Genomic DNA, 908,994 nt, shown 5'->3' with positions numbered 1-908,994 from the left:
TCGCCATCGATATCCTTGCGCTCGCGCTTCTGCTCGCTGCGGGTCATGCGCATGTCGCGGCCGAACAGCCAGCGCTGCATCAGCACATCCGCCGCCCCCAGCACCAGAAACGCCGCCAGCACCGTGAACACCAGCGGCTTGAGCACCAGCAGGAAGGTCGACTGCAAGCACTCAGGCCCACACCGCGACGACTCCATCAGCGCCTGCAGCGCATGGCGCCCGACCACATAGAACGCCAGCCCCAGCAAGTGCACCTTGACCAGGCCCTTGAGGAACTCCACCACGTTGCGCATGGCGAAGATGCGCTTGAAACCCTCGGCCGGGTTGATGCGCTTGAAATCCGGCTTGAGCGGCTCGACCGAGAACACCAACCCGCGCATGGTCACCAGGTTGGTCAGCACCACGGCTGTCACCGTCACCGCCATCACCGGCAGGGTGATGCCGATCAGCAGTTGCTCGGCGGTATCGAGCAGGCGCGGCCACACCGTGGCGAAGGGTTCGATGTAGATCTGCGCGGTCAGGTCCACCAGCGCCGTGACCTGGGCCTTGGCTCGTGGCGCCAGGATGGCGATGCACAGGGTGCAGAGCAGGATCACCACCCCCGATACCAGGTCCTGGCTCTTGGCGACCTGCCCCTTCTTGCGTGCGTCCTTGAGTTTCTTGTCCGTTGCCGGCTGCGACTTCTCTTCGCTGGTATCAGCCATTCCCCCCCTCCACCAGGCTCTGCAGCACCCCGACCGTGCCGCGGAACTCCGCAAGCTGATCGAGCATCAGCGGCACCAGGAAGCCGATGTAGACCACCATCAGAATGGTGAAGAACAGGTTCTTCACCGGCAGCGACAGGTCGAAGATGTGCAGGCTCGGCGCCATGCGCGAAAGGTAGGCGAGCATCAGGTCGGTGATCAGCAACGAAATCAGCAACGGCGATACCATCAGCACCCCGATGCGCATCACCTGGTCGAGGATCGACAGCACCGCCGTCAGCGCAGAACCGGCGAACAACGGCGTGAACTGGGTCACCGGCCATAACTGGTAACTGTGCAGGTAGCCATCGACCATGAGGATGAAGCCACCCGACATGAAGTACAGCGCGATCAGCATCACCGTGAGCAAGGTCGCCATCACCCCGGATTCACCCGACGACAGCGGATCCACCAGTTGCGCCATGGTCGAGCCACGCTGCAGGTCGATCAGTTCCCCCGCCACTTCCGCGGCCCAGAACGGGATGCCGAACAACAAACCGACCACCAATCCGACCAGGAACTCCTTGATCAACAAGCCCGCCAGCCAGAACCCGCCAAGCTCGGGGGTAGCGGTGAAGGCCGAGAACACCGGCAGGAACATCGGCACCGAGATCGCCACGGCGGCGCAGGTGCGGATCATCCCGGTGAGGCCCAGACGGTTGAAGGCCGGGGTAGTCACCACCACGCCCATGGCTCGGGCCGTAGAGAGCGCGGCCGAACTGATCACCGGGTAGGCGATCTCCAGGAAGGCATTGACGAAACCTGCGTCCATGCCCGGTCAGCGCGTCCACAGCGCGAAGTTGTCCAGCACCTGGTTGCCCAGCCCCATCACCTGCCCGGCGAGCAGCGGGCCGACGAAGACGATCAGCAGCAGCACCGCCACCAGCTTGACCACCTGCGGCAAGGTCTGGTCCTGGATCTGCGTCAGCGCCTGCAACAGGCCCACGCTCAGGCCGACGATGATCGCCACCCCCAGCGCTGGCGCCGACAGCAGCAACACCGTCATCAGCGCCTGCTTCATCAACGAAAGGAACACGTCCTGGCCCATCGGCTCAGCTCCCGTAGCTCAGAATCAGACCATGCATCAAGCGCGACCAGCCGCTCAGCGCAACGAAGAGGAACAGCTTCAGCGGTATCGATATCAAGGTCGGCGACACCATCGACATGCCCATCGCCATCAGCACGTTGGACACCAGCAGGTCGACCACCAGGAAGGGGATGTACAGCAGGAATCCGATCTCGAACGCCCGCGTCAGCTCGGAGCTGACGAACGCCGGGATCAGCACCACCAGGTCGTCGTCACGCAGCTCGGCGCGGGCCTCTTCGGACCACACGTTCTGCGTGGCCTGGACGAAGAAACCGCGCTCGCTCTCGTTGGCGAAGCGCGACAGGTGCGCCTGCAAGGGCGGCCTGATCGCCTCGCCCAGCTCTTTCAACTGCTCGGCATTCTCCAGTTGCAGGCCATGACTCTGCGCCGCGCGGTACATGTCGCCGATCACCGGCGTGGTGACGTACACCGACAGGATCAGCGCGATGCCATAGAGCACCAGGTTCGGCGGGGTCTGCTGCACACCCAGGGCGTTGCGGATCAGGAACAGCACCACGGAGATCTTCAGGAACCCGGTCAGAGTCACCACCGCCAGCGGAATCAAGCCGATGGAGGCGACGACCAGGATGATCTCGATCAGGTTTGGCTGGTAGCCACTCATGATGCAGCAAAGCTCAGCAGGCGCACGCCCAGGCCGTCGCCGATCTTCACCAGTTGACCCTGGCCGACGCGGCGGCCGTTGATCATCAGGTCGACGCCTTCGTGCATGCGCGGCGCCAGCTCCAGCACGCTGCCCACGCCCAGCTCGCGCAGTTGCGCGAGGCTCAACTCGACGCTGCCGAACTGGCAGACCAATTTCAGTTGCAGCTCGTCAAGGCTGCTGTCCAGGCTCGGCCCGGTGCCCTGTTCGCTCATGTGTCGCTCCTTCAAGGCAAGCGCGGTGATAGGGGGTTCGATTAGCTGCAGGCGTTGTCCGTCGCGCTGCACACGGGCTTGCCACTGGTCGTCCAGGTGCAGGCGCAGATGATCGTCCGGCCAGGGATCGAGCATGACCACATCGCCCGGCAGCAGGCTGCGCAACTCGACCAGGCTGAGCCAGGCCTCGCCGCCGTCGACGCCCAGCGTCAGCGCCAGGCCACCGAGGTCGTGGGGCATGGGCGCGGCATGCTGCTCCAGCAACACGGCAATCTCGGCCCAGGTCGCGGCATCGCAGCGCAATTGCATCGCCAGCGCGCTGTCACCCAGGCGTACCTCCAGGCCAAGGCTCAGTGGCGCCAATTCGACGCACTGCGTGAGCGCGCGATCGAGCACGTGGATCGGCTGCGCGAACAGGTGCTCCAGCGGCGCGATCAGCGTCAGCAGCGCCTGCTCCAGCAACAGCGCCGCGGGCAGGCTCGGCAATAACAGCCCCTCGGGCAAGCCGAGCAGGTCGAGGGCACGGGCTGGCACGCGCAGTTGCACGGGCGAGTCGCCCAGCGACAGCCACAACTCAAGCTGGGGTTCATCCATCGCCGCACCACTCGACGCCCAGGCGACACTCAGCGGCGCCCCGCCCAACTGTCCCTGCCAGGGCTGGCGCGGCCGATGCAGGCGCTGGTGCAGGGCCTGCCACTGCGGATCAAGGCGCTCCAGGCTGTGCTCGAAGGCCAGCGCGTCGGCGGGCACCTCGGTGGTCTGGAGGGTCAAGGCGTGAGATCCAGCAAGGGGGCAAACAGGTCTTCGCCCTCATCCTGCGCTTCCCCGATGCGGCGCTCACCCAGGGCGTGGTCTTCGACCAGGGAGTCCCAGGCATCGGCCTGGCGCTGACGAGCGACATGGGCCTGACGCAGGCTCTCCTGGGTCTGCTCCTGTTGCTGGTGGTAGTCGTGGGCCTCGTCCAGGTTGCCCAGCAGCGTCTCCTGTTCGTCCTCCAGCTCCGACAGGTGCACCTGCGCAGCGAGCCAGGCCTTGACCGACAGCCCCTCGCTGAAGCGACCGTAGAGTTTTTCTGCCTCAAGCGCGGAGGTTTCCCGCGCCAGGCACAGCCGCTGGCGGGCATCGTCGAGGGCAGCATGGGTTTCGCGGCAGAGCTGGCGCTGCGCGGCCAGTTGTGCGGACGCCCGTTGTTCACGCAATTGGCGCAGGGTCTGCAGGCTTTTCAATTCATGACTTTTCATGGGCGCTCCTCTCTCATGCCAGCACCTTGCGCATGTGTTCCAGGGTTTGTCGGGCGCCGCTCGGCTCCGCCGCCGACTGGCGCAGGAAAGCTTCGATAGCGGCGTGGCGGGCGATCGCTTCGTCCGCGAGTGGGTCGCTGCCGGCGGCGTATTCACCGATGCGGATCAGCATCTCGATATCGTTGCGCCGCGCCATCAGCTCACGCATGCGCATGGCCAGCTGGCGTTGCTCAGGGCTGGCGACCTGCTCCATCAGGCGGCTGCGGCTGCGCAGCACATCGATGGCGGGAAAATGGTTGCGCTGGGCCAGCTCGGCGCTGAGCACCACATGGCCGTCGAGAATCGAGCGCGCCTCCTCGGCCACCGGATCGGTCGCGGCGTCACCTTCGGTGAGCACCGTGTACAGCGCCGTGATGCTGCCCCGGGCAGCGGGGCCGGCACGCTCCAGCAGGCGCGGCAGGGCCGAGAAGAACGACGGCGGGTAACCGCGGCGGGTCGGCGGCTCGCCCACCGCCAGGCCGATCTCGCGCTGGGCGCGGGCAAAGCGGGTCAGGCTGTCCATCAGCAGCAGTACGTTGCGGCCCTGGTCGCGGTGATACTCGGCCAGCACCGTTGCCACGTAGGCAGCCCGGGCACGCTCGGCGGCTGGGCGATCGGAAGTGGCGACCACCGCCACGGTGCGCGCGCGGGCCTGGGCGTCGAGCTGCACATCGAGCAACTCGCGCACCTCGCGGCCACGCTCGCCGATCAGGCCGATCACCACCACGTCGGCATCGGTGTTGCGCACCATGCTGGCGAGCAGCGACGACTTGCCCACCCCCGGCTCGCCGAACAGGCCCATGCGCTGGCCGCGGCCCAGGGTCAGCAGCCCGTCAATGGCGCGAACCCCCACCGACAGCGGATCGACGATCACTTGTCGGGCGAAGGGTTCGGGGGGCTCGGCCTGCAGCGGATAGCGGCGCATCGGCCCCAGCGGCGGCTGGCGATCACCATCGAGGTAATCGCCCATGGGGCTGATGACCCGCCCCAACTGGCCATCGCCCACACTCACCCCCAGCGCCTCGCCAGTGGCGGTGATCTCGGTGCGCGTCGACAAGCCTTCGAGCGAGCCGATCGGCGAGAGAATCGCCTCGTCGCCATCGAAACCGATGACCTCTGCCGCCAGGGCGCGACCACTGGACGGGTCGTGCAGGCGGCACAGCTCGCCGATGCGCACCCCGGCGACGCTGGCGCGCAACAGCACACCACGAATGCTGCGAATGGTGCCCTTCATCGGCCGTGGCCGGGCATCGCCCAGGCGCGCGTGCAGGCGCGGCAACAACGCTTGCAGGCTCACGGCGTCACCTCGGCGAACGGCAACAGGCTGCGGCGCAGCGCCTGCAACTGGGCGTCCAGCCCCAGTTCCACCGAACCGACCGGGCTGCTCAGGCGAGCCTGACCGGGCTGCAATTGATCATCGGACTCCACGGCAATCGCCGCCAGGCCATCCGTTTCGCCGTGCATGCGGCGGCGCACGGCCTCCACTTCCAGGCGCGGCACGAACAGTGTCAGCGCCTGGTCCTGGCGAAACGCAACCAGCGCCTTGCGCGTGCACAGCACGGTACGCTCGGCGTCACCTAAGCTCTCCAGCACTTCTCGGGCGATGCCCAGGGCCAGGTCAGCCAGGCTGTTTTCCAACCCTGCCAGATAGGCCTCGACCTTGGCGGCAGTGTCGGCCAGCAACTCGCTGACCGCCTCGGCGCCCTTGGCACGGCCGAGCTCGAAACCGTCGGCACGGGCCTGCTCCAGCCAGCGTGTGCTGTCTTCTCGGATACGTTCGGCCTCATCGCGGGCGGCCTGCAGGTAATCGCGTCCATCGGTCCAGGCCTGGACCTCGGCGGCACGCAGGATGCGCGATGCCGGACGGCTGGGCAGCTGACTCATTGCACGCTCTCCCGGTTCTCGGACAACGGCATCAGCAAGGCGGCGACCCGACGCACGATGCCAGGGTCGGCCAACGATGCCGAACCTTCCGCCACAGGCAGCGGCAGGCGCAGTTGCAGCCAATCGCGCAGGTCGGCGGGCTGCTCGTCGAACCAGGCCTGCACGCAGCGCGCACCGTCGTGGTCGATGGCGGCCAGCAGATCGTCAGGCTGGCGCAACAGGTCCATTGCCCCGCCCCACTGGCGGTGAGCAATGGCCAGGCCGAAGACCTCATGCCCAAGCCCCTGGCGCAGGTGCTCGACCACCTCGCGACGGATTTCCCGGCCCAAGGTCGCACCGTGCCAGATGGCCCCACACAGGCGCGGCAAACGGGCGAAATCCTGCGGAGCCAGCAGCAACACCGGCAGGTCCTGTTCGGTCGGTTGCGACACCTGATCCAACGGCTGCAACTGGAAATGCGCCAGCATCAACGCCTGCAGGCGCGCCTGGAAACGCGGCGACTCGATCAATGCCTGGATCTGCGCACCGGCGACGTTCTCGGCGAAACAGCGGCGCAGGTGGCGCCGGTCGACAAAGGCCAGAGGCTGCCCCAGCAGGGCCTGCCATTGGGGCATCAGGCTCATGGCGCCTCCGACAGGCTGTACAGCGCACGACCACGACGCTGCTGCCAGTGCCGCCAGCCCAACAGCCCGGCCAGGGCCAGCACCACCAGCAGGCTGCCACCGAGCAGCAGACGCGCGCGGGACGCATCTTGTTCGAGCATCCAGATACCCATCACGCTGACCAGGCGCGGCTGCCCCTCGTCTTCGCTCCTGGGGGCTGCGGCCTTGATCGCGGTCACCGACACACCGTCATAGCTGAGCCCGGAAATGCCGTTGGCGACCAGGGTCTTGATCTGCGGGATCAGCGGATTGATGTCGGTGTTGGCGTCATAGCGCACCAGCACCGAGGCCGACGACGGGGAGATCACCCGCTTGAGCAAGTCGTTGTCCGGCAGCACCACATGCACCCGCGCCGACACGATGCCGTCGATCTGCGAGACGCTGTGCGACAGCTCTTCGCTCATGGCGTAGACCATCTGCGCACGTTCCTGCACCGGCGAGGACACCAGGCCGTTGCTCTTGAACACTTCGCCCAGGTTGGAGAACGACTGCCCCGGCAGCCCGGCCTCGTCGAGACGGGCCATGGCGTCGGCAAAGCGACGCTCGTCCACCACGATCTTCATCTGGCCGTTGTCCTGGACCTTGCGCGAGGCCGGGATGCCGTCGCGCAGCAACACCGCGAGCATGGCATTGGCCTCGCGCTCGCTGAGGTTGCTGTACAAGTCCATGTCACAGGCCTGCAACAGGCTGGCCAGGGCGACGACGATCAGCACACGCAGGGCTCGCCAACGACGGGTCATCGATTCATTGTCCTTTGAGCAGGGTGTTGGCGGAGCCGGAAACCTGGGTCGCGCCACGTACCACCATCTGGGTTTCGATGGAGTAATCGAACATCCGCCCAAGCGACTGGACGATGTTCGCGACCTGGGTATCACCGACCTTGGGCGCGCCCTCGGCGCCGGTGGGCACGAACGGCGACGGGCCTGCGGCCGGGGTCGACGATGGCATCGCCGGGCTGCCGTGACTGAGTGACTCGGCCCGAGCGCTGAAGGTGCGCGAGCGGTCGATGAAGCCGTCCAGGCGCTGCATCAGGCTTTCACCGATCTGGTGAGGGCTGGCACCTTCAGGCATGCCCTTGGCACTGTTGGCCATGTTTTCGAAGAGGTTCTGGGAGGCACCGAGCCCCCCTTGTCCTCCTGACGGCGGCAGTGCCGCCGTGGTCGCGAGACTGGCTGTCATGGCCGTTTACTCGTCGTCGTCCGAAGACTGGGCTTCGTTCAGCATTTCCTGGGCCTTGGGCATGATGATGAACTGCCCGCCGATCAGCACGGCCTGGTTCACCAGCGCCTCCTGGAAGCTTGGATCGTCGGAGGCGTCCTGGGACTTGTCGAGCGCCGCATCGAAGCGCGCTTCGGCGCTGCTCGGGGTGCTGCCGGGGGTATCGATCGGGGTAACGGCCATGGGGCTTCTCCTGGGTGGTTTTTCAGTGATCGCTGACGCTGGCGCCGCGGAACACCCGGATACTCCGGGAGACTGCGGACGTCGCGACGGGCTGGGGTCGATTGTCGAGGTGCTGCTGGATCATGTTCAGGTAGGCGGGCGGTCCGGAAACCAGCAGTTCGTCGCGCTCGGCGCCAGGGCGCAGCGACAACTGGCGGCCGTACACATCGAGGCTTTGCAGGTAGTCGCGCAACTGCTCCAGGTCCAACCCGGGCTGGCGACGGAACAGGCGCGTGGCCACTTCATCGTTGCTATTGATGTAGAGCACGTTGCCGTCGTAGTACCAACCCAGCGCGTTGCTGTCGCACAGCTGGGTGAGGAAGTCGCCGGCAGTGCTGCTGCGCAACGGGCTGCGGGCCTTGCCGCGGACCTTGTCGGACACCACCACGACCAGCTCCAGGTTCTGCCCGAACTCGCTCAGCGCGCCGCGCAGGTCCTGGTCGACCAGGGCATAGGCGTAGGGTTGGGCGAACCAGTCGGGCTCGTCCTTGCCCTCGTCGCTGCGCACCGGCAACGACAGCAGAACCAGCAGCATGCTGGTGAGCCAGAGCAGGCTACGCATGGGCGATTACCTCCCTGGCGCGGCTCACAGCTGTGAAATCGTATGAAGCGCAGTCGAAATCACACATCAAGTCGCTAGAATGGCCACTCAGTCGTCCGCTCGAGTCCTGTCCATGCCCAAGCGTTTGCCGTCCACCCTGCTTCTGATCGCCAGCACCTTGCTCGGCGCCTGCACCAGCCAGCCACACACTGCCGACGAGGGCTACGACCGCCTCATGCACCTGGCGGGCGATCTGCAGCAGCGCGGCGATGCCGCCTCGGCTGCGGCGCTCTACCAGAATGCCGCGCAGCAACCTGGGCGCCATCCCGAAGCCTGGCAGAAGCTGGGCGACACCACACTGGCCGCAGGCGACGCGCGCGCTGCCGAGCGGGCCTACCAGCAGGCGCTTGAACTGCAGCCGGACACCCTTGACGCCCTGCTGGGACTGGGCAGCGCCCAACTGCGCCAGGGCAAGCTGGAGCGTGCGGTCACGTCCCTGACCCAGGCGGCCGAGCGTGGCAACAGCGCCGAGGCCTGGAACCGCCTGGGTATCGCGCAGATCCTGCGCGGCCAGGCAGCGGCCGCCCAAGGGGCCTTCAGCAAGGGGTTGGCGCTGGCACCGGACAACCTCGACACCCGCTGCAATCTGGCCCTGGCCTACGCCCTCGGCGGTCAGGCGCAACGGGCCCTGGACACCGTGCGCGTGGTCGGCCAGTCGCCGCGTGCCCTGCCCCGGCACCAGCGCAACGAACTGCTGGTCACCGTACTGGCCGGCCGCGAGCAGGATGTCGCCGGCCTGCCCCTGGACGATCTCTCCGCCAGCGAACGCCAGACGCTGCTGAACGAAGCCCGGCGCATCAAGGCGATCCCGGATGCCCAGGCCCAGGCCCGCGAGCTGGGCCTGGTGGACGGTCGCTAGCACCTGCACATGGGCGCGTTTCATTGCTTCTCCTGGCGATCGGCGCGCGCTTGCTGCTCATCCTGGCGTCGACGCAGCTCGGCGCGATCATAACCCTCGATGTAGACCTGTGCGGCACGCCCCACGGGCGCCGCCATGGTCGGCCCGGTCGGCCGCCCCTGAGCCAGGTCGTCCGGCTGCTCGACCATGCGCATCAGCGTGAGGTTGTTGGCGCAGCCCGGCGGCAGCAGTGGCACGAAGTCCTCGTCCAGGCCGAAGTCATCCTTGCTCGCCGGTTTCAGGCATTCCACCGGCAGGATCTCGGTGCTGCCGTTGGCCAGTGTCTTGTGCTGGAAATCAGGGGAGTAGGAGACCGGCTCCAGGTGTGTCTGGCAGCCAGCCAGCAGTGCCAATGGCAACAGCCAGCAGCGCCCGGCGGGGGCGCTGATCATCGACATGGAAAAGATCGATTTCATGGTCGCTCCCGGTCAGTTCATGTAGAAGCCGAACTTGCCGCCACTGCGTGGCCCCGCCGAAGCGGTCGCAGGGCCCGGCAGGGCATCGAGGGGCGTGGCCAGGTCGCGCTCGCGCGTCGGCTGCACCAGGTACGGGGTGATCAGGATCACCAGTTCAGTCTCGTTGCGCTGGAAACGCTTGGAGCGGAACAGGTTGCCCAGGATCGGCATGTCGCCGAGCATCGGCACCTTGTCCATGTCCTGGCTGCTTTCGCGCTGGAACAGGCCGGCAATGGCGAAGGTCTGGCCGCTGCCGACCTCGACCCGGGTATCGGCGCGTCGCACGCGGAACGACGGCACCCGGTAACCGTTGACGTCGGTGGTGTCCGAGCCCATCAGGCTGCTGACCTCGGGGCGCACCTGCAAGGCGATATGGCCGTTGGGCAGCAGCGTCGGGCTGAACAGCAGCGAGACACCGAAAGGCTTGTACTCGATGCCCACCAGATCACGGTTGACCGGCACCGGCACGGGGATCTCACCGCCCGCCAGGAAGCTTGCGGTCTGCCCGGTCATGGCGGTGATGTTCGGCTCGGCGAGGATCTGCAGCACGCCATTGCTCTGCAGGGCTTCAAGCATCGAGTCGATGTTGACGTTGCCCGAGCTGAGGCCGGCGCTGATGACATTCGATGCACCGCTGGCGGCGTCGGCGGCGAGGCGACCACCGGTGATCAAGCCAAAGGAAAAGGTGCCGTTGTTGAACAGTGCGTTCCAGCTCACCCCGTAGCGCAGCAGCTCGGAACGCGAGACTTCGGCAAAGCGCACACGGATGTTGACCTGGGCAGAACCGGCATAGGTCGCGGCGTTGACCGCTGGTACCGGGCTCTGGTTGTCGAGCAATGCATTGAGGTCACTGGCTTCGCCGACATCCCTGACCAAGCCCTTGGCCACCAGCTGGTTACCCACGGCGCTGACCTGGGCGCCGCTGGCCGGATGCAGGTCCTGCAGCGGACGGCTGACGCTCTGGGTCGCGTTGTTCACCGACAGGTTCAAGGCCGCCAGTTGCTTGCCCGCATCGTCCAGGGCGATCAGGCTGGTCTGCCCCGGCGCCTTGCCGAACACGTAGATCACCCCGTCGGACACCACTTGCAGGTCGGCGATGCCCGGCTCGGCAACCAGCACCGAGGCCACCGGCGCCTTGAAATGCAGCACCCTGCCCTCGCCCGATGCCAGGTCCAGGCGGCCATGGCTGCCCACTGCGATCTCGTCGGCGCAGGCTAGCAACGACAGCAGCATGCCGGCCAGACCCAGCCACAAACGGTAATGAAACACAGCGCCGATGCGTGATGAACCGATCATGAAGCACTCGCCAGAGAAGTGACCGAAGCGCCGCTGGTGGAGCGGCGTTGAGAGGTGTCGCCAAGTTCGAGGGTGCCCACGGCCTGCAGGTTGTATTCACCGGCCAGCTCGCGGAACGACAGCACGGCCAGCTCCATGTCGCCACGCAGCACCAAGCGGCGCAGGTGGCGGCGCAGTTCCGGGTGCACCAGCAGTACGCTGGTGCGGTCTTCGGGCAGGCGCTCGCAGGCCTGGCGCAGTTGCAGCATCAAGGCGCGGCTGACCTGCTCGGGAATCGCCTCGCGGCCACCGTCCTGACGGCGCATGCCCGTGCGCAACTGCTGCTCCAAAGCCGGCGCCAGCACCAGGGCGCTGATCACTCGGTTGCGGTCGGCATATTGGTGGCTGATCTGTCGGGCCAGGGCGGCGCGCAGGTGCTCGGCCAGGTGCGCGGCGTCGGCATCGCGTCCACCCCAGTCGACCATGGCCTCAAGCAAGGCGCGCTGGTTGCGGATCGACACACCCTCTGCAACCAGGTAGCGCAGGGCTTCGGCCATGCGCTGCAACGACAGGTTGCGCAGCACTTCCTTGATCAGTTCGCCATAGCTGCCCTCGATGCTTTCCAGCAGCGCACGGGTCTCCTGGATGCCGAGAAAATCTGCCGCGTAGCGGCGCAGGGTGCGCTCGACCGTCGCCCGAAGGACTTCCTCGGGGAGCATGAAGCCGATGCCCGCCTGTTCCAGACGCTCCTGGTACTCACGAGCGATCCAGTGGGCGCTGCGCGCAGCCAGGGGCGAGTCGGCTTCGATCATCGGGATGTCGAGCAACTGCACATTGACCGGGTCGTCCCTGAGCAGCAGGCAATCGGCAGGCAGTTCACCTTCGCTCACCGGCACGCCTTCAAGTTCGATGACGAAGCGCTGGGCGGCACTCTTCGCGTCCACATGCACGGCGGCCAAGGGCACATCGATGCCGAGCTCGCCACGGATCTCGTGGCACAGCGCCTCGAAGCGCTGGCGCAGCGGCTGCTCCGGCGCACTGGCCGCAAGGCCCGGCCCCATGACCAACAGGATGCGGCAGTTGAGCGGCTTGCTCGCCGACACGCTGGGCTCCACCGCTGGCACCTGGGGTTCATCCTCGGCCTCCGGCGCTTGCACCGGCTCAGCCTGCTCGGCCGCCTGGCGACGCTTGAGGTAGAACGCCGAGCCAGCCAGCACTGCGGCAAGCACGAAGAACACCGCCGCCGGGAAGCCCGGCAGCAGGCCGATGCCCAGCAGGATCAATGCCGTGAGGAACAAGGCACGGTGGCTGGCGCCCAACTGGCGAATGATCTCCGTCCCCAGGTCACCGCTGGCGCCGTCGCTGTTGACGCGGGTGACCACGGTGCCGGCCGCCACCGAAATCAGCAGCGCCGGAATCTGTGCGATCAGCCCATCACCGACGGTCAGCAGCGAATAGGTGTGCACTGCGGTGCCGAACGGCATGTCGCGCTCGACCATGCCGATCAGCATGCCGCCCAGCAGGTTCACCGCGAGGATCACCAGGCCGGCGATGGCGTCGCCCTTGACGAATTTCATCGCACCGTCCATGGCGCCGAACATCTGGCTTTCACGCTCCAGGCGCGAACGACGGCGACGGGCTTCGGCCTGGTCGATGTCGCCGTTGCGCAGGTCGTTGTCGATGCTCATCTGCTTGCCGGGCATGGCATCGAGGGTGAAGCGCGCGGCCACCTCGGCAACCCGCTCGGCACCTTTGGTGATGACCACGAACTGCGCCACGGTGATGATCAGGAACACCACCAGGCCGACCACCACCTGGCCTGCGATGACGAAGTCACCGAACGCCTGGACGATATGGCCGGCATCGCCGTGCAGCAGGATCAACCGCGTGGTGGTGATCGACAGCGACAGGCGGAACAGGGTGCTCAGCAGGATCAGCGGCGGCAGCGCCGAGAACTCCACCGAGTGGTTGATATAGAAGGCGACGATCAGGATCAGCATGCTCAGGGCGATGTTCAGGCCGATCAGCCCGTCGACCAGGTAGGTCGGCAGCGGGATGATCATCATCGCGATGGCCATCAGCATGAACGACACGATGATCACGTCGGTGCGCTGGGACGCCGCCCGCGCCAGGCCGTTGAGGCGATCGAGCGGGCTCATCGGGCGGCCCTGCGTGCACTGAGGTAGCGCTTGAAGCACTGACGCGCCTCGTCCTTGCGCCCACCGCGCCACAGCGCATGGCTGCGCAGCAGCAACAGGCCGGGTGACTCGCCTTCCTGCTCGGTGAGGCGGTCGAGTGCGTTCAGGGCGCGGCTGGCGTTGCCGCTGTCGGTGAAGGCCATGGCCAGGTAGCGCAGCAGCGTGCCGTCCTGGGGGGCCATCTGCGCGGCGATCAACAGCATCACCAGCGCGCGCTGGGGCTGACCGCTGCGGCGGTAGAGGTCGCCCAGGCCCTTGAGCAGTTCGATGCTGTCGTGTCGTTCGCGGGACATCATGGTTCCTGCACCTCGGCGCGTTGCTGCTCCAGGGACTGGCGCAGGTGGATCTCTTCACGAAGCAGGTCTTCGGCCAGCTCGCGGATCTCCGGTTCGGCATCCAGCGACGGCATGACTTCGTCCAGCAGGTACTGCAACAGGTCCAGCGCGCGGGTGCCGCTGAACAGGTCCGGGTTGATCTCCTCGCCGGCACAGGCTTGCTCGAGCTCTGCGCGCAGCGAACGGCGGCCAGCGACTTCACGCTTGCCCAGCAGCGCATCGAAGCGGGCGTTGGGGCGCGCCTGCAGCGGGCGTACGGCCTCGACGGAGGCGGTCTTTTCGGTGGAAGACGGCAACAATGGCCGCGGTTCGATCCTCATGCTCGGTCCTATAAGGTCAGGGTGAAGCGTTCTTCACCCCTGGCCAGGATCACCTGGTCGCTGTCGATACGTTCCAGCATCCAGCCGTCGGCCAAGGCCGCGCCGGGATAGAGGCGCTTGCCGCTTTCGCTGATCACATAGGGGTTGTTGCCGAACCACACCGCCTGGAAGCGCACCCGTGGACGGGCGACATCCGCCTGGGCGGTGACCGTGCTGTGCAGCATCACCTGCTGGCCGTAGCGCTGGTCGTAGTCCTGGCGTACGGCGAGCCAGCGCGCCTTCTGCGTCAGGTCCAGGCGCCCCTCGGCCACCAGTTGCCCGCCTGCTTCGCTGAGCCGTACGCCTTCCAGGCCGTTGGCCAGCAACTGCTGCCCCAGCCATTGATGGGCCTGCGCCAGCGAAGGCATCTGCGGCGCGCGCGGTACGGGGGTCACGCTGGCGGCCAGGGGCTTGGGTGGCTCGCCACGCATGGCGTAGGCGAAGGCGCAGATCAGCATCAGGCCCAGCGCCAGCGCGACGTGGGTGCGGGTGAATGCCGAGGCGTGCTGGGGCTGTGCGATTGCGGCAGCGGCGCGCGCGGGCTGTTCGTGCTCCAGGCTCAACTGCGCCTCGCCCAAGGCGATACGCAGCGGCAACTGAGCGCGATAACCGCTGCCGAGCGGAACGATGATCGCCCGCCCCTGCGGGTCTTCGACCCGCACTTCGCCGCCCACGGCCTCGACTGCGACCTTGCCGTCTGCCAGGCGCAATACCAGATGGCGGGGCTCGACGCCCGGGTCATTGAGAATGAAGTCGGCATCAGGTGTGCTGCCGAAGGTGTACTGGGTGCCGTCCAGACTGATCCGGCCACCCTGGTGCAGACCCTGGGTGACGCTGAGTACCGGCTTGGAGGCTGTCGCGCCACCGGTGACGGCGGCCAGAGCGGTAAGGGCTGTCATGGGCGGGGCACCACCGTGAATACCACGGGCAACGGCCATTCAGACCCTTGCCGAAAAATGCGTCGTTGCAAGACATGCGGGCGGAGCAACCCCCGCCCGCAAGGCACAACGTCAGTTCTGCGGACGCTGTTTGGTGGCGTCGAGCTCAGCCTTCTTGGCAGTGGTCAGCTCGGTGATCTGGGCCGACTTCTCGATAGCCATGTTGAAAGTGGCTTCCATCTTGGCGATTGCTGCGTCTGCGCCGCCACCGCTGCTTGCTGGAGGTACGTTGCTCATGGTGATACTCCTTCAGGATAGGGATTCGTAAGAAGCCGCTTTGAGGCGGGTAGAAGTCCGTGCAAGACAGCGACCGAAGGGGATGTAGGCAGTCGCTCTCCAACACGGGGCCCATGTTAGGCAATGAATATTCGCCACTGCTGTGAAACGTTGTGAAAGGTTGGGAAAACTCTTGATACAAATCACCAGACAGCGCCTTTACACAGGCTACAAGCCAGGCACAGCAAGGCCTTCAGCTGGAAGGCCGAATACCTTGGAATGTCTCGGATTGGGTAAAACGCGCTGTTTTCCTGGTCGAAACAGCCGGCAGTGAAGTTCAGTTATCGAACAAACGTAGTCACCCAGGAGGCACTACAGGGCAAATATTACAAGGCGGTAGGATGAACGGATAAATAATGAATTCTGTGAACTCAATCAACTTTGCGCCTGCAGAAACAGCGAGAACAACTCGGACTGTGACTTGATGCCCAATTTGCTGTACATGTGCTTGCGGTGCACTTTCACGGTCTCGGCGGATATCGCCAGCTTGCGCGCTATTTCCTTGCTCGAACAACCACTGAGCATCAAGCGCCCCACTTCCAGTTCCCGTGCCGTCAGGGGTGTCTGCAGCGCCTCGACGGTTTCCTCCAGGCGACTCTGCCAGCGTGGCGCCGGTGGCGTTGCCTGCTCCAGTAATTCACGCTCGAACGTCATGCGCTGGCGCATCAGCCCGGCCACCCAGGGGCGCAGCAGGTCGAGCAGGGTGATCTGCTCGGCGCTGAAACGCCCCTTGGTCCCCAGCGACAGGCACAAGGTGCGCTCCTTCTCGAGCTGGACATTGAACTGCACCTCGTCGGCGACCACGTTCAGGCGAAAGTAGCGCTGGTAGTAGTCGGTCTGCTCGAAGCACTCCGGCGCCACGTCCGCCAGCTGGAACAGGCCGCTGCCCGGCGCCTCGCGGCTGGCGATGTAGAACGGGTCGAGCAGGTACAGGCCCTTGAGGTAGTCCTGGAACAGCGGGTCGGGCCCGCCATCCTCGCCTGGACACTCGGCGAACACTTGCGGTCTACCATTGCTGAAGAGCAAGGCCACCCAGCTGTCGAACGGCACATACTGATCGAGCAGGCGCACCAGGGCGAGCCAGAAGCCGGGCTTGTCGAGCGTCTCGACCAGGTGACCGACCGAGCGGTGCCAGGCCAGGTCCTGCAGCGTAAGGTTCATGCCTCTACCCCTGTTGGGTTACCACGTGGGCGTAATTACCCCTGATACGGTGCCCGACGCATACTCGGGCAAGCCTTGCCTCGGTCCGATGCGCATTCTGACCGTTTTTCACCGGGCGGTCATGTCACCGCCATGGCTCGGGCATTTCAATAAAAGATTGGGTCTATGAGAACAGCAATGAAGGTCGAACTCGTGCAACTGGTGGGCCGCGACGGTGACACCGCCTACAACCTGAGCCGCACCCTGGAGGCGATCCACGCCTGCCCTGCCGGCACCGACCTGGTGGTCTTCCCTGAAACCCAGCTGATGGGGTTCCCCAGCGAAGACAACATCGCAACCCTCGCCGAACCCCTTGACGGCCCAAGCGTACGCGCCGTGCAACAGGCAGCGCGCGAACGTGACGTCGGCGTGGTGGTCGGCATGGCCGAAGCGGGTGAAGACGGCCGCTTCTACAACACCACCCTGCTGATCACCGCTGAAGGCATCGCCCTGAAATACCGCAAGACCCACCTGTGGGCGTCGGACCGCGGCATCTTCACTCCGGGCGACCGCTACGCCACCACGCTGTTCAAGGGGGTGCGGGTCGGCTTGCTGATCTGTTTCGACATCGAGTTCCCTGAAAGCGCCCGCGCCCTCGGCCAACTGGGCGTCGAGCTGATCCTGGTGACCAACGGCAACATGGACCCCTACGGGCCGACCCACCGCACCGCGATCAGTGGCCGCGCCATGGAAAACCAGGCATTCGCGGTGATGGTCAACCGCGTCGGCGAGGGTGATGGCGCCCTGGTGTTCGCCGGCGGCAGCGCGGTGGTCGACCCGTACGGGCAGTTGCTTTGCGAAGCCGGGCGCGAGGAGTGCCGCATCGGGCTGGAACTGGACCTGGCGCAACTGGATGTTGCCCGTCGCGACTACAGCTACCTGGCCGAGCGCCGCTTCGTCCTGCCGGGCGAAGTGCGCGAGCACGATAACGGCCTGCGCGAGCTGATCATCGATAACCGCTGACACCACCGCATCTATAGGGAACTCAACAATCCTGAGGGTCACGCAGACTGCAAAGCGCTGACCCGCGACGGGCAAGGGATGCCATTTTTTGCGTCGATTTCGACTCTGCATAACAAACATAATCTGGAGTAAGCAGTAATGGCCCGACTCAAGCGAACCCTTTCGCTCAGTGCGGTGGTGCTGTTCGGCATCGCCTACATGACCCCGATCATCGTCCTCGGCACCTTCGGCATCCTCGCCGACACCACTGGCGGCGTGGTCCCCTCGGCGTACCTCGCTGCCTCCGTCGCCATGCTGTTCACCGCCCTGAGCTACGGACGCATGGCCGCCGCTTTCCCGGTGGCGGGCTCGGCGTACACCTATGTGCGCAAGTCGATCAGCCCGAAACTGGGCTTTCTGGCCGGCTGGGGCGTGCTGCTCGACTACCTGTTCCTGCCCATGGCCATCTGGCTGATCGGCGCAGCCTACCTGCACTCGGCCTTCCCCGCCGTGCCACAGGCGCTGTGGGTGCTGGCGTTCATCGGCGTGACCACGGCGATCAACGTGGTCGGCCTGCGCCTGGCGAAGAACATCAACGGCGCGCTGATGCTGGTGCAGTTCCTCGTGCTGGCGGCCTTCGTGGTGTTGGCGATCCACTATGTGCTGGGGGACGCGAGCAAACCGCTGTGGTCGCTCGAGCCGTTCTTCAAGGAAGGCGTGCAACTGCCGCTGATCATGAGCGGTGCAGCGATTGCCTGCTATTCGTTCCTGGGCTTCGATGCCGTGAGTACCCTGACCGAGGAAACCCATGAGCCGCGCAAGAACATCCCGCGGGCAATCCTGCTGATTACCCTGATCGGTGGCTTCCTGTTCATCGCCGCCAGTTACTTCGTGCAGCTTGCCCACCCCTCCACCCAGTTCGAAAACGCCGACTCGGCGGCCTACGAGATCGCCCGCAACATCGGTGGCGACCTGTTCGTCAGCCTGTTCCTGGTCGGCTTGATCGTCGGCCAGTTCACCTCGGGGCTGTCCGCCCAGGCCAGCGCCTCGCGCTTGCTGTTCGCCATGGGGCGTGACGGTGTACTGCCCAAGGCATTCTTCGGGCGCCTGAGCGAGCGCTTCGGCACCCCGGTCGGCAGCATCGTGCTGTGCGGCGTGGTGGCGCTGCTGGCGTTGCACATGGATGTCACCACTTCCACCTCGTTCATCAACTTCGGCGCCTTCCTGGCCTTCAGCCTGGTCAACCTGTCGGTGGTGTTCCACTACTGGATCGGCCGTGGCGAACGCGGGCCGCGCGCGGTGCTGCTGTTCCTGGTGTTCCCGCTGATCGGCCTGGGGGCAGACCTGTGGCTGATGGTGAGCCTGGATCACCTGGCGATCTACCTGGGCCTGGCCTGGCTGGCGGCGGGCATCCTGTATCTGGCCGTGCTGACGGGTGGGTTCAGCAAGCAGCCGCCAGAAATGCATTTCGAAGAAGCGTGATCGGAGGGCACCGGCCACGCCGGTGCCCATCCTGCCATCGCGGACTACAAGGATCCGAAGCTCAGCTCGACGCTCAAGCTGCCCAGGTTGTCGCGCAGACCAACCCCGTAGCGCCCCTCCAGATCGTCATTGATGCACAACTGCAGCTCGCCCTTCTGACCGCGGGGCAACTGCACCTTGTCCCCCACCAGGAACGGCGTTCCGTTGCTGCCGATACGGCCGATCAGCGCACCTTCGTTCTGCCCAGGCAAGGTATAGCCGGACTTGGCGATCAAACCGGCATTACCCCTGGCGCCCACGAACCCGGTCGCCGGGTTGGCCGTCCACTGCCCGCCCTTGCACACCGCCAACTGCCAACTGTGGCCATTGACCTGCACCCCGGTCCCCTGCCAGGCCTGGTTGGCCTGGACCTCGACGGTGCGCGCAAGCAGGTCGCTGGCCACCACATCGGCAGCCTGGAAGGTCAGCGCGGTGATGGTCAGGGTCGGGTTGGCGGTGCCGGTGGTGGGGAACACGCCGTCGCCGACCAGGAACAGGTTCTTGTGGTCCCAACTGCGCTGCTGCTTGTCGACCACCGACTTGCCCGGGTCGCTACCCATGCGGTAGGTGCCCATCAGGTGCCCGGCGCCATAGAACGCATAGCGTTCGTTGCCATGGTCGAACACCGTTTGCGGTCCGTCGTTCTTGTCTGGATGGAAGTTGGTCAGCTCGCTGGCGCCCATCAGCTCGGTGATGATGTGCGTTGCGGCCAAACGCGCCTGCCTGAACCCTTCCTTGGTGTAGTCGGAAAAATCATATTCGATCTCCGGTCGAGCCAGTCCGAGGCCATCGGTGAGGGTATCGCTGACCTTCACTCGACACAGCGCCTTGTCCGGGTCTTTTTCCAACTGCTCGACCAGAAAGCCCAGGCGGAACTGGCGAGTCAGCACGCTGTTGAGCTGCTGCACCAGCTCCTTGCCAGACAGCGCCGACGTCTTGGGGTTGGTCCCGCCCTCGTTGGTCCCGTCGATGTAGTCGCAAACGGCCTTGTACGGGTCCTCCTGCGACCAGTTCCAGCCCTCGTTGCCGATCTCGATACGCCAGGCCGCATGTTTCCTGCGAAAGTCGCCGTCACGCATTTCCTCGATGCCTGAAGTCGACAGCGGGCCACGGAACGGGAACAGCGGTTTACCCTCGGGCATCAGGCCCCAGGCCAGGTACACCGGGTGGTCCGACAAGCCACAGCCAAGCTGCTTGCTGCTGTTGGCAACCCCATCCGGCCAATCCTTGCTCTTGGAGTTGAGCAGCAGTTTCGGCGTCTCGATGGCATGGGCGGCGATGACGTAACGCTGGCCCTGGGCCACGCCATCATTGCGCTTGCCATCGGCCTGGTACTGGATGAACTCGATGCCACTGACTTGCTTGTCGGTCACCAGCACCTTGCTGGCCACGGTCTGGTAGAGGATGCGCACGTTGCCGGTGTCCAGCGCCTTGGCCATGGTCACGGTGGCATCGTACTTGGCCTGGATCGGGCAGATCGGCGTACAGCTGGTATTACCGGCACAGACCCGCCGCCCGTTGTCGTTCTGCGAGTTGCGTCCGGCCGGGGTCGGGCGCACCTTCAGCGTGATGCCGTTATAGCGCTTGCCGTCGATTGCCTTGGCCACGCCCTGGTCGACCAGCGAAGGCGGGATGCCGTGCATGCGGTACTGGTAGCCCTCGGGGAAGGTCACGCCGAGGTAGGACTGGGCCGCCACGTCGGCAGACACGCCCATCTCCTCCTCGGCGCGGCAGTACGCGGTCTGCAGGTCGGCATAGCTGATCGGCCAATCGACCCCGACGTTGTAGGCCGACTTCATGCGAAAGTCATTGGGCAACAGGCGCAGTGCGGTGCCCATCCAGTGCCACATGGTGCCGCCACCGACCCGCTCGTAGGTGCTGGCGAACAGCAGTGGCCCCTTTTGTACCAGGTAGCTTTTCTGCTCCTTGTGCGGGTCGCTGCCGCCGGCGGTGATCAGGTCCTGGATGGTGGCCCGGGGGGCGAACTGCTTGTCCGGGGTCTGCTCGCTCTGCTCAGGCGGATAGGGCGATTCAGGCGATTTGAGCACCGCGGTGTAGAAACGCTCCAGGTACTCGCTGCGGTTCGGCGGAATCGCCGGCCCCGACTCCAGCACCAGTACCTTGAGCCCGGCCAGGCCCAACTGGTAGGCCATCACGCTGCCGGCCATGCCGGCGCCCACGACGATCACATCGGCTTGCTCGATGTTCTTGGCTTGTACGAGGCTCATGGCTGCTGCCCTTCCTTGGCTTTGACACCGGTGAATTGCTCGAGGGTTGGTGGCTGCTCGGCCCAGTAGCCGAAGTGATACTGGCTGTAGCCCATGGGATGGGCCTGGGCGATCTTCCACGCCCAGCTTTCCTTGTAGGCCTGGTCGGAAACCACGTGGATATCACCTTTGGTTTTCTGCGCGTCCTTCAGGTCGTAGGGCTGGTACCAACTGCCCAGCAGCCAGAGCTTCATGATCGAACGCGCGCCTTGGGCGATCGGTGAATCCTTGCGGTCCAGAATGGCGGCGGCGATCTCTTTCTCGGGCCGGCCCTTGAGGCTGACAAACAGCTCCAGCAGATGGCTGAAGGCTGCCGCGCCCATGCCGCTTTGCGCTGTGGCGAAAAACACCGGTGGCAGGTTGACCGGGTCGTCGGACGGAGCAAGGTGGTCGCTGGACAGGCCCGTCAGCAGCGCCGAAAGATCGATGAAGTTCTGCAGGTTCTGGTCGTTCATGGCATCACTCCTTGGCGCCAGTGGATTGGGCACGTTCAAGCAGGAAGGTGAAGTCGGCGAAACTGGTGCGCGGCGACTCGGTCACCCGGGTGGTCGCGTTGTTGTGGCACTCCATGCAGCTCGAAGACGCCTGCGGCACGGTGCCCTGGTTGTAGGTTTCCAGCGTCGCGTTGGCCAGGAAGCTTGGCGCCGGAGAGCCCAAGGGATTGACCGGGTCCGGTACCTGGCACTTCGGATCCTTGGCGGGCTTGGTCGGCCATTGCGTACTGACCAGTTGGTAGTTGGCCCAGACCGTGCCGGCCAGCGCGCCTCGCCACTGCTGGTTGAGCGCCTGGGCGGCGGCAGTGATCGGAATCTCGCGCACGATCTGCGATGGCTCGGCCTTTTTCGACGGATCCCACGGCTGCGCCGGCGGCTCGTTGATCGGCCGATCGGCCTTGGCGTCATAGAACAGGTACGGCCCCTTGCGCTCACTCACCGGCGTAGTCTTTTCCGGCACGTTGCGCACGTGCTCGAACGTCGACCACACCCACTGCTGCGCGTCCTGGGTCTTGTGCACGATGTGCAGCCCGACCAGGCCGACCTTCTGCGCACTGCACGACTCGGGGATGAGCGCCCCTTTGTCCGGATCGTCATTGCCTGGGGTGTAGACCAGCGCATCGACGGCATGGAACTCATCGGCCTTGTCGCTTGCGTCGAGGACCTTCCAGGCCGACTTGATCATGATCGCGCCGACCCGCTTATCCTCGTTCGAACCGCAGGCAAAGGCGATGCGGTTGTCGCTCTTGCCGAGGAACGCCTGTTGCCCCTCCTTGCTGTAAAGGCCGTTGTTGACGATATCGTCGAACATCGGCTGGTTGACCATGATCGCGTTGCGCGTGTACTGCCCGCTCTGGTCGACCAGTGGCCCGGTCTTGAACGGCTGGATGAACTCATCGAGCACTCCGGCGACCTTGCCCATCTGCTGCAGCACAGGCAGGTTGCCCTTGCCCTCACAGGCCGCGGGAAGCGGGGCTTTCTCGTGCCAACCTACAGGTTTCTGCCCCTTGGGCAGGAAGATCTCGTAACTCTCCTTCCACGACTCCCACACCGTCGTTGTGTTCGGCTTGCCGATCGGCGCATCGGTGTCGGCACTGCCATCGGGCTTGGCCGGCCAGTTCAGGGCGACGAAGGTCTTCCACGACAACAGGTCGAAATCGTGCTGCAGGCTTTCAAGGGTAGGTGTGGGCGGTGCCACGACGGTGACATCGAAGGGAATCTGCGGCGACAGCACGGGGCTGTCTGCCACAGCGGCCATGGCCAGTACGCTGGTGAAGCCTGCGCCCAGGCAGGCCAGGTGTTTCGGTCGTTTTCTCATTATCGTCTCCTCAGCAGATAAAGCGTCGGGACGACACAAGAGGCGGGCCCTTCATGGTCCCAGTATTCAGCGTTATCCCTGACGCTGATTTGCAGGCTAGCTGGCCATTTGCCATAGGTAAAATAATCGGATTAACGGTAGGGTTATTGCCTCTGCCGTACCGATCAGGACCGCTGTTTCACAGACGTAAAACGTTGTGAATTCCCGCGCACTGAAATCTTTGCTTACATCTTGTTCTGCTACCGTCGAGCCGCCTCGAGGGTCGCCGAGCGTCCAGCAACACTGACACGCCTTGCGCCCTTTCTGCCCCGACGAAAGGAGTTTCACGGCATGTCGACCAGCCCCCTCACCCGCAGCGCCGACATCAAACTGTCAGAGCCACGCGACCACAAGCCCGCCGCCACCTTCCGCGTGCTGCTCGCCAACAGCGAGCGCAACGCCGACAGCTACCGCAGTGCCAAGCCCGACGAGCAGATGCCCGCATTGGGCGAGCTGGCCTCGATCGAAGCCCCTGGCGCCCAGGGGGCCGACACCGTGCGCTACGTGACGACCGCAGGCGATGCCGTGCTGGTCAGCAAGGCCACCAACCCCAAGCTCTACCAACAGATCGTCGAGGCCCGCCCGGCACTGGAGGCCATCGCCAAGAGCAAGCAGGACGGCTTCGAACTGCTCGGCAAGGACGCCCAGGCCCCCGCTACCCTCGCTGACTACAAGGCCATCGGTGCCGCTGACGAAGTCGGCCCCGGCCTGATCCGCTACCAGACCGCCGACGGCAAGGCCTACATCGTCGCCGAGCAGGACAACCCTGACCTGTTCAAACAGGTCTCGCAGGACTACAAGGCACTCTCGGGCATCAACAGCAGCATCGCCGATGGCTACCAATGGGCCGGCGCCGACCAGCAGGTACCCGGCGCGCTTGGCGACTTCCGCGCCGTGGGCCCGGCCGAGGAAGTCGGCCCGGGCGTGATCCGCTATGAGACCCAGGATGGCAGCAAGTACGTGGTGTCCGAGCGCGACAATCCCGAGCTGTACAAGGCCGCCGCCAGTGCCTATGACAGCCTCTCGGGCCTGCAGGCCAGCGAAGCCGACGGCTACCGGCGCGCCACCGACAATGAAGTCTGGCCGCCCTTCGACGGCACGGCCATCGGTGCCCGCGACGAGGTCGGCCCGGACCTTATCCGCTACGAACACAATGGCGAGAAAGTGGTGGTCGCCCGCGACGACAACCCCAAGCTGTTCGATTACCTGGCCGGCCTGCACGAGGTCTACAGCGACCCGGCCAAGGCTGGCGACATCCGCACCGCACTGGACAACGGTGCCGTGCTGGCCGATGCCAACACCCAGGCCCCGGGCCTGAACGACTACAAGGGCTTCGGCTGGACCACCGGCCAGGAAGACAATGTGCTCACCTACGAAACCCACGACGGCACCAAGGTCGTGGTCTCGCGCGACATCTCGCCGGAGCTGTTCAAGCAGGTGGCGACCGCCAACGACACCTGGGGCAAGATCCACGACAGCGAGAAGGAGGGCTACAAGCTCGCCGGCCCCAACGATTTCCTCAAGAACAAGGACATGTCCTTCGGCTCGCCGGACGAGCTGGGCGATGGCCTGATCCGCTTCGAGACCGACGAGGGCAAGTTCATCGTCTCCAAGGAGCTGAGCCCACAGCTGTACGACGAAGTGGTCGGCAAGTGGGAAGGCTGGACCAAGGGCGAGGTCGATGAGACCCGCAGCAAGTACAACCTGCCACCGCGCGAGGAACTCGATGCGCTCAATCTCAAGACCGGGGTCAAGGCCGATGAGAAGGATGCATCCTCGCCCGAACTGACCGTGGGCGAGTTGGCCACCAAAGAGTTGCTCGACAGCTACCGCAAGGGCGTGCAGGACGGCTCGATCGCCAAGGACGACCCGCGCGCCAAGCTGGTCCGCGCCCTCGAAGCGCAGGCCGCCTACCAGAACGGCCGCGGCATCACCGGCTACGAGGAAGAGCCCGGCGCCTTCGGCGGCACATGGCGGGTGTTCGACAAGGAGCAGACCGAGCTCACCTCCGCCGACATGCACGACATCATCGACGGCGGCAAGCTCAAGGAGCAGATCAGCACCCTGTTCGCCGACGAGACCATCCAGAAGGACTACAAGTCGAAGATGGACGATGCGCTCAACCGCATCCCCAACAAGGACGAGGTCAAGCAGAAGCTGCTCGACCTGACCAACAACCCCGACTACATCGCCTACCTCAAGGACCTGCAGAAGCAGGGCAAGGACCACGAGGCCAAGGAAGACCTCAACAATACGCTCTCGGCCTTGTCGTTGTTCGATCCGGAGGCGGCGACCAAGGCGGCCCAGTCGATCCAGGCCGACGGTCTGACCAGCGACCTCAATGACCTGGTCGGCGACCCGAGCAAGATTTCCGACGAGAACAAGGAGCTGGCCACCAAGGACCTGTTCGGCCTGCTCAAGAGTGTGCTCAAGGGCTCGCTGCTGGACATGCCGCGGCGCACCCAGGAGGTCATCGAGAAGTTTCTCGAAGAGGGGCTGCAGGGCAAGCAGAAGTCCTCGGTGGTCACCAAGGTGCTCGAAGAGCTGTCGCAGATCGACATGGCCAAGGGCAGCATCAGCGAGGCCGACCTGAAGACCGTGCTGTCCAAGCCCTATGTGCCGATTGCCGACCGCGGCACCCTCGGCGAGGTGTTCAGCGCCCTCAACAGCAAGGGCATCCTCGGCACGCTGGGTGCCGGGGTGAACCTGTTCTCGGGCATCTATCAACTGGTCGGCCAGGGCGGCAAGCTGGGCGAGACCTGGCAGCAACGCCTGTCGATCGCCAAGGACTTCGTCAGTTTTGCCGGCGCTGGCAGCCACTTCGCCAAGGTCGGCGATGCCATCGGCGGGCTGGTCGGCAAGAGCGGGTTGGTCGATTTCCTCGGCCTGGACAAGACCCTGCCGGAGATCTGGGGCAAGGGTGGGATCCAGGAGCCGAAGTTCGAATTCAAGCTCAGCGAGCTGCCGGCGAGCACCAAGGCCAAGATCGCCGAAGCGCTCGATACCCTGCCCGGCAGCAAGCTCGGGGACTTTTCCGACGTGCTCGGTGACGGCGCGGGCAACGCCAACGCCGCCAAGAACGCCTATGGCGGCATTACCCAGCGCCTGGAGGACGCCGTATCAGCCTCCGGCACGGTCAAGCTGCCACCGGGCAAGGCGGCGAAGATTGCGGGGTCGGTGATCAAGGTACTGGGTCCGGCCACCGACCTTGCCGGTGGTTTCGCCGACATCGTCCTGGGGGCCTTCACCATCAAGAACGCAATCAAGGATGGCGATCCGCTGGCCAAGGCCTCCGGTGGGCTGCAGATCGCCGGCGGTGCCTTCGGTGCCTCGGCCGGTGTACTCGGTGCTGCCAGCCTGTTCGGTGCAGGCACGGCCGCAGCGCTGACCGGGCCTTTCTTCCTGGTGGGCGTGGTGCTGGGGGTGATCGGCGGGATCATCGGTTACTTCGTCGATCACAACAAACGGCAGAAGGCCAGCGAGAAGGAAAACGACTGGTACCGGGACCTGGCGGCCGATGGGTTGTTGCAGGGCGACTGGGCGGACAAGGTCGAGTATGCCCATTACTCGATCCACCATTACGGCGACCGCGAGGCGCCGGAGGATGACAGCCTGTTCCGCTTCCAGGAGGCCGAATGGAAGCATTTCGACGAGACGCCGCAGAAGAATGGCTCGTCGAGCAACCGCCTGGACGACAAGTTGCACGTGGATCATTGAGCCACTGATTGCAATCCATCCCTGTGGGAGCGGGCTTGCCCGCGAAAAGAGCGCCGCGGTGGATGGCACCGGCTTCGCCGGTGTTCGCGGGCAAGCCCCGCTCCCACAGGGACTCGCTGCCACAAAACACTGTAACCAGGCACAAAAAAGCCACGAGCCCGCCTGCGGCGATCCTCGTGGCTTTTCAGGCAACGGCCTGTCGGACGACAGGCCATCTCCTCAGGCAGCTTACAGCGCCATGTCGTTGGCAGCCTTGCTCTCGGCAGGTGCGGTCGACTCGACACCGGTGCTGGTCCCGACGCTCTGGTCGATGACCGGCGGCTTCTCCAGTTGCAGCACTTCAGCGGTGTAGTTCCACTCTTTCTGCACGGCAGCAGCGGAATCGTTCAGCTTGGTACCGTAGCTCGGCACGATTTCGCGGATACGGGCCTGCCACTCAGGCGTGGCGACCTTCTCCTTGAAGACGGTTTCCAGCACGTTGAGCATGATCGGCGCAGCGGTCGAGGCGCCTGGCGAAGCACCCAGCAGACCGGCGATGGTGCGGTCTTCGGACGCCACCACTTCGGTGCCCAGCTTCAGCACACCGCCCTTCTCTTCGTCACGCTTGATGATCTGCACGCGCTGACCGGCCTGCCACAGGCGCCAGTCTTCTTTCTTGGCGTTCGGGAAGTAGGTGCGCAGGGCTTCGAAGCGGTCGTCATCCGACAGCATCACCTGGCCAGCGAGGTACTCGACCAGCGGGTACTGCTCGATGCCCACCTTGGTCATCGGCCAGACGTTGTGCAGGGTGGTGCTGCTCAGCAGGTCCAGGTACGAGCCGTTCTTCAGGAACTTGGTCGAGAAGGTGGCGAATGGCCCGAACAGGATCACGCGCTTGCCGTCCAGCACGCGGGTGTCCAGGTGCGGAACCGACATGGGTGGCGCGCCGGTCGAGGCGATGCCGTAGGCCTTGGCCATGTGCTGCATGGCAACGGTCGGGTTCTCGGTCACCAGGAACGAGCCGCCAACCGGGAAGCCTGCGTATTCCTTGGCTTCAGGAATGCCCGACTTCTGCAGCAGCTTCAGGGCGCCGCCGCCGGCACCGATGAACAGGAACTTGGCGTCGGTGGCAGAGGTGCTGCCATCCTTCAGGTTCTTGTACTCGACGTGCCAGGAGCCGTCCTTGTTGCGGGTGATGTCCTGCACTTCGCTGGACAGCTTCAGCTTGAAGTTGTCGCGGGTCTGCAGGTGGCCGACGAACTGGCGGGTGATCTCGCCGAAGTTGACGTCGGTGCCGATCGGCGTCCAGGTCACGGCCAGCTTCTGGTTCGGGTCACGCCCTTCCATCATCAGCGGGACCCACTTGGCGATCTGGGCGTGGTCTTCGGAGAACTGCATCGGGCGGAACAGCGGGCTCGCCTGCAGTGCTTCGTAACGCTTCTTCAGGAAGGCGATGTTGTCGTCGCCCCAGACGAAGCTCATGTGCGGGGTGGTGTTGATGAACGATTTCGGGTTCTTCAGCACGCCCTGGCGAACCTGCCAGGACCAGAACTGGCGCGACACCTGGAAGGCTTCGTTGATCTCGATCGCCTTGGAGATGTTGACCTTGCCGTCCTTGTCCATCGGGGTGTAGTTCAGCTCAGCCAGCGCGGAGTGGCCGGTACCGGCGTTGTTCCAGCCGTTGGAGCTTTCCTCGGCGACGCCATCCAGGCGCTCGACCATTTCCATCGACCAGCTCGGCTCCAGTTCGCTGAGCCATACGCCCAGGGTCGAACTCATGATGCCGCCGCCAATCAGGAGCACATCGACTTTCTTGGCTTCGTCGGCGTGCGCTTGCATGAAGCTCGCCGCGACAGCCAGACCCAGCAAGGTCTTGCCAGCTTTTTTGAACATTGATCACTTCCAGTCAGTAGAACGGAGGGGGGCCTGTGGCTGGCCCAGGTGTTTCTTGTTCTTCAGCGCAGGCTTTTTGTGATCATTGTTCAGCAGCCAGAGAACCCTTACACGCTTCAGCCATTGGTCTGATTGACCTGGGTCGGCTGAAACGATTGCGGATTGTAACCGAAACGCCAGCACAAACAAATTGGCGGCGGGAACGTCAAGGTGGCGGGTTGTCCCAGGGGCTCGCCCGGCACGTGGGCCGGGCGATTGGGAGGTTCAAAGCTCGGGATCGATATCCCCGGCGTACATATCCGACTCTTTATACAGGTCATGCACATGGCGCAGCAGCACCATGATCACCGCCGCCACCGGCAGCGCCAGCAGCACGCCGGTGAAGCCGAACAGCTCGCCGCCGGCCAGGATGGCGAAGATCACCGCCACCGGGTGAAGGCCAATGCGGTCGCCCACCAGCAGCGGGGTCAGCACCATGCCCTCGAGGGCCTGGCCGACCATGAACACCGCGACGATGCCCAGCATCGGGTACAGGTCGCCGCCGAACTGGAACAACCCGGCGATCAGCGCTGCACCGATGCCGACGATGAAGCCCATGTACGGCACGATAGCCGCCAACCCCGCCAGCAGGCCGATCAGCAGCCCCAGCTCGAGGCCGATCAGCGACAGCCCGACCGCGTAGATCACGCCCAGCGCCAGCATGACCAGCAGTTGGCCGCGCACGAATGCCCCCAGCACCTCATGGCACTCACCCGCCAGCCCCACCACCTGGTCTTCACGCTGGCGCGGCAGCAGGCTGCGCAGCTTGGCCATCATCAGGTCCCAGTCACGCAGCAGGTAGAAGCCCACCACCGGGATCAGCACCAGGTTGGCCAGCCAGGCGATCAGCGCCAGGCTCGAGGCGGTGGCCTGGGACAGGACGATGCCGACGATGTCGGTGGTCTGGCCCATGTGCGCGCCGATGGCAGCCTTGATCTTGTCGAACTTCCAGAAGCCATCGGCCAGGCCCAGGCGGCTCTGCACCCACGGCAGCGCCACATGCTGCAGCCAGTCGAGCATCTGCGGCGCCAGCTCGTACAGGCGCAGCAACTGCTTGGCCAGCATCGGCACCAATACCAGCAGCAAGGCGAGGAACACCAGAGTGAACAGGCTGAACACCACCACCACACCCCAGGTGCGCGACAGGCCCAGGCGCTCCAGGCGATCGACCAGCGGGTCGGCCAGGTACGCCAGCAGGATGCCCACCAGGAACGGCGAGAGGATGTTGTGCAGCAGGTACAGCAGGACGGCGATCAGCAGGGCTATGCCCAACCATACCCAACGGCGTACATCAGTCATGCTCGCGGCTCCTTACCAGCGAAAACGCAGGCCATCAAACGGCTTTGGCGCAGCCGCCTGCGGGGCGACCGCCTGGCCAGGCGCTGCCTCTGCTACGGGAGCGAGAGCGGCGGCTGGCGCCGGTTCGACGGGCACCTCCTGCAGATGCGCCAGCCCCAGTTGCGCGCGCAGTTGTTCACGATTGCCGGTGACCGTATAGGTCAGGGTATCGCCGTCGGCCATCTGCAGCCGCGGGCCATAGGGCTCGAGCACACGCAGCAGTTCGGCGTAGCGCTGCAGGTTCATGCCCTGCACCTGGACCTGCAGGTCGCTGCTCGCGCCCGGGCGGGTGACGTAACGGGGTGCCAGGCGTGTGCTGATCGCCAGCATCACCGCATCGGCCAGCGCGGCCTGGTCGGCCCCCTCTGCCGTGCCCTGCTCGCGCTGCTCGCCCAGCCACAGTTGCCATTTGCCTTGCCACTTGCCGTCGGCTTCGTGGGCGTGCACAGCCAGCAGGGCATCGGCGCCATAGCGCTCGGACGCCTCACGCAGCGGCGCCGGGTCGTTGCCTTCGAGCTGCTTGGCATTGGCCACCAGTTGTTCCTGCAGGTCGGCCAGCGGCAGGCGCAGCGGCAGGCCACGGTGCTGGGCTGCGCGACGCAGCGGCTCGGCGCTGCTCTGGCCATCTCCGACCAGGCTGCTGCCCTCGACACTGTCGTACAGCCACCAGCCAAGAATCGACGGCCGGTTGCTGCCCCACAGGGCCAGGCCGCCCTGGCGCAGGGCGCGCTCGGTGCTGCCGGGGTCGAATTCCACCACCACCGATTCAGGTGGGCCGGCGTCGCTGCCAACCTGATTGACGATCTGTTGCGGATCCTTGCGCAGGGCGACCACCGCCGGGTTCTGCGTCGCCTTGGCATCGCCGGTCAGGCGCAGCACCAGGGTGTCGAGTGCCATGGCGGTGGCCTGGGTCCGCGCCTCGCTGCCCTGCCCATCGACAGGCTCGCGGACCTGGTAAAGCCCCGATACGGTCTCGGCCTGTGCCGTTGCACCGATCAGCCCTATGCAAACCACTGCCAGGTAATTGAGAAAACGCATGAAGGATTCCTGTCCAGATGACTTTCAGGGCAGAAGCTACAAGCTGCACGCTGTCAGCGGCAAGCAAAAGCGCGCGCCGGTGCTGTCTGTCTTCTCTTATAGCCTACCGCTCGCCACTTGCCGTTCAATGGAGGATGGCCGCTGCCGGGCAACCCTGATAAAATCGCGCGCCTTCGCAGACCAGTCACGTACAGGCAGCCGCCGCCTCCCGAGCCGGCCTTGGCCGCGCTGGTCGTTTTCCTGAATCCCTCCCCCTTAAAGGCCTGGATCAATGAGCAAGCAACCCTCCCTGAGCTACAAAGACGCCGGTGTAGACATCGACGCCGGCGAAGCACTGGTCGAACGCATCAAGGGCGTCGCCAAGCGCACCGCACGCCCTGAAGTCATGGGTGGCCTGGGCGGCTTCGGCGCCCTCTGCGAGATCCCGGCCGGCTACAAGCAGCCGGTGCTGGTCTCCGGCACCGACGGCGTCGGCACCAAGCTGCGCCTGGCGCTGAACCTGAACAAGCACGACAGCATCGGCCAGGACCTGGTCGCCATGTGCGTCAACGACCTGGTGGTCTGCGGCGCCGAGCCACTGTTCTTCCTCGACTACTACGCCACCGGCAAGCTGAACGTCGACGTGGCCGCTACCGTGGTCACCGGCATCGGCGCCGGTTGCGAACTGGCCGGTTGCTCGCTGGTCGGTGGTGAAACCGCCGAGATGCCAGGCATGTACGAGGGCGAAGACTACGACCTGGCCGGTTTCTGCGTCGGCGTGGTGGAGAAGTCGGAAATCATCGACGGCTCGAAAGTGGTCACCGGCGACGCCCTGATCGCCCTGCCTTCCTCCGGCCCGCACTCCAACGGCTACTCGCTGATCCGCAAGATCCTCGAAGTGTCCGGCACCGACATCGAGAACACCCAGCTCGACGGCCAGCCGCTGACCGACCTGCTGATGGCGCCGACCCGCATCTACGTCAAGCCGCTGCTGGAGCTGATCAAGAAGACCGGCGCGGTCAAGGCCATGGCCCACATCACCGGTGGCGGCCTGCTGGACAACATCCCGCGCGTCCTGCCAAAAGGCGCCCAGGCCGTGGTCGACGTGGCCAGCTGGCAGCGTCCGGCGGTGTTCGACTTCCTGCAACAGAAAGGCAACGTCGACGAGCACGAGATGCACCGCGTACTGAACTGCGGCGTAGGCATGGTCATCTGCGTGGCCCAGGACCAGGTCGACAACGCCCTGAACGTCCTGCGCCAGGCCGGTGAGCAGCCTTGGGTGATCGGCCGCATCGACGTGGCCGCCGAAGGCGCTGCCCAGGTCGAGCTGCAGAACCTCAAGGCACACTGATGCCGAGCAAGACCTGCAATGTCGTCGTACTGCTGTCGGGCTCCGGCAGCAACCTGCAAGCCCTGATCGACAGCATCCACGCCGAACACGGTAGCGCGCGGATCCGCGCGGTGATTTCCAACCGCCCCGACGCCTTTGGCCTGCAACGGGCCAAAGCTGCCGGGATCGACACCGCCGTGCTCGAGCACGGTGGTTTCGACGGGCGCGAAGCATTCGACGCGGCGCTGACGCAACTGATCGATGGCTTCGCCCCCGACCTGGTGGTGCTGGCCGGCTTCATGCGCATCCTCAGTGGCGCCTTCGTGCGCCACTACCAGGGGCGCCTGCTCAACATCCACCCGTCGCTGTTGCCCAAGTACAAAGGGTTGCACACTCACCAGCGGGCTCTGGATGCCGGTGACGCCGAGCACGGCTGCAGTGTTCATTTCGTCACCGAGGAACTCGACGGCGGGCCCTTGGTCGTACAGGCTGTGGTAGCGGTCGCGCCAGGCGACGATGCGCAGAGCCTGGCACAACGGGTCCACCAACAGGAACACCAGATCTACCCGCTGGCGGTGCGCTGGTTCGCCGAAGGACGCTTGCGCCTGGGCGAACAAGGTGCATTACTGGATGGCCAGCCGCTGGCGGCCAGCGGTCACTTGATTCGACCCTAGGAGAATATATGCGTCGCGCCCTGCTATTGGCTCTCGCCGTGCTCGCCCTGCCCCTCCAGGCAGCTGATCTGAAGCCTTTCTCGGCCAGCTACACCGCCGACTGGAAACAGCTGCCCATGAGCGGCACCGCCGAACGCAGCCTGGTCAAGAACGCCAACGGTACCTGGGACCTCAACTTCAAAGCCTCCATGATGATCGCCAGCCTGACCGAACAGAGCACGGTGCGCATGGACAACGACACCCTGCTGCCGCAGAAGTATCACTTCGAGCGTGGTGGCCTGGGCAAGGCGAAGAAGGTCGACCTGGACTTCGACTGGAACAGCAAGAAAGTCACCGGTAGCGACCGTGGCGATGCGATCAACCTGCCGCTCAACCGTGGGGTGCTGGACAAGTCGTCCTATCAACTGGCCCTGCAACATGACGTGGCAGCGGGCAAGAAGAGCATGACGTACCAGGTGGTCGACGGTGACGAGATCGACACCTACGACTTCCGCGTGCTGGGCACCGAGAAGGTTGCCACCAAGACCGGCCAGGTCGATGCGGTGAAGGTCGAGCGCGTGCGCGACCCAAGCCAGAGCAAGCGCATCACCGAGCTGTGGTTCGCCAAGGACTGGGACTACCTGCTGGTGCAACTGCGCCAGGTCGAGACCGATGGCAAGGAATACGTGATCGTGCTGCAGGATGGTACGGTCGATGGCAGGACGGTGAAGGGGAACTGATCCGCTCCCTGCGCTGTAACCTGCTGTAGCCCGAGCCCCGCCTGGTGCGGGGCTTTGTTTTGGCTTGCAGGAGCGCCGCGATGGGAACAAGCGCAGCGCGTTTCATGAACATAGTTTCATCGTCGTTTTATTTACTTAGCCTGCTAACAAACTCTATAAAGAAGGTGTGCGACACAGTGTCGCAGACCAACAGAAGTGGAGTTTACCGATGACTGTCCAAGTAACCGAACGCGACGAATCGAGAATGTCCCACGAAGGCCTGGCCGCTGGCGTGCGGATCTGGGACGTACACCAGCAGGGCCAACTGGTCGGCATGTTCCACAACGAGCATGAAGCCCACCAGTACCGCCAGGAGCTCGAGACCCTCGAGAGCCAACGCGGCACACAATAAGATCTCCCCCACGAAAAACCCCGCCTGAGCGGGGTTTTCGTCATTTACCACATCAGATCGTCAGGGATCTTGTAGGCCGCATATGGATCGTCTTCATCGGCCTCCTCGACATGGGTGTTGAGCAGCAGGATGCGCTTGGGATCGCGTTCCTGGATCTTCACCGCCGCCTCGCGCGGGATCACTTCGTAGCCGCCGCCATGGGCGACGATCGCCAGCGAACCGTTGCTCAGCTTGCTGCGCATCAGGGCGTTGACGGCAATGCGCTTGACCTTCTTGTCGTCGACGAAGTTGTAGTAGTCCTCGGTGGTCAGCTTGGGCAGGCGGGTCGCCTCGATCAATTGCTTGACCTGTGCGGCACGGGCCTTCTGCTCGGCCTTCTCCTGCACCTGGCGGTTCAGTTCCTGGTCCTTTTTGGCCTTGTCGGCCATGGCTTCCTTGGCCAGGCGCTGCTGGCTGTCGTCCACCTCGACCTGGCCCTTGTGTTCCAGGCGTTTCTGTTTCTTCTCGGCCTTGTTGGCCTGGGAGACCTGCTTCTGGTTGACCAGACCGGCCTTGAGCAATTGATCGCGAAGGGAAAGGCTCATCGGTGTTCACTCACTTATGCATCGGCTCAGCCGCAGCTGGGCAGGTTCTTTTCCTGACGTTTGGCTTCGCCCCAGAGGGCATCCAACTCGTCAAGGTTACAATCTTCGATCGGTCGGCCAGTGTCGCGCAATGCCTGCTCGATGAAGCGGAAACGTCGTTCGAATTTACGGTTGGCGCGGCGCAGGGCGTTTTCCGGATCCTGCTTGAGATGACGGGCCAGGTTCACAGCGGCGAACAGCAGGTCGCCGACTTCGTCTTCCAGTGCCTGGTCATCGCCATCGGCCATGGCCTGCAATACCTCGTCGAGCTCCTCGCGGACCTTGTCCAGCACCGGCAACGCCTCGGGCCAGTCGAAACCGACGGTGGCCGCGCGCTTCTGCAGTTTGGTCGCACGCGACAGCGCCGGCAAGGCGCCGGGAACATCGTCGAGCAGCGAGAGCTGTTCGGGGGTGCTCTTCTCGGCGCGCTCCTCGGCCTTGATCTCTTCCCAGCGCGACTTGACCTGCGCCTCGCTCAAGCGCGGGATGTCGGGTGCGGCGTAGAGGTCACCGGTGGGGAACACGTGCGGATGGCGGCGGATCAGCTTGCGGGTGATCGAATCAACCACGCCGGCAAACTCGAAACGCCCCTCCTCCCGCGCCAGCTGGCTGTAGTAGACCACCTGGAACAGCAGGTCGCCGAGTTCGCCCTGCAACTGCGCGAAATCGCCCTGTTCGATGGCGTCGGCCACCTCGTAGGCTTCCTCGATGGTGTGCTTGACGATGCTGGTGTAGTCCTGCTCGAGATCCCAGGGGCAGCCGTATTGCGGATCGCGCAGGCGGGCCATGAGGTGGAGCAGGTCGTTGAGGGTGTAGGTCATGCTCTGGCAGGTCCTTAGGTGGCGCCCTCATCGCGGGACGAGCCCGCTCCTACAGGCATCACGCTGCACCTGCAGGAGCGGGCTTGCCCGCCATGGGGGCTACGCAGTCTCAAGGCGTACGATTACGCCGCGTCTCGATGATGTTCGGCAACTGCGAGATCCGTCCGAGCAAGCGCCCCAGCGCATCCAGGCCTGGAATCTCGATGGTCAGCGACATCAGCGCGGTGTTGTCTTCCTTGTTCGAGCGGGTATTGACCGCCAGCACGTTGATCTTCTCGTTGAGCAGCACCTGCGAAACGTCGCGCAGCAAGCCTGGGCGGTCGTAGGCGCGGATGACGATGTCGACCGGGTAGGTCTGCACCGGAATCGGCCCCCAGCTCACCTGGATCATGCGCTCCGGCTCCTTGCCCGCCAACTGCAGCACCGAGGCGCAGTCCTGGCGGTGAATGCTCACGCCGCGCCCCTGGGTGATGTAGCCGACGATGGCGTCGCCCGGCAGCGGCTGGCAGCAACCGGCCATCTGCGTGAGCAGGTTGCCTACGCCCTGGATCTGGATGTCGTTGCGCTTGCCCGATCGAGTCCCGCGCGCCGGGCGCGGCACCAGCTCGACCGGCTCGATGCGCTCCGGCTCCAGCAACTGCTGGGCGGCGTTGACCATGTGCGCCAGACGCAGATCACCGGCCCCCAGCGCAGCGAACATGTCCTCGGCGGTCTTGACGTTGGCCTTTTCCGCCAGGCGCTCGAAGTCCACCTGCGGCAGGCCCAGGCGGCTGAGTTCGCGCTCGATGAGGGTCTTGCCGGCAGCGACGTTCTGGTCGCGCGCCTGCAGCTTGAACCAATGGACGATCTTGGCCCGCGCACGCGAGGTGGTGACGTAGCCGAGGTTGGAGTTCAGCCAGTCGCGGCTCGGGTTGCCCTGCTTGCTGGTGATGATCTCCACCTGCTCGCCGGTCTGCAGGCTGTAGTTCAGCGGTACGATGCGACCGTTGATCTTGGCGCCACGGCAGTTGTGGCCGATCTCGGTGTGCACGCGGTAGGCGAAGTCCAGCGGCGTGGCGCCCTTGGGCAGGTCGATGGCGTGGCCATCAGGGGTGAACACGTAGACCCGGTCCGGCTCGATGTCGACCCGCAGTTGTTCGGCCAGGCCGCCGATGTCGCCCAGTTCCTCGTGCCACTCCAGCACCTGGCGCAGCCAGGAAATCTTCTCTTCGTAGTGGTTGGAGCTGGACTTGACGTCGGTGCCCTTGTACTTCCAGTGCGCGCAGACACCAAGCTCGGCCTCCTCGTGCATGCCGTGGGTACGGATCTGCACCTCGAGCACCTTGCCCTCGGGGCCGATCACCGCGGTGTGCAGCGAGCGGTAGCCGTTTTCCTTGGGGTTGGCGACGTAGTCGTCGAACTCCTTGGGAATGTGGCGCCACAAGGTGTGGACGATACCCAGCGCGGTATAGCAGTCGCGGATTTCCGGCACCAGCACGCGCACCGCACGCACGTCGTAGATCTGGCTGAACTCCAGGCCCTTGCGCTGCATCTTGCGCCAGATCGAATAGATGTGTTTCGCCCGGCCGCTGATGTCGGCCTTGACCCCGGTGGCCAGCAGCTCGTTCTGCAACTGGTTCATCACATCGCTGATGAAGCGCTCGCGGTCCAGCCGCCGCTCGTGCAAAAGCTTGGCGATCTGCTTGTACTGGTCGGGCTCCAGGTAGCGGAAGGACAGGTCTTCCAGCTCCCACTTGATATGGCCGATGCCCAGGCGGTGAGCGAGCGGTGCGTAGATGTCGAACACCTCGCGCGCCACGCGCAGGCGTTTTTCGTCATCGGCGGCCTTCACCGCGCGGATGGCGCAGGTCCGCTCGGCCAGCTTGATCAGGGCGACGCGTACGTCGTCGACCATGGCCACGAGCATCTTGCGCAAGTTCTCGACCTGCGCCTGCGAGCCCAGCACCAGCGACTGGCGCGGGCTGAGGCTGGCGCTGATGGCGGCCATGCGCAGCACGCCGTCGATCAGCTTGGAGACCACCGGGCCGAAACGCTGGCCGACCTCGGCCAGGGTGACCTTGCCTTCGCGGACCGAGCGATAGATCACGGCAGCGACCAGCGAGTCCTGGTCGAGCTTGAGGTCTGCGAGAATTTCAGCGATCTCGAGCCCCGCCTGGAAGCTCGACGTCCCGTCGGCCCAGGAATGCTTGGCCGGGTTGCCCTTCTTCTCGACTTCCTGGGCGAAATCGCAGGCCTCCTTGAGCGCCGTGCGATCCAGCGCCGAATCGACGCTCACCACATGATCCAGCCATGCTTCGAGATTGATACTGCCGTCGGTGTTGACCGGCTGGTGCACTCTCACCTGTACCATGTTTCGTTTACCTTTCCATACAGCGCACCTCGCGGGTGCACTGGCAATCAACCGTGCCGCTTCCCGTCCGTGGAAGCCGCACCAAGGGGCCAGCCGTTACTGGCCCACTTCGAATAACGCCATGGCCTCGACATGCGCCGTCTGAGGAAACATGTCGAGAATCCCGGCCCTTTTTAACCGGTACCCCTGGCCGACCAGCACCTGCGCGTCTCGCGCCAGCGTGGCGGGGTTGCACGATACATAGACCAGCCGCCTGGCCTTCAGGCGTGCGATGCTTTGCACCACCTCGTAGGCACCGTCGCGCGGTGGGTCCAAGAGTACCGCAGAAAAGCCCTCGGCGGCCCATTCGGCACCTGCCAAAGACTGCGATAAATCGGCCTGAAAAAACCGTGCGTTATGCACATTGTTGCTCGCGGCGTTGGCGGCGGCCCGATCGACCATCGCCTGCACACCTTCCACCGCCACCACTTCACGGGCCTGGCGAGCCAGCGGCAGGGCAAAATTGCCCAGGCCACAGAACAGGTCCAGTACCCGTTCGTCCGGTTGCGGCGCAAGCCACGCCAGCGCCTGTTGGATCATCAAGGTGTTGACCTGGGCATTGACCTGCACGAAGTCGCCCGGTCGCCACGCCAGCTCCAGCCCCCAAGGGGCAAGGTCAAACCCAAGTCTCGCGGCGCCATCATGTGGCGCCGGCTCACCCTCGCCCTGCAGCCACAGTTGCGCACCCGCCTGCTCGCAGAACGCCTGCAGGCGCGCCAGGTCGTCGTCGGCCAGCGGCGCTACATGGCGTACCAGCACGGCCTCGGCGCTGCCGCTGAACAATTCCACATGCCCCAGCGCCTGAGGCCTGCTCAAGCTGCGCAGCACGGTCGGCAAATGTCGCAGGATGGTTTGCAAGGGTTGTACCAGCACCGGGCAATCGTCGATGGCGATGATGTCCTGGCTGGCTTCGGCGCGAAAACCGACCTGCAGCTCGCGCGCCTTCACATCCCAACGCACGGCGATGCGCGCGCGACGGCGGTAGCCGAATTCCGGCCCGGCCAGCGGTGCGGCCCACTCATCAGGCTGCACACCGGCTACGCGCTGCAACTGCTCGGCGAGCAGGCGCTGCTTGAGCGCCAGCTGGCCCTCGTGGGGCAGGTGCTGAAGGTTGCAACCGCCGCAGCGGGCGTAATGCCGGCACGGCGCCTCGCGCCGCTCGGGGCTGGCCTGCAGCACGCGCTCAAGGCGTGCTTCGACGATCTTGCCGCGGGCATTGAGCACCCGCGCCTCGACCGCCTCGCCCGCCAGGGCACCACTGACGAACCAGGTGCGCCCCTCGACAAAGGCGATGCCGCGTCCGTCACCGGCCAGGCGTTCGATGTCCAGGCGTTGTTTCTTGCCGACCGGCACCTGTGGGGTGCGGTCGCCGCCGGCTGGCTGGAAGCGCAGGCCGCTGCTGTTACTTTTCTTTCTGGACATCAGGTCGCGTCGAACAGGCCGGTGGAGAGATAACGGTCGCCGCGGTCGCAGATGATCGCGACCATCACGGCATTTTCCACTTCACGGGACAGACGCAGCATCGCCGCGACCGCACCGCCGGAGGACACACCGCAGAAAATGCCCTCTTCGCGTGCAAGGCGACGGGTGGTGTCTTCGGCTTCCTGCTGGGACATGTCCACCACGCGATCGACGCGGGTGGCGTCGAAGATCTTCGGCAGGTATTCCTCCGGCCAGCGGCGGATACCGGGAATGGCCGAGCCTTCCATCGGTTGCAGGCCGACGATCTGCACCGCCGGGTTCTGTTCCTTGAGGTACTGCGAGCAGCCCATGATGGTGCCGGTGGTGCCCATGGAACTGACGAAGTGGGTGATGCTGCCCTGGGTCTGCTGCCAGATCTCGGGACCTGTGCTGGTGTAGTGGGCAATCGGGTTGTCGCCGTTGGCGAACTGGTCGAGCACCAGGCCGCGACCTTCGGCCTGCAGCTTTTCGGCCAGATCGCGCGCCCCTTCCATGCCCTCTTCCTTGGTTACCAGGATCAGCTCGGCGCCATAGGCGGTCATCGCCGCCTTGCGCTCGGCCGTGGAGTTGTCGGGCATGATCAGGATCATCTTGTAACCCTTGATCGCCGCCGCCATGGCCAGGGCAATGCCGGTGTTGCCGGAGGTCGCCTCGATCAGGGTGTCGCCTGGCTTGATCTGGTTGCGCAGTTCGGCACGGGTGATCATCGACAACGCCGGACGGTCCTTGACCGAGCCGGCCGGGTTGTTGCCTTCGAGCTTGAGCAGGAGGGTGTTGCTGGTCTGCCCGGCGATACGCTGCAGGCGGACCAGAGGGGTGTTGCCGACGCAATCGGCGATGGTTGGGTACTGCAAGGTCATGGGCGTGTTTCGCAATCAGGACGGCAGGGGCGCCTATCATACCGGCAAAGGACGCGCCGCCATATCACGCAATTGCTGGGAGATATAGCAGGTAGTTATATGGGTGACGAACTCTGCGCGGGCAAACTCGCGCTCGCAAGAACAGTAAAAGCCTTTTCAGCAGCAGGCTTACCTGCCAAGCCCTCGGTGTCGACACAAGGCAGACGCATGCACAGCCGCAATCCCCGTTGCCCATTCTCGGCCCACAGCCTGCCGCCCTGACGCTGGATCGCACTGCGGGCGATACTCAGCCCCAGCCCAAAGCCTCCATCCCCGGGGCGCGAGCCGTCGAGCCGGGAAAACGGCGCGAAGATCCTTTCCAGATCGTCGTCATCCACCCCGCCGCCTTCATCTTCCAGGAACAACTGCCAGTGATTGCCCTCGCGCTGGCCACTCAGGCGCACCACCCCGTCATGCGGTGAGTGGCGGATGGCATTGCGCAGCATGTTCTCCAGCGCCTGGGCCAGGTGGTTGAGATTACCCTCCACCCAACAGCTGGCCGGCAACGTGCACTGCAACCGCTGCGCTGCCCAACCGCTTTCGTAGCAGGCATTCTCCACCAGCAGGTCCCACAGGGCCTGAAGCTGGATGGGCTCAAGGTTCATCGGCGCACGCTCGGCATCCTGCCAGGCCAGTTGCAGGGTGTCCTCGACCAGTTGCTGCATGCAATCGAGTTCCCGTTCGAGGCGTTCGCGCAGGCGTGCGACGTCGGTTTCGCCCTCGCAGGCCACACGCAGGCGGCTCAGTGGCGTGCGCATCTCGTGGGACAAGTCGCGCAACAGTTGCTGCTGCAGGGTTACCGTGCCCTGCAGGCGCTCGGCCATCTGGTCGAAGGCACGCGCCAGCTCGCCCAACTCGTCGTCACGACCGATCGTGCGCGAATCGAGCCGCGCCGAAAGCTGGTCGGCACGCCAGGCATTGGCCTGCTCGCGCAACTGGTTCAGCGGCACGATCAGCATCCGGTAGAGGCCCACGCACAACAGCAGGGTGAACAGACCCGGCATCACACCGTTGGTGATGATCCGCCAGAACAACCGGTACTGGCCGGGGGTCAGGCGCTGGGGCAACTCGATCACCAGCATGCCCTGCTCGGGAGCCTGGGGGAACGGCAAGCGCAACCAGGGCTGGTCGACGCTGCGCCTGCTCATCGGCCAGTCGACGCCGCGCAGGCGGGTCAGGCGCTGGATTTCCTCCGTGGACAAGCGAGCCCCGGCGAGCGGACGCAAGTTGCCATCGAGCACCGCGATCCAGCCCGACTCACGCTGGCGCATGTTCAGCAACCAGCGCTCGAGGCCTTCGCGGCCACCCTGGTTCCAGGCCTGCTCGGCCTCGGCGGCATAACCGCGCAACAGCTGCCGGGCAGGCTCGGACAAGAAGGCGTTCTGGGTTTCCATATGCCGGCCCCAGGTGTAGCTCAGGCCGATCATCAGCAGGCAGAAGCCCACCAGCAGCACCGCCAGCTTCCAGAACAGCGATCGACGATCGAGCATGCTCAGTCTGCCTCGCCGGCACAGAACACGTAGCCCTTGCCCCATACCGTGCGCACCTGGCGCTCGTGATAACCGATACCCTTGAGCTTGCGACGGATCTGGCTGACATGCATGTCCAGGCTGCGGTCATGGCGTGAATAGCCACGTTGCAGGACCTGCTGGTAAAGGAAGGGCTTGCTCAACACCTCCTCCTGGCTGCGATTGAGGGTGTCGAGCAGGCGGTATTCACTGGGCGTGAGCCCCGCAGCCTGCCCGTCGAGCGTCACGTCGCAGGCCTGGTCGTCGAAATGCAGTTGCCCCGGCAAGACGTCACGCGGCGCTTGATGCCGGCGCTCCAGGGCGACCCGGCGCAGGATCGCCTCGATGCGCACGCGCAGCTCGGCCATGCTGAAGGGCTTGGGCAGGTAGTCGTCGGCACCGCGCTGGAAACCGCTGATACGGTCCGCCTCGGCCCCCAGCGCCGACATCAGGATGACCGGCGTGGCGCTGCGCCGGCGCAGTTGCGCCAGGGCGTCCAGACCGTTGAGCCCTGGCAGCAGGATGTCCAGCAACACCACATCGAAGGCCTCGCGGCCAGCAGTTTCCAAGCCTTCCAGGCCATTACGGCACCAGGTCACGCGGAAACCGCCGCGCTGCAGCTCCTCGTGCAGGTAGGCGCCGAGCACCGGATCGTCCTCGATGGCGAGGATGCTTGAGTCGTGAATGGATACGGTATGCATTGGCATCTGCCATGAATTCTCAGTTGCGCGATTATTGGCGAGGGACGCCGTTCTGGCAACCGAGTGTCGACCAATGCCCTTGCCAGCGCCGCGCGCCATAAAAAACCCGCACAAACAAAGTGCATTACCGGTGCGTGCGGAGTAACGTTCTGCGGGATCCCGTCCACTCGCGACGGCCCGCACGCACATGACAGGAGACAGGTGTGCTCGATCGTTTGGGAATCAGAAGCCGCGTCCTGCTGCTGGCCCTACTGCCCGCCGGGCTGATGGCGCTGGTGCTGGGCATTTATTTCACCTGGTTGCAGCAGAACGAACTGCGCACCCAACTGTTGCAACGCGGCAAGATGATCGCCGAGCAACTGGCACCGCTCGCAGCCCCCGCCCTGGCCCAGGAAGCGCCAGCGCAGCTCGAGCGCATCGCCGCCGAGGCTTTGGAGCAGACCGATGTACGTGCCGTGGCTTTCCTGGCCCCGGACCGTTCGCGCCTGGCACATGCCGGCCCCAGCATGCTCAACCAGCCGCCCAGTGGCGGCACCGGTACGCAACTGCTGCAACGCACCGGCAACGACGCCACGCGCTACCTGATGCCGGTTTTCGGCCATCACCGTGACCTGGCCACCGAAGCCGTGCCCAATGAATCCGAGCGCTTGCTTGGCTGGGTCGAAATCGAACTGTCCCACGACGGCACGCTCCTGCGCGGCTATCGCAACCTGTTCACCAGCCTGCTGCTGATCTTTGCCTGCCTGAGCCTCACGGTGCTGCTGGCATTGCGCATGAGCCGGGCGATCAACGGCCCGATCGGGCGCATCAAGCACGCGGTCACCCAGCTCAAGGAGGGCAATCTCGAAGAACGCCTGCCGCCCATGGGCAGCGTCGAGCTGGACGAGCTGGCGGCCGGCATCAACCGCATGGCCGAAACCCTGCACAACGCCCACGAAGAGCTGCAGCACAGCATCGACCAGGCCACCGAGGACGTGCGCCAGAACCTGGAGACCATCGAGATCCAGAACATCGAGCTGGACATGGCGCGCAAGGAGGCCCTGGAGGCCAGCCGGATCAAATCCGAATTCCTCGCCAACATGAGCCACGAGATCCGCACCCCGCTCAATGGCATCCTCGGCTTCACCCACCTGCTGCAAAAGAGCGAGCTCACGCCTCGCCAGCTCGACTATCTGGGCACCATCGAAAAATCCGCCGACAACCTGCTGGGGATCATCAACGAAATTCTCGACTTCTCCAAGATCGAAGCCGGCAAGCTGGTGCTCGACAGCATCCCCTTCAACCTGCGCGACCTGATCCAGGACACCCTGACCATCCTCGCCCCCGCGGCCCACGCCAAGCAGCTGGAGCTGGTCAGCCTGGTGTACCGCGACACGCCTTTGTCGCTGGTTGGCGATCCGCTGCGGCTCAAGCAGATCCTCACCAACCTGGTGAGCAACGCCATCAAGTTCACCCGCGAAGGCACGATCGTCGTGCGCGCCATGGTCGAAGACGAGCACGAAGACACCGCGCAACTGCGCATCAGCGTGCAGGACACCGGCATCGGCCTGTCACCGGCGGACGTGCGCACCCTGTTCCAGGCCTTCAGCCAGGCCGACAACTCGCTGTCGCGCCAACCTGGCGGCACCGGCCTTGGGCTGGTGATCTCCAAGCGCCTGATCGAACAGATGGGCGGCGAGATCGGCGTCGACAGCACGCCGGGCGAAGGCTCGCAGTTCTGGATCAACCTGAGCCTGCCCAAGGCCCACGACGACGCCGAGGAAATGCCCCTGCAAGCGTTGCTGGGCCGTCGCGCAGCGATCGTCGACGGCCACGAACTGGCCCGTCAGGCCCTGGAACACCAGCTTGAAGACTGTGGCCTGAGCGTCAGCCTGTTCTCGTCGTTCGAGCAGTTGCTGCAAGGCGTACAGGCCGCCAGCCAGGCCGGCCACCCCTTCGAATTCGCCGTGCTTGGCGCCAACCTGGGCAACCTCTCGCCCGACCAGCTCGGCCAGTACCACCAACAACTCGAACGCCTGGGCTGCCAGTGCGTGGTGCTGTGCCCGACCACCGAGCAGGCGCTGTATCACCCGTTCCTGCCCAATGCCCATGGCCAATTGCTGTCCAAGCCCACCTGCACCCGCAAGTTGCGCCGCCTGCTGCTGGAACTGGTGCAACCGACCCGCCCCAGCAGCGAACCGCGGCACACTGCCGGCTCGCGGGTGCCAAGGATCCTCTGTGTCGACGACAACCCGGCCAACCTGCTGCTGGTGCAGACCCTGCTCGAAGGCATGGGCGCCGCAGTCGTGGCAGTAGACAGCGGCTTCGCGGCAGTCCAGGCCGTGCAGGACGAACCCTTCGACCTGGTGCTGATGGATGTGCAGATGCCCGGCATGGACGGCTGCGCCTGCACCGAGCAGATCCGTCGCTGGGAAGCCAGCCAGAGTGGCCCGCCCCTGCCTATCGTCGCCCTGACAGCCCACGCCATGGCCAACGAAAAGCGCGCCCTGCTGCACAGTGGCATGGATGACTACCTGACCAAGCCGATCAGCGAGCGCCAGCTGGCCCAAGTGGTGATGAAATGGACCGGCCTGAGCCTCGGTACGCCCTCACTGGACCGCGCCACTGAACGCTTGCCCGATAGCAACGAGCTCAAGGTGCTCGACCACGAAGAGGGTTTGCGCCTGGCGGCCGGCAAAGCGGACCTGGCCGCCGACATGCTGGCGATGCTGCTGGCCTCGTTGGAAGGTGATCGCCAGGCCATCCGCAGCGCGCGCGAACACGGCGATCGTTCGGCGATGATCGAGCGCGTTCACCGCCTCAACGGCGCTTCGCGCTATTGCGGCGTCCCACAGTTGCGGGCCGCCTGTCAGCGCAGCGAGACGCTGCTCAAGCAGGACAGCCCGCAGGCATCGCAGGCGCTGGATGACCTGGAGCGCGCCATCCACCGGCTGGCGGAGCAGGCGCACCTGCGTGCCTGATCGTCGACGACACACCGAAGGAATTCCCACCATGCGCGTCCTGTTGTTCAGCAGCCAGCACTACGACCAGGAAAGCTTCACCCAGGCCGCCGCCAGCCGCGCCCTGGAGCTGCATTTCCAATCCGCTCGCCTCACCCCGGACACCGCCCCACTGGCCCAGGGCTTCGAGGTGGTCTGCGCCTTCATCAACGATGATCTGGGCGCCGAAGTCCTGCAACGCCTGGCCAGCGGTGGTACACGGCTGATCGCCCTGCGTTCGGCGGGCTACAACCATGTCGACCTGGCGGCTGCTGCACACCTTGGGCTGACGGTGGTGCGCGTCCCAGCTTATTCGCCGCACGCCGTGGCCGAGCACGCGGTAGCACTGATCCTGGCCCTCAACCGCCGCCTGCACCGCGCCTACAACCGCACCCGCGAAGGCGATTTCACCTTGCATGGCCTGACCGGCTTCGACCTGCACGGCAAGACCGTCGGCGTGGTCGGCACCGGGCAGATCGGTGCTGCGTTCGCCCGCATCATGGCCGGCTTCGGCTGCCAGTTGCTGGCCTACGACCCCTACCCCAACCCCGAGCTGCTGGCACTCGGTGCCCGCTATCTGGAACTGCCCGAACTGCTTGGCCAGGCACGGATCATCAGCCTGCATTGCCCGCTGACCGAGCACACCCGTCATCTGATCAACGCCGAGAGCCTCGCGCGCCTGCAGCCCGGTGCCATGCTGATCAACACCGGGCGGGGTGCGCTGGTCGATACCCCGGCGCTGATCGACGCGCTCAAGAGCGGCCAGCTCGGCTACCTGGGCCTGGATGTCTATGAAGAAGAGGCGCAACTGTTCTTCGAGGACCGCTCCGACCTGCCGCTACAGGACGACGTGCTGGCCCGGCTGCTGACCTTCCCCAACGTGATCGTCACCGCGCACCAGGCGTTTCTGACCCGCGAAGCGCTGGAAGCGATTGCCGCGACCACCCTGGACAACATCGCCCGCTGGGCAGCAGGCGATGCGCAAAACACGGTCACAGGGTAGGATACGCGGCATTTCTGGAGGACCCATGGTCGAGCACGATTTCCGCTACACCCTTTTCAACCCGCAACACACCCTGATCGAATGCCGCGCGCTGGTGCCAGGCCGCTACCAGGTAACCGGCAACGGCGGATCGATGCACAAAGGCGACGTCCTGCTGGTGACGCTCAAAGGCAGCAAGGACCTGTCCATGCGCCTGACCGTCGAGAGCGTCCGTCACCTGATCAACCCGCGCGGCCAGTGGGTTGCCGTGGCCAGCGGCCCGGTGTTCAACGAACTGGAAATCCTCACCTGGCAGGTCAAATGCGACAGCTGCGAGGCCGTGCTCGACTTCGAATTCGCCGTCGATGCCAAGCTCGGCAAGAAGGCCCGCCAGCCCGCCGCCAATGCACGCATCGCGGAGCTGGGCTGGAGCAGCCAGGGCGAGCGTCACCAGTGCCGCAACTGCCAGGGAAGCGCCCAGTGAAACACCTGTTGATCTGCGCCGCGCTGCTCGGCGGCCTGTTCGGCTGCGCGGCGCAGCCTTCCAAACTGCAGCAGGAGCGCAGCTATGTGCTGGAGTGGATCGGCGAACGCCCGCTGATCGACTACAGCCACCTGACCCTCACCCTGGCCGATGATGGCCGCGCCTATGGCAATGCGGGCTGCAACCATTGGTTCGCCAGCTATACCCTGGACGGCGATAAATTGAGCTTCGGCAAGGTCGGCAAGACCCGCAAGCTGTGTGCACCGGCATTGATGGAGCAGGAGCAGCGCTTCCTCCAGGCCCTGGAAACGGTGCAGCGCTGGGATGTGTCGGCGATCGAGCAGATCCGCTTCTGGCCGGCCGAAGGCAAGCCGCTGCGCTTCTGGCCTGAGGAAGGCTGAAGTGCATCGGGGCCGCTGCGCGGCCCATTCGCGGCGCGAGGCCGCTCCCACAAGTAACACCGCAGTATTCAGAAGTTGCGGAGCTCTTGTAGGAGCGGCCTCGTGCCGCGAATGGGCTGCGAAGCAGCCCCGACAACAGGTCAGGCGCCGCCCTTGAGCGCCTTGATCTTCGCCTGCAGCCCTTCGAGCGTCTGCTCACCGAGCAACTGCTCACGCACCTTGCCCTTGTCGTCGATGATGTAGGTCACCGGCAGTGCTTCGCTGCGAGGCAGCTCGTAACGTTCGGCCGGGTCCTGGGCCAGCACGGTGAAGTCGATGCCCAGGGCCTGCACGGCCTGCTTGAGGTCGTCGCCCTGCAGCCCGTCGAAGTTCACCCCTACCACCTTGATCCCCTGGGCAGACCATTGCTTGGCCGCCGTGTTCAGTTCGGGGATCTCGGTGCGGCAAGGTCCGCACCACTCGGCCCAGTAGTTGAGCACCAGCCAGTGCCCGTCGATCTGCTCGGCCTTCACCGTATTGCCGTGCTGGTCCACGCCGTAGTCCGCACCGCAGCCGCCGAGCAAAAGGCTCGCGGTGATGGCCAGTGCAGCTGCCAAACGCCTTGCCATGGGTCAATCCTTCTCGAAGTTTTAAGGCATGAAATGTCGATCACTGCGGTTAGAATAGCCGCCACACCCAGCTGGATGCGACCCGTCATGACCGATTTGACCCTCTATCATAACCCGCGCTGCTCCAAATCCCGCGGTGCCCTTGAACTGCTGGAAGAACGCGGCCTGGCCCCGACCGTGGTGCGCTATCTCGAAACCCCGCCCGACGCCGCCACGCTCAAGGCGCTGCTTGGCAAGCTCGGCATCGGCGCGCGCCAGTTGTTGCGCAGCGGCGAAGACGAATACAAGGCCCTGGACCTGGCCAACCCCGCGCTCACCGATGCGCAACTGATCGACGCCATGGTCCAGCATCCGAAATTGATCGAACGCCCGGTCCTGGTCGCCGGCGACAAGGCCGTGATCGGTCGGCCCCCCGAGAAAGTCCTGGAGATCCTGCCGTGAACGATCCATTCATCCTGGTCCTCTACTACAGCCGCCACGGCTCCACCAGCGAGATGGCCCGGCACATCGCCCGCGGTGTCGAGATGGCGGGCCTGGAAGCGCGCCTGCGCACGGTGCCGGCAATTTCCACCGAGTGCGAAGCCGTGGCGCCGGACATCCCCGCCAGCGGCGCGCTCTACGCCACGCTGGACGACCTGCGCCACTGCGCGGGGCTTGCCTTGGGCAGCCCGACCCGCTTCGGCAACATGGCCGCGCCGCTCAAGTACTTCCTCGACGGCACCAGCAGCCTGTGGCTGGGCGGTGAACTGGTCGGCAAGCCTGCGGCGGTGTTCACCTCCACTGCCAGCCTGCACGGCGGCCAGGAAACCACCCTGCTGTCGATGCTGCTGCCGCTGATGCACCACGGCATGCTGGTCACTGGCCTGCCCTACAGCGAATCGGCCCTGCTCGAAACCCGTGGCGGCGGCACGCCCTACGGCGCAAGCCATCATGCCGGTGCCGATGGCAAGCGCGAGCTGGACCCACACGAGATCGCCCTGTGCAGGGCGCTCGGCCAACGCCTGGCCAACACGGCCAAGGCCCTGGGTGGCGAGCGTGGCTAGAAAGCCCAAGGTCCTGCCTGCACTCGACTGGCTGGCCCCGCGCCTGCGCCTGACCCGGGCGCTGAGCCTGGCCTGCTTCTTCGGCCTGATCGCCTTGCTGGTGGTGAACAACCTGTGGTTCGCCGACCTGCATGGGGCGCGGGTCGAAGTGATCCTGGCCATCGAGCTGATTCCGCTACTGCTGTTACTGCCAGGCATGCTCAGCGGCAGCGCCCGGGCGCATGCCTGGACCTGCTTTGTGGTGAACATCTATTTCATCAAGGGCGTGCTGGCAGCGTTCGACCCGGCCCGGGCGCTGTTTGGCTGGATCGAGGTGCTGGTGAGCCTGGGGTTGTTCGTCAGCGGGTTGCTGTACGTGCGCTGGAAGTTTCAGTTCCAGCGGCGGATGGCCGGGGAAGGTAGCTGAGCTTGGCGTTGAAGCCATCGCGGGGCAAGCCCGCGATGGCTTCAACGAGGACTCAATGATTGACGGTATGCGCCAGCATCACCGACAACTGGCACAGCGGCCGGCCACTCTCTTCATGCCACTGGTTGAACGCCTGCTGCACCAGCGCCAGGTCGCGCTGGCTGGTAGGCTGCTTGTCGATCACCTTCTGTGCGATCAAGGCTGCTGCCATGTCCTCGGTGGGGATGAAGGTATCCTTGCCGACCATGCGCAGGAAGCGCGGCGCCGACAACCCACCCAACTGGTTGCCATGCTTGGCCAGGTACTTCCACAAGCCGACGATATCGGTCTCGGGCCAGTCGGCGATAAATGCACCGAAACTGCCCTTCTCCTTCGTCACGTCGAGGATCATCTGCGCATTGCGCGGCACGCTCTTGAGCTTGCCCAGGTGGCGGATGATGCGCTCGTCCTGCATCAGGCGCTCCAGATGCTCGGCGCCCATCAGTACAACCTTCTCCGGGTCGAAACCGAAGAACACCTGCTCGAACGCCGGCCACTTGGCGTCCACCAGGCTGTGCTTGAGCCCGGCGCGGAACACGCGCAGGGCCAGGGTCGACAGGTAGCGGTCGTCAGTGATGTCGCGCAACTGCGCCGGCGTGCGCGGTTGCGGCAGGAACGCTTCGAGCGCCTTGGCCGAGCCGAAGCGATTGATGCAGTACTCGTGCAGCCACTGATAGTCGCGCATGAGGTCAGATGTTCAGCACGTCGAGGAAGCGCGGAGTGGCGCTCTCGTCGATCTTCAGGCTGGTGAAGTCGAACAGGTCGCGGTCGGCCAGTTGCGAGGGCGCGACGTTCTGCAGGGCGCGGAAGATGCTCTCGGTACGGCCCGGGTGCTTGCGCTCCCACTCCACCAGCATGTCCTTGACCACCTGGCGCTGCAGGTTCTCCTGCGAACCGCACAGGTTGCACGGGATGATCGGGAATTCCTTCATGTCCGAGTAAGCCTGGATATCCTTCTCGCTGCAGTAGGCCAGCGGACGGATCACCACGTTGCGGCCATCGTCGGCGCGCAGCTTGGGCGGCATGCCCTTGAGCGCGCCGTTGAAGAACATGTTGAGGAAGAAGGTCTCGACGATGTCGTCGCGGTGGTGGCCGAGCGCCATCTTGGTCGCACCGATCTCGTCGGCGAAGGTGTACAGCGTGCCACGGCGCAGGCGCGAACACAGCGAGCAGGTGGTCTTGCCTTCGGGGATCAGTTCCTTGACCACCGAGTAAGTGTCCTTCTCGACGATGTGGTACTCGACGCCGAGGGTCTTGAGGTAGGCCGGCAGCACATGCTCGGGGAAGCCTGGCTGCTTCTGGTCCATGTTCACCGCGACGATCTGGAACGAAATCGGCGCCACCTTCTGCAGGTGCAGCAGAACATCGAGCATGGTGTAGCTGTCCTTGCCGCCGGACAGGCAGACCATGACCTTGTCGCCATCCTCGATCATGTTGTAGTCGGTGATGGCTTCGCCGGCGAGACGACGCAGGCGTTTTTGCAGTTTGTTCTGGTTGACCGAGAGGGTGCCCATAGCGCTTGGATCCGCGAGGTGTGACAAAAGCCGGCTATTTTACGCACAAACCGAGCACAGGCGTAGGCCATTCCGATAAAGAATCAACAGCGCCGCCGACAGCGCGATTTGCTCTAAAAAGCCGGGTTTGTGCCGGGTTCTGCTTCCTATACTGCGACATAAGGCCATATTACCGCTTGATCGGTTGCCTGGCCTCGGCCACAGGCGCTCCGCTTGGGGGGCGTTTGGCGACGACGATAGGAGTGACCGGCATGATCCATCACGTTCTGGGGCTGTTTACCCATCCCGACCAGGAATGGCGGGAGATTCGCGGTGAAGAAGAAAGCATCAGCCACATGTACCTGACCCACACCCTGATCCTGGCAGCGATTCCGGCGGTGTCCGCCTTTATCGGCACCACCCAGGTCGGCTGGGTGATCGGTGATCGACCACCGGTGATGCTGACCATGGAAAGCGCGCTGTGGATGAGCGTCATGTCCTACCTGGCGATGCTTGCCGGGGTGGCGGTGATGGGGGCCTTCATCCACTGGATGGCGCGCACCTACGATGCCAACCCCTCTATGGCACAGTGCATCGCCTTTGCAACCTACACCGCCACGCCACTGTTCCTCGGCGGCCTGGCGGCGCTCTACCCTCACCTGTGGCTGGGCATGCTGCTGGGCACAGCGGCCATCTGCTACACGGTCTACCTGCTGTATGTCGGGCTGCCGACCTTCATGAACATCCCCACCGACGAAGGCTTCCTGTTCTCCAGCTCCGTGCTGGCGGTGGGCCTGGTGGTGCTGGTGGCGATCATGGCCGCCACCGTGATCATCTGGGGGCTTGGCGTGGGGCCGGTCTACACCAATTAGAAACACCAACACTGGGGCGTCGGGCCAGAGGCCGCCGTTTTGGCGGCCTCTGGCTTCGTGCTGACCGGCGGCTCGGCAAGCGTGCAGGGCTTGCGGCATAATGGCGCGTCAGGAGAATCATCCCGCCATGCCCGAGCTACTCAAGCAACGCGTCGAAACCTGTTACCAGCAAGCCGAAACCTTCTTCAAACGCCCCTTCCCGCGCCCGGAAGTCAGCTTCAAGCTGCGCGGCCAGAAGGCCGGTGTCGCTCATCTGCACGAGAACCTGCTGCGCTTCAACCTGCAGCTGTACCGCGAGAACCAGGATGACTTCCTGCGCCAGACCGTGGCCCATGAAGTCGCCCACCTGATCGCCCATCAACTGTTCGGTGACCGCATCCAGGCCCATGGCGAGGAGTGGCAACTGATCATGCGCGGGGTCTACGAACTGCCGCCCAACCGCTGCCACAACTATGAGGTGCAGCGCCGCGTGGCGACCCGCTACATCTACCGCTGCCCCTGTGCAGACAGCGACTTTGCGTTCAGCGCCCAGCGGCACAAGCTGGTGCGCCAGGGACGTCGCTATCTGTGCCGGCGCTGCCGGGAGATCCTGGTGTACAGCGGCGAGACACGCGTCGAATGACCCAATGCATTCGCGGGCCTGTCTGATCACCGCAAAAACCGAGCATAAAAAAAGGCGACCCGAAGGTCGCCTTTCTCATATCGCTACAACCGCTATCAGCGAGTAGCCGGGCCTTCAGCAACGCCCAGGTCGTCGGTCGGACGGGTTTCAACCAGCGGTGCACCGCCGGAAGCCAGTTCCGATTGCAGCTTGTCGGTGTCCAGCTCCTTCACCCACTTGGCCACGACCACGGTGGCAACGGCGTTGCCGATCAGGTTGGTCAGGGCACGGGCTTCGGACATGAAGCGGTCGATACCGAGGATCAGCGCCAGGCCGGCAACCGGCAGGTGGCCAACGGCGGACAGGGTGGCGGCCAGGACGATGAAGCCCGAACCGGTAACGCCCGCAGCACCCTTGGACGCAACCAGCAGCACCAGCAGCAGGGTGATCTGGTGAGTGATGTCCATGGTGGTGTCGGTGGCCTGGGCGATGAACACCGCAGCCATGGTCAGGTAGATCGAGGTGCCGTCCAGGTTGAACGAGTAGCCGGTCGGGATCACCAGGCCAACCACGGATTTCTTCGCGCCCAGGCGCTCCATCTTGGTCAGCATGCGTGGCAGGGCCGATTCCGAGGAGGAAGTACCCAGTACGATCAGCAGTTCTTCACGGATGTAACGGATCAGCTTGAGGACGCTGAAGCCGTGGGCGCGGCAGATACCGCCGAGGACGATCAGGATGAACGCCAGGCAGGTGATGTAGAAGCAGGCCATCAGGTAGCCCAGCTGCACCAGCGATCCCACGCCGTACTGGCCGATGGTGAAGGCCATGGCACCGAAGGCACCGACCGGCGCCAGCTTCATGATCATGTTGATGATGTTGAACATGACATGGGCGAAGCGGTCGATCAGCTCGAGCACTGGCTTGCCGTAGCTGCCCAGGCGGTGCAGGGCGAAGCCGAACAGCACCGAGAACATCAGCACCTGGAGGATGTCGCCGTTGGCGAAGGCGCCGACCACGGTGTTAGGGATGACGTTGAGCAGGAAGCCGACGGTGGTCTGCTGTGCACCGGCGGCGGCGTAGGCTGCGACGCTGCTGGCGTTCAGGGTGCTGACGTCGACGTGCATGCCAGCGCCAGGCTGAACCACGTTGACGACGACCAGACCGATGATCAGGGCGATGGTGGAGACGATCTCGAAGTACAGGAGTGCATAGCCGCCGGTCTTGCCGACCGACTTCATGCTCTGCATGCCGGCGATGCCGCTGACCACAGTACAGAAGATGATCGGGGCGATGACCATCTTGATCAGTTTGACGAAGCCGTCACCCAGGGGTTTGAGGGCAACACCGGTTTCGGGGTAGTAGTGGCCGAGCAGAATGCCGATGGTGATTGCAACGATCACCTGGACATACAGGGACTTGTACAGCGGCTGACGTTTCGTCATGGCTTAATTATCCTCAAGTGTGCCGTTTCACCCTTCCCAGGGCGAGGCACCTAAAGCGCGAACCCTCCTGCACCTGGAGGGATTTGTCGTTGTGTTCGAGCTGCCTGAGCAGGCCTCTGCCAGATCTTTAGCAAGGGTGATGCCAAAATGCCCGAATCAGGTGCAAGGCCCGTGTTTTCGGGAAATTTCTGCCCAAGGACAGGGCGAATCGACAGGGATGGATTGGCGGATTTCCGCCCGGTGGCGAGATTCGTACAAGGACGATGGCGGGAATCCGCCCGATGCGGGCATACGCTTGGGGCTTCGCGGGCAAGCCCCCAGGGGTTGGATTCATCAGCTATCCAGGAGCGGGCTTGCCCGCAAAGAGGCCCCCGCCGCAAGATCACTCCAGGTTGAACACGATCCTGAATGCCGCCCCGCCCAGGGGCGAATCATCCAGCGTAAGCCGGGCATCGAAGCTGTCGATGATGTCCTTGACGACCGCAAGCCCGATCCCCTGCCCCGGATGCTGCCTGTCCAGGCGCTCGCCGCGCTGCAGAATGCGCATGCGCTGGCCGGGCGGCACACCGGGGCCGTCATCTTCGACACACAAGACCTGCTGCCCAGGCAACTGCTCCAGGCTTACCCGCACCTGCCCCAGGCACAAGCGATAGGCGTTCTCCAGCAAGTTGCCGAGCAATTCGAGCAGGGCGCCCTCCTCGATCGGCACCCACGCCTGCTCGGGAATGCTCAAGGTCACGGTGACACGCTTGTCGCGATAGACCTTGTCCAGCGTGTTGCACAGGCTTTCGAGCACCGGCGCAAGGCGCACCTTGTGCCGCACCAGGCCACTCTTGCGCAGGCTGGCACGTTGCAGCTGGTAGTCGATCTGCTGGCTCATGCGCTCGATCTGGCTTTGCAGCACCCGCGCCTGCTCGCGCTCGTCGCTGCGCTGGCCCATGCTTTCGCCAACCCCCTGCAGTACCGCCAGCGGAGTCTTGAGGCTGTGCGCCAGGTCATCCAGCGAGTCGCGATAACGCTGACGTTGCTCGCGCTCGCTGTGCAGCAGGCGGTTCAACGAGCCGGTCAGGCGCAGCAGCTCGCGTGGGTGCTCACGGCTCAGCCCTTCACGGGCGCCACTTTCCACCTCGTCCAGCTCTCGGCTCAGGCGACGCAACGATCGCAGCCCCCAGGTCAGGCCGGCCCAGAGCAGCACCATCAACGCCAGCAAGGCCGCACCAAAGCCCAGGTAGAGCTTCTCGCGCAGGCCATCGAGGGTGTGCTGGTACTCGCGCACAGGTTGCAGCGCGACGATGCTGAACGCCGCACTCTTGCCGCCGAGCAGCTTGACCTCGACGTCATAGACGAAGAACTCGTCGCCGTCGTCCTGGCGGATCCGCGCGAATTCGTTGCCGCGACCGTCATAGCGGGGTTGATAGTTGATGTGCTTGTCGGCGGTGGCGCGTGAACGCCAGACCAGCCGGCCCTCGCGGTCGAAGATGTAGCCAAGCAGGCCCATGTTGGGCAGGTTGTAGCGCTCGTCGGGCAGCAGCTCGGGCATCTGCAGATGCCCATGCTCGATGCGCGCCGCCGAGATCATGGTGGTGACATCCGAGGCCAGGCGCTGCTCGATCGACTCCTGCAGGGCCAGGCTGAAGGCCTTCTGCAGCGCCGGCAAAAGCGCCAGCATGAACAGCAGGGCCAGCAGCGCTGCGGCCAGCATCAGGCGCAGGCGCAGCGAGCGGATCATCGGCAGCGCTCGGTGAACAGGTAGCCCAGGCCGCGCACGGTGTCGATGGGTTTGAAACCGTTGTCGCCCTCGAGCTTGCGGCGCAGGCGGCCGACCAATACTTCGATGACGTTGGGATCGCGCTCCTCGTCGTCCGGGTAGAGCTGCTCCATCAGACGGTCCTTGGCCACCACCTGCTGGTGATGGCGCATGAGGTATTCGAGAATCCGGTATTCATAGGCGGTGAGCGCCAGCGGCTGCTCGTCCAGCGTTGCCTGCTTGCGATTGAGGTCAAGCACCAGCGGGCCTGCAGCGATGGTCGACTGGGTAAAGCCGCTGGAACGACGCAGCAACGCGTTCAGGCGCGCCTCCAGCTCTTCGAACTGGAAAGGCTTGACCACATAGTCGTCGGCACCGGCGGCCAGGCCTTCGACCTTGTCCTGCCAGTTGCCGCGGGCGGTGAGAATCAGGATGGGAAAGGTCTTGTCCTGGCTGCGCAACTGGCGGATCAGGTCCAGCCCGCTCATGCCTGGCAAGCCCAGGTCGATCACTGCGAGGTCATGGTTGTACTGCTCGGCCTGGTAAAGCGCCTCCTCGGCATCGCCCACCGCCTGCACCACATGCCCGGTCTCGCCAAGACGCGTATACAGGTGATGGCGCAGTAGCGCCTCGTCCTCGACCACCAGCAATTTCATGCCGCATCTCCTTTGTCTAAATCTCCCGAATCGCCGAGCGATCAGGGCCGGCACAGCATAACAGCGAACCGGCACGGGAAACCCCTGCCGGTTCGATGAGCCTCGACCTTAGAACTTGTAGCTGGCGGCGAGGTAGGTCTGGGCGCTGCTCTTCAGGCGCAGGGTGCCATCCTTCGGGCCACCGTGCGAAGACAGTTCGGTGGCGGCATTGCTGGTCAGGTAACGGTAGCCCAGTTCCACCGAGGTATTGTCGGTGACCTGTTGCAGAACACCGGCCTGCAGGCCGAGTGCGTAGCCATAGTCGGTGTCGCGGCTATAACCGGAGGAAGTCTGGGTCAGTTTGGTGACGCCCACGCTGCCACCGCCGAACAGCTTGGTGGTGTCGGTGATCGGCAGGAACACATCGTAGCTGCCAAGCAGATTTTCCTGACGCAGCTTGACGCCGCTGTGATCGCCGGAAACGTTGTCGTAGGTCAGGTAGTAGCGGCCTTGATCGTTGATCTGGCCGACACGCAGGCCCCAGGTGCTGTCCTTGCCGATGATGCCGTCAGCGTTGAAGTTGTCGGTGTTGCGTTGCAGCAGGCCGGACTTGCGGACCTTGTCGCTGGTCTGGCCGTAGGTCAGGCTGGCGAAGGTGTCGTCGGCCTGGGCGGTGGCGGTAACGCCAGCTGCGCAAACAGCCATGGCAACCATCAGGGTGTTGAGTGCTTTCATGCTTTGTTACTCCAGTAGGTGCGCTGTTTCGGTCTGGGGGCTAGAGTAAGCAGGGCGCCCTGAACCGCTCCTGAACCCCGGCTGAACCTTGGCTGAACGAACCCGATACGGCTGCATCTTTCCTGGAGAACCCCTCATGCGTTCACTGCTTGCCCTGGCCCTGATGTGCAGCGCCGCCTTCGCCCAGGCGGCGGTGCAGACCCGCGAGATCCGCTACCAGGACGCCGACGGCACTGCGCTGATCGGCTACTACGCCTACGACGACGCCATCGAGGGCAAGCGCCCCGGTGTGGTCGTGGTGCATGAATGGTGGGGGCTGAACGACTACGCCAAGCGCCGCGCCCGCGACCTCGCGGCGCTGGGCTACAACGCGCTGGCCATCGACATGTATGGCGACGGCAAGCACACCGAGCACCCGCAGGACGCCCAGGCGTTCATGGCGGCAGCGCTCAAGGATCCAGCAGCAGCGGCGCGACGCTTCGACGCCGGGCTCGAACTGCTCAAGCTGCAACCCAACACCAACAAGCACCAGCTGGGCGCCGTCGGCTACTGCTTCGGCGGCAAGGTAGTGCTCGACGCTGCACGCCGGGGCGAGAAGCTCGATGGTGTGGTGAGTTTCCACGGCGCGCTGGTCACCCAGACACCGGCCAAACCGGGCGTGGTCAGGGCGAAGATCCTGGTCGAGCATGGCGAGGCCGACAGCATGGTCACGGCCGAACAGGTCGAAGCCTTCAAGAAAGAAATGAAGGATGCCGGAGCAGACATGCAGTTCGTTGGCATTCCCGGGGCCAAGCATGGCTTTACCAATCCGGATGCGGACCGCTTGAGCCATGGCGCGCATGGCGGGCCGGACATCGGCTATGACAAGGCGGCAGATGAAAGCTCCTGGAAGGACATGCAGGCGTTCTTCAAGCAGGCGTTCAAGTAGGGGCCCAAGCCCCTACGAGTTCTTTGCGCACCTGCAGGAGCGGGCTTGCCCGCGAAAGGGCCGGAACTGGCACAATACCGCCCATGGACAGACTCCCCACCTGCTGCACCCCACTCCAGCACCACTGGCCCCTGCCCCAGCCCCTCCCCGGCGCGGTGCTGGTCAGTTGCGCCTTCGATCCCAAGCGCCTGGCCGCCGACGACTTCCAGCGCGCGGGTATTGCACAGAGCCCCAGCCTGCAGCGCTCGGTAGCCAAGCGCCAGGCCGAGTACCTGGCCGGCCGGGTCTGTGCCCGCGCGGCGCTGCAACGTCTGGATGGCCGCGACTATGTTCCGGACAGCCACGAAGACCGTTCACCGGTCTGGCCCGTCGGCATCCGAGGTTCGATCACCCATGGCCAGGGCTGGGCCGCTGCCGTGGTCGCCCATGAAGGCGCCTGCCAGGGCATCGGCCTGGACCAGGAAAGCCTGCTCGACGACGAGCGCGCCGAGCGCCTGGCGGGCGAGATCCTCACCGCCGACGAGTTGCAGCGCCTGGACCGTTCAAGGATCGGCCTCGGTGTGACCCTGACCTTCTCGCTCAAGGAAAGCCTGTTCAAGGCCCTCTACCCCCTGACCCTCAAGCGCTTCTACTTCGAACACGCCGAAGTGCTGGAGTGGGACGCCGCGGGCCACGCACGCCTGCGCCTGCTCACCGACCTGTCGAGCGAGTGGCACCACGGCCGCGAACTGGATGGCCAGTTCTGCCTGCAGGACGGCCACCTGCTCAGCCTGATCAGCGCCTGAGCCTCACCCCGGCGCCTGCTGTCGTGGCCAGTTCAGACTGAAGCAGGCGCCACCCAGCGCCTCGCTGCGCCCCACCTGCGCCCGTCCACCGTGCCAATAGATGATCCGCCGCACGATCGACAGGCCCAGGCCATGCCCTCCCGAGGCACGGGTACGGCTGTCATCCAGGCGCGTGAAGGGCGTGAAGATGCGGTCCCAGACGCCTTCGGGAATCCCCGGACCGTCGTCCTCGACCTCGATGCGGCAACGTTGCTGGCCGAGCTGAAAGCTCAGGCGCACCTCGGACTCGGCGTGGCGCATGGCATTGCTCACCAGGTTCTGCAGCGCCCGATGCAGGTAGCGCGGTTCGGCCTCGACCCAGGCCAACTGGTCTTCGCCCAGCTCACACGCCCCGCGAGTCACCCGCACATCCGCGCGTAGCGGCGCCAGTTCATCGATCACCCGATCCAGCAGGCTGTCCAAGTCGACGCGCTGGAACTTCAGGGCCGGCGCGCCCTGCTCCAGGCGCGCGTAGGTCAGCATCTCGTCGACCAGTCGGTCCAGGTCCTGGATATCGCTGTCCATGCCCGCCAGGTGTTTGCTCCGCGCCTGCTCGGTGCTGGCGCTTTCGATCATCTCCAGGCCGAAGCGCAGGCGCGCCACCGGCGTGCGCAATTCGTGGGACACCGCCCGCACCAGCTCACGCTGCATGCTCAGCGAACGCTGCAAATGCTCGGCCATGCCATTGAACGCCGCCGCCAGACGCCCGACCGAGTCCGCATCGCCCGCCGGCACGCGGGTTTCCAGGCTGCCCTGGGCGATGCGCGAGGCCGCCATCTCCAACCCCGAGACACGGCGCTCGAGCTGGCGCACCAGCAGGTACACCACCAACCCGATCAGGCACAGGCCGAGAAAGGCGATCAGGATCAACAATTGCGGTGGATAAGGGTTGAGCTGGTACAGCGGGCCGATTTCCAGCACCCATGGCGAACCGGACAAACCGGCGAATACGCGGATCGAGTCACCATCGCGCCCCAGCGCCATCACCGTGTCGCCTTCCTCTACCCGGCGCCGCTGATCGTCGTCCAGCCCTACCCGCTCGATCCGCTGCAGGGCGATGTCGAAGCCGAACCCCTTGCTCTGCCTGATCTGTGCCAACCGCTGCTGCTGCTCGGTCACCGGGTAGCGCACCAGTTCGTCAGCCAGCAGATAAAGCGTGGCACGGGCCAACTGCTCGCTGACCTGCTTGACCTGCGCGACCAGCACCACATCCTCGTGCGCCACCTGGCGCAAGACCTTGGCCGCATGCGGGCCGGTCTTCTCCACCACCACCAGGCCACGCGCCAGGCGGCTGCGCTGCCCGGCATCGAGGGTCTGCATCGACAGCGGCGCCAGGTCCAGCGGCACCCCGAGCAAGCGTTCCCAGATCACCAGCGACCGCTTGCGCTCCACCTCGTTCTGCATCGCCAGGTTGTCTGCCATCAGGCTGAAGGTGCCTTGCGCCAGACCCTCGCGGTGCTGGCCTGCGCGCACCTCGTTGACCAGGTGCAGGCTCAGCACGCCCAGCACCGCGACCAGCACCAGCACCGCGAGCATGCCGCCATAGATGCGCAGGAAGATCGAATTCATGGGGTGGCATCGCCGACGAACAGGTAACCCTTGCTGCGCAGGGTCTTGATCAGGCGCGGGTGGATGGGATCGTCACCGATCTTGGGGCGAATCTTGGAGATGCGCACATCGATGGAGCGATCCTGGCCGTCATAGCCCACCCCGCGCAGCGAGGTGGAGATCTGCTCGCGCGACAGCACCCGCCCGGCGTTGCTGGCCAGCAGCCAGAGCAGGTCGAACTCGGCACCGGTCAGATCGATCGGCTGCTCGCCCAGCCAAGCCTCGCGCAGGCGGTTGTCGATGCGCAGCCCTCCAAAACTAAGGTCGTGCCCCTTGCCCTGCGGCGCATCGCTGCGACGCAACAGCGCATTGATGCGTGCCAGCAGCAGGCGCGGGCGCACCGGTTTGCAGATATAGTCGTCAGCCCCCAGGTCCAGCCCCTGGATCTGGTCGAGTTCATCACTGCGCGCGGTGAGCATGAGGATGGGGTTGGGGAACTGCCCGCGCACCCGTCGGCAGATGCTCAGGCCATCCTCTCCGGGGAGCATCAGGTCGAGGATCACCAGATCAGGCTGGCTGTCGATGATGCGCCGCACCGCCCGCCCGCCATCGCCCTCCACCGCCACCTCGAAGCCATTGGCCTGAAGGTATTCGGCTGTGAGTTCGGCCAGGCGCTGGTCATCCTCGACGATCAGGATGCGGTTGTTGGGCTGGTCCATCGCCGGTCACCTCTGTTCATGATTTTTGTTGTCGGTGCGCTACGGTGGTTGCAGGCTTGCCCCACGATGGGGCTGCTGCCGCCCTTCACCAAAGGGCAACATAGCCCCCGGATACTACGTCCCGCCCCAGGCACTGCCAACCACGCGAAAAATTCTGTCACAGGCCTGAAACCGGCAAAAACCTCTTGCGACAAGGCCTACAGCGAATACCCACCTTTCACACACAAAGTACTCACAAGTTATCCACAGCGGCTCGCCTTGCAAAGGCCCCAATACCGCATTATCTTGTATCCCCATTGCAGCGAACCACTACATGTTGTGGCTTCGCCCCAAATCACAAACACAAGTCCAGGCAGAAACTCAAGCGTTTTTTCAGCCGGAACTTACGGTGATTTCAGCAGCCAAACCGCTCCTGCGGAGGCGCGACCGAGGCAAGCCCGCCAGGGCCTTGTTCGGGTATGGGTGTTGCAGGCATCGCCTGGCACCCGACAGCAACAGTTTTTGGGCGTGACCCAGAATCTTTGACTTCGGCCAGGGAGCGGCAAGTGATTGCCCCTTATTCCTGAGTCTGTCCCGAAGTCGGTAAGCCCGAGCGGGCGGATGCACGTGCGCGTGGCATCCCCCGCCCGGGCCGGTCGAACTGATGGATGGAACGGTGGGCGCCCACAAGGCGCCTGAACAATATAGAAACTGTGGAGACACCCATGCAAACCGACACAACTCGCGAGAACCCGCAGGCCAAGGCGCCGCAGGCCGCTGATTCGAACCAGGATCTGGCTGCGACCGCTCCGGGCCAACTGCGTGTGATCAAGCGCAACGGCACTGTCGTCCCCTACACCGACGACAAGATCACCGTTGCCATCACCAAGGCGTTCCTTGCAGTTGAAGGTGGCACCGCCGCCGCCTCGTCGCGCATCCACGACACCGTCGCGCGCCTGACCGAGCAGGTCACTGCCACGTTCAAGCGCCGCATGCCATCGGGTGGCACCATCCACATCGAAGAAATCCAGGACCAGGTTGAACTGGCCCTGATGCGCGCCGGCGAGCAGAAAGTCGCCCGTGACTACGTGATCTACCGCGACCAGCGCGCAAAAGAGCGCGCCACCCGCGCCCACACCGACGCCGTGGTCGAGCCGCACCCAAGCATCCGCATCACCCTGGCCGACGGCAGCCTGGCGCCGCTGGACATGGCACGCCTGAACACCATCATCAGCGAAGCCTGCGAAGGCCTGGCCGAAGTCGATGGCGACCTGATCCAGCGCGACACCCTGAAGAACCTCTACGACGGCGTGGCCATCAAGGACGTCAACACCGCCCTGGTGATGACCGCCCGTACCCTGGTCGAGCGCGAGCCGAACTACTCGTTCGTCACCGCCCGCCTGCTGATGGACACCCTGCGCGCCGAAGGCCTGGGCTTCCTGGGCGTGGCCGACAGCGCCACCCACCACGAAATGGCCGAGCTGTACGCCAAGGCCCTGCCGGCCTACGTCGAGAAAGGCGTCGAGTTCGAGCTGCTCGACCCCGCACTGAAGGGCTACGACCTGGAGCGCCTGGGCAAGGCCATCAATCACGAGCGTGACCAGCAGTTCACCTACCTGGGCCTGCAGACCCTCTACGACCGCTACTTCATCCACAAGGATGGCGTGCGCTTCGAGCTGCCGCAGGTGTTCTTCATGCGCGTCGCCATGGGCCTGGCGCTGCAGGAGAAAGACCGCGAAGCCCGTGCGATCGAGTTCTACAACCTGTTGTCGTCGTTCGACTACATGGCCTCGACCCCGACCCTGTTCAACGCCGGCACCCTGCGTCCGCAGCTGTCCAGCTGCTACCTGACCACCGTTCCGGACGACCTGTCGGGCATCTACAAGGCCATCCACGACAACGCCATGCTGTCCAAATTCGCTGGCGGCCTGGGCAACGACTGGACCCCGGTACGCGCCCTGGGCTCGTACATCAAGGGCACCAACGGCAAGTCGCAAGGCGTCGTGCCGTTCCTGAAAGTGGTCAACGACACCGCCGTTGCGGTCAACCAGGGCGGCAAGCGCAAGGGCGCGGTCTGTGCCTACCTGGAAACCTGGCACCTGGACATCGAGGAATTCCTCGAGCTGCGCAAGAACACCGGTGACGACCGTCGCCGTACCCACGACATGAACACCGCCAACTGGATCCCGGACCTGTTCATGAAGCGCGTCTTCGACGACGGCAAGTGGACCCTGTTCTCGCCAAGCGAAGTTCCTGATCTGCACGACCTGACCGGCAAGGCCTTCGAAGAGCGCTACGAGTACTACGAAGCCCTGACCGAGTACAACAAGATCAAGGTGTTCAAGACCATCCAGGCCAAAGACCTGTGGCGCAAGATGCTGTCGATGCTGTTCGAGACCGGCCACCCATGGCTGACCTTCAAGGACCCGTGCAACCTGCGTTCGCCGCAGCAGCACGTGGGCGTGGTCCACAGCTCGAACCTGTGCACCGAGATCACCCTGAACACCAACGCCGATGAAATCGCCGTGTGCAACCTGGGTTCGATCAACCTGCCGAACCACATCGTCGATGGCAAGCTGGACACCGCGAAACTGGCGCGTACCGTCAAGACCGCCGTGCGCATGCTCGACAACGTGATCGACATCAACTACTACTCGGTGCCGCAGGCACAGAACTCGAACTTCAAGCACCGCCCGGTCGGCCTGGGGATCATGGGCTTCCAGGACGCGCTGTACCTGCAGCACATCCCGTACGGCTCGGACGCTGCCGTCGAGTTCGCCGACAAGTCGATGGAAGCGGTCAGCTACTACGCCATCCAGGCCTCGTGCGACCTGGCCGATGAGCGCGGCTCCTACGAGACCTTCCAGGGTTCGCTGTGGTCCAAGGGCATCCTGCCGCTGGACTCGCAACAGATCCTGATCGAGGCCCGTGGCGCCAAGTACATCGACGTCAACCTGGAAGAGTCGCTGGACTGGGCTCCGGTCCGCGAGCGCGTACAGAAAGGCATCCGCAACTCGAACATCATGGCCATCGCGCCGACCGCAACCATCGCCAACATCACCGGCGTGTCGCAGTCGATCGAGCCGACGTACCAGAACCTGTACGTCAAATCGAACCTGTCGGGCGAGTTCACCGTGATCAACCCGTACCTGGTCCGCGACCTGAAGGCACGTGGCCTGTGGGACTCGGTCATGATCAACGACCTGAAGTACTACGACGGTTCGGTGCAGCAGATCGAGCGTATCCCGCAAGAGCTGAAGGACCTGTACGCCACCGCGTTCGAAGTCGACACCAAGTGGATCGTCGATGCCGCCTCGCGTCGCCAGAAGTGGATCGACCAGGCCCAGTCGCTGAACCTGTACATCGCCGGCGCTTCGGGCAAGAAGCTGGACGTCACCTACCGCATGGCCTGGTACCGTGGTCTGAAGACCACCTACTACCTCCGTGCCCTGGCCGCGACCAGCACCGAGAAGTCGACCATCAACACCGGCAAGCTCAACGCCGTTTCCAGCGGCGGCGACAGCGCCCCGGTCCAGGCCGCGGGCCCAGCCCCGGTACCGAAGGCCTGCGCCATCGACGAGCCGGATTGCGAAGCCTGCCAGTAAGGCTTGGCTGAGGCTTCCCCCGGGAAGCCTCAACTTTCTGTGCCACAGCACAGCACCCTGTAGGAGCGGGTTTACCCGCGAAGAGGCCACCACCTCTCCTGCAGACAGACATAAAAAGCCGCTGCCCAGTGCAGCGGCCAGCCCTCAAAGGGCGCTTCCGATTTGCGTGCACCGCACCGCAACCAAGATCCACCGGCCATACTCCATAGATGGCCCTCAAGCAGGAGAACCTCACCATGCTGAGCTGGGACGAATTCGATAAGGAAGACGGCGAAGTCGCCGCCAAAGGCAACACCCCTGCGCAGGCCAATGCCAGCGCCACCCTCGACAAGCTCGACAGCGCCGGCGGTGCCGCCGCCCTGGAAGCCCGCGCCGCCACCGCGACCGACTCCGACGCGGTCAAGCGCGCCAAGGCTGCCCTCGACGCCCTCGACGTCGCCGAAGGCCTGGCCGAGCTCGAAGGCTCCTCGGCCCGCGTCGCGGTCGACGAGAAGCGCATGATCAACTGCCGCGCCGACCTCAACCAGCTCGTGCCTTTCAAGTACGACTGGGCCTGGCAGAAGTACCTCGACGGCTGCGCCAACCACTGGATGCCGCAAGAGGTCAACATGACCGCCGACATCGCCCTGTGGAAGAGCATGGACGGCCTGACCGAAGACGAGCGCCGCATCGTGATGCGCAACCTCGGCTTCTTCTCCACCGCCGACTCGCTGGTTGCCAACAACCTGGCCCTGGCCGTGTACCGCCTGATCACCAACCCCGAGTGCCGCCAGTACATCCTGCGCCAGGCCTTCGAAGAGGCGATCCACACCCACGCCTACCAGTACTGCATCGAGTCGCTGGGCATGGATGAAGGCGAGATCTTCAACATGTACCACGAGATCCCGTCGGTCGCGAAGAAAGCCGCCTGGGGCCTGAAGTACACCCGCGCCATCTCGGATCCGGAGTTCAACACCGGCACCGTCGAAACCGACAAAGAGCTGCTGCGCAACCTGATCGCCTACTACTGCGTACTGGAAGGCATCTTCTTCTACTGCGGCTTCACCCAGATCCTGTCGATGGGCCGCCGCAACAAGATGACCGGCGTCGCCGAGCAGTTCCAGTACATCCTGCGCGACGAGTCGATGCACTTGAACTTCGGTATCGACGTGATCAACCAGATCAAGATCGAGAACCCGCACCTGTGGGATGCGGCGATGAAGGAAGAAGCGACCCAGATGATCCTGCAAGGGACCCAGCTGGAGATCGAATACGCCCGCGACACCATGCCTCGCGGCGTGCTGGGGATGAACGCGGCGATGATGGAAGATTACCTCAAGTTCATCGCTAACCGTCGCCTGACCCAGATTGGTCTGAAGGAAGAGTATCCAGGGACGACCAACCCGTTCCCTTGGATGAGCGAGATCATGGACTTGAAGAAAGAGAAGAACTTCTTCGAGACGCGCGTGATCGAGTATCAGACTGGTGGTGCTCTGAGCTGGGATTGATCGACCCCATTAGGGCCAGAGGACTACTGGCCCTTTCCACCGAGTAAGGGGAAACACCGATAAATAAAAAACCCACGCTAGCGATAGCGACGGCTGCAACCGTCACATGCCAGCGTGGGTTCTTAACCGTATAGCTGAACGAAGCCCAGCGTACGGGCCGTGACTGAAGTTTCCATATCACGAAGCATTGGGTAATGCGGCCCGTGATTATAGATGACTTACAGACGGTTTCAACGGCCTCATGTCGGAGATATCGCAAAAACGGTCTTTGCGGCCGCCACGGCAGCGTGGACCTTTGAAACCTGTGGCCGGTGAACGCGCTCAGGCGCGGACAAAGGAACCAGTAAACTCATCGGGCTAAATGCCCATAATCATGGAGCTCTATCTATGAGCGGCAAGAATCAACACGTTGTACCTCATGACGGCGGATGGGCTGTACGGGGAGCAGGGAACTCGAAGGTAACCAAAGAGTTTGACACTCAACGCGAGGCCATTGATTACGGACGGTCAATCGCCCGCAACCAAGAAAGTGAGCTTCTAATCCACGGTCGGAACGGGCAGATTCGCGAACGAGACAGCCACGGAAACGACGACTTCCCACCTAAGGGCTAATGAATGCCCGAGGCTCACGGATGAGCCTTCCTCTGCAATTTAATTTCTGAAATCTCCTACAACTCATCTGATTGACGATTTTCGCCCCCATCACTACCTTTGCGTGCGGCGCCTAAGAAACGCCTCACGTAGCGGTCGTTCCGCCCCCGACAGATGCGGTTTTTTTGTGCCTGTGGTCTAATCCTGCGCGCACAAAAAACGTGTTATGTCGGGAGTGGACCAATACAAGACCCGAAAGGGGAATACGTCCGGCCTCTACGTGGGTTTTCTTAACTCCCGACGCCCAGTCCTAAGAAAACTGGCAATCACGTAGAGGTAAAGGAAATGCCTATCGAGACAAGCGTTCGCACGCTCACCACGCCTGCAGCGCACCTGATTCAGCCCTCCAACACCATGGAGGCCAGCCATGACTGACCTCCACTCCCCCACTCTCTTCACCCGCCACAATCGCCCCCTCCACACCCTCTGGCTCGAATCCCAAGCCTGGTTCTGCGCCCACGAACTCGGTCGGATGGCCGGGCGCTTCTTCGACGAACACGGCATCCGCAAGCTCGACCCGGACCAGCATCGCACCGTGCAACTGCTGCGCTACGGCAAGTATCAGAAGACCGCCATGGTCAGCGAGTCCGGGGCCTACACCCTGCTGGCTCATCATCACATTCCGGAGAACCGTCACTTGCGGCGCTGGCTGACCCACGAGGTTGTGGCAGTGCTGCGTGACGGGCAGATGAATGGGGATGAAGCGCCGCGACTGGGTCAGATGTGCTGGCCTGGAGGGCGGACGGCGACATTGCTCTATTGGCAGAGCGAGCCCTGGATGAGGATGCGAGATATGCCGGTGGTGCTGGCTGGGGATGAGACTGGCGTGGCAGTGAAGCGCAGGATGAGCTGGATGGAATGCGCCCAGCGGGCTTTGCGCCTGCATGGGGTTTAGCTGGGCTTGCAGCATGTCGCAGATGCCTGAAAGTCAGCAGCCCCCCTGCTGGAGCGGTTTTATCCGGGCTCGGAACTACCGCGAACACCGGCCAACCCGGTGTCATCCTGAACAGCACGGAAACGCTGCCAACCACGCTTTCACCTTGTCGGTCTTGAGTATCGCGTAGTTGTCCATTACCAGGTGAACAGGCATTTCCTCTGGTACTTTGGCGTCTACTTCTTTGAGGAAAGTGAGAAACTCCGTACTTCTATGGCGACGCTTCAGTCAACTACCACAGCACCGACAATGGAACGTTCAAAGCCAACTACAGCTAGCCAGCGCGCTGCATCACAAACCGCACGAAGGCGTCGAGTTTGGACAATGCGCTGCGCTGGCGCAGGTAGACCAGATTGACCGGGCGAGTCGCCGGCAGGAAGGGTTCGAGCAACGAGACCAACCGCCCCTCGCGCAGGTCATCGGCGACCAGGAATTCCGGCTGCATGAGGATGCCGTTGCCACTGATCGCAGCCAGGCGCAGCGCCTGGCCGTCGTTGCTCTTGAGCGTCCAGTGTTCCGGCCAGGAGTATTCACGCCCAGCGTCCTGCAGCGGCCAGCTAAAGCGATGGGTCCAACTGGAATGGACAAGCAAGCGGTGCTTGCCGAGATCGGCCGGCACCGTGGGCCAACCCTGTTCGTCCAGATAGGCCGGGGCCGCACAGATCACCATGCGATAGGGGCGCAGCGGCTTGGCGACCAGATCGACATCTCCCAGCTCGCCGATACGAAACGCCAGGTCGAAACCCTCGGCCATGAGGTCGACTACACTGTTGCTCAGGACCAGATCGACGCGCATCTGCGGATGATCACGCAGAAACTGCGCCACGATCGGCGCCACCAGCGCCGAGCCCAAGGTCATCGGTGCACTGATTCGCAGCAGGCCGCTGGGTGCCTTCTGCAAGCTCTCGACTTGCTCGTAGGCCCGGCGCACCTGCTCCAGCGCCTGGCGAGACTCTTCATGGAACACCCTTCCCGCCTCGGTGACGCGCATGCGCCGGGTACTGCGCTGAATCAACTCCACCTGCAGCGCTTCTTCCAACCCCCGGATGTATTTGCTGACCATCACGGTCGACAGCCGCAGGTGCTCGGCAGCCGCGCTGAAGCTGCCTTGCTCCACCACGGTGACGAAGACTTCCATTGCGCGCAGACGATCCATATTTAACTCTCAGTTAAAATTAAATGAACAAAACCTTTATTTATTAACAAATAATTTTCCAATAACGTGTCGTCGTCAACTCACAACCACGGTGCTTCATCATGAGGACGCTCATCTCACAGCTCAAACAGTTCCCACGCACGTGCTTGATTGAACAGGCCACGCCCATTCAACGCCTCGTCGCGCTAGAACAGATCTTAGGGCTCGAGGTGCGTGGTATCCGTCTGTTCGCCAAGCGGGACGACTTCATGGCGCTCGGTGGCGGTGGCAACAAGCTGAGGAAACTCGAGTTTCTACTGGGCGCAGCCCTGCATGACGGCATCGAGCATGTCATCACCGTCGGAGGCCTGCAGTCCAACCACGCGAGGTTGACCGCGGCGGCCTGCGCATCACTGGGCCTGCCCTGCGAACTGGTGTTGTCGCGGGCAGTCGCCAAGGAGGGTGAAGAATACGAGCACAGCGGCAATGTGCTGCTGGACGAGCTCTTTGGCGCCAGGGTGCATATCAGCCCCGACGGGATCAGCGCGCTGCATTCGGCCGAACTGCGGGCAGCGCAGTTGGAGAAGGCGGGCCACAAGGTCAAGGTGATCCCTACCGGCGGCTCTACCGCCCTGGGCTGCCTGGGGTATGTCAGGGCCGCACAGGAAATCGCCGAGCAGGAGCAGGCCCTGGCCCTGCAGTTCACGCGGGTGTTCACGGCCAACGGAAGCTCCGGCACCCATGCCGGCCTCAGTGCAGGATTCGCCGCTCTCGGACGTGGCGCCAACCTGGTGAAGTCCTACGCGGTACTGGCAGACGCGAGCACTGCACAACGCCAGACCTTGGATTTGTCACACCATGTCCAAACCCTGCTCGGCCTGCCAGCCGACATCGAAGCGCACGACATCGAGGTGGATGGCAATTACCTTGGCAAAGGCTATGGGCTACCGACTCCCGAGATGCTCGATGCCCTGCGCCTGATGGCCCGCCATCAAGGCTTGCTGCTGGACCCGGTGTATTCCGGCAAGGCATTCGCCGGCTTGATCGCCGACCTGCAGAGCGACCGCTATGTGCGCGGCGACAACCTGCTGTTCGTCATGACCGGCGGAACACCTGGGTTGTTCGCCTATCGCGATGCCCTGCAAGACGCCTGATCGACTCGCTGACTCCCCGCCCGCACGTCCCCCATTCCAATAAGCATCTCACTCCCCGGCATCGCCGGGGGCGTGCTGATACCTCCCTCTGCACGCAATACGACGCCCCAATGCGACCCATTGGGCGGTTCCGCTTCTTCATCGGCCTGCTCCTGCCGCTGGCAGGAGGCTTGATGGTGCGCATCGTCCAAGTGCAGCTCGACAGCCAGGGATTTCTCCAGCGCCCCGCAACGCCCGGCGATGATGCGCGTCAGTCGCTGGCAAAACGGCGCCTGCGCCCCACCTCGCGCACGGCATCGACCAGGGCGCGGGTCATCGGCGTGGGCTTGCCGGTGAAGGCGTGGAAACGTGCCGTCGCCAGCGGCGGCAAGCCTTCGCTTTCGTCCACCGCACGCAGCCCGTGGAGCAACAGGCTCTGCGCCAAATGCTACGGCTGGCGATCGTTGTGATTCCCATCCAGATCTTTGATAAAGACCGCGGTATCGGCTGTCCGTCGACTGGCGATCGTACTGTCGCTGGTGTGGATCGGGATGCTTCGAAGCGGCACAGGCGCGGGGTTGACGCAGAGCATGCGCACAACGAGTACCCGAGGCTGAGCCGTTCGAAGTGATTGGGCCGCGCCGTGTGCGGCCACGGTGTGAAGTGCGAATTTCACGCCGTTTTTTTTACCTAGGCACTTGGCACCCGGACCAACGGCCTTGTAGCGTGACAGCACCGTTACGCGTCCCGGAGCTGACAAGCACCCATGGAAATCCGCCATTTCCGCTACTTCCTGAGCGTTGCCCAGCACGGTCACTTCACCCGTGCCGCTGAGCAGTTGGGCATCGCTCCGCCAACGCTGAGCCGGCAGATCCAGGACATGGAAAACGAACTGGGTGTGCGCCTGTTCCAGCGCAACCAGCGGGCCGTGCGTCTCACCGCCGCGGGTGAAGCGCTGCGGGTCGAGGCGTTGCAGGCGGTGCGCCAGTTCGATGCTGCGCAACTTGGCGCGCAGCGGGCCGGGCGGGGTGATGTGGGGCGTATCGAGCTGGGTTATGTGGCTTCTGCGGCGTACTCGGGGCTTTTGCAGCAGCAGGTGACGCACTTCAGTCAATCCTGCCCCGGCGTCCAGCTCAATATTCGCGAGGTCGGCATGATGGCCTCGCCCGAGCTGGTTCGTGACGGGCTGCTTGACCTCGCCTATGTACGAATGCCCATGGAGTTGCCAGAAGAACTGAACGCCATCACGCTGCTGGAGGAAGGCTTCGTCCTCGCCCTGCCCTCCAGCTCCCGCCTCAACGAACTGCCGCAGATCAACGCCGCACGGCTGGCCGGGGAAACCTTCATCCTGCCCGAGCAGATCTCCGGCACCTTGGCGGTCGCCGCGCAGGGCGGCTTCACCCCGCACCTGGGGCCGCAGCCCGGCAGCCTGGTGGCGGTGGTCGCCCTGGTGTCGCTGGGCCAGGGCATCGCGGTGGTGCCGGAGTCGATGGTGCGCCGGGTCAGCCTGCCGCAGGTCAACTACCGTCCGATCGAAGATTGCCAGCCGCGCTCGTGCCTGGCCCTGCTGCATCGCCGCTTCGAAAAGGCGCCGGCGGTGCAGCGCTACATCGAGATGCTGCGGGTGGACCAGCATCGAGGCCTGGATCAGATGCCGCTGAACCAGTTGTACCCCTGATCTTCCCAATACCCGCCAGGATTATCGTTGCTGACGTAGATCTCGACGATGTGCTTGGGGTTCTTGAACCCCAGCTTGGTCGGCACCCGCAGCCGCAGCGGATAGCCATACTCCGGCGGCAGTGCGACTTCACCATAATCCAGCGCCAGCAGGGTCTGGGGATGCAGCGCCGTGGCCATGTCCAGGCTGGAGTAATAGCGATCGGCACATTTGAAGCCGACGTACTTGGCCGTGGTGTCTGCCCCGATATGTTCGAGGAAGATGCGCAGCGGCACGCCGCCCCACTGCCCGATCGCGCTCCAGCCCTCCACGCAGACCAGCCGGGTGATGTCGGTGCGCTGGGGTAGCTTGCGCAGGCCGTCGAGGGTCCAGGGCGACTTGTCGCGCACACGGCCCGAGACGCTCAGGGCGTAGTCGGACAGGTCCACTTCGGGAATGTCGTCCTGGCCGTAGTAGGCGTTGAAAGGGAAAGGCTGGGTCATCTGCGCCTCGCTGAACGTCGGGGCGAGCCGCTGGCCGCTGAACAGCCAGGCCTGGACTCGATCGTTCCAGCGCGACATGGCCCACAGCACACGGTCGACCTGATCGCCATCCTGCAGATTGCAGCCACTGAGCATCGCCATCGCGCCGACCGTGAGCCCGCCACGCAGGAAGTTGCGACGCTGGATGTTCTCCAGTTGCAGGCGTTGGGCAGGCTCGAGCTGGATGCGCGGGCCTTTTTTCGAAGCGCTCATGCCTGGCGGTCTCCTATTCGAATCGGCCGCGAGCCGCCAGTGATCATCGGTAACAGGGTCTTGGGCACCAGCAACACCAGCACCAGATGCACCACGACGAAGGCGCCGATGGCCGCCATCGCGGCGAAGTGAACGTAGCGCGCGGCATCGTAGCCGCCGAACAAGGCGGTCAATTGCTGGAGCTGGATCGGCTTCCAGATCGCCAGCCCCGACAGCACGATCAGCACACCGGCCGCCAGCACCAACCAGTACATCAGGCGCTGCACCGCGTTGTAGACGCCCTTTTCGTGTACCAGCTTCAGGCGCAACGCAGCGCTCATGTCACGCGCCACGGCACGGGGCGAAACCGGTAGCAGGTCGCGCTGGAAGTGCCGGCTGAGCAGGCCATGGAGCACATAGGCCAGGCCGTTGATCGCCAGCAGCCACATGAATGCGAAATGCCAGGCGAGCGAGCCGCCGAGCCAGCCGCCGACGGTCAGTTCGGCGGGAAACCTGAAACCGAACAGCGGCGAGGCGTTGTAGATCGCCCAGCCGCTCATGAACATGCACACCATGCACAGGGCATTGAGCCAGTGCATCAGGCGGATCGGCCAGGAATGAATACGGGTGTTCTTCATACTGTCCCCTTCGCGAAGGCCACGACAGCGCCCAGCGACAGCGGTCGTGGCGCTGCCTCTGGGCGGCTGAGGTGGTTACATCGGCGGCTGGAAGCCGTCCTTGCCGACGGCGATGCCGCGTGCGTTCTTGCCGTCTTCAGCCGGGAACACCACGACCTTGGCGCCCTTGACCAGCTCGGCAGCGCTGCCTGGCTCGACGAAGGCGATCGGCACGTCATCCGGCACCACCAACTGTTTCTCGCCGCCCTTGTAATTGACGGTCAACGTGCGGCCATTGGCGCTGGAGAGCTTGCCCACGGTGCCGTTGGTCATGGTGCCGGTGCTGCCGTCGGCGTTCTCCCAGCCGTAATGGCCTTCGCCGCTGCCCTTGAGCCTGGCGTCGAAGACTGTCACTTCCAGGGCCTTGAGGGTGCCGTTGGCCTGGGGAATGGCGGCAGAACCGACAAAGCTGTCGGTCTTGATCGAGGCGAGGTCGGCCTTGGAGGCGCGGACTACGCCGGTCTTGTCGGTCAGGCCGATGGTCTGCTGCGCGCCGGTGCGGGTCTTGAAAGTCAGGGCGTTGCTGCTGACATCTTCGATCACGCCACGCAGTGGCTTGATCACAGGCATGTCGGCGGCGCTGGCAAGCACGGTGGCGCCGGCCATCAACAGGCCGAACGCGGTGGACAGGGCAGTCTTGGTCTTCATTGCGACACATCCTCAGCGGTTTGAAGTGCCGCTATCTTTGGTGTCGCCTCGGGACCTCAGAATGACCGGCCGATTACATTTCTGTCATTCGTCCTCGGCACCGCCAAATGACAGAAATGTAACCGACAGCAGCTTGCCGTGCTGGTTACACTGCCTCTTCGCCTGCCCGCCACCCGAGGCCCGAGCCCTGCCCCCATGCATATCCTGTTGATCGAAGACGACACCAAGACCGGCGAGTACCTGAAAAAGGGCCTCGGCGAATCCGGCTTCAACGTCGACTGGACCCAGCACGGCGCCGATGGCCTGCACCAGGCGCTGGAGACGCCCTACGACCTGATCGTGCTGGATGTGATGCTGCCAGGCATCGACGGCTTCCAGATCATCGAGCTGCTGCGCGCAAGGCAGGACGTGCCGGTGCTGTTTCTCACTGCGCGCGACCAGTTGCAGGACCGCATCCGTGGCCTGGAGCTCGGCGCCGACGACTACCTGGTCAAGCCGTTTTCCTTCACCGAACTTCTGCTGCGCATCCGCACCATCCTGCGCCGGGGCGTGGTGCGCGAGGCCGATCATTTCCACCTCGCCGACCTGGAACTGGACCTGATCCGCCGACGGGTCACGCGCCAGCAGCAGGTGATCGCGCTGACCAACAAGGAATTCGCCCTGCTGCACCTGTTCCTGCGCCGCGAAGGCGATGTGCTGTCGCGGGCGCAGATCGCCTCGGAGGTCTGGGACATGAATTTCGACAGCGACACCAATGTGGTCGACGTGGCGGTGAAGCGGCTGCGCAACAAGATCGACCTGCCCTATCCGCTGAAGCTGATCCATACCGTGCGCGGCATCGGCTATGTCTGCGAGGTACGGCCATGCGCCGACGACGCGCCCCGTCCCTGACCCTGCGCTCGACCCTGGCGTTTTCGCTGGTGGCAATGCTGGTAGTGGCCGGGGCCGGCCTGTACCTGTACGACTCGATGCGCGTCTCGGTGATGAAGAACACCGACTACTCGGTGCTCGGGCGCCTGGATCATTTTCGCAAGCTGCTGCGCTATGACCTGGAGCTGGACCGGTTGCGGGTCAACCCGCAGATCCTGGAGAACATGCTCAATAATGAAGAGGACATCTTCATCATCGAAGAGCCCGGGCAGGCACCGCTGATCAAGGTCAATCCGCTGAAGGCCGTGCTGCCGCAACTGGACGAGGTCGGCCCCGACACGCCGTTGAAGGTGAACGACCTGCGCGACGGCACCACCGCCGCTGGCGTGCCGTTGCGTGCAGCCAGCGTGATGACGATCTCCGGCGGTCGTGAGGTAAGGCTTACGGCGGCACACATCATGACCAAGGAAATGGCCATGCTCGAAGCCTTCCGCCAGCGCATCTACCTGGCCGCAGGCCTGGCGTTCCTGTTGACGGCACTGCTGGGCTACCTGTCGCTGTACCGTGGCCTGCGCCCGTTGCGCAAGATGGCCGCGCATGCGGCGAGGATCACCCCACAGCGGCTGGACAGCCGCATGGACAGCGACGACACGCCGGTCGAACTGCTGCGCCTGAGCCACGCGTACAACGCCATGCTCGACCGCCTCGCCGCCGGTTACCAGCGCCTGAACCAGTTCTCCGCCGACCTTGCCCACGAGATTCGCACCCCCGTGGGCTCGCTGATGGGGCATTGCCAGGTCGCCTTGCGCCAATCACGCAGTGAAGATGAATACCAGGCCCTGCTGGCATCCAACCTCGAGGAACTGGAGCGTATCTCGCGGATGGTCGAGAGCATCCTGTTCCTCGCCCGCGCCGACGAAGCGCAGGCCGTGCTGGAGCGCCAGCAGCTGTCGCTGCACGATGAACTGCAGCGCGTGGCGGGGTATTTCGAAGGGCTCGCCGAAGAGCGGCAACTGTCGATGCAGACCTCGGGCAACGGTACGGTGCTGGCCGACCCTCTGCTGCTGCGCCGGGCGTTGAGCAACCTGGTGGCCAACGCGATCCGCTATGCCGATGAGGGCAGCACCGTGCTGATGCAGGTGCGTGCCGTCGAGAACGGTATGCGCATTGAGGTGCAGAACCAGGGCCCGACGCTGGGCGAAGCCACCTTGGGCAAGCTGTTCGACCGTTTCTACCGCGGCGATGCCTCGCGCCATGAGCGTTCGGACTCCAATGGGCTGGGGCTGGCGATCGTCACCGCAATCATGCAGTTGCACGGAGGAACGGCTAGCGTGGAGCAGCCCCAGCCGGGCACCGTCTGCTTCATATTGTTTTTCCCGACGCGAGGCTGAGCGCACCTGTGCGTTAGCCTCGCTATGGATTGACCAGCCTACCATCTGGAAGGTAGGCTTTTTTTGCGCTGTCGCAATCTCTCTGTCCAAGACAAGGTGAACACATGCAAGAAAGGATCTGGCCAGACCTGCACGAGCTGCCCGAGAACACTGTCACCCCGGCGCAATACAGCTACCGTCAATTGGCGCGCAGCGATGTCGAGCGGCTGAGCCAATTGGTCAGGCTCTGGCACCCGGATGTGGGCGTGGGGATCGGTCGGGTCTTCAGCGACCCGCAGTACTACTTGCAGAACGTGTCGCTCGCCGGCGAAGCTGACAAGGACACCATCGTCTACGTCGGGGTCTACGAGGGCGAGATGATCTGCGTCATGTGCCTGGAGATCAATCTGCTCAACCGCACCCTGTTCAACAAGTTCGGTGCGTGTGCACCGCAACACAGGGGCACCGGCGCCACGCTGTTCGCAGGCTACGCCATCGATGCACTGGCAGCGAAGCTGGACATCGCGATGGCCTGGGGTTACGTCACCACGAAGACCCGCGGCATGCAGCAGATGGTCGAGCGGGCCGGATTCAATCCGGTTGGCGTGGTGAAATTCTCGGATATCGAGCTCAACGCCGAGGGTGAGCAGAGACCTGTGACTGAAGCCATCTACGCCAAGTACTACAAACAGCACGACGCTCTCGAGCCGATCCGGGAAGCCAACCTGACCCCAAAGTTACGTGCCCTGTGCCAGGCACTGGATGTTCAAGTGCTCGAATGATCACGACGCGGTGCTTTGCACACCCGTCGTGGAAAGGTCCCACAGCCGCATCACCTGGGTGATCGCGCGCTCCATCGCTTCGATGCCGATGTTGTCCCGCGCCAGGGTCGAAAGCCCGACCAGAAAGCTGTCGAACATCACGCTCAGCCCCTGGGCATCAACGTCCTGGCGCAGCTCACCCGTTTCGAGCGCACGGCTGATGCAGCCGGCGATACCGGCGCGGGTGCGTGCCCGGGAACGGTTCAAGGGTGCGGTGACCTGCGCCAGTTCCGCAGAGGGTGCGCTCATCACTGCCAGGCCGACCATGCAGCCCTTCGGGTGACCGTCCTCGCACTGCATGCGGGCGGATTGGCGCAATGCCTGCTCCAGCGCCTGACGCGGTGGCAGGTCCAGGTTCCACAAGCACTCGGTGACCTGCGCATAGGTCGCCAGGTAGCGCTGGGCACATTCCTGGAACAGCGCCTCTTTAGAACCAAAGGCTGCGTAGAAGCTGGGCGCGGAAATGCCCGGGCCAATCGCCGCCTTCAATTGCGCCAGCGATGTGGATTCGTAGCCGTGCTCCCAGAACAGGTGCATGGCCTGGTCGATCGCGTTATCGCGGTCGAAGGTTCTGGGTCTGCCCATCCGCGCCATCAACTGCTCCTCCAAATGATATAGATACTATTCGATACATAAGTCATTGACAACGACACGCGAGCACTCCTAACTTATATACCGATCGATATGTAAATCCGGGACGGCTCGATGCCGTCGGGTTGGTGCTGCCTCACTTATGTATCGATCGATATATTTAACCAGCGATCACAGGAGCTCTCGTGACCTCTTCTACCGCCACCACGCTCGACACGGCCGAGCCCTTGCCGGTCTCCGCCTTGCTGGCCCTGGCGATGACAGGCTTCATCTGCATCGTCACCGAAACCCTGCCCGCCGGCCTGCTGCCACAGATCAGCGACGGCCTGTCGATCACCTCGGCAATGGCTGGCCAGACCGTCACCGCCTATGCAGTGGGCTCGCTGGTCGCCGCCATCCCGCTGACCATCCTGACCCGAAGCTGGAAGCGTCGCAGCGTGCTGCTGTCCACGATCATCGGCTTCCTGGTGTTCAATTCGCTCACCGCCCTTTCACCCGACATCTGGCTGACGCTGGTCGCCCGATTCTTTGCCGGAGCTTCGGCGGGGTTGGCCTGGAGCCTGCTGGCGGGCTATGCCCGGCGGATGGTTCTGCCGCACCAGCAGGGCAAGGCCATGGCGATTGCCATGGTCGGCACGCCGATTGCGCTCTCGCTGGGCGTGCCGCTGGGCACCTGGCTCGGCAGTGCGGTGGGTTGGCGCAGCGCCTTTGCCATCATGTCGGCCCTCACCCTGGTGCTGATCGTCTGGGTGCTGGCGAAAGTGCCGGACTACCCAGGCCAGACCGACCGCCAGGCCATGCCGCTGCGTCGCGTGCTGACCACAGCGGGCGTACGACCGGTACTGGCCACGGTAATCACCTGGATGCTGGCGCACAACATCCTCTACACCTACGTCGCGCCATTCGCCGCCCAGGCCGGCCTGCTCGAGCGCGTCGACCTGGTGCTGCTGGTGTTCGGGGTTGCGGCGCTTGTCGGCATCGCCATCACCGGGCGCCTGGTCGATCGGCATCTGCGCAGCGCCGTGTTGGGCAGCCTTGGCGCATTTGCGCTAGTCGCACTGATGTTCGTCTGGCTGTCGAGCGCGCCCCTCGCCGTGCTCGTCGGCATTGCGGTCTGGGGCGTGTCGTTCGGCGGCGCCGCGACGCTGCTGCAGACCGCCCTTGCCGATAGCGCAGGCGACGGCGCGGATGTGGCGCTGTCGATGAATGTCGTCGCCTGGAATGGCGCCATCGCCGGCGCCGGGCTGCTGGGCGGCGCGCTGCTCGACGGCTGGGGCGCACGCGCCTTCGCACCTGCCGTACTCATCTTGCTGCTGATCGCCTTCGCCATTGCCTGGACTGCCCGCTCACAGGGATTTCGCCCCGGCGCGCGCGCTGCCGGCGCCAGCGTGGCCAGCGGCCACTGAACGATCAAGCCACGATTTCCAACCACCCCAGAGGTTCATCACCATGCTTCGCCAATTACTGCGCTCCCTGGCCTTGACTGCCGCCACCACGCTTGCCGTCGGCGCCCACGCCGCCGACGAGTTCCCCGTCCCCAAAGGCTTCACCAGCCACTACCAGACCGTCGATGGCGTGAAGCTGCACTACGTCAAGGGCGGCTCGGGGCCCCTGGTGTACCTGGTCCACGGCTTCGGCCAGACCTGGTACGAATGGCACCAACTGATGCCGGAACTCGCCAGGCACTTCACCGTTGTCGCGCCAGACCTGCCTGGCCTTGGCCAGTCGCAGACACCGCCGTCGTATCGCGCAACGGATGTGGCGCCGCTGCTGTACAAGCTCGCCGCACAGATGAGCAATGGCCAGAAGTTCGACCTGGTGGCCCACGACATCGGTATCTGGAACACCTTCCCCATGCTGGTACAAAACCAGGCGAACATCCGTCGGGTGATCTACATGGAAGCGCCGATTCCCGACGACAGCCTCTACCAGTTCCCCGCCTTCACGCCGCAGGGTGAGTCGCTGGTCTGGCATTTCAGCTTCTTCGCCGCCGAGCCCAACCTGGCCGAGACGCTGATCGCTGGCAAGGAGCGGGTGTTCTTCGAGCATTTCATCAAGCAGCACGCAACCAATACTTCGGTGTTCACACCGCAGTTGCTCGATCTCTATGCCAAGTCATATGCCAAGCCGCATAGCCTCAACGCAGCGTTCGAGTACTACCGCGTGCTCAACCAGAATGCCCGCGACAACGCGCAACTGAGCAAGACCCGCATCAGCATTCCGGCGTTGGCCATCGGTGGTGGCGGCAACGGTGGCCTGGGTGAGTTCCAGGCCGAGCAGATGCGCCGCTACGGCACCGATGTGACCGGCAAAGTGCTGGAAGGCTGCGGGCACTGGCTGCCGGAGGAATGCAGCGGCGCCCTCAACGCCGAGGTGACAGGCTTCCTGTTGGCGCCATGACAAGGATTGATCAGCAGTAGGGCAATTGTGCTTTTCGCGGGTAAACCCGCCCACAGGGATGGGGCCAGCTTGTACCGGGGTGCAGGTGTTTACCCGCGAAAAAGCAATGGAACTTCGGAAGACAAATCCTAGTTATAGGATCTCTTTGCCGTAACCGATCTAGAGCCCTTCCTTTGCAATTTGGCAAAAAAAACCTCTGAAACACTCGGTATAGCCCATCGATTCCTTTGCGCAAAAGCGTTGACAGCATTTTCATCGGTTGTTAATAATCGCCACAGTTGTACGACAACACACAACAAAAACAACAACCAGTGAAGCCCATCATGTCGACATCCTACCCACGCTATTCGCCTCCCCCTCTTTCCAACATTCGCCGCCGCGCCACATCGCTGGCAGCGACGGGCACCTGAGCGCCCGATCCGCGCGCTGCACCTTGGCCCACGACGGGCCATCAACCCCACCGCCCCTGTCATCGGTCGCTTGCGCGCGCCTGGCAGGCGGCTGCCTCACTGCTGGGAGCACAACAATAATGAAAATCCGCCAGACCCTGCCCTTCGCCCTGTTCGGCGCCACCGCCCTGGGGACACTGCCCGACGCAGCACTGGCCGCCGGCTTCATCGAAGATTCCAAGGCGACCCTGAACCTGCGCAACTTCTACATCAACCGCAACTTCGTCGACCCGAGCAACCCGCAAAGCAAGGCCGAGGAATGGACCCAAAGCTTCATCCTCGACGCCCGCTCGGGATTCACCGAGGGGCCGATCGGCTTCGGCGTGGATGTGCTGGGGTTGTGGTCGGTCAAGCTCGACGGTGGTGGCGGCACTTATGGCACGGCCCTGCTGCCACGCCATGACGACGGCCGCCCGGCAGACAATTTCGGACGCCTGGCCGTGGCAGGTAAAGCGCGCATTTCCAAGACCGAGCTGAAGATCGGCGAGTGGATGCCGGTACTGCCGATCCTGCGCTCCGACGATGGCCGCTCGCTGCCGCAGACCTTCCGCGGGGGTCAGGTGACGTCCAGCGAGATCGCCGGTCTGACGCTCTACGGCGGGCAGTTCCGCGGCAACAGCCCGCGCAACGATGCGAGCATGGAGGACATGAGTTTCGGCCGTGGGGTGTCAGACCGCTTCAACTTCGTCGGCGGCGAGTACAGCTTCAACGACAAGCGCACCCTGGTCGGGCTCTGGAATGCCCAGCTCAAGGATGTCTACCAGCAACAGTACCTGCAACTGAGCCACAGCCAGCCGCTGGGCGACTGGACCCTGGGCGCCAACCTCGGCTACTTCCAGGGCGAGGACGACGGCGCCGAACGCGCCGGCAAGCTGGACAACAAGACCTACTCGGGCATGTTCTCGGCGCGCTATGCCGGCCATACCTTCTGGGTCGGCCTGCAGAAGGTCAGCGGCGATACCTGGATGCGGGTCAACGGCACCAGCGGCGGCACCCTGGCCAACGACAGCTACAACGCCAGCTTCGACAACGCCAACGAACGCTCCTGGCAGGTGCGCCACGACTTCAACTTCGTCACCGTCGGCATCCCCGGCCTGAGCATGATGAACCGCTACATCAGCGGCCGCGATGTGCACAGCGGCGCGGTGAGCGATGGCAAGGAGTGGGTGCGTGAATCGGAACTGGCCTACGTGATCCAGAGCGGCCCGTTCAAGGATCTCAGCGTGAAGTGGCGCAACTCCAACATCCGCCGCAGCTTCAGCAACAACGAGTTCGACGAGAACCGGCTGATCTTCAACTATCCGCTGTCGATCCTGTAGACCGATGCCATCCATGCATTGACAAGCCGCGAATTCGCTGTCGATAATCGACCCATGTCGTACGACAACCTACAACAATCAACGACAAGAGCTGGCCATGACCACTACTCCCTTCAAACGCCTGCTGCTCACCGGAGCGGCAGGCGGCCTGGGCAAGGTGCTTCGCGAACGCCTCAAAGGCAGCGCTGAAGTCCTGCGCCTTTCCGATATCGCCCCAATGGCACCTGCTGCCGGTCCGCATGAAGAAGTGATCACCTGCGACCTGGCCGACAAGGCTGCAGTACACGCGCTGGTCGAAGGCGTCGATGCCATCCTGCATTTTGGCGGGGTGTCCACCGAGCACAGTTTCGAGGATATCCTCGGCCCCAATATCTGCGGGGTGTTCCACATCTACGAAGCGGCGCGCAAGCACGGGGTAAAACGCGTGGTCTTCGCCAGCTCCAACCACGTGATCGGTTTCTATCGCCAGGACGAGCGGCTCGATGCCCACTCCCCTCGCCGCCCCGATGGCTACTACGGCTTGTCCAAGAGCTACGGCGAGGACCTGGCCAGCTTCTACTTCGACCGCTACGGCATCGAGACCGTCAGCATCCGTATCGGCTCGTCCTTCCCGCAACCGCAGAACCCGCGAATGCTCTGCACCTGGCTGAGCTACGACGACCTGCTGCAACTCATCGAACGCAGCCTGCGCACCCCTGACGTCGGCCACACCGTGGTCTATGGCGCCTCCGACAACCGCACCGTCTGGTGGGACAACCGCCACGCCGAACACCTGGGCTACCAGCCCAAGGACAGTTCGGAGGTGTTCCGCGCCAACGTCGAATCAAGGCCCGCGCCTCCCGCCGACGATCCAAGCATGGTCTACCAGGGCGGCGCCTTCGTCGCTGCCGGCCCCTTCGACTGACCGCCACTGCGTGCAAGGAGCAGCACCATGCAGCACTGTGAACTGATCGTCGACGCGCGCAACGCCACCGGGGAAAGCCCGGTGTGGCATGCCGGCGAGCGGGCCCTGTACTGGGTCGATATTCCCGCCCGCCAACTGCACCGCTGGCGCCTGGCCGATGGCAACCACGACGTCTGGCAGGGCGATGAAATGCTGGCCTGCATCGCCCATGGCGCACAGGGCTGGGTCGGGGCGATGGAGAGCGGCCTGTTCACCCTCGATCCGACCGAGGATGGGCGCCTGCTCGGCACCCGCCTGGCCAGCGTCGAGCACGCCCGCGAGGGGATGCGCTTCAACGACGGGCGCTGCGACCGCCAGGGCCGTTTCTGGGCCGGCACCATGCTGATGGACATGCAGCAGGGCGCCCAGGTCGGCGCGCTGTACCGATACGACGGCCAGCGTCTGCACCGCCAACTCGAGGGCATGATCGTGCCCAACGGCCTGGCCTTCAGCCCGGACGGCACGCGCATGTACCTGTCCGATTCGCACCCGACGGTGCAGGCGATCTGGTCGTTCGACTACGACATCGACAGTGGCACGCCCCATAACCGGCAGCTGTTCGTCGACATGCGCGAGCATCCCGGCCGCCCCGATGGCGCGGCTGTCGATCAGGACGGCTGCTACTGGATCTGCGGCAACGACGAAGGCGTGATCCATCGCTTCACCCCGCACGGCCGCCTGGACCGCTCGCTGCGCGTGCCGGTGAAGAAGCCGGCGATGTGCGCCTTCGGTGACACCCACCTCGATACCTTGTTCGTCACCTCGATCCGCCCCGGCGGCATCGACCTCGCCGACCAGCCCCTGGCCGGCGGCGTGTTCGCCCTGAACCCCGGCGTCAAGGGCCTGGAGGAAACACCCTGGCAGGGCTGAGCGCCCACCTCACCAACACCTGCACGACCGAAACCAGATAATAAAAACCACGGAGTTTCATCATGACCTTCAAACGCACGTTGCTTCTTGCCGCCCTCCCCTTGGCCCTCGGTCTGTCCAGTGCCGCCAGCGCATTGGACATCAAGTTCGCCGAGATCCACCCAGCCGGCTACCCGACCGTGGTCGCCGAGCAGAACATGGGCAAGAAACTCGAACAGGCCAGCAATGGCGATATCACCTTCAAGATGTTCGCCGGCGGGGTGCTCGGCTCGGAAAAGGAAGTCATCGAGCAGGCGCAGATCGGCGCGGTGCAGATGACCCGCGTGAGCCTGGGCATCGTCGGCCCGGTGGTGCCGGATGTGAACGTGTTCAACATGCCGTTCGTGTTCCGCGACCAGGCGCACATGCGCAAGATCATCGACGGCGAGATCGGCCAGGAGATCCTCGACAAGATCACCAACTCCGAATTCAACCTGGTGGCCCTGGCCTGGATGGATGGCGGCTCGCGCAGCCTCTACACCAAGAAGCCGGTGCGCAGCATCGATGACCTCAAGGGCATGAAGATCCGCGTGCAGGGCAACCCGCTGTTCATCGACATGATCAACGCCATGGGCGGCAACGGCATCGCCATGGACACCGGCGAGATCTTCAGCGCCCTGCAGACCGGGGTGATCGACGGCGCCGAGAACAACCCGCCGACCTTGCTCGAGCACAATCACTACCAGAGCGCCAAGTACTTCACCCTGACCAACCACCTGATCCTGCCGGAGCCGGTGGTGATGTCCAAGACCACCTGGAACAAGCTCACGGCCGACCAGCAGGCGCTGGTGAAGAAGGTCGCACGTGAAGCACAGATGGAAGAGCGCGAACTGTGGGACGCCAAGTCTGCCGCCAGCGAACAGAAGCTCAAGGCAGCGGGTGTCGAGTTCATCGCCGTGGACACCAAGCCGTTCTATGACGCCACCGCCCCGGTACGCGAAAAATACGGTGCGCAGTACGCCGACCTGATGAAGCGTATCGACGCGGTCGAGTAAGCCACTTCTTCCAGACGACCCCGGCAGCACGGTGCCCGCCGTGCCGCCGCCTTGGTGATGCCCATGAAAACGTTTTTCCTGCGCCTGAACGACAGGCTCTACAGCAGCTGCATCTGGATCGCTGGCCTGTCGATCCTGACCATGTCGCTGATCATTCCCTGGGGCATCTTCGCCCGTTACGTACTCGGCACCGGCTCCAGTTGGCCGGAGCCGGTCGCGATCCTGCTGATGGTGGTGTTCACCTTCGTCGGCGCCGCCGCCAGCTACCGCGCCGGCGCACACATGGCGGTGGCGATGCTCACCGATCGCATGCCCGCGCCACTGCGCCAGCTGGTTGGCGTGCTGGTGCAGGTGCTGATGATCGTGGTGTGCCTGTTCATGACCTGGTACGGCACCAAGCTGTGCATCACGACGTGGAACCAGTTTCTGGCCTCGCTGCCGGGTGTGCGGGTGGGCATGACCTATGCGCCGATCCCGGTGGGCGGCGTGCTGACCTTGATCTTCGTGCTGGAAAAACTCGTGCTGGGCGATCAGAGCAACCGCAAGGTGGTGCGCTTCGACCTGGTGGAAGAAAGCGAAGGAGCGGCATAAATGGATGCGTTCATTCTGTTGGGCAGTTTCATCGCGCTCATCCTGCTGGGCATGCCGGTGGCTTATGCCCTGGGGCTCTCTGCACTGATCGGTGCCTGGTGGATCGACATTCCGCTGCAGGCGATGATGATCCAGGTGGCGAGCGGGGTTAACAAGTTCTCGCTGCTGGCCATTCCGTTCTTCGTGCTGGCCGGTGCGATCATGGCCGAGGGCGGCATGTCGCGGCGCCTGGTGGCCTTCGCCGGGGTGCTGGTGGGCTTCGTGCGTGGCGGGCTGTCGCTGGTCAACATCATGGCCTCGACCTTCTTCGGCGCGATTTCCGGCTCCTCGGTGGCCGACACGGCCTCGGTCGGTTCGGTGCTGATTCCGGAGATGGAGCGCAAGGGCTATCCGCGCGAATTCTCCACGGCGGTGACCGTCAGCGGCTCGGTGCAGGCATTGCTCACCCCACCAAGCCACAACTCGGTGCTCTATTCGCTGGCCGCAGGCGGCACGGTATCGATCGCCTCGCTGTTCATGGCCGGGGTGATGCCTGGCCTGCTGCTCAGCGCGGTGATGATGGGCCTGTGCCTGTTGTTCGCCAAGAAGCGCAACTACCCCAAGGGCGAAGTGATCCCGATGCGCCAGGCGCTGAAGATCGCCGGTGAAGCGCTTTGGGGCCTGATGGCCATGGTGATCATCCTCGGCGGCATTCTCTCGGGCGTGTTCACCGCCACCGAGTCGGCGGCCGTGGCGGTGGTGTGGTCGTTCTTCGTGACCATGTTCATCTACCGCGACTACAAGTGGCGCGACCTGCCCAAGCTGATGCATCGCACGGTGCGGACCATCTCCATCGTGATGATCCTGATCGGCTTCGCAGCCAGTTTCGGCTATGTGATGACGCTGATGCAGATCCCGTCGAAGATCACCACGGCATTCCTGACCCTGTCGGACAACCGCTACGTGATCCTGATGTGCATCAACTTCATGCTCCTGCTGCTGGGCACGGTGATGGACATGGCGCCGCTGATTCTGATCCTCACCCCGATCCTGCTGCCGGTGATCACCGGCATCGGCGTGGACCCTGTGCACTTCGGCATGATCATGCTGGTCAACCTCGGTATCGGCCTGATCACCCCGCCGGTGGGGGCAGTACTGTTCGTCGGCTCGGCGATCGGCAAGGTCAGTATCGAGTCGACGGTCAAGGCGCTGCTGCCGTTCTACCTGGCGCTGTTCCTGGTGCTGATGGCGGTGACCTACATCCCTGCCATCTCGCTGTGGTTGCCAAGCGTGGTGCTGTAAGTTCGCGGACAGCCGCTCTATCCCGGTGTGAGCGGCGGTTCGGCGCCCCGACTTGTCCCGCGATCACCGGCAGAGCGGGTGCCATGCAGTGCGGTGTCCTTGGCGTAGGCCACCGCTTCTGCAAGCCCCCACTGTCGACCTCTTTTGCAAATGGACCCTGCACATGGCTGTTCCCGCGTCACCTTCCCTCTTCCCACGCAAGCTGGCCATCGCCCTCCTGGCGCTGCTGGCCTGCTCGTTCGCCGGCAACCATATCGCCGCACGCATCGCCTTCGATGACGGCACCGGCGTGCTGCTGGCGATCCTCTGCCGCTCGGGCATCACCTTCCTGGCCCTGGCCAGCCTCGTGCTCTGGCAACGCCAGGCCCTGGGGCTGCCCAGCGGCACCCGGCGCTGGCAATTGCTGCTGGGGCTGCTGATCGCCACCCAGAGCTTGTGCCTGTACTCGGCGGTGGCGCGCATCCCGGTGGCGTTGGCACTGCTGGTGGGCAACACCTTCCCGATCCTGCTGGCACTGCTCAACTGGGCGCTCAACGGCGTACGTCCAACCGGGCGCACAGTGATGTTCATGGCCCTGATCCTCTGCGGCCTGGTGCTGGCCCTGGATGTGCCGGGACGCCTGGCCGACAGTGGCACGAGCAATCCGCACTGGACCCTCGGGGTCAGCCTGGCCTTCTGCGCCGCCTGCGTATTCGCTTGTGCGTTGTGGATCACCGACAACAAGCTGGCCGCTGTGCATGGCCCGGTCCGCAGCCTGCTGACCTTGCTGATCGTGTTCACCAGCATGCTGGTGGCAGGCGCTGGTGGTTGGGTGCCGGCGGGGCTGTCGTTGCCGGGCAGCGCAGGAGGATGGATGGCCCTGGCCAGCCTGGTGGTGCTGTACGGGGTGGCATTCACCCTGCTGTTCGTTTGCGTGCCACGGCTGAACATGGCGCAGAACGCGCCAGTGATGAACATCGAACCGATCGCCACCCTGCTGCTGGGATGGGCCCTGCTCGACCAACAGTTGAGCGGCCTGCAACTGCTCGGGGGGGCGGTGGTGGTCAGTGGCATCGTGCTGCTGACGTACCGCCGTCAGCCCGCGGCGAAATGATCACGGCCCTGCCGGAGAACAGCGCAATGACCGAACTGCACCTGCAAGACCGCCTGACCCGCCTCACCCTGGCTCCCGCGCTGGGCGCCAGCCTGGTCAACTGGCAGGTCAAGGCCACCGGCCAGGCGTTGTTGCGCCACAGCGACGCCGCAGCACGCGCCAGCGGCTCACCCCGGCGCCTGGCCTGCTATCCGCTGGTGCCCTGGTCCAATCGCATCGCCGCAGGCGGCTTCGCCCGCCCGGACGGCTGGCAGGCCCTGGCCGCGAACACCGACCACGATCCCTACCCGATCCACGGCAGCGCCTGGCAGCAGCCGTGGCGCGTGGAGCACCACAGCCAGCGGCGAGCACGGCTGGTCCTCGACAGCCAGCAGCCCTTCGCCTACCAGGCAATGCTGGATGTGCACCTGCACGAGGGGCGTCTTGACCTGGAGCTGCACGTCACTCACCTTGCCGCTCAGGCGACCTGGCACGGGCTGGGCCTGCATCCGTACTTTCCGCGGTATCCGGACACCCGCCTGCAGGCGTCCGCCAGCCAGGTGTGGCTTGGCGATACCGGTGAGCTGCCATCACGGCTGGCGCCCATTCCGCAGGCCTGGCGCTTCGACAGCGCCAGTCACCTGCCACCGACCCAGATCGATCACGCCTTCGCAGGCTGGACAGGCATGTGCACCATCGAACAACCCGACGCGGGTTATCGCCTGGAATGCCAGGCCAGCGGCGCCGAGCACTTTCTGTTGTTCTGTCCGCAGGATCGCGACTTCTTCTGCTTCGAACCGGTCAGCCACCCGATCAACGCCCATCACCTGCCCGGGCGACCGGGGCTGCGCTTGCTGCAACAGGGCGAGCAGGCCAGCCTGGGTTTGCGCCTGCGTTATCTGCCAGGCTGACGGACAGTCAGTCCAGGCCCTTGGCACGCACGTCGGCGGCGAGCATGTCGATGAACGCGCGCACCTTGGCCGAGCCGTACTTGCTCTCGCGGTGCAGGATATGGATAGGCCAGGGCGCCTCCTCGAAATCGGCGAGCACCACCTGCAGGCGACCGCTGGCGATCTCCTCGACCACTTGGTACGACAGCAGCCGGGCGATACCCAGGCCTGCGCATGCTGCGGCAATGGCACCGTCGTTGCTGGTCACGGTCAGGCGCGGCTTCATGCGCACCATGGTCGGCTCGTCGGTCAGCCCGAAGCGCCAGCCTGCACGTGGCGACAGGTTGGTGGTGGCGATCACCACATGCTCATGCAGTTCGGAGGGGTGAGTCGGTACGCCGTGCCTGGCAAGGTAATCGGGCGAGGCGCAGAGCATGCGCCTGACCTTGCCCACACGCAGGGCCTTGAGCCCGGAGTCAGGCAACTGGCCGATGCGCACTGCCACATCCATGCCCTCCTCGACCATGTTCACCACCCGATCGAGGAAGTAGGCCGACACGTCAACTTCAGGGTACTGCTGCAGGTAACGCACGATGCTGGGCATGACGAACTTCTTGCCGAACAGGATCGGCGCGGTCACCGCCAGTTCGCCCTTGGGCGTGGCATTGACCCCGGCAGCCGCCTCGTTGGCCTCGGCGATGCTGGCGAGGATGCTGCGGCAGTCTTCCAGATAACGGCCACCGGCCTCGGTAAGGCGCACGCTGCGGGTGGTGCGCAGCAGCAGCTTGACCCCCAGGCGTTCTTCGAGGGCGCTGACCGCACGGGTCACCGCAGCGGGCGACATGTCCAGCCGCCGTGCCGCGCCAGCGAAGCTTTCCAGCTCGCCGACGGCGACGAATACCTTCATCAGGTGGATGTGGTCCATGCCCTGCCCTTCTGCCTGGAAACGATGTGCGATTATTTCAGCAGCCGGGGCGAATGAGTAGGTCGGGATGAGTGATGACCTGCGGCAGCAGGTAACTGGCCTCACACTCTGCAGCACAGGGCAGCGCCGGGACATCGAGCGTGTCGATATCAGGGCAGCTGTCCCCAGGCCACGCGGCATACTGCTCGAGCGGTTCGACGACGTTCATCACTCATCTCCTCTCGCGTGGATCAGGCCTCGGCCTGCAGCCCTACCGCAGTGCGCGGCATCGCCACGAAACCGTCCAATGCCTCGATCCGTGCCAGCCACGCTCGCACATTCGGGTAGGCCTCCAGCGACACGTTGCCTTCCGGCGCATGGGCGATATAGGAGTAGTTGGCGACGTCGGCGATGCTCGGCTCGCTGCCGGTGAGGAACGGCGTCTTGCCGAGCTCAGCGTCCAGCACCTTGAGCAGGTTGTGGGCACGACCGATGACTTCGTCGGCATTGAAGCCTGCACCGAACACGGTGATCAGGCGGGCAGCGGCAGGTCCGAAGGCGACGGGGCCGGCGGCGATGGACAGCCAGCGTTGTACACGGGCTTCACCGGCAGCGTCCTGGGGCAACCAGCGGCCCTGGCCATAGGTCTTGGCCAGGTAGATGAGGATGGCGTTGGAGTCGCCGATGACGGTGCCGTTGTCGTCGATCACAGGCACCTGCCCGAACGGGTTGAGGGCCAGGAACTCAGGCTTTTTCTGCTCGCCCTTGGCCAGGTCGACGAAGATGACTTCCGGCTGCAGCTTGAGCAGCGACAGCATCAGCAGGGCGCGATGAGCGTGGCCGGACTTGGGGAAGTGATAGAGCTTGATAGGGTTGGACATGGTCTGGACTCCGGTTCAAAGGGTTGAGGTCTGAGCGCCGGTATCCAAGAGTGGCGCTGCTGGAGTGAATCCTGCACCTGTTCGCCGTTCAACAGAATCCGCGTGGCCAGCAATCCATAATTTCGCTGATCGGAATAATACAAGCACTGCGCTGCCTAAAACCCGGTGGGAGCCGGCTTGCCCGCGAAGCAGTCGCGGCAATACATGGCAACGGTAGCAGGTCGATGGCCACCGGTTGCTCTGAGTCTCGACTTCGCCATGAAACGCCATTGATCAGTTGCGTATCAGCTTCTGATAGCGATACAGACCGCGGGCCGCCTCGATCACGCCTGGCACGCAGGCCTGATGTTCGTCGAAGCTCATCGCATCGAGCAGCTCGAAATTGTCTTCCAGGCCATGCAGGGAAATGGCCTTGAGCAGGGCGTCCTGCTGCGCTGGCAACTCGCTCCACTCGGCAACCTGGGTGCCGCGCATGTAGCCGAAACACCACTCTTCGAGAATGATCGCTGGCCCTTCCTCACCCTCGCTTTCCTCGAACAGCGGCTCGAAGCCGTCGAGGTTCTCGGCCAACTGCTCGGCGACCTGGTCGGCGTAGCGCAGCATAAGCGCAGTGTAGGCTTCCTCGTGGGCGGGCTTCTTGAACTTGGGCACCTTGCCGCCGGCAACGGCTGGCAGCCATTGCTCGGGATTTACGCTGACAGGGGAGCTGGCCAGCGCAGTGAAGAAACCGTTGAGCTCGGCGAGGTTGAGTACCGAGTAATCGTTGCCGTAGGTGATCAGGAGGTCTTCGAGGCGGTGGAGTTCTTTTTCGCTGAGCGGCGGGAGCATGGTGCGGGTGTCCTGAAAAGCGGATGTGCGTGCACCCTAGCACAGGGAAAAATAAGGTGAAGCGTTTGTTGCCCGCCACAATGCAATCGCGGGCAAGCCCACTTCCCCAACCTGCCGGGAAGCCGACTTGCCCGCGAAGACACCTCAGGCCTTACACCGCCAGCGCGCGCTCACGCAGCTCGCTGTTGAGGATGCGGTCGTTCTCGCTGTAGTCGACGGGGCAGTCGATCACATGCACGCCTGGGGTCTTGATGCAGTGCTCGAGCAGCGGCAGCAGGCCTTCGGCGCTTTCCACGCGGTGACCATTGGCGCCGTAGGCTTCGGCGTACTTGACGAAGTCCGGGTTGCCGTAGTCCAGGCCGAAGTCGGTGAAGCCCATGTTGGCCTGCTTCCAGCGGATCATGCCGTAGCCGTCGTCACGCAGGATCACTACGGTGATGTGCATGCCCAGACGTACGGCGGTTTCCAGCTCCTGGCTGTTCATCATGAAACCACCGTCGCCGCACACCGAGATCACCGGGCGTTCCGGGTACACCAGGTGCGAAGCCATCGCCGACGGCAGACCGGCGCCCATGGTCGCCAGGGCGTTGTCCAGCAGCACGGTGTTGGGCTTGTGCGCCTTGTAGTTGCGGGCGAACCAGATCTTGTAGATGCCGTTGTCCAGCGCGACGATGCCTTCGGAGGGCAGCACGCGACGGATGTCGGCAACCAGGCGCTGCGGGTAGACCGGGAAGCGGTCGTCGTCTGCACCTTCGGCGATCTGCGCCTCGTTGGCTTCACGGATCGCCATCAGGCGGGTGAAGTCCCAGTGCGAGGTGTCAGTCAGCGCTTCACTGATCTGCCACACGGCATTGGCGATGTCGCCGATCACTTCGACCTGTGGGAAGTACACGGCATCGACTTCGGCGGAGCGGAAGCTGATGTGAATGACCTCGGTGCCGCCACGGACCATGAAGAATGGCGGCTTCTCGATCACGTCGTGGCCGATGTTGATGATCAGGTCAGCGGCTTCGACAGCGCGGTGCACGAAGTCACCGGACGACAGCGCCGCGTTGCCCAGGAAGCGCGGGTGGCGCTCGTCGACCACGCCTTTACCCATCTGCGTGGTGATGAACGGGATGCCGGTCTTGTCGATCAGTTGCTTGAGGACCTTGGCGGTCATCTTACGGTTGGCACCGGCACCGATTACCAGAATCGGGTTGCGGGCGTTCTGCAGTTTCTGCACGGCGGCTTCGATGGCCACGTGCTCGGCCAACGGGCGGCGGTGCAGGCTGCGCGGGATCGGCAGCGCGTCGGTCTGCTCGGCAGCGATGTCTTCAGGCAGTTCCAGGTGCACGGCACCGGGCTTTTCTTCTTCGGCCAGGCGGAAGGCTTCACGCATGCGCGCCGGGATGTTGTCGGCCGAGGCGAACTGGTGGGTGTACTTGGTGATGGGGTCCATCATGCCGCACACGTCGATGATCTGGAAGCGGCCCTGCTTGGACTTCTTGATCGGCTTCTGGCCGGTAATCATCATCATCGGCATGCCGCCCAGGTAGGCGTAGGCACTGGCGGTCACCAGGTTGGTCGCACCAGGGCCCAGGGTCGACAGGCTGACGCCGGTCTTGCCGGTCAGGCGACCATAGGTGGCGGCCATGAAGCCTGCGGATTGCTCGTGGCGGGTCAGTACCAGCTTGATCTTCGACTTGCGCAGGGATTCGAGCAGGTCGAGGTTCTCCTCGCCGGGAATGCCGAATACATACTCGACACCTTCGTTTTCCAGGCATTGCACAACGACATCGGCGGCCTTGGCCATCTTGCTTGTTACCTCAATTGATTGGACGTGGGTGGAGTCCAGGGACGGTCAGCGCGGTGCGCTGACATCGGTCTGTCCGGTGGCCAGCAAAGCCCCCCGAACAAAGCCTTGACGCAGGCAACGCTCGACAAAGTCACGTACGAATGCAGCCGAATTGTCGCAGCCCCTCGGAACAGCCATGGCCTGACGGATCGCGGTGAACGCACCGTCGAGCACACGGTAGCGTGAATCAGTGTCGGCGACCTTCTGCAAAGGCTGGCGCACACCCGCGGCGGCGTCGAGGTTTTCTTCGACAAACAGATCGACGGCTGCGGCGGAGGTGTCGGCGCGGCACAGTTCGGCATGCTGCAAGGTGCGGCTGAGGTAGAGGTCGTAGGCCGCGCCTTTGCCGACGGCCAGGCGCAAGCCGGTTTGGTCGAGTTCGTCGACGTGCTGGAAGGGGGCGTCTTTCCTGACCAGGTAGGTGCCCTCGATCAGCACGTAGGGCTCGCTGAAGGCGATCTGCGTCTCGCGCACCGGTTCGATGGCGAGGAAAGCCAAGGTCCAGGCGCCCTCCTCCAGCGCGGCGAATACCTTGCCCGCGGCGTCGAAGGTGCGCATCTCAAGGCGCACGCCCAGTTCTTCGGCCAACTGCCTGGCCAGGGCGACCGAGACGCCCTGGGGCTCGCCATCAGGGCCGCGTTGGGCGAGGACCGGGTTGCCGTAGTTGATGGCAGCACGCAGGACGCCATCGGGGGCGAGTTCTTCGAGGACGGCCTTGGGGATAGTGAGAGTCATTGGAACTCCGCTGGGCTATGAGTGGGACTGATGATTACAGCGACTGGCTGTGGGACCGGGCTTGCCCGCGAAAAGGCCCTCACCGATCCAGGAATCAGCTCAGGCAGAAAAGACCATGCACACCGGGCTGCCGGTGGACACCGAGAAACCGGTCTGGCGCAACCTCCCCTGCTCGGGATCGACGGCGAAAGCCACGATGCTGTCACTGTCTTCGTTGAGCGCAAAGAGGAACCGCTGATTGGGAGTGAGGGCGAAGAAGCGTGGGGTCTTGCCGCCACTGGGCTGCACTTCGATCAGGCTCAGCAGGCCGCTGGCGACATCGACCGCATACACGGCAAGGCTGTCATAGCCGCGGTTGGAGGCGTAGACGAAGCGACCGCTGCGGTCGATCTCGATCTCCGAGGCACGGCTGTTGCCGGTGTAGCTCGACGGTAGCGACGGGAGTACCTGCAACGGCTGCAGTGCCCCGCTGTGGGGGTCGAAGCGGTAGGTGGTGACGGTCGAATCCAATTCATTGATCACATAGGCGAACGGCGCCTTCGGGTGCAGCGCGACATGACGCGGTCCGGCACCTTCGCGGGTAGTGACGAAAGGCTGCTCGGCGGGATGCAGCCGGCCGTTGTCGAAGCGAAAACTGAATATCCGATCCAGCCCCTTGTCCGGCACCAGGACGAACTGGCCCGAGGCATCGAAGAGGTTGAAGTGCGGCTTGGCAAAGGGCTGCTCGATACGATGCGGGCCGATCGGGCCCTCGAGCTCGAGCAACTGGTTGAGGGTGCCGAGGCGGCCGTCCTGTTCGACATTGAGCACGGCAAGCGTGCCCGTGATGTGGTTCGAGACCACCAGGAAGCGCTCGCTCGGGTCCAGTGCCAGGTGCACCGGATTCTTGCCTTCGCAGCGCTGCCGGTTGAGGAACGTGAGTCGACCAGTGGCCTTGTCGACGGTGAAGGCGCTGACCTCGTCGAGGTCGCCATGCACCGTATAGAGCCGGTCCCCGGCTCGATTCAGCGCCAGGAAGGACGGGTTGACCAGGTCGCCGACGACCTGGACCTGCTCCAGGCTGCCGTTGCCCTGATCGAGGCGGTACACGGTGATGCCATCGCCGCGGGCGTTGCGCTCCCGGGTGGTGCGCGAACCGACATAGGCGTACATAGGGGTCGTTCTCCCAGTTGCGGATAGGTGGATCACCTGGCTGGCTGCCCATGGTCAGTGACGCGGAGCTGCCAGGCAAGTCCGCGCCCTGTTCAACCGTTCGTGCCGGGGCCTCAGCCGCGGGTGCGTTGCACCACCTTGCGGATGACGTAGGGCAGCACACCGCCATTGCTGAGGTAGCGGATCTCCTGCTGCGAGTCGAACCGTGCGATGAGCTCGGCCTCATCGACACCGCCATCGACGCGGCGCACCTGCAGGCGGATACGGTTGTCACCGACCCTCAGTTCGTCGAGGCCGATGAAGTCGAACTGCTCGCTGCCGTCGAGCTGCAGGTCTTCGACACCCCGCCCTGCCGGGAACAGCAACGGCAGCACACCCATGCCGATCAAGTTGCTGCGGTGGATACGCTCGATGCTGCGCGCCACCACGGCTCGCACGCCGAGCAATGCCTGGGCCTTGGCCGCCCAATCGCGACTGGAGCCCGCGCCGTAGTTGATACCGGCGAACACCACCATGGGGGTACCGGCATAGCTCTGCGCGGCTTCGTAAAGCGGCAGGCACTGACTGTGGTCGGCATTCCAGGCCCAGGCGCCGACGCCTGGGTGGGTGTCACCGAGCAGACGGTTTTTCACCGACTTGTTGGTGAAGGCACCGCGCAGCATGACTTCGTGGTTGCTGCGCCGGGTCGAATACTGATTGAGGTCCTGTGGTTGTTCGCCGCGAGCCAGCAGCCACTGGCCAGCCAGGCTACTGGCGGGAATGGCGCCGGCCGGAGAGATATGGTCGGTGGTGACGTTGTCCCCCAGCACTATCAACGTGCGGGCGTTCTCGATTGCCAGGCTCGCCTTGGGTTCGGCCTGGATATCGGCCAGGTACTGCGGGCGGCGCAGGTAGGTCGAGCGCGCGTCCCAGGGGAACTGCACGCTGCCCTCGGCCGAAAGGGCCTGCCAATGATGGGTGCCGTCCCACACCGTGGCCAGGCGCTGCTGGAAGAACTCGGGCTTGACCACCTGGGCCACCAGCGCCTGCACTTCGTCATCCGCGGGCATCAGGTCGTGCAGGTGAATCGGGTTACCGCCGCTATCCTGACCGAGCGGTTCGCGGGTCAGGTCGATATCGATGCGCCCGGCAATGGCGAAGGCGACGCACAGTGCAGGGGACGCCAGGTAGCCTGCAGGTACCTTGGGGTTTACCCGGCCTTCGAAGTTGCGGTTGCCCGAAAGCACCACCACCCCCTTCAGGCCTTGATCGGCAAAGGCCTCGACATGCGTCTCGAGCTTGCCGGAGTTGCCGATGCAGGTCATGCAACCGAACCCGACCAGGTCGAAACCCAGGGCGGAGAAGTCTTGCAGCAAGTCGGCTTCGCTCAGGTAATCAGCCACCACCTGCGAACCGGGCGACAGCGAGGTCTTCACCCAAGGCTTGCGCTTGAGCCCCAAGTGCCGCGCGCGACGGGCCAGCAGACCGGCCTGGATCATCTGCGCGGGGTTGGCGGTGTTGGTGCAACTGGTGATAGCCGAAAGCACCACCGCGCCATGGTCGATGGCCTCGCCGAAGCTGGGCTCGAGGTAGCGATTACCGATCAGCTCGCTTGCGCCCAGCACCTGTTCACGGAACGACTCACCGGCGCGCGACAGCGGCTGACGCTGATGCGGCTGGTAGGGGCCTGCGACGCTGGGCTCGATACTGGCAAGGTCGAGCTCGATCAGTTCGTCGAACTCAGGCTCCGGCAGGTCGTCGCGGCGATAGAGCCCCTGCACCTGCAGGTAGGTGGCGGCCTGCAGGCACAGCTCGGCGGAGCGACCGCTGAGCTTGAGGTAATCGAGGGTCTGGTCATCGAAGGGGAAGAACACCACGGTGGCGCCATACTCGGGCGCCATGTTCGATACCGTGCCACGCGCAGCCCAGCCGAGGTTCGATAGACCCGGGCCTGTGAACTCGACGAACTTGCCCACCACCGAGCGCTGACGCAGGATCTCGGCCACGTGCAGCGACAGGTCGGTGGCGGTCACCCCAGGGCGCAGGGCGTTGCTGACGCGAAAACCGATAACCTGAGGGAAGTTGATCGGCACCGGCTCCCCCACCATCGCCGCCTGCCCTTCCAGGCCGCCGACACCCCAGCCGAGCACGCCGATGGCGTTGATCATCGGCGTGTGGCTGTCGGTGGCGACCATGTCGTCAGGGTGCAGCAAACGCTGCCCCTCGGCGGTGCGGGTTTCCCACACCACCTTGGCCAGGGCCTCCATGTTCATCTGGTGGATGATGCCTGTACCCGGTGGAATGACAGCGAAATTGTCCAGGCTCTTCTGCGCCCATTTGATGAAGCGATAGCGCTCGCTGTTGCGACGAAAATCGATCTCGAGGTTCTGCTCCACCGCATCGGCTTCTGCGTAGTGTTCGACGATCACCGAATGGTCGATGGTCAGCACTGCGGGAATCAGCGGGTTCATCGCCGCGGGGTCACCGCCGAGCTCGGCGACCACATCACGCATACCAGCAAAATCGGCCAGGGCCGGCAGGCACGTGGTGTCGTGGAACATCAGGCGGTTGGGCTGGAATGGCACCTCGCAGTCCGGTCCATCGCCGACGGCGCGGGCAAGCACGGCATCCAGCGCCTCGGGAGCGCAGCGCGCCACGTTCTCCAGAAGGATGCGGATGGCGTAAGGCAGGCGTTGCAGTTGGGTGGGAGCCAGCAGTTTCTTGAGATCGAGGTAGGTGAAGCGATCCTGGTCGATCTGCAGGGGGCTCATCAGGTGGGCATTGTCGATCATGCGCGTGTCGCTCGGCTTCTTGTCGTTGTCATGTCGTCGTCCAGGCGACGACGCTGCAGGTCGGCCAATGCTAGGCGCTGGAGCGCGGAGTGAAAATTGATCGATTGCCACGTCAGCGTTCTCCATCGGAGAACGCTCGAAGGGATGTTATGGCTCGGAGGGTGCGCGCAGGTGATCGATGAAGGTCTTGAGCGTCGGCGAGGCGACCTCGTACTTCTTGAATACCAGCAGCAATGAACGATGGGCCCAGGGCTCCGACAAGGTCACACGCTTGAGACGATGGCTGCGCACGTAGGGCTCCACCGCGCTACGCGGCAGAACGGTAATACCTAGGCCATTGGCGACCATGCGACACATGCAGTCGAAGCTGCTGATACGGATGCGTAGCTTGAGCGGTTGCCCCATTGTTTTGGCCTGTTCGGTGAGCAGGCTGTGCAGGGTACTGTCCAGGTGCGGGCCGACGAACTCATACGCCAGGACCTCGCTGAAGTGCACGGTGCGGCGCTTGGCCAGATCGTGTTCTGCCGGCACCACCAACACCAATTCATCGTGCCGGTAAGGCAGGGTTTCAAGCCCCAACGGGGCTGTGTGCGAGGAGATGATACCGAGGTCGGCGTGATCGTCGGCGACAGCGCGGACGACCGCCGAGCCAATACCTTCCTCGATATCGAACTTGATCTGTGGGTAACGCTGGGCGAAGCCAGCCATGTCCTGGGGCAGGAACTGCGACAGCGCCGAAGTGATGGCGTGGATGCGGATATGACCCTTGACCCCTGCGGCGAACTCGCTTAGTTCGTTGTCCAGCTGCGCCATGGTCTGTTTGAGCTGACGGGCGTAATAGAGCAGGGACTGGCCGGCAGGCGTCAACTCGACACCGCGCGCGTTGCGAATCAGCAGTGGCGACCCGATCTGCGCCTCAAGTTCGCTGATGCGCTTGCTGATCGCGGAGACTGCAAGGTGCTTGATACCCGCAGCGCGCGTCAGATTACGCTCCTGGGCGACAGTGATGAACAGGTCCAGGCTGGTGAGGTCGTAGCGCATGCGGGCCGGGTCAGGGAGGAATAGAGGTGCACCATACCCTGTAGAGGCAGGCTTGTCCCGTGGCGTGCGTGGTGTCGGCGCGGGGGAGCGATGAGATCTGGCGAACGCCAGAAAGACAAAACCCCTACCTGCTCGCGCAGATAGGGGTTTTGCGAAATGAATCTTGACGATGACCTACTCTCACATGGGGAAACCCCACACTACCATCGGCGATGCATCGTTTCACTGCTGAGTTCGGGATGGGATCAGGTGGTTCCAATGCTCTATGGTCGTCAAGAAATTCGGTTGCCAGTGCGTCTTTGCAGACACGCCAGCCAATTCGGATATGTGATCTTTGTGAGTCGCTTCGAACTTTCGGTTCGTTTCGTCTTCACCACCACAATCTGCAAAGCAGATTGCTTGGGTGTTATATGGTCAAGCCTCACGGGCAATTAGTATTGGTTAGCTCAACGCCTCACAGCGCTTACACACCCAACCTATCAACGTCGTAGTCTTCGACGGCCCTTCAGGGGATTCAAGATCCCAGTGAGATCTCATCTTGAGGCAAGTTTCCCGCTTAGATGCTTTCAGCGGTTATCTCTTCCGAACATAGCTACCCGGCAATGCCACTGGCGTGACAACCGGAACACCAGAGGTTCGTCCACTCCGGTCCTCTCGTACTAGGAGCAGCCCCTCTCAAATCTCAAACGTCCACGGCAGATAGGGACCGAACTGTCTCACGACGTTCTAAACCCAGCTCGCGTACCACTTTAAATGGCGAACAGCCATACCCTTGGGACCGGCTTCAGCCCCAGGATGTGATGAGCCGACATCGAGGTGCCAAACACCGCCGTCGATATGAACTCTTGGGCGGTATCAGCCTGTTATCCCCGGAGTACCTTTTATCCGTTGAGCGATGGCCCTTCCATACAGAACCACCGGATCACTAAGACCTACTTTCGTACCTGCTCGACGTGTGTGTCTCGCAGTCAAGCGCGCTTTTGCCTTTATACTCTACGACCGATTTCCGACCGGTCTGAGCGCACCTTCGTACTCCTCCGTTACTCTTTGGGAGGAGACCGCCCCAGTCAAACTACCCACCATACACTGTCCTCGATCCGGATCACGGACCTGAGTTAGAACCTCAAGGTTGCCAGGGTGGTATTTCAAGGATGGCTCCATGAGAACTGGCGTCCCCACTTCAAAGCCTCCCACCTATCCTACACAAGCAAGCTCAAAGTCCAGTGCAAAGCTATAGTAAAGGTTCACGGGGTCTTTCCGTCTAGCCGCGGATACACTGCATCTTCACAGCGATTTCAATTTCACTGAGTCTCGGGTGGAGACAGCGCCGCCATCGTTACGCCATTCGTGCAGGTCGGAACTTACCCGACAAGGAATTTCGCTACCTTAGGACCGTTATAGTTACGGCCGCCGTTTACCGGGGCTTCGATCAAGAGCTTCGCTTGCGCTAACCCCATCAATTAACCTTCCGGCACCGGGCAGGCGTCACACCCTATACGTCCACTTTCGTGTTTGCAGAGTGCTGTGTTTTTAATAAACAGTCGCAGCGGCCTGGTATCTTCGACCGGCATGGGCTTACGGAGCAAGTCCTTCACCCTCGCCGGCGCACCTTCTCCCGAAGTTACGGTGCCATTTTGCCTAGTTCCTTCACCCGAGTTCTCTCAAGCGCCTTGGTATTCTCTACCTAACCACCTGTGTCGGTTTGGGGTACGGTTCCCAGTTATCTGAAGCTTAGGAGCTTTTCTTGGAAGCATGGTATCAACCACTTCGCACTCTAAAGAGCGCTCGTCATCAGCTCTCGGCCTTGAAATCCCGGATTTGCCTAAGATTTCAGCCTACCACCTTAAACCTGGACAACCAACGCCAGGCTGGCCTAACCTTCTCCGTCCCTCCATCGCAATAACTGGAAGTACAGGAATATTAACCTGTTTTCCATCGACTACGCTTTTCAGCCTCGCCTTAGGGACCGACTAACCCTGCGTCGATTAACGTTGCGCAGGAAACCTTGGTCTTTCGGCGTGCGAGTTTTTCACTCGCATTGTCGTTACTCATGTCAGCATTCGCACTTCTGATACCTCCAGCAAGCTTCTCAACTCACCTTCACAGGCTTACAGAACGCTCCTCTACCGCATCACCAAAGGTGATACCCGTAGCTTCGGTGCATGGTTTGAGCCCCGTTACATCTTCCGCGCAGGCCGACTCGACTAGTGAGCTATTACGCTTTCTTTAAAGGGTGGCTGCTTCTAAGCCAACCTCCTAGCTGTCTAAGCCTTCCCACATCGTTTCCCACTTAACCATGACTTTGGGACCTTAGCTGACGGTCTGGGTTGTTTCCCTTTTCACGACGGACGTTAGCACCCGCCGTGTGTCTCCCATGCTCGGCACTTGCTGGTATTCGGAGTTTGCATCGGTTTGGTAAGTCGGGATGACCCCCTAGCCGAAACAGTGCTCTACCCCCAGCAGTGATACATGAGGCGCTACCTAAATAGCTTTCGAGGAGAACCAGCTATCTCCGAGCTTGATTAGCCTTTCACTCCGATCCACAGGTCATCCGCTAACTTTTCAACGGTAGTCGGTTCGGTCCTCCAGTCAGTGTTACCTAACCTTCAACCTGCCCATGGATAGATCGCCCGGTTTCGGGTCTATACCCAGCGACTAAAGCGCCCTATTAAGACTCGCTTTCGCTACGCCTCCCCTATTCGGTTAAGCTCGCCACTGAATATAAGTCGCTGACCCATTATACAAAAGGTACGCAGTCACCTAACAAAGTAGGCTCCCACTGCTTGTACGCATACGGTTTCAGGTTCTATTTCACTCCCCTCTCCGGGGTTCTTTTCGCCTTTCCCTCACGGTACTGGTTCACTATCGGTCAGTCAGTAGTATTTAGCCTTGGAGGATGGTCCCCCCATGTTCAGACAAAGTTTCTCGTGCTCCGTCCTACTCGATTTCATTGAAAAGAGACTTTCGTGTACGGGGCTATCACCCACTATGGCCGCACTTTCCAGAGCGTTCCACTAATCTCAAATCAACTTAAGGGCTGGTCCCCGTTCGCTCGCCACTACTAAGGGAATCTCGGTTGATTTCTTTTCCTCAGGGTACTTAGATGTTTCAGTTCCCCTGGTTCGCCTCTTGCACCTATGGATTCAGTACAAGATACTCAGCTTATGCTGAGTGGGTTCCCCCATTCAGAGATCTCTGGATCACAGTCTGTTTGCCGACTCCCCAAAGCTTATCGCAGGCTACCACGTCTTTCATCGCCTCTGACTGCCAAGGCATCCACCGTATGCGCTTCTTCACTTGACCATATAACCCCAAGCAATCTGGTTATACTGTGAAGACGACATTCGCCGAAAATTCGTGAGAACTCACAAATTTTACCTTAGCCTGAATTACCAGCAGTGAAACTGGCATTCAGTCTATTTCTATCACATATCCGAATTTTTAAAGAACGATCTGACAAAAGCCAGAAATCAACATTCATCGACGAATGTTCATTTCTAGGTTCTGATCAAGGTACAGCGTAAGTGGTGGAGCCAAGCGGGATCGAACCGCTGACCTCCTGCGTGCAAGGCAGGCGCTCTCCCAGCTGAGCTATGGCCCCGCATATTGGTAGGTCTGGGCAGATTTGAACTGCCGACCTCACCCTTATCAGGGGTGCGCTCTAACCAACTGAGCTACAGACCTATATAGGGTCTTGATCGTCTTCACAATGAATCAAGCAATTCGTGTGGGAGCTCATCAGCAGGCTGATGTCTTCGATTAAGGAGGTGATCCAGCCGCAGGTTCCCCTACGGCTACCTTGTTACGACTTCACCCCAGTCATGAATCACACCGTGGTAACCGTCCTCCCGAAGGTTAGACTAGCTACTTCTGGTGCAACCCACTCCCATGGTGTGACGGGCGGTGTGTACAAGGCCCGGGAACGTATTCACCGCGACATTCTGATTCGCGATTACTAGCGATTCCGACTTCACGCAGTCGAGTTGCAGACTGCGATCCGGACTACGATCGGTTTTGTGAGATTAGCTCCACCTCGCGGCTTGGCAACCCTCTGTACCGACCATTGTAGCACGTGTGTAGCCCAGGCCGTAAGGGCCATGATGACTTGACGTCATCCCCACCTTCCTCCGGTTTGTCACCGGCAGTCTCCTTAGAGTGCCCACCATAACGTGCTGGTAACTAAGGACAAGGGTTGCGCTCGTTACGGGACTTAACCCAACATCTCACGACACGAGCTGACGACAGCCATGCAGCACCTGTGTCAGAGTTCCCGAAGGCACCAATCCATCTCTGGAAAGTTCTCTGCATGTCAAGGCCTGGTAAGGTTCTTCGCGTTGCTTCGAATTAAACCACATGCTCCACCGCTTGTGCGGGCCCCCGTCAATTCATTTGAGTTTTAACCTTGCGGCCGTACTCCCCAGGCGGTCAACTTAATGCGTTAGCTGCGCCACTAAAATCTCAAGGATTCCAACGGCTAGTTGACATCGTTTACGGCGTGGACTACCAGGGTATCTAATCCTGTTTGCTCCCCACGCTTTCGCACCTCAGTGTCAGTATCAGTCCAGGTGGTCGCCTTCGCCACTGGTGTTCCTTCCTATATCTACGCATTTCACCGCTACACAGGAAATTCCACCACCCTCTACCATACTCTAGCTCGCCAGTTTTGGATGCAGTTCCCAGGTTGAGCCCGGGGCTTTCACATCCAACTTAACGAACCACCTACGCGCGCTTTACGCCCAGTAATTCCGATTAACGCTTGCACCCTCTGTATTACCGCGGCTGCTGGCACAGAGTTAGCCGGTGCTTATTCTGTCGGTAACGTCAAAACAGCAAGGTATTAACTTACTGCCCTTCCTCCCAACTTAAAGTGCTTTACAATCCGAAGACCTTCTTCACACACGCGGCATGGCTGGATCAGGCTTTCGCCCATTGTCCAATATTCCCCACTGCTGCCTCCCGTAGGAGTCTGGACCGTGTCTCAGTTCCAGTGTGACTGATCATCCTCTCAGACCAGTTACGGATCGTCGCCTTGGTGAGCCATTACCTCACCAACTAGCTAATCCGACCTAGGCTCATCTGATAGCGCAAGGCCCGAAGGTCCCCTGCTTTCTCCCGTAGGACGTATGCGGTATTAGCGTTCCTTTCGAAACGTTGTCCCCCACTACCAGGCAGATTCCTAGGCATTACTCACCCGTCCGCCGCTGAATCAAGGAGCAAGCTCCCGTCATCCGCTCGACTTGCATGTGTTAGGCCTGCCGCCAGCGTTCAATCTGAGCCATGATCAAACTCTTCAGTTCAATACTGCTTGGGTTTTTAAGAAACCCTAAACTTGGCTCAGCAATCTCAAATGACTATGTGATTTCTCGCATGGCCACTTGTGATGCTGATAATCTTGGCGACTATCAGTCCGTACTCACAAGCACCCACACGAATTGCTTGATTCGATTTGTTAAAGAGCGTTTGGTTAAGAGCCTTTCGTCTCAACCGAGGCGCGCATTCTACGCTTTCCTCATTTGCTGTCAAGCGTTTATTTTGAAGTTTTTTCAAACCGCTTTCTTTCAAAAGCCTTCAACGTCAACGACTTACCGACTGCCTCGCTGCGTTCATCGCTGCGAGGAGGCGAATAATACGTGGTTTGAAATCAGAGTCAACACTTTGATCCAAAAAAACTTTTATCCGCCTCCATGAGCTCACCGGCAACTAATCCGAGCGCAATCGATCTGTAGAGAAACATCCCAGGAGCGCGACACGATGAGCAAAGCGCAGAACGAGAAAACCCCAGGCCTGTCGGCAGATGAAGAGCAGGAAGTCAGCCATAACCAGCCACCCCGCGCAGCAGTACTGCACGAGATCATCCGCGCCCAGGGCGATCAGGAACTGGAACGCACCCTGGCAGCCCTGTGGTGGTCGGCACTGGCCGCCGGCCTGACCATGGGCCTGTCGCTGATGGCGATGGGACTGTTCTATGCACGCCTGCCAGACAACGACAGCAGCCAGGTGATTGCCAGCCTCGGCTACGCTGCCGGTTTTCTTGCCGTGATCCTCGCTCGCCAACAGTTGTTCACCGAAAACACCCTGACTGCCGTGTTGCCGGTAATGACCGCCCCTACCCTCGCCAACCTCGGCCGCCTGATACGCCTGTGGACAGTGGTGCTGATGGGCAATCTCGCCGGCACCTTGCTGGTGGCCTGGGTGATGCTCGAGCTGCCGATCTTCGACAGCAAGACCGATGTGGCCTTCCTCGAAATCGGGCGCAAGGTGATGCACAACGATCCGAGCCAGATGTTCGCCAAGGGCATCATCTCGGGCTGGATGATCGCGACCATGGTCTGGATGATCCCATCCATGGAGAACGCCAAGATCTGGATCATCCTAATGATCACCTACCTGATGGCTCTGGGCGACTTCACCCATATCGTCGTCGGCTCGGTAGAAGTGTCCTATCTGGTCTGGGCCGGAGAGCAGACCTGGCCCAGCTTCTGGCTGGAGTTCGCCCTGCCGACCCTGGCCGGCAACATCATCGGTGGCAGCTTCATCTTCGCCCTCATCAGCCACGCCCAGGTACGCAGCGACAGCGGCAAGCCGCCGTCGAAGCTGCTGGATGATGAACAGGAGTCGCCAATAAAGAAGGGCCGTGAAAGCTGATACTCAGCGCACCGCCACTGCACGCTCGGTGCTGTCGCCTCGCTGACGCAAAGGCCTGGGCTGCCACCAGTTCTGCCCTGCATGGGGCGAATCCAGACTGACGCGCTCGCCCATCTGTGGCGTGCTCAACGGTACCTGGACCTGCGCCGCGAGCGCGACGATGCGCTCGAAAGGCTCCTGCCAGCTGTGCAGGGAGAGATCGAACGTTCCATTGTGGATCGGCAGCATCCAGCGTCCGCGCAGATCCAGGTGCGCTTGCAGGCTCTGCTCAGGCTGCATATGCACATTGGGCCAGGCCAGGTTGTAGGCACCGGTCTCCATCAATGTCAGATCGAAGGGTCCGAAGCGCTCGCCGATTTCGCGAAAGCCTTCGAAATATCCGGTATCACCACTGAAGAACAGGCGCAGCCCTTCATCGATCACCACCCACGACGCCCACAAGGTGCTGTTACTGTCGAACAGGCCGCGCCCAGAAAAGTGCTGCGCCGGTGTGGCGACGAAACGCACGCCTGCGACTTCGGTTTCCTGCCACCAGTCCAGTTGACGCACCTTGTCGCTCGGCACGCCCCACTCGACCAAACGATCGCCCACGCCCAGCGGTGCAAGAAACTGGCCGGTGCTTGGCGCCAGCTGGCGTATGGCCGACTCATCGAGATGATCGAAATGGTCGTGGGACAGAATCACTGCTGCCAGCGGCGGAAGCTGGTCGATTGCCAGCGGCGAAGCGTGGAAGCGCAGCGGGCCGGCCCATTGCACGGGCGAGGCGCGTTCGGCAAATACCGGGTCTGTAATGAAGAAGTGCCCACGCAGTTTTAGCAATACCGTGGAATGGCCCAGACGCCAGAGGCTGTGCTCCGGGGCATCGAGTACCTGCTGGCGGGTCATCGGCTGCAGGCTCGAGGGATTGGCAGGACGTGTCTCGGGAGGTTTGCGCAGCAGCAGATACTTGAGGCCGATACGCAATTTCTTGAGCACGCCATCCTTGGGCAGCTCGGCCTGGTTGTGAAAACGCCCATCCCTGTAAGGTGCCGGCTCGCCGGCGGGGGAAGCCATGGGGGCCATGAGCAGGAGCACTCCGAGGAGGAACAAAGGCTTCATGCTACCTCACAATGATCGGATCAACCGTGAATTGGCTTGTAAGGTCATTTTTCCGCCGTGAATCATTGTTCAACAATATTCATGCAACTTATGCGATAAACGGCTTCTGCAGAAAAAGAACGATAGACATGATCGACAACAGAAGCGGCAAGGGGCTCTCCTTCGTCAGGCGCATCTATCTGCCGCGGACCATCGGCATGGGCATCGGCCTGTTCAGCGTCATGGCGGCACTTGCCCCGCTGCAACCACCCACCTGGGTGTGGCTGCTGATGCTATTCAACGGCCTGGCCTGGCCGCACCTGGCTTATCAATGGGCGATCCGCTCCCCTGCCCCCTACCGCGCCGAACAGCGCAACCTGTTGCTCGATTCGCTGAGCGGCGGTTTCTGGGCCGCGGCCATTCATTTCAATCCGTTGCCGACCGTGACCATCCTGTCGATGATGACCATGAACAACGTCGCTGCAGGCGGCAAGCGCATGGTACTGCGCGGGTTGGTCGCGCAGCTGACAGGCATGCTGCTGGCCATGGCGCTGTTCGGCCCCGGGCTGCAATTGCAAGCCTCGGCATTGCAGGTCTATGCCTGCCTGCCAATGTTGACGCTCTACCCGCTGGCGCTCGGTTGGGTCTGCTATCAATTGGCAATCAAACTGGCCGACCACAAGCGTCGACTGAGCGCCCTGAGCCGCACCGACAGCCTCACCGGGCTGCTCAACCATGGCTCATGGAAAGACTTGCTGCTGCTGAGGTTCCAGATCTGCCACCAGCAGCAGGCCCCGGCCGTGATCGCCCTGATCGACATCGACCATTTCAAGACCATCAATGACACCTTCGGCCACGTGGTCGGCGATTGCGTGCTCCGCCAGCTGAGCCACGAGCTCAAGCGCGTCCTGCGCGACGATGACCTGGCCGGGCGCTACGGCGGTGACGAGTTCTGTCTGATCCTGCCTGCCACCGATCAAGACCAGGCGGGCGTTGCGATGGAGCGCCTGCGTGAGCAGGTCAGCGCCTATCGCAACCCGCAACTGCCGGAATTGCGCATCAGCCTGAGCATAGGCCTCTCGGCCTATCACCCTGGGCTGAAAACGCCCGAGCAGTGGCTTGAAGACGCCGACAAGGCCCTCTACACCGCCAAGCATCAAGGCCGCAACCAGGTCAACGTCGCCCGCAGCGAGGCTGGCCCTCTCAAGCTGGCCTACCCCGACTGAACCTGCTGGCTCAGCGCAGGCTACGCTCGGCGACGATCTCCGGCAGGTCGGTGCGGCGCAGATAGATCCGCAGCGGCTCGCCAATGTTCAGGCGATCGTCCACATGCTGTCGCAGCAACAGTGCCAGACGCTCACGGCAGAGCGCCATGCGCCGCCCCGACTCGGGACGCCAGACGAACTCGCTGCAGGGCGTGATGCTCGCATCCGCGACATCCATACCGAATGCGTCCTCGGAAAAGCGCACGATATGCGTGCCACGCTTGCCGTGAAAACCGACGAAGCCGTTGAGCTGCTCGGCAGCTGTGCAGATATCCTGGGATGTAATGGCCATGACGTTACCTCGCAAAGAAATCGGAAGGAACGCACGCCAGGCGGGAACGGTTGCCTCTATCGGGCAACGCGCAGATCGTTTGTTGCGCAGCCTAACGCAACCTGCGCCGCCTTCGCCAAGGTTTTTCAGCGAGCGCCGGACACTGCCGGATCGAGCTGATCGGTCAACAGCGCCTCCATCCATCCCATGAACGCCTGTACCCGGCGCGGAACATGCCGCTGGCGCAGGTACAGCATCGTCACCGGCATGGCCCGGGCCTGCCAAGGTTCGAGCACCCGTACCAGATCACCGCGCCGCACGTCCTCGGCAACACCCGCCGCTGGAACCTGGATCAGCCCCAGGCCGGCCAGGCCCGCGGCCGAATACGCCACGGCATTGTTCACCGTGAGCACACCCCCCATGGCCAGAAAACGCGATTGCCCGTCGACTTCGTACTCGAACCCCGGACTCTGCGCACCGAGCCTGGAGACGTAGTGCACGAGCTGATGCGTCGCCAGATCGTCCAGCGTGTGCGGCACGCCATGCCGGGCAAGGTATTCGGGGCTGGCGCAGTTGCACATGGTCATGCGCCCCAGCGGCCGGGCGGCAACATCCGGGTCACCCAATTCGCCCACCCGCAGTACGCAGTCAAAGCCACCTTGCAGCAGGTCGACACGCTGGTCGGTGCAACTGAGCTCCACTTCCAGGCGCGGATAGCGCAACAGAAAGCCTGAAAGGGCCGGCATCACCACCTTGCGCGCCATCATGGTCGGCATGTCGATACGCAGACGCCCGGCCAGCTCGGCCTCGTCGCTGCGAAACAGGCTCTCGATCTCGTCCATGCCTGACAGCAAATCCTTGCTGCGCTCGTAGAGCAGCAGGCCGTCCTGCGTCGCCTGCACGCGGCGCGTGGTGCGGTTGAGCAGGCGCGTGCCAAGCAAGCGCTCCAGTGCCCGGACCTGCTCCGAGACAGTCGAACGTGGCAAGCCAAGACTCTCACCCGCCAGGGTGAAACTGGACAGTTCACTGACCCTGACAAAGGTACGCAACAATTCCAGCTTGTTCATCGAGCCGCCTTGATAGTTCGAATATGGCGAACAGTATTTCCAAAACAGCAGGATTTAACAGCCTTTTGTCGACCAATAACCTGTGAGCACAGACTCCATCGACGAGGTAATCCACATGACCCGTAAAATCGCTCTGCTCACTGGCGCCAGCCGCGGCCTTGGCCGCAACACCGCCGAACATCTCGCGGCCCGCGGCATCGATGTCATCGGCACCTATCACAGCCGGGCCGACGAAGCCCAGGCCCTGGTCGAGCGCCTGGAACAGGCTGGGGTGCGTGCCGCCATGCTGCAACTGGATGTCAGCGACAGCCAAAGCTTCGCCGACTTCGCCGAACGCCTGGCGCACACCCTTGATCAACGCTTTGCCCGCCGACAGTTCGACTTTTTGGTGAACAACGCCGGTGTCGGCATACATGCACTGTTCAGCGAAACCACCGAGGCGCAGTTCGAGCAATTGCTGAACATCCACCTCAAGGGCCCGTTCTTCCTCACCCAACGCCTGCTTCCGCTACTGGCCGACGGGGGGCGCATCGTCAACATTTCAAGTGGCCTGGCACGCTTCTCGCTGCCCGGTTACTCCGCCTACGCGGCAATGAAGGGCGCCATGGAGGTGCTCACCCGCTACCAGGCCAAGGAGTTGGGTGAGCGCGGCATCCGGGTGAACATCCTGGCGCCGGGCGCCATCGAGACCGATTTCGGGGGTGGCACCGTGCGTGACAATCAGCAGGTCAACGCCTTCGTGGCCAGCAATACTGCCCTGGGCCGCGCCGGCCTGCCCGACGATATCGGCGCAGCCATCGCCCTGCTGCTTGAGGAGGGTAATGGCTGGATTACCGGGCAGCGTCTGGAAGTCTCCGGCGGCATGTTCCTCTAACCCAGGCTGCTGCCGCTCAGCGCCTGCTGCAAGCTCGCCAGGGCAGGAATGTCCAGCGCCTGGGCGGCGTAGCACAACCCGACCCGACGCCTCAGCGCCGGGCCGGGCCCTGGTTGCCAGTAGACCCCTGGGTGGCGCTCGGCCAGCGACTGCGGCAACCAGGCCGCGCCCAGTCCGGCGGCGACCAACGCCAACGCGAGTTGCAATGATCCGGCCTGCGCCACCTGCTCACCCTCGCCATATAGCCCCATCAGGCGCTGGTGCGAAGGATGCTGCGGGCAGGTGATCCAGCGACCGTCGGGCTGGCTGCCGGTGGCCATGACCAGGACAAACGATTCTTCCCACAGCGCAAGGAAGAGCTCATCCTCACAGCGCTCGGCTTCATCGGCCAGCCGCGCATCGCCCTCGCAACCGTCCAGCAACGTCAATTGCAGCCCAGGCACGGCCTGAGCCGCAAGACGCACGCATGCTTCGACCTGGGCCGGGGCGATATCGGCCTCGATACCCAGCGCGAGCGGGACACGTTCCTGCTCCTGGCGAAAGCGCAGGCGCAGCGCCTCGGCTTCGGCAACCATGCGGCACGCCTGCGGATACAGCGCCCGCGCGTGCTCGCTGACGTCCACACCGCGGGCCTGGCGCAGGAACAGGCTGACGCCGAGGTCCTCCTCGAGTTGCCGGATGGTCACTGACAATGTCGGCTGAGCCACGCACAGGCGCTGCGCGGCCAAAGTGATGTTGCGCTCTTCGAACACGGCGATGAACGCCTTGAGATGACGAATATCCATAGATAAAACCGATGTCAGCCAGAGGAATAAGCCGTTTTTCATGGTCTGGATCGATGCTTACAATCCTGGCCATCGAAAACGATTATGCCTTGGAGGCGCTCATGAACAAACCTCTGATCATCATCACCGGCGCCAGCTCCGGTATCGGCGCCGCCACGGCCCAGCAATTCTCGGCCGCAGGTCACCCGCTGCTGCTGATCGCTCGTCGCCTGGAACGTCTCGAAGCATTGGCCCTGCCCAACTGCCTGTGTCGCGCCGTGGACATTCGCGACCGTGCCGCGCTGGTGGCGGCGGTGAACGAAGCCGAAGCCGTGTACGGCCCGGCCGATGCACTGGTGAACAATGCCGGCGTGATGCTGCTGGGCCAGGTGCACGAGCAGGATCCTGAGCAGTGGGACCGGATGATCGACATCAACGTCAAAGGCCTGCTCAACGGCGTGCATGCACTGGCCAGCGGCATGGTCGCGCGTCGAGCCGGCACCCTGATCAACGTCAGCTCCGTCGCCGGGCGCAAGACCTTCCCCAACCATGTCGCCTACGTCGGCACCAAGTTCGCCGTGCATGGCCTGTCGGAAAACCTGCGCGAAGAGCTGGCGCCACACAACGTGCGTGTCGTCACCATCGCGCCGGGCGCAGTTGAGACCGAGCTGCTCGGCCACACCACCGACGAGGGCATCAAGCGCGACTACGAGTCGTGGAAAGCCAATGACATGGGCGGCGTAGTGCTCAAGGCCGAAGATGTGGCCGGGGCGATCGTCTGGGCGTACCAGCAGCCGCAACATGTGTGCATCCGCGAGATCGTCCTGGCAGCCACTGCCCAGCAACCCTGATGGCAAGCGATCCCACGGGCACGCCGGGCGTCCGTGGGAGCTGGCTCAGCGCTGCACCTCATCCTCCCGCACCTGCACACTCGCGGTCATCCCGGCGCTGAGATTCACCCCTGCGGGGATCTCGTCCAGCCTGATCCTCACCGGTATCCGCTGCGCCAACCTGACCCAGTTGAAGGTCGGTTCCACCTCCGGCAACAACTGTCCGTCCGGGGTAGAGTTGCGGTCAGTGATGCCCCGGCTGATGCTCTCCACATGCCCATGCATGGCCTCCCCCGCCCCCATCAGCCAGACCTTCACCGGATCCCCGACACGAATGCGCGGCAGCTTGGTTTCCTCGAAATAGGCCTGGATATAGAAGGTCGAGTCGTCCACCAGCGCCATCATCGATTGCCCGGTATTGACGTAGTTGCCTTGGGCCAGTCGCAGGTTGGTGATGTGACCGTCGCGCGGTGCGCGCACTTCGCTACGGGCCAGGTTGATCTTGGCCACCTGCAGTTGCGCTTGCGCCTCGTGCAGTTCACCACGGGCGATGGCAGCGTTGATCTGGGCGTTCTCGCGCAGCTCGGCGCTGATCGCCTCCGGCCCAAGGGCCGTGCGCCGAGCCGCTTCGCGCTCACGCAGGCGCAACTGCTGGGTGCGGGTTTCAGCCACGGCACTGGCCTGGTCGAAAGCCGCCTGGAAGCGCTCGTGATCGATGATCATCAAGACATCGCCGGCCTTCACCGGCTGGTTGTCGTGTACCCGCAGTTCGCGCACCCAGCCGGACACGTCCGGGGCGATCACCACCACATCGGCCCGCACCCGCGCATCGCGCGTCCAGGGGGTAAGCATGTAGTACTGCCAGAGGTGATATCCGGCAAACACGGCAATGGCCACCACGCACAGGGTGACCAGGGTACGTACCGCTGTACGCATGGACTGACTCCTTACAAAGGTCCCAACAGATGTACCACCAACGACAGCACACAGACGAACAACGCCGCATCGAACAGCGCTTCATGCCAGATCCAGCGACCTAGTGGCGTCGCCTGCACCAACCAGCGCAACAGCCCAGTAAGCACCAACGCCATCAACACGTAGATCAGAAACGGGCTGAGCAATACGCCGCCCAGCGCCCACTCACGCAACCCCATGGACTTCCTCCTGCCAACGGCACCACTTGCCCCAGCTCTTCTGCAATTGCAGGACCGCGCCGATAGCCAGGCGCAGCGGGTCGCTCGACGGCTGGCGGCGCAGGGCCTCGATGAACTGTTCGCTGGCGGCATCCAGACGCTGGCCGCGCCCAGGCGCAGGGCCACTGGCCAGAACCGCCTCCAGTTGCTGCAGGTACTGGCGCTCGGCACCGGCCAACGGTACCTGGGCCACCGCCAGGCACATGCGCAGGTGCACCAGTTCGTCACCGATGTCCAAGCCATGCAGGCCATCGTCCCAACGCTTGCGCTCGGCCTCGGGCAACTCGCTGGCATGACGGGCCAACTGCATCAGGCGATCGGCCATGCGTCCACCGAACCAACTGTCGGCGCCCCGCAGGTCGCGATGGGTCAGGCGAACCAGGTCGCTCTGGGTGGCGGCCCTCAGGCGCCGACCCAGCCACTTCGGATGACGCAGCACGACCAACCGAAACGCCAGTACCGCCGCCCCCACACCGATGAGCATGGCCTGGGCGCTGTTGAGCATGCTGGCCACGTCGAAGTGCATGGCGTTCAGAGGCGCCACCAGCACGATGAAATGCAGGCAGTACGAGGTCGCCGTCGGCCCCGTGCGCGGATGGGCCATGCCTAGCGCACCGAAGAACAGCGGTACGCCCATGCCAAGACACAGCAAGGCGAAACTGCTCCATTGTGGCAACAGGATCTGCCCGACGAAAAACGCCACCGGAATCGCCAGCAAGATGCCACGCAGAAAGCTCAAGCCGATCTGCGCGCCGTTCTCGCGGCTGGCGAACAGGCTGCAGACCACGCAGGTCAGTACCAGGCCTCCGGGGGCCGAGGGCCAGGCCGTGGCCAGCCAGAAACTGCTCATGACCAGAAACGCCAACGCACTGCGCGAACCGAACAGCAGCGCCAGCGGCAGGTCGCGATGCGCCGCCAGGCCCAGCGATACGTCCTTGGGCGTTCGCCCCTCCTCTACATCGAGCAGCGCCTGGGTGGCGGCCATGGCGAAGTCCAGCAGCAGGGCCAGGCGCGCCAGGCAGAAATGCTCGGCGGGGCTGATCTGTTCGTCGTGGGCGGCGTCCCAGATACGTTGGCGCAATAACAGAAGGCTGGGCTGATCGGGGTTGGCCAACTGGGTCCGAACCTCCTCCAGCCAGGGCGCCAGGTGCGCCGCTTGCTGTTCGTCGAGCTGACGCCACTGACGACGCACCGAACGCGAAATGCGTAGCAGCACCATCAGCTTCTGGCTCAGGCCACGGATTGCCCGGGCCCGCTGGCGGCCACGACTGCCTTCGAACCAGGCATGCTCACGCTGAACGTCGATGGCGACGATGCGCCCAAGGATGTCAAGCAGCCCCTGGCGCGCCTCGTCTTCTCCGCCGAGCATGGCACTGGCGGTCTGCATGCCGTTCTGCCAGGCCTGCCGCGCCTGGCCGCCGAGTTGCTGCTCGACGCGCATCGGCCAGATCAGCGCGCTGGTGGCTGTGGCGCAGACGATGCCCAGGCAGATTTCGGTGCAGCGCGCCACCGCTTGGTCGAACACTTGCAAAGGGTGGTCGATCGCCGGCAACGCGATGATCGCTGCGGTATAGCCCGCCAACACGAAGGCGTACGCCCAGGCACTGCGTAGCTGGGTTGATGCGGCGGTACAGAGCGCCAGCCACAAGGCGAGGGTCAGCAGGAACAACCACGGGGTCTGGGCGAACAGGCCGATGAACACCACCGACATGAACGTCCCGACCAGGGTGCCGGCCAGTCGCGCCAGCCCCTTCTGCACCACCATGCCCGACAGCGGCTGGGCCACGATGAACGCCGTCATCAAGGCCCAGGCCGGTTGTTCCAACCCCCAGCGCAGCGCCAGCCACAGCGCCAGTCCACCGCCCAGCAGGGTCTTGATGGCGAACTTCAGAGCGGGGCTGGTGGGTGCGAACAGGGCCTGGAGGGTGATGGGCACGAAGCGGACCTTGCGGGGGATCTTGAATAGAACGATAGACAACGAACGGAAGAATAAAATGCAATCAACTAATTAGCTAGCTAATCATCTTTTAAAAAGGCAAAAAAATAGGCGACCGAAGTCGCCCTAAATGCCTTGCGTGCTCGTGTACCGGGAAGGATCAGCGCGATTTGCGCTTGTTCGCATCCTTCCAGATGAAAAGTCCCAGCCCGGCAAAGAACGTCAACATCAACCCGACTGTCACCACACCGGCGATCACCACGTTGTCGAAGAACATGTCGGCCTCCCGATTCGTTGCCGTTGTCCGATGTGTGCAAGGTAACGAATGTGCGGGGAGGAGAAATTGACCAGGGTCAATAGGGCCCGGGACCGGGCACAAGAGGGGGCGCAGGTTTGACCTGCATCAGTTTTCAGCGCTTCTTGGGCTTGCTTTTGCCTTTCTTCTTCTTGCTTTTGCTCAACGGCATGGCCTGTTCGAAGGCCTGGCGCATTTCATCCAGGCGCTTGTCCTTGATGTCGTGGATGCGTTTGGCGCGCTCGGCGCCGAAGTCGATCAGGTTGTCTTGGCTCATGGGCGGGCTCGACTGACAGCGGATGCGCCCATGATGAAGCCTGATGGCGACGCTGAACAGCCCCGTCTCAGACTTCGATATCCACCAGCAACCCCTGACGCGGGCGCTCACCGAGCGGCGCCACCGGCACGGTATTGTCGGCATTGAGTTCATCGCCGGGCATGGCGCTGTAGAGTTCTTCCTGCTCGTCCTGGCGGCGTTGCTGACGGCGCTGCTGCTGGCGGCGTTGTTCCTCACGCAGCCGATAGGCTTCATCCTGCGGGTCGCGCTGCTGCTTGAGGTCGATAGTGCCATCGCTGGAGGCAGGCTGGGCCGGAACCACCGGAGGAATATTGGGGCTCTGCTTGACGGGGTCTTGTTGCGAGGTCACGGGGACGGCACTGAGCGGAATGATCGGCGGCAGCATGAGTCGGTTCTCCTGTAGCCACTGTGTCGGCCAGCCAAGGTGCGCCTTGAGCACATGGGCAAGGGTTTGTGCGGCCGGTCACAATACCGTCTGCAAAGTATAGACCGCGATCATTCGCCTTCGTCGTCGGGATCGTCGTCAGCGGGCTGGCTGGTTTCGCTCCAGGGCCGCTTGTAGACCTGCTGCCAGACCGCGTCCATGTGTTCGCGCAACACCTGCGGCGCGTTCTTCAATGACGCACTGTCCTCGCGCTCGCCGCCGATGGGCTCCTCGCCCGCCGGGCTGATCTGCGACTGACCACTGATGCTGTAGATCGCCTCGCCTTCGCGCATTTCGATACTGATGTCATGCGGGTCGATGCCGCCGCCACAGAAGGCGTGGCTGGCCACGGTGACTTCGGCGACACCATCCTTGTTCAGGTCGGTGACGTCGCTGACATCGGTGTAGAAGTCGACATCCAGGTCCAGCCCCGGGCACGTTGTCTCCTGATCGATCTGCCAGCGTGGCTTGAACGCCTCGCTTTCGCTCGCACGCCCATAGAGCGTGGCCTTGAGCACGACCTTGTCGACTTCCTGTTCGCTGTCGGCATCGGTCGCCTGACCGTCTACACGGCTGAGCACCAGCAGGCCTTCGCCTTCGCGGTCGTGGAAATGCACGCTCTTGAGCGGCGTCTGAACGCCCAGGACTTCCAGTTGCTCGGCCGGAATCGGCGCGAGGATCTCGAACTTCTTCTGGTCACAGGCTGCGAGCAGCGCCAGGCTGCCCACGGCCAGGGAGAGGTTCAACCAGCGGTGCGTGACAGGCATGTTGGCGCGAGGCCCTCGTTGACTAAAGGGTATTCGTCGATGAAGTGGCTGAACGCTTTGGTCCGCCGGGCCTATCCGTTAAGATAGTGCGCTTTTTCATCGCGGGAGTTCAGGCAGTATGGCGCAGCAGTATCAACCGGGGCAACGCTGGATCAGCGACAGCGAAGCCGAGCTCGGCCTGGGAACCATCCTGGCGCAGGATGGCCGCCTGCTGACCGTGCTCTATCCGGCCACTGGCGATACCCGCCAGTACTCGCTACGCAACGCGCCGCTGACCCGCGTGCGCTTCTCGCCGGGTGACCAGATCACTCACTTCGATGGCTGGAAGCTGACCGTGCGCGAGGTCGAGGATGTCGATGGCCTGCTGGTCTACCATGGCCTGGACGGGCAGAACCAGGCGCGTACCCTGCCTGAGACGCAACTGTCGAACTTCATCCAGTTCCGCCTGGCCAGCGACCGTCTGTTCGCCGGACAGATCGACCCGCTGTCGTGGTTCTCGCTGCGCTACAACACCCTGCAGCACAGCAGCAAGCAGATGCTCTCCTCGCTCTGGGGCCTGGGCGGCTGCCGCGCCCAGCCGATCGCCCACCAGTTGCACATTGCCCGTGAAGTCGCCGACCGTATCGCCCCGCGGGTATTGCTGGCCGACGAAGTAGGCTTGGGCAAGACCATCGAGGCGGGCCTGGTCATCCACCGCCAATTGCTGACGGGCCGTGCCAGTCGCGTGCTGATCCTGGTTCCGGAAAACCTTCAGCACCAGTGGCTGGTGGAAATGCGCCGGCGCTTCAACCTGCAGGTGGCATTGTTCGACGCCGAGCGTTTCATCGAGAGCGATGCCAGCAACCCGTTCGAAGATGCCCAACTGGCGCTGGTGGCGCTGGAGTGGCTGGTCGACGATGAAAAGGCCCAGGACGCCCTGTTCGCCGCCGGCTGGGACCTGATGGTGGTCGACGAAGCCCACCACCTGGTATGGCACGAAGAGCAGGCCAGTGCCGAATACGCGCTGGTCGAGCAGTTGGCCCAGGTCATTGCTGGCGTGCTGCTGCTCACTGCAACTCCCGAACAGCTTGGCCAGGACAGTCATTTCGCCCGCCTGCGCCTGCTGGACCCCAACCGTTTCCACGACCTGGCCGCCTTCCGCGCCGAGAGCGAGCACTATCGCCCAGTAGCCGAAGCCGTCCAGGAGTTGCTCGACGAAGGCCGCCTGTCGCCCAAGGCCCACGCCACCATTCACAGTTTTCTTGGCGCCGAAGGCGAGGCCCTGCTGGCCGCAGTCAGCGATGGCGACAGCCAGGCCAGCGCACGCCTGATTCGCGAATTGCTCGACCGCCATGGCACCGGCCGCGTGCTGTTCCGCAACACCCGCGCCGCGATCCAGGGCTTCCCCGAGCGTCAACTGCACCCCTACCCGCTCGCCAACCCCGAACCTTACAGCGCGCTGCCCGCCGGTGAGCGTGCCGAGCTGTACCCGGAAGTGGCCTTCCAGGCCCAGGGCGAAGGCAGCGACGACGAACGCTGGTGGCGCTTCGACCCACGGGTCGATTGGCTGATCGACACCCTGAAGATGCTCAAGCGCACCAAGGTTCTGGTGATCTGCGCCCACGCCGAGACCGCCATGGACCTGGAAGACGCCCTGCGTGTGCGCTCCGGCATCCCCGCGACGGTATTCCATGAAGGCATGAGCATCCTCGAGCGTGACCGCGCCGCCGCGTACTTTGCCGACGAAGAATTTGGCGCGCAGGTGCTGATCTGCTCGGAAATCGGCAGTGAAGGCCGCAACTTCCAGTTCGCCCACCACCTGGTGATGTTCGACCTGCCAGGCGCACCCGGACCTGCTCGAGCAACGCATCGGTCGCCTCGACCGGATCGGTCAGAAACACACCATCCAGCTGCACATCCCGTACCTGCAGGACAGCCCGCAAGAGCGCCTGTTCCAGTGGTACCACGAAGGCCTGAATGCCTTCCTCAACACCTGCCCGACCGGCAGCGCCCTGCAGCACCAGTTCGGCACGCGCCTGCTGGCGCAACTGGTCGGCGGCGACAATGCCGCCTGGAGCGCCTTGGTCGCTGAAGCCCGCGGCGAGCGCGAGCGCCTGGAGGCCGAGCTGCACAGCGGCCGCGACCGCCTGCTGGAGCTCAACTCCGGCGGCGCTGGCGAAGGCGAGGCACTGGTCGAGGCGATTCTCGAGCAAGATGACCAGTTCGCCCTGCCTATCTATATGGAAACCCTGTTCGACGCCTTTGGCATCGACAGCGAAGACCATTCGGAAAACGCGCTGGTGCTCAAACCCAGCGAGAAGATGCTCGACGCGAGCTTCCCGCTGGGCGACGACGAAGGCGTGACCATCACCTACGACCGTGGCCAGGCCCTGTCGCGCGAGGACATGCAGTTCCTGACCTGGGAACACCCGATGGTGCAGGGCGGCATGGACCTGGTGCTGTCCGGCTCGATGGGCAACACCGCCGTGGCGCTGATCAAGAACAAGGCGCTCAAGCCTGGCACCGTGCTGCTCGAATTGCTCTATGTCAGCGAGGTGGTGGCACCGCGTAGCCTGCAACTGGGTCGCTACCTGCCCTCGGCCGCCTTGCGCTGCCTGCTCGATACCAATGGCAACGACCTGGCGCCGCGGGTTGCCTTCGAAACCCTCAACGACCAGCTCGAAAGCGTACCCAAGGCCAGCGCCAACAAGTTCATCCAGGCCCAGCGCGATGTCTTGGCCAAGCGCATCGCCGCTGGCGAGGCGAAGGTACTGCCGGTGCATGACGAGCGTGTCGCCGAGGCGCAGCGTCGCCTGGCCGCTGAAGCCGACGAGGAGCTGGCTCGCCTGACGGCGCTCAAGGCAGTCAACCCGAGCGTGCGTGACAGCGAGATCGATGCCCTGCGCAAGCAGCGCGAACAGGGCCTGGCGATGCTCGAAAAGGCCGCGCTGCGCCTGGAAGCGATTCGCGTGCTGGTGGCCGGCTGACAAAACGGCGAGCCCGCTCCCGCAGCGTCGTACATGCAGGAGCGGGCTTGCCCGCGAAGCACGCGCCGCCTCATCTGTTTTTATAACCTTCCGCTATTGACCTCATGTCCAAATGGTAGAGATCAAACTGCCATTAATCAGGAAGGCCTAGCGCCCCTTTCCTATACTCCGGTTTCAACGGTCTCCACCACGCTGTTTGGGGACGAGTGCAAACTCGACGAAGAGACAGGCAATGGAGTGGCTGGGACTTCAATTGTTCGCCGAGCTTCCGGCGAGCGGACAAATCATCCTCGACTGCCGTCATAACCCTTTCCTGGTCATGCTCGCCTACCTGGTGGCCTGCGCTGCATGCTTCGCCACCCTGGACATGGCCGAGCGGCAAAGTCACAGCGAGGCGCTCAACGCCCGCCGCCAATGGCGGATCCTCGGTGCCTGCTGCCTGGCCAGCGGTATCTGGGCCATGCACTTCATCAGCCTGCTGGCGTTCCAGGCGCCACTTGAAGTGCATTACGACATGCCGCTGACCGCCCTCTCGCTGATCATCGCCCTGCTCGCCGCGTGGCTGGCGATGAACAGCCTCGATCGCACTGTGATGCAGTGGCGTCATTACCTGCAGGCTGCGCTGGCGATCGGCCTCGGCATCATCGTGATGCATTACGTCGGCATGGCCGCCCTGCAGACCAGCGCCCTGCAGTACTACCAGACCCCACTGGTGCTCGCTTCGCTGGGCATCGCCGTAGTCACCAGCCTGGCGGCACTGCTGATGGCCCGGCACTTTCGCAGTGGCAGCGGCACCCTGCATCGGGTGATGAAGTACGGCGCCAGCCTGATGATGGCGGCGGGCATCGTCCTCACCCACTTCACGGGCATGGCGGCACTGTCGCTGGTCATTCCAGACAACATGCCGCTGCAACTGCCCTCGGCCAACAACAGCCTGCAGTTGGGGCTGACCATCGCGTTCATCACCCTGCTGATCAGTGGCAGCAGCATCAGCGCTGCACTGGCCGACAAGAAACTGCAAAGCAAGGAACATGACCTGCGGCGGGTCAATGTGCTGCTCAGCCAGCTCGACCAGGCCCGTGCCTCGCTGCAACAGGCCGCCCACTACGATGCCTTGACCAACCTGATCAATCGCCGCGGCTTCAACCAGGTCTTTGCCGAACGCCTGGCCGAGCAGACTGCAAGCGAAGGCATGCTGGCCGTGATGTTCCTCGACATCGACCATTTCAAGCGCATCAACGACAGCCTCGGGCATGCTGCTGGCGACGAACTGCTCAAGGTGATCGCCGGACACATCAAGGCGGCGACCCGCTCCCAGGACGTGGTGGCGCGCTTTGGCGGCGATGAGTTCTGCATCGTCACCAGCCTGCACAACCGCGACGAAGCCCGTCACCTGGCGCAACGCATCATGCAGCGCATGAAGGAGCCCATCAATCTCGGTGGGCGACGCATGGTCATGACCACCAGTATCGGTATCAGCATCTTTCCCGACGATGGACGCAGCGCCGAGGAGCTGCTGAAGAATGCCGACCTGGCGCTGTACCAGTCCAAGGGTGGCGGGCGCAACAACCTGAATTTCTTCAACAGCAGCCTGAAGACCCGCGCCACGCTCGAATTGCAACTGGAAGAGGAACTGCGCGTGGCACTGCTCGAAGAGCGCGGATTGTGCGTGCATTACCAGCCGATCTTCGACCTGCACAGCGCACGGGTCGCCAAGCTGGAAGCCCTGGTACGCTGGCAGCACCCGCAGCATGGCCTGCTCGGCCCCGACCGCTTCATCGGTATTGCCGAAGCCAATGGCCTGATCGCCGAACTCGATCTCTGGGTACTGCGCCGCGCCTGCGAAGACGTGGCTGAGCTCAACCGCCTGGGCTACGGACACCTCAAGGTCACGGTCAATTGCTCCGCCGTGACACTGGGGCGCGAGGAACTGGCCAGCGAAGTGGAGATGGCCTTGTTCCAGGCCGGTGTGGCTGCTCGCCAACTGGAGCTGGAAGTCACCGAAAACGCCCTGATGGGCGATATCCACCGCACCATCAACCTGCTCAAACGCATCCGCGCCCAGGGCGTGGCCCTGTCGATCGACGACTTCGGCACCGGCTATTCATCGCTGGCCTACCTCAAGCGCCTTCCCCTGGACGTGCTGAAGATCGACCGCTCGTTCATCCAGGATGTGCCAGGCAGCCAGCAAGACCGAGAGATCGTCCAGGCCATCATCATCATGGCCCACACACTGCACCTGCAGGTCGTCACCGAGGGCGTGGAAACCGACGAGCAACGCGCATTTCTCGCCGACCAGGGCTGCGATTTCCTTCAAGGCTACCTGCTCAGCCGTCCGGTACCGTTGACCGACCTGCCGCCGGTGCTGGAGCGGCTCGACAATCTGGACAGCAACTTCATTCCCGAGCGCGGAACAGCTCTACCAGGGTCGCCGGATCGTTTTGCAGATGCCCCTGGCTGCCGTGCAGGCGCATCAGTTGCGCGGCGAGGCCACTGATGGGTGTTGCCGAACCTTGCTCGCGGGAAAACTTCACTGCAGTGTCGAGGTCCTTGAGCAAGGTGCGCACATGCCATTTGACCGGGGTGTAGCGACTTTGCGCCATCTGTGGCGCGAGGATCTGCAGCGGCCGGGAGTCGGCGAATCCGCCGCAAAGCGCTTCGGCGATCAGGCTGGCATCCACCCCTGAACGTTCGGCCAGGGCCACCACCTCGGCAATCACCAGGGCATTGCAGGCAACGATCATCTGGTTGCAGGCCTTGGTCACCTGGCCGGCACCAACCGCCCCCATGTGCGTCACGCGCTGGCCGAGGGTCAGCAACACCGGGCGCACGCGCGCCAGGTCCGCAGCGTCACCACCCACCATGATCGCCAGGGTACCCGCCTCGGCGCCTGGCGTACCGCCGGACACTGGCGCATCCAGCCAGGCCATGCCGCACAGGGCCGCAAGCTCCGCGGCCATGTCACGGGTAGCGGTTGGCTCTAGGCTGGAGAAATCCACCAGCAACTGGCCGCTGCGCCCGCCCTGGGCGATGCCTTGCTCGCCGAACACCACCTCACGGACCACGCCCGTGTCGGCCAGACACAGCAGCACGATGTCAGTGTCACGGCACAACGCCGCCGGGCTCTCGGCCAGGCGTGCGCCAGCGGCGACCAGCTCGGCACACTTCTGCGGGCTACGGTTCCACACGGTCATCGGGTAGCCGGCAGCCAGCAGGCGACGGCACATCGGCAGGCCCATCAGGCCGATCCCGGCGAATCCCAGGGAAGGCAATGCAGTACTCATGAACGACTCCAGGCAAGGATTAAAGAAGCGCGACCTTCGGACGATGCAGTGCAGATGCCAGCGCAAACCCCTAACGACCATAGGGTAAACCCCTATCGCATAGGCAAAAAGCGCACTGCTACAGTCGCCGGATTTACGTAATAGCCAGATGACATATCTTCCGACCGTCCACCACTCCAGGCAAATGGCGCACTATGACCTCCAATAATACTTCTGCCAATGCAGTGCCCGAGCCCTCCACCAGCAGCACCTCGTTGACCCTCGGTGGCGGCCAGGCCACCCGCAACGTCCCCGCGCAATACCTGTACTTCACCGAGAGCGATATCCAGCGCATCCTCGACAACCTCGACGGCCTGCGTGACCTGGTATTCCCGCAGGGCCTGCACGCGGAAGACGAAAGCCAATTGCGTCTGGACCAGCAGTTCCCCTCGGTATGCCTGATCGGCCTGGGGCGCTGTGGTTCGAACATTGCCTTGGACGTGGCGGAACTGGTGTACAACGCGCGCACCTTCTTCCTCAACGAGTTCAACAACGAAGACCGTAACAGGAACGAAGGCGGCTACAGCCCTGCACGCTGGATCCGACAGAACCTGCGCCTGGTACAGAACAAGGGCGCCAAACCGGTATTTCTGGTCGAGCCACTGGTGATGCTCGGCGATCTGGACAAGGACATCGCCGGGCGCATCCGCTTCTCGCGCAAGGGTGAGCGCGGCGGGTTCCTGCGCGACTACAGCAAGATGAAGATTATGGACCTGTCCGAGGTGCACGCCGGCGGCGCCGGCAATGCGCCGATCCTCGGCCAGTACCTGGCCAAGATCATCCTGAACAAGGATACCCAGCGCTTCTCGAGCGCCGACTGGAAACTGATCCACTCCTACCTGATCGATTCCTGCGGCATCAAGGCCAACCAATCGCGCCTGTACTTCTACATCTTCAGCGCCGGCGGCGGCACCGGCTCAGGGATGGCCTCGGAGTTCGGCCTGGCCCAGCAGTACTCGTACATGAACAAGACCTTCGACACCAAGCCGGCTGACGAGAACGACGGCAAGGGCGGGCATTCTTTCGTCTTCGAGCCGATCTTCACCAGCGGCATCTGTGTGCTGCCCAATGCCTCCGACCACCGCAGTGAAATGTCCGAGGCCTTGCACATCAATGCCGGACGCTTGTTGTGCAAATACTTGTCCGAAGAATGGGATTTCTCGTACAACTTCGATAACGAAGACAGCAGCGAAGCCAGCGTCATGGGGCGCATCCGCCCGTGGAACGCCATGATGCTGATCTCCAACGACATCATGCGCTACGCCGAAGAGAGCGATGACGGAACGATCCAGAACATCGACGTCAATGCCATGGAGAAGCACGCCAACCAGTACATCTCCCAGCAGATCTTCAACATCCTCACCGCTCAGGCGGTGACCACCGACTACGACCAGAACTACTTCCGCCGCGCCGGCATCGACATTGGCGAAACCATCCGTCTGGACGCCAACGACCTGTTCATGAGCCTCGCGGGCCCGGTAGCCATCGCCTATGCCGAATCGGTTGTGCCGGAGGCACCCGCGCAGGGCTCGGACAAGTTCAAGGTGTTCGAACGCGAATCGCCGCGCCTGGACATCGACGACCTGTTCTTGCGCTCCATCGACCTTCCCCATTTCAACAAACAGACCCAGGCCATCGAGGGCATCAGCCTGCTGCCCATCGAGTCGCGCCGCTATCGCGCGGCACTGGAGCAGTACCAGGCCTCGGGCTTCGACGCGGCGGCACTGCACGACCTGCATTTCTTCAAGAACTGCTCGTCGGTGGTATCGATCGTGTCGCTGCCCAAGGACTACAAGCTGTCGTACATGGACCTGAACCGGCTCAAGACCCACCTCAACAGCCTGTTCCCCAACACCACGCTCAAGCGCTACGCGTTGGTGATCGGCGCCTCGGCCAACCTGTCGCTGACCACCCTGATCGCCAAGAGCCCATGCCTGTCGGACGACTTCCTGACGCTGATCGTGGCCTTCATCAAGCGCTGCTTCGCGCGCACGCCCTACCGTTTCGACGACACGCTGGACAACGCGATCCTGGAATTCATCACCAGCGAGCATTTCGACGAAGACCGTATCGATGACCTGCTCAACGAGTTCGAGAACCCGGCGAAAATCCTCGATACCAACTGGTATGCGATCAAACCGATGTACGAGAAGAAGTACCGCGAGCTGATCAACGACAAGAGCCGCTTCGTCTCGATCAACGACATCCGCCTGTCGCGCGAATGCGTGAAGAAAGCGGTGAAGTACCTGCGCGAGATCTTCAGGCATCGGATCGGCAAGACCCGGGTGATTTCGCTCAACAGCCATACCGGGCGGGTGGATTACTGAGGGCCGGCATCTGACTCCTGTAGGAGTGGCGGTTCGCCGCTGCGACTTGCCCGCGAATGCGATAGTGACGGTACGGACGCATTCGCGGGCAAGCCCGCTCCTACAGAGGTATTACGCATCCCGTAAACTGTTACCGCACTGGCGAACGCCCCGGCGACCTGTTACTTACTTCCACCTTACGTCAGCGTCAACACGCACCAACAAGGTGCGATCAACTGCTTTTTCGCACTAAAAAAGCCCGCGATTATTCCGCTTTCTTCGCCTGGATCACGATGAACGGCGAAACCACCACCGCCCAGATCTCAGGATCACGGGTTTGCAGGTCTAGCGCCTGCTCTGCAGTGAGCGGTCCGACAACGCCATCATTGCGCCACTTGGCGAAGATTTCGCTGCGATTCTCGGCCATCGCCTCGGCAACGGCGATCAGGTCAAGGCTGGGGTCGACCCAAATCAGGTCACCCTTGGCCCAGAAACGCTCCAAGGCTTTCCACTCGATAATCGCGGTCTCGCCAAGCAATTTGGCATAGAGGGTGCTTGTGTGATCAGTCATGGGGGTTCCTGCCGACAGAATGGCCATTTGAAAAGGCCGGCATTTTTGCAGAAAAACCCGGTTTCAAATACGTAATTTGATCGACGGGCCCCGGTTGTGTGGGGTTGGGCCCGGGATAGAGGCAAAGTGATGGCGCTTTTCTGTATCTTTATGTCGATCATGCGACACCCCGGGAAACAGGCGCTTTTTGCCCGCTTTTCAAGCGCTCGGACAGCGCTCTACACTGTACCGGTACAGTTCCGGGACATGTTCCGGGGGAAGGTGGGCTTGCGACATGGCACGAGCGTGCCGCAAATCCCGCCCGGTCTGTAGCCCTGGCCGCCAGGACTATAAGAATTACAACAGAATGAGTGGAGCACTATGATCAAGATTTCCAAGCTGTTCGCCGCAATGGTCCTGGCCGGGGTAGCCAGCCATTCGTTTGCCGCCGATACCATCAAGATCGGCATCGCCGGTCCCAAGACCGGTCCGGTAACCCAGTACGGCGACATGCAGTTCATCGGCGCCAAACAGGCCATCAAAGACATCAACGCCAAGGGTGGCGTCGACGGCAAGATGCTCGAGGCCAAGGAATATGACGACGCGTGCGACCCGAAACAGGCCGTTGCAGTCGCCAACAAAGTGGTCAACGACGGCGTCAAGTTCGTCATCGGCCACCTGTGCTCCAGCTCCACCCAGCCTGCGTCCGACATCTACGAAGACGAAGGCGTGATCATGATCACCCCCGCCGCCACCTCCCCGGAAATCACCGCCCGTGGCTACAAGCTGATCTTCCGCACCATCGGTCTGGACAGCGCCCAGGGCCCGGCAGCCGGCAACTACATTGCCGACCACGTCAAGCCCAAGGTCGTTGCCGTCCTGCACGACAAGCAGCAGTACGGTGAAGGCATCGCCACCGCGGTCAAGCAGACCCTCGAGAAGAAAGGCACCAAGGTCGCCGTCTTCGAAGGCCTGAACGCCGGTGACAAGGACTTCTCCTCGATCATCCAGAAGCTCAAGCAGAACAACGTCGACTTCGTCTACTACGGTGGCTACCACCCAGAGCTGGGCCTGATCCTGCGCCAGGCGCAAGAGAAGGGCCTGAAAGCCAAGTTCATGGGTCCGGAAGGTGTCGGCAACGACTCCATCTCGCAGATCGCCCAGGGCGCTTCGGAAGGCCTGCTGGTCACCCTGCCGAAGTCGTTCGACGCTGACCCTGAGAACAAGGCCATCGTCGACGCCATCAAGGCTGACGGCAAGGATCCTAGCGGTCCGTTCGTGTTCCCGGCCTACTCCGCTGTCGAGCTGATCGCCAAGGGTATCGAAGCCGCCAAGTCCGAAGACACCGACAAGGTGGCAGCCGCCATCCACGCCGGCAAGTTCAAGACCCCGACCGGCGAGCTGTCCTACGACGAGAAAGGCGACCTGAAAGACTTCAAGTTCGTGGTCTACGAATGGCACTTCGGCAAGCCGAAGACCGAAGTCTCCCCTCAGTAACTGCGTGACTAATAGCTGACCGAGAAGCCCACTGTGCGAGCAGTGGGCTTTGTTTTACGAGGTTCATGGACCTGATTCCCGCGATCCGGGAGCCGGTTCACCTGAAAATCTTAAAACCGTCACCCGCGGTTTCCTGGCTGTGCCCACTGACTTGGCGAAGACCACGAAACGGGCCGGGCCCATCGCCCGCCAGCGAAATGCAAATCAGGTTTTTAGGAGCGCTGTAATGCCTGAGATCTACCATTTCTTCCAACAACTGGTTAATGGATTGACCATCGGCAGCACCTATGCCTTGATCGCCATCGGTTACACGATGGTGTACGGCATCATCGGGATGATCAACTTCGCCCATGGCGAGGTGTACATGATCGGATCCTATGTGGCCTTCATCGCCCTCGCGGGCCTGGCCATGATGGGTATCCACTCGCTGCCGATCCTCATGACCGTGGCCTTCGTCGCCACCATCTGCGTGACCAGTGCCTACGGCTACAGCATCGAACGGGTCGCCTACCGGCCGCTGCGTAACAGCAACCGCCTGATCCCGCTGATTTCCGCCATCGGCATGTCGATCTTCCTGCAGAACACTGTGCTCCTGTCGCAGGATTCCAAGGACAAATCCATCCCCAACCTGATTCCGGGCGCCTTCTCGTTCGGCCCGGGCGGTGCGGAGGAAGTGCTGGTGTCCTACATGCAGGTCCTGGTATTCGTCGTCACGCTGGTGGCCATGACCTGCCTGACCCTGTTCATCTCCCGTTCCCGTCTGGGCCGCGCCTGCCGCGCCTGCGCCGAGGACATCAAGATGGCCAACCTGCTGGGCATCAACACCAACAACATCATTGCCCTGACCTTCGTCATCGGCGCCGCCCTGGCAGCCGTGGCGGCCGTGCTGCTGAGCATGCAGTACGGGGTAATCAACCCCAACGCCGGCTTCCTGGTAGGCCTTAAAGCCTTCACCGCAGCGGTTCTGGGCGGCATCGGCAGCATCCCGGGCGCCATGCTCGGCGGGCTGGTGCTGGGTGTGGCCGAAGCCTTCGGCGCCGACATCTTCGGCGACCAGTACAAGGATGTGGTGGCGTTTGGCTTGTTGGTTCTCGTCTTGCTGTTCCGGCCGACCGGCATCCTGGGCCGTCCGGAGGTTGAAAAAGTATGAACAGAAATCTCAAACAGGCGTTCTTCAGCGCCTTGCTGGTCTGGGCCGTCGCCTTCCCGGTGCTGGGCCTGAAGCTGAGCATCGATGGCATCAGCCTGATCGTGCACAGCCAGGGCAGCTTCACCATCAGCATCATTGCCGTGTGTTCGATACTGATGTTCCTGCGTGTGCTGTTCGACAAGCAGTGGAGCTCCGTGATGGGCGGGCGTTCCGATCGCAAACTGATCCCGCCTTCGGTAAGCAACTTCCTGACCCTGCCCAAGACCCAGCGCTGGATCATCCTGGGCCTGATCGTGGCCGCCCTGATCTGGCCGTTCTTCGGCTCGCGCGGCGCGGTCGACATCGCCACCCTGATCCTGATCTACGTGTTGCTGGGCCTGGGCCTGAACATCGTGGTCGGCCTGGCCGGCCTGCTCGACCTGGGTTACGTCGGTTTCTACGCCGTCGGCGCCTACAGCTACGCCATGCTCTCGCACTACCTGGGCTGGAGCTTCTGGGTCTGCCTGCCGATCGCGGGCCTCATGGCCGCAACCTTCGGCTTCCTGCTCGGCTTCCCGGTACTGCGTCTGCGCGGCGACTACCTGGCGATCGTCACGCTCGGCTTCGGCGAAATCATTCGCCTGTTCCTGCGTAACCTCACCGACTGGACCGGCGGCCCCAACGGCATCAGCAACATCCCCAAACCCGAGTTCTTCGGGCTCACCTTCGAACGCCGCGCGGCAGAGGGCATGCAGACCTTCCACGAGTTCTTCGGGCTGGAATACAACTCGATCAACAAGGTCATCTTCCTCTATCTGGTCGCCCTGCTGCTGGCATTGCTCGCGCTGTTCGTGATCAACCGCCTGCTGCGCATGCCGATCGGGCGTGCCTGGGAAGCGCTGCGCGAAGACGAGATCGCCTGCCGCGCGCTGGGCCTGAACCCTACCGTGATCAAGCTCTCGGCCTTCACCCTGGGCGCCTGCTTCGCAGGTTTCGCCGGCAGCTTCTTCGCCGCGCGCCAGGGCCTGGTGACGCCGGAGTCGTTCACCTTCATCGAGTCGGCGATCATCCTCGCCATCGTCGTGCTTGGCGGCATGGGCTCTCAGTTGGGCGTGATTCTCGCGGCCATCGTGATGATCCTGCTGCCTGAGCTGATGCGTGAGTTCAGCGAATACCGGATGCTGATGTTCGGTGCGCTGATGGTGTTGATGATGATCTGGCGTCCGCAAGGCCTGCTGCCTATGCAACGTCCACACATGGAGCTGCGTCGATGAGCCGCGAAATTCTGCAAGTCAGCGGCCTGAGCATGCGCTTCGGCGGCTTGTTGGCGGTCAACGGCGTGGGCCTGACCGTCAAGGAAAAACAGGTGGTAGCCCTGATCGGCCCGAACGGTGCCGGCAAGACCACGGTGTTCAACTGCCTGACCGGCTTCTACAAGCCAAGTGGCGGCACCATCCTGCTCGACGGCCAGCCGATCCAGGGCCTCGCCGGCCACCAGATCGCCCGCAAGGGCGTGGTGCGGACCTTCCAGAACGTACGCCTGTTCAAGGAAATGACCGCGCTGGAAAACCTGCTGATTGCCCAGCACCGCCACCTGAACACCAACTTCTTCGCCGGCCTGTTCAAGACCCCGGCGTTCCGCCGCAGCGAGAAGGAAGCCATGGAGCGGGCCCAGTACTGGCTGGAGAAGGTCAACCTGACCGAGTTCGCCAACCGTACCGCCGGCACCCTCGCCTACGGCCAGCAGCGCCGCCTGGAAATCGCCCGCTGCATGATGACCCAGCCACGGATCATTATGCTCGACGAACCGGCAGCAGGCCTGAACCCCAAGGAAACCGAAGACCTCAAGGCCCTCATCGGCTACCTGCGCGAATCCCACAACGTGACCGTGCTGTTGATCGAGCACGACATGAAACTGGTGATGAGCATTTCCGACCACATCGTGGTGATCAACCAGGGCACGCCCCTGGCCGATGGCACGCCGGAGGAAATCCGCGGCAACCCTGATGTGATCAAGGCCTACCTGGGGGAAGCGTAAATGCTGAAGTTCGAGAACGTTTCCACTTTCTACGGCAAGATCCAGGCGCTGCACAGCGTCAACGTGGAAATCAACCAGGGCGAGATCGTCACGCTGATCGGCGCCAACGGCGCCGGCAAGTCGACCCTGCTGATGACCCTGTGCGGCTCGCCGCAGGCACACAGCGGCAGCATCAAGTACCTGGGCGAAGAGCTGGTCGGCCAGCCCTCCTCGCACATCATGCGCAAGAGCATCGCGGTGGTGCCGGAAGGCCGCCGCGTGTTCGCCCGCCTGACCGTCGAGGAAAACCTGGCCATGGGCGGTTTCTTCACCGACAAGGGCGATTACCAGGAGCAGATGGACAAGGTCCTGCAACTGTTCCCGCGCCTGAAGGAGCGCTTCACCCAGCGCGGCGGCACCATGTCCGGCGGCGAGCAGCAGATGCTGGCCATCGGCCGGGCGCTGATGAGCAAACCCAAGCTGCTGCTGCTCGACGAGCCGTCGCTGGGCCTGGCGCCGATCATCATCCAGCAGATCTTCGACATCATCGAACAGCTGCGCCGTGATGGCGTGACGGTGTTCCTGGTAGAGCAGAACGCCAACCAGGCGCTGAAGATCGCCGACCGCGCCTATGTGCTGGAGAACGGCAAGGTGGTGATGCAAGGGACTGGTGAGGCATTGCTGACCGATCCGAAGGTGCGTGACGCGTACCTGGGTGGTTGAATGATCAAAGGGCCTGCGGGCCCTTTTTTCATGATCCCGCGAAATACGACACTGGGTGATGACCCTTGTGAAGCCAACGCTCGCTGGGTAACGTGACTCCCCTCGATACCCGCGACCCCGGAGTCCGCACGATGCGTCTCACCCCTCCCCTGCTGCTCGCCGCCCTGCTGCCCCTGTTCGCCGGCTGCCAGATGCTCGCCGAACAACCAAGCGACCCGAACGTCGGCACTACCCGCATGCAAGGCGAACTCAGTGCAGCCAATGGCCAGTTGCTGTTCAAGCCCTGCAGCGAGGCACGTCGCTTCGTGGTCAAGGATGCCGCTGGAACCGGCATCCTGCAGGAAGCCGCCAACCTCGCCAGTGGCCCCAAGACCACGCTGTTCGCCGATATCCGCGGGCGCCTGGCCGGCAGTCGCGAGGCCAACAGTGACGGCCAGCTGGACGTTACCCGGCTGTACCGAGTCGAAGCCTCCGCCAGTGCCTGCGAAGACCCCAACTTCAAGCAACTGACCCTGCGTGCTGGCGGGCACGCACCCGACTGGGACATCAAGGCCAGCGGCAAGGGCATGGTGATCAACCGTGAAGGCAAGGATCCGCTGCCGCTGCCCTTCCTCGAAGAGCAGATGCCCGGCGGCGGCCTGAGCCTGTCCAGCGAAGCCAACGGCCAGCGCGTCGAGCTGTGGGTCGCGCCGCAGCGTTGTGTCGAGCCTGGCACCGGTGCCGTGCGTCACCTGCGCGCCGAACTGCGCATCGATGGCCAGGCCCTGCAAGGCTGTGCCTACTACGGCGGTGCGCGCGACAACTGATCATCGGGTACTTTTATCCTGCCAGTCGGGGCGGCGAACAGCTTATACTTGGCGGTTTGAGTAAAGCCGCCGGCCGCCCATGGCCGGGATACTGGACCCTGCCATGCTACGAATCACCGAACTGAAGCTGCCCCTGGACCATCCCGACGAAGCCTTGCGCGAGGCTATCGTCCAGCGCCTGGGGATCCGCGACGAGCAACTGCTCGGCTTCAACCTGTTCAAGCGCAGCTACGACGCACGCAAGAAGAACAGCGAACTGCTGTTCATCTACACAATCGACCTTGAAGCCAGCAACGAAGCCGAGCTTCTGCACAGGTTCGCCGATGATCGCAATATCAGCGTGGCGCCGGACGTCAGCTACAAGTTCGTCGGGCATGCCCCGGCCGATCTTCAGCAACGTCCGATCGTGGTCGGCTTCGGCCCGTGCGGCATCTTTGCAGGCCTGCTGCTGGCGCAGATGGGCTTCAAGCCGATCGTGCTCGAGCGCGGCAAGGAAGTACGCCAGCGCACCAAGGATACCTGGGGCCTGTGGCGCAAGAGCGTGCTCAACCCCGAATCCAACGTGCAGTTCGGCGAAGGCGGCGCCGGCACCTTCTCCGACGGCAAGCTGTACAGCCAGATCAAGGACCCGCAGCACCATGGCCGCAAGGTGCTCGAAGAATTCGTCAAGGCAGGCGCACCGGAGGAAATCCTCTACATCAACAAGCCGCACATCGGCACCTTCCGCCTGACCAGCATGGTCGAGAAGATGCGTGAGGAGATCATTGCCCTGGGCGGTGAAATCCGCTTCCAGGAGAAGGTCACCGACCTGCTGGTCGATGGCCAACAGCTCACCGGCGTCGTTCTGGAAAGCGGCGAACAGCTGCATTCGCGCCATGTGGTGCTGGCCCTGGGGCACAGTGCCCGCGACACCTTCCGTATGCTCCACGCCAGGGGCGTGTTCATGGAGGCCAAGCCCTTCTCGGTGGGCTTCCGTATCGAGCATCCGCAATCGCTGATCGACAAGGCGCGCCTGGGCAAGTACGCCGGGCACCCCAAACTCGGCGCCGCCGACTACAAACTGGTCTACCACGCCAAGAACGGCCGCTCGGTCTACAGCTTCTGCATGTGCCCGGGCGGTACCGTGGTCGCCGCCACCAGCGAGCCGGGGCGGGTAGTCACCAACGGCATGAGCCAGTATTCGCGCAATGAGCGCAATGCCAACTCGGGCATCGTCGTGGGCATCGACCCTGAGCGTGACTACCCGGGCGGCCCGCTGGCCGGCATCGAGTTGCAGGAACGCCTGGAAGCCCATGCCTATGTCATGGGCGGCAGCAACTACCAGGCGCCGGCGCAACTGGTCGGTGATTTCGTCGCAGGTCGTGCGTCCACGGCGCTGGGCAGCGTCGAACCTTCCTACAAACCAGGCGTCACCCTCGGTGACCTGGCCCCCAGCCTGCCCGACTTCGCCATCGAGGCGATTCGCGAAGCGCTACCGGCCTTCGATCGCCAGATCAAGGGCTACAACCTGCACGATGCAGTGCTGACCGGCATCGAGACACGTACCTCGTCGCCGTTGCGCATTACCCGTGGCGAGGACTACCAGAGCCTGAACCTCAAGGGGCTGTTCCCGGCCGGTGAAGGGGCAGGCTATGCCGGCGGCATCCTGTCTGCGGGCGTCGATGGCATTCGGATCGCCGAAGCGGTCGCGCGCGACATGCTGGGAATCGAGGCCTGACGCCCCGAGCCAGGGCAGTTGCACGGGCTATTGCCGAGTACTGCGGTTCTTGCGGTACTCGGCCACATAGCCCAGCTTGCGGCTCGCAGTCTTGTCCAGTTCCTTGCGGTCAACGCTGTGATAACCACCCAGTTGGCGCGCAGTGAAGCCGCTGTCGCCAACAACTTCGTCTGGGGCCAGCGTCACCATCAACCTGGCGGCTGCGCCAACCGCCTGCCGATAACCGCTGCGCTCATCAAGATCGAAAGCTGCCAGCGGCAACGTTTCCCGCAGCCAGTTGCCCCAGTAGAACTCGAGAAACTCAGGCGCCACGCCACCTGAGCGCGGTTTGTCGTAGCCAACCTTGCGGGCGAAGTACACCAGGGACCGATACGGGTCATCGGCCATATCACTCAAGCCAACATGGGCGGGTAACTGGTCAGGTTTGATCGGCTTGCCGTCAGCGTCGCGCAGCCAGGTCTTGCGGGCCTGCTGCATGCGCTGCCAGAACTGCGCAAGGTCGGTGCTGTCGCTGAAATCGTCGGTAACTCTCACCCAGACCTTCAAGCCACGACCGGCCCACTCGGCGAGGCTGGTGAAACCATGGTGACCATCTGTGAGATAAAGGCGCCCGTCCGGGCCGACGACGACCGTCTTCATGTCGGCCTTGCGAGTACCTATGGGAGCCTCACAGGCAAAGCTGTCGGGATTGCTCAACTCGGCGCCTTTGCCCACCGCGCGAGCCTCGCCCTGCCCGTTGACTTCACAATAGTCATCGAAGGCCCTTTTCGGCTCGGCGGCATAACGACCCAGCTTGTAATAGATCTGATCGAATCCGATGACAGCCTGGGTTGGGTGCAATTGCTCGATGCTGACCTCCAGCAACTGTCCGATGCGGGCAGGCTCGCCATCGGCTCGGACTTGGGCACAGAGCAGAAACAGCGCTAAAACGGTAGTGCAGAAGCGGATCATGGTATTCCTCGCGGTCAGGCAAGCCCCGGAGCACCGGGGCTGCTACATGTCTGGTGCAGGGCTCAGAAAACATACTGCAGGCGCATCGCCACGGCGTCGCCAGAGTCATCACCGGCCTGGTTGCTGATGCCATCGACGTTTGTTTTCACATAATTGGCCGAAACCTTGACCTGATCATTTACATACCAGTTGACGCCCAAGGTGTGCAGCTTCGCCCGGTTATCCAGGTAACCGCGCTCTTCGACTCGCGCGGCATCGAAGCGGTAGAAGACCTCCCAGGCCCCCAGTTGCTTGTCGGACGGCTTGACCTTGTCGAACTTGCCACCGTTGAGTTTGTAACCCCGAGGCTCGCCAGTGAGGGTGTAGGCCAACTGGCCGTAGTACCCCTCAGCTTTTCGATCATTGCGCCTGGTATCCGATACTGCATCGAGATCCCGGCGCAGGTACTCGGCCTGCACCGACAAAGCCCCCTGCGCCCAGGCGGCTTCCAGGCCCCAGACCGCATCACCGTCGTAGGCTCCGGCAACGCCGGGAGCAAGGTCCACGCGGTTACCGTTGACGGCGTCTTCGGAAGTTGCGCGCGCCCCAAGGCGTGAACGGATACGGCCGTTGCTGGCAACGTTGTCGATATCACTCATGGCGTAATTGACACCAAAGTGCAGCACATTGCCAGGCTCGGCCCAAGGAGCGACGACGGCGCGGAGGTTATAGGTGTTGGTGTTCTTGCCGTTCTTGTCTTCCTGCCCCTTGGGGCGATTGACACTGGCGACGCCATAGAACAGATCGGTGCTGGCGCTCAATTGCACGCCCATGCCGTCTGCATGGTCGGCTACCCACGGGGCCAGATCGCCGAGCAGGCTACGCTCCATGGCGGTTGTCCATTTGGAACTGGTAGCTTGCTCCAGCCCGAAGTCGGGATCAAAACGCCCCACCTTGATCGTCACCGGCTCCAGCGCCAGGTAGCTGACAGAGGCTTCCTTCCATGACGTCGCACCGTCGTCGGCGAAATCGATGGAGAACTCATAGGACCAATCACCATAGGCCTTGCCATTGAGCTCCAACCTGGCACGACGCAGGAAAGCCTCGTTCGCGCGCTTGCCGTTCTTGCTATAGAGACCGTCGAACTCACTGTAGTCAGCCTGCAACAGGCCACCTATCTGGAAAGCGAATTGCTTGTCGGTCGTGGCAACTTCAAGCCCCCCCTTGGTCTTGATGACGATATCAGCCCCATCGGTCGTGACGGTACCGGCTGCTGCCTGGGTGCTGATCATCAATCCCAGAACGCCCGCAGCACATCCGAAACGACAGCTTGCCAGGCGGTGAATAGCGTTCATGCAACTTCTCCCAATGTAATGGTTTTCTACCGCCGGACCACAGCCGATCGGTGGCAGCAGAGCCTGTTGGGAGCGCATTACAATTAGGTTTCCTGGAAATAATTAGCTAATAAAATCAAACAATTAATGGGATTTTTTGAAATTTCACCAGCCATATTCTTAAGAGGCAGACACCCAATTCTGTAGAGAGCGGGTGAACGATCCGAGCAGGATGTAGGCCAATGCGCATTCCCCAAGTCCCCCTCCGTGACGCTTGTTTGGAAGAAAAGCGTTCCAGCGCAGATTTCAACGGTGAAACGGCTCGGCAGTCGGCTGAATATTCGTAGAATCCAGAGGGATACCTCCGCCCAGGAGTCAGATAGCCAAAGCGCAATTATTTATAACAAAAAAGAATATAGTTTTTGTTTTAAAGAATATCGCCGCACGTTAGGGTGTACGCCCGTTCCGTTCAAATACGTACTGGAGACGCTCGCCCGTGCGCAGCCTTATCAATCGTTTCCTGCAGCTGGAGTCTGCCAGCGGCCTGCTGCTCATCATCGCGGCGGTCATTGCCCTGATCGTCAACAACTCACCCCTGTCGCACCTGTACATGGGCTTTCTCGACGTTCCTGTCGCGGTGCAGATCGGTGCCCTGCAGATCGCCAAACCGCTGCTGTTGTGGATCAACGATGGCCTGATGGCGCTGTTCTTCCTGCTGATCGGCCTGGAGGTCAAGCGCGAGGTACTCGAAGGCCAGTTGTCCAAGCCCTCGCAGATCATTCTTCCTGCCACTGCGGCGGTCGGCGGCATGCTGGTACCGGCGCTGATCTACTGGTTCATCAACCGTGACAACCCCGCCACACTGGCAGGCTGGGCCATCCCTACCGCGACCGACATCGCGTTCGCCCTTGGCGTGCTGGCGCTGCTCGGCAAGCGTGTGCCGGTATCGCTCAAACTGTTCCTGATGACCCTGGCGATCATCGACGACCTCGGCGCGATCATCATCATCGCCCTGTTCTATTCCGGCGAGCTTTCGAACATGGCATTGATGCTTGCCGGAGCTTGTCTGCTGGCACTGTTGGGCATGAACCGCCTCGGGGTGAAGAAGCTTGCACCCTACCTGATCGTCGGGCTGGTGCTTTGGGTCTGCGTGCTGAAGAGCGGCGTCCATGCCACCCTCGCCGGCGTGGCGCTGGCAATGTTCATTCCCCTGGGCACTGGCGACAAGAAAAATGCCTCTCCACTGCTCACCCTGGAGCACGCGCTACACCCCTGGGTGGCCTACGCGATCCTGCCGCTGTTCGCGTTCGCCAATGCTGGAGTATCGCTGACCAATGCCAGCGCGGAGAGCTTCACGCATTCGGTGCCCATGGGCATCGCCATCGGATTGCTGCTGGGTAAGACGGTTGGTGTGTTCGGCCTGACCTGGATGGCCATCAAGCTGCGCCTGGCCGCCCTGCCCGCGGGCGCCAACTGGGGCCAGGTGTTTGGCGTCGCGATTCTGTGCGGTATCGGTTTCACCATGAGCCTGTTCGTTGGCTCCCTGGCCTTCCCATCCGGGGTCAGCGAGTATGCCGGGGAGGACCGCATGGGTATCCTCACCGGCTCGCTCTTCGCGGCGTTGATCGGCTATGCCGTGACTGCGGCGGCCAGCCGCAAGCGACAAGTATCGGTTGCAACCAGCTGATAGCATCAGGCACAAAAAAACCCCGACCGGCCTCGCCGGATCGGGGTTTTCTTTGCGCTGCGAAATCAGTGAGTGACGCGGCTGGTGCCATCGACGGTCATGATGCGCACACGTTCACCAACGCGGAAGATCTCGTTCTGCTGCACTTGCTGCACATAGGCGCGCATGCTGCCGTCGTCTTCACGCACGGTAATTTCAACGCCTTGGGTGCGGGTCAGGCCTTCTTCAGCGGCCGAGCCTGCCAGGCCGCCGGCCACGGCACCGATCACCGCAGCAACGATACTGCCGCGACCACCCCCTACGGCACTGCCCGCGACGCCACCGACAATGGCACCGGCACCACCGCCGATCGGAGTCTTGGTACCCTCGATCTTGACCGGGCGCAGGGATTCGATCGTGCCCATGCGCACAGTCTGCACGCGACGGGCTTCATCTCGAGAGTAGCTGTCACCGGTCAGGCTGGACTGGCAGCCACCGAGCAACAGCGCCATGGTGGTGAAGCTTGCCACCATCAAAACGGATTTACGCATGGGGAATCTCCATAAGTCAGGTGTCCATTAGACTCCCCGTGTTGATGGGTGTCACGACACAAACGTTATTAAATTGTTTTCATTCAGCTCGAGTACAGGCGCCAAGCAGCTTGCCGCCCACTTCACCAATGAGACCAAGAATAGTCGTGGATTACTTCATCGTCGCAATGACAGGGGGCGCTGGACTGTGTTTTCGCCGCTGAAGGCGGGATGAAGATCAAGCCTTACCGGGTAATGGCGAGGGCCGCAAGCGGCCCCCTGGCAATCACGGAGCCAACCGCTCTCGCTGCCACTGACCATCGACCAGCCGGTAATTGAGGCGATCGTGCAAGCGGCTGGAGCGCCCCTGCCAGAACTCGATCCGCTCAGGTAGCAAGCGGTAGCCACCCCAATGTTCCGGGCAATGCGGCTGAGTGTCGGAGAACCGCGCCTCGGTAGCCTTGACCAAACCTTCGAGCGCTGCGCGATCGGCGATCACTCGGCTCTGTGGCGAGGCCCAGGCCCCCAGCCGACTGCCCAGAGGACGTACCTGGTAGTAGTCGTCCGACTCTTTTGCGCTGACTTTTTCCACTCGCCCTTCGATGCGCACCTGGCGCTCGAGCGCCGGCCAGAAGAACGTCATCGCAGCGAACGGATTGACCAGCAATTGCTGGCCCTTGGCGCTTTCATAGTTGGTGAAGAACGTGAATCCGCGCTCATCGAGCCCCTTGAGCAGCAGCACCCGACAATGCGGACGCCCTTCGCCGTCAACCGTGGCAAGGGTCATGGCATTGGCCTCGACGGGCGGCTGTTCGGTCTTCACCGCGTCGCCGAACCAATGGTGAAACAGTGCGAACGGCTCACTCGGTGCCTGGGCCTCGGCCAGGCCATCACGGGTGTAGTCGCGCCGCATGTCGGCCAGGGATTGAGTCATGGCTGCGTTTCCTTAGACGATCAATTGGTCTTCGCAGGGCTGTTGGCGGCGACTTTCTTGTCGGCAGCAGGCGCCGCTTTCTTGGCTGCGGGCTTGGTTGCCGGCTTTTTCGCGGCCGGCTTGGCTGCAGCCTTGGCGACAGGCTTTTTCGCGGCGGGCTTGGCTGCGGCCTTGGCGACAGTCTTCTTCGCGGCGGGCTTGGCATCAGCGGCCTTGGCGGGTGCCTTGGCATCCTGGGTGGCAACCATCGCCGCAGGTACCGGCGCCGGGGCTGCCTGCTGGTACTTGGCCAGCAAGGCGACCATGGTGTTCTGCGGGGTCAGCAGCATTTCCACACGGCGGTTCAGGGCTCGACCCTCGACGCTGTCATTGGCCGCGCGTGGCATCACGCCACCCATGCCCTTGAGGGTCAGGCGGTCACGCTGCAAGCCGCTCAAGCGGAAGATCGCCGAGACCGACGCGGCACGCTCGAGGCTGAGCTTCTGGTTGGCGACGGCGACACCGCTGGTATCGGCATGGCCAAGTACGAGCACGGCAGTCTTCGGGTCGCCTTCGACGATCTTGGCAACACGGGTGATCGGGCCAAGAGAAGACGGCAGCAGCATGTTCGGGCGGTCCGGGTTGTAGGAGCCGTCGACCGGCAGGGTCACCGCAAGCACGTTGTCACGACGTTCGATTTCAAGCTTGCTGTCTTTGGCGGCCTCGCGCAGCTTCGGTTCGTACTCGTCCAGCCAGGCCTGGGTGGCCTTCTGGTCGATCTTGGGCACTGCCGGCGCCTCGGCCTGCTTGTCGCTCGAGCCGAACGGCCACCACCAGCGGCTGCTGCTTTCAGACTTGGCATCGGCCTGGACGACCTTCTCGGTCACCGCGTCCTTCACGTCCTGTTCGGCAACCTTGTCCGAACCGAAGGGCCACCAGCTGAGGCCGCCGTCCTTCGAAGCGTCCTGGGAGTGGCTGGCGCAGCCGGTCATGGCCAGGCACAGGGCAAGTGCTAAGGTTTTTTGTGAAGACATCAGCGATACACCATGAATTAGAAAGAAATTTTGCCCACACACACGAGGCGTTGGCATTGAGGATAGTCAAAGGAATCGGGCATTACCCGCATTACCCGATCAAAGGCAATTACCCAGTACCCGCACCAGTTTCTGCGCACGGGGGTCCATCAATACGTAGGGGCCCAGGGTATTGGTGACGAAACCGAAGGCCACGTCGTGCTCGGGGTCGGCGAAACCGACCGATCCACCCGCCCCCGGATGACCGAAAGCCCGAGCACCCAGGCCGAAGGTGGCGTTGGCGACATCCGGCTGGTCGAGCATGCAGCCCAGGCCAAAACGGGTCTGGGTCAACAGGGTGCGATCCTGCCCAAGGCTATGCTCGCGGGTCAGTTCATCGAGCAGTTCGGACTCCAGCAGGCTGCCATCGAGCAGGCCGGCATAGAAGCCCGCCAGGCTGCGGGCATTGCCGTGGCCATTGGCAGCCGGTTGCTGCATGCGTCGCCACTCGGGTTTGTTGGTGCTGGTGAGGATCGCTGGCGGATTGGTGAAGGCGCGGGTCGACAACGCCTCGGGCTCGCGCATGGTGACCTGCAGCAAACGCTGGGCTGCGGCATCACCAGGATTACCCTTGCCACGGGCGATATGCGCCACGCGGTGGAACTCCTCATCGGCCAGCCCCACATGAAAATCCAGGCCCAACGGGCGCGCAGTGCGCGCGACGATCGAGTCACCCGGGCCACGGCCATCGGCGCGGCGGATCAGTTCGCCGATCAGCCAGCCATAGGTGATGGCGGCATAGCCATGCTCGCTGCCAGGGGTCCACCACGGCGTTTCGGCCGCCAGGGCGTCGACCATGACCTGCCAGTCGTAGAGGGCCTCGGCCGGCAACAACTCACGGATTGCCGGCAGGCCGGCGCGGTGGCTCAGCAACTGGCGCAGGGTAATGCCGTCCTTGCCCGCCTGGCCAAACTCCGGCCAATAACGGGTCACCGGCACGTCCAGGGCCAGCTTGCCCTCGCCCACCAATTGCAGCGCAGTCACAGCAGTGAAGGTCTTGGTGCAGGAAAACAGGTTGGCGATGGTATCGCTGTGCCAGGCCTGCTGGCCGTCCTTGTCGGCGCTGCCCGCCCAAAGATCGATGACGGTTTCGCCACCAACCTGGATGCACAGCGCCGCGCCACGCTCCTGGGGATCATCGAACAATGCGGCAAACGCGTCGCGCACCGCTTCGAACTTCAGCTCATAGTGACCCTGGATCTGCACCCGCCTACTCTCCGTACGACCTGTCTCACAAAGTCGTGCATTGTTTCAGTAGTTGGCGGGTTTGCCTACTGAATGTGGCTGGAAGGTTGTAAGCAAAACCCCAGAGGTTAGGCGGCCAGTAATGGCCGGAACCCAACTGCTGTGCTCAGGGCGCCTTGACCTCGAGCCCCCTGCGCAATTGCTCCAACGCCTGCTGGTTGCTCCGCCTTACCGCCTCGACAAACCCCGGATAGGCCACGTCGGTGATACCGACCAGGCCCAGATGCCCATTCTCCCCGTCGAGCAAACGCCCGCTGGCTGGCTGGTCGAGGTATTGGAACCAGTGAGCACCCACGATCATCGGTTGAGCCAGGGCTGCCTTGAGGAAATTGCCGTAGGCAGGCCCACGGTCCTCTTCACGCGCGACCTCGAGCGGCCCTGGCCAGAACGGGCCACGGTCACGGGAGCCGAACTGGAACTCCGAGACCAGCACCGGCTTGTCCAGCTCGGCCAACCGGGCGAAGTCGTAGCCGTCCTCGGGCTTGAGGGTATAGAAGTTGAAGCTGAGCACATCGCAGAACTCGGCACAGGCCTTCACTGCCTCAGGTGTACTGATGGCGTAGCGTCCACCCAGCAACAAATGGTTGGGCGCATGCCATTTCAGCGCATCGGAGATGGTCTTGAAGTAGGTCTGTGCAAACACCTGTTGGAAGTACTGATAGTCGCGCTCGATTTCCGGGTGCTCAGGGTTGGGCAGTGGCGCCTCGAAACCGGGGTCCTCCATGAGCTCCCAGGCTTTCAGTTCGATACCCCAAGCCTTCGACAGCCCCTCCTGGTTTCGGTACTTGTCACGCAACTGCTTGAGGAAGGCGCGCTTGGCCGGCACATCGGTGGTCAGGCGCAAGGTGCCATAAGCCAGGCCATACCGCGCCTTGGGATCATCGCCCGGCGCCGCCCAGGCCAGTTCGTTGTCAGCGAAATAACCGATCAGCCACGGGTCGTCGCGATGATCCCGCGCGGCAATGGCCACCGCACGTTCTGTAGCCATGGCAAATCGCGGGTCGAACGGGTCGGGCATGCGCCCCCACCAGTCCATGCCGGTGCTGATACTGGCATAGTCACCGACGATCGACAGCGGCAGGGTGTACGGCATGCGCTTGGCCTGGCTCAGGGCCGGATCGCTCCAGTTACCCAGGGTGTTGAACCCCCAGGCCTGCAAACGATCGAGGCTGTGCACCTGCCAGCGCTCGGCATCGACACCGGCGGCCGGGCAGTCCACCAGAGGCTGCCCCTCGGGCGCGGGGGCGCAGGGCTTGCCATAGGTGCGCTGCAGGTTCGCAGCATAGAAGTCATACCAACGCCCTTGCTTGAAGCCACGCCCTAGGGAAGACGCATTACCGTCGTCATTGTTGCCTTGGCCATAGAACGCCGCGAGCGGGTCGCCCTCCCCAGGCAACCCTTTGAACATCGATTCTCGGCCCGCGACGTAAGTGCGCCCGCCATCGGCGGCCACCGCGTTGACGCCCAGCGAGTAGAACGGGTGCCCCTGCGGGGTCACCAGGAACCAGCGGCCGTCGCGCTTTTCAGTGCGGAAGAAGCCGGTGGCTTCGAAGGTCGGTCCGGCCACCAGGCCGCCGTACGTGTCCAGTTTCTGCTTCGCGCGCTCGGCCAGCCAGGCCTTGAGTTGCTGGCGCTCACGGGCATCGGCGGCCTTGAGTTGCTCATCGTTGACGATTTTTTCCGGCCAGCGACCTCGGGTGGACTGCCCATAGGCATCGATCAAATCGCCGTAGGCCGCCCGGTATGCCTGGTCATCATCCTGTATCCCGACCTTTTCGATCAGCAGGTTCTGCGCGACCTTGGGTCGGGGAATGCTCAGGCTGATCGAAACCACCTGTTTGAGATCTATCTCGCCCGCGCTGCTGGTCAACAGCACGCGTTGCCCTTCGTACGTCCAAGGCATCGGCGGACCGGCACGCATGCCCTGACTCAACGGAGAACTGGCCTTGAGCGGCACCATCACTGTTTGCGCCGGGCCCGCTGGCAGGTCGATGCGGCTGGTGAGCGTACGCCCATCGCTGCCCAGCAGCGTGACATCCACGGTCAAGGCCCAGTCCATCGCACTTTGCAGGCGTAGCGTCAGAAACTGCCCTGTCGACCAGTCCCAGGTCCCTGCCTGCGGGCTGAGGCGCAAGGTCGGACGCTCCACCGGGTTGAATACCACGCGCCGCAGCACTTCGCCTTCGGCTGTTTGCTCCGCGTTGTACTGCGGCATCCCCGTGTCTTCGGTGGTCACGGTGACGACCGAACTCGGGCGTACGAAGCTGAACAACGTCTGCTGGGCTGCCAGCAACGGGGTACTGAACAACAAGGTGAAAACGACGGGCAAGGTACGGCGGATCATGTGGACGTGGCTCTCCTTCAAGGCCCTCATGGACCTGGTCGAGTCATGGACAACGGGCCGGGCATCGTGCTCCGGCCGTTACTGGATCTCCCGCCGGAAGGGCGGCAGCGCATTGAGAATAGCCTTGCCGTAGCGCTGGGTGACCAGGCGTCGATCGAGCAAGGTGATGACACCCCGGTCCTGCTCGGTACGCAGCAGACGACCGCAGGCCTGGATCAGGCGCAGGGAGGCGTCGGGCACGGCGATTTCCATGAACGGGTTACCGCCACGCGCCTCGATCCACTCCGCCAGGGCCGCCTCGACAGGGTCGTCCGGCACGGCGAACGGAATCTTGGCGATGACCACGTGCTCGCAATAAGCACCTGGCAGGTCGACACCTTCGGCGAAACTGGCCAGGCCAAACAACACGCTGTGCTGACCGTCATCGACCCGGGCCTTGTGCTTGTTCAGCGTCTCCTGCTTGGACAGGTTGCCCTGGATCAGCACCAGCTTGCGCCAGTCGCGGTCCAGGCCATCGAACACGTCCTGCATCTGCTTGCGCGAAGAGAACAGCACCAGCGCGCCACGAGCGTCTTCGACGATGTTCGGCAATTCGCGGATGATCGCCGCAGTATGGCCCGCCGCATCGCGCGGGTCGGCGCCCAGGTCGGGCACCCGCAGCAAGCCGGCATCGCCATGCACGAATGGGCTGGGCACGACGCAGGTCACCGCATCACGCGGCAGCCCGGAGCGCATGCGGAAGCGGTCGAACTTGCCCAGCGCAGTCAGGGTCGCCGAAGTGACCAGCGCACCATGGGCAACGCTCCACAGGCTGCGGCGCAGCATTTCGGCGGCGAGAATCGGGCTGGCGTTGACCTCGATGTCGAACAGCGCCCCACTTTCGGCCAGTGTCAGCCAACGCGCCATGGGCGGGCTGTCTTCAGGGTCTTCGGCGGTGAAGGCGGTCCACAGCTCCCAGTTGCCCTGGGCACGGGTGACCAGGCTGCTAAACAGCGGGTACCACTCTTCAGCCTGGTGGCTGGCGATGCCGATATTGACCTCACCGTCCATGCCTTCCTTTAACAGGTCGGCAAGCCGGGTGAACAGATCGTTGAGGCGGGCGAAGCCCTTTTTCAGCTCGATGCCGACCTCGCGGATCTGCTCCGGCACGACGCCCCCCTCGAAGCGGTAGCGCGGACGATCACGCCCTTCCATGTCTTCACCGGGCCGGAAATCGGCAACCTGTTCGCACAGGGTGAACATGAACTGCTGCTGGGTGCGGATTTCCCGCGCCAGCTCCGGCACCTGCTCGATCAGCTTGCCCAGGTCGCCTGGCAACGGGTGCTGGGCCAACAGCTTGGTGAGGTTCTTGGCCGTCTGCTCCAGCCAGTCGGCCGTGGAGCGCAGCCGCGAATAATGGGCGAAATGGCCGATGGCCTTGTCTGGCAGGTGATGGCCTTCGTCGAACACGTACATCGTGTCGCGCGGGTCGGGCAGTACCGCGCCACCGCCCAGGGCCAGGTCGGCCAGGACCATGTCGTGGTTGGTGACGATCACATCGACCTTGCCCATGCCTTCGCGCGCCTTGTAGAACACGCACTGCTGGAAGTTCGGACAATGTCGGCCGGTGCATTGGCTGTGGTCGGTGGTCAGGCGCGCCCAGTCCTGGTCCTCGAGGGTTTCAGACCAACTGTCGCGGTCGCCGTCCCAGCGATTGCCGGCAAGTTTCTCGATCATGCTGTTGAACAGCTTCTGGCTGCGCTCGTCGACTTCGATGTGGAAGCCTTCTTCTTCGAACAGCTGGGCGGTCGCCGACTGGGCGTGGCCCTCCTGCAGCAGCACGTCGAGCTTGGACAGGCACAAGTAGCGCCCACGCCCCTTGGCCAGAGCGAAGCTGAAGTTCAGGCCGCTGTTGCGCATCAGGTCGGGGAGGTCCTTGAAGACGATCTGCTCCTGCAGGGCGACGGTGGCGGTGGCGATCACCAGGCGCTTGCCGGCGGCCTTGGCGGCGGGAATCGCGGCGAGGCTGTAGGCGACCGTCTTGCCGGTACCGGTGCCGGCCTCGACCGCGACCACGGCAGGTTCGCCTGCCCGGCGACCTTCATCATCGCAGGCGATGTCGCCGAGTACCTTGGCCACTTCGGCGATCATCAGGCGCTGGCCGTAACGCGGCTTGAGGCTCTTGGCTTCGAGAAAACGCGAATAGGCGCCCTGGATGGTGGCTTTGAGTTCGTTGCTGATCATGGTCTGCGGGCGCCCGAAGGGCTGGATATATTTTCAGTGTTTCGCATGGGGCGGCTATCATACCCCGCTATTGCCCTTTGTGCCGCATGGAGATCCGGATGCTTGCCTTTGCCCTGCCCTACACACTGCATGTCCTGGCCGCCCTTGTCTGGGTTGGCGGGATGTTCTTCGCCTGGCTGGTACTGCGCCCAGCAACGGTCGCAGCGCTGGAAGGGCCCGCGCGGCTGCGGTTGTGGGTGGAAGTATTCCGACGCTTCTTCGGATGGGTCTGGCTGGCCATAGGGGTGCTGGCGATAAGTGGTATCGGCATGTTGCACCTGCGATTTTCCGGCTTCGAGACCGCGCCCCGCTATGTACAACTGATGATGGGCGGCGGGATCGTGATGTTTGCCTTGTTCCTGCGCGTGCAGGCGCTGCTGCTGCCGGAACTGCGCGCTGCGGTGCAGGCCGAGGACTGGCCGGCGGGTGCCGGGGTGCTGGGCAGGATCCGACGGATGGTGGGGATCAACCTGCTGCTGGGCATTGCCGTGGTGGCAGTGGCCAGCGCTCGCGTCATGTTCTGAAGTCATTGACTCGGGGCCGCAACGCGGCCCTTGGGAATGCAAACGCTTGAGAGCGCAACACGCTCCCCGTCAAAGCCGCTGCAGAATCAACTCCCCCGCGGTACCGGCAAGCCCCGGTTGCCCTGGCAGGCCCGGACGACCGTTGGCACCGGCCTCGGTGCGATACACAAGGCACCCCTTGCTCGCACCACCCTGCCCGGCCTTGCCGGCAGCGCCCGGCTTGCCCGGTGCACCACCATCGAGGCGTACCTGGATACGCTCCTGCGGGAAGTCTGCCGGCAGGGCCAGGCGAATCCGGCCTCCGGCCGCGCCGTCATGCCCATTGCCCCCGTTGTCCCCGTTCGCGCCACGGCTGGCGGTGCCCCAGGTACACCCTCCGGCCGTGCCATTGCCGCCATCGAGGCCGGCATAGCCCGGTGCCCCGGCGCCGCCACGGGCGTCGATCGACAGCTGCTCGGCCTCCAGCGTTTGCAGGCGCAAGTCGAGGTCACGACCGGGACGCGCCGCACGCTCGTAGCTGCCCGGCGCCCCCGGCGCGCTGATTTCACTACCGACACCCAGCACGGCACTGCTCGCTTCGATGCTCAAGGCACTTTGCGCCGGAGCGATGGCGATGCGCGCGTCACGGCCCAACTCGAGGTGGTCGATCTTCAATGTGGTGAGCGTGGCGGGCAACAGCAAGGTCGCCGAATCAGCCACCTGCACGCGCTCCAGGTGCACGCTGGACGCCTTGTTCGGCAGGCGCAGCATCGAATGGGCAGCGACTTCGAGACTCTCGGCCTGGGCCAGCGGGGTGGCCAGCGCGGCCAGCAACATCAACTTACGCATGGCGCGAAGCCTCCTGTGGACGGGGAATGGACATGACATGGAAGATGCCGGTCAGCAGGATCTGCAAGCGATCGAACCAGCGATGGCTGCGCCCCCGCAGGCTGGCGTTGAAGAACAACACCTCCAGCACATGCAAGCCCAGCAGCGTGATGCCTGCCGCATTGATCAGCAGATTGAACGGCAGCGGTTGCGGCATCAACAGATTGACCAGCACCACCCACCAGAAAACCACCGTCAGGGCCTTGCCCAGGCCCAGGATGAACTTCATACCCCGCCCCCCGACTGTCTTGTACTGTCTTTGTTATGTGCGCGCGGCCCGTTCGAGCGGGCCGTGCGCACAACAGTACCGCCGCGCCAGGGCGCGCGCCAGAGGCGATTCAGTTCAGGTGCAGTTCCACCCGTCGGTTCTGCGCTCGCCCTTCGTCGGTGTCGTTGTCGGCCACCGGCTCGCTTTCACCGCGACCTTGACTGGTCACCTTGGCCGGCGACAGCCCTTGCCCGATCAGGTACTGCGCAACACTGGCGGCGCGGCGTTCGGACAGGCCCCGGTTATAGTGGTCGGCGCCTACGCTATCGGTATGTCCGATCACCCTGATGGCCGTCACGCTGGGGTCGCCAAGTTTCGGCAACAGCGCTTGCAGGCGCTGTTGGGCTGGGGCCGACAGCTTCGCGGAGTCGAACGCAAACAGCACCTGGCCCTGATCGTCGAGGGTGATCACCTCAGGCGCAGGTGCTGGGGCCTCGGGTTTGGGCGTCGAAGGCGGATACTGCGGGAGCGGGCAGCCCATGTGGTCGACTGCCGTACCTTTGGGGGTGTCCGGGCAGCGATCACGACGGTCGAACACACCATCGCCATCTTCGTCACCATCCTGGGCGTAACAGATCAGGCCACCGGCGATGGCTCCGGCAACACCGGCACCGGTCGCCCAGCTGGAGCTTTCGATCGCGCCCAGACCGCCACCAACCAGCCCGCCGAGCAGGCTGCAGACCGGCCAGGTCCGTTGATTGAGGGGGGCGCTGCCATCACTGTGGGTGGCGCACCCGTTCAGCAGGCTGGAGGCCAGCAGCAGCGACACAGCCGTCTTCGACAAGGTATTCATGGGTCATATCCCCGGTGAATGCGCCCACGCCACGGCTAAAGACGTGGGCGCGGGCGGTCAGCGCTGGATCTTGATCTCGGTGCGGCGGTTCATGGCGCGGCCATCGGCCGTGGCGTTGTCGGCCACAGGCTGGGTCTCGCCCGCTCCCACTACCGAAACGAAGCTGCTGCGCGGTACGCCGCTGGTCACCAGATAGTCGGTCACCGAATGGGCACGACGCTCGGAGAGCTTCTGGTTGTAGCTGTCGGAGCCGACGCTGTCGGTATGGCCGGTCACGCTCAGGCGAGCGCTGGGTGCCTCCTGCTTCAGGCGCGTGGCGATGGTGTTCAGGCGTTCCTTGTCGGTTGCGGTCAGGCGCGCGGAATCGAACTCGAAGTGCACGTCACGGATGACGATGACTTCCTCCTTCTCGACCACGACGACTTCCTCGACCACGGCGACCGGCTCGGGTGGGCAGCCGTTGGCATCGACCTGCACGCCACGCGGGGTGCCTGGGCACTTGTCGCGGCTGTCGGGCACGCCATCGCCATCTTCGTCGCCATCGCCATGGGACCAGCAGTAGCCCGCCGCCAGGCCACCGCCGAGCAACGCGCCCCAGCCGGCCCAGCTGGAGCTTTCGATGGCGCCCAGGGCTGCGCCACCCACGCCCCCGACGGCAGCACACTTCGGCCAGTCGGTTTTTTGCAAACCTGCACAACCAGTCAACACACTGGTGAGCAGAACCAGGGGTATCGCTGTGCGTACTATGCTCATTTTCGTTGCTTCTCCTAGGGGGATCGGTGCAGAACCGATGCTCTGGGAGTAAAGACCGCCTATTCCCTCTCTGCCAGCAATTAGCCACGACGCGATGCTGCGCCTCTTTGCCGTCAGGGCTGGGACCGCTAGTCTTGAGCGACCTGAACGAGGATTGGCAATGACCGACGGTTTTTCCCAGCGTACCCCCCAACAGGCCCTGGCGGCCCTTCTCGAGCGCTTCGCACCCGCGCGCCTGCTGTTGGTCGGCACACGTTTCCCGGCCCTGGAGGCCTTCGCCGCAGCCCATCCGACGGTGCAACTGTCGGTGGCTGCGCCCGGTCCGTTGCCTGCCGACCTGGCGGCGCAACGCTTCGACCTCGCGGTGCTGGTCGATTGCCTCGAGCACTTGCCCAAACGCAGCGGGCTGGAACTGCTCGGCGGCATTCGCAATCTGAATGCCAGCAAGGTCGCGGTGCTGGCCGACCTGGCCGCCTGTGGCTGGCAGGACACCGACTTCTTCGCCCTGGCGCTGTCGGCCAGCGAGAAATTCCGTCGCGACGAGCAGGTACTGAGCCTGTTCACCTATGATCTACATGACTACAAGCAAGTCCCGGACTGGCTCAATGCCAAGTTCTGGGCGAATCCGCAAAACTTTGGCAAGTACTGGTGGTGATTTCATGAGTGTCTCGGTCTGCCCCTGTGGCAGCGGCAATCTTCTCGACGCATGCTGCGGGCACTACCATGCCGGCACCCCGGCACCGGATGCCCAGACGCTGATGCGCTCGCGCTACAGCGCCTATGTGCTGGGGCTGGTGGATTACCTGGTAGCCACCACGCTTCCCGCCCAGCAGGCCGGGCTGGACCGCGCCGGCATTGCCGCCTGGAGTGCACAGAGCACCTGGCTGGGGTTGGAGGTGGAAAGTGCGCAGGTCCTGGGTGGGCAACCGGAACATGCGTTCGTCACCTTCACGGCACGCTGGCACGACCAGCAGGGCGACCACCAGCACCGCGAGCGCTCGGCTTTCGTGCAGAACGCCGGGCGCTGGTACTTCATCGATCCGACCGTCGAGCTCAAGGCGGGGCGCAACGACCCCTGCCCCTGCGCCAGCGGGCAGAAGTTCAAGAAATGCTGCGCCAGCTACCTCGGTAACCGATGATGAGCGCCCTGGCCCGACTGCTCCTGCTTGGCCTCACCCTGGCCTTGCTGGGTGGCTGTGCGGGATGGGGCGGCAACCACTGGCGCGAGCCTGAGGTGCACCTGGTCAGGGTGGAAACCGTCAAGGCGCGCCTGCACCAGCAGGAGTTCATCCTGCACCTGCGCATCGACAACCCCAACGACAGCCGCCTGTTCATCCGCAACCTGTCGTACGCAATCCGGCTCAACGACCTGCTGCTGGTGCAGGACGAGACCAGTGTCTGGCGCAGTGTCGGCGGACATGCCCGGCGTACCTTCAAGATCACCGCGCGCACCAACCTGTGGCAGCACCTCAAGCCCCTCGCCAAACTGCTGAAAAGCGGCGATCCGCTGCACTACACCCTGCAAGGCGAACTCAATACCGGCCTGATCAGTCGACGGGACCTGCACTTGTCGCGCAGTGGTGAGATAATCCCCGGCGATCTTCAACCGGAGTAACCCGCAATGACCCAGCAACCCCATGTCCATGGCCCAGACTGCAACCACGGTCACGATCATCACCATGATCATGACCACGGCCATGTGCACGGCCCCCACTGCAACCACGGCCACCAGGAACCGGTGCGCAACGCCCTGAAGGACGTCGGACGCAACGATCCATGCCCGTGCGGCAGCGAAAAGAAATTCAAGAAGTGCCACGGCGCGTAACGCCGCTCCGGGTGGCGTTGCGTTTGCCGCTTGCAGCCCGGCGCGCGCCGCCCTACCTTTAGCGCCTTTCCGACCCCGCCACGCCCCCCAGGAGCCTTCGTCATGGCCGCCCCCGTGTTTCCTCCCTTCCGCCCTCGGTTCGGCACCAGCGCAGTGCTGCTCGGCATGCTCGGGCTCGCCGGCTGCCAGATGGGCGGCTACCAGGACAGCGTGCCACCGACCACCGGCGTCCAGCCACTCAAAGGCCTGGCGCAGAACGTCTCGGTCCGACGCAACGCCATGGGCGCACCGTTGATCGAGAGCAGCAGTTTCCACGATGCGCTGTTCAGCCTCGGCTACGTCCATGCGGGCGACCGCATCGAACAGATGGTCGCCATGCGCCTGCTCGCCCAAGGGCGACTGGCCGAGATCGCTGGCTCCGAAGCCCTGGACATCGACCGCCTGATGCGCGCCGCCAACCTCAAGCAGAGCGCCGGCCAGCTGTATGCCGACGCCTCGCCGCGCCTGAAGCGCTTCTTCGAGGTCTATGCCCGCGGGGTCAACGCCTATCTGTTCCGCTACCGCGACAAGCTGCCGGCCGAACTCGCCCGCAGCGGCTATCGCCCCGAATACTGGAAGCCCGAAGACTCGGCGCTGATCTTCAGCCTCTACGCCTTCAGCCAATCGGTGAACCTGCAGGAGGAACTCTCGGCCTTGATCTTGGCGCAGAAGGTCGGCAGCGACAAGCTCGCCTGGCTGCTGCCAGGTGCACCCGACGAGCCTCTGGCCGAGGGCGAGACCGACAAGCTCAAAGGCATCAACCTGGCCAGCCAGATCCCCGGCCTGAACGACGTCGCTGCCGCCAGCCAGAAGCTTGCCGACCTCGACTTGCTGGGCAGCCCCGGTTCCTCGAACCTGGCCCTGGGCCCTCTGCGCAGCCGCAGCGGCAAGAGCCTGCTGGCCAGCGACAGCCGCGCCGCCTGGGCGCTGAGCCCGGTACAGATTCACACAGGCAAGTACCAGGTCGCCGGCCTGTCGCTGCCCGGCCTGCCGATCGTGCTGGCCGGCTACAACGGCAAGCTGGCCTGGAGCAGCAGCGCGGTGATGGCCGACAACCAGGACCTGTTCCTTGAGCAACTGCGCCGCCAGGGCAGCCAACTCACCTACCTGGCCGACGGCAAGTGGCAGCCGGCCCGCGCGCGTAACGAAACCTTCTTCGTGCGCGGCCAGCGCCCGGTGCGCGAAGTGCTGTACGACACCCGCCACGGCACCCTGCTCGGCCAACCCGGCAACGGCTATGGCCTGGCCCTGCACCTGCCGCAGCTCAAGGACGACAAGAGCCTCGATGCGCTGTTCGACCTGACCCGCGCCAGCAACCTCGAACGCGCCTTCGACAGCACCCGCGAAATCGGCGCCGCTGCGCTGAACTTCGTCTTCGCCGAGCCCGAGCACATTGGCTGGCAGGTCAGTGGTCGTTACCCCAATCGCCGCGAAGGCCAGGGCCTGCTGCCTTCGCCAGGCTGGGACGGACGCTTCGACTGGGACGGTTTCGCCGATGCGATGCTCCACCCCTACGACCAGGACCCGCCCAGCGGCTGGATCGGCCATGCCAACCAGCGCAGCCTGCCCAAGGGCTACGGCATGCAGCTGTCCAGCACCTGGTACTACCCTGAACGCGCGGAGCGCCTGGGCCAGTTGGCCGGTAACGGGCGTCATGACAGCCGTAGCCTGATGGCCCTGCAGAACGACCAGGTCACGCTGCTGGCCGACAAGCTCAAGCGCATGTTCGAGGCCCCGGGCATGGCCCAGCCGCTCAAGCAGGCCATCGATGCCCTGCCCGCCGAGCAGCGCGACAAGGCTCGTGAAGCCCTGACCCGGCTCAAGGCTTTCGATGGCCGCCTGAGCCCAGTCTCGGCCGATGCGGCGCTGTACGAACTGTTCCTCCAGGCCGTCACCCGCCAGACCTTCCTCGACGAGCTTGGCCCCGAGTCCAGCCCGGCCTGGCAAGCGTTTGTCAGCAACGCCCGGCTGTCGTACTCGGCCCAGGCCGACCACCTGCTTGGTCGCGAAGACAGTCCGTTCTGGGATGACCGCAGCACGCCGCAGAAAGAAGACAAACCGACCATCCTCGCCCGCAGCCTGGCCGCCGCGGTGGATGCCGGTGTCGCACAGATTGGCGCCGACCGGCGTGCCTGGCAATGGGGCAAGCTGCACCAGTACCGCTGGCCAGCACCGAACTACTACGGGCTCGGCGACACCGTCAGCCGCGCGCCGATGGCCACCGGCGGTGACTTCAGCACCCTGGCCCTGACCCCTTACGCCTGGGGCAACGGTTTCGAAACCAGCCTGCCAGCCTCCGCACGCATGGTCGTCGACTTCGGCCAGGCCGAACCGCTGCAGATCCTGACCAGCAGCGGCCAGTCCGGCAACCCCGCCAGCCCTCACTACAGTGACGGCCTGGACGCCTGGTTCAAGGGGCGCTTCATGAGCCTGCCCGTGCAACCGCAGAACTTTGCCCGCGCCTATGGCAGCCAACGCCTGACGCTGGTGCCGGGCAAGTAGGCGGCTACCCCGAGCGGCTCGTCCGGGCCGCTCGTCAGCACCATGTCATCCGAACTTCCGGGCCAGCGCTGCGCTCCTAACTTGTAACCTCAGCCAGCGCGAACGCCATGGACCTCGTCATCGCCCGCCCCGAAGGCCTGTACTGCCCGCCCGGGGACTTCTACATCGACCCCTGGCGCCCGGTTGACCGTGCGGTGATCACCCATGGGCACGGCGACCATGCGCGCACCGGCAACGGCCATTACCTGTGTGCCGAACCCGGCGCCGGTATCCTGCGCAGCCGTCTTGGCCAGGACATCCACCTGCAAACCCTGCCTTATGGAGAACGCCTCCAGCATCACGGCATCACCTTGAGCTTCCACCCTGCCGGCCACGTGCTCGGCTCGGCCCAGGTGCGCCTTGAACACCAGGGCCAGGTGTGGGTCGCCTCGGGCGACTACAAAGTTGAGCCAGACGGCACCTGCGCGCCGTTCGAGCCGGTGCGCTGCCACACCTTCATCACCGAATCCACCTTCGGCCTGCCGATCTATCGCTGGCCCTCGCAGGCCGAGGTGTTCGAAGGCATCAACGCCTGGTGGCGTGCCAATCGGGACCAGGGCAAGGCCAGCGTGCTGTTCTGCTACGCCTTCGGCAAAGCCCAGCGCATTCTCCACGGGCTGGACGCAGGCATAGGGCCGATCGTGGTGCACGGCGCGGTCGAGCCGCTCAACCGCGTCTACCGCGAAGCCGGGATCGCCCTGCCCGAGACCCTGTACGCTGGCGATCTGCCACGCAACGATCCACGCCTGCGCCAAGCCCTGGTGCTGGCACCACCCTCTGCAGGCGGCAGTAGCTGGATGCGCCGTTTCGGCGACTACAGCGATGCCTTCGCCAGTGGCTGGATGCTGCTGCGTGGCACCCGACGCCGGCGTGGTGTCGATCGCGGCTTCGTACTCTCCGACCATGCCGACTGGCCTGGGCTGCTGTGGGCAATCGGCGAAACCGGTGCTGAACGGGTCATGGTCACCCATGGCTCGGTCAACGTGCTGGTGCGCTACCTGTGCGAACAGGGCCTGGACGCCCGAGCCTTCGCCACCGAGTACGGCGAGGAAGACGACACGCCCGCGCCGGAGAGCGCCACATGAAGGCCTTTGCCGAACTCTACCTGCGCCTGGACGCCACCACTTCGAGCAACGCCAAGCTGCAAGCCCTGCGCGACTATTTCGCCGAGGCTCCCGCCGCCGATGCGGCCTGGGCGGTGTACTTCCTGGCCGGAGGCCGCCCGCGCCAACTGGTGCCAACCCGTCTGCTACGCGAGCTGGCCACGCAGTTGGCAGACCTGCCCGACTGGCTGTTCGAGGAGAGCTACCAGGCTGTCGGCGACCTGGCCGAGGCCATTTCCCTGCTGTTGCCCCAGCACCGCCACGATACCGACGAGGGCCTGGCCGTGTGGGTCGAGCAGCACCTGCTGCCCTTGCGCGGGCAACCGGCGGATGAGGTGCGCCAGCGCTTGCCGACACTCTGGGAAAGGTTGGACCGCCCCAGCCTGATGCTCTGCCTGAAGTTGATCACCGGCAGCTTCCGTGTCGGCGTCTCCAAGCTGCTGGTCACCCGTGCGCTGGCGCAGTTGTCGGGGCTGGATGCCAAGCGTGTGGCCCAGCGCCTGGTCGGCTATACCGACCTGGCTCATCGCCCCGTTGCTGAAAGCTACCTGAAGCTGATCGCCCCCGAGTCCGACGACGAACACGCCCAGCGCGGCGGCCAGCCCTATCCGTTCTTTCTCGCCCACGCACTGCAGGCGCCACTGGAACAGTTCGAGACACTGCTCGGCCCGGTCGATGACTGGCAGGCAGAATGGAAGTGGGATGGCATCCGCGCTCAGGTGGTCAAGCGCGAGGGCCAGCTGTGGATCTGGTCACGGGGCGAGGAACTGGTCACCGAGCGTTTTCCCGAGTTGCACAGCCTGACAGAGACATTGCCTGATGGCACCGTGCTCGATGGCGAGATTCTGGTATGGAAGCCCGGCGCCGGCGACGACAGTCTGGCAGTGCAGCCCTTTGCCCTGCTCCAGCAGCGGCTGGGCCGCAAGACCCTGGGCCGCAAACTGCTGGCCGATGCGCCGGTGGTGCTGCAAGCCTACGACCTGCTGGAATGGCACGGCGAGGACTGGCGAAACCGCCCACAGCACGAGCGCCGGGTGCAACTGGAACGCGTGCTGGTCGAGTACCCCTTGGCCCCCGTGCTGCTTTCACCCCTGGTGCAGGCACCGAACTGGATAGCCCTGGCCGAGCAACGTGAGCAGTCGCGCAACCTGGGGGTGGAAGGGCTCATGCTGAAGCGGCGCGATGCCCTGTACGGCGTCGGCCGCACCAAGGACCTGGGCCTGTGGTGGAAATGGAAGGTCGACCCGTTCAGCGTCGACGCCGTGCTGATCTACGCCCAGCGCGGCCATGGCCGACGCGCCAGCCTCTATAGCGACTACACCTTCGCAGTCTGGGATGCCCCTCCAGGAACAGCGCAACGCAACCTGGTGCCCTTCGCCAAAGCCTATTCAGGCTTGAGCGACGAAGAGATGCGCAAGGTCGATGCGATCATCCGCAAGACCACTGTGGAAACCTTCGGCCCGGTACGCAGCGTCACCCCGACGCTGGTCTTCGAGTTGGGGTTCGAAGGCATTGCCCTGTCCAAGCGACACAAGAGCGGCATCGCCGTACGCTTCCCGCGCATGCTGCGCTGGAGGCTCGACAAACCGGTCGAGGAGGCCGACGACCTGGCAACCCTGCAGAGCTTGCTGGGCCCTGTATAGCTGCTTGTACGCACACCAGCATGCACAAAGCCCCGGTTTGTGCTTCTATTTCCAGTCGCCCATGTTCACAGCCCAGCGCAGACCAGGACCCCCATGCATCACTCGACCCACGAACTGCTGTCCCCCGTCCCCGGCATCTGCCGTCAGTTGCACAGCTTTCACTTCGGCCCACGCGGTGGCGGCAAGGTGTACATCCAGGCCTCGCTGCACGCCGACGAATTGCCCGGCATGCTGGTGGCCTGGCACCTCAAGCAGCGCCTGAACGAACTGCACCAGCAAGGTCTGCTGCGCCGCGAGGTGGTGCTGGTGCCGGTGGCCAACCCGGTGGGTCTGGAACAGGTGCTGCTGGACGCACCGTTGGGGCGCTTCGAACTGCAGAGCGGGGAAAACTTCAATCGCAACTTCGTCGACCTGTCCGACAGCATCGGCGACCAGATCGAAAGCCACCTCACGCAAGACCCGGCACACAACCTCTCGCTGATCCGGGAATACCTGCGCCGCGGGCTCGACAGCCACCCCGCCGTCACCCCCCTGCAATCCCAGCGCCTGGCCTTGCAGCGCCTGGCCTGCGACGCCGACATGGTGCTGGACCTGCACTGCGACTTCGAAGCCGTCGAACACCTCTACACCACGCCCGAAGCCTGGCCCCAGGTCGAGCCGCTGGCGCGCTATCTCGGCGCCCAGGCCAGCCTGCTGGCCACCGACTCCGGCGGGCAGTCGTTCGACGAGTGCTTCAGCCTGGTGTGGTGGCAACTGCAGCAGCGTTTTGCCAAGCGTTTCCCGATCCCCATGGGCAGCTTCTCGGTGACCATCGAGCTGCGCGGCCAGGCCGATGTCAACCACGAGCTGGCAAGCCAGGACTGCCAGGCAATCCTCGACTTCCTCACCCACAGCGGGGTGATCGGAGGTCAGCCCGCGGCATTGCCGCCGCTGCGCCAGCCCGCCACCCCGCTGGCTGCCGTGGAGCCATTGATCGCGCCGCTGGGCGGCCTGCTGGTGTTCCACGCAAAACCGGGGCAGTACCTGGAGCCTGGGCAACTGATCGCCGAGGTCATCGATCCGCTCAGCGACCGGGTGACGCCGATCCGCAACGTCCAGGGCGGGCTGCTCTACGCCCGCAGCGTCCGGCGCATGGCCACCACCGGCATGGTGATCGCCCATGTCGCAGGGGAAAAGGTCTGCCGCAGCGGCTATCTGCTGGCCAACTGATCCCGATCAAACCAAAGCACCTTGCGGCCGGTCTGTAGAAGCACAGCCTTCGACGAGACCGGCCGCCGATGCCATCCCCTTCCGACCTCGCCAACACCTGGTTCGCCTCCCGCAACTGGAAGCCTTTCGCCTTCCAGCGCAGCGTCTGGGCGGCGATCCAGCGCGGCGAGTCGGGCCTGATGCATGCCAGCACCGGCAGCGGCAAGACCTACGCCGTCTGGCTCGGCGCCCTGCGCGCTTTCGCACAGTTGCACGACGCACGCCGACCGGCGCCACTCCAGGTGCTGTGGATCACACCGATGCGCGCCCTGGCCAGCGATACCGCGCGCGCGCTGCAAGCACCGCTGGACGAATTGGGGCTGAACTGGACCATCGGCGTACGCAGCGGTGACACCACCAGTGCCGAACGTGCACGCCAGGCCCGGCGCCTGCCCAGCACGCTGGTCACCACTCCCGAAAGCCTCACCCTGCTGCTGACCCGCGAACAGGCTGCCGCCGACTTCGCCAGCCTGCGCCTGGTGGTGGTCGATGAATGGCACGAACTGCTCGGCAACAAGCGCGGCGTGCAGTTGCAACTGGCCCTGGCCCGGCTGCGGCGCTGGCAGCCGCAACTGGTGGTGTGGGGGCTTTCGGCCACCCTCGGCAACCTGCCGCACGCCCTTGAGGTCTTGCTGCCTGCCGGCGGGCGACTGGTTCAGGGCCGTCAGGACAAGCGCATCCTGGTCGACACCCTGGTGCCGAGCGCGATCGAACGCTTCCCCTGGGCCGGGCACATAGGGCTGAAGATGCTCCCCCAGGTCAGCGCCGAGATCGAGGCCAGCGCCAGCAGCCTGGTGTTCACCAACACCCGCGCCCAGGCCGAGCTCTGGTACCAAGCCCTGCTCGAGGCGCATCCCGAGTGGGCGGGACTGATCGCCCTGCACCACGCATCGCTTGCCCGGCACGCCCGTGACTGGGTCGAGCGCAGCCTCAAGCAGGGCACGCTGAAGGCGGTGGTCTGCACCTCGAGCCTCGACCTGGGAGTGGATTTCCTGCCCGTCGAACGCGTCCTGCAGATCGGCTCGGCCAAAGGCATCGCCCGCCTGCTGCAACGTGCAGGCCGCTCTGGGCACGCACCTGGGCGTACCTCACGGGTGACCCTGGTACCAACCCACAGCCTTGAACTGGTGGAAGCGGCCGCGGCACGCCAGGCGCTGGCTGCCGGGCATATCGAGGCACGCTATTCGCCGCGCCTGAGCATGGACGTGCTGGTCCAGCACCTGGTCAGCATGGCGCTGGGCAGTGGTTTCCGACCGGCCGAACTGTTCGAGGAGGTTCGCAGCACCTGGGCCTTTCGCGATCTCGAAGAGAGCCAGTGGCAATGGGCACTGTCATTTGTGCGCAATGGCGGCAGCTCGCTCACCGCCTACCCGGACTACCAGCGCGTCGCAGCGTACCCCGACGGCATCTGGCGCGTGGCCAGCGAGCGCCTCGCCCGGCGTCATCGTCTGGGTATCGGCACCATCGTCAGCGACGCCAGCCTGCAGTTGAAGTACTGGAGCAAAGGGGGCGGCGGCAAGTCGCTGGGCAGTGTGGAGGAATCTTTCATTGCCCGTCTCAAGCCCGGTGACGCGCTGTTGTTCGGCGGACGTATCCTGGAGCTGGTAAGGGTCGAGAACATGACCGCCTACGTGCGCCGCAGCACCGCGCGCAAGGCGGCGGTAGCACGCTGGAATGGCGGACGTATGCCGCTGTCGAGCGAGCTGGCGCAGGCGCTGGTCGAGCGTCTGGATGCAGCAGCCCACGGCCGCTACGAAGGCGCGGAAATGCATGCCGTTCGCCCCCTGCTGACACTTCAGGCGAGCTGGTCGGGCCTGCCCACACAGCGCACATTGCTGGCCGAAACCCTGCACTCGCGCCAGGGCTGGCACCTGTTTCTCTATCCCTTTGCCGGGCGCATGGCCAATCTGGGCCTTGCCAACCTGATCGCCTGGCGGGTCAGCCGCGTGCAGCCGCTGTCGGTATCGATCGCGGTCAATGACTACGGCTTCGAACTGCTCGCAGCAAGCCCTGTGGACTGGGCCGCGCACTTGCCCGATGCACTGGCTGCGGACAATTTGCTGGAAGATGTGCTGGCCAGTCTGAATGCTGGCGAGATGGCGCTGCGGCGCTTTCGTGAAATTGCCCAGATCGCCGGGCTGGTATTCGGCGGCTATCCCGCCGCGCAGAAAAGCACGCGCCAGCTCCAGGCCTCCAGTGGTCTGTTCTACGAGGTGTTTCGCAAGCATGACGCTGGCAATCTGCTGCTGGGCCAGGCGCGTGACGAGGTGCTGCGTGAGGAGCTGGAGATCGAGCGCCTGCATCAGCAGTTGCAAAAAATGTCAGGATTGCGCCTCGATCTGCACGCCTTGCGCCGGCCCGGGCCGCTGGCCTTCGCCCTATTGGTCGAGGGCATGCGCGAAACCCTGAGCACGGAAAAACTGGCAGACCGCATCGCCCGGATGGTGGCGGATCTCGAAAAGGCGGCGAGCCGAACCATGAGCGACCTTGCGGGAACTGAACGGAGGAAATCCTGAACGTGCACCACCTGGCGATCGAACATTGCGGCGAAACGCTGTGGCTGTTACCTGAAAAAGCGCTCTACTGGCCAGCCCGGCGCGCCCTTCTGGTTGCCGACCTGCACATTGGCAAGGCCGCCAGCTACCGCGCCCTGCACCAACCGGTGCCACGCGGTACTACCCAGGCGACCCTGGATCGCCTGGACACGCTCTTGCAGCATTACGATTGCCAGCAGTTGATCGTGCTCGGCGACTTTCTCCACGCACGTAGTGCGCGAGCACCTGCCACCCTGGCCCGTGTAGCTGCATGGCGCGAACGGCACCCAGGGTTACGGGTGGTCCTGGTGCGAGGCAATCACGACCGTCATGCTGGCGATCCGCCGCAGGAGCTCGCCATTGAAGTTGTCGACGAGCCTTTGCTACTGCCGCCATTCGCGCTACAGCACGAGACCGGCGCTCACCCCGAGCATCCGGTGATCGCAGGCCATGTCCATCCGGCGTGCGTCCTGCGTGGTCGTGGCCGCCAACGCCTGCGCCTGGCGTGCTTCATGTTCCACGCAAAGGTCAGCCTGCTGCCGGCGTTCGGCGAGTTCACCGGCGGTTGGACGGTGCAACCAGAGCCCGGCGCCCGCCTGTTCGTCGTGGGCGATCAACGGGTCTGGGCAGTGCCGGCCTGATCAGGCGACTGGCGCCGGAGGCGGCTCGTCGGGCAAGGTCGGCTCGCCCGGCTCCATCGGCGGGTGCTCGCCAGGCTCGGGGGGGTGCGGGGTATCGGGATCAGGCTGGTGCGGGACGCCACCGGCGTGCAGATCCGTCGGCGGATGCGGGTGCGCGAGCAGAGTCCAGGCCATCATGCCGATCTGGTTCGGCTGCAGGACGGCCAGCTTCGCGCTGATTGCAGGATCGAGTTTCATGGGCTGCTCCTGACGAGGGCCGGCGTACGTCATGCACGCCGGGGACTTACCTCGTTGGAGTGGCAAAAGGGGAACTAATTCCCCCAGCTCGTCGGCTCAGGTACGTGGCAGCGTGACGCCGCGCTGGCCCTGGTATTTGCCGCCGCGATCCTTGTACGACACCTCGCACTCTTCATCGGATTGCAGGAACAACATCTGGGCCACGCCTTCGTTGGCGTAGATCTTGGCCGGCAGAGTGGTGGTGTTGGAGAACTCGAGGGTGACGTGCCCCTCCCACTCCGGCTCCAGAGGGGTGACGTTGACGATGATGCCGCAGCGGGCATAAGTGCTCTTGCCCAGGCAGATGGTCAGGACATCGCGCGGAATGCGGAAGTACTCGACAGTACGGGCCAGGGCGAAGGAGTTCGGCGGGATGATGCAGACGTCGCTCTTGATGTCGACGAAGCTGCCGGCATCGAAGTTCTTCGGATCGACGGTGGCCGAATTGATGTTGGTGAACACCTTGAATTCATCGGCGCACCGTACGTCGTAGCCGTAGCTGGAGACACCGAAGGAGATCACCCGGCTGTCCTGTTCGCCCCGCACCTGGCGCTCGACGAACGGCTCGATCATGCCGTGTTCCTGCGCCATGCGGCGAATCCACTTGTCCGATTTGATGCTCATGGCGGGATGTCCTGAAAGTACGAGGTGAAAAAACGAGATGCGCATCTTACCGGTCCTGGCGCGCGCGTTAAAGTTCCCTGCCCCTATCCCGCGTCGGACGGGGGCTGGCCACCCGCCGATCCGAATTTCATCAAAGCCGCTGTTGGCCATTGGCAGCTTGCGGAAAGTGGGGTAAGGTGGCGCCACTGTGCTGCACGTGACACCGAGAATCTGTTTGATGCACGATCCTGATCGGCCCATCGCTGAATTTTCCGCTCTCTTTGCACTCAGTCCCGGCCAGGGCAATTCCTGAGCCGAAATCTACTTTGTCCAAGGAGACAGACACATGTCCAATCGCCAATCCGGTGTTGTTAAGTGGTTCAACGATGAGAAGGGCTACGGCTTCATCACTCCTCAGTCGGGTGACGACCTGTTCGTACACTTCAAAGCCATCCAGGCTGACGGCTTCAAAACCCTGAAAGAAGGCCAGGCTGTTACTTTCGTCGCTACCCGCGGCCAGAAAGGCATGCAGGCTGAAGAAGTTCAAATCGCCTAAGTCGATTTAGCTTCCTCGCTTTCAAAAAAAACCCGCCTTCCGGCGGGTTTTTTTGTGCCTGCACAAAACGACGCAAGCCCAGCAGGAACGGCTTGTGCCGCTCCTGCTGGGCTTGCGTAAACCAGCGGATCAATCTTCGCTGATGGTAATGCTCGGCATTGCCGGCGCCGCCGCTTCCTGTAGCACAATCCGAGCCCCCACCTGACGGGCCAGCTCCTGGTAGACCATGGCAATCTGGCTTTCCGGCTCGGCGATCGCTGTCGGCTTGCCGCTGTCTGCCTGCTCGCGAATCAGCATCGACAGCGGCAACGACGCCAGCAACTCGACACCATACTGCGCCGCCAGCTTCTCACCGCCACCTTCACCGAACAGGTGCTCGGCATGACCGCAGTTCGAGCAGATGTGCACCGCCATGTTCTCCACCACACCGAGGACCGGGATGTTGACCTTGCGGAACATCTCGACACCCTTCTTCGCATCCAGCAGCGCCAGGTCCTGCGGGGTGGTGACGATCACGGAACCGGCTACCGGCACTTTCTGCGCCAGGGTCAGTTGAATGTCGCCAGTGCCCGGCGGCATGTCGATCACCAGGTAGTCCAGGTCGTCCCAGGCGGTCTGGGTCACCAGTTGCAGCAAGGCGCCGGAAACCATCGGGCCACGCCAGACCATCGGTGTGTTGTCGTCGGTCAGGAACGCCATCGACATCACCTCGACGCCATGGGCCTTGATCGGCACGAACCACTTCTGCTCGCGAATCTGCGGGCGGGTGCCTTCGGGGATCCCGAACATCACACCCTGGCTTGGGCCGTAGATGTCCGCATCGAGAATACCGACCCTCGCGCCCTCGCGAGCCAGGGCCAAGGCCAGGTTGGCGGCAGTGGTCGACTTGCCGACGCCGCCCTTGCCCGAAGCCACGGCAATGACATTCTTCACATTGGCCAGCGCAGGCACCTGGGCCTGGGCCTTGTGCGTGGCGATCAGCGTATCGATGCTCACCTGCGCAGACGTCACGCCTTCGAGGTTCTCGATCGCCGTTTGCAATACCTGAGCCCAGCCGTTGCGAAACAGTGCAGCGGCATAGCCCAGCTGCAACTGCACACTGACCTGCCCACCTTGAATGTCGATCGCCCGCACGCAACCGGCGCTGACCGGGTCCTGGTTCAGGTAGGGGTCGGTGTACTGGCGAAGCACGCCTTCAATGGCGGCACGTGTTACGGCACTCATGGAGACTCCCGTGGCATTCCGAAAAAAGTGAATCAGGCGCCTATGCTAACCCGTCAACCGTCAGCAGATGCGTGTGCGGGGTGAAATATATTTCCCAGCCCTTTATAGTGGCCGATCATCCTCAATTTTTACCCGTCGCCAGATAAGTAGCCGAGCCACCATGTCCGAGCCACGCCAGATTCTCGTCACCAGCGCCCTGCCCTATGCCAATGGATCCATCCATCTTGGCCATATGCTTGAGTACATCCAGACGGACATGTGGGTACGCTTCCAGAAACTGCGTGGCAACCAGTGCATCTATGTCTGCGCCGACGACGCCCACGGTTCGGCGATCATGCTGCGCGCAGAGAAAGAAGGCATCACGCCCGAGCAGTTGATTGCCAACGTCCAGGCCGAGCACAGCAGTGACTTCGCCGACTTCCTGGTCGAGTTCGATAACTTCCACTCCACCCACAGCGAAGAGAACCGCGAGCTGTCGAGCCTGATCTACACGCGCCTGCGTGAAGCCGGGCACATCGCCAATCGCTCCGTGACCCAGTACTACGACCCCGAGAAGGGCATGTTCCTGGCCGACCGCTTCATCAAGGGCACCTGCCCCAAGTGCGGGACCGAGGACCAGTATGGCGACAACTGCGAGAAGTGCGGTGCCACCTATGCCCCCACCGAGCTGAAGAACCCCAAGTCGGCGATTTCGGGTGCCACGCCAGTACTGCGCGACTCCCAGCACTTCTTCTTCAAGCTGCCCGATTTCCAGGTCATGCTGCAGCAGTGGACACGCAGTGGCACCTTGCAGGAAGCGGTCGCCAACAAACTCGCCGAGTGGCTGGATTCCGGTCTGCAGGAGTGGGACATTTCCCGTGACGCACCGTACTTCGGCTTCGAGATTCCGGGCGAGCCGGGCAAGTACTTCTATGTCTGGCTGGATGCGCCGATCGGCTACATGGCGAGCTTCAAGAACCTCTGTGACCGCCGCCCGGAGCTGGACTTCGACGCGTTCTGGAACGCAGACTCCAAAGCCGAGCTGTATCACTTCATCGGCAAGGACATCGTCAACTTCCACGCCCTCTTCTGGCCCGCCATGCTCGAAGGTGCAGGTTTCCGCAAGCCGACTGCCGTCAACGTGCACGGCTACCTGACGGTCAACGGCGCGAAGATGTCCAAGTCGCGCGGCACCTTCATCAAGGCGCGCACCTACCTCGACCACCTGCAGCCCGAGTACCTGCGCTACTACTACGCAGCCAAGCTGGGCCGTGGGGTCGACGATCTCGACTTGAACCTCGAGGACTTCGTGCAGAAGGTCAACTCCGACCTGGTCGGCAAGGTGGTCAACATTGCCAGCCGCTGCGCAGGCTTCATCCACAAGGGCAATGAAGGCGTAATGGTTGCTGGCGACGCCGCACCGGAGCTGACCGAAGCCTTCCTGGCCGCCGCACCCTCGATCGCCGAAGCCTACGAGGCCCGTGACTTTGGCCGTGCCATGCGCGAAATCATGGCCCTGGCCGACCGCGCCAACGCCTGGATCGCCGACAAGGCACCGTGGTCGCTGGCCAAGCAGGAAGGCAAGCAGGATGAAGTCCAGGCCATCTGCGCCCAGGGCATCAACCTGTTCCGCCAACTGGTGATCTTCCTCAAGCCGGTACTTCCAGTGCTGGCCGCCGACGCCGAGGCCTTCCTCAACGTCGCACCGCTTGAGTGGAACGACCTGCAGTCGCGCCTGGAAAACCACAAGCTGAACCCGTTCAAGGCCCTGATGAGCCGCATCGAGCCAGCCAAAGTCGAAGCCATGGTCGCCGCCAGCAAGGAAGACCTGCTGGCCGCCGAAGGCAAGGCGCCTGCCGGCAACGGCGAGCTGGACAAGGACCCGCTGTCGGCCGAGATCGAGTTCGACACCTTCGCCGCCGTCGACCTGCGGGTGGCGCTGATCGTCAAGGCCGAGGCCGTGGCCGGTGCTGACAAGCTGCTGCAACTCACCCTCGACATCGGCGACGAGCGTCGCAACGTGTTCTCCGGCATCAAGTCGGCCTACCCGGACCCATCGAAGCTCGAAGGCCGACTGACCATGATGGTAGCCAACCTCAAACCTCGGAAAATGCGCTTTGGTGTTTCCGAAGGCATGGTCATGGCCGCCGGCCCTGGCGGTGAAGAGATCTACCTGCTGAGCCCGGACAGCGGCGCCAAGCCAGGTCAGCGTATCAAGTAAGACCTTCTTGCCCAGGGGATCGTCCGGCGATCCCCTGGCTTGCCTCCTCTTTGGGCATTTCCAATGCCTGCTCCCTGCCGGATAATCGTTCCATCCCCGGCCCTCGGCACCTCCATGAGCGATTTCGTCCTGGTTCTGGTCAGCGCCGCGCTGGTCAATCACCTGATCCTGCACAGCGGCACGCCCGACCGTGCACGCCTGCACCTGCTCGGCCTGTGCAGCGCACTGTCGATGCTGTTGATGGTGCCCGTGGCCCTGTTGCTGCGCCAGCCGCAGCTGGCAGGGCTGCAACTGTTGCTGGCGTTGCCATTGCTGGCGCTGCTGGCGTGGGGCATCCCAACGGCACTGGCGCGCCTGCGCCCTCATTGGCCGTTACAGAACCTGGCGCCGCTGCTGCTGGGTAATGTCGCGGTGCTAGGCTTGCTGTTGCAGTTGGCCACAGCGCAATCCAGCCCAGCCGTTACTGGCGCCTGGGCGCTGGCCCTGGGAATGGGGTTCTGGCTGGCACTGGTATTGTTCGACGACCTGCGCCAGCGTCTCGATCATCCTGATGTTCCCCGCGCTTTTCGCGGCCTGCCGATCGAGCTGATCAGTGCCGGAGTCATGGCCATGGCCTTTTCTGGCCTCAATGGACTGTTCACACAATGAACCTGATTCACCACATCGACGCCCTGCTACCGCAGACCCAGTGTGGCAAATGCGATCACGCAGGCTGTCGACCTTACGCAGAAGGCCTGGCGGCGGGCGAAGCGATCAACAAATGCCCGCCTGGCGGCAGCGAAACCATCGCAGCCCTGGCTCAACTGCTGCAGGTGCCAGTGATCGCCCCGGCCCCCGAGCGCCGCGCGGCGCCAGCGCAGGTCGCCTTCATCCGCGAAGCCGAGTGCATCGGCTGCACCAAGTGCATCCAGGTCTGCCCGGTAGATGCCATCGTTGGTGCCAGCAAGCTGATGCATACCGTGATCGCCAGCGAATGCACCGGCTGCGACCTGTGCCTGGCGCCCTGCCCGGTCGACTGCATCGAGCTGCTGCCACTGCCGGACAACCTGGTGCCGATCGTCGGTGGACTGGCGCAGACCGCCGGGCATTTGGTCGCTCGCAGCCATCGTCGCAATCAGGCACGGCTGCGCCACGAACAACGAACCCTGCGTCTGCAGCGCGAAGAAACGCGCCGCCAGGCCGAGCGCCAAGGCCGAGTTCAGCGCATCACCGGCACGCAAGGGGCTGATCAGGAGAGCGCGCTGAAACGGGCCAAGATCGCTGCGGCCATGAGCCGTGCTCAGTTGAACGCCGCGCGTGGCGCCCTGGGCGCGACAGCGGACCAGGCACAGCATGCGCAGGTCCAGCGACTGGAGGCGGCAGCGCAGAAGGCGCAGCAACAGCTCGATGCGCTAGTGGCCGGACCGGGCCATGCAGGCGCCTGACAGCCGCCAGCGCAATGCCATGGGCCAGGTGCTGCTGGCCTGTGTCCCTGGCCTGCTATGCCTGCTCTGGTTGCAGGGTTGGGGCGTGCTGTTCAACCTGCTGTTGTGCAGCGCAACGGCACTGACCTGCGAGGCGGTATCGCTGTATCTGCGTGGCCAGCCAATACGCCCGTTCCTCAGCGACGGCAGCGCGCTGGTCAGCGCCGTGCTGCTGGCGATCGCCCTGCCCGCCCTGGCTCCCTGGTGGCTGCCGATGACCGCGGTGCTGGTGGCGATCGCCCTGGGCAAGCACGCATTCGGCGGCGTCGGCCGCAATCCGTTCAACCCGGCCATGCTGGGATACGCCTTCGTGCTGCTGAGCTTCCCGCTGCAAATGACCCACTGGCCGACGGGCAACCTCCAACTGGCAGACAGCCTGGGCCTGGTATTAGGCGACGGCTCGCAGATCGATGCCTGGGCCGGCCCCACGGTACTCGACGTGCTGCGCCACAACCGCAGCCTGACTGTCGACGAGCTGTTCGCCAGCAACCCCGGCTTCGGTAACCTCGGTGGGCGCATCAGCGAATGGCTGAACCTGGCATTCCTGCTGGGCGGCATCTTTCTCCTGCAGCGCCGCGTGTTCACCTGGCATGCCCCAGCGGGGCTACTGGGTGCGCTACTCGTCGTCAGCCTGCTGTTCTGGAACGGCTCGGGGTCGGACTCTCACGGCTCACCGTTGCTGCACCTGTTCAGCGGATCGACCATGCTGGCGGCCTTCTTCATCGCCACCGAACCAGTGTCCGGCCCTCGCCTGCCGCTAGCCCGCCTATTGTTCGGCATCGGCTGCGGGCTGCTGATCTACTTGATACGCACCTGGGGCAGCTACCCCGACGGCACGGCTTTCGCCGTACTGCTGATGAACCTGGGAGCACCGGCGCTCGATCGCCTTGCAGCCCGGCGCCAGGCCCTCACATCATGAACGCGAGGCTGCGCGACCTGCTCTACCTTGCCTTGGCCGCCGTTTTGGCCGTCGCCGCCACCCTGGTCTGGCGGCAGTGGACATCTGCGCCCATTGCCGATGCCGCACGAGAGCTGCAAGAACAACAATGGCTGGCGGTGCTGCCCCCACAGCGATACGACAACGATCCACTGCAAGCGCCTCTACCTATTACCAACACTGAACTGCAGCACAGTCGGCTACTGGGCGGCTACCGCGCAACCCTGGTCGGCACTACCAGTGCCATCGTGCTACGCAGCCAGACCCAGGGATATGCTGGCCCCATCATGCTGTCGATCGCCATCGATCCCCATGGCCGCCTGATCGCTACACGGGTGCTGGCACAGGAAGAAAGCCCGGGGCTCGGCGGGCAACTAGGCGACCGTGCGAGCCACTGGATTGAGCAATTCGACCGGCAAGGCGCAGAGGCCAACTGGGCGGTGAAACGCGATCAAGGCGACTTCGACCAGTTGGCCGGCGCCACCGTCACCTCACGCGCAGTGATGGCGGCCTTGCAGGATGCCCTGCGCTACTTCGATGCACATCGCAGCAGTCTGTTGGAGCACACCACCGATGAATAGGTTCTGGCTGCTGGGCAGTGCCCTGGCCCCTTTGCTCGGCGCCACCCAGACCCTGGCGAACGCGCTGGCAATCGGATTGTCGACCCTGTTGCTGGTAGTCGGCCACCAAGCGCTGATGCGACCTCTGCGCCGCATGATCGGTGCCCCGCGGATCATCGCCAGCCTGATACTCGCCGCCGCCCTGGCGAGCTGCCTGCAATTGGGCCTGAACGCCTGGGCGCTCCCGCTGGCGCTGAGCCTGGGCCATTATCCTGCCCTGCTGAGCCTGCACTGCGTCGCTGTGGATGCCCTGGCGCCGCGCACTGCGCGCTGGCCGGCGCTCATCCGGCATCTGCTGGGCCTGATGGGCCTGTACCTGATATTGGGTGCCTGCCGCCAATGGCTGGGACAGAGTGCCGGCATCCACCTGGCGGTCCTGACACCCGGCGCATTGATACTGCTCGGCCTGCTCCTGGCCTTGTACAATCGCCTGCGTCCGGCCCCTGCCACCTCAAGCCGTCAAGGAACGCTTTGACCTCATGAATGCCGCCAAACGCCTGGAGATCTTCCGCAGGCTGCACGAAGACAATCCTGAACCAAAAACCGAATTGGCCTATACCACGCCCTTCGAACTGCTGATTGCCGTCATCCTTTCCGCGCAGGCGACGGATGTCGGCGTCAACAAGGCGACCGCGCGGCTCTACCCTATCGCCAATACACCCGAGGCTATTTATGCCCTGGGGGTCGAGGGTTTGAGCGAATACATCAAGACCATCGGCCTTTACAACAGCAAGGCGAAGAACGTCATCGAGACCTGCCGCTTGCTGATAGAGCAACACGGCAGCGAAGTCCCGCAAACGCGCGAAGCACTAGAGGCATTGCCCGGCGTCGGTCGCAAGACTGCGAACGTGGTGCTCAATACCGCCTTTGGCCAACTGGCCATGGCGGTCGATACGCACATCTTCCGCGTCAGCAATCGCACCGGCATCGCGCCGGGCAAGACGGTACTGGACGTCGAGAAGAAGCTGATGAAATTCGTACCAAGGGATTACCTGCTCGACGCCCACCACTGGCTCATTCTCCACGGGCGCTACGTCTGCCAGGCACGCAAGCCACGCTGCGGCAGCTGCAGGATCGAAGACTTGTGCGAGTACAGGGACAAGACCTCTGACGATTGAGGCAATAGCGAAAAACCAACCAATTCGATTGAAAAAATCTTTTTTACCGACTCCGTGATTCTCGCTATAAGGACGGCCAATGGCCCTTTGGCTTGGAGTGACACATGAGCACCGATAAAGACGAGCTGATCGAAGATGATTTCGCTGCGCAGGACGAAGACGAACCCCAGGTAGAAACCGCGAAGACCAACCTCAGCAAACGCCGCACCATCGACAATCTGTTGGAAGAACGGCGCCTGCAAAGGCAGCTGGCTGATTTCGATTACGATCTGTAGCGCTGCGAAAAAGCCTCCCGCAAAGGAGGCTTTTCTGTTTCAGGCCAAGCCATGACGCTGGGCCAGCTCGATCAGATCGACCAATGACCGGGCATTGAGCTTGAGTAGCAGTCGGGTCTTGTAGGTGCTGACAGTTTTGTTGCTGAGAAACATGCTGTCAGCGATTTCCTTGTTCGTGCGCCCCCTTGCCAACTGTTGCAATACCATCATTTCACGCCCTGAGAGGCGTTCGACCATCTCCGTCTCACTGCCGCCAGTGACACCGCTGCGGGTCTTGTGCAACGCCTGGTTGGGAAAGTAGCTGTAACCCGACAGCACGGCCTTGATTGCACTGAGCAGCTCGGTCAATTCCTGCTGTTTGCACACATAACCTGCAGCCCCGGCCTGCATGCAACGCATGGAGAAATGCCCCGGTGCCTGCGATGTCAGTACCAATACCTTGCTGCCCGGACTTGCAGCGGTCATCCGTGCGATCACTTCCAGACCGTCGAGTTTGGGTATACCGATATCGAGCACGACGATATCCGGCAGACACTCTCGGGTCAGTTGCAGCGCATCCACCCCATTGTCCGTTTCCGCCACCACTTCATATCCATGCCGCTCCATCAACATACGTACGGCCAAGCGAATGACCGGATGATCATCCACGATAAGTACTTTATTCATGGGATATCCATTGATCCATTATTCTAGTTTTGACACGCCAAGATAACCGAGCCAATAGCGTAATGGCGCAGCCATTCCCTGATAGAGAGCACTCAAAGATGAAACTTACATCGTTAATAGAAACTTCCTACACCCATTGCGCCGCACTAATCGATGTCTATCCATTCGGCAACATGCTCGTGAAAACTAGCATGAACAGGAAAAGCGACAGGTGGGGATAACGCCTCAAAGCGGTGGGACATTTCGATCTTCTGATAAAGAAAGATTTATTGCCCTGCCAGCAAAGCGGTGTTCTTTCCTGATGAGGAAAGAACAGACGTTTTCACAGGGAGCCAGAAGCGATACAGATGCGCTGACACCAGGAGATCGAATGCCATGAATAATCCCGCAAAGATCACCCCCTTGGGAATTATCGCCATCTTCGCCAGCGTCATCGAAGCATCGGCGATCGCCTCGCTACCGTTTCTGAACCCAGAGAGCCAGGTGATGTACACCTGGTTTCTAATAGGGTTTCCGTTCTTTCTGACAGTACTGTTCTTCCTGACCCTCAACTTCAACTACGAATCGCTCTACACGCCGGAACACAGAGCTGTACATCGGTCAGCCGACGATTATGGCGAGGGTGAAGCAGCCTCGGCCACGCTGTTCGGGTCGGATGTGCGCCAGACCATCGAAACCGAGATCCTGCCCGAACTGATTAAACCCCCACAGCACGAACGGCGTTGGACGCTCTATAACCTGAGCGCACACTCCTGCATCCAACTGTCGGTGCGTGCCATCAAGAAAGGAGAAAAGATTGCGCTGTAGGTACAGAAGGGCAAAAAAAACCCGGCCAACAAGGGCCGGGTTTTACAACTTGCCAAAACTCAGAGCAACGAACGGCCCTTGTTGGCGGCAATGCGCATGCGCAGTGCGTTGAGCTTGATGAAGCCGGCAGCATCGGCCTGGTTGTAGGCGCCGCCGTCTTCCTCGAAGGTCGCGATGTTGGCGTCGAACAGCGAGTCATCCGACTTGCGACCCACCACGGTGACATTGCCCTTGTACAGCTTCAGGCGCACGACACCGTTCACATTGGTCTGCGAAGCGTCGATCATCTGCTGCAGCATCAGGCGCTCGGGGCTCCACCAGTAGCCGGTGTAGATCAGGCTGGCGTACTTGGGCATCAGCTCATCTTTGAGGTGAGCGACTTCGCGGTCCAGCGTGATCGACTCGATGGCGCGGTGAGCACGCAGCATGATGGTGCCACCAGGCGTCTCGTAGCAGCCGCGCGACTTCATGCCGACGTAGCGGTTCTCGACGATGTCCAGGCGACCGATGCCATTGGCGCCGCCGATGCGGTTGAGGTCTGCGAGCACGGTGGCCGGGGTCTTCTCGACGCCGTCGATGGCGACGATGTCACCATTGCGGTAGGTCAGCTCGATGTAGGTGGCCTGGTCAGGGGCGTTCTCCGGAGAGACGCTCCAACGCCACATGTCTTCCTCGTGCTCGGTCCAGGTATCTTCCAGGACACCGCCTTCGTAGGAGATGTGCAGCAGGTTGGCGTCCATCGAGTACGGCGACTTCTTCTTGCCGTGACGCTCGATCGGGATGCCGTGCTTCTCGGCGTAGTCCATGAGTTTTTCGCGGGACAGCAGGTCCCACTCACGCCATGGTGCGATGACCTTGACACCTGGCTTGAGCGCGTAGGCCCCCAGCTCGAAACGCACTTGGTCGTTACCCTTGCCGGTGGCACCGTGGGAAATGGCGTCAGCGCCGGTTTCGTTGGCGATTTCGATCAGGCGCTTGGCGATCAGCGGACGGGCGATGGAGGTACCCAGCAGGTACTCGCCTTCATACACGGTGTTGGCGCGGAACATCGGGAAGACGAAATCTCGCACGAACTCTTCGCGCAGGTCGTCGATGTAGATTTCCTTGACGCCCATTGCCTGTGCCTTGGCACGGGCCGGCTCGACCTCTTCACCCTGGCCAAGATCTGCGGTGAAGGTCACCACTTCACAGTTGTAGGTGTCTTGCAGCCACTTGAGAATCACCGAAGTATCAAGGCCGCCGGAATACGCCAGTACGACCTTTTTTACGTCCGCCATGCCATCACTCCACGGGGTTGTACGGAAAGCCGTCGATTCTACCGATCTCGCGGGGGAATTTACAGTGGCGCGACAGCTTGTGATGACAAAGCGACAGGAAATGTCGTGAGCGCGACCCGTGGTCGCAGTCAGACTTTCTTCGCACCCGCCGGCAATGCCGCAGGCACGCTGGCCGGCGTAGCGGCCGCCGGCTGCGCCGGGGCGGCAGGTGTTGCATCACGAGGCTTTTCTGTAGGTTTCTCGATCGGCGTGACACGGTCGAGCTGGATGTTGACCCGGCGGTTGCGGGCGCGGTTGGCGGCTGTATTGTTTTTGGCCAGCGGGTAGCGCTCGCCATGGAAACGTACGGTGATCTGCTCTTCCGGCACACCGTGGGCCTTGAGGTATTCAGCCACCGCCAGCGCGCGACGGCGCGAAGCGTCGCGATTGGTCAGGCGGTTACCGCTGTTGTCGGAGTGCCCATCAAGCTCGATGTGATTGACCGACGGGTCGGCCTTCAGATAATCGAGTATCACGTCCAGGCGCGCGCGCGCCGCACTGTCCAGGTCGAAGCCGGTACCGGGGAACGGCACCTGGGTCTGGCGAATCTGGTCATAGTTCATCGGCAGGAGTTTGGCGGCACACAATTGATAGTCGCTGTAGGCCTTGGCGAAACTCACCGGCAGTACATGCACCTCCATCGGCCGCCCGCCCTCGCCGGCGTAGTTGCGCACCACGGTGCTGCGACCGTCCAGCAGACCATTGATCAAGCGGCTGGCCTGGCCCTGCGAAGTGCTGAACAGCACGCCATTGCGGCCCATGCGCACCGCCCCCAAGTTGATGTCGCCACGCCCTGGCTGCCAAGGGGCAGCGGCGGCCAGCAGCGTTGCCGACCCTGCGCCCAGCGCATTGCTGTCCGACCGCAGTTGGAAGACCGGCTGCTCACCTGCACGACGCACGAACTCACCGCTGCCGAAACCGTCGATCGGCTGGATCAGCCGGCACTCGAACTGGTCGCCCTCGACCTTCCAGGCAATGTTCTCCATGCGGGTCTGGAAGGTAAGTGCTCCGGCCGGCAGGCTGGCACACAGGCTGAACAGGAGTAGGTAACGCTGGCGCACGGGCGGCTCCACAGATTCTGACGGCTTACCTGCAGGCTATCGGACGCTCGTCGGAAAACTTGATAGCCGTGCTGCCCACTGGGTTTTCCGGTAGCATTGACGCCTGAGTTCGAACCGCCTGGAAACCCCAATGTCCGATCGCCTGACCCTCCTGCGTCCCGACGACTGGCACATCCATCTGCGCGATGGTGCTGTGCTGCAACATACCGTCGGCGACGTGGCGCGCACCTTTGCCCGCGCCATCATCATGCCCAACCTGGTTCCGCCGGTACGCAACGCCACCGAAGCCGACGCCTACCGCCAGCGCATCCTCGCCGCCCGTCCGACGGGCAGCCGCTTCGAGCCGCTGATGGTGCTGTACCTGACCGACCGTACCAGCCCCGAGGACATCCGTGCAGCCAAGGCCAGCGGCATCGTCTACGCCGCCAAGCTCTACCCGGCCGGTGCCACGACCAACTCCGACTCGGGCGTGACCAGCATCGACAATATTTTTCCGGCGATCGAAGCACTGGCCGAGGTCGGCCTGCCGCTGCTGGTCCACGGTGAAGTGACGCGCTCGGAGATCGACGTGTTCGATCGCGAAAAGCGCTTCATCGACGAGCACATGCGTCGCCTGGTCGAACGTTTCCCGACGCTCAAGGTAGTGTTCGAGCACATCACCACCAGCGATGCCGCGCAGTTCGTCACCGAGGCGCCCGCCAACGTCGGCGCCACCATCACTGCCCAGCATTTGCTGTACAACCGCAACCACATGCTGGTCGGCGGTATCCGCCCACACTTCTATTGCCTGCCGATCCTCAAGCGCAACACCCACCAGGTGGCATTGCTTGACGCGGCCACCAGCGGCAACCCGAAATTCTTCCTCGGCACCGATTCGGCGCCACACGCCAAGCACGCCAAGGAAGCTGCCTGCGGCTGCGCCGGCTGCTACACCGCCTACGCGGCCATCGAGCTGTACGCCGAAGCCTTCGAGCAGCGTAATGCCCTGGACAAACTGGAAGGTTTCGCCAGCCTGCACGGCCCGGCGTTCTATGGCCTGCCGGCAAACACCGACACCATCACCCTGGTGCGCGAGGACTGGACCGCCCCGGCGAGCCTGCCGTTCGGCGACACCACCGTGGTTCCGCTGCGCGCTGGCGAAACGCTGCGCTGGCGCCTGCTGGAGGACAACGCGTGAGCGAAGACCTTTACGATGACGACCAGGACGGTCAGGTAAGCAGCAGCTCGCGCCACCCGATGGCCGAGCGTTTCCGCGGCTACCTGCCCGTGGTAGTGGACGTCGAGACCGGCGGTTTCAACAGTGCCACCGACGCGCTGCTGGAAATCGCCGCCGTCACCATCGGTATGGACGAGAAGGGCTTCCTGTTCCCGGAACACACCTACTTCTACCGTGTCGAGCCTTTCGAAGGCGCGAATATCGAAGCGGCGGCGCTGGAGTTCACCGGCATCAAGCTGGACCACCCTCTACGCATGGCCGTGAGCGAAGAAAGCGCGCTCACCGATATCTTCCGCGGCGTGCGCAAAGCGTTGAAGGCCAATGGTTGCAAGCGGGCGATCCTGGTTGGCCACAATAGCAGCTTCGACCTGGGCTTCCTCAACGCAGCGGTGGCGCGCAACGATCTCAAGCGCAACCCCTTCCACCCGTTCTCCAGCTTCGACACCGCGACGCTGGCCGGCCTAGCCTATGGTCAGACCGTACTGGCTCGGGCCTGCCAGAGTGCCGACATCGACTTCGATGGACGCGAGGCGCATTCGGCACGTTACGACACCGAGAAGACCGCCGAGCTGTTCTGCGGGATCGTCAACCGCTGGAAAGAGATGGGCGGCTGGCGCGACTTCAACGACTGAGTCGAAATCCGGGAGCGCTCAGCGCTCCTTGGACACCAGACACAAAAAAACCGGCCACATGGGCCGGTTTTTTTACGCGTGGCGATTACAGCTTGCCAGCGTTCTCGCTCAGGTACGCCGCAACACCTTCTGGCGAAGCGTTCATGCCCTTGTCGCCTTTCTTCCAGTTGGCCGGGCAGACTTCGCCGTGCTCTTCGTGGAATTGCAGGGCGTCGACCAGACGCAGCAGTTCATCCATGTTGCGGCCCAGTGGCAGGTCGTTGACGATCTGCGAACGGACAACACCGTTCTTGTCGATCAGGAAGGCGCCACGGAAAGCTACGCCGCCTTCGGACTCGACGTCGTAGGCCTTGCAGATTTCGTGGGTGATGTCGGCAGCCAGGGTGTACTTGACCTGACCGATACCGCCGTTGTTGACCGGGGTGTTACGCCAGGCGTTGTGGGTGAAGTGCGAGTCGATCGAAACCCCGATCACTTCCACGCCACGGGCTTCGAAGTCAGGAATACGGTTGTCCAGGGCGATCAGCTCGGACGGGCAGACGAAGGTGAAGTCCAGCGGGTAGAAGAACACCAGGCCGTACTTGCCCTTGATGGCCGAAGCCAGGTTGAAGCTGTCGACGATCTCGCCGTTGCCCAGCACGGCTGGAACGGTGAAGTCCGGGGCTTGTTTACCAACGAGCACGCTCATTCGTTATCTCCTGATGATGGTGAAAAACCGTTGCCCGGGCGAGGCTGGCACGCCCGGCATCCAACAAAGGCCGACCATCATACACGGCTTATCGTGACAGACCGAATCGAACCATCGGTCGCGGGAAGATGAAGCTTTCTTCAAGTGCTTTGACAAGCATTCTCATTACCATTAAGCTCCACTCCATCGACTCAACCAGCGATGGCCTGACCTTATGTATGTATGTCTCTGCGTCGGCGTGACCGATGGACAGATCCGTGATGCGATCTACGAAGGATGCTGCAGCTACAAGGAAGTCCGTGCCGCCACCAACGTCGCCAGCCAGTGCGGCAAGTGTGCGTGTCTCGCCAAGCAGGTGGTCCGCGAAACATTGACCGATCTCCAGCTCAGCCAACAGGCCGCCCTGCCTTACCCGGTAGAATTCAACGCCGCCTGAAACACCCGATTTCGAAGAACCGGACCTCGCGTCCGGTTTTTTTATGCCTGCAATTCAATAAGTTAGCCTTCGAACGCGGTTCACAAACATTCTTATTCCTATTAATTTTCACTTATTATTCAAGAACTTAGGTTTGACACGCGAAGTTGTCGGGCTCAAACTTCCTGCATTGGCACACTTCTACAGGGCAGGAACCCGATCATGAAAGGCGACGTAAGCGTCATCCAGCATCTCAACAAGATCCTCGGGAACGAGCTGGTCGCGATCAACCAGTACTTCCTGCACGCACGCATGTACGAAGATTGGGGCCTGAACAAGCTCGGCAAGCACGAGTACAAGGAATCCATCGACGAGATGAAGCACGCTGACAAGCTGATCAAGCGTATTCTCTTCCTCGAAGGCATCCCCAACGTCCAGGACCTGGGCAAGCTGCTGATCGGCGAGCACACCAAGGAAATGCTCGAGTGCGACCTGAAGATCGAGCAGAAAGGCCTGGTTGACCTGAAAGCCGCCATCGCGCACTGCGAAACGGTCGGCGACTTCGGCTCGCGCGAGTTGCTCGAAGACATCCTGGAGTCCGAGGAAGAGCACATCGACTGGCTGGAAACCCAGTTGGGCCTGATCGACAAGATCGGCATCGAGAACTACCTGCAGTCGCAGATGGGCGAAGAATAAGCCTCCCTGGATAGCACCCATGAAAAAGCCCCGCCTAGGCGGGGCTTTTTCATGCCGGCGAAAAACCTGGATCAGGCCTCGGATGCCTTGGCCTTGGCGGCTGCGTCCTTGATCAGGGTCTGCAGCTCACCCTTCTCGAACATCTCCAGCACGATGTCGCTGCCACCCACCAGCTCACCACCCACCCACAGCTGAGGGAAGGTTGGCCAGTTGGCATACTTGGGCAGGTTGGCACGAATTTCCGGGTTCTGCAGGATGTCGACGTAGGCGAATTTCTCGCCACAACCCATCACAGCCTGCGAAGCACGGGCCGAGAAGCCGCACTGCGGGGCATTCGGCGAGCCTTTCATGTAAAGCAGAATGGTGTTGTTGGCAATCTGCTCTTTGATTGTTTCGATGATATCCATGGAGCACCTCGGCTGAACTTTCCGACACGGTCGTCGGCACGGTGAGGCATTGTATCGGAAAGCCGAGTGTCGTGCTTGGTAATGGACCTGGGGCGTTGAGCAGGTCCATTTCGCAATCAAGCCGCCTCCACCTGCACCGGCACACCATTGAGCGCGGCATTGCCCGACAACGCATCACGCAGCAATTCATCGGTCAGGTCATTGGCGCTCACTCCCGGTTGGGCGTGGGCGATCTGCAAACGTACCCCCTGGCGACCGTGCCCGTAGCCATGTGGAAGGCTGACCACTCCCGGCATTACCTCCTCACTGGCAAGCACCTGCACCTCCAGACTACCGGTACGCGAGCGAACCCTCACCCACTGCCCGTCCTCCAGCTGGCGCTGCTGCAAGTCCTGCGGATGCATCAGCAACTGGTGGCGGGGCTTGCCTTTGACCAGGCGATGGTAGTTGTGCATCCAGGAATTGTTGCTGCGCACATGCCGGCGCCCGATCAGCAGCAACTGGTCGGACTCCATCGGCACCTGCCGGGCCAGGCGCTGCAGATCGTCGAGCAGCACCTGCGGTGCGGCCTCCACCGCCTGGGCCGGAGTGCGCAAGCGGGTTGCGAGGTTCGGCTGCAACGGCCCCAGATCAAGGCCATGGGGATGCTGGTCCAACACCTGCAGTGACAGCCCCCAGGACGACGCCTCGCCACGCGGCCCCTTGCGCAGCGCCAGATCGATCATCTGCGCTGGAGGCAGGGTCGGCTTGAGCTCGAGCGCCGCACGCTCGGCGAACGCCCGGGCCAGCCCGACAAAGATCTCCCAATCATGCAGCGCCCCCTCAGGCTTGGCCAGGATAGCCCGATTGAAGCGGGTGACGTTACGCACTGCCAGCAGGTTGAAGGTGCTGTCGTAGTGATCGTTTTCCAGTGCCGACGTGGAGGGCAGGATCAGGTCGGCGTGGCGAGTGGTTTCATTGATGTACAGGTCGATGCTGAGCATGAACTCAAGACCCGCAAGAGCCCCATCGAGCTGGCGACCATTGGGAGTGGACAGCACCGGGTTGCCGGCGACGGTCACCAGCGCCCTCACCTGCCCTTCGCCGGGTGTCAGCACTTCCTCGGCCAACGCTGCAACCGGCAGCTCCCCGCCGTACTCCGGGAGGCCCGAAACCCGACTCTGCCACTGGTTGAAATGACCGCCCGAGGTGCTGGCGACCAGGTCAACCGCAGGCTCGGTGCACAGTGCACCACCTTGGCGGTCGAGGTTGCCGGTAACCAGGTTGACCAGTTGCACCAACCAATGGCAAAGCGTGCCAAAGGTCTGGGTGGAGACGCCCATGCGCCCGTAGCACACGGCACTGCCGGCCGCGGCGAAATCTCGCGCCAACTGGCGAATCTGCCCAGCTTCGATGCCGCAAAGCGGACTCATGGCCTGCGCCGTGAAGGGCGCGATCGCCTCGCGCACCTGCTCAAGCCCATTGACCGGCAGGTGCGAGCCACGCGCCAGGTTTTCGCTGAACAAGGTATTGAGCAGACCACACAGCAGCGCGGCATCACCGCCAGGACGGATGAACAGGTGCTGGTCGGCCATCGCCGCCGTTTCACTGCGTCGGGGGTCGATCACCACGAGTCGCCCGCCGCGCGCGCGCAGCGCCTTCAAGCGCTTTTCCACGTCCGGCACGGTCATGATGCTGCCGTTGGACGCCAATGGATTGCCGCCAAGGATGAGCATGAAATCGGTGTGGTCGATATCCGGGATCGGCAGCAGCAGGCCATGACCATACATCAGGTGGCTGGTCAGGTGCTGGGGCAACTGGTCGACGGAGGTGGCGGAAAACCGGTTGCGCGTCTTGAGCAGCCCCAAAAAGTAGTTGCTGTGAGTCATCAGGCCGTAATTGTGCACGCTGGGATTGCCCTGGTAGACCGCCACGGCATTGCGCCCGTGCGCCTGCTGGATGCTCCACAAGCGTTCCGCAGCCAGCGCGAAGGCCTCTTCCCAGGTGATCGGCTCCCAGCGCTCCCCCACGCGCCGATGAGGCTGGCGCAAGCGGTCAGGGTCTTCCTGGATGTCCTGCAGCGCCACCGCCTTCGGACAGATGTGCCCACGGCTGAACGGGTCCTGCGGATCGCCCTTGATCGCGCTGATCGACGCCCGCCCGTCGGGCGCATGGCTGACTTCGATGCTGAGGCCGCAGATTGCCTCGCACAGGTGACAAGCACGGTGATGCAGGGTCTTGGTCATGGCCGCCTCTGCCTTGTTGTTCTGGAAGCGCTGACTATGCCCCCGGCCGCCCACCGATGCCACGCCGCTTAGTCACGTGAATCGGGCGTCATCAGGCACACGATTCGCGACACGGCGTTTGCCAAAGCCCCGCCAAGCCGTGTACAAACCCCTGTAGAAAATAAAAAACAGACCTTCCACAAGGGTTTACGACACCCTTTGAAACAGCCCCGCTGTTTCCCCTCTTGGTTTCAGGCGACATTTAATTATAGTATTGCGCCTTTCCCTATTCCGTCCGCCCCGTGCGGCTTACGCCGCAGGTCACTCCCGTTGTCAAAAAAAACCATACGGTCGACCTGCAAACCGTTGCAGATAAGGTAGTCAATCATGAGCACCAGGCACTTTCTCTCCCTGCTGGATTTCACCGCTGACGAATTGCTCGGCGTGATCCGTCGAGGCATCGAGCTGAAGGACCTGCGCAAGCGAGGCGTGCTCTTCGAACCCCTGAAGAACCGCGTGCTGGGGATGATCTTCGAGAAGTCCTCGACCCGCACCCGCGTATCGTTCGAAGCGGGCATGATCCAGCTCGGCGGCCAGGCGATCTTCCTGTCCCCGCGCGACACCCAGCTGGGTCGCGGCGAGCCGATCAGCGACAGCGCCATCGTGCTCTCGAGCATGGTCGACGCGGTAATGATCCGCACCCATGCCCACAGCACGCTGACCGAATTCGCTGCGCACTCGAAGGTGCCGTTGATCAACGGTCTGTCCGACGAATCGCACCCCTGCCAACTGCTGGCGGACATGCAGACCTTCGTCGAACACCGCGGCTCGATCCAGGGTAAGACCGTGGCCTGGATCGGTGATGGCTTCAATATGTGCAACTCCTACATCGAGGCTGCCCGCCAGTTCGATTTCCAGCTGCACATCGCTTGCCCGGAGGGCTACGAGCCCGATCCACGCTTCCTCGAACTCGGTGGCGAGCACGTACGGATCATCCGTGATCCGAAGGAAGCGGTACGCGGCGCGCACCTGGTGACCACGGATGTCTGGACTTCCATGGGCCAGGAAGAGGAAACTGCACGGCGCCTGGCGCATTTCGCGCCTTACCAGGTCACCCGCGAGCTGCTCGACCTGGCGGCACCCGACGCCCTGTTCATGCACTGCCTGCCCGCTCACCGCGGTGAGGAGATCAGCCAGGACCTGCTAGACGACCCACGTTCGGTCGCCTGGGACCAGGCCGAGAACCGCCTGCATGCACAGAAGGCTCTTCTTGAATTCCTTGTAGAACCGGCTTACCACCACGCATGAGTCAACCCCTGCTGCTCAATCTGCGCAACCTCGCCTGCGGCTATGGCGAGCAGCGCATCGTCCAGAACCTCAATCTGCACCTGAACGCAGGCGACATCGGTTGCCTGCTGGGTTCATCGGGTTGCGGCAAAACCACCACCCTGCGCGCCATCGCCGGCTTCGAGCCGGTGCATGACGGCGAGATCCAGCTGGCCGGAGACGTCATCTCCCGTGCAGGCTTCACCCTCGCCCCGGAAAAACGCCGGATCGGCATGGTGTTCCAGGACTACGCGCTGTTCCCGCACCTGACCGTGGCACAGAACATCGCTTTCGGCATCGGCAAACATCCACGCCAAGGCGAAGTGGTCAATGAAATGCTCGAGCTGGTCAAGCTCGGCGGCCTGGGCGCACGCTACCCCCATGAACTTTCCGGCGGCCAGCAGCAGCGTGTCGCCCTGGCCCGCGCGCTGGCGCCAGAGCCGCAGTTGCTGCTGCTCGACGAGCCGTTCTCCAACCTCGACGTGGAGCTGCGCCGACGCCTGAGCCACGAGGTCCGCGACATTCTCAAGAGCCGTGGCACCAGCGCAATCCTGGTCACCCACGACCAGGAAGAAGCCTTCGCCGTCAGCGATCATGTCGGCGTGTTCAAGGAAGGCCGCCTGGAACAATGGGATACGCCCTACAACCTCTATCACGAGCCCCAGACGCCGTTCGTGGCCAGTTTCATCGGCCAGGGCTACTTCATACGCGGCCAGATGAGCAGCCCGGAAGCGGTGAACACCGAGCTCGGGGAACTGCGCGGCAATCGCGCCTACTTGATGCCAGTAGGCAGTTCAGTGGACGTCCTCCTGCGCCCGGACGACATCGTGCACGCACCGGACAGCACGCTGCGCGCGCGCATCAATGGCAAGAGTTTCCTGGGCGCCTCGACGCTCTATCGTCTGGAACTGCCCACCGGTAGCCAACTGGAGGCGATTTTCCCCAGTCATGTCGATCACCAGGTCGGCCAGGACGTAGGCATCGCCGTCGCGGCTGACCATCTGGTGCTGTTCGCCGTACCGGGCAGTGTCGCGGCGCAATTGCAGGCCCAGGAGAACGGCGTACGCCGCTACAGTTCGGCGACCTGAAGGCGCTCTGCTGCGCGCCCTCAGCCTCTGCCGATCCCGGCAAACCTGCCCTGGGTCTGCTCGGCCAGCACTGCTGCTGCCAGCTCCACTTCCAGCCCGCGCCGTCCGGCGCTGACATGAATGCTGTCGAACTGCTGCGCCGACTCATCGATGAAGGTACGCAGGCGTTTCTTCTGCCCCAGAGGGCTGATACCACCGACCAGATATCCCGTGGCCCGCTGGGCTGCGGCAGGGTCGGCCATCTCGCACTTCTTGACCCCGGCAGCCTGGGCGAGCGCCTTGAGGTCCAGCGTGCCGATCACCGGCACCACCGCCACCAGCAACTCACCTTTTTCGCTGCTGGCCAGCAGTGTCTTGAATACCCGCTGCGGATCGAGCCCGAGCTTCTCGGCGGCTTCCAGGCCATAGGAGGCGGATTTGGGATCGTGTTCGTAGCTGAGCACGCGATGTTCGGCGCGCGCCTTCTTCAGCAGGTCGAGTGCGGGGGTCATGTACAGCTCCAGTCGATGACGGCGTGCCGGCTACTTTAGGGGAAATCCCGGAGGCCAGCCAGCGCACGTCGGGGCGTGCACCGGACCTGTGCAGGCAGGATCCTGTTCGCGGGTCAGAATGTGGCCGATGGTTCACTTTCGACCTTTGACATCAGCGTTTCTTGTCTATATTTTTTCGTTTCTGAAGAAAATACGCACATAAACAGTGCACATTCGTACACTCGCCGGTCGTTCATGGGGATGGACAACCGGCGTCGACAGCCGGGCGTCCTGCGCCTCAGAACAACAAGAACCGAAGGTCCTACATGACGACAGCTCTACGACAACCAACACTTTCCGGCCAGTGCATGGCCGAGTTCCTGGGTACTGCGTTGCTCATCTTCTTCGGTACCGGTTGCGTGGCCGCGCTCAAGGTCGCGGGTGCCAGCTTCGGACTCTGGGAAATCAGCATCATCTGGGGCGTCGGCGTCAGCATGGCGATCTACCTCAGCGCCGGCGTTTCCGGTGCGCACCTGAACCCGGCAGTCAGCATCGCACTCACCCTGTTCGCCGGTTTCGACAGGCGCAAACTGCCTTTCTATATGCTCGCCCAGATCTGTGGCGCCTTCTGCGGTGCGGCACTGGTCTACACCCTGTACAGCACGCTTTTCTTCGATTTCGAACAGGCGCACGGCATGGTCAGGGGCAGCCAGGCCAGCCTCGAGCTGGCGTCGGTGTTCTCCACCTATGCGCATCCATCGCTATCCATCGGCCAGGCATTTCTGGTCGAAGTGGTGATCACAGCAATCCTCATGGCCGTGATCATGGCCCTCACCGATGACAATAACGGCCTGCCGCGTGGCGCCACCGCACCGCTGCTGATCGGCCTGCTGATTGCGGTGATCGGTAGCGCCATGGGGCCGCTCACCGGCTTTGCGATGAACCCGGCCCGGGATTTCGGGCCCAAACTCATGACATTCCTGGCGGGTTGGGGCGAAATTGCCTTCACTGGTGGACGGGACATTCCCTACTTCCTGGTTCCGGTGTTCGCACCGATCCTTGGCGCGTGCCTGGGGGCCGCGGGCTATCGCGTCCTGATCGCCCGCAACCTGCCGACGGCCGACGCCGCAAACCCAAAGACAGATGCTGCTACCCAGGGCGATACTCAAACTTCCTGAGGCTGGCGCTGCGGGATCTCGCCCGCGCGCTGACTCACTCCCTTTTCGTGCAAGGCAACGACCATGACAGACACCCAGGATAAGAACTACATCATCGCCCTGGACCAGGGCACCACCAGTTCGCGGGCGATCATCTTCGACCGCGACGCCAATGTGGTCGGCACCTCCCAGCGCGAGTTCGCCCAACACTATCCGCAGGCCGGCTGGGTCGAACACGATCCGATGGAGATCTTCGCCACGCAGAGCGCGACCATGGTCGAGGCCCTGGCGCAGGCAGGTCTGAGCCACGCCCAGGTCGCGGCGATCGGTATCACCAACCAGCGTGAAACCACTGTGGTGTGGGACAAGGAAACCGGTCGCCCGGTATACAACGCCATCGTCTGGCAGTGCCGTCGCAGCACCGAGATCTGCGCCCAGCTCAAGCGTGACGGCCACGAACAGTACATCCGCGAAACCACCGGCCTGGTCACCGACCCGTACTTCTCTGGCACCAAGCTCAAGTGGATCCTCGACAAAGTCGAAGGTGCCCGCGAGCGCGCCGAACGTGGCGAACTGTTGTTCGGCACCGTCGACAGCTGGCTGATCTGGAAATTCTCTGGCGGCAAGGTGCACGTCACTGACTACACCAACGCCTCACGCACGCTGATGTTCAACATTCACACCCTGCAATGGGATGACAAGCTGCTGGACATTCTCGGCATCCCGCGGCAGATGCTGCCCCAGGTGCGCCCGTCCTCGGAGGTCTACGGCCACACCAAGAGCGGTATCGCCATCGCCGGTATCGCCGGCGACCAGCAGTCGGCGCTGTTCGGCCAGATGTGCGTGGAGCCGGGCCAGGCCAAGAATACCTATGGCACCGGCTGCTTCCTGCTGATGAACACCGGCGACAAGGCCGTCACCTCGTCTCACGGCCTGCTCACCACCATCGCCTGCGGCCCTCGCGGCGAAGTGGCCTACGCCCTCGAAGGCGCAGTGTTCAACGGTGGTTCCACGGTCCAGTGGCTGCGCGACGAGCTGAAGATCGTCAACGACGCGCTCGACACCGAGTACTTCGCCAGCAAGGTGAAGGACAGCAACGGCGTCTACCTGGTACCGGCCTTCACCGGCCTCGGCGCACCCTACTGGGACCCGTACGCCCGCGGCGCCCTGTTCGGCCTGACCCGTGGCGTCAAGGTCGACCACATCATCCGTGCCGCCCTGGAATCGATCGCCTACCAGACCCGCGATGTGCTCGACGCCATGCAGCACGACTGCGGCCAGCGACTCTCGGAGCTGCGGGTTGATGGCGGTGCGGTGGCCAACAACTTCCTCATGCAGTTCCAGGCCGACATTCTCGGCACCTGCGTAGAGCGTCCGAAAATGCGCGAAACCACCGCCCTCGGCGCCGCCTACCTGGCAGGCCTGGCCTGTGGTTTCTGGAGCAGCCTCGACGAGTTGCGTGACAAGGCGATCATCGAACGCGAGTTCAGCCCGCAACTGGATGACACGCAGAAAGAAAAGCTGTACGCGGGCTGGAAGAAAGCCATCGAGCGCACCCGCGATTGGGAAGATCACGAAGGCTGACCTCATCAGCCCACCCAATCCCGTTCAGCAACGGCCTTGCGCGCCCGATCACGGCGCAAGGCCGCTTCCACAGAAGCACCGGTCTCAGGCTAGCGACGACAGTCTACTGGTCGTCATCCCCTTCCTACGGCATCATTGCAGCATTTGTCCGGCAGCCCCAAAGGACCGCCCATGAATCTGCCCCCTCGCCAACAACAAATCCTCGAACTGGTGCGCGAACGCGGCTACGTCAGTATCGAGGAAATGGCGCAGTTGTTCGTCGTCACGCCCCAGACCATCCGTCGTGACATCAACCAGCTCGCCGAGGTCAACCTGTTGCGCCGCTATCATGGTGGTGCCGCCTATGACTCGAGCGTCGAGAACACCGCCTACGCCATGCGCGCCGACCAGATGCGCGACGAGAAACAGCGCATCGCCGAGGCCGTCGCACGGCAGATCCCCGATCACGCCTCGCTGTTCATCAACATCGGTACCACCACCGAATCCATCGCCCGGGCCCTGCTCAACCACAGCCACTTGAAGGTCATCACCAACAACCTGCACGTGGCGTCGATCCTCGGTGCCAAGGATGACTTCGAAGTCCTGGTGGCAGGCGGTACGGTTCGCCGTGACGGCGGTGTCGTGGGGCAGGCCAGCGTCGACTTCATCAGCCAGTTCAAGGTCGATTTCGCCCTGGTCGGCATCAGTGGCATCGATGAAGACGGCAGCCTGTTGGACTTCGACTACCAGGAAGTACGGGTATCCCAGGCCATCATCGCCAATGCCCGACAGGTCATCCTCGCCGCAGACTCCAGCAAGTTCGGGCGCAACGCCATGGTGCGCCTGGGCTCGATCAACCTGATCGACTGTCTGGTGACCGACCAGCATCCCACCCCCACGCTCACGCAGCTGCTGAACCAGTACAAGATCCGCCTGGAAGTGGTCTGAGCGCGCAGCGCTGATCATCACCGGTGGCGAGCCGCCGGTGAGACAGCGCCATAAAATGTTCAATAATGTTCACTTTATTGCCATCTGATCAGTATTTTCTATGATCAGCGACTGGCGATGGCCTTTTTGTTGCGCTACTATTTTCGGAAACGAACATAGATGTTCACATTCGCTGTGAACCGCCCTCAGGAGGCCTTGCCCGTGTCCCAGCCCGTCCAGCCCCAGCCGCCCCTCGCCGACTGCTATGACCTCGCCGTGATCGGCGGTGGCATCAATGGCGTCGGTATCGCCGCCGATGCTGCCGGGCGTGGCCTGAAGGTCTTCCTGTGCGAGAAGGACGACCTTGCCCAGCACACCTCCTCGGCGAGCAGCAAACTGATCCATGGTGGCCTGCGCTACCTGGAACACTACGAATTCCGCCTGGTACGTGAAGCCCTGGCCGAGCGCGAAGTGCTGCTGGCCAAGGCGCCGCACATCGTCAAGCCCATGCGCTTCGTGTTGCCACATCGTCCCCACCTGCGTCCGGCCTGGATGATTCGCGCTGGCCTGTTCCTCTACGATCATCTGGGCAAGCGCAAGCGCCTGGGCGGCTCGCGCAGCCTGCGTTTCGGTGCGGGCTATCCGCTCAAGCCGACGATCACCCGCGGCTTCGAATACGCCGATTGCGCAGTCGATGACGCTCGCCTGGTGGTACTCAACGCCATGGCCGCACGTGAAAAAGGCGCCCACCTGCACACCCGTACCCGCTGCCTGCGCGCCGAGCGCGTCGATGGCCTGTGGCAGGTCGAACTGCAGCATGCCGACGGCAGCCTGCAGACCATTCGCGCCCGCGCCCTGGTCAATGCCGCCGGTCCTTGGGTGGCAAGCTTCATCAAGGACGACCTCAAGCTCGATGCGCCCTACGGCATTCGCCTGATCCAAGGCAGCCATCTCATCGTGCCGCGGCTGTACGAAGGCGAACACGCCTACATCTTGCAGAACGAAGACCAGCGCATCGTCTTCTGCATCCCTTATCTGGACCGCTTCACCCTGATCGGCACCACCGACCGTGAATACAGCGGCGACCCGGCCAAGGTGGCGATCACCGACGCGGAAACCGACTACCTGCTCAAGGTGGTCAACGAACATTTCAATCATCAATTGTCACGCGCCGACATCCAGCACACCTACTCCGGCGTACGCCCGCTGTGCAACGACGAGTCGGACAACCCTTCTGCCGTGACCCGCGACTACACCCTGGCGTTGTCCGCCAGCGAGGGGCAGGCGCCCCTGCTTTCGGTGTTCGGCGGCAAGCTGACCACCTACCGCAAGCTGGCAGAATCAGCGATGACCGAACTCAAGCCTTTCTTCTCCCAGATGCGCGGCAGCTGGACTGCCAGCGCGCCATTGCCAGGGGGCGAAGGCATGACCAGCGTGCAGGCCCTGGTCGATGCCGTTCTGGCGCGCCACGGCTGGCTGCCGGTGGACATCGCCAAGCGCTGGGTGCTGACTTACGGCAGTCGTGTCTGGCGCCTGCTTGAGGGTGTACAAGGGCCGGATGACCTTGGTCAGTCGATCGGTGGTGGTTTGTTCAGCCGCGAGGTGGATTACCTGTGCGCTGCAGAATGGGCCGTCAGCGTGGACGATATTCTCTGGCGCCGCACCAAACTGGGCCTGTTCACCAATGCTGCCGAGCAACAGGCCCTGGCCGACTACCTGCAGCAGGCCGCCTCGAACCGGGCGCGGGTCCGCGCGGCCTGAGCCATTGGACGGGCTGGCGCAACACCAGCCCGTCCCCTGCAAAACGCCTTTCAGGCCAGTCTGCAGCGCCGTTTACGTCCTTCAGGGCCCTGCTGCGCAGGTCGAGCGTCCACTCGTCGATCACCCCACGCCCTCTTCAATTCAACCTTCAGGTCGGCCAAGCGCGTATGAAAGCGCTCTTTTACCTCGCTGAACCTGTCGTTGTAATGGTGACGTGCACTTTCAGCATGACCACTATGGTCATGACACCCGGCGCCCACCCATTCGGATTTCCGAACGCCGCCAGACCAGTCATTCGGAAACCCGCACGCCCACCCTTGGAAATAATTCGTCAGAAAAGATTAATTCCCAGGAAATTCGCGGCGTTATGATGAATGTCGGAGCTTGGCACGAGTCATGCTCTACACTTGGTAGCCGAACGCACACCGCTTCTTGTTGTGTTCGTTGAACGAAGAGTCCGCCAACGGCTCCATAAAAAAAACAAACGTCGAGGAAAATTTGATGCGTATCGTTCGTCAATTGCTGGGCGCTGCAATCGCCGCCGCCGTCATCGCTTCGCCGGTAATGGCCGAAGAGCTGACCGGCACCCTGAAGAAGATCAAGGATTCCGGCACCATCACCCTGGGCCACCGTGACTCCTCCATTCCGTTTTCCTACCTGGCAGGCAGCACTACACCCGTGGGCTACTCCCACGACGTCCAGCTGGCTGTGGTCGAAGCCCTGAAGAAGCAACTGGGCACCGACATCAAGGTCAAGTACAACCTCGTCACCTCCCAGACCCGCATCCCGCTGGTGCAGAACGGCACCGTCGACCTGGAGTGCGGCTCCACCACCAACAACGTCGAGCGCCAGCAGCAAGTCGGCTTCTCGGTCGGCATCTTCGAAGTCGGCACCCGTCTGCTGACCAAGGTCAAGGACGGTCAGCCCTCCTACAAAGACTTCCCGGACCTGGCCGGCAAGAACGTCGTGACCACCGCCGGCACCACCTCCGAGCGCCTGCTCAAGGCGATGAACGCCGACAAGCAGATGAAGATGAACGTGATTTCCGCCAAGGACCACGGTGAAGCCTTCAACATGCTCGAAAGCGGCCGCGCCGTAGCCTTCATGATGGATGACGCCCTGCTGGCCGGCGAAATGGCCAAGGCCAAGAAGCCGACCGACTGGGTCATCACCGGCACCCCGCAATCGTACGAAATCTACGGCTGCATGGTGCGCAAGGACGATGCGCAGTTCAAGAAAGCGGTCGATGACGCCATCGTCGCCTACTACAAGTCGGGCGCCGTGCAGAAGAGCTACGACAAGTGGTTCCAGCAGCCAATCCCACCGAAAGGCCTGAACCTGCAGTTCCCGATGAGCGAAGAGCTGAAGAAGCTGATCGCAGAGCCTACCGACAAGGCTGCGGACGAAACCAAGTCCTGATCCCCTGCTGAAATGGCCCGTGTGCTCCACCAAGCACGAATCCAACCGACGGGCCACGCATAAGTGTCTAACCTTTACTTCCGAGGGCGCCCAGCGCTCTTGGAAGTTCAAAGGTGCCCGTGAAACAACCGTCTGAGGGGAAATCCCGATGAATTACAACTGGGACTGGGGCGTGTTCTTCAAGTCCACTGGCGTGGGCAGCGAAATCTATCTGGACTGGTACGTCACCGGTCTGGGCTGGACCATCGCCATCGCCATCTGCGCCTGGATCATCGCCTTGCTGCTGGGATCGCTGCTTGGCGTGATGCGCACCGTGCCGAACCGTCTGGTATCAGGCATCGCCACCGCCTACGTGGAACTGTTCCGCAACGTACCGCTGCTGGTGCAGCTGTTCATCTGGTACTTCCTGGTACCGGACCTGCTTCCGGAGGGCCTGCAGGAGTGGTTCAAGCAGGACCTCAACCCAACCACCTCGGCACTGATCAGCGTGATCATCTGCCTTGGCCTGTTCACCGCCGCGCGTGTCTGCGAACAAGTGCGCACCGGTATCCAGGCCCTGCCCCGCGGACAGGAGTCTGCCGGGCGCGCGATGGGCTTCAGCCTGCCGCAGATCTACATGAACGTGCTGCTGCCACAGGCCTACCGGATCATCATTCCGCCGCTCACCTCCGAATTCCTGAACGTGTTCAAGAACTCCTCGGTGGCGTCGCTGATCGGCTTGATGGAGCTGCTGGCCCAGACCAAGCAGACCGCCGAGTTCTCCGCCAACCTGTTCGAGGCCTTCACCCTGGCCACGCTGATCTACTTCACCCTGAACATGGGCCTGATGCTGCTGATGCGCATGGTCGAGAAGAAAGTTGCCGTACCTGGCCTGATTTCCGTGGGAGGTAAGTAATGGACATGGATTTCAGCGAAATCATCCCTGCCCTGCCCGCCCTGTGGGACGGCATGGTCATGACCTTGCAACTGATGGTCATGGGTGTGGTCGGTGGTATCGCGCTGGGGACCGTCCTGGCGCTGATGCGGTTGTCGTCGAGCAAGCTGCTGGCCAATATCGCCGGCGCCTACGTCAACTACTTCCGCTCCATCCCGCTGCTGCTGGTGATCACCTGGTTCTACCTGGCCGTGCCCTTCGTGCTGCGCTGGATTACCGGCGAAGACACCCCGATCGGCGCGTTCACCTCCTGCGTCGTGGCCTTCATGATGTTCGAGGCGGCCTACTTCTGCGAAATCGTGCGTGCCGGCGTGCAGTCGATCTCCAAGGGCCAGATGGGCGCCGCGCAGGCACTGGGCATGACCTACGGCCAGTGCATGCGCCTGATCATCCTGCCCCAGGCGTTCCGCAAGATGACCCCGCTGCTGCTGCAGCAGAGCATCATCCTGTTCCAGGACACCTCGCTGGTCTACACCGTGGGCCTGGTGGACTTCCTCAACTCGGCACGCTCCAACGGCGACATCATCGGGCGCTCCCACGAGTTCCTGATCTTTGCCGGCGTCGTGTACTTCCTCATCAGTTTCTCCGCTTCCTGGTTGGTCAAGCGTCTGCAAAAAAGGATCGCCGTATGATTTCCATCAAGAACGTCAACAAGTGGTACGGGGACTTCCAGGTGCTGACCGATTGCACCACCGAGGTCAAGAAAGGTGAAGTGGTGGTGGTCTGCGGCCCATCCGGCTCGGGCAAGTCCACCCTGATCAAGTGCGTCAACGCGCTGGAGCCATTCCAGAAGGGCGACATCGTGGTCGACGGCACTTCGATCGCCGATCCGAAGACCAACCTGCCCAAACTGCGTTCGCGGGTGGGCATGGTATTCCAGCACTTCGAGCTGTTCCCGCACCTGTCGATCACCGAAAACCTGACCATCGCCCAGCGCAAGGTGCTCGGCCGCAGCGAGGCGGAAGCCACCAAGAAAGGCCTGGCCTTGCTCGACCGCGTAGGCCTCGGCGCCCATGCCAAGAAGCACCCCGGCCAGCTCTCCGGCGGCCAGCAGCAGCGCGTGGCGATCGCCCGCGCCCTGTCGATGGACCCGATCGTCATGCTGTTCGACGAACCGACCTCGGCACTGGACCCGGAAATGGTCAACGAAGTACTGGACGTGATGGTAGAGCTCGCCCATGAGGGCATGACCATGATGTGCGTGACCCACGAAATGGGCTTCGCCCGCAAGGTCGCCAACCGGGTGATCTTCATGGACAAGGGCAACATCATCGAGGACTGCCAGAAGGAAGACTTCTTCGGCAAACCCGAAGGTCGCCACGAACGCACCCAGCACTTCCTCAGCAAGATCCTGCAGCACTGATGATCCCGGTGTCCGCTGCCTGCCAGGGCAGCGGACGCTGGTCGTGACAAGGCCACTGTGATGAAATGCGATCCTTCGCTACTTCGCCCTGCCAAGCCTGCCGTGAAATCCCGCCTGATCCGCCAACTGTTCCTCCCACCACTGATCGTCCTGCTGATGGTCGGTCTGGGCCTGGTCGGCTACATGATCAGCGAAAACAACGGCATCCGCGCCCTGAGCGAGAACGGCGAGCGCCAGCTCGAGCTGCACGCGCGCACGGTCGAAAGCGAAATCAGCAAGTACACCTACCTGCCGAGTCTGCTGGAGCTCGAAGACAGCGTCTCGCAACTGCTCGCCGAACCTGACGGCGGCTCGCGGCAGGTCGTCAACGAATACCTCGAAGGCCTGAACCGCCGCAGCCGAAGCCGGGCGATCTACGTCCTGGACACCAGCGGCCGGGTGCAGGCCACCAGCAACTGGCGCGACGCCGACTCCTTCCTGGGGGAAGACCTGGCCTTCCGCGCCTATTTCCAGGACGCGGTGCGCGGTCAGCCTGGGCGTTTCTATGGCATCGGCAGCACCACCGGGGAAGCCGGCGACTATCTGGCCCATGGCCTGGAAGAGCACGGCAAGATTATCGGCGTCGCGGTGATCAAGGTCCGCCTGGACACCCTGGAAGAGCGCTGGCAACGTGCCCGCCTCGAAGCATTCGTCAGCGACGAGAACGGCATCATCATCCTTTCCAGCGACCCCGCCCGGCGGTTGAAGTCGGTGCGCCCGCTGACCCCGCAGATCAAGGAAGAGCTGGCGCGCAGCCTGCAATACTACTGGTGGCCACTCAACGAACTGCAACCGCTGGCCCGCGAGACGCTGGGCGATGGTGTAGAAAAACTGACCTTCCCGGCCAACAGCGAAACCGCCCAGGGCAAAGTGCGTGAAGTCGCCTACCTGGCCCAGACCCGGCGCCTGGCTGACACCCCCTGGCACTTCACCCTGCTCACCCCGCTGCAGGATCTGCATCGCGAGTCGATGGTCCAGGGCATCCTGGTCGGCGTTGCCTTCGCCCTGCTGGCAATCCTCGGCATCGCCTGGAACGAGCGGCGCAAGGTGATCGCCACGCGCCTGGCTGCCCGCGAAGCCCTGGAAGAAGCCAATAGCCTGCTGGAGCGGCGGATCACCGAACGTACCGCCGACCTGCGTGCCAGCAACGAACGACTCAAGGGGCAGATCCGCGAACGACGTCACGCCGAGCAGACCCTGCGCCATGCCCAGGACGAGTTGGTCCAGGCCGGCAAGCTGGCAGCCATCGGGCAGATGTCGACCAGCATCGCCCATGAACTGAACCAGCCGCTGGCGGCACTGCGTACCCTGTCGGGCAATACCGTGCGCTTCCTCGAACGCGGAGCGTTCGAGACCGCCAGCACCAACCTGCGCACCATGAACGACCTGATCGACCGCATGGGGCGCATCACCGCCAGCCTGCGCTCCTTCGCCCGGCGTGGCGAGGACAGCGGCCGCGCCTCGCTGGGCAAGGCGGTGGAGGCGTCCCTGCAGGTGCTCGGCAACCGCATCGGCGCGTGCAATCTGCAATTGCATCGCCAGTTCGATGACCAGCCGCTGGCGATCGACCAGACGCGCCTGGAACAGATCCTGGTCAACCTGCTTGGCAACGCCCTCGACGCCATGACCGCCCAACCCCAACCACAGCTGTGGCTGGAGGGCGAACTGGCAGGCGACAGATACCGCCTGCGGGTTCGCGACAACGGCCACGGCATTGACATCGAGGCCCGCAAGCACCTGTTCGAACCGTTCTTCACCACCAAACCGGGCGAGCATGGCCTGGGCCTGGGCCTGACCTTGTCGGCCAGCCTCGCCACAGCCGCCAAGGGCACCTTGAGCGTCGAGCACCCCGCTGGCGGCGGTACAGCCTTCATCCTCACCCTGCCCCTGGTCACCTCCCCCACAGACTCGGCCGATGCCCCATGAACGAAGGGTCCCCATGAACCAAGCACCCTTGACTGTCCTGATCGTCGAAGACGACCCCCACGTGCTGCTCGGTTGCCAGCAGGCGCTGGCGCTCGAGGATATCGCTTGCGAAGGCGTCGGCAGCGCCGAACAGGCCCTGGAGCGGATCGGTGACGATTTCGCCGGGATCGTCGTCAGCGACATTCGCCTGCCGGGCATCGACGGCCTGGAGCTGCTCAATCGCCTCAAGGCCCGCGACCGCAGCCTGCCGGTGGTGCTGATCACCGGCCACGGCGACATCGACATGGCCGTCGGCGCCATGCGCAACGGCGCCTACGACTTCATGGAGAAGCCGTTCTCGCCAGAGCGACTGGTGGACGTGGTACGCCGGGCGCTGGAGCAACGCGGCCTGTCGCGTGAAGTGGTCGCCCTGCGCCGGCAACTGGCCGGTCACAGCTCGCTGGAAGGGCGGATCATCGGCCGCTCGCCTGCCATGCAGAACCTGCGCGAACTGATCGCCAACGTCGCCGACACCTCGGCCAACGTCCTGATCGAAGGCGAGACCGGCACGGGCAAGGAACTGGTCGCCCGTTGCCTGCACGATTTCAGCCGGCGCCAGACAGCCCCCTTCGTGGCCTTGAACTGCGGCGGCCTGCCGGAAAATCTGTTCGAGAGCGAAATCTTCGGCCATGAAGCCAACGCGTTCACCGGCGCGGGCAAACGGCGGATCGGCAAGATCGAGCATGCCAATGGCGGGACACTGTTCCTCGATGAAGTCGAGAGCATGCCGATCAACCTGCAGATCAAGCTGCTGCGCGTCTTGCAGGAGCGCACTCTCGAGCGCCTGGGCTCGAACCAGAGCATCCCGGTGGACTGCCGGGTGATCGCTGCCACCAAGTCGGACCTGGACGCCATGGGCCAGGCCGGGCAGTTCCGCAGCGACCTGTACTATCGCCTCAACGTGGTTACCCTCGAGTTGCCGCCGTTGCGCGAACGCCGCGAGGACGTACTGCAGTTGTTCGAGCATTTCCTGCAGCAATCGGCGCTACGCTTCGACCGCGAAGTTCCCGAGCTGGACAGCCAGACATTGTCGCGGCTCATGGCTCATGACTGGCCGGGCAATGTGCGCGAGCTGCGCAACGTCGCCGAGCGCTATGCGCTGGGCTTGCCGGCGTTCAAGAAGGCCGGTGGCAGTGCAAGCCAGGGGCTGGGCTTTGCCGAGGCGGTGGAAGCGTTCGAACGCAACCTGCTCAGTGATGCCTTGCAGCGCACTGGCGGCAACCTCAGCCAGGCCAGCCAGGAGCTGGGCATGGCCAAGACGACGTTGTTCGACAAGGTGAAGAAGTACGGGTTGGGCTGACAGGGCTCAGCGCCACCCGACTCAAAGCCCTGCCAGGTGCGTCGCATCCTGACGATGCGCCTTCAGGTAGGGCAGCACCGCCGCCAGCAACGGCGCCTTGAACGGCTCCTGGAAGCGGTGCGCCAACCCTGGAATCAAGCGTAACTGGCTGCCCTGGATGTGCGCCGCCAAGTGCACCCCATGCATCACCGGGAGCAGCGGGTCGGCCGTGCCATGCACGACCAGCGTAGGCACACGCAACTGGTTGAGCAGCGCCACCCGGCTCGGTTCCGCCAGGATCGCCATGATCTGGCGCTTGACCCCCTCCGGGTTGAACGCCCGGTCATAGGCCAACGCCGCCTGCTGCAACAGCACCGCGCGATCATCGTGCACCGTCGGGCTGCCCAGAGCCGCCAGCAGGTCGGCCTGCTGCTCCAGCGCCACTTCACGGCTTGGTGCACTGCGCCGCGCCAGCAACTGCACCAACGCAGGATTCGGCGCCGGCAAGCCTTCGGCACCGGAGCTGGACATGACCAGCGTCAGGCTGCGCACACGCTGCGGCGCCATGGCTGCCAGGTGCTGGGCGATCATCCCGCCCATGCTGACCCCCAATACATGGAACTGCTCGATCCCGAGCTCATCCATCAGGTGCAGACCGTCACCGGCCATGTCAGTCAGGCTGTAGGGCGCCGCCACTGGCAGGCCAAGCTTGTAGCGCAGCAACTCGACGGTGAGGTTGGCCGAAGCCGGTGCCTGGTTCCAGCGCGACAGGCCGACATCGCGGTTGTCATACCGGATGACCCGAAAACCCTGGCGACACAAGGCCTCGACCACATCATCCGGCCAGTGGATCAATTGCCCGCCCAGGCCCATGACCAGCAGCAGTGCCGGATCCCCCGGCGCACCAACGCTCTGGTAGACCAGGCTCAACTCACCCAGCTCGGCTCGCTGCACCGGCACATGGGCATCGCACCGGCCGGCGGCGAAACCTGTCGGCGCCCCGCACAACAAAAGAAAGAAGATCAGAAAAACCCGCATGGAAGGAAACACCAGAATGCAAATCCCCAGTAGAGCGCGAGTCTGATGAAATCCCTTCGGTGGCGCTGCCACAGTTGCGTGACAGTTTGATTAATGTCGCCGAACGGTCATCTGCAGGGTGCTGTCGACAGGCACAGCAACATGAGAGAAACTCAACCCAATCGATCTTTTACCAAGTGTTTCTCCCGGAGTTGCAAGTGCTGGAAATCCGTCACCTGAAAACCCTTCATGCCCTGCGCGAAGCCGACAGCCTGGTGGAGGCCGCCGAGCGCCTGCATCTGACCCAGTCGGCGCTGTCGCACCAGTTCAAGGAGCTGGAAGAGCGCCTGGGGATGCAACTGTTCGTGCGCAAGACCAAGCCGATCCGCTTCACCAGTGCCGGCCTGCGCCTGCTGCAACTGGCCGACGCCACCCTGCCGCTGCTGCGTGGCGCCGAACGCGACATCGCTCGCCTCGCCGGCGGCACCGCGGGCCGCCTGCACATGGCCATCGAGTGCCACAGCTGCTTCCAGTGGCTGATGCCGACCATCGACCAGTTCCGCGATGCCTGGCCGGAGGTCGAGCTGGACCTGGCCTCGGGCTTTGCCTTCGCTCCCTTGCCTGCGCTGGCCCGGGGCGATCTCGACCTGGTGGTGACCTCCGACCCGCTGGACCTGGCGGGCATCACCTACGTGCCGCTGTTCACCTACGAAGCCATGCTTGCGGTGGCCAACCAGCACGCGCTGGCGAGCAAGCCCTACATCGTTCCGGACGACCTGGCCGATCAGACCCTCATCACCTACCCGGTGGAGCGTGATCGCCTGGACATCTTCACCCGCTTCCTCGAGCCGGCCGATATCGAACCGGCTGCGGTGCGCACCTCGGAGCTGACAGTGATGATGATGCAGCTGGTCGCCAGCGGTCGCGGGGTGTGCGGCATGCCGCACTGGGCATTGCACGAGTACAGCTCGCGTGGCTACGTGAAGGGCAAGCGCCTGGGCGAGAAAGGCCTGTTCGCCACGCTCTATGCCGCAGTGCGCACCGACATGCTCGATGCGCCGTACATGCGTGATTTCCTGCTGACCGCCAAGGATACCTCGTTCGCCACCCTCGACGGTGTCAGCGCGGTGCGCTGATGCCTTCACGCCACAGCGGCAGGATCAGGTCGCGGGTCAAGGGTGCCAGTGCCAGGGTTGGCGCCTGATCGGCCGCCAGCCAGTGCACTTCCTCGATTTCCGCGGCGGGGATCACCGCCTCGGCGCATTCGACGCGAAACAGCTCGGCCTGTACTTCAAAACCTGGCTCGTTGGCCGCCGGCGCGCTGAAACGGCCAAGGTGCACGGCCTGCTCGGGGTCGATGCGCACGCCCAGCTCTTCGTGCAGCTCGCGCACCAGCGCCTGGACCGGCGTTTCACCGGCATCGATCTTGCCACCCGGTTGCATGAAGGCCTGGGTGCCGCGCTTGCGTACCAGCAAGGTACGGCCCGCCGGGTCGATGAGCAGGGCGGCGGCGATGTGGATAGTCTTGGTCATGGGGTATTCCTGGACAGAGGCTGGCGAGGATACCTGATGCAGCGCACTCTGAGCGGGTTTACCGGGGTAAACGCCGACTCTGCCCGAAGCCGGACGAACGGCCCCTTGCCAACCCCCTCGCCAAACGCCATAAACACTGCATGAACCTGCCCGCACAGCAGCACCCGGTGCTCGACCTGTTCCACCCCGCCGTCGGCACCTGGTTCCGGCAACGCTTCGCCACCGTCACCGACGCCCAGGCCCGCGCCTGGCCGCTGATCCACGCCGGCCAGTCGATGCTGCTGGCCGCTCCGACCGGCTCGGGCAAGACCCTCAGCGCCTTTCTCGCAGTGCTCGACGAACTGTTTCGCCAAGGTCTGGAGCACGACGGCGAGCTGCCCGCGCAAACCCAGGTGATCTACGTTTCACCGCTCAAGGCGTTGTCCAACGACATTCGCCTCAATCTCCAGGCGCCTCTCGAAGGCATCGCCCAGGCACTTGCCGAGCAAGGCCTGAAAGCACCACACATCACCACCGCCGTGCGCACCGGCGATACACCGCAAAAAGACCGCGCAGCCATGCGCAAACGCGCACCGCACATCCTGGTGACAACCCCTGAGTCGCTGTACGTACTGCTGGGTTCGGCCTCGGGTCGTGCCGGGCTGAACCAGGTGCACACGGTGATCGTCGACGAGATTCACGCCCTGGCCGGCAACAAGCGCGGCTGCCACCTGGCACTGACCCTGGAGCGCCTGCAAGCCCTGTGCGGCCGATCGTTGCGCCGCATCGGCCTGTCGGCCACGCAGCGCCCGGTCGAGCGGGTGGCGCAGTTCCTGGTCGGGCATCAGCGGCCCTGCGCCATCGTCGATGTCGGCCACAGCCGCGAGCGCGACCTGGCCATCGAGGTGCCGCCCGTGCCGCTGGGCGCGGTGATGGCCACGGATGTCTGGGAACTGCTCTACGACCGACTCGCTGCCCTGTCCCGCGAACACCGCACCACGCTGGTGTTCGTCAACACCCGGCGCCTGGCCGAACGCCTGACCCGGCACCTGAGCGAGCGCCTGGGCCAGGACGCTGTCGCCGCCCACCATGGCAGCCTGGCCAAGGAGCATCGCCTGTCAGCCGAACAGCGCCTGAAGGCTGGTGGTCTGCGGATGCTGGTAGCCACCGCGTCGTTGGAGCTGGGCATCGATATCGGCGATGTCGACCTGGTGTGCCAGATAGCCTCGCCCGGCTCCATTGCCGCCTTCCTGCAACGCGTCGGCCGCTCGGGACACCAGGTCGATGGCATTCCCAAGGGCCGACTGTTCCCTACCTCGCGTGACGACCTAATCGAATGCGTGGCCCTGCTCGACTGCGTGCGCCGGGGCGAGCTGGACCTGCTGCACATCCCCAACGCGCCACTGGATGTACTGGCCCAGCAGATCATCGCCGAAGTCAGCAACCAGCCTTGGCCAGAGCAGGCGTTGTTCGACTGCCTGCGCGCCGCGATGCCCTATGCAGGGCTTGATCAGGCGCATTACCAGGCCCTGCTGCAGATGCTCGCCGAGGGTTACAACGGCCGCCAGGGTGTACGCAGCGCCTACCTGCATCGCGACGCAGTGAATGCCACCCTGCGTGGACGTCGCGGCAGCCAGCTCGCTGCCCTGACCAGCGGCGGTACCATCCCCGAGACTGCCGACTACAGCGTGCTGCTCGAACCCCAGGCACTGAACATCGGCAGCGTCAATGAAGACTTCGCGGTGGAAAGCATCGCCGGCGATATCTTCCAGCTGGGCAACGCCTCCTATCGCATCCTGCGGGTGGAGCCCGGGCGGGTACGGGTCGAGGATGCCCATGGCCTGCCGCCGACCATCCCCTTCTGGCTCGGTGAAGCGCCGGGGCGCAGTGACGAATTGTCCACCGCAGTCGCGCGCCTGCAGGCACGTCTCGATGAGCAGCTGCAGCAGCATGCAGGCGACCAGTCCCGCGTGCTGCAGTGGCTGAAAGCCGACTATGTGCTGGACGACGACAGCGCCAGCCAGTTGCTCGACTACCTGGGTCGTACCCAGCAAGTGCTGGGCGCCCTGCCGTCGCAGCAGACACTGGTGATGGAGCGCTTTTTCGACGAGTCCGGCGGCACCCAACTGATCATCCACTCCCCCTACGGCAGCCGCATCAACCGCGCCTGGGGCCTGGCCCTGCGCAAACGCTTCTGCCGCACCTTCAATTTCGAATTGCAGGCGGCGGCCAGCGAAGATGCGATCGTGCTGTCGCTGTCCACCAGCCACAGCTTCGACCTCGATGAAGTGTGGCGCTACCTGTCGAGCCGCACCGCCGAGCAGGTGCTGGTCCAGGCACTGCTCGACGCGCCTCTGTTTGGTGTGCGTTGGCGCTGGAACGCGGCCGTGGCGATGGCCCTGCCGCGCTTCATCGGAGGGCGCAAGGTAGCGCCGCAGATCCAGCGGATGAAGAGCGAAGACCTGGTCGCCACAGTGTTCCCCGACCAGATCGCCTGCCTTGAAAACATCGTCGGCGAGCGCCAGATTCCCGACCATCCGCTGGTGCAACAGACCCTCGACGATTGTCTGCACGACGCCATGGACAGCGAGGGCTGGCTGGCACTGCTGCGGCGCATGGAAAGCGGCGAGGTGCGCCTGCTCAGCCGCGACCTGCCCGCCCCCTCACCGCTGGCCGCGGCCATCCTCAATGCTCGTCCCTATGCATTTCTCGACGATGCACCGCTGGAGGAGCGCCGTACCCAAGCGGTGCTCAACCGGCGCTGGAACGAGGTAAGCAGCGGCGACGACCTCGGCGCGCTGGATGCCGATGCGATCAGTGCGGTCGCGGATGAAGCCTGGCCAAGACCGCTCAACCTCGACGAAATGCACGAGGCGCTGATGAGCCTGGGCACGATCACGCAAGCCGAGGTGCAAGCCAACGATGGCTGGGCAGCCCTGCTCGGGCAGTTGGCAGACGCTGGCCGTGCCTGCCGTCTGGACACCTGCGGCCAGCCGCTGTGGCTGGCTCGCGAGCGCCTGAGGTCGATGGCCACGCTGTACCCCGACGCTTCGCTCGCCCCTGCCCTGCAGCCCTTGCCCGGCTTCGACCAGGTCGTCGATGCGGATAGCGCCCTGAGCGATCTGCTGCGTGGCCGCCTGAGCGCCTTCGGCCCACTCACCCTGGCGCAGATCGCCACGCCATTGAGCCGCAGCGAGAGCGACGTCGAACAAGCGTTGGCGCGGCTGGAGCGCGAAGGCTATGTCTTGCGCGGACACTTCAGCCCAGGCCAGCCGCCGCTGCAATGGTGCGAGCGTCACCTGCTGGCACGCATTCACCGCTATACCGTCAAGCGCCTGCGCCGGGAGATCGAACCGGTCAGCCTGCAGGATTTCATGCGTTTTCAGTTCGACTGGCAGCACCTGAGCCAGGAGGAACGCCTGCGCGGGCCGCAGGCGGTAGCGCAGGTGCTCGGACAGCTCGAGGGCTTCCCCTGCGCCGCCGGGGCCTGGGAAGCGGAGCTGTTGCCTGCGCGGATCAAGGACTACAGCCCGCACTGGCTTGACGACGCCTGTCGCAGTGGTCAGTGGGCCTGGACGCGGCTGGCCGCCACGGTGTCGAGCAGTACCCTGTCGAGCACGCCGCTGGTGCTTCTGCCGCGCGAACACCTCGCCCTGTGGCGCAGCCTGGCCAGCATCCCGTCGCCCGAGGCGCTCGGCGCACGGGCACAGCGCGTGCACCAGGCTTTGCAGGCCCATGGCGCGCTGTTCTTCGACGAACTGGCCGAGCAAGCCCGCCTGCTGCCCAGCGAGCTGGAAAACGCCCTGCAGGAACTGGTCGGCTCGGGGCTGGCGGCCGCCGACAGCTTCAGCGGTCTGCGCAGCCTGATAACGCCGGCCAAACGTTCGTCACGCAATAGCCGCCGCGGTCATCCACCGCTGTCCAGCAGCATGGTGCAGGCCGGTCGCTGGGCGCTGCTGCGGCGCAGCACTGGCGAACAGGACAGCGACCAGCGCCTGGAACATATAGCCCGCAGCCTGTTGCGTCGTTATGGGGTGATCTGCTGGCGCCTGCTGGAGCGCGAAAGCGCAGCACTACCGCCATGGCGCGAACTCCTGCGCTGCTATCACCGGCTGGAGGCACGTGGGGAAATCCGTGGCGGGCGGTTCATTGCCGGGCTGGCCGGCGGACAGTTCGCCCTGCCCGAAGCCGTGGGGTTATTGCGCCAGGTGCGGCGGCGGGAAGTGGACGGGGCGCTGGTAGTGGTCAGCGCCAGCGATCCATTGAACCTGGTCGGCACCCTGCTGCCAGGTAGCAAGCTACCGGCTGTGGGGGGCAACCGCCTGCTGTATCGCGACGGCGTGCCGGTGGCCGTGCGGATCGCGGGCAGCTACCGGTTTCTGATCGAGGGACCGGCCGAGGAACAGCAAACCTGGCGCCAGCGCCTGTTGCGCGACAACTGAGCGCACCTAAGCCTTCGCGGCAAACCCTGCAAAACGCTTGTTGAACCCGGCCACTCGCCCTTCGACAGTCGTTTTGCGCTGCTGCCCGGTGTAGACCGGGTGCGATGCACTGGACACATCCAGCGCCACGTAGGGATAGGTCTGGCCGTCGCTGTGAACCTGGGTGCGATCAGTTTCCACGGTCGATCCGATCAGAAAGAACACATCCGCCGCCGTGTCGTGGAACAGCACGGGACGATATTCGGGATGGATACCTGCTTTCATGAAAATCACCTCGGTCATAAATTGATACTTTATAACATACTACATTGAGAATGATTTTCGATACTCGAAATTTCATTTTTCCTCGCCTTTCGTCCGCTGGCCATTTGTCACCCGACCGGGCTATGGTCGGGGTTTGCCCAGGCCCCTGAGCCTGATTGACCGAAGCATTCGCAAGGATTTTCGCATGAGTCTGTCACTCCTCAGCCGTTACGCCGTGTTCGCCGCCTGCGTGCTGTTCACCTTGGCCAGCCTTCCCTTCCTGCACCACGAATGGCTGTGGCCCTTCACCCTGACCACCGCCGTGCTCAGCCTGATCGGCCTGTTCGACCTGCTGCAGAAACGCCATGCGGTACGCCGCAACTACCCGATTCTGGGCAATATTCGCTACCTGGTCGAAGGCATTCGCCCGGAGATCCGCCAGTACCTGCTCGAATCCGACAGCGATGCCCTGCCCTTCTCCCGCGCCCAGCGCTCGCTGGTGTACGCCCGCGCCAAGAACGAGGCCTCCGACAAACCCTTCGGCACCCTGATCGATGTGTATGAGTCGGGCTTCGAGTTCATCGGCCACTCCATGCGCCCCGCACCACTGGCCGACCCGACAGGTTTCCGCATCACCGTCGGCGGGCCGCAGTGCAGCCAGCCTTACTCGGCATCGATCTTCAACATCTCGGCCATGAGCTTCGGTTCGCTCAGTGCCAACGCCATCCGCGCCCTCAACGAAGGTGCCCGGCTCGGCAACTTCGCCCATGACACCGGCGAAGGCAGCATCAGCCCCTACCACCGCGAGCACGGTGGCGACCTGGTCTGGGAACTGGGCAGCGGCTATTTCGGCTGCCGTACCGCGGACGGACGCTTCGACCCCGCGCGCTTCGCCGAGCAGGCCGCCAACCCACAGGTGCGGATGATCGAAATCAAGATGAGCCAGGGCGCCAAGCCCGGCCACGGCGGCATCCTGCCCAAGCACAAGGTGACCCAGGAAATCGCCGACACCCGCGGCATCGTCATGGGCGAGGACTGCATCTCGCCGTCTCGCCACAGCGCGTTCTCCACGCCCATCGAGATGATGCAGTTCATCGCCCAGTTGCGTGAGCTGTCCGGCGGCAAGCCGGTGGGCTTCAAGTTCTGCCTGGGCCATCCGTGGGAATTCATGGGCATCGCCAAGGCCATGCTGGAAACCGGCATCCTGCCCGACTTCATCGTCGTCGACGGCAAGGAGGGCGGTACCGGCGCCGCGCCCGTGGAGTTCACCGACCACATCGGCGTACCCCTGCGCGAGGGCTTGCTGTTCGTGCACAACACCCTGGTTGGCCTGAACCTGCGCGACAAGATCAAGCTCGGCGCCAGTGGCAAGATCGTCAGTGCCTTCGACATCGCCAGCGTGCTGGCTATCGGCGCCGACTGGGCCAACTCTGCACGCGGCTTCATGTTCGCCATCGGTTGCATCCAGTCGCAGAGCTGCCACACCAACAAGTGCCCGACCGGCGTTGCTACCCAGGACGCCCTGCGCCAGCGCGCACTGGTGGTGCCCGACAAGGCCCAGCGGGTGCTCAACTTCCACCACAACACCCTGCGCGCCCTGGCCGAAATGCTGGCCGCTGCAGGCCTCGAGCACCCCGCGCAACTGGAGGCCAAGCACCTGGTGCGGCGTATTTCCGCCACCGAGATCAAGCTGTTCTCGCAGATGCACGTGTTCCTCAAGCCCGGCGAACTGCTGACCGGCGAGGTGGACGGGCAGTTCTACTCGCGGATGTGGCAGTTGGCGCGCGCCGACAGTTTCGAGCCGCACAGCGAAGCCGCGGCCTGATCCGGGTACACCGTTCGTCGCCCTCACAATTTTTTCACCAAGTCCGGCCAGCGTCTAAGCTTCAGACAAGCAAGACGAAAATACTTGGCCGGACTGAACTCTATGGGCGCACTGTGGCAATCGGAACAGACCAGAACGGAAGCACCCGAAACACCTCTGGCCGAGCCACCACAGCCGAAGCCACCTCGTCAGCGTCGGTTGTGGTGGCGACTGATCATCCTGATCGTGCTGGTGGCCATGGTGGCGGTGGGCTTTGCCGTCTATGACGAGGTGCAGAGCTCCGACCTGCAATCGCGTGAATTCAGCCGCCTGGCCAGTACCCTCACCTACTCGCTGGAGCGCGGACCGAGCGACGCGATCGTCTACCCAGGCGACGGCCCCTTCGACAAACGCCTGGGCTACAGCGCCCTGGGCCAGTTCCTGCCGCGTCTGCTCAAGCGCGACTACCTGATCAGCGAGCAGGTGCGTTTCTCCCCGGCACTGATGCGCTATGTCGACCACGGCCTGTTCGTGCCCTACGTCGAGAAGATCCAGGCCGGCCTGTCGATCACCGACTGCCGCGGCGACACCCTCTACCAGTATCACTACCCCCAGCACCTGTACGACGACTTCGCCTCGATCCCACCGGTGATCGTCAACAGCCTGCTGTTCATCGAGAACCGCGACCTGCTCGACAGCAAGGACCCGCAGAACAACCCGGCGGTAGACTGGCCACGCTTCGCCAAGGCTGCCTACAGCCAGGTCGCCAAGTACCTGGCCCTGCCCGGCCAGTCGGCGGGCGGCAGCACCCTGGCCACACAACTGGAAAAATACCGGCACTCGCCGGACGGCCTGACGGTCAATGGCGCCGAGAAGATCCGCCAGATGATTTCTGCCAGCGTGCGCGCCTACCAGGGCGGGCCTGACACCACCGAGGCGCGCCAGCGCATCGTGCGCGACTACCTGAACAGCGTGCCGCTCTCGGCGGTACCCGGGCACGGTGAAGTGCACGGCATGGCCGAAGGGCTGCGGGTCTGGTACGGCGCCGACTTCGCCGAGGTGAACAAGGCGCTCACCTCGACGGAAACCGACGCCCAGAGCATGGCCGCTCGTGGCCTGGCCCTGCGTGAAGTGCTGTCATTGATGATTGCCCAGCGCCGACCTTCGCACTACCTGTCCAAAGGCCGCGTCGAGCTGGCCGAGCTCACCGACTCGCATATCCGCGTGCTCGCTGCCAACGGCATCATCGATCGCCCGCTGGCGGATGCCGCGCTGGCCAGCAAGGCGGTGTACCGCGACTGGGTGGCCCAGCCGACCATCGTGCCGATCATCACCAACAAGGGCATCAGCCTGGCCCGTAACCGCCTGGCAGCCATGCTCAACCGCCCGCTGTACGACCTCGATCGCCTCGACCTCTCCGCCACCAGCACCCTGCAAGCCGACTTGCAGACCCAGGTCAGCCAGTACCTGAAGAACCTCGCCGCCCCCGAGTTCGCCGCGCAGATGGGCCTGATCGGCGAGCGCCTGCTGACCAGCAAGACCACCGACCAGGTCAGCTACAGCTTCACCCTGTTCGAGCGCACCGCCGACGGCTCGCGGGTTCGGGTGCAGACCGACAGCACCAACCAACCGTTCGACATTAACGAGGGCAGCAAGCTGGAACTGGGCTCGACCGCCAAGCTGCGAGTGCTGACCACGTACCTTGAAATCGTCGCCGAGCTGCACGACAAGTACGCCGGCAAGCCGGTAGCCGAGCTCAAGAAAGTGGAGGTAGCCGACCTGGACCGCATCACCCAGTGGTCACTGGAATGGCTGATGCTGAACAGCAAGAACCAGAACCTCGACGCCATGCTCGACGCCGCGCTGGAGCGCAAGTACTCGGCCAATACCGGCGAGGCATTTTTCACCGGTGGTGGCATGCACGTGTTCAACAACTTCCGCAAGGAGGACAACGGCCGCAACCCGACCCTCAAGGACGCATTGCGCGAGTCGATCAACCTGCCGTTCATCCGCCTGATGCGCGACCTGGTGCGCTACGTCACCTACCAGCAACCCTACAACCGCGAACCACTGCTCAAGGATGACGCCGACCCGCGCCGCCAGGAGTACCTGGCGCGCTTCGCCGACCGCGAGGGCACCAATTACCTGATGCGCTTCTGGCGCAAGTACCAGCGCAAGACCTCCCAGCAACGCCTGGACACCTTCCTCGACAGCATGCGCGTCACCCCCCAGCGCCTGGCGGCGGTGCACCGCTACCTGTTCCCCGAGGCCGGCCAGGAAACCTTCAACGCCTTCGTCCGCGCGCACAGCGCCAAGGACAAGGCCGCCATGGCCAAGCTCAACGACGGCCGCCTTTCTGAAATGTACGCCGCCTACGGTCCAGGCAAGTACGACTTGCCCGATCAGGGTTTCATCGCCAAGGTCCACCCTCTGGACCTGTGGCTGCTCGGCTACCTGCTGAAAAACCCTGGCGCCACCCCCACCGAGATGGTCAACGCCAGTCGCTTCGAGCGTCAGGAGGTGTACAGCTGGTTGTTCAAGAGCCGTCACCAGGGCGCCCGTGACAGCCGCATCCGCACCATGGTCGAAATCGAGGCGTTTCTCGACATCCACCAGCGCTGGAAGCGCGTCGGCTACCCCTTCGATCACCTGGTACCGTCACTGGCCACGGCCATTGGCAGCTCGGGCGACCGCCCTGCGGCGCTGTCCGAACTGGTAGGCATCATCCAGAACGATGGCGTACGCCTGCCGACCCTGCGCATCGACACCTTGCACTTCGCGGCCGGCACCCCCTATGAAACCAAGCTGATCAGCGACCCCGACCGCGGCCAACGAATCCTCAAGTTGGAAGTGGCGCGGGCCCTGAAAGGCGCGATGTCGCAGGTGGTCGATGCCGGTACCGCGCGGCGTATTTCCGGCAGCTTCAAGCTGCACGACGGTACCTTGCTGGTGATGGGTGGCAAGACCGGGACGGGTGACAACCGCCTGCAGAGCTACGGCGCCGGCGGACGGCTGATCGGCTCACGCTCGCTGAACCGCACTGCCACCTTCGTGTTCTTCCTCGGCGACAACCACTTCGGCACGCTCACCGCCTTCGTGCCGGGACGCACGGCGGAGTCGTTCAAGTTCACCTCGGCCCTGCCCGTGCAGGTACTCAAGGGTATGGCGCCGATTCTCATGCCATACCTGGAGCCGGGAAACCCCAATGAATGCAAGGCGCCGCAACTGGCGATGCACTGACAGGCAAGGCACCCATCAAAAAACCAGATGATAATCATCTGCATTTGAAGCCTTGTGTTTAGATATATCTTGAGTAATATCTTGCGATATATCGAAACACAAGGAGCCTGCACCCCATGCGTGACCACGCCCCCCATGATCCTTTCGAGCGCCGCCCCGGTCGCGGTGAGCGCGGCCCGCGGGTGTTCGCCCCTGGCGATCTGAAACTGCTGATGCTGTCGATGCTCGCCGAGCAACCCGGCCACGGCTATGACCTGATTCGTCAGATCGAAGGGCTATTCGATGGCAGCTACAGCCCCAGCCCCGGGGTGATCTACCCGACCCTCAACTTTCTCGAGGAAGCCGAGCTGATCAGTGGCCAGATTCAGGGCAGCAAGCGCCTCTATGTCATCACCGAAGTCGGTCGCCAATCACTCGCCGAACAAGCCGTCGCCCTCGACGGCGTACGCATGCGCATCGAGTTGAGCAAGCGCGCCTTGCGCGGACATGACCGTCCACCAGAGATCAACGAGGCAGTCGGCAATCTGCGCCATGCCCTGCACATGCACAGCGGTCGCTGGACACCCGAGGAAATCGAGCGGGTGCGCGGCCTGCTCAACGACACGGCCAGGGCCATCGCAGGCGGGCCGACCGATTCCGTTCAGGAGAAAACCCCATGAGCGACACCATTCATCGCGTCAACCACGAGATCCGCCAACGCCGTCTGCAGGTGCTGCGGGTCACCGACCTGACCCCGCGCATGCGCCGTATCACCCTGGGCGGTGCGGAACTGGCAGGCTTCACCAGCTTGGGCACGGACGACCACGTCAAGGTGCTGTTCGGCTGCACGCCCGAGGAGCAACAAGCGATCGACGCCCGCAACCTGGGCCGCGACGGCGGCGTACGGCCGACAATGCGCGAGTACACGCCGCGGCGCATCGACCTGGACGCCCTGGAGCTGGACATCGACTTCGTCCTGCATGGCGACGGCCCTGCCTCGACCTGGGCTGCCCAGGCCGCGCCGGGCCAGCACCTCGATATCGTCGGCCCACGCGCGTCGATGGTGGTGCCGGACATCTTCGACAGCTACCTGCTGATCGGCGACGAAACCGCCATCCCCGCGATTGCCCGACGGCTCGAGGAGATGCCGGCCGGACGCCAGGTGCTGGCGGTCATCCAGATCGAGGATGAACAGGAGCGCCAGCCGCTGCCGAGCAAGGCGCAGGTGGAGGTCATCTGGGTACGTCGGCAGGCAGAGGACCTGCTCGGCCTGGTGAAAAACCTGACGTTGCCGCAGGGCCGGCTGTATGGCTGGGTAGCGCTGGAGAAGGGCCTGACCCGGCAGGCCAAGGCTTTGCTGCTGGAAAAGGGCGTTGCCGAGGATGCGCTCAAGGCAGCGGCTTACTGGCGCGCAGAGGGCAGTGCGGATGATGAGTAGCCAGTAAGACCGATGCGGCCCTGTCGCGGGACGAGTCGCAGCGACTCGTCCCGACTCATCCCTTCACCCGCCCCCACCACCGATCCACCCCGATCACCAGCAACCCGATCCCCCAGAACCCCGCCAACACCGCCAGTGCATTGATCAGCACCCGCCCATACCCCAGGCTCGCCACATCGACGAAGGGATAGGGGTAGACCCCGATCTCATGCCCCCGCCACAAGGTGAACAGGAAATACACCAGCGGGTACAGGCTCCAGGCGCCCAGGTGCCATAGCCGCAAGCGCCCCTTGGGCACCGCCAGGCACCAGTACAGCACGAACACCAGCGGCATCACGTCGTGCAACAGTTCGTCGGCCAGCCACTGCCAACCCTCGGGTTGCCACAGGTGCCGAAGCAGCAGGCTGTAGGCCACTGCCACCAGCACGATACTGACCAGCACACCGGAGCTCACCGCCGGCGTCAGGAACCAGCGCCGCGCCGCCGTCCCACGGCCGAACGCCGCATGGCTCAGTACCGTGGCCACCAGGGTGTTGCTCAGCACGGTGAAATAGCCGAACAGATTGACCATGCCACCGATCAAGCTGGCCTGCTCCTGCCAGCGCGCCAGCAGCACCAGATACAACTGCACCGCCAACCCCGTCCAGCCGAGCAGCGCGGCCAGGGTCAGCCAGGGACGCGGCACCCTCAAGCCTTGCGTGACAGCTTGATGTACAGCTGCTCGACCTTTTCCCGCGCCCAGGGCGTCTTGCGCAGGAAGGTCAGGCTCGACTTGATGCTCGGGTCGCTCTTGAAGCAGCGGATGTCGATGCGCTCGGCCAGCCCCTGCCATTGGTAGTGGGCCACCAGCTCGGTGAGGATCTGCTCCAGCGTCTTGCCGTGCAGTGCGTTGTGTTGGGCCGTGCTCATGCAGTGCTCCCGCGTTGAAAGATGCGCACCTTACACGAGTGTAGTGGGCCGGTGTGCAAGGATGCGGACCGCCTGCGCTCCCAGCCCGGGCCAGAGCCTTCCACAGCACAAACCCCTGGCCAGACAGGAAACCTCTGTGATGAAATAGCAATGTTATATTGTATCTATTCGTATCTTCACTATAAATATCTGCCAAGGAACGTCACACGCTCATGTTGTCCAAGTCCCTGCGCCTCTCTCCCCTCGCTGTCGCCTTGTGGCTGGCGTCATCGCCCAGCCAGGCGGTGGAGCTCGAACCCCAGGTGATCACCGCCAACCCGCTCGGCAACCGCCAGCTCGCCGCCCCAAGCACCGTGCTCGAAGGCGATGACCTGCTGCAACAGCAGCACGGCAGCCTCGGTGAAACCCTCAACAAACAGCCCGGTGTCGCCTCTACCTGGTTCGGTCCAGGCGCCAGTCGCCCGGTGATCCGCGGCCTGGATGGCGACCGCATCCGCATCCTGCGCAATGGCGTCGGTGCCCTGGATGCCTCGTCATTGTCCTATGACCACGCCGTGCCGCTGGACCCGGTCACCGTCGAACGCGTCGAGATCGTCCGTGGCCCGGCTGCGCTGCTTTACGGCGGCAACGCCATCGGTGGTGTAGTCAACACCTTCGACAACCGCATTCCCGACTCGCCTATCGAAGGCATCCATGGCGCAGGCGAGCTGCGCTATGGCGGCGCCGACACCACGCGCAGCAGCGCCGGCAAGCTCGAAGCCGGTGACGGCAATTTCGCCCTGCACCTGGACGCCAACAGCCGTCAGTTCAACGACCTGCGCATCCCCGGCTATGCACGCAGCGCGAAGGTGCGCGACGCCGACGAACCCGGCAGCAAGCATCGCCTGGAAAACAGCGACGGCCGCCAGGACGGCGGCGCCATCGGTGGTTCCTACCATTGGGACCATGGCTATGCAGGCCTGTCCTATAGCCGCTACGACAGCAACTACGGCTCGGTGGCCGAGCCCGGCGTGCGCCTGGACATGCAACAGGACCACTACGCCTTCGCCTCGGAACTGCGCGACCTCGAAGGACCGTTCAGTTCGGTCAAGGTCGACGCCGGCTACACCGACTACCAACACCGCGAGATCGAAGAGGGCGAGGTCCACACCACCTTCAAGAACAAAGGCTATGAGGCGCGCATCGAAGCCCGCCACCAGCCCATCGGCCCCGTCGAAGGGGTGATCGGCGCCCAGGTCAGTCGCAACGAGTTCTCGGCGTTGGGTGAAGAAGCCTTCGTGCCGCACACCGACACCGACAGCCTGGCGCTGTTCATGCTCGAGCAATGGCAGGCCACCGAACGCCTGAACCTGAGCCTCGGCGCCCGCCTGGAGCACACCCGCATCGACCCGGATGCCAAGGGCAACGAGAACTTCGTCGGTGCCGACAAATCGACCAGCTTCAATGCCGCAAGCCTGTCATCGGGCGCGGTGTACCAGCTCGATCCGGTCTGGGCACTGGCGGCGAGCCTGGCCTACACCGAGCGCGCACCGACCTTCTACGAGCTATATGCCAACGGCGCACACGTCGCCACCGGCGCCTATGAAGTCGGCGATCCGAACCTGAACAAGGAGAAGGCAATTTCCGGCGACCTGGCACTGCGCTTCGACAACGGCACGCACAAGGGCAGTGTCGGCGTGTTCTACAGCCACTTTCGCAACTACATCGGCCTGATCGGCAGCGGTAATCTGCGTGAAGGGCATGACCATGGTGACGACGACCATGACCATGATCATGACCACGACGACGGCGGGATTCCCGAGTACCTTTATCAGGGCGTGCGTGCGCGCTTCTATGGTATCGAGGCCCAGGATCGCTGGAAGCTGCTGGAGAACCGCTACGGCAGCTTCGCCCTGGAGCTGTCCGGCGACTATACCCGCGCCAAGAACCTCGACACCGGCGAGCCACTGCCACGCATCGCCCCGCTGCGGGTGGGCACCGGCCTGCTGTGGGAGCTGGATCGCTGGCAGGCGCGCGTGGACGTGCAACACGCCGCCTCGCAGCACCGCAAGCCGGACAACGAACACGGGACCGACGGCTACACCACCCTCGGCGCCAGCGTCGGCTATCGCTTCGACATTGGCCAGAGCCAGTGGCTGGCGTTCGTACGTGGCGAGAACCTGACCGACCAGACCGTGCGCTACGCCAGTTCCATCCTGCGCGATATCGCGCCGGCACCGGGACGTAGTGTCGAAGTCGGGCTGCGCACCAGCTTCTGACCTGCGTGCAGGGGCAACTGTCTTGTTCAAAATCTGAAGGCCAGCCCAATCCGTGTAGGAGCGGGCTTGCCCGCGAACACGGGCGTAGCCCGTGCCAGGCAGCGCGGTGTTTTTTCGCGGGCCAGCCCGCTCCTGCACGAACTGCACCCACTATTACGTCTGCGACAACAATCCCCTGCGACATTTTGTCTTTTTTTCTTACAACTTCCCCTATATCCTCCGCACCGCAAGCTGAAACGCTTCACTCATAAATCCCTCAGCCGTTTCCATCGAAGCGTTCGCTCCTCGATGCGCTTGCGTTTTTCTCAATAATCAAAAGACAGCGCTATCTCATGCTTCAACTGCCGAGGAATCCATACCCGGGCCTCGCCCTCACCGCCCTGCTCAGCGGCTTTTCGCCCAGCGCCAGCGCCGACGCGCCCTTCGCCAATGACTCACCCTGGATGTTCGGTGACTGGGGCGGTACCCGCACCGCACTCCAGGCGCAGGGCTACGACTTTACCTTCGGCTACACCGGCGAAATGGGCAGTAACCTGCACGGCGGTTTCGATCACGATCGCACCGCACGCTATAGCGACCAGTTCACCCTGGGCGCCCATCTGGACCTGCAAAAGATCCTCGGCTGGCACGACAGCGAATTCCAGCTGACGGTCACCGAACGCCACGGCCAGAACATCAGCAACGACCGGATCAACGACCCGCGCGTGGGAGGTTTCACCTCCGCCCAGGAAGTCTGGGGCCGCGGCGAAACCTGGCGCCTGACACAAATGTGGATCAAGCAGAAATACTTCGATGGCGCACTGGACGTGAAGGTCGGCCGCTTCGGTGAAGGCGAGGACTTCAACAGCTTCCCCTGCGACTTCCAGAACCTGGCGTTCTGTGGCTCGCAGGTGGGCAACTGGGTGGGTGGCATCTGGTACAACTGGCCGGTCAGCCAGTGGGCGCTGCGGGTGAAGTACAACCTCGCTGACGACCTATACGCGCAGGTCGGCGTCTTCGAACAGAATCCCTCCAACCTTGAATCCGGCAATGGCTTCAAGCTCAGTGGCAGCGGTACGCAAGGTGCGCTGATGCCGATCGAACTGGTGTGGACCCCAAGGGTCAATGGTCTGAAAGGGGAATATCGCGCCGGCTACTACTACAGTAATGCCAAGGCACAGGATGTTTACAAGGACGGCAACGGCCAACCGGCGACCTTGAGCGGCCAGGCTTACCGCAGCAGCGCCAGCAAGCATGGTCTCTGGCTCGGCGCCCAGCAGCAGGTGACCTCTCGCGCCTCGGACGCCTCGCGCGGGCTGAGCCTGTTCGCCAATGCAACGATGCATGACAAGAAGACCAATGCCATCGACAACTATGTTCAGGCAGGTGTGGTGTACAAGGGGCCCTTCGATGCCCGCGCCAAGGACGACATCGGTTTCGCCCTCGCCCGCGTGCACGTCAACCCCGCCTACCGCAAGAACGCGCGCCTGGCCAACCAGGCCAACGCTGTCGTCGACTACGACAATCCCGGCTTCCTGCCCGTCCAGGACACCGAATACAGCGCCGAACTCTACTACGGCATTCACCTGGCGGACTGGCTCACCGTGCGTCCTAACCTGCAGTACATCCGCCATCCGGGCGGGGTGTCGCAGGTCGATGACGCGCTGATCGGCGGCCTGAAGATCCAGAGCAGTTTCTGAACCCAACCTTGAACGAACGGAGAACATGCGATGAGCACTGACGGTGCCAAGAATGGAACCCGCTGGCTACCGCGCCTCGTAGGCGTGCTGCTGTTGCTGATGGGCCTGGCCCTGATCGCAGGCGGTATCAAGCTGAGCCAGCTGGGCGGATCCCTTTACTACCTGATCGGCGGGATCGGCTTTGCCCTTTCGGGCATCCTCCTGATCGCCCTGCGCCGCATCGGCCTTGGCCTGTATGGCCTGGTGCTGCTGGCCAGCACCGCCTGGGCGCTGTGGGAAGTGGGCCTGGACTGGTGGCAACTGGTGCCACGCCTGGCCATCTGGTTCGCCCTTGGCGTGGTCCTGCTGCTGCCCTGGGCGCGCCGCCCGCTGCTTGGGCCTGCCTCGAAGGTCAACGGCGCCCTGCTGGCCGCCGCCGTAGTCGCCTCCGGCGCAACCGCGGTCGGTAGCCAGTTCACCCATCCCGGGGAGATCTTCGGCGAATTGGGGCGTGACAGCAGCGAAATGGCCAGCGCAGCGCCTTCCATGCCGGACGGCGAATGGCAGGCCTACGGGCGCACCGAACACGGCGACCGCTACTCGCCCCTGCGCCAGATCACTCCGCAGAACGCTTATCGCCTGGAAGAAGCCTGGCGCATTCGCACCGGCGACCTGCCGACCGAAAACGACCCGGTCGAACTGACCAACGAGAACACCCCACTCAAGGCCAACGGCATGCTCTATGCCTGCACCGCGCACAGCAAGGTGCTGGCCCTGGACCCGGACACCGGTGCCGAAATCTGGCGCTTCGACCCGCAGGTCAAGAGCCCGGTCAAGACCTTCAAGGGCTTCGCCCACATGACCTGCCGCGGCGTTTCGTACTATGACGAGAACCGCTACGTCAGCCGTGACGGCAGCCCTGCGCCGAAGATCTCCGATGCCGGCCAGGTCGTTGCCCAGACCTGCCCACGACGCCTCTACCTGCCCACTGCCGATGCCCGCCTGATCGCGATCAACGCCGACAACGGCAAGGTCTGCGAAGGCTTCGCCAACCAGGGTGCGATCGACCTGACCACCGGCATCGGCCCATTCACCGCCGGCGGCTACTACTCCACCTCGCCAGCGGCGATCACCCGTGACCTGGTGATCATCGGAGGGCATGTCACCGACAACGAGTCGACCAACGAACCGTCCGGCGTGATCCGCGCCTACGACGTGCACGACGGCCGCCTGGTGTGGAACTGGGACAGCAATAACCCCGACGACACCAAGCCGCTGGCGCCGGGCAAGACCTACAGCCGCAACTCGGCGAACATGTGGTCGCTGGCCAGCGTCGATGAAGACCTGGGCATGATCTACCTGCCGTTGGGCAACCAGACCCCTGACCAATGGGGCGCCGACCGCACCCCAGGCGCCGAGAAGTACAGCGCTGGCGTGGTCGCCCTGGACCTGGCCACCGGCAAGGCACGCTGGAACTACCAGTTCACCCACCACGATCTGTGGGACATGGACGTGGGCAGCCAGCCCACCCTGGTGCACCTGAAGACCGACGATGGCGTGAAGCCTGCGGTCATCGTGCCGACCAAGCAGGGCAGCCTGTACGTGCTCGACCGTCGTGACGGCACCCCGATCGTGCCGATCCGCGAGATCCCGGTACCGCAAGGCGCGGTCAAGGGCGATCACACGGCGCCGACCCAGGCCCGCTCCGACCTCAACCTGCTCGGCCCCGAGCTGACCGAACAGGCCATGTGGGGCGCCACGCCATTCGACCAGATGCTGTGCCGCATCCAGTTCCGCGAGCTGCGCTACGAAGGCCAGTACACCCCGCCGTCCGAGCAGGGCTCACTGGTGTATCCCGGCAACGTCGGCGTGTTCAACTGGGGCAGCGTGTCGGTCGACCCGGTGCGTCAGTTGCTGTTCACCTCGCCGAACTACATGGCGTTCGTGTCGAAGATGATCCCGCGCGAGCAGGTAGCCGAAGGCAGCAAGCGCGAAAGCGAGACCAGCGGCGTGCAGCCGAACACCGGCGCCCCGTATGCCGTGACCATGCACCCGTTCATGTCGCCATTGGGCGTGCCGTGCCAGGCACCGGCCTGGGGTTATGTGGCCGCTATCGACCTGTTCACCAACAAGGTGGTGTGGAAACGCAAGAACGGCACCACCCGTGACAGCACCCCTGTACCGATCGGCTTGCCGGTGGGTGTACCAAGCATGGGTGGCTCGATCGTCACCGCCGGTGGCGTGGGCTTCCTCAGCGGCACCCTGGACCAGTACCTGCGCGCCTATGACGTGCACAACGGCAAGGAACTGTGGAGCGCTCGCCTGCCAGCCGGTGGCCAGGCCACGCCAATGACCTACACGGGCAAGGACGGCAAGCAGTATGTGCTGATCGTGGCCGGAGGACATGGCTCGCTAGGCACCAAGATGGGCGACTACATCATCGCTTACAAACTGGCTGAGTAAGCCTCGACTGCGGCGGTGGCCACACCGCCGCCTTCGCGGGCAGGCCCGCGAGCGGCACGGCACCGGCCGGCAAAGATGAAAGCCTCCCCCTCCTGCCTTCGTCTACCATTGAAACCCATCCCTCCCCGCCCCATCTAAGCACCATAGTCATTCACGCAGGTGCCCCATGAGCGACCAGCAGGATTTCCCCGAACACCCCGACGCACACAGCGAAATCGAACACCTCGAGGCCAAGGCCGAGACCAGCCGCGCCCTTGCCCTGCCCGGCCAGCAACTGCCGGACAAGGTCTATGTGATCCCGATCCACAACCGCCCGTTCTTCCCCGCGCAAGTGCTGCCGGTGATTGTCAACGAGGAACCCTGGGCCGAAACCCTCGACCTGGTCGCCAAGACCGATCATCATTCCCTGGCCCTGTTCTTCATGGACACGCCGCCCGAAGACCACCGCCACTTCGACACCAAGGCGTTGCCGGAGTACGGCACCCTGGTCAAGGTGCACCATGCCAGCCGCGAGAACGGCAAGCTGCAGTTCGTCGCCCAGGGCCTGACCCGCGTACGCATCCGCACCTGGCTCAAGCACCATCGACCACCCTACCTGGTCGAAGTCGAGTACCCGCACCAGCCCGCGCAGCCCACCGACGAGGTCAAGGCCTACGGCATGGCCCTGATCAATGCGATCAAGGAACTGTTGCCGCTCAATCCGCTGTACAGCGAAGAGCTGAAGAACTATCTCAACCGCTTCAGCCCCAACGACCCCTCGCCCCTCACCGACTTCGCCGCTGCCCTGACCTCTGCCACCGGCAACCAGTTGCAGGAAGTGCTCGACTGCGTCCCCATGCTCAAGCGCATGGAGAAGGTCCTGCCGATGCTGCGCAAGGAAGTGGAGGTTGCGCGGTTGCAGAACGAGATTTCCGCCGAAGTGAACCGGCAGATCGGCGAGCATCAGCGCGAGTTCTTCCTCAAGGAACAGCTCAAGGTCATCCAGCAGGAGCTGGGCCTGACCAAGGACGACCGCAGCGCCGACCTCGAACAGTTCGAACAGCGCCTGCAAGGCAAGACCCTGCCCGAGCAGGCTAAAAAGCGCATCGACGAGGAAATGGGCAAGCTGGCGATCCTCGAAACCGGCTCGCCGGAATACGCTGTGACCCGCAACTACCTCGAATGGGCCACCGCGCTGCCCTGGGGGGTATACGGCCAGGACAAGCTCGACCTCAAGCACGCACGCAAAGTGCTCGACCAGCACCACGCCGGGCTTGACGATATCAAGGAGCGCATCCTCGAGTTCCTCGCCGTCGGTGCCTGGAAAGGCGAGATCAGCGGCTCGATCGTACTGCTGGTCGGCCCGCCGGGTGTTGGCAAGACCAGCATCGGCAAATCCATCGCCGAATCCCTGGGGCGCCCCTTCTACCGCTTCAGTGTCGGCGGCATGCGCGACGAAGCCGAGATCAAGGGTCACCGCCGTACCTACATCGGCGCCCAACCCGGCAAACTGGTACAGGCGCTGAAGGATGTCGAGGTGATGAACCCGGTGATCATGCTCGACGAGATCGACAAGATGGGCCAGAGCTACCAGGGCGACCCCGCCTCGGCACTGCTCGAAACCCTGGATCCGGAGCAGAACGTCGACTTCCTCGACCACTACCTGGACCTGCGTCTGGACCTGTCGAAGGTGCTGTTCGTCTGCACTGCCAACACCTTGGATTCGATCCCCGGCCCGCTGCTCGACCGCATGGAAGTGATTCGCCTGTCGGGCTATATCACCGAAGAGAAGCTGGCCATTGCCAAACGCCACCTGTGGCCCAAGCAGCTGGACAAGGCTGGCGTTGCCAAGACCAGCCTGAGCATCAGCGACAGCGCCCTGCGCCTGGTGATCGAAGGCTACGCCCGCGAGGCTGGCGTGCGTCAACTGGAGAAACAGCTCGGCAAGCTGGTGCGCAAGGCAGTGGTCAAGCTACTGGAGAACCCGGATGCCAAGCTCAAGATCGGCACCAAGGACCTCGAGGCAGCACTGGGCATGCCGGTGTTCCGCAGCGAGCAAGTACTGGCGGGCAAGGGCGTGATCACAGGCCTTGCCTGGACCAGTATGGGTGGCGCCACCCTACCGATCGAGGCAACACGCATTCATACGCTCAACCGCGGCTTCAAGCTCACCGGCAAGCTGGGGGACGTGATGAAGGAGTCCGCAGAGATCGCCTACAGCTACGTCAGCGCAAACCTCAAGCAGTACGGCGGCGACCCAGGCTTCTTCAACGAAGCGTTCATCCACCTGCACGTACCCGAAGGCGCCACGCCCAAGGACGGCCCCAGCGCTGGCGTGACCATGGCCAGCGCCCTGCTGTCACTGGCGCGCGACCAGGCACCGAAAAAAGGCGTGGCGATGACGGGTGAACTGACGCTGACCGGGCAGGTGCTACCGATTGGCGGGGTACGCGAGAAGGTGATCGCCGCCAAGCGGCAGAAGATCTTCGAGCTGATCCTGCCGGAGGCGAACCGTGGGGACTTCGAGGAACTGCCCGACTACCTGCGCGAAGGGCTGACGGTGCATTTCGCCAAGCGCTTTGCCGACGTGGCGAAAGTGTTGTTCTGATAAACACAGGGCTCCGAGGGGCCATCGCAGGGCAAGCCCGCGATGGCCCCTCAGAGCCCACATACACAAGCGCATCGGTTATCCTCAGGCCATCGTCCGCCTCAGGAGCCACCATGACCCTCTCCCGCCTGCTGCTCCCCTTGAGTCTCAGCTTGCTCGCTGCCTGCGCGCAGCAACCGCGGCAAACCGTCGAGCTGGATGCCGACAGCGAATGTCCGAAGCGCCTGCAAGTCGGTCAGACTCTATCGCTGTCGCTGGCCAGCAACCCTTCCACCGGCTATCGCTGGACGCTCAAGGACCCAGCCTCAAGCGTACTACGCAGCCTGGGGGCAGAGGTCTACAGCACTCCGGAAGAGGCCGGTGTCTTCGGCAGTGCAGGCCTGTCAAACTGGCGCTTCCAGGCCAAGGCCGAGGGTACTGCCACGCTGGCCCTGATCTACCAACAACCCTGGGCCCCTGAAGTCGCGCCCGTACAAACCTTCGAGTGCCAGATAACCGTACGTTGAAACCTGGAGCGATGCATGCGCTCAGACGGTCTCGAAGTTGCGGCGAACCTCCGCCAGGTAGACGGACAACGCCATGAGGGCATTGCCGAGCGAGCCCAATTCAGTCGCCTGTTCTGCAGCAGCCTGATGACTCTGCCAAGTCGTCGTCAGCTTTTGGGCTTCCAGTACCCAGCGATCACGCCAACTGTCGACATTGCCAGCAGTGACCAGTTCGTCATGTTCTTGAACAGCCTGTTGCAACAAACTCTGCAACGACGACAATGCCTGTCGCTGTTCGGCAATCTGCCCGACACACGTCGCCCGGGCTGACACAAGATCCGAGAACTTGCGTCCTTCGCCTATGACATCCAGGTTGGCCTCGAACTTCTTGACGGCTGCCTTCACCAGTTCAGGGCTCACCGTGGGGTTCTTGATGCTGCTCAACAACAGGTCCACTTCCTCCTCTGTCGGAATCATGCCCTTGATAATACTGAACAGCGTTGGCACTTCGAACGTCTTGATGATCTGGTCCAGCTCGTTCTTTTGACGCTCCATGCCTGCAACCACTTCCAGCAGGTGGTCGACACTGGCTTGTATACGTTCCTTGGTCCCTGCCAGCTGTGAACGGCGCTCCTCCAATTCCGACAGGCGATAAACCTGTATTGCGCTGACTCGTTGGTTCAACACCTGCAACGACGCCTTCAAGCGACCCCGCAGACGCACCAGCTCGTCTTCGATATCTTTCTTGATGCCTTGGTTCTGGCCATTTTGCGAACTCACGACTGCGGCATTTATCTCCGACCAATTCTGGTGCGCAAGATTGAGCGTGGCACTCAATACCTGGTCTTTCATGTGAGCGTCGCACTCCCTGAGCAGCCTCAGCAAATCCGAGACGTTCTCCCGGATGGACGAGCTCAGATGTTTTGCCTTCATATTTACAAACTTGGAAATTTCACCTTGCATCAATCGCATTGCAGACACATCGGGGTACTTCACAAGTATCGGGCTGCTAATATCCATATCAATTCTCCTGATTAAAACTTTTCATGACGTCGTTAAAAATCAATGCCAACTCGTGCGAAATATTGCCAATCTTGTGCCACGGGCGAACCACACGATCGATCCGACGCGCAAATCGTTCCACGCTGACATGGGTATCGAGCAGGTCAAGTTCCTCACTCGAGACTTTTGTATGGTCACTCAAGGTGCGGATAACGTAGCGCAAGTTCCAGGCGGCCGTATTGACCTCTTTGAGTCGGCCCTTGATGTCATTGAGCAGACCCGACAGTGTGGCCAGGTTCGCCAACTGCGGGGTAAACGATTGCATCTCCATCACCAACTCTTCGCGACGTTCCTGCAGGTTCTGCTTATTTTGTTTCGCACGCTTTGCCAGATCACCGAACAGCGAGTAAGTTAGCCCAACCCCCAGGGGGGAAAATGTCAGCCCGAACAGGGTAAAGCCCGTGAAGCCGGAAATGACCGAAGAGTGATACTCGATTTCCTCGTCCAATACTCGCAAGCTGTCTGCAAGCGCTGCTGCCCTCTCGCCGGCACCGGCAATGTCAAGCGTCGAATCCAGCCCTGCCAACTTTGGCAGCAAAGTATCTTCGACATCCTTATAGAAGCGATCTGCACGCGTTTGAACCTGATCAATATCCTTCGATATCCTGTCGATCAGCTCTTTGATATCCTCGATCGCGCCGTGGATGGATTCAGCCTTAAGCGTACGTTCGTTTTCATCAAGCGGTACTGTCTCCAGTTGCTCCAACACCGCATCCTCGATATCGGAGAGACTATTGCCGTGCATACTGCGGATTTCACTCACGAGCAGCGCGCCTTCGGTGGCGAACGTCTGCGCGAAATTTTCCAGTTTCACGCTAAGGGCTTGAGTTTCGCGCTCTAATGGCTCCCACCCTTCGGCATGCTGGTTCAAGTCGGAGATAAAACTACTAACCCCCTCGCCATCCACGCCCAGCTTCACGAAGTCGATCCACTCGCTGATTGGCTCCGATGCGCCCGGAAACGAATCCACGGCCTTGACGTAGCGTTTGATCACCAGCAGGTTTTCGCGGCTGAAGATCAACCCAGGTTGCTGCTCTGTTTTTATCGGATCACTGATCGTCTCGATGTATTGCAGAGGTATCAGCTCTGCTTTCTGCTGCGGGTCGAGAGTTGCTAACGACTCATTCTCTAGCACTTCCATAATGATCGTCCTTTGAGGGTCGGATGAGGTGCTCCGCCAGTACAGCGCAGAGCAGGCCTCACCATACGTCGCGCCCACCTCGTCTTCCGTGGCTCTAGGCTTGGCCCGGTGACATCCAATTCGCTTCCACTTGGCAGAAATACAGCACTTTCGAGTCACCACTTTCTTCCCAGACCCGCCGATCACTGGCCGCACTCCCGGTATGCAGCACCGCATGGCTTGGCTAGAATGTCGCCTTTGTCTGTTCCCCGAGCCCACTGTGAGCCAAGACCCCGACCGCCTTTTCGCCCAACCCCTGGAGCAGGTGCCCGACTTCGTCTTCAACGAGGACGTGGTGCGTGTGTTCCCGGACATGATCAAGCGCTCGGTACCCGGCTACCCGACCATCGTCGAGAACCTCGGCGTGCTCGCCGCACGCTTCGCTCAACCACACACCGCGCTGTACGATCTTGGCGCCTCGCTGGGCGCAGTGACCCAGTCGCTGCGCCGCCATGTGCGCCACGACGGTTGCCGGGTGATTGCGGTAGACAACTCAGCAGCCATGGTCGAACGCTGCCGCCAGTACCTCACCGCACAGGACTCGATGTTCCAGGAACTGCAGCCAGTGCAGGTGATCGAAGCCGACATCCTTGCCCTGCCCTTCGAGCCCGCCTCGGTGGTGGCGATGAACTTCACCCTGCAGTTCATTGCCCCTGAGCAGCGCCTGGCCCTGCTCGCGCGCATTCACCAAGCGCTGCTGCCAGGTGGCGCGCTGATCCTGTCCGAGAAACTGCGCTTCGACGACGTACAGGAACAGGACCTGCTCAACGACCTGCACCTGGACTTCAAGCGTGCCAATGGCTACAGCGATCTGGAAATCGCCCAGAAGCGCAGCGCCATCGAGCACGTGATGAAGCCCGACACCCTGCAAGCCCACCAGGAGCGCCTCCACGCCGCCGGCTTCTCGAAAGTCATACCCTGGTTCCAATGCCTCAATTTCGCCTCGCTGATAGCCCTGCCATGATTGATCTGTCTCCCCTCGTCCGCCGTCTTGCGGGCACGCCACTGGCTTCCTGGTCCCTCGGGCTGCAAGCACAACTCGACACCAAGCTGGAGAAGGGCCATGGCGACCTCGAGCGCTGGCGCGGCGCCCTGGATGCGCTGCCAGACCTCACACCCGAGAGAATCGACCTGCTCGACGGGTTGCGCCTGGACAGCAACTGCGATGACGCCACCCGTGCTCAGGTGCACCAGGCGCTGATGGGGCTTTCGCCGTGGCGCAAGGGGCCGTTCGACCTGTTCGGTGTGCACGTGGACACCGAATGGCGCTCGGACTGGAAGTGGTCGCGGGTCGGTCCGCACCTGAACCTCAAGGGCAAACGCGTGCTCGATGTCGGCTGCGGCAACGGCTACTACCAGTGGCGCATGCTCGGCGCTGGTGCCGACATGGTGGTCGGTGTCGACCCGAACTGGCTGTTCTTCTGCCAGTTCCAGGCGGTGCAAAAATACCTGCCAGACCTGCCCGCCTGGCACCTGCCCTTCGCCCTGGAAGAATTGCCCGCCAACCTCGAAGGCTTCGACACCGTGTTCTCGATGGGCGTGTTCTATCACCGTCGATCCCCCATCGAGCATTTGCTGGCGCTCAAGGACTGCCTGGTCAAAGGCGGGGAGCTGGTGCTGGAAACCTTGGTGGTCGAGGGCGATGAGCAGCACGTGCTGGTGCCCGAGGACCGCTACGCACAGATGCGCAACGTCTGGTTCCTGCCGTCGGTACCCGCGCTGGAGCGCTGGCTGCGCCGCGCCGGCTTCAGCGATGTACGCTGCGTGGATGTGAGCGTCACCAGCGTCGAGGAGCAGCGCAGCACCGACTGGATGCGTTATCAGTCGCTGGCCGATTTCCTCGACCCGAACGACCACAGCAAGACCATCGAAGGCCTCCCGGCCCCCCGCCGCGCCACGCTGCTGGCACGCAAATAAAAAAAGCGCCCCGAGGGGCGCCCAAGTTCACCAGCAGCGAGGAGCTGTCGCAGAGCCGGTGCCTCACTACCGCTAGTCCTTGGCTACCTCACGGGCCGTCTCCTGCGCCTGGCGCTCACGTTTGACCAGCACTTGCTGCCGGTCGCCGAACAGGCGCTCCTGCTCCTTGAGAAAGGTCTCCACGAACTGCTGTGAACGCTCCGCGCCACCTTCGGCGAAAACGCTGGTGCTGCCCATGGCGAGGGTCGCCAGCAGCAGATATTTGATCAGGTTCATCGTGCTTGCCTCATGATCACCGTTCAGACAGCGCCATCCTAGCCAGCGGCAGCTAACGCCAAGGTGAGCCCGGCATTACAGTCTTGCAATGTGGTCCTGCGGGCTGTGTTTCCAAGCGAAGGGGCCCGAACAGGCAGCCAGATGACGCCCGCATTACAAATCGGTTATCTGCGCCGACAACGCATTCTCATGCCGTAACATCCTGCAGCTTGACCCTAAAGCCCCTACAGGCTTGAGAATCGCGCCCTTTCCACCTCACAGAGCCCGCCATGCGCCTATTGATCATCGAGGACGAACCCCGTACCGCCGACTACCTGCAGCAGGGCCTACGCGAAAACGGCTACGTGGTCGATTGCGCATACACGGGCACCGACGGCCTGCACCTCGCGCGCAATCACAGCTACGACCTGGTAATCCTCGACGTCAATCTGCCCGAGCTCGATGGCTGGGGCGTGCTGCAGCGCCTGCGCGCCGAATCGTCGACTCGGATCATGATGCTCACCGCCCACGGCCGCCTTGCCGACCGGGTCAAGGGCCTGGACCTGGGCGCCGACGACTATCTGCTCAAGCCTTTCGAGTTTCCGGAGCTGCTGGCGCGAATCCGCAGCCTGCTGCGGCGCAACGACCAGCATCTGCAACCAGACACCCTGAAGGTCGCCGACCTCGAACTCGATCCCGGCCGTCATCGCGCCTGGCGCGGCGGCCAGCGCATCGACCTGACCGCCAAGGAGTTCACCCTGCTGCATCTGCTGATGCGCCAGAGCGGCGAGGTGCTCTCACGCACGCAAATCATCTCGCTGGTGTGGGACATGAACTTCGATTGCGACACCAATGTGGTCGAGGTGTCGATCCGCCGTCTGCGGGCCAAGATCGACGACCCTTTCGAGCACAAGCTCATACACACCTTGCGCGGCGTGGGGTACGTACTCGAGGCACGCGCGTGAAGGGCCGTACCCTGTCGCTGCGCCTCGGGCTTTCGGTCACCCTGATGGGCGCCGCGCTGGTACTGCTGCTGGCCTGCCTGGCAGTGTTTGCCCTCGACCACGAGCTGGACAGCCGCGCCCGTCGCGACCTGGCGCGCAAGATGCTGCAAGTCGAGCACAACCTGCGGGTGGACCTGCGCAGCGACGACCTTGGCGCCCGCGCTCATCCCTTGCTCGACCTGGTGATGGGGCACGACAACCTCAGTCTCAATGTGCTGGCGATCAATGGACGGCACCCGTCGCTGCTGAGCCTGGGCCCGGCACTGGAGGCGCAGGCGTTGCGCCAGCTACCCGCGGGCCAGCAGCCAAGCTTCACGCAATGGCGTGACAGCGATGGGCGGCAGATCCTCACCGTCACCCAGTTGATGCGCCTGCGCGACGACCAGCCGGTGCGAGTAATGATGTCGCTGGACCGCGCCGACGACAATGCGCTGCTCCAGGCCTACCTGAACTCGACCTTGCTGGCGCTGCCGATACTCTTGCTGCTGATCGGCATCGGTGCCTGGAAACTGGTGCAGCGTGGGCTCGCCCCCCTACGCCGATTCCGCCGCATCGCCGGGCAGATCTGCGCGCACGACCTGGCGCATCGCCTGCCGACCAGTGGCCTGCCCCAGGAACTGGCGGAGCTGGCCGGCAGCATCAACATCATGCTCGATCGCCTCGACCAGGGTGTTCGCCAGCTGTCGCAGTTCTCCGACGACCTGGCCCACGAATTGCGCACCCCCATCGGCAACCTGATGGGCAAGGCCCAGGTCACCTTGTCCCGCGAGCGCGACGGCAACCGCTACCGCGAGGCGCTGGAGGACAGCGTCGAGGAGCTCACCCGCCTGAACCGCATCATCAATGACATGCTGTTCCTGGCCCAGGTCAGCCAACCCCAGGCACTGGCCATGCTCAAGCCACTGTCCCTGGCCGATGAAACCGCACGGGTGATGGAGCTGTTCGACCTCAGCGCCGAACTGAAAGGAGTCGAGCTACGGGCACACGGCTGGGGCACGGCCTTGGCCGACCGATTGATGTTCCAGCGAGCGCTGTCGAATCTGCTGAGCAACGCCATCCGCCATAGCCCACAGGGCCAGGTGATCGAACTGGGGATCGAGCGGCGCCAGGACCAGGTCTGGTTGTGGGTGCAGAACCAGGGCGCGGGGATTGACGAGGCGCACCTGGCGCATCTGTTCGAGCGCTTCTACCGGGCCGGCTGTGGTCGCTCGCGCCTGGAGGGTGGCACAGGGCTGGGGCTGGCGATCGTGAAATCGATCATGCAACTGCATGGAGGCCGGGTCGAGGTCAGCAGCGCAGCGCAAGGACCGACTCGGTTCAGCCTGGTGTTTCAGGCCGAGTGATGGCGGCGGCTTCGCGAGCAAGCCCGCGAGGCCGCCCCAATATCAACGCGAAGCCGCCACGATCAAGGCCTTCATTTCTGCCACCGCCGCCTTGAAGCCGACGAACAATGCATGGGCCACCAGGGCATGGCCGATGTTCAGCTCATTGATCCCCTTGATCGCCGCCACTGCTTCGACGTTATGGTAGTGCAGGCCATGCCCGGCATTGACGATCAGCCCCTGCCCCACGCCAAAGGCCACGCCGTCGACGATACGCTTGAGCTCCTCGGCTACCTCGGTCGGGGTCTGTGCATCGGCATAGCGACCAGTATGCAACTCGATGGCCGGCGCGCCCACGCGACGCGACGCCTCGATCTGCCGCTCGTCGGCATCGATGAACAGCGACACCTCGGCGCCGGTGCGCGCCAGACGCTCTACTGCAGCCTTGATCCGCGCCTCCTGGCCTGCCACGTCCAGGCCACCTTCGGTGGTCAGCTCCTGGCGGGTCTCGGGCACCAGGCAGATGTGTGCCGGGCGGATCTTCTCGGCGAAAAGCATCATCTCTTCGGTGACGCCCATCTCGAAGTTCATGCGCGTTTGCAGCACGTCCTTGAGCAGCAGCACATCACGCTCCTGGATGTGCCGGCGGTCTTCGCGCAAATGCACGGTAATACCGTCGGCACCCGCTTCCTCGGCGTCCAGCGCGGCCTTGACCGGGTCCGGATAGCGGGTGCCCCGGGCCTGGCGCAGAGTGGCCACGTGATCGATGTTGACGCCGAGAAGCATGCGGTTGCTGTGAGTCACGAAAGGCTCTCCTGAAGATTGAGCCCCACAGCATACGACGTGCTCAACGCTTGCGAAACAGTTCCCGGCTGACCAGTGGCTTGGGCCCCAGGTGAACGGCCAGCGCCTGACGCATCAGGCGCTTGGCCGCAAGCAGCGCGCCCGGGGCATCCCAGTCGGCATCGGCCAGGGCCAACAGCTCCGTACCACTGAACAGCCCAGGCTGAAACAGCTCGACCCGCTCCAGCCCGGCGTCCACCTGAAGCCGATAGCGCCCCTCGGCGACGACCGCATCATCGTTCACGTCGTGGGTCAGCGAGAAGGCATAGCCCAGCTCGTCCAGCAGACGCCATTCGAAGGCCCGCAGCAGCGGCTCCAGCGGCCGGCCGGCAGCCAGCGCCTCGAGGGTCAGGGTGTAATGCTCGAACAGGGCAGGAAACGGCGCTTCGGCAGGCAGCAGGCGCATCAGCAACTCGTTGAGATAAAGACCACTGAACAGCGCGTCGCCGTGCAGCCACCCGGCAAGGCCGACCGTATCCAACCGACCGACGTTCTTCAACTCGCCCCGCCCGCGTAACTCGACTTCCAGCGGCACGAAGGGTCGCACCGGGCTACCGCCCTTGCCCCGCGCGCGCCGCAACACCGCCCGCACACGGCCTTGGGCGGTAAAGAAGTCCACCAACGCGCTGGTTTCCTTGTAGGCGCGGCTGTGCAGGACGTAGGCGGGTTGCGGGGTGGGTTGATCCATGAGCGGTTACTCGGTCTCAGGCAAAGCGCACACCTGTAGGAGCGGGCTTGCACGCGAAGAGGCCAGCCCAGGCACCGTGGATGCATGGCACAGGCGTTGCCTGTGTTCGCGGGCAAGCCCGCTCCTACAAGGCGCGCGGCGAGGCTTAGAGGTCGCCGTAACCCAGCGAACGCAGGGCGCGTTCGTCATCGGACCAGCCGCCCTTGACCTTGACCCAGAGGTTGAGCATGACCTTGGAGTCGAACAACACCTCCATGTCCTTGCGAGCCTCGGAACCAATGCGTTTGATACGCTCGCCCTTGTCGCCGATGATGATCTTTTTCTGGCCGTCACGCTCGACCAGGATCAGGGCGTGGATGTGCAACACATGCCCCTGCTGTTTGAATTCTTCGATCTCGACGGTGATCTGGTACGGCAGCTCGGCGCCGAGCTGGCGCATGATTTTCTCGCGTACCAGTTCGGCTGCCAGGAAGCGGCTGCTGCGGTCGGTGATCTGGTCTTCCGGGAAGAAGTGATCGTTTTCCGGCAGGTGCTTGGCGATCTGGGCTTCCAGGGCGTCCAGATTGTGCCCCTGCTGAGCCGAGATCGGCATCACTTCGGCGTTCGGCAGTTGCTCCTGCAACCACTGCAGGTGCGGGATCAACTCGGCCTTCTCTTCCATGCGGTCGGTCTTGTTGACCGCGATGATGAGCGGGCCGGTGACGTACTGCACACGCTCGAGCACCAACTGGTCCTCGTCGGTCCAGCGAGTGCGGTCGACCACGAAGATCACCACGTCGACATCCTTGAGCGCTGCCGAGGCGTTGCGGTTCATGTAGCGGTTCAAGGCCTTGTCGTTGGCCTTGTGCATACCGGGGGTGTCGACGTAGATCGCCTGCACATCGCCTTCGGTCTTGATGCCGAGCATGTTGTGACGGGTGGTCTGCGGCTTGCGCGAAGTGATCGCCAGCTTCTGCCCGAGGATGTGGTTGAGCAGCGTGGACTTGCCCACGTTGGGGCGGCCGACGATGGCCACGTAACCGCAGCGGGTCGGATTGTTCTCAGTCATTGCCATTCTCCACGCCCAAGGCGATCAGTGCGGCGGCAGCGGCGACCTGCTCGGCGATACGCCGGCTCACGCCCTGACCACGGCTCTTGTTGTTCAGCAGCACCACTTCGCATTCGACGAAGAAGGTGCGGCAATGTGGTTCGCCCTGGATATCCACCACTTCGTAGCGCGGCAGTTCGCAGGCACGCGACTGCAGATACTCCTGCAGCCGGGTCTTGGGGTCTTTGTTGGTGTCGACCAGCGTCAACCCATCGAACTCGCCGGCCAGCCAGGCGAGAATGCGCTCGCGGGCGGTCTGCATGTCGGCGTCCAGATAGATCGCCCCGATCAGCGCTTCGAGTGCATCGGCAAGAATGGACTCACGGCGAAAACCACCGCTCTTGAGTTCGCCCGAGCCCAGGCGCAGATAATCGCCCAGGTCGAAGCCGCGGGCCAGGCGGGCCAGGGTCTCACCCTTGACCAGCCGTGCGCGCAGGCGCGACAACTGGCCTTCGCGAGCCTGGGGGAAGCGCTCGAACAGCGCCTCGCCCGCCACGAAGTTGAGAATCGCATCACCGAGAAACTCCAGGCGCTCGTTGTTGCGCCCGGCATAACTGCGATGCGTGAGTGCCAGGAGCATCTGATCCTGGTTCTTGAAGGTATAGCCGAGCTTGCGCTCCAGGCGTTCGAGGGAAGCGCTCATGCAGCCACCCCTTCGTTGTTAAACGCGTTCAAATCAACATCCTGAAAGACTGTTTGGCTGTGTCACGCCGTCGTGCAGCGGCGAATTTACCCATCCCTGAGAACACAGCCTATGTCAGAAATGCATTCGGCGCTGTCTGTTGACAGCGCCGAGAGGTATCAATGGATCAGGCCGACCCGCGACAGGTTGGGGAAGTGGCTGAGCTTGGGCTCGGGCCAGCTCATCCAGACTGCGAAGGCCTTGCCGACGATGTTGCGGTCCGGGACCATGCCCTGCAGCTCGCGCGGGATGCTCGGATCGTCCCAGTAGCGGCTGTCGTTGGAGTTGTCGCGGTTGTCGCCCATCATGAAGTAATGCCCGGCAGGCACGGTCCACTGCTGGTCAGGCGGCATGCGGTAGCGGCTCATCTCCTTGCGGATCAGGTGCTCGGCTTCGCCCAGCTTCTCCTTGTACAGCTCGGCACTGCCCAACGATCCGGCTTCGGTGCCCACCAGTTGTTCGGCGACCAGTTGGTCGTTGACGTACAGGTGCTTCTCGTTGGTGTAGCGGATCCGGTCGCCCGGCAGGCCAACCACACGCTTGATGTAGTTGACGTTCGGGTCGCTCGGATAGCGGAACACCATGACGTCCCCGCGCTGCGGGTCACCGACCTCGATGACCTTCTTGTCGATCACCGGCAGGCGGATGCCGTAGGAGAACTTGTTCACCAGGATGAAGTCGCCCACTTCCAGGGTCGGCTTCATGGATCCCGACGGGATCTGGAAGGGTTCGACCAGGAACGAGCGCAGCACCAGCACGATGAACAACACCGGGAAGAACGACTTGCCGTATTCGACCAGCAACGGCTCCTTGTTCAGGCGTTCGACCACCGCAACTTCGGGCTGGCTGACGCTACCCTGGTAGTTGGCGATCGCCGCTCGCCGGCGCGGGGCCAGGAACAGCAGATCGATCAGACCCAACAGACCGCAGACAGCAACGGCGATGACTAGCAACAGCGGGAAATTTAGCGACATAGGACCTAGCTATCCAACCTGAGCACAGCGAGGAAGGCTTCCTGTGGGATCTCCACGTTGCCCACCTGCTTCATGCGTTTCTTACCGGCCTTCTGCTTCTCCAGCAGTTTCTTCTTACGGCTGACGTCACCGCCATAGCACTTAGCCAGTACGTTCTTTCTGAGCGCCTTGACAGTGGTCCGCGCAATGATCTGGCCGCCGATAGCTGCCTGGATCGCCACGTCGAACATCTGCCGAGGAATCAGTTCCTTCATCTTCTCGGTCAACGCACGACCTTTGTAGGCCGCGTTGTCACGATGCACGATCAATGCCAGGGCATCGACCTTGTCGCCGTTGATCAGCACATCCAGTTTGACCAAGTTGGCCGACTGGTAGCGATCGAAATGATAGTCCAGCGAGGCGTAGCCGCGGCTGGTGGATTTGAGACGGTCGAAGAAGTCCAGCACCACTTCGTTCATCGGCATGTCGTAGCGCACCTGCACCTGGCTGCCGAGGAACTGCATGTCACGCTGAACGCCACGCTTCTCGATGCACAGGGTGATGACGTTGCCCAGGTGCTCCTGCGGCACGAGGATGGTCGCGGTGACGATCGGCTCGCGGAAATCGGCGACCGCCGAGACATCCGGCAGCTTCGACGGGTTGTCGACGACGATGGTTTCGCCGGTCTTGAGCTCCAGCTCGTAGATCACGCTTGGTGCCGTGGTGATCAGGTCCAGGTCGTATTCGCGCTCCAGGCGCTCCTGGATGATCTCCATGTGCAGCATGCCGAGGAAGCCGCAACGGAAGCCGAAGCCCAGTGCATCGGAGCTTTCCGGCATGTACTGCAGCGACGAGTCGTTGAGCGTCAGCTTCTGCAGGGCGTCGCGGAAGTCCTCGAAATCGTCGGAACTGACCGGGAACAGGCCGGCGTACACCTGCGGCTGGATCTTCTTGAAGCCTGGCAGCACTTCGACCTCAGGGGTCGAGGACAGCGTCAGGGTGTCGCCGACCGGCGCGCCATGAATGTCCTTGATGCTGGCGATGATGAAGCCCACTTCACCGGCCTTGAGATCGGCGGTGGCAGTGTGTTTCGGGGTGAAGACGCCGACGCTGTCGACCAGGTGCACCTTGCCGGTGGACTTGACCAGGATCTTGTCGCCCTTCTTGACCCGACCCTGGCGCACGCGTACCAGCGATACGACGCCCAGGTAGTTGTCGAACCAGGAGTCGATGATCAGCGCCTGCAAGGGCGCGTCGATCTCGCCTTCCGGCGCGGGGATGGTCTGTACCAGGCGCTCGAGCACCTCGTCCACGCCCATGCCGCTCTTGGCACTGCAGGCCACGGCGTCGGTGGCGTCGATGCCGATGATCTTCTCGATCTCGTCCTTGACGCGGTCCGGATCGGCCTGGGGCAGGTCCATCTTGTTCAGTACCGGCATGACCTCGAGGCCCTGCTCGATGGCGGTGTAGCAGTTGGCGACCGATTGCGCCTCGACGCCCTGGCCGGCATCGACCACCAGCAACGCGCCCTCGCACGCCGCCAGCGAGCGCGAGACTTCATAGGTGAAGTCGACGTGGCCGGGGGTGTCGATGAAGTTCAACTGGTAGGTTTTGCCGTCCTGCGCCTTGTAATGCAGGGTGACGCTGTGGGCCTTGATGGTGATACCGCGTTCACGCTCGAGGTCCATGGAGTCGAGGACCTGGGCTTCCATTTCGCGCGCCGTCAGGCCACCGCACATCTGGATGAAACGGTCGGCCAGCGTCGACTTGCCATGGTCGATGTGGGCGATGATGGAGAAATTGCGGATATGACTCAAATCACTCACGGGTCAACACTCGAAAAGGCTGCGAGCCGGACGCCCGCGGAAAAATAGCCGGGAATTGTACCTCAAGCCGGAGGGATATGGGAGATTCCTCTATCGCCACGCACACCTGCAAATGCGACATGAATTTGCTCGGCTCGCTGATGTTCCCACAGAAAATCATGACACGCTCATAAAAAAGGGCAGCCGAAGCTGCCCTTTCCTACCCTTCATTCAGCCTATTCAGCCAACTTGAAGGTGATGAAGCTGGCGCGCCCTTGTCGCAGCACACGCATCGATACCGAACGATTCTTCGGCAGGTCCTTGGCGATCTCGGTAAATTGCTTGGCCGAGCTGATCGCCTGGTTGTTCAGATGGCTGATAACGTCGCCCGGACGCAGGCCAATCAGGGCAGCCGGGCCATCCTGAACCTCCTTGATGACCACGCCGCCCTTGAGCTCGAGCGACTTCTTCTGCTCGTCGCTGAGGTCGGCGACGGAGACGCCCAGGCGGTTGCTGTTGCGCTCCACGCCGGCCTGACCACCGGTGCCAATGTCGGCATCGTCTTCAGGGAGTGCGCCGACAGTGATGTCCAGGGTCTGACGCTTGCCTTCGCGAATGATTTCGAGCTTGGCTTTCTGGCCATCCTTGAGACCGCCGACCAGGTGTGGCAGGTCTGCGGACATGATGATCGGCTGGCCGTTCATGCTCAGGATCACGTCACCGACCTGCAGGCCGCCCTTGGCCGCAGGACCGTTTTCCAGCACCTGGGCCACCAGGGCGCCGGCAGGCTTGTCGAGCCCGAAGGATTCAGCCAGGTCCTTGTTCACTTCCTGGATCACCACGCCGAGCCAGCCGCGACTGACCTTGCCGTCTTTCTTCAACTGGTTCGAGACATCGATCGCCACGTCGATCGGGATGGCGAACGACAGGCCCATGAAACCGCCGGAGCGGGTGAAGATCTGCGAGTTGATACCTACGACCTCGCCCTTCATGTTGAACAGCGGGCCGCCGGAGTTACCCGGGTTGATCGCGACGTCGGTCTGGATGAACGGCACATAGGTGTCGTTGGGCAAGGTGCGCCCCTTGGCGCTGACGATACCTTTGGTCACCGAATGATCGAAGCCGAATGGCGAGCCAATGGCCAGCACCCACTCACCGACCTTCAGCTTCTCGGAATCGCCCAGTTTGACGGTCGGCAGATTCTTGCCATCGACCTTGAGCAGTGCCACGTCGGTGCGCGGGTCGGTGCCGACCAGCTTGGCCTGCAACTCACTGCGGTCGGACAGGCGGACGATGATTTCGTCGGCGTCGGCAACTACATGGTTGTTGGTCAGGACATAACCATCACTGGAGATGATGAAGCCCGAGCCCAAGGACTGCGCTTCACGCTGGCGGTCGCCACCGCGCGGGGAACGCGGCTGCTGCGGCATGTTGCGCTCGAAAAACTCGCGGAACATCGGCGGCAGGCCTTCCAGATCGGGCATCTGCCCAGCGGCCACGCGACGGTCCGGCAGCTTTTGCTTGGTACTGATGTTGACCACTGCCGGCGAGGCCTGCTCGACCAGGGTGGTGAAATCCGGCAGGGCTTCTTCGGCCTGGGCGGTGAGCACCTGGCCGAGCATCAGCACGGCGGCGAACATCGATAGGTAGGTTTTCAAGCGTGGTATTGACATACGGCTCCCGTCACAACGAGCGTAGTTAGCAGAAGGGCCCCTGCAAATGCAGGAAAGGCCAGACTCCAGGGAGTCTGACCTATAGGAAATTTACCAGTTGATTGCAAATGACAATGCTTTAATTTCATGTCAGCTGCATGCCTGGCAGCTTGTAGGAAGGGTCTGCGACGGTCATTGCCGTGCCTGGGCATCCTGGGCGCGCATCGACAGCGCAACGCGCTCGGCAGTGCCCAGCGGAATCTCTCCAACCACGGTCACCATGACCTTGCCCTTGGGCGTGTTCAGATGCCGCGAAACAGCGACAGTCGGCCCCAGTTGCGCACGGGTATCGGTACCGGCGTCTTCCTTGATCGGCTCGAGAAAGACCGAAAAACGCGCCAGCCCATCGTCGTACATCAGGCTACTGACGGTACTGTTGCGTTCCGGATCACGGCGCACGGCACTATTGACCAATTCGAAGCCTGGCGGCAGCCAATCGGAACGCCAGCCAGCGACTGTTTCGGACTTGCTCGCCGCAAGACGTTCCACCGGCTTGCACGCGGCACTGGCCTGCAGGTCGCGATCGGTCGGCACATCATCGGTGTCCAGGCGGGTCATCTGGAAGCGCTCGAGCAACTGCCCCTTGTCGTTCAGCATCAACGAACGCAGCGGCAGGCCGGTCTGGCGATCCAGGTGAAGCTCAAAGGCGTAGCGGTGCTGGTCGCGTGGCGTGAGCGTGACGATCACCGCGTCGCGCCCGGCGATTCGGGCCTTGCCAGCCACACCCAGGTCGTACCAGCTCATCAGCTTCAAAGGATCGAGTAAACGCGGGGCGGAATCGGGCGGTGTACCGAACCCGCTGACCAGGGAACCACTGACGCACTGCACCTTGCCATTGATCCGCACGATTTCCTGGGCGGCGCCATCAAGCTGCAACAGCCGCTCGCTGACCTTGCCGTCCTGGACTCGATGCCAGATATCGTGGGAAGAAAAACTGCCGTTACGTTCGTAGACGAAAGAACCCTGGTAACTCTGCCCTTGCTCGGCCTGTGCCAGCTTGTTAAGCCACTCGCTCGCCTCGGGCGAAGAGTTGGCCGCCAATACCGGCACCGTCATGCAACTGCCGAGCAGCAGCGACAGAAGAGGTAGCGCGCGCATGAGCCTCCTTACTTAGCGATTTTCCAGGCTGGCGGCGCGGGCATAAGGCAGAGCGGTTTCGGTGCCCTTCAGCGCAGACTCCTGAGCGTGCTGGCGCAGATAACCGGGCAGACGCTGATCCCAGCCAGCCTGATTCTGCAGCACACCGTTGGCCATCGGACCGGTCGGTTGCTCACTGCTTTCACTGTAGCCTGCCAGAACGGCTGGGCCCTGAGCCTGTGGCACGGTGATGCCCTGCTGCACAGGTTGCTGCGAAGCGAGTTGCGCACCGTTGATCTCGTCCTGGTTGTACAGGCGTACACCTGCCAGCACAGCGACGGTCACCGAGGCGGCAACGGCCAGGCGGCCAATGCTGCGCCACGGGCCACGCTTGGCCTTGACCGGTACGGCTTCATCGGCCAGCGCAGCCGAAACGGCCGAGGCGATGTCGAGCTTGGGCAGCAGCAGTTCCTTGTGCATGGCTGCGCGAGCGACCTGGTAACGCGACCAGGTGGCACGGGTATCGGCATCATCGACCGCGTTCAGCACGCGACGTAATTCCAGTTCGTCCGCTTCGTTATCCATTACCGCGGACAGCGATTCCTGCAAAGCTTCACGACTCATGGCGGTTCCTCTCTTGGCTGTCGCCGCTGTCTCAGGTTTCCTGCAACAAGGGTTGCAGGGCTTTGTCTATGGCCTCCCGAGCGCGGAAGATTCGAGAGCGCACGGTACCCACCGGACATTGCATGACACTCGCAATGTCTTCGTAACTCAGTCCGTCGAACTCGCGCAGGGTCAATGCCGTGCGCAGGTCTTCGGGCAGTTGCTGGATGGTGCGATGGACAGTGCCTTCGATTTCATCCCGCAACAACGAGCGCTCTGGGGACTCGAGATCCTTGAGACCATGATCGCCGTCATAGAACTCCGCATCCTCGGAGCTCACATCGCTGTCTGGCGGCCGTCTTCCACGGGACACCAGGTAATTCTTCGCCGTGTTGATGGCGATGCGGTACAGCCACGTGTAGAACGCACTGTCACCGCGGAAGTTGCCAAGCGCACGATAGGCCTTGATGAACGCTTCCTGTGCCACGTCCTGCGCTTCATGGGTGTCGTGTACAAAACGCACGATCAACCCGAGAATCTTGTGCTGATACTTCAGCACCAACAGATCGAACGCTCGCCTGTCACCGCGCTGCACGCGCTCGACAAGCTGCTGATCCTCTTCCTGGGTTAGCATGAACACTCCTCAGTGAACTCAAAGGAGCGTTGCGACAGCCATCGTTCAGGCTTGCAACCATAGACTCGGGCTTTGCGCAAAAGTTCTCCCCTCCAAGCAAGTTTCCTGCGGCCTCTGGTCGGCTCGCACGAAAAAGACACAGCGCGGTCGCAGCCGGCTGCGTCGATAATCGGTGTTTCGAATACACAGGTTTCAGCCCGGGTAGAGCTGCTGTCCTGCATCGCCTCGGCAATCGTGGCAGACGGGCAGCCTTCTTGAGATTTGCAGGGGTGCTGGAAAGTTCCCACAAAGTCGCCGCGCCTGCGCAACCGCCATTGGAAATCCGACGCCGGGGGCTGCTATAAAGGCATCCCGGCACTTTTCCAATAGTTTCACAATGCCATATACGCATGCCTATTGTGCCGCTCCCCTTCCCTAGTTACTAGTGTCCCGACATGAGCCAACAATTCCAACATGATGTCCTGGTGATCGGCAGTGGCGCCGCCGGTCTCAGCCTGGCACTGAACCTTCCCAGCCACCTGCGCGTTGCCGTACTGAGCAAGGGCGACCTCGCCAATGGCTCTACCTTCTGGGCCCAGGGCGGTGTCGCCGCAGTACTGGACGACACCGACACGGTGCAGTCGCACGTCGAGGACACGCTCAATGCAGGCGCAGGCCTGTGCCATGAAGACGCCGTGCGCTTCACCGTCGAGCACAGCCGCGAAGCCATCGAGTGGCTGATCGAGCAGGGCGTGCCCTTCACGCGCGACGAACACCACGGCGTCGACGACGGCGGCTTCGAGTTCCACCTCACCCGTGAAGGCGGTCACAGCCACCGCCGCATCATCCATGCCGCCGATGCCACGGGCGCCGCGATCTTCACCACGCTTCTGGAACAGGCCCGCCAGCGCCCGAACATCGACCTGCTCGAACAGCGTGTGGCCGTGGACCTGATCACCGAGCGGCGCCTGGGCCTGCCCGGCGACCGCTGCCTGGGCGCCTACGTGCTCGACCGCAACAGCGGCGAGGTAGACACCTTCGGCGCACGCTTCACGGTATTGGCGACAGGCGGTGCAGCCAAGGTCTATCTCTACACCAGCAACCCCGATGGCGCCTGCGGTGATGGCATTGCCATGGCCTGGCGCGCTGGCTGTCGGGTGGCGAATCTTGAGTTCAACCAGTTCCACCCCACCTGCCTGTACCACCCGCAAGCCAAGAGTTTCCTGATCACCGAGGCCCTGCGCGGCGAAGGCGCACTGCTGCGCCTGCCTAACGGCGAGCGTTTCATGCCGCGCTTCGACCCACGTGAAGAGTTGGCGCCACGGGATATCGTCGCCCGCGCCATCGACCACGAAATGAAACGCCTGGGCGTGGACTGCGTGTACCTGGATATCACCCACAAACCTGTCGAGTTCATCAAGAGCCACTTCCCCACGGTCTACGAACGCTGCCTGACCTTCGGCATCGACATCACGCGACAGCCAATCCCCGTGGTACCCGCAGCCCACTACACGTGCGGCGGCGTGATGGTCGATGAGCGCGGGCACACCGACGTGCCGGGCCTGTACGCCATCGGCGAAACCAGTTTCACTGGCCTGCACGGCGCCAACCGCATGGCCAGCAACTCGCTGCTGGAGTGCTTCGTCTACGGGCGTGCGGCGGCAGCGGACATCGAGGCGCACCTGGACGAAGTCAGCAGGCCACAAGCCCTGCCTTGTTGGGATGCCAGCCAGGTCACCGATTCGGATGAGGACGTGATCATCGCGCACAACTGGGACGAACTGCGGCGATTCATGTGGGACTACGTGGGCATCGTGCGCACCAGCAAGCGCCTGCAGCGCGCCGAGCACCGGGTGCGTCTGCTGCTCGACGAAATCGACGAGTTCTACAGCAACTACAAGGTCAGCCGCGACCTGATCGAGTTGCGCAACCTGGCGCAGGTGGCCGAGCTGATGATTCGCTCGGCGATGCAGCGCAAGGAAAGCCGTGGACTGCACTACACCCTGGATTATCCGGGGATGCTGGATGAGGCCAGGGATACGGTACTCAGCCCGACCTGAGCCTGGCGCCGACCTCTTCGCCTTTGGCGACTTGCCCGCGAGGAGGTCGGCAGTTCTCACCTCACTCTGGCGCCATCACCCACCGGCGCCGGCTGAACTTCAAGCGCACACGCAGCCGTCGGTGCTCATCCGCCGTCAGCGCATCCCTTGGAATGCACTGACTCTGGGCAACCCACCGCCCCTCGCGCATGAAGCGCAACACCACTATCCCCGGCAGCGCGACGCTGTCACGACACAACCTTATCCGCTCCCAGCCACAGGCACGGCTGAACGCCTGCCAGCCACGCGCATCACGGCGCAAGCCAGTCACGGCATCGGGGTGAGTCAGAAGGATACGGCGGGGAATCACCCAGCAGGCATGGGCGAGGCAGCCAATCAGTGCACAAGCTGCCAACCACCAGGGCAACTCGACTAACCACAGGGTGGCGAGCGCCAGCGCCTGCCCGCAAAGATAGGCCGTCAGCAGCAGGCGCGAGCCTTGCCAACGGCACTCGAAGCACTCACTTGGGCTGGACACGGTCCAGGATGATGCGGACCATGCGCTGCAGCTCAGGGTCTTCGGATTCGTTACGCTCCATGAACCAGCCGAACATGTCCTGGTCCTCGCAGGTCAACAGGCGGCGGTACAGTTCGCGATCCGCTTCGCTCAGGTTCGGGTAGACCTCTTGAGTGAAGGGGACGAGCAGCACGTCCAGCTCCAGCATGCCGCGGCGGCTGTGCCAGAAAAGCCGGTTGAGTTCAGTTTGTTCGACCATGGGGCCCTCCTCGAATGGTCGCGCAGTATACCGCGCTGCAACCGCAGCGGCACGAGGCATTGGTCTAGTCACCTACCTATTTTGTTACTGGCGTTCTATGATGGCCGCCAGTCTTTATAGCTACCGCGATGACCCATGGCCGACTCCGCTTTCTTCTGTCCCCTGTCCCACGAGGGCATCCTCGCTGTCCGCGGCTCCGACGCCGGAAAATTCCTGCAAGGCCAGCTGACCTGCAACCTCGACTATCTGAATCTGCAGCACGCCAGTCTCGGCGCGCGCTGCATGGTCAAAGGCCGCATGCAATCCAGTTTCCGCATCCTGCCCGAGGGCAATGGCTACCTACTTGCCATGGCCAGCGAACTGCTCGAGGCGCAACTGGCGGACCTGAAGAAGTATGCGGTCTTTTCGAAGGCCACGCTGACCGACGAAAGCGCCGCCTGGGTGCGCTTCGGCTTGCAGCAGGGCGATGCCGCGCTGCAGGCGCTGGGGCTTGAAACACCGCAGGCAGCCGGCGCCACCGTGCGCCATGAAGGGCTTTTGGCCATCGCCGTCTCGCCCGCTCGCGTCGAGCTATGGGTTCCCTCCGAACAGGCCGCCAACGTGCGCGAGACCCTCGCCGCCGCGCTGCCCGAGGGCACCCTGGATGCCTGGCTGCTGGGCCAGATCCGCGCCGGCATCGGCCAGGTCATGGGCCCGACCCGTGAACTGTTCATCCCGCAGATGATCAACCTGCAGGCCGTCGACGGCGTGAGCTTCAAGAAGGGCTGCTATACCGGCCAGGAAATCGTCGCGCGCATGCAATACCTGGGCAAGCTCAAGCGTCGCCAGTATCGCCTCTCGCTGCCCGTGGACGAAGCGCCCGCACCAGGCGCAGAAATCTTCTCGCCCACCCACGGTTCGTCTGTCGGCGAGGTAGTCATCGCGGCACCCGCCGAGCAAGGTGTCGAACTGCTGGCAGTGCTCAGCGCCGACTCGGTGGAAGATGACAACCTGCACCTGGGCAGCCTCGAAGGGCCACGCCTGACCCTGCTGGACCTGCCTTACGAACTGGACCGCGACCGGGAAATCCAGCGCTGACCAGCCCGCCCCGCCGCTGCGGCGGGGCAGCCCCACCACTGCGGTAGAGAAGTCCATGAACAAGCTGGCCGAGATGGTTCAAGCGCAGTTGCTCGCTGCCATCGACAACGACGACCTGGTCCTGCCCACGCTGCCAGAGGTTGCCCTGAGCATCCGCGAAGCCGCCGAAGACAGCGAAATCAGCGTGGCCGCCTTGAGCCGCGTGATCGGTCGCGATGCCGCGCTCTCGGCGCGCCTGATCAAGGTGGTCAACAGCCCGCTGCTGCGCGCACTGGTGGAGGTCACCGACCTGCACACCGCGATCACGCGCCTGGGCGTCAACTACAGCTGCAACCTGGCCATCGGCCTGGTGATCGAACAGATCTTCCATGCCCGCTCGGCGGCGGTGGAGCACAAGTTGCGCGATATCTGGGAAAACAGCCTGGAAGTAGCGGGCATCAGTTACGAAATATGCAGGCGCTACACCCACCTCAAACCCGATCAGGCCACCCTGGGTGGGCTCGTGCACCAGATCGGCGCCCTGCCGGTGCTGATCTACGCCGAAGAGCACAACGAGCTGCTGTCCGACCCCGTGTGCCTGCACTATGTCATCGAGCAGATTCAACCGGTGCTGGGCGACAAGATCCTCAGCGCCTGGGAGTTTCCAGAGCAACTCGTCAACCTGCCCAGCCAGGTCCAGAACCTGGAGCGCGAGACCGACAAGATCGACTACATCGGCATCGTCCAGATCGCTCGCTCGCTCAGCCTGCGCGGGCGCGGCCAGCCCTTGACCAGCCTCCCCGCCTATAAGCTGCTGCGCCTGCCGGAGGGCAAGGAGCTGGACCTGATGGAACTGGTCGAGGCGCGGGACATGTTGCGCTGACCGCCGCGGGTGCGGCGGTCAATCCGCGATGAAACTCACCCGCACCTTCAAACCGCCGTTGTCGCCATCATGCAGGCTGATCTGCGCCAGATGCGCACGACAAATTTCGCCGACGATCGCCAACCCCAGCCCACTGCCCTGGGCACTGCGCCGGTAGAAGCGCTCGAACACACGCTCGCGATCATCCAGTGGAATCCCCGGGCCATCGTCCTCGACCTCCAGTACGGCGGGGGCCAGCACCCGCAGAATCACGTTGCCGCCCATCGGCGTATGGGCCAGTGCGTTGTCCACCAGGTTGCTGAGCAGCTCGTTGAGCAAGGTCGGTTCTCCCTTCAGCCACACCGGCGCCTCGGCTTCCAGCGCCAGGGCAACACCACGGGCATGGGCCAGCGGCGCCATCGCCATGCCCAGTTCGCGGGCCAGCTGGCTGAGGTCCAGGCGCTTTGCACCGCCTTCGGCGATCGCCCGCGCGCCATTTTCCACCCGAGCCAGCGACAGCAGCTGGTTGGCCAGGTGGGTAAGGCGATCAGTACCCTGGGCCGCGGACTCCAAGGTCTGGCGCCACTCCTCGGGCTCCCGCGAGCGCAAGCCCAACTCCACCCTCGCCTTGAGCGCCGCCAGCGGTGTGCGCAACTCGTGGGCGGCATCGGCAATGAACTGCGCCTGGCGCTCGAACTGCCCGCGCAGCCGCTCGGTGAAATGGTTCAAAGCCCGCACCAGCGGCCCCAGCTCATGCTGTACCTGCACCACCGGCAGGGCCCGCAGGTCGTCGGGCTGACGGGCTTCCACCGCCGTGCGCAGACGCTCCAGCGGACGCAGCGCAGCACTGACTGCAAACCACACCATCACCAGCGCACCCAGCGCAAGCATGCCCAGGCGCAGCAAGGTATCGGCCATCAGCCCACGCGCCATGCTCACCCGCGCCTCTTCGGTCTCGGCCACGCGGATCTCGGCCATGCCGTTCATGTTCGGCTCGCTGACAGCCTTGAGCAGGCTCACCACGCGCACGTCCTGCCCCAGGTAGGTGGCGTTATAGAAGCGCGCCAGCGCCGGATAGTCGTCGGTGCGCGGCGTGCCAGGGGGCGGCGGCGGCAGCTTCTCGTAACCGGAAATCAGCTTCTGGTGGATATCCAGCACCTGGTAGTAGATGCGTCCGGCGCTGTCGTAGGCGAAGGTGTCCAGCGCGACATAGGGCACATCGGCGCTGAGCGTGCCATCACGCTGGGAGAGGCCGGCGGCAATGGTCCGCGCCGAGGCCAGCAGCGTGCGGTCATAGGCGGTGTCGGCGGCCTCGCGGCCATTCCAGTATGCGCTCAGGCCACTGGCCAACATCAGCACCACGAGCAACAGCGCCAGGTTGCCGAGCAGGCGCGCGCGCAGGCTGCCGTTGTCACGCATCACGATGCTCGAGGAGGTAGCCCAGACCGCGGAAGGTGACGATGGCCACCGGATGGCCATCGAGCTTCTTGCGCAGACGATGGATGTAGATCTCGATGGCATCGGGGCTGGCTTCTTCGTCCAGGCCAAACACCTGGGCGGCCAATTGCTCCTTGCTCATCACCCGCCCGGGACGGGCGATCAGCGCCTCGAGCACGCTCTGTTCACGCGAGGTCAAGGTCAGCGGCTCGTCACCCAGCGCAAAGCGCCGCGTGTCCAGGTCGTACACCAGGGGGCCGCAACGTTGCTGACGTTCGCCACCGAGTACGCTACGGCGCAGCAGTGCCTTGACCCGCGCCTCAAGCTCGGTGAGCTCGAAAGGCTTGGCCAGGTAGTCGTCGGCCCCAAGGTTCAGGCCATGCACGCGGTCCTTGACGTCGCTGCGCGCGGTGAGCATCAGCACCGGCAGGGTCTTGCCCCGCGAGCGCAGGCGCGCCAGCACCTCGAAGCCGTCCATGCGCGGCAGGCCGACATCCAGCACGGCGACAGCATAGTCCTCGCTGGCCAGGGCCAGGTCGGCGGCGACGCCGTCATGCAGCACATCCACGGTCAAGCCCTGGCTCTTGAGGGCCTGGGCCACGCTTTCAGCCAGCGGCAGATGGTCTTCGACCAGCAGCACACGCATCGGATTCTCCCTGCTCGGGTTGGGCGGTGGCGCGGAGTGTACCGCCGTCGTGGGGACTGTGAAGCCCTTGTGACAAACCTTTCGTGCTGAAAGGTTAGCGAAAGGTTCGCCACCTAGCATCGCACCACGGTCGCTCCACGCGCCGAAAAAAGCACCAGCAAGGTGCAACGAATAAGAACAATAAAACGGAGTCAGACGACGATGCTGTCAATGCAGCCCAGCCGGTCCCTTTGCGCCCGCCCTTCCACGCTCGCCAGCGCCATCGCCCTTGCCGGCATCGCCCCGATGAGCCAGGCCGCCTTCTTCGAAGACAGTACGGCCACCTTCGAAACCCGCAACATGTACTTCAATCGCGACTTCCGCGATGGCACCAGTTCGCAGCAATCCAAGCGCGACGAATGGGCCCAGGGCTTCATGCTCAACTTCGAATCCGGCTATACCGACGGCACCGTGGGCTTCGGCCTCGACGCCCTGGGCATGCTCGGCATCAAGCTCGACTCCAGCAAGGACCGTACAGGCACCGGCCTGCTGCCGACCCACGACGACGGCAAGGCGGCCAACGAGTACTCCAAGCTCGGCCTGACCGGCAAGGTCAAGATCTCCCAGACCGAACTCAAGGTCGGCACCCTGATCCCGGAACTGCCGACGCTGCAGCCCAACGACGGGCGCATCCTGCCGCAGACCTTCGAAGGCGGCCTGCTCACCTCCCGCGAGATCAAGAACCTGACCTTCACCGGCGGCCGCCTGGAAAAGGCCAAGGACCGTGACGACACCAACTGGGAAGACCTGGCGCTGAACAACAAGAACGGCCGCTTCGGTGGTACGTTCCGCGCCGATCACTTCGACCTGGGCGGCCTGGACTACAAGTTCACCGACCGCATCACCGGCAGCTACCACTTCGCCCAGCTCGACGACATCTACCGCCAGCATTTCGTCGGCATGGTCGCCACCCAGCCCTGGGGCCCCGGCACCTTCGGCGCCGACCTGCGCCTTTCGAAGAGCGACGAACAGGGCAAGGCCCTGGCCGGCAAGATCGACAACACCACGGTCAACGGCATGCTCAGCTACGCGCTCAGCGGCCACAAGTTCAGCGCCGCCTACCAGCACCTGTCTGGCGACAGCGCCTTCCCCTATGTCGACGGCGCCGACCCGTACCTGGTCAACTTCGTCCAGATCAACGACTTCGCCGGTGCCGACGAGCGCTCCTGGCAGGTCCGCTACGACTACAACTTTGCCTCCCTGGGCATCCCCGGCCTGACCTTCATGACCCGCTACATCAACGGCGACAATGTCAGCCGCGCCGATGGCAGCGAAGGCAAGGAATGGGAGCGCAACACCGAGTTCAAGTATGTGGTGCAGAGCGGTCCGCTGAAGAACGTCGCAGTGCGCCTGCGCAACGCCACCTTCCGTTCCAACTTCGCCCGCGACGCCGATGAAGTACGCCTGCTGGTCAGCTACAGCGTGGCCCTGTGGTAACCCATAACAACAACGCTCACGGAGATAGACGATGAACCTTTCACTACGCCGACTCGTCCTTGCCACCGGCTGCCTGCTGCTGGCAGGCAACGCCCTGGCCGCCGAACCGAAACGCCCGGAATGCATCGCCCCGGCCTCGCCCGGCGGCGGTTTCGACCTGACCTGCAAACTGGTGCAGAGCGCACTGGTCGAGGAGAAGATCCTCAGCAAGCCCATGCGCGTCACCTACATGCCAGGCGGTGTTGGCGCCGTGGCCTATAACGCCGTGGTGGCCCAGCGTCCGGCCGATGGTGGCACGCTGGTCGCCTGGTCCAGTGGCTCGCTGCTGAATCTGGCCCAGGGCAAGTTCGGCCGTTTCGACGAGAACGCGGTGAAATGGCTGGCCGCCGTCGGCACCAGCTATGGCGCCATCGCAGTGAAAAGCGACTCGCCCTACAAGACCCTCGATGACCTGGTTGCGGCATTGAAAAAGGACCCGAGCAAGGTGGTGATCGGTTCCGGCGGCACCGTGGGTAGCCAGGACTGGATGCAGACCGCGCTGATCGCCAAGGCTGCCGGCATCAACCCGCGCGACCTGCGTTACGTGGCCCTGGAAGGCGGCGGTGAAATCGCCACCGCGCTGCTCGGCGGCCATATCCAGGTGGGTTCGACCGACATTTCCGACTCCATGCCACACATCCAGAGCGGCAGCATGCGCATCCTCGCGGTGTTCTCGGAAAATCGCCTGGACGAACCTGAAATGAAGAATATCCCGACCGCCAAGGAGCAGGGCTACGACATCGTCTGGCCGGTGGTGCGCGGTTTCTACCTCGGCCCGAAGGTGAGCGACGAAGACTACGCCTGGTGGAAGGCGTCGTTCGACAAGCTGCTGGCCTCGGAAGACTTCGCCAAGCTGCGTGACCAGCGCGAGCTGTTCCCGTTCGCCATGACCGGTGAAGAGCTCGATGGCTATGTGAAGAAGCAGGTCGCCGACTACAAGACACTGGCCAAGGAATTCGGCCTGATTCAGTAAGCCCCTGTGATCTCTGTGGGAGCGGGCTTGCCCGCGAATTCGCCAGTCGCAGCAGCATCGTTGCCTGGTCTGTCGCATTCGCGGGCAAGCCCGCTCCCACAGGGAAGCATGAAAGCCGCTTCCATCGAGGATTCCTTCATGATCCTGCAACGCATCTTCGCCCTGGTCCTGCTGGCGGTCTGCGCCGCCCTGGCCGTCATGGCCTGGCCGTACCAGGCGGCGTTTTCCTATGAGCCGGTAGGGCCACGTGCCTACCCGCTGCTGATGCTCGGCCTGATGAGCCTGGGCCTTTTGTATCTGGCGATTCGTCCGACGCCCATCGTGCACAAGGACGACGAAGTTCCCCTGGACCGCGAGACCCTCACCAAGATCGCCGCCTGCATCGGCCTGCTGATCGTCTTCGCTGCCACCTTCGAGTCGCTGGGCTTCATCCTCAGCGCCGTCCTCGCCGGCCTGCCCATGGCCCGCCTGTATGGCGGCCGCTGGCTGCACAGCGCCATGGTGGTGGTGGGCATGAGCATCTTCCTCTACTGGCTGTTCGACCGGGTGATGGACGTCCCCCTGCCCCTCGGCCTGCTCGACGTACTGGAGAACTGACACATGGATACCTTGAGCTACCTCGGCCAGGGCTTCGGCGTCGCCCTGAGCCCCTACAACCTCGTCACTGCCCTGAGCGGCACCCTGATCGGCACCGTCGTCGGCCTGTTGCCAGGCCTGGGCCCGATCAACGGCGTGGCGCTGCTGATCCCCATCGCCTTTGCCCTCGGCCTGCCGCCGGAGTCGGCGCTGATCCTGCTGGCCGCGGTGTATCTGGGCTGCGAGTACGGCGGCCGGATCAGTTCGATCCTGCTGAACATCCCGGGCGAAGCCTCGACCGTGATGACCACCCTCGATGGCTACCCCATGGCCCGCCAGGGCCTGGCCGGTGTCGCCTTGTCACTGTCGGCCTGGAGCTCGTTCATCGGTGCCTTCATCGCTACCTGCGGCATGGTGCTGTTCGCCCCGCTGCTGGCGAAATGGGCGATCGCCTTCGGACCGGCGGAGTACTTCGTGTTGATGGTGTTCGCCATCGTCGCCCTCGGCGGCATGGCCGGCGACAAGCCACTGAAGACCTTCATCGCCGCGCTGATCGGCCTGTTCCTGTCCGCCGTCGGCATCGACGCCAACAGCGGCGTGTACCGCTTCACTGGTGACAGCGTGCACCTGGCCGACGGTATCCAGTTCGTCGTGCTGGTACTGGGCCTGTTCTCCATCAGCGAGATTCTCCTGCTGCTAGAAAAGACCCACCATGGCCACCAGGCCGTCAAGGCCACCGGGCGCATGTTGTTCAACCTCAAGGAAGCGGCCTCGGTCTTCGTCGTCAACATTCGCTGCGGCCTGCTCGGCTTCTTCATGGGCGTGCTGCCCGGTGCCGGTGCCACCCTGGCCAGCGCCGTGGCATACATGACCGAGAAGCGTATCGCCGGGACCAGCGGCAAGTTCGGCAAGGGCGATGCCCGTGGCCTCGCCGCCCCGGAAACCGCCATCGGTGCATCCTGCTGCGGCGCCCTGGTGCCAATGCTGACCCTGGGCGTTCCAGGTTCGGGCACCACCGCCGTGATGATCGGTGCACTGACCCTGTACAACATCACCCCCGGCCCACTGCTGTTCGAACAGCAGCCTGACATCGTGTGGGGCCTGATCGCCTCGCTGTTCATCGCCAACATCATGCTGGTGATCCTGAACATCCCGATGATCCGCATCTTCACCCGCATCCTTGCCGTGCCGAACTGGGCGCTGGTGCCGGTGATCGCGATCATCACCGCGATCGGCGTCTACGCCGTGCACGCCACCACCTTCGACCTGTTCCTGATGGTTGGCATCGGCATCATGGGCTACATCCTGCGCAAGCTCGACTTCCCGCTGTCGCCGATCCTGCTGGGCTTCATCCTCGGCGGGCTGATGGAGCAGAACCTGCGCCGTGCGCTGTCGATCTCCAACGGCGAGCTGGGCATCCTCTGGTCGAGCCCGATCAGCATGAGCGTGTGGGCACTGGTGTTCTGCATGCTGGCCCTCCCGCTGCTGCGCATCTGGCGGCGCCGTAGCCTGCAGCGCCGGACCATGGCCGATGCCTGATCGGTCGTTGCCGCTGTTCTGGGCTACCGGGCTGGTCGGACTTGCTGGCGGTTTCATCGCCAGCAAGGTCGGCTGGCCTTTGCCGTGGATGGTCGGCTCGCTGCTGGCAATCATCGCAGTACGCTGCCTCACCCCCTGGCAGCTGTCGGAAATCCCCAACGGCCGCAAATGCGGGCAGTGGGTCATCGGTATCGGTATCGGCCTGCACTTCACCCCGGAAGTGATCGAACAGGTTGCCAGCCATTTCGGCTTGATCTTCTTCGGCGCGCTGCTGACCACGGTCTCCAGCGGCGTCGGCGTGTGGCTGCTGCGCCGCTCCGGTGAGGACCGTGCCACCGCGTTCTTCGCCAGCATGCCCGGCGGTTCGGGCGAGATGGTCAACCTCGGCGCGCGCAATGGCGCAGTGCTCAGCCAGGTAGCGGCAGCGCAGAGCCTGCGCGTGCTGGCGGTGGTGCTGTGTGTACCGGCACTGTTCAAGCTGCTGCTGGGCGATGGCGTGGCGCTGAACCATGCCGGCAGCGTCAGTTGGGGCTGGCTGGCGCTGATCGCGCCGCTGAGCATTGGCGTGGCGCTGCTCTGGCAGCGCCTGCGCCAGCCCAACCCCTGGTTGTTCGGGCCACTGCTGGTGGCCGCCAGCATCAGCCTGGCAAACAACCTGCAGATCGGCCTGCCCAACGGCGCCAGCCAGATCGGCCAGTGGCTGATCGGCAGTGGCCTGGCCTGTCACTTCAACCGCGCGTTCTTCCGCCGTGCGCCGGCGTTCCTGGGGCGCACCCTGGTGGCGACGGCCCTGTGCATGCTGATCGCAGGCGGCGCGGCCTGGGTGCTGAGCCTGTTCAGCCACCTGGACCTGCGTTCGCTGACATTGGGGATGATGCCGGGGGGGATTGCCGAGATGAGCCTGACGGCGGAGACCCTGCAACTGTCGGTGCCGCTGGTGACGGCATTGCAGGTGATGCGGCTGCTGTTCGTGCTGTTTCTGGCAGAACCGATGTTCAGGTATTGGGTGCGCCAGGGCGATTGAGCGGTCGGTCTCTTCGCGGGCAAGCCCGCTCCCACTGGCTGAGAGCAGGCTTGCCCGCGAAGAGACCAACCCGACCGCAAGCCCTTACAACGGCGGCACCGCCCAGTTGATGGGCTCCAATCCGCGCTGCTGCAGGAAGCCGTTGGTCCGGCTGAAATGCCCGCAACCCAAAAATCCGCGATACGCCGACAAGGGCGACGGATGCACCGACTTGAGCACCAGATGCTTGGTCCCGTCGATCAGCTTCTGCTTGCTCTGCGCATGGGACCCCCACAGCAGGAACACCACGTTCTCGCACTGCTCGCTGACCAGCTCGATGATGCGGTCGGTGAAGAACTCCCAGCCCTTCTTGGCATGCGACGCAGCATTGGCACGCTCGACGGTCATGGTGGTGTTGAGCAGCAACACCCCCTGCTCGGCCCAGCTCTGCAGGTAGCCGTGATTGGGGATCGGCAGGTTCAGGTCGCGCTGCAGCTCCTTGTAGATGTTCACCAGCGAAGGCGGCGTCGGCACGCCCGGTTGCACCGAGAAGCACAGACCATGGGCCTGGCCGGGGCCGTGGTAAGGGTCCTGGCCGAGAATCACCACCTTCACCTTGTCCAGCGGCGTGGTGTTGAGGGCGTTGAAGATCAGCGGCCCAGGTGGATAGATCTCCTTGCCCGCGGCATATTCCTGGCGCAGGAATTCGCGCAGCTGCTGCATGTAGGGCTTGTCGAACTCGGCACGCAATGCGGCCTTCCAGCTGGGTTCGAGCTTGATGCGATCGTCGTCGGTCATGGCGCCATCCTGAATCAGAGTGGGCGCGACACTAGGAAAGCCGCCCCGGCTTGTCAATCGCTCCGACCGGTGACAAGCACGATCGGCCAGGCAAGCCATACTTGTGCGACGACTTGCGCGAGGTTGTCCATGTCCATTCATTGCGAGGTACTCACCGGCGCCGATGGCGCCCGTATCGGCATCGCCACCCTGGATGCCGCCAAGACCCTGAACGCCCTGACCCTGCCGATGATCGAGATGCTCGATTCGCACCTGCGCGAATGGGCACGCGATCCGGGCGTGGTCTGCGTGCTGCTGCGCGGCGATGGCGAAAAGGCCTTCTGCGCAGGCGGCGATGTACGGGCGCTGGTACAGGCCTGTCGCGAGCATCCCGGCAGCGTGCCGCCGCTGGCGGCAACCTTTTTCGCCGCCGAATACCGCCTCGACTATCTGCTGCACACCTACCCCAAGCCGCTATTGTGCTGGGGCCACGGTCATGTGCTGGGCGGCGGCATGGGCCTGTTGCAGGGTGCCAATGTACGCATCGTCACCCCCAGCAGCCGCCTGGCGATGCCGGAGGTGAGCATCGGCCTGTATCCGGATGTCGGTGCCAGTTGGTTCCTCAGCCGCCTGCCGGGCAAGCTTGGCCTGTTTCTGGCGCTGACCGGTGCGCCGATCAATGCCCGTGACGCCCTTGACCTGGGGTTGGCAGACCGCTTCCTCGGCGAGCAGCAGCAGGCGTCGCTGATTGAAGAACTGCTGCAACTGAACTGGCAGGAACAGACCGACTTGCAACTGAACAGCCTGCTCAGGGCCGAGCAGCATCGCGCCTGGGGCGAGCTTCCCGAGGCGCAGTGGCTGCCCCGCCGCGCCGTGATCGATGCGCTGCTCGATATCGCTGACCCGGTAGCCGCCTGGCGGGCCGTGTGCGGCTTGAGACAACACGCCGATCCTCTGCTGGCCAAGGCGGGCGAGCGCTTGCATGAAGGCTGCCCGCTTACGGGTCATCTGGTCTGGGAACAGCTTCACCGCGCCAGTCACCTGTCGCTGGCCCAGGTGTTCCAGATGGAATACGCCATGAGCCTGAACTGCTGTCGGCATCCGGAATTCAGCGAAGGGGTGCGCGCTCGCTTGCTCGACAAAGACAATCAACCGCACTGGCACTGGCCGGATATCGGCAAGGTGCCAGCGGCGGTGGTCGACGCGCATTTCGCTAAAGTCTGGGAGGGGCGACACCCGCTGGCAGATCTGGGCTGATCCTATCGCTGCCAGTTGCGATCCCCGCGCCCCCGGTCCCTTTGCCCATTGGAATGCCAGCGATCATCCCGCCCACCACCACGATAGTCATGGCGATCGCGGTCACGCCCATAGTCATAGCGCTGGCGGTTGCCGTAGTCATAACGCGGATTGCCATGCCACTGGTTCACCACCGGTGGCGTGTAGGGCCGGTAGTAAGGCGCCGGCGCTGGACGGTAGTAACGCGGTGCCGTCTGGTAGTAATACCGAGGCTGGGGCGCGACGTAGTAACGGTCCTGACGATAGTAGTAACCCGGGTAGGCGTAGCGGTCAGCGGTGTAGTACTCGCTGCGGTAATAGCCCCCGCCCCCGTAGTATGGGGCGCAGGCACTGGTCATCAGGCCAAGCAGAACGACCAACAGAATTCGAGGGTACATGGCGGCCTCCTGGACCGCTGGATTGCCCGGCACAGCGGCGCTGGCGGACGTCGATCGCAACACGTTGGTCGACACTGAGTAAGACAGTGCGCCCGAGATCCGGTGCCATTTGCGCAACAAATTGAAACAGACAGAACGATCCGGAAATACAAATGGACAGAGGCGCGACAAAAGCTGTCAGCAGATATACTGCGCGCCTCTGTGCAGATCTACTCGGATCCCCGGAAGCCACCATGAACGACAGCCAGCGCTGCCCCGCCTGCGGCGCCGCCAACCAGTGCGCCCTGGCCGACCCGCGCAGTGCCACCCAGGCCTGCTGGTGTTTCAGCGTCAGCATCGATTCCGCTGTGCTCGAAGCGCTTCCCGACGAACTGCGTAACAAAGCCTGCCTGTGCCCTCGCTGTGCAGCAGCCGACGAACAGCTCAAGGCAGCCGACCAGCGGCAGCCTCTCTAAGACTTGTACGATGCGCCTGGATCGATTTCTCGCCAACTTCCCCCAGTACAACCGCCAGCAGGTGCGCGTGATGCTGGTGCAGCGCCGTGTGTGGGTCGACGCGCAGCCGGTGATCGACCCGCGCCACGAGGTGCGCGAATTCAGCCGAGTCGAGGTCGATGAGCAGTTGCTGCAGGCCGGGCGCCCGGCACGCTACCTGATGCTGCACAAGCCCGCCGGTTGCGTCAGCGCCACCCGCGACCCACAGCACCCCACCGTACTCGACCTGCTGCCGCCCGAACTGCGTGACGACCTGCACATTGCCGGGCGCCTGGACTACAACACCACCGGCCTGATGATCCTGACCAATGACGGCCAATGGTCACGCCGCCTGACCCAACCACGCACCAAGCAGGCGAAGATCTATCTGGTCGAGACCGAGGACGAAATCGGCGCGCACTACATCGACAAATTCCGCCAAGGCTTCTACTTCGCCTTCGAAGACCTCACCACCCTGCCCGCCCAACTCGACATTCTGGGCGCACGCAGCGCGCGGCTGGCGATCGTCGAAGGGCGCTATCACCAGGTCAAGCGCATGTTCGGCCACTTCGACAACAAGGTGATCGGCCTGCACCGCGAAAGCATGGGGCCGATCCATCTGGACCCGGCCCTGGCGCCAGGTGCGTTCAGGACGCTGACCGCCGAGGAAATCGCGGCGGTCTGAAGGTCGGCCTCAGGCGTTCTTCCTCACCCTGAACCACGCCGCATACAGCGCCGGCAGGAACAACAGCGTCAGCGCCGTGGCCACGATCAGACCACCCATGATCGCCACCGCCATCGGCCCGTAGAACACGCTGCGCGACAGCGGGATCATCGCCAGAACCGCCGCCAGGGCGGTCAGCACGATGGGCCGGAAGCGCCGCACCGTGGCCTCGATGATCGCCTGCCAACGGTCCAGCCCAGCGGCGATGTCCTGCTCGATCTGGTCCACCAGGATCACCGAGTTACGCATGATCATCCCTGCCAACGCGATGGTGCCAAGCATCGCCACGAAGCCGAACGGCTGGCGGAACACCAGCAGGAACAGGGTCACACCAATCAGCCCCAACGGCGCGGTGAGGAACACCATCACCGTGCGCGAGAAACTGCGCAGCTGGATCATCAGCAAGCTCAGTACCACCACGATGAACAGCGGCATGCCCGCGTTTACCGAGCGTTGACCGCGCTGGGCATCCTCCACCGTGCCGCCGACTTCCAGCAGGTAGCCCTCGGGCAACTGCTCGCGCACCTGCTGCAGGGTCGGCAGGATCTGCTTGACCAGGCTGTCCGGCTGTTCCTTGTCGTAGATGTCGGCACGCACGGTCACCGTCGGCAGGCGATTGCGGTGCCAGATCACGCCCTCTTCGAAGCCGTACTCCAGCGTCGCCACCTGCGACAACGCCACGCTCTGGCCGTTGTCGGTCGGCAGCGCCAGGCTGCCCAGGCTACCCATGTCGCTGCGCTCCTCGCGGGTGCCGCGCAGGAGGATCTCGATCAGTTCGTTGTCCTCGCGGTACTGGCTGACCGTAGTACCTGTCAACGAGCTCTGCAGGAAACTGGACAGGTGCGAAGTACTCACCCCCAGCGCGCGGGCACGGTCCTGGTCGATCGCCAGGAACACCGCCTTGCTCGGCTCCTCCCAGTCCAGGTGCACGTTGACCACATGCGGGTTCTCGCGCACCTTGGCCGCCACCTCGCGGGCCAGGGCGCGTACTTTCTCGATGTGCTCACCGGTGACCCGGAACTGCACCGGGTAACCCACGGGCGGACCGTTCTCAAGGCGCGTGACCCGCGAGCGCAATTGCGGGAATTCCTGCTCAAGGGTGGTAATGGCCCAGCTGCGCAGGGCTTCGCGGTCTTTGAGCGACTTGGCCAGCACCACGAACTGGGCGAAGCTCGCCGCCGGCAGTTGCTGATCCAGCGGCAGGTAATAACGCGGTGAGCCGGTGCCGACGTAGGCCACGTAGTTGTCGATACCGTCCTGCTGCTTGAGTAGGGCCTCCAGACGCTTGACCTGCTCGGCGGTATTGGCCAGCGAAGCCCCTTCGGCGAGCTTCAGGTCGATCATCAGCTCAGGCCGCGCCGACGCAGGGAAGAACTGCTGGGGCACGAAGCGGAACAGCACGATGCTGCCGATGAAAGCGGCAATGGTCAGCACGATCACGGTCTTGCGACGGCGCACGCACCACTCCACCACCTTGCGCACACGTTGGTAGAACGGCGTGGCATAAGGGTCGGGCGTATGCTCGCCATTGCCGTGACGCGCCGCATGGCGCTTGGCCAGGTCCGGCAGCAGGCGGTCGCCCAGGTAGGGAACGAACAATACCGCCGCGACCCACGAGGTCAGCAAGGCAATGGTCACCACCTGGAAGATCGACCGGGTGTACTCGCCGGTGCTCGACGCGGCCGTGGCGATCGGCAGAAAGCCCGCAGCGGTGATCAGCGTTCCGGTCAGCATCGGGAAGGCGGTACTCGACCAGGCATAGCTCGCCGCCTTGAGCCGGTCGTAGCCCTGCTCCATCTTGATCGCCATCATCTCGACCGCAATGATCGCATCGTCCACGAGCAAACCCAGGGCCAGCACCAGCGCCCCCAGCGAAATCTTGTGCAAGCCGATGCCGAAGTAGTGCATCGCGGCGAAGGTCATCGCCAGCACCAGCGGGATCGCCAGCGCCACCACCAACCCCGTGCGCACCCCCAGCGAGAAGAAGCTCACCAGCAACACGATGACCAGTGCCTCGACCAGCACCTGGATGAACTCGCCGACCCCAGCCTTGACCGCTGCCGGCTGATCGGACACCTTGCGCAGTTCCATGCCCGCTGGCAGGTTGTGCGCCAGGCGGGCGAACTCGGCTTCCAGCGCCTTGCCCAGTACCAGGATGTCACCGCCGTCCTTCATCGACACGGCAAGGCCGATGGCATCCTCGCCCATGAAGCGCATACGTGGCGCAGGTGGGTCGTTGAAGCCGCGATGGACTTCGGCGACATCGCCGATGCGGAAGGTTCGGTCGCCCACGCGGATGGGGAACTGGCGAATCTGCTCGACGCTGTCGAAGCGCCCGCTGACCCGCAGTTGCAAGCGCTCACTGGGCGTTTCGAAGAAGCCCGCGGTGCTCACCGCATTCTGCTCGCGCAACGCCTGCTGCACCGCCGCCAGCGGCACCCCAAGGGTCGCCAGCTTGGTGTTGGACAGCTCGATCCAGATCTTCTCGTCCTGCAAGCCGATCAGCTCGACCTTGCCCACATCCTTGACCCGCTGCAGCTGGATCTGGATGCGGTCGGCATAATCCTTGAGCACCGCATAGTCGAAGCCTGCCCCGCTCAGGGCGTAGATATTGCCGAAGGTGGTACCGAACTCGTCGTTGAAGAACGGACCCTGCACTTCCGGTGGCAAGGTGTGGCGAATGTCCGCGACCTTCTTGCGGATCTGGTACCACAGCTCGGGAATTTCGTTCGAATGCATCGAGTCGCGGGCCATGAACGTGACCTGGGACTCACCCGGACGGGAGAACGAGACGATCTTGTCGTACTCGCCGGTCTCCATCAGCTTCTTTTCAATGCGCTCGGTGACCTGTCGGGACACCTCTTCGGCGGTGGCACCAGGCCACAGCGTACGCACGACCATGGCCTTGAAGGTAAAGGGTGGATCTTCACTCTGCCCCAGCTTGGTGTAGGACATGGCGCCAATGGCCGCCAACAGGATCATCAGGAACAGTACGATCTGGCGATTGCGCAGCGCCCAGGCGGAAAGGTTGAAACCCATCGGGACTTACTCCTTGGTCGCCAGGTTCACCACACGGTTGCTGCGATCGACCGGCCGTACCTCCTGGCCTTCGCGCAGCACGTGGCCACCTGCGGCGACCACCCAGTCGTTGGCGCCCAGCCCTTCGAGCACCGGCACGCTGTCTGCGCCATAAGGGCCGAGACGCACGGGCGCACGCTCCAGTCGATTGTCCTTGCCAACCCGCCAGACATAAGCCTGGCCCTGCTCGGCAGTCACCGCCGACAGCGGCACCGACAGCGGCGAGTGTTCGGCGTGGGCGATGTACACCTTGGCACTCTGGCCCAGCTCTGCCGGGGCTTGCGTCGATGTGAAGGCGATTCGCGCAGCGAAGGTGCGCGAGCGTGGATCGGCCGCCGGCGACAGCTCGCGGATACGCCCCTCGAAGCGTTGCTCGGGGTGCGACCACAGTTCGACACTGACCGCCTGCCCTACCGAGAAACGCGCGAACTGTTGTTCGGGCAGGCCGATGGCCACCTCACGTTCGCCATCGGCGGCCAGGGTGAACACTGTCTGCCCCGCCGCAACCACCTGGCCGACCTCGACCTGGCGCTTGGCGATCACCCCGTTCTGCGGCGCCCGCAGCACCGCGTATTCGGCCTGGTTGCCGGCCACGTCGAATTCGGCCTTGGCCTGCTTGAGGCGGGCAAGACCTGCACGGTAGAGGTTCTCGGCATTGTCGAACTGGGAATGGCTGACCATCTGCCGGTCGAGCAGCTTCTGGTAACGGTCGCGTTCGGCCCGCACCAGCGACAGGTTCGCTTCGGCGGCCGCCATCTGCGCGCGGTTGGCCTCCAACTGCAGGTGCACATCCTGCGGATCGAGCTCGGCCAATGGTTGGTCGGCCTTGACCCGCTGCCCTTCCTCGACCAGGCGCTTGCTGACCTTACCACCAATACGGAACGCCAGTTCCGGCTCGAACCTGGCGCGTACTTCGCCCGGATAGCTGTCGGCCGAGGCGCCGGTGGGCTGGGGCTGGATCACCAGTGCCGGACGCGGGGCCGCAGGTGCAGCAGCCTCCTGGCCACAGGCAGTGAGCAGCAGAAGGCAGGCAAGGGGCAGGACAAGGGGCGACGCACGACGCAACATGATGGAAGACCTTTCGCAGAGGACGCATCGAATAATTATACTGGCGGGTATATTAAGTCAGCGAAACGACTCCGGGAAGCAGGTGCATGAGAGAAAAATGTATTTGCGCCGCGACGTGCGTAGCAGCCGCGAGCCGCGCGACCCGGTAATATGAGCGCTTCATCAGACAGACACGGATTCCAATGCCCATCGACGCACCCACAGGCCCTGGCCGGCCCAAGGATCTCGCCAAGCGCGAGGCCATCCTCGAAGCCGCCAAGTCGCTGTTCCTCAGCCTTGGCTATGCCAACACCAGCATGGATGCGGTCGCTGCGGCGGCAGGTGTTTCAAAACTCACGGTCTATAGCCACTTCAACGACAAGCAGACCCTGTTCGGCTCGGCAGTCATGGCCACCTGCCAGACGCAGCTGCCCGACCTGATCTTCGAGCTGCCCGAGGGGGTGCCGATCGAAGAGGTGCTGCTCAACATCGCCCGAGGCTTCCAGGCACTGATCAGCAGCGACGAGTCGGTCAAGCTCACGCGCCTGATCATGGCCCTGGGCAGCCAGGACCCGGGGCTTGGGCAGTTCTTCTACGAGGCGGGGCCCAAGCGGGTGCTGGCCGAGATGGAGGCGTTGCTGCGCTGTGTCGACGAGCGTGGGTTGCTGCGGATCGAGAATCCGTTGCGCGCCGCCGAGCATTTCTTCTGCCTGATCAAGGGCGCTGCCGATTACCGCCTGCTGCTGGGCTGCGCACCGCCGCTGGCCGGAGAGGAAGCCGAGCAGCATGTGCGCGAGGTGGTCGGGGTGTTCATGCGGGCGTATGGCAGCCCCCTGTAGGAGCGGGCTTGCCCGCGAAAAGTACATCGCGCTCATGCACCGGCTTTGCCGGTGTTCGCGGCGGTTCGGCGCCACCCCTCGAGCTGGCTTACCCTAAGCCTTCAACGCCTTCTTCGGGTAGATATCGTAGCGGCTGGACTTGCCTTCCAGGCTATGACTCGGCTTTGGCCCGTCGATGATCGGCGCCTTGCGCGGGCGCTTGACCACCACCCGGTGGCTGGCCAGCGCCAGCGCCGCCTCCAGCAGTGCAGGAGCATCCAGGTCGTCGCCCACCAGCGGGCGGAACACGCGCATTTCCTTCTTCACCAGCGCGCTCTTGTCACGATGCGGGAACATCGGGTCAAGGTAGATCACCTGCGGCGCCTCGCCCTGCCAATCGCGCATGCGCTCGATGGCGTTGCCGGTCAGCAGGCGCATGCGCTCGACGATCGGCGCCACTTCGGCATCCAGGCGCCCACGCGCCAGGCCATCCTCGAGCAACGCAGCAATCAACGGCTGACGTTCGATCAGGGTCATCTGGCAGCCCAGACTCGCCAGCACGAAGGCATCCTTCCCCAGGCCCGCAGTGGCATCGAGCACCTGAGGCCGTACGCCTTGGGCAATACCGACCGCCTTTGCGATCATCTGTCCATTGCCGCCGCCGAACAGGCGCCGATGCGCCGCCTGCCCTTCGACGAAATCCACCCGCACCGGGCCGGGGGCCTGCGGGCCCAATTGCTGGATCTGCAGACCATCAGCACCGATTTGCACAGCGAACTCCGCCGCGTCATCCACCTGCGGCAGGCCCAGACGCTGCGCCCATTCCTGTGCCTGCGCCTGGAACGACGCCGACAGCGCCTCGACCCTGATACCTGCGCCCTGCTCTTGTTCTGCCATCCGATCCCGCACTCGAAAAAATTAATGAAACCCCGGCCACGGCCGATAAAAGCTCTATCCGCTATTCTGCCAGAGCACAACGCGCGCGACTGCCATGTCAGATACTCTTCCCATCGGTTTGACCTACCTGTCGCCAGTCGGCAACTACGGTCGCCAGAATACCCAGGCACTGGGCGGCGTCAGCCACCTGTGGCAGGACTTCTTCGCCCGCGCGATGGCCGAGCAGTCCGCAGAAGAGCAGGACAGCTTCAGCCAGGCATTGACCCGCCAGTACGACAAGGACAGCGGCGAGCCACTGGGTGGCGCCAAGGCGCTGGCATTGATCGAAATTCAGCGCGCGCTGCCGGTTCAGGATACCGAGGTGCGTCCGCCCGAGCCGCTGTTCCTGCCCAAGGCGGAACTGGAAGCCAACCTGCTGGAGCCGGCCCCGAACCCTTCAGCGCCAGCGAACTGATCGAGCAGCAGCGCCAGCTCGACCTCAACGGCAGTTGGCTGCGTCCGCTGGTGATGAACCAGGGCCATCCTTCGCCCGAGCCGGGCCCTGCGCCTTCGCCGCGTCCGCTGCACCTGCCGATCGCCGAACTGGAAAAGTACCTGCTAGAGCCGGCCCCGGAACCCTTCGACGACGCGACTCTCGCCAAGCAGCAGACCGACCTGGAATTCGACACCCATTGGGCGCGCCCGGTGGTGCTGAACAACGTGCGCGTACACGCCTGAATCAGCGACAGACCTGCCACCGCCCCGCATCCAGATGAAAGTGGTTTGCGTGGGCGGCGTTGTAGTCAGGGCCAAGCACCGTACTGAAGCTCTCGCAGGCCGCATCGCGCACTTCGCGCAGGAATTGCGCCTTCGCCCCGCCCGCCTGCCAGTCTCGCGCCAGCACGATGCGCTGGCCATCCTTCAGACGAAAACCGCTGATGTCCAGGGCATTGGCCGTCGCGTGCTGGCTAAGCCGCCCCTGCTCGCGATGATAGACATTGCGACAGGCAAAACTGCCCAGGTGATCCACCTGTGCCACCGACTGGCCGAACACACGCTGCGCCGCAGGCTGCAGGCCGTGAGTCTCGAACAGCGCATAGGCCACCGCCAGCGGACAACTGGCGAGAAAGCTGCTGCTCAACCGCGCCTCGCCAGCGTCGATACGCCATACGTTGCGTAACGGACAACGCGCCGTTTCCGGGCTGTCGGCCTGTTCCCGATAACGCAGCGCGGAGGTTTGCAGTGCCTGTCGACACAGATCCGGGTCGTCACGCAGGCGTGACAGCTTGTAGGCCGTCAGCAGGTTCGGCGGCTGACGCACATCCAGCGCCGCCCAGGGGTTCCACGCCGCCGGGGGGCGCCAGCCGAGATACCAGGCAACAGCGCCTGCGACCATCACCCCGCCCAGCACCGTCGCCAGCAAACGCATGGCCGATCAGCGTCGGAACAGATCGTTGAGCTGGGCGAACGGCACCGCCTGCTCGCCGTAAGCGAAAGTGCCCTGGTCGCGGATCTCCAGCGCCGCACGCTGCAACGCCCCCAGCGCCGCCCTGGCCATTGATGAACCCACACTGATGCGCCGCACACCCAGGTCCTGCAACTGGTTCACCCCCAGCGGCACGCCTGCCATGCCCATCAGCACGTTGACCGGCCTGGGCGCAACGGCCTGCACCACTGCCCGTATCTCATCGACGCTGCGCAGGCCTGGGGCATAGAGCACATCGGCACCGGCCTCGGCGAACGCCTGCAGCCGCTTGATGGTGTCATCCAGGTCCAGGCGCCCGTGCAGCAGGTTTTCTGCGCGGGCACAGAGAGTGAACGGGAAAGGCAGGCTGCGCGCCGCCTGCACTGCAGCGCGTACGCGCTCGACGGCCAGGCCGAAGTCATGGATGGGGGAATCGCGGCGACCGCTGGCGTCCTCGATCGAGCCGCCAACCAACCCGGCCTCGGCGGCACGCAGAATGGTCTGCGCGCAGTGTTCGGGCAGGTCGCCGAAACCGTTCTCCAGGTCTGCGGCCACCGGTAGGGGAGTGGCATCAACGATGGCCTGGGCGTTGGCCAGGGTTTCATCGAGGCTCAGAGCGCCCTCGGCATCAGGACGGCCCAGACTGAAGGCCAATCCTGCGCTGGTCGTGGCAAGTGCCTCGAAGCCCAGCGCAGCCAGCAGCTTGGCGGACCCGGCGTCCCAAGGGTTGGCGATGACGAAGGCGCCATCACGCTCGTGCAACATCTTGAAGGCTTCGGCTCGCAGGGTTTGCACATCCATGATCAGGTCTCCGGCAAGGTCTGGGGGTCAGAGTAATCCCAGTTGTTCGACCTCAGGTGCGCGCGGCAATTCCGGCAAGGCCGCCAGGCCCGGCAACCGCACCATGAGGCGCTGGTGAAAGTGCTGGGCCAAGGCGGCAGCCAGGCGGTTGTCGGAGGTGTGCAGGAAAATGTACGGGCAACGCCCCTCCTCGATCCAGCCGGCGACCTTGTCTACCCAGGGTGTGAGAAAGCTTTCGTTGGCAGCCAACTCCGGATGACCGATGAAGCGCACCTGCGGGTGCTGGCTGAAGGCGGCCGGACGCGGCGGCACCTTGGGCTTCTTGGCCTGCGCGTGCAGCACCGCCGGGTCGCGCGAGGTGCAACTGAACAGTGCCCGTGGATCCAGGCAGATCCGCTCCACACCGCGCTCATGCAACAGTCGGTTGAGCAGGCGCTCTTCATCGCCACGGGCGAAGAAGGCATCGTTGCGCACCTCGACGGCCACTGGCACACCGATCTCGTCGAGAAAGTGACTCAGTTCCGCCAATCGGGCCGGGCCGAACAGCGCTGGCAGTTGCAGCCAGTAGGGGGTTACTCGCTCGCCCAGCGGCGCCAGCAGACGGGTGAAGTCCAGCGCGGATTCAAGCTGATCACGCAGATCGCCCGCATGGCTGACGTCACCGGGAAACTTCGCGGTGAAGCGAAACCGCTGGGGCATGACCTGGGCCCAGCGCTCCACCGTGGCGGGCGCAGGACGGGCGTAGAAGGTGGTGTTGCCCTCGACCGCATTGAACACCTGGCTGTACAGGCCAAGGTATTCAGCAGGGCGGGCGTCGGCGGGATAGAGGTAGTCGCGCCAGGCGTTCTCGCTCCAGGACGGACAACCGAGGTGATAAGGCAGAGGCGATGGATTCATCCATCAAATGTACAGGTCCAACCCAAGCACTTCCATCTCCCAATCGGTGAAACCGGCGGTGCTGAGGTAGCTGGCCAGCGCAGTGGCGGTGCGGCGGTCACGGGCGCGGGGGAATACCATGTCCTGCTGACGCGCAGGCAGGCCGGCGCTGCGGCGGTTGGCGCGGGCAATCTGCTCGGCTTCGTCGTCTTCGACGTCCTCGATTACCTGTGCATCGTCGATGCTCTCGTCGCGCACCAGCGCCTTGCGCGGGGCACGCTTGACCGGATAGGACTGTGAGGAGAAACCGTCGATGCGCATGATGGGTGCACTCAGGAGCAATGATGGCAATCTAGCAGCATCAGGCTTCCATCACCAATGCGCGTGTGATAACTGGACCACAGTTCGCGCAAAAGGTTTTATCTCGAACGGCAATAGCCGACGAACTGTACTCAGCGCGCCTTGGGCGTAGCGACATTATCGCGCAGATAGACCGGTTGAGCCTGTTCGGCTGCAACCGCCTCGCCACGCGCCCAGGCATGACCGGCCAGGCTGAGGATATCCAGGGCATGCGGCAGGGCCTGGGCATCGCAACGCTCGACCTGCACCGCCAGACGCTCGCCATAACCCCAGCCAGTGCCGGCACCGAACCACTGGCCGGCCTGGGGCAGTGCCACCCGCTCAGGGGCGATCACCCGCTCCTGATCGAGCAGGCGCATTTCGCCATCGTGCGCCTGGTAGCAGCCCCAATACACTTCGTCCATGCGCGCATCGATGGCCGCGGCCACCTGCTGCACACCCTGTTGGCGCAAGGCCCCCTGGGCCAGGGCGGCGAGGTTCGACACCGGCAGCACGGGCCGTTCGAGGGCGAACGCCAGCCCCTGGACCACACCGATGGCGATGCGCACACCCGTGAAGGCCCCAGGCCCACGGCCAAAGGCGATGGCATCCACTGCACTCAGGGCGATACCGGAGTCGGCGAGCAACTGCTTGATCATCGGCAGCAGCTTCTGCGCATGCTGGCGCGGGATCACCTCGTAATGGCTGGTCACCTTGCCGTCATGCAGCAGGGCGACGGAACAGGCTTCGGTGGCGGTATCCAGGGCCAGCAGGGTGGTCATCGAACGTGTATCCAGGCGAAAGGGAAAAGAGCGGCAGTATAAACGACAACGGCCCGCAAGCGGGCCGTTGTAAAACGCAGAGGCCGATCAGCTCAGGGCTGCCAGCACCTTGGCGGTGATCGACTCGACCGAGCCGACGCCCTCGATGTGGGCGTACTTGGGCTTGCCGGCGTTGTCAGCCGACAGCTTCTGGTAGAAGTCCACCAGCGGCTTGGTCTGGCTGTGGTAGACCGACAGGCGGTGACGCACGGTTTCTTCCTTGTCGTCGTCGCGCTGGATCAGGTCTTCGCCGGTGACATCGTCCTTGCCTGCCACTTTCGGCGGGTTGTACTGGATGTGGTAGGTGCGGCCCGAGGCCAGGTGCACGCGGCGACCGGCCATGCGACCGACGATCTCTTCGTCGTCCACGGCGATTTCGACCACGGCGTCAATGTCGACACCTGCAGCGACCATGGCCTCGGCCTGCGGGATGGTGCGCGGGAAACCGTCGAACAGGCAGCCCTTGGCGCAGTCTGGCTGAGCGATGCGCTCCTTCACCAGGCTGATGATCAGATCGTCGGAAACCAGCTGGCCGGCGTCCATGACTTTCTTCAGTTCCAGGCCCAGCGGGGTGCCGGCCTTGACAGCGGCACGCAGCATGTCGCCAGTGGAGATCTGTGGAATACCGAACTTTTCGGTGATGAACTTTGCCTGAGTACCTTTACCGGCCCCGGGAGCTCCCAGCAGAATTACGCGCATCTTGTGCTCCTCATATTTTTTTATTGCAAATCAATGGATTCGGCGTTCAGGGCCAAGTCCGGAAAATCGGATCAGACCGGAAAATCGGTCAAAAGGCTGATCAAGATACACAGCGCCCGGCAGCCAGACAAGCGTTCCAAAGTTGCACGAAAGCCCATCTGGCGCCCTTTTGCCGAGCAGGTTGCACCCATCGCAACCTACCCCGATACACCCCGTGCCTGCACCATCGTGCAGCCTGCTGCTGCGCTGCCGGACGGCCTCAACCGGTGTTGCGCAAACCGGCGGCAATACCGGCCACGGTCACCAGCAGGGCCTGCTCCAGCGGGCTGTCCAGAGCGGCTTCGCGCACCCGCGACCGGGCCAGCAGCTCGGCCTGCAGGCGGTGCAGCGGGTCCAGGTAGGTGTTGCGCAGGCTGATGAATTCCAGGGTCTCCGGGCTGTGTGCCAGTAGCACCGGCTGGCCGGTGAGGCCCAACACCACCTGGCACGACTGCGACAATAGGTCGCGCAGATGCGCACCCAATGGCAGCAGCGCCGGTTGCACCAGACGTTCGTCGTAGGCCCTGGCGATTTCCGCATCGGCCTTGGCCAGCACCATCTCCAGCATGTCGATGCGGGTGCGGAAGAACGGCCACTGCTCACGCATCTGCCCCAGCAGCTCACCCTGGCCGCGCGCCAGGGCATTGCTCAGCGCCGTTTCCCACCCAAGCCAGGCCGGCAGCATCAGGCGCGTCTGGGTCCAGCCGAAGATCCACGGGATGGCCCGCAGGCTTTCGATGCCGCCCGCCCGGCGCTTGGCCGGCCGACTGCCTAACGGCAGGCGCCCGAGTTCCTGCTCCGGGGTGGATTGACGGAAGTACTCGACGAAATCGGGGTTCTCGCGAACCACCGCGCGATAAGCCTTCACCCCATCGGCGGCGAGCTGGTCCATGAGTTCGCGCCAGGCAGGCTCGGGCGGTGGCGGCGGCAACAAGGTCGCCTCGAGCACCGCCGCCAGGTAGAGATTGAGGTTCTGCTCGGCGATCCCCGGCAGGCCGAACTTGAAACGGATCATCTCGCCCTGTTCGGTCGTGCGGAAACGCCCCGCCACCGAACCTGGCGGCTGGGAAAGGATCGCCGCATGGGCCGGTCCACCGCCACGGCCGACGGTGCCGCCACGGCCGTGAAACAACAGCAGTTCGACTTGGTGTTCGCGGCAGATGCGCACCAGGTTTTCCTGCGCCCGGTACTGCGCCCAGGCTGCCGCCGTGGTGCCAGCATCCTTGGCCGAGTCCGAGTAACCGATCATCACCTCCTGCGGCCCGTGCAGGCCGGCACGGTAGCCCGGCAGGCCGAGCAGTCGTTCCATCACCGGGCCTGCGTTGTCCAGGTCGGCGAGCGTTTCGAACAGCGGCACCACGCGCATCGGCCGTGTCAGGCCGGCCTCCTTGAGCAGCAGTTGCACGGCCAGCACATCCGATGCTGCGCCAGCCATGGAGATGACATAGGAGCCAAGCGATGCCGCTGGTGCTGCAGCAATCTCGCGGCAGGTGGCAAGCACCTCGGCACTCTCGGCCTCGGGCTGGAAATGCGCGGGCAACAGCGGCCGACGATTCTTCAGCTCGGCCTGGAGGAAGCTCATGCGCTGTTCTTCGTCCCACTCGGCATATCGCCCAAGCCCGAGATATTCGGTGATTTCTGACAATGCGTCGCGGTGCCGGGCCGCATCCTGACGCACGTCCAGGCGCACCAGGAACAGGCCGAAGGTCACCGCCCGGCGCAGGCAGTCGAGCAACGGGCCGTCGGCGATCACACCCATGCCGCAGTCGTGCAGTGACTGATAGCACAGTTGCAGTGGTTCGATCAGTTCACGATTGTCGGCGAGCACGTCCGCACCGGCAGGCTGCGGACCGGCCAGCGAGGCATGGGCCCAGGCCCGGGTGGCACGCAGGCGATCGCGCAGTTGCTTGAGGAAGGCGCGGTAGGGCTCGGCGCTGTCACCCACCTTGGCGCGCAGGGCGTCACTGGCCTGTTGCATGGACAGTTCGGCGGCGAGGTAGTCGATATCGCGCAGGAACAGGTCGGCCGCCATCCAGCGTGCCAACAACAGCACCTCGCGGGTGACCGGGGCAGTGACGTTGGGGTTGCCATCGCGGTCGCCACCCATCCACGAGGCGAAACGCACCGGCGCCGCTTCCAGCGGCAGGTGCAGGCCCGTGGCCTCGAACAACGCCTTGTCGACCTTGCGCAGGTGGCTGGGAATCGCCTGCCACAGGGAATGCTCGATCACCGCAAAGCCCCATTTGGCCTCATCGACCGGCGTTGGCCGGGTGCGTCGAATCTCCTCGGTGTGCCAGGCCTCGGCGATCAACCGGCGCAGGCGCTCGCGCACCTGCTGGCGCTCGGCCGGCGTGAGGTCGCGATGGTCCTGTGCGGCAAGCTGCGCGGCGATGGCATCGTACTTCTGGATCAGCGTACGCCGCGCCACTTCGGTGGGGTGGGCAGTGAGTACCAGCTGGATGTCCAGCTTGGCCAGTTGCCGGGCCAAGGCATCGTTGCCATGCCCTGCCTGCTTGAGGCGCGCCAGCAACTCGGGCAGCGCACGGTCCTCGAACGGTGCCGGTTGGTCGGCGCCACGGCGATGAATCAACTGGTACTGCTCGGCAATGTTGGCCAGGTTGAGGAACTGATTGAAGGCCCGGGCAACCGGCAACAGGTCATCGTCTGCAAGATCGCCGAGGGTGGAGCTCAACTGCTCGGCCGCGCCACGGCGATCGGCCTTCGCGCTGTGACGGATATCCTCGATCTTCTGCAGAAATGCCTCGCCATGCTGCTGGCGGATGGTCTCGCCCAGCAGTTCACCCAACAGATGGACATCCTCACGCAAGCGCACATCGATATCGGTCATTGGCTCTCCTCATCGCGCGGTCCACCCGCGCCGCCGCCCAGGTCATTGCCCAAGAGTGCCCATAGGCGCCCCCGCAAGGCAAGCCGGGATCGGCCAATGCAACTAAAGTGAAGAGACGGCCCTCACAGCTCATGCCATGGTTTTACAGAGGTCATCATGAAAATCCGCGAGCTCGCACAACATTGGGAACAGAACGCCGCCGGCACCCTCAGCCCCACCGGGCACCACCTGCACCTGGACCTGGAATCCGAAGCGCGCCTGGCAGCCTTGGTCGAGATGTACCCCAAGCGCACCACCGAAGAATTGCTCGGCGAACTGGTTGCCGCCGCGCTCGAAGAACTCGAAGCCAGCTTCCCCTACGTGAAGGGCCAGCAGGTGATCGCCACCGATGAAGAGGGTGATCCGCTGTACGAAGATATCGGCCCCACGCCACGCTTCCTCAGCCTGTCGCGGCGGCATCTGCACGACCTCAGCCACACGCTTCCCAAGCGCGGCGCTTGAACTGGAAGGCCCGCGAATACTGCCGCGCACGGCAATAGTTCCGTAGGAAAAGCACTGACTGACCAGTCAGAAATAATTACGAAGCCTACGCAACTTTTTCTGAACTATTCTGAAAATGCTCAAGTCGGAGCCAATAGCCATCACGCAAAAACCCTGCACGCATGGTGTTTGGCTTTGGACTCGAGCACATGCGTATGTCAGGGAGCGATGGACTGCCACGGACATCGTTATCAGGAGTGATCCAATGGAGTTGACCACCATGAAGACCCGCACCGAAAAATTCCCGTCCAACTCTCTGCGCGGGCTCAAGCTGGCCGCGCTGGCGCTTGGCAGCAGCCTGGTACTGGCTGGCTGTGCTGGCAACCCGCCGACCGAGCAGTACGCGGTGACCCAGTCTGCCGTGAACTCTGCCGTCAGCGCAGGCGGCACCGAGTTTGCCGCCGTGGAGATGAAAGCGGCGCAGGACAAGTTCAAGCAGGCGGAAATCGCCATGCATGACAAGAAGTACGACGAAGCCAAGCGACTGGCCGAACAGGCCGAATGGGACGCCCGCGTTGCCGAGCGCAAGGCACAGGCAGCCAAGGCCCAGAAAGCCGTGCAGGATGCCCGCCAGGGCGTTCAGGACGTACGTGAGGAAGGCCTGCGCAGCGCCCAGTGAGGCCTGTCCGGTATTCCCCTGCCTTCGTTATCGATCAAAGGATGAACACAATGCGCAATTACGTAATGATCCCTGCCCTGTTGGCTCTGAGCGTCGGTCTGGCTGCGTGCTCGCACGACCCGAACGCCAACCTGGAATCGGCCCGCACCAACTTCTCGGCGCTGCAGAGCGATCCGCAGGCGAGCAAGCTGGCAGCCCTCGAGACCAAGGATGCCCAGGACTGGCTGAACAAGGCTGACAAGGCCTACATGGACCGCGAAGACGAGAAGAAGGTCGATCAACTGGCCTACCTGACCAACCAGCGTGTCGAAGTCGCCAAACAGACCATCGCCCTGCGTACCGCCGAAGCCGATATCAAAAATGCGGCGGCGCAACGCGCCCAGGCCAAGCTGGACGCCCGCGACGCGCAGATCAAGAAGCTGCAGGACAGCCTCAACGCCAAGCAGACCGACCGCGGTACGCTGGTGACCTTCGGCGACGTGCTGTTCGACTTCAACAAGGCTGACCTGAAGAGCAGCGCCCTGCCGAACATCACCACCCTGGCCAACTTCCTCCAGGAAAACCCGGAGCGCAAGGTGATCGTCGAGGGCTATACCGACAGCGTCGGTTCGGCCAGCTACAACCAGGGCCTGTCGGAGCGTCGCGCCGAAAGCGTGCGCCGTGCGCTGCTGCGTGCTGGCATCGACCCATCCCGCGTGGTCGCCCAGGGCTATGGCAAGGAGTATCCGGTCGCGGACAACTCCAGCAACTCGGGCCGTGCGCAGAACCGTCGCGTGGAGGTGACCATCTCCAACGACAACCAGCCAGTTCAGCCGCGTTCCACCATGCGCTGATACAGGTTGCGTGAGTGATATGAAAAACCCGCCTTGATGGCGGGTTTTTCATGTCTGGGGAACAGCGATGGATCACTGCACCTGCTGCGGCGTGTCCTGGCCCATGCAGCGGATCGCCCGCTTGCGGTTGTCGACCAGCACGCCCGTCAGGCCCTTCTGCTGGGTGTCGAACAGCACCAGGACACCCTCGACACACTGCGCCACCTGCGGCGATGGATCGAGAGAAACCCGATAGTCTTCGCCCGGGATCGTCTTGAGCATGGTGTAGTCCTGCAGCAGCAGGGCGTCCTCGGGCTTGGCGAAATGCAGGTAGCCGTAGTACCACAAGGCACCCACCGTCACGATGATGCTGCCGACACCGGTCAGGATCAGCGGGATGGCGTTGCGTTCTTCACTCATTGCTCATTCTTCTCGTCAGGGTAGTTCGGGACTTCCGCCAGTCGGCGCAGGCCGTTGAAGTGGCTGGGGTCGTCGAGGAAGCGCAGCATCACCTGACGCCAGGTCGGGTCGGCGAAGGTCTGCACATGGTCGCCGCGGGTCAACTGCAACACGCGGGGCGGCGGGGCATGCTGGTACAGGCGGATACCGTTGGCCATGGGCACCAATTTGTCATCGATGCTGTGGAAGAACAGCTTGGGCGGGCTGTCCAGGCGTTCGATGGAGTGGATCGCGCTGTCAGCGTCCGGCACCAGCCACGACAGCGGCACCTGAAGCGGCCAGGTCATCCACGACGTGCTCAGGGCGAAACGCCCGACGTCGCGGTAACTCGCAGGCACGCCATCGAAGACCAGCGCACTGAAACGCTGGCGCTGCTCGGGATGGCCGGCCAGGTAATGGATGGCCATCGCACCACCCAGGCTCTGGCCGAGCAGCACCAGCGGCTTGCCCTGTGCCTCGGGCGCCTTGCCCAGCCAGTCCAGCGCAGCGTCGATATCCTCGTAGACCGCCGGCAGTGTCGGCGTGCCCTGGGACAGGCCATAGCCGCGGTAATCGATCATCAGTACCTGATAACCCTGCTCGGGCAGCCAGTAACTGCCACCCAGGTGCCAGGCCAGGTTGCCACCATTACCGTGCAGATGCAGCACCGTGCCCTTGACCTCGACGCCCGTCTTGACCGGCAGCCACCAGCCATGCAGGCGAGTGCCATCCTCGGTGGTCAGCGTGACGTCGCGGTATTGCAGGTGCGCTCGCTCGGGGGTGAACGGCTGGCCCGGCTCTGGATAGAACAGCAGGCTGCTGCAACCGGCCAGGCACGTCAGCCCGAGCCCGAACAACAGGGTGCGGCAACGCTTAGAGAATGTTCGCGTAGTCGGCTTCAATGCGATCCAGGCTCAGGTGATTGAGGAAGTTGGAGAAACACATCCAGGCCGACAGCGCGTTGAGGTCGCGGAACTGTTCGGGCAGGTACTTCGGCGGTTCCACCAGGCCCTCCTCGACCAGTTGGCGCAAGGTGCGCATGTCTTCCAGCGTGGTCTTGCCGCAGAACAGCAGCGGAATCTGCTCCAGCTTGCCCTTTCTCACGGCCAACTGAATGTAGTTGTAAACCATGATGAAGCCCTTGAGATAGGACAAGTCCTTGGTAAACGGCAGGCCATTGGGTACCGAACCGCGGAATACCCGGCTGGCATTGCCATAGCTTTCGGCCATCTCGAAGCCCTGGCCACGGAAGAACTCGTATACCTGCAAAAAATCGGCGCCCTGCTCCACCATGTGGATGGCGCGGGTGCGGTTGGTCAGCTTGCGCAAGCGGCTGGGATAGGAGGCGAAGGCGATCACCTCCATGAGGATGGCCAGGCCCTCCTGGGTCACGGTCGACGAGGGCGGCCCCTTGGCCAGGAAGGTGCAGATCGGCTGGTTCAGGCCGTTGAGCGTTGTGCCCACGTGCACCAGCCCCTCGTGGACTTCCAGCGCGCGTACGTCGCGGCTGTTGAACATGGCATCGGCGCGCACCTTGATGTAGTCGGCACCGGCCGCTGCATCGGCGACGATGCCATCGGACTCGAACACGCGGATGGTTTCTTCTGCCTCGCCGAAGACCTTGTTCAGGCGGCGCTGGAGGATTTCCACCGCCTCCTTGGCCGTGAGGTTTTTCGGCTCGTCCTTCAGGTCACCACGGCCATCGATGTTGTTCAGGTAGTCCGAGAGCATCAGCCCCAGGTCGGCCAGGGTCGGGTCACCCGCGTGGAACGCGTCGGAGGCGGCGCCGTAGAGCTCCTGGGAAATCAGGCCGAAGTCCTCGGTGCCGCGCGCTTCGAGCATGCGCACCACCATGCGGTATTCGCGGCACATGCGCTTCATGATCTGCCCGACCGGGTTGAACTGGCCGAGCTGGCGGATGATGTCGCGCTCGATGGCCTGGAACTCGGCCTTCACCGCGCTCGAGTCGAACGACAGCGGACGGTTCTGGTAATAGGCGCGGTCCACCGCAGGTGGCTCCTTGCCCTTGGCCTTGAAAAAGCCCTGGCGAATGCCGTCGTCCCATTTCACCGCGTCCAGGACCCGGATCGGGGTCTGGGCCGCGACGATACGGTCGGACAATGCGCGTATGGTTTGCTGGTATTCGTCCACCGGGGACTCCTTGTAAGGCCCTATTCGCGGGCAAGCCCGCTCCCACAGGTACGCGGTATCCGCTATTTGCCGGCCCGCTGGAACCGCGCCACCTCGACGAACAGGTCGGAGTTGGCCGGATCGTCGAGGTAGGCCAGCACCCGCTCGGCGGGGCTGTCGATCAGCACACCCGGTCCGTTATCCTCGGGCACCTCGGTGCTGCGTCCGCTCAACTCCTTGTTGTTTACAGCCTGCTGGACCTGCTCGACGTCAAGGTTGTAGACCACCAGTTGCTTGCCGTCGACGACCTCGAAACCGCCAATCAGGAACTTGCCCCCCAGACGCTTGGGCACGCCGGCCGAGAGGTACCAGCGGTTGCCATGGCGCGACACACTGAAGGTGTATTCCTCGGCAGCCTTGCCCTGCGTACGGGCCACGGCCTTGTAGGTGTTACCGCCGACGCGGCTGATGGTCAGCTTCAGTGGCTGGCCCCAGGCATCCTTGCTGCTCCATTGGCCCAGCAAGGCCTTGGGGGCCGGTTCATTACTGGCCAGCGGTTCGTCGAAGGTCACCAGACACCCGCCCAGCAGCAGGAACGACAAGGTCAACAACAGCACACGCCAGGCTTTCATCAGGTTCTCCTTGAAAAGATCGGCTGCGCCTCAAACCGCGGCCAGCACCAAGTGCAGGTAACGGGTAAGGATAGCGAGCATCTGCCCATCGGCCTGGGCGTTCGCTTCTTTGAGCAGCCCTTGATATTCCATCTGCTCGATGATGGCCGTCAACACCAGGGCGTCCTGCTCGGGCTGGCGCGAGCCCACCACCTGAAGCATCTGCCGCGCGCCATGCAGCAGGATCTGCTCATGGGCCCGCACCAGTTCGGCCAGCCGGGGGCACAGCAACGCCTCCTGGCGGAAGGCCTGCTCGGCCATCAGGAAGTCGCGGCGGTTGTACAGCTGGCGGGTCACATAGTCGGCGGTCATGCGCGCCACTTCGTCGGCAAGGCGTGCACGGGACTGCGGGCTGCAGTCGCCCTGGGCCAGCAACTGGCGCAGCACCACTTCGGTGTTGGCCCACAGCTTGGCCATGTAAGCGGCGCTGCGTTCGACGTACTGGGCGAAGGTATCGGTGAGCAGGTCTTCGATATCCTTGAAGTAATAGGTGGTGGCCGACAGCGGGACCCCGGCCTCGGCCGCTACTGCGCGGTGGCGCACACCGCGCACACCGTCGCGCACGACGATGCGCATGGCCGCGTCGAGGATCTGCTGGCGGCGTTGCTCGCTGCCCTGGCGGCTGGTCTTGCGACCCTGGTACTGCACGCTCTCGGCGACGGCGTTGGCTACGCCGGCGGCGCCTTGCTGGGCGTTTGCGGGGGGCACGGTAGGGACCTCGGTGTCTGTCTGGGGGATGTTCATTGTCTGTACCGGCCCTATCGCGATCCAACTTGCCCCGCGATAGGGCCGGTACAGAGACTACACAGCCAGGCAAGAAAAAGCCGCCCCGAGAGGCGGCTTTTTCAAATCACTCAAGCCTGCGGACGCATGTGCGGGAACAGGATCACATCGCGAATCGACGGCGAGTTGGTCAACAGCATCACCAGACGGTCGATACCGATACCTTCACCTGCCGTAGGCGGCATGCCGTACTCCAGGGCACGCACGAAGTCGGCATCGTAGTGCATGGCTTCGTCGTCACCGGCGTCCTTCTCGGCGACCTGCGCCAGGAAGCGCTCGGCCTGGTCTTCGGCATCGTTGAGCTCGGAGTAGGCGTTGGCGATTTCGCGGCCACCGATGAACAGCTCGAAGCGGTCGGTCACGGCCGGATTGTCATCGTTGCGACGGGCCAGCGGCGACACTTCGAACGGATACTCGATAATGAAGTGCGGCTGCTCCAGCTTGTGCTCGACCAGCTCTTCGAAAATCATCACCTGCAGCTTGCCCAGACCTTCGTGGCCCAGCACCTTGGCGCCAGCCTTCTTGGCGATGGCGCGGGCCTTGTCGACGTCCTGCAGGTCGGCGGCGGTCAGCTCCGGGTTGTACTTGAGGATCGAATCGAACACCGACAGGCGCGCGAACGGCTCGCCGAAGTGGAATACCTTGTCGCCGTACGGCACGTCGGTAGTACCCAGTACCAGCTGCGCCAGCTCGCGGAACAGCTCTTCGGTGAGGTCCATGTTGTCACGGTAGTCGGCGTAGGCCTGGTAGAACTCGAGCATGGTGAACTCGGGGTTGTGCCGGGTCGAAACGCCTTCGTTACGGAAGTTGCGGTTGATCTCGAACACTTTCTCGAAGCCACCAACGACAAGGCGCTTGAGGTACAGCTCCGGCGCGATGCGCAGGAACATGGCCATGTCCAGAGCGTTGTGGTGGGTTTCGAACGGCTTGGCCGCAGCGCCGCCAGGGATGGTCTGCAGCATCGGCGTCTCGACTTCGAGGAAGTCGCGCTCGATCAGGAATTTGCGGATATGCGAGATCACCTGCGAACGCACACGGAAGGTGTGGCGGGTTTCCTCGTTGACCATCAGGTCGACGTAGCGCTGGCGGTAGCGCTGCTCGGTGTCGGTCAGGCCATGGTGCTTGTCTGGCAGCGGGCGCAGCGACTTGGTCAGCAGGCGCACGTTGGTCATCTCGACGTACAGGTCGCCCTTGCCGGAACGGGCCAGGGTACCTTCGGCGCTGATGATGTCGCCCAGGTCCCAGGTCTTGACCGCGGCGAGGGTTTCTTCAGGCAGGGTCTTGCGGTTGACGTAGACCTGGATGCGCCCGGTCATGTCCTGGATCACCATGAACGAGCCACGGTTGAGCATGATGCGACCGGCAACCTTGACCGGGATCGCGGCTGCTTCCAGCTCTTCCTTGGTCTTGTCCGCGTATTGCTTCTGCAGGTCGTTGCAGTAGCTGTCGCGACGGAAGTCGTTGGGGAAGGCGTTGCCCTTGGCACGCTCGGCAGCAAGTTTTTCCTTGCGCAGGGCGATCAGGGTGTTTTCTTCCTGTTGCAGGTCTTGCGATTCGGTCTTGAGGTCGCTCATGTCGTCATTGTTTCCATCAGGTATTCGGTGCCCCTGTCGGGCAGGGCACGCGATACGGGCCCATGGCCTCGTATCGCGGCAGTGGTGTGCGGTTTACAGCCCCTGCTTGAGGCTGGCTTCCAGGTACTGGTCGAGGTCGCCGTCGAGGACCTTCTGGCAGTCGCTGCGCTCGACACCGGTACGCAGGTCCTTGATGCGCGAATCATCGAGCACGTAGGAGCGGATCTGGTGACCCCAGCCGATATCCGACTTGCTGTCTTCCAGCGCCTGCGAGGCGGCGTTGCGCTTCTGCATTTCCAGCTCGTACAACTTGGCCCGCAGCATTTTCATGGCGGTATCCTTGTTGGCGTGCTGGGAGCGTTCGTTCTGGCACGCCACCACGGTGTTGGTCGGCACGTGGGTGATACGCACCGCCGAGTCGGTGGTGTTGACGTGCTGGCCACCGGCGCCGGAGGAGCGGTAGGTGTCGATGCGCAGGTCGGACGGGTTGATCTCGATCTCGACCTTGTCGTCGATCTCGGGCGAGACGAACACCGCCGAGAACGAGGTATGGCGACGGGCACCGGAGTCGAACGGGCTCTTGCGCACCAGGCGGTGCACGCCGATCTCGGTGCGCAGCCAGCCGAAGGCGTACTCGCCCTTGATGTGCACGGTGGCGCCCTTGATGCCGGCGACTTCACCTTCGGACAGCTCGATGATGGTGGCGTCGAAGCCGCGCTTGTCGGCCCAGCGCAGGTACATGCGCAGCAGGATGTTGGCCCAGTCCTGCGCTTCAGTGCCACCGGAGCCGGCCTGGATGTCCAGGTAGGCGTTGTTCATGTCCATCTCGCCGCTGAACATGCGACGGAACTCGAGCTGGGCGAGGTTTTCTTCCAGGCCTTCCAGTTCGGTCACGACGTCGCCGACGGCACCTTCGTCACCCTCCTCGACCGCCATGTCGAGCAGGTCCTGGCAGTCAGCCAGGCCGTTGGACAGCTTGTCGAGGGTCTCGACCACCTGCGCCAGCATGGCACGTTCGCGGCCCAGGGCCTGAGCGTACTCGGGCTTGTTCCAGACGTTGGGGTCTTCCAGCTCGCGGTTGACTTCGATCAGACGATCAGCTTTGTGATCGTAGTCAAAGATACCCCCGAATGGACTGGGAGCGTTCGGTGAGGTCCTTGATGGTGTTCAGGATCGGTTGGATTTCCATGGCTCTGGCTACTCGCACGAATTCGGTGAAAAGCCCGCGAGTATAACCCAGCCTGGCGCAGGACGGCAGACCCACTGGGCAGCCCTTTCGGGTGAAACGCCTGGCAATTACCACCTGCAGAGTAGCGCCCCACACGCTGCCCGCCCCTGAATCAGCAGATGCAAGCGAGACAACGACAATCAAAAAATGACGTAACGACACCCCTCGGCGCAACTTCATGGTAGTTGTACGATCACGAAAATCGAGACGCCATGAAGGTTACTATCCAACCAAAGAGGGATAGCCGTCATGAATAACGCGCCGATCAATTTTTCAAGATGCCCCTCTCTCCACAGTGCCTGGCCCCACGGCGTACCTGACATTTTTGCCAGTTCTCATGAACGATGGATACAGCGAAAATCACGGTTACCTAAACACCGTCAGGAGTTGACCGACGATGCGTAAATATGACCTCGCACTACTCCTTGCAACGCTGTCCTGCCCGCTGACGATTGCAGCACAGCCAACATCCGCTGCGGCCTCCGATACACCCCCCGTTGCCCTCCAGGGTATCGGTCATGCAACGTTGATCGATCTGGGCGTTCTCAAGGGTGCCGACTTGTCCGTTCAGGTTAATGCTCCGGGGGCCCAGCAGGGCGACGCCATCCAATTGCGCTGGCGCGGCAGTCGACAGGGATGGGTCAGCACATGGCAACCTGCCAATGGGCCTTCGCCGATCGACTTCACTGTCCCGCACTCAGTCATCAAGGCAGAAGCGGGAATGAACGCGGTGCTGAGTGCGCACATCAAGACATTGGCAAACCACGAGTACCCCCTCCCCGCCTTGCGCGTGGCGATCGCGCCGGCCCTTGGCGGTCAGCAGGTAGCGGAACGTCTGAATGCCCGCTTTCTCGACACACGGGATGTCTGCGACGAGGGGCGACCAGCTTATTACTGCGACGGTTTGATGCTCAGATCCATCGGTGACGGAGATTTCTTCCCGTGGAACCCCAGCGAAAGGGCAGACCGACTTGGCATGGTCTCATTTTCCTGGCTACGCCGAGGCACACGCGTAACCAGTTTGCACGGGAGCAGTGGAATCGTATTCCTGCCACAACAAGAGGCGATCGACCAGGGATATGCCATGCGCTATCTCTGTGTCTACGCCTACGATGCCTGGACCGCCTCCGAGGGGCGCCCCGACCAAGGCTGCGGCATTCAACCCGGCGCGATGATGGCCGAAGCAGACCTGAGCTCGTGCCAGGGACAACACGCGTCCACGATCGAGAGCTGGTACGCATTTACCGCGAAGCTAAGCCACCCGAAGTTCCAGTGCTCGCTCAGCACGCACGATGCCGAACAATTCGCAGTGGCTTATAAAGTGCGCGACCAGCGCCCCGTGAACATGCCGAATACGCACAACGAGGTCTTACTGGAGGCATGGCCCCAGAACATTCCACGACAGTTACCCATGGAAGCGTTCTTCTACACGAACAACAACGGGCGCGTCGCGGCCATGAACTTCCAGCGCAAGTACAAGCAGGCAACCAATGCCTGGTTGCCCGTCATCAAACTCGACCTGAGCAAACTTCCCAGTCCGGCACCCTTGAGCTACTCCACCACCGACCAGGCAGTCCTACCTTGAGGGCCGAGTGAGTAGCGCCGCACTCAACACCCACCCTGCGCTCGCATCCTCAGCGTAGACGCACACTACCTAGCCCAGTCGACCTTCCGCGAGGAGGCTCAAGCGATCCCAACCTGGTTACGCCCACTGTGCTTGGCCTGGTAGAGCCCCTTGTCCGCCGCCGAGATCAACTGCCGGCAATGGCTGCCGATGCTTGGCGTCTGGGTTGCAAGGCCAATGCTCACGGTCAGGCGCGAGTCGGCCTGTGGCGCGGTGTGCGGGATATTCAGCGCATGCACGGTCTGGCGCAGCTTCTCGGCGACCAGCCGGGCACCGCCCGGCGACGTGTTGGGCAGCACCAGGGCGAACTCCTCGCCGCCGTAACGCGCCGGCAGATCGCTGGGGCGCGAGCAGGAGCCGCGAATGGCCTCGGCCACCTGGCGCAGGGCCTCATCACCGGCCAGATGGCCGAAGCTGTCGTTGTAGGCCTTGAAGTAGTCGACATCGATCATCAGCAGCGACAGCTGCTGCTGCTCGCGCATGGCGCGGCGCCACTCCAGTTCCAGGTACTCGTCGAAGTGGCGGCGGTTGGACAACCCGGTCAGGCCATCGGAGTTCATCAACCGCTGCAGCATCAGGTTGGTGTCGAGCAGCTGCTGCTGGCTGACACGCAAGGCGCGATAAGCCTCGTCACGCTGCAGCAGGGTGAGGTAGGAGCGCGAGTGATAGCGGATACGCGCCACCAGCTCGATGGTGTCCGGCAGCTTGACCAGGTAGTCGTTGGCCCCGGCGGCGAAGGCCGCACTCTTGACCAGCGGGTCCTCCTTGGTCGACAGGACGATGATCGGGATATCCTGGGTCGCCGGGTTGTTGCGGTACTCGCGCACCAGCGTCAAACCGTCCAGGCCCGGCATGATCAGGTCCTGGAGGATCACCGTCGGCTTGATGCGCATGGCCTGGGCTACCGCCTGGTGTGGATCGGCACAGAAGTGGAAGTCGATGTTTTCCTCGTGGGACAGCCCACGACGCACCGCCTCGCCGATCATCGCCTGGTCGTCGACCAGCAGGACCATCGCGGCGCTTTCGTTGATCGTCGTGAAACCATCGATCGGTAGGTCATTCATCCCTATTCACCAGGTCACTACCGGCCAGGCGGCGTGACTCAATACATATCGTCATTTCGGAAAGATTTCCACAAGTCGCCCGGCAATTCGCTCCAGCGGTCGTATCTCGACCGCCGCCTGGATCGCTGCGGCGGCCTTGGGCATGCCATACACCGCACTGCTTTGCTGGTCCTGGGCGATGGTCAGGAAGCCCTGCTCGCGCATCAACTTCAGGCCCTGCGCGCCATCGCGGCCCATGCCGGTGAGCAGCACGCCCACCGCATCGCTGCGCCAGAAGCGCGCCACGCTCTCGAAGAACACGTCGATCGAAGGGCGGTAGATTTCGTTGACCGGCTCGGCGGTATACGCCAGCTGGCCATTCTGCAACAGCCGGATGTGGTGGTTGGTACCTGCCAGCAACACCTGCCCCGGTTGTGGTGGTTCACCCTCGCGGGCCAGACGTACCGGTAGCCCGGACACACCGCTCAGCCATTCGGCCATACCGGCGGCGAACACCTGATCGACATGCTGGACCAGCACGATGGCCGCCGGAAAATCCCGTGGCAGTCCCTTGAGCAACACTTCCAGCGCAGCCGGGCCGCCTGCCGACGAACCAATGGCCACCAGGCCGCAGCGAAGCACTGGGTTACGCACCGGCGCCGCCACGGTGCGCGCCGCGCTGGAGCGCTGCTGGCCGATCAACCAGCCGATGTTGAGGATCTTGCGCAGCAACGGTGCCGCCGCCTCCCGGGCATCGCCCGCGCCCAGTGCCGACGTGTCGACCACATCGAGGGCGCCGTGGCCCATGGCCTCGAACACCCGGTGCACATTCTGCTTGCGATCCACCGTGACGATGACGATGGCGCAAGGGGTTTCGGCCATGATCCGGCGGGTCGCCTCCACGCCATCCATCACCGGCATGATCAGGTCCATGAGGATCAGATCCGGCGTCTGCTCGGCACACTTGTGCACGGCCTCGGCACCATCGCCGGCCACCCAGATCACTTCGTGCGCAGGCTCGAAGGCCAGCGCACGGCGCAAGGCTTCGACAGCCATGGGCATGTCATTGACGATGGCGATCCTCATCCCTGGGCTCCTCCAATCAACTCCTCCACCGCATCCAGCAACGCATCGTCATGGAAGCTGGCCTTGGCCAAATAATAGTCGGCACCGGCATCCAGTCCACGTCGGCGGTCCTCTTCTCGGTCCTTGTAAGACACCACCATCACCGGCAACGTTTGCAGGCGATTGTCGCGACGCACCAGGGTGACCAGCTCGATACCGTCCATGCGCGGCATGTCGATGTCGGTGATCAGCAGGTCGAAGTCTTCGCTGCGCAGGGCGTTCCAGCCATCCATGCCATCGACCGCCACCGCTACGTCGTAACCTCGCGTACCCAGCAGCTTGCGCTGGAGCTCGCGTACCGTCAGCGAGTCGTCGACCACAAGGATGCGCTTGCGCGCCACTCCCCGGCCCGCCCGTGCCCCGCGATCGATACGCTCCAGGCGCCCGGTGCTCAGCAGCTTGTCCACCGAGCGCAGGAGGTCTTCGACATCGATGATCAGCACCACCGAGCCATCGTCGAGCAAGGCGCCGGAGGAAATGTCCTGGACCTTGCCCAGACGCGGGTCGAGCGGCATCACCACCAGCACGCGCTCGCCGATCAGGCGCTCCACGGCCACACCGTACAGTTGCTCGCGCTCGCGGATGACCACCACGCGCAGATTGTCCGCCTCCTCCTGCGCCGCCGGACGGTTGAGCAACTGGCTTGCGGCGACCAGGCCGATATGGCGGTCTTCGTGCCAGAAGTGCTGACGACCTTCGATCTGCACGATGGCCTCGGCCGGTACATCGAGAGTGCGTTCGATATGCGCCAACGGGAAGGCGTAGGCCTCGCCACCGACCTCGACCACCAGGCTGCGCACCACCGACAGCGTCAGCGGTACCTCCAGGTGGAAGCAGCAGCCCTGCCCCGCCACCTGAGTGAGCTCGATTGACCCGCGCAGTTCGCGCACCATGTGCTGCACCGCGTCCAGGCCGACGCCTCGTCCAGACACCTCGGTGACCTGGTCACGCAGGCTGAAACCGGGCAGGAACAGGAAGGTCAGCAGCTCGGCCTCGCTCATCTGCGCCACGGTCTCGGCGGGCGACAGTGCCCGATCGACGATGCTGCGGCGCAGGCGCTCAAGGTCGATGCCCGCACCGTCGTCGCTCAGTTCGAGAATCAGCAACCCGGCCTGGTGCGATGCGCGCAGGCGCAGCGTGCCGTCACTGGGCTTGCCCGCCAACAGGCGTCGCTCGGGCTGCTCGATGCCATGGTCGACAGCATTGCGCAGCAAGTGCGTGAGCGGCGCCTCGAGTTTCTCCAACACATCGCGGTCGACCTGAGTCTTCTCGCCCTCGATCAGCAGCCGCACCTGTTTGCCCAGGGAGCGCCCAAGGTCGCGCACCATGCGGCTCTGCCCGGTCAGCACATCGGCGAAGGGACGCATCCGGCAGGCCAGCGCAGTGTCGTACAGCAACTGCGCGCGCTGGCTCGCCTGCCAGCCGAACTCGTCGAGGTCGGCAGCCTGCTGCTGGAGGATCTGTTGGGTTTCGGCGAGCAAGCGCTGGGTCTGGGCCAAGGCATCGAGCACCTCGGCGCTCTGCCCGCTGCCCTCGAGCTGGCTCTTGAGCCCGTCGAGGGCGCGCATGCCTTGGCCATGCATGCGTTTGAGGCGCTGCAGGCTGGCGAGATAGGGCTTGAGCCGCTGGGTTTCCACCAACGACTTGCTCGACAGGTCGAGCAGGCTGTTCAGGCGGTCGGCGGTGACCCGCAGCACGCGCTCCGCGCCCTCGCCTGCGCGCTTGCCGCCCCTGGCTGCGGGCGCAGGCTCCACTTCCGCCTCGGGCTCGACAGGCGTCGTCGGCACCTCGGGCGGCATCGCCAGCGGCGAAGGCGTGGCCGCAGCGCCGGCAGCATCCGGCGCGGGTGCCGAAGAAGGGTCGAGCAACATGGCCATCTGCACCAGGAACGCCGGCACCGCCGTTTCGGCCTGGGTATCCCCGGGTGTTGCAATGCGCATCAGCAGGTCAGTGCCCTGCAACAAGGCATCGATGTGCTCAGGGCGCAGCAACAGGCGGCGCTCCTGGGCCGCGACCAGGCAATCCTCCATGACATGAGCGACGCTGACGCCGGCATCGATGCCGACGATACGCGCGGCGCCCTTGAGAGAGTGCGCTGCGCGCATGCAGGCTTCCAGCTGGTCGACCTGGGCCGGATTGCGCTCGAGGGCCAGCAGCCCGGCACTGAGCACTTGGGTCTGGGCCTCGGCCTCAAGGCTGAACAGTTCGAGCAACGATGCGTCGCGCATTTGCTCCGGGGTCATGACAGGCTCCGCTTCACGGCAGACAGGAGGTGTTGTTCATCGAGTACACGCACACTGCGGCCACGCCATTGCAGTACCGCCAGCGTGAAGTGGGCCGCGTCGTGCTCCTCGTGCAGGCGCGAAGTGTCCAGCCGATGGATGCCGTCGATCTCGTCGACCGGCAATACCACCGGGCCACCTTCGGCAGCCAGGATCAACATCCGTGGCATCACCCGGCCGCTACGCTCCTGTGTCGGCGCCAGCTCCATGCCCAACAGGTCGGCGAACGACAGGCACGGCACCAGCGCACCTCGCACGTTGGCGACCCCCTGCAACATCCGCGAACGCTGGTGCGGCAGCGAGTGAACGGCCTGCAGCGGCGCGATCTCCGCCAGGCAGGCCGTGGCCAGCGCCAGCCATTCCTCCCCCAGCCTGAACAGCAGCATGGAACGGCCGACAGTGCCCTGTTCCACCTGCACGGTCTCGACATGCTCGTCCTGCAACAAGGTGTAGCGGTCGAGCAGGCGGGTAGCCGCCGCGGCATACACTTCGCAATTGCGGCAGTGGATGTGCCGGTCCAACAGCGGACATTGCTTGTCGCCATGGACACCGATGCGATTCCAGCAATCGTCGATGTCTTCATGGCCCCGGGCGATCAGGTCCATCGAGTAGGCACCACTCATCGTTCAGACTCCCTGCCCGCCCGCGCCGCCCGCTCCTGCAGGCGCCGTGCCCCTGTGACATCCCCCTGGGATGCCAACAGCGTGGCCAGGTGCAGCAGCGCCTCGGTGTGCTGGGGCTCGAGGTACAGGGCCTTGCGGTAATGCTTGAGTGCTTCGCCGGCATCGCCCTGGGTATCGCTGAGCAGCCCCAGCCAGTAGTAGACCTGCGCCTTCGGCTCGAACAGACGCAAGTAGCGCTCGCAACTGGCGCGGGCCTGCTCGCTGGCACCGGCATTGGCCTGGCGGGCGATGGCTGCGAGCAACTCGCTTTCGTTCTCGTTCACGGTCGCCAACGCAACCGGCCTGGCGGGCGGGCGGGGAGCACGGGCAAAGGGTGGTGCCGCCACGGGCATGGCGACTGGACGCGGCGAAGCCACCGGCGCGATGGCGGGCCGTGCCGGCGGCACCGGGTTGACCGGTGGCTGCACGCCGAGCTGATCCTGACGCACGTAGGCGAACGACTGCGCGATGCCGATCGGCCGCATGCCCAGGCGCGCCAGCAAACTGCCCTCGGCCGGGCCGATGAACAGCACGCCATCGTCGTGGAGCAGCTGTTTGAGCACCTCGAAGACCCGCTGCTGGGTAGGTACGTCGAAATAGATCAGCAGGTTGCGACAAAAGACAAAATCGTAGACTCCCTTGCGACTGCGCAGGGCGGGATCGAGCACATTGCCAGGCTCCAGGCTGACCTGCTGACGCACGCGCTCATGCAGCCGGTAACTGTCATCGGTGCAGTCGAAGTGCCGCTCACGGAATGCCAGTTCACTGCCACGAAACGAGTTGCGTCCATACACGGCCTGCTCGGCACGGGCGAGGGAGCTGGGGCTGATGTCCATGGCATCGATGCGCACGGCCGATGGAGACAGACCCGCATCGAGCAGCGCCATGGAAATCGAATAGGGCTCCTCGCCGGTCGAGCACGGCAGGCTGAGGATACGCAGTGGTCGTGATCCGGCCAGCTCGACCAGGCGTTTTTGCGCCAGCCCAGCCAATGCCGTGAACGATTCGGGATAACGAAAGAACCAGGTTTCAGGGACGATCACCGCTTCGATCAACGCCTGCTGCTCGCCGGGCGATTGCTGCAGGCGCAGCCAGTAGTCGTCGAGGTCACGCGCGGCAAGTACCACGCACCGCTGGCGCAGGGCCCGCTCGACCATCGGCGCGCCCACCGAGTCCACATCCAGGCCGATGCGCTCCTGCAGGAAGCGGAAGAAGCGTTGTTCGATCATCCTGCCACCTGCGCGGATTGATCCGGGAACAACAGCAGGCGTACGGCATCGCTCAACAGGTCGTCGACCTGGATGCGCTGCAACAGCCCCTGCGCATCCTGTCGCACAGGGCCCAGGTAACGCGCCTCGCTGTTGTCCAGCCCATAGGGCTGGAACTCGTCGGGCTGGCAACGCAAGGTGTTGGTCGCCTGTTCGAGCACCAACCCCAGTTGCAGGGCATTGCCATAACGCACCAGTACCAGGCGCGTGCTGGTGCGCTGCGGCGCAGGCGCGCCGAAGGTAAGGGACGACAGGTCGATGACCGGTACCAGCGCGCCGCGATGCCCGAGGATCCCGGCGACCCAGACGGGCGCCTGGGCGATGGGCTTGAGCGGGCGCAGCGGCAGCACCTCTATCACTTCGCGCACATCCAGGGCAAAGCGCTGTTCGCCAATATGGAACAGCAGGTACAACACGCCCTTGGCTTCGGCCTGCCGCTGATCACGCGGTTGCAGATCGTTCATCGCCGTCAGACTTTGAAGCGCGAGACACCGCCACGCAGCCCGGCAGCCACCTGGCTCAGTTCGTCGATGGCGAAACTGGCCTGGCGCAACGACTCGACCGTCTGCGTGCTGGCATCACTGAGCTGGGCCAACGCCTGGTTGATCTGCTCGGCGCCGGTGGCCTGGGCCTGCATGCCCTCGTTGACCATCAGGACCCGTGGCGCCAGCGCCTGCACCTGATGAATGATCTGACTGAGCTGCTCGCCTACCTGCTGCACCTCGAACATGCCGCGGCGCACTTCCTCGGAGAACTTGTCCATGCCCATGACCCCAGCCGACACCGCGGACTGGATCTCGCGCACCATCTGCTCGATGTCGTAGGTGGCCACTGCGGTCTGGTCGGCCAGGCGGCGCACTTCGGTGGCCACCACGGCAAAACCGCGGCCGTACTCACCGGCTTTTTCCGCCTCGATGGCGGCGTTGAGCGACAGCAGGTTGGTCTGGTCGGCGACCTTGACGATGGTCACCACCACCTGGTTGATGTTGCTGGCCTTCTCGTTGAGGATGCCCAGCTTGGCGTTGACCAGGTCGGCGGCGCCCATCACCTGATGCATGGTTTCCTCCATGCGCGCCAGGCCTTGCTGGCCGGAACCGGCAAGGCTCGAAGCCTGGTCGGCGGCACTGGTCACCTCGGTCATGGTACGCACCAGGTCACGCGAGGTCGCGGCGATCTCGCGCGAGGTGGCGCCAATTTCCGTGGTGGTTGCAGCGGTTTCGGTGGCCGTGGCCTGCTGCTGCTTGGAGGTGGCGGCGATCTCGGTGACGGAGGTGGTCACCTGCACCGATGAGCGCTGGGCCTGGGCCACCAGGTTGGCAAGCGCCTCGCCCATTTCATTGAAACCATTCTCGATGGCGCCGAACTCATCCTTGCGGTCCAGGTTCAGGCGCGCGCTGAGGTCACCCGAGCGCAGCTTGTCGAGGGCGTGCACGATGCGTTGCATGGGAGCACTGATGGCGCGCATCAGCAGCAGGCCGCAGATACCAGCAGCGACAATCGCCAGGATCAGCGAAACGATCATGCTGCCCTTGGCGGTGGCCACGGCGCTGACGATCTCGCGGGTGGCGGCATTGGCGGATTCGGTATTGCGGTCGATCACCGAGTTCAGGTGCTTGCGCCCGTCGGTCCAGGCCGGTGTCAGTACTTCGGCGATCAGGCGCTCGGCTTCGGGGTAGTTCTTCTCGCGGTAGGCTGCCAGGACCTGGTCGACCACCTTGACGTAGGCCTCCTCGAGACGCACGAAGGTGTCGAAGGATGCCTGGTCCTGCGCGTCCTGGATCGTGCCCTGGTAGTTGGCCATCTGCGCCCTGAGGCGGTCGTGGAAACCCTTGAACAGCTCGAGGTCGGCCGAGGTCAGCTCGCGATGGTTGGACAAGCCGACCAACTGCTGGCTGGCGACGTAGCTGTCGACCCAGGCGCTGCGGATCATCGAGCTGTAGTAGATTCCCGGAATGCTGTCCGTGCCCACTGCCTGCTCGCTGGCTTCGATGGTCACCAGGCGTGAATACGCCGCTACGATCATCAACAGCATGATGGCGATGATCACGGCGAAACTTGCCAGGATCCGTTGGCGCAAGGTCCAGTTCTTCACAATCAGCCCTCAGGAATTCTTCACGAGCGGGAAAATCGTCGAAGTATAGCCTAGGCGCCAGGCGCGTTATCGGTTGAATTGCGGAGTATTCAGGCATCCCTGCCGATTAAATAGCCAATCGCCACGTCACTGTGCCGCAGCGTCCCGTACCTGGCGTTCCAGTTCCTCGCGCAAGTTCGGGTCCAGGCGCAATTGGCGGGCCAGTTCGTCAAGGTAGGCGCGCTCCATGAAGTGTTCCTGATCGACCATCATCACGCTGGCCAGGTACATCTCTGCGGCCATTTCAGGGGTCTGTGCGGCACGGGCCACTTCGGCAGGATCGAGCGGCTTGTTCAGCTCGGCATGCAGCCAGGCCTGCAGCTCGCGATCGCTGTCCAGGCGCACGAACTCGCCCTCGATCAGTTCACGCTCGCGCTCATCGATATGACCGTCGGACTTGGCCGCCGCCACCAGCGCCTTGAGCACCGCCTGGCTGTGTTGCTCGGCTTGGGCCGGCGGCAGGCGATCGAGGGTCTGTGGCTCCTGCGCAGGGGCCTGGCCCTGGCGCGCCTGCCAGTTGCCATAGGCTTTGTAGGCCAGCACGCCAAGGGCGGCGAGGCCACCGTAGGTGAGTGCCTTGCCACCGTACTTGCGCGCCTTCTTGCTGCCCAGCAGCAGCCCCATGGCCCCGGCCGCCAGCGCCCCGCCTCCGGCACCGGAAAGCAGGCCGCCAAGGCCAGAGCCCTTGCCTTGGCCACCCCCGAGCAGATCACCAAGACCGGGCACCTTGCCCGCCCCGCCCTTGTCCTGCTGGTTCTGCAGCAGTGACTGGCCGGACTTGAGCAGTTGATCGAGCAGACCACGGGTGTTCATCTGGATGACTCCTGGACGGATAGGAAAGCTCCAGAGTAGGCCCGCAGCCTGAATTCTCCCTTAACGCATTTGCTTCGGGATGTTGCATCCGGCCAGTCGAACGGGACGCGGATCCATCACTCCCGCAGATCCGACTCATGAATCGGATTGGCCCGGCTGGTCGCACGTTGGTACTGCGCAGGCCAGGTTGCCTTGTTGCCACCCAGGTCATCGTCGGCATGCAGCGGCCAGTAAGGATCGCGCAGCAGTTCGCGGGCGAGGAAGATCAGGTCGGCCTGACCGGTACGCAGGATGTGCTCGGCCTGGGCAGGTTCGGTGATCATGCCCACGGTGCCGGTGGCGACTTCCGACTCCTTGCGCACCCGCTCGGCGAAGCGGGTCTGGTAACCCGGGCCGGTCGGGATTTCGGCATTGACCGAGGTACCGCCCGAGGACACGTCGATCAGGTCGACCCCCAGCGCCCTCAGGCGACGCGCCAGCTCGACCGTCTCGTCTGGGTTCCAGCCATCCTCGACCCAATCGGTGGCCGATACCCGCACGAACAGCGGCAACTCCTGCGGCCACACCTCACGTACGGCCTCGGTCACCTGAAGCGTCAGACGAATACGGTTCTCGAAGCAGCTGCCGTACTCGTCACGCCGCTGGTTGCTCAGCGGCGAAAGAAACTGATGCAGCAGGTAGCCGTGGGCCGCATGGATTTCGACGACCTTGAACCCGGCTGCCTTGGCACGCTCGGCGGCCTGGACGAAGGCCTGGACAACACCCTGGATCTCCTCGTGGCTCAGCTCGCGCGGCGGCGTATGCTCCGGATCGAAGGCGATCTTCGAAGGCCCGACCGGCTGCCAGCCGCCGTCCTCGACCTTGACGCTGCCGTGCTTGCCGAGCCAGGGACGATGGGTGCTCGCCTTGCGCCCGGCATGCGCCAGCTGAATGCCCGGAATGGCGCCCTGGGAAGTGATGAAGCGGGTGATACGTTGCAGTGGGACGATCTGGTCGTCGTTCCACAGCCCGAGATCTTCGGCGGTGATTCTTCCGTCGGCAGTGACAGCCACCGCCTCGGTGATCACCAGCCCGGCGCCACCGACGGCGCGACTGCCCAGGTGGACAAGATGCCAGTCGTTGGCCAGGCCATCGACGCTCGAGTACTGGCACATTGGCGAAACCGCAATGCGATTGGGCAGGGTCAGCTGACGCAGGGTATACGGCTCAAGCAGCAGGCTCATGAGGGGACCTCCCAAGGACTCCAATGGTGATCCGGCCCGGACACTCGTGTGCGGCCGTGGCCCGGTACCGGTCTTCTCTGAGACTAGACCAGATTACCCTGGGGGGAGGTTCCGCCGGATGGACGCCCCGCGCTGAGGGCTGCCCTCTGTCAGCGCGGCTCCATGTGCGCAATCATCAGTTGCACGCTTTCATTGCCGCGAAACTCGTTCACATCGAGCTTGTAGGCCACCTCCACCCAACGCACCGTCGGGTTGGGCCACACGTCGCGGTCGATGCCGAAGGCGATCCCATCGAGTTTCACCGAGCCGCACTCGCTCTTGAGCACCACTTTCAGATGCCGCTCCCCCACCACGCGCTGTTCGACCATCTGGAACACGCCATGGAACAGCGGCTCGGGAAAATGCTGCCCCCAAGGGCCAGCATTGCGCAGGGCGCGGGCCAGGTCCAGATGAAACTCCTCGACCGCCAGGGTGCCGTCGGACAGCAGGCGCCCGGTCAGGTCGTCCTCGCACAACTGGCGCCGCACCTCTTCGTCGAACGCATCGGCAAAGGCCTGGAAATTGGCCTCAGGCAGCGACAAGCCGGCGGCCATGGCGTGGCCGCCGAACTTGCTGATCAGGTGCGGCTGGCGTGCAGCCACGGCATCCAGCGCATCGCGGATATGGAAGCCCGGCACCGAACGGGCAGAGCCCTTGAGCATGCCCTCGCCCGCATCGGCAAAGGCGATGGTCGGTCGGTGGTAGCGCTCCTTCAGGCGCGAGGCGAGGATGCCGATCACACCTTGGTGCCAGTCGGCGTCGAACAGGCACAGGCCATAGGGCATGGACTCGATCGGCAGGTCCTTGAGCTGGGCCAGGGCTTCGCGCTGCATGCCCTGCTCGATGGACTTGCGATCCTGGTTGAGCCCGTCCAGTTGCCCGGCCATGTCCAGCGCAACGGCGGGGTCTTCGCACAGCAGGCATTCGATGCCCAGGCTCATGTCGTCCAGCCGACCGGCGGCGTTGAGCCGTGGCCCGAGGATGAAACCCAGGTCGGTCGAGGTGATGCGCCGATGATCGCGCCGCGCCACTTCGAGAATTGCCTTCAACCCAGGACGAGCACGCCCGGCACGGATGCGCTCGAGCCCCTGGTGCACGAGGATACGGTTGTTGGCGTCCAGCGGCACCACGTCGGCGACACTGCCCAGCGCCACCAGGTCGAGCAGTTCGCCAATGTTCGGTTGGGCCTGCGTCTCATAGCGTCCAAGGCTGCGCAGACGGGCACGCAGGGCCATCAGCACGTAGAAGATCACCCCCACCCCGGCCAGCGACTTGCTGGGGAAGGTACAGCCTGGCTGGTTCGGGTTGACGATCGCATCGGCGTCGGGCAACTGCTCGCCAGGCAGGTGGTGGTCGGTGACCAGGACCTTGAGCCCGGCAGCCTTGGCCGCCGCCACGCCATCGACACTGGAGATACCGTTATCGACAGTGATCAGCAGTTGCGGCTGACGCTGCAACGCCACCTGCACGATCTCCGGGGTCAGGCCATAGCCGTACTCGAAGCGATTGGGCACCAGGTAATCTACATGGGCCGCACCCAGCAGTCGCAGCCCCAGCACACCTACGGTGCTGGCGGTGGCGCCATCGGCGTCGAAGTCGCCGACGATCAGGATGCGCTGACGCAGGTCCAGGGCCTCGACCAACAGGTCGACGGCCGCCTCGATTCCTTTAAGCTGCTGGTACGGCAACAGGCGCGCCAGGCTCTTGTCCAGTTCGGACTCGCTCTGCACGCCGCGGGCGGCATACAGCCGGGTCAACAGGGGCGGCAGGTTGCCAAGGAAGGGCAGTGCCGATGGCAGGGGGCGGGGTTCGATACGCATGGGGTCTTCGGCTGTCAGATCGGATCAGGTCAGCCGCGCTCACCGAGCAGCCACTGCAATTGGACTTCGTGCTGGCCACGGTCATCGGTGACGAATACCGTGCCTTCACTGATCATCACATCCCATTTGATGGTACGCGGCATGTCGGTGGCCAGAACCTCCAGGACTTCCTGCGGGACAGCAGCGATGCTCAGGTTTTTCAGGCCCTTGACCGCGCCGACCACCTTGTTCTCCCACACCCGCAAGCTGCCGTAGGCCAGCAGGCTGGTGCGCTCGGTACGGCGCGAGCACCAGGTGAGACGGTCGGCGTCGGGCTGGCCGACTTCGATCCAGTGCAGGATGCGATCATCCAGGCTTTTTTCCCACAGGGCGGCCTCATCGACATCCGACAGACCGCGGCCGAACGACAGGTTCTCGTTGTACCAAAGGGCGTAGGCCAGCAGACGGACGGCCATGCGTTCCTCGGTCTCCGACGGGTGACGAGCGATCGTCTGACGCACGTTTTCGTACACGCCGCGGTCGAGGTCGGTCAGATTCAGTTCGAACTTGTAGGTGGTGGAAGGCTGGGCCATGGGAAAGGGGCTTCTTTGGAGAAAGTCGCAGAGTTTAACCGATCCGAGTTTGTTGGGGTGGGTGGTTGCGCATCTGCGTGCACTGGACTCTGCCTTGCAACAGTATCTGCCATTGACCAGCTGTGATAAAACCAAGCCTCTTTTCTGTCGCCACGGACGCACCATGCCCACCCCCGCCAAACCCCTCGCCGGTCTGAAGGTCATCGAGCTCGGCACCTTGATCGCCGGCCCCTTCGCTTCGCGTATCTGCGCCGAATTCGGCGCCGAGGTGATCAAGGTCGAATCACCTGATGGCGGCGATCCGCTGCGCAAGTGGCGCAAACTGTATGAAGGGACTTCGCTGTGGTGGTTCGTCCAGGCGCGCAACAAGCAATCGCTCACGCTCAACCTCAAGCACCCCGAAGGACGCGAGATCCTCAAGCAATTGCTGGCCGATGCTGACATCCTGATCGAGAACTTCCGCCCTGGCGTGCTGGAGAAACTCGGCCTTGGCTGGGAGGTGCTGCATGCCCTCAACCCACGCCTGGTAATGGTACGCCTGTCAGGCTTCGGCCAGACCGGGCCGATGAAGGACCAGCCAGGCTTCGGTGCCGTCGGCGAGTCCATGGGGGGCCTGCGCTACATCACCGGTTTCGAGGATCGTCCGCCCGTGCGCACGGGTATTTCCATCGGCGACTCGATCGCCGCCCTCTGGGGCGTGATTGGTGCACTGATGGCCCTGCGCCACCGCGAAGTCAATGGCGGTGAAGGACAGGTGGTGGATGTAGCGCTGTACGAGGCAATCTTCGCGATGATGGAAAGCATGGTGCCGGAGTTCGATGTGTTCGGTTTCATTCGCGAGCGCACCGGCAACATCATGCCGGGCATCACCCCCTCCTCCATCCACACCAGCGCCGACGGCCGGCACGTGCAGATCGGCGCCAACGGCGATGCGATCTTCAAACGCTTCATGCAGGCCATCGGCCGCGACGACCTCGCCGAGGATGCAACCCTGGCCAGCAACGATGGCCGTGACCTGCGTCGCGACGAGCTGTACGGGGTGATCGACCGCTGGGTCAACAGCCTGCCGCTGGAACAGGTGATGCAGGTGCTTAACAACGCAGGCGTGCCTGCCAGCCGCATCTATTCGGCCGAGGACATGTTCAGCGACCCGCAATTCCTCGCCCGGGAAATGTTCCTTCAGGCGAAGCTCCCAGACGGCAAGCCCTTCAAGATGCCGGGGATCGTGCCCAAGCTGTCGCAGACACCCGGCGCTACGGAGTGGGTCGGGCCTGCGCTGGGAGAGCACACGGCGACACTGCTCGCCGGGCTGGGCTATAGCACTGCCGAGGTGGCACGCCTGCGCGAGCAGGGGGCGGTCTGATCGGGCGTCGAGCAAGCATGATGCGCATGTTTGTGCTGCTCTGCGTCCTGCTGTTGTCCTCGCAGCAGGGCCAGGCCCGTGAACGTTTGACCTGGCTGCTGCGCGACCTGCCGCCGTTCACTATTTTCGAAGGCCAGGAAAAGGGCCAGGGCGTGGTCGATCGCATGCTGCCCCTGCTCATCGAGCAGATGCCCGAATTCGATCACACGGTCCTGCGGGTAAATCGCGCGCGCGGCATCCAGATGCTTCAGGAACGCAGCTTCACCTGCGACCCCACCCTGCTATGGACACCGGAACGCGCCCGTTTCGTGCATTTCTCCCAACCCACGCTGCCCATCCTCAGCAGCGGGCTGGTCATCCGCAAGGCAGACCCGGGACGATTGGACGAATCCGAGGACGGCACGCCTGTGGACCTGAAGCAGGTGCTGGAACGGCCAGGGATGAAGTTGGGAATCGTGGCACAACGCAGCTACGGAGTAGTGGTCGACGATATCCTGCGCCAGTTGCCAGAAACCACGCTGAGCCGCCACTACGGCAACGATGCCACCGCCAACCTCTTGCAGATGCAGCAACTGGGGCGCCTGCAACTGGTACTTGGGTACTGGCCGGAGGTGCGCTACCTGATCCAGCAGCAGGGCGGCTCGCTGGACAGCTACCAGTTCCACCCGATCAAGGGTGCGAATCGCTATCAGTTTCTGCATGTGGGCTGCTCCGACACGCCACTGGGACGCCAAGCCATCGCCCATATCGACAAGCTGTTGCCGCACCTGCGCCAGGAAGTACTCCCTGAGTTCTACGCAAGCTGGCTCGACCCCGAACTGCGCACAGAGTACCTGGAGCAGACACGGCACCTGGTCGAGGAGCTTCCCTCTGCAGCCAACGCCCAGCCATGACGCAGGCAAAAGAAACCCCGGATGCTGGGGAAGACATCCGGGGTCAACTCAAAGCCCTTGAGCGGACTCTGTACGGCGGTCCAACGCTACCGGAGCAAAGCAGCGTTCGAACACCCTATAAAGTCTGACGAGACACTCAGGCAAAGGTTCCCTGAGGTTGATGTCGGTGTTGCAAGGCCGCGATCACACAAGGCTGCAGACGCCCCTCGACGATCTGCAGGTCGCGGTGCAGACCGTCGACCAGATCGACCAGCAAGCGCTGCTCCTGTAGCTGACGCACACTCACGGCGCGGCGCAACACCTCGTTGCCCTGCGCATCGAGCAAGGTGAGTTGGCGATTGCCGCGCGCATCTACATCGTCGAGGCGGGTGTGATAAGGGGACAGGGCATCGTTGAGCAGGGAGCAGATTCTTTCCATCCGGCGTACTCGCTTTGTCGGGGACCTATCGGAACTGACCGCCAGGCACTTCGGAAAGTTCGCCCGCACGCGTCTGTATCAGCGAGCATGCGTGGGCAACATGACCGTTTCGATATCCCGCCCGGAGTACCTGCGCGGCGGCCGACGCAGCCGCTGCAATGCCGCCTGCAACCCCCTGATCGACAACGGCCAGGGCAATTGGGCAACCACCCACTGCCCCTGACGCTGGGCCTCGACAGCGAGATCAGGGCCGCGCACAGGGGGCTGTCCGACGAACAGTAGCGCACGGGCATGGCCTTGCCGGGTCACGTGCTTCAACAGTGCCTGGGCGCTCAGCGCCGGCATGCCATGGTCGATGATGAGCATGTCCAAGGCTTGCATCTGCGCCATGCTTGCCTTGGCGCTGGCCAGATCGCAGGCAATGCGCACGTTGAAAACCCCCAGGGCATTGCAGGCCTGGTGCAAAGCGATCTGCTGGGCAGGATGAGACTGGACGATAAGAATGTTGAGCCGGTGCATGAGCCGCTCCTGAGGGCTGCGAGCCCTGATGGACAGGGCGCCCACTCTAGAAAAGCAGCATAGGGACTCAAATAGGAAAAGCCTGAAAAGACGAAGGATGATTCTGTAATTAAAAGAACCGCTCAAACGCAAACGGGGCAAGCCGATGTTCCGACTTGCCCCGCCCAATGCTCTCGAGTACCGCGTTTTACAGCGGCTTGCCGCGGTTGCCGTGCTGGCTGACGAAGGCCTGGACCGCCTTCAGGTCATTGGCCAGGACCGTGCAACGCTCCTCGCGGCTGAACAGGTCGCTCAAGTGCGCCGGCAACTCGAGGGCCTTGCCGACACCGGCCTTCTCCACCGCTTCGGGGAATTTGACCGGATGCGCGGTGCCCAGCACCACCATCGGCGTGTCCAGGCTGCGACGGCACTCACGAGCGGCTTTGACGCCGATTGCCGTGTGCGGATCAAGCACTTCGCCGGTGGCCTTGAACACCTCGGCGATGGTCTCGCAGGTCTGCTCGTCGCTCACCGCCAGGGAGTCGAACAGCTTGCGCGCCTCGGTCCAGCGATCCTGCTCCACGCTGAAACCGCCACCTTGCTTGAAGTTGGCCATCAACTCGGCGATCGCGGCACCGTTGCGACCGTGCAGATCGAACAGCAGGCGCTCGAAGTTGGACGAGACCATGATGTCCATCGACGGCGACAGCGTTGGGTGCAGGGCATCCTTGACGTACTGGTTGCCGCTCATGAAGCGGTGCAGGATGTCGTTGCGGTTGGTGGCCACCACCAGTTGGCTGATCGGCAGGCCCATGTTGCGTGCCAGGTAACCGGCAAAGATGTCGCCGAAGTTGCCGGTCGGGACCGAGAACGCGATCGAGCGCGCCGGGCCGCCCAACTGCAGTGCTGCATGGAAGTAGTAGACGATCTGGGCCATGATCCGCGCCCAGTTGATCGAGTTGACCGCCACCAGGCGAGTGCCCTTGAGGAAGGACTGATCGGCGAAGCTGGCCTTGACCATTTCCTGGCAGTCGTCGAAGTTGCCTTCGATGGCGATATTGTGGATGTTGTCGCCGAGGATGGTGGTCATCTGCCGACGCTGAACTTCCGACACACGCTGGTGCGGGTGCAGGATGAAGATGTCGACGTTGTCGCAACGGCGGCAGCCTTCGATGGCGGCAGAACCGGTATCGCCGCTGGTGGCGCCGACAATCACCACGCGCTCGCCACGCTTGACCAGCACGTGGTCGAGCAGACGGCCAAGCAGTTGCAGGGCGAAGTCCTTGAACGCCAGCGTTGGGCCGTGGAACAGCTCCATCACCCACTCGTTGCCGTTCAACTGGCGCAGCGGCGCCACCGCGGCATGGGCGAAGGCACCGTAGGTTTCCTCCAGGATCTTCTTGAAGTCGGCGTCGGCGATGCTGCCGGTGACGAACGGGCGCATCACCCGGAAAGCCAGTTCGTGGTACGGCAGGCCGGCCCAGGACGCGATTTCTTCCTGGGTGAAGCGTGGCAGGTTCTCCGGCACGTACAGGCCGCCATCACTGGCAAGGCCAGCCAGCAGGACGTCTTCGAAATTCAGGGCCGGCGCCTGGCCGCGAGTACTGATATAGCGCATTGTGCAAACCTTCGGTTCTGGGCGCGGGCCGCCGTCGCGGCCCGCCGCTGAATTAATTGAGCTGTTCGACGCGGATGCGCACGACGTTGCCGACCACATCCTGCAGGGCTTCAAGAGCGACGATAGCATCGTTGATACGCTGCTCGACCACGCGGTGCGTCAGCAGGATCATCGGCACCAGGCCGTCCTGCTCCTCGGCTTCCTTCTGCATGATCGACTCTATGTTGATGCCACGCTCGGACAGGATGCTGGCGACCTGGGCCAGCACGCCTGGGTGATCCTTGGCCTGGATACGCAGGTAGTAGGCACTTTCGCAAGCCTCGATCGGCAGGATCGGGTGCGCCGACAGCGAATCCGGCTGGAAGGCCAGGTGCGGAACGCGGTTTTCCGGGTCGGAGGTCATGGCACGCACCACGTCCACCAGGTCGGCGACCACCGACGAAGCGGTCGGCTCCATGCCGGCACCGGCACCGTAATAAAGCGTAGACCCTGCAGCATCACCGTTGACCATCACCGCGTTCATCACGCCGTTGACGTTGGCGATCAGGCGGTCGCTCGGGATCAGCGTCGGGTGCACGCGCAGCTCGATGCCGTCGGCGGTACGGCGGGCCACGCCCAGGTGCTTGATGCGATAGCCCAGGGCTTCGGCGTAGTTGACATCGGCAGTGGTCAGGCGGGTGATGCCCTCGGTGTAGGCCTTGTCGAACTGCAGCGGAATACCAAAGGCGATGGAGGCCAGGATGGTCAGCTTGTGCGCAGCATCGATGCCCTCGACGTCGAAGGTCGGGTCGGCCTCGGCGTAACCCAGCGCCTGGGCTTCGGCCAGCACGTCAGGGAAGGCACGGCCCTTTTCACGCATTTCGGTGAGGATGAAGTTGCCGGTGCCGTTGATGATCCCGGCCAACCAGTTGATGCGGTTGGCCGACAGGCCTTCGCGGATCGCCTTGATCACCGGGATACCGCCGGCAACTGCAGCCTCGAAGGCCACGATCACGCCCTTTTCACGGGCCTTGGCGAAAATTTCGTTGCCGTGCACGGCAATCAGCGCCTTGTTGGCGGTGACCACGTGCTTGCCGTTCTCGATGGCCTTGAGCACCAGATCGCGTGCAATGGTGTAGCCACCGATCAGCTCGATGACGATGTCGATTTCGGGGTTGGTCGCGACTTCGAACACATCAGCGGTAATGGGGGTACCGGTAATCTGGCAGTTCGGGTTCTGCGAGCGCATGGCAATCTGAGCCACTTCAATACCGCGCCCGGCACGACGGGCAATCTCCTCGGCGTTGCGCTGAAGTACATTGAAGGTACCGCCACCGACGGTCCCCAACCCACAGATGCCTACTTTGACCGGTTTCACTGTGAACTCCCCATTGAACGGCCGGCACCTGCGCCGACCGTGAAACATGCCGTCACCCCATGACGACGGCGTATTGAATGAATTACTTGGCGGCTTGCGCCTGGCCGGCCAGGGCCAGCTTGGCCACCTGCGGTGCCGGCTGGTAGCCCGGGATCACCTGGCCGCTTTCGAGCACGATCGCTGGCGTGCCGTTGACACCGATCGACTGGCCGAGCTGGAACTGCTTGCTGACCGGGTTGGCGCACTTGGCCGCCTTGATTTCCTTGCCGTCGACCATCTTGTCCATCGCCGCACGGCGATCGCTGGAGCACCAGACGGCCTGCAGCTGCTCATCACCCGGCGAGCCCAGGCCCTGACGCGGGAAGGCGACATAGCGCACTTCGATACCGCGCTTGTTCAGCTCCGGCACTTCGGCGTGCAGCTTGTGGCAGTACGGGCAGGTCGTGTCGGTGAACACGGTGATGTGCGATTTGGTTTCGCCCTTGGCCGGGTAAACCACCATTTCAGCCGCAGGAATACCGTTGATCAGCTTGGCGATACCCTGGCGTTCGGTTTTCTCGGTCAGGTTGACCGGCTTGCCATCCTGGATCTGGTACAGGTAGCCCTGCATGACGAACTGGCCGTCTGCGCTGGCATAGAGCACGCGACCGCCCTGCAGCTTGACTTCGTACAAGCCGCCGACCGGGCTGCTGGCGACGCTTTCGATCGGTACTTCCAATTCCAGGGTCTTGAGTGTGTTGCGAATGGCCTGCTCGGCACCGGCAGTGACGTCGGTGGCCGCAGCAACGGCAAAGGTACTGGCCAGCGCCAGGGCGGCGGCGGCAAAAATCTGGGTCACGCGCATGGGGTACTCCTGAAGGCGGACGGGGACCGGAGGACGTCGCCTGCGGAAAAATCGCGGCAACCGGGCGGTCCCTGGTGCAAACCGCTCAAGCCTACCACATCAGGCCGCAGCGAAATCACTGTCTGATGGCCGCCGGGCGGAACATGAAAATCATTCATCCACGTGGATGGTGCTGGGCGTGCAACTGCTGCAAACGAGCCTTGGCGACGTGGGTGTAGATCTGCGTGGTGGAAAGGTCGCTGTGCCCCAACAACATCTGCACCACCCTCAGGTCGGCCCCGTGATTGAGCAGATGCGTAGCGAAAGCATGGCGTAGGGTGTGCGGTGACAGCGGCTTGTCGATCCCGGCCACGCGGGCGTGATGCTTGATGCGGTGCCAGAAGGTCTGGCGGGTCATTTCCTCGCCCCGCAGGCTGGGGAACAGCACATCGCTGGGGCGCCCGTTGAGCAGCTCGGACCGGCCGTCACGCAGGTAGCGCTCGATCCACAGCACCGCCTCCTCGCCCATCGGCACCAGGCGCTCCTTGCTGCCCTTGCCCATCACCCGCAGCACGCCCTGGCGCAGGTTGACCTGATCGAGAGTCAGGCTCACCAGCTCGGTGACCCGCAGGCCGCAGGCGTAGAGCACCTCGAGCATGGCGCGGTCGCGCTGGCCGATGGCTTCGGCCAGGTCCGGCGCCTTGAGCAACGCTTCGACATCCGCTTCCGACAGGGACTTGGGCAAAGGCCTACCCAGTTGCGGCATATCGACCTGCAAGGTCGGGTCTACACCTATGAGCTTTTCCCGCAGCAGATAACGATAAAAACCACGCACTCCAGAGAGAAAACGTGCAGTGGAACGCGGCTTGTAACCCTGATCGAAGCGCCAGGCAAGGTGGTCGAGGATCGAATCGCGACCAGCATCGGGCAACGTCACGCCACGCTCCTGCAACCAGCCATTGAACAGGGCCAGGTCGCTGCGGTAGGACACGCGGGTGTTGTCGGACAGGCCTTTTTCCAGCCAGAGGGCATCGAGAAACTGATCGATCAGGGGGTGGTCCAGGGCGGGCATTCGGAGGGCTGCTGGGTGTCGAAAGTGGGCTAGTGTTTCACAGACGCATAATTGTTGTCTGTACCGGCCTCTTCGCGGGTAAACCCGCTCCTACAGGGATCGCGTAGCACCTGTGGGTTTCCCCGCGAAAGGGCCCGCACTGGAGAACTCAGGCCTGAGCCAGTACTGGCACCGGCCGCTTGTCCTCGTCGATGGCGACGAAGCTGAAAACCCCATGAATCGCACGCTCGCGGCCGTCGAGATACATGTTCTCGACGAACACATCGACCTGTACCTGCAAGCTGGTATTGCCCACCTTGATCACGCTGCCAACCAGCTCGACGATCGAGCCCGCCGGAATCGGGTGCTTGAAGTCAATGCGGTCGGTGGATACGGTCACCAACGGCAGGCGACAGAAACGCGTAGCGGCGATGAACGACACCTCGTCCATCCAGGCCAGCGCGGTGCCGCCGAACAAGGTGTTGTGGTGGTTGGTGGTGTTGGGGAAAACGGCCTTGGTCACGCGAGTGATCGACAGCTCGGTACGCCGCTGGATTTCCTGATCTCTTGGGGTGGTAGTCATGGGGTACTCACTTTGCAAGGGAATGGCAGCGGAGCGACCCGCGAAGCAGGCAACACCAATACCACAGAATGCAAAAAAGCAGCCCGAAGGCTGCTTTTTCTCTCGCAAGGTGGCCGAAGCCACCGGTCAAACTGCACTCAGGACAGTTTTTCCTTGATGCGAGCGGCTTTGCCGGACAGGTCGCGCAGGTAGTACAGCTTGGCTTTACGCACGTCACCACGACGTTTCACGGCCAGGCTGTCGATCTGTGGGCTGTAGGTCTGGAAGGTACGCTCTACGCCAACGCCGCTGGAGATCTTGCGCACGGTGAAAGCGCTGTTCAGACCGCGGTTACGCTTGGCGATAACAACGCCTTCGAACGCCTGCAGACGCGAGCGATCGCCTTCCTTCACTTTAACCTGAACGACAATGGTGTCGCCTGGTGCGAAGGTCGGGATTTCCTTGCTCATCTGCTCGGCTTCGAGCTGCTGGATGATCTTGTTGGTCATGCTGTGCTCCTAAGATGGATAACTCGATCCACCATCGATACGTTAACTATCGTCCCGCTCGCGGAGGTATTCCTCGAGCAGCTTCTTCTCTTCTCCAGAAAGCGAGCGACTTTCCAGAAGATCGGCGCGTCGTTCGAAGGTCCTACCAAGGGACTGCTTCATTCTCCAACGCCGGATGTGTGCATGGTTGCCACTTAGCAACACGTCGGGTACACGCTGATCCGCATACACCTCAGGTCGGGTGTAGTGCGGGCAATCCAGCAGACCATCGGTGAAGGAGTCTTCCTCCGCCGAGTCCACATGCCCTAAAGCTCCGGGCAGCAGCCGCGTAACCGCATCGATCAGTACCATGGCCGGCAGCTCGCCACCGGAAAGTACATAGTCACCAATCGACCACTCCTCATCGACATGAGCTTCGATAAAACGCTCGTCGATGCCTTCATAACGACCGGCGATCAGGATCAACGATTCCTGTTCGGCCAGGCCTTTGACCGCCTGCTGAGTCAGCTTGCGGCCTTGTGGCGAGAGGTAGATCACCTTCGCCGATGCTCCGGTTGCCTGCCTGGCACTGGCCAGGGCGTCTTCCAGAGGCTTGATCTTCATCACCATGCCCGGACCACCGCCAAACGGCCGATCATCCACCGTGTGGTGGCGATCAGTGGTGTAGTCCCGTGGGTTCCAGCAGGTCACTTGCAGCAACCCCTGTTTCACCGCACGACTGGTAATGCCGTACTCCGTGATGGCCGAGAACATCTCGGGGAACAACGTGACGACTTCTACTCGAAGGTTACCCATCGTCTAGAAATCCGCGTCCCATTCGACTCGCATCACACCTGCTTCCAGGTCGATTGCCAGCACGCATTGCTCCGTATAGGGCAACAGACGCTCGCGATCATCCAGGCTGCCTGCGCAAGGCTTGACCACCATTACATCGTTCGCACCGGTCTCCAACAGGTGATCGACCTTGCCGAACAGTTGTTCGTCCTGGTTGATGACCTTCAGGCCCTGCAACTGGTACCAGTAGTACTCGTCGGCGGCCAGGTTGGGCAAAAGGCTCCGCGCAATGCAGATTTCGTAACCGCTCAGAAGACGGGCTTCATCGCGATCGTCGAGGCCTTTCAGTTTCACGACCAGGCCCTTCTGGGAGCCACGACCGTTGACCAGCTCGACCTGCTTTACCTTGCCTTCGTGCCGAAGCGTCCAGCGCGGATAATCCAACAGGTTTTCAATCGGATCGGTAAAGGAATACACCTTCACCTCGCCGCGAACGCCGTGAACCGAAAAAATCTTGCCAACGACGATGAGGTCGTCAGCCTTTTCTGGCGTCGCGTTCATACTGCTCAGGCAGCAGCCTTGGCAGCGTCCTTCAGCAGCTGAGCAACACGCTCAGACGGCTGCGCGCCCTGGCTCAGCCAGTAGGTGACGCGTTCCTGGTTGACCGACAGCTTGACTTCGGCGCCCGAGGCGATCGGGTTGAAGAAGCCAACGCGCTCAACGAAACGGCCGTCACGGGCGTTACGCGAGTTGGTCACGGTCAGGTGGTAGAAAGGGCGCTTTTTCGAGCCGCCACGGGCCAGACGAATGGTTACCATGTGAACATCGTTCCTATAGTCGGTACTGCAGTCAGTGCTGCAAATCTGAATGCCAAATAGGCACACGGGTGCCCAAAAGGCCGCATATTCTCAGGGAATACACGGACATTTGCAAATGGCTTTTTCGCAAGAGCCATGCAAAGCAATCCAGACCTGCCGCTTAAGCCGCTGTTTTGCGGCGCTTTCCCGCCAAGGCGGGGTCTGCCTGGCCGCCTATCAAGGCGACCAAGCGGATTCGGTTACAGCTTCGGCATGCCGCCGCCCGGCAGCATCCCGCCCAGGCCACGCATCATCTTGGCCATGCCGCCCTTGGCGGAGAATTTCTTCATCATCTTCTGCATCTGCTTGTGCTGCTTGATCAGCCGGCCGATATCCTGCACCTGCGTGCCGGAGCCCAGGGCGATACGGCGCTTGCGCGAACCGCTGATCAGGTCGGGGTCACGGCGCTCGGCAGGGGTCATGGAGTTGATGATCGCTTCCATCTGCTTGAATTGCTTCTCGGCCGCCCCCTGCGCGTTGCCCATCTGCGACAGGTTGACGCCACCGATGCTGGGCAGCTTGTCCATCAGGCCACCCAGGCCGCCCATGTTCTTCATCTGCTGCAGTTGGTCGCGGAAGTCTTCGAGGTCGAAGCCCTTGCCCTTCTTCAGCTTCTTGGCCAGCTTGTCGGCCTTGGCCTTGTCGATGTTCTGCTCGGCCTGCTCGATCAGGCTGAGCACGTCGCCCATGCCGAGGATGCGCGAGGCGATGCGGTCGGGGTGGAAAGGCTCGAGGGCTTCGGTCTTCTCGCCCATACCGATGAACTTGATCGGCTTGCCGGTAATGGCGCGCACCGACAGCGCGGCACCGCCACGGGCATCGCCATCGACCTTGGTCAGCACCACGCCGGTCAGCGGCAGCGCCTCACCGAAGGCCTTGGCGGTGTTGGCGGCGTCCTGGCCGGTCATGGCATCGACCACGAACAGCGTCTCGACCGGCTTGACCGCCGCGTGCAGGGCCTTGATCTCGTCCATCATGTCGGCGTCGATGTGCAGACGGCCGGCGGTATCGAGGATGACCACGTCGATGAACTTGATCTTGGCTTCGCGAATCGCCGCCTCGGCGATATCGACCGGCTTCTGGCTGATGTCGGACGGGAAGAAGGTCACGCCGATGTCGTTGGCCAGGGTTTCGAGCTGCTTGATCGCCGCCGGGCGGTAGACGTCGGCGGACACCACCATGACGGTCTTTTTCTTGCGCTCTTTCAGGAAGCGCGCCAGCTTGCCGGCAGTGGTGGTCTTGCCCGCGCCCTGCAGGCCTGCCATCAGTACCACGGCTGGCGGAGCGGCATTGAGCGCGAGGTCTTCGTTGGCCGCGCCCATCAGGCTTTCCAGCTCGGCCTGGACGATCTTCACGAACGCCTGGCCCGGCGTCAGGCTGCGCGACACCTCGGTGCCGACCGCACGCTCCTTGATGCTGTTGACGAAGTCCTTGACCACCGGCAGGGCGACGTCGGCCTCGAGCAGGGCCATGCGCACTTCACGCAACGTGTCCTTGATGTTCTCTTCGGTCAGCTTGGCCTTGCCGGTGACATGGCGCAGCGTCTGTGACAGGCGGTCGGTCAGGTTTTCGAACATGGTGATCCTTTCAGGCCCAATAAAGCCGAGGTTGTTCAGGTGCCCTGGCGGATATCCACACGCGAAGGGCACAGCAAGCCGCGCATTATAACGGAGAGCGGCGGTGGCGCACACCTTGGTGCCGAGCGGTGATCGGGGGGGCCGTTCGCGGGCAGCCCGCGCCCAAGAAACTCAGGGGCTGCAGGAGCAGGCTTGGCCGCGAAAAGGCCGAGGCGGTCTGCAGTCTTCCTAGGCAACCGCGTTCTATGCCAAACTCCCCTCCTTTAAGGGCTCGCCTACCAGGACCTATGCTCTCCTCACCCAGCCTCATCCCCAACCTGATCGCAGCCATCCTTTATATTGCCGCGACGGCCTATCAAGGTTCGCGCCTGGCACAGGGTGCCAAGGTCGACAAACGCCTGCTCGGCCTGCTGGGCGTGATTGCCGTTGTCGCACAGACCTGCGCCCTGTTCTTCCAGTTGCTCACCCCGCTGGGCCTGAGCCTCGACTTCTTCAGCGCCGCCAGCCTGATCGCCACCGCGGTGATCGCCCTGACGCTGCTCGCCTGCCTGAGCATTCCGGTGGAGAACCTGCTGGTGCTGCTGTTCCCGCTGGGGGCAGTGACGGCGCTGCTGGCCCAGTTCGCACCGGCGGGCACCGTGCCGCTGGTCAATGAAGAACCCGGCATCCTGGCGCATATCCTGCTGTCGATCCTCGCCTACGGCCTGTTCACCATCGCCGTGGTCCAGGCGTTGCTGCTGTTGCTCCAGGACCACCAGCTCAAGCACAAGCATCCCTCGGGGCTGATCCGCAACTTCCCTCCACTGCAAACAATGGAAAGCCTGCTGTTCGGCTTTCTCTGGGCGGGCTGGATCTTCCTGTCGCTTTCGCTGATCTCCGGCTGGCTGTTCTTCGAGAACCTGTTCGCCCAGCACCTGGTACACAAGACCTCGCTGTCGTGCCTGGCCTGGATCGTGTTCAGCGTCCTGCTGTGGGGGCGCAATCGCCTGGGATGGCGCGGGCACAAGGCGATCCGCTGGACCCTGGCGGGCTTCTGCCTGCTGATGCTGGCCTATTTTGGCAGCAAGCTGGTTCGCGAATTCATCCTGCACATCTGACGGGCAATCATGGACACTTTGCCGTACGCCCCGCTGCTCGGCACCCTGATACTGGCGCTGCTGTGGTCGGCGCTGTTCAGCGCGGTCGAGGCCGCCCGCCAGCAGCTCAACGGCCACGCCCGCGCCGGTGAAGCCGAACAGCCCACCCTGCCCGCCCAGGCCTTGGTGCTCTGTGCCAGCCTGGGCAGATTGCTGGTGCTGGGCCTGGCCTGCCTGATCGGCCAGCGCTACAGCGGCGAGCATGGTTTCTGGCTGGCCGGGCTGTGCGCCACGCTGGCACTGCTGGTGCTGACCGAATACCTGCCAAGGCGCCTGGCCCGGCGCAACCCACAGGCCTATGTCAGCCTTGGCGCCAGCCTGCTCAAGCTGCCACTGGCGGCACTGCAGCCTGTGGCCTGCCTGCTCGACGGCACGGCCAAGCTGATCCTGCGCCCATTGCGCGTACAACCCAACGCCGTCGCCCTGCACCCACAGGATGACGACGCCCAGGATGACGACGAGCCCCACGAACCACCACGCCAGGGGCTGATCGAGGGCCTGCAAGCGCTGGACAAGATTACCGTCAACGACATTCTGGTCCCGCGCAACGAAGTCGACGGCATCAACCTCGACGACCCGATCGAACAGGTCATCGAACAGTTGATCCTCAGCCGCCACACCCGCCTGCCCGTCTATCACAACGACATCAACCAGGTCGAAGCGATCCTCAACACCAAGCTCATCAGCCACCTGCTGCCACGCGCCGAACTGACCCTGGAGAAGCTGCAGGCCGCCTGCTACGAGCCCTACTTCGTCCCGGAAAGCACCCCACTGCAAATGCAACTGCTGAACTTCCACAAGCAGCAGCGGCGAATGGGCGTGGTCGTGGACGAGTACGGCGAAGTGCTGGGGATCGTAACGCTCGAAGACATCCTTGAAGAGATCGTCGGCGAGTTCGAGGACGAACAGAGCCTGGACAACCCCCATATCCATCCCCAGCCCGATGGCCGCTTCATCATCGAAGGCACCGCCTCGCTGCGCGAGCTCAACCGCAGCCTGGGATGGCACCTGCCCTGCGACGGCGGCCCGAAAACCCTCAATGGCCTGGTCACCGAAGCACTGGAAAGCATCCCGGCAAGCGCGGTATGCCTGAAAGTCGGACGCTACCGCCTGGAAATCCTCGAAACCGAGGACAATTGCGCCAGCAAGGTACTGGTCTGGACCTTAACCCGATAGCTATACTCGGGCCACGCTTACCCAGCCCTGCCGTCCCGCCTGCTACCCGCACCCGGCGCCCCACGGCCAGTCCGCCTCACTGACGTGCCAGCAGCCCTGCGTCCTACCCCGAGCAGCGCCCGCTCCCTGCCACCCCTTGGGCCCTCGTCAGCCTGGCGAACCACAACAATACGCTGCGGCCCGCCTGCTCGGCCGCGCGAACGACTGTTCAGGGACCTACGCATGACAACCAGCAGCACCTACGCCGAGCCTGACTCGGCGACCCCGGTCAATTCGCCCGCCCGGGTCGCCACCGCCAGCTTCATCGGCACCGCCATCGAGTTCTACGATTTCTACGTGTACGCCACGGCCGCTGCGCTGGTGATCGGGCCGGTATTCTTCCCGTCCGGCTCAGGCACCGCGCAGATGCTGGCAGCCTTTCTCACCTTCGGTATCGCCTTCCTTGCCCGACCGCTGGGCTCGGCCTTGTTCGGCCACTTCGGTGATCGTATCGGGCGCAAGTCGACCCTGGTCGCTTCATTGCTGCTGATGGGCGTATCCACCACGCTGATCGGTGTACTGCCAGGCTATGACAGCATCGGCGTGTGGGCACCGATCATCCTTTGCGTGCTGCGCTTCGGCCAGGGGCTGGGGTTGGGCGGCGAATGGGGCGGCGCGGCCCTGCTCGCCACCGAGAACGCACCACCCGGCAAGCGCGCCTGGTTCGGCATGTTCCCGCAGTTGGGCCCGTCGATTGGTTTCCTCGCCGCCAACGGTCTGTTCCTGACCCTGGCACTGGTACTCAGCGACGAGCAGTTCCGTGAGTGGGGCTGGCGCATTCCGTTCCTGCTCAGTGCTGCGCTGGTGCTGGTGGGGCTGTACGTACGCCTGAAGCTCGAGGAAAGCCCGGTGTTCGCCAAGGCCGTGGCCCGTCAAGAGCGGGTGAAAATGCCGGTGGTCGACCTGTTCGCCAAATACTGGATGCCCACCTTGCTGGGCGCTGCGGCGATGGTGGTGTGCTACGCACTGTTCTACATCTCCACGGTATTCTCGCTGAGCTACGGCGTGTCGACGCTGGGCTACAGCCGCGAAACCTTCCTCGGCCTGCTGTGCTTCGCCGTGGTGTTCATGGCCCTGGCTACGCCGCTGTCGGCCTGGCTGAGCGACCGCTATGGGCGCAAGCCGGTGCTGATCGTCGGCGGCCTGCTGGCCATTGCCTCAGGCTTCACCATGGAACCCCTGCTGACCTCGGGCTCCACTGCCGGCGTGGCGCTGTTCCTGGCGATCGAACTGTTCCTGATGGGCGTGACCTTCGCCCCGATGGGCGCGCTGCTGCCTGAACTGTTCCCGACCCACGTGCGTTACACCGGGGCCTCGGCGGCCTACAACCTGGGCGGCATCGTCGGCGCCTCGGCGGCACCGTTCTTCGCCCAGCAACTGGTGAGCATGGGCGGTTTGAGCTGGGTGGGGGGATATGTATCCGTGGCGGCGGTGATCAGCCTGATTGCCGTGCTGTGCCTGAAGGAAACCCGCCATACCGAGCTTTGAGCAGTTGGAGCAAGCCCGCTCCTGCAGGAGTCTGTAGGAGCGGGCTTGCCCGCGAATGGGCTGCTCGGCAGCCCCGTGCGATCTCAGATCAGAACTCGACCTTGACCGCCTGCGAAGCACGGGTCGCCTTGGCCCGTGCCGCTTCGACCGACTCGTCGCGGGCCAGGCACACGCCCATGCGGCGGGTGCCATTGATTTCCGGCTTGCCGAACAGGCGAATGGCGGTGTCTGGCTCGCTCAGCGCTGCGCCCAGGTTGGCGAAGCTGGTCTGCTGCGACTGGCCCTCGGGCAGGATCACCGCCGAGGCCGACGGTCCGAACTGACGTACCACCGGGATCGGCAGGCCGAGAATCGCACGGGCATGCAGGGCGAACTGCGACAGGTCCTGGGAAATCAAGGTGACCAGACCAGTGTCATGCGGACGTGGCGACACTTCGCTGAACCACACCTGGTCGCCCTTGACGAACAGCTCGACGCCGAACAGGCCACGGCCGCCCAGCGCATCGGTGACAGCCTGGGCCACACGCTGCGACTCGGCCAGCGCCTTCGGACTCATCGCCTGAGGCTGCCAGGACTCCTGATAGTCGCCCTTCTCCTGACGGTGACCGACCGGCGCGAGGAAGGTGGTGCCGCCCACATGACGCACGGTCAGCAGGGTGATTTCGTACTCGAAATCGATGAAACCCTCGACGATCACCCGGCCCTTGCCGGCACGTCCGCCTTCCTGGGCGTAGTCCCAGGCTTTCTGCAGGTCGGCATCGCTGCGCAGCAGGCTCTGGCCCTTGCCCGACGAGCTCATTACCGGCTTGACCACGCACGGGTAGCCAACATCGGCCACGCCCTTGGCAAAGTCTTCATAGGTGTCGGCGAAGTGATAGGGCGAGGTCGGCAGTTCCAGCTCTTCAGCCGCCAGGCGACGGATGCCTTCGCGGTTCATGGTCAACTGGGTGGCGCGGGCGGTCGGCACCACGTTGAAACCTTCGTTTTCCAGCTCGACCAGCGTAGCGGTGGCGATGGCCTCGATTTCCGGCACGATGTAGTGCGGTTTTTCGGCTTCGATCACCGCACGCAGGGCGACGCCGTCGAGCATGTTGATCACATGGCTGCGGTGCGCAACCTGCATGGCAGGCGCGTTGGCGTAACGGTCAACGGCGATCACCTCAACACCCAGGCGCTGCAGCTCGATCACCACTTCCTTGCCCAGTTCGCCGCAGCCACACAGCAGTACGCGGGTCGCAGTCGGCGACAATGGGGTTCCGATACGGGTCATTTCAGGTCCTCGAAGGCGTCCGGGGCGCGCCGGCTGGTGCTGCCCGCTGAAAAAGGACCGGTATTCTACATCAATCGGGCGCGGATCAACCCACCGCCAGCGCGCGTCGCGCCCGCCATGCCATGATCAGCCAGACCGCCGTTACACCGGCGAACTTCGAGGCCATCGCCGTGCCGATCACGGCAGGCGTCAGCGCACCGATCATGCCAAAGAAGATGAAGGTGTCCACCGGAATACTCAGCGCCGAGCTCAGCCACAAACGGTCACGCAGGGGCCTGCGGGTGACGCTGAACACCAGCCAGTCGATCAGTTCGGACACGAAGAACGCCGTAGCACTGGCCAGGGCGATGGCCGGCTCCGAAGTCGCGTAGGACAGCACCAGCGCCGCCAGCATCGCAATCAGCGCGCCATGCCCGTAACGGGTCTGCACCATGTCGCGCAGGATGAACACCAGCCCGCCCCAGGCGGACCAGATGATGTCCAGGTGCGGGGCACTGGAGAAGGCGTAGTTGATCAGCACTACGCTGCTTATGTAGGCAATGAGATAGAACATGGCGGGTAATCTGTGGGCAAGCCGCACAGATTACCTTTGGGCAGTTCGCCGGTAAACCCGCGAAGAATCCAACGCGGTGGATGGCACCGGCTGTGCCAGTGTTCGCGGGCATGCCCGCTACCACAGTTCTGCATCAGACTAGAGGATGAGGCCAGCCTCTAGTGCCCTTTCGTGGCAAAGCTTGAGCACCGCCCGCCGCTCGTCATTGTCCATCCGCGCCCACCGGGTGATCTCCTGCACCGTACGCTGGCAACCGATGCAGATGTCCTGCTCATCCAGCGCACAGACGTTCACGCACGGCGAAGCGACCGGCCGCTCGTCAGTCTTCATCGACCACCAGCTCCCGCGAATAGCGCTCGGCGTTGTGCACATAGTGCGCGGCGCTGGCTTCGAGCATGCGCATCTGCTGCTCGGTCAGCTCGCGCACCACCTTGCCTGGCGAGCCCATCACCAGCGAACCGTCGGGAATCTCCTTGCCCTCGGGGATCAGCGCATTGGCGCCGATGATGCAGTGCTTGCCGATCCGCGCGCCGTTGAGGATGACCGCATTGATGCCGACCAGGCTGTAGTCGCCGACGCTGCAGCCATGCAGCATGGCATTGTGACCGATGGTCACGCCCTTGCCCAAGGTCAGCGGCGAACCCATGTCGGTGTGCATCACCGTACCGTCCTGGACATTGCTGTCCTCGCCGATGTCGATCAGCTCGTTGTCGCCGCGCAGCACGGCGCCGAACCACACACTGGCCCGGGCCTGCAGGCGCACCTTGCCGATCAAGGTGGCAGTGGGCGCGGCCCAACTGCTGGGATGGGCTTCGACCCGCAGGTCGCCCAGGCGGTATTTCATGTCATGTTCCTCACGGTTGGACGCGGTCGGCGGGTGAGCCCCGCTCAGTTCTGGATAAAGCGCTCTGGCGGCTGGTGCAGGCTGATACCGGCATCGAACAGCACGTTGACCAACTCGACGATCATGATCGCCGACAGCCCCCAGATCTTGTAGTCGCCATAACGGTAGCTGGGCACGTACCAGCTGCGCCCCTGGTAGTCGATGCGATGGGTGTGGTCGCGTGGGTCCTGGCGAAAGAACGACAGCGGAACGTTGAAGACCGCTGCGATTTCGGCATCGTTGGGCTGGTACTCGACGTAATCCGGAATCAACCCGACGAACGGCGTAACCTTCAGTCCGTGCAACGAAATCAGCGGGCTCAGCGGGCCGATCACCTCGACCAACCCCGGCGGCAGGCCGATTTCCTCCTCGGCTTCGCGCAGGGCGGTGAACACCAGGTCCGGGTCTTCCGGATCGCGGCGCCCTCCCGGAAAGGCCACTTCGCCACCATGGGTGGAAAGCCCCTTGGCACGCAAGGTGAGCACCAGCTCGGGCTCTTCGCTACGGGTAATGGGCAGCAGCACCGCCGCCTCGGGAAAACGGCGATCCGCCTCCAGTGACGCGGGGGTATGGTTGCTCATTCGGCGAAGAAGCTCGTCCAGCATTACGCACTCTCGATTCCAAGGCCTGCCTTGCATGATGCACCAAAGCCGCGAGGCACCCAAGCCCCGACGGCTTGCGGCAACCCCGCCGGCCGCGCCAAGATAGCGGCTCACACAGGAATAAAAGCATGAAATTCTGCAGCGCGTGCGGCCAGCCGGTCATTCAGCAGATTCCCGAGGGTGACAGCCGCCTGCGGTACGTCTGCCCCTCCTGCCAGACCATCCACTACCAGAACCCCAACATCGTCGCAGGCGTCTTGCCCGTCTGGGGCAGCCAGGTGTTGCTGTGCCGCCGCGCCATCGAGCCGCGCCGCGGCTTCTGGACGCTGCCGGCTGGTTTCATGGAAAACGGCGAAACCCTCGACCTGGCCGCGCGCCGCGAGACCGTCGAGGAAGCCTGCGCACGCGTCGGCCCGACCACCCTCTATCAGTTGTTCGACCTGCCGCACATCAACCAGGTGCATGTGTTCTTCCGCGCAGAACTGGCCGACCTGGACTTCGACGTGGGTGTCGAGAGCCTGGAGGTGCGCTTGTTCGAGGAGCATGAAATACCCTGGAACGAACTGGCTTTCCGCACCGTCACGCGGACACTAGAATGCTATTATCGCGACCGCATCGGGCAGCAGTACCCCATAGGCCATGAATACCTGCCGCCGATGAACGTTTCGTCGTCCACCTAGCTACTTCAGGATACGTTTCATGCGCTGGTTGCTTGCCCTCTTCTGCTTGTGCGTTGCATCGGTGTCCCAGGCGGCGTTCACCGAGACCATCATTCGCAAGCCCCTGCCCGCGACCACGTCGCAGGGCACGCAGCCCCAGGCCAGGCCTGCGCAAAGCAGCAGCCAGCCGCAGATCGACAAGGTGCTGGTGCTCAAGTCAGAGCGGCGCCTGCAACTGATCAGCCGCGGCGAGCCATTCAAGACCTACCGCATCTCCCTGGGCAAGCAACCCAAGGGCGCCAAGGAGCGCGAAGGCGACAAGCGCACCCCTGAAGGCTTCTACTGGCTCGACTGGCGCAAGGTCAGCGACCGCTACAACCTGGCCATGCACATCTCCTACCCAAACATCAGCGACGCCGCCAAGGCGCGCCGCGAAGGGGTCAATGCCGGCAGCATGATCATGATCCACGGCACACCGATCGACGAAGAATACCCGGAGTGGTATTTCCACACCCTCGACTGGACCGAAGGCTGCATCGCCATGCGCAACGACGACATGCGTGAAGTGTGGAGCATGGTCAAGGACGGCACCATGATCGAGATTCGCCCCTGAGCCTGCGGGCTTCCTGCACCTTCCACTGCTGCGCTGCAGGGCGCCCACCTGAGGAAGGCGGCGTAGCCTGACGGGGCGGCGTCCTACATCTACAGCAAATCCTCAGAATATCCCGACTCAAAAACGTTATTTGCCTGATACCCAAGCAGGCAACGTACCGCATCCAAACGACTGTTCGAATTTTTAGAATCCACGCAAACGAGTACGCGAACCGTACGACCTCTGCGGAATTCTTCCATGGCGAACACCCCGTTTCCGGCTATTTGTCGCTCTATCACCCATGCATTGCTCGCGCTGCTGACCAGCTCGGTTGCCCTTGCAGCCGATCCCGCCAGCGAGCAACTGCGCGACCAGCAACGCGAGCTTCAGCACCTGCAGCAACAGCAGCGACTGGAGCAATGGCAGCGCCGCTCTGCCCCGCAAACACTGGAGCGCCAGGCGCCATCGGCAGCGCCTGCAGCGCAATGTTGGCCGGTCAGCGGCCTGCGCCTGAGCGGTAACAGGCGCGTCACCAACACCGCCCTCGAACAGAGCCTGCGGCCCCTGCTGCACGGTTGCATGGGGCCGGCGGACATCAACCGCCTGCTGCTGGCCATCACTGAACGCTACGTCCAAGCCGGATATCCCGCAAGCCGCCCTTACCTGGCGCGCCAACCAGGTGCTGGCATGCCCCTCGATATCGTGATTATCGAAGGATTCGTCGAAAGCATCGCACTCGACAACGCGCTGCCGCTGTCACTGGCCAGCGCCTTCCCTGGCATGCTCGGCCAGCCCTTGCACCTGCCTGACCTGGAACAAGGGCTGGACCAGTTGAATCGCCTCAGAGCCTATGATCTTGGCGCCAACGTGCGACCCGGCGACCTGCCTGGCGGCACCCACATCCAGATCGAACCACGCCACGTCAGCTCGCGCTGGCACCTGGACAGCCGTCTGGACAATCGCGGCAGTGCACTCACCGGCCGCCACCGGCTGAGCCTCACGCTGGGCCTGGACAGCCCCTTGAGCCTCAACGACGACCTGCGCGTTTCGCTGCTATCGACGGTATTCGACGCGCCAGGTCGCAGCCAGGGCGCCAGCCTCTACTACAGCCTCCCCTATGGTCCCTGGACCTTCGCCCTCAACGCGAGCCAACTGCAATACCGCGCGCCGCTGCCCGGCAGCCAGCTCGGCAGCCACGGCAACAGCAGCCTGCAAGGCCTGAGCGTCGAGCGCATGCTCTGGCGCAATCAACAAGGCATGCTCAACGCCAGCCTGCGCCTGGATCACAAGCGCGTGGCCACCTGGTTCGGACCGCTCAAGGTCGCCCAGCAAAGCCCGGTGCTGACCACCCTGGAAGCCGGCATCAACCTGTTCTGGCTCGAAGCCGGCCTGTGGAACGCGTACCTCGGCATCGCCCAGGGCGTCGACTGGCTGGGTGCCGACCGCGAGCCGCTTGGACGCAAGAGCGCCGAGCCCGGGTTTCGCAAGTACCGCGCCACGCTTCTGTACCTGAACCAGGGCAAGTGGCGCTGGCAGAGCGAGCTGAACCTGCAGTACAGCCCCGACCGCCTGCCCGCCATCGAACAGCTTGCCCTCTCCGACGACCTGGCCGTGCGCGGTTTTTGCCAGCACAGCGTCTCCGGCGCGAGCGGCGCCGTGTGGCGCAACACGCTGAGCCGCCCCCTGTCCGTTGCCCTGCCCCTGGAAATCCGCCCGCACCTCGGCCTGGACCTAGGCTGGACCCGTTTCGACCACGGCAGCAGCCCGCAGCGGATGGTCGGCGCCACCCTGGGCGTGATGCTGAGCACCCCGAGCCACCGCCTGCGCCTGGACTACCAGCGCGCGCTGAGCTCCAGCGACCTGCCGCGCGGCAGCCTGGAGCCCGGTGTCTGGGTGCTCGAATGGAACCTGAGTATCTGATTCACCCACAACAAGAGAGACAAGCCCGTGAACGACACCAAAAAATTGCATGTCCCGACGTCGCCCAATGCCTTGCGCTGGAGCATCTTCCTGACGCTGATGGCCACCTCCCCGACCCTGCTCGCCCAGGGCGGGCTGCAACCGACTCCCGGCCCGGCGGGAACACCACTGATCAACAACGCCCATGGCGTACCGGTAATCGAGATCGTCGCCCCCAACGCCAGCGGCCTCTCGCACAACCAGTTCCTCGACTACAACGTCGGCCAGGCGGGTGCGGTGCTCAACAACGCCCTGCAATCGGGCCAGTCGCAACTGGCTGGCGCCCTGGCCGCCAACCCCCAGTTCCAGGGCCAGGCCGCCTCGACCATCCTCAACGAAGTGGTCAGCCGCAACGCCTCGCTGATCGAAGGCCCCCAGGAAATCTTCGGCCGCCCCGCCGACTACATTCTCGCCAACAGCAACGGCATCACCCTCAATGGCGGCAGCTTCATCAACACCACCCGCGCAGGTTTTCTGGTCGGTGATGTCCAGCTCGAGGACGGTCACGTGCGCCTGCTTGACTCGATGAGCGCCAGCGCCGCGCTGACTGTGCTCGGCGGAGGCCAGAGCAACGACGGCGGCGCACTCGAACTGATTGCTCCGCGCATCGACAGCAAAGGTACGCTCAACGCCCGCGACGACCTGCAATTGACTGCCGGGCGCAACCGCATCGACGCCACCAATGGCCAGGTCGTCGAGCACCTGCCAGGCACCCCGGCAAGCATCGACGCCAGCCTGTTCGGCGCCATGCACGCCGGCCGCATCCGCGTGGTCAGCACTGCCGAGGGCGCTGGCGTGCGGGTCGGGGCGATTGCCATGCACGGTCGCGACGGCATCGACATCCAGTCCGCCGGCAGCCTGTATATCGGTGACGACGGCACGCATAGCGCCGTACTGCGCAGCAGCCAAGGTAACCTCAACCTCAATGCCAGCGGCGACCTGAGGCTGCAGGCCGTCACGGGCCAGGGCAAATCGATCGACGTCAATGCAGGGCAGAAACTCACGCTGGACACCGCAGCCCAGGAGAACATCGAGCGTGAGCGCAAGGCCTGGGACAAAAAATGGTTGTTCGTCACCACCGAAACCTATGAAAGCAACACCACCACAACCCAGCACACACTGCAGGGCACGCAACTGAAAGCCGATGACCGCCTGGCGCTCAAGTCCGGCGGCGACATGCAACTGCAAGCGGCCACCCTGCAAGCCGGTGGCGCACTCGCCCTGGACAGCGCGGCCAACCTGAACATCGAAGCAGGCAAGGAGAGCGGACGTGTCGAGGAGCAGGTTCGCCATCGCAAGCATCTCTGGCGGGGTGACAGCGACAGTGACCACTATCAGGAAACCGCCAAAGCCAGCGATCTGCGAGGCGCCACGCTGACCGCCAAGGCCGGTGGCACGCTCAAGGTGCAAGGCAGCCACCTGCACAGCGAGGGCGATATGACCCTGGCCGCTCAGCAGGTCGAGATCACCACCACGGCCCTGGACAAGCGCGGCACGCAACGCGACTACCGCGGCGACCTGGTGTCCGGCAGCTTCTTCGGCGACCGCCAGGGCAAGGAGGACACCGCGCGGCAGGTCGCCGGGAGCACCATCACCTCGGGCGCCAACCTGAACGTCACCGCCGGGCAGGTCAGGGTCAAGGGCAGCACCATCGCCAGCGAAGGTGAATCGGTGCTCTACAGCAACAACGGCAACCTGGCGATCGAAGCAGACCACAACCGCTCCAGCACCACCGAAAAACAGAGCGACAGCAAGCTGTTCGGCCTGATCGGCCACGACCGCAGCCACAGCAGCCAGCAGGAAAAGGTGCTGGCGAGCGACGTCAGCTCGAAAAGCGACCTGCGCCTGGCCAGTGCCGAGGAACTGCGCATTGAAGGTGCCAAAGTCGAGGCTGGCAAACAGCTCAAGATCGAGGCCAAGGGCGATCTGATCGTCGAAAGCGCTCAAGCGCGCAGCGACAGCAAGACCGACGAACAGCAGCGCGCCCTCACCGCCCACGCCCGCCAGACCACCGAGGCCGACGGCGACAAGCCCGGTTCACGCCAGTATGAAGCCGGGGTCGGCTACGCAGTGGTCAACCGGCACAGCGAGCAACGCGCCACCGAGCAGGTCGCCAGCGAACTCAAGGGCGCGACGGTCGAGCTGCACAGTGACGCGCACTTGCAGGTCAACGGCTCGAAGGTCAAGGCCGATACCGACGACCTCAACCTGCAAGGGCAACAGATAACGCTTGGCGCCACCCGCAACGACCAGCAGACAGACACCCAGACCACCCACAGCGGCGGCAGCCTGGCCGTGACCGGCGGCATCGACCGGATCGGCAGCCACTTCGAAGGGCATCATCAGAAGGAGAACGTGCGTGAGCGCGACAGCAAGATACAACGCAGCGAATTGCAGGCGGGAGGCGATGTGAAGATCAACACAGGGACGCTGGTGACCGAGGCCGCACGCGTCGACGCAGGCAAGGCGTTGGTGGTCAAGGCCAAGGATATCGAGAACCGGGCGGTACAGGACGTGTACGAACGCGAGCAGCGCAATGACGACTGGCGCGGCACCCTTGGTGCCAGCCTCGAATACCGCGACCTGACCCGGCCGATCGAGCGCCTGGTACTTGGCGAGGAAGCTGCGCGCTTCCAGCAGGCCTCGCCCGAGGACGCGATGGTCGCGCCCAGTGTCGGCGGCGACATGACCGTGGCCCACCTCAAGCGTCTGGAAAACCAGCGCCGCGGTATCGCCCAGGTCACCGAGCTGTCCGGTGCCAGCGTCAAGGTCGAAGCCGAGCGCATCGACGATCAAGGCACGGCCTGGCGGGCCAATGAGGGCCTGCTGGCAATCACCGCCAACCAGCATCATCAACGTGCAGCGGTCGATGAGCAGTCGCGCCTCGTCGAACACTTGGCGGCTGGCGGTGACGTGCGAGTCGATACCAGCACAGGCAGCGACCTCAATGTGCGCGCCAGCGGTAAGGGTGGCTCGTCGAACAGCGAAGACAGCACCCGCAACGCCCGCGTCGGCAGCCTCTACGGGCAAACAGGCATCCAGGTCCAGTTGGGAGCCGACGGCCTGTACGAAGGTACGCGCATCAATGCTGGCACCGGCGATCTCAGCATCACCAGCAACGGCAAACTCCTGCTGAGCGCAGCGCACGACCAGCGCACCGAACAGCAGCGCCAGATCGACGGTAATGCCTGGGCCAAGGTGGGCAACCGCCCCGGCAGTACCGGCGTCGATGGCCGCGGTTACCTTGACCTGGCCGAACATCAGCGCCAGGACAGCAAGGCCCAGGTCGGCCAGATCGATGCCAAGGGCAAAGTGCTGCTCAGTAGCGGCGCCGATCTCGTCCTCGAGGGCACCCGCATCGGCAGCCGTGAAGCGCCGACTGGCGACATCGAGCTGAACAGCGCCGGCCTGTTACAGGTCAAGGCGGCACAGGACAGTCAGCAGGCCAGCGGTCACAAACTCGGCGGCGGGCTGGAGCTGGCGGCCACGTTCGGCACTGGCAAAGGCGGCGCACTGGGCGGCCACTTCGCCAACGGCAAGCTCGACGAGCAGGCAAGCCAGGCCGTCGATGCCCACTTCAACACTCAAGGCAAACTGCTGATCAGCAGCCGTGCCCGTGAAGATGTCGCCCTGCACGTGCAGGGTCTGCACGCCTCGGCCAGCGAAATCAAGCTGCACGCCGGCAACGGCGGCATGCTGGTCGAAGCTTCGGGCAACACTGAAAAACGCGACAATCTCGACATCACCGCCGGTGCCGGCTTCAGGCTCAACGGCGGCGAAACGCCGGACAAGGATATCCGTGGTCTGCACGGCCGGGTGCAGGTCAACCTCGACAAGCGCGACAACCAGACCTGGAATGCCAGCACCCTGCGCGCCGAGCGCATCGAGCTGGCGAGCCAGGGCGACACCCGGATCGAGGGTGCAAGCCTGGATGCACAGAAGGTTCGCGGCGATATCGGTGGCGACCTGTTGTTGGCCAGCCGCAAGGACAGCGTCGACACCCTCACCGTCAAGGCCGATGGCCGCCTGAGCCACGAGAAGAACCCCCAGGGTTATCTGGATGCTGCCGGCGCCCTCTCCGGCCCTGCGGTGGGCAAGGTCACCGAGAAAGTCGGCCCGACGTTGTCCAAGGTGGACCCAAAGCTCTCGCCGACGGTAAAGGTCGAGGTGTCCCACACCCAACGCGACACGGTGGCCCACCAGGCGAGGATCAAGGGCAGTGAAGGCGTCGAGTTGAACGTCGGCGGCCAGGCACGCCTGGTCGGGGCACGGATACAGTCCGGCGCTGGAGATGTCGATCTGCAAGCCCAATCGGTCAGCCGCGAAACGCTCACGGGCCGCGACTATCAACGCAATGTGTCGGTGGACTTCTCCAACTCACCGGTCGACATAGGGACGGCCATTGCCGAACTGTCCAAGAGCAAAGGCGCGGCGGACGGCGAAAATGCGCTGGACCTGGGGCTGCTGCGCACCAGTGGGCATAGCCGCAGTGAAGAGTGGGCATCGAGTGTCGGGAGCAAGGGCGGGCGCTGATCGTTGAGTGTGGGGCTTGTCTCGCGATAACAGTACCCCTGACTGGCACCGGCGATGCCGGTGATCGCGGGACAAGTCGCAGCGGCGAACCGACGCTCCCACAGGGGGTAGGCATGAGTGCCGGGTATCTTTGGCGTCTCCTAGGCGCGCATTGTTCGAAAATCCGAAAATACGCCTTTCCTGTAGCCCATTTCCCAAAGATACTCCTACCGCCTTTTTTCCGTTGCGGCCCCCTGGGCAGCGCTCTAGTCTCGGCGCGTCGTTGCACATCAACGACACAGCTTTGACAGGCTGTGACGGTAAATAGCGTATGGCCCGCCCTTGATGGCGGCTGTACGTGCGGGCACGCTTGCGTGCGCCGGAACTTTGCTATTTCCGCCGGTCTGTCAACCCACGTACAGCTGCCACCCTTCTGTTTGACAGCAGGTCGGTGGCCGCACATGAAGGTAAATAGCTATGTTAAAGATCGTCCCCGACCCACCCCACAACAACCACTCCCTCGAAGACACCATCATCCAAGCCACCGAGTACGCACTCTGCGCACAAACCGTGGCCCATCAAGCGGTCCTCCTCCAACCCAAGTCTCCCGTCTCGCTCCTGATAATGGCTGCCATTCATGAAATGGAAGCGCTGAGGATTTTGCTGGAGTCGGCTTTGATACAGGTTCAGATGCCGGCAGAGCCGCAGACGGCTCACTAAGCGGTTTTCAGGGAGATGAAAGGATGGATACCCGCGACACCACACCGAACACCACCGTCGGCAAAACACGGTTCTACCAAGGCAAGGGGCTGACCCAGCCGCTGTTCTGCATCGAGCCGGGCATCCCGTGCGAGCGTGCGCGTGAGCAGGCCTCGGAGTTGATGGGGTATGTGCGCGACATGACCTTGAGCGGGGTGATGGATGAGAACCCGCAACTGGTCTGGGCTTCGTATTACCTGAGCGCATTGGCCAAGGCATTGATGGACAATGCGGAGCTGGGGATGCGCCGGTAAAGGCGGGTTTATCGGATCTGGTGTTGAGTTGCTTTTGGGAGCGGCGGTTCGCCGCTGCGACTGGTCCCGCGATGGCAACACCGCGGCGGATGGCACCGGCTATGCCGGTGATCGCGGGACAAGCCCGCTCCCACAGGGATTGGGCAGGCCTTTAGATTTTGATCAAGACAGTTACTCCCACAGGGGTTGAACTGGTCTTTAGATTTTGATCAAGACAGGTGCTCCACAGGGATTGAACTGGTCTTTAGATTTTGAGCAAGACAATTACTCCCACAGGGATTGAGCTGGTCTTTAGATTTTGATCAAGACAGTTGCTCCACAGGGATTGGGCTGGCTTTCAGATTTTTGGATAAGGGCGTTGCTCCAGCAAGCAACAGGCAAGCTGGGATCTCAAGCTCTGCAACTACCACCTGAGCTGCCGCTCGCCCTTGGCAGTCTCCGGCGCCAGCCACTGGGCGCCGCGCAGCAAGGGCGTCAGCGCAGCATCAGGCTGGACTTCGAGTCCGACCCGGGCGCGTCGGGCCAGCAGGTCGGCGTCAAGGTCGAGTTGATGTTGGCCTTGCAGCGCCAACCCGCCCTGCAAACGCCAGTCACTGGCACAACGCATTGCGAGCCAGCCTTGCCCCAGATCCAATGACCACGGCGAGACCAGCGCCAGGTCGTTCACCTGCAAACGCCCCTCGGCACCGACGCACCGCTGCCACACACCCTGCACCGCGACACGCCCCTGCCAGTGCCCCGCCAGGCGATAAGCCAGCGGTACACTCGGCGCCGCTTCGAGCGCCTCGACATCCGCGCGCCAGCGCCAAGGCCAACCACTCAGCCGCGCCAACCAATCCTGCCCCTGATAACCCAAGCGGATTTGCGCCTGTAGGCGCCAGGGTTGCCACTGCCAGTTCAGCGGCCCGACATCACCCACCTGTTCGGCCTGCCCCTGCCAGAGGCTGCCGCTGACCGCCCGGCCTGGCACCAGCCAACTCGCCGGCAACTCGACCAGCAGCGTAACCACACACACCAGCATCGGCCACAACAGCACGCGCACACTCATGGCCGAACCTGCAGGTCGAAGCGCAGGCGCTTGCCCTGCTGCTCCATGCCCCACTGCAGCGGCTGCGCGCCCTCGCCCTGCAAAGCCTGCAACCACGCCAGCAGCGCATGCTCGTCCGTGACCGAGCCGCGTACCTGCCAGCGCTCATCCTGCGGCTCGATCTCCGTCAGCTCGATATGCCGGGCCTGAGCGGACTGGCGCAGGTGCTCCAGGCTCAACGCAGGCCCGCCCTCAAGACTGACCGCCACTTCGGCCAGCTCGCGCCACTGGCTCATCTCGGCCCAGCGTGCACCCACCTCACGCACCAGGATGACGATCAGCAACAGCGCGATCAGCCCCCAGGCCACGCGCATGCGCTGGCGCTGCGAAATTGCCCGGATCATGAACTGCTCCCCAGATCGAACACCGCGCCCTGAGCCTGCACCTGCACCGCAGCGCCGACTGCAGCGGCCATTTCATGCCACGGCGCCAACGTGCCCTCGCCGTCCAGTTGCAGATGCCAGCGCTGCCCATCGAAGCGCACGGCGCGCAAGCGCCACTGCGGATGCGCGTGCAACCAGGCCTGCAACTGCTCCTGCAAGCCGTCGAGCCGACGCAGACGCAAAGCCCGCTCGTCGTCGGCGTCACGCAGCCGTTTGAGCGCCTGCGCGGCCTGGCGCGGCGTAGCCTGCGGGCCGGTGACCGCCATCACCTGCTCGCGATACAGCTGGGCCTGACGCCATTGCTGGCTGCTCCACAGACCGCCCCAGACGGCGGCAAGCACCAGGCAAGCGGCGATCAAGCGCTTTTGCTGCCCCGTGACATTCAATGACCGGCGCGGGCGACGCATTTCCCGTAGCGTCGGCAAGGTATCGAGATCGGCAATCCGCTGAGGCCAGCGTCCATCGACCTGCTCAAGCACCTGGGTATCCCACGGCGCAGGTGCAAGGCCCAACACCTGAGGCCAAGCCAGCCAGTGTTCTGCGCCATCCTCGTCGACCCGCGCATACAAGGTCGACTGCTCCTGTCGCCATTGCCATCCACAACCACGGTCGCGCACCGGCAAAAGTTGGAACTGCGACCAGCAACGCTCCGCCTCCAGCCCCCATTCCACGCACTGGGCCAACCAGCCGTCGAGCCGTTCACGTGCCACCACCACCAGTCGCAGTTGCCCCGCCGCACGGCCGATGCATGCGCAGTGAACTTCATCGCTGCCTTGCAGCAGACGATCTTCCAGTAGCAGCGGCCATTCCTCCCGCTTGAGCCCGGGCGGGGCAGGCAACTGGAAAAGGCTGCATGCCTCGCCCGGCATCACCACGGCAACCCTGGCGCCCAGATTCTGCGGCGGGCGGCCCTGCCCTTCGTCACGCAGCACGCCGCTGTCCAGCAGGCACCAGTGCCAACCTCCGTCAGCCAGCGGACGCAAAAGCAACCAGGGCCGCGCTGGCGAGCGCCGCCTCCATTCAAACTTCATGAGCGCCCCCAGGGCAGGACGAATGTGCAGACATAAGGTGCTCCGTCACGCTGCAGATGCAGGCGCACGCCACGACCAGGGTGCGCCGGTTGATCGGAAGGCCAGGCCAGCCAACTGCCGCCCTGGAAATACAGGATGCTCATCTCGCTGACCCGCTCCAGGCGCTCGCGGACCACCCAGTGCGGCTTGTCGGCGGCGTAGAGATCGGCGGAGGTTTCCAGCAGCACGCGCTGCTCCCTGGGCTCGAAACGCAGGCGCTGACGCTGCAAGCGCGAACCCCCTTCGGCCTGGGGCCAGGCCGCAGCAGCGACCCACAGCAACTGCTGGTTTTGCGCCTGCCAATCGAGCCAGCGCGTGGCCAGCGGCAGGCGCTGCTCGTACACCTTGCGCAGCACCGGGCTGTCGAACCGGCGCTCCAGCGCCAGGCAGAACTCCAGCACGCCGGGCTCGTTCTGCTGGTCGGCGAGACGCTCGCGCACCGTGAGCCAGCCATGCACCAAGGCCGCCAGCAGGATGCCCAGCACGGCGGTGAGCGCCAGCGCGACCATCAACTCGATCAGGGTCAGCCCCGCCTGACGCTTCATGGGCGCTCCAGAAACAGGGTGTACAAGCCCAGCGGCACGCGCTGATCGCGGTCGGCGAACAGGCGCAGCTCGCCACGGCGCAGATCGCGCACGCCGGTGTTGCGCAGTTGCAGGTCCCAGTGGCACACCTGCCCACCCTTGCGCAGCTCCCCGGTAGTGCGATTGCTGCCCGGCCAATACTGCTCGACGGCAAACCGTGCCTGCAGCTCGCGGGCGCACAGGGCGCCAAGGCGGTGCTGTTGTACGCCGTCCTGCACCGCCAGGCGCTGGCGAAGTACCTGGCTGGTGATCACCGCCAGCACCGCGGCGATACCGAGCGCCACACTGACTTCGAGCAAGGTGAACCCACCCTGGCGGCGCTTCATGGCAGCACCGCGACTTGCAGCCGCCCTTCGCGGCCCCAGCTCCAGCGCTGGCCACCTTCGGCACTCCGCCAGTTCACCTTGCCGGGCCTTGCCCAGCCTTCGGGGGTGAACACCAGTTGCGGCGCTGCTGCGCCTGGCCAGTCTGGGCGCAGGTCCTGGGGCCAGTCACCCAGCGTGACCGGTTCCACCACCCAGCCGGTGCCGTCATGGCGAACGAACTCAGGACGCTTGCCGTTCCAGCGCAGGCCACGCAACTGGCCGGTGTGGCGCGCCACGGCAGACTGCTCGCGGGTCGCGGCAAACAGCCGCTGCATGGCCTGGTCGACCCGCGTACGACCGTTGTCGAGCCAGGCCACGCTCAAGCCGCTCATCAGCCCGGCGATGGCCAGCACCACCAGCAGTTCGAGCAGGCTGAAGCCGCGCTGGGCAGGCAAGTCAGAGCTCCCAGTTGCCCAGGTCGGCATCCAGCCCTTCGCCACCGGCCACGCCATCGGCGCCGAGCGAATAGACATCGACACGACCATGCTCGCCCGGCATGCGGTACTGGTACGGCGTGCCCCACGGGTCTTCCGGCAGGCGACGGATGTAGCCATCGCTGCGCCAGGCACGCGGCACCGGCTCCTGGGCCGGTTTCTTCACCAATGCAGCGAGGCCTTGCTCGCTGCTGGGAAAGCGCAGGTTGTCGAGGCGGTACATATCCAGTGCCTGCTCGAGGGTGGCCAGGTCAGCCATCACCTTCTGGCGCATGGCCTTGTCCTGGTTGCCCAGCACGCTGGGCGCGACCACCGCGATGAGCAGGCCGATGATGAAGATCACCACCATGATCTCCATGAGGGTGAAGCCGCGCTGACGCTTGGCGCGATACTGCATGCAAAGACTCCTTTTCACAGTTGCAGACCCTGGTTGAGCTGCATGATCGGCAACAGCACCGCCAGCACGATGAACAGCACCACGCCGCCCATCACCAGGATCATCAGAGGTTCGAAGAGCGCCATGGCGGTGTCGACCTGGCGGGCGAAGCCGCGCTCCTGGTCGTCGGCCACGCGCTCGAGCATGTCGGCCAGGGTGCCGCTGGCCTCGCCGCTGCCGACCATGTTCACCAGCAGCGGTGGAAACTGGCCGCTGGCATCCAGCGCCCGATGCAGGCTGGTGCCGCCCTGGACCTGCAGGCGCACCTGCTCCAGGGCCAGGCGGATGCGCTGGTTGGCGACCGTTTCGCTGGCCACCTGCAGGGCTTCGAGCAGGGCCACGCCACTGCCGCAGAGAATCGCCAGGCTGCGCGCCAGCCGTGCGCTCTCCAGCACTTGCAGCAGGCTGCCGATACGCGGCAGGCGCAGCAGCAGGTCGTCGCGGCGCAGGCGCCAGTGCGGCTTGCGCAACAGCCAGCCGCTCAACAGCGTCAGCGGGAGCGCTGCACCCAGCAGCCAGGGGCCGGCACTGGCCAGGCCCTGGCTGATGGCGATCAGAAGCGAGGTGATCAGCGGCAGCGCCTGCCCGGAATGGGCGAACTGCTCGGTCAGCTTGGGCACCACGAACGTCATCAGACCCACCACCACCGCCAGCGACACGCCCATCAGCACGCAGGGATAGATCAGCGCAGTGCGCGCCTTGTGCTGTTGGCGCTGGACCTGCTCCAGGTGATCCGCCAGGCGCGTCAAGACCTGCGCCAGGCGCCCGGAGCGCTCGCCCGCTTCGACCAGTGCGCAGTACAGCCCGGTGAACGGCGCGCCTTGCCGGGCAAGGCTGCGGGCCAGCCCCAGGCCTTCGGCAAGCGCGCCGCGCACCGACACCAGCACGGCCTGCAAGGCGGGCGCGCGCAGTTGCCGTTCGAGCGTGGCCAGGGCATCGACCAAGGGGATGCCAGCGCCGGTCAGCGTGGCCAATTGGCGGGTCAGCTCGCACAGCTGGGCACGGCTCAGACGCTGACGGCGCGGTTGCCGCAGGCTGCCTTCGTGGCGTTGCAGCTTGCGCGCGAACAACCCCTGCTCACGCAACAACTGGCGGGCATGGCGCTCGCTGTCGGCCTGCACGCTGGCCTTGTGCGGTTTACCTGCCAGGTCCAGGGCCTGGTAGCGATAGGTCGGCATGCTCAGCCCTGCACCACACGCAGCACTTCGGCCAGGCTGGTCTCGCCACGGGCCAGGCAGTCGCTGGCCATGGCCACCAGGCTCTGCCGACGCGTGGCCAGGTGCGCCTGCATCGTCACTTCGCTGGCGCCCTCATAAAGCAGGGCGACCAACCCTGCATCCAGCTCGATGAACTCATACAGCCCCAGGCGCCCGACATAACCGCTGCCCTGGCAACTGTCGCAGCCCACGGGGTGGTGGGTGGCGTGCAACGCTGCCAGTTCCGGCCACAGACGCCGCTCGGCGGCGAGCAACGGGCGCGGCTCGGCACAACTGCACAGGCGTCGGACCAGGCGCTGGGCCAGCACCCCGCGCAGGCTGGAAGCGATCAGGAAAGGCTCGATGCCCATGTCACGCAGGCGCGTCACTGCACCGACGGCGCTGTTGGTGTGCAGGGTCGAGAGCACCAGGTGACCGGTCAGGCTGGCCTGCACGGCGATCTGCGCAGTCTCCTGGTCGCGGATCTCACCGAGCATGATCACGTCCGGGTCCTGGCGCAGGATCGCGCGCAGGCCGGTGGCGAAAGTCAGCCCGGCACGCGGGTTGATCGCGGTCTGGCCGATACCGGCGATGGCGTACTCCACCGGGTCTTCGACGGTGAGGATATTGCGGCTGCCATCGTTGAGGCTGTTGAGGCTGGCATACAGCGTGGTGGTCTTGCCGGAGCCGGTGGGGCCGGTGGACAGCACGATGCCATTGGGCCGCGCCAGGCACGCGCGCAGGCCCTGCAAGGCCGCGGCGGGCATGCCGAGGTTGTCCAGCGCCAGCAGGCTGGCCTGCTTGTCGAGCACGCGCATCACCACGCGCTCGCCGTGGATGCCGGGCAGCGTCGAGACTCGCACGTCCACCTCGCGCCCGGCGGCGCGCAGGGTGATGCGTCCGTCCTGGGGCTGGCGTTTCTCGGCGATGTCCAGGCGCGCCATGACCTTGATCCGCGACACCAGCATGGCCGACAGCGCACGCGGCGGGCGCAGCACCTCGCGCAGATGCCCATCGACGCGCAGGCGCACCACCAGGCTCTGCTCGAAGGTTTCGATGTGGATGTCCGAGGCACGCAGGCGCAGGGCCTGGCCGAACAGGCCGTTGATCAGGCGGATCACCGGGGCTTCGTCGTCGCTTTCGAGCAGGTCTTCGATGCGTGGCATTTCGCTCATCAGACTGTCGAGGTCAACCTGCTCGCCGATGCCCTCGATCAATGCCGCGGTAGCCGAGTCGGCAGCCTGGTAGAGCTGGCCAAGGCGCTCGTCGAAAGCGGCGCGATCGAGGCGCTCCAGGCGCAGTGGCTGGCCATGCACGCGCAGCAGCTCTTGCACCTGGTCGCTGTCGGCATCCTCGCGCAACCATAGCTGCCAGCCCTGATCGTCCGGGGCCATGGCAACGCCAGCCTGACGCGCCAGGCGATAGCCGAGCATCACCAGTCACCGCCTTCAAGCCGCGCGCGGCTGGCCGGAAACGCCTTGAGCAAGGCGCCACCTTCGGCGAGTTCCGGCATCTGCAAGGCGGTGTCCTGCTGCAGGCTGCGGTACTTTTCCTGGCTCAGCCCGGCAAGGCTCGGCCCGTCGCGCATGATCCGCGGGCGGATGAACACCATCAGGTTCTGCTTCACGTTGCGGTTGCTGTCGGAGCGGAACAAGCGACCCAGCACGGGGATGTCACCGAGCAACGGCACGCGCTGGTTGCTGGTCGTGGATTCGTCGCTGATCAGGCCACCGAGAATCACCAGGCCATTGTCATCGACCATGACCTTGGTCTTGATCTCGCGCTTGTTGGTGATCACATCGCTGGCGGCGCGCGAGTCGGCGATCGAGGACACTTCCTGGACGATGTCCAGGCGTACGCTGTTGTCGCTGTTGACCTGCGGCTTGATGCGCAGCTTCACCCCCACCTCCTTGCGTTCGATGGTCTGGTAGGGGTTGGCGTTGTTCTGGGTCACCGAGCCGGTGACGAAGGGCACCTCCTGACCGACCAGGATCGACGCCTCGGCGTTGTCCAGGGTCAGCAGGGTCGGGGTCGACAGCAGGTTGAACCCGCTCTTGCCCTTGAGCGCATTGATCAGCATGGCGAAGTTGAAACCGCCGCCGAAATGGCCGATGCCGGCGGTGGCGCCCGTGGTGGCCGAGAGCAGTTTGCCCAGTTCCTTGTTGTCGCCGCTGGCAGCAGCGCCCGCGATGCTGGCGATGTTCACGCCGTTGCTGCCGAAGTTGACGATGCCGGCGCCGAACTTCTCGTCGGCGAACAGCCACTGCACGCCGAGCTCCTGGGCGCTGCTGTCGGACACCTCGGCGATGATCGCCTCGACCACCACCTGGGCGCGGCGGATATCGAGTTGCTCGACGATGTTGCGATAGGCCGCAAGCTCGCTGTCAGGGCCAACCATGACCACCGCGTTGGCGCCTTCTTCATACTCCAGGCGCACGCCAGCATCGCTGGCCGTGCGTACCGGCGCCTCCTTGGCTTCGCCTGCGGGCGCATCGGGCACCCCGCCGTCCTGGCCGAGACCGCGCAGCACCTTGACCACTTCCGCAGCATTGGCGTGACGCAGGTAGATCACCTGGGTGTTGCTGCTGTGCAGGTTGTCGCTGGGCCGGTCGAGTTGACCAAGCAGCGCACGCACGCGCTCGCGGCTGTCGGCGCTGCCGCGCACCAGCAGCGCATTGCTGCGCGGGTCGGCCACCACCTGGGCACTGTCGGCGCCCTGCTCGCGGGCCAGCAGGCGGGTGACCAGGGGCGCGGTGTCGGCGGCGCTGGCATGCTTGAGTGGCATCACCTGCAAGGGTTCGTCGCTGACCTGGTCGAGCTGGCGTAGCAGCTTGTCGATGCGCTCCAGGTTGCTGCGCCAGTCGGTGACCACCAGCAGGTTGGCGGCAGGGTATGGGGTGATCACCCCGACGCGCGGGTCGATCAGCGGCTTGAGGATGCCGAGCATCTGTTCGCTGGCGGCGTTGCGCACATTGAATACTCGGGTCGCCACGCCGTCGCTGCCCTTGCTCTGTTTGCCGGCGTTCTCCACCGGCACCGGCTCCAGGCGCGCGGCCTGGTCGGGGACGATCTTCACGCTGCCGTTGGGCAGGTCGACGGCGGCAAAGCCCTGGGCACGCAACTGGGCGAGGAAGATGTCGTAGATGGCTTCGGCGTCGTGGCGATCGACGGTGCGTACCGTGACCTTGCCGGTGACCCGCGGATCGACGATGAACGTGGTGCCGGTGATGCGCGAGACGCTGTCGATGAACTCGCCCATGTCGGTGTCGACGAAGTTCACCTCGTATTGGGGCACGCCCTCTTCGTCGACTTCAGGGTCTTCGGCCCACGCCTGCGCAAAGCACAGGCCAAGGCTCAGCACGCAGGCCACAGCGTATCTTGCGATCATTGCTCATCCTTGCCGCTTGAAGCCGGTCACGGCAGGCCGTGGCGGCCAGGGCAGGCGCTCGCGCCGCCCCTGGTTGTCGAAAATCAGGCCATCGGCATCGATGTCCTGCAGCACGATCCCTGGCGCCAGGCGCTGGCCGCGGCCCAGGGTGCGAACCTGCTGGCCGAAGCGCAGCACCACCACGGTGGCGGAGAGCGGCTCGGCCTTGAGCCCGCCGAGGTATTGCAGGGGCAGGCGCGTCAGGGGAATGCCGCCCTCTTCGGGTGGCGCCTGCCAGTGACCGGCCATCAGGCCTGGCAAGGTGGGTGTCTGTTCGCGCGGGACACTGAGCGGTTGCGGCTGGCGACTCAGTTGCAGGATGCACTGGGCAACGAGCCAGCCGGCCAGGGTCAGCAGCAGCACGTTGGGCAGGCGCGCCAGCCCGATCACGAGGCCACCTGGCGCGGATGCCACCCCGGATGCCCCTGCACATAGCGCACCTGGGGCAGTTGCAGCGACGCCAGTTGCCAGTTCGGCTCCTGGCGCGCCAGCCAGGCCTCGACCTTCTGCCACAGCGGCTCGCCGGCCTGGGCATCGAAGTGCAGGCCGAAGGTGCGGCACAGGCCCTGCACCGTGGGCAGCCCGGCGACACGCTTGCCCATCGGGCTGTAGCTGACCTGCCAGGCGTGGCCCTGCCAGCGCGGCAGGTCCTGGCTGTTGTCGAGCAGCAGCGGATCGCCGAACAACTGCTCGGCGGCATTCTCCAGCACCTGTTCCACCTGGCGCGCAGGCGCCTCGACCACCGGCGCCGGGTAGCCGCCGGTGAGGCTGATCAGGTGCTCGCGGGTGATCGCCTGGCCTGCTGGCAGCGGATGGTCGTAACGCAGGCCCGGCAATAGCACCGGCATGCTCGAGTCGTCGGCCAGGGCCTGGTGCAGGAGACGGTCCCAGCTGCCGCCACGGGTGTCACGACGCCACAAGGGCTGCGGCGCACGGGCCAGCGGCTGGTCGAGCCAGGCGGCATGACCGGCGCGTTGCTGGCGCAGCGTGCTGCGTAACTGGCTGGCACGCGCCTGGGCAGTGGGCGAAAGTTGATCGTCGAAAGCGGGTACGAAGCGCGCCTCGAATCGCCACTGCCCTGCTGTGTGCTGACAGCGCAGGCGATAGACGCCACTGGCGCGACACCCGGCGAACAGCACCGGCACCTTGCGCCCCGACGCTTGCGTGACAGGTACCGGAGTCGGCCACAGATCCTGGCCACGGGCACACAGCAGCACATCGATGTCGTCGATCCGCTCGGCAAGCCACAGGCCAGGGCCAGTGCCAACATCCGCCAGGGCGACCACCAGGTCGGCCTCGCGCCGCGCTTGTTGGAAACTTGGCAGCAATGATTGGTACCACTGCTTGAGCGAGGCTTTCTGATCCTGGGCGTAAGGGTCAGTCACACCGACCACCGCAATGCGCACGCCGCCGCGCTCGAACACGCGCAGGGGCTCGACACCCAGGCCCTTGGCCTGTTCAGCGCCAAGACCAGCGCCGAGGGTGATCGCAGGGGACTGGCGATAGAGGGCGGCGCAGCGTTGCGGCCACAGCACGCGCTCATCGCTGCTCACACGCACGTCGCTGGCCAGCATCCGGCTGCCTTGCACGCCACTATCGCCTTGGGTCAGGTAGGCCAGGCCGCTGCCATTCCAGTTCTGGCCGTTCTCCAGGGTCAGGCAGCGCTCGGCGCCGGCCTCGTTGCGCATCTGCTCCATCAGTGCGGCCAACACGGCATAACCGCCGAGGCGCGCCTGGCTGGCCTGGCCGGCATCGAGCAATGGCGCGAGCTCGGCATGGCCGCTACTGGCATGGCTGCCGGTCATCCATGGAGCACGCCCCAGATGGCTGACCGGCCCCAGGCGCGTGGCAGGCACCACTGGCAGGCCAGGCTCGCGGGCATCAAGGGTGTCGGCGACATAGAGCAGTTCGAGCGAGGCATCGCCGCCGCGCTGACCGGGGATCGCGGAGCAGGCGCCCAACAAAGGCGCCAAGGCGCCGACGCCCATCCAGCCAATCACTTCGCGTCTGCGCACACTGCTCGCCATCGACCCCGCCATCCCTAACCTGAGTTCACGTTCGGCCCCGGATATTGGGGTGGCTGCGTGACAGTTTGATGGCAGAAATCCGACAACCGATGCGGTAAAGCTCTGACAAATCTTGTTACTAATAGCGCTAGGTTTTAAAACCCCGTTAATATTTTTGCCAATCAATCATCACACTTGCCCCCTAAAGTCGCGGTTCCTCTTACTCAGCCATTACAAGGACACCCTGATGAGTCGAGAAACCGGCGATAACCTGGACCGGAACCAGAGCGGCAACCTGCCGATGGCCAGTGTGATGGATACCTACCTGAGCCGTCGTACCGTGATGCGCGGCAGCCTCGGCGCGGCCATCGCGATGATCGCAGGCACCGGCCTGACCGCCTGTTTCGACGGTGGTGGCGGCAGCTCCCATCACGATGATCCGGTCACCGAGCCGCCTGTGACCGAACCGCCAGCCAAGCTCAAGCTGGGCTTCCAGTCCATCGCCGGTTCGCGCACCGACGCTTGCGTCATTGCCGCCGGTTACAGCGCCTACGTGATCGCGCCGTGGGGCACGCCGCTGAACAGCAACGGCAATCCGTGGAAGTCCGACGGCAGCAATACCTCGACCGACCAGGCCAACGCGATGGGCATGAACCATGACGGCATGCACTTCTTCCCCATCAACGGCAGCTCCGACGATGGTTTGCTGGCGATCAACTTCGAATACATCGAAGCCGACGCGCTGCACCCGAACGGCCCGACCACCGATGGCACTGGCAAGCGCCCGGTCGAGGAAGTGCGCAAGGAGATCAACGCCCACGGCGCCGGCGTGGTGCGCCTGAGCAAGGTCAACGGCCGCTGGCAGGTGATGCAGAACGACCCGCTCAACCGCCGCTTCACCACCGCTTCGCTGATGGACATCGCCGGGCCCCTGCGCGGCACCGATCACGTCAAGACCAAGTTCTCGCCGACCGGCACCCAGGCACGCGGCACCAACAACAACTGCGGTAACGGCTATACGCCGTGGGGCACGTACCTGACGTGCGAGGAAAACTGGCCTGGCATCTTCGTCAACAAGGGCGTGCGCCCGGCAGACCAGGTGCGCATCGGCGTCAGTGCCAGCAGCGGCCAATACAAGTGGGAGACGGCTGCCGGTGATGCCAGCGAGGTCAACGGTGAGTTCACCCGCTTCAACGTGACCCCGACCGGCGCCAGCGCCACCGACGACTACCGCAACGAAGCCAGCACTTACGGCTACATCGTCGAGATCGATCCGTACAACAGCGCCACCCTGGCGGTGAAACGCACCGCCCTTGGTCGCTTCCGCCACGAGGGCTGCTGCCCGGGCCTGGCGGTCGCTGGCAAGCCGCTGGTGTGGTACACCGGCGACGACTCGAACAACGAGTACCTGTACAAGTTCGTCTCCGACGCCGTCTGGGATCCGGCCGACGCCACCCCGGCCGACCGCCTGGCCACCGGTGCCAAATACATGGACAAGGGCAAGCTCTACGTGGCCCGCTTCAATGCCGACGGCAAGGGTGTGTGGCTGCTGCTGGACGTTGCCACCCCCACCACCGCCGGCAGCACGCTGGGTGCACTGTACGGCGACCTGCCGGGCATCATCCTCAACACCCGCGGTGCGGCTGACGCGGTCGGCGCCACGCCGATGGACCGCCCTGAGTGGACCGCCGTCAACCCGCTCAACGGCGATGTCTACCTGACGCTGACCAACAACAGCGCGCGTACCGCCGCCAAGGTGGATGCGGCCAACCCCCGCGGCCCGAACCGTCACGGCCACATCATCCGTTGGCACGACAGCGACGATCACAAGAGCTTCACCTGGGATATCTTCGTGTTCGGCGCCAACGCCGCCGGTGCACCGGATATCAACCGCTCGGGCCTGACCGAACTGAACCAGTTCGCCAGCCCCGACGGGATGAGCTTCGATAGCCGCGGGGTGCTGTGGTTCGAGACCGACAACGGTGAGACCACCTTGACCAGCTACACCAATGACCAGTTGCTGGCGGTGATCCCGACCGACCTGGTCGATGCCACCGGCAAGCAGATTCCGGTCAACGCGCAGAATCAGGTGGACCTGCGGCGCTTCTTCGTCGGCCCTAACGGCTGCGAGGTGACGGGGATCAGCTTCACGCCGGACAACAAGACGCTGTTCATCAACATCCAGCACCCGGGCAACTGGCCCTATACCGACAAGGCGACGGATGTGACACCTGCGGGGAGCCGAGTGCGACCACGGGCGTCTACCGTGGTGATTCAGCGCAATGATGGCGGTGAGATCGGAACGGCCTGATCCGGAGCCTGTAGTCCGCGGTGCTCAAAGGCCGCGGATTGCCTGCCCAGCTCACCCTCGCCGGGGCCGCCTTGCGGCCCCATCTGGCTTCGGCGCTTGAACGCTAGAACACTGGCTCGCGCCCGCGAATCCGAACCTGTTGCGCCGGCACCCGCGCATGCCACTGCACCACCCCCAACGCCTCGACCTGAAACTGGCTGCGCACCACTCGCCCGTCTTCCTCGAACGAAAGCTGCAACAGGAAGAACCCGCTGTTGAGCAACAATCCCTCGCTCAACCGAGCAAAGCTCTCGTCATCCAAAGCGCCCAGTGCCTGGCGTAACCCTCCCGCATCGACATAACCCGACGCCGGCCGATTGGTGATGATCCGGCTGAGCAGCGAGCGGGAAAAATGCCCCTCGTAGAGCGCCTCCAGCAACGGCAGGTGCTCAAGGTTCAAGGCATTGGCATTGAGCCGCCAACCGCTGGTCTGCGGCAATGCGCACAGCATCGGATAGCGCCCCTGGCGCCCGGCATCGGGCTCCAGCAGCAGGTTCAACTCGCTCGGGTCGAGCATCGCCTGGTTGGCCGCCAGACGTGGTGGCTGCTGGCGCAGGTACTGGCCGCTCTCGGCACCTTGCAGGCGGGTGTCGCTGTCAGCGTCCAGCCAATCGGCCAGGGCGTCGACCAATCGCTCGGCAGCCATGTCGTCGCCGAGCAATCGACGCAACTGGCGCTCGGCACGCTCGGCGTCTTCCCCCAGCAAGGCATTGACGTTGAAGCAGGTGTGCTGGTCGCGCACCTGCAGGCGCGCCTTGCCTGCACCAAAGTCATACTCCAGCGCCTGGCCGCGTAGGGCCTGCCAGAAGAGTGGACTGGCGCGCCAGGTCGGATCGCGCAGGGCCTGGCTGGCATAGGCAAGGCCAGCCTGCTCCATCGCCCGCACCTGCACGCGCTGGCGCAGCAAGCGCGTCTCATCGACCTGCCGACGCCCCTCCTCCACCAGCCAGGCCAGGCCCGCTGCAAGCATCGCCAGCGCCACCATCACCATCAGCAACGCTGCACCCTGTTGTCGCCCACCACCCATTGCACCGCGCCTCGTCATCCGTGGAGGCGCCAGTCAACACGGTGCGTGTTGCAAGCACATGGCAACGTTTCCCGACAGTCACGTTGGCGTCATCTGAAGCAGGCAGGATTGGCCTTCCTTTTCATGACCTTACAGGAGTTCTTGCACATGGGCGGTATAGGCATCTGGCAACTGGTGATCGTGCTGCTGATCGTTTTCCTGCTGTTCGGCACCAAGCGCCTCAAAGGCCTGGGCAGCGATGTCGGCGAAGCGATCCAGGGTTTTCGCAAGTCGATGGGCGGTGACGACAACAGCAGCGCATCACCCAACGCACAGGTTCAACAGCAGCAGCCAACGGATCGCCAAGGCTGATGTTCGAGATCGGTTTCAGCGAACTGCTACTGGTTGGCGTCGTCGCTCTGCTGGTCCTGGGGCCCGAACGCCTGCCGGTGGCGATGCGCACCGTCGGGCGCGGTCTTGGGCAGGCGCGGCAGGCAATGAATATGCTGCGCGCCCAGGTCGAGCGGGAAATCGACATGCCAGCCCTGGACGATGCGGCGCTGCGCAAACTGGAGCAGGACATCCGCCAGGGTGTCAGCCTCGATGAAGCACCCGCCAGGGAACGTTCATCATGAGCTTCGCTGTCCACGGAAGGTCGGCAATGCCGCTGACCGAACACCTGCGAGACGTGCGCAAGCGCCTGGTGCGGTGCCTGCTGGCCATCGCCCTGGCGTTCGCTGTGTTGTTCCCCTTCGCCCAAACCCTCTACACCCTGGTCTCCGAGCCGCTGCGCCGCTTCCTGCCCGAGGGCGCGAGCATGATCGCAACCAGCGTCACCTCGCCGTTTCTCACGCCCTTCAAGCTGACGGCCATGTGCGCGCTGTTCATCAGCATGCCAGTGCTGCTGCATCAGGCTTGGGGCTTCATCGCGCCGGGGCTGTATCGGCGGGAGAAACGCATAGCACTGCCGCTGCTGGTGTCGAGCATCCTGCTGTTCTACGGCGGCATGGCGTTCGCGTTCTTCCTGGTGTTTCCGATGATGTTCGGCTTCTTCGCCAGCGTGACCCCCGAAGGCGTGGCAATGATGACCGACATCAGCCAGTACCTGGACTTCATTCTCGCCCTGTTCCTGGCGTTCGGCCTGGCATTCGAAATTCCGGTGGCAACCTTCATCGTGGTCTGGGCAGGCCTGACCGATGTTGCCAGCTTGCGCCGTAGCCGGCCCTACGTGATCGTCGGCTGTTTCGTGGCCGGTATGATCCTCACGCCTCCTGACGTGTTTTCCCAGACCATGCTCGCCATCCCGATGTGGTTGCTGTTCGAGATCGGCCTGCTGGCCTGCGGGTCCCTTCAAAACCGCACCCGCCTTTCGTAACGCCTACAGCGGGAGGCGTTGCCTGCTCCCTCTTGCACCACGCGGCTCACATGCTGGGGACTCCGTCAAATGATGAGTCCCCAGCATGATCCCACTACGCCTGCACACCCGCTTCGCTCTTGATCGACTCACCGAAATCAGCCGGCCACTCTCAGCACAGGCCTTCCGCGAAATGCTCATCCCTGTGTTCGGTGACGACCTGCCAGACAGTTGCTACCAGCAGTTGCAGGACGCACTGCGCGACGGCACGCTGAGCAACCCTGTACACCAGGTGAACCCACAGGTGGCAGGCAAAGCCTGCTACGACAATGCCACGCGTATCATCCACCTGCACCCCGAGGTGATCGCTACCGCGATGCTGCAGCCACAGGCGGCCTGTGAACTGGCGACCATCCTGCTGCACGAGTTCGGTCATCACCTGGACAACCTTCTGCGCCAAGACTTCGCGAAAGGCCTGGACGATGGCTTTGCCTCGATCGCCGAGGATGCAGAACTCGAGGAAGGTGCGCGCTTCGCCTACCTGATCGGTTGCATGGAGTCAGGCCCAAGCGGGGAGCTGCAGATCGCCCAACTGACCGAAGCAGGCCGAACCATCACCCTGCGAGCCGATGACCAGGCCATGCGCCTGTTCATCCGCCAGAGCCAGGATGAACAGGCGCAACGCGCCAACACCCATGAAGGCAGCACCGAGGGCTTTTCTGCGGGCAAGGGCGACAAGAAAAACCCTGAAATGTCCTGGGGGCATGAGTCGATCGAGGAAGACCTCAAGTACGCCGGGTTCAATGAGCAACAACGCAAGGCGATCTATTTCGGCAACTGGTTGCGCGACTACTCGCAGTTGCTCGATCCCAAGCTGGTCCGCGCCGAGGACGCGCCCAAAGAGTTCCCGCGCAAGCTCTCCCGGAAAGTCCTGACCCAACTCGTAGACCTGCTGGCGCTCAAGGCATTTCCCAGCCTGCAATCCACGCCGCAAGAGCGCGCGCACTACGTGGTCACACCGCAGATGCTCGGGGTGTATCGTCCTACCGAGCACATCGACAATCCCTACAACCCCAACCCGTCAGCGACTGATCCAAGCACCATCGATGCAGACTTCGAGCCGCCTGTCGCACAGGACGATCCGCGGTTGCAGGTCGATCCGGATACGTCCATGAAGCGCCACATCTTCAGTTCGGTCGATTACATGTGCGAACGACTACGCGAGGCAATGGCGGCGGGCCCGACCCCTGAGGGCCTGCGCGAATTCGGTGCAGCACTGCACGTGCTGGAAGATTACTTCGCCCACTCCAACTACGCCGAATTGAGCCTGCACAAGCAGGGTCACGACACGGTACTGACCTGGACCGCACAAGCCGACTGCAAGCACGGCTGGCCCATCGTCACCGGCATGTTCGCCGGCAGCGATGTGATAGCCAGCCTGGCCGAGCCGATGGCCAATGCACTCTTCGCCCCCTCCGGCGACTTCGAGAACATCACGCCAGGGCAGCGCTCGGACACTGAACTGGCGCTGCTGATCCTGCTTCAGGACCACCCCGATCCGCAGTGGCAGGAATACCTGAACACCGCACTGGAAGTTCGCGACACGTTGGCGGACCTCCCAGGGTTCAATGTGGCGAGGCGCATTTCCTGGATCACGGGCTCACCGCTGCGCCTTGCAACCGACCTGCCCAAGGTTGGCTACCGGGCCATCCTCAACCTGATCGGCAACTCGGTCGACGATATCCAGACGTACAGAATGGGCAATCCCATGCTCACCGGCTCGACCAATCCGACCCACTCCCAGCTTGCCAAGGACCATGACGTGCATCCGCTGCATACCCTGGCCACCCTGATGGCCCGGGTTGCAGTGCGCGATGTCGGTTTCGCCATGTTCAAATACTGGGAGGGGGGGCGGTTGCGCGATCCGGTCAAGATAGCGCGCAGCTACTTTACCCACCCCAATGACAGCGAATGGCAGGACGAACTGGTCAGCAAATGGGCAAGCGAGCATCCCAAGGAAATCCAGAAATCCAGCGACCCTGCTGTCTTCGAAGCGCTCAACCACGATCATGAGGCGCCAGCGGTGGATGAAAGCGCTTGGGAACGTCTGAAAGGACTGTTCAGTTAAAACCTGTAGAAACGACAAGCCCCGGCAGAAGACTGCCGGGGCTTGTCGATTTGCAGCAGCAAAATTTCAGCGCACTCAGATATCCAGCAAAGGCCAGACCTCATACGCCGGCGTTTCATAAGGGTGGCTCTGCTTCAATGCGGCGACCACCTGGCGAACCTGCTCATCGGCCACCACCAGCTCCACCTTCCACTCCTCCACCACCTCGACCTGGCCCACCTGCCCGAGGAATGGCTGACTGCCATCCAACGGGCGGAACTGACCCTGGCCAAGCGTCTGCCAGGCACAGTGATCGTAGTCACCGATACGTCCGCCTCCAGCGGCGAACACGGCGGCCTTGACCACCTCGACATGGCTGGCGGGGACGAAGAAGGCGAGCTTGTGCACCGCTTAGTTCACCCACACCCGCGCGTTGCGGAACATGCGCATCAGCGCAGCGTCTTCCTGCCACTCATCCGGACGCCAGGAGTTCTGCACGGCACGGAACACACGCTCAGGGTGCGGCATCATGATGGTGACGCGACCGTCGCGGCTGGTGAGACCGGTGATGCCCCGTGGCGAACCGTTCGGGTTGGCCGGATACTGCTCGGTGACCTTGCCGTGGTTGTCGACGAAACGCAGGGCCACGCAACCGGAAAGGTCGGCTTCCAGCAGTGCCTCTTCGCTGGCGAACTCGGCATGGCCTTCGCCGTGGGCGATGGCGATCGGCATGCGCGAACCGGCCATGCCCTGCAGGAAGATCGAGTTGGACTTCTGCACCTCGACCATGGCTACACGCGCTTCGAACTGCTCCGAGCGGTTGCGCACGAAGTGCGGCCAGTACTCGGTGCCCGGGATCAGCTCGTGCAGGTTGGACATCATCTGGCAACCGTTGCACACGCCCAGGGCGAAGCTGTCGGTACGCTCGAAGAAGGCCTGGAAGGCGTCGCGGGCACGGCTGTTGAACAGCGCCGACTTGGCCCAGCCTTCACCGGCGCCCAGTACGTCGCCGTAGGAGAAGCCACCGCAGGCGACCAGCCCCTTGAAGGCTTCGAAGTCGACGCGACCGGCGAGGATGTCGCTCATGTGCACGTCGATCGCGGCAAAGCCTGCACGGTCGAAGGCTGCAGCCATCTCGACCTGGCCGTTGACGCCCTGCTCACGCAGGATCGCCACTTGCGGACGCACACCCTTCTTGATGTAGGGCGCGGCGACGTCTTCGTTGACGTCGTAGCCGAGCTTGACCGACAGGCCTGGATTGTCCTCTTCGAGCAGGACATCGAACTCCTGGTCGGCGCAGTCGGCGTTGTCGCGCAGGCGCTGGATCTGATAGCTGGTCTCGGCCCACTGGCGCTGCAGCATGCGGCGGTCATCGTCGAACAGCACTTCGCCGTTCAGGCTGATGGACACCTCACCGTTGTTGACCGGCTTGCCGATTACCGCGACGCACTCCTCGCCCAGGCCGGCGGCGCTGAACTGGGCCAGTACGTCCGGCGTGGCGTCCTGGCGAACCTGGATGACCGCGCCCAGCTCTTCGTTGAAGAGGATGGCCGGCACGTCGCCCTTGCTGTCGGTCAGCGGATCGAGTTGCAGGTCGAGGCCGCAATGGCCGGCGAAGGCCATTTCCAGCACGGTGGTGACCAGGCCGCCGTCGGAACGGTCGTGGTAGGCCAGCAGGTGACCGTCGGCGTTCAGACCCTGGATCACGGCGAAGAACGCCTTGAGGTCTTCGGCGTCGTCGACGTCCGGCGCCTGGGCTGCGATCTTGCCGTAGGTCTGGGCCAGGATCGAGGCGCCCATGCGGTTCTTGCCGCGGCCCAGGTCGATCAGGATGAGGTCGGTCTCGCCCTTGTCCATGCGCAGTTGCGGGGTCAGGGTCTTGCGGATGTCAGTGACCGGGGCGAAGCCTGTGATGATCAGCGACATCGGCGAGGTGACGCTCTTCTCGACGCCCTCTTCGCTCCACTTGGTCTTCATCGACATCGAGTCTTTGCCGACCGGGATGGTGATGCCCAGCTCGGGGCACAGCTCCATGCCGACGGCCTTGACGGTGTCGTACAGGCGCGCGTCTTCGCCTGGGTGGCCGGCAGCGGACATCCAGTTGGCCGACAGCTTGATGTCGGACAGCTTGTCGATGCGCGAGGCGGCCAGGTTGGTGATGGTTTCGCCGATGGCCATGCGCCCGGATGCCGGGGCATCCAGCAGTGCCAGCGGAGTCCGCTCGCCCATGGCCATGGCTTCGCCGGTGTAGACATCGAAGCTGGTGGCGGTGACGGCGCAGTCGGCCACCGGTACCTGCCACGGGCCGACCATCTGGTCGCGGGCGACCAGGCCGGTGATGGTGCGGTCGCCGATGGTGATCAGGAAGCTCTTGCTGGCCACGGCCGGGTGGCTCAACACGCGCTGTACGGCGGTGTCCAGGTCCAGCTCGCTCGGGTCGAAATCATCGCCCAGCTCGGCTTCGCGGGTGACCGAGCGGTGCATGCGTGGCGGTTTGCCCAGCAGCACGTCGAGCGGCATGTCGACCGGGGTGTTGTCGAAGTGGCTGTCGGTGACGGTCAGGTGCTGTTCTTCGGTGGCTTCGCCGACCACGGCGAACGGGCAGCGCTCACGCTCGCAGATGGCCTTGAAGCGCTCGAAGTCGACAGCGCTGACGGCCAGCACGTAGCGCTCCTGCGATTCGTTGCTCCAGATTTCGTGCGGGGCCATGCCCGGCTCGTCGTTGGGCACGTTGCGCAGCTCGAAGCGACCACCGCGGCCACCGTCGTTGACCAGTTCCGGGAAGGCGTTGGAGATGCCGCCGGCGCCGACGTCGTGGATGAAGGCGATCGGGTTGTCGTCGCCCAGCTGCCAGCAGCGGTCGATGACTTCCTGGCAACGGCGCTCCATTTCCGGGTTTTCGCGCTGGACCGAGGCGAAGTCCAGGTCAGCCGAGCTGGCACCGGTGGCCACCGACGAGGCAGCGCCGCCGCCCAGGCCGATCAGCATGGCCGGGCCGCCGAGCACGATCAGCTTGGCGCCGACGGTGATCTCGCCCTTCTGCACGTGGTCTTCACGGATGTTGCCCATGCCGCCGGCGAGCATGATCGGCTTGTGGTAGCCGCGCACTTCTTCACCGTGCGGGGTGTTGATGCTCTGCTCGAAGGTACGGAAGTAGCCGGTCAGGGCCGGGCGACCGAATTCGTTGTTGAACGCGGCGCCGCCCAGCGGGCCTTCGATCATGATGTCGAGGGCGTCGACGATGCGCTCAGGCTTGCCGTAGGCCTGCTCCCATGGCTGTTCGAAGCCCGGGATGCGCAGGTTGGACACGGTGAAGCCGGTCAGGCCGGCCTTGGGCTTGGCGCCACGGCCGGTGGCGCCTTCGTCGCGGATTTCGCCGCCGGAGCCGGTGGAGGCGCCGGAGAACGGGGCGATGGCGGTCGGGTGGTTGTGCGTCTCGACCTTCATCAGGATGTGCACCGGCTCCTGCACCGCACCGTACTGGCGGGTTTCAGGATTCGGGAAGAAGCGGCCGGCAACGTTGCCGACGATCACCGAGGCGTTGTCCTTGTAAGCCGACAGCACGCCTTCGTTGTGCATCTGGTAGGTGTTCTTGATCATGCCGAACAGGCTCTTTTCCTGAGCCTGGCCGTCGATGTCCCAACTGGCGTTGAAGATCTTGTGGCGGCAGTGCTCGGAGTTGGCCTGGGCGAACATCATCAGCTCGATGTCGTTCGGGTTGCGCTTGAGCCCCTGGAAAGCGTTGACCAGGTAGTCGATCTCGTCTTCGGCCAGGGCCAGGCCCAGGTCGACGTTGGCCTGGGCCAGGGCGGCGCGGCCACCTGCGAGAATGTCGACCGAGGTCATCGGCTTGGGCTGGGCGTGGCTGAACAGGTCTGCAGCCTGCTCCAGCTGAGTCAGCACGCGCTGGGTCATGCGATCGTGCAGTTCGGCGGACACCTGCGCGACGTCGGCGTCGCTGAGCGAGCCGGCCACGTAGTAGGCGATGCCGCGCTCCAGGCGCTGGATCGACTGCAGGCCGCAGTTATGGGCGATGTCGCTGGCCTTGGAGGCCCAGGGCGAAATGGTGCCCAGGCGCGGCACGACCAGGAACAGGCGGCCGCTCGGCTCCTGTACCGGCACGCTCGGGCCGTACTTGAGCAGACGGCCCAGCACCTGCTGCTGGTCGGCGGTCAGCTCGCCGTCGACGTCGGCGAAGTGGGCGAATTCGGCATACAAACCAGTAACAGCGGGGACTTTCTGGCTCAGTTGCTCGAGTAATTTACCGTGGCGAAAGGCAGAAAGGGCAGGAGCGCCGCGCAGGATCAACATCGTCGGGACAGCCTCAGGAAGGGGTGTGCTTAGAGGCCGTGCATTCTAGCCTAATTCGACGGCTTTCGGCACCCGCCAGAGGGCAATGCTGCCGGGCGGTGGAACCGGACCTGGGGGTCAGAATTCTGCAGGCTGGCCGGAGGGGTTTTCACTGGGCGATCCTCCGAAGGCAAGCCCCCGCAAACACACAACCCGCTACCAGACAAGCTAACGGTTGTCGAGATATGGCGCGGGCGGTCCTTTGCGTATACTGCAACCTATGTTCGCCCACACTGCTTTGCGCCAGCGCTGCGCCAGATGGCTCTTCGCAACCGGACTCTTGCTGATGCTCGGTGCCTGTGTTGAAAAACCCAGCACCCTCGAGCGCGTGAAGGAGGACGGCGTGCTGCGCGTCATAACCCGCAACAGCCCGGCCACCTACTTCCAGGACCGCAACGGCGAAACCGGCTTCGAATACGAGCTGGTCAAACGTTTCGCCGACGATCTGGGCGTCAAGCTGGAGATCGAGACCGCCGACAACCTCGACGACCTGTTCGACCAGTTGGGCAAGCCAACCGGCCCGGTGCTGGCCGCCGCTGGCCTGGTCAGCAGCGAGCAACGCACCACCCAGGCGAAGTTCTCCCACCCGTATCTCGAAGTCACCCCCCAGGTCATCTACCGCAATGGCCGTTCCCGCCCCACCGAACCCAAGGACTTGATCGGCAAGAAGATCATGGTGCTCAAGGGCAGCAGCCATGCCGAACAGCTGGCTGAACTGAAAAAGCAGTATCCGACGCTTGAATACGAAGAGTCCGACGCTGTGGAGGTGGTCGACCTATTGCGCATGGTTGACGAAGGCCAGATCGACCTGACCCTGGTCGACTCCAACGAACTGGCGATGAACCAGGTGTACTTCTCCAACGTGCGCGTGGCCTTCGACCTGGGCGATGCCCGCGACCAGCGCTGGGCCGTGGCGGCCGGCGAAGACAACAGTCTGCTCAACGAGATCAACGAGTTTCTCGACAAGGCGCAGAAGAACGGCACGCTTCAGCGCCTGAAAGACCGTTATTACGGCCATGTCGACGTGCTTGGCTACGTCGGTGCCTACACCTTCGCCCAGCACCTGCAGCAGCGCCTGCCCAAGTATGAAAAGCACTTCAAGAGCTACGCCAAGGTCGAGCAGGTCGACTGGCGGCTGCTGGCGGCGATCGGTTACCAGGAATCGATGTGGCAGCCCGAGGTGACATCGAAGACCGGCGTACGCGGCCTGATGATGCTGACCCAGCGCACCGCCCAGGCCATGGGCGTGTCCAACCGGCTGGACCCCAGGCAAAGCATCATGGGTGGGGCGAAATACTTCATGCTCATCAAGGAGCAGCTCGACGACAGCATCCAGGAGCCGGACCGCACCTGGTTCGCCCTGGCCGCCTACAACGTCGGCAGCGGCCATCTGGAAGACGCCCGTACCCTCGCCAAGCGCGAAGGCCTGAACCCGAACAAGTGGCTGGACGTGAAGAAGATGCTGCCGCGCCTGTCGCAGAAGCAGTGGTACAGCAAGACCAAGTACGGCTACGCCCGCGGCGGCGAGCCTGTGCACTTCGTGGCCAACATCCGCCGCTACTACGACATCCTCACCTGGGTGACCCAGCCGCAGCTCGAGGGACAGGTGGCCGAGGGCAACCTGCATGTGCCTGCAGTCAACAAGGACAAGCCGGCGGAACAGTCACCGCCGATGTGACATCCCAGCTCCTTTTGCAGGAGCGCAGGTCCCTGTGGGAGCGGGCTTGCCCGCGAAAGGAACACCGCGATGCATGGCACCGGCTACGCCGGTGATCGCGGGACAAGCCCGCTCCCACAGGGTGGGCTGGCCTTTAGATTTTGAACAAGACAGTTGCTCCTACAGGGATCGCGTCAGCTAGGCTTTCGCCCGGCGCGCCTTGAAGAAATCGCTGAGAATCTGCCCGCACTCCTGCGCCAGCACGCCCCCCTCCACCAACACCCGATGATTCAAAAAACCCTGGGTGAAGAACTGTCCCTGGCTCTGCACCACCCCCGCCTTGGGCTCCAGCGCCCCATACACCACCCGCTCTATCCGCGAATGGACGATCAGGCCCGCACACATGCTGCAGGGCTCGAGGGTTACATACAGGGTGCTGCCCGGCAGCCGATAGTTGCTGACAGCCTTGGCTGCATCGCGAATGGCGACCATTTCGGCGTGGGCGCTGGGGTCATTGTCGGTGATCGGTCGGTTGAAACCTCGGCCGATCACCTGCCCCTGCTGCACCAGCACCGCACCTACCGGCACCTCCCCCAGCAAAGCGCCTTCAGCCGCCAGTTCCAGCGCCAACTGCATGAATGCCTGATCGCCGCTGCGATCGATGATCCGCGGACGCATCAGACCACCGCGATCGCGGCCATCAGGCCGGTTTCCATGTGGTCGATCACATGGCAGTGGAACATCCAGGTGCCTGGGTTATCCGCTACCAGCGCCACCTGGGCACGCTCGTTCCTACCCAACAGGTAGGTGTCGGTGAACCAGGGCTCGGTGATCTTGCGGCGATTGGAGGCGATCACCTTGAAACTCATGCCATGCAGGTGGATAGGGTGCTGGTACTGGGTCATGTTCTTCAGCTCGAAGATATAGCTGTTGCCCTTTTTCAGCGTGGCAATCGGCCGGTCGGCACAGGTCTTGTCGGTGATGTCCCAGGCCTGACCGTTGATCTGCCACAGACTCGGTGGCTTGCCGTTGTCGGTGTTCACCGAAACCTGGCCCGCCCATTCGAAATTGAAGTTCAGTTTCTCGGCCTTCTCCAGGTCCGGCTCGGCGATCGGGTTCGGCGGCAGCGCCTTGGGCCAGTCGCTCGGTGCCTCGCTGCTGGCGACCGAACGCAGGGTGCCCAGGCGCACGAAGCCGTCGCGCAGGGAAATCTCCTCGCCGGCCTCGGGAATTCGGATGGCCAGGCAGATGCGCATGCCGGGGCCAAGCCAGTAGTCGTCCTCGAGCGGCCTCGGGGTCACCGGGTTGCCATCGAGCGCATAGATCATCGCCTCGCAGTTGCCCTTGAGGTTGATGCGGTAGGTCCAGGTGTTGTCCAGGTTGAGCAGCCGCACACGCACCACTTGGCCGGCGGGCAACTCGGTGACCGCCTCGGCCTGGCCATTGATGGTGATCAAGCGCCCAGCGGTGCCATTGCGCGCGGCCTCGCGAGGCACGCTGAACGGCATGAACTCGCCCTGCTCGTCCACGTGCCAGGTCTTCAGGCTCAGGGTGCGCTCGTGCAGGAAGCCGGTCGGCTCGCGCTCCTCGACGATCAGCGGCCCGACCAGCCCCCGCCCCAGCTCCTCGGAACTGCTGACATGCGGGTGGTACCAGTAACTGCCGGCATCGGGCACGCGGAACTTGTAGTCGAAGAACTCACCCGGCTTGACCGGCAATTGCGACACGTAGGGTACACCGTCCATTTCCAGCGGCAGGCGGATGCCGTGCCAGTGGATGGTGGTTTCAACCGACAGGTGATTGATGAAGCGTACCCGCAACCAGGTGCCCTGGCGCACCCGCAACTCGGTGCCGGGTGCCGAGGGCCCGAAAGCCCAGGCTTCGGTCTTGAAACCGGGAACCAGCTCGACATCCAGAGGCGCCGCGATCAGCTCGTAGTCGTGCCCGGCATTGTCGTCCTCGACCTTGCCCAGCCAGTAGCGAGCCGCGCCTCCGGCGCCCAGGCCAACCACGACGAGGCCGGTCAGGCCCTTGAGCATTTGTCGACGGGTAAAGGACATACGTGCAGGTACCTCGTTTTGCGCAGTCAAGCTGCCAGCACCGCTGGCAATGAAGGGCGAATACGATACACCTGCAATTGAGAAAGATTAAGTGAACTGTTGTCGCGCTGCTGCACGAGGCCGGCTTCAGCGGTATCGAGATGGTCTATTGCGCGCTGACCTTCAAGGGTTGGGTGGCCTATCGTGGCTGACGCGCGGGAACGCGAGGGTGAAACAGGTCGCCCCCTCGCTGCTTTCGGCCCAGCAGCGTCCCTGGTGCAATTGCATGATCGATCGCACGATCGACAAGCCCAGCCCGCTGGACTGTGACGAATGCTGGCGCGAGGCATCTACCCTGTAGAAACGTTCGAACACGCTTTCCAGGTGCTCAGGGGCGATTGCCTGCCCACGGTTGTGCACCTGGATCAACACCTCATCGCCCTGCTCACTGGCGGTCACTTCGATGACACTGCCAGGCTCGGCAAAGCGCACCGCATTGGCCAACAGGTTGGCCAGCGCCCGGCGCAGCAATGCGGCGTCGGCCCACACCGAGCCTTCACCATGCCACGCCAGCCGCACGTCGCGCTCGCAGGCGAGGTCTTCGAAGTAATCGCACAAACGCCCCAACTCCTGGGCCAACTCCAGCCCGGTGCGATCGATAGGGTGATCGGCATGCTCGGCGCGGGCCAGGAACAGCATGTTGTCGATCATCCGCGACAGCCGTTGCAACTCCTCGAAGTGCGAGCCCAGCAGGCGCTGGTAGTAATGCGGCTCACGCACCTGACCGAGGCCGACCTCAGTCTGGCCAAGCAGATTGTTGATGGGTGTGCGCAAGTCATGGGCCATGTCGGCACTGACCTGCTTGAGTTGTTCGAAACCGCGTTCGAGCCGCGCCAGCATGGCATTGAACTGCTCGATCAGGGCATCCAGCTCGGCGGGTGCATCGTCGCGCTGCAGCCGCTGCGACAAGGTGCCGACGCCAATGGTTGCCGTCTGGCGCGCCAACCGGCGCAGTGGCGACATGCCGCGGCGGGCGAGCAGATAGGCCAGGGCTGCCGCCAGCACGGCCATCACCGACGAGAACAGGATGATGTTGTCGCGATACTCGCGCAGGATGCGGGTGCGCTCGGTCAGCAAGCGTCCCGACAGAATTTCCAGTGCCGCACCGCCACCCGGTGGCTCGCTGAGTACTGCGGTATAGATGAAGGGCGTGCCATCGGCGGTGGTGCTGCGCTGCACCGCATCCAGCCCCAGTGCGTCCCCGGCGGGCAGAGGCGTGACCTGCGGCACCTCGCGGCGCCCTGGGTTGACCTCCAGCAGCGGCGCCCCGGCGACCGGCCGGATGACCAGCAAGGATTCGGTATTGCCCAGCATGTTGGCGAACAGCTGCGGCTTGTCACGCACCAACGCGCGGGCGTCCATGTCACGCAGCAGGGTACGGATCTGCTCGACGCGGGTCAGCAGCGCGCCGTCGTCACGCAGCGCCAGTTGTTGCCCGAGTGCGACATACAGCGCGCCGCCCAGCAGAGCCAGGGCGACGAACGAAAAGGTTGCCAGCAACACCGCCAGGCGCACGGTCAGCGACAGGCGCCTCATGCCTCGAGCTCGCAGCGATAGCCGACGCCGTGCACGGTATGGATCAGGCGCACCGCGAAGGGTTCGTCGACTTTCTGCCGCAGGCGCCGCACCGCGACATCCACCACGTTGGTGTCGCTGTCGAAATTCATGTCCCACACCCGTGAGGCGAGGAAGGTGCGCGACAGCACCTGCTCGGGATGCTGGAGAAAACACGCCAGCAACTTGAACTCCTTGCTGGTCAGGTCGATGCGCATACCTGCGCGTTCGCAGCGGTGCTTGCCCAGGTCCAGGCGCAGATCACCCAGGCTGAGGATCTCTTCATCCGGCTGCGCCTGGCCGCGGCGCAGGATGATGCGGATGCGCGCTAGCAGTTCGGCGAAGGAGAATGGCTTGACCAGGTATTCGTCGGCGCCCAGCTCAAGGCCACGCAGCCGATCTTCGAGGGTGCCACGGGCGCTGAGGAACAACACGGGGGTACGGGTCTGTGCGCGCAGTTTCTGCATCACGGCCCAGCCATCGAGCCCAGGCAGCATCACGTCGAGCAGGATCAGGTCGTAGGGTGTCTCGCGGGCCATGTGCAGGCCGTCGATACCATTGTCGGCATGATCGACACTGTAGCCGGCCTCGCCCAGGCCACCGGCCAGGTAGTCGGCGGTCTTGGCTTCGTCTTCGATGATGAGGATTTTCACTGACCCGCGTCTCCAACCCGCCTGCCGGCACCGACGCAGTATAGCGTGGTGCCAGGCCGGGCTGGCTCAGTTGCCTGGAACATGCGCGGCTTGCAGGATCAGCTTGGCCACCGCTTGCGGCTGGGAAATCAGCGAGACGTGGCTGGCATCGAGCTCGACGGTGTGGGCGTTCATGCGCTTGGCCATGAAACGCTGCTGCTCGGTGTTGATGGTACGGTCCTGGGTCGAGACCGCGTACCAGGTGGGCTTGTCTTTCCATGCCGCGACGGTGGTCTTGGCGGTCTTGATGCCAACACCGATGGGCTGCTGGACGGCGTAGTAGGTTTCCGCCTCGGCCTTGGGCAGGTCGCCGGCGAAATCGTTGACGAAGGAATTTTCGCTGAGCATGCCGTAACCGTCGGCCGACCACTGCAGGCCTGCCCCCGCCGGTGCTGCCGGGAAGCGCTTGGTCAGCGCCGGGTAGTCTTCGCCCGCTTCCGGAGCACGGGCGGCGATGTAGACCAGACCTTTGACCTTATCCGAATCACCGGCCTGGCTGATGACCATGCCGCCGTAGGAGTGACCGACCAGGATCACCGGGCCGTCCTGCTGGGCCAGCGCCCGGTTGACAGCCGCGACGTCGTCGTCGAGCGAGGTGGTCGGGTTCTGGACTGCCGTCACGTGCAGGCCTTTGGCTTGCAGCAACGGAATCACCTTGGCCCAGCTGGACGCATCGGCGAACAGGCCATGAACCAGCACGATGTTCTTCACTTCCTGCGGCGCGGTATCGGCGGCCCAGGTGGAGGTGGCGGCGAAGGCCGCGCCGGTGAGTGACAGGGCAAGGACGAGCGAGCGGAGTTTCATGGGCGTTCCTCTGGATGCGTACGGGAGTGAGCTCACTGTACGAAGCCAGGGGAAACCGGGGCATGACCCAGTCATTACAAAAGAATGACGGAGCTGGGCATGCCTGTTCGGGCCTCATCGCGGGACCAGCCCGCTCCCACAGAATGGACTGCCCCCAAGAAGTTGGACACCAATCCAACCTTTGGGGGCAGTTCAGAAGCACCATGATCTTGCGCCTGTGGGAGCGGGCTGGTCCCGCGATAGGGCACGAACAGGCTAAACAACTCCCACCAGCAGGTGCACGACCCCACCCACCAGCACCATGACCCCGGGGACCCCGGCCGCCTTCAACGCGCCCTCGTCCAGCCGCGCCGGGTCCAACAACTGCACGCGCACGCGGGTCAATGCGACGCGCTGCTGCGACTGGAGATTTCCTGCCCCACCCAATGCCGCCAACACCTCTTCAAGTTCTACTTTTCGGATATAGCGCGGCGGTAGGCCTTGGCCTCCTGTCGCCCATCAGCGCACAAGCTGCAATAGATACCGCGGGGCACCACCTGCGCTCGGCCACGCTTGCAAACCCATCCAGCCACGAGTCGACACCCATGGGTTTGCAACTGTTGATGCCCCACGCCGAGCAGGAACTGCGCGATCTCGCCGAGTCCCTGGTCGCAGCCTGCCCCGACATGCGCCAGATGGCCCGCGATACTGCGGCATCAATCCTGCGCAAGCACGGCCACCCCGATCTGGACCCCGATCACGTGCACCTCAACCGCTTCGAGGCCGCCCGGAGCAGCCCGAGAACCTTCAGCGGCTGGGAGCACCACGATGCGCCATACCAGTCGTTCACCCTGCCGCAATTGGTGATGCACCGTTTCGATGTCCATGACCAGGACAACAGTGACCTGCTCGGCTACCTGAGCGGCTTCTACTGCGACGGTCCGGGACAGGCGGTCTATGACGAGCACAACGAGATCGCGCTGCAGCCACAGGATGTACTGGAGGATTTCTGGAACATCGACTTCAGCACCCTGTTCCAGGAAAGATTGGCGACTTTCTGGCGCGACCATGCAGATAACTACCGTCTACTGGCGAAGGTCAACTTCCTGAGCAAGGTGATCGAAACCTGTGCGGCCGACCCCACCAGCGAACTGGCGGTCCGTGCCCGACGCGTGGCCAAGGCCATCACCGGACTGGGCGTGCAGACCCCGACACTCACCCAGTTACGCCAATCCAACGTTCCAGAAAGCGGCTATCGCGTCTGTACGTTCGATATCGCGGGCTACATCGCGAGCGACTGGCTGCGCATCGAAATGGAAGATGGCCAGCAACTGCTCTATACCCCAGGTGACGAGGAGGCGCTGCACCTGTTTGCCACCCGCAAGGACTTGTACTGGTGGGTACTGAACAACACCAATCACGCCGACAACCGCACGCGTTTCATGAGCCACTTCCCGCTATCGGCCAATGACCAGTCCGGTGATTCGGTCGGTCTCAACCACATGATCGACCTGCTGTTCTACAACTGGGGTGGGGATGATCATCACTGTCTCAACCAGGTCGATCGCACCATCGCCGGTGATGCGTTCAGCCATCTGCGTGACAGTGCACGGCAACGCATGAACGACGACGCGCACTTTGCCCTGCGCTCCAATGGCGACCTGCGCAAACAGATGTGGATCGGCTACCTGGCGGCATTCGCCAAGGTGTTCGGGCCCATAGCAGCGATTGACTGGCCGATCGCGCTGGCGGCAGTGGGGGCGGGTATCGCCGACATGGGGCTGAACATAGATCAAGCGGTCAACGGCCATACCACAGGGGAACGTCAGGCTGGGGTCAAAGGGGCAATATTTGCGGCCATCGATACACTCTTCAACGCCACCATGCTGCACAGTGCCGCCGGCAAAATCGAGTCTGTGAGCGAGTTGGCGGGTGAGGCCGAGGCAGCAAGCGGAACGGAGCCGGCAGTACAGCCGGAGCCGTCTGCTGAAACAGAACCGGTTGAAGAACTCGAAACTGCAACGGTCGAGGATGTCCAGGCCTGGGTGCCGGAACCCTTCAGGCCAGCCGAGCAGCAGGCGCTGCTCGAACCTTATGAAACCAACATCATACTGAGCGCCCCTGAAGGCAGCGGTGGTCAACCTGGCATCTATCTTCAACATGGCAATTTCTACGTACTGATCGACGACGAGCCGTATCAGGTTCGCTATGTGAACGAGATGCGCGGCTGGGTCGTGATCGATCCGCAAAACCCCTACTCCTTCTACCGCAACATCCCCATCGCCATGGACGACCAGGGGCTATGGCAGCCATTGGAGCGACCGGGCCTGAAGGGCGGGATGATGCCGCGCAAACTGCTCAAGCTGTGGGGAAGGGTGACATCTCCATCGATGCCCGAACCCCTTCCAACCTCCGCCTACGACATACCAGCCGACATGCGTCCCAGGCTCGAGAGCTCGGCGAACAGCCCCGGTGACGAGCGCGTCCTGAACGGTACGATGTTCAACCCTGACCCGGAAATCGAACGGGCGAACGGTGTATTTCGGGAAACCAGGGATCGCCTGGCCGCCGATGCACAGGGATACCTCGCCTCGGTGCAGACCCCACCGCGTCCCGAACTGCCCGAACTGGCACGCGAGGCGACGCCCAAGCAAATCATCCGTGGTGTTTTCGAGAACAGCCAAGGCATGGTCATCGGCGAAGCTCACTCACAGGTCGGCAGCAAGAAATTCCTGATCGACAACATGACGCTGCTGAAGCGGGAAAAGGTGAAGGTGCTTTACCTGGAACACTTCATGACCGACTTCCAGCAAACCGACCTCGACCTGTTCAACCGCAGCGGCCAGATGCCCGCGACGTTGAAAACCTATGTGCGCAGCCTGGACCAGGGTTTTCGCCTGCACGGGTTTGAGCGATATACCTTCGAGAACCTGCTGCTCGAAGCCCAGAGAAATGGCATTCGCCTGCAGTCCATCGATTGCATGGCGAGCTACCGGCAGGCATGGGCTCAAACACCTTCACCGGTGATCCGCCAGCAGATGATGAACTTCTATGCCCACGAGGTCATCGCCGCGGATCAAGGGCGCGCAGCCAGCAAATGGGTCGCACTGGTCGGCAATTCGCACGCCAATACTTTCGAGCAGGTGCCGGGGATGAGCGAACTCGAGGGCGTGACGGGCATGCGTGTGGAAGACATTGCCCTCGACCAGCCAGGTGGGATCGGCAATGACCCAGGGCTCACCGTGGTTCAGGATGATCTTTCGGTTCGGCGGGTAAAAAGCGACCTGCGCCTGCAGGTACCTATTCGCCAACCCGAGCCTGCGGGCAGGAACTTCGAGCGGACATTGCGCAACATCGGCAGCTTTACCATCGATAGCCACGACAACGCGTTGCAACTGATCCATCGCAGCAACAGCGGACAATTGCAATACACGCCGATCCTGGAGGAAGGATCCCGTTTCTACATCGACAAGCCTAACTGGCCCTGGATCAGCGGCCGTCGTCTGCGCGACCTGCAGGAACTGCGTACCGCCCTGACCAACAGAGGGCTGCGCTACGTCTGGATCTGATGCGAGGCCGTTACGGTCAGAGGCCTTAAGTACAGAAGCCCGCTATTATGCGGGCTTCTGTGCATTTAACGCGGGTTGTATTCGCGCGGGATCATTCCCACTCGATCGTCGCCGGCGGCTTGCTCGACACGTCGTAAGTCACCCGCGAGATGCCTTCGATCTCGTTGATGATACGACCGCTGACAGTCTCCAGCAGCTCGTACGGCAGGTGCGCCCAGCGTGCGGTCATGAAGTCCACGGTTTCGACGGCGCGCAGCGCGACGACCCAGGCGTAGCGACGGCCATCGCCGACCACGCCGACCGATTTGACCGGCTGGAACACCACGAACGCCTGGCTGGTCTTGTGGTACCAGTCGGCCTTGCGCAGTTCTTCGATGAAGATGTGGTCGGCGCGACGCAGAAGGTCGGCGTACTCTTTCTTCACTTCGCCGAGGATGCGCACGCCCAGGCCTGGGCCCGGGAATGGGTGGCGGTAGACCATGTCGTACGGCAGGCCCAGTTCCAGGCCGATCTTGCGCACTTCGTCCTTGAACAGTTCACGCAGCGGCTCGACCAGCTTGAGGTTCATTTCCTCCGGCAGGCCACCGACGTTGTGGTGCGACTTGATCACGTGGGCCTTGCCGCTCTTGGCGCCAGCCGACTCGATCACGTCCGGGTAGATGGTGCCTTGGGCGAGGAACTGGATGTTCTCGAGCTTGCTGGCTTCGGCATCGAATACGTCGATGAAGGTGCGGCCGATGATCTTGCGCTTCTTCTCCGGATCGGCTTCGCCTTCCAGGTTGCCGAGGAACTGTGCTTCGGCATCGGCACGGATCACCTTGACGCCCATGTTCTCCTTGAACATGGCCATCACCTGGTCGCCTTCGTGCAGACGCAGCAGGCCGTTGTCGACGAATACGCAGGTCAGCTGGTCGCCGATGGCGCGGTGCAGCAGCGCGGCAACCACCGAGCTGTCGACGCCGCCAGACAGGCCCAGCAGGACGTTGGCCGAACCGACTTGCTCACGCACCTGGGCGATGGCGTCTTCGACGATGTTCGATGGGGTCCACAGGGCTTCGCAGCCGCAAATGTCCTGGATGAAGCGCGAGAGGATGCGACCGCCCTGCTTGGTGTGGGTCACTTCCGGGTGGAACTGCACGCCGTAGTAGCCGCGGGCATCGTCGAACATGCCGGCGATCGGGCAGCTCGGGGTGCTGGCCAGCACGTGGAAGTCGCCCGGCATCTGGGTGACCTTGTCGCCGTGGCTCATCCACACGTCCAGGCCCAGCACGCCGTCAGCGTCGATATGATCTTCGATGCCGTCGAGCAGGCGGCTCTTGCCGACCACGTCGACGCGGGCGTAGCCGAACTCGCGCAGCTCGGAACCTTCGACCTTGCCGCCCAGTTGCTCGGCCATGGTCTGCATGCCGTAGCAGATGCCCAGCAGCGGTACGTTCAGGTCGAACACGGCCTGCGGCGCACGCGGGCTGTTGGCTTCGTGGACCGACTCGGGGCCACCGGCCAGGATGATGCCGCGCGGGTTGAAGGCGCGGATCGCTTCATCGTCCATGTCGAACGGGTGCAGTTCGCAGTAGACACCGATCTCGCGCACGCGGCGGGCGATCAGCTGGGTGTACTGGGAACCGAAATCGAGGATCAGGATTCGGTGAGCGTGAATGTCGAGGGCCATGACTCAATCTCGTCAGTGGAAATCGGAAACGACGCGGGGCTGTTCGTGACAGCCCCGCTCTCGGTTGTTGCTGAAGCCTCAGCCTACGCGGTAGTTAGGGGCTTCCTTGGTGATCTGTACGTCGTGCACGTGGGACTCGGCCATGCCGGCACCGGTGATGCGCACGAACTCCGGCTTGGTGCGCATCTCTTCGATGGTCGCGCTGCCGGTGTAGCCCATGGAGGAGCGCAGCCCGCCCATCAGCTGGTGGATGATCGCGGCCAGGGCACCCTTGTAGGGGACGCGGCCTTCGATACCTTCCGGAACCAGCTTCTCGGCACCGGCCGAGGAGTCCTGGAAGTAGCGGTCCGAAGAACCCTGCGCCTGTGCCATGGCACCCAGCGAACCCATGCCGCGGTAAGCCTTGTACGAACGGCCCTGGAACAGCTCGACTTCACCCGGGGCTTCTTCGGTACCGGCGAACATCGAGCCCATCATCACGCACGAGGCGCCGGCAACGATGGCCTTGGACAGGTCACCGGAGAAACGGATACCACCGTCGGCGATCAGTGGCACACCCGTGCCTTCCAATGCTGCGGCGACGTTGGCGATGGCGCTGATCTGCGGCACGCCGACACCGGCGACGATACGGGTGGTGCAGATCGAGCCTGGGCCGATGCCGACCTTGACAGCATCGGCGCCAGCCTCGGCCAGGGCCTTGGCGGCGGCACCGGTAGCGATGTTGCCGCCGATCACCTGCACCTGCGGGTAGTTCTCCTTGACCCAGCGAACGCGGTCGATCACGCCTTTGGAGTGGCCGTGGGCGGTGTCGACCACCACCACGTCAACACCAGCGGCAACCAGGGCGGCTACGCGCTCGCCGGTGTCCTTGCCGGTGCCGACTGCAGCGCCGACACGCAGGCGACCCTGGTCGTCCTTGCTGGCCAGTGGGTAGGCCTTGGCTTTTTCGATGTCCTTGACGGTCATCATGCCTTTGAGCGCGAACTTGTCGTCGACGATCAGGACTTTTTCCAGGCGGTGCTTGTGCAGCAGCTCGCGGACTTCGTTCTTGTCGGCGCCTTCACGGACGGTGACCAGACGCTCCTTGGGAGTCATCACGTCGCGTACCTTGGCTTCCAGACGCGTCTCGAAACGCACGTCGCGGGAGGTGACGATACCGACCAGGTCACCGTTTTCCAGCACCGGAACACCCGAGATGTTGTTCAGGCGGGTCAGGTCGAACAGGTCGCGCACGGTGGCGTCGGCATCGATGGTGATCGGATCCTTGACCACGCCAGCCTCGAACTTCTTGACCTTGCGTACTTCGCCGGCCTGCTGTTCGATGGTCATGTTCTTGTGGATGATGCCGATGCCGCCTTCCTGAGCCATGGCGATGGCCAGGCGTGCTTCGGTCACGGTATCCATGGCAGCGGAGACCAGTGGAATGTTCAGCTCGATGCCACGGGTCAAACGGGTCTTGAGACTGACTTCATTGGGCAGTACCTCGGAGTAACCAGGTACAAGGAGGATATCGTCGAAGGTCAGGGCTTCTTGGCTGATACGCAGCATCGCGGGGGCTCCCGGGCGGGAAAAATGGAAGCGCGCCATTATACTCATCCATGGCGCGCCGCTCAATGCAAAAAAGGGGCCTTCGGTCCAGTTCCTGCCGCTCAGGCCACCTTCACCTGCACCACGGCGACCGGCTGATCCAGCCAGTCGGCGAAACTGTCGAGGAACGCCTGGGTAAACCCGGCCTCGCCCCAGTTGTTGAAGATGAACCCCAGGTTGGAAAAGGCACAGGGTTGCAGATAAAGAAAGCCGTTGATGTCGTCCTCGAAGCCGCACAGGGGGCAGGTGAAGTTGTCACTGACGCCGGGCATCCACTCTTCCAGGCTTTCGAACAGCGGCTCGCCGACCTCACGCCGACACTCAGGGCACCCCGCTTCCTCGCGAAAACCGTCGGTGGGGGTATAGATGCAGCGCTTGAGCATCACCTCTAGGCCGTTGACCGGCTCGCCGAAGGGCAGTTTCTCGGGATGCAGCGCCACCTTGCGCGCGCCTTGGGCCAGGGCATGCCCCATGCGGTTGCCGGTGCGCCCGCAGGTGCTCAGTTGCTCCTCGACGATCTTCTCGCGCACCAGCCAGCGCAGGATCGCCCGTGCGCGGGCCTCGTGAACCGGAACGGTGGACTGCTTGGGGACGATGATGCTCTGGGTGTTCATGAACGGGACGGGCCTGAAAACTGCGGTAATCGCGTAATTCTACGCCCTGCTCAGCCGCTCAGGTAGCGACCGATCAGCGCCACCCCGCTGGCCAGCACCAGCCAGGTGACCAGCCGCACGAAGGCTTCGCGGGACAGTTTCAGGCTCAGGCGCCTGCCGACCCAAAGCCCTGCGAACATCACCGGCAGCAGGCAGGCTGCCAGCATCAACAGGCTGGCGTCGGCATAGACCCCGGCGATCAGGAACAGCGACAGGCGCACCAGGGTGCTGCAACTGATCAGCGCGCTCTGGGTGGCGCGTACCTGCTCCTTCACCTCCAGCCGGGCGCTCAGGTAGATCGCATAGAGGAAGCCGCCGCTGCCGAACAGTGCCCCGAACAGCCCGCCAATCGTGCCCATCGGCACCGCCCACAGCCCGGACAGCTTCGCCGGCCGCACCTTCACCGCCAGGCTGTAGATGGCATAGGCGGTAACGAACAGGCCCATCAGCAACAACAGCAGGTCGGATTTCAGGTGCAGCAGGAACACCACGCCCAAGGTACAACCCACTGCCATGCACGGCAGCAAACGCAGCAGTTCGCCGCGAACCACATCGCGGCGCGAGGGCAACAGGTTGCCGAAGGCGGCGACGAAGTCCAGCAGCACCAGCAGGGGGATGATCCGCGACAACGGCATGAAGTGGATCAGTACCGGGCCGGCCACCAAGGCGGTACCAAAGCCGGCGATGCCGAAGACGATGTAGGCAGCGGCGATGGCCAGCAGGATGGGGAGCCATTCCAATGGGGTGGCGGGGAGAAGTTCGAGCATCGTGCCGAGTCCTGAGGTAGTCCTTTGGGGGTGGGCTGGAAATACACTGGAGCTTACAGGATTTGACCTTGATAACACCCCCACCCTGCCCCTTATCATGCCCGGCATGATCAGAGACCCTTTCGAACGACTCGGCCTGGACCGCGAGGTCCTCACCGTCAGCCAGCTCAACGGCCGCGCCCGTGTGCTGCTCGAAGACGTGTTCCGCAGTGTCTGGGTGGAAGGCGAGATATCCAACCTCGCCCGCCCGGCCTCCGGCCACCTGTACTTCACCCTCAAGGACAGCGGCGCCCAGATCCGCTGCGCATTGTTCCGGCAGAACGCTGTCAGGGTCCGCCAGGCCCTGCGTGACGGCGTGGCGGTCAAGGTGCGCGGCAAGGTCTCGCTGTTCGAGGGGCGCGGTGATTACCAGTTGATCGTCGATACCGTCGAGCCCGCCGGTGACGGCGCCTTGCGCCTGGCCTTCGAAGCCTTGAAGGAAAAGCTCGGCAACGAAGGGCTGTTCAGTGCCGAACGCAAGCAGCCGCTGCCGGCTCACCCGCGACGCATCGGCATCGTCACCTCGCCCACCGGCGCGGTGATCCGCGACATCATCAGCGTCTTCCGCCGCCGTGCACCGCAAGTCGAACTCAACCTGATCCCCACGGCAGTGCAGGGGCGCGAAGCCATTGGCCAGATCGTGCGGGCCTTGCAGCGGGCCGACAGCCTCGGCTTCGATGCACTGATCCTGGCCCGTGGCGGCGGCTCGCTGGAAGACCTCTGGTGCTTCAACGAAGAAGCCGTCGCACGTGCCATCGCCGCCTGCGTGACACCCGTCGTCAGTGCAGTGGGCCATGAGACCGACGTGTCGATCAGCGACTTCGTAGCCGACGTGCGCGCACCGACGCCTTCGGCGGCCGCCGAACTGCTCGCGCCTGACAACAGCGGCCTGCAGCAGCGTCTCGACAGCCTGCAACGCCGCCTGCTGCTGCGCATGCAGCACCGCCTGAGCCACGATCGCCTGCGCCTGGAAGGCCTGGCCCGTCGCCTGCGTCACCCCGGCGAACGCCTGCGCCAGCAGGCCCAACGCCTGGATGACCTGGACATGCGCTTGCGCCGCGCCTTCATGCTCGACATGAACCAGCGCCAGCAACGCCTGGGCCGCCTCGACACGCGCCTGGCCGCGCAGCATCCCGGGCGCGCCCTCAAGCTGCTCGGACAGCGCCTGGACAGCCTCGCCGAGCGCTTGCCACGGGCCATGCGCGAAACGCTCAAGGACCGTCGCCAGCGCTTCCAGGCGCAATTGCAGACGCTGCAAGTGGTCAGCCCACTGGCCACCCTGGCCCGCGGCTACAGCATCCTGCTCGACGAGCGCGGCCAGGCCATCCGCAGCGCCGCCCAGACCCGCAACGGCCAGCGCCTGACCGCACGCCTGAACGAAGGCGAACTTCAGGTCCGGGTCGAAGACAACCACCAGACTCCGGTCACCCTCTCCCTACTGGACTGACACATGCCCCGCCTGCTTGCCCCCCTGCTCGCACTCTGCGCCCTGCTGCTGGCCACCACGGCCCAGGCCAGCTACATCACCCGCACCCTCAACAAGCCGGTCCCCGGCGGCGTGGCGGTGGTCGACCTCGGCCCCGCCGCCAGCGCACCGAGCGCGCGCTTCGACGGCAAGCCGGTACTGGTGGTCAAGGAACAGGACACCTGGCTGGCCATCGTCGGTATCCCGCTGACGCAGAAACCCGGCACCGCCACCCTCAGCCAAGGTTCTCGCACCCTGCCATTCAGCGTGGGCAGCAAGAAGTACCCTGAGCAGCACATCACCCTGAAGAACAAGCGCCAGGTCAATCCCGAGCCGGATGACCTCAAGCGCATCGACCGCGAGCTGGCCGAACAGGTCAAGGCCTACCGCAGCTTCAGCCCGGGCGTGCCGAGCAACCTGATCCTCGACAAGCCGGTCAACGGCCCACTGTCGAGCAAGTTCGGCGTGCGCCGCTTCTTCAATGGCGAAGAGCGCAACCCCCACGCCGGGCTGGACTTCGCCGTACCCGCCGGCACGCCGATCAAGACCCCGGCCAACGGCAAGGTGATCCTGGTTGGCGACTACTTCTTCAATGGCCGCACGGTGTTCGTCGACCATGGCCAGGGTTTCATCAGCATGTTCTGCCACATGTCCAAGGTCGATGTGCGACCGGGGCAGGTGCTGCGCCGCGGCGACGTGGTCGGCAAGGTCGGCTCCACCGGCCGGGCCACCGGGCCGCACATGCACTGGAACGTCAGCCTGAACGATGCTCGAGTGGACCCGGCGATCTTCATCGGGGCGTTCCAGCCCTGAGATCGGTGACAAGCCCGCTCACACCGGGGATTTCCTGTGGGAGCGGGCTTGTCTCGCGATGGCCGCGCCGCAGTCGTACCACCTTGCGCGGCAGCAAATCTCGGCACAATAAAAAATCAATAAAAACCAAGCTGCAGCCATAAAATCTCACCCAAATGCTTTTTTTAAGCATTCCTCTCAATTTTTTTTGAACACTTGCCATCCCCCACTTCCTCTGGTTAGGGTTGAGGGCATGAAAACCTCGATCACCCTCATTCTGCTCCGCCAACACCGCAGCCTTTGCCTGGTCAGTGCACGACTACCTGGGTGAACCGCGTCGCCTCGCCTCTTCATCTCGTTATCGCTTGGCAGGCCCGATCAGGCCGCACATTAAAGGATTGCTCCAAATGTCCATGCTCAAAGACCCGTCGAAGAAATACCGCGCCTTCCCAACCATCGACCTGCCAGACCGTACCTGGCCATCGAAAGCCATCACCCAGGCGCCAATCTGGTGCAGCTCCGACCTGCGTGACGGGAACCAGTCGCTGATCGAGCCGATGGACGCAGAGAAGAAGCTGCGTTTCTGGAAAACCCTGGTGCAGGTTGGCGTGAAAGAGATCGAGGCGTCGTTCCCGTCTGCCTCGCAGACTGACTTCGACTTCGTACGCACCCTGATCGAAGATGGCCACATCCCCGACGACACCACCATCCAGGTACTGACCCAGGCCCGTGAAGACCTGATCGCCCGGACCTTCGAGTCCCTGCGCGGCGCGAAGAAAGCCATCGTGCACCTGTACAACGCCACCTGCCCGGCGTTCCGCCGCATCGTCTTCAACCAGGACAAGCAAGGCGTGAAGGACATCGCGGTGAACGCCGCCAAGCTGTTCGTCAAGTACGCCGCCCAGCAGCCGGAAACGCACTGGACCTTCCAGTACTCGCCAGAAACCTTCAGCGCCACCGAGCTTGAGTTCGCCAAGGAAGTGTGTGACGCGGTGATCGAGGTGTGGAACCCGACCCCTGAGCACAAGATCATCCTCAACCTGCCGGCCACCGTGGAAGTCGCCACGCCAAACGTCTACGCCGACCAGATCGAATGGTTCTGCCGCAACGTCAGCCGGCGCGACAGCGTGATCATCAGCCTGCACACCCACAACGACCGTGGCACCGGCATCGCCGCCACCGAGCTGGGCCTGATGGCGGGTGCCGACCGCGCCGAAGGCTGCCTGTTCGGCAACGGTGAGCGTACCGGCAACGTCGACCTGGTCACGCTCGCGCTGAACCTCTACACCCAGGGTATCGACCCGCAACTGGACTTCTCCGACATCGACGGCGTGCGCAAGGTCGTCGAAGAGTGCAACCAGCTGCCGGTGCACCCACGCCATCCGTACGTCGGTGACCTGGTGCATACCGCTTTCTCCGGCTCGCACCAGGACGCCATCCGCAAGGGCTTCGCCAAGCAGCAGGACGGTGAGCTGTGGGAAGTGCCGTACCTGCCGATCGACCCGGCCGACATCGGCCGCAGCTACGAGGCGGTCATCCGCGTCAACAGCCAGTCCGGCAAGGGCGGTATCACCTACCTGCTCGAACAGGAATACGGCATCAGCCTGCCGCGCCGCATGCAGATCGAGTTCAGCCAGGTGGTTCAGGGCGAGACCGACCGTCTCGGCCTGGAAATGACTGCCCAGCAGATCTACAGCCTGTTGCACAAAGAGTATCTGCAGGCCAACGCCCCTTACGCCCTGGTCAGCCATCGTCTGCAGGAAGAGAACGGCAGCAGTGCCGTGGAAGTGGAAGTCGCCGGCGAAGGCGAGACCACCCTGCACTGGCGCGGCAAGGGCAACGGTGCCCTCGAAGCCCTGGTAGCTGGCCTGCCGATCGCGGTCGAGATCATGGACTACAACGAGCACGCCATCGGTGCAGGTACCAATGCCAAGGCCGCAGCCTACATCGAACTGCGTGTGGCCGGCGGTCGTCCGGTGCATGGCGTGGGTATCGATGAGAACATCACCACCGCAAGCTTCAAGGCACTGTTCAGTGCATTGAACCGCTCGCTGAGCCAGCAGGCCGCCAAGGCGGCGTAACCGCACGCGCAGCACACAGAGCCCGCATCGGTCGATGCGGGCTTTTTCATTTCATGGCGGGCCATGATGGAGGCAAAACCTGCACATAAAAAAGGGGCGCCGACCAAGCGCCCCACAAGCCGTACAGCACACAACGAAATTCGTATCAGTCCAGCAGTGCCATCGCCTCGGAGCTGCAGGCTTCGATCCGCGCCCAGTCACCGTTCTTGATCCAGCTGCTGTCCAGCATCCAGGTCCCGCCCACGCACATCACATTCGGCAACGCCATGTAGTTGCGCGCGTTGGCCGGATTCACCCCGCCGGTGGGGCAGAAGCGGATATCGCCGAACGGGCCGCCGTAGGCCTTGATTGCTGCCACGCCGCCAACGATCTCGGCGGGGAACAGCTTGAAGCGACGATAGCCAAGTGCGTAGCCAGCCATGATTTCCGACGGCGTGCTGATTCCCGGCAGCAATGGAATATCACTCTGCACACCGGCTTCGAGCACCTCGCGGGTAATTCCCGGGGTCACCACGAATTGCGCACCCGCCGCTTCCACGGCCGCGAACATCGCGGGATCGAGCACGGTACCGGCACCGATGCACAGCTCAGGACGCTGCTCACGCAGCACCTGGATGGCCTTGAGGCCGTGCTGCGAACGCAGGGTCACCTCCAGGGTACGGATACCACCGGCTGCCAGGGCGTCGGCCAGCGGCAGGATGTCTTCCTCGCGGGCAATGGTGATCACCGGCAGGATGCGCGCCTTGCCGCAGATCTCATCGATCCGGGCGGCTTTCTCGGCCATCGAGAGCAAAGGTTGTGGGCGTTCAAGCGTGGTCATGACAGTGGATCCTTGGCTCATGGGCACCAGTAGATGTCCAGGGGGTCGTGAAGAAAGGCGCGAATGGGCATTTGCGTGAGGTCGTCGCCAGCCAGAGCGGCGCGCAGGGTAGCGAGTTTGCCTGGCCCCTGCACGGACAGAGCGATGAAAGCAGCGCTCGACAGCAGCGCACGGGTCATCGACAAGCGCTGGTGTGGCACGCTCGGTGCCAGCAATGGCAGGCAGCGGCGCGCGCTCTTCGGATCGAGGCCCTCGGCCAGGTTCGGGCTGGCCGGGAACAGCGATGCGGTGTGGCCATCGTCGCCCATGCCCAACACCAGCACGTCGATCGGCGGCAGGTCGGCAAGCACCTGGTCGGCCTGTTGGGCCGCGGCGTCGAGGTTGTTGGCGCGCTGGTACAGGCCCATGAACCGCGCCTTGGCCGCCTCACCCTTGAGCAAGTGCCGGGCCAGCAGCCCAGCATTGCTGTCGGCATGCTCGACCGGCACCCAGCGCTCGTCGGCCAGCGACACGGTCACCTTCGACCAGTCGAGTTTTTCCAGGGCCAGTTGTTCGAGGAACGGTACCGGGCTACGCCCGCCAGATAGCACCACGCAGGCCTGGCCCTTGCTGGCGATGGCGGCGCGCAGGCGCTCGGCCACGTCACTGGCCAGCGTCGCGGCCAGGCGCTTGGCGTCTGTCAGCGCGTGAACCTTCACGGTCGCCGGCAGTTGCAGTTCAGATATCGCCATACCAGGCTCTCCCATCGCGTGTGATCAGTGCAATCGAGCTCATCGGGCCCCAGGACCCGGCCGCATAAGGCTTGGGCGCGTCACCGGCGTTCTTCCAGCCGGCGATCAACTGGTCGCACCAGGTCCAGGCGTACTCGATCTCGTCCTTGCGCACGAACAGGTTCTGGTTGCCACGCATCACTTCGAGCAGCAAACGCTCGTAGGCATCCGGAATCCGCGCGCTGCGCCAGGTGTCGGAAAAATTCAGTTGCAGCGGGCCGCTGCGCAGTTGCATGCCCTTGTCCAGCCCCTGCTCCTTGGTCATCACCCGCAGCGAGATACCTTCGTCGGGTTGCAGACGGATGATCAGCTTGTTGCCGATCTGCAAACGCTGCTCCGGCGCGAAGATGTAGTGCGGCGTCTCCTTGAAGTGGATGACGATCTGCGACAGCTTCTGCGGCATGCGCTTGCCGGTACGCAGATAGAACGGCACGCCCGACCAACGCCAGTTGCGAATGTCGGCGCGCAGGGCGACGAAGGTTTCGGTGTCGCTCTGGGCGTTGGCGTTCTCTTCTTCCAGGTAGCCCGGCACCGGGGTGCCGTCGCTGTAGCCGGCAATGTACTGGCCGCGCACCACACGGGTGCTCAGCCCCTCGCCGGTGATCGGCGCCAGCGCCTTGAGCACCTTGACCTTCTCGTCGCGGATGCTGTCGGCCGACAGATCGCTGGGCGGGTCCATGGCGATCAGGCACAGCAGCTGCAGCAAGTGGTTCTGGATCATGTCGCGCAGTTGGCCGGCCTTGTCGAAGTAGCCCCAGCGGCCTTCGATACCGACTTTCTCGGCAACGGTGATCTCCACGTGGGAGATGGAGTTCTGGTTCCACTGGGTTTCGAACAGGCTGTTGGCAAAGCGCAAGGCGATGAGGTTCTGTACCGTTTCCTTGCCCAGGTAGTGGTCGATGCGATAGACCCGGCTTTCGGGGAAGAAGCGTGCCACGGCGTCATTGACCCGACGCGACGACTCCAGGTCGTGCCCGATGGGTTTTTCCAGCACGACGCGAGTGCGCGATGCCAGGCCGGCCTTGTCGAGGTTTTCGCAGATGGCCCCGTAGACCGCCGCCGCAGTGGCGAAATAGGCGATCAGTGGCTGCCCTTCACCGGCCTGCTCGGCCAGGGCCTGGTAGCCTTCGGGCTGGACGAAGTCCAGGTGCAGGTAGTTCAGGCGGTCGAGAAACCGTTGCAGGGCCTGGGGTTCGATATCGGCCGCCGGCACGAAGCGGCGCAGCTGGGCTTCGATGTTCGCCAGGTGCTGCTCGGGAGTACCGGCTTCGCGGGCCAGGGCCAGCAGCCGGGTATCCGAATGCAGCAGGCCGGCGCGGTCCAGTTCGTAGAGGGCAGGAAACAGCTTGCGCAACGCCAGGTCGCCAAGGGCGCCAAAGAGGGCGAATGTGCAAGGTTCTACGCTGATAGCAACCATGATGTTGGTTCTTTTATTAAAGTTGGCCTAGAAATACCGTTTTCGATGACAATTTTCAAGCGCGATGTAGTAAAAATAACAACATCTCGTACAGCGATTACAGACAAGTGGTATGACAATCCCACCATCAGTACGATAGACAACCGTGCAAAAAGCCGACTGTTCCCTCAGCCGGCCGTCTTTCCGACCCAAGGACATCCCATGGACCGTGTGCGAAACCTCCTGGAACAGATCCAGGGACGCCTCGACGAGCTGAACAAGGCCGAACGCAAAGTCGCCGAAGTCATCCTCCTCAACCCGCAGCAAGCCACCCGTTTCAGCATTGCCGCCCTGGCCCAGGCGGCCAAGGTCAGCGAACCGACCGTCAACCGCTTCTGCCGCTCGTTCGGCGTCAGCGGCTACCCCGAACTCAAGCTGCAACTGGCACAGAGCCTGGCCAGTGGCGCCGCCTACGTGAGCCGCGCAGTGGAAGCCGACGACGATCCGGCGGCCTACACCCAGAAGATCTTCGCCAGCGCCATCGCCTCGCTCGACAGCGCCTGCCAGCAGATCGACCCGCAGCAGGTCAGCCGCGCCGTGGACATGATGATCCAGGCCCGGCAGATCCACTTCTTCGGCCTGGGCGCCTCGGCCCCGGTGGCCATGGACGCCCAGCACAAGTTCTTCCGCTTCAACCTGGCGGTGTCGGCGCATCCCGACGTGCTGATGCAGCGCATGCTGGCGTCGGTCGCGCACACCGGTGATCTGTTCGTGATCATTTCCTACACCGGGCGCACCCGCGAACTGGTCGAAGTGGCCAAGCAGGCCAGGGAAAACGGCGCCTCGGTGCTGGGTATCACGGCCGCCGGCTCGCCACTGGCCAAGGCCTGCAGCATGAGCCTGCACCTGCCGTTGCCGGAGGACACCGACATCTACATGCCGATGACCTCGCGCATCATCCAGTTGACGGTCCTCGATGTGCTGGCGACCGGCATGACCCTGCGCCGCGGCTCGGATTTCCAGCCACACCTGCGCAAGATCAAGGAAAGTCTCAACGCCAGCCGCTACCCTGCCGAAGACAGCTGACTCAGCTGAGCCGATGCGCCTGCAGCCGCAACTGCGCGCGCTGCCCAGGCGCCAGGCTCAGGCCCTCGCCGCTGCCACTGGCAGCCTCGACGCAGACGAAGCCCTGGCTCTCGCGCCCGCTCACTCCCATCAATGGGCGATTACCCGGGTGCCAGACCACCGTGTCGTCGCTGTCGCTGGTGTCGATGCACAGGTCACGCCCCCAGGCCGAGTCATGCAACTGCACTTGCGGTGTCCCGGGGTAGACCTTCTGACACCCCCCGTTGAGCGTGAGCACGCCGTCTTCACGGCAGGCCTGGCGGTTGAGGCGGTCGTAGCCGTCGATATCCTCAAGGCCTGACAAGGCAATCTGCGACACGTCGCTGATGCGCCAGAACGCCAGCAATGCGTGGCTCAGCTGGCAGGGTTCGCTGTCCTGGTGCTCGGTGCACAGGCGCAGTTCCATGCTCGAGCCCAGCCGGGCGTGCAAGTCGACCTGCCAGTCGCACAGGTCCAGGCGCCACTTGAGCGTGACGCCCTCCTCGTCCTCGCGGCTGTCGAGCAGCTTCCAGTCCAGCAAACGCCCCCAGCCGTGGGCCGGCCACAGGTCCTCGCTGGGATGGCGGCCATACCAGGGCCAGCACACCGGCACGCCGCCACGGATCGCACCGACCTGTGGCCATTGCTCGGCGCACCACAACCAGGGTTTCTCGCCGCTCGGCTGAAAGTGCAGCAACTGTGCGCCCTGGCGGCTGAACACCGCCTGGCAGCGCGGGTGATCGATGATCAGGACATCGCGCTGCTGGTAACGCTCCCACTCGAAAACCGGCCGTGGCCGCTGCGAAGTGAAAAAGCGATGGAGCGGATGTTCAGACATGTTCAGAAAGCTCTTGTTGTTTGAGATAGCGCTGTCTTTACCCAAGCCCGAGATCCACTGAAGAACAGTGGATCTCGGGGTGTAGGGATGGATGGCGTAAATTTACAACAATTTTTCTCAGAATGACGACTGAATCTTCAAGCCTGCGACCAACGCGTTGTCGACATCGTCCACACCGCCCGGGCTCTTGATGTACTGCAGGTTCGGCCGCACGGTCAGCCAGTTGGTGACGTGGAAGCCGTAGTACAGCTCGGCGTTGTACTCGGTGCGCTGCAGCGGTACGAAGCCAGGGTTGTCGTAGTCATTGATACCGCTCTGGGCGTTGAGCAGTTCGGCGCGCTTCTTCACGTCGTCATTGACGTGAATGCGGGCGATGCCGAAGCCGATATCATCCTTGGGCCGTGCATCGAAGGCGCCCTTGTAGACCATGCCCACCTGCTGGTAATTGTCGACCACGTTGGTCGCCTTGTCGTGCACGGTGAAGTTGGCGAACAGGCTCAGGCCGCGGTTGGCATCGCCGTTGTGCGCGGTGACCTGCTGCTGGGCCACGACCCACCAGCCATGTTTGCTCGAGTGCGACTTGAAGGCTTGGCCAGTCAACGCCTGCGGGTTGCCGTTGATGTCGTCGTAGACGTCGTCGGCCTTGGCGGTGCTGTAGTAATAGCCCAGGCGGTATTCGCCCGGCAGGCCGTTGACCTTCGGCGACCAGACCATCTCCACCGGCAGGATCGCGCCCTTGGTCCCGCTGCCACTGAGCTTGAAGCCGTTGCCGGTCTCGAGGTTGGACGGGTTCTGCTCGTAGGCACCGACCTGGACGAAGAACTCAGGCGTGATGTTGTACTTCACCCGCAGTGCCCACTGGCTGACCGGCCAGTTGTACCAGATGCCACCCACCCAGTTACCCACCTGCGAACCGCAGAACGCCAGGTTCTGGAAGTCGCAAGGGAAGCTGTTGAAGTCCTCGCCTTCCCCGAAGCGGCCGACCTTCACGTCCAGCGCGCCGTCGAAGTACTTCTGCTTGACCCACATCTGCGTCAGGCGCCAGGTCTGGCCGCGGCCCCAGACTTCCTGCACCGAGCTGAACTGCCCGGCGCGCGGGTCGCTGATGCGGTCGTTGGACAGGTTGCGACCGCTACGCTCGGTGATCGCCAGCTTGAACTCCGCATCGTGCCAGCCGAGGATCTTCTGCAGGTCCAGGTGCGCGCCGAGGGCGAACTGGTCGCTGTAGCGCGCGGTCTTGTCGTTGTTGTAGCCACCGTGCAGGTTACCGGCCACTTCACCGACGTAGTCGAGGGTGAAGTCATAGCCTTTTTCCAACAGCTCGGTGCGAGCCCCACCCCAGTCGCCAGTCATCCATTTCGACTCGCTGGAGAAAGCCTCGGCAGCATGCGCGCCATTGCTGCCAACGAGGGCGAGCAGGGTCAGCGAGCCTAGTGCCTTGATACGCTTGCGATGGTCCATCCCTTGTTTCCTCTTTTCTTGTTATCGATGGTTTGCTTGCTTCAACGTCCCTTGATACGTGTCACGTTGTCCTTGGCTGGAGCGTCCGCTGCAGGCAGGTCCAGGCGTTCGCCGCTGCTCGCGTCGAACAGCAGGACCCGCGCCGGATCGAACTGCAGGTTGAGGCTGTCGCCGACATTGCAGGCGACGTCCGGCGCCAACCGGCAGCAGACCTTGGTCTGGTTGAGGGTGACGAACACCAGCAGGTCCGGCCCGGTAGGTTCCAGGACCTGCACTTCTGCACGCACCGCCGGCAAGCCGTTGCCTTCGGCGCTACCGAGTGCGATCTGTTCAGGGCGCACGCCGAGGATCACTTCGCGGCCGTCCAGCGCTTCGCTGGCTGCGCCCAGGGGCAGTTCGCAGCGGGCCTGGCCGCTGTCGAGCAGGGCGAACAGGCGCCCGTCCTGCTTGCTGATGCGCACCGGGATGAAGTTCATCGGTGGCGAACCGATGAAGCTGGCGACGAACAGGTTGGCCGGATCGTTGTAGATCTGCTGGGGCGTACCGAACTGCTGGATGACGCCGTCCTTCATCACCGCGACCTTGTCACCCAGGGTCATGGCCTCGATCTGGTCGTGGGTCACGTACACCGTGGTGGTTTTCAGACGCTGGTGCATCAATTTCATTTCGGTGCGCATCTCGACCCGCAGCTTGGCGTCGAGGTTCGACAACGGCTCGTCGAACAGGTAGATCTTCGGCCTGCGCGCCAGCGCCCGGCCCATGGCCACGCGCTGTTGCTGGCCACCGGAGAGCTGGCCAGGCTTGCGATTGAGCAGGTGTTCGATCTGCAGCAGCTTGGCTACCCGCGCGACTTCTTCGTCGATCGCCGACTGCGGCATCTTGCGGATCTTCAGGCCGAACTCGATGTTCTCGCGCACGCTCATGGTCGGGTACAGCGCGTAGGACTGGAACACCATGGCGATGTCACGGTCCTTCGGGCTCATGCCGGAGACGTCCTGGTCATCGATCAGGATCGCCCCACCGGTGATGTTCTCGAGGCCGGCGATGCAGTTCATCAAGGTGGACTTGCCGCAGCCGGAAGGGCCGACCAGGATCAGGAACTCGCCATCCTTGATGGCCAGCTGGATATCCTTGAGGGTGTCCGGCAGGCCGGTGCCGTAGGTCTTGTTTACATTGCGAAGTTCGAGCGTTGCCATGACTTACCCCTTGACTGCGCCGGCGGTCAGCCCACGCACGAAATACTTGCCTGCGACCACATAGACCAGCAGGGTTGGCAGTGCGGCGATCATTGCCGCGGCCATGTCGACGTTGTATTCCTTGGCACCGGTGCTGGTGTTGACCAGGTTGTTCAGGGCCACGGTGATCGGTTGCGAATCGCCGCTGGAGAACACCACGCCGAACAGGAAGTCGTTCCAGATCTGGGTGAACTGCCAGATCAGGCAGACCATGATGATCGGCGTCGACATCGGCAGGATGATGCGGCGAAAGATGGTGAAGAACCCGGCACCATCCAGGCGTGCAGCCTTGACCAGTGCCTCGGGAATGCTCACGTAGTAGTTGCGGAAGAACAGCGTGGTGAAGGCCAGACCATAGACCACGTGCACCAGCACCAGCCCCGAGGTGGTGCTGGCAAGTCCCAGCTTGCCGAGAGTGAACGAAGCCGGCAGCAGCACGGTCTGGAAGGGCAGGAAGCAGCCGAACAGCAGCAGACCGAAGAACAGTTGCGAGCCACGGAAGCGCCACATCGACAGCACGTAGCCGTTCAGCGCGCCGATGGCCGTGGAGATCAGCACCGCCGGCACGGTGATCAGGATCGAGTTCCAGAAGTAGCCGCTGACCGTGGCCCAGGCCTTGACCCAGCCAATCGTGGTGAACAGCTCGGGCCAGCTCAACAGGTTGCCGGTGCTGATGTCTTCCGGGGTCTTGAAGCTGGTCAGCAGCATCACTACCAGCGGCACCAGGTAGAGCAGCACGGCGAGCAGCAGCACCGCGTGGATGGCGATGCGGCCCAGGCTGAGGGCCGGTTTGTCGAGGTTAGTGGTCATTGCGTTTGGTCCTCAGCTCGGAATACAGGTAAGGCACGAGGATCGCGAGGATCGCGCCGAGCATCAGGATCGCGCTGGCAGAACCCATGCCCATCTGCCCGCGGCTGAAGGTGAACGAATACATGAACATCGCTGGCAGGTCCGAGGAATAGCCAGGGCCACCGGCGGTCATCGCGGCCACCAGGTCGAAGCTCTTGATGGCGATGTGCGAGAGGATCATCAGCGAGCTGAAGAACACCGGGCGCAGGCTTGGCAGCACCACGGTCCAGTAGATGCGCGGCATGCTCGCGCCGTCGATTTGCGCAGCACGGATGATCGACTGGTCGACACCGCGCAGCCCGGCAAGGAACATCGCCATGATGAAGCCCGAGGCCTGCCACACGGCGGCGATCACCAGGCAGTAGACGACCCGGTCCGGATCGATCAGCCAGTCGAGACGAAAACCTTCCCAGCCCCAGTCGCGCAGCAGCTTGTCCAGGCCCATGCCGGGGTTGAGCAGCCACTTCCAGGCGGTACCGGTCACGATCATCGACAGTGCCATGGGGTACAGGTAGATGGTGCGGATCACCCCTTCGCGGCGGATGCGCTGGTCGAGGAACACCGCCAGCAGCACGCCGATCACCAGGGTGATGCCGATGAACATCCCGCCGAAGACCAGCAGGTTCTTGCTCGCCACCCACCAGCGGTCGTTGTCGAACAGCCGCGCGTACTGGGCCAGGCCCGCCCATTTGTAGGTGGGCAGGAAGGTCGAGGTGGTGAACGACAGGACGAAGGTCCAGAGGATGTAGCCGTAGAAGCCCACCAGCACGATGAACATGCTCGGCGCCAGTACCAGTTTCGGTAGCCAGCGCTGGAGCGCGTCCAGGGGTGAGGCCCGCAGTTGGGCGGTGGTCGTAGTCATGATTTCAGATACCGGAACGAGGGCGGTGCTGCGCACCGCATCGCGGGACAAGCCCGCTCCCACAAAGACCTGGCCCACCCACAGGTTCAGCGCATGGCGCCAAACCTGTGGGAGCGGGCTTGTCCCGCGATTGGGCCGTTATTGGGCAGCCTTGACCGCTGCGTTGAGCTTCTTCGCCGCATCGGCCGGATCGGCCTTCGGATCGTTGATGTAGTTGGTCACCACATCGAAGAACGCCCCCTGCACGGCGAGCGTGGTCGCCATGTTGTGCGCCATGCTCGGTTGCAGTCCACCCGACTTGGCGTCGGCCAGGAAGTCCTTGGCAGCGGTCTGGGCGCAACTGTCGAAGCCATACTTGCTCATGTCGGCCAGCATGTCGTTGCGCACCGGGATCGAGCCCTTGTTGATGCTGAAGGTCTTCTGGAAGTCTTCACCCAGCACACGCTTGGCGATGTCCTGCTGACCTGCAGTGGTGCCTTCGTTCTTCTGCTTGAACACCGCCAGCGAGTCGATGTTGTACAAGAAGCCCTTTTCGGTGCCGGGGAAGGGTACGCACTGGTAGTCCTTGCCCGCGGTCTTCTTGGCCAGGGTCCACTCGCTCTTGGCCCAGTCGCCCATGATCTGCATGCCGGCCTTGCCGTTGATGACCTTCGCGGCCTCGAGGTTCCAGTCCTGGCCCTTGCCGTCAGGGTCCATGTAGGTGGCGACCTTCTTCAGCTCGGTCAGCGCCTTGACCACCTCCGGGCCGGTCAGGGCTTTTTCGTCGAGGTCGACCAGGGCCTTCTTGTAGCCCTCCACCCCCATCACCGCGAGCACCACGTTCTCGAACACGGTGCTGTCCTGCCATGGCTGGCCACCGTGGGCCAGGGGAATGAAGCCTGCGGCCTTGAGCTTGTCGGCTGCGGCGTAGAATTCGTCGAGGGTGGTCGGCGCCTTGTCGATGCCGGCCTTCTTGAACACCTCGGGGTTGATCCACAGCCAGTTGATGCGGTGGATGTTCACCGGCACGGCGACGTAGTCACCTTCGTACTTGACGGTGTCGGCGACTTTCTTGTCGAGCAGGCTGTCCCACTTCTCCTGCTTGGCGACGTCCTTGAGCACATCGCTGTCGAGCAGGCCGGTGGCGGCCCAGTCCTGAATATCGGGGCCCTTGATCTGGGCGACGCCTGGCGGGTTGCCGGCGACGGCGCGGCTCTTGAGCACGGTCATCGCGGTGGAACCACCGCCACCGGCCACAGCGCCGTCCTTCCAGGTGAAGCCGTCTTTCTCGACTTGGGCCTTGAGGACGTCGACGGCAGCTTTCTCGCCGCCGGAGGTCCACCAGTGCACCACCTCGACGCTGCCTTTGGATTCGGCGGCGAAGGCGCTGAGGGGCATGAGCGAGGCGAGGGAAATAGCGGCGGCGAGGCGCAGAGTGGAATTCATCGGTATACCTTTCTTGTTGTTATGCGGTGCAAGTCGTTCGCTTGCGTTGCATGGAGTCTAATGAGCGCGCAGACCAGGGCAGGTAACGAAGCGATGCGCGAATGTCATCACTTGGTTACATTGCCCAGGGCCAGCGCAGTGGCCAGGCTGGGTGCCAACGGCAGGCGCGGCAGGAGCACCGCCTGGTAGGCGTGGTAAAGATCGGGCTTGCCGCCCCAGATGCTTGCGCCAGGGCGGTTCTGCGGGTCCAGCTCATGGTGCCAGCTGCCGTGGACGCGATCGATGAAATGGCTGTCGATGAAGTCCCAGAAACGCCGGTACCACTGCTCGTATTCACCTTCCCCGGTACGACGCAACAACGCTGCAGCCGTCGCACAGGCTTCGGCGTGGGTCCAGTGCAAGCGCGCCCGCACTACTGGCCGGTTCTGCCAATCGAGGGTGTAGACGATGCCCGGCGCGCCATCAGCGTGCCAGGCGTGACGACAGGCATTGGCGAACAGCCCCCGCGCGTCGTCCAGCAGCCACTGCGGGGCGGGCAGGCCGGCACGCTGGCGCGCGGCCTCCAGGTGCAGAACCAGGCGTGCCCACTCGAAGGCATGACCGGGTGTGGTGCCGTAGGGGCGAAAGCCGTCGGTGGGGTTGTCGTGGTTGTAGTCGTGCAGTGCCTGCCACTGCACGTCGAAATGCTCGATGACACCGAAGCCGTTAGCCGCGGCATGGGTATGGATGATCCGCTCGACGATGCGCAGGGCGCGGTCGAGCCAGTGCGTGTGGCCGGTGACATCGGCCAGGGCGAGGAAGGCCTCGGTGGCGTGCATGTTGCTGTTGGCGCCACGGTAGGCTTCCGGCTGCGTCCAGTCATGGGCGAAGGACTCGCGCAGGGCGCCCTCTTCCTCGCTCCAGAAACGCGTCTCGATGATCGCGATGGCCGCCCCGAGCAATCGCTCGGCGCCAGGTGCGCCGGCGACCACCGCGGAACTGGCGGCCAAGGCGACGAAGGCATGCAGGTAGGCGGTCTTGCCGGTATCGCCCTCGCCATCGGCGCGGGCGAACCTGCCATCATCCCGCGCATCGCGCAGCGGCCCTGCGAGCAGTGCCGCGACACCGTGCTCCACCAGCGGCAGGCAGCCAGGGATGCCCTGCATATGCGCCATGGCGAAGCAATGGGTCATGCGCGCGGTGTGCAGGGTTTCGGCGATTGCGCCGTCGGGCAGTCGGCCCTGGGCATCGAGGCTGCCAAAACCGCCAGGCAGGCGCGAGGCCTTGGCGAAGGTCACCAGGCGCTGGCCCTCGGCGACCAGCCAGGCGTTGTGAACCGGGGAGTCGAGCCAACTGCAGAAAGGGAAATCGACGCTGTCCATCACCTGCTCAATCCTTGCCAGGGACAGGCTGGGTGCCTGTCGTCAGCGAATTCTAGCCAGCCGTCCCGGCGGGCATGTCACGAAGGCCTGTGTGAATGTCACCGTACCGTGACAATTTCAGTGGCCTCATCGCGGGACAAGCCCGCTCCCACAGCTCCCTGTGGTAGCGGGCTTGTCCCGCGATAGGGCTGGCCCAATCAATCGATATTCCGAGGCAGGAACAAGGTCACCCGCAACCCACCCTCACGCAGGTTCAACAAACTCACCTCCCCGCCATGGCTGTGGGCGATGTTACGCGCAATTCCCAGCCCCAGCCCATACCCCTGCTGCTGTCCCGCCAGGCGGAAATGCGGCTCGAACACCTGCTCCAGACGCTGTTCCGGCACGCCGGGGCCCTGGTCGTCGACCTGCAGCACGAAGGCCTCGGCGTTGTCGATGATGCGCAGGTGCGCACACTCGCCGTACTTGATGGCGTTGTCGATCAGGTTGCCGATGCAGCGCCGCAAGGCCAGTGGCTTGCCCGGATAAGGCGCCAGCACACGTCCTTCGACCGTGATTCGACCATCACGCAGGTAGGGTTCGGCGAGGATTTCCAGCACCTGGTTGAGGTCGATCGGTTCGATGTTCTCGTGGATGTCGGTATCTTTCACGCACTGCAAAGCGCCCTTGACCAGCAGCTCCAGCTCGTCGAGATCGCGGCTGAACTTGGCTTGCAGGTGCTCGTCTTCGAGCAGTTCCACCCGCAGGCGCAGGCGGGTGATCGGCGTGCGCAGGTCGTGGGAGATGGCGCTGAACAGCTGCGAGCGTTCGGTCAGGTAGCGGCTGATACGCTCACGCATGGCATTGAACGCGCGCCCTACCTCGACCACCTCGCTGCCGCCACCTTCGGCCACCGGCGGCACGTCCGCCCCCAGTGACATCTCCCGCGCTGCCCGCGCCAGGCGCTTGAGCGGCCAGCTCTGCCAGTGCACCAGCAAGCCGATGAACAACAGCAGCAACAGGGTGGTCAGGGCGATGAAGCCGATCTGCTGGCGCGGCAGACGCTCGGGTTCAAGACCGGTATAGGGCTCGGGCAACAGCGAGGCGATGTACAGCCACTCGCCTTCGTCCAGGCGGATCTGGGTGACCAGCACCGGCGGATTGAGCGGTTCGAGGGTCAACGCGTAGTGGGCCCAGGAGCGCGGCAGCTCGTCGAGCTTCAGGCCGCTGTTGAAGATGCGCAGGTCGTCGGGGCTGACGAACTCGACGGAGATTTCCATCTGCTGACCCAGGCGTTCGTGCAGCACCTGCTGGAACACCTCGATCACCGCTTGCTTGCGCGGGGTGATGGGCAGCACCGGCATGTCCAGCGGCTTTTCGTTGAGCGAGACGAAAAAGCGCGTACCGCCCATGCTGCGCAGCTGATCGAGCACCATCGGCCGGTAGGCCACCGGCAGGGAGCGGAAGTAGCTGACGCTGGCGCTCATCGAGTGCGCAAGGCTGCTGGCGCTGGCGCGCAGGCCCTGCAACTGGCTGGCCCGCAGCTGGGCGACCCAGATCACGCTCGACAACCCCTGGGCGATCAGCACCACCAGCAAGGTGAGCAGCAGCATGCGCCCGAGCAACGAGCGCGGCAGCAGGCGCCAGCGGCGCTCGACAGCCTGCTCAGCCGGCACAGCTGACATTCGCGGCAAGCAGGTAGCCGCTGCCGCGCACGGTGCGGATCAGCCGCGGCGGCTTGTCGGTGTCACGCAGTCGCTGGCGCAGGCGGCTCACCGCCATGTCGACGATGCGGTCCAGCGGCATCGGCTCACGCCCGCGGGTGGCATTGCCAATGGTGTCGCGGTCGAGGATCTGCTGGGGATGGTCGAGAAACAGCTTGAGCAGGGCGAAGTCGGCACCGGAGAGAATCACTTCTTCGCCATCGCGGTGGAACAGACGATGGCTGACCGTATCCAGGCGCCAGTCTTCGAAGGTAAGCACCGCGCTGGCAGGGGTGGCCGTGGTGAAGTCGCAGCGACGCAGCAGGGCCTTGATTCGCGCCTGGAGTTCGCGCGGGCTGAAGGGTTTGCCCAGGTAATCGTCGGCGCCCAGTTCCAGGCCGATGACACGGTCGGCTTCATCGGAGCTGGCGGTGAGCATGATGATCGGCACCCGCGACTGGCGCGGGTGCTGGCGCACCCAGCGGCACAGGCTGAAGCCATCCTCGTCGGGCAGCATCACGTCGAGGATCACCAGGTCGTAGTTGCCGGCATCCAGCGCGCGGCGAAAGCCCTGGCCGTCGGGTTCGGCATGGACCTGGAGGCCGGAGCGGCTGAGGTAGGTCTGCAGCAGCTCGCGAATGTCCTGATCGTCGTCGACCATCAGGATGGTTTTACCGGCAGTGCTCACAATGAATTCCCTTTGGTCGTTACAGGTCTTGATGCCTGTTGTGGCGACATTCTATCGGTGTCGAGGCCATTCGCGGGCAAGCCCGCTCCCACAGTGCCTTGTGGAAACGGGCTTGTCCGCGAATGGCAGCACAACCGACCTTCAGTGGTCCAGCATCTGCTGCAAGGCCACACCGGCTCCGAGCAACCCGGAAAACTCCGCCGTCACCAGCCACACCGGCACTCCCGGGAAGTAGCCGCTCATGCAGCCCTTGTCGGCAAAGCTTGTCGCGAAACCGCTGCGCAGGAACAGCTCGGCGAAGCGCGGCACCACACCGCCAACAATATAGACCCCACCGCGCGCGCCCAGGGTCAGCACATTGTTACCCGCTACACGCCCGAGAAAGCGTGAGAACTGTTCGATCACCGCCAGGGCCTGCGGTTCGCCGCCCAGCGCAGCATCGGTGATCTGCGCAGGGGTCTTGTGACGGGGTGTAGCGCCATCCAGCGCACAGATCGCCTGGTACAGCCGCACCAGCCCACCACCACTGAGCACGGTCTCGGCGCTGACATGGCCGATCTGGTTGTGGATCTGCTGGTGGATCGCCGCCTCACGGGCATTGCCCACCGGCAGGTCGACATGCCCGCCCTCGCCCGGTAGCGCCATCCAGTGCTGCTCGCCAAGGCTGAGCAAGGTGCCGACGCCAAGGCCGGTACCCGCACCGATGACCAGCGCCGGGCGCGCGGCGTCCGCCTGGCCGGGGCACACCTCGACGAACTCGCCAGGCTTGAGGCGGGTCATGCCCAGCGCCATGGCGGAAAAGTCGTTGATCAGCGACAGGCGCTCGACCTGCAGGACCTTGCAGAAGGCCGAGCGGCTCAGGCGCCAGTGATTGTTGGTGAAGCGAAATTCGTCGCCATCGACAGGGCCGGCCACCGACAGGCACACGTCCGAGACGTCGCCACGTTCGAGGCCCTGGTCCTTGAGGTAGGCCTCGATAGCCTGCTCGGGGCTGGAATAGTCCGCCGTCGCCAGCACCTGCACCGCGTGCAGGTCATTGTCACGCCACAGGGCAAAGCGGGCGTTGGTACCGCCGATGTCACCGACCAGCGAGGCCTTCATTTGAAACGCTCCAGGGCAGAGGTAAAGGCGCTGGCGCCCTGCTCTGCCGGGCTGAACGCGACGCGCATGAAGCCGAACAGCTCGCGCCCGCACCCCAGGTCATTACCCTGGGGTGCATCAGGCTGATCGCGACTGGCCAGTTCCTCGGCCGACACCATCAGTTGCAGCGTGCCTTCGACACCGTCGACGCGCACGATATCACCATCGCGCACCCGTGCCAGCGGGCCGCCGTCATAGGCTTCGGGGCACACGTGGATCGCCGCCGGTATCTTGCCCGAAGCACCGGACATGCGTCCGTCGGTGACCAGCGCGACCTTGTAGCCGCGGTCCTGCAGCACACCGAGGAACGGCGTGAGCTTGTGCAGCTCGGGCATGCCGTTGCAGCGCGGGCCCTGGAAACGCACCACGGCGACGAAATCGCGCTCCAATTCGCCAGCCTTGAAGGCATCGGCCAGCGACTGCTGATCGTGGAACACTCGCGCTGGAGCCTCGACCACCTGGTGTTCCGGCGCCACGGCAGAGACTTTCATCACCCCGCGCCCCAGGTTGCCTTCCATCACCCGCAACCCGCCCTCGGCCGAGAATGGCCGGGCGACCGGGCGCAGGATGCTTTCGTCCAGGCTGTGCTGCGGCCCCTCGCGCCACACCAGCTTGCCGTCGTCGAGGAACGGTTCTTGGGTGTAGCGACGCAGACCATGGCCGGCCACGGTATTGACGTCCTCGTGCAGCAGCCCGGCGTCGAGCAGTTCGCGGATCAGGAAGCTCATGCCGCCTGCGGCCTGGAAGTGGTTGATGTCGGCCTTGCCGTTGGGATAGACGTGAGACAGCGTCGGCACCACCTCGGAGAGGTCGGCCATGTCCTGCCAGGTCAGCTGGATCCCGGCAGCCTGGGCAATCGCCGGGATATGCAGGGTGTGGTTGGTCGAGCCGCCGGTGGCGTGCAGAGCGACGATGGAATTGACCAGCGCCTTCTCGTCGACGATCTCGCCCAACGGCATGAAGCTGCCGCTGGCCTTGGTCATGCGCGTGACCTGCTGCGCCGCCTCGGCGGTCAGCGCATCGCGCAATGGAGTGTAGGGGTTGACGAACGAGGCGCCCGGCAGGTGCAGGCCCATGACTTCCATCACCAGCTGGTTGGTGTTGGCTGTCCCATAGAAGGTGCAGGTGCCGGGGCTGTGGTAGGACTTCATCTCCGACTCCAGCAACTCCTCGCGGCTGGCCTTGCCCTCGGCGTAGCGCTGGCGCACGTCGGCCTTTTCCTTGTTGGAGATGCCCGAAGGCATCGGCCCGCCAGGCACGAAGATGGTCGGCAGGTGGCCGAAACGCAACGCACCCATCATCAGGCCGGGCACGATCTTGTCGCAGATGCCCAGCATGAGCGCGGCATCGAACATGTTGTGCGACAGGGCGATGGCCGTGGACATGGCGATCACTTCGCGGCTGGCGATCGCCAGCTCCATGCCGGGTTCACCCTGGGTCACGCCATCGCACATGGCCGGTACGCCACCGGCGAACTGGCCGACCGAGCCGATATCGCGCAGCGCCTGTTTGATCTGTTCGGGGAAGTGCTGGTACGGCTGGTGCGCCGAGAGCATGTCGTTGTAGGCAGAGACGATGGCCACGTTGGCAGCGTTCATCATCCGCAGGCTGTGCTTGTCCTGGCTGCCGCAACCTGCCACGCCGTGGGCGAAGTTGGCGCACTGCAGGCTGGCGCGCATCGGGCCGTCGCTGGCCGCGCCGCGAATGAGCTCAAGGTAGCGTTCACGGGTGGCACGGCTGCGTTCGGTCAGCCTTGCGGTGACCTCAAGGATGCGCGGATGCATGTACTGGACTCCAGGCTATGTGTAAGGGCGACCTGAACCGGCATTTCCACTCCAAACGATTGCGACCTAGGCTCAAGGCAGGGGCCGGAAAGGTCGTTGACGTGGAAGGCTCGATCGCTCGTTGTAGATTTACCAAAATATTGCCACTAAAAATGCTTGTTTTCTATCTTGGAGTGAATAATCTTGTAATTCCAATAACAAAACCGTTTCAGTGAAGCCTCATCCCATTTTGTGCCACAGGCTTCACCCGAACTGCCAGAGGTAATGCCAATGACCCTTCGCATCGCGATCAACGGATTCGGCCGCATCGGACGCAACGTCCTGCGCGCACTCTATACCCAAGGCTACCGCCAGGACCTGCAGGTCGTCGCCATCAACGACCTGGGCGACAGCGCGATGAATGCGCACCTGCTCAAGTACGACAGCGTACATGGCACCTTCGATGCCACCGTCGAGGCCGATCATGAAAGCCTGACGGTCAACGGCGATCGCATCGCCGTCAGCGCCATCCGCAACCCCGCCGAACTGCCCTGGAAAGCCGAAGCCATCGATGTGGTGTTCGAATGCACCGGGCTGTTCACCGACCGCGCCAAGGCCGCGGCCCATATCACTGCTGGCGCCGGCAAGGTGATCATCTCGGCGCCGGCCAAGGGCGCCGATGCTACCGTGGTGTATGGCGTCAACCACGACGTGCTGCGCGCCTCGCACCAAGTCATCTCCAACGCCTCGTGCACCACCAACTGCCTGGCGCCGATCGCCCAGGTGCTGCAGCGTGAGTTCGGCATCGAGCAGGGGCTGATGACCACCATCCACGCCTACACCAACGACCAGGTGCTGACCGACGTCTACCACAGCGACCCCTACCGGGCCCGCTCGGCCACCCAATCGATGATCCCGAGCAAGACTGGCGCCGCCGAAGCCGTGGGCCTGGTGCTGCCGGAACTGGCCGGCAAGCTCACCGGCATGGCGGTACGGGTGCCGGTGATCAACGTGTCGCTGGTCGACCTGACCGTCAACCTCAAGCGCGAAGCCAGTGCCGACGAGGTCAATCGCTTGTTCCTCGAAGCCAGCCGCCATTCGCGCGTGCTCGGCTACAACAGCCTGCCGCTGGTGTCGTGCGACTTCAACCACAACCCGCTGTCGTCGATCTTCGATGCCAACCACACCCGTGCCAACGGCCGCATGCTCAAGGTGCTGGCCTGGTATGACAACGAGTGGGGCTTCTCCAACCGCATGCTGGACAACTGCCTGGCGCTGTTCCGGGCACAATGAAAAAGTCCTTGGGGCTGCCTGGCGGCCCCACCTTTACCCCTTCATGACATTTCTCTGCTTGACCTGACGCACGGATGATAAGCATTATCATTCACCCCTCGTCGGCCAGGTTTCCCCGTGAGTCAGTCCCGGTTCAACTCAGTCTTCCTCACCCAACGCCTCACCCTGCTGCGCACCTTGCAGCGCATGGTCGGCAACCCCAGCACGGCGGAAGACCTGCTGCAGGAAACCTACCTGCGGGTTACCCGTGCGCTGGGCGAGCGGCCTATCGAACACCTCGAACCCTTCGTGTTCCAGACCGCCCGCAACCTTGCCCTCGACCACTTGCGCGCGCGCCGCGTGCAGTCACGCACACTGGTCGACGACGTGCCCGAGCAAGTGCTGCACAATGTCGCCGCGCCGCTGGGCAACAGCGAGGATGCGGTGCATGCCGAGCAACTGCTCAAGCGCCTGAGCGTCAGCCTCGGCCAGCTCACCGCACGCCAGCAGCGCATCTTCATCCTCAGCCGCCTGCACGGTGCCAGCTACCTGGAAATCGCCGAGCAGTTGCAGGTCTCGGCCAGCACCGTACAGAAAGAACTGAAGCTGATCATGGCGATCTGCATGGGTGTAGCCGATCGCCTCAAGTGAGCGACCGCTCGCCACCTGGGCAGGTGCTGGCTCTTGCCATGCCCGCCCACAGCGCCGATCATCTGCAAAAAACGCCATGCAAGGATCCCCCGTGAGCAACCCTGCCCCTCGCCCATTGCCCGCCGAGCCAGATGCCCGCGCCCGTGCCATGGACGAAGCGCAGGACTGGTTGATCCGCCTGCAATGCCCCACCGAGCAGGACACCCAGGACTTCGAAGCCTGGCTGGGCGCTGCCGAGCAGAACGCCGAAGCCTATGTCGAAGCCGAGGCACTGTGGAATGGCGCCGCCCTGCGTCATCTGGCGGGCGATCTGCATCAACAGCGCCGCACCTCGCTGCGCGGACGCCTGCGCCGCCACTGGAAACCCCTGGCCACCGCAGCCGTGCTGCTGGTCGGGCTGTTCACCTTCGGCAACCTGCCGGTGCGCCTGCAGGCCGATCACCTGACCGTGGTCGGCGAACGCCAGCGCCTGCAGCTGGACGATGGCGCCAAGGTGCTACTCAACACCAACTCGGCCTTTGCCAGTGACCAGCGCGACGGACGCCAGGTTGCACGGCTGTTACAGGGCGAGGCCTATTTCGAAGTGCCCGGCGGCAACCAGCCACCGCTTGAAGTCCAGGCCGGCCCCTTGCGTGCACAGGTGCGCGATACCAACTTCGCCGTACGCTACCTCGATGGCCAGGCGCAGGTACGTGTGCAGCGCGGCGATGTCGACCTGCAGGCCGCCAGCGACCAGCGCATCCGCCTGAGCGCCGGAGACAGCATCAGCGTCGGGCCAGACGGTTTCGGTCAGCGCCAGCGCGCCGACCTGCACAAGGAACTGGCCTGGATCGATGGCCGCCTGGTGTTCGAGAACTGCCCGTTGAGCCAGGTGCTCGCCGAACTGCGCCGCTACTACCCGGGCTGGATCATCAACCGCAACGACCATCTGGAACAGGTGGCCGTTACCGGCAACTACCGCCTGGACCAGCCACTGGAGACCCTGCGCGCCCTGGCCCATATCACCTCGGCGCAGTTGCACGAATACCCGGCGGTGGTGATTCTCAACTGAGTGGCGCTCATGGGAACAACTGCCCTTTTCAAAGTCTGAAGACCAGCCCGCCCCCACAAAACCGCCGATAATTATTTTTACGCGACTCCCATCCCACGCCCGTCTCGTTATAGCCAATGCAATTGATTCTTGTTCGAAAACAAGAACTGCACTCACCTATAACAGTTCGCGCGACAGGGAGCGCTTCCGATGTCCTCAGGTCCAACCCGCCCATCCCCCTCTTCCCGACGCATGGGACAACTGTCCCTGCTGACCCTGGCCCTGCTGGCCAGCGGCGCCTGCAGCCTGCCGGCGCTGGCCGCAGAGCCGGCCCAGGCCGCCAGCCCGCGGATGGGCGACTATCGCTTCGCCATCGCCCAGCAACCACTGGTATCGGCGATCAACGCGTTCAGTGAAGTCACCGGCTGGCAGATCGGCTTCTCCGCCGATTTGGCCGAGGGCGTGGCTTCGCCGGGCGTGCAAGGGGCACTGGCGCCGGAAGCGGCACTGCAGAAACTGCTGCACGGCACAGGCCTGGGCTTTCGCAAGATCGGCAACGGCAACGTCGTGCTCGAGCGCCAGACCGCAGGCAACGCCATTGCCCTGCAACAGCTGACCGTCAGCGCCACCCGCAGCGCCCAGGACGTGAGTCAGGTACCGAGCACCGTCAGTGTGCAGACCCGCGAGCAACTGGACCGCCAGAACGTCAACGACATCAAGCAACTGGTGCGCTACGAGCCGGGTGTCTCGGTTGGCGGTGTCGGCCAGCGCAGCGGCCTGAACGGCTACAACATCCGTGGCATCGACGGAGAGCGAATCCTCACCCAGGTCGATGGCGTATCGATCCCCGACAGCTTCTTCTACGGCCCCTACGCCCAGACCCAGCGCAACTACGTCGACCCCGAGATCGTCAAGCGCGTCGAGATCCTGCGTGGTCCGGCCTCGGTGCTGTACGGCAGCAACGCCATCGGCGGCGCGGTGAGCTACTACACCCTCGACCCGGACGACATCATCAAGCCTGGCAAGGACGTTGGCGCGCGCTTGAAGACCGGCTACAGTTCGGCCGACGAAAGCTGGCTGACCTCCGCCACCGTCGCTGGCCGCCAGGGCGACTTCGACGGCCTGCTGCACCTGAGCCAGCGCAACGGCCACGAGACCGAATCCTACGGTGGCCACGGCGGCACCGGCCTTGGCCGCACCGAAGCCAACCCGGAAGACGTGCGCACCACCAACGTACTGGCCAAGCTGGGCTGGAACTACGCCGACGACGCGCGCCTGGGCTTCACCTACGAGCACTACAAGGACGACCGCGACCAGAACATCCTCAGCGCGGTGGGCGGCCCGTTCATCCCCGGCCGTGGTGCGTCGAACATGTATCGGATGCGTGAAGGCAACGACACCGTCACCCGCGAGCGCTTCGGTATCAACCACGAGTTCGGCCTCGACAGCCCGGTCGCAGACCACGTGAAGTGGAGCCTCAACTACCAGATCGCCAAGACCGACCAGCGCACCGACGAACTCTATTTCGCCTCCGGTCGCCAGGTGTTCCGTGATCGCCAGACCACCTACAAGGATCGCCAATGGGTGTTCGATGGTCAGTTCGACAAGGCCTTCAGCATCGGTGAGACCGATCACCTGCTCACCTACGGCACCACCCTCAAGCACGAGAAGGTCACCGGCTCGCGCAGCGGCACCGGCACCTGCCTGAACATCGGTGGCACCTGCCGCGCCATCGGCCAGAACAGCGTGAGCGATAGCCAGGCGCTGGTCAGCGACTTCCCGGATCCGACCATCAACACCTACAGCCTGTTCGCCCAGGACGAGATCCGCTGGAACAACTGGACCTTCCTGCCAGGTGCGCGTTACGACTACACCCGCATGGAACCGAAGATGACCGCAGAATTCCTGCGTGGTATCCAGGGCACCGGTGCAGCGCCGTCCAGCGTCGATGACGGCGACAAGAAATGGCACCGCGTCTCGCCCAAGTTCGGCGTCACCTATGCCTTCAACGACAACTACACCTGGTACGGCCAGTACGCCGAGGGTTTCCGTACCCCGACCGCAAAGGCCATGTACGGCCGCTTCGACAACCCGACCCTGGGCTACAGCGTCGAACCCAACCCCAACCTCGAGCCTGAAAAGAGCAAGAGCTACGAGACGGGCCTGCGCGGCAAGTTCGAGGCCGGCAATTTCGACGTGGCGGTGTTCTACAACAAGTACCGCGACTTCATCAACGAAGACGCCGTGCAGTCCGCCAACCTGGGCTCGACCTTCCAGGCCAACAACATCAAGCACGCGACCATCAAGGGTGCCGAGTTCAAGGGCCGCCTGAACCTCGATCACTTCGGCGCGCCGCAAGGCCTCTACACCCAAGGCTCGCTGGCCTATGCCCATGGCCGCAACGACGACAATGGCCAGCCGCTGAACAGCGTCAATCCGCTGACCGCGGTGATGGGCCTGGGCTACGAGCAGCAGAACTACGGCGGCCTGCTCAGTTGGACACTGGTCAAGCGCAAGACCCGCGTCGACGACAGCACCTTCTTCGCCCCGGATGGCGCCAGCTCGCAGTTCCGCACGCCGGGCTACGGGGTGCTCGACCTGACCGGTTTCTACAAGGTGACCGAGGATGTGACCGTCAACGCAGGCCTCTACAACCTCACCGACAAGAAGTACTGGCAGTGGGATGACGTGCGCGGCTATGACGGCCTTGGCGAGGCGGCGGTGACCCAGCCGGCCAACCTCGACCGCCTGACCATGCCGGGACGCAACTTCGCCATCAATGTGGTCTGGGATATCTGATCCCGGTACCCGCGGGGGCGGCCTTGTGCCGCTCCCGTAACCCCCTCCAGAACACAAATGCCTCCCACTCCCAGGTGAGGTTTTTTTACTGTCCCGCGTCTTCTCTTTCGTCTTGTACCTAGACAGCCCCATTTCCCAAGGATGCCCCCATGACCCGCCACACCTCCGAGCGCGCCGCCCTGCGCTCGCAACGCCTGAACCAGGTCACTCACGCACCGCACACCGAGCTGGACGCTCTGGTCAAGTCGCACGCGCCGTTCGACAGCCGCGAGAGCTTCGCCCGCTTCGTCGTCGCCCAGTACCTGTTCCAGTCCGAACTGCAGGCGCTGTACACCGACCCGGCACTGATCGCCATCGTCCCTGACCTGGCCGAGCGTTGCCGGGCCGAACAGGCGCGCCTGGACCTGGCCGACCTGAACACCGAAGTACCGGCCCCGGTCGCAGGCGCCCTGGTCAAACCAAGCCTGGGCGAAGCCCTGGGCTGGATCTTCGTCTCCGAAGGCTCCAAACTGGGCGCTGCGTTCCTGATCAAGCGTGCCGTGGCCCTGGACCTGTCCGACAGCTTTGGCGCCCGTCATCTGGGCGAGCCCGCCGGTGGTCGTGCAGAGGGCTGGAAACAGTTCACCCGCATCCTCGACAGCCTGGAACTGTCGGCCGAAGAGGACGCTGCCGCCGAGCGTGGCGCAGTCGCGGCCTTCGAGCGCTTCACCGAGCTGCTCAAGCACGCCTACGCCACGGATGCAGCGCTGGCCTGAGACGCACCTGCCGGCCACCATTCGGGTGGCCGGACCGCTTTGCAGTGAGACCATGACCCGACTTGCCCGCTCCCGACTGTCCCGCCTGCTGTATGCGATCCTGGCTTATGTCAGCCTCGGGATAGGTCTGGTCGCCATCGTCATTCCCGGCCTGCCCACCACCGAGTTCATCCTCCTGGCCGCCTGGGCAGCGACCCGCAGCTCACCGCGCCTGTCCGCCTGGCTGGAGAACCACCGGCTGTTCGGACCGATCCTGTGGAACTGGCGCAACGGCAAGGTGATCCAGCGCCGCGCCAAGGTCAGCGCGACCATCAGCATGCTGCTGTGCGCAGGGTTGATGCTCACCATGCTCGAGCACCACTGGCCAGTGTTTCTTGCCATCGCCGGCATGACCCTGGGCAACCTGTGGATCTGGTCGCGCCCCGAACAACCCACCGCGCCACTGCCCGCCCAACTGCAACGCTGAGCATTTGCATCCCAGCGCGGGATGTACTGCAATGGGATCCACCAAGGAGGATCCTGCATGCCCCAGTTGCTCGACACCATCGTCCGTGAACTTAACCTCGACCACGCCGCCCTGCGCTGGCACGGCGTTGGTGGGCTGCCCTCGACGTTTGCCGTCACCGACCTGGCCGCCGCGAGCATGGCCGCTGCCGGGCGGGCACTGGCCAGCCTGCTGCAGCGCCAGACCAACAACTGCCCGCTGGTCAGCGTCGATCGGCGCCTGGCCTCGTTCTGGTTTGCCACCAGCCTGCGCCCACATGGCTGGCAGACCCCTCCCCTGTGGGACGCCGTCGCCGGTGACTATCCCACCCGCGATGGCTGGATTCGCCTGCACACCAACGCCCCCCATCATCGTCAGGCCGCACTCGGCGTGCTGGGCGCCCCCGCCGATCGCCAGGCGGTCGCGGCGCAGGTCCTGCGCTGGGACGGTGAGGCGCTGGAAAGCGCCGTGGTCGAAGCCGGAGGCTGTGCGGCGAAGATGCGCAGTTGGGCGCAATGGTGCGAACACCCGCAGGGGCAGGCAGTGAACAAGGAGCCCTTGGTGCTGCGTGAGCAGTTCGACGCGGCAGCGCCATTGGCCTGGCAAGGCTGTGAAACACGTCCGCTGGCCGGTATCAAGGTGCTGGATCTGACGCGTATCCTCGCTGGCCCCACCGCCAGCCGCTTGCTGGCCGCCTTCGGCGCCGAAGTGCTGCGCATCGACCCATTCGGTTGGGATGAGCCGGCGGTGGTCGCCGAAGTCACCCTGGGCAAGCGCTGTGCGCGCCTGGATCTGCGTGCGACGCCTGACCGCGAGGTGTTCGAACGGCTGCTAGGCGAGGCCGACATTCTCCTGCATGGCTATCGCGCCGATGCACTGGAGCATCTGGGTTTTGGCGCGCAGCACAGGCGCCAGCTCAACCCAGGCCTGATCGATGTAAGCCTCAACGCCTACGGCTGGAGCGGCCCCTGGCAAGCATGCCGCGGCTTCGACAGCCTGGTGCAGATGAGCAGCGGCATCGCCCGCGAAGGCATGCGCTGGCAACAAACGGACAGACCTGTGCCTTTGCCGGTGCAGGCGCTGGACCATGCAACCGGGTACCTGATGGCAGCCGAGGCGATCCGCGGGCTGGAACAGCGCCTGGCTCATGGCGCCGGTTACCGGGCACGGCTGTCCTTGGCTCGCACCGCCAAGCTGTTGGTGGAGCATGGAACGATGGCGGATGACTTGCCCCTGGCCGCAGAAACGCCGGAGGATCTCGACCCGCATCTGGAGCAGACGCCCTGGGGGCCCGCGCAAAGGATCAAGGGGCCGTTGAAGGTGGGGCAGGCGTCGATGCACTGGGCACGTGGGGCTTGCGAGCTGGGTTCGGCTCAAGCGCGTTGGTGACGATTTATGGCCTCATCGCGGGACCAGCCCGCTCCCACAAAAGGGGGCTGACCCATCGAGTTTGTGAGCATGCGTGGGAGCGGTGCGCCGCTGCGACTTGTCCCGCGATGAGGCCGCAACAACCGCCACCGACTTACAAACTCAGCGCCCCCGAGTACAGCGCATAAGCCGCTACCCCTGCGCCCACCAGTACCGCCGCGAATATCAGCTTCTCCCAATGGCTGAACAATGCCTGCCCCTGCTCGTGCCTGGCCCGGGCGAACAGGATCACTCCCGGGGCATAGAGCAGGGCCGACAGCAACAGGTACTTGAGTCCCCCGGCATACAACAGCCACACCGCATACAACAGCGCCAGCAGCGCCACGGCCAGATCCTTGCGCCGCAGCCCCGCCTGCCCGGCATAGCTCTCGCCCCGCCAGGCCAGCAGCACGGCATAGGCCGCCGACCAGAAGTACGGCACCAGGATCATCGACGACGCCAGGTAGATCAGGCTGGTATAGGTGCCAGCCGAGAACAGGGTGATCAGCAGGAACCCCTGGATCATGCTGTTGGTCAGCCACAGTGCATTGGCCGGTACATGATTGGCATTTTCCCTGGCCAGAAAACGCGGCATGGTCTTGTCGCGAGCGGTTGCGAAGAGAATCTCGGCACACAGCAACGCCCATGACAGCAGCGCCCCAAGCAACGAAACCGCCAACCCGATACTGATCAGCATCGCCCCCCAGGGCCCGACGATATGTTCCAGCACCGACGCCAGCGACGGGTTCTGCAACCCCGCCAGTTCAGGCTGGGTCATCACCCCCAGCGACAGCACGTTGACCAGCACCAGTAGCGCCAGCACCCCGAGAAAGCCGATCACCGTGGCCTTGCCGACATCCGAACGGTGCAGCGCACGCCCGGAATAGACACTGGCGCCCTCGATGCCGATGAACACGAACACCGTCACCAGCATCATGTTGCGCACCTGCTCCAGGACGCTGCCGAACTTCGGGTTGCCCAGCCCCCAGATATCGCGGGTGAAGATATCCGCGCGGAAGGCGAAGGCCGCGATGACGATGAAGATCAGCAGCGGTACGACCTTGGCCACCGTGGTGACCTGGTTGATGAAGGTCGCTTCCTTGATGCCACGCAGCACCAGGAAATGCACCGCCCACAGCAACAGCGAAGCGCAGCCGATGGCTATCGGCGTATTGCCCTCACCGAATACGGGAAAGTAGAAACCAAGGGTGCTGAACAACAGCACGAAATAGCCGACGTTGCCCAGCCAGGCACTGATCCAGTAGCCCCAGGCCGACGAGAAGCCCATGTAGTCACCAAAGCCGGCCTTGGCGTAGGCGTAGACGCCCGAGTCCAGGTCGGGCTTGCGGTTGGCCAGGGTCTGGAACACGAAGGCCAGCGCCAGCATGCCGACCGCAGTGATGCTCCAGCCGATCAGTACTGCGCCAACATCGGCACGGGCGGCCATGTTCTGCGGCAATGAAAAGATCCCGCCGCCGATCATCGAACCGACCACCAGGGCGATCAGCGCCCCCAGGCGAAGCTTATGTCCCGGTTCGCCCATCTGCAGCTCCCTCACGCCTGTCGCCTGTCTGAAACATAACGGCCACTACATATAAATGTTACAGCTTGTTTATTAATCAACGCCATTAAAGCTATAGCACTCATAACGCATTTGTCTATATGCCGACGGCCGCCAATATTCACATTGTCGAGCAACTCGCAAATTCGCGACGCCCTGTCGAATGACACGTGAAAAATTTGCGAAACCGCTAGAAACGACTAGCTTTCAGATTTCGCAAGCCAAACAGAGCGTTTGCTCTAGAAGTACATGGAGGTGCCAGCGCACAAGGCTTGCAGCAAAGCCGTCGGCACTCTCCAGGAGACCCGAGCAAGAATTTTCTCACGCTGTTGCGCCATGAACTGATCCACATCAGCGAATGACTACAGCGCCGGATTTATTCTGTCGTCAACTTTCTCCTGGCACGGAGTTGTTAAATGTCTGATTCTCCCGGAAAACTTAAACTCGGCGCATTAGTTGCACTTGTCGTGGGCTCGATGATTGGTGGCGGGATCTTCTCCCTGCCGCAAAACATGGCCGCCAGCGCAGGTGTCGGTGCCGTGCTGATCGGCTGGGCCATCACCGCCGTCGGCATGCTCACCCTGGCCTTCGTGTTCCAGACCTTGGCCAACCGCAAACCCGACCTCGATGGTGGCGTGTACGCCTATGCCAAGGCCGGCTTTGGCGACTACATGGGCTTCTCGTCAGCCTGGGGCTACTGGATCAGTGCCTGGCTGGGCAACGTCGGCTACTTCGTCCTGCTGTTCAGCACCCTGGGGTACTTCTTCCCGGTCTTCGGTGAAGGCAATACCCCGGCGGCAGTGATCGGCGCATCGCTGCTGCTGTGGGGTGTGCACTTCCTGGTCCTGCGCGGCATCAAGGAGGCGGCGTTCATCAACCTGGTCACCACCGTGGCCAAAGTCGTGCCACTGGCGCTGTTCGCGCTGATCTGCCTGTTCGCCTTCAAGCTCGATGTGTTCACCGCCGACATCTGGGGCCTGGGCTCGCCCGACCTCGGCAGCGTGATGGATCAGGTGCGCAACATGATGCTGGTCACCGTGTGGGTGTTCATCGGCATCGAGGGCGCCAGCATCTTCTCCTCGCGGGCGGAAAAACGCTCCGACGTGGGCAAGGCCACGGTCATCGGTTTCATCACCGTGCTGCTGTTCCTGGTGCTGGTCAACGTGCTGTCGATGGGCGTGATGACCCAGCCGGAGCTGGCCAAGCTGCAGAACCCGTCGATGGCCGCGGTGCTGGAGCATGTGGTCGGTCACTGGGGCGCGGTGCTGATCAGCGTCGGCCTGATCATCTCGCTGCTGGGGGCACTGCTGTCATGGGTGCTGCTGTGCGCGGAGATCATGTTCGCCGCCGCCAAGGACCACACCATGCCCGAGTTCCTGCGCCGCGAGAACGCCAACCAGGTGCCGGCCAACGCCCTGTGGCTGACCAACGCCATGGTGCAGATCTTCCTGGTCATCACCCTGTTCTCCAACAGCACCTACCTGTCGCTGATCTACCTCGCCACCTCGATGATCCTGGTGCCCTACCTGTGGTCGGCGGCCTACGCGGTACTGCTGGCGGTGCGCAGCGAAACCTACGAACAGGCCCTCGCCGAACGCAAGAAGGACCTGATCATCGGCGGTATCGCCCTGTTGTACGCGATCTGGCTGCTGTATGCCGGAGGCGTGAAGTACCTGCTGCTGTCGGCCCTGCTCTACGCCCCTGGCGCGATCCTGTTCGCCAAGGCCAAGCGCGAGGTCGGCCAACCGATTTTCACCAACGTGGAAAAACTGATCTTCGCCGCTGTGATCGTCGGCGCCCTGGTGGCGGCCTACGGGCTGTACGACGGCTTCCTGACCCTTTGACCACGTCTTCGTATGATTGGAGGAATCATCATGTCCACGGAAAAACAGAAATACGGCGTGCACTCCGAAGCCGGCAAGCTACGCAAGGTGATGGTCTGCGCCCCGGGACTGGCGCACAAGCGACTGACCCCCAGCAACTGCGATGAACTGCTCTTCGACGACGTGATCTGGGTCGACCAGGCCAAGCGTGACCATTTCGACTTCGTCACCAAGATGCGCGAGCGCGGCGTCGATGTGCTGGAAATGCACAACCTGCTGACCGACATCGTGCAGAACAAGGAGGCCCTGGCGTGGATTCTCGATCGCAAGATCACCCCCAATACCGTCGGCGTTGGCCTGACCAATGAAGTGCGCGGCTGGCTCGAAGGCCTCGATCCGCGCCACCTGGCCGAGTTCCTGATCGGCGGCGTGGCCGGCCAGGACCTGCCGCAGAGCGAAGGCGCCGATGTGGTGAAGATGTACAACGACTACCTCGGCCACTCCAGCTTCATCCTGCCGCCCCTGCCCAACACCCAGTTCACCCGCGACACCACCTGCTGGATCTACGGCGGCGTCACGCTGAACCCGATGTACTGGCCGGCACGACGCCAGGAAACCTTGCTGACCACTGCCGTGTACAAGTTCCACAAGGAATTCACCGGCGCCGACTTCCAGGTCTGGTACGGCGACCCTGACAAGGAGCACGGCAGCGCCACCCTGGAAGGCGGCGACGTCATGCCGATCGGCAAGGGCATCGTGCTCATCGGCATGGGCGAGCGCACCTCGCGCCAGGCCATCGGCCAACTGGCGCAGAACCTGTTCGCCAAGGGCGCAGTGGAAAAGGTCATCGTCGCCGGCCTGCCCAAGTCGCGTGCCGCGATGCACCTGGACACCGTGTTCAGCTTCTGCGACCGCGACCTGGTCACGGTCTTCCCGGAAGTGGTGCGCGAGATCGTGCCGTTCATCATCCGCCCCGACGAAAGCAAGCCCTACGGCATGGATGTGCGCCGTGAAAACAAGTCGTTCATCGAGGTGGTCGGCGAGCAGCTCGGGGTGAAGCTGCGCGTGGTCGAGACCGGCGGCAACAGCTTCGCCGCCGAACGCGAACAATGGGATGACGGCAACAACGTGGTGGCCCTGGAGCCAGGCGTGGTCATCGGCTACGACCGCAACACCTACACCAACACATTGCTGCGCAAGGCCGGGATCGAGGTCATCACCATCAGCGCCGGTGAACTGGGCCGAGGCCGCGGCGGCGGCCACTGCATGACCTGCCCGATCGTGCGCGACCCTATCGACTACTAACGCCCTCAATCCGGCCCACGCTTACGAGGCGCGGGCCGGGCACTCACCGCATTCAAGGAGACACTGTCATGGCGTTCAACATCCACAACCGCAACCTGCTCAGCCTCGAGCACCACACCACCCGTGAGCTGCGCTACCTGCTGGACCTCTCCCGCGATCTCAAGCGCGCCAAGTACACCGGCACCGAGCAGCAGCACCTGAAGGGCAACAACATTGCGCTGATCTTCGAGAAGACCTCGACCCGCACCCGCTGCGCCTTCGAAGTCGCCGCCTACGACCAGGGCGCCAACGTCACCTACATCGACCCCAACTCCTCGCAGATCGGCCACAAGGAGAGCATGAAGGACACCGCCCGCGTGCTCGGGCGCATGTACGACGCCATCGAGTACCGCGGCTTCAAGCAGGAGATCGTCGAAGAACTGGCCAAGTTCGCCGGCGTGCCGGTGTTCAACGGCCTGACCGACGAATACCACCCAACCCAGATGATCGCCGACGTGCTGACCATGCGCGAACACAGCGACAAGCCGCTGCACGACATCAGCTACGCCTACCTGGGCGATGCGCGCAACAACATGGGCAACTCGCTGCTGCTGATCGGTGCCAAGCTCGGCATGGACGTGCGCATCGCCGCGCCCAAGGCGCTGTGGCCGCATGACGACCTGGTGCAGCGCTGCAAGCAGTACGCCGAGGAAAGCGGCGCGCGCATCACCCTGACCGAAGACCCGAAGGCGGCGGTCAAGGGCGTCGATTTCGTCCATACCGACGTCTGGGTGTCGATGGGAGAACCTGTGGATGCCTGGGGCGAGCGCATCGAGCAACTGCTGCCCTATCAGGTAAACAAGGAACTGATGAAAGCCACCGGTAACCCGCGCAGCAAGTTCATGCACTGCCTGCCGGCGTTCCACAACTCCGAGACCAAGGTCGGCAAGCAGATCGCCGAGAAATACCCGCACCTGGCCAACGGCATCGAAGTGACCGATGACGTGTTCGAGTCACCAGCGTGCATCGCCTTCGAGCAAGCGGAGAACCGCATGCACACGATCAAGGCGATCCTGGTATCGACCCTGGCTGATCTCTGACGGCAACCCCTGCAGGGGCGGGCTTTTGTGGGAGCGGGTTTACCCGCGAACACCGGCATAACCGGTGCCATGCACCGCGTCGCTGGCTTCGCGGGTAAACCCGCTCCCACAGGCCTTGCCCGACCCTTGAACATTTTCTGAAGGACATTTCCCCATGCGTATCGTTGTTGCACTGGGCGGCAACGCCCTCCTGCGCCGCGGCGAGCCAATGACTGCCGACAACCAGCGCACCAATATCCGCACTGCCACCGAGCAGATCGCCAAGATCCACCCCGGCAACGAACTGGTCATCGCCCACGGCAATGGCCCGCAGGTCGGCTTGCTGTCGCTCCAGGGCCAGGCCTACAAGCCCGACGAAGCCTACCCGCTGGACGTGCTCGGTGCCGAGACCGAAGGCATGATCGGGTACATGATCGAACAGGAGCTGGGCAACCTGCTCGACTTCGAGGTGCCCTTCGCCACCCTGCTGACGCAAGTCGAGGTCGACGCCAACGACCCGGCTTTCAAGGATCCGACCAAATTCATCGGCCCGGTCTACGCCAAGGACGAGGCCGAGCGCCTGGCCAAGGAGAAAGGCTGGGTGGTCAAGGCCGACGGCGACAAGTACCGCCGCGTGGTCGCCAGCCCCAAACCCAAGCGCATCTTCGAGATCCGCCCGATCAAGTGGCTGCTGGAAAAAAGCAGCATCGTCATCTGCGCCGGCGGCGGCGGCATCCCCACGATGTACGACGAAAACCGCAAGCTCAAAGGCATCGAGGCGGTGATCGACAAGGACCTGTGTTCGGCGCTGCTGGCCGAACAACTGGACGCCGACCTGCTGATCATCGCCACCGATGTCGATGCCGCCTACATCGATTTCGGCAAGCCGACGCAAAAAGCCATTGCCCAGGCGCATCCTGACGAGCTGGAAAAACTCGGCTTCGCAGCGGGCTCGATGGGGCCGAAGGTGCAGGCCGCCTGCGATTTCGCCCGCAACACGGGCAAGGTCGCGGTGATCAGCTCGCTGGAAAACATCGAAGAGATCGTCAAGGGCACTGCCGGTACGCGGGTGTCGACCGCCAAGCCAGGTATCAGCTACCGTTGAGTGCAGTTGGCCGGTGCACGGCGCCGGCCATTTTCAACCTTCCGGAGGACGCCATCATGGCCCAGTACCATCCTGGTCATGTTCATATCGAGCGCACGGCGCTGAACAAGAATGACCACAGCTACGACCTCAACATCGAGTACGAAGCCACCCAGGATCCCACGGAAGGCCGCGGTATCCAGTTTCGCATGCATGGCAGCATCGAAGGCAAGTCTGTCGACGAGAAGTTCTTCCTGGCCAAGGACCAGGTACTGCCGAGCTTCCTCATGCAGTTGAGCCGCAAGGCCCAGTCGTACCTGCCGGCGCCGAAGAAATTCGAAAACCTGGGCTCGCCGCACAAGCTCTACGACCATATGTTCGAGGACATCCGCCAGAAGCTGGATGTGAAGTCCGGGGATCCGATCAAGCCTGAACACCTGGGTAATACCTGATACTGCCATCGCCGGGCAGGCCCGCTCGCGCAGGCACGCTGGAATACCTGTGCAAGCGGCGGTTCGGCGCCCCGACTTGTCCCGTGATTGGGCCTTCCCCCTCGCCAATGGCATACTGGCGCCCTTTCCCCCACGCCCGTTGCCCCCATGCGCATCCACGTCAGCTTTATCGACCGCGTCGGCATCACCCAGGAAGTCCTGGCCCTGCTCGGTGCCCGCAACCTCAACCTCGATGCCGTGGAAATGGTGCCACCGAACGTCTACATCGACGCTCCCACGCTCAGCCCCGCCGTGCTCGAAGAGTTGCACGATGCGCTGTTCGAGGTGCGCGGCGTGCAGTCGGTGGAAGTGGTCGATATCCTCCCCGGCCAGCGCCGACACCTGCAACTCGACGCCCTGCTCGCGGCCATGAGCGACCCGGTGCTGGCGGTGGACAGCGCTGGCAAGGTGCTGCTGGCCAACCCGGCGCTGATCGCCCTGTGCGGACGCGAATCGGCCGGTCGCTCGGTGGGCGAGCTGTTTGGCGACAGCGGGCTGCTCCAGGCTCTGCTGGACAACAACTTCCACCTGCCAATGCGCGAGATGCAGCTCAATGGCCAGAGCCTGCTGCTGGATGCGACGCCGATCACCAATGCCGGCGGCCTGCTCACCCTGTATCCGCCCAATCGCATGGGCGAACGTCTCTCGGCGCTGCACCATGATCACGCCGAAGGCTTCGACGCCCTGCTCGGCGACTCCCCGGCGATCCGCACCCTCAAGGCCCGCGCCCTGCGCGTCGCCACACTCGATGCGCCCTTGCTGGTGCACGGCGAGACCGGCACCGGCAAGGAGCTGGTGGCCCGCGCCTGCCACACCATCAGCAGTCGTCACGCAGCACCTTTCCTCGCATTGAACTGCGCCGCGCTACCCGAAAGCCTCGCCGAGAGCGAACTGTTCGGCTATGCCCCGGGCGCCTTCACCGGCGCACAACGTGGCGGCAAGCCAGGGCTGATGGAGCTGGCCAACCAGGGCACGGTGTTTCTCGACGAGATCGGCGAGATGTCGCCCTACCTGCAGGCCAAGCTGCTGCGCTTTCTCAGCGACGGCAGCTTTCGCCGGGTCGGTGGCGACCGTGAGGTGAAGGTGGACGTGCGTATCATCAGCGCGACCCACCGCGATCTCGAACGCATGGTCGCCGAAGGCACCTTCCGCGAAGACCTGTTCTACCGTCTGAACGTGCTCAACCTGCAGGTCCCGCCGCTGCGCGAACGCGGCCAGGACATCCTGTCGCTGGCGCACTTCTTCATGCAGCAGGCATGCACGCAGATCCAGCGCCCTCCGTGCCGCCTGACCCCAGCCACCCATCCGGCACTGCTGGCCAACCCCTGGCCAGGCAACGTGCGCCAGTTGCAGAACGTGATCTTCCGCGCGGCGGCAATCTGCGAGAGCAACCTGGTAGATATCGGTGACCTGGATATCGCCGGTACCTCGGTAGCACGTGGCCAGGATGGCGAGGTGAGCAGCCTGGAGCAGGCCGTGGGCGACTTCGAGCGCGAACTGCTGCAGCGCCTGTATGCGAGCTACCCTTCGACTCGGCAGCTGGCGGGAAGGCTGCAGACATCGCATACCGCGATTGCGCAGCGGCTGCGCAAATACGGGATTCCAGCCAAGGTTTGAGTAACACAAGGTGCACCTGCACCCAAACGTATCGAAATCATTACATTGTAATGATTTCGATACAGGCAGGCTTGAGTGCAGTTATCCAAGGGTTTGATCCCTCGACGCTTTCGTTTACACCCTACGCTGTATCGATTTCATTACATAGTAGGATTGGTCCGTCTGTAAAAATCAGTTAAATAGCTGATTTATAAGAAATTTATTCTCATGGCCGCATTATTGCTTAGGGAAATCCACCCAAGAGCGCGGACCCACCGCGCCCAACGCCCTGCTTCCCGAGGATTTCCCATGAGCGAGTTGCGTTTCACCGAAGATCACGAATGGCTGCGCGTCGAAGCTGACGGCAGCGTCACCGTAGGTATCACCGCCTATGCCCAGAACGCCCTTGGCGATGTGGTCTTCGTGCAACTGCCGGACCTGCAGCAGTATGAAAAAGGCGCCGAAGCCTCCACCGTCGAGTCGGTCAAGGCTGCCAGCGGCGTGTACATGCCGCTGACCGGTGAAGTGGTCGCGGTCAACGAAGGTCTCAACGACAACCCCGAGCAGGTCAACGAAGACCCGCTGGGCGAAGGCTGGTTCTTCCGCTTCATTCCTGCAGACATGAGCGAGGTGACGGCCCTGCTCGACCAGGATGCCTACGACCGCCTGCTCAAAGCCAACGACGACGCCTGAGGACCACGACCATGACCATCAACCTCGGCACCGCCAACGAATTCATCGCCCGTCACATCGGCCCACGCAGCGCCGACGAACAGGCCATGCTGACCACCCTGGGCTTCGACTCTCTCGACGCCATGACAGCCGCCGTCATTCCCGACAGCATCAAGGGCACCAGCGTGCTCGGTAACGCCGACGGCCAGAGCGAGTCCGATGCCCTCGCCGCCCTCAAGGCGATCGCCGGCAAGAACCAGCTGTTCAAGAGCTTCATCGGCCAGGGCTACTACAACACCCACACGCCAGCGCCGATCCTGCGCAACCTCCTGGAAAACCCGGCGTGGTACACCGCCTACACCCCTTACCAGCCGGAAATCTCCCAGGGTCGCCTGGAAGCGCTGCTGAACTTCCAGACCCTGATCAGCGACCTCACCGGCCTGCCGATCGCCAACGCCTCGCTGCTCGACGAAGCCACCGCCGCCGCCGAGGCCATGACCTTCTGCAAACGCCTGTCGAAGAACAAGGGCAGCCATGCCTTCTTCGCCTCCGTGCATTGCCACCCGCAGACCCTCGACGTGCTGCGTACCCGTGCCGAGCCGCTGGGCATCGAGGTCGTGGTCGGTGACGAGCGTGAACTGGGCGATGTCAGCGCCTTCTTCGGCGCCCTGCTGCAATACCCGGCAAGCAACGGTGATGTGTTCGACTACCGCGAGCTGGTGCAGCGCCTGCACGGCGCCGGCGCCCTGGTGGCCGTGGCCGCCGACCTGCTGGCCCTGACCCTGCTGACCCCTCCGGGCGAATTCGACGCCGACGTGGCCATCGGCAGTGCCCAGCGCTTCGGCATACCGCTCGGCTTCGGCGGCCCGCACGCGGCCTACTTCGCCACCCGTGATGCGTTCAAGCGTGACATGCCGGGCCGCCTGGTCGGCGTTTCGATCGACCGCTTCGGCAAGACCGCACTGCGCCTGGCCATGCAAACCCGCGAGCAACACATCCGCCGCGAAAAGGCCACCAGCAACATCTGCACCGCACAGGTCCTGCTGGCCAACATCGCCAGCATGTACGCCGTCTACCATGGCCCGGCGGGCCTCAAGCGCATCGCTGAACGTACCCACGCCCTCACCGCGATCCTCGCTGTGGGTCTGGCCAAGCTCGGCGCCAAGGTCGTCACCGGTGAATTCTTCGACACCCTGACCCTGGCCACCGGTGCCGCCACCGCCAACCTGCACGAGCAAGCGCGCGCCAAGGGCTTGAACCTGCGCCAGGTCGACACCGCGCACCTGGGGCTGTCGCTGGACGAAACCAGCACCCAGGCAGATGTCGAGGCGCTCTGGGCATTGTTCGCCAATGGCCAGGCGCTGCCGGACTTCGCTACCCTCGCCGCCAACCACTGCCCGCGCCTGCCAGCTGCACTGGTGCGCCAATCGGCGATCCTCGAGCACCCGGTGTTCAACCGCTACCACAGCGAAACCGAACTGATGCGCTACCTGCGCCGCCTGGCCGACAAGGACCTGGCGCTGGATCGCAGCATGATCCCGCTGGGCTCGTGCACCATGAAGCTCAATGCTGCCAGCGAAATGATTCCGGTCACCTGGGCCGAGTTCGGCAACCTGCACCCCTTCGCCCCGGCCGAGCAGAGCCAGGGCTACCTGCAGATGACCACCGAGCTTGAAGCCATGCTCTGCGCCGCCACCGGCTACGATGCCGTGTCGCTGCAGCCCAACGCCGGTTCCCAGGGCGAATACGCGGGCCTGCTGGCGATCCGCGCCTACCACCGCAGCCGCGGCGAAAGCCACCGCGACATCTGCCTGATCCCGTCGTCGGCACACGGTACCAACCCGGCCACCGCACACATGGCCGGCATGCGCGTGGTGGTCACCGCCTGCGACGCCCGGGGCAACGTCGACATCGACGACCTGCGCGCCAAGGCCCTCGAACACCGCGAGCGCCTGGCCGCGATCATGATCACCTACCCCTCGACCCACGGCGTGTTCGAGGAAGCGATCGGCGAGATCTGCGCGATCATTCACGACAACGGCGGCCAGGTGTACATCGATGGCGCCAACATGAACGCCATGGTCGGCCTGTGTGCTCCGGGCAAGTTCGGTGGCGACGTGTCGCACCTCAACCTGCACAAGACCTTCTGCATCCCCCACGGCGGTGGCGGCCCGGGCGTCGGCCCGATCGGCGTCAAGTCGCACCTGGCGCCGTTCCTGCCCGGCCATGCCGCGCTGGAAAACACTGCCGGTGCGGTCTGCGCTGCACCGTTCGGCAGCGCCAGCATCCTGCCGATCACCTGGATGTACATTCGCATGATGGGTGGAGCAGGCCTCAAGCGTGCGTCGCAGATGGCGATCCTCAACGCCAACTACATCGCCCGTCGCCTGGAAGAGCACTATCCTGTGCTGTACACCGGTGGCAACGGCCTGGTCGCCCACGAATGCATCCTCGACCTGCGTCCGCTCAAGGACACCAGCGGCATCAGCGTCGATGACGTGGCCAAGCGTTTGATCGACTTCGGCTTCCATGCTCCGACCATGTCGTTCCCGGTGGCGGGCACGCTGATGATCGAACCGACCGAAAGCGAGTCCAAGGAAGAACTGGACCGTTTCTGCGATGCGATGATCCAGATCCGCGAAGAGATTCGCGCCGTGGAGAACGGCAGCCTGGACAAGGACGACAACCCGCTCAAGAACGCCCCGCACACCGCGGCGGAACTGGTCGGCGAATGGTCCCACGGCTACAGCCGCGAGCAGGCGGTTTATCCGCTGCCGAGCCTGGTCGAAAGCAAGTACTGGCCACCGGTTGGCCGGGTCGACAACGTGTACGGCGACCGCAATCTGGTCTGCGCCTGCCCGTCGATCGAGAGCTATCAGGACGTCTGATAGACCTCGGCCCGCCCTCTGATGGAGGTGTGTTCCTCTGTGGGAGCGGGCTTGCCCGCGAATGCGATGTTGGCCACGCCGACGCATTCGCGGGCAAGCCCGCTCCCACAGGGTTCAGCATCTGCCCAACCCACCTGGCAGGAGGTCATCATGTCTTTGAGCGTCTTCGACCTGTTCAAGATCGGCATCGGCCCCTCCAGTTCGCACACGGTCGGCCCGATGCGCGCCGCCGCGCGCTTCGCCGAGGGCCTGCGGCGCGATGGCCTGCTGGCCAGCACGGCCAGCGTCAAGGCCGAGCTCTACGGCTCGCTCGGTGCGACCGGCAAGGGTCACGGCAGCGACAAGGCTGTGCTCCTGGGGCTCGAGGGGGAACACCCCGACACCGTCGACACCGAATCCATCCCCGAACGCCTGCAGGCAATCCGCGCCAGCGGTCACCTGCACCTGCTTGGCGAACACCGGATCGACTTCGTCGAGAAACAGCACCTGGCGATGATCCGCAAGCCATTGGACTACCACCCCAATGGCATGATCTTCCGTGCCTTCGATGCTGCCGGGCTGCAGATCCGCAGCCGCGAGTACTACTCGGTGGGCGGCGGCTTCGTCGTCGACCAGGACGCAGCCGGCCAGGACCGCATCGTCGAAGACAACACCGCCCTGCCTTACCCCTTCACGACGGCCAGGCAACTGCTCGGCCATTGCGTCGAGCAGCACCTGTCGTTCAGCCAGGTGATGCTCGCCAACGAAGCCGCCTGGCGCCCCGAACAGGAAACCCGAGCCGGCCTGCTGCGCATCTGGCAGGTCATGCAGGATTGCGTCGAAGCGGGCTGTCGCCACGAGGGCATCCTGCCGGGCGGCCTCAAGGTCAAGCGCCGCGCCCCTGCCTTGCACCGCCAGCTCAGCCGAAACCCGGAAGCCAGCCTGCGCGATGCGCTGTCGGTACTCGATTGGGTCAACCTCTACGCCCTGGCGGTCAACGAGGAAAACGCCTATGGCGGACGCGTCGTCACCGCACCGACCAACGGCGCGGCGGGTATCGTCCCGGCGGTGCTGCACTACTACATGCGTTTCGTTCCCGGCGCCAGCGAAGACGGCGTGGTGCGTTTTCTGCTCACCGCGGCCGCCATCGGCATCCTCTACAAGGAGAACGCCTCGATTTCCGGCGCCGAGGTCGGCTGCCAGGGCGAAGTGGGGGTGGCGTGCTCGATGGCGGCGGGCGCCCTCTGCGAAGTCATGGGCGGCACCCCGCAACAGGTGGAGAACGCCGCCGAGATCGGCATGGAACACAACCTGGGCCTGACCTGCGACCCGATCGGTGGGCTGGTCCAGGTGCCCTGCATCGAGCGCAACGCCATGGGCTCGGTCAAGGCGATCAATGCGGTGCGCATGGCCCTGCGCGGCGACGGGCAGCACTTCGTCTCGCTCGACAAGGTCATCCGCACCATGCGCCAGACCGGCGCCGACATGAAAAGCAAGTACAAGGAGACCGCCCGCGGCGGTCTGGCCGTCAACATCATCGAATGTTGACCCGAACAAAAACCAAGGAGTTACCGATGTCCGATACGTTGCTCAAGACCCCGCTGCACGCCCTTCACCTGGAGCTGGGCGCGCGCATGGTGCCGTTCGCAGGCTTCGACATGCCCGTGCAGTATCCGTTGGGGGTGCTCAAGGAACACCTGCATACCCGCGAGCAGGCCGGTCTGTTCGATGTGTCGCACATGGGCCAGATCGTGCTGCGTGGCAGCGACGCGGCCAAGGCTTTGGAAAGCCTGGTGCCAGTAGACATCATCGACCTGCCGGTGGGCATGCAGCGCTACGCCATGTTCACCAATGAGCAAGGAGGCATCCTCGACGACCTGATGGTGGCCAACCTGGGCGACGATACACTGTTCCTGGTGGTCAATGCCGCCTGCAAGGATCAGGACCTGGCTCACCTGCAAAAGCACATCGGCCAGCGTTGCGAGATCCAGCCTTTGTTCGAGGAGCGCGCCCTGCTCGCCTTGCAGGGCCCGGCTGCGGTCAAGGTGCTGGAGCGCCTGGCGCCGGAAGTGGCCGGCATGACCTTCATGCAGTTCCGCCCGTTGCAGTTGCTGGGGGAGGACTGCTTCGTCAGCCGCTCGGGCTACACCGGCGAGGACGGCTACGAAATCTCGGTACCGGCCACTGCTGCCGAAGCCCTGGCTCGACGCCTGTTGGCCGAGCCTGAGGTGCAGCCGATCGGCCTGGGTGCCCGCGACTCGCTGCGCCTGGAAGCCGGCCTGTGCCTGTACGGCCACGACATGGACACCGAGACTACGCCGATCGAGGCCAGCCTGTTGTGGGCGATCTCCAAGGTTCGTCGCGCCGACGGAGCACGGGCCGGTGGTTTCCCGGGCGCCACCCGCGTATTTGCCCAACAGCAGCAGGGCGTGAGCCGCAAACGCGTGGGCCTGCTGCCACAGGAACGCACGCCGGTTCGCGAGGGCGCCGAGATTGTCGATGCGCACGGCACGCCGGTCGGCAAGGTGTGCAGCGGTGGTTTCGGCCCGACCCTCGGCGCACCCGTGGCAATGGGGTATGTCGATAACGAACATGCCGCACTGGAAACGCCGTTGTTTGCGGTCGTGCGCGGCAAACAAGTTGCCCTGAAAGTCAGCAAAATGCCTTTCGTGGCGCAACGTTACTACCGAGGTTGAAAGCAATCTCACAACAGCGCGCTTATTCGATTACGAACCTGCGCAATAACTTTTGAACATGGCGCCAGGCCAGGCGCCATGCCGTTTCCGACAATTTTGTCGGTAATCGGCAAAAGCCTTGATCCCTGCGCCGTGCGGGGCTTGTTTTTGTCGCTGGAGTTGGCGTAGAGTCTTCTCACTGTGTTTGCATGGGTCGCAACAGTTCGTGACCTGGGCCAGTAGCCGCAATTTGCTACAACCCGTTCGACGTCTCTTACTTTCCTGCAACCCAGCCCAGTACTCTTTCGCCGTGTGATGCGAAAGAAACTGAAATCACTATCTAAAGATTCATAGGAAATAAGAAAATGGCTGAGCGTCAGAACGGTACCGTCAAGTGGTTCAATGACGAGAAAGGTTACGGCTTCATCACCCCAGAGAGCGGTCCGGATCTGTTCGTTCACTTCCGCGCCATCGAAGGCAACGGCTTCAAGAGCCTGAAAGAAGGCCAGAAAGTCACCTTCGTTGCAGTGCAGGGCCAGAAAGGCATGCAGGCTGACGAAGTAAAAGCAGAAGGCTGATTTCTGTGAAAAAGCCCCTGCGTTGACGCGCAGGGGCTTTTTTGTGCCTGCAATTTCATAGAATGAGGACTTTCCACCCGGAGCCCTCCTGCATGTCCAAGCGTTCTCTCACCCCCCAGGGCGATTTCCCGCCCGCAGGCCTGGGGCGCCGTCTGGCGGCAATGTTCTATGACTTCCTCCTGTGCACCGCCCTGCTGATCGTCACGGCAGGTGTCTACAAGTTGGTGCAGATGTCGATCATCGGCGAGGCCCGCATGCGTGAGCTGACCGACGCCGGCGCGCTCGATGGCGATCCGCTGTTGTCCACCGTCCTGTTGTTTGCCCTGTTCGGCTTCTTCGCCAAGTTCTGGACCCACGGCGGCCAGACCCTGGGCATGCAGGTGTGGGGCGTGCGTGTACAGAATGCCGACGGCAGCGCGATCAGTTTGTGGCAGGCGCTGTTGCGCTTCGTGGTGTCTATTGCTTCGTGGTTGTGCCTGGGGCTGGGGTTCATCTGGTCGTTGATCGACAAGCGCAAGCGCAGCTGGCATGACATCTACTCGGAAACCCAGTTGGTGCGGATTCCGAAGCAGAAGAAATGACCCTGGGCTGCGATAAAGCCAACTTCGAGCCACAAAAAAGCCGACCCTGGGGTCGGCTTTCTCATTCACGCCTGGCTCATCACCCTGCCCGACGCAACAACCACACACCGGCCAGTGCGCAGATCCCGGCTGGAATCACCACCGCCAACAGCGGCGGGAAACCGAACACCTGGCTCGACGGCCCCAGCAGGTCCTGGGCGATGCGGAACACGAAGCCCACCAGCACGCCGGTAAACACGCGCTGACCCAGGGTCACCGAGCGCAGCGGGCCGAAGATGAAGGAAATCGCCATCAGTACCAGTGCAGCGGTCACTGCGGGTTGCAGGATCTTGGTCCAGAACGCCAGCCAGTAACGGGCGTTGTTCAGGCCCTGGTCGGCCAGGTAGTGGATGTATTCCCACAACCCGGTGATCGACAACGACTCAGGTGGCAGCACTACGGTATTGAGCAATTCCGGCGTCACCGACACGTCCCAGATTTCTTCCGGTGCCTGCACCACTTCGGTGTGGTCGCCACGGAAGAACGTGGTGCTGACGTCGTGCAGCACCCAGCGCTGATCCTGGTACAGCGCGCGGCGGGCGAAGCTGGAAGCGACGATCTTGCGTTGTTCGTCGAAACGGTAGCGGGTCACACCGAGCAGCAAGCCGTTGGGCTGTACCGAGTTGATGTGCACGAACTCTTCGCCCTGACGGTGCCACATGCCGCGCTTGGAGCTTTGCGCCTCACCACCGCCCTGCGCCAGCGAGCGCTCGGCCTGGGCCTTGTTCTCGGTGACCGGTGCGACGTATTCGCCAATCAGCAGACCGACCAGCATCAGCACCAGCATCGGCTTCATCACTGCCCAGACGATACGACCGATGGACACGCCCGCAGCACGCATGATGGTCAGCTCGCTGCTGCTGGCCAGGCTGCCCAGGCCGATCAGGCAGCCGATCAGCGCAGCCATCGGCAGCATGTCATACAGCCGACGCGGCGCGGTGAGCAGCACGTAGCTGCCGGCGTCGAGCAGGGTATAGGTATCGCTCAAATCGCCCATCTCGTCGATGAAGGCGAACAGCGAGGCCAGGCCGAGGATGATCCCCAGCACGGCCAGGATGGCCAGCAGTACGCTCTGGCCGATATAGCGGTCGATCTTAACCATGGGCCACCCCCGCACGGCGCGCGGCCATCTTCAGGCGCAGCGGCTCCCAGTACATCAGCGCCAGGCCGATGAGCAGGAACAACGCGTGCACCCACCAGATGCCCAGGGAGATCGGCAACTTGCCCTTCTCGAGGGCGCCGCGAACGGAAATCAGCATCGTCAGGTAGGCCATGTACAGGAGGATCGCCGGCAGCAACTTGAGGAAGCGGCCCTGGCGCGGGTTGACCTTGGCCAGCGGCACGGCCAGCAGGGTCACGATGAATACCAGCAGCGGCAGCGACAGGCGCCATTGCAGTTCGGCGCGCTCACGCAGGCCGTCATGCCCGAACAGGTCGGTGGTCGGGATGGCTTCACGCTCGGTGACTTCCTCGCTGACCTCAGGCTTGGGCAGCAGCACACCGTAGGTGTCGTACTTGATCGCCCGATAGTCGGCCTGGCCGGGGTTGCCGTCGTAACGGTAACCGTTTTCCAGGATCAGGTAGCGGTTGCCATCAGGCTGCACCTCCTGATGGCCTTTTTCCGCCACCAGCACCGACGGTGCGCGGTCCTTGGTCTTGTCCTGGTTGAAGCGCTTCTCGGAAATGAACACCCCGCCCAGATTGACGCGGTCGTCGGACATCCGCTCGGTGTAGGTGACACGCGTGCCGTCACGCAGGGTCTGGAAACGACCCGGCACGAGCGTATCGAACTCGGTCAGGGCATCCTGCTGGGCGATGATCTTCTGCACCTGGGCCACACCTTGGGGGGCCAGGCTCAAGCTCAGCCAGGCAACCGCCAGCGCGACCAGCGCAGCCGGCGCCAGCGTCAGCGTCAGCAGACGCTGCTGACTCATGCCGGTGGCCGAGAGCACGGTCATCTCGCTTTCGAGATACAGCCGCCCGTAGGCCAGCAGGATACCGAGGAACAGGCCCAGCGGCAGGATCAGTTGCAGGAAGCCTGGCAGACGGAAGCCCATGATCAGGAACAGCACGCCCGGGTCGAGCGCACCCTGGGCCGCCTGGGCCAGGTATTTGATGAAGCGCCCGCTCATGATGATCACCAACAGCACTGCGCTGACGGCGCTCAAGGTCACCAGGACCTCGCGGGACAGATAACGAAAGACGATCAAACCAGACACTCCTGGGTTGTCAGGGGCGGATTGCCAGACAATGACTGAGTAAAGCCAAGACCTATGCCGGTTCGCCTCAAGCGAACCTCCATCTAAAAGTGCGCGCATTATCCTGTGATTGGGCGCGCCTGTCACTTGGCGGCGCATGACAGCGGACGTCATGACCGTAAAAGTGCGAAAAAGCCCCGCCATTGAAGCAGGCGCTGCCCTGCAAAAGCATAGACCGGGGTTGTCAGCAAGGCGGCGGCAGGCTCAAACTGGCCGCTTTTCAACTGGCACGCAAGCACGCGGCCAGGCCTGTCGCACTGACCCTGCGGCAGTGGCCAACAACAGAGATCATTCGGGGAACCTGACATGGAACTGGTTGTAAAGACCGTAGCCGCAGCATCCGTGAAAACCGCCACCCTGGTCGTGCCGGTCGGTGAAGGCCGCAAGCTTGGCACCGTGGCCAAGGCCGTTGATCAGGCGACCGATGGCGCCATCAGCGCCATCCTCAAGCGCGGCGACCTGGCCGGCAAGCCGGGCCAGACCCTGCTGCTGCAGAGCCTGCCGGGCCTCAAGGCCGAGCGCGTACTGCTGGTTGGCAGCGGCAAGGATGAAGCCCTGGGCGATCGCGCCTGGCGCAAGCTGATCGCCAGCGTTGCCGGGGTGCTGCGCAACCTGGCAGGCGGTGACGCCGTGCTGGCCCTGGACGACATCGCCGTGGCCAACCGCGACGGTCATTACGGCAAATATCGCCTGCTGGCCGAAACCCTGCTCGACGGCAGCTACGTGTTCGACCGTTTCAAGAGCCAGAAGGCCGAACCGCGTGCCCTGAAGAAAGTCACCCTGCTCGCCGACAAGGCCGGCCAGGCTGAAGTCGAGCGTGCGGTCAAGCATGCCACCGCCATCACCACCGGCATGAGCCTGACCCGCGACCTGGGCAACCTGCCGCCGAACATCTGTCACCCGAGCTTCCTCGCCGAGCAGGCCAAGGAACTGGGCAAGGCGCACAAGGGCCTCAAGGTCGAAGTACTCGACGAGAAAAAGATCAAGGACCTGGGCATGGGCGCGTTCTACGCCGTGGGCCAGGGCAGCGACCAGCCGCCACGCCTGATCGTCATGCAATACCAAGGCGCCAAGAAGACCGACAAGCCGTTCGTGCTGGTCGGCAAGGGCATCACCTTCGATACCGGCGGCATCAGCCTCAAACCCGGTGCCGGCATGGATGAAATGAAGTACGACATGGGCGGCGCTGCCAGCGTGTTCGGCACCCTGCGTGCGGTGCTCGAGCTGCAGTTGCCGATCAACCTGGTGTGCCTGCTGGCCTGCGCCGAGAACATGCCCAGCGGCGGCGCAACCCGCCCGGGCGACATCGTCACCACCATGAGCGGGCAGACCGTCGAGATCCTCAACACCGACGCCGAAGGCCGCCTGGTGCTGTGCGACACGCTGACCTATGCCGAGCGCTTCAAACCGCAGGCGGTGATCGACATCGCCACCCTCACCGGCGCCTGCATCGTCGCCCTGGGCAGCCACACCTCGGGCCTGATGGGCAACAGCGACGACCTGGTCGGCCAGTTGCTCGACGCTGGCAAGCGTGCCGACGACCGCGCCTGGCAACTGCCGCTGTTCGACGAGTACCAGGAACAACTGGACAGCCCGTTCGCCGACATCGCCAACATCGGCGGCCCTAAAGCCGGCACCATCACCGCGGGCTGCTTCCTGTCGCGCTTCACCAAGAACTACAGCTGGGCGCACCTGGACATCGCCGGTACCGCATGGGTCAGCGGTGGCAAGGACAAGGGTGCCACCGGCCGTCCTGTTCCGCTGCTGACCCAGTACCTGCTGGATCGCGCGGGCGTCTGACACACCAGTGCCGGCGCCCGAGTGGCGCCGGCCGGGCTGAACGAACATGAGCAAAGTCGATTTCTACATCCTGCCCACCGACTCGCTGTCGGCGCGGCTGGATTTCGCCTGCAAGCTGTGCGAAAAGGCCTGGCGCCTCGGCCACCGGGTCTACCTGCATTGCCAGGACGACGAACAGCGAAACGCCCTGGATGAACGCCTGTGGCATTTCAAGGGCGAGGCTTTCGTGCCCCATGACCTGGCCGAGCAACACGCCGATGCCAGGGTCGCATTGGGCCTGGGCGACACTGCTGGCGAGCACCGCGACCTGCTGATCAACCTGGGCGGTGATGTGCCAGGGTTCGTCGGCCAGTTCGAGCGGGTCGCCGAGATCGTTGTCGAAGAGGCCTCCATTCGCCAGTTGGCCCGCGAGCGATTCCGTTTCTACCGCGAACAGGGCTATGCTCTGCAAGACCACCGCTTACAGCGACTTTGACGACGATGGACAAACCCTCCTCACTGACACAATCCGCCCACCTGCTCGACGATCTCGAGTCGATCCGCCAGTTGCTTGGCGACGCCGACCTGCAGCCGCCGCTGCTGACCGAAACGGTCGAGCAGATTCCCCTGCTGCTCGATGAGCCGGCCGGCAACGCGACAACCGCCGTCGAACCTGCCCAGGCCAGCACGCCGGAAGAAGATGCCCAGACTCGCCGCCAGGACACCCTGCTGCACCTGGACACCGAACTGCGCGCTGCGGCGCAATCGATCATGCAGGATGTGATCAACGACTTCGTTCCGCACATCGAGACCGAGGTCAAGCGTCGCCTCGAAGCGCGGATGGAGCGGTTGATCAAGCGTTCCGAGTAACACTTGCCTTTTGCGGCGTCCTTTTCGCGGGCAAGCCCGCTCCCACAGGCACACCACAGCCTCGAGAACTGTGGTGTGCCTGTGGGAGCGGGCTTGCCCGCGAAAAGCACACCATCGTCGTGCAATATAACGATCCCATGTCCCCTGCGCCCTGCCCGTTGTATACTCTTCGGCTTTTCCGTATTTATGCCTAAGGGTCCCGCCGCGCATGGATAAGACCTACCAGCCGCACGCCATCGAAACTTCCTGGTACAACACCTGGGAGTCCGAGAACTATTTCGCCCCGCAAGGTGCAGGCGAGTCCTACACCATCATGATCCCACCGCCGAACGTGACCGGCAGCCTGCACATGGGTCATGGGTTCAACAACGCGATCATGGACGCCCTGATCCGCTTCCGCCGCATGCAGGGGCGCGACACCCTGTGGCAGCCGGGCACCGACCACGCCGGCATCGCCACGCAGATGCTGGTGGAGCGCCAGCTCGAGGCGAAAGGCCAGAACCGCCACGACCTGGGCCGCGAAAAGTTCCTGGAGAAGGTCTGGGAGTGGAAGGAACAGTCCGGTGGCAACATCAGCCGCCAGATCCGTCGCCTGGGTTCGTCGGTCGACTGGAGCCGCGAACGCTTCACCATGGATGACGGCCTGTCCGAAGCCGTCAAGGAAGCCTTCGTGCGCCTGCATGAGGACGGCCTGATCTACCGCGGCAAGCGTCTGGTCAACTGGGACACCAAGCTGCACACCGCGATTTCCGACCTCGAAGTGGAAAACCACGACGAGAAAGGCCACCTGTGGAACCTGCGCTACCCGTTGGCCGATGGCGCCACCACGGCCGAAGGCAAGGACCACCTGGTCGTTGCCACCACCCGCCCGGAAACCCTGCTCGGTGACGTCGCCGTTGCCGTGAACCCGACCGACGAGCGCTACCAGGCGCTGATCGGCAAGTTCGTCGAGCTGCCGCTGGTCGGACGCCGCATCCCGATCATCGCCGACGACTACTGCGATCCCGAGTTCGGTACCGGCTGCGTGAAAATCACCCCGGCCCACGACTTCAACGACTATGAAGTCGGCAAGCGCCACAACCTGCCGCTGCTGAACATCTTCGACAAGAACGCCACCGTGCTTGCCGCGGTCCAGGCCTTCAACCTCGATGGCAGCGTCAACGAAAACCTCGACACCTCGCTGCCTGCGCAGTACGCCGGCCTCGACCGCTTCGTGGCGCGCAAGCAAATGGTTGCCGACCTGGACGCGCAGGGGCTGCTGGTCAGCGTCGATGACCACGCCCTGAAAGTGCCGAAAGGCGACCGCTCGGGTACCGTCATCGAGCCGTGGCTGACCGACCAGTGGTACGTCTCCACCAAGCCGCTGGCCGAGCCAGCCATCGCCGCCGTGGAAGACGGTCGCATCCAGTTCGTGCCGAAACAGTACGAGAACATGTACTTCTCCTGGATGCGCGACATCCAGGACTGGTGCATCAGCCGCCAGCTGTGGTGGGGCCACCGCATCCCGGCGTGGTACGACAAGGCCGGCCAGGTCTATGTCGGCCGCAACGAGGAAGAAGTGCGGACCAGGCACGGCCTGGGCAGCGATGTGGTCCTGCGCCAGGACGACGACGTGCTCGACACCTGGTTCAGCTCGGGCCTGTGGACTTTCTCCACGCTCGGCTGGCCGGAACAGACCGAGTTCCTGAAGAAATTCCACTCCACCGACGTACTGGTCACGGGCTTCGACATCATCTTCTTCTGGGTCGCCCGGATGATCATGCTGACCATGCACCTGATCAAGAACGAGGATGGCACCCCGCAGGTCCCGTTCAAGACCGTGTACGTGCATGGCCTGGTGCGCGATGGCCAAGGCCAGAAGATGTCCAAGTCCAAGGGCAACGTGCTCGACCCGCTGGACATCGTCGACGGCATCACGCTCGAAGCGCTGCTGGAAAAACGTACCAGCGGCCTGATGCAGCCCAAGCTCGCCGAGAAGATCGCCAAGCAGACCAAGGCCGAATTCCCCGAGGGTATCGCCAGCTACGGCACCGATGCCCTGCGCTTCACCTTCTGCTCGCTGGCTTCCACCGGCCGTGACATCAAGTTCGACATGGGCCGCGTCGAAGGCTACCGCAACTTCTGCAACAAGATCTGGAACGCTGCCCGCTACGTGCTGGACAAGGGCGAGGACTGCGGCCAGAACGGCGAGGCCTACGAGTTGTCGCTGGCCGATCGCTGGATCATCTCGCAACTGCAACGCACCGAAGCGGAAGTGACCCGCCAGCTCGAGCAGTTCCGCTTCGACCTGGCCAGCCAGGCGCTGTACGAGTTCGTCTGGAACCAGTACTGCGACTGGTACCTGGAGCTGTCCAAGCCGGTACTGTGGGATGAGAATGCGCCCATCGAGCGCGCCCGCGGTACTCGCCGTACCCTGGTCCGCGTGCTGGAAGTGGTACTGCGCCTGGCGCATCCGTTCATGCCGTTCATCACCGAAGAGATTTGGCAGCGCATCGCGCCGCTGGCGGGCGTCCAGGGCAAGACCATCATGCTGCAGCCTTGGCCGGTGGCCAATGAGAGCCGCATCGATGCCAGCGCCGAAGGCGACATCGAATGGCTCAAGGAACTGATGGTCGGCCTGCGCAACATCCGCGCCGAGATGAACATCGGCCCGGGCAAGCCCCTGCCGCTGTTCCTGAAGAACGCCAATGCCGACGACCAGCGTCGCCTGCAGGAAAACGAAGCGCTGCTCAAGAAGCTGGCCAAGGTCGAGACCTTCACCGTACTCGGCGAGCAGGACGAAGCGCCGCTGTCGGCCACCGCACTGGTAGGCGATCTGCAGGTACTGGTACCGATGGCCGGCCTGATCGACAAGGACGCTGAGCTTGCACGCCTGAACAAGGAAATCCAGCGCCTGCAGGGTGAGGTCCAGCGTGTCGGCGGCAAGCTGTCCAACGCCGCCTTCGTCGACAAGGCACCGCCTGCGGTGATCGAGAAGGAACGTGCCAAACTGGCCGAGTCCGAACAGGCCCTGGCCAACTTCACCGAGCAGCATGCGCGGATTGCAGCGCTGTAACCTGACATTGCTGAACTGACCGGCGAGGGCTTCGCCCTCGTTCGCGGCCAAGGCCGCTCCCACAGGAATGGGCTGTCTTCAAAGAGCCCTACTATCCTGTGGGAGCGGCCTTGGCCGCGAATGGGCCGCCGTGCGGCCTCTGGCCAGTGCAAGCGACACCGGACACGAGCATGACCCAGAACAAACCCACCCTGCATCCGCGCAATCGCCACCAGGGCCGCTACGACTTCCCCAGTCTGATCAAGGCCCATCCTGACCTGGCCCGGTTCACCATCACCAACCCCCACGGCAAACCCAGCATCGACTTCGCCAACCCCGAGGCCGTGCGCGTGTTCAACCGTGCCTTGCTAAAGGCCCAGTACGGCATCCAGCACTGGGACATCCCCGCGGACTACCTGTGCCCGCCGATCCCAGGACGCGCCGACTACATCCACGTGCTCGCCGACCTGCTGGCCGAAGACAACGGCGGGCAGGTCCCACGCGGCGCCCAGGTGCGCGCGCTGGACGTCGGCGTCGGCGCCAACTGCATCTACCCGCTGCTCGGCCATAGCGACTACCGCTGGCGCTTTCTCGGCTCGGATATCGACGCCACGGCGCTGGCCTCGGCCAAGGCGATCGTCCAGGCCAATGGCCTGAACAAGGCCATCACCCTGCGCCAGCAGGCCAACCGCAAGCACATCCTCAGCGGTCTGCTGCAGGACGACGAGCGCTTCGACCTGACCCTGTGCAACCCGCCCTTCCACGGCTCGCGCGAGGAGGCCACCCGTGGCAGCCAGCGCAAATGGAAGAATCTGGGCAAGCAGGATCCCACCCGCAAGTTGCCAGTGCTGAACTTCGGCGGGCAGAACAACGAGCTGTGGTGCGAGGGGGGCGAGATCCGCTTCGTCACCCAACTGGTGAACGAAAGCGTGCAGTATGGCGAGCGGGTGCTGTGGTTCACCAGCCTGGTGTCCAAGGTCAGCAACCTGCCGGGGATCGAAGCGGCGCTCAAGAAAGCGGGCGTGAAAGCCCAGCGCGTCGTAGAGATGGGCCAGGGCCAGAAACAGAGCCGCATGGTGGCCTGGAGCTTCCAGGACGACGCCATGCGCAGCGCCTGGCATGCCGCGCGAGGCAAGGCGCAGGCGTGAAAAAACCGCGCCCGGACAAGCCGGGCGCGGTTTCAATGAAGCATCGACAATTACTTGTTGATGGCGTCGTTCAGGACCTTGGCTGGTACGAATTTGACGACTTTCTTGGCAGCGATTTCGATGGCAGCGCCAGTCGAAGGGTTACGGCCAGTGCGGGCAGGACGCTCGGAGACTTTCAGCTTGCCGATGCCTGGCAGGGTGATTTCAGCGCCGTTTTCCAGTTGGTCAGCGACGATCTGGCCCAGTTGCTCCAGAGCGTTGCGCGCGGTGGTTTTCGGCGCGTCGATGGCTTCGGCGATGTCGGCAATCAGTTGGTCTTTGGTCAATGCCATGGTGGTGTTCCTTCCCTATCAAATCAGAGGTATGCAGCGTGCTTCATCGTTATCGGGCCTGCACGGAAGGTCCGGCGAGCCTCGCCAATCGCGTATGTAGATACGAAAATCAGCGTTTGGTTCGACACGACGCAAGCGAGCTGCCAGCAATGCGCCACCCCAAGGGGCGCAAGACGGCGCAAAGCTAACACAGGAACCAGGAAATATCCGCTGTCGACCGTGATTTTATTGAGGTTTTTCGGGGGTTTGCCCGAAAAGCGCAGATTTTTGAACAAAAAACGAACAACTGTCATTTCCGCCAACATCTGGCCACTGCATCACCCCTGCCCTGCGGTAAACTGAGCCACTTTGCAGCGCGGTATCGCACCGCCCATCCTTTCAGAGAATTCCATGCCAATCCGTCATTGCATCGTTCACCTGATCGACAAGAAGCCCGACGGCAGCCCCGCCGTGCTCCATGCGCGAGACACCGAACTGGCGGCGTCGGACGCCATCGAGAACCTCCTGGCCGACCTCAACGACAGCTATAACGCCAAACAGGGCAAGGCCTGGGGCTTCTTCCACGGAGAATCCGGCGCCTACCCGCTCAGTGGCTGGCTCAAGCAGTACCAAGAAGAGGAAAAGGACTTCACCACCTTCAGCCGCATCGCAGTCGAGCACCTGCAGAAGCTGATGGAAGAGTCGAACCTGTCCACAGGCGGTCATGTGCTGTTCGCCCATTATCAGCAAGGCATGACCGAGTATCTGGTCATCGCCCTGCTGCACCACAGCGAAGGTGTGGCGGTGAACGCCGAACTCGACGTCACCCCGTCACGCCACCTGGACTTGGGGCAACTGCACCTGGCCGCGCGAATCAACCTGTCCGAGTGGAAGAACAATCAGCACTCGAAGCAATATATTTCCTTCATCAAGGGCAAGAACGGCAAGAAGGTGTCGGACTACTTCCGCGATTTCATCGGCTGTCAGGAAGGTGTCGACGGCCCTGGTGAAACCCGAACCCTGCTCAAGGCGTTCAGCGACTTCGTCGAAAGCGAGGATCTGCCCGAGGAAGCAGCGCGCGAGAAGACCCAGACCCTGGTTGACTATGCCACCAGCCAGACCAAGCAGGGCGAGCCGATCACCCTGGAGGAACTGTCGAGCCTGATCGACGAAGACCGCCCCAAGGCGTTCTTCGACCACATCCGCAACAAGGACTATGGCCTGTCGCCGGAAATTCCTGCGGACAAACGCACCCTGAACCAGTTCCGCCGTTTCACTGGACGTGCCGAGGGTCTGTCGATCAGCTTCGAGGCCCACCTGCTGGGCTCGAAGATCGAGTATGACGAAGAAGCCGGAACCCTTGTGATCAAGGGCCTTCCGACACAACTGATCGATCAGCTCAAGCGCCGCAAGGACTGAGTTCGACCGTCGCCCCACCCTGCGCGAAGGAGGCGACCAGCGCCTCCTTCGCCGATTTGCGCAGCTTTTTCACCAGCCGCTCCTGGCGCAGGGCTTCGCCTTTGTCCGGCCACTGCTCGACATAGACCAACGCCTGCGCCGGGCTGGTCTTGAAATAACGCGCGCCCTGCCCTTTCTGATGCTTCTGGAAGCGTCGCTGCGGATCATCACTGATGCCGCAATACAGCGAGCCATTGGCCGCCCGCACGAGGTACACGTACCAGGGCTTGGCCTCCCGTTCGGGAATATCTTCACTCGCCACAGGGATCCTGAGTGTCATTAGTTTGGAGAGCCCATCCATATCCAGGGCTCTACCATGTTGAAAAAATGTTCCCGGCTACTAGCCACAGCTGCGCTGCTAACGCCATTCCTGGCCCAGGCGTCCCTCGGCGAGCGAACCGCTGCGCAGATGCAGGAAAACTATGATGCTGCACCGGTTGACTGTGGGGGTTCGGCCATTCCGGCCCACGGTTGTTCGGGCGTACTGATCCGCGCGACCAAACCATCCCCCAAGTATCACACCTGGCATCATAGCCCGAACAACAAGGAAAAAGGCGGCGTCTCGTTCTCCTACCTGCGCACCGACCTGCCAATCACAAGCCTGGCTGCCGATGCCCGCAGCGGCTTTACCCTGTACCCGCGCATGCAGCGCCCGGCAGGGTCGATCAACTATCAGGTGCTGTGCGCCTGGCCAACCGATGGCGATACCTGGACGCGCGAACAACAAGGGTGTGGCAACAACAGCCAAACCACCTCGACCGAGCGCCTGTGCCATGAGCACGGCATCACGACCGCTCACGCCTGGATCGACGAGTTCCGCCGCTCCGGGGACTACAAGCGCCAATGCGCATTCGATGTGCGTGACACCCGCAAGAGCGAGCGCGCCGACGCCTTCTACCAGAGCCTGACGGCACAGCGAATGTTCGCCTCCGAACTACCATTCCCTTGGAATGAAGTCATCGTTCAAGCCTGGGAAGAGGACCAATCCCACAGACTGCCGATCCAGTCGTTCTTCCACATCGAAGGCATGTGGGGGGCGCTCGAGCAAGCACAGGCGGACCAGAAGGACTGGTACGAGACCTACGGCGCCTACATCCCGATCATCCGCATCCGCATGCCGCAAGAGGCCCATGACAAGGCCACCTTCAGCTATCACAGTAACGAACAGGCGGTTCCCACGTCCTGAAAAAGCGATCAGCGCGCCTGGAATGCCCGCAGGCCTTTGGTGGCCTGCTGGCGGACCTTGTTTCTTACCAGAGGGCTCCACCCCAGTAACAAGCCGGGCGTACCCAGGGCTTGGCGCGACCAACGCCACAGGTCGAAACTGTCGTCATGCTGACAGATCAAGCCGTCACGGAACACGAAACGAGCCTGGATATCATTGACCACGGTACGGCCGGTCTGGCTGAACAGGTAGGTGGCGACCCAATGGGCACTGCCACCCCGCGCATCCGCGCGCACGCTGTCGAAGGTCAGGGAGAAGTCCTTGGCGCGGGTGGTCAGCATCCGCCACATGTCACCCACGTCCTGGCCGCGCAAGGTACCGAAGGCCGGATCGCTGAAAACGATGTCATCGCTGTAGCAGGCCACCATGGCCTCGGCGTCCAGGCGCTGGAAGGCCTGATAAAAACGGGTGATCAAGGCGCTGTTGGCGTCGCTCATGGGGCAGGTCCGTCCAGGGAATCGAGAGCTGCACGATAATCCGCGCCACGCCTTCGCGCCATGGTCATTTGCGCCATGAATGCATCCAGCGTCGCACCGGTTCCACACCCGCTCGCTGACGACCTGCACATGCAGCGCCCGCCCGGCCCCCAGACCGAAGACGATCGCCCCCAGCCCCAGCACCGCGAAGATCCAACCGACCGCTGCCCAGCCACCGGTGAGGTCATGTACCAGTCCGACCGCGAACGGGCCCATCGAAGCTAGCGTGTAACCGACGCCCTGGGCCATGCTCGACAAGTTCGCCGCCACGTGCGAATCCTTCGAACGCAGCACGATCAGGGTCAAGGCCAGGGCGAAAGTACCGCCTTGCCCCAGCCCCAGCAGCACCGCCCAGCCCCACAGCCCCGAGATCGGCGCATACAGGCATCCGAACAAGCCGCCGAGGGTGACCAGCATCACCACCACGATCGCCAGCCGCTGATCCTTGCCGCGGGTCGCCAGCCAGGGCGCACTGAGCGAGCTGATCAACTGCACCAGCACCGATCCCGAAAGCACCAGACCGGCTTGCGTGGGGCTCAGGCCACGACCGATGAGAATCGACGGCAGCCAGCCGAACACGATGTAGGCCAGCGAGGACTGCAGCCCCATGTACAGCGTCACTTGCCAGGCCAGCCGATCGCGCCACAGCCCCCGCACCCGATAGGCCACCTGGTGCGCGCCATGCCCTTGGCGCGCCTGGGGCGCCCACACCAGCATCGCCAGCAGCGCTGGCAACAGCCAGAAGCCCAGCCCCATGGCCCAACTGTCGCCGAAGTACTGGCTCAAGGGCACGGTGCTGCCCGCGGCCATCGCTGCGCCGAGGCACAGGGCCATCGTGTAGACGCCAGTCAGGGTGCCGGCATGAGCGGGGAAATCACGCTTGACGATGCCCGGTAGCAGCACGCCGATGATGCCGATGCTGGCACCAGCGATCAGGCTGCCGACGAATACCCCGGTCGCACCGAGTGCACTGCGCAGCAGGATCCCCAGCGCCAGGGTCAGGAGGATGCCCAGAATCACCCGCTCGCTGCCAAAACGACGCGCCAGGATCGGCGCCAGCGGCGCGAACAGGCCCAGGCACAGGACTGGCAAGGTCGTCAGTAAACCTGCCGCGGAAGCATTGAGCCCCAGCCCCTCGGACACCTGGCCCAGCACCGGCGCCATGCTCGACAGCGCCGGGCGCAGGTTCAACGCGACCAGTACCAACCCCAGCAACAGCAACCAAGGTCGGCGCAGCACCACGGGCTGCTGCTGGACCTGTTCGTCGTCAGCCTCGGCATCGATCAGCAGCTCATCGAGTTCAGGGTCGTGCTTGGAGTGGTTGTACGTCAGTTGTTCAGGCATGGGGCACTCGGGCTCAGGATTCGATGAGGGCCCGGCTCAGGCGCTTGGCCGCGTCCGGGTCGCGTTGTTCGATGGCGTCGAGGATCTGCACATGCAGGTCGAACACGCGTTGACTGCGGGGAAGCGCACTCATGTTGTGCTGCACCGCTGCAGCGACGACGCTGGAAAAGTAGCGGTACAACTCGCTCAGTGCGGGGTTGTGCGCAGCGTCCACCAGGCGCTGGTGGAACACCAGGTCACAGGCCACATAGGTGTCCAGATCGCCGTGGAAGTGCCCACAGCTGCGCTCCAGGGCCTCGCGCAAGTCGCGCAGATCATCGTCGGTGCGCCGCAGGGCGGCGAGGCCGATGGCCTCGGCTTCGAGGATGCAACGGGTCTCGCGGGCCTGCTCGACCGTGCAGCGCGAGATGGCCTGCACGGCCTGCAAAGGGTCTTGGGCGGTGCGCAGATAGCTGCCGTCGCCCTGGCGCACTTCTACCAGACCACTGAAGGCCAGCACACGCATGGCCTCACGCACGGTATTGCGGCTGATGCCCAGTTCCAGGGCCAGTTCCGGCTCGGTGGGCAGGCGCTGCCCTACAGCCCAGGCGCCCTGGGCAATGCGCTCGCGCAATTGGTCCACGGCTTGCTCCACCAGGGAGCGCTTGATCAACAGGGCCATACTAACATCCAGTCATCGGATGAATTTACAAGCGGCAACAATAGCGCTGAAAAGCATTGCGGGGCAAGTCGGAGCGGCGATGCAGCGATCCGACTTGCCCCGCGACAGGAACGACGCGAACTACCCGTTCAACGCATCGATCAACGCCTGGTTCATCTCCGGCGTGCCTACGGTAATCCTCAGGAACTGCGCGATCCGTGCCTGCTTGAAGTGCCGCACGATCACCCCCTGCTCACGCAGGCGCGCCGCCAGTTCAGCCGCATCCTGTTGCGGGTGCCGGGCGAAGATGAAGTTGGCCGCCGATGGCAGTACCTCGAAGCCCCGCGCCGTCAACTGCTCGACCAGGGCCTCACGGCTGTCGATGACCTTGCGGCAGGTCTCGTCGAAGTAAGCGCGATCTTCGAACGCTGCCGCCGCCCCGATGATCGCCATGCGATCGAGCGGATAGGAGTTGAAGCTGTTCTTGATCCGCTCCAGTGCCTCGATCAGGTCCGGATGCCCCACTGCCAGCCCCACCCGCAGACCCGCCAGCGAGCGCGACTTGGACAGGGTCTGGGTCACCAGCAAATTGTCGTAGCGGTCCACCAGTGCGATGGCGGTTTCGCCGCCAAAGTCGATGTAGGCTTCGTCCACGACCACCACCGAGTCGCGATTGGCCTGGAGCAATCGCTCGATGGCCTCGAGCGGCAGCAGGCAGCCAGTCGGTGCGTTAGGGTTGGGGAAGATGATCCCGGCATTGGGCTTGTTGTAGTCCTCGATGCAGATCTGGAACTGCTCGTCCAGCGCCACCTGCTCGAAGTCGATACCGTACAAGCCGCAGTACACCGGATAGAAGCTGTAGCTGATATCCGGGAACAGCAGCGGCGCGCCGTGCTGGAACAGGCCGTGGAAGATGTGCGCCAGCACTTCGTCCGAACCGTTGCCGACGAAGACCTGCTGCGGGGTGACCTTGTAGTAATCAGCCACAGCCTGCTTGAGCCGGTCGCTGTTCGGATCCGGGTACAGGCGCAGGTTGTCGCTCAGCTCGCCACGCATGGCCTCCAACGCCTTGGGCGAAGGCCCATAGGGGTTTTCGTTGGTATTGAGCTTGACCAGGCGAGCCAGCTTGGGCTGCTCACCCGGCACGTAAGGCACCAGGTCCTTGACGAAGGGGCTCCAGAATCGACTCATGTTCAGTTCCCCTTCTCGTTGAGGATGCGGTATTCGGCGCTACGGGCGTGGGCGGTCAGCGACTCGCCACGGGCCAGTACGGATGCAGTGTGACCGAGCTCGGATGCGCCCTGCTCGGAGCAGAAGATGATCGACGAACGCTTCTGGAAGTCATACACCCCCAGCGGTGAAGAGAACCGTGCGGTGCCGGATGTGGGCAACACGTGGTTGGGGCCTGCACAGTAGTCACCCAGGGCCTCGCTGGTGTGGCGGCCCATGAAGATCGCGCCGGCATGGCGGATCTGCGGCAACCAGGCCTGCGGGTCGGCGACCGACAATTCGAGGTGTTCCGGGGCGATGCGGTTGGCGACCTCGATGGCCTGCTGCATGTCACGCACCTGGATCAGGGCGCCTCGACCGTTGATCGACTTCTCGATGATCTCGGCGCGCTCCATGGTGGGCAGCAGCTTATCGATGCTGGCCGCCACGCGGTCGAGGAAGGCCGCATCAGGGCTGACCAGGATCGCCTGCGCATCTTCGTCGTGCTCGGCCTGGGAGAACAGGTCCATGGCGATCCAGTCCGGGTCTGTCTGGCCATCACATACCACGAGGATTTCCGAGGGTCCGGCGATCATGTCGATGCCGACTTGACCGAACACATGGCGTTTGGCAGTGGCTACGTAGATATTGCCGGGACCGACGATCTTGTCGACCTGTGGCACGCTCTCGGTGCCGTAGGCCAACGCCGCGACTGCCTGGGCGCCACCGACGGTAAACACGCGATCGACGCCGGCGATGCAGGCCGCAGCCAGCACCAGCTCGTTGATCTCTCCACGCGGGGTCGGCACCACCATGACCACCTCACCGACACCGGCGACCTTGGCGGGGATGGCATTCATCAGTACCGATGACGGGTACGACGCCTTGCCGCCAGGCACGTACAGCCCTGCGCGATCGAGCGGGGTGACTTTCTGGCCGAGCACGGTGCCATCAGCTTCGGTGTACTGCCAGGAATCCTGCTTCTGTCGTTCGTGGTAGCTGCGCACGCGGTTGGCGGCAGTTTCCAGCGCCTCGCGCTGGGCTGCGGAGATCCGAGTCAGGGCCAGTTCCAGGCGCTCGCGCCCCAGGATCAGGTCATCGATGGACTTGGCATCAACGCCATCGAAACGCTGGGTGAACTCCACCAGCGCCGCATCGCCACGCTCGCGCACGGCTTTGATGATGTCGAGCACCCGCTGGTTGACCGCGTCATCGGACACGCTTTCCCAGCTCAGCAGATGATCCAGATGTCGCGCGAAATCCGGATCAGCAGCGTTGAGACGGGCAATTGCAGTGGACACGGTCATGACGAGGGCCTCGTTTTATTGGCGAATGCTCAGGCGCCCTAGGCTACCAGTCCATCCGCGCGGGCACCCGAGAAAAGTGGCTATGACGCGGATAGACGGGCGCGACAGCGAAGGTCGCGCGCAGAAGTCAGCCGCGGTGTCGCGATTCGACAGCCTTGCGCAGGGTGTCGATGAGATTCTGGATACGGGCGTGCTGCATCTTCATGGAGGCCTTGTTCACCACCAGGCGCGAACTGATCGTGGCGATCAGCTCCTGTGGCTCGAGGCCATTGGCGCGCAGGGTGTTACCGGTATCCACCACGTCGATGATCTTGTCGGCGAGGTTGATCAGCGGGGCCAGCTCCATGGAGCCATAGAGCTTGATGATGTCGACCTGGCGGCCTTGTTCGGCGTAATAGCGCTTGGCTACGTTGACGAACTTGGTGGCCACACGCAGACGCCCCTTGGGCTCGGGTGCACCAACGACGCCAGCGGTCATCAGCTTGCACTTGGCGATCTGCAGGTCGAGCGGCTCGTACAGGCCCTGGCCGCCGTATTCCATCAACACGTCCTTGCCGGCCACACCCAGGTCGGCGGCACCATGCTCGACGTAGGTCGGCACGTCGGTGGCACGCACGATGAGCAGGCGCACGTCGTCCTGCGTGGTGGGGATGATCAGCTTGCGGCTCTTGTCCGGGTTCTCGGTCGGCACGATACCGGCCTCGGCCAGCAGCGGCAGGGTATCGTCGAGAATACGGCCTTTGGAAAGCGCGATGGTCAACATTGCAACGTCGGTCCTTAAGCGGCTACAGCCGGCCAGGTCATCGACCTGGCCGTGTTCGATTCGGCTGGCACGTCCGTGTGCCGATCACAGGCAGAGAGCGCGACTAGCCCGGTACGCGACGGATCTTCGCGCCCAGCATCTGCAGTTTTTCCTCGATGCACTCGTAACCACGGTCGATGTGGTAGATGCGGTCGATCAGGGTATCACCTTCGGCGACCAGCGCAGACAGTACCAGGCTCGCCGAAGCGCGCAGGTCGGTAGCCATCACGGGCGCACCCTTGAGCGCCTTGACCCCGGTGACGATGGCGGTATTGCCCTCGACCTGGATCTGCGCGCCCATGCGGTGCATCTCGTACACGTGCATGAAGCGGTTTTCGAAGATCGTCTCGATCACGGCGCCCGTGCCTTCGGCAATGGCGTTGAGGGAGATGAACTGTGCCTGCATGTCGGTCGGGAATGCCGGATACGGCGCGGTACGCAGGTTGACGGCCTTGGGCCGCTTGCCGTGCATGTCCAGCTCGATCCAGTCTTCACCGGTCGCGATGTCGGCGCCAGCTTCCTTGAGCTTCTCGAGAACGGCTTCGAGGATGGTCGGATCGGTGTCCTTGACCTTGACGCGGCCGCCGGTAACAGCAGCAGCGACGAGGTAGGTACCGGTCTCGATACGGTCGGGCATCACACGGTAGCTGGCCGAGTGCAGGCGCTCGACACCATCGATGGTGATGGTGTCGGTACCGGCGCCCTGGATCTTCGCACCCATGGCGATCAGGAAGTTGGCCAGGTCGACCACTTCAGGCTCGCGCGCGGCGTTCTGCAGCACGCTGCGGCCCTTGGCGAGCGCAGCAGCCATCATGATGTTCTCGGTACCGGTCACGCTGACCGTGTCGAAGAAGAAGTGCGCGCCACGCAGGCCGCCTTCAGGGGCCTTGGCCTTGATGTAACCACCTTCGACTTCGATCTTCGCGCCCATGGCTTCAAGGCCACGGATGTGCAGGTCGACCGGACGCGAACCGATGGCGCAGCCACCTGGCAAGGCGACTTCGGCCTCGCCGAAGCGGGCGACCATCGGGCCGAGTACCAGGATCGAGGCGCGCATGGTCTTGACCAGCTCGTAGGGCGCAACCAACGTCTTGATGGTGCGCGGATCGATCTCCACCGCCAGCTTCTCGTCGATCACAGGCTCGATGCCCATGCGCCCGAACAGCTCGATCATGGTGGTGATGTCGTGCAGGTGTGGCAGGTTGCCGACGGTGACCGGGCCATCGGCCAGGAGCGTGGCCGACAGAATCGGCAGGGCCGCGTTCTTCGCGCCGGAAATGCGGATCTCGCCGTCGAGGCGCGCGCCGCCAGTAATAATCAGTTTGTCCATTTCAATCTCGCCGCCAACGTTGGCTCAGGTGCGCTCAGCCCAGGCTGCGCTGCTGAAAAATTTCATCGTTACCGCATGGATGCTGCCGTTGGCGATCCACGGATTCAGGTGAGCATAGATCGCCTGCTGACGCTTGACCGGGCTCTGGCCGGCCAGCTCGTCGCTGATCACGTTCAACTGGAAGTTGCAGCCTTCGCCTTCAACTTCGACCCGGGTTCCCGGCAGTTTTTCTTCAAGGAAGCTCTTAACTTCTAAGGCCTGCATGCTCAACCTCAATCGGCGCCCAGTGCGCGCGGGTCGGCCATGATACAAAAAAGCCCCTCGCCTGCGAAGCCCATACGAGGACGCGCTGACCGAGGGGCCTTCCCTTGATGACGGGCCATCAGCCCGCCAGCACTTCATCGAGGTCGTAGACCTCGGCGATTTCACTCATGTCTGCAGGCATGCCGCGCACTTCCCAGGCCTTGCCAGCAGCCTGGGCATCCCGCATGAACGCCAGCAACAATGACAACCCCACGCTGCTGGACTTGCTCACGGCCGAGCAGTCGAGCACCAGCCGCTGCTCGCGGCTGGCGGCGATCAAGGCCTTGCCCTGCTTGCGCAGGGCCTGCCCGCTGCGATAGTCCAGCACACCGGCCAGGCGCAAGACACCCGGCTCGGTCATCGTCATGTCGGCTTCACTCATTTGACCGTCTTCTCGGGAGAGCTGTCGGCAGCTTCCTTGGCCTTGGCCACTTCGCCAGCCCAGCCGTCGATGGTCTTGTCGAGGTTGTTGCCATTACGGTTCATCGCGTCGGCGAACTGGTCGCGGAACAGTTTGCCGATATTGATGCCATTGACGATGACATTACGCACCTTCCACTCACCACCGATGTTTTCCAGGGTGTACTGGACCGGGTATACCGCGCCATTGTTGCCAGACACCTTCATGCCCACCGAAGCACGCTGGCCATCATCCGGCTTGGCTGGATCGACGGTGATGCCCTGGTTGTCGTATTCAAGCAGTGCGTTGCCGTAGAACTGGAACAGGCTGCGGCGGAAATTCTCCTGGAAGCGCTGCATCTGCTCGGGCGTGGCCTTGCGCGAGTACTTGACGGTCATGATGCTCCGGGAGATGCCGTCAGCATCGACCACCGGGCCAAGGATGCGATTGAGCGCATCATAGAAAGCGGTCGGGTTGGACTTGTACTGCGCCTTGTTCGCCTTGAGGTCGGACAGCAGTTCAGTGGTGGTGCCCTGAACCACGTCGCGCGGAGACTGGCCCGGCGCCGCCAGGGCCATCAGGGGGAAGGCCGCCAGCAGGACCAGCAGGCCACGTCGCAGGATCGAAATCATGGAAACTCCTCAATTAGCTGGTTGGGCTTCTTTCGGTTCCTTGCCAACGGAGTTGAGCAGGAACTTGCCAATCAGATCTTCCAGCACCAGGGCCGACTGAGTGTCGTGGATGGTGCTGCCATCCTTGAGCACCTGCTCTTCACCGCCCACGCTGATGCCGATGTACTTCTCGCCGAGCAACCCGGCGGTCAGGATCGAAGCAGTGGAATCGGTCGGCAGATTGTCGACCGACTTGTCCAGCTGCAAGGTGACCCGACCGGTATAGGAATCGCGATCCAGATCGATGGCCGTGACCTTGCCGATGGTCACACCGGCCATGGTCACTTTAGCTCTGACAGTCAAACCGGCGATATTGTCGAAGTACGCATAAACTTTATAGGTGTCGCTGGTCGGACTGGCCGACAGGCCGCTGACACGCAAGGCCAGCAGCAGCAGCGCCAGGATCCCGGCCAGGAGGAACAGGCCGACACCGATTTCCAGGGTGCGGTTTTGCATCAGAAATCTCCAAACATCAAGGCGGTCAGAATAAAGTCCAGACCCAGGACTGCCAACGAGGCATAGACCACGGTCCTGGTGGTGGCACGGCTGATCCCCTCTGAAGTGGGTTCGCAGTCATACCCCTGGAATACGGCGATCCAGGTGACGACGAAGGCAAACACCAGGCTTTTGATCAGCCCGTTGATCACGTCATCGCTGAAAGAAACACTGTTCTGCATGTTGGCCCAGAACGAGCCCTCGTAGACCCCCAGCCAGTCCACGGCCACCCACGACCCACCCCAGATGCCGACCACGCTGAAGATCAGCGCCAGCAGCGGCAGCGAGATGAAGCCGGCCCAGAGGCGCGGGGCGACGATGTACTTGAGCGGGTCGACACCGATCATCTCCAGGCTGGAGAGCTGCTCGGTGGACTTCATGTTGCCGATCTCGGCCGTCAGTGCCGAACCCGCACGCCCGGCGAACAGCAGCGCCGTGACGACCGGTCCCAGCTCGCGCAGCAGCGTCAGGGCAACCATCTGGCCGACGGCCTGCTCGGAGCCGTACTTGGTGAGGATGCTATAGCCCTGCAGGGCCAGCACCATACCGATGAACATGCCGGATACCACGATGATCGCCAGCGACAGCACACCCACCGAATAGAGCTGCTTGGTCAACAGCTGGAAGCCGCCACCGATGCCGCCACGTCCGGCCAGGGCATGGAAGAGGAACAGGCACGAGCGCCCGAGCACGGCCAGCACGTCGATGGCGGCGCGCCCGAACAGGCGAATGCGTTCGAGTATGGATTTTCTGCGCATCAACGCGTCCCCAGCAGATCGGCGCGGTAGTCTGGCGCAGGAAAGTGGAATGGCACCGGACCGTCCGGATCGCCCTTCATGAACTGGCGGATACGCGGGTTGTCCGAACCCATCAGTTCGTCCGGCGTGCCCTGCCCCAGCACCTGGCCATCACCGACCACATAGATGTAGTCGGCAATGCTCGCGGTCTCGGCCAGGTCATGCGAGACGACGATACTGGTGATGCCCAGGGCGTCGTTGAGCAGGCGGATCAGGCGCACCAGAACGCCCATGGCGATAGGGTCCTGGCCGACGAAAGGCTCGTCGTACATGAGAATCTGCGGATCCAGCGCAATCGCCCGGGCCAGCGCCACACGGCGCTTCATGCCGCCTGACAGCTCGTCCGGCATCAGGTCGATGGCACCGCGCAGGCCCACGGCCTGCAATTTCATCAGGACGATGTCGCGAATCATCTCGTCGGACAACTGGGTGTGCACGCGCAGCGGGAAGGCCACGTTCTCGAAGACATCCAGGTCGGTGAACAGCGCACCACTCTGAAACAGCACCCCCATCTGCTTGCGGGCATCGAACAGGTCGCTGCGCGACAGGGCCGGCAGGTTCTGCCCGCCTACCCAGACTTCACCACTGGAGGGGCGCAGTTGCGCGCCCATCAGGCGCAGCAGGGTTGTCTTGCCGCACCCGGAAGGCCCCATGATGCCAGTGACCTTGCCGCGGGGGATACGGATGTCGACATTGCTGAAAATGCTGCGCGAACCGCGTTTGAAGGTGACGCCCTTCAACTCGACCGCGTAGGCGCTATCCGAACTCATCTAGACTCCTTGCAATGCAGCCTCGTCTACATGGACGCCTGCCTTCATCATGAAGGCACACGCATCCCTGGCGGGCCGAATAGCGGCGAACTATAGCACCGCGCAAAGTTGTCCCCAAGGCCATTTCCCCGAGTCGTTCAGGCACCGTACAGCAATTTTGCAACTGCCTACGACAACTCGAAGGTGAGCGTTTCAAACATTGCCGCTATAATCGGCGCCTTTTCATCAGGCATTGCTTTTTCGACATGAGCCAATCCAGCGAGCTGATCCAATCCGCCCAGCGCACCCTGCGCCTGGAACTCGAGGCCGTAGAAGGCCTGCGGGCCCGTATCGACGACAATTTCGTCAAGGCCTGCGAGCTGATCCTGGCCAGCAAGGGGCGGGTTGTCGTGGTCGGCATGGGCAAGTCCGGCCATATCGGCAACAAGATCGCCGCCACCCTCGCCAGCACCGGCACCCCGTCGTTCTTCGTGCACCCGGCCGAAGCCAGCCACGGCGACATGGGCATGATCACCCGCGACGATGTCATCCTCGCCCTGTCCAACTCCGGCAGCACCGCCGAGATCGTCACGCTGCTGCCGCTGATCAAGCGCCTGGGCATCCAGATGATCAGCCTGACCGGCAAGCCCGACTCACCACTGGCACAGGCTGCAGAAGTCAACCTCGACGCCAGCGTCGCCCAGGAAGCCTGCCCGCTGAACCTGGCACCCACCTCGTCCACCACCGCCGCACTGGTCCTGGGCGATGCCCTGGCCATCGCCCTGCTCGAGGCTCGCGGCTTCACCGCCGAGGATTTCGCGTTCTCCCATCCGGGTGGCGCCCTGGGCCGTCGCCTGCTGTTGAAAGTCGAGAACGTCATGCACGCGGGCGACGAACTGCCCCAGGTGCAGCGCGGCACACTGCTCAAGGACGCCTTGCTGGAAATGTCGCGCAAGGGCCTGGGCATGACCGTGGTCATGGAGCATGACGGCCGCCTGGCCGGCGTCTTCACCGACGGCGACCTGCGTCGTAGCCTGGATCGCAACATCGACGTGCACAAGACGCTCATCGACGAAGTCATGACCGTTCACGGCAAGACCGCCCGCGCCGAAATGCTCGCCGCCGAAGCCTTGAAGATCATGGAAGACCACAAGATCAGCGCACTGGTAGTGGTCGATCACCAGGATCGTCCGACCGGCGCCCTGAACATGCACGACCTGCTGCGCGCCGGAGTGATGTAAATGACCCAGGACCTGATGCAACGCGCCCAAGCCATCAAGCTGGCCGTCTTCGACGTGGACGGCGTGCTGACCGACGGCCGCCTGTACTTCCTCGAGGACGGCAGCGAATTCAAGACCTTCAACACCCTCGATGGCCACGGCATCAAGATGCTCATGGCCTCGGGCGTAACCACCGCGATCATCAGTGGACGCAAGACCCCCGTGGTCGAGCGCAGGGCAAAGAACCTGGGCATTCCACACCTGTTCCAGGGCCGCGAAGACAAGCTGGTGGTGCTGGACGGCCTGCTCGCCGAGCTGGGCCTGAGCTACGAGCAGGTCGCCTACCTGGGCGACGACCTTCCCGACCTCCCGGTAATCCGCCGGGTGGGCCTGGGCATGGCCGTGGCCAATGCCGCGACCTTCGTCCGCGAGCACGCCCACGGCGTCACCCAGGCACGCGGCGGCGAAGGCGCAGCCCGCGAGTTCTGTGAATTGATCATGCAGGCCCAGGGTACCCTGGACGCTGCCAACGCCCATTACCTGTAGGCCACGCCATGCTCAGCAAGAAACTTCGAAATGCCGTGCTGCTGGCAGCCATCGCTGCGCTGCTGGTGGCGGTCGGCTATTGGAACATCAGCCCCGAGAGCTTCCTCGACAAGCCCACGGCCCAGGTCGACGAAAGCGCCATCGACTACTATGCGATCAACGCCCACAGCGTACAGTACCTGCCCGACGGCAGGCTGCAATACGAAATGACCGCGGACAAGGTCGAGCACCTGAAGGCCAGCGAAGTCACCCTGGTGACCACGCCAGACATGCACATCTACCGTGGGACAGCGTTCCCATGGCATGTGCAGAGCGTGCGCGCCGAGGTCAACCCGGACGGTACCGAGGTCGAACTGATCGACAACGTGCGGATCGCCCGCACCGACGAAAAACAACGCGACACCCTGATCACCAGTAGCCGCATGACGGTGTTCCCGCAGAAGCAATATGCGCAGACCGCCCAAGCCGTTAGAATCGACGGCGCCGGTGGCACGACTACGGGTGTAGGAATGAAAGCATATTTGGAAGACGGCAGGATGGACCTGCTGTCCAACGTAAGAGGACAGTATGAGGCTCGTTAAAACCCTCCCCCTTTTGCTCAGCCTGAGCGCAGCACTGGGAAGCGCGAGCGCCTTGGCCCTGCCGAACGACCGTGACCAGCCAATCCGCATCCAGGCGGACAACGCGCATCTGGACGACAAACAGGGCGTTGCCACCTACACCGGCGATGTGATCATCACCCAGGGCTCGATGATGATCAAAGGCAACACCGTGACCATGACTCGCGCCGCCTCCGGCGACATCGACGTCGTGACCTCGGTGGGCAACCTGGCCTACTTCGAGCAACAGCAGAGCGCTGCAAAACCTGACAAGATGAAGGGCTGGGCCGTCACCATCCAGTACCAGGCGCAGAAGGATATCGTCATCCTCACCGACCGCGCCAAGGTCGAGAACGAAGGCAACACCACCGAAGGCGAGAAGATCGTCTACAACACCAAGACCCAGGTGGCGACCGCTGGCCGTGGTGGTAACGTGACCGCACCTCGTCAGCGTATCGACATGGTGATCCAACCGAAGAAAAAGGCCGAGTAAATGGCAACCCTCAAAGCCCAGCACCTGGCCAAGAGCTACAAGGGCCGCCAGGTCGTCCGTGACGTCAGCCTGTCGATCGACAGCGGCCAGATCGTCGGCCTGCTCGGCCCCAACAGCGCCGGCAAGACCACCTGCTTCTACATGATCGTAGGGCTGGTCCAGGCCGACCAGGGCCGCGTGCTCATCGACAGCAACGATGTCAGCCACCAGCCCATGCATGGCCGGGCCCAGGCAGGCATCGGCTATCTGCCGCAGGAAGCGTCGATCTTCCGCAAGCTGTCGGTCGCCGACAACATCATGGCCATCCTCGAGACACGCAAGGACCTGGACCGCGATGGACGGCGCAAGGAGCTGGAAAGCCTGCTGCAGGAGTTCCATATCAGCCACATCCGCGACAACCTCGGCATGAGCCTGTCCGGTGGCGAACGCCGTCGCGTCGAAATTGCCCGCGCCCTGGCGACTGCGCCGAAATTCATCCTGCTGGACGAACCCTTCGCCGGCGTCGACCCGATTTCCGTGGGTGATATCAAACAGATCATCCACCATCTGAAGGCCAAGGGCATCGGCGTACTGATCACCGACCACAACGTGCGCGAAACGCTCGACATCTGCGAGACCGCCTATATCGTCAACGATGGTCAACTGATCGCCGAAGGCGACGCCGAGACCATCCTGGCCAACCAGTTGGTCAAGGAAGTCTACCTGGGCCACGAGTTCCGACTCTGACGCCCGGGAGCTGCCTGGAGCATTGGAAATGCCTGGTGAAACGGGCTTAAGTGTTACAGTGCTCTAGGCAAACGCTACAATTTCAGGCATATAACTTGCTTAAGATTTGGCGCTCCGGCGCCCTGTAGTGGATGGCGCATGCGCGCCGGCGAACAAGGTATTAAGCCCCAGCCATGAAACCATCGCTCGTCCTAAAAATGGGCCAGCAACTGACGATGACCCCGCAGTTGCAACAGGCCATCCGTCTGCTCCAGCTCTCCACCCTGGACCTCCAGCAGGAAATCCAGGAAGCGCTGGAATCCAATCCGATGCTCGAACGTCAGGAAGACGGCGACGACTTCGACAACAGCGATCCAATGGCGGAAAACGGCGAAAGCAAACCTGCCGCCGAAGCCCAGGACAACAGCTTCCAGGAAACCACCGTCAGCACGGAAAACCTCGAAGAAGGCGAGTGGAACGAGCGCATCCCCAACGAATTGCCGGTCGACACGGCCTGGGAAGACATCTACCAGACCAGTGCCAGCAGCCTGCCAAGCAACGATGACGACGAGTGGGACTTCACCACCCGCACCTCTGCCGGCGAAAGCCTGCAGAGCCACCTGCTGTGGCAGCTCAACCTGGCACCGATGTCCGACACCGACCGCCTGATCGCGGTCACCCTCATCGACAGCATCAACGACCAGGGCTACCTGGAAGACAGCCTCGAGGAAATCTGCGCCGGGTTCGATCCCGAGCTGGACATCGAGCTGGATGAAGTCGAAGCGGTGCTGCACCGCATCCAGCAATTCGAGCCGGCCGGCGTCGGCGCCCGCAACCTGGGCGAATGCCTGCTGCTGCAACTGCGCCAGCTGCCGGCGAGCGTGCCGTGGATGGCCGAAGCCCAGCGCCTGGTCACCGACTACATCGACCTGCTCGGCAGCCGCGACTACAGCCAGCTGATGCGTCGCATGAAGCTCAAGGAAGACGAGCTGCGCCAGGTCATCGAGCTGGTGCAAAGCCTCAATCCGCGCCCGGGTTCGCAGATCGAATCCAGCGAGCCGGAGTACGTGATCCCAGACGTCATCGTACGCAAGGACAGCGACCGCTGGCTGGTCGAACTGAACCAGGAAGCGGTGCCTCGCCTGCGAGTCAATCCGCAGTATGCAGGCTTCGTCCGCCGCGCCGACACCAGCGCCGACAACACCTTCATGCGCAACCAGCTGCAGGAAGCGCGCTGGTTCATCAAGAGCCTGCAAAGCCGCAACGAGACGCTGATGAAAGTGGCCACGCAAATCGTCGAACATCAGCGCGGCTTCCTCGATCATGGCGACGAAGCCATGAAACCGCTGGTGCTGCACGACATTGCCGAAGCGGTAGGCATGCACGAATCGACCATTTCGCGGGTCACCACACAGAAGTACATGCACACCCCCCGCGGCATCTACGAATTGAAATACTTTTTCTCGAGCCACGTGAGCACCGCCGAAGGCGGCGAATGCTCGTCTACGGCGATCCGCGCGATCATCAAGAAACTGGTGGCCGCGGAAAATCAGAAAAAGCCATTGAGTGACAGCAAGATCGCTGGTTTACTGGAGGCACAAGGCATCCAGGTAGCCCGCCGCACCGTCGCCAAGTACCGCGAATCGCTGGGGATTGCCCCGTCGAGCGAGCGCAAGCGATTGATGTAGCGCCGGGATGTGCCACAGCGTTTCAGTGGCAGGTGCAATACCTGCCTCTTTATGCACGGGCAACAAAGGAGAAGCTGTATGCAAGTCAACATCAGTGGCCAGCATGTAGAAGTCACCCAACCACTGCGCGAATACGTGCTCGAGAAGCTCGCCCGCGTGGAAGGACATTTCGACAAGATCACCAATGCAACGGTGATCATGAAAGTCGAAAAGCTGCAGCAGAAGGTTGAAGCGACACTCCAGATTCCCGGCGGCGAAGTGGTCGCCAACGCTGAACACCAAGACATGTATGCCGCGATCGACGCACTGGCTGACAAGCTCGACCGCCAACTGAAAAAACACAAGGAAAAACAGCAAAGCCTGCTGCAAGGTGCAGCTGCCCGCTGATCCCCCTCATCCATGATCCGACTTGAAACCATCCTGACCCCCGGCCGTTCCCTCGTGAACGTGCCGGGCGGCAGCAAGAAGCGCGCCCTGGAAAAGGTCGCCAACCTGATTGCCGAGCAAGTACCTGAGCTTGCGATGCAAGACGTCTTCGAAAAGCTCATCGCTCGCGAAAAACTGGGCTCCACCGGTTTCGGTAATGGCATCGCCATTCCACACTGCCGCCTGGAAGGTTGTACTGCCCCCGTCAGCGCCCTGCTGCATCTGGACGCTCCCATCGACTACGACGCCATCGACGGCGCCCCTGTGGACCTGCTGTTCGTGCTGCTGGTCCCGGAAGCGGCCACCGATGCCCACCTCGAACTGCTACGCCAGATCGCCAGCATGCTCGATCGCAAGGAAGTCCGTGATCGCCTGCGTGCCGCCGACAGCAGCGAAGCCCTCTACCAGGTAGTCCTGGACGCACAGAACGAGCACTGAACATGCGCCTGATCATCGTCAGCGGCCGGTCCGGCTCCGGCAAGAGCACCGCGCTCGATGTGCTGGAAGACAACGGCTACTACTGCATCGACAACCTGCCCGCCGGGTTGCTGCCGCAGTTGGCGGAAAACGCGCTGATCAATACCGAACTGATGCAACCCAAGGTCGCCGTGTCCATCGATGCGCGCAACCTGCCAAGCCATCTGTCGCGCTTCCCCGAATTGCTCGAGGACGCTCGCGCGCGTCACATCCAGTGTGACGTGCTGTACCTGGACGCCGACGAGGACACGCTGCTCAAGCGGTTCTCCGAAACCCGCCGTCGCCACCCGCTGACCAACGCGGACCGTTCGCTCGCCGAAGCGATCCGCGTCGAAAGCGAACTGCTCGGCCCCATCGCCGACCTCGCCGACCTCAAGATCGATACCACCAGCCTTAATCTTTACCAGCTGCGTGACTCGATCAAGCTGCGCCTGCTCAACCAGCCTGAACCCGGCACCGCTTTTCTCGTCGAATCCTTCGGTTTCAAACGCGGCATGCCGGTGGACGCCGATCTGGTGTTCGACGTGCGCTGCCTGCCAAACCCTTACTGGAAACCCGAGTTGCGCGAGCACTCTGGCCTTGAAGCGCCAGTGATCGAGTACCTGGCAGCACAACCGGACGTCGAGGAAATGTTCCAGGACATCTCCAGCTACCTGTTGAAGTGGCTACCGCGCTTTGCCGCCAGCAACCGCGCCTACGTCACCATCGCCATCGGCTGCACCGGCGGACACCACCGCTCTGTCTATATCACCGAGCGCCTCGGACAACTGCTGCAGCAAACCCTGAAAAACGTCCAGGTCCGTCACCGCGACCTCTAACCCACAGGATCCACCCCACGATGCCCGCCCGCGAAATCACCATCATCAACAAGCTGGGCCTGCACGCCCGGGCGGCAGCCAAGTTCGTCGGCGTGGCCGGGAAGTTCCCCTGCCAGGTTCGGGTCGGGCGAGCCCCCGACAAGCTGGTGGACGGCAAGAGCATCATGGCAGTGATGATGCTGGCCGCGGGCAAAGGCACCCAAGTGCACCTGCATACCGAAGGCGAGCAGGACAACGACGCACTGGATGCACTGGTGGCGCTGATCAACAATTATTTCGACGAAGGCGAGTAAGCTCCCGCCCCGTCCCTTGCCTGACAGCCTCAGGACATCGCAGTGTCCATCACCATCATCAGGCAGAAGCCGATGCATAACCCCAGGCTTGCCAGGCGATGATTGCCATTGCTGCGTGACTCGGGAATGATTTCCTGGGTCACCACCAGCAACATCGCTCCTGCCGCACACGCAAGCCCAAGCGGTAGCAGCAGCTCGGCAACATTCACCAGCCAGGCACAGATCACCGCCGCCACCGGCTCCACCAGCCCGGATGCAGCACCGATCAGGAAGGCCTTGAACCGCGACATCCCAGCCCCCGCCAACACCAACGCGATCACCAGCCCCTCCGGCACGTCCTGCAGGGCAATGCCCATGGCCAGGCTATCGGCGTCTGGCATGCCGCCGCCAGCGGAAACACCAATAGCCATGCCTTCCGGGATGTTGTGCGCGATGATCGCGGCCACGAACAGCCAGATCCGCGCAGCGATCACCGGCTGATTGCCTTGCCCGACCATGGACTCCGGCGAAACCCCGGAGATTCTCAAGTCGACCAGGAACAGGCACAGCGCCCCGAACAACAACCCGGCACTGACCAGGCCACCGGCGCCCCAAGGGCTGAAGCCAATGGACTGAGCCGCATCAAGGCCCGGGATGATCAGAGAGAACGCGGTGGCTGCCAACATCACCCCAGCACCGAAGCCAAGCAAGGTGTCAGCTACCGCCACAGGCATGTTGCGGATCACCAGCACCGGTACCGCGCCCAGCGCCGTGCCCAGTGCGCACAATGCACCGCCTTCAAGCGCACGTAACATGCGCGGCTCCAGGTCCAACCAGGCGATGCCCCGCGCCACCAACAGCGCGGTTCCGACAAGCAACAGCAAAGTCCCAAGCGCCAGTCGGAACAGGCGCACACTGCTGACAGACATCACCTCGGAGCGCATGACAGATCGACTCACTTCAGGGCTTCAAGGTAGCGACGCTCAACTTCCGTCCAATCGACGACGTTGTAGAAGGCACCGATGTATTCCGGACGACGGTTCTGGTACTTCAGGTAGTAAGCGTGCTCCCACACGTCCAACCCCAGGATCGGTGTGTTGCCGTGCATCAGCGGACTGTCCTGGTTGCCGCTGCTCTCCACCACCAGCGTCTTGGCCGGGGTCACGCTGAGCCAGGCCCAACCACTGCCGAAACGGGTCAGCGCGGCCTTGGTGAACGCCTCCTTGAACGCCTCGAAGCCGCCGAGCTGCGTATCGATGGCCTGGGCGACCTGCCCCTGGGGTTGACCACCGCCCTTGGGTGACATCACGGTCCAGAACAACGCATGGTTGGCGTGGCCGCCGCCCTGATTGATCACCGCTCCTTGCAGCTTTTCGGGCAACTGCTTGACCGCGCCGACCAGCTTGTCGATCGGCCATTCGGCCCACTCGGTCCCTTCGATGGCGGCGTTGAGGTTGTTCACATAGGTCTGGTGGTGCTTGCTGTGGTGAATCTCCATGGTCTGGGTATCGATGTGCGGCTCCAGCGCATCGTAGGCGTAAGGCAGTGCAGGCAAGGTGTGGGGCATGTCAGTGAATTCCGTATGCAGGTGAACGGTGGGTGGCATCCGGCCGGGCAGCCAGTTCGCTTGCTTCAGGCACATGGCGATTGAGCAAGCGCTCGGTGCGTGGGTACTGGCCGTATTCGGCGATAAAGCTCAACAGCTCGGTGTAGGTACGTCCGCTGTGGCGCAACGCGGCATCACGCAGGGCCTGGGGCAGACGCGGCTCCTGACTGGCCTGTAGCAGCCGCTGATGGGCCGCACACAGGTAATCGGCGCTTTCATGGGGCTGATTCAGGCGCAGGTGCAGGTCAGCCAGGTTGTGGTGGGCGATGACAAAGGCCGCCACCGCCTCGTCAACGTCATGCCAGCGCTCGAACAGCACCTGCGCCAGGGCCAGGGCTTGCAGGTAGTGCTCCCGGGCGTCTACCAGTTCGCCTTGGTCGAACAGGCGATTAGCGGTTTCCGTAGTGCGTTTCCAATGCTGCATGACGTGTCTCCTGGGCGAGGACCGTGGATCAGATACCGCCAGCGGTGAGTTTTTCCGGATCCAGCAGGGCCTCGAGCTGATCACGCGACAAGTCGGTATGCTCCAGCGCCACCTCCACGATCGGGCGACCTTGCTTGTAGGCGGTCTTGGCAATCTCGGCGGCCTTGAGGTAGCCGATGATCGGGTTCAGTGCCGTGACCAGGATCGGATTGCGCGACAGCGCCTCCTTGAGCTTCGGCTCATTGACCTTGAAGCTGGCGATCGCCTTATCTGCCAGCAGGCGACTGGCATTGGCCATCAGCTCGATGCTCTCCAGCAAGTTGCGGGCGATCACCGGCAGCATGACATTGAGTTCGAAATTACCCGACTGGCCGGCGACGGCGATGGTCGCGTCGTTGCCGATAACCTGCGCGGCAACCATCGCAGTGGCCTCGGGAATCACCGGGTTGACCTTGCCCGGCATGATCGAAGAGCCCGGTTGCAGCCCCTCGAGCTCGATTTCGCCAAGCCCGGCCAGGGGGCCTGAGTTCATCCAGCGCAGGTCGTTGGCGATCTTCATCAGCGCGACAGCGGTGGTCTTGAGCTGGCCGGACAACGCCACGGCCGTGTCCTGGGAGCCGATCAGGGCGAACAGGTTTTCCCCAGGGGTGAACGGGATACGGGTCAGGTCGCTCAGTTCACGGGCAAAGCCCACGGCGAATTGCGGGTGGGCATTGATCCCGGTGCCGACCGCTGTGCCGCCTTGGGCCAGCGCCTGCAGGGCGGGCAAGGTGGCTTCCAGATGCGCTTGGGCGCCCTTGATCTGTGCCGCCCAGCCCCCCAGGACCTGGCTCATGCGCACCGGCATGGCATCCATCAGGTGGGTGCGGCCGGTCTTGACGTAACGGTGAACCTCGACAGCCTTGGCCTCGATCACCTGAACCAGATGCCCCAGCGCCGGCAGCAGTTGCTCGTGCAGGGCCAGCGCTGCGCTGACATGAATGGTGGTCGGAATGATGTCGTTGCTGCTCTGACCGCAATTGACATGGTCGTTGGCGTTGATCTCGTCACCCAGCACACGACTGGCCAGGGTTGCGATGACCTCGTTGGCGTTCATGTTGGAGCTGGTGCCGGAGCCGGTCTGGAACACGTCCACCGGGAAATGCTGGATGAAGTCCTCGGCCAGCAGTTGCTCGACCGCCTTGACGATGGCACCGCCCTGCTCCGCGCTCAGTTGCTCCAGCGCGATGTTGGCCTTGGCTGCTGCGGCCTTGGCCAACAGCAGTGCCCGAATGAACTGCAGCGGCATGCGCTGGCCGCTGACCGGGAAGTTGTCGACCGCGCGCTGGGTCTGGGCACCATACAGCGCCTGGGCAGGCACCTGCAGTTCGCCCATGCTGTCACGCTCGATACGGGTATTACTCATCATCGGATCCTTGCATCAGTTCATCGGGAGAAATCGAAGGCAGCAACACGCAACTGGCCAGTTGCATCGCATAGGGCTGCCAGCGCTCGTTCTGCTCGCAACGGTCGAGGTTGCGCAGGTCAAGCAGCGGGCGCCAGGCCTGGTCAAGGCACTGGCAGCGCCAATGCCAGGGCAACATGCGGTCGCAGGCGGTATCCAGCAGCAGACGGAAGGAGGTCAACGCCACGGTCCAGGGCGAGGTCTCGGTGCAACAGACCAGATAGCGCCCCTCGGCCAGATAGTGTTCGATCAGCCGCGGTTCGTCCGGCTCGAGGGCACAGCGGATGCGCCGACTCAACCAGCGCCAGTTTTCCAGGTAGGGCAATTCGTGGAGGACGGTTTTCATGAACATCATCGCCGGGGTTGCTGGATAATGATATTCATTATTAATTGATAATTAGAATCACTTCAAGGGCGGAGCCACAAACAAAAACCCGGCGCGATGGCCGGGTTTGTCGTCAAGCGTGGGTCAGCGGTGCGCCGTCAGCTACCGGCGACGGTCATTCGTTCGATCAGCACTGAACCGCTGTGAATATTGCTGCGCGTTTCAATATCGCTGCCAATCGCCACAATCTGCTGGAACATGTCTTTCATATTGCCGGCGATGGTCACTTCTTGGACCGGGAACTGGATTTCACCGTTCTCCACCCAGAAACCCGCAGCGCCACGGGAGTAGTCGCCCGTTACCATGTTAAGGCCATGCCCCATCAGTTCGGTCACCAGCAAGCCGCGCCCCATGCGACGGATCAGTGCAGCCTGGTCTTCGACGCCATGGGTGACGAACAGGTTATGCACCCCGCCTGCGTTGGCGGTGCTGGGCAGTTTGAGCTTGCGACCGGCATAGGTACCCAGGATGTAGGACACCAGTTCGCCCTTGTCGATGAACGGTTTGGCATAAGTGGCCAGGCCATCGCCGTCGAACGCGGCACTGCCCAGCGCACGTGGAATGTGCGGACGCTCGTCGAGGGTCAGCCAGGTCGGGAACAGACGCTGGCCCAGGGTGCCTTCAAGGAACGACGACTTGCGGTAAAGGTTGCCACCAGAGATCGCCGACAGGAAGCTGCCGAACAACCCGCCAGCCAGTTCCGCAGCGAACAGCACCGGCACCTCGCAGGTCGGCACTGGACGTGCGCCCAGACGGCTGGCGGCACGCTGGGCAGCGCGCTGGCCAATACTGCGCGGGTCGGCCAGCAATTGGCCTTGGCGATTGACGTCATACCAGTAGTCGCGCTGCATCTGCCCTTCGCCTTCGGCGATCATCACACAGCTCAGGCTGTGGCGCGTCGAGGCGTAGCCACCGATGAAGCCGTGACTGTTGCCATACACCCGCACGCCCTGGTGCGTGTTGAGGGTGGTGCCGTCGGCATTGAGAATACGCTTATCGGCATCGAAGGCGGCCGCCTCGCACTCCAGGGCCATCTCGATGGCACGCTCGGGCTCGATGTCCCAATCGTGGTAGAGGTCGAGGTCGGGCATTTCACGCGCCATCAGTGCCGCGTCGGCCAAGCCCGAGCACTCATCCTCGGAGGTGTGCTTGGCAATGGCCAATGCAGCAGCCACTGTTTCGCGAATGGCCTCCGGACCGCTCGCCGAAGTACTGGCCGAGCCCTTGCGCTGGCCCACGTAGAGGGTGATGCCAAAGCCCTGGTCGCGGTTGAACTCGACTGTTTCGACCTCGCGCTGGCGCACGCTTGTGGACAGGCCCTGCTCCAGCGAAACCGCCACCTCGCAGGCGCTGGCGCCCTGGCGGCGCGCTTCGGCAACGATCGCCTCGACCTGCTCCTGCAACGCTGGCAGGTCCTTAGGACCTACGCTCTGGACTGCACTCATGGTTTTCTCCACTCAAATTCTGCGTTCGGCGAGGGCCATTCTTCGACCGGGCCGGACAAAGCGGCCCCCGACTGGTTATCATGGCGGCGATTTCCTGCGGACTGCCACCATGGTTGATTCATACGACGACGCCTTCGACGGCGAAAAAAGCAAGACCCAGATCAAGCGCGAGCTGCATGCGCTGGTCGAACTCGGCGAGCGCCTCACCACGCTCAAGCCCGATATCCTCGCGCGCCTGCCACTCACCGACGAGTTGCGCAAAGCACTGGAGGAAGCGTCCAAACACACCGCCCACGGTGCCCGCAAACGCCACATGTCGTTCGTCGGCAAGCTGATGCGCGTACAGGACCTGGAGGCCATCCATGCGCTGCTCGAGCAGATAGACAGCTCCACGCGCCAGTACAACGAACGTTTCCACGGCCTCGAGCGCTGGCGCGACCGGTTGATCGACGGCAACGACGAAGACCTCGAGCGCTTCGTCCAGGAGTTCCCCGATACCGATCGCCAGCAACTGCGCTCGCTGATCCGCCATGCCCAGCACGAAAAGGCGCGGAACAAGCCGCCTGCCGCTGCGCGCAAGGTGTTCAAGTACATCCGTGACCTCGACGAGCTGCAACGCGGCCTGCGCTGAGCACCGCCACCGACCTCTTGTAGGCGCGGCATCGCATCGCGAAAGGGCTGCACGGCAGCCCTGTCTGTGTCGCCGAGATCTCGGGGCCGCCTGGCGGCCTTTGCGCGACACAAGGCCACTCCTGCAGGCAGGGCTTGTCATCAAGCCCCGGTACCGCCCACGGTGATCGCGTCCAGCTTCAGGGTCGGCTGGCCAACGCCAACCGGCACCGACTGCCCATCCTTGCCACAGGTACCGACTCCGCTGTCCAGGGCCAGGTCGTTACCGACCATCGACACTCGGCTCATCGCCTCCGGCCCATTGCCTATCAGGGTCGCGCCCTTGACCGGCGCGGTGATCTTGCCGTCTTCGATCAGGTACGCCTCGCTGGTGGAGAACACGAACTTGCCACTGGTAATGTCCACCTGGCCGCCGCCGAGATTGGCACAGTAGATGCCCTTCTTCACCGAGGCGATGATCTCCTGCGGGTCACTCTCGCCGGCACGCATGTAGGTGTTGGTCATGCGCGGCATCGGCAGGTGCGCATAGGATTCGCGTCGACCATTGCCGGTCACCGCCATACCCATCAGGCGGGCATTGAGCTTGTCCTGCATGTAGCCCTTGAGGATGCCGTTCTCGATCAGCGTGGTGCATTCGGTCGGCGTGCCTTCGTCATCGACGCTCAGCGAACCGCGACGGCCTTCCAGCGTGCCGTCATCGACGATGGTGCACAGCTTCGACGCCACCGCCTCACCGATCCGCCCACTGTAGGCCGAGCTGCCTTTGCGGTTGAAATCACCTTCCAGACCGTGGCCGACTGCTTCATGCAGCAGTACGCCCGACCAACCGGGACCGAGCACCACCGGCAGCGTGCCGGCCGGTGCAGGTTGCGCCTCGAGGTTGACCAGCGCTTGGCGCAGCGCCTCGCGGGCATAGCCCATCACCCGCTCTTCGGTGAAGTAGCGGTAGTCGGTACGCCCGCCCCCGCCCTGGCCGCCCCGCTCGCGGCGACCGTTGTGTTCGACGATGACGCTGACGTTGAAACGCACCAGCGGCCGCACATCCGCGGCCAGGCTGCCATCGGCCGCCGCCACCAGGATCCGCTCCCACACGCCCGCCATGCTCACGCTGACCTGCTGGATACGCGGGTCGAGGGCACGGGTGGCAGCATCGACGCGCTTGAGCAGTTCGACTTTCTCGGCGCGGCTCAGGACATCGAGCGGGTTGCCCGGTGCGTACAGGGCGGTCACGTCCTGGCTGCGGAAGGCCTGCACCTTGCCGTTCTGGCCGGCGCGGGAGATCGAGCGGGCGGCGCGCGCCGCTGACGTCAGGGCTTCAAGGTTGATTGCGTTGCTGTAGGCGAAGCCGGTCTTCTCGCCAGACAATGCACGCACGCCGACACCCTGGTCGAGGTTGAAACTGCCTTCCTTGACGATACCGTCTTCCAGTGCCCAGGTTTCCGAGATCTGCCCCTGGAAATACAGGTCGGCAGCGTCGATGCCGGGCCCTGCCAACTCACCCAGCACAGCCTGCAGGCTGTCCAGGGTCAGTCCGCCCGGGGCCAGGAGCTGCTCGCTGACGGTGGATAACATCTGGCTCATAGTCACTCCGAGGTGTGCGCAGGCCGCAAGGCGTCCTGCGAGAAAAAGCGCCGGTGCGAAACGACCGGCATGCGCGCCCGTATGGACGCTTGTTCTTCAGCGTCGCGCTCGGCGAGCAATATCGCTTCGCCATGCGCATGTTCGGCGACGATCCGCCCCCAAGGGTCGACGATCGCCGCATGGCCATGGGTTTCCCGCGGACCTGGATGGATACCGCCCTGCGCGGCGGCCAGCATGTAGCATTGGGTTTCGATGGCGCGGGCACGGATCAACACTTCCCAATGTGCCGCGCCGGTCACCGCAGTGAACGCCGACGGCGCGCTGATCAACTCGGCCCCGGCAGCGCGCAGGGCGCTGTAGAGCTCGGGAAAGCGCAAGTCGTAGCACACCGACAAGCCCAGGCGTCCAACCGGCGTATCGGCCACCACCACCTGCGCGCCATGGGCGTAATCGTCCGATTCGCGATAGCGCCCGCGGTTATCGGCCACGTCCACATCGAACAGGTGCAGCTTGTCGTAACGCGCGGCGATCTCGCCGTCCTCATCGACCAGCAGCGAGCAGGCATGGGCCTTGGCCTCGGGCTCATCGACCGGCGGCAACGGCAAGGTGCCGGCAACAATCCATAACCTGAGGTCGCGTGCGGCGCGTTTCAACCATGGCAGGATCGGGCCTTCGCCAAGCGCCTCGGCGCGACCGATCGCCGCCGCATCGCGCCGCCCCATGGCCGCGAAATTCTCCGGCAGCACCGCCAGCCGTGCACCGCTGTCAGCGGCCTGCTCCAGCAGCACGTGAGCCCGCTGCAGGTTGGCCAGTACGCCGTCCTGGCTGACCATCTGGATCACTGCTGACTTCATGACCACTCCTAGCGCGATTTATCGAAAGGTTTCACAAAGGTGATTTTAGGCTCTTTGACCGGACCTTCGACCCGATAGTGCACGCTGGCGAAGCGCGCGACCCGATCGCCGATCAGCCGATCGACCAGGAACAATGCGCCGCCGACCGCAGGTGCCCCGACGATCAGCGCCGCCAACGGCAGGTTGTTGGTGACCGGCAGGGTCACCTGCAGGTTGGCATCGATACGGTCGCGCACAAAGTCGAGGGTGCCATCGAGCTCGAAATTGCTGGAGGGGCCGGTGACAGCGATCGGTTCACGGGTGACATAAACGCCCTCGCTGGCCACCAGCAGGCCCTTGACCCGATCATAGGCCAGCCCCTCGCCGAACAGGTCGGAGAAGTCCAGGCGCAGACGACGACCAATGGAGTTGAAGTTGAGCAGGCCGAACACCCGCAACGCCTGGGCGCTCCCCTCGACCTCGACGAACTGGCCGGTGCGCAGCGAGGCATCGAGGCTGCCGGAGAATCGCTTGAGGTTGACCCAGGCCGGCGAACCCGGCCAACGACCATCGACATCCATGCGGAAATCGCGGCTGGTGACCGTGGGCGCGAAGCCCCAGGCCTTGAGCACGTCACCCAGGTCCTTGCCGTCCAGGCGCCCCTTGTACCAACTGTTGGTGCTGCCGGGAACACCTTCCCAGCCGCCGCTGCCGTCGATGTGAAGGCCCTTGAGATTGAGGTCGATGTCGTCCAGCGACACACCACGGGCATTCGGCCGCAGCTTGACCGAGGCGCTGCCGAACAGGTCGTCACCGCGATACAACTTGTCGATGCTCAGGTCCAGGACCGGCGCCTTGCGCGGGTCGAAGGCGGCCAGCGGATCAGGCGCATCTTCGGCCTGGGCTTCCTGCGGATCGGCCGGCGGCAGGCGCAAGGTCTGCAGTTTCACCACCATGGGCGCGGCCTTGGCATCCGGGATCCGCGCATTGCCGATCACTTCCTTGCTGTCCAGGCGCAGGTCCCAGGCGCTGGCAACACGAGCCAGACGCACCACTGCCTGGTTGAGGTCGGTGCCGAATGCCTTCAACTGGCCAATGCTCACATCCACGCTCTGCAGGCCCTGTCGTGCACTGCCACCTGGGTCTTGACCTGCGTACTTGTCCAACTGCTGCTGCCAGGGCTCGAGGTCCAGCGATTCGAGGCGCCCGCGCACCCGCAGGCCCTGGCCGCCCGGCACGGTCGCATCGCCACCGCCGAGCACCAGCTCGCCGCGTCCCTGGGCCAGCTTGTCGAGCGAAGCTGCGTAGGCCAACCGCGCCACATCGGCGTAGCTTGCGTCAAAGCGCCGCTCGGCACCTTGCAGGTTCATGCTGAAGCTACTGTCGCGTGACTCGCCCGCCGTCTTGCCGAAGGGCGCTGGCAGGTCGATGGTCAGCCCCTTGAGCGACGAGTTGACGCTCAGGCGATTGTCGCGGCTCCCCAGGCTGACCTGAAGTTGGTAGGGAATATCGCCCGAGGCCGGGAGTGCCTGCTTGAACTGCAGCCAGTCGGTCAACGACTTGAGCGGCACCTGGCCGGTGGCGTTGATCCGGGTCTGAATCTGGCCACCCTGCCCTTCGGCGAGAATCTGCGCAGTCACCGGCCTGTCGAAGGCCTGGAGGCTGATGCCCTTGCCGCTCAAGCCCTTTTCAAGGTCGAAGGTGAAGTCACCCTTCAAGCGGCTCAGATCGAGTGCCGGCGGCTCCACCTTGAGACGGGCATCCGAAGTCGAGAAGTCCACCAGCACCTTGGGACGCAGACCGTGCTCCAGCGGGATGTCCAGCTTGACCTTGCCCTGCAGCGGGCCCTCGCCTTCCCAGCCGGCGAAGATCTCGCCAGTGCCGATCGGCGCCTCTTTCAGAATCTTCAGGCCGTCGCCCAGGCTGCCGTCGAACTCGCCGTCCAGGTACAGGCGGCTATGCTGGTCGCCCTCGACATGGGGAATGTTGACGCTGACATCACTGACCCGGGTGTCGAGCAGCAGACCCTTGCTGGCCTGGATGCGCACACCGGTATCCTCGATGTACACATTGCCGTCCACCTGCTGCACCTGCGGCCAGCCCGGCTGGAAATCGAGCGCTGCGTCATGCACCTTGAAGAACAGGCTGATACTGCGCGAATGCGCCGGGGCGTTGTGGTTCAGCGATCCCTGGTACTGGAAATAGCCCTCGTCGACCGCACCCTTGACGATGGCACTGCGAAGCCACTCATCCAGCGCCGGGCTGAGCACTTCCGGCAGGTACTTGGCCGTGTAGCGGCCATCGCCCTCGGTGAGGCCGACACGCAGGTCCATATAATCGGCCTGCTCTTCGTGGAACCTGAAACGAATGAGAAAATCGGCGGCGATCTTGCCCTCATCGCCCAGCACCTTGATGTAGGGCGCGATGAGGGTGAAGCCGTCCTTGTCGAGCGCCCAGGTCAGGCGGGCATTGGCTTTCTGGTAGTGCCAGGGTTTGCCGAAGATGGGGTACAGATGCAGCATGAAGGCATCGGTATCCAGGCGTAGTTCGCCGTGCCCGAGATCGCCGCTGATGCTGCCGCTGACATTGCCCGCTGCGGGCGCTCCGTGATACGCATCGAAGCCGATCTTGTCGAGATTGGCGGCGAACTGCAGGCGCTGGTCACCTTCGGCATGGGGACGGATGTCGAGCTGGACGTTACGCAGCGTGCCGGTCACGTTAAGGGCATCGACGACGGTCATCAGGTTGTCCGGCAGCGGTGCCAGGCCATCGATCAGCGGGGTCAGCGGCGTCAGGTCGAGACGATCGGCCTGGACATGCCACACATCCTCGGCAGCCTCCTGCCCAGGACGCTGGCGCGCTTGCAAATGTGTTTCCCAGCGGGTTTCACCGATACTCGCAGCCAACGAATCGACCACGATCTCGTAGCCCTCCTTGCCGCGGCGCACCCAACTGGACAACGCCAGGTTGTCGAGAGTCACGGTCTTGCGCCCGGCATAGGCGCCGCGCAGCTGCGGCGCGTTCAGTCGGGCGACGGCGCGCTGCAAATGGCCTTTGTTCCAGTCGATCCAGAATTCGCCCCCCGCACGCAGGGTCTTGGCTCGCCACTGCCCGAGCAGGCTTGGCGGCACCCAGCGCGCCCAATCGCTCTGCGGCAGGCTGACATAGGCCTCCAGGTGTCCGTCGCGCCAGGCGTCGGGGGTGGCGCGGCTGCGCAGGTTCACCGCCAGAGGCTGACCGTCGGGCAGGGTCGCGCGCATCTCCAGGCGCTGGCGCGACGGACCGGCTTGCAAGCCAAGGCTGACATAGGTGAGCGTGACCGAATCACGGCGCCACGGCTGGAAGGTAACCTGGCTGTCGAACACATCGACCCGGCCCAGTTGCTGGAGGCGTTGCAGCAATTGGGCAGGGTCGAGGGGCGCATCGTCTTTCTTCGGCAGGCCTTCAAGGGTCCAGGCACCTTGCTGGTCTTCATGCAGGATCAGTTGCAGGCCGCCGAGCTGGACATGCGCCAACCGCACTTCGCGAGCCTTCAAGCTGGCCCACAGGTCGGGCACCAGCTTGACGTCATCCAGGCGCAAGGCTGCAGAGCCTTCGCCCAATTGCAGGTCGCGCAGCCTGAGCACCGGGGCCAGGCCACTCCATCGCCCTTCGAGCGCCCCCACATGCACAGGCAAGCCCAAGGCTTGCTGGGCCTTGTCTTCGAGGTCGGCCCGGTATTCGGCCACCAACGGCACCAGTTGCCGACCGAGGCTGACATACAGTGCCACCAGCACCGCGAGCAAGGCGCACAGCCCCAGCCCCCAACGGGTCAACGCGCCTAGAACGCGGGTCAGACGTTCCATGGCCATTGCCCTCCGAGTCGTCCATTAACTATGGCCGCAAGCGGTGTTTTCGCCACTGGGCGAACGGTTTCAGAACGCGTCAGAGCAGCACCACATCATATTGTTCCTGGGAATACATGGACTCGACCTGGAAGCGAATGGTTCGCCCGATGAAGGCCTCCAGTTCGGCGACGTTGCCTGACTCTTCGTCCAGCAGCCGATCGACTACCTTCTGGTTGGCCAGCACGCGGTAGCCTTCTGCCTGGTAAGCCCGCGCCTCACGAAGAATTTCGCGGAAGATTTCGTAACAAATAGTCTCTGGCGTCTTCAGCTTGCCGCGCCCCTGGCAGGCCAGGCAGGGCTCGCACAGCACCTGCTCTAGGCTTTCACGGGTACGCTTGCGGGTCATCTGTACCAGGCCCAACTCGGTAATGCCGATGATATTGGTCTTGGCATGGTCGCGCTCGAGCTGCTTTTCCAGCGTGCGCAGGACCTGGCGGCGGTGCTCCTCGTCCTCCATGTCGATGAAGTCGATGATGATGATGCCGCCGATGTTGCGCAGGCGCAGCTGTCGCGCAATGGCGGTGGCCGCTTCGAGATTGGTCTTGAAAATGGTCTCTTCGAGGTTGCGATGGCCGACGAAGGCGCCGGTATTGACGTCGATGGTCGTCATCGCCTCGGCAGGATCGACCACCAGGTAGCCCCCGGACTTGAGCGGCACCTTGCGCTCCAGGGCGCGCTGGATCTCGTCCTCGACCCCATAGAGATCGAAGATCGGCCGCTCGCCGGGATAATGCTCGAGGCGGTCGGCGATTTCGGGCATCAGCTCACCGACGAATTGCGTAGTTTTCTGGAAGGTTTCCCGCGAGTCGATGCGGATCTTCTCGATCTTCGGATTGACCAGGTCGCGCAAGGTGCGCAACGCCAGGCCGAGGTCTTCGTAGATCACTGTAGGCGCACCGCAGGCCTGGATCTGGCTGCCGATCTGCTCCCACAGGCGACGCAGGTAGCGGATGTCCTGGAGAATGTCTTCAGCACGCGCGCCCTCGGCGGCGGTGCGCAGGATGAAGCCACCGGCGTCCTTGATGTTCTCTTGCGCCATCGAGTCGCTGACCACCTGTTTAAGACGGTCACGCTCGGCTTCGTCCTCGATTTTCAGCGAAATGCCGACATGGCTGCTGCGAGGCATGTACACCAGGTAGCGCGACGGGATCGACAACTGGGTGGTCAGGCGCGCGCCCTTGGTGCCGATGGGGTCCTTCGTCACCTGCACCACCAGGGCCTGGCCTTCGTGGACCAGTGCGGTGATGGTCTCGACCGCCGAGCCTTCACGCTGGGAGATCTCCGAGGCGTGGATGAACGCCGCACGCTCCAGACCGATATCGATGAAGGCGGCCTGCATGCCGGGCAGCACACGCACCACCTTGCCCTTGTAGATATTGCCGACGATGCCACGGCGCTGGGTGCGCTCGACATGCACCTCCTGCAGCACTCCGTTCTCCACCACTGCCACGCGTGACTCCATCGGCGTGATGTTGATCAGGATCTCTTCACTCATGGCAGGCTCTCGTCAAAGGTCTTCGGTAATGATGGATCGCTGTCGGGCGGCTGGCTAGCGCTGGACGGTATCCTCATGCTGCCAGCAGGGAATGCCGAACTGCTCCAGCAACTCGGCGGTTTCGCTCAGGGGCAGGCCGACCACGGCCGAATAACTGCCTTCGATGGCGCTGACGAACACCGCGCCCAGGCCCTGGATCGCATAGCCACCGGCCTTGTCCAAGGGTTCACCACTGTCCCAGTAGCGACATGCTTCATCGAAAGAGATGGTACGGAAACGAACCTTGGTCGCCACGCACAGGCTCAGGGAGCGCGTGCCGTCGGTCACGGCCACGGCAGTGAGCACCTGGTGCTCGCGCTTGGACAGGTCGCCCAGCATCGCCAGGGCGTGCTCGCGGTTTTCCGGCTTGCCGAGGATCTGGCCGTCGAGCACCACGGCGGTATCGGCGCCGAGCACCACGCCCGGGGCATCGAGCAGGTTGAAACCGGCCACCGCCTTGGCTTGCGCCAGGCGCTCGACGTAGGCCTGGGCGGCTTCGCCGACCTGCGGGGTTTCGTCGATGGGGGCGCTGACCACGGTGAATGGCACGCCAATCTGCGCCAGCAGCTCACGTCGACGTGGGGAGCCGGAGGCCAGGTGCAGTCGAGTCATGGGGACATCTCCGTGTCAGTGGCGACGCGTCAGTGGATATGCAGGCGTCGGCGCATGCCGCGCAGGGCGAAGCTGATCCAGGGCCAGAGCAAGGCGCTGATCACCGCCGACCACACCAGTGCAAGCGTCGGCAGGCGATTGCCGGTCAGGGCGCTGAGCCACAGCTGGATCAACTGGGCGATGCCGAACACCACCAGGATCACCAGGCTCTGCTGCCACATGGGGAACATGCGCAGGCGTTGTTGCAGGGACAGCACCAGGAAGGTGATCAAGGTGAGGATCAACGCGTTCTGCCCCAGCAGGGTGCCGTAGAGCACGTCCTCGGCCAGGCCGAGCACGAAGGCGGTGGTCATGCCGACCTTGCTGGGTACGGCCAGGGTCCAGAACGCCAGCAACAGGGCCAGCCACATGGGGCGGAACACCTCCATGAACTGCGGCATCGGCGTGACGCTGAGCAGCAGGCCGATGACGAAGGTCAGCCAGATGGCCCAGCCGTTTCTGCTACGGGTACTGGCCATCATTCTCTCCGGGGCTGTGCAGGCGACGCGGGTGCGGCTGGCGGGTGTGAGGTGGACGAGCCGTGGGCTGGCGCGGTGGCAGCCGGTGTGGCAGGTGCCGGTGCGTGGGCCGGTGCGCCGCTCGCGGGCACCGTTGCTGGTGCTGGTGCAGCTGTCGGCTTGGCACCCGCACCGTCCTGACGGTCGGCCTCTTCCTGGGCGATCGCTGCATCAGTGGCCCGCTGCTCAGGCGTACGTCGATCGCTGAACACCAGCAGCATGTAGCGGCTGCGATTGAGGGCGGCGGTAGGAATGGCGCGAACGATGGCGAACGGCTGACCGGAGTCGTGGATCACCTCGTTGACCGTGGCCACCGGATAACCGGCCGGGAAACGCTGCCCCATGCCGGAGCTCACCAGCAGATCGCCTTCCTTGATGTCAGCGGTATCGGCCACGTGACGCAGTTCCAGGCGCTCCGGGTTGCCGGTGCCGCTGGCAATGGCGCGCAGGCCGTTGCGGTTGACCTGCACGGGAATGCTGTGGGTAGTGTCGGTCAGCAGCAGCACACGCGAGGTGTAGGGCATCAGCTCGACCACCTGGCCCATCAGGCCACGGGCATCGAGCACCGGCTGGCCGAGGAACACACCGTCGCGCTCGCCCTTGTTGATCAGGATGCGATGAGTGAAGGGATTGGGATCTACGCCGATCAACTCGGCGACTTCGACCTTTTCGTTGACCAGTGCCGAAGAATTGAGCAATTCGCGCAGGCGCACGTTCTGCTCGGTGAGCGCGGCCAGCTTCTGCAGGCGCCCCTGCAACAGCAGGGCTTCGGTCTTGAGCTTCTCGTTTTCGGCGATCAGCTCGGTGCGGCTGCCGAACTGCCCGGCCACGCCCTGCCACAGACGCTGCGGCAAGTCGGTGACCCAATAGGATTCCATCAGCACCAGCCCCATCTGGCTGCGTACCGGCTTGAGCACGTCAAAGCGCGAGTCGACCACCATCAGCGCGACCGACATCACCACCAGCACGAGCAGACGAACGCCCAGCGAAGGGCCCTTGGAGAAAAGCGGTTTAATGGGCCGTTCCTCGTGGACGACGATTCAAGCGGTCATTGCACGAGGTCAATGCAACCACCAGCCTGCGGATTGACGGAAACGACGCCCGACGGACGTCAACAGCGCATACAGGTAGCACTGTGCGTGCCACCTGTAAACCAGGCGATCTTCAGCGACGGCTGGACAGCGCCAGGACTCACTCGCTGGAGAGCAGGTCCATGGCGTGCTTGTCCATCATCTCCAGCGCACGACCACCGCCACGGGCGACGCAGGTCAGCGGGTCTTCGGCAACGATCACCGGCAGGCCGGTTTCCTGGGCCAGCAGCTTGTCGAGGTCACGCAGCAGCGCGCCACCGCCGGTCAGCACCAGGCCACGCTCGGCGATGTCGGACGCCAGCTCCGGCGGCGACTGTTCCAGGGCACTCTTGACCGCCTGGACGATGGTCGCCAGCGATTCCTGCAGCGCCTCGAGCACTTCGTTGGAATTCAGGGTGAAGGCACGCGGTACGCCCTCGGCCAGGTTGCGACCGCGCACGTCGACTTCGCGGACTTCGCCACCCGGGTAGGCGGTACCGATTTCCTGCTTGATGCGCTCGGCGGTGGATTCACCGATCAGGCTGCCGTAGTTGCGGCGCACGTAGGTGACGATGGCTTCGTCGAAGCGGTCGCCGCCCACACGTACGGATTCGGCGTAGACCACACCGTTGAGCGAGATCAGGGCGATTTCGGTGGTACCGCCACCGATGTCGACGACCATCGAACCGCGGGCTTCCTCGACCGGCAGGCCGGCACCGATGGCGGCGGCCATGGGCTCTTCGATCAGGAACACTTCACGGGCACCGGCGCCCAGCGCCGATTCACGGATGGCACGGCGCTCGACCTGGGTCGACTTGCACGGTACGCAGATCAGCACGCGCGGGCTGGGCTGCAGGAAGCTGTTTTCGTGCACTTTGTTGATGAAGTACTGCAGCATCTTCTCGCAGACGCTGAAGTCGGCGATCACGCCATCCTTCATCGGACGAATGGCAGCGATGTTGCCGGGAGTGCGGCCGAGCATGCGCTTGGCTTCGGTACCGACGGCCACGACGCTTTTCTGGTTGCCGTGGGTACGGATGGCAACAACCGAGGGCTCATTCAGGACGATACCGCGCTCACGCACGTAAATAAGGGTGTTGGCAGTACCCAGGTCGATGGACAGATCGCTGGAAAACATGCCACGCAGTTTCTTGAACATGGGAAAGTGACCCTGGGGAAAGCGTGGGTAAAAAAGTGCGGCAAACTCTAACAATGGCAGGGATTTTGGGCAAGGAGCCAATATGTTAAATTGGCAGTTTTTCCGAGCACGCCAGCCGATGATCGCGGCCGTATGACCGCCAGAATCCCGGCATGTTCCTCATTACGGAAGCATTCTGTTTCTGTTTTTCCTGGAGATCCCCATGGCGCTTCAACGCTGTGACGTGGAAAAGATCGCCCATCTGGCCCGTCTGGGCCTCAATGAAGGCGAACTGCCACGCATTACCGATGCCTTGAACAGTATTCTCGGGCTGGTCGACCAGATGCAAGCCGTCGACACCACCGGCATCGAGCCCCTCGCCCACCCGCTCGAAGCCACCCAGCGCCTGCGTCCCGACCAGGTGACCGAAAGCAACCAGCGCGATCGCTACCAGGCGGTGGCACCCTCGACCGAGAACGGTCTGTACCTGGTTCCGAAAGTCATCGAGTAAGGGATAGAGCCTGCCATGCATCAACTCACTCTGGCCGAGATCGCCCGCGGACTCGCCGACAAGTCGTTTTCCTCCGAAGAGCTGACCGGCGCGTTGCTGTCGCGCATCAAGCAGCTCGACCCACAGATCAACAGCTTCATCAGCGTCACCGAAGCGCAGGCGCTGGAACAGGCCCGCGCCGCCGACGCCCGTCGCGCCAATGGCGAAACCGGCGCACTGCTGGGCGCACCGATTGCCCACAAGGACCTGTTCTGCACCCAGGGCGTACGCACCAGCTGCGGCTCGAAGATGCTCGACAGCTTCACCGCCCCCTACGACGCCACCGTGGTCGCCAAGCTCGCCGAAGCCGGCATGGTCACTCTCGGCAAGACCAACATGGACGAATTCGCCATGGGTTCGGCCAACGAATCCAGCCACTACGGCGCGGTGAAGAACCCGTGGAACCTCGAGCACGTGCCAGGCGGCTCGTCGGGTGGCTCCGCCGCAGCCGTGGCCGCGCGCCTGCTGCCGGTCGCCACCGGCACCGACACCGGCGGCTCGATCCGCCAGCCAGCCGCACTGACCAACCTCACCGGCCTCAAGCCCACCTACGGCCGCGTCTCGCGCTGGGGCATGATCGCCTACGCCTCGAGCCTCGACCAGGGCGGCCCGATGGCCCGCACCGCCGAAGACTGCGCCCTGCTGCTGCAAGGCATGGCCGGTTTCGACGCCAAGGATTCGACCAGCGTCGACGAATCGGTACCCGACTACAGCGCCAACCTCAATGCCTCGCTGCAGGGCCTGCGCATCGGCCTGCCGAAGGAGTACTTCGGCGCCGGCCTCGATCCGCGCATCGCCGAACTGGTCCAGGCCAGCGTCAAGGAACTGGAGAAGCTCGGCGCGGTGGTCAAGGAAATCAGCCTGCCGAACATGCAGCACGCCATCCCGGCGTACTATGTGATCGCCCCGGCCGAAGCCTCCTCCAACCTCTCGCGCTTCGACGGCGTGCGCTTCGGCTACCGCTGCGAAGACCCGAAAGACCTCACCGACCTGTACAAGCGCTCGCGTGGCGAAGGCTTCGGCGTTGAAGTACAGCGCCGGATCATGGTCGGCACCTACGCCCTGTCGGCCGGCTACTACGACGCCTACTACGTCAAGGCCCAGCAGATCCGCCGCCTGATCAAGAACGACTTCATGGCCGCCTTCGAACAGGTCGACGTCATCCTCGGCCCGACCACGCCGAACCCGGCCTGGAAACTCGGCTCGAAGAACGCCGACCCGGTCGCCGCCTACCTCGAGGACGTCTACACCATCACCGCCAACCTCGCGGGCCTGCCCGGCCTGTCGATGCCGGCTGGCTTCGTCGATGGCCTGCCGGTGGGCGTGCAACTGCTGGCCCCGTACTTCCAGGAAGGCCGCCTGCTCAACGTCGCGCACCGCTACCAGCAAGTCACCGACTGGCACACCCGCGCCCCCAACGGCTTCTGAGGAATTCACACATGCAATGGGAAGTTGTGATCGGGCTGGAGATTCATACCCAGCTCGCCACCCAGTCGAAGATCTTCTCCGGCAGCGCCACCACCTTCGGCTCCGAGCCGAACACCCAGGCCAGCCTGGTCGACCTGGGCATGCCCGGCGTACTGCCGGTGCTGAACCAGGAGGCCGTACGCATGGCCTGCATGTTCGGCCTGGCCATCGATGCCGAGATCGGGCCGCGCAACGTGTTCGCGCGCAAGAACTACTTCTACCCCGACCTGCCCAAGGGCTACCAGATCAGCCAGATGGACCTGCCGATCGTTGGCAAGGGCCACCTGGACATCGCCCTGGAAGACGGTACCCTCAAGCGCATCGGCGTCACCCGCGCACACCTTGAGGAAGATGCCGGCAAGAGCCTGCACGAAGATTTCAACGGCGCCACCGGGATCGACCTGAACCGCGCTGGCACACCGCTGCTGGAAATCGTTTCCGAGCCGGACATGCGCAGCGCAAAAGAGGCCGTGGCCTACGTCAAGGCCATCCACGCCCTGGTGCGCTACCTGGGCATCTGCGACGGCAACATGGCCGAAGGCTCGCTGCGTTGCGACTGCAACGTCTCGGTTCGCCCGAAAGGCCAGGTCGAGTTCGGTACCCGCTGCGAGATCAAGAACGTCAACTCGTTCCGTTTCATCGAACGGGCGATCAACAGCGAGATCCAGCGCCAGATCGACCTGATCGAGGACGGCGGCAAAGTGGTCCAGGAAACTCGCCTGTACGACCCGAACAAGGACGAGACCCGTTCCATGCGCAGCAAGGAGGAAGCCAACGACTACCGTTACTTCCCCGATCCAGACCTGCTGCCGGTGGTCATCGAGCCAAGCTTCCTCGAGACCGTCCGCGCCTCGCTGCCCGAGCTGCCAACGCAGAAGGTCGAGCGCTTCCAGAGCCAGTACGGCCTGTCGGCCTACGACGCCAACGTGCTCGCTAGCAGCCGCGAACAGGCCGACTACTTCGAGCAGGTGGCCAGCATCGGCGGCGACGCCAAGCTGGCGGCCAACTGGGTCATGGTCGAGCTGGGCAGCCTGCTGAACAAGCTGGGTGTCGAAATCGACCAGTCGCCGGTCAGTGCCGAGCTGCTCGGCGGCATGCTGCAGCGTATTCGCGACAACACCATCAGCGGCAAGATTGCCAAGACCGTGTTCGAGGCCATGGCTGCCGGTGAAGGCGATGCCGACAGCATCATCGAGAGCAAGGGCCTCAAGCAGGTGACCGACACCGGCGCGATCGACAAGATGCTCGATGAAGTGCTGGCCGCCAACGCCGAGCAGGTCGAACAGTACCGCGCCGCCGATGAAGCCAAGCGCGGCAAGATGTTCGGTTTCTTCGTCGGCCAGGCGATGAAGGCTTCCAAAGGCAAGGCCAACCCGGGGCAGGTGAACCAATTGCTCAAGGCCAAGCTCGAAGGGTGACCTGAACGCCCTCGTTCGCGGGCAAGTCGGAGCGGCGGTTCGGCGCTCCGACTTGCCCGCGAATGGAAGCACCGGAGAGCACCTGCCTTGCTGAAAAAAAACCTCGCCGCCCTGGCTCTCTTCTCTGCCTTGGCCGGCTGTGCCAGCCATGACGTCGACCCACGCGGCTACGACGAAACCGGCACCGCCTCCTATTACGGGTCCCGCCACCACGGCAAACGCACTGCCAGCGGCGAAGCCTTCAACCAGCACGGCCTTACCGCCGCCCATCGCACCCTGCCGTTCGGCAGCCAGGTACTGGTGACCAACCTGTCCAACCAGCGCAGCGTGGTGGTGCGTATCAACGACCGCGGCCCCCACACCCGTGGCCGACTGATCGACCTGTCACGCGCTGCCGCAGAAAAAATCGGCATGCTCCGTAGCGGAACGGCGCGAGTCCGGGTACAAGGTCTGAGCGACTGACCTGACTGGAGCCCTGCCATTTTCGACCTCGCCACCCTCCCCACCTTCAGCCTCCTGCAACTGGGCACGGGCCTGGTGCTGTTGGTCATCGGCGCCGAACTGCTGGTACGCGCGGCCCTGCGCCTGGCCACGCGCCTGCACGTGCGGCCGCTGATCATCGGCCTGAGCCTGGTGGCCTTCGGCAGTACCGCACCACAACTGACAGTCAGCCTGCAGGCGGCCTACCAGGGCGCGCCGGACGTGGCGGTGGGCAGTGTGATCGGCAGCAATATCTTCAATGTGCTGGTGATCCTCGGGCTTGCTGCGCTGATCATCCCGCTGCGCGTTTCGCGGCAACTGGTACGCCTGGACATCCCGTTGATGATCGCGGCCAGTGCAGTGGTCTACCTGCTGGCGGCCAACGGCGAACTGGGCAGGCTCGAGGGCGCGCTGTTGCTGCTGGGCCTGCTGGGCTACCTGGGTATGCTCTGGCATCAGTCCCGCCACTATTCCCGCACCTATCCTGCGCCCGACGCCGCTCGCCGCAGCCCGGGCCGCTTCTGGAGTACCGTGGTGCTGCAGACCCTGTTCGGGCTGGTGCTGCTCAGCCTCGGCGGGCACTTGCTGCTGGAGGCGGCGGTCGAGGTCGCCACCGACCTGGGCCTGTCCGAGCGGATCATCGGCCTGACCGTGGTCGCGGTCTGCACTTCGCTACCGGAACTGGCCGCCGCGCTGATCGCCGCCCTGCGGGGCGAGCGCGAGATCGCCGTGGGTACGGTGATCGGCAGCAACCTGTTCAACCTCCTGGCAGTGCTGGGGCTTACCGCCTTGACCACGCCCGAACCGCTGACCATCTCACCCAACGCCCTGGCGTTCGACCTGCCGGTGATGCTCGGGGTCGCCGTCCTTAGCCTGCCCGTGTTTTATTCCGGCTACCGGATCACCCGCGCCGAAGGGCTGGTGTTCCTCGCGCTCTACCTGGCTTACGGCCTGCACGTGGTGGCCTTCACCACCGGCATGCCACTGGCCGGGCGCCTGGAGCGCCTGATGCTGTTCTACGTCATGCCGGTGCTGGCGGTGGTACTGCTATACACCACGCTTCGCGCCTGGCGCCGCCAACACTGAGGAAAACGCAATGACCGACAACAAGAACGCCGGTGAGCAGGTTCGGCGCCAGGTGATGGGGGACGCTTTCGTGGATCGCGCCCTGGGCAATGCCACCGAATTCACCCAGCCCCTGCAGGACTTCGTCAACGAGCATGCCTGGGGCAGCGTCTGGTCCCGCGAGGGGCTGCCATTGAAGACTCGCAGCCTGATCACCCTGGCGGCGCTGACCGCACTGAAGTGCCCACAGGAGCTCAAGGGTCATGTTCGCGGGGCATTGAACAACGGCTGCACGGTGGAGGAGATTCGCGAAGCGCTGCTGCATTGCGCAGTGTACGCAGGGGTGCCGGCGGCGATCGATGCGTTCCGCGCGGCACAGGAAGTGATCGACAGTTACCAGGCCTGAGGTCGCACCGGCCTCTTCGTGGGTAAACCCGCTCCCACAGGCACGCCGCTGTGCGGACTCTGGGGGAGTGGGTTTACCCGCGAAAAAAGCGACGCATCAGCGCAGATTCATCCCTTGGCCTGACGCGCCTTCTTCACCCGGAACGCCACCCACAGCGCTGCGATCCACAGCGGAATCAGCATCACCGAGATGCGCACTGGCGGGGTGAGGTACATCACCACCAGGATCAGCGCAATGAACGCCAGGCACAGGTAGTTGGTCAGCGGATGCCCCCAACTGCGGTAGAACGGCGTGATGCCCGCGGCCAGCTTGGCCTTGCGGAACTTGAGATGGGTGATGCTGATACTCGCCCAGTTGATCACCAGCGCCGATACCGCCAGGGCCATCAGCAAACCGAACGCCTCGCCCGGCATCAGGTAGTTGATCACCACGCACAAACCCGTCGCCAGCGCCGAAACGCCCAGTGCCACCAACGGCACCCCGCTGCGGCTGACCTTGAGCAACTGGCGCGGTGCATCGCCCTGGCTGGCCAGGCCGAACAGCATGCGGCTGTTGGCGTAGACGCAGCTGTTGTAGACCGACAGCGCGGCGGTCAGCACCACAACGTTGAGCACGGTAGCGACCACGTCGCTGTCCAGCTCATGGAAGATCATCACGAACGGGCTGCCGCCCTGCACAACCTTCTGCCACGGGTACAGCGCCAGCAGCACGGCAAGCGCGCCGATATAGAAGATCAGGATGCGGTAGACCACCTGGTTGGTGGCCTTGGGGATGCTCTGGCGCGGATTGTCCGCCTCGGCAGCGGTGATACCCACCAACTCCAGGCCGCCAAAGGAGAACATGATCACCGCCAACGCCATGATCAGCCCGGTGATGCCATTGGGGAAGAAGCCACCGTACTGCCACAGGTTGGCCACGCTGGCATCCGGGCCACCATGACCGCTGCCCAGCAGCCAGGCGCCGAAGCCGATCATGCTGACGATTGCCACTACCTTGACCAGGGCGAACCAGAACTCCATCTCACCGTAGACCTTCACCTGGGTCAGGTTGATGGCGTTGATCACCACGAAGAAGATCGCCGCCGTGGCCCAGGTCGGAAACTCCGGCCACCAGTACTGCACGTAGATACCCACGGCCGTCAGTTCGGCCATGCCAACCAATACGTAGACGACCCAGTAGTTCCAGCCCGAGACGAAGCCAGCGAACTCGCTCCAGTATTGATGGGCGAAGTGGCTGAAGCTGCCGGCAACCGGCTCCTCGACCACCATTTCACCCAGCTGGCGCATGATCAGGAAAGCCATCAGGCCAGCGATCGCATAGCCCAGCAGTACCGAAGGGCCGGCCAACTGGATGGTTTGGGCGATCCCCAGGAACAGGCCGGTGCCGATGGCACCGCCCAGCGCAATCAACTGGATATGGCGATTCTTCAGCCCGCGTTGCAACCCCGCGGGCGTGCTCTGGTCTTGCATGAAGTGTCCTTTAGTTCAGGAGGCAGTGTTGTTGTGTTGTGGCGGCCAGCATCTAGATCCACCCGCCCCATTGCAAGATGAATATGCCGATATTGGTGGTGATCGCCGCCATTAGCGTCGTGATCACGATGATAGACGCAGCCAGCTCGTGATTGCCATTAGCCGCGCGGGCCATGACATAACTGGCTGCCGCCGTCGGGCTGCCAATATAGAGAAACAGAATCCCCAGCTCCGCGCCGCGAAACCCGCACAGCCAGGCGCCCAGGGTGGCCACCAGCGGCAGCCAGACCATCTTCACCAGGCTGGCATCCACCGCGAGCTTGCCGCTGTCGCGCAGGGCTGCCAGCGACAGGGTGCCGCCGATGCAGATCAGCGCCAGTGGCAGGGTCATCTGCGCCAGGTAGTCACCCGAGGTCAGCAACCAGTTGGGCAGGGGCACCTGCCCATACGCCATGGGCGTCGCTGCCAGCACGCTGATGATCAGCGGGTTGCTGAAGATGCTCTTGCACAGGCTCCACGGGTCGGATTTCAAGCTCGGGCTGTACACCGCCAACACCACCGTCGACAGCGAGTTGTAGAGCAGGATTACCAGCCCGGCGAGTACCGCACCGAGGGAAATCCCGTAGTCGCCATAGAGGCTGGCCGCCAGTGCCAGGCCGATCACTCCGTTGTTGCCGCGAAACGCACCTTGCGTGTAGATGCCGCGGTCCTCTGGCGGGCTGCGCCAGATCGCCAGCCCCCAGGAGAGCGCAAAGCACACCAGGGTCGCGAGGATGAAGTAGAGGATGACCCCGGGCTTGACCGCCGTCGACAGGTCGGCGTGATAGATACCCAGGAACAGCAGCGCCGGCATGCAGGTGTTGAACACCAGCGAGGACGCGACCTTGATGAAGTTGTCGTCGATCAAGCGGATGCGCTTGAGGAGCACGCCCATGAACAGCATGGCGAAAACCGGAGCCGTGATGTTCAACGTCTGGATAAGAAGGGCGAGCATTGCGCGCGATCCTGGAGAAGGTTGCCGATAGGGGGCTAATCATACGTCAGTGCCACGTGATTGCGTCCGCCATGGATGAAGGATCTGTCCACAAACAGATCTTGACGTAGGAAATTTCCATCCTATTATCAAAACAACTGTATATACATACAGTTAATTGGAATTTTTCAGACATCGCATGGAGCAAACAATGTCAGAAATGCAATCACTGCCCGCAACCGGCCAGGCCAATCTGCTGGTCGCGGACCTCGACCGCTTGTTCGACCCTGAGGGCGTCCCCCTGGAGGGAGCGCACACGCATCTGGTGCTGGTGGTGGACGGCCATCACACCGTCAAATATCACCGCCTGCCGCCACTCGACACACCGAAGCCCAGCGGGCCCGAGCTGCGTTTCGAAGGCGGCGAACACACCGCCATCGGCGACAACGTCCTGCTGCGCTTTGCCGCCAACCAACCACCGGTCGTGGCGCACCAGTCACCCCTGCCGTTGCCCAATGGCCTGAGCCTGACCTACGGCCAAGTGGTGGCTCTGGGCGGTGACTTCTATGGTGTGCCCGAACGCCCCATCGCCGATGGAGCAACACCCTCCGAGCGCATCGAACGTTTCCTCCAGGCTTTCGACTCCTTGGCCCGCCTGCCGGCCTCCCGTGCCGAAGCCCAGGACATTCTGGCGGTCATGCAGGAAGAGATCTCGGCGGCCAATCGCGCCATCAAGGACGGCCGTCAACCCCATGAAGCCTATGACGCACTGGGCGACAGCCTGTCGGCGCGCTGGAATCGCATCACCGGAGGCGGCAGCGTGGCTTCGGATCTACTGCCACTGGGCCGCTACCTGAAACTGGCCGCCAGCAACTGGGACCATTTCGGCCGTTCGGCCCTGCTGGCTTACCAGGCCGGCCACGGCGCAGCACTGCAGCAGGCACTGCGCGCCCGTGACAGCGGCGACGAACGCGACCTGCAACTGGCCTATGCCATGAACGCCTTCGCCGACCACTTCCTTACCGACCTGTTCTCCGCCGGCCACCTGCGCGTACCGCGCAAGGCCCTGGCCGACACGGTCACGCCGAGCGATATCGGCTCGCTGGTGTCGCGCTTCATGCATGACGAGGACAGCAAGTATGGCCTGCGCGTACGCAATGCCGAAGGCGAGCAATGGCGGGCCTATGGCGACAAGCGTTATTTCGACAGCGTCGATGTGGCCAACCGACGCCAGGTCGGCCGCGCGGTACAGCGTTCGGCCGACGAAGTGTTCCAAGCCTTCGACAAGGGGCAGGCCACGTCGCCGGAGCAGTACGCCGCCCTGCGCCTGACGCCAGACCTGCAGGCAGCCGAACAGGACCTGGTGCCCGGCAATTTCGCTCCGCTCTACCGCCAGCAAGGCTCGACGGTGCAGCGACGCAAGAATGTGGCCGACCTCAACGACCGGCAGTACACCAGTGATTGGTGGGGCTGGAGCACTTACCTGCTGCTCAAGGACTACAAGCCCAACCGTCCGACGGGCTTCATCGATGCCCCGACAGCCTCGCCAGCCATCGTTGCCAACGGTTGGCAACGCCGCGAGCCGGATGGCCTGAACTGGCGTCGGGGTAACGCCGTGCGCTATGCATTCAGTGTCGACGATGGCATCAACGAATCCTATATCGGCCCTTGGAATCCCTATAGCGAGCTGGGCGAGCACTTCCACCCGACCGTGCAGCTACCGCTCGATGCCCAACGCCGCGGGCGCAACCTGTTCCGCCAGTTTCGCGATGGCGCACCAGAGCTGATCGCTCGCCTCGACGGGCAGGCCACCACCTATATCGACCGTAACGCGTGACAAGGAGGTCACCGATGAACATCAGGATCAAACTGGAACTGGCTTCAGGCCAGTCGCTGCAGGGGATGCCGCTGGAGTTGCTGCGCAATGGGCAAGTGGTCGGGCGGGCGCAGGTGGCGCGGGATGGGGAGGTGTCGTTCGCGGTCGAGCCAGGCACAGGTGCGCTGGCGGTGCGAATGGATCGGGCAGTGATCGGGGGCTGATCTTCGCGGCGCCTGCTTCACGGGCAAGTCGGAGCAGACGCCGCGGTCTACCGATGGATCAGCGCCGCACCGGGCGCTTCTGCAGCTTGCGCTGCAAGGTGCGCCGGTGCATGCCCAGCGCCCGCGCCGTGGCGGAGATATTGCCCTCGTGCTCGGTCAACACGCGCTGGATGTGTTCCCACTGCAGGCGGTCCACCGACATCGGGTTTTCCGGCACCAGGGTATCGAGGTCGGCATGTTCGGACAGCAGCGCCGCCAGCACATCGTCGGCGTCGGCCGGCTTGCACAGGTAGTTGCAAGCACCGCGCTTGATCGCCTCAACCGCAGTGGCGATGCTCGAATAGCCGGTCAGGATCAGCACACGCATCTCCGGGTCCAGTTCCAGCAGCTTGGGCAACAGGACCAGGCCCGAGTCGCCCTCCATCTTCAAGTCCAGCGTGGCGTAGTCCGGCAAGTCCTGCTGGGCCAGGATCAATCCCTCTTCGGCGCTGGCGGCGGTGCTCACCCGAAAACCGCGGCGGCTCATGGCACGGGCCATCACCCGGGTAAAGGTGGCGTCATCATCCACCAGCAGCAGGTGCGGCAGCTCTTCGCCTTCGATCTGGTTCTCGTCGCTCATCGTTCATCTCCTCGCTTGCCATGGGGCAGGCGCAGCTCGGTCAGGGTGCCGCCCTCTTCATGACTATAGAGTTTCACCGAGCCCCCCGCGCGGGTCACGCTGGCCTTGCTCAGGAACAGGCCCAGGCCGAAGCCTTTGCCCTTGGTGGTAAAGAAGGGTTTGCCGATCGCCTCGGCGATGGCCACCGGTACGCCGGCGCCATGGTCGCGGATGCTGATCAGGATATCCTGTGCATCCCAGTCCAGACGCACTTCGAGGTCATTCGGACAGGCATCGGCGGCGTTGTTCAGCAGGTTGAGCAGCGCCTGGGTGAGGTCGGGTGGCGGAATCAGCCGCGGCACCTCGCCATCGCGCAGGCGCTGGAAGCGGTAACTGGCTTCAGGGCGCATCAGGTGCCAGCGGTTGAGCGCCTCGTCGAGCCAGGCGGTGACCTCCTGCTCTTGCACATTCATGCGTCGGTTGGCTTCGGCGGCACGCACCAGTTGCTGTAGCGTCTGCTTGCACAGCTTGACCTGGTCCTGCAGTACCGCAAGGTCTTCCTGCAACTGCGGATCGGTATGGTCCTGGCGCATCTCGTTGATCAGCACGCTCATGGTCGCCAACGGCGTGCCCAGCTCGTGGGCGGCCCCAGCGGCCTGGGTGGCCACGGCCAGCAACTGTTCATCGCGCAGGCTTTCCTCGCGCCGCTCGGCACGCATCTGCTCCTGGCGGCGCAGCTCTTCGGCCATGCGCGCGGCGAAGAAGGTAATGACAGCAGCGGCCAGGGCGATGCTCAGCCACATGCCATACACCTGCATGGTGTCGCGCGCCAGCGGCAGCGTCTCCAGCGGGTAGAACTGCACCAGCAGCAGGCTGTAGGCGACCAGCGCAATGCCCGACAACACCAGTGAATAGATCCACGGCAGGGTCACGGCAGCAATCGCCAGCGGCACCAGGTAATAGGACACGAAGGGGTTGGTCGAGCCCCCCGAGTAGTACAGCAAGGCACTGTGGATCAGCAGGTCACAGGCCAGTTGCAGGGCGTACTCCATCTCCGTGACCGGCAAGGTCAGGCGCAGCCGCAAGGCGGTGAAGGCACACAGCAGCGACGATAGCGCCAGGGTTGCCACCAGCGACAGCCATGGCAGCGGCAGCAGCTCGGTCCAGTAGGCCACGCCCACGGAGCCGGCCTGGGCGGCCAGGACCAGGATGCGAATGATGGTCAGGCGCCAGAGGTTCTGGCGAGTGGCGGACATTGGGTGTGCGGGGGCGAGCATGAGCTCTCCTGATGAGTGCTCCAGGACAATCGGCTGGAGTATACCGAAGCCATGGCCCCCGCTGCAGCAATGCGGCAAAGCGCCACACTCTGTCACAAAGTCATGATGGCATTGTTGAACCCACTCCACTGTTTCCGGTCTGATTGGCCATGCGTGGAATGGACATCATCCCCACGCTTTCTATTTGAAGGAGTCATACATGCACATTTCCCGTCGCAGCGCCGCGTTCGTCCTGTCTTGTGGCATGCTCGCCAGCCTGCCGGCCCTGGCCGCAGACGAGCCACGCTACAACCAGGTTTCGCTGCGCGCCGAGGTCAGCAAGGAAGTGGCCCGCGACCTGATGGTCGTCACCCTTTACAGCGAAGCGCAGAACACCGACCCGGGCAAGCTCGCCAAGCAGATCACCGAGACCATGAACAAGGCGGTCCAGCAGGCCCGCGAAGTCAAGGACGTGAAGATCAGCCAAGGCAGCCGTAACAGCTATCCGGTCTACGACACCAAGGGCCAGAAGATCACCGGCTGGCGCGAGCGCGCCGAACTGCGCCTGGAAAGCGCCGACTTCCCAGCCCTGTCCAAGCTCACCGGTGAACTGCTGCAGGAGCTGAAGATGGGCGGCATGGACTTCTCCATCGCCCCGGCCACCCGCAAGGCCAGTGAAGACGAGCTGCTCAAGGATGCAGTCAACGCCTTCAAGGCCCGCGCCCAACTGGCTACCGAGGCCCTCGGCGGCAAAGGCTACAAAGTGGTCAGCCTGAACCTCAACAGCAGCGGCTACCCGCGCCCTTACATGCGCAGCGCACCGATGGCGATGAAAGCCATGGCTGCGGATGAAGCGGCCTCGCCGGATATCGAAGCGGGCACCAGCGAAGTCAGCATGAATGCCGACGGGCTGATCGAAGTACAGATGCCGTGATCGCGGCTGCGCTCGATTGAGCGACCGGGGCCGCCGCCAGGACGGCCCCTTCCCTCCCCATCTCGCCGCACCTGTCGCAATGACAGCGGCGAATCCCATACCGCAGCTCTTCAGATGAATATTCCTACGCACCCTTAAAGTGCATCCTACATGCCTCAACGCTTCGAAACATGTCGCAAAATGCCAGCTTTTTTCTTGCGCAAACGTTCAACCTACGCAAAATTTACATGAATGCGACATCCATGTACGACCGTGCCACATTTCTGGCGCCGACTATCCTGTTGAGTGTTGCAATGGGTACACCCCCTGCATAAGTATCCGCAGGTCGGCTCACGAGGCCACCTCAAATCAAAAATGACAACAATGAGGCCACCATGCTCAAACACGCAGTCATTCCGTTCCTGGTAGGCGCAGGCCTGCTGGCTGGCGCCCCTGCCGCCCTCGCCGCGTCCAACCTGGTGTTCTGCTCCGAAGGCAGCCCCGCCGGTTTCGACCCGGGCCAATACACCACCGGAACCGACTTCGACGCCTCGGCCGAAACGATCTTCAACCGCCTGACCCAGTTCGAGCGTGGCGGCACCGCCGTCGTCCCCGGTCTGGCCACCAAATGGGACGTTTCCGACGACGGCAAGACCTATACCTTCCACCTGCGTGAAGGGGTCAAGTTCCACACCACCGACTACTTCAAGCCAAGCCGTGAATTCAACGCCGACGACGTGCTGTTCACCTTCAACCGCATGCTCGACAAGGACATGCCGTTCCGCAAGGCCTACCCCACCGAATTCCCGTACTTCACCGACATGGGCATGGACAAGAACATCGCCAAGCTCGAGAAGGTCGACGAACACACCGTACGCTTCACCCTCAACGAAGTGGACGCCGCGTTCATCCAGAACCTGGCGATGAGCTTCGCCTCGATCCAGTCCGCCGAGTACGCCGACCAGCTGCTCAAGCAGGGCAAGGCCGCCGACATCAACCAGAAGCCGATCGGCACCGGTCCATTCGTGTTCAACAGGTACCAGAAGGACGCGCTGATCCGCTACAAGGGCAACAAGGACTACTGGAAACCGGACGACGTGAAGATCGACAACCTGGTCTTCGCCATCAGCACCGACGCCTCGGTGCGCATGCAGAAGCTCAAGCGCGACGAGTGCCAGGTCACGCTGTTCCCACGCCCAGCCGATATCGAGCCGCTGAAGAAGGATCCGAAGCTGCAGATGCCTGAACAGGCCGGCTTCAACCTCGGCTACATCGCCTACAACGTGATGGACAAGATCAAGGGCAGCAACGAGCCCAACCCCATGGCCCAGCTCAAGGTGCGCGAGGCGCTGGACATGGCGGTGAACAAGCAGCAGATCATCGATTCGGTGTACCAGGGCGCCGGCCAGCTGGCGGTCAATGCCATGCCACCGACCCAGTGGTCCTACGACACCACCATCAAGGACGCCAAGTACGATCCGGAGAAAGCCAGGCAGTTGCTCAAGGAGGCCGGCGTCAAGGAGGGCACCGAGATCACCCTGTGGGCCATGCCGGTGCAACGCCCCTACAACCCCAACGCCAAGCTGATGGCCGAGATGCTGCAGTCGGACTGGTCCAAGATCGGCATCAAGGCCAAGATCGTCAGCTACGAATGGGGCGAGTACATCAAGCGCTCCAAGGGCGGCGAAAACGGCGCCATGCTGATCGGCTGGAGCGGCGACAACGGTGACCCGGACAACTGGCTCGGCACCCTGTTCGGTTGCGACGCGCTGGAGGGTAACAACTTCTCCAAGTGGTGCTACAAGCCGTACGACGACATCATCAAGCAGGCCAAGGCCACCTCCGACCAGGCCAAGCGCACGGAGCTGTACAAGCAGGCGCAGCACATCATCAAGGAGCAGGTGCCGATGACCCCTATCGCCCACTCCACGGTCTATCAGCCGATGAGTGCGAAAGTGAAGGACTTCAAGATCAGCCCGTTCGGACTGAACTCCTTCTATGGCGTAAGCGTGGAGAAATAGCGCCCAGCCAGCCCCGTCATCTGTCGGGGCTGGCGTGAGCACGGCGGGGCGCCGAAATTTCTCGGCAAACTTCCGAAATTTCTTACGCCACTAGACATATTCATTACCTGTCTCGCCCTTCCTGATGCCGCTAACGTCAGGAACGGGCTTCTGTTGCCGCCCGTTCAGTGTGCGGCAGCGCAAACGGATGAGGAAAGGATCGCCATGCGCCATACCACACTGCTCGGCACCGTGCTGGGCCTGGGACTGCTCAGCCAGGCCCTCTCTGCCCAGGCCAACAACCTGGTGTTCTGCTCCGAAGGCAGCCCAGCGGGCTTCGACACCGCTCAATACACCTCGGCCACGGACAACGATGCCGCCGAACCGATCTACAACCGCCTGGTCGAGTTCGAGCGTGGGGGCACCGCTGTGCAGCCAGGCCTGGCCACCGACTGGCAGGTCTCCGAAGACGGCCTGCGCTACACCTTCCACCTGCGGCCCGGGGTGAAGTTCCACCACAACAAGGACTTCAAGCCCACCCGCGACTTCAACGCCGACGACGTGCTGTTCACCTTCAACCGCATGCTCGACAAGGACCATCCGTTCCGCAAGGCCTACCCGACCGAGTTCCCCTACTTCATCAGCATGGGCCTGGACAAGAACATCGCCAAGGTCGAGAAAACCGACCCGCTCACGGTGGCCTTCACCCTCAACACGGTCGATGCCGCGTTCATCCAGAACATCGCCATGGCCTTCGCCTCCATACTCTCCGCCGAATACGCCGAGCACCTGCTGGCCAGCGGCAGGCCCAGCGACATCAACCAGAAGCCGATCGGCACCGGCCCGTTCGTGTTCCAGCGCTACCAGAAGGACTCGCAGATCCGCTTCAAGGGCAACAAGGACTACTGGGCGCCTGACCGGGTGAAGATCGACAACCTGGTGTTCTCGATCAACATCGACCCTTCGGTGCGCATCCAGAAGCTGCGCCGCAACGAGTGCCAGGTCACCCTTCACCCACGCCCGGCCGATCTGCCTGCGCTCAAGCAGGACAGCAAGCTGCAGGTCATGACGCAGCCCGGCTTCAACCTCGGCTACATCGCCTACAACACCCAGCACCCACCGTTCGATCGACTTGAAGTGCGCCAGGCGATGGACATGGCGGTCAACAAGCAGGCGATCATCCAGGCGGTCTACCAGGACGCCGGGCAAACGGCAGTCAACGCCATGCCTCCCACCCAATGGTCCTACGACGATACGCTCAAGGACGCGCCGTTCGATCCGCAAAAGGCCAAGCAGGTGCTGGAGCAGGCCGGGGTCAAGCCAGGCACGGAAATCACCCTCTGGGCCATGCCGGTGCAACGCCCTTACAACCCCAATGCCAAGCTCATGGCCGAAATGCTCCAGGCCGACTGGAGCAAGCTCGGCTTCAAGGTCCGTATCGTCAGCTACGAATGGGGCGAATACCTCAAGCGCATGAAAAATGGCGAACACGACATCGCCCTGATCGGTTGGACCGGCGACAACGGCGACCCGGACAACTGGCTTGGAACCCTGTTCAGCTGCGATGCCATTGGCAGCAACAACTACTCGCAGTGGTGCGACAGCCAGTACGACGAACTGGTCAAGAAGGCCAAGCAGGTCACCGACCGCGAACAGCGCACCCACCTCTACCAGCAGGCCCAGCAACGCCTCAAGCAGCAGGTACCGATTACCCCGGTGGCCCATTCGACGGTCAACCAACCTCTCAGCATCAGTGTGAAAGACTTCAAGGTCAGCCCCTTCGGACGCAACGTTTTCTCCGGCGTCAGCATCGATTGACCCTGTATCGCCAGACCGGGAGTGCCCCACTCCCGCGACCGCGTGCAGCCCGGATTTGCCTGGCAATCCCAGGTGAACACCCGCAGTACCGCGTCACCGAGCCAAGCCCGACCCACAAGATCGGGCCACAGATATAAGAATAGAAAGGGAGCTTTAACCTTGAAACGAACCACCAAAACCGCGCTGGCCCTGTCCATCGGCGCCTTCTGCGCCGCCGCCCAGGCAGAACCTGTCAGCCAGGACTTCTACCCGCTGAGCCTCAAGTCGGGCAGCGAGCAGGCCGATGCCTCGGGCTTCTTCGAAGGCCAGAGCCTGAGTGGCAGCACCCGCAACTGGTACGCCCGCGAACGCGCCACCCGTGCGCCGCTGTGGAAGTACTACAAGAGCGACGGCACCCGCCACGACACCCACAGCCGTGACAACTGGGTACAGGGCACCATCCTCAACTACAGTTCGGGCTTTACGCAGGGCACCGTGGGCTTCGCCACCGAAGTCGCCGCCTACAACGCCATCGCCCTCGAGCGTGGTCGCGCAGCGATTGCCGGGCCGAACAACCGTACCCTGACCCATAGCGATGGCGACCCTGTCGGCCAGTGGAGCAAGGCGGGCCTGGCCAACGTCAAGGCGCGCATCTCCAACACCACCCTCACCGTCGGCCGCCAGTCCCTGGACACGCCGATGATCGCCTACATCGGCAACCGTGCCCTGCCTTCGAGCTTCCAGGGCGTGGCGTTGCACAGCGCCGAATTCGACAACCTGTCGTTCGACATCGGCACCTTCGACCGCGTCTCGCCGCGTACCGAACAGAGCCTGAGCAAATTCCGCTCCGAATACAGCGCCACCGGCGTGGAAACCGACCGTGCCAGCACCGCCGGTATCAACTACCAGCCGTTCAAGAGCCTGACCACCAGCCTGTACGCCACCAAGGTCGACGACTTCTGGAACCAGTACTACTTCGGCGCCAACCACGTGTTGGGCGACAGCGCGGTGCTGAGCCTGACCACCGGCCTGAACTACTACAAGACGGTCGATGCCGGCAGCAAGAAGATGGGCGATATCGACAACGATACCTACAGCCTGTCGTTCGGTCTCACCCACCAGGCGCACACGCTCACCGCCTCCTGGCAGCAGGTCAACGGCAACGAGTACTTCGACTACCTGCACGAAACCAACGGTATCTACCTGGCCAACTCCCTGCTGTCGGACTTCAACGGCCCGAACGAGAAATCCCTGCAGATTTCCTACGTGCTGAACATGGCCCAGTACGGCGTACCAGGCCTGAAGTTCAACCTGTACAACGCCCGCGGCTGGGGCATCGACGGTACCCACTACCGCGGTACCGCCTACGACGTGCGTGGCATGGATGGCGAGACCCACTACGAGTGGGGCATCGGCACCAGCTATGCGGTGCAGAGCGGCATGCTGAAGGACACCAGCATCCGCGCCACCTATACCGCTCACCGCGCCAGCAAGGCCCAGGCCGATGGCAGCCTGGACGAGCTGCGCATCGTGACCACCATTCCGTTCAACATTCTCTGACCGCCAACGCCACGGCCCGGGCTATCCGGGCCGTGACGTCTACGCTGGAGTCATTCGCAGGGAGGTTCCATGAAATCGCTACCGCTACGCGCTGCCCTGGCAGCGATCATCCTGGGCGCTGCCGGCAACCTCGCGGCCAAGCCCCTGGTGGTGTGCACCGAAGCCAGCCCCGAAGGTTTCGATATCGTCCAATACACCACCGCGGTCACCGCCGACGCCTCGGCCGAGACCGTGTTCAACCGCCTGGTCGACTTCAAGCCCGGCACCACCGATATCCAGCCGGCCCTGGCCGACAGCTGGGAAATCAGCGCCGACGGCCTGACTTACACCTTCCACCTGCGCCAGGGTGTGAAGTTCCACACCACCGACTACTTCACCCCCACCCGCGACTTCAATGCCGATGACGTGCTGTGGAGCCTGAACCGTCAGTTCGATGCCAAGCATCCGTGGCACGACAAGACCAGCGTCGGCTACCCCTATTTCGAGAGCATGGCCTTCGGGCAACTGCTCAAGTCGGTGAGCAAGACCGACGACCACACCGTGGTGATCACCCTGACCCGCCCCGAAGCGCCGTTCCTGCGTGACCTGGCCATGGCCTTCACCTCGATCTACTCCGCCGAATACGGCGACCAGTTGCTCAAGGCCGGCAAGACCGGCGACCTGAACAGCAAGCCGATCGGCACCGGGCCATTCGTGTTCCAGCGCTACAACAAGGACGCCCAGGTCCGCTTCAAGGCCAACCCCGACTATTTCCGCGGCAAGCCGCCGAGCGAAACGCTGGTGTTCGCCATCGCCACCGACAACAACGTGCGCCTGCAGAAACTGCGGGCCAACGAATGCCAGATCGCCCTGTACCCCAAACCCGACGACGTCCCGGCGATCAAGACCGATCCCAAGCTCAAGGTCGCCGAGATCGAGGCCCTGGTCACCGGCTACATCGCCATGAACACCGAGCACAAGTACCTGAGCGACGTGCGCGTGCGCAAGGCGATCAACATCGCCTTCGACCGCCAGACCCACGTCGACCAGTTGTTCGGCAAGGGCAACGCGCTGGTCGGGGTCAACCCCTACCCGCCGACCATGATCGGCTACAACACCGCCAACAAGAACCCGCCGCGCGACCTCGACAAGGCCCGCGCCCTGCTCAAGGAAGCCGGCGTCCCCGAGGGCACCGCCATCACCCTGTTCACCCGCAACGGTGGCGGCCCGACCAACCCCAATCCGCGTTTGTCGGCAGAGATGCTGCAGGCCGACCTTGCCAGGATCGGGCTCAAGCTCGACATCCGCGTGATGGAGTGGGCCGAGATGCTGCGCCGCGCCAAGAAGGGCGAGGCGGACCTGGTCTCCGCCGGCTGGGCCGGCGACAACGGTGACCCGGACAACTTCCTGACACCCATGCTCAGCTGTGATGCCGCCAAGACCGGCGAGAACTATGCGCGCTGGTGCAACCCTAAGTTCCAGGAACTGATCACCCGTGCCCGCGAGATCATCGACAACGATGAGCGTGCCAAGCTCTATAGCGAGGCGCTGGCGGTGTACGATGAGGATCAACCGTGGATCAGCATGGCCCACCCGAAGATGTTCACGGCCATGCGCGACAACGTAGAGGGGTATGTCATCAACCCTCTGACCAATAACAACTTCGCCACCACCAAGGTGAAGTAGAAGAAAAACATGACCGCCGGCCTCTGCAAGGGCCGGCGGCTGCCTTGACCGGCCGATGAGGTACCTCCGACGATGTTGAGTTTTATTGCCCGGCGCCTGGGCCTGCTGATACCGACCTTCTTCGGTATCACCCTGCTGACCTTCGCGCTCATACGCCTGATCCCCGGCGACCCGGTGGAAGTGATGATGGGCGAGCGCAGGGTCGACCCTGAAATGCACGCCCAAGCCATGGAACGCCTTGGCCTGAACAAACCCCTGCCAGCCCAGTACATGGATTACATCGGCAAGCTCGCCCAGGGCGATCTCGGCGAATCGCTGCGCTCGCGCGAGAGCGTGTGGAACGAGTTCACCACGCTGTTCCCCGCGACGCTGGAGTTGGCGTTCTGCGCATTGATCTTCGCCGGCGTCTTCGGCCTGTTGGCCGGGGTGATCGCGGCGCTCAAGCGCGGATCGTTGTTCGACCATGGGGTGATGGGCGTCTCGCTCGCCGGCTATTCCATGCCCATTTTCTGGTGGGGCCTGATCCTCATCATGTTCTCGTCGGTGAGCATGGGCTGGACGCCCGTGTCCGGTCGCATCGACCCGCTGTACGACGTCGAGCCGGTGACCGGCTTCATGCTGATCGACACGCTGCTGGTGGGCGATGAAGGCTCGTTCAAGGATGCGTTCATGCACCTGATCCTGCCGACCATCGTGCTCGGGACCATCCCGTTGGCGGTGATCGCCCGCATGACCCGCTCCTCGATGCTCGAAGTGCTGCGCGAAGACTACATCCGTACCGCCCGCGCCAAGGGTCTGTCGCCGGCCCGCGTGGTATTCGTGCACGGCCTGCGCAATGCGCTGATCCCGGTGCTGACGGTGTTCGGCCTGCAGGTCGGCACCTTGCTCGCCGGTGCCGTGCTCACCGAAACCATCTTCTCCTGGCCGGGCATTGGCAAATGGCTGATCGAAGCCATCGGCGCCCGTGACTACCCCGTGGTCCAGAACGGCATCCTGTTGATCGCCTGCCTGGTGATCCTGGTCAACTTCGTCGTGGATATCCTCTACGGCCTGGCCAACCCACGCATCCGTCATCAGCGCTGAGGGCCCCGCCATGACTAACCCGACTTCCAACGCTGTGACCCAGGCTCCCACCGCCGACCACAGCCAGCTCTACCCCTCCCCGTACAAGGAGTTCTGGCAGGCCTTCTCGCGCAACAAGGGCGCAGTGGCAGGCCTAGTCTTCATGTGCCTGATCGTGTTCTGTGCGCTGTTCGCCCCCTGGGTCGCACCACACAATCCCAGCGAGCAATACCGCGACTTTCTGCTGACCCCGCCGGTCTGGCTCGAGGGCGGCACCTGGCAGTTCATCCTCGGCACCGACGAACTGGGCCGCGACCTGCTCTCGCGCCTGATTCAGGGCGCACGCCTGTCGCTGCTGATCGGCCTGTCATCGGTGGTGATGTCGCTGATCCCCGGCATCCTGCTGGGCTTGTTCGCCGGTTTCTTCCCGCGTCTGCTCGGCCCGTCGATCATGCGCCTGATGGACGTGATGCTGGCCCTGCCTTCGCTGCTGCTGGCCGTGGCCATCGTCGCCATCCTCGGCCCTGGCCTGATCAACACCGTGATCGCCATTGCCGTGGTGTCGCTGCCCTCCTACGTACGCCTGACCCGTGCCGCGGTGATGGGCGAGCTGAACCGTGACTACGTCACCGCCGCACGTCTGGCCGGTGCCAGCCTGCCGCGCCTGATGTTCGTCACCGTACTGCCCAACTGCATGGCACCGCTGATCGTGCAGGCTACCTTGAGCTTCTCCTCGGCGATCCTCGACGCCGCTGCCCTGGGCTTCCTCGGCCTCGGCGTCCAGCCGCCCACGCCTGAGTGGGGCACCATGCTGGCCTCTGCCCGCGACTACATCGAGCGCGCCTGGTGGGTGGTGAGCCTGCCTGGCCTGACGATCCTGCTCAGCGTGCTGGCAATCAACCTGATGGGCGACGGCCTGCGCGATGCGCTGGACCCGAAACTCAAGAACGCCGCCTGAGGAGAGCGCCATGTCACTGTTGCAGATCAACAACCTGAACGTGCGCTTCGGCGACGCTAATGCCGTACCTGTGGTAGACGGCCTCGACCTGTCGGTGGACGCCGGCGAGATCCTCGCCATCGTCGGCGAGTCCGGCTCCGGCAAGTCGGTGACCATGATGGCCCTGATGGGCCTGATCGACGCCCCCGGCCGCATCACCGCCGACAGCCTCACCTTCGACGGCACCGACATGCTCAAGCTCAGCGGTCGTCAACGGCGCAAGGTGGTGGGCAAGGACATCGCCATGGTCTTCCAGGACCCGATGACCGCACTCAATCCCAGCTACACCGTGGGCTACCAGATCGAGGAAGTGCTGCGCCAACACCTCGGTCTGAAGGGCAAGGCAGCGCGCCAGCGCGCGTTGGAACTGCTCAAGAAAGTCGAGATCCCGGCCGCCGAAAGCCGCCTTGACGCTTACCCGCACCAGCTCTCCGGCGGCATGAGCCAGCGCGTCGCGATCGCCATGGCGATTGCTGGCGAACCCAAGCTGCTGATCGCCGACGAACCGACCACCGCCCTCGATGTGACCATTCAGGCACAGATCATGGAACTGCTGGTCAACCTGCAGAAGGAGCGCAACATGGCGCTCATCCTGATCACCCACGACCTGGCAGTGGTCGCCGAAACCGCCAGGCGTGTGTGCGTGATGTATGCAGGACAGGCAGTGGAAGTGGGCCAGGTGCCGGAACTGTTCGACATCCCCGCACACCCTTACAGCGAAGCGCTGCTGGCGGCGATCCCCGAGCACAGCATCGGCGCCGAACGGCTGGCCACACTGCCCGGCATCGTGCCTGGGCGCTATGACCGCCCCCAGGGTTGCCTGCTGTCGCCGCGCTGCCCTTATGTCCGTGACAACTGCCGGGCACAGCGTCCGGCCCTCGATCCCCAGGCCCACAGCCTGGTGCGCTGCTTCTACCCGTTGAACCAGGAGGTGGCGTGATGACTGTCGTTCTGTCCGCCCGTGAACTGACCCGTCACTACGAAGTCTCCCGCGGCCTGTTCAAGGGCCATGCACTGGTGCGCGCGCTCAATGGCGTGTCGTTCGAACTGGAGGCCGGCAAGACCCTGGCCGTGGTCGGCGAGTCTGGCTGCGGCAAGTCCACCCTCGCCCGTGCCCTGACCCTGATCGAAGAGCCGTCCTCAGGCTCGCTGCAAATTGCCGGCACCGAGGTCAACGGCGCCGACAAGGCCCAGCGCAAGCAACTGCGCCGTGATGTGCAGATGGTCTTCCAGAGCCCCTATGCCTCGCTCAATCCGCGGCAGAAGATCGGCGACCAACTGGCCGAGCCGCTGCTGATCAATACCTCGCTGAGCAAGACCGAGCGCCGCGACAAAGTGCAGAAGATGATGCAGCAGGTCGGTCTGCGCCCCGAGCACTACCAGCGCTACCCGCACATGTTCTCCGGCGGTCAGCGCCAGCGTATCGCCCTGGCCCGGGCCATGATGCTGCAGCCCAAGGTACTGGTCGCGGACGAACCCACCTCGGCGCTCGATGTGTCGATCCAGGCCCAGGTCCTGAACCTGTTCATGGACCTGCAGAAAGAGTTCAACACCGCCTATGTGTTCATCTCGCACAACCTCGCGGTGGTGCGGCATGTCGCTGACCAGGTGCTGGTGATGTACCTGGGGCGCCCGGCGGAAATGGGGCCGAAGGAAGATATCTACGAGAAGCCGCTGCATCCCTACACCCAGGCACTGCTCTCGGCGACTCCGGCCATTCACCCCGACCCGCTGAAGCCGAAGATCCGCATCGCCGGTGAGCTGCCCAACCCGCTGAACCCGCCTGATGGCTGCGCCTTCCACAAGCGCTGCCCCTATGCCACCGAGCGTTGTGGCAAGGAGATTCCGGCGTTCAGGCAGGTCGGGACGCGGCAGGTGGCGTGTCACTATGCTGAGCAGTTCCTGTAAAGCGGCATAAAGCCGCTTCTGCGGGTTGTACAGTTGCGAGAAGGGCCGCATTAGCGGCCCTTTTCTATTAGTGCATGAAGATCGCGATCAGAATGATCACCGGGATTGGCACCCCAAGCATCCAGAGCAGAATCGAGCGCATGATGGTTCCTCCAGTCGTGAATTCGAATTAACGGACAACAGTGGTCGAAGCATGCAGGGCACGCGGGTCTTCTTCGACCCAACGAGCACGGTCACGCAGGCGACCACCGAACAAGGCTGCGAAGCTTGCGAAGAACGCACCGCACAGCAGGGCGATGAAGGTCCAGATGGCGGTCCAGGCGGCAACCTTCGCTGCGGTCTCGGCAGCTTCCTGAGCAGCCTGCTTGGCCTGCGCGGCATCCTGGCGCGCCTCTTCATAGACTTGCTCGACGCGGGCCTGAGCCTCGGCCTGGGTCAGGCGAGTACGCTGGGCCACCAGTTGCGCGAGGTAGGTGCGATCCTCGGCAGCCATCCCGCCATCGGCAGCCAGGCCGCGGATCAGGATCCGGCTGGCCACGCCATTGGCCGCATCCTCGCTTACCGCGACCGGGCCGTCGCCACGGAATAGACGATCTACGTAGTAGCCCATAGGGTCGGCGGCGCCTGAAGGCTTGCTGTTGTCATCGTTCATGGAAACGCTGGCCACGGCACCCGAGGCGGCAGCAGCACCCGCCGAAGCACCAGCACTGGCAAGCCCCCCTGCCGAAGACACGACCATCAACACCGTGACCAGGGTCGCGATGGCCCAGGACAGGAAACCATGGGCGGTATCGCGGAAATACACCTCGTCACCGTGCAGGTTGGCCCACTTCACTCGCAAGCGGCCAGCCATGTACCCGCCCAGCCCGGAGGCGAGGATCTGGGTAATCAGCAGCCAGACGATGGTGGATATCCCCAGCGCCTTGGCGCTGGCACCTTCGTTGGCCCAAGGCGAGGAGGCGGCAAAGCCAAGGCCCGCACCCAATATCACGAGGATCAACGACAACGCAGCCGCAGCAGCGGCACCGGCGAAGATGGCAGCCCAGGAAACGCCCGAGCGGTTCGGGGCCTCGGAGACAGCAGTTGGCAGATCGGCAGTGGTAATCATGATTCGGCGCCTTATGAGGGTGAGCAAAACTTCCGTTTTGTTTGCCACTCGATTGGTGCAGCGCGCGTGCCAGTTGTGACAAAAAATGACTCCCAGCTAAATCAAGCACTTAGGCAAAAACCACTTCCTAGGATCGTGCGAATCGCCCGAACCCACCCAGTTGAACAGGGCGTTATGCAGTATCCACAGCCCTCGGGCCTCAACGGTCAGACTGCACGCCCTTGTCGGCTGAAGCAGCCCGATGCATTATCGGCCCATGACCGCCACTCTCCTTCCAGACGGCCCCGCCCAGACCCCGCTCACTGCGGAAGTCGTCATGCGCTACCACTTGTGCTGGAAGCATCGTGACCTGGATGGGGTCATGGCGCTGTATCACCCGGAAATCCAATACCACGACTTTTTCCAGAACCGCGTGCTCGGCTTCGATGAGCTGCGCGAGTACGTGCGCGTCTCGTTGCCGCACGAAGCCGGGGAGGACATCGTCCACAGCGACCGCATCCGGGTCGACGGTTGCACAGCCTTCATCCAGTACCAGGTAACGGTCCAGGGCGGTGAAGGCCTGGTGGCTTTCCAGTCCAGCGAGGCGATCACGGTCAAGGACAACCTGATCTGGCGGGTCAATGAATACGGCACGCTGATCCGCCGCGACGGCAAGGGCGCCAGCGCGTCCGGGCCGCGTCCCGCCACCAGCCGCCTGGGTCTTTCGCCCCGCCAGTTGAGCACCATGGCCCAGGACCTCGAACACTATTTCCAGGCCCAACGTCCCTACCTTGACCCTGAACTGGACCTGCAGCAGGTGGCAGAAGAAAGCGGCTATAGCCGCAACCAGATTTCCTACCTGCTCAACCAGGTGCTCGGCCAGAGCTTCTACCGCTACGTCAACCAGGCCCGCCTGCAGCATCTTCTGGCCGGGCTCGAAAGCGCAGGCTGCCGAGCCCCCATCGACGAACTGGCTTTCGATGCCGGCTTCAATTCGCTGTCGGCGTTCTACAAGTGCTTCCGCGAACACACCGGGCTCTCGCCCAAGGCCTACGTGAAGCAGATTTCTCTGCGTGCACGCACGTAAGACAGCGAAGCGCCCGCACTACTAGCATCGCTCCCAGAACCTTGAACGGAAGTGGGAGCAGTACCTGATGCAAGCCTGGCGCACGATCAGCCTCTGGATGGACCAGCTCGACGAGCCGCTCGACGCTCGCCCGTCGCTGCAGCAGGACCTGGATGTCGACGTGTGCATCATCGGCGCCGGCTATACCGGCCTGTGGACAGCCTACTACCTCAAGCGCCAGGCCCCGCACCTGCGCATCGCCATCCTCGAGGCCAACACCGCAGGCTTCGGCGCCTCCGGGCGCAACGGCGGCTGGCTGATGGGCAACCTGCTGGGCGAAGACCGTCTGCTGGCCACCCTTTCCCCACAGCAGCGCCGCGCCAGCGTCGACCTGCTGCACGCCATCCCTGACGAAGTGCACGGCGTGCTGCAACGCGAAGGCATCGACTGCGACTACCGCAAGGGTGGGGTCATCTACTGCGCCGCCCGCTACCCGGAGCAGGAGCGCAGCCTGCGCGCCTACCTCGACGACCTGTACCGTCAGGGCATGAACGAAGACGACTACCGCTGGCTCAAGCCCGAACAACTGGCTGGCCAACTGCGGGTCAGCAATGCCTACGGCGCGATCTTCAGCCCCCACGTCGCGACCATCCAGCCCGCCAAGCTGGTGCGCAGTCTGGCACGCGTGGTCGAGGGCATGGGCGTGCCGATCTACGAAAACACCCCGGCCAGCGACTGGCAGACCGGTGAGGTGCACACCGCCCAGGCCAAGGTCCGTTGCCAATGGGTCGTGCCGGCGGTCGAAGGCTACGCCGCCAGCCTGCCGCCGCTGGGTCGCCATCAACTGCCCGTGCAAAGCCTGCTGGTGGCCACCGAGCCGCTGCCGGAATCGGCCTGGGAGCAGATCGGCCTGAGCCAGGGCCAGGCCTTCAGCGAAGGCAGCCGCCAGGTCACCTACGGTCAGCGCACCACCGACAACCGCCTGGTGTTCGGCGCCCGCGGCGGGTATCGCTTCGGTGGCCGCCTGCGCGAGGACTTCAGCCTCAGCGACGCCGAGATCGAGCTGCGCCGCTATCTGTTCGGCGAGCTGTTCCCACACCTGAAGAACGTGCGCATCACCCACTCCTGGGGCGGCAACCTGGGGATGGCGCGGCGTTTCCGTCCGCACATGCTGTGCGATCGTCAACGCGGCCTGGCGCTCTCGGGTGGCTATGGCGGCGAAGGCGTCGGCGCCACCAACCTGGGCGGGCGCACGCTCGCAGCACTGATTCTCGGCCAGCACAACGAACTGACAGCCCAGCCCTGGGTCCACGACAACCGCCCGCTGTCGAGCCTGGCCAGTTGGCCGCCCGAGCCCTGCCGCTGGCTAGGCTACAACGCGATCATCCAGAGTTTCGTCCACGAGGACCGCACCCTCGCCAACCCGGCCAGCCCGGCCTGGCGGCGGCGCCTGGCCAGCGGCCTGGCCGGATTCATGGAAGGTTTCATGCACTGAGTTGCACCCACTACCACAAGAGATCCTGCAGTCATGAGCATCACCCAGTTCAAGCACACCGACAGCGCCGCGCTGGAAACCTCCAACCCGGTCGCCGTCCCCCTCGGAGAACCCGTCGCAGTGACCTCGGTCACCTGCGTCGAACGCAACGATGGCGTCGAAACCGGTATCTGGGAATGTACGCCCGGGCGCTGGCGCCGGCAGATCGTGCAACAGGAGTTCTGCCATTTCATCAAGGGCCGCTGCACCTTCACCCCCGACGGTGGCGAGCCCCTGGTCATAGAAGCCGGAGACGCACTGATGCTACCGGCCAACAGCACCGGGATCTGGGATATCCAGGAAACCGTGCGCAAGACCTACGTACTGATTTTCTGATCCGCTGATCGCCTGCCGTTCTTCGATAACAACAGACAAAGCAAGGTAAACCGGACATGCGCAAACTCCTCCTCGCCCCCCTGATGCTGGCTGCTGGCGTCGCCAGTGCCGCCGACTCGGTGAAGATCTACAACTGGTCCAGCTACATCGCACCCGACACGCTGCAGAACTTCCAGAAAGCCACCGGCATCGTGCCCACCTACGATGTCTACGACAGCAACGAAACCCTCGACGGCAAGCTGATGACCGGCAACTCCGGTTACGACGTGGTCTTCCCCTCCAACCACTTCATGGCCCGGCAGATCCAGGGCAAGGCCCTGAAGAAGCTCGACAAGAGCCAGCTGCCGAACTGGCAGAACCTCAATCCGGTGCTGCTCAAGGCGCTGGAGGTGAACGACCCCGGCAACCAGTACGGCTTCCCGTACCTGTGGGGCAGCACCGGCATCGGCTACAACATCGACAAGGTCAAGGCCGTGCTAGGCGACAAGGCACCGGTCGATTCGTGGGACCTGGTGTTCAAGCCCGAGAACATGGAAAAGCTCAAGAGCTGTGGCGTGGCCATGCTCGACAACGGCCCGGAGTTGCTGCCGATCGCCCTGAACTATCTGGGCCTGCCGCCGCACAGTCAGAATCCCGATGACTACAAGAAGGCCCAGGCACTGCTGATGAAAGTGCGTCCGTACATCAGTTACTTCCACTCCTCGAAGTACACCGGCGACCTGGCCAACGGCAACATCTGCGTGGTGGTCGGTTTCTCCGGCGACGTGCTGCAGGCCAAGAACAGCGCCGACGATGCGAAGAACGGGGTGAAGGTGGGTTACTCGATTCCCAAGGAGGGTGCACCGCTGTGGTTCGACATGGTCGCCATGCCGGCCGACGCTCCGGACGAGAAGGCAGGCTACGCCTACATGAACTACCTGCTGCAACCTGAGGTGATGGCCGGCATCAGTAACTCGGTGCAGTACGCCAACGGCAACGCCAAGGCCGATGCTCTGGTCGATCCGGCGCTCAAGCAGAACACCATGATCTACCCAAGCGCGGATGTGATGGGCAAGCTGTTCGCCCTGGAAGCGATGCCGGCGAAGATCGACCGCATTCGCACGCGGCTCTGGACCAGCATCAAAGCGGGTAACTGAAGCTCCGCCTCTCCCCCGCAGACACCAGGGTGTCTGCGGGGTAAAGGCGATTTCAGCGCACCACCGTCACCCGCCCGAACAGTGTCTGCGGCACGAAGCCCATCACCTTGCCCAACGACGCCAGCGCCAGCATGGGCTCCTCCACCGGGAAACTGCCGCTAACCTTGCGTTGCGCCAAGGCCTCGTCGAGCAACAGGATACGCCCCGGGTAATACCGTCCCAGGTCCTCGACCACCTGCGCCAGCGGCACCTGGTAATAGTTCAGCCAGCCCTGGCGCCAGGCCAGGCGACTTTCACTGTCCACGGCACTGATCGCCCCCGCCACGCCCTGGGCATAGTCCAGTTGCTGGTTGGCGGTCAGCTCACGCGCCACGGCGCCGGTAATCGGTGTCACCGCCACCCGTCCACTGCGCACGGTAACCTGGGCGCCGTCGCCCTGCCCGCGTACCTCGAACTGAGTGCCCAGCACCCGCACTTCCCCACCCGCCGCATCGACCAGGAACGGCGCGCCGGTGTGGGTCACCTCGAAGAACGCCGCGCCGCGCAGCAGGCGTACGCGCCGCTCGCCATGGTCGAAATCCACGACCACGGCGCTGTTGGCATCCAAGGTCAGGCGTGACTGGTCGGCCAGGGTGACCTGGCGCACATGCTCGTCACTGCGATAGTCGGCGCGCAGGTCCTGCAACCAGTATTGCGGCTGCCAACCGGCCAGGCTGCCCAGCGCCAGCACCAGACAGGCCGCTGCCGCCAGTGCTCCGCCACGCCGCCCCCAGCGGGCTTTCGGTCGGCGCATGGCCTGCAGGTAGTGCTCGAGGCCCTCGCGTTCCTCTGCGGCCAGACGCGCGGCGGGCGCTTCGCTCTGTTGCCACAGGGTCTGGGCCGCGGCATAGGCGGCGCGGTGCGCCGGATCGGCCAACAACCAGCGCTTGAACTCAGCGCCTTCGGCTGCCGGAGGATGCTCGTTGATGCGGCTCAGCCAGCCCAGGGCCATGCGCGACTGTTCGGCGGTGATCGGATAGGGCTGGCTCATCGACGGTCGCTCCCTGGCCTGCGCAATGGGGTAGCGGGCTCGGCGACACTCGCCTTGCACGCTTCGAGGGCGCGCATCATATGCTTTTCCACCGCACTCTGGGACACCTGCATGGCCTTGGCGATCTCGCCGTACTTGCAGCCGTGGATGCGGTTGAGCAGGAAGATCTGTCGCGTACGTTCCGGCAAGGCGCGCAGGGCCTGCTCGATGCGGCGCAGATCGTGATCGACCTCCAGCGCCTGCTCTGGCGCCTGGGCCGAGAGCGCCTCGTCGCTGATCGACAGCCCTTCGGTGACCCGACCGCGACTGCCTTCGCTGCGCAGGTGGTCGATCGCCAGGTTGCCGGCGCAGCGCAAGAGGTAGGTGTCGAGCGCCTCGACCTTGACCGCAGGCCGACGCCAGAAGCGCAGGAACAGTTCCTGGACCAGGTCCGAGGCCGTGGCACGACAGCCAACGCGCCGGCTGACCAGCGCCTCCATGCGCCCGCGCTGGGCCAGGAACACCTGCAGGAAGCGCGCCCGGCCACCGGCCTCGTCGAGGTCGGGCTCGCTCACGCGCCAAACACCGCCACGACCGGCGCCAACACCAGGCTCGCCGCCGCCAGGCTCAGCAGCAGGCGGGGTTGGTACGGCAGGCCGAATACCCAGAGGGTCAGCCCGGCCATCAACACGGCCGTCCACTCCACCAGCCCCAGCGCCCAGCCACGCAAGTGCACGGCCAGTACCGCCGACAGCACCAGCAGCAGCCAGCCGGCGATGCGCAAGACACGCAACTGGGCCGGCCGCGGCTTGCGACCCAGCAGGTCGGTGAAGTGTTTTTCCATGGCCAGGCACAAGGCAGCCAGGCCGGCAAAAGTAGACAGGGCCAGGCTCAGCATCAACTCGCCTCCACGGTTTCGGTGCGGGCCTTGACCTTGGCCGAACGTTTGGCGACTGGCTTGGGCGCGCGTAGCATCTTGCCGGCCGCCCAGCCGAGGAACAGCCCGGTCGCCAGGGCCGTGAGATCGAAGCCGGCCATCGCCCAGTCACCGGCGATCAGCGAATGGTCCAGGCCTTGGCCTGTGGTCACGGCATTGAGCAGCGGCAACGCAGCGAACACGATGGCACCCAGCGCCAACTGCTCGCCCCAGGCGCGACGACCGGGGCGCAGCATGGCGTGAAGCAGCGACAGTGCCCAGACCAGGAAGAACGCATTGACCTCCCAGTCGGCGCGCCCTTGCAGCCCGATCGGCAGCAGGCGATTGGCCCAGAAGAACGCCGCCACGCCCAGCAGCAAGCCGCTCATGCTGGCAATGTTGAGCACCTCGACCAAGCGCAGCTCCGCAGGCATGCGCTCGCTCTTGGCATGCTTGAGCTGACGCTTGCCCAGCCACATCACAAGGCCAGTGCCGATCACCGCCGTGCCGGCGACACCGAAGACGAAGTACAACCAGCGCAGCCATGGCCCGGCGAAGTTGCCCATGTGCAGACCGACAAAGGTAAAGGAGGTCATCATCGCGGCGCTTTCCGGCGCACCTTGGGTCAGCAGTGCACCGGTGGCACCGTCGAAGGTCCAGTTGGCGCTGCGCTTGTACGCGACACTGTCGGCCGAGGCACGGTTCAAGGTGACACGGGCATTCTGGTCGCCAGGATTCTGTACCTGAATGAAGCCCATGCGTGCGCCTGGCGCTTGCTCCTGGACCTTGGCGTACAGGCTCGACAGCGGGACCAGCGGCGTGGCCACCCCGGCCACCTTCGGCACCTCGTCGCGGCCGAACAGGTCGTTGAAATAACCGTTGGGGCTGCCATAGCTGGCCATGATTCCGGCCGGCATGACCATGTACATGAAGATCACCAGGCTGCTGTAGCTGATCATCAGGTGGAAGGGCAGTACCAGCACGCCAATGGCGTTGTGGCCATCGAGCCATGAGCGCTGGCCCTTGCCGGGACGGAAGGTGAAGAACTCCTTGAAGATCTTCTTGTGCGTGATGATCCCGGTCACCAGCCCCAGCAGCATGATGAAGGCACAGAAGGTCGACAGCCAGCGCCCCCAGGGGTGGGGCATCTCCAACTGGAAATGGAAACGGTAGAAGAAGTCGCCGCCACGGCTGTCGCGGCCCTCGACCACCTCGCCGCTGGCCGCGTCCAGCTCCTTGCTGGTGAAGCCGCGTCGGCCACCGGCGTTGGGATCGCGATAGCCGACACTCAGCGCCGCCTCGCGCTCGCTGGGCAGGCGGATGAACCAGGTGCTGGCATCGGCGGCGTTGGCTTGCAGGTAGCGCTGCGCCATCTCCAGGCTGGCCGCCGGATTCAGCGGATGGCTGTGGATTTCCGGTTTGGTCCAGTGGTTGATCTCTTCCTTGAAGTAGGCAAGCGTGCCGGTGAGGAAGATGGCGAACAACAGCCAGCCGAAGATCAGGCCGGTCCAGGTATGCAGCCAGGCCATGGCCTGGCGGAAGCCCTCTTTCATGGGTTCTTCATCCAGTAAGCCAGCCCGCCGATCGCGCCCAACACCAGGCTCGGCAACAATACGCCCAGCCAGGCGCGCAATGCGCTGCGGCAGGCGAAGCACCAGATGAAGGCGAGCAGGTAGAACACGAACGACAGCATCATCCCGGTCAGTGCCGCATCGACCTGGGCGCCGGGCATCAGCAGGCTGACACAGACGCTGGCCGCCGAGGCCAGCAGGTAGCCGCCCAACAACGCAGCCAGGCTGCGCGAGGTCACAGCCAGGCGGTAGCTCAGGGGCAGGCCGGCGGCTTTGCTTTTCATGGGGCGACGGTCCGGGGCAAGGTCAAGAGGGTGCAATAGTAATGATTTCAATTCTCATAAGCAAAGATTGGAGATGAGCTGCTGCGATCCCTGCGTAGCCGGGTTTGTCCCGAATACCCCGCAGGTCGAACAGGATTGCTACACCCTGTCGCCCGGAATACAATGCGAACAATTCTTACTCCCAATCGCGTCATCGGACGCCGGAGTCACCTCGGTGTCCAGTGCCCTCTCCTCCACCGTCGAAGGCCTCTACCACGCTCACCACAACTGGCTGACCGGTTGGCTGCGCCGTCGCCTGGGCTGCCCGCAGAGCGCCGCCGACCTGGCCCAGGACACCTACGTACGCTTGCTCCAGGCCCGCGAAGCGCCACAGTTGATCGAACCTCGGGCCTTTCTCGCCACCGTCGCCAAGCGCGTACTGTGCAACCATTTTCGCCGTCAAGAGCTGGAGCGCGCCTACCTCGAAGCCCTGGCCCAGGTGCCCGAACGCCTGGCACCCAGCGAGGAAGACAAGGCGCTGATCTTCGAAACCCTGCTCGAACTCGACCGCCTGCTCGATGACCTGCCGCCGCTGGTCAAGCGCGCGTTTCTGCTGGCCCAGGTCGATGGCCTGGGCCAAGCCGAGATCGGCCGTGAACTGGGTATCTCCCTGGCGACAGTCAAACGCTACCTGCACAAGGCAGCCCTGCGCTGCTATTTCGCCCTGTGAGCACAGGCATCTCACCCCAGGTTGCCGAGCAGGCGGTGCACTGGCTGATCGAATCACAGGGGGCCGATTTCGACCCGGCCCAGCAGCAGGCATTCGAACACTGGTTGCAGGCTGACGGCGAACACCAGCGCGCCTGGGCGCACATCCAGCAGGTCAACCAGCGGCTGCGTGGTGCGACCTCGCCCGTGGTGCACGCCACCTTGCAGGCACCGCCCTCCCCGGCCCGGCGTCGCGCGCTCAAGGCGTTACTGCTGGCGGGCGTGGCCAGTGCCACCGGGCTCGGATTGCAATCACACAATCCGTTGCCAGGGCTGATGGCCGACTACCGCAGCCCCGTGGGCCAGCGCCGACGCCTGCCGCTGGACGACGGCAGCCTGTTGCGACTGAACACCCGCAGCGCCGCCGATGTGCGGTTCGATGGGCAGCAACGTTACGTGCGCCTGCTCGAGGGCGAGTTGTCGCTGGACGTCGCCCGCGATACCCGCCCGCTGGTGTTGCGCAGCGACGATGGCAGCCTGCACCTCGACAGCGGCCGCTTCAACGTGCGTCAGTTCGAGGGCTACAGCCTGGTCTCGGTGTTCAGCGGCATGGCTCGGCTACAGGGCCAGGTGTTGCTCGCCGGTCAGCAAGCCCGCCTGGCAGCGGGCCATTGGCAAGGTATCGGCGCGCTGGATCGCAACATCGGCGCCTGGGTCGATGGAATGCTGGTGGTCTCGCAGATGCGCCTGGGCGAGTTTCTCGCCGAGCTTTCACGCTATCGCCACGGACAACTGGGCTGCAGCGAGCAGGTCGCCGGGCTGCGGATTTCCGGGTCGTACCCACTGGATGACAGTGAGCGGATCCTGGAGATGCTGGAAGTCGCCTTGCCGGTACGGGTGCGGCGATTCACCCGGTACTGGGTCAAGGTCGAGGCGGTTTGAGGCTGTGCCGACAACTATTTTTTTCCAACCTGAGCCATTTCACTTCCCTCGCGTGACAGAGCAGGCAGAACCCTTCTTACAGGACCCGACCCCATGCCCCTGCGCCCCACGCCGCTCGCCATCGCCCTGCTGTTCGCCACCAGCCTGAACTTCGCCCAGGCTGGCGAACCGCGCGCCTACTACATCGCCCCCGGCACCCTGGAAGACGCTCTCAACCAATTTGGCCGTGAAAGCGGGGCGCTGATTTCGTTCGGTTCCAGCGTCACCCAAGGCTTGCGCAGCCCCGGGCTGGAAGGCCAGTACGACGTACAGCAAGGGCTGCAGGCTTTGCTGCGTGGCAGCGGCCTGCAGGCACGCCAGGAGGCCGACAACGCCTACAGCCTGCAGCCGCTTGCCTCCAGCAGCGATGCGGCGATCGAGCTGGGTGCCTCTAGCGTGGTTGGCGACTGGCTGGCCGAGGCACGCCAGGACAACGTCTTCGAGCATCCCGGCGCACGTGACGTGATCCGCCGCGAGGAGTTCGAGCGCAGCGGTGCCAACAGCGCCCGTGAGGTGCTCAACCGCATCCCCGGCGTCAATGCCCCGGAAAACAACGGCACCGGCAGCCACGACCTGGCACTGAACTTCGGTATTCGCGGCCTCAACCCGCGCCTGGCCTCGCGCTCCACGGTGCTGATGGACGGCATCCCGGTGCCCTTCGCCCCCTATGGCCAGCCACAGCTGTCACTGGCCCCGCTGAGCCTGGGCAACATGGATGCGGTGGATGTGGTACGCGGCGGCGGCGCAGTGCGCTACGGCCCGCAGAACGTCGGCGGCATCGTCAACTTCGTCACCCGCGCCATCCCCGAGGAAGCGACCTTCAAGGCCGCCATGCAGAACCAGATCAGCCCCTCGTCCAGCCACGACGGTTTCAAGAACAGCGCCAACCTGCTGGTCGGCGGCACCAACGACAACGGCCTGGGCGGCGCCCTGCTCTACTCCGGTACCCGCGGCGGCGACTGGCGCGAACACAGCGACACGCAGATCGACGACCTGATCCTCAAGGGCAAGCTGCAACTGGACGAAGCCAACAGCCTGCACGCCATGGCCCAGTACTACGAGGGCGAGGCCGACATGCCCGGCGGCCTGAGCAAGGCGGCGTTCGATGAAGACCCGTACCAGTCGACCCGCCTGAAGGACAAGTTCTGGGGCCGTCGCACCCTGGTCAACGTCGGCTACGACTACAAGCAGGACGATCGCCAGTTCAGCGTCAACAGCTTCTTCACCAAGACCCTGCGCAGCGGCTACCTCGACCAGGGCAGCTTCGTCTCGCTGTCGCCACGCGAATACTGGGTACGTGGCATCGAGACCCGCTTCTCGCAAGGTGTGGCACTGGGCGACAGCTGGCACGAACTGGGCGTGGGCTACCGCTACATCAACGAGGCCGGCCACGAACTGCGCTTCCGCGAACCGGTGACCGGCAACCTGCCGACCACCGCCAGCCGCAACGACCGCGACACCCGTGGCGCCACCGAAGCCCACGCGATCTACCTGGACGACCGCATCGACATCGGCCGCTGGACCATCACCCCCGGCATCCGCTACGAGATGATCGACTCCGAGCAAAGCAACAAGCTCAGCAACCAGCGTTACCAGGGCAGCTACAACACCGCATTGCCGGCACTGAATGTCATGTACCACCTGACCGACACCTGGAACCTCTACGCCAACACCGAGGGCTCGTTCGGCAGCGTGCAGTACAGCCAGATGCCCAACCGCGTCAGCAGCGGCGAAGTGAAGCCGGAAAAGGCGCGCACCTGGGAAGTCGGTACCCGCTACGACAGCGGCGACCTGCAGGCAGAGATCGGCGCCTTCCTGATCAACTTCGACAACCAGTACGAAAGCAACCAGACCAACGACTCGGTGATCGCCCGCGGCGAAACCCGCCACCAGGGTATCGAGACCAGCGTGCGCTACGCCCTCGACGGCCTGAGCCCGTCGCTGGCCGGTTTCGATGTGCACGCCAGCTACGCCTTCGTCGACGCCACCATCCGCGAAGACGGCCCGAACAAGGGCAACCAGGTGCCGTTCTCCTCGCGCCACAAGGGCACGCTGGGGCTTGGTTACACCGAAGGACCATGGCAGTTGAACCTGGATGGCAGCTTCCAGAGCAGCCAGTACGCCGACAACGCCAACACCGCGAGCGAAAGCGCCGATGGCAGCACCGGACGGATTCCGGGCTACATGCTGGTCAGCACCCGCGCCGGGTATGACTTCGGGCCGCAGCTGTCGAACCTGAAGGTGGCGGTGGGGGTGAAGAACCTGTTCAACCGCGAGTACTACACCCGTTCGTTCGACGACAACAACAAGGGCAAGTACGTGGGCGAGCCGCGCACGCTGTATGTGCAGACTTCGGTAGCATTCTGAGGATCGACACTTGGGAGCGGCCTTGTGCGCTACCAGCCCGTGCACGGTCCTCGGCATCGGTACGGTACCTGTAGGAGCGGGCTTGCCCGCGAAAAAGACACCGCGGTGTCTGGCACGGGCTGCGCCCGTATTCGCGGGACAAGCCCGCTCCCACAGGGGGATTGGGCTGGTCTTTAGATTTTGAACAAGACAGTCGCTCCTGCATCAACAGCTTCAACCCTGCGAATTGCTACAAAAAATTTATCGAAAAAGGGGCTTGAATTCGGCGCGCCAATCCCTGACCTTAGAGTCAAGAGGCGAAGCTTTCCCCAAGGGCCTCAAGGGCCTAGGCACGCCTCCACGCGAGCAAGCTGAATAAGGATTGAATCATGCAAATCCAGGTCAACAGCAGCAACCATATCGACAGCAGCAGCCGTCTGAACGAATGGGTCCGCAGTACGCTGGAAAGCACGCTGCAGCGCTACGAGGACGACCTCACCCGCATCGAGGTCCACTTGCGTGACGAGAACGGCGACAAGCCCGGCCCGCATGACAAACGCTGCCAAATGGAGGCTCGCCCCAAAGGTCATCAACCGATTTCCGTCAGCCATACCGCCACCTCGCTGGACCATGCGATCGACGGTGCGGCCAGCAAGCTGAACAATGCGCTGGAACATTTCTACGGCAAGCTGCGCAGCAAGCGCAGCGTGGTGCAGCACACTGAAGAAGAGTGATCGGTGACACACAGACGCCCGGTGCCTGGCACCGGGCGTTTTCGTTTCCAGGGTTTCGGGCCGGGACAGGCCACAGAACTCATCATTTGATCAACGTCGCTGAACCATCTCCACGGTCTCCCGGTCAATCGGTGAACATTCTTTGCAGATGCCAGCCCATGACCAATCCCTTCGACCTCATCAGCGACGCCTTCGCCCCGTACTACCGGGTCAACCTGAGCATCGAGCGGCTCGACGGCAGCATCATGCTGACCCTCTCCAACGATACCGGCGTGGTCGCCAAGCGACTGATCAGCGCCGCCCAACGCAACGACCCTGTACGCCTGCGCCGAGTGGTGGACAGCATTCGCCTGGGGCTGGCCATCGAACAAGGGGAAGATGCCCTGCAGGTGCTGGCGGCGATGACCGACAGCGCCGGACGCGATCGGGTCTGGCGGGGGGCCGGGATCGCTCGATAGGCCAGTGTCGATCTCTTCGCTCCCACAAGAAATGAGCGAAGAGATCAACACACGCCTCATCACTGCGGATAGACAATCTCCCGCACCTGCACCGCACGCGGGATCAAGCGGTTTGCAAAGAACAGATCGGCAATCCGCTGCTGGGTTTCGATCGCCGCGGCATCCAGCGGGCGGATCGGCGCGTTGTAGCGATGCTCGAAATACAGCTCCACCACTTCACGCTTGAGCCCCAGCACCCTGGTCATGCCGTCGATGCTCTGCTCACGCTGCTCGACTGAAATCTTCTGCGCCTGGCGCAACGCCTCCAGCACCTTGTCGATGGTCGCACCGTACTGCTCGGTGAACGGCCGACTGGCAATGTAGTAGGTGCCGCTGGGGTGCACGTCCTCACCGGTGCTCAGGATGCGGGCGCTACCATCGAGCAAGGCGGCTGCGTAGTAAGGATCCCAGATCACCCAGGCATCCAGCTTGCCCTGCTCGAAGGCCGGGCGGGCATCGGCGGCCGGCAGGTACACCAGCTCTACATCGCTCAGTTGCAAGCCCGCCTTGATCAGGCTCTTGAGCAGCAGACTGTGGGCACTCGAGCCTTTCTGCAAGGCGATCCGCTTGCCCTTGAGATCCGCCAGTGTCTTGGCCGGGCTGCTGCTCGGCACGATGATCGCCTCGCTGCGACCGTCGCTGGGCTCGATACCGATGTAGCGCAACGGAATACCCGCCGCCTGGGCGAAAATCGGCGGAATGTCACCAATGTTGCCCACGTCCAGGCTGCCACCGTTGAGCGCCTCGATCAGTTGCGGCCCCCCTGGGAACTCGATCCACTGCACCTGGGTGCCAGGCAACGCCTGTTCGAGCAGGCGATGCTCGCGGGCCAGGACCATGTTCACCGAACTCTTCTGGTAGCCGATACGCAGCACCTGCGGATCCGCCGCGAGGGCCAGGGTGGTGCCCAGCGCCAGCAACAGGGTGACAAGCATACGCACGATCATTTCAGGTTCTCCTTGACCTTGGCGGCCACATCGGCCGGTAACCAGGCGCTCCACACCTGGGGCTGCTCACGCAGGAACGCTTCGGCGACCACACGCGGATCCAGGCGCTTCTCGGCCATGTGGGCGAGGGTCTGGTTGAGCAACGCCAGTGGCAGATCGACCTTGTCGAAGAACTGCACCAGCTCCGGGTAACGCGTATGGAACGGCGCCGAGACGCCGATCGACAGGCGCGCCGGCAGCGAGCGCGTACCTCTGGGGTGCGCCTCGTTCGGGTTGGACAGGGTCTTCCAGGCCTCGGCATCGAAGGCCGGCTCTTCCAGTTGGACCAGTTTGTAGCGGCCCAGCAGCGGAGTCGGCGACCAGTAGTAGAACAGCACCGGCTTGCCGCGACGGATCTGTGCGGACACTTCGGCATCCAGTGCAGCACTGGAGCCGGAGCGGAAGTTGACGAAACTGTCGGCCAGGCCATAGGCCTTGAGCTTCTGGCTGTTGACGATCTCCGAGGTCCAGCCGGTCGGGCTGTTCAGGAAGCGCCCCTGTTGCGGCGACTCGGGGTCACGGAACACATCCTTGTAGCGAACAAGGTCGGTCACCGACTTCAGCCCCGGCGCCACGGCCTCGATACCGCGCTCAGGATCGCCCTTGATCACGTATTCCGGCACCCACCAACCTTCGCTGGCGCCCTTGACCGTGTCGCCGAGGGCGATCACCTTGCCTTCGGCTTCGGACTTGATCCACAGCGGACTGCGCCCGGCCCACTCTTCGCCGATCACCTGGATGTCATCCTTGGCCAGGGCCGCCTCCAGGCTGACCGTGCTGCCCGGCAGGGTGTCGGTCGGATAACCGTAGCCCTTCTCGACCAGCGTACGCAGGATCTCGGTGATCAGGCTGCCGCTTTCCCAGGTGAGCGCGCCGAAATGGATCGGGGCTGGTGGGCTGGCCGCCAGCAACGGCTGGCTGGCCAGGCCCAGGGCGAGCAGCGCGCCGCCCAGGAGTTTCTTCATCGCAGTCATGTGCAGTCTCGTTGTCGATCAGAAGTCGTAGCTGAGCCGGGTGTAGTAGAACGCTCCTTCCGGTGCCGACGGCGCCAGGTAGCTGTACTGCTGGCCCGGGGTCTGGCGCAGGCGGGTGTTGAAGTCATCCGGCTTGCTGTCGAATAGGTTGTTGGCGCCTACCGAAACGCGCAGTTGCTTGGTGAACGCATAGTTGACGTCCAGGTCGGTGATCCACTGGGCCGAGAAGGTCTGGTCATACTGTGCGTTGGTCGCCGAGGCTGCGTACTTGCGGTACTCGCCGTAGCGGGTCTGGGTCAGGCTGACGGTCCATGGGCCGTAGGTGTGCGTGGCGCCAAGGATCAGCTTGTCCTCGGGATAGCCATGTTCGAGGAAGCCCTGGGCCTCGCGGGTCAGCACGTCGAAACCGAAGGGGTTGCCATGGATCTTCTCGATGGTGGTGCGCGCCTTGGTGTAGCCGGCGGTCAGCGCCAGGTCGCCATAGCGATCCAGGCCCAGGTTGTACTTGCCGACGATGTCCACGCCACGGGTACGGGTGTTGGCGGCGTTGGTCATGAACTGCGCCCAGCTGTACTGGCCGAAGCCTGCAGCGGTGAGGATGCGTTCGGCGTCCGGGCCGGAAATGCCGCCGCTGTAGAGCAGGCGGTCGCGGATATCGATCTGGTAGGCATCGATAGTCAGCGACGCCTGCTCGGTCGGGCGCAGCACCAGGCCCAGCGAGTAGTTGGTGGATTTTTCCGGCTTGAGCGACTGCGCGCCCAGGGCCTGGGCCGCCGGATGGTCGACCGGCAGGATGCGGGTCAGCACCGGATTGCCATTGACGTCGACGTTGGTGGTGGTGGTCCATGAGGTGCCGATCTGGCCCAGGGTCGGCGCACGGTAGGCGCTGTTGAGGGTGCCGCGCAGGCCGACCTGCGGAGTGAACTCGTAACGCGCCGAAAGCTTGCCGGTGGTGGCCGAACCGAAGTCTGAGTAATGCTCGCTGCGCCCGGCCAGGCCTACCTGGAATTTGTCGGTGACCTGGTTTTCCAGGCCGAAATACACCCCGCCCACCTCACGTTTGTAGGTGCCGGCATCGTCCGGCGTCAGGCCCGAAGCCTGCACCCCACCCACCTGCACCCCGTCGATGCCGCCGAACGAGTAGGAGCTGAAATCGCCCGGTTGCAGTTCGTACTGTTCGCGACGGTAGGCCACGCCCGCCGACACGGTCAGCGGATGGGTCGACCAGGCCACGCCCACGTCACGGGCGTAGTCGACGGCCAGGTTGGTCTGGCTGTTGATCAGCGTGGCAATGTCGAACTTGGTCGGGCTATTCACGCCATAGCTGGGGTTGAGCGTGTCGAACGCCACTTCGTCATGCTTGTCGCGGCCATAGGTGGCGCTGATGTCCAGGCGTCCGATGGCCTCGTCCTCGAAGCGCGAGCCGACGGTGACCGAGGCGTCCTCGTAGCGGAAGCGGTACTTGGGGATGGTGCCCTCGGGGTACAGCGCCTGCACGTTGTTGGGGTTGTCGCGCAACAGCGGCGGGGTGTTGTTGATCGACTTGTCCTGGCCATAGGTGGCGAAGCTGTACAGCCGCCACTGGTCGTTCAGGCCGACCTCGGCGTTGGCTGCCAGGTTGAACTTGTCGCGGCTGGCTCCGCCCCAACGGTGCTCCTGCAACTGGCCGTCGGCGACGTACTTGTCGCCGATGTCGGTGGGCTTGGCATTGACGCCATTGAAGCTCAGGGTCAGGAAGCCGTCGCCCGGCAGACCCAGGCCATACCAACCATCGACGTTCTTGCGAAAGCCGTCGCCCTGCCCGTACTTGCCCAGTTGCGTGTTGATCTGCCCGCCGCTGTCGCGCTCCTTGAGCACGATGTTGATCACCCCGGCCACCGCGTCCGAGCCGTACTGTGCGGAGGCGCCATCGCGCAGCACCTCGACATGGTCGATGGCGCTGATCGGGATCATGTCCAGGTCGACCGGCTGGGCACCAATGAACGGCACGCCACCGGAGATGTTCACCACCGCCGAGGCATGCCGGCGCTTGCCATTGACCAGCACCAGGGTCTGGTCCGGCGACAGGCCGCGCAGCGAGGCGCCCTTGGGGTTCTGGCCACGGGTGGCGCTCTGGTTCTGCGGGAAGTTGAACGAGGGCAGCAACTGGAACAGCGCCTGGTTCAAGGTGGTGGCGCCAGTCTTGACCAGCTCCTGGCTGTCGATCACATCGACCGGCGCGGCGCTGGTCAGCGCGGTGGCGTCGCTGCGCCGGGTGCCAAGGGCAATCACGCGGTCAAGGGTGGGTGCCGCAGCAGCGCTGGCTTGCCCGACCGGTCCGCTGGGCGCGCGCCGGGCGCTGGCGGCGGCGGTCTCGTCCTTGATGATGAAGGCGCCGCCCGGGCTGACCTGAAGCTGCAAGCCGGTGCCGCGCAGCGCAGCGTCGATGGCTTGCTGGGTGGTCAGGTCGCCCTCCACCGCCGAGGACGAGAAGCGCTCGACCTCCGGGGTGAAGGAGATCACCTGGCCGCTCTGGCGGCTGATGTCGAGCAGCACCTGGTCGAGCGGACCGGACTTGATGTGGTAGGCCTGTACCGGCTCGGCGGCCTGGGCGGTGCTGATCAGCAGTCCAAGCAACGGGCCGAGGGCCAGGGCATTGCGCTTGAAGCGCGAGTGAGTAGCAGTGGTCTTCTTCTGGATACGGCGCACAACGATTCCCCCCAAGGAATCCATGACGCTGCCCCCCTCGGCAGCGTTTACAGCAGTGGTGTGGCGCGGGTGCGCAGAATCTTGCAGATCGATTGGTTATGTCGTTAGAACCTGGAAAAGCCCGCCCGCGATCCTGGTTCACACCGCCCCGATACTCAGCCAATACTCCCCATGCCGGCTCACACGAATTGGCAAGGTCCGCGCCAGCGCCTCGAACACCAGCTCGCTCTGGTCGAGCCGAAACAGCCCGCTCACGCGCAATCCAGCCACCGCAGGATCCAGGCGCAGCACGCCGCGTCGATAGGGCCGCAATGCATCGACCACCTCGCTCAACGGGCTGTCACGCACTTCCAGCAGACCATCGACCCACGCCCCTTCGCCTGGCCGCAACAGCTCAACCGAGGCAATGCTCACCCGGTCGAAATTCACCGCATGCCCCTTGCGCAACTGCACCCGATCACCACCCTGGCTGCTGATCTCCAGCACCCCGGCCAGTGCGCAGACCCGGCACTGCCCGGCACGCTCTGCCACCAGCAAGCGCGCCGATCGCGCACTGACCGTACTGCCCTCGATACGCACCAGAAACGGCCGCGACTCATCGACCACGGTCAGCAACCCCTCGCCACCGCGCCATTCGAGCACACGCAGTTGGCTGTCGAAGCGCACGTCGGCCTGGCTCTGGGCATTGAGCACCAACTGGCTGCCATCGGGCAGGCTCAAGGTCTGACGTTCACCCGTACTGGTGCTCAGATCGGCCCCCAGGTGCAGGCCAGACATCGGGTTGCCGACCAAGCCCGCACCCACCACCACACCGGCCCCGAGCAAGGCACGCTGGAGAAAACGCCGACGCCCCGAAGGCGCTGCCAGGGCGCGCTGCACCACACGGCCGTCGACGCCCTGGCTACGCGGCACCTGGAACACCCCGAGGGTGTTCTCAAGGCGCTGGCACAGTTGCTCATGCCGCGGGTCGGCGCGACGCCAGGCCTGGAACGCCAGGTGATCACGCGCCTCGGCCTGGCCCGAACGCAGCAGCACCAGCCACTGGGTCGCCTGCTCGATCAGGTGTTGCTGCTCATCGGGGTCGCGCATGTCAGTCCAGGGAAAGTTTCAGGCAACGGTTGAAAGCCTTGGCCATGTAGTCGCTCACCGAGCGCTGGGAGATCCCCAGTTCAAGAGCGATCTGCGGATAGGTCAGGCCGTTGAGCTGCGACAGCAGGAAGGTCGCCTTGACCTTGGCCGGCAGGCCGTCGAGCAGGGTGTCGATGGCTTGCAACGCCTCGATCATCTGCGCATGGGCTTCGGGCGATGGCGCCAGATGGTCGTCATCCTCGAGCAAGGCATCGAGGTAGGCGCGCTCCAGGTCGCGGCGGCGCCACAGCTGGTACATCAGGCGCTGGGCGATGGTGGTCAGCAGCGCGCGCGGCTGGCGGATCGGCTCCGGGACCGGCGCACTGAGCAGTTGCACGAAGGTGTCGGCGGCGATGTCCTCGGCGGCACCGTCACCCAGGTGTCGGCGCAGGCGTCCGCACAGCCAGGGGTAGTGGCTGCGGAACAGACTGCCGACATATTCGCCATGAGGGTTTTCGCGACCGGACATGAGGCTTCCATCCAGGAGTGGATACAAAGAGGTCCGGTCGTCCGGTGAGCGCATCCTAGTCTGGCGGCTTATGCTTTAAAAATACTTAAAAGTGATTTTTATATTCCGTTTTCATTATTCGAGAGTGACTAAACCAAGCCGCTTCGCTTCGTGCTCGTAATCCAGCAGCACTTGGTAATCGTTCGTCGCGGCCGGTAGCACCCGATCGATGGCCAGGGCCTCGGCCACCGCCGGCAACTCGGCCAGGGCCTGGTTCATCGCGTGGCGAATCCACTCGGCCTCTTCGGCACTGCGCCAACCGGCAGTGATGTACGGCAGGCTCGGCCCCCAGGCGGTCTGGCCGAGGATGCGCAGGCCCTCGACCTCCTCACTGTGATCGCGCGCCAGGTAGCCGTAGGTGACGCTGTCGATGGCCGCCAGATCGCCTTGGCCCTCGCGCAGGGCGCACATGCTGTTGCGGTGCCCACCGGTATGGCTGACCTGCGAGAAAAACCGCCCTTCACGCTGCAAGGGTGCCAGCGCGTGGCGCAGCAGATTCATGCCGGAGTTGGAGTCCGGGCCGTTGACCAGCCCGTGGCTGTCGAAGAATGCCGCCAGGTCCTGGCGCGGATCATCCTCGCGCACCAGCAGCAGGCTGCAGTGCTGACCTTCGCGCACATATGGCAGGCGATAGCGTGGCTGCCCGACCACTCGTACCTGCCCACGCAGCGCGGTCATCAACGGGTAGCCGCAGGTCTGGCTGAGCAGCAGTTGCGGCGAGCGCCAGACCTGCAGCAACGGCTGCGTACCCACCGCTTCACCCCGCGCATCGAGCAGCAACAGAATGCGTTGCAGCCAGGCCGCGCTGGCCTGGTTGATGCGCTCGGGGGCGACGTACATCGACAGGTCGACGAATCCCTGGGTCATGGCATGGCTCCTGTTCAGGCGAAGGGGTGACGTGGGCTGTCGATCGGCGCAAGGCCGTGGCGACGCAGCAGCGCCCCATAGCCCGGCACCAGGAAGTGCCCGCTGCGCAGCAGCCATTGCGCGCGATGACGCTGGTAGACACGCGGGATGAAGTACCAGGGCAGGCCCGGAAGATCGTGGTGCACCAGGTGCAGGTTGTTGTTCAGGAACAGCAGCGACCAGAGGCGCCCGGCCTCGTTGATCACCGTGCGCTGCTCAGGCAGCGGGTGCGGCCGATGCTCGTAGAACGAACGCAGCATCGCCAGGCCAACGGCCGGCACGCTGACCAGGAACACGTAGTGCAGCACCGACAGTGCGCTGAACCGCGCAACCAACATCATCAGCAATACGCTGCACAGGCCGTGGGTCAGCCACATCAGCCAGGCCTGGCGATCACCGCGCCCCAGCCGCGCCAGCTCCTTCCGGGCCAGCCCGAACAGACCCAGCGGCGCGCCGACCAGCACACGTCCGGGGACCGTCTTGCCCAGCCACAGCACCCCTCTGTGCCACCGGGTGCTGCGCTGCCAGTGCCGGTCGCTCAGGTAGCGGCTTTCAGGATCCAGACCCGGCAAGGTGAGGTCGTGATCGCGGTGATGAATCAGGTGGCTGTCGCGATACAGGGTGTAGGGATACCAGAGGGCAAAGGGCGCGTAGCCGAGCAACTTGTTCAGCCAGGGAAAACGGGTCGGGTGCCCGTGCAGCAACTCGTGCTGCAACGACAGCCACAGCACCAGCAGCGGGATCAGCAACAGGGTGGTCGGCCACACGCCCAGCGCATGGCTGAGCGGCAGCAGCGCCGTCCAGCCGCCATACACCACCGCCAGCAACAGCCAGGTCGGCCATTCGGTACGGCCGGTGAAGGTGCACTGAAGATGCTGCACGTCTTCGCGCTGGGCATCGTCGAGGTAATGGGGCATTGCGGCGTCCTGCGTGATCTCCGTTATAGGCTTGTGGCGTGACGCGGAGAAATCTTGCAGAACGATTGGTTATCAAAACCCCTTTCAACTAAATATTTGTCCATAAGGCAGGGCAAGCCGCCACCGCTTGCCCAAGTCGCTGCCGGATGGGTCAGACCTTGCCGTCGTCCATATCCTTGCCGTTGGCATCGATCGCCCGTGTCGACGGGTAGCGGTACGAGGCAAAGCGCACCACCAGGATCGCGAAGGCCAGCAGCAGGATGCCGCCACACACGTACAGCAAGCCAACATCCGGCGCCTTGTGGTGCGAGACATCGCCGATCAGCAAGCGTGTCAGCGCGGTGATCGCCACGTACAGCAGAAAGCGGATCGGCATGTGGTTGGTCTTGAAGTAGATCCCCACCATGGCTCCCAGCTCGAGGTAGATGAACAGCAGCAGGATGTCATCGACACTGATGCCACCCTTCTCCAGCATCTCGATGAAGGTCGCCACGGCGGCATAGGCCGTGATCGCACCGATGCCGAACAGGGCCAGGTAGTGGAACGACTCGACGAACAGATTTCCCAGTGCGTCGGCGGGCGCATGCAGGCCCTTGCGCAGCTTTTCTGGCCATTTGGATTTCACGATGCAGGATTCCTCGATACGACATGAAGGATGATGCGCCACCGATGTGACGCTTGTGACATGCAGTTAAAGGGCCAGGCCCCTTACTTGGAAGGCGACCGATTGCCGCAAGGCACCTATGGACTAGGCTTCGGCGAGAGCATCGGGGCAAATCAGAACGCCACTATCCGATTGCCAAAGAATCCGCTATGCTCGACACTGTATAAAGATACAGTTGTCGTCCAACCCACATACACAAAAGGCACAGAGGTGATGAATGGCCGTCGAAGTGGTGTACCGCAGCAGCCGCGACCCGGAGCGCTTGTTCATGGATAAGGCCGAAGCAGACCGTCACGACAAGATGCTCGAGCTGGCCGAACGGCTGGCCGAAGTACTGCAAAAGGCCGTGCCGTCGCTGAGCGAGCAGCAAGTCGAAGAAGCGGGCATCTACATGGCAAAGAACCGCGACGTGTTCGCCCGGGCATTCAAGAGCCAGCCCGATGCGCTGGCTGAACTGCTCGAAGGCGAGGCAGCGGAATAAGGCACCTGCCGCAGCGTCTGCGGCTCCTGTACATCGGGGCGTGGATGCTGGAGCCAGCGCTCGCTCAACCGTACAACAGCCGCTCCGCCAGCATCTGCGCCACACGCGCAGGCGAGCGCTTCTCGGCCTGGGCATGGGCGAATACCTCGGTCAGACGCGTAGGGATACGCGCCAGATGCGCGGTGATGGTGCTCAGGTCAGCGCCTCGGTGAGTCAACGCCACGTAGATCAGCCCACCGGCATTGATCACGTAGTCCGGGGCATACAGAATCCCGCGGCTCTCGAGCTGATCGGCCACCTGCAAGGTGGTCAACTGATGATTGGCGGCGCCGGCCACCGCCGCGCAACGCAACTTCATCACGCTCTGGCCGTTGAGCACCGGCCCTACCCCACAGGGCGCGAAGATATCGCAGGGCGTGCTGATCAGCGCATCGTTGGTCAACGGATGCGCCCCGAACTGCTCCACCGCCAGCCTCACCCGCCCCGGGTCGAGGTCGCTGACCAGCAACTCTGCCCCTGCCGCATGCAACTGCTCGGCCAGTGCATAACCCACATTGCCCAGCCCTTGCACTGCCACGCGCAACCCTTCGAGATTGTCGCTACCCAGCCGTGCCATCGAGGTGGCGCGAATACCGGCGAACACGCCCATGGCCGCGTGCGGCGAGGGATCGCCCGAGGCGGTGGTGCTGGTGACATGAGGGGTGGACTGGGCGATGCAGTCCATGTCCAGCGTCGAGGTGCCGCTGTCCACGGCAGTGATGAAACGCCCTTGCAGGCTGTCGACGAAACGCCCGAACGCCTCGAACAGCGCCGCGCGGTTTTCCACATGGGGGTTGCGCACGATCACCGCCTTGCCACCGCCCATCGCCAGCCCGGCCAGGGCAGCCTTGTAGCTCATGCCTTGGGCCAGATGAATGGCATCGCTCATCGCACTTTCATCGTCGGCGTACGGCAGGTAGCGACAGCCCCCCATGGCTGGCCCCAATTGCTCGCTATGAATCGCCACCACGGCTTTCAAGCCAGTGGCGGGGTCGTTCCACAGGTGCAGGGACTGGGTACGGGTGCTTTGCATGAGCGCGAACATCGACGGGCTCCCCACAAGGTGCTCACATCAGTATAGGCAGCCGGCGACTGTCCAGGGCCTGGGCGGACCACTGGACGAATCGGTGCGCCGGGGCTAAAAATCTAGTGTGTGTGGAGAAGTCCGATGAACCCACGTAAAGCCTGCCTGGCCTGCCTCGACCGCATTCCGGTCGCCCTGTTGGAAGCCACCCTCTGGATCGCCGCCGAGCATGATCGCGAGGTCGATCCCGCCGCCTGTCTTGCGCAACTGCACGACCTGCATCGGGAAGTCAACGCGCGCCTGCCAATGCTGCCCGTCAGCGAGCTCGCCCAGCCACTGCTGCGTCAACTCAACGCCCTGGGTTTCCAGCAGGACGAATACCACCCGCTACGTCCGCAAGCGGCGCTGATGGACAAGGTGCTGCAGCGCCGTCGAGGCCAGCCGCTGCTGCTGGCGATCCTCGCACTGGAGATGGCCCAGCGCCTGTCGATCCCACTGGAGGGGGTGAACTTCCCTGGCCACTTCCTGTTGCGCGTACCGGGCGCCGATCACCTGCTCGACCCCTGCGGCGGTCGACGCCTGTACCCCGCGGATTGCCGCGAACTGCTCAACCGCCAATACGGCCCGCACATGACGCTGACCGCTGAACACCTGCACAGCGCCAGCCCGATGCAGATGCTGCAGCGCCTGTCGCGCAACCTGCGCCAACTGCACAGCAGCAACGACAACGACCTGGCTGCGCTGATCGATGCAGAACGGGTGATGCAACTGGGGCCAGTGCAGGTCTCCGACTACCTGGCCCGCGCCACCCTCTACCAGCACCTGGACTGCCCCCAGGCCGAACGCTTCGACCTGGAGCACGCACTGCTGTTGAGCGACGATCCGGTGCAACGCCTCAAGCTGGGCGAGCGCCTCGCCCAATTGCCTTCGACAAACCGTTCAATCCACTAGCGCATCGACCTTGGCCGCCTGCGCATCGGCCTGCTTGCCCGGCGCACGCACCCGGCTGATCAGCAGGGCCGCGATCACTGCCGGAATCGCACAGAAGAAGAAAATCCACTCCACCGGCATGTGCATGGCCAGCAGCAGGCTGCCGAACAACGGCCCGAGGATCGAACCGAAGCGCCCGACGCCCAGCGCCCAGCCGGCGCCGGTCGCACGAACCTGAGCCGGGTAGAAGTTGCTGACGAAGGCATTGAGTGTCAGTTGTCCGCCGATGATGCAGAAACCTGCAGCGAACACGCTCGGCACCAGCCAGCGCGGATCGGCGTGGTTCAAGCCCACCAGCACGCTGAAGACCGCAGCGCCCACCAGGACCGCCGCCAGTAACCTGGCCTTGTTGGCCATGCGATCGGCGCACCAGGCCAGGCAGATCGCGCCGAAGGTCCCGGCGAACAGGAACAGCGAAGTCACCAGGTTGGCTTGCTTGAGCGCCAGCCCGCTCTCCAGCAACAGCGACGGCAGCCAGCTGATCATGAAATACAGCAGGATCAGGCTGACGAAGAAGGTCCCCCAGATGAGCAGCGTCGGCCGGGCGAAGCCATCGCGGAACAAGCCCAATACGGTCAGTTTGTCTGCCGCCGGCTCATCCACTGCACGCTGTGCCGCAGGCACTTGCCAGCCGGGTAGCACGCGCGCTGCCAGGCGTTGCAGACGGGCGAAGGGAGGTGCATCGCGCAACAGCCGGGGCAAGGACTCGGGCAGGAACATCACCAGGAAGGGAAACAACAGCAGCGGCGCCACGCCACCGGCCAGAAACACCGCCTCCCAACCGAACCTGTCAATGAAGCCTGCCGCGACGAAGCCACCCGCCGCGCCGCCGAGGGAGAAACCGCAGGCCGCGAGGGTCACCATCAAGGTGCGCAGGCGCGGCGGCGCATAGTCGGCCATCAGCGCCATCGCGCTGGGCATCGCCCCGCCCATGCCGATACCGCACAAAAAGCGCGCCAGCATCAGGCTGTTCAACGAGGTGGAAAACACCATCAGCAGGGTCAGGCTCGCGTACAGCAGCACGCACCAGAGCAGCACCCTGCGCACGCCAAAGCGATCGGCCAGTGGGGTGACGGCGAGCGAGCCCAGTGTCAGCCCCAGCAGGTTGGCGCTGAACACCGGTCCGAACGCCGCCTTCTCCAGGCCCCAGTCCTGGGCCAGGGCCGGAATCACGTAACCCAGCACCTGGGCGTCATAGCCGTCGGTCACCAACAACAGGATCAGCAGCGCCAGCAGGCGCCATTGGTAGGAAGACACAGGACGCCCATCGAGGGCCGCGCGAAAGCTGGCTATCTGGTTGTGCATCGCAAGGTACCGGGTTGTTTTTGTTGTAGGGGTGCGAAGCAGCGTCGGCGCAGTGGGAACGGGATTGCCCGCAAAAAGGCCGACGCCGTGCTCAGGGCGTATCCGGCTGGTTCGCCGGGTGCGCTTTGACGAAGGCTGGATGCTGCCCAGCCAGGGCGGCGACCCTACGAATACGCGGGTAGTCGTCCAGATCCACATTGAACCGCTCGGCCGCGTACAACTGCGGCATCAGGTACACATCCGCCAGCCCCGGCGTATCGCCAAAGCAGAAACCCTGGTCGCCGATCAGTTGCTCCACTGCCGCCAGCCCCTGGCCAATCCAGTGGGCGATCCACTGGTTGACCTGGGTTTCATCGTGCCCCAGCTGACGCAACTGGTTGAGCACGCTGACGTTGTGCAGTGGATGCACGTCGCAACCGATGATCGCCGCGACCCCACGCACCTGTGCCCGAGCGTCCTCGCCCTGGGGCAAAAGCGGCGTGTCGGGGAAGCGCTCTTCCAGGTACTCGATGATCGCCAGCGACTGCACCAGCAATTCGCCGCTGTCCGTGCGCAGCGCGGGCACCCGCCCCTGGGGGTTGAGCGCCAGGTAGTCCGCAGCACGGTGCTCGCCCTTGAGCAGGTTGACCGGCCGGGCCTGATAATCCAGGCCCTTGAGCGCCAAGGCGATGCGCACCCGGTAAGAGGAGGTGGAACGGAAGTAGGTGAACAGCTCCATCGCCCTGCCCCCTCAGTTGGCCCCGACCACCGTGCCACGGCATTCGCCGAAACCGATGCTGGCAACGCCATCGCGCACGCAACGCGCACGCAGGATGATTTCGTCGCCGTCCTCGAGGAACTTGCGCACCTCACCATTGGCCAGTTGCACCGGTTGCTTGCCGCCTTCGGTGATCTCCAACAGGCTGCCGAACGAACCCGGCACAGCCCCGGACAGCGTGCCCGAGCCGAACAGGTCACCGGCTTGCAACTGGCAACCGTTGACACTGTGGTGCGCCACCATCTGTGCCACGGTCCAGTACATGCTGCGGGTGTTGCTCAAGGTGAGGCGGTGCGCCGGCACGCCCTCATCACGCATGCGCTCGGTCAGCAACAGCACTTCCAGTTCGATGTCGAAGGCGCCGCCGGCCTGGTCACGTTTGTCGAGCAGGTAAGACAAGGGCTGCGGATCGCCTTCCGGGCGTGCGGGTTGCGCACAGCGGAACGGCTCCAGCGCCTCGGCGGTTACCACCCACGGCGAGACGCTGGTGATGAAGCTCTTGGACAGGAACGGCCCCAGCGGCTGGTACTCCCAGGCCTGGATATCACGCGCCGACCAGTCGTTGAGCAGGCAGAAGCCGGCCACGTGCTCGGCTGCTTCACCGATCGCGATCGGCTGCCCCATGTCATTGCCCTGACCGATCCAGATACCCAGCTCCAGCTCGTAGTCCAGCCGCGCACACGGGCCGAAACTCGGCTCGGTCTGCCCGGCCGGGAGCGTCTGGCCCTTGGGGCGGCGCACATCGGTGCCGGACGGGCGCAAGGTCGAGGCGCGGCCGTGGTAGGCGATCGGTACGTGCTTGTAGTTGGGCAGCAGCGGATTGTCTGGGCGGAACAGCTTGCCGACGTTCCTGGCGTGCTCGATACCGACGTAGAAGTCCGTGTAGTCACCGACCCGGGCCGGCAGGTGCAGGGTGCATTCGCCAGCCGGATGCAACGCCGCTTGCAACACGGCCCGATGCTCGCTGTGCTCGCCGAGCAGAACCTGCAAGCGCTCGCGCAGGGCCACCCGGGCGGGGCGGCCGAGGGCGAAGAAGGCGTTCAGGGCGCCGCCGCGGGTAGCCTCGACAGCAGCCTTGGCCGCGCCCTCGAACACACCGGCGGCGAGTGCGGCCTCCAGGTCGAGGATGGCGTCGCCGATGGCCACGCCGCAGCGTGGTGCCTGGCCCGGGCGACTGAAGATGCCCAGCGGCAGGTTCTGCAGCGGGAAGTCGCGGTGCCCGTTGGCGTGTTCGACCCAGCTACGGGCAATGGCGGTCTGGTTCATCGGTCATCTCCGGTTCGGATTGAAGGTGCTTGGCAGCGTTGCCCAGCAACTGTCGTAGTCGGCCTGCAATTGCGGGCTCTCGAGGGCCTGCTGGCTCGGACGCAGCACCTGGCTGGTCTCGAACATGAAGGCCATGGTGTGGTCGATCTTGTGCGGCGCCAGCTCGGCGGCGATCGCCTTGTCGCAGGTTTCGGCGTCTGGCCCGTGGGCGCTCATCACCCCATGCAGCGATGCGCCACCCGGCAGGAAGCCCTCGGCCTTGGCATCGTAGGCGCCGTCGATCAGGCCCATGAACTCGTTCATCAAGTTGCGGTGGAACCACGGGGGACGGAAGGTGTTCTCGGCCACCATCCAGCGCGGCGGGAAGATCACGAAGTCCATGTTGGCCAGGCCGTGCACGCTGGTGGGCGAGGTCAGCACGGTGAAGATCGAGGGATCCGGATGGTCGAAGCTGACCGTGCCGAGGGTGTTGAAGCGGCGCAGGTCGTACTTGTACGGCACGTTGCTGCCGTGCCAGGCCACCACGTCCAGCGGCGAATGCTGCAGTTGGCAGGCCCAGTGCTCGCCAAGGAACTTCTGCACCAACTGCACCGGGCCATGGGTTTCTTCGTAGTGCGCGACCGGGGTGAGGAAGTCGCGCGGGTTGGCCAGGCCATTGCTGCCGATCGGGCCCAGGTCAGGGAGGCGTAGCGGCGCGCCGTGGTTCTCGGCGATGTAGCCGCGTGCCTGGCCATCAGGCAGCTCGACGCGGAACTTCATACCGCGCGGAATCACCGCGATCTCCTGCGGCCCGACCTGCAGCACGCCCAGTTCGGTGGCAATGCGCAGTCGCCCCTGCTGTGGCACCAGCAGCAACTCGCCGTCGGCATTGAAGAACACCCGCTCCATGGAGCGATTGGCGCCGTAGATATAGATGCTCACCCCGGCCGGTTTGTCAGCGGCCGCATTGGCCACCATGGGCAACCAGCCCTCGATGAAGTCGGTCGGGACGGACGGGATTGGCTGCGGGTTCCAGCGCAGGCGATTGGGGTTCGCCGCAGCGAGCGGGCCGGCCAGGGGCTGACGCGCCAGGCGCTCGAAGCGCGGGTGCAGCGCAGAGGGGCGGATACGGTACAGCCAGGTACGCCTCAGTTCGCTGCGCGCCATGGTGAAGGCGGTGCCCGACAGCAACTCGGCGTATAGCCCATAGGGTGCTTTCTGTGGAGAGTTCTGCCCGACCGGCAGCGCACCGGGCAAGGCTTCACTGGCGAATTCGTTACCGAAGCCGCTCAGGTAGCTGAGTTCAGGGGAGGTGTCGCGGGTCATCGGGGCCTCCAGGCTCGGTGGAGCCATTGACGGCAGAGAGCTGCAGCCCCGAATCGGCGGGTGGACCGACCATTGCCAGGGGACACACAGCACATCTGAATTTATATTTATCGTAATCCGATTACGAATAACGTAATTTGCTCGGCAAGAGGCGTCAAGCTATAAAGTCGGCCAGAATGAATCCCGGAAGCGTCTTACGATGTCCAGAGACAAAACTGCAGCTGACAACAGCAAACAGAAGGTCCGTTCCGCTGAAGTCGGCACCGACATCCTCAAGGCGCTGGCCGAACTGTCGCCCTCCACCTCGCTGTCGCGCCTGGCCGAACATGTGCAGATGCCCGCCAGCAAGGTCCATCGCTACCTGCAGGCCTTGATCGCCAGCGGTTTCGCCGAGCAGGATGCGGCCACCAATCACTACGGGCTCGGGCGCGAAGCCTTGCGCGTAGGGATGGCGGCGCTGGGCAGCATCGATGTGCTGAAGGTCGCGGCCCTGCCGCTGTCGCAACTGCGCGACGCGCTCAACGAGAGCTGCTTCATCGCCGTGTGGGGTAACCAGGGCGCAACCGTGGTGAACATCGAGCCTGCGGTGCGCGCCGTGACGGTAGTGACCCAGATCGGCTCGGTATTGCCACTGCTGAGTTCATCCACCGGGCTGGTATTCGCCGCTCACCTGCCAGAGCGGGAAACCATCGAGTTGCGCGACCGCGAACTGGCCGCACGGGGGCAGCGGGTCGAGCACTACGTGGACCTGTTCACGCAGATCCGCACACGCGGCCTGCACCATGTTCACGGTTTGCTGATGCCGGGCGTGGATGCGTTGTCGGCGCCGGTGTTCAACGCCATGGGCCAGATTGCAGCGGTGATGACGGTCGTTGGCCCGACGTCGATCTTCCATGCCGATGAAGATGGCCCGGCCGCCCGGCAATTGCTGAGCGCGGCGCGCACCGTCAGTTGGCGGATGGGCTACGAAGCCTGAGATGGACCGGGGTTTCACGGCCCTGCACTGTCGTGATGCGGCCTGACTGTTTTTGGCGCACTTTTACCCGAAACGTAAAGGTGAATGTCACCCAGGGCTATTTTTCCCGTGGGATCAGCGGCTTATTCTGTTTTCACTGGCTGGCGCGAAAGGCACTCCCCCGTCGTTCGGGCCGCCACGTGTGAACGACGTTGATTTTGAAGCTCCTTGATCTGACGTCTCGATTGGCCGCTGCCGATGCAGCGGCCTTTTTTTGCGCTCGAAACCCACTATCCCAGCGGGTGCTTCTGCAGATTCGCCATCATCTGCTGCAAAGCCTGCAACGTATCCTGCGGATGAGTCGCCCCCTCGAAGTCGCCGATCTGCGCCCAATGCTCGGCTACCTGTTCCGGCGTGAACCCGCCATTGGGGTCGAATCCAACGCCAAGGCTTCGCTCCCATCGGACCTTGCCGACCCAGCCACCGCCCACTTCATACAACTGCCCCGTGTCCTGGCACTGCTCGCTGCCCAGGTACACCACCACCGGGCTGATCAGCTCAGGCTTGAGACGTTCGAACACCTGCGGCGGGATCAGGCCTTCTGTCATGCGCGTGCCCCCTGTGGGCGCAATGGCGTTGACCAGAATCCCATGCTTGCGGCCCTCGATGGCCAGGGTGCGGGTCAGCCCATAGAGGCCGAGCTTGGCCATGCCATAGTTGGCCTGGCCGAAATTACCGTAGATGCCGGACGTGGAGGCGGTGAAGATCACCCGTCCCCAGTTCTGCTCGCGCAGGTGCGACCAGGCGGCGCGGGTCACCTTGTAGGCGCCTTCGGCATGGACCCGGTAGACCTGGTCCCAATCGGCGTCCTCCATCTTGTGGAAGGTCTTGTCGCGCAGGATGCCGGCGTTGTTCACCAGCACATCGACCCGCCCGAAACTGTCCAGCGCCTGCTCGACGATACGCGCCCCCTCGGCCACCGAATCGTGGTTGGCCACCGCGGTACCGCCTGCGGCGCGAATCTCCTCCACCACCCGGTCGGCCGCCGATGCGCTGGCGCCTTCGCCATGGGTCGAGCCGCCCAGGTCGTTGACCACCACACGTGCACCACGGGCCGCGAACAGCAGCGCGTGGGTCCGGCCCAGGCCACCGCCGGCCCCCGTGACGATCACTACGCGGTCTTGCAGATTTACCGGCTCGCTCATGCTCAAGGCTCCAGGCAAGAATTGGGATACCTGGAGTGTCCGCCAGCCATCGGCAGCGGACAATCAAGCGCAGTGACGCTGAATGGCAGGCGATAACACAAGGCGATGATCGCCGCGTTCAGGACCAGGCAACCCGCTGCGGTATATAGCTCAGGGGCTGCTCGCGAAACGCCAGGTAATGACGCAGCACCTGCACCGGCGCTTCGGTGTGCGGATAGTGGCCGATCCCCTGCAACACCACGGTATCGGGGTCAGGCACCAGTTGCCGGTAGCGCTCGACCATGTGCGCCCCCGACAGCGGATCCACCGCGCCATTGATCAGGCGCAACGGCACGCCCTCCGTCTGCAGTGCACCAATCCAGCGTTGCCGCTGTGCCTGACGCTCCGGCACATAGGCCATCAATTTGTGCAGGATGCGCGTCCCGCGGTTTGACACCATCAGGCTCCAGCAATCGTCCAGCGCGCTTTCGCTGGGGTGGGTGCAAGGGCCGTAGACCTGGCTGACATTGCGCACCAGATCATCCCGCCCGAACGAACGCGCCACCAGCCAGCCCAGCGGGCTGAGCAGCAGCTTCTGCACCAGCAGCAACGGACACAGCTCGGGGAACAGCGCGCTGTTGAGAAACGCGCAACTGGCAATGTCGGCACGCCCTTCGTGATGGCGCGCGAGCAACTCCTGGGCGACGCTGCCACCGTAGTCGTGGGCCAGCAGGTGCACCGGCTGTTCGATTCTCAGGTGGTCTAGCAGCGCCTGTTGCAGATCGGCCTGCTCCATCAGGCTGTACTCGTGGTCGGCAGGCTTGGCCGAATCGCCGAAGCCGAGCATGTCGCAGGCCACGACGCGAAAGCGCTGCGCCAAGGGTGCCCACAGGTAGTGCCAGTCCCAGCTGGCGGTAGGGAAGCCATGTAACAGCAGCAAGGGCTCTCCTTGCCCTGCTGTCCAGTAACGGATGCTCTGGCCCCGGAAGGAAAAACTCTGTCCCCGGGTACGCCAGACGCACAATGGAATTTCGGCCAAAGGCATCGGAATCGTCCCGCTGATCAGGTGTTGACGGTATAGGGCAAGGCTGCGCTCATTGCATGTCACCTCGGCACTTGCATGTGCTCTCTATGTCGAGGCTGAGTCTAGTCAGCGCCTTGAATGGCGGAACTTACCTTGGCAGCCAGCTTGATGACCTTGCAGGACACTGGCACGAACGGTCATAGCAGGCAGGCGAGCAATGGCGCGGCGAACAGGTTGAGCAGGCCGGTCAGCACCATCACCAGCCCCGCCACCGAGCCTTCCTCCCCGCCCACTTCATGGGCGCGGCTGACCCCGGCGCCATGGGCACCGACTCCAAACAGTGCGCCGCGCGCCAGTGACGTACGCAGCGGCAACACCCGCAACAGCAGGCCGCCGAACACAGCCCCCAGCACACCGGTGAACATCACGAACACTGCGGTCAGCTCGGGCACACCGCCCAGGTCATGGGCCAGCGGCATGGCGAACGGCGTGGTGATCGAGCGCGGCACCAGTGACAGGCTGACCGACTCATCCAGCGCCAGCAGGTGCGCCAGCCCCCAGGAACTGGAGATCGACGCCAGGCTGCCCGCCAGCATCCCCAGCAACAGCGCCGGCCAATGTCGCGCCAGCATCGCCCGCTGCTGCCAGATCGGCACGGCGAAGGCCACGGTGACCGGCCCCAGCACGCCGATCAGCCAATGGGTGTTGCGGGCATACTCGGCGTAGGCGGTGTGCAGCGGAACCGCCACCGCCAGCAGCAGCGCCGGGACCAGCACCAGCGGCGACAGCAGATAACGGCCAGTGCGCCCATACAGCCAGCGGCTGAACAGGTAGGCCCCCACAGTCAGCGCAAGCCAGAACAGCGACATCGGTTCAAGCTTCATGGCGCAGGCTCCAGCGGCAGACCAGTTCGACCGTAAGCGCCGTGACCACCATCACCACCAGGGTGCTCAAGGCGATCACCAGCAGGATGCGCCACCCCTCGCTGCGCATCAGGCTGCCGTAGTCGAGCAGGCTCATCAGCGCCGGGATGAAGAACAGCAGCATCTGCGCCATCAACCAACCAGCGCCACGTTGCAACGTGCCCGGTTTCACGGCCCCCACGGCAAACAACACCAGCAACAGCGCCATGCCCATGACCCCGGCCGGGATCGGCCAGCCAAGCCAGGCGACGAGTTCGCCGCCAACCAGATACAGCACAAACAGCACGCACAGCTCGGCGAGCAGGGGGGTCAAGGCATTCGATACGATGGCTTTCATGATGGGTTTCCTCGGGATGGGCCCATTTTAAAAAGCTGCTGCCAAGGCCAAAAGCGAATTGTTAGACTGCCATCCATTCCAATCTGGAATTCAGGCAATGGAATTCAAGCAACTGCGCAGCTTCATCGAAGTGGTTCATCGAGGGGGATTCACCCAGGCCGCACACACGCTGCACATCAGCCAGTCGGCGGTGAGCAAGCAAGTGGCCCAGCTCGAGGAAGACCTCGGCCAACCCCTGCTCGAGCGCCAGGGCTCGCAACTGCATCTCACCGCCGCCGGACGCATCGTGCTCGAACGCGGCGAGGCCCTGCTGCGCCAGCGCCATGAGTTGCTGACCGAACTCGACGACCTGAGCCAGATGGCCCGCGGCGAACTGCGCCTGGGTTTGCCGGTGGTCGGCGGCGAGGCCCTGTTCGCCAGCCTGTTCGCCGAATACCGGCGGCGCTATCCGAACATCACCGTGCACCTGGTCGAAGGCGGCAGCCGGATCGTCGAACAGGGAGTCAGGAGTGGCGAGCTCGAATTGGGTGGCAGCGTCACCCCGAGCGACCCGGCCTTCGACTATCAACCCTTCTGCAACGAACCGCTCGATGCATTGCTCCCAGACAACCACCCCTTGGCCGAACGCGACGGAGTGACCCTGCGCCAACTGGCCGATACGCCGTTCCTGCTGTACCACCGCAGCTTCATGCTCAACGACAAACTGCTCAGCGCCTGCGAGCAGGCAGGTTTCACCCCAAAGGAGGGCGGGCGCAGCGGCCAGGCGGATTTCCTCACCGCGCTGGTGGCCGCAGGACAGGGCGTGGTGCTGCTGCCCAGCGTGGTGGCACGTGGGCTGGAGCGTGATGGGGTGGTGAGAGTGCCGCTGGTGGAGCCTGGCCACCTGCGCTGGGACATCGCGTTCATCTGGCGGCGCGGAGCGTACCTGTCGCGAGCGGCGCAGGCGTGGCTGGCGTTGGTGCAGGAGCGCAAAGGAGGGTGAGCGGCGAATCGCCACTCACCCTCCCTGGAAGAAACCTTGCTCGCAAGAAGATCGCGCAGCCCCCGCGGCTTACGCCTTGAGCAGCTGCGCCAGCTCTGCCAGCCAGGGCTCTGCGTCCGTTTCCGGGGTCACGGTCTCGCTGGCATCCAGTCGCAGCATCGGCTGCACTTCCCGCACGCCGAGCTCGGCAAACAGCTCGCGCATCTGCTCGCCCCCGCCGCAGTAGGTGTCGCCATAGCTCGAATCGCCCAGGGCCAGCACCGCGCCCGGCAAACCGCGCCACTCGCCCGGCAGTACATCGCGAATCGTGCTGTACAGCGGCATCAGGTTGTCGGGCAGCTCACCCATCCCGGTGGTCGAGGTCACCGCCAGCAGCGCCTGCGGCGCAAAACCGCGCAGATCCTCAAGGGTGGCACGCGCCGCATGCCAGGCGTCGAACCCGGCAGCCTTGAGCAAGGATTCGGCATGACGGGCGACTTCTTCGGCGGTGCCATACACCGAGCCTGAAATAATGGCGACTTTCATCAGGAGAGGATTCCGAAACTGAGTGAAAACGTAGGATACTACCATTCAACAGTGGCAAAAGGCCGCTCCACTTGACTCCCATGGCCAGGAACATGATCAACGCGCAACTGCTACACGCCATGATCGACGCGTCGAACGACGGCATCGTGGTCGCCGAACAGGAAGGTGACGACACCATCCTGATCTACGTGAACGCAGGCTTCGAACGCCTCACCGGATACGCGCGCGACGAGATCCTCTACCAGGACTGCCGCTTCCTCCAGGGCGACGATCGCGACCAACTGGGCCGCGCCCGCATTCGCAAGGCCCTGGCCGAAGGCCGGCCGTGTCGCGAGGTACTGCGCAACTACCGCAAGGACGGCAGCGGGTTCTGGAACGAACTGTCGATCACCCCGGTGTACAACGAGGCTGATCAACGCACCTATTTCATCGGCATCCAGAAGGATGTCAGCCGTCAGGTCGAACTCGAACGCGAGCTGGCCGACGCACACACCCGACTGGCCGGGCAACCATCCGTCCAATGACCTGAACCAAACGCCCCGGGCACAGTCCATGGCAATGAAGAACCCACCGACGACGCCCGACCCGAGTCCGATCATGCAAGCAGACGCCCTCCTTACTCAGGATGAGCTGGATTTCATTCAGGACATGCAGCACACGCCCCAATTGAACCTGGCCGACCCCACCTCGAGCCTGCTGGTCAATGGCGACCGTCGTCTGCAGCAATTGCTCACCCGCCTGGTGGCCAACGAGCAGGTCACCCTGCAGGCGCAATTCAACAACCAGCAGATCAGCATTCCCCTGCAACTGGTAGAAGACGAGTTCCACGCCCTGCACCTGCAACTGGGCTCACCGGAAATCTACGAAGACGGCCCGATGCTGCGGCCCTGGCGCCTGTCGCTGGACCAGCCGGCCGCACTGGTCGACGCCCGCGGCACTCAGAGCGAGCTGTGGGTGCGCGATATCTCGTTCAAAGGGGTACTGCTGCAAGTGAACGGCCAGGCCCAGGCGCCCAGCCACTTCGAGCTGTTCTTCGCCCCACCGGGCATCGAGCCGATCGGGCTGCACGGCACGCTGCGCCGCCGCATCGGTCCGGACCTGGCGGCCTACGACCTCAGCCACAGCCCAGACGACGAAATCGACCGCCTGCGTGAGTACATTCTCCAGGCCCACCGCAAGGCGCACCCAGAGTTGCACGCTCAGGTATCGATCTGACCGGCGAGGAACTGGCGCAACCGCTGTTTCATCGACACCCCGTGGGCGCCCAGACAGCCTACCGGCCCGCCCTCTAGATTGTCCTGAGCCATTTCGGCGGTCTCGCCCGCCAGGAACAGCGGGCAGTTCACCCGCTGCGCCAGGCGTGCCAGGCGCTTGTCCAGGTCATTGGCCGGGCGATGGTTGTCGAACAGCACCAGTGCATCCGGCGCCAACCGCTCGCAGACCAACGCCAGCTCTTCGACAGGCTGCCCCGACGCCAGCACCGTGACCGCCACCTCGTCACTGCTCAGCAGCAGCCCCGCCACCAGCAACTCGAGTTCCTGGCATTCTGCCGACAACGGTGACACCAGTATCCGGCGGCTCTTGGGCTCACGTGCCAGTTGCAGGCGCAACAGCACCCGCGCGCGCAGGAACTGGTCGAGGAACAACCACTCGCTGGCCTGCCCATACCCCGCCTGGCTGGCGCGCAGGGCCTGCCATACCGGCATGAACACCTCACCGAAGACCTGCTCCAGCGCATGGCTGGCAAACACCTGCTCGAACAACCGCCCCAACTGCGCGGCATCGAACTGGCGCACGGCCTCGCGCACCTGGGCCTGCCAGCGTGAGCGGTCGCCGACCGTGCTTCCGGCCCAGGCCCCCTCCGCCGGACCCTGGCTACGCGCCAGGATACTGCCGACCTTGCTCACCGCGACGCCACGGCGCAGCCAACCCAGGATACTGTCGATGGCGTCGATGTCGGCCTGCGAATACAGACGATGGCCACTCTCGGTGCGGGTCGGCTGGATCAGCCCATAGCGGCGCTCCCAGGCACGCAGAGTCACCGGGTTGACGCCAGTCAGGCGCGACACTTCGCGGATCGGAAACAGCTCCTGATGCACCAGCCCATGTGCGATCAGGGCACTCGCTTGTGGCTCTTTCATGAGCGTGACAACTCTGTCTCGTAGATGTGTGACGGCCATTCTACGCCGGTATCGGCCAGGGGTCAGCGCAACCTTGCGGTCACAACACTGACCGGTCACGAAATATACGCGATAATCCGCGCCCGATTCTTGCATCCACGCCTGCGTCGCCCACCACCCCGGGCACAGGCCAAGGGGCCGGCTACCCGCCAGCCCCGTCGTAAGGAGATACACGATGTCTACCGCACCCGTCACCCTGATGGTGTCGCGCCGCGCCGCCCATGGACGCTACCAGGACCTGCTGGCCTGGCTCCATGAAGGCGAGCAACTGGCCACCGACTTCCCCGGCTACCTGGGCTCGGGCATCCTCGCGCCGCCCGCTGACAGCGACGCCTTCCAGATCATCTTTCGCTTCAACGACGAACGGACCCTGCACGCCTGGGAACATTCCGCCTCGCGACGCGCCTGGCTGCAGCGTGGCGATGGCCTGTTCGAGCGCCCCGAAGAGCGGCGCTTCAGCGGCATCGACGCCTGGTTCGGCACCGAAACGGTGCATAAACCGCCGCGCTGGAAGCAGGCTACCGCCATCTGGCTGGCGTTCTTCCCGGTGTCGCTGCTGTTCAACCTGTTGTTCGGCCACTGGCTGGCACCGCTGGACCTGCTGCCCCGGGTACTGCTGAGCACCCTGGTGCTGACGCCGCTGATGGTTTACCTGTTCATTCCGTTGTCCACCCGCCTGCTGGCCGGCTGGCTCAATCCCCCGGCGCGCCCGGCGTCACGGCGCCGCGAAGGGTTGCGCAGCCGCTGAGGAGCGGGCTCGCAAGCCCGCGCAGTTCGGGTATGCTGGGGCACGAACGAACAGACGAACAGACTGCCCCGAACATGAACAGCCCTATCCTCATCACCGGAGCCAGCCAGCGCGTCGGGCTGGCCCTGGCCCAGGCGCTGGCCAAGGCCGGCCATCAGGTGGTCAGCGCCAGCCGTAGCCTTCATGCGCAGGCCGCACACCCGAACATCATCCAGTTCCAGGCCGACCTCACCCGCGAGGCCGACCGCTTGGCGCTGATCGAACACCTGCAGCACAACTATGATGGCCTGCGCGCGATCATCCACAACGCCTCGCTGTGGCTGGACGACGACCTGCAGAGCCTCGACACCATGTTCCGCCTGCACGTCGAGGCGCCCTACCACCTCAACCTGGCGCTGGGCGAACACCTGGCCAAGGTCGAGAAGGCCGACATCATCCACATCTGCGACGAAACCTCCTCGCGCGGCAGCAAGAGCCATATCGGCTATGCCGCAACCAAGGCCGCGCTGCAGAACATGGTGCTGTCGTTCGCCGAAAAGTACGCGCCCAAGGTGCGCGTCAACGGTATCCTGCCGGGCCTGCTGATCCTGAAGGAAGGCGGCGACGAACAGTACCGCCGGCAGACCCTGAAAAAGGCCCTGCTGGAATTCGAGCCGGGTGCGCAGCCGCTGATCGAGGCGGTGATGTTCCTGCTGCAAAGCCAGTACAGCACCGGCAGCCAGGTGGTCATCAACGGTGGCCGCCATCTGAAGAACCGCATGACCTGAGGTAAGCCCCATGACTGAGCAACAACAGCTCGAACTCGAAGCCGCCGCGTTCCGGCGCCTGGTCGATCACCTGCAAAAGCGTACCGACGTGCAGAACATCGACCTGATGAACCTCTCCGGCTTCTGCCGCAACTGCCTGTCCAAGTGGTACAAGGCCGCCGCTGACGAGCGCCAGGTCGAGCTGAGCCTGGACGACGCCCGCGAAGCGGTGTACGGCATGCCCTACGCCGAGTGGAAAGCCCAATACCAGAAAGAAGCCAGCGCCGAGCAGCAAGCGGCGTTCGAACAAGGAAAACCCCGTGACTGACCTGAACACCCTGCGCAACAGCCTCGCCAGCGGCGAACACGTTTTTGCCGACACCCTGGGCTTCATCGCCGCCAACTACAGCTACCAGCCCCAAGCCTTCAACAACGGCGGCGTGGAAAACGCAGCCGGGCAAAACGAAGGTTCGTGCAAGACCCTGGGCCTGGCCCTGCTGGAAGGGCTGAGCGATGAGGAAGCGCTGCTGGCCTTTGGCGAACACTACCGCAGCGTGCTCGCCACCCCCGAGGGCAGCGACCATGGCAACATTCGCGCGCTGATCAAGCACGGCCTGGCTGGCGTGCAGTTCGCAGGGCAGCCGCTGACCCGCAACGCCTGAAGCAAGGCTGCTCACGAAGCGGCCGCCGGAGTCGGCGAGCGTTCGCTCGACTGATTTTCGCCCGCTTCACGACGCCAGGGCCGCTCCGGCAGCTAGACGATGCCGGCGCGGCCTTGTACTGCAAAGCAGCGCCCAGCATGATTTCGCCGACCGCCCTTTTGTTGCCCGAAGGACTTGCCCGAATGCCTCCAGCGCCTAGCATCCCCTTCCGTCAGGCCATGCTGTTCTGGCTCAAGCTCGGTTTCATCGGATTCGGCGGCCCGGCCGGGCAGATCGCCCTGATGCACCGGGAAATCGTCGAACGCCGCCGCTGGCTCAGCGAGTCGCGGTTTCTCCACGCCCTGAACTACTGCATGCTGCTGCCAGGCCCCGAGGCCCAGCAACTGGCCACCTACCTTGGCTGGCTGATGCACCGCACCTGGGGCGGGATCCTTGCCGGGACACTGTTCATCCTGCCTTCGCTGTTCATTCTGATCGGCCTGTCCTGGGTCTATATCACCCAGGGGCAGCAACCTCTGGTCGTCGGCCTGTTCTATGGCCTCAAGCCCGCGATCACCGCCATTGTCGTGCAGGCGACCTGGCGCATCGGCTCCCGGGTGCTGCACAACGCGGCATTGTGGGGCATCGCGCTGGCAGCCTTCGTCGCCCTGTTCGGGCTGGGCCTGCCGTTTCCGCTGATCGTGCTGGGCGCGGGGCTGGTCGGCTATCTCGGCGGACGCTGGCGGCCGCAGCTGTTTCAGACCACTCGTGCCAACACTGAAACCCCCAACGACGAAGCCCCACTGGCCCAGCCAGCCCATACCCGCCTGCACTGGCCGCGCCTGTTCGGGCTGCTGGCCTGCGGTGCAGCGCTGTGGTGCCTGCCGATGGCCGCACTGACGCTGCTGTTCGGCTGGCAAGGCAGCTTCACTCAAATGGCATGGTTCTTCACCAAGGCAGCACTGCTCACCTTCGGCGGAGCCTACGCGGTGCTGCCCTACGTGTATCAGGGGGCTGTCGATCATTACGGCTGGCTGACGCCCACACAGATGATCGACGGCCTGGCATTAGGCGAAAGCACACCCGGCCCGCTGATCATGCTGGTGGCGTTCGTCGGCTTCGTCGGCGGCTACGTGCAGGCACAGTTCGGTGCCGACCATGCATTCCTGGCTGGAGCCCTGGCGGCATGCCTGGTCACCTGGTTCACCTTCCTGCCCTCGTTCCTGTTCATCCTGATCGGTGCCCCCCTGGTGGAGCGCACACGCAGGCAATTGCACTTCACTGCGCCGCTGACGGCGATCAGCGCCGCCGTGGTGGGGGTGATCCTGAACCTCGCGCTGTTCTTCGCCTATCACGTGTTCTGGCCGCATGGGTTCGCTGCCGGGATCGACGGGCTGGCGCTGGGGATCGCGCTGCTAGCGGCGGTGGGGCTACTGGTGTTGCGCAGGAGTATGCTGGAAGTGCTGATTGCCTGCGCCCTGGCAGGTCTGCTGGCGGTGTTGTACGGGCATGTGATCTGAGCCCGATCAGCTAAGGCGTTGCCCCGGCATCCCCTCCGACAGCACACCATCACGCAACCACTCCAGCGCTATCGGCCACAGGCTCGCCCGAAAGCGATCATGGAAAAACGCAAAATGCCCGACCTCCTGCTCGCCGATATCAACAGGCGATATGCGCAGATGGCGAGGTTGGGCATGGTCCAGATAGCCCAGCAACCGCTCCGTCGCCGCCACGGTGCCGAAGGGATCGTCGCTCAGGCTCACCGCCAGGGCCGCAGCCTGAACCTGGGCGAAGGGCCGCGCCTGCAGCAGCCGTCCACTGGGCCGATGTTCATAGCGCGGTGCCGGCGTGCTCCAGTCACGCACCACCCCGGCCGGGGTGTCTTCCATCCAACCCAGGCGCTTGCCGGGGAAATAGCCTAGCAGCCGGGTCAGCAATGGCATCACCACATGCCACTTGCCCACCATCCGCCAGCGCCCTTCGGCCGCATAGTCACGCCAGTAGGCAAACTGTGCCCCGACCATCACCAGCCGCCGCACCTGCCCGGCCGAGGGCGCCAGGCCGGTTGCCCAGCCACCGAAGCTGTGCCCCACCACATTCACCGGCTGCCCGGGGAATTCGCTGGCAGCGCGCTGCAGGATGGCCTCGAAGTCCAGGCAGCCCCAGTCGCTCCAAGACGCCTGGAAACCGCGCAACGATGCCGGGCGAGACTCGCCGATACCACGGTAGTCGTAGCTCAGCACATCAAAGCCGTGGGCGAACAGGTAGTCGGCAAAGCGGGCGTAGTAGCGGCAGCGCACCGAGGTGGCCGCGTTGATGATCACCAGCGGGCGCTGGGGGTCGGGTTCGGCGTGGCGCCACTGGAAACCGCCGAGGCTGTAGCCGTCGGCGGCTTCATGGCGAAAGGCAGTCGCAGGTTGGGGCAGGCTGCTCATGGTGGGCTCCCTGCGCCGTCGCGCCGGGAGGCGGGCGGCGTTTTTTGTCATCCGCCCACGCTAGCAAATTTTTCGCTGGCTGTACCGGCCTCAGGTGGTCGGCAACGCCCGCGCCACTCCAGGCTTGCGCAGCACCTCCAGCCGCGAACCTTCATAACGCGTTTCGCGGAACAGCTTCCAGCGCCCGAACAGGCCATACACATGCATCACCCGCCCCTGCTCGTGATAGCCCATGCGCAGGTGCAGCTTCATGGCCGGCACGTTGTGCGTCTCCACCACATCCACCACCTTGCGGCAGCCCTTGGCATGCATGGCGTTCCACAGCTCGACCTGAGCGGTGACCGACAACTCGCTGCCAAAGTAGCGCCGGGTCATCTCGCCGCCGAACTCGAAGAACTCGCCAGGCTTCACCGGAAAGGTGCAGCCGTAATAGTGCTTGTCGTGGTAGTCGACCACGCTCGCCCAGATGAAGGCTACCGCGTCACCGTGCTCGTCCAGGTACATGTGCCCGGTATGGCCATCAGCGGCCAGTTCGCGCATGGTTTCCACGCGATCGCCGAAATAGCGCGCAAAGGCGTCGGCATTGGCGGTGGTGATTTCCACCAGGGTGACCGGCGGATGTTCCTTGAGTTTGTGAGGCGGAACGGGAGTGACCAGGTCGCGTTCCATCCACAGCAATTCCCAGTGGAAGAATACGTAGCGTTCGACCAGGGTCTTGAAAGTACGCTTGAGACCCTTCTGGCGGATCCGTTCTTGTAGTTTTTGCAATGCGCGCATGCTGCCTCCCCGGCCCAGGCGAGATTGCCGGACCAATAGCTGCTGTATAGATCAGGGAGAAAGCGGCCATAGCAAAGGGCCAGCTGAGGATTTGTTGCAGAATGTTAACAAGCCCACGGAGGGAACCGCGCAACCGGGACAAACGGCTGCGCGGTCAAGGGCTTGCTTACAGCTCGACGCAGTCGAACCGTACGTCGGTGGCCACGTCTTCGTCGTAGTTGACGTCAGCGCGCTCGAAACCGAACAGGTTGAGGAACTGCTTCTTGTAACCGGCGTAGTCGGTCAGTTCGAACAGGTTCTCGGTGGTGACCTTGGGCCACATGGCCTTGCAGGCGTCCTGCACGTCGTCGCGCAGTTCCCAGTCATCCAGACGCAGGCGAGCCTTTTCGTCCACTTCGGCCGGAGCACCATCGGCGCGGTACATGCGGTCGCGGAACATGCGGTCCAGCTGGTCCTGGGTGCCTTCGTGAACGCCTTTCTCCTGCATGATCTTGAAGACCATCGACAGGTACAGCGGCATCACCGGAATGGCCGAGCTGGCCTGGGTGACCACCGACTTGAGCACGGCGACGTTGGCGCCGCCCTTCACTTCACCGGCCAGCTTCTTGTCCAGGCGCAGGGCGGTTTCGTCCAGGTCCTGCTTGGCCTGGCCCAGGGCGCCGTGCCAGTAGATCGGCCAGGTGATTTCGGTGCCGATGTAGCTGAAGGCCACGGTGCGCGCGCCTTCGGCGAGCACGTCGGCGCCGGCCAGGGCGTCGATCCACAGCTGCCAGTCCTGGCCACCCATGACGGTGACGGTGTCGGCGATTTCCTGCTCGGTGGCCGGCTCGATGCTGGCCTCGATGATGGTGTCCTTGTTGGTGTCGATGGCGGTCGACTTGTACGGCTGGCCGATCGGCTTGAGCGCCGAGCGGATCAGCTCGCCGGTCTGCGGCAGCTTGCGTACGGGCGAGGCCAGGGAGTAGATGACCAGGTCGACCTTGCCACCCATCTCGTTCTTGATCAGCTCGATCACCTTGGCGCGGGCTTCGTCGGAGAAGGCGTCACCGTTGATCGACTTGCTGTACAGACCCTCGGCCTTGGCGAACTTGTCGAAGGCGGCGGCGTTGTACCAGCCTGCAGTGCCGGCCTTGGTCTCGGTGCCCGGCTTCTCGAAGAACACGCCCAGAGTGTCGGCCTTGAAGCCGAAGGCGGCGGTGATGCGTGCTGCCAGGCCGTAGCCGCTGGAGGCGCCGATCACCAGGACTTTCTTCGGACCATCCTCGCGCACGCCCAGCTTGCGGGTGGCTTCGATCTGGTCACGGACGTTGAGCTCGCAGCCCTTCGGGTGAGTCGTGGTGCAGATGAAACCGCGTACCTTGGGATGAATGATGGCCAATGTCTGTACCTCGTCAGGTTTATGCTGGGGAAACGCCGCAGGGGCGATTCCGATTGATCAGAGGGTGAGACTACCCCCGCAAGTCATCCGACACATATTACGGGGTCAAGGGCCCGAGCAAAACCCGAATCCGAAAGCGACTCGCTCCCTGTAGGAGCGACCTTGTGTCGCGATCGGGCGCGAAGCGGCCGTAAACCAGGCGGCCGAGGTATTCCTCACAGATCGCGGAGCCTGGTTTTACGGCCGCTTCGCGCCCGATCGCGGCACAAGGCCGCTCCTACACAGGGACGGGTGGGGCCAGGGGCTCCAAGGCTGCGCGCAACCACGCCAGAAACTGCCGCGCCAGCGGATCGTCCTGGCTATCGCGGTGCACCAGGCAGCTCCACGCCGGGCCGCGCACGCGCTGCGCCGACAACGCTTGCAAGCGCCCTTCGTCGACCAGCCGCTGGGCCAGTAACTGGCTGACCAACGCAATCCCCAGCCCCTCTCCCGCCGCATCCAGCAGCAGCCCCGGATCGGAAAAATTCAGCCCCTTGCCCTGCTGCCCCACCGCTTCGCCGCCCTCCAGTTGCCAGTGGCTCCAGTCCATTTCCCGTTCGCCATGCAAGGTGGTGCGCCCGGTCTCGGGCAAGGCGGGATGACAGGCGGGGTACAGACGGTCCTGATGCAATACGCTGAAACTGCACTCGGCCTGCGGGCCAAGGTCGTCGCGGATCGCCAGGTCGATGGTCTGGCTGCTCATGTCCGGCGCATCGAAACTGGTGAACAGCCACAGGTCTACCTCCGGGCAGCGCGCATGGAAGTCGGCCAGGCGCGGCAACAGCCAGTGCCGGGCGAAGGCCGGAGTGGTGTTGACCACCAGTTGGTTGGGCTTGCGGTACTGGTCCAGCCGGCGGATGCCTACAGCCAGTTGTTGCAGCATGACCTGCGCGGTGCTGAGCAGGTCATGGCCCGCATCGGTGAGGCTGACACTGCGCCCGGTCCGGTGGAACAGCGGTTGCTCCAGGTAGCTTTCCAGGCTGCGGATCTGCTGGCTGATCGCCGACTGGGTAAGGTTCAGGGCTTCGGCGGCCTTGTGAAAACTGCCCAGGCGGGCAGCGGCTTCAAAGCCTCGCAGGGCATTCAGGGGCGGCCAGTGCTTGAGCATGATCGATAAGCCTTTCTAATCAGAAGTACGCTAAATCTATCGTTAGTCCACGCCGCTTCATAGCCATATCATGGACACCAACACCCGCGACGGCGGGCTTCGTTGATAAAAATCACTAATACATTGGAGCTAACCATGGACCTGTCCATCGCCAGCGGCTGGCGCATGCCCGCCGAATGGGCCCGCCACGCCGCCACCTGGATGATCTGGCCGCACAACCAAGGCTTGTGGGAGGCCGGTTGGCGCGTGACCTTGGCCGACGTACAGCGTGACTACGCCCGGGTCGCCAGCGCCATCGCCCGTTTCGAGCCGGTGAAGATGATCGTCGCGCCGTCCGCCATGGCCAGCGCCCGCGCCCTGTGCGGCGCCGGTATCGAGCTGATCGAACTGGCCGTGGACGACAGCTGGTGCCGCGACAGCGGGCCGACCTTCATCACTCACCCGCAACACGGCCTGGCCGGCCTGAGCTGGCGCTTCAACGCCTGGGGTGGCAAGTCCGAGCACGGCCTGGACCGCAGCCTCGGTCGGCGCATCCTCGACCACCTGGGCCTGGAAGGCTTCAGCACGCCGCTGTGCAACGAAGGCGGCGCCATTCACGTGGACGGCGAAGGCACCCTGATCACCACCGAGTCGGTGCTGCTCAACCCCAACCGCAACCCCGGCCTGAGCAAGGCTGACTTCGAGGAGTGCTTCGCCCGCCTGCTGGGCATCCGCAAGACCATCTGGCTACCAGGCGACCCGCATTACGTCACCGGTGACATGACCGATGGCCACGTCGACGGCGTCTGCGCCTTCGCCCGGCCCGGCGTGCTGCTGGTCGATGCCACCCACGAACAGGGCTCGGTCTACGCCGACGTCGCCCGGGAAAACCGTCGCGCCCTGGAACTGGCCAGCGATGCCCAGGGTCGGCGCTTCGAGCTGCTCGACCTGTTCGAGGCCAGCGCCGCAGTGGATAAAGACGCCGAAGTGTTCTGCGCCTCCTACACCAACTTCTACCTGGCCAACGGCGCAGTGATCATGCCTGCCTATGGCATCGACGCCGACCAGGCCGCCGCTCGTCAGTTGGCCCAGGCCTTCCCCGACCGCGAGATCGTGCCGGTGCGTATCGACCACATCGCCCACGGGGGCGGTGGCATTCACTGCATCACCCAGCAACAGCCGGCCTGGCCTGTAGCGGAGGACCGCCCATGAGCCTGCTGCGCATCGCCACCACGCAGATGAGCTGCGACTGGAACCTTGCCGCCAACCTCGACCGCGCCGAGCAACTGGTGCGCCAGGCCGCCGCCCAGGGCGCGCAGGTGATCCTGCTGCAGGAGCTGTTCGCCACGCCGTACTTCTGCATCGAGCAGTGCCACAGCCACCAGGCGCTGGCCCAGGACTACCACGACAGCCCGCTGCTGCGCCGCTTCGCCGCGCTGGCCAAAGAGTTGGGCGTAGTGCTGCCGCTGAGCTGGTACGAGCGCGCCGGCAACGCCTTCTTCAATTCGCTGACCGTGGCCGACGCCGACGGCCGCCTGCTCGGGGTCTACCGCAAGACCCACATCCCCAACGCCATCGGTTACCAGGAAAAGGAATATTTCAGCCCCGGCGACACCGGTTTCAAGGTCTGGGACACCGCCTTCGGCCGCCTGGGCATCGGCATCTGCTGGGACCAGTGGTTCCCCGAAACCGCGCGTTGCCTGGCGCTGCTGGGCGCCGAGGTGCTGTTGTTCCCGACCGCCATCGGCTCGGAGCCGGGCGCCGCCGAACTGGACTCACGCGACCACTGGCAGATGGCGATGCGCGGCCATGCCGCAGCCAACCTGCTGCCGGTGGTGGCCGCCAACCGAATTGGCCAGGAAGTGGCACGCAGTGACGAGCAACTGTCGATGCGCTTCTACGGCTCCTCGTTCATCTGCGACCACAAGGGCGCGATGCTCGCCGAAGCCGATCGCGACAGCAGTGGCGTGTGGCTGCACGACCTGGACCTGGCACGCATGCGCGAAGACCGCCTGAGCTGGGGCATCTACCGCGACCGCCGTCCCGAAATGTACGCACCGTTGATGACCCTCGACGGCCGCACCTTACAACCGACGAGGGCCTGAGCCATGCCACGCCGTCCATCACAACTGTTCGCCGCCCTCGCCCTGGCCTGCTGCGCCTCCGTCGCCCAGGCGCAGCAGGAAGCCCTACGCCTGTACAACTGGGCCGACTATTTTGCCGAGGACACCCTCAAGCGCTTCACCGCCGAAACCGGCATCCCGGTGATCTACGACGTCATGGACAGCAGCGAGGTGCTCGAGGCCAAGCTGATGTCCGGGCGCAGCGGCTACGACCTGGTATTTCCCGGCGATACCGTGGCCGAGCGCCTGATGCGCGCCGGCAGCCTGCAACCGCTCGACCGCCAGCAACTGACCGCGCTGGACGACATCGACCCCGGCCTGCGCGCCCTGCACGCGCGCTACCCCAAGGCCAGCCAGGCGACGGTGCCCTATACCTGGGGCACCATCGGCCTGACCTTCAACGCGGCGAAGATCCGCGAGCGCATGCCCGACGCCCCGCTGGACAGCCTCGACCTGCTGTTCAAACCAGAGCTGGCGGTCAAGTTCGCCGACTGCGGTATCTCGATGATCGATTCACCCGACGAAGTGCTCGCCGTGGTGCTCCATTACCTGGGCCGAGAGCCGCGCAGTGCCAAGCGCGAAGACCTGGCCGCCGCCAGCGAGCTGCTGAAAGGCATCCGCCCCTACGTGCGCAAGCTGCAGTCGCAGCCGGTGACCGAGCTGGTCAACGAGAACACCTGTCTGTCGCTGGGCTACAGCGGCGACGTGATCCAGGCCCAGCGCACCGCCGAGGCCGCAGGCAAGGCCATCGACTTCCAATACCGCGTGCCGCGCGAAGGCACCACGGTGTGGATGGACACCATGGCGATCCCCGCCGATGCACGCCATCCGGAGTATGCCTATCGTTTCATCAACTTCGTCATGCGTCCGGAAAACATGGCTGCGATCAGCACTTTCACCGGCTACCCCACGGCAAGCGCCAAGGCCCGCCTGCGGGTGGACGCGCGCATGCGCGACAACCCCGACATCTACCTCGATGCCGCCACCTATGCCCGGCTGATTCCGGGCAAGGATATTCCCCAGGCCGACATGCGTGCGCGCATGCGTGTCTGGACCCGTTTCAAGACTGCCCAGGACTGACCCATGCCGACCCGCCGTACCTTTCTCCAGCACCTGTCGATCGCCGCCGGCCTCGGCGCCGTCGCAAGCATCGGCCTGCCATTGGGCCGCACCCGCGCCAGCGAGGCGGGCCGCTGGTTCATGCCCGACGAGGGCGAGCCGCAGCAGCGCGCCTACCTGGCTTTCGGCGCCCAGGACGCGATCTGGGAAGACTTCACCGAAGACGTGCAGGCTGCGTTGGGCCGCATCGCCCGGGCCATTGCGCTCTACCAGCCGGTGACGGTGTTCTGCCGCGCCAGCGAGCGTGACATTGCCCAAGAGCACTGCGGCAGCCACAACGTCACCTATGTCGAAACCGAGCTGGACGACATCTGGATGCGCGACATCGGCGCCACCTTCGTGGTCGACGACGATGGCGAGCTGGGCGCGGTGGATTTCAATTTCAACGGCTGGGGCGGCAAGCAACAGCACCGCTACGACGCGAAGCTGGCCAGGCAGGTGGCCACGCGGGCGAACGCGGCCTACCAGCGCAGCGAGCTGGTTGGCGAAGGCGGTGGTATCGAGGTCGATGGCCATGGCACCGGGATCATGACCGAGAGCAGCTGGATCAACGCCAACCGCAACCCCGGCTGGAACAAGGCCGAGGTCGAGCAGGAACTCAAGGCGCGCCTGGGCCTGCGCAAGATCATCTGGCTGCCGGGCATCAAGGGCAAGGACATCACCGACGCGCATGTGGACTTCTATGCGCGCTTCGTGCGCCCCGGCGTGGTGCTGGCCAACCTCGATACCGACCCCGATTCGTATGACCACGCCGTGACGCTGCGGCATCTGGAGATACTCAAGCAAGCCACCGATGCCGAGGGTCGGGCGTTGCAGGTGCACACCGTGTCGCCGCCGCTGAATCCACGCAAGAACGCGTTCAACAGGGGCAACCCGGATTTCGCGGCGGGGTATATCAATTATTTCGTGATCAACGGCGCGGTCATCGCTCCGCAGTTCGGTGATCGCGAGGCCGATGAAAAGGCCCGGGCGTTGTTGGCCGAGTTGTATCCGGATCGGGACGTGGTGCAGTTGGATATCGATGCCATCGCGGCAGGGGGTGGCGGCATCCATTGTGTGACCAGCCATTGTCCAGCGGTGTGAGTACCGGCCCTATCGCGGGGCAAGCCCGCTCCCACAAGGACGTCGCTGCACCCGAATACATCGGGGGCTTTAGGAGCGGGCTTGCGGGCCGGCACAGACACCCTATTCATTTGCAAACCCGATCAATCACAAAGAAAAACAAACTTCTCAAATGAGCCCCGGGCAGTGATGCTGTCGCGATCCACTTCGCCTTCCGGAGAACAACAATGAACGAAGTCGCCATCGTCGCCGCCACCCGCACTGCCATCGGCAGTTTCCAGGGCACCCTGGCCAATGTCTCGGCCATCGACCTCGGCGCTGCGGTGATCAAGCGCCTGCTGGAGCAGACTGGCCTCGACCCTGCGCAAGTCGACGAGGTGATCCTCGGCCAGGTGCTGACCGCAGGCGCCGGCCAGAATCCCGCCCGCCAGGCTGCGGTCAAGGCCGGCCTGCCCCACGCAGTACCGGCGCTGACCCTGAACAAGGTCTGTGGCTCGGGCCTCAAGGCCCTGCATCTGGCGGCCCAGGCGATCCGCTGCGGCGACGCCGAGGTGGTGATCGCCGGCGGCCAGGAGAGCATGAGCCTGGCGCCCTACGTGCTGCCATCGGCCCGCACCGGCCAGCGCATGGGCCACGGCCAACTGGTCGATACCATGATCACCGACGGCCTGTGGGACGCCTTCAACGACTACCACATGGGCATCACCGCCGAGAACCTGGCGGACAAGTACGCCATCACCCGCGAACAGCAGGATGCCTTTGCCGCCGAGTCCCAGCGCAAGGCGGTGGCCGCTATCGAAGGCGGTCGGTTCAAGGATGAGATCACCCCGATTCACATCCCGCAGAAAAAAGGCGAGGCGCTGGTGTTCGACACCGACGAGCAACCTCGCCCGGGCACCAGCACCGAATCGCTGGGCAAGCTGCGCGCCGCCTTCAAGAAAGACGGCAGCGTCACCGCTGGCAATGCCTCGAGCCTCAACGACGGCGCCGCTGCCGTGCTGCTGATGAGCGTCGACAAGGCCAAGGCCCTGGGCCTGCCGGTGCTGGCCAAGATCACCGGCTACGCCAGTGCCGGTGTGGATCCGGCAATCATGGGCATCGGCCCGGTCTCGGCGACCCAGCGCTGCCTGCAGAAGGCTGGCTGGCAGCTGGCCGACCTGGACCTGATCGAGGCCAACGAGGCCTTCGCTGCACAGGCCCTGGCTGTGGGCAAGGAGCTGGCGTGGGATGCGGCAAAGGTCAACGTCAACGGCGGCGCCATCGCCCTTGGCCACCCGATCGGCGCCTCGGGTTGCCGGGTGCTGGTGACCCTGCTGCACGAGATGATCAAGCGCGATGCGAAGAAGGGCCTGGCGACGCTGTGCATCGGTGGCGGCCAAGGTGTCGCGTTGACGATCGAGCGATGAGTCGGTGGTGAGTCCTGCGCAGGCGAGCCCGCGAAGCACTCACCGCTAATCTCAGAATCTGTCATCCAGAATCGCCGGCAAGCTCAGTTCCCTGACAAAGCTGGCCGGCGACAGTGACAGGACCATCCTGACCACCTGCACCACATCGTGCACCGGTATCAGTGCCCCTTCACCACGCTGTGCAGCGTCTGCAACCGGCACCTCCAGGCCATCCTCGGTATTGAGATAGCCGAGGTTCAGGCAGGTCACCCCAAGACGCCGATCGCGGTAGCCCTCACGCAGAGCGTCGGCGATGCCTTGCAGGGCGAATTTGCTGGCACCGAACGTCACCTCCGGACGCCCGCTGCGCGGCAGGCCCGAAGTCGAGCCCGTCAGCAGGATGCGTGGGTGCTGGCTTTGCAGCAACAGGGGCAGCAGATGTTTGATCAGCAGGATGGTCGCCGTGATGTTGCAACCGATCATGGTTTCAATCTGGGCATCCTGGTCGTCGAGAAAATCGTAGGCGGGGTCGAAGGCCAGGGGCTCCCAGATGCCCAGGTTGTAGATCAGCGTGTCGACGCCTTGGTCAGCCACCGCCTCGGTGATGGTGGCGACGGCGGCTGCGGGGTGAGCGAGGTCGGCTTCGATCCAGCGGGTGTCGATACCAGCGACGGCGGGGACATGCGGGGGGATGGCGCAGGCGACGCCGATCAGGGTGTCACCGGGGTTGCCCAGGCCTTGCATCAAAGCCTTGCCCAGCCCTTTGCTGGCGCCGATTACCAGGGTCTTCATCAATAACTCCATTTATCGAGGTTTGGGGAAAGAGGCCGGGACAGCGGTGACCTTTTCGCGGGCAAGCCCGCTCCCACAGGTACTCCACAGTCTTCAGGGCCGCGGGGCCTGTAGGAGCGGGCTTGCCCGCGAAAAGGCCCCCGCCAAAACCAGATTCGCTCCACAGAGCGCAGCATCCAAGCAGCCCACCAGCTCGATGACAAAGCCCGGCTTGTATCCAGATGTAAACCGCGCCGCGTGTCTGTTTCAGATCAATGCCGTACGCTTGCAGACAACCCACTGCGCCCCAATCCAGCCACACTGCCATCCTGCCCGCACCCGGTACCCACCATGAGCCTGCTCAGACAAGCCCTGAACGACCAATCCTTCGTCTGCATCATGGAGTTCGTCCCCAAGCCTTCTGCCCAGCGCTTCGCGGCGCTGGAGAGCATCATGGCGCGTGCGCAGTTGTGTGGTTGGCCACTGGCGGTGTCCATCGCCGACCGGGTCGGCAGTGCGCTCGACATGTCGCCGCTCGACGCCTGCCGCAGCTTCGATACACCGGTCCCGACCCTGCTGCATTTCTCCGGCAAGGACCGCGAGCGCCAGGACCTGCTCGCCCAGTTGCCGCGCATGGACGCCGCTGGCCTGGACCAGCTCCTGTTGCTGACCGGCGACCGCCTGCCCGGCCACATGCCGGGCCAGCGTCCGGTGCGTTACCTCGAATCCGTCGCAGCCCTGCAGATCGTGCGCCAGGCGCGCCCCGACTGGCTACTCGGTGCAGCACTGAACCCGTTCAAATACCGCGAGGAAGAAGGCGGCGCGCAGTACTTCAAGGCCGAAAAGAAGCTCGCCGCCGGCGTCGACTTCTTCATCCTGCAACTGGGCTTCGACTTCCAGAAATACCGCGAGGCCATGCACTGGATGCAGCGCCAGCCCACGCCTCGGCCCCTGCTCGCCTGCATCATGGGGCTGACCGATGGCCGCGCCGGGATGCTCGAGCATGTGGCGGGTGTCACCGTCAGCCCCGCGATGCGCGCGCTGCTCGCCGCCGAGGCAGCGGTGTCCAAGGCCCACGCCCGGCAGCGCGCCACCGAGCGCCTGGCCCTGCAGATCATCGGCCTGCGCCTGCTGGGTTACGCCGGGATCAACCTCTCCGGCGTGCACGAACTCGAACAGTTTCTCGAACTGGAACAAGCCCTGGAAGACTGGCTGCCACGCATCAACAGCCTCGAGCAATGGCGCAGCGCCTGGGACGCCGCCTGGCAGATGCCCGACGTGGCACCGGTCACTTTCCACCCGCCCGGGTATCACTGGCAGCAAGGCCAGCGCCAGGTCCAGGCGTCGTTTACGGAAAAGGCTCGCTACCATTTGCTGTCGGCCATGCACCACCAACTGTTCAGCCGCGAAACGCTGTTGAGCCAGGCATTCGGCTGGAGCGTGCGCCGCGCGCTGTGGTCGACACCGGCAGCGGCGCGGGTGCTGCACGGCGTGGAGCGCAGCCTCAAGCGGCCGCTGGTCGGTTGCGACACCTGCGGGCAATGCCGGCTCGAAGACACCTTGTACATCTGCCCGGAAACCTGCCCCAAGGGCCTGGCCAACGGGCCCTGCGGCGGCACGCAACTGAACCGCTGCGAGTTCGGCGACCGCGAATGCATCCACAGCCGCAAATACCGCACGGCGGTGTCGGTCGGGCAGACGCACGTGCTCAGCGACAAGCTGATCCCCTGCGTCGAGGTCAGTGGGCGCCAGCAAAGCTCCTGGCCGCGCTGGTTCGCCGAGCCCACCCCAGTGCAACCCGCAGCGCGTGCCAAGCGCCCACAACCCGAGATCGCGGACCTGTAGGCGCGACCCGGCAAGCCCTGGCACAGGGGGCCCGACAGCCTCTATCCTGAGCGGCCATCGCCCCATACTCGCCCACAGGACCGCCGCGTGACCCGAGAGCAACTTGAAACCCAGCAGATCCCCCTCTACTTCGCTGCCGTGGTCCTGGCCATCGCCGCAGGCCTGCTCGCCCCCGACACCGCCAGCCACCTGCAAGCGCTGGTGACCCCGGCGATTGCCGTGCTGATGTACGCGATGTTCCTGCAGATCCCCTTTCTCGACCTGCGTCAGGGGCTGGGCAACCGCCGCTTCATGGGCGCGCTGTTGCTTGCCAACTTCGTGCTGGTACCGATGCTGGTGTGGGCGGCCACGCGCGGACTGGTCGAGCATCCGGCGATCCTGATCGGTGCACTGCTGGTGCTGCTCACGCCCTGCATCGACTATGTGGTGGTGTTCACCCACATCGGCAAAGGCGACTCGCGCCTGATCCTCGCCGCCACGCCAGTGCTGTTGCTGGTGCAACTGGCGCTGCTGCCGCTGTACCTGGCCCTGATGCTCGGCACGCACAACCCGGTGGCACTGTCCATCGAGCCGTTCGTGGAGGCGTTCGTGCTGCTGATCGCGGTGCCGATGCTGCTGGCCGTGCTCACCAGCGCCGGCGCGCGCCGCTCGCAGGCCATCGCCCACTGGAACGACGCCTGGGCGTGGATGCCGGTGCCGGCCATGGCCCTGGTGCTGATTGCCGTGATCGGCTCGCAGATCGCCGTGGTGCTGGGCGACTTCCAGCGCCTGTTGCCGGTAATTCCGGTGTATGTCGGGTTCGCGCTGCTGGCACCGCTGCTGGGGCTGCTCTCGGCGCGGCTGTTCCGACTGCAGGCGCGCGAAGCACGAGCGGTGACGTTCAGCGCCGCGACCCGCAATTCGCTGGTGGTACTGCCGCTGGCGCTGGCCTTGCCGGAAGACTTGCGGGTGCTGGCGGCAGCGGCGGTGATTACCCAGACACTGGTAGAGCTGGTGAGCGAATTGATCTACGTGCGGGTGGTGCCGGCAGTGGTACGAACCTGACGGGCGCCGCTCACCTCACACAATCACGAAACCCACTTCGATATTGCCCCGCGTCGCTTTGGAGTACGGGCAGATCTGGTGCGCCTCGGCCACCATCTTCTGCTTGTCCTCCTGGGCAAGCCCGGGCAAGTGCACCGTCAACTGAGCGGCCAGTGCAAAGCCGCCATCGGCGGTATTGCCCAGCGACACATCAGCCTCCACCGCCACGCCCTCGGGCAGGCGGATGTCGAACTTCTGCCCCGCACGACGCAATGCGCCGATGAAGCAGGCCGACCAGCCGATGGCAAACAATTGCTCGGGGTTAGTGCCTGGACGTCCGGAGCCGGGCGGGCTCAGCGGCAGGTCCAGCGCACCATCACTGGAGCGACCGCGGCCGTCGCGGCCGCCGCTGGTGTGAGTACGGGCGGTGTAGAGCGTGGTTGTCAGAGGGGTAATCACGGTGCATCTCCTTCTTGCCGATCAGGACGTTGCGCACGGCCCTCCCCGACCAAGGGTGCGGGAAGGGCGCGATGGCCGTTACTGCTTGGCCTGGCTCAGGCGGCTGTACAGGTCGGATGGGAACGGCTTGCCGTTGGCGTCGAACTGATGCTTGCGGAACTGATACGTCTCCGCCTCGGACAGGTAGCCATCGTGGTTGGCATCGATCGCATCGAATTCGGCGTTGGCCTTCGGCGCCACGGCCAGCAGCTCGGCACGCGAAACGCGGCCATCGTGGTCGGTGTCGGTGCGGGCGAAGGAGGCATCGCCGCACTTGCCTTCACCACACTTGCCCTCGGCTCCAGTGACTTTAGCCTGGCCACCGCACTTGCCTTCGGCCTGGGTGGCCTTGCCCTGGGCGCCACACTTGCCTTCCCCGCACTTGCCTTCCGGGGCCTTCTCGTTGGCCGCGAGCTGGTAGCCCTGCGGCAGTGCTTCAACAGCGAAAGCGGAACTGGTGACGTTGATACCGCCTGCCAGGGCGATGGCGAACAGGCCGATGCGAGCCTTGGTGGAAATCGGGGTATGGGACATGGCATTTCTCCGGATGTCAGTGCGGTCGTTCCGCTGGGTTCATTGCCCCTAGGGCGAGAGAGCCGATGAACCGGGCGCCTGGCCCCGTTCGTTCGGGTGGAGCCATTTGAACGTCAGCGTGTATCGGGGGCGTATCCGGAGAGGGAGGGATTTGTATGCAAGTACGCAGGATCAGGGATGAGATACAGGGCGATACAATCGCGGCCAATCGCGGGGCAAGCCCGCTCCCACAGATACGTGCGCTGACACTGGATCAGCGCACGTATCTGTGGGAGCGGGCTTGTCCCGCGATTGGGCCGCAAAGCGGCCCCCAACGATCTCAGCCGTCGAAACTCACCGCCCGCAACGGCGCGGTATTGACCTTCAGCTCGAACACATCCGGCCGCGCATAATGGCCCACCACATCGAAGTCGAGGTTGCCCTGGCTCAACTGGCTCATGTCCAGATCCGCGTACAACTCGGTCTCGCAATCGAACACCGGCCCCGCCAGTACCTCACCCAGCGGACTGACGATCATGCTCCCTCCGCGCATCACGTAGTCGTCGTCGGCGAAGTCCAGCCCGAACGCTTCACGATGTTGCTGCGGATACTCGCCCAGGCGAATCGCCTGGCAGGCAGAGAGCACGAACACTCGGCCTTCCAGCGCCACATGCACCATGGAACTGGCCCACGACGGTCGATCGTCGGCAGTCGGTGCGCAGTACAGTTGCACTCCTTGTGCATACATGGCCTGGCGCAGCGCCGGCATGTAGTTCTCCCAGCAGATCACGCTGCCGAGCACACCGAAGTCGGTCTGCACCGGCTCAATGGTCGAGCCATCGCCGAAGCCCCAGATCAGGCGCTCCTGCCCGGTCGGCATGAGCTTGCGGTGATAACCGGCAATGCCACGGCCCGGCGCCAGAGTGACAGCGGTGCAATACAGGGTCCGGCCATGACGCTCGATGATGCCGACCACGGCAGTCACGCCGGTCTGCTCGACGCTTTCGGCAAACGCCGCAAGCTCCGGGCCGTCGAGGGCCACCGCACCCTCGACGTAGCGTTGGTACAGCGCGCGCCCGGCAGCACTGCGATTGCCCACCACGCTGCCGAACGCCGCGCCCTTGGGATAACCGCCAATGAACGCCTCGGGGAACACCGCAAGTTGTGCGCCCTGCTCCGCCACCCGCCGCAGGATGCCGGCGGCCTTCTCGACACTGGCCATTGCGTCATAAGGAACGGAAGCGGCCTGGATGATTGCTACACGGGTCATGATGACTCCTGTCTGTGGTTAGAAACGGCTGATGTCGTTGTCACGGGTTTCTGGCAAGGTCTTGCACAGCACCAGCAGGCACAGCAGCGAGACCCCGGCGAGGTAGGCAGCGGGCAGGTTGGCGTCGCCGGTCATGCGGATCAGCGCCGCGGCGATGAATGGCCCCGGGCCTGCCAGGATCGCCAACGCCAGGTTGTGGCCCAGCGCCGCGCCAGTGGAGCGGATCGAGGCCGGGAAGACCTCCACCAGCAGCACCACGTCCATCACTGCCGTGACCGCCACCAGCACACCCAGGATGATCAAGCCGAGCAGGATCGCCGCGCTGTTGCCGCTGTTGATCAACAGGAAAATCGGAAACGCCAGCACCGTCAGCGCAGCCGCGGCGCCCAGTAACAGCTTGCGCCGGCCGATACGGTCACTGAGCCGACCGATCAGCGGGTTGACGATCACGTACACCACCAGCGCGATGCTGCACAGCCACAGCGCCGTGCTGCGCGGCAGCCCCACGGTAGTGACCAGGTGGTTGTTGGCGTAGGTGACGAAGTAGTACAGCGACACCCCGAACAGTGCCGAAAAGGCAAAGGTGGTGATGAACGCCCGGCGCCGCACGGCCTTGCTCGGGGCCTGCGCCGAATCGCGCTGGCGCACCATCTCTTCGTACACCGGGGTATCGCCCAGCTTGCGGCGGATGAAGATGGCGATACCAGTCATGACGATCGAGGCCACGAATGGCAGGCGCCAGCCCCAGGCCGTCAATTGCGCGTCGCTGAGCGTGGTGGTGATGGTCGCGGCGACGAAGGTGCCGAACAGGAACGCCAGCCCGGCAGTCCCGGTGATCACGCTGGCCGCCGTGGCGCGGCGATTCGCCGGCGCGCTCTCGACGATGTAGATGCCTGCGCTCGACCACTCGCCGCCGACCATCATCCCCTGCACGAAGCGCATGGCGATCAACAGCACGGGCGCGGCGATACCGATCGCCTCGTAGGTGGGTAACAACCCGATGATCGTGGTACACACGCCCATGCCGAACACCGTGATGATCAGCACCGCCCGCCGGCCGAAACGGTCACCGATCGGCCCCAGGATCAGCGCCCCGAAAGGCCGCGAAAGAAAGCCCACCGCGAATACCGCCAGCGACGACAGCAGCGACACGCCAGGCGCGCTGGACGGGAAGAACAGCATCCCGATCACCGCCGCGAAATAGCCGTACACCGCGAAGTCGAACCACTCCATGAAGTTGCCGATCCCCACCGCAATGGCGCGCTTGCGGATATCGACCTGCCCACCCCTGGTATGGGTATTGCTTTCACCCACGCTATGCGAAATCGTGCCCACCGGATCCACCTATGTGTTGTTATCTGTTGTGGGCACCAGACTAGAAACACCACCGACCACGGGGCAAACGATTAGGAAATATGAGCCGGATTAACGTACGTAATATTTCTCGGATCGACCTGAACCTGCTGCTGACCTTTCACTGCCTGATGACCGAACGCAGCGCCACCCGCGCCTCGGCCATGCTGCACGTGACCCAGGGCGCGGTAAGCTCAGCCTTGCGCCGCCTGCGCGAGCACTTCGGCGACGAGCTGTTCATCCGCACCGCCTCGGGCATGCAACCCACGCGCAAGGCCATGGAGCTGGCGCCGAAGATCACCGAAGCCCTGACCTCTATATCCGGCCTGCTGGGCACAGAACCCGACTTTTCGCCGCACGATTCCAGTTATGTCTTCAATATCGGCCTGTCTGACGATATCGAAGCCTGCCTGGCGCCGCGCATCGTCAACGCAGCAGCCGCCGAAGGCCTGGGCGTGACCTTCGCCTTCCACCAGAGCAACAGCTCGCTGTGGAAGCAGTCGCTGCAAGACCCTGACATGGACCTGGTGATCTGCGCCGAGCCCAAGGACTTCAACACCAGCTTTTCCTCACAGGTGCTGTTTTCCTCGTCTTACGCCTGCCTCTACCGCCCACGCAATGGAGCGGCAAACGAACCCATCGCTCTGGAAGACTATTTCGCCGCCAATCACGTGCGGATTTCCTACGATGGCCGCCGCGGCTTCATCGACGACATGTTCGAGGCGGCAGGCTATGCGCGGCATGTCACCGCCTCGTTCACCCATTTCAGCGGTGCACTGAGCACTTTGATGAACAGCGAAGTGATCGCCACGATCCCAAGCTTCGCCGCCGAGAGCTATGCCGCCATGACCGACCTGACCGTGAGCCCGGTGCCCTTCCCGGTGCCGTCGTTCCGCTGCTTCATGGTCTGGGACATTGCCCGGCACAACAAACCGCATCATGAATGGTTGCGGCAGTTCATCAGCAACCTGGCCCAGGTGGTGAGGTAGCCTCCGGACCGACGGCTTTCGCCAAGACCGTCGGCAAGCAATCCTGCTGATCAGGCGCGACCGGGGCCAGTTTCAGAAGGCGTATGACGAGATCGCTGAAGTGAGTGACGGTAGGCTGACGCGATCTCTGTGAGAGCGAGCTCGCCAGAGAACACCGGCAAAGCCGGGGCCAGCCGCCTCCGACAACCATCTCGGACTAGTCCGACGTACTCCCCGATGCCGGAAGACGCCGTGAGTCGCAATATGGGAGCGGTCCGATATACGTCTAAAGGAGAGTTTCTAGAATTCACGGGGGACGCACTGCTACGCACCGTCCGCACGCGTATTGCCAGTCGCCTGCGTATGGAAGTGCCAAGCAAATTCCATGGATCACCTGTACAAGGACGCATCATGAAAATTATCGACATCGTGCATGACTACGCCCAAGGAAGCTCCAGGCTTCGCAGAGGCCTATGCCGGGTAAGAATCTTCAGGACAGCAACCGACACCACCGTGTTGCTGACCGACCTGGACGAAAAAAATGATGGTATGTCCGTCACCAATGCCGTCGAGCACATCATCAAATCGCTCCACGAACTGGGGATCGTCCTGCCACCTGCAACCTACATCGAACACTACGAACGGGAAGACCCTGCTCGGGACAGCTTCGATATCGTCACAGTAGGCTCTCGCCAAGGCGTTCAGTGGCAGAGCATCCCCCGGACCGAAGTTCTGTCCATGATCGACGGTAGCTCAGACGAGTTGGATAACAGAAGCGCTTCGAACAGCCGAGTCATTTGCCGAGCAGACCAACTGCGCTTTCGACGCGACCCTTTCGTGGACTCCCCCTGGCAACCCCACCCCGCCACGATCAAACGCCGGCTTGAAATCGAAGAGGGCATGCTTTCGAAAGCAGATATCGAAGCACTCATCGTCGAAGGCGCGGGCGAGCGAGACATCCAGCGCTTGCTCAAACGAGACTTGTCCGTCTTCGGTGAAGCCTACGCAAAGCCTGATAACGAATATCTCTGTTTCTCCGAATTTCCACTGGATAATGGGCAAGTCGATTTTGTCGTTTTCACAGGCAGGTCGCGTATGGATGTCATTCTGATCGAGGTCAAAGGCGCTGATTTCAACCTTCTGAACGCCGATCACTACAAGGCCTTCAATCACAAGATCAATCAAGCCGCTGATCAGATACGCGATCGACTCGGGAAGCTTTATCGAGACCCGGAACCGTTCAGGCAGCACGTGCATGCGATCAGACAGCGTGTCGAGCGAGGTGAACATGTTCACAACGCCTTCCTGGGGCCTTGCCACAAGCTTGAAGTAGATCCGGAAAAAGACATCAATATCCGGACGATTCTGATCGGCGGCAGGACGGTAGATGACCGCGCAGAGAGCACGAAAAGGCATGACTTCGAAAGGACCTTCAACCCACCCATCCGGGTGGAGTCATGGGATACCTGGTTACGCAGACTTCAGCGGGGCTGACCAGCAGCCCCTGTGCAGGCCTCTTCCGTCAACAACCCTGGATCAATGCAGCACCTGGCTCAAGAACAATCGGCTCCGCTCATTCTGCGGGCTTTCGAAGAACGCCTGCGGCGTAGCCTGCTCGACGATCTCGCCCTGGTCCATGAACACCACCCGGTGCGCCACGGTACGAGCGAAGCCCATTTCATGCGTCACGCAGAGCATGGTCATGCCGTCTTGCGCAAGGCTGACCATGGTGTCGAGCACTTCCTTGACCATTTCCGGATCCAGCGCCGAGGTCGGTTCGTCGAACAGCATGATCTTGGGCTTCATGCACAGCGCCCGCGCGATCGCGACGCGTTGTTGCTGTCCACCGGACAGCTGGCCGGGGAATTTGTGGGCCTGCTCCGGAATGCGCACCCTTTCCAGGTAATGCATCGCCACTTCCTCGGCGCGTCGACGAGACATCTTGCGCGCCCAGATCGGTGCGAGCGTGCAGTTCTGCAGGATGGTCAGGTGCGGGAACAGATTGAAGTGCTGGAACACCATGCCGACTTCACGGCGGATGGTTTCGATCTGCCGGAGGTCACGGGTCAGCTCAGTGCCTTGGACCATGATCCGGCCTTCCTGGTGATCCTCAAGGCGGTTCAGGCAACGAATGGTGGTCGATTTTCCCGAGCCCGAGGGGCCGCACAGCACAATGCGTTCACCGTGATGCACGGTGAGGTTGATGTTCTTGAGGACCTGGAAACTGCCGTACCACTTGTTGACGCCTTCCATCTGGATCATGGTCTGTGGACCTGGTGAATCCAGGGGGTTGCGGATCGCTTCACTCATTTGAAACTCCTTGCCGGAGCTCGGGCGCGCCTTCCTGAGGGCAGGCGCACATCCGTTGTGGGAAAAGGGTGTGAAGATGCAGTATGGATCAGTGCAGGACGCTTTCCAGGAACTGCCGGGTGCGCGGCTCCTTCGGTGCGCTGAACACCTCCGATGGCGGGCCCATCTCGATGATCTTGCCGCCGTCGAAGAACACCACCCGGTCGGCCACTTCGCGGGCAAAGCCCATTTCGTGGGTCACGACAATCATGGTCATGCCTTCGGCGGCCAAGCCCTTCATCACATTCAGCACATCGCCGACGGTTTCCGGGTCCAGCGCAGAGGTGGGCTCGTCGAACAGCATCAACTTGGGCCTCATGGCCAACGCCCGAACGATCGCTACTCGCTGTTGCTGGCCGCCTGACAGCTGCGCCGGATAATGCTCGGCCTTGTGCCGCAGGCCGACCCGATCGAGCAACGCCAGCGCGTGAGTCTGTGCTTGCTGCCTGGTCGAGCGTTTGAGCTTCACCGGCGCAAGCATCATGTTCGCTAGCACCGTCATGTGCGGAAACAGTGTGTAATCCTGGAACACCATGCCCACCTCTTCACGCAACTTGGCCAGGGCCTTGCGGTCACCGGCGTTGGCCGAGTCGCCACTGCCGATAACCACCGTCCCCAAGGACGGCTCCTCCAGGCTGTTGAGACAGCGAATGAAGGTGGACTTGCCCGAGCCGCTAGGGCCGATGATGACCACCACTTCGCCTTGGCGAACCTCCATGTCCACGCCCTTGACCACCTGGTGCTGGCCAAAGCTTTTGTGCAGGTCGCGCACCGTCAGGATCGTGCTCATAAGCCCGCCTGTGCCCGTGTCAGGGCTTGCAGATTGAGGTGAGCCGCGCTCAGTCGCTCGCGGCGCTGCTGGTTGGCGGCGCGCTCTGTGGTCAACCGCTCGCTGGCGCGCGCCAGGCTCGGCCTCAGCGAAGCCAGCGAGGGGCCGCCGGCGGAGGTACGCCCTTGCACGTTGCTGACCGGGTCCAGACAGTCGCGCACTTTCTGCTCGGGCAGGTTCAGTGCATGGCCCAGTTGCTCGATGGCGCAGGCATCGACCATCTGCGTGGTGATCTGGTTCGCCAGCAGGCCCTGATCCATGGCCATGCGCACCACACCGCCGACCACGTGGTGAGCTTCGCGAAACGACAGGTCGACTTCACGGACCATCAGGTCGGCCAGGCCCGTGGCCGTGGAGAAATCTTCACCGGCACGGCGCACCGCCAGGTCGATATTCGGCGTCGCGGTACGCAACACCAGGTCCAGCAGTTTCAGGCAGCGCAGGCTTTCCTCGGCAGCTTCCCAGAAGCCACGCGTGCCTTCGCGGTTGGCATCGCCAGTGTGCGAGAAGTTGGTGCCTTTGATCGTAACGCTGGCCCCCATCATCAAGCCGACGATGTGTCCACTTCGGCCCTTGAGGTATTCCAGCACGGTCGGGTTTTTCTTTTGCGGCATGATGCTGGACGTGGCGGCGACACTGTCGGGGAAGTCGATGAGGTTGAACTCATTGGTGCTCCAGACGAAGTAGTCCTGCGCGACGCGGCTCCAGAACACCGCCAGGTTGCTCAGGTGCGACAGGCTTTCGAACAGGAAGTCCCGCGAGCCGATGGCATCCAGCGCGTTGTCCAGGTAACCGTCGAAGCCGAGCAACTCGGCGGTACGCGAGCGGTCGATGTCGAACGGCGTACCGGCGAAAGCGGCCGCGCCGAGTGGGCACTGGTTCATGGATTCCAGGGTCTGGACCAGGCGCTTGCTGTCTCGCTCCAGTGCCTGCTCCACCGCGCTCAAGTAATAACCGTAGGTGATCGGCTGCGCCGGTTGCAGGTGGGTGTAGCCAGGCATCACCACTTCGGCGTACATCTCGGCGCAGCGAATGGCCGTTGCACGCACAGTCATCAATTCGTCGATCAGGTCCATCAGCAGGTCGCGGCACCGCAGACGATCCAGCGTAGCGAGGATGTCGTTACGGCTGCGGCCGGTGTGCAGGCGGCCGCCGATGTCGGCACCGATCTGCTCGATCAGGTGCGCTTCGTAGTTGAAATAGGCGTCTTCGCGGGATGGGTCCAGCTCGACCGCATCCGGCCCTGCCTGCTCCATGTCCAGCACACCCTTGGCCAGCACACTGGCGTGTTCACCACGAATCAGGCCCTGTTCGGCAAGCATCAGGATGTGCGCCTTGTTGACGTTGCCAAGGTTCGCAAAACCACTGGCGAAGCTTTCAAGGCGCGGGCGATAGATGTACTCGTTGACTTCCGGTGCGGTGCTTTCCTTCAGGCGCCGACTGACTTTGGATTCTTGCATTTTGAAACCTCTCCAATAGAAGTACGTACCGCCGGGCGACCCAGACGACGTTCGAGATAGCGGCTAAGCCAGGTGAGAGCCGAACAGATGACGAAGTACACGAGCAGCACAACGCCGTAGACGGTGAATGCCGGGCTGACACCGGTCATGACGGTTTCGCGCTCGATGATGATCTGGCCGACCTTGAGGAATTCGCCTACCCCTACCAGTGCGCCCAGCGACGTGGCTTGTACCAAGATGGTCAGCAGCCCGGTGTAGGCCGGCAGAATGGCTTTCATCGACTGCGGCACGATCACGTGCAGGTAGATCTGCCACGGGCGCAGGCCCAAGGCCCAAGCGCTTTTCCACTGATGTCGGGACACCGATTCCAGCCCGCCGCGCACGATCTCGATGCCGTTGGCGCTGCCCCATAAGGTCAAGCCCACGGTGACCGCAGCGAACGGGCTCAGGTCCAGGCCAAGCATCGGCGCACCGAAGAAGATGAAGAACACGTTGACGATCAATGGAATGGAGCGAAACAGCTCCACATAGGCATGGATGGTCCACCACAGCACGCGGTTCCTGACCGTGGCCAGCACGCCTAGCACGGCCGAGATCAGCGTGGTGAACAACAGCACCACCAGCGCCAGGCGCAGGGTCATCAACAACCCTTTGGAAACAAAGCCCCAGTTTTCGAGAATGAAGTTCATGGTCGCCTCACTGCCTGAAAGGTCGCTGCAGGTGGGCAGACAAGCGCCCCGTCAACAGCGCCAGCACACCCACCAGCACCAGGTACATGACGCAAATGGCCGTGAACATCTCGATGGCGCGAAAATCCGTGGCGATTCGGTCCACCGCAACGAAGGTCAACTCCGCCAAGCCGATGGCCTGCAAGTACGAGGAGTTCTTCAGCAGCGAGATCGCGGTATTGAGCATCGCGGGCAGGCTGGTGCGAAAAGCGATCGGCAGGGCCACCAGCGCGAAGTACTGCACCGGCGTGAGGCTCAGGGCCAGGCTCGCCTCACGCATGCCGCGCTCCACGGTAGCCAGGCCGCCGCGGATATTTTCGATCTGGTAAGCCCCTGCCCAGATCGACAGGCACAGCACCCCCGACCAGAACAATGACAACCCCAGGCCTACGGCGGGTAAGCCGTAGAAGATGAAGAACAGCTGCACCAGGATCGGCGTATTGCGGATCAGTTCTACATACAACACCACGGCCTGCGACAGCACCGGCACCTTCATGACCCGCACCGCGCCGCCCAGCACACCGATCAACAGCGAGAAGAGGATGGCCAACGCCGTGATCTTCAGTGTCATCAACACACCGTCAAGCAACGCGGGCCACTGCGCCATCAAGTAATGGATGTCGAAACTCATGATGGCGGCCGGTCAGAGCGTTTCGGCAGGTTTGGCCTGCTCGAAGACACTGATGTAATAGCTTTGGATATTCTGCGGTACGAACTGCTCGACCCAGCCGCGGAACAGGTGCTCTTCGCGCATACGCAGTACCGCAGCGTTCAGATAGTCGCGCCACTGCTCGTCGTTCTTGCGCACCCCGATGGCGGCATCGGAGATCTGGAACGGTTCGCCGATTCGGCGGGCATCCTTGTCATTGTCGGCAACCACCACCAGAGTGGCGGCGTCGTGGGTGTAGGCATCGGCCCGGCCCTGACGGAAGGCCTGCAAGGCATCGGCGGCGCTGTTCATGCGCAGGGTCTTCACATCAGGCATGTGGTCTTCGAACCACTTAGCCTGCACCGAGCCTTTGAGGGTGGCTAGCGTCTTGCCCTTGAGATCGGAAATTTTCTGCACCGGGCTGTCTTTCTTGACAACCACATCACTCGCGCCCCAGCGGTAGGGCGTGGTGAAGTCGATCACGCGTTGACGCTCGGGGGTGACGCCGAGGGTTGCGATCAGGAAGTCCACCTTGCGGCCCAGCAGTTGCGGCACGCGGTTTTCCGCGGTGACGCAGGTAAAGCTAACCTTGTCCTTGGCGCCCAGGGCCCACAACGACACTTGTTTTGCCATTTCCACCTCGACGCCAGCGAAGTCGCCCTTTTCGTCTTGGTAGCCATAGGGCGGCTGGTCGCAGCGCACGCCAACACGCAGGTGGCCCGCCTCTTTGATAGCTGCAGGCACGGCGGGCATATCGACGGCTTGAGCAGCGGACACCGCCACCAACGACATGCACGACACTGCCAGTGCAGCGCTTAGTTTCTTATACGAGAACGACATGATGCCTCCTGATTACCTGGCTGCATCGCCGCACAAGCGTGCGGCGAAACGATGAGTACAAGGGCAGAACTGAAAAGTGGCTGGAGCACCGGCTTTGTTGTGTTTTTGCCGTTATGTGCTCGACGTGCATCGCGCTGCGTCGGGGCAGACGTCGATGTGGTTCTAGTTATAAAATTTCCGAACCATGCAATCAAATGACAATACGTCAACCCATCATGCAGAAATGATATGGCCATGAACTTCAAGCAGATCGAAACTTTTCGGGCAGTGATGCTCAGCGGCTCAATGACGGCCGCTGCACAGGCGTTGCATACCTCGCAGCCGAACGTCAGCCGCCTGATCGCGCAACTCGAACGGACCAATGGCTTCAAATTGTTCGAGAGGGTGGGTGGCCGATTGGTGCCTACCGACGAAGGTGCACAGTTCTTCGCCGACGTGGAGCGTGCCTTCATCGGGCTGCAAAGCCTGGAAACCTCCGCGCAGAACCTCAAGCGTGGCGGCACTGGCCGGTTGCGCATCGGTGCAGTGCCCTCCCTGACTCACGGCCTGCTACCGGCCATCATCCAGCGCTTTCGCCAGCAGAACCCGCACGTCCACATTTCCATCCACACCAATGACTCTCCGAACGTGGCCCACTGGGCAGCCACGCGTTTCTGCGATGTGTGCCTGGTGTCCTACGTGGCCGAAGACATGGCCGGGGTGCATTCCGAAATCATCTGCGACGTGCCCGGCGTGTGCATCTTCCCCAGGGGGCATCGTCTCAGCGCCTTGGACGTGGTGACCTCGGCGGACCTCAAGGGCGAGGAGTTCATCTCGCTTTCCCACACGGACGGCTCTCGCACGCGGCTCGACCGCCTCTTTGCCGAAGAAGACCCACGCGTGCTGAATCTGGACGCCACGCACGCCGCCACGGTGTGCTCGCTGGTAGGCCGGGGCCTAGGGATCAGCGTGGTCAGCCCGCTGGTGGCGACCGAGTACTTGCATACCGGTATCGACATTCGACCGTTTACACCGGAATTACGTTTTTATACCTACTTGCTGCTGTCATCCGACCGTCCTGAAAATCTGCTGACCCAGAGGTTCCGGGTGTTGGCGGGGGAAATGCTGAAGGAGGCGGCGCAGGTGAGTTTCGAGGGTAAGCGTTCGGGCTAGGCCCTGTCTCTGCGAATACCGAGAAACCGATACAAGCCACCTCCGACAGCTGTTTCGGACCAGTCCGACATACCCACCAATGCCGCATTCTTATGCTCGCGAGTCCCTCACTCGCGGGCTAGCGGCTGACCCAACGGTCTCTCCTGACGCCCCGCTCAGGACCCGTCATGCCTCGCCCGCCCATCACGGAATTAGGTGGCAACCCGTTCAAGCCTTTCGCCCGAGAGCGGATCGAAAGTTCGATTGATCTTTCCAAACTGTATGCCGCAATCGACCGCGATCCCGCCATCGTTGGGGCGGGGGTGGTATTCATCGATACTCATTACAACGCGGTTACCTTGCGGGCGTTTCAGCCTATTTGCAGTGTGCTGCCGAAAAGGGTGGTGTTGCAGGAACTGCCTAGGCCGGTTACGGCTGAACAGTATCTTGAGCAGCAGGTGAAGGATCCGCGGCAGTCCAGGCTGATTTCGGATATTTCGGATGCGGGATTGGCATGTGCAGGATTGATAATTGGGGTGCTACTGATAGTGTCAGGCGGAGCGGTGAGTGTTTTCACTGGCGGCATGGGGATTGTGATAACTGTAGCTGGTCGTGCAGCTGTAGTTGCTTCCGGTTTCCAGTGTGTAATAAGTGCATCTCGAGTGTATCTGGAGCTTAAACAACCAAAAGACAATGATGAACTAGACGGTCAAACATGGTTCAAGATTGTTTCTCCTCTTCTCGACACTATAGCCCTGCTTGGAATTGCCGCTTCCTCTTTAAATACGATCAAATATCTCCAAGTTCGCAAGCGAGCGTCTGGCCTGGGATGGTTTGCATCAAGCAGAAGCCTGAGCCGCCAGCAACGCAAAAAGCTGATGACAGAGATACTTTCCATTCGGCATCCATCATTAACGAGCAAACAGCTTAAACTCCAGCAGCGCCTTGGTGCTTTGCCCAAGCGCTATACATCCGTACAGATGCAGAAAGCGACTACAGAGCTTATTAGAGAATCCATCAATAACGGTATTGGCCTTGCCAGCAGTGAGAAAATTCGGAACCTGGCGATAACATTGGTTGAGGAGATAATGGAATGATGTTTCTCACAATCCCATGGGGCAAGTTCATAAAACGCTTTTTTCTTATTAAAGCGTTAGGTGCGCTCCTTACGATGATCGCCATCGCATTCGCGTGTGGAGTGGCAGCCGATCTCTGCTTTCGCAGGCACCCCAATCAAATTGAATACATGTTCGCTTTGATGATGGTGTGTTCAATTGTCCTGGGGAATGCTCAGTATTCCGTGGCTCGCGGTAGATCAAGGGGCACTTGCTGGATCATTGGAATGCTGGTGATGTGCCTCGTAGCTAGCGGAATAGGTTACTTCGAACAGGGTATGAGACTCGTTTCGCTAATAGGCATGCTCTCGGCAGCATTAGCCCTCGCCTGCTACAACAGCCGCAGATACCGCCAAATGTGCAAAAGACTTCAAGTGATCCGGCGAATGCGTGAGGAATGGATCGCCTATGAAAAGCTCCGTCGGTAGTTCAAACCCAATCCGTGTGGGAGCGGCCTCGTGCCGCGAAAGGGCCGCAAAGCGGTCCCAGCAATCGAGGGCCAACAACACATCCAACAGCTACCCCGCCTCCCCCGCCAAATCAATCAACCTCCCACACTCCTCCGCCGTCATCCGGCCGATGATGCGGATGGCCTGATGAATCCCCGCCGCACCTCGACCGCTCAACTGCGGGTTGTGCTCACACTCAAGCAGTTCATCGTATTGAGCCAGTGCCTCGCCCAGGAGTTCGAGGGTCCAGGCATAGGACTGGATTGTGGAAAGGCGCTCGTGGTCAGTCATGGGACACCTGCCTCAGTTCGCGGGTGGGCTGACTGTGGATAGGGAAAGAGCGATGAGGTCGAGATACCGGAGCCGGCGACAAGCGGCGGAGAGCGGATGCGAGGATCCTGTAAGGGATAGCGATAAGCATGCATGAGATCCTTTTCAGTTGAAGCACCACGTCAATCGTCGCCAAACGATTGGGTGGCAGCTGTGCGCAGGTTGGCGAACCGAGGAAAAGGAACCCGGCAGACCCGAAGGTCTCCCACGCACAGCCGCCATTGCACGAAACTGCGGACACAAAAAAAGCGCCTGCAATCGTGATCGGGGCGCCGATGCGCCTTTTCGTACGGGTCGCCAAACCCGGTCGCGGAGTTTGCCGCGACAGGGGGGAATTTATGCCTAACGGGGCATCAGTGCAAGGCGCGGCGAAGCCAGAAGAAGCCGTGAACCTCATTTTGGGAACAGTCCGACATACGCGTTGAGAGGTCGCCCCTGGTCCGTTAACCCTCAACTAATCCGCCTGGAGAACACTGGGTGCAACTCGGCGCTCGCGGCGCCGCAAGCCCCCTCACGACAGACAGGTAACTTGAAAATGAAAGCGTTAGTGGCATTGGTGTTTGGCGGCCTTTGCAGCACGGCAATGGCCAATGAAGTGGCGCAGGATTTCAAGCAGCCCCCGGTTGAGCGCTACAACTACTCGCAGCACCTGGACATTGCCCGAGTGATCTCCGTGAGCGAAGTGCCCGACGTGCGCGAATTGGTGCCCGCGCGCATGATCTACGAAGACTCCAAAGGCCAGCGGCATACGCTTGAATACACCGCGATGGGGAAAGGTTTGACTGACGACTGAGGCTTTGGGGTGATGCTGAATCCATGAAGGAATGTGCAGCAGTGCCGGCAGATCAATAGGGCAAGTGGATGATGAAAGTGGTGCCATAGATTGGGTTGGACGTCACGGTAACCCGGCCACCATGGGCTTCGGCGATCTGCTTGACGATGAACAAACCAAGCCCGAGCGAACGCAGCGCATCTTGCCGGTCGCTACCACGCGTCATCGGCTCGAACAACTTCGGCACCAGGTCCTCGGCGATGGCAGGGCCGTGGTTGTGAACGCCTAAAACCACACCGTTGCCGCAGAACTCAGTAGTGAGCGTGATGGGATAGCGAAGGTCCCCATATGCCGCACTGTTGGCGACCAGGTTACCGATCATCTGCTGCAACCTGTCCTGGTCCACCTCGAATGTCCCTTGCCCGCGAGATAGATGACGAATGCTTGCATCGCCAAAAACAATCCTGAGCTCACTCACGGATTGGTCCATGGCCTTCAGAAGATCAACTTGTTGGCGACGGATGCCGATGCCCTGCCCGAGTTTGATCGACGCGAAATCCAGAAGATCGACGATCATGCGCTGCGCTCTTTCGGCAGAAGTGCCAATGCTGCCCAGCAGGCGACGCCCCCGGTCGGATTGGACATCGCGTGCAAGCAACTCTGTAGCCATCTTGATGGCCGTCATCGGATTCTTCAGGTCATGGCTAGCCACAGCGACCATTCGTTCAGCCAGCAGTGCCCGATGCTGCACATCCTCATAGGCTGCGGCCAACTCGACTTGGGCACGTTGCAAAGCCGATTCGGCAGCCGCCTTCTGCGCCAGCAGTTCCTCGGCGCGCTGCATTGCCAAGAATATCCCCCGCTCATTGCGGTCTCGCTGGCTAATGCCGAACAACGCCAACTGGTAGACGACACCGTCTTCACTTGCCTGCCGTACACCATTCAGCAACATGGCAACAGCTGTTCCATTGCGGTGTTGCAGGTCGACCTTAACCTCCGCAACAGAGCCCTGCATGTCCATCAATGGCTTCCAATGTGTGCTTTGGAACACACGCCCAGCCACCGTCAGCAACTGGTCGAAACTGCACGCGTGCATCAGCGTCGAGTCGTATCCCAGCCAATCGCAGAACGTCTGGTTGGCGCGGATGATGGCGCCATCCACGGCCATGACAACCAGTCCGCACGGGGCATTCTCGAAATACGATGCTGTGAACAACTGCACGGCGTCATCCATCACTGAACCCACGTTCTACGAAGAAAGCATCCATTGCAGCCGTGCAAGCACTGGGCGCGCTCAACTGCGGGTAATGGCCAATGTTGTTGATGATGCTCAACTGACTGTCGGGCAGCACGCGGTGCAGATAATCGCCAACCCCCATTGGCACGACCACGTCGCCGGGACATTGCAGGATCAACGTAGGTGTCGACAGCCCGCAAATGTCCTGCCGGTGATCGGACAGGAAAATCACACGGGCAAAATGCCTGGCGATAAAGGCGTTGGTGCGGGCAAAGTTTTCCAGCAGCTCTTCGTGAAGCCCTGGCTGCCCAGGTGCCCCCATCAAGACAGGCGCCATGGTCCCGGCCCAGCCGAGATAATTGTCGTCGATGGTGGCCAGCATTTGCCGCACTTCATCCGGCGAGAATCCGCCGGTGTAGTCACCCTTGTCTACGTAGCAAGGCGACCCGCCGATCATCACCAGCGCAGCAATCCGCTCTGGCGACTGCACAGTGGTCAAGGCACAGATCATCGCGCTGACCGAGTGCCCGACCAGGATCACGGGGCCTTTCGCAAATTCGTTGATGATCTCGTTAAGATCCGCTGCGTGCCCCCACAGCGACGCGTGCCTGCCATGATCGTAAGCCCCCAGGTCAGACTGCCCGGCGCCGGTCAGATCGTAGGTGACAACGCGAAAGCTCTTGGCGAAATGTGGCACCAGCAACCGCCACATGCTCTGGTCACAGCCAAACCCATGCGCCAGGATCAAGGTTGCCCCTCCGTCCCCAGCAATATGCACATTGTTACGCTTCTGCAGGGTCATAAAAATCCTGGGGTAGTTGGCTATTAGCAGCGACTGACCGCCCAATCTTCCGAAAGATTAGGTGAGTCATGGGCCAAGCGGGGTGCGACTGTGGTTTGCGCAGCGGTTGAACGGACTGTTGTGCCAGCACAGGCACACGTGGGCCACCATACGCGATACGCCTGGACATAGCCCGCGGATTATTGAACGAGGCGCTGTTCGAGCAGATTTCGAGACGGGCGGGTTCCGATGAAGACCAAATTCAGGTGCTCGATCTGCTTGTTGATCGAGCACAGGTCCGATCTACAGGTTACAGCGCTAAGCGCCGCCATGTGGACAGGAGGTGGCTGTGGGCGTTGTAAGCGGAAGCGTTAGCCGCCATGAGGGTATCGCGGACCAGACACTTTCGAGGTGAACTCTCGATGTGTTCCGCAACAGTCATTTGTCTCTCTTCGCTGTTATAGCCTGCTCTATCAGCGGGCTGTCATAGCCAGTAACCGAACTTGCAGGCATCGGAACGGGCTCTTGCCAGAACGGTGTCTTTCCGTCCTGACTGTCGAACCTGTGGCGGGCCTCGCGGATCTGCTCCACGTTTTCAACCACCCACGTCCAAATAGGCGACATGCGGACAAGCAGCTGCATCCCCAGTGCAGTCAGGTCATATTCAACACGGGGCGGAATCTCTTGGAACTCGTGTCGGCTGACCAAGCCATCCCGCTCAAGTGATCGCAGTGTCTTGGTCAGCATGCGCTGTGTAATGCCACGCAACTGCCGTTTGATATCGGCGTGGCGCATCGTGCCGTAGACACCTAGCGCATGCAGAATGCCCAGAGACCAGCGACTGCCCGCATGTGCAAGTACCTCACGCCTGACCCCATCGTCATCCTCTCTGAGCGTCTGGCAGATGGCTTGAGCCTGCCTCAAAGCTTCATGATCGGCCATGCTTCCCCCTGGTATCACGCGTGTGCCTTCTTACGAGCGCTGCATAGTCGTGCAAGCATTTGTCCATCTTACAGGCAACTTCAACCAGGACAAATCATGACCCATACCACCCAGCCAACCCCTCAATCGATCCTCGTATTAGGCGCAGGAGAGCTTGGGCTGCCCGTGCTTCGCAACCTTGCTCGGGTTGCAGAACGAGCCCCAGGCTCAACGGTCAGCGTGCTACTGCGCGAATCCACTATCAACACCCAAGTCCCGGCAAAAAAGGCCGAAATCGATGAACTTCGTAGCCTAGGAATTCAGATGGTCGCTGCCGATCTGGTGAGCGACTCCATCGACCAGCTTGCGGCGGTATTCGCTCAATTCGATACCGTCATTGGCTGCGCAGGGATGGTTGCAGGCCGAGAAACTCCGATGAAGCTTGCCACTGCGGCTCTGAAGTCCGGCATCAAGCGCTATTTCCCGTGGCAGTTCGGCGTGGATTTTGAGGTGATTGGACGCGGAAGCCCGCAGGACCTTTTCGATGCCCAGCTTGACGTCCGCGAGTTGCTGAGGGCTCAAGACAAGACTGAGTGGGTCATCATCTCGACGGGCATGTTCACCAGCTTCATGTTTGAGCCCATTTTTGAAGTGGTGGACTTCGAGAATGACACGGTGAACGCGCTGGGCGGGCTGGATAACAGCGTCACCCTCACCACACCCGATGACATCGGAGCGCTGACAGCAGAAATCGTTTTCTTCGAGCCCCGCTTGCGCAACGAAATCGTATACCTCTCGGGCGACACGGTTACTTACGATGAAGTTGCTGGGCTGCTCGAACGTGTCCTTGGACGACCTTTCAAACGTAACGAATGGACGGTCCCTTATCTAATGGACGAACTGGAAAAAGACCCGACTCATCACATCAAGAAGTACCGGGCCGTGTTTGCCCAGGGCCGAGGCGTGGCCTGGCCGAAAGCGGGCACCTTTAATGAACAGCAGGCGATTCACGTCACGACCGCCGAGCAGTGGGCTCGCGCCAACCTTCAAGGAAGCTAAGCGCTAACAGAAGGTGAGGAAGTTCGGAGATGCGCCTGGGAGGGTGAAAGGGTGGGCCTGGTGCGGGAGCCAGGAGTCGTACCAACACGAAAGGGACTGAATTCGTCCGCAGGTGCCAACTGCCTGGGCCGCAGAGCAACTCGGCGACGCTCCGGAGAACCCGGTATTTCCCGTAGAACTCAGCTTGCCGAATGCCGGGCACGGCCCCCACATGCAATACCCCATCGCCGCTGCCAGGCACATCGGGGCATTCGTCGCGGAGTCGCTAACCAGAAGCTGCACATAGAAAAGGCCACTTAATGTGGCCTTTTCTACTTTTCTACTAGCGTCATACCTTACCGCCACCATTCATCATCCTGTAAACCGCTACGAATGAAAGACTCATTACTAGAATGGCGAAGACTATTGCGGTATCGAAGACGCCGTATCCGCTAGCTACCGCGTACCCAGCGATCATCGCCGGAACACCCATACCGAGGTAGCAACAGAGGAAGACAACGGACAATACACCCGCGACCTCCTCGGCACGTGACTTGGATAAAACCAGTCTGATGCCACCTTGAAAACCAGCACCAAAGCCAGCTCCGGAAATCACAACGCCAAAGATAAAGGGTGTGAGCGAACCGGTGATCAATGAGGCCAAGACCATAGCCATACCGGTCAGCAGCCCCAGTGCACCAATCCAGGAGAGGGTATGCATTGACCGATTAACGAATGTCCCGATAGCAGCTACCCCACTTCCAGCGAAAGCCGCCAACACCAATCCTCCTGCCCATGACGCGGGTAGCGCAAAGAGCTGCTCAATTAGCCGTGGCCCCATCGAAGCAAAGAAACCGGCGACAGCCCAGCCAGCAACGAACAGCGACGATGCAATGATCATTGGTCCGCGCACATGCACGGGTATGCTGAATTGAGGCATCAGTGACCGGGCAGCCCCAGGTATTCTTGCGCGGACATCCCTCATGATGAGTAGACCAACGCCCTGAATGGCCAAAATAAAAGCTAGCGCCGCGAACACGGTATGAGTGGGGTACGGTAATGCCTGTGCGAATACGCTACCCATCAGAGCGCCAACAGCGCTGCCGATGGCAGGAGTGAGGGCATTCACGACCGCGCCGCGCTTGTGGTTGAGGTCAATCAAGGCTGCGCCTACCGCTGGAACAGCAGCTCCTGTCGACACGCCTTGAATCAGCCTGCCAACCACTAGATCCGTGAAGCCATCAGCGACACCCAGCATGTACATGGCCACCAATTGCAAAACAGTCGTCCACAACAGTACTGATCGACGACCGACATAGTCGGACAGCCGTCCAAACACTAGCAGTCCGGCGAGTACTGATATGGCATAAATACTGAAGATAAAGCTGATGCCCATCGCAGTGAAATGCCACTGGTCCTGATAGATCGGATACAACGGCGTAGGTACGCTGGATCCAGCCAGGAAAGTCACTGTGATGGAAGCAAGCAGCCCAAAACGAGTCCGCGGGCCAAGACGCTGCTTGTCGTCATTGGCAATGCTTATTCCAGGGGTTATCAGAATCTGGTCCATGACTTGTGCTCACAGTAAGCGGTTGATCAACAGGCATACGCCCATCGCAAATACCAGTGTTCCCGTCCCGAAGCGCACGGCTCGCCAAGGGCGAGCGCGTGCAAAGGTGATGAAAGCCATGCGTCACACTGAAGCCAAAAGCGAATAGTTGATCGCTTTTGTAGCGTCAGCTTGTGGATTAGAAATCGCATCGAGCATACGCCCTACGACTTTTCCGCCCTTGATCAAGGCAGGGGCGTCGTGACTTGGAAGCAGGAATTTGCTGTCTGCAAGCGCCCTCTTGAGAGCTCTCTTTTCATCCAGTGTGGACATGGCACGATTCGCTGTAATCGTCGGCTCATGGGACGCTTGATCGAGAATGGGCTCAATCAATTGGTCGTGGATGTCATAGGCGATGTCGCCGCAGATATTCGCCATTCCTTCGTCAGTTTCGACCAGGACCGATATCGAGCCTGGCGTGTGTCCCCCTGACAGCCGAACTGCTACGCCAGGGATAACCTCTTCTTCGAACGTGCCGTCGACATCGAACAGGCGAATTGCGCCTCGAGTGTGGAGACGATCAATCAAATGCTTGGTATCAGCCGCGGTGTACATGAGCGGTCCCATGATGCCGGATGCAGCGAACTCCAGCTCACGACGGGAGATGCCGACAGTAGTCGCCATCGGGAAGAGATCAGTCATGCCGACATGATCGATATGAGCATGCGTGTGGACGATGTGCCGGATGTCTTTCATCCGCAATCCATGCTGGGCCAGATGGTATTCAAGCGTCATTTGCGGCGTCACTTCGTACGTCAGTCCATATTCTTCATACTGCTGGGCATTGCGTGACCCCGTATCGACCAGGATCGGTTCCTCCCCTCCAGTAATAAGAAAACCCAGAACCGGGATGGTGACGTGCTCGCCGGGGTTCCGGAACATGACCAGACCGCTCGAATCCATCTGCATGTTTCCGAGGTTAATAGGATGGATCTTCAGTGCCATGGTGATTCTCCTTGCAGGCGACGCTTGGGTTAAGACAGACCGTCAGGACGGGTAAGTACCGTCTTGCACTGCCCCATTAAGAACCGATCGGTTCAATATAGGGCGACCCAAACTCAGGCGCAAGAGAAAAAAACCACTCGGTTCAAAAAGGTGATAGGTGTTGCTCAGAGAGCCCGCAACGCTTCCATGAAGTGGCTGACCCGATCGCCAGTCCCATCAGCAGGCAAGCAGCTTTCAACGCACACCCCAGAGAAAAACACCATGATGATGTCCGCAACAATCTCTGGAGCCAGTCGGGTCTTCTCAGCCCTTACGTTGTCAGCGATTTGCGGGAGCAGGCGACGATGACAATCCACGAGCAGTTGACGGACCTGGTCGGAAAGCACGGGAAACTCACGTAGCGCATTGACCGAAAAGCAGCCCATACACCCGTTATCTTGAGGGTCGCCAAGCCGAAGAAAACGCTCGATATTTGCCCATCCTTGCGGCTGAGCAGTCAGGATTTCTGGTGCTCCGCGGTTTGCGTAGTAATACGCCAAAGCGCTCAGAAACAGATCATCCTTATCCTTGAATTCTGAATACAGGCCTGACTTATTCACGCCCGTAGCCTGCTCAAGATGATGAAGAGAGGTGCCGGAGTAGCCGTACTGCCAGAACACGGGCAGTGCCTTCTCCAGAACCGTCTCACGATTGAATTTTCGAGGGCGTCCCATTTTCGGTACCTAAACGGTCGACATGATCCCAGTATCGAACCGTTCGGTTGGATAGGAAAGCGATTTCTATCCGACTCGCCTAGCATCGCGGCGAACTGCTTGCGGGGGAACCCCAAAACCTCGGATGAAGACCTCGCGCATGTGTCGACGATCCCTGAACCCGGTTTCCCTTGCTACCGTGTCCAGGCTATGGCGACTCTGCTCAATCATTAGCCGAGCTGCCTCTAGTCGTAGACTCTCCACCGCTTTCGCAGGTGATTGACCGGTTTCGGCAGTGAAGACGCGCGTGAATTGCCTTGGGCTCAGATGAACAACTTCCGCGAGCTCTTCAACACTCAGTGCCCTGTTCAAATGCTTACGTGCATAATCCAAAGCGCTCTGAATGCGATCAGACTTGGGCGCCAGAGCAAGCAATTCAGAGTGCTGAGACTGCCCTCCTGATCGGCGTTGGTGCATTACGAGCTTATGGGCCACCGATTTCGCAAGCTCCGTTCCCAAATCTTTCTCCACCATCCCCAATGCCATGTCGAGGCCCGCGGTCATTCCTGCAGAGGTCCAAACAGGGCCGTCCACAATGAAGATTCGATCCTCTTCCACCTCAATGCTCGGGTGCATGCTTTGAAGAGTCTTGGCATATGCCCAATGAGTAGTCGCACGTCGGTTATCGAGGACACCCGCTTGAGCTAAGACGAACGCTCCTGTGCAGATGCCCGCGATGCGCCTAGAGCTCTGGGCAAATCCCTGCACGCTGGACAGGACCTCTGCAGCGGGAGGCGTAAGCGGAGTGAGTGTCCCTGTGATCATCCAGCTATCTGCAAGCCCTGGATCATCCAAAGCCAGCGTATCGATGTGCATACCCAAGGATGATCGAATGGTCCCTCCTGACACCGAGTAGTTCTGAATCCGGTACACAGGCTCGCCCGCGACCATGTTCGCGAATTCAAAAACCGCCTGGGTGGCCAGAGACATCACCTGGAATCCATCCGTGACCAAGTAGCCGATTCGATGCATAACCGTGCTCCGATTGCGACGTCCTAAAACATGACCATATGCGTCGTTTAAGACAAATCTATTTTTTTGCATCATGGCTCCACACCCAAACAACGGAGCTGGACCATGACTCAGGAATACAAAGGCACCGCCCTGATCACAGGCGCATCCACCGGCATCGGCGCAATTTTCGCAGACCGCCTGGCTCAACGTGGTTATGACCTGATTCTGGTCGCCCGCAATCGTGATCGCCTGAACGCTCTTGCGAGCCGCATCACCAACGAGACTCAGCAGAGCGTTGAAGTCTTCCCCGCAGACCTGGCCAACGCAGCGGACCTGGCGCGAGTGGAACGCAAATTGCGCGAAGACGCCAGCATCAATCTGTTGGTTAACAACGCAGGCATCGGTACTCACACCCGTTTGCTGGACAGCGATGTGGAGCGAATGGCCGAGATGATTAGCCTCAACGTCACGGCACTCACTCGACTGACCTACGCCGCAGTTCCGGGCTTCATCGCTCGCCAACAGGGCGCAATCATCAATATCTCATCAATCGTCAGCCTGGCACCGGAAATTCTGAATGGCGTGTATGGCGCAAGCAAAGCCTACGTCACGGCCTTCACTCAGTCGCTGCACAAGGAGCTGACAGAACAGGGCATCAAGATTCAGGCGGTACTGCCAGGAGCTACGGCTACCGATTTCTGGGAAATCGGGGGACTGCCCGTCGAGAACCTTGATCCCAACATCGTGATGTCAGCAACCGATCTGGTGGATGGCGCCCTTCAAGACTTCGACAACGGTGTCCTGATCTCCATCCCCTCCATGCAGGACATACAGCATTTCGAGCTGTACGAAAGCAGCCGCAAGGCGCTGTTCGGACATCTCTCCAGCAACAAACTCGCTCCGCGTTACGGCGTTTAATCAATCAATTGAAAGGATACAAATCATGAAAACTAGCGCGAACACCATCTTCATTACTGGCGGCACCTCGGGCATCGGCCGCGCTCTGGCCGAAGCGTTCCACCAGCGTGGAAACAAAGTCATCATCGCGGGCCGACGCCAATCGCTGCTGGATGAAATCGCCAGCTCCAATCCCGGCATCGACACCGTTCAGCTTGATATCAATGATCCCCAGCAGATCAAGGATGTCGCACAAGAGGTTATCCGTCGCCATCCCTCGCTGAACGTCATCATCAACAATGCCGGCATCATGCCTTTCGACAACCCAGGCTCTGGCGATTATGACGATGAGCAGGCGGTAGGGCTGCTGCAAACCAACCTGCTGGGCCCGGTGCGTGTTAGCGCAGCGTTTGTAGAACATCTCAAGCGCCAACCCGATGCCTACATCATCAACAACAGCTCGGTACTGGCCTATCTGCCACTGGCCGCGACAGCCCTCTATTCAGCGACCAAAGCGGCGATTCACTCCTACTCACTATCGCAACGTTTTGCCCTGCGCGATACCAGCGTCAAGGTTCTGGAAATCGCACCGCCATGGGTCGACACCGATCTGATTCACAAAAGTGGTGATGAACGCGCCATGCCGCTGGACGAATTCATTCAAGAGACCCTGGAAAAACTGGAGACAGCGACAACCGAAGTCCTGGTTGACCGCGTCGTACCAATACGAGCCAACCAAGGGCCAAACGAGCATGAACTGATCAACCAGTTCAACGAGGCACTGGCCGCAAACCCTATCCCTGTCGCCTGAACAGCGATGCAAAAATCGTTGATGTCATCACGCAGGTCTCGCTGCTGACCTTGACGAACTACCTGAACAACGTGGCGAAAACAGATATCGATTTCCCACCGAAAGCGATCTGATCGGACACCTAACTTAAGCGACGTGTGCGCGCCTCCTAAAACGATCAGCCATTCCGTGAATGGCTGATCGCCTCAACCTTCAGCGAAACGGCGAAAGTCTTCCTCGGGTTAGCTAGTTTTTGAGGCTTACGAAGGGAGTTAGCCTGACATCACTCTCTGACCTGTAAAGGACAACCTCATATGAAAGCCGTAGTTTTCCAAGAAGCTGGTTTGCCGATCCAAAACGCTCGTTCCCTGTTCGAAACGGACCTGCCGAAGCCCACCCCAGGTGCTCGAGATCTGCTTGTCGAAGTGAAGGCGATTGCGGTGAACCCGGTAGATACGAAGGTGCGAGCCCGCAGTACCAGCCAAGAGGTCCAAGTGCTGGGTTGGGATACCGTTGGTGTCGTCCGTGAAGTCGGCAGCGACGTTTCATTGTTCAAAGTTGGCGACGAAGTTTTTTACGCCGGCGCGATCGATCGTCCTGGTAGCTACAGCGAATTTCACTTGGTGGATGAGCGCATCGTCGGCCAAAAACCACGTAGCCTGGACAATGCCAGTGCCGCAGCCTTGCCGCTGACCTCCATTACTGCCTGGGAGCTGTTGTTCGATCGACTGGGCGTTCAGGAGAACGCTGGTAAAGGACAAAGCCTGCTGGTCATCGGCGCCGGTGGCGGGGTTGGCTCGATCCTGGTCCAGCTGGCCCGCAAACTTACCCAACTCACCGTCATCGGTACAGCGTCGCGGCCAGAGACCCAGTCTTGGGTACAAGAACTGGGCGCCCACCATGTGATTGATCACTCCGCCTCGATCCCGCTGCAGCTTGAAAACCTGAAACTCAACCCGGTCGACTACGTTATCAGCCTGACCCACACCGAAACCTACCTGCACCAGATCGTTGAGGTGCTTCGCCCGCAAGGCAAACTGGCGCTGATTGATGACCCAGCACAACTGGACGTCATGCCACTCAAGCGCAAATCGCTTTCGCTGCATTGGGAACTCATGTTCACGCGCTCTCTGTATCAAACCGCAGACATGATCAAACAGCATGAGTTGCTGAACAGAATTTCCGAGCTGGTCGATACCGGCGTCATCCAGACCACCATTGGGGAACACTTCGGAAAAATCGGCTCAGATAACCTGAAGCGCGCCCATGCTCTGATCGAGAGCGGTAAAGCCAAAGGCAAGATCGTTCTCGAAGGCTTCTAACCCGCTGATACGCTCAAGGACAAGCATATGAAAGCTTTCTTCCAAGCCACTGGCCTGGCTGTCGCGGTCTCGCTCAGTGCAATGGCCATGGCCGATACCGCCTCGGGCACAGGCACCAACCCCGAACGTGTTTTCGCTTTCAATGGCGCCATGCCTACAGGCGTGACCGTCACCGAAACGGGTCGGATCTTCATCAACTTCCCTCGTTGGGGAGACGAAGTACCCTACACCGTGGCGGAGATTAAACAGGGCCATCTGGTTCCTTACCCGGACCTGAAAACGAATGTGGAAAACGCCAAGGATCCGGCCGCCGGGTTCATCAGCGTGCAGAGCGTTGTAGCTGACGGTCAAGGGCGTGTCTGGGTATTGGATACAGCCGCTCCCGCCTTCTCCGAACCCAAGGCAGGTGGAGCCAAGCTGATCGCAATCGACTTGAACACCAACAAGATCGTGAAAACAGTTGTGTTCCCGCGCGAAGTGATTCTGCCAACTACCTATGTGAATGACGTACGTTTTGATTTTCGCGTAGGTAAGGAAGGTACCGCTTACGTCACCGATTCGTCGGTAAAAGGGCCAGGTGGAATCATCGTGCTGGACCTGGCCAGCGGTACGGCAACCCGCCGCCTCAGCGGGGCCAAATCGACTTCCGTAGACCCTGAGTTCCGACCTGTGATCGAAGGGAAACCAGCACTCATCACACGCGACGCGCAGGGTAAATCAGGATTGCTGACCGTAGCCTCGGACGGCATCGCCCTGTCGAGCGATGGTAAGACACTGTATTTCTGTCCGCTTTCGAGTCGACACCTGTATTCGGTTCCAACGGCTTTGTTGCGAGACCCCAATGTAAGCGAAGCCGAACTTGAACAAGCAGTTGTTGACCTTGGTGAAAAAGGCGCCTCCGACGGTCTTGAGGCTGATGCTAACGGAGCAGTCTATGCGGGGGATTATGAGCACAACTCCATCCGCAAACGCCTTGCCGATGGCACTTGGCAAACCGTGGTTGAGGATTCGCGAGTCCTTTGGCCGGATACCTTGTCGATCGGCCCAGACGGATATCTGTACTTCACTGCCAACCAGCTGCACCGCTCACCTGGCTTCAACGATGGCCAAGACAAACGGGTGAAACCTTACAGCCTTATGCGCGTCAAGATCGACGCCAAGCCTGCGCAAACGCATTGATAAGGAAATGACATGCAAAAGCACATTCGCTTGGGCTACATCGACCTCAGCTTCCATGCCGCTAGCGCAGCGCTTGTGCAGCGCTCGCTAGAGCGACATGGTTATCTGGTGGACGTCAGCACAGCGCCTCATGAGGAAATGTTCCGGTTGTACAGCGAAGGACAGGTAGAGATGCTCGTATCAGCCTGGCTGCCAGCCAGCCACGGTGCCTACTTGGCAGCTTGCAAGAAACCGAGCACTTCCCTTGGAGTTCTATACAACCCATTCTGCATTTGGGGTGTGCCTGATTATGTACCGGAGGATCAGGTCGCTACGATTGCAGACCTGCTGAGGCCGGATGTTGCCCAGCGGATGAGCCGCCGCATCCAAGGCATAAACCCTGGTGCCGGTATCAGTCGCTTTTCCAAAGCCATGGTGACGCAATACGCGTTGGATGCTGAAGGCTACTTTTTTGCGCAAGGCACCGAGGCTGATTGCTTCAATCGTTATGAGCAATCCTATGCCGAGCGGGAATGGTTTGTCGTGCCGCTGTGGCATCCTCAATATTTGCACCATGCCTATCAAATCCGAGCCCTAGATGAACCGCTCGGGCTGTTGGGTGGTGAAGATCAAGCAACGCTCATTGCCGCCAGTGACGTTGTGCAAGAGATGCCGAAAGAACTGATTGAGGACCTAATCTCGCTACAACCTGGCAATGCCGCGGTCAGTGAGCTTGATTTTCTTATCCGTCACAAAAAGCTTTCAGCCTTGGAAGCTGCAGACATCTGGCTCGCACGTCAGTCGGCACCGGCGGGAGCTTGAATCAGTAGCAGGGCCCCGTGCCCCGCCACTGAGCCCCGACTAGCTTTCGAAACGTTTTGCTAGAAAGGCTCTAAGCGATTGGATGGCCGGCGTGAGCGATGTGCGATGGGCACATACCAGCTGAAGCGGCGCCGGCTGCCCATAGCTTTCCGGGAATAGCTCAACCAGGCGGCCGCTACGAAGATCCTCAGCAACATCGAGCCTGGACTTGTAAACGATCCCCAATCCGGCGACAGCCCAACGTCGAACAATGTCGGCATCATCGCTGATTCGATCACCCGTCACCTGAACCGTCCGCACTCCCTGTGGAAAATTGAAGCTCCAACGCTCGTAAGTTTGCTCGCCCATTACATATCTCAGGCAATTATGCCCGCTCAACGCCTCAGGAGATTCCGGCATACCATGACGCGCGAGATACGCCGGCGAGGCGCAGACTGTTCTGCGGTTCATCGGTGCGAGCGCTAAGGACACCAGGCCCGAGTCACTCAACTGTCCATACCTGATACTAGCGTCCAGATGTTCCCCCACCAGATCGGCCACCTGATCACTAACCCGCAATTGCAGACGTACCATGGGGTGCGTTTGCTGAAACTCATCTAGCCATGGGAGCAACACGTTCCTGCCGATATCAGATGGCATCGACAAACGAATAGTGCCAGCGATCTCGTCACGGCCCTGGGTCAACGCTACCTCACCATTATCAAGTGCTTCCAAGGCTTGCCGCGCGTGCGGCAAGTAGCGTTCGCCATCATCGGATAATCTCAACCGACGCGTCGAGCGAACAAACAATCTCGCGCCCAAGTTGCTTTCCAGACGCTGAATGGCACCGCTCGCCAAGGCGGGCGAGATGTCAAGCAACCGCGCCGCGGCGGAGAAACTACCCGCAGCAGCCGTCGATACGAAGACCTGCAGATCATCGATTCGTATGATTTTCTTCACTTTGACGAAATTCTTTACGTGATGGCGAGGTTTTTCAGCGTAATGGGAAAAATGATCATTGCCCAGCCCTTCAAACAGGAACTTGCAATGACCTTCTCTAAACGATTTGTACTAACAGCTGTGATGGCAGGCTTGATCGGTGTAGCCCACGCCGAAGTGCCGCCAACCCTTCACGTGGTAGCCCAATCGGCAAATGCCGTATGGAATGCGGTGGCTGTGGACAGCGCCGGAAGCCTATACGTATCGGGCCCAAAATGGACTGGCTCAGCGGGGCCATCTGTATCGAAGCTAGACCCAGCAGGCCAGCCCCATCCCTTTCCAAATGAGCGCTGGAATAGCAATGACGCAACCATTCCGGCCGAACAGCGCTTCGTCAATGTCAATGCAATGCGTGTTGATGACAATAGCCGGCTGTGGATTGTCGATGCAGGCGTAACTGACTTCGGCGGTAAAGTCATTCCAGGTGGTGCAAAGGTCGTGGTCGTTGACCTAAAAAGCAGCGAAGTGATCAAGGTCATCCCATTCGACAGCAGCATCGCTCAAGAACATAGCTACATCGACGATATCCGCCTCAATGGCAAGCATGCCTACCTGACGGACGCTGGCGTTCCTGGCATCGTTGTCTTGGACTTCGAAACCAACAAAGCCCGGCGCGTCTTAACGACCAGTCCTGCTGTACGCGCACCCACGAACCGCGACATTATCCTGAGCGGCAAAGTAGTCAGAGCGCCAGATGGGACAGCATTGAGGGTGCACTCCGATCCCCTTGAAGTATCCCCGGACGGGAAATGGCTCTACTTTGCACCGTTGGAAGGCCCTTGGCACAAGATTGAAACGCGCTGGCTGGATGACGCCAACCTGCCTGAAGCTGAGCTCATCAAACATGTCGAGTTCTGGCGAGACCTGCCGCCGGTCGGTGGAACAGTCATGGACAGCAAGGGCAATTTCTACTTCAGTGACCTGGCTGAAGATAGCGTCAAGCGAATCGCCACTGACGGCACCATTCAAACCATTGCACAGGACAGTCGCCTGCACTGGGTCGATGCACCGGCGTTCGACAACCAGGGCAGATTGTACTTGCCGGCAGCACAAGTTGATCGAGTAGGCTTGTTCAACAATGGCGCATCGAAGGTCGAGCGACCACTGAGCGTCTATCGTATAGACCCTAAGTAACCTCACTGCACCCGTTTCAGAGCTGATGCCTTGTGCATTGCGAGCTCTGAAACGGGTTTATCGAAAAGCCTCCGCCAACCTTTATGGTTTAGGTCCGGCGGGAGCGCGAAGCTAATGCAGAAACCACGACCCCCAAAACCACCAGGCCGAGCCCGGCAAGGAACATGGTGGAAACGGTCGCACCGAAAGCCAAGCAAGAGAACACTGTTCCAATCAGGGGTACCCCAAGGGTGAAATTTGACATGCCAAACGTCGAAATTCGCCGTCCGTACTCCGCAGAGATCACAAAGCACGCCGATGTCGCAATCGGACCGATGAAAAACAATTCCTCAGCCAGTTTCCTATCCAAGACAAGGGATGTCGGTGGGCCTTCGCTGACATATGCTGCAATCGCCAACGGTATGGTAGCCAAGAGCATCTGCCACGGGGCAAGCGCCAGAGGCGGGGTCACCCACCGATGACGTTTCACGTGAAGGATGACAATTGCCCAACTGACCGCTGCAAGAAGCAGGAATATTGCCCCCAACACTGTTTCCCGGTTTGTCCATTCGAGCTCTCCTGGGGAGCACACAGCCGCGATCCCTGACATCCCTATGACAAGCCCTGCAATCTGCAACCGAGAGGGCATTTCACGGAACATGACCCAGGCGACAACCACACACCACAGTGGCGTTGTGTATGCCAAGAGCACAGCGCGGCTAGTATCGACATGAACCATCGCCACCATACCCAGACCTGTGAAAGCCATCATCTGCAACAAACCCACGCTTGCGATGATTGGCATATCCCCTCTAACGGGAAGCTTGAGCTGTCCTCTCGCGACCAGATAAGCAACAAGACAAACCGCGGCACTGGCGAAACGAATGGTAGCCAGCCAGAGCGGAGGTACGTCATGCAATGCAAGCTTAGTAACCGGCCAGCTACTTCCCCACAGAAGCACCATGACACCAAGCCAAACGTAAGTTGAAGATATCCCGAAATTCTTGGAGCGAGTCTTAAACACTTGCTGAGTTGAAGCGCGCATGGTGCCACCTCGTTGCAATCTAGTTACGTAGCACCATGATATTTTTGAGCACGCGAAAAAACGTACCTATCTCTTCCTCAGAAGTAGAAATACCGGTACATTTCATTGGAAAGCTCTCATGCAGAGGAAAAATTTACCATGAGCCGCTCAAAGCTCGATGACGCTAGCCTGCGTATCCTTGATGCACTCCAAGAAAACGCGGAGTTAAGCAATGCCGAACTCGCTGAAATGGTAGGGCTTTCAACTTCGCCGTGCTGGCGACGTGTCTCAGAGATGAAGGAAAGTGGGGTCTTGCGAGGCGCCGTTACGCTAGTTGATCCTGCAGCGCTCGGCCTTGCAATAAATGTATTCGTACACGTGTCGCTCAAACTCCAGGACAAGCAGTCTCTAGAAGTATTTACGAACGCGATCAGGGAGCGCCCAGAGGTGATGGAGTGCTATTTGATGAGCGGCGAGGCGGACTTTATGCTGAGGGTGGTAAGCGAAGACCTGACAAAGTATCAGACGCTACTGCTTGACTGTTTGACGACCATACCCGTTGTGGCAAGCATCAAATCGAGTTTCGCACTTAGCCAAGTTAAATATACGACTGCACTGCCCACGAATCACTTGAGAGGGCGCACTTCAGCGGGCAATAACTAATGTTCGTTCTATCTTTCGCTCCTCAACCGAGGAGTGAACTCTTCCTCCATTTCCTTGATCCATCGACTCAGCGTTGGGACGGCAATATTCAGGGAAAATGTGGCGCTAGTAAAATGACTGGCTTCAGCCACCGCCAAGAACACTTAAAAGTTCTGGCCTCCACTAACTTATGTCTCACCTGAGAACCTGAAAAGTCCGAAACCAAACTGAGACGCTACGTTAGCTTAGAGCTCATGGCAAACCGTTTCCAAGCCAGAAGTTTGGGTTTACAACAGTCTCCACCTGTACAGCAGAAGCAGCTGGAGCCAAGCGAAAAACCTGGACACTCGCTTTGCCGTCGATAGCCGCGCTTAAATTTTTAAACGCCTCACCGAGTGTATGTTGAGTCAGCGCATCATCATTTTGCCAAAGCTCAAGCATGGTCCAGTGGCCTTGAGTGTCCATGTTTTCAAAAAGACGATAATGAAGACACCCGTGCTCTGACTGCGTCGCTTCGACAGCTATCAGCAGAGCGCTGTGAACCTCGGCTACTGATGATGGATCTGCGGTGATATGCGCTACAACGGTAATCGTACTAGCCATGGCGAGCACCCAGTTTGTTGATACCTTAGCTTGATCACTTCCACTAGCACGTGAAACCCAAAGGGTAGCGAAACAGTTTCAACAAATTGACGAAAGTCTCTTTGTTGCTCCTGGATGTAGCCCGCGCTTTCAAGGGTAGGAGCAGCCTTACTCCTAACGTCTGCCCTGGCAAGCATCGCACTCCGGAAGGTCGGATTTATCGGCAAAACGGTGCGCTGAGCTACCTGAGATGATTGGACAAGAACCTGAGCCGAAAGCGAAAGAGCTCGTGCAGCTTCGCCAATAGCATGGTCATCAAGGGAGTCGAATAGATCCCGCCAACAAACGAGCGACACGCCGCTCATGCAAACAAATTGGAGATGATCATGAAAAAATTCATTGTTGCACTCGCCTTAATGACCCCGGCCGCTTTCGCGGTAGCACAAGGCAACAATCCGGACACAGACGCTCACCAGTACCGCTACGGTGACGTGATTGACGTGGATAAAGTAGTCTCGCAAGACGTTGTGGTTCAGTCCGAAACTTCACAGGCGCTGGAAACGGTGAAGCTGGTGTACCGTGATCACGCGGGGGTAGAGCACGACCTTTACTACAAACGCGTCGCTGAAACTCACCAAGACAGCTGATATACGATTTGGTGATTGGCCCGTCGCTATGCGCCGGGCCCACCGCGAATTCACACCGCATCCTTAGCGAGCCTAGCCTCCAATTCACCCAGCTTTCGCTCTCGCCGATATTGTCCAGGGGTCTGCCCCAGCACATCCTTGAAGACTTTGCTGAATGACGCCTGCGTTTGGTAACCCACCTCCAAAGCGATATCACTCAAACCAGAGTCCGTCTTTGCCAACAGCAAGCATGCGATTTCCATCCTGATTCGAACCAGCAAGGTTCCCGGAGGACAACCTGCTATGCGCGTAAAGGCCCTCATAAAGCTGGCGCGCGACATGTTGGCCATTTCTGCCATGCGCTCAACGGTCCAGGCATCTGAGGGATCCTCTAACAACGCACGCCATACTTTGGAAAGACGCCGGTCGGCCAGAAGACCGATGCTACTTTCAACAGGTGGGCTGGTATCCAGCCATGACCGCAGAACCATTGTGAACAGCGCGGTAGTCAGGGCATCAACTATAGACCGAGCTCCATGGTGGTTGGCTTCGGCTTCGCTACGAATCAGTCCAGTCATTGCAGAGAGCGCAGAAGCGGACTGTGTCGAACTCAAGCTGACATGGATGTACTCAGGCAGCGCCTCGAAAAGTGATGAGCCTGGCTGGTAAATAAACCTCCCACATAGCAGATCCAAGGGCTCACCTTCGCCTTTTAACCGATGCAAAGGTAAAAGCCCCTCGCGAACGACCACCGGACGATTTGGCTGATCAACATCCGAATCACTTTGAAGCAAGTGGCCGGTGCCGTGTGGGAGCAACAGGATGTCGCCCGCGTTGAGTTCTATAAGGCTGTGGTCAGGCAAGCGTAATTGGCAGCGGCCTGAGAGGACGATGTGGTAACGCGCAGTACCGAGCTCATCCGGCTGATGGTCAATCGACCAACGCCCCGCAAAATGGCAACGCAGATCCATGCTGCCGCGCACATCAGCAAGCGTGATGAGTTTGTCTAACGTCGTCATGGTCATCTCTTCAGAAGGCTATCCGGGCGCAATTTAAACCAACCCAGGGGAAAGCGCAGTCGCCAAAGGCGATGATTGAGACGATTGGCAAAAAGGCGGAGCGCATCCGGCAAAAGCGCGAAGCGGAATCTTCTTAGGATGGACTCATCTTGAAACCACAAGGAATCACACCATGAGTCCCTTTCAACTGCTGGTCATTGCAAGCCGCCTGGATAAGCTTGGAATTCATCTCGTTCGCTTTGGCGTGGCCATTGTTTTCCTGTGGATTGGTGCGTTGAAATTCGTGCCCTACGAGGCTGACAGCATCACTCCATTTGTGGCAAACAGCCCATTCTTCTCGTTCCTCTATGCACACCCAGAGGCCTATCGGGAGCACTTCACGCATGAAGGCCAGCTCGACCTAGCGCAGCGTGCTTGGCAAGTTGCCAACCATACCTATGCCTTCTCAAATGGACTGGGCGTGGTCGAGATCAGCATAGGGTTTTTGGTATTGGCTTACCTTGTCTCACCGAAGCTGGGGCTCGCGGGAGCTGTGCTCGCTTTCCTCACACCCATCGTGACGCTGTCGTTCCTGATCACAACGCCTGAAGCGTGGGTAGCGAATCTAGGAGATGCTCAATTCGGCTTCCCGTACCTTTCTGGAGCTGGACGCTTGGTCTTGAAGGATGTGTTGATGCTGGCAGGTAGTGTGTTGATGATTGCTGACTCTGCTAAGCAGCTAATTAATGGCACCAGCCTGATCAATCTGGATAAGAAGAGAGTGAGTGGTTAGGTAGCCCTCCCGCCGCGAGCCAGCGCTACGCGCGGTCGAGAAAAAGGGTATCCATGTCGTTTCGATACCTTACGACGTCGAAGTCAACAGGGGTGCCTGACACGAGTAGCTCGGTAGCCACGCGCTGAAAGCTAACGTCGCCCCTGTGGAGCGCAGCCATCACAGTCCAAACCACGTTCATCCCTTTTCGTACTTGGCGTTTGCAGGTGTTGAAGCCCAGCACAGCAAAAATGACTAGCGCTAGAGAGGTGATGGCTTGTGCCGCGGTGGACCAGGTGCCCACCAGCCGCAATTATGTCCTGCATCTCGGCAGCGCTAATCGCGGCTGACGCCAATTGCTGCAGTGAGCAGCAAAAGCGTAGCGGCTAGGCACCAAAAGCCAAAGGCATAAGGATTTCTCATCCCGGATTCACTTTGATGTCGTTGAATCTAATAATGAAAAAAGCCCCACCAGGAAAAACTGCGCGGGGCTTTTTTTGCTGTCAGGCTGGTGTGACGGTCAGTTAGATCACTGAAAAAAGGACTTCGTAGGGCCCGAATTTACTGGTGCCGGAGACAGGAATCGAACCTGCGACCTTCGCGTTACGAGTGCGCTGCTCTACCGACTGAGCTACACCGGCGTGTCCGCAAAGCTACCACCGCCGCCATCCATACGCAAACCCCTGTTTCCCTTCACTTATTACCCTGCGCCCCACCCTGCCCCGGCGAACCTGCACAGCCGCTGGGCGCAAGATCCTCTTCGATGTCGGTGCTGCACGTCCACCCGGTCGCCGCGCGGGTCAGTGTCAGGCGCTTGCCCACGACGTTCGCAGGCGCATCCGCGAGGGTGCAGACGATGCTACCGGTGCCTGCAGCGGCGTTGCCGCTGGCGACGATGGCGCAGTGGTTGGTCGTGGGTTGTCCGCCTAGCGCGGCAACGTCGGCGACGTCCTTGCCTTCGTTCAGGCGCAGGTCCATCGGGGTCTTGAGCGCGGAGATTTCCAGCAGGCCGGCCGCTGCTTTGGTGCGGGCCTGGTGGTTGGTGTACATGGGGATCGCGATGGTCGCGAGGATGCCGATGATCGCGACGACGATCATCAGTTCGATGAGGGTGATACCGCGTTGCCCTTTCATAACAGGTTCCTTGTCGATTCGGTCAGGCCTCGAGCCGCTGGGCGGGTCGGGGTCGGCTGGGGCGCAGTAGAGCCCAATGGACACCTTTTGTCACCCCTGCGTGGCTGGACGTCGTGTCCGCTCAACTACTCTAGTGAGCGTCTGGAATTTCTGCCCTGGGATGGGCGCGGCAAGCTGTTACGGGGCTTGTCGGGTGTGGCAAGGAGCTGGCGAATGAAGGATTCGACTCGATTGTATGCGTGGCGAGGCGTGGATGCGCGGGGGGCGCGGGTCAGTGGGCAGATGCAGGGGCGCAGCCCGGCATTCGTGCAGGCGGGGTTGTTGCGCCAGGGCATAAAGGGCGCGCGGGTGTGGCCGGCGGGTGGGCGGGGTTGGAAGCTGCCGGTGCGGCGGGAGAAGGTGGATGCGCCGGGGTTTTCGCGTCAGTTGGCGACGCTGTTGAAAGCGGGGGTACCGCTGTTGCAGGCGTTCGAGGTGATGGGGCGCAGTGGTGCAGACGCTGGGATGGTGCGGTTGCTGGGGCGCTTGCAGCAGGATGTTTCTGCAGGGTTGGGGCTGGCGGATGCGCTGCAGCGGCACCCCCGTTGGTTCGATGCGTTGTACTGCAACCTGGTGCGGGTCGGGGAGCAGTCGGGGACGCTGGATCGGCAACTGGAACAGTTGGCCGACTTGCTGGAACGGCGTCAGGCGCTGCGACGCAGGGTGCGCAAGGCAATGCTGTATCCGCTGATTCTGCTGCTCATGGGGCTCGGGGTGTCGGCGTTGCTGTTGCTGGAGGTGGTGCCACGCTTCGAGGGGATGTTTGCGGGGGTGGGCAAGGAGTTGCCAGCCTTTACCCGGTGGGTTATCGAATTGTCTGACGCGCTGGGGCGGCATCTGCTGGCTGTGCTGGGGATATTCGGTGTGGCGGGGCTGGCGGTGCGCAAGCTGTATCGGGAGCACTTGCCGGGGCGGCTTTGGATGATTCGCCAGGCGCTGCGGGTGCCGGTGTTCGGGCGCTTGTTGAGCCATGCGGCGTTGGCGCGCTTCGCACGTAGCCTTGGGACAGCCTATGGTTCGGGGGTGGTGTTGCTCGATGCGCTGGAAACGGTGGCGGCGGCGAGCGGCGATGCCTTGCACGAGCGGGCGATCCGCCAGTTGCGCCAAGGCATGGCCAATGGCTTGGGGCTGCATCAGGCGATGGCGCTGGAGCCGTTGTTCGCGCCGCTGCTGGTGCAGTTGACGGCGATCGGCGAGTCGAGCGGCACGCTGGAAGCGATGCTGAACAAGGCGGCCTGTCATTACGAGGAACAGGTTGGGCAGGCGCTGGAGCAGTTGACCAGCCTGCTGGAGCCAGCCATCGTGCTGATCCTCGGTGTTCTGGTGGGTGGTCTGGTGGTGGCCATGTACTTGCCGATCTTCCAGTTGGGTAGCCTGATCTGACATGAATCTGTGGACTTTTCTTGCCGACCAGCCAGGGTTCTTCCTGGCGAGTGCAGCCGTGCTCGGGCTGCTGGTGGGCAGTTTTCTGAATGTGCTGGTGCATCGGTTGCCGGTGATGCTCGAACGCCAGTGGCAGAACGAGGCGCGTGAAGTATTGGGGATGCCGGTGGAGGCGCATGAGCGTTTCGACCTGTGCCTGCCGGCCTCGCACTGCCCGGGCTGCGGGCATCGGATTCGGGCGTGGGAAAACATTCCGGTGGTGAGTTACCTGGCCCTGCGTGGGCGCTGCTCGGCGTGCAAGGGGCGGATCAGCTTGCGTTATCCGCTGGTGGAGCTGGCCTGCGCGGGGCTGTCGCTGGTGGTGGCGTGGCATTTCGGGGTGAGCGTGCAGGCGCTGTTGGCGCTGGTGCTGACGTGGTGCCTGCTGGCCCTGAGCCTGATCGATGCGGAGCATCAATTGCTGCCGGATGTGCTGGTGCTGCCGGCGCTGTGGCTGGGGCTGGTGGTCAATGCCTTCGGGGTGTTCGTGCCGCTGGCCGATGCGCTGTGGGGTGCGGTGGTCGGTTACCTGAGCCTGTGGTCGGTGTATTGGCTGTTTCGGCTGGTCACCGGCAAGGAGGGCCTGGGCTATGGCGATTTCAAGCTGCTGGCGCTGCTGGGTGCCTGGGGCGGCTGGCAGGTGCTGCCGCTGACACTGTTGCTGTCGTCGGTAGTGGGGGCGGTGATCGGGCTGTGTCTGCTGCGGCTGCGCAAGGCTTCGCTGGGGGCGACGATGCCTTTTGGGCCCTATCTGGCAATTGCGGGCTGGATCGCATGGCTCTGGGGTGATGAAATATACGCTTCCTACATGCAACTGCTCGGATACTGATGACCACTGCTGCATTTACCCCCTGGATTCTCGGACTGACCGGCGGCATCGGCAGCGGCAAGAGCGCTGCCGCCGAGCGTTTCGTCGAGCTTGGCGTGCACCTGGTGGACGCCGACCAGGCGGCGCGCTGGGTGGTCGAGCCGGGTCGGCCGGCGCTGGCGAGCATCGTCGAGCGCTTTGGCGCGGGCGTGCTGCTGGATGACGGCACCCTTGATCGCTCGGCCCTGCGCCAGCAGATCTTTGCCGACCCTGCGCAGCGGCGCTGGCTCGAGCAACTGCTGCACCCGCTGATCGGGCAGGAGATCTTCAGCTACCTGGCCAAGGCCGAGTCGCCCTATGCGGTGTATGTGTCGCCACTGCTGATCGAGTCGGGGCAGTACCAGAAGACCCAACGCATCCTGGTGATCGATGTGCCGCAAGCGCTGCAGATCGCGCGCACGCTGCAGCGTGACAACACCAGCGAGGAGCAGGTGCAGGCGATTCTCAAGGCGCAGTTGGCGCGGGAAGAGCGCCTGCGCCATGCCGACGATGTGGTGGTCAATGACCGCGACCTGCCGTGGCTGCATGAGCAGATCGACCAGTTGCATGCCTTTTACCTGACTTTGCGAGGAGGCCAGCCTTGAGCCAGCCAATGACCGTCGATTGCCCGACCTGTGGCGCACCTGTGGAATGGAGCGAGAAGAGCCCGAACCGGCCGTTCTGCTCCGATCGCTGCAAGCTGATCGACCTGGGGGCCTGGGCGGCCGAGGAGCACAAGATTCCAGCGGCGCCGGAGTCGGAGGATGAGCTGTATTCGGGGGATCTTGAGCCTCGGCATTGATTTGATGAGGGGGGTGGGGATGGCACCGGCTTTGCCGGTCATCGCGGGACAAGTCGGAGCGCCCAACCGCCGCTCCCACAGATCATTCCCACAGGGATATTTAGAGAGGGTTCCACAGGGGTTTTAGAGGCGATTCAGTCCTTCCCCTCGCCCTCTTCATCCTTCCACGGGGCCTGCAGGTAGCGGGTGCGGTTGAAGGTTTCCAGCCACTCGGGGCAGAACACCACCAGGGCGCTGATCACGGTACCGTTGATGAAGGCCTCGGGGAATATCATCAGCCACAGGTAGCCGACGAAATCGCTGAGCCACTCGGGCATGGCGAACAGCCCGTCCAGCCATAGCACACTCAACGCGGCCATCAGGCACAACAAGGTTGCCAGGGCGGCAGCGAAGAATCCCGAACAGAAGATATAGACGAACAGGTTACGCGGCTGGGCGCGTTCGACCAGGATCGCGCACACCTCGGTGACCAGCACCGGCAAGCCGATGATCAACAGGCCGTTGACGCCCAGCGCTGCCAGGTCCTGGCGGCCGAGGGCGAGCAGGCCGATCTGGGCAAGAAAACCGCCCAGTATGGCCAGCGGCCAATCCAGCAGCAGGGTCACGGCGGTCATGCCGATGAAGTGGAAGGACACGCCGGTGTCGAAATCGCGCCGCACCAGCCACAGCGCGAACAGGCCGAACACGGTGCCGAACAGCAGGTGCTGGCGGCGCGGGTCGCTGACCAGCTCGACCCAGCGAGTGCGGCTGGCCGCCCAGATCAACAGGGGAACATAGGCCAGCCAGCCAAGCGTGAGACTGGTGGAGGACAGGACCTGTGCGCTGATCACCGCGACCTCGCGTGCATGTCGGATGCTTTCGAGTCTACACCCATTCCCTGATGACGATTCCCACGAACAAACAAGCCCTTATCCTTCACAATTGCAGGCTAAGCTTGTTCCCATGGATGACTCAGACTACCTGCGCCTGCTTACCATCCAGGCCGAACAAGCCAACGCGTTCCTGTCCAATGCCCGCAAATGGGAGCGTGAGCGTTGGGTCTGCCAGCGCCTGCTGCAAGGGTTGAACCTTCCCTACCGCAGCGAGGACTTCACCCCGGCCGGCCAGGAGCCGCCTGACGTGCTGTTTCGCGATGCGGCGTTCGAGGTGTTCTTCGTCCTCGACGAAGGGCGTCGGCTCAACGACGAATGGCGCGAGGAGCTGCAGCGTCGGCGCAGTGCCTTCTCCCTGGCCCAACTGGTGCGCCGCGAGGCGCGCCCCCGGCGAATCAGCGCACAGGAGCTGCTCGCGCGCCTGGCCCCGACCCTGCGCAAGAAGGCGCACAACTACCGCGAGCGCGGGCTGGACTTGGGCGAGCTGGACATCATCGCCTTCGCCAGCCTCAAGCGCGAGGTGCTCGACCTCAACAGCCATTTCCCACCGCCCACCGAATACCTGCGCCAGGGCTGGCGCTCGTTGTCGCTGGTGGGGCCGACCTTCGCCCGGGTGCTGTTCGCCCACCCGGACGCGCCGGATTTCCTGCGCGGCAACCTGGGGCGCAGCATTCTGTTCGATGTCGGTATCAGTCTTTGATCGCGTGCCGGGTGTCTTTGCGATGGCGTACACTCGGCGGCGGAGATGAAAGGTATTATCATTTGTTTCACGTGCTTGCGATAACGCTGCAGGAAAGGTTGTAGCGTTCTCGTCATCCCAAGCGTCTACCCACGAGGCCCACCATGACCAGCCGCCTGAATCCGGAAGATCAGCGTCGCGTCGATGAGTATCTGCGAGCCCCCCAGCATCAAGTCGAGCGCAAGCCTTTCAGGCCCTGGCTGCTCCTTGCCCTGGTGGTGATCGTGACCATTGGTCTGGGCCTGTTGAGCCGCTTGCTGAGTGGACTGGTGCTATGAGCTGCCTTGCGCTCGCCCTCCTCTCTCGCACGCAGCGGCCGGACCTTGTGTCCAGGAATTCCGTAAAACTTGTGAGATATCCCCATGACTCATCGCATCGTGATTGTCGGCGGCGGCGCCGGCGGCGTGGAACTGGCGACCCGCCTGGGTAAGAGCCTCGGCAAGCGCAAGCGCGCCGAGATCACTCTGGTCGACGCCAACCTGACGCACATCTGGAAACCGCTGCTGCACGAAGTGGCTGCCGGTTCGCTGAACTCCTCGGAAGACGAGCTGAACTACGTGGCCCAGGCCAAGTGGAACCACTTCAACTTCCAGCTGGGACGCATGAGCGGCCTGGACCGTGAAGGCAAGCAGATCCAGCTGGCCGCGACCCTCGACGAAGAAGGCCGCGAGCTGCTGCCGGCGCGTACCCTGGGCTACGACACGCTGGTGATCGCCGTAGGCAGCAACACCAACGACTTCGGCACCCTGGGCGCGGCGCAGCACTGCCTGTTCCTCGACAGCCGCAAGCAGGCCGAGCGCTTCCACCAGCAACTGCTCAACCACTACCTGCGCGCCCACGCGGGCGATCAGGCCAGCGAGCAGATCAGCGTGGCCATCGTCGGCGCCGGTGCTACCGGGGTGGAACTGGCGGCGGAGCTGCACAACGCAGCCCACGAGCTGGCGGCCTACGGCCTGGACCGCATCCAGCCCAAGGACATGCACATCACCCTGATCGAGGCTGGCCCGCGCGTGCTGCCCGCGCTGCCGGAGCGCATCAGCGTGCCGGTGCACAAGACCCTGGAGAAACTCGGGGTGACGGTGATGACCAACGCTGCGGTCAGCGAAGTGACCGAGGAAGGCCTGAAAACCGCGACTGGCGAAGTGATCCAGGCGAGCCTGAAGGTGTGGGCGGCAGGTATTCGTGCGCCAGGCTTCCTCAAGGATATCGACGGCCTGGAGACCAACCGGATCAACCAGCTGGTGGTGCGTCCTACGCTGCAGACCACGCGGGATGACGACATCTTCGCCTTCGGCGACTGCGCCGCCTGCCCGCAACCAGGCAGCGACCGCAATGTGCCGCCACGGGCGCAGGCGGCGCACCAGCAGGCTTCGATGCTGGCCAAGAGCCTGAAGGCGCGGCTGGAGAACAAGCCGCTGCCGACCTACGCGTACAAGGACTACGGCTCGCTGGTGTCGCTGTCGCGGTTCTCGGCAGTAGGCAACCTGATGGGCAACCTGACCGGCAGCGTGATGCTGGAGGGTTGGCTGGCGCGGATGTTCTATGTGTCGCTGTACCGCATGCACCAGATGGCGCTGTATGGGGTGTTCCGCACGGCGATGTTGATGATCGGCAGCAAGATCGGCCGCGGCACCGAGCCGCGCCTGAAGCTGCACTGATCAGCTGAGATCACGAGGGCCGCTTTGCGGCCCTCTTTGCGAGCACGTCGCCGCGCAGGTGCCGCAAGCTCTGGCGTGACCGGCAGGGCAGAGTGCCAAGCAGGGTCAATTGCATGGCCGCTCCAGGTGCGCGAGCAGACGCGAGACGGTGTCGGCCAGTGGCCCGGAGTTGTCGAGCACCAGCAAGCCGGGGTCGGCCTCGCGCGCTTCGCTGGCAAAGCGGGCATTACGCGCCAGGCGTGCCTCCACTTCCTCCTGCGACTCACGCCCCCGCGCCAGCAGGCGCTGGCGCAGGATGTCCTGCTCGACACTGAGCAGCACCACCTGCAAATTCGGATAACGCTGCCGCGCCGTGTTCAGGTAGCCACGCGAGCCGTTCACCAGCACGTCGTGCCCTTCCCCCAGCCACTGGTCGATGACCCGTGGAATGCCGTAATGCAGGCCATTGGCCTGCCAGTGCAGGGCAAAGGCGCCGTCCTCGCGCATCTGCTCGAACTGTGCGGCGCTCACCGCCAGGGCGGCTTCGCCCATCGCTTCGGCAGACCGGGTGATGACCCGCCGGGCAATGCGACAGCCACGCGCTGTCAGTTGTTCGCGGGCGGCGTCCAGCAGGCTGTCCTTGCCGGATCCGGACGGCCCGATCAGGTAAATCAACCTGCCTGCCATCAGTACACCCTCTTCGCTTCTCGCCATACCTGCCGCACCGACGCGGATATCGCCACGCTCATGCAACCCTCACAGCACTGACCCTTTGGCACGATACGGGGCAAACCGATGCCGCTGTGCTCGGCGGTGCCGAGATTGACCGCGGCAGCAGGCTGGTCGAATGATAATCGCTGGGAGGATATCCAGCAGCCCCTCGCGCGCCAAGTCGGCCGCTGCCACAGAGATTGTGGCTGGCCTTCAGATTTTGCACAGAACAGTTGCTACCCAGGAAAACAGCCGCGAGTTACGAAATGATTTTCTCGAGACAAAAGAAAAAGGGCATCTCATTCGAGATGCCCTTTTTACATGGTGGGTCGTGTAGGATTCGAACCTACGACCAATTGGTTAAAAGCCAACTGCTCTACCAACTGAGCTAACGACCCGGAAAATGGTCGGGGTGAGGGGATTCGAACTCCTGACATCCTGCTCCCAAAGCAGGCGCGCTACCGGACTGCGCTACACCCCGAAATTGGCTCCGCGACCTGGACTCGAACCAGGGACCCAATGATTAACAGTCATTTGCTCTACCGACTGAGCTATCGCGGAACTGAACTTCGTACAACTCTTACAGCTTCGAAGCTTGTGTTAGCTTCAATCTCTTCAGCGTTGTCGCTGCTGAGGTCGGCTATTCTACATTCTTCGTTTTGCTTGTCAACCACTTTTTTTTACCCAACTTACTGATTTGTAAGTTGTTTTCAGATCATCTTTACCGCCGGTGATCTGCGTAGTGCCTGACAGCGGGGCGAATATTAGGGGCACTCGTTTTTTTGTGCAAGCATTTTTTTCAAAATTTTCAGCGAGTTAGATCCAACGCCGAAAAATCAGGGGTTTGCGGGGTTGCGCAGGTGCCATCGCGGGGCAAGCCCGCGATGGCAACACCCTCAGGCGAAGACGATCTCGTCGCCTTCCACCTTCGCCGTGATCGCCGCACCGGGCACGAACTGGCCACCAAGGATCAGTTGCGCCAGCGGGTTCTCGATCCAGCGCTGGATCGCACGCTTGAGTGGCCGTGCGCCATACACCGGGTCGTAGCCAACGGCAATCAGCTTGTCGAGGGCTTCCGGGCTCAGGCTCAGCGACAGCTCGCGCTCGGCCAGACGACCACGCAGGCGGCCCAGCTGGATCTCGGTGATACCGGCGATCTGCTCGCGGCCCAGCGGCTCGAACACCACCACTTCGTCGATCCGGTTGATGAACTCCGGACGGAAGTGCGAACCCACCGCATCCATCACCGCTGCACGTTGCGCCTCACGGTCGCCGACCAATTCCTGAATCTGCGCCGAGCCCAGGTTGGAGGTCATGACGATGACCGTGTTGCGGAAATCAACGGTACGCCCGTGGCTGTCGGTCAGGCGGCCGTCCTCCAGCACCTGCAGGAGCACGTTGAACACATCCGGGTGCGCCTTCTCCACCTCGTCGAGCAATACCACCGAGTAGGGCTTGCGACGCACCGCCTCGGTCAGGTAGCCGCCCTCCTCATAACCCACGTAGCCTGGTGGTGCACCGATCAGGCGAGCGACGGAGTGCTTCTCCATGAACTCGGACATGTCGATGCGCACCATGGCCTCCTCGGTGTCGAAGAGGAATTCGGCGAGCGCCTTGCACAGCTCGGTCTTGCCCACGCCGGTCGGGCCGAGGAACAGGAACGAGCCGCTCGGGCGATTCGGGTCGGACAACCCGGCACGCGACCGGCGCACGGCGTTGGCCACGGCAGTGACGGCCTCGTCCTGACCGATCACCCGCTCGTGCAGCAGGCCTTCCATCTTCAGCAGCTTCTCGCGCTCGCCTTCGAGCATCTTCGACACCGGGATGCCGGTCCACTTGGAGACGACCTCGGCGATCTCTTCCTCAGTGACCTTGTTGCGCAGCAACTGGTTCTCGGTCTTGCCGTGCTGATCGACCATCTGCAGGCTGCGCTCCAGGTCGGGGATCACCCCGTACTGCAACTCGGCCATGCGGCTCAGGTCGCCTTTGCGGCGGGCGGCCTCGAGTTCCTGGCGAGCCTGTTCGATCTTTTGCTGGATCTGCGCCGAACCCTGGACCTCGGCCTTTTCCGATGCCCAGATTTCCTCGAGATCGGAATATTCGCGCTCAAGGCGCTCGATTTCCTCGGTGAGTTTTTCCAGGCGCTTCTTCGCCGCTTCGTCCTCTTCCTTCTTCAGGGCCTGGGACTCCACCTTCAGTTGGATCAGGCGACGGTCAAGACGGTCGAGCACCTCTGGCTTGGAGTCGATTTCCATGCGGATGCGGCTGGCGGCCTCGTCGATCAGGTCGATGGCCTTGTCCGGCAGCTGACGGTCGGTGATGTAGCGGTGGCTGAGCTTGGCCGCAGCGATGATCGCACCGTCGGTAATGGCCACCTTGTGGTGCACTTCATAGCGCTCTTTCAGGCCACGCAGGATGGCGATGGTGTCTTCCTCGCTCGGCTCCTCGACCAGCACCTTCTGGAAACGCCGCTCGAGCGCTGCGTCCTTCTCGATGAACTGGCGGTACTCGTTGAGCGTGGTGGCGCCAACGCAGTGCAGCTCGCCACGGGCCAGGGCCGGCTTGAGCATGTTGCCGGCGTCCATCGCGCCCTCGCCCTTGCCGGCGCCGACCATGGTGTGCAGCTCGTCGATGAACAGGATGATCTGGCCTTCCTGCTTGGACAGCTCGTTGAGCAGGCCTTTGAGGCGCTCTTCGAACTCGCCGCGATACTTGGCGCCAGCGATCAGCGCGCCCATGTCCAGGGCGAGCAGGCGCTTGCCCTTGAGGCCATCGGGCACTTCGCCATTGATGATGCGCTGGGCCAGGCCTTCGGCGATGGCGGTCTTGCCGACGCCGGGCTCGCCGATCAGCACGGGGTTGTTCTTGGTGCGGCGCTGCAGTACCTGCACAGTGCGGCGAATCTCGTCGTCACGGCCGATCACCGGGTCGAGCTTGCCTTCTTCGGCACGCTTGGTCAGGTCGACGGTGTACTTGTCCAGCGCCTGGCGCGATTCCTCGGCGTTGGCATCATTGACCGCCTCGCCACCGCGCAGGTTGTTGATGGCATTTTCCAGGGCCTTCTTGCTCACGCCCTGGCCAAGCAGCAGCTTGCCAACCTTGCTGTTCTCGTCCATGGCGGCGAGCAGCACCAGCTCGCTGGAAATGAACTGGTCGCCCTTCTGCTGGGCCAGGCGGTCAGCCTGGTTGAGCAGGCGCGCCAGGTCCTGGGACATGTTCACGTCGCCCGTGGGGTTCTGGATTTTCGGCAGTTGGTCGAGCTCTTTGGTCAGCGCCTTGCGCAGGCTACTGATGTCGAAGCCTACCTGCATCAGCAGGGGCTTGATCGAACCGCCCTGCTGCTCGATCAGAGCCTGCAGCAGATGCACAGGTTCGATGGCCGGATGGTCCATGCCAACGGCCAGGGATTGGGAATCGGATAATGCCAGTTGCAGCTTGCTTGTCAGTCGGTCTATTCGCATGGGGATACCTTCCTTTAAAGGGCAGGCGGAGCGATGGACAGCACCTGTAATGAAGAACCTGCCTGAGATGACCAATAGATAAGGCTGATTCTGGAAGATTCAAGCTTAGCGGGGTTGACCGAGGTCAGCCTGATGAACCGACCGAAACAGAAACGCCCCGGCAAGCCGGGGCGTTCTGGGAGATGACACGGAGTTGGTTTTTGAACGCTTAACGCACGCCACTCTGACGCAGGGCCGCAGGCTGGAAGTCAGCCTTGTTGGCGCTGAAGCTGAAGTCGTAGGATTTTTTCTCCTCGTTCTTCATGCCCAGTGCCAGGTAGCGGCCCGACTGCAGGTCATAGATCGCTTCGAGGGTGTACCAAGGCACCTGGTTGTTGTAGTACGGCTGGGCATGCGCCTCGGACACGCGCCACAGCTGGTTGCGCCCGTCGTACTGGTCGATCACCGCAGCCTGCCAGGTATCTTCGTCGATGTAGAAGTCACGCTTGGCGTAGATGTGGCGCTGGCCTGGCTTCAGGGTCGCGACCACATGCCACACACGACGCAGCTCGTAGCGGGCCAGGTCCTGGTTGATGTGGCCCGCCTTGATGATGTCGGCGTACTTGAGCTTCGGATCGTCGAGCTTGTAGGCGTTGGAGGCGATGTACATCTCCTTCTTGCCTTCGAGCTTCCAGTCGTAGCGGTCCGGCGCGCCGTTGTACATGTCCAGGTTGTCGGAGGTGCGCAGGCCGTCGGCGGCGGTACCCGGGCCGTCGTAGGAAACCTGCGGCGCCTGGCGCACACGGCGCTGGCCGGCATTGTAGATCCACGCCTTGCGCGGTTCCTTGACCTGATCGAGGGTCTCGTGCACCAGCAGCACGGTCCCGGCCAGACGCGCCGGCGCAGTCACTTCCTGCTTGAAGTAGAACAGCACGTTGCCCGGGTTGTTCGGGTCGTAGTCCTTCATCTTGTCGCGGAACACGAACTGGTCGTTGAAATACACCAGGCTGTAGGAACCGTTCTGCTGCGGCGTGGCCTGGGTGACCAGACGCGACACACTGCCACCGCGATAACGGGTGATGTGGTTCCAGATCACCTCGACACCGCTCTTGGGAATCGGGAACGGGATCGCGCCGCGGAAGTTGTTCAGGCCGTTGCCGCCTTCAACCAGGGTGGTCTGGGTGGCGTTGGACTTGATGTCGGCATACACGGCATCCGGCACGGTGGCGCCGCGGTGGGTCTTGTACACCGGCAGCTTGTAGGTGTCCGGATAGCGCTTGAGCATCGCCAGTTGGCCAGGGGCCAGCTTGTCCTTGTACTGGTCGGCGTTCGCGGCGGTGATGGTGAACAGTGGCTTTTCGCTGCCGTACGGGTCGGACAGGAAGCCCCTGGCATCGACACTGCCGGCGGTCTTGGCCAGCGGCTCCCACGGGCCGATCGAGCCATCGGCGTTACCGGCCTTCTCCGCGCCCATCGGCGTGAGCGTGGTACCGAGCTTGGCCGCCTCATCGGCGGAAACCGCAGCCATGACGCTGGTCGCCAGCAGGGACATGCCCAGCACACCGGCTTTCAGCAGACTTGTGGTCATCTTCATCGTTGTCGTCCTGGATCAGAGTTCTTAGAAGTTCACGCCGAAGCTGAGGGCGACGAAGTCGCGGTCATCCACGGTGCTGTACTTGCCATCGAAGAAGTTGGTGTACGACAGGCTCGCGGTGTAGGTGTTCTGGTACTCCGCGTCCAGGCCCAGGCTGATCGCCTTGCGGCCTTCCTCGAAGTTGCCACCAGGGCCCGGCGAGTAGCCGGACACGTCGTGGGACCAGGCCACGTTGGGCTTGAGGTTGACCCCGGCGAAGACGTCGTTGTAGTCCCAGATCACCCGGGCGCGATACCCCCAGGAGGTGCTGGTGGTATAGCCGTCGTTCTCGCACTTGCGATTGAGGTTGGTGGTCGAGGCGCCTGCACCGGCACCGGCGATGGTGCTGGCATTGAGTGCCTGGCAGGTGTTCGCGCCGCCGGTGGCCGGCAGCGGGCCTGGGCCGAACACCGGGTCACGGCCGTAACGGGTGTCGTGTGCGCTCTCCAGGCCGCCCACATGGGTGACGCCCAGTTCGCCCACCACGGTCATGCGGCTGGCGCCCATCACCTGGTCGAAGAAGTGCGTCAGGGTGGTCTGGAACTGGGTGATTTCCTTGCGGCGATAGCCGTGCAGGTCCTGACCCGGAGTACCGTTGAGCAGCGAAGCGTTGGCCAGGGCGCCGCCCAGCGGACGCACACCGGCGAACAGGATGTCGGTGGTATTCAACTGCACAGGAGCGTTGGGACGGTAGCTGATTTCACCGCTCCACGCCGTGCCGGTGGGCAGGGTGGTGGAGAAGCTCAGGCCGTACAGGCGGATGTCTTCAGGGTACTCGACGAAGTACTGCGAGTTGCCCGCGACGATCAGCGGCGCCAGCGGACGCAGGTTGGCCGGCAGCGACGGAATGCCAGCGAACACCGCAGGCGAGGCGCCGGTGGCGCTGAAGATCGGCGCACGGCTGTGGTAGTTCATGAAGTAGGCACCGAACTCGGTGTCCAGCGGTTCGAACATGTAGCGCAGCGCCACGCCGAACTGGCCGCTGTCACGCGCGTCGCGGTCCGGACCACGGCGCACCATCACGCCTTCTTCGTTGATGTTCACGCCACGGGTGGCGAGGAACTGCTGCGCTGCGCCTGGCACCGTGCGGCTGCTGTTGAGCACGCGCAGGTTGTCGGTGCAGCCGTCGGAGATGATGTCGGGCTGGGAGAAGAAGGTGCCGCAGTTGTCGGTGACGGTCTGGTCCCATTCGAGCTGGTAGAAGGCTTCGGCCGACAGGTTGTCGGTCAGGCTCTGGGAGATGTAGAACATGTTGACCGGGATCAGGCCTTCCTTGATCTCGGCGCCTGGGCGGCGGAAGGCAGCGACGTCGATCGGGTTGATCGAGTTGATGCCGCCCCCGATGAAGGTACTTTCACCCCAGCTCACCACCTGCTTGCCGAAGCGCACCGAACCCGGCATGTCGGCGATGGCGTAGTTGTGGTAGATGAACGCGTCGAGCAATTGCGCGCCCGAGGACTTGGCCCCCGACTTGCGCCCCGAGTCGCTGATATCCTTGAACTCGCGGCCTTCGTCCTTGAGCTCGAAGTCGTACCAGTACTTGCCACGGACGAAGACGCCGGTGTCGCCGTACTTGAGTTCGAGATCGTGGATACCCTTGAAGATCTTGGAGAAGGTCTCGCCTTTCTTGAAGTTCAGGTGGCCATCGTCGGAGGTCTGGGACAGGCCCTTGCCACCGTTGTTGACGCCGATCAGGTTCTTGTTGGGATTGGCAGTCGACCAGCTGGCCCCGATGGAGAGCGATGAGTCGAACTGACCTTCGATTTCCCCGATGTTGAAACTCACACCGAATGCGGGACTTGCGAGCGTGGAAGCGAGGCTGACGGCCAAGGGCAGCTTGGCCCGGCGCCAGAACGGGTTTGCAGATGTCATCGACGCTACTCCATGTACTTTTTTGTTATGGCAGTGAGTCCTTTCAGAAACGGCCCCGAGCGCTGCGAGCAGGCTCCTGCCAGAGGCAGCACGGCATGCGCGTGCGCCCTCCCCCATTTCTGAAAATCCCCTGACCCGACTATAGCCAGCGGCCACACGCGCTTGATCCCTCTAAAGTGTGATTTGCGTCTCGCAAGCAGAGGCATCGCAAATGGCCACTTCGATCGCTGGCAGTGCAGAAGCATGGCTCAATTTCGTCGTTTGACAAGGCGCGATACCTCTAACACGCGGGTCACGCCAGAACAGGCGTGACCCGGGCAAGTGTTACAGGGTCGAGAGGAAGGTACTGTTACTGGCCTGCCACTGGGTGACGTCCACGCGGATACGCTTCTTGTCGAGCTTGCCCACGCTGGTCTTGGGAATTTCAGTAACAACGGCGATCTGGCTCGGAATCGCCCACTTGTTGATGTGCCCCAACTCGACGAACGGCTTGAGATGCTCCTTGAGCACCTTGGCGTCCAGCTGCTGGCCTTCGTGTACCACCAGCAGCGCGAATGGCCGCTCGCCCCACTGCGGATCGGGCACGCCGACCACCGCCACCTCGCGCACGGCAACGTGACGGCTGATCAGGTCTTCAAGATCGAGGGAGGAGATCCATTCGCCGCCGGTCTTGATCACATCCTTGATGCGGTCGCGGATATCGATGTAGCCCATGCCATCGAGCGTGGCGACATCGCCGGTGTGCAACCAGCCGCCAGCCCACAACTCGTTGCTCTTTTCCGGTTCGTTGAAATAGCCCATGGTCAGCCAGGGGGCGCGCAGCACCAGCTCGCCCTGGGCCTCGCCGTCGGCGGGCAGGAAGTTGCCGTGGTCGTCGACGATGGCCGCCTCCACCAAGGGTACGGGTACGCCGGCCTTGATGCGGTAGCTGACGCGCTCGTCTTCACCACCGGCCAGCAGTTCTTCGTTCAGGTGCGCGCAGGAGATCAGCGGGCAGGTTTCCGACATGCCATAGGCCGCAGTGAGCTGGATGCCCCGCGCCAGGGCAGCCTCGTACAGCGCCCGGTTGAGCGCGCTGCCGCCGATGATCACCTTCCAGCCACCGAAGTCCTGGCCCTTGGCTGAAGGGCAGTTGAGCAGCATCTGCAGGATGGTCGGCACGCAGTGGGAGAAGGTGACCTTTTCCTCGCGCCACAGCTTGATCAGCATGTCTGGCTCATAGCGCCCCGGATACACCTGCTTGATGCCCATCATGGTCGCCGCATAGGGGATGCCCCAGGCATGCACGTGGAACATCGGCGTGATCGGCATGTAGACGTCGTTGGTGCTGAGCAGGCGCACGCTGTCGAGGCTGCCGAGCACCGAGGTTTCGGCCAGGGTGTGCAGCACCAGTTGACGGTGGGTGAAGTACACGCCCTTGGGGTTGCCGGTGGTACCAGTGGTGTAGAAGGTGGTGGCCACCGAGTTCTCGTCGAAGTCGGGGAAGTCGTAATGCGGGCTGGCGGCGGCGAGCAGTTGCTCGTACTCACCGACCAGGTTCGGCAGCTCGGCGGTCTTGTCCGGGCCATCGGTGATCAGCAAGGTCTTGTCGACCGTGGTCAGTTGCCCGGCGATGGCCTGGTAGAGGCCGACGAAATCGCTGTTGACCAGCACGAAGCGGTCTTCGGCGTGGTTCATGGTGTAGAGGATCTGCTCGGGAGACAGGCGCACGTTGATGGTGTGCACCACCGCGCCGATCATCGGGATGGCAAACATGCATTCCAGATAGCGGTGGCTGTCCCAGTCCATCACCGCCACCGTGTCACCGGCCTTGACCCCGGCTTCGGTGAGCACGTTGGCCAGCCTGGCGATGCGCTCGCCGAGTTCGGGATAGGTCAGCCGCACCTTGTCGCGGTAGACGATTTCGCGGGTCTTTTCGTAGCGGCTGCCAGACATCAGCAGGCGTTTGATCAGCAGCGGGTAGGTGTAGGCGCCGTCGGCGGGCTTGAGGAGGCGGGTCTGCAGCATGGGTATCCCTTTTCTGAAAAGCGTGCCGGATATTCAAGGATTTACTGTAGATCGGTGACGCGACGGTCAAATCAGCCGAAGGAATGATTTGGCGTCGCAAAGTATGAGTGGCAATGTGCGAACAGGGCGTTACAGCGCCGCAGAATCCGGAGCCGATGCGCTCCCCACCTCTGGCCTTTGCCGACGGAGCCGCCAATGTCGCGTCATGCAGTTTTTCTCGACCATCACTCCCTTGACCTGGGAGATCTCGACCTTTCTGCGCTCGAACAGCAGTTCGACAGCCTGCAACTGCATGCCGCCAGCGCAGCGGAACAGGTCAGCGAACGCCTGCAGGGCGCCAGCGTGGTGATCAGCAACAAGGTGATGCTCGATGCTGCGGCGCTCGCGGCCAATCCACAAGTGAAACTGATCCTGGTGGCCGCCACCGGCACCAACAACGTCGACCTCGCCGCCGCCCGCGCCCTAGGCATCACCGTGTGCAACTGCCAGGGCTACGGCACACCTTCGGTGGCGCAGCACACCCTGGCGCTGCTGCTGGCACTGGCCACCCGGCTGTGCGACTACCAGCAAGCAGTAAAGGACGGCGCATGGGCCAAGGCCAGCCAGTTCTGCCTGCTGGACTTCCCCATCGTCGAGCTGGAAGGCAAGACCCTGGGCCTGTTGGGGCACGGCGAGCTGGGCGGCGCGGTGGCGCGCCTGGCCGAGGCGTTCGGCATGCGTGTGCTGAGCGGGCAGATCCCTGGACGACCGGCGCGCGCCGATCGCCTGGCGCTGGATGAACTGCTGCCGCAAGTCGATGCCCTGACCCTGCACTGCCCGCTGAACGAGCAGACCCGCCACATGATCGGCGCCCGTGAACTGGCCTTGCTCAAGCCGGGTGCCCTGGTGGTGAACACCGCCCGCGGCGGCCTGATGGATGAGCAGGCGCTGGCTGATGCCTTGCGCAGCGGTCACCTGGGCGGTGCGGCGACCGATGTGCTGAGCGTCGAGCCGCCGGTAAACGGCAATCCGCTGCTGGCGGCAGACATCCCGCGCCTGATCATCACCCCGCACAGTGCCTGGGGTGCGGTGGAGTCGCGCCAGCGTATCGTCGGGCAACTGGCCGAAAACGCCCAGGCGTTCTTCGCCGGTCAGCCACGGCGGGTGGTGGCCTGAAGCGCAAACCCGCTCGGTCGCCACTGCCAACCCGTGCACGGTCCTCAGCGCGGGTGCGGTACCTGTAGGAGCGGGCTTGCCCGCGAAAAAGGCACCGCGTTGCCTGGCACGGGCTACGCCCGTGTTCGCGGGCAAGTCGCAGCGGCGAACCGCCGCTCCCACAGATTTTGAGCAAGACAGTGGCTCCCACGGGGGATTGGGCTGGCCTTTAGACCTTGAACAAGACAGTTGCTCCTGCAGCGACCACGCCGCGTCCCGGTACGCCAAGTGATACACTTCGCGCTTTTTCAGGAGGCGTCCGCCGATGGACCCGCGCAGTGAAGTGTTGCTCCGCCAGGCGGACCTGTTCCAGGGCCCGCTGCTGATCGCCGGCGCCGCCGCCGATGGCCTGCTCGGGCAACTGCCGCAAGCGCACGCCTGGACCTGGCACGCCGGTGATCAGGCGCTGCTGGAGCAGCGTTTCACTGGCCGCAGCCACTACGGCGTGGAGGTGCCACAGGTTCCGTTCGGCGCGGCGGTACTGTTCCTGCCCAAGTCCCGCGATCTTGCCGCCTACCTGCTCAACGCCCTGGCCTCGCGCCTGGGCGGGCGCGTGCTGTATCTGGTCGGCGAGAAACGTGGCGGAATCGAGGGCGCGGCCAAGCAACTGCAAGCCTTCGGCAAACCGCGCAAGCTCGACAGCGCCCGCCACTGCCAGCTATGGCAGGTGACCGTGGACAATGCGCCCGAGGCCAAGCCCCTGGAGAGCCTGGCGGAGCGCTTCGAGCTGGCGCTCGAAGATGGCCCGCTGCAGGTGATCAGCCTCCCGGGCGTGTTCAGCCACGGCCGCCTGGATCGCGGTACCGCACTGCTGCTGCAGCATCTGGAGCAACTGCCGATCGGCCATGTGCTGGACTTTGGCTGTGGCGCGGGCGTACTCGGCGCGACCATCAAGCGACGTTATCCACAAAGCAATGTCACCCTGCTCGATGTCGATGCCTTCGCCGTGGCCGCCAGTCGACTGACGCTGGCTGCAAATGGTCTGCAAGGCGAGGTGATCAGCGGTGATGGCATTGATGCAGCACCCGATAATCTCACCGTGATCCTGAGCAATCCCCCGTTCCATACCGGGGTGCACACCGACTATCAGGCGGCGGAAAACCTGCTGAGAAAAAGCAGCAAAATTCTGCGAAAAGGCGGCGAAATACGCTTGGTTGCCAATAGCTTCCTGCGCTATCAACCCCTGCTCCAGGAGGCCTTGGGCAACTGCGAAATCCGCGCCGAAGCAGACGGCTTCCGGATCTACAGGGCAACACGCGGTTAAAAAATTAACGCTTGCCCAAACCGTTTCGGCTAGGCAGAATCCGCTCCGTCCTAGGGGAGTAGTCTCCCGCAAGCACCCTCTGCTTGCCCGGCACGCGTCAACACACTTGGCCCACAGGCCATGGCGCGTGCGACCTCACGGCTCACACAGATGAGCCCGGGGTTTGACAAGACCTATGACACGCACACCTTACCCGGGGCGGGGAGGCTGTACGTGTCATAGCCGTGTCGACCCGCCCCGTAGGAAGCCTGATGCTCGAATCCCTGCTCGTTCCCACCGCTATCGTTGCGCTCGCCGAAATCGGCGACAAGACGCAATTGCTCGCGCTCATTCTCGCGGCGCGCTTTCGCAAGCCGTGGCCGATCATCGCCGGCATCGTCGCCGCCACCCTCGCCAACCATGCGGCCGCCGGCGCCGTGGGGGCCTGGGTCAGCGGGTTCTTCACCGAAAGCGTGCTGCACTGGATCCTGGCTGCGAGCTTCACCGCCACCGCCCTGTGGACCCTGGTCCCGGACAAGATGGACGATGACGAAACCAGCAATGCACGCCGCTTCGGCCCGTTCCTGACCACGTTGATCGCGTTCTTCCTGGCGGAGATCGGTGACAAGACCCAGGTCGCCACAGTGATGCTGGCCGCGCAGTACCCGCACCTGATCATGGTCATCATCGGCACTACGCTGGGCATGTTGATCGCCAACGTACCAGTGGTCCTGGCGGGCAACTTCGCGGCCGACAAACTGCCGCTGGCGTTGATCCGTCGACTGGCGGCGGCAGCGTTCTTCGTGCTGGCAGCCGTCGCGGTGTATTCGGCGATGAAGACCAGTGGGTGGATTGGCTAAGGCACCGAAGACAGGACAGGACCGTGAGAGCGGTCCTGACTGTGGGAGCGGGCTCGTCCCGCGATCACCGGCAAAGCCGGTGCCAGACACCGCAGCACCTGGCACCGGCTTTGCCGGTGATCGCGGGACCAGCCCGCCCCCACAGGAATTGCTCCAGCCGCGGGATAGTTGAACCAGACAACTACCCCACAGCGCAGAGCGCGTTACTTCTTCGCCGCCTGGTACAGCGGCATCACCTTCGGAATCGCGGCCTGCAGCGACGCGATGCGGCTGGCCGAAGCCGGGTGAGTGCTCATGAACTCAGGCGGTGCGCCTTCGGACGCCTTGCTCATCTTGTTCCACAGGGTGATCGCCGCATTCGGGTCGTAACCGGCCCGTGCCGACAGTTCCAGGCCGATCAGGTCGGCCTCGTTCTCGTTGGCCCGGCTATTGGGCAGGGTCATGGAGTAGTTCACCATGGTGTCGGCCAGCGCCATGCTGTCCTGGCCAAGGCCGAAGATCGCACCGGCGCCCTGGCGCGCCATCTCGATACCGTAGGCCTTGGACATCGCCTCGCGACCATGCTCACGCAGGGCGTGGGCGATCTCATGGCCCATGACCGCAGCCAGCTCAGCGTCGGTGAGCTTGAGCTGATCGATCAGCCCGGTGTAGACGATGATCTTGCCGCCCGGCCCGCAGTTGGCGTTGAGCTCATCGCTCTTGATCACGTTGACCTCCCACTTCCATTGCGCGGCATCCGGCCGGAATTGCGGGGCCTGGGCGATCAGGCGGTCGGCAATGACCTGCACACGCTTGGCATCGGCACTGCTCTTGTCCAGCACGCCCTTGCTCGACGCTTCACCGAGCGTCTGCTGGTACGACTGCGCATACATCTGGTTGACCTCATCGGTCGACAGCATGCTGAACATGTACTGCTTGCGCTCGACGCCAACCGCTCCGCCGCTGGTGGTATTGACCGCCTGGCAACCACCCAGCAGAACGCTGGCGCTCAACAGGCTGATCACGAAAGACTTACGCATGAAAACACTCCCTTTTTACATGCCGCGTATCCTAGGCTCACTCGCCTGACCCTGCCAGAGCCGCAGGGAAGATTTCTCTCATCCTCCCCTCATGCTTTCCCTCGACCACGCCGATAACAAAAGAAAACGACCTCCTTGCGTGGAGCTTTCCAGTAATGAAGTTCAAGTCGATCCAGTTTTCCGTGGCGGCCCTGGCCGGTGCCATTGTATTGAGCATTGTCGCGGCGCTGGTGCTGTACGCCGTGTACTCCGGGGCCCGCACCCAGGACCTGGTACAGCAGCGCACCCAGCAGCAGTTCGAAAGCGTGATCGAACAGCGCCTGTCGGCCTTGGCCCGCACCCAGGTGAGCGAGATCCAGCGCGGCCTGGAAGCGCCGCTGCTGATCAGCCGCAGCCTGGCCACGGTCAACGCCATGCTCGGCATGCAGGACGCCGACGGCAAACCGCTGATGCAGATCGACCGCGCCTACCTGAACAACCTGCTCAAGCGCACCGTGGAGGTCAACCCGACGGTGCTCGGGGCGTATCTGGGCTGGGAGCCGAACGCACTGGATCACGCCGACATCAATGGCGAACGCTACCTGCCCTGGTGGTTCCGCAACGCCGACGGCAGTCTCGGCCAGGACCGCCTGGTGGACGTCAACGACCACACCGTGCTGTCGACCGGGGTACGCGCCAGTGAGTACTACCTGTGCCCGAAGGAAACCAAGAAGGCCTGCGTGATCGACCCGGCGCCCTACAAGGTTGGCGACAAGATGGTGATGCTCGCTTCGTTCGTCGAGCCGATCATGGTCAACGGTCAGTTCCAGGGCATCGCCGGGGCCGACCTGTCGGTGAACTTCATCCAGGACCTGCTCAACGCCGCCGACCGCCAGCTGTACAATGGCGCCGGCGAACTGGCACTGGTGTCGAGCAACGGTCGCCTGGTCGCCTATACCAAGGACGCCTCCAAGTTCGGCGAGAAGGCCAGCGACGTGCTGGACCCGGCCGAAGCCGCAACCCTGGCCAGTATCAGCGGCGAAGACCTGCACTATAAAGTCGACACCGCGAAGGACCGTATCGAGCTGTTCCTGCCGTTCAAGGTCGCCAGCACCGACGCGCGCTGGGTCCTGCTGCTGGAAATGCCGCTGAGCACGGTCATGGCCGACGTCAACCAGCTACAGAAAGACCTCGGCGAGCAGCGCCGTACCGACATCGCCGGCATGACCCTGGTCGGCCTGGGCATCGCCGCCCTCGGCCTGCTGGTGATCTGGCTGCTGGCCCATGGCATTGCCCGTCCGCTGAAACAGATGGTGGCGATGCTCGACGACATCGCCCAGGGCGAAGGCGACCTCACCCGCCGCCTGCAGAGTGATCGCGCCGACGAGCTGGGCGCCATCGCCAAAGGCTTCAACACCTTCCTGGCCAAGCTGCAGGCGATGATCAGCCAGGTGGTGACCTCGGTGCAGAAAGTCAGCGATTCCTCGGAGCACACCGCCGACATCGCCATCCGCACCAACCAGGGCGTGCACAAGCAAATGGCCGAGATCGACCAGGTAGCCACCGCCGTGCAGGAGATGACCGCCACCGCCCAGGACGTGGCACGCAATGCCACCCACGCCGCGCATGCCGCCAGCAATGCCGACCAGGCTGCCAACCAGGGCATGCAGATCGTGCGGGACACCTCACATTCGATCAGTGTCCTGGCCAGCGAGATCGGCCGTGCAGTGACCGTGGTGCAGACCCTGGCTCGCGACAGCGAGAACATCAATGCCATCCTGGTGACCATCCGCGCCATTGCCGAACAGACCAACCTGCTGGCGCTCAACGCTGCCATCGAGGCGGCCCGCGCCGGAGAGCAGGGCCGCGGCTTCGCCGTGGTCGCCGACGAGGTGCGCAACCTGGCGCAGAAGACCCAGCAGGCGACCCAGGAAATCCAGCAGATGATCCAGCAGTTGCAGCAGGGCACCCGCGATGTGGTCAAGGTGATGGAAGACAGCCAGGGCAAGACCGACGACAGCGTGCAGCAGGCCAGCCGTGCTGCCGAAGCGCTGGAGAGCATCACCGAGGCCGTGTCGGTGATCAACGACATGAACACCCAGATCGCCAGCGCCGCCGAACAGCAGAGCGCGGTGGCAGAGGACATCAACCGCAACGTCATCAACATCGGCCAGGTGGCCGGCGAAGTGGCCGGCGGGGCTGACGAATCGAGCCAGGCCAGTGCCGAGCTGACCAAGCTGGCCGAGCAGCAGCGGCGGTTGATCAATCAGTTCAGGGTTTGATTCAAATACCGAGTCGCTCTTTTCGCGGGCAAGCCCATCTCTGTGAGGAGTGGGCTTGCCCGCGAAATGCTCGCCATAAATCTCAAGCCGGAGTCAGGCACTCCGGTCCATCGAGCTTCGGATCATTGACCAGATGCGCCAGCGCCCGCTCGCGCAACGCCGCTGGAGGGCTGGCCAGCAGCTCGTGCAGGCGCGCCAGCGGTGTGTCGGGATCCAGCCAGGCGGCCTGCCCGGCCTCATCGAGAATCAATGGCCGACGCTGGTTCATCGCCGCCTGAGTGATCACCGCACAACTGAGCCAGACCTGCTCCTGCACCGGATACGCCTCCCACACCGCGGCATAGAACAACGACGCGCCCTCCCCCGGCGTCACCCAGTACGGGCGCTTGCGCGCCGTTCCGCGCCACTCGTAGAAGCCGTTGGCCGGCATCAGGCAACGGCGCTGGCGAAATGCTTCGCGAAACATCGGCTGCTCGGCGAGGGTCTCGGCGCGGGCATGGGCGGGGGTGCGGGACAGGTCGGTGAGCCAGGCCGGGGTCAGGCCCCAGCGAGCCCTGGCCAGTTGCAACTGGCCGTCGAGCCGGCGTTGAATCAGCACCGACGCCCCAGGCGAGATGTTCCATTGGGCCTGCTGGTCGGCGGGAAATCCGGGCAGGGCGGCAAAAGCCTGGGACCAGCGAAAGAGGGCGTAACGTCCACACATAAGACAGCAAACCTAGCAGATCAGGGTACCGGGGATACTCTCCGGCTCGTCCCCGGCGAGGGGCTGGGCGGCATTGTACTCATCGATCAGCTGCCGTGCGTACCCGGCCTGTTCATCGGCAACCGCCAGGGCCAGCAAGCCCTGCATCGGCAGATCGCCCATGGCGCCGACCAGATCGCCGCCGATCAGGTGCACCTGGACCCCTTCGCTGGCCAGCATGCCTACCAGCATCTGCGCCTCCATCAGGCTCTCCGGTTCGTAGATCCGGCGCATCAGGCATCGTCCTCGCGGCGTACTTCGAGCATCCATTCGTCACCATGCACCTGCAGGATGAACACGATGGGCCGGCAGCACACCTGGCAGTCCTCGGTGTAGTGCTGGTCGCCACCGGAAATATCGACCGTGGTTTCCACACGCTCCCCGCAATAAGGGCAGTCATAAAAGTCGATTTCGAGCATCGGGGGCCTGCGCAGTGACTTATGCGTATAATTGCCGGTCTGTTTACGGGGTCCGTGTGTGTCCGAGCCGTTTTTTTCGGCCCCGCCCCTACTTTATTACTCTAGCCGTTTCCAACAAGAGAGCATGATGGGCGAATTCGATGCCATCCGACCTTACGACGACGCTGAAGTGCCTGCCGTGCTGGCACGCCTGCTCAGCGACCCGGCATTCCTCGATATCCTCACCCACTTCCGTTTCCCGCGTATCGCGGGCGCCTTCGGCTGGCTGCTCAAGCCGCTGATCGCCCGGCGCCTGCGCAAGGAGTTCGCTGGCGTGACCAGCGTCTCGACCCTGCAGGACAAGGTCGAATACTACGTCGACCGCACCATCGACCGAGCCACCGACGGGGTCACCTACACCGGCGTCGAGCTGCTCAAGTCGGGCAGTGCCTACCTGTTCCTGGCCAATCACCGCGACATCGTCATGGACCCGGCATTCGTCAACTATGCGGTCTATCACGCCGGCCTGCCGACGCCACGCATCGCCATCGGCGACAACCTGCTGCAAAAGCCGTTCGTCAGCGACATGATGCGTCTGAACAAGAGCTTCATCGTGCACCGCTCGATCAGTGGCCGACGCGAGAAGCTCGCGGCTTACCAACTGCTGTCGGCCTACATCAACCATTCGATCCGCAACGACAGCGCCTCGATCTGGATTGCCCAGGCCGAAGGCCGTGCCAAGGATGGTGACGATCGCACCGATTCGGCGATCCTCAAGATGTTCCACATGAGCCGCAAGGACGAGCCGTTCGGCGCAGTGATCCAGAGCCTGAACCTGATCCCGGTGTCGATCAGCTACGAATACGACCCCTGCGACCAGGCCAAGGCGCGCGAGCTGTATATCCGCGCCACTACTGGCACCTACAAGAAAGTGCCTGGTGAAGACGACAACAGCATCGCCCAGGGCATCACCGGCTACAAAGGCCGGGTGCACATCAACTTCGCCCCGCCGGTGACCGAGTACCACGAGGACACCAAGCAACTGGCCCTGGCCATCGACCGGCAGATTCTCGGCGGCTACCGGCTGTTCCCGGTCCACTACCTGGCCTATGCGATGTGGGACGGGCAGGACGCGGCGCTGGAAGTACCCGCCGCAGAGAAGGTGTTTGCGGCCGAGGAGCTGGCACGGGCCAAGGAGGAGTGGCAGCGTCGCCTGGAGGCCTGCCCTGCGGAGCACCGGCCATACCTGGTGCAGCAGTATGCGACGCCGGTGCGCAATCAGTACCAGGTCAAGCGCCAGGCCGAGGTGGTTTGAGACGAAGCCGCTCCCGCAGGAACACCGCCGCGCTCATGAACGGCGCCATCCCTGCAGGAGCGGCCTTGTGCCGCAGAAAAGCTGTTCAGATCCAGGTGCTGAACCAGGACAACAGCAGCGCCATCGCCAGGCACGAGAAGCCCAGGATGTAGTAGTAGCGCGGTACACGCAGGTCGAACGCATCGACCAGCCCTTCCTCGGCAGCCAGGCTTTCACGCACATCGCTCTGGCGACGCCGCGCACTGTGCAGCAGCAGGCCGCCGGGGCAGGTGATGAACAGCGCCAGGACATTGATCAGCTTGGCGGGATGGGCGGCCAGGAACCCCCAGAGGACTTGCAGGGACATCGCGCAACCTCGAAACGACGATAAGCAAAGCCCGGCATTCTACCCAAGCTCCACCCAACCTCCCGCTTTTTGCGACCAAGTGTCACTAAATTTCATCTGTCACACGCTCGTCATCCAGACAGGCCACCCTGTCGGCCTTTCCAGACCGGAGCTTGTCATGCTGCACGCCGAAAACCAGGACCGTCTCTACCTCGTCTCGCAGAGCGACGAGCAGCAGGCACTGATCGACGGATTCGCGATCAACGTCCACGACCAGCGCTGGCTGGTGTATTGCGCCCTGGGCGGTCATGCGCACCAGGACCTGCCTGAAGTGGATCAAGACACCGGGCTGAGTGTGCTGGACTTTGGAATCGAGGCGGCTTGACCTGCCCGCTCCTACAGAGAAATGACCCCAGGTGCCGCACCAACCAGGGTTTGAGCGAGCCTCAGCCCTGGCCCAGCCAAAGAAAAACCCGCTGCCTGTCGCCAGGCAGCGGGTTTTGTTCATCCATGCGGCGTGCTTATTCAGCCAGGACCTGACCGATGGTCGGGTCCTTGAACAGCCGGGTCAGCGCATCGCTGAGTACGTCACTGACCAGCTTGGTGTTGGTTTCCTGGTTCGGCGCCATGCCGAAGCGCTGGTCAAGCGAGGCGCCGTAACGGCCGCTGTAGCGACGGTTGGCGTTGGACACGTCGGCACGGAAGGTGGCACCGATGGTGGCCTCGGTCACGTACATCTTGTCCTTGGGCGACTGGTACTTCAGCTCGGCCAGGGTCACGGTCAGCTGTGGCGCGCTGCCGGCACCCGAGGTGGGGGTGAAGCCGAGCAGGCGTACTGCCGCTTCGGCCTGGGCCTGCAGCTTGGGCACCACGTCATTGCCGTTGACGGTAATGGTGCTGGTCTCGGGGTACATGCCACCCCGTGTGCCCAGCGACTGCGAAGCACGGCCGTCGACCACCCGCACGACCACCGGCTGGCCACGACCTACCGGATTGAGCTGAGCGGTGAGCTTGGGTTGCGGGCTGAGTTGCTGCGGGCTGTGTGCACAGCCGACCAGGCTCAGGGTGGCCACCGCCATCAAACCGAACAACAGACGTTGCAGCATGCGCATTTCTCCAGAAAAAGCGGCAAAGGCACACAGTATACCCAGCCTGAAGCAAGCCAGTCATCGGCCCGCAGCTGCTGTCACAATGGTTTCATGGCCCCGGCGTTATCCTTGCCCCAGCCCGATCAAACAGGACTCGCCGCCATGGCCTCGCTCTGGACCTTGCTCCTCCAACGCCCGCGCCACAACACCTACGCCCGCCTGGATGCCGATGGAAAATGCCTGGCCTTCAAGCAGTGCCACCAGGCACCGAGCGGCAGTGGCTGGGTCCAGGTCAGCGAAGCGCACCTGGGCTGGCTGGGCCATCCGCTGCCCAACAGTGCCCGGATTTGCGTACCTGCAAGCCGCCGTTGGCAGCAACGCATCCTCCCCGCCTGACAAACGCTGCAATAAAAACCCAAGAAGAACGACCTTTCTGCCCGCGACCTCGTTATAATCTCCCCCCGATTATAAGGACGTCTCCTGATCGGGCCCCGCACTCGCCGCTTGACCCCGGCACCTTCACCGCTTCGCCCACAGAGAGCCTTCCACTCAGGTCTTGCATTGGCTGTCGTGCCTGCTGTCTCTGGCCGTCTGCTGCGCATGAACCTGCGGGTTGCCACCGCGCAGTCCACTTTTGAGGTTCACGACTCCAAAAGAGCGTGAAAAAACGGTTTTTTCACAACTTCACGAGAGTGTGGCGAGCAAATGAACAGTCTGGCATGTGCAAAAGCGGCAGATACGTCTCGAACAGCCCTGAACAGACGGCAAAAGCGCTCATCCTGGATGGGAGCCTGAGGCCGGTCCATAACGCACGACGGAACACTTGACCATAAGTCGAATTGCCGCACCCGTGGCAAATGGCGTTCAATTATCGAACACCCAAGACTGATTGGCGGTGTCCGCGGAAGTTGCAAGAACTGCGAAGAGTCGGACATGGCGATCCTGGCCAACCCAGGGGTCCTATGCTGTCAATTAGGTGCTGTAGATTGTGGAGACGCGTTAATGGCGCAGAACGAATCGGTTGATGTGGTACTGGTAGGCGCGGGCATCATGAGTGCCACCCTGGCCGTACTGCTCAAGGAGCTGGACCCTGCGATCAAGCTGGAAGTCGTCGAGGCGATGGACTCCGGGGCCGCGGAAAGCTCCAACCCCTGGAACAACGCCGGGACCGGCCACGCCGGCCTGTGCGAGCTGAACTATACGCCCCAGGCCGCCGATGGCAGCATCGACATCAAGAAGGCCGTGCACATCAATACCCAGTTCGAGGTGTCCCGCCAGTTCTGGGCCTATCTGAGCAAGAAAGGCGGCTTCGGCTCGCCGCGCGACTTCATCAATCCCGTGCCGCACCTGAGCTATGTCGAAGGTGACAAGGGCGTGCAATTCCTCAAGAAGCGCTTCGAGCTGCTCAAGCAGCACCACGCGTTCTCCGAGATGGAATACACCGAAGACAAGGCGCTGATGAACGAGTGGATGCCGCTGATGATGCCTGGCCGCCCGGCCGACCAGCACATCGCGGCCACCCGCGTGCTCAAGGGTACCGACGTCAACTTCGGCGCTCTGACCAACAAGCTGCTCAAGCTGCTGGGCGACAGCCCCAATGCCCAGGTCAAGTACAGCAAGAAGGTGACCGGCCTGCGCCGTAAAGGCGACGGCTGGACCGTGAGCATCAAGGACGTCAACAGCGGCAACAGCCGTGAAGTCGACGCCCGCTTCGTCTTCCTCGGCGCAGGTGGCGCGGCGCTGCCGCTGCTGCAAGCGTCGGGCATCCCGGAGAGCAAGGGGTTCGGCGGTTTCCCGGTCAGCGGCCAGTGGCTGCGCTGCGACAATCCGGAGATCGTCAAGCAGCACCAGGCCAAGGTCTACAGCCAGGCCGCGGTCGGTGCCCCGCCAATGTCGGTGCCACACCTCGACACCCGCGTGGTCGACGGCAAGAAATCCCTGCTGTTCGGGCCTTACGCCGGCTTCACCACCAAGTTCCTCAAGCATGGCTCGTTCATGGACCTGCCGCTGTCGGTGCGCATGGGCAACATCGGCCCGATGCTGGCGGTGGCCCGCGACAACATGGACCTGACCAAGTACCTGGTCAGCGAAGTGATGCAGTCGATGGAGCAGCGCCTGGAATCGCTTCGCCGCTTCTACCCCGAAGCGAAAGCCGAGGACTGGCGCCTGGAAGTGGCCGGTCAGCGCGTGCAGATCATCAAGAAGGATCCGAAGAAAGGCGGCATCCTGCAGTTCGGCACCGAGCTGGTCTCGGCCGCCGATGGCAGCCTGGCTGCGCTGCTTGGCGCCTCGCCGGGCGCGTCGGTGACGGTCTCGATCATGCTCGAGCTGATCGAGCGCTGCTTCCCCGAGCAGGCCAAAGGCGCCTGGGCTGCCAAGCTCAAGGAGATCTTCCCGGCTCGCGAGAAGACACTGGCCACCGATGCCGCGCTGTACCACAAGATCAGCGCCGACAATGACGTGGCCCTGGACCTGGCACAAAACAGCCCGGCCAAGCACTACGCCTGAAACGGCTGAAACGAAAAAACGCCCCGAGGGGCGTTTTTTTGTGCCTGGAATCCCTACCCGCAAAAAGGGCAGGACCGGCTTGAGGATCAGCCGCGGGCGTTAGCGATGATCTCGATGTACTCGGGCGCGTTGCGCTGGTCGGCGATCACCTCGGCGAAGGTCTTGCCGTGCTCGTCCTTGCCATCGACATCGTATCCAGCTTCAACGAAGAAGCCGACGAAACGCTCGAAGTCATCGATGCGCAGGCCACGGTAGGCCTTGATCAGCTTGTGGTGCGACGGCGAGGTCAGGCCATCTGCCGGCTCGAACTGAAGGAACGTCTTGATGTAGTCGTCGCTGATCTCGTCACCGATAACCTGCTTCTTGTCTTTACGCATTGCCGACTCCAACTGGGCCATCACGGGCATTTCAAAGGCGGGCAGTGTACCGCTGGCTGCCCATGCGCCTCAACGCGTACGTACGGTTCCAGTGTGCAGGTCGGCCCAGACATGGCCGTTGGCATAACTGAGGAACTGCACGTACAGCGTCTCGTTGCGCAGCAGGTCCATGATCACCCGGTAATCGGCCTGTGGATAATTCAGCGTCAGGGTGCGGGTCTTGTCATCGTAGGTCGGCCGCTTGAGGCTCTTGCCGCCCTCGCCGTCGAAGGTGACCAGCACCTGCCCGATAGTTGCCCCCTTGCTCATGGGCTTGCCCTTCAGGCGCAAGGTCAGGGACGAGGTGATGGGGATCGGCTGCTGGCTGGACTGACGCTGGGCACCGACCACCACCGCGTAATCGGTGACCTGCAGCAGTTGTTGCGACTCGGGTTCTTCCTGGCGCAGCGAGAGGTCATCAGGCGGGAGAAACTGGCTGTGCAAAGGCGCTGCCGACAGCGGCAGGCTCAGCGCCAGCAGAAGGGGAAAGATCGCGCGCATGAAGGGCTCCTTGGCATAGGAGAGCACTCTAGCACGCCTGATCGATCGCTACTGGCAGCGTACGCTCAATCGAACTGCGCGCGCATCCAGGCCTGGTACTGTGCCACACCGTCCTCGCCCTCGCGCGGTGCCCAGTAGGCATGCTCGCCCTCGCCTACCGGGCGGTAGGGGCCGGACTTGCATTCGAACAGGATGCTGTCATCTTCGAGCACCACCAACCCGTGATAGGTGCCAGGCGCCAGGTCGACCCCCAGGCAATCGCCGCCGGCTTCGAGCACGCGCTTGTCGCACACCGCGCCCTGCTCGTCGAAGATCAGCAGCCCCAGACGCCCCTTGAGCACCACCAGCGCCTCGGCCTTGTCATCCTTCAGATGACGGTGCGGCGGAATGTAGGTACTGGTCTGCAAACCGACTGCCATGCGGTGGCAAGGCTCTTCCATCTCGTGAAAGTTGTGGTGCTGGCGACCGCGCGGACTGGCAGCGGCCTTTTCAGCCAACGCCCCGAACAAGGCCTGATCCATGAAAGCCGGCTTGCGCATGATCACATTCCTTTTACGGCGAAGATGCCATTGGCGTTGCGCCAGTAACCCTTGTAGTCCATGCCATAACCGAAGATATAGCGATCGACGCACGGCAGGCCGACGTAGTCAGCCTTCAAGTCCGGGCTGGCCTTGCGGTCGTGGTCCTTGTCGATCAGCACCGCGGTGTACACCGAGCGCGCGCCGGCATGCTTGCAGAAGTCGATGATGGCGCTGAGGGTGTGGCCTTCGTCGAGGATGTCGTCGACGATCAGCACGTCACGGTCGATGAAGGAGATTTCCGGCTTGGCCTTCCAGAACAGCTCACCGCCGCTGGTCTGGTTGCGGTAACGCGTCGCGTGCAGGTACGAGGCCTCCAGCGGGAACTGCAGGTGGGTCAGCAGTTTGCCGGCGAAGATCAGGCCGCCGTTCATCACGCAGAAGACCACCGGGTTCTTGTCGTGCAGGTCTTTGCAGATCTGCTCGCCGACCTGGGCGATGGCCGCTTCGACCTGGGCTTCGTTGTACAGGCAATCGGCCTCGTTCATCACTTGGCGGATATGCTCGAGATCGGCGGACATGGCGCTCTCCAGGAGGTGCATTTTGGAAAAGCGGGCAAAGGTACGCATCCGCTCGTCCCAGATCAAGCATTTATGGACTAACGTGCTCAATGACTGCACGACAGCAAGGACTGAATAGATTAACCTAGCGCGGTTTTTTTGCCCGCCTCCCGGAGCCCTCCCCCTATGCCCATTCGTGAGATCCGCCATCCGCTGATCCGCCACAAGCTCGGCCTGATGCGCCGCGCCGATATCAGCACCAAGAACTTTCGCGAACTCGCCCAGGAAGTCGGTGCACTCCTGACCTACGAAGCCACCCAGGACCTGCCGCTGGAAACCTACGAGATCGACGGCTGGTGCGGCAAGGTCCAGGTCGAGAAGATCGCCGGCAAGAAGATCACCGTAGTGCCGATCCTGCGGGCCGGCATCGGTATGCTCGATGGCGTGCTCAGCCTGGTCCCGGGCGCCAAGGTCAGCGCCGTGGGCGTGGCGCGCAACGAGGAAACCCTCGAGGCGCACACGTACCTGGAAAAACTCGCGCCGGACATCAACCAGCGCCTGGCACTGATCATCGACCCGATGCTCGCCACTGGCGCCTCGATGGTCGCCACCATCGACCTGCTGAAGAAGGCCGGTTGCCGGGAAATCCGCGCCATGGTCCTGGTCGCGGCGCCCGAAGGTATCGAGGTGGTCGAGAAAGCCCATCCGGACGTGCAGATCTACACCGCGTCCATCGATCAGCGCCTGAACGAGCACGGTTACATCGTTCCGGGCCTCGGCGATGCCGGCGACAAGATCTTCGGCACCAAGCAAAAGGACGCCTGACCATGCAGGACGGCTTCAACGACCCGCTGTGGCGCCAGGTCGTCTCGGGCGCGCAGATGCTCTTCGTGGCATTCGGCGCGCTGGTGCTCATGCCGCTGATCACGGGCCTGGACCCTAACGTGGCACTGTTCACCGCCGGTATCGGCACCTTGCTGTTCCAGCTGGTCACGGGCCGTCAGGTGCCTGTGTTCCTGGCATCGAGCTTTGCCTTCATCACCCCGATCATCCTCGCCAAGGGCCAGTTCGGCCTGGCCGCGACCATGGGCGGCGTGATGGCTGCCGGCTTCGTCTACACCTTCATGGGCTTGATGGTGAAGATCAAGGGCACGGGGTTCATCGACCGCATGCTGCCTCCGGTGGTCATTGGCCCGGTGATCATCTCCATCGGCCTGGCCATGGCGCCGATCGCCGCCAACATGGCCATGGGCAAGGGTGGCGACGGCGCCGCGCTGATGCCCTACAAGACCGCCATGCTGATCTCCATGCCAGCGTTGCTGACCACCTTGATCGTCGCCGTGTTCGGCAAGGGCATCTTCCGCCTGGTACCGATCATTGCAGGCGTGCTGGTGGGCTTTGCCCTGTCGTTCGCCTTCGGCGTGGTCGACACCGCGAAAATCGCCGCTGCCCCCTGGCTGGAACTGCCCAACTTCACGGCGCCAGAGTTCAACTGGCAGGCGATCCTGTTCATCGTTCCGGTGGCCCTGGCGCCGGCGATCGAGCATATCGGCGGGGTAATCGCGGTCGGCAGCGTGACCGGTCGCGACTACCTGAAAAAGCCAGGCCTGCACCGCACCCTGTTCGGTGACGGCCTGGCCACCACGGCTGCCGGCCTGTTCGGCGGCCCGCCCAACACCACCTACGCCGAAGTGACGGGTGCGGTGATGCTGACCAAGAACTACAACCCTAAGATCATGACCTGGGCTGCGGTGTTCGCGATCACCCTGGCGTTCATCGGCAAGTTCGGCGCGCTGCTGCAGAGCATTCCGGTGCCGGTGATGGGCGGCATCCTTTGTCTGCTGTTCGGCTCGATCGCGGCAGTGGGCATGAACACCATGATCCGCCACAAGATCGACCTCTCCGAGGCGCGCAACCTGGTGATCGTTTCGGTGACCCTGGTGTTCGGTATCGGTGGTGTGCTGATCGGCAGCGGCGACGGCCCGGACGACTGGGGCCTGAAGGGCATCGCCCTGTGCGCCGTGGTCGCCATTGCCCTGAACCTGATCCTGCCGGGCAACGACGGTTGGAAGAACAAGAAGCTGGATGACCAGTTGCCTTGACCAGGCGTTGAAACGAATCGGCCTCTTCGCGGGTTTACCCGCGAAGAGGCCATCACCCAATCAAGCCCTCTCGCACATCCCTGCCAATACCTGCGCCCACTGCGGGTGATCGTTCAGGCACGGCACCAGCACCAGTTCCTCGCCCCCCGCTTCGATGAACTGCTCCTTGCCACGATCGCCGATCTCCTCCAGCGTCTCGATGCAATCGGCAACGAAGGCCGGGCACATCACCAGCAGTTTCTTCACCCCCGCCTTGGCCAGTTCATCAAGCCGCGTCTCGGTGTAGGGCTCGATCCACTTGGCCCGCCCCAGCCGCGACTGGAACGAGGCTGACCACTTGCCATCGGGAATTCCTGCCGCCCTGGCGAACGCAGCTGCGCTGGCCAGACACTGCGAGCGATAGCAGACCTTGCGCACCTGGGCACAGGCCTTTTCGCAGCAGTTCGCGCTCTGGAAACAATGGGAGCCGGTTGGGTCAAGCTTCTTCAGATGGCGCTCGGGCAAGCCGTGGAAGCTCAACAGGATGTGATCGTATTCCTGCTCCAGGTATGGGCGCGCGCTGTTGACCAGGGCATCGATGTACTCGGGCTCGTCGTAGAAAGGCTGCAGCACCCGCATGTCGAACGGCAGTTGGCGGTCGGCGACGGTCTGGCGAGCCAACTCCACCACCGTGGTCACGGTGCTGTCGGCGAACTGCGGGTACAACGGCGCCAGGGTCACCTTGCGCACACCCTGCGCAGCAAGACGCTCCAGCACTTCTGGCAACGCCGGTTGACCATAGCGCATGGCGATTTCCACCGGCCCATGCGGCCAATGCGGGGTGATGGCCGCCTGCAGGCGGCGGGTCAGCACCACCAGTGGCGAACCCTCGTCCCACCAGATCGACGCATAGGCGTGAGCAGACTGCTCGGGGCGCTTGATCAGGATCAGCGACACCAGCAAGCGCCGCACCGGCCAAGGCAGGTCGATCACATACGGGTCCATGAGGAACTGGTTGAGGTAGCGGCGCACATCGGCGACCGAGGTGGATGCCGGTGAACCCAGGTTGACCAGCAGCAGGGCATGATCGGTCATGCAGCGTCCTATGTCAGAGGCGGTCGGACAGGTCGTCCAACGCCGATTGCAGATCGTTGAAGCGGAACGTGAAACCTTCGGCCAGCAGGCGCACCGGGCGCGCACGCTGGCCACCCAGCAGCAGGGTCGACAACTCGCCCAGGCCGGCCTTGAGCACCAGCGCCGGCAGCGGCAGCAACGCCGGGCGATGCAGTGCCCGCCCCAGACGCCTGGCGAACTCGCGGTTGCGCATCGGCTCCGGCGCGCAGGCATTATAGGGACCGCTGGCGTCGTTGTGCTGCAAGAGAAAATCAATCAGGCGGATCTGGTCTTCTATATGGACCCACGGCATCCATTGTCGACCGTTGCCGATCGGCCCACCAAGACCCAGCTTGAATGGCAGGCGCAGGCGTGAAAGAAAGCCTCCATCGCTGGCCAGTACCAACCCGGTACGCACCAGGACCACGCGCATGCCGAGGGTTTGCGCACGTTGTGCGGTCTCTTCCCAGGCGATGCACAGCTGGCTGGCGAAATCTTCTTTCACCGGCTGCGAGGCCTCGGTCAACTCACGCTCGCCACCATCGCCATACCAGCCCACAGCCGAGCCGGAGATCAGCAGCCCCGGACGCTGCTCGCGGCGCTCCAGCCAGCTCAGCAACTGCTCGGTGAGGGTGACACGACTGGCCCACAACAGTTGCCTGCGTGCCGCCGTCCAGGGGCGATCGGCGATGGGCGCGCCGGCCAGGTTGACCACCGTGTCCAGCGGATCGTCCGGCTCCAGCTCCTCCAGCCGAGCGATGCCGCGCACGCCGCTGCCGCAACGCTTGGGCACCTGGCCAGGCTCGCGGCTCCACACCGTCAGGCGATGACCCTGGCTGAGCCAGAGCTGGCACAAGTGTCGGCCGATCAACCCAGTACCGCCTGTCAGCAATATATGCATGGCTGTGTCCTCACAAGCTGCGGCCATGGTCTATTTTTAAGATCAAGGCACTTTTTAAACCGATAGCTCTCGGATAAACATAGGCCAACCTGTCCTATCGAGCGGAATAACCTTATACAAAACTTCTGTATTGTACAGGTTTGTCTGACAGCGTAGTCTGCTTAAAGCAAGGTTCGAAGAGGCCATCATGACAGTACCTATTGCCATTATCGGTGCCGGTATCGCCGGTCTGTCCGCCGCCCAGGCCCTGCAGAAGGCCGGACAGAGCGTCCACTTGTTCGACAAGGGCCACGGCAGCGGCGGGCGCATGGCCAGCAAGCGCAGCGACGCCGGCGCGCTCGACCTCGGCGCCCAGTACTTCACCGCTCGCGACCGACGTTTCGTCGAGCAGGTCCAGCAATGGGTTGCGGCCGGCTGGGTCGCGCAGTGGAAGCCGCGACTCTACAATTACCGCGACGGTGAACTGACCCCCTCTCCCGACGAACAGACCCGCTGGGTCGGCGTACCACGCATGAGCGCCATCACCCGCGGCCTGCTCAAGGATGTCACGGTCAACTTCGGGTGCCGTATCGCCGAGGTGTTCCGCGGCAAGCAGTACTGGCATCTGCAGGACACCGAGGGCTGCAGCCATGGCCCGTTCAGCCGCGTGGTGATCGCTGTGCCAGCACCGCAGGCCACGCCCCTGCTGGCGGCCACGCCCAAGCTCGCCGCGGTCGCCGCTGGCGTGCAGATGGAACCCACCTGGGCCATCGCTCTGGGCTTTCAGACACCACTCGACACCCCGATGCAAGGCTGCTTCGTGCAGGACAATCCACTCGACTGGCTGGCACGCAACCGCAGCAAACCCGGCCGCGATGAGCAGCTGGACACTTGGGTGCTGCATGCGACCTCCAGCTGGAGTAGCGAACACCTGGACCTCCCCAGGGAGAAAGTGATCGAGCAGTTGTGGGGCGAGTTCGCCGAACTGGTCGGCTGCGTGGTGCCAGCCCCCACCTTCGCCCTCGCCCACCGCTGGCTCTATGCCCGCCCCGCCGGTAACCATGAATGGGGCACCCTGGCCGACGCCGACCAGGGCTTGTATGCCTGCGGCGACTGGTGCCTGTCGGGACGCGTGGAAGGTGCCTGGCTCAGCGGCCAGGAGGCAGCACGGCGCTTGCTCGAACACCTCGAGTGAAGTTGTACAAGAAATTTGTCTTGCATAAGTTTTTCGATGTGCTGGAATAGACCTGTACAAAATTTCTGCCTTGTACAGGTCTACGGAGGCCACGATGAACTTTCCCCACTCGACAGGCAAACCCCGCATCGCCATCAGCGCCTGCCTGGCCGGGCAGGACGTGCGCTACAACGGCGGACACAAAGCCTCGGACCTGTGCCAGTCCCTCGATGAGCATTTCGACTGGCTGCCGCTGTGTCCGGAAGTTGCCATCGGCCTGGGCATTCCTCGCGACGCCATTCGCCTGGTCGGCGATCCACAGGCCCCGGAAGTGATCAACCCGCGCGATCCCGGTACCGATCTCGCACCACCCCTGCGTGCCTATGGCCAGCAAATGGCAGAAGCGCTCGACGATATCTGCGGCTATGTGTTCATGCAGAAGTCGCCCTCCTGCGGGCTGGAGCGGGTCAAGGTCTATCAGGACAATGGCCGTCCCTCCGTGCTGGGCGGGCGCGGCGCCTATGCCCAGGCGTTCTGCGAGCGCCGCCCGGACCTGCCGGTGGAAGAGGAAGGCCGCCTGCACGACCCGGTGCTGCGCGAAAACTTCATCAGCCGCGTCTACGCCTATGCCGACTGGCAGCACCTGCTGACACAAGGCTTGAGCCGCGGAGCCCTGATTCGTTTCCACTCACGCTATAAATACCTGCTGATGGCCCACAACCCGCAGGCCTATCGCGAACTCGGGCGCCTGCTGGGCAGCATGAGCCGCGACGACGACCCGCTGCAGATCGGCCCGCGCTACTTCAGCCAGCTGATGCAGGCGCTGCGTCGCTGCGCCAGCCGCGGCACCCACAGCAACGTTCTGCAGCACCTGTGCGGCTATCTGCGCGATGCCCTGGACAGCAGCGACAAAGCCGAACTGCAGCGCCTGATCAACCAGTACCAACAGGGTTGCGTGCCGCTGGTGGTCCCGCTGACCCTGCTCAAGCACCACCTGCGCATTCATCCCGACCCTTACTTGATGCAGCAGGCCTACCTGCAACCGCACCCGGAAAACCTGGGCCTGCGCAATGCACTCTGAAGACAGCTTGCCGATCGGCGAACTGGCCCGACGCACCGGCGTCAACCCTGTCACCTTGCGAGCCTGGGAACGGCGCTACGGCCTGCTGGTGCCGGAGCGCACGCCCAAAGGCCATCGCCTTTACAGCACACTGCATATCGAGAGAGTTCAGGCCATCCTGCAGTGGTTGGAGCGCGGCGCCTCGGTGAGCCAGGTGCGTGATCTGCTCGAAAACCGCGACGAAACCTCGCCAAGGCTGGAGGGTGACTGGCAAGCTCGCTGCCAGCAACTGATCGAAGCCATTGCCGACCTAGCCCAGCGCTCGCTGGACCAGCAGCTCAACCAGGCCATGGCGCTCTATCCCGCCTCGACCCTGTGCGAGCAATTGCTGCTGCCGCTGCTCGAGCGCCTGGAGCAACGCTGGCGCAAGCACTTCGACGCCAGCCTCGAGCAGGCCTTCTTCCACACTTGGCTGCGCAGCAAGCTGGGCGCGCGGGTCTACCACGACAACCATTCGCTCGAGGGGCCGCCCGTGCTGTTGGCCACGACCCTCGACGCCCCCTTCGATGCTCAACTGTGGCTCTGCGCCTGGCTGCTCAGCAGCAGCGGCTTTGCCGTGGAAGTGCTCGAACAGCCGGTCGGCTGCAAACAGCTGCTGCACGCGATCGCCCGACTTTCCCCGCGCGCCCTGGTGTTGCACCTGGGGCCGCGTATCGACCTCCAAGCACTGGCCCCGCTGCGGGATGTAACGCTGACGAAACTCCTGGGAGGCGCCAGCGTCTTCATTAACGAGGAGCGACTGCGGAGCCTGGAACTTCCGGCGCTGCAGCTCTTCGAGACTCCGCAGGGGGCATTGCGCCTGCTTCAGCAATCACGCTGAACCCGACTGTCAGAGACCCTGAGATGCAATTGATCTGGCTGCGCAGCGACCTGCGCATAAGCGACAACACCGCCCTCTCCACCGCCACCGCACAGGGGCCGACCATTGCCCTGTGGATCGCCAGCCCCGAGCAATGGCAGGCGCACGACGATGCGCCGAGCAAGGTCGACTTCTGGATACGCAACCTGCATGACCTGCGTCAGGCTCTCGAACGCCTGAATATCCCGCTGCTGATCCGCCATACCGACACCTGGCAACAGGTGCCCGAAACCGTGCTGGAGGTTTGCCGCATGCACAAGGTGCAGACGGTGCACTGGAACGATGAGTACGGCGTCAACGAAAGCCAGCGTGACCAGCGTACCCAGTCTTTGCTGGAGCGCTCCGGCGTGGCTACCCGCACGCACCTGGACCAGCTGTTCTTCCATCCCGGCACCCTGCTGACCAAGGCGGGCAACTACTTCCAGGTCTTCGGCCAGTTTCGCAAGGCTTGCCTGGAACATCTGCATCGCAGCCTGCCAACCCTTGCCCATCCCGTGAAACCGCAGGCCCCGCTGGACATCGCCAGCGACTCGATCCCCAGGCACATCGAAGGCTTCGATACGCCCGCGCAGACACTGCGCGACCACTGGCCTGCCGGTGAAGACGAGGCTCAGGGCAGGCTGTCGCGCTTCGTCGACGAAACCATCGACGACTACCAGACCCTGCGTGACCTGCCGGCCAGGCCCGGCACCAGCCAACTCTCGCCCTATCTTGCCGCCGGCGTGATCTCGCCGCGCCAATGCCTGCACGCCGCACTGTCGAGCAACCGTGGCGAATTCGACAGCGGCAGCCAAGGTGTACGGACCTGGATCGACGAGCTGCTCTGGCGCGAGTTCTACAAGCACATCCTGGTGGGTTATCCACAGGTCTCGCGCCACCGCCCCTTCCGCGCCCCTACCGAGGCTCTGCCCTGGCGTGATGCGCCCGAAGATCTGGAGGCGTGGGAACAAGGCCGCACCGGTTTCCCGTTGATCGACGCGGCCATGCGCCAACTGCTGCATACAGGTTGGATGCACAACAGGCTGCGCATGGTAGTTGCCATGTTCCTGAGCAAGAATCTGCTCATCGACTGGCGCAAGGGCGAGCGGCATTTCATGCGACACCTGATCGACGGCGACCTGGCGGCGAACAACGGCGGCTGGCAGTGGAGCGCCTCCACCGGCACCGATTCGGTGCCCTATTTCCGGATCTTCAACCCAGTGACCCAGTCGCAGCGTTTCGATCCAAAAGGACGCTTTATCCGCCATTGGTTACCAGAACTCACCCATCTGGATGACAAACACATTCATTTGCCTGTGAAATCTTCCGGACTATTTGATACAAATAGCTACATCAGCCCGATCGTGGATCTGGACAGCAGTCGCCATAGGGCACTGGCGGCATTCAAGGCGCTACCCGCCTCCACCAACTGAAGGACACGGTATTGAGCAGTACGCGCAGGTTCTGGGTGACAGGGGCCAGCAATGGCGTAGGCCTCGCCCTGGTCGAACGGTTGCTCGAAGAGGGTCATCGAGTCGCCGCCAGCGGAAAGAATTGCCAGGAACTCGACACGTTGGCCGAGCTGCACGAGGCACGCTTGCTGCGCCTGCCCGTGCACGTGCACGAGCTGGCCGAGGCGCAGGCGGCGGCCGAGCAATTGCAGTCGCACTGGGGCGCACTGGATGTCTTGATCGTCAATGCCGGCACGTGCGACTACCTGCCAGACAGCCTACCTGCCAACGCGATAATGGAAGCCATCGTCAGCAGCAACCGGCGCGCCAGCGAGCATGTCTTGGCCAACGCACTGTCTTTGTTGGCCAGAGGCGACAGGCCACAGGTGATGGCACTGTTCAGCCGCTATTCGACGCTGCAGCTGTTTGCGCCAGCGCAGAACCCGGCAGGGCACAACAACCTGCCCCAGTGGTTCCGCGAGCAACGCAAGGTCCTCGACGATCTGACGGTGCAGCTTACGGTGGTCGCGCCGCAGTCGCTCAAGGCGCCTGTTAGCAGCAGCATGGCGATACCTGAATCCTGGACGGCGCAGAGCGCAGCAGAGGAGTTGGTGCGCAGGCTCGAACAACCCCAGGCCGAATTGGTGCTCGAAGTGATGGATCCGACCTTGCTGTGGCCACTGCCCAGGGAAGCTTGAGGTAAACACGGGGCGCCAAGCGCCCCGGTGATTCGGGTCAGAGCGCCATACGATAATGCAGCGAATAGCTCTCGACGCCATCATTGGGCTGCTTGATCCCGGCGTTGGAATAATGGATCGCGCGAACCCCGATCTCGTGCCCACCAGCAAAACGCAGGCCGAATCCGATACGGTCCTCAAACTGGAACGACGAGCCCAGGTCATTGCTTTCCAGCTTGGTCCGCGAGAATGCCGCCACACCGATCCCCGCCTCGATGTAGGGTTTGACCGAGTCCCCGGCGAACTCGTAAACGAACACCGGCGCGAACGACAGGCTGTGATTGCTTGCTCGCTCGTCGCCATCCCAGAACGTGTAGGCGCCGTCCCAATACCCAGTAATACGGCCTACGCTGGTCTGCCACCAACTGGCATCCCAGTTCGACTGCAGCCCCAGTCGGTAGACCATGGTGCTGTCGCCGGTCTGCCCCACCGACAACGAGACATCGGCCGCCTGCGCCGATACCGTCTGCCCCAACGCCAACGCGGCAACCACTGCCACTCCAAGCAAATGCCTCATGAGTCCGTCCTTCTTCCTGGTGTTGTTATCAAGTGTCTGCCTGTAAGTCAGGCTCAATGATAGAAATCAGCACTGGGACGATAGTTCAGCTTTGCCAGGGGAAATTTCACATTTTTTTACAAGTCGAACGCACTGACCTGTTCGACCGAGGCGCCCCATAGAAGCGGGAGGATCTTGTGCAAGTGCTGCGTGTCGCCACTGCTGCAGAATTCGGCCTCACGCGCAGGCCCGTCGGCCAGCAGGTCGCGGGCCAGCAACAGGCGTTGCAACTGACGCGCCACGGCAGCACCGGTATCGATGATCGCCACCTCGGCCGGCACCATGTCGGCCAGCAGCGGGCGCAGGAAGGGATAATGCGTGCAGCCGAGGATCAGCGTGTCGCAGCCGGCAGCCAGCAGCGGCTGCACGTAGCCGAGCAACATCTGGCGTAGCAGTGGACTGTTCAGGTCACCGGCCTCGATCAGCTCGACCAGGCCAGGGCATGGCTGGGTGACCACCTGCACATCGTTGGCGAAGCGGTCGAGCAAGGCGGCAAATTTTGCACTCTGCAAGGTGCCGGTGGTAGCCAGGACGCCGACAACACCGGAGCGTGTCGCCGCAGCGGCCGGCTTGACCGCAGGCTCCATGCCCACCAACGGCCAATCGGGATAGCGCTCCCGCAAGTCGGCCACAGCCGCCACGGTCGCGGTATTGCACGCCAGGACCATGGCCTTGGCACCGCGTGCGTGGAAGAACTCGGCGATGCGCCGGCAGCGCTCACGGATGTAGTCGGGGGATTTCTCGCCATAGGGTACGTGGCCGCAATCGGCGACGTAGAGCAGCGACTCGTGGGGCAGCAAGCGCCGAATCTCGGCAAGCACCGACAAGCCACCGACGCCCGAATCCATCACGCCCACCGGCGCCGAGCGATCAGCCATGGCGATCGCCGCACACCGTGCAGGCCGGGTCTCGCTTGACCCGCAGCTCGCGCATGCGCGTGCCGAGGGCATCGATCAGCAACAAGCGGCCCACCAGGGGCTCGCCGAACCCGGCCAGCAGCTTCAGGGCTTCCAAGGCCTGCAAGCTGCCCACCAGCCCCACCAGCGGACCGATCACGCCGGCTTCGCTGCAGGTCAGCTCGGCCTCGCTGCCATGGCCATAGAGGCAGTGATAGCAAGGGCTGTAGTCGCGCCGAGGGTCGAACACCGACAACTGCCCCTCCAGGCGAATGGCCGCGCCGCTCACCAATGGCTTGCCAGCAGCCACGCATGCGGCGTTGACCGACTCGCGAGTGGCGAAGTTGTCGGAGCAGTCCAGCACCAGGTCCACCGCCGCCACCGCCGCAGCCAACGAGTCGTCGTCCAGGGCATGGCGATGGGCGACCAGGGTGACCTCCGGATTGATCGCTTGCAGACGCTGCAACGCCGAGTCGACCTTGGTCATGCCGACGCTGTCGCTGTCATGGAGGACCTGGCGTTGCAGGTTGGTCAGGTCGACCGTGTCGAAGTCGGCCAGGTGCAACTCGCCCACGCCAGCAGCCGCCAGGTAGAGCGCGACGGGCGAACCCAGGCCACCGAGCCCGACCACCAGGGCCTTGCTCTGCTTGAGCCGCAACTGGCCGTCGATATCCACCTGCGACAGCAGGATCTGCCGGCTGTAGCGCAACAGTTCCTGGTCACTCAGCATGGCAGGCGCCCAAGGGAAATACGCTCATGCCCACCCAGGTCGCGGCGGCTGTCCACCTCGATGAAACCGCTACCAGCCAACAGGTCACGCACTGCGCCAGCCTGGTCGTAGCCATGCTCGAGCAACAACCAGCCGCCGGGCAACAGGTGCTGCGGCGCCTGGGCGATGATCAGACGCAGATCGTCAAGGCCATCTGGGCCGGCCACCAGCGCACTGCTGGGCTCGAAACGCACATCGCCCTCGCTCAAGTGCGGATCTTCGGCGGCAATGTAGGGCGGGTTGCTGAGGATCAGGTCGAAACGCTCGTCGGCCAGGGCGTCGAACCAGTGGCTACTGCGCACCTGAACATTCATCAGGTGCAGGCGCGCGCGGTTGCGCTCGGCCAGGGCCACGGCCTCGTCGATGCGATCGACTGCCGTCACCTGCCAGGCCGGGCACTCGCTCGCCAGGGCCAGGGCGATGGCGCCGCTGCCGGTGCCAAGGTCAAGCACCCGGGCAGGTTTGGCAGGCACCCGTTCGAGCGCGGTTTCCACCAGCAACTCGGTGTCTGGTCGAGGGATCAGCGTGTGCGGCGCGACTTCAAGGTCGAGCTTCCAGAAGCCCTGCTGACCGAGAATGTACGCCACCGGCTCACCTGCGCGACGGCGTTCGAGAAAGGCCGCAAAGGCCTGCGCCGCCTCGCTGCTGACGATACGCTCGGGCCAGGTGTGCAGGTAGCTGCGCGACTTGCCCAAGGCAGCGGACAGCAACAACTCGGCGTCCAGGCGCTCGGTGGGCGAATCGGGCAATTGCGCATTGCGCAGCAGGCTGGCGATGATGGTCATCAGTCCCCCAGGGCGGCCAGTTGATCGGCCTGGTATTCGGCCAGCAAAGGTTCGATCACCGCATCGACACCACCGGCGAGCACATCGTCGAGGGAGTAGAGCGTCAGGTTGATGCGATGGTCGGTGACCCGACCCTGCGGGTAGTTATAGGTGCGGATGCGCTCGGAGCGGTCGCCCGAGCCCACCAACAGCTTGCGCTCGCTGGCAATCGCATTCTGCGCGGCGCTGGTCTGCATGTCGTTGAGTTTGGCCGACAGCCACGACATGGCGCGGGCGCGGTTCTTGTGCTGGGAACGTTCTTCCTGGCACTCGACGACGATGCCGGTCGGCAAGTGGGTGATGCGGATCGCCGAATCGGTCTTGTTCACGTGCTGACCACCCGCACCCGAGGCGCGATAGGTGTCGACGCGCAGGTCGGCCGGATTGATCTCGATCGCGGCCTGCTCGTCAGGCTCGGCCAGCACCGCCACCGTGCAGGCGGAGGTGTGGATGCGGCCCTGCGATTCGGTTTCCGGCACGCGCTGCACCCGGTGCGCCCCGGACTCGAACTTGAGCTTGCCGTATACGCTGTCGCCCTCGACGCGGGCGATGATTTCCTTGTAGCCGCCGTGTTCACCCTCGTTCTCGGAGAGAATCTCCAGGCGCCAGCCACGTTTCTCGGCGTAGCGCGAGTACATGCGGAACAGATCGCCGGAAAAGATCGCTGCCTCGTCGCCGCCGGTACCGGCACGGATCTCGAGAAACACGTTGCGCCCGTCGTTGGGGTCCTTGGGCAGCAGCATGCGCTGAAGCTGCGACTCCAGGACGACGAGTTGCTCCTTGGCTTCGCGCACTTCCTCCACGGCCATCTCGCGCAGGTCCGGATCGCTGTCCTTGAGCAGCGCCTGGGCGCCCTCCAGATCCTCCTGGACCTTGCACCACTCCTTATAGGCGACGAACACCGGCTCGACTTCGGCATATTCACGGGAATAGGCGCGGAAACGGGTCTGGTCGGAAATGACTTCGGCATCACCCAGCAGGGCGGTGAGTTCTTCGAAGCGGTCCTGGAGGATGTCCAGTTTTTTCAGCAGCGACGCTTTCATTGCGTGGGTTTGTCCGTCGAGCCCTCGTGGAGGGCAAAGAGTTCCTGGGCCATGGCCAGCGCATCGACGCGGCCTTCGGCAGAGAGCTTTTTAAGTTGCACGCTGGGCGCGTGCAACAGCTTGTTGGTCAGGCCGCGGGCCAGCTGGGCGAGTACTTCTTCGGGGTTACCGCCGTTGGCCAGCAGGCGCTGGGCTTTTTGCAGTTCCTCATCGCGCAACCGCTCGCTCTGCTGGCGGTAGGCTTTGAGCACGTCTACCGCAGCCAGCTCGCGCAGGCGCGCCATGAAGTCATCGGCACCGAGATTGACCAGCTCTTCGGCGGCCTGGGCTGCACCCTGGCGGCTCTTGAGGTTTTCGGCGACGACTTCGTGCAGGTCGTCGACCGTATAAAGATAGACGTCGTCCAGCTCGCCCACCTGCGGCTCGATGTCCCGCGGCACAGCGATGTCGACCATGAAGATCGGCTTGTGCCGGCGCTGCTTCAGCGCGCTCTCGACCGCGCCCTTGCCGAGAATCGGCAACTGGCTGGCAGTGGAACTGATGACGATGTCACTGTTGGCCAGTTCCTGCGGGATGTCCGCCAACAGCACGGCATGGGCACCGAACTGCTCGGCGAGGATGCTGGCGCGCTCGAGCGTGCGGTTGGCGACGACGATCCGCTTGACTCCCTGCTCATGCAAGTGGCGGGCGACCAGGGTGATGGTTTCGCCGGCACCGATCAGCAGGGCCTGGCTGCGGCCCAGGTCGGCGAAGATCTGCTTGGCCAGGCTGACGGCGGCGAAGGCGACCGAGACCGGGTTCTCACCGATGGCGGTGTCAGTGCGCACCTGCTTGGCGGCACTGAAGGTGGCCTGGAACAGACGCCCGAGCAACGGGCCGATGGTGCCGGCCTCACGGGCCACGGCGTAGGCCGATTTCATCTGGCCGAGGATCTGGGGCTCGCCCAGCACCAGCGAGTCGAGCCCGGAGGCGACACGCATCATGTGTTTGACCGCATCGTGCTCTTCGTGAACGTAGGCACTGGCACGCAGCTCGTCGAGGCTCAGGCGGTGGTAGGCGGCCAGCCATTGCAGCACGGCGTCGGCGCTGAGCTGGTCCTGCTCTATATAGAGCTCACTGCGGTTGCAGGTCGACAGGATCGCCGCCTCGCGGCTGGCGGTCAGTCGGCAGAGCTGCTGCAGGGCATCGACCAGCTGCTCGGGCGTAAACGCCACGCGCTCGCGTACGTCTACCGAGGCAGTCTTGTGGTTGATACCGAGGGCGAGAAAGGCCATGCAAGGTCGCTGGTTGGGACGGGAAGCCGATAATTGTCCTACTTCGCAGGATTCAGGACAACCACCGTTCGCTATTGTCGTGATGAGCCTGAGCTATCGTGAGGCCTGCAGGCATGGCCCGAACCCAGCCAGGCATCTGCCGCAAACACGTGTGACAGTCGGCCTGCCCCCGAACATCACGCGCTCAGCGCGGTCACACACTTCGCGGGTGGGTTTGCCCCCGCGCTTGTGTCATCATGCTCCGACCGCCGGTTAGTCCACCAAAGCCTCTATGAACAGACCCTACGCATTGCTGCTTGCCTTCGCCCTGCTCCAGGGCTGCCAGAGCCTGATCCCGCACAAGAGCGAGGATCAGCAAGCTGTTGCCGAAGCCGACAAGCCCGAGGCGAAAACCCCTGTGGTGTATGGATCGTTCAAACAGGACACGCTCTACAGCCTGCTGGTGGCTGAACTTGCCGGCCAGCGCAACCGCTTCGACATTGCCCTGGCCAACTATGTCGACCAGGCACAGAAAACCCAGGACCCGGCCGTCTCCGAGCGTGCCTACCGCATCGCCGAGTATCTCGGGGCCGATGAACCGGCCCTCGACACCGCGCTGATCTGGGCCCGCAACGACCCGCAGAACCTCGACGCCCAGCGCGCCGCGGCGATCCAGCTGGCCCGCTCCGGCCGCTACGACGACGCCATGGCCTACATGGAGAAAGTGCTCCAGGGCCAGGGCGATACCCACTTCGACTTCCTCGCCCTGTCTGCCGCCGAAACCGACCAGAGCACCCGCGACGGGCTGATGCAAAGCTTCGACCGCCTGCTGGTCAAGTACCCGGACAACAGCCAACTGGTCTTCGGCAAGGCCCTGCTGCTCAACCAGGACGGCAAGACCGAACAGGCACTCGAACTGCTCGAAAGCCATCCGCCACGCAATGGCGAAATCGCGCCGATCCTGCTGCGCGCGCGCCTGCTCCAGGCCCTGGACCGTGGCGGCGAAGCCCTGCCACTGCTGCGCGGGGCGATTCGCGACAATCCGGACGACAAGCGCCTGCGCCTCACGTATGCCCGTACGCTGGTCGAACAGGACCGCATCACCGACGCCAAGGCCGAGTTCGAGAGCCTGCTGCAACAGTACCCGGATGACGACGAGCTGCGTTATTCGCTGGCGCTAGTGAGCATGGAGAACAAGAACTGGGACGAGGCCGAAGGCTACCTGCAGGAGATGGTCGAGCGCGACAGCAACGTCGACGCCGCGCACCTGAACCTCGGGCGCATTCGCGAAGAACGCGGCCTCCCGGCAGCGGCCCTGCGCGAATACGCGCTGGTCGGCCCAGGCCCGGACTACCTGGCCGCGCAATTGCGCCAAGCCGATATCCTGATCGCCAACGGCCGCAGCGCCGAGGCCTCGCGCCACCTGGCCGAAGCCCGCGAAGCACAGCCCGACTATGCGATCCAGCTCTACCTCATCGAGGCCGAAACCCTGGGCAACAATGGCAAGGAAGCCCAGGCCGACCAGGTACTGCAGCAGGCCATCAAGCGCTACCCCGACGATCTCAACCTGCTCTACACCCGCGCCATGCTGGCTGAAAAGCGCGACGACCTGCCGCAGATGGAAAAAGACCTGCGCGCCATCATCGCCCGCGAACCGGAAAACGCGATGGCCCTCAACGCCCTGGGCTACACCCTGGCCGACCGCACCACACGCTATGGCGAAGCAAAAGCACTGATCGACAAAGCCCACCAGCTCACCCCGGACGACCCAGCAGTGCTCGACAGCCTGGGCTGGGTCAATTATCGCCTGGGCAACCTGGACGAGGCCGAGCGCCTGTTGCGCCAGGCGCTGGAGCGCTTCCCCGACCATGAAGTCGCCGCCCACCTGGGCGAGGTGCTGTGGGCCAACGGCAAGCGCCGCGAAGCGCGCCAGGTCTGGGCCAAGGCCTTCGCTGAACAACCCGACAGCCCTATCCTGCGCAAGACCGTCCTGCGCCTGACCGGATCCGAGAACCTTTAAATCATGCGTTTGCGTCATCTCATCACCTTCGCCCTGATCGCCCTGCTCACCGGCTGCGCCGGTTTCGGCACCCGTGAAGCCGTCCAGGGCAAGGGCAGCCCGCAACAGTGGCGCGAGCACAAGCAACAGCTGAGCACCCTCGACGGCTGGCAGATCAACGGCAAGGTCGGCATCCGCGCCCCGCGTGACTCGGGCAGCGGCACGCTGTTCTGGCTGCAGCGCCAGGACTACTACGACATTCGCCTGGCTGGGCCCCTGGGTCGCGGCGCCGCACGCCTGACCGGCCGCCCCGGCGGCGTGGTGCTGGAAGTGGCCAATCAGGGCCGTTACGAGGCAGCGAACCCCGAAGCCCTGCTCGAAGAGCAGCTCGGTTGGCGCCTGCCGGTATCGCACCTGGTCTGGTGGGTGCGCGGCCTTCCGGCCCCGGACAGCAAGAGCCAACTGACCCTCGATGGCGACAGCCGCCTGGCCCGCCTCACCCAGGACGGCTGGGAAGTCGAATACCTGAGCTACATCGAACAGAACGGCTACTGGCTGCCCGAGCGCCTGAAGCTGCACGGCGAAAACCTCGACGTCACCCTGGTGGTCAAGGACTGGCAACCCCGCCAGCTGGGACACTGATCCGATGCAAAGGCTCACCCTGCCCGCGCCGGCCAAGCTCAACCTGTGGCTGCACATTACCGGCCGACGCGCCGACGGCTATCACGAGCTGGAAACCGTGTTTCAGTTCCTCGACCACGCCGACCAGCTGAGCTTCGAGCTGCGTGACGATGGCCTGATCCGCCTGAACACCGAGATCGCCGATGTCCCCCACGACAGCAACCTGATCGTGCGCGCAGCGCGCAAGCTGCAGGAACAGTCCGGCACACCGCTGGGTGTCGACATCTGGCTCGACAAGGTCCTGCCCATGGGCGGCGGTATCGGTGGCGGCAGTTCCGATGCGGCCACTACCCTGCTCGCCCTGGATCATCTGTGGCAGCTCGACTGGCCGGTCGACCGCCTGGCTGCGCTGGGGCTGACACTGGGGGCCGATGTGCCGGTGTTCGTACGTGGTCATGCCGCCTTCGCCCAAGGCGTGGGCGAACAACTGACCCCGGTCGATCCGGAAGAACCCTGGTATGTCGTGCTGGTGCCGCAAGTGTCTGTCAGCACAGCGGAAATTTTTTCGCATCCAGAGTTGACACGTGATTCCCTCCCCCTTAAGATGCGCCCCGTTCCCGAGGGAAACAGTCGAAATGACTGCCAACCGGTGGTAGAGCAACGTTATCCAGAAGTTCGCAATGCGCTGAATTCGCTGGGTAAATTTACGGAAGCTCGAATGACCGGCACTGGAAGTTGCGTGTTTGGGGCCTTCCCAAGCAAAGCCGAAGCTGATAGAGTTCTGGCCCTTCTTTCAGAGACCCAAGCAGGGTTTGTGGCAAAAGGAAGCAATGTTTCGATGTTGCATCGCAAGCTGCAAAGTCTGATCAAGAAGTCGAGCGCATAAGCGTTCGCAGCAACAGATACAGGGGCGTCGCCAAGCGGTAAGGCAGCAGGTTTTGATCCTGCCATGCGTTGGTTCGAATCCAGCCGCCCCTGCCATTTTCCTTATACTCATCCAGGTTACCCTCAGCCTTCAGGTACTGCGCGTGTCCAAGATGATGGTCTTCACGGGGAATGCCAACCCCGATCTGGCTCGGCGTGTCGTACGTCAGCTGCATATCCCACTGGGTGATGTTTCTGTCGGTAAATTCTCCGACGGCGAAATCAGCACTGAGATTAATGAAAACGTCCGCGGTAAAGACGTCTTTATCATTCAGCCGACCTGCGCTCCGACCAACGATAATCTGATGGAACTGGTAGTGATGGCCGACGCCTTCCGCCGCTCCTCAGCTTCCCGAATCACCGCCGTGATTCCTTACTTCGGATACGCCCGCCAGGACCGCCGTCCGCGTTCGGCACGTGTAGCCATCAGCGCCAAAGTCGTCGCTGACATGCTCACTGTCGTGGGTATCGACCGTGTTCTCACCGTCGACCTGCACGCTGACCAGATCCAGGGTTTCTTCGATATTCCTGTCGACAACATCTACGGTTCGCCCGTACTGGTCGACGATATCGAAGACCAGCGTTTCGATAATCTCATGATCGTCTCCCCCGACATCGGTGGTGTGGTGCGTGCACGCGCCGTCGCCAAGTCGCTGGGTGTCGACCTGGGTATCATCGACAAACGCCGCGAGAAAGCGAACCACTCCGAGGTGATGCATATCATCGGCGACGTCGAAGGGCGCACCTGCATCCTGGTAGACGACATGGTCGACACCGCCGGCACCCTGTGCCACGCGGCCAAGGCCCTGAAAGACCACGGCGCTGCCAAGGTCTACGCCTATTGCACCCACCCGGTTCTGTCGGGTCGTGCGATCGAGAACATCGAGAAGTCGGTGCTCGACGAGCTGGTGGTGACCAACACCATCCCGCTGTCCGCCGCTGCTCAAGCCTGTGACCGTATCCGCCAACTGGATATCGCACCGGTAGTCGCTGAAGCGGTCCGCCGCATCAGCAACGAAGAATCGATCAGCGCGATGTTCCGCTAAGCGGAACGCACGCTGACGAGAAGCGCCCCGCCCCGGCATCGATGTCGGGGCGGGGCTTTTTTGCCATCCCCGTCCGGCGCTGGTCGCAAACGCCCTCGGGGGGCTATTTTGGAGAAACAAAATGACTGATTTCACCCTGAACGCCCAAGCGCGTACTGACCTGGGGAAAGGTGCGAGCCGCCGCCTGCGTCACTCGCTGAACATCCCTGCCGTTGTCTACGGTGGTAACAAGGACGCCGAGTCCCTGACCATCCTGGCCAAGGAAATCACCAAGCTGTTCGAAAACGAAGCTGCCTTCAGCCACGTTCTGGAACTGAACGTCGACGGCAAGAAGCAGAACGTCATCGTCAAGGCTCTGCAGCGCCACCCGGCCAAAGGCTTCATCATGCACGCCGACTTCGTTCGCGTCGTTGCTGGCCAGAAGCTGACCGCCAAGGTTCCGGTTCACTTCGTTGGTGAAGAAGCCCCGGTCAAGAAAGGCGGCGAGATCTCCCACGTAGAATCCGAGATCGAAGTTTCCTGCGAAGCCAAGGACCTGCCTGAGTTCATCGAAGTCGACCTGTCCAAGGCCGAAATCGGCACCATCATCCACCTGTCGGACCTGAAAGCTCCGAAAGGCGTAGAGTTCGTCGCTCTGGCCCACGGTGATGACAAAGCCGTTGCCAACGTTCACGCTCCACGCGTGTCCGCTGAAGCTGCTGAAGAAGGCGCTGCCGAGTAATCCACTCGCACGCCGGCGTTGATCGGGTTACAGTGCCGCGCGCACCGTAACCCACCAACTCCAAGGAAAGAGCCCCTGACGTGACCGCCATCCAGTTGATCGTCGGCCTGGGTAACCCCGGCCCCGAATACGAACAGACCCGGCATAACGCAGGGGCTCTTTTCGTTGAACGCATTGCCAGCGCCCAGCGCGTTTCGCTGTCCGCTGACAAAAAGTATTTTGGCCTGACGGCTAAGTTCAGCCATCAGGGCAACGATGTTCGCCTGCTGATTCCCACCACCTACATGAACCGCAGCGGCCAGTCCGTGGCGGCATTGGCCAATTTCTTCCGTATCAAGCCGGAAGCGATCCTGGTGGCACATGACGAACTCGACCTGCCTCCCGGCGTCGCCAAGCTCAAGCGTGGCGGCGGGCATGGCGGGCATAACGGCCTGCGCGACATCATCGCGCAGCTCGGTAACCAGAACGACTTCCACCGCCTGCGGCTTGGCATTGGCCACCCGGGCGACGCCAAACTGGTCTCCAACTTCGTCCTGGGCAGCGCGCCGCGCGCCGAGCAGGAGAAGCTCGACGCCAGCATCGATTTTGCCCTCGGCGTGCTGCCGGACGTACTGGCAGGCGACTTCGCCAAGGCCATGCGCGAACTGCACAGCCAGAAGGCCTGACTTTCTAGAAAGGGGAATTCCCATGGGTTTCAATTGCGGCATCGTCGGCCTGCCCAACGTCGGCAAGTCCACCCTGTTCAACGCCCTGACCAAATCCGGTATCGCGGCGGAGAACTTCCCCTTCTGCACCATCGAGCCGAACAGCGGCATCGTGCCAATGCCCGACGCACGCCTGGCGGCGCTGGCCGAGATCGTCAAGCCGAACCGCATCCTGCCGACCACCATGGAATTCGTCGACATCGCGGGCCTGGTCGCCGGCGCCTCCAAGGGTGAAGGCCTGGGCAACAAGTTCCTCGCCAACATCCGCGAGACCGACGCCATCGCCCACGTGGTGCGCTGCTTCGAAGACGAGAACGTGATCCACGTCTCCAACAGCGTCGACCCCAAGCGCGACATCGAGATCATCGACCTCGAACTGATCTTCGCCGACCTCGACAGCTGCGAAAAGCAACTGCAGAAGGTCGCTCGCAACGCCAAGGGCGGCGACAAGGAGGCCCTGGCACAGAAGGCCTTGCTGGAAAAGCTGATCCCGCACTTCACCGAAGGCAAGCCTGCGCGCAGCCTGATGAAGCACATGGCTGACGATGAAAAGGCCGCGATCCGTGGCTTCCACCTGCTGACCAGCAAGCCGGTCATGTACATCGCCAACGTTGCCGAGGACGGCTTCGACAACAACCCGCACCTGGACGTGGTGAAAGCCATCGCCGAGGAAGAAGGCGCGGTCGTGGTGCCGGTGTGCAACAAGATCGAAGCGGAGATCGCCGAGCTGGAAGACGGTGAGGAGAAGGACATGTTCCTCGAGGCCCTCGGCCTTGAAGAACCCGGCCTGAACCGCGTGATTCGCGCCGGCTACGAGCTGCTCAACCTGCAGACCTACTTCACCGCCGGTGTGCAGGAAGTCCGCGCCTGGACCGTCCGCGTTGGCGCCACCGCCCCGCAAGCGGCCGGTGTCATCCACACCGACTTCGAGAAGGGCTTCATCCGCGCCGAAGTGGTCGCCTATGACGACTTCATCCAGTTCAAGGGTGAAAGCGGCGCCAAGGAAGCCGGCAAGTGGCGCCTGGAAGGCAAGGACTACATCGTCAAGGACGGTGATGTGATGCACTTCCGCTTCAACGTCTGATCGCGCTGCAGGAGCATTCGGTACGCCGTCTCACTCCCAGCCAATAAAAAACCGCGCCTTTGCGCGGTTTTTTATTGGCTATTGGAAGCCTCGATGGGCGAGGGCCGCTAGGCGAACATCACGGCTACTGTTAATGCAGCTGGAATTGACAAGTCCAATCCCCCCGCTTTATCCCGCCGGCATCAACCACCATCATTGAATCAACCGCTCCACTGTCGACCATTGACGCAAGCAACACTGCGAGGGCCCGCACATGACCAGCATTCCCCGCGACACCCTGCCATCCGCCCGCAATCTTCAGGCACGGCTGGAGCCGGTGTTCTACGCCCTGCTGCGCGGTGTACTGGGCATCGTCATGTTCACCCACGGGCTGCCCAAGCTGCTGGGTGACTCACATGGCTCGATGGCCGATCCGATGGCCAGCTCGACCCACCTCATCGGCAACGTGATGGGCCTGCCGTTCGCTGCCGAACTGGCGTTTCTGGTGATGCTGCTGGAAACCGTCGGCGCGCTGATGCTCGTCGTCGGCGTGCTGACCCGGCCCGTTGCCCTGGCCATGGCCGCGGAGATGGTCGGGATCAGCTACGCCCTCGGTCCGACCTGGCCGTGGGTGGACCGGGGCATCGAATATCCGGTGATCCTCGGCAGCCTGGCGTTGTACATGGCCATCCGGGGCGGCGGACGCTTTGCCTTGGACCACACGTTGTGGCACGGGCGCTAAGTGCAACACGGCCCGTTCAGGCAACGCTCGCATCCCCACCTGGCGCCTGGTCCATCGCCTGCAACAACTCGATGAACGCCTCGGCCTGGGGCGACAGCACATGACGGCGCAGGCTCACCACGCCGTCACGAATCTGCAGGGCTTCAAGGTCGGGTGAAATGTCCACCGGCTTGAGCTGATGCAATCTAGCCCCCTCCTCTGCCGCCAGGCTCAATTGCAGCTGTGATGCACAGCCGATGGCATCGGACTGCAGGACGATATCCAGCAACGGCCGCCCGTTCTCGCACTCCACCGCCGGCAGGTAATCACGACGCCCCGAGTACTGCAGCACGAGGCTGCGCACACCGAAGGAGCACACCGTCGGAAAGACGAGCAGTTGCTCGCGGGTAACACCTTCCTGGGTTGCCAGTGGATGGTCGTGACGGCAGAAAAAGCACCAGCTGCGCGGCTGCAAACGACGGATGCGGTAGTTGGGGTCGAGCTCGAAGCTTTGCGAACTGGCGATGAAAAACTCGATTTCTTCGGCCATCAAGCGCCTGTTGAGGTTTTCACGGGTATCGACGACGAAGTGCGCGTTGACCTGCGGTTGCAAGGCGATGAAGCGCGCCAGCGTGCGCGGCACCAGGCCGGCAGCCGGTGCCGGAGCGCAGCCGAAGTACAGCATGTCGCGATCAGCGCTGTTGAGGCGGCTGATCTTCTCACCGAGCTCTTGCGCCTTGCCGAGGATGTCCAGTGCATACGACAGCAGCAGTTGCCCCTGTGCTGTGGGCGGCAATCCCTTTTGCTCGCGCTCTAGCAGCTTGCAGCCGGCCTGATGCTCCAGGGCCTGGATGCTGCGGCTGAAGGCCGGCTGCGAGAGGCTCACGGCCTGTGCCGCGAGGGAAAAACTCCGGTGATTCATCAAGGCAACGAAATGCCGGAGATTCCTCAGCTCGTAATGCATTTGGTGCATGACCTCTTTTGCAAAAAGCAATTGTGTATCTGGGTGGGGAATCTTAGCCTTAAAGAACCAAAACAAACAAACAAATATATTTTAATAACCAATTGGAATATATGTTGTTTGTTAATCCAGATGCGGCAGGACAGCCACCATGAGTATTGCGAAAGAAGACACTTCAGGAACTGAACGCGAGTACAGCGCCGATGTGCTGGTGATCGGTGGCGGCCCGGCCGGCGCGTGGGCGGCGATCGGCGCTGCCGCAAAGGGCGCCAAGGTCATTCTGGTCGACAAAGGCTATTGCGGCGCCTCCGGGGCTACTGCGCCCTCCGGCACTGCCGTGTGGTGTGTGGCGCCGGAGGCCGAAGCCCGCAAGGTCGCCAAAGCGAGCCGCTATGCCATGGGCGGCGAGCTGGCCGAGCCGCGGTGGATGGATCGCGTCCTGGAGCAGACCTGGCGCAATCTGGAGTTGCTCGCCGAATGGGGCTATCCGTTCCCGGTGGACGAACAGGGCCGCCAGCGGTGGGTGTCGCTGCAGGGCCCCGAGTACATGCGCCTGATGCGCAAGCGGGTCAAACAGGCGGGTGGGCGCATTCTCGATCACAGCCCGGCGCTGGAACTGCTGGTCGATGAGCACGGCCAGGTCAGCGGCGCCACCGGCATCAGCCGGCAGAAGCAGCAGCGCTGGAGCGTGCGTGCCGGGGCAGTAGTGCTGGCCACCGGTGGCGTGGCTTTTCTCAGCAAAGCGCTGGGCTGCAATGTGCTGACGGGCGACGGCCACCTGATGGCTGCCGAAGCAGGCGCGGAGTTTTCCGGGATGGAGTTCTCCAATGCCTATGGCCTGGGGCCAGCCTTCGCCTCGGTGACCAAGTCGGCGCTGTACTCCTGGGCCACGTTCTACCATGCCGATGGCCATGAGATCGAAGGGGCAGGCTCGGCGCGTGGTCGCGGTGTGATCGCCAAGACCTTGATGAACGAGCCGGTGTTCGCCTGCATCGACCGCGCCGATGCCTCTACCCGCCAATGGATGCGCTCGGCGCAACCGAACTTCTTCCTGCCCTTCCAACGCATGGGGCTCGATCCGTTCAGCGATCGCTTCCCGGTGACCTTGCGCCTGGAAGGCACCGTGCGCGGCACCGGTGGCCTGCGTATCTGCAACGACCAGTGCGCCACCTCGGTACCCGGGCTGTATGCCGCTGGCGATGCTGCAACCCGCGAACTCATCTGCGGCGCCTTCACCGGCGGCGGCAGCCGTAACGCCGCCTGGGCGCTGTCCTCCGGGCTATGGGCCGGGGCCGGGGCCGCCGAATTCGCCCGCGACCAGCGCGGCAGCGCCATGCGCCGCCTGCTACAGTCCGGTACGGTCGGGCTGCGAGGGCAAGGCAAGCATGCCTTCGACCCGGAAGCGACGATCCGCGCCGTCCAGGCCGAAGTCTTCCCGTACGAACGCAACTGGTTCCGCCAGGGCGAGCGACTCGACGCTTCGCTTGGCCGCCTCGACCCGCTGTGGCAGCAACTGCGCCAGGCCGCGCCCGCCAGCCCCGAACACCTGCTGCGCGCCCGTGAGGCGGCCGCCCTGCTCGCCACCTCACGCTGGATGTACCGCAGCGCCCTGGCCCGCACCGAAAGCCGGGGCATGCACCGGCGCGACGATCATCCCCGGCTCGACCCCGAGCAGCGTCACCGTCTCATCAGCGGCGGCCTCGACGAGGTCTGGACCGCACGCGAAACACTCGGCCCCGCCGACCACAGCCTGCTGCCAGAGAAAGCCGCATGATCGAACTGATCAGTGCCGACCGCTGCACCGGCTGCAACATCTGCGTGCTGGTATGCCCGACCGACGTGTTCGAAGCGGTGCCCGGCCAGGCACCGCTGATCGCGCGGCAATCCGAGTGCCAGACCTGCTTCATGTGCGAGGTCTACTGCCCGGAAGATGCGCTGTTCGTCTCGCCACTGGCCGATGAACAGGCCGCAGTGGACGAACAGCAATTGACCGCACAGGGCCTGCTCGGCGGTTACCGAGAAGCCCTCGGCTGGGGCAAGGGGCGTCACTCGACCGCCGCCCTCGATGAAAGCTACCAGTTCATCAAAGGCATCTAGAGGCTGTCGCCGCGGGATCACCTGCGCCGTTTCAAGCCGTCCATGCCGGCGGGCAACTGGGCATCGGGGAAATGCGTCGAGAGCGTTGTCTCGCGCCACTGCTCCAGCTCTTCGGCACGCGCGCGCTCGTCGAGCCCATACACGTACAACGCATCGCCACCGAGCAGCAGGCGCAACGGCAGGTCGTCGCGGCGCGACAACTGCACGATCAGTTCGGCGATCTTCTGCGGGTCACTCACTTCGTTGCCACCGTAGCCCGCCAGCAGGCGCAGCACATGGCCGACGGTCACATCGTAGTCTTCCAGCATGCCCTCGAGCGGACGTTTGGCCTCGCTCGCCCAGTCGGTGCGCATGCCACCGGGCTCGAGGGTGCAGACCTGGATGCCCAGCGGCGTGACTTCCTTGGCCACCACATCGCTGAAACCACCCACCGCCCACTTGGCCGCCTGGTAGGCCGAAAGGCCGGGCGTCGAGGTGCGCCCCCCCACCGAAGACACCTGGAAGATATGGCCGCTACGCTGCTTGCGCATCACCGGCAGAACTGCACGCGTCAGGTTGACGACACCGAACAGGTTGGTCTCGACCTGCGCACGAAAGTCATCCGCAGCCATCTGCTCGAACGGCGCGGTATGGCCATAACCCGCATTGTTGACCAGCACATCGAGGCGGCCAAAGGCATCGAGCGCAAGTTGCACCGCCTCCTGCGCGGCCTGCTCGTCGGTGACGTCCAGGGCGAAGACCCGCACCTGCTGCTCGCCGTACTGCGCCACCAGGTCGTCCAGGCGCCGTGGGTCACGGGCGCCAGCGACCAGAACATCGCCGTTGCGCAGTACTGCTTCACTGATGGAGCGACCCAGGCCACGGGCCGCACCGGTTACAAGCCAGACTTTGGACATGATTCGACTCCTTCGCCGATGCATATGAGTGATTAATCACTCATTTAAAAGGTATAAAAAAACCTGTCAGCGTCCCCCAAGGGCCGCCCACAGGGCATTGAATCCAGCCGTACGATAAGCCTCGGCCTGATCGGGTGACTGCTTGATGAACTCCATGGCTGTCTCGGCCATGGACACGAACATCGCGCCATAGAACGCCTGCGCCTGCTCTGCCGGCAACCCGCTGGAAGCGGTGCGCTCGCGCAGCAGTGCCCCCACCTCATCGAAACCCTCGCTGCCTGCGGCACGGTGCTCGGCATCGATGCGTCCGCTGACACTCAACTGGCGCAGAGCCTCGCGTGCCGCAGGGCTACCGATACCCCAGTCGACGTAACCGTTCCAGGCATGTCGAATAGCGGCCTCGGCCGTCGCGTTACGGGGAAAGTCAGCCATCATGGCCAGGCGCAGACCGGCCTTGAGCTCCAGGTACAAGGCGTTGAGCAGCACGTCCTTGTTTTCGAAGTAGGTGAACACTGTCCCCTCGGCCACACCCGCCAGCCGCGCAATGCGCGCGGTAGTGGCACTCAGGCCATCCTCGGCGAGCGCCTGGCTGGCGGCGGCGAGGATGGCGTTGCGCTTGTCGTGACTGCGGGGACGGGCCATGGCGATGTGGACACTTAACTGAGTGAGCGCTCAATCATATTCATATTCGCCTCCAACGCAAGCCCTCCCGACCTGCGGTACCCTTGCCGACCCAGCGCAAAGAGCACGGCAGCGTCACCGATCAGCCGTTGCGGAACAGGAAGCTGTAGGCGTTGAGCGCCGGCACGCCGCCTAGGTGCGCATACAGTACCCGCGAACCTTCGGGGAACTCCCCATCGCGCACCCTACCGATCATCCCCGCCATCGACTTGCCCTCGTACACAGGGTCAGTCAGAACACCCTCCAATCGGCCACACAGGCGGATCGCCTCCAGCGTGCCCTCGTTCGGCAGCCCGTATTCGGGATGGGCATAGCGGGTATCGAGCACCACATCGTCCTCGGTGATCTCGCGCCCCAGGTCTACCAGCTCGGCGGTGTGACGAGCGATGCGCAGGATCTGTGCCTTGGTCTGCTCCGGCTTGGCTGACGCGTCGATGCCGATCACCCGCTGCGAGCGGCCATCGGCGGCAAAACCGACCACCATGCCCGCCTGGGTGCTGCCGGTGACCGAACAGACCACGATGTAGTCGAACTTGAAGCCCAGCTCCGCCTCCTGCTGGCGCACCTCTTCGGCAAAGCCGACAAAGCCCAGCCCGCCGTAGGGATGCTCGGAGCACCCTGCCGGAATCGGGAACGGCTTGCCGCCCTTGGCGCGAACATCCGCCATTGCCTGCTCCCAACTGGGGCGGATACCGATGTCGAAGCCCGCGCTGTCGAGCCGAACATCGGCGCCCATGATGCGCGACATCTCGATATTACCGACGCGGTCATACACAGCGTCGGAGTAGTTCACCCAGTTTTCCTGCACCAGCACGCACTTCATGCCCAGGTGCGCTGCCACTGCGGCGACCTGACGTGTCTGGTTCGACTGAATGCCGCCGATCGACACCAAGGTGTCACAGCCTTGTGCCAGCGCTTCAGGGATCAGGTATTCGAGCTTGCGTGTCTTGTTGCCACCAAAAGCCAGGCCGCTGTTGCAGTCCTCGCGCTTGGCATAGAGCTCGACCTTGCCTCCCAAGTGGGCACTCAAGCGCTTGAGCGGGGTGATTGGGGAGGGTCCGAAGGTCAGCGGATAACGCGTGTAGCGACTCAGATTCATGGCTGTGCTCCCAATTGCGAAACGCGCGGATCGCGGGCTCCGATAGCGTCAATGCTAGGGAGGTTGGCCAGAAAACGGGTTGCAAGTTTTCCATGAATTTCGAGCTATTGTTTTATTGAACAATGATTTCACATCACTTTGTTGTGAGGCTCAAACATTGAAAGCAACAAATGAGCGCGAGCAAAAAAGGCCGTCACTCTCCGGCCCGCCACAGCTAGACCGTATCGACCGCGCGATCCTGCGAGCCCTGCAGCAGGACGCCTCGATCGCCAACGTGGCCTTGGCCGACAAGGTCAAGCTCAGCGCCCCGGCCTGTCTGCGACGGGTCGAACGCTTGAAGCAGGCGGGGTTGATCAAGGGCATCGTCGCCCTACTGGACAGCGAACGTCTCGATGCTGGGATGGTGGTGCTGATCGGCGTGGTGCTCGACCGCTCCACCCCGGAATCCTTCGCCGCGTTCGAAGCGGCCGCGCAGAAGGTCTCCGGGTGCATGGAGTGCCATGTGGTGACGGGGGAGTTCGACTACTTCATGTTGCTGCGCACACGCGACAGCCAAAGCTTCAACCGCCTGCACGCCGAACAGTTGCTGTACCTGCCAGGAGTACGCCAGATCCGATCGTTCATGGGCTTGCGCCAGGTGCTTTCGACGACACGAATCGTGTTGTAGAGGGGAGATTGCGCTGTTCTTTTCGCCATCAAGCCCGCGAAGAGAACAGCGCAGTCGGTGATCAACACGCCCAAGGCACTGGCGCCTCAGGCTCGATGCCATAGCGCGCGATGGCATCGGCACACCGCTGGCGTTGCAACACACCTTCATCGGCCAGGCTCGAAAGCGCCGCCAGCACGATCTGGCGGCTGTCGACCTCGAAGAAGCCGCGCAGTTGCTCACGACTGTCGCTGCGCCCGAAGCCATCGGTGCCCAAGGCAACGAAACGATCCTGCACATACGGCGCAACCAGGTGCGGCCAGGCGCAGACATAATCGGTCGCGGCGATCACCGGCGCGCCCTTGGGCAGGCACTGCACCAAGTGACTGGCCCGCGCCGGTTCCTGCGGATGCAGCCGGTTCCAGCGCTCCACCTCCCGTGCCTCGCGCGCCAGCTCGCTGAAACTGGTGGCGCTGAACACTTCGCAGGCCACGCCCCAGTCCTGCGCCAACAGGCGTGCCGCCGCCTGCACCTCGCGCAGGATGGTGCCTGAGCCCAGCAACCGTACCTTGCCACTAGCCCCCTCCGGCATGTGTTGCTCCAGTCGATAGAGCCCCCGGATGATGTCGCCTTCGACCCCGTCCGGCAGGCTGGGCTGTGGATAACTTTCGTTCATCAGGGTCACGTAGTAGAACGCGTCTTCCTGCGCTTCGAGCATGCGCCGCATGCCGTGGTCGAGGATCACCGCGAACTCACCGGCAAACGCCGGATCGTAGGCACGGCAGTTGGGCACGGTCGAGGCGATCAGCAGGCTGTGGCCGTCCTGGTGCTGCAGCCCTTCGCCACCCAGGGTGGTACGCCCAGCGGTAGCGCCCAGCAGGAAACCACGGGCGCGCTGGTCGGCGGCAGCCCAGATCAGGTCGCCGATGCGCTGGAAGCCGAACATCGAGTAGTAGATGTAGAACGGCAGCATCGGCAGGCCATGGGCGGAATAACTGGTGGCCGCCGCCACCCACGAGCTGATCGCCCCCGCCTCGCTGATGCCTTCTTCAAGGATCTGCCCGTCCAGCGCCTCGCGGTAGCAGAGGATCGAACCGATGTCTTCGGGCTCGTAGCGCTGGCCGACGCTGGAATAGATACCGATCTGCTTGAACAGGTTGGCCATGCCGAAGGTACGCGCCTCGTCGGCGACGATAGGCACTACCCGCGGCCCGAGCTGGCGGTCCTTGAGCAGCCCGCCGAGCATGCGCACGAAGGCCATGGTGGTGGACATTTCCTTGCCATCGGCCTGGGTGGCGAACGCCGCGTAGCTGGCCAGCGCTGGCACCGGCAGCCCCTCGGCCTGGCGTGGTCGCGACGGCAGGTAACCGCCCAGTGCCTGGCGACGTGCATGCAGGTAGCGTATCTCGTGGCTGTCGTCGGCGGGCTTGTAGAAGGCCAGGGACTCGGTCTGCTCATCGCTCAATGGCAGGTTGAAGCGATCGCGGAAGGCCATGAGCGCCTCGCGGTCGAGCTTCTTCTGCTGGTGCGTGGTCATCTTGCCCTGCCCCGCCTCCCCCATGCCGTAGCCTTTCTTGGTCTGCGCCAGTACCACGGTCGGGCGACCATCGCCTTGCTGGGCGGCATGGTAGGCGGCATGGATCTTCACCATGTCGTGACCACCGCGCTTGAGGCGGTCGATCTGCTCGTCGCTCATGCCCTGGGCCATCCGGGCCAGCGCCTCGCTCTGGCCGAAGAAATGCTCGCGGTTGTAGCGCCCATCCTTGGCGGCGAAGGTCTGAAACTGCCCATCGACGGTGGCCGACAGCGTGCGCTCCAGCTCGCCGCTTGCATCGCGGGCGAACAGGCCATCCCAATCCGATCCCCAGACCAGCTTGATCACCCGCCAGCCAGCACCGCTGAACAGTGCCTCCAGTTCATCGATGATGCGCCCGCTGCCACGTACCGGGCCGTCCAGGCGCTGCAGGTTGCAGTTGACCACCCACACCAGGTTGTCCAGGCGCTCGCGCGCCGCAAGAGTGAGCGCCGACATGCTTTCCGGTTCATCCATCTCGCCGTCGCCGAATACCCCCCACACGCGCCGCCCAGCGCCCTGACGCAGGCCGCGGTGTTCCAGGTAGCGCATGAAGCGCGCCTGGTAGATCGAACTGATCGGCCCGATGCCCATGGAGCCGGTCGGAAACTGCCAGAAATCAGGCATCAGCCAGGGATGTGGATAACTCGAAAGGCCCTGCACATCGCGGCGCCGTGCAGTGATTTCCTGTCGATAGTGCTCCAGCTGCTCAACCTGCAAGCGGCCCTCAAGGAAGGCCCGGGCGTAGACCCCCGGCGCCGAGTGCGGCTGGAAGAACACCAGGTCGCCCGTGCCCGGCGTATCGCCGCCACGGAAGAAGTGGTTGAAGCCGACCTCGAACAAGTCGGCAGCACTGGCGTAGCTTGCAATATGACCGCCCAGCTCGCCGTAGGCCTGGTTGGCGCGCACCACCATGGCCAGCGCGTTCCAGCGCATGATCGAGGCCAGACGTTCCTCGGTCGCCAGATCGCCCGGAAAGGCCGGCTGCTGCTCGACGCCGATGCTGTTGATATAGGGCGTGCCATGCCCTGGCTGCCAGCCCACGGCATGATGCCGCGCCAGCGCCGCAAGCCTGTCGAGCAGAGCCCGCGTGCGCGGCGCGCCTTCGTGTTCGAGCAGCGACAGTAACGCGTCGCGCCACTCATCCAGGCCCTGGGTGTCGGTGTCGTCCTCGGCGGACGGCTCGCGCAACGATCCTGCAGCTTGATGGATGCTCATGACAGCACTTGCACCTCGGTGTACTTGTTGGAGGGGGACGGTTTCAGACCGCCAGGAAGCGTTCCTCGAGAATTCGCTTGACCAGCATCCGCGCGACATCGACGACCTGCTCGACCTGTGTCACGGGCGAGCCCTGGCGATTGAGCGCGGGATCGAGCTGCAGGCAGCGCAGCTCATGGCCACACACTGAGCCTAGCCATGCCAGGCGCACCTGCCCGTCGCTCTCGAGGTCCAGCAGGTAGCAACGCTTGGAGACCGCTCGCAACAGGGCGCTGGCCTCGCACGCCGACTCGGCGGCAAGCGTGCGCTGCCCATCGCCTGCTGTCAGCCAGTTGGCCTGCAGGCCGTCCATGTCCTGCACGTGCAGATGGGCAACTTCGTTCCAGCCCTCAAGCGCAGCGTGCAACCCGATGCTCAGAATTTCTGGCAACGCTGCGCTGGACACCACCACCACCGCTACGTCCTGCGATGGCGCCTTCACCCACCTTGCGAATCTGGAAATCGCCAGCATGGCCTGCTCCCTCTCGTCGGGTCTGTGCGCATGAAACCTGCTCCAGAACGATACTCAGCGCACGATTGAATTTCATACCTATTCTTACCCGTGAACAGGAACAACCTTCCAAGCTTCAACCCCCAACTGAAGGCTGTCCCGTCATGGCTTCGTAAAACAGGCAATCATCCCGTCAGCCGCACAAACCTGACGGCAAGCGGGCTACACACCAGACCGAGGAAACGCGATGAAAGAGCCCGCCAAGCCCATCGAGGTCAACACCCACGAACGCAAGATCCTGCGCGCACTGCAAGCCAACGGCCGAATCAGCAACGCGGAACTGGCGAAGAAAGTCGGGCTGAGCACCACCGCGTGCTGGAACCACACCAAACGGCTGTTCGATGCGGGCGTGATCAAGGGGGTGCATGCCCACGTCGATCCGAACGTGCTGCAGCAGGGCACCGTGGTGCTCATCGGCGTGGTGCTGGATCGCTCCACCCCCGAGAGCTTCGCCGCGTTCGAAGCGGCCGCGCGCAACCTGCAGCAGGTGCTGGAATGCTGGCTGGTGGCGGGGGATGTGGACTACTTCCTGAAGATCCGCGTGCGTGACCTGCCGGCCTTCAACCATCTGCACAATACGCAGATCATCGCCCTGCCTGGGGTGCGCCAAGTGCGCACGTTCTTCGTGCTCAACGAGGTGAAGTCCGGCGGTCTCATCTCGATCTGAGGCAACGCCACCCGCCTTGGTAAACCGTCCCAGGCGTGCATCCATTCCTTCTTTTTCGAGCTGTGCCCCGACGCTCTAATGCCGGGAGCGGTTCGTCGAAGACGCTCCGCTTCCCCCAGCAACGGAGCGTCCCATGCCACTCATCAAAGCATCCATGCAATTGCCGGTTCTGGCGGTGGCCTTGCTGTACACCGGGCTCGCCAGTGCACAGCCTGCCGACCCGCAGGCCGAGACCCTGCAACTGGAGCGCCGTGCCGAACAGTGCGCACCGCATCTGGAGAGTCTGGAGCGGCTGCTCATCGACAAGATCCATGGCCTGGAGCCCACCATGGGTGAAAGGCTGCGACAGATTCCCGAAATCGAACGTCGTATAGCACACCTTCACCAGCAGCTGGACCAAGAGCGCCAGGACTACGAAAAAGTGTCGTGGCGCCCTGAGCACCGCATACGTCTGGAAGCGCTTGAAAACGAAATCTGGAACAACCAGAGCGCCATCCACTCGACCCAGCTCGACGAGCGCAACCTGACGGTGATGAAACCGGCACTCAGCAGCACCCGCCAACAACAGAGTGCCCTACTCCAGCAACTGGACGCATTCACCGCCGCACGCCATGACTGTGAACACCCCCAACGCGGCCCTCAGTGCTACGCCGAGGAGGTCCTGCCTCTGCACCCTCTGCTGAAGTCGGCACTCGACGACACCCATGCGCTGCTCGAAACGCTCTGGTCACCGCTCAGTGACGTTGCCTTCTATTCGATGGCATGGATCGACGACTGCGCGGCAACAGCCCCCCCTGGATTCGGGCAACAGCCATCCCCCTGGTTCCACGCCCCCGCTGGATAGTTCTCCCAATTCACAGAAGAGGTCCACCATGTCTGAACTTACCCCATTCATCAGCCGCAGAGCCCTGATCGAAAAAAACATCCGTCAGGAACTGGCAACCCATGGCGCATCCCAACCGTTGAACCTGCCAACCGTCGACAGCCCGCTCGTGACTCACTATGTGAACAGGATCGAAGGCTCCTACGACTCATCACGCGCGAAGATCGATACGGACCACGCCATCGACCTGCTCTACATCGCCTACAACACCACGCCCCAACGCAACGGCGACATCCGCGTCAAGATCAGCAGCATCATGAACAACCTGATCAAAGCGCAGCAGGAGAGCGAACGCCAGATCAAGGCCGCCAGCAATGCCGCCAGCCGTCTCACCCGAAAGCTCAACCGCGGCCTGACCGGCTGGACCGCCGCCAAGGAAACCGGTGACATCGCGCAGATCAAGCGCTTCGTAAACAAAGAACTGATGGAGATGGCCAACGAGATCAAAAACTCGGCCATGGCGGTCAACGCGAGCCTGCAAACCATCGTCGACCGCTACGATTGCATCATCGATGACACCCACGAAGTGACTGCCAGCAGCGAAATGGCCTTGAGCACGACACTTGAGGCCAACGAAAAAATTCGCCAGGAAATTCTTCAGCACAAGGCGCGCAGCAAACAACTGGAATCGCTGATAGCCGACATGCAACAACAGGTCAAGCGCTACGAGTCACTCGCCCGCGACTATGCAAATCAAGCCAAGTCTTCCGAGGAGCGCGCCTTCTGGGCAGGCATCCTGCGTGGTGCTGCGCAGGTGATATCGGCCGCCATGCCACTGGCGGCCATGGCTGCCAGCGGCGGCAGCTCGTCTCTGGTCGCCGCTGCCTCAGTCGCCGCAGGCGTCGGAAAAGGCGCCAACGGTGCCCAGGGCAACGCCACTGGCGACCTCATCCGCCTGAAGAAAGAGCGCTCCGAGCATCGCGCCGAACTGGCGTTGATAAAGGAGGAGGTGGACAAACTGCAGACGTCGATCTCAGGTTATCAGGCGCAGAAAGGCAAGGAGGCCGACACCGGCAAACTCAAGGTGCTGGAGAACCGGATCACCGAAGCCGAAGGGCTTCTGGTCAAGGCCAAGGCCAAGTACCAGGAGGCCAAGGAGCACCTTGGATCACTTGAGTCCGCGCTCCAGGCTCTGGCCTCGGCAGCCGGTGATATCAGCGATGCCAGCCGGGCACAGGCCAACAACCTGCGCCAGATGCAGCTGCAGATGCTCGATAATGCCGACAAGTACGAGACCGCCAGGCGCGAACAGGCAGCCGAACTGCTGGAAGTTTCCGTGCTGATGGCAGGCAAGGGCAGCGAGCAGGAGATCATCGAGCTGGCGATCAGGTCACTGAACCTGAGCGTGAGCGCCCTCAAGCGCACCCGTGAAATCGTCGTGGAAATAGCGTTCTTCTTCCGCTCGTTCTGCGACTTCATGGAGGTCATCCGCCAGGATGCCCAAGAGCAGATCGAAGAGTTCGAAGATGCCGAAGACATCGACTCGAGTCGCGACTACCTTTTTTCGCAATTGTGTGAGTCCACCGACGCATTCTTCATCAGCCAGACCGGGCAGTGGATCGCCGTCGGCATTGTCTCCGATCATTTCGCCCTGACATTCAAGGACGGCTGGAGCAAGCTCAACAAACTGTCCGGAAAGTACATCACCAACGATGAACTGCCCGCCTATCTCACCGAGGCGGCGGGCAAGCTGGACATGATCGCAGCCGATCGCAATGCCGCCAGCCACGAGCGTCAGGTGTACCTGGAAAACTACCGTAACGAACTCAACGCCGATTAATGGCCGCCCGGCGGGGGCAAATAATCAGTTCAGAAAATCGTGAACTGATTATTTGCCCCCGCCGATTTTTCCCCTTGGCACGTCTCTCCAGAATCGCCTCACCACAATCACAATAACAGTGAGGCCACTCCCGTGGACCAGACCCTCCAGGTACGGCAAGCTGCCGCCGACCTCGTCGACGCCTTTGCCAGTAACGACACCGCCCGCTATTTCGCCTGTTTCAGCGAAGACGCCACCTTCCTGTTCCATACGCTGCCCCACCCGCTGCTGTCTCGGCGCGCCTATGAAGACCTTTGGGCTCAGTGGCAAGCCGAGGGCTTTGCCGTGCTCGACTGCGCGTCGAGCAATGCCCACGTGAGCCTGCAGGGCGATCTGGCGATCTTCATGCACGACGTGGCCACACGCATTCGCATTGCCGAGCAGGAACAGGCGCTGAACGAGCGCGAGACCATCGTGTTCCGCCTGCAAGGCGAGCGCTGGCTGGCGTGCCATGAACACCTGTCGGTCGCCTCCTGCACCTGACTTTCGACAACGGCCTTGCCGCACTGCCATCGCACCCACAACAAAGCCTGCCACAGGCCAACAACACTCGCGCTGGAGCATCACCATGAGCCACTCGACCGGTATCGAGACCAATGGCGTCGAACAGATCCCCGACGATCAACGCGACGCCACCCCGCTTGACCTGTTCCGCCTGATCTTCGGCGGTGCCAATACCTTCGCCACCGCGGTGCTCGGCAGCTTCCCGGTACTGTTCGGGCTGTCCTTCGAGGCAGGGCTGTGGGCGATCCTGCTCGGCGTCGGGGTCGGTTCTCTGATCCTTGCCCCCATGGGGCTGTTCGGCGCACTCAACGGCACCAACAACGCCGTCTCGTCCGGTGCGCATTTTGGCGTACACGGACGCATCGTCGGCTCGTTCCTGTCGTTGCTGACCGCCGTGGCGTTCTTTTCGTTGTCGGTGTGGAGCTGGGCGATGCCCTGATCGGCGGCGCCAAGCGCCTGGTCGGGCTGCCCGAAACCGACCTCACCCTGGGTCTGGCCTATGGCCTGTTCGCAGTGCTGGTGCTGGTGGTATGCATCTTTGGTTTCCGCTTCATGCTGTGGGTCAACAAGATTGCGGTATGGGCTTCGAGCCTGCTGTTCCTGCTCGGCATCGTCGCCTTCGCCGGCCCGTTCGACGCAAGCTTCGCCGGCAGCGTCAACATCGGCCAGCCGGGCTTCTGGGCCGCCTTCGTTGGCGCCGCGATCCTCGCCATGAGCAACCCGGTGTCCTTTGGCGCGTTCCTCGGTGACTGGTCACGCTACATCCCGCGCCAGACCCCGAAATCGCGCATCATGCTGGCGGTGATCCTGGCCCAGGCCGCGACCCTGATCCCGTTCCTGTTCGGTCTGTGCACTGCGACCCTGGTGGCCAGCCAGGCGCCGGACTACATCGCCGCCAACAACTATGTCGGCGGCCTGCTGGCGATCTCGCCGGCCTGGTTCTTCCTGCCGGTGTGCCTGATTGCCGTGATCGGCGGCATGTCCACCGGCACCACCGCGCTGTATGGCACCGGGCTGGACATGTCCAGCGTGTTCCCACGCCTGCTCAGCCGCGCGGCCGCCACCCTGCTGATCGGTGTGCTGGCGATCGCCTTCATCTTCATCGGCCGCTTCGCCTTCAACCTGGTGCAGAGCGTATCGACCTTCGCCGTGCTGATCATCACCTGCACCAGCCCGTGGATGGTGATCATGATCCTCGGCCTGATCACCCGCCGTGGCTTCTACCACGCCGACGACCTGCAAGTGTTCACCCGCGGCCAGCGTGGCGGCCACTACTGGTTCCTGCACGGCTGGAACTGGCGCGGCATGGGCGCCTGGATCCCCAGCGCCGCCGTGGGCCTCTGTTTCGTCAACCTGCCGGGACAGTTCGTCGGCCCGCTCGGTGACCTGGCTGGCGGCATCGACCTGAGCCTGCCGGTCACCCTCGGCATCGCCGGCGTGCTGTACCTGATCCTGCTCAACCTGTTCCCCGAACCTGCCGGTGTCTACGGCCCGCGCGGCCCGCGCTGGGTACGTTGCAAAAGCGCTCCCGTGACACCCGTGACCACTGCCGAAATGGCCTGACTGGAACCCCGACCATGACCACTCCCCACTACATCGACGGCCGCTGGGTCGAAGGCCAAGGCAACGACAGCATCAGCGTCTACGATCCCTCTCTGGGCGCACCGTTCGCCGAGCTGAGATCGGCCAGCAGCGCCCAGGTCGACGAAGCGGTGCAAGCCGCACGCCGTGCCCTGCCCGCCTGGAAGAGCCGCCCGGCCACCGAGCGCGCGGCCCTGCTACGCGGATTTGCCGAGCAACTCGGTGCCCGCCGCGAAGAACTGATCGCGCTGCAGATGCGCAACAATGGCAAGCCACGGCACGAGGCCGAGATCGATCTGGACGACGCGGTGGCAACCTTCGCCTACTACGCCGAGCTCGCCGAACAACTGCCGCAGAAGAACCGCGACGTCCCCCTGGCCGCTCCAGGCTTTACCGCGCGTACCCGCCTGGAAGCCGTCGGCGTGGTCGGGCTGATCGTGCCGTGGAACTTCCCGCTGGTGACCAGCGCCTGGAAGCTCGCCCCGGCCCTGGCCGCCGGCTGCACCGTGGTGCTCAAGCCTTCGGAGATCACCCCACTGATCGAACAGGCCTACGGCCAGATCGCCCAACAGCTTGGGCTGCCGGCCGGGGTGCTGAACATCGTCAACGGCAAGGCCGAGACCGGCGCGGCGCTGAGTGGCCACAACGGCCTGGACAAGCTGTCGTTCACCGGCAGCAATGCCGTCGGCAGCCAGGTCATGCGTAGCGCCGCAGCCCAGTGCCGGCCAGTGACACTAGAGCTGGGCGGCAAGTCGGCGATCGTTGTGTTCGACGACTGCGACCCAGACCAGGCGGTGGAGTGGATTGTCGCCGGCATCACCTGGAACGCCGGGCAGATGTGCTCGGCCACCTCGCGCCTGCTGGTGCAGGACGGTATCGCCGACACGCTGCTACCACGGCTGCAGGCGGCGCTGGAGAAACTGCGCGTGGGCAACCCGCTGGTCGAGGAAGTGGAGATGGGACCGCTGACCAGCCAGGCGCAGTGGCTCAAGGTCGCCGGCTATTTCGCCACCGCGCGCGAGGAAGGGCTGAAGTGCCTGGCCGGAGGCAAGGCGTTGGACGCAGAGGGTTGGTTCGTCAGTCCGACACTGTACGTCGATGTGCCCGAGACCAGCCGCTTGTGGAGCGAAGAGATTTTCGGCCCGGTGCTGTGCGCACGCCGGTTCACCACCGAGGAACAAGCGATCGCCCAGGCCAACGACAGCCGCTTCGGCCTGGTAGCCACGGTCTGCTCAGCGGACCTCGAACGCGCCGAGCGCGTGGCTGATGCGCTGGAGGTCGGGCATGTATGGATCAATTCGGTGCAGGCGGTGTTCGTCGAAACTTCATGGGGGGGCACCAAGGGCAGCGGGATCGGGCGCGAGCTTGGGCCTTGGGGATTGTCGGGGTATCTGTCGGTGAAGCACGTGACGCGGTGCGTAGGCTGAGGTCTCGGTGATGCAGTTGGGGCTGCCTTGCAGCCCATCGCGGGACCCGCCCGCTCCCACACTGATCGGGGCATGCGCAGAGGGTGGACGGATATCCCACTAAATCTGTGGGAGCGGGCGGGTCCCGCGATGGGCCGCAAAGCGGCCCCATTTGTGTCACACCGACTCGTCAACCGCCCGCGTCCCTTCCTGCAGCAACACCATGCTCTGCGGCGACGACAGTGCGATGCCTTCCTCGCGCAGGCGCCCGAGAATGGCGAACAGCAGGTCGCTGCGCGCGCCCGACACCTGCCGCGGCCCGGCCACGTAGCCGCTGGCGCTGAGCACCATGCCGCTGGCGGTCAAATCCTTGAAGGTTACCGACGGCGCCGGGGCATCGAGGATCGCCTCGTGGTCGCGATAGGCCTGCAGCAGCAGCTCGCGCACGTGGTTGGCATCGGTCTCCAGGGGCAGGGTCAGGGTCACACCGACCACCCCCAGGGCGTTGGCCATGGTGACGTTGCGCACGTTCTGGGAGATGAACTGCGAGTTGGGCACGATCACCGTCGAACGGTCGGACATCTGGATCTCGGTGGCGCGCACGTTGATGCGCCGGATGTCACCTTCCACCCCCGCCAGGCTGACCCAGTCGCCCACTTTCACCGGACGTTCGGTGAGCAGGATCAGGCCGGAGATGAAGTTCTGCACGATCTGCTGCAAACCGAAACCGATACCCACCGACAGCGCACTGACCACCCAGGTCAGGCTGGTCAGGTTGATGTGCAGGGTCGACATCACCAGCATGGCCAGGAACAGGAAGCCCAGGTAGCCAACCAGCGTCACCAAAGAGGCACGCATGCCAGCGTCCATGTCGGTTTCCGGCAACAGACGCTCGCTTAGCCAGCGCTTGACCACACGGATGGCGAACAGCCCGCCGAAGAAGATCGCCAGCGCCAGGAAGATATCCTGGGGCACGATGTTCAGATTGCCGAGGATCTTGCCACCGCTACCATCCCAGTCGGCCAGGCTCAGCAGCAGCTCGCCGGGGCTGGTGCCCGAGGGCATGAAGGCCAGCAACGCGGCGATGAACAGCAATACGGTCCGACCGATACCGGCCAGTACCGTGCTGGCCTGGGCCTGGTGACGCTGCTGCAGGCCTAGCGCCGAGGCCAGCGCCAGCCCACCGGGCTGACGCGGCGACAGCAAGGTTTCGCAGAGGTCGCCGAACACGGTCACCAGCAGGTAGGCGCACACCGCCACGACGCTGATCCACAGCAACTTGGCGGTCAGGAAGTAGGCCAGGGTGAGGTAGCCGGTGAGCAGCGCCAGCAGGATCGCGATGACCCACACCACCACCACGAAGGGGATCAGACCCGCCAGGCCCGCCGGGCGCTCCAGCCCATGCTGGCGGCGAGTGCGGCGATAGCGCACCAGCACAGCGACGAACAGCAGCGATACCACCAGCGCGGTCAGGCCGTTGGTGGCCAGGGTCAGCGCCAGGCTGGTGCCGATGACGCTGTTGATGCGCTCCTGGGTCAGCAGCAGCACCAACGCCAGGGCCAAAGCCTGCGGGAACCAGCCCAGGGCGCTGGCCACTTCGTCGGGAATCGGCGGCAGGCGCCAGGACGGGCGTTGCAGCATCAGCATGGCGCGGCCCAGGCCAGAAATGAAGGCGCTGAACACCACCAGGGTAAGGACGTGGTTGGTCAGGCTGGCCAGATCCGCGCCCAGCTCGGCACTGCTTTCCAGGCCCCAGCGCAGCAGCGACACGGACCCGGCGATGGTCGCCAGGGTGGCCAGCGCCACACTCAAGGCCAGGGCGCTGCGGCGCAAGCGGCCTTCGGGCAGCCAGCGGATCATCGCATCGGCCAGCAGGCGCTCAAGCACCTTGCGCACCAAGGTCCAGACCAGCACAGCAGCGACCAGCGCGGTAATGAACAACCAGCGGTGCTCGGCGCTGAGGGCACTGGCCACAGCATCTGCCGCCTCGCCGCGCAGGTCGCGCAGGCGCGCCACGTCTTCATCGGTAGGACGGATCAGGCTCGACCAGAACGCCGGGCTCAGCGGGCTGGCGGCGCGGCTGGTGATCTGCGAGTTGAACAGGCTGCGGCGCAGGTTGACGATCTGCGTAGACAGGTCACGCGCCGACTGGGTGAGCTGGGTAGCTTCGGTCTGCTCGGCCACCAGGGCCTTTTTCTGCCTGTCCAGTTGCTGGCGCTGGCGCGTCAGGCTCTCGGGCTCCTCGGGCTGCACCGGCCCGAGCACATTGAGCTGATCATCCAGCCGGGCGACATCCGCCGTACGCTGCGTGGCCAGGGCATCGGCCTGGCGCTGAACCTGCAGCGCCGACTGACGCAGTTGCGAGAGCAGATCGTCATTGGCATTGCTGGTCACGCCCTGGCGGATCTGGTCGAGCCGGTCGCTCAACTGATCCAGGCTGGCATCTTCGTCCAGCACCTGCTGTTCGGCAGCGGCCAGGCTCGATACCGGCGTGGCCGGCGCCGACCAGGCAGGCGTCGCCACCCACAGCAACAATGCCAAAATTCCCACGTAAAAACGCTCAAGGCTTATACGCCTCATCGAAATCCCCTCTATACAGCTCGACAGGCGGAGGATTCTACGCTGCCGCGGCGATCAGGTGATGACCGTTTCTCGCGCCAGCAACTGACGCTTGCGTTCCACGCCCCAGCGATAGCCACTGATATCGCCGTCACGCCGTACCACTCGGTGGCAGGGAATTGCCACGGCAATGCGGTTGGCTGCGCAGGCCAGGGCTACGGCGCGCACCGCCTTGGGTGCGCCGATACGCTCGGCGATATCGCTGTAGCTGACCCGGCCGCCCGCCGGTACCTCGCGCAGCGCCTGCCAGACACGCTCCTGGAACGCGGTGCCCTGTACATCGAGGGGCAGTTGCAGCCCCAGCGACGGCTGCTCGACAAAACCCACCACCTCGGCAACCAGGCGCTCGAAAGCGCGGTCACCACCGATGAAATGGGCCTTGGGGAACTGGTCCTGCAGCTGTTCGAGCAGCGTTTGCGGGTCATCGCCGAGCAGGATCGCGCAGATGCCGCGCTCGCTTTGCGCCACCAGGATCGCCCCGAGAAAGCACTGGCCAAGGGCAAATCGAATGGTCGCGCCCACGCCGCCGGCCCGGTACTCACGCGGCTGCATGCCCAGGCGCTGGCCCGCGCTGGCATAGAAGCGACTGTTGGAGTTGTAGCCTGCGTCGTAGATCGCGTCAGTGACGCTGCCAGCCTGCTCCAGCCCCTCCCGCAAGCGTCTGGCACGAAAGGCCGAGGCATAGGCCTTGGGTGTGAGGCCGGTTTCGGCCTTGAACAAGCGGTGCAGGTGGAAGGGGCTGACACCCAGTTCAGCACCCAGCTGCTCGAGTTGAGGCGCGCTGTCGTGGGATTCGATCAGCCGGCAGGCACGCGCAACCAGCGCGGTACGCCTGGCGCCAGGGTCGGCGAGGGTTGCCGTACAGCGTTTGCACGGACGGTAGCCGGCGGCTTCGGCAGCGACGGCATCATCGAAGAACTCGACGTTTTCGCGCTTGGCCATGCGCGACTTGCAGCCTGGCTGGCAATAAATGCCCGTGGTGCGCACGGCATAGACGAAGTGACCGGCCGCTTCTGGATCGCGGGCCTGGACGGCCTGCCAGCGGGCGGCATCGGTGTTGTACGGGGTGGCTGGCATGGGCGGGGCCTCTGGGGTGATTGGTTGTCAGCGTGGCAGGTTCTGTTGGGCCGGGCTCTCCGGTTCTTGCGGGGTTATTTTGTGCCGGCCTTTTCGCGGGCAAGCCCGCTCCTACAAGAGCCAGCACACCCTTGCCCGCGAAAAGGCCCCACCTCAAGCCCGCCACAGATACCAGGCCGCTACTGTCCGATAAGGGCTCCAGACCCCGCCCAGCGAGCGCATCTGCGCAGGCGTCGGTGCCTTCTCCAAACCCTTCAGGCGACGGTATCCCTCGCGCACCCCGAAGTCATCCACCGGCAGGATGTCCGACCGCTCGAGGCTATAGATCAGCAACATCTCCACCGTCCAGCGCCCCACGCCACGCAAGGCCACCAGGCGCTCGATCAGCGCCTCGTCCTTCATCGTCAGCGCCTCTTCGCGCCCGGGCACTGCCCCTTCGAGGCGGGCCTGAGCGATGTGCAGGATGCTCGCCAGCTTGCTCGCCGAGAAGCCACAACCGCGCAACACCTCGGGGTCAGTGGCGAGCAACTGCTCGGGCGCAGGAAACGCCACCTGCGGATATAACGCCAGCAAGCGCCCGAGTATCGCCTCGGCCGCCCGCGCATGCAGTTGCTGGTACGCCACCGCCCGCACCAGCGCCTCGAACGGCTCGCGCCCAGGCGTAGCGCGGTGCAGGCACGGCCCGACCGCGGCGATATGCCGGGCCCAGTCCGGGTCCAGCCCGCTGAGGAAGTCGATCGCCTGCTGATAGGCGTGCGGCGAGAGATCGGCATGGATCATGGCACGTTACCCGTGGAATGAGCTGAAAGCCCCATGTTAGACCAACCGTTCATCGCAAGATCGCCGAATCTTGCGCGACAAATTCCTGGTATGCCATTGCTCCGACAGCATTGCCCCGCATAGAATTGAGAACTATTCACAGTCACCTCCTCACTTCTTCGCAACCAGGGCCGCAGCCACGATGCAGATGAACGACATGCTCAAGCCTGCCGAAGTCGATCTGCTCTACCAGGCTCACCACGCCTGGCTGCGCGGCTGGTTGCGGGCACGGGTCGGCTGCCGGGAACATGCCGCGGACCTCGCCCAGGACACCTTCGTACGCCTGCTGCGCGCGCGTCAGGTTTCGCCGCTGAAAGAGCCGCGCGCCTACCTCAGCAGCGTCGCCCGCGGGCTGATGATCGATCAGTTCCGGCGCCGTGCACTGGAACGCGCCTATCAGGAAAGCCTGGCCTGCCTGCCCGAAGGCGAAGCGCCCAGCGAGGAGCATCGCCTGGTGATCCTCGACACCCTCGAACGCCTCGACCGCGCCCTGCAACTGCTCAAGCCGCGGGTGCGCCAGGCATTCCTGCTGGCCCAGCTCGATGGCCTGAGCATCCCGCAGATCGCCGCGCACCTGAAAGTGTCCCGGGCCACGGTCGAGCGCGACCTGGCCCGGGCGCTGGGCACCTGCTATCGGTTGCGCTATGCCGACGCCTGAGCGCATCCCAGCCCAGGCCCAGGTCGATGAGGCGATCGACTGGCTGGTGAAACTGCGCTTCGACGATCCATCGGCACACCATCAGCAGCAATTCCAGCACTGGCTGCACAGCCATCCGCACAACGCCCTGGCCTGGCAGCGGGTCAACAGCCTGGGCAACGAACTGGCCGGCCTGCCTCCTGACCTGAGCCGGCGCACCCTCGAGGGCAGCCAACGCCAACGCATGAGCCGGCGCAACAACCTCAAGCTGTTGGTCGCATTCGCCGTTGCCGGCGGGGCTCTCTGGACCGCGCGCGAGCCCCTGGGCCTGCCAGCGCTGATGGCCGACAGCCGCACCGCGACCGGCGAGCGCCGCGACTTGCAAGGCAGCGACGGCAGCCGCATCCAGCTCAACACCGCCAGCGCCATCGACCTGCGCTACAGCGCCGACCAGCGCCTGCTGACACTGATTCGCGGCGAAGTCAGCCTGGACAGCAACGCCAGCGACAACCGCACCTTTCACATCGACACCGCCATCGCCGACATGGACACCCGTAACGGCCAGTTGCTGCTGCGCGAGAACGACGACGGCCTGCTGCTGGCGGTTCGCCGTGGCGAGGTACTGCTGTTCCCCTCCTCCGCTCGCCCACGGTGGGTAAAGACCGGCGAGGTGCTGCAGGTGAGTGCCTCGGGGCAAACCGAGGTGGCGGCCCTGCATGGCGACCCGTGGGGCTGGACCGATGGCGTGCTCAGCGTGCAGCAGATGCCGTTGGGCGAGTTCGTGGCCGAACTTTCGCGGTATCGGCCGGGGCTACTCAGGTGCGCACCGGAAGTCGCCGGGCTGAAGGTTTCCGGGACTTATCACCTGGCAGACACCGATCAGATCCTGCTGTTGATCGCACGAAGCTTGCCGGTACGCATCGACTACCGCACGCGCTACTGGGTGAGCATCGACCTGGCCTGATCCCCGGGCGTTTGGCCAGTCACCCTGTGTCATGAAAATAAATGAGGTGGAATCTCATTCTCGTTCGGCCTGAAGGAACAAAGCCCGAAAAGTGGTCTCCCCAACCTTCAGGAGCGTTTCATGATTCGCCCGTGTTCCCCCCGCAACGACAGCCTGCGCAGCGCCATCCACGCCGCTGCCTTCGGTCTGGGCTTGGTCACTGCTGCACTCTCCGCCCAAGCCCTCGCCGCCCCGGCCAGCCAGAACCAGCAGATCGCCTGGAACATCCCGGCAGGCCCGTTGGCCCCAGCGCTGGACCAGATGGCCCGCCAGGGCGGCCTGAACCTGTCGTTCGACGCGAACAGCCTCCAGGGCAAGACTACCCGTGGCGTGCAGGGCAGCTACGACAGCGCCCAGGCCCTGTCGATCCTGCTGCAGGGCAGCAACGTGCAAGTCCAGCAACAGAGCGACAAGAGCTTCATGCTGATCCCCGCGCTGGACGTCGGTGATGCACTCGAGCTTGGCGCCACCAGCATCTCCAGCGACCGCCTGGGCGAGACCACCGAGAACACCGGCTCCTACACCACCGGCGCGGTGACCATCGGCAAGACTCCGCAAAGCATCCGTCGCACCCCGCAGTCGGTGACCGTGGTCACCCGACAGCGCATCGACGACCAGAACATCACCAACCTCACCAACCTGCTCGAACAGACGCCCGGGGTAGTGGTCAACCTGACCGACAGCGAGCGCGTGCAGTATTACTCGCGCGGCTATTCGATCGACGCCATCCAGTACGACGGCGCCACCGTGGTGCAGAGCAGCGGCGGTGGCTCGTTCATCCAGAGCGACTCGGCAATCATCGACCGCGCCGAGATCCTGCGTGGGGCCACCGGCATGCTGCGCGGGGCGGGCAACCCTTCGGGCACGGTGAACCTGGTGCGCAAGCGCCCGACCTACCAATACCAGGGCAGCGGCAGCATTACCCTGGGCACCTGGAACGCCCAGCGCTATGTCGCCGATATCTCCGGGCCATTGACCGAAACCGGCAACGTGCGTGGGCGGATCATCGCCGTGCACGACGACAAGGACCACTTCCAGGAGTCGCGCCAGGAACGCAAGGACGTGCTGTACGGCGTACTGGCCTTCGACCTGAACGACAGCACCACCCTGACCACCGGCCTTGAATGGACCAAGCTCGACGCCACCGGCGCATGGGGCAACCTGCCCGCCAACTACGACGGCTCGCCGCTGCCGTTTGGCCGCAGCACCTACCTGGGTGCCGACTGGAACCGCTGGAACCGCAGCAACCTGCAGACCTTCGCCGAGCTCGAACATCGTTTCGACAACGACTGGAAGCTCAAGCTGATGGCCCAGCGCACCCACTTCGAGTTGGCCGACGATGGTTTCAAGCAGACCTACTTCACCCGCGCCACCGGCGCCGCCAACCCCACCAACAACCCGTACCTGATGAGCTACCAGGTCACCGAAGGTGATGGCGGCGAGAGCCTGCAAAACAACCTGAGCGCGACCCTCAATGGCCCGTTCGACCTGCTGGGTCGTACCCACGAGCTGATGCTGGGCGTCGAGCGTATCCGCAACGATTCCTACGCCTCGGCCACCAACTACGTTCAGTCGGGGGTGTTCGACATCCGCAACTGGGACCCCAAGACCAGCCTGGCCAACCCGTCTATCGACATCCTCGCCCACCCGGTGCGCACCCGTACCACCCAGGAAGGTGCCTACGCCACCTGGCGCATTTCCCTGGCCGACCCGCTCACCGCGATCATCGGCGCACGCACCAACTGGTACGACTACGAGCAGGAAAACAACACCCGCTCCAACGGCAAGTTCAGCGTCGACAACGAAGTGGTGCCCTACGCGGCGCTGATCTATGACCTCAACGACAATTTCAGCACCTACGCCAGCTATACCGAGATCTTCAACCCGCAGACCGCCACCGACGCCACTGGCTCGGTGCTCGCGCCGGTCACCGGCGAGGCCTACGAGACTGGCATCAAGGGCGAGTTCTATGACGGGCGGCTGAACACCTCGCTGGCGTTCTTCCGCATCTATCAGGTCGGCAACCCGCTGGACGACATCAGCGGGCCAAATCCCTGCCCACCGAACTACACCAGTGGCTACTGCAAGGTTGCGGCAGGCAAAAACCGCAGCCAGGGCTTCGAACTGGAGATTTCCGGCGAAGTGCTGCCGGGCTGGAACGTGACCGGTGGCTATACCTACAACACCACCGAGTACCTGAAGGACACCACCAGCAACACCGGCAATGCGATTCGCACCACCGACCCCAAGCGCATGCTGCGGCTGTTCACCAGCTACCGCCTGCCGGGTGAGCTGGACGCCTGGACCATTGGCGGTGGCGTGCAGGCCCAGAGCGACATCTACAACCGCAGCGGCACTGCGGTCGCCACGCAGTCGGGGTATGCGGTGTACAACGCGATGGTCCACTACCGCTTCAACGACCACTATTCGTTGCAGGTCAACGCCAACAACATCTTCGACAAGCAGTACTACCGCCAGGTGGCACCGACACCGACCGGCTACTACTGGGGCGATCCGCGCAATGTGTCGGTGACCTTGCGCGGGAGCTTCTGACCTTCCCGGACTGAATGGGTCTGTTCGCAAGCCCGTCGCAGCGGCGGTTCGGCGCCCCACAGGCCCTCTCCCACGGAGATACCGCTGCTGTCCACAGCGGTAGCTTGCCTCTGTGGGAGCGGCGGTTCGGCGTCCCGACTTGCCCGCGAAGAACCCTCACTGTCCCGGGCTGACTTCCACGCTAACCCGCCCGGCCCGCCGCCACGCCTGCCGTGCAAAGCACACGAACAACCCTGCCATCACCGCCAGCGCCATGGGCAACCCATGCGGCGCGACGTCCATTGCCGCACCGCTGACCAGCGGCCCGACCAGACTACCTACACCCCACAACAAGCCGACACTCGCATTGGCCGTCACCAGGTCCTTGCCTTTGAAGCGCTGCCCGATCAGCACCAGTGCCAAGGTATAGATCCCCCCGGCCACCGCCCCCAGCACCACCAGCAACGGCCACAGCAGCCAGGTCATCTGCAGCAGCCACGGCAGGGCGATACCGATCGCCATCGCCACCAGCCCACACACCAGGTGCAGCCCGGTGCGCTCCACCCGGTCCGCCAGCCAACCCAGCGGCAGCTGGAACAGCATGTCGCCAGCGAACACCACCGTCACCATCAGCGCGGCCACGCCTATTGCAAAGCCATGGCTGGTGGCATACACCGGCAACAACGACAGCACCACGGCGTCGAAGAACGAGAAGAACAGCACCGCCACGCACAGGGCCGGGGCAACACGGAAGAAACCGCCCAGGGTGAAGCTCTTGTCGTCTTCCTCGCCATGCTCGACATGATCGTTCGGCACCGTGAGCAGGATGCACAGCAACGCCAGGCCATAGCAGGCGGTGACCACCCCCGTCACCCAGGGGCTGTTGGCACCGACCAGCGCCAGCATCGCCGGGCCCAGCACCTGGAAGCCTGTGAAACTGGTGGCGTACAAGGCCATGATCTTGCCGCGGTTGTGCTCCGGGCACAGCTCGTTGACCCACGACTCGCCCAGGATGATCGCGATGCCCATGCCGACCCCTAGCGCCAGGCGCAGCAGCGCCAGCAGCCAGATCGACGCGAACGACCACTCCAGCAGGCCGATGCTCAGGGCACAGAGACTGAAGCACAACAGGTAGATGGTGCGCCGGGTGAGGAGCCGGCAGCAGGCGTCGACCATGAACGCCGAAAGCATCATGCCCGCAGCGGGAATGGCCGAGACGATGCCGATTTCCAGGGTGCCAGCCCCCGCCTCGTGCAGACGCAACGACACCAGCGGCAGGCTGGCCCCCAGGCTGAAGCCCACCACCGACACGGCGAACAGAAGGCCCGCCAGCAAACGCATGTTCATGTACCACTCCAGACAACTGAAAAAGACGTGCAAACGCAGGCGCCCACGGCCACGCCGAGGCGGCGCAGCAGACAGGGGCGCAGATCAGTTCAGTGCGTGGTGTGTGGCGAGAAGGTGAAGGCGAACAGGACGCTGCGCCGGCGCTTGAGCACCGTGTCGCTCGGCCACGCGCGACGCGCTGTCGGGGCGACAGGCAGGCATGTGTGGCTGAGGGAGGGTGAGCGGCGCATTGCTTGAATCGCAGGGAAAAATGAAGGAGGCGGCACTCTAGGCCAGGGCTGATCGTTCAGTCAACTGGGCGGCCCCTTTCGCGGACGAACCCGCGAAAGGGGCGCAACACGCGCTTTGGTGTATCAACGCTTGCCGGTGGAAGGCAGGAACACCGCCAGCAAGCCGAACAACGGCAGGAACGAGCACAGCCCATATACGTACTCGATCCCGCGCAGGTCCGCGAGATAGCCCAGCAGCGCCGCGCCGATCCCGCCGAAGCCGAACATCAGCCCGAAGAAAATGCCCGCGATCATGCCGACGTTCCCCGGCACCAGCTCCTGGGCATACACGACGATCGCCGAGAACGCCGAGGCGAGGATGAAGCCGATCACCAGGCTCAGCACCGTGGTCCAGAACAGATCGGCGTAGGGCAGCGCCAGGGTGAACGGTGCCACGCCCAGGATCGAGAACCAGATGACTGCCTTGCGCCCGATGCGGTCACCGATAGGCCCACCGAAGAAGGTGCCCGCCGCCACCGCGCCGAGGAACAGGAACAGGTGCAGTTGCGAGCTGGCCACCGACAGGTCGAACTTCTCGATCAGGTAGAACGTGAAGTAGCTGGTGAAGCTGGCCATGTAGAAGTACTTGGAGAACACCAGCAGCCCCAGCACGATCAGCGCGGCGAGCACACGCTGGCGCGACAGGCCATGGGTGGCGGCACCGGCCTTGCGCGCCTTGAACTGGTTCAGGTGATCCTTGTACCAGCGGCGCAGCAGCAAGGTCACACCGAAGAAGAACAACGCCGCCAGGCCGAACCAGGCGACGTGGGTCTGGCCGAACGGGATGACGATCGCCGCCGCCAGCAGCGGACCGAAGGCCGAGCCGGCGTTGCCTCCTACCTGGAAGGTCGACTGCGCCAGGCCGAAGCGCCCGCCGGAGGCCAGGCGGGCGATGCGCGAGGTTTCCGGGTGGAAGGTCGAAGAGCCGATCCCCACCAGCGCCGAGGCCAGCAGGATCATCGGGAAGCTGCCAACGAACGCCAGCATGACGATACCCACCAAGGTACACAGCGTGCCCAGCGGCAGCAGGTTCGGCGTGGGCCGCTTGTCGGTATAGAAGCCGACCCATGGCTGCAGCAGTGAGGCGGTGACCTGGAAAGTCAGGGTGATCAGGCCGATCTGGGCGAAGCTCAGGTCGTAGTTGGCCTTGAGCATTGGATAGATCGCCGGCAACACCGACTGGATCAGGTCGTTGATCAGGTGTGCAAGTGCGCAGAAGGTGATGATCCGCATCACCAGCGGGCTGCTGCCGGAAGTCGGCGTTGCGCTGCTGGTCGCGGGGCTGGACGAGGTACTGCTGATGGCCATGGGCTCGACATCCGTGCTCAGTCAGGTTGGGATCCGATTATTAGAAACATCTCGATACGAAGCCACCCTTATTTGCCTTGGATGTGCCATCCATCCGTCACGCACTTGCAAATGGTTCTCACTATATTTAGCATCCTCAACCAATTCCCCCGTAGATACAGGGCCAAACCGCCCTTCTCGCGAGCAGACCGATCCCATGAACCCGATGCCCGCCGTGCAGTTCGATCACGATCCCCAACGCGAAGCACTGGAATGGTTCGCCCGCCTGCGTCAGCCGGGCGGTGATGAGCGGCAGCGCAAGGCCTTCGCCCTGTGGTGCCAGGATCCGGACAATGCCCGCGCTTTTGCGGCGCTGGAAAGCCGCTGGCAACAATTGCAGAGCCCTCCTGCGCGGCTGCGGCCACGGGAGGTGGCGGTACGTCGCAGTCACCGGGGCAAAGCGCTGGGGGCGTTGTTCCTGTTGCTGCTGGCCGCGTTGGCCTACCTCTACTGGCCGTTGATGCAGCGCCTGGGCAGCGAGCTGCACACCGCTGCGGGCGAGCGCCGCAGCCTGCGCCTGGCGGACGGTTCGACCCTGCATCTGGACAGCGCCAGCGCCATGAACGTCGACCTGCGCAGCCGCACCCGCCAACTGCAGTTGGTGCAGGGCCAGGTGTACCTTGAAGTGATGCTCGATGGGCGCGCGCTGGAAGTGCAGGTGGACGATGCGCGGATCCAGGTGTTCGGCACCCGCCTGATGATCGCTCGCAACAGCGACTACGACGAACTGGTGGTGCTCAGCGGCAAGGCTATGGTCAGCCAGGGCGGCGACCAGCGCATGGTGTCGGCGGGCGAGCGGGTCAGGTTCAACCCGGTGCGTATCGACGCGGTGGAAAAGGCCGATATCAAGACTGCCGATGCCTGGCGCAACGGGCAACTGGCCGCCCGGGACATGCCCTTGCAGCAGGTGCTGGAGCGGCTTGCCAGCTACCAAGGGCAGCGGGTGTGGATGATGGACGAGCAAACCGCTTACCGGCGCATCAGCGGTGATTTCAACCTCGACCGCGCAGGCGAAACCCTCGACAGCCTCGCCGCCGCCCAACAACTGCGGGTCAACAACCTGCTCGGGCAGTGGCTGATCGTCCGCTGAAGCGGGCCTTCCGGCTAAGTTTTTGAAAGCGTGCAGATTTTTTTTGAAATGAGTGTTGACAGAGGGTCATCACAAGAGAATAATGCGCGCCATTGGCTACATAGCTCAGTTGGTTAGAGCATAGCATTCATAATGCTGGGGTCCGGGGTTCAAGTCCCTGTGTAGCCACCAAATACGAAAAGGGCTTACCGCAAGGTAAGCCCTTTTTCTTTGCCCTAGAGAATCCCCTTCAGCGTATGCCCGCCATGGCGACGGCCACCCCCAGGCCAATCAATGCCACTCCGATCACCCGATCCACCACGATCTGCCGTTCGATCATCGCCCTGCGCAGCCCGGCGCTGGAGAAAAACACCGCCACCAGGCTGAACCACGCCCAATGGGCCAACGACATGAAGGCACCATAGCCCAGGTTTATCGCCAGTTCGCTGCCCGGCTTTACCACCTGCGTGTAGGCGCTGATCACGAACAGCATGGTCTTGGGGTTCAGTGCGTTGGTGAGAAACCCCGTGCGCAGGGCCGCGAATGTGCCCGCCGCACTGACCGGCTCCTGGCTGTCGAGACGGATGCGTTGGGTATTGGTCAGCGACCGGTATCCCAGATAGACCAGATACCCCACCCCCAGCGTCTTCATCAGCACGAACAACGTCGGGCTGCGGCTGATGAGCACAGCGACGCCGAACAATGTGTACAGCACGTGCACCTGAACCCCCAGGGCGATCCCCAAAGCTGCCGCCAGCCCAGCTCGACGACCTTGTGCATAACTGCTGCGGGTGACCATGGCGAAGTCCGCGCCGGGGCTGATGACAGCCAGGAGGGTGAACAGGGCAACGGCGATCAGTTCGGTCATGCGAGAAGCCTCGATAGGTGACGTCAGTACACAGGAAGCACGATTATCGAAGGCTCTGGTGCGGGAAAAAATCGATTTTGCCGCTACTCTATCTGCTAGTTTTCATCACCTATCTTTTATCGCGCATGGCGTCTTGCCGCCACTGCAGCCCAGAACAGACAGCGGACGCCCCATGAAGCTCCCCCACCTCACCGCCCTGCGCTACTTCGACAGCGCTGCGCGCAGCGAAAGCTTCGTGCGCGCCGCCGAGCAACTGCACGTCACCCATGGCGCGGTCAGCCGCCAGGTCCGGCTGCTCGAAGAGGGCCTGGGGATCGAACTGTTCGAGCGCCGCAATCGCGCGGTCTTCCTCACCGCCGCCGGGCGAACCCTGTTCGACACCACCCAGACGATTTTCGAACAGCTCGCCAGCACGGTGCAGCGCCTGCAGGAACACGCACAGGACAACGTCCTGGTGCTGTCGTGCGAGCCCACCCTCGCCATGCGCTGGCTGATCCCGCGCCTGCCGGACTTCCATGCCCACCACCCGGACCTGCAACTGCACCTGGTGGCCGCGGGCGGCCCGGTCGACTTCACCCGCGGCGGTATCGACCTGGCGTTGCGCCGAGACGACTTCCGCTGGGATCGCCAACTGCACAGCCTGAAGATCTGCGAGGAATGGATCGGCCCTGTCGCCCGCGCGGGCGCGCCCGCCACGCTCGACGGCCAGCGCCTGCTGCACAGCCACACCCGCACCACAGCCTGGAACACCTGGCTGAGCCTGAGCGGCCACAGCGCCACCGGCACAGAACGCAGCGACTACGAGCATTTCTATCTGTCGATCCAGGCCGCCAGTGCCGGGCTGGGCATGGCCATCGCCTCGGCACTGATGGTTGGCGATGAACTACGCAGCGGCCAGTTGCAGGCGCCCTACGGGTTTCTGCGCGACGGCTCGGCTTATCATCTGCTCAGCCCCCAGCCCCTGGACGACGACAGCAAGCGCCAGCGCTTCGCCGAATGGGTCTTGCGCCATTGCCAGGGCAGCCTCGATCACCTGGGCCTGGCGCAGAACGACGAACCTGCGCTGCCATCGCCACCCCAGGTGCGATAGCCCGCGGTATCGAGATGGATACGGCCTGAGGGATAGCGCCCCAGCCCCATGTTCCAGGCCTGCCCCTGCTGCTGCCAGAAGGCGCACAGCGGATTGGGGTCGGCCCAGTCGGGCAGCAACAGGTCGACAGCGAAGGCGCGGGTATGGGCGCTGCCCACCGCGCCCCCGGCACAGGCGTTGAGCTTGGGCTCGCGGTAGGCGGACACCACCTCGAACTGGCGCAGGATGCCCTGCTGCTCGAGGGTGCGGATCAGTCCCAGGGTCGAGCGCACGGCCGGCCATTGCGCGCTCGGCGCCACGGCGAACGGCGAGGCGCGGCACAGACGCCAGTCCGATGCCGAACGCAGCAACTGATGGATCGGCACCACCCCGTACAGCCGCGCATCCACCAGCATCTGGCGAAACGCGCGGGTCTCGTGGTCGCCCGCCCAATGCGCAAACATCCGCACATCACGCTCATCGGCGCAGACCCCTGTCATCGCCAGAAGCGACGTCGCCAACAGCCATGTTCCGACGCTTTTCATCCCCCACCTCTTCATCCAGTATGAGCAGCCCGCCGACCCTGGCGGCCACTGACAAGGAGTTAAGCATGCAAAAGATGGCTGTATCGGGCCTGGCCGCCCTCGCCTTCAGCGGCCTGGCACTGGCGGATGCACAGATCGACCTGGGCGATGCGCAACGGGTCACCCGCTTGTTCGCCTTCCCCAACAACTGCCACGTGATCTGCTTTCGCGACTGGACGCTGGAGCAGACCGTCGAGCACTACCTGACCCAGAGCGTACGCCGCGACGGCTATGCCGACGCCCAGGTGCAGGTGCGTCGCGACAACGACAGGCTGCATGCCCATATCAGCGACGTTCCAGCCAGCTATGCCGAGCCGTTGCGCAAGCTACTCGACAGCGGCGAACTGGCCTACCAAGGCGCTACCCGTCTGAACAACGATGGCAAGTGGGCCTACGACTGGTACCTGTTCCTGCCACTGGGCATGGCCCTGGAAAATCGCCGCAGCATCGAGCTGCTGCACTTCCCGCCGGATTATTCGCTGACCCAGGCCCAGGACTACCTGCGCTCCAACACCACCGATCGCTGGGCACAGCTGCTGACCTTCAACGGTGTAGAGGCCAGTCAGACCCCGGCGTACCAGACCATCGTCGACATCGCCCCGATCGCTGCGCCCGCCAGCGCCGGCAAGGACCTGGAAGGCACCTACAGCTACTTCACCGACTATCAGACGCGCATGGTCAAGGAGATGACCCTGCGCCACGACGCCAAGCCCCTGCCGATGGTGGCTTTCGGCGCACCGGTGCGCAGCTGGATCCAGCAGCAGTACGGGCCGAAGGTCAATGTGCTGGGGCTGGTCAGCATCAGCCCTGAAGCAGGTACCCAAGTGCCGGTGCTGGGCGCCAACCACCCGAGTGCGATCTGGTATGCGGCCGACAAGAACAACACCGGCGGGGATCAGGACAAGGCGGACGCCGCAGGCCTGAAGATGATGGGCCAGGACCTCACCGCCGCCTGCTGGCAGGCCGGCATGGGCCGCAACCCGCAGGCGGACGCCAAGCTGACACTGGAGGCCTGCTCGACCAAGTGGCAGGTGACCCAGAAAAAACAGACCTGCGAACTGTTCTACCGCACCCTCCGCGACATGACCCCGGAGCAGGCGGCGGCCAAGTGCAACACCGGCACCGTGACCCGCAGCCTGAGGGACCTGCGCAAACCCGTGGAGATCACAGCGCCGCAGGGCTGACAGGGGGCCATCTAGACTCTAAAGGCCCCGATCAGCCGCTTCAGCTCCACCACCTGGCTCGACAGCGCGCGGCTGGCGTCCTCCGTCTGGCAGGCACCCTGCGTGGTGTCCTGCGCCGCGCGGTTGATCGCCACGATGTTCTGGTCGATGTCATGGGCCACGGCCGTTTGTTGCTCGACGGCCGCGGCGATCTGCTGGTTCTGCTCGACGATGCCGCCCACCGCGCCCAGGATATTGGCAAGTGCCTGCTGCACCTGCCGCGCTTCATCCACGGTCCCCGCCGCCATCTGGTGGCTGCTGCCCATGGCTCGCACGGCAGCACCAACCCCTTCCTGCAGGCGCTGGATCATCTGCGCGATCTCCTCGGTGGAGTCCTGGGTGCGGCGTGCCAGGGTACGTACTTCATCGGCAACTACCGCAAAGCCCCTGCCCTGCTCGCCCGCACGCGCCGCCTCGATGGCTGCGTTCAGTGCCAGCAGGTTGGTCTGCTCGGCAATGCTGCGGATCACTTCCAGCACCCGGCCGATGGCCTGGCTGTCGCCGACCAGCTGGTTGACCGCAACCACCGTCTGGTCGATCTCGCCGGCCAGGCGAGCAATGCTGTCCTGCTGGTGCGCCACCAGGCTGCGCCCGTTGGCACTCTCGCGGTTGACCTGCTGCGCGCCATCGGCGGCCAGCGCCGCGCTGCGGGCCACCTCTAGGGCGGTGGCGCTCATCTGGTTCATCGCCGTGGCCACCTGCTCGATCTGTTCGCGCTGGCCACTCACGGCCTGGTTGCTGCGTGTCGACACCGAAAGCACCTGCCCGGCCTGCTCCTCGACGGTCGCCACGGTACGCCCCACCTGCTCGATCAGCCCCCGGATGCGCCGCACGGTCTCGTTGAAACCCTGGCCCAACTCGCCCAGCTCATCCTGGCTGCGCACCTCGAAGCTGACCGTCATGTCGCCACCGGCCACCCTGTCCATGGCCGCACCGAGATTGCCAAGGGTACGCCGGGTCGACACATAGAAGCCGCTGTAGAGGTAGAGGATCGACAGAAATACGATGGCCAGCGCCGCGACCAGCGCCAGCATGTGCAGGCGGTGCTCGCCCAGGCGTGCCTGCAACTGCTGCTGCAGGTGGGCGATCACTGCATCGTTGAGGCGGTAGGTTTCGCCCATCAGGGCACTGACCTGCTCGTAGAAGGCAGGCCAGGGCGCATCGAGGGTCTCGGCCACCACGACCTGGTCCTCGAACAGCGCCGCAGCCCGGCGCACCGTCGCCTGGCTGGCCTGGGCCTGCGCACCGAGGCTGGCCTTGGCCTGGGCATCGGCAGCCAGCGCATCCTCCACACGCAGGGCGTAGTCGGCCGACAGACGCTCCAGGCGTTGCAGCAAGTCTTCGAACCGCGCACTCCCCGCCGAATCGATGAAACCGCGCCCCAGGGCAACAGCGCCGATGGCCCGTCCTTCGCCGAGCATCTGGGTGACCTGGGCGGTGCTGGCACCGATCAGGTCGCTCAACTGGCGTACCGACGCCTGATTGTCCTGGCTCAAGCCCGCCTGGCTGGCCACCAGCTTGCCCAGCACCTGGGCCTGGGCCAGCAGCTTGTCGAACAGCGCGGTCTTGTTTTGCAGGGAGGTTTCGCCGCGAGCCTTGGCGAAGGCGTCGGCCAGCTCGACGCGCTTGGCTTCGAGTTGCGGATCCTGGCTCGCCAGGGCCTGGAGCTGGGCCTGGACCTTGTCTTCGAGGGCATCGATACGCGCTTCGACATCCCCGGCCTGGCCCGACTGGCCGAGCACGGCGTTGATCTGCAGGAGATTGCCCAGGCTTTCGAGGTCGCCACGCAGGGCCAGGCTGCCAGCCACAGGGCCAAGGCCGCTCAGCTCGACGCCTGTGACATGGAACTGGCGATAGGCATCGCGAACCAGATAGAAGCTGGTGACCAGCATGGGCAGGAAGAACAGGACGCTGATCAGGCTGAACTTCATGCCGAAGCTCAGCCGGTTCATCAACGCGATGGCCGGATGGAGCAGGCGCTTCATGGGTCACCTCCTTGGATTTTTATTGTTCTGCGGGGTAGCACAAGGCCATAACTGGCCGAGGCTTTGTATAGCGCAGAATCAATCCAAGGTTTGTAACTTAAGGTTAAGCGGCTTCGGCGTTCAGTTCAGAGCAGCACCGTCCACAGCGCAAACACCGCGTACCACAGCACCGCGCTGCGCAGCAGCAGTTCCCACAGGCTGTCCAGGCGCGCCAGCGCACTCTGCGCCTCTTCTTCCTCGGGAATGTCATCGGCCACCCGCCCGACGCGGGCGATCAACTGCCCCGCGCTGATGTGCCAGTTGAGCACTTCGTGCAGCATCACCCGGGCCACCGAAACGAAGTTGCCGACCAGCGCGAAGCTCAATGCCAACACCCGCACCGGCAACCAGTCCATGGCATGGCGCAGCTGCGCCGCGCGCTCCTTGAGCGCTGGTTGATGGCTGTTTGCTGCACTCAGCGCCAGCAAGCGATACCCCAGTGCTGCGGCCGGGCCGAGCAGGAAATACCAGAAGATCACGGCAAAGAAGCTCTGGTACGCCTGCCATACCAGGTTGCCCTGCACCCGCGCCAGCAGGTCACGCGGATCGTCTGCAGCCAGGCCCAGGTCGCGCTCGGCCACATGCAGCGCCGCCTGTTCATCACCCCGACGCCAGGCGTCGCGGAACGGGCCGAGCGCCGCCTTGGCATCTCCGCGCCCAAGGCTGTAGATCAGCACCAGCAGGTGCACTGGCAGCGCCAGCAAGCCGTAGGCCACCGGCTGCAACACATGCAGCAGCAACGCCAGCACCAGCACCGGTGCCAGCACCAGGATCGTCAGGCTCCACCAGGGGTGTACCTTGCTGCTGCGCTCCAGACGCACCAACTCACCGAGGAAGAACCCGTCACGCTGCAAGCGATGGCGCAGGGACGAGAACTGCTCGACCCACAACACCAGTACCAACACCAGGAAACTCATGCCTTGTCCTCGTTCAGCGCGGCGCGGTAGCGGGGCCAGTCGAAAGCTGGCCCGGGATCGGTCTTGCGTCCCGGCGCGATATCGTCGTGACCCTTGATGCGTTCGGGGCTGATCGCAGGCCAGAGGCTGCGGATCTGCCGCGTCAGCTGTTGCAGGGCGGTGTACTGGGCATCGGTGTAGGGCATATCGTCGGTGCCTTCGAGCTCGATGCCGATGGAAAAGTCGTTGCATCCCTCACGCCCGTCGAAGCACGACACCCCGGCATGCCAGGCGCGGTCGAGCAACGACACGAACTGGGTGACCGCACCATCGCGCTCGACGAACAGGTGCGCCGACACGGTCAGGTGCTGGATGCTTTCGAAGTAGGGATGCTCTGCCGGGTCAAGCCGGTTCTGGAAGAACTGCTGAACCTTGCCCGTACCGAAACAGGCTGGCGGCAGGCTGATGTTGTGGATCACCAGCAGGGAAATCGCCTCGCCTTCGGGGCGGGCGTTGAAGTTCGGCGAGGGGCAGTGGGTGACACCGGAGAACCAGCCAGTGGCGCGGTCCAAATGCATGGGCAGATCCTGAAAAACGCCGGATACGAGGCTTCAGTATGCCCCGCCGACAGCGCGCTTGCATGTAAATGATTGTGGGTACCTCAACGTGCCTGGGCAATGCGCAGGCTGTCGAGCACCGCATCGAGGGCGCGCTCGAACAGCAGCCCGTCGTCCAGCACCCGTGCCTCGCCACGATGCAGGGCAAGGGCCAGGCCGATGCTGTTCCACTCACGCACCTTCATGCCGGTACGGTTGGCGAAGACCAGCCGATCACTGCTGTCGATACGCGCCACCAGCTTGCAGCGCAGCGGCTCGTCATCGTCGCTGAGCTCGATCCAGGTGCCCAGGCGCAGGCGCTGGACCTGGCGCAATTGCGGGCTGTGCTCGTCCAGGACCGGCGCCCGGCCACCTGCCGACTCCTCGGCGACGGCAAGGACGATATCCGTCTCCACCCGCACATCATCAGCCTCGTCCTGCCATTGGCCGGGCTCGGCACAGGCGCGCAGGTGCAGACGCTCCAGTTGCAGGAAGAACTCGCGCAGCGCAGCCGAATCCAGTGCCACCCCCGCCAGCCCATCGCGCAACGCCTTGAGCAGCCCCGGCACCTGTTCGAGCAGGGCCTGGCGCGCTTGCGGCCCCGGGTGCGGTGCGATGCTGGCAAGCAGCGCGTCCATGGTCGCCAGGCCATCGATCCAGGCCGCGGACGCCTCGCCCTGCTTGAGCCAGGCGAGCAGCAGCACCTGGCTCCAAGAGTCCACCAGCATCTGCACCACCACCCGCGGCAATACGCGCCCGCGCAGGCGTTGGTTGAGCGCCTGCTGGACCTGCTGACGTGCCTGCAACGTCCGCGCCCGCCCCTCCTCGGCATCGCGGGTGCGCTGCTCCAGCAGCTCGTTGCGCCGACGCTCTTCGGTGCTGAAGAGCAGGAACTCGTCGAGCACCTCGGCGAATAGCCGAGCATCGTCGGTGAAATCGCTGAGCAGCCGCAAGACGATACGCTCCACCCGCGCCTGCAACCCTTCACCTGCCCCTTCCCAACCGATGGCCATGGCAGCGATCTCGTTGAGCAGGCGGCGCGCTGGATGACTGGCACGGCTGAACAGGCTCTTGTCGAGCAAGGCGACCTTGAGCAGCGGGATGTGCAAGCGTCCAAGCAGGGCGCGCAGGGGCGGGGGCAGGTTATCGTCGCGCTGGATGTGGTCGAACAGCAGGTCGACCAGGTTGATCATGTCTTCGTCGGCAGTGGCCAGGCGGCGGCGCGTGCCACTGCGAACGCTGACCCGCAGCAACAGTTGTTCGAGCTGCTGGCCGAGGTCGAAATCGTCGGCCTCGAACGGCCCGGGCACGTAATGCTGCAGGTGAGTGAGCAAGCGCAACAGGTCGGCGCTACCGATCGGCTGCGCCGCCGAGACACTCTGCAAGCGCGGCGCCAGCCTGCCACGTACCGGTGCCAGCAAGCCTTCCAGCGAGGCGAAATAAGCCTGGCCGGCGCTGTCCGCACCTATGTCTTCACCCGCGATCAACGAGGCCGGGGTGCGTCGTGCGGCCAGGCCGCGGTCCTCGGCACGCCGACGCGGAGCGGGGGCAAGTTCGCCCAGCACGCCCGCCGCGGCCAGCAACTGGTTGGCCTCGCCATAGAGCAGGTCGACGTCGCGCAGCACATAGCGCTCGAACAGCTTGAGCAGGACCAGCTTGACCTTGAGGTCTACCCCCAGGCTGCGTCCGGCGTCCAGAAAGTAGCCACACAGGCATGCAGGCCCCAGCGGATTGCACCGCACATCGAGGGGGATTTCGAGCAGGGCGGCAAAGCGCTGGCCGAGTTGCTCGAGGGCAAAGACGTCGCGCGCCAGCACGCGCTCGACCATGGCACCGACCGCCAGGGTTCGCTCGCGCTGGGCCTTGCCGACGGGCAGGTCGATAGTGCCCAGCGCGCCCAACGGGTCGGCCTGGCCGATGCGGCTGAAGGTTTCATGGAAGATGTCGAGAAAGGCACGTTCGATGCTCTTGCGCTTGAGACGCAAGTCGCGCATGGCTTCGAAATAGAGATGTTGCTGATCGCCCGCGCAAGCCTTGTCAGCCATTTCGAAGAGCGTGTCGTCAGCGTTGTCGAACAGGGCACGCAGCCCTTGGCGCAAGTGCAGTGCCGCTTTGTCACGTACTTGCAGGAGCACGACGGGAAGGCAAGGCAAGGGCGTGCGCACCCCTCTGTCGATGGCGGCCACCAAGGGCCCCATCTTGCCTTCTTCATGCATCCCGAACTCCTTGCAGGGTATTGGTCGACTGGCGAGGAAACATCGTCAAAGCTATGACGCCAAATACAAGGCGCCATTATCAGTGAAAAAGATGACAGCTGCCAACACGCCATTTACAAGACGCGACCGGACGCACACTTCCCGACTGCAGGGTCGACGGCTGTAAACCGCGCCCCCCTGCCCTATAATCGCCGGCACCTAGCTTGTGGAGCCGACCATGCCGAACCTACGTCTCGCCGATCTCACCGCCGAAATCGAATCCAACGTGCGCCGCGCACTGCTGGAAGACGTCGGCAGCGGCGACATCACCGCCCAGCTGATTCCGGCCGAGCGCCTGGCCAAGGCCACCATCATCACCCGCGAAGACTGCGTGATCGCTGGCACCGCCTGGGTCGATGCCGTGTTCCGCCAGCTCGACCCGCGGGTGGCCGTGCACTGGCAGGTGGCCGATGGCGAACGCGCCACCGCCAACCAGGTGCTGTTCCACCTCGAAGGCCCGGCCCGTTCGCTGCTCACCGGCGAGCGCTCGGCATTGAACTTCCTGCAGATGCTGTCGGGCGTGGCCACCCGCGCACGCTTTCTCGCCGACCTGATCGAGGGCACCCAGGTGCGCTTGCTCGATACCCGCAAGACCCTGCCGGGCCTGCGTCTTGCGCAGAAGTACGCGGTCACCTGCGGGGGTTGCCACAATCACCGCATCGGCCTGTATGACGCCTTCCTGATCAAAGAAAACCACATCGCTGCCAGCGGCGGCGTGGCCGAAGCCGTCGCCGCCGCGCACCGCATCGCGCCGGGCAAGCCGGTGGAAATCGAAGTGGAAAGCCTGGACGAACTGCGCCAGGCCCTGGCGGCTGGTGCAGATATCGTCATGCTCGACGAACTGACCCTCGACGAGATGCGCGAAGCGGTGCGCATCACCGCAGGGAAGGCCAAGCTCGAAGCCAGCGGCGGGGTCAACGAAACCACTCTGCGGGTCATCGCCGAAACCGGTGTGGACTACATCTCCATCGGCGCAATGACCAAGGATGTGAAGGCCATCGACCTGTCGATGCGCCTGAGCCTCTGATCCCGCTGCGCGTCAGCCGACCAATGCTTGCGCTTTCAGCAATGCCTAGGCGGCTGAGCGGGCCGTCGCTCGCGGCGTTTCGCAGTGCGGCGGTGGCAGGCTGAAACGAAAGAACCGGCCAAAGGGCCGGTTCTTTCGTGATCAGGCGGCGACTCAGAACGAGGCGTTGGCCAGGCCGTCCAGGTAGCGCTCGACGTCCAGTGCTGCCATGCAGCCGGCACCGGCCGAGGTGATGGCCTGGCGGTAGACGTGGTCGGCCACGTCACCGGCAGCGAACACACCTTCGACGTTGGTGGCAGTGGCATTGCCTTCACGGCCGCCGTTGACCACCAGGTAGCCGTCTTTCAAGGTCAGCTGGCCTTCGAACAGCGAGGTGTTCGGGGTATGGCCGATGGCGATGAACACGCCGTCGACCTTGATCTCGTCGCTGCTGCCATCGTTGTTCTTCAGGCGCGCACCGGTCACGCCCATGTTGTCACCCAGCACTTCGTCCAGGGTGGCGTTGAGCTTGAGCTCGATCTTGCCTTCGGCGACACGGGCATTGAGCTTGTCGATCAGGATCTTCTCGGCGCGGAAGGTATCGCGACGGTGCACCAGGGTCACCTTGCTGGCGATGTTGGCCAGGTACAGCGCCTCTTCCACAGCGGTGTTGCCACCACCGACCACGGCAACCGGCTTGTTGCGGTAGAAGAAACCGTCGCAGGTGGCGCAGGCCGACACGCCCTTGCCCATGAACGCTTCTTCCGACGGCAGGCCCAGGTAACGGGCGCTGGCACCGGTGGCGACGATCAGCGCATCGCAGGTGTAGGTGCCGCTGTCGCCGGTCAGGGTGAACGGCTTGCTGGCCAGGTCGACGGCATTGATGTGGTCGAAGACGATCTCGGTCTCGAAGCGCTCGGCGTGTTCCTGCATGCGCTGCATCAGTGCCGGGCCGGTCAGGCCATGGGGGTCGCCCGGCCAGTTGTCGACTTCGGTCGTGGTGGTCAGCTGGCCGCCAGCCTGCAGGCCGGTGATCAGCAGCGGCTTGAGGTTGGCACGGGCAGCGTAGACCGCGGCGCTGTAACCGGCAGGGCCGGAACCGAGGATGATGACCCGGGAATGACGAACTTCGGACATGTCGTGCTCCTGTCGAGCCGGCCACATGAGGCCGACACCGGTGTGCCGGCGACGCCGGCTGGAAAATAAAAAGGACCTGCGCAGCACTTGGGGAAGGCTACAACGCACAGGTCCGAAAACCTGGGGGCCACCTTCCACTGAGGGCTCGCGGCGTTTCACGGCGTTCAGAAATTGAACGCACTGTAGCGAGGTGGCAAAGATTAAGGAAATATCCTTCGACAATCCACCTTATAGACAGGCTCTATCCAGGGACGAATCCGATCTGCGATTGTCCCTATGCTTTGTTACAGCCGGTGTCGCGCCTTTCGTCGGCGCCGCAAACTCGGTAAGGTCAGCCCGTTTTCCTTCTGTGGAGCATCCCGATGCAAGCCCCCGTCCTGTCCGGCCCCCAGTACCTGCGCGAGGGCCTGAAGCTGGTCCTGAGCCCGAACCTGCGGTTGTTCGTGCTGTTGCCGCTGGCAGTCAACGTGCTGCTGTTTGGCGGTCTGATCTATTTCGCCGGCCACCAGTTCAGCCTGTGGGTCGATGCGCTGATGCCGACCCTGCCCAACTGGCTGAGCTTTCTCACCTACATTCTGTGGCCACTGTTCGTCGCCCTGGTGGTGCTGATGGTGTTCTTCACCTTCACCCTGTTCGCCAACATCATCGCCGCGCCGTTCAACGGTTTTCTCGCGGAGAAGGTCGAGGTGGTGGTGCGCGGTGAAGACACCTTCCCGGCGTTCAGCTGGGGCGAACTGGCCGCGATGGTGCCGCGCACCTTCAGCCGCGAGATGCGCAAGCTCGGCTACTTCCTGCCGCGCGCCATCGGCCTGTTCATCCTGTCGTTCATTCCGGTGGTGAACGTGGTGGCTGCACCGCTATGGCTGGTGTTCGGTATCTGGATGATGGCTATCCAGTACATCGACTACCCGGCCGACAACAACAAGATGAGCTGGCAGGACATGCTCGCCTGGCTGCGCAGCAAGCGCTGGCAGTCGCTGGGCTTTGGCGGGATCACTTACCTGGCGCTGCTGATCCCGGGGGTGAACGTGCTGATGATGCCGGCGGCGGTGGCGGGGGCTACGTTGTTCTGGGTGCGGGAGCGCAACTGAGGCATCCGGGCTCTTGTGCCGAAACTGAGATCCCGTTGGATGGCACCGGCCATGCCGGTGATCGCGGGACCAGCCCGCTCCCACAGGAATTGGGCTGGCCTTGGATTTTGAACAAGACAGTTGCTTGTAGGGTAAGACCTGAAGGGAAAGGGCAGCGCAAGGCACCGCCCGTCAGTCAGTGACTCAACTGGCTGGAGAACTGCCCCACCGCATTGACCACCTTCTTCGCCCCGTCCTGGATCTCGACGATCACGCTGCCGGTTTCCCCGGCCAGCGTCAGGCCCTGCTCGGCCTGGCGCTTGCTGGTGTCGATGATGTCCACCGCCGCCTGGGCCAGTTGCTCGTTCTGCTGCACCACCCGGGCAATCTCCTCGGTGGCACTGCTGGTACGCGAGGCGAGCTGGCGCACTTCGTCGGCAACCACTGCGAAGCCCCTGCCCTGTTCGCCGGCACGGGCGGCTTCGATCGCGGCATTGAGCGCCAGCAGGTTGGTCTGCCCGGCAATGTCGCTGATGGTCTTGATGATCGAGCCGATCACCTTGGACTGCTTGTCCAGCGCCTGGATGCCCTCGGCCGCCTCCTGCATCGAACTTTCCAGGCCACGCATCACCTCGACCGTCTGGGTGACCACGTCGGTGGCCTTGCGGGCGCTGGCGTCGGTGTCCTGCGAGGTGCTGTAGGCGATATCGGCGGCCTGGGCCACGGCGATTTCCTGATTGACCTGGTCAGTGATCACCGTGGCGAACTTCACCACCTTGTAGAGCACGTCATGGGCATCAATGATCGGGTTGTACGAAGCCTCCAGCCAGACGACTCGGCCATGTGAATCAATGCGCTTGAAGCGCTCGGCCACGTATTCTCCGCGGCGCAACTTCTCCCAGAACTGCTGGTAACCTGCCGAGCTGGTTTCCTCAGGGTCGCAGAACATGCGGTGATGCTTGCCGCGCACCTGCTCCAGGCTGTAGCCCATGGTGTGCAGGAAGCGGTCGTTGGCGGTTAGCACCTGCCCGTCAAGGTTGAACTCGATCACGGCCGTGGAGCGCATCAGCGCCTTGATCAGGCTTTCATGCTCGCGGGAGGTCTCGATGGTGCGGGTCAGGTCGCTCGAGTGCAGGGTGAAGTACTTGATCCGCCCGTCGACACCTTTGACCGGTTGCAGGATCGAGCGCAGCCAGGCTTCTTCGCCATTGCCCCGCAGCAGGCGGAACGCGCCGTTGAGGTGCTCGCCACGGGCGATTGCAGCCTTCATGCGCAGGCAGAAATCCAGCTTCTTCACGTGCTCCGGGACGATCTCTTCGATGTTGCGGCCGATCAGACGATCGCTGCTGTAGAGCATTTCTTTTTCGAAATTGGCATTGGCGGACTCGATGCGCCCCTGGGGATCGAGTTGCAGCACGAGCATTTCGCTATCGAGGCTGTTTTTCACCTGCTCGATGGATTGCAGTTCCTCGCGCAATTGCTGGATTTCTTTTTTCAGTTTGCTGTTGAACATCACCGCTCTCCCGGAGCGCAATCCACCCGTCGAATGCTTCTGCATCGGCTGAGGACAGGTGGTTCTTGAGGACCCGACGAGGAAATATTCGAGTGACAGACAAACCTGGAAAACACACGTCACCAGGGGATCATTTTCATGTCACATAACGGCAACCAAGCAGGCGGAAACTTTTTGACATGAATACGCCGCCTCTACGCATCACCCTCGTCAGCGAAACCTTCCCACCGGAGATCAATGGTGTGGCCAATACCCTTGGCCGCCTCAGTGAAGGCTTGCGCGTGCGCGGGCATCAAGTGGAAGTGGTGCGCCCACGCCAGGCCAGCGATGCACCGGGCAATAGCGACGACACGCTGCTGCTCTGTCGCGGTTGGCCACTGCCTGGATATCCCGGTCTGCAATGGGGTGAGGTATCGATGCACAAACTGTGGCGACGCTGGCGTCGGTTGCGCCCGGATGTGCTGTACATTGCCACCGAAGGCCCGCTCGGGCTCAGTGCCCTGCGCGCGGCACGACGCCTGGGAATTGCCGTGGTCAGCGGTTTCCACACCAATTTCCCGCAGTATTCCGGCCAGTACGGCCTGGGCCTGCTGGCACGCCTGCTCACCCACTACCTGCGCTGGTTCCATCGCCGCACCGCGACCACCCTGGTACCCAGCGCCAGCCAGCGTCTGGAGCTGGAGCGACGTGGTTTCGAACGCCTGGCATTGATGGCGCGTGGCGTGGATGCGCAACTCTTCAACCCGGCACGGCGCAACCAGGCGCTGCGTGAGCAGTGGGGCCTTGGCCCGGATGACATCGCGGTGTTGCACGTCGGACGCCTGGCGGCGGAGAAGAACCTCGCCCTGCTGTTGCCTTGCATGCAGGCGCTGCACAAGAGCTATCCACAGCGACGCCTGCGCCTGGTCGTTGTCGGGGATGGGCCACTGCGCAACCAGATGCAGCAGCAGTTCCCCGATGCGGTGTTCTGTGGCGTGCAACGCGGCGAAGCCCTGGCCGAACATTACGCCTGCGGCGACCTGTTCCTGTTCCCCAGCCTCACCGAAACCTTCGGCAACGTGGTGCTCGAAGCACTGGCCTCGGGCCTTGCGGTAGTGGCGTACGACGAGGCCGCCGCCGCCCAGCATATTCGCCACGGACACAGCGGCGCGCTGGCCATGCCGGGGGATCAACCCGCGTTCATCGACGCCGCGTGCTGGCTGCTCGAAGACACCGAGACCCTGCGCAGGGTGCGCCTCAATGCCCGCCAGCACGCCAGCCGCCAGGGCTGGCAAGCGATCGTCGAAGAATTCGAGGCGCATTTGTACAGCGCCTGTCGGCAGACCGCCGCCCAGGGTAAGCGCGCGGCCACGCCGCTGACGATCAAGTCAGGCTCGACAGCGCCTCGCGGCTGAACGGCAGAATCTCTTCCTCACGCCCCTCGCGAACTTTCTGCGCCCACTGGGCATCCACCAGCAACGCACGACCGACCGCCACCAGGTCGAACTCCTCATCGCCCAAGCGCTGCAGCAGGCCCTCCAGGCTGGCCGGCTTGGCCACCTTGTCGGTGTCGACCATGAACTGCAGGAACTCGCCATCCAGACCAACGCTGCCAACGGTGATGGTCGGCTTGCCGGTGAGCTTGCGGGTCCAACCGGCCAGGTTCAGCGGCGAGCCGTCGAACTCCGGCTCCCAGAAACGGCGGGTGGAGCAGTGGAAGATATCCACACCGGCGTCGGCCAGCGGCTGCAGGAAGGCTGCCAATGCCTCGGGCGTTTCGACCAGGCGCGCGCTGTAGTCCTGCTGCTTCCATTGGGAGAAGCGGAAGATGATCGGGAAATCCGGCCCCACCGCAGCACGCACGGCCTGGACCAGCTCGATGGCGAAGCGCGAGCGTTGCGCCAGATCGCCGCCGTATTCGTCACTGCGCTGGTTGCTGGTGGCCCAGAAGAACTGGTCGATCAGGTAGCCATGCGCGCCGTGGATCTCGACGCCATCCATACCGATGGCCTTGGCATCGCGGGCAGCTTGTGCAAAGGCGGCAATGACCTCGCGGATGTCGTCGTGGGTCATTTCATGGACCACCACCTGGCCATCCTTGCTTTTACCGCTCGGACCGTAGCCCGGCACGCTGGCGTCCGGCTCGGTACCCAAGCGACGAACGCTGCCCACATGCCACAGCTGCGGAACGATGCGCCCGCCTTCGGCGTGTACGGCCTCGACCACCTTTTTCCAGCCAGCCAAGGCATCTTCGCCATGGAAGCGCGGCACATTCGGATAACCGTTGGCAGCCTTGTGATCGACCGTGGTGCCCTCGGTGATGACCAGGCCCACGCCAGCCGCAGCGCGGCGGCGGTAGTACTCAATGACGCCCTTGTGCGGTACGCCGCCAGGGCAGAAGGTGCGGGTCATCGGCGCCATGACCACACGGGTCGGCAACTCGAGGGTGCCCAGGGTGAAGGGCTGAAACAGTGGGTTGCTGGACATGCGGCGCTCCCGATGAGGTAAGGAAATGCGCCTGAGCTTAGAGCCAGCCGAATGGCGGGCACAGCATTATTGATTTGAGTGATTGAACAGGATATGGCGCAGCTTGTTACTGCGCCAGAGGGAGAACCGAGCGGCGGTTCGCCGCTCCAGCATGCTTCAGGCCAGCGCCTTCTCAACCGCCTGAACCACCGCCGGATCGTCCGGCGCAGTGCGTGGCGCGAACCTCGCCAGGACGCGGCCGTCCTTGCCCACCAGGAACTTCTCGAAATTCCAGGTGATATCGCCAGGGAACTCCGCACCCTCGCCAGCCAGCAGGCGGTACAGCGAATGACGCTCAGGCCCGTTGACCTCGAGCTTGGCGCTCAAGGGGAAGCTGACGCCATAGTTCAGGCTGCAGAACTTCTGGATCTCGTCTTCAGTGCCCGGTTCCTGGCCGGCAAACTGGTTGCACGGCAGGCCGAGCACGCTGAAGCCCTGGCCCTTGAACTGCTGGTGCAGCTTTTCGAGCGACGCGTACTGAGGCGTCAGGCCGCACTTGGATGCGACATTGACCACCAGCACCACCTGGCCCTTGAATGGTGCCAGCGGCAGGTCCTGGCCGTTCAGCGCCTTGAGCGTCAGATCGTGAAATGCACTCATCTTGATTCCCCTCTCAGATTGCCGGTTGCCGCTGGGGCGAATTGCGCCCACTAAAAAGGCGCGCGACCAAGCCGTGCACCCGCCCGTGGGGGTAGGTCGGCTTGCTCGAGCGCCTGACGACTCTCAGAGCTTAGCTGAGAAATCAGTGGTGATGGCCACCTTCACCGTGGATGTGACGGTGAGCGATTTCTTCTTCGCTGGCGTCACGCACGTTGACCACCTTGACCTGGAAGTTCAGGCGCTGACCTGCCAGCGGGTGGTTGCCGTCGACGGTCACGTCGTCGCCGTCGATGTCGCGGATGGTGACGATCTGCATCTGGCCGTCCGGCGCCGAAGCATGGAACTGCATGCCGACTTCCAGTTGGTCGACACCTTCGAACATGCTGCGGTTCAGGGTGCTGACCAGCTCGGCCAGGTACTCGCCATAGGCGTCTTCCGGCTCGATGGCAACGGTCAGTTCGTCACCGGCCTGCTTGCCTTCCAGGGCTTTTTCCAGGCCCGGGATGATGTTGGCGGCACCGTGCAGGTAGACCAGTGGCGCGCCACCGGCGGAGCTGTCGATGGTCTCCCCGGCGTCGTTGGTCAGGGTATAGTCGATGGAGACTGCCTTGTTGGCGGCGATCAGCATGGGGCAAGACCTTTTGCAAAAGAATGTAGAGCGCACAAGTGTAACCAAGGCCTCGCCCGATTGCGAACGCGCGGCGGCTGGCGAACGGCCCATCAGTCGGATCATCGGCTTTCACCAGGACGAGGAAGGCCATTGGGTGGTCGAGCTGTCCTGCGGTCATACCCAGCACCTGCGCCACCAGCCGCCGTGGCAGGCGCGCCCCTGGGTGCTGGATGCGCACGAGCGCACCCGGCGCATCGGCCAGGCTTTTGCCTGCGGCTGGTGCGCGAACGGGGCCGATAGCGCTACCCTTGGCCGTTGATTCCTTGCACCGCTTATTCCGAGAAGCACGCATGCAGACATTTTTCATCGCGCCGACCGACTTTGGTGTCGGCCTGACATCCATCAGCCTCGGCCTGGTACGCGCCCTTGAGCGCGGCGGCCTGAAGGTGGGTTTCTTCAAGCCAATCGCCCAGCCGCATCCCGGCGATACCGGCCCCGAGCGCTCCAGCGAGCTGGTCGCGCGCACCCACGGCATCAAGCCACCCACGCCGCTGAGCCTGGCCCAGGTCGAGCGCATGCTGGGCGATGGCCAACTCGACGAACTGCTCGAAGAAATCATCCGCCTGTACCAGCAAGCCTGCGTCGGCAACGACGTGGTGGTGGTCGAGGGCATGGTGCCGACCCGTCTTGCCAGCTACGCGGCGCGGGTCAACCTGCACCTGGCCAAGAGCCTGGATGCCGAGGTGATCCTGGTCTCGGCACCGGAGAACGAGGTGCTCAGCGAGCTGTCCGGGCGCGTCGAGTTGCAGGCCCAGCTGTTCGGTGGCCCGCGTGATCCGAAGGTGCTCGGCGTCATTCTCAACAAGGTCCGTACCGACGAAAGCATGGCCGATTTCGCCACGCGCCTGCGCGAGCATTCGCCACTGCTGCGCGGCAACGACTTCCGCCTGCTCGGCTGCATCCCCTACCTGGCCGATCTCAACGCCCCGCGCACCCGCGATGTGGCCGAGTTGCTCGGCGCCCAGGTACTCAATGCCGGCGACTACGAACAGCGGCGGATGAACAAGATCATCATCTGCGCACGCACCGTGGCCAACACCGTGCCGTTGCTCAAGCCGGGCACCCTGGTGGTGACGCCCGGGGATCGCGACGACATCATCCTCGCCGTGAGCCTGGCAGCGATCAACGGCGTTCCACTGGCCGGGCTGCTGCTGACCAGCGACAGCAAGCCTGACCCGCGCATCCTCGAACTGTGCCGCGGCGCCCTGCAGGCCGGCCTGCCGATCCTTTCGGTGAGCACCGGCTCGTACGACACCGCCAACCAGCTCAACTCGCTGAACCGCGAGATCCCGGTGGACGACCGCGAGCGTGCCGAGTTCATCACCGACTTCGTCGCCAGCCACCTCGACGCCCACTGGTTGCACCAGCGTTGTGGCACGCCGCGAGAGATGCGCCTGTCGCCAGCGGTGTTCCGCTACCAGCTGATCCAGCGCGCGCAGCAGGCCAACAAGCGCATCGTCCTGCCCGAGGGCGCCGAACCGTTGCTGGTGCAGGCTGCCGCCATCTGCCAGGCGCGCGGCATCGCGCGCTGCGTGTTGCTGGCCAAGCCCGAGGAAGTCGAGGCGGTGGCCCGCGCCCAGGGCATTACCCTGCCGGCCGACCTGGAAATCCTCGACCCCGAGCTGATTCGCGCACGCTACGTCGAGCCGATGGTCGAGCTGCGCAAGAGCCGCAACCTCAACGCCCCGATGGCCGAGCAGCAGTTGGAGGATCCGGTGGTGATCGGCACCATGATGCTGGCACTGGATGAAGTCGACGGCCTGGTTTCAGGGCTGGTGCACTCCACCGCCAATACCATCCGCCCGGCCCTGCAACTGATCAAGACCGCGCCGGACTGCAGCCTGGTGTCGTCGGTATTTTTCATGCTGTTCCCCGAGCAGGTGCTGGTGTACGGCGACTGCATCATGAACCCGCACCCCAGCGCCGTGGAGCTGGCGGAGATCGCACGGCAAAGCGCCGAATCGGCGCAGGCCTTCGGGATTGCACCGCGCGTGGCGATGCTCAGTTATTCGAGCGACTCGGCGGCCAGTGACGAGGAAGTGGAGAAGGTGCGCGAAGCCACGCGCCTGGCGCAGCAGGCGGAACATGGCCTGCTGATCGACGGGCCGTTGCAGTACGACGCCGCAGCCAATCCGGAGATTGCCCGGCAGTTGGCACCGCACAGCCAGGTTGCGGGCCGCGCCACGGTGTTCGTGTTCCCGGACCTGAACACTGGCAACACCACGCACAAGGCGGTGCAACGCAGTGCCGACTGCGTAAGCCTTGGGCCGATGCTGCAGGGGCTGCGCAAGCCAGTGAACGACTTGCCGCGCGGTGCGCAGGTGGACGATATCGTGCACACCATCGCGTTGACGGCGATCCAGGCCAGTCACGTGCGCTGAAACGCATCGCGGGACAAGTCGGTGCGCCGACTTGTCCCGCGACAGGGCCGCAAAGCGGCTGGGTTAAAGGTCAGGGGTACTGCTGGACGGTGCCCTGCTGGTCATACTGCTGGCCAGGGATCGGCTTCAGGTTGACTTCGACGCGACGGTTCTGCGCCCGCCCATTGGCATCGGCGTTACTGGCGATCGGCTGGTCCGGGCCCATGCCTCGTACCGACACCCGCGAAGCATCGACACCCTGCGAGGTCAGGTAGGTGCTGACGGCCTGCGCGCGACGCTGCGACAGGTCCATGTTGTGCTGGCGGCTGCCGGTGCTGTCGGTGAAGCCAACCACTTCGATGGTGTTCTGGTTGAACTGCTTGAACGAGCTGGCGAGGTTGTTCAGCGGCGAGTAGAAGCTTGGGGCGATGTTCGCCGAATCGGTCGCGAAGGTGATGTTACCTGGCATGATCAGCTTGATCTGGTCCCCCTGGCGCTGCACTTCGACACCGGTGTTGGCCATCTGCGCACGCAGCTCGGCTTCCTGCTTGTCGGCATAGTAGCCATAACCGGCGGCGGCGGCGCCTACCGCAGCAGCGCCGATCAGCGCACCCTTGCCACGGTGGTTGTGGTCGATGGCCGCACCCGCGATGGCACCGGCCAGTGCACCCAGGCCACCGTACTTGGCAGTCTTGCTCATCCCTGTGGAGCCGCCCTGCGCCTGGCCCTGGTTGTCGTAGGGGTTCTGGCCGGCACAGCCGGTCATCAGGGCAGCAGCGGTAGCGACGATAATCAGACGACGCATGGTGAACATGGACAAGCTCCTGGTGAAATTCGAAAGTGCAGCGGATCGTATGCGGATCAGTGCCAGCCTTGGATTGCAGCGACGCGGAAAAATTCCATGAAACTTCACGCCCGCACGAACGGGTTCTCACGCATCTCTTCGCCGAGGCGAGTATCCGGACCATGGCCGGTCACCACGATCGCCTCTTCATCCAGGCGGTACAGCCGCTCCTTGATCGAACGAACGATAGCCCGTTGATCGCCCCCCCACAAATCGGTGCGCCCCACACCACGACGGAACAGGGTGTCGCCGGCAATCAGCAGCTTGTGCTCGGCAAACCAGAAACTCATCGAGCCCGGCGTATGCCCGGGCGTGTGCAGCGCAACGCCACAGCCGCAGGCCAGCGCTTCGTCATCGGCGAGCCAGCGGTCCGGGGCAGGTACCGGCGTGTAAGGCACACCGAACATCTGGCACTGCATTTCCAGGTTGTCCCACAGCGGCTGGTCGTCCTTGTGCAAGTGCAGGGTCGCACCGGTCAGCTCCTTGAGCCTGCCGGAAGCCAGGAAATGATCGAAGTGGGCGTGGGTATGGATGATGCTCACCAGCGTCAGGCCATGCTGTTGCAGGCGAGCGAGAATCTTCTGCTCGTCGCCCCCCGGATCGACGACGATGGCCTTCTTGCTGACCGGGTCGCCGATCAGCGTGCAGTTGCACTGCAGGGGGCCTACGGGAAAGGTTTCGCGGATCAGCGATACAGGGATAGGGGTCATGGGAGTCCAGCTCCAAGCGACTTCACGCTCATTCAAATAAGGTTTGTACGCGCGCCAGCGCATCATCAATGACAACGTCGGGAACAGACTCGATACGTCGGGCACCACGTGCCTCGAGATCCAGCGTACGCAACTGGTTGCACAACACCACGCCCTGGGTTCGCGTACCTGCCCCGCTGAGCGTGACTGCAAACCCGGCATGTCGGGCGAAATCCCCACCTTGAGTGATCGGGACTACCACCGCCAGGCCCGCGGCATTGTAGGCAGCCGGTGTGAGCACCAGAACCGGACGCATCGCACCTTGCTGCTCGCGTCCGACCACAGGCTCAAGATCGACTCGCACAATATCGCCCCTGGCGAATCCCACCCGCCTCATACCTCACGACCAACAGGACGAATGGCGTTCCACGCCGCGAGCTCATCCGGCTCGGGTGCATCGAGATCGCACTGGGCCATCAGCTCCTCAAGCTTGTACTTGGGTTTTGATCGGACGGGCTTGAGAACCAGCGACCCGGTGGCGGTATCCAGGCTGAGGACGGAGCCCACGCTCAGGCGCATCTGCTTGAGAATGGTCGATGGCAGGCGAATGGCAGCACTGTTGCCCCATTGTTGAATCTTGACTTCCATAAGTATCTCCAAAGGTAGATACATAGTAGAAACCCTCCAGATGATTGCAAGTAACTTGTAGAAACAACGTGTCTACATTGTCATCTGAAGCGCTGCTTTTGAAGTCATGAACTCGAGGTCAGGAGCTATCCCACAACGCAGTGGGAAGTGACACTCAAATAGCCAGAGTCAAGGCAAAAACAACCTGAACAACCCGCCACCCAGCGCACCACCGTTGGCGATTTCGATCCGCCCACGCACGCCGTTGCGCTCGTGCAGGGCGGCGATCCTGGCGGCGAAGTACAGGCCAAGGCCGGTGCTGCCGCTCTGCTGGTCGATGCCCTGCACGTAGTCCTGCTGACGCTCGAGCAAGCGCTGTGGATAACCGGCGCCATCATCGTTGACGCTGATCACCAACTGCTCGCCCTCCTCTTCGACGCTGATCAGCAGCGTGTGCCCGGCGTAGCGAATGGCGTTGGTCAGCACGTTGGCGACCACCGAGGCGACCAGTTCACGGTCGAAGAAGCCCAGCGGGCTTTCGGTGTCGATGCGCCAGGTCGCCAGCACGTCGCGGTGGCGGATGACTTCCTGTTGCGCCGCCAACTGGGCTTCGACGAAATCCTCGAGCTCGTGGTAGTCGGGGCAGATCGGCAACTGGTTGATGCCCAGCTTGTACAACCCCAGCAACTGCACCAGCATACCGTTGAGGTGGCGGAACTCGTGCTCCATCACCCCTTGTTCGCTGCCACTGCGGGACTGTTCGGGCAAACGCGCCAGCCACTGGTCGTGGGCCTGGATCAGGGCCGAAAGCGAGTTCTTCATGTCATGCACGGTGGAGGCGATCACCGTGGAAAAATCCAGCCCCTGCTCATCGCGGCTCATGCGCCGAACACTCGCACGTGCAGCTTGCGGTAGCGGTCGAAGCGGTTGTCGCTGGCGGGGATGCCGGCCACGCGGTTAAGGCAGTTGCGACATTCCTGCATAAGCGACTCCGACGGACTTTCGCCGCCGATACGCAGCAGCGCCTGGGCGGTATTGAGGGCGATACTGATGTTCTTCGGTTGCAACGACAGGGCCTTGCGGAACATCTCCAGAGCCTCGTTCAACTGGCCGCCCTGGTAACTGCGTACTCCCTGGCGGTTGAGATCCACGGCTTCGGTGACGGCGCCGAGCACGCTCGGGTCGTCAGTCACCTTGGCCACACTCTGCATCACTTTCGGGTCATCGCCATAGGTTTCCACGCAGCCCTTGAGGATCGAAGTCCCGGCCGACTCCTGGCCCAGCTCCTTGAGCTGCCTGGCCACGGTCAGTGCGGCATCGACCGAGAAGAACTGGTCCATCTTGTCCAGGCGCTGCATGGCCTGCTCGGTGAGCTTGGCCGCGGTTTCCGCATCGCCGGCCTGCTGCAGGCTGGCAGCCTTCATCAGCCGGGCGCGCACCTGCAGGCCCTGGTCCTCGGTGTTTTCCTTGGCGACTTCGCTGAGCACGGTATTGATCTCGACCCGCGTGCGCGCATCGAGGCCATTGCCGGCGTTCTTGTTCATCAGCGCCTGGACCAGGCCCAGGTTGCTCTCGGCGCTCTTGTAACGCGAGCTCTGCCCCTGGCTGACGGCATGCCGGTATGCCTTGGAGGCGCCTTCGTAGTCTTCGTTGTCCAGCGCCAGCTTGCCCAGCGCTGCTTGGCGACGCACCGCCAGCGGCGACAGGCGCACCGCCTCTTCGAGCATGTGCTGGGCACGCTTGTTGTCGCCCTTGGCCACCAGCACTGCGGCCAGCCCGTCGTACAGCCCAGGCATGATCGGGAAGGCTTTGAGCGCTTGCTCATAGACGCCCTGGGCCTGTTCGTACTGGCCACGCTTGTGCATCAGGCTGCCCAGCGCCGAATACACCCAAGGCTGCGGGCGGCTGGCAAGAATGTTGGTAAGAAACTTTTCCAGGTCGTCGAAGCGATTAAGGTCGCGCAACGCATCGGCCCGGTAGCGCAGGCACAACGGCGCGAAACGCGGATCCTGCTTGCACAGCTCGGCGCAGGCCGCCAGCACCTCGGCCGGGCGCCCGCGGTCCAGCGCCTGGAGGATCGGCTTGAGCAGGGTCTTGCGCTGCACCAGCTTTTCCAGCCGCTGCGCCAGGCCCAGGCGGTTGAACGGCTTGGTCAGATAGGCGTCCGGTTCATGCTCGATGGCGCTGAGGACGATCGACTGGCTGCTTTCGGCCGTGACCATGATGAACACACATTCATGGCTGATGAGCTTGTCCAGCAGCAGGTCCTCGAGCACCTGCTGGCCGTTCTTCTTGCCATCGCCCAGGTGGAAGTCCTGGAGAATGAAGTCATAGCGTTTCTGCGCGCACATCCGCAGGGCCTGCTCGCCGCTGTCGGCGGTGTCCACGTCGCGCACACCCAGCTCGCGCAGCATGGAGCGCGTCGAGGTGCGAAAGTCGGTGAAGTCGTCGACGATCAGAAAGCTTTTTTGCCCATACTGCAGCATCAACACGACCTGTATTGAGAAGAGGTGGAAAAAGACCTGCGGCGACTGTGCCCGGCGAATGCTGTATCGGCCGGGCGGCGGGAAAGATGAGACTGGGAAGTCAGCGCATGACAAGACAATGGCAACTAGCCACCATTTTAACTACAACGCGCTTTCTAGACCAGCAGGCCAAGCGATTTGGCCCGTGCCACGGCTTGCGTGCGGCGCTCGACGCCCAGCTTGCTGTTGATATGGCTGGCGTGGGTCTTGACGGTGTGCAGGGAGATGAACAGGCGCTCACTGATCTGCTGGTTGGAGCAGCCTTGGGCGATCAGTTCCAGTACCGCCAGCTCACGGCCACTGAGCGCCTCATTGCTGGCCACGGTGACAGGCGGAGTCTGCGGCAGGCGTGCCAGCAGTTCGGCCTGGACCGGGCACACGGGGCTGGCGGCGAGCTGCTCACGCAACCATATCGGGCGTTCTTCCAGCAACCGCTGGAAAGCATGCAAGGCACCGCCACGCGCGGCCTCAAGCGCTTTGCCCAGCAACTTGCCCGCTTCCTGTTCGCGCCCCTGCGCCAGCAACAGCTCAACCAACTGGCAGAGCGCGCTGACCGCCAGCATCATTCCACCACTGGCCTGCCCCTGCGCGACCAGCGCCCGCAAGCGCTGCTCGGCAGGCTCCGGTCGTGCCAGGGTACGTTCCAGCAACGCTTGTTGAAGCTCGATATGCAGTGGCAGCAATGGATGAAATTCCGGTGCCGCGGCCGGTTGCTCGCCGCCGTAGGTCTGCCCCAGGCGCAGCAGCCAGGACTCGGCAAGGTCGGTGCGGCCCTGGGCCAGCCAGAGCTCGCATTTCACCAGCGTGATCATGGCCAGATAGAAGATCGGCGGCACGTCCCAGATATGCATCAACCGCTCGGCCTCGGCGAGCTCCGCAAAGGCCTCGGCGAAGCGCCCGTCGCGCCCCTCCAGCGAGGCGATCACGCAATGGCCGATCAGCACGCTGATATCACGGCAGGCCCGTGCTTCGCTCAGCCCGGCGCGCAACCGCGCCCGCCCCTGGCCTGGTTGCAGGCGCGAGGCATACAGGTAGCCTTCGTAGAGAATCAACCGGGCGCGCACGGCGTACAGGCGCTGCCCCGACAACCCCTGCAGACGCTGCAACCCCTGACGCACCTCGTCCAGGGCGCGCAACACTTCGCCCCGGGCGTGCAACACCCTGGCGCGGTCGTAATGGGCCAGGGCCTCGAACAACGGATTGCCAACACGCTGGGCCAACTCCAGCGCCTCACGGTTCCAACCCCGTGCCCGCCAGAAATCACCGTCGGCAATGGCCAGGTTGGACAGCGTCGACAGGCACACCAGGCGCTGGCCATAGCGCTTGCAGGGCAGGCTCTGCAGGGCTTCCTCACAGTAGGCCAGGGTCCGCTCGCGATCGCCGCGGCCGCGTGCGATCACGCCGCTGAGCGCCAGCCACTGGGCGAGCATGGACTTCTGTGCGGTCGCCGAGGGCGCTGGCAGGAAACGGCTGAGATAGGCCGCCAGTTCTTCGGCTGCATCCAGCTGGCAGGCCAGGCCCAGTGCCCAGCTGTACAGCACGATCAGGCGTGGCGTGCTGATCAGCAGGCTGTCTGGCAGGTCCATCTTCCAGCGCAGCAGCATGCCGACGTTCTGTTCGGCCAACAGTTGCTCTTCGGAAAGGCTCTGCACCAGATCGGCGGCGACATCCAGAGAACCCGCACGCAAGGCCTGCTCCACCGCTTCATCGAGCAGCCCCTGGCGCTCGAACCAGCGGCAGGCACGCAGGTGCAGCGCCGCCGAAGGCTCGCTGGCCTGGCGACTGCGCAGCAGGTCGGAGAACAGGTGGTGGTAACGGAACCACCGACCGTGCTCATCCAGCGGCACCAGGAACACCTGGTGAGCCTGCAGGTATCGCAGGATCGCCGCACTGTCCTCGCGCTCGCGCAGGGCGTCGCACAGTTCGGTGCAGAAGCGCTCCTGGCAGGCGGTGTCGTAGAGGAAAGCCTGGACTTCTGCCGGGAGGATCTCGATGACCTCTTCGAGCAGGTAATCGCGGATCAGCCCTTCGCCACCGTGCAGCGCCTGGGGCAAGGCATGGTCCTCGCCCGACTCGCTGGTCGCCAGCTGCCAGAAACGCAACCCGGCGACCCAGCCATCGCTGCGCTGGATCAGGTTGTCCAGCGCCTGGCCACGCAGGCCGGTGGGCTGGCGGCCAATCACGGCAAGGGCTTCATCGGAGGTCAGGCGCAGGTCTTGTTCGTTGAGCTCAGTCAACTGGCGCGACAGGCGCAGCCGCGCCAGATGCCAGTCAGGGCGCTGGCGGCTGGTGACCAGCAATGCCAGGCCCGGGGGCAAATGGTTGAGGAAGAACTGCAGGCAGCGATCGAGAACCGGCCCCTGGGCAAGATGGTAGTCATCCAGCACCAGCAGCAGCGGCGTGTCGGCGTTCAGGTAGAGCGCCAGCTCGTCGAGCAGGCTGTCGAGCCACTCCTCGAAGGCGAACGGCTGATGGCGCTGGCGCATCTTCAGCAGCCCCATGGCCTGACCGCCCAATGCCGGGCAGAACTGCTGCAAGCCTTCGAGCAGGCGCTCGAGGAAACGACCGGGGTCGGCGTCGCGCTGGCTCAGGCCCAACCAGAGGCTGCGCCAGTGGCTGGGCAACTGCTGGCAGAACTCGATGGCCAGCGAACTCTTGCCGAACCCCGCCGGTGCGTTGACCAGCAGCAGCCGCCCATCCAGACCCGCTTCGAGACGCTGGCACAAGCGCGCGCGCAGCACATGCCCGTCCGGCAGCGGTGGCCGGAAGAAACGCCCGTCCAGCAGACCAAGGGCCTGGCTGGCGACTCCATGCGTACGGGACAAATCTGTCATGGCCGACTCGTTCTGGTTGGAAGATCACGGCGATACGGATTGTTGCGAGCCTAGCGGCTATTGCGACGCATTTGAAGATGATCAAAACGCTTGAGAAGGAAAAGACTACGACAAAAAGCAACAACACTGATGGACATCAGTGAGATCTATCGCACGGCATAGCACAGACCGCCCCAGAACGGGCGCAGAGGCTCAGCGAGGTTCGAGCCAGACCAGCGAAGCGAAACGCCCGCCCTGCGGGGTGCGCCGATAGGAGAAGAAACGCGGGTCGCTGACCGTGCAGAACCCTCCGCCATAGACGGCCGTCACGCCGCGCGCGGCCAGGCGGATACGCGCCAGGGCATAGATGTCGGCGATCAGTTTGTCGGGGCGTTGGCCCGCGACGAAGGCACTGGCGGCCTCTGGATGCACGGCGGTGAACGCATCGCGCACTTCCAGGCCCACTTCGAACGCCCGCGGGCCGATAGCCGGGCCCAGCCACACCAGCACCTCTTCAGGCGCCAGCGCCAGACGATCAAGGGTGGCTTCCAGCACGCCACCGGCCAGCCCGCGCCAGCCAGCATGTGCGGCCGCCACACGCGTACCGGCGCGATCGCAGAACAGCGCAGGCAAACAATCGGCGGTCATCACGGTACAGGCGATACCGGGCTGGTCGGTCCAGCTGGCATCCGCTTCGGCTACCACGGCCGGATCGGCGTCGGCCACGACCAGGCCATGCACTTGCTTGAGCCAGGCCGGCTGGATAGCGAACTCAGCGCCCAGGCGACGGCGGTTCTCGGCGACCGCTGCAGCATCGTCGCCCACGTGATCACCCAGGTTGAAGGTTTCGTAGGGGGGCAGGCTGACGCCGCCCTCTCGTGTAGTGACGCAAGCGCGAACCGAGGCCGGGGCCGGCCAGTCGGGGAAGATCAGCGATTGCGTCAGCTCGCTCATCCGATAAAGCTCTCGCGGTCCTGATCGAGCAGCGACAGCAGCCACATGAAGTCGTCCGGTAGAGGCGATTTCCACTCCATGCGCTCACCGGTCGTCGGATGATCCAGCGCCAGGAAGCGCGCGTGCAGGGCCTGGCGAGGGAAGTGCTTGACCGCCTCGACCATGGCCACGCTGGCGGCCGGCGGGATGCGGAAGCGACCGCCGTAGGTCTGGTCGCCCACCAGCGGGAATCCGACATGGGCCATGTGCACACGAATCTGGTGGGTACGCCCGGTCTCCAGCTTGACCCGCACGTGGGTGTGCGAACGGAAACGCTTGAGCACGCGATAGTGGCTGACCGCCGGCTTGCCGCCATCGGTGACCGCCATGCGCTGACGCATGCCGCCGTGGCGACCGATCGGTGCGTCGATCTTGCCACCGGCCGTCACCACGCCCACCACGATGCATTCATAGATGCGGCTGACCGAGCGTTTCTGCAACTGGTCGACGAGGTTGGTCTGCGCCTGCAGCGTCTTGGCGACCACCATCAGACCGGTGGTGTCCTTGTCCAGGCGGTGGACGATGCCGGCGCGCGGCACGTTGATGATATCCGGCACATGGTGCAGCAGGGCGTTGAGCAGGGTACCGCTGGCATGCCCGACAGCCGGGTGGACCACCAGCCCGGCAGGCTTGTTGATCACCAGGATCTGGTCGTCTTCATAGACGATGTCCAGCTCGATGTCCTCTGCCTCCCATTCACCCTGTGCCTCCTGTTCGGCCTCCAGGGCGAGAACGGAGCCGGTGTGGACGGTATCGCGCGGGCGCAGCACCGCACCATCGACGGTCAGGCGGCCTTCCTTGATCCACGAAGTCAGGCGCGAACGCGAGTACTCGTCGAACAATTGGGCGGCGACCTGGTCGAGGCGTTGGCCGCCCAGCTCGGACGGGACCTCTGCACTAAGTTGAATGATCTCGGACATGCTCGAATCGATGGGCTTACAGCCTTTGGTTTCGGCTGCGTGCTTGTGGTTAAATACGGCTTCTTTTGCCCCGGGGTTGGCCGGGGGCGCTCATCATAACAGGACGGCACCGCCCAAGACAGCGGCCGTCAAAGGACGCAAGCCGCCATGCAAGTGAAACACCTGCTGCTGATCGCCATCCTCGGGCTCACTGCTGCCTGTTCCTCGAACAAGGAAGTCATTGACGAGAACCTCAGCGAAGCCGAGTTGTACCAGCAGGCGCAGGCCGACCTGGACAACCACAGCTACACCAGTGCCGTGAACAAGCTCAAGGCCCTGGAATCGCGCTACCCATTCGGCCGCTACGCCGACCAGGCCCAGCTCGAGCTGATCTACGCCAACTACAAGAACACCGAGCCTGAGGCCGCGAAGTCCGCTGCCGAGCGCTTCATCCGCCTGCACCCGCAGCACCCGAACGTCGACTACGCCTATTATCTGAAAGGCCTGACCTCGTTCGACCAGGACCGCGGCCTGCTGGCGCGCTTCCTGCCGCTGGACATGACCAAGCGTGACCCGGGCGCGGCGCGCGACTCGTACAACGAGTTCGCCCAGCTCACCAGCCGCTTCCCCAACAGCCGTTACGCCCCGGACGCCAAGCAGCGCATGATCTACCTGCGCAACCTGCTGGCCTCCTACGAAATCCACGTCGCCGACTACTACCTGAGCCGTGAGGCTTACGTCGCCGCCGCCAACCGTGGCCGCTACGTGGTGGAGAACTTCCAGGAAACGCCATCGGTTGCCGACGGCCTGGCCGTGATGACCGAGGCCTACCAGAAAATGCACCTGGACGACCTGGCCGCCACCAGCCTGGAAACCCTCAAGCTCAACTACCCGAACCACCCGAGCCTGGTCGACGGCCAGTTCGTACCCAAGCAGGGCGAGTCCGACGGCCGCTCCTGGCTGTCCAAGGCCACCCTGGGCCTGATCGAGACCGACACGCCGCTGCCACCGGGTGAAACCCGCGCCAACCAGGACGTGGTCCGTCAGTTCAAGGACGCCCGTTCGGAAATGCCAGCCGACCTGCTGCCCAAAGACGAAAACGGCGACCCGATCCTGCCGGAAGGTCCGAAGGACGCCGAGGTGGATCGTTCCTGGTTCAGCTACCTGACCTTCGGTCTGTTCGACTGACAGATCGCGCAACGAGAAAGGGAGGCCCAGGCCTCCCTTTTTTCATGGCCGCGCCCTAGACTGTGGCCTCTTCATTCACGACAAGCTGGACACCATGGTTCGCCTACTCTTCTGGATCGCCCTGATCGCCGCCGCGTTCTGGCTGTGGCGCAAATTCAAGATCAGCCAGCAGTCACGTCCCGAGCCACGCCTCGAAGACCCCTTGACCATGGTGCGTTGCGCCCATTGCGGCGTACACCTGCCCAATGACCGGGCGCTCAAGCTCGGCAAGGACTGGTACTGCAGCCAGGCCCACCTCGAACAGGGTCCTGGCCGACAAGGCTGATCGCACAGAACGAGCTCTCCCTTGTGGGAAAGCGGGTTTGCCCGCGCCCACGGGGGGGCAGTTTCAGATTTTCGAGCCCGCCTCACTTATCCCTCCCCGACCCTTTCACTCCATTTGCGACCCCTGCTCCCCCGCCACCATTGACCCCTTCCAGCAAAACTCGCTAAATCCTATTTATCCGCATAAATATGAAAAATAGCGAAATGCTCAAACCCAAACGCAAGCGCCAGAAGCTCTCCGACGTCATCGTCGAATCGGTCAAGCGCTCGATCGTCACGGAGGCCCTGCGCCCAGGCGATCGCCTGCCCACCGAACGCGAGCTGATGGAGCACTTCGAATGCTCCAAAGGGACCGCCCGCGAGGCGCTCAAGGCCCTGGAGGTCGAAGGGCTGGTCAACACCCGCACCGGCCCTACCGGCGGCGCCTATCTCGCTGAAGTCGGCACCGAGCCCGCCAGTCGCGCGCTGCGCAACTACCTGCACTTCCAGCATCTGGACGGCGAACAGGTCTACCAGCTGCGCAAGGTCATCGAGGTCGAGCTGGCAGTGGCCGTGATGGGCCAGCTCAGCGACGCCGACTACGCTGCGCTGCAGGCCAACATCGACTTCTGCAGCACCCCGGAAGACAGCGAACAGGGCCAGCGCGAACAGCGCCTGGCGGAGATCGAATTCCACACCTTGCTGGCGCGCCGCTGCCCCAATCCACTGCTGCGCTTCATGGCGGTGTTCCTCAACGACCTGCTGCGCGACCTGGTGGTGCTGAAGAAGGCCTACCTGCCCAAGCGCCAGGCGTTCGCCGCTGCCAACATCGACTACCACAAGCAACTGTTGGTCGCCCTGCGCGCCAGCGACGAGAAGGCCGTGCGCCGGCTGATGCACGAACACATGTGCGACGCCGAACACCATATGACCGCGCTGGAGGGCGAGGTCGAACGCAACTTCCTGCTGGAGTTCGAACACCACCACTGATCCAGCCCGCACAGAGGCCTGCTCAAAGGCCCGGCCGTACCCGCTTTGCCATTGCCACTCCTGCCTAATAACCAGAACCAAGGAGTTATCCATGCAAAGACGTACCCTGCTCAAGGCAGGTCTTGCCCTGGGTGCCCTCGGCAGCCTCCCCCTGGGAGCGCAGCGGGCATTCGCCGAACAGCCGCTGGTCTTCTACGGGCTCAAGTCGATGTCCGGCGCCTTCGCCAGCTATGGCAAGTACGCCGACATGGGCTCGCGCCTGGCCATCGCCGAGCATCCGCAACTGCTGGGGCGGCCGCTGCAGTACAAGGTCATCGACACCGAAGGCAATGCCGGCAAGGCGGTGCGCAAGGTGCAGGAAGCCATCGGCCAGGACGGTGCGAGATTCTTCCAGGGCTGCACCCTGTCTTCGTCGGCCCTGGCCGTGTCCAAGGAAATCAACAAGGCCGGCGGCGTGTTCATGACCCCGGTCGGCGCCGACGAGATCACCGGCAAGGATTGCAATCTGTCGACATTCCGCTGGTCGGTCCCGACCTACGGCGCGATTCGCGAAACCCTGGTGCCGATGATTCGCCAGCTGCCGCAAGCCAAGCGCTGGTACACCATCACCCCGCAATACGTGTTCGGCGATGCGCTGCTGGACAATGCGCGCAAGGTTTTTGCCGAGTTCGGTGTCGAGCACATCGGCAACAGCTACCACTCACTGCAGGAGCAGGAGTTCTCCGGGTACCTGACCAATGCCATCGCCGCCAAGCCCGACGTGCTGGTGCTGCTGAACTTCGGCAGCCAGTCGTCCAACGCCCTGCGCCAGGCGGTCAATTTCGGGATCAAGGAGCGGATGAAGGTGCTGCTGGTCTGGTCGGCAGGGCTCGACCAGTTCCAGGAGCTGGGCAGCGACGTGCTCGAAGGGGTCTACCTGGGTGCCCAGTACTGGCATCAGGTGGATACGCCGCTGAACAAGGCACTGGTCGCCGCCACGCAGAAGGCCTACGGGATCAACCCCAACTATCCGCTGGCTGCCGACTACATCGGCACCAAGGTCATGCTCGACGCCATCGTCCAGGCGGGCACCTTCGACGGCGCCAGCGTCGCCAGGGCCTTGCAGGGCATGCGTTTCCAGGGCCCTACCGGCGAAGAGCTGATCCGCCCTGGTGATCACCAGGTACTCAAGGACTACTACCTGCTGCGCGGCAAGCCCCAGGGCCAGTTGCGCGACGAGGACGACCTGGCTGAAGTCATCAGTTCGGGCCGCTCGTTCGTCGAGGTCGATCACACCGGTTGCGCCTTGGCCTGAGGCTACGGCGCCAGTCAAACACACCTGTACAGGCAGCCGCGCCGCGCGCTGTCGAGGGCACGCTCATGCTCGAATTGTACCTGTTCCAACTGCTCAACGGCCTGGGCCTGGGGATGATCTACTTCCTCATCGCCGTGGGCCTGACGATCATTTTCGGCCTGCTCAACTTCGTCAACTTCGCCCATGGGGCGTTCTTCCTGCTCGGCGCCTACCTGTGCTACACCGCCGTGGCCCTGACCGGCAACTTCTGGCTGGCACTGCTGATCGCACCGTTGGTCGTGGCAGCGCTGGCCTGGGCGGTCGAGCGCCTGCTGATCAAGCGCATCTACCACCTGCCGCACACCTTCCAGATCCTGGTCACCCTGGGCATCGCGCTGATCATCCAGGAAGCCTCGGTACTGATCTGGGGGCCGGTGGGCAAGAACATCGCCGTACCGCCGGAGCTTCGTGGCGTGATCATTCTGGGCGACTTCATCTACCCCTACTACCGCCTGTTCCTGATCGGCTTCGCCGCGCTGATCGGCCTGGCCCTGTGGCTGCTGCTCGAACGCACGCGTTTCGGCGCCCTGGTACGCGCCGGCAGTGAAAGCACCGAAACCGTGTCGCTGCTGGGCACCAACATCTTCCGCCTCTTCTCCCTGACCTTTGCCCTCGGCGTGGGTCTGGCCGGTGTCGCCGGGGTGCTGTTCGCGCCGTTGCGTGGTGCCCAGCCCTTCGTCGGCCCGGAGATCCTCGGCATCGCCTTCGTGGTGGTGGTGATCGGCGGCATGGGTTCGTTCGGCGGCGCGCTGGTCGGTGGACTGCTGGTCGGCGTGGTGCAAAGCATGATGACCAGCCTCTGGCCGCAAGGCGCCAGCCTGATGATCTACGGGGCGATGGCCGCGGTGATCCTGGTCCGTCCCTATGGCCTGTTCGGGAGAGCATGATTGATGAGCGAGAAGAATCCACTACCGGCCGGGCCGCGCACGCCCGTCCTGCTGTTGCTGGTGGTCGCCAGCCTGGTGCTGCTGCCGCTGGTGCTGCCCTCGGCCACGCTGGCCACCGAGATCCTGATCTTTGCCCTGGCGGCGCTCGCCTGCAACCTGCTGTTGGGCTACACCGGCCTGCTGTCATTCGGCCAGGGCATTTTCTTCGGCGTGGGTGCCTATGGCGCGGCACTGCTGATGATCCACCTGAAATGGGGACTGTTCGCCGCGCTGCTGGGCGCTGCGGTATTCGGTGCGTTGCTGGCGCTGCTGGTCGGCGCACTGGCGATCCGGCGCAAGGGCATCTACTTCGTCATGCTGACCCTGGCCTTCAGCCAGATGGCGTACTTCCTGGCCTACACCCTCAGCGGCTGGACCGGTGGCGACAATGGCCTGCTCGACGTGCCACGGCCGAATGTCGAAGTCTTCGGCCACGTGCTGGTCGACCTGGGCAACCCTCGGCACTTCTATGCCTTCGTCGCCCTGCTGTTCCTGCTGATTTTCGCCTTCGCCCTGCGGGTGATCCGCTCGCCCTTTGGCAGCACCTTGCTGGCGATCCGCGAGAACGAGACCCGCGCGGCGGCGATCGGCTACGACACCCGCCACTTCAAGATCCTGGTGTTCATGCTGTCCGGCGCCATCACCGGTATCGCCGGGGCGCTGTACGCCATGCTGCTGCACTTTGCGCCGCTATCGAACATCGACCTGATGATGAGCGAGAACATCCTGATCATGACCATCATCGGCGGCACCGGCTCGCTGTTCGGCTCGCTGCTGGGGGCCGGCGCCATCGTGGTGCTGGGCGATGTGCTGTCGGAGCTGTGGCCACGCTGGCTGATGCTGCTCGGGCTCATCCTGATCCTGGTGGTGGTGTTCATGCGTGGCGGCCTGTGGGGCGGCCTGGCCGAGCTGGGCAAGCGCCTGCGTCCGGGGCGTGCGTTGTCGACCAAGACCAAGGAGACCTTGTGATGAGCGAGTTCCTGCTGGAAACCCGCAACCTGGAGCTGGCCTACGGGCCGTTCCGCGCAGTCGGCGGTGTCGACCTGAAAGTCCGGCCTGGCACCATCCACACGGTCATCGGCCCCAATGGCGCCGGCAAGACCAGCCTGTTCCACTGCCTGACCGGCGAACGCCAGGCTACCGCCGGCAGCATCCTGTTCAATGGCCGCGACATCGTCCGCAAGCCCTCCCATGGCCGCGTTGCCCTGGGCATGGCGCGCTCGTTCCAGCTCACCAGCCTGTTCCAGAACCTCTCGGTGCGCGAGAACCTGCGCCTGGCCGCCCAGGGCCGCGACGGCCTGGGTGCGCTGAACTTCTGGCGCAGCGTCGAGCACAAGCGCAGCCACTGGGACACCGCCGACCAGGTGCTCGAGCGCCTGAAACTCACAGGCCGTGCCGACACCCTCGCCGGCGAACTCTCCCATGGCCAGCAGCGCGTACTGGAAGTCGGCATGTCGATCTGCGCCAAGCCGAGCCTGCTGATGCTCGACGAGCCCACCTCCGGCATGGGCATCGACGACATCCCGCTGATGACCGAACTGATCAGCGATCTGGGCCGCGACCACACCGTGCTGCTGATCGAACACAACATGAGCATCGTCATGTCGATCAGCCAGCGCATCACCGTCATGAGCCACGGCCAGATCCTGGTCGAGGGCACACCGGATTTCGTACGCAACGACGAACGCGTGCGCACCGCCTACCTTGGAGAGGCCGCCTGATGCTCAACGTCGACTCGATTCATTCCTACTACGACAAAAGCCACGTGCTCGAAGGCGTCTCCCTGCAGGTCGGCGCCGGGGAACTGGTGACCCTGCTCGGGCGTAACGGCGCTGGCAAGACCACTACCTTGCGCAGCATCCTCGGCATTGTCCAACCTCGCCAGGGCCAGATCAGCTTTGATGGTCAGCCCCTGGTCGGCCGCGAAATCTTCGATATCGCCCGCCGGGGCATCGCTCTGGTGCCGGAACATCGCGGCATCTTCCGCCAGCTCAGTGTCGAGGAAAACCTGAAGATCGCCACGCGCAAGGAGAGCCGCTGGCAGTTGCGCGACGTCTACGCGATGTTCCCGCGCCTGGAAGAGCGCCGCCGTAACGGCGGCTTCGCGCTGTCGGGCGGCGAGCAGCAGATGCTGGCGATCGCCCGCGCCCTGCTCAACGGCCCGCGCCTGCTGATCCTCGATGAGCCGACCGAGGGGCTGGCGCCGGTAATCGTCGACGAGCTGGTGAAGATCCTGCGGCGAATCAAGGACGAAGGCCTGTCGATCCTGCTGGTGGAGCAGAACCTGATGGTCTGCGATGCCTTGGCCGACCGTCACTACGTGCTCGAACAGGGCCGCGTGGCCTACCAGGGCAGCGCCGCACAGTTTCGCGACGACCCGAGCATCAAGAACCGTTACCTGGCGCTGAGTGCCTGATTTCAGGCCTTGCTCTGTATCGGCCTCTTCGCGGGCAAGCCCGCTCCCACTGGGATATCGCCACGCGCCCCCCGCGAAGAAGGCCTAAATCTGCTACAGGAGAGACGCACCATGAACACCCGCATCGATCCCTCGCAACACCTGCTCGGCCAGGGCGCCCTGGTCAATCGCGAGCGCCTCTGGCAATCGCTGATGGACCTGGCCCGGCTCGGTGCCACGGCCAAGGGCGGTGTATGCCGCCTGGCGCTGACCGATCTCGACCGCCAGGCCCGCGACCTGTTCGTGCACTGGTGCGAAGAGGCTGGCTGCACGGTCAGTGTCGACGCCATCGGCAACATCTTCGCCCGCCGCGCAGGACGCAACCCCGCACTGGCGCCGGTCATGACCGGCAGCCATATCGATACCCAACCCACCGGCGGCAAGTTCGACGGCTGCTACGGCGTCATGGCCGGGCTCGAAGTGGTGCGCACACTCAATGACCTTGGCCTGCAGACCGAGGCCCCGCTGGAAGTGGTGGTGTGGACCAACGAAGAAGGCTCGCGCTTCCCACCGTGCATGATGGGATCGGGGGTGTTTGCCGGCAAGTTCGGTCTGCAGGAGACCCTCGACAAGGTCGACGAACAGGGCCTTTCGGTGGGCGCGGAGCTTCAGCGCATCGGTTACGCCGGCCCGCGGGTGCCCACCGGGCATCCGGTCGGCGCCTATTTCGAAGCGCATATCGAGCAGGGGCCTGTGCTGGAGGATCAGCGCACCACCATCGGTGTGGTTCAGGGCTGCCTGGGCCAAAAGTGGTTCGACCTGGTGTTCACTGGCGTCGAGGCCCATGCAGGCCCGACGCCGATGCACCTGCGCAAGGATGCGCTGGTGGGCGCTGCCGAGGTGGTGGCCGCAGTCAACCGCGTGGCCCACGCCCACCAGCCACATGCCTGCGGCACCGTCGGCTGCCTGAACGTGCACCCCGGTTCGCGCAACGTGATTCCCGGCCAGGTGCAGATGACCCTCGACCTGCGCCACCTCGACCCCGCCCACCTGGATGCGATGGTCGCCGAGGTGCGCGAGGTGATCGAGGCCAGTGCCGCCCGCCATGGCCTGAGTTTCGAGCTGGCCCCCACCGCCGACTTCCCTCCGTTGTACTTCGCCGAGCAATGCGTCGATGCGGTACGCCAGGGTGCGCGCGAATTGGGCTTGAGCCACATGGACATCGTCAGTGGCGCTGGCCACGATGCGATCTTCCTCGCCGAACTGGGCCCGGCCGGGATGATCTTCGTGCCGTGTGAAGGCGGCATCAGCCACAACGAAATCGAGAACGCCGCGCCGCAGGACCTGGCAGACGGCTGCGATGTGCTGCTGCGCGCCATGGTCCAGGCCGCCAACCCGGGAGCCCATTGAGATGACAGGCAAGACCGCCATCGGTGAATTCAGTGCCACCGAGCTGCTCGAACTGTACCGCAGCCGCCAGTTGTCCCCCCTCGAAGTGATCGACGACGTGCTGGCCCGCATCGACCTGCACAACCCCGCCGTCAACGCCTACTGCCATGTCGACGGCGAAGGTGCACGCGCCGCTGCCCGCGCCAGCGAACGCCGCTGGCAGCGTGGCGAGCCGTGCGGACGCCTGGACGGATTGCCCACGTCGATCAAGGACCTGACCTTGACCCGCGGCATGCCGACCCGCAAAGGCTCACGCACCAGCTCAGGCGTCGGACCATGGGAAGTCGATGCGCCCTTCAGCGCCTTCATGCGCGAGGCCGGCGCCGTGCTGGTGGGCAAGACCACCACGCCGGAGTTCGGCTGGAAAGGGGTCACCGACAACCCGTTGTACGGCATCACCCGCAACCCTTGGGATACCCGCCTGACCGCGGGCGGGTCGTCTGGCGGTGCGGCAGCAGCAGCGGCGCTCAACCTCGGCGTGCTGCACCAGGGCAGCGATGCCGGTGGCTCGATTCGAATCCCCTGCGCCTTCACCGGCACCTTCGGCATCAAGCCGACCTTCGGCTACGTACCGCAGTGGCCAGCAAGCGCCATGACCGTGCTGTCGCACCTAGGGCCGATGACCCGTACGGTGGATGACGCCGTGCTGATGCTCGACTGCGTAGCCCGCCCCGACCCCCGCGACGGCCTGGCCGGAGCCCCACGCCAGTCGCCCTGGCTGGACGACTCGACAGACCTGCGCGGCCTGCGTATCGCCTACAGCGCCGACTTCGGCTACATACAGGTCGATCCGCAGATCCAGGCACTGGTGACCCAAGCCGTGCAACGCCTGGCGCGCCTGGGGGCGACGGTGGAGGAAGTCGATCCAGGGTTCAGCGACCCGCTGCAGACCTTCAATACCCTGTGGTTCGCGGGCGCGGCACGCTTGGCCAGTGGACTGAGCGAGGCACAACGGGACTTGCTCGACCCGGGCCTGCGCGGGATCGCCGAGCAGGGGGCTGGCATCAGCCTGGCCGATTACACCCAGGCACTGGAAGCACGTGCCGAGCTGATCGCGCAGATGAACGCCTTCCACCAGCGTCATGACGTGCTGCTTTCACCGATGCTGCCGCTGGTCGCATTCGAAGCCGGGCACAACGTGCCGCCAGGGTCGGGCATGACGCAGTGGATGGAATGGACGCCCTTCAGCTACCCGTTCAACCTGACCCAGCAGCCTGCGGCGTCGGTCCCCTGCGGCTTCACCCGCGAGGGGTTGCCGGTGGGGCTGCAAGTAGTGGGCGCGCGCTTTGCCGATGAACAGGTGCTCAGGGTGTGCAAGGTGTACGAACAGCATTACCCGAGTCGGCACCTGCAGGCGCCGCAGCGGCACTGAGGGTTGTGTAAGACACGCAGCGGCCTTGCGCGACCCGAGGCCGCTGCGTGTTTTCAGCCCAGACGCCCGGCCGGGGCGTAGGGCGCAGGATCGATGATCGGCTCGGCGCCGGTCAGCAGGTCGGTAAACAACTGGCACGAAGCAGGCGCCAGCACCAGACCGTTGCGGTAATGCCCGCAGTTGAGCCACAGCCCGGCGTGCCCAGGCACCGGCCCGATGTAGGGAATACCTTCAGGCGAGCCCGGTCGCAGCCCGGCCCAATGCCCAACGACTGGTGCGTCCTTCAGTTGCGGCAACAGTTCGATCGCCGAAGCCCGCAGGCTTTGCAGCGCAACCTCGGTCGGGGTCTTGTCGTAGCCCTCATGCTCAAGCGTGCTGCCCACCAGGATATGCCCGTCACGCCGCGGAATCGCATAGCGCCCCTTGGCCAGTACCATGCTCGGCAGAAAGTCGGCATCGCACTTGAACAGGATCATCTGGCCCTTTACCGGCTCCACCGGCAACTCCAGCCCGAGGGTGCGCAACAGGTCGCCACTCCAGGCACCGGCACTGAGCACCACTTCGTCGGCGGCCAGTACGCCTTCATCCGTCAGCACGCCGGTCACGCGCCCGCCTTTCTGGGCGAAACCGCTGATCTGGCAGTGTTCGCGCAGGCTGACGTTGGGCAGTGCCAGCAACGCGGCTTTCAGCGACTTCACCAGGCGCGGGTTGCGTACGTTGGCCACACCGGCCATGTAGATAGCGTGCTGATAGCCTGGGCCGAGCACCGGCACTGCGTCATAGGCCGCAGAGATGTCGACGGCGCTCAAGGGACGTTGTTCGCGTGCAGCCCAGGCCAGGGCCTGGGCTTCATCGTCGAGGTCGAGCCAGTACAAACCGGTGGTGTGCACTTCAGGATCGACGCCCGTGCTGGCGAACAGTCGCTCGCCCAACTGTGGATAGAAATCCTGCGACCAATGCGCCAGGGCGGTCACCGCCGGGCTGTAGCGCCACGGATACAGGGGCGAGACGATACCCCCGCCGGCCCAGGACGACTCACGACCGACCTCGCCCTGGTCGCACACCACTACACGGTCAACCTTTGCGGCCAGGTTGAAGGCAGTCAGCAGACCGATCACCCCGCCACCGACAATCACTACGTGCTTGCTCATCTGTCGATCCAACACCTGAAGTAAAAACGCCTCACCAACAATCCGCCTCATCCAGCGCCCCAGGATTCGCACGCACACCGGCCTGGTCAAGCTGGTAGTCGCCACAGCGATCACGCGCCATCAGCCCCTGGGGCTGACGCTCGGCCAGCAGCCGATACTGGCCGTGCTCGCGCCAGGCTCGCAGGCGGTAGAAACGGCTACCCTCAGGCAGCGGTGTCTGCCACTGCTCGCTGTCGGCATACTGGCCGGTACGGGCGTAGTGGTATTGCAGACGCTGGGCAGTATCGTGCAGCAGGCCGACCGCTTCGCCGCGCGCGGCACGCCGAAGCTGGTCGCTGTAGCTGGGATAGGCAACGCTCGCCAGAATGCCGGTCACGGCCACGACAAGCAACAGCTCCATAAGGCTAAGGCCACGTTGCATCTCAAGACTCCCTGAATCGCTGGCGCCAGGCGATACGCCGGGGTGCCTGGGCCTGTCCGGGCTCGACCGCATAGATCGCCTCCAGTACCTGCCGTGCGCGGGCCTGACGGCTTACCGCAGTGATCCGGAACAAGACCACCCTCGCCCCTTCCGGCATGTGCGCAGCGCGGGTGCTCACCCCCAGTTGCTGCACCAGAAAGAAACCGTGCTCGCTGGCCTGCCACGGTGGCTGCCCATCGATCAGGTCATGGGGTGCGGGCGGCGGGACGCACACCTGGCAGGGCGAGGGGGGCGCCAGGGCAAGCTGCAGCGCGCCCGCCAGCAGGCTCGCCTCGGCCTCTTCAAAGGCGCGCGCCGCCGCCAGCGCGCTGCCCGCCAACGCCATCTGCTGCAGCGTGTCACGCAGGGCCGAGATGGAGAACAGACCCAGCAGCAGGCTCAGCACCAGGGCCAGCAGCAAGACCATTCCGCGCTGGGCGCTCATGACGATGGCAACCGGTTGCGCAGGGCAACGCTCAGCGCGTAGTTTCGCTCGACGCCCAGCACAGGATCGCCAAGGGTCAACTGCAGGTCCACGCGCTCCCCGTCATTGCCCACGACACGGGTGACACGAAAAGCACGCACATTGTCGATGAGCACGGCATTCATGCCGCCGCCGCTGAGCATCAGGCCGTCGCCTTGAAAGCGGTAGGTCTGCCGCCGCACCGGGAACGCCAGCGTAGTGCCGCTACCGGCCTGGCGTGCCGGATGAACCTCGGCCCAGGTGAGGCAATCGGTGAGCAGCGTCCAATCCGGGTTGCCTCCTGCCCCTCGCACGTCGGCCGTCACCAGGCTGAGCGTGACCTCGCGGCCATCGCCGGCATGGGATATCTGCAACGGCTGGGCGAAGGCCTGTGCAGCAGAGGGGTCGATGAACTCGATGGCTTCGGGTGCCAGGCAGCCGAACATGCCGGTCATGCGAATGTCCTGCGCCAGCCGCTGAAAGGCGAGCGAGGCGTCATCCTGCATCCGCGACAGCGCGCCTTGCACGCGCCAGGCTTGCTGGGCCGACACCAGAGCTTGCCCCGCAGCGGCCAGCAGCATCAAGCCCAAGGCCAGTGCCAGCAGGGCCTCCAACAGGCCGAAGCCTCGTTGTCGAGGCGTCATGGCAGCACCCTGCCCTGCAGAGCGATGACCTGCGCCTCGCTGCTGCGTGGGTCATGCCAGCGAATCTCCAGCTGCAACCACTCTCCCGCCACGACCGCCCGCCCCTCACCGCGCTCGTCCAGCAATGAACCTGTCAGGGCGCGCCAGCCGTGCAGCGCCTCGGGTTCAAGCGTACCGCTCGCCCTCACACGCTCGAACAACAGGTGCGCCAACTGCACGGCCTGTGCATCGCGCCGCGCGCCCTCGCCGGCCTGCACTGCGCGTATCTGCGATGCCGCCGCGGCGAACAAGCCGAGCGACAGCACCAGCACTGCCAACACCACTTCCAGCAAGGTCATGCCCTGCTCCCTGTGCACCATGGTTTCGCCTCCTGCGAAATTTCCCGCCAAGCCTGATCGGCCTGGCTGACTGGACCTCCTGGTCCGCAGCACCGAAGCTACAGCGAAGCACTTCCAGGGAGGAATGCACGATGCGGCAACAGGGAGTAACACTGATACAAATGATGAGCGTACTGGCCATGGTCGCGCTTCTGACACAGCTCGCGGCACCGGCCTACGCCAACTTGACCGAAGACCTTCGCCAGGCCGCAGCCGCCCGTGACCTGGCACAGAGCCTGCGAAGCGCACGTGGCGACGCATTGCTGCAGAACCGGAGCGTTGTGGTGCAACCACTGGAGGGGGATTGGGGGAAGGGTTGGCAAACAGTGCTGGAAGGCAACCAACAACTGCTGCGCGAACATCGGCTGGGCCGACCCATGAGGATCGCTGCCAACCTGGAAAAACTGAGGTTCAGTGGCCTGGGTGTCCCGCTGCGCGACAATGGCGCATTTTCCGGCGGCACCTTGCAGATCTGCCAACGTGCGCAGGGCAGCAGTCAGCATCGGGTCGTTGTCGCACCTAGCGGGCGAGTCAGCCTGCGCAGCGGGGCGAGCGAAGCGCCGCGCTGCGTAGGCCCCTGATCAGATCAGCGAGCGAACCCGCAGCTCCTTGGGCATCGAGAAGGTGATGTTCTCTTCACGCCCATCGAGCTCCTCAGCGCCCGTAGCGCCCCAGGCCTTGAGCTGCTCGATCACCCCACGCACCAGCACCTCGGGCGCAGAAGCGCCTGCGGTGATGCCGATGCGCTGGACGCCGTCGAACCAGGCACGCTGCAGGTCTTCGGCACCGTCGATCAGGTAGGCCGGCGTGCTCATGCGTTCGGCCAGTTCGCGCAGACGGTTGGAGTTGGAGCTGTTCGGGCTGCCGACCACCAGCACCACATCACACTCATCGGCCAGTTGCTTGACCGCATCCTGACGGTTCTGGGTGGCGTAGCAGATATCATCCTTGCGCGGACCACCAATATTCGGGAAGCGTGCACGCAGGGCATCGATGACGCGACTGGTGTCGTCCATCGACAGCGTGGTCTGGGTGACGAACGCCAGGTGGTCAGGATCGCGGACCTGCAGGGTGGCGACATCCTTTTCGTCCTCGACGAGGTAGATGGCGCCGCCATTGCTGGCGTCATACTGGCCCATGGTGCCTTCGACTTCCGGGTGTCCGGCATGGCCGATGAGAATGCATTCACGGCCATCACGGCTGTACTTGGCCACCTCGATGTGCACCTTGGTCACCAGCGGACAGGTGGCGTCGAACACCTTCAGGCCACGACCGGCCGCTTCCTGGCGCACGGCTTGCGAGACGCCGTGGGCACTGAAGATGACGATCACATCGTCCGGGACCTGATCCAGCTCTTCGACGAAGATCGCGCCGCGGTTGCGCAGGTCCTCGACGACGAACTTGTTGTGCACCACTTCGTGGCGCACGTAGATCGGCGGCCCGAAAACTTCCAGGGCACGGTTGACGATCTCGATCGCCCGGTCCACACCCGCGCAGAAGCCACGCGGGTTGGCGAGTTTGATTTGCATGCTCGGCTCCAGGCTCACAGCGCCTTCACGTCGAGGATCTTGACCTCGAAGTTCAGGGTCTTGCCAGCCAGCGGATGGTTGAAGTCAATGGTCACCTGGTTGTCATCGAAGGCTTTCACCACACCCGGAAGCTCGGTGTTGGCGGCATCGTTGAAGATCACCAGCAGGCCCTCTGACAGCTCCATGCCGTCGAACTGCGAACGGGGCATCACCTGCACGTTCTGCGGGTTGGGCTGACCGAAGGCGTTCTCAGGGGTGATGGTCAGCTTGCGCTCGTCGCCGGCCTTGAAGCCGAACAGTGCAGTCTCGAAGCCCGGCAGCAGGTTGCCATCGCCGACCTTGAACACGGCGGGTGCCTTGTCGAAGGTGCTGTCGACGGTGTCGCCGTTTTCCAGGTGCAGCGCGAAGTGCAGGGTGACTTCGGTGTTCTGGCCGATACGGGTCTCAGTCATGGACCGGCTCCTCGGTTTTCTTGCTCTTGAACATGTCCAGCGCCAGCATCACCGCACCGACGGTAATCGCACTGTCGGCCAGGTTGAAGGCCGGGAAGTAGTGGGTGTTGCGCCAGTGGACGAGGATGAAGTCGACCACATGCCCCAGCACGACGCGGTCCCACAGGTTGCCGATGGCACCACCCAGCACCAGGGCCAGCGCGACCGCCAGCCAGGTCTCGTTGCGCCCCAGGCGCTTGAGCCAGACCACCAGTACGGCGCTGACCACCACGGCGATCAGGGCAAACAACCAGCGCTGCCAGCCCGAGCTGTCGGCCAGGAAACTGAAGGCCGCGCCCGTGTTGTAGGCCAAGGTCCAGCTGAAGTAGTCGGGAATGACCACGATCTGCTGGTACATGGTCAGGGCGTTGTCGAAATACAGCTTGGTGGCCTGGTCGAGGACCAGGACCACCAGGCTCAGCCAGAGCCAGGCAAGGCGCCCGAAGCGCCCCGCTGCAGGATTAGGCATAGTGGCGCACCTCACCGTTGCCGCTGATGTTGTCGACGCAGCGAGCGCAGATCTCCGGATGTTCCGGGTGGCTGCCGACGTCGGCGCGGAAGTGCCAGCAACGGCCGCACTTGGCGTGGCCGGACTTGACCACTTTCAGCTTGAGGCCTTCGACTTCGGTTGTCACCGCCTCGGCCGGCGCCTGGACGAACGGCACCACGCTGGCGGCAGAGGTGATCAGCACGAAGCGCAACTCGTCGCCCAGCTTGGCCAGGTCGGCGCTCAGGCCTTCCTCGGCGAAGAGCGTGACTTCGGCTTGCAGGTTGCCACCGATGACCTTGGCCACGCGCTGGTTCTCCAGCTCCTTGTTGACCGCCGCCTTGACCGCCATGATGCGGTCCCAGTAGGCGCGATCCAGCTCGCTGTCCTGTGGCAGCTCGCTCAGGCCCTGGTACCAGGTGTTGAGCATGACCGACTCGTTGCGCTCGCCCGGCAGGTACTGCCAGATCTCGTCGGCGGTGAAGGCCAGGATCGGCGCGATCCAGCGCACCAGCGCCTCGCTGATGTGGTACAGCGCGGTCTGGCAGGAGCGGCGCGCAACGCTGTTGGCGCCGGTGGTGTACTGGCGGTCCTTGATGATGTCGAGGTAGAAGCCGCCCAGCTCCTGCACGCAGAAGTTGTGCACCTTGGAGTAGACGTTCCAGAACCGGTACTCGGCGTAGTTCTCTTCGAGCTCACGCTGCAGCAGCAGGGTGCGATCGACCGCCCAGCGGTCCAGAGCCAGCATGTCTTCGGCCGGCAACAGGTCGCGCGCCGGATCGAAGCCGGACAGATTGGAGAGCAGGAAGCGCGCGGTGTTGCGGATACGCCGGTAGGCGTCGGCGCTGCGCTGCAGGATCTGCTCGGAAACGGCCATCTCGCCGGAGTAATCGGTGGCGGAAACCCACAGGCGCAGGATGTCGGCGCCCAAGGTGTTGTTGACCTTTTCCGGCTCGATGGTGTTACCCAGCGACTTGGACATCTTGCGGCCGTTCTCGTCCACGGTGAAACCGTGGGTCAGCAGCTCGCGGTACGGCGCGTGGCCGTCGATGGCGCAACCGGTCAGCAGGGAGGAGTGGAACCAGCCGCGGTGCTGGTCGGAACCTTCCAGGTACAGGTCGGCGCGCGGGCCGGTGGTATGGCCGATGTCGTGCGAGCCACGCAGCACGTGCCAGTGAGTGGTACCGGAGTCGAACCAGACGTCGAGGGTGTCGGCGATCTTGTCGTACTGGCCGGCCTCGTCACCCAGCAGCTCCTTGGCGTCGAGCTTGAACCAGGCCTCGATGCCTTGTTTCTCGACGCGCTTGGCCACTTCTTCCATCAGCTCGACGGTGCGAGGGTGCAGCTCGCCGGTCTGTTTGTCGAGGAAGAACGGGATAGGTACGCCCCAGTTGCGCTGACGCGAGATGCACCAGTCAGGACGGTTGGCGATCATCGCGTGCAGGCGAGCCTGGCCCCAGGACGGCACGAACTTGGTGTCTTCGATGGCCTTGAGCGCACGCTCACGCAGGTTTTCACCGTTGTTGGGCTGCTTGTCCATGCCAACGAACCACTGTGCGGTGGCGCGGTAGATCAACGGGGTCTTGTGGCGCCAGCAGTGCATGTAGCTGTGGCTGATGGTTTCGGTGTGCAGCAGCGCACCGACTTCCTGCAGCTTCTCGACGATGGCCGGATTGGCCTTCCAGATGAACTGGCCACCGAAGAACTCCAGCGATGGCGCGTACACGCCGTTGCTCTGCACGGGCGTGAGAATGTCGTCGTTGACCATGCCGTAGCGCTTGCAGGTGACGAAGTCGTCCTCACCGTAGGCCGGCGCGGAGTGGACCACGCCAGTACCGGCGCCCAGCTCGACGTACTCGGCCAGGTAGATGGGCGACAGGCGCTCGTAGAACGGGTGGCGGAAATTGATCAGTTCCAGCGCCTTGCCTGGCGCGGTGGCCACTACCGAGCCTTCCAGCGCGTAACGCTTCAGGCACGACTCGACCAGTTCTTCGGCCAGCACCAGCAGGCGCTCGCCGGTATCGACCAGGGCGTAGTTGAAGTCCGGGTGGATGTTCAGCGCCTGGTTGGCCGGAATGGTCCAGGGGGTGGTGGTCCAGATCACGATCGCGGCAGGCTTGTTCAGCGAAGCCAGGCCGAAGGCGGCGGCCAGTTTGTCCTGGTCGGCGATCGGGAAGGCGACATCGATGGTCTGGGATTTCTTGTCGGCGTACTCGACCTCGGCCTCGGCCAGGGCCGAACCGCAATCGAAGCACCAGTTCACCGGCTTGAGGCCCTTGAACACGTAGCCTTGCTTGACCATCTCGGCCAGGGCGCGGATCTCGCCAGCTTCGTTGGCGAAGTCCATGGTCTTGTAGGGATTGTCCCAGTCGCCCAGCACGCCCAGGCGGATGAATTCGCTCTTCTGCCCTTCGATCTGCTCGGCGGCGTAGGCGCGGCACAGCTCGCGGGTCTGGTCGGGCGTCAGGTGCTTGCCATGGGTGACCTCGACCTTGTGCTCGATCGGCAGGCCATGGCAGTCCCAGCCCGGCACGTAGGGCGCGTCGAAGCCCGACAAGGTCTTGGACCGGACGATCATGTCCTTGAGGATCTTGTTCAGCGCGTGACCGATGTGGATTTTGCCGTTGGCATAGGGCGGGCCGTCGTGCAGGACGAACTTCGGACGATCCTTGCCAATCTCGCGCAACTTCCGGTACAGGCCAATGCTGTCCCAGCGCTGCAGGATCTGCGGTTCGCGCTGAGGCAGGCCGGCCTTCATGGGGAAGGCGGTGTCCGGAAGGTTAAGCGTGGCTTTGTAGTCGGTCATTTCAGGCTCTTGGTTAGCGGTTGAGCGTGCCAGTGGGCACGTGCGGCGGCGATGTCCGCGTCGATCGCCGACTTCAGCGCCTCCAGGGAGGCGAATCGCTGCTCCTCGCGCAGCTTGTGGTGGAACTCTACTGTCAGACGCCGGCCATAGAGGTCGCCGGTGTAGTCCAGGAGATGGATTTCCAGGTGGGGACGCCCATCACCCTTGACGGTGGGACGAACCCCGATGTTGCCGACACCCGGCCAAGGCGTGCCGTCGATTTCGATGCTGGTCAGGTAGACCCCGGACAGCGGCACGCGACGGCGCTTGAGCTGGATGTTGGCGGTGGGCGTGCCGAGCTGACGGGCCAGTTTCTGGCCGTGCAGCACGCGCCCGGTAATGCGATACGGACGGCCCAGCAAGTGCTCGGCCAGCTCGAAGTCGGCTTCGGCCAGGGCCTTGCGCACTTCGGTGCTGCTGACGCGCAGGCCGTCCTGGATCACGGTGTTGGCCGCCTCGACGGTGAAACCGTACTGCTGGCCGGCCTGGACCAGGAAGTCGAAGTCGCCGACACGATCGCAGCCGAAGCGGAAGTCGTCGCCGACTTCCAGGTGACGCACGCCCAGGCCATCGACCAGCACCGCCTTGACGAACTGATCGGCGCTGAGCTGGCTAAGACGCTGGTTGAAGGCCAGGCACAACACCCGGTCGATGCCTTCGTCGGCCAGCAGCTCGACCTTGTCGCGCAGACGCGCCAGCCGGGCCGGCGCAGTGTCCGGGGCGAAATATTCCCGCGGCTGCGGCTCGAAGATCACCACGCAGGTGGGCAGGCCCAGCTCCTGGCCGCGCTCACGCAGGCGCGCCAGGATGGCCTGGTGGCCCCGGTGAACCCCGTCGAAGTTGCCAATGGTGGCGACACAGCCCCGGTGCTCGGGGCGCAGGTTGTGAAGACCTCGAACCAGCTGCATAACGCGCTTCTTGCTCATAAAGTGGCCGATTATAACCACACCGGGGCGCTGGTGACAGGCAGCAGTGCCACTGTGGGCCGTGGAATGCGAAAAACCGACGCCTGGCCCTGCCCCGACCTCAATGCAGCGCCTTGCGGACAAAGTGACGAGGGCGGAAACCGCACAGGAACAGGCACCCGAAGTAGGTCACCACACCCGCGCCGATCAATGCGCCGAGGCGCAGGAAACGCTCGAGCATGTTGCCCTGCTCCCAGGCTGGCATGAAGTGCATGCCCAGCAGCAGCACGCCAGACATCAGCGCCACCGCCAGTACCAGCTTTAGCAGGAATACCATCCAGCCGGCCTGGGGCTGGAACAGGCCTTGGCTGCGCAGCTTCCAGAACAGCAACCCGGCGTTGAGGCAGGCCCCCAGGCTGATGGCCAGGGCCAGACCTGCATGTTGCAGCGGGCCGATCAGGGCGAGGTTGAACAATTGCGTGCAGACCAGGGTGAAGATGGCGATCTTCACCGGCGTACGGATGTTCTGCTGCGCGTAGAAGCCGGGCGCAAGCACCTTGACCAGGATGATCGCCAGCAGACCGACCGAATAGGCGATCAGTGCGCGCTGGGTCATGGCGGCATCGGTGGCGGTGAACTTGCCGTACTGGAACAGCGCCACGGTCAGCGGCTCGGCGAGGATCGCCAGGGCCAGGGTGCAAGGCAGCACCAGCAGGAAGCACAGGCGCAGGCCCCAGTCGAGGATCCGCGAATACTCTTCACGATCCTTGTTGGCGTAGGTCTTGGCCAGGGTCGGCAGAAGAATGGTGCCCAAGGCTACGCCCAGCACACCGGAAGGAAGCTCCATCAGGCGGTCGGCGTAGTACATCCAGGAAACCGAACCGGCGACCAGGAAGGAGGCGAAGATGGTGTTGATGATCAGCGAAATCTGACTCACCGACACCCCGAGGATCGCCGGCAGCATCTGCTTGAGCACGCGCCATACCCCGGTATCGCGCAGGTTTAGCCGTGGCAGCACGAGCATGCCGATCTTCTTCAAGGCTGGCAGCTGATACAGCAGCTGGGCCAGCCCCCCCGCCAGCACGCCCCAGGCCAGGGCCATGATCGGCGGGTCGAAATAGGGGGTGAGGAACACGGCGAAGGCGATCATCGCCACGTTCAGCAGGGTCGGCGTAAAGGCCGGCACCGAGAAGCGGTTCCAGGTGTTGAGGATCGCCCCGACCAGCGACGACAGGGATATCAGCAATATATAAGGAAACGTCACACGCAACAGTGCGGTGGTGAGTTCGTATTTCTCGGCACTGTCGACAAAGCCGGGGGCCGTGACCCAAACCACCCAGGGCGCGGCGAGTATGCCCAGGGCAGTGACCAGAGCCAGGACCAGCGTGAGCAGGCCACTGACATAGGCGATGAAAGTGCGCGTGGCCTCCTCGCCCTGCTGGGTCTTGTATTCGGCAAGAATCGGCACGAAGGCTTGGGAAAACGCGCCCTCGGCGAAGATACGCCGCAGCAGGTTGGGCAGTTTGAAGGCAATGAAGAAGGCGTCGGTGGCGATGCCGGCGCCGAAGACCCGCGCCAGAATGGTGTCGCGCACGAAACCCAGCACCCGCGAAATCATGGTGATGGAGCTGACTGCAGCCAGGGATTTGAGCAGGTTCATCGAAAAGTTTTACGCCTGGGACTTGAGAGCGCTGCCAGATGACGCCCGGATGTGCGATAATCCCGCTTCTTTGCAGGGGTGCCAAAAACTCCCGAGTTTACAGGTCGTTGCGTAGAAAGGAATCTCTCCTTCCGCGCACACATGCCACTCGGCAGATCCTTGCAACTGGCCTTGACATCCGTCCGACTCATCGGCATGATTCGCGGCCTTATTTGTTTGCTATTTACCCAAAAGTCTTTCGAGGAGCTCGACGGTGGCCAACACACCTTCCGCCAAGAAACGTGCAAAACAGGCTGAGAAGCGTCGCAGCCACAACGCCAGCCTGCGTTCCATGGTCCGTACCTACATCAAGAACGTAGTCAAGGCCATCGACGCTAAAGACGCCGAAAAAGCGCAAGCTGCTTACACTCTGGCTGTGCCTGTAATCGACCGCATGGCCGATAAAGGCATCATCCACAAGAATAAAGCTGCTCGCCACAAAGGCCGTCTGAATGGCCACATCAAGGCGCTGAAAGAAGCTGCAGCTGCCTAAGCGACGCGCTTTAACAAAAACCGACCCTAGGGTCGGTTTTTTGTTGCCTGCGATTTAGCTGGCCATCGACAGGCAACCCAGAAGTCCGGGCCGCGATAAGCGGCCCTGGACTCATTGCTACTTGCCCACCGGGATCTTCGGCGCCCACTGCAACCAGGCATCATCCGGTTTATCGAACAAGGCAAAGGTCTGCTGCGGCCGCGCGGGATTGCCCATCTGCTCGCCATCCGGCGTTGCAAAGGCGATCCCTCCATCGATGAGGGTTTCCAGCGATTCGGTTCGCACCGTGGCCCCCTTGAACAGCCCCCAGTCAAAGCCGAAACCGCTGCTGTTCCAGAAGCGGCTGCCGCCCCGCACCAAGGCGGCATAACGTGGCTCGATCAGAATGTGGATCAACACCCGATCCGCACTCTGCCCCAGTTCGTAGCCCGTGACCTTGCCAACCTGTACTTCACGGTAGGTGACTGGTACACCCGGCTTTATCGAACCACGACGCGAGGCGCTCAACGTCAGCGGCAGGCCGACTTCCTGACCAACCACCTCCGGCGCTTCGGGCAAGGCGATGAAATCCCGCTGCGGGCCCTGGCTCTTCAATGCCGGCTGTACCTCCAGATACTGACCGCCGATCAGGGTATCCAGGTTCTCTGTGCGCACCAGTCCGAATGCCGGCTTCACCACCCAGAATTGCGTGCCTGCCCGGGCAATGCGGTCCGCAGCATCGGTGATCCGCGCACGCAGCAGCACAGCCTGCAGATCGGAGGTCAGGTCGACGCTTTCAATGCTGCCTACGTCGAGGCCACGGAAGCGGATCGGCGTACCGGGCTTGAGACCATCGGCACGCTCCACACGGATGGTCACGAGAGTGCCGGCACGGTTGGCTGCCTCCTCGTTCTCCAGCAGGCGGAAACGTGGAATGTGTCGTTTGAGCGGCACGTTCTGCTGCGGCGTGTCGAAAGCGATGCCACCGGCCATCAGGGTCTGCAACGACTCACTCTTGATCTTGATCCCCGACAGGCCGCCGGTGAGCGTGATGCCACTGGCATTCCAGAAGCGCGTCGAACCGTTCACCAGACCGGCATACTCTTTCTCGATATGGACACCAATCAGGATACGCTTGCTGTTGCGTGCGAACTGGTAGCTCTGCACGCTACCGACCTTGACCTGGCGATAGGTTACCGGACTACCTACCTCGAGCGAGCCGAGCGTGTCAGCGAACAACACCAGGTGCAGGCCCGGCGCCTTGAGATCGAGCGGTGGCGCCTTGGCTCTGGCCTCGAACTCACGCTGCGGTCGCGCGCCTTTCTCACCCGGACGAATGGCGATGTAGTTACCCTTTACCAGCGCCTCCAGGCCGGTGATGCCCGCCAATGAAATGGACGGTTTGACCACCCAGAACTGGGTACCTTCCACCAGGTAGTCTTCGGCCAGCGGGTCCAGCGTGAGCTCGGCCATGGCGCCATCGAGGCCATCATCGATCTTCAGCGTTTTCATGGAGCCCACCTGGATACCCTTGTACATCACCGGGGTACGTCCAGCCTGCAGGCCTTCGTAATCGGTCAGGTGCACCTTGATGCGGATACCAGCCTGAGCTGCCTCGAAGTCCTCATAGAGACGGAACGGAAGGCTCGGATCGGTGGGCGGGCTGTCCTTGCGATGCTCTGGAGTAGCGAAGGCGATGCCCCCAGCCACGATGCTCGACAGCGATTCACTGCGCACCTTGACGCCCGACAGATTGGCATCGATGCTGATGCCGCTGGCATTCCAGAAACGCGTGTGTTTGCGCACCAGACCAGCGTATTCAGGCTCGATGAACAGCTTGATCTCGACCGTTCCATGGTCGTCTGACAGGCGATAGCTTTTTACCTTGCCCACCTGGATCTGCTTGTAGAACACCGGGCTCTCACGATTGAGCGAGCCCAGGCGCTCGGCCTTGAGCGTCAGGTGCAGGCCGGGCTCCTTGTCAGAAAGCGGTGGCGCCTCGGCCAGTGCGGTGAAGCGACGGGTAGGTTCGCCCTGCCCTGGATCAACGGCGATGTAGTTGCCGGAAACCAGTGTCTCCAGCCCGGAGATCCCAGCCAGGCTGACGCTCGGCTTGACCAGCCAGAAGCGCGTGCCTTTATTCATGTGCGGCTCGGCCGTCTTGTTCATCTCGATGGTGGCGATCACACCCGTATTGCTGCCCTCGGCATCCAGCACCAGGCTGGTAACCTTGCCCACCGACATACCCTTGTAGATCACCTCGGTCTTGTTGGCGACGATACCCTCGCCGGTTTCGAAACGAACCTGAATCTCCACGCCAGCGTCACGATAGGCCTGCCAGGCAAGCCAGCCCCCGATCATCAGGGCGATCAGCGGCAGAATCCAGATGGCCGACCAGTTCGAGGCTGGGCGTGTTTTGGCCGTTGGCAAGTCACTCATGGTCGTCGTCCGACTCCGTGTTATCCCAGATTAGTCGGGGATCGAAAGTTAAAGCAGCAAGCATCGTCAGGATCACCACACTGGCAAAGGCGACGGCGCCCAGGTTGGCTTCGACACTGGCGATGCGACCGAAATTCACCACCGCCACCAGAATGGCGATGACGAAGATGTCGAGCATCGACCAGCGACCGATGAATTCGATAAAGCGGTACATCAGGATCCGCTGCCGGGCCGAGAGCGGCTGATGACGCTGCACCGAGTAAAGCAGCAGGCCAATGCCCACCAGCTTGAAGGTCGGCACCAGAATACTGGCAATGAATACCACCGCGGCAATAGGCAGCATGCCGTGCTTCATCAGGGTGATGACCCCGGACATGATGGTGTCCGGGCTGCCCTGGCCCAAGGTGCTGACGGTCATGATCGGCAGCAGGTTGGCCGGGATGTACAGGATCATCGCAGTGACGAGCAGCGCCCAGGTGCGCACGATACTGTTGGGGCGACGCGCATGCACGATGGCACCACAACGAGTGCAGGCCTGCGAGTCGCTGCCCGGCTCCTGGCGATTGAGCTCGTGACACTCGTTGCAGACCAGGATACCGGCATCAATCGCCCGCATGGGTATCCTCCCCGGAGAGCGCTACCCATATCTGATGCGGCGACATCACCACCTCCAGCCAGACCTGCACCAGCAACAGGCTGATAAAGCAGAACAAACCGAGCCCGACGGTCAGTTGCGCCAGGTCGACAAGCTTGACGATCGCTACCAGCACGCCCATGAAGTACACCTCGAGCATCCCCCACTCCCGCAGGTGATGATAGATGCGATAGAACAACAGGCCATGACCACGACCGATATTCAGGCGAATGCTCAGCAGTACCAGGAGTTGGCACAGCAGCTTGAGCAATGGAATGGCCATGCTGCACAGGAACACCACAGCGGCGACGCCACGCATTTCAGAGTTGTACAGGCCCAGAACACCACTCCACACCGTGTCGTCAGCGGTCTGGCCGAGCAGGTGCAGTTGCATGATAGGCAGGAAATTGGCCGGGATATAAAGGAACAGCGCGGTCAGCACCAGCGCGAGGCTGCGATTGACGACATTGTAACGATGCGCATAGAGCTCGTAGCCACAGCGCGGACACTGGGCTTTCTCGCCATGCTGCAGCACAGGCTTGCGCAGCAGCAGGTCACACTCGTGACAAGCCACGAGGTCTTCCAGCGGCAGGCTGGCCAGCGCTTCGGGATCGGCAGGGTTGGACATAGGGAGTTCTGATAGGAAAGTCGGCTCTATTCTAGTGTTCAGAGTCGAAATGTGGGAGATGGTGCTTTGCAAAGGCGGTTACGAATGGTGTCGGCCACCTGCTTGCTCTCGGCAGCGAATGCTGCCGGCTCTTGGCCGCGGAAAAGACAAAACCCCTACCTGCTCGCGCAGATAGGGGTTTTGCGAAATGAATCTTGACGATGACCTACTCTCACATGGGGAAACCCCACACTACCATCGGCGATGCATCGTTTCACTGCTGAGTTCGGGATGGGATCAGGTGGTTCCAATGCTCTATGGTCGTCAAGAAATTCGGTTGCCAGTGCGTCTTTGCAGACACGCCAGCCAATTCGGATATGTGATCTTTGTGGGTCGCTTCGAACTTTCGGTTCGTTTCGTCTTCACCACCACAATCTGCAAGGCAGATTGCTTGGGTGTTATATGGTCAAGCCTCACGGGCAATTAGTATTGGTTAGCTCAACGCCTCACAGCGCTTACACACCCAACCTATCAACGTCGTAGTCTTCGACGGCCCTTTAGGGGATTCAAGATCCCAGTGAGATCTCATCTTGAGGCAAGTTTCCCGCTTAGATGCTTTCAGCGGTTATCTCTTCCGAACATAGCTACCCGGCAATGCCACTGGCGTGACAACCGGAACACCAGAGGTTCGTCCACTCCGGTCCTCTCGTACTAGGAGCAGCCCCTCTCAAATCTCAAACGTCCACGGCAGATAGGGACCGAACTGTCTCACGACGTTCTAAACCCAGCTCGCGTACCACTTTAAATGGCGAACAGCCATACCCTTGGGACCGGCTTCAGCCCCAGGATGTGATGAGCCGACATCGAGGTGCCAAACACCGCCGTCGATATGAACTCTTGGGCGGTATCAGCCTGTTATCCCCGGAGTACCTTTTATCCGTTGAGCGATGGCCCTTCCATACAGAACCACCGGATCACTAAGACCTACTTTCGTACCTGCTCGACGTGTGTGTCTCGCAGTCAAGCGCGCTTTTGCCTTTATACTCTACGACCGATTTCCGACCGGTCTGAGCGCACCTTCGTACTCCTCCGTTACTCTTTGGGAGGAGACCGCCCCAGTCAAACTACCCACCATACACTGTCCTCGATCCGGATCACGGACCTGAGTTAGAACCTCAAGGTTGCCAGGGTGGTATTTCAAGGATGGCTCCATGAGAACTGGCGTCCCCACTTCAAAGCCTCCCACCTATCCTACACAAGCAAGCTCAAAGTCCAGTGCAAAGCTATAGTAAAGGTTCACGGGGTCTTTCCGTCTAGCCGCGGATACACTGCATCTTCACAGCGATTTCAATTTCACTGAGTCTCGGGTGGAGACAGCGCCGCCATCGTTACGCCATTCGTGCAGGTCGGAACTTACCCGACAAGGAATTTCGCTACCTTAGGACCGTTATAGTTACGGCCGCCGTTTACCGGGGCTTCGATCAAGAGCTTCGCTTGCGCTAACCCCATCAATTAACCTTCCGGCACCGGGCAGGCGTCACACCCTATACGTCCACTTTCGTGTTTGCAGAGTGCTGTGTTTTTAATAAACAGTCGCAGCGGCCTGGTATCTTCGACCGGCATGGGCTTACGGAGCAAGTCCTTCACCCTCGCCGGCGCACCTTCTCCCGAAGTTACGGTGCCATTTTGCCTAGTTCCTTCACCCGAGTTCTCTCAAGCGCCTTGGTATTCTCTACCTAACCACCTGTGTCGGTTTGGGGTACGGTTCCCAGTTATCTGAAGCTTAGGAGCTTTTCTTGGAAGCATGGTATCAACCACTTCGCACTCTAAAGAGCGCTCGTCATCAGCTCTCGGCCTTGAAATCCCGGATTTGCCTAAGATTTCAGCCTACCACCTTAAACCTGGACAACCAACGCCAGGCTGGCCTAACCTTCTCCGTCCCTCCATCGCAATAACTGGAAGTACAGGAATATTAACCTGTTTTCCATCGACTACGCTTTTCAGCCTCGCCTTAGGGACCGACTAACCCTGCGTCGATTAACGTTGCGCAGGAAACCTTGGTCTTTCGGCGTGCGAGTTTTTCACTCGCATTGTCGTTACTCATGTCAGCATTCGCACTTCTGATACCTCCAGCAAGCTTCTCAACTCACCTTCACAGGCTTACAGAACGCTCCTCTACCGCATCACCAAAGGTGATACCCGTAGCTTCGGTGCATGGTTTGAGCCCCGTTACATCTTCCGCGCAGGCCGACTCGACTAGTGAGCTATTACGCTTTCTTTAAAGGGTGGCTGCTTCTAAGCCAACCTCCTAGCTGTCTAAGCCTTCCCACATCGTTTCCCACTTAACCATGACTTTGGGACCTTAGCTGACGGTCTGGGTTGTTTCCCTTTTCACGACGGACGTTAGCACCCGCCGTGTGTCTCCCATGCTCGGCACTTGCTGGTATTCGGAGTTTGCATCGGTTTGGTAAGTCGGGATGACCCCCTAGCCGAAACAGTGCTCTACCCCCAGCAGTGATACATGAGGCGCTACCTAAATAGCTTTCGAGGAGAACCAGCTATCTCCGAGCTTGATTAGCCTTTCACTCCGATCCACAGGTCATCCGCTAACTTTTCAACGGTAGTCGGTTCGGTCCTCCAGTCAGTGTTACCTAACCTTCAACCTGCCCATGGATAGATCGCCCGGTTTCGGGTCTATACCCAGCGACTAAAGCGCCCTATTAAGACTCGCTTTCGCTACGCCTCCCCTATTCGGTTAAGCTCGCCACTGAATATAAGTCGCTGACCCATTATACAAAAGGTACGCAGTCACCTAACAAAGTAGGCTCCCACTGCTTGTACGCATACGGTTTCAGGTTCTATTTCACTCCCCTCTCCGGGGTTCTTTTCGCCTTTCCCTCACGGTACTGGTTCACTATCGGTCAGTCAGTAGTATTTAGCCTTGGAGGATGGTCCCCCCATGTTCAGACAAAGTTTCTCGTGCTCCGTCCTACTCGATTTCATTGAAAAGAGACTTTCGTGTACGGGGCTATCACCCACTATGGCCGCACTTTCCAGAGCGTTCCACTAATCTCAAATCAACTTAAGGGCTGGTCCCCGTTCGCTCGCCACTACTAAGGGAATCTCGGTTGATTTCTTTTCCTCAGGGTACTTAGATGTTTCAGTTCCCCTGGTTCGCCTCTTGCACCTATGGATTCAGTACAAGATACTCAGCTTATGCTGAGTGGGTTCCCCCATTCAGAGATCTCTGGATCACAGTCTGTTTGCCGACTCCCCAAAGCTTATCGCAGGCTACCACGTCTTTCATCGCCTCTGACTGCCAAGGCATCCACCGTATGCGCTTCTTCACTTGACCATATAACCCCAAGCAATCTGGTTATACTGTGAAGACGACATTCGCCGAAAATTCGTGAGAACTCACAAATTTTACCTTAGCCTGAATTACCAGCAGTGAAACTGGCATTCAGTCTATTTCTATCACATATCCGAATTTTTAAAGAACGATCTGACAAAAGCCAGAAATCAACATTCATCGACGAATGTTCATTTCTAGGTTCTGATCAAGGTACAGCGTAAGTGGTGGAGCCAAGCGGGATCGAACCGCTGACCTCCTGCGTGCAAGGCAGGCGCTCTCCCAGCTGAGCTATGGCCCCGCATATTGGTAGGTCTGGGCAGATTTGAACTGCCGACCTCACCCTTATCAGGGGTGCGCTCTAACCAACTGAGCTACAGACCTATATAGGGTCTTGATCGTCTTCACAATGAATCAAGCAATTCGTGTGGGAGCTCATCAGCAGGCTGATGTCTTCGATTAAGGAGGTGATCCAGCCGCAGGTTCCCCTACGGCTACCTTGTTACGACTTCACCCCAGTCATGAATCACACCGTGGTAACCGTCCTCCCGAAGGTTAGACTAGCTACTTCTGGTGCAACCCACTCCCATGGTGTGACGGGCGGTGTGTACAAGGCCCGGGAACGTATTCACCGCGACATTCTGATTCGCGATTACTAGCGATTCCGACTTCACGCAGTCGAGTTGCAGACTGCGATCCGGACTACGATCGGTTTTGTGAGATTAGCTCCACCTCGCGGCTTGGCAACCCTCTGTACCGACCATTGTAGCACGTGTGTAGCCCAGGCCGTAAGGGCCATGATGACTTGACGTCATCCCCACCTTCCTCCGGTTTGTCACCGGCAGTCTCCTTAGAGTGCCCACCATAACGTGCTGGTAACTAAGGACAAGGGTTGCGCTCGTTACGGGACTTAACCCAACATCTCACGACACGAGCTGACGACAGCCATGCAGCACCTGTGTCAGAGTTCCCGAAGGCACCAATCCATCTCTGGAAAGTTCTCTGCATGTCAAGGCCTGGTAAGGTTCTTCGCGTTGCTTCGAATTAAACCACATGCTCCACCGCTTGTGCGGGCCCCCGTCAATTCATTTGAGTTTTAACCTTGCGGCCGTACTCCCCAGGCGGTCAACTTAATGCGTTAGCTGCGCCACTAAAATCTCAAGGATTCCAACGGCTAGTTGACATCGTTTACGGCGTGGACTACCAGGGTATCTAATCCTGTTTGCTCCCCACGCTTTCGCACCTCAGTGTCAGTATCAGTCCAGGTGGTCGCCTTCGCCACTGGTGTTCCTTCCTATATCTACGCATTTCACCGCTACACAGGAAATTCCACCACCCTCTACCATACTCTAGCTCGCCAGTTTTGGATGCAGTTCCCAGGTTGAGCCCGGGGCTTTCACATCCAACTTAACGAACCACCTACGCGCGCTTTACGCCCAGTAATTCCGATTAACGCTTGCACCCTCTGTATTACCGCGGCTGCTGGCACAGAGTTAGCCGGTGCTTATTCTGTCGGTAACGTCAAAACAGCAAGGTATTAACTTACTGCCCTTCCTCCCAACTTAAAGTGCTTTACAATCCGAAGACCTTCTTCACACACGCGGCATGGCTGGATCAGGCTTTCGCCCATTGTCCAATATTCCCCACTGCTGCCTCCCGTAGGAGTCTGGACCGTGTCTCAGTTCCAGTGTGACTGATCATCCTCTCAGACCAGTTACGGATCGTCGCCTTGGTGAGCCATTACCTCACCAACTAGCTAATCCGACCTAGGCTCATCTGATAGCGCAAGGCCCGAAGGTCCCCTGCTTTCTCCCGTAGGACGTATGCGGTATTAGCGTTCCTTTCGAAACGTTGTCCCCCACTACCAGGCAGATTCCTAGGCATTACTCACCCGTCCGCCGCTGAATCAAGGAGCAAGCTCCCGTCATCCGCTCGACTTGCATGTGTTAGGCCTGCCGCCAGCGTTCAATCTGAGCCATGATCAAACTCTTCAGTTCAATACTGCTTGGGTTTTTAAGAAACCCTAAACTTGGCTCAGCAATCTCAAATGACTATGTGATTTCTCGCATGGCCACTTGTGATGCTGATAATCTTGGCGACTATCAGTCCGTACTCACAAGCACCCACACGAATTGCTTGATTCGTTTTGTTAAAGAGCGTTTGGTTAAGAGCCTTTCGTCTCAACCGAGGCGCGCATTCTACGCTTTCCTCATTTGCTGTCAAGCGTTTATTTTGAAGTTTTTCGCGAGAAACTCGTTTACCTTCAAACACTTGACTCGCTGCGATCTCTCGTAGCGGGAGGCGAATCATACAGCACTCGAAGATGCTGTCAACTGCCTTTTTCACCGCTGCCGATCAGGTGACCGAAGCCCTTCACGCCTCACCGAAATCGCTTAACTCGTTGATTAACAAGAAGTTTTGCGCTCCGTTTGCTGCGGAAGTGGGGCGCATTATAAGGGGATATGAGAGGACGTCAACCTTTTATTTCAAAAAAAAACGATAAGAATGAAAAGCTTAAGCGCGCCGGCCTATCAGACGAGGCACCCGCCGCCATACCGGTGGGACCCGCATCACCATCAGCAGCGCACCTACCCCGGCATAGATAGCCCACTCCTGCAGGTCCGAACGCACAATCCACAGGAAATGCAGCAAGCCCAGGCCGAGAATCACATAGACCAGTTTGTGCAGCTTCTTCCAGCGCGCCCCGAGCCGTCTCTGGCTGTAACGGTTGGAGGTCACCGCCAAGGCCAGCAGCCCCAGGAAGGCGATAACCCCGACGATGATATAAGGTCGCTTGCGCAACTCGACGCCAAGCTGCCCCCAGTCGAGCCCAAGGATGAAGACCATATAGGCCGTCATGTGCAGGACGATATAGGCAAAACACCACAATCCGAGCTGTCGCCGCGCGACGATCCAACCACCCCACCCCGTCAGACGCTGCAGAGGACTCATGCCCAAGGTCACCAGCAGGAACACCAGCGCACCGAGCCCCAGCCTGTCTACCAGGATTTTCCCCGGATCCGGCCCAAGCAGGTTCGTAGCCGCCTGATACAACCACCAGGCCGGAAACAGACAGCCAACGATGAAAATCGCCAAGCGAAACCAGGGATAACGCATCAGTAGTTCTTCCGAAGATCGAGACCGCTATAAAGAGAGGCAACCTCCTCCTCATAGCCATTGAACATCTGAGTGGTACGCACATTGGGGCTGAACAGGCCGCTGGGCAGCCGCCGCTCACGCGCCTGGCTCCAACGCGGGTGATCGACCTGCGGATTGACGTTGGCATAGAAGCCATACTCGTTCGGCGCCAGCCCCTGCCAAGTGGTCTTCGGTTGCTCGGCCACCAGACTGATGCGCACGATCGACTTGATGCTCTTGAACCCGTACTTCCATGGCACCACCAGACGCAGTGGTGCACCATTCTGATTGGGCAGTTCGCGCCCATACATGCCAACCGCCAGGATCGCGAGCGGGTTCATCGCCTCATCCAGGCGCAACCCTTCCACGTAAGGCCAGTCGATCAGGGCAAAGCCCGAGCGTTGGCCCGGCATGCTCTTGGGGTCCTGCAGCGTTTCGAAACGCACATAGCGAGCCTTGGAAGTTGGCTCGACCTGCTTGAGCACCTCGGACAGCGGAAAGCCCAACCAGGGGATGACCATCGACCAGGCCTCGACGCAACGCAGCCTATAGATGCGCTCTTCAAGCTGCAGGGGCTTGACGAAATCTTCCAGCGCGTAGCGCCCAGGCTTGCCGACCTCGCCATCGACCACCACGCTCCAGGGTTCGGTCTTGAGGCTACCGGCATTGGCCGCCGGGTCGCCCTTGTCGGGCCCGAATTCGTAGAAGTTGTTGTAGTGGGTAGCGTCCTTGAACGGCGTGATTGCCTCATCCTTGACCGTCACGGCCTGCCAGCGCGTCGCACCGAGCTTGTCCTTGAACCAGCCAGGTGTCGAACCCGCTTCCACGTCAGCATAGCGTGAAGCCTCGGCGGCCTGGCCGAGCACGGGCAAAGCGCCCAACGCAAACCCGGCTAGAGAGGCACCCAATACAGAGCGGCGAGAGAAATAGACACTTTCAGGGGTAACGTCCGATTCGTTGCAATCGGACGACTTGGGAAGCTTGATGAGCATGGCGGCTCCACAGCACTGGTGGCGGATGTACCAGTAAGACTATGGAGCCGGAGAGTTATTCCAGCATTAAATCTTTTTTCAGACTTTGCGACGACGACCGCGCAGCAAGTACTGCACTGGGCCTGAAACCGCATAGCCGAGGAAGATCAGCAGCAGAATCCGTGGTGGATCGCTGAACACCACGGCGAACACCAGCACCACGGCCAGGATCGCAACAAAAGGTACGCGCCCCTTGAGATCCAGCTCCTTGAAGCTGTTGTACTTGATATTGCTGACCATCAGCATGCCTGCTGCCGCCACCAGCAGCGCCACCAGGAACGACAGTTTCGAGCCCTGGATACCGTAGTCGCTGAAGGCCCAGACGGTCCCCGCCACCACACCTGCGGCAGCCGGGCTGGCCAGACCGATGAAGTAGCGTTTGTCGGCGGTGCCGACCTGGGTGTTGAAACGCGCCAGACGCAACGCTGCGCCGGCCACATAGATGAAGGCGACCATCCAGCCGACCTTGCCCATGTCACCCAATGCCCAACCAAAGGCCAGCAGTGCCGGCGCCACACCGAAGGCAACCATGTCAGACAACGAGTCGTACTCGGCACCGAAGGCGCTCTGCGTGTTGGTCATCCGCGCCACACGGCCGTCGAGGCTGTCCAGGACCATGGCGACGAAGATGGCGATAGCGGCGAAGGCAAAGTACTTGCTCGCCTCGCGCGGGTCGCCTGCGCTCAGGGCGCTCTGCGCACTGATGGAGTTGATGATCGAGTAGAAACCGGCGAACAGGTTGGCGGTGGTGAAGAGGTTGGGCAACAAGTAGATGCCGCGATGCCGGACCTTGCGCCCTTCGGCGTCGTGACCTTCCTCAACATGCTCATCGACAGGTAGCAGGCTTTCGGCGTCGGAGGGCTTGTTCGGCTCTTCGGGACGTTCGCTCATGAAATGCACCTTGCAACTGGGTGGAATAAGTTCGACAGAGGCCGGCGAAACAGGTTCTAACGGCAGGCCTCTGGTCGCTTTATACCAGAAGCTGGCTGCCTAAACGAAAAAACGCGGCCGAAGCCGCGTTTTTAATCTATCGAGGCAAGACTCAGTTCTTGGTCTTGTCGACGATCTTGTTGGCCGAGATCCAAGGCATCATCGAGCGCAGTTGCTCGCCGATGATTTCGATGCCGTGGGCGGCGTTGTTACGACGCTTGGCGGTCATCGAAGGGTAGTTGGTCGCACCTTCGCTGATGAACATCTTCGCGTATTCGCCGTCCTGGATGCGCTTCAGAGCGTTGCGCATGGCCTTGCGGGATTCTTCGTTGATGACCTCAGGACCGGTGACGTACTCACCGTACTCGGCGTTGTTGGAGATCGAGTAGTTCATGTTGGCGATACCGCCTTCGTACATGAGGTCAACGATCAGCTTCAGCTCGTGCAGGCACTCGAAGTAGGCCATTTCAGGCGCATAGCCTGCTTCGACCAGAGTTTCGAAACCGGCCTTGACCAGCTCGACGGTACCGCCGCACAGAACGGCCTGCTCACCGAACAGGTCGGTTTCGGTCTCGTCCTTGAAGGTGGTTTCGATGATGCCGGTACGGCCACCACCGACGCCAGCGGCGTACGACAGTGCGACGTTCTTGGCGTTGCCCGAAGCGTCCTGGTAGACCGCGATCAGGTCAGGAATACCGCCGCCCTTGACGAACTCGGAGCGCACGGTGTGGCCCGGAGCCTTCGGCGCGATCATGATCACGTCGAGGTCGCCACGTGGAACGACTTGGTTGTAGTGGATCGAGAAGCCGTGGGAGAAGGCCAGGGTCGCGCCTTTCTTGATGTTCGGTTCGATCTCGTTCTTGTACAGGGTGCCCTGGAATTCGTCCGGGGTCAGGATCATGACCAGGTCGGCAGCAGCGACGGCGGTGGCGACGTCAGCGACTTTCAGGCCGTGGGCTTCTGCCTTGGCAACGGTAGCCGAACCTTTACGCAGACCGACGGTAACGTCTACACCGGAGTCTTTCAGGTTGCACGCCTGGGCGTGACCCTGGGAGCCGTAACCGATGATGGCGACTTTCTTGCCCTGGATGATGGAGAGGTCGCAGTCTTTGTCGTAGAACACTTTCATGGAAATACCCCTGGTTATATCTCGGCCCCGCAGGACCATCGCTAATTGGTGAAGTTAGATGCTGAGTACTTTGTCGCCACGGGCAATGCCGGTGACGCCGCTGCGCACGGTTTCGAGAATCGAAGCGGTGCCGATCGCCTGGATGAAGCTGTCCAGCTTATCGCTGGTGCCGCTCAGTTGCACGGTATACACACTGGCGGTGACATCGACGATCTGCCCACGGAAAATATCCGTGGTGCGCTTGATTTCGGCGCGCTGGGCGCCAGTAGCCTTGACCTTTACCAGCATCAGTTCGCGCTCGATATGAGCGCTCTCCGACAGGTCGACCAGCTTGACCACCTCTACCAGCTTGTTCAGGTTCTTGGTGATCTGCTCGATCACTTCGTCATGACCCACGGTGGTGAGGGTGAGACGCGACAGGGTCGGGTCCTCGGTCGGTGCAACCGTCAGGCTTTCGATGTTGTAGTTGCGCTGGGAGAACAGACCGACCACGCGCGACAAGGCACCAGGTTCGTTTTCCAGCAGCAGGGAAATGATGTGCCGCATATCAGGTACGCTCCGTCTTGCTCAGCCACATGTCACGCATCGAGCCGTCCTTGATCTGCATCGGGTAGACGTGCTCGGTCCGGTCGACCGCGATGTCGATGAACACCAGGCGGTCCTTCATCGCAAAGGCCTCTTCCAGTTTCGGCTTGAGGTCTTTGAGGCTGGTGATGCGGATACCCACATGGCCATAGGCCTCGGCCAGCTTGATGAAGTCAGGCAGCGACTCGACGTAGGAATGCGAGTGACGACCGTTGTAGGACATGTCCTGCCATTGGCGAACCATGCCCAGCACCCCGTTGTTCAGGTTGACGATCTTCACCGGCAGGCCGTACTGCATGCAGGTGGACAGCTCCTGGATGTTCATCTGGATGCTGCCTTCGCCAGTGACACAGGCCACGTCCTGGTCCGGGAAGTTGAGCTTGACGCCCATGGCTGCCGGGAAACCGAAGCCCATGGTGCCCAGGCCACCGGAGTTGATCCAGCGGTTGGGTTTGTTGAAGCGGTAGTACTGCGCCGCGAACATCTGGTGCTGACCTACGTCGGAGGTGACGAAGGCATCGCCATGGGTCACTTCGCACAGCGTCTCGATGACCTGCTGAGGCTTGATGACACTGCCGTCGCCCTTGTCGTAAGGGAACAGGCCGCGGTCACCGCGCCACTCATCAATCTGCTTCCACCAGGCATCGAGGGCCGCCTTTTCAGGCTTCTCGCCGATTTCCTTGAGGATGGCCAGCATCTCGCTGAGCACGCTCTCGACCGGCCCCACGATCGGCACGTCGGCCTTGATCATCTTCGAGATCGACGCAGGGTCGATATCGATGTGGATGATCTTGGCGTTCGGGCAGAACTTGGCCGGGCCGTTGACCACACGGTCATCGAAGCGCGCACCCACGGCGAGGATCACGTCGGCATTGTGCATCGCCAGGTTGGCGGTGTAGCTGCCGTGCATGCCCAGCATGCCGAGGAACTGGCGATCGGTACCCGGGAAGCCACCCAGCCCCATCAGGGTGTTGGTGACCGGCAGGTTCAGGGACTTGGCGATTTCGGTCAGGGCTTCGGAGCCGCCACCGAGAATCACGCCGCCGCCGGAATAGACGATCGGACGCTTGGCGGCCAGGAGCATCTCGGCGGCCTTGCGGATTTGGCCGGAGTGGCCACGGACCGCAGGGCTGTAGGAGCGCAGCTTGACCTTTTTCGGGTAGACGTATTCGAACTTCTCGGCCGGGTTGGTCATGTCTTTTGGAATGTCGACCACGACCGGACCTGGGCGACCGGATTGCGCCAGGTAGAACGCTTTTTTCAGAACTTCCGGAATCTCGGTGGGGTTCTTGATCATGAAGCTGTGCTTCACGATCGGCCGGGAGATCCCGATCATGTCGGTTTCCTGGAAGGCATCGGTGCCGACCATGGTGCTGGGCACCTGGCCAGACAGGATGACCATCGGGATGGAATCCATGTAGGCGGTGGCGATACCGGTAATAGCGTTGGTCGCACCGGGACCGGAGGTCACCAGGACCACGCCAGCCTTGCCGGTGGCACGGGCGTAACCGTCTGCCATGTGAGTGGCAGCCTGCTCATGACGCACCAGGATGTGCTGGACTTCCGGTTCCTTGAACAGGGCATCGTAAACATGAAGGAGAGCACCACCAGGGTACCCGTAGATGTGCTTAACGCCTTCGTCACGCAAGAAGCGGACGACCATCTCAGCGCCAGATAAAAGCTCCACGTTGTTCACCTCTAAAACGCCAGAATACCGCCCCATCCGGGCGGGTCTTAATAGGTTTACTGCCAAGCAGAGCATGAGCGAACGTCAGCACTGACTGAGCAAGTATTGGGATCACCCCAGAGTGTTGCGGGGTTTTCCCACCCAGCGCGAGGTAACGCGTTGCGGGGTGTAGCGAGTCGGCGCGGGTGTGCGCCTCATGATCTGCCTAGCGGGTCTGCTTCTGGCAGTCCCCCTACAGCGGAAACTGGATTCTTCTGATTCGCCGCCCTCAAGTCAAGAAAAATTATTGCCAATTTTTCCCTGAGATGAATTCCCACCACCACGAAAAAGGACACCAGCAGCAGGAAAGTAAAGATTTCCATAAAAAAGGGCCACAATCTGCGGCCCTTGAAGGAAAAAGAGAAGAAATCAGGCTCAAGCGGCGATCAATCGATCGAATGCTGCCAGCAGGCGGCGAAGTTCGCGGCTTTCTTCCGGACGGTCGGTGAAGACCGTCTCGGCCATGATCAGGATCCCAGATGCACTGGGCAGAGGATGGCCATGCTCAAGAATAAGCTTCATCCGCGGCAGGAAAATCCACTGCAGCCACTGCTCGAACGCCAGCGTATCGACTGCGAACGGTACGGTGCTGGCCAGGGCGCTTTCGCTAGGAGACACCTCGTCCCACCAGCCACGGACCTGAAGCTCGCGCTCGATCAGCAGCAGGTGGTCGGCTATATCGAGAATGCGCTGTTCCATCACGAAGCGGTCCGCGCCTTCTGCCGTGCCAGGGCGGCGCCGGCACTGTCACCCTGCTTCTCGCGAGCCTGGGCGATGATGTTCCACAGCTCGGCCTGCAGATCAGGACGACCGTTGGCATACGTCAGTGCCCGGCGAGCGAGTTGCTCGGATTGTGCAGCGTCACCTTGCGACAGACGCACCTGAGCCAGGCGGAACAGCACCTGCGGCTCACGCGGTGCGATGCGCTGGGCACGCTCCAGGCTGGACGAAGCACCGTTGAGGTCTCCGCTGCCCTGCTGCTGTTGGGCGGTTGTCAGCAATGCCAGTACTGGACCGTCCAGCTGCTCATCGGCGGACAACCCGCCCCCATTGCTGCGCGGAATACCGGTAGGCGCACGAGTGGCAGCGGCCGGGGCGCTGTTCATCGACGCGATGTCGAAAGGTTCGTCACCTGCCGGATTAGGGTTGGTGGTGATCGGCCCGCCACTGACCGGTCCCGGGGTGATCGGGCCGGTGCTCAGCGGTGCAGAGCCGGTCTGGGCCGGGAAGGTCTGGATCGGCGATGCGCCCGCGCCCTGCGGGATCATCACCGTGACCCCGGAATCCTCAGGCAGGGACTGGGCCTGGGACGTACCATTGCTGCCGGAGGAGACCGGCGCGCCACGGTTGGCCGAGACACGCTCGCTGTTCGAGACCCGCGTACTCGAATCGACCACCGGAATGGCGCCACGCGGGACGCTGGCGCAGCCGTGCAGCACGGCCAGCGCCGTCAAGGCAGGAAACCACCACTTGTTCACTTCACACCCTCTTCAATACAGGCCGCTCAATTCATCCAGCCCTTGACCCAGTCCATGACCGACTCGGCAGGATTCTGTTCGCCACCGCAAGTCGTACCGGCAGGTGGTTCGCTCCCACGAATATACGGCATCTGCACCGCTCCCGGACAGCTACCGTCGGAGCCCTGGGCGCTGTGCGGATCGATCCAGGCCTTCACCACGTTATCCGGCTGCGGCATGTCCAGCGGCAGCGGGTCGGCCTTGCGCATGAAGCTGGTCCAGACCTGCAACGCGCCGGTGGCGCCGGTGAACGGGGTCTTGCCATTGTCGTCGCGGCCAAGCCAGACCACTGCCAGCAGGTCTTGGCTGAAGCCCGAGAACCAACTGTCGCGCGAGTCGTTGCTGGTACCGGTCTTGCCCGCCAGCGTCAGATTGTTCGGCAGCACGTTGTACACCGAGCGGCCGGTACCCTCGCGCATCACCCGCTGCATGGCGTTCTGCACCAGGTAGATCGCACCCGGATCGAAGGTCTGCTGGATCTGGAACGGGTAGCGCTTGAGCGGCTCGCCTTCGGCGGTCAGCACGCTGCGAATCCCGCGCATCGGTGTATTGAAGCCGCCGTTGGCGATGGTCTGGTACATGGTCGCGACCTGCATCGGCGACATGCCGCCAGCGCCCAGCAGCATCGACGGGAACGCCGGCCAGTCGACCTTGACACCCAGTCGGCCGATGGTCTTGATGACGTTGGGCACGCCCACCTCAAGGCCCAGCTTGGCAGTTGACAGGTTGTAGGAGTTGGCCAGCCCCTGATACAGGTAGATAGTGCCGTGGGAGCGTCGGTCGTAGTTCTGCGGGCGCCATACCTGGCCATCGGCGCCCTTGACCGAAAACGGTTCGTCCTGCACCCAGCTGGTCAGGGTGTACTTGCTCGGCTGCTCCAGCGCAGTCAGATAGACCGCTGGCTTGACCAGCGAACCGATCGGCCTGACCGCGTCGATGGCGCGGTTGAAGCCGGCGAAGCCCGACTGACGGCTGCCGATCAGCGCCTGCACTTCGCCGGTTTCCGGGTTGGTCACCACCATCGCCGACTCGACCTCGTCGGCGCCCTTGCGGCCGGCCAGGCGCTTGAAGGTTTCACTCATCGCGGTTTCGGCCTTCATCTGCAGGATCGGGTCGAAACTGGTGAAGATACGCAAGCCTTCTTCGGTCAGGTCTTCGTCGCGATAGTCCTGGCGTAGCTGACGCTTGACCAGGTCGAGGAAAGCCGGGAAAGAACTATCGGCCAGGCTGCCGCGCTTGGTCACGCCCAGCGGCATCTTCTTCGCCGCATCGACCACTTCCTGGCTGGCCACGCCCTGCTCGGCGAGCAGGTCGAGCACCAGGTTACGCCGTTGCAGAGCGCGCTCAGGGTAGCGGCGCGGGTTGTAGTAGGACGGCCCCTTGACCATACCTACCAGCAGGGCAATCTGGTGCAGCTTGAGCTCCGACAGCGGCTGGCTGAAGAAGAACTGGCTGGCCAGGCCGAAACCGTGCACCGCGCGCTGGCCGTCCTGACCGACGAACACCTCGTTCAGGTAGGCTTCGAGGATCTCGCGCTTGTCGTAGTGCATTTCCAGCAGCACGGCCATCATCGCCTCGGTCAGCTTGCGGCTGAGACTGCGTTCGTTGGTCAGGAAGAAGTTCTTCACCAACTGCTGCGTGAGCGTACTGCCGCCCTGGCGCATGGCCCCGGACGAGGTGTTGACCCACACCGCCCGCGCGATCGACTTGGGCGAAACACCGAAGTGGCTGTAGAAATCGCGGTCTTCGGTGGCGATCAAGGTCTCAAGCAGGTATGGCGGCACCTGGTCGATATTGATCAGGATGCGGTCTTCGAGATTCTTCGGGTAGATACCACCGATCATCAACGGTTCCAGGCGCACCACGTCGAGCTTGCCACCGTTGGCCCCTGCCAGCCCCGCGACATAGTCGCCGGAGAAACGTACACGCACGAACTGCGCAGGCTCCATGCCCTCGTAGAACTGGAAGCCTCGGGTATTGAGATCGACGTTGCCGCCGTTGACCGAGGCCTCGCCGGGGCCATTGGCCGTTGCCTCGCGGCGGTAACCCAGGGCATCGAGTTCGGTGAGGAAGTCGTCCTTGCTCAGCTTCTGGCCGACGAACAGCTCCAGCGGCCGGGCATACACCTTGGCCGGGATGGTCCAGCGCTTGCCGGAGAACTTCTCCTGGACGACGGCATCGAGGTAGACCGCAAAGCCGGCGATCACCACCAGGCCGACCAGGCTGAGCTTGAGAGCCCAGCCCAGCCAGGCGCGGGAGCGGCTGGGCGGACGTTTCTTGGGGGTTCGGGAATTTCGGGTACGAGTCATGGCGGCGGATTATACGCACTTTGCAAAGGCAGGGGACGCCCTCCAGCGGTAGGCAGGGGCGGCTCCATTGACCATAATGTCGCCTTCGAATTCCCTGACCCCGGAAGGATCTCCGTGAGCCAAGCCCTGATCAGCGCGCTGCAGAACCCCGCCCTCTACCCCCACGCCGTAGAAGGCTTCCAGCTCATCGAGACGCACATCTCCTGGGTTCTACTCACTGGCGAATACGCCTACAAGATCAAGAAGCCGATGAACTTCGGCTTCCTCGATTTCACCGGCCTGGACCAGCGCCAGCATTTCTGTAACGAAGAATTGCGCCTGAACCAGCGCCTGACCGAAGGCCTGTACCTGGAAGTGCTGCCGATCACCGGCAGCGCCGAAGCACCGCAGCTCGGCGGCGAAGGTGAGCCGATCGAGTTCGCCCTGAAGATGCGCCAGTTCCCCCAGGGTCAGATGCTCAGCACCCTGCAAGCCAACGGCGAGCTGAACGTCGGCCACATTGACCAGATGGCCCGGCAGATCGCCGAATTCCACCTGCAAGCGCCGAAAGTGCCGGTCGATCACCCGCTGGGCACGCCGGAAGCGGTAATGGCGCCGGTCGAGCAGAACTTCGAGCAGATCCGCCCGTTCCTTACCGACAAGGCCGACCTGCAGCAACTCGACGCCCTGCAAGCCTGGGCCCGCAGCAGCTTCGAACGCCTGCATGGCCTGCTCGAGGCGCGCAAGGCCAATGGTTTCATCCGCGAGTGCCACGGCGACATCCACCTGGGTAACGCCACCCTGATCGACGGCAAGGTGGTGATCTTCGACTGCATCGAATTCAACGAGCCGTTCCGCCTGACCGATGTGTACGCCGACACCGCTTTCCTGGCCATGGACCTGGAAGACCGCGGCCTGAAATGCCTGGCCCGGCGCTTCGTCAGCCAGTACCTGGAACTGACCGGCGACTACGAAGGCCTGGAACTGCTGAATTTCTACAAGGCCTACCGTGCCCTGGTACGCGCCAAGGTCGCCCTGTTCAGCTTGTCGCCCGATGCCGATGGCGTGCAGCGCGCCACGACCCTGCGCACCTATCGCAACTACGCCAACCTGGCAGAGAGCTACAGCGCCATCCCTTCGCGCCTGCTGGCCATCACCCATGGCGTATCCGCCGTCGGCAAGAGCCATGTGGCGATGCGCCTGGTCGAGTCGCTGGGGGCGATCCGCGTACGTTCGGATGTCGAGCGCAAGCGTCTGTACGGCGAGCAGCAGGCGCAGAACTCCGGCCAACTGCAAGCAGGCATCTATGACCAGGATGCCAGCATCGCCACCTACCAGCGCCTGAATGAGTTGGCCGCGACCATCCTGCGCGCCGGCTTCCCGGTCGTGCTCGATGCCACCTACCTCAAGCGCGAGCAGCGCAAGGCGGCAGCTGAAGTTGCCAACAGCACCGGCGTCCCCTTCCTGATCCTCGACTGCCAGGCGCCCGAAGCGGTCATCATCAGCTGGCTTGAGCAGCGTCAGACAGAAAATGTCGATCCGTCCGACGCCACCCTGGAGGTGGTCAAGGCCCAGCAAGCCAGCCGCGACCCATTGGACGAAGAAGAGGCCGTGCACGGCAAGCGGGTCGACACTCATGAAAGCGCCAGCATGGACCAACTCATCGAGCAGATCCGCCAGCGCCTGCCTGGTCTCTGACCTGCAAGGCGTGAAGCAGTCCACAGTTCGCGCCTGATCTTCGGCGCCACCTCAGTGATGGCATTACAATATCATCACAACCCTGAGGAGGCGCCGTCATGAACCAGCCCCGGCAACTGGACAACGCCCTGTACACTCTGGTGCGCGAGGAACAGATCGCCACCTTCAACCGCGAGAAGCCTGACGACGGCCCCATCGATTTTCGCGGTGGTGATTTCCGAGGCCTTGACCTGCGCAACCTCGACGTACGCGGTATCGATTTCACCGACGCCTACTTCCATGCAGCCGACCTGCGCGGGCTGGATCTGCGCGAAACGGGCATGGAAGGTGCCAGCATCTCCCACGCGCAGATCTCCGGGACCTACTTCCCGGGCGACCTGAGCGCCGATGAAATCCTCATGTCCCTGAAGTTCGGTACGCGCATGCGTTATCGTCCGAAGGGCTAAGCCTGACATTTCTGGACACAGCATCCCGTCGCCCTCACATGGCAAAAGGCCGCGTATTCGCCCAGCCCCGCTACACTCCTCTCTGACCTGCTCGCGATTTATCCACAGACCCGTTCGGCCATCGCAAGGAGGCTCGATGAACGATGAGTTGCAGCATCTGAAGAATCTAGGCAAGACCTCTGCGCAATGGTTGCATGCCGCCGGTATCCACAGCGCTTCGGATTTGCGCCGCCTGGGCGCGGTGGGCGCTTACCAGGCCGTGAAAACGCGGGGCTTCCGTGCCTCGAAAGTGTTGTTGTACGCCATTGAAGGCGCACTGCTGGATATGCATTGGAACGATCTGCCCGCCGAACGCAAGCAGGCACTGAACCAGCAACTGGACGCCAAGACCCCGCCGCAAAAAAAAGCAGAATAATCGAAGAAAGGGTATTGACCTCTAAATGAGAATCGTTATGATTATCACAACTGGTCGCGAGGCTGGTTGGATAAACTGAAAGCCCCTGGTTCGGACTCTCAGATTATCTCCTCATCAGGCTAATCACGGTTATTGACCCGGCAATTTGCCGGGTCTTTTTTTGCCTGCAGGTTTGCAGGCAAATATCCTGAGCGGCGCGTGATGACTACCCGCCGCGCAACTGGCCACAGTAATCCTGTTCAGGCAGTGCCGCGGTGTACCACACGTAGTCCGCCATCCCTGCCTCGACCTTCTGCCCGACTTCGGCCAGCAACAGCACACGGGTATCGCCTTGCGCCTGCAGATCGATCAAATGCAACGGCACACCCAAGTCCTTGCGCGCGTGGTAGGCGCCGGCCAGCAAGAGTGCAGGCTGCGGTGCCGCGAGCAGACGCTCGGCCATGTGTCGGTCCCTTTGCTGCTGGATGACCAGCATGGCCGGCAACTGGCTTTCCGGCAGCAATCCGCAATGGCCTTCGCGCACTTGCTCCAGCAAGGCAGCCTTCACCTGCGGGGCATTCGAACGCACGCCGCTCAGCACGGGCTGTCGGCGATAGGCCTCACGCATTGCCTCGGGGCTCAGGTCGCCAGCCAACAAAACCCCAGGGCCTTTCAGGGCCTCGCGCACGATCGGCGCGTACATCTGCCAATCCCAACCCTGCTGCCAGTCCAGTGCTGCGGGCAAATCGCTCGGAAGCTGCGCCTGACGCTGCACCTTGTCGATCAGCGGCTGCTGGGCAGGCTGGAGCATCTCCAGCACCACGCTGCCTTGCGGCCTGGCGGTCTGCAAAGCCTGCAGCAGCCATCGCTGCAGCGCATGGTGATCGGGGTTGTCGTGTTTTTCCCCGACCAGTATTCGCGGCACATCGCTCAATGCCTGAACCAGCTCATCGGGCGCCAGGACACGCCCACTGGGCAATGCCTGTATCTGACCGAGCGCTGGCTCTTCCAGCCCTTGGCTACTCTGCCAGGCTGGCAACTCTGGCAATGCAGGTCGATGTACCTGGCAACCCGAAATCGTCAAGAACACGCTCATCGACAGGCCGAACAGCAAGGCATAGCGCATCGAGGGCTCCTAGCGGGTGATGATCAGCGGGTGGCCACGCTCCGGATGGGGCTGCACGAGCACATCGATACCGAAGACCGCCTTGAGCGCCTGCGGAGTCAGCACCCGGGCCGGTGTATCGAGCGCGTGGCTGCGCCCCTGTTCCAGCAGCAGAATAGCGTCACAGTAGCGCGCGGCAAGGTTCAGGTCGTGCAGGATCACCAGCACTGCCGCACCGCGGTCGGCAAAACTGCGCACCGCCTGCAACGTGGTGTGCTGGTGCAACGGATCGAGGGCCGAGGTCGGCTCATCCAGCAGCAGCGTCGCCCCCTTCTCCCCTGGCCACAACTGCGCCAGCACCCGGGCCAGATGAACACGCTGACGCTCGCCGCCGGACAACGCGAGGTAACTGCGTTCGACCAGGTGCCAGGCATCGGCCGCCTTCAGTGCCGCCTCGACGATCTCCCGGTCGCGCTGCTGGCCACTACCGTGGGGCAACCGGCCCAGGCCCACCACTTCTTCGACACTGAAGGCAAAGCCCAGGCTGGACACCTGCGGCAACACCGCCAGACGTCGCGCGCGCTCCTGCCCCGGCCAGTGTGCCAACGCCCGCCCTTGCAGCAGGACTTGCCCCTGGCTCGGCGCCAGCTCGCCACACAATGCCCCCAGCAAGCTGCTCTTGCCCGCCCCGTTGGGGCCGAGCACACCCAGGACCTGCCCAGGTCTGAGATGCAGGTCGATACCGTGCAGCACCTCGGTGCTGCCGCGCTTGAGCGACAAGTCTTTGACCTCGAGCATCAGCGCCCCCTCCTGACCAGCAGGAACAGGAAGAACGGAGCACCAATGAAGGCCGTCACGATCCCGATCGGCAGCTCCGCGGGGGCCAACGCCAAGCGTGCCACCAGATCAGCGAACAGCAGCAGCGTACCGCCCGCCAGCAACGACGCGGGCAACAGCACGCGATGATCAGGCCCCGCAACCAGACGCACCAGGTGCGGAACCACCAGGCCAATGAAGCCGATCAGGCCCGCTGCCGCCACTGCCGCGCCAACACCCAGGGCAGTGCAGAACACCAGTTCGCGCTTGAGCCCTTCTACATCGATGCCCAGGTGACGCGCTTCGGACTCACCTAGCAACAACGCGTTCAACGCCTGCGCCCGACGCGGCAGCCACAAGGTTACCCCCAGAGCCACCAGCAGCAGTGGCCACAGGCGCTGATAGCTGGCGCCGTTGAGGCTGCCCAGGTTCCAGAACGTCAAAGTGCGCAAGGTGGCGTCGTCGGCCAGGTAGGTGAACAACCCGACCGCCGAGCCGCCGAGGGCGGTCATGGCGATACCGGCCAGCAGCATGGTAGCCACGTCGGTTTGCCCATTGCGCCGCCCCAGGCGATAGACCAATGCCGTAACACCAAGCCCGCCGATGAAGGCACAAAGCGACAGCAGGTAGGGTGCGAACCACTCCGGTATGCCACCCAGCCAGGCACCGCCGACAATGGCCACGGCGGCGCCGAGCGCCGCGCCGCTGGCAACCCCGACCAGGCCAGGATCCGCCAACGGGTTGCGAAATAACCCCTGCATGGCGACCCCGGACAGCGCCAGCACCGCACCGACGGCCAGCCCCAGGAGCGTGCGCGGCAAGCGGATCTGCCCGAGAATCAGCTCAGCTTGCTCAAGACCCGCCCGCTCGACGGGCATCCCCAGCAGCCGCAATCCGGCGCGCAGGATATCGCCCAGCGGCAGGCTGACCGGCCCCAGCGCCAGCGACAGCCACACCGCCAGCAGGCACAGGAATGTCAGACCGATAAACAGCGTACGCGGCTGGACCCGCTGCTTCATTGGCTGAGGCTGACCTTGGCTGCGGGATAGAAGGTGCCAGCCAGCTCATGCAAGGTGGCCGGCAGCCGCGGACCGAGGCCACCGACCAGCAGCGTCGGATCGAGTGACACCAGGCGCTTGTCGCGCACCGCACGCGAAGCGGCCAACGCCGGGTTTTCCTTCAGCAGGGCCTTGAGCGCCTGCTCGCCGTCCAGTGCCCGATCGGAAAACACCACGACGTCCGGATCCAGCGCTGCCAGCGCTTCGACGGAGAAGTTCTTGTAACCCTGGTGATCCGCCAGGTTGCGCGCACCAGCCTGGCGCAACAGCCAGTCGCCTGAAGTGCCCTGCCCCGCGATCAACGGCTTGGCCCCGGCATGTCCGACCAGCAGCAACACGCCTGGAGCCTTCTGACCGGCCTGGGCCCGCTTGATCTTCGCCTGAAGCGCATCGAGCTGCTGGTGGTAGCGGTTGCTCAGCTCACTGGCTTTATGCTGCGCACCGAGCAACTCGCCCAGGTGCTGAAGATTCTTGTCCACTGCCGCCAAGTCAGCCTCGCTGGAGAACAACTCGACACGCACACCAGCCCCGCGCACCTGCGCCAGCACCGGCGGCGGCCCCATCTCCTCGGTGCCGACCAGCACATCCGGACGCAGGCTGAGGATACCCTCGGCCGACAGTTGACGTTGATAGCCGATGCTCGGCAGGGCCTTGAGCGACTGCGGATGCTGGCTGGTTGTGTCGACGCCGACCAGACGCGCCTCGCCGCCCAGGGCGCTGATCCATTCGCTCAGCGCGCCCCCGGCGCTGACCCAGCGCTGCGGCAAGTCGGCGGCCAGCAACGGGGAAGAAAGGACAAGACCGGCGCACAAGGCGATCAGGGCAACAGGACGACGCATCATCGGGTTCCTTTGCAGAAGGCGGCCAGACACCTTGTGGCACCTGACGGAACTGCGCACCATGGACGGGCTGGCGCAGTGGATGCGGGCAATTTGATAATTATTCGCATTGAAGCGTCAAGCCACCATTGGTTTCAAGAGTCTTGTCTGCAATGCATTTCCTCTGCTCCTCCCAAGCCCTCGCAGAAGGCCGCAGCCGCGCCTTCAGCGTAGCCGGTGAAACGCTGTTCGGCGTGCGCCGCCAGGGCCGGGTGTACCTGTACCGCAACTACTGCCCGCACCGCGGCATCACCCTGAACTGGGCACCGGACAGTTTTCTCGATGACAGCGCCAGCCTGATTCATTGCGCCCACCATGGCGCGCTGTTCCTGATCGAGTCCGGCGAATGCGTGTCGGGCCCCTGCGAGGGCGAGTCGTTGCAGGCCCTGGACTGCCACGAAGACAGCCAGGGCATCTGGCTCAAGGATTGAGCAATACCGGCAGGCGGCGATCGATGACGATCTGCTCGGCGTCAAGGCGTGCCCCATAGGCCAGCACCTCGACACCATCGGCCACCGCATCGCGCAGTGCCTGGGCATAGCCGGGGTCGATCTCTTCGGCCGGGCGTACCGCCTCGATGCCGGTGAGGTTGACGCAGTACAACTGCACGGCGCGAACACCCTGGCGGGCCAGTGCAGCGAGCTCGCGCAGGTGCTTGGCACCGCGTTGGGTCACCGCGTCAGGAAAGGCCGCCACCGCCGTATCGGGATAGCCCAGGGTCACACTCTTGACCTCGACATAAGCCGGGCCATCGGCGAACTCCAGGCGAAAATCCACGCGACTGCGCTCTTCGCCATAGGCCACCTCACGCTTGAGCGCGGTGAACCCGGCCAACTCGGTGATCACACCCGCGCGCAGGGCTTCCTCGACCAAGGCATTGGCCCTGCCGGTATTGACGCAGGCCATGCGCCCCTGGGGCGTTTCGCTGATCTCCCAGGTGCCCGGCAGCTTGCGCTTGGGGTCGTTGGAACGACTGAACCAGACCTGCCCGCCGTCGCGCATGCAATTGAGCATCGAGCCGGTATTCGGGCAGTGGATGGTCATCTGTTCGCCATTGGCCAGCTCGATGTCGGCCAGGAAGCGCTTGTAGCGGCGCAGCAGACGCGCCTGTTCGAGTTCGGGAAAAAACAGCATCAGGGTTGCCAGCTCCGCAGGCCACGGGCGATGCGCTGCACCGCTTCTTCCAGGCGCGCCAGGCTCTGGGTGTAGGCAAAGCGTACGTGATGCCCAGCCTGGTGACGGCCGAAGTCCAGCCCTGGCGTAAAGGCCAGGTGCTCGGTTTCCAGGAAATGGCGGCAGAAGGCGAAGGCATCGCCGCCGAAAGCACTGATGTCGGCATATAGATAGAAGGCGCCCTGCGGCTCCACGGCGATGCCGAAACCGAGCTCGCGCAAGGCGGGCAGCAGGTAGTCGCGGCGCCGGGCGAACTCGGCGCGGCGTTCTTCGAAAATGGCCAGGGTGCCAGGCTCGAAGCACGCCAGCGCAGCATGCTGGGCCATGCTCGGCGCGCTGATGTAGAGGTTCTGCGCCAGCTTTTCCAGGTCAGCCACGGCCGAAGGCGGCGCCACCAGCCAGCCGAGACGCCAGCCGGTCATGCCGAAATACTTGGAAAAACTATTCAGGACGAAGGCGTCGTCATCCACCTCCAGCACGCTCGGCGCGTCCATGCCGTAGGTCAGGCCATGGTAGATCTCGTCCACCACCAGGTGCCCATGATGCTCACGGGTGGCCCGGGACAAGCTGGCCAGGGCCTCACGGTCGAGCACGGTGCCGGTCGGGTTGGCGGGCGAAGCCACCAGCGCACCCACGGTATCCTTGTCCCAGTGCCGCTCGACCAGGTCGGCGGTGAGCTGGTAATTCACCTCCGGCCCCACCGGTACCAGTTGCGCGCCACCTTCGACCAGGCGCAGGAAATGGCGGTTGCACGGGTAGCCTGGGTCGGCCAGCAGCCAGTGCTTGCCCGGATCCACCAGCAGGCTGCTGGCCAGCAGCAGAGCGCCGGAACCTCCAGGCGTCACGAGGATGCGCTCGGGATCCACCGCCAGGCCATAACGCTGGCCGTAGAAACCTGCGATCGCCTCGCGCAACGCAGGCAGGCCACGGGCGGCAGTGTAGCGGGTGTGCCCTGCCGCGAGCGCGGCCTGCCCGGCTTCGACGATCGGCGCGGCCGTGGTGAAGTCCGGCTCGCCGATCTCCAGGTGGATCACATCATGGCCAGCCGCCTGCAGCTCGTTGGCACGCGCCAGCAGCGCCATGACATGGAAGGGTTCGATGGCGCGGCTGCGCGCACTGTAGGAGTGGGCCATGACCTTCTCTCAATTGAGTCTAAACTGGTGATTCTACTGTCGAGAAACACCGAACGGGCGACGCGGGCTGCTGTCAATACTTCGGATCGGGCGGGGTAGCGCACCCCCGATCTATCTGGTAAGTTCGGCGGCTCGCAGTCGCAGGGCCGGCGGTCGCCGGAGATGGAGCATCCTGCGCATTGGATCAGATGAGTGAGAGGCGGTCTATTCATGTCCACCGTAGAAAAGCAGAAAACCAATCAGACCATGTACGGTGTCGAGCCCTATAAGGAAACCAAGGGTGAAGAGTACATGGGCGAACCCATGCGCAATCACTTCACCAAGCTACTGGGCGCATGGAAGCTCGAGCTGATGACCAGTGTCGATCAGACCGTGAGCCATATGAAGGACGAAGCCGCCAACTTCCCGGACCCTGCGGACCGCGCGAGCCAGGAAGAAGAGTTCGCTCTGGAGCTGCGTAACCGCGACCGTGAACGCAAGCTGATCAAGAAGATCGACAAGACCTTGCAGAAGATCGTGGACGAAGAATACGGCTGGTGCGACTCCTGTGGCATCGAGATCGGCCTGCGCCGACTGGAAGCCCGTCCCACCGCAGACCTGTGCTTCGACTGCAAGGAAATTGCCGAGAAAAAGGAAAAGACGGTCGGCAAAGGCTGATCCTTCTTCCCTTCGAACGGGGCGCATCGAGCGCCCCGTTTCATTTATATGCCCAGCACATCCATGAACGACTCCCGCTATATCGGGCGATTCGCCCCCACCCCCAGTGGCTTCCTGCATTTCGGCTCGCTGGTCGCCGCCCTCGCCTCCTGGCTCGATGCCCGCGCCGTCGATGGGCGCTGGCTGCTGCGCATGGAGGACACCGATCCGCCCCGGGAAATGCCCGGTGCCCGTGACGCCATCCTGCAGACCCTCGAACGCTACGGCCTGGAGTGGGATGGCGAAGTGGTGTTCCAGAGCCAGCGTCATGAGGCCTACGCCACAGTGGTCAATCGCCTGTTCAGCATGGGCCTGGCCTACGCCTGCACCTGTTCGCGCAAGCAGTTGGAAGGGTATGGCGGCATCTATCCCGGTTTCTGCCGCAACGCTGGCCATGCCCGCGAAAATGCCGCCATCCGTATTCGGGTACCCGAACTGCTCTACCGCTTCAACGACCGCGTACAGGGGGAATACCAGCAGCACCTTGGACGCGAGGTGGGGGATTTCGTCATCCAGCGCCGCGACGGGCTGTATGCCTATCAACTGGCAGTGGTGCTGGACGATGCCTGGCAAGGCGTGACCGACATCGTGCGCGGCGCCGATCTGCTCGACAACACCCCGCGCCAGCTGTACCTGCAGGAACTACTGGGGTTCTCGCAACCGCGCTACCTGCACATTCCGCTGATCGTGCAGCCTGATGGACACAAGCTGGGCAAATCGTACCGTTCACCACCGCTGCAGGCGGACCAGGCTACACCGTTGCTGCTGCGCGCGTTACGGGCACTGGGGCAGGCAAGTGACCCGGCGCTGGAAGGCGCCAGTGCGGCAGAGGTACTGGCGGTGGCGCGCAGGCAGTGGAAACCTGAGGGGATTGCGCGGCGGTTGACGGTGCCGGAAGCAGATCTGCGCTGACGCGGCCGGCCCTCTCGCGAGGCAAACTCTGCACGATTCAAAACCCCAAGAAATTCAAACTCTTGGCGAACACCCCAGAATCCCGCTAGCATCGCCCCGGCCATTTGCGCCAATAATAAGAAGCTCAAATCCGCAGCGCCCTGCCATCGAGGCCCGCATGTATATCTATCGCTTGGTCCTGCTTCTGGTCGTGGGGATCTATCTGTTCTCCCCGGCCATCATGGACTGGTGGATCGAACCGACCGGAGCCTGGTACCGCCCGTATCTGCTCTGGCTGATCCTGATCGTCGTCACCTTCATCCTGCAGAGCCAACGAGATGCCGATGAGCTTTAGCCTTACCCAGATGATCCTGATCAGCGCCGCCTACCTGCTGGTGCTGTTCGGCGTGGCCTGGGTCAGCGAACGCGGGTTGATCCCGCGCTCGGTCATCCGCCACCCCCTGACCTACACCCTGTCGCTGGGCGTCTATGCCAGTGCCTGGGCGTTCTATGGTTCGGTAGGCCTGGCCTACCAGTACGGCTACGGCTTCCTCGCCTGTTACCTGGGCGTGTCCGGCGCCTTCCTGCTGGCACCGGTGCTGCTCTACCCGATTCTCAAGATCACCCGCACCTACCAGCTCTCCTCACTGGCCGACCTGCTGGCGTTCCGTTTCCGCAGCACCTGGGCCGGTGCCCTGACCACGGTGATCATGCTGATCGGCGTATTGCCGTTGCTGGCCCTGCAGATCCAGGCGGTGGCCGATTCCATCAGCATCCTGACCGGCGAGCCGGTCAAGGCGCGCGTGGCCTTCGCCTTCTGCGTGCTGATCATTCTCTTCACCATTTTCTTCGGCTCACGCCATATCGCCACCCGCGAGAAGCACGAAGGCCTTGTGTTCGCCATCGCCTTCGAGTCGGTGATCAAGCTGCTGGCCCTGGGCGGCATCGGCCTGTACGCCTTGTATGGGGTGTTCGGTGGGCCGCACGAGCTGGAAGTCTGGCTGCTGCAGAACCAGACGGCACTGGCCGCGCTGCACACGCCGTTGCAGGAGGGACCATGGCGCACGCTGCTGCTGGTGTTCTTCGCCTCGGCGATCGTCATGCCGCACATGTACCACATGGCCTTCACCGAGAACCTCAGCCCGCGCTCGCTGGTCAGCGCCAGCTGGGGCCTGCCGCTGTTCCTGCTGCTGATGAGCCTGGCGGTGCCGCTGGTGCTATGGGCTGGCCTGCGCCTGGGTGCCAGCACCAACCCGGAATACTTCACCCTGGGCCTGGGCATCGCCGCCAACAACGAGGCACTGGCCTTGCTCGCCTACGTCGGCGGTCTGTCAGCGGCCAGCGGCCTGATCATCGTCACCACCCTGGCACTCTCGGGCATGGCCCTCAACCACCTGGTGCTGCCGCTCTACCAGCCCCCTGCCGAGGGCAACATCTATCGCTGGCTGAAATGGACGCGCCGCGCGCTGATCGTCGCGATCATCACCGCAGGCTTCGTCTTCTACCTGACCCAGAATACCCACCAGAGCCTGGCCAACCTGGGCATCGTCGCCTTCGTCGCCACGCTGCAGTTCCTGCCGGGCGTACTTTCGGTACTGTACTGGCCAACCGCCAATCGACGCGGCTTCATCGCCGGCCTGCTGGCCGGCACACTGGTGTGGATGGTCACCATGCTGCTGCCGCTGCTGGGCAATGTGCAGGGCTTCTACATCCCGCTGCTGAACATGATCTACGTGCTGGACGACACCAGCTGGCACATGGCGGCCATCGCCTCGCTGGCGGCCAACGTGCTGCTGTTCACCCTGATCTCGCTGTTCACCAATGCCAGCAGCGAGGAGGTCAGCGCCGCCGAGGCCTGCGCAGTGGACAATGTGCGCCGCCCGCAACGTCGCGAACTGCATGCGGCCTCACCCCAGGAGTTCGCTACCCAACTGGCCAAGCCACTGGGCGCCAAGGCCGCGCAAAAAGAAGTCGAGCAGGCCCTGCGTGACCTCTACCTGCCCTTCGACGAACGCCGCCCCTACGCCCTGCGTCGCCTGCGTGACCGCATCGAGGCCAACCTCTCGGGGCTGATGGGCCCCAGCGTAGCCCAGGACATGGTCGAGACTTTCCTGCCCTACAAGTCCGGTAACGAGAACTACGTCACCGAAGACATTCACTTCATCGAAAGCCGTCTCGAGGACTACCACTCGCGCCTGACCGGCCTTGCCGCCGAGCTCGATGCGCTGCGTCGCTACCACCGGCAGACGCTGCAGGAATTGCCCATGGGTGTCTGCTCGCTGGCCAAGGACCAGGAAATCCTGATGTGGAACCGGGCCATGGAGGAGCTGACCGGCATCGCCGCCAAGCACGTGGTCGGTTCGCGCCTGGTGACCATCGCCGAACCTTGGCGCGGGTTGCTGCAAGGCTTCATCGACCTTCCCGACGAGCACCTGCACAAGCAACGCCTGGCCCTCGATGGCCAGCCACGCTGGCTCAACCTGCACAAGGCGGCCATCGACGAGCCGCTGGCCCCGGGTAACAGCGGCCTGGTGCTGCTTGTCGAAGACCTCACCGAGACCCAGGCCCTGGAAGAGAAGCTGGTGCACTCCGAGCGCCTGGCCAGTATCGGCCGCCTGGCTGCGGGCGTGGCTCACGAGATCGGCAACCCGATCACCGGCATCGCTTGCCTGGCGCAGAACCTGCGCGAGGAACGCGAAGGCGACGGCGAGATCATCGAACTGTCGAGCCAGATCCTCGAACAGACCAAGCGTGTCTCGCGCATCGTCCAGTCGCTGATGAGCTTCGCCCACGCCGGTGGCAGCCACCAGAATACCGAAGAGCCCGTGTCGCTGGCCGAGGTCGCGCAGGATGCCATCGGTCTGCTGGCGTTGAATCGGCGCAATTTCGAAGTACAGTTCTTCAATCTTTGCGACCCGGACCACTGGGCCGAAGGTGACCCGCAACGCCTGGCCCAGGTGCTGATCAACCTGCTGTCCAACGCCCGCGACGCCTCGCCACCCGGCAGCGCCGTGCGTGTGCGCAGCGAAGCGAGCGAGCATACCGTCGACCTTATCGTCGAAGACGAGGGCAGCGGTATTCCGAAGAACATCATGGATCGCCTGTTCGAGCCCTTCTTCACCACCAAGGACCCTGGCGAGGGAACCGGACTGGGGCTCGCTCTGGTCTATTCCATCGTGGAAGAGCATTATGGGCAAATCACCATCGACAGCCCGGCCGATCTCGATCGGCAACGTGGCACACGGATCCGCGTGACCCTGCCCCGGCATGTCGTAGCGACGTCCCCTGAAATTCGAGACCGTCGAGAGAATTGAATCAATGCCGCACATTCTGATCGTCGAAGACGAAACCATCATCCGTTCGGCCCTGCGTCGTCTGCTCGAGCGAAACCAGTACCAGGTCAGCGAAGCCGGCTCGGTGCAGGAAGCCCAGGAACGCTTCAGCATTGCCACCTTCGACCTGATCGTCAGTGACCTGCGCCTGCCCGGGGCACCGGGCACCGAGCTGATCAAGCTCGGCCAGGGCACGCCGGTGCTGATCATGACCAGCTACGCCAGCCTGCGCTCGGCGGTCGACTCGATGAAAATGGGTGCGGTGGACTACATCGCCAAGCCTTTCGACCATGACGAGATGCTCCAGGCTGTCGCGCGCATCCTGCGCGACCGGCAGAATGCCCCGGTCGCCACTGCGGCCACGGCAGACGTGCGCAGCAACGGCAAAGCACCAGGGGCTGAAAAGCAGACCGGCGCCTCGGCCAACGGCGAGATCGGCATCATTGGCTCCTGCCCCCCTATGCAGGACCTGTACAGCAAGATCCGCAAGGTCGCCCCTACCGACTCCAATGTCCTGATCCAGGGCGAGTCCGGTACCGGCAAGGAGCTGGTCGCCCGTGCCTTGCACAACCTCTCGCGACGCGCCAAGGCACCGATGATCTCGGTGAACTGCGCGGCCATCCCGGAAACGCTGATCGAATCCGAGCTGTTCGGCCATGAGAAAGGCGCCTTCACCGGCGCCAGCGCTGGCCGTGCCGGCCTGGTCGAGGCAGCGGACGGCGGGACCCTGTTCCTGGACGAGATCGGTGAATTGCCGTTGGAGGCCCAGGCTCGACTGCTGCGTGTGCTGCAGGAAGGCGAGATCCGCCGGGTCGGCTCGGTACAGTCGCAAAAGGTCGATGTGCGCCTGATCGCCGCGACCCACCGTGACCTGAAGAACCTGGCCAAGTCCGGCCAGTTCCGCGAAGACCTTTATTACCGTCTGCACGTCATCGCCCTGAAACTGCCCGCCTTGCGCGAGCGCGGTAGCGACGTCAACGAGATTGCCAACGCCTTCCTCGCCCGACAGAGCGCACGCATCGGCCGTGACGACCTGCATTTCTCCAGCGATGCCGAGCAAGCCATCCGCCATTACAGCTGGCCGGGTAACGTCCGTGAGCTGGAGAATGCCGTCGAGCGCGCGGTCATTCTCAGTGAAAGCCCGGAAATATCCGCCGACCTGCTGGGCATCGACATCGAACTGAGCGGCCTGGAGGACGACGACCTCCTCGACAGCCTGCCGGTGGTCGGAGGTGTCGGTGGTAACAACGCCAGCCACGAGCCGACGGAAGACCTGTCGCTGGAGGATTACTTCCAGCACTTCGTCCTCGAACACCAGGACCACATGACCGAGACGGAGCTGGCCCGCAAGCTGGGTGTGAGCCGCAAGTGCCTGTGGGAGCGTCGCCAGCGCCTGGGGATTCCGCGGCGCAAGAGCAACGTCGCCAGCGAAAACTGATACCTCCACAGCTCTATAGCGCCGACCCTGGGTCGGCGCTTTGCATTCAGGGGCCAGCCCCCGATGACACCTGCCCCCTCATCAGGCGGTAACACCGGTTACCATGAAAAATCTGTTACCTCAGCCGCCCGCGACGTAACAAACCGAGGCATACGGTAACGAAATTTCTACATTCCCCCGCCTTTCGGGCTGACCGAAAATCCGCAACCCCTTGATTTCATTGGATTTGAAAAAGTTGGCACGCCACCTGCTATATCTTTCGTACAAGAACAATAACAAGCACTGCTACTCAGAATAAGAACAAGACGAAACGGCTCACGCATAACAAGAACAAGACGGCGGAGGCGCAGCTAACTGATTCTTTTGGAGAGGAGTTGTGTTTGGGGCTTGCCCCACAACCAGGCAGAGAACAACAAAAACTGCACTAAAGCAGCGCCTGAACTGGTTGGATCGATTGATCAGCATAGCATCAGCGACCAAAGCAATCCGTTTGCTCTTCACCCCTTGATTTGGGGTCGTCCACACGCTTCAAGCTGTGTGGACAGGGCACTCAACAAAAACAAGAAGCCCGATAAAAAAACAATAAGAGCACGCAACGACTTGATGGGGAGCTTAGGCTCCCCATGTCGTTTCTCCCCGCCTTAATCGCCTTTCGGCACCGCCTACACCATTCCGCCAGTAAATGCTAGAATCCCCCGCCATCATGCGGCCATTCTCCTAGTCTTGGCCGAACATTCCTTCAAACAGTGCATCCCATGCTGAAGAAGCTGTTCCAGTCGTTCCGTCCTCCCATCAGTGGTCAGCACCACAGGCGCACCACGCCTGAAGTGATCAACAAGAGCCAGCACTCGCTGCAGCGCAGCCAGTTCAGCCGCCACGCCGTGAGCATCGTCGAGCGCCTGCAGGGCGCCGGCTACCAGGCCTACCTGGTCGGCGGCTGCGTGCGCGACCTCCTGCTGGGCATCACCCCCAAGGATTTTGACGTCGCCACCAGCGCCACGCCCGAACAGGTGCGTGCCGAATTTCGCAATGCCAGGATCATTGGCCGGCGCTTCAAGTTGGTCCACATCCATTTCGGCCGCGAAATCATCGAAGTCGCCACCTTCCGCGCCCATCACAGCGAAGATGACCAGGGTGACAGCCACCGTTCGTCGCACAACGCCAACGGGCGAATCCTGCGCGACAACGTCTACGGCACCCTCGAAGACGACGCCCAGCGTCGCGACTTCACCATCAACGCCCTGTACTACGATCCGGTCAGCGAGCGCATCCTGGACTATGCCAATGGCGTCCACGACATTCGCAACCGCCTGCTGCGCCTGATCGGCAACCCGACCCACCGCTACCAGGAAGACCCGGTGCGCATGCTGCGCGCGGTGCGTTTCGCCGCCAAGCTCGACTTCGGCATCGAGAAGCACACCGTCCAGCCAATCCGCGAACTGGCCAAGCTGCTGCGCGAAATCCCGCCGGCGCGCCTGTTCGAGGAAGTGCTCAAGCTGTTCCTGTCCGGCCAGGGGGCAATCGCCTTCGAGATGCTGGTCGACCTGGACCTGTTCGAGCCCCTGTTCCCGGCCAGCGCCCATGCCCTGGATGAACGCCCGACCTACACACACACCCTGATCAGCCAGGCTCTGGCCAACACCGACCTGCGCGTCAAGCAGGGCAAACCGGTGACCCCGGCCTTCCTGTTCGCCGCACTGCTGTGGCCTGCCCTGCCGGCACGCGCACTGTACCTGCAGAGCCAGGGCGTACCGCCGATTCCGGCGATGAACGAAGCCGCCCACGACCTGATCGCCGAACAGTGCCAGCGCATTGCTATTCCCAAGCGCTTCACCCTGCCGATCCGCGAAATCTGGGACATGCAGGAACGCCTGCCGCGGCGCAGCGGCAAACGTGCCGACATGCTGCTGGACAACCCGCGCTTCCGCGCCGGCTACGACTTCCTGCTGCTGCGCGAAAGTGCCGGCGAGGAAACCGATGATCTGGGCCAATGGTGGACCGACTACCAGGACGCCCACGACAGCGAACGCCGCGACATGATCCGCGAGCTGGGTAGCCGTGACGAAGGCTCGGGGCCAGCCCCGCGCAAACGCAAGCGCAGCAACAGCAAGCGCAAGAGCGGCGGTGGCGACGAGGCCTTCGACTGAATATGCCGGTACGCGCCTATATTGGCCTGGGCAGCAATCTCGACGCCCCCGCCGAGCAACTGCGCAGCGCCCTCCAGGCGCTGGATCAGATCGCCGGGACGCGCCTGGTGGCCACTTCGGCGTTGTACACCAGTGACTCCCTGCTGCCCGGCCAGCCGCGCTACACCAATGCGGTCGCTGCCCTCGACACCGACCTGGCACCGTTGGCGTTGCTCGATGCCCTGCAGGGTATCGAGAACGACCAGGGTCGGGTGCGCAAGGAGCGCTGGGGCCCGCGCACACTCGACCTGGATGTACTGCTGTTCGGCGATCAGCTCATCGATGTGCCACGCCTGAAAGTGCCGCATTACCACCTGCATGCCCGCCCCTTCGTCCTTTATCCACTGGCCGAACTGGTCCCTGACGACTTCCATCTGGCAGACGGCCGCAGCCTCGCGCAACTGCTCCAGGACTGCCCGTTCGTCGGGCTGGAACGCTTGTAATCCGGGCGTTTCAGCCATCGGTAACGCCAGTAACACCCTGATCGTAACAATGCGGTAACAGGGTGATTGACTTCCCCCCCATCGCTCACGACTATAGGCGTCCCGCGGCGCCCGTATGCCGCATCACACCCATTTAGGCCCGGACAGCCCTGTGACCGAACATCACGCACGATGATGTGCCGCTCCGGAAGATGAATACACGCGTTGTACGCAGTCGTTTTTCACAGCGCCTGAACGAGGATTTCGCTACATGCCTGAAGTAACCCTGACCACCCTGCATGGCCTGAAGGCCAAGGGTGAGAAAATCACCATGCTGACCTGCTACGACGCTACCTTCGCCAAGGCCGCCAGCCAGGCCGGCGTCGAGGTGCTGCTGGTTGGCGATTCGCTCGGCATGGTCCTGCAGGGCCATGACAGCACCCTGCCCGTCACCACCGACGACATGGCCTACCACACCGCCTGCGTCAAACGCGGCAACGACGGTGCGCTGATCCTGGCCGACCTGCCCTTCATGGCCCATGCCACGCTCGAGCAGTCGTTCGCCAACTGCGCCAAGCTGATGCGCGCCGGTGCGCACATGATCAAGGTCGAAGGTGCCGCCTGGCTGGCCGAAACCATCCGTCTGCTGGCCGACCGCGGCGTGCCGGTGTGCGCGCACATGGGCCTGACCCCGCAGACCGTCAACGTGCTCGGTGGTTACAAGGTCCAGGGGCGCCAGGAAGGCCAGGCGCAACAGATGCGCGCCGATGCCATCGCCCTCGAGCAGGCTGGCGCCGCCATGCTGCTGCTCGAATGCGTGCCCAGCGAGCTGGCCACGGAGATTTCCCAGGCGGTGAGCATTCCAGTAATCGGTATCGGTGCCGGCAGTGGTACCGACGGTCAGGTACTGGTGCTGCACGACATGCTGGGCCTGTCGCTCAGCGGTCGCGTGCCGAAATTCGTGAAGAACTTCATGGCTGGCCAGCCCGATATCCAGAGCGCCCTGGCGGCCTACGTCAAGCAGGTCAAGGACGTGAGTTTCCCAGCACCTGAGCACGGGTTCAGCGCATGAATACCGTCAAGACTGTCCGCGAACTGCGCGCCGCCGTAGCGCGCGCCCGCGGCGAAGGCAAGCGTATCGCCTTCGTCCCGACCATGGGCAACCTGCACAGCGGCCATGCCGCGCTGGTGACCAAGGCCGCCCAGCGCGCCGACTTCGTGGTAGCCAGCATCTTCGTCAACCCGCTGCAGTTCGGCGCAGGCGAAGACCTCGACAAATACCCACGCACCCTCGCCGCCGACCAGGAAACCCTGTTGCAGGCCGGTTGCCATCTGCTGTTCGCGCCCACGGTCGAAGAAATGTACCCCGACGGCATGACCGTGCAGACGCGGGTGAGCGTGCCACAACTGTCCGAAGGCCTGTGCGGCGCCAGCCGCCCCGGGCACTTCGAGGGTGTGGCGACGGTGGTCAGCAAGCTGTTCAACATGGTCCAGCCGGATCTGGCCGTGTTTGGCGAGAAAGACTACCAGCAGTTGGCGGTCATCCGCGCCATGGTGCGTGACCTGAACATGCCAATCCAGATCATCGGTGAGCCGACCGTGCGGGCTGAAGACGGATTGGCGCTGTCTTCGCGCAACGGTTATCTCAACGCTGAGCAACGCGCTGCGGCACCTGCGCTGTACCAGGCGCTGGGCCAACTGGCCGAAGGTATTCGTCGCGGGCGACGCGACTTCGCGGCATTGCTCGACGAGGGCCAGGCCAAACTGGTGGCGGCCGGGTTCCGCCCGGACTACCTGGAAGTGCGTCATGCACTGACCCTGAAGCCTGCGCAGCCGGACGATCGCGACCTGGTGATTCTGGGGGCGGCGTATCAGGGGAGCACGCGGTTGATCGACAACCTCTACCTGCATCTGGACGAGCCTTCGGCGTAATCCAGACCGGCCTCTTCGCAGCACTACGTGCGAGGAGGCCGCAACTGCCCTACCCTGTCCCGAAACCCCGCAAAAATTTCATCCTCCTCCTGCCCCTGACCATTCCCGCCGCCTGACCAATGCCTATAATGGGCCTCTCCTGCAACTGGCAAAGACTGCCAGTGTCAAAGCCTGACCATGCCCCAAGGAAACCATCCGCAATGGCGTATTACCGCACTCCCCACGATGTGACGGCCCTGCCCGCCTGGCAGGCGCTCCAGCAGCACCGCGATGCCATGCAGGGATTCAGCATGCGCGACGCCTTCGCAGCCGACCCCAAGCGCTTCGAGCAATTCTCGCTCAGCAGCTGCGGCCTTTTTCTCGATTACTCGAAGAACCTGATCAACGAAAAGACCCGCGAACTGCTGGTCGAACTGGCCCAGGAAGTCGGCCTGGCTGATGCGATCAAGTCGATGTTCAGCGGCGAGATCATCAACGGCTCCGAAGGCCGTCCGGTACTGCACACCGCCCTGCGCCGCCCGGTTGGCGACAAGCTCAGCGTGGGCGGCGTCAACGTGATGCCCGAAGTGCACAAGGTTCTCAACCAGATCACCGAACTGGTCGGCCGCATCCACGACGGCCTATGGCGCGGCTACAGCGAAAAGCCGATCACCGACGTGGTCAACATCGGCATCGGCGGCTCCTTCCTCGGCCCCGAACTGGTTTCCGAGGCCCTGTTGCCCTACGCCCAGCGCGGCGTTCGCTGCCACTACCTGGCCAACATCGACGGCAGCGAGTTCCACGAACTGTCAGCCAACCTGCGCGCCGAAACCACCCTGTTCATCGTTTCGTCGAAGTCGTTCAACACCCTCGAAACCCTGAAGAACGCCATGGCGGCACGCACCTGGTACCTGGCCCAGGGCGGCTCGGAAGCCGAGCTCTATCGCCACTTCATCGCAGTCTCCAGCAACAAGGCCGCCGCCGTGGCCTTCGGCATTCGTGAAGAAAACATCTTCCCGATGTGGGATTGGGTGGGCGGGCGCTATTCGCTGTGGTCGGCCATTGGCCTGCCGATCGCCCTGGCCATCGGTACTGCCAACTTCAAGGAACTGCTGTCCGGCGCCTATACCATGGACCAGCATTTCCAGACCGCGCCGTTCGAAAAGAACATGCCAGTCCTGCTGGCCCTGCTCGGCGTTTGGTACGGCAACTTCTGGAATGCCAGCAGCCACGCGATCCTGCCGTATGATCACTACCTGCGTAACATCACCAAACACCTGCAACAGCTGGACATGGAGTCCAACGGCAAGAGCGTATTGACCGACGGTTCCCCGGTGAAAACCGAGACCGGCCCGGTGATCTGGGGTGGCGTTGGCTGCAACGGTCAGCACGCCTATCACCAGTTGTTGCATCAAGGCACCCAGATGATTCCGGCCGACTTCATCGTGCCGGTGGTGAGCTTCAACCCGGTGGCCGACCATCACCAGTGGCTGTATGCCAACTGCCTGTCGCAGAGCCAGGCGCTGATGCTGGGCAAGACTCGCGAGGAAGCCGAGACCGAGCTGCGCGCCAAAGGCCTGAACGAAGCAGATATCGAAAAGCTGGCACCGCACAAGGTGATTCCGGGCAACCGTCCGAGCAACACCCTGGTGGTCGAGCGCATCAGCCCACGCCGCCTCGGCGCGCTGGTGGCGATGTACGAGCACAAGGTCTTCGTGCAGAGCGTGGTCTGGGGCATCAACGCCTTCGACCAGTGGGGCGTGGAGCTGGGCAAGGAGCTGGGCAAGGGCGTCTACCAGCGTCTGGTCGGCAGCCTGGAAGACAGCGCCGAAGATGGCTCGACCCAAGGGCTGATCAACTACTTCCGCGGGCGTCACCGCGGTTGACCTGAACGCTGAATTCGCGGGCTCGCCCGCGAAGAGGCCAGCACAGGTTGAACAACAGTTCCAGCTACACTGTCCATCGAATAGCCGTTGAAGTCCCTCCGACAAGAGCAGGACCACCCGCCATGTTCGATATCCGCGACTACCCCCAGGCCCTGTCTGTCAGCCAGGCCGCCGAACTCTCCGACGCAGATTACCGCCGCCTCTACCGCCAGTCGGTGGACGACCCCGATACCTTCTGGGCCGAGCAGGCCAAACGCCTGGACTGGATCAAGCCCTGGTCGAGCGTGCAACAGTGCGACCTCAAGACCGGCACCGCACGCTGGTTCGATGGCGCCCAGCTCAACGTCAGTTACAACTGCATCGACCGCCATCTCGACAAACGTGGCGACCAGACCGCCCTGCTCTGGGAAGGCGACGACCCGAAAGACGCCAGACCGATCACCTACCGCGAGCTGCATCGCGAGGTCTGCCGCCTGGCCAACGCCCTGAAGGCCCGCGGCGTGAAGAAAGGCGACCGGGTCTGCATCTACATGCCGATGATCCCCGAAGCCGCCTACGCCATGCTCGCCTGCACGCGGATCGGCGCCATTCACTCGGTGGTGTTCGGCGGTTTCTCCCCCGATGCCCTGCGCGACCGCATCCTCGATGCCGACTGCCGCACGGTGATCACTGCCGACGAGGGCGTGCGCGGCGGCAAGCGTATCCCGCTCAAGCAGAACGTCGACAAAGCCCTGGCCAATTGCCCGGATGTCAGCAGTGTGCTGGTGGTCAAGCGCACCGGGGGCGATGTGGCCTGGAGCGAAGGACGCGACCTCTGGTACCACGAAGCCACCGAGCACGCCGGCGACGACTGCGCCCCCGAACCGATGGCCGCCGAAGACCCGTTGTTCATCCTCTACACCTCAGGCAGCACTGGCAAACCCAAGGGCGTGCTGCACAGCACGGCGGGCTACCTGTTGCAGGCAACGATGACGTTCAAGGTGGTGTTCGACTACCGCGACGGCGAAGTCTTCTGGTGCACCGCCGACGTCGGCTGGGTCACTGGCCACAGCTACATCGTCTATGGCCCGCTGGCCAACGGTGCCATCTCGCTGATGTTCGAAGGCGTGCCCAACTACCCGGATATCTCGCGTTTCTGGCAGGTGGTCGACAAGCATCAGGTGAACATCTTCTACACCGCGCCCACGGCCCTGCGCGCCTTGATGCGCGAAGGCAACGCACCGTTGCAGGGTACCTCGCGCAAGAGCCTGCGGCTGCTCGGCAGCGTCGGCGAGCCGATCAACCCTGAAGCCTGGGAATGGTATTTCGAAGCCGTGGGGCAAAAGCGCTGCCCCATCGTCGACACCTGGTGGCAGACCGAGACCGGCGGCATCATGCTCACCCCTCTGCCCGGCACACCACGGCTGAAGCCCGGCTGTGCCACGCAACCGATGTTCGGTGTACAACCGGTGCTGCTGGACGAAAAAGGCAAACCGATCGAAGGCCCTGGTGCCGGCCTGCTGGCGATCAAGGCCAGTTGGCCAGGGCAGATCCGTAGCGTCTATGGTGATCACCAGCGTATGGTCGACACCTACTTCAAACCCATGCCCGGCTACTACTTCACCGGCGATGGCGCACGCCGCGATGCTGACGGCGACTACTGGATCACCGGGCGTATCGACGATGTGATCAACGTATCCGGCCATCGCATCGGCACCGCCGAGGTAGAGAGTGCGCTAGTCCTGCACGACAAGGTCGCCGAAGCTGCGGTGGTCGGCTACCCCCACGACCTCAAGGGCCAGGGCGTGTATGCCTTCGTCACCACGATGAATGGCATCACCGCGGACGATGCGCTCAAGGCCGAGCTGCTGGCGCTGGTCAGCAAGGAGATCGGCAGCTTCGCCAAACCCGAGCTGATCCAGTGGGCACCGGCCTTGCCCAAGACCCGCTCGGGCAAGATCATGCGGCGTATACTGCGCAAGATCGCCTGCAACGAACTGGACAACCTCGGCGATACCTCGACCCTCGCAGACCCCAGCGTGGTCCAGGGTCTCATCGACACACGCCTCAACCACTAGACGGCCGCCAGGCGGCCAGTACAGGTCGCCATGGAAGCCTTACGTCGCCGCATCGAAACCCAGGTCATGAGCCTCACCGGGCTGGCCCTCGGCCAGCTCGACCTGGAGTCCCCCAAGGGTGACCCGGGCCTGTTCGGCCCGCAAAGCGTCAGCTGGCAAGTACATGGTGATTTCCCCAGCATGCTGATCGGCGGCATCAGCGCATTGATGCTGCAACTGCTGCATCCACTGGCACTGGCCGGGGTCTGGGATCACTCGAATTTTCGCGAAGACCTGCTCGGCCGGCTGCGCCGCACCAGTCAGTTCATCTCCGGTACGACCTTCGGCTCGAAGCGAGATGCCGAATGGTTGATCGACAAGGTCCGCAGCATCCACCTCAAGGTGGTCGGTACCGCTCCCGACGGACGCCATTACGCGGCCAGCGACCCGGACCTGCTGACCTGGGTGCACGTGGCGGAGGTCAGCAGTTTTCTCGCCGCCCACCTGCGCTACTGCAACCCACGGCTGTCAGTGGCTGACCAGGATGCCTACTACGACGAGATCGCCTTGATCGCCGAGCGCCTGGGCGCCCGAGACGTCCCGCGTTCATGTCGTCAGGTGGACGACTACCTACAGCACATGCGCCCACAACTGCACTGCGATGCCCGCAGCCTGGAGGTGGTCGGCATACTGCTCGAAGCCCCGGCGCCCAGCCGGCTGGCAGAGCCCGTCGGCAAGCTGATGCTGCACGCGGGCATCGACTTGCTGCCCGATTGGGCCAGCGCCCTGCTCGGTCTGCACCAAGGCCCCCTGCAGCGCCGCATGGTGCGCCTGGGCGTGGAGCGTACAGCGCCCGTGTTGCGCTGGGCCATGCGCGACGGTTCGGCGCACCGCGCCCGGCGGCGGATGGGCTTGCCCTGAGAGTTCTCCGATGTATCGGAACTGATTTGACGTGCCATACTCCAAGCACCTCCGCTCGAGACAGACGACGCCGCACATGCCCAAAGGATTGAATCGCGCCATTGGCGCCTTGCTGGCCATCGTGGCCCTGTACAGCCTGCTTGGCTTCTTCATTCTTCCCGGTGTGGGCCTGCGCATCGCCAACCAGCAACTGGCGCAGTACGCCACCATGCCGGCGCACCTGCAGCGTATCGAGTTCAACCCGTTCAGCCTTGAGCTGACGTTGTGGGGCCTGCAGATCGGCGAGCCGGGCAAGGAGCAGGTGGCCTTCGAACGCCTCTACGCCAACCTCTCCCTCGACAGCCTATGGAGCGGCGCCCTGCACCTGGACGCGGTAGAGCTGGACAAGCCGCGCACCGAGCTGCTGTTCGCCAAGGACGGCAGCCTCAACCTCAGTCAGCTGTTCAAGCTGCCGCCGAGCGAGCCGAAACCGGACGAGCCGCCGAGCGATCCGTTCCCGCTGCGCATCGCCAGCATCAAGCTCAACGAAGGCTATCTGCACTTCCAGGACCTGCGCCCGAGCGAACCCATCGAGTTCCTCTACGACTCGATGAACCTCGAACTGAAGAACCTCAGCACCTTGCCGGACGACAGCGCCGACATGACGCTGGTCGCCAACGGCCCCAATGGCGGGCGTATCGACTGGAGCGGCAACCTGAGCCTGTCGCCCATCACCTCCGAAGGCACGCTGAAGATCACCGACAGCAAGATGAAGCTGTTCTGGCCCTACGTACGTGATGCTGTACCGCTGGTGCTGGAAGACGGCGTGCTCAGCCTCGATACCCACTACAAACTGAACCTGTCCAAGGAAACCGAGCTGCTGCTCGATAACGCCTCCGTGCGCGTCGCGCCCTTCGCCATCAAGGCGCCCGATGGACGCCCGCTGGCGCGCCTGGCCAGCCTTGAGGTCAGCGAAACCTCCATCGACCTGGCCAAGCAGCTGGTGACCGTCGGCAAGATCCGCAGCGAAAAACTCGAAACCTGGGCGGCCCTCGAACGTGACGGCCAGCTCGACTGGCAGAAACTCTTCGCCAGTCAGCCCGCCAAAGCCACCCCCAAGGAAAAGGCCGAGCCCGCCACCGCAGCGCCGCCCCCCGAGGAAAACGCCGCCAAGCAGCCCAGCAAACCCTGGCAGGTTCTGCTCAAGGATGTTCAGGCACGCAACTACATGATTCACCTGGCCGACCGCAGCCAGAAAGAGCCCGTGGCACTCGATGTCGGGCCGCTCAACCTGGACATGCAAGGCTTTGACAGCCTCAACAAGTCGCCCTTCACGCTCAAGCTCGACACCGGCGTGGGCCGCCAAGGCAAGCTGCAGGCTGCCGGCCAGGTCAACCTGGCACCGGTCACCGCCAAGCTGGACGTCAGTACCCGCGACATCGACCTGCGCGTAGCCCAGGCCTACATCAGCCCGTTCATTCGCCTGGAGCTGCGCAGCGGCATGCTCGCCAGCGATCTCAAGGTCGACCTCAAGGGCACCGAGCCACTGGCCTTCAGCGTGGCGGGCAAGGCCCAGGTCAACCAGTTGCACACCCTCGACACGATCAAAGGGCGCGACTTCGTGAAATGGCAGCAGGTGAACGTCGATGGGCTGTCCTATGTGCACGGCGATGCCCTGTCGATCGACAAGGTCACCCTGTTGCAGCCCTACGCGCGCTTCATCATCAACGAAGACCGCACCACCAGTGTCGACGACCTTCTCATCCCGCAACCTGCTGACGCACCAGCCGCCAGCCAAGCGAAACCGGCCACAGCCAGCAATGAAAAGCCACTGGGCATCCGAATCGGCCAGATCGATATCAACGATGGCTCGGCCAACTTCGCCGACCTGACATTGACGCCCAACTTCGCCACCGCCGTGCAGCAGTTGAACGGCCAGATCGGCACCATCGACAACCGCAAGCCGCTCCCGGCGAAAGTGGACGTCAAAGGCAAGGTCGATCGCTACGCGCCGGTGACCATCAAGGGCGCATTGAATCCGTTCGACCCGATGGCCAGCCTCGACATCGCCACCAGCTTCAAGCGCGTCGAACTGACCACCCTGACGCCCTACTCCGGCAAGTTCGCCGGGTTCCGCATCCGCAAGGGACGCCTGAATCTCGACCTGCACTATGTGATCACCAAAGGCCAGCTCAAGGCCGAGAACAAGGTCGTGGTCGAGCAACTGCAACTGGGTGAAAAAGTCGACAGCCCCGATGCCGTCGACCTGCCTATTCGCCTCGCTGTCGCGTTACTCAAGGATACCGAGGGCAAGATCTCCATCGAGCTGCCTGTCACGGGCGATCTCAACAACCCGCAGTTCAGCGTCATGCCGATCGTCTGGCAGACCCTGCGCAACCTGGTGCTGCGTGCGGCGCAGGCGCCGTTCAAGTTCATCGGCGGATTGATTGCCGGTGGCGGTTCGGAAGATCTGGGCAACGTATCCTTCGCTCCCGGCTCCAGCGATCTCAGCAGCGAGGCCCAGTCGGCCCTGGACAAGCTGGCCTCGGCCCTGCAACAGCGGCCGGAACTGCGCCTGGAGATCGAAGGTACCAGCGCACAGAGCAGCGACGGTCCATTGATCGCCCAACAGCGTCTGGAACGCGAATACCAGGCGACCTGGTACAAGATTCTGCAGCGGCGAGGTGACAAGGTACCGGCCAATGCCTCGATGCTGGTAGTCGACGACAGCGACAAGCCGGCCATGCTCGAGGGCATCTACCGCACCCGTCTCAAGCAGCAGCCACCTGCGGAATGGGAAAAGCTCAGCCGCGAAGAGCGCACCACCAAGCTGCGCGAGGCGGTGCTCAAATCCTGGGCCGAAAGCGCGGCCTTGCTGCGCAACCTCGGCCAAGACCGGGCGAGCAGCATCAAGGACTACCTGGTAGACAAGGGCAAGCTGGAGGATGACCGGGTGTACTTCATCGACACCACCCTGGGGCAGGCCGAAAGCGACGGGCGAGTGATCACCCCGATGCATCTGGACGCAGAGTAATCCCTGAACGATTTCAGACGCGCAAAGAGAAAGCCCCGGCAGATGCCGGGGCTTTCTCTTTGGGTGGCCAGATCCTTCTGACCGACGGGACAATCCTTATTCAGCTTTCAGCGCTTCAGCGGTCACGCTTTTCACGCCTTTAACGTTCTGGGTGATGCGCACCGCTTCTTTCTTCTGCGATTCGGTTACTTTGACATCGGAAGAAAGGGAGACAACACCGTGGCTGGTTTCAACTTTGATATCGCTGCCTGGGATGCCTTTTTCGGTCAGCAGATCAGCCTTGACCTTGGTGGTGATCCAGGTGTCCGAGGTTTCTTGCTTGGCGTCGGCCACCGGTTGGTTGGAAGCCAGCATCACTGGAGCTTGGGTAGCCTCTGCGGCGAATGCGCCGTTAGCCATCGACAGAGTCAGGGCGGTAGCAGTAGCGGCAGCAATGGCAAACTTCTTCATGTGGGTCACTCCTGTTTATTCGAAAGATCTGCGCCGAGGTTCCTGGCTGCAGGTATGAAGGTAGTTGCAGGGGCTGTGCCAGTTTTTCCGCTTCGCTTGATTCCTTTAAAAACAAAGAGTTACGGCATTTCACTTGTCAGGAGAGTCGTGCAATTTGCAACCCCGACGAAAAAACTGCATGCAAGATGCAAGTCCAACAGGTTTTTCTGCTCGCATAAAAAAAGGACCTCCGAGGAGGTCCTTTTTTCAGTCATTGCCGATAAGGCTTAGACACCCGATGCCTTGGCAGCGGCGACGTCCTTGATCGACAGCTTGATACGGCCGCGGTTGTCCACGTCCAGTACCAGTACTTCGACTTCCTGGCCTTCTTTCAGCACGTCGGTAACCTTCTCTACACGCGCATCGCTGAGCATGGAGATGTGCACCAGACCGTCCTTGCCTGGCAGGATGTTGACGAAGGCGCCGAAGTCGACGATACGCTCGACCTTGCCGACGTAGATCTTGCCGATCTCGGCTTCTGCGGTGATACCCAGGATGCGCTGCTTGGCAGCATCTGCCGCTTCCTTGGTTTCGCCGAAGATCTTGATCGAGCCGTCGTCTTCGATGTCGATCGAGGCCTTGGTCTCTTCACAGATGGCGCGGATGGTGGCGCCGCCTTTACCGATGACGTCACGGATCTTGTCGGTGTCGATCTTCATCGCGATCATGGTCGGGGCGTTGGCCGACAGCTCGGTACGCGACTGACCGATGATCTGGTTCATCTGGCCGAGGATGTTCAGGCGAGCTTCCAGGGCCTGGCCCAGGGCGATCTCCATGATCTCTTCGGTGATACCGTTGATCTTGATGTCCATCTGCAGCGCGGTAACACCTTTGGCGGTACCGGCAACCTTGAAGTCCATGTCGCCCAGGTGGTCTTCGTCACCCAGGATGTCGGTCAGGATCGCGAACTTCTCGCCTTCCTTGACCAGGCCCATGGCGATACCGGCAACCGGCGCTTTCATTGGAACGCCAGCGTCCATCAGAGCCAGGGAAGCACCGCAGACCGAAGCCATGGAGCTCGAACCGTTGGATTCGGTGATTTCCGAAACGACGCGGATGGTGTACGGGAACACGTCAGCGGCAGGCAGCATGGCCTGGACCGAGCGACGAGCCAGACGGCCGTGACCGATCTCGCGACGGCCAGCACCGCCCATGCGACCACATTCGCCTACCGAGAACGGCGGGAAGTTGTAGTGCAGCATGAAGGGGTCTTTCTTCTCGCCTTCGAGAGTGTCCAGCAGCTGGGCGTCACGGGCGGTGCCGAGGGTGGCAACGACCAGGGCCTGGGTTTCACCACGGGTGAACAGTGCCGAACCGTGAGTCTTGGGCAGAACACCGACTTCGATGTTCAGCGGACGTACGGTCTTGGTGTCGCGACCGTCGATACGCGGCTTGCCGTTGACGATGTTTTCGCGAACGGTGCGGTACTCGATTTCGCCGAAGATGTCTTTGACTTCGCTCGCCGATGGCTGGCCTTCTTCACCGGAGAACTTGGCGATGGCCTGGTCACGCAGCTCGCCCAGACGCGCGTAGCGGTCGGCCTTGACGGTGATGGTGTAGCCCTGGGATACGGCTTCACCGAACTCGGCACGAATAGCGTCGAACAGCGCAGTGTTGGCAACGGCTGGTTTCCAGTCCCAGGTTGGCTTGCCGGCTTCGGCGGCCAGTTCCTTGACGGCCTTGATCACAGCCTGGAACTCGTCGTGGGCGAACAGCACGGCGCCCAGCATCTGGTCTTCGGTCAGCTCCTGGGCTTCCGATTCGACCATCAGTACGGCGTCGGAGGTACCGGCAACGACCATGTCCAGGCTCGAGGCAGCCAGTTGCTCGTAGGTCGGGTTCAGCAGGTAGCCGGTGCTTTCGTGGAAGGCAACGCGGGCGGCGCCGATCGGGCCTTCGAACGGAATGCCGGAGATGGCCAGGGCAGCCGAGGTACCGATCATCGCAGCGATGTCCGGATCGGTCTTCTTGCTGGTGGAAACCACGGTGCAGACGACCTGCACTTCGTTCATGAAGCCTTCAGGGAAGAGCGGGCGGATCGGACGGTCGATCAGACGCGAGGTCAGGGTTTCTTTCTCGGAAGGACGGCCTTCACGCTTGAAGAAACCGCCAGGGATCTTGCCAGCGGCGTAGGTCTTTTCCTGATAGTGCACGGACAGCGGGAAGAAGCCCTTGCCTGGATCGGCTTGCTTGGCACCGACCACGGTCACCAGCACGGTGACATCGTTGTCGACGGTGACCAGCACGGCGCCGGTGGCCTGACGGGCAATGCGGCCCGTTTCGAGAGTGACGGTCGATTGACCGAACTGGAACGTCTTGATTACCGGGTTCACGGTTTCCTACCTTTTCAGTGGCTCTTGGGGGAACTGGGAAAACTGGGATCTTGCGAATTCTTGGGCGGAAGGGAGTGTCGACTCCGTTGACCGTCCAGATACAACACGAGGCTGGGAGCCTGGGCGTCTTGCGAAAAATTCGCTCGACGGCATCAGGCTGCCAACCTCGGAGATACGCGTGGCGTGTCCAAGGGTAGCGCTGACAAGCAGCGCTCCCCAAGCATGCGACACGCCATGCACACCACTGGCCAGTCCGCTATTAGCGACGCAGGCCCAGGCGACCGATCAGGGCGCTGTAACGAGTGGTGTCTTTGCCCTTCAGGTAATCCAGCAGCTTACGACGCTGGTTGACCATACGGATCAGACCACGACGGGAGTGGTGGTCTTTTTCGTTGGCCTTGAAGTGGCCTTGCAGCTTGTTGATGTTGGCGGTCAGCAGAGCAACCTGCACTTCCGGGCTACCGGTATCGCCGGCGGCTTGCTGGTAATCGGCAACGATCTGAGCTTTTTCTTCGACGCTGAGGGCCATTTGGCTTCTCCTGATAAACGGATCCCGCAAGCGGGGTCCAATAGGCCAGGGACTTGAATCCCTGTATTAATAAAAAGAGGTATGACCGTGCCTACTGACAGCCATCCTCGGTTCCCCAGCGCACGACCGAAGCCCTGCCCTGTGGTTTCGGTCATTCCGACCGAATCAGTCGACGCGGCGCAATGCGCCCGTCTTCGCTCACTTCACCGATACCGATGAAGCGACCATTGTGATCCTGTACCCGGACCATGCCGAACTGCGGCGCGTCCGGTGCTCGCACTGCCTGACCGTGCAGCCAGTAGAACGCGCTGTGCTCGGACAACAGCACCAGCGGCCAGTCCTGCAGCCCGCTGTCGGACGGCATGAGGAAGCGATCGAGTGCTTCGTTGCCGCCTTCGGCATGGGCCTGCTCGAGCTCCTCGAGCGTCACGGTCTGCGCCAGGGCGAAAGGCCCGGCCTGGGTGCGACGCAATTCTGCGACATAGGCACCACAGCCCAGCACCTCACCGATATCCTCGACCAAGGTGCGGATATAGGTACCTTTGCTGCAGCCGACCGAGAGGCGCGCACGGGTGCCTTCACACTCGAGCAACTCCAAGCGGTTAATAGTAACAGAACGCGCCTCGCGCTCCACTACCTCTCCTGCACGCGCCAGCTTGTAAAGCGGCTGGCCGTCACGCTTGAGCGCCGAGTACATCGGCGGCACCTGGCGGATTTCACCTCGAAAACGCGGGATCGCGGCTTCGATATCGGCGCGACCAACGGTCACCTCGCGGGTCTGCAGCACCTCGCCTTCGGCGTCTGCGGTGCTGGTAGTCTGCCCCAGCTGCATGACGGTTTCGTAGCCCTTGTCGGAATCGAGCAAGTACTGCGAAAACTTGGTGGCCTCACCAAAGCAAAGCGGCAAAACACCGGTGGCCAGTGGGTCGAGGCTGCCAGTATGGCCGGCCTTTTCTGCATTGAGCAGCCAGCGGACCTTCTGCAACGCTGCATTGGAGGTGAAACCCAAGGGCTTGTCGAGCAGGATGATACCGCTGACGTTACGACGGATACGTTTGACCTGGGCCACCGCTTACTCCTTGGTGTCCAGCTCGTCGGCATCCTTGTGCAGGCGATCTTCGGCCACCGCACGTTCGATCAGTGCCGAGAGGTGAACACCCCGGCTGACACTTTCATCGAAGTGGAAATGCAGTTGTGGAACGCTGCGCAGTTGCATCGCCCGCCCGAGGTGCAGACGCAGGAAACTGGCGGCACTGTTGAGCGCCTTGAGGGTCTGGGGCACGGCGTCGGCGTCATCCTGGCCCATCACGGTGATGAAGACCTTGGCGTGACCGAGATCACGACTGACGTCGACCGCGGTGATGGTCACCAGGCCCACACGTGGATCCTTGACTTCACGGCGGATCAACTCGGCCAGCTCGCGCTGCATCTGGTCGCCGATGCGTTGGGTACGGCTATATTCTTTTGCCATTTTTGCTACCTGTATCTTAAAGCGGCAAACGCCCGGTCAGGCGGGTGTGCCTGACCGGGCGTTACCTTCAGAGGCCCAGCCAGCCGCCTTGCGACGGGGCCTGGGCCGCGCCCATCCCTTACAGGGTACGGGCAACCTGGACTTTCTCGAAGACTTCGATCTTGTCGCCGACCTTGACGTCGTTGTAGCTCTTGACGCCGATACCGCACTCCATGCCGTTACGCACTTCGGCGGCGTCGTCCTTGAAGCGACGCAGCGATTCCAGCTCGCCTTCGAAGATCACAACGTCCTCGCGCAGTACGCGGATCGGACGGTTGCGGTACACGGTACCTTCGATGACCATACAGCCAGCGATGGCGCCGAACTTCGGCGAACGGAACACATCACGCACTTCGGCGACACCCAGGATGTTCTCGCGAACATCGCTGCCGAGCATGCCGGTCAGGGCTTTCTTGACGTCTTCGATGATGTCGTAGATCACGTTGTAGTAACGCATATCCAGACCTTCCTGCTCGACGATCTTGCGCGCGCCGGCATCGGCACGCACGTTGAAGCCGAACAGTACTGCATTCGAAGCCAGCGCCAGGTTGGCGTCGCTCTCGGTGATACCACCGACGCCGCCACCGATGACGCGCACCTGAACTTCGTCGTTGCCCAGGCTGCCGAGCGAGCCCTGGAGTGCTTCCAGAGAGCCGCGCACGTCGGTCTTGAGGACGATGTTGAGGGTCTTCTTCTCTTCCTGACCCATGGTCTCGAAGATGTTTTCCAGCTTGCCGGCGTGAGCACGGGCCAGCTTGACCTCGCGGTACTTGCCTTGACGGAACAGGGCGACTTCACGTGCCTTCTTCTCGTCAGCGACCACGGACAGCTCGTCACCGGCTTCCGGGGTGCCATCCAGGCCGAGGATCTCGACCGGGATCGACGGGCCGGCTTCCTTCACAGGCTTGCCGTTCTCGTCGAGCATGGCACGTACACGGCCATAGTTGGAGCCAACCAGAACCATGTCGCCCTGACGCAGCGTACCGTCCTGAACCAGGATGGTGGCGACCGGACCGCGGCCCTTGTCCAGACGCGACTCGACGACAACGCCACGACCAGGTGCGGTCGGGGTGGCGGTCAGCTCGAGAATCTCTGCTTGCAGCAGGACGGCTTCGAGCAGTTCGTCGACACCGGTACCCATCTTCGCCGAAACCTTGACGAACGGAGTGTCACCACCCCAGTCCTCGGAGGTCACGCCTTCGACGGCCAGTTCGTTGCGGATGCGATCGAGGTCGGCACCCGGCTTGTCGATCTTGTTCACCGCGACCACCAGCGGAACACCAGCAGCTTTCGCATGCTGAACGGCCTCACGGGTCTGTGGCATCACGCCGTCGTCCGCCGCCACCACCAGGATGACGATGTCGGTCGCCTTGGCACCGCGGGCACGCATTTGGGTAAACGCAGCGTGGCCCGGAGTATCGAGGAAGGTGACCATGCCGCGGTCGGTTTCCACGTGGTAGGCACCGATGTGCTGGGTGATACCACCGGCTTCGCCAGCGGCGACCTTGGCACGACGGATGTAGTCGAGCAGCGAGGTCTTGCCGTGGTCGACGTGGCCCATGACGGTCACGACCGGCGCGCGGGACTCGACTTCACCTTCGAACTTCAGCGATTCGGCCAGGGAGTCTTCCAGGGCGGTATCGCTGACCAGGGTGACCTTGTGGCCCAGCTCTTCGGCGACCAACTGAGCGGTCTCCTGGTCAAGCACCTGGTTGATGGTGACCGGAGTACCCAGCTTGAACATGAACTTGACGACTTCGGCAGCCTTGACCGACATCTGCTGAGCCAGCTCGGAGACGGTGATGGTCTCGCCGATGCTGACATCACGGATGACCGGACCAGTCGGGCTCTGGAAGCCGTGCTGGTTGCGCTTCTTCAGCTTGCTCTTGCCGCCACGGCCACGACGCGCGCCATCGCTCTCTTCGTCAGTGGTGCGCGGTGCAGCGCGCGGAGTCGGAGCTTTTTCCTTCTCCTTGACCTTGACCTTGATCGACACGCGAGGGGCTTCGCCACGACGCTCACCACCGGCGCCACGACGGTCGTCGTCACGGGTGCGGTTTTCGTTGCGACGGTTCTCGTCCTTCTTGCGCTCGGCGGCACGTGCGGCGGCGTCATCGGACACCGGGGCATCGGCCACTACAGGCTCGGCAGCAGCCGGAGCCGATTCGGCACGTGGCGCAGGCGCCGCAACCGGAGCTTCGGCGGCCTGACGGCGAGCCTGCTCTTCGTTACGCTGGCGAGTCTCGGCCTCGACCTTCTCACGCGCAGCATTCTCAGCGGCACGGCGCTCTTCAGCCTCACGCTTCTGCTCGGCCTGGATCTCTTCCGGGCTGCGCTGCACGAATACTTTCTTCTTGCGTACTTCTACGCTGATGCTCTTGCTACCGGCGACACGCAGGGTGCTGGTGGTCTTGCGCTGCAAGGTAATCTTGCGTGGCTCTTCCGCCTTGCTCTTGTGGCTGCTCTTCAGATGAGTCAGCAGAACCTGCTTCTCATTGTCGGTCACTACCTGACCGGCGTCGGTGTGCGGCAGACCTGCCTCACGCATCTGCTGCAGCAGGCGCTCTACCGGTGCCTCGACCTCTTGGGCCAGTTCTTTCACCGTGACTTGCGTCATGCACTTCTCTCCTCAGGCCGCGCCTAATTACTCGAACCAGTGGGCTCGGGCGGCCATGATCAACTTGCCGGCACGCTCTTCGTCGATGCCGTCGATGTCGAGCAGGTCGTCGATCGACTGCTCGGCCAGGTCTTCGCGGTTAACCACGCCGCGCACCGCCAGTTCCGCCGCCAGGTCCTTGTCCATGCCCTCGAGGGAGAGCAGGTCTTCGGCCGGATGGGCGTCTGCCAGTTTTTCTTCGGTAGCGATGGCTTTGGTCAACAAACGGTCCTTGGCACGAGCACGCAGCTCGTTGACGATTTCCTCGTCGAAGCCATCGATGTTGAGCATTTCTTCCAACGGTACGTAAGCAATTTCTTCGAGGCTGGTGAAGCCTTCGTCGACCAGCACCTGTGCCAGCTCTTCGTCGACTTCCAGTTCCTCGATGAAGTTACGCAGGATGTCACCTGTTTCAGCTTGCTGCTTGGCCTGGATATCCTTCTCGGTCATCACGTTCAGGGTCCAGCCAGTCAGCTGACTGGCCAGGCGAACGTTCTGACCACCGCGGCCGATAGCCTGCGCCAGGTTGTCCTCGGCAACGGCGATGTCCATTGCGTGGGCATCCTCGTCAACGATGATCGCCGCGACTTCGGCCGGCGACATGGCGTTGATGACGAACTGTGCCGGGTTCTCGTCCCACAGGACGATATCCACACGCTCACCACCCAACTCACCGGAGACTGCCTGGACGCGCGAACCCCGCATGCCGATGCAGGCGCCTTGAGGATCGATACGCTTGTCCTTGGAGCGCACGGCGATCTTGGCGCGCGAACCCGGATCACGGGACGCTGCCATCACCTCGATCAGGCCCTCGGCGATTTCCGGCACTTCGATGCGGAACAGCTCGATCAGCATCTGCGGTGCGGTACGCGACAGGATCAACTGCGGGCCACGGTTCTCGGTGCGGATTTCCTTGAGCAGTGCACGCAGGCGCACACCGACGCGGAAAGTCTCACGCGGGATGATGTCTTCGCGAGCCAGCAGCGCCTCGGCATTGTTGCCCAGGTCGACGATGACGTTGTCGCGGGTGACCTTCTTGACGGTGCCGGAGATGATCTCGCCGACACGCTCGCGGTAGGCGTCGACCACCTGGGCGCGCTCGGCCTCACGGACCTTCTGCACGATGACCTGCTTCGCGGTCTGGGCGGCGATACGACCGAACTCGATGGACTCGATCTTCTCCTCGATCACGTCGCCAATCTTGGCGTCCGGATGAGAGTCCTTGATCTTGTCCAGCCAGGTTTCGATCGCCGGATCGTCCAGGTCGTTTTCGTCGACCACGGTCCAGCGACGGAAGGTCTCGTAGCTACCGGTGTGGCGGTTGATTTCCACACGCAGATCGACTTCGTCTTCAAAACGTTTTTTGGTTGCAGTAGCCAGGGCCACTTCCAGCGCTTCGAAAATGACGCCGGGTGGTACACCCTTTTCGTTGGATACCGATTCAACAACCAGCAGTACTTCTTTGCTCATCGTACGCCTCGCCTTGCGCAAGCCATTAGGCCCGGAATGTCCGCCGGGCCCGGCACGTCTCAGTCAAAACTGGGAATAATATTGGCCTTGTCGATCGAGTCGATCGGCAGCAGGAATTCGTTGGTATCCACCTGGATCACCACGTCCTGATCCTCCACACCGCGGAGAAGGCCCTGGAAGTTACGACGACCCTCGAAGGGCGTACGCAGCTTGATCTTCACTTGCTCGCCCGCATGCGAAGCAAACTGTTCCAGTGTGAACAGCGGGCGATCCATGCCTGGAGAGGACACCTCAAGGGTGTATTCACTGCTGATCGGATCTTCCACATCAAGAATGGCGCTGGCCTGACGGCTGACCGCCTCGCAGTCGTCCACCAGGATGCCGTCTTCCTTGTCGATATAGATGCGTAGTACCGAATGCTTACCCTGGGAAACGTATTCGATCCCCCAGCACTGATAGCCCAGACCCTCGACAACCGGGGCCAACAAGGCCTGCAACTGTTCTAGCTTGCTCGACACCTGAACCCCCTCGTGCATGCTGTGCAAATAAAAAATGGGCGAAGCGCCCATCCCTGAAAGCGCCGTTGAACAACGACGCGAAGAACTGTTCAGCTAGCAAAAAGCCCCTGAAAAGGGGCTCCGCTGAAGCTGGTTGCGGGGGCTGGATTTGAACCAACGACCTTCGGGTTATGAGCCCGACGAGCTACCAAGCTGCTCCACCCCGCGACAAAGCTGGGGCGAAAGTATAAGACCGAACCCTGTGCAGGGTCAATCCGACCTCCACCTGCAAGAAAGCCCGCTAAAGCGGGCTCTCATGCTTCAATTGGTACCGAGAAGGGGACTCGAACCCCTACACCCTATGGGCACAACCACCTCAAGGTTGCGTGTCTACCAATTCCACCACCTCGGCAATATTACATCTTGAAACCCGTTACTTCTGCTCTTCGGTAGGAGGAGGGACGTCACCTTTTGGGGCGGCTTCACTCTTCTGTTCCTGGAGCACCGGTACATCATCATTTACTGCCGGCTTTTGCTCTTTAACTTCCAGCACTGCTGGATCTGGCAAACCGGCTTGAGTCAGCTGGTGTGCCTGCTGCTTGGCAAAGTATCCTAACCCAAGTGCAGTCAAAAAGAAAGTGGCAGCAAGTATAGCAGTAAATTTACTCAGGAAGGTAGCAGAACCTTGGCTTCCGAACACAGTATTTGAAGCACCTGCGCCGAAAGATGCACCTGCTTCCGCACCTTTACCCTGTTGCATCAGAACCAGCGCTACCAGCGCCAGTGCAGCCAACAGATGAAAAACAACTACGACTGTTTCCAGCATATGTTCAGTTTCCTGCGGCGCGACAAATTGCACCGAATTCGTCTGCGTTCAGGGATGCTCCACCAATGAGCCCCCCATCAATATCCGGCATGCCGAACAGTTCGGCCGCATTGGCCGCCTTCACGCTACCGCCGTAGAGAAGTTGCGCATTCGCTGCAACTTCGGCGTCCAGCGCCTTCAGCTGCGCACGGATGGCAGCATGCACATCCTGGGCTTGCTGAGGCGAGGCCGTCAAACCAGTGCCAATGGCCCATACAGGCTCATAGGCAATTACTGCATTGGCAAAAGCCTTGATACCGAATGCATCGATAACACTGCTTAGTTGACGCCCGACAACTTCGAGCGTCTTGCCAGCCTCGCGCTCCTCGAGAGTTTCCCCTACGCAGAGCACCGGCTTCAAACCACTTGCCTGTGCGGCTGCAAACTTGCGATTCAGCACTTCGTCCGTTTCACCAATAATCTGGCGACGCTCCGAATGGCCAATCAACACCAACTTGCAACCGACTTCAGCCAACTGACTAGGTGCAACTTCACCTGTCAGCGCACCCTGTTCGGGCTGTACTGCAGAATTCTGTGCGCCAACGATGATCCCCTTGCCGCTCAACTCATCAATGACTTGATTGATAAACAACGACGGCGGAAACACCGCAACTTCGACACCACTCGGAAGAGCCAGATTACTCAGGCTCAGGCTCAGCTCAGCGACGCTGGCGCGGGTACCGTGCATCTTCCAGTTACCAGCTACCATGGGGCGACGCATGCTCTACCTCGTCGGTCAAAGTGGGCGCAGATCTTACCCAACCAGAATCGCGCTGGCAAGCGTCTTTCAGGCACAAACTTCTGCAACGACCTTGGCCAAGGCTTCGGCATGGCTGCGCACCTGACTTTCGTCGTCGCCCTCGACCATCACTCGCAGCAGCGGCTCGGTCCCGGACTTGCGCAGCAGCACACGGCCACGGCCAGCCATCGCCTCGGTGACCTTGGCACTGGCTTCCTGCACGGCAGGATTTTCCAGCGGATCGGCACTACCGGCGGCATAACGGACATTGATCAGTACCTGCGGGCATTTGCGAATCGCCTGACGGGCCTGGGCAAGGTTTTCACCACGACGCTTGAGCGCCATCAACACCTGCAGTGCCGCAATGATCGCGTCGCCTGTGGTGGTGTGGTTGCAGCACACCACATGGCCGGAATTCTCACCACCGAGCAGCCATTCGCGTTCAAGCAGCTCGGCCATGACATAGCGGTCACCGACCTTGGCGCGTGCGAATGGAATGTCGAGGTCCTTGAGCGCCAGCTCCAGGCCCAGGTTACTCATGAGCGTGCCAACTACCCCACCCTGCAGCTTGCCTCGCTCCTGCAGGTCGCGGGCAATGATGAACAGCAGCTCGTCACCGTCGACGATCGCTCCCGTATGGTCGACCATCAGTACACGGTCGCCATCGCCATCGAAGGCAATACCCAGATCGGCATGCCCCACCAGCACGGCCGCCTGCAACGACTCGATATGCGTGGAGCCACAGCCCTCGTTGATGTTCAAACCATCAGGCTGGGCATGCAGCACAGTGACATCGGCACCCAGCTCGCGGAACACGCTGGGAGCGACCTTGTAGGTGGCACCATGGGCGCAATCGACGACCAACTTGAGGCCGGCGAAATCAGTGCTGCTAGGCACGCTGCTCTTGCAGAACTCGATGTAGCGACCGGCAGCGTCGTTGATGCGAGAAACCTTGCCCAGTTTGCTCGACTCGACCACATTCATCGGCTGATCGAGCAACTCCTCGATCATCAGCTCGACCTCGTCTGGCAGCTTGGTACCGTTGCCCGAGAAGAACTTGATGCCGTTGTCATCATGCGGATTGTGCGAAGCACTGATGACGATACCCGCTTCAGCATGGAAGGTACGGGTCAGGTAGGCGATGGCCGGGGTCGGCATCGGCCCGAGGAGCATCACGTCAGCGCCGGCAGCCGAGAGGCCGGCCTCCAGAGCCGACTCGAACATGTAGCCGGAGATACGGGTATCCTTGCCCACCAGAACGCGGCAGTTGCCCTGCTTGCGGAAGGCCATGCCCGCCGCCCAGCCGAGCTTCAGCATGAAGTCGGGAGTGATCGGATATTCGCCAACGCGGCCACGGATACCATCGGTACCAAAGTATTTTCTGCTCATAGAAACTCCAAACGTTCTTATTCGGCGCTCTGTACCGCAGCGATCATGCGCACCACATCGACGGTCTCGGCCACATCATGTACGCGCAGGATGCTCGTCCCCATGGTCATGGCCAATGCCGCCAGTGCGAGGCTGCCGTACAGCCGCTCGCCGACCGGACGATCCAGCGCCTGGCCGATCATGCTCTTGCGCGAGACGCCCACCAGCAGCGGCCGTCCCAGGCGATAGAGTGCTTCCATATGCTTGAACAGGCTCAGGTTATGCGCCAGGTTCTTGGCGAACCCGAAGCCCGGATCAAGAATGATTCGTTCCGCGCCGATGCCGACTGCCGCGCAAGCAGCCATACGCCGCTCCAGATAGCTAGCCACCTCTTGGGTGACGTCGTCATACCGCGGATTGTCCTGCATGTTACCCGGCTCACCGCGCATGTGCATCAGACATACCGGCAGGCCGGTGTCGGCCGCAGCATCCAGCGCACCATCGCGTTCCAGGGCGCGCACATCGTTGATCAGCCCGGCACCAAGCCGAGCCGTCTCGCGCATTACCGCGGGCGTAGAGGTATCGACGGAGATGATGACATCAAGGCGACTGCTGATCGCCTCGACGATCGGAGCGACCCGCTCAAGCTCCTCGACGGGCGACACTGCGCGAGCGCCGGGACGAGTAGACTCGCCACCTACATCGATAAGCGTGGCACCCGCCGCGACCATGGCCTCGGCATGGCGCAAGGCCTCGTCACGGCGGCTGAAGCGACCGCCGTCGGAAAATGAATCAGGGGTGACGTTGAGGATACCCATGACATGGGTACGGGACAAATCAAGAACCCGGTTGCCGCAAGGCAACCGGGTCGGGTACTGCTGAGAGGTCATATGAACCCTTAGTGTTGAGCCGCCGGACCGCCGATCGGCGACTCTGGACGATCGCCCTGGGACGCCTGGTTGCCGGAGGTGCCGGCATCGTTGTCCCAGTCGCGCGGCTCGCGCGGCGTACGACCTGCCATGATGTCGTCGATCTGGTCGGCATCGATGGTTTCGTACTTCATCAGGGCCTCGGCCATCGCGTCAAGCTTGTCGCGGTTGTCGGTGAGGATCTGCTTGGCGGTGGCATAGCACTGATCGATGATGCTGCGCACTTCGGAATCGATCAACTTGGCGGTCTCGCCGGAGACGCTGGCGTGCTGGCTGCCAGCACTGCGGCCAAGGAACACCTCGCCCTCTTCTTCGGCGTACATCAACGGACCGAGCTTCTCGGACAGGCCCCACTTGGTGACCATGTTCCGGGCGATCTGGCTGGCACGCATGATGTCGTTGGACGCACCCGTGGTGACGCCATCGAAGCCCAGGGTCATCTCCTCGGCGATACGGCCGCCGTACAGTGAACAGATCTGGCTGATCAGCGCACGCTTGGAGAGGCTGTACCGGTCTTCCTCGGGCAAGAACATGGTCACACCGAGCGCACGACCGCGCGGAATGATCGAGACCTTGTACACCGGGTCATGCTCAGGCACGACACGACCAACGATGGCGTGACCGGCCTCGTGATAAGCCGTGTTCTGCTTCTCTTTCTCGGACATGACCATGGTCTTGCGCTCGGCGCCCATCATGATCTTGTCCTTGGCCAGCTCGAACTCCTTCATCTCGACCAGGCGCTTGCTGGAGCGAGCGGCGAACAGCGACGCCTCGTTGACCAGGTTGGCAAGATCGGCACCGGAGAAGCCGGGGGTACCACGGGCAATGACGGCGGCGTTGACGTTCTCGCCGACCGGCACCTTGCGCATGTGCACCTTGAGAATCTGCTCGCGACCACGGATATCCGGCAGACCCACCACCACCTGGCGGTCGAAGCGACCAGGACGCAGCAGCGCCGGGTCGAGCACATCAGGTCGGTTGGTCGCAGCGATGACGATGATGCCATCGTTCATCTCGAAGCCATCCATCTCGACCAGCAACTGGTTCAGTGTCTGCTCGCGCTCGTCGTGACCGCCACCCATGCCGGCGCCACGGTGGCGACCGACAGCGTCGATCTCGTCGATGAAGATGATGCACGGCGCGTGTTTCTTCGCCTGCTCGAACATGTCACGAACACGGCTGGCACCGACACCGACGAACATTTCGACGAAATCGGAACCGGAAATGGTGAAGAACGGCACTTTCGCCTCACCGGCGATGGCCTTGGCCAGCAAGGTCTTACCGGTGCCGGGCGGGCCGACCATCAGCACGCCACGTGGGATACGACCGCCCAGGCGCTGGAATTTGCCTGGATCACGCAGAAACTCGACCAGCTCGCCGACTTCTTCCTTGGCTTCGTCGCAACCCGCGACATCGGCCAGGGTGGTTTTCACCTGGTCTTCGGAGAGCAGGCGCGCCTTGCTCTTGCCGAAGCTCATCGGCCCGCCCTTGCCGCCCGCACCGCCTTGCATCTGGCGCATGAAGAACATGAACACGGCGATGATCACGAGGATCGGGAAGCTGGCGACCAGCAGCTGGGTCCAGATGCTCTGCTGTTCGGGTTGCTTGCCTTCGATCACGACATGATTGTCGACCAGGTCGCCGATCAGGCCGTTGTCGGCAATGGCCGGACGAACGGTCTTGAAGTTGTCGCCATCGGTACGCTTGCCGGTGATGACGGCGCCGTCGACGGTCACACGCTCGACCTTACCGTCCTTGACCTGCTGGATGAAGTCGGAATAGTTGAGGGTCTGCGGCTCGTTAGGGCTGGAGAAGTTGTTCATCACCGTCACGAGGACAGCCGCGATGATCAACCACAGGATCAGATTCTTTGCCATGTCGTTCAATTAGCTACCCTCTGAGGTCGGCGCACGACGCAGCCGTGCCTCGCATGATATTCACCGCCCTAACTTACTACATTACCTGCGCATCCGCAGGCACCGTCTGTAACCCTTTGTGAAACCTAGACTACACGAAGTTCGGACGATCCTGAGGCCGCGGCCGATTGGAAATAACTATCGGCCAGCCCGCAAGCGCCCGCTCACTCGCCCTTGTACCCCCTGGCCAGCAAGTACTGTTCACGGGACCGATCCCGAGAGGACGACGGCTTGCGCATCTGCACCTTGTCGAACTTGCTGCGCACGTCCTTGAGGTACACATCGAAGCCTTCTCCCTGGAAAATCTTGATCAGGAAGTCACCACCGGGCTTGAGCACACGGGTTGCCAGATCCAGGGCGAGTTCGCAAAGGAACATGGCTCGCGGCATGTCCACAGCGGGCGTACCACTCATATTGGGGGCCATATCGGAAATCACAAGGTCCACATGCGAATCGCCGACCGCCTGGAGAATCTGCTCGAGTACCGAATCCTGGGTGAAATCGCCTTGGATGAAGGTCACGTCAGGGATCGAGTCCATTTCCAGGATGTCGGAGGCAATCAGACGTCCTTGACCACCAATCAGACGACTGGTCACCTGCGACCAGCCGCCCGGCGCAGCACCAAGGTCGATAACGCTCATGCCGGGGCGGATGAGGCGGTCCTTTTCCTGGATCTCCAGCAGTTTGTAGCTCGCACGCGAGCGGTAGCCGTCCTTCTGCGCCTGCTTGACGAAAGGATCGTTGAAATGCTCTCTCAGCCAGTTATGGCTGCTTTTGGAACGCTGCGCCACGGGGCACCTCGATGATTAGCGTCGTGATTGACTGGGCGGAGCCAGTGGCCCTCGGGTAAAATGGCCACCAATTTTACAGAATCAGACGAAAAGGGTCAGATTATGCCGCTCAATAACGAGCAGAAGAAACAGTACAAGTCTATTGGTCACGACCTGAAACCGGTCCTGATCGTTGCCGGTAACGGCTTGAATGAAGGCGTGATCGCCGAACTGGAGCGTGCGCTGGCCGATCACGAACTGATCAAGGTCGAAATTCGCTCGGAAGATCGCGAAGAGCGCGCCGCCGCTATTGCAGCACTGTGCAAGGCAGGCCGTGCCGAGCTGGTACAGACCATTGGCAAGAAGGCACTGATCTATCGCAAGAACCCACAGCCGAACAAGCAGCTGTCCAACATCCACCGCTACAAGTAAGGGTGGCGCCGGTCAGTGGCGCGCCTTGCGCACCCTGACCGGGACCGGCTGGGCCACCAGCACGATGCCAGAAAAGCCCAGCACCAGGAAACAGAACATCTGCCAGCGCTCCCCTACGGAAATCCCGTAGCGCAGCGTGTAGTAGCCGACACAGGCACCAAAGCCGAGCAACAGCATCTGGCCGCGGAACTGCCGCCACCAAGCCGCCAGGCCATCCACCCTCGCCAGCACTGCCAACTGGGTCAACAGCCCGAGCAGCGCCACGCCGATCAACCAGCGATCGATCTGCCCGGCGATGTCCTGCACCAATAATGGCGCAAGGCCGCTGACCTTCAGCGCCGGCACCAGCCCCACATGAAACACCCACAGACCACCGACCCAGAATACCTGGGCCAGTTGCCAGAGGATGCCCTCGAGGGACGGCGCGCGCTGGCGCCGATCAGATGTGCTTGACTTCGACAATCTCGTACTCGACGGTGCCGCTCGGCGTCTTGACCACGACCGTATCACCCTCTTCCTTGCCAATGATGGCACGGGCGATAGGCGCGCTCGCCGAGAGCTTGCCTTTCTTGATGTCCGCTTCATCCTCGCCAACGATCTGGTAGGTCACCTGATCGCCGGTCTCGGTATTCTCCAGATCCACGGTGGTCCCGAAAATCACCTTGCCGGTATGGGCGATGGTGGTGACATCGATCACCACCGAGTTCTGCAGACGCCCTTCGATGTCGCGGATACGCGCCTCGACCATGCCCTGCTCCTCACGGGCGGCGTGGTACTCGGCATTTTCCTTGAGATCGCCGAGCTCACGAGCCTCGCCGATCGCCTGGCTCAGACGTGGACGCTCGGTCTTGCTCAGGAACAAATGCTCTTCTTCCAGGGCGCGAGCGCCCTGGACGGTCATCGGGTACTTGGTAATGCTCATGCTTTGAGTCCTGCATGCAGATCCTGCAGGCGACGAACGGTCTTCTCGGGACCGAATTTCAGCGCCTCGCAGATGGCTTCACCTGCCGCAATGGTGGTCGTGCAGTAGATCTTGTGCTGCAGCGCATTGCGACGAATCGAGTAGGAATCGGCGATCGACTGGCGGCCTTCGGTGGTGTTGATGATCAGCGACACTTCGTCGTTCTTGATCATGTCGACCACGTGCGGACGACCTTCGGTCACCTTGTTCACACGGCGCACTTTCAGGCCAGCCGCTTCGATAACCTTGGCGGTGCCGGCAGTAGCAACCACTTCGAAGCCCAGGGCGATCAGGTCGCGGGCAACGCCAGCCACTTGTGGCTTGTCGTCGTCACGCACGCTGATGAACGCGGTACCGCCGGTCGGCAGCACTTCGCTGGCCCCCATCTGGGCCTTGGCGAAGGCTTCACCGAAGCTGTCACCGACACCCATGACTTCACCGGTTGATTTCATCTCAGGGCCGAGGATCGGGTCAACCCCTGGGAACTTGGCGAACGGGAAGACAGCTTCCTTGACGCTGTAGAAGTTCGGGATGATTTCCTGGGTGAAGCCCAGCTCCTTGAGGGTTTTACCAGCCATGACGCGGGCCGCGATCATCGCCAGCGAGGTGCCGATGCACTTGGACACGAACGGTACGGTACGCGAAGCGCGCGGGTTGACTTCGATCACGTAGATCTTGTCGCCCTGCAGGGCCAGCTGCACGTTCATCAGGCCGACAACGCCGAGTTCCAGGGCCATTTTCTTGACCTGAACGCGGACTTCGTCCTGCACTTGCTGGCTCAGCGAGTAAGGTGGCAGCGAGCACGCCGAGTCACCGGAGTGAACGCCAGCCTGTTCGATGTGCTGCATGATCGCGCCGATCACCACGTCGGTGCCGTCGCAGACAGCGTCCACGTCCATCTCGATGGCGCAGTTAAGGAAGTGGTCGAGCAGGACCGGGCTGTCGTTGGACACCTGGACCGCTTCGCGCAGGTAGCGCTTGAGCTCGTCCAGCTCGTAGACGATCTCCATGGCGCGACCGCCCAGGACATACGACGGACGCACGACCAGCGGGTAGCCGATGCCACCAGCAGCGTTGATGGCTTCTTCTTCGCTGCGCACGGTGGCGTTTGGCGGCTGCAGCAGGTTCAGGCGCTGCACCATCTGCTGGAAGCGCTCGCGGTCTTCGGCGCGGTCGATGGCGTCCGGGCTGGTACCGATGATCGGCACCCCGGCTTCTTCCAGGGCACGGGCCAGTTTCAGCGGGGTCTGGCCGCCGTAATGGACGATCACGCCCTTCGGCTTCTCGACGCGGCAGACTTCCAGCACGTCTTCCAGGGTCAGCGGCTCGAAGTACAGGCGATCGGAGGTGTCGTAGTCGGTGGAGACGGTTTCCGGGTTGCAGTTGACCATGATGGTCTCGTAACCGTCTTCACGCAGGGCAAGGGCTGCGTGTACGCAGCAGTAGTCGAACTCGATACCTTGGCCGATACGGTTCGGGCCACCACCCAGGATCATGATCTTGTCGCGGGTCGACGGGTTGGCCTCGCACTCTTCCTCGTAGGTGGAGTACAGGTAGGCGGTGTCGGTGGCGAACTCGGCCGCGCAGGTGTCGACGCGCTTGTAGACCGGGAACACTTCCAGCTTGTGGCGGTGACGACGCAGGTTCTTGTCAGTGATGCCGAGCAGCTTGGCCAGGCGCTGATCCGAGAAGCCCTTGCGCTTGAGGCGCAGCATGTAGTCCTTGTCGATGGCCGACAGGGCCAGGGTCTTGACCTTCTCTTCTTCCTTGATCAGATCTTCCATCTGCACCAGGAACCACAGGTCGATACCGGTCAGCTCGAAGATTGCTTCGATCGTCATGCCCGAGCGGATGGCGTCAGCCACGTACCAGATACGCTCGGCGCCCGGTACGGTCAGCTCGCGCTTGAGGATGCTGGCAGCATCGGCGCTGGCCAGGTCGACTTTCGGGTCCAGGCCGCAGGCGCCAACTTCCAGGCCGCGCAGGGCTTTCTGCAGGGACTCCTGGAAGGTACGACCAATGGCCATGACTTCACCGACCGACTTCATCTGGGTGGTCAGGCGGGCGTCGGCTTTCGGGAATTTCTCGAAGGCGAAGCGTGGCAGTTTGGTAACGACGTAGTCGATGGACGGCTCGAAGGACGCCGGGGTACGACCACCGGTGATGTCATTCTGCAGTTCGTCCAGGGTGTAGCCGATGGCCAGCTTGGCGGCGATCTTGGCGATCGGGAAGCCAGTCGCTTTCGAAGCCAGGGCGGACGAGCGCGAAACCCGCGGGTTCATCTCGATCACGACCATGCGGCCGGTGTTCGGGCAGATACCGAACTGCACGTTGGAACCGCCGGTTTCGACGCCGATCTCACGCAGCACCGCCAGCGAGGCGTTGCGCATGATCTGGTATTCCTTGTCGGTCAGGGTCTGTGCGGGAGCAACGGTGATGGAGTCACCGGTGTGCACGCCCATCGGGTCGAAGTTCTCGATGGAGCAGACGATGATGCAGTTGTCCTTCTTGTCGCGGACCACCTCCATCTCGTATTCCTTCCAGCCGATCAGCGACTCGTCGATCAGCAGTTCCTTGGTCGGCGACAGGTCCAGGCCACGGGTGCAGATTTCTTCGAATTCTTCACGGTTGTAGGCGATGCCGCCACCGGTGCCACCCATGGTGAACGAAGGACGGATGATGCACGGGAAGCCCAGTTTTTCGAGAACCGCGTAGGCCTCTTCCATGCTGTGGGCGATACCGGAGCGCGGGCACTCCAGGCCGATGTCCTTCATCGCCTTGTCGAAGCGCGAACGGTCTTCGGCCTTGTCGATGGTGTCGGCGTTGGCACCGATCATCTCTACACCGAACTTTTCCAGAACGCCGTGGCGCTCCAGGTCCAGGGCACAGTTCAGTGCCGTCTGGCCGCCCATGGTTGGCAGCACCGCGTCAGGGCGCTCCTTTTCGATGATCTTGGCCACCGATTGCCACTTGATCGGCTCGATGTAGGTGGCGTCGGCCATGGCCGGGTCGGTCATGATGGTGGCCGGGTTGGAGTTCACCAGGATGACGCGGAAACCTTCCTCGCGCAGGGCTTTACAGGCCTGGGCGCCGGAATAGTCGAATTCGCAGGCCTGGCCGATCACGATCGGGCCAGCGCCGAGAATCAGGATGCTTTTGATGTCTGTACGTTTTGGCATGGTTGTCACTCAAATCCGCGGGTCAGTCGGCAAGCCGTCTTGAACAATCTGGGTCAGGCGCTTCCGGACGCGGCGCGTGCCGGTCCGGGGCCTTGATGCAGGATGCTCAGCGGCGCTTGGCCATGGCATCGATGAAACGATCGAACAGTGGCGCGACATCGGTCGGGCCTGGGCTCGCTTCAGGGTGGCCCTGGAAGCTGAACGCGCTCTTGTCGGTACGCTCGATACCCTGCAGGGTGCCGTCGAACAGCGACTTGTGGATGGCGCGCACATTGCCCGGCAGGGTGGCTTCGTCGACGGCGAAACCGTGGTTCTGGCTGGTGATCATGACCACACCGGTATCCAGGTCCTGGACCGGGTGGTTGGCACCGTGATGGCCGTGCCCCATCTTGACGGTCTTGGCACCGGAGGCCAGGGCCAGCAACTGGTGGCCGAGGCAGATGCCGAACACCGGAGTCTCGGTCTCGAGAATCTCTTTGATCGCCTGGATCGCGTAGTCGCACGGCTCGGGATCGCCAGGGCCGTTGGACAGGAACACGCCGTCAGGGTTGAGGGCCAGCACTTCGCTTGCCGGCGTCTGGGCAGGTACCACGGTCACGCGGCAGCCGCGAGCAACCAGCATGCGCAGGATGTTCAGCTTGACGCCGTAGTCGTAAGCGACGACATGATACGGCAGCTCGGACGCTTCGAGGGTCGGGTGGCTGTCGGTCTTCAGCTCCCACACGCTGGAACGCCACTCGTAGCGCTCCTTGGTGCTGACCACTTTGGCCAAATCCATGCCCTTGAGGCCCGGGAAGGCACGTGCAGCCGCGATGGCGGCCTCTTCGCTGATATCGTCACCGGCCAGGATGCAGCCGTTCTGTGCGCCTTTCTCACGCAGGATGCGGGTCAGGCGACGGGTATCGATACCGGCGATGGCCACGACATTGTTGGCCTTGAGGTAGTCCGGCAGGGACTGAGTGTTACGCCAGTTGCTGGCCAGCAGCGGCAGGTCGCGAATCACCAGGCCCGCGGACCAGACGCGATCGGACTCGGCGTCTTCGGCGGTGGTGCCGGTATTGCCGATGTGCGGGTAAGTCAGGGTAACGATTTGCTGGGCGTAGGAAGGGTCTGTAAGGATTTCCTGGTAGCCGGTCATAGCGGTGTTGAACACCACCTCACCAACGGTTTGCCCGTCGGCCCCAATGGCCTCACCGCGAAAAATGCTGCCATCAGCAAGGGCGAGTATGGCTGGCTTTGTCAAGAAGACCTCCCGTAAATGACGCATGAAGGGGCGATCGCAGGTTGCAAAAAAGCGGAGTGCCGTATGGATACGTCACCCCGCTTTTATGTGCTGAATTCAATTCTCTGCGCGCTTTTAGTGGATACACTAAAGCTGTAGTTTACAGAAAAGTGAGGTTTCGGTCTACCGCATATGTGCCTCTAAAACACATGATTGCGACAGAACGACGTCGGCAGTGACGGCTCAATGCAGCTCGAGCACATCCTGCATGTCGTACAGCCCAGGCTCGCGCCCATCGAGCCACAGCGACGCGCGCACGGCCCCCTTGGCAAAGGTCATGCGGCTCGAGGCCTTGTGGGTGATCTCGACACGCTCACCCTCTGCCGCGAACAGCACGGTGTGATCGCCGACCACATCCCCGGCACGCACGGTGGCAAAACCGATAGTCTCGCGCTTGCGCGCACCGGTCTGGCCTTCACGACCATAGACAGCCACTTCCTGCAGATCGCGCCCCAACGCCTGGGCAACCACCTCTCCCATGCGCAGCGCAGTACCCGAAGGCGCGTCGACCTTGTGCCGGTGGTGAGCCTCGATGATCTCGATGTCCACCTCGTCACCCAGTACCCGCGCAGCAGTATCGAGCAACTTCAGGCACAGATTGACGCCAATGCTGAAGTTGGCAGCGAAGACGATCGGAATCTCCTTGCCCGCCTCCGCCAGCAGGGCCTTTTCGTCCTGCGAAAAACCGGTGGTACCGATGACCATGGCCTTGCCTGCCTTGCGGCAGAACGCCAGGTTCTTCAGGGTCACCGAGGGGTGAGTGAAGTCGATGAGCACATCGAACTCGTCGGCGACCTTGGTCAGATCATCGGAAATCGGTACGCCGATACGGCCCAACGCCGCGAGCTCGCCGGCGTCAGCCCCCACCAGGGTGCTGTCCGGGCGATCGATCGCTGCCGTCAGGCCCGCCTGGGGAGCCTGCTGCTGCACGGCTTCGATGAGGATCTTGCCCATCCGCCCTGCCGCACCCATCACTGCAATACGTCGCATAGCCTGTTCCTTGTCAGAGATCGCCGAAGAAGCGCTTCATACCCTCGAACCAACCACTGGCCTTGGGCGAATGGGAGCTGTCGCCATCGAGCGAATCACGCAGTTCTTCAAGCAGCTCGCGCTGGCGGCGACTCAGGTTGACCGGTGTCTCGACCGCGACGCGGCACAACAGGTCGCCCGCCGCACCACCACGCACCGGCGCCACGCCCTTGCCGCGCAGGCGGAACTGCTTGCCGGTCTGGGTGCCTTCCGGGATCTTCAGCTTGACCCGGCCGTCCAGTGTCGGCACTTCCAGCTCGCCACCGAGCGCCGCGTCGGTGTAGCTGATCGGCACTTCGCAATACAGGTGCTTGCCATCGCGCTGGAAGATCGAATGCTCACGGACACTGATGACCACATACAGGTCGCCGGTCGGGCCACCATGCGCCCCGGCCTCGCCCTCGCCAGACAGGCGGATGCGGTCACCCGTATCGACACCCGCCGGCACCTTGACCGACAGGGTCTTGTATTCCTCGACACGGCCTTCGCCGTGGCAGGAGTTGCAAGGGTCGGTGATGATCTTGCCCGAGCCATGGCAACGCGGGCAGGTCTGCTGCACCGAGAAGAAACCTTGCTGCATGCGTACCTGACCGATACCGCCGCAAGTCGGGCAAGTCGACGGCGTCGAGCCCTTCTTGGCGCCGGTACCATCGCACGGCGCGCAGTTGACCAGCGTCGGCACACGGATATTGACCGTGGTGCCACGCACCGCTTCTTCCAGGTTCAGCTCGAGGGTGTAGCGCAGGTCACTGCCGCGCTGGGCGCCGCCACGACCACCGCCCCGGCCACCGCCGAAGAAGTCGCTGAAGACGTCGCCGAAGATATCGGAGAAGTTGGCGCCGCCGAAGCCGGCACCACCGCCACCCATGCTCGGGTCGACACCGGCATGGCCGTACTGATCGTAGGCGGCGCGCTTGCTGGCGTCGGAGAGCACTTCATAGGCCTCGTTGGCCTCCTTGAATTTCTCTTCCGACTCTTTGTCGCCCGGGTTGCGGTCTGGGTGAAACTTCATCGCCAGGCGGCGATAGGCCTTCTTGAGGTCACCTTCGCTGGCGCCGCGCTCGACACCCAGGACCTCATAAAAATCACGCTTTGCCATAGGTCATTTGCACTCTTGAGGGCTTTCGGCATCTGTGCACCGTGCCGTCAGCACCTGCCGCAACACGCCTGATGCGCCCTGACAGATGCTGGAAATATTTCCCGTGTTCCAGACACGCCAACGCGGGAGCAAGCCCCCGCGCGGCGACATCCTACCAGTTCACCGACCAATGGCGATGAACTGGCCGACAACATGCAAGCATTACTGCTTGTTGTTGTCTTTCACTTCCTCGAACTCGGCGTCAACCACGTCATCGTGCTTGGCTTCCGGCTCGGCCTGCTGGGCGCCGCCTTGAGGCTGCTGAGCCTGTTGCTCGGCATACATCTTCTGGGCAACTGGCGCGGAGACTTTGGACAGCTCCTCGACCTTGGCGTCGATGGCGGCCTTGTCGTCGCCCTTGACGGCGGCTTCCAGGGCAACCACGGCAGCTTCGATCGCAGCCTTTTCCTCGGCAGTAGCCTTGTCACCGGCGTCGACGACCATCTTGCGGGTCGAGTGAACCAGTGCATCACCCTGGTTGCGGGCAGCGGCCAGCTCTTCGAACTTGCGGTCTTCCTCGGCGTTGGCCTCGGCGTCACGCACCATACGCTCGATCTCTTCGTCCGACAGGCCGGAGTTGGCCTTGATCACGATCGACTGAGCCTTGCCGGTGGCCTTGTCTTTGGCACCTACGTGCAGGATGCCGTTGGCGTCGATGTCGAAGGTCACTTCGATCTGTGGAACGCCACGCGGAGCTGGCGGGATGTCCGACAGGTCGAACTTGCCCAGCGACTTGTTCTGCGCGGCCTGCTTGCGCTCGCCCTGCAGGACGTGGATGGTCACTGCACCCTGGTTGTCGTCGGCAGTCGAGAACACCTGCGACTTCTTGGTCGGGATGGTGGTGTTCTTCTCGATCAGCGCGGTCATCACGCCACCCATGGTTTCGATACCCAGGGTCAGCGGGCTGACGTCGAGTAGCAGGACGTCCTTCACGTCACCGGCCAGTACGGCGCCCTGGATGGCAGCACCCATGGCAACGGCTTCGTCCGGGTTGACGTCCTTGCGCGCTTCCTTGCCGAAGAAATCGGCGACCGCTTTCTGTACCAGCGGCATACGGGTCTGGCCACCGACCAGGATCACGTCGTCGATCTTGCTCGCATCGATACCGGCATCTTTCAGGGCGATGCGGCAAGGCTCGATGGTACGGCTGACCAGGTCTTCGACCAGCGACTCCAGCTTGGCGCGGGAGATCTTCACGTTCAGGTGCTTCGGACCGGTTGCATCAGCAGTGATGTACGGCAGGTTGACGTCGGTCGACTGGGCGGAAGACAGCTCGATCTTGGCCTTTTCAGCGGCTTCTTTCAGACGCTGCAGTGCCAGCGGATCGTTCTTCAGGTCCATGCCGGACTCTTTCTTGAACTCGTCGACGAGGTAGTCGATCAGGCGCATGTCGAAGTCTTCACCACCCAGGAAGGTGTCACCGTTGGTGGCCAGTACTTCGAACTGATGCTCACCGTCGACTTCGGCGATTTCGATGACCGACACGTCGAAGGTACCACCACCCAGGTCATAGACGATGACGGTGTGGTCGCCCTTGGCCTTGTCCATGCCATAGGCCAGTGCAGCAGCGGTCGGTTCGTTGATGATGCGCTTGACGTCCAGACCGGCGATGCGACCGGCATCCTTGGTAGCCTGGCGCTGGCTGTCGTTGAAGTAGGCCGGAACGGTGATGACCGCTTCGGTGACAGGCTCGCCGAGGTAGTCTTCGGCGGTCTTCTTCATCTTCTTCAGGACTTCGGCGCTGATCTGCGGCGGAGCCATTTCCTTGCCAGCAGCCTCGACCCAGGCGTCACCGTTGCCGGCCTTGACGATCTTGTAAGGCACCAGCTTGATGTCTTTCTGCACGACGTCTTCTTCGAAGCGGCGGCCGATCAGGCGCTTCACTGCGAACAGGGTGTTGTGCGGGTTGGTGACGGCCTGGCGCTTGGCCGACTGGCCAACCAGGATTTCGCCGTCGTTGGCGTAGGCCACGATCGAAGGGGTGGTACGCGCACCTTCGGCGTTCTCGATGACCTTGACGTTACCGTTTTCCAGAATGGAGACGCACGAGTTGGTCGTCCCCAGGTCGATACCGATGATTTTGCCCATGTTAACTCTCCCGAAACTTGAATTTGGTAGCAGCGACTACTTTGGCCAACTGCGGTAATACTTGAAGGCTTGACACCTAGATGGGGATGCCCCGGTGGATTTCAAGCCTTTTCATCGATGGAAGGCTGGGGCGCTGCCGGCGCCTTGCTGACCACCACCATGGCGGGGCGCAGCAGACGACCGTTGAGCAGATAACCCTTCTGGAACACGTTGAGCACGCTGTTCGGCTCTACCTCGGCGTTTTCCTGCATGGCCATGGCCTGGTGATGCTCAGGGTTGAATGGCTGGCCATGAGGATCGACGGCTTCGAGGTTGTAGCGCTTGAGTGTGTCCTGGAACATCTTCAGGGTCAGCTCGACACCTTCGCGGATCTGCTTGACGTTTTCGTCATCGGCGCTGGAGTGGGTCAGGGCCAGCTCCAGGCTGTCGATCACCGGCAGCAGGTCGCCAGCGAATTTCTCCAAGGCGAACTTGTGAGCCTTCTCGACATCCTGCTCGGCACGACGGCGGATGTTCTGCAGGTCTGCCGCCACACGCAGCGACTGATCCTTGGCGGCGGCCAGCTGCTCCTCGAGCACCTGGACGCGGGCACCGAGGTCTTCGGATCCGGCTTCTTCGGCGTTAAGGTTTTGTTCATCCAGCTGTTCGTCAGCCATCGGTGCTCTCCTCCGCAATTTCTGGTTACAGGTCATGCCTGCCTTGTCTGCCGGTTATATGGGGTCGGAAAAATCAGGTTCAAGGGGCAAGCGGCATTTCCACATTCAACAGGCGGGCATTGGCAGATGCGAAAAAAGTACTGTATAAATAACCAGACATGACCTTCGGGAGCGGCCCTCATGCTGGTGCACCTGTCCATTCACAACTACGCCATCGTCGAGCACCTCGACCTCGAACTCGCCCGCGGGATGTCGGTGATCACCGGCGAAACGGGGGCCGGCAAGTCGATCATGCTGGACGCGCTCGGCCTGGCGCTGGGCGATCGTGCCGACAGCGGCGTGGTGCGCCCGGGCGCCGACAAGGCCGACCTGCTTGCCACCTTCGACCTGATCGACATCCCCGAAGCCCGCACCTGGCTGGCAGAGCGCGACCTCGACAACGACGGCCCATGTATCCTGCGCCGAGTGATCACCGCCGAAGGCCGCAGCCGCGGCTACATCAACGGCACCCCTTGCCCGCTCGGCGACCTCAAGGCACTCGGTGAGTTGCTGATCGACATCCACAGCCAGCACGAACACCAGTCGCTCCTCAAGACCGATACGCATCGTCGCCTGGTCGACGAGTATGCCGGCGCCACCGACCTCGCCCGCCAGGTGCAACTGGCGGCCCAGCGCTGGCGCCAGACCCGCCTGGAGCTGGAGCGTCTGTCCAACTCCGGCGATGAGCAACGCGCCCGTCATCAGCTGCTGAGCTACCAGCTCGAAGAGCTCGACAATCTGGGCCTGGGCGAAAACGAGCTGGAACAGCTTGAGCACGAGCACAAGAACCTGACCAATGCCGAAGCCCTGTTCGGTATCTGCCGACAGGTCATCGATCAATGCAGCGAAAGCGACTCCGGCAACGTGCTCAGCGCCCTGACGGTCAGCCTCAATCGCCTGACCGCCGTGAACAATGCACCCAAGGCATTGGGCGAGGCCGTCAATCTGATCGCCAGTGCGCAGATCCAGATCGAGGAAGCGGTTGGCGAGCTCAACCGCTTCCTCGACAACTTCGACGCCGACCCTCTGCGCCTGCAGGCGCTGGAAGAGCGGCTCGACACCCTTTATACGCTCGCTCGCAAGCACCGCGTGCACCCGAGCGAGCTGCCACATCTGCAACAGCGCCTCATGGAGGAGCTCGAAGGGCTCAACGCCAGCGATGAATCCATCGAGCGCCTGGGCGGCGAACTGGCCGCCTATGCACAGCACTATAAAGAGAAGGCCGTCGAGCTCAGCAACCTGCGCCGCCAGGCCGCAGCGCAGCTGGCGGCGGCGGTCGAGCAGGAAATCCAGCGCCTGGGCATGCCTGGCGGGCGTTTCTGCATCGAGCTGTCGCCGAACGAGAGCGATGAGCTTTCGCCCCACGGGCTGGAGCAGGTCGAGCTGCTGGTCAGCGCCAACCCCGGCCAGCCGCTCAAGGGCCTGGCCAAGGTGGCGTCGGGAGGCGAGCTGTCACGCATCAGCCTGGCGATTCAGGTCATCACCGCACAAACCTCGCGCATTCCCACGCTGGTCTTTGACGAAGTGGACGTGGGCATCGGCGGCCCGACCGCCGAGATCGTCGGCCAACTGTTGCGCCGCCTGGGTGAGCGCGGCCAGGTCCTGACCGTCACCCACCTGCCGCAGGTTGCAGCCCAAGGGCACCACCACCTGTTCGTGCACAAGGTGCGCAACAGCGACACCACCCATACAGCCGTGGCCAGCCTCGGCAAACGTGAGCGGGTCGAAGAAGTGGCACGCATGCTGGGCGGGATAGACCTGACCAAGGAGTCCTTGGCGCATGCGCGCAAGATGGTGGTTAGCGGCAAGGCCTGAGGTAGCACACTTCTCACCCGTGGCAGAAAGCACAAAGGCGACCCGAAGGTCGCCTTTGCTGTTCATAACGATCGAAATCGTTACTTTTTCTTACGCACATACAGGACCAGGTTGTGGTCCACGAGCTCGTAGCCATGCTCAGCCACGATCTCTTTCTGGCGGCGCTCGATCTCCGCATCCATGAATTCGATCACTTCGCTGGTATCCACGTTGACCATATGGTCGTGGTGGCCGCCATCGGCCAGCTCGAACACCGCGTGGCCGCCATCGAAGTTGTGGCGAACCACCAGACCCGCTGCTTCGAACTGGGTCAGTACACGGTAGACGGTCGCCAGACCGACATCCTCACCTGCTTCCATCAGCGCCTTGTAGACATCCTCGGCGCTCATGTGACGCTGCTCGGTCGAATCGAGCATCTGAAGGATCTTGACTCGAGGCAGGGTCACCTTGAGACCGGCTTTGCGCAATTCGCTATTTTCAACCATGGTCAGCTTTCTCGCCGATGCTGCTTCGCAGCTTCTCTTAATACGGGTATGATCGGGGTTTACGTTGTCCAGCCAAGATAGTGGAAGTCGCCCACCGATGCAAAACACCAAGCTCTTGCTAACCAGCCTCACCCTCGTGGGACTGCTCGCACTCGCCGGTTGCTCGTTTCCCGGGGTTTACAAAATCGACATCCAGCAGGGCAATGTCGTCACGCAGGACATGATAGACCAATTGCGCCCCGGAATGACCCGACGGCAAGTAAGGTTTATCATGGGCAACCCGCTCCTGCAGGACACCTTCAACACCAATCGGTGGGATTATCTCTACAGCATCCAGCCTGGCGGCGGTAAGCGCCAGCAGGAGCGCATGAGCATCTTCTTCAACGAAAGCGACCAACTGGTCAGCCTGTCCGGCGACTTCATGCCAGGCGTGAGCCGCGACCAGGAAATCCTGGGCGGCAGCAGCACCACGACCGTCAGCCCGGCCAACCAGCCGTCTCAACAGCCAGAGAAGCCAGCCAAGGCCGGCTCGACGGAAGAGTCGATCCAGCGTGAAATCGACACCATCGAGACGACACCGGTGCCCACACCGGCTCCCCTGGAGACCTCGCCGCAATAACGGCATGGCCCATGAAAAAGCCCGGACATGGTCCGGGCTTTTTATTGCGCAGCGCATACAGCAACAACCTTACCCGCGTGCAGCCTTGGCCCTTTCGGCTCGCTGTCTGCGCATCGCCTTCGGGTCGACCAGCAGCGGCCGGTAGATTTCCAGGCGCTCGCCCTCCTCTACCTGACGCTGCTGCGGATCGGCAACGACCTTGCCGAACACGCCTACCGGGCAGCTTTCAATATCCAGCCCTGGCACTTGCGCAGCGATACCAGACAAGCGCAAGGCCTCACGCAGCGTCACGCCCTGCGGCACCCGGCACGCCAGCAGCCACTGGCGTGCCGCAGTCGCGTAAGCCACCTCGATACCCAGCGTCTCAGCCATGCAGCTGCTTGGCTCGCTGGCAGAAGGCATCGACGAGGGTGTTGGCTGCCTGGTTGAACAATGGCCCGAGGGTGGCGCGCACCAGCGGCCCGGCGTAATCGAACGACAGGTCGAGGCTGATCTTGCAGGCTTTCTCGCCCAACGCCTTGAACACCCACACACCATGCAACTGGGTGAAGGGCCCTTCTTCCAGGTTCATCTCGATGGATTGCCCCGGTACCAGCACATTGCGCGTGACGAACTGCTGGCTCATGCCACCCTTGGCTACCTCCAGCTTCGCCCGCATGTGCGTGTCACTCGCCTCGAGCACCGTCGAGTCCGAGCACCAGGGAAGAAACTCAGGGTAGCTGGCCACGTCGTTGACCAGGTCGTAGAGCGCCTGGGCAGGGTATGGCAGCAGGGCGGAGCGTTGAATATGGGTAGTCATCCAGGCATCACTTCCAAGCTGGGCGGCAGCGCATCGCAGCGCTTCGGAACGGTTCCGTACAACGGAACGAGGCCTGCATTGTCCGGGATTCATCCTGCTGGCTCAAGCGCACCGAACCCCATAGCCAGAGGACGTGGCGACTGCCTATAATGCCGCCCCTATGGCTAAGCAAAAGAAACATCCGACCGGGACCATCGCGCAGAACAAGAAAGCGCGACACGATTACTTCATCGAACACAAGTTCGAGGCCGGGCTGGTCCTGTCCGGTTGGGAAGTAAAAAGCCTGCGGGCCGGCAAGGCGCACCTGACCGACAGCTACGTGCTGCTCAAGGATGGCGAAGCCTGGCTGTTCGGCAGCCACATCACCCCGCTGAACACCGCCAGCACCCACGTCATCGCCGACCCCATGCGTACCCGCAAGCTGCTGCTGAACAAGCGCGAGCTCGAGCGCGTGGAGGCTGCCGTGGCGCAGAAAGGCTACACCTGTGTGGCCCTGGCGCTGTACTGGAGCAAGCACCTGATCAAGTGCGAAATCGCGCTCGGCAAGGGCAAGAAGGAGTTCGACAAGCGCGACACGATGCGCGAGCGCGACTCCAACCGCGAGCTGCAGCGTGCGGTGCGCAACAAGGGCAAGGAAGAGTAGATCTTCTTAGGCGGGCAAGTCGGAGCGGCGGTTCGGCGCTCCGACTTGCCCGCGAATGCTGCAACACGTGTCTAGCGCCCGTTGCGTCGCTCCGCACGCGCCACGCGCTGGGCTTCCTGCTGCGCTTCTTCCAGCACTTCCTGCACATACAGGATGTGCCGGCTCGACACCTCCCGCGCATCTTCCGCACGCCCCTCGACGATCGCCTCGTACAGTTCGCGATGCTGACTGATCAGCATGTCGCGCGTTTCCGTACGCTGCTGGTACATGCCCCCGATGTTGGTCACTACATTGCGCTTGAGCAGGTCGAACAGACCACGAATGGTATGCAACAGCACGGCATTGTGGCTGGCCTCGGCAATCGCCAGATGAAACCGGGCATCCGCTGCGCCCTCTTCTGCACGACTGACCTCATCGACGCGGGCATAGCAGTCCTGCAGCGCATCGAAGGCGGCCTTCAACCGCGCCCGATCCGGCTCGGTGGCACGCTGGGCTGCGTAGAAGGCGCATGAGGCCTCAAGGGTGTGACGAAACTCCAGCAGGTCGCGCTGAGCCTCAGGGTTGTGCTCAAGCAACTGCAACAAGGGATCACTGAACGTCGATCCCAGCGACTCGGCCACATAGTTGCCGCCCCCCTGGCGGCTGACCAGCAGCCCCTTGGCCACCAGTTTCTGGATCGCCTCGCGCAACGACGGGCGGGAAACGCCGAACTGCTCGGCCAGGGCGCGCTCGGCGGGCAGGCGCTGCCCCGAGGTCAACGTCCCCTCGAGAATCATCCCTTCCAGTCGATCGACGATATCGTCGGACAGGCGCCGTTGGCGGACCTGATCAAAAACCATCACATGCTCTCCACAAACCCCGGCACCGATTTCGGGGCGCCTATTCTGCGCCTATCCGCGACAGCCCGACAGATATTCCTCGATTGATCCGACGCGATCTCGCCCTCCGCTCATCGGCACTCGACCAAAGTTTTGCTTGGGACAAATTGACACACCCCGTATCCGGCTTTTAACCTAGCGACCAGTCATTGTAAATTGGTCTTACCAATTATCCAATGCCAGTGCTGACCAACAACAATTAGGGGTTACCCCATATGCAAACCTGGCAACAACTCTACACACCGCTTGGTAGTCTCGGCCTGTCCGCACTGGCGGCGGTCATCCCCATCGTGTTCTTCTTCCTAGCCCTCGCCGTGTTCCGCCTCAAGGGACACGTGGCAGGCAGCATTACCCTCGGCCTGTCGATCCTGGTGGCGATCTTCGCCTTCCAGATGCCTGTCGACATGGCCCTTGCCGCAGCAGGCTACGGCTTCCTCTATGGCCTCTGGCCGATTGCCTGGATCATCGTTGCCGCAGTGTTCCTGTACAAACTCACGGTCAAGAGCGGCCAGTTCGAAGTCATCCGCAGCTCGGTACTGTCGATCACCGACGACCAGCGCCTGCAGGTGCTGCTGATCGGCTTCTGCTTCGGTGCCTTCCTCGAAGGCGCAGCCGGCTTCGGCGCGCCCGTGGCCATCACCGCCGCACTGCTGGTGGGTCTGGGCTTCAACCCGCTGTATGCCGCGGGCCTGTGCCTGATCGCCAACACCGCGCCGGTCGCCTTCGGCGCGCTGGGCATTCCGATCATCGTCGCCGGGCAAGTGACCGGTATCGACGCCTTCCACATTGGCGCCATGACCGGCCGCCAGCTGCCGCTGCTGTCGCTGTTCGTGCCGTTCTGGCTGGTGTTCATGATGGATGGCCTGCGTGGCGTGAAAGAGACCTGGCCCGCCGCGCTGGTCGCCGGCCTGAGCTTCGCCGTGACCCAGTACTTCACGTCCAACTTCATCGGTCCTGAACTGCCGGACATCACCTCGGCCCTGGCCAGCCTGATCGCCCTGACCCTGTTCCTCAAAGTCTGGCAGCCCAAGCGCGCGTTCGCCGAGGCCAAGGGCAGCGTCGGTGCGGCCGTGGTCAGCAGTGGCGGCAGCCAGCCTTCGCCGTACAGCTTCGGCGAGATCTTCAAGGCCTGGTCGCCATTCCTGATTCTCACCGTGCTGGTGACCATCTGGACCCTCAAGCCCTTCAAGGCTGCGTTCGCGCCGGGCGGCGCGATGTACAACTTCGTGTTCAACTTCGCCATCCCGCACCTCGATCAACTGGTGATCAAGACTGCCCCGATTGTCACCGCACCGACCGCAATGCCGGCCGTGTTCAAGCTCGACCCGATCTCCGCCACCGGCACCGCGATCTTCCTGTCGGCACTGATCTCGATGTGGGTCCTGAAGATCAATGTCAAAACTGGTCTTACCACTTTCAAAGAGACCTTCTGGGAACTGCGCTGGCCGATCCTGTCGATCGGCATGGTGCTGGCCTTCGCCTTCGTCACCAACTACTCGGGCATGTCCTCGACCATGGCCCTGGTCCTGGCCGGCACCGGCGCGGCGTTCCCATTCTTCTCGCCGTTCCTGGGTTGGCTGGGCGTGTTCCTGACCGGATCCGACACGTCGTCCAACGCCCTGTTCAGCTCGCTGCAGGCCACAACTGCGCACCAGATCGGCGTCAGCGACACCTTGCTGGTCGCCGCCAACACCAGCGGCGGCGTGACCGGCAAGATGATCTCGCCGCAGTCGATCGCCGTGGCCTGCGCCGCCACCGGCCTGGTCGGCAAGGAGTCGGACCTGTTCCGCTTCACCGTCAAGCACAGCCTGTTCTTCGCGACCATCGTCGGCCTGATCACCCTGGTCCAGGCCTACTGGCTGACCGGTATGCTGGTTCATCACTAAAGTGACAGGGGCCGGGCGCCCTCATGCGCCCGGCAGCTCCCTCAACCCACGCTGCGAGAATCCATGATCATTTCAGCCTCCACCGACTATCGCGCCGCGGCCCAGCGCAAGCTGCCCCCCTTCCTGTTCCACTACGCCGACGGCGGCGCCTACGCCGAGCACACCCTGCGCCACAATGTCTCGGACCTGGCCAGCATCGCCCTGCGCCAGCGTGTCCTGAGAAACATGTCGGAGCTGAGCCTTCAGACCCGGCTGTTCGACGAAACCCTGAGCATGCCCGTGGCCCTGGCCCCGGTCGGACTCACCGGCATGTACGCGCGCCGTGGCGAAGTGCAAGCGGCGCGCGCGGCGGCGGCGCACGGCATTCCCTTCACCCTGTCCACGGTGTCGGTCTGCCCGATCGAGGAAGTGGCGCCGGCCATCGACCGGCCCATGTGGTTCCAGCTGTATGTCCTCAAGGACCGCGGCTTCATGCGCAACGCCCTGGAGCGTGCCAAGGCCGCCGGGGTGAAGACGCTGGTGTTCACCGTCGACATGCCCGTGCCCGGCGCCCGCTACCGTGACGCCCATTCCGGCATGAGTGGCGCCAACGGCCCGATGCGTCGTGTGTTGCAAGCCATGACCCACCCTGAATGGGCCTGGGACGTCGGCGTGATGGGACGCCCCCACGACCTGGGCAATATTTCCACCTATCGCGGCAACCCGACCGGCCTTGCCGACTACATCGGCTGGCTGGGCAACAATTTCGACCCGTCGATTTCCTGGAAGGACCTGGAGTGGATCCGCGAATTCTGGGACGGCCCGATGATCATCAAGGGCATCCTCGACGCCGATGACGCCCGTGACGCCGTGAGGTTCGGTGCCGACGGCATCGTCGTCTCCAACCACGGCGGCCGCCAGCTCGACGGCGTGCTGTCCAGCGCTCGCGCCCTGCCGGCCATTGCCGACGCGGTCAAGGGTGATTTGAAGATTCTCGCCGACTCGGGTATCCGCAGCGGCCTGGACGTGGTGCGCATGATCGCCCTGGGCGCCGACACGGTGCTGATTGGCCGCGCCTTCCTCTGGGCTCTGGCCGTGCATGGCCAGGCTGGGGTGAAGAACCTGCTGGAGCTGTTCGAGAAAGAAATGCGCGTGGCCATGGTGCTGACCGGCGCCAAGTCGATCGGCGAGATCAGCCGCGATTCACTGGTACGCGAGTTGGGCGCCTGAGCCCTTACGAAACAAACGCCTGATAGTCCGGGGCACGTCGCGCGCCAGACGCGCCGGCCCCGCGAGGAGATTGCATGAGCCTGCCCGCTGCGTTCCTGCGTGATGCCGAGCGCCTGATCCCTGCCGAACGCCGTTTCGACGACCCGACCTCGACCCTGGCCTTCGGCACCGACGCCAGTTTCTACCGGCTGATCCCCAAGCTGGTGGTGCGCGTCGAATCCGAGGACGAGGTGGTCGAGCTGATCCGCCTGGCCCAGCGTGAGCGCGTGCCGGTAACCTTCCGCGCTGCAGGCACCAGCCTCTCCGGGCAGGCCATCAGCGACTCGGTGCTGATCGTGCTGGGCGACAACTGGAACGGCCGCGAGATTCGCAACCAGGGTGAACAGATCCGCCTGCAGCCCGGGGTCATCGGTGCCCAGGCCAATGCCTGGCTGGCCCCCTACGGGCGCAAGATCGGACCTGATCCGGCGTCGATCAATGCCTGCAAGATCGGCGGTATCGTCGCCAACAATGCCAGCGGCATGTGCTGCGGTACCGCGCAGAACACCTACCACACTCTTGCTGGCCTGCGCCTGGTACTGGCCGACGGTACTCGCCTGGACAGCGAAGACCCGGCCAGCGTCGCCGCCTTCGAACAGAGCCACGCCGCACTGCTCGACGAACTTGCCCGCCTTGGCCGTGAGACCCGCGCCAACACCGAACTGGCCGACCGCATCCGCCACAAGTACAGGCTGAAGAACACCACCGGCCTCTCGCTCAACGCACTGGTGGACTACGACCAGCCGCTGGATATCCTCCAGCACCTGCTGGTCGGCTCCGAAGGCACCCTGGGTTTCATCAGCGCAGTCACCTATGACACCGTGCCTGACCACCCGCACAAAGCCAGCGCCCTGCTGGTGTTTCCCACTGTCGAAAGCTGCTGCCGGGCAGTGACCGTGCTCAAGCGCCAGCCCGTGTCGGCGGTCGAGCTGCTCGATCGCCGCAGCCTGCGCTCGGTGCAGGAGATGCCAGGCATGCCGGCCTGGGTGAAAGGCCTGTCGAGCAACGCCTGCGCCCTGCTGATCGAGTCCCGCGCCGCCAGCCAGAGCCTGCTGCACGAACAACTGGCGCTGGTGATGGGGTCAATCGCCGAATTCCCGCTCGAGCAGAAGGTCGAGTTCAGCGAAGACCCGACGGTGTACAACTTGCTGTGGAAGATTCGCAAGGACACCTTCCCTGCCGTCGGCGCCGTGCGCCAGACCGGCACCACGGTGATCATCGAAGACGTGACCTTCCCGGTAGAGCAACTGGCCGAGGGCGTCAACCGCCTGATCCAGCTGTTCGACAGGCATCGCTATGACGAGGCGATCATTTTCGGCCACGCACTGGAAGGCAACCTGCACTTCGTTTTCACCCAGGGCTTCAACAGCGCCGAGGAAGTTGCGCGTTACCAGGCCTTCATGGAGGACGTCGCGCAACTGGTGGCGGTGGAGTTCAGCGGCTCGCTCAAGGCCGAGCACGGCACCGGACGCAACATGGCGCCCTTCGTCGAGCTGGAATGGGGCAAGGACGCCTACCAGTTGATGTGGGCACTCAAGCGCTTGCTCGACCCCAACGGCATCCTCAACCCGGATGTGGTGCTCAGCAACGATCCGGACATCCACCTGAAAAACCTCAAGCCACTGCCGGCGGCCGACGAGATCGTCGACAAATGCATCGAGTGCGGTTTCTGCGAGCCGGTGTGCCCGTCCAAGGGACTGACCCTCAGCCCGCGGCAGCGCATCGTCATGTGGCGCGATATCCAGGCCAAGCGTCGTGCCGGCCTCGACACCCGCGAGCTGCTGCAGACCTATCAATACCAGGGCATCGATACCTGTGCCGCTACCGGCCTGTGCGCCCAGCGTTGCCCGGTGGGGATCAATACCGGCGAACTGGTGAAGAAACTGCGCGGCCAGGCCGCCGATCACCTGAAGACTGCCAACTGGCTGGCCGAACACTTCCACTCGGCCCTCAGTGGCGCACGCCTGACCCTCGCCGCGGCCAACGGCGCACGCAAGCTGCTCGGAGCCCCACGCCTGGCGCGCCTCAGCAGCGGCCTGCGCAAGGTCAGCAACGGTCGCCTGCCGCAGTGGACAGCGGCCATGCCGCAACCGCTCAAACCGATCGACTTCGGCCCGGCAAGCCACGATGCACGACCCCGGGTGGTTTACCTTGCGGCCTGTGTGTCGCGTGTCATGGGCCCGGCCTATGGCGATCGCGAGCAGCGCTCGTTGCTGGACAAGACCCAGGCCCTGCTGGAAAAGGCCGGCTACCAGGTGATCTTCCCCGACAACGCCAACAACCTCTGCTGTGGCCAGCCATTTGCTTCCAAGGGCTACGCCGAGCAGGCCGAGCACAAGCGCCAGGAACTGATCGCCGCCCTGCTGCATGCCAGCCGTGGCGGCCTCGATCCAATCTACTGCGACACCAGCCCCTGCACCTTGCGCCTGGTACAGGACCTGGGGGAAACCCGGTTGGATCTTTACGACCCGGTGCGCTTCATCCGCACGCATCTGCTCGACAAGCTGGAGTTCACCCCACAGGAGGAACCTGTGGCCGTACATGTCACCTGCAGCACCCAGCACCTGGGCGAAAGCCAGGCGCTGATCGACCTCGCGCGGCGTTGCAGCAAACAGGTGGTGATTCCCGAGGGTATCCACTGCTGTGGGTTCGCTGGTGACAAGGGGTTCACCACGCCAGAGCTCAATGCCCATTCCCTGCGCAGCCTGAAAGATGCCGTGCAGTACTGCAGCGAAGGGATTTCCACCAGCCGTACCTGCGAGATCGGGCTGTCGAGCCATAGTGGTATCGACTATCACGGATTGGTCTATCTGGTGGACCGAGTGACACGCGCACGAGCTATTTAGGTCAGCGCAATCCCTGTGGGAGCAACTGTCTTGCTCAAAATCTAAAGACCAGCCCAATCCCCTGTGGGAGCGGGCTTGTCCCGCGAACACGGGCGTAGCCCGTGCCAGGCAGCGCGGTGTCTTTTTCGCGGGTAAACCCGCTCCTACAATGGGAGCGGGTACCCAGGCGATTGCCCAACAGCCCGCAACCATTTGTTACAAGTAAATGCTAATCTGCAGCCCCCTTCTTCCGCTGTCGTTGGCCCCCGATGTCTGAGTCCGCACCGTTGCTGTTGCGTCACCACCGTCCGTTCATCGCGTTCTGGCTTGCGCGGGTCTTCACCGCCAGCGGCTTCCAGATGCTCACCGTGGCCATCGGCTGGCACCTCTACCAGCTCACCGGCAACGTCCTGGACCTGGGCCTGGTCGGCCTGGTCGAATTCGCCCCACGGGTGCTGTTCATGCTGCACACCGGGCATGTCGCCGACCGCTACGACCGGCGCAAGGTCGCCGCCCTGTGCCAGTGCCTGCAAGGGCTCATCGCCCTGGCCCTGGCGCTGGGCAGTGCCACCGACAGCGTCACCCGTGAACTGATCTTCGTGCTGGCCTTCCTGCTCGGTGCCACCCGCTCCTTCGAGATGCCTGCGACCCAGGCACTGCTGCCCAACGTGGTGCCGCCGGGGCTGTTCCCGCGCGCCGTCGCTGCGTCGGCGTCGGCGACCCAGGCAGCGACCATCGTCGCCCCGGCGGTCGGCGGCCTGCTCTACGCTTTCGGCAGCATCTGGGTGTATGGCCCGACGGTATTGCTGTACGCCATTGCCTGCCTGCTGATGCTCAGCCTCGACTCGCGCCAGCAGACACCCCAGCGCGGCCGTGCCAGCCTGGAATCACTGCTGGCCGGCATCCGCTTCATTCGCAGTCGCCCGGACATCCTCGGCGCCATCTCGCTGGACCTGTTCGCCGTACTGCTCGGCGGTGCCACGGCGCTGCTGCCGGTGTTCGCGAAGGATATCCTGCTCACCGGCGCCTGGGGCCTGGGTCTGCTGCGCTCGGCCCCGGCGGTAGGTGCCTTGTTGATGTCGCTGTGGCTGGCGCGCTTCCCGGTAGAACGCAAGGTCGGCCGGACCATGTTCACCGCCGTCGGCGTGTTCGGCGTGGCGACCATCGCCTTTGGTCTGTCGACCTCGTTCTGGTTCTCGCTGGCGGTGCTGGTGGTACTGGGCGCGGCAGACATGATCAGCATGGTTATCCGCAGCGCCTTCGTGCAACTGGAGACACCCGATGAAATGCGCGGCCGGGTCAGCGCGGTGAACGGGCTGTTCATCGGTGCCTCGAATCAGCTCGGCGAGTTCGAATCCGGGGTCACTGCGCACTGGTTTGGCACAGTTCCGGCGGTGGTACTGGGTGGTGTGGGCACGCTGGTGGTCACCGGCGTGTGGATGAAGCTGTTCCCGACCCTGGCCAACCGCGACCGCATGCACACTCCGCAATAGTCTTCATGGGGCTGCCTGGCAGCCCTTTCGCGGCACCAGGCCGCGCCGACAGTGGGCGCCACGCCACAAAGACCAACAGCCATAGGCCCCCGCCCCCCATGCTGGTATGATGCGCGGCTTTTTTCCGCCCCCACAAAACCACGGCAACCGGTACGGTCTGTGCTTTGCTGATGGGGTCGAATACATTCACGGCGCCGCGGCGCCATGGGAGCAGGCATGCTGGAAAGGCTGTTTCAACTAAAAGCACACAACACCAACGTGCGCACCGAGATCCTCGCGGGCGTCACCACCTTCCTGGCGATGGCCTACATCCTGTTCGTCAACCCGAGCATCCTCGGCGAAACCGGCATGGACAAGGGCGCGATCTTCGTCGCCACGTGCCTTGCCGCCGCCATCGGCTCGGTCACCATGGGCCTGATCGCCAACTATCCGATCGCCCTCGCCCCGGGCATGGGCCTGAACGCCTTCTTCACCTACACCGTGGTCCTGCACATGGGCCACACCTGGCAGGTGGCACTGGGTGCGGTATTCCTCTCGGCGGTGCTGTTCTTCCTGCTGTCGATCTTCCGCATCCGTGAGTGGATCGTGAACAGCATCCCGCTGCCGCTGCGCTCGGCGATCGCCGCCGGTATCGGCCTGTTCCTGGCACTCATCGCCCTGCACAATGCGGGCATCGTCGTCGATAACCCAGCCACCCTGGTCGGCCTGGGCGACCTCAAGCAGCCTGCACCGATCCTGGCCACCCTCGGCTTCTTCCTCATCGTCGGCCTCGAGTCGCTGAAAGTACGCGGCGCCGTGCTGATCGGCATCCTCGCCGTGACGGTGGTGTCGATCCTGGTGGGTGCCAGCCAATTCGGCGGCATCGTTTCCATGCCGCCGTCGCTGGCCCCGACCTTCCTGCAACTGGACATCAAGGGCGCGCTGGACGTCGGGCTGATCAGCGTGATCTTCGCCTTCCTGTTCGTCGACCTGTTCGACAACTCCGGCACCCTGATCGGCGTGGCCAAGCGCGCCGGCCTGATGGGCAAGGACGGCCACATGCCGAAGATGGGCCGTGCGCTGATCGCCGACAGCACCGCAGCCATGGCCGGCTCGCTGCTGGGCACCTCGACCACCACCAGCTATATCGAATCGGCTGCCGGCGTAAGTGCCGGCGGACGCACCGGCCTGACCGCCATCGTGGTAGCCGTGCTGTTCCTGCTGGCGCTGTTCTTCGCGCCGCTGGCCGGTAGCGTGCCGGCCTACGCCACCGCGCCGGCACTGCTGTTCGTTGCCGTGCTGATGGCCTCGGGCCTGGCCGAGATCAACTGGGACGACGTCACCGAGGCCGCGCCGGTGGTGGTCACCGCCCTGGCCATGCCGTTGACCTATTCGATCGCCAACGGCATCGCCTTCGGCTTCATCGCCTGGACCGCCATCAAGCTGATCTCCGGTCGTCATCGCGACCTGAACCCGGCCCTGGTGATCCTGTCCATTCTGTTCGTCATCAAGCTGGGCTGGTTCAACGCATGAGTGCCGTCTTCGACCCTTCGCAATACACGACCCAACTGCAGGCCAAGGTCGAGCGCCTGCGCGAGCTGCTGGCGCCCTTCGATGCACCGCAACCTGCCGTGTTCGAGTCGCCGCGCGAGCACTATCGCCTGCGCGCAGAGTTCCGTCTGTGGCGCGAAGAGGGTCAACGCCACTACGCGATGTTCGCCCCGGGCGAGAAGCACAAGGCAATTCTCATCGACGACTTCCCCATCGCCAGCCAGCGCATCAATGAACTGATGCCCCGTCTCAAGGCCGCCTGGCAGGGCAACGAAGACCTGAGCAATCGTCTGTTCCAGGTCGAGTTCCTGACCACACTGGCCGGCGATGCCATGGTCACCCTGTGCTATCACCGCCCGCTCGACGAGGCCTGGGAGGCTGCCGCGCAGCAACTGGCCGCACAACTGGGCGTCAGCGTGATCGGTCGTTCCAAAGGAAAGCGCGTGGTGATCGGCCGTGACTATGCCGTGGAGAAACTCGACATCGCCGGCCGCACCTTCAGCTACCGCCAGCCTGAAGGCGCCTTCACCCAGCCCAACGGGGCAGTGAACCAGAAGATGTTGGGCTGGGCCTGCGAGGCGATGGGCGAGCGCAGCGACGACCTGCTGGAGCTGTACTGCGGCAACGGCAACTTCACCCTGCCCCTGGCCACCCGCGCGCGCCAGGTGCTGGCCACCGAGATCAGCAAGACCTCGGTCAACGCCGCCCTGCACAACCTCGACGAAAACGGCATCGACAACGTGCGCCTGGTACGCCTGTCGGCCGAGGAACTGACCGAGGCGCTGAACGAGGTCCGCCCATTCCGTCGCCTGGAAGGCATCGACCTGAAAAGCTACGACTTCGGCACCGTGTTCGTCGACCCGCCACGCGCCGGCATGGACCCGGACACCTGCGAGCTGACCCGGCGTTTCGAGCGGATCCTGTACATCTCCTGCAACCCCGAGACGCTGGCGCAGAACATCGCTCAACTGCACGATACCCACCGTATCGAACGCTGCGCGCTGTTCGACCAGTTCCCCTACACCCACCACATGGAAAGCGGGGTCCTGCTGGTCCGGCGCTGATCGATGGATGGCCGGGGCCACCTGTCAGGCCCCGGCATTCGTTCAGAAATCGAAGAACACCGTCTCCCCTTCCCCTTGAATACGGATATCGAAGCGATACGCCGTCTTCCCGTCCACCTCGCAGCGCTTGGCGATCAGCGTCTCGCGCCGCTGCGGCTGCTCGATCAGGTTGAGCACCGGGCACTTGGCGTTGGCCTCGGCCTCGTCATCGAAATACAAACGGGTGTGCAGGTGGATGTTGATCCCCCGGGCGAACAGGCTGATGTTGATGTGCGGTGCCATCGGCACCCCGGCAGCATTGTTCACCATGCCTGGCTTGACCGTGTGCAAGGTCCATTCACCTGCATCGAAGGTGGTGGCGGTCCGGCCGAAGCTGTTGAAGGTGTTCTCCAGGTTGAACATGTCCTGGTAGTGGCCGTTGGCGTCGGCCTGCCACACCTCGAGGAAGGAATCACGCACCAGATGGCCATTGCCATCGTACACCTGGCCGATCAGCAGGATGTGCTCGCCCGGAGCCTCCGGGCGGGCCAGGCGGTTCCAGATTTCCTGGTCGCGGGTCGGGTTACCGGCAGCTTCCAGGGCCAGGCCGATGTGCACATAGGGGCCGGCGGTCTGCGAGGGGGTCTCCGGCAGCAGTTCGATAGGCATGACGGGTCTCCTCAGCGATTCTCGAAGTGGGTCTGGCGCTGGCCACGCAGCACGATGTCGAAGCGATAGGCCAGGCAGTCCATCGGGTTGGCGTGGCTCATGTCGAGCCGGGCGATCAGGCGCTGCACCGCGTCCGGGTTGGCGATCGACTTGACGATCGGGCACATCGGAATCAGCGGATCACCTTCGAAATACAGTTGGGTGATCAGCTTGGTGGCAATCGAAGGGCCGCTGATGGAGAAGTGGATGTGCGCCGGACGCCAGTCGTTGGGGCCGTTGCGCCAGGGATAGGGGCCGGGCTTGATGGTGCGGAAGCTGTAGTAGCCGTCACGGTCGGTCAGGCAGCGACCGACGCCACCGAAGTTGGGATCGAGCGGGGCCAGGTAGCGGTCGTTCTTGTGGCGGTAGCGACCACCGGCGTTGGCCTGCCACATCTCCACCAGGGTATTGGGCACCGGCTTGCCGTACTGGTCGACGACCCGCCCGGCAACGATGATGCGCTCACCGATCGGCAGGCCACCGTTGTTGAAGTTCAGCAACAGGTCATGGTCATGCTCGCCGAAGCGCAGGTGGGAAAAATCAGGGCCGGTGCTTTCGCTGACCGACTGGGCAATGCTCACCAGCGCCTGGCGCGGCGAGCGGGCGATGGATGTCTTGTAATCAGGCGTGAGGGCCTTGGGGTGCCAGTTGCGATCACGGATCACGAAGCGGCTGGTGTCCTGAGCGGGCATGCCGTTTTCCTCTCTTGGAATTGTTCGAACCACCTGTGCGTGGCAGGCGGACTTGCAGTTTCCGGCAGGTCGCGCAGGGCGAAAACTGAAAACATGGGCGCCAGACATAACCATTTGGTTATGCAACTTTTCGTCAGACCACCTGATCTGAAGCGCTGGACTATTCTGGATGGACTGCGGTGCTGGCTGCGCAGAGCCCACGGCCCTTCAACCAGGCACGACACTCACAGCGGAGAACTTCTATGGATTGGCGAAAAGGCCGACGCAGCGACAATGTGGTGGATGCACGCGGCGAAGGCGGTGGCGGCGGGATGCGCTTCGGCGGTGGCAAGGGCCTGGGGCTGGGCGCCGTGCTGCTGATCATCGGCATCGGCTGGATCACCGGCCAGGATCCGCTGCAGATCCTCGGCCAGCTCGCCGGCCAGATGGAGCAACAGCAGGCAGCGCCCAGCGGCGCTGGCGGCAAGGCACCGCCGGCCAATGATCAACAGGCCGAGTTCGTCGCCTCGATCCTGGGCGACACCGAAGATACCTGGAAGGCCCTGTTCGCCCAGGCCGGCAAGCAATACCGCGACCCCAAGCTGGTGCTGTTCAGCGGCCAGGTCAACTCCGCGTGCGGCTTCGCCTCCTCGGCGGTCGGCCCCTTCTATTGCCCGGCTGATCAGCGGGTGTACCTGGACATGTCGTTCTTCCGCGAAATGGAAACCCGCTTCGCTGCCGCCGGCGACTTCGCCCAGGCCTACGTGATCGCCCACGAAATTGGCCACCACGTACAAACCCTGCTCGGCGTCTCGGCCAAGGTCGATGCCGCACGCCGCAGCGGCCAGCGCCTTGAGGGCGACAATGGCCTGCTGGTACGCCAGGAACTGCAGGCCGACTGCCTGGCCGGTGTCTGGGCCTACCAGGCTCAGAAACGTCTCAACTGGCTGGAGCCCGGCGATGTCGAAGAGGCACTCAACGCCGCCAACGCCATCGGCGACGACCGCCTCCAGCAACAGGGGCAAGGACGGGTGGTGCCCGACTCCTTCACCCATGGCACCTCGGCGCAGCGGGTACGCTGGTTCAAGGCTGGCTTCGGCAGTGGCGATCTCAACCGCTGCGACACCTTCAACGCACGCAACTTGTAACGCCCTGCTGCAACGGGCGTTGCAGCGCCTCTCCAGAACGCAATACGACCAATGGGTCATTTTTCTGCTGATAAACGTTTCAGCCGCAGCCGATTCGGCCGATAACCCCGTGGACCCATCAGCTGGCCCCTACAAGAACAACGCCCGGCGACGTGAGATTTTGCAAGACACATTTTCTGGAGAGCGTGCATGAACAGATGGTTTGCCGACAAGAGCGTGAACCTCAAACTCGGGCTGGGCTTCGGCCTGGTCCTGGTATTGACCGGCCTGCTGGCCCTGGCCAGTTGGACCAGCCTGGGGAGCCTCATCAATCGCAGCAACTGGATGAGCGACATTACCCGCCTCAACACTGACCTGACCAATCTGCGCGTGGCGCGCCTGCAATACATGATCGCCAACGGCGACGACGCCGCCGCCGCCAACACGCTGGCGAAGCTGGAAACCTTCAGCGCCCAGCAGCAGCACCTGGAAAGCACCTTCAAGAGCCCCGAGAACCTGAAGCTGCTGCGTGAGCTGGGCAAGATCATCGCCGACTATCGCATCTCGCTCGACAAGATGCGCGCAGGCTACAAGATCACCCTTGCGACCCGTGAAACCCTCGACCAGAACGCGACCAAGGCGATCCAGTTGATCGAAACGATCAGCAAGGATGTCCTGGCCCGTGACGAAAGCGATGCGACCCGCTTGCAGCAATACCTGGTAATCAGCAAGGCCCGCCAGCAGCTGACCCAGTTGCGCCTGGACGTACGCAGCTATGTCGCGGCGCCAAGCGACGTCGCCGAGCAAGCGGTGCTGCGCCAACTGCAGCAGACCTTCACCGAGATCGACGGCCTCAAGCGCCAGCTGACCAGCGATGGCGCTGCCATCGAGCAGTTCGAAGGCGCAGTGCGTGCCTATGGCGAGTCGGTTCGCCAGCTCAGCGCCTCGACAGCCCAAATCGCTGTGTCCCGTCAGGAAATGACCGTGCAGGGCGGCGACATCGTCAAGCTCAGCGACGACCTGTACAAGATCCAGCTCGAACGCCGTGACATCGAAAGTGCCGAGGCCCGCACCCTGCAGATCGGCGCGACGCTGCTGGCCCTGCTCATCGGCGTACTCGCCGCCGTGATCATCACCCGCCAGATCACCCGCCCGCTGCGCGAGACCCTCGCCGTGGTGGAGAAGATCGCCGGTGGCGACCTGACCCACAACCTGCAGGTCACCCGCCGCGACGAACTGGGCGTGCTGCAGCAAGGCATTGCGCGCATGGGTACGACCCTGCGCGACCTCATCAGCGGCATCCGTGACGGTGTTACCCAGATCGCCAGTGCGGCCGAGGAGCTGTCGGCGGTGACCGAGCAGACCAGCGCCGGCGCCAACAGCCAGAAGGTCGAGACCGACCAGGTCGCCACCGCCATGCACGAAATGGCCGCCACCGTGCAGGAAGTCGCGCGCAACGCCGAACAGGCGTCGCTTGCAGCAACCAACGCCGACGGCGAAGCCCGTGCCGGTGACAAAGTGGTGGGCGAGGCGATCAACCAGATCGAGCGCCTGGCCGCCGAGGTCAACCGCTCCACCGAAGCGATGAATCTGCTGCAACAGGAAAGCCAGAAGATCGGCAGTGTCATGGACGTGATCAAGTCGGTGGCCGAGCAGACCAACCTGTTGGCGCTCAACGCCGCCATCGAAGCGGCTCGCGCCGGTGAGGCGGGGCGTGGGTTCGCCGTGGTCGCCGACGAAGTGCGTGGCTTGGCGCAGCGCACGCAGAAGTCCACCGAAGAGATCGAAGAGCTGGTCGCCAGCCTGCAGAACGGCACACAGCAGGTAGCCAACGCCATGCTCGGCAGCCGCACCCTGACCGACAGCAGCGTGGAACTGGCACGCAAGGCCGGCGCGTCGCTGGAGAGCATCACCAGTACCGTGTCGGGCATCCAATCGATGAACCAGCAAATCGCCGCCGCCGCAGAGCAGCAGAGTGCCGTGGCCGAAGAGATCAGCCGCAGCATCCTCAACGTACGCGATGTGTCCGAGCAGACCGCCGCCGCGAGCGACGAGACAGCCGCCTCCAGCGTCGAGCTGGCGCGCCTGGGTGGACAGTTGCAAACCCTGGTCAGCCATTTCCGCGTCTGACCACGCCTTCCGGGGCCGCGTCGCGGCCCCAATCCTTCCCCCAAAAAATCTGCTGAACGGCGTTTCAGCTCCTGCAAACATTGCCGATATCTCTTCTGCGGCAACGGAGGGCCCATCACAAAAACAAATGCCGTGTGACGGGAAATCCCGCGAGCAGGCGCTTTCCCCCGGGGAACCTCCATGAGCAACTGGTTTGCCAACATCAGCGTCAAACTCAAACTGATGCTGGGCTTCGGCCTGGTCCTTCTACTCACCACTGCACTGGCCTTGACCGGCTGGAACAGCCTGGAAAACCTCGTCGCACGCAGCAACTCGATGGGGCAGATCACCCAGTTCAACACGCACCTGAACAACCTGCGCGTGGCGCGTCTGCAATACATGCTCGCCGATGGCGACGAGAGCGCCGCCGCCACCGTGCTGGCCCGCCTGGACACCTTCGAACAGCACAAGCAGGAACTGCTCGCCAGCTTCGACCACCCCCAGAGCCTGCAACTGCTGCGCGAACAGGCCAGCTACATCGACCAGTACCGCGCCTCGCTGGACAAGATGCGCCAGGGCTACCGCGCCATCGCCAGCAAACCCGACGCCGAGCAGCCGGTACGCGACGCCCGGGCGGCGATCGCCACGGCACGCCAGGAAATGATCGAGGAGCAGGCGCAGATCACCAAGCGCAGCGACGAGCTGTACAAGATCGAACTTGGCAGACGCGACGTCGATACCGCCCAGGCGCGCAACCTGCAACTGGGCGTGGCGCTGCTGGCGCTGGTGTTCGGCCTGCTCGGCGCCGTGGTCATCACCCGCCAGATCACCCGCCCCTTGCAGGAAACCCTCGAGGTGGTGAAGAAGATCGCCGAAGGCGACCTCACCCAGCGCCTGGAAATCACCCGGCGTGACGAACTCGGTGCCCTGCAGCAGGGCATCGCGGGCATGGGCGACACGCTGCGCGCACTGATCACCGGTATCCGCGACGGCGTGACCCAGATCGCCAGCGCCGCCGAGGAACTGTCGGCGGTGACCGAGCAGACCAGTGCAGGGGTCAACAATCAGAAGGTCGAGACCGACCAGGTCGCCACCGCCATGCACGAGATGACGGCGACCGTACAGGAGGTCGCACGCAACGCCGAGCAGGCATCCCAGGCCGCCACCCAGGCCGACGGCGAGGCCCGTGCCGGCGACAGGGTGGTGAACGAGGCCATCGGCCAGATCGAACGCCTGGCCGCTGAAGTACAGCACGCCACCGAGGCGATGAACCTGCTGCAACAGGAAAGCCAGAAGATCGGCAGCGTCATGGACGTGATCAAGTCGGTGGCGCAGCAGACCAACCTGCTGGCACTGAATGCCGCCATCGAAGCGGCGCGTGCCGGTGAAGCCGGGCGCGGCTTTGCGGTGGTCGCCGATGAGGTCCGTGCCCTGGCCCAGCGCACGCAGAAATCCACCGAAGAGATCGAAGAGCTGGTCGCCAGCCTGCAGAACGGCACCCAGCGCGTGGCCAACGCCATGCAAGGCAGCAGCGGGCTGACCGACAGCAGCGTGGAACTGGCACGCAAGGCAGGCACCTCATTGGCCAGCATCACCCGCACCGTGTCGGGGATCCAGGCGATGAACCAGCAGATTGCAGCGGCAGCCGAGCAGCAGAGCGCCGTGGCCGACGAGATCGGCCGCAGCATCATGAATGTGCGCGATGTGTCGGAGCAAACGGCGGCGGCCAGCGAGGAGACAGCGGCGTCAAGCGTGGAACTGGCGCGGTTGGGTGGGCAATTGCAGACGATGGTCAGCCACTTACGCGTTTGAAGCGCATCCCGCAGGTTCCCCGCTGCGGTTGAGCTCGGCGGGGTACCTGCGGGAGCGGGTTTGTCGGGGCGCCGAAGCGCTGCGAAGCAGACACACGGCGGATGGCACCGGCTGCGCCGGTGCTCGCCAAGGGTATTACTTGACGATCAACCCTACCCCGCGTCCGCGCGGATCGGATGCGGTCTCGAGCTTGTCGCCGGTGACCCGGATCGCCTGGATATCGCCCATCTCCCAGCCTTGGTCCTCAAGCACGTAGCCCATTTTCTTCAGATCCTCTGCCACCTGCCCTTTGAGCGGTGCATAGCTGTCGAAATAGATGGTGTCCTTGGGCAGCAACTGATGGTGCACGCGCTGGGCGGCCACGGCTTTTTCCAGCGGCATGCCATAGTCGTACAGGTTGTTCATCACCTGGAAGATCGAGGTGAAGATCCGCGAACCACCGGGCGTACCGACCACCAGGGTCAGCTTGCCGTCGCGGGTGACCAGGCTCGGGCTCATGGACGAGAGCATGCGCTTGCCCGGCTCGATGGCGTTGGCATCCCCACCCACCACGCCAAAGGCGTTGGCCGCTCCCGGCTTGGCGCTGAAATCGTCCATCTCGTCGTTGAGCAGGAAGCCCGCGCCCTTGACCACCACGCCGCTGCCATAGTCGAGGTTCAGGGTATAGGTGTTGCTCACCGCATTACCCTGCTTGTCGACGATGGAGAAGTGCGTGGTCTGGTGCGGCTCCAGGCCCGGCTTGACCTTGTCGGTGTCGGAGATCGCATTGGGGTTGACCTGCGCCGCGCGCTTGGCGAGGTAGTCCTTGGCCACCAGCTCCTTGACCGGCACCTTGGTGAAGGCCGGGTCGCCCAGGTAGTCGGCGCGGTCGGCGAACACGCGCTTCTCGATCTCGGCCAGCAGGTGGATGTACTTCGCCGAGTTGTGCTCGACCCCCTTGAAGTCGGCTGCGCGGTCTTCCTTGATGCCCAACAGCTGGGCCAGAGCGACGCCACCAGAGCTTGGCGGTGGCGCGGTATAGACCACATTGCCACGCCAGTCGATGGCGATCGGATCGCGCCACACGGCCTTGTAGTCCTTCAGGTCTTCCTTGGTGATCAGGCCCTTGTCGGCCTGCATCTGCGCCACCAGCAGGTCAGCGGTCTTGCCCTGGTAGAACTCGCTGACGCCCTTGTCGGCGATGCGCTCCAGGGTCTTGGCCAGCTCGGGTTGCTTGAACAGCTCACCGACCTTCATGTTGCCGAAGTAGTCATTGAAGTTGGTGGCGGTCTTGAACAGGCCCTGGGCATCGTCGCGATATTGGTATTGCTTCTGCGCGATCTTGAAGCCGTTCTGCGCGTAGCCGATGGCCGGGGTAAGCAGCTCGCTCCACTTGAGCTTGCCGAACTTCTGGTGCGCCTCCCACAGGCCCATCACCGTGCCGGGCACGCCAGCAGCGCGCACGCCAACCAGGCTGAGGTTTTCGATGACCTCGCCCTTGTCGTCCAGGTACATGTTGCGCGTGGCGGCCTTGGGCGCGACTTCACGATAGTCGAGGAAGTACGGCTTGCCGTCGACGAACAGGGTCATGAACCCACCGCCGCCGATGTTGCCGGCTTCCGGGTAGGTGACCGCCAGGGTGAAGGCGGTGGCGACCGCGGCATCCACCGCGTTACCGCCCTTCTTGAGAATGTCGGCGGCTACCTGTGCGCCATATTGATCGGGCGCCGCCACCGCGCCACCTTCGAGCGTCACGGCATAGGCGGAAGAACAGCTCAGGATCGCGGCCCCGAGGGCCAGGGACTGGAACATGACGATACGCATGACACTTCCTTGGTGTTGTTTTTGTCGAGCACTCATTTAAGGCTCAACCGTTGCGACTAAGCAAACGGCACACAGGAAGGGAGGCGTCTTTGGGCAAATCTGTCGCGTTCAGGTAACTCAGCAGGCGTACATCGATAGCTTGCGCTGGATGAAGTCGAGGAAGCACTGGATGCGCAGCGCCAGTTGAGTATTGCGGTAGTAGACCGCGTGGATCGGCTGGCGATAGCCGTTGTTGGCCTCGGCCAGCACCACCTGCAGGCGGCCAGCGCGAATGTCTTCGTGGGTCATGAAATGCGACAGGCTGACAATGCCCTCACCGGCCAATGCCAGCTGGCGCAGGGTCTCGCCGCTGGAGGCGAGGATCGCCGGGCGGATCGGCCAGCGATCGCCCTGAGCATGGCGCAACGGCCATTGATTGAGCGTTTCGGGTGCGCTGAACCCCAGCAGGCAGTGCGCACTGAGGTCTTCGACCTTCTGCGGTGTGCCGCGCCGGGCCAGGTAATCCGGGCTGGCGAGCACCTGCACGGGGCTGCACCCCAGCGATCGGGCGTGCAGGCTGGAATCGGCCAGTTCACCGATGCGAATGGCCACGTCGGTGCTCTGTTCCAGCAGGTCAATGATCAGGTCGTCGGTATTGAGCTCGAGCTCGATGCCGGGGTACTGGCGGCGAAACTCGCCGATCCACGGCAGGATGGCATGCAGCATGAACGGTGCAGCGGCGTTGATCCGCAAACGCCCGGATGGGGTCTGGCGATTCATCGACAGGCGCTCTTCCATGTCGTCCATCTGCTCGAGGATGGCCCGCGAACGCTCGAGGAAGAAACGCCCTTCCTCGGTCAGGTCCATGCGCCGGGTGGTGCGGTTGACCAGCGTGGTCCCAAGCTTGCCCTCCAGGCGCGACAGGGTGCGACTCACCGCCGACGGGGTCTGGCCCATCTGCTCGGCGGCGGCGGAGATCGAACCGCAGTCGATGACGGCGACGAATACCTGGAGTTCTTCGGATCGGGTTTTCAAGCGGCGGCCTTGGGCTTGGGGTAGTGCTGATTGATAGCTGCTGGGCGATCACGGCGCAAGTGGCGCCGCGTCATCACTCGGCCTTGCCGAACACCTTCGCCAGGTGCGCTTCATACGCTGCCAGTGCTGCTGGCACATCCGGGCGCTTCATCACATCCACCGCCAGGAAGGTCGGCAGGCCGGTCATGCCAAGGAACTGATTGGCCTTGTGGAACGGGAAGTACACCGCATCCACACCTTTGCCTTCGAAGAAGTCGGTCGGATCGTCGAAGGCCTGCTGCGGTGCGTTCCAAGTCAATGAGAGCATGTACTGCTTGCCCTGGATCAGGCCGCCGCTGCCGTACTTCTGCGAGGCATCGGAACGGGTGCGGCCATCGTTGGCGTACAGGCTGCCATGGCCCTCGGTGAAGACATCATCGATGTACTTCTTCACGGTCCAGGGCGCGCCCATCCACCAACCTGGCATCTGGTAGATGACCACATCCGCCCAGAGGAATTTCTGCACCTCTTCCTTGACGTCATAGCCACCGTCGATAAAGGTCTGCTGCACATCGAAACCGGCGCGGTCCAGATAGGCCAGGGCGGCCTCGTGCAGGGTGCGGTTCAGGCGGCCGTCGGAATGAGCGAACTGTTTGCCGCCGTTGAGTAGAAGAATCTTTTTCATGGTGAGCCTCGCAGGTCTGGGTCGGCCCGAGGCAAGTACGCCTGCCGACCGAGTCAAAAGTGATGGCGGCAGATTAGGCAGTCGCGAGCGCAGGAAAAAGCCGGGTGGTGGCAAAATACATTTGCCTTCAAGTCACGAATAGACATCTGATTATTGCAATACAATCTGCTCACTTTCCCCCGCACAGGCCATCGCCATGAGTGAGCAGTTCGCTTTCATCCTCAAAGCCAAGACCCGCCCTGAAAAGGCCGAAGCCTTCGAAACCCTGTTCCGCGCCTACGTCGAACCGAGCCGCCAGGAGCCCGGCTGCATCGAGTACCACATGCTGCGTGACAAGGAAGATCCGAGCCTGTTCGTGTTCTACGAGGTCTGGGCCGACAAGGCCGCCCTCGACCTGCACTCGGCGCTGCCGCACATGGCTGCGTTCTTCGAGAAGCGCATGGACTACCTGGAGCGCGACTTCGATATCCAGATGATCGAGATGCTCAGCCCGTCTTCCGCTAGCCGTTGATCAACAGGTGCCCGCCGAGCAGCGCCAGGCCGATGAAAAAGCAGCGCTTGAACAGCGCGGCGCTGATGCGCTGACGCAGCCAGGTGCCGGCGAACATGCCGAGCAGAGCAGGTACCAGCATCAGCAATGACGCGCCCAGGGCCGGGCCGTCGAGCGCATCCTGCCCGGCCAGGCCAAGCGCCAGGGCGAGGGTCGAGACCGTGAACGACAGCCCCATCGCCTGGACCAGCTCATCGCGATTCAGCCCCAGGCCCTGCAGGTAGGGCACACCGGGCATCACGAACACCCCGGTCGCTGCCGTCACCACCCCCGTCAGCAGGCCGCACAGCGGCCCCAACCACCACTCCCATTGCGGCGCGACCCGCAAACCCGGCCCCACCAGCCCATACAACGCATACACCAGCAGTGCCCCGCCGAGCGCATGCGCCGCCCATGGGCCGCTGTCGATGCCAAGCCACAGGCTACCCAGCAGCGTACCCACGACGATCATCACCAACATGCCGCCCAGGCGCTTGAGTAGCCCACGCAGGTGGCCACCAGAGGCGAGCTGCCACAGGTTGGTGAGAGTAGAAGGCACGATCAGCAACGCCGCTGCCTGCGCCGGAGGCATAGCCAGCCCGAGCAGGCCCATGGCGATGGTCGGCATTCCCAGACCGATCACACCCTTGACCGCACCGGCCAGGGCGAAGGTAAAAATAACCAGCAGCGAAAGCGCCAGCCCCATGTCTTGATACAACGCAGTAAAGGTATTCATAGCGCCATCCTGCACCCTCGGCGATGGGCTGAAAATCTGCCATATACTCAGCCAGACTCTTGCCAGGACAGAGGCACATGCATTTCGACCTGACCGACCTCAGCCTTTTCCGCCACACGCTCGAATGCGGCAACATCACCGCCGGTGCCCGCCGCAGCCATCTTTCGCTGCCTGCGGCCAGTGCGCGCATCCGCGCCATGGAAACCTCGCTGGGCATTGCCCTGCTCGAACGCAACCGGCGAGGGGTGCAGCCAACACCTGCGGGCCAGGCGCTGTTGCAGCATGCGCGGCTGATCGCCCAGCAGGTCGAGCGGTTGCAGTACGACCTTGGCCAATATGCCCAAGGCCAACAGGGGCAGGTGCGCCTGCTGTGCAATACCGCGGCGCTGACCGAATATCTGCCGGAGTTGCTGGCTGCATACCTGGTGGCGTTTCCGGGCGTCAGCGTCGATGTGCAGGAGCAACCGAGCCTGCGCATCGTGCAGGCGATCACCCAGGGGACTGCGGACCTGGGCATCATTTCCACGGCGGCACCGAGCGAGCACCTGCAGGTGCGGCCGTTTCGCGAAGACCCGCTGGTGCTGATCATGCCCCACGGGCATCCGCTGGCTGGGCTCTCGGCGCCACGTTTCGTCGACAGCCTCGTGCATGGCCATGTGGGGCTGGGTGCGGACAGCGCACTTGCCTTGCACCTCGAAGAACAGGCACTGCGCCTCGGGCGGCGCATGCAGGTACGGGTACGGGCCGAAGGTTTTGACGGTGTGATCCGCATGGTAGCCGGGGGTGCCGGGGTCGGCGTCGTGCCGTTGGCCTCGGTGAGACGCTGGGAGGGGGTGCTGCCCTTGCGCTGGGTGGCGCTGGAGGAAGACTGGGCCAATCGTCGGCTGCAGCTGTGCGCCCGGGATTTTGCCGGGTTGCCGGGGTATGCGGCGGCGCTGGTCGAGCGGCTTGGGCTTGAGGAGTGAGTTAGCCTGGGAGCGGCGGTTCGGCGCCCCGACTTGTCCCGCGAACAAGATAACGCGCTGCATGGCACCGGCTACGCCGGTGATCGCGGGACAAGCCCGCTCCCACAATTAACACCGCAGTATTCAGAAAGTTGCGGAGCTCTTGTAGGAGCAACGGTCTTGCTCAAAATCTAAAGACCAGCCCAATCCCTGTGGGAGCGGGCTTGTCCCGCGATCACCGGCGTAGCCGGTGCCATGCAACGCGTCGTCTGCCTCGCGGGACAAGTCGGGGCGCCGAACCCTCGCCCCCACAGGGCGAGCGGTTCTCCGTTGCGACTTGCCCGCGAAAAGGCCGGTACTGACTCAGCACACCCCGATCAGAACAACTTCACCGTATAGCTCAGGATCAACCGGTTCTCATCGATATCGGTCCGGTAGTTGGACCGCGCCATGACATTGCGAACCCGCACTCCCAGCCCGGCCAGCGGCCCGCTCTGCACCACATACGCCAGGTCCAGATCGCGCTCCCGGTCACGCCCTTCGAAGCCAAGCCCGGTGTCCACATCCCCGCCCTTCACATAGCGCAGAGTCGAGGTCAGGCCGGGAATGCCCAGGGCCACGAAGTTGTAGTCATGGCGCACCTGCCAGGAACGTTCCCCCGGCGCCGAGAACTCGTAGGTTGGCAGCGTGTTGCCCATCGGGTTGGTGTTGGCCCCGACCTGGATGAAGCCATCCTTGCCGCCGATCTGCTGGTAGCCCACATAGAAGGTATGCCCGCCAGTCTTGGCCGAGAACAGGCTGAACAAGGCATGGTTGTCGTAATCACCGGCAATCTTGCGACCGTCCTCGCGGGCGTCGAAGTACCCGGCATTGACACCCAGCGTCCAGTCGCCCACCGGCTCGGCGTGCTTGAAGCTGTAGAAGCGCTGCTGGTAGATATCCTCCAGTTGCGCCTGCCACACCCCGACGCTGGTGCGGTTGTCGTTGAAGGCATAGTCGGCGCCGACGTAGTTGAAGCGGTCGCTGGTGAAGCGCGCCAGCCTCGACGGGTTGATCGGGTCGTTGACCAGCGCGTACATCTTCTGGCTGTTGGACGAGTCGCGCAGGCTGGTGGAGCGGAACTGGCCGGCGTTCAAGGTCAACCCGGCGATCTCGCGGGACTCGAGCATCGCCCCCTGATACGTTGGCGGCAGCAGGCGCAAGTCGCTGAACAACAGCACTGGCAGGTTGGGCATCAGCTCACCGACCTTGAGCTCGGTCTGCGACACCTTGAACTTGATCGCCGCACCCAGGCGGCTGTACTCGTCCGCCGACTTGCCGCTGGCAAGGCTCGGCAGCAGGCCCGACTTCGAATGCTCCGGACTGCTGTCGAGCTTGAAGCCAAGCAGCCCGGTCACATCGAGGCCGACACCCACCGTCCCCTGTGTATAACCGGAGCTGGCATTGAGGATGAACCCCTGCGCCCACTCCTGGGTACGGGACTGGGTGCTGGCCCCCTTGATATCCGCATAGTCGCGGCTGAAGAAGTAATTGCGCGCCTGCAAGGTGGCGCGGGCGCCTTCGATGAAACCGCTGTCTTCGGCAGAGGCATCGAGGCACAGCGCTGCGGCGACGCAGCCACCGGCCAGTCGGGTGGCCGATGAAAAACGTTGGGAAATCTGTACGTGCATGGGGAGCGACTCCTGGATTCGGGCAACAGCGATCCACCGCGGCAGCCCAAAGGCCGCCGACGTGCGGATGGCGTGATGAAGGGATCAGGCGGGCGCCAGGCCCGCCGGGCTACCGTTGCGAGAAGCGATCGACCGCTAGCGGTTGACCAGCTTCGCGGGCAGCGCGATCACCAGGAAGCAGCTCAGGATCAGGCAGCCGGCGAACACCCACAATGCCGCGTGGGAGGTACCGGTGAGATCGGTCACGATGCCCATCAGCGAGTTGCTCACCAGGCCCGCGATATTGGCCAGCGAGCAAGCCAGGGCGAAACCGGTGGCCGCAGCGGTGCCCTTGAGGAAGGTCGCCGGCAGGCTGAAGAACACCGGCACCGCACCGATGATCGCCGCCGAGGCGATGGCGAACAGCGCCACGGTCATCACCAGGTTCTGGCTGAACAGAGTGCTGCTGGCCATGGCGATGGCGCCGATGATGAACGGCACGATGATGTGCCAGCGACGCTCGCGATGACGGTCGGAACTGGCGCCGATCATCAGCATGCCGAGGAGCGCGGCCAGGCTCGGAATCGCAGTGAGCAAGCCGATGTGGAAGGTGTCGCTGACGCCTGCATCGCGGATGAAAGTCGGCATCCAGAACCCCATGGCATAGGCACTGAGCAGGATCGAGAAATCGATGCCGCCGAGCATCCATACCTTCAGGTTGAAGAAGCCATCGCGGAAGCTGTGCTTGCTGCCCTTGCCCTCGGCATCGTCCGCAGCCAGGTCGCTGGCCAGTTGCGCCTTGTCATCGTCGGACAGCCATTTGGCCTGGTGGAAATTGTTCGGCAGGGCCCAGAAGGTCAGGATACCGAGCAGCACGCTGGGGATCGCCTCGAGCAGGAACAGCCACTGCCAGCCATGCAGGCCGTGGACCTGGTCGAAGTGCCCCATGATCCAGCCAGAGATCGGACCACCGATCACGCTCGACAGCGGCAAGCCGATCATGAACAGCGCGATGATGCGCCCACGCCGGTAGGTCGGATACCACATGGTCAGGTAGTACAGCACGCCCGGGAGGAAGCCCGCCTCGGCGGCCCCGAGCAGAAAACGCAGGATGTAGAACTGGGTGGTGGTGGACACGAACATGGTGCAGGCCGACAGCAGGCCCCAGGTGATCATGATCCGGGCAATCCAGAGCTTGGCACCGACGCGCTCCAGGATCAGGTTGCTCGGCACCTCGAAGATGATGTAGCCGACGAAGAACAGCCCGGCCCCCAGGCCGTAGGCTGCGGTACTGAACTGCAGGTCTTCGAGCATCTGCAGCTTGGCGAAGCCGACGTTGATGCGGTCCAGATAGGCCGCGAGATAGCAGAAGCACAGGAAGGGAATCAGCCTCCATGTGATCTTGCGGTAGAGCGCTTGTGTGCCCTGGTCGGTTGCACTGTGAACCGCGGTTGCATTCGCAATTGGCATTTCTTGTCTCCTGGCGGCGACTTTGTGGTTGTTTTTAGGCCAGCAGTTTTCGACGCTCCAAGAGCGCCGCACACTACAGGCGGCTGTCCAGGGCAGCGTCACAAGACCCCGAGTGCTCCTGCGGGGCGACCGTCCGCACAGCGGACGGCGATGGAGCGGGCGTTCCTGCACCGTTCCTCGATTGTTATGGGTACAAGGCGCCCGGTTCAGTCGGCCAGGCGCTTGAGTTGCTCCATGGCCTCCTGGCGGCTGACGACATCGCCGTACTTGCTGTCGATGTCGAACAGGTTCGCTTCGTGCGGATCCTCATGGCGATCGCCGACGCACTCGCGCACCACGATGGTCCGGAACCCGTGCTGCAGCGCATCCACCGCACTGGCGCGGATACAGCCGCTGGTGGAGCAGCCGGCCAGCACCACGGTGTCGACCCCTTGCGCATGCAGCAGCGGTGCAAGGCTGGTGCCGAAAAAGGCGCTCGCATACTGCTTGCTCAGCACCACTTCCTGCGCCAGTGGCATCACCGCCTCGCAGAACGCGGCCAGTGGATTGCCCTCGACCATGTCCTTCATCACCGGCGCCTTGCGTACCCACACGCCACCATCGGCAAAGTGCGGGGGCTGGTAGCGGATATTGGTGTGGACCACCAGAGTACCGCAGTCACGCGCCAGCGCCAGCAGGCCGCTGGCCTGCTCGACGGCCGACACCACGCCGGGGGCGTAGAGTGGCGCACCGGGGGTGGTATAGCCCTGCATGAAGTCGATCATCAGCAGGGCCGCCTTGCGGCCGAAGCCGATGCGCTGGCCCCACACGCCCTGGTAGTTGTCACGGGCGCTCTGTGCGTCGCTCATGTCCGTCTCCCGTTTCAGTAGGCGCCCGACAGCAGGGCACCAGCGCCCGGAACTACAGGCTCCAGGTCCAGTGCCTTGAGCATGGCGTAGGTGGTGGCGATGGCCGCGGTGACGACCGGCTTGCCGGTCTGTGCCTCGACCTTGGCCACGGCGGGTAGCGACTGCATCTGCACGCAGGCCGACAGCACCACCACATCGACGCCTTCCAGGTTCATGCCGGCGACGATGCCCGGCAGGTTGGCCGGATCATGGCGCGCCACGGCGAGGTTGTCGGGGATCTCCAGCGCACGCCAGTCCTGAACCTCGAAGCCCTCTTCACGGATGTAGTTCACCACCAGCTCGGTCAGCGGCTTCATGTAGGGCGCAACGATGGCGATGCGCTTGGCCTTCATGACGTGCAACGCCTCGACCAAGGCACCTGCACTGGTGATCACCGGCGCCAGCGCGTCGTTGTCGGCGGTGGCTTTCTGCAAGCGTTTCTCCGACTGGCGGTGATAGCCCAGCCCCATGGCCATGATCGCCACCAGGCACGCGTAGCCCAGCACGTCGACCTTGGCGTCGGACAACTCCACCGCGCAGCGGTCGGACTCGGCGTCCATCGCCGCCAGTTCTTCCTTCTTCACCTGCTTCATGCGCATGCGGCTGGAGTGGAAGGTGAAGCGCTCCGGGCGGATCGCCTGGCGCGCGGTGAGCATCGCCGGGATCTCGGTTTCCATGGTGGTGTTCGAACTCGGCACGATCTGGCCGATGCGATACAGCTTGGTCATGTCTCGTGCTCCTTCAGACGAGGGAATGGTCGAGGAAATCGCCGAAGGCGGCAAAGAAGCCTTCGAGATCGTCCCAGGGAATCATGTGGCCGGCGTTGTCGACCTGAACCACCTGGATGTCCGGCTTGAGCTCGCGGATCTCGGCGATGTCCTGCGCCTGGATCACACCGCCACGCCCGGCCACCATCAGCAGCGCCGGCTGGCGCACGGCAGGCAGGTCCTGATGGATATCCACCTCGTGGAAATCGTTGAAGGCCCGCACGATCGCCGGCTCGTGGCAGGTGTGCAGCCATTCGGCGCGCAGGGCCAGTTGCTCGTCGCTCCAGGTCGCGCAGAAGGCGCGCATGTCCTCGCCGGTCATGCCGATCGTGGCCTGACGGATCGAATCGACGTACCACGGCAGCTTGCTCGGGTACTCGCGCCGGCCCGGGCCGGAAACCGGCGGATCGATCAGCACCAGGCGCTGCAAACCCGGCGCGCCCTGGGCGGCAGCGCGAATGGCGAAGCGTGCGCCCATCGAATGACCGACCAGGTGATAACTGCCAAGCCCAAGCGCTGCGGCGAAGGCCGGAATGTCGGCGGCGCAGGCATCGGTGCCATAGTCCAGGCCAGGGCCGCTGGAGGACAAGCCACGCCCGCGCACGTCCAGCACATAGGTGTCGAAGTGCTGGCCGAGGCGCTCGGCGACGAACCCCCAGGTGATCGCCGGGCTGGTGATCCCCGGCACCACGATCAGCGCCGGCCCTTTGCCGCCGTAGCGCAGGTAGTGCTGGCGGATGCCGTTGGCGCTGACGTTGCCGCCGGCGACGAAGCTGCTCATGCCGCCTCCCCGCTTTTCAGTTCCTGGCCATAGAGGTCATAGCCGTAGACCCACGCCGGGTCTTCCTGGGTGTAGAGGAAGGTGTTGGCGTTGGACACCGACTGCACCCGCGAGGCGCGTTCCTTGCGGTTGGCTTCGTAGAGGGCGAAGGCGGTGCGGTGGTCGGACAGCCCGGTTTCCTGCAGGCAGCGGGTCAGCATTGCCGCGTCCTCGATGGCCATGCAGGCGCCCTGGGCCATGTGCGGCTTCATCGGATGGCAGGCATCGCCCAGCAGTACCAGACGGCCACGGCTCCACAGCGGCAGCGGGTTGCGGTTGCGCAGCGGCCACTTGGTGATGGACTCGGTGGCGTCGATCAGCTTGTGCACCGTCGAGTGGTAGCCCTCGAAGGCGGCGCGCATCTCTTCCTGGCTGCTGTCCACGAACGGGCCCTGGAAGTCCCAGGCCTCGTGCGGTACGCCGGTGACGAAGTAGTACTCGTCGCGTTTGCCGGTGGTGTAGTAGACCATCATGTGACGATCGTCGGTCCACCACTTCACGCAGTCCTCGAACACGTCTGCGTGCTGCTTGAGCTTGTCGCCGCGAATCAGCGCACGGTGAGCGACCCAACCGCTGTAGATCGGCGCTTCAGCGCCCAGCAGTTCCTCGCGGATCTTCGAGTGGATGCCATCGGCACCGATGACGATATCGGCCACGGTATGAGTGCCGTCGGCGAAGTCCAGGCGCACCTGGTCACCCTCGTCGACGATCTTTTCCAGGCGCTTGCCGAAATGCACGGTGCCCGGCTTGATCGCCTCGATCTGCAGCGCGTGCAGGTCGCCGCGGTGGATGGTGATGTACGAGGCGCCGTACTCGCGGCGAGCGAACTCGCCCAGCGGGATCCGCGCCAGGTAGTCGCCGGTCTTGCCGTCGCGGCTGAACCAGAAGTCCGGGTGCGAGCTGATCAGCTCCAGCTTCTGCTCAAGGCCCATGCGACGGAAGATCTTCATCACGTTGGGGCCGATGTGGATGCCCGCACCCAGGCGGGTGAACTCCGGCGCCTGCTCGAACACCTCGACGTCGAACCCGGCCTGCTGCAGCAACGTGGCGGCCGCCGCCCCACCCAGACCTGCACCGACGATTGCGATTTTCTGCCTACCCCGCATGGGTATGTCTCCTCTTGTTCTGATGTGTTGCCAGCGGTTCGGCCGCTCGACGATTTAGAGTGTATACGCTCTATTTTTTTAATTGGAAGAGGCAGTGCGAAATATTTTCAAGGACCGTGATCAATGGCGATAACGCGGCTATTGTTACCGCAAACATTGGAATATGTGTGAATAAGTAACGTTTGATCGCAACGCTTGCGCTAATCGACGGGATGCGCTTTCATCTGCGCAAATATGGTGTACACACTATTGTTTTGCACCGAGATGACGCGCCAGGCACTGCCGTGGTGCAGCCGCTCGACCCTTGAGTCCTGACCAGGAGACCCCCCATGCCGGTGAGCAATGCAGAGCTGACCCAGATGTTCGAACACGTGCTGAAACTGTCTCGGGTTGACGAAACCCAGAGCGTCGCCGTGCTCAAGAGCCACTACTCCGACCCGCGCACGGTCAACGCCGCGATGGAGGCCGCGCAGCGCCTGAAGGCCAAGGTCTATGCGGTGGAGTTGCCGTCGTTCAACCACCCCACGGCGATGGGCAACGACATGACCGCTTACTGCGGCGACACCGCGCTGACCGGCAACATCGCCGCCCAGCGGGCGCTGGAAGCGGCCGACCTGATCGTCGACACCATGATGCTGCTGCACTCTCCCGAGCAGGAGCAGATCCTCAAGACCGGAACGCGCATCCTGCTGGCGGTCGAACCCCCGGAAGTACTGGCGCGCATGCTGCCGAGCGAGGACGACAAGCGTCGCGTGCTGGCCTCCGAGACCCTGCTCAAGCAAGCGCGCAGCATGCACGTGCGTTCCAAGGCCGGCAGCGACTTCCACGCCCCGCTCGGCCAGTATCCGGCGGTCACCGAATACGGCTACGCCGACGAGCCGGGGCGCTGGGACCACTGGCCCAGTGGCTTCCTGTTCACCTGGCCGAACGAGGACAGCGCCGAAGGCACGCTGGTACTGGATGTCGGCGACATCATCCTGCCGTTCAAGAACTACTGCCGCGAGCGCATCACCCTGGAGATCGAGAAAGGCTTCATCACCGGTATCCACGGCGGCTTCGAAGCCGAATACCTGCGTGACTACATGAAGTACTTCAACGACCCCGAGGTGTACGGCATCTCCCACATCGGCTGGGGCCTGCAACCCCGCGCGCAATGGACCGCCATGGGCCTGCACGACCGCAACGACGGCATGTGCATGGACGCACGCGCCTTCTACGGCAACTTCCTGTTCTCCACCGGCCCAAACACCGAGGTCGGCGGCAAGCGCAAGACCCCGTGCCACCTGGATATCCCGCTGCGCAACTGCGATATCTACCTGGACGACCAGGCCGTGGTGCTGGCCGGCGAGGTGGTCGCGCCCGAGGAGTCCAAGGCGCGATAGGGGTTATACTGGCCCGGCGCTCCGCTTTCGGAGGCCGGCCAGCCAACCCACACAGCCCAAGCCATCACATGCCGAAGAAAACCGCCCCCGTTGCCACCCCGCTCGACACCACGCCCTATGACGTCACCGAACAGATCGGCCACCTGCTGCGCAAGGCGTACCAGCGGCATACGGCGATCTTCCAGCAGCAGGCGTGCGACCCACAGCTCACCTCGATCCAGTTCGTCACCCTGTGCGCCCTGCGCGACCACGGGCCCAGTTCCCAGGCCGAGCTGATCAAGGCCACGGCGGTGGACCAGGCGACCATCCGTGGCATCGTCGAGCGCCTCAAGGCGCGCGAACTGGTGCAACTGTCGCCAGACCCGGACGACCGGCGCAAGGTCATCGTCGAGCTCACCGAAAGCGGCTCGGCGCTGCTCGACGCGATGATTCCGTGCGCACGACAGATCAGCGAGCTGAGCATGGGCAGCCTCAATGCCGGGGAGCGGGTGGCGATCCTGTTCCTGTTACGCAAGATGATCGACAGCGACGAGTCGGCCGGCTAGCAACGCCTCCACTCCTCCCCCCTCAACGCCATCTCTGGCCTGCTTCTTGCTCACCATTTCATGTAGTGAGTACTTACCGAAAAAGCGCACCAATTGTGTTCTTTGGTAGCGCCCCAGAGATGAGCCAACAATGCAAACAACCATCTCCCTACGGATCAACGGTCAGCCTGTGGATGTCAGCGCCGACGCCGACACACCGCTGCTGCTGATCCTGCGCAACGACCTGTGCCTGAACGGCCCCAAGTACGGCTGCGGCCTGGGCGAGTGCGGGGCCTGCACGGTAATCATCGACGGGGTGGCCGCGCGCTCCTGCGTGATCCCCCTGGCCGGCGCCGAAGGCCGCGAGGTCACCACGCTCGAAGGTCTCGGTAACAAGGCCGCGCCGCACCCGGTGCAGCAGGCGTTCATCGACGAACAGGCGGCCCAGTGCGGCTACTGCATGAACGGCATGATCATGACCGCCAAGGCCCTGCTCGACCGTATCCCCAATCCCACCGACGAACAGATCCGCAACGAACTGTCCGGCAACCTCTGCCGCTGCGGCACCCACGTCGAAATCCTGCGCGCGGTGCGCCGCGCCGCCGGCCGCCAGGCCTGAGATCCGGAGAACCTCATGAATCACTCGCAACAGGTGCCTTCACGCGAGCAATTGCTGGCCAGCAGCGGCGTGCTGCTGATCGTCGACGAGATCACCCCACCCTCAGGGCCGGTCGCAAAGGGCGTGACACCGGTCATCAAGGACCGCGAACTGGCACTGTTCATCGCCGTCAGCGACGACGGCCTGGTTTATGCCTTCAATGGCCACGTCGACCTGGGTACCGGCATCCGCACCTCGCTGGCGCAAATCGTCGCCGAGGAGCTGGACCTGCGCATGGACCAGGTGCACATGGTGCTCGGCGACACCGAGCGTGCGCCGAACCAGGGCGCGACCATCGCCAGCGCCACCCTGCAGATTTCCGCCGTGCCCTTGCGCAAGGCCGCGGCCACGGCGCGACGCTTCCTGCTGCAGCAGGCCGCCCTTGAGCTGGGCTGCGCAGCCAATGCTTTGCGGATCGAAGAAGGCGCGGTGATCGCCGAAGACGGCCGTCGCCTACCCTTCGCCGACCTGGTGCGCGGACAAAACCAGCAATTGCGCATCGCCGACGACGCGCCGCTCAAGGCCGTCGAGGACTATCGCCTGGTCGGGCGCAGCGCCGCGCGGGTAGACATCCCCGGCAAGGCCACCGGCGAGCTGACCTACGTGCACGACATGCGCCTGCCCGACATGCTCCACGGCCGGGTGATCCGCCCGCCCTACGCCGGTCACGACAGTGGCGACTTCGTCGGCAACAGCCTGCTGGCGGTGGATGAAAGCTCCATCGCCCATGTGCCTGGCGTGGTCGCCGTGGTGGTGATCCGCGACTTCGTCGGCGTGGTGGCCGAGCGTGAGGAACAGGCGATCCGCGCCGCCCACGACCTCAAGCTGAGCTGGAAGCCGTTCACCGGCAAGCTGCCCGACCTCAGCGACGTCGCCCAGGCCATCCGCGACAACCCCAGGGTGCAGCGCACCGTACTGGACAAGGGCGAGGTCGACGCGGGCATCGCCAATGCCAGCCAGCGCCTGAGCCGCAGTTACCTGTGGCCCTACCAGCTGCATGGCTCGATCGGCCCGTCCTGTGCCCTGGCCGACTTCACCGAAGGCCAGATCCGCGTCTGGTCCGGCACCCAGAATCCACACCTGCTGCGCGCCGACCTCGCCTGGTTGCTGGAGTGTCCCGAAGCGCGCATCGAGATCATCCGCATGGAGGCGGCGGGCTGCTACGGCCGCAACTGCGCCGACGACGTGTGCGCCGACGCGGTGCTGCTGTCGCGTGCGGTCGGACGCCCGGTGCGGGTGCAACTGACCCGCGAGCAGGAGCATGTCTGGGAGCCCAAGGGCACCGCGCAACTGATGGAGATCGACGGCGGCCTGAACGCCGACGGCACGGTCGCCGCCTACGACTTCCAGACCAGCTACCCCTCCAACGGCGCCCCCACCCTCGCCCTGCTGCTGACCGGCGCGGTGGAACCGGTGCCGGCGCTGTTCGAAATGGGCGACCGCACCTCGATTCCGCCCTATGACTACGAACACATGCGCGTCACCATCAATGACATGACACCGCTGGTACGCGCCTCGTGGATGCGTGGCGTGTCGGCGATGCCCAACAGCTTCGCCCACGAGTCCTACATCGACGAACTGGCCTTCGCGGCAGGCGTCGACCCGGTCGAATACCGCCTGCGCCACCTTTCCGACCCGCGTGCCATCGATCTGGTCAAGGCCACCGCCGAACGCGCGCAGTGGCAGGCGCACACCCAGCCCATGCAGGCGCCCGCCGAGGGCGATGTGTTGCGCGGTCGCGGCTTTGCCTATGCGCGCTACATCCACAGCAAATTCCCGGGTTTCGGGGCGGCCTGGGCGGCCTGGGTCGCCGATGTGGCGGTGGACCGGCGCACCGGCGAGGTAGCCGTCACCCGTGTGGTGATCGGCCATGACGCGGGCATGATGGTCAACCCCGAGGGCGTGCGCCACCAGATCCACGGCAACGTGATCCAGTCCACCAGCCGCGTGCTCAAGGAACAGGTGCACTTCGAGGAGTCGACGGTGGCCAGCAAGGAATGGGGCGGCTACCCGATCCTCACCTTCCCGGAGCTGCCAGCCATCGACGTGATGATGCTGCCGCGCCAACACGAACCACCGATGGGCAGCGGCGAGTCGGCCTCGGTGCCGAGCGCGGCGGCCATCGCCAACGCGATCTTCGACGCCACCGGCATACGCTTTCGCGAGTTGCCGATTACGGCGGAACGGGTGCGTGCTGCGCTTGGCGGTAACGGCGAGGATTCGTCTGCGCCAGCACCGCCCGCGTCGAAACGCTCGAAGTGGTGGTTCGGCTCGATCGCCGGCGTGTTCGGTGCCGCCCTGGGCATGCTCGCCACGGCCCTGCCCTTTCGCACGGAAATCGCGCCGGTGACGCCTCCGGCGGCCGGCAGCTGGTCGGCGGCGATGCTCGAACGCGGGCGCCAGGTGGCGGCGGCCGGCGATTGCGCGGTGTGCCACACGGTCAGCGGCGGCAAGGTCAATGCCGGCGGCCTGGCGATGGAAACGCCGTTCGGCACGCTGTACAGCACCAACATCACGCCCGATCCGGAAACCGGCATCGGCCGCTGGTCATTCGCCGCCTTCGAGCGCGCCATGCGCGAGGGCATCAGCCGCGACGGCAGACATCTGTACCCGGCCTTTCCCTACACCTCGTTTCGCAATATCACCGACGGTGACATGCAGGCGCTGTACGCCTACCTGATGTCGCAGACACCGGTACGCCAGGAGGCGCCGGCCAACGACATGCGTTTCCCGTTCAACCAGCGCCCGCTGATGGCCGGCTGGAACGCGCTGTTCCTCAAGCGCGGCGAGTACCAGCCCGACCCACAGCGCAGTGCGCAGTGGAACCGCGGCGCCTACCTGGTCGACGGCCTCGGACACTGCACCGCCTGTCACTCGCCACGCAACCTGATGGGCGCGGAAAAAGCCGGCAAGAGCTACCTGGCCGGGGGCATGGTCGATGGTTGGGAGGCGCCAGCACTCAACGCCCTGGGCAAGTCGTCCACGCCCTGGAGCGAGAGCGAGTTGTTCACTTATCTGCGCACCGGTTTCTCCGACAAGCACGGTGTCGCCGCCGGGCCCATGGGGCCAGTGGTCAGCGAGCTGGCGACCTTGCCGGAGAGCGACGTGCGGGCCATTGCCCACTACCTGAGTTCACTGGACGGCGAGCCGCAGACGGTCGCGACCCAGGCTGCGCCTCAGGTCGATACGCAACTGTCCATCAGCAATGGCGAGCGGGTATTCAAAGGTGCGTGCATGGCCTGTCACAGCGATGGCCTGGGGCCGAAGCTGTTCGGTGTCAGCCCGTCGATGGCGGTCAACAGCAACGTGCACAGCGATGTGCCGGACAACCTGCTGCGCGTGATCTTGCACGGTATTCCAACGCCTGCGACCCGCGACCTGGGCTATATGCCCGGCTTCAGGGATAGCCTTTCGGACCGCCAGGTGGCGGACCTGGCCGCCTACCTGCGCCAGCATTTCGCCGCCGACAAACCGGCCTGGCAAGGGCTGGCGGCGAAGAGCGCGCAGGTACGCGCCAACCCCGGCAGCCACTGAGGCTAGCGGCGCAGGCCGCGCAGGGCGAGATCGCTGATGAAGTCCAGCCAGTCGGCCTTGGCCTGCTTGTCGGCGAGGTCCACGGCGAGGAACGAGCTGAGCGTATGGCGGTTGGAGTTATAGAAATAGCAGAGCGAGGCAATCATCAGGTAGGCGTGGGTGATGTCGATGTCATTGCGGAACAGGCCCTTGGCCTGCCCCGCCTCGATGATCGGCCGCAGCACGCCGACCGCCTCGCCGGACAGCGCCTGCAGGTTCTGCGATTTGCGCGCGTGCTGGCCCTGGTGAAGGTTTTCGGTGGCCAGGATGGTAACGAACTCGGGATGACGCACGTAGTAGTCCCAGATGAACGCCACCAGTTGGCGCAACGCGCTCTCGGGGTCGGAGAGGTCCAGGCGCAGCTTGGCCTCGGCCTGGTTGAAGCTGGCGTAGATATGCTCCAGCACGCTGATGAACAGCTTTTCCTTGTTGCCGAAGTAGTAATAGATCATCCGGTCGTTGGACTTGGCCAGCGTGGAGATCTGCTCGACGCGCCCGCCGGTGAAGCCCTCCTTGCTGAAGACCTTCACCGCGGCCTTGAGGATGTTGTCCTTGGTGCGGTCGGCCTGCTGGGCGCGAACACCGGTTTTGCGAGTCTGCATGTCGGTCCCTGTGGGGCTGGCCAGATAGCCAACACTGCCACAGACATGGGGTGGGGCGCCAACGATTGGAACGGGGTAACCGAACATGCAGCATGTCGACCGGCCCAGCAGATCGAACGCCTGCACAGGCCGATCGGGCTGGACCTGGGCAGCCAGTCGCCAGTGGAAATCGCCCGGCGGTAATGGCGGATGTGCTGCGGGTGTATCGCGGCAAGGCGCGGGATGCGTTGTAGCCGCAATGGCCACTTCAATAGGCAATCGACAACTCGCGCAGCGCCGCTGAAGCCAGAAAACCGGAACGCGAGGCATATCGACTATCGCGCTTCACCTTCTCGTCGATGCGCTGCAGCAGGTTCTCTGGCAGCGTCGCATTGAAACGCACCGCCTTGCCCAGGTAGGGCGTCACATCAAAATCAACTACTGCCCAGATACCACCGGCAAAATCCGGATTGGCCACGTGTACATCGATCTCCTGCGCCTGGGGTAAAGGCTCGTCATCGGCGACAAGGCCTTCAAAATGCAGCGCCAGTGCCTCCTGGACGTTATCGAGCGCCTGGGCAGCGGTGACGCCGGCAGAAAAACAACCAGGGACATCGGGTACGGTCACGCCGTAGTCGGAATCTATGTCCTTGTGCAAAACAACTGGAAATTTCATCGACTCATACATCTCCTTAACTTAAACCAGCCCCTAATACACACTACCCACACAATCCCTGACGAGCGGTGGCACGCTCTTTGAGGTGAAGGCTTTATCTGGTTCACATGTAGGACAAATGCACCTTGCCGCCCGCCAATCTCTTTCCCCACAATCCCCTCCACGCCGCACCACGACAGGGAACTCACCGTGCCATCCATCTATCAGCTCAAACCCCGCTTCCAGGCTCTGCTGCGCCCTTCGGTGCAGCGTCTCTACGATCGCGGCGTCACTGCCAACCAGGTCACCGTCGCCGCAGCGCTGGTGTCGGTGCTGCTGGGGCTGCTGCTCGCCTGGCTGCCCCACGTCACCTGGCTGTTCATCCTCGTCCCGGTGTGGATGCTGCTGCGCATGGCGCTCAATGCCGTCGACGGCATGCTCGCCCGTGAATTCGGCCAGCAATCGACCCTCGGTGCCTACCTCAACGAGCTGTGCGACGTGATCGCCGACGCGGCGCTGTACCTGCCCTTCGCGTTGCTGGTCGGGGTGTCGCCGGCACTGGTGGTGCTGGTGGTGTTGCTTGCCGTCATCAGTGAATACGCCGGGGTGATGGGCCCGCTGGCCGGTGCTTCGCGGCGTTACGACGGCCCGATGGGCAAGAGCGACCGCGCCTTTGCCTTCGGCGTACTGGGTACCGGCGTGGCCTTCGGCGTGCTGAATCCGACGTGGATCAACGGCCTGCTGCTGGTCATCCTGCTGCTCTCGCTCTATACCCTCTACAACCGGGTACGCCACGGGCTGGCCGAAACCCGCTGACCCCATTGCCGCAGGACAAGGACTTTCACCATGCGCCAAGCGCAATCGCTGCACTTCTCGACCCACGACGGCGTCGAGCTGCACTACCGGCACTGGCCGGCCACCCGCAACGAGCACCAGCCGCGCCGGGCACTGGTGATGTTCCATCGCGGGCACGAGCACGGCGGGCGCATGGCGCACCTGGCCGACGAACTGGACCTGCCCGGTTACGACATTTTCGCCTGGGACGCCCGTGGCCATGGCCTGTCGCCAGGGGCCCGTGGCGACAGTCCGAGCTTCGCCACCAGCGTGCGCGACGTGCAGACCTTCATCGAACATATCCAGGCGCAGCACGGTATCGCCGAGCCCGATATGGTCGTGCTGGCGCAGAGCGTCGGCGCAGTGCTGATCGCCACCTGGGCCCACGACTACGCGCCCAAGGTGCGCTGCCTGGTGCTGGCCTCGCCGGCGTTCAAGGTCAAGCTCTACGTGCCCTTCGCTCGCCCCGGCCTGAAACTGCTCAAGGCCCTGCGCGGCAACTTCTTCGTCAACAGCTACGTCAAGCCGCGGCTGCTCACCCATGATCCGGAACGGGTGATGTCGTACACCGCAGACCCGCTGATCAGCCGACCGATCTCGGTGACCGTGCTGCTGGGCCTGTACGAGGCAGCCGACCGCGTGGTCGCCGACGCCCAGGCCATCCAGATACCGACCCAGTTGCTGGTGTCCGGCGCGGACTTCGTGGTGGAACGCGGCCCGCAGGAGCGTTTCTTCGAGCGCCTGGGCAGCCCGCGCAAGGAGATGCATATCCTGCCCGGCTTCTTCCACGACACCCTCGGCGAACGCGACCGCGCCCACGCCCTGGCGCGGATCGAGCGCTTCATCGCCCACTGTTTCGACGCACCGCTGCCTGCGCCTTCGCTGCTCGATGCCGACAAGGTCGGTGCCAGCTGCGCCGAGGCCGAGAGCCTGGCCGCACCGCTGCCGCACAACTCGCCGCGCGACCTCTACTGGCGCAGCTACCGCGCCAGCCTGCGCCTGGGCAAGGGGCTGTCCGAAGGGGTGAAGCTGGGTTTCGACACCGGCTTCGACTCCGGCAGCACCCTGGACTACGTGTACCGCAACCAGGCGACCGGCAAGGGCAAACTGGGCGAGCTGATCGATCGCAACTACCTCGACGCCATCGGCTGGCGTGGTATCCGCCAACGCAAGGTGCATGTCGAGGAACTGCTGCGCCTGGCCATCGCTCGCCTGCGCGAACAGGCACGACCTGTGCACATCGTCGATATCGCCGCCGGCCACGGCCGCTACATCCTCGAAGCGCTGCAGGAGCAATTGCCGGACTCGATCCTGCTGCGCGACTACAGCGAGCTGAACGTGCAGCAGGGCAGCGCGCTGATCGACGAAAAGGGCCTGGGCGAGATTGCCCGTTTCGTCCAGGGCGATGCCTTCGACCGCCAGAGCCTGGCGAGCCTCGACCCGCGCCCCACCCTGGCGGTGGTGTCCGGGCTCTATGAGCTGTTCGCCAGCAACCAACGGGTGGGCGACTCCCTGGCGGGCCTGGCCGACGCCGTGGAAGACGGCGGCTACCTGGTCTACACCGGCCAGCCATGGCATCCGCAACTGGAGATGATCGCCCGCGCCCTGACCAGCCACCGCGGCGGCGACGCCTGGGTCATGCGCCGGCGCAGCCAGGCCGAGATGGACCAGTTGGTGGAGGCGGCAGGTTTTCGCAAGATCGCCCAGCGCATCGACGAGTGGGGCATCTTCAGCGTCAGCCTGGCCCAGCGGGTTCGCTGATGACGCGCGAAGCCGGGCTGATCCGGCGCGGTGTCCTGTGGCTGTTGCTGCTCGGGCCGTTCTTCTTCCTCAGTTACGGCCTGGCCAACACCTACACCGCCGGGCGCGACGATGTCGGCAGCCTGGTGTTCGGCTGGGAACGGCACATGCCGCTGTGGCCATGGACGATCATTCCGTACTGGTCGATCGACCTGTTGTACGGCCTGTCATTCCTGCTGCCGCTCACGCGTCGGGAGATGGACCGCCATGCCCTGGCGCTGTTGACCGCGCAGCTGGTCAGCGTCAGTTGCTTCCTGCTGTGGCCGCTGCGTTTCACCTTCGAGCGACCGGAACTGGCAGGCGTGTTCGGCTGGCTGTTCGATATGCTGATGGGCTTCGACAAACCCTATAACCAGGCACCGTCGCTGCATATCGCGCTGCTGGTGATCATCTGGAGCATGTTCGCCCGGCACACCCGCAAACCGCTCTGGCGCTGGGCCGTGCACGGCTGGATGGCCTTGATCGGGCTCTCGGTGCTGACCACCTGGCAGCACCACTTCATCGACCTGCCCAGCGGCGCACTGGTGGGGCTGCTGTGCCTGTGGCTATGGCCGCACCAGGGCGCGTTGCCGCTGCGCGAGGCGCATCTGGCGCGTGAGCCGAAACGCTGGCGGCTTGGCTTGCGCTATGGCATCGGCGCCCTGTTGTGTGCGCTGCTGGCCTTCAAGCTGGGTGGAGGGTGGCTGTGTTTGCTGTGGCCGGCAGTGGCGTTGCTGGTGGTAGCGCTGAACTATGTGCTGCTGGGGGCCAGCGGATTCCAGAAAGCTGCGGATGGGCATCTGTCGAACGCCGCGACCTGGCTGCTGGCGCCTTACCTGATTGGCGCCTGGATCAACTCCCGAGCCTGGACCTGGCGGCATCCGCAGGCAGATGAAGTCTGCGACGGGGTGTATCTGGGACGGATTCCCGGATTGGGCGAGGCAGGTGATTTTGCGGCGGTAGTGGATTTGTGTGCGGAGCTACCCTGCCCATGGCCAGCCACAGCGCCTGTTGACCCTGTAGGAGCGGGCTTGCCCGCGAATGGGCCAGAACAGACAACCTACCTCAGCCTGCCCACCCTGGACCTCATCCCCCCAAGCCCCGCTTTGCTGCTGCAGGCCGCCGAAGCCATCGACCGCCTGCGCCAGCAAGGCCCGCTGCTGGTCTGCTGCGCCCTGGGCTATTCACGCAGCGCCAGCGCCGTGGCGGCCTGGCTGATCCACAGCGGCCGCTGCGCCGACATCGACGCCGCCGAAGCCCTCATCCGCCAGGCCCGCCCGGGCGTGGTACTGCACCCAGGCCACCGTCATGCCCTGCTGCAACTCGGAGTCCAGCCATGAACCTGCACCTGGTCGCCATCCTGCTAGCCCGTGGCCGACAACTGGAACGCCTGTCCGACGCCCTGACACTGCTGGCCGTCGCCTACGGCCTCGCGCCACTGCTCGGCCTGCACCTGCATCCGCTGGCCAGTGCGCTATGCATCGTGCTGCTGCTCCTGGGCCTTGCCCACAAATACTGGGCCGTGCGCGTGGCCCTGGATGCCGAGCTCTTCGATCGCATGGCCAGCAGTACCCGGCTCACTGACGACACCCGCGCCCTGGACCGAGCGCTGTTCGAGCTGAACCTCAAGGCCCGCGACGACGATCCGCGCGACTGGCCAACCCGCAGCCAGGCTGCACTCGCCCTGTTGCGCCGCCAGGCCCTGTGCCTGGGCCTGCAGTTGCTGTTGACCTTGGCTACCCTGCTGACACTGCCCTTCACCGGATGACCCGCACCATGCTCGCCGCCCTCACCGCCTTCGCCATCACCTCCGCCGCGCGCCTGATCACCGGCGCCCGTGCCCTGTGGCTCGGCTGCACGCCACAACCGGTGCAGCGCCTGTACTTCGCCAACCACAGCAGCCACGGCGATTTCGTCCTGCTCTGGGCCTCCCTGCCGGAGCCCTTGCGGCGCCGGACGCGGCCTGTGGCCGGGGCGGATTACTGGAACAAACCCGGGCTGCGCAATTTCGTCATACGCAAGGTGTTCAACGGCATCCTCATCGATCGCCAGCGCAGCGAAGGCCAGGACAACCCGTTGCAACCGGTGTTCGACGCCCTGGCCCAGGGCGATTCGCTGATCTTCTTCCCGGAAGGCACGCGCAATCTTGGAGACGATCCACTGCTGCCGTTCAAGAGCGGCCTGTTCCACCTCGCCTCTGCCCAGCCGGAAATCGAGGTGGTACCGGTGTGGATCGCCAACCTCAACCGGGTGATGCCCAAAGGTCGCGCCCTGCCGTTGCCGCTGCTGTGCACGCTGAGTTTCGGCGAGCCATTGCAGGTGCTGCCTGACGAAAGCAAGCAGGCGTTTCTCGAGCGGGCCCGTCAAGCCTTGCTGAACCTGGCCCCGAAGGAAGTCTGAGATGGATCACAACACCTTGTCCCTGTTCGCCGGCATCGGCGCCCTGCTGCTCCTGGCCAGCATCATCGGCCGCCTGCTCAAGTGGCGCGCAGGCTCCGCGCCGCACGCGGTGATCGACAACCTCAATGCACGCATCAACGCCTGGTGGGTGATGGTGCTGGTGATCGGCCTGGCCTTCGTGTTCGGCAAGTACGGTGTGATCGTGCTGTTCTATTGCGTGTCGTTCTACGCCCTGCGCGAGTTCATGACCCTCACCCCGACCCGGCGCAGCGACTACCCGGCGCTGGTGGCTGCGTTCTACGTCGCGTTGCCGGTGCAGTATTTGCTGATCGCCATGGACTGGTACGGCATGTTCAGCATCTTCATCCCGGTGTACCTGTTTTTGCTGCTGCCGATCCTGGCCAGCTTTGGCGGGGATACGACGCGCTTCCTCGAGCGCGCCTCGAAGGTACAGTGGGGCCTGATGATCGCGGTGTACTGCGTGTCGTCAGTGCCCGCGCTGATGACCCTGGACATCCCCGGCTACGAGGGCCGCAACCTGCTGCTGATCGCCTGGTTGATCCTGGTGGTACAGATCAGCGACGTGCTGCAGTACGTGTGCGGCAAGCTGTTCGGCAAGCGCAAGGTGGCGCCCAACCTGTCGCCGTCCAAAACCGTCGAAGGCCTGGCCGGCGGGGTGGCGTTGGCCACGCTGGTCGGCGCGCTGCTGTGCTGGATCACCCCGTTCAACTTCTGGCAGGCAGCGCTGATGGCGCTGACGGTCAACGCCATGGGTTTCTTTGGCGGGCTGGTGATGTCGGCCATCAAGCGCGACCGTGGGGTAAAGGACTGGGGGCACATGATCGAAGGGCATGGCGGCATGCTCGACCGCATGGATTCGGTGTGCTTCGCCGCGCCGGTGTTCTTCCACTTCGTGCGCTACTGGTGGGCCTAGCCCAGCGCAGGGTCGGGGTGCAGCGGTGTTGCGCCCTACCCGCCCCTACCGATCCTCACCACCAATACCCCCCTGGGGTATAAGCGCTGCGCGACACCCCGCTGGCTCAAGCCCCTGAAGTCACTTGAGGTAGGAGCGCAGCAGCGCAGCCACCTTGTCCGCCTCTTCCTGGCGCTCTTGGACGCTCAGCCCGTCCGCCACCAGGTGCTCGCGGATATGCCCTTCCATGACCTCGGCCATCAGGCCGTTTACCGCCCCGCGCACCGCAGCGATCTGCTGCAGGATCGCGAGACAGTCCTTCTCCTGCTCGAGCGCCGTCTCCAGTGCGCCGGCCTGGCCCTTGATCTTGCGCACTCGGGTCAGCAGCGACTTCTTGTTCTTCAACGTATGTGCCATGGCGCCTCACATCATGATATGTATACTGGGGTATAGTATATTTCTGGATCATACGGGAGCATGATAAACCATGAAGGCCACCGCCTCTGACAAATGGCTGCACAGCCATCAGTTCCATACCAGCAACCTCGGTGCCGAGCGCAAGACGCGCCTGGCCGTCTGGCTCACGGCGATCATGATGGTCGCGGAAATCGCCGGGGGCTGGTTCTTCAACTCCATGGCGCTGCTCGCCGATGGCTGGCACATGAGCTCGCATGCCCTGGCCCTGGGCCTTTCGCTATTGGCCTACGCCGCAGCACGCCGCTATGCCACAGATCGGCGCTTTGCCTTCGGCACCTGGAAGATCGAGATTCTGGGCGGCTACTCCAGCGCCCTGCTGCTGCTCGGGGTCGCGGGGCTGATGGCCTTCCAGTCGGTCGAGCGCCTGCTCACGCCCGGTCCCATCCACTACGACGAGGCAATCTTCATCGCTGTGATCGGCCTTGGAGTCAACCTGATCTGCGCCTGGCTGCTGCGCGACGATCATGCCCACCACCACGAGCAAAACCATGAGCATGGCCACCACCAACACGACCTGAACCTGCGCTCGGCTTACCTGCACGTCATCGCCGATGCGGCGACCTCCGTGCTGGCTATCGTCGCCCTGGTGGCGGGCAAATTGTGGGGCGCCGCCTGGCTCGACCCAGTCATGGGCCTGCTTGGCGCAGTACTGGTGGCGCTTTGGGCAAGGGGACTGCTGCGCGACACCGGGAGGGTGCTGCTGGATGCCGAGATGGACGCGCCCCTGGTCGAAGAAATCCGCGAAGCGATCGCCGCGCTGCCAGTCCAGGCGAACATCACCGACCTGCACCTATGGCGCGTCGGCAAAGACCAGTACGCCTGCATCCTCGGCCTGGCCTGCACTACAGAGCTGAGTGCCGACCGTGTACGCCAGGCATTGGCGGAACACGAGGAGCTTGCGCATATCACCGTCGAGGTGAACGCCATAGCGCATCCAGACAGATGAATGTCGAGCGCAGGCAACCGTGCCTTTCGCCCAGCCCCTAAGGTGACGGGTCACTCAGCCCGTCATCAGGAGCCCTGCCATGTCCGACTTCATCACCGTCCTGCGCGAAACCTGTCCGACCCCGGTGGTCGATGCAACCAAGTGGAAACGCATCGGCGGCGACCCGCACACCGTCAACCTCAACGCCTACCTGTCGGCCGATGGCAGCAAGATCATGGGCACCTGGATCTGCACGCCTGGCAAGTTCGAGGTCAACTACGAGAAGTGGGAGTTCTGCCACTTCCTCGAGGGCTACTGCATCATCACCCCCGAAGGCGAAGAGCCCAAGCACCTAAAGGGCGGCGATGTGTTCGTCATCGAGCCCGGCATGAAAGGCACCTGGGAAGTGGTCGAGACCGTACGCAAGTACTTCGTCTTCGCCTGACTGCATCTGATGGATGCGGGCGTGCAGCCGGGCCGGCAGGCTCAGCGCAGCGCCCGGTCCACCAGCACCTGCAAGCGACCACGGGAGCACTGCTCGACCCGCGCCTCGACGCCATATACCTGCGCCAGCAACTGCGGTTCGAGTACCTGCGCCGGGGTGCCGCAGGCCACCACCCGGCCCTTCTCCAGCATCACCAGGCAATCGGCATGGCTGGCCGCCAGGTTGATGTCGTGCAGCACCGCGACCGCCAACAGCCGATGGCGCACCACCCGCTCACGCACCGCATCCATCACCCGCAGTTGGTAGTGCAGGTCCAGGGCGCTGGTCGGCTCGTCGAGCAACAGCACCTGTGGATTGCGCGCCAGCAACTGAGCCAGGGCCACCAGTTGGCGCTGGCCGCCGGACAGGCTGTCCAAGCCTTGCTCGGCCAGGTGCTCGATGCCCAACTGGCGCAGCGCATCGAAGGCGGTCGCCAACAGGTCATCGGCAGCCCCCACGCGCAGCGCAGCGACGATACTCTCCAGCACCCCGAGCGCCAGCCCCGGCGGCAGTTGCTGTGGCATGTAGGCCAGGCGCCGGGCGCGCTCGGCGAAACTCAGGCGGGTAACGTCCTCATCGCCCAGGTGCACCGCGCCCTGCGTCCGCTCCAGCCCGGCCAGGGCCCGCAGCAGGGTGGACTTGCCCGCCCCGTTGGGCCCGACCAGCGCCACCAGGCTGCCCGTCGGCAACGGCGGCAGGCTCAGTTGCTGGATGATCCGGCGCGCGCCATAGCTGACCGACAGCCCTTCGATACGCAAGCTCACAACCTTCTCCCCCGCCGGAACACCAGCACCACGAACACCGGGACGCCCACCAGGGCAGTGACGATCCCCACCGGCACGATCACCCCTGGCAGGATCAGCTTGCTGGCGATCGACGACAGCGACAGCAGCAATGCCCCGACCAGCGCACTCGCCGGCAGCAGGAAGCGCTGGTCCTCACCCACCAGCAGGCGGGCGATGTGCGGGCCGACCAGGCCGATAAACCCGATGGTGCCGACAAAGGCCACTGCGGTCGCCGACAGCAGGCTGATGCGCAGCAGCGAGGCGACGCGCAGGCGCCGGGTGTCCACGCCGAAGCTGCGGGCACGGTCTTCGCCCATGCGCAGCAGGGTCATGGCCGGGGCGGCGCGCAGCGAGAACGGCAGCACCAGCGCCAGCACCGCAGCAAGAATGCCCAGCTTCTGCCAGTTGGCCCGCGCCAGGCTGCCGAGGGTCCAGAACACCAGTTGCTGCAGCACATCCTCGGTGGCCAGCAACTGCAGCAACGACACCAATGCGTTGCAACTGAACACCAGCGCGATACCGAACAGCACCAGGCTCTCGACCCCGGCGCCGCGCAGCCGCGACATGGCCTGCAGCAGCAATACCGACAGGCAGGCGAAGACGAACGCCATCACCGTCACCTGGGCGCTCGGCGTCAGCCAGGCAACCGACAGCGGATAGGCGATGGCCAGCGACGCACCCAGCGCCGCGGCAGAGGACACACCCAGGGTGAAAGGGCTGGCCAGCGGGTTGTCGAGGATCGCCTGCATCTCGGCGCCGGCCAGTGCCAGCGCGGCCCCGACCAGCACCGCCATGAGCGCATAAGGCAGGCGCACGTTCCAGATGATCACCCGTTCGGTGGCGCTCAGTGCATTCGGGTCGAACACCCCATGCAGCAGCTGTCCGAGCCCCATGCCGGAGGCGCCGCTGGCCAGGTCGCCGAGCACCGCCAGCGCCAGCAGCACGGCCAGCCCTCCGACCAGCCCGGCACGCCGACAGAGCAGGCGCCGATAACGCCAGGCTGCCAGCGCGGCGCCGTCCAGAGCCTGGGCGGTCACTTGGCGTCGATCCAGTAGTGGCCGTCCAGGCCGACCTTCAGCAAGTGGTTGATGTCGGCCATGGTCGCTTGCGGATCCAGATCCTTGAAGCGCTCGGGGTGAACCCAGCGGGCCATGGCTTCGATGGCGAGGATGTTGAACGGCGAGTTGTAGAAGTCATGCCACAGGCCATGGGCCTGGCCATCGCGAATCGGCCGCAGTGGTGCGAACTCGGGGCGCGCGATGATCCTGGCCAGGCTCTGGCGTGCGGTATCGGCACTTACACCGGCGCCGAGCAGCACGCCGGGAGCACGGTTGCCGGTGGCGATGTAGACGTCCGGGTCGGCCTTGAGCACGTATTCGACGCTGACGTCGCCCAGCGCGCCGGGTACCACGTCGGCGGCAATGTTATGCCCACCGACCGCCTCGACCACGCTGCCCAGGCCGCTCTTGCCGGTGGTGTGCCCCGGCGCCTGCCAGACGCCTGCCAGCAGTTCGAGGAAGACCTTCGGGCGCTCGCTGTCCTTGAGCCCCGCCACCTGGTCGGTGACGTGCTTGAGGTGGCTGTCGTAGAGGTCCAGGTATTCCTGCGCCTGCTGCTCGCGACCCAGCAAGGTGCCCAGGGCTTCGAGGCTGACGCGGGTGTTCTTGATCGGGTGCACGCGGAAGTCGATGAACAGTACCGGGATACCGGCCTGCTCCAGCAGGTCGGCGACCGGGCTGTGCTGGGTCGGACCTTCGCCGGCGATGCTGAAGATCGCCAGGTCCGGTTTCAGTGCCAGGATCTGCTCGGCGCTGACGCTCTGCTCCGAGGCCTGGCCGATCAGCGGCAGCTTGGCCACCTGTGGATAAAGCTTGGCATAGACCTCGTAGGTGTGCGGGTCGAGCAGGCGCATGTCGTTCTGCCAACCGACCACGCGCTGGAACGGATTGTCACGATCCAGCAGGGCCAGGGCGAAGAACAGCCGCCCCTCGCCGAGGACGATACGCTGGGGCGCATGATCGACCTCGACCTTGCGCCCGAGCACGTCGGTAACCTGGGCGGCGCTGGCGGTCTGGAGAGTGCCGAGGCCTGCGGCCAGCAGCATGAGCAACGGCAGCAGGCGCCGCGCGGAACGGAGAATGGAGGGCATCGGAGGGCTCCTGGCAACAGCGGATGCGTGACAGAGAATCGGTCTCATTCAAGACCGGGCATTCTAGTCAGCGGGCTGCCCTTGCCAGTGTCCGGGTATGTAGTGGGATGTCAGTGAATCGTCATGGGTGACGTTTCATTACATCGGGGTTGCGGGGTGTTCTTCGCGGGCAAGTCGCAGCGGCAAACAACAGCTCCCACAGGTAACACCACAGTATTCAGAAGCTATGAGGGCTGTTGTGGGAGCGGGCTTGCCCGCGAAGAACCCAGCGCAATCTTTCAGCCAAGCATCGCCCTCAACGCCCGGCAATCCGCCGCGTGCCAGTCCGCCAGCTCCGGCCAGGGGTTGTCGGGCAGGTTGACCAGCACCGTCCTGGCCCCCGCCGCCCGCCCGCAATCCAGGTCGAAGCGGTAGTCGCCCACCATCACCAGCTCGGACGGTGCCACACCCCAGGCCCGGGCGATCTGCAACAGGCCATCCGGGTCGGGCTTGGGCGCCGCCTCGTCGCGTCCCAGAATGTGTTCGACCGGGAAACAGTCCGCCAGGCCAATGGCCTCCAGCGTGACATGTGCCAGCTCCCGCGCGTTGCGCGTGAGGATCGCCAGTCGGCAGCCACGTGCCGACAGCTCGCGTACCAGCTCGACCGCGCCGGTCGCGGCCTTCGAGGCGATCGCCAGGTCGCGCTCGTGCTCCAGCAGCCAGGCGTGCTTGGCCGTGGCCTCTTCGTGGGGTAGCGCGGCAAGGTGGGTGAGGATGTCGTCCTCGGGCGGAATCTCCAGCGCCTCGCGGATCGCGGCAAAGTCGTGCACCGCCACAGTGAGGGTGCCGTCCATGTCGAACACCCAGTTGCGTACTTCGTGCAGGATCATGCCCAGTCCTTGCGATGGCGGATCAGGCCTTCCTGGGTGGACGAGGCCACCAGTTGCCCGGCGCGGTTGAAGATGCTGCCGCGGGTGAAACCACGGGCGTTGCCGGCCCACGGGCTGTCGGTGGCGTACAGCAGCCAGTCGTCGGCACGCAGGTCACGGTGGAACCACAGCGCATGGTCGAGGCTGGCGATCTGCATATCCTTCTGCCACACCGATTTGCCGTGCGGCAGCAGCGAGGTGGTCAGCAGGCCGAAATCCGAGGCGTAGGCCAGCAGGTACTTGTGCAGCGCCGGGATGTCCGGAAGGCTGCCGTCGGCGCGGAACCAGGCGTACTTCACCGGATCCCCCGGCTTGGGGTCGAACGGATCGCGCTCGGTCACCGGGCGGATCTCGATGGGTTTGGCGCACAGCACCTTGTCGCGGATTCGCTCGGGCAGCTTGTCGGCCATGGCGCGGGCCAGTTCGACTTCGCTGGGCAGGTTCTCGGGGCCGACTACATCGGGCATCTGCACCTGGTGTTCGAAACCGCCCTCGTCGTACTGGAACGACGCGCTGCAGGTGAAGATCGGGTTGCCCTTCTGGATCGCCGTGACCCGGCGTGTGCTGAAACTGCCGCCATCGCGTACCCGATCGACCGAATAGACGACCGGCATGCTGGCATCGCCAGGACGCAGGAAATAGCCGTGCAGGGAATGGACATGACGCGCGTCCTCGACCGTCTGGCTGGCCGCCGACAACGACTGGCCCAGCACCTGGCCGCCGTACAACTGACGAAAGCCCAGGTCCTGGCTACGACCACGGAACAGATTCTCTTCGATGGATTCGAGGCTCAACAGGTCGACCAGGTCGTCCAACACATGGCTCATCGGGGGCTTCTCCTAACAGGTGTCACGGCAATTCGGGCATTGGCGCAAATCATACAGAATTTGTCATTGCCTCCGTGCATGGCGGCCCATTCAGGCATGCAGGGTTCGCTCCCAGCGCGGCCGGTCGATGCGATACAGCACGTGCGGGCGCAGCGGGTGCCCCTCGGGCAGCCGCGGGTGTTCGAAGCTGCCTGCCTCGTCCTGAACCATGCCGATCGCCTGCATCACCTTCTGCGAGGGTACGTTGTCCTGAGTGGTGAACGACACCACCTCATCCAGGCGCAACTGGGCGAATGCGCAGCGCAGGCAGGTCCAGGCCGCCTCGCTGGCAAAGCCCTGGCCCCAGTGACGACGGGCCAGACGCCAACTGATCTCGACCGCCGGAGCGAAGGGTGCGTCGAAGTTGACGTTGAGCAATCCGGTCAGGCCAATGAAGGCACCACTGTCCATGCGCTCCAATGCCCATAGACCGTAGCCGTATTCGTTGAAATGACCACGGATGCGTCCGATCAGCGCGGCGGCCTCCAGACGCGTCAATGGCGCAGGAAAATAGCGCATCACCTGCGGGTCGGCGCACATCTCGGCGAACGCCTGCAAATCGTCGTCATGCCATTGGCGCAACACCAGGCGGGCGCTTTCGAGCTTGAGGATCGGGGTCATCGGGGCGGGCTCCAGGTTTTCAGTCCTGCAGTCTACAGATTAGGCGCCGAGGGCGCTTTTCACCTGCCCCCCCCGGGCCCAATGCAATTTTCACAACGGCTTCACTCGGCGCAGACAGGCCGCTTCACAGAATGCCATCACCTGCCGCCGCCCTGTGCGCGGCCCTCTCTGCCGGAGCCCGAGCATGCTGTCGAGCGACATCCTGGAAAACCTGGCCATCCCCACCCGCCGCAAGCGACACCGACGTTCGCGCAAGGCTTGGGCCGCCGGCCTCGCCCTGGTGCTGGCCGCGGCCGGATTGATGCTGTGGTCGTCAACGAGGACGCACATCGTGAACCTTGGCAATGAACGACAATTGAACGCCAGCGGCCTGTTGCAGAAGTGGGCCGAAGGCAGCGTGATCGTGATGATTCGCCACGCCGAGCGCTGCGACAGCGCGCCCGGCCCTTGCCTGGACGACCCCACCGGAATCACCGTCTCCGGCAGCCAGGCCGCGCAGCGTGTCGGAGAAGGGTTGCAACGCCTTGGGCTGGACGGCGCCGACCTGCTCAGCAGCCCGAAGCTGCGCACCCGACAGACCGCGCACTTCATCGTCGGCGACACGGTCACCAGCGAGGACTGGCTCGAAGGCTGCGAAAGCGGCTTCGCAGGCCAGGCCATGGCGCACAAGCGTGCAGGGCATAATCTTGTGCTGGTGACCCACAACGGCTGCGTCGATCACTTCCAGCGCACGCTCAAGGTTGCGCCGGGCGAACGCGAAAGTGGCTACGCCAGCGCGCTGTTCGTGTCGGTCGATGGCAGCGGCAAGGCGCGCATCCTCGGGCGCATGAACGAGCCGGACTGGCGACGGGTGCTGGCCTCGGCACAACGCTGATGAGTGTTTGAGTTGCGTGGCATTCCGGCCCACTGGCAAGATCAACGCTGCCTCCAGCCGCGATCCTGCCCATGCCCTTGCCGCTGATCTACCACGAAGACTACAGCCCCGAGTTCCCGCCGGAACACCGTTTCCCCATGGACAAGTTCCGCCTGCTGCACGATCACCTGATCGACAGCGGGCTGACCACCGACCAGGCCTTGCTGCGCCCCGAACTCTGCCCCAACGACATCCTTGCCCTGGCCCATGACCGCGCCTACATCGAGCGCTACATGAACGGCGAGCTCTCACGCGAAGACCAGCGCCGTCTGGGGCTGCCCTGGAGCGAGGCACTGGCACGGCGGACCGTGCGCGCCGTCGGCGGTTCGCTGCTGACCGCCGAGATGGCCCTGCGTCACGGTATCGCCTGCCACCTGGCCGGCGGCACCCACCACGCGCATTACGACCACCCGGCCGGGTTCTGCATCTTCAACGACCTGGCGGTGATCAGCCACTACCTGCTCGCAGCCGGACGCGTACACCGCGTGCTGATCTTCGATTGCGACGTGCACCAGGGCGACGGCACCGCACGCATCCTTCACGACACACCAGAGGCAATCACCGTGTCGTTGCACTGCGAGCAGAATTTCCCGGCACGCAAGGCCCAGAGCGATTGGGACATCCCTTTGCCGCGCGGCATGGACGACGCGGCGTACCTGAAGGTGGTGAACGATGCGCTGAACTACCTGCTGCCGCTCTACCAGCCCGACCTTGTGCTGTACGACGCCGGTGTCGACGTGCACAAGGACGACGCCCTGGGTTATCTGCAACTGACCGATGCGGGCGTCGCCGCCCGCGACGAAGCGGTACTGCGCCACTGCCTTGGCCGTGATATCCCGGTGGTCGGGGTGATCGGCGGCGGTTACAGCAAGGACCGGGAGGCGCTGGCTCGGCGTCACGGCATCCTTCATCACACCGCGGCGCGGGTGCTGGGTTACACACAATGACTGTGGAACCGCTTGTGGATAACCTGCGAGAAAGCCCCTGGAGCCCTTTAACTGCCTGACCTGCAAAGATTTGTTCATTTTTTGAACAGTATCTGCGCAGGCACCGCTGGGGTAGAATGCCGACTCTTTTCCACAGCCTGCCGCCACCATGACCGATTCCCACACCACCTCCCCTCCCCTCGTCGCCGTGATCGGCGGCGGCCCCGCTGGCCTGATGGCTGCCGAGGCCCTGGCTCAGGCCGACGTGGCGGTCGAGGTGTTCGATGCGATGCCGTCGGTGGGGCGCAAGTTCCTGCTGGCGGGCGTCGGCGGCATGAACATCACCCATTCCGAACCCTACCCAGCCTTCATCGGTCGCTATGGCGAACGCCGCGAAGCCATCGACGCGCTGCTGCGTGATTTCGATGCCGACGCCCTGCGCCAGTGGATCCACGGCCTGGGCATCGACACCTTCGTCGGCACCTCGGGGCGGGTCTTCCCCACCGACATGAAAGCGGCGCCGCTGCTGCGCGCCTGGCTCAAGCGCCTGCGCGATTCCGGCGTGGTTATCCACACCCGGCACCGCTGGCTTGGCTGGGACACGGAAGGCGCACTGCGAATCGGTTATCCACAGGGCGAACGCCTGGTACACGCCACTGCCGTGGTCTTGGCACTGGGCGGCGGCAGTTGGGCGCGTCTGGGCTCGGACGGCAGCTGGGTGCCACTGCTGGCCGAGCGCGCTGTGGATATCTCGCCATTGCGCCCGAGCAACTGTGGTTTCGAAGTCCAGGCCTGGAGCGATCTGCTCAGGGACAAGTTCGCCGGCGCGCCGCTGAAGAACATCGCCCTGAGCGTACCTGGCAGTGCCCCGCGCAAGGGCGAGTTCATCCTCACCGCCCAAGGCGTGGAAGGCAGCCTGGTGTACGCCTGGTCGGCGGCAGTCCGCGCCGGTATCGAGCGCAACGGTCGCGCTACCTTGCTGCTTGACCTGCTGCCGGATCGCCCTGTGGATAAAATCGCTCAGGCCCTGGCCAAGCCCCGTGGCTCCCGCTCGATGGCCAAGCACCTGCATGGGCAGCTCGGCATCGACGGTGTGAAAGCCGCGCTGCTGCGCGAGCTGACCGACCAGGCCACCTTTGCCGACCCCGTTCGCCTGGCCCAGGCAATCAAGGCGCTGCCGATCGAACTGGTGCGCACGCGGCCGCTGGATGAGGCGATCAGCAGTGCCGGTGGCGTGCGTTTCGAGGCGATGGACGAGGGCTTGATGATCAAGCAACTACCCGGAGTATTCTGCGCCGGCGAGATGCTGGACTGGGAAGCACCGACCGGGGGCTACCTGCTGACGGCGTGCTTTGCCAGCGGACTACGGGCCGGACGGGCGGCGCTGGAGTGGTTGTACGAGCGTAAGGCGGCCTCCCTGTAGGAGCCACTCTCTTGTTCGAAACCTAAAGGCCAGCCCAATCCCCTGTGGGAGCGGGCTTGTCCCGCGAACACGGGCGTAGCCCGTGCCAGGCAGCGCAGTGTCTTTTTCGCGGGTAAACCCGCTCCCACAGGGATTGGGATGGCTTTCAGATTTTTGAACAAGACCCTGCACTAGGGTTTGCGCTTGCGTGGCCCACTGTTGAAGCTCGGCACCTTGCGCACCGGCTTGACCGTCGGTGCCGAATCTTCCGAGCTGTCCATCCACTTGCCGAGCCCGCGCTTGGCACTGGTCTCTTTGGGTTTCTTGGGCTTTTTCGGCTTTTTCAGCACCTGGCCGCTGGCATCGGTCATCGGCACCCGGTGATCGGGGATGAAGTCCGGCTCTTCATGACGCGGCAACGTCTGGCGGATCAGGACCTCGATCGCTGACAGCAGTTGCACCTCGTCGGCACACACCAGGGAAATCGCCTCGCCCTTGTTACCCGCTCGCCCGGTACGACCGATGCGGTGCACGTAATCCTCGGCAACGATCGGCAGGTCGAGGTTGACCACCAGTGGCAGGTCGTCGATATCGATGCCGCGAGCAGCGACGTCAGTCGCCACCAGCACCTGGATTTCCCGCGCCTTGAAGGTATCCAGCGCCCGCTGACGGGTCGCCTGTGGACGATCGCCATGGATGCCATCGGCATTGACCCCCTCTGCCAGCAGCCGCTCGACCAGTTGATCGACGCCGTTGCGGGTCTTGGCGAACACCAGCACCTGCTTCCAGCGCTGCTTGCGCATCAGGTGGCAGAACAGGTCGGCCTTGCGCTTCTTGTCTACCGGCACCATCCATTGCTTGACGGTGGTGGCGGCGGCGTTGCGCGGGCTGACTTCGATACTCAGCGGATCGTTCAGGGCCAGGCCGGCGAGCATGCGGATCTGGTCGGAGAACGTCGCCGAGAACAGCAAGGTCTGGCGCTTGCGTGGCAAGGCGGCGTACACGGCCTGCAGCTCTTCGGCAAAGCCCAGGTCGAGCATGCGGTCGGCTTCGTCGAGCACCAAGGTTTGCACCTGGCCGAACTTCACCGCGTTCTGGCGGAACAGATCGAGCAGGCGGCCCGGCGTGGCCACCAGCAGGTCGACGCCACGGCGCAGGCGCATCATCTGCGGATTGAGGCTGACGCCGCCGTACACCGCGTAGGTGCTCAACGGCAGGTGCTCGGCGTATTCACGGATATTGGCGTGCACCTGCTCGGCCAGCTCGCGGGTTGGCACCAGCACCAACGCGCGGATCGAATTGCTGGCCACCTTCTCACCCTCGAGCGCCAGGCGTTGCAACACCGGCAAGGCGAAACCGGCGGTCTTGCCCGTACCGGTCTGGGCTGCGGCCATCAGGTCGCGCCCTGCCAGCACGGCGGGGATGGCCTGGGCCTGAATCGGGGTCGGGGTGGAATAGTCCCGCTGCTGCAGGGTGCGCAGCAGGGGTTCGATCAGGCCGAGCTTGGCGAAATTCATGGTGATACCGTCAGGGGGTTCAGCGAAGGCGGCAGTTTACCGCAAGCCCCCTGGAGTTGCGCTGGCTTTGACGCCCGCTGCCCCCACCGGATGCACCTGCTCCTCAGGCCACCTGCCGTGGCGCGCGCCGCCACTGTGGCAGCCCGATCAACACCACCGCCCCGACGATCACGCCCATGGCCAGGCATTCCTCGGCGCCGATCCGTTCACCAGCAAAGGCAATCCCGAGCAATACCGCCACCACCGGGTTGACGTAAGCGTAGCTGGTCGCGGCCGCCGGCCGCACATGCTTGAGCAGGTACATGTACGAGCTGAAGGCCACGATCGAGCCGAAGAAGATCAGGTAGGCCAGTGCCCCCCAACCCGCTGCCGTCGGCATCTGGGCCAGGCGTTCACCGCTCAGGGCGCTGCCGATCAACAACGCAGCACCGCCCACCAGCATCTCGGCAGCACTGGCCATGGCGCCCTGGGGCAAGGGCAGGTTCTTGCTCCACACCGAGCCGAACGCCCAGGCCGCCGCTGCGAACAGGATCAACGCTGCCCCCATGGGGCTCGCCTGCAGGTTCGAACCGAGGTTGAGCAAGCCGATACCGGCAAGCCCGAGGAAAATCCCCGCCCATTCCAGACGCGAATTGCGATGACCGAACAACAGCCCGAACAGCAACGTGAACAACGGCACCGTGGCCACCGCCAGCGCTGCAACGCCCGATGCCACGCCGGCATGCTCGGCCAGGGTCACGCCACCGTTGCCGCAACTGAGCAACAGAAACCCGATCGCCCCCGCCGCCCGCCATTGCGCCCAGGTCGGAGCCGGCACCCCGCGCCAGCGCAGGAAGCCATACAACAGGCTGCCGGCAATGACAAAACGTACCCCAGCCATCAGCAACGGCGGCCAGGATTCGACACCGATGCGAATGGCCAGGTAGGTAGACCCCCAGACCAGGTAGAGGGCAATGAAGGCGCCGATCAGCAGCCAGGGAAAACGACGGGAGGCAGGCATGACAAAAGACTCGAAATCCGTTTACGGGTGACTTAGTTTAGGAAGGCGCTCCCGCAAACATAAGCTACAAAACACGTTTAATAGGCCCATACACTTTGCAATGAACGGTAATTCGCCTGTTTTCCCGTTGATTGCACATTCGCAACGAGAGACCCATGGACAAGTACGATCGCATGCTGCTCGCCGCCCTGCTCGAAGACGGTCGCGCCACCTATGCCCAGCTCGCCCGTCAGGTCAACCTGTCGGCGCCTGCGGTGGCCGAGCGAGTCGCCAAACTCGAGGCCAGCGGAGTGATCACCGGCTACGCCGCCAAGGTCGACCTGGAAAAGATCGGCCTGCCGATCCAGTGCATCATCGAACTGCGCCTGGCCAGCCATGGCAACCAGCAGGCCTATGACGCCCTGGCGCGCATCCCCCAGCTCACCGAATGCCACCGGGTCACGGGCGACCCGTGCGTGATCATGCAGGCGGCAGTGGGTTCGATGCATGAACTGGAGGCGCTGATCAACCAGGTGTCGCAACTGGGGTTCAGCAAGACGTCGATCATCCTGTCCAGCGCGGTGGAGCGCCGGGTGCCGCTGGACCACTTGCAGGGCAATGGCAGGAAGGGGTGAGTCCGCCCGCTCAGTGACGCAGCAGCAAATCACCCTCGATCGGTACATAGCGCGTGGCTGCGCGAATCAACGACAGCGCCGTGAGCCCTGGCGCGCCGTAGACCACCGTCTCGACGCCATGGCGCAGCATCACCCGCTCGAGCAACTGGTCGAAGTCGCCATCGCCGGAGGCCAGTACGACCTGATCGACCCGGCTGGCGGCCTCATACACGTCCAGGGTGATGCCCACATCCCAATCTCCCTTGGCCGAGCCGTCGCTGCGCTGGATGTAGGGTTTGAGGCGCACCTCGAAACCGAGGTTGCGCAGGATCTGCTGAAATTGCTGCTGCTTGCTGTCACCCCGGTCGATGGCATAGGCCACGGCCTCGACGATGGCGCCATCGCGGCTGACCTGGGACCAGAGGGCACTGTAATTGAAGTGACAACCATGGGCCTGGCGCACGGTGTAGTAGAGGTTCTGCACATCCGCGAACAGCGCGATCTTTTTCACCTGGTGGCCCCGGGATAAAGGCGAAAGGGGCGCAGTGCGCCCCCGGGAATCCCGCGATTATGCCAGACGCGTCAGACGAAGGTGTCGTCATCGTCCGAGAAGAAACCACCGCCGCCGCTGTCGTAGTCGCTGTCCACGAAGCCGCCCTGATCATTGCCCCAACCGTCGTTGTCAGCAACCTGGCGCTGTTTGTCCTGATCATTCCAGCCGCCATTGTCGCTGGCCAGCGCCGGCTCTTCACGGATCACCTCGACCACCTCGTTGGGTTGCGAGTTATGGCTGAACAAGCTGCTGATACCTTGCGCCAGCAGTACACCACCCGCCACGCCCGCTGCGGTCTGCATGGCGCCCCCGAGGAAGCTGCTCGCACCACTGCGCGCCGGAGCCGCAGCGAAACCTTGCGCTTGCGCCTGGGGCTGTGGGGCATAGGCCTGGGGCGCAGGCTCGCGCCAGCCACCAGAGCCGGAGGCAGGGGGCGTCGCGACCGGACGCTGAGGCTCCGGGCTACGCGCACTGCTGCCAAAGATGCTCGACAGGAAGCCACCACTGGCCTTTGGCGCCTCTTGCTGGGCCTGGGCGCGGGCTTGTCTGAGCTCGGCCTCGAGTTGCTTGTTCTGCTCGTCGAGCTTCTTGATCGCCGCCTCTTGGACCAGGATCGCCTGAGCCATGTAGTAAGGCGCCGCAGGCTGCTGGCGCAGGTGCTCCTCGATCCGCGCCTGGGCCTGGGCATCGCGCGGCTGCTGTGGATCCTCGGCCTGCTTGATGCGGCCGAACAGACCGTCGATCAGGGTTTGTTCTTCAGTGTTCATGGGCTACCTCTTGGGCCATGCGGAACATCGGACAAGGTCAAAGATGGGGCGTGGCTGGTCAGGATTCAATTACAGGGCCGATGAAACTTTTTTCAGCATCGCCCGCTCCTGGGCTAAAGTGACGCACTGCTTTTTCCTGCGATATAGACCGATGAACCCGCTGACGATCCTGCGCGACTCCCTCTACTTCTTCCGCCGTCACTTCACCAGCATCCTGCAGTTGTGCCTGCCGCTGGTGGTGCTGGAAGCCCTGTTCAGCCAATTGCTGTACCGCCAGTTGGGTGACGACGCCTCGCCGGCCTACGGCATGCTTGTCAGCCTGCTGTTCTACCCGCTGTACAGCGCCGCGCTGATCCTCTACCTGGATACCCGCAGCAACGGCCAACAGATCAGCAAGCGCAACCTGTTCGCTCGCGCCGTGCAGTTGTGGCCGGCGCTGGCCCTGCTGATCCTGATCAGCTCGCTGCTGATCATGGCGGGCCTGGCGCTGTTCATCTTCCCGGGCGTATGGATCATGATCAAGCTGGTGTTCGCCGAGTATCTGCTGGTCCTGCGCGGCCTTCCCGTCATGCAGTCGATGCGCGAGAGCGCACGCATGACCACCGGGCACTTCATGCGCATCCTGATCTGCGTGCTGTCGGTGCTCGCACCGCTATGGCTGCTCGATGGCCTGCTGCTGATGGCCTTCCCAGAGCCGCAGCCAGGCGCGCAACTGGTGCTGGACAGCCTGAGTGGCTTCCTGCAGTTGTTCAGCAGTGTGGTGCTGTACCGCTTGTTCATGCTGTTGGAGAGCGAGGCCGGCGCCGCTGCGGGAAACTGAAAGCTGCACGGGATGACGGCAACGCTCTGGAAAGCGTTCGCGGTGCCCTGCCCAACGTATTGCATCGACACTCCTGAACGACGCCCGACAGTCGCGGGCCACCCTCAGGAGCTGCATGCAATGGGTATGACAACAGATTCCGCAACTGAGCTACAGCGTGACTTCAAAGCCACGATCTACTGGATGAAGGGGAACGTGCTCGTCCCGATCAGGCGGAGCAAAACGACGGATAAATTCACCTGGGGCGTAGTTCCGGGGGACGACTGGCTGCAGGCGGGAGGTGACCAACCTTCTATGGTTCTGGACTTCGAGTTTCATTCCAAGACCGAAGACCGCCTGCACTACATGATCAGCAGGTCGAGCGGATTCAGCAGGCTTGGGCGAAGCGTCAACGGCTATCTCGGGCTCTATCAGGTCAGCGAAGTGACCGACTACTGGAAACTCGAACCGTTGCGGCACGCGCCCAATGGCTGGGTCTGTCGCTTGCGTGATCACGAGGGGCATGGCGTGAAAACCTGGCAGGACGACCCTCATTTCGATAACTTCACCTACCACTTCCTGAACACCTACGAAGGGAACGACGCCGAGTTCCTCGTGGTTCCCACAACCTGAACCCCAGCGCTCACAGCAACCCGAGGGTCAGTGCCTTGAGCGTTGCTGCAGCGCGCGTGGTGCATTCGAGCTTGCGGAAGGTGCTCTCGACATGGGTGCGCACGGTACTGGGACTGATGCCCAGCAACCGCGCGACTTCCTTGTTGCTGTGACCCAGGCTGATCTGGCGCAGCACCTCGCTTTCGCGTTCACTCAACAGTCCACCGCCCCCTTTGGCTGCCGGCAGCTTGCGCTCCCCGCGCGCGGCAGCGAACACGGCTTCACAACACTGCAGGTCGAAGCGCCCCTGTTGCGCCTCCAGCCTGAGCAACTGCTCGGCCTCCTGCTGGCCAAGCGCCGCTCGCCATGGGCGCTCGGCCCGCAGCGCCTGCCAGGCGAGCGCCACGGCCAGCAAGCGCTGCTCCGGCGCCAGGGCATCACCCTCCACGCCACGAAAATAACCACTGCCATCGAGACGCTCGTAGGCGTGTGCTGCAAGCTTGCCCGCACGCTGCAATGCCGGTATCTGCGCGCAAGCGCGCTGAGTCCAGTAGGGCACCAGGCGAATCTGCTCGCGGTCGCCCTCAAGCAATGCACCCGGCAGGTTCCATACCCGGTTCGGCACCGCGGCGCGGCCGATGCCATGCACCAGCGCCGCCTGTCTTAGCACGCCCTGCAGCGCCTCCGGCATGCCCATCAGCCCGGCGGCGTCATGCACCAGCGCAGCCACACCACGCGAATAGCCCGCAAGCCAGGTCAACTTGAGGTCGATGACATCGGCAACCAGGGTCAAAGGCACATCGGAGCAAGCTGTATTCGAGGTCGTCGCTTGTTCAGCCTCCTGCAAGTCATGCAACCAGTCGGCCGCCTGACACTGCAGCTCCCTCACCAGGCTGCGCGGGTAGCGTTGATCGGCCTGCCCCTCGATCCAGGCCAGCGCAGCCTCAAGACCCCGCGCTCGCGAAAGGATCTCCAGGTCACCTGCCAGCACCACCTGATACACCACCTCAGGCACCTGTGGATGACGCAGGCCGGATGGGCGACCGCTACCGTCGAAGTGCTCGAACACGTGCCGCAGCCCCTGCTCCACTGGCGCGCCCAGTCCAAGAGCAACTGCAACCTCACCAGCCACCTCGCAGTGCACGCGCGCCAGCGGCCCGGTCTGCAGCATCGCCCGCTGCCCGGCGGCGTCGAGGGTCTGCGCGAGCATGGCTTGACGGCCACCCACGTCGTCCCCGAGCAGGCGGGTGAAATCTTCGGCATTGGCAGTGCACCCCGACCAGCGCAACCGTGCGACATCAGCGGCCACCTGCAGGTGGTCGCCCTCGCCCATACAGGCGTGCGCGAGCCTGCGCGCCAGCTGCGCCGTGCGGCGCGACTGATCGATAGGCTGGCCCATGCTCAGGTCACCCACCATCGACAAGGCGAGGATGGCGTCTTCCAGGGGGATGTAGTCGGCAACAGGCATGAGCGGTCCACAGTTCAGTGAGTTGGAGGCTCGGTCATTCGACCGATACCCGTGAAGGCACAGCCTGCCGAGAATACAGCCATCACTCACAGGAGACCGCGCCATGTTCCGATTCAAAACGCTTGCCACCGCAATAGCAATGACTGCCTCGATCTTCACCCTCGGCAGCAGCTTCGCCGACACCGCCAAACCGTCGGTCGTCATCGTCCACGGTGCCTTCGCCGACGGCTCGGACTGGGCCAAGGTCGTGCCGCTGCTGCAGGCCCAGGGCATCAAGGTCACGGTGGTGCAGAACCCGCTGACCTCACTGGCCGAGGACGTCGCCGCGACCCGGCGCGTGCTGAACAACCAGCAAGGGGACGTGGTCCTGGTCGGCCACTCCTGGGGCGGCACGGTGATCAGCCAGGCAGGTACCGACGCCCACGTCCGCGGGCTGGTCTATGTCGCGGCATTCGCACCCGATGCCGGCCAGGCCAGCAAGGACCTGGGCCAGGGCTACCCGACCCCACCCGGCATCAGCCAGATCGCGGCCGACAGCAACGGCTACCTGTACCTGACGCCTCAAGGCATGGCCACCGATTTCGCCCAGGACCTGCCCAAGGCCCAGACCGACATCATGACCGCCACCCAGGGCCCGATCCGCGCCTCGGCCTTCGAGGACCGCACCAGCGCTGCTGCCTGGAGCAGCAAACCGTCCTGGTACGTGGTTGCAGGTCAGGACCGCATGATCGACCCAGGCCTGCAACGCGCCTTCGCCAAGAAGCTGGGAGCACAGACCACCCAACTGCAGACCAGCCATGTGCCGCAGCAGTCGCAGCCGGCCGAAGTGGCCAATGTGATCCTGCAAGCGGTGGACAAGGTTGCCAGCAGTCAGTGACCTGCGCGACATGCTTCGCCCTTGCAGGAACGCTTTCGCTGCTGCTATCGGTGAAGCAACTGCAAAGTCGAGGGTGTGTATCCGTTCCGGACACGCCCTCGACTCGCCTCAAGGCATCATCGCCTAACTCAAGTACCCCTTGGTTTGGCGCGGGCAGTGGCTTGCGCGACCAACGGGTCATCTGGCCAGAAATGCTTGGGGTACCTGCCCTTCAGATCCTTCTTCACCTCGAGGTAGGTCGAGCGCCAGAAGTTCGCCAGGTCCTGGGTCACCTGGACCGGGCGCCGGGCTGGGGACAGCAGGTGCAGCTTGAGCACCTGCCTGCCGTTGGCAATGCGTGGCGTGTCGGCCTGCCCGAACAACTCCTGAAGTCGAACGGCAAGCACGGGTGGGCGCTCGCTGTAGTCGATACGAATACTGGATCCCGAGGGTACCGCCATCGTCTGGGGTGCCTGGGCATCCAGTTGCTGCGGCAGCGGCCAGGGCAGGAGATTGCGCAGGATCGAAGACAGATCGAGCAGGGCGAAATGGCTGAGCCGGGCGACTTTGCCGACATAGGGCCCCAACCATTCATCCAATGATTGCAGCAACGTCTCATCCCGCAGGTCGGGCCATTGGCCGACGACACCCGCTTCCTCATCCAGTACCCGCAACAGGTCCACACGTGCCTGCCACTGACGAAGGTCAGGCGTCCAGGGCAGAAGCTCCAGGCCTTTGCGTCGAACATAGTCGAGCAGCGCCTGCACGCGCGCCTCATCGCTCAGAGAGGCCAGGGGCGTGCGCGACAGCACGAGCTCGCCAACCTTGGTTTGTCGTTCGGCGCGCAGGGCGCCCTCTCGCTCATCCCAGTCGAGCTCATCCACCGTACGGACCTGCTCCTTCAGCACGGTGTCGAACAGCGCCGCGTCGAGGTCGGCGGCCAGGTAGATCCGCTCCTCCCGCTGGCCCTGTCGGCTGCCCAGGTCCGCGATGGCCAGCCAGGTGTGCTTCATCAAGGCGTCCGGCTCGGTGAACATCGCTGCCCGGCCATTGGCCAGACGATATTCGGCCCCGCCATCACGGCGCTGCTGGGCGACACGGTCGGGATAAGCCAGCGCGAGCAGGCAGCCCACCCAACGTGGATGATGAGGATCGGCGACGGCTTGCGACACAGGGCCGCGCAGGTAGGATCGATACTGCCTGGAAAGTTGCCTGGCGCGCTGGGCGCCCCCCTGCTCACCGCGCTGGGCACGTTGCTCACCGCTGAGAATGGCCAGCCGACTGTGCAGGTCAGCGCCCGCGCCACGCTGTATATCCCGCTCTCCCAGCAAGGCCGCGATAGTGCACGCGGTTTCGGCCAGCCCCAACTCGTGACCTCGCAGCAGAAGATGGGCGATTCGAGGATGGCTCGGCAGCTCGGCCATCGCCTGACCGTGCCGGGTCAGTTGCCCATCCGGCTGGAGCGCGCCAAGGCGGCGCAGCAAGTCGTTGGCCTGTGCGTATGCAGCCGCAGGGGGTGCATCGAGCCACGCCAGCTCATTCGGCTGGACACCCCACTTGGTCAACTGCAGCGCCAGCCCGGTCAGGTCCGCCTGCTGGATTTCGGCGGTGGCGAAGCCTGCCATCTGATCGTGCTGCGCTTCGGACCACAAGCGATAGCAAACGCCGGGCTCCAGCCGCCCGGCACGCCCTGCCCGCTGGGTAGCGCTGGCCCTGGAGATCCGCTGGGTATCCAGACGAGTCATGCCGCTGCGTGGGTCGAAGCGCGGAACACGCTCAAGCCCGGCATCGATGACCACCCGCACGCCATCGATGGTGACGCTGGTCTCGGCAATGTTGGTGGCCAGCACCACTTTGCGCATCCCCGGGGGCGCAGGGTCGATCGCGGCCCGTTGCTGGTTCAGATCGAGCTCTCCATGCAACGGGCAAAGCAACGTATTGCGCTTCAGGGATGGGGAGGCATCGAGGCTGTCCTGAAGCCCTGTCAGGACGCGACGGATTTCAGCCTGGCCCGGCAGGAACACCAGCAGGCTTCCCGATTGCTCGGCCAACGCATCGAGACAAGTGCTGATCACTCGCGGCTCGATGTACTCGCCGGCTTGCTGCGGCTTGCCCCAGATCGTCGTGACCGGGAACATCCGCCCCTCGCTGGTGATGATTGGAGCGTCATCCAGAAGGCGCGACAGCCTTTCTCCTTCGAGGGTCGCCGACATGAGCAGCACTTTGAGCGCCGTGTCGTCCCGGAACAGTTCACGACCATTGAGCGTGAGCGCCAAGGCAAGGTCAGCATCGAGGTTTCTCAGGTGGAATTCATCGAATATCACCAGCCCCACGCCCTCCAACGCCGGATCGGCCTGCAGGCGGCGGGTGAGAATGCCTTCGGTAACCACTTCGATGCGGGTATCCGGCCCGACCTTGCTGTCCAGCCGGATGCGATAGCCGACCGTCTCACCGACCTTTTCCCCCAGCTCGCTGGCCATGCGCTCGGCGGCAGCGCGAGCCGCGAGACGACGCGGCTCGAGCATGACGATACGCTGTCCGGCCAGCCATGGCTCGTCGAGCAGCGCCAGGGGCACACGGGTCGTCTTGCCCGCGCCAGGCGGCGCCTCGAGCACGGCTTCGTGGCGTTCGGCCAGGGCCTGACGCAGGGCGGGCAAGACAGCATCGATCGGTAAAGAATTCATGGTGGTCCTCAAGCTGGCGAGCGAGTATAACGGCGAACCGAGACCGCTTCGTCATGGTCTGAGCATCAGGTGCGGACGTTTTTGCCCGACCTCCTGCAGTCACCTTTCCGGAGATTCACATGCGCATCCATTCCCGCGTCATCGGTGGCGCCCTCATCGCCGCCCTGCTGACCCAGCTGACGGCCTGCGGCACCATCCTCTATCCCGACCGTCGCGGCCAGATCGAAGGCAAGATCGATCCGGTAGTCGCCGTCATGGACGCGATCGGCATCCTCTTCTATGTCATCCCTGGCCTGATCGCCTTCGGTGTCGACTTCGCCACGGGCGCCATCTACTACCCAGGCGGCAAGACCGCCCAGGTCGACCCGGCCAAGCTCAAGCCTGCGGTCGATGCCGATGGCAAGATCGACAACCTCAAGCTGCAGGCTATTCTCGAAAGCGAACTGGGCCAGCGCCTGCCCCTGAACGATCCGCGGCTGATCCAGCACCGTGGCAGCGTTGAACAGCTGGCCGCCTTCGGCCTGGTCCCGGCCGCCTGAGCGACACCGGAATGACACGCCACGCATGACTGCCACCGCCGAACATCAACGCCTGCTGCGCCTGGCCACCCGTGCTTCGCTGACGGTAGCCAGCATTCTCGTCCTGGCCAAGGCCATTGCCTGGTGGCTGAGCGGCTCGGTGAGCCTGCTCGCGGGCCTGACCGATTCGGCGCTCGATGCCGTCGCCTCCTTCCTCAACCTGCTGGCAGTGCATTACGCCCTGCGCCCGGCCGACGACGATCACCGCTTCGGCCACGGCAAGGCCGAGGCCCTGGCCGGTATGGCCCAGGCATTGTTCATTGCGGTCAGTGCGGTATTGATCGGATTCCAGGCGGTGGAGCGCCTGCAGACCCCACAGCCGCTGGGCGACACGGGCGCGGGCATTGCGGTGATGCTGCTGTCGCTGGCGTTGACCGTGGCGCTGCTGGCATTCCAGCGCAAGGTCATCCGCATCACCGGCTCCACAGCGGTACGTGCCGACTCGCTGCATTACCGCTCCGACCTGCTGCTCAACGGCAGCATCCTGCTCGCCCTGCTGCTGGCCGGCTTTGGTTGGCCACAACTGGATGCGCTGTTCGGCCTGGGGATCGCGCTGTACATCCTCTGGAGCGCCCTGCAGATTGCCCGTGAGAGTACCTCGATCCTCATGGACCAGGAGCTCCCCGCCGACATCGGCGAACGCATGCAGGAACTGGCCCTGGCCATTCCCGGCGTCAAGGGCGTGCACGACCTGCGTACCCGTGTGTCAGGCAGCCATTGGTTCGTCCAGCTGCACCTGGAACTGCCCGGCGCACTGCCGCTGCATGACGCCCATGCCCTGTGCGTGAAGGCATCGGAGGCGATCCGCGAGCGTTATCCGCGCGCAGATGTCATGGTGCACGCCGACCCTGTCTAGCGGCCAGAGCACATTTGCGCTGCCCCCCCTAAGCCTCGCCCCTCAGTTGACGCTGTACCCCCGACCGCTCAGGCACGCTGCCAGCGAGCGGCGATAGCCGTTGGCTACATTGGCCGGTGGCGCATAGGTGGCCGTGGCCGGATCGAACCCGGACTGGCTGACGGCCCAGCGATGGCATTGGTAACGATCCTGCTCCTGCTGCTCGGGGCCCTGTCCGTTCGCCGGATAGGCGACGACGTCATAGCCATTGTCCACCTGAGGCTGGGATTGCGGTGCATACGCCGGGGCGGACGGATTGACCACCACGTACTCCTGGCTGTCAGGCTGATACTGGTAGTAGGTATCGGCTACCAGGAAGTAGAGCAATCCGCTCAACCACACTTCCTGGGCGTAGGGAGGCAGGTAGTTCACCCGCACGCCATAAGGCGGGCGCACCACGATGTAGCCGCCGCTATGCGGGCGATACCAGTAGCCGCCTGAATAGAAGTAGTCCTGACCGCGGTAAGGCACTTTCCAGTAACGGTCCGGAAAACGGTCCGTGGTGTAGCCAGGGCGGTATTGCGGCCCCGGCCCCCAGCCATTGCCATGGCCGTCGGGTCGGCCCTGCCAATCACCGCCCGGGCGCTGGCCAGGGCCGCCCGCCTCCCAGTGGCGGATATCGCCGTTACGGCGCGGAATATCCTGATAGTAGCCCTGGCGCGGTGGCTGGGTCTGGCGCACTTCGTCACGGGAGTTGAGTGGCGAGCTACCTTGAGCTGGACCGTTGGGCTCCTGCTGGCCACCCCAGCCACGCCCGTCGCCCGGCCCTTGGGCCAGCGCCCCGAGGCTGATGCCCATGCCCAGCAAACCAACACCCGCCCACTGCCAGATGCGTGACCTCATGCTCGTCCTCTCGATAACCACAGCGCTTGATGGCAGCAGTCTAACCTGAGGCGGGGGCAGGCAGATGAAATCCCCCCAGGCACACGAGCAATAAAAAAGGGAGGCCATTGGCCTCCCTTCAGGAATTGTCGTCCGTGCTCGACGCTTGTGGCGTCGGCTCACCTCACAGTGTCTTCTGGACGCTGTGCAGCCCGGGGGCCAGGGCGATCCGGTTGGATGGCTGGCCGCGACCGCCCGCCTAGGGCGCGTCGCCGTGGACTTGAGTCCGGGCAGTGATTCTGTTGATAAAGATAGAGGAATGGGTGCGGCAGAGGATTGCGAAGATTGCTCTGATAAATAGCACTTGCGCAATTTTTCACTCAGGATTGATAATTCGCCGCAATCTGAACAGAAAAGGCATTCTTGATGAGCAAGCTCGACCGCTACGACCTGAGCATTCTTGCCGAATTGCAGCGCGATGCACGCATTTCCAACCAGGAACTGGCCGAACGTATCGGCCTGTCCCCCTCGCCCTGCTCCCGGCGGGTCAAGCAGCTCGAAGACGACGGCTATATCTCGCGCCAGGTGGCCCTGCTGGACCGCAAGAAGCTCGGCCTGAGCCTCACCGCCTACGTGCTGATCGGCATGGACCGCCACACCCCCGAGCGTTTCGAAACCTTCGAAGCCGCCATTCGCAACCTGCCCCAGGTGCTCGAGTGCAGCCTGGTGACCGGGATGGACGCCGACTACCAGCTCAAGGTGGTGGTACCGGACATGGACCACTATCAGAAATTATTGCTCGGCAGCCTGACCCGTATCGAAGGCGTCACCAGCGTGCGTTCGAGCTTCGTGCTCAACCAGGTACTGGCCAGTACCGAGATGCCATTGACCCACCTCCGTTAAAACCTGCGATACCCGGCGTATGATCGGGTCTTCAGACTGCCTGGAGCTTTAAAGATGGATCCCGCCGTTTTCGAAGAATGGATGATGATCGTCCTGGTCACCGTGCTGATCGGGTTCATGGGCTTCATCGTCTGGGACCTGGCAAAGAAGTCCAAGGCCGGGCGCTTCGGCACGCTGATCCTGTTCTTCGTGCTGGGGTTGGGGGTGCTGGCCTTCATCATCAAGAGCGTGGTGGTGGGGTTTCTCGAAGGGGTGTAGCGCAAATCCGAGCAGGCCCCGGCGCAGGCTTACAGCCGTGCCGGCACCTCGCGCCAGCAGCCCTGCTCCAGCCCATCGAGGCTCCAGTCACCGATCCGGACCCGCACCAGACGCAAGGTCGGTAGCCCCACCGCCGCCGTCATCCGTCGCACCTGGCGGTTGCGCCCTTCGCGGATCACCAATTCCAGCCAATGGGTGGGAATGCTCTTGCGAAAGCGTACCGGCGGGTTGCGCGGCCACAGCGCTGGCTCATCCAGAAGACGTGCCTCGGCTGGCAGAGTCTTGCCGTCGTTGAGTTCGACTCCATCGCGCAAACGCTGCAACTGCTCTTCGCTCGGCTCGCCTTCGACCTGCACCCAATAGGTCTTGGGCAGCTTGTGCTTCGGGTCGGCAATGCGCGCCTGCAAACCGCCGTCATTGGTCAGCAGCAGCAGCCCCTCGCTGTCACGGTCCAGACGCCCCGCGGGGTAGATACCCGGGATATCGATGAAGTCCTTGAGCGTGGCGCGCCCCTGGTCGTCGCTGAACTGGGTCAGCACATCGAAGGGCTTGTTGAACAGGATCAGGCGAGGCTCGGCCGGCGGCGCCTTGGGCGGGCGACGCGGGCCGGAAGGACGCGCCGCCGGGCGGCGCGGGTTGGAGCGGGGTGGCAGGGGCATGGATCCTCAGCGGAACGGCGGCTCATCGAAGCTGCGCAGTTTACGCGAGTGCAGCGAGTTGAGCTCGGTGCGCAGCAGGTCGAGGGCAGCGATGCCGATCTTCAGATGCTGGCTGACCGCACGGTTGTAGAAGGCGTTCGCCGAGCCCGGCAGCTTGATCTCGCTGTGCAGTGGCTTGTCGGAAACGCACAGCAAGGTGCCGTAGGGCACACGCAGGCGATAACCCTGTGCGGCGATGGTGCCGCTCTCCATGTCGACCGCCACGGCGCGCGACAGGTTGATCAGCGGGCGCTCCTGGGCCCAGCGCAGCTCCCAGTTGCGGTCATCGTAGGTAAGCACGGTGCCGGTACGCAGACGCTTTTTCAGTTGCTCGCCGCGCTCGCCGGTCACCTGCGCCGCCGCTTCCTGCAGCGCCAGCTGCACCTCGGCCAGGGCCGGGATCGGAATGTTCGGCGGCACCACGCGATCGAGGATGCCGTCGCGACGCATGTAGGCGTGGGCCAGCACGTAGTCGCCGATGGTCTGCGACTGACGCAGGCCGCCACAGTGGCCGATCATCAGCCAGCAGTGCGGACGCAGAACGGCCAGGTGGTCGGTGATGTTCTTGGCGTTGGACGGGCCGACACCGATGTTGACCAGGGTGATGCCATCGCCGTCGGCGGCGATCAGATGGTAGGCCGGCATCTGGTAGCGATGCCAGACCACGCCCGCCACCAGAGCCTGGGCCTCGCCGTTGTCCATGCCCTTCTCGATCACGACATTGCCCGGCAGCACCATTCGCACGAAGCGCGGATCCTGGCGCAACTGCTCGAGGCCATGGGCAATGAACTGGTCGACATAACGGTGGTAGTTGGTCAGCAGGATCCACGGCTGCATGTGGCGCCAGTCACTGCCGGTGTAGTGCACCAGTCGACGCAGCGAAAAGTCCACACGGGCGGCGTCGAACAGCGCCAGTGGCAGCGTCTCGGCGCTTTCCCAGTCGTACAGGCCATCGGCGATGTTGTCAGTGGCGGCAGACAGGTCGGTGCTGGGGAACACCCGCGCCAGCTGCGCGGCAGTGATGCCGCTGCCGGCCAGTTCGTCGCCCTGGTCGACCACATAGGGATACGGGATGTTCTGCTCGCTGACACCCACTTCCACCGTCACGGTGTAGTCGCTCATCAACGGGCGTAGCTGCTCCAGCAGATAACCGCGGAAGGCGGCCGGCTGGGTGACGGTGACGCTGTAGGTCCCGGCGACCTGCACCTTGGCATAGGCGCGCGTGGTGGCGGCAACTTCGCCCTGGCTGTAGTAGGTGAGGCGCAGGGCCGGATAGCGGAACTGGGCGCGCTGGTCTTCGTCCGGCTCGGTGCGGTCCTTGAGGTAACGCTTGAGGGCCTGGCTGAGGGCCCCGGTGGCCTGTTCATGCAGGGCCGCCAGACGATCGACGGCCTGTTCGGGGGTATCAACGACTACAAAGGCTTGGCTCACGCTGGGCTTCCTGTCTTGGAGTGCATGCAGGGTTTCCATCTTGCCTGCCTTCGGCGCTAAAAACACCCCCGGTGGTAAATGGCGACCCCTTCGTGGGTAAACCCGCTACCACAGGTGCTGCGCTGTAATTGAAACCAGCGGTGAACGTGTGGGAGCGGGTTTACCCGCGAAGGGGCCAACGCGATCAGAGCGGCGTGGCGCGCGCCACCAAGGCCTGAGCATCGACGCCACGCGGCAACGCGCCATACACCCGGCCGCCCGTGCCCAGCCGACTGCCGATAAATGCATCGCTCACCGTGGCATTGCCCGCCTCGAGCAGCAGCTTGGCCTGAATCGCCACGGCGATGTCCTCGGTCAACTGGCGTGCCCGGTACTGGATGTCGCTGGTGTCGGCGAATGCCCCCTTCAGGTTGCCGATGTGCGCGGCCAGCCGCGGATCGCCATGGCCATCCCCCAGCTCGACGAACAGGGCCTCGAGCACGCCCGGCTCCTTGGACAGCGCACGCAGCACATCCAGGCACTGCACATTGCCCGAGCCCTCCCAGGTGGAGTTGACCGGCGCCTCGCGGTACAGCCGTGGCAGGATGCTGTCCTCGACATAACCGGCGCCGCCCAGGCATTCGGCCGCTTCGTTGATCATCGCCGGGGCACGCTTGCAGATCCAGTACTTGCCCACCGCCGTGACCAGACGGGCGAAATGCGCCTGCTGCGGATCGTCGAGCTGATCCAGCGCCTGGCCCATGCGCAGGCTCAGGGCCAACGCTGCTTCGCTTTCCAGCGCCAGATCAGCGAGCACGTTCTGCATCAGAGGCTGCTCGCTGAGCAGCTTGCCGCCGACCTTGCGGTGCGCGCAGTGATGGGTGGCCTGGGTCAGGGCCTGGCGCATCAAGGCACTGGAGCCAACCATGCAGTCGAAGCGGGTCATGGCCACCATCTCGATGATGGTCGGTACGCCGCGCCCCTCCTCACCGATCATCCAGGCCAGGGCCCCCCGAAACTCGACCTCGCTGGAGGCGTTCGATACGTTGCCCAGCTTGTTCTTCAAGCGCTGGATGTAGAACTGGTTGCGCTGATCGTCCGGTCGATGGCGCGGCAGCAGGAAGCAACTCAGGCCTTTTTCGGTCTGCGCCAAGGTCAGGAAGGCATCGCACATCGGCGCCGAACAGAACCATTTATGCCCCACCAGCTCGTAGGCCTGCCCCGGTCCGGGCGTGCCGACCGGATAGGCGCGGGTGGTGTTGGCACGCACGTCGGTGCCGCCCTGCTTCTCGGTCATGGCCATGCCAATGGTCACCCCGGCCTTGTGCTGGTCACCGATGTTGCGCGGATCGTACTCACGCGCCAGTACCTTGGGTAGCCAGTATTCGGCCAGCTCCGGCTGCAGGCGCAGCGCCGGCACGGCGGCAAAGGTCATGGTCAAGGGGCAGCCGGTGCCGGCTTCGGCCTGGCTATGCAGGTAGGTCATCGAGGCCCGGGCCACATGGGCGCCAGCACGCGGCTCGGCCCACGGCAGCGAGGGCAGGCCGTGCTCGACCGCAGTGCGCATCAGCTCGTGGTAGGCCGGATGGAAGGTCACCAGGTCGATGCGGTGCCCATAACGGTCGTGGCTGCTGAATTCGGGTTTGTGGGCATTGGCCAGGAACCCTGCAGCCATCAGCGGCCCGCCCGCCAAGGCACCATAGGCATCGATCCGCGCCTCGGCCCATCCCGCCCCGAAACGCCTCGACCATTCCTGCAGCGGGACATCGAGGCGGTACAGATTGGCGCCGTCGAGCGGCGGCGGCTGGTTGGTGACTTCGTGGGTTTCGGCGTACTGGTGCAGGTTCATGGGCGGCTCCTGGATCCGAACTGGCCTGGAAAGTCCAGTGAAGCACTCATTCTCCATGAGTCAAAGTGGCAAAAGCGCCGATTCTGGCGACCCGACCAACTAAGCCCCAGGCCCGGAAGCCATTCGCCCGGCAGGGGCCTGCACCTGGGCCACGGCCACCGTCATCGCCAGTTCGAAGCGGCTGCCCAGGCCACGCGTCGACTCATGGGAAAGACGCGCGCCGATGAGCTCGCCCAACTGGCGACAGATCGACAAGCCGATCCCCAGGCCGCCATAGCGCCGGGTCATGGAACCATCGACCTGGAAAAAGCGCTGGTACAGGATGGCCTGGTCCAGATCGTCGAAACCGATGCCGCTGTCGCTGACCGTCACACTCAGCGCCAGGCTGTCGGGGCCGATCCGGCGACCGCGGGCCTGGATCATCACACCGCCCTGATGGGTGAATTTCAACCCGTTGTCCACCAGGCAGGCGAGGCAGCGGGCAAGCTTTTGCGCATCGCACACCAGGCTGTCGGGCAGGTCCGCAGGCACGTCCAGGCTCAGGTACAACCCCTTGCCCAGTGCCTGCCCGGCATACCCTGCCCGCAGCTCCTGCAACAGTCGCCGAAGGCTGAACGGTGCGCCGTGAGCGCGCAGACGGCCCGCCTGGAGTTCGGTGAGGATCAGGATGTCGTCGACCATCGCCATCATGTCCTGTGCCGAACCCACGGCCGTGCGGTGATATTGCGCCTGCTCGGCGCCCATGGGCAGGGTCTGCATCAGTTCGAGCGAACCGATCACGCCGTTCATCGGTGTGCGCAGCTCATGGGTGACGGTGGCGAGGAATTCATCTTTGAGTCGATTGCTGCGCGCCAGTTGCTGATTGAGCTGCTCGAGTTTTCGGCCGCTGTCACGCAGCGCCCGCGACTGTTCCTCGCGCAGGCGGTTGATGCGATCGGCCAGGGCCAGCGACAGCAGCGCTACTTCCAGTGCCGCGCCGATCTGGCTGGCGTACATGGTCAGGAACACGTTGGGCAGGTAACCCAGCACCATCAACGTATTGACCAGCCCGCCGAGCAGAAACGCCGTCCAGGCGATGACGAACCAGCGCGCAACGCGCACGCCACGCCGCCAGGCCATCACACCGACAGCAAACACACTCACCGTGAAGGTCAGCGCCAACGCCGTGGCCATGCGCAGCGCCACGCCATAGGACAGGCTGACGGCCAGCAGCATCACCAGCACACCCCAGGCCATCAACAGCAACAACAGCCGGTCGAACCCCGGGCTGAGGCGACGCACCTGCAGGAAGTGACGGGTGAACTGGCAGCCGAACAGACCGGCCGCACCGATGAACAATGGCGTGGCGGCGTTGGTCCACCAGGGGCTGTCAGGCCAGAAGTAAGCGACCCCGGCACCGTTCACCGAGATCTGATACAGGCCGAACGCACCTATATAAAGGATGTAGTAGAGATAGCTGACATCGCGCACGCTCAGATAGATGAACAGGTTGTAGACCAGCATCACCAGCAGTACGCCGTAGATCATGCCCAGTACGTAGAAGCGCCCCGGCTGCGACTCGATGTAGGCCTCGGCCGACCAGAGGGTCAGCGGCGCCTGCACCGATCCCTGGCTGTGCAGTCGCAGGTAGACCGTGGTGGTCTGCTCACGGGGCAAAGGCAGCTCGAACAGGTAGTTGTTCTGCCGGATCTGCCGACTGGCGTAGGGCAAGGCATCGCCGGTGCGTTGCGCCAGGCGCCATTTGCCCTCCCCATCAGGCAGGTAGAGCTCCAGGTGATCCAACGGTGGGTAGGCCAGTTCCAGTAACCATTGGCGGGGCGCGGCTGCTGGCAGACCGACAGGACGCAGGTCGAGTTTCAGCCAGAACACCGACGTCGAGTAGCCGGCATTGAGTACGTCCTGGGTGTGCGTGCGAAAGCGCGAGGCGAACGCTGGCGCGCTGACCTGGTCGATGCTGGCGCTGCCATCCACGTCTTCGTAGACTTGCATCAGCTTGCCCAAGGGGAGTTGCCGGGTAGCATCGTCGAAATCGACCGCTCCGGCGAGCAGGGGCAGGCAGCCCAAGAGCACAATCAGCAAATAGCGCATACAGCCCCAGCATGGTCTGCGCGGTTGCGTCGTGATTGCCTCCCATCCCTTTGAGACGACGAAACCCGGCAGCGCCGTTAATAGAGTTATCCGAGCACTCTAGCATAGCCTTGGGAGCCGTCCAGCAGCCACTGTCAATTTGCCATAAAGCGCTCTAGAACGGTAATTTCAGGCATTACCACAGACACAAGCTGACCAAATGGTCAACTAAATTGCCGCACTCGCCGATTCGCGCAAAGGGGTTTGATGGTAAGCTCGCCGACCATGAATACCTACAGCTCCCGCCCCGTTGTCCTCTGTCTCTCCGGCCACGACCCCAGTGGCGGTGCAGGCCTGCAGGCAGATATCGAAGCCCTGATCGCCCAAGGCTGTCACGCCGCCCCTGCCGTGACCGCACTGACCGTCCAGGATACCGTCAACGTTTCCGACTTCCGCGTGCTCGACCGCGAGTGGGTGCTGGCCCAGGCCAACGCCGTGCTGGCCGACTCCAGCGTGGCAGCGGTCAAGCTAGGCATGCTCGGCTCGACCGAGATGGTCGATACCGTCGCCGAACTCCTCGCCGCGCATCCGCACCTGCCACTGGTCTGCGATCCGGTGCTGCGTGCCGGTGGTGGCGGCCGCCTGGGCAAGGACGAGGTCGGCTACGCCCTGCGCGAGCGTCTGCTGCCGCGGGCCACCATCGCGACGCCCAACCTGCCCGAGGCACGCATCCTTGCCGAACTGCCGAACGGCAGCGCAGACGAATGCGCAGAGAAACTTCTGCCGTTCTGCGAGCATCTTCTGATTACCGGCGGCCATGGCGACGAGGTGGAAATCCACAACCGTCTGTACAGCCGCAGCGGCCAGCAACACACCTGGACCTGCCAGCGACTGCCCGGCAGCTACCATGGTTCAGGCTGCACGCTGGCCAGCGCCCTGGCCGGTCGCCTGGCGTTGGGCGAGCAGCTCGAAAGCGCGGTGCGCAGCGCCCTGGACTACACCTGGCGCACGCTGCGCGACGCCGAGCAACTGGGCAAGGGCCAGTACGTGCCCCGCCGCCTGCCCCTGGACTTCTGCTCCTGATACGAGGCCATCACATGAAGCTACGCGGCCTGTACGCGATCACCGACAGCCAGCTGCTCGCCGGCCGTTTCCTTTCGCATGTCAAGGCAGCGCTCGAAGGCGGTGTCTGCCTGCTGCAGTACCGCGACAAGGGTGACGATGCGGCGCGACGCCTGCGCGAGGCCGAAGCGCTGATGCAACTCTGCGAACGCTACGGCACCCAACTGATCATCAACGATGACGCCGAGCTGGCCGCGCGCCTGGGCGTCGGCGTGCATCTGGGGCAGACCGACGGCCCGCTCACACCCGCCCGTGCCTTGCTCGGGCGCAACGCCATCATTGGCTCGACCTGCCATGCCAGCCTCGACCTGGCCGCACAGGCCGCCAGCGAAGGGGCAAGCTACGTGGCCTTCGGCCGCTTCTTCAATTCCCTGACCAAGCCCGGCGCCCCGGCTGCTAGCCTCGAGCTGATCGAGCAGGCCCGCGCCCAGGTCAAGCTGCCGATCGCGGTGATCGGTGGCATCACCCTCGACAACGCCGCCCCGCTGGTCGCCCATGGCGCCGACCTGCTGGCGGTGATCCACGGCCTGTTTGGTGCCGACAGCGCGCAGGAAGTCACCCGCCGCGCCCGCGCCTTCAACGCCCTGTTCGCTTCCTGATTTCGAGAGAAGATCCCATGTCCCGTTCCGAAACCCTGTTCGCCCAAGCCCAGAAGCACATTCCCGGCGGCGTCAACTCGCCGGTGCGCGCCTTCAAGAGCGTCGGCGGCACCCCGCTGTTCTTCAAACATGCCGAAGGCGCCTATGTGGTCGATGAAGACGACAAGCGCTACGTCGACTACGTCGGTTCCTGGGGGCCGATGATTCTCGGCCACGGTCACCCGGACGTACTGGACGCGGTACGCCGTCAGCTGGAGCACGGCCTGTCGTACGGTGCGCCGACCGCCATGGAAACCGAGATGGCCGACCTGGTCTGCTCGATCGTGCCGTCCATGGAGATGGTGCGCATGGTCAGCTCAGGCACCGAAGCCACCATGAGCGCCATTCGCCTGGCCCGTGGCTACACCGGTCGCGATGCGATCATCAAGTTCGAAGGCTGCTACCACGGCCACTCCGACAGCCTGCTGGTCAAAGCCGGATCCGGCCTGCTCACCCAAGGCGTGCCGAGCTCGGCGGGCGTGCCGGCCGACTTCGCCAAGCACACACTGACCCTGCCGTTCAACGACATCGCAGCCGTCGAGAAGACCCTCGCCGACGTTGGCCAAACAGTGGCCTGCATCATCGTCGAGCCGGTGGCCGGCAACATGAACTGCGTGCCACCGGCGCCAGGCTTCCTCGAAGGCCTGCGCGCGCTGTGCGACAAGCACGGTGTGGTGCTGATCTTCGATGAAGTGATGACCGGTTTCCGCGTATCGCTGGGTGGCGCCCAGGGCCACTACGGCATTACCCCGGACCTGTCGACCTTCGGCAAGATCGTTGGTGGCGGCATGCCGGTAGGCTGTTTCGGCGGCAAGCGCGAGATCATGGGTTGCATCGCCCCGCTCGGCCCGGTCTACCAGGCAGGCACCCTGTCGGGCAACCCGCTGGCCATGGCCGCCGGCCTGACCACCCTCAAGCTGATCAGCCGCCCGGGCTTCCACGACGAGCTGAGCGCCTTCACCAGCCGTATGCTCGACGGCCTGCAACAACGCGCCGATGCTGCCGGCGTGCCGTTCGTCACCACCCAGGCAGGTGCGATGTTCGGCCTGTACTTCACCGGTGCCGACGACATCGTCACCTTCGACGATGTGATGGCCAGCGACGCAGAGCGCTTCAAGCGCTTCTTCCACCTGATGCTCGAGGGCGGTGTGTACCTGGCACCGAGTGCGTTCGAAGCGGGCTTCACCTCCATCGCCCATGGCGAGAAAGAGCTGCAGATCACCCTGGATGCGGCCGAGCGGGCATTTGCCAAGCTGAAGTGACCCACCTGACGGCCTCATCGCGGGGCAAGCCCACCCCACAGCTATCGTCTGTGGGGCAGGGTTGTACCCCGATGAGGCTGCTTCAGAGCAAAACGTGAGCCCCATCACAAGTCGCACAAATACACCTCGATGCAGAATTTCGAGTAAAACTTTGTAAGGTTGGCGCTGCTTATCCCATAATGTGCCACCAGAGACATTGGCCGCAGCTTTGCAGAGGTAAGTCGATCCCCATGAACCGCACCGGCCGCGCCCTCACCCTGGGCTGCCTGTTGCTTCTTCAGCCCCTGCTGGCCCTGGCAGAGGGCGGTAACTCGTTGCTGATTCCAGCGACGGGCCGCTGCACTCTCAATGCCCAGCCGCAAGACCTGGAGAATGCGCTGAAAGCCTGCGCGCAAAGTGCGGAATCCGGCGATGCCCAGGCGCAGTACGAACTGGGCGAGTTCTACTACACCGGCAACCAGGCCCCCAAGGACCTGAACAAGGCACTGAACTGGTTCGAGAAAGCCTCGCTGCAGGGTCATGCCCAGGCCCAATATCGTCTGGGCGGCATGTTCTTCCATGGCGAGGGGGTCAAGGCCAACAACGTCCAGGCCTATATCCTGCTGAAGATCGCTGCGGTCAACGGCGCCGAAGACGCGCTGGACATGGCCGACGAAGTCACCGAGCAGATGCCCCGCGACGAACTCGAGCATGCCACGCAAGTGCTCGGGCAGATCTTCCGCAAGTACCTTCTGGAGCTGCAAAGCGCCGAAGGGCGCACGCCGTTCTCGCCGCTGCCCTGATCCGATCATCCAATCGTCAAATGGTGCTGGCAGACTGTCAGCCTTGCCCTTGATCGTTTCAGATCTTTCGCCACTGTCGCTCAAGGGTTATTCTTGAGTTCATATCCTTCGTCGAGCGCCTTGAACCGACCTTGAACGCACCCATACAACCCCATCGCTTCACCCTCGAACCCTTCGAGGCCCACCGTTTCGCCAACTTGTGTGGCCAGTTCGACGAGCACCTGCGCCTGATCGAACAACGCCTGGCCATCGAGATCCGCAACCGCGGCAATCAGTTCGAACTGATCGGCGAGCCCAAGACCACCTCCGCCGCCGAACAGCTGCTGCGCCGTCTCTATCGCGAGACCAAGGCCACCGATCTGTCGCCGGAAACGGTCCACCTCTATCTCCAGGAGTCGGCGGTCGAGAACATCGACAACCCCGCCGTCAACGAAGTCAGCGTCTCGCTGCGCACGCGCAAGGGCAACATTCGCCCGCGCGGGGTCAACCAGCAGCGCTACGTCAAGGAAATCCTGGCCAACGACATCAACTTCGGCATCGGCCCGGCCGGCACCGGCAAGACATACCTGGCCGTGGCCTGCGCCGTCGATGCGCTCGAGCGCGAACAGGTACGCCGCATCCTGCTGGTACGCCCGGCGGTCGAAGCCGGCGAAAAGCTCGGCTTCCTGCCCGGCGACCTGGCCCAGAAGATCGACCCTTACCTGCGCCCGTTGTACGACGCCCTCTACGAGATGCTCGGCTTCGAGCACGTGGCCAAGCTGATCGAGCGCCAGGTGATCGAGATCGCCCCGCTGGCCTACATGCGCGGCCGCACGCTGAACAACAGTTTCATCATCCTCGACGAAAGCCAGAACACCACCCTCGAGCAGATGAAGATGTTCCTCACCCGCATCGGCTTCGGCTCGACTGCAGTGATCACCGGCGACATCACCCAGGTTGACCTGCCGCGTGGCACCAAGTCGGGGCTGGCTCACGTGATCGAAGTGCTCAGGGACGTCCCGGGCATCAGTTTCACCCATTTCCAGCCCAAGGACGTGGTACGCCATCCGCTGGTGCAGCGCATCGTCGAAGCCTACGATCGCTTCGAAGCCCGTCAGGCCAAGCCCGAGGCGCCCGCCAAAGATGCTTGAACTCGATCTGCAACGGGCTACCGATTCCCCCGCACCGGACGACGCGGCATTCCGCCGCTGGTGCGAGCTGGCATTGCGCCAGCGCAGCGCCGACTCGGAGATGACCATCCGCCTGGTCGACGAGGCCGAAGGCCGCGAACTGAACAACACCTACCGGCACAAGGACTACGCGACCAACGTATTGTCCTTCCCTGCTGACGTGCCCGACGAACTGCTGGATATTCCGCTGCTGGGCGACCTGGTCATCTGCGTGCCGGTGGTCGAGCGCGAAGCCAGCGAACAAGGCAAGGCGCTGGAGGCACACTGGGCGCACCTGGTCATTCACGGCTGCCTGCACCTGCTCGGCTACGACCACATCGACGACGATGAGGCCGAGGAAATGGAAGCCCTGGAACGCGAATTGCTGGCCGAACTGGGTCATCCTGACCCGTACGCCGATGACGACACCGATTCAATCAACCCTTGATCACTGCAAAGGAACACGAGTAAACCGCCATGAGCGAAGATCGATCGAGCAACGGGCAGAAGTCCTGGCTGGGTAAACTGACCCAGGCTTTTGCCCATGAGCCGAAAAACCGCCAGGAGCTCCTCGAGCTGCTGCGCGAAGCCCATCAGAACAAGCTGCTCGACAGCGAAGCGTTGACCATCGTCGAAGGTGCCATCCAGGTCGCTGACCTGCAGGTACGCGACATCATGGTCCCGCGCTCGCAGATGATCAGCATCAAGGCCAGCCAGTCCCCACGCGAATTCCTGCCGGCGGTGATCGACGCCGCGCACTCGCGCTACCCGGTGATCGGTGAAAGCCATGACGATGTGCTCGGGATCCTGCTGGCCAAGGACCTGCTGCCGCTGATCCTCAAGGAGAACGGCGACAGCTTCAACATCAAGGACCTGCTGCGCCCGGCCACCTTCGTGCCGGAGTCCAAGCGCCTGAACGTGCTGCTGCGCGAGTTCCGCGCCAACCACAATCACATGGCCATCGTCATCGACGAATACGGCGGCGTCGCGGGCCTGGTAACCATCGAGGACGTGCTGGAGCAGATCGTCGGCGACATCGAGGACGAGCACGACGTCGAGGAAGACAGCTACATCAAGCCACTGCCCAGTGGCGACTTCCTGGTTAAAGCGCTCACGCCGATCGAGAACTTCAACGAGTTCTTCGACAGCGAGTTCTCCGACGATGAGTTCGACACTGTCGGCGGCCTGGTCATGAGCGCCTTTGGTCACCTGCCCAAGCGCAACGAGACCACCGAAATCGGCGCCTATCGCTTCCGCATCCTCAATGCCGACAGCCGCCGGATACACTTGCTGCGCCTGACCCCGATCACCCGCTAAGGACGAACATGCGCTGGATCACCCGCCCCGGCTGGCCCGGTAACCTGCTGGCCATGGTGGCCGGCGCTTCCACCTCCCTGGCCCTGGCGCCCTTCGACATCTGGCCGATCGCCTTGCTGGCGATCATGCTGTTCTACCTCGGCCTGCGCGAGCTCAGCCCGCGCCAGGCTTTGGGTCGCGGCTGGTGCTATGGGTTCGGCCTGTATGGTGCTGGCACCAGCTGGATCTACGTCAGCATCAATACCTACGGCGGGGCGTCGCCCTTGCTGGCGATCCTGCTGCTGGTGGCATTCTTCGCCGCCATCGCCTGGTTCTTCGCCCTGCCCGCCTGGCTCTGGGCGCGCTGGCTGCGGCGCAACGAGGCACCACTGGCTGACGCCCTGTGCTTCGCCGCCCTGTGGCTGTTGCAGGAGGCGTTCCGCGGCTGGTTCCTGACCGGTTTCCCCTGGCTCTACGCCGGCTACAGCCAGCTTGACGGTCCGCTGGCGGGGCTTGCGCCACTGGGGGGCGTCTGGCTGATTTCCTTCGCCCTGGCGCTGTCTGCCGCGCTGCTGTGCAACCTGCACCGTTTGCGTGCACGCCCGGCCTTCCTCGCCGTGGGCGCACTGCTGCTGGTCGCCCCGTGGGGCATCGGCCTGGCGCTCAAGGACCACGCCTGGACCCGACCGGCCGGCGAGCCACTGAAAGTGGCTGCGGTGCAGGGTAACGTCGAGCAGGATCTGAAATGGGACCCGGCCCACGTCAACGCCCAACTGGCGCTGTACCGCGACATGAGCCTGAGCTCCAAGCCGGTCGACCTGTTGATCTGGCCCGAGACCGCAGTACCGGTGCTCAAGGACCAGGCCCAGGGCTACATCGACATGATGGGCAGCTTCGCCTCTGACCGTCATTCGGCGCTGATCACCGGGGTGCCGATCCGCGAAGTGGTGCACCATCAGCGCCGCTACTACAACGGCATCACCGTGACCGGCGAAGGCGACGGCACCTACCTCAAGCAGAAGCTGGTGCCATTTGGCGAGTACGTTCCGCTGCAGGACGTGCTGCGCGGGCTGATCGAGTTCTTCAACCTGCCGATGTCCGACTTCGCCCGCGGGCCGGAAGACCAGCCTCTGCTGCAGGCCAAGGGCTATCAGATAGCGCCGTACATCTGCTACGAAGTGGTCTACCCGGAATTCGCCGCAGAGCTGGCAGCGCAGAGCGATCTGCTGCTGACCATCAGCAACGACACCTGGTTCGGCACCTCGATCGGCCCGTTACAGCACCTGCAGATGGCACAGATGCGCGCACTCGAAGCGGGCCGCTGGATGATCCGCGCCACCAACAATGGTGTAACGGCCCTGATCGACCCGTTCGGCAGGATCACCACCCAGATTCCGCAGTTCCAGAAGGCGATTCTGTATGGGGATGTGGTGCCGATGCAGCAGCTCACGCCTTACCTGCAGTGGCGCTCGTGGCCATTGGCAATCCTCTGCGTGCTGCTGATGGGCTGGGCGCTACTGGCAGCCAGGATTGCCAGAGCCCTCTAACGGGCTTTTTTGCGCGGGCAAGGCCGCCCCCACAGGCACTGCAAGGTCTTCACGGCCCAGTGCCTGTGGGCGCGGGCTCCCCTTGAAGAGACCAGCACAGCGTTTGCCACATCAATAGAACAATCGATATCCCAGCAGCCCCATCGCCTCGTTGAGCAACTGCCCGCTCTGCCAGATCGCCCGGCTTTCCGGCAGCAGCCCGGCAAACGGTCGCGCATGATCGCCCCCCAGGAACCCCACTGGCGCGGGCACCACTTCGAACCCCACCTGCTCGAAGCTCCAGCGTGAGCGTTGCATGTGCCAGGCCTGGGTCACCACCACCACACGGCGCAGGCCCAACGGCTGCAGAACATCGGCGCTGAAACGAGCGTTTTCCCAGGTCGTGCGGCTGGCCTCTTCCTTCCAGGTCACATCCACCCCAAAGTCAGCCTTGAGCCGATCGGCCATCAGTTGCGCCTCGCTCGGCGGCGTGCCGTAGTGCAGGCCGCCGGTGGTCAGCACCGGCAAGCCCGAAGCCTTGGCCAACTGCGCCGCATAGCGCATGCGCTCCAGCGCCGTGCCAGCGGGCTGGTCCTGTCCGCCCCAGGCCCGATCGCCACGCTCCCGGCCTGCGCCCAGGATCACGATGGCATCGGCACGCGCGGCCAACCCGGCCCACTCATCCAGCGCCAGGGGCGCCTCGGTTTCCAACGCCCGTGCCGACTCCTGTACCACCAACGGCAGGCTCATCAGCCACAAGCCCGCCAGCCCGATGACAAAGCACAACCCGGCCAGGCGCGGGCGGCGCTTGCGCAGCCACCAAGCTGCCAGCAGCAACAGGAACAGCAAGCCCGGCGGCATAAGCCACTGCTTGACGAAAAAACGAATCGGCATGCGCGCACCTCAATAGAAGAGGTGCAGCCTAAGAGGATCGACGCCGGGCAACAAGTGCGCGACCGGCGTCGATCAGAGTGGTGTATCGAAGAAGCGTCACGAAACGACGCGGGCCTGGTGTCCTGAACGGCTATCGGGAAGGTTGCGTTCTGGATCTGTCCATTGCAGCGGGGCGCTGCCGGTCCTTGAGCCAGACGATCTTGCCCTTGCCCGACTCCGGCTGAGGGTAGGCGCCGGCACTGGCGAAACGGCTCTCCGGAAGCGTGTCCAGATAAGCCTTGATCACCTGGAACTCCGCGGGGCTCAGGCCGCGCAGCTCCAATTCTGCTGGCATTTCGTCGCGCAGTCGCACCGAGGTTCTGGCCACTTCGAGTGCCAGGCCCAGTCGGTCGATCAGGCGTTCGTATAGCTCCGGTTTGATTGCGGTTAGCTGCGACTCTCCCATCCGTTCACCTCATTGAAGGTAAGAATATCTCCCCCCATAGATGAGCTTAGCGGCACTGAAAAAAGCAGCAGCCCGCTGCGACAAACGGCCCGCGCGGCGTCAATCGCATTCTGGGTTTCCCACGACGCGCGACGCTCATGTATGCTAGGCCGTTCACTCTCATCGACACCGGAGTGCCGGACGCAGCGAGGTTGCGCTGCCTGGAAACAAGGTCTCTTCACTCTCAGCAAAAGTAGCCATGCACGAACAATACCAGCCCCGTGATTTAGAAGCCGCCGCCCAGAACTTCTGGGACGAGCAACAATCGTTCGCTGTCACCGAACAGCAAGGCAAGGATACTTACTATTGCCTATCGATGTTCCCGTACCCGAGCGGCAAGCTACACATGGGCCACGTGCGCAACTACACCATCGGCGACGTCATTGCCCGCTACCAGCGCATGCTGGGCAAGAATGTCCTGCAGCCGATGGGTTGGGATGCCTTCGGCATGCCGGCGGAAAACGCGGCGATGAAGAACAACGTCGCCCCGGCCAAGTGGACCTACGAAAACATCGAATACATGAAGACCCAGCTCAAGAGCCTGGGTCTGGCCTTCGACTGGTCGCGTGAAGTCACCACCTGCAAGCCGGACTACTACCGCTGGGAGCAGTGGCTGTTCACCCGCCTGTTCGAAAAAGGCGTGATCTATCGCAAGAACGGGACCGTGAACTGGGACCCGGCCGACCAGACCGTGCTGGCCAACGAGCAGGTCATCGACGGCCGCGGCTGGCGTTCGGGCGCGCTGATCGAAAAGCGCGAGATCCCGATGTACTACTTCCGCATCACCGACTACGCCGACGAGCTGCTTGAAAGCCTCGACGAGCTGCCGGGCTGGCCAGAGCAGGTCAAGACCATGCAGCGCAACTGGATCGGCAAGTCGCGTGGCATGGAAGTGCAGTTCCCCTACGACCAGGCGAGCATCGGTCACGAGGGCGCGCTGAAGGTCTTCACCACCCGTCCCGACACTCTGATGGGCGCCACCTACGTCGCCGTCGCCGCCGAGCACCCGCTGGCCACCCAGGCCGCCCAGGGCAACCCGGCGCTGCAAGCCTTCATCGACGAATGCAAGAGCGGCAGCGTGGCCGAGGCCGACATGGCCACGCAAGAGAAGAAAGGCATGGCCACCTCGCTGCTGGTCGAGCACCCGCTCACCGGCGAGAAGCTGCCGGTCTGGGTCGCCAACTACGTGCTGATGCACTACGGCGATGGCGCGGTAATGGCTGTTCCGGCCCATGACGAGCGCGACTTCGAGTTCGCTCAAAAGTACAACCTGCCGGTCAAGGCCGTGGTGCGCACCAGCGCCGGCGACGAAGTCGGCAGCGAATGGCTGGCCGCCTATGGCGAGCACGGCCAACTGATCAACTCCGGCGAGTTCGACGGCCTGGACTTCGCCGGCGCCTTCGACGCCATCGAAGCCGCGCTGATCCGCAAGAACCTCGGCAAGTCGCGCACCCAGTTCCGCCTGCGCGACTGGGGCATCAGCCGCCAGCGCTACTGGGGCTGCCCGATCCCGATCATCCACTGCCCGTCCTGCGGCGACGTGCCGGTGCCGGAAGACCAGCTCCCGGTCGTGCTGCCAGAGAACGTGGTGCCGGACGGCACTGGCTCGCCACTGGCGCGCATGCCCGAGTTCTATGAGTGCACCTGCCCGAAATGCGGCACCGCGGCCAAGCGCGAAACCGACACCATGGACACCTTCGTCGAATCGTCCTGGTACTTCGCCCGCTACGCCTCGCCCAACTACGAGGGTGGCCTGGTCGACCCGAAAGCGGCCAACCACTGGCTGCCGGTCGACCAGTACATCGGCGGTATCGAACACGCCATCCTGCACCTGCTGTACGCACGCTTCTTCCACAAGCTGATGCGCGACGAAGGCCTGGTCACCTCGAACGAGCCGTTCAAGAACCTGCTGACCCAAGGCATGGTCGTCGCCGAAACCTACTACCGCGTCGCCAGCAACGGCGGCCGTGACTGGTTCAACCCGGCCGATGTCGAGGTCGAGCGCGACGCCAAGGCCAAGATCATCGGCGCACGCCTGAAGACCGACGGCCTGCCGGTGGAAATCGGTGGCACCGAGAAGATGTCGAAGTCGAAGAACAACGGCGTCGACCCGCAGGCCATGATCGACGCCTACGGCGCCGACACCTGCCGTCTGTTCATGATGTTCGCCTCGCCACCCGACATGAGCCTGGAGTGGTCCGACTCCGGTGTCGAAGGCGCGAGCCGCTTCCTGCGCCGTGTCTGGCGCCTGGCTCACGGCCATGTTGCCCAGGGCCTGCCAGGCAAGCTGGACATCGCCGCCCTGGACGACGCGCAGAAGGTCATCCGCCGCGGCATCCACGCAGCAATCAAGCAAGCCAGCACCGACGTGGGTCAGTTCCACAAGTTCAACACCGCCATCGCCCAGGTGATGACCCTGATGAACATCCTGGAAAAGGCTCCGCAAGCCAGCGAACAGGATCGCGCCCTGCTGCAGGAAGGCCTGGAGGCCGTCACCCTGTTGCTGGCACCGATCACCCCGCACCTCTCTCACGCACTGTGGAAGGAACTGGGCCACACCCAGGCGGTGATCGATGCTGGCTGGCCGGCCGTCGACGAAAGCGCGCTGGTACAGGACACCATCACCCTGGTGGTCCAGGTCAATGGCAAGCTGCGTGGCCAGGTCGAAATGCCCGCTGCCGCCAGCCGCGAGGAAATCGAAGCCGCCGCCCGTAACAACGACAATGTCCTGCGCTTCCTCGATGGCCTGACCATCCGCAAGGTCATCGTGGTACCGGGCAAGCTGGTCAACATCGTCGCCAACTGATGGCAACGCCCGCCCCTGAGACACGGGGCGGGCGGAACAGGCCCACAAGGGAGCAACAACATGATCAAACGCAATCTGCTGGTAATAGGCCTGGCCGCCGTGCTCAGTGCCTGCGGTTTCCAGCTGCGCGGTACCGGCACCAACGAAATTGCCCTCAAGGAGCTGGACCTCGGTGCACGTAACGCCTACGGCGAGACCGTCACCCAACTGCGCCAGACCCTGCAGAACAGTGGTGTCAAGGTCCAGGCCGGCGCGCCCTACAAACTGGTACTGACCAACGAGCAGGACAGCCAGCGCGCGGCGACCTACTCCGGCGGCAGCCGCTCTGCTGAATACGAGCTGACCACCGTGCTGAACTACGAGGTTCAGGGTCAGAACGATGCAGTACTGCTCGCAGACAAGCTGGAAGTACGCAAGATCTATGTCTACGACGGCAACAACATCACCGGCTCCACCCAGGAAGCCACTCAGGTTCGACAGGAAATGCGTCGCGACCTGGTGCAGGGCATGATGGTCCGCCTGCAGCAGCTTACCCCGGAGCACCTGGCGCACCTTCAGCGCAAGGCTGACGAGCGTGCCCGCGCCGAAGCCGAAGCCCTGAAAGAGGCCCAGCGCATCCAGGACAACACGCCCCAGCAATCGCCGCTGGAAGTCCCGGCCCATTGAGCCTGAACGGGGCACCGCTGGTGCCCCGCCCATCCCATGAAGCTTTCTCCCGCCCAACTCAACAAGCACCTGCAAGGCACACTGGCCCCGGTCTATGTGGTCAGTGGCGACGATCCGCTGCTGTGTCAGGAAGCCGCCGACGCCATTCGCGCCGCTGCGCGCCTGCAGGGTTTCGATGAACGCCAGGTGTTCAGCGCCGATGCCAATTTCGACTGGGGCAGCCTGCTGCTGGCCGGTGCCAGCCTGTCCTTGTTCGCCCAACGTCGTCTGCTGGAGTTACGCCTGCCGTCGGGCAAACCCGGCGACAAGGGCGCTGCCGCGCTCATGGAGTATTGCGCCAACCCTGCCGAAGACACGCTGCTGCTGATCAGCCTGCCCAAGCTCGACGGCAGCGCGCAGAAGACCAAGTGGGGCAAGGCCATCATCGAAGGCGAACACTGCCAGTTCATCCAGATCTGGCCGGTGGACGCCCAGCAATTGCCGCAATGGATCAACCAGCGCCTGTCCCAGGCGGGGCTGTCGGCACAGCGCGATGCCGTCGACCTGATCGCCGCACGGGTCGAGGGCAACCTGCTGGCGGCCGCCCAGGAAATCGAGAAACTCAAGCTGCTCGCCGAGGGCAACCAGATCACCGTCGAGACCGTTCAGGCCGCCGTCGCCGACAGCGCCCGCTTCGATGTCTTCGGCCTGGTCGATGCCATCCTCAACGGCGAGGCCGGGCATGCGCTGCGCATGCTCGAAGGGCTGCGTGGCGAGGGGGTCGAGCCGCCCGTCATTCTATGGGCGCTGGCCCGCGAGCTGCGTCTGCTGGCGGGGCTGGCCCAGCAGTTCAGCCAGGGTGTACCGCTGGACAAGGCCTTCAGCCAGGCGCGCCCGCCCGTGTGGGACAAACGCCGCCCTCTGGTCAGCAAGGCCCTGCAGCGCCTGTCAGCGCAACGTTGGGCGCAACTGCTGCAGGATGCCCAACGCATCGACGCACAGATCAAAGGCCAGGCTGAGGGTTCGCCGTGGACCGGGCTGTCGCGGCTGTCGCTGTTGATGGCCGGGCAGCGCCTGGCACTGCCTTCGGAATGATTGGGAATACTGTAGGAGCGGGGTTGCCCGCGAACACCGGCGCAGCCGGTGCCACTCACCGCGTTGCCTGATTCGCGGGCAAGCCCGCTCCCACAGGGGTGTCACAGGTCGTCACTCAACGTCAATACACACAATCAATTGGCTCCCCGTTCGCCTAGGCCATAAAGTCGGCCCCCAAGTTCATCCAACCTGGGAACCCCGCCATGAGCAAGAAGCCGAAAAAACACGGCCCCAACAAGGCCAAGTCGATCATCGCCCAACCCCTGTTCCGCTGCCGCCAGGAACGACCGGAAAAGGGCAAGGGCAGCTACCGCCGCGAAGCCTTCCAATCGAGAGATTGGGAGGCTTCTTGCTTTCTGGCCGCCTGAAAAAGGCGCAGGCATGATATGGTCGGCACCTGAACTGCAAAACTGGATCTGTGCATGTCCTTCAGTCTTTCCCAGCGCTGGCGCCCCCGCCAGCTGATCGCGGCCTCCAGCTTCATCCTGCTCGTCGCCTGCGCGGAAAAACCCACCGCTGCCGACGCCCTGCCGCTGGCCCCTGCCCAGCCCGCTCCGAACGTTACCCTGCCCGGCACCGCCACTGACACCAGCAGCGAAATCCAACCGTTGCAGACCTTCGCCCAATGGCAGGCGGGCTTCCGCCAACAAGCGCTGCAAGCTGGTATCAGCCCAAGCACCTTCGACCGTGCATTCCTTGGCGTGACACCCGACATGGACGTGATCAAGGCCGATCGCAGCCAGCCTGAGTTCTCCCGCCCGGTCTGGGAATATCTCGACGGTGCGTTGTCGCCCCTGCGCGTGCGCAACGGCAAGAAACTGCTGGAACAGCACGCCGAGCTACTCGGCCGTATCGAGCAACGTTATGGCGTCGACCGCCAGGTATTGGTTGCCGTATGGGGCATGGAGAGCAATTTCGGACAGTTCCAGGGCAACAAGTCGGTGATCCGCTCGCTGGCCACCCTGGCCTATGAGGGCCGCCGCCCCACCTTCGCCCAGGACCAGTTGATCGCCGCGCTGCAGATCCTGCAGAACGGCGACATTCAGCCCGAGGCCATGCGCGGCTCCTGGGCCGGTGCAATGGGGCAGACCCAGTTCATCCCTACCACCTACAACACCCACGCGGTGGACTTCGACGGCGATGGCCGCCGCGACATCTGGAACAGCACGGCAGACGCCCTGGCCTCCACCGCGCACTACCTGCAAAGCTCGGGCTGGAAGCGTGGCCAGCCTTGGGGCTTCGAGGTTCAGGTGCCGGCAGGCTTCGATTACTGGCTGGCAGACGGCGCCCAACGCAAGTCGGTCAGCGAATGGTTGAGCCTGGGTGTGACACTGCCGACCGGCACCCAACTGCCCAGCGGCAGCAACCAGCTGTCGGCAGCGCTATTGCTGCCAGCAGGCGCACGCGGACCGGCATTCCTGGTGCTGGACAACTTCCGCGCAATCCTGAAGTACAACAATTCCTCGTCCTACGCCCTGGCGGTAAGCCTGCTGGGTGATCGCTTCTCGGGCTGGGGTTTCATTGCCGGTTCGTGGCCGAAGGACGACCTTCCACTGAGCCGCAGCGAGCGCATGGAGCTGCAGAACCTGCTCAATGCCAGCGGGCACGAAGCCGGCAACGCCGATGGCATCATCGGTGCCAACACCCGCAAAGCCATTCGCAATGCTCAGCAGGCCCAAGGCTGGCCGGCTGATGGGTATCCGACGCACAAGCTGCTCGATAGCCTGCGACGATAGAGAATATTGGGGCTGCTTGTGCAGCCCCTATAGCTTCAGGCTGTGAACAGCGCCTGCTCCAGCACAAGCTGCTGTGCATCACTGTCCAGCCGCACCTGCGCCCCCAGCGGCAGGCAGACATTCGGATCACAGTGTCCACTGCGCCATCCTGCCAGCACCGGCACCTCAAGCGGCCCGAACACGTCTCTGAGCAATGGCTCCAACGCCGTCACCGTGATCCCCGCAAAGTCTCCCACCAGCACACCCTTGACCCCCTCCAGCGCGCCAGCCAGACGCAACTGGGTCAGCAGGCGGTCCACCCGGTACAAGGGCTCGTTGACGTCCTCGATGAACAGGATGCTGCCGTGGGTATCGATCTGCGCCAAGGTGCCCTGAGTCGCCCCAAGCATCGACAGGTTGCCACCCACCAATCGCCCGCTGGCGACACCACGGACCACGGTCGTCAGGCCAAACGCCGCCGGGTGCTCGATGGCATCGCCTCGCCCGAGCTGCCCCTGCAATTGCTGGAACAACGAACTGACGGTCGGCTCGAGCTTGGCACCGAGCAGGTCGGCATTGAGCATCCCGCCATGGAAGGTGAGCAACCCGGCATGGCGCTGGATTGCCGTGTGCAGGGCGGTGATGTCGCTGTAGCCGATCAAGGGTTTGGGGTGGCGACGAATCAGCTCGAAATCCAGCCGATCAAGCAGCCGCATGCTGCCATAGCCACCTCGCATGCACAGGATCGCGTCGATCCGAGGGTCAGCGAAGGCGTCGTGCAGGTCACGCACGCGTTGCTCGTCACTGCCTGCCAGGTAGCCGTCGGCCTGTAGCGCGCCCGGGTAGATGCGGCAACGCAAGCCGCGCTGCTCGAACCATTGACGCGCCTTGCCCACATCCAGCCGTGCAGGCCCCGCTGGTGCGACAATTGCGAAGCAGGCGTTGCCGGGCAATGCCCTGGGCAGGCTGAAGACCGGGGTTTCAAGACAGTTCATCGTGCGATTCCTTGCATATGAGGGCTGGCCACTCTAACGGGGCTAATGAAGGACGCACATAGGCAGCGCTGCCCCGGAAAACAAAAATGCCGATGCCGCCTTTCAGCGTGCATCGGCATGTTCAGCTCAGCCCTGATCAGAGCTTGATCTTGGCTTCGTGAGCCTGCTGGTCGGCGTGGTAGGACGAGCGCACCAGCGGGCCGGAGGCCACGTTCTTGAAGCCCATCTTGTAGCCTTCCTCGGCGAACCAGGCGAAGGTGTCGGGGTGCACGAAACGCTGCACCGGCAAGTGGCTGCGCGACGGCTGCAGGTACTGGCCGAGGGTCAGCATGTCGATGTCATGCTCGCGCATGCGGTGCATCACCTCGATGACCTCCTCGTCGGTCTCGCCCAGGCCGAGCATCAGGCCCGACTTGGTGGGGACGTGCGGCACCAGTTGCTTGAACTTCTGCAGCAGGTCCAGCGACCAGTCGTAGTCCGACCCAGGACGCGCGGCCTTGTACAGACGCGGAACGGTCTCGAGGTTGTGGTTGAACACATCAGGCGGCGTTTGCGCGGTGATTTCCAGCGCTACGTCCATACGCCCGCGGTAGTCCGGTACCAGGGTTTCCAACTGCACGCCTGGGGACAGGGCGCGGATTTCGCGGATGCAATCGGCAAAGTGCTGGGCACCACCATCACGCAGGTCGTCGCGGTCTACCGAGGTGATCACCACGTACTTCAGGCGCAAATCGGCAATGGCGACCGCCAGGTTCTTCGGCTCATCGAGGTCCAGCGGCTTGGGACGACCGTGGCCAACGTCGCAGAACGGGCAGCGACGGGTGCAGATATCACCCATGATCATGAAAGTCGCGGTGCCACCGGAGAAGCACTCGCCCAGGTTAGGGCAGGATGCCTCTTCGCAGACGCTGTGCAGCTTGTGCTTGCGCAGCAGTTGCTTGATGCGGTCGACTTCCGGCGAAACCGGGATGCGCACGCGGATCCAGTCGGGTTTCTTCGGCAGTTCGTCGGTGGGGATGATTTTCACCGGGATGCGCGCGACCTTATCGGCGCCACGCAGCTTGACCCCGGCTTCCACTTTCTTGGGGGCAGGGCGTGGGGTGACGTCTTGCGTCGCGATCAGGTTCGGCACGGCTTCTTGCACAGTTGTCATAATCAGTCGATTCCGCCCGTGAGGGTCGTCTGCTCAGCATAGTCGAGGTGCCTGACCAGCTGTCCACGCAGCCTTGTCCTGACCTCGTCAAGTTCGATCGGGCCTGCCAGGTCGCGCAGCTGGGTCATGGCCAGCCCCGCATACCCGCAGGGGTTGATTCGGCGGAATGGCGCAAGGTCCATGTCCACGTTCAGGGCAAGGCCGTGGAACGAACGGCCGTTGCGGATTCGAAGGCCAAGTGACGCGATCTTCGCGCCATCGACATAGACGCCAGGGGCGTCGGGCTTGGCCAGCGCCTGCACGCCGTAGCTGGCGAGCAGTTCGATGAGCGTACTCTCGATGCGGCTGACCAGCTCGCGCACGCCAAAACCCAGGCGACGCACGTCCAGCAGCAGGTAGGCGACCAACTGGCCGGGGCCGTGGTAGGTGACCTGACCGCCGCGGTCGGTCTGCACCACCGGGATATCGCCCGGTATCAGCAGATGCTCGGCCTTGCCGGCCTGGCCCTGGGTGAAGACCGCGGGATGCTCGACCAGCCAGACTTCGTCCTGGCTGTCCGGGCCGCGCTGCTCGGTAAAGCGACGCATGGCTTCCAGCACCGGTTCATAGGGCTGCAGGCCAAGATCGCGAAAACCGAGGGACGCGGGCATCACAGTACCATTTTCACGATGCCGGTGGCACGCAGGGCACTGTTGATGTCGTGCAGCTGGTTCTCGCTCTCGGCGACGATGTGCAGCTGTACCGTAGTGTATTTGCCTTCCTTGCTCTGGCGCTCGGCCAGGGTGGACAGGTCGACCTTGGCGTGCTTGCTCAGGACCTCGATGACCATGTCCTTGAAGCCGACAACGGTATCGCCGATGACCTTGATCGGGTAATCGGCGCAGGGGAATTCGATTTTGTGCGACTTGACGTCAGCTTCGCTCATGGCGCGTACGCCCTCGTAAGGCGTGGCAACAACAATGCCCCCTAGCGGTTGCGCGGGGGCATGGCCGGTCACGTATCAGTTGAACAAACCGTAGAAGAACAGGCGGATGCTATCCCACATACGGCGGAAGAAACCACCTTCCTCGACGCCATCCAGGGCGATCAGGTCGGCGCTGTGCACCACTTTCTCGTCCAGTTTGACTTCCACTTTACCGATCACGTCACCTTTGGCGATCGGAGCGGTCAGCTGCGGGTTCATGGTCATCGAAGCCTGGAGGCGTTTCAATTGGCCTTTAGGCATGGTCATGGTCAGGTCGTTGGCCAGACCCGCCTTGACTTGAGCGGTGGCGCCCTTCCAGACCGGCGCCTGAGTCAGCTCGGTACCCTTCTGGTAGAAGGTCTGGGTTTCGAAGAAGCGGAAACCGTAGGTCAGCAGCTTTTGCGTTTCGGCGGCACGGGCCTGCTCGCTGTTGGTGCCGAACACCACCGCGATCAGACGCTGGCCATCGCGAACGGCCGAGGCCACCATGCAGTAGCCGGCTTCCTCGGTATGGCCGGTCTTCAGACCGTCGACGGTCTTGTCGCGCCACAGCAGCAGGTTGCGGTTAGGCTGCTTGATGTTGTTCCAGTAGAACTCTTTCTGCGAGTAGATCGCGTAGTGCGCCGGATCTTCGTTGATGATCGCACGCGCCAGCAGGGCCATGTCGTGAGCCGAGGAATAGTGCTCGGGGTTCGGCAGGCCGGTCGGGTTCATGAAGTGCGAATTGGACATGCCCAGGTCGGCGGCAGTCTTGTTCATCATGTCGGCGAAGGCGTCTTCACTGCCGGCGATGTGCTCGGAAAGGGCTACCGAGGCATCGTTGCCCGACTGGATGATGATGCCGTGCAGCAGATCGCTGACGGTCACCTGGCTGCCGACCTTGATGAACATGCGCGAACCGCCGGTACGCCAGGCGTTCTCGCTGACGGTCACCGGGTCGTTCTCGCCGATCTGGCCACGACGGATGTCGAGGGTGGCGATGTAGGCGGTCATCAGCTTGGTCAGGCTGGCTGGCGGCAGGCGCTCGTCACCGTTGTTCTCGACCAGCACGTTGCCGCTGGACGCATCCATGAGTACATAGGACTTGGCTGCCAACTGCGGAGGTGCTGGCATCATCTGCTCGGCTGCAAAGGCAGCGGGCACGATCAGCAGCAGTACGGGCAGGCAAAGTCGTTTGGCAAGGTTGGTGATGTTCATCCGTCTCTCGTAAATCGCTAATGGTCTGATGTTCCGTGGGGATACCACGGCGTTTCAGTCTGCTTCGGGGCTGGCGGACAGCCCATGCCCCAAGGGGCAAAACCGCCATTGTACATGGCCGGACCTGGCAATTCATGAACAAACCGACAGGTCGGCATCGTCTTGCTCACGGGCAAACCCGCGCCGGAAGGTACTGCGTCGTCAGTCTGCTGTGACCAGCTTGGCCTGCCCCAGGTTCGCCAGGCGAATGCTGTCCTGCGCCTGCTGGATTTCACCCTGGCTGCTGATCGGCCCCAAACGTACCCGGTGCAGCGTTTGCTGGTTGCGCACGATGGAACTGATGAACACCGGCGCACTGACCATGGTGCTCAACTTCGAACGCAACAGCTCGGCGGCGTCCGGGTTGGCGAAGGCGCCGACCTGAAGGAAGCTGCCGCCGCTGTTGCCCGGTACGTTGTTGCCGGCCACCTGCACCGGCACCACGGGAGCGGCGTGCTGCTGCGGCGGCGGGGTCCATTGTTCGACACGCCCGGTGCTGGCGGGGATCGGCTGCGCCTGGGCGACCTGCGGCTCCTTGAGCATCAATGGCGGCTGCTGGCCCTTCTGCGCCCACCACTGCTGCGGGTCGATGCCTTCGACGCGCACATGGGCGGTGCCGATTTCGGCGTAACCGAGCTTCTTCGCCGCGGCGTACGACAAGTCGATGATGCGGTCCGAATAGAATGGCCCGCGGTCGTTGACGCGCAGGATCACACTGCGGCCGTTGGCCAGGTTGGTCACCCGCACATAGGCCGGCAGCGGCAGGGTCTTGTGCGCCGCGCTCATGCCGTAGAGGTCGTAAAGCTCACCGTTGGCGGTGTTCTGCCCGTGGAACTTGGTGCCGTACCACGACGCCGTGCCCTCGGCGCGGTAGTTGCGCGAGTCCTGCATCGGGTAATAGGTTTTGCCCAGCACCGTGTACGGGTTGGCCTTGTAGTTGCCGGTGTGCACGGTCGGGGTAGCGTCGGGAATCTTGTTGACGTCCACGTCCCACCAGGGTGCACCGTCCTTGTGGGCACGGTTGATGTCCAGGCCCGGCTGTGAGCGAACGGTGTTGCCGCCCCCCTGCGAGGTCGGACGGCTGGAAGAACAGCTGACCAGCAATACGCCGATGGCGGCGCAAGTCAGCAACTTGAAGGTATTGGCTTTGAACAATTCGCGCATTACTTGACGCCCCGTGCCTGGACCAGCTGTTGCGAGAGCTGATGCACCGCCATGGCATACATCACGCTGCGGTTGTAACGCGTGATCGCGTAGAAGTTCTTCAGGCCCATCCAGTATTCGGGGCCGTTGTCGCCTTCGAGCCGGAACGCCGTGACCGGCAGATCATCGCGCAGCGCATCATGACTCGACCAGCCCAGCGCTCGCAACTCCCCGACCGTCTTCACAGGCTCGATGCCGGTGGTCAGGCCCTCGTCGACACGCGCACCGCTGACCTGGGCCCGGCTGACCACGGGCTGCCCGGCGACCCAGCCGTGGCGCTTGAAATAGCTGGCCACACTGCCGATGGCATCATCCGGGTTGTTCCAGATATTGATGTGGCCGTCGCCGTCGAAATCCACGGCGTAATTGCGAAAACTGCTCGGCATGAACTGCGGCAGGCCCATGGCGCCAGCATAGGACCCCTTGAGCGTGAGTGGGTCGAGTTGCTCCTCGCGCGCCAGCAGGAGGAACTCTCGCAGCTCCTTGCGGAAGAATTCGGCGCGCGGCGGGTAGTCGAAGCCCAGCGTCGACAAGGCATCGATGACCCGGTAGTTGCCGGTATTGCGGCCAAAGAAGGTTTCCACGCCAATGATCGCGACGATGTACTGGGCAGGGACGCCGTATTCCTGCTCGGCGCGGGCCAGCACGGCTTCGTGCTGGCGCCAGAAGTCGACACCGCGGGCGATGCGCGCATCGGTGATGAACATCGGGCGGTATTCCTTCCAGGGCTTGACCCGCTCGGCCGGACGCGAGATCGCGTCGAGGATCGCCTGCTTGCGCTGCACCTCGCGGAATACACCCATCAGTTGCTCGCCGGCAAAGCCGTAGTCGCGGGTCATTTCGCCAACGAATTCGGCCACCTTGGGCGAGCCGTCATAGTCGCCGGCATTGGCCTGCTGGACAGCGCCGAGCAGCCCCATCGCGCCGATCCACGGCATACAACGGGCAGCCCAGCCACGCACTGCTTGCATGAAATTCTTCACCTTTTTCAAACCTGTGCGATCCATTTGCGGTGCGTGTGGATCGACATCAAAACGCCAAACGCTGACAGCAGCGTCACCAACGAAGTTCCGCCATAGCTGATAAAGGGCAACGGCACACCCACCACGGGCAGCAGGCCACTCACCATACCGATGTTGACGAATACATAAACAAAGAAGGTCATCGTCAGGCTGCCGGCCAGCAACTTGCCGAACAGGGTCTGAGCCTGCGCGGTGATGACCAGGCCGCGACCGATCAGCAACAGGTAGATGATCAGCAGCAGACAGATGCCCACCAGGCCGAATTCCTCACCCAGTACGGCAATGATGAAGTCGGTGTGGCTTTCGGGCAGAAAGTCCAGGTGCGACTGGGTGCCCAGCAGCCAGCCCTTGCCGAACACGCCGCCCGAACCGATCGCGGCCTTGGACTGGATGATGTTCCAGCCAGTGCCCAGCGGATCGCTCTCGGGGTCGAGGAAGGTCAGGACCCGTTGCTTCTGATAGTCATGCATCACGAAGAACCACATCGCCACAGCCACCGGTACGGCCGCCGTCACCACGCTGATGATCCAGCGCCAGCGCAAGCCGCCCATGAACAGCACGAACGCGCCGGAGGCAAGGATCAGCAAAGCCGTGCCAAGGTCAGGTTGTCGGACGATAAGGATGAACGGCACACCGATCAACACCAGGCTGATTGCCACGTGTTTCAGATGGGGCGGCAGGGTGCGCTTGGACAGGTACCAGGCGATGGTCGCCGGCATGATGATCTTCATGAACTCCGAGGGCTGGAAGCGAATCACCCCGGGAATGTTGATCCAGCGCGTGGCGCCCATGGCGTTGTGGCCCATCACGTCCACCACCACCAGCAACAGCACCCCCGCCACGTAGGCCAACGGCACCCAGCGCGCCATGAAGCGCGGCTCGAGCTGGGCGATGATGAACATGGAAACCAGGCCGATGCCGAAGGAACTGGCCTGCTTCATCAGCAGGTCCCAGTTCTTGCCGCTGGCCGAATAGAGGACGAACAGGCTGCCGGCGGCGAGCGTCAGCAGAATGAGCAGCAGTGGACCGTCGACATGGATGCGCTGCAGGAAGCTGGCGCGCCTGCGCATCACGTCCTCGCTGGAAAGCATGCGATCGAAATTGTTCTTCACGGGGCCGTTTCCTGGGCGACAGTGGCAGTGGCAGGGCCAAATTCGGGCTTGAGCCGGCCGTTTTCGTCGAGCAACCAGGCGTCCATGACCTGGCGCACCACGGGGGCGGCGACGCCGGAGCCGGACTCGCCGTTCTCGACCATTACCGAGACCACGATCTTCGGATCTTCGGCGGGTGCGAAGGCGACGAACAGCGCGTGGTCGCGGTGACGCTCCTGGAGTTTGTTGCGGTCGTACTTCTCGCCCTGCTTGATCGCCACCACCTGCGCGGTACCGCTCTTGCCGGCGATGCGGTATTGCGACCCGAGCGCGGCCTTGCGCGCTGTACCGCGCGCGCCGTGCATCACCTGCTCCATGCCATGGGTGACCCGGGCCCAGTCGTTCTTGTCGCGCAGCACGATGTCTTCCATCGGATTCTCATCCACCGGCTGCTTGCCCTCGATGGTCTTGGCCAGGTGCGGACGGTTCCACTTGCCCTTGTTGGCGATCAGCGCGGTGGCCTGGGCCAGTTGCAGGGGCGTTGCCTGCATGTAGCCCTGGCCAATGCCCAGGATCAGCGTTTCGCCGGGGAACCAGGCCTGGCGGCGGGTGGCGCGCTTCCACTCACGTGATGGCATCAACCCGGGCGACTCCTCGAACATGTCCAGCGAGACTTTCTGGCCGATACCGAACTTGTTCATGTAGGCCGACAACCGATCAATCCCCATCTTGTGTGCAAGATCGTAGAAGTAGGTGTCGTTCGAGCGCATGATCGCCACATCCAGATCCACCCAGCCATCGCCGGTACGGTTCCAGTTGCGGTACTTGTGGTCATAGTTGGGCAGTTGGTAATAGCCCGGATCGAATACCCGGCTGCTGGCATTGACCACGCCGCTGTCCAGGCCGGCGATGGCCACTGCCGGCTTGATGGTCGAGCCCGGCGGGTACAGGCCGCGCAGCACGCGGTTGAATAGCGGGCGGTCGATCGAATCGCGCAGCTCGGCATAGGCCTTGAAGCTGATGCCGGTGACGAACAGGTTGGGGTCGAAGCTCGGCTGGCTGACCATCGCCAAGACCTCGCCGGTGCGCGGATCGAGGGCGACGATCGCACCACGGCGCCCGGCCAGCGCCTCTTCGGCGGCCTCCTGCAGCTTGATGTCCAGGCTCAGGACAATATCCTTGCCAGGAATCGGGTCGGTGCGCTTGAGCACCCGCAATACACGGCCGCGAGCGTTGGTCTCGACTTCCTCGTAGCCAACCTGGCCGTGCAGGTCGTCCTCGTAGAAGCGCTCGATACCGGTCTTGCCGATATGATGGGTGCCGCTGTAGTTCACCGGATCGAGGGACTTGAGCTCCTTCTCGTTGATCCGCCCGACATAGCCCACCGAATGGGCGAAATGCGCCCCTTGTGGGTAATGCCGCACCAGTTGCGCCGCCACCTCAACGCCGGGGAGACGGAACTGGTTCACCGCGACGCGGGCGATCTGCTCCTCGCTCAGTTCGAACAGGATCGGCACCGGCTCGAACGGCCGACGACCCTGCTTCATGCGGCGCTCGAACAGGGCACGATCATCTTCGCTCAGTTCGAGCACCTCGATGATGGTATCCAGCACCTCCTGCCACTTGCCTGCCCGTTCGCGGGTCATGGTCAGGCTGAAGCTTGGCCGGTTATCGGCAACGATCACCCCGTTGCGGTCGAAGATCAGCCCACGGGTCGGCGGAATCGGCTGCACATGCACCCGGTTGTTCTCCGACAGCGTCGAGTGGTAGTCGTACTGGATGATCTGCAGGTAATACAGGCGCGCGATCAGCACGGACACGAGCAGCATGATCGCCACCGCGCCGACCACGACGCGGTTGCGCACCAGGCGGGCGTCTTTCTCGTGGTCCTTGAGGCGGATCTGCTGCGGCATCGGACAGGCTTACGAAGTCATTTGTGGTAAGGGTGCCCGGACAACACGGTCCAGGCGCGATAGATCTGTTCACCGATGAGTATCCGCACCAACGGGTGCGGCAGGGTCAGCGGCGACAGCGACCAGCGCTGTTCGGCGCGGGCGCAGACTTCCGGCGCCAGCCCTTCCGGGCCGCCCACCATCAGGTTGACCGTACGCGCATCCAGGCGCCAGCGATCCAGCTCGGTCGCCAGCTGCTCGGTGCTCCACGGCTTGCCATGGACTTCGAGCGTGACGATCCGTTCACCGGGCTGGACCTTGGCCAGCATCGCCTCGCCCTCCTGACGGATCAGGCGGGCAACGTCGGCGTTCTTGCCACGGGTGTTCAGCGGAATTTCAACCAGCTCCAACGACAGCTCGGCGGGGAGGCGCTTGGCGTATTCGTGCCAGCCTTCCTCGACCCACTTCGGCATGCGCGAGCCGACCGCGATCAGACGCAGACGCACGACGCTTCCTTATTCCCGATCCTTGAGTTTGTCGGTGAAGTAGTCGCTGGCGTTTTCCGGGCTGTGGTGCTTGGCATCAGCAGCACGGCTCTGCTCGGCGCCCAGCCACAGGCGCTCCAGGTCGTAGAACTGACGGGCAGCGGCGGTCATCATGTGCACGATGACGTCGTTCAGGTCCAGCAGCACCCAGTCGCTGTCGCCCTTGCCTTCTTCGCCCAGCGGCTGCGCGCCCTTGGCCTTGACGGCCTCACGGACCTTTTCCAGCATCGCGTTGATCTGGCGGTTGGAGGTACCGGTGGCAATGATCATGTAGTCGGTGAGGCTGTGCTTGTCGCGCACGTCGATGACCTGGATATCCTGGGCCTTGACGTCTTCCAGCGCGGCCTTGGTCAGTTCGACCAGTTCTTCGCCATTGATTTTCTGCTTGGTCATATAAAACTCGTTCAACTCGTTGTAATGAGGCGCCCTGCAGCGCCCTCAGTTGGACACACGGTACAGACCGTGCGCCTCGATGTAGGCCAGTACTGCGTCCGGCACCAGGAACCGAACCGACTTGCCGCTGGCCAGCAGCTGCCGGATCTGTGTGGCGGACACCGCAAGCGGCGTCTGCCAGACGAACGAAATGTTCCCCGCCGGGCCGGACATGGCGGTGGGATCGCTCTGCGAGCGCGCAGCCAGAAGGTTGCGCAGCTCATCGGGGGGTTCGACATCGGCATCCGGGCGTTGCAGCACCAGGATGTGACAGTGTTGCAGCAGCTCTTCCCAGCGGTGCCAGCCCGGGAGACCACAGAAGGCATCCCAGCCCAGCACCAGGTAGAGCTGGTCGTGCGCGTTCAGTTCGCTGCGGATCGACTCCAGGGTGTCGATGGTGTACGACGGTTTGTCGCGCGCCAGCTCACGGGCATCCACGCTCAAGCCCTCGACCCCTTGTACCGCACTGCGCACCATGGCCAGCCGGTCGGTGGCGGCCACCTGCGGTGTGTCGCGGTGCGGCGGCCGGGCGTTGGGCAGCAGGCGCAACTCGTCCAGCCCCATGAACTCGGCCACTTCCAGCGCGCTGCGCAGGTGGCCGATGTGCACCGGGTCGAAGGTGCCGCCGAGAATGCCGATACGCCGGACTGCCGGGGGCTTGCTCAACTCAGCAGGACCCGCGCAGCTGACCGTCGCCGATCACCACGTATTTTTCGCAGGTCAGCCCTTCAAGGCCGACCGGACCGCGGGCGTGCAGCTTGTCGGTGGAAATGCCGATCTCCGCGCCCAGGCCATACTCGAAGCCATCGGCAAAGCAGGTCGGGGTGTTGAGCATGACCGACGCCGAATCGACCTCGGCCATGAAGCGCCGGGCATTACCCTGGTGCTCGGTGGCGATCGAGTCGGTGTGGTGCGAGCCATAGTGATTGATGTGCTCGATGGCCGGATCCAGGCCATCGACGATGCGGATCGACAGGATCGCATCCAGGTACTCGGTGTGCCAGTCGTCCTCGGTGGCCGGCTTGGCGGCGATGATCGCCTGGGTACGCTCGCAGCCACGCAGCTCGACGCCCTTCTCTTCGAAGCGGCGGGCCATATCTGGCAAGAACGCCTGGGCCACGCTGGCATCGACCAGCAGCGTCTCCATGGCGCCACAGATGCCGTAGCGGTAGGTCTTGGCGTTGAAGGCAATGCGCGCGGCCTTCTCCAGGTCGGCGTGCGCATCGACATAAATGTGACAGATGCCGTCCAGGTGCTTGATCACCGGCACGCGAGCATCGCGGCTGATGCGTTCGATCAGGCCACGGCCACCACGCGGAACGATGACATCGACGAACTCGGGCATGCTGATCAGCGCACCGACGGCTTCGCGGTCGGTGGTTTCGACCACCTGCACCACGGCTGGCGGCAGGTCGGCCTCGGCCAGGCCGCGCTGGATGCAGGCAGCGATGGCGCGATTGGAGTGGATGGCCTCCGAGCCGCCACGCAGGATGGTGGCGTTGCCGGACTTCAGGCACAGGCTGGCGGCGTCGATGGTGACGTTCGGACGCGACTCGTAGATGATGCCGATCACACCGAGCGGGACGCGCATCTTGCCGACCTGAATGCCCGACGGACGGTAGCTCATGTCGCGGATCGCACCGACCGGATCCGGCAGCGCAGCGACCTGGCGCAAGCCGGTGATCATACCGTCGATACGCGCCGGGGTGAGCGCCAGACGGTCCAGCAGCGCTGGCTCAAGGCCATTGGCACGGCCTGCGGCGAGGTCCTGTTCGTTGGCTGCGGTCAGCTCGGCGCGGCCTGCGTCGAGCGCGTCGGCGGCGGCCTGCAGGGCGCGATTCTTCTGCGCAGTGCTGGCGCGGCCGATCACCCGCGAGGCCTCACGGGCGGCGCGACCCAGGCGGGTCATGTAGTCAAGAACGGACTCGGTCATGGGTTCGGTGTCTTGGCGAAGGGGAAATCGGCTGATTATAACTGCCGCGCTCGGGTACGCCCAGCGGCGGGTGGCGGATGGTAGAAGATGGCAGCGGAAATATGTAGGAAAGATGTAACTACCAGTATCGGAACTGACCGTTTATGGCGTCGACTCTTTCGCGGGCAAGCCCGCTTCTACCAGGAGTGGCGTGGCCTGGGCAGAAGCGGGCGTCTCCCCGGGAAGATCCACCCGGTTACAACATGGTTCAGCCTCGATTAAGCCGTTCATTGCTATCATCCCTGCCCTCACCACCACGAACCGCGAATATGCCCGTCCCCTGCCCGGCCCTTGCCCTGCCCGACAGCTTCTTCGACCGCGACGCCCAGACCCTCGCCTGCGCGCTGCTGGGCAAGGTCATCCGCCACCGCCACGGCGACCTGTGGCTGGCCGCCCGCATCATCGAGACCGAGGCCTACTACCTTACCGACAAAGGCAGCCACGCCTCGCTCGGCTATACGGATAAGCGCAAGGCGCTGTTCCTCGACGGCGGACACATCTACATGTATTACGCCCGCGGCGGCGACTCGTTGAACTTCAGCGCCCACGGGCCGGGCAACGCCGTGCTGATCAAGTCGGCCTATCCCTGGGTCGACGCACTCTCCGATGACAACAGCCTGGCGCAGATGCAGTTGAACAACCCGGATGCCAGCGGCAACCTGCGCCCGGCAGAGCGCCTGTGCGCCGGTCAGACCCTGCTGTGCCGCGCTCTGGGCCTGAAGGTGCCGGACTGGGACGCCCGCCGTTTCGACCCGCAGCGGCTCTACGTCGAAGATTGCGCCGTCAGCGTGCCGCGTGTGATCCAGACCACCCGCCTGGGCATCCCCCACGGCCGCGACGAACACCTGCCGTACCGCTTCGTGGACGCCGAATTCGCCCGTTTCTGCACCCGGAACCCGCTGCGTCGGGGCCAGGTCGAAGGACGGGATTTCTTCATTCTGGAACAAGGAAACTGACACCATGAGCCAATGGCTCGACAGCCTGACCAGCTGGCTCAGCGCCAACCCGCAGTGGCTTGGCCTGGCCATTTTCCTGATCGCCTGCATCGAATGCCTGGCCATCGCCGGCATCATCGTGCCCGGTACGGTGTTGCTGTTCGCTGTGGCGGTGCTGGCCGGCAGCGGCACCTTCAGCCTGGGCGAAACGCTGCTGCTGGGTTTTCTCGGCGGCATGCTCGGTGACGCCATGTCGTACGCCATCGGCAAGTACTTCCACCAGAATATCCGGCGCCTGCCGCTGCTGCGCCACCACCCCGAATGGATCGGCAGCGCCGAAACCTACTTCCAGCGCTACGGTATCGCCAGCCTGCTGGTGGGCCGCTTCATCGGCCCGCTGCGGCCGATGCTGCCGATGGTCGCCGGCATGTTCGACATGCCATTGCCGCGCTTCATCGCCGTGAGCCTGGTGGCCGGTGCCGGCTGGTCGGTGGCCTACCTGCTGCCCGGCTGGGCCACGGGCGCGGCGATGCGTCTGCCCCTGCCTGAAGGGTTCTGGCTGGACGCAGGGATCATCGCTGGCGGCCTGGCGGTGCTGGTGGGCCTGAGTTTCAACGCCAGCATTCGCGACCAGCGCCACGGCACCCGCCTGATCGCAGGCTTGAGCCTGGTGGCCCTGGCGGGCGTATTCCTCGGCTGGCCCTACCTGCACGAATTCGACCAGGGCGTGATGACCCTGGTGCAGGAACATCGCAGCAAGGCCATCGACGGTGCCGTGGTCATCGTCACCCGCCTGGGCGACTTCAAGACCCAGTTCTTCCTCGGTGGCCTGCTGACCGGCCTCCTGCTACTGGCACGGCAATGGCGCCATGCACTGTTCGCCGGCGGCGCACTGATCGGTACCGCGCTGTGCAACGGCTCGCTGAAATGGCTGTTCGCCCGGGCACGCCCCGAAGTGCTGGTCGATCCGCTGACCAGCTACAGCATGCCCAGCGGGCACAGCTCGGCATCCTTTGCGTTCTTCCTGGTGCTGGCGGTGTTGGCCGGTCGCGGCCAGCCGCCGCGCATGCGCCTGACCTGGGTGCTATTGGGAGTGCTGCCAGCGCTGTCGATCGCCCTGTCACGGGTGTACCTGGGCGCGCACTGGCCGACCGACATCCTGGCCGGCGCCCTGCTGGCGTGCTGCGTGTGTGCAGCCAGCCTGACGCTGGTGCAGTATCGCGAGCCACTGAGAGCACTGCCGCAAAAGGTGTGGTGGCTGATCTTGCCGGCGTGTATCGCGCTGCTGGCGTTCTTCGCCATGCATTCGCTGCCCAAGGCGTTGCTGCGTTATCAGTATTGAAGCGATGCGCGGGAGTTACGCCCGCGACCTCAGGCAAACAACTCGCCCTGGATACGCTCCAGCAGCGTCTGGATCGCCTCCAGCCGCTGCACTGGCGAGTCGATCGCCAGCAGGTCGATCTTGTCCTCTTCCATGAACGGCAGCAGGTACGCCAGCTGGTTGGCCAGCGACTGGCGCCCGTCCACCTCGCGCGGCATGTCCAGCGCCTCGACCATCGGGTGCTCGCCCAGGGCCACCAGCAGCGCCAGCAGGTCATCGTCCTGCTCGCCCAGCGGGCTGTCCGCCTGATCGACCAGCCACTGCACCTCACCGACCATCAACTGGTCCCTGAGCACGTCGGTCTGCTCCACCCTGAAGCGCCGCACACCTTCGACACGGATGCCCAGCAGGCCGTTGTCCTGCTGCACGAAGTCGCGTATCAGCGCCTCGCAGCCGAACTCAGCGATGCCTGCCGGAGCCTTCCCCACTTGATCGCCCTCAAGAATGCACACCACCCCGAAACCTTCGCCCTGCTTCATGCAGCGGCCGATCATGTCCAGGTAGCGCGCCTCGAAGATCTGCAAGTCGAGCAAGCAGCCGGGAAACAGCACGGTATTGAGGGGGAACAGCGGTAACGTCATCTCGACTCCTCAAGCCACCAGACTGACTGCCAGCGGCAGGAACACCGCCGTGGCCACGCCCATCAGGCTCATCGCCAGCGCGGCGAAAGCGCCGCATTCATCACTTTCCTGCAAGGCCGCCGAGGTGCCCACCGCGTGTGCGGTGACGCCCAGGGCCATACCCCGCGCCTCGGGGCTGAGCACACCACAGCGCGTCAGCAGGGCCGGGCCGAAGATGGCGCCGATCACCCCGGTGATCAGCACGAATACCGCCGCCAGTGCCGCTACGCCACCGATCTGCTCGGCCACCAGCATGGCGATGGGCGAGGTCACCGACTTGGGCGCCATGGTCATCAGGATCATGTGTTCGGCGCCGAACCACCAGCCTAGCGTCACGCAGGCCAAGGTGGCGAACACTCCCCCGATTACCAGCGTAGTAAAGATCGGCCAGAACAGTTGGCGGATACGCCGCAGGTTGAGATAGAGCGGGACCGCCAGGGCCACGGTGGCCGGTCCGAGGAGAATATTGAGGATTTCGGTGCTGCGCTTGTACTCGCTGTAGTCGATGCCACACGCCAGCAGCACACCGATCAGGACCAGCATCGACACCAATACCGGTTGCAGGAAGATCCAACGGGTGCGCTCGTAGCCGGCGAGCACCAGTTGGTAAACCCCAAGCGTGATACCAATCCCGAACAAGGGGTGGTGAATGACGGCTTGCAGTGCACCCTGCCAGTCGAGGCTCATGGCTGTTCCTCGTGCTTGCCGTGGCGATGGATCAGCTTCTGCATCAGTACGCCGACGAACACCAGGGTGACCAGACAGGAGATCACCAGCGCACCGGCAATGGCCCAGAAGTCGGCGGCGATGTCGCGGGCATAGACCATCACCCCGACGGCTGGCGGCACCAGCAGCAACGGCAGGTAACGCAGCAGGCTGCTGGCGGCCTCGTTGAGCGGGTTGCCAACTTCGCCGCGGATCATCAGGCAGGCCAGCAGCAACAGCAGGCCGATGATCGGGCCCGGCAACATGGGCAGTACCAGGTGATTGATCGCCGTGCCCAGCAACTGGAACACCACCAGCCAGGTCAATCCACGCAACAGCATAAGCATCTCCTTGGGGCATCGGGCGCCATTATAAGCACGCGTCCTGCCTGTATAAGGCGATATTCGCCGAAAAGGGAAGAACTTGACCGCAACGGTGCACCGTGGTGATCTTGCACCTTCGTACCAAAAGACAACCCGGAGAGTCGCGATGCCCTATGTACCTGTTGCAGAGCTTTCGCAGTACGTTGGAAAGGAACTGGGACGTTCCGAATGGCTGAAGATCGATCAGCAGCGCATCAACCTGTTCGCCGAGGCCACCGGCGATTTCCAGTTCATTCATGTCGATCCGGAGAAAGCCGCCAAGACCCCCTTCGGCTCCACCATCGCCCACGGCTTCCTCAGCCTGTCGCTGATTCCCAAGCTGATGGAAGACATCCTCGTGCTGCCCAAGGGCTTGAAGATGGTGGTCAACTATGGGCTGGACAGCGTGCGCTTCATCCAGCCGGTGAAAGTCGACAGCCGCGTGCGCCTGAAGGTGGACCTCACCGACGCGACCGAGAAGAAGCCCGGCCAGTGGCTGCTCAAGGCCACCGTCACCCTCGAGATCGAAGGCCAGGAAAAACCGGCCTACATCGCCGAGCCACTGTCGCTCTGCTTCGTCTGAGGCAGCGCCGGGGCCGTTCGGCGGCCCCGGCCACGGCTGTCTCACGCCCCGATTCTGCGGCATACTCGGCGCACCTTTGTGCTCGGATTACGCCATGCGCCCGCTGCTGCCCCTGACCCTGATCCTGCTGCTCGCTGCCTGCGGCGAAGGCGAACCGCTGTCGCCGCCGGACGCGCGCCTGCCCGACGGCGGGCGCTACCGGGGTGAGGTGGTCAATGGTCTGCTGCAGGGCGAAGGCCGCATCGACTATCCCAACGGCAGCTGGTATGCGGGCACATTCAAGGACGGTCAGTGGCATGGCCAGGGTGAGTGGCACGGCAGCAATGGCGAGGTCTATCGCGGGCAATTCGCCGCCGGGCTGTTCGAAGGCCTGGGCGACCTGACCACCCCTGGCAGCCACTATGCCGGCACCTTCAAGCATGGCCGGCGCGACGGCGAAGGCACCCTCAAGCAGCACGACCAGACCTACCGCGGCCAGTTCAAGGATGACCTGTACGACGGCGCCGGCCAGCTCGAACTGGCTGACGGCAGCCGCTACCAGGGCCTGTTCGCCAAAGGCAAGCCCAATGGCGCCGGAGTGCGCAGCGATGCCAGCGGCAACCAGTTCAGCGGCCACTTCATCAATGGTCAACTCGAAGGTGTCGGCACCTTCGACAGCGTCGAAGGCGAGCAGTACATCGGCGAATTCAAGGAGAACCGCCTCGAAGGCCGCGGCCGCTACGAAAACGCCGACGGCGATGTGTGGATCGGCGACTTCAAGGATGGTGCGCTCAGCGGCCAGGGCGAGTTGCTGGGCAGCGACGGCAGCCGCTACAAGGGCGGCTTCCAGGACTGGCGCTTCTCAGGCAAAGGCCATCTGCACCTGGCGGACGGCAGCCAGTACATTGGCGGCTTCGCCAACGACGTCTACCAGGGTAGCGGTCGGCTGATCCAAGCCGATGGCCGCGTCGAGGCCGGCCAGTGGATCAATGGCGTGCGCGTGCGCGACGACAAGGGCACGCTGCTGCCCGACCCGCTGGACCTTGCCCTGCTCAACCAGGGCAAGCTGCTCGACGAGGCCCTGGCCAAAGTACCGCGCTCGGCCCCACCCATCCAGCTGTACAGCCTGGTCCTGGCCGGCGATGGCCAGCAGAGCGTGTTCCTGCGCGAAGCCGATTATGTCAGCAACATGCTCAGGGTGCGTTTCGGCGCCCGCGGTCAGGTCACCCTGGTCAATCACCGCGACCACCTGGCCGACCGCCCGATGGCCACCCGCGAGAACCTCACCCGTGCCGCCCGTACACTGGCCGAACGCAGTGGCCCGGAAGATATCGTGTTCGTCTACCTGACCAGCCACGGCAGCCATGACCACCAACTGGTACTCGACCAGCCGCGCCTGCAACTGGCCGACCTGTCAGCCGACGAACTGGCCAACGCCCTCTCCCCCCTGAAAGATCGCGACAAGGTGATTGTCATCTCCGCCTGCTATTCAGGTGGCTACATCGCCCCGCTCAAGGATGAACGCACGCTGATCATGACGGCAGCGCGCCCTGACCGAGTCTCGTTCGGCTGCTCCGAAGAAGCCGACTTCACCTATTTCGGCGATGCCCTGTTCGCCCAGGCACTGAACCAGACCGACGACCTGAAACAAGCGTTTGAACTGGCGCGCAAAAGCGTTGCCGAACGGGAACGAAGGGAAGGTTTCGAGGCCTCCGAGCCGCAGATCTGGGCACCGCCACAGGTGCTCGCGCACTGGCAGCGTCTGCGTCGGCAACAAGCCGAGGAGGCCTTGAAGAACAAGGCCCAGCCAGCCGCGCCGGAGCAGGCAAAAAAGCCTGGAACCCGCTAAGCTGAGCTGTAACAAGGGAGAGACATCATGTACTTGACGCCTCAGCATGTCCTGCTTGCCGGAGCCACGGGTCTTACGGGTGAACACCTGCTCGACCGCCTGCTCAACGAACCCACCATCAGCCGTGTGCTGGCGCCTACCCGCAGGCCGCTGGCCGAGCATCCGCACCTGGAAAACCCGGTGGGTGACCCGGCGGTGTTTCTCCCGCAACTGGCCGGGCGCGTCGATATCGCCTTCTGCTGCCTGGGCACCACACTCAAGCAGGCCGGCTCCGAAACCGCCTTCCGTGCAGTCGACCTGGACATGGTCGTGGCCTTCAGCAAGCGCGCACGCGAGCTGGGCGCACGCCATCTGCTGGTGATCAGTGCGGTCGGTGCAGACCCTAAATCATCGATCTTCTACAACCGGGTCAAGGGCGAGATGGAAGAGGCGCTCAAGGCTCAGGACTGGCCGCAGTTGACCATCGTACGGCCGTCGCTGCTGCTGGGCGAACGGCTCGAACCACGGCTGGCCGAGCGACTGGCCGGGCCATTCGCCCGGCTGATTCCCGGCAAGTACAAAGGTATCGAGGCCTGCACCCTGGCCCGGGCGCTGTGGCGACTGGCACTGGAGGAAGAGGACGGGATCCGCGTGGTCGAGTCTGACGAGTTGCGCAAGCTGGGCAAGAAATAGCAATACCTTCCAAGGCCTCTTCGCGGGTAAACCCGCGAAAGGGCCGTTACAGGCCGCCACTGGCGTTGAACCCAACCCCCAGCGCCGTCAGCACCGATAGCGGCAGCAGCAGTGTATCGAGCAACATGCTCCCGGGCAGATCCAGCGCAGGATAGCCCGGTGCCTTGGCCCCGAAGCGATCCTCAGGGCAGCACCCGCCATTCATCACATACAGGTCCAGCCGAGTGCCGGCATACACCACTGGCGCCCCCGGCTGGTTGGCATCCAGCGTTCGCACTGTCGCGCAACCACTCAGGCAGCCCAGCAGCAGCAAGCCTGTCAGCACGCGCTTCAATCATCGACCCCGTAATGATGCTCGCCCCAGCGCGGCAACATGTCCTGGGGGATGTTCAGCAGGTTGAGCACTCGCGCGACAACGAAGTCCACCAGGTCATCGATGGTCTGCGGCTGGTGATAGAAGCCCGGCGCCGCCGGCAGGATCACCGCGCCCATCTGCGAGAGCTTGAGCATGTTCTCCAGGTGGATGGTGGAGAACGGCGCTTCACGCGGCACCAGGATCAGTTGCCGGCGCTCCTTGAGCGTCACGTCCGCCGCCCGCTCGATCAAGTTGTTGCAAGCACCCGTGGCGATTGCCGACAACGTGCCGGTCGAACAGGGCACCACCACCATCGCCGCAGGTGCGCCGGAGCCCGAGGCCACCGGCGACATCCAGTCTTCCTTGCCATACACGCGGATCTGCCCATCGGCAGCGCCGGTGTATTCGGTCAGGAAGGCCTGCATCGCCTGCGGCTTGGGCGGCAGCACCACGTCGGTTTCGGTGGACATCACCAACTGCGCGGCCTTGGAGATGAGGAAGTGCACCTCACGGTCCTCACGCACCAGGCAATCGAGCAGGCGCAGGCCGTATTGCGCCCCCGAGGCGCCGGTCATCGCCAGGGTGATGCGCTCCGGGCCGCTCACTTCAGGGCCTCGGCCAGCTTGCCGTGCAGACCGCCGAAGCCGCCATTGCTCATGATCACCACATGGGTGCCCGGACGTGCCTGGCCCTTGATCCGCTCGATGATCGCCTCGAGGCTGTCGGCCACCACACTCGGCACCGAGCACTGCGCTGCCGTGGCGGCCAGGTCCCAGCCCAGGTTGGCCGGGGCGTACCAGATCACTTGGTCGGCGTCGTTGACACTTTCCGGCAGGCCATCACGGTGGGCGCCCAGTTTCATGGAGTTGGAGCGCGGCTCGATCACCGCAATCACCGGTGCCTCGCCCACACGCTTGCGCAGGCCATCGAGGGTGGTGGCGATGGCGGTGGGGTGGTGGGCGAAATCGTCGTAGATGGTCACACCCTGCACCTCGGCGATCTTCTCCATGCGCCGCTTGACGCTCTTGAAGGCGCTGAGGCCATCGATGCCCATGGCCGGCACCACGCCGACATGGCGCGCGGCGGCGAGCGTGGCCAGGGCATTGGCGACGTTGTGCTGGCCAGTCAAGGCCCAGTCCACCACCCCTTGTGCCTCACCGTCGAACAGCACTTCGAAGCGCGAACCGTCCGGACTCAGCAGGCGCGCCTGCCACTGGCCACCTTCGCCAGTGGTTTGCACCGGAGTCCAGCAGCCCATGCCGATGACCCGCTCGAGCGCCTGCTCGGTGGTCGGGTGGATGACCAGCCCCTCACTCGGAATGGTCCGAACCAGATGGTGGAACTGCCGCTCGATGGACGCCAGATCCGGGAAGATATCCGCATGATCGAACTCAAGGTTGTTGAGGATCGCGGTGCGCGGGTGGTAATGCACGAACTTCGAACGCTTATCGAAGAAGGCGCTGTCGTATTCGTCGGCCTCGACCACGAAGAACGGCGTGCCGCCCAGGCGCGCCGAGACCGAGAAGTTCTGCGGCACGCCGCCGATCAGGAAGCCCGGGCTCATGCCCGCATGCTCCAGTACCCAGGCCAGCATGCTGCTGGTGGTGGTCTTGCCATGGGTACCGGCCACGGCCAGCACCCAGCGGCCCTGCAGCACATGGTCGGCCAGCCACTGCGGGCCGGAGACATAAGGCAGGCCTTTGTTCAGCGAGTATTCCACGGCAGGGTTGCCACGCGACATGGCGTTGCCGATGACCACAAGGTCAGGAGCCGGCTCCAGCTGGGCCGGATCGTAGCCTTGGGTGAGCTCGATGCCCTGAGCCTCGAGCTGAGTGCTCATCGGCGGATAGACGTTGGCGTCGGAACCGGTGACGCGATGGCCGAGCTCCTTGGCGAGCACCGCCAGCGAACCCATGAAAGTGCCGCAAATACCGAGAATGTGAATGTGCATGATCGACCTCGCAAAACATCGAGGCAGGGTAGCCCAGGGCGAGGGAAATCGCACCCGCTGTTTCGCTCAACTGGCCCTGGCGATACCGTGTTTGCGCAGTTTTCGATACAAGGTATTGCGGCTGATGCCCAAGTGTTCAGCGACGCGGGTCATGTGCCAGCGGTTTGCCTCCAGTACCTTCAACAGTGCATCGCGCTCGGCACTTTCCAGCGGTGCACGATCATTTCTATAGGAGCGGGCTTGTCCCGCGATGGCGTCAGCACAGTCAACATCGCTGCCCCCGCTTGAGCCAGCGCGGGGCAATCCCATTCCCACAACAGTCTGGGGAAGGTCAGACAACTCGATGCGCTGACCATCGCACAACGCCACCAAGGTGCGCAGCACATTGCGCATCTGCCGTACGTTCCCCGGCCAAGCAAAGCCCAACAACGCCTCACGCGCCTCGGGCGAGATATCGATGGCCTGCCCTTCGGCCTCCTGACTCAGCAGGAAATCCAGCAACTGAGCCTTGTCGCTGCGCTCACGCACCGCTGGCAGCGCAACTTCCAGCCCATTGAGCCGGTAATACAGATCCTCACGGAACGCCCCCTGCGCCACCCGCTCCAGCAGATCCCGGTGAGTGGCGCTGACGATGCGCAGGTCCACCGCCTGCGGCTCACCCCCGATCGGCACCACCTGACGCTCCTCCAGCACTCGCAGCAGGCGGGTCTGCAGGGCCAGCGGCATGTCGCCGATCTCGTCCAGCATCAAGGTGCCACCATCCGCTTGCAGCAGCTTGCCGCGCATCCCTTCCTTGCGCGCCCCGGTGAAACTGCCGCCGCGATAGCCGAACAGTTCACTCTCGATCAGGCTTTCCGGAATCGATGCGCAGTTGATCGCCACGAACGGCTTGGCGCTACGTTCGCTGGCCTGGTGCACGGCCTGGGCAAACGCCTCCTTGCCGCAACCGGTTTCGCCACGCAGCAATAATGGTACGTCGCGCTGGTAAACCCGCAACGCACGATGAAAATCCCGTTGCAGGGCCGGGTCGAGCAGGCAGATGCCAGGCTCGGCACGCGGGGTGGCCAGCGGCAAGGACGCTGGCACCGACCACACCGGCTTGTGCGCCTGCCCGCGCACGCTGGCAAAGACCTGACGCCCGTCATGGGTACGCAGCGGCCAGGCCGCGCTGCCTTGCGTCGTGGCGCGGCTGAACAGCTCGTCGTGACTGCAGGCGAAGAAGCGCCCGACCGACTTGCCCAGCACCCCGCCACGAATGCTGCCCAACAGGTTCAGCGCGCTCTGGTTGACCGCACAGACCCGGCCATCGCCGTCAAAGGCCAGCAGCCCCTCGCTGAACAGCCCGACCGACTCGGCCTGCAGATGAAAGCGCAACAACCAGTGATGCTCGAAGTGCCGCAGGAAATAGCAACTCTCGATCATCTTCGCCGAGAGGTTGACCAGCGCCATGGTATGGAACTGGCTCTGGCGCGAGACATCCGGGCGCGCCGAGGATACATCTAGCACGGCCAGCAGCTCGCCGTGCGGATCGAACACCGGGCTGGCCGAGCAGGTCAGCCCGGTATGGCGGCCACGAAAGTGTTCGTCCTGGTGAATGGTCAGGGCCTGGCGCTCGACCAGGCAGGTGCCGATGCCATTGGTGCCCTCGCGCGCCTCGCTCCAGTCTGCACCGAGCCACAGCCCGGCACGCTCGAAGATCCGTCGCTCGCTGGGCGCGGTGACGCAGTTGAGGATCACGCCGCGGGCATCGGTAAGCAGCACCGCGTGGCCCGAACCGGACAACTGCTGATGCAGGCTGTTCATCTCGCCATCGGCGATCTGCAGCACCTGCTGCAGGCGCTCGCGACTCTCCAGCAGGCGCCCGTGCTCGAGCACCACCGGAGCCTGGGCCAGCGCAGGGTCGAGGTGATAGTCCTCGAGGCAACGCAGCCAGGAGCGCGCGATGGACGGGTCGCTGGCCGGGCCGTGGGGCTGCCCGCGAGCGACCGTGAGTACCTGCTGGGCATGGCGACTGAAAGCGTTGCTCTGCATTTTTGTTGTTCTCCGCAGATGAAGCGTCCCGCCAGCATCCTCCTCCCGGGAACGCTTTGCAATGACGGCCCGACCGTCGAGTCAGCGGCGTCTCGCCAATGGCACAAAGTGTCACCCTGCCTGTACCGCACTCGGCACAACACCCGCTCGAAGTCGCTCGACAACTGATCCAAGTCATTGATTGCAAAGGGCCGCAAAGCACTGGCCCGACCTTTGCTCTACGCTTTCCAACTCCCCAACAAACACAATAGCCAGGAGACACACCATGCGTTACGCACATCCCGGTACCGAGGGCGCCAAGGTCTCGTTCAAGAGCCGCTACGGCAACTACATCGGCGGCGAGTTCGTAGCTCCGGTCAAAGGGCAATACTTCGAGAACACCTCGCCGGTGAATGGCAAGCTGATCGCAGAATTCCCCCGCTCCACTGCCGAAGACATCGACAAAGCCCTGGATGCCGCCCACGCCGCCGCCGACGCCTGGGGCCGTACCAGCGTGCAGGACCGCTCCAACGTTCTGCTGAAGATCGCCGACCGCATCGAGCAGAACCTCGAAGTGCTGGCCATCACCGAAACCTGGGACAACGGCAAACCGATCCGCGAGACCCTCAACGCCGACATCCCGCTGGCGGTCGACCATTTCCGCTATTTCGCCGGCTGCATTCGCGCCCAGGAAGGCGGCGCCGCCGAGATCAACGAAAACACTGTCGCCTACCACATCCACGAACCGCTGGGCGTGGTCGGCCAGATCATCCCGTGGAACTTCCCGCTGCTGATGGCCGCCTGGAAGCTCGCCCCGGCCCTGGCCGCCGGCAACTGCGTGGTGCTCAAGCCCGCCGAGCAGACCCCGCTGGGCATCACCGTACTGCTCGAACTGATCGGCGACCTGCTGCCCAAGGGCGTGCTCAACGTGGTGCAGGGCTACGGCCGCGAAGCCGGTGAAGCGCTGGCCACCAGCAAGCGCATCGCCAAGATCGCCTTCACCGGCTCCACCCCGGTGGGCTCGCACATCATGAAATGCGCCGCCGAGAACATCATCCCGTCCACCGTGGAGCTGGGCGGCAAGTCGCCGAACGTCTACTTCGAAGACATCATGCAAGCCGAGCCGACCTTCATCGAGAAGGCCGCCGAAGGCATGGTCCTGGCCTTCTTCAACCAGGGCGAGGTGTGCACCTGCCCGTCCCGTGCCCTGGTGCAGGAGTCGATCTACCCGCAGTTCATGGAAGTGGTGATGAAGAAGGTGCTGCAGATCAAGCGCGGCGACCCACTGGACACCGATACCATGGTCGGCGCGCAGGCCTCGCAGCAGCAGTTCGAGAAGATCCAGTCCTACCTCAAGATTGCCCAGGAAGAGGGCGCCGAGCTGCTGACAGGCGGCAAGGTAGAGCAACTCGATGGCTCGCTGGCCACCGGCTATTACATCCAGCCGACCCTGCTCAAGGGCAACAACAAGATGCGTGTGTTCCAGGAGGAAATCTTCGGCCCGGTGGTCAGCGTCACCACCTTCAAGGATGAAGCCGAAGCCCTGGCGATCGCCAACGACACCGAGTTCGGCCTGGGTGCCGGCGTCTGGACCCGCGACATCAACCGCGCCTACCGCATGGGCCGGGGCATCAAGGCCGGCCGCGTGTGGACCAACTGCTACCACCTGTACCCGGCGCATGCCGCGTTCGGTGGCTACAAGAAGTCCGGCGTCGGCCGTGAAACCCACAAGATGATGCTCGACCACTACCAGCAGACCAAGAACCTGCTGGTGAGCTACGACATCAATCCGCTGGGCTTCTTCTAAACCGAGGTGCGCCCTTCGCGGGCACGTCGCAGCGGCGAACCGCCGCTGCGACTTGCCCGCGAAGAGGCCCGACCTGCATCCACCAGATTTCAGGCCGGTTGGCGCGCTCCAACCGCTCTGGCTCGCTTCCTGCAACACAATCACCAAGGTCCGGAACCCCTTCCGGCCCGCAAAAAAACAACAGGTGAATCCATGCCAAGCGATCAATCCGCCGGCACGCCGGCAAGCTCCTCCGTAGATTTCGAGAAAGTCGGCTCCGACTATTTCCAGCAGCGTGAACTGAAAAAAGGCGCCGCAGGCTGGGTCCTGCTGGTGGGCCTAGGCGTGGCCTACGTGATTTCCGGCGACTACGCCGGCTGGAACTTCGGCCTCGCCCAGGGTGGCTGGGGCGGCATGTTCCTGGCCACGCTGCTGATGGCCACCATGTACCTGTGCATGTGCTTCTCGCTGGCCGAACTGTCCTCGATGATCCCCACCGCTGGCGGTGGCTACGGCTTCGCCCGCAGCGCGTTCGGGCCCTGGGGCGGCTTTCTCACCGGCACGGCGATCCTCATCGAATACGCCATCGCCCCCGCCGCCATCGCCGTGTTCATCGGCGCCTACTGCCAATCGCTGTTCGGCATCGGCGGCTGGATGATCTACCTGGCGTTCTACATCGTCTTCATCGGCATCCACATCTTCGGGGTCGGCGAGGCGCTGAAGCTGATGTTCATCATCACCGCCGTCGCTGCGATTGCACTGGCGGTGTTCCTGATCGGCATGGTGCCCCATTTTGATGCAGCCAACCTGTTCGACATCGCCAAGACCGACGCCGTCGGCGCCAGCAGCTTCCTGCCATTCGGCTATGTCGGCATCTGGGCGGCGATCCCCTATGCGATCTGGTTCTTCCTCGCCGTCGAAGGCGTGCCCCTGGCCGCAGAAGAGACCAAAAACCCCAAGCGCGACCTGCCCCGCGGCCTGATCGGCGCGATGCTGGTGCTGCTGGCCTTCGCCCTGCTGATCCTGGTGGTCGGCCCCGGCGGCGCCGGCTCCGAAGCGCTCAAGGCTTCGGGCAACCCGCTGGTCGAGGCACTGTCGAAGGCGTACGGCGGCTCGACCTGGATGGGCGGCTTCGTCAACCTGGTCGGCCTGGCCGGGCTGATCGCCAGCTTCTTCTCGATCATCTACGCCTATTCGCGGCAGATCTTCGCGCTTTCGCGCGCGGGCTACCTGCCGCGCAAGCTCTCGCAAACCAACAAGAGCAAGGCGCCGGTACTGGCCCTGGTGATCCCCGGCATCATCGGTTTCGCCCTGTCGCTGACTGGCCAGGGTGACCTGCTGATCCTGGTCGCGGTGTTCGGTGCCACCCTGTCCTACGTGCTGATGATGGCCGCGCACATCACCCTGCGCATCCGTCGGCCGAAGATGGAGCGCCCGTACCGTACCCCCGGCGGCATCTTCACCTCGGGCGTGGCCCTGGTGCTGGCCTGCATCGCCGTGGTCGCCGGCTTCCTGGTCGACCCACGCGTGGTGATTGGCGCTGCCGTGATCTATGCGGTATTAATTGCCTACTTTGCTTTCTACAGTCGTCACCATCTGGTGGCCGGGACGCCGGAAGAGGAATTCGCCGCGATCCAGAAGGCCGAAGAGGCCTTGCACTGATCGCCGACTTACGCCGCAGGCCAGCCCTGCGGCGCTCTGGAGATTCTGTATGGCAAGTTTCGTACACACGGTAGGCAATCTGGTCTACCGCTTCGACAGCCTCAAGGAAGTCATGGCCAAGGCCAGCCCGGCGCGTTCGGGCGACTTCCTGGCCGGCGTCGCCGCCGCCAACGACGGCGAACGGGTCGCCGCGCAGATGGCCCTGGCCAACATCCCGCTCAGTCACTTTCTCAGCGAAGCGCTGATCCCCTACGAACAGGACGAGATCACCCGGCTGATCATCGACACCCATGACGCCGCCGCGTTCGCCCCGGTCAGCCACCTCACCGTCGGCGGCCTGCGTGACTGGCTGCTCAGCGAAGCGGCCGACGAAGCCAGCCTGCGCGCCCTGGCCCCCGGCCTGACGCCGGAAATGGCCGCCGCCGTGTCGAAGATCATGCGCGTCCAGGACCTGGTGCTGGTGGCACAGAAGATCCGCGTGGTCACCGCGTTTCGCGGCACCATGGGCCTGCGCGGGCGGCTGTCGACCCGTCTGCAGCCCAACCACCCCACCGACGAGCCCGCCGGCATCGCCGCCAGCATCCTCGACGGCCTGCTGTACGGCAACGGCGACGCCATGATCGGCATCAACCCGGCGACCGACAGCATCGCCTCGATCTGCGCACTGCTGGAAATGCTCGACGCGATCATCCAGCGCTACGACATTCCCACCCAGGCCTGCGTGCTCACCCACGTCACCACCTCGATCGAGGCGATCAACCGCGGCGTGCCGCTGGACCTGGTGTTCCAGTCCATCGCCGGCACCGAGGCCGCCAACGCTGGCTTCGGCATCAACCTCAACGTACTCCAGGAAGGCTACGAGGCAGGGCTATCGCTCAAGCGCGGCACCCTCGGGCAGAACCTCATGTACTTCGAGACCGGCCAGGGCAGCGCGCTGTCGGCCAACGCCCACCACGGCGTCGATCAACAAACCTGCGAGACCCGCGCCTACGCCGTGGCGCGGCATTTCAAGCCATTCCTGGTCAACACCGTGGTCGGCTTCATCGGCCCGGAGTACCTGTACAACGGCAAGCAGATCATCCGCGCCGGCCTGGAAGACCACTTCTGCGGCAAGCTGCTCGGCGTGCCGATGGGTTGCGACATCTGCTACACCAACCACGCCGAAGCCGACCAGGATGACATGGACACCTTGCTGACCCTGCTCGGTGTCGCCGGGATCAACTTCATCATGGGCATCCCTGGCTCCGACGACATCATGCTCAACTACCAGACCACCTCGTTCCACGACGCGCTTTACGCGCGCCAGACGCTCGGCCTGAAACCCGGCCCGGAATTCGAGGCCTGGCTGGAACGCACCGGCATCTTCACCCAGGCCGACGGCCGGGTACGCTTCGGCGACAACCTGCCTCCGGCCTTCCGCCACGCGTTGGCGCAGCTCGCATAGGGACGACCATGGACCGACCTACCCCCACGCATGACAACCCCTGGCTGGCCCTGCGCAACCTGACGCCCGCGCGCATCGCCCTGGGCCGTACCGGTACCAGCCTGCCGACCGGGGCGCAGCTGGATTTCCAGTTCGCCCACGCCCAGGCCCGCGATGCGGTGCACCTGCCCTTCGACCATGCCGGCCTGCGCCAGCAACTGAGCGACCGTGGCCGTGACAGCCTGTTGCTGCACAGCGCCGCCGCCGATCGTCACCAGTATCTGCAGCGTCCCGACCTTGGGCGTCGCCTGAGCGACGACTCGGCACTGAAACTGCGTGAACACGCCCAGGCCAACCCGGGCGGCGTCGATCTGGCAATCGTGGTGGCCGACGGCCTCTCGGCATTGGCCGTGCATCGCCACACGCTGCCCTTGCTGAGCCGCTTCGAGGAACAGGCCGCCGCCGATGGCTGGAGCAGCGCCCCGGTGATCCTGGTGGAACAGGGCCGAGTCGCGGTGGCCGACGAAGTCGGCGAGCTGCTCGGTGCGCGGATGACCGTGATGCTGATCGGCGAACGCCCTGGCCTGAGCTCGCCCGACAGCCTGGGCCTGTACTTCACCTACGCCCCGAAAGTGGGCCTGACCGACGCCTACCGCAACTGCATCTCCAACGTGCGCCTGGAAGGCCTGAGCTACGGCATGGCCGCGCATCGCCTGCTGTACCTGATGCGCGAGGCCTGTCGCCGACAGCTTTCAGGGGTGAACCTGAAGGATGAAGCCGAGGTCCACAGCATCGACAGCGAAAACTCGTCCAGCAAATGCGGAAACTTCCTGCTCGGTGAAGGGTAGAAAACATGTAACCCAAGGCGGATTGCGCTTCTAGGCTGCCTTGGGGCAGCATGCCGGTACGAGGCAGCTTGCATCCCCCCGTTCCCACATGGACTCTGAGGCCTGCTCATGCGCATCATCAAGGCAACCCTGGAACACCTCGACCTGCTCACCCCGCTGTTCGTCACCTATCGCGAGTTCTATGGGCAACTGCCCTACCCGGACACCTCGCGCAGTTTTCTCGAGAAGCGCCTGAAACGCGGTGAATCGGTGATCTACCTGGCCCTGCCGGATGACGACAACAGCAAGCTGCTGGGTTTCTGCCAGCTCTACCCGAGTTTTTCCTCGCTGTCGCTCAAACGTGTGTGGATCCTCAACGATATCTACGTTGCCGAGGATTCCCGACGCATGCTGGTGGCCGACCACCTGATGCGCGAAGCCAAGAAGATGGCGAAGGAAACCAACGCCGTGCGCATGCGAGTCTCCACCAGCAGCGACAACGAGGTAGCGATGAAGACCTACGAGTCCATGGGCTTTCGCAAGGATACCGAGTTCGAGAACTACGTCCTGCCGATCAGCCAGGATTGACCGATCGGGCTCATCTGAAATTGCTTGACGTGCCTCCTATTGCAAGCAACAGTCCTGTTCAGATCTGAAGGCCAGTGCCGTCCACCCTGCGGGGGACGGCTCGCGCCGCCCCGTAACCCCCCGCTACAAACTCCCCGGGCATCTTCACGACTTCGCCGTATAATGCCCCATTCGTCATGTGTGAAAAGTTACCCATCCACCGGTGAACATGCCCACGCAAAATGACGTCGTCCGTCATCGCGCGCCCGTGGAAGCGGGTCAAGACAACAGGTGCTGTACATGGAATTCAACCCGCTGGACCTTATCCTGCATCTCGATGCCTACCTCGACCTGCTGGTGACCAACTATGGTCCCTGGATCTACGCCATCCTGTTCGCGGTGATCTTCTGCGAGACCGGCCTTGTGGTCATGCCCTTCCTGCCGGGCGATTCGCTGCTGTTCATCGCCGGCGCCGTGGCCGCGGGCGGAGGCATGGATCCGGTACTGCTCGCCGGCCTGCTGATGGTCGCCGCGATCCTCGGCGACAGCACCAACTACGTGATCGGACGAACGGCCGGGGAACGCCTGTTCCGCAACCCGAACTCGAAGATCTTCCGCCGCGACTACCTGCAGCGCACCCACGAATTCTACGAACGCCACGGCGGCAAGACCGTCACCCTTGCCCGCTTCCTGCCCATCCTGCGCACCTTCGCCCCGTTCGTCGCCGGCATTGCCCACATGCACTACCCGCGTTTCCTCGGTTTCAGCGTCGCCGGCACCCTGCTGTGGGTTGGCGGCCTGGTCACCCTGGGCTACTTCTTCGGTAACGTGCCTTTCATCAAGCAGCACCTGTCGCTGATGGTCGTGGCCATCATCGTCCTGTCGCTGGTGCCGATGATCCTGGGCCTGCTGCGTGGCCGACTTGGCCGTACCGCCAAGGCCCACTGACCGTCCATGTGGTCGTTCAGCGCCTGGCGGCGCAAGCGCACCCTGGCGCGCTACCAGGTCGATCAAGCGCTGTGGCAGGCGATCCGTGACCGCCTGCCCCTGCTCGACGGCATCAGCGACGAGGAAGACCGCTGGCTGCGCGAGGCCAGCGTGCTGTTTCTCTACGACAAGCACCTCACCACCCTGCCCGGCGTCGAGCTGGGCGACGAACAGCGCCTGTTTCTCGCTGCCCAGGCCCAGCTTCCACTGCTGCACCTGGGCGAGCTGAACTGGTACCAGGGCTTTCACGAGATCATCCTCTACCCCGACGACTTCAAGAGCCCCCAGCGCCACCGCGATGCCAGTGGTGTCGAGCATGTGTGGGACGGCGAACACAGCGGCGAGGCCTGGCAGCAGGGCCCGGTGATCATGGCCTGGGCCGGCGTCGAGGCCAGCGGCGGTTGGGAAGCCTACAACCTGGTGATCCACGAGCTGGCGCACAAGCTCGACATGCTCAACGGCGACGCCAACGGCCTGCCGCCCCTGCACCCGGGCATGGACGTCAATGCCTGGGCCCACGCCATGCAGCAGGCCTACGACGACCTCAACCGCCAGCTCGACGCCAACCCTGACCTGGAAACGGCCATCGATCCCTACGCTGCGGAAAATCCGGCCGAATTCTTCGCCGTGACCAGTGAATACTTCTTCAGTGCTCCAGACCTGTTGCACGAGAGTTATCCACAGGTGTACCGGCAATTGTCGCTGTTCTATCGCCAGGACCCGCTGGCCCGCCTGACACGCCTGCAGGCCGAACACCCGCAGTACCGCGACGCCCCCTCCTGATACGCCCGCACATCAGGCCGACCGTGGCATGCGCTGGCGGAATGTGCCTATAATCGCCCCCACTTTTTTGGTCAATCACGGGGGCAAAGCCCAATGAGCTACAGCAAGATTCCTGCGGGCAAGGACCTGCCGAACGACATCTACGTCGCCATCGAGATCCCTGCCAACCACGCGCCGATCAAATACGAGATCGACAAGGACAGCGATACCCTGTTCGTCGACCGTTTCATGGCGACCCCGATGTTCTACCCAGCCAACTACGGCTTCATCCCCAACACCCTGGCCGACGACGGTGATCCGCTGGACGTGCTGGTCGTCACCCCGTACCCGGTCGCTCCAGGCTCGGTGATCCGCGCCCGTCCGGTCGGCGTACTGAACATGACCGACGACGGCGGCGGCGACGCCAAGGTCATCGCCGTACCGCACGACAAGCTGTCGCAGCTGTACGTCGACGTGAAAGAGTACACCGACCTGCCGGCTCTGCTGATCCAGCAGATCGAGCACTTCTTCGCCAACTACAAGGATCTGGAGAAGGGCAAGTGGGTCAAGATCGAAGGCTGGGAAGGCGCTGACGCCGCCCGCGCCGCGATCACCAAGTCGGTTGCCGCCTACAAGGGCTGATGACTGCCTTGCCATGAAAAGCCCGGCCATCTGTGCCGGGCTTTTTTATGCCTCTCGGATACAGACACCGTTTTCTTGCAGGGTCATCAAATGTCTCATCCAAAAATAAAAGAGAAATCCCACATCACCCTGCAAAAGCAGCCGACAACAGCCTCAGATTCCCACCCTTAGCATAAACACCCTGTTTATTTTCTCTCCTCGCACCACAATCTAGACTCGCCGCCATGAACAATTCCGGTGACCGTCTCAAGACACTCCTGCAGGAATGTGGCCTGACCCCTTCCGACTTCGCCGCCCAGCGCAATGTCACACCCCAGCACGTGAACAACTGGTTCAAACGGGGTATTCCCCTGGCGCGCCTGGACGAAATCGCCGACCTGTTCTGCGTCTATCGCCACTGGCTGCGCAGCGGCGAAGGCCCCAAGCACCCGAGCCCGATCCTGCGCCCCGGCCTGCCACAGCCCGAAACCGCGCCCCCTGGTCATGGCGGCAGGCAGATCTGCGTCGATTTCCACCGCCTGCTCGACGGCCAGCTCATATCGGATCCGGAGCGCCACCTGCTGGTGTCGGCGCAGGCATTGGAGACGCTCGGCATCCTCCCGGAAAACGCCATTTGCCTGGACATGCCAGACGCCAACATGGCACCGCTGATCCCCATTGGCGCCGCCCTGGCCATCGACCGCAGCCTGACCCGCGTGGTCGACGGGCAGACCTACGCGCTGATGCACGAGGGCCGGTTGCGGGTGCACAGCCTCAGCCTGAACCATAACGGCACGCTGTGCCTGCACAGCCACGACCGACGCAACTACGCCGTCGAGCGCTATACCCCGGCCCAACGCCACGCCCAGGGCATGCAGGTACTGGGGTGGGTATTCTGGTGGTCGTGGTTCAGCCGTCAGCGGCCCGTATGAAACACCCGGTGCCAATTTTCGCTGGGCATCCCTGGCGAGCCCTAGTATGCTACGCGGCACATTTAGCCGAGGGTCGGCAAAAGCCGCATCCCAGAGCACCTGACGACGCCCCACACGGCCGTTTGTCATCTTTTTCAGGCCTCGATGGCCAACCTGTTAAGGCGGTTGCGGCTTACCAAAAATTAGCCAAGCCCGTCCCCGAGAGCCGGCCACAAGCCGGCTTTTTACTGCCCGAAATCCAGCGCGCAATCCTTGCCCTTCGCGTTGTCTGCTACGCGGGTAGACTCGCTACCACGGCCCTGCCCCTGCTCAGGCGCAGCGCGTGACCAGTAGCCGTTCGCCGCGCAGTGTCACCTTCATATCCCCTTTCCCGTCAGCGTCCAGCAGACAGTCGGCAATCGCCGGCTCCAGCATCACCCGCACGCGTCGCCCAAGGGCCCTGGCCCCGAAACGTACGTCGTACCCAGCGATCAGCCAGGCCCGCGCCGACTCGTCCAACTGCACGCGGCGCTGAGGCCCCAGGCGCTGCGCCAGCCTGGCCAACTCGATATCCAGCAACGCTTCCAGCCAACGCCCTTCGATGCGCTCGAACATGAGGATGCGGTCGATGCGATTGAGAAACTCCGGTTCGAAACGCTGGTGCAGCGCGCGCTCGAGCACCTGCGCCTCGGACTCGCCGAACAGCGCCAGCCATCGCCGCCATCCCCGACGCATCCGCCGCCCGGCCTCACGCGCCCCCACGTTGCTGGTCATGAAAATCAGGCTGTTGCGAAAGTCCAGGGTGCGGGTGCCGCCCGCCAGGGTCAGGCGGCCGCTTTCGAGGATGCCCAGCAGGCTGCGCAGCACTTGGTCGCTGGCTTTTTCCAATTCATCGAACAACACGATGCCAGGGCGGCTGTAGCTGCCGGCAATCAGTGTCTCGTCGAACAGGCTGATGCCTTCCTTGCTGCCCACGTAGCCCGGCGGCGCCCCGGTCAACGACGCGGCGTAATGCTCCTGGGCCAGGGTCTGCATGTCGATGCGACACAACGCGTCGGGGCGGCCATGGATGGCCTGGGCGAGCAGGCGCACGATCTCGGTCTTGCCGACCCCGGTCGGGCCCATGAACAGGTTCACGCCGAGCGGGCGCCCAGGGTCGCTGATGTCGGCCTTGAGCACCTTGAGCTGCGCCTCCACGGCCGCGAGCGCCACCTCCTGGCCGACGATACGCTGGCGCAGCAGGCTCATCACCTGCTGCGGCTCGAACACGAAACGCGATACCGGCGCACACGCCTGCAGAGACGACATGCCTCAACCCACGCTGCGTTCTTGGCCTTCGTGGGGCAACTGCCCCACCGGGCAATCGGCTACGCCGACCGTACGCCGGGTGATGCGCTCGACATTCTCCTGGGCTTTCTGCGCATCCAGTACCCAGGTGCGGTAGAACTCGAAGGGACAGTCGGCCACGCCCTTGTCGCCGTCGCCAGAGTCGAACACCCCGGTGTAGCCGCGGTGCAGCAACTTGAACAGGTGGTTCTGCGACTGGTCGTTGGCACGCGCATCGCGGATCTGCGAGATCGACAACTGGGCGTACTGGATACCCATCTCCTCTTCACCACACTCCCCCAGGGTACGGCCATCGAAGCCGATGATCGCCGAATGGCCAAAGTACGAGTACACGCCATCGAACCCCGCGGCGTTGGCCACCGCGACGTAGCAGTTGTTGGCCCAGGCCATGCTCTTGGACATCTGCACCTGCTGCTCCTTGGCCGGGTACATGTAGCCCTGGCAGCGCACGATCAGTTCGGCACCCTTCATCGCGCAATCGCGCCAGATCTCCGGATAGTTGCCGTCGTCGCAGATGATCAGGCTGATCTTCATGCCCTTGGGGCCGTCGCAGACGTAGGTGCGATCGCCCGGGTACCAGCCCTCGATGGGGCACCAGGGGATGCACTTGCGATAGCGCTGGACGATCTGCCCCTGGTTGTCGATCAGCACCAGGGTGTTGTACGGCGCCTTGTGCGGGTGTTCCTCGTGACGCTCGCCGGTCAGGGAAAACACCCCCCAGGTGTTGGCTTCGCGGCAGGCCGCCGAGAAGATCGCAGTTTCCTCGCCCGGTATGCTCGCGGCAGTGGCCATCATCTCGTCGTGGTCGTAGAGGATGCCCATGGTGCTGTACTCGGGGAAGACCACCAGGTCCATGCCTGGCAACCCCTGTTTCATGCCCTTGATCATTTCGCCAATCTTGCGGGCGTTATCGATGACTTCGGCCTTGCTGTGCAGGCGCGGCATCTTGTAGTTCACGACAGCAACGCCGACGGTGTCGGGGCTGCTGGAAATATCGCCGTGGCGCATGAAAACGAACCTCGCTCAGTGGCTGATCATCCAGGGCCGCGGCCCGGTCTTGCTCTTGAGGCCGAGTGGGTTGGCCTTGGTCGGCTCCACCGCCTTGCTTGGCGAACAACAACCACAGCCGGCCGGATGGCGCCGCTGCTGGTACTCGGCGACGGTCTGCGGCGCATGGGCGCTGCGTTCGTTGGTGGCGATGGCCTGGCGCTGGCTGGCGGACAGGGTGGCCAGTGCCGGCGCCGACACCTGCAATCCGCCGGCGGCCGTGCCGCAATACGGGCACTGGCACGGCTCGTGGCGCTGGGCGATCGGTCGCAGCATGCTGAAGGTGCCGCACGCGGGGCAGGCATATTCGTAGGTCGGCATGGCGGCGCCTCCTTACAGGTCCGGGGCGATCGGCAGATCGACGCTGCCGTCCAGGTGCCTGGTCGGGCCGCTGGCGCTGGGATTGATGTCGAAATCGAAGATCTCGGTCGGCAGCCACAGGGTGGCGCAGGCGTTGGGGATGTCCACCACGCCGCTGATGTGCCCCTGCACCGGCGCCGAGCCCAGCAAGGCGTAGCCCTGGGCCGGGGAATAGCCGAACTTGGTCAGGTAATTGATGGCGTTCAGGCAAGCCTGGCGATAGGCGACGTTGACGTCCAGGTAGTGCTGCTGGCCGCTTTCATCCACCGAGATGCCCTCGAAGATCAGGTAGTTCTTGTAGTTCGGGGTGATCGGGCTGGGCTTGAACACCGGGTTCCTGATGCCGTACTTGGCCATGCCGCCCTTGATCAGCTCGACTTTCATGTGCACCCAGCCGGCCATCTCGATGGCGCCGCAGAAAGTGATCTCGCCATCGCCCTGGCTGAAGTGCAGGTCGCCCACCGACAGCCCGGCCCCCTTGACGTACACCGGGAAGAAAATCTTCGAGCCCCGCGACAGGTCTTTGATATCGCAGTTGCCGCCATGCTCGCGCGGCGGCACGGTGCGCGCGCCGGTGGCGGCGGCATCGTCACGGGCCTGGCCCTTGAGCTTGCCCATGTGCGCGGTGGCGGCCAGCGGCGGGTTGGCCAGCGGCGGTACGCGGGTGGGGTTGGTGTCGATCAGTTCCTGCTCGCGGCGGTTCCAGGCGGCGAGCATCACCGGGTCTGGCAGGCAACCGATCAGCCCGGGGTGGATCAGGCCGGCGAAATTCACCCCAGGGATGTGCCGGGAGCTGGTGAACATACCCTTGAAATCCCAGATCGCCTTCTGTGCGCTGGGGAAGTGATCGGTGAGGAAACCGCCGCCGTTCTGCCGCGAGAAGAAGCCGTTGAAGCCCCACATCGAGTCGGCCTTGGCGCCGATGTCGAGCAGGTCGACGACCAGCAGGTCACCCGGCTCGGCGCCTTGCACGCCCACCGGGCCGGACAGGTAGTGCACGGTCGACAGGTCGACATCGCGCACATCCGAGGCATCGTCGTTGTTCTTGATCGCCCCGGCGGTCCAGTCGTAGGTCTCGAGGATGAAGTCATCGCCCGGCTTGACCCAGCAAGCCATGGGGATGTCCGGGTGCCAGCGGTTGTGGATCTGCTCGTTTTCGGTGGCGGGCTGGTTGAGGTCGACTTTGATCAGGGTATCGGTCATGGCAAAGCTCCTGGACAGTAAGGTTTAGTGCATTGCTGACAGTCTTGAACGCAGGTGCGGATCGGCCAATACGTCGGATGACGTAGCAGGCCCGCTACACCGAGAGGTAACGGCTGATGGTGGCTTCGTCGACGTTGGCGCGGGTCTCCTCGATCACGAAGCGGCCCTTCTCGATCACCAAAAAGCGGTCGGCAATCTCGAGGGTGAACGACAGCACCTGTTCGGAGACCACGATGGTCAGGTCGCGCAGGTCGCGGATCTCTTTCAGGGCGCGGGCGATGTCCTTGATGATCGACGGCTGGATGCCCTCGGTCGGTTCATCGAGCAGCAGCACCTTGGGGTTGGTCGCCAGGGCACGGGCAATCGCCAACTGCTGCTGTTGTCCGCCGGAGAGGTTGCCGCCCTTGCGTGCGCGCATGTCATGAAGCACCGGAAACAGTGCATAGAGGTCCTCGGGCACCTGGCCCTTGGCCGAGGCAGGCAGACCGGTCTGGATGTTTTCCAGCACGGTCATGCTGGGGAAGATCATCCGTCCCTGGGGCACGTAGGCAATGCCGTGCTCGACCCGTTCATGGGTGTCCAGGCCGGAGACTTCCCGGCCATCGACGCTGACCTGGCCGCGCCACTGTGGCAGCAGCCCCATCAGGCTCTTGAACAGCGTAGTCTTGCCCATGCCGTTACGCCCCATCACGGCGACGATTTCGCGCCTGGCCACCGCCAGGTCGAGGTCGTGGAGGATCTGGCTCTGGCCGTAGCCACAGGACAGTTGCTTGACGTTGAACATGCCGGCTTCCTCAGTGGCCCAGATAGACTTCGACGACCTTCGGGTTGTTCTGCACCGCCTCCATGCTGCCTTCGGCCAGGACCTTGCCCTGGTGCAGCACGGTGACCTTGTGCGCGATGCTCTTGACGAACTCCATGTCGTGCTCGATGACCAGCACCGAGCGGCCCTGGCTGATGCGCTTGAGCAGCTCGGCGGTCTGCACCCGCTCGCCGACGCTCATGCCGGCGACCGGCTCGTCGAGCATCAGCAGGTCCGGGTCCTGCATCAGCAGCATGCCGATCTCCAGCCATTGCTTCTGGCCGTGGGACAGCAGGTCGGCCTGCTGCTCGAGCAGGTCACCGAGAAAGATCTCCCGCGCCACCTCCTCGACCCGCGCCACGACCGCCGCACTGCGCTTGAAGAACAGCGCGCCGAACACCTTGCGCCCGGCCGGATACGACATCTCGAGGTTCTCGAACACCGTGAGGTTTTCGTAGATCGACGGGTTCTGGAACTTGCGCCCGACCCCGGCGCGCACGATGTTGAACTCGCGCATGCGGGTCAGCTCCTTGCCGTCGAACAGGATGCTGCCGCTGGTGGCGCGGGTCTTGCCGCAGATCAGGTCGAGGACCGTGGTCTTGCCGGCTCCGTTGGGGCCGATCACCACGCGCACTTCGTTGCGGTCGATGTACAGGTTGAGGTTGTCCACGGCCTTGAAGCCGTCGAAGGATACGGTCAGGCCCTCGATGGCCAGGACCGGCTTCTTCATCTCGAAACCGATGGGGCTCATGGCTGGGTCTCCAGGGAAGCAGGTTCAGGTGCAGCGCTCGGCGTGGCAGGGCGGCTCGCCTGCGCCACGGCCTCGGGCACAGGTGCCGGTCGTGGTGTACGCCGCAGCCAACGTGCCAGGGCCTGGCGCCCGTGGCTGTCCCACAGCCCGGCCAGGCCGTTGGGGAAGTACATGACCACGGCGATGAACAGCCCGCCCATCAGGTACAACCACAGCTCGGGAAGCGATTCGGAAAAATAGGTCTTGCCGTAGTTCACCAGCAGCGCGCCATACACCGCGCCCAGCAGTGACATGCGCCCGCCGACAGCGGTGAAGATGACCATCTCGATAGAGGGCACGATGCCGACGAACGAGGGCGACATGAAGCCGACCTGCAGGGCGAACATCGCCCCGCCAATGGCCGAGAACGCCGCAGCGATGCAGAACACGAAGATCTTGAAGGTCGCCACGTCGTAACCGGAGAACCGGACCCGCTCCTCCTTGTCGCGCATCGCCATCAACAGCCGGCCCAGCTTGGACCTCAGCACGAAGCGGCCAATGAAGATGCAGCCGAACAGCAGCGCGGCGTTGATGAAGTACAGGATCAGCTTGGCGCTGTCGGTGCGCAGGTCCCAGCCCATCAGGGTCTTGAGGTCGGTGATGCCGTTGACGCCACCGGTCAGGCCCTGCTGGCCGATGATCAGCACGGTGAGGATCAGCGCGATGGCCTGGGTGACGATGGAGAAGTACACGTCGCCCACCCGCCGCTTGAACAGCGCCATGCCAATCACGAAGGCCAGCAGCACCGGCACCAGGATCACCGCCAGCAGGGTGAAACCGAAGCTGTTGAACGGCACCCAGAACAGCGGCAGCTCGGTGAGCTGGTTCCAGTCCATGAAGTCGGGGATGCCCGGCGTGGTCTGGATCTTGGTGCTGACCGGGTCGGAGGCTTCAAGCTTGAGAAACATCGCCATGCAGTACCCGCCCACGCCGAAGAACACCCCCTGACCCAGGCTGAGGATGCCGCCGTAGCCCCAGCACAACACCAGGCCCACGGCAACGAAGGCATAGGTCAGGTACTTGCCCACCATGTTCAAGCGGAAGGCGTCCAGGGTCAGCGGGAACACCACGAAAATCAGCAGCGCCAGCAGCGCCACGCCCAGCAGGTTGGGCTTGCCTGCCAGCATCTTGTCCAGAACGTTCATCGGCTCGCCTCTACTTGCGCACTTTGATGGAGAACAACCCTTGCGGGCGCAGCATCAGGATCAGGATCACCCCGGAGAGGGTCAGCACCTTGGCCATCGAGCCGCTGAGGAAGAACTCCGAGATCGATTGGGTCTGGGCGATGACGAAGGCCGAGGCCATGGTCCCGAACAGGCTCTGCGCGCCGCCGAAGACCACCACCAGGAAGGTGTCGACGATGTACTGCGCGCCCGAGGTGGGGCCAGTGGAGCCAATGGTGGTGAAGGCCGCGCCGGCCACCCCGGCCACGCCGCAACCCAGGGCGAACGTCATGCGGTCGACCTTGCGCGTGTTGATGCCCACCGCCCGGCTCATCAGGCGGTTCTGCACCGTGGCGCGCACATGCAGGCCCCAGCGTGAGCGATACAGCAGCACGAAGATGGCCGCCGTCAGCAACACGGTCAGGGCGATCATGAACAGGCCGTTGCGCGGGATCTCGATGGCGTCGGTGAGGTTGAACGAGCCCATCAGCCAATCCGGCGGCGTCGCACTTACCTCACGGGCGCCGAACACCGAACGGAAGGTCTGCTGCATGACCAGCGACAGGCCCCAGGTCGCCAGCAGCGTATCGAGCGGGCGCTTGTACAAGCGGCTGATCATCGCCCACTCCACCAGCCAGCCGATGGCACCGGCGACCAGGAACGACAGGGCGATGGCGAAGAAAAAGTAGTACGGCTGCAAGCCCGGGGCGAAGTGGCTGGTCAGGCTGGAGCAGACGTAGGTGGTGTAGGCGCCGATGGTCAGGAACTCGCCGTGGGCCATGTTGATGACCCCCATCTGGCCAAAGATGATCGCCAGCCCCAGTGCCATCAACAGCAGCACGCAGAACACGGACAGGCCGTTGAACCCCTGCATCGCCGCGATGGCACCAAATTCCGATAGCCATTCCATGATGATGGTCTCCTGCTGTGGGATGGGAGCGCCGCGCCCCGGCATGCCAGGGCGAGGGCCGAGGATTACTGGTAGCCCTTGGGGAAGGGGTTCGGCTCGATCAGGTCGGACTCGTAGACCACCTTGAACTGGCCGTTGGGCTGCACTTCGCCGATGCGCGTCTTGCTCCACAGGTGATGGTTCTCGTGCACCTTCACGTAGCCTTCCGGTGCAGTGGTGAGCTCGATGCCTGGCGAGGCGGCGACCACCTTGTCGACGTCGAAGCTGCCGGCCTTCTCCACCGCGGCCTTCCACAGCCATGGGCCGAGGTAGGCGGCCTGGGTCACGTCACCGATCACCGCGTCCTTGCCGTACTTGGCCTTGAAGGCCTCGACGAAGGCTTTGTTGTTGGGGTTGTCGAGGCTCTGGAAGTACTTCATCGAGGCGTAGAAACCGGCCATGTTCTCGCCGCCGATACCCAGCAGTTCGTCCTCGGTCACCGACAGGGTCAGCAGGGTCTGCTTGGCCGCGTTCACGCCGGCGGCGTTGAGCTGCTTGTAGAAGGCCACGTTGGAGCCACCGACCACGGCGGCGAACACCACGTCGGGCTTCTTCAGCTTGACCTTGTTGATCAGCGAGCCGAACTGGGTGTTGCCCAGCGGGTAGTAGTCCTCGCCGACCACCGTGCCGTGCAGCACGTTCTCGATGTGCTTGCGCGCGATCTTCATCGAGGTGCGTGGCCAGATGTAGTCCGAACCGACCAGGTAGAAGGTCTTGGCGCCCTTGGTCTTGGCGATCCAGTCGAGGCTGGCGAGGATCTGCTGGGTCGCCTCCTGGCCGGTGTAGATGACGTTCTTGGACTGTTCCAGGCCTTCGTAGAAGGTCGGGTAGTACAGCAAGCCGTTCTCTTTCTCGAAGATCGGCAGCACGGCCTTGCGCGAGGCCGAGGTCCAGCAGCCGAACACCGTGGCGACCTTGTCGTTGACCAGCAGCTTCTTGGCTTTTTCGGCGAAGGTCGGCCAATCGGAGGCGCCGTCTTCCTGGACCACCTTGATCTGCCGACCCAGCACGCCGCCTGCGGCGTTGATCTGGTCGATGGCCAGGCGCTCGGCCTGGATCGAACCGGTTTCGGAAATCGCCATGGTGCCGGTGGCCGAATGCAACTGGCCGACCGTGACTTCGGTGGCAGTAACGGCCAGGCCAGTGCTGTTGGCCTCGTTGGCCAGTGCGCCCTGGCTGAACACGCTCGCCGCCAGCAGCGACAGCGCGGCGGCGCCCAGCGCCAGGCGGCGCGGCAACAGACCTTTGGTGCGGATCAATCGTGGTTCCATGCTGCTACTCCTATGCGGTGGTGGCACCAGCATGGAGCTGCACGACAGCGACAGGTATACGCAGCCTGACGTAGCGGCGTACGTCATTTGACGTAGGGTGAATTGCACCAGCTTGGGGCAGGATGCCGGGGCGACTGTCTTTGTGAGTCAGTGGCGGCCTCTTCGCGGGTAAACCCGCTCCCACAGGTACCCCGCTGATTTCGGAGCCTGCGGGGTACCTGTGGTCGCGGCCCCGACAATCCCGGGGCATGAAACTTGCTCGATTCCCAACCACACCCGCCAGGCACGGACCGCCACCACCGCAGGAGCCACCTCACCGTGCCAGCCCCCGGTACCCAGCGCATCGCCAAGATCCGCCGCGACTACAACCGCTGGGTCGCCGACGAGACCATGGAGGACTACGCCCTGCGCTACACCCCCAAGTCGTTTCGCAAATGGTCGGAAACCCGCATCGCCAACACCGCCCTGGGCGCGGTGTCGTTCCTGGCCCTGGAAGCGATCGGCGGGGTACTGGCGCTGAGCTATGGCTTCACCAACACCTTCTGGGCGATCCTGGCGGCGAGCCTGGTGATCTTCTTCACCGGCCTGCCCATCAGCTACTACGCCGCCCGCTACGGTGTGGACATGGACCTTCTGGCCCGGGGCGCCGGCTTCGGTTACATCGGCTCGACCATCACCTCGCTGATCTATGCCAGCTTCACCTTCCTGTTCTTCGCCCTGGAAGCGGCGATCATGGCCCTGGCCCTGGAGATGTACTTCCACATCCCGCTGGCCTTCGCCTATGTCATCTGCTCGCTGCTGGTGATTCCGCTGGTCGCCTATGGCGTGACCCTGATCAGCCGCCTGCAACTGTGGACCCAGCCCCTGTGGCTGGTGCTGCTGGTGCTGCCCTACCTGTTCGTGCTGCTGAAAAACCCCCAGGCCTTCAGCGACTGGACCAGCTTCCAGGGCCGTAGCGCCAGCGGCGGCGATTTCAACCTGCTGGCGTTCTGCGCCGCCTGTACCGTGGCGCTGTCGCTGGTGACGCAGATCGGCGAGCAGGTCGACTACCTGCGCTTTCTCCCCGAAAAGACCGCGGCCAACCGCAAGCGCTGGTGGGCCGCACTGCTGTGTGCCGGCCCCGGCTGGATCGTCCCCGGCGCCCTGAAGATGGCCGGCGGCGCCTTCCTGGCGTTTCTTGCCCTGCAGCACGAGATCCCCATCGAGCACGCCGCCGAACCCACGCAGATGTACCTGGTGGCCTTTCATTACGTGTTCGCCTCACCGGAGTGGGCACTGGCGGCGATGGTGCTGTTCGTGTTCGTCTCGCAGATGAAGATCAACCTGACCAACGCCTACGCCGGCTCCCTGGCCTGGTCGAACTTCTTCGCCCGGGTCACCCACAGCCACCCTGGGCGCGTGGTGTGGCTGGTGTTCAACGTGGCGATCGCCCTGATGCTGATGGAGCTGGGCGTGTTCGATGCCATCGAGCAGGTACTCGGGCTCTACGCCAATATCGCCACGGCCTGGATCGGCTCGGTGGTCGCCGACCTGGTGATCAACAAACCCCTGGGGTTGTCACCGAAACACATCGAGTTCAAGCGTGCGCACCTGTACGACATCAACCCGGTGGGCGTCGGTTCGATGCTGATCGCCTCACTGCTGTCCATGCTCGCCCACGTCGGCCTGTTCGGCGCCCTGGCCCAGGCCGCACCGCCACTCATCGCCCTGGCCACGGCGCTGCTGGCGACCCCCGTGCTGGCGGTGCTCACGCGCAGCCGCTACTACATCGCCCGCAGCAGCGACCCGCTGCAGTTGCAGCCCCTGACACCGCTCACCCAGGTCACCTGCGGCCTGTGCAGCAACCCGTTCGAAAGCGCCGACCTGGCGTTCTGCCCAGCCTACGCCACGCCGATCTGCTCGTTGTGCTGTTCGCTGGACGCCCGTTGTGGCGACCGCTGCAAACCTCCACAGGCACGGCTGTCGGCACAGTTCGAGAGCCTGCTGCGCTGGCTGCTGCCCAACACCGAACTGCCGCGCCTGCACACGCGCCTGATGCACTATCTCGGCCTGCTGCTGGTGTTGATCCTGTTGCTCAGCGGCGCCCTGGCACTGATCTACGGCCAGGCCTCGCAGGCCCTGCCCGTCTCGGCCCAGGCCACCCTGCAACAAGCGTTCTTCAAGGCCTTTCTGGTGCTGTCGGTGCTGGCGGCGA

General features: G+C 63.4%; 843 protein-coding genes, 12 tRNA genes, 6 rRNA genes, 11 pseudogenes and 1 riboswitch (2 of these 873 cut by a window edge). Of the genes and pseudogenes, 388 read left to right on the top strand and 484 right to left on the bottom strand.

Features of this window, described 5'->3' with window-relative positions; all coding sequences use genetic code 11:
- The 13 genes in view from ACMGGG_RS04960 to ACMGGG_RS04900 are tightly spaced (at most 22 nt apart) and all read right to left on the bottom strand, a layout consistent with a single transcriptional unit that may run on beyond the window.
- Positions 1-704: the 5' portion of an EscU/YscU/HrcU family type III secretion system export apparatus switch protein gene (locus ACMGGG_RS04960; protein ID WP_112897686.1), read on the bottom strand. It extends 343 nt beyond the left edge of the window; only the first 704 of its 1,047 coding nucleotides appear in the window; the start codon lies at positions 702-704; its stop codon lies off the left edge, out of view.
- Complete coding sequence (gene sctT, locus ACMGGG_RS04955) at positions 697-1,515, bottom strand: type III secretion system export apparatus subunit SctT (RefSeq protein ID WP_414154979.1); 819 nt, start codon at positions 1,513-1,515, stop codon at positions 697-699. The genes ACMGGG_RS04960 and sctT overlap by 8 nt, the downstream gene beginning before the upstream one ends.
- Before the next feature lie 6 nt (positions 1,516-1,521).
- Positions 1,522-1,791: an EscS/YscS/HrcS family type III secretion system export apparatus protein gene (locus ACMGGG_RS04950; protein WP_054892864.1), complete on the bottom strand. Its 270-nt coding sequence runs from the start codon at positions 1,789-1,791 to the stop codon at positions 1,522-1,524.
- A gap of 4 nt (positions 1,792-1,795) precedes the next feature.
- Complete coding sequence (gene sctR, locus ACMGGG_RS04945) at positions 1,796-2,452, bottom strand: type III secretion system export apparatus subunit SctR (protein WP_063543624.1); 657 nt, start codon at positions 2,450-2,452, stop codon at positions 1,796-1,798.
- Positions 2,449-3,477: a FliM/FliN family flagellar motor switch protein gene (locus ACMGGG_RS04940; protein ID WP_155738194.1), complete on the bottom strand. Its 1,029-nt coding sequence runs from the start codon at positions 3,475-3,477 to the stop codon at positions 2,449-2,451. Before ACMGGG_RS04940 ends, sctR begins: the two co-directional genes overlap by 4 nt.
- Positions 3,474-3,947, bottom strand: a complete 474-nt coding sequence (locus ACMGGG_RS04935; protein ID WP_063543622.1) for a YscO family type III secretion system apparatus protein — start codon at positions 3,945-3,947, stop codon at positions 3,474-3,476. Before ACMGGG_RS04935 ends, ACMGGG_RS04940 begins: the two co-directional genes overlap by 4 nt.
- Before the next feature lie 13 nt (positions 3,948-3,960).
- On the bottom strand, positions 3,961-5,283 hold the full coding sequence (locus ACMGGG_RS04930) for a FliI/YscN family ATPase (protein ID WP_063543620.1): 1,323 nt from the start codon (positions 5,281-5,283) through the stop codon (positions 3,961-3,963).
- A complete protein-coding gene (locus ACMGGG_RS04925; protein ID WP_414154978.1) occupies positions 5,280-5,870 on the bottom strand; it encodes a FliH/SctL family protein in 591 nt (196 codons plus the stop codon). Before ACMGGG_RS04925 ends, ACMGGG_RS04930 begins: the two co-directional genes overlap by 4 nt.
- A complete protein-coding gene (locus ACMGGG_RS04920) occupies positions 5,867-6,493 on the bottom strand; it encodes a hypothetical protein (protein ID WP_063543616.1) in 627 nt (208 codons plus the stop codon). Before ACMGGG_RS04920 ends, ACMGGG_RS04925 begins: the two co-directional genes overlap by 4 nt.
- Entirely contained in the window at positions 6,490-7,272 is a 783-nt protein-coding gene (gene sctJ / locus ACMGGG_RS04915; protein WP_414154977.1) for a type III secretion system inner membrane ring lipoprotein SctJ, read from the bottom strand. Before sctJ ends, ACMGGG_RS04920 begins: the two co-directional genes overlap by 4 nt.
- Before the next feature lie 4 nt (positions 7,273-7,276).
- Complete coding sequence (locus ACMGGG_RS04910) at positions 7,277-7,711, bottom strand: hypothetical protein (RefSeq protein WP_063543614.1); 435 nt, start codon at positions 7,709-7,711, stop codon at positions 7,277-7,279.
- Positions 7,712-7,717: 6 nt separating this feature from the next.
- Positions 7,718-7,933 (bottom strand): hypothetical protein, encoded by a 216-nt coding sequence (locus tag ACMGGG_RS04905; protein ID WP_054892873.1) that lies wholly within the window; start codon positions 7,931-7,933, stop codon positions 7,718-7,720.
- Positions 7,934-7,955: 22 nt separating this feature from the next.
- Positions 7,956-8,507 carry a type III secretion protein gene (locus ACMGGG_RS04900; protein WP_414155779.1) on the bottom strand — a complete coding sequence of 184 codons (552 nt, stop codon included), beginning with the start codon at positions 8,505-8,507 and terminating at the stop codon, positions 7,956-7,958.
- A gap of 139 nt (positions 8,508-8,646) precedes the next feature.
- On the opposite strand from ACMGGG_RS04900, the gene ACMGGG_RS04895 reads away from it, so the two are divergent.
- On the top strand, positions 8,647-9,432 hold the full coding sequence (locus ACMGGG_RS04895) for a tetratricopeptide repeat protein (protein ID WP_414154976.1): 786 nt from the start codon (positions 8,647-8,649) through the stop codon (positions 9,430-9,432).
- 20 nt (positions 9,433-9,452) lie between these two features.
- Here ACMGGG_RS04895 and ACMGGG_RS04890 read toward each other — a convergent pair whose 3' ends face one another.
- From ACMGGG_RS04890 to ACMGGG_RS04855, 8 genes are all read right to left on the bottom strand, one after another.
- Positions 9,453-9,869 carry a hypothetical protein gene (locus ACMGGG_RS04890; RefSeq protein ID WP_063546675.1) on the bottom strand — a complete coding sequence of 139 codons (417 nt, stop codon included), beginning with the start codon at positions 9,867-9,869 and terminating at the stop codon, positions 9,453-9,455.
- Positions 9,870-9,899: 30 nt separating this feature from the next.
- The gene (locus ACMGGG_RS04885; protein WP_370671064.1) at positions 9,900-11,159 is read right to left on the bottom strand and encodes a type II and III secretion system protein family protein; all 1,260 of its coding nucleotides are present in this window, start codon (positions 11,157-11,159) and stop codon (positions 9,900-9,902) included.
- 59 nt (positions 11,160-11,218) lie between these two features.
- The gene (gene sctV / locus ACMGGG_RS04880; RefSeq protein WP_054892877.1) at positions 11,219-13,360 is read right to left on the bottom strand and encodes a type III secretion system export apparatus subunit SctV; all 2,142 of its coding nucleotides are present in this window, start codon (positions 13,358-13,360) and stop codon (positions 11,219-11,221) included.
- Positions 13,357-13,692, bottom strand: coding sequence for a tetratricopeptide repeat protein (locus ACMGGG_RS04875; RefSeq protein WP_371105658.1), 336 nt, complete (start codon positions 13,690-13,692; stop codon positions 13,357-13,359). The genes sctV and ACMGGG_RS04875 overlap by 4 nt, the downstream gene beginning before the upstream one ends.
- Positions 13,692-14,054, bottom strand: coding sequence for a hypothetical protein (locus tag ACMGGG_RS04870; protein WP_054892879.1), 363 nt, complete (start codon positions 14,052-14,054; stop codon positions 13,692-13,694). Before ACMGGG_RS04870 ends, ACMGGG_RS04875 begins: the two co-directional genes overlap by 1 nt.
- Before the next feature lie 8 nt (positions 14,055-14,062).
- Positions 14,063-14,992 (bottom strand): FHA domain-containing protein, encoded by a 930-nt coding sequence (locus ACMGGG_RS04865; protein WP_414154975.1) that lies wholly within the window; start codon positions 14,990-14,992, stop codon positions 14,063-14,065.
- A 111-nt stretch (positions 14,993-15,103) separates the two neighbouring features.
- On the bottom strand, positions 15,104-15,268 hold the full coding sequence (locus tag ACMGGG_RS04860) for a hypothetical protein (protein WP_172964786.1): 165 nt from the start codon (positions 15,266-15,268) through the stop codon (positions 15,104-15,106).
- Between the two features lie 414 nt (positions 15,269-15,682).
- Positions 15,683-16,468: a helix-turn-helix transcriptional regulator gene (locus ACMGGG_RS04855; protein ID WP_054892881.1), complete on the bottom strand. Its 786-nt coding sequence runs from the start codon at positions 16,466-16,468 to the stop codon at positions 15,683-15,685.
- Positions 16,469-16,645: 177 nt separating this feature from the next.
- On the opposite strand from ACMGGG_RS04855, the gene ACMGGG_RS04850 reads away from it, so the two are divergent.
- Both ACMGGG_RS04850 and ACMGGG_RS04845 read left to right on the top strand, forming a co-directional pair.
- Positions 16,646-17,470: a carbon-nitrogen hydrolase family protein gene (locus ACMGGG_RS04850; RefSeq protein WP_063543604.1), complete on the top strand. Its 825-nt coding sequence runs from the start codon at positions 16,646-16,648 to the stop codon at positions 17,468-17,470.
- A 138-nt stretch (positions 17,471-17,608) separates the two neighbouring features.
- Positions 17,609-18,931: an APC family permease gene (locus tag ACMGGG_RS04845; protein ID WP_112897678.1), complete on the top strand. Its 1,323-nt coding sequence runs from the start codon at positions 17,609-17,611 to the stop codon at positions 18,929-18,931.
- Between the two features lie 44 nt (positions 18,932-18,975).
- On the opposite strand, the gene ACMGGG_RS04840 is transcribed toward ACMGGG_RS04845, so the two are convergent.
- Genes ACMGGG_RS04840 through ACMGGG_RS04830 form a run of 3 tightly spaced genes read right to left on the bottom strand, consistent with a single transcriptional unit; the run spans position 18,976 to position 23,049 of the window.
- A complete protein-coding gene (locus ACMGGG_RS04840; RefSeq protein ID WP_414154974.1) occupies positions 18,976-21,198 on the bottom strand; it encodes a GMC family oxidoreductase in 2,223 nt (740 codons plus the stop codon).
- Entirely contained in the window at positions 21,195-21,692 is a 498-nt protein-coding gene (locus tag ACMGGG_RS04835; RefSeq protein ID WP_414154973.1) for a sorbitol dehydrogenase, read from the bottom strand. The genes ACMGGG_RS04840 and ACMGGG_RS04835 overlap by 4 nt, the downstream gene beginning before the upstream one ends.
- Positions 21,693-21,696: 4 nt before the next feature.
- On the bottom strand, positions 21,697-23,049 hold the full coding sequence (locus ACMGGG_RS04830; protein ID WP_414154972.1) for a cytochrome C: 1,353 nt from the start codon (positions 23,047-23,049) through the stop codon (positions 21,697-21,699).
- Positions 23,050-23,379: 330 nt separating this feature from the next.
- Between ACMGGG_RS04830 and ACMGGG_RS04825 the strand changes: the two genes are divergently transcribed.
- Positions 23,380-26,805 (top strand): hypothetical protein, encoded by a 3,426-nt coding sequence (locus ACMGGG_RS04825; RefSeq protein ID WP_414154971.1) that lies wholly within the window; start codon positions 23,380-23,382, stop codon positions 26,803-26,805.
- Between the two features lie 228 nt (positions 26,806-27,033).
- On the opposite strand, the gene mqo (ACMGGG_RS04820) is transcribed toward ACMGGG_RS04825, so the two are convergent.
- The 3 genes from mqo (ACMGGG_RS04820) to ACMGGG_RS04810 all read right to left on the bottom strand — a co-directional run bounded on the left by mqo (ACMGGG_RS04820) (position 27,034) and on the right by ACMGGG_RS04810 (position 31,092).
- A complete protein-coding gene (mqo, locus tag ACMGGG_RS04820; protein WP_063543592.1) occupies positions 27,034-28,677 on the bottom strand; it encodes a malate dehydrogenase (quinone) in 1,644 nt (547 codons plus the stop codon).
- 264 nt (positions 28,678-28,941) lie between these two features.
- The gene (locus ACMGGG_RS04815) at positions 28,942-30,015 is read right to left on the bottom strand and encodes an AI-2E family transporter (RefSeq protein WP_054892889.1); all 1,074 of its coding nucleotides are present in this window, start codon (positions 30,013-30,015) and stop codon (positions 28,942-28,944) included.
- 12 nt (positions 30,016-30,027) lie between these two features.
- Positions 30,028-31,092, bottom strand: a complete 1,065-nt coding sequence (locus ACMGGG_RS04810; RefSeq protein ID WP_414154970.1) for a DUF2066 domain-containing protein — start codon at positions 31,090-31,092, stop codon at positions 30,028-30,030.
- A gap of 271 nt (positions 31,093-31,363) precedes the next feature.
- Here ACMGGG_RS04810 and purM point away from each other — a divergent pair, with 271 nt between their 5' ends.
- The 4 genes from purM (at position 31,364) to ACMGGG_RS04790 (ending at position 34,185) form a co-directional block, all read left to right on the top strand.
- On the top strand, positions 31,364-32,422 hold the full coding sequence (gene purM, locus ACMGGG_RS04805) for a phosphoribosylformylglycinamidine cyclo-ligase (RefSeq protein WP_054892891.1): 1,059 nt from the start codon (positions 31,364-31,366) through the stop codon (positions 32,420-32,422).
- Complete coding sequence (gene purN, locus ACMGGG_RS04800; RefSeq protein WP_414154969.1) at positions 32,422-33,075, top strand: phosphoribosylglycinamide formyltransferase; 654 nt, start codon at positions 32,422-32,424, stop codon at positions 33,073-33,075. The genes purM and purN overlap by 1 nt, the downstream gene beginning before the upstream one ends.
- 8 nt (positions 33,076-33,083) lie before the next feature.
- The gene (locus tag ACMGGG_RS04795; protein WP_151924260.1) at positions 33,084-33,794 is read left to right on the top strand and encodes a DUF3108 domain-containing protein; all 711 of its coding nucleotides are present in this window, start codon (positions 33,084-33,086) and stop codon (positions 33,792-33,794) included.
- A gap of 208 nt (positions 33,795-34,002) precedes the next feature.
- Complete coding sequence (locus tag ACMGGG_RS04790) at positions 34,003-34,185, top strand: hypothetical protein (RefSeq protein WP_054892894.1); 183 nt, start codon at positions 34,003-34,005, stop codon at positions 34,183-34,185.
- Positions 34,186-34,229: 44 nt separating this feature from the next.
- Here the strand turns inward: ACMGGG_RS04790 and ACMGGG_RS04785 are convergent, their stop codons facing one another.
- The 7 genes from ACMGGG_RS04785 to ACMGGG_RS04755 form a co-directional block, all read right to left on the bottom strand.
- Positions 34,230-34,769, bottom strand: coding sequence for a DUF2058 domain-containing protein (locus tag ACMGGG_RS04785; RefSeq protein WP_186666954.1), 540 nt, complete (start codon positions 34,767-34,769; stop codon positions 34,230-34,232).
- A gap of 26 nt (positions 34,770-34,795) precedes the next feature.
- Positions 34,796-35,629 carry a nucleoside triphosphate pyrophosphohydrolase gene (mazG, locus tag ACMGGG_RS04780; protein ID WP_153774386.1) on the bottom strand — a complete coding sequence of 278 codons (834 nt, stop codon included), beginning with the start codon at positions 35,627-35,629 and terminating at the stop codon, positions 34,796-34,798.
- 109 nt (positions 35,630-35,738) lie between these two features.
- Entirely contained in the window at positions 35,739-37,979 is a 2,241-nt protein-coding gene (relA, locus tag ACMGGG_RS04775; protein WP_054892897.1) for a GTP diphosphokinase, read from the bottom strand.
- 96 nt (positions 37,980-38,075) lie between these two features.
- A complete protein-coding gene (rlmD, locus tag ACMGGG_RS04770) occupies positions 38,076-39,440 on the bottom strand; it encodes a 23S rRNA (uracil(1939)-C(5))-methyltransferase RlmD (RefSeq protein WP_414154968.1) in 1,365 nt (454 codons plus the stop codon).
- Entirely contained in the window at positions 39,440-40,339 is a 900-nt protein-coding gene (gene cysM / locus ACMGGG_RS04765) for a cysteine synthase CysM (protein WP_054892899.1), read from the bottom strand. Before cysM ends, rlmD begins: the two co-directional genes overlap by 1 nt.
- A 95-nt stretch (positions 40,340-40,434) precedes the next feature.
- Positions 40,435-41,868 carry a histidine kinase sensor domain-containing protein gene (locus ACMGGG_RS04760; protein WP_414154967.1) on the bottom strand — a complete coding sequence of 478 codons (1,434 nt, stop codon included), beginning with the start codon at positions 41,866-41,868 and terminating at the stop codon, positions 40,435-40,437.
- A gap of 2 nt (positions 41,869-41,870) precedes the next feature.
- Positions 41,871-42,587, bottom strand: a complete 717-nt coding sequence (locus ACMGGG_RS04755) for a response regulator transcription factor (RefSeq protein ID WP_054892900.1) — start codon at positions 42,585-42,587, stop codon at positions 41,871-41,873.
- A gap of 203 nt (positions 42,588-42,790) precedes the next feature.
- Between ACMGGG_RS04755 and ACMGGG_RS04750 the strand changes: the two genes are divergently transcribed.
- From ACMGGG_RS04750 to ACMGGG_RS04735, 4 genes are read left to right on the top strand one after another with little or no spacing between them, the layout of a single operon-like run.
- The gene (locus tag ACMGGG_RS04750) at positions 42,791-45,547 is read left to right on the top strand and encodes a response regulator (protein ID WP_414154966.1); all 2,757 of its coding nucleotides are present in this window, start codon (positions 42,791-42,793) and stop codon (positions 45,545-45,547) included.
- Positions 45,548-45,578: 31 nt separating this feature from the next.
- On the top strand, positions 45,579-46,568 hold the full coding sequence (locus ACMGGG_RS04745) for a 2-hydroxyacid dehydrogenase (protein ID WP_054892902.1): 990 nt from the start codon (positions 45,579-45,581) through the stop codon (positions 46,566-46,568).
- A gap of 25 nt (positions 46,569-46,593) precedes the next feature.
- Complete coding sequence (locus ACMGGG_RS04740) at positions 46,594-47,031, top strand: hypothetical protein (RefSeq protein ID WP_414154965.1); 438 nt, start codon at positions 46,594-46,596, stop codon at positions 47,029-47,031.
- Entirely contained in the window at positions 47,028-47,432 is a 405-nt protein-coding gene (locus tag ACMGGG_RS04735; protein WP_063543575.1) for an META domain-containing protein, read from the top strand. The genes ACMGGG_RS04740 and ACMGGG_RS04735 overlap by 4 nt, the downstream gene beginning before the upstream one ends.
- A gap of 140 nt (positions 47,433-47,572) precedes the next feature.
- Here the strand turns inward: ACMGGG_RS04735 and ACMGGG_RS04730 are convergent, their stop codons facing one another.
- A complete protein-coding gene (locus tag ACMGGG_RS04730) occupies positions 47,573-48,040 on the bottom strand; it encodes a TlpA disulfide reductase family protein (protein WP_112897668.1) in 468 nt (155 codons plus the stop codon).
- 87 nt (positions 48,041-48,127) lie between these two features.
- On the opposite strand from ACMGGG_RS04730, the gene arsC reads away from it, so the two are divergent.
- Genes arsC through ACMGGG_RS04715 form a run of 3 tightly spaced genes read left to right on the top strand, consistent with a single transcriptional unit; the run spans position 48,128 to position 49,489 of the window.
- Positions 48,128-48,481 carry an arsenate reductase (glutaredoxin) gene (gene arsC / locus ACMGGG_RS04725; RefSeq protein ID WP_414154964.1) on the top strand — a complete coding sequence of 118 codons (354 nt, stop codon included), beginning with the start codon at positions 48,128-48,130 and terminating at the stop codon, positions 48,479-48,481.
- Entirely contained in the window at positions 48,478-49,083 is a 606-nt protein-coding gene (gene wrbA, locus ACMGGG_RS04720) for an NAD(P)H:quinone oxidoreductase (RefSeq protein WP_063543569.1), read from the top strand. The genes arsC and wrbA overlap by 4 nt, the downstream gene beginning before the upstream one ends.
- Complete coding sequence (locus ACMGGG_RS04715; RefSeq protein ID WP_414154963.1) at positions 49,076-49,489, top strand: DUF2069 domain-containing protein; 414 nt, start codon at positions 49,076-49,078, stop codon at positions 49,487-49,489. Before wrbA ends, ACMGGG_RS04715 begins: the two co-directional genes overlap by 8 nt.
- 52 nt (positions 49,490-49,541) lie before the next feature.
- Here ACMGGG_RS04715 and ACMGGG_RS04710 read toward each other — a convergent pair whose 3' ends face one another.
- Both ACMGGG_RS04710 and ttcA read right to left on the bottom strand, forming a co-directional pair.
- Positions 49,542-50,213, bottom strand: coding sequence for a DNA-3-methyladenine glycosylase I (locus ACMGGG_RS04710; protein ID WP_054892908.1), 672 nt, complete (start codon positions 50,211-50,213; stop codon positions 49,542-49,544).
- A 4-nt stretch (positions 50,214-50,217) separates the two neighbouring features.
- A complete protein-coding gene (ttcA, locus tag ACMGGG_RS04705; RefSeq protein ID WP_054892909.1) occupies positions 50,218-51,042 on the bottom strand; it encodes a tRNA 2-thiocytidine(32) synthetase TtcA in 825 nt (274 codons plus the stop codon).
- A gap of 251 nt (positions 51,043-51,293) precedes the next feature.
- On the opposite strand from ttcA, the gene ACMGGG_RS04700 reads away from it, so the two are divergent.
- Together ACMGGG_RS04700 and ACMGGG_RS04695 are read left to right on the top strand one after the other, a co-directional pair.
- Positions 51,294-51,893: a Yip1 family protein gene (locus ACMGGG_RS04700; RefSeq protein WP_054892910.1), complete on the top strand. Its 600-nt coding sequence runs from the start codon at positions 51,294-51,296 to the stop codon at positions 51,891-51,893.
- A gap of 127 nt (positions 51,894-52,020) precedes the next feature.
- Positions 52,021-52,515, top strand: a complete 495-nt coding sequence (locus tag ACMGGG_RS04695) for a SprT family zinc-dependent metalloprotease (RefSeq protein ID WP_054892911.1) — start codon at positions 52,021-52,023, stop codon at positions 52,513-52,515.
- Positions 52,516-52,610: 95 nt separating this feature from the next.
- Here the strand turns inward: ACMGGG_RS04695 and ACMGGG_RS04690 are convergent, their stop codons facing one another.
- From ACMGGG_RS04690 to ACMGGG_RS04675, 4 genes are all read right to left on the bottom strand, one after another.
- A complete protein-coding gene (locus ACMGGG_RS04690; protein ID WP_054892912.1) occupies positions 52,611-53,936 on the bottom strand; it encodes a dicarboxylate/amino acid:cation symporter in 1,326 nt (441 codons plus the stop codon).
- Between the two features lie 382 nt (positions 53,937-54,318).
- A complete protein-coding gene (locus ACMGGG_RS04685) occupies positions 54,319-55,665 on the bottom strand; it encodes an ATP-binding protein (protein ID WP_054892913.1) in 1,347 nt (448 codons plus the stop codon).
- Positions 55,662-56,339, bottom strand: coding sequence for a response regulator (locus ACMGGG_RS04680; RefSeq protein ID WP_054892914.1), 678 nt, complete (start codon positions 56,337-56,339; stop codon positions 55,662-55,664). Before ACMGGG_RS04680 ends, ACMGGG_RS04685 begins: the two co-directional genes overlap by 4 nt.
- Before the next feature lie 108 nt (positions 56,340-56,447).
- Positions 56,448-57,053, bottom strand: coding sequence for an outer membrane protein (locus tag ACMGGG_RS04675; protein WP_153774378.1), 606 nt, complete (start codon positions 57,051-57,053; stop codon positions 56,448-56,450).
- A gap of 136 nt (positions 57,054-57,189) precedes the next feature.
- Between ACMGGG_RS04675 and ACMGGG_RS04670 the strand changes: the two genes are divergently transcribed.
- Together ACMGGG_RS04670 and ACMGGG_RS04665 are read left to right on the top strand one after the other, a co-directional pair.
- A complete protein-coding gene (locus ACMGGG_RS04670) occupies positions 57,190-57,981 on the top strand; it encodes a dienelactone hydrolase family protein (protein WP_054892916.1) in 792 nt (263 codons plus the stop codon).
- Positions 57,982-58,064: 83 nt separating this feature from the next.
- On the top strand, positions 58,065-58,766 hold the full coding sequence (locus ACMGGG_RS04665; protein ID WP_112897665.1) for a 4'-phosphopantetheinyl transferase family protein: 702 nt from the start codon (positions 58,065-58,067) through the stop codon (positions 58,764-58,766).
- 3 nt (positions 58,767-58,769) lie between these two features.
- Here the strand turns inward: ACMGGG_RS04665 and ACMGGG_RS04660 are convergent, their stop codons facing one another.
- Together ACMGGG_RS04660 and ACMGGG_RS04655 are read right to left on the bottom strand one after the other, a co-directional pair.
- A complete protein-coding gene (locus ACMGGG_RS04660) occupies positions 58,770-60,374 on the bottom strand; it encodes an ATP-binding protein (RefSeq protein WP_414154962.1) in 1,605 nt (534 codons plus the stop codon).
- Positions 60,371-61,072 carry a response regulator transcription factor gene (locus ACMGGG_RS04655; RefSeq protein ID WP_054892919.1) on the bottom strand — a complete coding sequence of 234 codons (702 nt, stop codon included), beginning with the start codon at positions 61,070-61,072 and terminating at the stop codon, positions 60,371-60,373. The genes ACMGGG_RS04660 and ACMGGG_RS04655 overlap by 4 nt, the downstream gene beginning before the upstream one ends.
- 704 nt (positions 61,073-61,776) lie before the next feature.
- Between ACMGGG_RS04655 and ACMGGG_RS04650 the strand changes: the two genes are divergently transcribed.
- The 4 genes from ACMGGG_RS04650 to ACMGGG_RS04635 all read left to right on the top strand — a co-directional run bounded on the left by ACMGGG_RS04650 (position 61,777) and on the right by ACMGGG_RS04635 (position 67,689).
- On the top strand, positions 61,777-64,656 hold the full coding sequence (locus tag ACMGGG_RS04650; RefSeq protein WP_054892920.1) for a ribonucleoside-diphosphate reductase subunit alpha: 2,880 nt from the start codon (positions 61,777-61,779) through the stop codon (positions 64,654-64,656).
- A gap of 236 nt (positions 64,657-64,892) precedes the next feature.
- Positions 64,893-66,143, top strand: coding sequence for a ribonucleotide-diphosphate reductase subunit beta (locus ACMGGG_RS04645; RefSeq protein ID WP_054892954.1), 1,251 nt, complete (start codon positions 64,893-64,895; stop codon positions 66,141-66,143).
- A 387-nt stretch (positions 66,144-66,530) separates the two neighbouring features.
- Positions 66,531-66,755, top strand: coding sequence for a DUF2188 domain-containing protein (locus tag ACMGGG_RS04640; protein ID WP_414154961.1), 225 nt, complete (start codon positions 66,531-66,533; stop codon positions 66,753-66,755).
- A gap of 406 nt (positions 66,756-67,161) precedes the next feature.
- Positions 67,162-67,689, top strand: coding sequence for a Bro-N domain-containing protein (locus ACMGGG_RS04635; RefSeq protein ID WP_414154960.1), 528 nt, complete (start codon positions 67,162-67,164; stop codon positions 67,687-67,689).
- Positions 67,690-67,806: 117 nt separating this feature from the next.
- Here ACMGGG_RS04635 and ACMGGG_RS04630 read toward each other — a convergent pair.
- Together ACMGGG_RS04630 and ACMGGG_RS04625 are read right to left on the bottom strand one after the other, a co-directional pair.
- A pseudogene (locus ACMGGG_RS04630) lies at positions 67,807-67,956 on the bottom strand (IS630 family transposase); the annotation flags it as partial.
- A 46-nt stretch (positions 67,957-68,002) separates the two neighbouring features.
- A complete protein-coding gene (locus ACMGGG_RS04625; RefSeq protein WP_414154959.1) occupies positions 68,003-68,884 on the bottom strand; it encodes a LysR substrate-binding domain-containing protein in 882 nt (293 codons plus the stop codon).
- Between the two features lie 101 nt (positions 68,885-68,985).
- Between ACMGGG_RS04625 and ACMGGG_RS04620 the strand changes: the two genes are divergently transcribed.
- Entirely contained in the window at positions 68,986-70,017 is a 1,032-nt protein-coding gene (locus tag ACMGGG_RS04620) for a D-cysteine desulfhydrase family protein (RefSeq protein ID WP_414154958.1), read from the top strand.
- Positions 70,018-70,267: 250 nt separating this feature from the next.
- Here ACMGGG_RS04620 and ACMGGG_RS04615 read toward each other — a convergent pair whose 3' ends face one another.
- Complete coding sequence (locus ACMGGG_RS04615) at positions 70,268-70,441, bottom strand: hypothetical protein (protein WP_414154957.1); 174 nt, start codon at positions 70,439-70,441, stop codon at positions 70,268-70,270.
- Positions 70,442-70,762: 321 nt separating this feature from the next.
- Here ACMGGG_RS04615 and ACMGGG_RS04610 point away from each other — a divergent pair, with 321 nt between their 5' ends.
- Complete coding sequence (locus ACMGGG_RS04610) at positions 70,763-71,674, top strand: LysR family transcriptional regulator (protein WP_414154956.1); 912 nt, start codon at positions 70,763-70,765, stop codon at positions 71,672-71,674.
- Here the strand turns inward: ACMGGG_RS04610 and ACMGGG_RS04605 are convergent.
- The 3 genes from ACMGGG_RS04605 to ACMGGG_RS04595 all read right to left on the bottom strand — a co-directional run bounded on the left by ACMGGG_RS04605 (position 71,644) and on the right by ACMGGG_RS04595 (position 73,712).
- Positions 71,644-72,408 carry a molybdopterin-dependent oxidoreductase gene (locus ACMGGG_RS04605; protein WP_414154955.1) on the bottom strand — a complete coding sequence of 255 codons (765 nt, stop codon included), beginning with the start codon at positions 72,406-72,408 and terminating at the stop codon, positions 71,644-71,646. The genes ACMGGG_RS04610 and ACMGGG_RS04605 overlap by 31 nt on opposite strands.
- The gene (locus ACMGGG_RS04600) at positions 72,405-73,025 is read right to left on the bottom strand and encodes a cytochrome b/b6 domain-containing protein (protein ID WP_414154954.1); all 621 of its coding nucleotides are present in this window, start codon (positions 73,023-73,025) and stop codon (positions 72,405-72,407) included. The genes ACMGGG_RS04605 and ACMGGG_RS04600 overlap by 4 nt, the downstream gene beginning before the upstream one ends.
- Before the next feature lie 75 nt (positions 73,026-73,100).
- Positions 73,101-73,712, bottom strand: a complete 612-nt coding sequence (locus ACMGGG_RS04595) for a hypothetical protein (protein WP_065861377.1) — start codon at positions 73,710-73,712, stop codon at positions 73,101-73,103.
- 195 nt (positions 73,713-73,907) lie between these two features.
- Between ACMGGG_RS04595 and ACMGGG_RS04590 the strand changes: the two genes are divergently transcribed.
- The 3 genes from ACMGGG_RS04590 to ACMGGG_RS04580 all read left to right on the top strand — a co-directional run bounded on the left by ACMGGG_RS04590 (position 73,908) and on the right by ACMGGG_RS04580 (position 76,734).
- Positions 73,908-74,603 carry a heavy metal response regulator transcription factor gene (locus tag ACMGGG_RS04590; RefSeq protein WP_054892930.1) on the top strand — a complete coding sequence of 232 codons (696 nt, stop codon included), beginning with the start codon at positions 73,908-73,910 and terminating at the stop codon, positions 74,601-74,603.
- Positions 74,576-75,973: a heavy metal sensor histidine kinase gene (locus ACMGGG_RS04585; protein WP_063543545.1), complete on the top strand. Its 1,398-nt coding sequence runs from the start codon at positions 74,576-74,578 to the stop codon at positions 75,971-75,973. The genes ACMGGG_RS04590 and ACMGGG_RS04585 overlap by 28 nt, the downstream gene beginning before the upstream one ends.
- 104 nt (positions 75,974-76,077) lie before the next feature.
- Positions 76,078-76,734 carry a hypothetical protein gene (locus ACMGGG_RS04580; RefSeq protein WP_414154953.1) on the top strand — a complete coding sequence of 219 codons (657 nt, stop codon included), beginning with the start codon at positions 76,078-76,080 and terminating at the stop codon, positions 76,732-76,734.
- Here the strand turns inward: ACMGGG_RS04580 and ACMGGG_RS04575 are convergent, their stop codons facing one another.
- Complete coding sequence (locus tag ACMGGG_RS04575) at positions 76,735-77,367, bottom strand: TetR/AcrR family transcriptional regulator (protein WP_414154952.1); 633 nt, start codon at positions 77,365-77,367, stop codon at positions 76,735-76,737.
- Between the two features lie 182 nt (positions 77,368-77,549).
- Between ACMGGG_RS04575 and ACMGGG_RS04570 the strand changes: the two genes are divergently transcribed.
- The 10 genes from ACMGGG_RS04570 (at position 77,550) to ACMGGG_RS04525 (ending at position 88,234) form a co-directional block, all read left to right on the top strand.
- Positions 77,550-78,770 (top strand): MFS transporter, encoded by a 1,221-nt coding sequence (locus ACMGGG_RS04570; protein WP_414154951.1) that lies wholly within the window; start codon positions 77,550-77,552, stop codon positions 78,768-78,770.
- Between the two features lie 43 nt (positions 78,771-78,813).
- The gene (locus ACMGGG_RS04565; protein ID WP_414154950.1) at positions 78,814-79,764 is read left to right on the top strand and encodes an alpha/beta fold hydrolase; all 951 of its coding nucleotides are present in this window, start codon (positions 78,814-78,816) and stop codon (positions 79,762-79,764) included.
- Between the two features lie 529 nt (positions 79,765-80,293).
- The gene (locus ACMGGG_RS04560) at positions 80,294-81,532 is read left to right on the top strand and encodes an OprD family porin (protein ID WP_414154949.1); all 1,239 of its coding nucleotides are present in this window, start codon (positions 80,294-80,296) and stop codon (positions 81,530-81,532) included.
- 97 nt (positions 81,533-81,629) lie between these two features.
- A complete protein-coding gene (locus tag ACMGGG_RS04555; RefSeq protein WP_414154948.1) occupies positions 81,630-82,436 on the top strand; it encodes an NAD-dependent epimerase/dehydratase family protein in 807 nt (268 codons plus the stop codon).
- Positions 82,437-82,463: 27 nt separating this feature from the next.
- Entirely contained in the window at positions 82,464-83,345 is an 882-nt protein-coding gene (locus ACMGGG_RS04550) for a glucurono-1,5-lactonase (RefSeq protein WP_414154947.1), read from the top strand.
- Between the two features lie 62 nt (positions 83,346-83,407).
- On the top strand, positions 83,408-84,379 hold the full coding sequence (locus ACMGGG_RS04545; RefSeq protein ID WP_414154946.1) for a TRAP transporter substrate-binding protein: 972 nt from the start codon (positions 83,408-83,410) through the stop codon (positions 84,377-84,379).
- 63 nt (positions 84,380-84,442) lie between these two features.
- Positions 84,443-84,970, top strand: coding sequence for a TRAP transporter small permease (locus ACMGGG_RS04540; protein ID WP_054892940.1), 528 nt, complete (start codon positions 84,443-84,445; stop codon positions 84,968-84,970).
- Positions 84,971-86,251, top strand: a complete 1,281-nt coding sequence (locus tag ACMGGG_RS04535; protein ID WP_054892941.1) for a TRAP transporter large permease — start codon at positions 84,971-84,973, stop codon at positions 86,249-86,251. It abuts the gene before it with no gap.
- A gap of 163 nt (positions 86,252-86,414) precedes the next feature.
- Positions 86,415-87,344 (top strand): EamA family transporter, encoded by a 930-nt coding sequence (locus ACMGGG_RS04530; RefSeq protein ID WP_063543531.1) that lies wholly within the window; start codon positions 86,415-86,417, stop codon positions 87,342-87,344.
- Positions 87,345-87,370: 26 nt separating this feature from the next.
- Positions 87,371-88,234, top strand: coding sequence for an aldose 1-epimerase (locus ACMGGG_RS04525; RefSeq protein WP_414154945.1), 864 nt, complete (start codon positions 87,371-87,373; stop codon positions 88,232-88,234).
- Positions 88,235-88,241: 7 nt separating this feature from the next.
- On the opposite strand, the gene ACMGGG_RS04520 is transcribed toward ACMGGG_RS04525, so the two are convergent.
- The 14 genes from ACMGGG_RS04520 to ACMGGG_RS04455 all read right to left on the bottom strand — a co-directional run bounded on the left by ACMGGG_RS04520 (position 88,242) and on the right by ACMGGG_RS04455 (position 103,659).
- On the bottom strand, positions 88,242-89,138 hold the full coding sequence (locus ACMGGG_RS04520; protein ID WP_065861366.1) for a LysR family transcriptional regulator: 897 nt from the start codon (positions 89,136-89,138) through the stop codon (positions 88,242-88,244).
- A 37-nt stretch (positions 89,139-89,175) separates the two neighbouring features.
- Positions 89,176-89,346, bottom strand: coding sequence for a hypothetical protein (locus ACMGGG_RS04515; protein WP_156343746.1), 171 nt, complete (start codon positions 89,344-89,346; stop codon positions 89,176-89,178).
- A 22-nt stretch (positions 89,347-89,368) separates the two neighbouring features.
- On the bottom strand, positions 89,369-89,998 hold the full coding sequence (locus ACMGGG_RS04510) for a glutathione S-transferase family protein (protein ID WP_414154944.1): 630 nt from the start codon (positions 89,996-89,998) through the stop codon (positions 89,369-89,371).
- Positions 89,999-90,271: 273 nt separating this feature from the next.
- On the bottom strand, positions 90,272-90,826 hold the full coding sequence (locus ACMGGG_RS04505; protein WP_054892946.1) for a UPF0149 family protein: 555 nt from the start codon (positions 90,824-90,826) through the stop codon (positions 90,272-90,274).
- Between the two features lie 151 nt (positions 90,827-90,977).
- The gene (locus ACMGGG_RS04500; RefSeq protein WP_054892947.1) at positions 90,978-92,621 is read right to left on the bottom strand and encodes an acetolactate synthase large subunit; all 1,644 of its coding nucleotides are present in this window, start codon (positions 92,619-92,621) and stop codon (positions 90,978-90,980) included.
- A 48-nt stretch (positions 92,622-92,669) separates the two neighbouring features.
- On the bottom strand, positions 92,670-93,398 hold the full coding sequence (locus ACMGGG_RS04495) for a transporter substrate-binding domain-containing protein (RefSeq protein ID WP_414154943.1): 729 nt from the start codon (positions 93,396-93,398) through the stop codon (positions 92,670-92,672).
- Between the two features lie 99 nt (positions 93,399-93,497).
- Positions 93,498-94,550: a lactonase family protein gene (locus tag ACMGGG_RS04490; protein ID WP_414154942.1), complete on the bottom strand. Its 1,053-nt coding sequence runs from the start codon at positions 94,548-94,550 to the stop codon at positions 93,498-93,500.
- A gap of 113 nt (positions 94,551-94,663) precedes the next feature.
- Complete coding sequence (gene acnA, locus ACMGGG_RS04485) at positions 94,664-97,321, bottom strand: aconitate hydratase AcnA (protein WP_414154941.1); 2,658 nt, start codon at positions 97,319-97,321, stop codon at positions 94,664-94,666.
- Between the two features lie 147 nt (positions 97,322-97,468).
- Entirely contained in the window at positions 97,469-98,362 is an 894-nt protein-coding gene (locus ACMGGG_RS04480) for a LysR family transcriptional regulator (protein WP_414154940.1), read from the bottom strand.
- 161 nt (positions 98,363-98,523) lie between these two features.
- Positions 98,524-98,639, bottom strand: a 5S ribosomal RNA gene (rrf, locus tag ACMGGG_RS04475).
- Between the two features lie 133 nt (positions 98,640-98,772).
- Positions 98,773-101,665: ribosomal RNA gene (locus tag ACMGGG_RS04470) — 23S ribosomal RNA — on the bottom strand.
- A 222-nt stretch (positions 101,666-101,887) separates the two neighbouring features.
- Positions 101,888-101,963: transfer RNA gene (locus ACMGGG_RS04465), tRNA-Ala, on the bottom strand.
- A gap of 6 nt (positions 101,964-101,969) precedes the next feature.
- Positions 101,970-102,046, bottom strand: a tRNA-Ile gene (locus ACMGGG_RS04460).
- Between the two features lie 76 nt (positions 102,047-102,122).
- Positions 102,123-103,659 (bottom strand): 16S ribosomal RNA (locus ACMGGG_RS04455).
- Together the 16S, 23S and 5S rRNA genes with 2 tRNA genes alongside form the textbook arrangement of a ribosomal RNA operon.
- A gap of 454 nt (positions 103,660-104,113) precedes the next feature.
- Here ACMGGG_RS04455 and ACMGGG_RS04450 point away from each other — a divergent pair.
- A complete protein-coding gene (locus tag ACMGGG_RS04450) occupies positions 104,114-105,007 on the top strand; it encodes a formate/nitrite transporter family protein (protein WP_063543518.1) in 894 nt (297 codons plus the stop codon).
- Positions 105,008-105,010: 3 nt separating this feature from the next.
- Here the strand turns inward: ACMGGG_RS04450 and ACMGGG_RS04445 are convergent, their stop codons facing one another.
- Positions 105,011-106,105, bottom strand: coding sequence for an MBL fold metallo-hydrolase (locus tag ACMGGG_RS04445; RefSeq protein ID WP_414154939.1), 1,095 nt, complete (start codon positions 106,103-106,105; stop codon positions 105,011-105,013).
- A gap of 128 nt (positions 106,106-106,233) precedes the next feature.
- Here ACMGGG_RS04445 and ACMGGG_RS04440 point away from each other — a divergent pair, with 128 nt between their 5' ends.
- On the top strand, positions 106,234-107,310 hold the full coding sequence (locus ACMGGG_RS04440; protein ID WP_414154938.1) for a diguanylate cyclase: 1,077 nt from the start codon (positions 106,234-106,236) through the stop codon (positions 107,308-107,310).
- Between the two features lie 10 nt (positions 107,311-107,320).
- Here ACMGGG_RS04440 and ACMGGG_RS04435 read toward each other — a convergent pair whose 3' ends face one another.
- Positions 107,321-107,641: a DUF2025 family protein gene (locus tag ACMGGG_RS04435; protein ID WP_054891734.1), complete on the bottom strand. Its 321-nt coding sequence runs from the start codon at positions 107,639-107,641 to the stop codon at positions 107,321-107,323.
- A gap of 125 nt (positions 107,642-107,766) precedes the next feature.
- Positions 107,767-108,687 (bottom strand): LysR family transcriptional regulator, encoded by a 921-nt coding sequence (locus ACMGGG_RS04430; RefSeq protein ID WP_414154937.1) that lies wholly within the window; start codon positions 108,685-108,687, stop codon positions 107,767-107,769.
- Between the two features lie 115 nt (positions 108,688-108,802).
- Between ACMGGG_RS04430 and ACMGGG_RS04425 the strand changes: the two genes are divergently transcribed.
- Entirely contained in the window at positions 108,803-109,561 is a 759-nt protein-coding gene (locus ACMGGG_RS04425; RefSeq protein ID WP_414154936.1) for an SDR family NAD(P)-dependent oxidoreductase, read from the top strand.
- Here the strand turns inward: ACMGGG_RS04425 and ACMGGG_RS04420 are convergent.
- Positions 109,558-110,346: a LysR family transcriptional regulator gene (locus ACMGGG_RS04420; protein WP_063543516.1), complete on the bottom strand. Its 789-nt coding sequence runs from the start codon at positions 110,344-110,346 to the stop codon at positions 109,558-109,560. The two genes, ACMGGG_RS04425 and ACMGGG_RS04420, sit on opposite strands and share 4 nt — an antisense overlap.
- 101 nt (positions 110,347-110,447) lie before the next feature.
- Here ACMGGG_RS04420 and ACMGGG_RS04415 point away from each other — a divergent pair, with 101 nt between their 5' ends.
- Complete coding sequence (locus ACMGGG_RS04415; protein ID WP_054891860.1) at positions 110,448-111,176, top strand: SDR family oxidoreductase; 729 nt, start codon at positions 110,448-110,450, stop codon at positions 111,174-111,176.
- Between the two features lie 45 nt (positions 111,177-111,221).
- Here the strand turns inward: ACMGGG_RS04415 and ACMGGG_RS04410 are convergent, their stop codons facing one another.
- From ACMGGG_RS04410 to ACMGGG_RS04380, 7 genes are all read right to left on the bottom strand, one after another.
- On the bottom strand, positions 111,222-112,091 hold the full coding sequence (locus tag ACMGGG_RS04410; protein WP_054891738.1) for an HlyD family secretion protein: 870 nt from the start codon (positions 112,089-112,091) through the stop codon (positions 111,222-111,224).
- An 11-nt stretch (positions 112,092-112,102) separates the two neighbouring features.
- The gene (locus ACMGGG_RS04405) at positions 112,103-112,309 is read right to left on the bottom strand and encodes a DUF1656 domain-containing protein (protein ID WP_414154935.1); all 207 of its coding nucleotides are present in this window, start codon (positions 112,307-112,309) and stop codon (positions 112,103-112,105) included.
- Complete coding sequence (locus ACMGGG_RS04400; protein ID WP_063543512.1) at positions 112,296-114,284, bottom strand: FUSC family protein; 1,989 nt, start codon at positions 114,282-114,284, stop codon at positions 112,296-112,298. Before ACMGGG_RS04400 ends, ACMGGG_RS04405 begins: the two co-directional genes overlap by 14 nt.
- Positions 114,285-114,444: 160 nt before the next feature.
- Entirely contained in the window at positions 114,445-114,561 is a 117-nt protein-coding gene (gene ccoM, locus ACMGGG_RS04395) for a cytochrome c oxidase subunit CcoM (RefSeq protein WP_054891741.1), read from the bottom strand.
- A 133-nt stretch (positions 114,562-114,694) separates the two neighbouring features.
- Positions 114,695-114,856, bottom strand: coding sequence for a hypothetical protein (locus ACMGGG_RS04390; protein WP_172964788.1), 162 nt, complete (start codon positions 114,854-114,856; stop codon positions 114,695-114,697).
- A gap of 67 nt (positions 114,857-114,923) precedes the next feature.
- Positions 114,924-115,262, bottom strand: coding sequence for a hypothetical protein (locus tag ACMGGG_RS04385; protein ID WP_054891742.1), 339 nt, complete (start codon positions 115,260-115,262; stop codon positions 114,924-114,926).
- Between the two features lie 110 nt (positions 115,263-115,372).
- Positions 115,373-116,068, bottom strand: coding sequence for a M949_RS01915 family surface polysaccharide biosynthesis protein (locus ACMGGG_RS04380; protein ID WP_112897636.1), 696 nt, complete (start codon positions 116,066-116,068; stop codon positions 115,373-115,375).
- Between the two features lie 118 nt (positions 116,069-116,186).
- Between ACMGGG_RS04380 and rapA the strand changes: the two are divergent.
- Positions 116,187-119,034: pseudogene (gene rapA, locus ACMGGG_RS04375) on the top strand (RNA polymerase-associated protein RapA).
- Between the two features lie 232 nt (positions 119,035-119,266).
- Entirely contained in the window at positions 119,267-121,531 is a 2,265-nt protein-coding gene (locus ACMGGG_RS04370) for a putative bifunctional diguanylate cyclase/phosphodiesterase (RefSeq protein WP_414154934.1), read from the top strand.
- Here the strand turns inward: ACMGGG_RS04370 and ACMGGG_RS04365 are convergent.
- Positions 121,431-122,318: an NAD(P)-dependent oxidoreductase gene (locus tag ACMGGG_RS04365; protein WP_414154933.1), complete on the bottom strand. Its 888-nt coding sequence runs from the start codon at positions 122,316-122,318 to the stop codon at positions 121,431-121,433. The two genes, ACMGGG_RS04370 and ACMGGG_RS04365, sit on opposite strands and share 101 nt — an antisense overlap.
- Before the next feature lie 194 nt (positions 122,319-122,512).
- Here ACMGGG_RS04365 and ACMGGG_RS04360 point away from each other — a divergent pair, with 194 nt between their 5' ends.
- A complete protein-coding gene (locus ACMGGG_RS04360) occupies positions 122,513-124,684 on the top strand; it encodes a hypothetical protein (RefSeq protein ID WP_063543502.1) in 2,172 nt (723 codons plus the stop codon).
- Positions 124,685-124,928: 244 nt separating this feature from the next.
- Here the strand turns inward: ACMGGG_RS04360 and ACMGGG_RS04355 are convergent, their stop codons facing one another.
- Positions 124,929-125,234 (bottom strand): DUF2288 domain-containing protein, encoded by a 306-nt coding sequence (locus tag ACMGGG_RS04355; protein WP_063543500.1) that lies wholly within the window; start codon positions 125,232-125,234, stop codon positions 124,929-124,931.
- Positions 125,235-125,594: 360 nt separating this feature from the next.
- Here ACMGGG_RS04355 and ACMGGG_RS04350 point away from each other — a divergent pair, with 360 nt between their 5' ends.
- From ACMGGG_RS04350 to ACMGGG_RS04320, 7 genes are all read left to right on the top strand, one after another.
- Positions 125,595-126,710, top strand: coding sequence for a branched-chain amino acid ABC transporter substrate-binding protein (locus ACMGGG_RS04350; protein WP_054891749.1), 1,116 nt, complete (start codon positions 125,595-125,597; stop codon positions 126,708-126,710).
- A 226-nt stretch (positions 126,711-126,936) separates the two neighbouring features.
- Positions 126,937-127,860, top strand: coding sequence for a high-affinity branched-chain amino acid ABC transporter permease LivH (livH, locus tag ACMGGG_RS04345; RefSeq protein WP_054891750.1), 924 nt, complete (start codon positions 126,937-126,939; stop codon positions 127,858-127,860).
- Positions 127,857-129,113, top strand: coding sequence for a high-affinity branched-chain amino acid ABC transporter permease LivM (locus ACMGGG_RS04340; protein ID WP_054891751.1), 1,257 nt, complete (start codon positions 127,857-127,859; stop codon positions 129,111-129,113). Before livH ends, ACMGGG_RS04340 begins: the two co-directional genes overlap by 4 nt.
- Positions 129,110-129,877, top strand: a complete 768-nt coding sequence (gene livG / locus ACMGGG_RS04335) for a high-affinity branched-chain amino acid ABC transporter ATP-binding protein LivG (protein ID WP_054891752.1) — start codon at positions 129,110-129,112, stop codon at positions 129,875-129,877. The genes ACMGGG_RS04340 and livG overlap by 4 nt, the downstream gene beginning before the upstream one ends.
- Positions 129,878-130,579, top strand: a complete 702-nt coding sequence (locus ACMGGG_RS04330) for an ABC transporter ATP-binding protein (protein WP_054891753.1) — start codon at positions 129,878-129,880, stop codon at positions 130,577-130,579.
- 131 nt (positions 130,580-130,710) lie between these two features.
- On the top strand, positions 130,711-131,385 hold the full coding sequence (locus tag ACMGGG_RS04325) for a COG3650 family protein (RefSeq protein ID WP_054891754.1): 675 nt from the start codon (positions 130,711-130,713) through the stop codon (positions 131,383-131,385).
- A gap of 103 nt (positions 131,386-131,488) precedes the next feature.
- On the top strand, positions 131,489-133,102 hold the full coding sequence (locus ACMGGG_RS04320) for an NAD(P)/FAD-dependent oxidoreductase (RefSeq protein ID WP_414154932.1): 1,614 nt from the start codon (positions 131,489-131,491) through the stop codon (positions 133,100-133,102).
- A 27-nt stretch (positions 133,103-133,129) separates the two neighbouring features.
- Here the strand turns inward: ACMGGG_RS04320 and ACMGGG_RS04315 are convergent, their stop codons facing one another.
- Both ACMGGG_RS04315 and ACMGGG_RS04310 read right to left on the bottom strand, forming a co-directional pair.
- Positions 133,130-134,053, bottom strand: coding sequence for a ParB/Srx family N-terminal domain-containing protein (locus tag ACMGGG_RS04315; RefSeq protein WP_414154931.1), 924 nt, complete (start codon positions 134,051-134,053; stop codon positions 133,130-133,132).
- Between the two features lie 62 nt (positions 134,054-134,115).
- Positions 134,116-135,387: an OprO/OprP family phosphate-selective porin gene (locus ACMGGG_RS04310; RefSeq protein ID WP_414154930.1), complete on the bottom strand. Its 1,272-nt coding sequence runs from the start codon at positions 135,385-135,387 to the stop codon at positions 134,116-134,118.
- 475 nt (positions 135,388-135,862) lie between these two features.
- Between ACMGGG_RS04310 and nhaA the strand changes: the two genes are divergently transcribed.
- Positions 135,863-137,053 (top strand): Na+/H+ antiporter NhaA, encoded by a 1,191-nt coding sequence (nhaA, locus tag ACMGGG_RS04305; RefSeq protein ID WP_063543485.1) that lies wholly within the window; start codon positions 135,863-135,865, stop codon positions 137,051-137,053.
- 65 nt (positions 137,054-137,118) lie between these two features.
- On the opposite strand, the gene ACMGGG_RS04300 is transcribed toward nhaA, so the two are convergent.
- The 6 genes from ACMGGG_RS04300 to dinG form a co-directional block, all read right to left on the bottom strand.
- Positions 137,119-137,583, bottom strand: a complete 465-nt coding sequence (locus ACMGGG_RS04300) for a glycine zipper 2TM domain-containing protein (RefSeq protein WP_054891758.1) — start codon at positions 137,581-137,583, stop codon at positions 137,119-137,121.
- A 265-nt stretch (positions 137,584-137,848) separates the two neighbouring features.
- Positions 137,849-138,496, bottom strand: a complete 648-nt coding sequence (gene pdxH / locus ACMGGG_RS04295) for a pyridoxamine 5'-phosphate oxidase (RefSeq protein ID WP_414154929.1) — start codon at positions 138,494-138,496, stop codon at positions 137,849-137,851.
- A gap of 20 nt (positions 138,497-138,516) precedes the next feature.
- Positions 138,517-139,509 carry an OmpA family protein gene (locus ACMGGG_RS04290; RefSeq protein WP_112897625.1) on the bottom strand — a complete coding sequence of 331 codons (993 nt, stop codon included), beginning with the start codon at positions 139,507-139,509 and terminating at the stop codon, positions 138,517-138,519.
- Between the two features lie 99 nt (positions 139,510-139,608).
- Entirely contained in the window at positions 139,609-140,754 is a 1,146-nt protein-coding gene (locus tag ACMGGG_RS04285) for a serine hydrolase domain-containing protein (protein ID WP_063543479.1), read from the bottom strand.
- 145 nt (positions 140,755-140,899) lie between these two features.
- Positions 140,900-143,137, bottom strand: coding sequence for a beta-galactosidase (locus ACMGGG_RS04280; RefSeq protein WP_414154928.1), 2,238 nt, complete (start codon positions 143,135-143,137; stop codon positions 140,900-140,902).
- Positions 143,138-143,215: 78 nt separating this feature from the next.
- Positions 143,216-145,360: an ATP-dependent DNA helicase DinG gene (gene dinG / locus ACMGGG_RS04275; protein WP_414154927.1), complete on the bottom strand. Its 2,145-nt coding sequence runs from the start codon at positions 145,358-145,360 to the stop codon at positions 143,216-143,218.
- A 98-nt stretch (positions 145,361-145,458) separates the two neighbouring features.
- Here dinG and ACMGGG_RS04270 point away from each other — a divergent pair, with 98 nt between their 5' ends.
- A complete protein-coding gene (locus ACMGGG_RS04270; protein WP_197892719.1) occupies positions 145,459-145,923 on the top strand; it encodes a CopD family protein in 465 nt (154 codons plus the stop codon).
- Positions 145,924-145,992: 69 nt separating this feature from the next.
- Here the strand turns inward: ACMGGG_RS04270 and ACMGGG_RS04265 are convergent, their stop codons facing one another.
- From ACMGGG_RS04265 to ACMGGG_RS04250, 4 genes are all read right to left on the bottom strand, one after another.
- Positions 145,993-146,751, bottom strand: a complete 759-nt coding sequence (locus ACMGGG_RS04265; RefSeq protein WP_054891765.1) for a hypothetical protein — start codon at positions 146,749-146,751, stop codon at positions 145,993-145,995.
- On the bottom strand, positions 146,744-147,019 hold the full coding sequence (locus ACMGGG_RS04260) for a DUF1145 domain-containing protein (RefSeq protein WP_065863069.1): 276 nt from the start codon (positions 147,017-147,019) through the stop codon (positions 146,744-146,746). Before ACMGGG_RS04260 ends, ACMGGG_RS04265 begins: the two co-directional genes overlap by 8 nt.
- Positions 147,020-147,128: 109 nt before the next feature.
- Positions 147,129-147,851 carry an OmpA family protein gene (locus ACMGGG_RS04255; RefSeq protein WP_414154926.1) on the bottom strand — a complete coding sequence of 241 codons (723 nt, stop codon included), beginning with the start codon at positions 147,849-147,851 and terminating at the stop codon, positions 147,129-147,131.
- 57 nt (positions 147,852-147,908) lie between these two features.
- A complete protein-coding gene (locus ACMGGG_RS04250; RefSeq protein ID WP_112897621.1) occupies positions 147,909-148,604 on the bottom strand; it encodes an OmpA family protein in 696 nt (231 codons plus the stop codon).
- Positions 148,605-148,764: 160 nt separating this feature from the next.
- On the opposite strand from ACMGGG_RS04250, the gene ACMGGG_RS04245 reads away from it, so the two are divergent.
- From ACMGGG_RS04245 to pdeM, 10 genes are all read left to right on the top strand, one after another.
- Positions 148,765-149,259, top strand: a complete 495-nt coding sequence (locus ACMGGG_RS04245; RefSeq protein ID WP_065863070.1) for a DUF6231 family protein — start codon at positions 148,765-148,767, stop codon at positions 149,257-149,259.
- Positions 149,260-149,263: 4 nt separating this feature from the next.
- Positions 149,264-149,743: a YchJ family protein gene (locus tag ACMGGG_RS04240; RefSeq protein WP_063543470.1), complete on the top strand. Its 480-nt coding sequence runs from the start codon at positions 149,264-149,266 to the stop codon at positions 149,741-149,743.
- A complete protein-coding gene (locus ACMGGG_RS04235) occupies positions 149,743-150,219 on the top strand; it encodes an LEA type 2 family protein (protein WP_054891771.1) in 477 nt (158 codons plus the stop codon). The genes ACMGGG_RS04240 and ACMGGG_RS04235 overlap by 1 nt, the downstream gene beginning before the upstream one ends.
- A gap of 6 nt (positions 150,220-150,225) precedes the next feature.
- Positions 150,226-150,429 carry an SEC-C metal-binding domain-containing protein gene (locus ACMGGG_RS04230; RefSeq protein WP_012313055.1) on the top strand — a complete coding sequence of 68 codons (204 nt, stop codon included), beginning with the start codon at positions 150,226-150,228 and terminating at the stop codon, positions 150,427-150,429.
- Between the two features lie 102 nt (positions 150,430-150,531).
- On the top strand, positions 150,532-152,970 hold the full coding sequence (locus ACMGGG_RS04225; protein ID WP_414154925.1) for a penicillin acylase family protein: 2,439 nt from the start codon (positions 150,532-150,534) through the stop codon (positions 152,968-152,970).
- Between the two features lie 107 nt (positions 152,971-153,077).
- A complete protein-coding gene (locus ACMGGG_RS04220) occupies positions 153,078-154,094 on the top strand; it encodes a ligase-associated DNA damage response exonuclease (RefSeq protein WP_414154924.1) in 1,017 nt (338 codons plus the stop codon).
- Positions 154,091-155,755: an ATP-dependent DNA ligase gene (locus tag ACMGGG_RS04215; protein ID WP_414154923.1), complete on the top strand. Its 1,665-nt coding sequence runs from the start codon at positions 154,091-154,093 to the stop codon at positions 155,753-155,755. The genes ACMGGG_RS04220 and ACMGGG_RS04215 overlap by 4 nt, the downstream gene beginning before the upstream one ends.
- Before the next feature lie 93 nt (positions 155,756-155,848).
- Positions 155,849-156,964, top strand: coding sequence for a succinylglutamate desuccinylase/aspartoacylase family protein (locus tag ACMGGG_RS04210; RefSeq protein ID WP_414154922.1), 1,116 nt, complete (start codon positions 155,849-155,851; stop codon positions 156,962-156,964).
- A 68-nt stretch (positions 156,965-157,032) separates the two neighbouring features.
- Positions 157,033-159,519 carry a ligase-associated DNA damage response DEXH box helicase gene (locus ACMGGG_RS04205; RefSeq protein WP_414154921.1) on the top strand — a complete coding sequence of 829 codons (2,487 nt, stop codon included), beginning with the start codon at positions 157,033-157,035 and terminating at the stop codon, positions 159,517-159,519.
- 2 nt (positions 159,520-159,521) lie between these two features.
- Positions 159,522-160,178, top strand: a complete 657-nt coding sequence (gene pdeM, locus ACMGGG_RS04200) for a ligase-associated DNA damage response endonuclease PdeM (protein WP_414154920.1) — start codon at positions 159,522-159,524, stop codon at positions 160,176-160,178.
- Here the strand turns inward: pdeM and ACMGGG_RS04195 are convergent, their stop codons facing one another.
- A complete protein-coding gene (locus ACMGGG_RS04195; RefSeq protein ID WP_414154919.1) occupies positions 160,179-160,415 on the bottom strand; it encodes a hypothetical protein in 237 nt (78 codons plus the stop codon).
- Positions 160,416-160,511: 96 nt separating this feature from the next.
- A complete protein-coding gene (gene dcd, locus ACMGGG_RS04190) occupies positions 160,512-161,078 on the bottom strand; it encodes a dCTP deaminase (protein ID WP_003258001.1) in 567 nt (188 codons plus the stop codon).
- Positions 161,079-161,403: 325 nt separating this feature from the next.
- On the opposite strand from dcd, the gene ACMGGG_RS04185 reads away from it, so the two are divergent.
- Positions 161,404-161,613 carry a cold-shock protein gene (locus ACMGGG_RS04185; RefSeq protein WP_003254922.1) on the top strand — a complete coding sequence of 70 codons (210 nt, stop codon included), beginning with the start codon at positions 161,404-161,406 and terminating at the stop codon, positions 161,611-161,613.
- A 129-nt stretch (positions 161,614-161,742) separates the two neighbouring features.
- On the opposite strand, the gene apbC is transcribed toward ACMGGG_RS04185, so the two are convergent.
- Positions 161,743-162,837 carry an iron-sulfur cluster carrier protein ApbC gene (gene apbC, locus ACMGGG_RS04180; protein ID WP_063543456.1) on the bottom strand — a complete coding sequence of 365 codons (1,095 nt, stop codon included), beginning with the start codon at positions 162,835-162,837 and terminating at the stop codon, positions 161,743-161,745.
- A 160-nt stretch (positions 162,838-162,997) separates the two neighbouring features.
- On the opposite strand from apbC, the gene metG reads away from it, so the two are divergent.
- From metG to ACMGGG_RS04140, 8 genes are all read left to right on the top strand, one after another.
- On the top strand, positions 162,998-165,037 hold the full coding sequence (gene metG, locus ACMGGG_RS04175) for a methionine--tRNA ligase (RefSeq protein ID WP_414154918.1): 2,040 nt from the start codon (positions 162,998-163,000) through the stop codon (positions 165,035-165,037).
- Positions 165,038-165,151: 114 nt separating this feature from the next.
- Positions 165,152-165,685, top strand: coding sequence for an Rnf-Nqr domain containing protein (locus tag ACMGGG_RS04170; RefSeq protein WP_414154917.1), 534 nt, complete (start codon positions 165,152-165,154; stop codon positions 165,683-165,685).
- Positions 165,682-166,461: an RnfABCDGE type electron transport complex subunit B gene (locus ACMGGG_RS04165; RefSeq protein ID WP_414154916.1), complete on the top strand. Its 780-nt coding sequence runs from the start codon at positions 165,682-165,684 to the stop codon at positions 166,459-166,461. The genes ACMGGG_RS04170 and ACMGGG_RS04165 overlap by 4 nt, the downstream gene beginning before the upstream one ends.
- The gene (locus ACMGGG_RS04160) at positions 166,448-167,419 is read left to right on the top strand and encodes an RnfABCDGE type electron transport complex subunit D (RefSeq protein ID WP_414154915.1); all 972 of its coding nucleotides are present in this window, start codon (positions 166,448-166,450) and stop codon (positions 167,417-167,419) included. Before ACMGGG_RS04165 ends, ACMGGG_RS04160 begins: the two co-directional genes overlap by 14 nt.
- Entirely contained in the window at positions 167,416-168,018 is a 603-nt protein-coding gene (locus ACMGGG_RS04155) for an RnfABCDGE type electron transport complex subunit G (RefSeq protein WP_414154914.1), read from the top strand. Before ACMGGG_RS04160 ends, ACMGGG_RS04155 begins: the two co-directional genes overlap by 4 nt.
- On the top strand, positions 168,011-168,532 hold the full coding sequence (locus ACMGGG_RS04150) for an Rnf-Nqr domain containing protein (protein ID WP_414154913.1): 522 nt from the start codon (positions 168,011-168,013) through the stop codon (positions 168,530-168,532). The genes ACMGGG_RS04155 and ACMGGG_RS04150 overlap by 8 nt, the downstream gene beginning before the upstream one ends.
- Positions 168,533-168,536: 4 nt before the next feature.
- Positions 168,537-169,175, top strand: a complete 639-nt coding sequence (gene nth, locus ACMGGG_RS04145; protein ID WP_054891785.1) for an endonuclease III — start codon at positions 168,537-168,539, stop codon at positions 169,173-169,175.
- A 104-nt stretch (positions 169,176-169,279) separates the two neighbouring features.
- Positions 169,280-169,450: a PA3496 family putative envelope integrity protein gene (locus ACMGGG_RS04140; RefSeq protein WP_204360753.1), complete on the top strand. Its 171-nt coding sequence runs from the start codon at positions 169,280-169,282 to the stop codon at positions 169,448-169,450.
- A gap of 39 nt (positions 169,451-169,489) precedes the next feature.
- Here the strand turns inward: ACMGGG_RS04140 and ACMGGG_RS04135 are convergent, their stop codons facing one another.
- A complete protein-coding gene (locus ACMGGG_RS04135) occupies positions 169,490-170,116 on the bottom strand; it encodes a response regulator transcription factor (RefSeq protein WP_054925636.1) in 627 nt (208 codons plus the stop codon).
- 375 nt (positions 170,117-170,491) lie between these two features.
- Between ACMGGG_RS04135 and ACMGGG_RS04130 the strand changes: the two genes are divergently transcribed.
- Complete coding sequence (locus tag ACMGGG_RS04130; protein ID WP_063543440.1) at positions 170,492-170,923, top strand: hypothetical protein; 432 nt, start codon at positions 170,492-170,494, stop codon at positions 170,921-170,923.
- A gap of 59 nt (positions 170,924-170,982) precedes the next feature.
- On the opposite strand, the gene ACMGGG_RS04125 is transcribed toward ACMGGG_RS04130, so the two are convergent.
- Both ACMGGG_RS04125 and ACMGGG_RS04120 read right to left on the bottom strand, forming a co-directional pair.
- Complete coding sequence (locus tag ACMGGG_RS04125; RefSeq protein WP_054891789.1) at positions 170,983-172,200, bottom strand: argininosuccinate synthase; 1,218 nt, start codon at positions 172,198-172,200, stop codon at positions 170,983-170,985.
- Positions 172,201-172,328: 128 nt separating this feature from the next.
- A complete protein-coding gene (locus ACMGGG_RS04120; protein WP_153774006.1) occupies positions 172,329-173,300 on the bottom strand; it encodes a flagellar protein MotY in 972 nt (323 codons plus the stop codon).
- Positions 173,301-173,430: 130 nt separating this feature from the next.
- Between ACMGGG_RS04120 and pyrC the strand changes: the two genes are divergently transcribed.
- Both pyrC and rnt read left to right on the top strand, forming a co-directional pair.
- The gene (gene pyrC / locus ACMGGG_RS04115) at positions 173,431-174,477 is read left to right on the top strand and encodes a dihydroorotase (RefSeq protein ID WP_065863089.1); all 1,047 of its coding nucleotides are present in this window, start codon (positions 173,431-173,433) and stop codon (positions 174,475-174,477) included.
- Complete coding sequence (gene rnt / locus ACMGGG_RS04110; RefSeq protein ID WP_054891792.1) at positions 174,474-175,148, top strand: ribonuclease T; 675 nt, start codon at positions 174,474-174,476, stop codon at positions 175,146-175,148. The genes pyrC and rnt overlap by 4 nt, the downstream gene beginning before the upstream one ends.
- Before the next feature lie 85 nt (positions 175,149-175,233).
- On the opposite strand, the gene ACMGGG_RS04105 is transcribed toward rnt, so the two are convergent.
- Entirely contained in the window at positions 175,234-175,836 is a 603-nt protein-coding gene (locus ACMGGG_RS04105; RefSeq protein ID WP_054891793.1) for a peroxiredoxin, read from the bottom strand.
- A gap of 214 nt (positions 175,837-176,050) precedes the next feature.
- Here ACMGGG_RS04105 and ACMGGG_RS04100 point away from each other — a divergent pair, with 214 nt between their 5' ends.
- Positions 176,051-176,272: a bacterioferritin-associated ferredoxin gene (locus tag ACMGGG_RS04100; RefSeq protein ID WP_063543432.1), complete on the top strand. Its 222-nt coding sequence runs from the start codon at positions 176,051-176,053 to the stop codon at positions 176,270-176,272.
- A gap of 201 nt (positions 176,273-176,473) precedes the next feature.
- Entirely contained in the window at positions 176,474-176,947 is a 474-nt protein-coding gene (bfr, locus tag ACMGGG_RS04095; RefSeq protein ID WP_054891795.1) for a bacterioferritin, read from the top strand.
- 71 nt (positions 176,948-177,018) lie between these two features.
- Here the strand turns inward: bfr and grxD are convergent, their stop codons facing one another.
- Positions 177,019-177,354: a Grx4 family monothiol glutaredoxin gene (gene grxD, locus ACMGGG_RS04090; RefSeq protein ID WP_039575941.1), complete on the bottom strand. Its 336-nt coding sequence runs from the start codon at positions 177,352-177,354 to the stop codon at positions 177,019-177,021.
- 116 nt (positions 177,355-177,470) lie between these two features.
- Positions 177,471-179,579, bottom strand: a complete 2,109-nt coding sequence (locus tag ACMGGG_RS04085; RefSeq protein ID WP_414154912.1) for a molybdopterin oxidoreductase family protein — start codon at positions 179,577-179,579, stop codon at positions 177,471-177,473.
- Between the two features lie 366 nt (positions 179,580-179,945).
- Between ACMGGG_RS04085 and argF the strand changes: the two genes are divergently transcribed.
- Both argF and ACMGGG_RS04075 read left to right on the top strand, forming a co-directional pair.
- On the top strand, positions 179,946-180,866 hold the full coding sequence (gene argF / locus ACMGGG_RS04080) for an ornithine carbamoyltransferase (protein ID WP_054891797.1): 921 nt from the start codon (positions 179,946-179,948) through the stop codon (positions 180,864-180,866).
- Positions 180,863-181,972 carry an ABC transporter ATP-binding protein gene (locus ACMGGG_RS04075; RefSeq protein WP_414154911.1) on the top strand — a complete coding sequence of 370 codons (1,110 nt, stop codon included), beginning with the start codon at positions 180,863-180,865 and terminating at the stop codon, positions 181,970-181,972. The genes argF and ACMGGG_RS04075 overlap by 4 nt, the downstream gene beginning before the upstream one ends.
- Before the next feature lie 20 nt (positions 181,973-181,992).
- On the opposite strand, the gene ybaK is transcribed toward ACMGGG_RS04075, so the two are convergent.
- The gene (gene ybaK / locus ACMGGG_RS04070; RefSeq protein ID WP_414154910.1) at positions 181,993-182,463 is read right to left on the bottom strand and encodes a Cys-tRNA(Pro) deacylase; all 471 of its coding nucleotides are present in this window, start codon (positions 182,461-182,463) and stop codon (positions 181,993-181,995) included.
- Positions 182,464-182,768: 305 nt separating this feature from the next.
- Between ybaK and ACMGGG_RS04065 the strand changes: the two genes are divergently transcribed.
- The 10 genes from ACMGGG_RS04065 (at position 182,769) to ACMGGG_RS04020 (ending at position 194,870) form a co-directional block, all read left to right on the top strand.
- A complete protein-coding gene (locus ACMGGG_RS04065) occupies positions 182,769-183,620 on the top strand; it encodes an MIP/aquaporin family protein (protein ID WP_054891800.1) in 852 nt (283 codons plus the stop codon).
- A 63-nt stretch (positions 183,621-183,683) separates the two neighbouring features.
- Positions 183,684-185,183, top strand: a complete 1,500-nt coding sequence (glpK, locus tag ACMGGG_RS04060; RefSeq protein ID WP_414154909.1) for a glycerol kinase GlpK — start codon at positions 183,684-183,686, stop codon at positions 185,181-185,183.
- Positions 185,184-185,354: 171 nt separating this feature from the next.
- Positions 185,355-186,110 (top strand): DNA-binding transcriptional repressor GlpR, encoded by a 756-nt coding sequence (gene glpR, locus ACMGGG_RS04055; RefSeq protein ID WP_065863095.1) that lies wholly within the window; start codon positions 185,355-185,357, stop codon positions 186,108-186,110.
- Between the two features lie 201 nt (positions 186,111-186,311).
- Positions 186,312-187,850: a glycerol-3-phosphate dehydrogenase gene (glpD, locus tag ACMGGG_RS04050; RefSeq protein WP_372821342.1), complete on the top strand. Its 1,539-nt coding sequence runs from the start codon at positions 186,312-186,314 to the stop codon at positions 187,848-187,850.
- Between the two features lie 501 nt (positions 187,851-188,351).
- Positions 188,352-189,269 (top strand): glutamate/aspartate ABC transporter substrate-binding protein, encoded by a 918-nt coding sequence (locus ACMGGG_RS04045; protein ID WP_054891803.1) that lies wholly within the window; start codon positions 188,352-188,354, stop codon positions 189,267-189,269.
- 148 nt (positions 189,270-189,417) lie between these two features.
- Complete coding sequence (locus tag ACMGGG_RS04040; protein ID WP_054891804.1) at positions 189,418-190,164, top strand: amino acid ABC transporter permease; 747 nt, start codon at positions 189,418-189,420, stop codon at positions 190,162-190,164.
- Positions 190,164-190,835 carry an amino acid ABC transporter permease gene (locus ACMGGG_RS04035; RefSeq protein WP_054891805.1) on the top strand — a complete coding sequence of 224 codons (672 nt, stop codon included), beginning with the start codon at positions 190,164-190,166 and terminating at the stop codon, positions 190,833-190,835. Before ACMGGG_RS04040 ends, ACMGGG_RS04035 begins: the two co-directional genes overlap by 1 nt.
- Complete coding sequence (locus ACMGGG_RS04030) at positions 190,832-191,566, top strand: amino acid ABC transporter ATP-binding protein (RefSeq protein WP_054891806.1); 735 nt, start codon at positions 190,832-190,834, stop codon at positions 191,564-191,566. The genes ACMGGG_RS04035 and ACMGGG_RS04030 overlap by 4 nt, the downstream gene beginning before the upstream one ends.
- Positions 191,567-191,626: 60 nt before the next feature.
- Entirely contained in the window at positions 191,627-193,531 is a 1,905-nt protein-coding gene (locus tag ACMGGG_RS04025; RefSeq protein WP_414160013.1) for a sensor histidine kinase, read from the top strand.
- 13 nt (positions 193,532-193,544) lie between these two features.
- Positions 193,545-194,870, top strand: coding sequence for a sigma-54-dependent transcriptional regulator (locus ACMGGG_RS04020; protein WP_054891808.1), 1,326 nt, complete (start codon positions 193,545-193,547; stop codon positions 194,868-194,870).
- 21 nt (positions 194,871-194,891) lie between these two features.
- Here ACMGGG_RS04020 and ACMGGG_RS04015 read toward each other — a convergent pair whose 3' ends face one another.
- Positions 194,892-195,887: an alpha/beta fold hydrolase gene (locus ACMGGG_RS04015; RefSeq protein WP_054891809.1), complete on the bottom strand. Its 996-nt coding sequence runs from the start codon at positions 195,885-195,887 to the stop codon at positions 194,892-194,894.
- A gap of 197 nt (positions 195,888-196,084) precedes the next feature.
- Between ACMGGG_RS04015 and metR the strand changes: the two genes are divergently transcribed.
- Positions 196,085-197,002, top strand: a complete 918-nt coding sequence (gene metR / locus ACMGGG_RS04010; RefSeq protein WP_054891810.1) for a transcriptional regulator MetR — start codon at positions 196,085-196,087, stop codon at positions 197,000-197,002.
- On the opposite strand, the gene ACMGGG_RS04005 is transcribed toward metR, so the two are convergent.
- Positions 196,986-197,399, bottom strand: a complete 414-nt coding sequence (locus ACMGGG_RS04005; RefSeq protein ID WP_054891811.1) for an NUDIX hydrolase — start codon at positions 197,397-197,399, stop codon at positions 196,986-196,988. The genes metR and ACMGGG_RS04005 overlap by 17 nt on opposite strands.
- 140 nt (positions 197,400-197,539) lie before the next feature.
- Between ACMGGG_RS04005 and ACMGGG_RS04000 the strand changes: the two genes are divergently transcribed.
- Positions 197,540-201,820, top strand: a complete 4,281-nt coding sequence (locus ACMGGG_RS04000) for a DEAD/DEAH box helicase (RefSeq protein ID WP_414154908.1) — start codon at positions 197,540-197,542, stop codon at positions 201,818-201,820.
- Between the two features lie 6 nt (positions 201,821-201,826).
- On the opposite strand, the gene ACMGGG_RS03995 is transcribed toward ACMGGG_RS04000, so the two are convergent.
- Positions 201,827-202,084 (bottom strand): type B 50S ribosomal protein L31, encoded by a 258-nt coding sequence (locus ACMGGG_RS03995; protein ID WP_063546663.1) that lies wholly within the window; start codon positions 202,082-202,084, stop codon positions 201,827-201,829.
- A gap of 184 nt (positions 202,085-202,268) precedes the next feature.
- Between ACMGGG_RS03995 and ACMGGG_RS03990 the strand changes: the two genes are divergently transcribed.
- The 4 genes from ACMGGG_RS03990 (at position 202,269) to ACMGGG_RS03975 (ending at position 208,524) form a co-directional block, all read left to right on the top strand.
- Positions 202,269-203,888 (top strand): FMN-binding glutamate synthase family protein, encoded by a 1,620-nt coding sequence (locus tag ACMGGG_RS03990; RefSeq protein WP_125930579.1) that lies wholly within the window; start codon positions 202,269-202,271, stop codon positions 203,886-203,888.
- Positions 203,889-203,990: 102 nt separating this feature from the next.
- A complete protein-coding gene (locus ACMGGG_RS03985; protein WP_414154907.1) occupies positions 203,991-207,107 on the top strand; it encodes a transglycosylase domain-containing protein in 3,117 nt (1,038 codons plus the stop codon).
- Positions 207,108-207,223: 116 nt separating this feature from the next.
- Complete coding sequence (locus ACMGGG_RS03980) at positions 207,224-207,766, top strand: PadR family transcriptional regulator (protein ID WP_063543412.1); 543 nt, start codon at positions 207,224-207,226, stop codon at positions 207,764-207,766.
- On the top strand, positions 207,763-208,524 hold the full coding sequence (locus tag ACMGGG_RS03975) for a siderophore-interacting protein (protein WP_414154906.1): 762 nt from the start codon (positions 207,763-207,765) through the stop codon (positions 208,522-208,524). The genes ACMGGG_RS03980 and ACMGGG_RS03975 overlap by 4 nt, the downstream gene beginning before the upstream one ends.
- 55 nt (positions 208,525-208,579) lie before the next feature.
- On the opposite strand, the gene ACMGGG_RS03970 is transcribed toward ACMGGG_RS03975, so the two are convergent.
- Positions 208,580-209,209, bottom strand: a complete 630-nt coding sequence (locus tag ACMGGG_RS03970) for a Pr6Pr family membrane protein (RefSeq protein ID WP_153773999.1) — start codon at positions 209,207-209,209, stop codon at positions 208,580-208,582.
- A 2-nt stretch (positions 209,210-209,211) separates the two neighbouring features.
- Entirely contained in the window at positions 209,212-209,433 is a 222-nt protein-coding gene (locus ACMGGG_RS03965) for a VF530 family DNA-binding protein (RefSeq protein ID WP_063543406.1), read from the bottom strand.
- Between the two features lie 212 nt (positions 209,434-209,645).
- On the opposite strand from ACMGGG_RS03965, the gene ACMGGG_RS03960 reads away from it, so the two are divergent.
- The 5 genes from ACMGGG_RS03960 to ACMGGG_RS03940 all read left to right on the top strand — a co-directional run bounded on the left by ACMGGG_RS03960 (position 209,646) and on the right by ACMGGG_RS03940 (position 218,905).
- Entirely contained in the window at positions 209,646-211,691 is a 2,046-nt protein-coding gene (locus ACMGGG_RS03960; RefSeq protein WP_063543404.1) for a TonB-dependent receptor, read from the top strand.
- Between the two features lie 332 nt (positions 211,692-212,023).
- Positions 212,024-213,370 carry a carbohydrate porin gene (locus ACMGGG_RS03955; RefSeq protein WP_414154905.1) on the top strand — a complete coding sequence of 449 codons (1,347 nt, stop codon included), beginning with the start codon at positions 212,024-212,026 and terminating at the stop codon, positions 213,368-213,370.
- Between the two features lie 30 nt (positions 213,371-213,400).
- Positions 213,401-215,812, top strand: a complete 2,412-nt coding sequence (locus tag ACMGGG_RS03950) for a glucose/quinate/shikimate family membrane-bound PQQ-dependent dehydrogenase (protein ID WP_112897595.1) — start codon at positions 213,401-213,403, stop codon at positions 215,810-215,812.
- Positions 215,813-215,978: 166 nt separating this feature from the next.
- Positions 215,979-218,399 carry an endopeptidase La gene (gene lon / locus ACMGGG_RS03945; protein ID WP_063543398.1) on the top strand — a complete coding sequence of 807 codons (2,421 nt, stop codon included), beginning with the start codon at positions 215,979-215,981 and terminating at the stop codon, positions 218,397-218,399.
- A 113-nt stretch (positions 218,400-218,512) separates the two neighbouring features.
- Entirely contained in the window at positions 218,513-218,905 is a 393-nt protein-coding gene (locus tag ACMGGG_RS03940) for a protease inhibitor I42 family protein (protein WP_414154904.1), read from the top strand.
- Between the two features lie 21 nt (positions 218,906-218,926).
- Here ACMGGG_RS03940 and ACMGGG_RS03935 read toward each other — a convergent pair whose 3' ends face one another.
- Together ACMGGG_RS03935 and ACMGGG_RS03930 are read right to left on the bottom strand one after the other, a co-directional pair.
- Positions 218,927-219,904 carry an alpha-xenorhabdolysin family binary toxin subunit B gene (locus tag ACMGGG_RS03935; protein ID WP_414154903.1) on the bottom strand — a complete coding sequence of 326 codons (978 nt, stop codon included), beginning with the start codon at positions 219,902-219,904 and terminating at the stop codon, positions 218,927-218,929.
- A 1-nt stretch (position 219,905) separates the two neighbouring features.
- Positions 219,906-221,087, bottom strand: coding sequence for an alpha-xenorhabdolysin family binary toxin subunit A (locus tag ACMGGG_RS03930; protein WP_414154902.1), 1,182 nt, complete (start codon positions 221,085-221,087; stop codon positions 219,906-219,908).
- A 259-nt stretch (positions 221,088-221,346) separates the two neighbouring features.
- Here ACMGGG_RS03930 and cmoA point away from each other — a divergent pair, with 259 nt between their 5' ends.
- Entirely contained in the window at positions 221,347-222,090 is a 744-nt protein-coding gene (cmoA, locus tag ACMGGG_RS03925) for a carboxy-S-adenosyl-L-methionine synthase CmoA (protein WP_414154901.1), read from the top strand.
- Positions 222,087-223,043 (top strand): tRNA 5-methoxyuridine(34)/uridine 5-oxyacetic acid(34) synthase CmoB, encoded by a 957-nt coding sequence (gene cmoB / locus ACMGGG_RS03920; protein WP_414154900.1) that lies wholly within the window; start codon positions 222,087-222,089, stop codon positions 223,041-223,043. The genes cmoA and cmoB overlap by 4 nt, the downstream gene beginning before the upstream one ends.
- A gap of 72 nt (positions 223,044-223,115) precedes the next feature.
- Here the strand turns inward: cmoB and ACMGGG_RS03915 are convergent, their stop codons facing one another.
- Positions 223,116-223,319, bottom strand: coding sequence for a hypothetical protein (locus ACMGGG_RS03915; protein WP_063543388.1), 204 nt, complete (start codon positions 223,317-223,319; stop codon positions 223,116-223,118).
- A 269-nt stretch (positions 223,320-223,588) separates the two neighbouring features.
- Between ACMGGG_RS03915 and ACMGGG_RS03910 the strand changes: the two genes are divergently transcribed.
- Positions 223,589-224,263 (top strand): heavy metal response regulator transcription factor, encoded by a 675-nt coding sequence (locus tag ACMGGG_RS03910; protein WP_054891829.1) that lies wholly within the window; start codon positions 223,589-223,591, stop codon positions 224,261-224,263.
- On the top strand, positions 224,260-225,645 hold the full coding sequence (locus ACMGGG_RS03905; RefSeq protein WP_414154899.1) for a heavy metal sensor histidine kinase: 1,386 nt from the start codon (positions 224,260-224,262) through the stop codon (positions 225,643-225,645). Before ACMGGG_RS03910 ends, ACMGGG_RS03905 begins: the two co-directional genes overlap by 4 nt.
- 42 nt (positions 225,646-225,687) lie before the next feature.
- Here the strand turns inward: ACMGGG_RS03905 and pdxJ are convergent, their stop codons facing one another.
- From pdxJ to rpoE, 10 genes are all read right to left on the bottom strand, one after another.
- The gene (gene pdxJ, locus ACMGGG_RS03900) at positions 225,688-226,410 is read right to left on the bottom strand and encodes a pyridoxine 5'-phosphate synthase (protein WP_232233620.1); all 723 of its coding nucleotides are present in this window, start codon (positions 226,408-226,410) and stop codon (positions 225,688-225,690) included.
- 61 nt (positions 226,411-226,471) lie between these two features.
- Positions 226,472-227,155 carry a DNA repair protein RecO gene (gene recO / locus ACMGGG_RS03895; RefSeq protein WP_054891832.1) on the bottom strand — a complete coding sequence of 228 codons (684 nt, stop codon included), beginning with the start codon at positions 227,153-227,155 and terminating at the stop codon, positions 226,472-226,474.
- 145 nt (positions 227,156-227,300) lie between these two features.
- Entirely contained in the window at positions 227,301-228,203 is a 903-nt protein-coding gene (gene era / locus ACMGGG_RS03890) for a GTPase Era (protein ID WP_054891833.1), read from the bottom strand.
- Positions 228,196-228,885: a ribonuclease III gene (rnc, locus tag ACMGGG_RS03885; protein ID WP_054891834.1), complete on the bottom strand. Its 690-nt coding sequence runs from the start codon at positions 228,883-228,885 to the stop codon at positions 228,196-228,198. Before rnc ends, era begins: the two co-directional genes overlap by 8 nt.
- Positions 228,886-229,043: 158 nt before the next feature.
- Positions 229,044-229,898, bottom strand: a complete 855-nt coding sequence (gene lepB / locus ACMGGG_RS03880) for a signal peptidase I (protein ID WP_054891835.1) — start codon at positions 229,896-229,898, stop codon at positions 229,044-229,046.
- 5 nt (positions 229,899-229,903) lie between these two features.
- On the bottom strand, positions 229,904-231,703 hold the full coding sequence (gene lepA, locus ACMGGG_RS03875; protein WP_054891836.1) for a translation elongation factor 4: 1,800 nt from the start codon (positions 231,701-231,703) through the stop codon (positions 229,904-229,906).
- A gap of 215 nt (positions 231,704-231,918) precedes the next feature.
- Positions 231,919-233,322: a DegQ family serine endoprotease gene (locus tag ACMGGG_RS03870; RefSeq protein ID WP_371264425.1), complete on the bottom strand. Its 1,404-nt coding sequence runs from the start codon at positions 233,320-233,322 to the stop codon at positions 231,919-231,921.
- A 204-nt stretch (positions 233,323-233,526) separates the two neighbouring features.
- Entirely contained in the window at positions 233,527-234,492 is a 966-nt protein-coding gene (locus tag ACMGGG_RS03865) for a MucB/RseB C-terminal domain-containing protein (protein ID WP_414154898.1), read from the bottom strand.
- 12 nt (positions 234,493-234,504) lie between these two features.
- Positions 234,505-235,095 carry a sigma-E factor negative regulatory protein gene (locus ACMGGG_RS03860; protein WP_054891839.1) on the bottom strand — a complete coding sequence of 197 codons (591 nt, stop codon included), beginning with the start codon at positions 235,093-235,095 and terminating at the stop codon, positions 234,505-234,507.
- 31 nt (positions 235,096-235,126) lie between these two features.
- Positions 235,127-235,708 carry an RNA polymerase sigma factor RpoE gene (rpoE, locus tag ACMGGG_RS03855; RefSeq protein ID WP_003252049.1) on the bottom strand — a complete coding sequence of 194 codons (582 nt, stop codon included), beginning with the start codon at positions 235,706-235,708 and terminating at the stop codon, positions 235,127-235,129.
- A 434-nt stretch (positions 235,709-236,142) separates the two neighbouring features.
- Here rpoE and nadB point away from each other — a divergent pair, with 434 nt between their 5' ends.
- Entirely contained in the window at positions 236,143-237,747 is a 1,605-nt protein-coding gene (gene nadB / locus ACMGGG_RS03850; protein WP_197893204.1) for an L-aspartate oxidase, read from the top strand.
- Positions 237,748-237,808: 61 nt separating this feature from the next.
- On the opposite strand, the gene ACMGGG_RS03845 is transcribed toward nadB, so the two are convergent.
- Both ACMGGG_RS03845 and ACMGGG_RS03840 read right to left on the bottom strand, forming a co-directional pair.
- A complete protein-coding gene (locus tag ACMGGG_RS03845) occupies positions 237,809-238,264 on the bottom strand; it encodes a protein YgfX (RefSeq protein WP_081255208.1) in 456 nt (151 codons plus the stop codon).
- Positions 238,248-238,502: a succinate dehydrogenase assembly factor 2 gene (locus ACMGGG_RS03840; protein WP_054891841.1), complete on the bottom strand. Its 255-nt coding sequence runs from the start codon at positions 238,500-238,502 to the stop codon at positions 238,248-238,250. Before ACMGGG_RS03840 ends, ACMGGG_RS03845 begins: the two co-directional genes overlap by 17 nt.
- 135 nt (positions 238,503-238,637) lie before the next feature.
- Between ACMGGG_RS03840 and ACMGGG_RS03835 the strand changes: the two genes are divergently transcribed.
- Together ACMGGG_RS03835 and ACMGGG_RS03830 are read left to right on the top strand one after the other, a co-directional pair.
- On the top strand, positions 238,638-239,579 hold the full coding sequence (locus ACMGGG_RS03835) for a YgfZ/GcvT domain-containing protein (protein ID WP_063543374.1): 942 nt from the start codon (positions 238,638-238,640) through the stop codon (positions 239,577-239,579).
- Positions 239,580-239,634: 55 nt separating this feature from the next.
- A complete protein-coding gene (locus ACMGGG_RS03830) occupies positions 239,635-240,441 on the top strand; it encodes an HDOD domain-containing protein (protein ID WP_054891843.1) in 807 nt (268 codons plus the stop codon).
- Between the two features lie 18 nt (positions 240,442-240,459).
- On the opposite strand, the gene ACMGGG_RS03825 is transcribed toward ACMGGG_RS03830, so the two are convergent.
- Both ACMGGG_RS03825 and ACMGGG_RS03820 read right to left on the bottom strand, forming a co-directional pair.
- The gene (locus tag ACMGGG_RS03825; RefSeq protein WP_054891844.1) at positions 240,460-241,839 is read right to left on the bottom strand and encodes a sensor histidine kinase; all 1,380 of its coding nucleotides are present in this window, start codon (positions 241,837-241,839) and stop codon (positions 240,460-240,462) included.
- Complete coding sequence (locus ACMGGG_RS03820; RefSeq protein WP_054891845.1) at positions 241,832-242,503, bottom strand: response regulator; 672 nt, start codon at positions 242,501-242,503, stop codon at positions 241,832-241,834. The genes ACMGGG_RS03825 and ACMGGG_RS03820 overlap by 8 nt, the downstream gene beginning before the upstream one ends.
- A 201-nt stretch (positions 242,504-242,704) precedes the next feature.
- Between ACMGGG_RS03820 and ACMGGG_RS03815 the strand changes: the two genes are divergently transcribed.
- The 5 genes from ACMGGG_RS03815 to ACMGGG_RS03795 all read left to right on the top strand — a co-directional run bounded on the left by ACMGGG_RS03815 (position 242,705) and on the right by ACMGGG_RS03795 (position 248,130).
- Entirely contained in the window at positions 242,705-243,979 is a 1,275-nt protein-coding gene (locus ACMGGG_RS03815) for an OprD family porin (protein WP_063543370.1), read from the top strand.
- A gap of 31 nt (positions 243,980-244,010) precedes the next feature.
- Positions 244,011-244,991 (top strand): Bug family tripartite tricarboxylate transporter substrate binding protein, encoded by a 981-nt coding sequence (locus ACMGGG_RS03810; RefSeq protein ID WP_054891847.1) that lies wholly within the window; start codon positions 244,011-244,013, stop codon positions 244,989-244,991.
- A 138-nt stretch (positions 244,992-245,129) separates the two neighbouring features.
- On the top strand, positions 245,130-245,588 hold the full coding sequence (locus tag ACMGGG_RS03805; RefSeq protein WP_063546661.1) for a tripartite tricarboxylate transporter TctB family protein: 459 nt from the start codon (positions 245,130-245,132) through the stop codon (positions 245,586-245,588).
- 3 nt (positions 245,589-245,591) lie between these two features.
- On the top strand, positions 245,592-247,106 hold the full coding sequence (locus tag ACMGGG_RS03800; RefSeq protein ID WP_063543368.1) for a tripartite tricarboxylate transporter permease: 1,515 nt from the start codon (positions 245,592-245,594) through the stop codon (positions 247,104-247,106).
- On the top strand, positions 247,099-248,130 hold the full coding sequence (locus tag ACMGGG_RS03795) for an AbrB family transcriptional regulator (protein WP_054891850.1): 1,032 nt from the start codon (positions 247,099-247,101) through the stop codon (positions 248,128-248,130). Before ACMGGG_RS03800 ends, ACMGGG_RS03795 begins: the two co-directional genes overlap by 8 nt.
- Before the next feature lie 84 nt (positions 248,131-248,214).
- On the opposite strand, the gene ung is transcribed toward ACMGGG_RS03795, so the two are convergent.
- Positions 248,215-248,907 (bottom strand): uracil-DNA glycosylase, encoded by a 693-nt coding sequence (ung, locus tag ACMGGG_RS03790; RefSeq protein WP_054891851.1) that lies wholly within the window; start codon positions 248,905-248,907, stop codon positions 248,215-248,217.
- A 129-nt stretch (positions 248,908-249,036) separates the two neighbouring features.
- Here ung and ACMGGG_RS03785 point away from each other — a divergent pair, with 129 nt between their 5' ends.
- On the top strand, positions 249,037-250,143 hold the full coding sequence (locus tag ACMGGG_RS03785; RefSeq protein ID WP_414154897.1) for an enoyl-CoA hydratase/isomerase family protein: 1,107 nt from the start codon (positions 249,037-249,039) through the stop codon (positions 250,141-250,143).
- 2 nt (positions 250,144-250,145) lie between these two features.
- Here the strand turns inward: ACMGGG_RS03785 and ACMGGG_RS03780 are convergent, their stop codons facing one another.
- Positions 250,146-250,559 carry a hypothetical protein gene (locus ACMGGG_RS03780; protein WP_054891853.1) on the bottom strand — a complete coding sequence of 138 codons (414 nt, stop codon included), beginning with the start codon at positions 250,557-250,559 and terminating at the stop codon, positions 250,146-250,148.
- A 233-nt stretch (positions 250,560-250,792) separates the two neighbouring features.
- Here ACMGGG_RS03780 and ACMGGG_RS03775 point away from each other — a divergent pair, with 233 nt between their 5' ends.
- Positions 250,793-251,014: a cysteine-rich CWC family protein gene (locus ACMGGG_RS03775; protein WP_054891854.1), complete on the top strand. Its 222-nt coding sequence runs from the start codon at positions 250,793-250,795 to the stop codon at positions 251,012-251,014.
- A 10-nt stretch (positions 251,015-251,024) separates the two neighbouring features.
- Positions 251,025-251,717 (top strand): pseudouridine synthase, encoded by a 693-nt coding sequence (locus ACMGGG_RS03770; protein WP_414154896.1) that lies wholly within the window; start codon positions 251,025-251,027, stop codon positions 251,715-251,717.
- 9 nt (positions 251,718-251,726) lie between these two features.
- Here the strand turns inward: ACMGGG_RS03770 and ACMGGG_RS03765 are convergent, their stop codons facing one another.
- Positions 251,727-254,795: an efflux RND transporter permease subunit gene (locus tag ACMGGG_RS03765; protein WP_414154895.1), complete on the bottom strand. Its 3,069-nt coding sequence runs from the start codon at positions 254,793-254,795 to the stop codon at positions 251,727-251,729.
- 6 nt (positions 254,796-254,801) lie between these two features.
- Positions 254,802-255,902: an efflux RND transporter periplasmic adaptor subunit gene (locus ACMGGG_RS03760; protein ID WP_414154894.1), complete on the bottom strand. Its 1,101-nt coding sequence runs from the start codon at positions 255,900-255,902 to the stop codon at positions 254,802-254,804.
- A 182-nt stretch (positions 255,903-256,084) separates the two neighbouring features.
- On the opposite strand from ACMGGG_RS03760, the gene ACMGGG_RS03755 reads away from it, so the two are divergent.
- Positions 256,085-256,720, top strand: a complete 636-nt coding sequence (locus ACMGGG_RS03755) for a TetR/AcrR family transcriptional regulator (RefSeq protein ID WP_414154893.1) — start codon at positions 256,085-256,087, stop codon at positions 256,718-256,720.
- A 93-nt stretch (positions 256,721-256,813) separates the two neighbouring features.
- Here the strand turns inward: ACMGGG_RS03755 and ACMGGG_RS03750 are convergent, their stop codons facing one another.
- On the bottom strand, positions 256,814-257,596 hold the full coding sequence (locus ACMGGG_RS03750; RefSeq protein ID WP_414154892.1) for a class I SAM-dependent methyltransferase: 783 nt from the start codon (positions 257,594-257,596) through the stop codon (positions 256,814-256,816).
- A 94-nt stretch (positions 257,597-257,690) separates the two neighbouring features.
- Here ACMGGG_RS03750 and ACMGGG_RS03745 point away from each other — a divergent pair.
- Positions 257,691-258,313: pseudogene (locus ACMGGG_RS03745) on the top strand (energy transducer TonB).
- Position 258,314: 1 nt separating this feature from the next.
- On the opposite strand, the gene ACMGGG_RS03740 reads toward ACMGGG_RS03745, so the two are convergent.
- The 7 genes from ACMGGG_RS03740 to ppc all read right to left on the bottom strand — a co-directional run bounded on the left by ACMGGG_RS03740 (position 258,315) and on the right by ppc (position 265,463).
- Positions 258,315-259,004, bottom strand: a complete 690-nt coding sequence (locus ACMGGG_RS03740) for an extensin family protein (protein WP_414154891.1) — start codon at positions 259,002-259,004, stop codon at positions 258,315-258,317.
- 6 nt (positions 259,005-259,010) lie between these two features.
- A complete protein-coding gene (locus ACMGGG_RS03735; RefSeq protein ID WP_054895056.1) occupies positions 259,011-259,841 on the bottom strand; it encodes an isocitrate lyase/PEP mutase family protein in 831 nt (276 codons plus the stop codon).
- Between the two features lie 27 nt (positions 259,842-259,868).
- The gene (locus ACMGGG_RS03730; protein ID WP_063543346.1) at positions 259,869-260,738 is read right to left on the bottom strand and encodes a DUF72 domain-containing protein; all 870 of its coding nucleotides are present in this window, start codon (positions 260,736-260,738) and stop codon (positions 259,869-259,871) included.
- Positions 260,739-260,741: 3 nt separating this feature from the next.
- Positions 260,742-261,038: a hypothetical protein gene (locus tag ACMGGG_RS03725; RefSeq protein ID WP_054895058.1), complete on the bottom strand. Its 297-nt coding sequence runs from the start codon at positions 261,036-261,038 to the stop codon at positions 260,742-260,744.
- Positions 261,039-261,169: 131 nt separating this feature from the next.
- A complete protein-coding gene (tsaB, locus tag ACMGGG_RS03720; protein WP_112897580.1) occupies positions 261,170-261,838 on the bottom strand; it encodes a tRNA (adenosine(37)-N6)-threonylcarbamoyltransferase complex dimerization subunit type 1 TsaB in 669 nt (222 codons plus the stop codon).
- Between the two features lie 87 nt (positions 261,839-261,925).
- A complete protein-coding gene (adk, locus tag ACMGGG_RS03715; RefSeq protein ID WP_063543342.1) occupies positions 261,926-262,576 on the bottom strand; it encodes an adenylate kinase in 651 nt (216 codons plus the stop codon).
- 259 nt (positions 262,577-262,835) lie between these two features.
- The gene (gene ppc / locus ACMGGG_RS03710; protein WP_414154890.1) at positions 262,836-265,463 is read right to left on the bottom strand and encodes a phosphoenolpyruvate carboxylase; all 2,628 of its coding nucleotides are present in this window, start codon (positions 265,461-265,463) and stop codon (positions 262,836-262,838) included.
- Between the two features lie 156 nt (positions 265,464-265,619).
- On the opposite strand from ppc, the gene ACMGGG_RS03705 reads away from it, so the two are divergent.
- The 3 genes from ACMGGG_RS03705 (at position 265,620) to ACMGGG_RS03695 (ending at position 267,455) form a co-directional block, all read left to right on the top strand.
- Positions 265,620-265,964, top strand: a complete 345-nt coding sequence (locus ACMGGG_RS03705; protein WP_414154889.1) for a pilin assembly protein — start codon at positions 265,620-265,622, stop codon at positions 265,962-265,964.
- 244 nt (positions 265,965-266,208) lie between these two features.
- Positions 266,209-266,622, top strand: coding sequence for a DUF4398 domain-containing protein (locus tag ACMGGG_RS03700; protein ID WP_054895063.1), 414 nt, complete (start codon positions 266,209-266,211; stop codon positions 266,620-266,622).
- A gap of 50 nt (positions 266,623-266,672) precedes the next feature.
- Positions 266,673-267,455, top strand: coding sequence for an OmpA family protein (locus tag ACMGGG_RS03695; protein WP_054895064.1), 783 nt, complete (start codon positions 266,673-266,675; stop codon positions 267,453-267,455).
- Between the two features lie 72 nt (positions 267,456-267,527).
- Here the strand turns inward: ACMGGG_RS03695 and ACMGGG_RS03690 are convergent, their stop codons facing one another.
- From ACMGGG_RS03690 to prfB, 7 genes are all read right to left on the bottom strand, one after another.
- The gene (locus tag ACMGGG_RS03690; protein ID WP_063543336.1) at positions 267,528-267,854 is read right to left on the bottom strand and encodes a hypothetical protein; all 327 of its coding nucleotides are present in this window, start codon (positions 267,852-267,854) and stop codon (positions 267,528-267,530) included.
- Positions 267,851-268,774 carry an alpha/beta hydrolase gene (locus ACMGGG_RS03685; RefSeq protein ID WP_414154888.1) on the bottom strand — a complete coding sequence of 308 codons (924 nt, stop codon included), beginning with the start codon at positions 268,772-268,774 and terminating at the stop codon, positions 267,851-267,853. Before ACMGGG_RS03685 ends, ACMGGG_RS03690 begins: the two co-directional genes overlap by 4 nt.
- On the bottom strand, positions 268,746-270,023 hold the full coding sequence (locus ACMGGG_RS03680; RefSeq protein WP_054895067.1) for a flavohemoglobin expression-modulating QEGLA motif protein: 1,278 nt from the start codon (positions 270,021-270,023) through the stop codon (positions 268,746-268,748). Before ACMGGG_RS03680 ends, ACMGGG_RS03685 begins: the two co-directional genes overlap by 29 nt.
- 62 nt (positions 270,024-270,085) lie before the next feature.
- Positions 270,086-270,634 carry a hypothetical protein gene (locus ACMGGG_RS03675; protein ID WP_054895068.1) on the bottom strand — a complete coding sequence of 183 codons (549 nt, stop codon included), beginning with the start codon at positions 270,632-270,634 and terminating at the stop codon, positions 270,086-270,088.
- Positions 270,635-270,664: 30 nt separating this feature from the next.
- The gene (locus ACMGGG_RS03670; protein WP_054895069.1) at positions 270,665-271,417 is read right to left on the bottom strand and encodes a TetR/AcrR family transcriptional regulator; all 753 of its coding nucleotides are present in this window, start codon (positions 271,415-271,417) and stop codon (positions 270,665-270,667) included.
- Between the two features lie 110 nt (positions 271,418-271,527).
- Complete coding sequence (gene lysS / locus ACMGGG_RS03665) at positions 271,528-273,030, bottom strand: lysine--tRNA ligase (RefSeq protein ID WP_414154887.1); 1,503 nt, start codon at positions 273,028-273,030, stop codon at positions 271,528-271,530.
- Positions 273,031-273,123: 93 nt separating this feature from the next.
- A protein-coding gene (gene prfB, locus ACMGGG_RS03660) for a peptide chain release factor 2 (protein ID WP_112897576.1) occupies positions 273,124-274,219 on the bottom strand; the annotation gives its coding sequence in 2 pieces (ribosomal slippage) (positions 273,124-274,146 and positions 274,148-274,219; 1,095 coding nt in all).
- 436 nt (positions 274,220-274,655) lie between these two features.
- Between prfB and ACMGGG_RS03655 the strand changes: the two genes are divergently transcribed.
- Complete coding sequence (locus ACMGGG_RS03655; protein WP_414154886.1) at positions 274,656-275,843, top strand: hypothetical protein; 1,188 nt, start codon at positions 274,656-274,658, stop codon at positions 275,841-275,843.
- A gap of 98 nt (positions 275,844-275,941) precedes the next feature.
- On the opposite strand, the gene ACMGGG_RS03650 is transcribed toward ACMGGG_RS03655, so the two are convergent.
- The 11 genes from ACMGGG_RS03650 to ACMGGG_RS03600 form a co-directional block, all read right to left on the bottom strand.
- Positions 275,942-276,946, bottom strand: coding sequence for a response regulator (locus ACMGGG_RS03650; protein WP_063543328.1), 1,005 nt, complete (start codon positions 276,944-276,946; stop codon positions 275,942-275,944).
- Positions 276,947-276,997: 51 nt separating this feature from the next.
- The gene (locus ACMGGG_RS03645; protein ID WP_414160012.1) at positions 276,998-278,011 is read right to left on the bottom strand and encodes a chemotaxis response regulator protein-glutamate methylesterase; all 1,014 of its coding nucleotides are present in this window, start codon (positions 278,009-278,011) and stop codon (positions 276,998-277,000) included.
- Entirely contained in the window at positions 278,008-280,293 is a 2,286-nt protein-coding gene (locus ACMGGG_RS03640; protein ID WP_323452353.1) for a hybrid sensor histidine kinase/response regulator, read from the bottom strand. Before ACMGGG_RS03640 ends, ACMGGG_RS03645 begins: the two co-directional genes overlap by 4 nt.
- Positions 280,290-280,955 carry a chemotaxis protein CheW gene (locus ACMGGG_RS03635; protein WP_372821414.1) on the bottom strand — a complete coding sequence of 222 codons (666 nt, stop codon included), beginning with the start codon at positions 280,953-280,955 and terminating at the stop codon, positions 280,290-280,292. The genes ACMGGG_RS03640 and ACMGGG_RS03635 overlap by 4 nt, the downstream gene beginning before the upstream one ends.
- The gene (locus ACMGGG_RS03630; protein ID WP_414154884.1) at positions 280,952-282,223 is read right to left on the bottom strand and encodes a CheR family methyltransferase; all 1,272 of its coding nucleotides are present in this window, start codon (positions 282,221-282,223) and stop codon (positions 280,952-280,954) included. Before ACMGGG_RS03630 ends, ACMGGG_RS03635 begins: the two co-directional genes overlap by 4 nt.
- The gene (locus tag ACMGGG_RS03625; RefSeq protein ID WP_414154883.1) at positions 282,220-282,726 is read right to left on the bottom strand and encodes a chemotaxis protein CheW; all 507 of its coding nucleotides are present in this window, start codon (positions 282,724-282,726) and stop codon (positions 282,220-282,222) included. The genes ACMGGG_RS03630 and ACMGGG_RS03625 overlap by 4 nt, the downstream gene beginning before the upstream one ends.
- A 5-nt stretch (positions 282,727-282,731) precedes the next feature.
- On the bottom strand, positions 282,732-284,354 hold the full coding sequence (locus ACMGGG_RS03620) for a methyl-accepting chemotaxis protein (protein WP_063543316.1): 1,623 nt from the start codon (positions 284,352-284,354) through the stop codon (positions 282,732-282,734).
- Between the two features lie 126 nt (positions 284,355-284,480).
- Positions 284,481-285,206, bottom strand: coding sequence for a tellurite resistance TerB family protein (locus tag ACMGGG_RS03615; protein ID WP_414154882.1), 726 nt, complete (start codon positions 285,204-285,206; stop codon positions 284,481-284,483).
- 116 nt (positions 285,207-285,322) lie between these two features.
- Positions 285,323-286,429 carry an NADH:flavin oxidoreductase/NADH oxidase gene (locus ACMGGG_RS03610; RefSeq protein WP_414154881.1) on the bottom strand — a complete coding sequence of 369 codons (1,107 nt, stop codon included), beginning with the start codon at positions 286,427-286,429 and terminating at the stop codon, positions 285,323-285,325.
- Between the two features lie 149 nt (positions 286,430-286,578).
- Positions 286,579-288,288, bottom strand: coding sequence for a single-stranded-DNA-specific exonuclease RecJ (gene recJ, locus ACMGGG_RS03605; RefSeq protein WP_054895080.1), 1,710 nt, complete (start codon positions 288,286-288,288; stop codon positions 286,579-286,581).
- A 29-nt stretch (positions 288,289-288,317) separates the two neighbouring features.
- On the bottom strand, positions 288,318-288,860 hold the full coding sequence (locus ACMGGG_RS03600) for a YaeQ family protein (protein WP_054895081.1): 543 nt from the start codon (positions 288,858-288,860) through the stop codon (positions 288,318-288,320).
- 163 nt (positions 288,861-289,023) lie between these two features.
- Here ACMGGG_RS03600 and ACMGGG_RS03595 point away from each other — a divergent pair, with 163 nt between their 5' ends.
- Positions 289,024-290,223 (top strand): CaiB/BaiF CoA transferase family protein, encoded by a 1,200-nt coding sequence (locus ACMGGG_RS03595; protein ID WP_414154880.1) that lies wholly within the window; start codon positions 289,024-289,026, stop codon positions 290,221-290,223.
- 20 nt (positions 290,224-290,243) lie between these two features.
- Positions 290,244-291,116 (top strand): TIGR02285 family protein, encoded by an 873-nt coding sequence (locus ACMGGG_RS03590; protein ID WP_151925413.1) that lies wholly within the window; start codon positions 290,244-290,246, stop codon positions 291,114-291,116.
- A 136-nt stretch (positions 291,117-291,252) separates the two neighbouring features.
- Here ACMGGG_RS03590 and ACMGGG_RS03585 read toward each other — a convergent pair whose 3' ends face one another.
- The 12 genes from ACMGGG_RS03585 to ffh all read right to left on the bottom strand — a co-directional run bounded on the left by ACMGGG_RS03585 (position 291,253) and on the right by ffh (position 301,160).
- Positions 291,253-291,534, bottom strand: coding sequence for a DUF3509 domain-containing protein (locus ACMGGG_RS03585; protein WP_063543310.1), 282 nt, complete (start codon positions 291,532-291,534; stop codon positions 291,253-291,255).
- 78 nt (positions 291,535-291,612) lie between these two features.
- Complete coding sequence (locus ACMGGG_RS03580; protein WP_112897570.1) at positions 291,613-292,053, bottom strand: response regulator; 441 nt, start codon at positions 292,051-292,053, stop codon at positions 291,613-291,615.
- A gap of 187 nt (positions 292,054-292,240) precedes the next feature.
- Positions 292,241-293,650 carry a threonine synthase gene (gene thrC, locus ACMGGG_RS03575; protein ID WP_054895085.1) on the bottom strand — a complete coding sequence of 470 codons (1,410 nt, stop codon included), beginning with the start codon at positions 293,648-293,650 and terminating at the stop codon, positions 292,241-292,243.
- 52 nt (positions 293,651-293,702) lie between these two features.
- A complete protein-coding gene (locus tag ACMGGG_RS03570; protein WP_112897569.1) occupies positions 293,703-295,007 on the bottom strand; it encodes a homoserine dehydrogenase in 1,305 nt (434 codons plus the stop codon).
- 82 nt (positions 295,008-295,089) lie between these two features.
- Complete coding sequence (locus tag ACMGGG_RS03565; protein ID WP_054895087.1) at positions 295,090-295,851, bottom strand: DsbC family protein; 762 nt, start codon at positions 295,849-295,851, stop codon at positions 295,090-295,092.
- 154 nt (positions 295,852-296,005) lie between these two features.
- The gene (gene xerD / locus ACMGGG_RS03560) at positions 296,006-296,902 is read right to left on the bottom strand and encodes a site-specific tyrosine recombinase XerD (protein WP_125930615.1); all 897 of its coding nucleotides are present in this window, start codon (positions 296,900-296,902) and stop codon (positions 296,006-296,008) included.
- Between the two features lie 148 nt (positions 296,903-297,050).
- Positions 297,051-297,464, bottom strand: coding sequence for an acyl-CoA thioesterase (locus tag ACMGGG_RS03555; RefSeq protein WP_063543306.1), 414 nt, complete (start codon positions 297,462-297,464; stop codon positions 297,051-297,053).
- Between the two features lie 137 nt (positions 297,465-297,601).
- Positions 297,602-297,952 carry a 50S ribosomal protein L19 gene (rplS, locus tag ACMGGG_RS03550; protein ID WP_023629812.1) on the bottom strand — a complete coding sequence of 117 codons (351 nt, stop codon included), beginning with the start codon at positions 297,950-297,952 and terminating at the stop codon, positions 297,602-297,604.
- Between the two features lie 42 nt (positions 297,953-297,994).
- On the bottom strand, positions 297,995-298,747 hold the full coding sequence (gene trmD / locus ACMGGG_RS03545; protein ID WP_054895625.1) for a tRNA (guanosine(37)-N1)-methyltransferase TrmD: 753 nt from the start codon (positions 298,745-298,747) through the stop codon (positions 297,995-297,997).
- 3 nt (positions 298,748-298,750) lie between these two features.
- Complete coding sequence (rimM, locus tag ACMGGG_RS03540; protein ID WP_063543304.1) at positions 298,751-299,287, bottom strand: ribosome maturation factor RimM; 537 nt, start codon at positions 299,285-299,287, stop codon at positions 298,751-298,753.
- Between the two features lie 5 nt (positions 299,288-299,292).
- Positions 299,293-299,544, bottom strand: coding sequence for a 30S ribosomal protein S16 (rpsP, locus tag ACMGGG_RS03535; protein WP_008094480.1), 252 nt, complete (start codon positions 299,542-299,544; stop codon positions 299,293-299,295).
- A gap of 239 nt (positions 299,545-299,783) precedes the next feature.
- Positions 299,784-301,160 carry a signal recognition particle protein gene (gene ffh / locus ACMGGG_RS03530; RefSeq protein WP_063543302.1) on the bottom strand — a complete coding sequence of 459 codons (1,377 nt, stop codon included), beginning with the start codon at positions 301,158-301,160 and terminating at the stop codon, positions 299,784-299,786.
- A gap of 287 nt (positions 301,161-301,447) precedes the next feature.
- On the opposite strand from ffh, the gene ACMGGG_RS03525 reads away from it, so the two are divergent.
- From ACMGGG_RS03525 to ACMGGG_RS03515, 3 genes are all read left to right on the top strand, one after another.
- On the top strand, positions 301,448-302,257 hold the full coding sequence (locus ACMGGG_RS03525) for an inner membrane protein YpjD (RefSeq protein ID WP_054895622.1): 810 nt from the start codon (positions 301,448-301,450) through the stop codon (positions 302,255-302,257).
- 9 nt (positions 302,258-302,266) lie between these two features.
- On the top strand, positions 302,267-303,472 hold the full coding sequence (locus ACMGGG_RS03520) for a transporter associated domain-containing protein (protein WP_414154879.1): 1,206 nt from the start codon (positions 302,267-302,269) through the stop codon (positions 303,470-303,472).
- Between the two features lie 222 nt (positions 303,473-303,694).
- On the top strand, positions 303,695-304,999 hold the full coding sequence (locus ACMGGG_RS03515) for an MFS transporter (protein WP_063543298.1): 1,305 nt from the start codon (positions 303,695-303,697) through the stop codon (positions 304,997-304,999).
- Between the two features lie 88 nt (positions 305,000-305,087).
- Here the strand turns inward: ACMGGG_RS03515 and purT are convergent, their stop codons facing one another.
- The 5 genes from purT to ACMGGG_RS03490 form a co-directional block, all read right to left on the bottom strand.
- Entirely contained in the window at positions 305,088-306,269 is a 1,182-nt protein-coding gene (purT, locus tag ACMGGG_RS03510) for a formate-dependent phosphoribosylglycinamide formyltransferase (RefSeq protein WP_112897568.1), read from the bottom strand.
- 85 nt (positions 306,270-306,354) lie between these two features.
- A complete protein-coding gene (locus ACMGGG_RS03505) occupies positions 306,355-306,822 on the bottom strand; it encodes a VUT family protein (RefSeq protein WP_054895618.1) in 468 nt (155 codons plus the stop codon).
- A gap of 138 nt (positions 306,823-306,960) precedes the next feature.
- Positions 306,961-307,152, bottom strand: coding sequence for a DUF1289 domain-containing protein (locus tag ACMGGG_RS03500; protein WP_054894674.1), 192 nt, complete (start codon positions 307,150-307,152; stop codon positions 306,961-306,963).
- Positions 307,142-307,666 (bottom strand): gamma carbonic anhydrase family protein, encoded by a 525-nt coding sequence (locus ACMGGG_RS03495; RefSeq protein ID WP_054894675.1) that lies wholly within the window; start codon positions 307,664-307,666, stop codon positions 307,142-307,144. The genes ACMGGG_RS03500 and ACMGGG_RS03495 overlap by 11 nt, the downstream gene beginning before the upstream one ends.
- Positions 307,667-307,710: 44 nt before the next feature.
- Positions 307,711-308,310, bottom strand: a complete 600-nt coding sequence (locus tag ACMGGG_RS03490) for a CoA pyrophosphatase (RefSeq protein ID WP_054894676.1) — start codon at positions 308,308-308,310, stop codon at positions 307,711-307,713.
- A 125-nt stretch (positions 308,311-308,435) separates the two neighbouring features.
- On the opposite strand from ACMGGG_RS03490, the gene ACMGGG_RS03485 reads away from it, so the two are divergent.
- The 6 genes from ACMGGG_RS03485 (at position 308,436) to ACMGGG_RS03460 (ending at position 317,042) form a co-directional block, all read left to right on the top strand.
- The gene (locus tag ACMGGG_RS03485; protein ID WP_414154878.1) at positions 308,436-308,987 is read left to right on the top strand and encodes an NUDIX hydrolase; all 552 of its coding nucleotides are present in this window, start codon (positions 308,436-308,438) and stop codon (positions 308,985-308,987) included.
- 19 nt (positions 308,988-309,006) lie between these two features.
- Positions 309,007-309,579, top strand: coding sequence for a L,D-transpeptidase family protein (locus ACMGGG_RS03480; protein WP_063543292.1), 573 nt, complete (start codon positions 309,007-309,009; stop codon positions 309,577-309,579).
- 237 nt (positions 309,580-309,816) lie between these two features.
- Positions 309,817-311,478 carry a ShlB/FhaC/HecB family hemolysin secretion/activation protein gene (locus ACMGGG_RS03475; RefSeq protein ID WP_414154877.1) on the top strand — a complete coding sequence of 554 codons (1,662 nt, stop codon included), beginning with the start codon at positions 309,817-309,819 and terminating at the stop codon, positions 311,476-311,478.
- Positions 311,479-311,505: 27 nt separating this feature from the next.
- On the top strand, positions 311,506-316,050 hold the full coding sequence (locus tag ACMGGG_RS03470; protein ID WP_414154876.1) for a hemagglutinin repeat-containing protein: 4,545 nt from the start codon (positions 311,506-311,508) through the stop codon (positions 316,048-316,050).
- 456 nt (positions 316,051-316,506) lie between these two features.
- Complete coding sequence (locus tag ACMGGG_RS03465) at positions 316,507-316,749, top strand: hypothetical protein (RefSeq protein WP_054894680.1); 243 nt, start codon at positions 316,507-316,509, stop codon at positions 316,747-316,749.
- A 23-nt stretch (positions 316,750-316,772) separates the two neighbouring features.
- Positions 316,773-317,042, top strand: a complete 270-nt coding sequence (locus ACMGGG_RS03460; protein ID WP_414154875.1) for a DUF3077 domain-containing protein — start codon at positions 316,773-316,775, stop codon at positions 317,040-317,042.
- Positions 317,043-317,445: 403 nt separating this feature from the next.
- Here ACMGGG_RS03460 and ACMGGG_RS03455 read toward each other — a convergent pair whose 3' ends face one another.
- Genes ACMGGG_RS03455 through ACMGGG_RS03400 form a run of 12 tightly spaced genes read right to left on the bottom strand, consistent with a single transcriptional unit; the run spans position 317,446 to position 328,051 of the window.
- A complete protein-coding gene (locus ACMGGG_RS03455) occupies positions 317,446-318,090 on the bottom strand; it encodes a hypothetical protein (protein WP_414154874.1) in 645 nt (214 codons plus the stop codon).
- Positions 318,087-318,473 carry a type II secretion system protein GspM gene (gene gspM / locus ACMGGG_RS03450; RefSeq protein ID WP_414154873.1) on the bottom strand — a complete coding sequence of 129 codons (387 nt, stop codon included), beginning with the start codon at positions 318,471-318,473 and terminating at the stop codon, positions 318,087-318,089. Before gspM ends, ACMGGG_RS03455 begins: the two co-directional genes overlap by 4 nt.
- Positions 318,470-319,543 (bottom strand): type II secretion system protein GspL, encoded by a 1,074-nt coding sequence (locus ACMGGG_RS03445; RefSeq protein ID WP_414154872.1) that lies wholly within the window; start codon positions 319,541-319,543, stop codon positions 318,470-318,472. Before ACMGGG_RS03445 ends, gspM begins: the two co-directional genes overlap by 4 nt.
- The gene (locus ACMGGG_RS03440) at positions 319,540-320,127 is read right to left on the bottom strand and encodes a type II secretion system protein (protein WP_414154871.1); all 588 of its coding nucleotides are present in this window, start codon (positions 320,125-320,127) and stop codon (positions 319,540-319,542) included. The genes ACMGGG_RS03445 and ACMGGG_RS03440 overlap by 4 nt, the downstream gene beginning before the upstream one ends.
- Complete coding sequence (locus tag ACMGGG_RS03435) at positions 320,124-320,492, bottom strand: type II secretion system protein (protein WP_414154870.1); 369 nt, start codon at positions 320,490-320,492, stop codon at positions 320,124-320,126. Before ACMGGG_RS03435 ends, ACMGGG_RS03440 begins: the two co-directional genes overlap by 4 nt.
- Entirely contained in the window at positions 320,489-320,926 is a 438-nt protein-coding gene (gene gspH / locus ACMGGG_RS03430) for a type II secretion system minor pseudopilin GspH (RefSeq protein ID WP_414154869.1), read from the bottom strand. Before gspH ends, ACMGGG_RS03435 begins: the two co-directional genes overlap by 4 nt.
- Before the next feature lies 1 nt (position 320,927).
- Positions 320,928-321,362 carry a type II secretion system major pseudopilin GspG gene (gene gspG, locus ACMGGG_RS03425; RefSeq protein WP_125930627.1) on the bottom strand — a complete coding sequence of 145 codons (435 nt, stop codon included), beginning with the start codon at positions 321,360-321,362 and terminating at the stop codon, positions 320,928-320,930.
- Between the two features lie 14 nt (positions 321,363-321,376).
- Positions 321,377-322,579, bottom strand: coding sequence for a type II secretion system inner membrane protein GspF (gene gspF, locus ACMGGG_RS03420; RefSeq protein WP_063543278.1), 1,203 nt, complete (start codon positions 322,577-322,579; stop codon positions 321,377-321,379).
- Positions 322,580-322,581: 2 nt separating this feature from the next.
- Entirely contained in the window at positions 322,582-324,030 is a 1,449-nt protein-coding gene (locus ACMGGG_RS03415; protein ID WP_112897555.1) for a GspE/PulE family protein, read from the bottom strand.
- The gene (gene gspD / locus ACMGGG_RS03410; protein ID WP_414154868.1) at positions 324,030-325,985 is read right to left on the bottom strand and encodes a type II secretion system secretin GspD; all 1,956 of its coding nucleotides are present in this window, start codon (positions 325,983-325,985) and stop codon (positions 324,030-324,032) included. Before gspD ends, ACMGGG_RS03415 begins: the two co-directional genes overlap by 1 nt.
- 3 nt (positions 325,986-325,988) lie before the next feature.
- A complete protein-coding gene (locus tag ACMGGG_RS03405; RefSeq protein ID WP_414154867.1) occupies positions 325,989-326,414 on the bottom strand; it encodes a pilus assembly protein PilZ in 426 nt (141 codons plus the stop codon).
- The gene (locus tag ACMGGG_RS03400; protein WP_414154866.1) at positions 326,411-328,051 is read right to left on the bottom strand and encodes a lipoprotein UxpA; all 1,641 of its coding nucleotides are present in this window, start codon (positions 328,049-328,051) and stop codon (positions 326,411-326,413) included. The genes ACMGGG_RS03405 and ACMGGG_RS03400 overlap by 4 nt, the downstream gene beginning before the upstream one ends.
- Before the next feature lie 226 nt (positions 328,052-328,277).
- On the opposite strand from ACMGGG_RS03400, the gene ACMGGG_RS03395 reads away from it, so the two are divergent.
- On the top strand, positions 328,278-330,341 hold the full coding sequence (locus ACMGGG_RS03395) for a PhoX family protein (RefSeq protein ID WP_153772630.1): 2,064 nt from the start codon (positions 328,278-328,280) through the stop codon (positions 330,339-330,341).
- Between the two features lie 103 nt (positions 330,342-330,444).
- On the opposite strand, the gene gspK is transcribed toward ACMGGG_RS03395, so the two are convergent.
- Complete coding sequence (gene gspK / locus ACMGGG_RS03390) at positions 330,445-331,407, bottom strand: type II secretion system minor pseudopilin GspK (RefSeq protein ID WP_063543266.1); 963 nt, start codon at positions 331,405-331,407, stop codon at positions 330,445-330,447.
- Positions 331,408-331,554: 147 nt separating this feature from the next.
- On the opposite strand from gspK, the gene tatA reads away from it, so the two are divergent.
- The 4 genes from tatA to ACMGGG_RS03370 all read left to right on the top strand — a co-directional run bounded on the left by tatA (position 331,555) and on the right by ACMGGG_RS03370 (position 334,868).
- Entirely contained in the window at positions 331,555-331,758 is a 204-nt protein-coding gene (gene tatA / locus ACMGGG_RS03385) for a twin-arginine translocase TatA/TatE family subunit (protein WP_054894695.1), read from the top strand.
- A complete protein-coding gene (gene tatB / locus ACMGGG_RS03380; RefSeq protein WP_414154865.1) occupies positions 331,758-332,021 on the top strand; it encodes a Sec-independent protein translocase protein TatB in 264 nt (87 codons plus the stop codon). Before tatA ends, tatB begins: the two co-directional genes overlap by 1 nt.
- Entirely contained in the window at positions 332,018-332,761 is a 744-nt protein-coding gene (gene tatC / locus ACMGGG_RS03375) for a twin-arginine translocase subunit TatC (protein WP_054894697.1), read from the top strand. Before tatB ends, tatC begins: the two co-directional genes overlap by 4 nt.
- An 85-nt stretch (positions 332,762-332,846) precedes the next feature.
- Positions 332,847-334,868, top strand: a complete 2,022-nt coding sequence (locus tag ACMGGG_RS03370) for an HET-C-related protein (protein ID WP_414154864.1) — start codon at positions 332,847-332,849, stop codon at positions 334,866-334,868.
- Between the two features lie 75 nt (positions 334,869-334,943).
- Here ACMGGG_RS03370 and ACMGGG_RS03365 read toward each other — a convergent pair whose 3' ends face one another.
- Both ACMGGG_RS03365 and purL read right to left on the bottom strand, forming a co-directional pair.
- A complete protein-coding gene (locus ACMGGG_RS03365) occupies positions 334,944-335,255 on the bottom strand; it encodes a hypothetical protein (RefSeq protein ID WP_054894699.1) in 312 nt (103 codons plus the stop codon).
- A gap of 3 nt (positions 335,256-335,258) precedes the next feature.
- Positions 335,259-339,158, bottom strand: coding sequence for a phosphoribosylformylglycinamidine synthase (purL, locus tag ACMGGG_RS03360; RefSeq protein WP_054894700.1), 3,900 nt, complete (start codon positions 339,156-339,158; stop codon positions 335,259-335,261).
- Positions 339,159-339,417: 259 nt separating this feature from the next.
- Between purL and mltF the strand changes: the two genes are divergently transcribed.
- A complete protein-coding gene (gene mltF, locus ACMGGG_RS03355) occupies positions 339,418-340,875 on the top strand; it encodes a membrane-bound lytic murein transglycosylase MltF (protein WP_063543260.1) in 1,458 nt (485 codons plus the stop codon).
- 177 nt (positions 340,876-341,052) lie between these two features.
- On the opposite strand, the gene tadA is transcribed toward mltF, so the two are convergent.
- From tadA to ACMGGG_RS03325, 6 genes and pseudogenes are all read right to left on the bottom strand, one after another.
- A complete protein-coding gene (tadA, locus tag ACMGGG_RS03350) occupies positions 341,053-341,532 on the bottom strand; it encodes a tRNA adenosine(34) deaminase TadA (RefSeq protein WP_065863196.1) in 480 nt (159 codons plus the stop codon).
- A complete protein-coding gene (locus tag ACMGGG_RS03345) occupies positions 341,532-342,914 on the bottom strand; it encodes a multicopper oxidase family protein (RefSeq protein ID WP_414154863.1) in 1,383 nt (460 codons plus the stop codon). The genes tadA and ACMGGG_RS03345 overlap by 1 nt, the downstream gene beginning before the upstream one ends.
- 162 nt (positions 342,915-343,076) lie before the next feature.
- Positions 343,077-344,489 (bottom strand): heavy metal sensor histidine kinase, encoded by a 1,413-nt coding sequence (locus ACMGGG_RS03340; protein WP_414154862.1) that lies wholly within the window; start codon positions 344,487-344,489, stop codon positions 343,077-343,079.
- Entirely contained in the window at positions 344,486-345,160 is a 675-nt protein-coding gene (locus tag ACMGGG_RS03335) for a heavy metal response regulator transcription factor (protein WP_054894706.1), read from the bottom strand. Before ACMGGG_RS03335 ends, ACMGGG_RS03340 begins: the two co-directional genes overlap by 4 nt.
- 66 nt (positions 345,161-345,226) lie before the next feature.
- Positions 345,227-345,910, bottom strand: a complete 684-nt coding sequence (locus ACMGGG_RS03330) for an alpha/beta fold hydrolase (RefSeq protein WP_414155778.1) — start codon at positions 345,908-345,910, stop codon at positions 345,227-345,229.
- Between the two features lie 348 nt (positions 345,911-346,258).
- A pseudogene (locus ACMGGG_RS03325) lies at positions 346,259-346,444 on the bottom strand (PTS glucose transporter subunit IIB); the annotation flags it as partial.
- A gap of 143 nt (positions 346,445-346,587) precedes the next feature.
- On the opposite strand from ACMGGG_RS03325, the gene ACMGGG_RS03320 reads away from it, so the two are divergent.
- Positions 346,588-349,551 (top strand): dermonecrotic toxin domain-containing protein, encoded by a 2,964-nt coding sequence (locus tag ACMGGG_RS03320; protein ID WP_414154861.1) that lies wholly within the window; start codon positions 346,588-346,590, stop codon positions 349,549-349,551.
- Between the two features lie 91 nt (positions 349,552-349,642).
- Here the strand turns inward: ACMGGG_RS03320 and guaA are convergent, their stop codons facing one another.
- The 4 genes from guaA to ACMGGG_RS03300 form a co-directional block, all read right to left on the bottom strand.
- On the bottom strand, positions 349,643-351,220 hold the full coding sequence (gene guaA / locus ACMGGG_RS03315; protein WP_063543246.1) for a glutamine-hydrolyzing GMP synthase: 1,578 nt from the start codon (positions 351,218-351,220) through the stop codon (positions 349,643-349,645).
- A 78-nt stretch (positions 351,221-351,298) separates the two neighbouring features.
- Positions 351,299-352,768 (bottom strand): IMP dehydrogenase, encoded by a 1,470-nt coding sequence (gene guaB, locus ACMGGG_RS03310; RefSeq protein ID WP_054895167.1) that lies wholly within the window; start codon positions 352,766-352,768, stop codon positions 351,299-351,301.
- A gap of 101 nt (positions 352,769-352,869) precedes the next feature.
- Complete coding sequence (locus ACMGGG_RS03305; RefSeq protein ID WP_054895166.1) at positions 352,870-353,421, bottom strand: hypothetical protein; 552 nt, start codon at positions 353,419-353,421, stop codon at positions 352,870-352,872.
- 50 nt (positions 353,422-353,471) lie between these two features.
- Complete coding sequence (locus ACMGGG_RS03300; protein ID WP_054895165.1) at positions 353,472-354,227, bottom strand: sulfite exporter TauE/SafE family protein; 756 nt, start codon at positions 354,225-354,227, stop codon at positions 353,472-353,474.
- 106 nt (positions 354,228-354,333) lie between these two features.
- Here ACMGGG_RS03300 and xseA point away from each other — a divergent pair, with 106 nt between their 5' ends.
- From xseA to leuA, 3 genes are all read left to right on the top strand, one after another.
- Positions 354,334-355,713 carry an exodeoxyribonuclease VII large subunit gene (gene xseA / locus ACMGGG_RS03295; protein ID WP_414154860.1) on the top strand — a complete coding sequence of 460 codons (1,380 nt, stop codon included), beginning with the start codon at positions 354,334-354,336 and terminating at the stop codon, positions 355,711-355,713.
- A gap of 3 nt (positions 355,714-355,716) precedes the next feature.
- Positions 355,717-356,544, top strand: coding sequence for a peptidoglycan DD-metalloendopeptidase family protein (locus ACMGGG_RS03290; RefSeq protein WP_414154859.1), 828 nt, complete (start codon positions 355,717-355,719; stop codon positions 356,542-356,544).
- Positions 356,545-356,930: 386 nt separating this feature from the next.
- The gene (leuA, locus tag ACMGGG_RS03285) at positions 356,931-358,604 is read left to right on the top strand and encodes a 2-isopropylmalate synthase (protein ID WP_065863212.1); all 1,674 of its coding nucleotides are present in this window, start codon (positions 356,931-356,933) and stop codon (positions 358,602-358,604) included.
- A gap of 145 nt (positions 358,605-358,749) precedes the next feature.
- On the opposite strand, the gene ACMGGG_RS03280 is transcribed toward leuA, so the two are convergent.
- Genes ACMGGG_RS03280 through zwf form a run of 3 tightly spaced genes read right to left on the bottom strand, consistent with a single transcriptional unit; the run spans position 358,750 to position 361,611 of the window.
- Positions 358,750-359,424 carry a bifunctional 4-hydroxy-2-oxoglutarate aldolase/2-dehydro-3-deoxy-phosphogluconate aldolase gene (locus ACMGGG_RS03280; protein ID WP_414154858.1) on the bottom strand — a complete coding sequence of 225 codons (675 nt, stop codon included), beginning with the start codon at positions 359,422-359,424 and terminating at the stop codon, positions 358,750-358,752.
- 17 nt (positions 359,425-359,441) lie between these two features.
- A complete protein-coding gene (gene pgl, locus ACMGGG_RS03275; protein WP_414154857.1) occupies positions 359,442-360,155 on the bottom strand; it encodes a 6-phosphogluconolactonase in 714 nt (237 codons plus the stop codon).
- Positions 360,142-361,611, bottom strand: coding sequence for a glucose-6-phosphate dehydrogenase (gene zwf / locus ACMGGG_RS03270; protein WP_054895160.1), 1,470 nt, complete (start codon positions 361,609-361,611; stop codon positions 360,142-360,144). The genes pgl and zwf overlap by 14 nt, the downstream gene beginning before the upstream one ends.
- Before the next feature lie 210 nt (positions 361,612-361,821).
- Here zwf and hexR point away from each other — a divergent pair, with 210 nt between their 5' ends.
- Entirely contained in the window at positions 361,822-362,676 is an 855-nt protein-coding gene (hexR, locus tag ACMGGG_RS03265; protein ID WP_200604055.1) for a DNA-binding transcriptional regulator HexR, read from the top strand.
- 1 nt (position 362,677) lies between these two features.
- On the opposite strand, the gene ACMGGG_RS03260 is transcribed toward hexR, so the two are convergent.
- The 11 genes from ACMGGG_RS03260 to edd form a co-directional block, all read right to left on the bottom strand.
- Positions 362,678-363,532 (bottom strand): D-hexose-6-phosphate mutarotase, encoded by an 855-nt coding sequence (locus ACMGGG_RS03260; RefSeq protein ID WP_151925705.1) that lies wholly within the window; start codon positions 363,530-363,532, stop codon positions 362,678-362,680.
- A 117-nt stretch (positions 363,533-363,649) separates the two neighbouring features.
- Complete coding sequence (locus ACMGGG_RS03255; protein WP_054895157.1) at positions 363,650-364,993, bottom strand: carbohydrate porin; 1,344 nt, start codon at positions 364,991-364,993, stop codon at positions 363,650-363,652.
- A 41-nt stretch (positions 364,994-365,034) separates the two neighbouring features.
- Positions 365,035-366,189 carry an ABC transporter ATP-binding protein gene (locus ACMGGG_RS03250; protein WP_112897538.1) on the bottom strand — a complete coding sequence of 385 codons (1,155 nt, stop codon included), beginning with the start codon at positions 366,187-366,189 and terminating at the stop codon, positions 365,035-365,037.
- Positions 366,190-366,192: 3 nt separating this feature from the next.
- The gene (locus ACMGGG_RS03245) at positions 366,193-367,038 is read right to left on the bottom strand and encodes a carbohydrate ABC transporter permease (RefSeq protein WP_063543233.1); all 846 of its coding nucleotides are present in this window, start codon (positions 367,036-367,038) and stop codon (positions 366,193-366,195) included.
- Positions 367,028-367,939, bottom strand: coding sequence for a carbohydrate ABC transporter permease (locus ACMGGG_RS03240; RefSeq protein WP_054895154.1), 912 nt, complete (start codon positions 367,937-367,939; stop codon positions 367,028-367,030). The genes ACMGGG_RS03245 and ACMGGG_RS03240 overlap by 11 nt, the downstream gene beginning before the upstream one ends.
- Positions 367,940-368,077: 138 nt before the next feature.
- The gene (locus ACMGGG_RS03235; RefSeq protein WP_414154856.1) at positions 368,078-369,364 is read right to left on the bottom strand and encodes an ABC transporter substrate-binding protein; all 1,287 of its coding nucleotides are present in this window, start codon (positions 369,362-369,364) and stop codon (positions 368,078-368,080) included.
- A gap of 107 nt (positions 369,365-369,471) precedes the next feature.
- Entirely contained in the window at positions 369,472-370,725 is a 1,254-nt protein-coding gene (locus tag ACMGGG_RS03230; protein WP_414154855.1) for an AGE family epimerase/isomerase, read from the bottom strand.
- A gap of 197 nt (positions 370,726-370,922) precedes the next feature.
- On the bottom strand, positions 370,923-372,389 hold the full coding sequence (locus tag ACMGGG_RS03225) for an ATP-binding protein (protein WP_414154854.1): 1,467 nt from the start codon (positions 372,387-372,389) through the stop codon (positions 370,923-370,925).
- Positions 372,370-373,068, bottom strand: a complete 699-nt coding sequence (locus tag ACMGGG_RS03220; protein WP_232233528.1) for a response regulator — start codon at positions 373,066-373,068, stop codon at positions 372,370-372,372. The genes ACMGGG_RS03225 and ACMGGG_RS03220 overlap by 20 nt, the downstream gene beginning before the upstream one ends.
- A 168-nt stretch (positions 373,069-373,236) precedes the next feature.
- Positions 373,237-374,196, bottom strand: coding sequence for a glucokinase (locus tag ACMGGG_RS03215; protein ID WP_414154853.1), 960 nt, complete (start codon positions 374,194-374,196; stop codon positions 373,237-373,239).
- Positions 374,193-376,019: a phosphogluconate dehydratase gene (edd, locus tag ACMGGG_RS03210; RefSeq protein ID WP_054895148.1), complete on the bottom strand. Its 1,827-nt coding sequence runs from the start codon at positions 376,017-376,019 to the stop codon at positions 374,193-374,195. Before edd ends, ACMGGG_RS03215 begins: the two co-directional genes overlap by 4 nt.
- Positions 376,020-376,289: 270 nt before the next feature.
- Between edd and gap the strand changes: the two genes are divergently transcribed.
- The 7 genes from gap (at position 376,290) to ACMGGG_RS03175 (ending at position 384,378) form a co-directional block, all read left to right on the top strand.
- Complete coding sequence (gene gap, locus ACMGGG_RS03205; RefSeq protein ID WP_054895147.1) at positions 376,290-377,291, top strand: type I glyceraldehyde-3-phosphate dehydrogenase; 1,002 nt, start codon at positions 376,290-376,292, stop codon at positions 377,289-377,291.
- Positions 377,292-377,408: 117 nt separating this feature from the next.
- The gene (locus ACMGGG_RS03200) at positions 377,409-377,921 is read left to right on the top strand and encodes an RNA polymerase sigma factor (protein WP_054895146.1); all 513 of its coding nucleotides are present in this window, start codon (positions 377,409-377,411) and stop codon (positions 377,919-377,921) included.
- Positions 377,922-378,069: 148 nt separating this feature from the next.
- A complete protein-coding gene (locus ACMGGG_RS03195; RefSeq protein ID WP_231100319.1) occupies positions 378,070-378,972 on the top strand; it encodes a FecR family protein in 903 nt (300 codons plus the stop codon).
- Between the two features lie 189 nt (positions 378,973-379,161).
- The gene (locus ACMGGG_RS03190; protein WP_414154852.1) at positions 379,162-381,750 is read left to right on the top strand and encodes a TonB-dependent receptor; all 2,589 of its coding nucleotides are present in this window, start codon (positions 379,162-379,164) and stop codon (positions 381,748-381,750) included.
- 149 nt (positions 381,751-381,899) lie between these two features.
- On the top strand, positions 381,900-382,505 hold the full coding sequence (locus ACMGGG_RS03185) for a biliverdin-producing heme oxygenase (protein WP_063543221.1): 606 nt from the start codon (positions 381,900-381,902) through the stop codon (positions 382,503-382,505).
- Positions 382,506-382,557: 52 nt separating this feature from the next.
- A complete protein-coding gene (locus ACMGGG_RS03180; RefSeq protein ID WP_054895168.1) occupies positions 382,558-382,971 on the top strand; it encodes a YbaN family protein in 414 nt (137 codons plus the stop codon).
- A gap of 57 nt (positions 382,972-383,028) precedes the next feature.
- Positions 383,029-384,378 carry a CoA transferase gene (locus ACMGGG_RS03175; protein WP_414154851.1) on the top strand — a complete coding sequence of 450 codons (1,350 nt, stop codon included), beginning with the start codon at positions 383,029-383,031 and terminating at the stop codon, positions 384,376-384,378.
- A gap of 133 nt (positions 384,379-384,511) precedes the next feature.
- On the opposite strand, the gene arcD (ACMGGG_RS03170) is transcribed toward ACMGGG_RS03175, so the two are convergent.
- The gene (gene arcD / locus ACMGGG_RS03170; protein WP_054895141.1) at positions 384,512-385,939 is read right to left on the bottom strand and encodes an arginine-ornithine antiporter; all 1,428 of its coding nucleotides are present in this window, start codon (positions 385,937-385,939) and stop codon (positions 384,512-384,514) included.
- A gap of 434 nt (positions 385,940-386,373) precedes the next feature.
- Between arcD (ACMGGG_RS03170) and arcD (ACMGGG_RS03165) the strand changes: the two genes are divergently transcribed.
- From arcD (ACMGGG_RS03165) to ACMGGG_RS03110, 12 genes are all read left to right on the top strand, one after another.
- Positions 386,374-387,801 carry an arginine-ornithine antiporter gene (gene arcD / locus ACMGGG_RS03165; protein WP_054925695.1) on the top strand — a complete coding sequence of 476 codons (1,428 nt, stop codon included), beginning with the start codon at positions 386,374-386,376 and terminating at the stop codon, positions 387,799-387,801.
- Positions 387,802-387,831: 30 nt separating this feature from the next.
- Positions 387,832-389,085, top strand: coding sequence for an arginine deiminase (gene arcA / locus ACMGGG_RS03160; RefSeq protein WP_414154850.1), 1,254 nt, complete (start codon positions 387,832-387,834; stop codon positions 389,083-389,085).
- Positions 389,086-389,153: 68 nt separating this feature from the next.
- Positions 389,154-390,164 (top strand): ornithine carbamoyltransferase, encoded by a 1,011-nt coding sequence (locus ACMGGG_RS03155; RefSeq protein ID WP_054895515.1) that lies wholly within the window; start codon positions 389,154-389,156, stop codon positions 390,162-390,164.
- A 154-nt stretch (positions 390,165-390,318) separates the two neighbouring features.
- On the top strand, positions 390,319-391,248 hold the full coding sequence (gene arcC / locus ACMGGG_RS03150; RefSeq protein WP_054895514.1) for a carbamate kinase: 930 nt from the start codon (positions 390,319-390,321) through the stop codon (positions 391,246-391,248).
- Between the two features lie 56 nt (positions 391,249-391,304).
- Positions 391,305-391,679, top strand: a complete 375-nt coding sequence (locus ACMGGG_RS03145) for a DUF5064 family protein (RefSeq protein ID WP_063543211.1) — start codon at positions 391,305-391,307, stop codon at positions 391,677-391,679.
- A 147-nt stretch (positions 391,680-391,826) separates the two neighbouring features.
- Positions 391,827-393,335, top strand: a complete 1,509-nt coding sequence (locus ACMGGG_RS03140) for a sigma-54-dependent transcriptional regulator (protein WP_054895512.1) — start codon at positions 391,827-391,829, stop codon at positions 393,333-393,335.
- A 288-nt stretch (positions 393,336-393,623) separates the two neighbouring features.
- A complete protein-coding gene (gene gcvH / locus ACMGGG_RS03135) occupies positions 393,624-394,007 on the top strand; it encodes a glycine cleavage system protein GcvH (protein ID WP_414154849.1) in 384 nt (127 codons plus the stop codon).
- A gap of 11 nt (positions 394,008-394,018) precedes the next feature.
- Positions 394,019-396,874, top strand: coding sequence for an aminomethyl-transferring glycine dehydrogenase (gene gcvP / locus ACMGGG_RS03130; protein ID WP_414154848.1), 2,856 nt, complete (start codon positions 394,019-394,021; stop codon positions 396,872-396,874).
- A 150-nt stretch (positions 396,875-397,024) separates the two neighbouring features.
- Positions 397,025-398,401: an L-serine ammonia-lyase gene (locus ACMGGG_RS03125; protein WP_414154847.1), complete on the top strand. Its 1,377-nt coding sequence runs from the start codon at positions 397,025-397,027 to the stop codon at positions 398,399-398,401.
- A 26-nt stretch (positions 398,402-398,427) separates the two neighbouring features.
- A complete protein-coding gene (gene gcvT, locus ACMGGG_RS03120; RefSeq protein ID WP_125930665.1) occupies positions 398,428-399,549 on the top strand; it encodes a glycine cleavage system aminomethyltransferase GcvT in 1,122 nt (373 codons plus the stop codon).
- Between the two features lie 344 nt (positions 399,550-399,893).
- Positions 399,894-400,106, top strand: a complete 213-nt coding sequence (locus ACMGGG_RS03115) for a cold-shock protein (RefSeq protein ID WP_414154846.1) — start codon at positions 399,894-399,896, stop codon at positions 400,104-400,106.
- Positions 400,107-400,198: 92 nt separating this feature from the next.
- The gene (locus tag ACMGGG_RS03110; protein ID WP_054895507.1) at positions 400,199-400,687 is read left to right on the top strand and encodes an RDD family protein; all 489 of its coding nucleotides are present in this window, start codon (positions 400,199-400,201) and stop codon (positions 400,685-400,687) included.
- 79 nt (positions 400,688-400,766) lie between these two features.
- Here the strand turns inward: ACMGGG_RS03110 and lptG are convergent, their stop codons facing one another.
- Together lptG and lptF are read right to left on the bottom strand one after the other, a co-directional pair.
- A complete protein-coding gene (lptG, locus tag ACMGGG_RS03105) occupies positions 400,767-401,828 on the bottom strand; it encodes an LPS export ABC transporter permease LptG (RefSeq protein ID WP_054895506.1) in 1,062 nt (353 codons plus the stop codon).
- The gene (lptF, locus tag ACMGGG_RS03100) at positions 401,821-402,936 is read right to left on the bottom strand and encodes an LPS export ABC transporter permease LptF (protein ID WP_054895505.1); all 1,116 of its coding nucleotides are present in this window, start codon (positions 402,934-402,936) and stop codon (positions 401,821-401,823) included. The genes lptG and lptF overlap by 8 nt, the downstream gene beginning before the upstream one ends.
- Before the next feature lie 354 nt (positions 402,937-403,290).
- On the opposite strand from lptF, the gene ACMGGG_RS03095 reads away from it, so the two are divergent.
- The 5 genes from ACMGGG_RS03095 to rlmF all read left to right on the top strand — a co-directional run bounded on the left by ACMGGG_RS03095 (position 403,291) and on the right by rlmF (position 409,815).
- Positions 403,291-404,784: a leucyl aminopeptidase gene (locus tag ACMGGG_RS03095; RefSeq protein ID WP_414154845.1), complete on the top strand. Its 1,494-nt coding sequence runs from the start codon at positions 403,291-403,293 to the stop codon at positions 404,782-404,784.
- A 46-nt stretch (positions 404,785-404,830) separates the two neighbouring features.
- A complete protein-coding gene (locus ACMGGG_RS03090) occupies positions 404,831-405,259 on the top strand; it encodes a DNA polymerase III subunit chi (protein WP_054895503.1) in 429 nt (142 codons plus the stop codon).
- A gap of 5 nt (positions 405,260-405,264) precedes the next feature.
- Entirely contained in the window at positions 405,265-405,633 is a 369-nt protein-coding gene (locus tag ACMGGG_RS03085; RefSeq protein WP_054895502.1) for a hypothetical protein, read from the top strand.
- A 208-nt stretch (positions 405,634-405,841) separates the two neighbouring features.
- On the top strand, positions 405,842-408,688 hold the full coding sequence (locus tag ACMGGG_RS03080) for a valine--tRNA ligase (protein ID WP_414160011.1): 2,847 nt from the start codon (positions 405,842-405,844) through the stop codon (positions 408,686-408,688).
- 170 nt (positions 408,689-408,858) lie between these two features.
- Positions 408,859-409,815, top strand: a complete 957-nt coding sequence (gene rlmF / locus ACMGGG_RS03075; protein ID WP_065863238.1) for a 23S rRNA (adenine(1618)-N(6))-methyltransferase RlmF — start codon at positions 408,859-408,861, stop codon at positions 409,813-409,815.
- Between the two features lie 50 nt (positions 409,816-409,865).
- On the opposite strand, the gene ACMGGG_RS03070 is transcribed toward rlmF, so the two are convergent.
- Both ACMGGG_RS03070 and ACMGGG_RS03065 read right to left on the bottom strand, forming a co-directional pair.
- Positions 409,866-410,147, bottom strand: a complete 282-nt coding sequence (locus ACMGGG_RS03070; RefSeq protein WP_054894359.1) for an HU family DNA-binding protein — start codon at positions 410,145-410,147, stop codon at positions 409,866-409,868.
- A gap of 23 nt (positions 410,148-410,170) precedes the next feature.
- Positions 410,171-410,452, bottom strand: a complete 282-nt coding sequence (locus ACMGGG_RS03065) for a hypothetical protein (protein WP_151925722.1) — start codon at positions 410,450-410,452, stop codon at positions 410,171-410,173.
- A gap of 85 nt (positions 410,453-410,537) precedes the next feature.
- Here ACMGGG_RS03065 and yejK point away from each other — a divergent pair, with 85 nt between their 5' ends.
- Positions 410,538-411,545 (top strand): nucleoid-associated protein YejK, encoded by a 1,008-nt coding sequence (gene yejK / locus ACMGGG_RS03060; RefSeq protein ID WP_063543191.1) that lies wholly within the window; start codon positions 410,538-410,540, stop codon positions 411,543-411,545.
- Here yejK and ACMGGG_RS03055 read toward each other — a convergent pair.
- Positions 411,526-411,864 (bottom strand): GIY-YIG nuclease family protein, encoded by a 339-nt coding sequence (locus ACMGGG_RS03055; RefSeq protein WP_054894361.1) that lies wholly within the window; start codon positions 411,862-411,864, stop codon positions 411,526-411,528. The genes yejK and ACMGGG_RS03055 overlap by 20 nt on opposite strands.
- A 129-nt stretch (positions 411,865-411,993) precedes the next feature.
- On the opposite strand from ACMGGG_RS03055, the gene ACMGGG_RS03050 reads away from it, so the two are divergent.
- Positions 411,994-412,770, top strand: a complete 777-nt coding sequence (locus ACMGGG_RS03050) for a hypothetical protein (protein WP_414154843.1) — start codon at positions 411,994-411,996, stop codon at positions 412,768-412,770.
- A gap of 8 nt (positions 412,771-412,778) precedes the next feature.
- Here the strand turns inward: ACMGGG_RS03050 and ACMGGG_RS03045 are convergent, their stop codons facing one another.
- The 13 genes and pseudogenes from ACMGGG_RS03045 to ACMGGG_RS02985 form a co-directional block, all read right to left on the bottom strand.
- Positions 412,779-413,246: a nuclear transport factor 2 family protein gene (locus tag ACMGGG_RS03045; RefSeq protein ID WP_063543187.1), complete on the bottom strand. Its 468-nt coding sequence runs from the start codon at positions 413,244-413,246 to the stop codon at positions 412,779-412,781.
- Positions 413,247-413,351: 105 nt separating this feature from the next.
- Positions 413,352-414,629 (bottom strand): annotated as a pseudogene (locus ACMGGG_RS03040) (CynX/NimT family MFS transporter); the annotation flags it as partial.
- Positions 414,630-414,642: 13 nt separating this feature from the next.
- Positions 414,643-415,290 carry a FadR/GntR family transcriptional regulator gene (locus ACMGGG_RS03035; protein ID WP_414154842.1) on the bottom strand — a complete coding sequence of 216 codons (648 nt, stop codon included), beginning with the start codon at positions 415,288-415,290 and terminating at the stop codon, positions 414,643-414,645.
- 120 nt (positions 415,291-415,410) lie between these two features.
- Positions 415,411-416,460: a histidinol-phosphate transaminase gene (gene hisC, locus ACMGGG_RS03030; RefSeq protein ID WP_414154841.1), complete on the bottom strand. Its 1,050-nt coding sequence runs from the start codon at positions 416,458-416,460 to the stop codon at positions 415,411-415,413.
- A 2-nt stretch (positions 416,461-416,462) separates the two neighbouring features.
- The gene (hisD, locus tag ACMGGG_RS03025; RefSeq protein WP_054894367.1) at positions 416,463-417,785 is read right to left on the bottom strand and encodes a histidinol dehydrogenase; all 1,323 of its coding nucleotides are present in this window, start codon (positions 417,783-417,785) and stop codon (positions 416,463-416,465) included.
- Positions 417,786-417,912: 127 nt separating this feature from the next.
- Positions 417,913-418,548 carry an ATP phosphoribosyltransferase gene (gene hisG / locus ACMGGG_RS03020; protein WP_063543179.1) on the bottom strand — a complete coding sequence of 212 codons (636 nt, stop codon included), beginning with the start codon at positions 418,546-418,548 and terminating at the stop codon, positions 417,913-417,915.
- 103 nt (positions 418,549-418,651) lie between these two features.
- Entirely contained in the window at positions 418,652-419,917 is a 1,266-nt protein-coding gene (murA, locus tag ACMGGG_RS03015) for a UDP-N-acetylglucosamine 1-carboxyvinyltransferase (RefSeq protein ID WP_063543177.1), read from the bottom strand.
- Positions 419,918-419,941: 24 nt separating this feature from the next.
- The gene (locus ACMGGG_RS03010; RefSeq protein ID WP_054894370.1) at positions 419,942-420,181 is read right to left on the bottom strand and encodes a BolA family protein; all 240 of its coding nucleotides are present in this window, start codon (positions 420,179-420,181) and stop codon (positions 419,942-419,944) included.
- Between the two features lie 118 nt (positions 420,182-420,299).
- Positions 420,300-420,602 carry a lipid asymmetry maintenance protein MlaB gene (locus ACMGGG_RS03005; protein ID WP_414160010.1) on the bottom strand — a complete coding sequence of 101 codons (303 nt, stop codon included), beginning with the start codon at positions 420,600-420,602 and terminating at the stop codon, positions 420,300-420,302.
- Positions 420,599-421,252 carry a phospholipid-binding protein MlaC gene (locus ACMGGG_RS03000; protein WP_063543175.1) on the bottom strand — a complete coding sequence of 218 codons (654 nt, stop codon included), beginning with the start codon at positions 421,250-421,252 and terminating at the stop codon, positions 420,599-420,601. Before ACMGGG_RS03000 ends, ACMGGG_RS03005 begins: the two co-directional genes overlap by 4 nt.
- Positions 421,253-421,261: 9 nt before the next feature.
- The gene (gene mlaD / locus ACMGGG_RS02995) at positions 421,262-421,747 is read right to left on the bottom strand and encodes an outer membrane lipid asymmetry maintenance protein MlaD (RefSeq protein ID WP_054894373.1); all 486 of its coding nucleotides are present in this window, start codon (positions 421,745-421,747) and stop codon (positions 421,262-421,264) included.
- Positions 421,747-422,544 carry a lipid asymmetry maintenance ABC transporter permease subunit MlaE gene (mlaE, locus tag ACMGGG_RS02990; protein ID WP_063543173.1) on the bottom strand — a complete coding sequence of 266 codons (798 nt, stop codon included), beginning with the start codon at positions 422,542-422,544 and terminating at the stop codon, positions 421,747-421,749. The genes mlaD and mlaE overlap by 1 nt, the downstream gene beginning before the upstream one ends.
- On the bottom strand, positions 422,544-423,353 hold the full coding sequence (locus ACMGGG_RS02985; RefSeq protein ID WP_054894375.1) for an ATP-binding cassette domain-containing protein: 810 nt from the start codon (positions 423,351-423,353) through the stop codon (positions 422,544-422,546). Before ACMGGG_RS02985 ends, mlaE begins: the two co-directional genes overlap by 1 nt.
- Before the next feature lie 245 nt (positions 423,354-423,598).
- Here ACMGGG_RS02985 and ACMGGG_RS02980 point away from each other — a divergent pair, with 245 nt between their 5' ends.
- The 10 genes from ACMGGG_RS02980 (at position 423,599) to ACMGGG_RS02935 (ending at position 430,597) form a co-directional block, all read left to right on the top strand.
- Positions 423,599-424,573, top strand: a complete 975-nt coding sequence (locus ACMGGG_RS02980) for a KpsF/GutQ family sugar-phosphate isomerase (RefSeq protein ID WP_054894376.1) — start codon at positions 423,599-423,601, stop codon at positions 424,571-424,573.
- Positions 424,574-425,098: a KdsC family phosphatase gene (locus tag ACMGGG_RS02975; protein WP_054894377.1), complete on the top strand. Its 525-nt coding sequence runs from the start codon at positions 424,574-424,576 to the stop codon at positions 425,096-425,098. It abuts the gene before it with no gap.
- 8 nt (positions 425,099-425,106) lie between these two features.
- Entirely contained in the window at positions 425,107-425,679 is a 573-nt protein-coding gene (gene lptC, locus ACMGGG_RS02970; RefSeq protein ID WP_054894378.1) for an LPS export ABC transporter periplasmic protein LptC, read from the top strand.
- Positions 425,666-426,190, top strand: coding sequence for a lipopolysaccharide transport periplasmic protein LptA (gene lptA, locus ACMGGG_RS02965; RefSeq protein WP_054894379.1), 525 nt, complete (start codon positions 425,666-425,668; stop codon positions 426,188-426,190). The genes lptC and lptA overlap by 14 nt, the downstream gene beginning before the upstream one ends.
- A complete protein-coding gene (gene lptB / locus ACMGGG_RS02960; protein ID WP_414160009.1) occupies positions 426,191-426,916 on the top strand; it encodes an LPS export ABC transporter ATP-binding protein in 726 nt (241 codons plus the stop codon).
- A gap of 173 nt (positions 426,917-427,089) precedes the next feature.
- Positions 427,090-428,583: an RNA polymerase factor sigma-54 gene (locus ACMGGG_RS02955; protein WP_063543169.1), complete on the top strand. Its 1,494-nt coding sequence runs from the start codon at positions 427,090-427,092 to the stop codon at positions 428,581-428,583.
- Positions 428,584-428,661: 78 nt separating this feature from the next.
- Positions 428,662-428,970: a ribosome hibernation-promoting factor, HPF/YfiA family gene (hpf, locus tag ACMGGG_RS02950; protein WP_054894382.1), complete on the top strand. Its 309-nt coding sequence runs from the start codon at positions 428,662-428,664 to the stop codon at positions 428,968-428,970.
- A 12-nt stretch (positions 428,971-428,982) separates the two neighbouring features.
- Entirely contained in the window at positions 428,983-429,447 is a 465-nt protein-coding gene (ptsN, locus tag ACMGGG_RS02945; protein ID WP_054894383.1) for a PTS IIA-like nitrogen regulatory protein PtsN, read from the top strand.
- A 2-nt stretch (positions 429,448-429,449) separates the two neighbouring features.
- Positions 429,450-430,304, top strand: a complete 855-nt coding sequence (gene rapZ, locus ACMGGG_RS02940; RefSeq protein ID WP_063543167.1) for an RNase adapter RapZ — start codon at positions 429,450-429,452, stop codon at positions 430,302-430,304.
- Between the two features lie 20 nt (positions 430,305-430,324).
- The gene (locus ACMGGG_RS02935; RefSeq protein WP_054894385.1) at positions 430,325-430,597 is read left to right on the top strand and encodes an HPr family phosphocarrier protein; all 273 of its coding nucleotides are present in this window, start codon (positions 430,325-430,327) and stop codon (positions 430,595-430,597) included.
- A gap of 29 nt (positions 430,598-430,626) precedes the next feature.
- On the opposite strand, the gene ACMGGG_RS02930 is transcribed toward ACMGGG_RS02935, so the two are convergent.
- The 6 genes from ACMGGG_RS02930 to pmbA all read right to left on the bottom strand — a co-directional run bounded on the left by ACMGGG_RS02930 (position 430,627) and on the right by pmbA (position 435,880).
- Entirely contained in the window at positions 430,627-431,520 is an 894-nt protein-coding gene (locus ACMGGG_RS02930; protein WP_063543165.1) for a ZIP family metal transporter, read from the bottom strand.
- An 11-nt stretch (positions 431,521-431,531) separates the two neighbouring features.
- Complete coding sequence (locus ACMGGG_RS02925) at positions 431,532-432,143, bottom strand: superoxide dismutase (RefSeq protein ID WP_063543163.1); 612 nt, start codon at positions 432,141-432,143, stop codon at positions 431,532-431,534.
- A gap of 1 nt (position 432,144) precedes the next feature.
- Positions 432,145-432,606, bottom strand: a complete 462-nt coding sequence (locus ACMGGG_RS02920) for a hypothetical protein (protein ID WP_065863254.1) — start codon at positions 432,604-432,606, stop codon at positions 432,145-432,147.
- A 28-nt stretch (positions 432,607-432,634) separates the two neighbouring features.
- Positions 432,635-434,011 (bottom strand): class II fumarate hydratase, encoded by a 1,377-nt coding sequence (locus ACMGGG_RS02915; RefSeq protein WP_063543159.1) that lies wholly within the window; start codon positions 434,009-434,011, stop codon positions 432,635-432,637.
- The gene (locus ACMGGG_RS02910) at positions 434,004-434,405 is read right to left on the bottom strand and encodes a FagA protein (RefSeq protein ID WP_082421003.1); all 402 of its coding nucleotides are present in this window, start codon (positions 434,403-434,405) and stop codon (positions 434,004-434,006) included. The genes ACMGGG_RS02915 and ACMGGG_RS02910 overlap by 8 nt, the downstream gene beginning before the upstream one ends.
- Positions 434,406-434,533: 128 nt before the next feature.
- Positions 434,534-435,880, bottom strand: coding sequence for a metalloprotease PmbA (pmbA, locus tag ACMGGG_RS02905; protein WP_151925733.1), 1,347 nt, complete (start codon positions 435,878-435,880; stop codon positions 434,534-434,536).
- Between the two features lie 109 nt (positions 435,881-435,989).
- Here pmbA and yjgA point away from each other — a divergent pair, with 109 nt between their 5' ends.
- Entirely contained in the window at positions 435,990-436,511 is a 522-nt protein-coding gene (gene yjgA, locus ACMGGG_RS02900) for a ribosome biogenesis factor YjgA (protein WP_063543154.1), read from the top strand.
- A gap of 140 nt (positions 436,512-436,651) precedes the next feature.
- Here the strand turns inward: yjgA and tldD are convergent, their stop codons facing one another.
- The 8 genes from tldD to mreB form a co-directional block, all read right to left on the bottom strand.
- A complete protein-coding gene (gene tldD / locus ACMGGG_RS02895; protein WP_054894392.1) occupies positions 436,652-438,091 on the bottom strand; it encodes a metalloprotease TldD in 1,440 nt (479 codons plus the stop codon).
- A 2-nt stretch (positions 438,092-438,093) separates the two neighbouring features.
- A complete protein-coding gene (locus ACMGGG_RS02890; protein WP_063543152.1) occupies positions 438,094-438,945 on the bottom strand; it encodes a carbon-nitrogen hydrolase family protein in 852 nt (283 codons plus the stop codon).
- An 8-nt stretch (positions 438,946-438,953) separates the two neighbouring features.
- Positions 438,954-442,775 (bottom strand): YhdP family protein, encoded by a 3,822-nt coding sequence (locus ACMGGG_RS02885; RefSeq protein WP_414154839.1) that lies wholly within the window; start codon positions 442,773-442,775, stop codon positions 438,954-438,956.
- 73 nt (positions 442,776-442,848) lie between these two features.
- Complete coding sequence (gene rng, locus ACMGGG_RS02880) at positions 442,849-444,306, bottom strand: ribonuclease G (RefSeq protein WP_054894395.1); 1,458 nt, start codon at positions 444,304-444,306, stop codon at positions 442,849-442,851.
- A 54-nt stretch (positions 444,307-444,360) separates the two neighbouring features.
- Complete coding sequence (locus ACMGGG_RS02875; protein ID WP_054894396.1) at positions 444,361-444,957, bottom strand: Maf family protein; 597 nt, start codon at positions 444,955-444,957, stop codon at positions 444,361-444,363.
- Between the two features lie 29 nt (positions 444,958-444,986).
- The gene (mreD, locus tag ACMGGG_RS02870) at positions 444,987-445,475 is read right to left on the bottom strand and encodes a rod shape-determining protein MreD (RefSeq protein WP_054894397.1); all 489 of its coding nucleotides are present in this window, start codon (positions 445,473-445,475) and stop codon (positions 444,987-444,989) included.
- Positions 445,475-446,482, bottom strand: coding sequence for a rod shape-determining protein MreC (mreC, locus tag ACMGGG_RS02865; protein WP_414154838.1), 1,008 nt, complete (start codon positions 446,480-446,482; stop codon positions 445,475-445,477). The genes mreD and mreC overlap by 1 nt, the downstream gene beginning before the upstream one ends.
- 223 nt (positions 446,483-446,705) lie before the next feature.
- Positions 446,706-447,743, bottom strand: coding sequence for a rod shape-determining protein MreB (gene mreB, locus ACMGGG_RS02860; protein WP_003255163.1), 1,038 nt, complete (start codon positions 447,741-447,743; stop codon positions 446,706-446,708).
- 202 nt (positions 447,744-447,945) lie between these two features.
- On the opposite strand from mreB, the gene gatC reads away from it, so the two are divergent.
- The 6 genes from gatC (at position 447,946) to ACMGGG_RS02830 (ending at position 453,108) form a co-directional block, all read left to right on the top strand.
- Entirely contained in the window at positions 447,946-448,233 is a 288-nt protein-coding gene (gatC, locus tag ACMGGG_RS02855) for an Asp-tRNA(Asn)/Glu-tRNA(Gln) amidotransferase subunit GatC (RefSeq protein WP_054894398.1), read from the top strand.
- A 15-nt stretch (positions 448,234-448,248) separates the two neighbouring features.
- Positions 448,249-449,700, top strand: coding sequence for an Asp-tRNA(Asn)/Glu-tRNA(Gln) amidotransferase subunit GatA (gene gatA, locus ACMGGG_RS02850; RefSeq protein WP_414154837.1), 1,452 nt, complete (start codon positions 448,249-448,251; stop codon positions 449,698-449,700).
- Between the two features lie 11 nt (positions 449,701-449,711).
- Positions 449,712-451,157, top strand: a complete 1,446-nt coding sequence (gene gatB, locus ACMGGG_RS02845) for an Asp-tRNA(Asn)/Glu-tRNA(Gln) amidotransferase subunit GatB (protein WP_054894400.1) — start codon at positions 449,712-449,714, stop codon at positions 451,155-451,157.
- 87 nt (positions 451,158-451,244) lie between these two features.
- Positions 451,245-451,619, top strand: a complete 375-nt coding sequence (locus tag ACMGGG_RS02840) for a septal ring lytic transglycosylase RlpA family protein (RefSeq protein ID WP_204360752.1) — start codon at positions 451,245-451,247, stop codon at positions 451,617-451,619.
- 60 nt (positions 451,620-451,679) lie between these two features.
- Positions 451,680-452,723 carry a calcium/sodium antiporter gene (locus ACMGGG_RS02835; RefSeq protein ID WP_054894402.1) on the top strand — a complete coding sequence of 348 codons (1,044 nt, stop codon included), beginning with the start codon at positions 451,680-451,682 and terminating at the stop codon, positions 452,721-452,723.
- A 10-nt stretch (positions 452,724-452,733) separates the two neighbouring features.
- A complete protein-coding gene (locus ACMGGG_RS02830) occupies positions 452,734-453,108 on the top strand; it encodes a carboxymuconolactone decarboxylase family protein (RefSeq protein ID WP_054894403.1) in 375 nt (124 codons plus the stop codon).
- A 107-nt stretch (positions 453,109-453,215) separates the two neighbouring features.
- On the opposite strand, the gene ACMGGG_RS02825 is transcribed toward ACMGGG_RS02830, so the two are convergent.
- Together ACMGGG_RS02825 and ACMGGG_RS02820 are read right to left on the bottom strand one after the other, a co-directional pair.
- Positions 453,216-454,577, bottom strand: coding sequence for an amino acid permease (locus tag ACMGGG_RS02825; protein WP_063543144.1), 1,362 nt, complete (start codon positions 454,575-454,577; stop codon positions 453,216-453,218).
- A 52-nt stretch (positions 454,578-454,629) separates the two neighbouring features.
- Positions 454,630-455,571: an AEC family transporter gene (locus ACMGGG_RS02820; protein ID WP_054894405.1), complete on the bottom strand. Its 942-nt coding sequence runs from the start codon at positions 455,569-455,571 to the stop codon at positions 454,630-454,632.
- Positions 455,572-455,761: 190 nt separating this feature from the next.
- Between ACMGGG_RS02820 and ACMGGG_RS02815 the strand changes: the two genes are divergently transcribed.
- Both ACMGGG_RS02815 and ACMGGG_RS02810 read left to right on the top strand, forming a co-directional pair.
- Positions 455,762-457,387 (top strand): phospholipase, encoded by a 1,626-nt coding sequence (locus tag ACMGGG_RS02815; RefSeq protein WP_414154836.1) that lies wholly within the window; start codon positions 455,762-455,764, stop codon positions 457,385-457,387.
- A gap of 14 nt (positions 457,388-457,401) precedes the next feature.
- Positions 457,402-457,590 carry a hypothetical protein gene (locus ACMGGG_RS02810; protein WP_414154835.1) on the top strand — a complete coding sequence of 63 codons (189 nt, stop codon included), beginning with the start codon at positions 457,402-457,404 and terminating at the stop codon, positions 457,588-457,590.
- 58 nt (positions 457,591-457,648) lie between these two features.
- Here ACMGGG_RS02810 and ACMGGG_RS02805 read toward each other — a convergent pair whose 3' ends face one another.
- On the bottom strand, positions 457,649-458,209 hold the full coding sequence (locus tag ACMGGG_RS02805; RefSeq protein ID WP_054894408.1) for a response regulator transcription factor: 561 nt from the start codon (positions 458,207-458,209) through the stop codon (positions 457,649-457,651).
- Complete coding sequence (locus ACMGGG_RS02800; protein ID WP_054894409.1) at positions 458,206-459,465, bottom strand: ATP-binding protein; 1,260 nt, start codon at positions 459,463-459,465, stop codon at positions 458,206-458,208. The genes ACMGGG_RS02805 and ACMGGG_RS02800 overlap by 4 nt, the downstream gene beginning before the upstream one ends.
- A gap of 199 nt (positions 459,466-459,664) precedes the next feature.
- Here ACMGGG_RS02800 and ACMGGG_RS02795 point away from each other — a divergent pair, with 199 nt between their 5' ends.
- The 9 genes from ACMGGG_RS02795 to ACMGGG_RS02755 all read left to right on the top strand — a co-directional run bounded on the left by ACMGGG_RS02795 (position 459,665) and on the right by ACMGGG_RS02755 (position 471,346).
- Positions 459,665-460,378: an SIMPL domain-containing protein gene (locus ACMGGG_RS02795; protein WP_063543138.1), complete on the top strand. Its 714-nt coding sequence runs from the start codon at positions 459,665-459,667 to the stop codon at positions 460,376-460,378.
- Positions 460,379-460,752: 374 nt separating this feature from the next.
- A complete protein-coding gene (locus ACMGGG_RS02790; RefSeq protein ID WP_125930684.1) occupies positions 460,753-462,378 on the top strand; it encodes an ABC transporter substrate-binding protein in 1,626 nt (541 codons plus the stop codon).
- A gap of 204 nt (positions 462,379-462,582) precedes the next feature.
- Entirely contained in the window at positions 462,583-464,175 is a 1,593-nt protein-coding gene (locus ACMGGG_RS02785) for an ABC transporter substrate-binding protein (RefSeq protein ID WP_414154834.1), read from the top strand.
- A 159-nt stretch (positions 464,176-464,334) separates the two neighbouring features.
- On the top strand, positions 464,335-465,714 hold the full coding sequence (locus ACMGGG_RS02780) for an OprD family porin (protein WP_063543133.1): 1,380 nt from the start codon (positions 464,335-464,337) through the stop codon (positions 465,712-465,714).
- A 69-nt stretch (positions 465,715-465,783) separates the two neighbouring features.
- Positions 465,784-467,379, top strand: coding sequence for an ABC transporter substrate-binding protein (locus tag ACMGGG_RS02775; protein ID WP_054893479.1), 1,596 nt, complete (start codon positions 465,784-465,786; stop codon positions 467,377-467,379).
- Between the two features lie 72 nt (positions 467,380-467,451).
- Entirely contained in the window at positions 467,452-468,462 is a 1,011-nt protein-coding gene (locus tag ACMGGG_RS02770) for an ABC transporter permease subunit (RefSeq protein ID WP_054893480.1), read from the top strand.
- A gap of 10 nt (positions 468,463-468,472) precedes the next feature.
- Complete coding sequence (locus ACMGGG_RS02765) at positions 468,473-469,399, top strand: ABC transporter permease subunit (protein ID WP_054893481.1); 927 nt, start codon at positions 468,473-468,475, stop codon at positions 469,397-469,399.
- Positions 469,400-469,409: 10 nt separating this feature from the next.
- Complete coding sequence (locus tag ACMGGG_RS02760; RefSeq protein ID WP_125930687.1) at positions 469,410-470,378, top strand: ABC transporter ATP-binding protein; 969 nt, start codon at positions 469,410-469,412, stop codon at positions 470,376-470,378.
- Positions 470,378-471,346 carry a peptide ABC transporter ATP-binding protein gene (locus ACMGGG_RS02755; RefSeq protein ID WP_065863269.1) on the top strand — a complete coding sequence of 323 codons (969 nt, stop codon included), beginning with the start codon at positions 470,378-470,380 and terminating at the stop codon, positions 471,344-471,346. Before ACMGGG_RS02760 ends, ACMGGG_RS02755 begins: the two co-directional genes overlap by 1 nt.
- A 169-nt stretch (positions 471,347-471,515) precedes the next feature.
- Here the strand turns inward: ACMGGG_RS02755 and ACMGGG_RS02750 are convergent, their stop codons facing one another.
- On the bottom strand, positions 471,516-472,454 hold the full coding sequence (locus ACMGGG_RS02750) for a hypothetical protein (protein WP_414154833.1): 939 nt from the start codon (positions 472,452-472,454) through the stop codon (positions 471,516-471,518).
- A gap of 241 nt (positions 472,455-472,695) precedes the next feature.
- Between ACMGGG_RS02750 and ACMGGG_RS02745 the strand changes: the two genes are divergently transcribed.
- The 4 genes from ACMGGG_RS02745 (at position 472,696) to ACMGGG_RS02730 (ending at position 476,505) form a co-directional block, all read left to right on the top strand.
- On the top strand, positions 472,696-473,520 hold the full coding sequence (locus tag ACMGGG_RS02745; RefSeq protein ID WP_172964791.1) for an AraC family transcriptional regulator: 825 nt from the start codon (positions 472,696-472,698) through the stop codon (positions 473,518-473,520).
- A gap of 67 nt (positions 473,521-473,587) precedes the next feature.
- Positions 473,588-474,994: an NAD(P)/FAD-dependent oxidoreductase gene (locus ACMGGG_RS02740; RefSeq protein WP_414154832.1), complete on the top strand. Its 1,407-nt coding sequence runs from the start codon at positions 473,588-473,590 to the stop codon at positions 474,992-474,994.
- Positions 474,995-475,027: 33 nt separating this feature from the next.
- Entirely contained in the window at positions 475,028-475,369 is a 342-nt protein-coding gene (locus ACMGGG_RS02735; RefSeq protein ID WP_054893487.1) for a cupin domain-containing protein, read from the top strand.
- 56 nt (positions 475,370-475,425) lie between these two features.
- Positions 475,426-476,505 carry a polyamine ABC transporter substrate-binding protein gene (locus ACMGGG_RS02730; protein WP_054893488.1) on the top strand — a complete coding sequence of 360 codons (1,080 nt, stop codon included), beginning with the start codon at positions 475,426-475,428 and terminating at the stop codon, positions 476,503-476,505.
- A gap of 52 nt (positions 476,506-476,557) precedes the next feature.
- On the opposite strand, the gene ACMGGG_RS02725 is transcribed toward ACMGGG_RS02730, so the two are convergent.
- Genes ACMGGG_RS02725 through ACMGGG_RS02705 form a run of 5 tightly spaced genes read right to left on the bottom strand, consistent with a single transcriptional unit; the run spans position 476,558 to position 480,285 of the window.
- Positions 476,558-477,535 carry a FecR family protein gene (locus ACMGGG_RS02725; RefSeq protein WP_414154831.1) on the bottom strand — a complete coding sequence of 326 codons (978 nt, stop codon included), beginning with the start codon at positions 477,533-477,535 and terminating at the stop codon, positions 476,558-476,560.
- A complete protein-coding gene (locus tag ACMGGG_RS02720; protein WP_054893490.1) occupies positions 477,532-478,089 on the bottom strand; it encodes an RNA polymerase sigma factor in 558 nt (185 codons plus the stop codon). Before ACMGGG_RS02720 ends, ACMGGG_RS02725 begins: the two co-directional genes overlap by 4 nt.
- A complete protein-coding gene (locus tag ACMGGG_RS02715; RefSeq protein WP_414154830.1) occupies positions 478,086-478,412 on the bottom strand; it encodes a DUF3325 domain-containing protein in 327 nt (108 codons plus the stop codon). Before ACMGGG_RS02715 ends, ACMGGG_RS02720 begins: the two co-directional genes overlap by 4 nt.
- Positions 478,412-479,983 (bottom strand): PepSY-associated TM helix domain-containing protein, encoded by a 1,572-nt coding sequence (locus tag ACMGGG_RS02710; protein WP_414154829.1) that lies wholly within the window; start codon positions 479,981-479,983, stop codon positions 478,412-478,414. The genes ACMGGG_RS02715 and ACMGGG_RS02710 overlap by 1 nt, the downstream gene beginning before the upstream one ends.
- Complete coding sequence (locus ACMGGG_RS02705) at positions 479,980-480,285, bottom strand: DUF3649 domain-containing protein (RefSeq protein ID WP_054893493.1); 306 nt, start codon at positions 480,283-480,285, stop codon at positions 479,980-479,982. Before ACMGGG_RS02705 ends, ACMGGG_RS02710 begins: the two co-directional genes overlap by 4 nt.
- A gap of 214 nt (positions 480,286-480,499) precedes the next feature.
- Here ACMGGG_RS02705 and ACMGGG_RS02700 point away from each other — a divergent pair, with 214 nt between their 5' ends.
- The 5 genes from ACMGGG_RS02700 to ACMGGG_RS02680 all read left to right on the top strand — a co-directional run bounded on the left by ACMGGG_RS02700 (position 480,500) and on the right by ACMGGG_RS02680 (position 485,491).
- Complete coding sequence (locus tag ACMGGG_RS02700; protein WP_063543115.1) at positions 480,500-480,994, top strand: sigma-70 family RNA polymerase sigma factor; 495 nt, start codon at positions 480,500-480,502, stop codon at positions 480,992-480,994.
- Positions 480,991-481,914 (top strand): FecR domain-containing protein, encoded by a 924-nt coding sequence (locus ACMGGG_RS02695; RefSeq protein WP_063543113.1) that lies wholly within the window; start codon positions 480,991-480,993, stop codon positions 481,912-481,914. Before ACMGGG_RS02700 ends, ACMGGG_RS02695 begins: the two co-directional genes overlap by 4 nt.
- A 93-nt stretch (positions 481,915-482,007) precedes the next feature.
- Entirely contained in the window at positions 482,008-484,320 is a 2,313-nt protein-coding gene (fecA, locus tag ACMGGG_RS02690) for a TonB-dependent Fe(3+) dicitrate receptor FecA (RefSeq protein ID WP_414154828.1), read from the top strand.
- Between the two features lie 368 nt (positions 484,321-484,688).
- On the top strand, positions 484,689-485,033 hold the full coding sequence (locus tag ACMGGG_RS02685; RefSeq protein WP_054893497.1) for an HPF/RaiA family ribosome-associated protein: 345 nt from the start codon (positions 484,689-484,691) through the stop codon (positions 485,031-485,033).
- Positions 485,034-485,191: 158 nt separating this feature from the next.
- Positions 485,192-485,491, top strand: coding sequence for a DUF3509 domain-containing protein (locus ACMGGG_RS02680; protein ID WP_063543109.1), 300 nt, complete (start codon positions 485,192-485,194; stop codon positions 485,489-485,491).
- 59 nt (positions 485,492-485,550) lie between these two features.
- Here the strand turns inward: ACMGGG_RS02680 and ACMGGG_RS02675 are convergent, their stop codons facing one another.
- The 8 genes from ACMGGG_RS02675 to ACMGGG_RS02640 all read right to left on the bottom strand — a co-directional run bounded on the left by ACMGGG_RS02675 (position 485,551) and on the right by ACMGGG_RS02640 (position 494,262).
- Entirely contained in the window at positions 485,551-486,477 is a 927-nt protein-coding gene (locus ACMGGG_RS02675; protein ID WP_414154827.1) for an aliphatic sulfonate ABC transporter substrate-binding protein, read from the bottom strand.
- A complete protein-coding gene (locus ACMGGG_RS02670) occupies positions 486,474-487,490 on the bottom strand; it encodes an ABC transporter substrate-binding protein (protein ID WP_414154826.1) in 1,017 nt (338 codons plus the stop codon). Before ACMGGG_RS02670 ends, ACMGGG_RS02675 begins: the two co-directional genes overlap by 4 nt.
- Positions 487,491-487,508: 18 nt before the next feature.
- Complete coding sequence (locus tag ACMGGG_RS02665) at positions 487,509-490,202, bottom strand: TonB-dependent receptor domain-containing protein (RefSeq protein WP_414155919.1); 2,694 nt, start codon at positions 490,200-490,202, stop codon at positions 487,509-487,511.
- A 114-nt stretch (positions 490,203-490,316) separates the two neighbouring features.
- Positions 490,317-491,267, bottom strand: coding sequence for a DUF4880 domain-containing protein (locus ACMGGG_RS02660; RefSeq protein ID WP_414154824.1), 951 nt, complete (start codon positions 491,265-491,267; stop codon positions 490,317-490,319).
- A gap of 1 nt (position 491,268) precedes the next feature.
- Entirely contained in the window at positions 491,269-491,775 is a 507-nt protein-coding gene (locus ACMGGG_RS02655) for a sigma-70 family RNA polymerase sigma factor (RefSeq protein WP_054893502.1), read from the bottom strand.
- Between the two features lie 114 nt (positions 491,776-491,889).
- Positions 491,890-492,681 (bottom strand): phosphate/phosphite/phosphonate ABC transporter substrate-binding protein, encoded by a 792-nt coding sequence (locus ACMGGG_RS02650; RefSeq protein ID WP_414154823.1) that lies wholly within the window; start codon positions 492,679-492,681, stop codon positions 491,890-491,892.
- Between the two features lie 14 nt (positions 492,682-492,695).
- Entirely contained in the window at positions 492,696-493,637 is a 942-nt protein-coding gene (locus ACMGGG_RS02645) for a fatty acid desaturase (RefSeq protein ID WP_414154822.1), read from the bottom strand.
- Between the two features lie 151 nt (positions 493,638-493,788).
- On the bottom strand, positions 493,789-494,262 hold the full coding sequence (locus tag ACMGGG_RS02640; protein ID WP_054893505.1) for a phosphate-starvation-inducible protein PsiE: 474 nt from the start codon (positions 494,260-494,262) through the stop codon (positions 493,789-493,791).
- A 256-nt stretch (positions 494,263-494,518) separates the two neighbouring features.
- On the opposite strand from ACMGGG_RS02640, the gene ACMGGG_RS02635 reads away from it, so the two are divergent.
- Positions 494,519-494,782, top strand: coding sequence for a YebG family protein (locus ACMGGG_RS02635; RefSeq protein ID WP_054893506.1), 264 nt, complete (start codon positions 494,519-494,521; stop codon positions 494,780-494,782).
- A gap of 64 nt (positions 494,783-494,846) precedes the next feature.
- Here ACMGGG_RS02635 and ACMGGG_RS02630 read toward each other — a convergent pair whose 3' ends face one another.
- Positions 494,847-495,866: a Leu/Phe/Val dehydrogenase gene (locus ACMGGG_RS02630; protein ID WP_414154821.1), complete on the bottom strand. Its 1,020-nt coding sequence runs from the start codon at positions 495,864-495,866 to the stop codon at positions 494,847-494,849.
- Between the two features lie 123 nt (positions 495,867-495,989).
- Here ACMGGG_RS02630 and ACMGGG_RS02625 point away from each other — a divergent pair, with 123 nt between their 5' ends.
- Positions 495,990-496,796 carry a SirB1 family protein gene (locus ACMGGG_RS02625; RefSeq protein WP_414154820.1) on the top strand — a complete coding sequence of 269 codons (807 nt, stop codon included), beginning with the start codon at positions 495,990-495,992 and terminating at the stop codon, positions 496,794-496,796.
- On the opposite strand, the gene ACMGGG_RS02620 is transcribed toward ACMGGG_RS02625, so the two are convergent.
- The 4 genes from ACMGGG_RS02620 to hmgA form a co-directional block, all read right to left on the bottom strand.
- Entirely contained in the window at positions 496,785-498,140 is a 1,356-nt protein-coding gene (locus ACMGGG_RS02620; RefSeq protein ID WP_414154819.1) for an MFS transporter, read from the bottom strand. The genes ACMGGG_RS02625 and ACMGGG_RS02620 overlap by 12 nt on opposite strands.
- A gap of 91 nt (positions 498,141-498,231) precedes the next feature.
- Complete coding sequence (maiA, locus tag ACMGGG_RS02615) at positions 498,232-498,858, bottom strand: maleylacetoacetate isomerase (RefSeq protein WP_063543091.1); 627 nt, start codon at positions 498,856-498,858, stop codon at positions 498,232-498,234.
- 12 nt (positions 498,859-498,870) lie between these two features.
- A complete protein-coding gene (gene fahA / locus ACMGGG_RS02610) occupies positions 498,871-500,163 on the bottom strand; it encodes a fumarylacetoacetase (protein WP_414155918.1) in 1,293 nt (430 codons plus the stop codon).
- A 3-nt stretch (positions 500,164-500,166) separates the two neighbouring features.
- Complete coding sequence (hmgA, locus tag ACMGGG_RS02605; RefSeq protein ID WP_063543087.1) at positions 500,167-501,468, bottom strand: homogentisate 1,2-dioxygenase; 1,302 nt, start codon at positions 501,466-501,468, stop codon at positions 500,167-500,169.
- Between the two features lie 199 nt (positions 501,469-501,667).
- Here hmgA and ACMGGG_RS02600 point away from each other — a divergent pair, with 199 nt between their 5' ends.
- Positions 501,668-502,444 carry an IclR family transcriptional regulator gene (locus ACMGGG_RS02600; RefSeq protein WP_414154818.1) on the top strand — a complete coding sequence of 259 codons (777 nt, stop codon included), beginning with the start codon at positions 501,668-501,670 and terminating at the stop codon, positions 502,442-502,444.
- Between the two features lie 269 nt (positions 502,445-502,713).
- Here ACMGGG_RS02600 and ACMGGG_RS02595 read toward each other — a convergent pair whose 3' ends face one another.
- From ACMGGG_RS02595 to ACMGGG_RS02580, 4 genes are all read right to left on the bottom strand, one after another.
- The gene (locus tag ACMGGG_RS02595) at positions 502,714-503,628 is read right to left on the bottom strand and encodes an SDR family oxidoreductase (RefSeq protein ID WP_414154817.1); all 915 of its coding nucleotides are present in this window, start codon (positions 503,626-503,628) and stop codon (positions 502,714-502,716) included.
- A 118-nt stretch (positions 503,629-503,746) separates the two neighbouring features.
- Positions 503,747-504,652 (bottom strand): alpha/beta fold hydrolase, encoded by a 906-nt coding sequence (locus tag ACMGGG_RS02590; RefSeq protein ID WP_063543083.1) that lies wholly within the window; start codon positions 504,650-504,652, stop codon positions 503,747-503,749.
- A gap of 176 nt (positions 504,653-504,828) precedes the next feature.
- Positions 504,829-505,515, bottom strand: coding sequence for an LrgB family protein (locus ACMGGG_RS02585; RefSeq protein ID WP_063543081.1), 687 nt, complete (start codon positions 505,513-505,515; stop codon positions 504,829-504,831).
- Complete coding sequence (locus ACMGGG_RS02580; RefSeq protein ID WP_063543079.1) at positions 505,505-505,891, bottom strand: CidA/LrgA family protein; 387 nt, start codon at positions 505,889-505,891, stop codon at positions 505,505-505,507. The genes ACMGGG_RS02585 and ACMGGG_RS02580 overlap by 11 nt, the downstream gene beginning before the upstream one ends.
- Positions 505,892-505,988: 97 nt before the next feature.
- Between ACMGGG_RS02580 and ACMGGG_RS02575 the strand changes: the two genes are divergently transcribed.
- Entirely contained in the window at positions 505,989-506,873 is an 885-nt protein-coding gene (locus ACMGGG_RS02575) for a LysR family transcriptional regulator (RefSeq protein WP_063543077.1), read from the top strand.
- Between the two features lie 69 nt (positions 506,874-506,942).
- On the opposite strand, the gene ACMGGG_RS02570 is transcribed toward ACMGGG_RS02575, so the two are convergent.
- Positions 506,943-507,398, bottom strand: a complete 456-nt coding sequence (locus tag ACMGGG_RS02570) for a flavodoxin (RefSeq protein WP_054893519.1) — start codon at positions 507,396-507,398, stop codon at positions 506,943-506,945.
- Between the two features lie 92 nt (positions 507,399-507,490).
- On the opposite strand from ACMGGG_RS02570, the gene ACMGGG_RS02565 reads away from it, so the two are divergent.
- Both ACMGGG_RS02565 and ACMGGG_RS02560 read left to right on the top strand, forming a co-directional pair.
- Complete coding sequence (locus tag ACMGGG_RS02565; RefSeq protein ID WP_063543075.1) at positions 507,491-507,922, top strand: PAS domain S-box protein; 432 nt, start codon at positions 507,491-507,493, stop codon at positions 507,920-507,922.
- Between the two features lie 73 nt (positions 507,923-507,995).
- Complete coding sequence (locus ACMGGG_RS02560; RefSeq protein WP_063543073.1) at positions 507,996-508,613, top strand: hypothetical protein; 618 nt, start codon at positions 507,996-507,998, stop codon at positions 508,611-508,613.
- Here the strand turns inward: ACMGGG_RS02560 and ACMGGG_RS02555 are convergent.
- Positions 508,598-509,539 carry a MerR family transcriptional regulator gene (locus ACMGGG_RS02555; protein ID WP_063543071.1) on the bottom strand — a complete coding sequence of 314 codons (942 nt, stop codon included), beginning with the start codon at positions 509,537-509,539 and terminating at the stop codon, positions 508,598-508,600. The genes ACMGGG_RS02560 and ACMGGG_RS02555 overlap by 16 nt on opposite strands.
- A gap of 214 nt (positions 509,540-509,753) precedes the next feature.
- Here ACMGGG_RS02555 and ACMGGG_RS02550 point away from each other — a divergent pair, with 214 nt between their 5' ends.
- The 5 genes from ACMGGG_RS02550 to chrA all read left to right on the top strand — a co-directional run bounded on the left by ACMGGG_RS02550 (position 509,754) and on the right by chrA (position 513,233).
- Positions 509,754-510,326: an antibiotic biosynthesis monooxygenase gene (locus tag ACMGGG_RS02550; protein ID WP_414154816.1), complete on the top strand. Its 573-nt coding sequence runs from the start codon at positions 509,754-509,756 to the stop codon at positions 510,324-510,326.
- A 74-nt stretch (positions 510,327-510,400) separates the two neighbouring features.
- The gene (folM, locus tag ACMGGG_RS02545) at positions 510,401-511,093 is read left to right on the top strand and encodes a dihydromonapterin reductase (protein WP_414154815.1); all 693 of its coding nucleotides are present in this window, start codon (positions 510,401-510,403) and stop codon (positions 511,091-511,093) included.
- A gap of 10 nt (positions 511,094-511,103) precedes the next feature.
- Complete coding sequence (locus ACMGGG_RS02540; RefSeq protein ID WP_063543065.1) at positions 511,104-511,400, top strand: DUF1244 domain-containing protein; 297 nt, start codon at positions 511,104-511,106, stop codon at positions 511,398-511,400.
- Positions 511,393-511,734: a HopJ type III effector protein gene (locus ACMGGG_RS02535; protein WP_063543063.1), complete on the top strand. Its 342-nt coding sequence runs from the start codon at positions 511,393-511,395 to the stop codon at positions 511,732-511,734. The genes ACMGGG_RS02540 and ACMGGG_RS02535 overlap by 8 nt, the downstream gene beginning before the upstream one ends.
- A 182-nt stretch (positions 511,735-511,916) precedes the next feature.
- Positions 511,917-513,233 carry a chromate efflux transporter gene (gene chrA, locus ACMGGG_RS02530; RefSeq protein WP_414154814.1) on the top strand — a complete coding sequence of 439 codons (1,317 nt, stop codon included), beginning with the start codon at positions 511,917-511,919 and terminating at the stop codon, positions 513,231-513,233.
- A 6-nt stretch (positions 513,234-513,239) separates the two neighbouring features.
- Here the strand turns inward: chrA and ACMGGG_RS02525 are convergent, their stop codons facing one another.
- From ACMGGG_RS02525 to ACMGGG_RS02510, 4 genes are all read right to left on the bottom strand, one after another.
- The gene (locus ACMGGG_RS02525; RefSeq protein ID WP_112897450.1) at positions 513,240-514,148 is read right to left on the bottom strand and encodes an alpha/beta fold hydrolase; all 909 of its coding nucleotides are present in this window, start codon (positions 514,146-514,148) and stop codon (positions 513,240-513,242) included.
- Between the two features lie 90 nt (positions 514,149-514,238).
- Positions 514,239-514,925 (bottom strand): hypothetical protein, encoded by a 687-nt coding sequence (locus tag ACMGGG_RS02520; protein ID WP_054893529.1) that lies wholly within the window; start codon positions 514,923-514,925, stop codon positions 514,239-514,241.
- A 166-nt stretch (positions 514,926-515,091) separates the two neighbouring features.
- Positions 515,092-516,303 carry an enoyl-ACP reductase FabV gene (gene fabV, locus ACMGGG_RS02515; RefSeq protein ID WP_063543055.1) on the bottom strand — a complete coding sequence of 404 codons (1,212 nt, stop codon included), beginning with the start codon at positions 516,301-516,303 and terminating at the stop codon, positions 515,092-515,094.
- Positions 516,304-516,580: 277 nt separating this feature from the next.
- Positions 516,581-517,450 carry a LysR substrate-binding domain-containing protein gene (locus ACMGGG_RS02510; protein ID WP_112897447.1) on the bottom strand — a complete coding sequence of 290 codons (870 nt, stop codon included), beginning with the start codon at positions 517,448-517,450 and terminating at the stop codon, positions 516,581-516,583.
- A 135-nt stretch (positions 517,451-517,585) separates the two neighbouring features.
- Between ACMGGG_RS02510 and ACMGGG_RS02505 the strand changes: the two genes are divergently transcribed.
- From ACMGGG_RS02505 to ACMGGG_RS02485, 5 genes are all read left to right on the top strand, one after another.
- Positions 517,586-518,641 (top strand): agmatine/peptidylarginine deiminase, encoded by a 1,056-nt coding sequence (locus tag ACMGGG_RS02505; protein WP_112897444.1) that lies wholly within the window; start codon positions 517,586-517,588, stop codon positions 518,639-518,641.
- Entirely contained in the window at positions 518,638-519,534 is an 897-nt protein-coding gene (gene aguB, locus ACMGGG_RS02500) for an N-carbamoylputrescine amidase (RefSeq protein WP_112897442.1), read from the top strand. Before ACMGGG_RS02505 ends, aguB begins: the two co-directional genes overlap by 4 nt.
- Positions 519,535-519,537: 3 nt before the next feature.
- On the top strand, positions 519,538-520,632 hold the full coding sequence (locus ACMGGG_RS02495; RefSeq protein WP_414154813.1) for an extracellular solute-binding protein: 1,095 nt from the start codon (positions 519,538-519,540) through the stop codon (positions 520,630-520,632).
- Between the two features lie 3 nt (positions 520,633-520,635).
- Positions 520,636-521,754: an agmatine/peptidylarginine deiminase gene (locus ACMGGG_RS02490; protein WP_112897438.1), complete on the top strand. Its 1,119-nt coding sequence runs from the start codon at positions 520,636-520,638 to the stop codon at positions 521,752-521,754.
- A 206-nt stretch (positions 521,755-521,960) separates the two neighbouring features.
- Positions 521,961-523,139: an acetyl-CoA C-acetyltransferase gene (locus tag ACMGGG_RS02485; protein WP_112897436.1), complete on the top strand. Its 1,179-nt coding sequence runs from the start codon at positions 521,961-521,963 to the stop codon at positions 523,137-523,139.
- A gap of 51 nt (positions 523,140-523,190) precedes the next feature.
- Here ACMGGG_RS02485 and ACMGGG_RS02480 read toward each other — a convergent pair whose 3' ends face one another.
- A complete protein-coding gene (locus ACMGGG_RS02480; RefSeq protein ID WP_414154812.1) occupies positions 523,191-523,910 on the bottom strand; it encodes an SDR family oxidoreductase in 720 nt (239 codons plus the stop codon).
- 330 nt (positions 523,911-524,240) lie between these two features.
- On the opposite strand from ACMGGG_RS02480, the gene ACMGGG_RS02475 reads away from it, so the two are divergent.
- Together ACMGGG_RS02475 and ACMGGG_RS02470 are read left to right on the top strand one after the other, a co-directional pair.
- Positions 524,241-525,734 carry a methylenetetrahydrofolate reductase C-terminal domain-containing protein gene (locus tag ACMGGG_RS02475; RefSeq protein ID WP_414154811.1) on the top strand — a complete coding sequence of 498 codons (1,494 nt, stop codon included), beginning with the start codon at positions 524,241-524,243 and terminating at the stop codon, positions 525,732-525,734.
- A gap of 87 nt (positions 525,735-525,821) precedes the next feature.
- Entirely contained in the window at positions 525,822-526,778 is a 957-nt protein-coding gene (locus ACMGGG_RS02470; protein ID WP_414154810.1) for an arsenic resistance protein, read from the top strand.
- A gap of 15 nt (positions 526,779-526,793) precedes the next feature.
- Here ACMGGG_RS02470 and ACMGGG_RS02465 read toward each other — a convergent pair whose 3' ends face one another.
- From ACMGGG_RS02465 to ACMGGG_RS02450, 4 genes are all read right to left on the bottom strand, one after another.
- Positions 526,794-527,213: an organic hydroperoxide resistance protein gene (locus ACMGGG_RS02465; RefSeq protein ID WP_054893555.1), complete on the bottom strand. Its 420-nt coding sequence runs from the start codon at positions 527,211-527,213 to the stop codon at positions 526,794-526,796.
- A gap of 81 nt (positions 527,214-527,294) precedes the next feature.
- Positions 527,295-527,789, bottom strand: a complete 495-nt coding sequence (locus ACMGGG_RS02460) for an EF-hand domain-containing protein (protein ID WP_063543035.1) — start codon at positions 527,787-527,789, stop codon at positions 527,295-527,297.
- Positions 527,790-528,108: 319 nt separating this feature from the next.
- Positions 528,109-529,038, bottom strand: a complete 930-nt coding sequence (locus tag ACMGGG_RS02455) for a carbon-nitrogen hydrolase family protein (RefSeq protein ID WP_063543033.1) — start codon at positions 529,036-529,038, stop codon at positions 528,109-528,111.
- 18 nt (positions 529,039-529,056) lie between these two features.
- A complete protein-coding gene (locus ACMGGG_RS02450; RefSeq protein ID WP_054893542.1) occupies positions 529,057-530,373 on the bottom strand; it encodes an MFS transporter in 1,317 nt (438 codons plus the stop codon).
- An 80-nt stretch (positions 530,374-530,453) separates the two neighbouring features.
- Here ACMGGG_RS02450 and ACMGGG_RS02445 point away from each other — a divergent pair, with 80 nt between their 5' ends.
- Both ACMGGG_RS02445 and ACMGGG_RS02440 read left to right on the top strand, forming a co-directional pair.
- The gene (locus ACMGGG_RS02445) at positions 530,454-531,380 is read left to right on the top strand and encodes a LysR family transcriptional regulator (RefSeq protein WP_112897424.1); all 927 of its coding nucleotides are present in this window, start codon (positions 530,454-530,456) and stop codon (positions 531,378-531,380) included.
- A 390-nt stretch (positions 531,381-531,770) separates the two neighbouring features.
- The gene (locus tag ACMGGG_RS02440) at positions 531,771-532,853 is read left to right on the top strand and encodes a Shedu immune nuclease family protein (protein ID WP_414154809.1); all 1,083 of its coding nucleotides are present in this window, start codon (positions 531,771-531,773) and stop codon (positions 532,851-532,853) included.
- A gap of 42 nt (positions 532,854-532,895) precedes the next feature.
- On the opposite strand, the gene ACMGGG_RS02435 is transcribed toward ACMGGG_RS02440, so the two are convergent.
- The 6 genes from ACMGGG_RS02435 to ACMGGG_RS02410 form a co-directional block, all read right to left on the bottom strand.
- Complete coding sequence (locus ACMGGG_RS02435) at positions 532,896-533,669, bottom strand: amino acid ABC transporter ATP-binding protein (RefSeq protein WP_414154808.1); 774 nt, start codon at positions 533,667-533,669, stop codon at positions 532,896-532,898.
- Between the two features lie 88 nt (positions 533,670-533,757).
- The gene (locus ACMGGG_RS02430; RefSeq protein WP_063543023.1) at positions 533,758-534,498 is read right to left on the bottom strand and encodes an amino acid ABC transporter ATP-binding protein; all 741 of its coding nucleotides are present in this window, start codon (positions 534,496-534,498) and stop codon (positions 533,758-533,760) included.
- A complete protein-coding gene (argH, locus tag ACMGGG_RS02425) occupies positions 534,495-535,997 on the bottom strand; it encodes an argininosuccinate lyase (RefSeq protein WP_414154807.1) in 1,503 nt (500 codons plus the stop codon). The genes ACMGGG_RS02430 and argH overlap by 4 nt, the downstream gene beginning before the upstream one ends.
- Positions 535,967-536,686, bottom strand: a complete 720-nt coding sequence (locus ACMGGG_RS02420) for an amino acid ABC transporter permease (RefSeq protein WP_063543019.1) — start codon at positions 536,684-536,686, stop codon at positions 535,967-535,969. Before ACMGGG_RS02420 ends, argH begins: the two co-directional genes overlap by 31 nt.
- 7 nt (positions 536,687-536,693) lie before the next feature.
- Entirely contained in the window at positions 536,694-537,356 is a 663-nt protein-coding gene (locus ACMGGG_RS02415; RefSeq protein WP_063543017.1) for an amino acid ABC transporter permease, read from the bottom strand.
- A gap of 12 nt (positions 537,357-537,368) precedes the next feature.
- The gene (locus ACMGGG_RS02410) at positions 537,369-538,214 is read right to left on the bottom strand and encodes a transporter substrate-binding domain-containing protein (protein ID WP_081255202.1); all 846 of its coding nucleotides are present in this window, start codon (positions 538,212-538,214) and stop codon (positions 537,369-537,371) included.
- A gap of 234 nt (positions 538,215-538,448) precedes the next feature.
- Here ACMGGG_RS02410 and ACMGGG_RS02405 point away from each other — a divergent pair, with 234 nt between their 5' ends.
- Both ACMGGG_RS02405 and ACMGGG_RS02400 read left to right on the top strand, forming a co-directional pair.
- The gene (locus ACMGGG_RS02405) at positions 538,449-539,366 is read left to right on the top strand and encodes a LysR substrate-binding domain-containing protein (RefSeq protein ID WP_063543015.1); all 918 of its coding nucleotides are present in this window, start codon (positions 538,449-538,451) and stop codon (positions 539,364-539,366) included.
- A 167-nt stretch (positions 539,367-539,533) separates the two neighbouring features.
- On the top strand, positions 539,534-540,442 hold the full coding sequence (locus ACMGGG_RS02400) for an NAD synthetase (RefSeq protein ID WP_414154806.1): 909 nt from the start codon (positions 539,534-539,536) through the stop codon (positions 540,440-540,442).
- A gap of 536 nt (positions 540,443-540,978) precedes the next feature.
- On the opposite strand, the gene ACMGGG_RS02395 is transcribed toward ACMGGG_RS02400, so the two are convergent.
- Positions 540,979-541,200 (bottom strand): hypothetical protein, encoded by a 222-nt coding sequence (locus ACMGGG_RS02395; RefSeq protein ID WP_063543007.1) that lies wholly within the window; start codon positions 541,198-541,200, stop codon positions 540,979-540,981.
- Between the two features lie 574 nt (positions 541,201-541,774).
- On the opposite strand from ACMGGG_RS02395, the gene ACMGGG_RS02390 reads away from it, so the two are divergent.
- Positions 541,775-542,032: a DUF2790 domain-containing protein gene (locus ACMGGG_RS02390; protein ID WP_063543005.1), complete on the top strand. Its 258-nt coding sequence runs from the start codon at positions 541,775-541,777 to the stop codon at positions 542,030-542,032.
- A 52-nt stretch (positions 542,033-542,084) separates the two neighbouring features.
- Here the strand turns inward: ACMGGG_RS02390 and ACMGGG_RS02385 are convergent, their stop codons facing one another.
- The 3 genes from ACMGGG_RS02385 to ACMGGG_RS02375 form a co-directional block, all read right to left on the bottom strand.
- Entirely contained in the window at positions 542,085-543,245 is a 1,161-nt protein-coding gene (locus tag ACMGGG_RS02385; protein ID WP_414154805.1) for an ATP-binding protein, read from the bottom strand.
- Entirely contained in the window at positions 543,238-544,050 is an 813-nt protein-coding gene (locus ACMGGG_RS02380) for an alpha/beta fold hydrolase (RefSeq protein ID WP_414154804.1), read from the bottom strand. The genes ACMGGG_RS02385 and ACMGGG_RS02380 overlap by 8 nt, the downstream gene beginning before the upstream one ends.
- Before the next feature lie 417 nt (positions 544,051-544,467).
- On the bottom strand, positions 544,468-544,971 hold the full coding sequence (locus tag ACMGGG_RS02375; RefSeq protein ID WP_063542999.1) for a winged helix-turn-helix transcriptional regulator: 504 nt from the start codon (positions 544,969-544,971) through the stop codon (positions 544,468-544,470).
- A gap of 96 nt (positions 544,972-545,067) precedes the next feature.
- On the opposite strand from ACMGGG_RS02375, the gene ACMGGG_RS02370 reads away from it, so the two are divergent.
- The gene (locus ACMGGG_RS02370; RefSeq protein WP_414154803.1) at positions 545,068-546,009 is read left to right on the top strand and encodes an aromatic alcohol reductase; all 942 of its coding nucleotides are present in this window, start codon (positions 545,068-545,070) and stop codon (positions 546,007-546,009) included.
- Between the two features lie 328 nt (positions 546,010-546,337).
- On the opposite strand, the gene ACMGGG_RS02365 is transcribed toward ACMGGG_RS02370, so the two are convergent.
- From ACMGGG_RS02365 to ACMGGG_RS02350, 4 genes are all read right to left on the bottom strand, one after another.
- The gene (locus ACMGGG_RS02365) at positions 546,338-547,558 is read right to left on the bottom strand and encodes an MFS transporter (protein ID WP_414154802.1); all 1,221 of its coding nucleotides are present in this window, start codon (positions 547,556-547,558) and stop codon (positions 546,338-546,340) included.
- A gap of 123 nt (positions 547,559-547,681) precedes the next feature.
- Positions 547,682-548,542: an N-acyl homoserine lactonase family protein gene (locus ACMGGG_RS02360; protein WP_063542993.1), complete on the bottom strand. Its 861-nt coding sequence runs from the start codon at positions 548,540-548,542 to the stop codon at positions 547,682-547,684.
- A gap of 164 nt (positions 548,543-548,706) precedes the next feature.
- Complete coding sequence (locus ACMGGG_RS02355) at positions 548,707-549,255, bottom strand: TetR/AcrR family transcriptional regulator (protein ID WP_063542991.1); 549 nt, start codon at positions 549,253-549,255, stop codon at positions 548,707-548,709.
- 66 nt (positions 549,256-549,321) lie between these two features.
- Positions 549,322-550,266, bottom strand: a complete 945-nt coding sequence (locus ACMGGG_RS02350) for a GlxA family transcriptional regulator (RefSeq protein ID WP_151925797.1) — start codon at positions 550,264-550,266, stop codon at positions 549,322-549,324.
- Between the two features lie 105 nt (positions 550,267-550,371).
- Here ACMGGG_RS02350 and ACMGGG_RS02345 point away from each other — a divergent pair, with 105 nt between their 5' ends.
- The 6 genes and pseudogenes from ACMGGG_RS02345 to ACMGGG_RS02320 all read left to right on the top strand — a co-directional run bounded on the left by ACMGGG_RS02345 (position 550,372) and on the right by ACMGGG_RS02320 (position 555,237).
- A complete protein-coding gene (locus ACMGGG_RS02345; protein WP_063542987.1) occupies positions 550,372-551,166 on the top strand; it encodes an SDR family NAD(P)-dependent oxidoreductase in 795 nt (264 codons plus the stop codon).
- A gap of 25 nt (positions 551,167-551,191) precedes the next feature.
- Positions 551,192-551,956, top strand: a complete 765-nt coding sequence (locus ACMGGG_RS02340; protein WP_063542985.1) for an SDR family oxidoreductase — start codon at positions 551,192-551,194, stop codon at positions 551,954-551,956.
- Between the two features lie 2 nt (positions 551,957-551,958).
- Positions 551,959-552,069, top strand: a pseudogene (locus ACMGGG_RS02335) (carboxymuconolactone decarboxylase family protein); the annotation flags it as partial.
- A gap of 180 nt (positions 552,070-552,249) precedes the next feature.
- Positions 552,250-553,257 carry a zinc-binding alcohol dehydrogenase family protein gene (locus tag ACMGGG_RS02330; RefSeq protein ID WP_414154801.1) on the top strand — a complete coding sequence of 336 codons (1,008 nt, stop codon included), beginning with the start codon at positions 552,250-552,252 and terminating at the stop codon, positions 553,255-553,257.
- A gap of 81 nt (positions 553,258-553,338) precedes the next feature.
- Positions 553,339-554,436: a major royal jelly family protein gene (locus tag ACMGGG_RS02325; RefSeq protein WP_226938348.1), complete on the top strand. Its 1,098-nt coding sequence runs from the start codon at positions 553,339-553,341 to the stop codon at positions 554,434-554,436.
- Positions 554,437-554,448: 12 nt separating this feature from the next.
- Positions 554,449-555,237 (top strand): glycine betaine ABC transporter substrate-binding protein, encoded by a 789-nt coding sequence (locus tag ACMGGG_RS02320; protein WP_414154800.1) that lies wholly within the window; start codon positions 554,449-554,451, stop codon positions 555,235-555,237.
- Between the two features lie 39 nt (positions 555,238-555,276).
- Here the strand turns inward: ACMGGG_RS02320 and ACMGGG_RS02315 are convergent, their stop codons facing one another.
- Complete coding sequence (locus tag ACMGGG_RS02315; protein WP_112899535.1) at positions 555,277-556,167, bottom strand: LysR family transcriptional regulator; 891 nt, start codon at positions 556,165-556,167, stop codon at positions 555,277-555,279.
- Between the two features lie 51 nt (positions 556,168-556,218).
- On the opposite strand from ACMGGG_RS02315, the gene ACMGGG_RS02310 reads away from it, so the two are divergent.
- Positions 556,219-557,349 (top strand): L-dopachrome tautomerase-related protein, encoded by a 1,131-nt coding sequence (locus ACMGGG_RS02310; protein ID WP_414154799.1) that lies wholly within the window; start codon positions 556,219-556,221, stop codon positions 557,347-557,349.
- 88 nt (positions 557,350-557,437) lie between these two features.
- Here the strand turns inward: ACMGGG_RS02310 and ACMGGG_RS02305 are convergent, their stop codons facing one another.
- Positions 557,438-558,373, bottom strand: a complete 936-nt coding sequence (locus ACMGGG_RS02305; RefSeq protein ID WP_063542977.1) for a DMT family transporter — start codon at positions 558,371-558,373, stop codon at positions 557,438-557,440.
- A 138-nt stretch (positions 558,374-558,511) separates the two neighbouring features.
- Between ACMGGG_RS02305 and ACMGGG_RS02300 the strand changes: the two genes are divergently transcribed.
- The gene (locus ACMGGG_RS02300) at positions 558,512-559,015 is read left to right on the top strand and encodes an Lrp/AsnC family transcriptional regulator (RefSeq protein ID WP_414154798.1); all 504 of its coding nucleotides are present in this window, start codon (positions 558,512-558,514) and stop codon (positions 559,013-559,015) included.
- 8 nt (positions 559,016-559,023) lie between these two features.
- Here ACMGGG_RS02300 and ACMGGG_RS02295 read toward each other — a convergent pair whose 3' ends face one another.
- Both ACMGGG_RS02295 and ACMGGG_RS02290 read right to left on the bottom strand, forming a co-directional pair.
- On the bottom strand, positions 559,024-559,146 hold the full coding sequence (locus ACMGGG_RS02295; RefSeq protein WP_196759878.1) for a hypothetical protein: 123 nt from the start codon (positions 559,144-559,146) through the stop codon (positions 559,024-559,026).
- A 100-nt stretch (positions 559,147-559,246) separates the two neighbouring features.
- Positions 559,247-559,597 carry a putative quinol monooxygenase gene (locus ACMGGG_RS02290; protein WP_414154797.1) on the bottom strand — a complete coding sequence of 117 codons (351 nt, stop codon included), beginning with the start codon at positions 559,595-559,597 and terminating at the stop codon, positions 559,247-559,249.
- 365 nt (positions 559,598-559,962) lie between these two features.
- On the opposite strand from ACMGGG_RS02290, the gene ACMGGG_RS02285 reads away from it, so the two are divergent.
- Positions 559,963-560,223: a DUF2790 domain-containing protein gene (locus ACMGGG_RS02285; RefSeq protein WP_193217512.1), complete on the top strand. Its 261-nt coding sequence runs from the start codon at positions 559,963-559,965 to the stop codon at positions 560,221-560,223.
- A 50-nt stretch (positions 560,224-560,273) separates the two neighbouring features.
- Here ACMGGG_RS02285 and ACMGGG_RS02280 read toward each other — a convergent pair whose 3' ends face one another.
- The gene (locus tag ACMGGG_RS02280; RefSeq protein WP_112897385.1) at positions 560,274-561,221 is read right to left on the bottom strand and encodes an AraC family transcriptional regulator; all 948 of its coding nucleotides are present in this window, start codon (positions 561,219-561,221) and stop codon (positions 560,274-560,276) included.
- Between the two features lie 172 nt (positions 561,222-561,393).
- Between ACMGGG_RS02280 and rclC the strand changes: the two genes are divergently transcribed.
- The gene (gene rclC, locus ACMGGG_RS02275; protein ID WP_112897383.1) at positions 561,394-561,993 is read left to right on the top strand and encodes a reactive chlorine resistance membrane protein RclC; all 600 of its coding nucleotides are present in this window, start codon (positions 561,394-561,396) and stop codon (positions 561,991-561,993) included.
- A 544-nt stretch (positions 561,994-562,537) separates the two neighbouring features.
- Here the strand turns inward: rclC and ACMGGG_RS02270 are convergent.
- Together ACMGGG_RS02270 and ACMGGG_RS02265 are read right to left on the bottom strand one after the other, a co-directional pair.
- Positions 562,538-562,613: transfer RNA gene (locus tag ACMGGG_RS02270), tRNA-Thr, on the bottom strand.
- A 52-nt stretch (positions 562,614-562,665) separates the two neighbouring features.
- A complete protein-coding gene (locus ACMGGG_RS02265; protein WP_414154796.1) occupies positions 562,666-563,106 on the bottom strand; it encodes a pilin in 441 nt (146 codons plus the stop codon).
- Positions 563,107-563,319: 213 nt separating this feature from the next.
- Here ACMGGG_RS02265 and ACMGGG_RS02260 point away from each other — a divergent pair, with 213 nt between their 5' ends.
- The 4 genes from ACMGGG_RS02260 to yacG are packed head-to-tail and all read left to right on the top strand — an operon-like array spanning position 563,320 to position 566,216.
- Complete coding sequence (locus ACMGGG_RS02260; protein ID WP_414154795.1) at positions 563,320-564,528, top strand: type II secretion system F family protein; 1,209 nt, start codon at positions 563,320-563,322, stop codon at positions 564,526-564,528.
- A 1-nt stretch (position 564,529) separates the two neighbouring features.
- Positions 564,530-565,396, top strand: a complete 867-nt coding sequence (locus ACMGGG_RS02255) for a prepilin peptidase (protein ID WP_414154794.1) — start codon at positions 564,530-564,532, stop codon at positions 565,394-565,396.
- Positions 565,396-566,019, top strand: coding sequence for a dephospho-CoA kinase (gene coaE, locus ACMGGG_RS02250; protein ID WP_054895241.1), 624 nt, complete (start codon positions 565,396-565,398; stop codon positions 566,017-566,019). Before ACMGGG_RS02255 ends, coaE begins: the two co-directional genes overlap by 1 nt.
- Complete coding sequence (gene yacG, locus ACMGGG_RS02245; RefSeq protein ID WP_054895240.1) at positions 566,016-566,216, top strand: DNA gyrase inhibitor YacG; 201 nt, start codon at positions 566,016-566,018, stop codon at positions 566,214-566,216. Before coaE ends, yacG begins: the two co-directional genes overlap by 4 nt.
- Before the next feature lie 134 nt (positions 566,217-566,350).
- Here yacG and ACMGGG_RS02240 read toward each other — a convergent pair whose 3' ends face one another.
- Positions 566,351-567,046 (bottom strand): energy-coupling factor ABC transporter permease, encoded by a 696-nt coding sequence (locus tag ACMGGG_RS02240; RefSeq protein ID WP_414154793.1) that lies wholly within the window; start codon positions 567,044-567,046, stop codon positions 566,351-566,353.
- A gap of 112 nt (positions 567,047-567,158) precedes the next feature.
- Here ACMGGG_RS02240 and ACMGGG_RS02235 point away from each other — a divergent pair, with 112 nt between their 5' ends.
- From ACMGGG_RS02235 to ACMGGG_RS02225, 3 genes are all read left to right on the top strand, one after another.
- Positions 567,159-567,788 (top strand): DUF1780 domain-containing protein, encoded by a 630-nt coding sequence (locus ACMGGG_RS02235; RefSeq protein WP_414154792.1) that lies wholly within the window; start codon positions 567,159-567,161, stop codon positions 567,786-567,788.
- Between the two features lie 143 nt (positions 567,789-567,931).
- On the top strand, positions 567,932-568,105 hold the full coding sequence (locus ACMGGG_RS02230) for a DUF3094 family protein (RefSeq protein ID WP_054895237.1): 174 nt from the start codon (positions 567,932-567,934) through the stop codon (positions 568,103-568,105).
- A gap of 84 nt (positions 568,106-568,189) precedes the next feature.
- A complete protein-coding gene (locus tag ACMGGG_RS02225; RefSeq protein ID WP_054895236.1) occupies positions 568,190-569,485 on the top strand; it encodes an NAD(P)/FAD-dependent oxidoreductase in 1,296 nt (431 codons plus the stop codon).
- A gap of 105 nt (positions 569,486-569,590) precedes the next feature.
- Here ACMGGG_RS02225 and phnN read toward each other — a convergent pair whose 3' ends face one another.
- The 8 genes from phnN to ACMGGG_RS02185 all read right to left on the bottom strand — a co-directional run bounded on the left by phnN (position 569,591) and on the right by ACMGGG_RS02185 (position 579,127).
- Entirely contained in the window at positions 569,591-570,151 is a 561-nt protein-coding gene (gene phnN / locus ACMGGG_RS02220; RefSeq protein WP_054895235.1) for a phosphonate metabolism protein/1,5-bisphosphokinase (PRPP-forming) PhnN, read from the bottom strand.
- Positions 570,152-570,497: 346 nt separating this feature from the next.
- A tRNA-Lys gene (locus ACMGGG_RS02215) sits at positions 570,498-570,573 on the bottom strand.
- Positions 570,574-570,579: 6 nt separating this feature from the next.
- Positions 570,580-570,656: transfer RNA gene (locus tag ACMGGG_RS02210), tRNA-Pro, on the bottom strand.
- Positions 570,657-570,660: 4 nt separating this feature from the next.
- A tRNA-Asn gene (locus ACMGGG_RS02205) sits at positions 570,661-570,736 on the bottom strand.
- 335 nt (positions 570,737-571,071) lie between these two features.
- Positions 571,072-573,636: an ATP-dependent chaperone ClpB gene (clpB, locus tag ACMGGG_RS02200; RefSeq protein WP_054895234.1), complete on the bottom strand. Its 2,565-nt coding sequence runs from the start codon at positions 573,634-573,636 to the stop codon at positions 571,072-571,074.
- Between the two features lie 208 nt (positions 573,637-573,844).
- Positions 573,845-575,209, bottom strand: coding sequence for a DUF1329 domain-containing protein (locus ACMGGG_RS02195; RefSeq protein WP_112897346.1), 1,365 nt, complete (start codon positions 575,207-575,209; stop codon positions 573,845-573,847).
- A 24-nt stretch (positions 575,210-575,233) separates the two neighbouring features.
- On the bottom strand, positions 575,234-577,120 hold the full coding sequence (locus tag ACMGGG_RS02190; protein WP_112897345.1) for a DUF1302 domain-containing protein: 1,887 nt from the start codon (positions 577,118-577,120) through the stop codon (positions 575,234-575,236).
- A gap of 324 nt (positions 577,121-577,444) precedes the next feature.
- Positions 577,445-579,127 (bottom strand): fatty acid--CoA ligase, encoded by a 1,683-nt coding sequence (locus ACMGGG_RS02185; protein WP_151925818.1) that lies wholly within the window; start codon positions 579,125-579,127, stop codon positions 577,445-577,447.
- Between the two features lie 195 nt (positions 579,128-579,322).
- Here ACMGGG_RS02185 and ACMGGG_RS02180 point away from each other — a divergent pair, with 195 nt between their 5' ends.
- From ACMGGG_RS02180 to ACMGGG_RS02170, 3 genes are all read left to right on the top strand, one after another.
- Positions 579,323-580,282: a 2-hydroxyacid dehydrogenase gene (locus tag ACMGGG_RS02180; RefSeq protein WP_414154791.1), complete on the top strand. Its 960-nt coding sequence runs from the start codon at positions 579,323-579,325 to the stop codon at positions 580,280-580,282.
- A gap of 304 nt (positions 580,283-580,586) precedes the next feature.
- Positions 580,587-581,585, top strand: a complete 999-nt coding sequence (locus ACMGGG_RS02175) for a methyltransferase (protein WP_414154790.1) — start codon at positions 580,587-580,589, stop codon at positions 581,583-581,585.
- Between the two features lie 41 nt (positions 581,586-581,626).
- Positions 581,627-581,749: riboswitch (yybP-ykoY riboswitch) on the top strand.
- Between the two features lie 87 nt (positions 581,750-581,836).
- Complete coding sequence (locus ACMGGG_RS02170; protein WP_054895644.1) at positions 581,837-582,424, top strand: TMEM165/GDT1 family protein; 588 nt, start codon at positions 581,837-581,839, stop codon at positions 582,422-582,424.
- 203 nt (positions 582,425-582,627) lie between these two features.
- Here the strand turns inward: ACMGGG_RS02170 and ACMGGG_RS02165 are convergent, their stop codons facing one another.
- Complete coding sequence (locus tag ACMGGG_RS02165) at positions 582,628-583,443, bottom strand: M48 family metallopeptidase (protein ID WP_414154789.1); 816 nt, start codon at positions 583,441-583,443, stop codon at positions 582,628-582,630.
- A 155-nt stretch (positions 583,444-583,598) separates the two neighbouring features.
- On the opposite strand from ACMGGG_RS02165, the pseudogene ACMGGG_RS02160 reads away from it, so the two are divergent.
- Together ACMGGG_RS02160 and ACMGGG_RS02155 are read left to right on the top strand one after the other, a co-directional pair.
- Positions 583,599-584,849, top strand: a pseudogene (locus ACMGGG_RS02160) (HAMP domain-containing protein); the annotation flags it as partial.
- A gap of 12 nt (positions 584,850-584,861) precedes the next feature.
- The gene (locus ACMGGG_RS02155) at positions 584,862-585,704 is read left to right on the top strand and encodes a methyl-accepting chemotaxis protein (RefSeq protein WP_370672103.1); all 843 of its coding nucleotides are present in this window, start codon (positions 584,862-584,864) and stop codon (positions 585,702-585,704) included.
- A gap of 82 nt (positions 585,705-585,786) precedes the next feature.
- Here the strand turns inward: ACMGGG_RS02155 and ACMGGG_RS02150 are convergent, their stop codons facing one another.
- From ACMGGG_RS02150 to ACMGGG_RS02140, 3 genes are read right to left on the bottom strand one after another with little or no spacing between them, the layout of a single operon-like run.
- On the bottom strand, positions 585,787-586,407 hold the full coding sequence (locus ACMGGG_RS02150) for an SOS response-associated peptidase (RefSeq protein ID WP_125930745.1): 621 nt from the start codon (positions 586,405-586,407) through the stop codon (positions 585,787-585,789).
- 12 nt (positions 586,408-586,419) lie between these two features.
- Positions 586,420-586,680, bottom strand: coding sequence for a putative signal transducing protein (locus ACMGGG_RS02145; RefSeq protein ID WP_054894585.1), 261 nt, complete (start codon positions 586,678-586,680; stop codon positions 586,420-586,422).
- Entirely contained in the window at positions 586,680-586,865 is a 186-nt protein-coding gene (locus ACMGGG_RS02140) for a CPXCG motif-containing cysteine-rich protein (RefSeq protein WP_063542939.1), read from the bottom strand. Before ACMGGG_RS02140 ends, ACMGGG_RS02145 begins: the two co-directional genes overlap by 1 nt.
- Before the next feature lie 127 nt (positions 586,866-586,992).
- Between ACMGGG_RS02140 and ACMGGG_RS02135 the strand changes: the two genes are divergently transcribed.
- On the top strand, positions 586,993-588,159 hold the full coding sequence (locus ACMGGG_RS02135) for a 1-acyl-sn-glycerol-3-phosphate acyltransferase (RefSeq protein ID WP_414155777.1): 1,167 nt from the start codon (positions 586,993-586,995) through the stop codon (positions 588,157-588,159).
- A gap of 85 nt (positions 588,160-588,244) precedes the next feature.
- On the opposite strand, the gene ACMGGG_RS02130 is transcribed toward ACMGGG_RS02135, so the two are convergent.
- Complete coding sequence (locus tag ACMGGG_RS02130; RefSeq protein WP_054894588.1) at positions 588,245-588,505, bottom strand: hypothetical protein; 261 nt, start codon at positions 588,503-588,505, stop codon at positions 588,245-588,247.
- 157 nt (positions 588,506-588,662) lie between these two features.
- On the opposite strand from ACMGGG_RS02130, the gene ACMGGG_RS02125 reads away from it, so the two are divergent.
- Entirely contained in the window at positions 588,663-588,869 is a 207-nt protein-coding gene (locus ACMGGG_RS02125) for a hypothetical protein (protein WP_054894589.1), read from the top strand.
- A gap of 136 nt (positions 588,870-589,005) precedes the next feature.
- Here the strand turns inward: ACMGGG_RS02125 and ACMGGG_RS02120 are convergent, their stop codons facing one another.
- On the bottom strand, positions 589,006-589,590 hold the full coding sequence (locus ACMGGG_RS02120) for a YajG family lipoprotein (RefSeq protein ID WP_054894590.1): 585 nt from the start codon (positions 589,588-589,590) through the stop codon (positions 589,006-589,008).
- 144 nt (positions 589,591-589,734) lie between these two features.
- On the opposite strand from ACMGGG_RS02120, the gene ACMGGG_RS02115 reads away from it, so the two are divergent.
- Together ACMGGG_RS02115 and mqo (ACMGGG_RS02110) are read left to right on the top strand one after the other, a co-directional pair.
- Positions 589,735-589,968, top strand: coding sequence for a hypothetical protein (locus ACMGGG_RS02115; RefSeq protein WP_414154788.1), 234 nt, complete (start codon positions 589,735-589,737; stop codon positions 589,966-589,968).
- Between the two features lie 606 nt (positions 589,969-590,574).
- Positions 590,575-592,080, top strand: coding sequence for a malate dehydrogenase (quinone) (gene mqo / locus ACMGGG_RS02110; protein ID WP_054894592.1), 1,506 nt, complete (start codon positions 590,575-590,577; stop codon positions 592,078-592,080).
- Between the two features lie 86 nt (positions 592,081-592,166).
- Here mqo (ACMGGG_RS02110) and ACMGGG_RS02105 read toward each other — a convergent pair whose 3' ends face one another.
- The 4 genes from ACMGGG_RS02105 to ACMGGG_RS02090 form a co-directional block, all read right to left on the bottom strand.
- Positions 592,167-592,457, bottom strand: a complete 291-nt coding sequence (locus ACMGGG_RS02105) for a PA4642 family protein (protein ID WP_054894593.1) — start codon at positions 592,455-592,457, stop codon at positions 592,167-592,169.
- A 69-nt stretch (positions 592,458-592,526) separates the two neighbouring features.
- Positions 592,527-592,997 (bottom strand): hypothetical protein, encoded by a 471-nt coding sequence (locus ACMGGG_RS02100; protein ID WP_063542933.1) that lies wholly within the window; start codon positions 592,995-592,997, stop codon positions 592,527-592,529.
- 65 nt (positions 592,998-593,062) lie between these two features.
- A complete protein-coding gene (locus ACMGGG_RS02095) occupies positions 593,063-593,536 on the bottom strand; it encodes a WbuC family cupin fold metalloprotein (protein WP_063542931.1) in 474 nt (157 codons plus the stop codon).
- A gap of 2 nt (positions 593,537-593,538) precedes the next feature.
- Entirely contained in the window at positions 593,539-594,096 is a 558-nt protein-coding gene (locus ACMGGG_RS02090; protein ID WP_054894596.1) for a hypoxanthine-guanine phosphoribosyltransferase, read from the bottom strand.
- A 165-nt stretch (positions 594,097-594,261) separates the two neighbouring features.
- On the opposite strand from ACMGGG_RS02090, the gene upp reads away from it, so the two are divergent.
- Positions 594,262-594,900 carry a uracil phosphoribosyltransferase gene (gene upp, locus ACMGGG_RS02085; RefSeq protein ID WP_063542927.1) on the top strand — a complete coding sequence of 213 codons (639 nt, stop codon included), beginning with the start codon at positions 594,262-594,264 and terminating at the stop codon, positions 594,898-594,900.
- Between the two features lie 2 nt (positions 594,901-594,902).
- Positions 594,903-596,177 (top strand): uracil-xanthine permease family protein, encoded by a 1,275-nt coding sequence (locus ACMGGG_RS02080; protein WP_054894598.1) that lies wholly within the window; start codon positions 594,903-594,905, stop codon positions 596,175-596,177.
- A gap of 60 nt (positions 596,178-596,237) precedes the next feature.
- Here ACMGGG_RS02080 and hemH read toward each other — a convergent pair whose 3' ends face one another.
- Positions 596,238-597,251 carry a ferrochelatase gene (gene hemH / locus ACMGGG_RS02075; protein WP_414154787.1) on the bottom strand — a complete coding sequence of 338 codons (1,014 nt, stop codon included), beginning with the start codon at positions 597,249-597,251 and terminating at the stop codon, positions 596,238-596,240.
- Positions 597,252-597,264: 13 nt separating this feature from the next.
- Positions 597,265-598,170, bottom strand: a complete 906-nt coding sequence (locus ACMGGG_RS02070) for a TIGR01777 family oxidoreductase (protein WP_414154786.1) — start codon at positions 598,168-598,170, stop codon at positions 597,265-597,267.
- A gap of 187 nt (positions 598,171-598,357) precedes the next feature.
- On the opposite strand from ACMGGG_RS02070, the gene ACMGGG_RS02065 reads away from it, so the two are divergent.
- The 5 genes from ACMGGG_RS02065 (at position 598,358) to ACMGGG_RS02045 (ending at position 603,430) form a co-directional block, all read left to right on the top strand.
- Positions 598,358-599,344: an NAD(P)/FAD-dependent oxidoreductase gene (locus ACMGGG_RS02065; protein WP_063542920.1), complete on the top strand. Its 987-nt coding sequence runs from the start codon at positions 598,358-598,360 to the stop codon at positions 599,342-599,344.
- 94 nt (positions 599,345-599,438) lie between these two features.
- The gene (locus ACMGGG_RS02060) at positions 599,439-600,404 is read left to right on the top strand and encodes a YbgA family protein (RefSeq protein WP_063542918.1); all 966 of its coding nucleotides are present in this window, start codon (positions 599,439-599,441) and stop codon (positions 600,402-600,404) included.
- Positions 600,394-601,263 (top strand): MerR family transcriptional regulator, encoded by an 870-nt coding sequence (locus tag ACMGGG_RS02055; RefSeq protein ID WP_414154785.1) that lies wholly within the window; start codon positions 600,394-600,396, stop codon positions 601,261-601,263. Before ACMGGG_RS02060 ends, ACMGGG_RS02055 begins: the two co-directional genes overlap by 11 nt.
- A gap of 23 nt (positions 601,264-601,286) precedes the next feature.
- Entirely contained in the window at positions 601,287-602,714 is a 1,428-nt protein-coding gene (gene phrB / locus ACMGGG_RS02050) for a deoxyribodipyrimidine photo-lyase (protein ID WP_414154784.1), read from the top strand.
- Positions 602,715-602,725: 11 nt separating this feature from the next.
- Complete coding sequence (locus tag ACMGGG_RS02045) at positions 602,726-603,430, top strand: SDR family NAD(P)-dependent oxidoreductase (RefSeq protein WP_414154783.1); 705 nt, start codon at positions 602,726-602,728, stop codon at positions 603,428-603,430.
- Positions 603,431-603,467: 37 nt separating this feature from the next.
- Here ACMGGG_RS02045 and ACMGGG_RS02040 read toward each other — a convergent pair whose 3' ends face one another.
- From ACMGGG_RS02040 to hemA, 6 genes are all read right to left on the bottom strand, one after another.
- The gene (locus tag ACMGGG_RS02040; protein ID WP_054894606.1) at positions 603,468-603,986 is read right to left on the bottom strand and encodes an acyloxyacyl hydrolase; all 519 of its coding nucleotides are present in this window, start codon (positions 603,984-603,986) and stop codon (positions 603,468-603,470) included.
- A gap of 116 nt (positions 603,987-604,102) precedes the next feature.
- Positions 604,103-604,903 (bottom strand): glutamate racemase, encoded by an 801-nt coding sequence (murI, locus tag ACMGGG_RS02035; RefSeq protein ID WP_054894607.1) that lies wholly within the window; start codon positions 604,901-604,903, stop codon positions 604,103-604,105.
- Positions 604,896-605,651: a molybdopterin-synthase adenylyltransferase MoeB gene (locus ACMGGG_RS02030; protein ID WP_054894608.1), complete on the bottom strand. Its 756-nt coding sequence runs from the start codon at positions 605,649-605,651 to the stop codon at positions 604,896-604,898. Before ACMGGG_RS02030 ends, murI begins: the two co-directional genes overlap by 8 nt.
- Positions 605,645-606,475, bottom strand: a complete 831-nt coding sequence (prmC, locus tag ACMGGG_RS02025; RefSeq protein WP_151926539.1) for a peptide chain release factor N(5)-glutamine methyltransferase — start codon at positions 606,473-606,475, stop codon at positions 605,645-605,647. The genes ACMGGG_RS02030 and prmC overlap by 7 nt, the downstream gene beginning before the upstream one ends.
- Entirely contained in the window at positions 606,475-607,557 is a 1,083-nt protein-coding gene (gene prfA / locus ACMGGG_RS02020) for a peptide chain release factor 1 (RefSeq protein WP_054894610.1), read from the bottom strand. Before prfA ends, prmC begins: the two co-directional genes overlap by 1 nt.
- Entirely contained in the window at positions 607,554-608,831 is a 1,278-nt protein-coding gene (gene hemA / locus ACMGGG_RS02015) for a glutamyl-tRNA reductase (RefSeq protein WP_063542909.1), read from the bottom strand. Before hemA ends, prfA begins: the two co-directional genes overlap by 4 nt.
- A gap of 271 nt (positions 608,832-609,102) precedes the next feature.
- Between hemA and ACMGGG_RS02010 the strand changes: the two genes are divergently transcribed.
- The 9 genes from ACMGGG_RS02010 to ACMGGG_RS01970 all read left to right on the top strand — a co-directional run bounded on the left by ACMGGG_RS02010 (position 609,103) and on the right by ACMGGG_RS01970 (position 616,630).
- Positions 609,103-610,830 (top strand): tetratricopeptide repeat protein, encoded by a 1,728-nt coding sequence (locus tag ACMGGG_RS02010; RefSeq protein WP_151926537.1) that lies wholly within the window; start codon positions 609,103-609,105, stop codon positions 610,828-610,830.
- 3 nt (positions 610,831-610,833) lie between these two features.
- Entirely contained in the window at positions 610,834-611,451 is a 618-nt protein-coding gene (gene lolB / locus ACMGGG_RS02005) for a lipoprotein insertase outer membrane protein LolB (protein ID WP_054894613.1), read from the top strand.
- A 4-nt stretch (positions 611,452-611,455) separates the two neighbouring features.
- Positions 611,456-612,316, top strand: coding sequence for a 4-(cytidine 5'-diphospho)-2-C-methyl-D-erythritol kinase (gene ispE / locus ACMGGG_RS02000; RefSeq protein ID WP_112897333.1), 861 nt, complete (start codon positions 611,456-611,458; stop codon positions 612,314-612,316).
- Positions 612,317-612,336: 20 nt separating this feature from the next.
- Positions 612,337-612,411 (top strand) — tRNA-Gln (locus tag ACMGGG_RS01995).
- Positions 612,412-612,458: 47 nt separating this feature from the next.
- Positions 612,459-613,400 carry a ribose-phosphate pyrophosphokinase gene (locus tag ACMGGG_RS01990; RefSeq protein WP_029614333.1) on the top strand — a complete coding sequence of 314 codons (942 nt, stop codon included), beginning with the start codon at positions 612,459-612,461 and terminating at the stop codon, positions 613,398-613,400.
- Positions 613,401-613,521: 121 nt separating this feature from the next.
- Positions 613,522-614,121 (top strand): 50S ribosomal protein L25/general stress protein Ctc, encoded by a 600-nt coding sequence (locus tag ACMGGG_RS01985; protein WP_054894615.1) that lies wholly within the window; start codon positions 613,522-613,524, stop codon positions 614,119-614,121.
- Positions 614,122-614,201: 80 nt separating this feature from the next.
- Positions 614,202-614,786 carry an aminoacyl-tRNA hydrolase gene (pth, locus tag ACMGGG_RS01980; RefSeq protein ID WP_414154782.1) on the top strand — a complete coding sequence of 195 codons (585 nt, stop codon included), beginning with the start codon at positions 614,202-614,204 and terminating at the stop codon, positions 614,784-614,786.
- Positions 614,787-614,808: 22 nt separating this feature from the next.
- Positions 614,809-615,909 carry a redox-regulated ATPase YchF gene (gene ychF, locus ACMGGG_RS01975; RefSeq protein ID WP_054894617.1) on the top strand — a complete coding sequence of 367 codons (1,101 nt, stop codon included), beginning with the start codon at positions 614,809-614,811 and terminating at the stop codon, positions 615,907-615,909.
- Between the two features lie 253 nt (positions 615,910-616,162).
- Positions 616,163-616,630 (top strand): DoxX family protein, encoded by a 468-nt coding sequence (locus ACMGGG_RS01970; RefSeq protein WP_063542904.1) that lies wholly within the window; start codon positions 616,163-616,165, stop codon positions 616,628-616,630.
- Between the two features lie 16 nt (positions 616,631-616,646).
- Here ACMGGG_RS01970 and ACMGGG_RS01965 read toward each other — a convergent pair whose 3' ends face one another.
- Positions 616,647-617,573, bottom strand: a complete 927-nt coding sequence (locus ACMGGG_RS01965; RefSeq protein WP_414155776.1) for a LysR family transcriptional regulator — start codon at positions 617,571-617,573, stop codon at positions 616,647-616,649.
- Between the two features lie 148 nt (positions 617,574-617,721).
- Between ACMGGG_RS01965 and ACMGGG_RS01960 the strand changes: the two genes are divergently transcribed.
- Together ACMGGG_RS01960 and ACMGGG_RS01955 are read left to right on the top strand one after the other, a co-directional pair.
- Positions 617,722-619,344 carry an FAD-dependent oxidoreductase gene (locus ACMGGG_RS01960; RefSeq protein WP_414154781.1) on the top strand — a complete coding sequence of 541 codons (1,623 nt, stop codon included), beginning with the start codon at positions 617,722-617,724 and terminating at the stop codon, positions 619,342-619,344.
- Positions 619,341-619,667, top strand: coding sequence for a ferredoxin family protein (locus ACMGGG_RS01955; RefSeq protein WP_054895487.1), 327 nt, complete (start codon positions 619,341-619,343; stop codon positions 619,665-619,667). The genes ACMGGG_RS01960 and ACMGGG_RS01955 overlap by 4 nt, the downstream gene beginning before the upstream one ends.
- A gap of 17 nt (positions 619,668-619,684) precedes the next feature.
- On the opposite strand, the gene ACMGGG_RS01950 is transcribed toward ACMGGG_RS01955, so the two are convergent.
- The 3 genes from ACMGGG_RS01950 to ACMGGG_RS01940 all read right to left on the bottom strand — a co-directional run bounded on the left by ACMGGG_RS01950 (position 619,685) and on the right by ACMGGG_RS01940 (position 622,343).
- Positions 619,685-620,563, bottom strand: a complete 879-nt coding sequence (locus ACMGGG_RS01950; protein ID WP_414154780.1) for an SDR family NAD(P)-dependent oxidoreductase — start codon at positions 620,561-620,563, stop codon at positions 619,685-619,687.
- Positions 620,564-620,629: 66 nt separating this feature from the next.
- Complete coding sequence (locus ACMGGG_RS01945; protein WP_054895485.1) at positions 620,630-621,205, bottom strand: TetR/AcrR family transcriptional regulator; 576 nt, start codon at positions 621,203-621,205, stop codon at positions 620,630-620,632.
- 121 nt (positions 621,206-621,326) lie between these two features.
- Entirely contained in the window at positions 621,327-622,343 is a 1,017-nt protein-coding gene (locus tag ACMGGG_RS01940) for a 1-aminocyclopropane-1-carboxylate deaminase (protein WP_414154779.1), read from the bottom strand.
- A 157-nt stretch (positions 622,344-622,500) separates the two neighbouring features.
- On the opposite strand from ACMGGG_RS01940, the gene ACMGGG_RS01935 reads away from it, so the two are divergent.
- Positions 622,501-623,010, top strand: a complete 510-nt coding sequence (locus ACMGGG_RS01935) for an Lrp/AsnC family transcriptional regulator (protein ID WP_414154778.1) — start codon at positions 622,501-622,503, stop codon at positions 623,008-623,010.
- Positions 623,011-623,071: 61 nt separating this feature from the next.
- On the opposite strand, the gene mdeB is transcribed toward ACMGGG_RS01935, so the two are convergent.
- Together mdeB and ACMGGG_RS01925 are read right to left on the bottom strand one after the other, a co-directional pair.
- On the bottom strand, positions 623,072-625,780 hold the full coding sequence (mdeB, locus tag ACMGGG_RS01930; RefSeq protein WP_414154777.1) for an alpha-ketoglutarate dehydrogenase: 2,709 nt from the start codon (positions 625,778-625,780) through the stop codon (positions 623,072-623,074).
- 43 nt (positions 625,781-625,823) lie between these two features.
- Complete coding sequence (locus tag ACMGGG_RS01925; protein ID WP_414154776.1) at positions 625,824-626,291, bottom strand: transketolase; 468 nt, start codon at positions 626,289-626,291, stop codon at positions 625,824-625,826.
- 226 nt (positions 626,292-626,517) lie between these two features.
- On the opposite strand from ACMGGG_RS01925, the gene ACMGGG_RS01920 reads away from it, so the two are divergent.
- From ACMGGG_RS01920 to ACMGGG_RS01900, 5 genes and pseudogenes are all read left to right on the top strand, one after another.
- Entirely contained in the window at positions 626,518-626,997 is a 480-nt protein-coding gene (locus ACMGGG_RS01920) for an Lrp/AsnC family transcriptional regulator (protein ID WP_063542886.1), read from the top strand.
- Between the two features lie 704 nt (positions 626,998-627,701).
- Entirely contained in the window at positions 627,702-629,660 is a 1,959-nt protein-coding gene (locus tag ACMGGG_RS01915) for a hypothetical protein (protein WP_414154775.1), read from the top strand.
- Positions 629,661-629,792: 132 nt separating this feature from the next.
- A complete protein-coding gene (locus ACMGGG_RS01910) occupies positions 629,793-630,182 on the top strand; it encodes a YybH family protein (RefSeq protein WP_112897322.1) in 390 nt (129 codons plus the stop codon).
- Between the two features lie 85 nt (positions 630,183-630,267).
- A pseudogene (locus ACMGGG_RS01905) lies at positions 630,268-631,766 on the top strand (purine-cytosine permease family protein).
- Between the two features lie 14 nt (positions 631,767-631,780).
- A complete protein-coding gene (locus tag ACMGGG_RS01900) occupies positions 631,781-633,211 on the top strand; it encodes an aldehyde dehydrogenase family protein (protein ID WP_414154773.1) in 1,431 nt (476 codons plus the stop codon).
- Between the two features lie 156 nt (positions 633,212-633,367).
- Here the strand turns inward: ACMGGG_RS01900 and ACMGGG_RS01895 are convergent, their stop codons facing one another.
- The 3 genes from ACMGGG_RS01895 to ACMGGG_RS01885 all read right to left on the bottom strand — a co-directional run bounded on the left by ACMGGG_RS01895 (position 633,368) and on the right by ACMGGG_RS01885 (position 637,666).
- A complete protein-coding gene (locus ACMGGG_RS01895; RefSeq protein ID WP_414154772.1) occupies positions 633,368-635,770 on the bottom strand; it encodes a DUF3772 domain-containing protein in 2,403 nt (800 codons plus the stop codon).
- Between the two features lie 54 nt (positions 635,771-635,824).
- Complete coding sequence (gene ada, locus ACMGGG_RS01890) at positions 635,825-636,886, bottom strand: bifunctional DNA-binding transcriptional regulator/O6-methylguanine-DNA methyltransferase Ada (RefSeq protein WP_414154771.1); 1,062 nt, start codon at positions 636,884-636,886, stop codon at positions 635,825-635,827.
- 153 nt (positions 636,887-637,039) lie between these two features.
- Positions 637,040-637,666: a DNA-3-methyladenine glycosylase family protein gene (locus tag ACMGGG_RS01885; protein WP_063542870.1), complete on the bottom strand. Its 627-nt coding sequence runs from the start codon at positions 637,664-637,666 to the stop codon at positions 637,040-637,042.
- A 181-nt stretch (positions 637,667-637,847) separates the two neighbouring features.
- Between ACMGGG_RS01885 and ACMGGG_RS01880 the strand changes: the two genes are divergently transcribed.
- The 3 genes from ACMGGG_RS01880 to ACMGGG_RS01870 all read left to right on the top strand — a co-directional run bounded on the left by ACMGGG_RS01880 (position 637,848) and on the right by ACMGGG_RS01870 (position 641,898).
- Positions 637,848-638,363: a sigma-70 family RNA polymerase sigma factor gene (locus ACMGGG_RS01880; RefSeq protein ID WP_054895228.1), complete on the top strand. Its 516-nt coding sequence runs from the start codon at positions 637,848-637,850 to the stop codon at positions 638,361-638,363.
- Positions 638,350-639,306 (top strand): FecR domain-containing protein, encoded by a 957-nt coding sequence (locus ACMGGG_RS01875; RefSeq protein ID WP_153772599.1) that lies wholly within the window; start codon positions 638,350-638,352, stop codon positions 639,304-639,306. Before ACMGGG_RS01880 ends, ACMGGG_RS01875 begins: the two co-directional genes overlap by 14 nt.
- A gap of 120 nt (positions 639,307-639,426) precedes the next feature.
- Positions 639,427-641,898 (top strand): TonB-dependent siderophore receptor, encoded by a 2,472-nt coding sequence (locus tag ACMGGG_RS01870; RefSeq protein WP_414154770.1) that lies wholly within the window; start codon positions 639,427-639,429, stop codon positions 641,896-641,898.
- A gap of 156 nt (positions 641,899-642,054) precedes the next feature.
- Here the strand turns inward: ACMGGG_RS01870 and ACMGGG_RS01865 are convergent, their stop codons facing one another.
- Together ACMGGG_RS01865 and ACMGGG_RS01860 are read right to left on the bottom strand one after the other, a co-directional pair.
- Complete coding sequence (locus tag ACMGGG_RS01865; RefSeq protein ID WP_065863386.1) at positions 642,055-643,224, bottom strand: MFS transporter; 1,170 nt, start codon at positions 643,222-643,224, stop codon at positions 642,055-642,057.
- A gap of 353 nt (positions 643,225-643,577) precedes the next feature.
- Positions 643,578-644,801, bottom strand: coding sequence for an MFS transporter (locus tag ACMGGG_RS01860; protein WP_054895224.1), 1,224 nt, complete (start codon positions 644,799-644,801; stop codon positions 643,578-643,580).
- A 196-nt stretch (positions 644,802-644,997) separates the two neighbouring features.
- Here ACMGGG_RS01860 and ACMGGG_RS01855 point away from each other — a divergent pair, with 196 nt between their 5' ends.
- Complete coding sequence (locus ACMGGG_RS01855) at positions 644,998-645,930, top strand: FecR family protein (protein WP_414154769.1); 933 nt, start codon at positions 644,998-645,000, stop codon at positions 645,928-645,930.
- 94 nt (positions 645,931-646,024) lie between these two features.
- Positions 646,025-646,101: transfer RNA gene (locus ACMGGG_RS01850), tRNA-Met, on the top strand.
- 58 nt (positions 646,102-646,159) lie between these two features.
- Here ACMGGG_RS01850 and ACMGGG_RS01845 read toward each other — a convergent pair.
- Positions 646,160-646,777: a LysE family translocator gene (locus ACMGGG_RS01845; protein ID WP_414154768.1), complete on the bottom strand. Its 618-nt coding sequence runs from the start codon at positions 646,775-646,777 to the stop codon at positions 646,160-646,162.
- Between the two features lie 172 nt (positions 646,778-646,949).
- Here ACMGGG_RS01845 and ACMGGG_RS01840 point away from each other — a divergent pair, with 172 nt between their 5' ends.
- Complete coding sequence (locus ACMGGG_RS01840) at positions 646,950-647,867, top strand: LysR substrate-binding domain-containing protein (protein ID WP_112897313.1); 918 nt, start codon at positions 646,950-646,952, stop codon at positions 647,865-647,867.
- Here ACMGGG_RS01840 and ACMGGG_RS01835 read toward each other — a convergent pair.
- Complete coding sequence (locus ACMGGG_RS01835) at positions 647,807-648,391, bottom strand: D-Ala-D-Ala carboxypeptidase family metallohydrolase (protein ID WP_204360749.1); 585 nt, start codon at positions 648,389-648,391, stop codon at positions 647,807-647,809. The two genes, ACMGGG_RS01840 and ACMGGG_RS01835, sit on opposite strands and share 61 nt — an antisense overlap.
- A 65-nt stretch (positions 648,392-648,456) precedes the next feature.
- Here ACMGGG_RS01835 and ACMGGG_RS01830 point away from each other — a divergent pair, with 65 nt between their 5' ends.
- Complete coding sequence (locus tag ACMGGG_RS01830) at positions 648,457-649,614, top strand: hypothetical protein (RefSeq protein ID WP_414154767.1); 1,158 nt, start codon at positions 648,457-648,459, stop codon at positions 649,612-649,614.
- An 11-nt stretch (positions 649,615-649,625) separates the two neighbouring features.
- Here the strand turns inward: ACMGGG_RS01830 and ACMGGG_RS01825 are convergent, their stop codons facing one another.
- The 5 genes and pseudogenes from ACMGGG_RS01825 to ACMGGG_RS01805 all read right to left on the bottom strand — a co-directional run bounded on the left by ACMGGG_RS01825 (position 649,626) and on the right by ACMGGG_RS01805 (position 655,385).
- Positions 649,626-650,330 (bottom strand): methyl-accepting chemotaxis protein, encoded by a 705-nt coding sequence (locus ACMGGG_RS01825; RefSeq protein ID WP_371264442.1) that lies wholly within the window; start codon positions 650,328-650,330, stop codon positions 649,626-649,628.
- 153 nt (positions 650,331-650,483) lie between these two features.
- Positions 650,484-650,687 (bottom strand): annotated as a pseudogene (locus ACMGGG_RS01820) (HAMP domain-containing protein); the annotation flags it as partial.
- 1,076 nt (positions 650,688-651,763) lie between these two features.
- Positions 651,764-652,594, bottom strand: coding sequence for a regulatory signaling modulator protein AmpE (ampE, locus tag ACMGGG_RS01815; RefSeq protein WP_414154766.1), 831 nt, complete (start codon positions 652,592-652,594; stop codon positions 651,764-651,766).
- Positions 652,591-653,151, bottom strand: a complete 561-nt coding sequence (gene ampD / locus ACMGGG_RS01810; RefSeq protein WP_414154765.1) for a 1,6-anhydro-N-acetylmuramyl-L-alanine amidase AmpD — start codon at positions 653,149-653,151, stop codon at positions 652,591-652,593. The genes ampE and ampD overlap by 4 nt, the downstream gene beginning before the upstream one ends.
- Before the next feature lie 83 nt (positions 653,152-653,234).
- Positions 653,235-655,385 (bottom strand): DUF1631 domain-containing protein, encoded by a 2,151-nt coding sequence (locus ACMGGG_RS01805; protein ID WP_414154764.1) that lies wholly within the window; start codon positions 655,383-655,385, stop codon positions 653,235-653,237.
- A 217-nt stretch (positions 655,386-655,602) separates the two neighbouring features.
- Here ACMGGG_RS01805 and nadC point away from each other — a divergent pair, with 217 nt between their 5' ends.
- Positions 655,603-656,451 carry a carboxylating nicotinate-nucleotide diphosphorylase gene (gene nadC, locus ACMGGG_RS01800; protein ID WP_414154763.1) on the top strand — a complete coding sequence of 283 codons (849 nt, stop codon included), beginning with the start codon at positions 655,603-655,605 and terminating at the stop codon, positions 656,449-656,451.
- Between the two features lie 153 nt (positions 656,452-656,604).
- Here nadC and trxB read toward each other — a convergent pair whose 3' ends face one another.
- A complete protein-coding gene (gene trxB / locus ACMGGG_RS01795) occupies positions 656,605-657,567 on the bottom strand; it encodes a thioredoxin-disulfide reductase (RefSeq protein ID WP_054895213.1) in 963 nt (320 codons plus the stop codon).
- 362 nt (positions 657,568-657,929) lie between these two features.
- Between trxB and cysZ the strand changes: the two genes are divergently transcribed.
- Positions 657,930-658,658, top strand: a complete 729-nt coding sequence (cysZ, locus tag ACMGGG_RS01790; protein ID WP_054895212.1) for a sulfate transporter CysZ — start codon at positions 657,930-657,932, stop codon at positions 658,656-658,658.
- A gap of 175 nt (positions 658,659-658,833) precedes the next feature.
- Here the strand turns inward: cysZ and ACMGGG_RS01785 are convergent.
- Positions 658,834-659,268 (bottom strand): annotated as a pseudogene (locus ACMGGG_RS01785) (methyl-accepting chemotaxis protein); the annotation flags it as partial.
- Between the two features lie 159 nt (positions 659,269-659,427).
- A pseudogene (locus tag ACMGGG_RS01780) lies at positions 659,428-660,060 on the bottom strand (PAS domain-containing protein); the annotation flags it as partial.
- A 269-nt stretch (positions 660,061-660,329) separates the two neighbouring features.
- Between ACMGGG_RS01780 and ACMGGG_RS01775 the strand changes: the two are divergent.
- A complete protein-coding gene (locus tag ACMGGG_RS01775; protein ID WP_054895210.1) occupies positions 660,330-661,544 on the top strand; it encodes a glycosyltransferase family 4 protein in 1,215 nt (404 codons plus the stop codon).
- On the opposite strand, the gene ACMGGG_RS01770 is transcribed toward ACMGGG_RS01775, so the two are convergent.
- The 3 genes from ACMGGG_RS01770 to ACMGGG_RS01760 form a co-directional block, all read right to left on the bottom strand.
- Entirely contained in the window at positions 661,513-662,616 is a 1,104-nt protein-coding gene (locus ACMGGG_RS01770) for an NADH:flavin oxidoreductase (protein WP_063542838.1), read from the bottom strand. The two genes, ACMGGG_RS01775 and ACMGGG_RS01770, sit on opposite strands and share 32 nt — an antisense overlap.
- Positions 662,617-662,772: 156 nt before the next feature.
- Positions 662,773-663,255, bottom strand: coding sequence for a glutathione peroxidase (locus ACMGGG_RS01765; RefSeq protein WP_054895208.1), 483 nt, complete (start codon positions 663,253-663,255; stop codon positions 662,773-662,775).
- Positions 663,256-663,397: 142 nt separating this feature from the next.
- Positions 663,398-663,883 (bottom strand): FKBP-type peptidyl-prolyl cis-trans isomerase, encoded by a 486-nt coding sequence (locus ACMGGG_RS01760; protein ID WP_054925639.1) that lies wholly within the window; start codon positions 663,881-663,883, stop codon positions 663,398-663,400.
- Here ACMGGG_RS01760 and ACMGGG_RS01755 point away from each other — a divergent pair.
- Together ACMGGG_RS01755 and pta are read left to right on the top strand one after the other, a co-directional pair.
- Positions 663,882-664,184, top strand: a complete 303-nt coding sequence (locus tag ACMGGG_RS01755; RefSeq protein WP_054895124.1) for a DUF3565 domain-containing protein — start codon at positions 663,882-663,884, stop codon at positions 664,182-664,184. The genes ACMGGG_RS01760 and ACMGGG_RS01755 overlap by 2 nt on opposite strands.
- Before the next feature lie 31 nt (positions 664,185-664,215).
- On the top strand, positions 664,216-666,306 hold the full coding sequence (gene pta, locus ACMGGG_RS01750) for a phosphate acetyltransferase (RefSeq protein WP_414154762.1): 2,091 nt from the start codon (positions 664,216-664,218) through the stop codon (positions 666,304-666,306).
- Between the two features lie 70 nt (positions 666,307-666,376).
- Here the strand turns inward: pta and ACMGGG_RS01745 are convergent, their stop codons facing one another.
- From ACMGGG_RS01745 to rluD, 9 genes are all read right to left on the bottom strand, one after another.
- The gene (locus tag ACMGGG_RS01745; protein ID WP_054895122.1) at positions 666,377-667,099 is read right to left on the bottom strand and encodes an OmpA family protein; all 723 of its coding nucleotides are present in this window, start codon (positions 667,097-667,099) and stop codon (positions 666,377-666,379) included.
- Positions 667,100-667,194: 95 nt separating this feature from the next.
- On the bottom strand, positions 667,195-667,839 hold the full coding sequence (locus ACMGGG_RS01740; protein WP_054895121.1) for an MBL fold metallo-hydrolase: 645 nt from the start codon (positions 667,837-667,839) through the stop codon (positions 667,195-667,197).
- Between the two features lie 28 nt (positions 667,840-667,867).
- Positions 667,868-668,215: a type II toxin-antitoxin system ChpB family toxin gene (locus ACMGGG_RS01735; protein WP_063542834.1), complete on the bottom strand. Its 348-nt coding sequence runs from the start codon at positions 668,213-668,215 to the stop codon at positions 667,868-667,870.
- Entirely contained in the window at positions 668,212-668,466 is a 255-nt protein-coding gene (locus ACMGGG_RS01730; protein WP_063546635.1) for an AbrB/MazE/SpoVT family DNA-binding domain-containing protein, read from the bottom strand. The genes ACMGGG_RS01735 and ACMGGG_RS01730 overlap by 4 nt, the downstream gene beginning before the upstream one ends.
- A gap of 168 nt (positions 668,467-668,634) precedes the next feature.
- Positions 668,635-669,327: a sensor histidine kinase gene (locus ACMGGG_RS01725; RefSeq protein WP_063542832.1), complete on the bottom strand. Its 693-nt coding sequence runs from the start codon at positions 669,325-669,327 to the stop codon at positions 668,635-668,637.
- Positions 669,324-670,931 (bottom strand): tetratricopeptide repeat protein, encoded by a 1,608-nt coding sequence (locus ACMGGG_RS01720; RefSeq protein WP_414154761.1) that lies wholly within the window; start codon positions 670,929-670,931, stop codon positions 669,324-669,326. Before ACMGGG_RS01720 ends, ACMGGG_RS01725 begins: the two co-directional genes overlap by 4 nt.
- Before the next feature lie 155 nt (positions 670,932-671,086).
- Positions 671,087-673,804, bottom strand: a complete 2,718-nt coding sequence (locus ACMGGG_RS01715; protein ID WP_414154760.1) for a LuxR C-terminal-related transcriptional regulator — start codon at positions 673,802-673,804, stop codon at positions 671,087-671,089.
- A 192-nt stretch (positions 673,805-673,996) separates the two neighbouring features.
- Positions 673,997-674,737, bottom strand: coding sequence for a peptidoglycan editing factor PgeF (gene pgeF / locus ACMGGG_RS01710; RefSeq protein ID WP_414154759.1), 741 nt, complete (start codon positions 674,735-674,737; stop codon positions 673,997-673,999).
- Positions 674,734-675,696 carry a 23S rRNA pseudouridine(1911/1915/1917) synthase RluD gene (gene rluD, locus ACMGGG_RS01705; RefSeq protein WP_063542824.1) on the bottom strand — a complete coding sequence of 321 codons (963 nt, stop codon included), beginning with the start codon at positions 675,694-675,696 and terminating at the stop codon, positions 674,734-674,736. Before rluD ends, pgeF begins: the two co-directional genes overlap by 4 nt.
- Positions 675,697-675,843: 147 nt before the next feature.
- Between rluD and ACMGGG_RS01700 the strand changes: the two genes are divergently transcribed.
- The 10 genes from ACMGGG_RS01700 to ACMGGG_RS01655 all read left to right on the top strand — a co-directional run bounded on the left by ACMGGG_RS01700 (position 675,844) and on the right by ACMGGG_RS01655 (position 685,631).
- Entirely contained in the window at positions 675,844-676,863 is a 1,020-nt protein-coding gene (locus ACMGGG_RS01700; RefSeq protein ID WP_054895114.1) for an outer membrane protein assembly factor BamD, read from the top strand.
- 94 nt (positions 676,864-676,957) lie between these two features.
- Complete coding sequence (locus ACMGGG_RS01695; RefSeq protein ID WP_063542822.1) at positions 676,958-677,188, top strand: PP0621 family protein; 231 nt, start codon at positions 676,958-676,960, stop codon at positions 677,186-677,188.
- Positions 677,189-677,391: 203 nt separating this feature from the next.
- Entirely contained in the window at positions 677,392-678,156 is a 765-nt protein-coding gene (locus ACMGGG_RS01690) for a FadR/GntR family transcriptional regulator (protein WP_054895112.1), read from the top strand.
- 91 nt (positions 678,157-678,247) lie between these two features.
- The gene (locus tag ACMGGG_RS01685; RefSeq protein WP_054895111.1) at positions 678,248-679,450 is read left to right on the top strand and encodes an ABC transporter substrate-binding protein; all 1,203 of its coding nucleotides are present in this window, start codon (positions 678,248-678,250) and stop codon (positions 679,448-679,450) included.
- A gap of 65 nt (positions 679,451-679,515) precedes the next feature.
- The gene (locus tag ACMGGG_RS01680) at positions 679,516-680,376 is read left to right on the top strand and encodes a branched-chain amino acid ABC transporter permease (protein ID WP_054895110.1); all 861 of its coding nucleotides are present in this window, start codon (positions 679,516-679,518) and stop codon (positions 680,374-680,376) included.
- A 3-nt stretch (positions 680,377-680,379) separates the two neighbouring features.
- Positions 680,380-681,384: a branched-chain amino acid ABC transporter permease gene (locus ACMGGG_RS01675; RefSeq protein WP_054895109.1), complete on the top strand. Its 1,005-nt coding sequence runs from the start codon at positions 680,380-680,382 to the stop codon at positions 681,382-681,384.
- Positions 681,384-682,136, top strand: a complete 753-nt coding sequence (locus tag ACMGGG_RS01670; RefSeq protein ID WP_054895108.1) for an ABC transporter ATP-binding protein — start codon at positions 681,384-681,386, stop codon at positions 682,134-682,136. Before ACMGGG_RS01675 ends, ACMGGG_RS01670 begins: the two co-directional genes overlap by 1 nt.
- The gene (locus ACMGGG_RS01665; protein WP_414154758.1) at positions 682,136-682,831 is read left to right on the top strand and encodes an ABC transporter ATP-binding protein; all 696 of its coding nucleotides are present in this window, start codon (positions 682,136-682,138) and stop codon (positions 682,829-682,831) included. The genes ACMGGG_RS01670 and ACMGGG_RS01665 overlap by 1 nt, the downstream gene beginning before the upstream one ends.
- 111 nt (positions 682,832-682,942) lie before the next feature.
- A complete protein-coding gene (locus ACMGGG_RS01660; protein ID WP_414154757.1) occupies positions 682,943-684,220 on the top strand; it encodes a Zn-dependent hydrolase in 1,278 nt (425 codons plus the stop codon).
- 1 nt (position 684,221) lies between these two features.
- A complete protein-coding gene (locus tag ACMGGG_RS01655) occupies positions 684,222-685,631 on the top strand; it encodes an amidase (protein ID WP_414154756.1) in 1,410 nt (469 codons plus the stop codon).
- Positions 685,632-685,684: 53 nt separating this feature from the next.
- Here ACMGGG_RS01655 and thiO read toward each other — a convergent pair whose 3' ends face one another.
- Genes thiO through ACMGGG_RS01630 form a run of 5 tightly spaced genes read right to left on the bottom strand, consistent with a single transcriptional unit; the run spans position 685,685 to position 688,708 of the window.
- Positions 685,685-686,782 (bottom strand): glycine oxidase ThiO, encoded by a 1,098-nt coding sequence (gene thiO, locus ACMGGG_RS01650; RefSeq protein ID WP_414154755.1) that lies wholly within the window; start codon positions 686,780-686,782, stop codon positions 685,685-685,687.
- 31 nt (positions 686,783-686,813) lie between these two features.
- Entirely contained in the window at positions 686,814-687,203 is a 390-nt protein-coding gene (locus tag ACMGGG_RS01645) for a type IV pilin protein (RefSeq protein WP_125930789.1), read from the bottom strand.
- Between the two features lies 1 nt (position 687,204).
- Entirely contained in the window at positions 687,205-687,687 is a 483-nt protein-coding gene (locus tag ACMGGG_RS01640; protein WP_112897290.1) for a hypothetical protein, read from the bottom strand.
- Positions 687,684-688,349 (bottom strand): PilW family protein, encoded by a 666-nt coding sequence (locus ACMGGG_RS01635; protein WP_125930791.1) that lies wholly within the window; start codon positions 688,347-688,349, stop codon positions 687,684-687,686. The genes ACMGGG_RS01640 and ACMGGG_RS01635 overlap by 4 nt, the downstream gene beginning before the upstream one ends.
- Positions 688,346-688,708, bottom strand: a complete 363-nt coding sequence (locus ACMGGG_RS01630; RefSeq protein ID WP_414154754.1) for a prepilin-type N-terminal cleavage/methylation domain-containing protein — start codon at positions 688,706-688,708, stop codon at positions 688,346-688,348. The genes ACMGGG_RS01635 and ACMGGG_RS01630 overlap by 4 nt, the downstream gene beginning before the upstream one ends.
- Before the next feature lie 110 nt (positions 688,709-688,818).
- Between ACMGGG_RS01630 and ACMGGG_RS01625 the strand changes: the two genes are divergently transcribed.
- A complete protein-coding gene (locus ACMGGG_RS01625; RefSeq protein WP_063542802.1) occupies positions 688,819-689,307 on the top strand; it encodes a GspH/FimT family pseudopilin in 489 nt (162 codons plus the stop codon).
- Here ACMGGG_RS01625 and ispH read toward each other — a convergent pair whose 3' ends face one another.
- The 6 genes from ispH to murJ all read right to left on the bottom strand — a co-directional run bounded on the left by ispH (position 689,308) and on the right by murJ (position 696,643).
- Positions 689,308-690,255, bottom strand: a complete 948-nt coding sequence (ispH, locus tag ACMGGG_RS01620) for a 4-hydroxy-3-methylbut-2-enyl diphosphate reductase (protein ID WP_063542800.1) — start codon at positions 690,253-690,255, stop codon at positions 689,308-689,310.
- Positions 690,256-690,269: 14 nt separating this feature from the next.
- Positions 690,270-690,707: an FKBP-type peptidyl-prolyl cis-trans isomerase gene (locus ACMGGG_RS01615; protein WP_054895098.1), complete on the bottom strand. Its 438-nt coding sequence runs from the start codon at positions 690,705-690,707 to the stop codon at positions 690,270-690,272.
- Complete coding sequence (gene lspA, locus ACMGGG_RS01610; RefSeq protein WP_054895097.1) at positions 690,700-691,215, bottom strand: signal peptidase II; 516 nt, start codon at positions 691,213-691,215, stop codon at positions 690,700-690,702. The genes ACMGGG_RS01615 and lspA overlap by 8 nt, the downstream gene beginning before the upstream one ends.
- Complete coding sequence (gene ileS, locus ACMGGG_RS01605; RefSeq protein WP_151926493.1) at positions 691,208-694,039, bottom strand: isoleucine--tRNA ligase; 2,832 nt, start codon at positions 694,037-694,039, stop codon at positions 691,208-691,210. The genes lspA and ileS overlap by 8 nt, the downstream gene beginning before the upstream one ends.
- Positions 694,036-694,986 carry a bifunctional riboflavin kinase/FAD synthetase gene (gene ribF, locus ACMGGG_RS01600; RefSeq protein ID WP_414154753.1) on the bottom strand — a complete coding sequence of 317 codons (951 nt, stop codon included), beginning with the start codon at positions 694,984-694,986 and terminating at the stop codon, positions 694,036-694,038. Before ribF ends, ileS begins: the two co-directional genes overlap by 4 nt.
- Before the next feature lie 118 nt (positions 694,987-695,104).
- Positions 695,105-696,643, bottom strand: coding sequence for a murein biosynthesis integral membrane protein MurJ (gene murJ / locus ACMGGG_RS01595; protein ID WP_054895094.1), 1,539 nt, complete (start codon positions 696,641-696,643; stop codon positions 695,105-695,107).
- Between the two features lie 253 nt (positions 696,644-696,896).
- On the opposite strand from murJ, the gene rpsT reads away from it, so the two are divergent.
- Entirely contained in the window at positions 696,897-697,175 is a 279-nt protein-coding gene (gene rpsT / locus ACMGGG_RS01590; RefSeq protein ID WP_029614579.1) for a 30S ribosomal protein S20, read from the top strand.
- 117 nt (positions 697,176-697,292) lie between these two features.
- Here the strand turns inward: rpsT and ACMGGG_RS01585 are convergent, their stop codons facing one another.
- From ACMGGG_RS01585 to mrcB, 17 genes are all read right to left on the bottom strand, one after another.
- Positions 697,293-699,593: a PqiB family protein gene (locus tag ACMGGG_RS01585; protein WP_054895093.1), complete on the bottom strand. Its 2,301-nt coding sequence runs from the start codon at positions 699,591-699,593 to the stop codon at positions 697,293-697,295.
- The gene (locus ACMGGG_RS01580) at positions 699,586-700,209 is read right to left on the bottom strand and encodes a paraquat-inducible protein A (RefSeq protein ID WP_054895092.1); all 624 of its coding nucleotides are present in this window, start codon (positions 700,207-700,209) and stop codon (positions 699,586-699,588) included. Before ACMGGG_RS01580 ends, ACMGGG_RS01585 begins: the two co-directional genes overlap by 8 nt.
- Positions 700,196-700,855, bottom strand: a complete 660-nt coding sequence (locus ACMGGG_RS01575; RefSeq protein ID WP_054895091.1) for a paraquat-inducible protein A — start codon at positions 700,853-700,855, stop codon at positions 700,196-700,198. The genes ACMGGG_RS01580 and ACMGGG_RS01575 overlap by 14 nt, the downstream gene beginning before the upstream one ends.
- Before the next feature lie 192 nt (positions 700,856-701,047).
- Positions 701,048-701,163 (bottom strand): 5S ribosomal RNA (gene rrf / locus ACMGGG_RS01570).
- Between the two features lie 133 nt (positions 701,164-701,296).
- Positions 701,297-704,189 (bottom strand): 23S ribosomal RNA (locus tag ACMGGG_RS01565).
- 222 nt (positions 704,190-704,411) lie between these two features.
- Positions 704,412-704,487: transfer RNA gene (locus tag ACMGGG_RS01560), tRNA-Ala, on the bottom strand.
- Between the two features lie 6 nt (positions 704,488-704,493).
- Positions 704,494-704,570: transfer RNA gene (locus ACMGGG_RS01555), tRNA-Ile, on the bottom strand.
- A gap of 76 nt (positions 704,571-704,646) precedes the next feature.
- Positions 704,647-706,183, bottom strand: a 16S ribosomal RNA gene (locus ACMGGG_RS01550).
- 517 nt (positions 706,184-706,700) lie between these two features.
- Positions 706,701-707,303, bottom strand: coding sequence for a protein-methionine-sulfoxide reductase heme-binding subunit MsrQ (gene msrQ / locus ACMGGG_RS01545; protein WP_054892578.1), 603 nt, complete (start codon positions 707,301-707,303; stop codon positions 706,701-706,703).
- Complete coding sequence (gene msrP, locus ACMGGG_RS01540) at positions 707,303-708,316, bottom strand: protein-methionine-sulfoxide reductase catalytic subunit MsrP (protein WP_063542786.1); 1,014 nt, start codon at positions 708,314-708,316, stop codon at positions 707,303-707,305. The genes msrQ and msrP overlap by 1 nt, the downstream gene beginning before the upstream one ends.
- A 78-nt stretch (positions 708,317-708,394) precedes the next feature.
- Positions 708,395-709,246, bottom strand: coding sequence for a CDP-diacylglycerol--serine O-phosphatidyltransferase (pssA, locus tag ACMGGG_RS01535; RefSeq protein WP_054892580.1), 852 nt, complete (start codon positions 709,244-709,246; stop codon positions 708,395-708,397).
- Positions 709,247-709,397: 151 nt separating this feature from the next.
- Entirely contained in the window at positions 709,398-710,414 is a 1,017-nt protein-coding gene (ilvC, locus tag ACMGGG_RS01530; protein WP_054892581.1) for a ketol-acid reductoisomerase, read from the bottom strand.
- Between the two features lie 54 nt (positions 710,415-710,468).
- On the bottom strand, positions 710,469-710,960 hold the full coding sequence (ilvN, locus tag ACMGGG_RS01525) for an acetolactate synthase small subunit (protein ID WP_003250040.1): 492 nt from the start codon (positions 710,958-710,960) through the stop codon (positions 710,469-710,471).
- 1 nt (position 710,961) lies between these two features.
- Complete coding sequence (locus ACMGGG_RS01520) at positions 710,962-712,686, bottom strand: acetolactate synthase 3 large subunit (RefSeq protein ID WP_063546633.1); 1,725 nt, start codon at positions 712,684-712,686, stop codon at positions 710,962-710,964.
- A 414-nt stretch (positions 712,687-713,100) separates the two neighbouring features.
- Positions 713,101-713,427, bottom strand: coding sequence for a YqcC family protein (locus ACMGGG_RS01515; RefSeq protein WP_065861606.1), 327 nt, complete (start codon positions 713,425-713,427; stop codon positions 713,101-713,103).
- Positions 713,424-714,203 carry a tetratricopeptide repeat protein gene (locus ACMGGG_RS01510; RefSeq protein ID WP_063542784.1) on the bottom strand — a complete coding sequence of 260 codons (780 nt, stop codon included), beginning with the start codon at positions 714,201-714,203 and terminating at the stop codon, positions 713,424-713,426. The genes ACMGGG_RS01515 and ACMGGG_RS01510 overlap by 4 nt, the downstream gene beginning before the upstream one ends.
- Before the next feature lie 26 nt (positions 714,204-714,229).
- The gene (gene mrcB, locus ACMGGG_RS01505; protein ID WP_063542782.1) at positions 714,230-716,551 is read right to left on the bottom strand and encodes a penicillin-binding protein 1B; all 2,322 of its coding nucleotides are present in this window, start codon (positions 716,549-716,551) and stop codon (positions 714,230-714,232) included.
- A 114-nt stretch (positions 716,552-716,665) separates the two neighbouring features.
- Between mrcB and ACMGGG_RS01500 the strand changes: the two genes are divergently transcribed.
- The 3 genes from ACMGGG_RS01500 to ACMGGG_RS01490 all read left to right on the top strand — a co-directional run bounded on the left by ACMGGG_RS01500 (position 716,666) and on the right by ACMGGG_RS01490 (position 719,089).
- Positions 716,666-718,228: an AAA family ATPase gene (locus ACMGGG_RS01500; RefSeq protein ID WP_414154752.1), complete on the top strand. Its 1,563-nt coding sequence runs from the start codon at positions 716,666-716,668 to the stop codon at positions 718,226-718,228.
- A 98-nt stretch (positions 718,229-718,326) separates the two neighbouring features.
- The gene (locus tag ACMGGG_RS01495) at positions 718,327-718,674 is read left to right on the top strand and encodes a pentapeptide repeat-containing protein (protein ID WP_054892586.1); all 348 of its coding nucleotides are present in this window, start codon (positions 718,327-718,329) and stop codon (positions 718,672-718,674) included.
- A gap of 136 nt (positions 718,675-718,810) precedes the next feature.
- Positions 718,811-719,089: a TfoX/Sxy family protein gene (locus ACMGGG_RS01490; protein WP_054892587.1), complete on the top strand. Its 279-nt coding sequence runs from the start codon at positions 718,811-718,813 to the stop codon at positions 719,087-719,089.
- A gap of 205 nt (positions 719,090-719,294) precedes the next feature.
- Here the strand turns inward: ACMGGG_RS01490 and ACMGGG_RS01485 are convergent, their stop codons facing one another.
- The 4 genes from ACMGGG_RS01485 to ACMGGG_RS01470 are packed head-to-tail and all read right to left on the bottom strand — an operon-like array spanning position 719,295 to position 722,889.
- On the bottom strand, positions 719,295-720,194 hold the full coding sequence (locus ACMGGG_RS01485; protein ID WP_112897279.1) for a ChaN family lipoprotein: 900 nt from the start codon (positions 720,192-720,194) through the stop codon (positions 719,295-719,297).
- 9 nt (positions 720,195-720,203) lie between these two features.
- A complete protein-coding gene (locus ACMGGG_RS01480; protein WP_414154751.1) occupies positions 720,204-720,971 on the bottom strand; it encodes a heme ABC transporter ATP-binding protein in 768 nt (255 codons plus the stop codon).
- Positions 720,971-721,954 (bottom strand): FecCD family ABC transporter permease, encoded by a 984-nt coding sequence (locus tag ACMGGG_RS01475; RefSeq protein WP_162714446.1) that lies wholly within the window; start codon positions 721,952-721,954, stop codon positions 720,971-720,973. The genes ACMGGG_RS01480 and ACMGGG_RS01475 overlap by 1 nt, the downstream gene beginning before the upstream one ends.
- 50 nt (positions 721,955-722,004) lie before the next feature.
- Positions 722,005-722,889: a heme/hemin ABC transporter substrate-binding protein gene (locus tag ACMGGG_RS01470; RefSeq protein WP_414154750.1), complete on the bottom strand. Its 885-nt coding sequence runs from the start codon at positions 722,887-722,889 to the stop codon at positions 722,005-722,007.
- Positions 722,890-723,038: 149 nt separating this feature from the next.
- On the opposite strand from ACMGGG_RS01470, the gene ACMGGG_RS01465 reads away from it, so the two are divergent.
- Entirely contained in the window at positions 723,039-723,356 is a 318-nt protein-coding gene (locus tag ACMGGG_RS01465; protein ID WP_065861599.1) for a Rieske (2Fe-2S) protein, read from the top strand.
- On the opposite strand, the gene sfsA is transcribed toward ACMGGG_RS01465, so the two are convergent.
- Entirely contained in the window at positions 723,346-724,059 is a 714-nt protein-coding gene (sfsA, locus tag ACMGGG_RS01460) for a DNA/RNA nuclease SfsA (protein WP_054892593.1), read from the bottom strand. The two genes, ACMGGG_RS01465 and sfsA, sit on opposite strands and share 11 nt — an antisense overlap.
- Entirely contained in the window at positions 724,059-725,231 is a 1,173-nt protein-coding gene (locus tag ACMGGG_RS01455; protein WP_054892594.1) for a pyridoxal phosphate-dependent aminotransferase, read from the bottom strand. The genes sfsA and ACMGGG_RS01455 overlap by 1 nt, the downstream gene beginning before the upstream one ends.
- A gap of 210 nt (positions 725,232-725,441) precedes the next feature.
- Here ACMGGG_RS01455 and dksA point away from each other — a divergent pair, with 210 nt between their 5' ends.
- The 13 genes from dksA (at position 725,442) to ACMGGG_RS01390 (ending at position 743,963) form a co-directional block, all read left to right on the top strand.
- Complete coding sequence (gene dksA / locus ACMGGG_RS01450) at positions 725,442-725,888, top strand: RNA polymerase-binding protein DksA (RefSeq protein WP_063542764.1); 447 nt, start codon at positions 725,442-725,444, stop codon at positions 725,886-725,888.
- A 63-nt stretch (positions 725,889-725,951) separates the two neighbouring features.
- Positions 725,952-726,839 (top strand): tRNA glutamyl-Q(34) synthetase GluQRS, encoded by an 888-nt coding sequence (gluQRS, locus tag ACMGGG_RS01445; RefSeq protein ID WP_414154749.1) that lies wholly within the window; start codon positions 725,952-725,954, stop codon positions 726,837-726,839.
- Between the two features lie 157 nt (positions 726,840-726,996).
- Positions 726,997-727,173, top strand: coding sequence for a hypothetical protein (locus ACMGGG_RS01440; RefSeq protein ID WP_003250005.1), 177 nt, complete (start codon positions 726,997-726,999; stop codon positions 727,171-727,173).
- Complete coding sequence (locus tag ACMGGG_RS01435) at positions 727,157-730,132, top strand: sensor histidine kinase (protein WP_162714346.1); 2,976 nt, start codon at positions 727,157-727,159, stop codon at positions 730,130-730,132. The genes ACMGGG_RS01440 and ACMGGG_RS01435 overlap by 17 nt, the downstream gene beginning before the upstream one ends.
- A 4-nt stretch (positions 730,133-730,136) precedes the next feature.
- Positions 730,137-731,588: a sigma-54-dependent transcriptional regulator gene (locus ACMGGG_RS01430; protein WP_414154748.1), complete on the top strand. Its 1,452-nt coding sequence runs from the start codon at positions 730,137-730,139 to the stop codon at positions 731,586-731,588.
- A 755-nt stretch (positions 731,589-732,343) separates the two neighbouring features.
- Positions 732,344-733,735, top strand: coding sequence for a polynucleotide adenylyltransferase PcnB (locus tag ACMGGG_RS01425; protein WP_065861593.1), 1,392 nt, complete (start codon positions 732,344-732,346; stop codon positions 733,733-733,735).
- 2 nt (positions 733,736-733,737) lie between these two features.
- Positions 733,738-734,217 (top strand): 2-amino-4-hydroxy-6-hydroxymethyldihydropteridine diphosphokinase, encoded by a 480-nt coding sequence (gene folK / locus ACMGGG_RS01420; protein WP_063542753.1) that lies wholly within the window; start codon positions 733,738-733,740, stop codon positions 734,215-734,217.
- Positions 734,218-734,467: 250 nt separating this feature from the next.
- Entirely contained in the window at positions 734,468-735,268 is an 801-nt protein-coding gene (panB, locus tag ACMGGG_RS01415; protein WP_063542751.1) for a 3-methyl-2-oxobutanoate hydroxymethyltransferase, read from the top strand.
- Positions 735,265-736,128 (top strand): pantoate--beta-alanine ligase, encoded by an 864-nt coding sequence (panC, locus tag ACMGGG_RS01410; protein WP_054892602.1) that lies wholly within the window; start codon positions 735,265-735,267, stop codon positions 736,126-736,128. The genes panB and panC overlap by 4 nt, the downstream gene beginning before the upstream one ends.
- Positions 736,129-736,328: 200 nt before the next feature.
- Positions 736,329-737,993, top strand: coding sequence for a glucose-6-phosphate isomerase (pgi, locus tag ACMGGG_RS01405; protein ID WP_112897274.1), 1,665 nt, complete (start codon positions 736,329-736,331; stop codon positions 737,991-737,993).
- A 122-nt stretch (positions 737,994-738,115) separates the two neighbouring features.
- Positions 738,116-740,050, top strand: a complete 1,935-nt coding sequence (gene acs / locus ACMGGG_RS01400) for an acetate--CoA ligase (RefSeq protein ID WP_153774507.1) — start codon at positions 738,116-738,118, stop codon at positions 740,048-740,050.
- A gap of 30 nt (positions 740,051-740,080) precedes the next feature.
- On the top strand, positions 740,081-740,950 hold the full coding sequence (locus ACMGGG_RS01395) for an oxygenase MpaB family protein (RefSeq protein ID WP_414154747.1): 870 nt from the start codon (positions 740,081-740,083) through the stop codon (positions 740,948-740,950).
- Positions 740,951-741,026: 76 nt separating this feature from the next.
- Positions 741,027-743,963 carry a DUF748 domain-containing protein gene (locus ACMGGG_RS01390; RefSeq protein ID WP_414154746.1) on the top strand — a complete coding sequence of 979 codons (2,937 nt, stop codon included), beginning with the start codon at positions 741,027-741,029 and terminating at the stop codon, positions 743,961-743,963.
- 96 nt (positions 743,964-744,059) lie between these two features.
- Here ACMGGG_RS01390 and ACMGGG_RS01385 read toward each other — a convergent pair whose 3' ends face one another.
- The 16 genes from ACMGGG_RS01385 to rlmE form a co-directional block, all read right to left on the bottom strand.
- Positions 744,060-744,413, bottom strand: a complete 354-nt coding sequence (locus ACMGGG_RS01385) for a BON domain-containing protein (RefSeq protein ID WP_063542739.1) — start codon at positions 744,411-744,413, stop codon at positions 744,060-744,062.
- A 266-nt stretch (positions 744,414-744,679) separates the two neighbouring features.
- Positions 744,680-746,785: a polyribonucleotide nucleotidyltransferase gene (gene pnp, locus ACMGGG_RS01380; protein ID WP_063542737.1), complete on the bottom strand. Its 2,106-nt coding sequence runs from the start codon at positions 746,783-746,785 to the stop codon at positions 744,680-744,682.
- A 259-nt stretch (positions 746,786-747,044) separates the two neighbouring features.
- Positions 747,045-747,314: a 30S ribosomal protein S15 gene (gene rpsO / locus ACMGGG_RS01375; protein WP_029613930.1), complete on the bottom strand. Its 270-nt coding sequence runs from the start codon at positions 747,312-747,314 to the stop codon at positions 747,045-747,047.
- Positions 747,315-747,465: 151 nt separating this feature from the next.
- Positions 747,466-748,383 carry a tRNA pseudouridine(55) synthase TruB gene (truB, locus tag ACMGGG_RS01370; RefSeq protein WP_065861581.1) on the bottom strand — a complete coding sequence of 306 codons (918 nt, stop codon included), beginning with the start codon at positions 748,381-748,383 and terminating at the stop codon, positions 747,466-747,468.
- A 3-nt stretch (positions 748,384-748,386) separates the two neighbouring features.
- On the bottom strand, positions 748,387-748,785 hold the full coding sequence (gene rbfA / locus ACMGGG_RS01365; protein ID WP_054892610.1) for a 30S ribosome-binding factor RbfA: 399 nt from the start codon (positions 748,783-748,785) through the stop codon (positions 748,387-748,389).
- 118 nt (positions 748,786-748,903) lie between these two features.
- A complete protein-coding gene (gene infB, locus ACMGGG_RS01360) occupies positions 748,904-751,441 on the bottom strand; it encodes a translation initiation factor IF-2 (protein ID WP_063542733.1) in 2,538 nt (845 codons plus the stop codon).
- Positions 751,442-751,468: 27 nt separating this feature from the next.
- Positions 751,469-752,950 carry a transcription termination factor NusA gene (gene nusA / locus ACMGGG_RS01355; protein ID WP_054892612.1) on the bottom strand — a complete coding sequence of 494 codons (1,482 nt, stop codon included), beginning with the start codon at positions 752,948-752,950 and terminating at the stop codon, positions 751,469-751,471.
- A gap of 59 nt (positions 752,951-753,009) precedes the next feature.
- Entirely contained in the window at positions 753,010-753,468 is a 459-nt protein-coding gene (gene rimP, locus ACMGGG_RS01350) for a ribosome maturation factor RimP (protein WP_054892673.1), read from the bottom strand.
- A gap of 130 nt (positions 753,469-753,598) precedes the next feature.
- A tRNA-Met gene (locus ACMGGG_RS01345) sits at positions 753,599-753,675 on the bottom strand.
- Positions 753,676-753,773: 98 nt separating this feature from the next.
- Positions 753,774-753,859, bottom strand: a tRNA-Leu gene (locus ACMGGG_RS01340).
- Between the two features lie 21 nt (positions 753,860-753,880).
- Positions 753,881-754,273 (bottom strand): preprotein translocase subunit SecG, encoded by a 393-nt coding sequence (gene secG, locus ACMGGG_RS01335; protein WP_054892613.1) that lies wholly within the window; start codon positions 754,271-754,273, stop codon positions 753,881-753,883.
- 4 nt (positions 754,274-754,277) lie between these two features.
- Positions 754,278-755,033, bottom strand: coding sequence for a triose-phosphate isomerase (gene tpiA / locus ACMGGG_RS01330; protein WP_112897270.1), 756 nt, complete (start codon positions 755,031-755,033; stop codon positions 754,278-754,280).
- A gap of 66 nt (positions 755,034-755,099) precedes the next feature.
- Positions 755,100-756,440, bottom strand: coding sequence for a phosphoglucosamine mutase (gene glmM, locus ACMGGG_RS01325; protein WP_063542729.1), 1,341 nt, complete (start codon positions 756,438-756,440; stop codon positions 755,100-755,102).
- Positions 756,441-756,457: 17 nt separating this feature from the next.
- Positions 756,458-757,309, bottom strand: a complete 852-nt coding sequence (gene folP / locus ACMGGG_RS01320) for a dihydropteroate synthase (RefSeq protein ID WP_054892616.1) — start codon at positions 757,307-757,309, stop codon at positions 756,458-756,460.
- Positions 757,310-757,317: 8 nt separating this feature from the next.
- On the bottom strand, positions 757,318-759,225 hold the full coding sequence (gene ftsH, locus ACMGGG_RS01315) for an ATP-dependent zinc metalloprotease FtsH (RefSeq protein WP_054892617.1): 1,908 nt from the start codon (positions 759,223-759,225) through the stop codon (positions 757,318-757,320).
- 203 nt (positions 759,226-759,428) lie between these two features.
- On the bottom strand, positions 759,429-760,055 hold the full coding sequence (gene rlmE / locus ACMGGG_RS01310; protein WP_054892618.1) for a 23S rRNA (uridine(2552)-2'-O)-methyltransferase RlmE: 627 nt from the start codon (positions 760,053-760,055) through the stop codon (positions 759,429-759,431).
- Between the two features lie 102 nt (positions 760,056-760,157).
- Between rlmE and yhbY the strand changes: the two genes are divergently transcribed.
- On the top strand, positions 760,158-760,466 hold the full coding sequence (gene yhbY / locus ACMGGG_RS01305) for a ribosome assembly RNA-binding protein YhbY (RefSeq protein ID WP_063542727.1): 309 nt from the start codon (positions 760,158-760,160) through the stop codon (positions 760,464-760,466).
- A gap of 12 nt (positions 760,467-760,478) precedes the next feature.
- On the opposite strand, the gene ACMGGG_RS01300 is transcribed toward yhbY, so the two are convergent.
- The 8 genes from ACMGGG_RS01300 to grpE all read right to left on the bottom strand — a co-directional run bounded on the left by ACMGGG_RS01300 (position 760,479) and on the right by grpE (position 770,799).
- Positions 760,479-760,928 (bottom strand): MFS transporter, encoded by a 450-nt coding sequence (locus tag ACMGGG_RS01300; protein WP_081255198.1) that lies wholly within the window; start codon positions 760,926-760,928, stop codon positions 760,479-760,481.
- A complete protein-coding gene (greA, locus tag ACMGGG_RS01295; protein WP_081255197.1) occupies positions 760,906-761,388 on the bottom strand; it encodes a transcription elongation factor GreA in 483 nt (160 codons plus the stop codon). The genes ACMGGG_RS01300 and greA overlap by 23 nt, the downstream gene beginning before the upstream one ends.
- Entirely contained in the window at positions 761,385-764,606 is a 3,222-nt protein-coding gene (gene carB / locus ACMGGG_RS01290) for a carbamoyl-phosphate synthase large subunit (RefSeq protein ID WP_372821575.1), read from the bottom strand. The genes greA and carB overlap by 4 nt, the downstream gene beginning before the upstream one ends.
- Positions 764,607-764,712: 106 nt before the next feature.
- A complete protein-coding gene (gene carA, locus ACMGGG_RS01285; protein ID WP_054892621.1) occupies positions 764,713-765,849 on the bottom strand; it encodes a glutamine-hydrolyzing carbamoyl-phosphate synthase small subunit in 1,137 nt (378 codons plus the stop codon).
- 222 nt (positions 765,850-766,071) lie between these two features.
- On the bottom strand, positions 766,072-766,878 hold the full coding sequence (gene dapB, locus ACMGGG_RS01280) for a 4-hydroxy-tetrahydrodipicolinate reductase (protein WP_063542722.1): 807 nt from the start codon (positions 766,876-766,878) through the stop codon (positions 766,072-766,074).
- A 13-nt stretch (positions 766,879-766,891) separates the two neighbouring features.
- Positions 766,892-768,016, bottom strand: a complete 1,125-nt coding sequence (gene dnaJ / locus ACMGGG_RS01275; RefSeq protein ID WP_054892623.1) for a molecular chaperone DnaJ — start codon at positions 768,014-768,016, stop codon at positions 766,892-766,894.
- A 201-nt stretch (positions 768,017-768,217) separates the two neighbouring features.
- A complete protein-coding gene (dnaK, locus tag ACMGGG_RS01270) occupies positions 768,218-770,143 on the bottom strand; it encodes a molecular chaperone DnaK (RefSeq protein WP_054892624.1) in 1,926 nt (641 codons plus the stop codon).
- 101 nt (positions 770,144-770,244) lie between these two features.
- On the bottom strand, positions 770,245-770,799 hold the full coding sequence (gene grpE / locus ACMGGG_RS01265) for a nucleotide exchange factor GrpE (protein ID WP_054892625.1): 555 nt from the start codon (positions 770,797-770,799) through the stop codon (positions 770,245-770,247).
- Positions 770,800-770,979: 180 nt separating this feature from the next.
- Between grpE and recN the strand changes: the two genes are divergently transcribed.
- Positions 770,980-772,653, top strand: a complete 1,674-nt coding sequence (gene recN, locus ACMGGG_RS01260; RefSeq protein ID WP_414154745.1) for a DNA repair protein RecN — start codon at positions 770,980-770,982, stop codon at positions 772,651-772,653.
- Positions 772,654-772,733: 80 nt separating this feature from the next.
- On the opposite strand, the gene fur is transcribed toward recN, so the two are convergent.
- Positions 772,734-773,138, bottom strand: coding sequence for a ferric iron uptake transcriptional regulator (gene fur / locus ACMGGG_RS01255; RefSeq protein WP_046788147.1), 405 nt, complete (start codon positions 773,136-773,138; stop codon positions 772,734-772,736).
- Between the two features lie 97 nt (positions 773,139-773,235).
- Between fur and ACMGGG_RS01250 the strand changes: the two genes are divergently transcribed.
- Positions 773,236-773,757 (top strand): outer membrane protein assembly factor BamE, encoded by a 522-nt coding sequence (locus ACMGGG_RS01250; RefSeq protein WP_054892627.1) that lies wholly within the window; start codon positions 773,236-773,238, stop codon positions 773,755-773,757.
- Positions 773,758-773,826: 69 nt separating this feature from the next.
- Here the strand turns inward: ACMGGG_RS01250 and ACMGGG_RS01245 are convergent, their stop codons facing one another.
- The gene (locus ACMGGG_RS01245; protein WP_151926432.1) at positions 773,827-774,129 is read right to left on the bottom strand and encodes an RnfH family protein; all 303 of its coding nucleotides are present in this window, start codon (positions 774,127-774,129) and stop codon (positions 773,827-773,829) included.
- Positions 774,122-774,556 (bottom strand): type II toxin-antitoxin system RatA family toxin, encoded by a 435-nt coding sequence (locus ACMGGG_RS01240; RefSeq protein ID WP_054892629.1) that lies wholly within the window; start codon positions 774,554-774,556, stop codon positions 774,122-774,124. Before ACMGGG_RS01240 ends, ACMGGG_RS01245 begins: the two co-directional genes overlap by 8 nt.
- 160 nt (positions 774,557-774,716) lie before the next feature.
- Between ACMGGG_RS01240 and smpB the strand changes: the two genes are divergently transcribed.
- Positions 774,717-775,199, top strand: a complete 483-nt coding sequence (smpB, locus tag ACMGGG_RS01235) for an SsrA-binding protein SmpB (RefSeq protein ID WP_027917703.1) — start codon at positions 774,717-774,719, stop codon at positions 775,197-775,199.
- 71 nt (positions 775,200-775,270) lie between these two features.
- Here smpB and ACMGGG_RS01230 read toward each other — a convergent pair whose 3' ends face one another.
- Positions 775,271-776,038, bottom strand: a complete 768-nt coding sequence (locus ACMGGG_RS01230) for an FCD domain-containing protein (protein WP_054892630.1) — start codon at positions 776,036-776,038, stop codon at positions 775,271-775,273.
- A gap of 254 nt (positions 776,039-776,292) precedes the next feature.
- Here ACMGGG_RS01230 and ACMGGG_RS01225 point away from each other — a divergent pair, with 254 nt between their 5' ends.
- The 6 genes from ACMGGG_RS01225 (at position 776,293) to trmA (ending at position 786,123) form a co-directional block, all read left to right on the top strand.
- A complete protein-coding gene (locus ACMGGG_RS01225; RefSeq protein ID WP_054892631.1) occupies positions 776,293-777,963 on the top strand; it encodes a lactate permease LctP family transporter in 1,671 nt (556 codons plus the stop codon).
- Positions 777,964-778,026: 63 nt separating this feature from the next.
- Positions 778,027-779,172: an FMN-dependent L-lactate dehydrogenase LldD gene (gene lldD / locus ACMGGG_RS01220; protein ID WP_112897265.1), complete on the top strand. Its 1,146-nt coding sequence runs from the start codon at positions 778,027-778,029 to the stop codon at positions 779,170-779,172.
- A 74-nt stretch (positions 779,173-779,246) separates the two neighbouring features.
- Complete coding sequence (locus ACMGGG_RS01215; RefSeq protein WP_414154744.1) at positions 779,247-782,057, top strand: FAD-binding and (Fe-S)-binding domain-containing protein; 2,811 nt, start codon at positions 779,247-779,249, stop codon at positions 782,055-782,057.
- Positions 782,058-782,305: 248 nt separating this feature from the next.
- Complete coding sequence (locus tag ACMGGG_RS01210) at positions 782,306-783,529, top strand: MFS transporter (protein ID WP_063542712.1); 1,224 nt, start codon at positions 782,306-782,308, stop codon at positions 783,527-783,529.
- Between the two features lie 216 nt (positions 783,530-783,745).
- A complete protein-coding gene (locus ACMGGG_RS01205) occupies positions 783,746-785,041 on the top strand; it encodes an NCS2 family permease (RefSeq protein WP_054892635.1) in 1,296 nt (431 codons plus the stop codon).
- Positions 785,038-786,123, top strand: coding sequence for a tRNA (uridine(54)-C5)-methyltransferase TrmA (trmA, locus tag ACMGGG_RS01200; protein WP_054892636.1), 1,086 nt, complete (start codon positions 785,038-785,040; stop codon positions 786,121-786,123). The genes ACMGGG_RS01205 and trmA overlap by 4 nt, the downstream gene beginning before the upstream one ends.
- A gap of 42 nt (positions 786,124-786,165) precedes the next feature.
- Here trmA and pcaG read toward each other — a convergent pair whose 3' ends face one another.
- Positions 786,166-786,771: a protocatechuate 3,4-dioxygenase subunit alpha gene (gene pcaG / locus ACMGGG_RS01195; RefSeq protein ID WP_063542710.1), complete on the bottom strand. Its 606-nt coding sequence runs from the start codon at positions 786,769-786,771 to the stop codon at positions 786,166-786,168.
- Between the two features lie 11 nt (positions 786,772-786,782).
- Positions 786,783-787,502, bottom strand: a complete 720-nt coding sequence (gene pcaH / locus ACMGGG_RS01190; RefSeq protein WP_063542708.1) for a protocatechuate 3,4-dioxygenase subunit beta — start codon at positions 787,500-787,502, stop codon at positions 786,783-786,785.
- Between the two features lie 242 nt (positions 787,503-787,744).
- On the opposite strand from pcaH, the gene ACMGGG_RS01185 reads away from it, so the two are divergent.
- From ACMGGG_RS01185 to ACMGGG_RS01175, 3 genes are all read left to right on the top strand, one after another.
- Positions 787,745-788,629: a neutral zinc metallopeptidase gene (locus tag ACMGGG_RS01185; RefSeq protein ID WP_125930820.1), complete on the top strand. Its 885-nt coding sequence runs from the start codon at positions 787,745-787,747 to the stop codon at positions 788,627-788,629.
- A gap of 189 nt (positions 788,630-788,818) precedes the next feature.
- Entirely contained in the window at positions 788,819-790,738 is a 1,920-nt protein-coding gene (locus ACMGGG_RS01180; protein ID WP_414154743.1) for a methyl-accepting chemotaxis protein, read from the top strand.
- Between the two features lie 180 nt (positions 790,739-790,918).
- Positions 790,919-792,529 (top strand): methyl-accepting chemotaxis protein, encoded by a 1,611-nt coding sequence (locus ACMGGG_RS01175; protein WP_414160008.1) that lies wholly within the window; start codon positions 790,919-790,921, stop codon positions 792,527-792,529.
- Positions 792,530-792,664: 135 nt separating this feature from the next.
- Here the strand turns inward: ACMGGG_RS01175 and ggt are convergent, their stop codons facing one another.
- The 3 genes from ggt to ACMGGG_RS01160 form a co-directional block, all read right to left on the bottom strand.
- Positions 792,665-794,332, bottom strand: coding sequence for a gamma-glutamyltransferase (gene ggt, locus ACMGGG_RS01170; RefSeq protein WP_063542700.1), 1,668 nt, complete (start codon positions 794,330-794,332; stop codon positions 792,665-792,667).
- A 117-nt stretch (positions 794,333-794,449) separates the two neighbouring features.
- Positions 794,450-795,346 (bottom strand): LysR family transcriptional regulator, encoded by an 897-nt coding sequence (locus ACMGGG_RS01165; RefSeq protein WP_054892645.1) that lies wholly within the window; start codon positions 795,344-795,346, stop codon positions 794,450-794,452.
- Between the two features lie 73 nt (positions 795,347-795,419).
- Positions 795,420-796,010 carry an NAD(P)H-dependent oxidoreductase gene (locus ACMGGG_RS01160; protein ID WP_063542698.1) on the bottom strand — a complete coding sequence of 197 codons (591 nt, stop codon included), beginning with the start codon at positions 796,008-796,010 and terminating at the stop codon, positions 795,420-795,422.
- Between the two features lie 196 nt (positions 796,011-796,206).
- Between ACMGGG_RS01160 and ACMGGG_RS01155 the strand changes: the two genes are divergently transcribed.
- Entirely contained in the window at positions 796,207-796,521 is a 315-nt protein-coding gene (locus ACMGGG_RS01155) for a putative quinol monooxygenase (RefSeq protein ID WP_054892647.1), read from the top strand.
- Here the strand turns inward: ACMGGG_RS01155 and ACMGGG_RS01150 are convergent.
- Positions 796,511-797,275 carry a sulfite exporter TauE/SafE family protein gene (locus ACMGGG_RS01150; protein WP_414154742.1) on the bottom strand — a complete coding sequence of 255 codons (765 nt, stop codon included), beginning with the start codon at positions 797,273-797,275 and terminating at the stop codon, positions 796,511-796,513. The two genes, ACMGGG_RS01155 and ACMGGG_RS01150, sit on opposite strands and share 11 nt — an antisense overlap.
- A 77-nt stretch (positions 797,276-797,352) precedes the next feature.
- Here ACMGGG_RS01150 and ACMGGG_RS01145 point away from each other — a divergent pair, with 77 nt between their 5' ends.
- On the top strand, positions 797,353-798,240 hold the full coding sequence (locus ACMGGG_RS01145; protein ID WP_414154741.1) for a LysR family transcriptional regulator: 888 nt from the start codon (positions 797,353-797,355) through the stop codon (positions 798,238-798,240).
- 356 nt (positions 798,241-798,596) lie between these two features.
- Here the strand turns inward: ACMGGG_RS01145 and ACMGGG_RS01140 are convergent, their stop codons facing one another.
- The 6 genes from ACMGGG_RS01140 to nicC form a co-directional block, all read right to left on the bottom strand.
- Positions 798,597-799,889: an OprD family porin gene (locus ACMGGG_RS01140; RefSeq protein WP_063542690.1), complete on the bottom strand. Its 1,293-nt coding sequence runs from the start codon at positions 799,887-799,889 to the stop codon at positions 798,597-798,599.
- 135 nt (positions 799,890-800,024) lie between these two features.
- Positions 800,025-801,338, bottom strand: coding sequence for an MFS transporter (locus ACMGGG_RS01135; protein ID WP_063542688.1), 1,314 nt, complete (start codon positions 801,336-801,338; stop codon positions 800,025-800,027).
- Between the two features lie 206 nt (positions 801,339-801,544).
- Entirely contained in the window at positions 801,545-802,186 is a 642-nt protein-coding gene (locus tag ACMGGG_RS01130; protein WP_065861555.1) for an N-carbamoylsarcosine amidohydrolase, read from the bottom strand.
- 14 nt (positions 802,187-802,200) lie between these two features.
- Complete coding sequence (locus tag ACMGGG_RS01125) at positions 802,201-802,953, bottom strand: Asp/Glu racemase (protein ID WP_054892653.1); 753 nt, start codon at positions 802,951-802,953, stop codon at positions 802,201-802,203.
- Positions 802,954-802,966: 13 nt separating this feature from the next.
- Positions 802,967-803,773: an N-formylmaleamate deformylase gene (gene nicD, locus ACMGGG_RS01120; RefSeq protein ID WP_414154740.1), complete on the bottom strand. Its 807-nt coding sequence runs from the start codon at positions 803,771-803,773 to the stop codon at positions 802,967-802,969.
- Positions 803,770-804,918, bottom strand: a complete 1,149-nt coding sequence (nicC, locus tag ACMGGG_RS01115) for a 6-hydroxynicotinate 3-monooxygenase (RefSeq protein ID WP_414154739.1) — start codon at positions 804,916-804,918, stop codon at positions 803,770-803,772. The genes nicD and nicC overlap by 4 nt, the downstream gene beginning before the upstream one ends.
- A gap of 329 nt (positions 804,919-805,247) precedes the next feature.
- On the opposite strand from nicC, the gene ACMGGG_RS01110 reads away from it, so the two are divergent.
- From ACMGGG_RS01110 to ACMGGG_RS01095, 4 genes are all read left to right on the top strand, one after another.
- Positions 805,248-806,300 (top strand): 2,5-dihydroxypyridine 5,6-dioxygenase, encoded by a 1,053-nt coding sequence (locus ACMGGG_RS01110; RefSeq protein WP_414154738.1) that lies wholly within the window; start codon positions 805,248-805,250, stop codon positions 806,298-806,300.
- Positions 806,301-806,368: 68 nt separating this feature from the next.
- Positions 806,369-806,845 carry a MarR family winged helix-turn-helix transcriptional regulator gene (locus ACMGGG_RS01105; RefSeq protein WP_063542678.1) on the top strand — a complete coding sequence of 159 codons (477 nt, stop codon included), beginning with the start codon at positions 806,369-806,371 and terminating at the stop codon, positions 806,843-806,845.
- A gap of 130 nt (positions 806,846-806,975) precedes the next feature.
- A complete protein-coding gene (locus ACMGGG_RS01100; protein ID WP_054892658.1) occupies positions 806,976-807,443 on the top strand; it encodes a (2Fe-2S)-binding protein in 468 nt (155 codons plus the stop codon).
- Positions 807,444-807,458: 15 nt separating this feature from the next.
- Positions 807,459-811,016, top strand: coding sequence for a molybdopterin cofactor-binding domain-containing protein (locus ACMGGG_RS01095; protein ID WP_414154737.1), 3,558 nt, complete (start codon positions 807,459-807,461; stop codon positions 811,014-811,016).
- Positions 811,017-811,018: 2 nt separating this feature from the next.
- Here ACMGGG_RS01095 and ACMGGG_RS01090 read toward each other — a convergent pair whose 3' ends face one another.
- Both ACMGGG_RS01090 and ACMGGG_RS01085 read right to left on the bottom strand, forming a co-directional pair.
- A complete protein-coding gene (locus ACMGGG_RS01090) occupies positions 811,019-811,657 on the bottom strand; it encodes a TetR family transcriptional regulator (protein ID WP_054892660.1) in 639 nt (212 codons plus the stop codon).
- Positions 811,658-811,904: 247 nt separating this feature from the next.
- Complete coding sequence (locus tag ACMGGG_RS01085) at positions 811,905-812,312, bottom strand: type II toxin-antitoxin system HicB family antitoxin (protein ID WP_153774485.1); 408 nt, start codon at positions 812,310-812,312, stop codon at positions 811,905-811,907.
- Positions 812,313-812,501: 189 nt separating this feature from the next.
- Here ACMGGG_RS01085 and ACMGGG_RS01080 point away from each other — a divergent pair, with 189 nt between their 5' ends.
- The 6 genes from ACMGGG_RS01080 to ACMGGG_RS01055 are packed head-to-tail and all read left to right on the top strand — an operon-like array spanning position 812,502 to position 818,238.
- On the top strand, positions 812,502-813,107 hold the full coding sequence (locus tag ACMGGG_RS01080; protein ID WP_054892662.1) for a CDP-alcohol phosphatidyltransferase family protein: 606 nt from the start codon (positions 812,502-812,504) through the stop codon (positions 813,105-813,107).
- 30 nt (positions 813,108-813,137) lie between these two features.
- Complete coding sequence (locus tag ACMGGG_RS01075; RefSeq protein WP_112897259.1) at positions 813,138-814,886, top strand: bifunctional alpha/beta hydrolase/class I SAM-dependent methyltransferase; 1,749 nt, start codon at positions 813,138-813,140, stop codon at positions 814,884-814,886.
- Positions 814,886-816,244, top strand: coding sequence for a phosphatase PAP2/dual specificity phosphatase family protein (locus ACMGGG_RS01070; protein WP_414154736.1), 1,359 nt, complete (start codon positions 814,886-814,888; stop codon positions 816,242-816,244). The genes ACMGGG_RS01075 and ACMGGG_RS01070 overlap by 1 nt, the downstream gene beginning before the upstream one ends.
- A complete protein-coding gene (locus ACMGGG_RS01065; RefSeq protein ID WP_063542670.1) occupies positions 816,241-816,672 on the top strand; it encodes a hypothetical protein in 432 nt (143 codons plus the stop codon). The genes ACMGGG_RS01070 and ACMGGG_RS01065 overlap by 4 nt, the downstream gene beginning before the upstream one ends.
- Positions 816,673-816,680: 8 nt before the next feature.
- The gene (locus ACMGGG_RS01060; RefSeq protein WP_063542668.1) at positions 816,681-817,304 is read left to right on the top strand and encodes a lysophospholipid acyltransferase family protein; all 624 of its coding nucleotides are present in this window, start codon (positions 816,681-816,683) and stop codon (positions 817,302-817,304) included.
- A gap of 1 nt (position 817,305) precedes the next feature.
- The gene (locus ACMGGG_RS01055) at positions 817,306-818,238 is read left to right on the top strand and encodes a phosphatidate cytidylyltransferase (RefSeq protein WP_063542666.1); all 933 of its coding nucleotides are present in this window, start codon (positions 817,306-817,308) and stop codon (positions 818,236-818,238) included.
- A gap of 120 nt (positions 818,239-818,358) precedes the next feature.
- Here the strand turns inward: ACMGGG_RS01055 and ACMGGG_RS01050 are convergent, their stop codons facing one another.
- Positions 818,359-818,634, bottom strand: a complete 276-nt coding sequence (locus ACMGGG_RS01050) for a metal/formaldehyde-sensitive transcriptional repressor (protein WP_063542664.1) — start codon at positions 818,632-818,634, stop codon at positions 818,359-818,361.
- 70 nt (positions 818,635-818,704) lie between these two features.
- Here ACMGGG_RS01050 and dmeF point away from each other — a divergent pair, with 70 nt between their 5' ends.
- On the top strand, positions 818,705-819,640 hold the full coding sequence (gene dmeF / locus ACMGGG_RS01045; protein ID WP_063542662.1) for a CDF family Co(II)/Ni(II) efflux transporter DmeF: 936 nt from the start codon (positions 818,705-818,707) through the stop codon (positions 819,638-819,640).
- Positions 819,641-819,719: 79 nt separating this feature from the next.
- Positions 819,720-820,064, top strand: coding sequence for a cupin domain-containing protein (locus ACMGGG_RS01040; protein WP_063542660.1), 345 nt, complete (start codon positions 819,720-819,722; stop codon positions 820,062-820,064).
- Positions 820,065-820,105: 41 nt separating this feature from the next.
- On the opposite strand, the gene ACMGGG_RS01035 is transcribed toward ACMGGG_RS01040, so the two are convergent.
- The 6 genes from ACMGGG_RS01035 to ACMGGG_RS01010 form a co-directional block, all read right to left on the bottom strand.
- Complete coding sequence (locus ACMGGG_RS01035; protein WP_063542658.1) at positions 820,106-820,867, bottom strand: ABC transporter ATP-binding protein; 762 nt, start codon at positions 820,865-820,867, stop codon at positions 820,106-820,108.
- Complete coding sequence (locus ACMGGG_RS01030; protein ID WP_414154735.1) at positions 820,864-821,925, bottom strand: FecCD family ABC transporter permease; 1,062 nt, start codon at positions 821,923-821,925, stop codon at positions 820,864-820,866. Before ACMGGG_RS01030 ends, ACMGGG_RS01035 begins: the two co-directional genes overlap by 4 nt.
- The gene (locus tag ACMGGG_RS01025; protein WP_414154734.1) at positions 821,922-823,037 is read right to left on the bottom strand and encodes an ABC transporter substrate-binding protein; all 1,116 of its coding nucleotides are present in this window, start codon (positions 823,035-823,037) and stop codon (positions 821,922-821,924) included. The genes ACMGGG_RS01030 and ACMGGG_RS01025 overlap by 4 nt, the downstream gene beginning before the upstream one ends.
- Before the next feature lie 278 nt (positions 823,038-823,315).
- Positions 823,316-823,906, bottom strand: coding sequence for an HAD family hydrolase (locus ACMGGG_RS01020; RefSeq protein WP_414154733.1), 591 nt, complete (start codon positions 823,904-823,906; stop codon positions 823,316-823,318).
- Positions 823,903-824,772 carry an acyl-CoA thioesterase II gene (gene tesB / locus ACMGGG_RS01015; protein WP_063542654.1) on the bottom strand — a complete coding sequence of 290 codons (870 nt, stop codon included), beginning with the start codon at positions 824,770-824,772 and terminating at the stop codon, positions 823,903-823,905. Before tesB ends, ACMGGG_RS01020 begins: the two co-directional genes overlap by 4 nt.
- A 90-nt stretch (positions 824,773-824,862) precedes the next feature.
- Positions 824,863-825,432, bottom strand: coding sequence for a GNAT family N-acetyltransferase (locus ACMGGG_RS01010; protein ID WP_054892852.1), 570 nt, complete (start codon positions 825,430-825,432; stop codon positions 824,863-824,865).
- 184 nt (positions 825,433-825,616) lie between these two features.
- Here ACMGGG_RS01010 and ACMGGG_RS01005 point away from each other — a divergent pair, with 184 nt between their 5' ends.
- From ACMGGG_RS01005 to ACMGGG_RS00995, 3 genes are all read left to right on the top strand, one after another.
- Positions 825,617-826,306: a histidine phosphatase family protein gene (locus tag ACMGGG_RS01005; RefSeq protein ID WP_125930842.1), complete on the top strand. Its 690-nt coding sequence runs from the start codon at positions 825,617-825,619 to the stop codon at positions 826,304-826,306.
- A 71-nt stretch (positions 826,307-826,377) separates the two neighbouring features.
- Complete coding sequence (locus ACMGGG_RS01000) at positions 826,378-827,292, top strand: histone deacetylase (RefSeq protein WP_054892850.1); 915 nt, start codon at positions 826,378-826,380, stop codon at positions 827,290-827,292.
- A 148-nt stretch (positions 827,293-827,440) separates the two neighbouring features.
- Positions 827,441-828,694 (top strand): TIGR03862 family flavoprotein, encoded by a 1,254-nt coding sequence (locus ACMGGG_RS00995; protein ID WP_414154732.1) that lies wholly within the window; start codon positions 827,441-827,443, stop codon positions 828,692-828,694.
- A 170-nt stretch (positions 828,695-828,864) separates the two neighbouring features.
- On the opposite strand, the gene ACMGGG_RS00990 is transcribed toward ACMGGG_RS00995, so the two are convergent.
- Together ACMGGG_RS00990 and yedA are read right to left on the bottom strand one after the other, a co-directional pair.
- Positions 828,865-830,190, bottom strand: coding sequence for a DEAD/DEAH box helicase (locus ACMGGG_RS00990; protein WP_063542646.1), 1,326 nt, complete (start codon positions 830,188-830,190; stop codon positions 828,865-828,867).
- A 103-nt stretch (positions 830,191-830,293) separates the two neighbouring features.
- Entirely contained in the window at positions 830,294-831,190 is an 897-nt protein-coding gene (yedA, locus tag ACMGGG_RS00985) for a drug/metabolite exporter YedA (RefSeq protein WP_414154731.1), read from the bottom strand.
- A 155-nt stretch (positions 831,191-831,345) separates the two neighbouring features.
- Here yedA and ACMGGG_RS00980 point away from each other — a divergent pair, with 155 nt between their 5' ends.
- Entirely contained in the window at positions 831,346-831,804 is a 459-nt protein-coding gene (locus ACMGGG_RS00980) for an Lrp/AsnC family transcriptional regulator (RefSeq protein WP_054892846.1), read from the top strand.
- 10 nt (positions 831,805-831,814) lie between these two features.
- Here the strand turns inward: ACMGGG_RS00980 and ACMGGG_RS00975 are convergent, their stop codons facing one another.
- Together ACMGGG_RS00975 and ACMGGG_RS00970 are read right to left on the bottom strand one after the other, a co-directional pair.
- Positions 831,815-832,294, bottom strand: coding sequence for an NYN domain-containing protein (locus ACMGGG_RS00975; RefSeq protein WP_054892845.1), 480 nt, complete (start codon positions 832,292-832,294; stop codon positions 831,815-831,817).
- 71 nt (positions 832,295-832,365) lie between these two features.
- Positions 832,366-833,103 (bottom strand): DUF2076 domain-containing protein, encoded by a 738-nt coding sequence (locus tag ACMGGG_RS00970; RefSeq protein ID WP_414154730.1) that lies wholly within the window; start codon positions 833,101-833,103, stop codon positions 832,366-832,368.
- Between the two features lie 151 nt (positions 833,104-833,254).
- Here ACMGGG_RS00970 and ACMGGG_RS00965 point away from each other — a divergent pair, with 151 nt between their 5' ends.
- A complete protein-coding gene (locus tag ACMGGG_RS00965) occupies positions 833,255-833,923 on the top strand; it encodes a YciC family protein (protein WP_063542640.1) in 669 nt (222 codons plus the stop codon).
- 120 nt (positions 833,924-834,043) lie between these two features.
- Complete coding sequence (locus ACMGGG_RS00960; RefSeq protein ID WP_414154729.1) at positions 834,044-834,535, top strand: hypothetical protein; 492 nt, start codon at positions 834,044-834,046, stop codon at positions 834,533-834,535.
- 10 nt (positions 834,536-834,545) lie between these two features.
- Here the strand turns inward: ACMGGG_RS00960 and ACMGGG_RS00955 are convergent, their stop codons facing one another.
- Entirely contained in the window at positions 834,546-835,982 is a 1,437-nt protein-coding gene (locus ACMGGG_RS00955; protein ID WP_063542638.1) for an HD domain-containing phosphohydrolase, read from the bottom strand.
- Between the two features lie 103 nt (positions 835,983-836,085).
- Between ACMGGG_RS00955 and ACMGGG_RS00950 the strand changes: the two genes are divergently transcribed.
- Positions 836,086-836,859, top strand: coding sequence for an alpha/beta fold hydrolase (locus ACMGGG_RS00950; protein WP_063542636.1), 774 nt, complete (start codon positions 836,086-836,088; stop codon positions 836,857-836,859).
- A 128-nt stretch (positions 836,860-836,987) separates the two neighbouring features.
- Here ACMGGG_RS00950 and hrpB read toward each other — a convergent pair whose 3' ends face one another.
- Complete coding sequence (hrpB, locus tag ACMGGG_RS00945; RefSeq protein ID WP_414154728.1) at positions 836,988-839,522, bottom strand: ATP-dependent helicase HrpB; 2,535 nt, start codon at positions 839,520-839,522, stop codon at positions 836,988-836,990.
- Between the two features lie 119 nt (positions 839,523-839,641).
- Between hrpB and ACMGGG_RS00940 the strand changes: the two genes are divergently transcribed.
- Together ACMGGG_RS00940 and ACMGGG_RS00935 are read left to right on the top strand one after the other, a co-directional pair.
- Positions 839,642-840,061 (top strand): hypothetical protein, encoded by a 420-nt coding sequence (locus ACMGGG_RS00940; protein WP_054892836.1) that lies wholly within the window; start codon positions 839,642-839,644, stop codon positions 840,059-840,061.
- 25 nt (positions 840,062-840,086) lie between these two features.
- A complete protein-coding gene (locus ACMGGG_RS00935) occupies positions 840,087-840,956 on the top strand; it encodes a cation diffusion facilitator family transporter (protein ID WP_112897251.1) in 870 nt (289 codons plus the stop codon).
- 42 nt (positions 840,957-840,998) lie between these two features.
- On the opposite strand, the gene ACMGGG_RS00930 is transcribed toward ACMGGG_RS00935, so the two are convergent.
- Entirely contained in the window at positions 840,999-841,838 is an 840-nt protein-coding gene (locus ACMGGG_RS00930) for a DUF6515 family protein (RefSeq protein ID WP_414154727.1), read from the bottom strand.
- A 405-nt stretch (positions 841,839-842,243) separates the two neighbouring features.
- Here ACMGGG_RS00930 and ACMGGG_RS00925 point away from each other — a divergent pair, with 405 nt between their 5' ends.
- On the top strand, positions 842,244-842,720 hold the full coding sequence (locus ACMGGG_RS00925) for an Lrp/AsnC family transcriptional regulator (RefSeq protein WP_016712159.1): 477 nt from the start codon (positions 842,244-842,246) through the stop codon (positions 842,718-842,720).
- Positions 842,721-842,774: 54 nt separating this feature from the next.
- A complete protein-coding gene (locus ACMGGG_RS00920; protein ID WP_023378567.1) occupies positions 842,775-842,978 on the top strand; it encodes a DUF2788 domain-containing protein in 204 nt (67 codons plus the stop codon).
- A 29-nt stretch (positions 842,979-843,007) separates the two neighbouring features.
- On the opposite strand, the gene ACMGGG_RS00915 is transcribed toward ACMGGG_RS00920, so the two are convergent.
- From ACMGGG_RS00915 to ACMGGG_RS00900, 4 genes are all read right to left on the bottom strand, one after another.
- Entirely contained in the window at positions 843,008-843,637 is a 630-nt protein-coding gene (locus ACMGGG_RS00915; protein WP_414154726.1) for a pseudouridine synthase, read from the bottom strand.
- Between the two features lie 6 nt (positions 843,638-843,643).
- A complete protein-coding gene (gene amn / locus ACMGGG_RS00910) occupies positions 843,644-845,146 on the bottom strand; it encodes an AMP nucleosidase (protein WP_178117571.1) in 1,503 nt (500 codons plus the stop codon).
- A 145-nt stretch (positions 845,147-845,291) separates the two neighbouring features.
- Positions 845,292-846,935, bottom strand: coding sequence for an acyl-CoA dehydrogenase family protein (locus tag ACMGGG_RS00905; protein WP_063542626.1), 1,644 nt, complete (start codon positions 846,933-846,935; stop codon positions 845,292-845,294).
- 99 nt (positions 846,936-847,034) lie between these two features.
- On the bottom strand, positions 847,035-849,023 hold the full coding sequence (locus tag ACMGGG_RS00900) for a hybrid sensor histidine kinase/response regulator (protein ID WP_054892831.1): 1,989 nt from the start codon (positions 849,021-849,023) through the stop codon (positions 847,035-847,037).
- Between the two features lie 264 nt (positions 849,024-849,287).
- On the opposite strand from ACMGGG_RS00900, the gene ACMGGG_RS00895 reads away from it, so the two are divergent.
- The 8 genes from ACMGGG_RS00895 (at position 849,288) to lnt (ending at position 856,797) form a co-directional block, all read left to right on the top strand.
- Entirely contained in the window at positions 849,288-850,085 is a 798-nt protein-coding gene (locus ACMGGG_RS00895) for a hydroxymethylpyrimidine/phosphomethylpyrimidine kinase (RefSeq protein ID WP_065861613.1), read from the top strand.
- A 14-nt stretch (positions 850,086-850,099) separates the two neighbouring features.
- Entirely contained in the window at positions 850,100-850,723 is a 624-nt protein-coding gene (gene thiE, locus ACMGGG_RS00890) for a thiamine phosphate synthase (RefSeq protein ID WP_414154725.1), read from the top strand.
- 17 nt (positions 850,724-850,740) lie between these two features.
- The gene (hemL, locus tag ACMGGG_RS00885) at positions 850,741-852,024 is read left to right on the top strand and encodes a glutamate-1-semialdehyde 2,1-aminomutase (protein ID WP_054892828.1); all 1,284 of its coding nucleotides are present in this window, start codon (positions 850,741-850,743) and stop codon (positions 852,022-852,024) included.
- A gap of 230 nt (positions 852,025-852,254) precedes the next feature.
- The gene (locus ACMGGG_RS00880) at positions 852,255-852,806 is read left to right on the top strand and encodes a tetratricopeptide repeat protein (RefSeq protein WP_054892827.1); all 552 of its coding nucleotides are present in this window, start codon (positions 852,255-852,257) and stop codon (positions 852,804-852,806) included.
- A gap of 131 nt (positions 852,807-852,937) precedes the next feature.
- Positions 852,938-853,936, top strand: a complete 999-nt coding sequence (locus ACMGGG_RS00875; RefSeq protein ID WP_112897246.1) for a PhoH family protein — start codon at positions 852,938-852,940, stop codon at positions 853,934-853,936.
- Complete coding sequence (ybeY, locus tag ACMGGG_RS00870) at positions 853,929-854,402, top strand: rRNA maturation RNase YbeY (protein ID WP_414154724.1); 474 nt, start codon at positions 853,929-853,931, stop codon at positions 854,400-854,402. Before ACMGGG_RS00875 ends, ybeY begins: the two co-directional genes overlap by 8 nt.
- Before the next feature lie 29 nt (positions 854,403-854,431).
- Positions 854,432-855,271, top strand: a complete 840-nt coding sequence (locus tag ACMGGG_RS00865; protein ID WP_054892824.1) for an HlyC/CorC family transporter — start codon at positions 854,432-854,434, stop codon at positions 855,269-855,271.
- Between the two features lie 8 nt (positions 855,272-855,279).
- Positions 855,280-856,797: an apolipoprotein N-acyltransferase gene (lnt, locus tag ACMGGG_RS00860; RefSeq protein ID WP_414155883.1), complete on the top strand. Its 1,518-nt coding sequence runs from the start codon at positions 855,280-855,282 to the stop codon at positions 856,795-856,797.
- Positions 856,798-856,908: 111 nt separating this feature from the next.
- Here the strand turns inward: lnt and ACMGGG_RS00855 are convergent, their stop codons facing one another.
- A complete protein-coding gene (locus tag ACMGGG_RS00855) occupies positions 856,909-857,670 on the bottom strand; it encodes a YdcF family protein (RefSeq protein WP_414154722.1) in 762 nt (253 codons plus the stop codon).
- Positions 857,671-857,800: 130 nt separating this feature from the next.
- Entirely contained in the window at positions 857,801-858,115 is a 315-nt protein-coding gene (locus ACMGGG_RS00850) for a hypothetical protein (protein WP_054892821.1), read from the bottom strand.
- Between the two features lie 238 nt (positions 858,116-858,353).
- Between ACMGGG_RS00850 and leuS the strand changes: the two genes are divergently transcribed.
- The 5 genes from leuS (at position 858,354) to ACMGGG_RS00825 (ending at position 864,436) form a co-directional block, all read left to right on the top strand.
- Entirely contained in the window at positions 858,354-860,960 is a 2,607-nt protein-coding gene (gene leuS / locus ACMGGG_RS00845) for a leucine--tRNA ligase (RefSeq protein ID WP_414154721.1), read from the top strand.
- A gap of 60 nt (positions 860,961-861,020) precedes the next feature.
- On the top strand, positions 861,021-861,626 hold the full coding sequence (gene lptE / locus ACMGGG_RS00840) for an LPS assembly lipoprotein LptE (protein ID WP_054892819.1): 606 nt from the start codon (positions 861,021-861,023) through the stop codon (positions 861,624-861,626).
- Between the two features lie 36 nt (positions 861,627-861,662).
- Positions 861,663-862,700, top strand: a complete 1,038-nt coding sequence (gene holA, locus ACMGGG_RS00835; RefSeq protein WP_414154720.1) for a DNA polymerase III subunit delta — start codon at positions 861,663-861,665, stop codon at positions 862,698-862,700.
- A gap of 203 nt (positions 862,701-862,903) precedes the next feature.
- A complete protein-coding gene (gene arfA / locus ACMGGG_RS00830; RefSeq protein WP_039580593.1) occupies positions 862,904-863,068 on the top strand; it encodes an alternative ribosome rescue factor ArfA in 165 nt (54 codons plus the stop codon).
- A gap of 54 nt (positions 863,069-863,122) precedes the next feature.
- Positions 863,123-864,436 carry a lytic murein transglycosylase gene (locus ACMGGG_RS00825; RefSeq protein WP_112897241.1) on the top strand — a complete coding sequence of 438 codons (1,314 nt, stop codon included), beginning with the start codon at positions 863,123-863,125 and terminating at the stop codon, positions 864,434-864,436.
- A 35-nt stretch (positions 864,437-864,471) separates the two neighbouring features.
- On the opposite strand, the gene ACMGGG_RS00820 is transcribed toward ACMGGG_RS00825, so the two are convergent.
- From ACMGGG_RS00820 to ACMGGG_RS00760, 13 genes are all read right to left on the bottom strand, one after another.
- The gene (locus ACMGGG_RS00820) at positions 864,472-865,410 is read right to left on the bottom strand and encodes a S66 peptidase family protein (RefSeq protein WP_112897240.1); all 939 of its coding nucleotides are present in this window, start codon (positions 865,408-865,410) and stop codon (positions 864,472-864,474) included.
- Positions 865,411-865,546: 136 nt separating this feature from the next.
- On the bottom strand, positions 865,547-866,563 hold the full coding sequence (gene lipA, locus ACMGGG_RS00815) for a lipoyl synthase (protein ID WP_063542599.1): 1,017 nt from the start codon (positions 866,561-866,563) through the stop codon (positions 865,547-865,549).
- A gap of 2 nt (positions 866,564-866,565) precedes the next feature.
- Entirely contained in the window at positions 866,566-867,213 is a 648-nt protein-coding gene (gene lipB / locus ACMGGG_RS00810; RefSeq protein ID WP_054892814.1) for a lipoyl(octanoyl) transferase LipB, read from the bottom strand.
- Positions 867,213-867,488: a DUF493 domain-containing protein gene (locus tag ACMGGG_RS00805; RefSeq protein WP_054892813.1), complete on the bottom strand. Its 276-nt coding sequence runs from the start codon at positions 867,486-867,488 to the stop codon at positions 867,213-867,215. Before ACMGGG_RS00805 ends, lipB begins: the two co-directional genes overlap by 1 nt.
- Positions 867,489-867,563: 75 nt before the next feature.
- Positions 867,564-868,724 (bottom strand): D-alanyl-D-alanine carboxypeptidase family protein, encoded by a 1,161-nt coding sequence (locus tag ACMGGG_RS00800; RefSeq protein WP_054892812.1) that lies wholly within the window; start codon positions 868,722-868,724, stop codon positions 867,564-867,566.
- A 201-nt stretch (positions 868,725-868,925) separates the two neighbouring features.
- Positions 868,926-869,927 (bottom strand): septal ring lytic transglycosylase RlpA family protein, encoded by a 1,002-nt coding sequence (locus ACMGGG_RS00795; protein WP_065861514.1) that lies wholly within the window; start codon positions 869,925-869,927, stop codon positions 868,926-868,928.
- The gene (gene mltB, locus ACMGGG_RS00790) at positions 869,927-870,937 is read right to left on the bottom strand and encodes a lytic murein transglycosylase B (RefSeq protein WP_112899527.1); all 1,011 of its coding nucleotides are present in this window, start codon (positions 870,935-870,937) and stop codon (positions 869,927-869,929) included. Before mltB ends, ACMGGG_RS00795 begins: the two co-directional genes overlap by 1 nt.
- Before the next feature lie 17 nt (positions 870,938-870,954).
- Complete coding sequence (gene rodA / locus ACMGGG_RS00785) at positions 870,955-872,058, bottom strand: rod shape-determining protein RodA (protein WP_054892858.1); 1,104 nt, start codon at positions 872,056-872,058, stop codon at positions 870,955-870,957.
- 38 nt (positions 872,059-872,096) lie between these two features.
- Positions 872,097-873,992, bottom strand: a complete 1,896-nt coding sequence (mrdA, locus tag ACMGGG_RS00780) for a penicillin-binding protein 2 (RefSeq protein ID WP_054892810.1) — start codon at positions 873,990-873,992, stop codon at positions 872,097-872,099.
- Positions 873,993-874,009: 17 nt separating this feature from the next.
- Entirely contained in the window at positions 874,010-874,477 is a 468-nt protein-coding gene (gene rlmH / locus ACMGGG_RS00775) for a 23S rRNA (pseudouridine(1915)-N(3))-methyltransferase RlmH (RefSeq protein WP_054892809.1), read from the bottom strand.
- Between the two features lie 9 nt (positions 874,478-874,486).
- Positions 874,487-874,909, bottom strand: coding sequence for a ribosome silencing factor (gene rsfS / locus ACMGGG_RS00770; RefSeq protein ID WP_054892808.1), 423 nt, complete (start codon positions 874,907-874,909; stop codon positions 874,487-874,489).
- Positions 874,910-874,954: 45 nt separating this feature from the next.
- Positions 874,955-875,614: a nicotinate-nucleotide adenylyltransferase gene (gene nadD / locus ACMGGG_RS00765; RefSeq protein ID WP_063542595.1), complete on the bottom strand. Its 660-nt coding sequence runs from the start codon at positions 875,612-875,614 to the stop codon at positions 874,955-874,957.
- A 1-nt stretch (position 875,615) separates the two neighbouring features.
- Positions 875,616-876,881, bottom strand: coding sequence for a glutamate-5-semialdehyde dehydrogenase (locus ACMGGG_RS00760; RefSeq protein ID WP_054892806.1), 1,266 nt, complete (start codon positions 876,879-876,881; stop codon positions 875,616-875,618).
- 308 nt (positions 876,882-877,189) lie between these two features.
- Here ACMGGG_RS00760 and ACMGGG_RS00755 point away from each other — a divergent pair, with 308 nt between their 5' ends.
- Positions 877,190-877,876: a DNA-3-methyladenine glycosylase gene (locus ACMGGG_RS00755; RefSeq protein WP_414154719.1), complete on the top strand. Its 687-nt coding sequence runs from the start codon at positions 877,190-877,192 to the stop codon at positions 877,874-877,876.
- Between the two features lie 4 nt (positions 877,877-877,880).
- Positions 877,881-879,197 carry a bifunctional DedA family/phosphatase PAP2 family protein gene (locus tag ACMGGG_RS00750; RefSeq protein WP_054892804.1) on the top strand — a complete coding sequence of 439 codons (1,317 nt, stop codon included), beginning with the start codon at positions 877,881-877,883 and terminating at the stop codon, positions 879,195-879,197.
- A 29-nt stretch (positions 879,198-879,226) separates the two neighbouring features.
- Here ACMGGG_RS00750 and ACMGGG_RS00745 read toward each other — a convergent pair whose 3' ends face one another.
- Genes ACMGGG_RS00745 through ACMGGG_RS00735 form a run of 3 tightly spaced genes read right to left on the bottom strand, consistent with a single transcriptional unit; the run spans position 879,227 to position 880,902 of the window.
- Positions 879,227-879,817: an LON peptidase substrate-binding domain-containing protein gene (locus ACMGGG_RS00745; RefSeq protein WP_112897239.1), complete on the bottom strand. Its 591-nt coding sequence runs from the start codon at positions 879,815-879,817 to the stop codon at positions 879,227-879,229.
- 9 nt (positions 879,818-879,826) lie between these two features.
- Positions 879,827-880,543, bottom strand: coding sequence for an LrgB family protein (locus ACMGGG_RS00740; RefSeq protein ID WP_063542592.1), 717 nt, complete (start codon positions 880,541-880,543; stop codon positions 879,827-879,829).
- On the bottom strand, positions 880,540-880,902 hold the full coding sequence (locus ACMGGG_RS00735; protein ID WP_151926370.1) for a CidA/LrgA family protein: 363 nt from the start codon (positions 880,900-880,902) through the stop codon (positions 880,540-880,542). The genes ACMGGG_RS00740 and ACMGGG_RS00735 overlap by 4 nt, the downstream gene beginning before the upstream one ends.
- Positions 880,903-881,050: 148 nt before the next feature.
- Here ACMGGG_RS00735 and ACMGGG_RS00730 point away from each other — a divergent pair, with 148 nt between their 5' ends.
- From ACMGGG_RS00730 to ACMGGG_RS00720, 3 genes are all read left to right on the top strand, one after another.
- Positions 881,051-881,506 (top strand): MaoC family dehydratase, encoded by a 456-nt coding sequence (locus ACMGGG_RS00730; protein WP_414154718.1) that lies wholly within the window; start codon positions 881,051-881,053, stop codon positions 881,504-881,506.
- 94 nt (positions 881,507-881,600) lie between these two features.
- A complete protein-coding gene (locus ACMGGG_RS00725) occupies positions 881,601-883,334 on the top strand; it encodes a C13 family peptidase (RefSeq protein ID WP_414154717.1) in 1,734 nt (577 codons plus the stop codon).
- Between the two features lie 27 nt (positions 883,335-883,361).
- On the top strand, positions 883,362-884,006 hold the full coding sequence (locus ACMGGG_RS00720; protein ID WP_054892798.1) for an oxidoreductase: 645 nt from the start codon (positions 883,362-883,364) through the stop codon (positions 884,004-884,006).
- A gap of 46 nt (positions 884,007-884,052) precedes the next feature.
- Here the strand turns inward: ACMGGG_RS00720 and ACMGGG_RS00715 are convergent, their stop codons facing one another.
- The 4 genes from ACMGGG_RS00715 to ACMGGG_RS00700 form a co-directional block, all read right to left on the bottom strand.
- Positions 884,053-884,340: a YceK/YidQ family lipoprotein gene (locus ACMGGG_RS00715; protein WP_063542584.1), complete on the bottom strand. Its 288-nt coding sequence runs from the start codon at positions 884,338-884,340 to the stop codon at positions 884,053-884,055.
- Complete coding sequence (ubiX, locus tag ACMGGG_RS00710) at positions 884,337-884,966, bottom strand: flavin prenyltransferase UbiX (RefSeq protein WP_054892796.1); 630 nt, start codon at positions 884,964-884,966, stop codon at positions 884,337-884,339. The genes ACMGGG_RS00715 and ubiX overlap by 4 nt, the downstream gene beginning before the upstream one ends.
- On the bottom strand, positions 884,963-886,312 hold the full coding sequence (mpl, locus tag ACMGGG_RS00705; protein ID WP_414154716.1) for a UDP-N-acetylmuramate:L-alanyl-gamma-D-glutamyl-meso-diaminopimelate ligase: 1,350 nt from the start codon (positions 886,310-886,312) through the stop codon (positions 884,963-884,965). The genes ubiX and mpl overlap by 4 nt, the downstream gene beginning before the upstream one ends.
- Positions 886,313-886,378: 66 nt before the next feature.
- Positions 886,379-888,343, bottom strand: a complete 1,965-nt coding sequence (locus ACMGGG_RS00700) for a sigma-54-dependent Fis family transcriptional regulator (protein ID WP_414154715.1) — start codon at positions 888,341-888,343, stop codon at positions 886,379-886,381.
- 265 nt (positions 888,344-888,608) lie between these two features.
- On the opposite strand from ACMGGG_RS00700, the gene ACMGGG_RS00695 reads away from it, so the two are divergent.
- The 9 genes from ACMGGG_RS00695 (at position 888,609) to ACMGGG_RS00655 (ending at position 897,889) form a co-directional block, all read left to right on the top strand.
- Positions 888,609-890,129, top strand: a complete 1,521-nt coding sequence (locus ACMGGG_RS00695) for an aldehyde dehydrogenase family protein (RefSeq protein WP_054892793.1) — start codon at positions 888,609-888,611, stop codon at positions 890,127-890,129.
- A 192-nt stretch (positions 890,130-890,321) separates the two neighbouring features.
- Positions 890,322-891,770, top strand: coding sequence for an ethanolamine permease (gene eat, locus ACMGGG_RS00690; protein WP_054892792.1), 1,449 nt, complete (start codon positions 890,322-890,324; stop codon positions 891,768-891,770).
- A 49-nt stretch (positions 891,771-891,819) separates the two neighbouring features.
- Complete coding sequence (locus ACMGGG_RS00685) at positions 891,820-893,214, top strand: ethanolamine ammonia-lyase subunit EutB (RefSeq protein WP_054892791.1); 1,395 nt, start codon at positions 891,820-891,822, stop codon at positions 893,212-893,214.
- Between the two features lie 8 nt (positions 893,215-893,222).
- The gene (gene eutC / locus ACMGGG_RS00680) at positions 893,223-894,041 is read left to right on the top strand and encodes an ethanolamine ammonia-lyase subunit EutC (protein WP_054892790.1); all 819 of its coding nucleotides are present in this window, start codon (positions 893,223-893,225) and stop codon (positions 894,039-894,041) included.
- Positions 894,042-894,149: 108 nt separating this feature from the next.
- Entirely contained in the window at positions 894,150-894,608 is a 459-nt protein-coding gene (locus ACMGGG_RS00675; RefSeq protein ID WP_054892789.1) for a GNAT family N-acetyltransferase, read from the top strand.
- 279 nt (positions 894,609-894,887) lie between these two features.
- Positions 894,888-895,535 carry a DedA family protein gene (locus ACMGGG_RS00670; RefSeq protein WP_054892787.1) on the top strand — a complete coding sequence of 216 codons (648 nt, stop codon included), beginning with the start codon at positions 894,888-894,890 and terminating at the stop codon, positions 895,533-895,535.
- 6 nt (positions 895,536-895,541) lie between these two features.
- Entirely contained in the window at positions 895,542-896,357 is an 816-nt protein-coding gene (locus ACMGGG_RS00665; protein WP_414154713.1) for a zinc-dependent peptidase, read from the top strand.
- A 93-nt stretch (positions 896,358-896,450) separates the two neighbouring features.
- A complete protein-coding gene (gene ppa, locus ACMGGG_RS00660) occupies positions 896,451-896,978 on the top strand; it encodes an inorganic diphosphatase (protein ID WP_003255365.1) in 528 nt (175 codons plus the stop codon).
- 224 nt (positions 896,979-897,202) lie between these two features.
- The gene (locus ACMGGG_RS00655; protein ID WP_112897234.1) at positions 897,203-897,889 is read left to right on the top strand and encodes a helix-turn-helix transcriptional regulator; all 687 of its coding nucleotides are present in this window, start codon (positions 897,203-897,205) and stop codon (positions 897,887-897,889) included.
- Between the two features lie 309 nt (positions 897,890-898,198).
- Here the strand turns inward: ACMGGG_RS00655 and ACMGGG_RS00650 are convergent, their stop codons facing one another.
- From ACMGGG_RS00650 to urtA, 9 genes are all read right to left on the bottom strand, one after another.
- Positions 898,199-899,176, bottom strand: coding sequence for an AAA family ATPase (locus ACMGGG_RS00650; protein ID WP_414154712.1), 978 nt, complete (start codon positions 899,174-899,176; stop codon positions 898,199-898,201).
- A gap of 3 nt (positions 899,177-899,179) precedes the next feature.
- Entirely contained in the window at positions 899,180-900,223 is a 1,044-nt protein-coding gene (locus ACMGGG_RS00645) for an aliphatic amidase (RefSeq protein WP_054892783.1), read from the bottom strand.
- Between the two features lie 15 nt (positions 900,224-900,238).
- Positions 900,239-900,583, bottom strand: a complete 345-nt coding sequence (locus ACMGGG_RS00640) for an FmdB family zinc ribbon protein (RefSeq protein WP_414154711.1) — start codon at positions 900,581-900,583, stop codon at positions 900,239-900,241.
- Positions 900,584-900,595: 12 nt separating this feature from the next.
- Positions 900,596-901,825: a formamidase gene (gene fmdA, locus ACMGGG_RS00635; RefSeq protein ID WP_063542572.1), complete on the bottom strand. Its 1,230-nt coding sequence runs from the start codon at positions 901,823-901,825 to the stop codon at positions 900,596-900,598.
- A 94-nt stretch (positions 901,826-901,919) separates the two neighbouring features.
- Complete coding sequence (gene urtE, locus ACMGGG_RS00630; RefSeq protein ID WP_054892780.1) at positions 901,920-902,609, bottom strand: urea ABC transporter ATP-binding subunit UrtE; 690 nt, start codon at positions 902,607-902,609, stop codon at positions 901,920-901,922.
- 10 nt (positions 902,610-902,619) lie between these two features.
- Positions 902,620-903,378: an urea ABC transporter ATP-binding protein UrtD gene (urtD, locus tag ACMGGG_RS00625; RefSeq protein ID WP_054892779.1), complete on the bottom strand. Its 759-nt coding sequence runs from the start codon at positions 903,376-903,378 to the stop codon at positions 902,620-902,622.
- Complete coding sequence (gene urtC, locus ACMGGG_RS00620; RefSeq protein WP_063542570.1) at positions 903,375-904,562, bottom strand: urea ABC transporter permease subunit UrtC; 1,188 nt, start codon at positions 904,560-904,562, stop codon at positions 903,375-903,377. The genes urtD and urtC overlap by 4 nt, the downstream gene beginning before the upstream one ends.
- Positions 904,563-904,572: 10 nt before the next feature.
- Entirely contained in the window at positions 904,573-905,490 is a 918-nt protein-coding gene (gene urtB, locus ACMGGG_RS00615; protein ID WP_162714344.1) for an urea ABC transporter permease subunit UrtB, read from the bottom strand.
- Positions 905,491-905,555: 65 nt separating this feature from the next.
- Entirely contained in the window at positions 905,556-906,800 is a 1,245-nt protein-coding gene (urtA, locus tag ACMGGG_RS00610) for an urea ABC transporter substrate-binding protein (RefSeq protein ID WP_414154710.1), read from the bottom strand.
- Positions 906,801-907,118: 318 nt separating this feature from the next.
- Between urtA and ACMGGG_RS00605 the strand changes: the two genes are divergently transcribed.
- Positions 907,119-908,994: the 5' portion of an ATP-binding protein gene (locus ACMGGG_RS00605; RefSeq protein WP_414155884.1), read on the top strand. Its footprint extends 1,502 nt past the window's final position; only the first 1,876 of its 3,378 coding nucleotides appear in the window; the start codon lies at positions 907,119-907,121; its stop codon lies off the right edge, out of view.

Source organism: Pseudomonas sp. BNK-44-b (genome assembly GCF_047456245.1).
Classification (GTDB): domain Bacteria; phylum Pseudomonadota; class Gammaproteobacteria; order Pseudomonadales; family Pseudomonadaceae; genus Aquipseudomonas; species Aquipseudomonas machongensis.
The sequence above is the reverse complement of the archived record's forward strand: the minus strand, read 5'-3'. Positions and strand labels throughout refer to the sequence as shown.

Bases quoted from the DNA above. Each gene is read 5' to 3' on its own strand.
- lipA (WP_063542599.1), bottom strand. From the start codon at position 866,563: ATGACAACTGTGCAAGAAGCCGTGCCGAACCTGATCGCGACGCAAGAC.
- ACMGGG_RS02885 (WP_414154839.1), bottom strand. From the start codon at position 442,775: ATGGCCATGGAACGTCTGACCCGCGTTCTAGGCGCGTTGACCCGTTGG.
- ACMGGG_RS00925 (WP_016712159.1), top strand. From the start codon at position 842,244: ATGAGCAAGCTCGACCGCTACGACCTGAGCATTCTTGCCGAATTGCAG.
- ACMGGG_RS01020 (WP_414154733.1), bottom strand. From the start codon at position 823,906: ATGATCCTGCACGAAGTACGCAACTGGGTGTTCGACATGGACGGCACC.
- ACMGGG_RS04825 (WP_414154971.1), top strand. From the start codon at position 23,380: ATGTCGACCAGCCCCCTCACCCGCAGCGCCGACATCAAACTGTCAGAG.
- ptsN (WP_054894383.1), top strand. From the start codon at position 428,983: ATGATCCGACTTGAAACCATCCTGACCCCCGGCCGTTCCCTCGTGAAC.
- lepB (WP_054891835.1), bottom strand. From the start codon at position 229,898: ATGTCGCTAAATTTCCCGCTGTTGCTAGTCATCGCCGTTGCTGTCTGC.
- ACMGGG_RS04265 (WP_054891765.1), bottom strand. From the start codon at position 146,751: ATGCGTAAGTTGATGTTGCTGGCCGCGCTGGCCACCCCGCTGGCCCAG.
- bfr (WP_054891795.1), top strand. From the start codon at position 176,474: ATGAAAGGCGACGTAAGCGTCATCCAGCATCTCAACAAGATCCTCGGG.
- ACMGGG_RS03445 (WP_414154872.1), bottom strand. From the start codon at position 319,543: ATGAAGTTTGAATGGAGGCGGCGCTCGCCAGCGCGGCCCTGGTTGCTT.
- tsaB (WP_112897580.1), bottom strand. From the start codon at position 261,838: ATGACCACCCTGCTGGCCCTGGATACCGCCACCGAAGCCTGTTCCGTC.
- eutC (WP_054892790.1), top strand. From the start codon at position 893,223: ATGGACCGACCTACCCCCACGCATGACAACCCCTGGCTGGCCCTGCGC.
- ACMGGG_RS01145 (WP_414154741.1), top strand. From the start codon at position 797,353: ATGCATTTCGACCTGACCGACCTCAGCCTTTTCCGCCACACGCTCGAA.
- ACMGGG_RS02150 (WP_125930745.1), bottom strand. From the start codon at position 586,407: ATGTGTGGACGTTACGCCCTCTTTCGCTGGTCCCAGGCTTTTGCCGCC.
- ACMGGG_RS04890 (WP_063546675.1), bottom strand. From the start codon at position 9,869: ATGTCGATGATCAGCGCCCCCGCCGGGCGCTGCTGGCTGTTGCCATTG.
- ACMGGG_RS04235 (WP_054891771.1), top strand. From the start codon at position 149,743: ATGAGCGCCCTGGCCCGACTGCTCCTGCTTGGCCTCACCCTGGCCTTG.
- ACMGGG_RS02040 (WP_054894606.1), bottom strand. From the start codon at position 603,986: ATGAGGCATTTGCTTGGAGTGGCAGTGGTTGCCGCGTTGGCGTTGGGG.
- ACMGGG_RS03070 (WP_054894359.1), bottom strand. From the start codon at position 410,147: ATGGCATTGACCAAAGACCAACTGATTGCCGACATCGCCGAAGCCATC.
- ACMGGG_RS04065 (WP_054891800.1), top strand. From the start codon at position 182,769: ATGACGACAGCTCTACGACAACCAACACTTTCCGGCCAGTGCATGGCC.
- ACMGGG_RS03955 (WP_414154905.1), top strand. From the start codon at position 212,024: ATGCTTCAACTGCCGAGGAATCCATACCCGGGCCTCGCCCTCACCGCC.
- ACMGGG_RS01775 (WP_054895210.1), top strand. From the start codon at position 660,330: ATGAATACGCCGCCTCTACGCATCACCCTCGTCAGCGAAACCTTCCCA.
- ACMGGG_RS03990 (WP_125930579.1), top strand. From the start codon at position 202,269: ATGAGTCTGTCACTCCTCAGCCGTTACGCCGTGTTCGCCGCCTGCGTG.
- arcD (WP_054895141.1), bottom strand. From the start codon at position 385,939: ATGGGCGAACCGGGACATAAGCTTCGCCTGGGGGCGCTGATCGCCCTG.
- edd (WP_054895148.1), bottom strand. From the start codon at position 376,019: ATGCATCCGCGCATCCTTGAGGTCACCGCAAGGCTGACCGAACGCAGC.
- ACMGGG_RS04875 (WP_371105658.1), bottom strand. From the start codon at position 13,692: ATGTCCCGCGAACGACACGACAGCATCGAACTGCTCAAGGGCCTGGGC.
- ACMGGG_RS03770 (WP_414154896.1), top strand. From the start codon at position 251,025: ATGCGCCTGGATCGATTTCTCGCCAACTTCCCCCAGTACAACCGCCAG.
- ACMGGG_RS02145 (WP_054894585.1), bottom strand. From the start codon at position 586,680: ATGCGCCGGATCTACGAACCGGAGAGCCTGATGGAGGCGCAGATGCTG.
- ACMGGG_RS04330 (WP_054891753.1), top strand. From the start codon at position 129,878: ATGCTGAAGTTCGAGAACGTTTCCACTTTCTACGGCAAGATCCAGGCG.
- ACMGGG_RS04700 (WP_054892910.1), top strand. From the start codon at position 51,294: ATGATCCATCACGTTCTGGGGCTGTTTACCCATCCCGACCAGGAATGG.
- ACMGGG_RS03190 (WP_414154852.1), top strand. From the start codon at position 379,162: ATGTCCTCAGGTCCAACCCGCCCATCCCCCTCTTCCCGACGCATGGGA.
- ACMGGG_RS02790 (WP_125930684.1), top strand. From the start codon at position 460,753: ATGCTCAAACACGCAGTCATTCCGTTCCTGGTAGGCGCAGGCCTGCTG.
- ACMGGG_RS04690 (WP_054892912.1), bottom strand. From the start codon at position 53,936: ATGACGAAACGTCAGCCGCTGTACAAGTCCCTGTATGTCCAGGTGATC.
- ggt (WP_063542700.1), bottom strand. From the start codon at position 794,332: ATGCGTATCGTCATGTTCCAGTCCCTGGCCCTCGGGGCCGCGATCCTG.
- ACMGGG_RS01495 (WP_054892586.1), top strand. From the start codon at position 718,327: ATGAACCAGCCCCGGCAACTGGACAACGCCCTGTACACTCTGGTGCGC.
- ACMGGG_RS00940 (WP_054892836.1), top strand. From the start codon at position 839,642: ATGCGCATCCATTCCCGCGTCATCGGTGGCGCCCTCATCGCCGCCCTG.
- gcvT (WP_125930665.1), top strand. From the start codon at position 398,428: ATGTCCGATACGTTGCTCAAGACCCCGCTGCACGCCCTTCACCTGGAG.
- ACMGGG_RS02345 (WP_063542987.1), top strand. From the start codon at position 550,372: ATGACTCAGGAATACAAAGGCACCGCCCTGATCACAGGCGCATCCACC.
- ACMGGG_RS01960 (WP_414154781.1), top strand. From the start codon at position 617,722: ATGAGTATTGCGAAAGAAGACACTTCAGGAACTGAACGCGAGTACAGC.
- ACMGGG_RS00645 (WP_054892783.1), bottom strand. From the start codon at position 900,223: ATGCGCCACGGCGATATTTCCAGCAGCCCCGACACCGTCGGCGTTGCT.
- upp (WP_063542927.1), top strand. From the start codon at position 594,262: ATGCCCATTCGTGAGATCCGCCATCCGCTGATCCGCCACAAGCTCGGC.
- ACMGGG_RS02985 (WP_054894375.1), bottom strand. From the start codon at position 423,353: ATGAGTTCGGATAGCGCCTACGCGGTCGAGTTGAAGGGCGTCACCTTC.
- ACMGGG_RS00795 (WP_065861514.1), bottom strand. From the start codon at position 869,927: ATGCGCGAATTGTTCAAAGCCAATACCTTCAAGTTGCTGACTTGCGCC.
- fahA (WP_414155918.1), bottom strand. From the start codon at position 500,163: ATGAACCAGACCGCCATTGCCCGTAGCTGGGTCGAACACGCCAACGGG.
- smpB (WP_027917703.1), top strand. From the start codon at position 774,717: ATGGCTAAGCAAAAGAAACATCCGACCGGGACCATCGCGCAGAACAAG.
- ACMGGG_RS04385 (WP_054891742.1), bottom strand. From the start codon at position 115,262: ATGCTGCCGCCGATCATTCCGCTCAGTGCCGTCCCCGTGACCTCGCAA.
- acnA (WP_414154941.1), bottom strand. From the start codon at position 97,321: ATGATCGACAATGCCCACCTGATGAGCCCCCTGCAGATCGACCAGGAT.
- ACMGGG_RS01065 (WP_063542670.1), top strand. From the start codon at position 816,241: ATGAACCTGCACCTGGTCGCCATCCTGCTAGCCCGTGGCCGACAACTG.
- ACMGGG_RS03655 (WP_414154886.1), top strand. From the start codon at position 274,656: ATGCGTAAATATGACCTCGCACTACTCCTTGCAACGCTGTCCTGCCCG.
- ACMGGG_RS03290 (WP_414154859.1), top strand. From the start codon at position 355,717: ATGCCCCGCCTGCTTGCCCCCCTGCTCGCACTCTGCGCCCTGCTGCTG.
- ACMGGG_RS00805 (WP_054892813.1), bottom strand. From the start codon at position 867,488: ATGAGCGAAGCTGACGTCAAGTCGCACAAAATCGAATTCCCCTGCGCC.
- ACMGGG_RS04810 (WP_414154970.1), bottom strand. From the start codon at position 31,092: ATGCGTTTTCTCAATTACCTGGCAGTGGTTTGCATAGGGCTGATCGGT.
- ACMGGG_RS04250 (WP_112897621.1), bottom strand. From the start codon at position 148,604: ATGAGCATAGTACGCACAGCGATACCCCTGGTTCTGCTCACCAGTGTG.
- ACMGGG_RS03250 (WP_112897538.1), bottom strand. From the start codon at position 366,189: ATGGCAACGCTCGAACTTCGCAATGTAAACAAGACCTACGGCACCGGC.
- ACMGGG_RS01250 (WP_054892627.1), top strand. From the start codon at position 773,236: ATGCAAAACACCAAGCTCTTGCTAACCAGCCTCACCCTCGTGGGACTG.
- ACMGGG_RS01205 (WP_054892635.1), top strand. From the start codon at position 783,746: ATGCTGGAAAGGCTGTTTCAACTAAAAGCACACAACACCAACGTGCGC.
- ACMGGG_RS02115 (WP_414154788.1), top strand. From the start codon at position 589,735: ATGGCCTCGCTCTGGACCTTGCTCCTCCAACGCCCGCGCCACAACACC.
- ACMGGG_RS04185 (WP_003254922.1), top strand. From the start codon at position 161,404: ATGTCCAATCGCCAATCCGGTGTTGTTAAGTGGTTCAACGATGAGAAG.
- ACMGGG_RS03775 (WP_054891854.1), top strand. From the start codon at position 250,793: ATGAACGACAGCCAGCGCTGCCCCGCCTGCGGCGCCGCCAACCAGTGC.
- ACMGGG_RS02600 (WP_414154818.1), top strand. From the start codon at position 501,668: ATGTCCAGAGACAAAACTGCAGCTGACAACAGCAAACAGAAGGTCCGT.
- ACMGGG_RS03320 (WP_414154861.1), top strand. From the start codon at position 346,588: ATGGGTTTGCAACTGTTGATGCCCCACGCCGAGCAGGAACTGCGCGAT.
- ACMGGG_RS01465 (WP_065861599.1), top strand. From the start codon at position 723,039: ATGCATTTCCTCTGCTCCTCCCAAGCCCTCGCAGAAGGCCGCAGCCGC.
- guaB (WP_054895167.1), bottom strand. From the start codon at position 352,768: ATGCTGCGTATCAGCCAAGAAGCCCTGACCTTCGACGATATCCTCCTT.
- rpsO (WP_029613930.1), bottom strand. From the start codon at position 747,314: ATGGCCCTCAGCGTCGAAGAAAAAGCTCAGATCGTTGCCGATTACCAG.
- rodA (WP_054892858.1), bottom strand. From the start codon at position 872,058: ATGCGCAGGCGCGCCAGCTTCCTGCAGCGCATCCATGTCGACGGTCCA.
- ACMGGG_RS01615 (WP_054895098.1), bottom strand. From the start codon at position 690,707: ATGACTGAGACCCGTATCGGCCAGAACACCGAAGTCACCCTGCACTTC.
- ACMGGG_RS01230 (WP_054892630.1), bottom strand. From the start codon at position 776,038: ATGGTTTTTGATCAGGTCCGCCAACGGCGCCTGTCCGACGATATCGTC.
- ACMGGG_RS02580 (WP_063543079.1), bottom strand. From the start codon at position 505,891: ATGAAAGCCATCGTATCGAATGCCTTGACCCCCCTGCTCGCCGAGCTG.
- ACMGGG_RS04900 (WP_414155779.1), bottom strand. From the start codon at position 8,507: ATGCTGCTGGTTCTGCTGTCGTTGCCGGTGCGCAGCGACGAGGGCAAG.
- chrA (WP_414154814.1), top strand. From the start codon at position 511,917: ATGCCTCCAGCGCCTAGCATCCCCTTCCGTCAGGCCATGCTGTTCTGG.
- yjgA (WP_063543154.1), top strand. From the start codon at position 435,990: ATGGTTGATTCATACGACGACGCCTTCGACGGCGAAAAAAGCAAGACC.
- ACMGGG_RS01965 (WP_414155776.1), bottom strand. From the start codon at position 617,573: ATGCATTACGAGCTGAGGAATCTCCGGCATTTCGTTGCCTTGATGAAT.
- ACMGGG_RS04325 (WP_054891754.1), top strand. From the start codon at position 130,711: ATGCGTCTCACCCCTCCCCTGCTGCTCGCCGCCCTGCTGCCCCTGTTC.
- ACMGGG_RS04405 (WP_414154935.1), bottom strand. From the start codon at position 112,309: ATGGGGTTGCGTGAGTGGGCGCTGGGCGGCGTATTGCTCAGCCCGTTT.
- ACMGGG_RS04950 (WP_054892864.1), bottom strand. From the start codon at position 1,791: ATGGGCCAGGACGTGTTCCTTTCGTTGATGAAGCAGGCGCTGATGACG.
- ACMGGG_RS02260 (WP_414154795.1), top strand. From the start codon at position 563,320: ATGAAGGATTCGACTCGATTGTATGCGTGGCGAGGCGTGGATGCGCGG.
- ACMGGG_RS04425 (WP_414154936.1), top strand. From the start codon at position 108,803: ATGACCCGTAAAATCGCTCTGCTCACTGGCGCCAGCCGCGGCCTTGGC.
- ACMGGG_RS00675 (WP_054892789.1), top strand. From the start codon at position 894,150: ATGCGCATCATCAAGGCAACCCTGGAACACCTCGACCTGCTCACCCCG.
- ACMGGG_RS01970 (WP_063542904.1), top strand. From the start codon at position 616,163: ATGACCAGCATTCCCCGCGACACCCTGCCATCCGCCCGCAATCTTCAG.
- ACMGGG_RS02175 (WP_414154790.1), top strand. From the start codon at position 580,587: ATGGACCCGCGCAGTGAAGTGTTGCTCCGCCAGGCGGACCTGTTCCAG.
- ACMGGG_RS00850 (WP_054892821.1), bottom strand. From the start codon at position 858,115: ATGGGAGAGTCGCAGCTAACCGCAATCAAACCGGAGCTATACGAACGC.
- ACMGGG_RS02805 (WP_054894408.1), bottom strand. From the start codon at position 458,209: ATGAGCGACGAGAACCAGATCGAAGGCGAAGAGCTGCCGCACCTGCTG.
- ACMGGG_RS00915 (WP_414154726.1), bottom strand. From the start codon at position 843,637: ATGCCCCTGCCACCCCGCTCCAACCCGCGCCGCCCGGCGGCGCGTCCT.
- ACMGGG_RS02490 (WP_112897438.1), top strand. From the start codon at position 520,636: ATGCCGACCCGCCGTACCTTTCTCCAGCACCTGTCGATCGCCGCCGGC.
- ACMGGG_RS04885 (WP_370671064.1), bottom strand. From the start codon at position 11,159: ATGCTGCTGTCGTTGCTAGCCTGCGCCGACGAGATCGCAGTGGGCAGC.
- ACMGGG_RS03995 (WP_063546663.1), bottom strand. From the start codon at position 202,084: ATGAAAGCAGGTATCCATCCCGAATATCGTCCCGTGCTGTTCCACGAC.
- ACMGGG_RS04655 (WP_054892919.1), bottom strand. From the start codon at position 61,072: ATGGACCAGCCCAACAACCGCATCCTGATCGTCGAGGATGACCAGCGC.
- ACMGGG_RS02650 (WP_414154823.1), bottom strand. From the start codon at position 492,681: ATGACCCAGGGATTCGTCGACCTGTCGATGTACGTCGCCCCCGAGCGC.
- ACMGGG_RS02170 (WP_054895644.1), top strand. From the start codon at position 581,837: ATGCTCGAATCCCTGCTCGTTCCCACCGCTATCGTTGCGCTCGCCGAA.
- ACMGGG_RS00725 (WP_414154717.1), top strand. From the start codon at position 881,601: ATGCGCCCGCTGCTGCCCCTGACCCTGATCCTGCTGCTCGCTGCCTGC.
- ACMGGG_RS03725 (WP_054895058.1), bottom strand. From the start codon at position 261,038: ATGCGCATCGACGGTTTCTCCTCACAGTCCTATCCGGTCAAGCGTGCC.
- ACMGGG_RS01135 (WP_063542688.1), bottom strand. From the start codon at position 801,338: ATGCCAATTGCGAATGCAACCGCGGTTCACAGTGCAACCGACCAGGGC.
- ACMGGG_RS04500 (WP_054892947.1), bottom strand. From the start codon at position 92,621: ATGGCCAAGGCCGCCGATGTCGTTGTGCAATGCCTGGAAAACGAAGGT.
- ACMGGG_RS03185 (WP_063543221.1), top strand. From the start codon at position 381,900: ATGACCCGCCACACCTCCGAGCGCGCCGCCCTGCGCTCGCAACGCCTG.
- ACMGGG_RS00800 (WP_054892812.1), bottom strand. From the start codon at position 868,724: ATGAACATCACCAACCTTGCCAAACGACTTTGCCTGCCCGTACTGCTG.
- tldD (WP_054894392.1), bottom strand. From the start codon at position 438,091: ATGAGCCAGATGTTATCCACCGTCAGCGAGCAGCTCCTGGCCCCGGGC.
- urtD (WP_054892779.1), bottom strand. From the start codon at position 903,378: ATGAGCCCCATCGGTTTCGAGATGAAGAAGCCGGTCCTGGCCATCGAG.
- pmbA (WP_151925733.1), bottom strand. From the start codon at position 435,880: ATGAGTGCAGTCCAGAGCGTAGGTCCTAAGGACCTGCCAGCGTTGCAG.
- ACMGGG_RS03825 (WP_054891844.1), bottom strand. From the start codon at position 241,839: ATGCGTGACAACGGCAGCCTGCGCGCGCGCCTGCTCGGCAACCTGGCG.
- argF (WP_054891797.1), top strand. From the start codon at position 179,946: ATGAGCACCAGGCACTTTCTCTCCCTGCTGGATTTCACCGCTGACGAA.
- ACMGGG_RS01825 (WP_371264442.1), bottom strand. From the start codon at position 650,330: ATGAGCGCCACCGCCCTAGAGGTGGCCCGCAGCGCGGCGCTGGCCGCC.
- ACMGGG_RS02460 (WP_063543035.1), bottom strand. From the start codon at position 527,789: ATGTCCCATACCCCGATTTCCACCAAGGCTCGCATCGGCCTGTTCGCC.
- mltB (WP_112899527.1), bottom strand. From the start codon at position 870,937: ATGCAAGCAGTGCGTGGCTGGGCTGCCCGTTGTATGCCGTGGATCGGC.
- gspG (WP_125930627.1), bottom strand. From the start codon at position 321,362: ATGCAGTATCGCGCCAAGCGTCAGCGCGGCTTCACCCTCATGGAGATC.
- ACMGGG_RS03000 (WP_063543175.1), bottom strand. From the start codon at position 421,252: ATGATTTCGATCCTGCGACGTGGCCTGCTGGTCCTGCTGGCGGCCTTC.
- lipB (WP_054892814.1), bottom strand. From the start codon at position 867,213: ATGCCCGCGTCCCTCGGTTTTCGCGATCTTGGCCTGCAGCCCTATGAA.
- ACMGGG_RS04360 (WP_063543502.1), top strand. From the start codon at position 122,513: ATGACCTCCAATAATACTTCTGCCAATGCAGTGCCCGAGCCCTCCACC.
- lptG (WP_054895506.1), bottom strand. From the start codon at position 401,828: ATGGTTAAGATCGACCGCTATATCGGCCAGAGCGTACTGCTGGCCATC.
- ACMGGG_RS04445 (WP_414154939.1), bottom strand. From the start codon at position 106,105: ATGAAGCCTTTGTTCCTCCTCGGAGTGCTCCTGCTCATGGCCCCCATG.
- ACMGGG_RS01470 (WP_414154750.1), bottom strand. From the start codon at position 722,889: ATGATGCGTCGTCCTGTTGCCCTGATCGCCTTGTGCGCCGGTCTTGTC.
- ACMGGG_RS04575 (WP_414154952.1), bottom strand. From the start codon at position 77,367: ATGGCGCGGATGGGCAGACCCAGAACCTTCGACCGCGATAACGCGATC.
- ACMGGG_RS01870 (WP_414154770.1), top strand. From the start codon at position 639,427: ATGATTCGCCCGTGTTCCCCCCGCAACGACAGCCTGCGCAGCGCCATC.
- ACMGGG_RS03180 (WP_054895168.1), top strand. From the start codon at position 382,558: ATGACCCGACTTGCCCGCTCCCGACTGTCCCGCCTGCTGTATGCGATC.
- ACMGGG_RS03785 (WP_414154897.1), top strand. From the start codon at position 249,037: ATGTCCATTCATTGCGAGGTACTCACCGGCGCCGATGGCGCCCGTATC.
- ACMGGG_RS02505 (WP_112897444.1), top strand. From the start codon at position 517,586: ATGGACCTGTCCATCGCCAGCGGCTGGCGCATGCCCGCCGAATGGGCC.
- ACMGGG_RS02420 (WP_063543019.1), bottom strand. From the start codon at position 536,686: ATGAACTTCATTCTCGAAAACTGGGGCTTTGTTTCCAAAGGGTTGTTG.
- grxD (WP_039575941.1), bottom strand. From the start codon at position 177,354: ATGGATATCATCGAAACAATCAAAGAGCAGATTGCCAACAACACCATT.
- ACMGGG_RS00640 (WP_414154711.1), bottom strand. From the start codon at position 900,583: ATGCCGACCTACGAATATGCCTGCCCCGCGTGCGGCACCTTCAGCATG.
- ACMGGG_RS03765 (WP_414154895.1), bottom strand. From the start codon at position 254,795: ATGGGTTTCAACCTTTCCGCCTGGGCGCTGCGCAATCGCCAGATCGTA.
- arcA (WP_414154850.1), top strand. From the start codon at position 387,832: ATGTCCACGGAAAAACAGAAATACGGCGTGCACTCCGAAGCCGGCAAG.
- ACMGGG_RS04270 (WP_197892719.1), top strand. From the start codon at position 145,459: ATGCTTGCCTTTGCCCTGCCCTACACACTGCATGTCCTGGCCGCCCTT.
- ACMGGG_RS03095 (WP_414154845.1), top strand. From the start codon at position 403,291: ATGGAACTGGTTGTAAAGACCGTAGCCGCAGCATCCGTGAAAACCGCC.
- ACMGGG_RS03695 (WP_054895064.1), top strand. From the start codon at position 266,673: ATGCGCAATTACGTAATGATCCCTGCCCTGTTGGCTCTGAGCGTCGGT.
- hisG (WP_063543179.1), bottom strand. From the start codon at position 418,548: ATGTTGACCATCGCGCTTTCCAAAGGCCGTATTCTCGACGATACCCTG.
- ACMGGG_RS03490 (WP_054894676.1), bottom strand. From the start codon at position 308,310: ATGCTGGACGAGCTTCTTCGCCGAATGAGCAACCATACCCCCGCGTCA.
- rplS (WP_023629812.1), bottom strand. From the start codon at position 297,952: ATGACCAACAAGATCATCCAGCAGCTCGAAGCCGAGCAGATGAGCAAG.
- ACMGGG_RS01390 (WP_414154746.1), top strand. From the start codon at position 741,027: ATGCCCAAAGGATTGAATCGCGCCATTGGCGCCTTGCTGGCCATCGTG.
- ACMGGG_RS01395 (WP_414154747.1), top strand. From the start codon at position 740,081: ATGGAAGCCTTACGTCGCCGCATCGAAACCCAGGTCATGAGCCTCACC.
- ACMGGG_RS01435 (WP_162714346.1), top strand. From the start codon at position 727,157: ATGCCGATGAGCTTTAGCCTTACCCAGATGATCCTGATCAGCGCCGCC.
- apbC (WP_063543456.1), bottom strand. From the start codon at position 162,837: ATGAGTGCCGTAACACGTGCCGCCATTGAAGGCGTGCTTCGCCAGTAC.
- ACMGGG_RS03930 (WP_414154902.1), bottom strand. From the start codon at position 221,087: ATGGAAGTGCTAGAGAATGAGTCGTTAGCAACTCTCGACCCGCAGCAG.
- ACMGGG_RS02930 (WP_063543165.1), bottom strand. From the start codon at position 431,520: ATGCGCTCCGAGGTGATGTCTGTCAGCAGTGTGCGCCTGTTCCGACTG.
- lldD (WP_112897265.1), top strand. From the start codon at position 778,027: ATGATCATTTCAGCCTCCACCGACTATCGCGCCGCGGCCCAGCGCAAG.
- ung (WP_054891851.1), bottom strand. From the start codon at position 248,907: ATGACCGACGACGATCGCATCAAGCTCGAACCCAGCTGGAAGGCCGCA.
- ACMGGG_RS03485 (WP_414154878.1), top strand. From the start codon at position 308,436: ATGAAATTCTGCAGCGCGTGCGGCCAGCCGGTCATTCAGCAGATTCCC.
- pgeF (WP_414154759.1), bottom strand. From the start codon at position 674,737: ATGAGCGAGCTGACGCAATCGCTGATCTTCCCCGACTGGCCGGCCCCG.
- ACMGGG_RS00950 (WP_063542636.1), top strand. From the start codon at position 836,086: ATGTTCCGATTCAAAACGCTTGCCACCGCAATAGCAATGACTGCCTCG.
- ttcA (WP_054892909.1), bottom strand. From the start codon at position 51,042: ATGGGCACCCTCTCGGTCAACCAGAACAAACTGCAAAAACGCCTGCGT.
- ACMGGG_RS04545 (WP_414154946.1), top strand. From the start codon at position 83,408: ATGACCTTCAAACGCACGTTGCTTCTTGCCGCCCTCCCCTTGGCCCTC.
- ACMGGG_RS01245 (WP_151926432.1), bottom strand. From the start codon at position 774,129: ATGGCTGAGACGCTGGGTATCGAGGTGGCTTACGCGACTGCGGCACGC.
- metG (WP_414154918.1), top strand. From the start codon at position 162,998: ATGTCCGAGCCACGCCAGATTCTCGTCACCAGCGCCCTGCCCTATGCC.
- grpE (WP_054892625.1), bottom strand. From the start codon at position 770,799: ATGGCTGACGAACAGCTGGATGAACAAAACCTTAACGCCGAAGAAGCC.
- ACMGGG_RS01075 (WP_112897259.1), top strand. From the start codon at position 813,138: ATGCGCCAAGCGCAATCGCTGCACTTCTCGACCCACGACGGCGTCGAG.
- hisD (WP_054894367.1), bottom strand. From the start codon at position 417,785: ATGACCGTGTCCACTGCAATTGCCCGTCTCAACGCTGCTGATCCGGAT.
- ACMGGG_RS01635 (WP_125930791.1), bottom strand. From the start codon at position 688,349: ATGACGCCTCGACAACGAGGCTTCGGCCTGTTGGAGGCCCTGCTGGCA.
- ACMGGG_RS03865 (WP_414154898.1), bottom strand. From the start codon at position 234,492: ATGCGCGCGCTACCTCTTCTGTCGCTGCTGCTCGGCAGTTGCATGACG.
- lnt (WP_414155883.1), top strand. From the start codon at position 855,280: ATGCGCTGGATCACCCGCCCCGGCTGGCCCGGTAACCTGCTGGCCATG.
- ACMGGG_RS01480 (WP_414154751.1), bottom strand. From the start codon at position 720,971: ATGCTCGAGGTCAAAGACTTGTCGCTCAAGCGCGGCAGCACCGAGGTG.
- lon (WP_063543398.1), top strand. From the start codon at position 215,979: ATGAGCGACCAGCAGGATTTCCCCGAACACCCCGACGCACACAGCGAA.
- ACMGGG_RS01855 (WP_414154769.1), top strand. From the start codon at position 644,998: ATGAACCCGATGCCCGCCGTGCAGTTCGATCACGATCCCCAACGCGAA.
- hemA (WP_063542909.1), bottom strand. From the start codon at position 608,831: ATGGCCTTTCTCGCCCTCGGTATCAACCACAAGACTGCCTCGGTAGAC.
- ACMGGG_RS01830 (WP_414154767.1), top strand. From the start codon at position 648,457: ATGCAAAAGATGGCTGTATCGGGCCTGGCCGCCCTCGCCTTCAGCGGC.
- ACMGGG_RS02190 (WP_112897345.1), bottom strand. From the start codon at position 577,120: ATGACATCTGCAAACCCGTTCTGGCGCCGGGCCAAGCTGCCCTTGGCC.
- ACMGGG_RS00740 (WP_063542592.1), bottom strand. From the start codon at position 880,543: ATGAGCCTCGACTGGCAGGGTGCACTGCAAGCCGTCATTCACCACCCC.
- ACMGGG_RS03815 (WP_063543370.1), top strand. From the start codon at position 242,705: ATGCTGTCAATGCAGCCCAGCCGGTCCCTTTGCGCCCGCCCTTCCACG.
- dinG (WP_414154927.1), bottom strand. From the start codon at position 145,360: ATGATCAGCAACGAACTCAAAGCCACCATCCAGGGCGCCTATTCGCGT.
- ACMGGG_RS04130 (WP_063543440.1), top strand. From the start codon at position 170,492: ATGAATAATCCCGCAAAGATCACCCCCTTGGGAATTATCGCCATCTTC.
- sctR (WP_063543624.1), bottom strand. From the start codon at position 2,452: ATGAGTGGCTACCAGCCAAACCTGATCGAGATCATCCTGGTCGTCGCC.
- hisC (WP_414154841.1), bottom strand. From the start codon at position 416,460: ATGAGTCGATTCTGGAGCCCCTTCGTCAAGGACCTGGTGCCTTACGTG.
- ACMGGG_RS03810 (WP_054891847.1), top strand. From the start codon at position 244,011: ATGAACCTTTCACTACGCCGACTCGTCCTTGCCACCGGCTGCCTGCTG.
- rlmD (WP_414154968.1), bottom strand. From the start codon at position 39,440: ATGTCCAGAAAGAAAAGTAACAGCAGCGGCCTGCGCTTCCAGCCAGCC.
- ACMGGG_RS02760 (WP_125930687.1), top strand. From the start codon at position 469,410: ATGTCACTGTTGCAGATCAACAACCTGAACGTGCGCTTCGGCGACGCT.
- ACMGGG_RS04640 (WP_414154961.1), top strand. From the start codon at position 66,531: ATGAGCGGCAAGAATCAACACGTTGTACCTCATGACGGCGGATGGGCT.
- ACMGGG_RS02825 (WP_063543144.1), bottom strand. From the start codon at position 454,577: ATGCAAGACCAGAGCACGCCCGCGGGGTTGCAACGCGGGCTGAAGAAT.
- ACMGGG_RS01225 (WP_054892631.1), top strand. From the start codon at position 776,293: ATGCAAACCTGGCAACAACTCTACACACCGCTTGGTAGTCTCGGCCTG.
- dcd (WP_003258001.1), bottom strand. From the start codon at position 161,078: ATGAGCATCAAATCGGACAAGTGGATTCGCCGCATGGCGCAGGAACAC.
- ACMGGG_RS03750 (WP_414154892.1), bottom strand. From the start codon at position 257,596: ATGGCAGAACAAGAGCAGGGCGCAGGTATCAGGGTCGAGGCGCTGTCG.
- folM (WP_414154815.1), top strand. From the start codon at position 510,401: ATGAACAGCCCTATCCTCATCACCGGAGCCAGCCAGCGCGTCGGGCTG.
- ACMGGG_RS01985 (WP_054894615.1), top strand. From the start codon at position 613,522: ATGACTGATTTCACCCTGAACGCCCAAGCGCGTACTGACCTGGGGAAA.
- ACMGGG_RS01040 (WP_063542660.1), top strand. From the start codon at position 819,720: ATGTCCGACTTCATCACCGTCCTGCGCGAAACCTGTCCGACCCCGGTG.
- ACMGGG_RS04835 (WP_414154973.1), bottom strand. From the start codon at position 21,692: ATGAACGACCAGAACCTGCAGAACTTCATCGATCTTTCGGCGCTGCTG.
- gatA (WP_414154837.1), top strand. From the start codon at position 448,249: ATGCATCAACTCACTCTGGCCGAGATCGCCCGCGGACTCGCCGACAAG.
- ACMGGG_RS03010 (WP_054894370.1), bottom strand. From the start codon at position 420,181: ATGCAGGCCTTAGAAGTTAAGAGCTTCCTTGAAGAAAAACTGCCGGGA.
- ACMGGG_RS02815 (WP_414154836.1), top strand. From the start codon at position 455,762: ATGTCAGAAATGCAATCACTGCCCGCAACCGGCCAGGCCAATCTGCTG.
- pcaH (WP_063542708.1), bottom strand. From the start codon at position 787,502: ATGCCCGCTCAGGACACCAGCCGCTTCGTGATCCGTGATCGCAACTGG.
- ACMGGG_RS03255 (WP_054895157.1), bottom strand. From the start codon at position 364,993: ATGGACCATCGCAAGCGTATCAAGGCACTAGGCTCGCTGACCCTGCTC.
- glmM (WP_063542729.1), bottom strand. From the start codon at position 756,440: ATGAGCAGAAAATACTTTGGTACCGATGGTATCCGTGGCCGCGTTGGC.
- ACMGGG_RS01440 (WP_003250005.1), top strand. From the start codon at position 726,997: ATGTATATCTATCGCTTGGTCCTGCTTCTGGTCGTGGGGATCTATCTG.
- gluQRS (WP_414154749.1), top strand. From the start codon at position 725,952: ATGAACGACTCCCGCTATATCGGGCGATTCGCCCCCACCCCCAGTGGC.
- ACMGGG_RS02330 (WP_414154801.1), top strand. From the start codon at position 552,250: ATGAAAGCCGTAGTTTTCCAAGAAGCTGGTTTGCCGATCCAAAACGCT.
- msrP (WP_063542786.1), bottom strand. From the start codon at position 708,316: ATGCTCATCAAGCTTCCCAAGTCGTCCGATTGCAACGAATCGGACGTT.
- ACMGGG_RS04620 (WP_414154958.1), top strand. From the start codon at position 68,986: ATGAGGACGCTCATCTCACAGCTCAAACAGTTCCCACGCACGTGCTTG.
- rluD (WP_063542824.1), bottom strand. From the start codon at position 675,696: ATGTCCGAGATCATTCAACTTAGTGCAGAGGTCCCGTCCGAGCTGGGC.
- ACMGGG_RS04035 (WP_054891805.1), top strand. From the start codon at position 190,164: ATGGACATGGATTTCAGCGAAATCATCCCTGCCCTGCCCGCCCTGTGG.
- ACMGGG_RS01085 (WP_153774485.1), bottom strand. From the start codon at position 812,312: ATGAAATTTCCAGTTGTTTTGCACAAGGACATAGATTCCGACTACGGC.
- ACMGGG_RS04195 (WP_414154919.1), bottom strand. From the start codon at position 160,415: ATGAAACTCGATCCTGCAATCAGCGCGAAGCTGGCCGTCCTGCAGCCG.
- ACMGGG_RS04125 (WP_054891789.1), bottom strand. From the start codon at position 172,200: ATGGCGGACGTAAAAAAGGTCGTACTGGCGTATTCCGGCGGCCTTGAT.
- ACMGGG_RS01385 (WP_063542739.1), bottom strand. From the start codon at position 744,413: ATGAAGAAGTTTGCCATTGCTGCCGCTACTGCTACCGCCCTGACTCTG.
- ACMGGG_RS03515 (WP_063543298.1), top strand. From the start codon at position 303,695: ATGACAACCAGCAGCACCTACGCCGAGCCTGACTCGGCGACCCCGGTC.
- ACMGGG_RS03795 (WP_054891850.1), top strand. From the start codon at position 247,099: ATGCCTGATCGGTCGTTGCCGCTGTTCTGGGCTACCGGGCTGGTCGGA.
- ACMGGG_RS04905 (WP_054892873.1), bottom strand. From the start codon at position 7,933: ATGGCCGTTACCCCGATCGATACCCCCGGCAGCACCCCGAGCAGCGCC.
- ACMGGG_RS02645 (WP_414154822.1), bottom strand. From the start codon at position 493,637: ATGCCCCATTACCTCGACGATGCCCAGCGCGAAGACGTGCAGCATCTT.
- ftsH (WP_054892617.1), bottom strand. From the start codon at position 759,225: ATGGCAAAGAATCTGATCCTGTGGTTGATCATCGCGGCTGTCCTCGTG.
- ACMGGG_RS04695 (WP_054892911.1), top strand. From the start codon at position 52,021: ATGCCCGAGCTACTCAAGCAACGCGTCGAAACCTGTTACCAGCAAGCC.
- ACMGGG_RS01125 (WP_054892653.1), bottom strand. From the start codon at position 802,953: ATGACCAAGCTGTATCGCATCGGCCAGATCGTGCCGAGTTCGAACACC.
- ACMGGG_RS01660 (WP_414154757.1), top strand. From the start codon at position 682,943: ATGAACACCCGCATCGATCCCTCGCAACACCTGCTCGGCCAGGGCGCC.
- ACMGGG_RS00955 (WP_063542638.1), bottom strand. From the start codon at position 835,982: ATGCCTGTTGCCGACTACATCCCCCTGGAAGACGCCATCCTCGCCTTG.
- ACMGGG_RS04225 (WP_414154925.1), top strand. From the start codon at position 150,532: ATGGCCGCCCCCGTGTTTCCTCCCTTCCGCCCTCGGTTCGGCACCAGC.
- ACMGGG_RS04740 (WP_414154965.1), top strand. From the start codon at position 46,594: ATGGTCGAGCACGATTTCCGCTACACCCTTTTCAACCCGCAACACACC.
- xseA (WP_414154860.1), top strand. From the start codon at position 354,334: ATGATCAGAGACCCTTTCGAACGACTCGGCCTGGACCGCGAGGTCCTC.
- ACMGGG_RS04840 (WP_414154974.1), bottom strand. From the start codon at position 21,198: ATGAGCCTCGTACAAGCCAAGAACATCGAGCAAGCCGATGTGATCGTC.
- ACMGGG_RS04420 (WP_063543516.1), bottom strand. From the start codon at position 110,346: ATGGATATTCGTCATCTCAAGGCGTTCATCGCCGTGTTCGAAGAGCGC.
- ACMGGG_RS01845 (WP_414154768.1), bottom strand. From the start codon at position 646,777: ATGACCGAACTGATCGCCGTTGCCCTGTTCACCCTCCTGGCTGTCATC.
- ACMGGG_RS04745 (WP_054892902.1), top strand. From the start codon at position 45,579: ATGCGCGTCCTGTTGTTCAGCAGCCAGCACTACGACCAGGAAAGCTTC.
- ACMGGG_RS04290 (WP_112897625.1), bottom strand. From the start codon at position 139,509: ATGTCTTCACAAAAAACCTTAGCACTTGCCCTGTGCCTGGCCATGACC.
- ACMGGG_RS03215 (WP_414154853.1), bottom strand. From the start codon at position 374,196: ATGAAGGCCTCGCTGGTCGGTGACATCGGCGGTACCAACGCCCGCTTT.
- ACMGGG_RS01110 (WP_414154738.1), top strand. From the start codon at position 805,248: ATGCCGGTGAGCAATGCAGAGCTGACCCAGATGTTCGAACACGTGCTG.
- ACMGGG_RS02495 (WP_414154813.1), top strand. From the start codon at position 519,538: ATGCCACGCCGTCCATCACAACTGTTCGCCGCCCTCGCCCTGGCCTGC.
- ACMGGG_RS03035 (WP_414154842.1), bottom strand. From the start codon at position 415,290: ATGGCCCTGTTGATCAAGCGCTCCCTGGTGGAGCAAGCCGTGGACCAA.
- ACMGGG_RS04380 (WP_112897636.1), bottom strand. From the start codon at position 116,068: ATGCCTGTCACGCACCGCTGGTTGAACCTCTCCCTGGCCGTGGGCAGC.
- ACMGGG_RS04155 (WP_414154914.1), top strand. From the start codon at position 167,416: ATGAACGCGAGGCTGCGCGACCTGCTCTACCTTGCCTTGGCCGCCGTT.
- purM (WP_054892891.1), top strand. From the start codon at position 31,364: ATGAGCAAGCAACCCTCCCTGAGCTACAAAGACGCCGGTGTAGACATC.
- ACMGGG_RS01915 (WP_414154775.1), top strand. From the start codon at position 627,702: ATGCGCTGCTCGAAACGCTCTGGTCACCGCTCAGTGACGTTGCCTTCT.
- hrpB (WP_414154728.1), bottom strand. From the start codon at position 839,522: ATGAATTCTTTACCGATCGATGCTGTCTTGCCCGCCCTGCGTCAGGCC.
- ACMGGG_RS04015 (WP_054891809.1), bottom strand. From the start codon at position 195,887: ATGCGGGTTTTTCTGATCTTCTTTCTTTTGTTGTGCGGGGCGCCGACA.
- ACMGGG_RS01875 (WP_153772599.1), top strand. From the start codon at position 638,350: ATGCCGACGCCTGAGCGCATCCCAGCCCAGGCCCAGGTCGATGAGGCG.
- ACMGGG_RS03960 (WP_063543404.1), top strand. From the start codon at position 209,646: ATGTTGTCCAAGTCCCTGCGCCTCTCTCCCCTCGCTGTCGCCTTGTGG.
- ACMGGG_RS01760 (WP_054925639.1), bottom strand. From the start codon at position 663,883: ATGCTGATCGCCGCCAACAAGGCAGTCTCCATCGACTATACCCTGACC.
- ACMGGG_RS04605 (WP_414154955.1), bottom strand. From the start codon at position 72,408: ATGAGCGCTTCGAAAAAAGGCCCGCGCATCCAGCTCGAGCCTGCCCAA.
- ACMGGG_RS03415 (WP_112897555.1), bottom strand. From the start codon at position 324,030: ATGCTCGGCTATCGCCTGGCGCGTCAGGCTGGCGTTGCCATGGCCCCG.
- ACMGGG_RS02430 (WP_063543023.1), bottom strand. From the start codon at position 534,498: ATGAGCACGATCCTGACGGTGCGCGACCTGCACAAAAGCTTTGGCCAG.
- ACMGGG_RS03045 (WP_063543187.1), bottom strand. From the start codon at position 413,246: ATGAGCGACGCCAACAGCGCCTTGATCACCCGTTTTTATCAGGCCTTC.
- ACMGGG_RS02975 (WP_054894377.1), top strand. From the start codon at position 424,574: ATGACCCAGGACCTGATGCAACGCGCCCAAGCCATCAAGCTGGCCGTC.
- rapZ (WP_063543167.1), top strand. From the start codon at position 429,450: ATGCGCCTGATCATCGTCAGCGGCCGGTCCGGCTCCGGCAAGAGCACC.
- ACMGGG_RS00935 (WP_112897251.1), top strand. From the start codon at position 840,087: ATGACTGCCACCGCCGAACATCAACGCCTGCTGCGCCTGGCCACCCGT.
- ACMGGG_RS02340 (WP_063542985.1), top strand. From the start codon at position 551,192: ATGAAAACTAGCGCGAACACCATCTTCATTACTGGCGGCACCTCGGGC.
- ACMGGG_RS03705 (WP_414154889.1), top strand. From the start codon at position 265,620: ATGAAAATCCGCGAGCTCGCACAACATTGGGAACAGAACGCCGCCGGC.
- ACMGGG_RS00990 (WP_063542646.1), bottom strand. From the start codon at position 830,190: ATGAATTTCGCCAAGCTCGGCCTGATCGAACCCCTGCTGCGCACCCTG.
- ACMGGG_RS04495 (WP_414154943.1), bottom strand. From the start codon at position 93,398: ATGACTCTCACTATCCCCAAGGCCGTCCTCGAAGAACTCGCCCCCGAT.
- ACMGGG_RS02325 (WP_226938348.1), top strand. From the start codon at position 553,339: ATGGCCATGGCCGATACCGCCTCGGGCACAGGCACCAACCCCGAACGT.
- murI (WP_054894607.1), bottom strand. From the start codon at position 604,903: ATGGCTGATCGCTCGGCGCCGGTGGGCGTGATGGATTCGGGCGTCGGT.
- ACMGGG_RS02745 (WP_172964791.1), top strand. From the start codon at position 472,696: ATGCATTATCGGCCCATGACCGCCACTCTCCTTCCAGACGGCCCCGCC.
- ACMGGG_RS00980 (WP_054892846.1), top strand. From the start codon at position 831,346: ATGGACAAGTACGATCGCATGCTGCTCGCCGCCCTGCTCGAAGACGGT.
- ACMGGG_RS03440 (WP_414154871.1), bottom strand. From the start codon at position 320,127: ATGAAGCGTCAGGCGGGGCTGACCCTGATCGAGTTGATGGTCGCGCTG.
- ACMGGG_RS02010 (WP_151926537.1), top strand. From the start codon at position 609,103: ATGAACAGACCCTACGCATTGCTGCTTGCCTTCGCCCTGCTCCAGGGC.
- ACMGGG_RS03580 (WP_112897570.1), bottom strand. From the start codon at position 292,053: ATGCACCGGCTCAACATTCTTATCGTCCAGTCTCATCCTGCCCAGCAG.
- ACMGGG_RS01095 (WP_414154737.1), top strand. From the start codon at position 807,459: ATGAATCACTCGCAACAGGTGCCTTCACGCGAGCAATTGCTGGCCAGC.
- ACMGGG_RS03835 (WP_063543374.1), top strand. From the start codon at position 238,638: ATGGCCGACTCCGCTTTCTTCTGTCCCCTGTCCCACGAGGGCATCCTC.
- nicD (WP_414154740.1), bottom strand. From the start codon at position 803,773: ATGAGCAGCTTCGTCGCCGGCGGCAACGTCAGCGCCAACGGCATCCGC.
- ACMGGG_RS00735 (WP_151926370.1), bottom strand. From the start codon at position 880,902: ATGCTGTTGCGTGGATTGACCTGGCTGGTGGTGTTCCAGTTGCTGGGC.
- mrdA (WP_054892810.1), bottom strand. From the start codon at position 873,992: ATGCCGCAGCAGATCCGCCTCAAGGACCACGAGAAAGACGCCCGCCTG.
- pta (WP_414154762.1), top strand. From the start codon at position 664,216: ATGCAGACATTTTTCATCGCGCCGACCGACTTTGGTGTCGGCCTGACA.
- rbfA (WP_054892610.1), bottom strand. From the start codon at position 748,785: ATGGCAAAAGAATATAGCCGTACCCAACGCATCGGCGACCAGATGCAG.
- ACMGGG_RS04635 (WP_414154960.1), top strand. From the start codon at position 67,162: ATGACTGACCTCCACTCCCCCACTCTCTTCACCCGCCACAATCGCCCC.
- gspK (WP_063543266.1), bottom strand. From the start codon at position 331,407: ATGGGTGGTGGGCGACAACAGGGTGCAGCGTTGCTGATGGTGATGGTG.
- urtC (WP_063542570.1), bottom strand. From the start codon at position 904,562: ATGAACGTTCTGGACAAGATGCTGGCAGGCAAGCCCAACCTGCTGGGC.
- rpsP (WP_008094480.1), bottom strand. From the start codon at position 299,544: ATGGTAACCATTCGTCTGGCCCGTGGCGGCTCGAAAAAGCGCCCTTTC.
- ACMGGG_RS01180 (WP_414154743.1), top strand. From the start codon at position 788,819: ATGAACAGATGGTTTGCCGACAAGAGCGTGAACCTCAAACTCGGGCTG.
- ACMGGG_RS03050 (WP_414154843.1), top strand. From the start codon at position 411,994: ATGCAGGAAAACTATGATGCTGCACCGGTTGACTGTGGGGGTTCGGCC.
- ACMGGG_RS01860 (WP_054895224.1), bottom strand. From the start codon at position 644,801: ATGGCCATCAGCAGTACCTCGTCCAGCCCCGCGACCAGCAGCGCAACG.
- ACMGGG_RS03225 (WP_414154854.1), bottom strand. From the start codon at position 372,389: ATGTCAGCTGTGCCGGCTGAGCAGGCTGTCGAGCGCCGCTGGCGCCTG.
- ACMGGG_RS04860 (WP_172964786.1), bottom strand. From the start codon at position 15,268: ATGAGCAACGTACCTCCAGCAAGCAGCGGTGGCGGCGCAGACGCAGCA.
- ACMGGG_RS03055 (WP_054894361.1), bottom strand. From the start codon at position 411,864: ATGACACTCAGGATCCCTGTGGCGAGTGAAGATATTCCCGAACGGGAG.
- ACMGGG_RS04865 (WP_414154975.1), bottom strand. From the start codon at position 14,992: ATGACAGCCCTTACCGCTCTGGCCGCCGTCACCGGTGGCGCGACAGCC.
- ACMGGG_RS04730 (WP_112897668.1), bottom strand. From the start codon at position 48,040: ATGGCAAGGCGTTTGGCAGCTGCACTGGCCATCACCGCGAGCCTTTTG.
- ACMGGG_RS00970 (WP_414154730.1), bottom strand. From the start codon at position 833,103: ATGAACACTGAAGAACAAACCCTGATCGACGGTCTGTTCGGCCGCATC.
- lptA (WP_054894379.1), top strand. From the start codon at position 425,666: ATGAGGCTCGTTAAAACCCTCCCCCTTTTGCTCAGCCTGAGCGCAGCA.
- ACMGGG_RS03065 (WP_151925722.1), bottom strand. From the start codon at position 410,452: ATGTTGGCGGAAATGACAGTTGTTCGTTTTTTGTTCAAAAATCTGCGC.
- ACMGGG_RS03220 (WP_232233528.1), bottom strand. From the start codon at position 373,068: ATGGTCGACGACGATCAGGACATTCGCGAGCTGCTGCAGACCTACCTC.
- ACMGGG_RS03780 (WP_054891853.1), bottom strand. From the start codon at position 250,559: ATGTACCCTCGAATTCTGTTGGTCGTTCTGCTTGGCCTGATGACCAGT.
- ACMGGG_RS03245 (WP_063543233.1), bottom strand. From the start codon at position 367,038: ATGACCACTAACCTCGACAAACCGGCCCTCAGCCTGGGCCGCATCGCC.
- ACMGGG_RS04040 (WP_054891804.1), top strand. From the start codon at position 189,418: ATGAATTACAACTGGGACTGGGGCGTGTTCTTCAAGTCCACTGGCGTG.
- gspM (WP_414154873.1), bottom strand. From the start codon at position 318,473: ATGATCCGGGCAATTTCGCAGCGCCAGCGCATGCGCGTGGCCTGGGGG.
- ACMGGG_RS01885 (WP_063542870.1), bottom strand. From the start codon at position 637,666: ATGATCCATGCCGATCTCTCGCCGCACGCCTATCAGCAGGCGATCGAC.
- prfA (WP_054894610.1), bottom strand. From the start codon at position 607,557: ATGAAAGCGTCGCTGCTGAAAAAACTGGACATCCTCCAGGACCGCTTC.
- yedA (WP_414154731.1), bottom strand. From the start codon at position 831,190: ATGCCTGCCTCCCGTCGTTTTCCCTGGCTGCTGATCGGCGCCTTCATT.
- ACMGGG_RS02255 (WP_414154794.1), top strand. From the start codon at position 564,530: ATGAATCTGTGGACTTTTCTTGCCGACCAGCCAGGGTTCTTCCTGGCG.
- ACMGGG_RS00760 (WP_054892806.1), bottom strand. From the start codon at position 876,881: ATGACCGAGTCCGTTCTTGACTACATGACCCGCCTGGGTCGCGCCGCC.
- ACMGGG_RS01925 (WP_414154776.1), bottom strand. From the start codon at position 626,291: ATGCTGGCGATTTCCAGATTCGCAAGGTGGGTGAAGGCGCCATCGCAG.
- ACMGGG_RS03590 (WP_151925413.1), top strand. From the start codon at position 290,244: ATGCGCATGTTTGTGCTGCTCTGCGTCCTGCTGTTGTCCTCGCAGCAG.
- ACMGGG_RS00750 (WP_054892804.1), top strand. From the start codon at position 877,881: ATGAGCCAATGGCTCGACAGCCTGACCAGCTGGCTCAGCGCCAACCCG.
- urtA (WP_414154710.1), bottom strand. From the start codon at position 906,800: ATGGAACCACGATTGATCCGCACCAAAGGTCTGTTGCCGCGCCGCCTG.
- ACMGGG_RS00755 (WP_414154719.1), top strand. From the start codon at position 877,190: ATGCCCGTCCCCTGCCCGGCCCTTGCCCTGCCCGACAGCTTCTTCGAC.
- ACMGGG_RS04365 (WP_414154933.1), bottom strand. From the start codon at position 122,318: ATGAGTACTGCATTGCCTTCCCTGGGATTCGCCGGGATCGGCCTGATG.
- relA (WP_054892897.1), bottom strand. From the start codon at position 37,979: ATGGTACAGGTGAGAGTGCACCAGCCGGTCAACACCGACGGCAGTATC.
- ACMGGG_RS04785 (WP_186666954.1), bottom strand. From the start codon at position 34,769: ATGAGCCTTTCCCTTCGCGATCAATTGCTCAAGGCCGGTCTGGTCAAC.
- ACMGGG_RS03300 (WP_054895165.1), bottom strand. From the start codon at position 354,227: ATGCTCGAACTTCTCCCCGCCACCCCATTGGAATGGCTCCCCATCCTG.
- ACMGGG_RS04625 (WP_414154959.1), bottom strand. From the start codon at position 68,884: ATGGATCGTCTGCGCGCAATGGAAGTCTTCGTCACCGTGGTGGAGCAA.
- arcD (WP_054925695.1), top strand. From the start codon at position 386,374: ATGTCTGATTCTCCCGGAAAACTTAAACTCGGCGCATTAGTTGCACTT.
- ACMGGG_RS02065 (WP_063542920.1), top strand. From the start codon at position 598,358: ATGACAGTACCTATTGCCATTATCGGTGCCGGTATCGCCGGTCTGTCC.
- ACMGGG_RS02705 (WP_054893493.1), bottom strand. From the start codon at position 480,285: ATGAAAAGCAAAGCCGCCGGCCTGCCCCTGAGCTACCGCCTGGCTGTG.
- ACMGGG_RS03455 (WP_414154874.1), bottom strand. From the start codon at position 318,090: ATGAGTGTGCGCGTGCTGTTGTGGCCGATGCTGGTGTGTGTGGTTACG.
- ampD (WP_414154765.1), bottom strand. From the start codon at position 653,151: ATGCATTTGGACCGCGCCACTGGCTGGTTCTCCGGTGTCACCCACTGC.
- mdeB (WP_414154777.1), bottom strand. From the start codon at position 625,780: ATGAGCATCCATCAAGCTGCAGGATCGTTGCGCGAGCCGTCCGCCGAG.
- ACMGGG_RS02655 (WP_054893502.1), bottom strand. From the start codon at position 491,775: ATGTCCGGTCGCGAAAACCCTCATGGCGAATATGTCGGCAGTCTGTTC.
- pdxH (WP_414154929.1), bottom strand. From the start codon at position 138,496: ATGACTCAATCCCTGGCCGACATGCGGCGCGACTACACCCGTGATGGC.
- ppa (WP_003255365.1), top strand. From the start codon at position 896,451: ATGAGCTACAGCAAGATTCCTGCGGGCAAGGACCTGCCGAACGACATC.
- ACMGGG_RS03650 (WP_063543328.1), bottom strand. From the start codon at position 276,946: ATGAATGACCTACCGATCGATGGTTTCACGACGATCAACGAAAGCGCC.
- ACMGGG_RS03980 (WP_063543412.1), top strand. From the start codon at position 207,224: ATGCGTGACCACGCCCCCCATGATCCTTTCGAGCGCCGCCCCGGTCGC.
- ACMGGG_RS04850 (WP_063543604.1), top strand. From the start codon at position 16,646: ATGAAGGTCGAACTCGTGCAACTGGTGGGCCGCGACGGTGACACCGCC.
- infB (WP_063542733.1), bottom strand. From the start codon at position 751,441: ATGACGCAAGTCACGGTGAAAGAACTGGCCCAAGAGGTCGAGGCACCG.
- ACMGGG_RS03740 (WP_414154891.1), bottom strand. From the start codon at position 259,004: ATGCGTTTGCTGGCGACGGTGCTGGGCGGGGTGATGGTCGCAGGCGCT.
- ACMGGG_RS02195 (WP_112897346.1), bottom strand. From the start codon at position 575,209: ATGAAGATGACCACAAGTCTGCTGAAAGCCGGTGTGCTGGGCATGTCC.
- ACMGGG_RS03230 (WP_414154855.1), bottom strand. From the start codon at position 370,725: ATGGACAGCGTCGATTTCCCTTTCTGCAGTTGGCTCGACTCCCCGGTT.
- ACMGGG_RS01900 (WP_414154773.1), top strand. From the start codon at position 631,781: ATGACCACTCCCCACTACATCGACGGCCGCTGGGTCGAAGGCCAAGGC.
- ACMGGG_RS03240 (WP_054895154.1), bottom strand. From the start codon at position 367,939: ATGACTACGACCACCGCCCAACTGCGGGCCTCACCCCTGGACGCGCTC.
- ACMGGG_RS04020 (WP_054891808.1), top strand. From the start codon at position 193,545: ATGAACCAAGCACCCTTGACTGTCCTGATCGTCGAAGACGACCCCCAC.
- ACMGGG_RS02915 (WP_063543159.1), bottom strand. From the start codon at position 434,011: ATGAGTAATACCCGTATCGAGCGTGACAGCATGGGCGAACTGCAGGTG.
- ACMGGG_RS00665 (WP_414154713.1), top strand. From the start codon at position 895,542: ATGTGGTCGTTCAGCGCCTGGCGGCGCAAGCGCACCCTGGCGCGCTAC.
- ACMGGG_RS02555 (WP_063543071.1), bottom strand. From the start codon at position 509,539: ATGAAAGAGCCACAAGCGAGTGCCCTGATCGCACATGGGCTGGTGCAT.
- ACMGGG_RS02415 (WP_063543017.1), bottom strand. From the start codon at position 537,356: ATGAGTTTCGACATCCATTACTTGATGGCGCAGTGGCCCGCGTTGCTT.
- ACMGGG_RS03640 (WP_323452353.1), bottom strand. From the start codon at position 280,293: ATGACCCCGGAGCAAATGCGCGACGCATCGTTGCTCGAACTGTTCAGC.
- rnc (WP_054891834.1), bottom strand. From the start codon at position 228,885: ATGAGCGCTTCCCTCGAACGCCTGGAGCGCAAGCTCGGCTATACCTTC.
- ACMGGG_RS02440 (WP_414154809.1), top strand. From the start codon at position 531,771: ATGAAAATTATCGACATCGTGCATGACTACGCCCAAGGAAGCTCCAGG.
- hmgA (WP_063543087.1), bottom strand. From the start codon at position 501,468: ATGACCCGCGACACCTCCCCTGAACTCAGCTACCTGAGCGGCTTCGGT.
- livG (WP_054891752.1), top strand. From the start codon at position 129,110: ATGAGCCGCGAAATTCTGCAAGTCAGCGGCCTGAGCATGCGCTTCGGC.
- guaA (WP_063543246.1), bottom strand. From the start codon at position 351,220: ATGGCCCTCGACATTCACGCTCACCGAATCCTGATCCTCGATTTCGGT.
- ACMGGG_RS02380 (WP_414154804.1), bottom strand. From the start codon at position 544,050: ATGACCCTGCAGAAGCGTAACAATGTGCATATTGCTGGGGACGGAGGG.
- dksA (WP_063542764.1), top strand. From the start codon at position 725,442: ATGTCCACCGTAGAAAAGCAGAAAACCAATCAGACCATGTACGGTGTC.
- ACMGGG_RS04135 (WP_054925636.1), bottom strand. From the start codon at position 170,116: ATGAATAAAGTACTTATCGTGGATGATCATCCGGTCATTCGCTTGGCC.
- ACMGGG_RS04535 (WP_054892941.1), top strand. From the start codon at position 84,971: ATGGATGCGTTCATTCTGTTGGGCAGTTTCATCGCGCTCATCCTGCTG.
- ACMGGG_RS01770 (WP_063542838.1), bottom strand. From the start codon at position 662,616: ATGTCCAGCAACCCACTGTTTCAGCCCTTCACCCTGGGCACCCTCGAG.
- ACMGGG_RS02445 (WP_112897424.1), top strand. From the start codon at position 530,454: ATGAGCCGGATTAACGTACGTAATATTTCTCGGATCGACCTGAACCTG.
- thiO (WP_414154755.1), bottom strand. From the start codon at position 686,782: ATGAGCAAGCACGTAGTGATTGTCGGTGGCGGGGTGATCGGTCTGCTG.
- ACMGGG_RS03565 (WP_054895087.1), bottom strand. From the start codon at position 295,851: ATGCGCGTGACCCAGATTTTTGCCGCCGCCGCCCTGGCGCTGGCCAGT.
- xerD (WP_125930615.1), bottom strand. From the start codon at position 296,902: ATGCCCGCCCTGGACCACCCCCTGATCGATCAGTTTCTCGATGCCCTC.
- ACMGGG_RS00965 (WP_063542640.1), top strand. From the start codon at position 833,255: ATGAACCCGCTGACGATCCTGCGCGACTCCCTCTACTTCTTCCGCCGT.
- ACMGGG_RS04895 (WP_414154976.1), top strand. From the start codon at position 8,647: ATGCCCAAGCGTTTGCCGTCCACCCTGCTTCTGATCGCCAGCACCTTG.
- ACMGGG_RS04435 (WP_054891734.1), bottom strand. From the start codon at position 107,641: ATGGCCATTACATCCCAGGATATCTGCACAGCTGCCGAGCAGCTCAAC.
- livH (WP_054891750.1), top strand. From the start codon at position 126,937: ATGCCTGAGATCTACCATTTCTTCCAACAACTGGTTAATGGATTGACC.
- ACMGGG_RS02715 (WP_414154830.1), bottom strand. From the start codon at position 478,412: ATGCTGAGCCTGGCCCTGTCTACTTTTGCCGGCCTGGCTGCCTTGTGC.
- ACMGGG_RS02585 (WP_063543081.1), bottom strand. From the start codon at position 505,515: ATGAAGCTTGAACCGATGTCGCTGTTCTGGCTTGCGCTGACTGTGGGG.
- ACMGGG_RS01740 (WP_054895121.1), bottom strand. From the start codon at position 667,839: ATGACCCCTATCCCTGTATCGCTGATCCGCGAAACCTTTCCCGTAGGC.
- maiA (WP_063543091.1), bottom strand. From the start codon at position 498,858: ATGGAGCTGTTCACCTACTTCCGTTCCACCTCCTCTTACCGGGTGCGC.
- ACMGGG_RS02520 (WP_054893529.1), bottom strand. From the start codon at position 514,925: ATGCGCGCATTGCAAAAACTACAAGAACGGATCCGCCAGAAGGGTCTC.
- ACMGGG_RS01920 (WP_063542886.1), top strand. From the start codon at position 626,518: ATGAAAGAGCCCGCCAAGCCCATCGAGGTCAACACCCACGAACGCAAG.
- ACMGGG_RS03940 (WP_414154904.1), top strand. From the start codon at position 218,513: ATGACCCTCTCCCGCCTGCTGCTCCCCTTGAGTCTCAGCTTGCTCGCT.
- ACMGGG_RS01215 (WP_414154744.1), top strand. From the start codon at position 779,247: ATGAGCCTGCCCGCTGCGTTCCTGCGTGATGCCGAGCGCCTGATCCCT.
- urtB (WP_162714344.1), bottom strand. From the start codon at position 905,490: ATGGAATGGCTATCGGAATTTGGTGCCATCGCGGCGATGCAGGGGTTC.
- ACMGGG_RS01050 (WP_063542664.1), bottom strand. From the start codon at position 818,634: ATGGCACATACGTTGAAGAACAAGAAGTCGCTGCTGACCCGAGTGCGC.
- ACMGGG_RS04410 (WP_054891738.1), bottom strand. From the start codon at position 112,091: ATGCGTACAGCGGTACGTACCCTGGTCACCCTGTGCGTGGTGGCCATT.
- ACMGGG_RS03080 (WP_414160011.1), top strand. From the start codon at position 405,842: ATGGATAAGACCTACCAGCCGCACGCCATCGAAACTTCCTGGTACAAC.
- ACMGGG_RS02300 (WP_414154798.1), top strand. From the start codon at position 558,512: ATGAGCCGCTCAAAGCTCGATGACGCTAGCCTGCGTATCCTTGATGCA.
- ACMGGG_RS04685 (WP_054892913.1), bottom strand. From the start codon at position 55,665: ATGATCCGCTCGCTGCGCCTGCGCCTGATGCTGGCCGCAGCGCTGCTG.
- msrQ (WP_054892578.1), bottom strand. From the start codon at position 707,303: ATGCGTTATCCCTGGTTTCGCTTGGCGATTTTCATCGTTGGCTGTCTG.
- ACMGGG_RS04255 (WP_414154926.1), bottom strand. From the start codon at position 147,851: ATGAATACCTTGTCGAAGACGGCTGTGTCGCTGCTGCTGGCCTCCAGC.
- ACMGGG_RS03610 (WP_414154881.1), bottom strand. From the start codon at position 286,429: ATGAGCCTGCTGCTTGAGCCGTATACCCTGCGTCAGCTGACCCTGCCC.
- ACMGGG_RS04520 (WP_065861366.1), bottom strand. From the start codon at position 89,138: ATGGACCACATCCACCTGATGAAGGTATTCGTCGCCGTCGGCGAGCTG.
- ACMGGG_RS01105 (WP_063542678.1), top strand. From the start codon at position 806,369: ATGCCGAAGAAAACCGCCCCCGTTGCCACCCCGCTCGACACCACGCCC.
- ACMGGG_RS02290 (WP_414154797.1), bottom strand. From the start codon at position 559,597: ATGGCTAGTACGATTACCGTTGTAGCGCATATCACCGCAGATCCATCA.
- ACMGGG_RS02105 (WP_054894593.1), bottom strand. From the start codon at position 592,457: ATGCGTAAAGACAAGAAGCAGGTTATCGGTGACGAGATCAGCGACGAC.
- ACMGGG_RS01700 (WP_054895114.1), top strand. From the start codon at position 675,844: ATGCAAGTGAAACACCTGCTGCTGATCGCCATCCTCGGGCTCACTGCT.
- ACMGGG_RS04350 (WP_054891749.1), top strand. From the start codon at position 125,595: ATGATCAAGATTTCCAAGCTGTTCGCCGCAATGGTCCTGGCCGGGGTA.
- pssA (WP_054892580.1), bottom strand. From the start codon at position 709,246: ATGAGCGAACGTCCCGAAGAGCCGAACAAGCCCTCCGACGCCGAAAGC.
- recN (WP_414154745.1), top strand. From the start codon at position 770,980: ATGCTGGTGCACCTGTCCATTCACAACTACGCCATCGTCGAGCACCTC.
- ACMGGG_RS03645 (WP_414160012.1), bottom strand. From the start codon at position 278,011: ATGAGGATCGCCATCGTCAATGACATGCCCATGGCTGTCGAAGCCTTG.
- ACMGGG_RS02775 (WP_054893479.1), top strand. From the start codon at position 465,784: ATGAAATCGCTACCGCTACGCGCTGCCCTGGCAGCGATCATCCTGGGC.
- ACMGGG_RS03630 (WP_414154884.1), bottom strand. From the start codon at position 282,223: ATGATCGAACAACGCTTCTTCCGCTTCCTGCAGGAGCGCATCGGCCTG.
- ACMGGG_RS01745 (WP_054895122.1), bottom strand. From the start codon at position 667,099: ATGTTCACCATGCGTCGTCTGATTATCGTCGCTACCGCTGCTGCCCTG.
- ACMGGG_RS01090 (WP_054892660.1), bottom strand. From the start codon at position 811,657: ATGCAGACTCGCAAAACCGGTGTTCGCGCCCAGCAGGCCGACCGCACC.
- ACMGGG_RS01060 (WP_063542668.1), top strand. From the start codon at position 816,681: ATGCTCGCCGCCCTCACCGCCTTCGCCATCACCTCCGCCGCGCGCCTG.
- ACMGGG_RS03005 (WP_414160010.1), bottom strand. From the start codon at position 420,602: ATGAGTGAAGCCGACATGACGATGACCGAGCCGGGTGTCTTGCGCCTG.
- ACMGGG_RS02800 (WP_054894409.1), bottom strand. From the start codon at position 459,465: ATGCTCGCCCCCGCACACCCAATGTCCGCCACTCGCCAGAACCTCTGG.
- fecA (WP_414154828.1), top strand. From the start codon at position 482,008: ATGCCCCTGCGCCCCACGCCGCTCGCCATCGCCCTGCTGTTCGCCACC.
- ACMGGG_RS04595 (WP_065861377.1), bottom strand. From the start codon at position 73,712: ATGAAGACCAAGACTGCCCTGTCCACCGCGTTCGGCCTGTTGATGGCC.
- arsC (WP_414154964.1), top strand. From the start codon at position 48,128: ATGACCGATTTGACCCTCTATCATAACCCGCGCTGCTCCAAATCCCGC.
- nth (WP_054891785.1), top strand. From the start codon at position 168,537: ATGAATGCCGCCAAACGCCTGGAGATCTTCCGCAGGCTGCACGAAGAC.
- ACMGGG_RS00685 (WP_054892791.1), top strand. From the start codon at position 891,820: ATGGCAAGTTTCGTACACACGGTAGGCAATCTGGTCTACCGCTTCGAC.
- ACMGGG_RS02135 (WP_414155777.1), top strand. From the start codon at position 586,993: ATGGGCGAATTCGATGCCATCCGACCTTACGACGACGCTGAAGTGCCT.
- gap (WP_054895147.1), top strand. From the start codon at position 376,290: ATGACCCTTCGCATCGCGATCAACGGATTCGGCCGCATCGGACGCAAC.
- glpK (WP_414154909.1), top strand. From the start codon at position 183,684: ATGACAGACACCCAGGATAAGAACTACATCATCGCCCTGGACCAGGGC.
- ACMGGG_RS03965 (WP_063543406.1), bottom strand. From the start codon at position 209,433: ATGAGCACGGCCCAACACAACGCACTGCACGGCAAGACGCTGGAGCAG.
- ACMGGG_RS01100 (WP_054892658.1), top strand. From the start codon at position 806,976: ATGCAAACAACCATCTCCCTACGGATCAACGGTCAGCCTGTGGATGTC.
- ACMGGG_RS00825 (WP_112897241.1), top strand. From the start codon at position 863,123: ATGTCCTTCAGTCTTTCCCAGCGCTGGCGCCCCCGCCAGCTGATCGCG.
- ACMGGG_RS01665 (WP_414154758.1), top strand. From the start codon at position 682,136: ATGCTCAACGTCGACTCGATTCATTCCTACTACGACAAAAGCCACGTG.
- mrcB (WP_063542782.1), bottom strand. From the start codon at position 716,551: ATGACTCGTACCCGAAATTCCCGAACCCCCAAGAAACGTCCGCCCAGC.
- ACMGGG_RS03090 (WP_054895503.1), top strand. From the start codon at position 404,831: ATGAGCAAAGTCGATTTCTACATCCTGCCCACCGACTCGCTGTCGGCG.
- ACMGGG_RS02060 (WP_063542918.1), top strand. From the start codon at position 599,439: ATGAACTTTCCCCACTCGACAGGCAAACCCCGCATCGCCATCAGCGCC.
- aguB (WP_112897442.1), top strand. From the start codon at position 518,638: ATGAGCCTGCTGCGCATCGCCACCACGCAGATGAGCTGCGACTGGAAC.
- ACMGGG_RS01485 (WP_112897279.1), bottom strand. From the start codon at position 720,194: ATGCGCTATGCCTTGCTGTTCGGCCTGTCGATGAGCGTGTTCTTGACG.
- ACMGGG_RS03305 (WP_054895166.1), bottom strand. From the start codon at position 353,421: ATGAACACCCAGAGCATCATCGTCCCCAAGCAGTCCACCGTTCCGGTT.
- nadB (WP_197893204.1), top strand. From the start codon at position 236,143: ATGAGCCAACAATTCCAACATGATGTCCTGGTGATCGGCAGTGGCGCC.
- ACMGGG_RS04210 (WP_414154922.1), top strand. From the start codon at position 155,849: ATGCATCACTCGACCCACGAACTGCTGTCCCCCGTCCCCGGCATCTGC.
- sctJ (WP_414154977.1), bottom strand. From the start codon at position 7,272: ATGACCCGTCGTTGGCGAGCCCTGCGTGTGCTGATCGTCGTCGCCCTG.
- ybaK (WP_414154910.1), bottom strand. From the start codon at position 182,463: ATGACCCCCGCACTCGACCTGCTGAAGAAGGCGCGCGCCGAACATCGC.
- ACMGGG_RS00855 (WP_414154722.1), bottom strand. From the start codon at position 857,670: ATGCCGATTCGTTTTTTCGTCAAGCAGTGGCTTATGCCGCCGGGCTTG.
- ispH (WP_063542800.1), bottom strand. From the start codon at position 690,255: ATGCAAATCAAACTCGCCAACCCGCGTGGCTTCTGCGCGGGTGTGGAC.
- ACMGGG_RS02485 (WP_112897436.1), top strand. From the start codon at position 521,961: ATGAACGAAGTCGCCATCGTCGCCGCCACCCGCACTGCCATCGGCAGT.
- ACMGGG_RS02395 (WP_063543007.1), bottom strand. From the start codon at position 541,200: ATGACTGACCACGAGCGCCTTTCCACAATCCAGTCCTATGCCTGGACC.
- mazG (WP_153774386.1), bottom strand. From the start codon at position 35,629: ATGACCTACACCCTCAACGACCTGCTCCACCTCATGGCCCGCCTGCGC.
- clpB (WP_054895234.1), bottom strand. From the start codon at position 573,636: ATGCGAATAGACCGACTGACAAGCAAGCTGCAACTGGCATTATCCGAT.
- ACMGGG_RS02910 (WP_082421003.1), bottom strand. From the start codon at position 434,405: ATGATGTTCATGAAAACCGTCCTCCACGAATTGCCCTACCTGGAAAAC.
- ACMGGG_RS04910 (WP_063543614.1), bottom strand. From the start codon at position 7,711: ATGACAGCCAGTCTCGCGACCACGGCGGCACTGCCGCCGTCAGGAGGA.
- ACMGGG_RS02595 (WP_414154817.1), bottom strand. From the start codon at position 503,628: ATGAGCGAGCCGGTAAATCTGCAAGACCGCGTAGTGATCGTCACGGGG.
- ACMGGG_RS03870 (WP_371264425.1), bottom strand. From the start codon at position 233,322: ATGTTCGCCGCCGTGCTGATGCTCGGCCAGGTGCTCACCGCCCAGGCC.
- adk (WP_063543342.1), bottom strand. From the start codon at position 262,576: ATGCGCGTAATTCTGCTGGGAGCTCCCGGGGCCGGTAAAGGTACTCAG.
- ACMGGG_RS04670 (WP_054892916.1), top strand. From the start codon at position 57,190: ATGCGTTCACTGCTTGCCCTGGCCCTGATGTGCAGCGCCGCCTTCGCC.
- pdxJ (WP_232233620.1), bottom strand. From the start codon at position 226,410: ATGCTTCTCGGCGTCAACATCGATCACGTGGCCACTCTGCGCCAGGCC.
- ACMGGG_RS02735 (WP_054893487.1), top strand. From the start codon at position 475,028: ATGAGCATCACCCAGTTCAAGCACACCGACAGCGCCGCGCTGGAAACC.
- ACMGGG_RS03175 (WP_414154851.1), top strand. From the start codon at position 383,029: ATGCCCCAGTTGCTCGACACCATCGTCCGTGAACTTAACCTCGACCAC.
- ACMGGG_RS04680 (WP_054892914.1), bottom strand. From the start codon at position 56,339: ATGAAATTGCTGGTGGTCGAGGACGAGGCGCTACTGCGCCATCACCTG.
- ACMGGG_RS01010 (WP_054892852.1), bottom strand. From the start codon at position 825,432: ATGACCCCGATCCTCAAGCTCGAAAGCGCCCGCCTGGTGTTGCGCCAA.
- ACMGGG_RS04505 (WP_054892946.1), bottom strand. From the start codon at position 90,826: ATGCTCCCGCCGCTCAGCGAAAAAGAACTCCACCGCCTCGAAGACCTC.
- ACMGGG_RS03975 (WP_414154906.1), top strand. From the start codon at position 207,763: ATGAGCGACACCATTCATCGCGTCAACCACGAGATCCGCCAACGCCGT.
- ACMGGG_RS04515 (WP_156343746.1), bottom strand. From the start codon at position 89,346: ATGAACGTCGTCGAACCGCTCGAGCAGTATGCCGCGTGGCCTGGGGAC.
- ACMGGG_RS03760 (WP_414154894.1), bottom strand. From the start codon at position 255,902: ATGTTGCGTCGTGCGTCGCCCCTTGTCCTGCCCCTTGCCTGCCTTCTG.
- ACMGGG_RS03505 (WP_054895618.1), bottom strand. From the start codon at position 306,822: ATGTTCTATCTCATTGCCTACATAAGCAGCGTAGTGCTGATCAACTAC.
- panB (WP_063542751.1), top strand. From the start codon at position 734,468: ATGCCTGAAGTAACCCTGACCACCCTGCATGGCCTGAAGGCCAAGGGT.
- ACMGGG_RS03155 (WP_054895515.1), top strand. From the start codon at position 389,154: ATGGCGTTCAACATCCACAACCGCAACCTGCTCAGCCTCGAGCACCAC.
- ACMGGG_RS02410 (WP_081255202.1), bottom strand. From the start codon at position 538,214: ATGTCGTTCTCGTATAAGAAACTAAGCGCTGCACTGGCAGTGTCGTGC.
- ACMGGG_RS04815 (WP_054892889.1), bottom strand. From the start codon at position 30,015: ATGACTGATGTACGCCGTTGGGTATGGTTGGGCATAGCCCTGCTGATC.
- ACMGGG_RS02370 (WP_414154803.1), top strand. From the start codon at position 545,068: ATGACCCATACCACCCAGCCAACCCCTCAATCGATCCTCGTATTAGGC.
- ACMGGG_RS03700 (WP_054895063.1), top strand. From the start codon at position 266,209: ATGGAGTTGACCACCATGAAGACCCGCACCGAAAAATTCCCGTCCAAC.
- arcC (WP_054895514.1), top strand. From the start codon at position 390,319: ATGCGTATCGTTGTTGCACTGGGCGGCAACGCCCTCCTGCGCCGCGGC.
- ACMGGG_RS04585 (WP_063543545.1), top strand. From the start codon at position 74,576: ATGCGCCGACGACGCGCCCCGTCCCTGACCCTGCGCTCGACCCTGGCG.
- gspF (WP_063543278.1), bottom strand. From the start codon at position 322,579: ATGCCGACCTATCGCTACCAGGCCCTGGACCTGGCAGGTAAACCGCAC.
- ACMGGG_RS04165 (WP_414154916.1), top strand. From the start codon at position 165,682: ATGAACCTGATTCACCACATCGACGCCCTGCTACCGCAGACCCAGTGT.
- recO (WP_054891832.1), bottom strand. From the start codon at position 227,155: ATGGATCAACCCACCCCGCAACCCGCCTACGTCCTGCACAGCCGCGCC.
- ACMGGG_RS03830 (WP_054891843.1), top strand. From the start codon at position 239,635: ATGAACAAGCTGGCCGAGATGGTTCAAGCGCAGTTGCTCGCTGCCATC.
- ACMGGG_RS04560 (WP_414154949.1), top strand. From the start codon at position 80,294: ATGAAAATCCGCCAGACCCTGCCCTTCGCCCTGTTCGGCGCCACCGCC.
- ppc (WP_414154890.1), bottom strand. From the start codon at position 265,463: ATGACCGATATCGATGTGCGCTTGCGTGAGGATGTCCATCTGTTGGGT.
- yhbY (WP_063542727.1), top strand. From the start codon at position 760,158: ATGCCGCTCAATAACGAGCAGAAGAAACAGTACAAGTCTATTGGTCAC.
- ACMGGG_RS04315 (WP_414154931.1), bottom strand. From the start codon at position 134,053: ATGATCCGCTTCTGCACTACCGTTTTAGCGCTGTTTCTGCTCTGTGCC.
- ACMGGG_RS02100 (WP_063542933.1), bottom strand. From the start codon at position 592,997: ATGCGCGCGATCTTTCCCCTTCTGCTGGCGCTGAGCCTGCCGCTGTCG.
- ACMGGG_RS02810 (WP_414154835.1), top strand. From the start codon at position 457,402: ATGAACATCAGGATCAAACTGGAACTGGCTTCAGGCCAGTCGCTGCAG.
- ACMGGG_RS02080 (WP_054894598.1), top strand. From the start codon at position 594,903: ATGCAGGACGGCTTCAACGACCCGCTGTGGCGCCAGGTCGTCTCGGGC.
- pcaG (WP_063542710.1), bottom strand. From the start codon at position 786,771: ATGCCTATCGAACTGCTGCCGGAGACCCCCTCGCAGACCGCCGGCCCC.
- ACMGGG_RS02660 (WP_414154824.1), bottom strand. From the start codon at position 491,267: ATGCGCGACCCCGATGAGCAGCAACACCTGATCGAGCAGGCGACCCAG.
- ACMGGG_RS01940 (WP_414154779.1), bottom strand. From the start codon at position 622,343: ATGAATCTGAGTCGCTACACGCGTTATCCGCTGACCTTCGGACCCTCC.
- ACMGGG_RS02455 (WP_063543033.1), bottom strand. From the start codon at position 529,038: ATGACCCGTGTAGCAATCATCCAGGCCGCTTCCGTTCCTTATGACGCA.
- ACMGGG_RS00865 (WP_054892824.1), top strand. From the start codon at position 854,432: ATGAGCGAAGATCGATCGAGCAACGGGCAGAAGTCCTGGCTGGGTAAA.
- ACMGGG_RS02155 (WP_370672103.1), top strand. From the start codon at position 584,862: ATGATCAGCCAGGTGGTGACCTCGGTGCAGAAAGTCAGCGATTCCTCG.
- ACMGGG_RS04610 (WP_414154956.1), top strand. From the start codon at position 70,763: ATGGAAATCCGCCATTTCCGCTACTTCCTGAGCGTTGCCCAGCACGGT.
- ACMGGG_RS04230 (WP_012313055.1), top strand. From the start codon at position 150,226: ATGACCCAGCAACCCCATGTCCATGGCCCAGACTGCAACCACGGTCAC.
- ACMGGG_RS01210 (WP_063542712.1), top strand. From the start codon at position 782,306: ATGTCTGAGTCCGCACCGTTGCTGTTGCGTCACCACCGTCCGTTCATC.
- ACMGGG_RS02185 (WP_151925818.1), bottom strand. From the start codon at position 579,127: ATGCTGCAGACCCGCCTCCTCAAGCCCGCCGACGGCGCCTACACCTAC.
- ACMGGG_RS03125 (WP_414154847.1), top strand. From the start codon at position 397,025: ATGTCTTTGAGCGTCTTCGACCTGTTCAAGATCGGCATCGGCCCCTCC.
- ACMGGG_RS01455 (WP_054892594.1), bottom strand. From the start codon at position 725,231: ATGGCCCACTCCTACAGTGCGCGCAGCCGCGCCATCGAACCCTTCCAT.
- ACMGGG_RS04525 (WP_414154945.1), top strand. From the start codon at position 87,371: ATGACCGAACTGCACCTGCAAGACCGCCTGACCCGCCTCACCCTGGCT.
- ACMGGG_RS03860 (WP_054891839.1), bottom strand. From the start codon at position 235,095: ATGAGTCGTGAAGCTTTGCAGGAATCGCTGTCCGCGGTAATGGATAAC.
- ACMGGG_RS01625 (WP_063542802.1), top strand. From the start codon at position 688,819: ATGCGGCAACAGGGAGTAACACTGATACAAATGATGAGCGTACTGGCC.
- ACMGGG_RS02675 (WP_414154827.1), bottom strand. From the start codon at position 486,477: ATGATCGTGCGTATGCTTGTCACCCTGTTGCTGGCGCTGGGCACCACC.
- sctV (WP_054892877.1), bottom strand. From the start codon at position 13,360: ATGAGCCCGCTCGATCGCCTCAACGGCCTGGCGCGGGCGGCGTCCCAG.
- ACMGGG_RS02830 (WP_054894403.1), top strand. From the start codon at position 452,734: ATGACCGACAACAAGAACGCCGGTGAGCAGGTTCGGCGCCAGGTGATG.
- ACMGGG_RS02920 (WP_065863254.1), bottom strand. From the start codon at position 432,606: ATGCAGCATTGGAAACGCACTACGGAAACCGCTAATCGCCTGTTCGAC.
- mqo (WP_054894592.1), top strand. From the start codon at position 590,575: ATGGCGCAGAACGAATCGGTTGATGTGGTACTGGTAGGCGCGGGCATC.
- ACMGGG_RS02635 (WP_054893506.1), top strand. From the start codon at position 494,519: ATGGCCGTCGAAGTGGTGTACCGCAGCAGCCGCGACCCGGAGCGCTTG.
- ACMGGG_RS04320 (WP_414154932.1), top strand. From the start codon at position 131,489: ATGCTACGAATCACCGAACTGAAGCTGCCCCTGGACCATCCCGACGAA.
- ACMGGG_RS00820 (WP_112897240.1), bottom strand. From the start codon at position 865,410: ATGAACTGTCTTGAAACCCCGGTCTTCAGCCTGCCCAGGGCATTGCCC.
- ACMGGG_RS03805 (WP_063546661.1), top strand. From the start codon at position 245,130: ATGATCCTGCAACGCATCTTCGCCCTGGTCCTGCTGGCGGTCTGCGCC.
- ACMGGG_RS01945 (WP_054895485.1), bottom strand. From the start codon at position 621,205: ATGGCCCGTCCCCGCAGTCACGACAAGCGCAACGCCATCCTCGCCGCC.
- ybeY (WP_414154724.1), top strand. From the start codon at position 853,929: ATGCTTGAACTCGATCTGCAACGGGCTACCGATTCCCCCGCACCGGAC.
- ACMGGG_RS01425 (WP_065861593.1), top strand. From the start codon at position 732,344: ATGCTGAAGAAGCTGTTCCAGTCGTTCCGTCCTCCCATCAGTGGTCAG.
- ACMGGG_RS04530 (WP_063543531.1), top strand. From the start codon at position 86,415: ATGGCTGTTCCCGCGTCACCTTCCCTCTTCCCACGCAAGCTGGCCATC.
- ACMGGG_RS02405 (WP_063543015.1), top strand. From the start codon at position 538,449: ATGAACTTCAAGCAGATCGAAACTTTTCGGGCAGTGATGCTCAGCGGC.
- ACMGGG_RS01835 (WP_204360749.1), bottom strand. From the start codon at position 648,391: ATGAAAAGCGTCGGAACATGGCTGTTGGCGACGTCGCTTCTGGCGATG.
- ACMGGG_RS02785 (WP_414154834.1), top strand. From the start codon at position 462,583: ATGCGCCATACCACACTGCTCGGCACCGTGCTGGGCCTGGGACTGCTC.
- ACMGGG_RS03495 (WP_054894675.1), bottom strand. From the start codon at position 307,666: ATGAAATACCGCCTGGGCGACCTGCGGGTCGAAGCCCATCCCAGCAGT.
- ACMGGG_RS02890 (WP_063543152.1), bottom strand. From the start codon at position 438,945: ATGAAGTCAGCAGTGATCCAGATGGTCAGCCAGGACGGCGTACTGGCC.
- ACMGGG_RS02120 (WP_054894590.1), bottom strand. From the start codon at position 589,590: ATGCTGCAACGTCTGTTGTTCGGTTTGATGGCGGTGGCCACCCTGAGC.
- ACMGGG_RS04710 (WP_054892908.1), bottom strand. From the start codon at position 50,213: ATGCGCGACTATCAGTGGCTGCACGAGTACTGCATCAATCGCTTCGGC.
- pgl (WP_414154857.1), bottom strand. From the start codon at position 360,155: ATGGCGATATCTGAACTGCAACTGCCGGCGACCGTGAAGGTTCACGCG.
- ispE (WP_112897333.1), top strand. From the start codon at position 611,456: ATGCAAAGGCTCACCCTGCCCGCGCCGGCCAAGCTCAACCTGTGGCTG.
- ACMGGG_RS04645 (WP_054892954.1), top strand. From the start codon at position 64,893: ATGCTGAGCTGGGACGAATTCGATAAGGAAGACGGCGAAGTCGCCGCC.
- phrB (WP_414154784.1), top strand. From the start codon at position 601,287: ATGCAATTGATCTGGCTGCGCAGCGACCTGCGCATAAGCGACAACACC.
- ACMGGG_RS00880 (WP_054892827.1), top strand. From the start codon at position 852,255: ATGAACCGCACCGGCCGCGCCCTCACCCTGGGCTGCCTGTTGCTTCTT.
- ACMGGG_RS04675 (WP_153774378.1), bottom strand. From the start codon at position 57,053: ATGAAAGCACTCAACACCCTGATGGTTGCCATGGCTGTTTGCGCAGCT.
- ACMGGG_RS03280 (WP_414154858.1), bottom strand. From the start codon at position 359,424: ATGACCACGCTTGAACGCCCACAACCTTTGCTCTCGATGGCCGAGAAA.
- ACMGGG_RS02165 (WP_414154789.1), bottom strand. From the start codon at position 583,443: ATGCGTAAGTCTTTCGTGATCAGCCTGTTGAGCGCCAGCGTTCTGCTG.
- ACMGGG_RS03915 (WP_063543388.1), bottom strand. From the start codon at position 223,319: ATGAACCTGATCAAATATCTGCTGCTGGCGACCCTCGCCATGGGCAGC.
- ACMGGG_RS03755 (WP_414154893.1), top strand. From the start codon at position 256,085: ATGCCCATCGACGCACCCACAGGCCCTGGCCGGCCCAAGGATCTCGCC.
- ychF (WP_054894617.1), top strand. From the start codon at position 614,809: ATGGGTTTCAATTGCGGCATCGTCGGCCTGCCCAACGTCGGCAAGTCC.
- ACMGGG_RS03585 (WP_063543310.1), bottom strand. From the start codon at position 291,534: ATGGAAAGAATCTGCTCCCTGCTCAACGATGCCCTGTCCCCTTATCAC.
- ACMGGG_RS01055 (WP_063542666.1), top strand. From the start codon at position 817,306: ATGGATCACAACACCTTGTCCCTGTTCGCCGGCATCGGCGCCCTGCTG.
- ACMGGG_RS00920 (WP_023378567.1), top strand. From the start codon at position 842,775: ATGGATCCCGCCGTTTTCGAAGAATGGATGATGATCGTCCTGGTCACC.
- ACMGGG_RS04510 (WP_414154944.1), bottom strand. From the start codon at position 89,998: ATGTCCAACCCTATCAAGCTCTATCACTTCCCCAAGTCCGGCCACGCT.
- ACMGGG_RS01160 (WP_063542698.1), bottom strand. From the start codon at position 796,010: ATGAAAAAGATTCTTCTACTCAACGGCGGCAAACAGTTCGCTCATTCC.
- cysZ (WP_054895212.1), top strand. From the start codon at position 657,930: ATGCAAGCCCCCGTCCTGTCCGGCCCCCAGTACCTGCGCGAGGGCCTG.
- lspA (WP_054895097.1), bottom strand. From the start codon at position 691,215: ATGCCTAATCCTGCAGCGGGGCGCTTCGGGCGCCTTGCCTGGCTCTGG.
- ACMGGG_RS03145 (WP_063543211.1), top strand. From the start codon at position 391,305: ATGGCCCAGTACCATCCTGGTCATGTTCATATCGAGCGCACGGCGCTG.
- ACMGGG_RS03465 (WP_054894680.1), top strand. From the start codon at position 316,507: ATGTTAAAGATCGTCCCCGACCCACCCCACAACAACCACTCCCTCGAA.
- ACMGGG_RS04650 (WP_054892920.1), top strand. From the start codon at position 61,777: ATGCAAACCGACACAACTCGCGAGAACCCGCAGGCCAAGGCGCCGCAG.
- era (WP_054891833.1), bottom strand. From the start codon at position 228,203: ATGACTGAGAACAATCCGACCCGCTGCGGTTACGTGGCCATCGTCGGC.
- ACMGGG_RS04000 (WP_414154908.1), top strand. From the start codon at position 197,540: ATGAACCTGCCCGCACAGCAGCACCCGGTGCTCGACCTGTTCCACCCC.
- ACMGGG_RS00895 (WP_065861613.1), top strand. From the start codon at position 849,288: ATGAATACCTACAGCTCCCGCCCCGTTGTCCTCTGTCTCTCCGGCCAC.
- ACMGGG_RS01695 (WP_063542822.1), top strand. From the start codon at position 676,958: ATGGTTCGCCTACTCTTCTGGATCGCCCTGATCGCCGCCGCGTTCTGG.
- fur (WP_046788147.1), bottom strand. From the start codon at position 773,138: ATGGTTGAAAATAGCGAATTGCGCAAAGCCGGTCTCAAGGTGACCCTG.
- ACMGGG_RS02280 (WP_112897385.1), bottom strand. From the start codon at position 561,221: ATGACGACGTTAGACAAACTCATCACGCTTGCTGATGTGCGCGGCAGC.
- ACMGGG_RS01155 (WP_054892647.1), top strand. From the start codon at position 796,207: ATGAGTGAGCAGTTCGCTTTCATCCTCAAAGCCAAGACCCGCCCTGAA.
- ACMGGG_RS02980 (WP_054894376.1), top strand. From the start codon at position 423,599: ATGAGCCAATCCAGCGAGCTGATCCAATCCGCCCAGCGCACCCTGCGC.
- tpiA (WP_112897270.1), bottom strand. From the start codon at position 755,033: ATGCGTCGCCCCATGGTAGCTGGTAACTGGAAGATGCACGGTACCCGC.
- dapB (WP_063542722.1), bottom strand. From the start codon at position 766,878: ATGCGACGTATTGCAGTGATGGGTGCGGCAGGGCGGATGGGCAAGATC.
- mreD (WP_054894397.1), bottom strand. From the start codon at position 445,475: ATGGCCAGTACCCGTAGCAGAAACGGCTGGGCCATCTGGCTGACCTTC.
- ACMGGG_RS04665 (WP_112897665.1), top strand. From the start codon at position 58,065: ATGGACAGACTCCCCACCTGCTGCACCCCACTCCAGCACCACTGGCCC.
- mpl (WP_414154716.1), bottom strand. From the start codon at position 886,312: ATGCACATTCACATTCTCGGTATTTGCGGCACTTTCATGGGTTCGCTG.
- leuA (WP_065863212.1), top strand. From the start codon at position 356,931: ATGTCCATGCTCAAAGACCCGTCGAAGAAATACCGCGCCTTCCCAACC.
- rng (WP_054894395.1), bottom strand. From the start codon at position 444,306: ATGAGTGAAGAGATCCTGATCAACATCACGCCGATGGAGTCACGCGTG.
- ACMGGG_RS03460 (WP_414154875.1), top strand. From the start codon at position 316,773: ATGGATACCCGCGACACCACACCGAACACCACCGTCGGCAAAACACGG.
- ACMGGG_RS01955 (WP_054895487.1), top strand. From the start codon at position 619,341: ATGATCGAACTGATCAGTGCCGACCGCTGCACCGGCTGCAACATCTGC.
- ACMGGG_RS02375 (WP_063542999.1), bottom strand. From the start codon at position 544,971: ATGGCCGATCATGAAGCTTTGAGGCAGGCTCAAGCCATCTGCCAGACG.
- ACMGGG_RS04480 (WP_414154940.1), bottom strand. From the start codon at position 98,362: ATGCGCTACGACCTCACCAGCCTGGACCTGTTCATCACTGTCGCCCAG.
- gatC (WP_054894398.1), top strand. From the start codon at position 447,946: ATGGCGCTTCAACGCTGTGACGTGGAAAAGATCGCCCATCTGGCCCGT.
- ACMGGG_RS04870 (WP_054892879.1), bottom strand. From the start codon at position 14,054: ATGAGGATCGAACCGCGGCCATTGTTGCCGTCTTCCACCGAAAAGACC.
- ACMGGG_RS02130 (WP_054894588.1), bottom strand. From the start codon at position 588,505: ATGTCCCTGCAAGTCCTCTGGGGGTTCCTGGCCGCCCATCCCGCCAAG.
- ACMGGG_RS04205 (WP_414154921.1), top strand. From the start codon at position 157,033: ATGCCATCCCCTTCCGACCTCGCCAACACCTGGTTCGCCTCCCGCAAC.
- ACMGGG_RS02230 (WP_054895237.1), top strand. From the start codon at position 567,932: ATGACCAGCCGCCTGAATCCGGAAGATCAGCGTCGCGTCGATGAGTAT.
- ACMGGG_RS01880 (WP_054895228.1), top strand. From the start codon at position 637,848: ATGCAGATGAACGACATGCTCAAGCCTGCCGAAGTCGATCTGCTCTAC.
- purN (WP_414154969.1), top strand. From the start codon at position 32,422: ATGCCGAGCAAGACCTGCAATGTCGTCGTACTGCTGTCGGGCTCCGGC.
- ACMGGG_RS03730 (WP_063543346.1), bottom strand. From the start codon at position 260,738: ATGAATCCATCGCCTCTGCCTTATCACCTCGGTTGTCCGTCCTGGAGC.
- ACMGGG_RS04440 (WP_414154938.1), top strand. From the start codon at position 106,234: ATGATCGACAACAGAAGCGGCAAGGGGCTCTCCTTCGTCAGGCGCATC.
- ACMGGG_RS04030 (WP_054891806.1), top strand. From the start codon at position 190,832: ATGATTTCCATCAAGAACGTCAACAAGTGGTACGGGGACTTCCAGGTG.
- rclC (WP_112897383.1), top strand. From the start codon at position 561,394: ATGAGTCCCTTTCAACTGCTGGTCATTGCAAGCCGCCTGGATAAGCTT.
- ACMGGG_RS02765 (WP_054893481.1), top strand. From the start codon at position 468,473: ATGACTAACCCGACTTCCAACGCTGTGACCCAGGCTCCCACCGCCGAC.
- ACMGGG_RS02090 (WP_054894596.1), bottom strand. From the start codon at position 594,096: ATGTCCGCCGATCTCGAGCATATCCGCCAAGTGATGAACGAGGCCGAT.
- ACMGGG_RS01000 (WP_054892850.1), top strand. From the start codon at position 826,378: ATGCCCTTGCCGCTGATCTACCACGAAGACTACAGCCCCGAGTTCCCG.
- ACMGGG_RS02475 (WP_414154811.1), top strand. From the start codon at position 524,241: ATGAGCCTGCTCAGACAAGCCCTGAACGACCAATCCTTCGTCTGCATC.
- ACMGGG_RS02755 (WP_065863269.1), top strand. From the start codon at position 470,378: ATGACTGTCGTTCTGTCCGCCCGTGAACTGACCCGTCACTACGAAGTC.
- ACMGGG_RS04415 (WP_054891860.1), top strand. From the start codon at position 110,448: ATGAACAAACCTCTGATCATCATCACCGGCGCCAGCTCCGGTATCGGC.
- ACMGGG_RS02770 (WP_054893480.1), top strand. From the start codon at position 467,452: ATGTTGAGTTTTATTGCCCGGCGCCTGGGCCTGCTGATACCGACCTTC.
- tadA (WP_065863196.1), bottom strand. From the start codon at position 341,532: ATGCGTCCGCGGATCATCGATCGCAGCGGCGATCAGGCATTCATGCAG.
- ACMGGG_RS00670 (WP_054892787.1), top strand. From the start codon at position 894,888: ATGGAATTCAACCCGCTGGACCTTATCCTGCATCTCGATGCCTACCTC.
- ilvC (WP_054892581.1), bottom strand. From the start codon at position 710,414: ATGAAAGTGTTCTACGACAAAGACTGCGACCTCTCCATCATCCAGGGC.
- ACMGGG_RS02510 (WP_112897447.1), bottom strand. From the start codon at position 517,450: ATGCTCAAGCACTGGCCGCCCCTGAATGCCCTGCGAGGCTTTGAAGCC.
- ACMGGG_RS04760 (WP_414154967.1), bottom strand. From the start codon at position 41,868: ATGCTCGATCGTCGATCGCTGTTCTGGAAGCTGGCGGTGCTGCTGGTG.
- ACMGGG_RS02365 (WP_414154802.1), bottom strand. From the start codon at position 547,558: ATGGACCAGATTCTGATAACCCCTGGAATAAGCATTGCCAATGACGAC.
- yejK (WP_063543191.1), top strand. From the start codon at position 410,538: ATGCCAATCCGTCATTGCATCGTTCACCTGATCGACAAGAAGCCCGAC.
- ACMGGG_RS01895 (WP_414154772.1), bottom strand. From the start codon at position 635,770: ATGAGGCGTATAAGCCTTGAGCGTTTTTACGTGGGAATTTTGGCATTG.
- ACMGGG_RS03635 (WP_372821414.1), bottom strand. From the start codon at position 280,955: ATGAGTGGTGCCTACTCGATGGACCTGATCGCCCGGGGCCATGAAGAC.
- ACMGGG_RS03950 (WP_112897595.1), top strand. From the start codon at position 213,401: ATGAGCACTGACGGTGCCAAGAATGGAACCCGCTGGCTACCGCGCCTC.
- ccoM (WP_054891741.1), bottom strand. From the start codon at position 114,561: ATGTTCTTCGACAACGTGGTGATCGCCGGTGTGGTGACAGTCGGGTTG.
- ACMGGG_RS04790 (WP_054892894.1), top strand. From the start codon at position 34,003: ATGACTGTCCAAGTAACCGAACGCGACGAATCGAGAATGTCCCACGAA.
- tesB (WP_063542654.1), bottom strand. From the start codon at position 824,772: ATGAGCCATGTGTTGGACGACCTGGTCGACCTGTTGAGCCTCGAATCC.
- ACMGGG_RS01735 (WP_063542834.1), bottom strand. From the start codon at position 668,215: ATGAGGCGGGTGGGATTCGCCAGGGGCGATATTGTGCGAGTCGATCTT.
- ACMGGG_RS01430 (WP_414154748.1), top strand. From the start codon at position 730,137: ATGCCGCACATTCTGATCGTCGAAGACGAAACCATCATCCGTTCGGCC.
- ACMGGG_RS04450 (WP_063543518.1), top strand. From the start codon at position 104,114: ATGAGCAAAGCGCAGAACGAGAAAACCCCAGGCCTGTCGGCAGATGAA.
- ACMGGG_RS04025 (WP_414160013.1), top strand. From the start codon at position 191,627: ATGAAATGCGATCCTTCGCTACTTCGCCCTGCCAAGCCTGCCGTGAAA.
- nadC (WP_414154763.1), top strand. From the start codon at position 655,603: ATGCCGAACCTACGTCTCGCCGATCTCACCGCCGAAATCGAATCCAAC.
- ACMGGG_RS02750 (WP_414154833.1), bottom strand. From the start codon at position 472,454: ATGATTACCACTGCCGATCTGCCAACTGCTGTCTCCGAGGCCCCGAAC.
- trmD (WP_054895625.1), bottom strand. From the start codon at position 298,747: ATGGGTAACCTTCGAGTAGAAGTCGTCACGTTGTTCCCCGAGATGTTC.
- thiE (WP_414154725.1), top strand. From the start codon at position 850,100: ATGAAGCTACGCGGCCTGTACGCGATCACCGACAGCCAGCTGCTCGCC.
- ACMGGG_RS00695 (WP_054892793.1), top strand. From the start codon at position 888,609: ATGCGTTACGCACATCCCGGTACCGAGGGCGCCAAGGTCTCGTTCAAG.
- ACMGGG_RS03395 (WP_153772630.1), top strand. From the start codon at position 328,278: ATGAGTCGAGAAACCGGCGATAACCTGGACCGGAACCAGAGCGGCAAC.
- hemH (WP_414154787.1), bottom strand. From the start codon at position 597,251: ATGACCGATCATGCCCTGCTGCTGGTCAACCTGGGTTCACCGGCATCC.
- ACMGGG_RS04565 (WP_414154950.1), top strand. From the start codon at position 78,814: ATGCTTCGCCAATTACTGCGCTCCCTGGCCTTGACTGCCGCCACCACG.
- ACMGGG_RS02180 (WP_414154791.1), top strand. From the start codon at position 579,323: ATGTCGCGTCATGCAGTTTTTCTCGACCATCACTCCCTTGACCTGGGA.
- secG (WP_054892613.1), bottom strand. From the start codon at position 754,273: ATGCTGGAAACAGTCGTAGTTGTTTTTCATCTGTTGGCTGCACTGGCG.
- ACMGGG_RS00900 (WP_054892831.1), bottom strand. From the start codon at position 849,023: ATGCGCTATTTGCTGATTGTGCTCTTGGGCTGCCTGCCCCTGCTCGCC.
- tatC (WP_054894697.1), top strand. From the start codon at position 332,018: ATGAGCTTCGCTGTCCACGGAAGGTCGGCAATGCCGCTGACCGAACAC.
- ACMGGG_RS02590 (WP_063543083.1), bottom strand. From the start codon at position 504,652: ATGCCTTTGGCCGAAATTCCATTGTGCGTCTGGCGTACCCGGGGACAG.
- cysM (WP_054892899.1), bottom strand. From the start codon at position 40,339: ATGACCTTGCAGTACCCAACCATCGCCGATTGCGTCGGCAACACCCCT.
- rimM (WP_063543304.1), bottom strand. From the start codon at position 299,287: ATGAACGCGACGCCAGAAAAGGCTGACGACCTCATCGTCGTTGGCAAG.
- ACMGGG_RS04580 (WP_414154953.1), top strand. From the start codon at position 76,078: ATGCAAGAAAGGATCTGGCCAGACCTGCACGAGCTGCCCGAGAACACT.
- trmA (WP_054892636.1), top strand. From the start codon at position 785,038: ATGAGTGCCGTCTTCGACCCTTCGCAATACACGACCCAACTGCAGGCC.
- ACMGGG_RS04075 (WP_414154911.1), top strand. From the start codon at position 180,863: ATGAGTCAACCCCTGCTGCTCAATCTGCGCAACCTCGCCTGCGGCTAT.
- pyrC (WP_065863089.1), top strand. From the start codon at position 173,431: ATGTCCGATCGCCTGACCCTCCTGCGTCCCGACGACTGGCACATCCAT.
- ACMGGG_RS01575 (WP_054895091.1), bottom strand. From the start codon at position 700,855: ATGTCCAACCCTGCCGATCCCGAAGCGCTGGCCAGCCTGCCGCTGGAA.
- ACMGGG_RS00930 (WP_414154727.1), bottom strand. From the start codon at position 841,838: ATGAGGTCACGCATCTGGCAGTGGGCGGGTGTTGGTTTGCTGGGCATG.
- ACMGGG_RS02665 (WP_414155919.1), bottom strand. From the start codon at position 490,202: ATGGATTCCTTGGGGGGAATCGTTGTGCGCCGTATCCAGAAGAAGACC.
- ACMGGG_RS01185 (WP_125930820.1), top strand. From the start codon at position 787,745: ATGGATTGGCGAAAAGGCCGACGCAGCGACAATGTGGTGGATGCACGC.
- cmoB (WP_414154900.1), top strand. From the start codon at position 222,087: ATGATTGATCTGTCTCCCCTCGTCCGCCGTCTTGCGGGCACGCCACTG.
- dnaK (WP_054892624.1), bottom strand. From the start codon at position 770,143: ATGGGCAAAATCATCGGTATCGACCTGGGGACGACCAACTCGTGCGTC.
- ACMGGG_RS02670 (WP_414154826.1), bottom strand. From the start codon at position 487,490: ATGACTGCGATGAAGAAACTCCTGGGCGGCGCGCTGCTCGCCCTGGGC.
- ACMGGG_RS04160 (WP_414154915.1), top strand. From the start codon at position 166,448: ATGCAGGCGCCTGACAGCCGCCAGCGCAATGCCATGGGCCAGGTGCTG.
- ACMGGG_RS03115 (WP_414154846.1), top strand. From the start codon at position 399,894: ATGGCTGAGCGTCAGAACGGTACCGTCAAGTGGTTCAATGACGAGAAA.
- ACMGGG_RS02350 (WP_151925797.1), bottom strand. From the start codon at position 550,266: ATGCATCGAATCGGCTACTTGGTCACGGATGGATTCCAGGTGATGTCT.
- lptB (WP_414160009.1), top strand. From the start codon at position 426,191: ATGGCAACCCTCAAAGCCCAGCACCTGGCCAAGAGCTACAAGGGCCGC.
- prmC (WP_151926539.1), bottom strand. From the start codon at position 606,475: ATGACCATCATCGCCAGCCTGCTGCGCAATGCGCAATTGCCCGATTCG.
- trxB (WP_054895213.1), bottom strand. From the start codon at position 657,567: ATGTCCGAAGTTCGTCATTCCCGGGTCATCATCCTCGGTTCCGGCCCT.
- ACMGGG_RS02400 (WP_414154806.1), top strand. From the start codon at position 539,534: ATGCCTCGCCCGCCCATCACGGAATTAGGTGGCAACCCGTTCAAGCCT.
- ACMGGG_RS03675 (WP_054895068.1), bottom strand. From the start codon at position 270,634: ATGAAAGCCTGGCGTGTGCTGTTGTTGACCTTGTCGTTCCTGCTGCTG.
- ACMGGG_RS03670 (WP_054895069.1), bottom strand. From the start codon at position 271,417: ATGAACATCCCCCAGACAGACACCGAGGTCCCTACCGTGCCCCCCGCA.
- ACMGGG_RS00700 (WP_414154715.1), bottom strand. From the start codon at position 888,343: ATGCAGAGCAACGCTTTCAGTCGCCATGCCCAGCAGGTACTCACGGTC.
- ACMGGG_RS04280 (WP_414154928.1), bottom strand. From the start codon at position 143,137: ATGATCCGCCGTACCTTGCCCGTCGTTTTCACCTTGTTGTTCAGTACC.
- ACMGGG_RS02140 (WP_063542939.1), bottom strand. From the start codon at position 586,865: ATGCTCGAAATCGACTTTTATGACTGCCCTTATTGCGGGGAGCGTGTG.
- murA (WP_063543177.1), bottom strand. From the start codon at position 419,917: ATGGACAAACTGATTATTACTGGCGGCGCGCGCCTCGACGGCGAGATC.
- ACMGGG_RS02285 (WP_193217512.1), top strand. From the start codon at position 559,963: ATGAAAAAATTCATTGTTGCACTCGCCTTAATGACCCCGGCCGCTTTC.
- ACMGGG_RS03735 (WP_054895056.1), bottom strand. From the start codon at position 259,841: ATGGATGTGCAAACCCTGCGAGCCGAAGCCTTCAAGATGTTGCACGAG.
- ACMGGG_RS03820 (WP_054891845.1), bottom strand. From the start codon at position 242,503: ATGCGTGTGCTGCTGGTCGAAGACCATCTGCCGCTGGCTGAAAGCGTG.
- ACMGGG_RS04920 (WP_063543616.1), bottom strand. From the start codon at position 6,493: ATGAGCCTGATGCCCCAATGGCAGGCCCTGCTGGGGCAGCCTCTGGCC.
- urtE (WP_054892780.1), bottom strand. From the start codon at position 902,609: ATGTTCAACGTCAAGCAACTGTCCTGTGGCTACGGCCAGAGCCAGATC.
- ACMGGG_RS03985 (WP_414154907.1), top strand. From the start codon at position 203,991: ATGGGCGCACTGTGGCAATCGGAACAGACCAGAACGGAAGCACCCGAA.
- ACMGGG_RS01640 (WP_112897290.1), bottom strand. From the start codon at position 687,687: ATGAGCGCCCAGCGCGGAATGGTCTTGCTGCTGGCCCTGGTGCTGAGC.
- hpf (WP_054894382.1), top strand. From the start codon at position 428,662: ATGCAAGTCAACATCAGTGGCCAGCATGTAGAAGTCACCCAACCACTG.
- ACMGGG_RS04245 (WP_065863070.1), top strand. From the start codon at position 148,765: ATGACCGACGGTTTTTCCCAGCGTACCCCCCAACAGGCCCTGGCGGCC.
- ACMGGG_RS02820 (WP_054894405.1), bottom strand. From the start codon at position 455,571: ATGCTCGCCCTTCTTATCCAGACGTTGAACATCACGGCTCCGGTTTTC.
- ACMGGG_RS02310 (WP_414154799.1), top strand. From the start codon at position 556,219: ATGGGAAAAATGATCATTGCCCAGCCCTTCAAACAGGAACTTGCAATG.
- ACMGGG_RS02620 (WP_414154819.1), bottom strand. From the start codon at position 498,140: ATGCACAACCAGATAGCCAGCTTTCGCGCGGCCCTCGATGGGCGTCCT.
- ACMGGG_RS02565 (WP_063543075.1), top strand. From the start codon at position 507,491: ATGATCAACGCGCAACTGCTACACGCCATGATCGACGCGTCGAACGAC.
- ACMGGG_RS03340 (WP_414154862.1), bottom strand. From the start codon at position 344,489: ATGAGGCGCCTGTCGCTGACCGTGCGCCTGGCGGTGTTGCTGGCAACC.
- ACMGGG_RS04260 (WP_065863069.1), bottom strand. From the start codon at position 147,019: ATGAAGTTCATCCTGGGCCTGGGCAAGGCCCTGACGGTGGTTTTCTGG.
- ilvN (WP_003250040.1), bottom strand. From the start codon at position 710,960: ATGCGGCACATCATTTCCCTGCTGCTGGAAAACGAACCTGGTGCCTTG.
- gatB (WP_054894400.1), top strand. From the start codon at position 449,712: ATGCAATGGGAAGTTGTGATCGGGCTGGAGATTCATACCCAGCTCGCC.
- ACMGGG_RS01690 (WP_054895112.1), top strand. From the start codon at position 677,392: ATGCTCAAACCCAAACGCAAGCGCCAGAAGCTCTCCGACGTCATCGTC.
- ACMGGG_RS02480 (WP_414154812.1), bottom strand. From the start codon at position 523,910: ATGAAGACCCTGGTAATCGGCGCCAGCAAAGGGCTGGGCAAGGCTTTG.
- ACMGGG_RS02095 (WP_063542931.1), bottom strand. From the start codon at position 593,536: ATGCGCAAGCCGGCTTTCATGGATCAGGCCTTGTTCGGGGCGTTGGCT.
- ACMGGG_RS02030 (WP_054894608.1), bottom strand. From the start codon at position 605,651: ATGCTGAGTGACCAGGAACTGTTGCGCTACAGCCGGCAGATCCTGCTG.
- ileS (WP_151926493.1), bottom strand. From the start codon at position 694,039: ATGACCGACTACAAAGCCACGCTTAACCTTCCGGACACCGCCTTCCCC.
- ACMGGG_RS00745 (WP_112897239.1), bottom strand. From the start codon at position 879,817: ATGACGTTACCGCTGTTCCCCCTCAATACCGTGCTGTTTCCCGGCTGC.
- ACMGGG_RS01490 (WP_054892587.1), top strand. From the start codon at position 718,811: ATGAACGATGAGTTGCAGCATCTGAAGAATCTAGGCAAGACCTCTGCG.
- ACMGGG_RS03195 (WP_231100319.1), top strand. From the start codon at position 378,070: ATGGACGAAGCGCAGGACTGGTTGATCCGCCTGCAATGCCCCACCGAG.
- ACMGGG_RS02320 (WP_414154800.1), top strand. From the start codon at position 554,449: ATGCAAAAGCACATTCGCTTGGGCTACATCGACCTCAGCTTCCATGCC.
- holA (WP_414154720.1), top strand. From the start codon at position 861,663: ATGAAGCTTTCTCCCGCCCAACTCAACAAGCACCTGCAAGGCACACTG.
- ACMGGG_RS02730 (WP_054893488.1), top strand. From the start codon at position 475,426: ATGCGCAAACTCCTCCTCGCCCCCCTGATGCTGGCTGCTGGCGTCGCC.
- ACMGGG_RS03370 (WP_414154864.1), top strand. From the start codon at position 332,847: ATGATCCCACTACGCCTGCACACCCGCTTCGCTCTTGATCGACTCACC.
- ACMGGG_RS03910 (WP_054891829.1), top strand. From the start codon at position 223,589: ATGCGCCTATTGATCATCGAGGACGAACCCCGTACCGCCGACTACCTG.
- ACMGGG_RS01755 (WP_054895124.1), top strand. From the start codon at position 663,882: ATGGGGCAAGACCTTTTGCAAAAGAATGTAGAGCGCACAAGTGTAACC.
- ACMGGG_RS03840 (WP_054891841.1), bottom strand. From the start codon at position 238,502: ATGGTCGAACAAACTGAACTCAACCGGCTTTTCTGGCACAGCCGCCGC.
- mltF (WP_063543260.1), top strand. From the start codon at position 339,418: ATGTTCGCCCACACTGCTTTGCGCCAGCGCTGCGCCAGATGGCTCTTC.
- ACMGGG_RS02355 (WP_063542991.1), bottom strand. From the start codon at position 549,255: ATGGGACGCCCTCGAAAATTCAATCGTGAGACGGTTCTGGAGAAGGCA.
- ACMGGG_RS02685 (WP_054893497.1), top strand. From the start codon at position 484,689: ATGCAAATCCAGGTCAACAGCAGCAACCATATCGACAGCAGCAGCCGT.
- ACMGGG_RS02625 (WP_414154820.1), top strand. From the start codon at position 495,990: ATGAACCCACGTAAAGCCTGCCTGGCCTGCCTCGACCGCATTCCGGTC.
- ACMGGG_RS02225 (WP_054895236.1), top strand. From the start codon at position 568,190: ATGACTCATCGCATCGTGATTGTCGGCGGCGGCGCCGGCGGCGTGGAA.
- ACMGGG_RS04170 (WP_414154917.1), top strand. From the start codon at position 165,152: ATGAGCGATTTCGTCCTGGTTCTGGTCAGCGCCGCGCTGGTCAATCAC.
- ACMGGG_RS01130 (WP_065861555.1), bottom strand. From the start codon at position 802,186: ATGAGCGACGCACAGAGCGCCCGTGACAACTACCAGGGCGTGTGGGGC.
- nusA (WP_054892612.1), bottom strand. From the start codon at position 752,950: ATGAGCAAAGAAGTACTGCTGGTTGTTGAATCGGTATCCAACGAAAAG.
- glpR (WP_065863095.1), top strand. From the start codon at position 185,355: ATGAATCTGCCCCCTCGCCAACAACAAATCCTCGAACTGGTGCGCGAA.
- ACMGGG_RS02925 (WP_063543163.1), bottom strand. From the start codon at position 432,143: ATGCCCCACACCTTGCCTGCACTGCCTTACGCCTACGATGCGCTGGAG.
- ACMGGG_RS04370 (WP_414154934.1), top strand. From the start codon at position 119,267: ATGGAGTGGCTGGGACTTCAATTGTTCGCCGAGCTTCCGGCGAGCGGA.
- ACMGGG_RS01765 (WP_054895208.1), bottom strand. From the start codon at position 663,255: ATGAGTGCATTTCACGATCTGACGCTCAAGGCGCTGAACGGCCAGGAC.
- ACMGGG_RS02680 (WP_063543109.1), top strand. From the start codon at position 485,192: ATGACCAATCCCTTCGACCTCATCAGCGACGCCTTCGCCCCGTACTAC.
- folK (WP_063542753.1), top strand. From the start codon at position 733,738: ATGCCGGTACGCGCCTATATTGGCCTGGGCAGCAATCTCGACGCCCCC.
- ACMGGG_RS00655 (WP_112897234.1), top strand. From the start codon at position 897,203: ATGAACAATTCCGGTGACCGTCTCAAGACACTCCTGCAGGAATGTGGC.
- ACMGGG_RS02740 (WP_414154832.1), top strand. From the start codon at position 473,588: ATGCAAGCCTGGCGCACGATCAGCCTCTGGATGGACCAGCTCGACGAG.
- ACMGGG_RS01685 (WP_054895111.1), top strand. From the start codon at position 678,248: ATGCAAAGACGTACCCTGCTCAAGGCAGGTCTTGCCCTGGGTGCCCTC.
- ACMGGG_RS04755 (WP_054892900.1), bottom strand. From the start codon at position 42,587: ATGCATACCGTATCCATTCACGACTCAAGCATCCTCGCCATCGAGGAC.
- ACMGGG_RS01950 (WP_414154780.1), bottom strand. From the start codon at position 620,563: ATGTCCAAAGTCTGGCTTGTAACCGGTGCGGCCCGTGGCCTGGGTCGC.
- dnaJ (WP_054892623.1), bottom strand. From the start codon at position 768,016: ATGGCAAAGCGTGATTTTTATGAGGTCCTGGGTGTCGAGCGCGGCGCC.
- ACMGGG_RS02055 (WP_414154785.1), top strand. From the start codon at position 600,394: ATGCACTCTGAAGACAGCTTGCCGATCGGCGAACTGGCCCGACGCACC.
- ACMGGG_RS02725 (WP_414154831.1), bottom strand. From the start codon at position 477,535: ATGAGCCAGCCCTATCCGATCACCGCCGAACAGTCGCGCATGGCCCTG.
- ada (WP_414154771.1), bottom strand. From the start codon at position 636,886: ATGCCAGCCACCCCGTACAACACCGATGCCGCCCGCTGGCAGGCCGTC.
- gspD (WP_414154868.1), bottom strand. From the start codon at position 325,985: ATGATCGCAAGATACGCTGTGGCCTGCGTGCTGAGCCTTGGCCTGTGC.
- ACMGGG_RS02235 (WP_414154792.1), top strand. From the start codon at position 567,159: ATGGATGACTCAGACTACCTGCGCCTGCTTACCATCCAGGCCGAACAA.
- eat (WP_054892792.1), top strand. From the start codon at position 890,322: ATGCCAAGCGATCAATCCGCCGGCACGCCGGCAAGCTCCTCCGTAGAT.
- ACMGGG_RS02630 (WP_414154821.1), bottom strand. From the start codon at position 495,866: ATGTTCGCGCTCATGCAAAGCACCCGTACCCAGTCCCTGCACCTGTGG.
- ACMGGG_RS02385 (WP_414154805.1), bottom strand. From the start codon at position 543,245: ATGGATGACGCCGTGCAGTTGTTCACAGCATCGTATTTCGAGAATGCC.
- dmeF (WP_063542662.1), top strand. From the start codon at position 818,705: ATGAAGGCCACCGCCTCTGACAAATGGCTGCACAGCCATCAGTTCCAT.
- ACMGGG_RS04845 (WP_112897678.1), top strand. From the start codon at position 17,609: ATGGCCCGACTCAAGCGAACCCTTTCGCTCAGTGCGGTGGTGCTGTTC.
- ACMGGG_RS04105 (WP_054891793.1), bottom strand. From the start codon at position 175,836: ATGAGCGTGCTCGTTGGTAAACAAGCCCCGGACTTCACCGTTCCAGCC.
- ACMGGG_RS01150 (WP_414154742.1), bottom strand. From the start codon at position 797,275: ATGAATACCTTTACTGCGTTGTATCAAGACATGGGGCTGGCGCTTTCG.
- ACMGGG_RS03525 (WP_054895622.1), top strand. From the start codon at position 301,448: ATGCTCTCCTCACCCAGCCTCATCCCCAACCTGATCGCAGCCATCCTT.
- ACMGGG_RS04310 (WP_414154930.1), bottom strand. From the start codon at position 135,387: ATGAACGCTATTCACCGCCTGGCAAGCTGTCGTTTCGGATGTGCTGCG.
- ACMGGG_RS04540 (WP_054892940.1), top strand. From the start codon at position 84,443: ATGAAAACGTTTTTCCTGCGCCTGAACGACAGGCTCTACAGCAGCTGC.
- ACMGGG_RS00650 (WP_414154712.1), bottom strand. From the start codon at position 899,176: ATGTCGTCTCTGCAGGCGTGTGCGCCGGTATCGCGTTTCGTGTTCGAG.
- ACMGGG_RS04855 (WP_054892881.1), bottom strand. From the start codon at position 16,468: ATGAACCTTACGCTGCAGGACCTGGCCTGGCACCGCTCGGTCGGTCAC.
- ACMGGG_RS02935 (WP_054894385.1), top strand. From the start codon at position 430,325: ATGCCCGCCCGCGAAATCACCATCATCAACAAGCTGGGCCTGCACGCC.
- ACMGGG_RS03400 (WP_414154866.1), bottom strand. From the start codon at position 328,051: ATGGCGAGCAGTGTGCGCAGACGCGAAGTGATTGGCTGGATGGGCGTC.
- ACMGGG_RS03600 (WP_054895081.1), bottom strand. From the start codon at position 288,860: ATGGCCCAGCCTTCCACCACCTACAAGTTCGAACTGAATCTGACCGAC.
- ACMGGG_RS03260 (WP_151925705.1), bottom strand. From the start codon at position 363,532: ATGTCTGAACATCCGCTCCATCGCTTTTTCACTTCGCAGCGGCCACGG.
- ACMGGG_RS02955 (WP_063543169.1), top strand. From the start codon at position 427,090: ATGAAACCATCGCTCGTCCTAAAAATGGGCCAGCAACTGACGATGACC.
- tatB (WP_414154865.1), top strand. From the start codon at position 331,758: ATGTTCGAGATCGGTTTCAGCGAACTGCTACTGGTTGGCGTCGTCGCT.
- lysS (WP_414154887.1), bottom strand. From the start codon at position 273,030: ATGAGCGACCTCAAGACCGAATCGCAAGACCTGCAACAGGAAGAAAAC.
- ACMGGG_RS04340 (WP_054891751.1), top strand. From the start codon at position 127,857: ATGAACAGAAATCTCAAACAGGCGTTCTTCAGCGCCTTGCTGGTCTGG.
- ACMGGG_RS04795 (WP_151924260.1), top strand. From the start codon at position 33,084: ATGCGTCGCGCCCTGCTATTGGCTCTCGCCGTGCTCGCCCTGCCCCTC.
- ACMGGG_RS03085 (WP_054895502.1), top strand. From the start codon at position 405,265: ATGGACAAACCCTCCTCACTGACACAATCCGCCCACCTGCTCGACGAT.
- ACMGGG_RS02435 (WP_414154808.1), bottom strand. From the start codon at position 533,669: ATGAGTGAAGCGATCCGCAACCCCCTGGATTCACCAGGTCCACAGACC.
- ACMGGG_RS03345 (WP_414154863.1), bottom strand. From the start codon at position 342,914: ATGTCCTTTACCCGTCGACAAATGCTCAAGGGCCTGACCGGCCTCGTC.
- greA (WP_081255197.1), bottom strand. From the start codon at position 761,388: ATGAGCATTACCAAGTACCCGATGACCGTCCAGGGCGCTCGCGCCCTG.
- ACMGGG_RS04100 (WP_063543432.1), top strand. From the start codon at position 176,051: ATGTATGTATGTCTCTGCGTCGGCGTGACCGATGGACAGATCCGTGAT.
- ACMGGG_RS01715 (WP_414154760.1), bottom strand. From the start codon at position 673,804: ATGACAGATTTGTCCCGTACGCATGGAGTCGCCAGCCAGGCCCTTGGT.
- ACMGGG_RS02360 (WP_063542993.1), bottom strand. From the start codon at position 548,542: ATGGCACTGAAGATCCATCCTATTAACCTCGGAAACATGCAGATGGAT.
- ACMGGG_RS04490 (WP_414154942.1), bottom strand. From the start codon at position 94,550: ATGTACGCCTATGTCGGTTCGCGCACCACCCGGGAGCGCAACGCCCGC.
- ACMGGG_RS02570 (WP_054893519.1), bottom strand. From the start codon at position 507,398: ATGAAAGTCGCCATTATTTCAGGCTCGGTGTATGGCACCGCCGAAGAA.
- mreB (WP_003255163.1), bottom strand. From the start codon at position 447,743: ATGTTCAAGAAACTGCGTGGCATGTTTTCCAGCGATCTGTCCATCGAC.
- sfsA (WP_054892593.1), bottom strand. From the start codon at position 724,059: ATGCTGTTTTTTCCCGAACTCGAACAGGCGCGTCTGCTGCGCCGCTAC.
- thrC (WP_054895085.1), bottom strand. From the start codon at position 293,650: ATGCGCTATATCAGTACTCGCGGCCAGGCGCCGGCCCTGAATTTCGAA.
- rlmF (WP_065863238.1), top strand. From the start codon at position 408,859: ATGACCCAGAACAAACCCACCCTGCATCCGCGCAATCGCCACCAGGGC.
- ACMGGG_RS03800 (WP_063543368.1), top strand. From the start codon at position 245,592: ATGGATACCTTGAGCTACCTCGGCCAGGGCTTCGGCGTCGCCCTGAGC.
- ACMGGG_RS01805 (WP_414154764.1), bottom strand. From the start codon at position 655,385: ATGCATGAAGAAGGCAAGATGGGGCCCTTGGTGGCCGCCATCGACAGA.
- ACMGGG_RS01140 (WP_063542690.1), bottom strand. From the start codon at position 799,889: ATGCACGTACAGATTTCCCAACGTTTTTCATCGGCCACCCGACTGGCC.
- lptC (WP_054894378.1), top strand. From the start codon at position 425,107: ATGCTCAGCAAGAAACTTCGAAATGCCGTGCTGCTGGCAGCCATCGCT.
- ACMGGG_RS03690 (WP_063543336.1), bottom strand. From the start codon at position 267,854: ATGAGTGAAGAACGCAACGCCATCCCGCTGATCCTGACCGGTGTCGGC.
- ACMGGG_RS01680 (WP_054895110.1), top strand. From the start codon at position 679,516: ATGCTCGAATTGTACCTGTTCCAACTGCTCAACGGCCTGGGCCTGGGG.
- ACMGGG_RS03140 (WP_054895512.1), top strand. From the start codon at position 391,827: ATGCGCATCCACGTCAGCTTTATCGACCGCGTCGGCATCACCCAGGAA.
- ACMGGG_RS01840 (WP_112897313.1), top strand. From the start codon at position 646,950: ATGAAGCTCCCCCACCTCACCGCCCTGCGCTACTTCGACAGCGCTGCG.
- ACMGGG_RS01645 (WP_125930789.1), bottom strand. From the start codon at position 687,203: ATGCAACGTGGCCTTAGCCTTATGGAGCTGTTGCTTGTCGTGGCCGTG.
- purT (WP_112897568.1), bottom strand. From the start codon at position 306,269: ATGACCCGTATCGGAACCCCATTGTCGCCGACTGCGACCCGCGTACTG.
- ACMGGG_RS00995 (WP_414154732.1), top strand. From the start codon at position 827,441: ATGACCGATTCCCACACCACCTCCCCTCCCCTCGTCGCCGTGATCGGC.
- ACMGGG_RS04045 (WP_054891803.1), top strand. From the start codon at position 188,352: ATGCGTATCGTTCGTCAATTGCTGGGCGCTGCAATCGCCGCCGCCGTC.
- ACMGGG_RS04925 (WP_414154978.1), bottom strand. From the start codon at position 5,870: ATGAGTCAGCTGCCCAGCCGTCCGGCATCGCGCATCCTGCGTGCCGCC.
- ACMGGG_RS01630 (WP_414154754.1), bottom strand. From the start codon at position 688,708: ATGGTGCACAGGGAGCAGGGCATGACCTTGCTGGAAGTGGTGTTGGCA.
- ACMGGG_RS01240 (WP_054892629.1), bottom strand. From the start codon at position 774,556: ATGACTACCCATATTCAACGCTCCGCCCTGCTGCCATACCCTGCCCAG.
- lolB (WP_054894613.1), top strand. From the start codon at position 610,834: ATGCGTTTGCGTCATCTCATCACCTTCGCCCTGATCGCCCTGCTCACC.
- leuS (WP_414154721.1), top strand. From the start codon at position 858,354: ATGCACGAACAATACCAGCCCCGTGATTTAGAAGCCGCCGCCCAGAAC.
- ACMGGG_RS04390 (WP_172964788.1), bottom strand. From the start codon at position 114,856: ATGAGCCAAGACAACCTGATCGACTTCGGCGCCGAGCGCGCCAAACGC.
- ACMGGG_RS04240 (WP_063543470.1), top strand. From the start codon at position 149,264: ATGAGTGTCTCGGTCTGCCCCTGTGGCAGCGGCAATCTTCTCGACGCA.
- mqo (WP_063543592.1), bottom strand. From the start codon at position 28,677: ATGTTCAAAAAAGCTGGCAAGACCTTGCTGGGTCTGGCTGTCGCGGCG.
- folP (WP_054892616.1), bottom strand. From the start codon at position 757,309: ATGACCTCTCAGCAGTACCCGACCCGGTTGCCTTGCGGCAACCGGGTT.
- ACMGGG_RS04220 (WP_414154924.1), top strand. From the start codon at position 153,078: ATGGACCTCGTCATCGCCCGCCCCGAAGGCCTGTACTGCCCGCCCGGG.
- ACMGGG_RS04830 (WP_414154972.1), bottom strand. From the start codon at position 23,049: ATGAGAAAACGACCGAAACACCTGGCCTGCCTGGGCGCAGGCTTCACC.
- ACMGGG_RS02070 (WP_414154786.1), bottom strand. From the start codon at position 598,170: ATGCATATATTGCTGACAGGCGGTACTGGGTTGATCGGCCGACACTTG.
- sctT (WP_414154979.1), bottom strand. From the start codon at position 1,515: ATGGACGCAGGTTTCGTCAATGCCTTCCTGGAGATCGCCTACCCGGTG.
- ACMGGG_RS04215 (WP_414154923.1), top strand. From the start codon at position 154,091: ATGAAGGCCTTTGCCGAACTCTACCTGCGCCTGGACGCCACCACTTCG.
- ACMGGG_RS04660 (WP_414154962.1), bottom strand. From the start codon at position 60,374: ATGAATTCGATCTTCCTGCGCATCTATGGCGGCATGCTCGCGGTGCTG.
- ACMGGG_RS03480 (WP_063543292.1), top strand. From the start codon at position 309,007: ATGCGCTGGTTGCTTGCCCTCTTCTGCTTGTGCGTTGCATCGGTGTCC.
- ACMGGG_RS01725 (WP_063542832.1), bottom strand. From the start codon at position 669,327: ATGAGCCGCGATGAGCAGGGGCTGGATTTTTCCACGGTGATCGCCTCC.
- phnN (WP_054895235.1), bottom strand. From the start codon at position 570,151: ATGGCAGGCAGGTTGATTTACCTGATCGGGCCGTCCGGATCCGGCAAG.
- ACMGGG_RS03435 (WP_414154870.1), bottom strand. From the start codon at position 320,492: ATGAAGCGCCGCCAGGGTGGGTTCACCTTGCTCGAAGTCAGTGTGGCG.
- purL (WP_054894700.1), bottom strand. From the start codon at position 339,158: ATGTTGATCCTGCGCGGCGCTCCTGCCCTTTCTGCCTTTCGCCACGGT.
- murJ (WP_054895094.1), bottom strand. From the start codon at position 696,643: ATGAACCTGCTCAAATCCCTGGCTGCAGTCAGCTCCATCACCATGATT.
- argH (WP_414154807.1), bottom strand. From the start codon at position 535,997: ATGCAAGAATCCAAAGTCAGTCGGCGCCTGAAGGAAAGCACCGCACCG.
- carB (WP_372821575.1), bottom strand. From the start codon at position 764,606: ATGCCAAAACGTACAGACATCAAAAGCATCCTGATTCTCGGCGCTGGC.
- ACMGGG_RS03935 (WP_414154903.1), bottom strand. From the start codon at position 219,904: ATGGATATTAGCAGCCCGATACTTGTGAAGTACCCCGATGTGTCTGCA.
- ACMGGG_RS02525 (WP_112897450.1), bottom strand. From the start codon at position 514,148: ATGAGCAGCCTGCCCCAACCTGCGACTGCCTTTCGCCATGAAGCCGCC.
- ACMGGG_RS02710 (WP_414154829.1), bottom strand. From the start codon at position 479,983: ATGAAAGAGGGCTTCCGCCAGGCCATGGCCTGGCTGCATACCTGGACC.
- tatA (WP_054894695.1), top strand. From the start codon at position 331,555: ATGGGCGGTATAGGCATCTGGCAACTGGTGATCGTGCTGCTGATCGTT.
- gcvH (WP_414154849.1), top strand. From the start codon at position 393,624: ATGAGCGAGTTGCGTTTCACCGAAGATCACGAATGGCTGCGCGTCGAA.
- ACMGGG_RS00905 (WP_063542626.1), bottom strand. From the start codon at position 846,935: ATGAACCTGCACCAGTACGCCGAAACCCACGAAGTCACCAACCAGCCG.
- ACMGGG_RS01005 (WP_125930842.1), top strand. From the start codon at position 825,617: ATGCTGTCGAGCGACATCCTGGAAAACCTGGCCATCCCCACCCGCCGC.
- ribF (WP_414154753.1), bottom strand. From the start codon at position 694,986: ATGCAGCTGGTTCGAGGTCTTCACAACCTGCGCCCCGAGCACCGGGGC.
- ACMGGG_RS03625 (WP_414154883.1), bottom strand. From the start codon at position 282,726: ATGAACGATCTGCAACCGCGTGATCAGCGGCAGGCCGAAGCCAAGGGC.
- ACMGGG_RS02795 (WP_063543138.1), top strand. From the start codon at position 459,665: ATGCACATTTCCCGTCGCAGCGCCGCGTTCGTCCTGTCTTGTGGCATG.
- ACMGGG_RS03595 (WP_414154880.1), top strand. From the start codon at position 289,024: ATGCCCACCCCCGCCAAACCCCTCGCCGGTCTGAAGGTCATCGAGCTC.
- ampE (WP_414154766.1), bottom strand. From the start codon at position 652,594: ATGAGTTTCCTGGTGTTGGTACTGGTGTTGTGGGTCGAGCAGTTCTCG.
- panC (WP_054892602.1), top strand. From the start codon at position 735,265: ATGAATACCGTCAAGACTGTCCGCGAACTGCGCGCCGCCGTAGCGCGC.
- ACMGGG_RS02560 (WP_063543073.1), top strand. From the start codon at position 507,996: ATGCAAGCAGACGCCCTCCTTACTCAGGATGAGCTGGATTTCATTCAG.
- ACMGGG_RS00960 (WP_414154729.1), top strand. From the start codon at position 834,044: ATGGGTATGACAACAGATTCCGCAACTGAGCTACAGCGTGACTTCAAA.
- rsfS (WP_054892808.1), bottom strand. From the start codon at position 874,909: ATGACCAAGCAGAAAATCAATGGCGAAGAACTGGTCGAACTGACCAAG.
- recJ (WP_054895080.1), bottom strand. From the start codon at position 288,288: ATGCGTATCGAACCCCGCCCCCTGCCATCGGCACTGCCCTTCCTTGGC.
- ACMGGG_RS01730 (WP_063546635.1), bottom strand. From the start codon at position 668,466: ATGGAAGTCAAGATTCAACAATGGGGCAACAGTGCTGCCATTCGCCTG.
- zwf (WP_054895160.1), bottom strand. From the start codon at position 361,611: ATGGTTGCTATCAGCGTAGAACCTTGCACATTCGCCCTCTTTGGCGCC.
- ACMGGG_RS04005 (WP_054891811.1), bottom strand. From the start codon at position 197,399: ATGACCAAGACTATCCACATCGCCGCCGCCCTGCTCATCGACCCGGCG.
- mlaE (WP_063543173.1), bottom strand. From the start codon at position 422,544: ATGCGCAGAAAATCCATACTCGAACGCATTCGCCTGTTCGGGCGCGCC.
- rpoE (WP_003252049.1), bottom strand. From the start codon at position 235,708: ATGCTAACCCAGGAAGAGGATCAGCAGCTTGTCGAGCGCGTGCAGCGC.
- ACMGGG_RS04590 (WP_054892930.1), top strand. From the start codon at position 73,908: ATGCATATCCTGTTGATCGAAGACGACACCAAGACCGGCGAGTACCTG.
- arfA (WP_039580593.1), top strand. From the start codon at position 862,904: ATGAGCAAGAAGCCGAAAAAACACGGCCCCAACAAGGCCAAGTCGATC.
- ACMGGG_RS04430 (WP_414154937.1), bottom strand. From the start codon at position 108,687: ATGAACAAGCTGGAATTGTTGCGTACCTTTGTCAGGGTCAGTGAACTG.
- ACMGGG_RS00730 (WP_414154718.1), top strand. From the start codon at position 881,051: ATGCCCTATGTACCTGTTGCAGAGCTTTCGCAGTACGTTGGAAAGGAA.
- ACMGGG_RS04300 (WP_054891758.1), bottom strand. From the start codon at position 137,583: ATGCGTAAATCCGTTTTGATGGTGGCAAGCTTCACCACCATGGCGCTG.
- ACMGGG_RS04355 (WP_063543500.1), bottom strand. From the start codon at position 125,234: ATGACTGATCACACAAGCACCCTCTATGCCAAATTGCTTGGCGAGACC.
- ACMGGG_RS04550 (WP_414154947.1), top strand. From the start codon at position 82,464: ATGCAGCACTGTGAACTGATCGTCGACGCGCGCAACGCCACCGGGGAA.
- ACMGGG_RS02390 (WP_063543005.1), top strand. From the start codon at position 541,775: ATGAAAGCGTTAGTGGCATTGGTGTTTGGCGGCCTTTGCAGCACGGCA.
- gcvP (WP_414154848.1), top strand. From the start codon at position 394,019: ATGACCATCAACCTCGGCACCGCCAACGAATTCATCGCCCGTCACATC.
- ACMGGG_RS01720 (WP_414154761.1), bottom strand. From the start codon at position 670,931: ATGCTGCAGTATGGGCAAAAAAGCTTTCTGATCGTCGACGACTTCACC.
- ACMGGG_RS01070 (WP_414154736.1), top strand. From the start codon at position 814,886: ATGACGCGCGAAGCCGGGCTGATCCGGCGCGGTGTCCTGTGGCTGTTG.
- ACMGGG_RS03475 (WP_414154877.1), top strand. From the start codon at position 309,817: ATGGCGAACACCCCGTTTCCGGCTATTTGTCGCTCTATCACCCATGCA.
- ACMGGG_RS04140 (WP_204360753.1), top strand. From the start codon at position 169,280: ATGAGCACCGATAAAGACGAGCTGATCGAAGATGATTTCGCTGCGCAG.
- ACMGGG_RS01670 (WP_054895108.1), top strand. From the start codon at position 681,384: ATGAGCGAGTTCCTGCTGGAAACCCGCAACCTGGAGCTGGCCTACGGG.
- ACMGGG_RS04600 (WP_414154954.1), bottom strand. From the start codon at position 73,025: ATGAAGAACACCCGTATTCATTCCTGGCCGATCCGCCTGATGCACTGG.
- ACMGGG_RS03555 (WP_063543306.1), bottom strand. From the start codon at position 297,464: ATGACTACCACCCCAAGAGATCAGGAAATCCAGCGGCGTACCGAGCTG.
- ACMGGG_RS01025 (WP_414154734.1), bottom strand. From the start codon at position 823,037: ATGCCCTCCATTCTCCGTTCCGCGCGGCGCCTGCTGCCGTTGCTCATG.
- ACMGGG_RS01865 (WP_065863386.1), bottom strand. From the start codon at position 643,224: ATGAACATGCGTTTGCTGGCGGGCCTTCTGTTCGCCGTGTCGGTGGTG.
- ACMGGG_RS02265 (WP_414154796.1), bottom strand. From the start codon at position 563,106: ATGAAAGGGCAACGCGGTATCACCCTCATCGAACTGATGATCGTCGTC.
- ACMGGG_RS01675 (WP_054895109.1), top strand. From the start codon at position 680,380: ATGAGCGAGAAGAATCCACTACCGGCCGGGCCGCGCACGCCCGTCCTG.
- ACMGGG_RS01175 (WP_414160008.1), top strand. From the start codon at position 790,919: ATGAGCAACTGGTTTGCCAACATCAGCGTCAAACTCAAACTGATGCTG.
- ACMGGG_RS02550 (WP_414154816.1), top strand. From the start codon at position 509,754: ATGTCTACCGCACCCGTCACCCTGATGGTGTCGCGCCGCGCCGCCCAT.
- lptE (WP_054892819.1), top strand. From the start codon at position 861,021: ATGATCAAACGCAATCTGCTGGTAATAGGCCTGGCCGCCGTGCTCAGT.
- ACMGGG_RS04150 (WP_414154913.1), top strand. From the start codon at position 168,011: ATGAATAGGTTCTGGCTGCTGGGCAGTGCCCTGGCCCCTTTGCTCGGC.
- ACMGGG_RS01585 (WP_054895093.1), bottom strand. From the start codon at position 699,593: ATGAGTGACTTGCCAACGGCCAAAACACGCCCAGCCTCGAACTGGTCG.
- ACMGGG_RS02540 (WP_063543065.1), top strand. From the start codon at position 511,104: ATGACTGAGCAACAACAGCTCGAACTCGAAGCCGCCGCGTTCCGGCGC.
- ACMGGG_RS04085 (WP_414154912.1), bottom strand. From the start codon at position 179,579: ATGACCAAGACCCTGCATCACCGTGCTTGTCACCTGTGCGAGGCAATC.
- ACMGGG_RS03110 (WP_054895507.1), top strand. From the start codon at position 400,199: ATGTCCAAGCGTTCTCTCACCCCCCAGGGCGATTTCCCGCCCGCAGGC.
- hemL (WP_054892828.1), top strand. From the start codon at position 850,741: ATGTCCCGTTCCGAAACCCTGTTCGCCCAAGCCCAGAAGCACATTCCC.
- ACMGGG_RS01655 (WP_414154756.1), top strand. From the start codon at position 684,222: ATGACAGGCAAGACCGCCATCGGTGAATTCAGTGCCACCGAGCTGCTC.
- ACMGGG_RS04555 (WP_414154948.1), top strand. From the start codon at position 81,630: ATGACCACTACTCCCTTCAAACGCCTGCTGCTCACCGGAGCGGCAGGC.
- coaE (WP_054895241.1), top strand. From the start codon at position 565,396: ATGACCACTGCTGCATTTACCCCCTGGATTCTCGGACTGACCGGCGGC.
- pgi (WP_112897274.1), top strand. From the start codon at position 736,329: ATGGCGTATTACCGCACTCCCCACGATGTGACGGCCCTGCCCGCCTGG.
- ACMGGG_RS04935 (WP_063543622.1), bottom strand. From the start codon at position 3,947: ATGAAAAGTCATGAATTGAAAAGCCTGCAGACCCTGCGCCAATTGCGT.
- acs (WP_153774507.1), top strand. From the start codon at position 738,116: ATGTTCGATATCCGCGACTACCCCCAGGCCCTGTCTGTCAGCCAGGCC.
- ACMGGG_RS02125 (WP_054894589.1), top strand. From the start codon at position 588,663: ATGCTGCACGCCGAAAACCAGGACCGTCTCTACCTCGTCTCGCAGAGC.
- ACMGGG_RS03235 (WP_414154856.1), bottom strand. From the start codon at position 369,364: ATGAATTCCACTCTGCGCCTCGCCGCCGCTATTTCCCTCGCCTCGCTC.
- ACMGGG_RS03500 (WP_054894674.1), bottom strand. From the start codon at position 307,152: ATGAAGACTGACGAGCGGCCGGTCGCTTCGCCGTGCGTGAACGTCTGT.
- ACMGGG_RS03615 (WP_414154882.1), bottom strand. From the start codon at position 285,206: ATGAACACCCGTGGTCTGCTCGATCAACTGCTCAAGTCCGGCCAGTCA.
- ACMGGG_RS02575 (WP_063543077.1), top strand. From the start codon at position 505,989: ATGGAATTCAAGCAACTGCGCAGCTTCATCGAAGTGGTTCATCGAGGG.
- ACMGGG_RS03520 (WP_414154879.1), top strand. From the start codon at position 302,267: ATGGACACTTTGCCGTACGCCCCGCTGCTCGGCACCCTGATACTGGCG.
- ffh (WP_063543302.1), bottom strand. From the start codon at position 301,160: ATGTTCGAAAACCTGACCGACCGCCTGTCACAGACGCTGCGCCATGTC.
- mlaD (WP_054894373.1), bottom strand. From the start codon at position 421,747: ATGCAAAACCGCACCCTGGAAATCGGTGTCGGCCTGTTCCTCCTGGCC.
- amn (WP_178117571.1), bottom strand. From the start codon at position 845,146: ATGGAAACCCTGCATGCACTCCAAGACAGGAAGCCCAGCGTGAGCCAA.
- fmdA (WP_063542572.1), bottom strand. From the start codon at position 901,825: ATGACCGATACCCTGATCAAAGTCGACCTCAACCAGCCCGCCACCGAA.
- ACMGGG_RS01580 (WP_054895092.1), bottom strand. From the start codon at position 700,209: ATGCGGGCGATTGATGCCGGTATCCTGGTCTGCAACGAGTGTCACGAG.
- ACMGGG_RS00720 (WP_054892798.1), top strand. From the start codon at position 883,362: ATGTACTTGACGCCTCAGCATGTCCTGCTTGCCGGAGCCACGGGTCTT.
- ACMGGG_RS02305 (WP_063542977.1), bottom strand. From the start codon at position 558,373: ATGCGCGCTTCAACTCAGCAAGTGTTTAAGACTCGCTCCAAGAATTTC.
- nicC (WP_414154739.1), bottom strand. From the start codon at position 804,918: ATGCGGGGTAGGCAGAAAATCGCAATCGTCGGTGCAGGTCTGGGTGGG.
- ACMGGG_RS02875 (WP_054894396.1), bottom strand. From the start codon at position 444,957: ATGACTCGACTGCACCTGGCCTCCGGCTCCCCACGTCGACGTGAGCTG.